This window comes from Stenotrophomonas sp. P2112 (genome assembly GCF_041897515.1).
Classification (GTDB): Bacteria; Pseudomonadota; Gammaproteobacteria; order Xanthomonadales; family Xanthomonadaceae; genus Stenotrophomonas; species Stenotrophomonas sepilia.
This window is the reverse complement of the sequence record NZ_CP169216.1, coordinates 872,143-1,776,978: the sequence shown is the minus strand read 5'-3', so window position 1 is coordinate 1,776,978 and position 904,836 is coordinate 872,143. Positions and strand designations below refer to the sequence as shown.

Here is a 904,836-nt window from a genome sequence, read left to right as displayed (position 1 = left end):
CAAGCGCGTCCCCGGCCTGCACTTCGTTGGCGAGGTGCTGGACGTGACCGGCTGGCTGGGCGGCTACAACTTCCAATGGGCCTGGGCCAGCGGCCACGCAGCGGGCGGCGTGGTGTGAACCACTTCGCCGTTCCATGCGCGCAAGGGGTACGCGCATGGACGGTTCGCCGCGCATCGTGTATCTAGATTCGCAGATTGGGGAGCAGTGCATGCAGAACGCGAACGACATCACCATCCGCCTGCTGATCGTCGATGACAGCGGCGAGAATGCCGAAGCCATCGTCAGCACCCTGCGCAACAGCGGCATCGCGGTACGCCCGTGGCGCCCGCAGGATGCGGCCGAGCTGGCCCAGGTGCTGACCAGCCAGGCCATCGACCTGGTGCTGGCCTCGCCGTCGCAGGGCATTCCGCTGCAGCTGGCAGCCCAGCACATCGCCGCCAGCGGCAAGGACATCCCGCTGGTGCTGCTGGCCGAGCGCATCGACGAGGACGAACTGGTGCAGGCCAGCAGCCATGGCATCCGTGCCCTCGCCCTGCGCCAGCGCCCCGAGCACCTGCTCGCCGTGGTCCGCGACCAGTGGGTCGACCTGCAGGCACGCCGCGGCCTGCGCCGCATCGAGGCGCAGATGCGCGAGACCGAGCGCCGCTGCGACGCGCTGATCGCCTCCTCGCGCGACCCCATCGCCTACGTGCATGAAGGCATGCACATCCGCGCCAACGACGCCTACCTGGAGATGTTCGGCTACGAGCAATTCGACGACATCGAAGGCATTTCGCTGCTGGACATGGTCGCTGCCCAACACGTGGAGGGCTTCAAGCAGCTGCTGAAGGGCCTCAGCCGTGGCGAGGCGCCGCCGCCGCAGTACCAGCTCGACGCGCGCCACCAGGACGGCAGTGCGTTCCCGGCGACGATGGAATTTGCGGCGGCCACCTACGAAGGCGAGTCCTGCCTGCAGGTGGTGCTCCGCCGCCGCATGGAGTTCGACCCCGAGCTGGCACGCGAGGTCGAGGACCTGCGCCAGCGCGACCAGGTCACCGGCCTGCTCAATCGCCCGACCTTCATGCTGCAGCTGGAAAGCGCGGTGGCCCAGGCCGGGCGTAGCGAGGGCCAGTTCGGCCTGCTGCTGATCGAGCCGGACCACTACGCGCGCCTGCTGCCGGATATCGGCCTGGCCTCGGCCGATACCCTGATCGGCGCCCTCGCCGCCCTGCTGGCCGAAGTGGTTGGCGAGGACGCGCAACTGGCCCGTTTCGGCGAACACAATTTCGCCGTGCTGCAGGCCGGACCCTACGCACAGACCGTGGCGCTGGCCGAGCGCATCCGAGAAGCCTACGCCGCGCACGTCTTCAGCATCGGCGCACGCTCGGCCACGGTGACGGTCAGCATCGGTGGCGTACAGGTCGGTGAGAAGATCGCCAGCATCGGCCAGGTGCTGGCGCGCGCCAGCGAATGCACCCAGGCTGCAGCCGAGCTGGGTAACACCTGCCGCATCTTCGACCCGGCTGCCGCCGACCGTGTCGAGGAAGAGCGTGTGCAGCGCTGGGTGGCGCGCATCCGCGAGGCGCTGGCCGGCGACGGTTTCCAGCTTCACTACCAGCCGGTGCTGAACCTGCAGGGCGAACCACTGGAACTGTACGAAGCCTATCTGCGCCTGGAAAACAACGGCGAGCTGCTGAGCCCGACCGCGTTCCTGGGCATCGCCGAGGAACACGGCCTGCTGGCCGACATCAACCGCTGGGTGGTTTCGCAGGCGATCGCGGTGCTGGGCGAACGCGCACGTGCGGGTCATGCCACCCAGGTGCTGGTGAAGGTCACGCCGGAATCGTTCGATGACCCACAGATGATCGCCACCCTGCACCGCGAACTGCAGGCACAGGGCGTGCCCGGCGAACGGCTGTGGCTGCATGCACCGGAAGCGAAGGTGTTCACCCACCTGCGCAGTGCACAGCAATTCCTTGCCGAAGTGGCGCCACTGGGCTGCCGCATCGGCCTGGAGCAGTTCGGTTCCGGGCTGGACTCGTTCCAGCTGCTGGCCCACTTCCAGCCGCAGTTCCTCAAGCTGGACCGGGGCTTCACCAGCGACCTGGCTGCCACCCGCGAGAACATCGACCGCATCAGCCAGATCACTGCGCGTGCTCAGGAAGCGGGCATCCGCACCATCGCCGAATTCGTCAGCGATGCCAACTCGATGACGCTGCTGTTCAGTGCCGGCGTGGATTACGTGCAGGGCGACTTTGTCGGCCCGGCGTTGCCGGAGATGGGGTTCGAATTCGGGTAACCGAGGGTAGTGCCGGCCGCTGGCCGGCAGCCTCAGGTACCCGGGGTTGCCGGCCAGCGGCCGGCACTACCAAACCAGAAGGCCGGCTTTCGCCGGCCTTCTGCTTGATCAGGTCATGTCGACCAGGTTGCCGATCTTCACGTCCGGGTTGACGTCGGCCTCGTAGTCGACGCCCTCCACGCCAAAACCGAACAGACGCAGGAAGTCGGCCTTGTAACCGGCCAGGTCGCTGATTTCGTACAGGTTCTCGTTGGTCACCTGTGGCCACAGCGCGACCACCTTGCCCTGCACGTCTGCGGCCATTTCCTTGTAGTCCGCACGCAGGCGGCCTTCCTCATCGACCAGCGCGACGGTGTGGCCGTCGCCATCGACCAGGTCGTGGCGCAGGCGATCGACCGCCACGCCATCGGACTTGCCGCCGTAAAGGATGTCGTACAGCACGTCGAGCTGCTCGATGCAGCCTTCGTGGGTGCCCTTTTCCTTCATCACCTTGAACAGCAGCGACAGGTACAGCGGCATGGTCGGAATGGCCGAGCTGGCCTGGGTCACGACGGCCTTCAGCACCGACACGCGTGCGTCGCCGCCGATTTTCGCCAGCTTTTCGCGCAGGCCCAGCACCTTGGTGTCCAGGTCCTTCTTGGCCGCGCCGATCGAGCCATTCCAGTAGATCGCCTGGGTGATCTCTTCGCCCACGTAGGTGAAGGCCGTGGTGGTACAACCATTGGCCAGCACGCCGGCATCGGCCAGCGCATCGATCCACATCTGCCAGTCCTCGCCGCCCATCACCGCGACGGTGCCGGCGATTTCTTCCGGGGTGGCCGGCTGCAGGGTGGTCTCGGTGATCACTTCCTTGTCGGTATCCAGCCCGCGCAGGGTGATCGGCTCGCCGATCGGCTTCAACGTGGAGCTGATGATCTCGCCGGTCTTCGGGTGCTTGCGGCGCGGCGCGGCCAGGCTGTAGACAACCTGGTCGACCTGGCCCAGATCGGCCTTGATCATTTCGATGGTCTTCGCCTTCACTTCATCGGAGAAGGCATCGCCATTGATGCTCTTGGCGTACAGGCCGGCTTCGTCGGCGTACTTGTGGAACGCGGCCGAGTTGTACCAGCCCGCGGTACCCGGCTTGGTCTCGCTGCCCGGGCGTTCGAAGAAGATGCCGAGGGTGGCAGCACCACTGCCGAAGGCAGCGGTGATGCGCGCAGCCAGGCCGTAGCCGGTGGACGCGCCGATCACCAGCACACGCTTGGGACCGTTCTGGATCGGCGGGCGCGCACGGATGTAGTCGATCTGCTGCTTGACCGCGGCCTCGCAGCCGGTCGGGTGGGTGGTGACGCAGATGAAGCCGCGGACGCGCGGTTTGATGACCATGGATACCTCGGGTTGGCAGATGCGGCGCGCGGGGCGCTCAGCAGGAGTAAGGGCGCGCACGCGCGCGAACCGCAGGATCGTAGTGCGCGGGGGAAGATTGCACAACCGACGCTGGCGTAGGGTGGTGTTTCTTTTGCAGGGTTGCACCCTGCACCTGCGGTAGTGCCGGCCGCTGGCCGGCAACCTCAACAGCAACGTCAAAAGCCGGGCTACTGAGGGATGCCGGGGTGGGTCCGGTTGCGGGGGACGCCGTTAACCCGTCCATGGGGGCTTGGCCGCGGCATCCATGCCGCGGACTGATCTGGCCCCCTGAAAACGGACGCCATGAAGCCGTTTCAGGCGGCAGCCCGGAGCTGCCGGGCGTAGTTGTTAGGCGAGTGGTAGCCCAGCGCCGAGTGTAGCCGGGCTGGATTGTAGAAGCCGTGGATGTAAGCAGCGATGCACTGGCTGGCTTGTTCCCTACTGGCGTAAGGCTCGGCAGCCTCTTCTGTCTTGAGCGTCGCAAAGAAGCTCTCGGCCACCGCGTTGTCCCAGCAATTGCCAGGCCGGCTCATGCTTTGGACCACGTCATGGGACTGCAGCAGCTGGCGAAACTCGTTCCCCCAGTACTGCCCACCACGATCTGAATGGAAGATCAGGCCGGGTCGTTGTGGATGCAGAGCCCAGGCATTGGCAAATGCTTTCACCACCAGCTCTTCAGTCAGACGCTTGGAAACGCTGTAGCCCAGCACCTGCCGGGTCTGGACGCTGATGACCACGGCCAGATGCAGCCATCCCTGGCGGGTGGGGACATACGTGATATCCCCGACCCACGCCGTCGGTCCGGTTCCGGGGGCAAATTGCCGATCCAGCAGGTTGGGGGCGAGCTGAGATGAGCCGCCGGAGGACTTGGGTCGGAATCGGCCTTTGGTCTTGCCCTGGATTCGCTCCTCGGCCATTAACCGTGCCACGCGCTTGTGGCCGACTGGATGATTCCTGGCTCGTAAGGCCCTGACCAGCCGACGTCGCCCATAACTGCGCTTGCTGGTCACATGAATGGCCCGAAGCTCGGTACGCAGGGCCGAATCGGCATCGCACGCTTGGGCACATTGCCGACGCAGGTAATCATGGAATCCAGAGACAGAAACCCCAAGAACCCGACACAACAACCTGGTCGGGTAGTGAGTCCTTTGACTGGCGACGAAGGCGTACCTCACTTGGACTCTCTGGCAAAGAACGCCGCCGCTTTTTTTAGGATTTCCCGCTCCATCTTCAGATTGGCGTTCTCGGCCCGAAGGCGGCTGATCTCGCTTTCCAGGTCGGTGGTTGGCCTGCGAGCCTCAGAGGTCAGAGACCGGCCAGCACGGACCGCGTCAAGCCAATTTGCCAGCGTCTTGACCGACATCTCCAGCTGACGGGCTGCTGCGGCAGGCCCGAGCGACTCGGCCAACTCCACGGCTTGGTGCTTGAACTCATCGGTATAGCTACGACGGGTGATACGGGACATAAGGGACCTCCAAGTGCGATCAAAGTATCGCTTCTTGGCGTCCGCTGACGGGGGGCCAGATCAGTCAGCCGCATGGATGCGGCTGCCAAGCCTACACGGACGTACTTGCGGCGTCCCCGCACTCCGACACCGCCCCGCCCACCCACGGAAGGCACGCTCTTGCTGTTGCTGTTGCTGTTGCTGTTGCTGTTGCTGTTGCTGTTGCCGGCCAGCGGCCGGCACTACCGTGGGTGCAGGGCTGCAAGCCCTGCAACACAAAAAACCCCGCTTGCGCGGGGTTCTCTGTGGGTTGCGTGCAGCGCGAACGGTTACGGGCGACGGGCCAGGGCCTCAACGTCCTTCGCCTTCGGCAGCAGGTCCTGCTTGCTGACGCGCAGGAAACCGATCGTCAGCATCGGCACTGCCACCAGGATCGAGGACAGCACCACGATCACCGCACCGATCATATGCGTCTCGGCCAGGCCTTCCATCGAGCTGCCGCCGTACAGGTACAGGGCAAGCGCGGACAGGAAGAACATCACCGCAGTGATCACCGTACGCGACAGCGTCTGGTTGATCGAACGGTTCAGCACTTCCATCGAATCCACGCGCAGGCTGCGGAAGTTCTCACGGACGCGGTCGAAGACCACGATGATGTCGTTGATCGCAAAGCCCATCACCGACAGCAGGCCGGCCAGCACGGTCAGGTCGAACTCACGGCCCAGCAGGGACACGTAAGCGACCGTCACAATCAGGTCGAACATCGCCACGATGCTGGCGGTGACCGCGAACTTCCACTCGAAGCGCACCGCGATGTAGATCAGGAAGCCGGCCAGCATGAAGATGGTGGCATACAGGCCATTCATCGCCAGGTCCTTGCCGATCTGCGGGCCCACGAACTCGTTGCGGAGCACGGTGGCCTGATTGTCGGCAGTGGACAACGCCTTCACCACGGCAGCGGCCGTGGCCTTGTCCTCGTGGGCGGCGTCGCCGGTACCCGGAGCATGCTCGCCGTGCGGGGCCAGGCGGATCAGCAGGTCGGTGTTGCCACCGACGCTCTGCACCTGGGCCCCTTCGAAGCCACTCTGCTCGAGCTTGGTGCGGACCTGCTCAACATCCACCGCCTTGTCGAAGCGGGCTTCGATCAGGGTGCCGCCGGTGAAGTCCAGCGCGTAGTTGAAGCCCTTGATGCCGATGATGGCGACCGAGGCCAGGAACACCACGATGGTGACTGCCATGGCGACATGGCGCCAGCGCATGAAGTCGATCTTGGTGTCGTTCGGGAGGATGTGCAGCGGAAACAGTTTCATTGTGCGTGTCGTCCCGTCAGATGGCCACGTTCTGGAGCTTCTTGCGACGGCCGTAGATCAGCGTCGCCAGCGCACGCGACACGGTGATCGCGGTGAACATGGAGGCGAAAATACCGATGATCATGGTCAGCGCGAAGCCCTTCAGCGGACCGGTACCGAATGCAAACAGCGCCACGCCGACGATCAGGCCGGTCAGGTTGGCGTCGAGGATGGTGCCCGAGGCACGCTCGTAACCGGTCACGATCGCCGTCTTGCCCGGCACACCGGCTCGCAGCTCTTCACGGATACGCTCGTTGATCAGCACGTTGGCGTCCACCGACAGGCCGACCGACAACGCCAGGCCGGCAAAGCCCGGCAGGGTCATGGTGGCACCGAACAGCGACATCACCGCCACTACGATCAGCAGGTTGAACAGCATCGCTGCCGAGGTGATCACACCGAACATGCGGTAGTACACGCTGAAGAACACCAGGGTGAAAAGGAACGCGAACACCACCGCGCGCATGCCGTTCTTGACGTTCTCGGCGCCGAGGCTCGGGCCGACCACGCGCTCCTCGACGAAGTCCATCGGCGCAGCCAGCGAACCCGACTTCAGCAGCTTGGCCAGGTCTTCGGCTTCCTTCTTCTGCAGGCCGGTGGTCTGGAAGTTCTTGCCGAACACGCCGTTGATGTTGGCCACCGAGATCACTTCCTCGTTGACCTTGAAGCCACGCACTTCCTGGCCGTCGACGACGGTCACGGTCGGCACGCGCTCGGTGTAGACCACCGCCATCGGCTTGTTCACGTTGGCGCTGGTGAAGTCGAACATGCGCTGGCCACCGACGTTGTTCAGCGTCACGCTGACCGCCGGCGAGCCGCTGTTCGAATCGGTCACCGCCTGCGCACCAACCATCTGGTCACCGGTGACGATCACGCGCTTGTTCAGCAGGATCGGGCCACGGCCGTCGCGCTGCTGGTAGACCTTCGCTTCCGGCGGAATGCGGCCGGAGTTGATGGCGTCCTGCGCATTGCCTTCAACCACCGCACGGTATTCCAGGGTGGCGGTGGCACCGATCATGCGCTTGGCTTCGGCGGTGTCCTGCACGCCCGGCAGCTGCACGACCACGCGGTCGGCACCCTGGCGCTGGATGATCGGCTCGGCCACGCCGAGCTGGTTCACGCGGTTGCGCAGGGTGTTGATGTTCTGCTCGATGGCGCCGTTGGCGATCTGCGTGATCTCGGTCTCCGGCACGGTGACCGTGATGCGGTTGCCGCTGACGTCATAGCCGAGGGTCGGCTGCGCCTTGACCAGCGCGGCGCGGGCGCGCTGCGCGGCGTCATCGCCGGCGGATGGGCTCAGGTTGGCCACGATGCTGTTGTCGGCGCGGCGTTCCACCGACTGGTAGGCGATGCGCGCGTCACGCAGGGTGCTGCGCACGTCTTCGGTATAGGCATCCAGGCGCTTGTCGAGGGCAGCCTTCTGGTCGACCTGCAGCACGAAATGCACGCCGCCCTGCAGGTCCAGGCCCAGCACCATCGGGCGACCGCCGAGGTTGGCCAGCCAGTCGGGCACGGTCGAAGCCAGGTTCAGCGCCACGGTGTACTTCTCGCCGACGGTGTCACGCAGGACGTCGCTGGCAGCGGACTGCGACTTCAGGTCCGACAGGCGGACGATCAGGCTTTCCCCTTCCTTGTCGGCACCGATGGTGGCGATGCCGGCCTTTTTCAGGTCGGCCAGCACACGGTCGCGCAGCGCATCGTCGATCTGCCCGCCACGGTTGGCGGTGATCTGGATGGCCGGGTCCTTCTGGTAGATGTTGGGCAGCGCGTACAGCGCGCTGAGCGCCAGTACGATCAGGATGACGACGTACTTCCAGCGTGGAAATTCGAGCATTGCTTGGGTCCCGCGCGGCGCCATCCCCGGCGCCGCGGTTGTGCTTCGGAAAGGGAGTGGCTTACTTGGCCGAATCCAGGGTGCCGGTCGGCAGCACGCTGCCGACAGCGCCCTTCTGCACGCGGATGCGCACGTTGTCGGCCACTTCGACGGTGATGAAGTGGTCGCCGATGTCGGTGACCTTGCCGGCGATGCCGCCGTTGGTCAGCACTTCATCGCCGCGCTTGATCTTCTCCAGCATGGCCTTGTGCTCCTTCTGCCGCTTCATCTGCGGGCGGATCATCAGGAAGTACATGATGGCGATCAGGATGATCGGGAACAGCAGCGTGGTCAGGCCCATGCCCTGCGGTTGGCCGCCGGCGGCCTGGGCGTGGGCGGCGGGAATCAGGAAAGCAAGCAGGTTCATCGTTGGTCCTTTGGTTGGGCGGCGCTCCCGTCCCTTGAGGGGCGGGGGTGTCGACCGCGGATCTGGGTCAGCCTTGAAGTATGCCACGGCCCCGGGCGTTCGTCCTTGGGCCGTTCGGCAGGGGGGCGCCGGGGTTACAGCGGCGGGGCCACCGCTCCGCGTGCCGCGTAGAAGGACTCGCGGAAGGCCAGGAAGGTTCCCGCCTCGATCGCGGCACGGATGTCGGCCATGAGCTTTTCGTAATAGAACAGGTTGTGCAGGGTGCCCAGCATCGGCGCCAGCATCTCGTTGCAGCGGTCCAGGTGGCGCAGGTAGGACCGGGTGTAACCGCCGGTGCAGGCCACGCAGCCGCAGCCCGGCTCGATCGGGTCCATGTCCCGCGCGTACTGGGAATTGCGGATGCGAACGGTGCCGAACGAGGTGAAATAGTGGCCGTTGCGCGCATTACGGGTCGGCATCACGCAGTCGAACATGTCCACACCGCGCGCCACGCCCTCGACCAGGTCCTCCGGCCGGCCCACGCCCATCAGGTAACGCGGGCGGTCGCCCGGCAGCTCCGGATCCAGGTGGTCGAGCATGGCATTGCGCTCGTGCTCCGGCTCGCCCACGGCCAGGCCGCCGATGGCGTAGCCGTCGAAGCCGATCGCCTGCAGGGCGTCGGCCGAGCGGCTGCGCAGGTCGGTGTGCACGCCCCCCTGGACGATGCCGAACAAGGCCGCGTCGTTGCCCAGCTCGTCATGCGCGTTGCGGCTGCGCTGGGCCCAGCGCAGGCTCAGCTCCATGGAACGGCGGGCAACGTCTTCGGTGGCCGGATACGGGGTGCACTCGTCGAAGATCATCACGATGTCCGAATCGAGCACCTTCTGGATCTTCATGCTCTCCTCGGGACCGAGGAACACCCGGGCGCCGTCGGTGGGCGAGGCAAAGGTCACGCCCTGCTCGGTGATCTTGCGTCGATGGGCCAGCGAGAACACCTGGAAACCACCGGAGTCGGTCAGGATCGGTCCATCCCAGCGGCAGAAGCCGTGCAGCCCGCCGTGGTCGGCGATGATGTCCAGGCCGGGGCGCAGGTACAGGTGGAAGGTGTTGCCGAGGATGATCTCGGCGCCCAGCGCCCGCACCTGGTCCGGCAGGATGCCCTTGACCGAGCCATAGGTCCCCACCGGCATGAAGGCCGGCGTTTCCACCGTGCCACGCGGGAAGGTCAGGCGGCCACGGCGGGCACGGCCATCGCGGGTCTGGAGCTGGAACTGCAGTCGGGACATGGAGCGGTCATTCGGGCAAATAGTTGCTCATTGTCTCCCAAAACCGGCTCGACCGCCCATTCAGGCCTGAACGGCACGGCAGTAGAGCCACGCCATGCGTGGCTTTCCTGGTCTCCAGGCACCTGCAAGTGCGCACCAACGGTGCGCACCCACCACAAGCAAGCAGAGGTCAGCCCCTACTCCGCCTGCGGGAACAGCAGCATCGCGTCGCCGTAGCTGAAGAAGCGGTAGCGCTGCTCAATCGCGTGCCGGTAGGCCTCGAACACGCGGTCCTTGCCTGCAAACGCCGAGATCATCATCAGCAGCGTGCTTTCCGGCAGGTGGAAATTGGTCACCATCGCGTCGACGCTGCGGATGCGGTAGCCCGGGGTGATGAAGATCTGGGTCTCGCCGGCGAACGGCAGCAGCTCGCCATCGCGCATCGCGCTTTCCAGCGCGCGCACCACGGTGGTGCCGACGCCGATCACCCGGCCGCCGCCGGCGCGCGTGCGCCGCACCTGCTGCACCAGTTCGGCGCCGACGTTCAGCCACTCGCGGTGCATCACGTGGTCCTTCAGGTCATCGGCGCGCACCGGCTGGAAGGTGCCCGCACCCACATGCAGGGTGACGTGGCCGAACTCCACGCCCTTGTCCTTCAGCGCCGCCAGCAGCGGCTCGTCGAAATGCAGGCCGGCGGTCGGTGCTGCCACCGCGCCTACCTCGCGCGCGAACACGGTCTGGTACCGCTCGCGGTCGTCCACGCCCGGCTCGCGCTGGATGTAGGGCGGCAACGGCAGGCGGCCGGCATGCAGCAGCCACTGCTCCAGCGACTCCGGCACATGGAACTGCAGCACGTAGAACTCGCCATCGCGGCCCAGCACCTCGGCTTCGCCACCGGCATCCAGCGCGATGCGACTGCCGGCCTTCGGCGACTTGCTGGCGCCGACCTGCGCACGCGCCTGCTGACCGCCGAGCAGGCGCTCGATCAGGATCTCCACGCGGCCGCCGCTGGCCTTCTGCCCGAACAGGCGCGCCGGAATCACCCGGGTGTCGTTGAACACCAGCAGGTCGCCCGGCTGCAGCAGCGACGGCAGGTCACGCACCTGCAGGTCGGTGAAGGCGGCAGGTGCCGGCGGTACCAGCAGCAGGCGGCTGGCGGAGCGTTCGGCAAGGGGAGCCTGCGCGATCAGTTCAGCCGGCAGGTCGTAGTGGAAATCGGACTTCTTCAAGGCGGTGGGCGGCAACAGGTCGACAATGGCGCGCATTGTACGTCCAGCGTCTGCGAGCCGGCGCACTTCGCGGCGAACGTCGCGCAAAATGCTGCTATGCAGCAGGTTTCTGCGGGGTTATCGCGCAAAAAAACAAGTGCTAGCATCGAACCGGAAGTCCGCTGCACGAGCCTGCCCCAAGCGCGCGTGATGACGCGCGTTTTGCTTTTGATGGCCCGTGCGACCCATTGTTTCAGGAGATCTGCAATGAGCTTCATCGAACGCCTCGCCCCCCTGCGCAACCAGCCCGGCACCCGCCTCACTACCGGCCTGGACGATGCCACCCTGACCGCCCTGTCCGCCAACCACCCGCAGCTGATCGCCGCAGTGGACGCCGCCGCCGAGGAATTCGCGCGCGTGCAGGCCGACCTGGGGCCGCTGCTGGCACAGGACGAACAGGCACAGATCGACGCGATGCAGGACGGATTCGTCAATTTCTATGCCGATGACGCGGTGACCCCCTACGTGGCGCTGGCCGCGCGCGGCCCATGGGTGGTCACCCTGAAGGGCGCCGTGCTGTACGACGCCGGCGGCTACGGCATGCTCGGCTTCGGGCACACCCCGGACGCCGTGCTGGAAGCCATGGCGCGCCCACAGGTGATGGCCAACATCATGACCCCCAGCCTGTCGCAGCAGCGCTTCATCACCGCCCTGCGCGCCGAGATCGGCCACCGCCGTGGCGGCTGCCCGTTCGCCCGTTTCATGTGCCTGAATTCCGGCTCCGAAGCCGTCGGCCTGGCCGCGCGCATCGCCGACGTCAACGCCAAGCTGCAGACCGATCCGGGTGCACGTCACGCCGGCGCTGCGATCAAGCGCGTGGTGGTCAAGGGCAGCTTCCATGGCCGTACCGACCGCCCTGCCCTCTATTCGGATTCCAGCCGCAAGAGCTACATGCAGCACCTGGCCAGCTACCGGGGCGAGGACTCGGTGATCACCGTGGCGCCGTACGATGAGGCCGGCCTGCGCAAGGTGTTCGAGGATGCCGCGCGCAACCAGTGGTTCATCGAAGCGGTGTTCCTCGAACCGGTGATGGGCGAAGGTGACCCGGGCCGTTCGGTGCCGCCGTCGTTCTATGCCGTTGCCCGTGAGCTGACGCGTGCACACGGCAGCCTGCTGCTGCTGGACTCGATCCAGGCCGGCCTGCGTGCGCATGGCGTGCTGTCGGTGGTCGATTACCCGGGCTTCGAAGGGCTTGACCCGCCGGACATGGAGACCTATTCCAAGGCGCTCAACGCCGCGCAGTACCCGCTGTCGGTGCTGGCGGTGACCGAGCATGCTGCGCAGCTGTACCGCAAGGGCATCTACGGCAACACCATGACCAGCAACCCGCGTGCGCTGGACGTCGCCTGCGCCACCCTGGCACAGCTGACCCCACAGGTACGCGCCAACATCGCCGAGCGCGGTGCCGAGGCCGTGCGCAAGCTGGAACAGCTCAAGAGCGAGCTGGGCGGCCTGATCACCAAGGTGCAGGGCACCGGGCTGCTGTTCTCGTGCGAGCTGGCCCCGCAGTTCAAGTGTTATGGCGCCAACTCCACCGAGGAATGGCTGCGCCAGCACGGCATCAACGTGATTCACGGTGGTGAGAACTCGCTGCGCTTCACCCCGCACTTCGGCATGGACAGCCAGGAGCTGGACCTGCTGGTGGCCATGGTGGGCCGTGCCCTGCGTGAAGGCCCGCGCCGCGAGCAGGCCGCGGCGGCGTAAGCCATCGCTTCGGTAGAACCGGAGGCAGCGGCAGGAGCCGCTGCCAACGTCGCTGGCGACGGCCCGAAGGGTGATGGTCAGGACGACCGGCATCGCCTTGCTTGGCTGACGCCTTTGCCGTGATCTGAACGAAGGGCAGCCGAGCCCGGAACCATCCCCCCGGAACGGAGGGCTCCGCGCGCATTGCGATGCGAGGTGGTGCAATGGCACCGCCGGTTAAACGCGGCGCGGCTCGGCGCTACAGAAGGCCTGTCAAGGCCTCATAATCCACTGACACCCCGTCTCTGACCGCCCTGCGGTCGGCGACGGGGCGTTTTCGTTTCCGGCCAAGAGACAGGAAGATCCATGAAATCGATCTGTGTGTACTGTGGTTCCAACGCTGGCAGCAAGCCGGCCTATACCGAACGCGCCATTGCACTGGGCGACCGCATTGCCCGCGATGGCCTGCGCCTGGTGTATGGCGGCGGCAACGTTGGCCTGATGGGTACCGTGGCCAACGCCGTGCTCGCCGCTGGCGGCGAGGTGACCGGCGTGATCCCGCGCCAGCTGGCCGACTGGGAAGTGGCCCACCGCGGCCTGACCGAACTGGAGATCGTCGGCTCGATGCATGAGCGCAAGTCGCGCATGTTCGACCTCGCCGATGGCTTCGTTGCCCTGCCCGGTGGCTTCGGCACCATGGAAGAGATCTTCGAGATGCTGACCTGGCGCCAGCTGGGCATCGGCAACAAGCCGTGCGCGTTCCTCGATGTGGAAGGTTTCTACGCGCCGCTGATCGGCATGATCGACCGCATGGTGGAAGAGCGTTTCCTGCATCCGGACCAGCGCCAGGACCTCTGGTACGGCTCGGACATCGAGGAAATGCTGGTGTGGATGCAGAACTACCAGCCGGCCCAGGCCTCGAAGTGGATCGACGAGAAACGTCGCTCGGCTCTGCGCTGAAGCGAACCGTCGCGGTGGCTCACGCCAGCGTCCGTGCCCACGGTGCGGGACGGCCCAGCAGGTATCCCTGGCCATAGTCGCAACCGAGTTCGCGCAGTGTCTGCCGCTGCGCCTCGGTCTCGATGCCTTCGCCAATGGTTTCGATGCCCAGGGTGCGGGCCAGTGACAGCACGCCTTCGACCAGCGCGCGCGTGCTCTGCACTTCCGGCCCGTGCAGGCCGGCGATGAAACTCTGGTCGATCTTCAATGTACTGATCGGGAATCGGTGCAGGTAGGACAGCGCAGAGAAGCCGGTACCAAAGTCGTCCAGCTGCACCTGGATGCCACGCTCGCGCAGGCCCTGCAGGATGCGCAGCGTGTGCGGCGCATCGTCCAGCAGCGCGACCTCGGTAATCTCCAGCCGCAGCCGGCGCGGATCGGCGCCACACGCGTCGAGCAGGCCGAATAGGCGGTCGCTGAACTCGGCCGAGCGGAAATGGCGCGGCGAAACGTTCACCGAGACATAGCTCTGCCCACCTTCGGCCAGGCGCGCGATGACCTGCTCGTAGATCAGCCAGTCGACCTGTTCGATCAGGCCGCTTTCCTCTCCCAGCTCCAGGAACGCGCCGGGCAACAGCAGGCCACGACGCTCGTGCTGCCAGCGGAGCAATGCCTCATGTCCCACCACTTCGCCATCGGACAGGCGCACGATCGGCTGGAAGAACGGAACGAAATCACGGTTGTTGATCGCGCGGCGCAGATCGGCTTCCAGGTCGAGGCTGCGCATGGCCTGTTCACGCATGTCCTCGTCGAAGATCGCGCAGCGGTCATGGCCCTGCGCCTTGGCCCGGTACATCGCCGCGTCCGCATCACGCAGCAGCTCCTCGCCGGTACGGTAGCGCGGATTCCACAGCGCGATGCCCAGGCTGCCGGACGGGAACAGTTCGCGGCCGGCGATCCACATCGACTCCTGCAGTGCCAGCAGCAGGCGCTGGCCGAAATCCAGTGCCTGTGCCAGGCCCTGCGGGCATTGCAGCAGTACCGCGAATTCATCACCGCCCAGCCGTGCCACCACATCATCGGCACCGGCCATCGATACGATGCGCTTGGCCACCTCCACCAGCATGCGGTCACCCGCGGCGTGGCCGATGCTGTCGTTGACCAGCTTGAAGCGATCCAGGTCGAGGAACAGCACGGCGAACACCGGCCCACCCTCGCGCTTGGCCAGCGCCAGCGCATCCTGCAGGCGATCGAGCAGGTGCAGCCGGTTGGGCAGGCCGGTCAGCGCATCGTGCATGGCCTGATGGGTCAGGCGTTGCTCGGCCCGCAGGCGCTCGCCGATCTGGCCGAGCAACTTCTCGTTGACCTCGGCCAGCTCACGCGTGCGTTCCTCCACGCGCTTTTCCAGTTCGGCATGCGCCAAACGCAGCCGTTGCTGGTCGCGCTGGCGCGCCAACCCGGTTCCGATGTTCTGCGCAACGAACGTCAACAGCCGCTGATCGTGCACGCTGAACGTACTGTTCTCGCTGTAGCTCTGCACCACGATCGCACCGACCACCTCGTCATCGCGCAGCAGCGGCACGCCCAGCCAGCAATGCGAGCGCGCGCCGGATTCACGCACCTCGCCACTGGCCAGCAGCGCATCGATCTGGGCGCGTGAGGCCAGTAGGGGCCGCCGGTTGCGCACCACGTATTCGGTCAGGCCGCGACTGAACGGACGAGGTGCACGGCTGGCATTGTGCTCGTCCACCGAATAGACGAAGTCCAGGCCGTTGCCGCTTCCGTTCACCAGCGCGATATAGAAGTTGCGCGCATCGAGCAGGCGCCCGACCACGCCATGCACCTGCCCGTAGAACTGGGCCAGGCTGTCGGCCGACATCGCCATTTCGGCAATGTTGTACAGCGCGGTCTGCAGTTGCTCGGCGCGCCGGCGCTCCGCCACTTCATCCTGCAGGCTGTGGTTGGCGCGCTGCAGTTCCAGCGTACGCCGCTCCACCTGTTGCTCCAGCCGGACCTGCGCCTGGCGCCGATCCATCGCAGTCTGCACGTGCTGCGCGACAAAGCCCAGCAACGCCCGCTCGGCCTCGCCATAACGGGCCGCCAGCTCATAGCTCTGCACCACGATCGCGCCGCATACCCGGCCATCGCGCAGCATCGGCACACCCAGCCAGTCCAGGCTTTCGGGGCCACGCTGCGGGTCGTGCTCCTGCTCGACCACGCGCGCCAGCAGTTCGCGCGAGGGTCCGCTGAGCGGCTTGCCATGGCGCAGCAGCGCGACGGTCAAGCTGCGCGGCATCTCGGCGGCGTCATGGCTCTGCGTCGGGTCGGCGACGAAATCGTCGACCTGGTCGGCGAAGTACAGGAAGCGGATCTGGTCACGCACATCATCGTATTCAACGATGTAGCAGTTCTCGGCATACATCAGCGTGCCGAGCACGCCGTGCACGTGACGCAGCATCTCCGACATCTCCAGATCGGCGCCGGCCAGATCGGCGATCTGGAACAGCGCCTGCTGCAACCGTTCAGCTTCCTCCAGCGCCTTGATCTGCCCGGCCTGGCGGCCACGCTGCAGTGCCAGTTCCATGGCCTGACGGGCCAGCCCCCACCACGCCGCAGAAGGCACGGCGCCTTCCACCGACAACTGCAGGCGTGCACCGTCATGTTCCCAGCCATGGGAGCCCTCGCCGATGCCCGGCGCAGTGAACGCGCCTGCCGCCCCGTCGGCCGGCCATCCGCCCTGACCACGCCCGAGCTGCGGGTCGTCCCAGCCGACGCGGACCAAGGCCGTTTCCGGCAAAAGCGCATGCAACGCGCGCACCAGCGCCGTGCTCAGCACGGCCTCGTGTGGTGGCTCTTCCGCCGGTTCAGCATGCGTGGACAAATGACAATCTCTTGGCGCCGTCGATGCGTCGCCTCCCCTGAGCCGACGAGCATAGCGCGCCACCCGGGGGGCAATGGAAGCCCGTAAACCCCGAATCGTGCGCCCGTACGTTTTTCCTGCTGTCTGCAGCCCCTTCCGAGCCATGACCCTCGCCCTGCCCGCCCCTGCCACCCGCTATGCGCCATCGCCTGCAGGCCTTACCCTGTACGCCGTGGAAGCCAGCGCACTGCCAACCGATGAAGCCTTGATGCTGGCCTGGGCCGGCGGCGACCTGCGCGCGTTCGAAAGCCTGTATGCGCGCCATCGCAAGCGACTGTTCGGTTTCCTGCTGCGCCAACTGCGCGACAACGCGCTGGCCGAGGAGATCTTCCAGGACGTCTGGCAGCGGGTGATCAGCGCCCGTGCCGGGTGGCAGCCCGAAGCAGCGTTCAGCACCTGGCTGTTCCGCATCGCCCACAACCGCCTGAACGACCATTGGCGCGCCGCCCGCCATCGCCCTGCCGCACCGGCCGACGCCGACCTGCGCCTGGCCGCGATCGAGGACGGGCAGACCCCGGAAGCCGAACTTTCCGAATTCGAACAACGTCGCCGCATCCAGCTGGCGATGGAGCAATTGCCGCCGGAGCAGCGCGAAGTGCTGCAACTGCGGCTGGATCAGGAACTGAGCCTGGAGGAGATCGGCCAGATCACCGGCGTAGGCCGGGAAACCGTGAAATCGCGGCTGCGCTATGCGATGGACAAGCTGCGTGCGGGATTGAACGCATGAACCGAGACGAACCGCTGACGCCGGAAGAACGCGAGCTGGCCCGGCTGCTCGGCCGTCGCGCCGAGCAGGCACCACCGGCCGCACTGGACGCCGCCATCCTGGCCGCGGCACGTGCCGCGGTTGACGCTCCGGGTACCGATGTTGTTGCCTCTCCCGAGGCGCCGCGCAAGCAGCGCACAGGCCCGCGTTGGCCAGCGGTGTTCGGCATCGCCGCTTCGATGGTGTTCGCCATTGGCATCGCCTGGCAGCTGCGTCCTGAACCGCCACCGGTTCCGGCGGGCGAGACTGCTGTTGCCGCAGCACCGGCTGCGGCAGAAGACGTCGCGGCTGCCGATCAGGCCGCTGGAAGTGGTTCAGCCGACAGCGCAGTGGCGGTTGCGGAACCAGCCGCTGCTCCGGCAGCACCCGAGTCCGCCCCTGTTTCCGCTGCCCCGGCACCGGCCATCGCGCGTGCGCACAAGCCTGCGCCGGCCAAGACCGCTGAAGCGCCGGCCCAGGCTGCACGGTCCGTGGCCACAGATGCGGCCGCCGACACCTCCTTTGCGGCGCTCCCGCCCGCTCCGGCTGCAGCACCGCCAGCGCCACCTGCACCGGCCGCCTACTCGGCACCCGCACCCGCACCGGCATTCGCGCCAGCAGCGTCCGGGGCAATGAAAGCACGCACGGCCGCAGCACCGGCAACCAATGCCGCCGAGGCCGAGCGGACGCAGGCGCTGGATCGGGTGGAGATCACCTCGATGAAGCGTGAGGCGCCCAGCCGTTCCGCACCGGGCATCATGCGCCGCGGCAGCGACGCGGGCCTGAGCGCGGATGCCGTGCAGGCCGAGGTGGACGCCGACGCGCGACTGCCGCGTCGGCAGTGGCTGCAGAAGATCCGCGCGCGACGCGACGACGGCCAGCGCGATCTGGCCCGCGCCAGCCTGGAGCGCTACGTGCAGCAGTATCCGGAAGCCCGCCTGCCGCGCGACCTGCGCCCGTTACTGGACGACTGAAGCAGAACGTGACCTCCGGCGACCCCGTAGAATGACGGGAATGCTCGATACCCTCGCCCAGCCTGTCAGCCACACGCTGGAAGTCAAACACAGTCGTTTCATCGCCCATGCTGCGCCGATCGACAGCGCCGCAGCGGCCATGGCGATCCTGCAGCAGGTTGCAGCAGCCGACGCGACCCACAACTGCTGGGCCTACCGGTACGGCCGGGACTACCGCTCCAGCGATGATGGCGAGCCCGCTGGAACGGCCGGACGACCGATCCTGGCGGCAATCGATGGCCAGGGTTTCGACCGTGTGATGGTGGTGGTGACGCGCTGGTTCGGCGGCATCAAGCTGGGCGCCGGTGGACTGGTGCGCGCCTACGGTGGCGCTGCCGCCGAGTGCCTGCGCACCGCCCCCCGCCTGCCCCTGGTGGCGATGGCCCGGCTGCAGCTGCTGGCCGGCTTCGAGGACCTGGGCATCCTGCACGCCACCCTGCCCGCCTTCGGCGCCGGGAAACTCGATGAACAGTTCGATGCCAACGGCGTGTGCCTGCGGGCCGAATTGCCGGCCGATCAGGTCGATGCATTGAAAATCCGCCTGCGCGACGCCACCCGTGACCGTATCCGCATACAAGACGACACCCAGGATGACTGACAAGGACGACGCCCCTGCCTCGACCCCGCCGCTGCGCCGCCTTGGCAGCCTGCGGACGTTGTGGCCGTTCGTGCGCCGCCACAGCGGGTTGTTCACCGCCTGGCTGCTGGCCCTGGCGGTCTCTTCGGCCGCCACGCTGAGCCTGCCCCCCGCCGTGAAGCAGATGATCGACCACGGCTTCACCAGCGGTGGCCAGATCAACCGTGCCTTCGCCCTGCTGATGCTGGTGGCGGTGGTGCTGGCACTGGCGACGGCCGCACGGTTCTTCTTCGTGTCGCTGCTGGGCGAGAAGGTCGTCGCCGACCTGCGCAGCCGCCTGTACGCACACCTGATCCAGCTCGGCGCCGGTTTCCACGACCGCAGCCGCAGCGGCGAACTGGTCTCGCGCCTGACCGCCGACAGCGAACTGCTGCGCAGCGTGGTCGGCTCGACCATGTCGGTCGCCCTGCGCAGCAGCGTAACCGTGGTCGGCAGCCTGGCGATGCTGTTCGTCACCAGCCCTCGGCTGGCCGCGTGGTCACTGCTCGGCATCCCGCTGGCGGTGCTGCCGATCATCGTCGGCGCGCGCAAGCTGCGTACGGTTGCGCGCAGCAGCCAGGACCGCATCGCCGATGCCAACAGCCTGGCCAGCGAGATGCTGGGCGCCGTGCGCACGGTGCAGGCGCATGCGCGCGAGCCCTATGAGCGCGGGCGCTTTGACAAGGCGCTGGGCGATGCCATCGGTGCCGCACGCCGGCGCATCGGTGCGCAATCGCTGGTTACCGCCAGTGCCATCCTGTTGGTGTTTGGCGCCATCGTTGGCGTGCTGTGGCTGGGCGCGCACGATGTCATCGACGGCCGCCTCAGTGCCGGCACGCTGGGCCAGTTCGTGTTGTACGCGCTGATCGGCGGCGGCTCGGTGGGCGCCCTGGCCGAAGTGTGGAACGAGCTGCAGCGTGCGGCCGGTGGCATGGGCCGTATCGGCGAGCTGCTGCAGGAAGACATCGAGATCCGTGCGCCGGCGCAGCCGCACGCACTGCCGCAACCGCTACGCGGCGAAATCCAGTTCGACGACGTGGTGTTCCACTACCCGCAGCGCCCGGACCAGGCCGCGCTGGACCACTTCAACCTGCATGTCCGCCCGGGTGAGACCGTGGCCCTGGTCGGCCCGTCGGGCGCAGGCAAGAGCACGGTGCTGTCGATGCTGCTGCGCTTCCACGATCCGGCCAGCGGCCGCATCTGCGTGGATGGCATCGACGTGCGCCAGGTCGATCCGGCCGAGCTGCGCGCGCAGCTGGCACTGGTACCGCAGCAGCCGACGCTGTTCGCAGCCAGTGCACGCGACAACATCCGCTACGGCAGGCTGCAGGCCCGCGACGCCGAGGTCGAGGACGCCGCACGTGCAGCAGAGGCCGATGGCTTCCTGCGGGCATTGCCGCAAGGCTACGACAGTGAACTGGGCGAGCGCGGCGCACGCCTGTCCGGTGGCCAGCAGCAGCGCGTGGCGATCGCCCGCGCGTTGCTGAAGGATGCGCCGATCCTGCTGCTCGATGAGGCCACCAGCGCACTGGATGCGCAGAGCGAGCATGGCGTGCAGCAGGCACTTGAGCGGCTGATGGCCGGTCGCACCACGCTGGTCATCGCCCACCGCCTGGCCACCGTGCTCAAGGCCGACCGCATCGTGGTGATGGACCAGGGCCGTATCGTCGCCGAAGGTACCCATGCGCAGCTGCTGGCCGAAGGCGGACTGTACGCTGAACTGGCACGACTGCAGTTCATCGATTGATGACGGCCGGCTAACATCGGCAAGACCAAGCTGGCCGCGCACCCGCAGCATCCGCTGAAGGAGGTACGCGATGTCGTTCCGTCAGTTCCCCGCCGTCGACAGTAATGGCGAAAGCCACATCATCATCGAATTCAAGCCCGAGGCAAACGGCAGCGGGCACCACTCCGAAGCCACGCCGCGCTATGAGCTGGATGACGGGCGCCAGCTGGTGCGCAATGGGCGTGAGTTCACCACCAGTGGTGGTGAACTGCGGTTGACGATTTGAGGTTCGCCGGGCATGGCCCGGCGCTACCGCATTCGTGCTGCTCCGCGCTCGCGCTACCGGATCTCCATCCTCCGCTCTGGCAGGTATCGACCTTGGTCGACACGCTTTTGGCCAAAAGCACCCGAGCATGGTTCGACCCTACAGAAAAGCGTGGCCAATTTTTCGCCAGGCATCTTGACAGCCTTTGCCAGCAAGGGCTGAGAGAGGTTATCCACACGTTTGCTCAGGATCCATCCACACCGCCTGTGGATGAATGTGGTCAGCCGAGCACCCGCCCGATGCCGCTGGCGTCCACTTCCGCGGCCGCCCGGGTGATCGCTGCCGGATCACTGCCGGCGATGAACCCGATGCGGAAGTGCACTTCGCCACCAGGCGTACGTGAGGAATGGATCGAGGCCAGGCTGATGCGATGCTGCTCGAACACGTTCAGCAGCTCGCGCAGCGAGCCGGGCCGATCTTCCGGCAGGTGTACTGACAGCGCGTTGCGCTCGGTCAGGTCAGCCAGCAGATAGCCCACGCGTTCGAACGTGTAGTTGCCGTCCGCCAGCGCCTGCTCGCCGAAGGCAGTGCGATTGGCCGACAGCAGCTGCTCGCGGAATGCACCACGTGCACCGTCGTCACCCTGCACGACCTGCGCCTGCAATGCCTGCAGCTGGCCCACCAGCCGCTCCAGCATCGGCGCCACGTACGGGTTGCCGAACTGGATGTCTTCGTAGATCGCCGGGTTGAGCGACAGGATGCGCGAAATGATCGCCGTATCCAGCTCGAACGATGCCGAACGGTACGGCATCATCGCAGCCAGATCGCCCAGCTGCGGCTGGTACTGGCGCAACACGCCGGCCTGGGCCAGATGGGTGGCATGCACCATCGCCTGCACCAGCGCCATCATCTGGTCGTGGTGCTGCGGCGTGGCCCGCACGCACTCGGCCTGCAGCGCGGCGCACAGCGTATCGACCCACGCCTGCCAGAGCTGCAGCCGCGCTTCGCAGACCACCATCACCCTGCCCTTCAGGGTCGGCGCCTTCGGCGGCGCGGTCATCGGGTGCAGGCCGACCACTTCGGCCCGCGACGCCAGCATCGCCTGCACCGGCGCCTCCTTTACCGAGGTCACATCCAGCCACAGCCTGCCCTGCTCGCGGCCCGCCGATTGCCGCACGTACTCGGCGATCAACGCCGGGGTGTGCCGGATCGGTGCCGAGAACACCAGCACATCGGCCTGCGCCAGCAGGTGTTCCGGCGTGTGCGAACCTGGGTCGGCCGGATCGTGGCCGATCACCTGCAACTGCAGGTGCTGCTGGAAGAAGCGGGTCAGCCAGCGCCCGTAGGCGCCAGCGCTGCCGACGATGCCGACCGTGCGCGGCGTGCGTGGGTCCAGGCCGCTCATGCAACGCGTTCGGCGCGGAAGCGCGTGCCTTCGGCCAGCGCCGCCGGCGCGGCGGCGACCACGTCGAATTCCTCGAAGCCGTTGTCCAGGGTCGCCTCCAGCGCCGCATGGGTGCCGGCAATCGCACGCGAAATCGCCTGCTGCATCGATTCGCCGCGCAGCAGGAACGACACCACCAGCGACATCAGCACATCACCGGTACCCGCCACGTCCACCGGCAGCAGCGGCGAGGTCCAGCGCCAGGTTTCCTCGCGGCCGACGGCCAGGGTCACCAGTTCACCCGGGCTGCCGCCCACGCTGTGCGCGATCACCCAATGCGGGCCGCGATCCAGCAGCGTGCGCGCGGCGGCGATGGCATCGGCCTCGGCCAGCGCCGGCATGCCGGTCAGGCGATTCAGTTCGTAAGCGTTCGGCGTCACCAGCCAGGCATGCGGCAACAGGCGCTCGGCGAAGATCGCTTCCAGCCCGGGTTCCACGTAGGGGCCGGTGTGCGTGTCGCCAATCACCGGGTCCAGGCAATAGCGCAGCTGCGGGCAGGCCGGCAGGATGTCGTCCAGCCAGTCTGCGAAGGCGGCCCCGTTGGCGGTGCTGCCGAAATAGCCGGAGACGAGCATTTTCGCCCGCTGCGGCAGGCCGCGCTCGTGGGTGCCCAGCAACAGGTCGGCGAACCAGTCAGCGGGCAGCACGCGGCCACGCGTGGTGTCGTAGAAAGGCGCATTGCTCAGCAGCACGGTCGGGATATCCGCCACGCGCACGCCCAGCGCGCGCATCGGCGGTACGGCGGCACTGTTGCCGGCGTGGCCGTAGACAAGTTGCGACTGGACCGAGATGACATCGATCGGCGACGGGCCATCCGGCCGCTGGCGGCGGCCGTGGACCAGGCGGTTATCAAGGGATTCGCTCATGGCCGCATTCTACGCCCGGTGGAGTGTTCGGCAGGGCTTGCAGCCCTGCACCTGCCGAAGCTGCAAGCAACGGCAACGGCAAAAGCGAGCTATCCGTGGGGTGGCGGGGCGGTGTGGGTGGTCAGGACACGCCGTAAACCCATCCATGGGGGCTCGATGGCGCCATCCATGGCGCCAACGGTCCTGCCCACCCACACCGCCCCGCCTTTGACAGATTCCGGATGTCTGTTGGTAGGTGTCGACCTTGGTCGACACATCTGTCAGACATGGAATGAATTCATCCACGCATGGCATGGATCTACCGTGTCGACCAACGTCGACACCTACCAGAGCAGTACGCCGTTCCGGCAGATCACGGAAAACTGTCGAAGGCGGGGCGGGTCCGGTTGCAGGGGTGTCCGCGGCATGGATGCCGCGGCCAAGCCCCCAGGGATGGGTTTACGGCGTCCCCCGCCACCGGACCCACCCCGCCACCCCACTGATAGCGCGCTTCGGCTGTTGCCGTTGCCTCTGCGGGTGCAGGGCTGCAAGCCCTGCAAACCAAACCCCCTCAGTGAGCAGCAGGCCGCGACGGCGGCAACCACGCCGCCACGATGCCCAGCAACGGCAGGAACGCGGTCAGCTGGTAGACGTACTCGATGCTGGTTCTGTCCGCCAGCAGGCCGATCACGGCGGCACCCAGCCCGCCCATACCGAACGCGAAACCGAAGAACAGGCCGGACACCATGCCGATGCGGTGCGGCATCATCTCCTGCGCATAGACCACGATCGCCGAGAACGCCGAAGACAGCACGAAGCCGATCAGCACCGCCAGCACCGTCGTCCACAACAGGTCGGCATGCGGCAGCATCAGCGCGAACGGCGCCACGCCGAGGATCGAGGTCCAGATGATCGGCTTGCGGCCGATCCGGTCACCCAACGGGCCGCCGAGGAAGCCGCCAGCGGCGGACGCCACCAGGAACGCGAACAGGTGCAGCTGCGCCTGCGCCACCGGAATGCCGAAATGGTGGATCAGGTAGAAGGTGAAGTAGCTGCCGATGCTGGCCATGTAGAAGTACTTGCTGAAGATCAGCACCAGCAGGATCGCCAGCACCTTGGCCACCGTGCGTGGTGGATGGCGCGGCGCCATCGAGGCGGTACTGGCCGGGCGCGGCGTGCCCAGATGCAACGCGTACCAGCGGCCAACATAGGTCAGCAATGCGATGCCGATCAGGGCCGCGCCTGCGAACCACGACGCGGCATGCTGGCCGTACGGCACGATCACTGCCGCCGCAATCAGCGGGCCCAACGCGGTACCGAAATTGCCCCCCACCTGGAACACCGACTGTGCGAAGCCATGACGGCCGCCCGAGGCGAGCCGCGCGATGCGCGAGGCCTCCGGATGGAAGATCGCCGAGCCGATGCCGACCATTGCCGCTGCCAGCAGCACCATCGCGTAGTTCGGCGCGAAGCCGAGCAGCAGCATGCCGCACAAGGTCGAGGCCATGCCGATCGGTAGCGAATACGGTGCCGGGCGGCGGTCGGTGGCTACACCGATCAACGGCTGGAAGATCGACGCAGTGAGCTGATAGGTCAACGTGATCAGGCCGATCTGGGTGAAGCTGAGATTGAAGCCACCCTTGATCACCGGATAGATGGCCAGGATCAGCGACTGCATCATGTCGTTGACGACGTGCGAGGTGGAAATGGCGGCCAGCACGCCGGGGGCCGCCGGGCGTGAGGTCGTTGCGGGAGAAGCCAGGGTGGACATGGACGCAGTCAGGTTGGGGGCGAGCCCCGCATGCTACGGTTGCCCTTCCCTCCCTTCTGCCGCGTTCAGGTCATGCCCTATCGCAAAAAGGACATAGCCAGTGACGTCGATCCGGCCGCGCCCTGGCGGGAGGTTCCACTGCATCGCCCGGTCACCTATCGGGTCACCCAGTACCCCGTAGGTACCCACATCCCTGGTCACAAGCATCAGCGCCACCAGCTGGTCTACGCCATCTCCGGCCTGATGGTGGTGCGGTCGGAAGTCGGGCGCTGGGTGGTGCCATCGAACCGCGCGATCTGGATGCCGGCCGGCATGGTGCACGCGGTGGACTGCATCGCCGCCGTGCACATGCGCAGCCTGTACATCGACCCGCCGTTTGCCCCGCACCTGCCGACCGAGCCGTTCGCGGTGCAGGTGTCGCCCCTGCTGCGCGAGCTGCTGCAGGCCGCCACGCTGGTCAAGGGCGAGCACATCGAGGACAGCCGCGATGGCCGCGTGGTGCGCCTTCTGCTGGACGAACTGCATCGCATGGACGTGCTGCCTCTGCACCTGCCTGCGCCAAGCGACCCGCGCCTGCTGCGGATCTGCCAACACCTGCAGAAGCACCCCGGCGACGACGCCACACTGCAGGACTGGGCACAGGCGCTGGAGGTGGACGTGAAAACCATCCAGCGGCGCTTCGCCACCGAGCTGGGCATGACCTTCGGCCAGTGGCGGCAGCAGGCACGGCTGCTGGCCGCGATGGAACGGCTGGCGGTCGGTGACAAGGTCATCGATGTCGCGCTGGCGACGGGCTACGACAGCCCCAGCGCGTTCACCAGCATGTTCAAGCGCCAGCTGGGGCAGACACCTGCGGCGTTTTTCCGGTAACGCCGTCCACGCATGGCGTGGATCCACCATCGCGGCGCATGCCCGGCGGAAACCATCGCAGATCGCAAACGAGAACGCCGGGCATGGCCCGGCGCTTCCGCTCAACGCTTCCGTTGAAAAACTCAGGACGTCATCCGGTCCCAGAAGCCCTTCACGCCGTCGATGAAAGTGGCCGATTTCGGCGAATGCTTGCGCGCTTCCTCGCCGACGAAGGTGGCTTCGAACTGTTCCAGCAGCTTGCGCTGCTCGTTGGTGAGGTTCACCGGCGTCTCCACCACCACGCGGCAGTACAGGTCGCCTTCGCTGCGGCTGCGCACCGAACGCACGCCCTTGCCGCGCAGGCGGAACAGCTTGCCGGTCTGGGTCTCGGCCGGGATACGGATCTCCGCTTCGCCGCCGAGGGTGGCCACGCGCACGGTGTCGCCAAGCGCCGCCTGCGAGATGCGGATCGGCACTTCGCAGTGCAGATCATCGCCATCGCGCTGGAAGATGGCATGCTCGCGCACGCGCACTTCCACGTACAGATCACCCGGCGGCGTGCCGGCCGGGCCGGCCTCGCCCTCGCCCTGCAGGCGGATGCGATCGCCGGTGTCGACGCCGGCCGGCACCTTCACCGACAGCACCTTGTCTTCCTCGACACGGCCGTTGCCGTGGCAGGTCTTGCAGGGCTTGGCGATGATCTGGCCACGGCCGCCGCAGTTGTGGCAGGCCTGCTGCATGGCGAAGATGCCGCGCTGGATGCGCACCTGACCACGGCCATGGCACACGTTGCAGGTCTCGACCTTGCCGTCTTCGGAGCCACTGCCATCGCAGTCGCCGCATTCGGCCAGGGTCGGGATCTCGATCCGGCGCTCGACGCCGCGCACGGCCTCTTCCAGGTCCAATTCCATCACGTAGCCGATGTCGGCGCCGCGACGGGCCTGGCGCGGACCACCGCCGCCACCGCCAAAAATGTTGCCGAAGATATCGCCGAAGATATCGTTCATGTCCGGGCCGCCCGGACCACCACCACCCATGCCATGCTCGAACGCGGCGTGGCCGTGGCTGTCGTACATGCGGCGCTTGTTGCCGTCGGACAGTACTTCGTAGGCTTCCTTGCACTCCTTGAAGGAGGCTTCGGCCGCCGTATCGCCCGGGTTGCGGTCCGGGTGGAACTTCATCGCGCAGCGACGGTAGGCCTTCTTCAGCTCTTCGTCAGTGGCGGTGCGGGCAACGCCCAGCACTTCGTAGTAATCGCGCTTGCTCATATCGTGAATCGGGTTCCGGAACGTCGGGATTCGTCAAAGCGGAAGAGCGGAACCAGGTCCGCTCTTGCGTCGGGCGCCCCGACACGCCGGTAGGCGGTCAGGACCCTGATGCGACAACGGGACGCTGGTGGCCAGCGTCCCGCGTCGGTCCGGATCAGGACTTCTTGTCGTCCTTGACTTCGGTGAACTCAGCGTCGACCACGTCGTCCTGCGCCTTGCCGGCATTGCCGGCGTCGGCACCCGGGGCACCGCCCTGGTCGGCCGAAGCAGCGGCGAACAGCGACTGGCCAGCTTCTTCCAGTGCCTTCGACTTGGCTTCGATCTGTGCCTTGTCGTCGCCCTTCATCGCGGTTTCCAGGTCAGCCAGCGCCGCCTCGACCTTGCCGATGACATCGCCGCCGACCTTGCTGCCGTGCTCGGTGATGGCGCTGCGGGTGCCGTGGATCAGGGCGTCGGCCTGGTTGCGGGCCTGCACCAGTTCCTGGAACTTCTTGTCTTCTTCGCGGTTGGCTTCCGCGTCGGCGACCATGCGCGCGATCTCCTCCTCGGACAGGCCCGAACCGGCCTTGATCTCGACCTTCTGTTCCTTGTTGGTCTTCTTGTCCTTGGCCGACACGTGCAGGATGCCGTTGGCGTCGATGTCGAAGGACACTTCCACCTGCGGCAGGCCGCGCGGGGCCGGCTCGATGCCGGACAGGTCGAACTTGGCCAGCGACTTGTTGAAGCGGGCCTGTTCGCGCTCACCCTGCAGCACGTGCACGGTCACGGCCGACTGGTTGTCCTCGGCGGTGGAGAACACCTGCGAGGCCTTGGTCGGGATGGTGGTGTTCTTCTCGATGATCTTGGTGAACACGCCACCCATGGTTTCGATACCCAGCGACAGCGGGGTCACGTCCAGCAGCAGCACGTCCTTGACGTCGCCGCCCAGCACGCCGCCCTGGATCGCCGCACCCAGTGCCACGGCTTCGTCCGGGTTGACGTCCTTGCGCGGTTCCTTGCCGAAGAACTCGGTCACCGCCTGCTGCACCTTCGGCATGCGGGTCTGGCCGCCGACCAGGATCACTTCGCTGATGTCGCTCGAACGCAGGCCGGCATCGTTCAGGGCGACGCGGCACGGCTCGATCGACTTCTTGATCAGGTCGTCCACCAGTGCTTCCAGCTTGGCGCGGGTCAGCTTGATGTTCAGGTGCTTCGGACCCGACGCGTCAGCGGTGACGTACGGCAGGTTCACTTCGGTCTGCTGGGCGCTGGACAGCTCGATCTTGGCGCGCTCGGCAGCATCCTTCAGGCGCTGCAGGGCCAGCGGATCCTTGCGCAGGTCGATGCCCTGGTCCTTGTTGAATTCTTCAACCAGATATTCGATGACGCGGTTGTCGAAGTCTTCGCCACCCAGGAAGGTGTCGCCGTTGGTGGCCAGCACTTCGAACTGCTTCTCGCCGTCGACATTGGCGATCTCGATCACCGAGACGTCGAAGGTGCCGCCGCCCAGGTCGTACACCACGATCTTGCGATCCTTGTTGTCGCCCTTGTCCAGGCCGTAGGCCAGCGCAGCCGCGGTCGGCTCGTTGATGATGCGCTTGACGTCCAGGCCGGCGATGCGCCCGGCGTCCTTGGTCGCCTGGCGCTGGCTGTCGTTGAAGTAGGCCGGCACGGTAATGACCGCTTCGGTGACCTTCTCACCGAGGAAGTCCTCGGCGGTCTTCTTCATCTTCTCCAGCACCTTGGCCGAGATTTCCTGCGGGGCCATCTTCTTGCCGTCGCTGGTGGCGACCCAGGCATCGCCATTGTCATGGGCCAGGATGCTGTACGGGACGTGGGCGATGTCCTTCTGCACCTCGCCATCGGTGAACTTGCGGCCGATCAGGCGCTTCACCGCATAGAAGGTGTTCTTCGGGTTGGTCACGGCCTGGCGCTTGGCCGAGGCACCGACCAGGACTTCGCCGTCCTTGGTGTAGGCGACGATCGACGGGGTGGTGCGATCGCCTTCCGAATTCTCGATGACGCGGGCCTTGCCGCCGTCCATGATCGCCACGCACGAGTTGGTGGTGCCGAGGTCGATACCAATGATCTTGCCCATGGGGGAGACTCCTGAGGATGCTTGTTGGGGTCAGTCCGGCCGTTCGGCCGGTGGATGAATACGATGTGGGGGAGGCCCGTGGAACATTCAAGCCACCTCCCGAACGCTGTGTTTCCGACGATCCGGCGCATTCAGCGTCGGGTCGGGTGACGGGTCTGTCCGCCGCCCGGCCCTGCCGGATCAGTCGGCGGCCACCACCACCAGCGCCGGCCGCAGCAGGCGCTCGTTGAGCAGGTAGCCCTTCTGGAACACGGTCACCACGCTGCCCGGGGCAGCGCCCGGGGTCGGCACCTGGCTGATGGCCTGGTGGTGTTCCGGGTTGAACGGCTGGCCGATCGGATCCAGCAGCGCCAGGCCGTTGTCGGCGGCGACCTTCAGCAGCTGCTTGTAGGTCAGCTCCAAGCCTTCGCGCAGCGGGTGCGGGTCGTCGCCGGCGGCCTTCAGGCCGGCATCCAGGCTGTCGAACACCGGCAGCAGCTCGCCCAGCAGCTTCTCGTTGGCGAACTTGCGGGCCTGCTCGATGTCACGGGCAACACGCTTGCGCTGGTTTTCCAGGTCGGCGCGCTCACGCAGCGCATCGGCCTTGACCTGCTCGACTTCGGCGCGCAGGCGCTCGACTTCGTCGTTGACGCCGGCGGTGGCAGCCGCATCGGCGGCACTCTGCTGGGATTCGATATCTGGATGTTCGTGGTTCATGTCTGGGTCCCTGGCGGTCACTCTCCGCCTCCACCCACCCTAGTGTGGGCGGGATGCTGCGTTTCAAGCGTCGGATGTTCCCGGCGTGCGTCCGGCCGGTGAAAAGGCCGCGCCAAGCACATCGGCGGTGGCCTGGACCAGCGGGATCACCCGGTCGTAGGCCATCCGCTTGGGACCGATCACGCCCAGCACGCCCAGCACCTGGCCATTGGCGGTGTACGGGGCAGTGACCAGCGAGACGCCCTGCAGCGGCATCATTCCGGTCTCTTCGCCGATGAAGATGCGCACCCCCGGCGCCTGGATGGTCCGCTCCAGCAGCTGCAGGATCTCGCGCTTGCTGGAGAACAGCTCGAACAGTTCGCGCAGGCGCTCCAGGTCGGACAGGTCCTGCACGCCCATCAAGCGGGTCTGCCCGGCCACCAGCATGTCGTCGGCCGCCGGCTGCAGGGCCTGCTCGGCCAGTTCGATGCTGTGGGCCAGCAACTGCTCCAGTTCGGACCGGGCGTCGCGCAGCTCCAGCAGCAGTCGGGTACGGATCTCGGCCATCGGCAGGCCGGCGAAATGCGCATTGAGGTAGTTGGCGACCTGCTCCAGCTGGCCTGGCGCAAACTCCTGCCGGGTCTCGATCACCCGGTTCTGCACCTCGTTGTCGGCAAATACCAGGATCGCCAGCACCCGGCGCCCATCCAGCGCCACGAAATCGATCTGGCGGAAGGCGAACTGCTCGCGCCGCGGTGCGCTGACCACGCCGACGAAGTGGCTCATCGCCGACAGCAGCTCCGAGGCGCTGCCGAGCAGGGCCTGGGTGCTGCCGCCACCGGCCAGTTCCTGGCGCAACCGGGCCAGCTCGCCCTCGCCCGGCGGCTGCATCTGCAGCAGGCTGTCGACGAACACCCGGTAGCCATGCGCGGTCGGGACGCGGCCGGCCGAGGTATGTGGCGAGGCCAGCAGGCCCAGATCCTCCAGGTCGCCCAGGATGTTGCGGATGGTGGCCGGGCTGACCTCCAGGCCGGCCACGCGCGCCAGCGTCTGCGAGCCGACCGGCTCGCCGTCCTGGATATATCGCGCGATCAGCGTGCGCAGCAGGTGGCGCGCACGCGGGGCAAGCTGGTCGGGAGAACCGTGCATGGAATCAACCTGTGAGACACGGACACTAGATAATGGCGGCGCATCGCCTTGGCAAGTCATTGGACCTCCCGCGCCCGCGTGCTAGCGTTGCGCGGCTGCTGACACCCCCTTACCCATGCTCAGACATCTTTCGATCAAGGATTTCGCCGTCGTCCGCGCCACCGAACTGGAGTTCGGGCCAGGCATGACCGTGGTTTCAGGCGAGACTGGCGCCGGCAAGTCGCTGATGGTCGACGCACTGGGCTTCCTGTCCGGCCTGCGCGCTGACAGCGGCGTGGTCCGCCATGGTGCCGCACGCGCCGAGCTTTCCGCCGAGTTCGCGCTGGAGCAGCTGCAGGCCGCCCGCCAGTGGCTGGCCGACAACGAGCTGGACGACGAGGACCAATGCCAGCTGCGCCGCGTGATCCGCGCCGACGGCGGCTCGCGGGCCTGGATCAATGGCCGCCCGGTGACGCTGGCACAGCTGGGCGACCTGGCCTCGCTGCTGGTGGAGATCCACGGCCAGCATGAACAGCAGGCGCTGCTGGCGCGCCCGTCGCAGCTGGCCCTGCTGGATGCCTATGCCGGCAACGAGAACGAGCGCCGCCAGGTGCGCCACGCCGCCGCGGCCTGGCAGGCACTGGTCGATGAATCGCTGGCGTTGTCGCAACAGGGCGACGTCAGTGACCGGATCGGCTTCCTGGAGCACCAGCTGCGCGAACTGGACCGCGAGGACCTGGAACCGGAATCGATTGCCGCGCTTGGCGCCAGCCACCGTCGCCAGGCCCACGCCAGCGCCCTGCTGAGCGCCTGCCAGGCGGCCAGCAACCAGCTCAACGGTGAAGACGGCAGCTCCGCGCTGGACCTGCTGCAGCAAGTGCGCCACGAGCTGTCGCGGCTGGTCGAGCACGACCCGCGCCTGGGCGAGGTGGACGGCCTGATCGAGAACGCCTCGATCCAGCTGCACGAAGCCCTGTCGCTGCTGGACCGGGTGCATGACGACCTCGACGCCGACCCGGAACAGTTCGAGGAGAACGAGCGCCGCCTCGGCCGCCTGCACGACCTAGCCCGCAAGCACCGCGTGCCGATGGACGAGCTGGGCGCGCAACGTGAGCGCATGCATGCCGAAGTGGAGCAACTGCGCGGTGCCGATGAGCGCCTGCAGCGCCTGGCCGGCGAGATCGACAAGGCCGCCGCCGCCTGGCGCGTACAGGCTGAAGTGCTGACCGCCAGCCGCCGCAGCGCCGCTGCCGAACTGTCGGCCACCACCACCGGCATCATCGCCGAGCTCGGCATGGGCGGCGGCCAGTTCCTGATCGAACTGGAGCCACAGGACAGCGGCAAGCCCGACCCGCAGGGTGCCGAGCGCGTCGAGTTCCTGGTGGCGGCCAACGCCGGCCAACCGCCGCGCGCCCTGCGCAAGGTGGCCTCGGGCGGTGAACTGTCACGTATTTCGCTGGCCATCGAAGTGGCCGCGCTGGACCTGGATGCGGTGCCGACCATGGTGTTTGACGAGGTCGACTCCGGCATCGGCGGCGCGGTGGCTGACATCGTCGGCCAGAAGCTGCGCGCGCTCGGCGAGAAGCGCCAGGTACTGTGCGTGACCCACCTACCGCAGGTCGCCTCCAAGGGCCACGCCCATTACCGGGTCAGCAAGGCCCCGGTGGAAGGCATGACCCAGAGCGCAGTGGAAAAGCTGGACAACAAGGCGCGCGAAGAAGAGCTGGCGCGCATGCTCGGCGGCGTGGAAGTGAGCAAGGAAGCGCGCGCCGCCGCCCGCAAGCTGCTGCAGGCCTGAGGCCTGTTCACGGTTATCCACGCATGGCGTGGATCTACAACCCACCCGCACGGTAGTGCCGGCCGCTGGCCGGCAACCCAACACCGGTGGACGATGATCGTGAGGTTGCCGGCCAGCGGCCGGCACTACCCGTATCACCCCAATGGCCGCGCCAGATCCACGTTCTCCACCAGGAAATCGAGGAACGCGCGCACCCGCAGCGGCAGGTAACCGCCCTGCCCGAGGAACACCGCGTGCACCTCTTCCAGGTCACCGGGATTGGCCTCTTCCAGCACCGGCAGCAAGCGCCCGGCAGCAATGTCCTCCTGCACCTGGAATGCCGCCAGCCGCGCCATGCCCAGCCCGCCCAGCACCAGCTGGCGCAGCGCATCGCCGTTGCTGGCGCGGGCATTGCCACTGGGCAGCAGCATCCGCTCGCGCCCCTCCTGCAGCAACGGCCACCCCTGCATCGCACGAGCATGGCCTATGTCCAGCCGGTTGTGCGACTGCAGCTCCTCGGCAGTGCGTGGCAGCCCGTGCCGCTGCGCGTAGGCCGGTGCAGCCACGATCAACATCCGCGTCGCGCCCAGCCGTCGCGCCACCAGACTGGAGCTCTTCAGCGGCCCGGCCCGCACTGCCACGTCGGTGCGCTGCTCCAGCAGGTCGATCACCTCGTCGTTGAGGGTCAGGTCCACGCCCACCTGCGGGTTACGCTCAAGGAACGCCGGCAGCAGCGGCAACAGGAAATGGCGGCCAAACGGCACGTTGGAGTTGACCCGCAACCGCCCGCGCGGCTCGGCATGGGCGCTGGCACAACGCTCGGCCTCCTCCAGGTCGGCCAGCACGCGCAGGCCACGCTCGTAGAACGCGCAGCCTTCCGGGGTCAGCTGCAGCTGGCGGGTGGAGCGTTGCAGCAGGCGCGTGCCCAGCCGTTGCTCCAGCCGCGCCACCAGCTTGCTCACCGCCGACGGCGTCATGTCCAGCGTGCGGGCCGCAGCGGAAAAGCCACCGGTCTCGATCACCCGCACGAACACTTCCAGTTCGCCGGATCGGTTGATGTCGGGTCGCGCCATGGCGATGAATCCAGTTCACAGATGATTGTCCGTGCGCAGTCTAGTTCACAGATAAGCACGGAATCACCATGGCGGTCCCTCCACTCGGGACTGCCCGATGAACCGCTTGAGCCAGCTCACCACCACCGCCCTGCTCGCCGTGTCCGGCGCCGCCAGTGCCGCATCCGCCCCGCACTGGGTCGCCAGCTGGCAGGCCAGCCCGCAGCCGGTCTGGAACGCGGATTTCCTGTTCCCGACCCTGGTCCCGGCCACGCTGCAGGACCAGACCTTCCGCCAGACGGTGCGTGTCAGCCTGGGCGGCCCGCGGCTGCGGGTGCGGCTGAGCAATGCCTACGGCACCCGGCCGCTGCGGATCGGGGCGGCCAGCGTGGCCGCACGCGCGGGCGCCATCCCGCAACCGCTCAGCTTCGGCGGCCAGCCCGGGGTGTTGATCGGGCCCGGTCAGGAACAGCTGAGCGATCCGCTCCCGCTGGCCACGGATGACCGCCAGGCATTGCAGGTCAGCGTCTTTGTGCCGGGGCCGGCAACCGTTCAGACGTTCCATTGGGAAGGCCGCCAGACCAGCTGGATCGCCCCTGGCGACCAGAGCCGGGCCCAGGCCCTGAGCGCAGCCAGCAGCACCACCGCCCGCCTGCTGCTGACCGGAATTGACGTCGAGGCCGACACCGACGCGCGCAGCGTGGTGGTGATCGGGGATTCGATCACCGACGGTGCCACCGCCAGCCTCGACCAGGACCAGCGCTGGACCGATCATCTGGCCGCGCTCCTGGCAGCGCGGGGCATAGCCGTGGTGAACGCCGGCATTTCCGGGGGGCGGCTGCTGCGCGACGGCATGGGTGAATCCGCCCTGGTCCGCTTCCGGCGCGACGCGCTGGACCAGCCTGCGGTATCCAGTGTGATCGTGCTGATCGGCATCAATGACATCAGCTGGCCAGGTACCGCATTCGCCCGCAACCAGGCCCGACCCACGCTGAGCGAGCTGCAGGCGGGGTATCGCGCGCTGGCAGAACAGGCCCGCCGCCGAGGTGTGCGGATCGTGGGCGCTACCTTGCCACCGTTCGCTGGCGCCCTGCCCGGCACGCCGCTGGACGACTACTACCAACCGGACAAGGACACCCTGCGCCGCCAGCTCAATGCCTGGCTGCGCACGGACAGCCCGTTCGACGCGGTGATCGACCTGGACGCGGCGCTGCGCGACCCGGCCGATCCCTCACGGATGGCCGTGGCCTACGACTCCGGCGACCACCTCCACCCGGGTGATGCCGGCAACCGGGCCATGGCTGAGGCGGTGGACCTGGAGATCCTGCTGGGCCGCAAGGGGTCGGATCCCTTACCTGAACGGAAAGGGCTCTGACCCCATCAACGAAAAACCCCGGGCAGGCCCGGGGTTTCGTCGCATCCAGCTGGCCGGAACGGATTACTTGCGCTTCTTGCGCACGTACAGCACCAGCGAGTGCTCTTCCAGCTCGTAGCCATGGTCTGCGGCGATCTTGCGCTGCAGCTCCTCGATCTCGTGGCTTTCGAACTCGATGATCTTGCCACTGTCCACGTCGACCATGTGGTCGTGGTGGCCGCCACGGTCCAGTTCGTAGACCGCCTGGCCGCCCTCGAAATTGTGCTTGAGCACGAGGCCGGCGGCCTCGAACTGGGTCAGCACCCGGTACACCGTGGCCAGGCCGATCTCGTCGCCGTGCTCCAGCAGCTGGCGGTAGATGTCTTCGGCGGTCATGTGGTGCTGGGCATTGCGCTGCTCGAGCAGCGCCAGGATCCGCATCCGCGGATGGGTCACCTTCAGGCCGACTTTACGCAGGTCGTGGGTTTCCATAGGTCTCCGTTCATTGGCGATTTAGCGCCAGCTGCCTCGGATTGGGTCGCGGTGGCACGCCGGGAGTGTATCATCGGTTTGATTTCCCCAACCGCCAGTCCCGATGCGCAATCTCCTGTTGGTCGCCGCCGTCGCCCTGTCCACCACCGGGTGCGGCATCATCTACAAGCAACCCATCTATCAGGGCAACCTGATCCGGGAAGATGCCGTGGCCAAGCTGCAGGTCGGGCAGAGCAAGCAGCAGGTCACCGCGCTGCTGGGCACCCCGTCCATTCCCGACCCGTTCCACGCCCAGCGTTGGGACTACACCTCCAGCCAGCGCGTGAACCGCCTGGGTCGTACCGAAGTGAAGAACTTCGTGGTGTTCTTCGAGAATGACACCGTGACCCGCTGGGAAGGCGATTACTTCCCGGGCAACGACAAGGCCCTGGCCCAGCAGACCGTGCGCCAGTTCGGCCGCAACCTGCCGAAGGACAAGAAGAAGAAGGGCCGCTGAGCCCCCTGCCCGTCCGCAGGTACGGCTGCCGGAATCAACCGCCGAGTGCGCGACGCCGGCGGTTGTCCTTGGGGTCGGCCAGCAACGGGCGCAGCAACTCGATGCGATCACCTTCCAGCAGTGCCTGCTGCGGGCGAGCCAGCACACCATGAACGGCGACGGCGGGGCAATCGGCACTGCCTTCCAGCGCGGCGGCGGCAATGGCGTCGGCCACGGTCGCACCTTCTTCCAGCTGCAAGCGGCGCGACAGCACCCGCTGCGGCCAGGCCAGCACCACCTCGACCTCGATCATCGCTCAGCCCTCGTCGGCGACGCGGACGAAATCGTTGACCATGCGATCGGCCAGCCCTTGGAAGCCGATCGCCAGCGCCGGACCGAGCAGGCGCGAGCTGGGTTCGAACTCCAGGGTCAGGGTGACCTTGCAGGCATCCTCGGCCAGCGCATGGAATTCCCAGCGGCCGTGCAGCTGCTTGAACGGGCCATCGCGCAGCTGCATATCAATGCTGTGCGGGCGCTGCAGGGTGTTCTCGGTCTGGAACCATGTGCTGAACGAGCCCAGGCCCAGGTCCAGTCGCGCCACCAGGCGGTCCTCGCCCTCCTCAACGATCTGGGCAGCAGAGCACCAGCGGAAACGGCGCGGATAGGCCTGGACGTCGTTGACCAGGTCGAACATGCGCGCGGCCGAATGTTCGACCAGGGCGCTGCGGCGGATAGTAGGCATGAATACAGGATGTTTCGGCAATCGACCGGGCGGGCCCGAATCGGAGACAATACGGAAATGAGCAAGAACAGCGGCAAGGATAAAGCAAAGAGCGCGACGGCCAACAAAACCATCGCGTTGAACAAGCGTGCCCGCCACGAATACCACATCGAAGAGCGCTTCGAGGCCGGCCTCGCCCTGCAGGGCTGGGAGGTCAAGTCGATCCGCGCAGGCCGTGGCAACATCATCGATGCCTACGCCTATGTGAAGCGCGGCGAGATCTACCTGATCGGTGCACAGATCACCCCGTTGATCCAGGCCTCCACCCACGTGGTGGCCAATGACCGGCGCGAGCGCAAGCTGCTGCTGCACCGGAACGAGATCGACAAGCTGATCGGCAAGGTCGAGCGCGATGGCTACACGATCGTGCCCACTGCGATGTACTGGAGCAAGAACAAGATCAAGCTCGAAGTCGCGCTGGCCAAGGGCAAGCAGACCCACGACAAGCGCGATGCCGCCAAGGACCGCGACTGGGCGATCGAGAAGCAGCGCGTGATGCGTCGCGGCAACCGCGACGCATGATCACTCCCATGGGCGCCATGGCGACTGCCAGCGCCGATGAAACGCGCACGTTGTGCGCGCGCCTGCTGGCCTTCAACCAGGCCCACGGCGGCGATGCGTTCGATGAGACCCCAGTCCGCCTGGCCTGGCATGACGAGCACGGCACGCTGCGCGGCGGCGTGCTGGCCGACGTCTGTGCCGGCTGGCTGCAGGTGCATGTGCTGTGGGTGGACCCGGAACTGCGCGGGCGAGGCATCGGCCAGCGCCTGCTGGCGGAAGCAGAAGCCGTTGCGCACCGCCATGGCGCCCGCAGCGTGATGCTGGATACCTTCGACTGGCAGGCCGAAGCCTTCTACCTGCGGCAGGGCTACACCGTGTATGGGCGACTGCCCGACTGCCCACCCGGTCACGAGCGGATCTACCTGCGCAAGACGTTGTCGGGGTCGTAGTCGTGTCGGCGCTGGAGTTGCCTGCCGGTCACCCCGCCAGCACGCCCTGCCCGCGCATGCGCGGTGCCAGCGCGGCGTGCATCACGGCCAGATGCATCACCACCGCCAGTTCGGGCGCATGCCGGTCATCACCGGCGCGCCACCGCTGCGCCAGCTGGGCTGCGTCGGCCGGCAGCAGGGCCAGCAACTGGGCGTCATCCATCGAATCGGCCGCGCCCTGGAGCTGCTGCGCCATCTGCCGCGACTGCCACACATGCACGCCGATGCTGAGGCTGGCCAGCGACATCAGGACCACGGCCAGCCCGTGCTCGAACCACTGCGACAGCACTTCCGGCCCCCACAGCAGGGCCGCCAACACCGCCAGGCCCGGCAGGCGCCAGCCCAGCCAATGGATGCGACCGCGCTGCGACCAGTGCACCACCACCGCACTGGCGACCAGTGCTGCGGCCGCTGTGGCCGGCAGTTCGGTCAGGCAGGTGGCCGCCAGCAGCGCGCCCAGCACGGCCCAGACCCAGCCAGGGGGCAATGCCCGTCGCTGGTAGTCGGCCCCGACGGGTCCGACCAGCTGTCGCAGGCTGCGTTGTTGGCTTGCCTCGGTCACCCACAGTCTCCGTGTCTGTCCTGGCTCGGATGGTCGTCTTCAGTGTGTCGCAAATTCGTGCCAATGACGTTACCAATCCGCGATGACGGAGGCTCTACAACTTGTTGTGGATTGCGAAGGTGACTGTTCAGCTGTTTTGCCGTAGCATTGCCACTGTTGGGCAGGCACTGACCGTGGCGACACGAAACAGGCCTTGTACCTTGCAGAACTTGAAGAAACCGGGGGTGCATTGGTTTCGACGGGGGTTGTGAAGTCGCCTGGCGCATGCCGAGGGGGTAGCTTTCCTCGTAAATCCAGCTGCAAAACTCTAGTTGCCAACGACGACAACTACGCTCTGGCCGCTTAAGGCCTAAGCCTCGAAACCGCTTGTGTCCATGCTCGCGGTGTAGAGTCACTATCATGGAATCGCGCTGGACGGCTGCCTGTCAGTCCGGCACTAGAACACAACAGGCTGGTTCCCGGATGCGCTTTGCGCACCGTGCTGTTCGGGGACGAGATCCAACGGTGAGCTAAGCATGTAGTGCTGGGGATGGAGTGCCTTCGGACGGCGGTTCAATTCCGCCCACCTCCACCATCTGTATGGCCTGTCGAGGCCGCAAGAAGCCGGATCTCCCGTCAACTGGGGTTCCGGCTTTTTTGTGCCTGCACGTCGCGCAGGACGTGTGGCGCATAATCGGGATGACACCGCCAACACAACAGTCCCTCCATCCGCGACCGCCAGAAGGATCTGCAATGAAAATCGCCACAACCACGCTCGCCCTGTTCCTCACCGCGCTCGCCGCCGCCCCAGCCACGCACGCCGCAGCCCCGGCCATCGCGCCGCCCGGCACCGCCACGCTGGAAGCACTGCTGGCCTGCAAGGCGGGCTCGGATTTCAGTGCGGCCGACGCCATCGATGCCCTGCAGGCGGCCGGCCTGGCCAAGAAGCCGGGCGGCACCTTCGAGCCGGAGGACAAGCCGGTCGCGCTGTTTGGCGGCACGGTCAGCAGTGCCGATGTGAATGTGACCGAAGGCGAGAAAGGCCTCTTCGTGTACTTGAACGGCGTCGATCCCAAGCGCCTGGCCAGGGCCTGGTCGGTGACCGAGGTCAACGAGCATGCCAATACCGAGGAACCTTCCTACGTGAAGCGCATCGACAAGCGCCACACCCTGCACGTGATCGCGGGTGACGACTACGAGGGCTATTCGGCGGCGGTGAAGTGCCAGATCAGCCGCTGATGGCGTAGCCGACGCTACAGCCAGCGTGGCACGCGATGACGGTACTGCGCGTACGCCTCGGGAAAGCGGACCATCAGTGCCCGCTCCTCCGGCAGGATCTGCAGCCAAGTGATGTACGCCAGGAACAGCGGCACCACCAGCAGCGCGATCAGGTTCTGCAGGTACACCATGGCACCAAACAGGACCAGCGCCTGGCCGAGATACATCGGGTTTCGGGTGCGGCGATAGATTCCGCTGGTAACCAGCGCGCTCGACGCCGAAGGTAGCAGAGGATTGACGGTGGTACCGGCGCGTCGGAAAGAGATCTTGGGCAGCAAGTTGAGCACGACACCCAGCGTCACCGTCACCCCTGCCAGCAGAACCGGCACCGGCACCCGAAGGTGCAAACCCGGCCACAGCCAGCGTGCTGCAAAGCCCATAGCGGCGAACAGCAGCATTACCACGGGCGGGGGAATACGGGTTTCCAGCCAGACCATCGCGATCACCGTGTCCTTTCCATTGGCCGCAGTGTCACACGGGAATGGCTGAATCACCCAAGGCGGCCAGGCCCAAACCGACCGTCCGGTCTATTCCGCTTTGACAGGCCCACCGCTAGAGTGGCGCCACCGCGCAGGAGGATCGCATGGCTACCACGGGCTTGGGCTTCATCGGCCGCACGACCCTCATCATCACCGTGCTGCTCACCCTGGGCGGCTGCGCGACGCTGCGCCAGTTCGGGCCGTCGGTGCAGGTTGCCTCGGTCACGCCCGGCCAGTACATCGCGCTCAAGCGCGGTGACATCCTGACCTCCGGCAAGCTCAGCGCGGCGACCATTGAGACCCTGCGCGTGGCCGGGCTCGATGAGGGCGTCTGTGCCAAGCCCGGCCTGCCCTGCATCGAGGCCATGGAAAGCAGCATCGTGGTGCGCGAGGAAGACAAGCGCTCCAGCCTGGCCGAGTTGTGGCTGCAGTATGCGATGACCCTGCCGGCGCCAAAGCGCAAGTACTCGGCATCCGGCCGCGCCAAGACCGCAGTCACCGAGCTGGATGCCGACTTCCAGCCACGCCTCGATGCGTGGATGCAGGTCGCGCGCCAGGCCTATGCCTATCTGTTCTTCACCGAGCGCACCGCCAACCAGCGTGGTTTCGAAGACCGCCAGACCCAGGTGCGCGACTACTACAACCTGGCGGTGCAGGAAGCCTCGGTGCAGCTGTACAACGCGTATGCCACCGGGCGCGTGCACGGCCAGGCCAGCCATTTCCAGCTGGGCCGCTGGACCTTCGTGCTGGCCCCTTCAGACCAAGCATCGGCGCTGGACCAGCGTACCCCCAGCGAGCTGGTACCCGCCGCCTCGCTGTCGTTCACCGGTACGCTGCGCAGCGTGCATCGCCGCGACGGCTTCGGTGCCGAGCTGGTGGCGGTGATGGATGACCCGGCCGGCAGCACGGCCACCACGCTTCGGGCAGCGGCGCAGGCAACGCAGGCCAGCACTTCGGCCACGCAGAGCTGGAGCGAGATGCCCTCGCCATCGATGACGGTGCTGCTGCGCTTCTCGGGGAACAACCTGTGGGAGGTGCTGCACGATGACGAGCCGGAGCTGGAGATCCACGATCCCTACCAGGTTTCGGAAGTGACCCTGCACGGCCAGCAGGTGCCACTGGCGGCCAACTTCACTGCCGGCTATGCGCTGTGGCTGGCCCGCTCCAACTTCAGCCGACAGTCGTTGCGCACGCTGTTCGGTGGCAAGGGCGGCATCGACACGCCGCATCTGTACATGATGCAGCCCTACGACCCGAACCGCCGCGTGCTGCTGATGATCCATGGCCTGGCCAGCAGTCCGGAAGCCTGGGTCAACGTGGCCAACGAACTGCTGCGCGACGACGAGATCCGCCGGGAGTTCCAGGTCTGGCAGTTCTATTACCCGACCAACATGCCCATCGCGATGAGCCACGATGCGATGCGCCACACGCTGGCTGAAGCGTTCAAGCACTTCGACCCCAGCGGCAAGGCGCAGGCCTCGCATGACATGGTGCTGGTGGGGCACAGCATGGGCGGGGTGATCGCACGGTTGATGATCTCCTCCTCCGGCGACCACCTGGTCGACACCCTGCTGGCCGCCGCGCAGATGACGCCCGCCCAGCGCGAACTGCTGCGCACCAAAGGCGCACCGGTGCTGACCTTCCTGCCAGAACCGGAAGTGTCCCGCGTGGTGTTCATCGCCACGCCGCATCGCGGTACCGACGTGGCGGGCACCCGCCTCGGCCGGTGGATCGGCCGACTGGTGCGGTTGCCACTGACCGTGCTGGAAGACGTCGCCACCATCGCCAACGACGGCCAGATCGACCGCAATGACGGCAAGCACGGCTACCAGATGAACAGCATCCAGAACCTGGACAAGGACGACCCGTTCGTCCGCGCCGTGGCTGACCTGCCGATGTCACCGAAGGTGCACTACCACTCGATCATCGCCCGCGCCAAGGCCGATGGCCCACTTGAGAAGACCGATGACGGGCTGGTGCCCTACTGGAGTTCGCACCTGCCGCACGCGGATTCGGAGAAGGTGATCGTTTCCGGACACAGCGTGCAGGAAGCTACGCCGGCCATCGTCGAGCTGCGGCGGATCCTGCATGAGGACATGCAGGCACACGGGCGAACGGGAAAGTAAGCCGCCGTCCCGACAGATCAGGCACCGGCCGTACGCCGCGAGAACGTGCCATGCAGCGCCGCCGGAATCGCAAAGCCCTCCATGCGCACCTCGGGCCGATAGTCGGCGCTGGGGGTGAAGCGGAACTCGCGTGCCAGCAGCGCGCACAGCAATACCAGCTGTGCATTGCCGACCGCCGATCCCACGCAGGAACGCGTGGGGAAGCCATAAGGCACATAGATGCCGGCGGTACGCTTGCGCCGTTCGGGCAACCAGCGATCGGGATCGAACTGCAGCGGGTCATCCCAGTACTTCGCCGAGCGGTGCTGGATGAACGAGCTCAGCTCGAAGACCGTACCTTCGACGATGGCCTGCCCTTCCACCTGCAGATCGCAGGCAGCCACCCGGCGGTTGTTGAAGGGCGTGGAGTACAGCCGCATCACTTCCTTCAGGAAGCGCATCGTGCAGGGAATCCTGGCCATCGGCAGCGCGTGGATCTCCGCCTCCGAGAGCGGCGCGAATTCCTCCTCGATGCGCTGGCGCCAGTGTGGATGCATCTGCATCGCCAGCAGCAGGCAGGCGGCCATCATGCCGGGCACGCCGGAAATGGCGATCAGCTGCACGGTGACCAGGTAGGTGACCTTGTCCAGGCCGATGCGCTCTCGCAGGCTCAGCAATGACTGCGCGTAATCCAGCGCCGAACGTCCGCTGCGGACACGGTGCTTGAGTTCCGCGGCAATCGCCCGTGATTCGGCACGGCCGATGAGGAAGTTGCGCAGCAGGTGGCGCCGATGGATGACCTGCTCGACCTGGGTGGTGTAGCGCAGATGCAGGGCGCGTTCGATGGCTGCGGTGCCGCGGGCATCGAGCCCGTCGATCACCAGCGGGATCAAGGGATGGGCCATCACTTTCCACACCGCCGGCGTGGCATCCAGCGCATGGCCGCACACCCCATCCAGAGCTTGCCTCATGCGCGACTGCAGTGCCTCCAGGGTCTGTGCTCCGGTGAGCTCAGCACTACGGGTGGCGATCAGGCTGCGCACGTCGGTCCAGCGCACGCGCTCGTGACGGCGGAACAGGTCGGCCAGCGACTCGACGACGTACAGCTGCTCGGAATTTTCCTTGTCGACCTTGCCGGCAAGCTCCGGGCAGAACACCCCGATTCCACCGGTTTCCAGCTTCAGCACAGGCCCTTCGCGCTCCACGCGCGCAGCCAGGCGCTCGGCAGCAATGGCGCTGCCTTCATTCGACATCCCTTGCATGCAGTGCGTCTCCGGCAGGAAGGGACTCGAAAGACGAGTCCCTTCGTCTTGCTACCGCTCAATCGCGGGTTTGGCTGGCAGGATCAGAATTCGACCCACAGCGGCCAGGTATTCCACACGCTGCTCTTTTCGTTCGGATGAATATTCAGAGTGACGCGCAATGCTCGGGCGAATCTTTTCATTTTCATTCCTTTGCTTGCTGTGTGGTTATGCCGGGATTATCCCGGCACTAGCTAGATAACACGACATAATCCCACTGTCCAACCGGCCGGGTGGCGCGCTGCAGCATCCGGGTTGCGGCCGATTGAGGGGAATCCCTCATCGCGCCTGCGCACGCAGCCTCCTATGCTGGGCTCACTTTCCCCCAACGGAGGTCTGCATGAACACGCAAGAGCCCAGCCGCCAGCCCAGCCCCGATCCGGCCGAGCGCGATGCCTTCTTCCCGTCGCCGTATTCGCTGTCGCAGTTCACCTCGCCCAAGAGCGACCTGTCCGGCGCCGACTATCCGGATGCGCGGCGCGATGGCCGCTGGAAGGTGCTGATGATCGCCGCCGACGAGCGCTATCTGCCGACCGCCAATGGCCACCTGTTCTCCACCGGTAACCATCCGGTGGAAACCCTGCTGCCGATGTACCACCTGGACAAGGCCGGCTTCGACATCGACGTGGCGACGCTGTCCGGCAACGCCGTCAAGTTCGAATGGTGGGCCTTCCCACACGAGGACAGCGAGATCGGCGCCCTGTACGAACGCTACCAGGAACGCTTCCGCCAGCCGTTGCAGCTGGATCAGGTGGTGGCCGGCCTGGGCGCCGATTCGGACTACGCCGCCGTCTTCATTCCCGGTGGGCACGGCGCGTTGATCGGCCTGCCGGAGAGCGCGGCGGTGAAGGCCGCGCTGCAATGGGCCATGGCCGAGCAGCGCCACATCATCACCCTCTGCCATGGCCCGGCGGCGCTGCTGGCGGCGGGCGTCGACGACGCCGAGGGTGCCTCGCTGTTCCGTGGCTACCGCATCTGTGCCTTCCCCGACGCAATGGACCGGCAGACACCGGGGATCGGCTACATGCCCGGGCAGCTGCGTTGGTTCTTCGGTGAACGGCTGGCCCAGCAGGGGGTGCAGATCGTCAATGAGGGCATCGATGGCAGCGTGCTGCAGGATCGCCTGCTGCTGACCGGCGACAGTCCGCTGGCCGGCAACGCGTTGGGCAAGCTGGCCGCGCGTACGCTGCTCGATGCGCTGGCGGGGCGCTGAGCCAATGCCTGCGCTGGTGCCCGCGCTGCTGGAACTGGAACAGGCGCGGTCATTGCCGGCGGTGGGCGGCGTGCTGCGCGCCGCCGCCTCACCCTTGGGCTACGACCGCCTGTTGGTGTTTGCCACCGGAACCGGGCTGGAGCGCGGCGCACAGCGCGTGTACTGGATCGAAGGTGACTGGTTCGACGACGGCAGCGCCACCGGGCTCGCCCGCTACCTGCACGCCTGCCCGGTCAACCGCCATGTACTGGACAGCACTGCGCCGTTCTTCTGGAGCAAGCGCCAGGGCGTGCGCGGCGAACGCTATGTGGTGGTGAAGCAGCCGCGCGGCGATGGCCTGCATGGGCTGCAGGTTCCAGTGTTCGGCCCGACCGGTCTGGAAGGCGCGGTCAGCTTCGCCGGCACCTCGATTGATGCGTCCGCCAGCGCGCGTGTGCTGCTGGACATGGTCGGCACCTCCGCCTTCCGTGCGGCGCGGCGGCTTGCCGAAGCACCGGTCGACACCCGCGCGGGCGCGCTGAGCGCACGCGAACGCGAGGTGCTGCGCTGGGTCGCCGCTGGACGGCGCCAGGCAGAGATAGCGGCCACGCTGGGGCTGTCTGCGCGCACGGTTGAGAACCACCTGCGGCGAGCGCGGCAACGACTGGGCGTGGCCACCACCGCGCAGGCAGTGCGCGCGGCAGGCCGCCGTGGCGAGATTGAAGATTGATCAGGATGGAGGCACTTCCTGCTGCCTGATCAGCGTGCGGCATACGCCCTGTGCATCTGCGCGATTGCAGAAGGCAGGCGACGGGATGAGCTACGACCCGTGATCGCCGGTGCGCGGTCCACCGGGCGGGGCGTTCATCGCCCGCCCGGCATCCGCGAGCCACCCATCCCTGCATAACGCTGCCCTCGCATTCGTGGCATGCTCTGTGAAACCGTTTTCATGGAATGGAGGGATTCCACGATGTTGTCGCGTTTCCGTCGCCCCGCGCTGTCTGCGCTGCTGGCGCTTGCCCTGCCTCTGACCAGCGCCTGGGCCGCAGCCCCTGCGCCGTTGAAGGTGATGTCGTTCAATGTGCGCACCCCGGCCGATACCGAACCCGGCAAGCGCTGGCCCGACCGTCGCGATGCGATGGTGAAGGTCATCCTCGACGCGCACCCAGCGGTGATCGGTACCCAGGAGCTGGTGCAGGAGCAGGCCGATTACCTTGCCCAGCACCTGCCCGGATATTGCTGGTTCGGCGAGGGCCGCCGCGGCGGCAGCGGCGACGAGCACATGGGCGTGTTCTACGACAGCAAGGTGCTGGCGATCGAGGAATCAGGCAACTTCTGGCTGTCTGATACGCCCGATGTGCCCGGCAGCATCACCTGGGGCAACCTGTATCCACGCATGGTCACCTGGGCGCTGTTCCGCCGCATCGATGACGGCCGCCGCTTCTATTTCATGGATACCCACCTGCCCTACCGCGACGAGGACGAACCACGCCGGGTGAAGGGTGCCGAGCTGATCGGCAGGCGCGTGGCCGGCCTGGCGGCCGACCTGCCGGTGGTGCTGACCGGTGACTTCAACAGCGAACCCGGCGGCGACACCTACAAGGCATTCACCCGCGTACTGCACGACACCCGTGCCCAGGTGAAGACACCGCAGGGCCCGCGACTGACCTTCCACGATTTCACTGGCAAGGCCACCGCGCAGCTGGACTGGGTGCTGGTGCGCGGTTTCCGCGCGCGCAGCTTCCTGACCGATGACCGCCGCATCGATGGCGTGCTGCCATCGGATCATTTCCCGCTGGTGGTCGAACTGGACTGGCCGAAGCACTGACCCCGCACGGCAGCCGCAGCTACAGCGGCGGCTGCCGCGACAGCAGGCGATACAGGGCCTGATGCTGATCGCGCGCCTGGCAGATGCGGGCCCCTATCGCCAGGAACACGGCGACGCCGATCAGGCCCAGCCCCAGCATCGAATCCTGCAGGCGCAGGAAACCGACCGCTGCGGCCATCGTCGCCAGCACCAGCAGCACCACGACCGCCACTGACAGACCCGCACCCGGTGGACCCGGATCGCCGAACAACATCCGTTGGGTATCCCGCCTTCCGTCCGCCATTGCCTGTCCTCCCGAGTGCCTGACCCACTAGTTACACGGCGAGCCCGCAATCCGGCAGAGTCAGAAACGTCACGAAGGTGAAGACGTACGCGGAATGCACCGCGCTACCCTGCCGCGTACCCCTCGAACTGCGGAGCAGCACATGGCACACCAGAGCCGGCTGGCAGGATTCATCATCGACTGCCAGGACCTTCCCGCCGACGAAGGCGCCCGTTTCTGGGCCGCCGCGCTCGGTCTGCAGGCACAGGCGGCGCGTGCCGAAGGGGGCGCCGAGTATGCCGACCTGCTGGGCGCACCGGCGGGCCTGGACGTTGAAGTCCAGCGGGTCGATCACCCGTCACGGGTGCATCTGGACATCGAGAGCGACGACATCGATGCCGAGGCCGACCGCCTGGAGAAGCTCGGCGCGCGACGGATAGGCTTCGTCAAGCGCTGGTGGGTGATGGAAGCACCGACCGGCCATCGCTTCTGCATCGTGCGCATGCGCGAGCGCGAGGTGCCGGCCAATCAGTGGCCCTGAAAGAGCAAGGGGACGGAAGCCACGGCCTCCGTCCCCCCGGCGTCAGGGCACCTGCGCCACGCTCGGTTGCTGCGGTGATTGCCCCCAGCCGCCCAGCGCCTTGTACACGCCCACCACGCTGACGTTGACCTCGGACTCGGCCGCCGCCAACGCATCATCGGCTGCCAGCTGCGTGCGCTGCGCATCCAGCAGGGTCAGGAAGTCCTCCGAGCCCTCGCGATAACGGATCTGCGCCAGCGATTCGGCACGCCGTGCCGCCTGCGCCTGCTCGACCACGATCGCCAACCGTGCCTGCTGCTTGGAATAGCGGGTCAGCGCGTTCTCGGTGTCTTCCAGGGCCAGCAGTACCGCCTGCTCATACTGCGCGGCCACGCCTTCGGCTTCAGCCTTGCTGGCGCGCAGGCGTGCACGCACGGTGCCGAAGTCGAATGCCGCCCAGGTCAGCGATGGGGTCAGCGACCAGGCCTTGTTGTTGCCATTGACCAGGCCGCTGGCATCGCCACCGAGGAACCCGACGAAGCCGGACAGCGACAACCGCGGGAACAGGTCCGCCGTGGCCACGCCCACGCGTGCGGTCGCAGCCGCCAGGCGACGCTCGGCCACGCGCACGTCGGCACGCTGGCGCAGCAGTTCGCGGGTATCGCCCAGCGGCAGTGCCTTGGCGAAGGCCGGTACGTCGTGCGGCGCGAGCATGTCAGTCAGCACTTCCGGGCGCTGGCCGAGCAGCACGGCCAGCCGGTTGCGCGACTGCGCCTCGGCCACTTCCAGCAACGGGATGTCAGCCTCGATCGCCTTCAGGCGGGCACGGCTGCTCTGCACATCCAGCTCGCTGCCTGCGCCCAGCTGCCAGCGCGCCTCGGTCAGCTTCTGCGTATCGCGCAGGTTTTCCAGCGTGTGCTGGGCCACCGCGATGCGCTTCTGCGTACCACGCAGCTCGAAGTAGTTGCGTGCCACTTCAGCGGCGATCAGGACCTGCGCATCGGCCAGGTTGGCCTGCTCGGCACCGAGGTCGGCGCGTGCGGCTTCAGCAGCACGGCGCTTGCGGCCGAACAGATCCAGCTCCCAGCCGGCGTCGAAGCCGAGCTGGTAGCTTTCACTGAACACCCGCTGCCCACCCAGCTGCGGATCGGGTTGCTTGCGGCGGTCGTAGCTGCCGCCAGCGGTGACGTGCGGAGCCTGGTCGAGGCGGCTTTCCACGAACACCGCGCGGGCCTGGCTGACGCGGGCCACGGCCACGCGAAGGTCCAGGTTGTCCGACAGTGCGCCGTGCACCAGCTGTTCCAGCACCGGATCATCGAACTGCGCCCACCAGCTGGCGACCGGCGAAGCGGTACTGAACACCGGCTGCTGTGCGCTCTGGAGGACCACCGGCTCCTGCATCGGCGCCTTGTAGTTGGGGCCGACGCTGACACAGCCTGCCAGCACCAGGCTGGAGACGGCCATCGCCAACGTGCGGATCACCATGGCAGCACCTCGCCCAGGTAGGTGAAGCTGCCGCTGGCGCCCGATTCACCGATCAACGCCATTTCCACGCTGGAACGTGCGCCTTCGCTGATTTCGATTTCGCCGTTGCCGCCGTTCATGTCGGTCTTCACGTAACCCGGATGCACGGTGTTGACCTTGATCGGGGTATTGCGCAGTTCGTAGGCCAGACTCAAGGTCCAGCTGTTCACCGCCGCCTTGGAGGCATTGTAGGCCGGGATCTTGAAATCGTAGATGCCCGACGCCGGGTCGGCGTGCAGGGTCTGCGAGCCGAGCATGCTCGATACGTTGACGATGCGCCCGGACTTGGCCTGCTTGACCAGCGGCAGGAAGGCCTGGGTGACCGCCACCAGCGCATACACGTTGGTGTCGAAAGTGCGCTTCCAGGTATCGAGTGACTGTTCCGACGGTGCCTGCGCCGGGTTCTCGATCATGATGCCGGCGTTGTTGACCAGGATGTCGAGACGACCATGGCGCTGGCGCACCTGCTCGACCGCTTCGGCGATGCTGGCCGCGTCGGTCACGTCCAGTTGCAGGGCTTCGACCGGCAGGCCTTCAGCCTGCAGCTTCAGTGCCAGCTCCACGGCGGTCTCACGCTTGCGACCGGCCAGCAGCGTGTGCACGCCAGCCTGGGCCAGCTGGCGCACAGTTTCCAGGCCGATGCCACGGGTGGCGCCGGTGACCAGCGCGATCTTGTTCTGATGGGTGTTCATGGATGCATGCCTTGTGAGGGGAAAGCCGCCACCGGCCAATGACCGGCGGCGACGGGGTTCCATATCAGTGGTGGATGGTCGGCTCGCCGTGCTGCACCAGCTGTCCACCACCGTTGCGGGTGACGAACTTGCGCAGGGCCACGTAGAACACCGGGGTGAGGAACAGGCCGAACAGGGTCACGCCCAGCATGCCGGCGAACACGGTGATACCGGTCACCGAGCGCACTTCGGCGCCTGCACCGTGCGACAACACCAGCGGCACGGTGCCGGCGATGAACGCGATGGAGGTCATCACGATCGGGCGCAGACGCAGGCGGCAGGCTTCCAATGCCGCTTCAACGATGCCCTTGCCGCCCATCTCCAGCTCTCTGGCGAATTCGACGATCAGGATCGCGTTCTTGCACGCCAGGCCCATCAGCACCACCAGGCCGACCTGCACGAACACGTTGTTGTCACCACCGGTCAACCACACGCCGAACAGCGCGGACAGCAGGGTCATCGGCACGATCAGGATCACCGCCAGCGGCAGCGACCAGCTCTCGTACAGCGCGGCCAGCACCAGGAAGGCCAGCATGATCGCCACCGGGAACACGATGAAGGCCGCCTTGCCCTGGGTCGCCTGCTGGTAGCTCAGGTCGGTCCATTCGGTGGTCATGCCCACCGGCAGCACCTTGCCGGCGATCTCGGTCAGCTTGTTCATCGCCTCGGCCGAGGACAGCAGGCGCGGATCGGCTTCACCGGCCAGGTCCGCTGCCGGATAGCCATTGAAGCGCAGCACCGGGTCCGGGCCGAAGGTCTGCTTGATGGTGACCATCGAACCGATCGGCACCATTTCGCCGCGGTCGTTGCGGGTCCGCAGCTTGCCGATGTCTTCGACCGTCTCGCGGTACGGACCATCGGCCTGGGCGATCACCTGCCAGGTGCGGCCGAACTGGTTGAAGTCGTTGACGTAGGCCGAACCCAGGTAGGTCTGCAAGGTGTCGAACAGCTCGGTGAGCTGCACGCCCTGTGCCTTGGCCTTGACGCGGTCCACCTCGGCATCGAGCTGCGGCACGTTGGCCTGGTAGCTGGAAATCGGGAAGGCCATGCCCGGGGTCTGCGCGACGGTGCCCTGCATGGCCTGCACCGCATTCTGCAGCGCGCCGTAACCCAGGTTGCCGCGGTCCTCGATGAACATCTGGTAGCCGTTGCCGTTGCCCAGGCCGAGGATCGGCGGCGGCATCATCGCGAACGCGAAGCCTTCCTGCAGGCCCGCGATCTTCTGGTTGATCTCGGCATTGATCTGCGCAGCGGTACGGCCATGACGCTCGGCGAACGGCTTGAGCGGAATGAACGCCACGCCGGTGTTGGGCGTGTTGGTGAACTGCAGCGCGTTCAGGCCCGGGAACGAGATGGTGTGGGCCACGCCGTCGGTTTCCTGGGCGATCTTGGCCACCTTGCGCAGCATTTCATCGGTGCGCGCGATCGACGAGCCCTCCGGCAGCTTCACGCCGGCGATCAGGTACAGCTTGTCCTGGGTCGGGATGAAGCCCGGCGGCACCAGCTTGAAGATCACGCCGGTACCGACCAGCAGGATCGCGTAGACCACGAACACCGCACCGCGGCGGCCGAGGATGCGGGCCACGCCACGCTCGTATTTCTCCGAGCTGGACTTGAAGAAGCGGTTGAACGGACGGAACACCCAGCCAAACAGGCGGTCGATCAGGCGGCTCGGGCCGTCCTTCGGCGCACCATGGGCCTTCAGCAGGCGCGCGGCCAGGGCCGGCGACAGGGTCAGCGAGTTGATCGCCGAGATCACCGTGGAAATGGCGATGGTGACCGCGAACTGCTTGTAGAACTGGCCGGTGACACCGGACAGGAAGGCCATCGGCACGAACACGGCACACAGCACCAGCGCGATCGCCACGATCGGGCCGGACACCTCGCGCATGGCCTGGTGTGCCGCCGCGGTGGGCGACAGGCCTTCCTCGATGTTGCGCTCGACATTCTCCACCACCACGATCGCATCGTCGACCACGATGCCGATCGCCAGCACCAGGCCGAACAGGCTCAGCGTATTGATCGAGAAGCCCAGCAGGTACAGCGCGGCGAACGTACCCACCACCGACACCGGCACCGCGATCAACGGAATGATCGACGCACGCCAGGTCTGCAGGAACAGGATCACGACCAGCACCACCAGGGCGATCGCTTCCAGCAGCGTGGAAACCACGGCCTTGATCGAGTCGCGCACGAAGATGGTGGTGTCATACACCGCTTCGTACTTCACATCGGCCGGCATGGTCTTCTGCATCTCGTCCATCGTCGAGATGACCTGATCGCGGATTTCGAGCGCGTTGGCACCCGGCGACTGGAAGATACCGATACCCACCGCGTTCTTGCCGTCCAGCTGCGAGCGCAGGGTGTAGTCGCCCGCACCCAGTTCCAGGCGGGCCACGTCGGACAGGCGCACGATCTCGCCATCGGTGCCGCTCTTGAGCACGATGTCGCCGAATTCCTTTTCGGTCTTCAGACGGCCCTGGGCATTGATCAGGGTCAGGAACTTGCTGTCCGGCAGCGGTTCGGCGCCGAGCTGGCCGGCCGAAACCTGCACGTTCTGCTCGCGCATGGCGCGCACCACGTCGCTGGCGGTCAGGCCGCGCGAAGCCACCTTGTCCGGGTCCAGCCAGGCACGCATGGCGTAGTCGCCGCCACCGAAGATCTGCGCGTCACCCACGCCCGGAATACGCGCCAGCGCATCCTTGACGTGCAGGCGCGCGTAGTTGCGCAGGTACAGGGTGTCGTACTTGCCTTGCGGCGAGGTCAGGTGCACCACCATCAGGAAGGTCGGCGACTGCTTCTGCGTGGTCACGCCCTGCCGGCGCACGTCCTCGGGCAGGCGCGCCTGCGCCTGCGCCACGCGGTTCTGCACCTTCACCGCCGCTGCGTCCGGGTCCGTGCCCGGGCGGAAGGTGACGGTCATCTGCAGCACGCCGTCCGAGCCGGCCACCGACTTCAGGTACATCATGCCTTCGACGCCGTTGATGGCCTCTTCGAGCGGTGTGGCGACGGTCTCGGCAATGACCTTGGGGTTGGCGCCCGGATAGACCGTGCGCACGACCACCGACGGCGGCACCACTTCGGGGTACTCGCTGATCGGCAGGATTGGAATCGTGATCAGGCCTGCGGCGAAGATCACGATCGACAGCACCGCCGCGAAGATCGGCCTGTCGATGAAGAAACGGGAAAAGTCCATGGAGGAATTCCTGGGAAAGGCATTCGGCGGGCAACAGCCACCCTGCCCCTCGCCGATACGACGAAGGCAGGGAAGGCTGCCGCTGGCGCCGGCAGCTAAGCGGGGACGCGGATCAGGAGACGGCGGATCAGTTGTTCAGTGCGGCGGTGGCATCGCGGCCCGGTGCCGGCACGGCCTGCGGCTGCATTGCCACGGCCTTGGCCTGCACCGGCATGCCCGGCATGAAGACCTTCTGCACGCCGTCGATGATCACCTTGTCTCCTGCCGCCAGGCCGTGCTCGACGATACGCAGGCCTTCAGCGGTGCGGCCAAGCTGGATGTCGCGGCGCTGGGCCTTGCCATCCTTGTCGACAACGTACACATACTTGCGGTCCTGGTCGGTCAGCACGGCCTTGTCATCGATCAGCAGCGCCTGGAACTGGCCGCTGCCAAGCAGCTGCACGCGGGCGAACAGGCCCGGCGTGAACTGGCGATCGGCGTTGTCCAGCAGCGCACGGACGCGGATGGTCCCGGTACTGCGGGCCACCTGGTTGTCGAGGAAGTCGACCTTGCCGGTGTGCGGGTAGCCTTCTTCACCGGACAGGCCGACCTTCACCGGCAGCGCGCTGTCACGCTCGCTCGGGCGCTCGCCCTTGCGTGCCATCTGGGCGTAGCGCAGGAAGGTGCTTTCGTCAGCATCGAAGTAGACGAACACCGTGTCCAGCGAGACCAGCGTGGTCAGCACGCTGGCGCTGTCGCCGGCGGTGACCAGGTTGCCGGCGGTGACCATCGCGCGGCCGGCACGGCCGTCGATCGGTGCCCGTACCTTGGTGAACTCAAGATTGAGGCGGGCTGCATCCAATGCTGCCTGCGCGGCCTGCACGGCGGCGCCGGACTGGTCGGCAGCCGCACGGCGCTGCTCGGCGGTCTCGGTGGAGATCGCCTGCTGCTCGGACAGCCGCTTGGCGCGCTCGGACTCGCTGCGGGCCAGCGTGGCCTGGGTACGGGCGCGGGCCAGTTCGGCGGCCGCCCGATCGTACTCGGCCTGGTAACTGCGCGCGTCGATGGTGAAGAGCACTTCGCCCTTCTTCACTTCCTGGCCTTCGACGTAGTTGACCTTGTCGATGTAACCGGACACGCGCGGACGCAGTTCAACGCTCTGCACCGCTTCGACGCGGCCACTGAACTCGTCCCACTGGCTGACCTGCTTGACCAGTACCGGCGCGGCGCTGACCTGCGGCGGCGGCGGTGCACCGGCTTCTTCGGCATGGCCGCCGCTGCAGGCTGCAAGCACGGCCGCGGCGAGGATCGACACGCCGGCCATCGCAATGCGATGTCCGAAACGATGTGGGGTGGTATTGGGGGAAGTCATGGCATGCATCCGTACGGAGGGGTGGTACAGCGATATGGGAACGTGTTGCAAAAATCGGCGGCGAATACTGCGACCTCAACCATGGTCGAGGTCAAGCGATGCCTGCGGTGTCGCGCCACAGCGGAGGAACTTCCAGGTGCAGCAGGCCACGCGGCAATTCGGCATCGCTGCTGTCGCAGCGGACGATGGCGCGGTTGTCGCGGCACCCATCAAGCAGGGAGACCACACGACGACCGACCAGCAGCGAGCTGGGCCACTCGATGCAGGCATTGGCCGCGTTGGCCGGGGTACACACCGGGCTGCAGACTTCCAGCATCTGCGCGCGCACGCCCAGCGCCTGCGCTTCCTGGTGCACCACCTGCGCGTACATGCGCAGTGCGGCGGTGGTGATCGAGGTCTCGCCGTAGCCCGCCCAGGGCTTGGCGTTGGCCGGGCTGCCGATCATCACGTAGCGGCGCGCATGCACGTTGTCCTGCAACAGCGGCAGCAGGTGGCGCACGGCGTGCACGTGCGGCATCAGGTCGGCCTGCATCGCGCCCAGCAGCTCATCGCCGTTGCGGTCGATCACCCGGCCGCGACGGTAGGGGCCACCCATTGCCGCGATCACCGCCGCCAGCGGACGCGGGCGCTGCGCGATGCGCTCGGCCAACGCGCGTGCCGAGCCGTCGTCGCTGAGCGAGCCCAGCAGCGTCTCCAGTCCGGGCTCATCCGCGAACTGCTCGTGCAGCGCGGCCAGCCGGCCCGGATCGCGGCCAACCACCAGCACCGGGCTGCCGGCTTCCAGCAACGCGCCGACCACGCCCTGGCCGACGGCACCGGTACCGCCAAGGACCAGGACTTCGGGCGTCAGTATCCCATTCACGGGACATTTCCTCCCAAATCCGGGATAGTCCCAATTCGACGCAGGCGGTCGCCCTTGTGCGGGACCAGGCGGATGGCACCGCCACGCTGCTGACGCATGGGCGCGGTAAACTCACGAAAGTCCTTGTGTACCAAGGAACTCGGACGGGCTTCGACGGTCATCGCCAGGTCCAGGGTGTTCTGGCCGGCGTTCCGGAGTCGGGCAAGAATGTTGCGCAGGCTCATGGCGGACGGGCTCCAATTAACGAATGGCGCCACGATAGACCTCAAACCTTTACTTGATTAGTCCTGATTAAGGGGAATAATCATCCCGCTCCCGGTCCAATCGTTCTGTCACGATTGTCCCATCCCCGACGTCCAGGATCCCCGACCATGTCCCACGATCTCAACGAGACGCTGATCTTCGTCAAAGTGGTCGAGCAAGGCAGCTTCATTGCCGCTGCCAAATCGCTCGGCCTGCCCAAGACCACGGTCAGCCGCAAAGTGCAGGAGCTGGAAACGCGCCTGGGCGCGCGCCTGCTGCACCGGACCACGCGCCGCCTCGGCCTGACCGAAGCCGGTTCGATCTACCACGAACATTGCCAGCGCATCGCACGCGAGCTTGAAGAGGCCGAAAGCGCGGTGAGCCAGCTGCAGTCCGGCCCGCGCGGCTGGCTGCGCTTCACTGTGCCCTACTCGATCGGCATCACCTGGATTGCGCCACTGCTGGGCCAGTTCCATGCGCAGTATCCAGAGATCCGCCTGGACATGCACATGGGCAACGAGAAGCTGGACCTGATCGCCGGTGAAGCGGACCTGGCGCTGCGCGTGGGTGCCCTGCCCGATTCCAATCTGGTCGCGCGCAAGCTGGGCAGCCTGCGCACGCAGGTGTTCGCCAGCCCGGCCTACATTGAGCGCTATGGCGAACCGCTGCATCCGGAAGAGCTGCAGTTCCATCGCATCCTGGCGATGCGCAAGCCGTACCACACCGGCAATTCGCCGCGCTTCACCTGGCAGCTGGGCGAGAACGGCGGCGAGCTGCGCGATTTCCCGGTCACCCCGCTGATGACCGCCAACGACATGTCTGCGTTGAATGGTGCATTGGTCTGTGGCGAAGGCCTGCTGCTGACCGGTGATGTGATGGCCAAGCCGTTCGTCGAATCGGGCATGGTGCGCCGCGTGCTGGCCGGCTGGACCGGCCCGGAAGTGGACTTCAATGCCGTGTTCGCCGGCGGCCGCCTGGTCTCGCCGAAGGTGCGTGCGTTTGTCGACTTCCTGGTCGAGAAGCTCAACTTCGATGCCAACTACATGCTGGCGCAGTGCCCCGGCGCGAAGCTGGCACAGCAGCAGAAGGCACAGGAAGATGCCGCGCTGGAAAGCAGTGGCAAGCGGATCCTGGAGAAGGTGGCCGCTTCGGCGGCGTAACCTGCAACAAGAGCGCCTACCCATCTCCTGGTAGATGCCGACCTTGGTCGGCATGGCTTACAGAGGGAGTCGAGCCCGGCTCGACTCTGCATGCGCTGTCGGTGTGCCGAGCAACGCTCGGCACCCACAAAAATGCCGCCTGCAAGGGCGGCATTTTCGCTCCGGCCGATGGCCGGACCGGCTCAAGCAGTAACGCTACGCGTTATTGCTTGAGCGGAATCACGCGAATTTCGACGCGGCGGTTCTTGGCGCGGCCGGCATCGGTGCTGTTGTCGGCAATCGGGTACGCCTTGCCGGCGCCCAGCGTTTCGATACGCACGCTCTGCACGCCCTGGCCGATCAGGTACTGCGCGACCGAGTCGGCGCGTTCCTTCGACAGGCGATTGTTGACTGCGTCGCTGCCGATGCTGTCGGTGTGGCCAACCACCTCGATCATGGTCTGGTTGTACTCACGCAGCGTACCGGCCACGCCGTTGAGCGAGCCATAGAACTGCGGCTTCAGGGTCGCCTTGCCGAAGTCGAAGGTGATGCCGTCCGGCAGGTTCAGCATGATGTTGTCGCCCTGGCGCTGCACATCGATGCCGGTGTTGGCGGTGCGCTCGCGCAGTGCACGTTCCTGGCGATCCTGGTACTGGCCGACGGCGGCACCGCTGAGTGCGCCGATACCGGCACCGATCAGCGCGTGCTGGCGCCGCTCGGTAGCACTGTCGCCGGTCAGCAGGCCGGCCGCCACGCCGATGGCCGTACCGATCAGCGCGTTGCGGCCGGTCCGGTTCTGCTGTTCGGTCGGGTTGCCGTACTGGTCACTCTGCACATAGGAGCCGCCGGTGGCGCAGGCCGACAGGACGGCCGCACTCATCAGGGCCAGTGCGACGTTGCGGGTGGTGTTGCGGATCATGAGGTTCTCCTTGGTTTCCGGTCGGCCGGCGGCTTGCGGGCGCAGAGAGGATAAACAGCCGAATGCGATGTCGGGATGATGATCCGGTGCGCCGACAGGGCCGCGTTCAGCTAACTGACCGGATCGCTCGGGTCACCCTTTACCCCGCCCCCGACTGGCGGTATGCCGCCAGCGCAGCGTCGCGGCCCTCAGCCAGGTCCACCATGGGCGTGCGTGGATAGTCAGGCGCGTGTGCTGCCAGGAGCAGGGGATGCTGCCACGGCGCAAACCGCGCCTTCACCGGCAGTGCCGCCAGCTCGGGCACCCAGCGGCTGATGTAGCGGGCCTGCGGATCGAACTTCTCGGCCTGGGTGACCGGGTTGAACACCCGGAAGTACGGCGCGGCATCGGCGCCGGTCCCGGCCACCCATTGCCAGCCCATCGTGTTGTTGGCCAGGTCGGCATCGACGAGGGTGTCCCAGAACCAGCGCGCGCCATGCAGCCAGTGCGCGCGAAGGTGCTTGCACAGGTAGCTGGCCACGATCATCCGCACCCGGTTATGCATGTAGCCGGTGTGCCACAGCTCGCGCAGTCCGGCATCAACGATCGGCACGCCGGTGTTGCCGCGCTGCCAGTCGTGCAGTTGCGCTGCAGTCGGTGCCGCCCAGGCGAAGCGGTCGAAACGCGGATTGAGGTTGTCCGTGGGCGTCTTCGGAAAGTGATGCAACAGGTGGTAGGCGAAATCACGCCAGCCCAGTTGCCGCAGATAGCCGTCGATGTCGGCATCGGTGCCGGCACTGCGCAGTCTTTCCAGCGCATGCGCGATGCGCCACGGTGCGATCTCACCGAAATGCAGGTGCGGCGACATCCGCGAGGTGCCCACGCGGTCGGGCAGGTCTCGCTGCTCGCGGTAACCGCGCAAGGCGCCGTCCTCGAACACCGACAGCGCCTCCAGCGCACCGGCTTCACCCGGCTGCCAGTACTCCCAGAAGCCGGTATCCCAATCCAGCGTCGGTGCAAGCTGGAGATCATCAAGTGCGAGGCTGCCGACCGCGTGCGGCGTCAGTGCCTCCGGTGCGGCCTGCAGTGCCGGCAGGCGCCAATGACTGAGCACGTTGCGCCAGTACGGCGTGAACACCTTGTACGGCTGTCCCTGCTGGGTGGCGATGTCCCAGGGCTCGAACAACAGGCTGCCATTGCAGCTCTGCGCGTCGACGCCCTGCTCGCGCAGCGTGCGCTTGATGGTAGCGTCGCGAGGCTGGGTGGCCGGCTCGTACTTGCGGTTCCAGTACACCGCCTCGGCGCCGGTCTGCTCGATCAGCAACTGCAGGGCCGGCAGGCTGTCACCACTGCGCAGCACCAGCGACGAGCCGCGCGTGCGCAGGTCGGCATCCAGTGCGGCCAGTGAGCGATGACGCCAGGCATCGGACGCCGCGCCGGGCGCCCATTCGCCTTCCTCGTGCGGCGCGTGGATGTACACCGGCACCACATGGTGACAGGCGTCCAGCGCGGCCTGCAGGGCCGGATTGTCCTGCAGCCGCAGATCACGGCGGAACCATACCAACGCTACCGACACATGCACCGCCTTCGTTGTGGAAGGCGCACATGATAGCCAGCGGTGGTGAAGGCGATGCGCGCAGACGCCGTCTGCTAGGCTGCACGGCCGCTGCCCGATGGACTCTGACATGGATGATCTTCACGCCTCATTCGCCCGCTTCGGGCTGCTGCATGCCCAGCACGAGAGCGACTGGCAGGGCCCGTTCCCGCTGCCCCCGGTACTGGCACGCTTCTACGCGCAGGTCGGGCCGCTGGGCGAAGTGATCAATGCCCGGGTAGGCACCGCCGGCATCACCGTTCCCGGCCTTGATGTCTGGATACCGCCGCTGCAACGCCTGTGGAGCCATCAGGCCGGCTATCGATGGCATGGCATCAGCGGCGAACGGATCAACGACTGGCCCTCGAACTGGCTGGTGATTGCCGATCGCAGCGCTGATCCGCTCATCCTCGATCTGGACGACGGCCGTGTGCTGTTCAGCCGTCACGGTGCCGGCCTGCTGGATGCCGTCGAAATGACTGCCGACGTGCCGACCCTGATGGCAGCTCTGGCTGCAGCAGGCACGGTGTACCTCGACGCCGGCGATGACCTCTACAACGACGATGACGATGGCGGCATCCGCCCTGAACACCAGGACGCAGCCGTACAGGTGGTGGCCCGGGTACTGGGCGACCGCCTGCAGGCCGAATCGTTCATCGAGACGTTGCTGGACTGAATCCACGCATGGCGCGGATCTACCTTTCGAAGCGCTTCATCGCTTCGCTGATCAGCGCCCGCGCCTCGGCGGCGTTGCCCCAACCGTTGAGCTGCACCGGGTTGCGCCCGGCCGGCAGGTCCTTGTAGACCCGGAAGAACGTTTCGATGCGCTCTCTTTCGATCTCCGGCAGATCGGCCAGGTCGCGGATGTTGGCGTAGGTCGGGTCAACCTTGTCGGTCGGCACGCCGATGATCTTCTCGTCGTGCTCGCCGCCGTCGATCATCTTCAGGTAGCCGATCGGCCGGAAGCGTACGATCACGCCCGGATGCAGGGGTTCACGGGTCAGCACCAGCGCGTCCAGCGGATCGTTGTCGCCAGCCAACGTGCGCGGCATCGAACCGTAGTTGGCCGGATAGGCGACCGGCATCGACTGGAAGCGGTCCACATGCACCAGGCCGTCTTCCTTGATCTCGTACTTGGTCACGCTGCCGGCGGGAATCTCCACCGCCAGATTCACCTCCCGCGGGGCTTCCCTTGGTTGGGCCACCAGGAACGGATGCAGCACGGTATCGGCAGCGGTCACCGCTGTCGCGAGCAGGAGCAGGGCCCCGCCGATGGCAGCCATGGGGACAAGACGGCGTACGGTTTTCATCTGGATCTCCTCATTCCCAGCAGCGATCGGCGCGACCCTTGGCGGTCTGCGCACGCGGGCAGTCGCGCGGTGCGATGCGGCCTTCGGTCAGCTCCATGCGCTGTTTCCCCCCCTTGGCATCGCGGCGCAGTTCGAAGGCATCGTAGAGACGGCCGGTCACGGTGCGTGCTTCATAGCGCAGGCGCTGCGGGTCGATGTTCAACACCTGGAACAACTGGGTGTCTTCGGCCACCGGATCCATCGTCTTTCGTGCCTCGTCGGAGAGACGGTACTGCTTCGGCCCCGCCACGGTCACCACGTACTGCGGCGTTGCGGCCTGCCCCTCGCCACGGCGGCCATAGGTGTGGTCGTGGCCCTGCAGCACCAGATCGACGTTGTGGCGGCGTACCACCGGCAACAGCACCTCACGCAGCGCGGCGTTCTCGCGCCCTTCGCGCGGCGAGTAGAACGGCTGGTGCAGCAACATGATGGTCCACGGCTGCGGATTGCCGGTCAGCACCTTGTCCAGCCATTGCGCCTGTGCCTTGGCGGTGCCAAGGTCGAGTGCCGAAGTGCCATCGACCACCGCCACGCGCACGCCCTGCGCATCGAACCAGTAGCTGCTCTGCTGCGCAGCGCTGGCACCATTGCCCGGCAACGCGAACGTGACCGGCCAGTGGCGGCCCAGCACCCGGCGCTCCTGCGGGGTGTCCTCGAACTCCTCGAAGTACTCGTGATTGCCTATGGCCGGCGCCACCAGCATTTCCTGCGCCAGCCAGCCGACGGCGGCAAACCATTCGCCCCACTCGCTGTCATCCATGTTGTCGCCGCCGCTGACCAGGTCGCCGGCAAACAGGCTCATGCGTGCCTGCGGTGCGGCCTTCTGCGCGGCACGCACCACGCGGCTGACATGGCTGACGTTCTTGTTCTGGGTATCGCCGAAGTACAGCAGGGTCAGCGGCTGGTCGGCGGCAGCCAGCGTGCGCAGCTGGTTCCATGCACTCCAACTGCCGTTGCCCTGCACACGGTAGACGTACTGGGTATCCGGCTGCAGGCCATCGATATCTGCACGATGGTGGTGCGACAGGCCGTTCTCGGTCTGCAGCGCGCGGGTCGTCGCACGAACCTGGCGGATGCCTTCGATGGCCGGCGAATCTGCGGCCATTGCGATCTCCAGCAGCGGCGCCTGCACGCTGCCATCGGTGCGCCAGGCCACTGCGAACCCATGGCTGGAATCGGCCGCCGGCGAGGCGACGATGCGGTCCGGCACCGTCGTCGCTGCGTAGTGGCGGCTACCTGCCGGCACCTGGGTATTCGGTTCGGCCGCCGCGAACGACAGCGACGGCAGCGCCAGCAGCAGACCCAGGGCCAACGTGCGCATCACGCGCTGCCGGCTCATGCGCCACACTCCAGCGGCAACGCCAGTTGCTTGGCGATGCTCTCCCAGTCGAACGCTACCACGCCCTGGTCGTCATGCACGGCATAAAGCGCACCGTGCGGGAAGCGCGTGCTGGCTTGCTGCATCATCCAGATGCCATCGGTGTTGGCCACGGTATTGCCCTGGAACGCGCCGACCGGCTTCAGCGTGTGCCGGTCGAACAGATGGAACACGCTGCGCTGCTTGCCCTGTTCGGTGGTGATCCACCAGCCATCCTTGCCGCAGGTGCGCAGGGCCACGCCTTCGGCCTGTGCCTTGAACACGTCGCGGCCGAAGGTGGTGCCGGTGAAGCGGCCCGCGAGGGTGTAGACCTTGAACTCGCTGGCGTAGCTCTCGTCCTCTTCGGCGATCAGCAGGCGGTCGTTCTCGGGATCGCCCCAGATCGACTCGACCACGCGCAGCGCACCAGTCTCGGTGGTATCGCCGATGCTGGCCACCAGCTTCGCGTCGACCTTCTCACCATTGCGGGTCACGTGATACTGGCGCACGCGCTTGTCCAGCTCGGCCAGCGGCGGCAGGATGTCGCGCCCCTGTGCATCCTCGCCGTTGTCCCAGGAGTCGGTGACGTAGACGCTGTAGCCATCGGCACGGCGGTCGACCCACAGCCCGTAAGGCTTGCGCAGGTCGTCCGCCGCGAACGTCGCCAGCGGCGCGAAGTCCGGCAGGCGCAGTACCTGCACGCGGTGATTGTCGCGCTCCACGATCCACAGCAGGTCGTCGGTCACCGCGATGCCGTTTGGGCGGTCGAACTGCCCCGGTGCGGTGCCGCTGCTGCCGACGTCACGCAGGTGCTGGCCGGTGCTGCCGTCGTAGACCACCAGCTTGTCGGTGGCCTTGGCAGTGGCGATCAGCCACAGTACGCCGTCCGGCGCGCGCCAGGCCGCCGGCGAGTCGATGTTGTCGGCCGGGGTCATCGGTGACAGGAACGCTTCGGCGATGGTGGCTACCTTGCGCTCGCCACTGGCGGCCGGCGAGGCCGCTCCCGCAACCGGATCGTTGCCGGTGGCCGGCGTGCAGCCGGCGACCAGCGTAGCCGCCAGCGCGGCGGCCAGGACAGTGACGCCACGCCCCATCACAGCGCCACCTTCAGGCCCAGCGCATAGGTGCGGCCGTACTCTTCCAGCTGCAGGGTGCGCGAACGGGTGCCCTGGTACAGCTCCAACGGCTTGTCCAGCAGGTTCTGCGCCTCGAAGTACACGCTCACGCGCGGGGTGAACTTGTAGTCAAGCGAGAAATCGAGCTGGGTGTTGGGTGCCACGTAGATGTCGAATGCGCGCCCCTTGCCGATGCTGTCCAGGTACTCGCTGCGGTACACGGCCGCCAGGCGCGTGCTTACACCATACTTTTCATAGCCGATGTGTGCGCTGTAGACATGCTTGGAAGCGCGCGGCAGCGTGAAGTCCTCGCCCGCACGGTCCTTGATGCCGGCATCGAACTTCGTATCCAGCCAGGTGCCACTGGCGCCGACCAGCAGGCCATCCAGGCCGTCCGGCAGGAAGGCCAGCTGCTGCTGCCAGTTGAACTCCGCACCACGCACGGTGGCCTTGCGACCATTGATCGGCTGCGTCACATCGAATCCACCGTAGGCCGGATCATTGGTGCGCACGGTTTCGACGATGTAGCCATCGATCGACTTGTGGAACAGGCCCAGCGAAACGATGCCGCTGCTGCCGATGTACTTCTCCACCGACAGGTCGATGTTCTTCGACTCGTACGGATCCAGTTCCGGGTTACCCAGGCGCACTTCCTCGTCACCACGGCTGTAACCCACGCGCGGCGAGACGTCGCCGAAGGACGGGCGCGATACGGTCTTGTTGGCCGAGGCGCGCAGCACCCAGTCATCAGCCGCGTCATAGCGCAGGTGCAGGCCCGGCAGCACGTTGGTGTAGCTGCTGTTGGCCACACGCGGGGTGACGGTGAAGCTGCGGCCGTTGGCGGCCACGTCCACCTGGTTGCCAATCGCCTTGAAGCGGGTGTTCTCCACGCGCACGCCGCCGATGAGGCGCAGCGCGCCCACGTCCCAGGTACCCATGGCGTAGCTGGCGAAGATGTCTTCGCTGGCCACGTAATCCTCTTCCAGCGACGTCATCGCATTGCCGCCGACGTCCTGCGGGCGGGCGCTGTACTGGCTGCCATTGGCCGCCCAGAAGGCACGCATCGCCGCCGAATCCATGCCGTCGCCGAAGTTGCCGTGGCGATGTTCGGGCGAGGAGGTGGTCCAGCCCGCCAGCGCCACCTTCGGGCCGACGCGCAGTTCGCGCTCATCCACATTCACGTCGCGGTCGCGCCAGCGGCCCAGCAGACCGAACTTGATGCTGCTGCTGTCGCCGTCGAAGCGCACGTTGACCTGCGCGCTGTGCTCCTTGTCGTTCACCTGCTTGGGCGATAGCACGAAGCGGTCGAACGCGTAATTGCTGTTGTCCAGCCACTGCGGGTTGTCGAAGTTGTAGCTGGGCAGCCGGCTGCTCTGGTCCAGGCTGCCGTTGAACGCCTTGCCGTTGAGCTTGAAACGCGCCTCCATCTCGTCGTTCACGCGCTCTTCGGTACGGGTGTAGCCGATCCGGTAATCAACCACGGCGTTGGTCAACTTGTGCTCGCCGCCCAGGCTGGCCGCGAAGGTGTTTTCCTTCTTGGTGCGGTAGCGCATGCGCTTGTCGATCGAGTCCTTCGGCATGCCATCCAGGCGGTACTGGTCGGTGCCGGTCTTGACCATCTTCGCGTCGTCGAAGTTGAAGATCACGCGCTGGCGGGTCTCCGCATCGTCGAACTGGCTGTACAGCGTGCGCAGGTAGTACCTGCTGTCTTCGTCCGGCCGCCAGTCGAGGTTGAGGTTGGCGCCGATGCGCTTGCGCTCGATCTCGTACTTGCGGTGCTGCAGGTTGATCGCGGTCACGTCACCGGGGGCGGCATCGTCCTCGCCGTCGTACTCCACTTCGGTGTTGTCCGACTCGAACCGGCGCTTCTGGTAGTTCACGCCCAGCGCCACGCCGAAGGTGTCGTTGAACACTTCGCTGTAGTTGAAGGCCGCCTTCGGGCTGGTCTCGCCGGACAGCTGCTGGTGGCTGCCCTCGATCTTGCCACGCAGGCTGCGACCGTCGCGGTCGAAGGCCGAGGCCGATTCCACCAGCACGGCACCGCCGATGGCATCACCGGGCATGTCCGGGGTCGGCGACTTCACCACGCGCAGGCGTTCGGTGGAATCGGACGGGATCACGTCCAGCGGCGCGGCACGGCTGGAATCCTCCGGCGTGCCCACGGCGATGCCATCCACGCTGACGCTGTTGAGATTGGCGTCCAGGCCACGGATGACCACGAAACGGCCCTCGCCCTGGTCACGGGTCACGCTGATGCCCGGCAGGCGCTGCAGCGACTCGGCCACGTTCTTGTCCGGGTACTGGCCCAGGGCATCGGAGGACACCGCGTCTTCGATGGCGTCGCTGCCGCGCTTGAGGTCGACCGCGCGGATCTGCGATTCGAGCTGGGCGCGCACCTCGATACGGTCCAGGTCGACCGCGTCGGCCGCCACGGCGCCGGTGGCGGCTACCGCCTGCTGCCCGGCGGCCTGCAGCGGGGCGGCAGCCCCCATCGCCAGGGTCAGGGTGATGGCAACGGCCAACGGAGTCTTGATATGCACTGGGAATCCCCATTCCTGTTAAGAATGGGTCTGCACGGTATGTCCGCAAGGTTGCATGGCCGTGACATGCCTCTGCACATTTCATGTACAGCGGCCCCGGGCCCGGTTTGGGCTTCGCCCCGCCAATCCGGCAAAATGGCGGCCTCTCTCCCTATTCCCCTTCCCGACCATGAAGATCGTCGAAGTGCGCCACCCGCTGGTGCAGCACAAGATCGGCCTGATGCGCAACGCTGCGCTCAGCACCAAGGATTTCCGCGAACTGGCCAACGAGCTGGGTACGCTGCTGGCCTACGAGGCCACCGCCGACCTGGATACCGAGCCGCACACCCTGGCCGGCTGGGCCGGCCCGGTGACGGTGCAGCGCATTGCCGGCGCCAAGATCACCGTGGTGCCGATCCTGCGTGCCGGCCTGGGCATGCTCAGCGGCGTGCTGTCGCTGATTCCGGCCGCCCGTGTCAGCGTGGTCGGCCTGCAGCGCGATGAAGAAACCCTGCAGCCGGTACCCTACTTCGAGCGCCTGACCGGCCGCCTGGAAGAGCGCGACGCACTGATCCTCGACCCGATGCTGGCCACCGGCGGCACGCTGATCGCCACCATCGACATGCTCAAGCGCGCCGGCGCCCGTCGCATCAAGGGCATCTTCCTGGTGGCCGCGCCCGAAGGCATCGAAGCAGTGAAGGCCGTGCATCCGGACGTGGAAATCTACACTGCGGCCATCGATGCCCAGCTCAACGACAAGGGCTACATCCTGCCCGGACTGGGCGACGCGGGTGACCGCATCTTCGGCACCCGCGTCGGCTGATCCGGCGAACCGTGGTCGGATCCCTCTCCGCAGGAGAGGGCTCTGACCCGACAACCGTTCGCCGGCCCGCTTCGCCGCGTCACGTGAACGCCCGTGGACGCGGGTGTGGCCGACGCGTGATTCTTCACGTGGCCTTACCGGTCGGAAGCGAATGCTCCGCGCACCCGCCACCGCTTGGAGCTCCCGATGAAAGCCTCTTTCCTGCTGGCCGCTGTCCTGCTGGTCGGCCTGCCCCTGACTGCCAATGCCACCACCCCGCAGCAGCAGCGCATGGCCGAATGCTCGGCCAAGAACAAGGGCTTGAAGGGGGATGCCTACAAGACCGCGCAGAGCTCCTGCCTCAGCGGTCATGCCGCCGAAACCAAGCTGGTCAATACGCAGCAGGAACGCATGCGCAAATGCAACGCTGACGCAGGCGCGAAGAAGCTGGCCGGCGATGCGCGCAAGACCTTCATGAGCAGCTGCCTGAAGGCGTCGTAACGACGAGTGATGTGGAGCCGAGCCCACGCTCGGCTCTGCCATTAACCCAGGGCGCGCGCCTTCAGCTCGCCCTGTTCGTGCAGGGTCACGAAACGTCCCTTGTCATCACGGCCCAGCTGCGCCAGCGCCACCTGCGGGTCGTGGGTGAAGAACAGCCGCACGTTGCGCGCCAGCTTGTCTTCAAGGAACTGCCGTTTCTCGTCGATCAGCAATTCGGCATTGCGGTCATAGCCCATGGTGATCGGCACGTGCACCCATGAACGACCTGGGATGAGGTCGGCACAGAACACCACGCCACCATGCGCATCTTCACCGGCATGCGCGTGGCCAACGATCTCGGCCAGCATCAGCCCCGGCGTATGCCCATCGCTGTAGCTGAAGCGCACGCTGCGGCCGAGCGCCTTCGAGTACTCCCCCTCCACTACTTCCAGGCGGCCACTGGCCTGCAGCAGGCCGGGCAGCTCAGGAATGAAACTGGCCCGATCGCGCGGGTGTGGCCGCACGGCGCGCTGCCAATGCTGCGCACCAACCACATAGGTTGCGTTGGGGAACAGCAGTTCGGGCTCACGCCCTTCGCTCCATGCGGCAAGCAGGCCACCGGCATGATCGAAGTGCAGGTGGCTGAGCACCACCACGTCGATGTCCTCGTGCTCGAAACCCGCTTCGCGCAGTGAATCGATCAGCACGTGCTGGCTTTCCTGCACGCCATAACGCTCGCGCATGCGCGGGTCGAAGAACGCACCGATACCGGTTTCAAACAGTACTGTCTTGCCTTCCAGCGGACTGGCAAGCAGCGCACGGCAGGCCAGCTCGATGCGATTGAGCTCGTCCGGAGCCGCCCATTTTTCCCACAACGCACGCGGCGCGTTGCCGAACATCGCGCCGCCGTCCAGGCGCTGCGAGTTTCCACGAATAGACCAGAGTTTCATGCGTCGATTATCGGCGCCGGACTGTTAAATAATCGCTAGAAAGGAAACAGGAAACCCCGCCGGTTGGCGGGGTCCTGGTGATCTGCCAGATTGCCGGCCAGTGGCCGGCACCGCCACATCAGTGGGCCGGCACGACCTGGGCACTGCCCACCGGATTGCGCGGGTCGCTGCCGCCGAACAGCTTGTTCGCCTTGCGGTCCCATTCCACGGTCTGCAGGTTGCCCCACACGTGGCTGGAACCGCGACCGCCGGCGGCGACATTGCCCGGCAGGTCGATCCTGTGGCCCATCGCCTGCAGCTGCTTCACCGTCGCCGCGTCGAACGCATCGTCCTCGGCTTCGATCAGATCCGGCAGCCACTGGTGGTGGTAGCGCGGCAGCGCGGCAACCTGCTGCGCGTCCAGGCCGGCGTCGTAGCCGAGGATGCCCAGCAGCACCATGGTGATGATGCGGCTGCCACCCGGCGTGCCCAGCACGATCACCTTGTCGCTGTTTTCCATGAAGGTCGGCGTCATCGAGCTGAGCATGCGCTTGCCCGGCTTCGGCGCATTGGCCTCGTAGCCCATCACGCCGAAGGCATTGGGCGTACCCGGCTTCAGCGCGAAATCGTCCATCTCGTTGTTCAGCAGCACGCCGGTGCCCTTGGGAATGAGCCCCGAGCCGTACAGCAGGTTGACGGTCTGGGTGGCGCCGACGCGGTTGCCGTCGCGGTCGATGATCGAGAAGTGCGTGGTCTCGTCGTCTTCCAGCGGCGTCGGATTGCCCGACAGCAGGTCGCTGGGCGTGGCCTTCTCCGGATGGATGGTCGCGCGCAGGCCCTGTGCGTAGTCCTTGCTGGTCAGCACCTTCTGCGGGATCTGCACGAAGTCCGGATCGCCGAGGAAGAACGTACGGTCGCGGTAGGCACGGCGCATCGACTCCACCACCAGGTGGGTGCGGTGCGCCGGGTCCATCTTCCTGATGTCCCAGCCTTCCAGGATCTGCAGCATGCTGGCCAGCGCGATGCCACCCGACGACGGCGGCGGCGCGGTGGTGATCTTCCAGCCGTTGTAGTTGAACACGATCGGCTCGCGCTGCTTCACGCGGTAGCCGGCCAGCTCTTCAGCGGTCCACTTGCCGCCGGCCTGCTTGACGCCGGCCAGCAGCAGCTTTCCGGTCTGGCCCTTGTAGAAGCCATCGAAGCCACCTGCGGCCAGGCGCTCCAGCGTCTGCGCCAGCTCCGGCTGCCTGAACAGGTCACCGCTAGCGATCGGCTTGCCGTTGCGCAGATAGACTTCACGCGTGCCGGGATAGCGCTCCATCACTTCACGGCGCGACGCATAGCCCTTGGCCATGCGGTCGTACACCGGGAAGCCTTCGCGCGCGATGCGGATCGCCGGCTGCAGCGATGCAGACAGCGGCAGCTTGCCGTGCTTGGCCGACAGTTCGACCAGCGCCGCAGGCAGGCCGGGAATACCCGCCGACCACGCACCGTTGACCGAGCGGTCGCGGTCCAGGTTGCCCTGCTTGTCGAGGAAGGCCTGCGGCGTGGCCGCCGCCGGTGCGGTCTCGCGTGCATCCAGCATCACGTCCTTGCCGGTGGCCGCGTCGTGCAGAAGGAAGAAGCCGCCGCCGCCGAGTCCGGAACTGATCGGCTCGACCACCGCCAGCGTGGACGAGACCGCCACCGCAGCGTCGAAGGCGTTGCCGCCCTGCGCCAGGATATCGATACCGGCCTGGGTGGCCAGCGCGTGGCCGCTGGCAATGGCTGCGCCGTCGGGGCGCTCGGCACGGGCCGGGCTGTCGGCCCAGGCCATCGGGCTCAGCAGCAGGCCGAGCAGCAACAGGGGGCGGACGATCAGCGTCTTCATTCGGATGGGGGCTCCGCATAGAGTTCGGGGTGATCGTGCTGCAGCTGGCGCAGCTTGGCCAGCAGCTGGTCTTCCGTTTCCACGATCTCCGGATCCGGGTCGATGCACTCGACCGGGCAGACGACCACGCACTGTGGCTCGTCGAAATGACCCACGCATTCGGTGCAGCGCGCAGGGTCGATCACGTAGATGGTTTCACCCATCGCAATGGCCTGGTTCGGGCAGGCCGGCTCGCAGACGTCGCAGTTGACGCAGAGCTCGTTGATTTTCAGCGACATGGCGATACTCCTCGCCCGCGCCTTGGGACAAAGGACCGGCCAGCGCGGGCGCGCGGGCCGGTCAGGTCATCAGCGGCGCCCTGGCAGGACGCCGCCCGGGCCATGCCGGAGCATGGCCGCCATGGCTCGGTATTACTTGGCTTCGACGAAAATGTACTCGGCACCGGTCGGCTGGATCGCAGCCTGCACGCGGGCGTTGTCGGCCGACTGGCCGATGAAGACGACGCGCACGCCCTTCATCGAATCCGGCGACACGTCCTTGAACACGGCCTGGATCATGTCAGCCATCTTGCCCGAGGCCGACGAACCAAAGGCCAGCATGTTGCCCGGCTGCACGCCACGGGCCACGGCCTGGGTCGCGCTCTCGGTCTGGCGCTCGTACTTGGCCTGGAAGTCCGGGTCCGATTCCGGGGAGAGGTAATACAGGAACGGGCTGTTGGTGATGTTGCCCATGTTCTGGATCGCCACTTCCTGCAGGTACTTCTTCCAGCCGGCATCGTCGTCCTTGGACGGAGCGACCAGGGCCTGCTTGGCCTCGTCGACCGGAGCGGCCTCTTCCTTCTTGCAGGCGGTGAAGGCCAGGGCCAACGAAGCGATCAGCATCGCGCGCATGGTGGTGTTCATGGATTTCCTCCCGGAATGGTGCGTGGTGTTGTACGTAATGGGGTGCAGGTACGGCGGGCTTACGACTGTGACGCCTTCGCTTCGCGGACCTTGCGCAGGGCTTCGAGCACCGCGGCCGGCACGAAACCGGACACGTCGCCGCCCAGGCGCGCGATCTCGCGGACCAGCGAGGACGAAATGAAGCTGTGCTGCTCGGCCGGGGTCAGGAACAGGGTCTCGACCTCGGGGATCAGGTGGCGGTTCATGCTGGCCATCTGGAACTCGTACTCGAAGTCGGACACCGCGCGCAGGCCGCGCAGCAGCACCCCGCCCTGGACCGAACGTACGAAATGGGCCAGCAGGGTATCGAAGCCGATGACTTCGACATTGCCATGGTGGGCCAGGGCGCCACGCGCCAGCTGCACGCGCTGTTCCAGCGGCAGCGCCGGGCCCTTCGACGGGCTCTGCGCCACGCCGACCACGACCTTTTCGAACAGCGGCGCGGCCCGGCTCACAAGGTCGATGTGACCGTTGGTGATCGGGTCGAACGTGCCGGGATAGACGGCAATGCGGCGGTTGGCCACGGTCATGGGCGGTAGCAGATGTTCAGATGAGGTCAAAGTGTAGCAGTGGCACGGCGGTACAGGGCAAAGCGCACCTCACGGGTGCCGCCCTCGCGGTGCAGCAGCCAGCCCTGCGGCAGCACCGGCACGTGGCCGGCCGGCGATTCCAGGTACAGCCAGGCATCGGCTGCCAGGTGCCGCGGCAGCTGGGCCAGCACGTCCTGCCACAGGCCATCGGCGAATGGCGGGTCGATGAACACCAGATCGGCCTGCTGCGCCTGCGCACCCTGCAGCCAGCGCAGGGCATCTGCCTGCACGACGCTGATCTGGTCGCTGGCCTGCAGCTTGGCCACGGCGGCGGTCAGGTTGCGTCCCAGCTGCGCATCGCGCTCGACCAGGGTGGCGTGGGCGGCACCGCGCGAGACGGCTTCCAGCCCCAATGCGCCGCTGCCTGCGAACAGGTCCAGGACGCGGGCCCCGCCCAGCTTGGGCATCAGCCAGTTGAACAGGGTCTCGCGCACACGGTCGCTGCTGGGCCGAAGCCCCGGCAGGGTCGGCACCGGCAAGCGGGTATTGCGCCAGCGACCGCCGATGATGCGGACCTGGCCGTCGTTGCCCCCACGGCCGCTCATTGGCGTCCCCGGCGGGAGGTATTCAAGAATTTCAGCATGAGTGGGATTGTAGTTCGGCCGGGCCGCGGCCGGGGACGCGCCAACGCATGCGCGCTGTCGCTCCCACGCTTCGCTGCGCGAAACGCGGGCCCCACTTACCAGCTTCCATACCCCCGCCGCTTCGCGGCCGCCCCCTGACTCAGGCGGCTCTACCCCAGACGCGATCCGATGCTCGACATACAGGCGGGGTCAGATCCGTTTTCCTGCGGAAAACGGATCTGACCCTGGTTTGGATTTCGATATCTGAGAGATTCCATCCACGCATGGCGTGGATCTACTGGCCGCCGGCCAACTATCGAAGGCGGGGCGGTGTCGGATTGCGCGGTGTCCGCGGCATGGATGCCGCGGCCAAGCCCCCAAGGACGGGTTCACGGCGTCCCCGCAATCCGACACCGCCCCGCCATCCCACGGATAGCCCGCTGTTGCTTCGGCTGTTGCTCTGGCCTCTGCGGGTGCCGGGCGCAGCCCGGCCGAACAACCCCTTGATTTCGGGACAATCACCCCTACCCCTTGGCGAGGCCGCACGCGCTGGCGCGGCATTGCACATGGAGCCCTATCGATGACCGAGACCACCCAGACCGAAACCCTTGGCTTCCAGACCGAAGTCAAGCAACTGCTGCAGCTGATGATCCACTCGCTGTACTCCAACAAGGAAATCTTCCTGCGCGAGCTGGTCTCCAACGCTGCCGACGCCGCCGACAAGCTACGCTTCGAGGCCCTGACCCAACCGGCGCTGCTGGAAGGCGACAGCGAGCTGCGCGTGCGCGTCAGCTTCGACGCCGCCGCCCACACCATCACCATCGAAGACAACGGCATTGGCATGAGCCGCGCCGAAGCCATCGCCCACCTCGGCACCATCGCCAAGTCCGGCACCGGCGACTTCCTGCGGCAGCTGTCCGGCGACCAGAAGAAGGATTCGCAGCTGATCGGCCAGTTCGGCGTCGGCTTCTACAGCGCTTTCATCGTCGCCGACGAAGTGGAAGTGACCTCGCGCCGCGCTGGCCTGGCTGCGGCCGAAGGCGTGCGCTGGACCTCGCGTGGCGAAGGCGATTTCGAAGTGGCCACCGTCGACAAGGCAGAGCGCGGTACCCGCATCGTGCTGCACCTGAAGGACGGCGAGCACGACTTCGCCGATGGCTGGCGCCTGCGCAGCATCCTCAAGAAGTACTCGGACCACATCGGTCTGCCGATCCAGATGCCGAAGGAAGGTGGCGAAGAAGGCGCCACCGTCGAGTGGGAGACCGTCAACCGCGCCAGCGCGCTGTGGACCCGCCCGCGCACCGAGATCAGCGACGCCGAGTACACCGAGTTCTACAAGCACGTAGCGCACGACCATAGCGACCCGCTGGCGTGGAGCCACAACAAGGTCGAGGGCAAGCTGGAGTACACCTCGCTGCTGTACGTGCCCGGCCGCGCGCCGTTCGACCTGTACCACCGCGATGCGCCCAAGGGCCTGAAACTGTACGTGCAGCGCGTGTTCGTGATGGACCAGGCCGAGCAGTTCCTGCCGCTGTACCTGCGCTTCATCAAGGGCGTGGTCGATTCCAACGACCTGTCGCTGAACGTCTCGCGCGAGATCCTGCAGTCCGGCCCGGTCATCGATTCGATGAAATCGGCGCTGACCAAGCGTTCGCTGGACATGCTGGAGAAGCTGGCCACCGACAAGCCCGAGCAGTACGCCACGTTCTGGAAGGAGTTCGGCCAGGTGCTGAAGGAAGGCCCGGCCGAGGACTACAACAACCGCGAGAAGGTGGCCGGCCTGCTGCGCTTCGCCTCCACCCGTGGCGACGGCGATGCGCAGAGCGTGTCGCTGGCCGATTACATCGGCCGCATGACCGAAGGCCAGGACAAGATCTACTACCTCACCGGCGAGAGCTACAGCCAGGTGCGCAACAGTCCGCACCTGGAAGTGTTCCGCAAGAAGGGCGTGGAAGTGCTGCTGCTGACCGACCGCATCGACGAGTGGCTGATGGGCTACCTGACCGATTTCGACGGCAAGGGCTTCGTCGACATCGCCCGTGGCGATCTCGACCTGGGCGCACTGGAAACCGATGCGGACAAGCAGGCACAGGAAGCGGCAGCAAAGGACAAGCAGGGCCTGGTCGAGCGGCTCAAGACGGTCCTGGGTGACGAAGTGGCCGAGGTGCGCGTGTCGCACCGCCTGACCGATTCGCCGGCGGTGCTGGCCATCGGCGAGCAGGACCTGGGCCTGCAGATGCGCCAGATCCTGGAAGCCAGCGGGCAGAAGGTGCCGGACAGCAAGCCGGTGCTGGAGATCAACCCGGGCCATCCGCTGATCGCCAAGCTCGACGCCGAAGCCGATGGCGCGCGCTTCGACGACCTCGGCCGGGTGCTGTTCGACCAGGCCGCGCTGGCCGCCGGTGACAGCCTGAAGGATCCGGGTGCCTATGTGGCGCGCCTGAACAAGCTGCTGCTGGAGCTGTCGGCCTGATCGAGGCGGTGGTCGCCGGGCATGGCCCAGCGGTGCCTTGGTAGAGGCCAACCTTGGTTGGCGCCCCAAAAGCGTGCCAACCAAGGTTGGCACCTGCCAGGGGGGGTAAGCATGCCAACCAGGGTTGGCACCCACCAGGGGCGGCGGTTCGCGCCTGCCGAGGGGGCTCAGGCTTCCCGATCCAGCAGCGAACCCAGCAACGGGTCCTGGCGGCGGATCACCGAGGCATTGGCGGCGAAGGCCACCACCTCGGCTTTCGCCGCCAGCAGATCTCCCAGCGGTGCACCGACATCAGCGCCGGCGGCAGTCACCGAGGCCTGCACCCCACCCTGTCCAGTGGCACCGCGCTGCAACTGCAGGCGCTGCGCATCGGGGGTGGCCAGATTGGCCACGTTGTGCGCTGCCACCTGCACGCCCTGCTGGGCCGCACGCATCCCGCCGAGGGCGATTCCCATCACGTTGTTCATGGCGGTCTCCGGGCCGCTCCGCGCAACCCTCCGGACCGGTTAACGGCCGGCCGGCCGCGACCTTGAGTCCACATCGGCCCGACAGGCCCGAGTGGTAGCATATCCCTCTGATTTCAGCGCCTTTTGCCAATGCTCAGTTTTTTCCGCCGCAAGAAGCCCCAGGATGCCCCCACCACGGAGGCGTCCAAGACCCAGCACTACTCGGCTGAAGAGCTGGCGGCGGCGTTCCCGTCGGCCGCCCCGGCCGAAGACGCACCCACCGCCGCGGTGGTCGAAGCCAATGCACCCGCACCTGCACCGGAATCGGCCCCGGTCGCCGAAGTGCCTGCCGTGCCAGCTGCGCAGCCGGCCACCGCGCCCGAGGACGTCCAGGCTGAAGCGCTCGCTGCGGCCGCTGTGCTGGCTCCTCTGGCTCCGGTCATTCCGGTCGAGGAACCCACCGCCCCGGCCACCGACCTGCCTGCGCTGGTGGATGCCCCTCCGGCGCCCGCCGGCAAGCCCGGCTGGCGCGAGCGCCTGCGCAACAGCGTCATCGCGCGCAGCTTCGGCGGCCTGTTCTCGCGCAACCCCAAGCTCGACGACGATCTGCTGGACGAGCTGGAAACCGCCCTGATCACCGCCGACGTCGGCGTGGGCGCCACCACCGATCTGGTCGAGGGCCTGCGCAAGCGCATGAAGTCGCGCGAGTTCGCCGACGCCAATGCGCTGCTGGCCGCGCTGCGCGCCGAGCTGATCGCGATCCTGCAGCCGGTGGCCAAGCCGCTGGTGATCGACCGCAATGCCAAGCCCTTCGTAGTGCTCACCGTCGGCGTCAACGGCGTCGGCAAGACCACCACCATCGGCAAGCTGGCCAAGCGCTTCAAGGATGACGGCCACAGCCTGATGCTGGCTGCCGGCGATACCTTCCGCGCCGCCGCCGTGGCCCAGCTGCAGGCCTGGGGCGAGCGCAACGGCGTGGCCGTGGTTGCGCAGGGGCAGAACGCCGATGCCGCTTCGGTGGCATTCGACGCGCTGCAGGCCGGCAAGGCCCGCGGCACCTCGGTGCTGATCGCCGATACCGCCGGCCGCCTGCACACCCAGTCCGGGCTGATGAACGAGCTGGGCAAGATCCGCCGCGTGCTCGGCAAGATCGACCCCACCGCCCCGCACGAAGTGCTGATGGTGATCGACGGCACCACCGGCCAGAACGCGCTGTCGCAGCTGCGCCAGTTCAATGCCGCAGTGAACGTGACCGGCCTGGTGGTGACCAAGCTGGACGGCACCGCCAAGGGCGGCGTGGTGTTCGCACTGGCCCGCGAGTTCGGCATTCCGATCCGCTTCGCCGGCATTGGCGAGCGCCCGGAAGACCTGCGTGTATTCGACCCGGAAGCCTTCGTCGACGCCCTGCTGCCCGAAGCATTGGGCGCCTGATACACCGTGCAGCCACGCATGGCGTGGCTCTACTGCGATCTGGTAGAGCCACCCCATGGGTGGCTGCCTCCTTCCGGAACACTCATGCCCCGCCAGCCGCACGCCAGCGCCGACACTGCCAAGGAAGACGACTTCGTCGCCCGCCTGCTGCACTGGTTCGACGACCACGGTCGCCATGACCTGCCCTGGCAGCACCCGCGCAGCCCCTATCGGGTCTGGTTGTCGGAGATCATGCTGCAGCAGACCCAGGTGGCCACGGTCATCCCGTACTTCCATCGGTTCCTGCAGCACTTCCCAACCCTGCCCGAGCTCGCCGCCGCCAGCAATGACGCGGTGATGGCGCAGTGGGCCGGGCTCGGCTACTACGCCCGCGCACGCAACCTGCATGCCGCCGCAAAGCGCTGCGTGGAACTGCACGACGGCGACCTGCCGCGCGATTTCGATGCATTGCATGCCCTGCCCGGCATCGGCCGCAGCACCGCCGGTGCGATCCTCAGCCAGACATGGAACGATCGGTTCGCGATTCTCGACGGCAACGTCAAGCGCGTGCTCAGCCGCTACCACGGCATCGACGGCTTTCCCGGCCTGCCGGCCATCGAGAAACAACTGTGGGCGATTGCCCAGGCGCACGTCGCGCAGGTGCCGGCCGGGCGCATGGCCGATTACACCCAGGCGCAGATGGATCTGGGCGCGACGGTATGCAGCCGGGCCAAGCCGGCCTGCGTGATCTGCCCGCTGCAGGACGCGTGCGTGGCGCGGCGCGAAGGCCGCACCACTGAACTGCCCACGCCCAAGCCCAGCAAGACCCTGCCCGAACGCGAAGCGGTCGCCCTGCTGCTGCGCGACGCCCAGCAACGCGTGCTGCTGCAGAAGCGGCCGGACACCGGCATCTGGGCGCAGCTGTGGACGCTGCCGCAGGCCGAGGCCGGCAGCGACCTGCAGGACTGGTTCGACGCACATGTCGACGGCTCGCTGGAAGATGCAGAGGAACTGCCGGTGCTGCAGCACACCTTCAGCCACTACAGGCTGCACCTGCAGGTATTGTCACGGAAGGTGCGCGGCCTGCGTGTGGAAGAACCCACGCTGCGCTGGGTCGCCAACGACGAGCTACCCGCATTGGGCCTGCCGGCACCGATCCGCAAACTGCTCGACGGCGCCACGATCAAGACGCCGAAACGAAATTCCAGCAAACCCCGTAACCACGAGTGAATGCCATGCCCCGAACCGTCTTCTGCCAGTACGAACAACGCGATGCCGAGGGTCTGGACTTCGTGCCCTACCCCGGCGAGCTGGGCCAGCGCATCTTCAACAACATCGGCAAGCAGGCCTGGGCCGCGTGGCTGGCCCACCAGACCATGCTGATCAACGAGAACCGGCTGTCGCCGCGCACGCCGGAACATCGTGCGTTCCTTGAAGGCGAACTGGTCAAGTTCCTGTTCGAGAAGGACGCGGAAAAGCCGGCCGGCTTCACCCCGGAAGCCTGACAACCCAAAAGGGGACGGCGGGGATTAAGTCGTTTGTGGCACAAACGACTTAATCCCCTCCGTCCCCTTTTTCGATCATTTCGCCGGTGCGGTGTTTTCCTCGCGCTCCTGCACCTGCGCCTGGCGCAGCTTCTGCTCGGACGCGCGCAGCGCCTTCACATCCAGCTTGCGGATGCTGTTGATGAAGCACGGCAGGCGCGGGCCGCCGGTGGGGTCGCGCACCAGCACTTTGTCAAAGCGCGACGACACACGGCCCATGCTGCTGGTCAGACCGATGGCGGTCGCATACGGCAGGTCCTGGCAGGGACCATTCAACTCCAGCAGATAGGCTTCGCTGGGACGGGTCCACACCGCCAGCGCACTGTCGCCCAGCTCGGTCCAGCCATTGAGGCTGCCAAAGAACTGCATGTCGTTCTGCGGCGCGCCGGCGTGGGCACGGTACAGATCCAGTTTTTCGGTACTGCTGAGCCGGCCGGCCGTCGCACAGGCGGCCAGTGCCAGGCAGAGTCCGGCCATCAGGATCGGGGTCTTCATGGCGATCTCCTCGGGGAACTGTCGCCATCATGCGCCTGGCCTGGCAACGCCGGCGCGACGGCTCGCGCCCCATTCAGCCGCCGGTCGGCGGCTACTGGCCGGACCACGGTAGACGCCAACCTTGGTTGGCGCTTGCGCTGCAGGAGCAGCCGACCAAGGCCGGCCTCTACCAAAGCGGTCCCAGCGCTCAGACGTCGGCGTGGGCCAGCGCGTGCAGGCGCCCTTCGCGCAGCTCCAGCACCCGGTCCAGGCGCCGCGCCAGGCTGCGGTCGTGGGTCACCAGCACCAGGCTGGTATGGCGCGCGCGGTTGAGTTCCAGCATCAGCTCGAACACGGTGCCGGCGGTGCGGTCATCCAGGTTGCCGGTCGGCTCGTCGCCGAGCACGCAGGCGGGATGGTTGACCAGCGCACGCGCCACTGCGGCACGTTGGCGTTCGCCGCCGGACAGCTCGCCCGGCTTGTGGTCCAGGCGATGGCCGAGGCCGACCGCTTCCAGCAGCGTGGTCGCCCGGCTGCTCGCCTCGGCCACGGCGGTGCCGGCCAGCAGCACCGGCATCATCACGTTTTCCAGCGCGGTGAATTCCGGCAGCAGGTGATGAAACTGGTAGACGAAGCCCAGCGCTTGGTTGCGCAGCAGACCGCGCGCGGTATCCGACAGCGCCGACATGCGCTGGCCGGTCACATACACTTCGCCGGCAGTCGGAATGTCCAGGCCGCCCAGCAGGTGCAGCAGCGTGCTCTTGCCGGCACCGGAGGCACCGATGATCGCCACCGTCTCGCCAGCAGTCACGGTCAGGTCCAGCCCATCGAACACCGGCGTCTGCATGCGCCCTTCGGCATAGGTCTTGCCCAGCGCTTCGGCGCGGATCACTTCATCGCCGCGGTTGACGACCTTATTCATAACGCAGGGCCTCCGCCGGCTGGGTGCGTGCTGCCCGCCAGGCGGGATACAGGGTGGCCAGGAAGCTCATCAGCAGCGCGACCACTGTGATCGCCACCACGTCGCCGGTCTGCATGTCGGTCGGCAGGCCGGTGATGTAGTACACATCCTCCGGCAGCAGCTTGACGTTGAACACGCTCTCGATGGCGCCGAGGATGCGTTCCAGGTTGAGGGTCAGGGTGATGCCACCGATCAGGCCGGCCAGCGTGCCGAAGATGCCGATCAACGAGCCCTGCACCATGAACACCTGCATCACCCCGCCCGGGGTCAGGCCCAGGGTGCGCAGGATGGCAATGTCGGCCTGCTTGTCGGTCACCAGCATCACCTGCGAGGACACCAGGTTGAAGGCCCCCATGGCGATGATCAGCGACAGCAGGATGCCCATCACCACCTTCTCCATGCGCAGCGAGTGGTAGAGATTGGCGTTCTGCTGCGTCCAGTCACTCACGCGATAGGCGCCACCGAGGCTCTGCGCCAGGTCCACGCCCACTTCCAGCGAACGGTCCATGTCGTGCAGCTTCAGCCGCACGCCGGTGGCGCCGTCGCTACGCAGAACACGCTCCAGGTCCTGCATGTTGGCGAAGCCGACGCCGCGATCGACCTCGTTGTACCCGGCCTCGAAGATGCCGCTGACGGTGAAGCGCTTCATCCGTGGCACTGCACCGGCAGGCGTACCCTGCACTTCGGCAAAAGTCACCAGCACCTGGTCGCCAACGTCCACGCCCAGCCAGATCGCCAGCTCCTTGCCCAGCAGCAGGTTGAAGCTGCCCGGCTTGAGGCTGTCATAGCTGCCCTTGGTGACCTTCCTGTCGATCACCGAGACTTTCGGCTCCAGGGCCGGATCGATGCCCTGGATGATCGCACCCTGCACGCGCGGGCCGCTGATCATCGACTGGATCTCGATGTACGGCGCGGCACCCGCCACGCGCGGATCCTTGCGGGCGACATCGACCACGCGCATCCAGTCCGGCATCGGTTCACCGTCGCGGCTGATGGTGGTGTGTGCGGTCATCTGCAGCAGGCGACTGCGGATTTCCTTCTGGAAACCGCTCATCACCGCCAGAGTGGTGATCAGCACCGTAACGCCGAGCGCGATGCCCAGGATCGATGCCATCGAGATGAAGGAGATGAAGCCGTTGCGGCGCTTGGCGCGCAGGTAGCGCAGGCCAATGGCCACGGGAATGGGTTTGAACATGCAGGCACGCCGGTCAATTCAGCTTATGGTGCCATCGACCGGGGCTGACGGGAAACGCTGCGTGCGGCCACGGCCAGTCGCAGTTCACGTCGCTGCCCGGAATCGAGCACATCCGGCCAGAACAGCAGGCGCCGGCGGCGCCGATCCTCACACCACAGCAACAACAGCCATGGGCCACGCACCACCAGCCTTGGCGTATCGACGTCCCGCCCGGCCACCTGCAGTGGCCCGGGAAGCGGAAGCAGAAGCACCTGCACGCGCGGCCGGCGCTGGCGCCAGGCCAGTTCGGCCAACCCGACGCCCCAGGCCAGCAGCAGCGCGGGCATCAGCAGCCGCGCAGGCAGATCGGAGGCACGCAGCAACCAGGGGGCGGCCAGCAGCACCGCGACCTGGGCGGCGGCCTGCAGCCGCGAGGGGCGCCACTCAAGGCTTGAGGGCGAGGATCTTCTGCATGAGGGGGATCGCGTGCGCATGCGGGCAGGCCTCATAGCCCATGAACCAGCGCCACAACTTATCGTCCTCGCAGTCGAGCAGGAACAGGAAAACCTCGCGCTCTTCGGTCGGCGCAGTGCGCCATTCGTGGTCCAGGTAGCGGCCAAACAGCTGGTCCAGTTCTCGCATGCCGCGGCGGCAGCGCCAGCGCAGCTTCTTCAGCAGGACATCGTCTTCCATCGTGCTTCTCCAGATACAGCAAAGCCACGCATGGCGTGGCTCTACTGGGTGGTGCAGCCTCGCGTGGCGTGGCTCCACCGGGTACTGCCAGGCCCGTATCAGGCGCGGCGCTCCATCATCAGCTTCTTGATCTCGGCGATCGCCAGCGCGGGGTTCAGGCCCTTCGGGCAGGTCCGGGCACAGTTCATGATGGTGTGGCAGCGGTACAGCTTGAACGGATCTTCCAGATCGTCCAGGCGCGCGCCGGTGTCCTCATCGCGCGAGTCGATGATCCAGCGATAGGCCTGCAGCAGGATCGCCGGGCCCAGGTAACGCTCGCCGTTCCACCAGTAGCTCGGGCAGCTGGTCGAGCAGCAGGCGCACAGGATGCACTCATACAGGCCGTCGAGCTTCTTGCGGTCTTCCGGCGACTGCAGGCGCTCACGGTCCGGCGGTGCCGGGGTCTGGGTGCGGATCCACGGCTTGATCGAGGCGTACTGCGCGTAGAAGTGGGTCAGGTCCGGAACCAGATCCTTGACCACGTTCATGTGCGGCAGCGGGTAGATCGGCACTTCCTTCTTGCCGCAGTCCGAGATGGCTCGGGTGCAGGCCAGGGTGTTGGTGCCGTCGATGTTCATCGCGCACGAACCACAGATGCCTTCGCGGCAGGAGCGGCGGAAGGTCAGGGTCGGGTCGATCTCGTTCTTGATCTTGATCAGGGCGTCCAGGACCATCGGGCCACAGGCGTCCAGATCGACTTCATAGGTATCGGTGCGCGGGTTGCTGTCGTCGTCCGGACTCCAGCGGTAGATCTTGAAGGTGCGCACATTCTTGCCGCCGTTCTTGACGGGGAAGTGCTTGCCCTTCGTGATCTTGGAATTCTTGGGGAGTGAAAACTCGGCCATGGCTGCTCTCGTTGGCTCAGGCGGCCCGCGCCCGTGGGCGCGGATTGCATGGTAGGCGGGGTCGGATCAGTACACGCGCGGCTTCGGCGGCACCACGGACACGTCGTCGGTCAACGTGTACATGTGCACCGGACGGTAGTCGAAGCTGCACTTGCCCTTCTCGTCGACGCTGACCAGGGTGTGCTTCTGCCAGTTGACGTCGTCGCGGTCCGGATAGTCCTCGTGCGCATGCGCACCACGGCTTTCCTTGCGCTGTTCGGCCGAGTTGATCGTCGCCACCGCGTTGAGCAGCAGGTTGTTCAGCTCGTAGGTCTCGATCAGGTCCGAGTTCCAGACCAGCGAACGGTCGGAGACCTTCACGTCCTGGAACGAGTCGAAGATCTTGTCCATCTTCTCGCAGCCTTCCTTCAGCGTCTGGCTGGTGCGGAAGACGGCCGCGTCGGCCTGCATGGTGCGCTGCATGCGGTCGCGGATGACCGAGGTCGGGGTATCGCCGTTGGCGTGGCGCAGCTTGTCCAGCAGGCCCAGCGCCTTGTCGCAGGCATCGGCCGGCAGCGGCTTGTGCGCGGCGCCCGGCTTGATGGTCTCGGCGCAGCGGTTGGCCACCGCACGGCCGAACACCACCAGGTCGAGCAGCGAGTTCGAGCCCAGGCGGTTGGCGCCGTGCACGGACACGCAGGCCGCTTCGCCGATGGCGTACAGCCCCGGCACCACGGCGTTGTCGTTGTCGCCGACCTTCTGCACCACTTCACCGTGGTAGTTGGTCGGGATGCCGCCCATGTTGTAGTGCACGGTCGGAATGACCGGGATCGGCTGCTTGTGCACGTCGACGCCTGCGAAGATGCGGGCGCTCTCGGCGATGCCCGGCAGCTTCTCGTCGATCACGCCCGGGCCGAGGTGGGTCAGGTCGAGCAGGATGTGATCCTTGTGCTCGCCGACGCCGCGGCCTTCGCGGATCTCGATGGTCATCGAACGGCTGACCACGTCGCGCGAGGCCAGGTCCTTGTAGTGCGGTGCATAGCGCTCCATGAAGCGCTCGCCGCTGCTGTTGCGCAGGATGCCGCCTTCACCGCGGACACCCTCGGTGATCAGGCAGCCGGCGCCGTAGATGCCGGTCGGGTGGAACTGCACGAACTCCATGTCCTGCATGGCGATGCCGGCACGCATGGCCAGGCCGCCACCGTCGCCGGTGCAGGTGTGCGCCGAGGTAGCGCTGAAGTAGGCACGGCCGTAGCCGCCGGTGGCCAGCACCACGCCCTGGGCGCGGAACAGGTGCAGCGTGCCATCGGACATGTCCAGGGCCAGCACGCCGCGGCAGGCGCCTTCGTCGTCGAAGATCAGGTCGAGCGCGAAGTACTCGATCATGAAGCGCGCATCGTGCTTCAGCGACTGCTGGTACAGGGTGTGCAGCATCGCGTGGCCGGTACGGTCGGCCGCCGCGCAGGTACGCTGCGCCGCCGGGCCTTCGCCGTACTTGGTGGTCATGCCACCGAACGGACGCTGGTAGATCTTGCCTTCGGCGGTGCGCGAGAACGGCACACCGTAGTGTTCGAGTTCGATGATGGCCGGGATGGCCTCACGGCACATGTACTCGATGGCGTCCTGGTCACCCAGCCAGTCCGAACCCTTGATGGTGTCGAAGAAGTGGTAGCGCCAGTCGTCCTCGCCCATGTTGCCGAGTGCGGCCGAAATACCGCCCTGGGCGGCGACGGTGTGCGAACGGGTCGGGAAGACCTTGGTCAGGCACACGGTCTGCAGGCCCTTGGCGGCCAGGCCGAACGTGGCGCGCAGGCCGGCACCGCCGGCGCCGACCACGACCATGTCGTACTTGTGTTCGGTGATCTTGTAAGCGGACATCTAATCTGGATTCCTGTGTAGGTGCCTGGGCTCAGGCAACGCCGAGGGCGATGCGGCCCACCGCAAACACACTGACGATCATGCCGAGCACGGCGACGAACTTCACCGCGGTCTGCAGCACCAGGGCCAGCAGCGATTCGTGGATGTAGTCTTCCAGCACGACCTGCATGCCGAGCTGCGCGTGCCAGAACATGGCGATCAGCAGGCCGATCAGCGGCACTGCATTCCACGGCTTGGCCACGGCGGCGGCGGCGGTCGCGTAATCCGAGCCCAGCAGGCCCAGTACGAAGACCAGGAACCAGATGCCCAGCACCACCAGCGCGGCGGCGGTCAGGCGCTGGTGCACGAAATGCTCGGTGCCGGTCTTGGCCGAGCCCAGGCCGCGCACGTTCTTCAGCGGGGTACGGAACTTGCTCACGCGGCACCTCCGAACATCACATAGGCCCACACCAGCAGGGTGATCACCAGGCTGCCGATGACCGACAGCCAGCTGCTGCGGATGAAGGCAGGGATGCTGAAGCCGATGGCGAAGTCCTGCACTACATGACGGATGCCATTGCACAGGTGATAGGCGAACGACCATGTCCACGCGAACAGGAACACGCGGCCATACCAGGCCCCGGCATGGCCGGTGAAGCAGTTCCAGGACTCGGGCCCCATCATCAGGGCCAGCAGGCCGGCAGCGATGATGAGGGCACCAACAGACAGAAAGATGCCAGTGGCTCGATGCAGGATCGAGGTGGCCATCTGAATCTGCCAGCGATACACCTGAAGGTGCGGGGAAAGTGGGCGTTGTCTGGTCGCCATTCGCTGGGCTCGTTGTCTCGGCTGGGCGGCACGCGGCCGCGTTGGCTCAATGCTGATCAGAAATCGATGCAGCGTCCGTTTTTCTCCCAATCGCCATACCGCACCGGATCAAGTCCGCCGCGGCCGCCGAATTCCTCTGCTTTTTCCTGTTCCACGGGCACGGGTGCCGCAGGGACCAGCGGGGCTTCAGATTCGTCGTCGGGAGTGGGGGTTGTTTGGCCTATCATGTTCGGTCTCGCAACGCACAAATTTTAGACCTCGTTCACGTGCCTGACAACCTGCCCCCTGCTTTCGTCGGATATCCGCGCCTGCCCGGCCACCAGCTGCTGAGCCTGCAGGGCCCGGATGCGGCCGCCTTCGCCCACGCCCAATTCAGCAGCGATGTCACCGCCCTGCCCCTGCTGCACTGGCAGTGGAGCGCCTGGCTGACTGCCAAGGGCCGCACCCTGGCAGTGTTCCAGCTGCTCCGGCTGGCCGACGATCACGTGATGCTGGTGCTGGCCGACGGCGATGCCGATGAGATTGCGTCGCAACTGCAGCGCTTCGTGTTCCGTCGCAAGGTGCAGGTACAGGTGCGCAGCGATCTGGCCGTGGCCGGTGCGTTCACTGCGCCCGAGGCTGCCAGCGGCGCCGCGATCGCGCTCGCTGCAGGTGACGGCTGGGAGCTGGACCTGGGCAGCGACGCCCTGCCGCGCACCCTGCGCATCGGGGCGGCGGCTGCCGTTGCATCCGGCAGCGAAACCGATGAGGCCGCCTTCGCCCTCGCCTGGCGCCAGGCCGACCTGCGCTACGGATTGCCGCGCTTGGACGAAAGCCAGCGCGAAGTGTGGACCCCGCAGCAGCTGGGCCTGGACCGCCTGAATGGCTACAGCGTGAAGAAAGGCTGCTACCCGGGCCAGGAAATCGTCGCCCGCACCCACTTCCTCGGCAAGGCCAAGCGCGCGGTGCAGCTGCTGCATACCGCGGCACCGGCACAGGCCGGCGATGGCGTGCTGCAGGACGGCGCGACGCTGGGCACGATCGCCAGCGTAGCCGGTGACCTGGCGCTGGCGGTGCTGCCGCTGGAGGCTGGCGACGCCGAGCTGCAGGTGGGTGATGCCATTGCGCAGCGCGTGCCGCTGCTGGATGGCCTGGCCCGCTGAAGCGGGCGGGGACCTGCACGGGTGGGTGCAGGAATGGTAGTGCCGGCCGTTGGCCGGCAACCATGCAGGGTCGAGGTTGCCGGCCAGCGGCCAGCACTACCGGCTACAGGCGCTCGCCGCTCTCTGCGTTGAAGAAATGCAGGCCCTGCGGGTGAATCGCCACGCGGATCTGCTCGCCCACTGCTGGCAGCGACTGTGGTGCCACGCGCATGGTCAGCGCGTGCTGGCCACTGCTCATGTTGACGAAGATCTCGTTGCCGACCGGTTCGATGCCTTCGATGCGCGCGGTGAATGCATGCGCATCATCGGCAGCCGCCGGCTGCAGGTGCTCCGGGCGCACGCCCACCGCGATCGGCTTCTGCAGCCATGCCGGATCGATCGTCGCCTGGCCCAGAGGGGCACGCCATTCGCCGTCGACCACGCTCACGCCGCCGGCATCGCCCTGCAGCGTGCCGCGCAGCACGTTCATCGCCGGGCTGCCGAGGAAACCGGCCACGAACAGGTTGGCCGGGCGGTCGTAGAGCGCCATCGGCGTATCGATCTGCTGGATGATGCCGTCCTTCAGCACCACGATGCGCTGGCCCAGGGTCATCGCTTCAACCTGGTCGTGCGTCACGTAGATCATGGTGGTGCCCAGCTTGCGGTGCAGCTGCGCGATCTCGGTGCGCACGCTGTGGCGCAGCTTGGCGTCGAGGTTGGACAGCGGCTCGTCGAGCAGGAACACCGCCGGCTCGCGCACCAGCGCCCGGCCCAGTGCCACGCGCTGACGCTGGCCACCGGACATCGCCTTGGGCAGCTTGTCCATCATCTCGGTCAGGCCCAGCGTCTGCGCGGCTTCGGCGATGCGCTTGTCGATGGTTGCCTTGTCATGCCCGCGCAGCTTCAGGCCGAAGGCCAGGTTCTCGGCCACGGTCATGTGCGGATACAACGCGTAGCTCTGGAACACCATGGCGATGTCGCGATCCTTCGGCGCCACGTCGTTGACCACGCGATCACCAATGGTCAGCGTGCCACCGCTGATCTCTTCCAGGCCCGCCACCATCCGCAACAGGGTCGACTTGCCACAGCCGGACGGACCGACCAGCACCATCAGCTCGCCATCGGCGACCTCGAAGGTGGCGTCCTTCACCGCGACCTGGCCGTTGTCATAGACCTTGCGCACACCCTGCAACTGCACTTTTGCCATATCACCTATCCGGTCCGCCCGAAGCCGGGCTGTCTTTTGGGACTGCCTCGGCCCTCCCGATGGCAGTGATGATTGCGCGCCTGCCGCATGACGGCGAGCACTGCAATCGAATACAGTTGCCCATTCTGCCATGTAAACGTTTTCACGTGGCACTATCCGATGATCGGTGCGCACCGATCTGCGTCGGCGGTTGAACGAAGGTTCCGCCGAGGTAGTGGTTTCGAATGGAACGGTCTTCCGCACCCCCGGAGATCGCCCCTGACGAACCTCGGACAGGCAGTTGCGCGGATGTCCCCCGAACCCAGCCATGAAGCGATTGACAACGATGTCACCCGGATCTGAAACTCGAGCGATGCACGACACCCTCTTCCTGTTCGGTGCCACAGGTGATCTGGCCCAGCGCTACCTGTTCCCTTCGCTGCTTCGCCTGCTTGGCGACGGCCTGCTGCCGGAGGACTTCCGCATCCGCGCACTGGCCCTGTCCGGGCATGACACCGAAGCCTTCCATGACATCCTGCGGCCGCGCCTGCAGCAGGCCATGCCGATGGCCACGCAGGACGACATCGCTGCCCTGCTGCGCCGCATCGACTACCGTTCGGTGGACCTGCGCGACGTCGACTCGGTTGCCGCTGCGGTCTCCGACCTGGTGCACCGCAAGTGCGTCAGCTACCTCGCCATTCCGCCGGGCCTGTACATTTCCACCTGCGAAGGCCTGGCCAAGGGCGGCGCCCTCGCCGCGCCGGCACGCCTGATGCTGGAGAAGCCGATCGGCAGCGACAGCGAGAGCGCCGAGGAAATCATCAGCACCATCGGCCAGTGGATCGACGAGGACCGCGTGTTCCGCCTCGACCACTACCTGGGCAAGGCGGCAGTGCAGAACCTGATCGCGCTGCGCTTCGGCAATACGCTGCTGGAAGCGGTGTGGAACCGCAACTACATCGAATCGGTGCACATCCTGGTGGCCGAGAGCGAAGGCGTGGACGGCCGTGACGCCTACTACGCCCGCTCCGGCGCGCTGCGCGACATGGTGCAGAGCCACATCCTGCAGCTGCTGTGCATGGTGGCGATGGAGCCGCCGGCGTCGCTAGAAGCCGACCGCATCCGTGACGAGAAGGTCAAGGTGCTGCGCGCCCTTCGCCCGCTCGACGCGAAGCACGCCGCGCGTGACAGCATCCGCGGCCGCTACACCGCTGGCACCATCAACGGCCAGCCGGCGCAGGCTTACCAGCCGCCGGAAGGCAGCGACGTGGAAACCTTCGCCGGTGTCACCGCGCATATCGACAACTGGCGCTGGAGCGGCGTGCCGTTCCATCTGGTCACCGGCAAGCGCCTGCCCGAGCGCACCACCCGCGTGGTGGTCACGCTGAAGCCGGTCACCCATTGGCTGTTCGAGCGCCCGCAGCGCGCGCAGGCCGCACCGAACCGCCTGGTGTTCCAGCTGCAGCCGCAGGAAAACATCGAACTGGGCCTGATGAGCAGCCTGGCCGGCCCGGAATGGGGCGCGCTGGAACTGCATCCGCTGGAACTGGAACTGTCAGTGCCAACCGGCCTGCATCGCCGCATCGCGTACGAGCGCCTGTTCCTGGATGCCTTCAATGGCAATCACACGCTGTTCGTGCGCGACGACGAAGTGCGTGCAGCGTGGGCCTGGATCGACAGCGTCGCCGACGCGTGGAAGGACGCCAAGCTGCCGCTGGAGCCCTACCCCGCCGGCCAATGGGGCCCGAGCAATGCCGGCGAGTTCCTGCCGCAGGGCGTGGACGCACCGGACAGCGGAGCGTCGGCATGAGCGCCAGCTCGCAGCCGGTGCTGGTGGCCGACATCGGCGGCACCAACGCCCGCTTCGCCCTGGCCGATACCTCGCAGGACGCGCCGCTGCGGAAGGACAGCATCCGCGAATACGCGGTGGCGGAGTTCCCTTCGCTGGGTGATGCGGCGCGCCACCACCTGGAACAGATCGGCGCCAGCGCAAGCCGCGGCGTGTTCGCAGTGGCCGGTCGCGTTGATGGCGATGAAGCGCGCATCACCAACCATCCGTGGGTGATCTCGCGCAACCGCACCGCAGCGATGCTCGGTTTCGACGAACTGCACCTGATCAACGACTTTGCCGCACAGGCGATGGCGATCTCATTGCTGCAGCCCGAGGACGTGGTCCAGGTCGGCGGTGCCGCCTGGGTTCCGGGCAAGCCGGGCCAGCCGCGCAACTACGCAGTGATCGGGCCGGGTACCGGCCTCGGCGTGGGCGGCCTGATCATGCGCCACGGCCGCTGCTATCCGCTGGAAACCGAAGGCGGCCATGTCAGTTTCCCGCCGGGAACTCCGGAAGAGATCCGCATCCTCGAGATCCTGTCCGAACAGTTCGGCCGCGTCTCCAACGAGCGCCTGATCTGTGGCCCCGGCCTGGTCAACATCCACCGCGCCGTGTGCGAGATGGCCGGTATCGACCCGGGCCAACTGCAGCCGGTGGACGTGACCGCCCGCGCCCTGCACGGTGATCCGCAGGCAATGCGCACCGTGGACGTGTTCTGCGCCGTGTTCGGCGCCATCGCCGGTGACCTGGTGCTCACCCAGGGCGCCTGGGATGGCGTGTTCCTGACCGGAGGCCTGACCCCGAAGATGCTCGATTCGCTGCAGCACTCCGGTTTCCGCCAGCGCTTCGAACACAAGGGCCGCTTCTCCTCGATCATGGCGCGCGTGCCCTCGTTGGCGGTGATGCATCCCCACGCCGGACTGCTTGGCGCCGCCGCCTATGCCACCGACGCCGAACGTGACGCACCAGGAGTTGCCGCATGAACCCCAGCTTCCACGACGACCGCATCGAGTTCATCCAGCACGGCGACGCCGACGGCTGGATCGAAGCGGTGGCCGCTGAGATGGCACGCACCCTCAACCACGACATCAATGACGTGGGCCGCGCCCGCATCCTGTTGTCCGGCGGCACCACGCCGGCCCCGGTCTACCAGGCACTGGCCGAGCTGGACGTGCACTGGGACCGGGTTGAAGTGAGCCTGGCCGACGAGCGCTGGCTGTCGCCGCAGGATCGCGACAGCAACGCCTGGCTGGTGCGCGAGCACCTGCTCAAGCGCACTGAGGGCGCCCACTTCGATCCGCTGGTACGGATCGGCAAGCCACTGCCCGAATGCGTGTACACCGCCAACCTGCAGGCGCAGCACAGCCAGCCGCCGAGCCTGGTAGCGCTGGGCATGGGCAACGACGGGCACACCGCCTCGCTGTTCCCGGGCTCGAAAGACCTCGCACGCGCACTGGAAAGCACCCTGCCCTATGCCGCGCTGGATGCCACCGGCTGCCCAGGCGCGAACCAGTGGCCGCTGCGCATCACGCTGACCCCGCACGGCCTGCGCCAGTGCCGCCAGCGCCTGCTGCTGCTGCGTGGCAAGCAGAAGCTGCAGGTACTGCGCCAGGCGCTGGACAGCAACGACGCCCAGCAGTACCCGATCCTCAATGCGATCAACCTGGAAGGCGCGCGCCTGCGCGTCCACTGGGCTGATTGATGTCGGCGGCGGCGCCGTGCCGCCGCTTGCCTCTCGCCACCATGAACGCCGGTAGCCAATGAGCCTCCATCCTCAACTGCAAGCCATCACTGAGCGCGTCATCCGCCGCAGCGCCGCCTCGCGCGCCGCCTATCTGGCCGCGATCGATGCCTCCCTGCGTGAGGGCCCGTTCCGCAGCCGCCTGAGTTGCGGCAACCTCGCCCACGGGTTCGCCGCCTGCGGCGGCACCGACAAGAGCCGCCTGCGCGGCGGCGTGACGCCGAACCTGGGCATCATCACCGCCTACAACGACATGCTGTCGGCCCACCAGCCGTTCGAGACCTATCCCGAACAGATCCGCGACATCGCCCGCGAGCTGGGCGCCACCGCGCAGGTCGCCGGCGGCGTCCCTGCGATGTGCGACGGTGTCACCCAGGGCCGTGGTGGCATGGAGCTGTCGCTGTTCTCGCGCGATGTCATTGCCCAGGCCACGGCCATCGGCCTCAGCCATGACATGTTCGATACCACCGTCTACCTCGGCGTGTGCGACAAGATCGTGCCGGGCCTGCTGATCGGTGCGCTGGCCTTCGGCCATCTGCCGGCGGTGTTCGTACCGGCCGGCCCGATGACCCCGGGCATCCCGAACAAGCAGAAGGCCGAAGTGCGCGAGCGCTACGCCGCCGGTGAGGCCACCCGCGAAGAGCTGCTGGAAGCCGAGTCCGCGTCGTACCACGGTGCGGGCACCTGCACCTTCTACGGCACGGCCAACTCCAACCAGGTGTTGCTGGAAGCCATGGGCGTGCAGTTGCCGGGCGCATCGTTCGTCAATCCGGGCACGCCGCTGCGCGACGCCCTGACCCGCGAGGCAACCGAACGCGCGCTGGACATCACCGCACTGGGCGACGATTTCCGCCCGCTGGGCCGGATCATCGACGAGCGCGCGATCATCAACGCGGTCATCGCGCTGATGGCCACTGGCGGTTCGACCAACCACACCATCCACTGGATCGCGGTAGCGCGTGCGGCCGGCATCGTGCTGACCTGGGACGACTTCGACGAACTGTCGCAGCTGATTCCGCTGCTGGCCCGTGTCTACCCGAACGGCGAGGCCGACGTGAACCGTTTCGCGGCCGCTGGCGGCCCGGCCTTCGTGTTCGGCGAGCTGATCAAGGCGGGCCTGATGCACGGCGATCTGGTCAGCGTCGCGCGTGGCGGCATGTCCGACTATGCGCGCGAGCCGCAACTGCGTGACGGCCGGCTGGTCTACCTGCCGGGCCTGGAACACAGCGCCGATGACGAAGTGGTTCGTGGCGTCGACAATCCGTTCGAGCACCAGGGTGGCCTGCGCCTGCTGCGTGGCAACCTCGGCAAGTCGCTGATCAAGCTGTCGGCGGTGAAACCGCAGTACCGGACGATCGAAGCACCTGCGGTGGTGGTCGATGCACCGCAGGTATTGAACAAGCTGCACGCCGGTGGCCTGCTGCCGCAGGACTTCGTGGCGGTGGTGCGCTACCAGGGCCCGCGTGCCAACGGCATGCCCGAACTGCATTCGCTGGCACCGCTGCTGGGCCTGCTGCAGAACCAGGGCCGGCGCGTGGCGCTGGTCACCGACGGCCGCCTGTCCGGTGCGTCGGGCAAGATCCCGGCGGCCATCCATGTGACGCCGGAAGCGGCGCGTGGTGGCCCGCTGGCCAAGGTCCGCGAGGGCGACATGATCCGCCTCGACGGCGAGGCCGGCACGCTGGAAGTGCTGGTGGACGCGGCGGAATGGGCAGCACGTCCGCTGGCGCCGAACACCGCGCCGGCCGCGCATGACCTGGGCCGCAACCTGTTCGCGATCAACCGTCGCGTGGTGGGCCCGGCCGACCAGGGCGCGATTTCGATTTCGTGCGGGCCGGCGGCGGCCGATGGCGGGCCGTGGGAGTACGACGCGGAGTATGAGCTGGGGCACGATGCCGCAGCGGCGGCGGCGCCGCATGAGGCGAAAGACGCCTGACGCGAAAAGCCGCGGCAGGCTTCCCGGCTTGGGCAGTAGAGCGCCCTGGCCGGGACACGCCGTAAACCCATTCATGGGGGCTCGATCGCGGCATCCATGCCGCTCACAGTCCCGGCCAGGGCGCTCTACTGCCCTTGGACAATTCCCGGCGCGTCATTTGCGCTGCGGCCACTGAATCAAGAAGAGCAAAGGCAAGGGCAAAAGCATGGGTATCGAACAACATCAGGTGAAGGCGGCGGAGCTGTTGCATGCGGCGGGCATCCTGCCGGTGGTGACGATTCATACGCTGGACCAGGCGCGAGCGGTCAGTGCGGCGCTGCTGGAAGGTGGTCTGCCGGCGATCGAGCTGACGCTGCGCACGCCGGTGGCGATGGAAGCGCTGGCAATGCTCAAGCGCGAGCTGCCGGACGTGGTGGTGGGCGCCGGTACGGTGCTGACCGTGGAGCAGATGCAGCAGTCGATCGATGCGGGTGCTGACTTCCTGGTGACCCCGGGGACGCCGCCGGCGCTGGCTGATGCACTTGCCGCTGCGCCGCTGCCGGTGGTGCCGGGTGCGGCGACGCCGACCGAGCTGCTGTCGCTCTACGCCCGCGGTTTCCGCGTGTGCAAGCTGTTCCCGGCCACAGCCGTGGGCGGGCTGGCGATGATCAAGGGACTGGCCGGCCCGGTTGCCGACCTCAAGCTGTGCCCGACCGGCGGCATCACCGAGAACACCGCCGCCGAGTACCTCGAGCAGAAGAACGTGGTCTGCATCGGTGGTTCGTGGATGGTGCCGGGCAACTGGATTGCCGACGGCGAATGGGGCAAGGTGCGCGCCAGCGCCGCCGACGCCGCGAAGATCATCAAGCGCGTGCGCGGCCACTGACATGAAGATCGGGGTCAGAGCCCTTTCCCGCCGGGAAAGGGATCCGACCCCAGGTTGCGAGCGCGCACAGCGCGCGACCCGCTCCTGCTCTTCAATCTTCATTCCGCGGTGGCGGCGCACGGAAACTGTCGGTGGCCCTGCGGAGGGATTGCGCAGGGGCGTAAGCGCCATGGATGGCGCGCCCGAGCCTTCAGGGATGGATTCACGGCGTCCCCTGCGCGGTCCCTCCGCAGGGCCAACCCCAGAAATCCAACCGCACCACCGCGAGGGGCTCAGCCGTTGGCCGAAACCCTTACAACGGCCGCGCCGGATCCACCAGCCCGTACTGGCTGGCCATGCGCGCCAGCGCGATGTTGTCGTGGATCCCCATCTTCTCGAACAACCGCGCCTTGTGCGTGTTCACCGTCTTCGCACTCAGGCTCAGGCGCCGCGCGATGTCTTCCTGGCGCAGGCCTTGGGTCAGCAGCAAGGCTACTTCCAGTTCGCGCGGCGACAGGCTGTCGAACGGCGATCCATTGCCCTCCACCGTCGACAGGGCCAGGTTCTGCGCGATGCTGGTGCCCAGGTAGCGACGGCCCATGGCCACATCGCGCACCGCGCGCAGCAGCTCCTGTGCATCGCAGCCCTTGCCGATGTAGCCCGCGGCCCCCGCCTCCAGCAAGCGCTTCGGCAGCGGCCCGTCTTCCAGCACCGATACGATCACCACGCGGGTGTTGCGGTGGCTGCGGACGATGCGCTCGGTCACTTCCATGCCACTCACACCGGGCAGGTGCAGGTCGCACAGCACCACGTCCGGCAACAGCTGGCGGACGTCGCGCAGTGCGTCTTCACCCGTCTCGGCTTCGCCCACCACCTCGATGTCGGTCTCCCCCGACAGGATCATCTTCATCCCGGTGCGGACCAGCGCATGGTCATCCACCAGGTAGACTCGAATCGTCATTCACGTACCTCTTCGAATGCGGCCATTGCAGGTCAAGCTAGGCAGGGCGCCGATACCCCTGCAAGCGCGTCCGGGACGCGATCCAGGCGTTCTGCCTTGCGCATCACAGTAACGCGCGTTGTGCTTGCCCCCTGTCTTGCAGAACCTGCTGCAACGAAACAACTGATCTATTACGTAGACGCCCCGGAAGGGTCATCCACGTCACCCCCCTGTGATGATGCTTCGCTGGCCGTCGCTGGCGGCGAATCCCGATGTCGCCAAGGATGCCGGCGACTGAACATGACCAGATAGCACCCTACCACCCAAACCAGCGCGGCACACCATCCGGCCAGGATGTCCGAGGGATAATGCACGCCCAGATAGACCCGTGAGACGCTCACCAGCAGGCTGAACGGGGGCGCCAGCAGCAGTACCGGCCAGCGCCAGCGGGTATTCCAGGCCAGCAGCACCAGGGTCGCGGCAAGGGTCATCGAGCCCATGGCGTGCCCGCTGGGGAAGCTGAACGTCGATTCCGGCGCAATCGACTCCCACAGGCTGGGGCGCTGGCGCTGGAAGAAGTGCTTGCTGCCCATGTTCAGCAACGCCGATCCCACGAAACTGACCGCGACAAAGGTCGCCTCGCGCCAGCGCCGGTAGCCCAGCAGCGCACCGATGATCAGCACGTCAGCAGGGATCAGGAACCACTCGTAGCCCAGTTTCGAGATGAGCACGAAGAAGCGGTCCAGCCATGGCGAATGCAGGCCATGCATCTGCCACAGCAGCGGCGCATCGAAATGGAACGATTCAAATTCGTGCACTTCGTCAGCCAGGGCGACGAAGCCCGCCAACGGCAGCAGTACGCCACCGAACAGCAGGACCAGGCGCCAGGCGTTGCGCGCCATCCAGTGGCGGAAACCGGAGGCCGACTCCGGAGCGGCGAGGATCGCAGGCTTATCCGGCGCTTCGGACATATTTGTGTTCGACGTAATCGTCGATCAGGGCGACGAACTCCTGGGCGATGTTGTCGCCACGCAGGGTCACCTTCTTCTCGCCATCGACGAATACCGGTGCTGCCGGCGTCTCGCCCGTGCCCGGCAGGGAGATGCCGATGTTGGCATGGCGCGACTCACCCGGCCCATTGACGATGCAGCCCATCACCGCCAGGGTCATGTTCTCCGCACCCGGGTGGTGGATCTTCCACAGCGGCATCTTCTCGCGCACATGGTTCTGCACCACTTTGGCCAGTTCCTGGAAGAACTCGGAGGTGGTGCGGCCGCAGCCCGGGCAGGCCGTGACCAGCGGCGTGAAGGCGCGCTGGCCGGTGGTCTGCAGCAGTTCCTGGGCGACGATCACTTCCTGCGTGCGCGACTGGCCCGGTTCCGGGGTCAGCGAGATGCGGATGGTGTCACCGATGCCTTCCTGCAGCAGCACGCTCAGCGCTGCCGACGAGGCGACGATGCCCTTGCTGCCGATACCGGCTTCGGTCAGGCCCAGGTGCAGGGCGAAGTCCGAGCGCTGCGCCAGGTCGCGGTACACCGCGATCAGTTCCTGCACGCCACTGACCTTGGCCGACAGCACGATCCGATCGCGCGGCAGGCCCAGTTCCACGGCCTGCTCGGCCGAATCCAGCGCCGAACGGATCAGCGCCTCACGCAGCACGCGGCCGGCGTCCCAGGGCTGCTCGCGCAGGTTGTTCTCGTCCATCAGCCTGGCCGCCAGGGCCTGGTCCAGCGAGCCCCAGTTGGCACCGATGCGCACCGGCTTGTTGTAGCGGATCGCGAACTCGATCAACTGGGCGAACTGCAGGTCCTTCTTCTTGCCGAAGCCGACATTGCCCGGGTTGATGCGGTACTTGGCCAACGCTTCCGCACATGCCGGTTCGGCAGTGAGCAGCTGGTGGCCGTTGTAGTGGAAGTCACCGATCAGCGGTACATCGATACCCATCATCGCCAGCTTGTCGACGATGCGCGGAATGGCCGCAGCGGCTTCCACGGTGTTGACGGTCAACCGCACCATCTCCGAACCTGCACGCCACAACTCGGCCACCTGCTTCACGCTGGAGGCCACGTCGGAGGTATCGGTGTTGGTCATCGACTGCACCACCACCGGCTTGCCCCCGCCTACGGTGACCCCGCCGATCTGGACGGCATGGGTCTGGCGGCGGGGCCAGGCGGTGGCATCGGAGGGGGGAGTCGGGCGGGTGACGGCGTCATGCATGGGCGCATTCTACCGCCCACTCCCGCATTCGGGGTGACTCGCATTCAGCCTGCGGCACGGCTGCGGCCGATTGTCGCAGGCATGTACACGCATGAACGCATACGATGAGCGTGAATGACCGGTCCCGACGCCCCGTTTCTCCGTACCCTGTGCAGCCTGCGCTGGCTTGCCGTAGGCGGCCAGGCCGCCACCATCCTGGTCGCGACCTGGGTGCTGGGCCTGCCGTTGCCGCAGCTGCCGTTGTGGGCCGGCGTGGCGGTGCTGGCCCTGTTCAACGTCTATACCCAGCTGCGCCCGGAAGCGGCCGACACTGCGCCGCTGACCGCATTCGGCCATATCCTGGTGGACGTGATCATCCTGACCTGGATGGTGGGCTGGAGCGGCGGCATGGCCAACCCGTTCAGCTCACTGTTCCTGATCCTGATCGCGCTGGCCGCCTTCGCCCTGCCCCTGCGCTGGGCACTGGCGGTCGCGCTGGCCTGCCTGCTCGGCTACGCCGCCAGCGGCATTTTCGGGCAGGCGCTGCCGGACGGCTACTTCCGCTCTCAGGACCTCAATCGCTGGGGCGTGGTCGCAAACTTCCTGATTTCCGCCACAGTGGTGCTGGCCTTCTCCACCCGCCTGGCACTGGCCCTGCGGGAGCGCGAACTGGAACTGTCGGCGCTGCGTGAGCGCTTCGCCCGCAACGAGGGCATCGTCGCCCTGGCCACCCATGCCGCCTCGGTCGCGCATGAGCTGAACACACCGCTGGCGACCATGACCCTGCTCGCCGACGATGTCGCCGAGCGCAGCGAAGAGCCTGAAGTGCGCGAAGACATGGAAACCCTGCGCGAGCTGCTGGTGCAGTGCCGGGAACGTGTGCTGGCGCTGGCCGCACCAGCCTCGGCCGACGCGCCGGGCCGCAGCCATTCCAGCGCCCAGCAGGTACTTGAACAATGGCGCCTGGTGCGGCCGACCATCGACCTGCACCGCAATGACGATGCGCCGCTGCGGCTGCCGCTCGACCCGGGCGTAGGCCATCTGTTGATGGTCCTGCTCAACAATGCCGCCGATGCAGGCGAGAAGGCCGGCCGGCCGCGCGTGGACCTGGACCTGCGCATGGAGGGCGACGACCTGATCGGCGAAGTACGCGACTACGGCCATGGTTTCGACGCCCGTGCCGCCGTGCTGCCGGGCAAGCTGTTCGGCAGCAGCAAGAGCGAGGGCATGGGCGTCGGCCTGGCCCTGTCCCATGCCACCATCGAACGCCTCGACGGCGAGATGTGGATGCGCCCGGCCCAGGGGGCCGGCAGCCGCGTCGGCTTCCGCCTGCCGCTGGCCCCACGCGAGGAAACCCCATGAGCGCCTCAACCCTTGGTCTGCTGGTCGACGACGACGAGCTGTACCTGCGCACCCTGCAGCGCAGCCTGGCCCGCAAGGGCCTGGAAACACAGACCGCACAGGATGCCGCCAGTGCCCTGGCACTGGCCCGCCAGCATCCGCCGGCGTTCGCGCTGATCGACCTGAAGCTGGGCAGCGATTCCGGCCTGGCGCTGATCCAGCCGCTGCGCGCACTGCGCGCGGACATGCGCATCCTGCTGGTGACCGGCTATGCCAGCATCGCCACCGCAGTGGAGGCGATCAAGCTGGGCGCGGATGATTACCTGCCGAAGCCGGCCACGGTGCCGATGATCCTGCGCGCCCTCGGTGAAGAGGACGACGGCCCGGCCGACGATGGCGAAATGGAAGTGCCCGATGCGATGACGCCGATCAGCCGCCTGCAGTGGGAACACATCCAGCAGGCGATGCACGAGACCGGCGGCAACGTGTCCGCGGCGGCACGCCTGCTCGGCATGCACCGGCGCTCACTGCAGCGCAAGCTGGCCAAGCGGCCCAGTCCGGAACGCGATCCGAGCCGGTGACGCGGTAGTGCCGGCCGCTGGCCGGCAACCTCATGAACGCTGGGCACGTCACCGGAATGCCGGCCAGCGGCCGGCACTACCCGGGCATCAGCCCTTCAGCTGCGCCAGGATCTCGCGGGTCATCGGGTCGGCAACCGCCACATCCTCGCCCTGCAGCGCCGGCAGCAGGCCACTGGCCAGCTGCTTGCCCAGTTCGACACCGAACTGGTCGAAGGCGTTGATGTTCCAGATCACCGACTGCACGTACACAGCGTGCTCGTACATGGCGATCAGTGCACCCAGCGCCTGCGGGGTCAGCGCGTCGAGCAGGATCAGCGTGCTCGGCCGGCCCCCCGGGTAGTCGCGGTGCGGATCTTCGCTGCCCTGGCCATTGGCCAGCGCTTCGGTCTGCGCCAGCAGGTTGGCCAGCAAGGCCTGGTGATTGATCGTATAGGGATCATCGTTGTGCACACAGCCGATGAAGTCGGCCGGAACGACGCTGGTGCCCTGGTGCAACGCCTGGAAGAAGCTGTGCTGCACATCGGTGCCCGCCCCACCCCACCACACCGGCACGGTGTCGACGGTGACCGGCTGGCCGTCGCGCTGCACGCGCTTGCCCAGGCTTTCCATCACCAGCTGCTGAAGGTAAGCCGGCAGCAGCGCCAGGCGCTGGTCGTAGGTCATCACCGCGTGTGTGGCATGGCCCAGCAGGTTGCGGTTCCAGATGTCGGTGAGGCCGTGCAGCACCGGCAGGTTGCGCTCCAGCGGTGCATCCAGCGCATGCGCATCCATCTGCGCCGCGCCTTCCAGCAACTGTTCAAAGCGCTCGAAGCCGATTGCCAGCGCAATCGGGAAACCGACCGCCGACCACAGCGAATAACGGCCACCGACCCAGTCCCACATCGGCAGCACGCGATCGGCGGCGATCGCGAAGGCCTTGGCGGCGCGCTCCGGATTGGCGCTGACCGCATACAGGCGCTCGCTGCCACCCAGCCAGTCGTGCAGGATCTGGCCGTTGAGCAGCGTTTCCTGCGTGCCGAAGGTCTTGGAGATCAGGATGCCGGCGGTCTTCGCCGGATCCAACGTGGCCAGCGTGCGCTGCATGGCGGCGCCGTCCACGTTCGACACGAAATGCACGCGCAGGCGCGCACCGGTGACCGGGCGCAGCGCATCGGCGACCAGGCGCGGGCCGAGGTCGGAACCCCCGATGCCGACACTGACCACATCGGTCACGCCGCTGTCTTCCAGCGCGCGCACCAGCACGCCCATGCGCTGGCGGATGCCACGCGCGGTGGCATAGGCCTCGGCCGCCACCGGCGCATCGACCACGTCGCCACGCAGCGCGGTATGCAGCGCGGCGCGGCCTTCGGTCAGATTGACCTGCTCGCCGCGGAACAGGCGGGTGATGGCGCCACCGACATCACGGTCGGCAGCCAGCGCCAGCAACGCCTGCAGCGCCGCGGCATCGTATTTCTGACGGGCGAAGTTGACGTACAACGGACCGACCCGCAGCGCCAGGTCCTGCACGCGGCCGGGTTCGGTGGCGAGCAGGCTGGGAATGCTTGCGCCCTTCAGGCGCTGGGCGTGGGAGTGCAGCGAGTCGAATCCGTTGTTCGTTGTCATGCGGCCTGGGTCGGGATCGTGTCGTTGGTGTGGGTGATCTGGTTGTTGCCATCAACGTACACCAGCTTCGGCTTGAAGCTGTCAGCTTCCTGCTCGGTCATGCTGGCGAACGCGGCGATGATGATGATGTCACCGACCTGCACGTGGCGCGCGGCGCCACCGTTGAGCGAGACAACGCCGCTGCCGGCTTCGGCGCGGATGGCATAGGTCGAGAAGCGCGCACCGTTGGTCACGTCCCAGATGTGCACCTGTTCGAACTCGCGGATGCCAGTGGCAGCCAGCAGGTTGTCATCAATGGCGATCGAGCCTTCGTAGTTCAGCTCGGAATGGGTGACGGTGGCGCGGTGGATCTTGGTCTTGAGCAGGGACAGGTGCATGGGGGCGCTGCAACGGCAAAGGAAAGAGCGGATTCTAGCACCCGCACAGCGCCGGGCATTACGGCCGGCAACCTGTTCAGGTAGGCGGTGAAACCGGAGGCGGATCCCTTTTCCCCTGGGAAAGGGATCTGACCCCATGCATCGCGCGGCGCCGCCGGAGTTCAGAACTCCAGGTTGTCGATCAGCCGGGTGGTACCCAGCCGTGCGGCGATCAGCGCCACCCGGCCGCCGCCGTCGAAGGTCGGCTCGGCCAGCTCCGGAGTGCGCAGCACCGCGTAGTCAACCTGGAAACCGGCCGCCTGCAATGCGGCAGTGGCCTCGGCCTCGATGCGATCACGTGCCTGCCCGGCCACGTAGCCTTCGCGCATGCCCAGCAGGGTCCGGTGGATGGTGGTCGCGACCGGACGCTGTTCGGCGCTCAGGTACTGGTTGCGCGAGCTCTTGGCCAGGCCATCCTCGTCGCGCACGATCTCCGCACCGACGATCTGGATCGGGAACGACAGCTCGGCCACCATCTGCTTGATCACGGCAAGCTGCTGGTAGTCCTTGCGGCCGAACACGGCCACGTCCGGCTGCACCTGCAGGAACAGGCGCGCCACCACCGTGCACACGCCATCGAAGTGGCCCGGGCGGCTGGCACCTTCCAGCACTTCACTGACACCCGGCGCGTGCATGCGCGTGGTCCTGTCCACGCCCAGCGGATACATCGCCTCCACGCTGGGCAGCCACACGGCATCGCAGCCGACCTGTTCCAGCCCGGCCACGTCGGCCTCGGGCGTGCGCGGGTAGCGGCTGAAATCCTCGTTGGGGCCGAACTGGGTCGGGTTGACGAAGATGCTCGCCACCACCTTGTCGGCGTACTGGCGGGCCAGGGTCACCAGCGAATGGTGGCCCCCATGCAGGTTGCCCATGGTCGGCACCAGCGCCACGCGCAGCCCCTCGCGCTTCCACTGGGCGATCTGCTCGCGCAGTGCGCCGAGCTCGTTGAAGGTCTGGATCATTGGGCGTACGCGTGCTGTTCGTCGGGGAAGCTGCCGTCGCGCACGGCGTCGGCAAATGCGCGGGTGGCACCGGCCACCGAGCCGCCTTCGGCAAGGAAATCCTTGACGAACTTGGGACGGCGATGACCACTGTCCAGGCCGAGGAAATCGTGCAGCACCAGCACCTGGCCATCGCACTGCGGGCCAGCACCGATACCGATGGTCGGCACATCCACCGCAGCGGTCACTTCGGCGGCGACGGGGGTCGGCACGCATTCAAGCACCATGATGCTGGCGCCTGCGGCGGCCACGGCCTTGGCATCCTCCACCAGCTGGCGCGCAGCATCGCCGCGGCCCTGGATCTTGAAGCCGCCCAGGCGCAGCACCGATTGCGGGGTCAGGCCCAGGTGCGCGCAGACCGGAATCTCGCGCTCGACCAGGTAGCGGATGATGTCGACCTTGAAGCCGGCACCTTCGATCTTGACCATCTCGGCACCGGCCTGCAGCAGCTGCAGCGAGGCATCCAGCGCGCGTTCCGGGGTGGCATCGGCACCGAACGGCAGGTCGGCCACCAGCAGCGCACGCTGCAGCACGCGGGCCACGGCGCGGGTGTGGTAGACCATGTCGGCCACGGTCACCGGCAGGGTCGAATCATGACCCTGCACGACCATGCCCAGCGAATCGCCGATCAGGATCAGATCGACGCCGTTGGCATCGAAGGTGCGGGCGAAGCCGGCGTCGTAGGCGGTCAACATGACCAGCTTCTGGCCATTGCGCTTGGCCTCGGCCAGGGCGGGAACGGTCCAGGGCTTGCTGTCTGCGTGGGTGCTCATGTGCTGATAACCGGGGGAGATAACCCGGTCATTATCACCCTATCGGCGCAATCCCGCAGGCATCCACCCGCACCACTGCATCCCGCACGCTGCCATGACCGGGAATGGCCAGATCAGGCGCGATTTCGGCCAGTGGCACCAACACGAAGGCACGCTCGTGCAGGTAGGGATGAGGTACCTGCAGGCCGGGCAGGTCGATCACCTGCGTGCCATACAGCAGCAGGTCCAGGTCCAGCGCGCGCGGCCCCCAGTGCACCGCCGGATCGCGCACGCGGCCAAAGCCCCGCTCCAGCGCCAGCATGGCCTGCAGCAACTCATCGGCCGCCAAGGTGGTTTCGACCGCAGCCACGGCATTGACGAACGGCGGCTGATCTTCATTGCCCCAGGCCGGGGTTGCATAGAGCCGCGAGGCCTGTCGCAGGCGCGTTCCCGGCAGGCCGTCCAGCGCGGCAATCGCCGCGCCCACGGTCGCGGCCGCGTCGCCAAGGTTGGCGCCGAGGCCGATCCAGGCGAGGGTCATCGCTTACTCGCCCGCCGCAGCAGCACCGGGACGTCGACGGCGACGGCGGCGCTTGCGCGGTGCCCCGCTCTCGTCATCGCCGTCTTCACTGTGCATCGCATCCAGCGACGACTCCAGCTCGCGACCGGACTGCGCCTGTACTTCGCGCCAGAACTCGACATCCACTGCATGCTCGGACGAAGCGACCTGGCGCAGGCTGAGGAAATCGAACGCGGCGCGGAAGCGCGGGTGGGTCAGGGTACGGAATACGCGCTTGCGCTGGCGCGAGCTGAAGCGCGACTGCAGCAGCCAGATCTCCTGCATCGGCAGCGAGAAGCGGCGCGGCAGCGCGATGGTGCTGAGCTGCTGCACGGTGACCCGGTCGGCGGCGCGGCGCTGCGCCTCTTCCGGTGCCACTCCCTGCTTGAGCAGGGTCGCCTGTGCGCGGCAGAACGCCGGCCACAGCAGCAATGCGAACAGGAACGCCGGCGAGACCGGCTCGTCGTTGGCCACGCGAGCATCGGTGTTGGCCAGGCCCTCGACCAGCATGCGGCGCAGCGCGCCGGTGCGGTTGGACTTCAGCGCCCTGGCGCTCTCCGGGAACAGCACGTCGAGCAGGCCGTAACGCTCAAGGCCTTCGAAGCTGGCCACGCCGTGCCCGGACAGGAACAGCTTGAGCACTTCCTCGAACAGGCGCGCCGGCGCGGCTTCGTTGAGCAGGCCGGCCAGGTGCGGGATGGGCGCGGCGGTACCCTCTTCGATCTGGAAGCCGAGCTTGGCCGCCAGGCGCACCGCACGCAGCATGCGCACCGGGTCTTCCCGATAACGCTGCTCGGGATCGCCGATCAGTTTCATCAGGCGCGCCTGGACGTCTTCGAAGCCGCCGGTGTAGTCGCGCACCGAGAAGTCCTCGATGGCGTAGTACAGGGCGTTGCAGGTGAAGTCTCGGCGGACCGCGTCGTCTTCGATGGTGCCGTACACGTTGTCGCGCACGAGCATGCCGTTTTCCATCTCGCGGTCGCCGCTGCCGTCATCGCTGTTGGCACGGAAGGTGGCGACTTCGATGATTTCGCGGCCGAACACAACGTGGGCGAGGCGGAACCGACGACCGATCAGGCGGCAGTTGCGGAACAGCTGCTTGACCTGTTCGGGCGTGGCATCGGTGGCCACGTCGAAATCCTTGGGTTGGCCATTGACCAGCAGGTCGCGCACCGCGCCGCCGACAAGGTAGGCGCCGAAGCCGGCATCGCGCAGGCGATAAAGCACGCGCAGGGCGTTCGGGCTGATGTCCTTGCGGGAGATCGTGTGCTGGTCGCGCGGGATGACGCGCAGGCTGAACGGTGATGTAGCAGGGGAAATGATGTTGGCGCTTCCGGTTGAAGTTTCGGGATTGCCCAATGGCATCGAGGTGCATATACTAGCGCTCCTGCCTCGGCAGCGACACAGTTACGCTCCCTTCGTCTAGTGGTTAGGACGTGGCCCTCTCAAGGCTAAAACAGGGGTTCGAGTCCCCTAGGGAGCGCCAGTCGCCGCAGCAGGAACCGAAAAAGCCCGCCTTGTGCGGGCTTTTCTGTTTTCCGGGATTTGCATTGGCATCGATCGGTTTGGTCGCAGTAGCGCCTCCCTTTTCCTGCGTTGAGGGGGCGGGCCAGCCGATCCAGGACCGTTGGCGCCATGGATGGCGCCATCGAGCCCCCCCCTGGATGGGTTCACGGCGTGTCCTGGATCGGCTGGCCTGCCGCCTCCCCACGAAGAAAGGAGGCGCAGAAACACAGGCCGGCCGTCAGCCTTCCATCTGCTCCAGCTCCTTGCCCTTGGTCTCGCGCACGTGGCGGACCACGAAGACGATCGAGAGGATCGCCGCGACGGCGTAGATGCCATAGGCGCCGGCCAGGCCGATGCCGGCCAGCAGCATCGGGAACGTCACGGTGATCGCGAAGTTCGAGGTCCATTGCGCCGCACCCGCCAGCGCCAGCGCCGGGCCGCGGATCTGGTTGGGGAACATCTCGCCCAGCATCACCCACATCACCGGGCCCCAGGACATGTTGAAGAACACCACGTAGACGTTGGCTGCCACCAGCGCCAGCCGCCCCATGCCGTCGGACAACTGCAGGCGACCGTCGGCCAGGCTGCCACTGGCAAACGCCACCACCATCAGCACCAGCGCCACCGACATGCCGACCGAACCGATCCACAGCAGCGGCCTGCGCCCGATGCGGTCGATCAGCAGTACCGTCAGCAGGCAGGCACCGATGCTCAGCGCGCCGGACAACACGTTGATCAGCAGCGCGTCGCTTTCCGAGAAACCCACCGCCTGCCACAGCACCGCGCCGTAGTAGAACACCACGTTGATGCCGACCAGCTGCTGGAACATGGCCAGGCCGATACCCACCCAGAGGATCGGGCGCAGCTTGCCGGTGGCCTTGTTGCGCAGGTCGCCGAAGCGCGGCTTGTGCTGGTCCTGGGCCAGGCTCGCCTCGATCTCGGCCTGCTTGGCCGTGGCCGCGGCCTCGCCGTACAGCCGCGCCAGCACCGCCCTCGCCTGCCCCTGGCGCCCCTTCAACACCAGGAAACGGGGGCTTTCCGGGATCACCAGCAACAACAGGAGGAACAGCCCCGAGGGCAGCACCTGCATCCAGAACATCCAGCGCCAGGCCTCATGGCCCAGCCACAGGGGCTCGGTCGAGGCGCCGGCGGCACGCGCCAGCAGGTAATTGCTGAGGAAGGCCGCAAACAAGCCGCAGATGATCGCCATCTGCTGCACCGTGGCCAGCCGGCCGCGGTAACGCGCCGAGGCGACTTCGGCGATGTAGGCCGGTGACATCACGCTGGCCGCGCCCACCGCGAAACCGCCCAGCACGCGGGCGGCGATGAACAGCCAGGACGCGTGGGCCGCGCCGGCACCGAGCGCCGAGACAAGGAACATCAGCGCTGACACGATCAGGACACCGCGGCGTCCCAGGCGATCACCCAGCCACCCGGCCAGGAAGGCGCCGATCGCGCAGCCCAGCAGCATCGAGGCGACTTCGAAACCGAGCGCGGCCTCACTGGAGTTGAAGGCCTGGCGGAGGCCATCGACCGTGCCATTGATGACACCACTGTCGAAACCGAACAGGAATCCACCAAGGGTGGCCACGCAGCTGATCAGGACGATGAATGCAGTGTTCTCACCGCCATGGGGCGCGGTGCTGGGCTGGGTTTGGGACATGGACGATCCTGCTGGGAAGGGAGTCCGGCCACGGTGGGCGACCGAGTGCCCCGCAGCGTCGCACAGCCCCCGCCGTGCCGCCAATGACTCCCACGGTCGCGCCTGCCAGACGCCCGTTCTCCGCCCCGCGCCGACACCGGGGGCCAACCTGTTCTAGAATTGGCAGGTTCAGGAATCGATCCACCCCCAAGCCCATGCCCTTTGTCGTCACCGAAAACTGCATCAAGTGCAAACACACCGATTGCGTGGAAGTGTGCCCCGTGGATTGCTTCCACGAAGGCCCGAACTTCCTGGTGATCGACCCGGATGAGTGCATCGACTGCACCCTTTGCGAGCCGGAGTGCCCGGTCAATGCGATCTTCCCGGAGGACGATGTTCCTGCCGGACAGGAAGGCTTCGTTGCCCTCAACGCCGAGCTGGCGAAGGAATGGCCGGTGCTGACCGTGCGCAAGGACCCGCCCGCCGACGCCGGCGAATGGGATGGCAAGCCGGACAAGCTGAAGCTGCTGGAGCGCTGAGAAGCGCCCACGGCGGTAACGAAAAGGGCGCCCATGGGCGCCCTTTTCTGTTCTTCGGCAGACCCCAACCGTGCGCTCCGGCAGGTGCCAACCGCGCAACCTGGTAGGTGCCAACCCTGGTTGGCACAAAAGCGCCGACCAAGGTCGGCCGCTACCAGAGCGGGTGCGGACCAAGGCCCGCAGCCATCCGACCAGCCCTTACTGGGCGAGCTTCGCCTTCAGCGCGGCGATCAGCTTCACCGGCGCTTCGGCGGTGGCCGGCAGGCCACGCGGGTCAACCGCGGAGATGTAGGCGCCGGCGTCGACGGCCACTACGCGGACCAGGAAGTTGCTGCCCTCGTAGGCCACGTCGTACGAACCCAGCAACTGCGCGCGGCTGGCGATGGTCACGCCCTCCACGCCTTCCAGTGCGGTACCGACCTTGGCGAAGGCTTCATCCTTGCCACCGGCAATGGTGAAACCGGTGCTGCCGGCTGCCGGAGCCGCAGCAACCGGCGCCGCCGGCTTGGTGGCCGAGGCCAACGTCGGCACCTTGTTGTCGGTGGTGGCATTGGGCAGGTTCAGGTCCGGCGGCACTTCCAGCGGACGCATTTCCGGGGCCAGGGCGTAGTCGCCCTTGGCGCCGCGCTTGAAGCAGCCGGTGGTGCCGGCAGCGACCGCCACGGCAAGCAGGGCATAGGACAGCACGCGGACGGTGGAAACGGATTGACGCATGTGAATCTCCTGGGTCAGACCAAGACGGAAGGTCAGTGGCTGGAAAGGGCTTCGAGGGCGGCGATGTCGCCGGCAAGATGGTCGGCAGCCGGATGATGCGCTGCCGACAACGGCAGCAGTGGCAGGCGCAGGTCGTGACCGATGCCGATGCGGCGCAGCAGCGCCTTGACCGGGATCGGGTTCGGTTCGACGCCGCAGAAATCATGGAAGGGATGCAGGCGCGCATCCCACGACGCGGTGGCTTCGTGGTCGTGTGCGGCGGCCAGCTCGCACATCCGGCGGTAGGCACCGGGAAGCACGTTGGAACCCACTGAGATCAGGCCGTCGATACCGGCCTGGATCGAACGCGCGGCCGTACCGTCGTCACCGCTGAGCACGGCGAACTGTGGGCTGCGCAGGGCGAGCAGCGCCTGCACCCGGCCGGTGTCACCCACCGCCTCCTTGATGCCGACGATGTTGGGGTGGCTGGCCAGCTCGGCCACGGTCTCAGGCTGCATGTCGCAACCGGTACGGCCGGGCACGTTGTACAGCACGACCGGCAGCCCGCCCTGGTCGGCCACCGCACGGTAGTGCGCGATCAGACCGGCCTGGGTGGGGCGCACGTACGGCGGCGTGACCACCAGCGCGTGGCTGGCGCCGAGGGCGGCGGCACGACGGGTCTGTTCGATGGTCTTGGCAGTGCCCGAAAGGCCGGTACCGGCCAGGACCGGAATGCGGCCGCCGATGCGCTCGACCGCGCTGGCCAGCAGCAGGTCGTACTCGACGTCGGTGAGCGTTGCCGCTTCGCCGGTAGAGCCGGCTACGACAACGCCATGGACGCCACCTTCCAGTTGCAGGTGCAGCAGGCGCTGCCAACCGTCGGGATCGAGGGCGCCGTCGGCCCGGAACGGGGTCGCCAGCGCGGTGATGAGGCCGGAAAGGGACAAGGACGTGCTGCTCTTGGCTGGGAAGGGAAAACGCCCGCCACGAAAGGCCGGGGGCGACTTGAATGTTACTTGCGGCGCGAAAGCACGGGCAAGTATGCTGGACACCGGTGGATCCCCGCCTCTGGCGGGCATTCAGACTAACGCATGCATTACCCGGAATCGCCTTGACCGACACCACCCCGCGCCCCGCGCCGAGCGAAAACCACCTCCTGATCAACGCCTATACGACGCATCCGGAGTCCCCTCTGCTGTCCGTCACCCGCCGCATTGCCGACAGCGGCTGCAATCTGGTGGATGCACGCCTGGCCACGGTCGGCCGCGATGTCTCGGTTACCGCCCTGGCCACCGGCTCCTGGGACTCGGTGGCCAAGCTCGAGGCGATGCTGACCCGGCTGGAGCGCGAGGAAGGCCTGAAGCTGGTCTGGTACCGCACCGCCGCCAAGCAGGCGCAGTCCAACCTGCTGCCGTACATCGTCGAAGTGATCGCCGCCGACAAGCCGGGCATCCTGTTCCAGCTGGCCGACTTCTTCGACCGCCAGGGCATCACCATCGAGAACCTGCAGAGCACGCGCTACCGCGCCATGCAGACCGGCGCGGAAATGTTCAGCGCACAGGTCACCATCGGCGTGCCGGCCAACATGCACATCGCCGCGCTGCGCGACGATTTCCTCGAGTTCTGCGACCACCTGAACCTGGACGCGATCATGGATCCGATGAAGTTCTGATTCTTCGCGCGTCTCTCACGGGCGCGTGGCGTTTCATGTAGCTGTAATGGCAAGAACCCAGGCTCGACAGAAGGACCTCATGAACAACGGCGACACCCTGGACAGCACCACCCTCTCCCTGCCGCTGGCCCTGTCCGGCGGCGACCAGGCCACCCTCGGCGACTATGCCGGCCAATGGCTGGTGCTGTACTTCTATCCCAAAGACAGCACCCCGGGCTGCACCACCGAAGGCATCGACTTCAATGCCCTGCTGCCGAAGTTCAGGAAAGCCGGCGCCGTCGTGCTGGGCGTCTCGCGCGACTCGGTGAAGTCGCACGACAACTTCTGTGCCAAGCAGGGCTTCAACTTCCCGCTGGTCAGCGATGGCGACGAAGCGCTGTGCACCGCCTTCGACGTGATCAGGATGAAGAACATGTACGGCAAGCAGGTACGTGGCATCGAACGCAGTACCTTCCTGATTTCCCCCGACAGCCGCATCGTGCAGTCCTGGCGCAAGGTCAAGGTTGCCGGCCATGCCGATGCCGTTCTCGCCGAACTGAAGGCCTCCCAGTCCAAGTGAGTCCCACTGCCTACTGTGTCTGCCATCACCCTGCCCCGCAGCAGGCCGTGGTGGTTTTTCCCTGTCCGTAACCAGGAATCGACGATGACCCGAGGCAAGCGCATCTACGTGCTGGATACCAACGTGCTGATGCACGATCCCACCGCGCTGTTCAAATTCGAGGAGCACGACGTCTACCTGCCCATGCAGGTGATCGAAGAGCTGGACAACGGCAAGAAGGGCACCTCCGAGGCGAGCCGCAACGCCCGCCAGGTGAGCCGCTTCCTCAACGAGCTGGTGCAGGCCTCCGGGCTGGACAACCTGGCCGACGGCATTCCGCTGCAGCGGCCCAATGGCCTGCAGCTGCGCGGCAAGCAGAGCGCCGGCAAGCTGCGCTTCCAGACCAGTCATTTCGATGCTGGCAAGAGCTTCGGCAAGGTGATCCCGGACAACGCCATCCTCGGCGCGATCCTGGCCCTGAAGGAAGAAACCCCCGACCTGCCGGTGGTGTTCGTCTCCAAGGACATCAACCTGCGGATCAAGGCCGCCATCGCCGGTATCGTGTCCGAGGACTACGAGAACGACCGCGCGCTGGACGATTTCAGCCTGCTCTACACCGGCGCCACCGAGCTGCCGGAAGACTTCTGGAAACGCCACGGCGACGACCTGCGCAGCTGGAGCGACAAGGGCCGCTCGCATTACGAAATCCAGGCGCAGGACGGCGAGGAGTGGTATCCGAACCAGTACGTCTACCTGCCAGGCGAGGATGAAGTCGAGCTGCGCGTCAGCCGCGTGGTCGGCGATGGCAAGGTGGTGCTGTCGCTGGTCGATGATTTCCGCCACGGCAGCCACGCCGTGTGGGGCATCAGCGCACGCAACCGCGAGCAGAACTTCGCCCTCAACGCACTGATGGACCCGGAGATCGACTTTGTCACGCTGCTGGGCACCGCCGGCACCGGCAAGACCCTGCTGGCACTGGCCGCCGGCCTGGCGCAGACGATGGACCAGCAGCGCTACCGCGAGATCATCATGACCCGCGCCACGGTCAGCGTGGGCGAGGACATCGGCTTCCTGCCCGGTACCGAGGAAGAGAAGATGACGCCGTGGATGGGCGCGTTGACCGACAACCTGGAAGTGCTCACGCACAACCAGGAAGGCGGCACCTGGGGCCGCCAGGCCACCAACGACCTGCTGGCCAGCCGCATCAAGATCCGCTCGATGAACTTCATGCGCGGCCGCACCTTCCTGTCACGCTACCTGATCCTGGACGAGGCGCAGAACCTCACCCCCAAGCAGATGAAGACGCTGATCACCCGCGCTGGCCCCGGCACCAAGATCGTCTGCCTGGGCAACGTCGAGCAGATCGACACCCCGTACCTGACCGAGACCACTTCGGGCCTGACCTACGCGGTGGACCGCTTCAAGAACTGGCCGCATAGTGCGCACATCACCCTGCGCCGTGGCGAGCGTTCGCGCCTGGCCGATTACGCTTCGGAGGTGTTGTGAACCGCTGCACGCGCCTGTTGCTGCCCAAGGCTGCGATCACCCTCGCCGCCGTGCTCGGTGCCTGTACGACCACGCGCGGCCCGGCCAGCGTGCCCACCGCCGAGCGCACCGGCCAGTCCTGGGTGGTCACCCGCCCGATCATCGCCGCGCAGGTGCTCGACACCTGCTCGCGCCCCAGCCCCGGCCGCGAGGCCGGGCGGGTGTCGGGTTACTGGGCGCCCAGCCGGCAGCAGGTCGACCAGCTGGAGGCGAAGCTGTCGTCGCTGGAAGCGCAGGTCCCGAAGGTGCTGGACTTCGACCGCCAGTACGTCGGCATCGAAAGCGCCGGCAAGCGGCTGATCTACATCAACGCCTTCCACCTGCCTGACGACAGCGGCGTCAATCCGGCCCGTGAAGCGATCCGCGTCTGCGATGGCGGCGCACAGTTCTGGGGCGCCGTGTTCGACCCGGCCAGCAACACCTTCAGCGAGCTGCAGTTCAACGGCGGCTTCGGCGGGCCCTGAGGGGCCTCGCCGATGGGAATACGCCTGCCCACCTGGGTCTGGATCGGCGCGGTCGCACTCTCGTGCGTGGCCGGCATGGTCAACGTGGTCGGCTTCCTCGGGTTCGAGCATCAGGCGGTCAGCCACATGACCGGCAGCACCAGCCAGTTGGGCATGGCGCTGGCGCAGGGGGATTGGCGCGCCGTCGGGCACCTGTGGGGGCTGCTGATCGCGTTCTCGCTGGGCGCGATGCTCAGCGGCCTGCTGATCCAGGACAGCGCCCTGCAGCTGGGCCGGCGCTATGGCGTGGCACTGGCGCTGGAATCGGCGCTGCTGCTGGTGGCCATTCCGCTCTTTGAACAACACCAGATCTGGGGCGCGCTGGCCGCCGCCATGGCCTGCGGCCTGCAGAACGCAATGGCTACCACCTTCAGTGGCGCAGTGGTGCGCACCACCCACCTCAGCGGCATGTTCACCGACCTCGGCATCGGCCTCGGCCACCTGCTGCGTGGGCTGCCGCTGCAGGTACGGCGGCTGACCCTCAGCGGCCTGATCATCAGCGGCTTCCTCGCCGGCGGCGTCCTCGGCGCCTGGCTGTTCATGCGCTGGCAGTACGACGCCCTGCTCGCCCCCGCCCTGCTGACTGGCCTGACCGGGCTGGGTTATGTGCTGTACCAGCAATGGGCGCGTTGGCGGTATTGAATCAAGGACATCCACGCATGGCGTGGATCTACCTTCCCCTGCGGGACCACGGCACAATCAACCGATGAGCCCGACCACTCCCGTTTCCGCCCTCACCATCGCCGGCTCCGACTCCGGCGGTGGCGCCGGCATCCAGGCTGACCTCAAGGCCTTCGCCGCACACCGCGTGCATGGCCTTTCCGCGATTGCTGCACTGACCGCGCAGAACACCCGCGGCGTCATCGCCGTGCACGTGCCACCCATCGAGTTCCTGCGCGCGCAGCTGGATGCCTGCTTCGACGACTTCGACATCCACGCGGTGAAGCTGGGGATGCTGGCCAACGCCGAAGTGATCCATGCCGTCGCTGATGCACTCGAAAAGCACCGCCCGCCACACGTGGTACTGGACCCGGTGATGGTCGCCACCAGTGGGGCACGCCTGCTGGAAGACAGCGCATTGCAGGCCATGCGTGAGCGCCTGATCCCGCTGGCCACGCTGATCACCCCCAATACGCCGGAAGCAGAACTGCTGGTCGGCCGGAAGATCAGCAACGGCGAAGACGCAGAACAGGCCGCCTCGGCCCTGCTCGACCTCGGTGCCGGCGCAGTGCTGCTCAAGGGTGGCCACCTGCATGAGGGCAATCGCGTGATCGATCGCTACTTCGACGGCGTCAGCAGCGAAGAATTCATCCACGCCCGCCTGCCGCTGGATGCGCACGGCACTGGCTGCACGCTGGCCTCGGCCATCGCCGCGCAGCTGTGCAACGGCCTGAGCCTGGCCAACGCCTGCGAAGCCGGCATCGACTACGTTGCGCGCGGCCTGCAGCAGGGCTATGCCCCCGGCCGCAGCGAGGTGCTGGTGCTCGACCACTTCGGCGCTGCACCGCACGCATGAACCTGACGCCGGCCCTCCTTCCAGTGCAGTGCAACGACGGGCATCGCTACGAAGTGATGGCCTGCATGCCCGCACAGGCCATCGCCCGCTTGTTGTGGCTGCCAGCGCTGGGTGTGGCCGCGCGCCACTACCTGCCGCTGGCACAGGCGCTGGCAGCGAAGGGCGTGGCGGTCTACCTGCATGAGTGGCGCGGCAACGGCAGCAGCTCACTACGCCCGTCGCGCGCGCACGACTGGGGCTATCGCGAGGTACTCGAGCAGGATCTGCCGGCCAGCCAAGCGGTCATGGCGGCCGCCGACGAGGAAGCAGGCCCCCTGCCCTGGATCATCGGTGGCCACAGCCTGGGCGGGCAGCTGGCCTGCGTGCATGCCGGCCGCAACCCTCTGCATTTCCACCACTTGTGGTTGGCGGCCAGCGGCTCACCGTTCTGGCGTGGATTCCCGCCACCGCGCGGCTGGCTGCTGCCACTGGTTTACCGTTTCCTGCCGTGGATCGCGCAGCGCCAGGGCGTGCTGCATGGCCGTCGTCTCGGATTCGGTGGCACCGAAGCACGCGGACTGATCGCCGACTGGGCGCGCATCGGCCTGAACAACCACTACGCCGCCGCGGGCATGGGTGAAGACCTCGACGCACAGATGGCGCGCGTGCACGGCAGCGCACAGGCCGTACTGATGGAACACGACTGGTTGGCTCCGACCGGATCGATGCAGGCGTTGCTGGCAAAGCTGCCGAATGTGGACGCGAAGCTGCGCGTGCTGTCCGCGCAGGAACTGGGCACGCGCGCCGATCATTTCGCCTGGCTGAAGGCACCGGATGCCGTGGCGGACAGCTTTTTCATTCAGTTGGATGAAAATTTTCACAAAACTGTTGACGGTGTGCGCCGACATCCGCATAATTCCGCTCCTGTCGCAGGGCGCCCGTAGCTCAGTTGGATAGAGTACCTGGCTACGAACCAGGCGGTCGGGAGTTCGAATCTCTCCGGGCGCACCACTCGACAGGTTTTCAGCATCCGCCGCTGGAAATGTTTTAAAATTTGATTGTGTACCGCGCGCCCGTAGCTCAGTTGGATAGAGTACCTGGCTACGAACCAGGCGGTCGGGAGTTCGAATCTCTCCGGGCGCACCATACACAGTCGGCACAACAAGTTTATGTAATTGGCGCCCGTAGCTCAGTTGGATAGAGTACCTGGCTACGAACCAGGCGGTCGGGAGTTCGAATCTCTCCGGGCGCACCATTACACCGAAACAGCAGGCCTCGGCCTGCTGTTTTTTTATGTGTGTTTTTCGGCAGGGCTGCGCCCTGCACCTTCAGAGGCCACAGCCACAGCCAGAGCCGGAGCAACAGCAACAGCGCGCATTCCGTGGGATGGCGGGGCGGTGTCGGAGTGCGGGGACGCCGCAAGTACGTCCATGTAGGCTTAGCAGCCGCATCCATGCGGCTGACACCCCGCACTCCGACACCGCCCCACCTCTGACAGATTTCCGCGATCTGATGGATCCACGCCATGCGTGGATGAATCTCCATCGAGTTCGAACATTTCGACAATTGATCGAAGAGCATCCACGCATGGCGTGGATCTACCGTATCGACCAAGGTCGACACCCACCGACCGCACCAGCACCGACAGATCGCCGGAAACTGTCAAAGGCGGGGTGGGTCCGGTTGCGGGGGCGTGAGCCGCACGGATGCGGCGATCGAGCTTACATGGACGTACTTGCAGCGGCCCCCGCAACCGGACCCACCCCGCCATCTCACGGAATGCACGCTGTTGCTGTTGCTTTGGCCTCGGCGGGTGCAGGGCGCAGCCCTGCCAAAGCCCTACCCCCTGGCCATTGCCTCCCACCACTGCGACAGCAGCTCCGGCCTGCGCAGGCGCTCGCGCCACCAGCGCAGTGCCGCGCCATCCTCACCGGTGCGCCAGGCCAGCCAGAACGTTTCCTCCGGCTTGTGTTCCTCCACCTCGCGGATCACCAGCTGGCCACGCGCCACCGCAGCACGCGCGCACGGCTCGGGCAGGAAGCCGAAGCCCACGCCTTCGCACTGCAGCTTCAATTTACTGGCCATGTCCGGCACCGTCAGCATCTCCTGCCCCATCAACAGGCCCACCGTGCGCGGCAGCAGCCTGCGCGCCGAATCGGAAACGGCGATCGCGCAATGCTCGACCAGCTGCTCACGGCCCAGCACGCCCTGCACGTTGGCCAACGGATGATCGGGTGCCACCGCGAACACGAACGCCACCGTGCCCAGCGGCTCGACCACATAGCCGCCACCACTGGGCCCTTCGCCCGGCGCGCCGACCAACAGGTCCGCACGGCGGTCGAGCAGGGCCTCCCAGGTGCCGGACAGGGCCTCGCCGATCAACCGCAACCGGGTCGGTGCCTCGGCCTCACGGAATGCGGCGATATCCGGCCCAAGCAGCCAGGTCGGGAACACCGAATCCACCGCCAGGGTCAGTTCGGTCTCCCAACCCGACGCCACCCGGCGCACCCGCAGCTCCAGCTCGCGGGCCGCGCGCAGCAGATGCCGGCCTTCGTCCAGCAGCGCGCGCCCGGCCTCGGTCAGCTCTGCACGTGGGCCGACCCGGTCGAACAACTGAACGCCCAGGTCCTCCTCCAGCTTGGCCACGGTATAGGAAATCGTCGAGGGCACCTTGTGCAGGGCCTTGCCGGCGCCGGCAAAGGAGCCACGGCGGTCGATGGCATCCAGGATCTGCAGGGCATCGAGGCTGAGCTTGAGCATTCGAATTTTTCGATGATGGCCGTCAAAACTATCCGTTTTTCAAACCCCGGGCGCAAGCGGATACTTCTCTCCAACGGGAAAACACAGCGGTCACCGACCACTCCGCCCCATCGAAACCATCGAACAAGGAGATTCCATCATGCTGCAGATCCGCAAGAGCGCTACCCGTGGCCTGGCCGAGCATGGCTGGCTGTCCTCGCGCCACACCTTCTCCTTCGCCAACTACTACGACCCCCGTTACGTCAGCTTCGGCCCGTTGCGGGTGATCAACGAAGACAAGGTGATCGGCGGCCAGGGCTTCGGCACCCATGGCCACAGCAACATGGAGATCATCTCCTACGTGCTGGGCGGTGCACTGGAACACAAGGACTCGATGGGCACCGGTTCGGTACTGCGCTACGGCGACGTGCAGCGCATGAGCGCCGGCAGCGGCGTCACCCACAGCGAGTTCAACCACTCCGCCGACGAGACCGTGCATTTCCTGCAGATCTGGATCTTCCCGGACACCGAGAACATCGCGCCGTCCTACGAAGAGACCCACTTCGCGCCGGACAGCAAGCGCGGCCAGCTGCGCCTGATCGCTTCGCCGGACGGTGCCGAGGGTTCGCTGCGCATCCACCAGGATGCCCGCATCTTCGCCACCATTCTCGATGGCGGCCAGAAGCTGCATCACGCCCTCGGCAACGGTCGTGGCGCCTATGTGCAGGTGGCGCGTGGCCAGCTGCAGGTCAACGGCATCACCCTGGAAGCCGGTGATGCGCTGCAGGTCAGTGACGAAGCCCAGCTGACCCTGGAAAACGGCAACGACGCCGAAGTGCTGGTGTTCGACCTGCCGCTGTAAACACGCCCTGTCCTGAAGACGTGGCCCAGCGATGCGGAAAGGCATCGCCGGGCCCGCTGCGCCTGATGGACGGCCCGCAATCGTATTCGGCGTTCGGTGACCCGAATGCCCCTTGCCCGATGCGACTGGAAACGCTTTCATGGCAGTGTTTATCCGGACCCGCTCTCGCATGACGCCTTCATCTCCGCGTGCCCAGCAGCACGCCACCCGTGCCGCCTTCTTCATTCCTGGATTCGCCACCGCCGCGTGGGCGCCGATGGTGCCTTACGCCAAGGCCAAGGCCGGGCTGACCGACGCCAGCCTCGGCGCCGTGCTGCTGTGCCTCGGGCTCGGCTCGCTGCTGGCGATGCCGCTGGCAGGTGCACTGACGGGGCGGTTGGGTTGCCGCCGGGTGATGGTGATCACCTGCGCGATGATGCTGTGCGCCCTGCCCTTGCTGGTGCTGGCACCCTCGCCGGTGTCGCTGGGCGCGGCGCTGTTCGTGTTCGGTGCCGGCGTCGGTGCACTGGATTGTGCGATGAACATGCAGGCGGTGGCGGTCGAGCGCGATGCCGGGCGCGCGATGATGTCCGGCTTCCACGCCTTCTACAGCATCGGTGGATTCGTCGGCGCTGGCTGCATGACCGGGCTGCTGATCCTCGGCACGCCGCTGTGGCTGGCCGCACTGGTTTCGGTGGTGGCACTGCTGCTGGTTGCGATGCTGTCGGCGCCGCATTGGCGTCCGCAACGGATCTTGCACGAAGGCCCCTTGCTGGCACTGCCGCATGGCGTGGTGCTGTTCATCGGCGTACTGGCCTTCGTGGTGTTCCTCGCCGAGGGCTCGATGCTGGACTGGAGCGCCGTGTTCCTGGCCGAAGTGCGGCAGGTGCCGCGTGACCAGGCCGGGGCCGGCTTTGCGTTGTTCACCCTGGCGATGACGGCAATGCGCCTGTTCGGTGACGGCATCGTCGAGCACCTCGGCCGCACCCGCACCCTGGTCTTCGGCGGTATCACGGCCGCGGCAGGCTTCACCCTGGCCACGCTGGTGCCCTCGTTTCCGGTGGCGCTGGCCGGCTACGTACTGGTCGGGCTGGGCTGCGCCAACATCGTGCCGGCGCTGTTCTCGATGGCAGGCCAGCAGCGGGTGATGCCGGAGAGCATCGCCATCACTGCCGTGACCACATTGGGTTACGCCGGCATCCTCGCTGGTCCGGCGGCGATCGGCGCAGTGGCACATGCCACCAGCCTCGGCTTTGCCTTCCTGTGCGTCGCCCTACTGCTGCTGGGCGTAGCCGCCTCCGCCCGCTCACTGGCACGGCGCGTGGCCTGACAGAAAAAGGGGACGGAGGGGATTAAGTCGCATCTGCCCCGAGTGTGCTGCAAACGACTTAATCCCCTCCGTCCCCTTTTTTCAGCCGTGTGCCAGCCATTCGGCCTGGGCCGGCAGCTGTGGGGCTGGGCACGCGCTCTGCGGGTGGTGCTCGTCGCGCGCCATCCAGTCATCCACCACGCCGGCCAGCAGGTCCAGCCGCAGCGGCAGGGTGATGTGGTCCTCTCCACGCATTTCGATGTAGTGCGCGCGCGGGTTGGCCTGCGCAAGCTGCCGGCCCTGGCTAACCGGAATATGCTGGTCACCCTGCCCGTGCAGCAACAGCACGCAGGCGCGGGTATCGGCCAGCGCACGCGCGACGTCGACGCGGTCCAGATCGACATCGATACGGCGGCTGGCGGCGGCGATCACCTGGTTGATGTCCTGGCCCCCATAGCGCCAGCGTGCGTACGACGCCACCGCCTGCGCCTTCAGGCCCTCCGGCTGCAGTCCCATCAGGTGCGGGATCATCGTGCGGATCGCCGCACCGGCATTGGCGAACGATTCCATCGCCACCACGCCGGCCACCTGGTCACCCAGCTTGTCGGCGGTGAACACCGCCGTGGCCGCACCATAGGACACACCGAACAGGTACAGCGGGCCGGTCACTTCGCCGCGCGCGCGCAGCTCGCCGATGACATCGACGACGTCATCCGATTCATAGGTGCCATAGCCGGACGGACCTGCACCGGACTGGCCATGGTTGCGCAGATCGAGCGTGACCACGCGGTAGCCGGACTCGGCCAGCTGCAGCGACCATGGCAGCATCGAATCACCATTCATCATCCACCCATGCAGCAGCACCACGGTGCCGCGTGGCGCCTGCGCGCGGAACGGCTGTGGCACGGCCAGACTCAGGCCGGTATCAAGAGGCAGGCCGTTCTCATGACGCTGCGGAAGGTAGTGGTACCGCGCGCCGTAGTCGCCGGGGTCGAACACGCGCCAGAAGATCGGCACGCCATCGCGACCCGCTGCGAAGCCATGGCGGTTGGGCAGCCCGGCAATGGCCGCGGCGATGCGCGGGCGATCGAGCAGGGTCGACACGCCGCCTGGCGCGATCAGCCGGTCGGCAAGCGAGGTGGACGAGGCGTTGATCGAGGATGAGCATGCAGCCAGCCACAGGCCGGCGCACGCCAGCAGCAACAGCAGCAGGCGCTTCATGGGCAATCGGGAAAGGATGCGACAGCGTGGCAGGTTAACGACGCGGGCGTGGGCCATCTATCGCGCGTGGATGACGGCTTGATGACAATGCGGGATCGATTCAGGTTGTCACAATGGCGCGATCGACCTCGGCATTGATCCGGATCAATGAATACGCCGGCATGCTTGCCCACAGTGCCCCCATGCGCACCTCGTTCAAGCTCGCCATTGCCCTGGCCGCCACGCTGGCCGCCGCCTATGGCATCGCCCGCAGCACGCCCTACTGGTTCGCACCTCGGCAGGCCGCGCAGGTCGACATCCACGACCCGGCGCTGATCGCACAGGGGCAGTACCTGTCGCGCGCCGCCGACTGTGCGGCCTGCCACACCGCGCCGGGCGGCAAGCCGTTCGCCGGTGGCCTCGGCATGCAGACGCCGATGGGGACGATCTACTCGACCAACATCACCCCCGATCCGGAAACCGGCATCGGCGCCTACGACTACGCCGACTTTGAACGCGCGGTACGTCGCGGCATCCGTCACGATGGCCAGCCGTTGTATCCGGCAATGCCGTACGCCTCGTACGTGATTGCCCGCGACGCCGAGATCAAGGCGCTGTACGCCTATTTCATGGGCTCGGTGCAGCCGGTGAAGCAGGACAACGCCGACAGCACGATTCCATGGCCCGCCAACATGCGCTGGCCTCTGGCATGGTGGCAACTGCTGTTCGCACGCCCACGCAGCTTCAGCCCGGATCCGTCGCTGGACGCCGGCCAGCAGCGTGGTGCCGAACTGGTGGAAGGCCTGGCGCATTGCGGTGCCTGCCACACGCCACGCGGGCTGGCGTTCCAGGAAAAGGCGATGGCCGATGATGGCAGCCGCCAGTTCCTGTCCGGTTCGGTGCTGGAAGGCTGGTACGCGAAGAACCTGCGCAGCGAATCGACCGGTCTGGCCAGCTGGCGCGAGGGTGGGATCGTGGACTTCCTGCGCACCGGGCGCACCGATCGATCGGCGGCCTTCGGTGGCATGGCCGACGTGGTCGAGCACAGCACGCAGTACCTGTCCGACGCGGACCTGCTGGCGATGGCCCGCTACCTGAAGCAGCTGCCCGCCCGCGAAGGACGCAGCGCACAGTGGTCGCCCGGTACTGACACCACCACCGCCGCACTGCGCAGCGGCGACTATCGTGTGGCCGGTTCGCTGGCCTATGCCGAGCACTGCCAGGCCTGCCACCGCGCCGACGGCCGCGGCATGCCTCGCGTCTATCCGGCCCTGGCCGGCAACTCGATCGTGTTCGCCGACGATCCCAGCTCGCTGGTGCAGGTGACCCTGATCGGCGGCCGCACGCCACAGACCCCGCACGACCGCATGGCCTTCACCATGCCAGGCTTCGAGCAGCTGCCGAATGCGCAGCTGGCACAGATCCTGACCTTCATCCGCAGCAGCTGGGGCAATCAGGCCAGCGCAGTGAGCGAGGTCGACGTGGCGCGCATGCGCCGGGTGGTGCGCGACAAGCCGGTGCACTACGTTCCGCAGGAGGCCGCACAATGAAGCGTTCGCGCACGCGTTCCCGCCTGCTGATCGGCAGTGCGATCACCCTGGTGCTGCTGGCCGGCGCCGGTACCCTCGCTTACCGTCATCTGTACCCGGATCTGGATGCCGCCGTGACCGGCACGATCGATATCCTCGATGCACAGGGCAAGGTGGTCGGCGCCTACCATGCGCCGAGCGCCGAAGAAATCGCCGGGCTCGGCAATGCCGAATCGGTGATGCTCGGCCGCCGCATCCTCAACGAAACCGCACGACTGCTGCCGGACAACGTCGGCAACGATCTGAACTGCAATTCGTGCCACATGGCCGAGGGCAAGCGTCCCTTCGGCAACCACTACTTCAACACCGGCGGCGGCGCCTATCCGCGTTACATGCCGCGGCCTGGCAAGGTGATCGGCCTGACCGAGCGCATCAACGGATGCCTGCAGCGTTCGATGAACGGCAAGCCTCTGCCGAAGGACTCGCCGCAGATGCGCGCGATGCTCGATTACATGGCGTGGTTGAGCAGTCCTGTGCCAGAGGGTGCAAAGGTGTCCGCCCCCAGTGAGGGGCCCATCGACAGCACGCTGGCCCCGGACCCGATCCGTGGCCAGGCACTGTACGCCGTGCAGTGCGCCGCGTGCCATGGCGACAACGGCGAAGGACGGCGCGACGCCAGCGGTGACATCGCCTTCCCGCCGCTGTGGGGCGACCACAGTTTCAACATCGGCGCCGGCATGGCGCGCCTGTACAAGGCCGCCGGCTTCGTCAAGCACAACATGCCGCCGGCGGTGACCCGCGAGCCGCCACTGGGTCAGCAGGTGATGCCCGACCAGGATGCGGTGGACATCGCCAGCTACTTCATCAACCAGCCGCGGCCGGACTTCGCCAACAAGAGCAAGGACTGGCCGCGCGACCCGAAACCCAAGGACGCGCGGTACTGATGCAGGCAGCAGCTGCGGGCCGTCACACAACACGGTTCCTGCATCTTCGCGTCATGCCGATGTCATTGGCGCTGCCGACACTCCGGGGCTTCCCTCTGCTGAAGGTCCGGTTTCGATGCGAACGATTGCGCGTTTTCCCCGTGTCTCGCTGCTGGCCCTGCTGATCGCCCCCGCACTGGACGCCCTGGCCGAAGCACCGCAGGGCGAGGCGGCCGAAGCGCGCAGCAGCGATGCCCGCACCCTCGATCAGGTGCAGGTGATCGGGCAGGCCACCAGCTACGCCAAGACATCGGTGCGCGCGGAAACGCTGAACCGGCAGACCGTGATGAGCAGCGTCAACGATGCACTCAACGAGGTGCCCGGCGTGGTGGTCAGCGAAGCCGATGCCACCGGCTCATCGGTGTGGGGCACGCAGATCAGCATGCGTGGCTTTGTCACCAACCGCGACACACAGCAGATCGGCACTACCATCGACGGCCTCCCCAACGGCGGTTCGGGTTACGGCGGCGGCTCGCTGGCCAACCGCTACATCGACGCCCTCGACCTGGAAACAGTGGAAGTCAGCCAGGGCACTGCCGATATCTCCTCGCGCTCGAACGAGGCCCTGGGCGGCACGCTCAACTTCCTTACCAGCGACCCGCTGCAGGACAGCCGCCTGCGCTTCGTGGTCGGCGCCGGTGACAACGATGCGCGCAAGTACTACGTGCGCTACGACACCGGCCTGCTCGGCGGCCACACCCGCGCCTGGGTCAGTGCCTCGTCGGCGCGCGTGCATGACTGGATCGATGGCAGCGGCAAGACCAGCAACGACCACATCGCCGGCAAGTTCATCACCGAACTGGATCGCTGGACCCTGACCGGCTACCTGTCCTACAACGATGCCGACGAGCCGGAATACACCAGCGTCTCACCGAAGGGCTTCGCGACCAATCCGGATCGCGACAACCTGGTCGGTACCCTCACCGGCATTCCCTACCTGGACCAGAACTACCGTTCCGGCTCGCGTGCGTTGCGCGAGAACACCTTCGGCTACCTGCGCGCGGCCTTCGACGGTGGCAACGGCTTCAAGGCCTCGGTGGCCGCCTACGGGCACCGCATGCAAGGTCGTGGCGACTGGCTGCCTCCCTATCTGGCGCAGGTCAGCGATGACGGTGCGGGCCGCCCCGAGTCGGAGTACATCGGTGGAAAAACCGTGTTCGGCGGCAGCAACCGTGGCCAGATCTTCTTCGTCAATCCCGACGGCAGCGCCGCGCAGCGCCTGGCCAACTGCACGCCGCGGCTGGGCTTCACCGCCGAATACGATCCGAACTGCTACGCCGGCAACGTGCTTGGCGCGCAGTCGTATCGCCACACGCACTACGACAACGACCGCATGGGCGTGACCGCCGACGTCGAGTGGCGGCAGACCTTCGGCACGGTCGACAACACGATCCGTGGCGGTCTGTGGGTGGAGAAGCTGGACCGTTCGGCGCGCCGCGACTGGCATCGCCTGCTCAACGTCGGCCAGGACATCGCCTTCGACCACCAGCCGTACTGGGTACAGTTCGAGGACAAGTACAAGGTTGACGAGCAGATGTACTACGTCGAGGACGTGGCGCGATTCGGGCCGTTCAGCGCACGCCTGGGCGTGAAGCAGTTCTTCGTCGACCAGTCGCGCCGCCGCGTGATCGGTGCCAGCGAACACGTCAAATCCGATTCCAGGTCCGACCCGCTGCTGTCCACCGGCTTGACCTGGGCACCGGGCGTGGAAGGCATGGAGCTGTTCGCCGGCTTCTCGCAGAACTTCGCCGCGATTCCTTCCGGCGTGCTCGGCGAGACCGACCCGCAGCGCTTCCGCAACGTCGAGCCGGAGACCGCCGACAACATTGAAGTGGGCATGCGCATCAGCCGCTGGCCGCTGACCGCCTCGGTGACCCTGTACAACATCAAGTTCGACAATCGCATCGTCTACCTGCCGGCAGGTTTCGTCAGCGGCATCGACTATCTCGGCGAGACCGACGGCGTCTACGAGAACTTCGGCGGCGTGGAGAGCAACGGGCTGGAAGCCGCGTTCGGCTACGGCTGGGACAACGGCTGGCGCCTCAACGCCGCCTATACCTACAACCGCTCCAGGTACCTCGGCAGCGGCGATGCCGCGCGCGATACCCAGCTGGGCATCGTCGATGGCGCCAAGGTGATCGGCCAGCCCGAACAGACCCTCGTCCTGTCGGCGGACTGGCAGGGTGAGAACTGGAACTTCGGCCTGTCCGGCCGTTACCTGGGCACGCGCTATCTCGACGCCGCCAACGTCAAGAAGCTGCCGTCGGCGACCGTGCTCAACGCCAACATCGGCTTCGACCTGCAGGGCCTGTCGCCGCGCCTGAAGGGCATGGGCGCCAACCTGGTGGTGAGCAACCTCACCAATAAACGGTATCTTGCAGGGGTGGACGGGCGCGACAACGCCTTCATCGGCGCTCCGCGCACCGTCGGCATCTCTTTCCGCGTGGACCTGTGAGTGAGCCTGTGACCGATATCGGCCGACGCCGGTTGTTGCAGGCCGGCGTTGCCGCCGGCCTCTCTCCACTGCTGCCCAGCATCGCCCGGGCCGCCGCGATCGCCCCCGCCGCGCAGACGCGCAGCCTGGAAGACCTGCAGCACATCGTGGTGTTCATGCAGGAGAACCGTTCGTTCGACCACTACTTCGGCACGCTGCCGGGCGTACGTGGCTTCGGTGATCGGTTCGTCGCCCCGGCCGCCGCGCTGCAAGCAGGTGGCCGCGTCCGCAGCCTGTGGCTGCAGCCCGATGCCAGCGGCGAGCGCGCGATCGCGCCGTTCCCGCTGGATACCGCCGCGCACTTCGGCTACATGCGGGTGGAAGGCACGCCGCATACCTGGCCCGATGCCCATCGGGCGTGGGACCACGGGCGCATGGGGCAATGGCCGAAGGCCAAGCAGAACCACTCGATGGGCTACTTCCAGCGCAGCGACCTGCCGTTCCAGTTCGCCCTGGCCGATGCCTTCACGATCTGCGATGCCTACCACTGCGCAATGCAGGCCGGCACCAACCCGAACCGGGTGTTCCTGTGGACCGGCCACAACGATGGGCATGCGCGTGCCGGCGGCCCGGTGATCGCCAATTCGCACGACAACTTTCCCGAACAGGGCGGGTACCCGGCGTCGTACCGCTGGACCAGCTATGTCGAGCGCCTGCAGAGGGCCGGCGTGTCCTGGCAGATCTACCAGGACATGGCCGACAACTTCACCGACAACCCGCTGGCGGGCTTCGAGGCCTTCCGTCAGGCCCACCGCGCGGCGCCAGGGCATGACCCGCAGTTGCGCGCGCGCGGGGTCAGCACGCGGGGCCTGACGCAGCTGCGCCAGGACGTCATTAACGGGCGCCTGCCGCAGGTCAGCTTCATCATCGCCGACGCGGCCGGCAGCGAACATCCCGGCCCGTCCAGCCCGGCACAGGGCGCGGCCTATACCGCACGCGTGCTGGATGCGCTGACCGCCGATCCGGAAGTGTGGAGCCGTACCGCCCTGCTGCTGATGTTCGACGAGAACGATGGCTTCTTCGACCACATGCCGCCCCCTGCCCCGCCTTCGCCGGTGGACGGTGGCTGGGCGGGTGTGTCCTCGGTCAGCACCGAAGGCGAGTACCACCGGCACCCGGCACCGGGTGACGAAAAGTACGATCTCGCCGAACTGCGCGGGCGCCCGTACGGTCTGGGACCGCGCGTGCCCCTGTACGTGATCTCGCCGTGGAGTCGCGGTGGCTGGGTCGATTCGCAGGTGTACGACCACACCTCGGTCATACGGCTGATCGAGCGCCGCTTTGGCGTGGCCGCACCGGACATCTCGCCGTGGCGCCGCGCGGTCTGCGGCGACCTCAGCACTGCGTTCGACTTTGCCCAGCGTGATACCCGCCCGTTCGTCCGCGGCCTGCCCGACGTAAGTGCGGTTGCCGCACGCGCCGCTGCCTTGCCGGGACGCACCGTGCCCACGCTGCCAGAGGGGCTGAAACCAGCGAAACAGGAAAGCGGTGTACGCCCGGCGCGCGCCCTGCCCTATCGTCCGCAGGCATCGATTGCCGCAGTCGATGCCTTGGGTGTGGATCTGACGCTGTCCTGCGAAGGCGCGGCGGCCGTGCTGCATGTCTACGATCGGCTGCGGCTGGATGCGGTACCACGCCGCTACACGCTGCTTCCGGGTACGCCGCTGCGCGAGCGCTGGCCGTTAGACGCCCAGGGCCGCTATGACCTTTGGCTGCTTGGTCCGAACGGCTTCCACCGCCACTTCCAGGGTGCGGCCAAGGCGCCTGCCGTGCAGGCTTCGATCGAGCGCGCGGACGGCCAGCTGCGGCTGCACCTGCGCAATCTGCACAACAGCGCGCAGACTGTGCGGGTGCAGGCCGGTGCCTATGCCGGGCACATGCCGGAGCAGGCGCTGGCGCTGCCGGCGCATGCTGAGGCCACGGTGGCGTGGGACGCGGCGCCCACCGCAGGGTGGTACGACCTGCGCATCGGTGCGGGCGACAGTGCACTGCGACTGGCCGGCCGCGCCGAGGATGGGCACCCCGGCACCAGTGACCCGGCAATGGGCAGCGAGCCCTTGCGGTTCGAGCACGATTGAGGAGCCCTCTGTAGAGCCGAGCCCACGCTCGGCTGCTTCTCGCCCTGGTCGCATTGCCCCGACAAAGCAGCCGAGCATGGGCTCGGCTCTACGCGGCAGATCGGCAGATTCAGGCCTCCTGCAGCCCCGGCCGGCCGTGCTCCACCGCATAGCGTTTCCAGCTCTGCAGCACGCCATTCGGCTGCATCACGGAGTCCAGCGTCTTCATGTCGCCGATCCACGCATCGCGGGTGACATCACACAGCACGTAGCCACGCTTGTCGGTGGTCGCCCTCAGATAGGGGCTGTGCGCTAATTGGTTCCTGGCATACGCATCCACACCCTGACCATCGGCGCCAGAGGTGATCGACGTGGCGAGGAACTCGCTGGAGATCACGCCCGAGTCACGGTGGTCCTGCACCAGATCGCTGGCATAGTGGCGATGCGCGTCGCCGCAGGCGGTCACCACGTTGCCGAAGCCCACCTTCTGGATGTGCTCAAGCAGGCGCCGGCGGCTGTCCAGGTAGCCCGACCACTGGTCATCGGACGACTGCACTACCCCGTCCTTCTCGCGCATGTAATTGCCCAGCGCCACCTGGTGGGCGATGGTATGCCAGCGCGGTGCAGCATCGGACAGGCCGTCGAACAGCCAGCGTTCCTGCTTCGCCCCCACAATGCTGCGCTCCGGCGATTCCACCTCCTCGCGCAGCGTCATGTTCACCTGCTTGCTGCGGTACTGGCGGGTGTCGAGCAGGTGCAGGTCCATCAGCGTGCCGTAGCGTGCGCGCCGGTACATCTGCATGTGGCCGTCGCGCGGGAACGCCGAACGGCGCAGCGGCATGTTCTCGTAGTAGGCCTGGAACGCCTGCGCGCGCCGCAGCAGGAACACTTCGCTGGGCGTATCGTCCTGGTCTTCGGCGCCGGCCCAGTTGTTGTCCACTTCATGGTCGTCAAAGGTGACAAACCAGGGAGCCGATGCATGAGCGGCCTGCAGGTCGGCATCGCTCTTGTACTGGGCGTAGCGGCGGCGGTAATCATCCAGCGTATAGATCTGCGGGCCGACGTGGTTGCGCAGGTTGGTGAACGGCTGGCCGTTCATCTTCCGCAGGCCCGGCTGGCTTTCGCCTTCGTAGATGTAATCGCCGTAGTGGAAGACGAAGTCGAGCGGTTCCTCGGCGATGCGCCGCCACGCGGTGTAGTGGCCTTCTTCGTAGTGCTGGCAACCTGCCACCGCAAAGCGCACGCGATCCACCGCTGCCGTGGCTGCCGGCAGCGTGCGGGTGCAACCGACCGCACTGGCATGGCCACCCACGGTGAAGCGGTACCAGTAGGGCCTTCCGGGCGCCAACCCGTCCAGCTCCACATGCACGGCGTGACCGAGTTCGGGATGCGCCATCGCCGAACCCTGGCGCACTACCTTGCGCATGCCTTCGTCCGCTGCCAGCTGCCAATCGACCAGCATCGGCCGGGCCGGCATGCCACTGCCGAACACCAGCGGCTCGGTCGCCAGGCGCGTCCACAGCACCATGCCATCGGCCGAGGGATCCCCCGAGGCCACGCCCAGGGTGAAAGGTGTGCTGGCAAAGCGCGGCTTGGCCAGCAGGTTGCGCGGGTTCAGCGCGGTGGCATCGGCCCGCGCGGCCAGCGCATGTGCCGTGCCCATCCAGGCACCGGCAGCGGACAGGCCGGCCAGCGCCAGGAATCGCCTGCGATTGATCGTATCCACGGCTGTGCCCTCAGTTGTAGATGATGTGGAAGTAGAAGAAGCGGCCGTAGTCGTCGATCTCGGTTCGGAAACGCCCGTTCGGACCGGTGCTGTAGGTTGGCTGGGTGTTGAACAGGTTCTTGGCCTCGTACTTCAGCGTCACGTGCTTGCCGACCTTGTGGCTGAAAGCCATGTTGAACGTCAGGTATGGGTCGTAGTACGAATCCAGCCATTCGGTGTCACCGAAGTCGACCAGCATCCGGCTGCGGTAGGTTCCGGACAGGCGCAGCTGGGCGCTCCTCCATGGCATGCGCCAGATCACCGAACCATTGAGCGACCAGTCCGGCTGGTACAGCAGGCGATCCAGGCGACGCTCGGTGCCGTCGCTGATGCGGTAGTTGGTCTGGCCTTCCAGCCGGGTTGCATTGAAGTACATGTCGAAGCGCTGGCGGCCCCACTGCAGATTGCGATTGGCCACCGCGAACTCGACGCCACGCAGCTTCGACTCGTCGGTGTTCATCGGCTGGGTGACCCGGTAGCGGGTGTCCCCCACGTTCTCGAACGTGGTCAGGGTGTAGATATCGTCCTTGATCACCTTGTCGAACAGCGCCACCGAGACCAGGCCGTTGTTGCCGTTGAAATACAGGTCCCACGCCAGGTCGATGTTGGTGGAACGGCGCGGCTGCAGGTTGGCGTTGCCCTGCTTGATGCTGCAGAAGCCCCTGCCCTCCTCGTCATCGCCACAGCTGGTGCTGGTGGCCTGGGCGATGTTGCTCGGCGTCGGCCGGCCCAGCGTGCGACTGGCGGAAAAGCGCAGGCGCTGCTCCTCGCTCAGCTTGAACGTCGCATTCAAAGACGGCAGCAGGTTGTTGTAGCCACCGCTCGTGTTGCGGAAGGCGGAGGTGTAAGTGGTGCCACCATCATCGCTGAACGGGCTGTAGGCATCGAAGCGGGTGTGGTCGTAACGCAGGCCGCCGATCAGCAGCAGCCGGTCCCAGGCATAGTGAGCGGACACATAGGCATTGGTGATGTCCTCCACGTACTTGTAGTCGCTGGTGAAGTTGGCATTCGGATACGCCGCATTGTTGTTGCCCAGTTTCGGCAGCAGTTCCTCGTTCCACTCGCGGTTGTCGATCAGAGGGAAGCCCGGCACGCTGCCCAGCAGCGTCGACCCCGGATACAGGTAGTCGTTGAGCGTGGCGCTGCTCCTGAAGTAGTCGAAGTCGATGTCCTGCCAGATCTTCAGGTGGCGGTACTCGGCACCGGTGGCCAGGCCGAAGCCACGCGCATCGGCGTCGATGTTGTAGCTGAAGTCCGCGCGCAGGTTGTCGATGCTCTCCTTGGCATCGCGCGGAGAGACATAGGCCTGCGCCGGATTGAGCTTGAACGCGGAGCTGGTCAGCAGGCTGGAATCGGAAACCGCCACCGCATTGGGGAAACCGTGGCTGTCGTTTTCGTAGTCGACGAACAGATTGCTCGGGTAGGCGCGCACTCCCCAGTAGACCTGGCTGTTATGGAAGGTCTCTTCGGTGTGGCCACCGCGCAGGGTCAGGCGCGAACGGTCGCCGATGTCCCAGTTGAAGCTGGCGATGGCGCCACGGTTGCTGCGGTCCCAGCGGTCGTGGCGGTTCTTGATGTAGATGCTGTTGATCTGCGTGGTGCCGCTGTCCTCGGTCTGGTTGCGGATCGGAAACTTGGCGTTTCCATACAGATCCGTCTTGTTCATCGTCGAGTTCTCGTAGAACCGGTACGAGTACAGCAGCAGCGATGCGTAGAACGGATCATCCGAGGGCTTCCACTCAAGCTTGGCGGAGCCACCGAAGTTGGTGATGAAGTTGGTATAGGTGCCGGTGCTGAAGTTGCCAGGCGCACGCAGGCCGTTCCAGCCCTTGGCCTCGTCCGGACCCGTGGTGCCGTCGGTGAGGTATTTTCCAGCGTCGTTGTAGTAGTAGTTCGACTCCACCCAGCGCTTGACGCTGTTGCGTGAACGCTGCTCATAGCGTGCCACCGCAACGATGCCGAACTCCTGGTCGGCGCCGAACTGGTTGGAGAACACCATCTTGGCGCTCTTGCCGAAATGGCCCAGGGTCTCGTGGTTGCCGCCAGCGCTGCGCTCGACGTTGGTCTCGGCTGTGGAATAGATGCCTGCCACGTCGGCAAACACGTACCTGCCCGACCGGTCGAAGGCACTGCGGCTGATGATGTCGATCACACCGCCGATCGCATCCGGTGCCTGCTCCGCGCTGAAGCTCTTGTAGATGTCGGTACGGGTGCCGATGTCGCTGGGAATCAGCTGCAGGTTGTTCATGCGCTCGCCCGAGCCACTGCCCCCCACGCTGGCAATCGCGATGCCATCGATGGTGGTGTAGTTGAGGTTGGCCTGCACGCCGCGCACGGTCACGTAACGTGGCTCGCCGGCATCCTCCACCGCACTCAGCCCTGGAGCGGCCATCAGGCTCTCGGCCAGGGTCTCGTCGCCGTAGCTGTCCATCTCGTCATACACCACCGAATCCTTGATCACCGGCGACGACTTCTTCTGGTCGATGACCTCATGTGCGGCAATCACCTTCACCGTGTCCAGGGTCGGCGCCACCATTGCCTCGGCCTCGCGCGGCTTCGGCGCGGCCGGCTTCGGTTGGTTGCGAGCTGGCGCCGGATCGATGGCGATGACATTGCCATCCACCACGGTGTACCCCAGGCCGGTACCGGCCAGCAGCGCGTCCAGCGCCTGCCTGACGGTGGCACCGCGCGGCACCGCACCGGCCATGCGGGCATCACCGCCGGCCGAGTACAGGAACTGCACCCCGGAACCGCGCGACAGCTGCTCCAGCGCACGCGCCAACGGCTGCGCCGCGATCGGCGTGGATACACGCGCCTCCAGGCCATCGGCACCGGCGGCGAAGGCCAGCGGCACGCTGCAGGGAGACAGGGCGAGGATGATCGACAGGTAGAGCGTGTTGCGCATCACGGGTCCTTGGAAGAGAGAAGGCAGCAGGTGCCACTGCGCGGATCGGCAGCGGCTTCTCCCAAGTAAGAGCCGGCATCCACCGAAGTGGAGAACGCGGATTCGATGAATTTTTTCTGACAGTCCACGACCGCACGGGCCTCAGCGGCTGCCAACCCGCACGGTGTCCCCTTCGCGCCTCACCACGAAGCGCGGGTCGCGTTCGAGGAAGGCCTGCAGCGCACCGATGCGATGCGCATCGAGGCTGCCGGACAACCGTGCCGATGCCGCACCTTCGTCCAGCACGCGTACCTGCACCTGGTTGTGCCGGTTGAAGGAAGCGGCCACCTCGTCCAGCCGCTCGTCGAGGAAGGACACTTTGCGCTGCTGCCAGTCCAGCAGCATCGACAATGGCAGGTCCAATGACTCGACCGCATGGCTGCGCGCGTCGACCTGCACCACCCGGCCTTCGCGCAGTTGCGCAAGACGCCGGGGGTCCACACCCTGGCTCCATACCTCCACCTCGCCGGAGACCACGCCGACGCGCGTGCTCTGCAGCCGTCGCGATACATCGAACACCGTGCCGATGTCGCGGATCTCCAGGCCGTTCACCGCCACCTCGAACGGACGGCGGTCGCGGGCGATGTCGAACGTTGCCTCACCCTGCAGCAGCTCCACCTTGCGGCTGAACCAGCCCATGCGTACCCGCAGGCGGCTGTCCGCGTTGAGCCGCACCTGGGTCTGGTCGGGCAGCATCAGGTCGCGAAGTTCACCCTGTCCGGCACTGTAAAGCTGCTCGGTGGGCATCACCTGCGGAACCAGGCCCACGCCGAGCAGGGTGATACAGGCTGCGGCCGCCGCCACCCACCAGCGCGCACGACCGCGACGCGGCACAGCGCGCGGCGGCGCGTGCACGCTACCGAACAGCGGCACCACCTTGGCGGCGACCTGCCGCGGTGGAACCGCCGCGTCGTCAGGCAACGGCGATTGCAGCGCCTCGCCCACCTGCCGGTGCAACGCAAGGGCGTGCATGTAGGCGCGCACGTGCTCCGGCGAGCGCTTCATCCAGTCCAGGAACGCGAGGCGCCCGGCCTCATCCAGCGCCCCCTCGCGATTGCGCAGGAACCAGTCCATGGCCTCGCAGGCGATCGTGTCGTCGGCCACGGGCGATGAGGTCCGGTTCATGTGAGCTCCCTGGCGCCCAGCGCCTTCCTGCAGGCCTCCAGCCCCTTGCCGATGTGCTTGCGCACCATGTGCACCGACACCTGCAGCTGCTGGCTGATTCGCGGGCAGTCCAGCCCGTCGCGGTAGTGCAGCACCATCACCCGGCGCGTGGTCGCCGGCAACCGCGCGATGGTGCTGCGGATATCGTTCCAGCGCTGCGCACGCTCGAATTCGCGCTCGATGTCTTCTTCGCTTTTCAGCACTTCGGCCAGCAGATCGATGTCTTCCAGCGGCGGCAGCGACGACCGCACGCGGGCGTGCTCGCGCGCCAGGTTGGCCGCCACGGTGAACAGGTAGGCTTCCGGGTTCTCGACCGCGTCGGCATCCTCGCCGGTGCTGCGCAGCAGCCGCAGATAGACCTCCTGCGCCAGGTCTTCGGCATCTTCGCTGGCCGAACCGCGACGCAGGAAGAAGCCACGCAGCAGCCGGCGCCGCAGTTCGTAGCTCTTCTCCCAGATCCTCACGCTGTTCACGGCCGGCCAACCACCCCGAGGCTGGAAAGCCCAGCAGGGTGACCGCCATCGATGACAGTGGCGTTTCAACGACCGGCAGGCAGCCGCTAGAATGCCGCCCCTGCAATGTCCCGGCAGCCGGCACAAGGAGTGCCCAGCAATGAACGCACGCACCGCCATCCACACCTTCAGCAGCCTGCTGTTCCTGCTGCTGGTCGCCCACACCACCGCCTACCAGCAGCAGATGTGGCCGCCCAGCCGGGTCATCCATGTGCATCCGGTGATCGTCGCCCTCGCCTATGCACTGGGCGTGCTCACGCTGCTGCTGTGGATCGGCGGCGGTCGCGTACCAGAACCGGCCCAGCGTCTGGCGCGCTGGCTGCCCATCGTCGCCTGGTGCCTGCTGTGCGTCGGCGTGGCGGTCATCCCGATGTTCCTGCCTGGACTGTACCCGGCCTGATCAGCGGCGGTACGCAGTGCATCCGCGCATGATGCGGCGCCCGGCACCAACCCTTGCTTGCCTGAGACCCAAGCCGGGCCCGCCTATCGAAGCCGCGGGGCCAGGCCTACGCTTGTCTTCTCGGTGGCCGCCACGGTCGCCCTTCGCGTCACGGCATTGCCGTTGCGACCCCGCTCCAGTGCTGTGCGCCCTGATGGTGTTGTCGCTCAGGCAGACGTCCAAACGGCGCCCTCTGGAGACAGTCATGAACCAAGCCCTGATCCCCTTCGATACCGACCCGCTGGAAACGCGGGAGTGGTGTGAATCGCTGGAGGCGGTGATGCAGGCCGGTGGCTGGCCACGCGCGCACTACCTGATCGACCAGCTGAGCGATCTGGACGCGCAACAGCACGGCGACCTGCATACCCGCGCATGGACGGCCTACGTCAATACCATCCCGCCCGAACGCCAGCCGCCCTATCCCGGTGACCTGGCCATCGAGCGCCGCCTGAACGCGATGATCCGCTGGAACGCGATGGTGATGGTGCTGCGTGCAGGCAAGCACTCCAACGTAGGTGGCCACATCGCCACCTACCAGTCGGCAGCAGTGCTGTACGACGTGGGCTTCGATCATTTCTTCCGTGGCCGCACCGACACCTTCGACGGCGACATGATCTACATCCAGGGCCATTCCGCGCCCGGCATCTATGGTCGCGCCTACGTGGAAGGCCGCATCGATGCGGCGCAGATGGACAACTTCCGCCGCGAAGCCGGTCGCGAGGGCCTGTCCTCGTATCCACATCCACGCCTGATGCCGGAGTTCTGGTAGTTTCCCACTGTGTCGATGGGCCTGGGCCCGCTCACTGCCGCCTATCAGGCGCGCTACATGCGTTACCTCGAGTACCGCGGTCTGAAGCAGCACCAGGGACGGAAGGTCTGGGCCTTCCTCGGCGACGGCGAGATGGACCAGCCCGAATCGCTGGCGGCAATTTCCCTGGCCGGCCGCGAGCGGCTGGACAACATCGTGTTCGTGGTCAACTGCAACCTGCAGCGCCTGGACGGGCCGGTGCGCGGCAACGCCAAGGTTATCCAGGAACTGGAAGGCGCCTTCCGCGTGGCCGGCTGGAACGTGATCAAGCTGATCTGGGGCGGTGGCTGGGACGACCTGCTGGCCCGCGACCACAGCGGCCTGCTGCGCCAGCGCATGATGGAATGCGTGGACGGCGACTACCAGACCTTCAAGTCGCAGAGCGGCGCCTACGTGCGCGAGCATTTCTTCGGCCGCTACCCCGAGCTGCTGGAGCTGGTCGCGCACATGAGCGACGACGACATCTGGGCGCTGGCACGTGGTGGCCACGATCCGCAGAAGGTGTACGCCGCCTACCAGCAGGCCGTGAAAACCAGCGGCCGGCCGACGGTGATCCTGGCCAAGACGGTCAAGGGTTTCGGCATGGGCGAAGCCGGTGAAGGCCAGAACATCAACCATCAGCTGAAAAAGATGAGCGCCGACGCGGTGCGCGCCTTCCGCGACCGCTTCAACCTGCCGGTCAGCGACGCCCAGCTGGAGGACATGCCCTACCTGCGTCCGGAACCGGGCAGCGCCGAAGCCATCTACTTCGCCGAGCGCCGCCGCATCCAGGGCGGCCAACTGCCGGCGCGGCTGGCGAAGGTCGATCCGCGGCCGATACCGCCGCTGTCGATCTTCAACGCCCAGCTGCAGGGCAGCGGCGATCGCGGCCAGTCCACCACCATGGGTTTCGTGCGCATCCTCACCCGCTTGCTGAAGGACCCGGAGCTGGGCAAGCTGGTGATTCCGATCGTGCCCGATGAATCGCGCACCTTCGGCATGGAAGGCCTGTTCCGCCAGATCGGCATCCATTCGTACCTGGGTCAGTTGTACACGCCGCAGGATGCGGGCCAGCTGAGCTACTACAAGGAAGCCAAGGACGGCCAGATCCTCCAGGAAGGCATCAACGAATCCGGTGCGATCTGCTCGTGGATCGCCGCCGGCACCGCCTACAGCAACCACGGCCTGGCCACGATTCCGTTCTCCATCTTCTACTCGATGTTCGGCCTGCAGCGCGTCGGCGACCTCGCCTGGGCTGCAGCCGATGCGCGTACCCGCGGCTTCCTGCTCGGTGCCACGTCGGGCCGTACCACGCTGATGGGCGAAGGCCTGCAACACGATGATGGCCACAGCCACGTGCTCTCGTCGGTGATCCCGAGCTGCGTGTCCTACGACCCGACCTACAACTACGAGCTGGCGGTGATCATCCACGACGGCCTGCGCCGCATGTATGTCGAGCAGGAAGACATCTACTACTACATCACCGTACTCAACGAGAACTACCCGCAGCCGGCACTGCCCGAGGGCGCCGAGGCCGGCATCCTGAAGGGCCTGTACCTGCTGCATCCAGCAGCCGCCGGCAACGCTCGGCAGCCACGCGTGCAGCTGATGGGCAGCGGCGCGATCCTGCGCGAAGTGGAAGCCGCGGCAGACCTGCTGCAGCAGGACTTCGGCATCGCCAGCGATGTGTGGAGCGCGACCAGCCTGACCGAACTGCGCCGCGACGGGCTGGCCGCCGAGCGCTGGAACCTGCTGCATCCGGCCGAGGCCCCGCGCGTGCCCTACGTGCAGCAATGCCTGCAGGGTCATGAAGGCCCGGTAGTGGTGGCCACCGACTACATGAAGATCGTCGGTGACCAGATCCGTCCCTTCATCAACGATCGCCGCTTCATCGCACTCGGCACCGATGGCTTCGGCCGCTCCGACACGCGTGAATCACTGCGCACGTTCTTTGAAGTGGATCGCCACTTCATCGTGCTGGCGGCCCTGAAGTCGCTGGCCGACGAAGGTCGCATCGAACGCTCGCGGATGCAGGAGGCGATCGACAAGTACGGCATCGACGCCGGCAAGCACGATCCGGCCCCGGTGTAAGGCGGCGGTGTTCACCACGCCCGTTGTGCGGGCGTGGTGAACGCAGGATCGCTACGGCATGCGTTTGAACAGGTTGGTCTGCAGGATCGGCGTCCCGTCGTGAGCGTAGAACGCCTTGGTCTCGGTCATCGTCGCCTGGTCATCGGCCACGGTGTAGATACGGGTGGAGGCCGGCGTACCGTGGTCCACAAGCTGCATCACCAGGGTGTTCGGCGCCGGCAGCTTCAGGTTGGCCTTGTCCGCGCCATAGGTGCCGGACAAAGGGCCCGGCGTACCGTCCAGCGCCAGCGTGCCGTCGGACTTCATGGTATTGCCATCATGCAGGACGATATCCACGTGCGAGCTCCAGCGGCCATCACCGGCATCCTTGAACTCCAGCACCACCCGCTTCGGACGCTGCGCCTCGGGTAGTGCCGAGGTCGCGGTGTCCAGCGACCAGCGCCCCAGCAGCGGCGACGGGGACGCTTCCACCGCCAGCGCCAACCCGGCCGGCAGCGAACACGCACACAACAACACAGCGGACAACAGCTTCATACGTTGCTCCGTTCCAGTGAAGAAGGTGCTGCGTGACGCGTTGTGGGGCGCAGCGCTTCGGATCGTGCACAGCATCGGGGCCCCGCACAAGGCAGGGCGCTGAACGCGCGGCAACCTCGTTCGCGCCTCCCGCGATTCAGGTCTGGCGGCAAGGCCTCATCACGTCCTTGTCGATACAGATCGTTACGTTATAACATTTCACGCCTATTTCACGAGTCCTGCTATGCGTCGCCACCTGCTTGCTGCCGCCATCCTGCTCGCTGTCCACACCGCCCACGCTGCGGACGCGCCTACCCTTCCCACCCTCCAGGTCCAGGCCTCCCCGCCCTCGCGCGTCGACAGCCGGGTCACCGTCGACAATCCACAGGCGCAGAACCGTACCCTCGGAAGCCTGCTCGAACATGTCTCCGGCGTGCAGAGCAGCGCCTTCGGGCCGAACGCGGGCGCCCCGGTCATCCGCAGCCTCAGCGGCAACCGCGTGCAGATCCTGCAGGATGGCCAGTCCATTCTCGGCATGAACGCGATCAGCGGCGACATCAACATTCCGTTCGATCCACTGTTCGTGCGCAGCGTCATCGTCAACAAGTCCTCCGATACCGTGCGCTATGGCGGCAATGCGATCGGCGGCAGCGTGGAGATCGATTCGGGCCTCATCCCGCGCAGCCTGGAAGACACGGAGCAGTCGATGGAGCTGGTCCTGCGCAAGGGCTTCAATGCCGCCGACGCGCAGGGCTTCCGCATGAACTTCAACAACCAGCGCAACCTCTCGACCAACCTGCAGGTCTCGCGCCAGCGCATCTCGCACTACGACATCCCGGGCAACAGCAAGGCCGACGTCTGCAACACCCGCCTGTTCCCGCCGACCGGCGGCGTCAACTCGGCGCTGGCCGACAGCTGCCAGAAAGAGGCGCGCGTCCAGCAGATCTACAACAAGGCCTCGCAGCCCTACATCGACCAGTTCATGAGCGAGAATCCGGACTGGGCCGATGGTGACTTCTCGTTCTACACCAACCATCCGACCTCGGTCTGGCAGCACCGCACCTACATCAATCCGGCCAACCCGGCCTACGTGCCCGGCACGCCGTCGTACGTGCAGAAGCAGATCAACAACGATGTCACGCCCGACTACCATCACCGGCTGGGCAACAGCTACGCACGCAACTCGCAGGTGGCCTTCGGCTCGACGCTGTTCTTCGACCGTGGCTACGTGGGTGTCAGCATCGATGCCAAGGACAGCGAATACGGCGTGCCGGGATTCTCGATGCAGAACCTGTCGTTCGGTTCGAACTATGCTGATGGCCTGCCGGTGGGCGTGGTGATCAAGCAGGAACGCTACGCGCTGGACGCCCTGCTGCGCGATCCGCTGCCGTGGTTCGAGCGCGCGGAGCTGCGAGTTTCCAGGCTGGACAACACGTCGGGCGAGCGCCTCGGTGCATCCAAGGCCAATGACTACGACTTCGAAAGCTCCCAGGCCGAGCTGCTTCTGAGCCATCAGCGCATCGGTCCGCTCAGCGGCCTGCTCGGCTTCAGCCACCAGTCGCGCCAGGTCACCGGCAGCGGTTCACTGCGCTACCTGCCCGACGTCGACACCCGCAGCAACGCGGTGTTCCTGAAAGAGGCACTGGACGTCGGCTGGGCCACCTTCGATGCAGGTGTGCGCCACGAGCGCGTCGACCACGAGCTGCAGCCCAGCCGCTTCAGGACCGCACGCAACGCCGCCAATACCAAGCTGCAGGACCGTTCCTACCGGCTCAACAGCTACAGCGTGGGCTCCCGTGTCGAGCTCGGTCCTCTGTTCGCCGCCAAGGTGCGCTACGCATCCTCGCAGCGCGCACCGGAGATCAACGAGCTGTATGCCAGCAACGCACACTATTCGGTGATGACCCAGGAAGAAGGCAACCAGAACCTCAAGCCGGAGCGCGCGAAGAACCTGGAGCTGACCGGCCTGTTCCACATCGGCGGCTTCGAACTGTCGGCCACTGCTTACCGGATGAAGTACGAGAACTATCTCTACCTCGGCCATTCCGGCCTGCAGACCGCCAACCGTCTGCCGCTCAAGTACTGGAAACAGACCGACACCACGGTGAAGGGTTTCGAGATCGACGCATCGCAGGCACTTGACCTGGGCCGCTATGGCACGTTGAACATCTCTGCCTTCGCCGATCTGGTGAAGAACAAGGCCGACCACCCCGATCCGCTGCGCGCCCACAACGATGGCGAGTACCTGCCGAACATGCCGACCAACCGCTACGGCGCCAACCTGCAATGGCAGCGCGAAGGCTGGAAGGCGCAGCTGTCGAGCACCTACTACGACACGCAGGAGTACCTCGGCCGCAACGTCAGCGAGGAGATCCCGCTGGATGCGTTCAACCTGGTTGACCTGCAGGTCAGCCGCGAACTGCCGGTGCGCAGCAGCTACATCGCCGGCATGGAAGTGTTCGTCAACGGCAGCAACCTGCTCAATGAGGAAGCGCGTCCACACAACTCGCCACTGAAATACATCGCGCCACTGCCGGGGCGGGGCTTCCAGGTGGGTGTGACGCTAAAGCTCTGAGGAGAGCCTGATTCGGCCACCATCCAGCGCTCAATGATCGCTGGATGGCACGCCGGGACCCTGCATCCGTGCAAAGAAAAACGCCTGCAGATCGATGATCTGCAGGCGCTTCTTTGTATCTGGCGGAGTGAGAGGGATTCGAACCCTCGATAGAGCTTTTGACCCTATACTCCCTTAGCAGGGGAGCCCCTTCGGCCACTCGGGCATCACTCCGGGGTTTTCTCCGCGTCTGGTGCGTTGCACCTCAGCGGGGCGTGAATCATAACGTTAATCGAGTGCGAAGGTAAAGCGTTATTCGGCAGAATTTTCGCTACCGGTGCCACCGGCTTCATCACCACGCTGGATGCGCTGATAGATCTCTTCGCGATGCACAGCAACGTCCTTCGGCGCGGTGATGCCGATACGCACCTGGTTACCCTTGACGCCAAGCACGGTGACGCTCACCGAGTCTCCGATCATCAGGGTTTCGCCGACGCGGCGAGTCAGGATCAACATTTTTGTAAGTCTCCATGGAACCGTGTGGAAGGGTATCCCCCACCGGCTTGACGCTCCGTCAAGAAGCGCTACCACGACAAAGGGAAAAGATTCGCAATGGTACCGTCAGCCGTCCCGCTCCTACAAGGAGGGGGACGGCCAGGTTCATCACAGGCGGGGGCTGACCCATTCGACGACTGCAGCCAGCGCAGTGGCAAGGGCGGGCCCGTCCTCGCCACCACCCTGGGCGAGGTCCGGGCGTCCGCCGCCCTTGCCCCCGATCTGACCGGCGATATGGGACAACAGTTCCCCGGCCTTGACCTTGCCCATTGCGCTGCCGTTCACGCCTGCGACCAGGGCCGCCTTGCCGTCCTGGGCGCCGGCCAGCACGATCACCGCGTCGCCCAGCTGCTGCTTGAGGCGGTCCATGGCGTCACGCAGGGCCTTGGCGTCGAAGCCCTCCAGGCGGGCGGCCAGCACCTTCACGCCAGCAACCTCGACAGCCTGGCCGGACAGGTCGGCCGTGGCACCGGCGGCGACCTTGGCCTTCACGGCCTCCAGTTCGCGCTCCAGCTGCTTCTGGCGCTGGCCGAGGGCACGGATCTTCTCGACCACGTCGGCAGCGCTGCCACCGAGCAGTTCAGCGGCCTCGGCCAGGCGGGCCTCTTCGGCGTCCACGTAATCCAGCGCACCCTGGCCGGTGACGGCCTCGATGCGGCGCACGCCTGCGGAGACGCCACCCTCGGAGGTGATCTTGAACAGGCCGATGTCGCCGGTACGGTTGACGTGGGTACCACCGCACAGCTCAGTGGAATAGTCACCCATCTTCAGCACGCGCACGTGCTCGCCGTACTTCTCGCCGAACAGGGCCATCGCGCCGAAGTCCAGCGCTTCCTGCATGGCCATAGTGTGCACTTCGGCGGCGTTGTTGGCGCGCACCTGCTGGTTGACCTTGCGCTCGATCACCGCCAGTTCGTCGGCACTGATCGGCTGGAAGTGCGAGAAGTCGAAACGCAGGCGGTCCGGCGCGACCAGCGAGCCCTTCTGCTGCACGTGGGTGCCCAGCACTTCGCGCAGCGCGGCGTGCAGCAGGTGGGTGGCCGAGTGGTTGAGGATGGTGGCGCCACGGCGCTCGCCATCGACCTGGCCGGACAGCACGTCGCCGACCTTCAGGCCGCCTTCGGACAGGGTGCCGACATGGCCATGGAACTGGCCGGCGAACTTCTGGGTGTCTTCCACCACCAGGCGCACGCCGTTGCCGGTCAGCACGCCGGTGTCGCCGACCTGGCCGCCGGACTCGGCGTAGAACGGGGTCTGGTTGGTGATGACGATGACTGCGTCACCCGCATCGGCCGACTGCACCGGACGACCGTCCTTGAGCAGGGCCAGCACGCTCAGGCCGTCAGCCTGCAGGCGGTCGTAGCCCAGGAATAGGGTCGGGCTCAGGGTCGCCACCAGCTCGGCCGGCAGGGTCACGCCCCCCCCGAACTTGCCGGCGGCGCGCGCGGTCTCGCGCTGCTGCTCCATCGCGGCATCGAAGCCGGCAATGTCGACGGTCAGGTCGCGCTCGCGGGCGATGTCCTGGGTCAGGTCGAGCGGGAAGCCATAGGTGTCATACAGGCGGAAGGCGTCAACGCCCGGGATCACGCCATTGCTGGCCTTGCCGGCCACGTCCTCGAAGATCTTCATGCCGGCATCGAGGGTTTCGGCGAAACGCTCTTCCTCGGCCTGCAGCGCACGGGTGACAGTGTCCACCGCAGCCGGCAGTTCCGGATAGGCCTCGCCCATCTGCTCGACCAGCGTCGGCACGAGCTTGCTGAAGAACGGCTGGCGCACGCCCAGCATCCAGCCGTGGCGCAGGGCGCGGCGGATGATACGGCGCAGCACGTAACCCCGGCCTTCGTTGGACGGCAGCACGCCGTCGACGATCAGGAACGAGCAGGCGCGGATGTGGTCGGCAATCACGCGCAGCGACTTGTTCTCCAGGTCGGCGGTGCCGGTCAGCTCGGAGGCCTTGCGGATCAGCGCCTGGAACAGGTCGATCTCATAGTTGGTGTGCACGTGCTGCAGGATCGCCGCCAGGCGCTCCAGGCCCATGCCGGTATCCACGCATGGCGCCGGCAGTGGCACCAGGGTGCCGTCGGGCTGGCGATCGAACTGCATGAACACCAGGTTCCAGATTTCGATGAAGCGGTCGCCGTCTTCATCCGGGGAACCCGGGGGGCCACCGGCGATATGGTCACCGTGGTCGTAGAAGATCTCGGTGCACGGGCCGCACGGGCCGGTGTCGGCCATCTGCCAGAAGTTGTCCGAGGCAAACGGTGCGCCCTTGTTGTCGCCGATGCGCACGATGCGCTCTTCCGGTACGCCGACCATGTCGCGCCACAGCTCGTAGGCTTCGTCATCGGTCTGGTAGACGGTGACCAACAGGCGTTCAGCCGGCAGCTTCCAGACCTGGGTCAGCAGCTCCCAGGCCCAGGCGATCGCGTCCTTCTTGAAGTAGTCGCCGAACGACCAGTTGCCCAGCATTTCGAAGAAGGTGTGGTGGCGTGCGGTGTAGCCGACCTGGTCGAGATCGTTGTGCTTGCCGCCCGCGCGCAGGCAGCGCTGCACGTCGGCCGCGCGCACGTAGCTACGCTTCTCCGCGCCAAGGAACACGTCCTTGAACTGCACCATGCCGGAGTTGGTGAACAGCAGGGTCGGATCATTGCCCGGCACCAGCGGCGCCGAGGGCACGATGGTGTGGCCTTTGCCCTTGAAGAATTCAAGGAAGTCGCTGCGGATCTGGGATGTCGTGAATTTGGCGGATGCGTTCATTGGGGGCTGGCAGTCTGCGGGCCGGCGGACCCGGACCACCGGCCGTGTTGGCCAGGGTCGCGAGGGAGCGCCGAAAACCTAAAGGGTATCAGGCCCGGCGCCGCCAGTCTCAGTCATCCGGGTCGTAGCGGGTCGCACGGCGGATGCTGTCGCCGTCGAAGCCCCGTCGGGCCAGCAGATCGGCGGCCTTGCGCCGCTGCGTCAGGTCCTGCGGACCGGCCTCGCCAAAGCGCCGGCGGACCAGATCACGGGCATTTTCCTGCCAGTCGCCATCGTAACTGTCCATCGCCGCGGCAATCGCGGCACTGTCCAGGCCATGGGTGCCCAGCTCGGCGCGGACATGGATCGGGCCATAACCCGTATTGGCGCGCATCCGCACCAGGTTCTCAGCAAAACGGGTGTCGTCCTGCCAGCCCGCTTCGGTCAGCTTGGCGACAGCGGCCTGCGCGGCTTCGTCTTCGATGCCACGGGCGGTCAGCTTGCGGGTGAGTTCCTTGCGCGAGTGCTCGCGGCGGACCAGCAGGCCCAGCGCCCGTTGTACGGGAGTCTGCTCACGCTGCCGGCGCTTGCGGCCGGTAGGAATGTCTTCGGCGTCGGACATCGATGCTCCAAGGGTGGCGCCGTCCTTGGCGCCCTGCCCATCCCTGGGCGATTCGAACCTGCGGGACAGGGCGACGTCACTGACGGCGCCGCCCTGCCCCACAGCAAGCCTTACTCGTCGTCGCCTTCGTCGTCGCCTTCCTCGCGGGCCGCTTCGGCCGGCTGGAATTTCTCACGCAGCTCGGCCTCGAGCTTGGCGGCGACGGTCGGGTTGTCGCGCAGGTAGCCGCGGGCATTGTCCTTGCCCTGGCCAATGCGCTCTTCACCGTAGCTGTACCAGGCGCCGGCCTTCTCGACCAGCTTGGCATCCACGCCCATGTCGATCAGTTCGCCCTCGCGGCTGATGCCTTCGCCGTACAGGATCTCGGTGATGACCTGCTTGAACGGAGGCGCCAGCTTGTTCTTGACGACCTTGATCTTGGTCTGGTTGCCGATGATCTCATCGCCCTTCTTGATCGCACCGATACGGCGGATGTCCAGGCGGACCGAGGCGTAGAACTTCAGCGCGTTGCCGCCGGTGGTGGTTTCCGGGCTCTGGCCCGGCATCATCACGCCGATCTTCATGCGCAGCTGGTTGATGAAGATCACCAGGGTGTTCGAACGCTTGATGTTGCCGGTCAGCTTGCGCAGCGCCTGGCTCATCAGGCGGGCCTGCAGACCCGGCAGCTGGTCACCCATTTCGCCTTCGATTTCGGCCTTCGGGGTCAGCGCGGCGACCGAGTCGACCACCAGGATGTCAACCGAGCCCGAACGGACCAGCATGTCGGCGATTTCCAGCGCCTGCTCACCGGTGTCCGGCTGCGACAACAGCAGGTCGTCCACGTTCACGCCCAGCTTCGCGGCGTAGATCGGGTCAAGCGCGTGCTCGGCATCGATGAAGGCCGCGGTACCGCCCATCTTCTGGCATTCGGCGATGGCCTGCAGAGTCAGGGTGGTCTTGCCCGAGGATTCCGGCCCGTAGATCTCAACGACACGGCCCTTCGGCAGACCGCCAATGCCCAGTGCGATGTCGAGCATCAGCGAACCGGTCGGGATGGCTTCGACGGGCTCGACCACGCGGTCGCCCATGCGCATCACCGAGCCCTTGCCGAACTGCTTCTCGATCTGGCCCAGAGCAGCAGCCAAGGCGCGCTTCTTGTTCTCGTCCATCGTATTGGTCCTTGCAGAGGTCATGTCGTTGGGGGTGCTGTCTTTGGGGGTCTTCTTTGCCATGGGTTCACTTTAAGTCGGACGTATCGCACAGGCTGAGATTCTGCCCGGCGCTCTGAGAAGAATTATCGGACATCCGTACCAACCTCAGTGGAACCAGAGAATCGCCACAAAAGACCGCGGGGTAATGCACCATGGAGCGGGTCAACGATTGGGCCGAAGCAGGCCGCAATAGAGGCCTTCGATCGCAAAATCCTGGTCCGGCAGCACCTCGATCGGCTTGTAATCGGGATTGCGCGGCAGCAGGCGGATGCGGTCCTTGGCGATCTTCAGCAGCTTGACGGTGATCTCGTCATCGATGCGGGCCACCACGATCTGCCCGGAATGGGCGTCGCGGGTGCGGTGCACGCCGATCAGGTCACCGTCGAAGATGCCCTCATCGATCATCGAGTCGCCCTGCACTTTCAGCAGGTAGTCCGGCGCCGGCGAGAAGAACACCCGGTCCAGCACCACGAAATCGTCGGAGCCGATGTCGGCACCGATCGGCAGGCCGGCAGCGACCCGGCCCAGCACCGGCAAGCGCAGCACGCTGTCCGGAAGGCCCGGCTCGGCCAGCTTTTCGACCGGCGGTGCCTGCACCAGGCGGATGCCGCGAGCCTGGCCCGGGATGCGACGGATCGCACCGGCCTGCTCCAGGGCTTCCAGGTGGTACTGGGCCGCACGCACGCCCTTGAAGCCGAACGCGCGTGCGATTTCAGTCTGCGACGGCGGTGCGCCTTCGCTCTCGATACGCTCGGCGATCAACTGCAGGATCGCCTGCTGGGTGTCGGTCAGGTCCATGGTTAGTAGTATTACTACTAACGCACACAACTGCAAGTGCCGGGTACGACAAACAGGTGATGGGGATCTGTAGTGCCGAGCCATGCTCGGCAGTTTGGCCAATGGCCGGGCGGCAAAGGCAAAAGCGAGAGCAGCCGACCAGCGGTCGGCCCTACAGGAATCGCGCAGCGATTCCACGGTTCCGATGGGGAACCGCTGCGGCAAGCACACTATGTGTGCTTGCCGCTCCTCCATATGGAGAACAGGATCCACACGCCGCAGAAGCCGGCGCCGATGAAACCGCACACGCCCAGTGCCAGCAGCCAGCGACTGGAGACCCCGCCAACGCTGTGCATCACGATCGAGGACCCGATGATCAGCGCGGCGGTGACGATACCCATCACCAGCCGGTTCGCTGCCCGATTCACCTGTTCGCCAAAGCCCTGCAGCGCAGTGGTTTCCACCTTCAGCTGGAGGCGGCCGCGGCGTGCCGCCTGGACCAGCTTGCGCAGGTCGCGGGGCAGTTCCCCGGCGAAGTCGACCAGGCCCAGCAGGCTGCGTCGGCCACGCTTGAGCAGCGCCTTGGGCGCATAGCGCTGCAGCACCACCCGTTCCAGGAACGGGCGCGCGGCACTGGCCATGTCGAAATCCGGGTCCAGCTGGCGACCCATGCCTTCCAGGGTCAGGAAGGCCTTGATCATCAGCGCCAGATCGGCCGGCAGGGTCAGGCTGTAGCTGCGCAGCAGCTGGGTGATATCGCCCAGCATCAGGCCGATGCGCAGGTCCTTCAGCGGCACGCCGCGATACTGGTCGACGAACTGGCTGATGTCGTGCTGCAGGCGGTTCTCGTCCACTTCCACGCCGCCGGCCCAGTCCAGCAGCACATCGGCCACGCTCTGCGGGTCCTGCTCGACCAGCCCGTGCAGCAGCTGCGCGACCTGGAAGCGGCGCACTTCGGACAACGCGCCGACCATGCCGAAGTCAATCACGCCGATGCGGCCGTCACGCAGGTAGAAGATGTTGCCGGGGTGCGGGTCGGCGTGGAAGCAGCCGTCCTCCAGCACCATCTTGAGCACGATGCCGGCACCGCGCCGAGCCAGTTCGCGCCGGTCCAGGCCCGCCGCATCGACGCCGGCCAGGTCACGCCCGGGAATGCCGTCGACGAAGTCCTGCACATTCAGGCTTTCACAGGTCCACTGCCAGTGCACGCTGGGGATCAGGATGTCGTCACGGCCGTTGAAGTTGCGTGCGATGCGTTCGGCGTTGCGGCATTCGGCGGCGAAATCCAGCTCGCGTCGCAGCGACACGGTGAACTGCTGCACGACCTCGGCCGGACGATAGCGGCGCAGGTCCGGCAGCCGCGCCTCGACGATTTCGGCCAGGCGCGCCAGCAACCGCAGGTCGGCCTCGACCACGTCGCGGATACCCGGGCGCCGTACCTTCAGCACCACCTCGCGGCCGTCATGCAGGCGCGCGCGATGGGCCTGCGCCAGCGAGGCGGCGGCCATCGGGATTTCATCGAGGAAGGCGAACACGTCTGCAGGCGAGGCGCCCAGGTCGGCCTCCAGCTGCTCGCGGATATCGGCGTACGGCAGCGCGGGTACCGCGTTCTGCAGCTCGGACAGTTCAGCGATCCATTCCGGCGGCAGCAGGTCGACGCGCGTCGCCAGCACCTGACCGAGCTTGACGAAGGTCGGGCCGAGATCCTGCATCGCGCTGCGTACGCGCACCGGCGCGGTCATCCGCAGCAGTTCCTGGCGATCCTCGTTCCAGTGCAGCAGGCGCCCAGCGCGCTCCAGCGTGGTGGCCAGGCCGATGCGCCGCACCACGTCACCGAAACCATAGCGGATCAGGACAACCGCAATTTCCTGCAGTCGGCCCAGGTCACGGACCGTGCCCAGCGTTTCCCACATCATGCGTGCTCCGGACGATTACCGGAGCAGCATGTCACAGCTGGGCGTCGATGCCGCGCAATGCCGCCGCCACGGTTTGCCGGCGGATGGCTTCGCGGTCGCCCTCGAACTGGAACAGCTCGGCGCGGGCGTAGCCGCCGCGCCGCTTCCAGCCGATCCAGACGCTGCCGACCGGCTTGCCAGGGCTGCCACCGCCGGGACCGGCGATGCCGGTCACTGCCACCGCGATGCCGGCCCCCGAGTTGACCAGCGCACCGGAAACCATTTCCAGCACGGTTTCGCGGCTGACTGCGCCAAACTGCTCCAGCGTCTGTGCGCGCACGCCGAGCAGGCGCTGCTTGGCTTCGTAGCTGTAGACCACCATGCCGCAGTCGAAGAATGCCGACGAACCTGCGATGTCGGTCATGCACTTTGCAATCCAGCCACCACTGCAGCTTTCAGCGGTCACCAGCTGCAGCGAGGCCTGCTCGAGGCGCTGCCCAAGCGCGGCGGACTGGATATTGAGTTCAGCGTCGGTGGGGATGGACATCGGCATGACGGTGGGGTGAAGAACCTGCACGTTGTACCGCAGATGACAGGCAGATGTCGCGCCCATCCGGGACGGTTGCGCTGCCGGCCGGCGGCCGGCACTCGCCGGCCCTGCCAGGTGCTACCTCACCACTCCGGCAGTTTCTCCGGCAGCAGCGCCCGGATCGGTGCGCCGTCGGCACTGGCGGCCAGCTTCTCGGCTTCGGCAATCGGCAAGTCGACATGCAGCAGCCAGCCTTCCTCATCAGCCTGCTCGCTGCGGATCACTTCCAGCTGGTGCAGGCGCGCGCGCAGGCGGCCGGCATCCGGCGGCAGGCGCAGTTCGCCGGTGACATGCTGCAGGCCCAGGCGCTTGCCCAGCACCGCCTGCAGCAGCTCCAGCCCCCGCCCGTCACGCGCGGAAATCCACACCCGCTCACGACGCGACTCATCCGGGATACCGTCCTGGCCATCGTGGCGCACGTCGGCACCGTCGATGCGGTCGATCTTGTTGAACACCAGCAATTGCGGCAGGTCGCCGGCACCGACTGCGGTCAGCACCTCGTCGACCTGGGCGATGCGCTCCTCGCGGTGCGGATCGGCAGCGTCGACCACATGCAGCAGGAAGTCGGCCTCGCGCGCCTCGGACAGGGTCGAGCGGAACGCCGCGACCAGATCATGCGGCAGATCGCGGACGAAACCGACGGTATCGGCCAGCACCACGTTGCCCCCCGGCACCGCGATGCGGCGCACGGTCGGATCCAGCGTTGCGAACAGTTGGTCGGCGGCATAGGCCTCAGCGCCGGTCATGGCGTTGAACAGGGTCGACTTGCCGGCGTTGGTGTAGCCCACCAGGGCCACGCGCGGCAGCTCGCTGCGCACACGCGCACGGCGCATCTGGGTGCGCTGCACTTCGACCTTTTCCAGGCGCTTCTGCAGCTGCTCCACCCGCTTCTGCAGCAGACGGCGGTCAGTTTCCAGCTGGGTTTCACCCGGTCCGCGCAGGCCGATCGAACCGCCGCGCTGGCGCTCCAGATGGGTCCAGCCGCGCACCAGCCGCGTAGCCAGGTGGCGCAGCTGTGCCAGTTCGACCTGCAGCTTGCCTTCGTGGCTGTGCGCACGCTGGGCGAAGATGTCCAGGATCAGGCCGGTGCGGTCGATCACCCGGCGCTCGAGGAAACGTTCCAGGTTGCGTTCCTGGCCCGGGCTCAATGCATGATTGACCAGGATCAGGTCGGCCCCGCTGGCGTCGGCCGCAGCCTTGATCTCGTCCAGCTTGCCGCTGCCGATCAGGGTCGACGGATTCGGACGGTCCAGGCGCGCAGTGATCGTCGCGGCGATGCTGGCCCCGGCCGAGCGGGCCAGATCACCGAATTCTTCGAGCACATCGTCTTCCAGCTTGCCGAAATGGGGCTGGATCAACAGGGCGTGTTCACCCTTTTTCGAGCGGTCAAACATTCACCGCTCCGGTGTTACTCGTCTGCTTCATCACCTGCCTGACCGCCTTCACCCGACTGCACGTAACCACCGCCCGGACCGACCTTCACGTTGCGTGCCGGAACGACGGTGGAAATGGCGTGCTTGTAGACCATCTGACTGACCGTGTTGCGCAGCAGGACCACGAACTGGTCGAACGACTCGATCGTGCCCTGCAGCTTGATGCCGTTCACCAGGTACACCGAAACCGGCACGCGTTCGCGCCGCAGTGCGTTCAAGAAAGGATCCTGCAGCGATTGCCCCTTGGACATTGCACACTCCTGATTATTGTTCTTATTGGGTTGCCGACGGTTGCCGCGGCCCCCCGAGCCGCCCGCCGACCGATGATGTTACACGGCTGGCGGGGATTCAGCGTGCGACGAAGGTCGACACCGCGCTGGCCAGGCGCTCCCCATCAACATGGGGGTCGAACCAGCGCGCATCAAGCTCGCCGCGCAGCCAGGTCAGCTGGCGCTTGGCCAGTTGCCGGGTGGCGAAGATCGCCTTGTCACGGAAACGGGCGGCATCACCCTCCCCGTCCAGGTACTCCCAGGCCTGCCGATAGCCGACCGCGCGCACTGCCGGCAGGTCCAACGGCGCCTCCACGGCTGCCATTTCCGGCATCGCGCGCAATGCCCGCACCTCGTCGAGGAACCCCTGCCCCAGCATGGCGTCGAAGCGCGCCTCGATGCGCTGGTGCAGAACCGCACGGTCGCGTGGAGCGAGGATCAGCTTGAGGGTGCGCACCGGCAATGGCGCTACGCCCGGCCGGCGCTGCCATTCAGTAATGGGGATACCGGTCAGGCGATAGACCTCCAGCGCCCGCTGGATGCGTTGCGGATCGGTCGCATGGATGCGTGCGGCGGCGGCCGGGTCGACCTTGGCCAGCTCGGCGTGCAGTGCCGCCCAGCCACGCTCGGCCGCCTCGGCGCTGAGCGCTTCGCGCATTGCCGGGTCGGCCTCCGGCATCGGCGACAGGCCCTGCAGCAGCGCCCGGAAGTACAGGCCAGTGCCACCGGCCAGGATCGGCGTCCTGCCACGCGCCACGATGTCGGCCACGACCCGTCCGGCATCGGCGGCGAACTCGGCCGCCGAGTAGGTCTGCCAGGGGTCACGCAGGTCCAGCAGATGGTGCGGCGCCTGCGCGCGCTCCGTCGCATCGGGCTTGGCCGAACCGATGTCCAGGTGGCGGTACACCAGTGCCGAGTCGACGCTGACGATTTCACCATCCAGCTGCCGTGCCAGGGCGATCGCAGTGGCGGTCTTGCCACTGGCGGTCGGCCCCATCACGGCGATCGCCAGTGGCCGCCGATCGATACCCATCAGTCTTCGTCCGGCCAGCGGATCGTCGGCGCAGCGTCGGCGCGCGGCGTCGGTACGGCTTGCACCGCCTGCCAGATCTTCAGCGCATCAACTGTGGCCGCCACGTCATGCACGCGTACGATGCGCGCGCCACGCTGGACCGCGATCAGGTGCGCGGCCACCGAGGCCGCTACCCGCTCGGACGGCGTATCGCGACCTGTCAGTTCACCGAGACTGCGCTTGCGCGACAGGCCGGCCAGCATCGGCACGCCCAGTTCCAGAAAGCGCTCCGAACGCGCCAGCAGGGTCATGTTGTGGCCGGTGGTCTTGCCGAAGCCGAAACCGAGGTCGATCAGCAGGTTCTTCCTCGCGATGCCTGCCATCTCGGCAGCGAACAGGCGCTGCACCAGGAAGCCGTGCACCTCGCCGACCACATCGTCGTAGTGCGGATCGGCCTGCATGTGGCCCGGTTCGCCCTGCATGTGCATCAGCACCACCGGCACGCCGGTTTCCGCAGCGGCCTCGAGCGCACCCTCCTGGCGCAGGCCGAAGATGTCGTTGATCATGCCGGCGCCAGCGGCCACGGCCGCGCGCATCACTTCCGGCTTGAAGGTGTCGATGCTGATCGGCACGTGGGTCCGGGCCGCCAGCTGCTCGATCACCGGAATCACCCGGCCCAGCTCCTCCTCGACCGATACCGGCGTAGCGCCCGGGCGGGTCGATTCGCCGCCGATATCGAGAAGGTCCGCGCCCTCCTCGACCAGCTTCAGGCCATGAGCGACTGCGGCCTCGGTGGTGTCGTGCGCGCCGCCATCGGAAAACGAGTCCGGGGTGACGTTGACGATGCCCATGACCTGGGCACGGTCGAGGCGCAGGATGCGGCCGGCGCAATCGAGCTGGGGCGAAGTATCGAACATCGGTAATCCTGCTGGAACAACGGCGGGTAGTTTAGTTCGGCAGGGCGGCGCCCTGCACCCGCAGAGGCAACGGCCAAAGCCAATGCGGCTCTGGATTGCTGATGGTCTGGCGGGACGGTGTGGGGCTGCAGGACCGTTGGCGCCATGGATGGCGCCATCGAGCCCCCATGGGTGAGGGCGCTTTGCCTGCGAAGCACTGCTTCGCAAGCGCCCGAACGCACAGCCGCCGGCGGCTGGGCCGGACCGCGGAGCGGGGTTTACGGCGTGTCCTGCCAACCCACACCGCCCCGCCACCCCAAGGAATGCCCGCTTCTGCTGTTGCTGTTGCTGTTGCTGCTGAGGTTGCCGGCCAGCGGCCGGCACTACCACGGGTGCAGGGCGCAGCCCTGCCGACACCCTCAACGGCGGCGACGCTTGCGGTCCACGTACAGGGTCCTGGCGATGCTCAGCACGATGCCGACCGCGATACCCACCACGCAGCCCAACAGCAGATTGTCGGCTCCGAGGCCCACACCCACGCCGACCACGGTGGCGATGACCATTTCGACGGTGTGGGAAATCGGTTCGGGCTTCGGGGCAGACATGCGGGCTCCAGCGTCAGTTCGGTTCTTCGGAATGGGCCGGTAGCCCGGAAACGACGAAGCCGGGTTGCCCCGGCCTCGTCTGGTGTCACGCGCAGCGGGCCGTCAGTGCGATTCGGCCGGGCCCGCGATCGGCGGCAGCGGGCGGGCGTCGCCGCCCTTGTCGTTGCCACCATCCTTGTTCGACTTGCTCCAGCCAGCCGGCGGCGGCGGATCGCGGCCTTCCATGATGGCGTCGATCTGCGGCGCGTCGATCGTCTCGTACTGCAGCAGCAGCTGGGACATCGCGTGCAACTTGTCCAGGTTGGCCGTCATCAGCTCGGTAGTGCGCGCGTAGGCTTCGTCGAGGATCTTGCGCACCTCCTCATCGATGCGACGCGCGGTGTCGTTGGACACGCTCTTGTGCTGGGTGACCGAACGGCCCAGGAACACCTCGTCATCCTCTTCGCCATAGGCGATCGGGCCGAGCTGGTCGGACAGGCCCCACTTGGTGACCATGTTGCGGGCCATCTTGGTGGCGCGTTCGATGTCGTTGGAAGCGCCCGTGGTGACCTTGTCGGCACCGAAGATCAGCTCCTCGGCCACACGACCACCGTACAGCGAGCACAGCTGCGACTTGATCGCCACGCGGTTCATCGAATACTTGTCGCCCTCCGGCAGGTACATGGTCACGCCCAGCGCACGGCCGCGCGGGATGATCGTGACCTTGTAGACCGGGTCGTGCTCGGGCACCAGGCGGCCGACAATGGCGTGGCCGGCTTCGTGGTAGGCGGTCAGGGTCTTCTCTTCTTCGCTCATGGCCATCGAGCGGCGCTCGGCACCCATCAGGATCTTGTCGCGGGCACGGTCGAAGTGGTCCATGCGGACTTCCTTCTCGTTGCCACGCGCGGCGAACAGGGCCGCCTCGTTGCACAGATTGGCCAGATCAGCACCGGAGAAGCCCGGGGTACCCCGCGCGATCACCATCGGCTCGACATCGTCGGCGAGCGGCAGCTTGCGCATGTGGACCTTCAGGATGTGCTCGCGACCCTTCACGTCCGGCAGGCCAACCACGACCTGGCGGTCGAAGCGACCCGGGCGCAGCAGCGCCGGGTCCAGCACGTCCGGACGGTTGGTGGCGGCGATCACGATCACGCCTTCACCGCCCTCGAAACCGTCCATTTCGACCAGCAGCTGGTTCAGGGTCTGCTCGCGCTCGTCATGGCCACCGCCCAGGCCGGCGCCACGGTGGCGACCGACGGCGTCGATTTCGTCGATGAAGATGATGCACGGGGCATGCTTCTTGGCCTGCTCGAACATGTCGCGCACGCGGCTGGCGCCGACGCCGACGAACATTTCCACGAAGTCCGAACCGGAGATCGAGAAGAACGGCACCTTGGCTTCGCCGGCGATGGCCTTGGCCAGCAGCGTCTTGCCGGTACCCGGCGGGCCCACCATCAGCACGCCGCGCGGAATCTTGCCACCCAGCTTGGTGAACTTGGACGGGTCGCGCAGGAAGTCGACCAGCTCGCCCACTTCTTCCTTGGCCTCGTCGCAGCCGGCGACGTCGGCGAAGGTGACCTTGATCTGGTCCTCGCCCTGCAGCTTGGCGCGCGACTTGCCGAAGGACATCGCGCCCTTGGCACCGCCGCCACCGCCCTGCATCTGGCGCATGATGAACAACCAGAAGCCGATGATCAGGATGACCGGCAGGAAATTCATCAGGATCGCGCCGAGGGAGATGCCGCTGGACGGCTCCTCCTGCACGATCTCCACGTTCTTGGTGCGCAGCACGTTGATCAGGTCGCGATCGAACGGTGCGGTGATGGTGGATGTCTGCCCGCCACGGGTGGTGTAGGTCAGCTGGCTGGTGCCGCCGCGCATGTCGCCGCCAAAGGCGACCTTCTGCACGTTGCCGCTGTCCACCTGGTCCAGGAACTGCGAGTACGACGCACCCTGCGCGCCGGCTCCGGAGGACTTCGGCGAGAAGCTCTGGAAGACCACCATCAGCACGACGGCGACGACCACCCATAGCAGGAGGTTCTTGGTCAAGTCGTTCATCCTCATTGGCTCCGGTGTTCCTCTCAGTGCTGGCGTTGCGTGGGGGTCGAACTTGCGTACATTGCGAGCTTACTTCATGTGGGCGCGTTTTCCCTGACCCAAGGCGTACACCTCGGGAGAGCGCTTGCGCGAGGCTTCCGGCTTGCGGATGGAGACCTTGTCGTACCGGCGGCGCATGTCGCGCACGTAGTCGTCAAAGCCCTCGCCCTGGAACAGCTTGATCAGGAATGCCCCACCGGTCTTCAGGTGGTTGTCGGCAAAATCCAGGGCCAGCTCCGCCAGGTGCATCATCCGCGGCTGGTCGACCGCGCCCACACCACTCTTATTGGGGGCCATGTCCGACAGCACAAGGTCTACCGGCTGATCCCCGAGCATGGCTTCAAACTGCGATAGGACGGCTTCTTCCCTGAAGTCACCATGAAGGAACTCCACGCCGGCCAGCGGCGGCATGTCCAGGATGTCCAGGGCCAGCACGCGGCCGGTGTCGCCGATCTGTCTCCTAACCTGCTGAGACCAGCCACCCGGCGCCGCGCCGAGGTCGACCACCACCATGTGCGGCTTCAGCAGCCGGTCACGTTCAAGCAGCTCTTCGAGCTTGTAGGCGGCGCGCGAGCGCATGCCTTCGGCCTGCGCCTTCTTCACGAAGGGGTCGGAGAAGTGTTCCTTGAGCCAGCGCTGGCTGCTTTTGCTGCGGGTAGCCATTGAAAATAGGGGCTGATGGGGTCCTCATGATACCCTGATCGCCCCATTCAACCGTGTTTTCCTGCATGTCCATCGCCCTGACCGCTTCCCAGACCCGTTTCCTGCGCGGCCAAGCCCACGACCTGAAGGCCCTGCTGCAGACCGGCGGCAAGGGTGTGACCCCGGCCTTCATCGCTGAGCTGAACGAAGTGCTGGAGCGCCACGAGCTGGTCAAGGTGAAGGTCGCTGCCGAGGATCGCGACGCCCGTGACGTGATGATCGGCGAGATCGTCGAAGCCACCGAGAGCGCTCTGGTGCAGCGCATCGGCCACGTCGCCGTGCTGTACCGCCCGAGCAGGGAACAGCGCCAGATCGTGCTGCCGCGCGGCTGATCGCCCTACCGTCATGCAGCTGAACCACGAACCGCCCGACTACGCCTACAGCCTGCGCGCCGCCGATGGCCGCTCGGCCAAGGTCAATGACCAGGTGCTGGACGGGAGCTTCTTCCTGACCCCGGACCAGCTGGTCGCGCATTGGCCGGTGGCGAGCGCCGCTGCGTTGCAGCTGGCGGACCTGGAGCCGATCCTGGCGCTGAACCCGGCGCTGATCGTGCTGGGTACCGGTGACCGCCAGGTGTTCCCATCGGCGGTGGTGATGGCCGCCTGCCTGTCACGCGGCATCGGCCTGGAAGTGATGAACAATCCAGCCGCCGCACGCACCTTCAACATCCTGGCAGGCGAAGGCCGCAAGGTCGCGGCTGCTTTCATTCTGGAAGGCTGAGTTCTCGAGTCACCGGTGCCTCCGGCCCCTAGCGGCCTGAAGGCGCGCAGCGGAATGCCGAGAACTCCTGGAGCCGGCCGATCAGGTGGCCGCCCTGCCCCCAGCGGATATCCATGACCTTCCAGTCCCGGTCCTGCCGCTGCAGCAGGACCCGGTCGGTCCATCGATAGTCGCCCACTGCCATGTCGACGCGGATCCAGGTCGCGTCACCCCTCGATTCGGGCATTCCCACCGCGACCGTGTCCGGTCGGTCCGGCGCCAGCAGATACAGGCTCTGGTCGAGCATGTGCGGCTTCTCGTCGCGCGCGGCCAGCGCGGTGCAGGCCCGCTCGTAAGCATGCTGCGCATCGACCGCCGAGCGCAGGGCATCGCCCAGCAACGGCGGGATGGCTGCTTCATCTGAAGCCGGCGCCTGGACTACGGCGTAAAGACGGGTGACCACGTCGCGCGGATCGCTGGCCGCGGTGACCAGCGGCGCGACGATCAGCAAGGCGAGAACGGAAGCAGGACGCAGCATGGGGTACCGGGTCGACTGGGACCGCTCAAGAATGCCGGGTATCCGGTCCGCCGTGAAGGTGAGCCTGCGGCACACAGGATCGCAAACGACCGCTCCGCAGTCGCTGAGTCGAGCACGGCTCTACAGGTCAGGAACGCCAGGCATGGCCCGGCACTCCCTGTTCCAACCGCGTCAACGTGCCGGCAGGTACTGCTGCGGATCGACCGGCTTGCCGTTGTAGCGAATCTCGAAGTGGACCATGTCGCGGTTCGCACCGGTGCGGCCCATTTCGGCGATCTGCTCGCCAGCCTTCACGCTCTGCCCTTCATTGACCAGGCGCTTGCGGTTGTGACCATAGGCGGACAGCCACTGGTCGCTGTGCTTGATGATGATCAGTTCGCCGTAGCCGACCAGGCCGGCACCGGAGTACACCACCACACCGTTGGCGGTTGCCTTGACCGGCTGGCCGCTGGTGCCGGCGATGTCGACGCCCTGCTTGGTCGCGTCACCGGCCACGTAGCGGCCGACGATCGCGCCATCGGCTGGCCAGCGCCAGGCGATGTTGCTCTTCACCGGCCCGACCGGCGCCGGGGCCGGCGCGGTGCTGCCGCCACTGCTGCCAGCCGAACGCGGCGGGGTGACCACCGTGGTCGGCGCACGGCCGCTGGTGGCCCCCTGCGGATACAGGCGGATCACCTGGCCGGGGTAGATGGTCGACGGGTTGTCCAGACGATTCCAGGCAATCAGGTCGGCCGGGGTGATGTCATGGATGCGGGCCAGCGCATAGATGGTGTCGCCCTTGCGCACCACCACGGTCTGCCCGGGCTTGGGTACCGAGGTCTTCGGCGTGGTCACGCCGCCAGCGTTGCCGCCGCCCGGGCGGACCACGGTGGCGGTACCGCAGGCGGCCAGTGTGGAAACCAGCAACGCCAGCGCGCCGATGCGCACTCCCTTGCTCAGACGATCAGGATTCATGCGAACTTCGACCTCCATACAAGCCAGGCGATCAGCACCACCACCAGCACGGTGGCGATCCAGCCCAGCGGTTCAATCCAGCGACGCAGCGCCGCTTCGGCACGCGCACCACCGATACGGATGACCGCGGCCAGCACGAACACGCGCTTGCCACGACCGATCAACATGCTCAACAGGTACTGCGGCATCGGTACGCCGACGATACCCGATGCCCACGTGAAGACCTTCATCGGGATCGGCATGAAGCCGCCCAGCACCAGGAAGGTGAACACCGCCCACGGCGATTCGGCCATCTTCGCCTGCACGGTGGTGATGCCCTGCTCGATCGCCGGAAGCATGCCCAGCGCCTCGAACACCGGCTTGATCGCCTCGAAAGCGTAATGACCCAGCGCGTAACCAACCAGCGCGCCGACCATCGAGCCCGCCAGGCTGAGGGTGGCGAACCACCAGCCACGCTTGGGCTGGGCCACGCACATCGGTGCCAGCATCACTTCCGGCATCACCGGGAAGATGATCGCTTCAAAGAAACTCAGTACCGTCAGGTAGGTCGGCGCGCGTTCGTGCGCCGCCCACTTCATCGCCCGCTCGTACAGCGGCCCGAAAATCTTCATGCAACCCTGCTCCGTGGATTAGTCGAGCATGCCAGACAGCAGCGGCACGAACGTAACCGGCGCCAGCACGCGTTGTTCGATGCTGCCATCGGGCTTGCGGTCCAGCTGCACCAGCGACTGTCCGCCCGGGCCACCCACCGGCGCCACCAGGCGCCCCCCTTCAGCCAGCTGCCCGACCAGTTCATCGACCAGTGCAGGCGCGGCGGCGGTGACCACGATGGCATCGAACGGACCGTGCTCGGCCCATCCGGCGCGACCGTCGTCATGCTTGGTGCGGATGTTCATGCCCAGTGCGCGGAAGCGCTTGCGTGCCTGCCGCAACAGGTCACCGATACGCTCCACGGTGTAGACCTCCAGGCCCAGCGCGCCCAGGATGGCGGCCTGGTAGCCCGAGCCGGTGCCGACTTCCAGTACGCGCTTCGGCGCGACCTGGAGCACCGCCTCGGTCATCCGGGCGACCACCCAGGGCTGCGAGATGGTCTGGCCATGGCCGATCGGCAGCGCGGTGTCCTCATAGGCACGCGAGGCCAGTGCTTCATCGATGAACAGATGGCGCGGCACAACCCGGATTGCGTTCAAGGTGGACTCGTCGACGATGCCAGCTTCGCGCAGGCGATCGACCAGACGGTCACGCACGCGCTGCGAGGTCATGCCGATGCCGACAGCTTCCGGCTGCAGTCGCAGGCGTGGACTCATGCCGGCCGGTCCAGCGCGGCGCTGAGGCCACCCACCCAGCTGGCCACTTTCTCCAGCGCCTGGTAGCGGGTCAGGTCCACCTGGATCGGGGTGATCGAGATGTGGCCGGTGCGCACCGCGTGGAAGTCGGTGCCCGGGCCGGAGTCCTGCTCGCGCCCGGCCGGGCCGATCCAGTACACCTCGTTGCCGCGCGGATCCTTCTGCGCGATGCAGCCTTCGGCACGATGGCGGTTGCCAAGGCGGGTGACCTCGAAGCCCTTGACCTCGCTCCAGGGCAGATCCGGCACGTTGACGTTGAGGATGGTGTCGGCCGGCAGCGGATCGGCCTTGAGCCGGGCCACGATCTCCACTGCGGCGCGCGCGGCGGTGTCGAAGTGCTTCGGATCGTGGTTGCGGGTAACCAGCGAGACCGCCACCGCCGGCAGGCCGAGGAAGCGGCCTTCCATCGCCGCCGAGACGGTGCCGGAATAGATCACGTCGTCGCCGAGGTTGGCGGCGTTGTTGATGCCTGACACGACGATGTCCGGCTCGAATTCAAGCAGACCGGTCAGCGCCAGGTGCACGCAGTCGGTCGGCGTGCCAGCCACCGAGACGGTGTAATGGTCGATGCGCTTGAGCCGGATCGGCAGGTCCAGGGTCAGCGAGTTGCTGGCACCGGAGCGATCGCGGTCGGGCGCGACCACCGTGACTTCGTGTCCGGCCTCGCGCAGGACCGAAGCAAGCATCCGGATGCCTGCGGCGTCGACACCATCGTCATTACTGACCAGGATTCGCATCTTCGATTTAACCGCTTGATTTTCCAAGAATTCGATTCCGTCACCGTGCAGTGTGGGCGGGACCGTCGTACTCCCCTGCGGAAGCCGTCGACCCTGCAAGGGCATCGTCTATTGTGCCGCATGCGAGCCGCCGGTCCTACCCTGCCGGCGGTCACGGCCGACATCGAACCGTCATAGGCAGACCCGCGCCGGCGGTTTACCCTGTGCGCATGTCGCACCCTGAAGACGAAGATCCGGCCGCGTTGTTCCGTGCGGCCATCGGTGAAGTGACGCCGCTGCGCAAGGATGCCGAACCGGCGCCTGCTGCGCCCCGGCCGAAGCCGCGCGCACGCATGGCCGAACGCGACGAGGCCGAAGCCGCGGGCGAGTTTGCGCGGCTGCTGCGCGACAGTACGCCGCTGGAAGCGGGCGACGTGGCCAGCTACCGCCGCGACAACCTGCCACCGCGCCTGTTCCAGCGTCTCAAGCGCGGCCAGTATTCGGTACAGGATGAGCTGGACCTGCACGGCGCCACCGCCGCGCAGGCGGAAACCCTGCTGCGCCAGTTCCTGCTGGAAGCGCATGCACACGAGTATGGCTGCGTGCGCATCATCCACGGCAAGGGCCTGCAGTCCGATGGCGGTGCACCGGTGCTGAAGAACCTGGTCGATCGCCTGCTGCGGCTGCGCAACGACGTGCTGGCGTTTCATTCGGCGCCGACCGGGCAAGGCGGCACCGGCGCGGTGCTGGTGTTGCTGGCGCGGCGTTGACAAAAAGGGGACGGAGGGAATTAAGTCGTTTGTGGCACAAACGACTTAATTCCCTCCGTCCCCTTTTTCTGTCAGGCCTGCGCGGCGTCTTCGACGGGGCCGAGTTCGTGCAGCACGGCGGTGGCGTAGCAGCCCGGCGGCAACGCGAACGAGAGTTCCAGTACATCACTGGCCAACCACTGATGCTGCAGCAACGCCGGGCGCAGGCGCAGCGCGCGGCGCTCCTGCTTCAGCCGTGCGTCTTCCAGGCCAGCGCGCAGCGCCTTCGATTCCTCGTCGTCCAGCGCGGCCAGCTCCAGCTCACGTGCAGCGTCGGCGCTGCGCAGCTCGCCTTCGCCCCACAGCGGCGCGCTGGGATGGATGTCGAAACGGGCCAGGCGCTCGGCCAGCACGTCGGTGTAGGGTTCGGGGCCGAACACGCTGCGGCTGCCATCGAGCATCCACACTTCACCGTCCAGCGGTTGATCCCAGTTGCCCTGCTCCACGCGCGCGGCGAGCACACGATTGAACAGCGCCGAGCGCGCGGCTGACAGCAGCAGCGAACGCTGGTCCTTGCGCATGCGGCGGCCACCGAACATCGCCAATGCCGCAGGCACGTTGCCGCCGTCGCGGCCGAAGCGCTGCTCGCCAAACCAGTTCGGCAGGCCGCGCCCGGCGATCTGCTGCAGGCGCTCGCTGATCGCCGCAGCATCGCCCTGCACCTCGCGCAGCACCAGCCTGAAGCGGTTGCCGGCCAGTGCACCACGCTGCAGCTTGCGGTTGTGCCAGGTCGCTTCGAGCACTTCGATCTCATCACTGGCCAGCTCGGCCAGATCCGGCGCGACGCGCTTGGGCAGGTGCACGCTGAAACGCTGGGTGGTGACCGCATGCCGATCCTTCATGCCGGCGTAGCTCACCGCCATTTCCGGCAGGCCCGCCCACTTGGCCAGCAGCTTGGCCACATGCACGGTGTTGGCGCCGCGCTTGCGGATGTGCAGCAACAGGTGCTCGCCTTCACCGGTGGCCTCGAAGGCCGGCAGTTCATCCACCTGGAAATCGTCCGGCGTGGTGCGGATGCGCGCCGTCAACAGCGGCGCACCAAACGCCAACGGCAGCGGGATCATGCCGCCACCAGCAACACGACCGCCTGCGCGGCGATGCCTTCGCCGCGGCCGGTGAAGCCCAGCTTCTCCGAGGTGGTCGCCTTGACGCTGACCGCGTCCAGCGGCAGCTGCAGCAACCCACCAATGCGCTCACGCATGGCCAGCGCATGCGGGCCCACCTTCGGCCGCTCGCAGATCACGGTGATGTCGGTGTTGCCAACGCGCCAGCCACGCTCGCGCAGCAGGCTGTCGCAATGGCGCACGAAATCGCTGCTGTCGGCGCCCTTCCAGCGATCATCGCTCGGCGGGAAATGCTGGCCGATATCGCCCAACGCCAGCGCACCGAGCATGGCATCGCACAGGGCGTGCAGGATCACGTCGCCGTCGCTGTGCGCCAGCACGCCGCAGCTGTGCGGCACGTTCACTCCGCCGAGCATGATGTGATCGCCTTCACCGAAGGCATGGACGTCGTAACCCTGGCCGATACGGACGGGCGGGAACGGTGCGGTGCTCATGGATGCAGCCCTTGCAGCAGGGCCGCGCGGGCAGTCAGCCGGCGCGGCGGGAAAGTACGAATTCGAACCGGTCCAGATCGGCCGGGGTGGTGACCTTGAAGTTGTCCTCGCTGCCTTCCACCAGCAGCGGGCGCTGGCCCTGGCGCTCCATGGCCATGGCCTCGTCGGTGACTTCAACACCGGCAGCGGCGGCGTCGGACAGCGCGCGGCTGAGCTGGTGGCGGCGGAACAGCTGTGGTGTCAGTGCACGCCACAGCCGCTCGCGCGGTTCAGTGCCATCGATGCCACCGTCGTCGCCCGCACGCTTGAGGGTGTCGCGCACCGGTGCAGCCAGGATCGCCCCGACCGGATCGGCACGACCGACTTCAAGCAGGCGGCCAAGATCGGCCAGCGACAGGTTGGGTCGCGCGGCGTCGTGAACCAGCACGAATTCGTCGGCGCGCACCGAGTCCGGCAGTGCCTGCAGCCCGGCCAGCACCGAGGCGGCACGGGTCGCGCCGCCGATGCAGGTCAGCACCGGTTTGCCGGCCCATTCGCTCCAGCCCGGCCAGTCGCCGTCGTCCTGGCCGATCACCACCATTGCGCCGGCCACGGCCGGATGCGCCAGCAGCGCGTCCAGGGTATGAGCGAGCAGGATCTGCCCGCCCGCCTGCAGGTACTGCTTGGGCAGCGGCGCACCAAAGCGGGCGCCACGGCCGGCAGCCGGAACCACCACCCAGATCGCCGCGCTCATGGCACGTCCGCCGGGTGATCGCCGGCCTGGACAGTGACGCCTGCAGCGGGCTGCGCCGGACGGACCGGCGCATCCTCGACCACGCGGTAGAACTTCTCACCGGGCTTGATCATGCCCAGCTCGCTGCGTGCGCGTTCCTCGATGGCGGACTGGCCTTCCTTGAGGTCCTTCACTTCGGCGGCCAGCGCGTCGTTGCGCTGCTGCAGACCCTCATTGTCCCGCTCCTGGTTGGCGACCTGGGCTTCGAGCATCATCACTTCACCCGAATTGCCCGGACCGAACCAGAAGCGGTACTGCAGCCAGCCCAGCAACAGGGCCAGCACCAGCAGCATCCAGCGCCAGTCGCGCATCGGCTCAGCGCTTCAGCGAAACGAACGCGTCACGACCGGCGTAACGCGCGCCGGCGCCGAGGGCTTCCTCGATGCGCAGCAGCTGGTTGTACTTGGCCACGCGATCGCTGCGGCACAGCGAGCCGGTCTTGATCTGGGTGGCGGTGGTAGCCACGGCGATGTCGGCGATGGTGGTGTCTTCGGTTTCGCCCGACCGGTGCGAGACCACGGCCGCATAGCCGGCGCGGTCGGCCATGGCGATCGCTTCCAGGGTTTCGCTGAGCGTGCCGATCTGGTTGACCTTGATCAGGATCGCGTTGGCGGTGCCCGAGTCGATGCCTTCCTGGAAGATCTTCGGGTTGGTCACGAACAGGTCGTCACCGACCAGCTGCACCTTCTTGCCGATGCGGTCGGTCAGCAGCTTCCAACCCGCCCAGTCGTTCTCGGCCAGGCCATCTTCAATCGTGATGATCGGGTACTGCGCGGCCCAGTCGGCGAGGAAGTCGACGAACTGCTCGGAAGTCAGGCGCTTGTTCTCGCCGACCAGATTGTACTTGCCGTTCTCGAAGAATTCGCTGGAAGCCACGTCCAGGCCCAGCAGCACGTCTTCACCGGCGGTGTAGCCGGCCTTGCCGATTGCTTCGAGGATGGTGTCCAGCGCTTCGACGTTGCTGCGGAAGTCCGGCGCGAAGCCGCCTTCGTCGCCCACCGCCGTGCTCAGGCCGTGGCCCTTCAGCACCGACTTCAGCGAATGGAAGATTTCGGTACCGGCGCGCAATGCTTCGGAGAACGAGGTGAAGCCGACCGGCAGCACCATGAACTCCTGGAAGTCGACGTTGTTGTCGGCATGCGCGCCGCCGTTGATGATGTTCATCATCGGCACCGGCAGCGACGGGGTCACGCCGGTCCGGGCAGCCAGGTACTGCCACAGCGCCTGCTTGCTGGATGCGGCGGCGGCGTGCGCGGCGGCCATCGAAACACCCAGCAGTGCGTTGGCGCCCAGCCGACCCTTGTTCTCGGTGCCGTCCAGATCGATCAGGCGACGGTCGAGGCCGGCCTGGTCGGTGGCTTCAAACCCCTTCAGCGCGGCGGCAATCGTGGTGTTGAAGTTGTCAACGGCCTTGCGCACGCCCTTGCCCAGGTAACGGGTCTTGTCGCCGTCACGCAGCTCGACCGCTTCCTTGGTGCCGGTCGAGGCGCCTGAGGGAACCGCGGCGCGACCGAACGAGCCGTCCTCCAGGATGACTTCGGCTTCCAGCGTGGGATTGCCACGACTGTCGAGGATTTCACGGGCGTGGATGCTGCGGATCGTACTCATGGTCGGGCCGGTTACCTGTCTGGAGAGGGGGCGACAAAACGAATGCCGCGTGATTATCCCCGGCTGCCCGCCACTTGCCAAATGGCGTGGCCTGCATCAGCCCCAGCTCGACCCGATCACGATAAGGACCAGCGAGACCAGCATCACCAGCAATGCACCGGCAATCGCCGCAAGGATGGGGCCACGCCGCCGTCGCCAGGCCAACACCATCGCGACCGGGCTGCCGAGAAAGCACAGCACCATCGTGACCAGCGCGCCCAGCATCCACCACTGCGTGGCCTGCACGCCATTGTTTCCGTCCCCGGGCGGCCGGAAGCCGGCGGTGAAGGCCAGCACGCCCACCACCAGGGCCATCCAGGTCAACACGGACAGCGCCAGCGCGATCAGGCCCCAGGGCCAGCCGCGCGCCGATGGGGTCGTATTCATCAACGCCATCCGTAGAACAGGGTGCCGATCCACAGAGAAAGCAGGATGATCGCCAGCCCTGCCGGTACCTTGCCACGGTTCAATCGCCAGGCCAGCACAGCCGAAGCGACGCACCCTGCGCTGGCCAGCAGCTCTCCGACCACAAGCGCAATGAAATACGCCCGAAGATCGAGCGCGCTGCCGCCATCACCCGGTGGGCGCACTGACGCGGCGCCGATCAGCACCAGGCAGAACAAGCCCACGGTGAACACCGCGGACAGCCCCAGCGCGATCAGGCCCCACGGCCACTGTCTCCAGTGCCGGCGGCGGCGCTGGGTTTCCAGCGCCACCCACGGGTCACGACTCACGCGAAGCGCGAAAAGCCGTGCTTCTTGGTCACCGCGTCGAGTTCCATCAGGGTCTCGAGCAGGGCCTCCATCTGGTCCAGCGGCCACGCGTTGGGACCATCGGACAGCGCCTTTGACGGATCCGGATGGGTTTCGGCGAACAGGCCGGAGATGCCCACCGCCACCGCGGCACGGGCCAGCACCGGCACGTGCTCGCGCTGGCCGCCTGAGCTGGTGCCCTGCCCGCCCGGCAACTGCACCGAGTGGGTGGCGTCGAACACCACCGGGCAACCGGTCTCGCGCATCACCGCCAGCGAACGCATGTCGCTGACCAGGTTGTTGTAGCCGAAGCTGGCACCGCGCTCGCAGACCATGATCTGCTCGTTGCCGGTGGCCTTGGCCTTCTCCACGACCGGCTTCATGTCCCACGGCGCCAGGAACTGGCCCTTCTTGATGTTGACCGGCTTGCCGGCCGAGCACACCTTGCGGATGAAGTCGGTCTGGCGGACCAGGAACGCCGGGGTCTGCAGCACGTCCACCACCGAGGCCACTTCGTCCATCGGGGTGTATTCGTGGACGTCGGTCAGCACCGGCACGCCGATCTGCTTCTTCACTTCGGCCAGGACCTTCAGGCCCTCTTCCATGCCCGGGCCGCGGAATGCGGTACCCGAAGTGCGGTTGGCCTTGTCGAAGCTGGACTTGAAGATGAAATTGACGCCGAGCTTGTCGGTGATCTCCTTCAGCTTGCCGGCGGTATCGAGCTGCAGCTGCATCGACTCGATCACGCAGGGGCCGGCGATCAGGAACAGGGGCTGGTCCAGCCCGACCTCGAATCCACACAGTTTCATGGCGTTTCCTTGTTGTCCGCAGCACCGGACGGGCCGGTGCGCTGGGGGTTGAAGCATGCAGGATGGGGGCCGAAGCCCCCATTCACAAGTCAGGCGCGCGCTTCGGAAAGCAGCTTGCCGCCGGCCTTGCGCTCGCGCGCGGCACGGATGAAACCGATGAACAGCGGGTGGCCGTCACGCGGCGTGGACAGGAATTCCGGGTGCGCCTGGCAGGCCAGGAACCACGGGTGGGCATCGCGCGGCAGCTCGACCACTTCCACCAGGGTGTCGTCCATCGACTTGCCGGCGATCACCAGGCCCGCATCTTCCAGCTGGGTGCGGTAACGGTTGTTGAACTCGTAGCGGTGGCGGTGGCGCTCGGCGACCACGTCCTTGCCGTACAGCTCGCGGGCCAGCGTGCCCGGCTTCAGGCGTTGTTCCTGCAGGCCCAGGCGCATGGTGCCGCCGAGGTCGCTCTTGTCGTCACGCTTCTCGACATCGCCGCTGGCGGTGCGCCATTCGGTGATCAGGCCGATCACCGGGTTCGGCGACTGGCGGTCGTTCTCGGTGCTGTTGGCACCTTCCAGGCCGACCACGTTGCGCGCGTAGTCGACCACGGCCGCCTGCATGCCATAGCAGATGCCGAAGTACGGCACCTGCTGCTCGCGGGCGAACTTCGAGGTCAGCACCTTGCCTTCGAAACCACGGTCACCGAAGCCACCCGGCACCAGGATGCCGTCGACATCGGCCAGCGCGGCCATGTCGGTGCCTTCCAGGTCCTGCGCTTCCAGCCACTTCAGGTTGACCTTGGTGCGCTGGCGCAGGCCACCGTGCTTCAGTGCTTCGCCGACCGACTTGTAGGCATCCTGGTGATCGACGTACTTGCCGACCACGGCGATGGTCACTTCGTCCAGCGGGTGCAGGGTCGCATCGACCGCGTCTTCCCACATCGACAGGTCGACCGGACCGGCCTTGTCGGCCAGCTTCAGCTGGTTCACCACGATTTCGTCCAGGCCCTGTGCATGCAGGCCAGACGGGATGCGGTACAGCACGTCCACGTCCGGCACGCTGATCACCGCACGCTCGGAAACGTTGGTGAACTGGGCGATCTTGCGGCGCTCCGAATCCGGCACCGCCTGCTCGGAGCGGCACAGCAGGACGTCCGGCTGGATGCCGATCGAGCGCAGTTCCTTCACCGAGTGCTGGGTCGGCTTGGTCTTCAGCTCGCCGGCGGCGCCGATGTACGGCACCAGGGTGAGGTGCATGAACAGCGCCTTCTCCGGGCCACGTTCGGTGCGCACCTGGCGGATCGCCTCCAGGAACGGCAGCGACTCGATGTCGCCAACGGTGCCGCCGATCTCGACCAGTGCCACGTCATAGCCTTCGGTGGCTTCGTCGATGCAGCGACGGATCTCGTCGGTGATGTGCGGAATGACCTGCACGGTCGCGCCCAGGTAGTCGCCGCGGCGCTCCTTGCGGATCACGTTCTCGTAGATGCGGCCGGTGGTGACCGAGTTCTTGCGGCTGAGGCGGGTGCGCACGAAGCGCTCGTAGTGGCCCAGGTCGAGGTCGGTCTCGGCGCCGTCGTCGGTGACATAGACCTCACCGTGCTGGAACGGACTCATGGTGCCCGGGTCGACGTTGATGTACGGGTCGAGCTTCATCATCGTGACCTTCAGGCCACGGGCTTCGAGAATGGCGGCCAGCGACGCGGCGGCAATGCCTTTGCCGAGCGAGGACACCACGCCGCCGGTTACGAAAATCAAGGGAGTCATGGCTGCAAGCATCCTGTCTGGAAATGGAAAACGGCAGCACCACGCGCACCCGGAGGGCGGGCATGGTGCTCAGAGGGGGTTTTCCGGTTCGCTGTGGCAGCGAGGGAGGTGCGGATCCGTGCGGCGGCAGGCGCCGGACGGGAACCATCGTGCGAGGTCGGGGCGACCGTGCCGGTCAAATCGACCGTCACCTGCGACCCGCCATGCTGGAAGCCACGCTTGGCCGCTCCAGCCCATTCGCAAAGGGTGGACACGCACTTACTCCCGGAAAGCCATAGTTTACAGATTGATGGCCGCCAACCCAAGGGGCTTGTGCGGCCGATCCAACAAAAAACGCCCCGCTCGGCGGGGCGTTTCGGTGCGCAACCCTTGTCGCAAGGGCGCCTGGCAGGTTGCGGGATCAGCGCTTCTTGCGCGCTTCCTCTTCCTCTTCCTGCTGCGGGGCCGGCTGGCCCTGCGCCTTCATTTCGGCATTGGCCTGGGCCCGACGCTTGGCCTTGGCATCGGCCTCGGCCTGCGCCTTGTCGGCCTGGTCACCCTGCTGCGGGGCCGGCTGGCCGGCGTTCTGCGCCACCACCAGCGGCACTGCAACGGCGGCAGCGGCCAGGATCGCAATGGTCAGCAACTTCTTCATGAGGTCCTCCTCGCGGTATGGCTTGGACGTTCAGACCCAACGGGCCGCCGGCGTTCAGATTCCAGCGAGGGCTATTTTACCTCCTCTGCGCCGCCGAGACTGAACCGCAGGCGTGCAAATTCCCGTGCCAGACCCCACACTTGCCCGTCGCTCCAAGCTTTCGAAGACAGATGAACGCCCGCTATAACGCCGCCGATATTGAAGTCCTGTCCGGCCTTGACCCGGTCAAGCGCCGTCCCGGCATGTATACCGACACCGCGCGCCCGAACCACCTGGCGCAGGAAGTGATCGACAACTCGGTGGACGAAGCCCTCGCCGGTCACGCCCGTTCGATCGAGATCACCCTGTACAAGGATGGCAGCGTGGAGGTCAGCGATGACGGCCGCGGCATGCCAGTGGACATTCATCCGGAGGAGAAGATCCCGGGTGTCGAGCTGATCCTCACGCGCCTGCACGCGGGCGGCAAGTTCAGCAACAACAACTACACCTTCTCCGGCGGCCTGCACGGCGTCGGCGTCAGCGTGGTCAATGCGCTGTCGACCCTGGTGGAAGTGCACATCAAGCGCGACGGCGCCGAACACCGCATCACCTTCCGCAACGGCGACCGTGCCACGCCGCTGGAAGTGGTCGGCAGCGTCGGCAAGAAGAACACCGGTACCCGCGTGCGCTTCTGGCCGGACCCGAAGTACTTCGATACGCCGAAGTTCGCGGTGCGCGCGCTCAAGCACCTGCTGCGCGCCAAGGCCGTGCTGTGCCCGGGCCTGACCGTGAAGCTGACCGATGAAGCCACCGGTGAAGTCGATACCTGGTACTACGAAGACGGCCTGCGCGATTACCTGAAGCTGGAGCTGGGCGAGCGCGAATCGCTGCCGGCCGACCTGTTCGTTGGCAACCTGAAGAAGGACACCGAGGTAGTTGACTGGGCCGTGGCCTGGCTGCCGGAAGGCGAGCTGGTGCAGGAAAGCTACGTCAACCTGATTCCCACCGCGCAGCACGGCACCCATGTCAACGGCCTGCGCACCGGCCTGACCGAAGCGCTGCGCGAGTTCTGCGACTTCCGCAACCTGCTGCCGCGTGGCGTCAAGCTGGCCCCGGAAGACGTGTGGGACCGCGTGTCGTTCGTGCTGTCGCTGAAGATGACCGACCCACAGTTCAGCGGCCAGACGAAGGAGCGCCTGTCCTCGCGCCAGGCCGCCGGTTTCGTCGAAGGTGCCGCCCATGATGCGTTCAGCCTGCTACTGAACCAGAACGTGGAACTGGGCGAGAAGATCGCGCAGATCGCCATCGAGCGTGCCAGCGCGCGCCTGAAGACCGAGAAGCTGGTCGTCCGCAAAAAGATCACCCAGGGCCCGGCCCTGCCCGGCAAGTTGGCAGACTGCATCAGCCAGGACCTGTCGCGCACCGAGCTGTTCCTGGTGGAAGGTGACTCGGCAGGCGGCAGCGCCAAGCAGGCTCGCGACAAGGATTTCCAGGCGATCATGCCGCTGCGTGGCAAGATCCTGAACACCTGGGAAGTCTCGTCCAACAGCGTGCTGGCCTCGGAGGAAGTACACAACCTGGCCATCGCCATCGGCTGCGACCCCGGCAAGGACGACATCAGCGGCCTGCGCTACGGCAAGGTGATCATCCTGGCCGACGCGGACTCCGACGGCCTGCACATCGCAACGCTGCTGACCGCGCTGTTCCTGAAGCACTTCCCGGCACTGGTCGATGCCGGCCATGTGTTCGTGGCGATGCCGCCGCTGTTCCGCATCGATGTGGGCAAGCAGGTGTTCTATGCCCTGGACGAGGAAGAAAAGCGCTCGATGCTGGACAAGATCGAGCGCGAGAAGATCAAGGGCGCCATCAACGTCACCCGCTTCAAGGGCCTGGGCGAGATGAACCCGCCACAGCTGCGCGAGTCGACCATCCACCCGGATACGCGCCGCCTGGTCCAGCTGACCGTGGACGATGGCGAGCAGACCCGCTCGCTGATGGACATGCTGCTGGCCAAGAAGCGCGCGTCCGACCGCAAGGGCTGGCTGGAGTCGAAGGGCGACCTGGCTTCGCTGGAAGTCTGATCCCTCGCGGGGTCGGATCCGTTTCCCGCCGGGAAAGGGATCCGACCCATCCGCCCCGGGCATGCCGCCCCCATCGGCAAACCCGGCGGCGCCATAATGCGCGTCCATCCGCGTGGACCACCGTATTGGCCAGCCACTCGCTGCTGTTCCCCGACCTGCCGCTGCACAGCGCACGGCTGGTCCTGAGCCCGATCCGCCGTGACGACGCCGCCGCGCTGTTCGCGCTGCAGTCCAATCCCGACGTGATGCGCTGGTGGAATCATCCGGCCTGGACGCGACAGGCCGAGGCGCGCGAACAGATCGACGATGATCTCGCCGCCCATGCCATCGGTACCCAGCTGAAGCTGGCCGTGCGCGAATCGCTGGAAGGTCCACTGCTGGGCATCTGCGTGGTGTTTGCAGTGGACCGCACTGCAGCCCGCGCCGAGATCGGCTACCTGCTGGCACCCGATCGCCAGGGCCAGGGCTACATGCACGAGGCCCTGCAGCAGGTACTGGCCTACCTGTTCGGCACCCTCCACCTGCATCGCGTGGAAGCCGAGATCGACCCGCGCAACGCACCCTCCGCGCACGTGCTCGAACGCCTGGGCTTCCGCCGCGAGGGAGTGCTGCGCCAGCGCTGGCGCATCCAGGGGGAACTGGCCGACTCGGCCGTCTATGGCCTGCTTGCCGATGACAAAGCGGCAACCGCCCTGTCCGCTTGACCCAAGCTGGCCAATAGCGGCCGCAACGCACGGCCATGCCTTTGGACACATACGACATGGGCCGCCACCGGCCTAGCATCGCAATCCCCTTCCGCTGCCCACCCGGTGCCATGAAGTCCCTGTTGCACACTGCCGCGCTCTGCGTCGGCCTGCTCATCGCCCCAGCCAGCGTGCTGGCCGCGCCTGATGCCGACGCCAAGCCCGATCCGAAGGACGACAAGACCGAGGCACCTGCGTTGCCCGCAGACGCCTCGGCCCGCCAGAGCATGCGCCTGGCCGGCCGCACCCTGGACTACACCGCCACCGTCGGCACCCTGCCGGTACGCGATGCCAAGGGCAAGGTGATCGCCGACGTGGTGTTTACCGCCTACACGATGCCGGGCAAGGACCGGCCGGTGACCTTCGCGCTCAATGGCGGCCCCGGGGCATCGTCGGTCTACCTCAACATGGGCGCGATCGGGCCCAAGGTGGTGACCTTCGGCTCCGAGGGTGACAGCGCGTCGGCGCCGGCGACGCTGCACGACAACCCCGGCACCTGGCTGGACTTCACCGATCTGGTGTTCATTGATCCGGTCGGGACCGGCTTCAGCCGCGCGCGCATCGGCGACGACGAAGCGAAGAAGGCGCTGTACAACCCCAGCGCCGACATCGAATACCTGTCACGCTCGATCTACGACTGGCTGCTGCGCAACCAGCGCATGGCGTCGCGCAAGTACCTGACCGGCGAGAGCTACGGCGGCTACCGCGGCCCACGCATCACCCACTATCTGCAGACCCGGCTGGGTGTTGCGATGAACGGCCTGGTATTGGTCTCGCCCTACCTGAGCCCGACCCTGGAAGACAACGCCGATGTCTCGCCGATGGCGTGGATGCAGACGCTGCCGTCGATCGCCGCCGCGCACCTGGAGCGCCAGGGCAAGCTGACCGATGCAGCGATGCGCGAAGTAGTGGAATACACCCGTGGCGACTACGCCACCGCGTTGATGAAGGGCCGCAGCGATCCGCAGGCGACCGAGGCAATGCTGCGCCGGGTGACCGAACTGACCGGGCTGGACCCGCAGTTCGTGCGCCGTGCCGGTGGTCGGCTGGAAACCCAGGCCTACCTGCGTGAAGTGTTCCGCGACAAGGGCACGCTGGGCAGCCGCTACGATTCCAACGTAACCGCGTTCGATCCATTCCCGAACGATCCGGAGCAGCGCGCCAACGATCCGCTGCTGGACAGCATCATCGCGCCGACCACCACGGCGATGGTCGACTTCGTGACGCGCGTGGTCGGCTGGAAGGTGGATGCGCGGTACCAGGCGCTGAACTACGACGTGAACCGGCTGTGGGACCGCAATGGCGAGCTGCGCGATGGCGCGGTGACCCAGCTGCGCCAGGCCGTGGCGATCGACCCGCACCTGCAGGTGCTGATCGTGCATGGCTGGAACGACCTGTCGTGCCCGTTCATGGGTTCGATCCTGACCGTGGACCAGATGCCGACGATGGGCAGCAATCCGGACCGGGTGCAGGTGCGCAGTTATCCGGGCGGGCACATGTTCTACAGCCGGGCCGACAGCCAGGCGGCGTTCCGCAGGGATGTGCAGGCGCTGTTCCAACGCAATTGAGGAGGGTCGGCCGGGACTGCGGCCCGGCACCCGCTGACTGCAACGGCAACTGCAACTGCAAAAGCGGGCATTCCGTGGGTTGGCGGAGCGGGTCCGGTTGCGGGGGACGCCGTAAACCCGTCCATGGGGGCTTGGTCGCGGCATCCATGCCGCTCACACCCCCGCAACCGGACCCACCCCGCCTTCGACAGTTTCCCGCTGCTGCTGGTGGGTGCCGACCGTTGGTCGGCACGGGATCGGATCCCTGTTTCTGCTCTGGTAGGTGTCGACCTTGGTCGACACGTTGTGTGCGGAAAAATTCTTTGCCCATGAAAAAGCCCGCCGGTGGTCGGCGGGCTTTTTCGTGTGCACCTTGGCGTGGCGATCAGGTCCAGCCGAACATCTCGAACAGCTTCAGGATCAGGTACGCACAGCCGCCGGCGGCCGGGATGGTCAGGATCCAGGCCCAGACAATGCGCTCGATCACGCCGAACTTCAGCGAACGCGGGTTCTTGGCGAAACCGACGCCCATGATCGCGGTGGAGATGCTGTGCGTGGTCGAGACCGGCATGCCGAAGTGGGCCGCCAGGGTCAGGATGGTGGCCGAGCTGGTCTCCGCGGCGAAGCCGTGGATCGGGTGCAGCTTGACCATCTTGTGGCCCAGGGTCTTGATGATCTTCCAGCCACCCGAGGCGGTACCGGCAGCCATCACCACTGCACAGGTCAGTACGATCCACATGGCGATGCCGTCACCGGCGTGCGCGTCCGGGTGCATGAATGCCAGCCAGGACGGCAGATCGTTCAGTGCGCCGGTGGCTTCGGCACCAATCAGGGTCATCGCGATGATGCCCATGGTCTTCTGCGCGTCGTTGTGGCCGTGGGCGAAGCCCATGTAGGCCGCCGAGGCGATCTGCGCCTTGCCGAAGAAGGCATTGACGATGCGCGGACGGGCCAGGCGGCCGATGGCGCCACCGACCTTGGCCAGGCCGGCGATCAGCGCCCACAGCAGCACCATCACCACGATGCCGAGCAGGAAGCCGGCGATCGGCGAGGTGATCATCGGCACGAACACCTTCCACAGCAGGCCCTTGTTCTGCGCCCAGCTGCCCAGGCGCTCCGACCAGATCAGCGCGTCCCAGTTGTTGTGGGCCGCGGCCAGACCGGCACCGCAGAGGCCACCGATCAGGGCGTGCGAGGACGAGGACGGCAGGCCCTTCCACCAGGTGATCAGGTTCCAGATGATGCCGCCCAGCAGGGCGCACAGGATCACCTGCGGAGTGACCTCGACCACGTTGGTGTTGAGCAGGCCCGAGGCGATGGTCAGCGCCACCGCCGTACCGGTCAGCGCACCGATGAGGTTCATGAAGGCGGCCAGCATCACCGCCCAGCCGGGCGAGAGCACCTTGGTCGCCACTACGGTGGCAATGGAGTTGGCAGTGTCGTGGAAGCCGTTGATGAACTCGAAGACGAGCGCGGCCAGGATCACCACCAGGACAAGGGTCAACATGCGGCGGCGTCCGTCAGCTGTTCTTCAACACGATCTGGTACGCCACCACGCCGGCCTCGCGGCAACGGTCGATGGCCTTTTCCAGGATCTCGAAGAATTCCTTCAGCAGGAACATCTGCAGGTTGTCCAGGCGACCGGAGTAGATGTCGCGGTACAGCTCGAGCATCAGGCGGTCGGCCTCGTTCTCCAGCGAGCGCAGCTTCTCGTTCAGCGCGGTCATCCGGTCCAGGTTCATGTGGCGCAGGTCAGCCACCATCTCCACCACCACGCCGGCGGCCTGTTCCAGCATCGCCGCGCGCGGCGCGAAGTCGATGTGCTCCAGGTGGGTCGTGGCCAGCGAATAGCGATCGGCGAACTTCTCGATCTGCTTCGGAATCTTGTACAGGGCCGAACCCAGCGCTTCGATGTCTTCGCGCTCGATCGGGGTCATGAAGCTGTCGACCAGCGCCTGGCTGATCTTGTCCGAGGCCGCGCGTTCGCGCAGGCGGGCCAGCTTGAAGGCGTCCAGCGCGGGCTGGCGATCGGCCTCGCGCAGCATCGAATGCAGCGCCTTGGCGGCATCGGAAGCCGCGACGGCAGCCTCATCAAGCAGGGTGTAGAACTGTTTGCCGGAACCGAAAATGGTCTGCAGAGAGAACATTGAGAAACCTGTCAGCCGTCGCGGGAAGGACGGCACCAGAGCGAATTATGACGGCTAGATGACCATCACGGGTATCCCCGCGCCCTTTCCGGGCTCTGGGACCCCCAACCTGAACAGGCGGTTGCCACCCTGCCACGCCCCTTTGCTAAGATGCCAGCGCGCCTCCGGGCGCACCTTATGGACGACGACCCTTATCCCCCTGCGCCGCGCCGGACCCTGTTCCTGAGCGCCAGCCGCCATCGCAAGCACCCGCCCTCCCTGCCACCAACCGGGGACGACGCCCGTGTTTGAAATGATCCTGATTGTCTTCGCGCTGGTTCTACTGAACGGCTTCTTCGCCATGTCCGAGATGTCGGTCATGACCTCGCGCAAGAGCCGCCTGAAGCAGATGGCCGCCACCTCCAAGCGCGCCGCCAAGGCGCTGGAGCTTTCGGAGAAGCCGGAGAGTTTCCTGTCCACGGTGCAGATCGGCATCACCGTGATCGGCGTACTGACCGGCTACCTCGGTGGTGATGCGATCGGCGACGCGATCGCCGGCTGGCTGCAGGGCCTGATGCCCGGCTTTGCGTACGCGCGCGAAGTAGGCACCGCCCTGGCGGTCTCGCTGATCACCTTCATCACGCTGATCTTCGGCGAACTGGTGCCCAAGCGTCTGGCCCTGACCCGCTCCGAGGCCATTGCCGGCCTGGTCGCGATGCCGATGAGCTGGCTGGCCAGGCTGGCCCTGCCCTTCGTTTGGCTCCTGTCCAAGACCACCCAGCTGGTACTGAAGGTGCTGGGCCTGGGCAAGGACGAGGCCGCGCAGGTGACTGAAGAAGAGATCCGGATGCTGGTGGCCGAGAGCCACGAAGCTGGCGTGATCGACGCCCACGAGCGCGACATGATGAACCGCGTCATGCGCCTGGGCGACCGCACCGCCGACAGCCTGATGACCCCGCGCAACCGCATTGCCTGGCTCGACACCCAGGCCGGGCTGGAGCGCAATCTGGACATCATGGCCGAGCACGAGTTCTCGCGGTACCCGGTATACCGCGACAACGACATGGACGTGGTCGGCGTGCTGGAGCTGAAATCGCTGGCCACGCGCATGGCGCGCGGCGACAACGCGCTGTTCCAGACCCTGCGCGAACCGCTGTACGTCTCCGAATCGACCCACGCGATGAAGCTGCTGGAGATCTTCCGCGAGGAGCAGCAGTCGATGGCGCTGGTGGTGGACGAGTACGGCGAGATCCAGGGCCTGGTGACCATCAGCGACCTGATGGGCGCCGTGGTTGGCCGCCTGCAGGCGGTGGAGAATGCCGATGAAGACGCACTGGTGGTGACCCGCGAGGACGGCTCGCTGCTGGTCGACGGCTCGCTGCCGATCGAGGACCTGCGCGAGCTGATCGGAAGCAACGACCTGCCCGATGCCGAGGATGGCGACTACTACACGCTGGCCGGCATGTGCATCCATTACTTCGGCCGCATCCCGCACGCAGGCGAGTACTTCGACTGGGCCGGCTGGCGCTTCGAGGTGGTCGACCTGGACGGTGCGCGGGTGGACAAGCTGCTGCTGCGCACGTTATCCGACGAGCAGGCCGATGAGCTCACCGCCTGAGGCCGGCCAGGGCCAGGGCGCGCAGCGCCCGACCTACCGCAACGAGGGCATCCGCACCCTGCTGGAGATGTTCGCCTCCGGCGATCCCGCCGAGCACATGCCGCTCGGCCAGATCCTCAGCAACCTGCAGCAGAGCGCGTTTGGCGTGTTCCTGTTCGTGGCGATCCTGCCCTCGTTCATCCCGATCCCGGGCATGGGGGGTGCGGTCAGCGGCCCACTCGTGGTCCTGATCGGACTGCAGATGCTGTGTTGCCTGCGCCGGCCCTGGCTGCCCGGTTTCATTGCCCGACGCGGGCCGAAGCGCGGCACCATGCACCGCTTCCTGGACCGTATCGATCGCCCGTTGCGGCGACTGGACAGGATGCTGAAGCCTCGCCTGCCGCAGTTGCTGACACCGCTGCCCGCGCACGCCTTCAGCGGCCTGCTGCTGGTACTGCTGGGCATCCTGCTGTCATTGCCGATTCCGTTCACCAACTTCCTGTTCGGTTTCCAGCTGCTGCTGTTCTCGCTGGCGCTGCTGGAGCGCGATGGTGCATTGATGCTGTTCAACTGGATCGCAGCGCTGGTGGCGATCGCGTTCTTCGGCTTCAGTTCGGGGCAGCTGGTGGGCTATACAGTGGAACTTTTCCAGCGCTGGTTCTGAAGCGGCATCCGGTAGAGCCGGCCGATGGCCGGCTGCCACGTTTCCAGGGTAGCCGGCCAACGGCCGGCACTACCGGCATCCGCTAGATCCACGCAACGCGTGGATGCGGCAATCACCGAAGGTCGACGAATCCGTTGTCCGCCAGCGGTGCCGGATCGTCCTGCACCGCCGACAGCACGAAGCTCAATGCCTTGCCCAGCAAGGTGCCCGGGCCATCCCAGTATTCGGCGCTATCGGCGCGCACGTGGATCAGGCGAAGGTTGGGGTCTTCCTTGCCGGCGGGGAAGAACAGCTTCATCGCCGGCGACCACAGCTCTTCGATCTTCGCGCGATCATCGACAACCCGCGCCCGCCCCGCCACAGACACATAGGTGTTCTTCGATGGCGAGGCATAGGCCACATTGACGCGCGGGTCGAGCGCGATCTCGGCCACCTTCGGGCTGTCGGCGGTGATCACGAACCACAGGTCACCGTCGAAGGCGACCTGCTGGGTGGCCAACGGCCGGCTGTAGAGTCGCCCGTCGACGCCGGTGGTGGTGAACATCGCCACCTCCACGTCCTTGATCAGTTCAGCCAGCTGGGCAATGTGTTCGGCGCGGGTCTCGGCCATGGTGGGGACTCCAGAAGTGGGGAGCCCCCATCAGACGCGGATCGGCCGCAACGGGCCGTGACGCGGTTGTTCAGCCCGCGTGGCGGCCATGCCAGGCGTTCATCGCCAGCTCGAAGGAACGCAGGCGCGCACGATGGTCATACAGGTTGGCAGTAAGCATCAGCTCGTCAGGCTTGTGCCGCTCAACGAAAGCGGCGATACCCTCGGCCACCTGCTGCGGATCGCCCAGCACGGTGCAGGCCAGGGCCCGTTCCACGCCGAACTTTTCGTGCGGCTCCCAGAAGGCTTCAATGTCGTCGATCGGCGGCGGGATCTTGCCCGGCCGGCCGCGGCGCAGGTTGACGAAACTCTGCTGCTGGCTGGTGAACAGGCGACGCGACTCGGCCTCGCTGTCGCTGGCAACAACGTTCAGGGCCAGCATCGCGTGCGGCTGCTTCAACGTGGCCGAGGGGCGGAATTCGCGGCGGTACACCGCCAGCGCTTCGTCCATCACGTCCGGCGCGAAATGCGAGGCGAATGCATACGGCAGGCCCATCGAGGCCGCCATGCGTGCGCCAAACAGGCTTGATCCGAGGATCCAGGTCGGCACCCGCAGGCCACCACCCGGAACGGCCTGCACCGCCTGTCCAGGCTGGACCGGCTCGAAGTAGTGCAGCAGCTCGCGCACGTCCTGCGGGAACTGGTCGGCGCTGTCGAAATAGCGGCGCAGTGCACGTGCGGTCGGCTGATCGGTGCCCGGCGCACGGCCCAGGCCAAGGTCGATGCGGTCCGGATACAGCGAGGCCAGCGTTCCGAACTGCTCGGCCACCTGCAGCGGGGCATGATTGGGCAACATGATGCCGCCCGCGCCGACCCGGATGCGTTGGGTGCCACCGGCAACATGACCGATCAGCACGGCGGTGGCGGCACTGGCGATGCCGGGCATGTTGTGGTGTTCGGCCAGCCAGTAGCGGCGGTAGCCCAGCGCATCGGCGTGCTGGGCCAGTTCCAGCATGTTAGCGAAGGCGGCGGTGGTGTCACTGCCCTCGCAGACCGGGGCCAGGTCAAGGATCGACAACGGGATCATCAGGCGCTTTTCCGTCACAGGATCACCTCTGCATGGGGGCGGCCGGGCGCAGCGGCCAGTGACGGTGGCGGGATGCTGATTCCCGTAGGGCGGGTTCAGCGCCCACCGCGCTTGGTCCGGTAGAGCCGGCCGCTGGCCGGCGGGCAACGTGCCCTGGCAGCCGGCCAGCGGCCGGCTCTACCGGGCAAGCGTCAGAACGCGCTGGGGCGCGGCTCGGGCAGTGGCTGGTCGACCATCGGCTTCAGCTCGGCATCCAGCGCCACGCGCTCATCGAACACGAAGCAGCGGCCTTCGTAGCCTTCGCCGCCCACCTCCTCGAAGTAGCCGAGGATGCCGCCATCGAGCTGCAGCACATTGTCCATGCCGTCATTGACCATCCACAGCGCGGCCTTCTCGCAGCGGATGCCGCCGGTGCAGAAACTGACCACGGTGCTGTCCCGCAGCGCATCGCGATGCGGCGCCAGCGCCTCGGGCAGGTCGGTGAACTTGCGGATGGGCAACACCAGCGCATCCTTGAAGGTGCCGTACTCCACTTCCTGCAGGTTGCGGGTATCGAGCATCACCACCGGCTTGCCGGCGTCATCATGCCCCTGCCGCAACCAACGCTGCACGGTGGCCGGATCAACCGCTGGTGCGCGCGGATAGTCCAGCGGCTGGCCGTCATCGCGGCGGAAGCTGATGATCTCGTCCTTCACCTTGGCCTTCAGCCGCGCGAACGGCTGATGCTTGCTCAGGCTGGTCTTGACCCGCATGTCGGCGAAACGCGCATCGGCATGCAGCGCTGCATAGAAGCCCTCAACCGCCTCCGGCGCCCCCGCCAGAAACAGGTTCAGTCCCTCGCCCGCCACCAGGATCGTGCCGCGCAGCTGCGCCGTCTCGGCAAGGACCAGCAGCTGGTCGCACAGGGCCTGGGGGGCGTCGATGACGGCGAAATGATAGGCAGCGGTATTGGCGATCATCCCGCCATTTTAGCGCCTCCCGCCCGCACAGACAGATTCAGGGGTCAGAGCCCTCTGCGCGGCAGAGGGATCCGACCCCGGCAGGTACCCAGAACTTGTCAGAGGCGGGGCGGTGTGGGCAGGCGGGACCGTTGGCGCCATGGGCCCGAGGCATGCCTCGGGCGGGTTGGGCAGGACGCCCAACCCCGGTCTTGCCGTGTGCGCAGGACAGCGCACACGAGCAAGGCGCCATCGAGCCCCCAGGGGCGAGGCGCTTTGCTTGCGAAGCACTGCTTCGCAAGCGCCCGAACGCACAGCCGCCAGCGGCTGGGCCGGACCGCGAAGCGGGGTCTACGGCGTGTCCCGCCTGCCCACACCGCCGCGCCATCCCACGGAAACCAGCTTTTGACGTTGCCGTTGCCTCTGCGGGTGCCGGGTGCAACCCGGCCGCGCCCCCTTACCCCCGCAACAGCACGAACGGCAGCAACACCAGTGCCGCCGCACCGGCCATCGCCAGCAGCACCAGCACCACATAGGCCGGCCGGCGCCGGAACAGGCTGCCGAATGTCTCCGCCGTCCCCTCGCGCAATGCCTGCTCGCGTTCAGCCCGCACGCGCACGCCGCGCGCCGCCTGGTACTCCGCCATCAGCGCCTTCGCACGCGGATGATCAGCGTCGTCGCGCAGCCACAGGCCACCATTGGAAATGCCCCACGGGCTGGGTTCGGTGCGATACCAGGCGATGCCGTGCTGATCGAGCAGCGTGCAGACATCGGCATATTCGTCGTCGCCGACATTGCGCAGATTGAGCAGGAGTTTTGCCATGGCCCCATGATACCCGGCGCCGATGCGCTACCCTTGCCGCCCTCGCCCCGCGCCCTTCTGGAGACGCCCGATGCGCCGCCTGCTGCTCCCCCTGCTGCTGTCCCTCGCCGCCGCTGGCTGCTCGACCGAACCATCCGGCCCGCCGCCCGGCGGCACGCTGACGACCTTCGAGCGGATCGATACCGTGCCCGGCACCGGCGCCGAAGCCATCGCCGGCAACAAGGTCACGGTGCACTACACCGGCTGGATCTACGACAACCGTACCGAAACCAAGCACGGCAAGACCTTTGACAGCTCCTTCAAGCACGGCGAGCCGTTCACCTTCGCGCTCGGCGCCGGCCAGGTCATCCGCGGCTGGGATGAGGGCGTGGCCGGCATGAAGGTCGGTGGCAAGCGTACGCTGATGATTCCGCCGGACTACGGTTACGGGGACCGCAAGGTCGGCCCGATTCCGGCGGGCTCGTCGCTGGTGTTCGACGTCGAGCTGCTCGATGTCAAACCGTAATGCTGCCATGCCCCATCGGGTGGTCGTCATTGGCGGCGGCCCGGCGGGCCTGTTCGCCGCCGAACACCTGCGTGCCGCTGGGCTGGAGGTCGACCTGTACGAGGCCAAGGGGTCGCCTGGCCGCAAGTTCCTGATCGCCGGCAAGGGCGGCCTCAACCTCACCCATTCCGATCCGCGGCCGTTGTTCGACAGCCGCTACCGCGAGCAGGCCGCTGTGGTCGGCAGCTGGCTGGACGGCTTCGACGCACAGGCACTGCGTGACTGGGCCAACGGCCTGGGCGTGGAAACCTATGTGGGCAGCTCCGGCCGCGTGTTCCCGGTCGACCGCAAGGCGGCGCCGCTGCTGCGCGGCTGGGTGCGCCGGTTGAAGGAACAGGGCGTGCGCCTGCACGCCAACCACCGTTGGATCGGCTGGAGCGACGACGGCGCCCTGCGCTTTGCCACCGATGCGGGCGAAGTCGATGTCCGCGCCAATGCCACCGTGCTGGCGATGGGCGGGGGCAGCTGGCCGCAGCTGGGCAGTGATGGCGCCTGGGTCGTGCCACTGCAGGCGCGTGGCGTGGACATCGCGCCGCTGCAGTCAGCCAACTGTGGCTTCGACGTGGACTGGACGCCGTTCTTTGCCCAGCGCAATGCCGGCGCACCATTGAAGCCGGTGATCGCGCACTGGATCGACCTGGCTGGACAACCGCGGTCGCTGCAGGGCGAGTGCGTGGCCAGCGAATATGGCATTGAAGGCAGTCTGGTCTACGCGTTGGCCGCCGACCTGCGCGAGACCATCAACCGCGATGGCCACGCAATGCTGTGGCTGGACCTGGTGCCCGGTCGCGACGAGGCGCGCCTGCTGGCCGACCTGTCACGTCCCCGCAAGGGCCGAAGCTTCGGCGAGCACCTGCGCCGCCAGGCGGGTCTGGATGCGGTGAAGGCCGCACTCGTGTTCGAGATTCTTGGCAGGGAGGCCGGCAACGACCTGCCGGCTGTGGCTGCCACGCTCAAGCGCCTGCCGCTGCGCCTGCTGCGCCCAAGGCCGATGGCCGAGGTGATCAGCACCGCCGGTGGCGTGCGCCTGGATGCGCTGGATGACGGCCTGATGCTGCGGGCCGTTCCCGGCGTGTTCTGCGCCGGTGAAATGCTGGACTGGGAAGCCCCCACCGGCGGCTACCTGCTGACCGCGTGCTACGCCAGTGGCCGGCGTGCCGCCGAGGGCGTGATCGGTTGGTTGGCGGAGCGGTGACGCCTGCGGGGTAGCGTCGAGCCCATGCTCGACGCCACATCACCACGGCCTGCGCATGCTCACCGAGGCCAACGCCACACCGCTGGGATGCGCATAGGCTTCCTCACGCACGCTGACAAAGCCCTGCCGTTGATAGAACGGCACGGCATTGAGCGACGCCGACAGCACCACCTCGCGCTCACGATCGGCCATTGCCAACAGGCGCTGCATCAGCGCCTGGCCGATCCCCTCGCCGCCACGATCGGGATTGACAAACAACGCGTCGACTTCATTGGCATCGACATCAAAGACGCCGAAGCCGAGCAGGCCACCCTGCCCGTCCTCGGCCACCACGCATCCGCCCTGCGACAACAGCCGCGCGTACTGCGACGGTGGCGGCGAGGCCGACCACGGTGCAATGACCTCGGGAGGGTAATGGCTGCTGCAGGTTTCGCGCACACAGCGCGTGCGCAGCGCCCACAGCGTGGCGACATCGTCGATGCTACCGGTCCTGAACTGCATGGCGCCTCCTTGTAGCGCCGAGCCCATGCTCGGCTGCCTTTCTGTAGAGTCAAGCCATGCTTGACTGCTTTTCAATCAGTCATCGCGAGGTCGGAACGAAGAACAGCCGAGCATGGGCTCGGCTCTACAACATCACGCTACCGCGACTTGCTGGCGCGCAGAGCCTGGATCTTCGGCGGCGGCTGGAACGAGTCGCTGCGCGCATCGGCCCAGAATGCATGGAACACCGCATGGTCGGGCACCGTGTGCAGCAGCTCGCCCGGTTCCAGGTAACGGTAAAGCGACGCCAGCGAACGGATTTCCACCGGCGACACGCGACGCAGGATGTGCTCCGGCCCCAGCTCGGCCGGATCGTTCAGGCCCGCCGCGCACAACAGTTCCTTCAAGGCATGCAGCGTGTGCTCGTGATAGCTGTATACACGGGTGGCCTTGTCCGGTGCATCCAGATGCTTCCAGCGCGCGGGGTCCTGGGTCGCGATGCCGGTCGGGCACTTGTCGGTGTGGCAGCTCAACGACTGGATGCAGCCCAGCGCGAACATGAAGCCTCGGCCGGCATTGCACCAGTCGGCACCCAGCGCGATGGTGCGCGCGATGTCGAACGCACTGGTGATCTTGCCAGCGGCACCGATGCGGATGCGCTCGCGCAGGTCCAGGCCGACCAGGGTGTTGTGCACCAGCAGCAGTGCTTCATGCATCGGCACGCCGACATGGTCGACGAATTCAGCCGGTGCCGCGCCGGTGCCTCCCTCGGCGCCATCGACCACGATGAAGTCCGGCAGCAGCCCGGTTTCCTGCATCGCCTTGGCGATGCCGAACCATTCCCAGGGGTGGCCGATGGCCAGCTTGAAACCGACCGGCTTGCCACCGGACAACTCGCGCAGCCGGGCCACGAACTGCAACAGTTCGACCGGCGTCGAGAATGCCGAGTGACGCGACGGCGATACGCAGTCCACCCCCATCGGAACACCACGGGTCACCGATATTTCGGCGGTCACCTTTGGTGCCGGCAGCACGCCGCCGTGGCCCGGCTTGGCACCCTGCGACAGCTTGATCTCGATCATCTTGACCTGGTCATCGGTAGCGTTGGCGACGAAGCGCTCTTCGCTGAAACCACCCTTCTCGTCACGGCAGCCGAAGTAGCCCGAGCCGATTTCCCAGACCAGATCGCCGCCCATCTCGCGGTGGTAGGGCGAAATCGAACCTTCGCCGGTGTCGTGGTAGAAGCCGCCGCGCCGCGCACCTTCGTTCAATGCGCGGATCGCGTTGGCCGAGAGCGAACCGAAGCTCATCGCCGAGATGTTGAACACGCTGGCCGAATAAGGCTTGGCGCAGTTCGGCCCAATCAGCACGCGGAAATCATGCTTGGCAATGGAGGTGGGAGCCAGCGAATGGTTGATCCACTCGTAATCCACCGCGTAGGTACTGCGCAGGGTACCGAAGGGCACCGTGTCCATTTCGTTCTTTGCGCGCTGGTAGATCAGCGCACGCTGCTGGCGCGAGAACGGCACGTCCTCCAGGTCGCTCTGCACGAAGTACTGGCGGATTTCCGGGCCGATTGATTCCAGGCCATAGCGGAAATGCGCCATCACCGGATAGTTGCGGCGCAGCGTGCTGCGCTTCTGCAGCAGATCCCAGGTCCCCAGCGCCACCATCGCGGCAGTCAGGCCGACGCCCCAGTACCAGGCCGGCCAGATCGTGGCCAACCACAGGCAGATGGGAAACATCAGGATGGCGAGCAGGTAGACGATATACCGGTGCATGGCGTTCCTTGGTTGCAACTGCCTGCGAGTCTACCGCGCCGGCCGTCACCGGCGTTTACAGGCGACCGTCAACCACATTGCGCGGCCAGGCCGATTTCACGTCGTAGACGATGCCGCCGGGTGCCAGCAGCGCCTGGATTGCGGCGTCATCCATGGCTTTGAATCGGGCATGGGCCACTGCCAGGACTACGGCGTCGTAACTCCCCGCCACCGGCTCGGCCAGCCAGTGCACGCCCGCGTCGGCCAATGCCGCCGGGCCGACCCACGGGTCGCTGACCTCCACCTGTGCGCCGGCATCACGCAGGCGCTGCGCCAGTTCCAGCGCGCGGCTGTTGCGCAGGTCCGGGCAATCCTCCTTGAAGGTCACGCCCAGCACCAGGATACGCGACTGCGCAGGTACGCGGCCACGTTCGGCCAGCATTGCCAGCACACGCGACGCCACATGCTCGCCGACGCGGTTGTTGACCTGCCGCGCGGTGTGGATCAGGTCCGGGTGGTAGCCCACGCTCTCGGACTTGTGCAGCAGGTAGTACGGGTCCACGCCGATGCAGTGGCCGCCGACCAGGCCCGGCCGGAATGGCAGGAAGTTCCACTTGCTGCCGGCGGCGTCGAGCACATCCTGGGTGTCGATGCCGAGCCGGTCGAAGATCAGCGCCAGCTCATTGACCAGCGCGATGTTGACGTCACGCTGGATGTTCTCCACCACCTTGGCCGCTTCGGCCACACGCATTGACGGCGCCGGGAAGGTGCCGGCGGCGATGATGCGCTGGTAGAGGCCATCAATCACCGCAGCCACTTCCGGTGTCGACCCCGAGGTGATCTTGCGGATATCGGCCAGGCGCCGCTGGCGGTCGCCGGGGCTGACCCGCTCCGGGCTGTAACCACAGTAGAAGTCTTCGTTGAAGCGCAGCCCGGAAAGCTGCTCCAGCAACGGCACGCAGACCTCTTCGGTGGTGCCGGGGTAGACCGTGGATTCGTAGATCACCAGGTCACCCGCACGCAGGTGGCTGGCGATCAGCCGCGTTGCCGAACGCAGCGGCTCCAGATCGGGCTGCTCATAGGCGTCGATCGGGGTCGGCACGGTAACGATGTAGACATTGCAGGCATCGAGCAATGCCGGATCGCTGCCGTACTGCAACTGCTGTGCACTGGCCAGCTCATCGGCCTCCATTTCCAGCGTATGGTCCTGGCCGTCGCGGAGCTCGGCGATGCGATCAGCATCGATGTCGAAGCCCAGCGTGGGCCAGTGCCGGCCGAAGGCCACCGCCAGCGGCAGGCCCACGTAGCCCAGCCCGATCACCGCGAAGCGCGGCGCCGCTGCTGCCGCAAGCGGCGCGCTCAACGCCGCATCCCATGCAACGGCTGAAATCGCATGCGTACTGCCATGGGCATGGCCGACCTACTCATTCGCTTTGCCACTCCGGGAAGATCCATGCCAGAAAGGCTACAGCCTAACGGCCCGGGTGCCCGGCCGCCAAGGTGGGGTCAGGAGCCCAGTGCGACCGCGGCCGGCTCCAGTTCACCATCGGCGCCGGTCCAGGCCTGCAGCAGGCGCTCGAAGCCACCGCAGCCAAGCACGAAGCCCGGCCATGAGGCGTCGACGATCTGTACCAGCAGTTCTGCCTCAATGCGCCGGGTCCCCATCGACCAGCGCGGGAATGCCCGCTGCGCCACCGGCGCGCGGCACAGCACCTTCAGTTGTCCATGGCTGCGCGCATTGGCGATGCGCTGGTACACCGAATCGATGCCATCCTCCGGGCCTTCCAGGTACTGCAGGAAACGGCTGCCATCGAACATCAGCACACCCGTGACACCGGCTACTCGGTTGAATGCGGTGGCATCGGCCAGCAGGCGGTCAAGATCGGTTGTCTGCAGGTCGGCGCGGGCCTCGCTGGCATAGGCAATCGCGTGCAGCGACATCGGGTGGCTCCCCCCTGGGAACGATGCTTTGGACTATGACATGAATGGGAGCGACAGTTAAGCACACCGCCGCTCCACTGCAATCCGGTCGGGATTCCGCAGCTGGGCTACAATCGGCGCCGCGCTGCAGGCCCGGATGGCGAAACTGGTAGACGCATCGGACTTAAAATCCGCCGGGGGCAACCCCATGCCGGTTCGATTCCGGCTCCGGGCACCATCGCACTTTTCACGACGAACGTCAGATCGCACGCGAGTAGCGCGGCTGCTCGCAGGCCGCACGCAGGTACGGGTCGAAGCACATCGCCAGCAGCCGCAGCAACGGCCGTCCAGGCTCGCTGGCGCGCACTACACCGTCACGGTACTCGGCCAGACCGTCCTCCTGCAGCCGCTGCACCGAACGCAGGTCTTCGGCGAAGTACTGCTCGAAATCCACGCCATGGCGCTGGCCCAGCACCGCACCGTCCACTTCGCCCTGGCACATCAGCTGCTGGATCAGTTCTGCGCGCAGCTGGTCGTCGGCGCTGAGCGCCACGCCGCGCCACACCGGCAACTGCCCCTGGTCCACGGCATCCTCCCATGACGGCAGGTCGCGCGGATTCTGGCTGTAGGTGGCACCGATGTGGCTGATCGCACTCACGCCCAGGCCGAGCAGATCGGTATCGGCGTGGGTGGTATAGCCCATGAAATTGCGATGCAGCTGCCCGGCGCGCTGCGCGCGTGACAGATCTTCTTCCGGCAGTGCGAAGTGATCCATGCCGATGTACTGGTAGCCCGCAGTGGAGAGCCTCTCCACCGCCAGGCCCAGCAGCGCCAGCTTGTCTTCCGGCGAAGGCAAGCGGCGTTCGTCGATCTGCTTCTGTGCGCGGAACAGATGCGGCAGGTGTGCGTAGCCGTACACCGCCAGGCGATCCGGGCGCAATGCCAGCACCCGTTCCAGGGTGCGGCCAAACCCTTCCAGGCTCTGTCCCGGCAGCCCATAGATCAGGTCGACGTTGACCGAACGCATGCCGCTGTCGCGGCAGGCCTGCAGGATGTCCAGCGTCTGCTGCACGCCCTGCACGCGGTTGATCGCTTCCTGTACCTGTGGGTCGAAATCCTGCACGCCCAGGCTGGCGCGGTTGAAGCCCAGCCGCGCCAGCATGGCGACATCGCGGGTATCGATGAAGCGCGGATCGAGTTCGATCGAGAAATCGCGCTGCGGTGAATCGCTGAAATCGAAGCGCCGGCGCAGCCCTTCCACCAGCGTGGTCATCGCCTCGGCCTCGAGGAAATTCGGCGTGCCACCGCCCAGGTGCAGCTGGATGACTTCACGGCCGTCCTCGAACTGCGGCGCCAGCAGGTCGGCCTCGGCCAGCACGCGCGCGACGTAGCTGTGGCCACGGCCGCGGTCGCGGGTGATCACCCGGTTGCAGCCGCAGTAGAAGCAGGGACTGGAGCAGAACGGTACATGCACGTACAGCGACAGCGCGCGGGCCAGCTGGTTGCTGTCGGCGATTGCCTGGCGCAGCGCCGGCGCATCGAAGCCATCGTGGAAGTGAGGCGCGGTCGGATACGAGGTGTAGCGCGGCCCCGGCCGGTCATGCCGGCGCAGCAGGTCGGGGTCGAAGGTCCAGGCAAGACCGCCGGCGGCGGGTGAGAACGTGTCCATGCCGCCAGCATCGCGCCGGGCGGACGCCACCGCCTTGACCCAGATCAATCGCGGGTGGGGATTTCCAGCACCGGCAGGCCGACCTGCGGCCAGCGCAGCATCTGGTAGCGCTTCCAGAAGGTGTCACCGATGCGCGCGGCCACGTCGTTGGCCAGCGCCTGCATGGGCGGGTTGCCGCACTCGGCGGTGGTGATCCGGAACAGCACCAGCCAGCGGTCGAACAGGTCCTTGTCCAGCTCGATGGCCATGTGCTTGGACATCGGCGAGCCCTTGAAGCGGCGCGTGCCGCGCAGCATTGCCGACCAGAAATCGACCAGCTGCGCCAGATGTTCCGGCCAGTCGTGGACGTGTGCCTCGAACACAGGCCCCAACCGCTCCTCCTCGCGCACGCGTGCATAGAAGTCGTGGACCAGGCGGGTCACTTCCTGCTCAGTGCACAGCCCGGGCGAGGCGACGGGCAGGACAGGCGGCGATATTGCGTTCATCGGGGTATCCAAAGCTTGCCGGCAGTGTGCCGTAGCCGGCCGGCACCGCCGTTGATCCAGATCAATGTCGGCGCAGTCCGCTGCACCTAGTCTGGCATTCCTGCAGGAAGCATGCCCTGCGGATGCTGCGCCAGCCTCGGCGGAGTATACGCGCCGCCCTCATTCCGACCCGGGACAGCATGAACAGACCCTCTCCCAGCCGCCGCCAGCAGCTGATCCAGCACTGGGGCGCCATCCTCTGGCCCAGCTTCATCGCTGCAGGCCTGGCCAGCGTGGTGTTCTTCGCCTTTGTCGACCCGCTGCGTCTGCAGGCGATCAGCTTTCCGGGTACGGCGATCAGCCGCGAACTGGGCTATACGGCAGGATTCTTCATGTTCTGGTCGGTGACCGCACTGTCCAGCGCGGTCACTTGGTACCTGCAGCGACCGATGCCAAGCGACGACGACGACGAGCTGCCGCTGGGATGAGTACGGCCTGCACCGGAATCCCACGCCGCTGGCATTGGCGCGCCGCACTCAGCATGCTCTTGCTGGCCTTGTTCTATGCCCTGCCATGGCTGCGCTGGAATGGGCGGCAGGCCCTGCTGCTGGACATCAACGCACGGCGCTTTGACCTGTTTGGCTGGACATTGTGGCCCGGCGATGTTGGCGTGCTGATAGGGTTGCTGGCGGTGCTGGCGGTGGGCCTCGCGCTGCTCACCCACCTCGTCGGCCGCATCTGGTGCGGCCACGCCTGCCCACAGACGCTATGGCGCCGCGCCTTCGACTGGATTGCGCGCGCCATGGCCCGGGCCTTGCCAGCGCCCGCCGTGCGCCCTGCCACCCAGGTGGCATGGGGGCTGCTGTCGCTGTGGACCGGCATCACGTTCGTCGGTCTGTTCAGCCCGATCGAAGAACTGGTGGCCGCCGCGCCGCATGCCGGCTGGAGCGGCTGGGAAACGTTCTGGGTGCTGTTCTATGCCGCCGCCACCTGGGGCAATGCCGGCTTCCTGCGCGAGCAGGTGTGCCGTTCGCTGTGCCCGTTCGCGCGCCTGCAGCCGCTGCTGACCGATCCGCATACACCCCGCATGTTGTACGACGCGCGCCGCGGCGAACCGCGCGGCATGCGTCCGTCGGGGCTGGGGGGCGTGCTCGGACGCGGCCGTGGCCTGCTCGACCCGACCACCGCACAGGACTACGTGTTCCGCGCTGCACATCCGCTGCTGGCCGGACCGATGCCCACCTTCAGCGCCGACCGCCTGGGCGACTGCACCGATTGCGCTGCCTGTGTCAGCGCCTGCCCGATGCAACTGGATATCCGCCAGGGACCTCAGGCCGATTGCCTGGCCTGCGGCGCCTGCCTGGAGGCCTGCTCGCGGCAGCAGCACCAGGCCGGTTTCGGCCCGGGGCTGGTGCGCTACTGCAGTCCGCAGGCCATGGCCGGGCAACCGCGGCAATGGTGGCGACCGCGGACCCTGGCACTGCTGTCGATACTGCTGGCGCTGTTGGCCTGCGGCGCCTGGCGCCTGCTTTGAATCAACAGATCAACGCGGCCCGTTGGCGTGCGGCGGCACCAGCTGCGCACGTCGGACGATGCCCAGCTGCTCGATGATCAGCGCCATTTCATTGGTGACTTCGGTACGCTCGGTCCCCTGCGGGACCAGGCGGTCCAGCACCTGCTGATAGGTATCCCAGAACGCCGGACCGCATCCGTGTTTGTGATAACTGGCTTCCAGTTCGCGGCGTACCCGTTCAGCCAAGCCATGCATGCCGTATTCCATACGACCTCCGTTGGACTTGTTCTGCATCGTTGACGGTCTACCGACTCACTTGCGAGCTACTGAAAGACTCCCGGGCTTCACGTCCGGTTGATCCCAATTAGTCATAGATTTCACGACAGGTCAATTACATACCGCGACTTTCGTGATCGAAATTATTAATCGTTCACGAAACCACATACGGGGACACGGGGTGCCCGGATGGGTCGGACCCGACACACTGCCCCGATTTCCCCGGTCCCGCCCTGGTAGGCGCCATTGATGGGCCAGCCCCGTTTCATCGAAGTTTCCAATGTTGCTAAGCATACTTAGCAAATGCCGCTTAGGGTGCTATATGCGACAAAAGGCGGCGCAGTTGAGGCTTACTCGCCCTGCGTATCCTCAGTCGCGGGGAACAGGTTGGGATAGCGCTGATGCAGGATGTATTGGCGTAGCGCAGGAATCGGGAAGTTCTTGGGCCATTGCGACACGGCAGATCGGCTTATGCCAAAAAAGCGCGCCAGTTCGGCATCGGTCCGGAAACCCAGCCGGGCGCGTACCTGCCCCTTGCTCCAGAATTCGGTCACGGTCGGTCCTTCTGTTAACCAGACTTATTCTTGGAACAAGGGAACTTTGCGATCCACGCGTTAAGCTGGCTTGCATAGATGAATACTCTCGGCCAACGACTCGCCATTGCCATGAAGAAAGCCGGGCACCCTCGCCCGGCCGATCTGGCCCGCGCCGCCGATTCGACGACGGCAACCATCAGCAACTGGCTCAACGACCATGTCAGCCCCGCCCATGTGAAGGCCGAACAGCTGTTCCGCATCGCCGATGCGGCCAAACTGGACGCGCGTGAACTGCTGTACGGCGTGAGCGGGCTTGGCGTCGGTGAGCGGGGCAATACCTATATCCCCAGCCAGGCCCACCTGGATGTCTGGCAGGACGCCTACGAACTGGTCAGCCATCTGGTGGAGGAGAAGGGATTGCAGATCGACCATCGCCGCCACGCGGCCCTGGACCTGCTGGCCTTCGAACTGCTGATGGACGGCTTCAGCCGCGGCAAGGTCATCCGGGTGCTGACGACCTCGATGACGTGAATGCACTACCACTGGTAGCATGGTCGCGGATGGGGATGGGGCTCCCCCGATAACCGCCCGAAAGGGCTGATGGCTCCTGCCAGGACGAACCGGTCTTCGTCGATGGCGGGCCGTGCCTGCCGTCGGCGTTCGCCATCAAATCAGCGAACCCGCAACCGAGGCATGTGATGCACGCACTGAACAATTATCTGCTGGTCTTCGTCGGCGGCGGGCTCGGCGCCTGCCTTCGCCATGCCTGCAACCTGATCGGTACGCGGGTAGCGGTCGGCAACCCGTGGCCGTGGTCGACCTTCCTGATCAACATCAGCGGTGCACTGCTGATGGGCGCGCTGGTCGAAGCCTTCGCCCTGCGCAATGGCGCGTCGCCGCAGCTGCGCCTTCTGCTGGCCACCGGCGTCCTCGGCGGCTACACCACGTTCTCCACCTACGCGCTGGAAATCGGTCTGCTGCTGCAGCGCGGCCAGCATGGCCTGGCAGCGTTGTACGCCGGCGGTTCGGTGGCACTGGGCCTGGTTGGCCTGTTCGGTGGCATGAAACTGGCCCGGCTGGTGCTGGGCTGAGGCTCAGCCCGCGCCGGCGCGGGCCTGTCCGCGCCACTCCCGCGGCGACTGCCCGGTATGTGCCTTGAATGCGCGCGACAGCGCGGCTTCGCTACCATAGCCAACGTCATCAGCGATCCGCTTCAACGGGCGCCCCTGACGCAGTGCCTGCTGCGCCAGGCCCACCCGCCAGCCCTGCAGGTACTGGCCCGGGGTGGTGCCCATCGCCTCACGGAAACTGGCAGCAAATACGCTGCGTGACATGCCGGCCACCTCGGCCAGGTCTTCCAGGGTCCAGGACTGTGCGGGCGCCTCATGCATCGCCACCAGCGCCAGCCGCAGCCGCGGATGCCCCAGCCCGGCAAACAGGCCACCACGCATCTCGCCCCCTTCCATCAGCTGCCGCAGCACCTGGATCATCACCACCTCGAACAGCCGGTTGACCATCGCCGCACGCCCGCAGCGCTGCTCAAAGGCTTCTTCGAACAGCAGCTCCAGCGCTGCGTTGCCGCCGTAGAGATCGGCCAGCGGCAGGCAGATGAAATCGGGCAACGCCGCGCTGATCGGGTTGAGCCGCCCGCCCTCGAAATGCAGATTAGCGCAGGCCATGTCGGCGCCGTGCTGCGGATCGGTGCTGAACCGATGCGGCATCGGCCGTGGGTACAGCAGCAGGCTCGGCACCTCGACCTGGACGGTCTGCTGGCCATGGCTGACCTGCAACGGGCCACGTCGCACCAGATGCAGCTGCCCAGCGTCATCCTCGCCCGCCAGCGAGTTGATGCCGCACAGCGCGCCGGCATGGAACACCGAGGCGGTAACCGCAAAGCGTTCAAGCAGAATGGCGAGACGGTCGACCATGACGGGACCCTGGGTAAAGTAGAAAGAGATCAAGGCGACACATCGTATCGGAATCACCCCCGTAGCGGACGTGATCAACTCGGGGAGCGGGTGCCCCCCCCCCAGCCCGCCCTTCCTGCGGCAGTGCAGCGCGCGCAACATTTCGCTGGCATCTATGCTCGGGGTCATTCCCGCATGGAATGACCCCGATGCCCGCCCTGCTTCGATGCGCCCTCGCCCTCGGCCTGCTGCTGCCTTCGACGACCTTGCTGGCGTCAGCGCCAACGGCGGCACGCACGCTGAGCGGCGAGCTGCAGGGCGCGCCGTGGCGCCTGGACGTGCCGGCCGACTGGAACGGTGACCTGGTGATGCTGGCGCACGGCTACGAGCCGGTAGGCGTGCCACGTGCTACGCCGATGGCCGCCAATGACGGCACCGCGCCACTGCTGGCTGCAGGCTACGCCGTCGCGCAGAGCGCCTATGCCAGCCAGGGCTGGGCGGTGGCCGATGCGATCACCGACATGGAACGCCTGCGCCGGCATGTAGTGGCTGAACTCAAGCATGTGCGCCATGTCTGGATGCTGGGATTTTCGATGGGCGGCGCCGTGACCCTCGCCAGCCTCGAGCGGTTCCCGCAACACTACGCCGGTGGTGTGTCGCTATGCGGCGCCAATCTCAGTGGCGAACAGATCGCGAGTGATCTGCTGACCACGCTGGTCGCTTTCGATTACTTCTTTGCCAAGGCCGAAGGCCTGCCGGCTGCGGGACTGGTCTCACGCGAAGCGGCTGCGCTGTCACAGGGCGAACTGTACCAGGGCATCTCCAATGCGCTGCAACGCAGCCCGTCGCATGCCGCGTTGCTGGCACAGCGGCTGCAGGTGTCCGCTGATGCACTGGCCGGCACGATCAGCCTGCATGCACTGGTACTGCACGAACTGGCCACGCGCAGTGGCGGCATGCCGGTGGGCAACAGAGGTGTGGCTTACAGCGGCTTCGGTGACGACATGGCGTTCAATGCGGGCGTACAACGTATCGATGCCGTGCCTGCCGCGCAGGCCGCTGTCCGCAGGGAGCTGGCATTGAGCGGTGCGTTGAGGCGACCGCTGGTGATCCAGTTCAACAACAACGACCCGACGATCGTGCCGCGCATGCAGACAGTGTATCCGCAGACGGCCGCACGGGCCGGCGCCCGTCCGCTGCCACAGGTGCTGCCGCCCGTTGGCGAAGGCCATTGTGGCTTCTCCGGCGCGCAGATCATCGAGGCGTTGAAGGCCGCGCAGCGTTGAGCAATCGCGGCCCGCGCGCAGCTCAGCCGCCCAGCGTGCCCATCGTGAAGGTGTAGCCCGAGCTCATCAGGAATTCGCGCATGCGCATTTCCGCGCGCCGTGGTGAGGCCAGGTTGGCCGGCGCGTACAGGGCATACACCAGGCCCGACCCTTCGATATGCTCGCGGCGCACCCCGCAGCGGGCGGTTTCCGAGGCGATGACCCATCCGTCCTTCAGCCGATCAGGGCCAATGGATTGCCCGTTCTTCAAGCGGAAGGTCAACCAGCGCACATCTGCCGTGACTTTGCTCATTTCCGTTTCGCTCCGTGGCTGGAACGACGCGTGATGTCCTTGCTCGCCATTGCGGCTCCCTGAGACGTGGAACTCGACCATAGCGCCTTTCCATGTCGTGGCCCGCTGAGACTGGTGACCGGGGCGTGGCGGACTGCTGCAGGTGAAGCAGCGCGGCGTCGGAAATGGCGGCGGCAGGGAGCATCCTGCCGGCGCAGTTCACAGGCAGGGAACCCGACTCACGCAGCGCGGTCGCTGCCCTGGTTCAAGGCGTGCAGCGCATCGGCCAGCGCCTGGATTTCGGCACGCAGGGCCAGCCGCTGCAACCACCGCCCGGGGATTCCGCGCGCACCATGGAATGCGCCCGCCAGCTGCCCCGCAATGGCGGCCGTGGTGTCGGCGTCCTCGCCAAGATTGGCCGCCTCGAGTACGACGGCTTCAAAGGTGTCGTGGCGATCAAAGCACCAGAGTGCAGCTTCCAGACTGTCGACAACATAGCCATTGCCACGGATCTGCTCACGCGCGGCACCGCGGTAGCCGCCCGCCGCGATCTGCCGCAGCCGCGCGCTCTCGACAGGGACATTGCTGAGATCCAGCACCGCGTCACGGGTGCCACCTGCCAACGCCCGCTCCAGCGCGACCGCCAGCAAGCGGCACGCCTCCAGGCACTCCTGCGCAGCGTGCGTCGTTCGCGAACTCAGCTCGGCCATGGCCTGCAGGTCGGGAGTCCCGGCGTAGCGCAATGCCACCGGCGCCAAACGCATGATCGAGCCATTGCCAGCGCTGCGTGGGTCGTCACTACCCGCCAGCGGTTGGCCGTCCTGCAGGAACCGGTCGATGGCAGCCCGCGTTGCCATACCGATATCGAAGCACTCGCCGGTCGCACTCCAGTACCCATGCTGGTACCAGTTGGCGTAGCGGTTCATCTGATCGTGCACATCGAAGGTGTCACAACGCACCAGGCTCTCGGCCAGGCACATCGCCATGGAGGTATCGTCGGTCCATTGCCCCGGCTGCAGCTGGAACGGCCCACCACCCACCATGTCGGTGATCGGGGTGAAGCTGCCACGAGGCTTGAACTCCAGCGTGGTACCGACGGCATCGCCGCACGCGAGGCCGAGCAAGGCGCCGCGGAAGTGATCAATCTGGTTCATCACACGAGTGTAGCGCCACCGCATCTGCCATGACTGACTGCCGAGCGGTGATCGCGCGAGCGGGGAATCGATCGCAGCCAAACAAAAAAGCCCTGACCGGAGTCAGGGCTTTTCAATTGGAGGCCTCAAGCGGAATCGAACCGCTGTAAACGGATTTGCAATCCGGTGCATAGCCACTCTGCCATGAGGCCAACGTACTGCGCGCCAGGAACCTAGCCCTGACAAGACAAAACCCCAAGATGGGGCCTGTCGGAACATGGAGCGGGAAACGAGACTCGAACTCGCGACCTCAACCTTGGCAAGGTTGCGCTCTACCAACTGAGCTATTCCCGCGTAAGCCGACATGCTACCGGAAATCCGGAAAACACACCAGCGATTTCACTTTTCTGACTGCGCGTAAAGCCTTGTGGCCCAACGTGCCCCGCCTTGCCGTGGCGGGAGAAAAACAAGGCCCCTACCGGGGCCCTGTAGAATCTGGAGCGGGAAACGAGACTCGAACTCGCGACCTCAACCTTGGCAAGGTTGCGCTCTACCAACTGAGCTATTCCCGCAGATTCCATTCGACCTGCGTCGAAGGAGCGCTATTGTGTCCAAATTCCTTCACGCCGTCAACAGTCTTCACATCATGCGGTCACGGGCGTCCGCACTGGGTTACGCTGCCCCGCCCAAGCACGGACACCCCCGATGCCGAGACGCTACGTCCGCCTGTTCTGGTTGCTGGTCGCGCTGACCTGGTTGGCGCTGATCGCCGCACTTGTCAATGCTGGCTTCACTCCGGACTACTGGCTGCTGCATCGCCTGGAAGGCGCCCAGCTGCCCTATCCGACCAGCACCGTCATCGTGTTCGCGTTGCTGGGCACGGTTGAACTGGTGGTGGCGGCACTGATCGTGCGCCCGTGGAAACTCAAACGCCTGTGGCTGCGCCTGCTGATCGCCTTCGCCCTGCTGCTGGTGTGGTCGATACCGTGGATGCTGTCGGCGATGCACCAGCCGCCGGTACAAGGCATGCACCTGCTGTGGTTGCTGCTGCTGGACGTGGGATTGCTGCTGGCGCTGTGCGTGGTGTCGGCGGTGAGCGCGTGGCGGGCGCTCTGGCGGCGCGGGTCACCACAGACTCCCCCGCCGCAGCGCTAGAGGCTTACTTCCGGAACTCCACCCGCACGTGCTGGCCGAAGCGCGCCTTGGCTTGCCCGTCGAACTCCAACACGCACTCCACCACCTTGGCCATGCCACGTCCTGCATCTTCAGGCAGGCGTGCCTGCGCAAACACCGGACTGATGCGCACCACGCGTGCAGGCGGCAGCGTGCCCATGTTCTCCGCACCATCACTGTCCGGCACGACAGTAGCCCTCATGCCCACCTGCACGGCATCGGCGTAGGCGGCGCTGAGTTCGGCACGCACCTGCAGCGGGCGCGCCGGCAACAACGAGATCGCCGGCTTGCCGGCCTGCACGAAGGCGCCGACGCCCGGCACCTGGCCGACCACGGTGCCGGCTTCCGGCGCGCTCAACGACATCTGCTGCAGTCTCAGCTTCGCGTGCTCCAGCTTGTGCTGCGCCATGTCGACCTGCGCACCGGCCACGTCGACATCGGCACGCACAGCAGCCAACTGCTGTTTGGCCGCATCGGCCTGCTGGTTCGAGGACACGCCTTCGCTGGCGCCCGTGGACAGACGGATGGCGCTGCGCTCCAGTTCGCGCAGCTGCGCCTGGCTGCCCTTCAGGCGGTCATTGGCCAAGGCCAGATCGGCGGTGGCCATCGCCACCTCCTGCTGCAGCAGGGCACCATCCAGCGACAGCAGCAACTGCCCCTTCTTCACCGTGGCGCCTTCCTTCACCGGCGCTGCAGTGATCGAGCCATCCACCGGCGGCGCCAGTGCGATCAGGCCACCTTCGACGTCAATGATGCCACGCGCCACGGCGACCTTGCCGGCGGCGGCAGTACCCTCCTTGCCTGAGGGGGCCGATGCAGCGGTAGGCGCTTCCCTGGAACAGGCGCCGAGCAGCAGTGCCGCGGACAGGGCCAGGCTGAGGGGAAGCAGATGCGACGTCTTGGTCATGGGGCGGACTCTACGGTTTCGTTCTGGCGGCGGTCATCACGGACCATGCCGTCTTCCATGGCGATCACCCGATCGGCATGCCGGATCAGGCGCGGATCGTGGCTCACGCACAGCACGGTGGCGCCATGCGCACGCGCGTATCGATGCAGGATGTCGATCACGCGCTGGCCGTTCTCGGCATCCAGCGCGCTGGTGGGTTCGTCTGCGAAGATCAGGGTCGGCGACTTGGCAAACGCGCGGGCAACCGCCACGCGCTGTTTCTCGCCACCGGACAGCTGCGCCGGGCGCATGTGGCTTCGATGGCCGAGGCCGACTTCTTCCAGCGCCTTGCGGGCCAGCGGCTCGCTTTCGCGATTGCGCATGCCGCGGTAGCCCAGTGGCAGCTGCACCTGCTCCAGCGCGGTCAGTGCCGGGAACAGGTTGAAGCCCTGGAACACGAAGCCGACATGGTGCAGGCGGAAACGCTCCACTTCACTGCGGGTCATGTGGCCCACGTCCTGGCCCAGCGCGTGCACGCGACCGCCATCGGGTGCGGACAGGCCGGACAGCAGCGACAGCAGCGTGCTCTTGCCGCAGCCGGACGGGCCCGACACCAGGGTCAGCTCGCCGGGATAGATGTCCAGCGACAGGCCGCGCAGCACCGGCACCTGCACATCACCGGACATGAAGCCTTTTTCCAATGCGTCGGCCCGCAGGGTCGGAGCGACGGCGCGTGTAGAAGTCATCGGCCGGTCCTCAACGCAGCAGCAACGATGGATCGGAGCGGACGACACTGCGCACCGCCATGATGCTGGAGAGCATGGCCATCACCGCCACCAGCGCCACGCAGCCGAGGATCACCATCGGTGTCAGCTGCACCGGCACGCGCTGGGTCTGCGCGATCAACAGCACCACCGTGCTGAAGGCTGCCGCCAGCAACATGCCCACGCCGCCGATCAGCAAGGCCTGCTCGAACACCACCCGCGCCAGCGCGTAGCGACCGGCACCGAGCGCATTGAGCGTGGCGTACTCGCGCACTGAGCCAGCCACCACCGACGCGAACGACTGGTTGGTGATCACCGCGCCGACGAAGCAGACGATGACGGCCATGAACAACACCGCGATGCCCGCGCCGGTATCGAACAACCAGTACTGCTGAGAGCGGCTGGCGAATTCCGGCGCGGTCCAGAACTCGACCGGCGTGGCCCGGCCCATCGACGCGGACAAGCGGTCACGCACACGACCGGCCAGGTCCGGCGAGCGCAGGCCCGCCACGAAGTAGGTACTGCCCTCATGTGGGTCGGTACCGGCGATGGCACGCGCAGTATCCAGCGAGGCCAGCACGTTGACGCCGCCCAGGCCCCGCAGGCCCGGTTGTGCAGCGACCACGCGCACCGCCTTGCCATTGATCCAGGCACGGTTGTTCTGCAGGTCCACGCCCAGCGTATCCAGATCGGCGCTGTCGACGATCACCGCACCCGGCTCGCGCAGCTGCGCGCGCAGGTTGGCAGGGAGGATGCGCGCGAACATCATCGCATCGTCCCGGGTGGAGATACCGGACAGGTACACCGACACATTGCCGGTGCCCTGCGCGCCGGATCGCCATTCGCCATCGACCCACTCGTAGGGCTCGACGCGGGTGACATCCGGGTCCATGCGTAGATGGCTTTCCACATCCGCGCTGATTGCATGGCCGTAATTCACACTCTGGGTGCCGGGGAAACCAGCCCAGATATCAGCCGAGGACGCTTTCACATAGATCGCAGCGGTACCGAAGATGCCCAGCACCAGTGCGGCCTGCACGATCAACAGCACACCGGCAAAACACATCGCCAGCACCACCGGCAGGAACCGGCGCCACTCATAGGCCAGGGTCTTGCGGGCGAGTGCGATCATTGTGGCTCGCCCTCACCCTCGGCAGGCAGCGGGGCGCCGCCGAGGGCGCGGTACAGCGATGCAAAGGCCAGAACGCGCGCACCCTGCGCAGCGATCAGATCAGCCTGCGAGGCGAGTGCGGCGCGTTGCGTGTCGAGTCCATCGAACTCGCTGGACAGACCCAGCTGCACCTGCCGCGCCTGGCGCTTGACCTGCTGCCCGGCGGCGTCGTTGGCCGCGCGCAACGACTGGATGCTGCTGTCCTGCCGCGCCAGGCTGCCCAGCGCGCCTTCCACTTCGCTCACGCCTTCCAGCACCGCCTTGCGATATCCCAGCAAGGCGGCATCCAGCTGCTTTTCATTGGCATGGAAGCGCGCGCGACGCTGGCCCCAGTCCCATAGCGGAATATCGATGTACGGGCCGATCGACGGGCTCGAATCGGAATTGGAGCGGGCGTTCTGGGTGAGGTTGTACGCGTACAGGATGGAGCCGCCAAGGCTGACCCGTGGATACATCGCTGCGCGCGCCGAACCCTTGCTGGCCGCTGCCTGCATCACCTCTGATTCGGCCAGCAGGATCTGCGGGCGGTAGCGCAGCAGATCCGCAGGGACCTGCTGCAGCGAGAATGCACCGAGCTTCGGCGGCGCGCGGTACGCGCGCCAGGCGGGATCCGGCCCGTCACGCCCCAGCAGCAGCGCCAGCGCGCGGGCCGCGTTGTCCGCATTTTCGCGGGCCTGCGCCGTCGCTGCCCGGGTCGCCGCCTGGCGCGCGCGCAGGCGTTCCAGCTCGCCCGGCTCATCCAGGCGCAGGCGCAGGCGAACCCGTGCCAGTTGTTCGCCGCGATCATCCACGGCCTGCTGTCTGACCAGCAGATCCTGCTGGGCCTGCGCTACGGTCAGGTCCAGATAGCTGCGCACCACGTCGGCAATCACCGCCACTTGTGCGGCATTGCGCAACGCCTCGGCATTACCGGCCGAGGCCTGCGCGCTGAGATGGGCACTCTCGGCGGCGCCGAACAGGCCCAGGTCCCAGATCGCTTCGATGCCCGCATGGAAATAGGTGTCGACCGCGGCGGCGTCCTGTACCTGCTTGGCGCTGGCCGAGATCTCCGGCAGGAAGCGCGAATCCGAGGTGCCGGCGACGATCCGCACTGCCTGCAGGCGCAACGTGGCCTGCTGCAGATCAAGGTTGCCGGCGATGGCTTGATCGACCAGGCCGTCCAGCGCCGGGTCGGCCAGCACCTTCCACCACTGCCTGGCCTCCACCGCCACGCCCTGGCCCTGCGGCACCTGGGTCCAGGTGCTGGGGGTGCGATCAGGCAGGTCCGGAGCCGGCACCGACATGCAACCTGCCAGCGCCAGGCTGGTCAGCAGTGCGCCCGGGCGCAGCAATGCTTGCAGGGAGAGTCCGCGCCCGGTCCTGGGCACTGCCACTGGAGTGATACGCCTGACCACCAGCCCGCCAACGTGTAGAAGGAGCATGAAGGCTACCGTGCGATTGTGGAGCGAACATGGAGAATTGGTCCGAAAACGGTCACAACACGCGTGCGGTTCAGGCAACGATGGTGTTGGCCTTTCGCCAGCCTTTCAGTGCATGCGACGCGCGGAACGCTGGTGCAACATCCAGGCCATTGCGTCTTGTTGACGCGCTCTCCGCTTCCCTCGCCTGCGGTCGTCCCCACGACCGATGCGTCCCGCCATTCCGATTGCGACACTGACCTCGGATTCGTCACGCCGGGCGAGTGATATCACGCCCGCTATGAAGATGCTGTGGCGCGACTGTAGCGGCCCCTGCCGCAAACATCATGACAAATGAAAAACGCCCCCTTTCGGGAGCGTTCTTCATGAATCTGGAGCGGGAAACGAGACTCGAACTCGCGACCTCAACCTTGGCAAGGTTGCGCTCTACCAACTGAGCTATTCCCGCAGATTTCGTTCGACCTGCGTCGAAGGAGCGCTATTGTGTCGATATTGCTGCACGGCGTCAACAGGAATTTTCACGGGAAGCGAGGGACGGCGCCCAGGCACGCCTGCCGGCACCCTTCACGCGCGTACGCCACGACGATGGAAATAGATCTGCTCGGCGATGCGCCTCGTGGCGGACGTATGCAGCAGCGCGTTGAACGGCCAGTCCACCTGCAGATGATCCATCGCCCAGCGCAGCAGGCGCTTTCCATGGAACGCCGGCGCCACCTGCTGCGCCACCCGTTCCGCTTCCGGCCCTTGCCCACGCAGATGGCGGGCAATCGCCTCGCCGACCGCCCAGCCATGCCGCCACGAGGAGTGGATACCTCCGGCGGAGAGCGGCGAGACGATGCCCGCCGCGTCGCCGGTCAGGATCAGCCGGTGGCCAGTGATCGGACCATCCGGTCGGCCGCAGGGCACCAGGCCGGCGCGGGTGGCCGAGGGGCGCGCCGAAGGCGGAATGTTGACCACACCGCGCACGTGGTCGAGGAAACCCTCAATGTCCGGCGGCCGCACCCGTTGCGGATCGTGACGCAGCGCCAACCCGACCTGCAGACCGCTCGGATTCTGGGCGACCCAGCCGATGTAGCCCGGGGCGTAGCGCTTGCTGACGAAGCAATGCAGCGCATCGCCCTGCGCCACCTGCTGACCGGCGAACTCACGTTCTACGCCGTAGAGGTTGTCACGTACCTGGCCGAGGCCGGTGCGCCAGGCCACGCGTGAGCGCGCGCCATCGGCGCCAACCAGATAGGCGCAGCTCCCTGCCCCTTCCACCTGCCAGCCGTCACCGCGGCGACGGGCGTCGGTGAAGGACTGCTGCAGGCGCAGGTCGACGCCGTTCGTGTGCAGTTCGCTGGCCAGCCAGCGCATCAGGTTCGGCGTATCGGTGGTGAGGAAGTAGTAACCCGGTGCGGCCAGCAACACGCTGCGCAGGTTCGGCGCATACAGGCGCACGTTTGCGACCCGCTGCACCAGATGTTCGGGCATGCGCCCCAGCCAGGTCTGCTCCATCGCTTCCTTCACCACGATGCCGGTGGTGTGCAGCCGCCCGCCGGGGTCGGCCTTGCGTTCCACCACGCAGACGCGCAGCCCGTACTGGGCAGCGGCCAATGCGCAGGCGGCACCGGCGAAACTGGCGCCGACGATGACCACATCATGGTCGTAGGCGGAAGGAGTTTGGGGCATGGCTGCATCGTTCTGGAGGAACACAGATGCAGCTTCGAACTGGCGCGTGGCGAGGCGAAGGAGTGGCGGTGAAGTGGGGATGAAGCAGGCGCCAGGCAAACGAAAAACGCCCCCTGTCGGGAGCGTTCTTCTTGAATCTGGAGCGGGAAACGAGACTCGAACTCGCGACCTCAACCTTGGCAAGGTTGCGCTCTACCAACTGAGCTATTCCCGCTTGGGAGGCGAAATTTTACCTATTCCAAGGATGGCGTCAAGCGCTTTTTCGGGTCTGCCAGGAGCCCTTTCCTGCGGAAAGGGATCCGACCCCGGGGCTCAGTTGCCCAGCTTCTTCTGCCGTGCACGCTCGCGCGCGGCGCGCTCGTCATCGCGCAGGCTCGGCCAAGCGGCGTGCAGGTACTGCAGGCCCGACCACAGGGTCAGCACCGCGGCAATCGCCAGGGTCCAGTCGCCGATGTGGAACACCGGCCAGCCCATCCAGATGTCTTCCACCGGCACGTTCGGCGCCACCGAATACAGCAGGCACAGCAGCGCGACCATCTGCGCGGTGGTCTTGATCTTGCCGATCATCGCCACGCGCACCTTGGCGCGCTGGCCCAGCTCGGCCATCCACTCTCGCAGCGCCGATACCGCGATCTCGCGGCCGACGATCACCGCCGCCCAGAATGCCATCCACGGCGTCGGATGGCCCTGCACGATCAGGAACAGCGCTACTGCCACCATCAGCTTGTCCGCGACCGGGTCGAGGAACGCGCCGAAGGCCGACTCCAGCTGGTAACGGCGTGCGATCCAGCCGTCGAGCCAGTCGGTGATCGCGGCCAGGCCGAAGATCGCCGCCGAAGCGAAGTTGGTCCAGGTGTAGGGCAGGTAGAACACCAGCACCAGCACCGGGATCATTACGATCCGCAACAACGTCAGCCAGGTGGGCAGGGTCAACTTCATGCTTGCGTGCTTCTCTCTCTACTCGGCCGCATCAGGCGTGGCCAACCCGTGCAGGTTAGCGTAGATACGTGCCGCGAGGGCGTCATTGATGCCTTCCACCTTGGCGATTTCCGCTTCGCCAGCGGCTTTCAGGCCCACAAGACCGCCGAAATGCTTGAGCAGGCTGGCGCGGCGGCGCGGCCCGATGCCGGGGATATCCTCCAGCTTGCTGGTCATCCGCGCCTTCTGGCGGCGCCCCCTGTGGCCGGTGATGGCAAAGCGGTGCGCCTCGTCGCGCACCTGCTGGATGAACTGCAGCGCCGGGTTGGCCGCGCCGGGGCGCAGCTCGCGACCGTCGGGCATCACCAGCGCTTCATGGCCGGCGCGGCGCTCCACGCCCTTGGCCACACCCACCAGCAGCACGCCTTCCACGCCCAGGTCGGCCAGCGCGGCCTGGGCCTGTGCCAGCTGGCCGGCGCCGCCGTCGATCAGCAGCACATCCGGCAGCACGCCCTGCTCTTCCACCGCGCGGCGGAAACGGCGGTCGATGGCCTGGCGCATGGCGGCATAGTCGTCGCCCGGCTCGATGCCGCTGATGTTGAAACGGCGGTACTGCGCGCGCACCGGACCGGCGGCGTCGAACACCACGCACGAGGCCACAGTGGCCTCGCCCAGCGTATGGCTGATATCGAAGCACTCGACCCGCTTGACCGGCTCGGCCAGGCCCAGCATCTCGCGCAGTGCATCGCTGCGCGCATGCTGCGCATTGCGGCTGTTGAGTTCAGTGGCCAGGGTCAGCTGCGCGTTGCGGCTGGCCAGCTCCACATAGCCGGCGCGCTCGCCGCGCACGTTCCACTTCAGCTGCACCTTGCGCTCGGCCGAGGCCGACAGCGCCGCAACCAGCAGGTCGGCATCGGGAATCTCGCGATCCAGCAGGATCTCGCGCGGCGGCTCGAATTCGATGTAGTACTGCGAGACGAACGCGGCCAGCACTTCCTCCGGACTCTCCTCGCCGTTGGTGCGCGGGAAGAACGGGCGGGTGCCGAGGTTACGGCCATCGCGGAAAGCCAGCAGCAGCACGCAGGCCTGCGAACCCTGCATGGCCACCGCCAGCACGTCCAGGTCGGCGGCGCGGCCGTCCACGTACTGGCGCGTCTGCATGCTGCGCAGCGAGGAAATCAGGTCGCGCAGGCGCGCGGCCTGCTCGAACTCCAGGGCCTCGCTGGCGGCCTGCATCTGCTCGCCCAGCTCGCGGGTCAGCTCGTCGCTCTTGCCTTCCAGGAACAGCGCAGCACGGCGCACCGATTCGGCGTAGTCCGCGGCCGGCACCAGCTCCACGCAGGGCGCGCTGCAGCGGCCGATCTGGTATTGCAGGCACGGCCGCGAGCGGTTGCGGAACACGCTGTCCTCGCAACTGCGCAGCTTGAACAGCTTGTGCATCAGGTTCAGCGTTTCGCGCACTGCGGTCACGCCCGGATACGGCCCGAAATAGCGGCCGGGAATGGCGCGCGGGCCCCGATGCAGGGCGATGCGCGGCCAGTCCTCGCGGGTCAGCAGCACATGCGGGTAGGTCTTGTCGTCGCGCAGCGAGACGTTGTAGCGCGGCGACAGCGACTTGATCAGCTGATTCTCCAGCAGCAACGCCTCGGCTTCCGAGCGCGTCACGGTCACGTCCATGCGCGTGATCTGCGAGATCATCGACATGATCCGCGCGTTCTTCGGGCTGCCGTTGAAATAGCTGCCGACGCGGTTGCGCAGCGCGCGCGCCTTGCCCACGTACAGCAGGGTGTCGTCGGCCGCGTACATGCGGTACACGCCGGGGGCGGTGCTGAGCTGGGCCGCGAAGGCCTTGCCGTTGAAGGCCGGGGCGGGAACGTCGGTCATTCGCTGATCGGGACTTCGCTGAGCACGCCGCTGTCGGGGTCGAATCGCAGCACGGCATGGGCGTCGGTCTCGGCGATCCACACCGCACCTGCGCCCACGGCCAGGCCAGCCGGGCCGTGCAGGCGGCGCGGCAGCGGCTGGGTGGTCAGTTCACCGCCGCCCAGGCGCAGCGTGCGCAGGCGACCGTTGCCGGTGTCGGCGATCCACAGCAGCGGGGCGTCCGCGCCCAGTGCGATCGCCTGCGGGAACTGCAGGCTGGCCTGCGCGCGCGGGCCGTCTTCACTGCCGAAGCGCCACGGCCCCTGCCCGACCAGTGTCTGCACCAGGTCACCACGCAGTTGCAGTGCACGGATCGAGGATCCCAACGCATCGGCGACGTACAGCACCTGCTGCACCACGGCCAGCGCGGTCGGTTGCGCGAAGGCAGCCAGATGGCCACTGCCATCACGCTCGTCGATGGAACCACTGCCGGCGCGCCATTGCAGGCTGCGCTGGCCCAGGTGGTAGCTCCAGATGCGGTTGTCGCCGGCCATTGCGATGTGCAGCTGGTTGTCGGCGATGGCCAGGCCAACCGGATGGTCCAGCGAGACCTGCCGCGCCTGCGCCACCGGGCCCTCCACCGGCGCGCCGGGTCGCCCGTTGCCGCACAGCGTGTCGACGATGCCGGTCAGCAGATTGATGCGGCGCACGGCATGGTTGCCGGTATCGGCGACGTACAGCGAATCGCGCTCCAGCACCAGCGCCTGCGGGCGGTGGAACGCCGCTTCGGCGAGATTGCCATCCATGAAATCGGCGGTGCCGAGGCCGAACTGACGCAGGATGCGGCCGCCATGGCTGCATTCGAGAATGCGGTGATGACCGCTGTCGGCGATGTACAGACGTTCGGTGCTGACCGCCAGCCCCTGCGGGAAGCGCAGGGCCTGGCGCGGTTCCGGATGCAGTTCGCTGCCGCCACGCGGCGGCGCCGAAGGTGCGCCCTGGCACAGCGCGTTCAAGGCGCGCTCCAGTTCACCGGGCGCGCCCTGCCCGACCAGCCGTTGCTGTTCACGGCCCTGCGCGTCCAGCAGCACCATGGTCGGCCAGGCGGTGACGCCGAAGCGGCGCCAGCCATCCCAGTCGGCATCGAGCAGCACGGGCATGGTCAGGCCCTGACGGCGCAGCAGCTTCAGTGCGGCCGTGGCATCGCGTTCGAAATCAAAACGCGGCACCTGCAGCACCAGCGGCTGCAGCTTGCCCGGGTGGCGCGACAGCCATTGGCCGAACTCGGCCAGGCGTTGCGCACTCCAGGCGGAGGCCGCATTGACGAACAGCAGCGCGACCGGCCGGCCGCGCAGTTCGGTCAGGGTGCAGGGGGTGGCATTGAGCCAGGTGGCGAATTCGGGCAGGTCCGGGACGGGCTGGACGTTCATGACCTGATTATGCCGGAGTCGGCGTCATGCAACAGTCGTGCCACCGCACGTTTTGCAGCATCGTCGACCAGCGACCAGACCTGTTCGAAATGATCGCTGCCGCCGGTGTAGGGATCAGGGATGGCTACCCGCCCCTGCCCGCCGGACCAGGGCAGATACAACGCCAGCCGTTCACGCTGGGCCGCCGTCGCCAGGCGCCCGGCATCACGCAGGTTGGCCTCGTCGGCACACAGGATCCAGTCGAAACGTTCGAAATCCACGGCCTGCAGCTGGCGTGCGCGCAGGCCGCCGATGTCCACGCCGTGCCCGGCCGCGCAGGCGATCGCGCGGCGGTCCGGCGGCTCGCCCACGTGCCAGTCGCCCGTGCCGGCCGAATCGACCTGCACCCGCCCGGCCAGCGGCGAGGCATCCAGGCGTGCGCGCAGCGCGCCTTCGGCCATCGGCGAACGGCAGATGTTGCCGAGGCAGACGACCAGCAGCCTCATCGCGCGGCCATCGCCTGCAGCAGCCCCTCGGCGCGCTCCAGGTCCTCGGGCGTATCGATGCCCGGTGGGAACGGCTCGGGCGAGATCGCCACGCTGATCGGGTAGCCCGCTTCCAGCACGCGCAGCTGCTCCAGCGATTCGACCTGCTCCAGCTGGCCCGGCGGCATCGCCGCGAACTGCTGCAGGAAGCCGGCGCGATAGCCATAGATGCCGATGTGGCGCAGCCAGTGATGGCCGTCCGGCAGCGTGTCGCGGCTGCGTGCGAAGCCGTCGCGGTGCCAGGCGATCGGCGCGCGGCTGAAGTACATCGCCTCGTTGCGCACGTTGCGCACCAGCTTCACGACGTTCGGGTCGAACAGGGTGTGCGCGTCCTCGACGGTCGTGGCGAGAGTCGACATCGGCGCAGTGCCAGCGACCAGCGCATCGGCCACCGCGCGGATGCCGGTCGCCGGCGCGAACGGTTCGTCGCCCTGCAGGTTGACCACCACCGTGTCATCGGCCCAGCCGGCAATGCGTGCGCACTCGGCCAGGCGATCGGTGCCCGAGGCATGCGTGGTCGCGGTCATCGCCACCTTCACCTCGGCCAACCCGGACAGCGCATCGGAAATGCGTTGGTCGTCGGTCGCCACCCAGACCTCGCGGGCACCGGCCTGCAGCGCGCGGCGCGCCACATGCAGCACCAGCGGCTCACCGCCCAGCGGGCGCAGCGGCTTGCCCGGCAGCCGCGAGGCGGCAAAGCGGGCCGGAATGGCGACGACGAATTCGGTCATGCGGGCGGTTCTCGGCAGGCTCGTTACAACGGGAATGCGGCCAGCGGCGCGTGAATGCAAGCGCCGCCGCGCCACTCAGTTCGGTCGCAGCTTGTCCAGGCGATCGGTCAACGCCACCCAGAACGCGGCGGGCAACTCGGCGCGCAGCGGAACCGCGTAGTGCCAGTCGTTGCCGAACGCCCGGCATTTCACCGCATCCTTTTCGGTCATCAGTACCGGCAACTGGCTGCCGAAGGACAGGTCCTGCGGCTGGTAGGCCTGGTGGTCGGCGAACGCATGCGGCACCACGCCGATCCCGCGCGCGCGCAGCATGTCGAAGAAGCGCTGTGGATGGGCGATGCCGGCCACCGCGTGCACCCGCTGGCCCTTGAAGTACGCCAGCGGGCGCGCGCGGCCACCGGCCAGCGGCTGCGCACTGTCGATGTGCAGGGACATTGGCCACTGGCCGAAGCCACAGGCCTGTGCCGCGGTCTCCTCATCGGCCTGGCCGAGGTTGACCACGCGGAAATCGCACTCGCTCGCGCGGCTGACCGGCTCGCGCAACGGCCCGGCCGGGATCATCCGGCCATTGCCATAGCGACGCTGGGCATCGACCAGTTCGATCTCGATGTCGCGCGCCAGCCGGTAGTGCTGCAAACCGTCGTCGCAGACGATTACATCGCAGCCGGCCTCGATCAGCGCCTTGCCGGCGGCGACACGGTCACGGTCCACGCGCACCGGCACGCCGGTCTTCCAGGCGATCAGCACCGGTTCGTCACCGCCCTTCGCGGTTGGCGTATCGGCCTGCACCCACAGCGGCTTGTCGGCGTCTTCGCGACCATAGCCGCGGCTGGCCACGCCCGGCTTCCAGCCGGCCGCGCGCAGGCGCTCGACCAGGGCAATCGTCAGCGGCGTCTTGCCGGTACCACCGGCGGTGATGTTGCCGACCACGATGACCGGCACCGGCAGCGAGTGGCGCTTGCGCCAGCCACGCCGATAGGCGCGCCGGCGCAGTGCGGTGACACCTGCGTACAGCGGCGCCAGCAGGCGCATCGCCCACGGAACCGGGGTGCCGTCATACCAGTACGGCGGGGTCTGGGTGCCCTTGCCGGCCATCAGTCCTGCCTTTCGCGGAACTGCATGCTGTGCAGATGCTGGTACAGGCCGCCCAGTTCGAGCAGCTCCTTGTGCGTGCCGCGTTCAACGATGCGGCCATGATCCATGACCAGTACCTGGTCGGCATGCTCGATGGTCGACAGCCGGTGCGCAATGACCAGCGTGGTGCGTTCGGGCATCAGGCGCTGCAGCGCGTCCTGCACCAGGCGCTCGGATTCGTTGTCCAGCGCCGCAGTGGCTTCGTCGAGGATCAGGATCGGGGCGTCGCGCAGGATCGCGCGGGCAATGGCCAGGCGCTGGCGCTGGCCACCGGACAGCAGCGCGCCGTTCTCGCCCACCGGGGTCTGCAGCTGCTGCGGCATGCGTGCGATGAACTCCCACGCGTTGGCGGCTTCGGCCGCCGCGCGGATCTGCTCGTCGGTCGCTTCCATGCCATAGGCGATGTTGGCAGCGATGGTGTCATCGAACAGCATGACCTTCTGCCCGACCATTGCCACCTGCCGGCGCAGGTCGGCCAGCGGGTAGTCGTCCAGTGCCACGCCGTCGAGGGTGATGACACCGCCGCTGGGCTCGTAGAAGCGTGGCACCAGCCGGATCAGGCTGGTCTTGCCACTGCCGGAACGGCCGACAATGGCCGTCACCGTGCCTGGCCTGGCAACGAAGCTGATGTCGTCCAGGGCGATGCCGCTGTCCTCGCGGTAACGCAGCATGACGTGGTCGAACGCCAGTTCGCCCCGCACGCGCTGCACGCGTCTCTGCCCCTGGTCGCGCTCCACTGGCATGTCGAGGATGCCGAACAGGCGCTCGGCAGCGGACACACCGCGCGAAATCGAGGTCTGTACGCTGGTCAGGCGGCGCAGCGATGGAATGATGGCCATCATCGATGTCATCAGGCCCATGAACTGGCCGGCATTGAGCCGGCCGGCCAGGGCTTCGCGGGTCGACACCCAGACGATCACCGCCAGCGCCAGTGCGGCCAGGAACTGCACCACGCTGGAGGCGGCGGCGCGGGTGACCTCGACCTTCATGTTCAGCGCCAGCATGCGGTTGGCCAGGCGCGAGTAGCGCGAGATCTCATGCTGCTGGGTGCCGTGCACCTTCACTTCCTGCTGCGCGGCCAGCGACTGCTCGGCAGTCTGCGCCATGGTGCCCATGCCGTCCTGGATGCCACGGCTGATGCGCCGGTAGCGCTTGCCCACGTAGGACACGATGCCACCGATCAGCGGCACCACCAGCAGCATCGCCAGCGTGACCTTGACACTCATCTGCAGCATCACCGCCAGCATCGCGACGATGGTGAGGGTATCGGCCACCACGGTCTTCAGCGCGTCGGCGCTGGCCTGGGTGACCTGCTCGGTATCGAAGTTCAGGCGGCTGACCATCACCGGCGTCGCTTCGGTATCGAAGTGCGACGACGGCAGGTGCAGGTACTTCTGCAGCACCTGCTCGCGCAGGTCGCGGACCACGCTGCGACCGGTCTTGGCCAGCGTGTAGTCACTGACCCAGGTGGCCACGCTGCGCATCAGGAACAGGCCGAGGATGGTGAGCGGCAGCACCACGGCCGCGCGCGGCTGCGGGTCGACGAAACCTTCGTTGACCAGCGGCTCCATCAGCTTGGTGAAGTGGTAGCCGGCCAGGGCCTCGACCACCATGGCGATGACCGCGCCCACCATGAACACCCAGTAGGTGCGGGTGTAGCCCAGCAGACGTTTGTAGATCGGCCACACCGGCGCGTGATGGGAACTCATGGACGCACCTCTGGCGCAGTTGCAATGGCGATACGACGGAAACCGAGTTGACCGAGCGCGTCCTGCGCAGTCACCACGGCCTGGTAGGGAGTGCGTGCGTCGGCGCGCAGCAGTACGGGCTGGCTGCGGTCACTGCCGGCCACGGACGCGATGGTCTGCTTGACCGACTCGACGTCGCTGCGCAGCACTTCCTGGTCATTGATGAAATAACGGCCTTCGGCGTTGATCAGCACGCTGAGCGAACGCGGCGGCTCGTTGTTGGGCTGCTGGCTGGCGGTAGGCAGCTGCACCTGCAGCGTCGAGCGCGCATCGAAAGTGGTGGTGACCACGAAGAAGATGATCAGCACCAGGATGACGTCGATCAGCGGGACCAGATCGATATGCGGTTCATCCTGGGAGCGGTCATTGCCGATACGCATCGATCAGGCCTTCGCCGCAGCGGCGTTGGCCGGTCGCGCCGGCGCGACCGGGTTCATCACCCCGGGGCGACCGTCGAGCGTGTCCAGCAGGGCACTGGCTTCCTGCTCCATTTCCACCACGTAGCCGTGGATGCGGCCCTTGAAGTAGCGATGGAACATCAGTGCCGGAATGGCCACGATCATGCCCGTGGCGGTGCACACCAGCGCCTTGCCGATACCGCCGGCCAGCTGGTTCACGTCGCCCACCCCATGGTCGAGGATGCCCAGGAACATCTGGATCATGCCGATCACGGTGCCCAGCAGGCCCAGCAGCGGGCCGGCCGAGGCAATGGTGCCCAGCGCGTTGAGGAAACGTTCCATGCGGTGCACCAGGTGGCGGCCGGTGTCCTCGATGCGCTCGCGGATCTGGTCGCGCGGACGATTGCGGGCTTCCAGCGCGGCCGCCAGCAATGCCCCCAGCGGCGAGTTGGCACGCAGGGTCTGCAGGTGCGCCGGGTCAAGCTTGCCGCGTGCGGCCCAGTTGCGCACTTCCTGGCCGAGGCCGGGCGGCAGCACTTCAGTCCGCCGCAGGGACCAGAAACGCTCCAGGATGATCGCCAAAGCCAGTACGCCCAACAGCAGCAGCGGCACCATCGGCCAGCCACCGGCCTTGACCAGTTCCCACACGTTTCAACCCTCCGGCCCAACGGCCGCTTGTTTGATCGGCGATAGGATAACAGCCGACCGCGCCCGCCCAGCGGCATCCCACCACCGGGATGCATGGATACGCTGTTCACGCAGCTGCAGCCCTTGTGCGCCAAGCCATACGCGGATCGCCCCGGACTCCGCAGTGGACACCACCTCGGCTCCCTGCGCCTGCCAGCGCCGGACCACGTCCCGGCGCGGGTGGCCGAAGCGGTTCTGGTGCCCTGCCGAAACCAGCGCCAGCCGGGCTGACACCGCCGCCACCCAGGGCGCGCTGGAGCTGCCGCCGCTGCCATGGTGCGGCACCAGCACCACATCCGCCTTCAGCGCCGCCGGAGACGCCCGCAGCAGCGCCTGTTCGGCCGGGCGGCCGATGTCCCCGGGCAACAGGACCCCACCATGCGCGCTGGCCACGCGCAGCACGCAGCTGTCCTCGTTTCCAGCCCGCTGGCTGCCGGCATCGGGGTGCAGCACCTGGAAGTCGACGCCGTCCCAGCGCCAGCGCAGGCCGCGCTGGCAGCGCCCGGCCCCGGCGATCGCGCTGCCCGGCGGCGCCAACAGGGGCAGCTCCGGCAACTGAAGGCGCAGGCTCGGCAGGTTGCCGGCATGATCGAGATCGTCGTGACTGATCAGCACGCGGTCGGGCCGTGCCTGCCCCAGCGCGCGCAATGACGGAACCAGGACCCGCTCACTGCCCTCACCCCCGATCGGCGGTCCCACGTCGTACCAGAGCGCATGCCGCGCGGTGCGCAGCAACACCGCCGTGCCCTGCCCGACGTCGTGTACCAGCAGCTCCAGCTCCCCCTCGGCCGGCCGCTCGCGCAATGGCCACAGCAGCGGCAGGCACAGCAGGAGGCCAGCCAGCCCGCCCCCGGCACCACGTGGCAGCAGCCACCAGAACACGCCCAGCAGCGCCGCCGGCACTGCCCAGGCCGGTGCCTCGGCCAACCACCACATCGCCTGTGGATGCGCCGCCAGTGGCTGCAGGGCCTGCCAGCTGGTTTCGAACAACCACGCCGCTGCACGCCACGCCCAGCACCCGGCGCCGTCATGCAGCACCTGCAGGGCGGTGCCCAGCAGTGACAAGGGCACCACCAGCAATGTCCACCAAGGGATGACCGGGAGGTTCACCAGCGGCCCCAGCCAGGCGGTGCCACCGAACAAGGCGATGCCCAGCGGCAACAGGCCGACGCTGGCCACCCCTTGTGCGGCCAGGAACCCGCGCAGGTTGGCGACCACCCCACGCGGACGTCCCTGCGGCAGGCACCAGACCAGCCACAGGACGCCGCCGAAGCTGAGCCAGAAGCCCGCGGACAGCACTGACAGGGGCGCCGGCAGCAGCAGCGCCAGCGCCGCCAGGGCAAGCCCCTGCACGAGACCCAGTGGGCGCCGCCCGCTACGCGCCAGCGCCACCAGCCCGATCATCAGTGCGGTGCGCACGGTCGGCAATTCACCGCCAGCCAGCACCGCATAGCCCGCTGCGGACAGGGCCGCAGCGCAGGCCGCCGCCTGGGGGCGTGGCCAATGCCGGGCCAGCAGCGGACACAGCCACCACAGCCCTCGGCACAGCAACGCCCCCAGTCCCGCCACCACCCCGACATGGAACCCGGAAATGGCCACCAGATGGGTCAGGCCCAGCGCCCGCAACTGATCCCAATCGGCGTCGGACAGGCCACGCGTATCGCCCAGGGCAAGCGCCTGCACGAAGCGCGCAGCTGGATGGGCCACCTGCACGGCGATGGCGGCGCTGGTGCGTTCACGCCATGCCGGCAGGCCATGCGCGGCCTGAAGCTCGCACGCGCTGGCCGGCGCCCGCACCGTGCCGTTGCCGGACACGCCGCGCAGCAGCGCATGGCGTTCACCGTCGAAACCACCGGGATTGATCCGCGAACGCGGCGCCCGCACGCGCAAGGCCAGATGCCACTGCGCGCCGGCCAGGACCTGATGGCGCCCACGCCCGGCGTCGGTGGCGTCAGCGGCACGCCAGGCATCGTTCCAGGTGACCTGCAGGCGCTTGCCGCGCAGCGATGGCAGTTCGCTGCTCTCGCTGACCTGCAGCAGGAAGCGGGTGTGCGCGGCTCCATGGTCCGGCAGATCGATGACCCGTCCACTGACCACCACATCCCGTGCTGGCTGGCCTGGCGGCAGCTGTTCCTGCATTGCCCAGTGCCCATGCATCGCCGTCCATCCGGCGCCCAGCAGCACGACCGCGGGCAGGCGCCCCCGCCAACGCAGGCCCCACCCCGCCATGCCAAGCACGATCATCACCGTGCTGACCCACAGCGGCGGCAGCCGCGGCAGCTGCACGCAGGCCAGCGCCCCCAGTGTCAGCGCCGCAGCGGCGCCACTGCCCAGCAAGGGAGACGGGGAAAGCTGGACGGCCATGGGTCCAGCCTGCCGCTACCGGCGGCAGCTTGCCTATCGGGACTTGCCCCGCAAACGCGTCAGCGCCGGACGCTACCGCGATGGAAATTGACCCGGAAGCTTGCGCCGCCTCCCGCAGCCTCACCGACACTGACCGAGCCACCGTGGTGCTGCACGATCTCCTTCACCAGGTGCAGGCCCAGGCCACTGCCGCTGCCCGCCGCGCGCAGGCGATGGAACGGCTCGAAGATCGCCTCGCGGTCGCTCACTGGAATGCCCGCACCCTGATCGCTGACCTCCAGCAAGCCGCGCGCATCCAACCGCACGCAGATGGTGCCACGGCCACCACCATGCACGATCGCGTTGTGCACCAGGTTGGCAATCACCCGCCCCAGCGCCAGACTGTCGCCGTGGATCCACACCGGCGCTTCCGGCGCGTCCACTTCGAATCCATAGCCGGCACCCACCACCAACGGCGCCAGGTCCGCGGCTGCCTCACGCACCAGCAGGGCCAGGTCCAGCCGCTGCAATGCGCCGACATTGCGGTCAAGGCGCTGCAGATCGAGCAGGTGCTCGGCAACATTGCCCAGCCGCGCCACGTCGGTCAGCAACTGCGACTTCAGCTCGCCCTGCGGCAGCTGAGACAGTCTCGCCTGCACCACGGCGATCGGCACGCGCAATTCGTGCGCCGCGTCGGCGAGGAACTTGTCGCGCGCTGCATAGCCCTGCTGCACCTTGTCGATGGCATCGTTGAAGGCTTCCACCAGCGGCGCCACTTCCGTGGAGACCAGCCGCGCATCCAGCCGCGCACCGGGCTGGCCGATATCCAGTTCCTTGGCCTGCTGCGCAGAACGGCGCACGCCGCGCATGGCACGGTGGATCACGGTCGGCATCACAAGCAGAGTGACCACGATCAGTGGCAGGAAGAACCACAGGCCGATCAGGCGCAGCACCATCAGCGCGCCATCCAGCAGCCCGCCCTTGGGCGCGCCACCGACCATCACGGTGATGCGGCGCCCGTCCTCGTTGCGGATCATCACCCGCGCCACGTCCAGGTAGGGGGGCACCAGCGAGCCCAGTTCCGTGGCGCCCACGGTCGGCAGCCGCGCGAGCATCGGCGCGTGGATGGCCGGGATGGTGCCGCGCTCGAGCCACATGCCCTTGTCATCCACCGCGGCGAACCAGAGATTCCCCCCGGCGTTGGCATCGAGCTTGTCCCAGCGCGCCTGGTCCAGCACCAGGTGCCCGCCTTCGCTGTGCACCGCCTTGGCCACCGCCTCGGCAACGAACATGTCCATGCCCCAGGAGTCCTTGTCACCCCAGGTCAGGATCAACGCGACCACCGCGAACAGTACGGTGAAGGCCTGTGCCAGGAACAGGCGCCAAGCCAGGCCAAGGGTGATCGAACGGATCGGACGGGCCATCTCAGGCCTCCGCCAGCAGGTAGCCGACGCCGCGGATCACGTGGATCTCCACCCCCGCCCCGGCCTGCTGCAGCGCTTTGCGCAGCTTGGAGATATGCGCATCGAGCGCATTGGACTGGATCTCATCATCGAACCCGTACACTGCAGCCTCCAGGGCACTGCGGGTCACCGTGCGGCCCTGCCGCATCGCCAACGCCTGCAGCACCAGCACCTGCCGACGTGGCAATGCCAGGGGCTGGCCCTCCACCTGTGCCTGCAGCGATTCGAAATCGAACTCGAGCCGCCCCAGCCGCAGGCTCGGCGTCACCATCGCCGAAGGCCTGCGCGATACCGCGCGGATGCGTGCCATCAGTTCCTCGATCGCCACCGGCTTGACCAGATAGTCATCGGCACCGACGTCCAGGCCTTCGACCTTGTCCGACAGCGTCCCCTTGGCGGTGAGCATGATCACCGCCAGGTTCGGCCGCAGCGCACGCGCCGTCGCGACGAATCCGGCGCCATCGCCATCGGGCAGCTGGCGATCGAGCAGCAGCAGCTGGTGCACCGGTTCGCGCAAGGCGAGCGCGGCCTCGGCCAGGCTGCCGACCACATCGGCGACCACGCCCTGCCGCTCCAGGCCCGATTGCAGGGCGCGGGACAGATCAGGATCGTCTTCGACCAGGAGGATGCGCATCAGGGACTCGTCAACCGGAAACGCTGCCGATCATAGTGCCTGGCGCCGTGATTTTGCGCCCATGCATGCCGAACGCGCGGGCGCAATGTTCTGACAATGTTGCCCCGTCACCATGCGCAGCCATCCCCTGCAACGTGGCTGATCGATGCCGTCGCTGTCCCCGCACCTGCTGCGCCCGCTACTGCTCACCACGGCCCTCGGCGTGCCGTTGCTCGCCCATGCTGCCGGGCAGAACCCCGGCGTGCAGGCCGGTATCAGCGCTGGCGCGACCTCCGGTGCGTACGCGCACTATGACGTCAAACCGCTGGTGGTACCGGCCATCGCCTGGCAGGGCGAGCGCTTCTTCGCCAGCCCCGGCTCACTTGGCATGTACCTCTACAAGGATCAGGGGTGGCGGCTGTCGGCGGCGGTCACGCCCTACACCCTGCGCTTCAAGACCGGCGACGTGAATGATGCTCAGCTGCGCCGCCTGCACAGCCGGCAGATGTCGGCCATGGCGGGCATCAACGGTGAGTACAGTGCCGACTGGGGCATGGTCGAGGCCAGCGTGATGCGGGACGTGACCGGCCATGGCGGTGGTATCGAGTCGCGCCTGCATTACAGCCATCCGATCCAGGCAGGCCGCTTCACCTGGGTGCCGCGGGTGGGTGTCGTGCATTCCAGTGCACGGCTGCTCGACTACTACTACGGCATCAGTGACGAAGAGGCACTGCGCTCAGGCCTTGCCAGCTACCGTCCGGGTAGTGCCACCTCACCGAGTCTGCAGATCGCGGTCAGCACGCCACTGGGCATGAAGTGGCGCGCGACCGGCGTGGTGGCCAACCAGTGGTTCGGCGACGCAGTGAAGGACAGCCCGATGGCACGACGCGGCACGCAGACCTCGGCCTTCATTTCCCTGATGCGCTCGTTCTGAACGAGCGCCCCCGCTACGGACAAGGACCCCATGGCCTCCGTCTTCCCCACCGCAGACGCTCACGCGATCCTGCGTGCACCGGACCTGGACAGCGCAGAACGCGCCTATCTGGGACTGATGCCCGACCTTGAACATGTGAATGCACTGGCCCGCCGTGCAGTGGGCCTGTCACGCGTTGCCGACGCGGCACGCGGCTATGCGTTGTCGATGACTCTGGTCGGACTGCGCCTGCAGGAGCTGGAGATGGGCGAGCCAACGGCCAGGGAACATCGTCAGGCCACCCTGCGCAGCCTGCGCCAGGCCTTCAGCGCCTGACAGCACCCGCACAGGCACTGCCGCCGCACCGGTGGCAGCGGGAGTCATCGGGTCAGCAGGTCCCGCCACCCGGCAGGCCCGGCGCGGCAGCGTCGTTCAGCGCAGCGTGGTCCACGCCAGCAGCGCGCTCAGGATTGCGACCCAGATCACTGCCTTGAACGTGCCTTCCAGCATGTTGCCGCCGAACAGGCGTTCCATGAGCGGATTGGGCCTGGACACCGGGACGTGATCACTCATGCGGCAGTTCCTTGCAGTAATTGCGCAGTTGCGCAGTTGCGCCGAGTCTACGCCTGCGCGGCCCGGATTCATCGCCATCTGCCTGCCTTTGGCGGCCCAATCCCCGCCTTCGTCGCAGGCCGGCTGCGGTGCCCGGCCGACCATGCCAGCCTGCACGCACTTTCCCGCTGGAGCACCGTGCCATGCCGATGCTTGCCCTGATCCTGCTGTTCTCCAGCCTGTTCGGCGACGGCTGCGGGCCCACCGAGGATGCCCTGCGCAGCCAGATCCTGCGCACCGAGGATCGGCAGGCCATGCATGAAGCGCAGCCCCTTCAGCTCTATCACCTGCGCCAGGACCGCGTGCTGCGGCTGGGCAGCCAGCAATCGACAGACGACACTGGCGCCAGCCCTCATCCTGCGCTGGCCCGGGTAGGTGTGGCGCAGCTGTGGGAACGCGTCGACGGCCAGTGGCGCATCCAGCGTTCGATCAGCATTACCCACTGATTTCATGCCACTGAACCGGCACGGATGCAGCTTCGCGGGAACGCCAGGCTCCCCGGAACGAAAAAAGCCGGCCCCGGGGCCGGCTTTCATCGTTTCCACCACTTCACCGGCAACGCCGGGAGCAGGTGGTGGGCGGTACAGGGTTCGAACCTGTGACCCCTACCATGTCAAGGTAGTGCTCTACCGCTGAGCTAACCGCCCATCTTGTTCTTGCCGCCCGAAGGCTGGCCTTGTTACGTAAAAACCCGGCGCCAGGGCCGGGCTTTGCAGTTCACGACAGCCCTCTTCCGAGGACTTCGTGGTGGGCGGTACAGGGTTCGAACCTGTGACCCCTACCATGTCAAGGTAGTGCTCTACCGCTGAGCTAACCGCCCGTATTGCTTCTGCATTTCCGCGATTGCGTCGGTGCAGGCCGCGTATATTACGGATGCGGGCCGTGAAGCGCAACACTTTTGTGAAGATGATGCTGCACTGCCACGTTCAGCCCAGGCTGGCTTCCTTCAGCTGCCGGATCTGGTCACGCACCCGTGCGGCATCCTCGAATTCGAGGTCCTTGGCGTGCTGGTACATCTGTTGTTCCAGCGCCTTGAGACGGGTCGCCAGCTGCGCCGGAGACAGCGAACGATAGTCGGCCGCTTCTTCGGCCACACTCGCCCGGCCCTTGCCCTTACCCTTCTTGGCTTCCTTCTCGGCGGCATCCGAACGCGCGCCTTCGAGGACATCGACGATCGGGCGCGCCACCGAGCGCGGCACGATGCCATGTTCTTCGTTGTACTCGACCTGCTTGGCACGGCGCCGGTCGGTCTCATCGATCGCCGCCTGCATCGAGCGGGTGATCTTGTCGGCGTACAGGATCGCCTTGCCGCGCACGTTGCGTGCGGCGCGGCCGATGGTCTGGATCAGCGAGCCGGTGGAGCGCAGGAAGCCTTCCTTGTCGGCATCGAGGATCGCCACCAGCGATACCTCGGGCATGTCCAGGCCTTCACGCAGCAGGTTGATGCCGACCAGCACGTCGAACTTGCCCAGGCGCAGGTCGCGGATGATCTCCACGCGCTCGACCGTATCCACGTCCGAGTGCAGGTAGCGCACGCGGATACCGTGTTCGGTGAGGTACTCGGTGAGGTTTTCAGCCATGCGCTTGGTCAGCGTGGTGACCAGCACGCGGTCGCCCGCCTTGATGCGCGCGTTGGCCTCGCTCATCAGGTCGTCGACCTGGGTACCGACCGGCCTGATCTCCACCACCGGGTCGATCAGGCCGGTTGGGCGCACCACCAGTTCGGTGATCTCGTCACCGGCTTCACGCAGTTCATAGGGCCCGGGCGTGGCCGACACGTAGATGCTGCGCGGGCAGCGCTCCTCCCATTCCTCGAAGCGCAGCGGGCGGTTGTCCAGCGCCGACGGCAGGCGGAAACCGAACTCAACCAGGGTTTCCTTGCGCGAGCGGTCACCCTTGAACATGGCGCCGATCTGCGGAATGGTCACATGCGATTCGTCGATCACCAGCAGCGCATCCGGCGGCAGGTAGTCGAACAGGGTCGGTGGCGGCTCGCCGGCATTCTTGCCGGTCAGGTGCCGCGAGTAGTTCTCGATGCCGTTGCAGTAACCGACCTCGGCCATCATTTCCAGGTCGAACTGCGTGCGCTGCGCCAGGCGCTGCGCCTCCACCAGCTTGTTCTGCGCGTAGAGCTGCTCCAGCCGCTCCTTCAGCTCTACCTTGATCGTCTCGATCGCCGCCAGCACGCGCTCGCGCGTGGTCGCATAGTGGGTCTTCGGGTAAACCGTGAAGCGCTGCATGTTGCGCAGCGTCTCGCCGGTGAGCGGATCGAACAGGGTGATCTTCTCGACCTCGCCATCGAACAGTTCGAGGCGCAGTGCTTCGCTGTCCGACTCGGCCGGGAACACGTCGATCACTTCGCCGCGCACGCGGAAGGTACCGCGCTGCAGCTCGTACTCATTGCGCGTGTACTGCAGCTGGGTCAGGTGGTTGATCAGGTCGCGCTGGTCGATGCGCTCGCCCTTTGACAGGATCAGGCGCAGTGAAAGGTAGTCTTCCGGCGCACCCAGGCCATAGATCGCGGACACCGTGGCCACCACGATCGCGTCCGGGCGCGACAGCAGAGTCTTGGTCGCGGCCAGCCGCATCTGCTCGATGTGTTCGTTGATCGAACTGTCCTTCTCGATGAAGGTGTCCGACGACGGCACGTAGGCTTCGGGCTGGTAGTAGTCGTAATAACTGACGAAGTACTCCACCGCATTGTGCGGGAAGAACGCCTTGAACTCGCCATACAGCTGCGCCGCCAGCGTCTTGTTCGGTGCCATGATCAGCGTCGGCTTCTGAACGTTCTGGATGACGTTGGCGATGGTGTAAGTCTTGCCCGAGCCGGTCACGCCCAGCAGGGTCTGCTTGGCGATGCCGGCCTCGAAGTTGCTGGTCAGCTTCGCGATGGCGTTGGGCTGGTCGCCCGCCGGCGAATACGGCGAGACAAGTTCAAAACTGTCGCTCATGGTGTTGCCAGTTCCCGGGAAGGGTCAGTATACGGGGCGAGGGGTGACGGCCGGCTGAGGGGTCTCCGGGCAGACCGCTACGGGGATTCCCGATGGCGGCCGCACAGCCGGGCGCGGAGGCTGGATGCATGCGCACTGCCCAAGCCCCCTGCCTGCTCGGCCCCCGCTCTGCGCGGGGCGTGCACCTGACCGAACTGCTGGTGGTCATCACTGTGCTGGCGGTGCTGCTGGCCGCGTCCTGGCCGGCGCTGCAGCCCCTGCTGCTGCGGCAACGCGCCGATGCACTGCAACTGACCCTGCATGCCAGCCTGTCCGGCGCACGCAGCGAGGCCGTGCGCAGACGGGAGCTGATCGGCCTCTGCGCCAGTGTCGACGGCCGGCACTGCAGTGACGACTGGAGCGCCGGCTGGATCATCTACCGCAGCGGCGACCAGCGCGGGGAGCCTGCCTCGCCGGAGGCGATCCTGAGCCACCACACCGGGCGCTCGGACGTCTCGATCCTTGCCCAGGCCAGCAGCGGGCGTCCGCTGCTGTTCTTCCAGGCAGATGGACGCAGCCCGGGGGCCAACCTGACCCTGCGCATCTGCGCGGGCAACCAGCTGCATGGCGCATTGATCGTCAACAATGGCGGCCGCGCCCGGAGTGAGCGCGTGAACCGCGATACACCCTGCTGAATGCCTGCGCAGAAAAGCAGAAGCCGCGATTTCTCGCGGCTTCTGCAGTATCTGGCGCCCGAAGTTGGACTCGAACCAACGACCCCCTGATTAACAGTCAAGTGCTCTAACCGGCTGAGCTATTCGGGCGGGGAGGCGCATTGTACTGGTCGATTACAGGAAGATCAACATCTGTTTCACCAGCAGCTGGCAACGCCACCGTCGGCCGTCTTGCGGTTGGCCTGGTCCACGCTCAACTTGCCACAGCTGTCCTTGGCCTGCGTGCCCTGCGGGGTGGCGGTGATGGTGAAGCTGGTGCCGTCTCCCTTGTAATCCAGGTTGTAGCGCGCAGTCCCTCCATCACGCGGCGACACCTTGGTCGGCAGTGCGTAGCCGGTGTAGGAGTTGTTGCTGGTGTGGTAGCGCTCCGCACGCTGCGCATACTCGGCCAGGTCCGCCTTCACCACGGCGCGATGCGATCGGCGCACGTACTCCTGGTAAGACGGAATGGCGATCGCCGCCAGGATGCCGATGACGATCACCACGATCATCAATTCAATGAGCGTGAAGCCAGCCGCGCGGCGAGGCATGGGAGTGTGCAACATGGGCGTGGATCCTCGCACTTGGGTTACTGGAGCTGGCGCCAGGACTGGCGACCGCACGGGTAAGGCAGATACAGCGACTGGCTGCCCGCAGCACCCACCGCCATCCAGCAGGAGCTGCCACCGGGCGGTGCCTTGTTGTCCGTCGGACGTGGCAACACCGACAGCGAAACGTCACGCACCGGCGCGGTTCCTCCTGTCTTCAATGCAATGGCCGCGGTGCCGGAGGCGGGTCGGCTGCCGGTCGGCGAGCCATAACGGACGTTCTCCAGCATCGGCAGGCCGCTGATCGACGACAACCCGAACAGCCAGTTCGAACCACTGGTCGAACAACCAACCGTTTCCATGTTGGGTACATAGGTCGGCATGAAGACAATGCCACTGACCAGGATCGGGTTACCTACTGCGCGTTCACCGTTGCCGGCAGGCAGCTGGATCATCCAGCCGCGGGCGTTGGCCGGCGCCGCACCCGCGGTGATCTTGCGCTCATCAACGCCTGCAGCGGCGGCCGCGGCCGTGTACGGTACCAGGTTGGCAGCGGTCACCGTCGAGGTCACCGTCTTGCCCGACAGATCGTTCACGGCGTACAGCGCCTGCTGCGACTTGTCATCCTTGTCGCTGGTGAAGGAGAAGCTGCCGGTGCCGAAGTAAAGCATCACGCCGCCCGAAGGACCGGTCGCGGCGGTCATGCCACCGGTGATCGGCTGACGGTAGGTCCTGTTGGAGGAGTCCTGGGCAACCTGGCTGGTGAACATCGGCACGGTCAACGTGGTATTCGCACTGCTGGTCAGGTCGAACTTCCACACGGCGCCACGCTGATCGGCGGCATAGACGGTGTCGGCCAGGCCATCACGACCGCGCGCATCCTGGTTGGTACCGGTCCAACGATCGACAACGACCACATTGCCCAATCCGTTGTCACCGGAGATGCCAGCGCCCGAGGTACCCTCGACGGCTTCGATCATCCGGATGTCGCCACTGGCCATATCGACCACGAACAACACCGCCTTGCCGTTGGCGCTGCCGTAGCCATTACCGAAGATCGCCTTCCAGGCCACGCCGGTGCCACTCTTCACCGGCACGATCACCGGCTTGCCCAGCACGAAACCGATGTTGTTGCGCACCTCATCCCGCAGCGACGAATTGATGTCACTGATTTCCCACAGCACGTTGCCGGTGCCGAAGCTGCCCGGCGTGGTGACGTTCAGCGCGAACACCGAACGGCCACCCGCACCCGTGGTGCCTACCAGGCTGGTCTGCCAGGCGGTGCCGTTGAACGTATCGGACACCGTCACCGGACCATCGACGTAGTAACGATGACGGAAGGTCTGGTCGGCCGTGTCGGATTTGTAGGGGAACAGCAGGTTGGCCATGTGGCCCAGCGCGGTGGCCGGGATGTAGGCAAAGCTCTCCGTGCCACCGGTGCCGTCCTGCTTGGCATCGGCCTTCATGCCGCCGTCGAAGGCGTGCAGCATGCCATCATTGGCGCCGACATAGACCATGTACCGCTGCGACTTGGCCTTGGTGGCCAGGTAGTCCGTATAGCTCTTTGCGTAGGTGCCACCCAACTGGCGGTAACCGTAGTCGTCCAGCGGCGAGCTCACCACCGGCGCCGAATTGACGATGTCACCCAGCGGCGTGGTGCGGTCACGATACTTGCCACCGTTGCGGACTTCGGTCGAGCTGTCGGCACTGAGATAGTTGATCGCGCTGGCCAGATCAGCCTTGATCGCCGTCAGCTTGTCGGTGGAGCACACCAGCATCGTCGCGTACTTGCCGTCAGGCTTGCTGCACAGGTCCTGCAGGCTGATGCGGGCGCTGTTGAAATCCACGGGCGAACCCAGCTTGTTGGCGACGATCCGGCGGCCGGACGATGTCAGGCGGCTGGAGGCTTCCCATACCTCGGTGAGCTCGGCCACCTGGTTGGCGTTGACCTTGACGCTGGACGCGGTCAGCTTGCTCGACCAATCAGTGCCGCTGTTGGTGATGTCATAACGCGGGGTGACCGCCAACGAGCCGGTACCGATGCGTGCACCACTGATACCGATCGTGCCTGAAGGCGACGCACCACCGGTGATCGAGGACAGTACCCGGCGCATGGCCTCGGTGACGTCGGCCGGCGTCTGCGCATTGATGAACTCGCCACGGCTGTTGACGGCCGCGTGCCACAGTTCATCGATGACCGTACCGTCGTCGACATTCAGCGGGTTGCCGTTGCCAGCCCAGTTCGGCGGGTTCTTGTAGGGATCGTCGGTCGCTGCCTGGTTGACGCCATAGATCTTGCCCTGCGCGCCCAGGGTCACGCCGTAGAAGTTCATGTGCAGGTCGGTCTGGCAGTCCAGGCGCTTCCAGTCCGGGCTGCTCTTGTCCAGCGAACTGCACTTGTCACTGACCGGCACCTGGCCGGCCGGGAAGCTGGTGCCGGTGCGTAGGGGTGTGCGGGCGCCGGCATAGGCCGCCGCCGCGATGTCGGCGATGGTATTGCTGTAGCCATCGGCGAACGGAATGGACGGCAGGTGCGTGGAATTCACCGAGTCCGCATCACCGAACGATCCGTTGGGTGCATTGCCGGAGTTGGTGTAGCCGTCGGTGAACAGCATGCCGCCATTGCGCTGGCAGGCCAGCTGCACGGGGGCGTCGGCATCGGTACGACGGAACTGGTCGACCAGATATTCAACCGCGCGGCGGTTGGGCGTGCCGCCATTGCCGGTGAGCGTGTAGATCTGCTTGTAGAGATCGGCACGATTGGTGACCATGTCATACATGGTCGCGTTGCTGAGCTTGTTGATGGTGAAGTAGCCCACGCGCATCGTATCGACGCTCACCAGCGCCGCAGTCGACGAACCGACGATCGCCAGCACGCGGTTGCGGTGGTACTGGAACCAGTTGGCAAAATTCTGGATCGCGGCGTTGTAGGCGGCCGGGCTCGAGTAGTTGCCCGGCTTGATCTGGTAGCGGCGCATGTCGCAGCCCGGACCACAGGCACCCTTGATCACCGGGCGACTGGCGTCGTCGGTCTTGTATCCGTCCGGTGCAGGCGCTGCGGCCGGCAGGTAGAAGGTGGCCGGGAAGTAGCTGATCGCGTATGTGGTATTGCCGGTGTTGCTGATCGCAGCGGTCTTCCACCCGCCATCCCACCAGTTGTCGACATAGTATTCATTGCCGGTGCCGGACAGGTCGGGAATCCGCATGCCGCTGACGAACTGGAACTTCTCCGACGTCTCGGCGCGATTGACGGTCATGTTGTACACGGCATTGTAGCCGCGCTGCCCGGACCGGGGATCGGCGCGGGTCTGGGTGATCGAGGCATTCGGCCACAGCGTGCCGTCGGCATTGGTCCACGGCCGGTAGGTCACTGCCGGATTGAAGTAACTGGCGTTGTAGACATGCGAACGCGCGAAACCGTAGATGTCCAACGGCGGAATGGCCCGGCCCGGTGAATATTCCTTGTTGAATTCCGCGTGCGGGTAAAGGTAGAGGTAACAGTCCACCGAGTTGTTGGCACACGCCGAGCCCACGCTGAAGAAGCTTCCGTCGTTGTTGAAGAAGCTGTTGGTGTTGCTGTTCCAGCGCATGCGGCCGTCACCGCCGGGGAACATGCGCTCGAAGTTCATCGAACCCGAATCGTCCACCGCCATGATGAACGCCGGTGTCGCGCGGGTCTGCACGTTCATCGGCTCCTGTGCCAGCACGCCCTGCGCCTGTGCGGCAAACAAGGTATGCGCCAGATAGCCGCCAGCGGCCAACACGGCAAGGCCAACGCCTGCCAGGATCCTGCGGTTGCGAGTGTTCATGGGTTCCCCACCCTCACAGCTTGAATACGGTATCGATCGCCGCACGCGACGTCGCATCACTGGTGGTATCACCGGCATAGGTCGTGATCTGGTAGACCGGCGTTGGCTTCTCCACCGACTTGCCCATGTCCAGCGCACCCTCCCCCTGGATGCAACCCTGGATCTCACGGACATAGATGGCCGGCTTGCTGCCCAGCTTGGTTTTCGCGACCCAGGCCGACGGATCGAAGCCGTCATCGCACTGCTGGCTGATGTCGGCGGACGCTACGGCCGGATTGGCACCGGCATCCTTGCGATTGGCGATGTTCTCCACCGCGTTCTCGGCGCTGCGTGCCGCGCCTTCGGCGTTCTGGAACGCCATGTTGGTCGCCCGGTAGCCGGCCGCCATGCGCTCCTGCATGCCGGCCACCTGCATGCCGATGACGCCCAGCAGGGCCAGCAGCACCAGCATGATCAGCGCGACGTAGAGAACGGCACCCTGCTGTCGTGCCTGGGCAACGAAGGGACGGCGTCGGGAGGAAGGATGAGTGCGCATGGTCGTCAGTTCCCGAACAAGCGGTTGCGCAGCGCAACGGACGCTTCATAGGCGCCCCGATGGCGCTGGTCGTAAGGATTGGCCGGGGCAAAGCCCACCCCGAGGATGGCCGGATAGGTGGCCGCGCTGCCCGGCGCCTCGGCCGACGCACGCTGCGGGCTGCGCGCCAGCAGGCCGACCTGCACCATGCCGACGCGGCGCCACTGCCCTGCGGCGGTGGCATCGGTACCGGTGCTGACCGCACTGGCCACGCGCTGGTCGACGATGCGACCGGTCGGCGGCGTGGGCAGGGCGATATCCGGGGTGGCATCCAGTCCGTACAGGAACTGCATGTTCTCGATGCCTTCCACCAGCTCCTCGCCATCGGCGTAGCCGCCGGCGCCATTCGCGCGTGCCCGGTAAAGCGCCGGCTCGCCATTGGGATTGGTCGCGATGTAGTACGCCATGCCATCGGCGCGATACAGCATGGTCATCGCGTTGTTGATCGAATAGTTGCTCAGGTCGACCTTGTCCACCTTCACCGTCGAACCGCTGATGGTGGCCGGGAACACGTCGGCACGGGTGCAGTCGGCTATGCCAAAGACCGTCGGCGCACCTGCGGCGTTGGCCTTCAGACGGGCCATGCCATCACTGGAGACGGTCAGCGTGGTCGCGCCCGCGGCCACGGAGATGCCGGTCACCACGGCCCCTTCCGGACTCATCAGGCGCAGCACCAGGATGTCGCTGCCCGGCAGTGGCGCCGGCTTGAGGTTGGCGATGCTCTTCGGCACCGACTGCGCCGCGCTCCACGCGCGGCCCAGGGTCAGGGTGGCGCCCGGCGCCGTACCTGCTGCCTCATACCCCTGCACCGGAACCGAGAAATCCTGCGGGTCGCCACTGCCCGAGCTGATGCCCAGGTGATAACCGACATCGCCGGTGTTCTTGACCACATGGGCCTGGTCGTTGACGCAGCCGAAGTGGCCGGCCATGCGCAGGTCGCGCTGCAGGAAGTCCAGCGCGAAGCGCGCGTTCTCCTGGGTACGGGCCGCACCTTCGGACAGGCGCGATGCCGCACGCGAGGCGATGAAGATCTGGGTGACGCCCAGCATCAGGACCAGGCCGATGACCATGGCGATCATCAGTTCGATCAGCGACAGGCCTCGGGTGCGCGAAATTGGACTCATGGGCATGTTCACAGGAAGGTCGTCAGGCCGAAGGTGGTAAGGCTGTCGGGGTCCTTCGGATCCCAGCGCTGGTCACCCCAGCTGATGGCCACGGTGACCTCGCCGGTGCTCTGCACGAAGGTCACCTGTGCGCTGGCCTTCTCGCCCAGCGTGCGTGCGACCTCGCACTGCCAGCGCGCGACGTTCGCCTGCGGCGTCACGGCGGCGCCGGTCGGCCAGGCGCAGGCGCCGCTGGGCTTCACCGAGCCGGCCGAGAACGAGGCCGAGGAATAGGCGCCACCGGCCAGGGTGTCGGTGCGCTGCGCGCGCATCAGTTCGATCAGGTCGTTGGCCAGGTTGGTCGCCTGGGTGCGGTAGTTCGCGCTCTGCACGAAGCGGACGTTGGTGGTCTGCAGCAGGGCGAAGCCCAGCAGCCCGAATGCCAGGATCAGCACCGCCACCATCACTTCGATCAGGCTGAAGCCCCCCTGCGACGAACGCGGGTGGGCCAGGTTGCGGCGGCTCATGAGCAGGTTCCCTTGGTCACCCGGACCTGGCCGGATTGGTTGATCGTCAACGTGCTTTTCGATTCGCCGGCCTTGCACGCATCCGGCGACAGCACCAGCGTCTGATCGGCGACCGCCCTGCGCCGGCCGCGCCCGTCGAAGGCGATGACCGCGCCCGGCGGGCCAACTACGCTCAGCTGCGGATTGCCCTGTGAAAAGCGCAGCGCGACGTCATTGCTGCCCATCTGGCCGTCGCCATCCAGGTCCGACCAGGCCAGCACCCCCTTGGACCAGTCGCCATCACAGGCTTTGCCATCGGCGCTGCCACAGACGCCGCCACCGTTGCTGTTGCGGATGCCTTCGCTGCGGGCCAGGTTGGCCAGCGCGATCAGCTCGTTGTTGGCGGTCGCCAGCCGGTTCGAGCGGATCATGCCGCGGAAGCTCGGATAGGCGATCGACGCCAGGACCACGAAGACGGCCAGCGTGACCATCAGTTCAACCAGCGTGAAGCCGTTTTGCCGGCGCAAAGACATTGGACGCTCCCCAGCGTGTTGGTGGCCACGATGGGCCATCGCCCCGCCACCGGCAAGCGGCGGCAGGATGAACGGTCAATCCGGGGCGACGGGCGTCAAAGGCTTGACGACCCGCCCTTCCCTGCCAGTGCCGGCGCGATCCCCATCGCGCCGGCCCGGGTTCAGGCCAGCACCTGGTAGCAGGGCTGGTACTCGCCGGAGATCTTCATCCGGCGCTGTTCGACGAAGGCGCGCAGCAGCGCATCCAGCGCCTGCATCATGTCCGGGTCGCCGTGAATCTGGAACGGCCCGAACTGCTCGATGCGGCGCATGCCGTCTTCCTTCACGTTGCCGGCGACGATGCCCGAGAACGCGCGGCGCAGGTCGGCCGCCAGCGCGTGCGGGGCACGCCCGTGGTGCAGGTCCAACGCCGCCATCGCTTCGTGGGTGGGTACGAACGGCTGCTGGTACTCCCACGGAATCTCGATCGACCAGTTGAAGAAGAACGAGTCCTTCTGCGCCAGGCGGTGCTCGCGCACGCGCTTGATGCCAGTGGCCATCTTCTTCGCAACCGCCACCGGGTCGCCGATGATGATCTCGTAGCGCTCGGCAGCCGCATCGCCCAGGGTCAGGCGGATGAAGCGATCAATCTGCTCGAAGTACGGTGCCGCTACCGTCGGGCCGGTCAGGATCAGCGGGAACGGCAGGTCCTTGTTCTCCTCGCGCAGCAGGATGCCGAGCAGGTACAGGATCTCTTCGGCGGTGCCGACGCCACCGGCGAACACGATGATGCCGTGCCCGATGCGGACGAAGGCCTCAAGGCGCTTCTCGATGTCCGGCATGATCACCAGGTGGTTGACGATCGGGTTCGGCGACTCGGCGGCGATGATGCCCGGCTCGGTCAGGCCGATGTAACGCGTCGCGGTACGGCGCTGCTTGGCGTGGGCGATGGTGGCACCCTTCATCGGGCCCTTCATCGCACCCGGGCCACAGCCGGTGCAGATGTCCAGGCCGCGCAGGCCCAGTTCATAGCCCACCTGCTTGGTGTACAGGTATTCGTCGCGCGAGATCGAGTGTCCGCCCCAGCACACCACCAGGTTCGGATCACCCGGATTGAGGATGCGCGCGTTGCGCAGCAGGCCGAACACCGCGTTGGTGATGCCCTCGGATGACTCCAGCTCGGCCGCGTAGGCCGGGCCCATTTCGATGGCCATGTAGGCCAGGTCGCGCACGACGGCGAACAGCAGTTCGGCGACGCCGCGGATGATCTCGCCGTCGACGAAGGCCATCGCCGGCGCGTTGACCAGATCGATGCGCACGCCACGATCCTGCTGCGCCACCTGGATGTCGAAATCAGGGTAGAGATCGCGCGCGGCGCGCGGATCGTCCGAGGCGCTGCCGCTGGTCAGCACGGCCAGCGCGCAGCGGCGCAGCAGCTCATGCATGCCGCCGGCGGAGGCATCGCGCAGGCGGGCCACCTCGGCCCGCGACAGCACATCCAGCCCACCGCGCGGGTAGATCCGGGCATCCTGCACCGGCAGTGCACGGGCCGATTTTTCGTTCGTGGTCATATCCAATTTTTCGCTTCCTTCAAGGTTTCCGACTGTACTGCCGCCCCCTTAAAAAGCAAAACGGCCGGGAAACCCGACCGTTGGATGTGTGCCACCCGCGTCCGCCATTCCGGGACCGCATCGGCGGCGTTGGCACCGCGCACATTTCTGGATGCTACGCCGTTGCCCCACGCCCTGCAAGGACTTTCGCCTGAACGGGAAACGGCCGGGTTTCCCCGGCCGTTTCCACTTACCGCTTCAAGCGCTGATGGATCAGAACTTGTACTTCAGGGTCAGCTGCATCGACCAACGCGACACGGCGGTGTTGCCCTTGTCGTTGTTGTTTTCCTGCACCGACGGGTTGTCGGTCGAACCAGTGAAGGAGTACACGTACTTGCCGGTGGCCGGATCGATACCTGCGTAGTTGGCAACGCGACGGGTCGAGTAGAAGCCGTAGTCGTCGATCAGGCCCCACTTCTTGTTCAGCAGGTTGCCGACATTCATGATGTCCAGGGCGACTTCACCCTTGTGCCCCTTCATGAAGCCCGGGAATTCCTGGCTGACGCGGACGTCGAAGCTGTTGACCCACGAGGCGCGGTGGCGGTTGGCCGGGACCACGCTGCCACGGTAGGCATCGAGTTCCGGGTTCTGCGCCAGCCAGTCGAAGAACTGCTTCTCCATCGCGGCACCGCCGGTGAACAGCACGTCGCCCGGACCCTTCGGCACGTAGAACAGGTCGTTGGTGGCAGCACCGTCGCCGTTGGCATCGTTGTAGAAGATGTAGCTGTACGGACGGCCCGAACGGCCTTCGTAGAACAGGCCGACGCGGGTGGCGTTGTCACCGAAGAAGTTGTGCTTCCACTCCAGGGTGCCGGTGACGCGGTCCTTCATCGCATAACGCGAGTTGTAGGCCACGTTCTCGTTGGCATTGAAGATCAGCGTGTTGTTCCAGTTCGAGGTGTTCTGCGAGCTGGACAGCGGGCTGACTTCGGTGGACTTGGTGTAGGTGTAACCCAGCGACCAGCCCCAGTTCTCGGTCAACGGCTTGGCCAGCGAGAAGGTGGCCTGGGTGCCGCGGCCCTTGTCGGTGTTGCGCAGGACCAGAACGTCGCCGATGTCGGACGGACGGTTGGCGCGGTCAACCGCACCCTTGGTACCGGTCGACATGCCGTAGTCGACACCCTTGTCGATACGGGTATTGGCCTGGTTGCGGCCAGCGGCGTTCCAGTAGATCGCGCGGCCATCCTGACCGAAGGCGGTCGGCGCCGACACGTCCAGACGGTCGAAGTAGATGCCGTCCTTGACCTTGGTGAACAGCACTTCGGCCGACGCGACGATGCCGTACCACGGCAGCTCATGGTCGAACGCCAGGTTGGCCTTCCACACCGACGGCAGGCGGGTGCCCGGCGCGATGATGTCGACGTTCTGACGGGCCGAAGCCGGGCCACCGGCCGGGATGTACGGGTTGTTGCCGTCCGGAGTGAAGGCACCGGCCGGGATGCTGCGCTCGTCGTACTCGATGTAGTTCAGGCCGGTGTTCTGGTAGGCACCTGCCAGCCACACGTTCGGGGCGGCGCCGCCGAACAGGCCCACGCCACCGCGCAGCTGGGTCGGGCGATCGCTGTCGAAGGTGTAGTTGAAGCCGACGCGCGGCTGCACCAGGTTCTTGTCGACCAGCTTGGTGTTGTTGAAGCCGTACAGCTGCTCGATGCGCGGGTTGTACAGGCGCTGGGTGCTGAAGTCAGGCATGTCGATGCGCACGCCGAACATCAGGTTCAGGTTGTAGTTGATCGCCCAGGTGTCCTGCACGAACACGCCGGTGTTCTTCAGGGTGAAGTCGGCCGGGATGTCGCTGCGGCTGCCATCGGCGCGCGGAGCACGCAGCTGGTAGCGCGAAGCCTTGCCCGCCAGGAAATCGTTGACGCTGTTGAATTCGTACACGCCGTTGAGGTTGCGGCCGTAGAAGTTCATCAGGTCATTCTTCGAGTAATCGAAGCCGAACTTGACGGTGTGGTCACCGATGTACCAGGTACCGGCACCAAAGGCGCTCAGTTCCTTCGACTCGACGATGTTGACGTGGGTGTTCTGTTCGGTACCGACGTACAGCGAATCGTTGCCCGACTTGATGCGGATCTGCGGCATGTCCACCAGCGGGACGCGGTTGGCCGAGTAATCCTTGTGCGAGACCTTGAACTCGGTCGAGAAGTTCTCGGACCAGTCACTGAACAGTTCGCCCATCCAGGTTTCGTACTGGGTCGGCTGCTGGTACCAGAAGTTGCTCAGCGAGATGGCGCTGCTGCTGACCTGCGGGAAGCGAACGACGTTCTGCTCCATCTTGTTGTAGCGCAGGGCCGCACGGTGGTTCTCGTTGATGTTCCAGTCCAGCTTGACCGCATACTCTTCGATCTCGGTCTTGCTGTTCGGCGCCGCCAGGCTGCCCGGGTCGTAGCCCAGCTTGCCCAGGAAGTTCTGGACGTCGGTGATCTGCTGCTGGGTGATGGTGCCACGGCCGATCGGCGTGTCGCTCAGGGCGACGCCGGCAGCCGAGCGCTCGTACTTTTCATAGTTGGTGAAGAAGAACAGCTTGTCCTTGACGATCGGACCGCCGAAGGTCATGCCGTAGGTCTTCTCGTCCTCGAAGCCGTTGAAGTCCTGCTTGTCACCTTCCAGGCGCGAGCGGACCATGTCCTTGTCGCGGTACGAACCGTACACGGTGCCGTGGAATTCATTGGTACCCGACTTGGTCACGGCGTTGATCACCGCGCCGGTGCCACCGGCGATGGTGGTGTCGTAGTTGGCCAGGTCGATGTTGATTTCCTGGATGGCGTCCATCGACACCGGCTGACGCTCGGTCGGCAGGTTGTTGGAACCCAGGCCGAACGGATCGGAGGCGCTGATGCCGTCGATGCGGATGGCGTTGTAACGGGTATTCTGGCCGCCGGCCGAGATCGCGCCGTCCGCCTTGCTGACCTGCGAGATGCGCGGGTCGAGACGCACGTAGTCCTGGATGTTGCGGCTGGCCGACGGCAGCGCATCCATCGTTTCGCGGGTCACGTTGGTGCCGGTGCCCATCTTGTTGGCACTGAACAGGTCCAGGCCGCCGGCGGTGGCAACAACGTTCACCGCGTCCAGGTTGGTTGCAGCCAGGTCACCGCCCAGGTTGGCGTTGACGGTGTTGACCTGGTTCAGGTTCAGGTAGACACCTTCCTCGGTCTTGGTGCCTTCACCGGACTTGGTGATGGTGATGGTGTACGGACCACCCACGCGCAGGCCGCGCGCGTTGTATCGGCCCGACGCATCGGTGGTGGCACGCGAAACAGTGCCCGACTCGGTGTGCGTGATGGTGACTTCAGCGCCGGCGACAGGCTGGCCTGCAGCGGACATCACCTGGCCGCCGACACCGGCGGAGGTGCTGCTCTGGGCGAAGGCGGGAGCGGCAGCAAGTGCAGCCACGAGACCAAGGGTAAGCTTGGACATCCGGAGTGGGTGGGTCATTTTTCGGTAGCCTCGATGCGAGTTGGCGATGGCGGAAAAAAAGCGCATCCAAGCAGCCCTGCGGGTGGCTGATCGGAGAGTTATCTGGGGTTCCCTACCGCTCGGCTGAAGGCAGCCCTAACGGTTAACACTAGATTAACACGCTACGCCATCAATGTGACGGTTGTGCGACAAACGGCACCGGTTCGCAACGCAATCGTGACGGGTTCTTCACTCCGTCTTTCCACAGGGCTCACCTTTCCCGGGGCGTCTCACTGGCATCGAGAATCTGCCCGCGCCAGGTGCTCCCAGCGGCGGACAGCAGGGTCACCGCGGCGGCCGCCGCGGCTTCCGGGCCTTGCGCAGCCGGGTCCTGGTCCACGGAATAGGCGCGGGCCCGAAGCGCCGTGCGCAGGGGGCCTGGGTACAGGCCGCTGACCCGGACGGGACTGCGGCCCAGTTCATCGTGCAGGCTGGCGATCAGGCCACGCAGGCCGTGCTGGGCTACGCCATACCCCCCCCAATATGCCTGCCCCACCCGGTCGGGGGCATCGACCGCGAACACCATGGCGGCATCCTCGCGTTGCCGCAGCAGCGGCAGGCAGGCCTGGGCCAGCCAGGCCGGTGCGGTCAGGGTGACATGGACCGCACGGGCGAAACTGGCCGGGTCAGCCAGTTCAAACGGAGTCAGCCCGGGGAAATGCGCGGCGCATACCAGCAGTCCATCCAGCCGCCCCAGCTCGCGCTGCAGGGCCTGGGCCAGTTCGGCATAGTCATCGGGGCTGGCGCCTTCCAGGTCCAGCGGGTACAGAAGCGGTTCCGGACCGACCGCCTGGACCTGGGCATAGACCCGGTCCAGCCGGCGCGGCTTGCGTCCCAGCAGGACCACGGTGGCACCGGCTGCGGCTGCGGCGACCGCCGCGGCACTGCCCAGCCCTCCCCCGGCGCCGGCGACCAGTACGACGCGATCCTGCAACGGGCGGCCATCGATCGCCCCGTCAGTCGGTGACGTCGACGGCCAGGCACTCATCCCTGGGTCGCCTCTTCGACGATGCGCTTGAGCTCGCCGGATTCAAACAGTTCCATGACGATGTCGCAGCCGCCGATCAACTCACCGTTGATGAACAGCTGCGGGAAGGTCGGCAGATTGGAAAAGCGCGGCAGGTTGGCGCGGATCTCCGGCTCTTCGAGCACGTTGACAGTGCGCAGGGTGACGGCGCCGGCTGCCATCAACGCCTGCACGGCGCGACTGGAAAAGCCGCACATCGGGTATTGCGGGGTGCCCTTCATGAACAGCACGAGCGGGTAACGATCGACCTCGGCCTGGATTTGCTGCATTACCGCCACAACCACACTCCTTGCTTCGCCGGACAAACCGACCGTGATGGTCGGCTAGACTGCCCACGGTAGCCGCCATTGTAAGCGGATGGAACAGGCTACCGCCGTCCCCTGGCCACGAACCTGCCCATGCCCGTCGAATTGCCTGCCCTGCCCTATCTCCCCGGCTCCCTGCAGCCCCACCTGTCCGCGCAGACCGTTGAGTTGCATCACGGCCGCCACCACCGCGCCTACGTTGACGCGGTCAACGCCGGCACTCTCGGCACCGAGTGGGAGGAGGCGTCACTGGAAGAGATCGTGCGCCATGCCCAGGGCACGCTGTTCGATGTGGCCGCCCAGGCCTGGAACCACGGCTTCTATTGGCAGTGCCTGCGCCCGCGCGGCGGCGGCGAGCCGCAGGGCCGGCTGGGCGAGCTGGTCAAGCGCCAGTTCGGTGACGCGCAGCGCCTGCGCGAGGAATTCAACCGCACCGCGCTGGGCCTGTTCGGCTCGGGCTGGGTGTGGCTGGTGCAGCACCCCGGTGGCCAGCTCGGCATCCAGGCCACCCGCAACGCCGGCACGCCACTGACCGGCGAAAGCACCCCGCTGCTGTGCTGCGATGTCTGGGAGCACGCCTACTACACCGATTACCAGAATGATCGCGCGCGTTACCTGGATGCCTTCTGGCAGATGGTCAACTGGGAATTCGCCGAAAGCCAGCTGCGCTGACCGCCTGTAGGGCCGAGCCCATGCTCGGCTGGCCGGACAGCAGCCGAGCATGGGCTCGGCCCTACAGATGAAGCTTCACGCGTTCTCGTGCGCAGCCACCGCGTCCATCACCCGCGCCGAGTACACCAGCGCCGCGCCGGCGTTGAGCGACACCGCCACGCCCAGTGCTTCGGTGATTTCCTCGCGGCTGGCGCCATGCTTCAGCGCAGCGTCCACGTGCACGGTGATGCAGCCGTCGCAGCGGGTGGTCACCGCCACCGCCAATGCGATCAGCTCACGGGTCTTGGCATCCAGATGGTTGGTCTGGGCACCGGCATTGGCCAGGGTGGCGTAGCCCTTGACCGTGTCCGGCGAGAGCTTGCCGATCTCGCCGATGCGGCCCTTCAGTTCCTTGCGGTAGGCATTCCAGTCGAGCATGGTCGTGACTCCTGTGAAAGGAGCTCCACGCTACCACCGGCAATGGTGCGCCGATGCCTGCACCGGCGCGCCACACCGTTGCAGGCATACAAGGTTGTGCCGGCCATTGGCCGGCACGCCCGGGCTCAGCGGTTGCGCAGCGCGTGCACCGCCGGCGCCACCTGGGCCTGGCGGTCCAGCTCCAGGCCGACCTGGTCCAGCGCATCGGCCAATGCAGCGGCATCATCGTCGCGCAACGTGGCGTGGCCGACCTTGCGACCTTCGCGCGGCTCCTTGCCGTAGTCGTGCCAATGGCCACTGGCCTGACCCAGCACCGGCGCCGGATCGGGCATCACGCCCAGCCAGTTCAGCATGCAGGCATGGCCGAGCATGCGGGTGCTGCCCAGCGGCAGGCCCAGCACCGCACGCAGATGGTTCTCGAACTGCGAGGTCTCGCTGCCTTCGATGGTCCAGTGGCCGGAGTTGTGCACGCGCGGTGCCATCTCGTTGGCCAGCAGCTCACCATCACGGCAGAACAGCTCCAGCGCGAACACGCCCACATACTGCAGGTGCTCGGCGACGCGGCGGGCATAGCCGATCGCTGCCTGCTGCTCGGCGTCGGACAGCAGCGCCGGTGCCACGCTGGCCGACAGCACGCCGTCGACATGCCAGTTGCCGGTGACCGGCCAGGCTTCGAAGCTGCCATCGCGGCCACGCACGGCCACCACGCTGACCTCGCGCTGGAAGGCCACGAAGCCTTCCAGGATCAGTCCGGTGCGCTCCACCTGGGCACCGAGCGCATCCCATGCGGCGTCGATGTCAGCTTCGCTGCGCAGGCGGAACTGACCCTTGCCGTCGTAGCCGAGGCGGCGGGTCTTGAGGATGCACGGCAGGCCGAACTCAGCCACCTTCGCCGCCAGCTCGTCGCGGCTGCGGATGTCGGCGAAGGCCGGCAGCGGAATACCCAGCTGCTGGAACAGGGTCTTCTCGCTCAACCGGTCCTGGGCCACCGCCAGCGCGGCCGGCGGCGGATAGACCGGCACGCGGTCGGCCAGGAACTGTGCACTGTCGGCAGGCACGTTCTCAAAATCGAAGGTGACCACATCGACCTTGGCGGCGAAGTCCGCCAAGGCCTGGCGGTCGTCGAAGGCGCCCACGGTGAGCGGCGCCAGCGGGCCGCTGCAGGCGTCGGCGGCCGGGTCGTACAGTTCGAAGCGCAGCCCCAGCGGCGCACCGGCCAGGACCATCATGCGGGCGAGCTGGCCGCCGCCCAGGATGCCGACAGTCAGGCTCATTGGCGCGGATCGTCGTGGGCCATCACGTCTTCGGTCTGGCGTGCACGGAAGGCATCGAGCGCCTGGCCGATCGCCGGCTGGTCGCTGGCCAGCATCGCCGCCGCGAACAGCGCGGCGTTGGAGGCGCCGGCGTTGCCGATGGCGAAGGTGGCGACCGGGATGCCGGCCGGCATCTGCACGATCGACAGAAGGGAATCCATTCCGTTGAGGGCCTTGGACTGCACCGGCACGCCCAGCACCGGCACGGCGGTCTTGGCCGCGATCATGCCCGGCAGGTGCGCGGCCCCGCCGGCACCGGCGATGATCGCGCGCAGGCCACGCGGGCCCGCCTGCTCGGCGTAACTGAACAACACATCCGGCGTCCGATGCGCGGACACCACCTTCACTTCGAACGGAACACCCAGGGCTTCAAGCTTCTGGGCGGCGTGCTGCATGGTTTCCCAGTCGGAACGGGAACCCATGACGATGCCGACAAGCGGCGCGATCGGGTTGGGGGTCATTGGCCGTCACCTGCCTTAAAGACGTATTCTAGCCGTCTTCCACGCAAGACGAAGAACCATGGATCGCAAGCTGCTCGACCTGCTGGTGTCCCCGGACACCCGCCAGCCCCTGTCCCTGCTGGATGGCAAGGGCCTGGAAGCCCTCAACAAGGCCATTTCCGCCGGCACGGTGACCAAGGCCGATGGCAACCCGCTGGCGCAGCCGCTGCGCGAGGCGCTGGTCACCCGTGACCGCAAGCAGGTGTTCCGCGTCGACGACGGCATCCCGGTGCTGCTGGCCGAGGAAGCCATTCCGACCGCCCAGATCGCCGACTTCCCGGCTGCATGAGCACGCTGCCGACGCCGGATGCGGCCGTTGTCGCCGCCGATGTCGCGCGCGCGCTGGCCGAGGACCTGGGCAGCGGTGATGTCACCGCCGCCCTGCTCCCCGACCAGGCCGACAGCGCCTACCTGCTGTGCAAGCAGGATGCGGTGATCGCCGGGCGCCCCTGGTTCGACGCTACCCATCGCGCGCTCGACCCTGACGTGCGCATTGAATGGCACATCGCCGAAGGCGATGCCGTCACCGCCGGCACCGTGCTGGCCCTGCTGCACGGGCGCAGCCGCAGCCTGGTCAGTGCCGAGCGCACTTCGCTGAACTTCCTGCAGACGCTGTCCGGCACCGCGACCACCACTGCTCGCTACGTGGCTGCGGTGGCCGGTACCGGTACCCGCATCCTCGACACCCGCAAGACCCTGCCCGGCCTGCGCCTGGCGCAGAAGTACGCGGTGCGCTGCGGCGGCGGCGAGAACCACCGCTTCGGCCTGTACGACACGGTGATGCTGAAGGAGAACCACATCCGCGCCGCCGGTTCGCTGGCCGCGGCGGTGGCCGCCGCACGCCGGCAGTGGCCTGCGCTGCCACTGGTGGTCGAGGTCGAAGACCTGGCACAGCTGCGCCAGGCGCTCGAAGCCGGTTGCGAACGCATCCTGCTGGATGACTTCAGTCCCGACCTGCGCCGCGAGGCGGTGCGCATCACCGCCGGACGCATTCCGCTGGAAGTCTCCGGCAGCGTCGGCCTGGGCGGCCTGCGCTCGATCGCTGAGGATGGCGTCGATTGCATCTCCATCGGCGGACTGACCAAGCATGTGCAGGCCATCGATCTGTCGTTGAAGCTGGGCCCGCCGCCGGCTTGAGGCCTACGGGACCTTGTAGAGCCGAGCCCACGCTCGGCTGCTTCTCGATCTGCGGCGCGCCCGGCACCCGCTTTGCGCGATGAGCCGAGCGTAGGCTCGGCTCTACACGACCCGGGCGCCTTCACGGCTCGGCTACGCCAGCCTCTGCGACGCTGCGGGCATCCCCCACAGGAGCCGCGCATGCGCCGGATGCTCTTGCCTGCCTGTCTGCTGCTCGCGGCAGCCCCCTTGTCCGCCGCAGCCGCTGAAGCCTGCGATGTCCCTCCCCGCTTCGGCCTGAGCCCATTGGCGGTGGCCATCCGCAATACCGCCTGCAACGAGCACCGGTTGTGGTTCCGGCCCTTCATCGATCGCGATGGCCGCGCCGCCAGCCTCAGCGTCACCGAAGCCGAAAGCGATCACCTGGCCGACAACGGCCTGATCGCCTGGCAGCGCGTGGCCGGCTACTGGCGCAACAGCGGCACGCTCAATGCGATGGGCAGCATCGCCGGCGCCAGCAGCTGTCTGGCACCACTGGGCACGCGCTACACCGACAGCGACTGCCGCGCGTTCCTGATCGACAACCCGTGGTCGGCCGCTTTCATTTCCTGGGTGATGGTGCAGGCCGGCGTTCCCGGCTTCAACACGTCGCCGCGCCACATCGACTACATCCGTGCCGCGTACCAGAGCGGCCCCTCGGGCGTGCCGTACCGGCTGGTCGACCCGGCCACGGCCAAGCCCGCGCCAGGTGATCTGCTGTGCTTCCTGCGCGACCGCAGCACGACGCTCAGCTACAGCGGGCTGGTGCAGGCGCTGGGCAACGGTTCGGTGGGCCACTGGAAATCGCATTGCGAAGTGGTGGTGGCTGCCAACCTGGGGGGCGACCAGACCCTGTACCTGGTCGGTGGCAACGTGATGAACACCGTGGCAATGCGCCTGCTGCCGCTGGACCGTACCGGATTGATCAAGCTGCCCCCGGCACGCGAACGCAACAGCACCGGCATCGACCCCAGCTGCACGCCGGGCCGCGAGGACGAATGCAGCTTCAACCGCCAGGACTGGGCGGCCCTGCTGCAGTTGACCGCGACCGCGCCATTGGTGATGCCGTCACCCTCCGCAGCGCCGATGCAGGCCGTACCGGCCAACGCGCCCGCAGCGCCGACGACGGGCCAGCCACCGCCGAGGCGGTGATACCCGTGCTTGATCCAGCGCACGTTCGCCGCCATCTTTGCCGGATCGACCTCTGACGGCTGACGCCATGCCTACCCTGCTGCTGTTGTTGATTGCCGGCGGAATCATCTACTTCTTCTGGAACGCCGCACGCTCGGCCGCCGAGCGCGCGGTCGAGCTGGGACGCAATGCCTGCCGCGCCGCCGACGTGCAGTGGCTGGACCAGGCGGTGCACGCCACCGGCCTGCGACTGTCGCGTGGCGAAGATGGCCGGCTCGGTTTCGAGCGCACCTTCAAGTTCGAGTATTCCTACGATGGCATCGATCGCCACGTGGGCCGCATGGTGCTGCGTGGCGACCAGCTGATCTCGTTCACCGGCCCCGGTGCCGCGCGGATCAGCCAGATCCGGCCGGATGTGGAGGATGCCGAGGATGTGTAAGAACTGAAGGTGTGCCGACCAACGGTCGGCACCCACACAATTCCGGCACCCACCGCCAAACGGGCAAAGAAAAACGCCGCCCATCGGGGCGGCGTCGGAAGGGTTACTTGACCACGCGCAGGTTCGGGCGGCCCTTCGGCGGCGGACTGGCCGGCGGCGTGTCGTCCGGCGGCGTGCCTTCCTCGTGCAGCAGCTCATCGCGGGTCGGTGCGGTTTCGTTGCCCGGAATGTCATCCGGCAATGCCATGCCCTGCCCGGTCTCGCGGGCGTAGACCGCCAGCACGGCGCTGATCGGCACCTGCACCGGGTAGCTGGTTCCGGAGAAGCGGGCCGAGAAGCTCACCATTTCGTTGTCGATCATCAGCCGCACCACGGCACGTTCGGCGATGTTGAGCACGACCCGGCCATCCTTGACCGCCGAAGGCGGGACCTGCACGCCGGGGACGCCGGCGTCGACCAGGATGTGCGGGGTCAGCTGGTTGTCGTTGATCCATTCCACCAGCGCCCGCAGCAGGTACGGGCGGTGGCTGGTCATGTGGAAGAAGTCTTCGGTCATGCGTGAAGTGTACGCGCCCGGCGCCCCGCCGGGGCGGATCGTCTGCACGCCGGTCGGCGTGCAGACGGGTAACGCGGGGCCGGATCAGACCGGCAGGTCGCGCAGTTTCTTTTCCTGCTCGGTCAGGCTGCGGACAAATCCCGGATGGCGGAAGATGCGGTTGCCGTAGTCCTCGATCGCCTTGCCGTCCTTCGGCAGCGGCACATCCAGCGACTGCAGGCGCCAGATGATCGGCGCCATCGCGCAGTCGGCCAGGCTCATTTCCGGGTTGAGGAAGAACTTGCTGGCCTTGAACAGCGGCAGCGAGGCGGTCAGCAGTTCCTTCAGGCGCTTGCGCCCGGCCTCGGCCTGGGTCTTGTTGCCCAGCTGGACGGCCTGCACCTGCGGCACCCAGTCGTGCTCGATGCGGAGCATGGCCAGGCGGATGCGTGCACGCGACAACGGGTCGACCGGCATCAGTGGCGGATGCGGGTAGCGCTCATCCAGGTACTCGCTGACCACCGATGCGGCGTACAGCACCAGCTCGCGTTCGACCAGGGTCGGCACCGAGTGGTACGGATTGAGGTCGATCAGGTCTTCAGGCGGGTTCTGCGGATCGACCGGAACGAAGTCGAAGGTGACGCCCTTGGCCGCCAGGACCAGGCGTACACGGTGGCACAGTACGTCGTCGTTCGAGGAAAACAGCGTCAGTGTATTGCGCATGCGTACGCTCGCCGCCATCAAAGGCTCTCCCACGACAGGAGACCGCCTGCCGCATCGGCGCCGCCGGCACCGTGCCAGCGGTCGACTCCTCCCCGAGTGTGCAACCGACCATCACAAAAGCCAATAGGCCCATGCGATGGCCGGTGGCAGAATCAGTGAACGTCCTTCCAGTATTCCTTCTTCAGCAGGTACAGCAGGAAGGTCAGCAGGGCCAGGAACAGGATCACCCACACGCCCAGCTGCTGGCGCTTGAGTGCGGCCGGTTCGCCGGCGTATTCGAGGAAGTTGGTGATGTCCCGCACGGCCTGGTCGTACTGCCCGGCGTCCACCGATCCCGGCGTTTCAATCTTCAGGCCGGTCACCGGCGGGTCCATACCGGGCGCTTCCGCCTTGCCGTGCACCGCATGCTGCAGCCCCTGCATCTCCCACAGCGGGTTGGGCATGGAGGCGTTGGCGAACAGCGCGTTGTTCCAGCCCAGCGGGCGGCTGCTGTCCAGATAGAACGACTTGAGATAGGTATAGACCCAGTCGCTGCCACGCACACGCGCGATCAGGCTGAGATCGGGCGGCATCTTGCCGAACCACTTCTCCGCGTTTTCCTTGGGCATCGCCACCGGGATCGGGTCGCCGATCGCCGAGCCGGTGAAGTTGAGGTTGTTCATCACCTCTTCTTCGGTCAGGCCCAGGTCCTGCGCCATCCGCGAGTAGCGCAGGTACTTCAGCGCGTGGCAGCCGGAGCAGTAGTTCATGTACAGCTGCGCACCCCGCTGCAGCGAGGCGCGGTCACCGAGGTCGTTGCCGGCCTGCAGCAGCTTGGTGCCGCCCTCGGCGGCGGAGGCCAGGAAACTGCCCAGCATCAGGGTGGCCGTCAGGGCCAGCCGGACCATCCAGCGCTCAGTCATGCGTGGTCACCCTCTCCGGTACCGGCTTGGTCTTGTCCAACCTTGTCCATAGCGGCATGGTGATGAAGAACGCGAAGTACAGGAAGGTCAGCACCCGCCCGATGTAGGTTTCATGCACGTCGGTGCCCGGGCCGGAGCCGATCACGCCCAGCCACACGAAGCACACCGCCAGCACGCCCAGCATCACCTTCGAGATCCAGCCGCGGTAGCGCACCGACTTCACCCTGGCCTTGTCCAGCCACGGCACCAGGAACAGGATCGCAATGGCCGAGAACATCACCAGCACGCCACCGAGCTTGTTCGGTACCACGCGCAACATCGCGTAGTAAGGCGTGTAGTACCAGACCGGCTTGATGTGTTCGGGGGTCACCAGGCGGTTGGCCTCGGTGAAGTTGTCGTGTTCCAGGAACAGGCCGCCGAAGCCCGGTGCGAAGAAGATGATGAAGGCGGCGATGATCAGAAGGAAGCCGGCGCCGACACCATCCTTGAGCGTGTAGTACGGATGGAACGGAATACCGTCGGCCGGAGCATTCGGCGACCAGCGGTTGCCCTTCGGCCCCTTCTTGATCTCCACGCCATCGGGGTTGTTCGACCCCACTTCGTGCAGCGCGCCCAGATGCAGCACCACCAGCAACAGCAGCACCAGCGGCAGTGCGATGACGTGCAGCGCGAAGAAGCGGTTGAGCGTGGCGTCACTGGGCAGGTAGTCGCCCATGATCCATTCGGTCAGGCCGTTGCCGATCACCGGTATCGCGCCGAACAGCGAGATGATCACTTTGGCGCCCCAGAACGACATCTGGCCCCACGGCAGCACATAGCCCATGAAGGCCTCGGCCATCAGCACCAGGTAGATCAGCATGCCCAGGATCCACACCAGCTCGCGCGGCTTCTGGTAGCTGCCGTACAGCAGGCCGCGGAACATGTGCAGGTAGACCACGATGAAGAAAAGCGAGGCGCCGGTGGAGTGCATGTAGCGGATCAGCCAGCCCCACTCCACATCACGCATGATGTATTCGATGGAGCCGAACGCCTCGGCGGCGCTGGTCTTGTAGTGCATCGTCAGGAAGATGCCGGTGACGATCTGGTTGACCAGCACCAGCAGTGCCAGCGAACCGAAGTAGTACCAGATGTTGAAGTTCTTCGGCGCGTAATACTCGGTAACGTGCTTGCGGTAGACCGGCATCAGGCCCGGCGCGCGGGCATTGACCCAGTCGGCGACGCCGCTGGCGGTACGGGCGAGGATATTGGCCATCAGGCTGCCCCCTGCGGATCGACACCGATGATGATGGTGTTGTCGTCCTGGTAATGGTGCGCGGGCACCTTCAGGTTGATCGGTGCCGGCACATCCTTGAAGACGCGGCCGGACATGTCGAAGCGCGACTTGTGGCAGGGGCAGAAGTAGCCCCCCTTCCACTGCGGGTCGTAGGGCTCAGGCCGGATCTCGGCGACCATTTCCGGCGAGCAGCCCAGGTGCGTGCACAGGCCGACCAGCACGGAGATGTCCGGCTTGATCGAGCGCAGCTCGGGGTTCTGCTTCAGCACGTAGTCCGGCTGCTGGTCCTTCTCGCCGGACTCGGGGTCCTTGAGGCGGCCATCCAGCCCGTGCAGTGCATCCAGGATCGCCTTGGACCGCTTGACGATCCAGATCGGCTGGCCACGCCACTCCACGATCAGGCGTTGGCCTTCCTGCAGGGCGCTGATGTCGGCCACCACCGGTGCACCGGCAAGCTTGGCACGGGCACTGGGGTTCCAGGATTTGATGAAAGGAACGGCGGTGAATCCGACGCCGACGGCGCCAACCACAGCAGTGGTGGCAGAAAGAAAACGCCGACGTCCGGTGTTGACTGGATCGTGTACCCCATCGTTGGCCATCCGGCACTCCGATATTGATTAGGTAGCTTTAAGGCTGCCAGCGGATCCGGTGGGGGCCAGAGCCGCATTGAATCATGGGCGAGTGTAGCGGAACCGTCGCGCGCCACACAACGCATTGCAACAACATTGATTACGGGGTTGCCGGCCAGCGGCCGGCACTACTGGTGTGTCAATGCGGTGCGGTAACGCTCGGCCAGCTGTCCGACCCGGCGCACGTAGTACTGGGTCTCGCTGTAGGGCGGCACGCCACCGTGGCGGTCGACCGCGCCTTCGCCGGCGTTGTAGCCGGCCGCAGCCAGGGTCAGGTCGCCATTGAAGCGCTTCAGCAACCACGCAAGATACTGCACGCCACCACGGATGTTCTGCGCGGCATCGTAGGAATCGCTGACCCCGAAGCGGGCTGCGGTCGGCGGCATCAGCTGCATCAGGCCCTGCGCGCCGGCGCGGCTGAGCGCGGTCGGGTTGTAGGCCGACTCGGCGTGGATGATGGCGCGCACCACGGCTTCTTCGACGCCGAACTCGCGTGCGGCCGAGGTGATCTCGGTCTGGAACGCGGTGGTGTTCAAGCGCACCGAACCGAAGTCCACGCGTGGGTTGACGCCACAGGCATAACAGCGCTCCATGAAACTGTAGCGGATGGTACGCACCGGGCCGAGGTTGGCGACCTGGGTCGGCCGCGCACTGGTGTAGTGGCGCACCCCATCCTTCATGAAGGAGTAGACCTGGCCGCTGACCATCCGCCCGGCCCGCGAGGCCGTCGGTACCGCGGCAGGCGCGGGTGCAGCAGGCGTCGGCGCGACTGCAGCGGGCGCAGCGGCGCTGGCCGCCACGGCGACCGGATTGCGTTCGATGCTGGCCACCGAGGTCGGCGCAGGCTTCGATGCGGCCACCACGGGGCGCGGTGCCGGGCGGGTATCGCGGCTGTAGCTGATGCTGCTGCAGCGCGCGCCGGCCACTCGCTTGCTCACGTAGCTGGTGACCCCGTCGGCGCCCTGGCACTTGTACAGGGTGCCAGCGCTGGCCGGCGCAGCGGTCAGCGCAGCGATGATGATCGCCGTTGTCCCCAGTATCCCCTTCATGCCGCGAGTGTCCCAGCTTCGCCGGGGCTTGCCAAGCGATGTGGCTCAGCCTGTGACCGGCGGCACAGCCAGCACCTGGCCCAATCCGGTCAAACGCTGTGCCAGCTCATCGCGCAGGCCCGGCGGTGTGGTCCACAACGCCACCGGCACCCGGTCCAGGCTGAGGATCTGCGCCAGCATCATGCCGCGGCTCTCGGCGCCCATGCGCAACAGGCAATGGTCGGCACCATCAGCCTCCAGCACACCACACCACGGCGGGATGCGCCCTTCCAGCTCGGTGCGGCTGCCGGCCAGGCGGACAATGGCCTGCAGCGCGAAGGGCGCCTGGCTGACCGCCTGCCGCACCATCACGTCCGGGGGCGCGGGCGGGCGCCGATGCATGCCCGGCCCGGCGCATTCGCGCACCGCGCCCATCCGGTCCACGCGCAGGGTGCGCCAGTCCTGGCGGCCCAGGTCCCAGGCCAGCAGGTACCAGCGCCGCCCATAGTTGACCAGGTGCTGCGCCTCGACCTCGCGCTGGGTCACCTCCTCCTGCGCACTGCGGTACTCGAAGGCCAGCCGTGACGCCTGCCGGCAGTGCTGGGCCAGCCGTCCCAGCAGGCGTGCGTCGGTGGAGGGAAGGTCGGACAGGGTGGCCGTCGCCGCATGCACCTCGCCGGCCTGCCGCCGGCGACGGGTGGGGACCAGCGGATCGAGCTTGGACAGCAGGCCCCGCGCGGTGTCGTCGATGCCAGCGACGGTCGCGGACGCGGCACGCAGGGCGATCGCCAGGGTCGTCGCCTCGTCCTCGTCCAGCAGCATCGGCAGCACCGGTGCCCCTGCCCCGAGCTGATAGCCGCCGCCGACCCCCGATGAGGCCCGCACCGGATAGCCCAGTTCGCGCAGGCGTTCGATATCACGGCGGATACTGCGCCGGTCCACGCCCATGCGCTCGGCCAGCTCAGCCCCGGACCACTGGCGGCGGGCCTGCAGCAGGGCGATCAGGCGCAGCAGTCGATGGGCGGTATGGCGCATGAAGAATCGAGGACAGAAGTCGTCCGCAATAGTGCCTCAGGATGGCTTCCAGTTCACCCACCCACCGCAAGGAGCAATGCCATGAACTCACGCCAGATCACCCTGTACCACGCCGCCAGATCCCGTTCGAGCGGCGCCGTGGCCCTGCTCGAAGCGCTGGGTGCCGACTACCGCATGCAGGTGCTGGACCTGAAGGCCGGTGCCAACCTGGCCCCGGCCTATCTGGCCATCAACCCGATGGGCAAGGTGCCGGCCATCGTCCACAACGGCGCACTGGTGACCGAGCAGGTCGCCATTTATCTGTACCTGGCCGACCTGTATCCGGAGGCCGGGCTGGCCCCGCCGATCGGCGACGCCCTGCGCGGCCCCTACCTGCGCTGGATGGCCTTCTACGGTGCCTGTTTCGAGCCGGCGATGATCGACAAGGCGATGCACCGCGAGCCGCCGCCGCGCCTGATGTCGCCGTACAACGACGCCGAGACCGTGCTGCAGGTGGTCGAGGCCCAGCTGGCGCAGGGCCCGTACCTGCTCGGCGAGACGATGAGTGCCGCCGACGTGCTGTGGGGCAATGCGCTGGCCTGGACCACGGCCTTCGGCCTGGTGCAGCCTGCGCCGGCCACGGCTGATTACATCGCACGGATGAGCGCGATGACCGCCTTCGACCGTTCGCGGCAGATCGATGCGGAGCTGGCGGCCGCGTAAGCAGCCCCCCCCCTTGTAGAGCCGAGCCCGCGCTCGGCTGCTCTTCCCGCTTCCCATGGGGCAGCAGCCTGGCATGGCCTGGCTCTACTGAAGCCAGCCGAGCGTGGGCTCGGCTCTACAAGGGCGCGGCGGCTGGCGCGGGATGCGGGTAGAATTGCCCGCTTTCCCGCCACCCGAATGGATTAAGCGCCATGACCGGGACGCCAGACGTCTTTCCGCCCGCCACGCCGGGCGGTACCCCGCTCGTTGCCCTGCCCGCTGGTCCGCGCAAGCCTGACCAGGTCAAGGGCAAGCTGTACATCAAGACCCACGGTTGCCAGATGAACGAGTACGACTCGGCCAAGATGGCCGACGTGCTTGCCGCCAGCGATGGCCTGGAACTGACCGACAGCCCGGACGACGCCGACGTCATCCTGGTCAACACCTGCTCCATCCGCGAGAAGGCGCAGGAGAAGGTGTTCAGCCAACTCGGCGTGTGGAAGGGCCTGAAGAACAAGGGCCGCGAGGTCATCATCGGCGTGGGCGGCTGCGTTGCCTCGCAGGAAGGCGAAGCGATCATCAAGCGCGCCCCGTTCGTGGACCTTGTGTTCGGTCCGCAGACCCTGCATCGCCTGCCGGAACTGATCCGCGCACGCCGCGAGCAGAAGCGCCCGCAGGTGGACATCAGCTTCCCCGAGATCGAGAAGTTCGACCGCCTGCCCGAGCCACGCGCCGAAGGTGCCTCGGCGTTCGTGTCGATCATGGAAGGCTGTTCCAAGTACTGCTCGTTCTGCGTGGTGCCTTACACCCGCGGCACCGAAGTCAGCCGCCCGTTCGAGGACGTGGTGGTGGAAGTGGCGCAGCTCGCCGCGCAGGGCGTGCGCGAGATCAACCTGCTCGGCCAGAACGTCAACGCCTATCGCGGCCCGTATGGAGACGGTGAGTTTGCCGACCTCGGCCTGCTGATCCGCACCATCGCCGAGATCGATGGGGTCGGCCGCATCCGCTTCACCACCTCGCACCCGCTCGAGTTCAGCGATTCGCTGATCGATGCGTTCCGCGACGTTCCGCAGCTGGCCAACTTCCTGCACCTGCCGGTGCAGGCCGGCAGCGACCGCGTGCTGTCGGCGATGAAGCGCGGCTACACCGCGCTGGAATTCAAGTCGAAGATCCGCAAGCTGCGCGCGGTGCGCCCGGACATTTCAATCAGCTCGGACTTCATCGTCGGCTTCCCCGGCGAGACCGATGCCGACTTCGAGAAGACCATGAAGCTGATCGAGGACATCGGCTTCGACCACAGTTTCTCCTTCATCTATTCGCGTCGACCGGGTACGCCGGCGGCCGATCTGGAGGACACGATCAGCGATGCCGAGAAGCATGCGCGCCTGTCGCGCCTGCAGGAGCGCATCAATGCGCACGCCGCCAGCATCTCGGAGAAGATGGTCGGTACCGTGCAGACCGTGCTGGTGGAAGGGCCGTCGCGCAAGAACCCGAACGAGCTGACCGGCAAGACCGAGAACATGCGGTCGGTGAATTTCCCGGCGCCTGCGCGCCTGATCGGGCAGTTCGTGGATGTGGTGATCACCGAAGCGCTGACCAATTCGCTGCGCGCACGGGTGGTGGCGGAATAAGGTCCGGGTGTGCCGACAACGGTCGGCGCCCACCGGAAATGATGCCGGCCAGCGGCCGGCACTACCGAATGACAGGCCTCAATCCAGGCGCTTGCGGAAACGCAGGATCGCCAGGGTCATCATCACCACGATGAAGGCCAGCAGCGCCAGTGCGTCGTGCCACAGCTCCCACAGCGAGGCGCCGCGCAGCATGATGCCGCGCACCAGGCGCAGGAAGTGGGTCAGCGGCAGCACTTCGGCCAGCCACTGCACCGTCCGCGGCATGCCGGCGAACGGGAACATGAAGCCCGACAGCAGGATCGACGGCAGGAACAGGAACAGGGTCATCTGCATCGCCTGGAACTGCGAACGCGCGCGCGTGGAGATCAGCAGGCCCAGCGCCAGGTTGGCCAGCACCAGCAGCACCGCGGCCAGGTAGATGTCGAGCAGGCTGCCGCGAATCGGCACCTGGAACAGCCAGGTGCCCAGCACCAGCACCAGCGTGGTCTGCAGCAGACCGATCGCTGCATAGGGCAGCACCTTGCCGACCATCAGTTCGCTGCGCGATACCGGCGTGGCGATCAGCAGTTCCATGTTGCCGCGCTCGCGTTCGCGCACCACCGCCACCGCCGTGAACATCACCAGGGTCATGGTCAGGATCACCCCGATCAGGCCGGGCACGATGTTCACCGCCGAGCGCCGTTGCGGGTTGTAGAAACTGGTCACGCTGACCTGGCCACCGGCAATGCTGCCTTCGCGCAGCGGCCGCGTATTGCTGGTCGGGCGCGTATCCAGTGGCACCTGCGCCAGCTGGATCGCCGCACTTTGCACCACGGTGTCGCTGCCATCGACCAGCACCTGTACCGCTTCGCGTCCATCGAAGCGGCGACGCTCGAAGTCGGCCGGCACCACGATGCCGACGCTGATCTCGCCGCGGCGCAGCGCCTGCATCAGCTGGTCCGGCGTGTAGGCCTCGCTGCGTGGCGTGATCACGCCGGTGGCGACCATGACCTGCACCAGCGCGCGTGAGGCGGCGCTGTTGGCCTGGTCGGCGATACCCGCATCGAGGTGGCGCAGGTTGAGGTTGATCGCATACCCGAACAGCAGCAGTTGCATCACCGGAATGCCGACGATCATCGCCAGCGTGATGCGGTCGCGGCGCAGCTGCCGCAGCTCCTTGAGCATGATCGCCCACAGCCTGCGCAGGTTCATGCCGCTGGCTCCCTGCCACGGCCACGGGTGGCGGCCACGAACACGTCTTCCAGGTTCGGCGCCACCTTCTCGATGCTGGCCTGCGGGTCAGCACTGGCCAGCGCACGGCCCAGCACTGCGATGTCCGCCGCTCCCTCATTGCACAGCACACGCAGATGGGTGCCGATCTGCGCCACGCTCAGCACGCCGGGCAGCTCGGCCAGCACGCGGCTGGCCTGGCGTGGCTGCGATGACGTGACCTGCAGCGTGCGTCCTTGCAGCCGTGAACAGAGCTCGGCCGGCGTGCCGTCGGCCACCAGTGCGCCGCGATCAAGGATCGCCAGGCGATGGCAGCGCTCGGCTTCGTCCATGTAATGGGTCGACACCAGCACCGTGGTTCCCGCGTCGGCCAGTTCGAACAGGGCCTCCCAGAAGTCGCGGCGCGATTCCGGGTCGACCGCGCTGGTCGGCTCATCCAGGAACAGCAGTTCGGGCGAATGCACCACGGCGCCGGCCAGGGCCAGGCGCTGCTTCTGCCCGCCGCTGAGCGTACCGGCCAGCTGCGACTGCCGGTCCTGCAACCGGTACTGCTGCAGCAGCGCATCGACCCGTTGCCGGGCCTGGTTGCGCGGCAGGTCCTGGATGGCGGCGAGGAATTCCAGGTTCTCGCGTACCGACAGGTCTTCGTACAGCGAGAAGCGCTGGGTCATGTAGCCGATGCGCCGGCGCAGTGCTTCGGCCTGCTCGGGAACCGCCAGGCCCAGCACCTCGATCTGCCCCGCACTGGGTTCCAGCAGGCCGCACAGCATGCGGATGGTGGTCGACTTGCCTGACCCGTTCGGGCCCAGGAAGCCGTACACCTGCCCGCGCGGGACGGTCAGGTCGACCTTGTCCACGGCCAGCAGTTCACCGAAGCGGCGAGTCAGGCCCTGCGCATGCACCGCGATGTCCGCACCGGTGTTCAGAAGCGCACCTGCACCGGCAGTCCGGCCGGAAGCTTCTGCATGTCGCTGGCTGCATCCACGTCGATCTCGGCGAGGTAGCTCAGGCGCTCGACGTCATCGCCGGTCAGTGCGTAGTACGGGGTGAATGAAGGCTCGCTGCGGATCGCGCGCACATGGCCCTTCAGTACGGTGCCCCCTCCCTCCAGCTGTATCTGCGCTGGCTGACCGACCTTGACCTGCAGGCGCAGCGGCTGTGGCAGGTAGACGCGCGCATAGGGGCGCTCGCCGACCAGCATCACCGCCAGCGGCGCCCCGATCGGTGCCTGGTCACCCTGCCGGTAGGGCAAGGCATCGATCACGCCATCGCGCGGTGCGCGCAGCTGCAGCTTCTGCAGGTTGACGCCCTGCACCACCTGCTGCGCCTGTGCGGCGTCGGCGGCCGCCTGGCCCTGGGCGATGTCCTGCGCGCGACTGCCGTGCACCCGTTCCAGCCAGGCCTGCTCGGCGGCACGCGCGCTGGCCGCGGCATGGCCGGCGGCCGCCCGTGCACGGTCCAGCTCGGCGGCGGCGATCAGGCGCTGGCGTGCCAATGGCTGCACCCGACGATAGTAGGCAGTGGCTTCAGAAGACTGCGCGCGCAACGCGGCCAGTTGTGCCTGGGCCTGTGCGATCTGTTCCTGGCGAGGGCCGAGCTTCAGCTCTTCCAGCTGGGCCTGCGCGCGCGCCGTGTCGGCCTGCGCCGCCGCGAACTGCGCGTCGCCGCGGGCGGGATCGAGCTGCATCAGCACGGCCCCGGCCTTGACCCGCTGGCCCTCGCGCACCTCCACCGTGGCGATCACCTCGGCCGCCGGCGCCGGCACCGTGATCCGGTCCCACTCCAGCGTGCCCAGCGCCGTTGGCGTTGACTGCCCACAGCCCGCCAGCAGGCCGATGCCCGCCAGCCCGAGTCCACGCATCCCGTTACCGATGCCCATGCCATCCCCTCCTGCGACGGCGACACGGTGCCACCTGCCCCGTGCACCCTCAATGATTCCGATCAGCCCTGACGGTTTTTTCGCCACGTACGGGCGAGCCTTTTGCTGCAAGGTTCCTCGCCACCTATCCACAGCTTGATTCAGCATCATTCCACAGCCGGTGTGGAGAACCGGACGGGGGCGGCCGTACTGGCTGCCTGGCAGCGGAAGATGCGCTGCCGTCACAGGACCCGGCCGACCGTGACGGTTTTTTCACCACCGCCTCATACGCCTTGTGGCACAAGCACTGCGAAGGCCTATCCACAGCTTTTCGCGCCCTCCGTCCACACCGGGTGTGGAAAACCGCGTATCGGCCCGCCGCTGGCCGCATGCCCGGTACGCGCGTAACCTTGTCACCCCGAGTCCATCGTGGTGGACGGCGACCCCGCCCCACCCCAAGCAATGAAAAGCATCGATCATCGAGACTTCACCCTGTCGCCGGAAGACAACGAGCGACTGGCCAACCTGTGCGGCCCCTTCGACGGGCACCTGCGCCAGATCGAGCTGAAGCTCGGCGTGGAGATCGCCAATCGTGGCTTCGTGTTCCGCATCAGCGGGCCCAACGAAGCCATCGTCGAGGCGCAGAAGCTGGTTGAAGCGCTGTACGCCGAAGCCGGCGAAACCACCTTCGACAATCACGCCATCCACCTGCGCCTGGCGCAGGCCAACGTCGAGCAGATCGCCGAACGCTCCTACGAAGCGCAGGACGTGGCAATCAAGGTCAAGCGTGGCACGGTACGTGGCCGCGGCGCCAACCAGGGCCGCTACCTGCACCAGATCGCCACGCATGACATCAACTTCGGCATCGGCCCGGCCGGAACCGGCAAGACCTTCCTGGCCGTGGCCAGCGCGGTCGAAGCACTGAACGAGTCACGGGTGCAGCGCCTGATCCTGGTGCGCCCGGCGGTGGAAGCCGGCGAGAAGCTGGGCTTCCTGCCCGGCGACCTGAGCCAGAAGGTCGACCCGTACCTGCGACCGCTGTACGACGCCCTGTACGAGATGATGGGCGTGGAGAAGGTGGTCAAGCTGCTGGAGAAGAACGTCATCGAGATCGCGCCGCTGGCCTACATGCGCGGCCGCACGCTCAACGATGCGTTCGTGATCCTGGACGAGGCGCAGAACACCACCATCGAACAGATGAAGATGTTCCTGACCCGCCTGGGCTACGGCTCCACGGCGGTGGTCACCGGTGACCTGACCCAGACCGACCTGCCCAAGCACGTGAAGTCCGGCCTGCGCGACGCGATCGATGTGCTGCGCGAGGTCGAGGGCGTCAGCTTCACCTTCTTCGAATCCCGCGACGTGGTCCGGCATCCGCTGGTGGCGCGCATCGTCAGCGCCTACGACCGCCGCGACCTGCATCAGATCCAGCCTGGAGCAACGCCATGACCCGTGGTCCCGTGCGACTGGACGTCGCCGTCAGTTATGCCCTGCCGCGTACCGGGCTGCCGGCCGCAGTGAGCTTCCGCAAGTGGGTGGCCGCTGCGTTGAAGGGCCGCATCCGTGAGGCCGACCTGGCCATCCGCGTGGTCGATGCCAAGGAGGGGCAGTCGCTGAACCGCCATTACCGTGGCAAGGACTACGCCACCAACGTGCTCAGCTTCCCGGCCGACGTGCCCGAAGGCCTGCCCAAGGGCGTCAAGTTTCCATTGCTCGGCGACCTGGTGATCTGCGCACCGGTGGTGGCCCGCGAAGCCGACGAACAGGGCAAGGCGCTCAACGCACATTACGCGCACCTGACCGTGCACGGCGTGCTGCACCTGCTTGGCTGGGACCACGAGGACGACAAGGAAGCCGACGCAATGGAACAGCTGGAGCGCGAGATCCTGGCCGAGCTCGGCATCGCCGATCCCTACGCCGGCGAGCGCTGACGGCCACGCATACCGGGTTCATCACAGAGGACACCCCCATCGCGCTGTTGCCCGCACTCATTGCCGCTCTTCTGCAGGTAACCACTGCCCCGGGCATCGACCCCGACCGGGAACGACCGTCGCCGTTCCCGGCCAGCGACAGCGCCGCCGACATTGCCGCCAAAGTCGCCGAGGTGCAGGCCTTCTTTGACGTCAGCCAGCAGACGGCCCGCCAGGCGGTCGCCGAGGCGCAGCAGCACGCGTTGATGGAACGCTTGAGGGCGCGCCACGCGGCACGCCTGGCCGGTATGTGGGTGGACAATGCGACGGGGTGGAACGTCGTCGTGCGACTGACTGGGCCGGCACCTGCGGCCGATGAGACCCATCCAGGGGCGGACGGCCCGCAACGCGTGCGCTACATCATCGGCGCTTCAATGACCGAAGCGGAGATGCAGCGCCGTCTTCAGGCGCAGCAGGGCTGGTTCATCCCGCAGCTGCCCGGCCTGACCGGCTATGGCCTGGACGTCATGACCGGTGAACTGGAGCTGGAACTCCGGGATACCGCTGGCGCGCGCGCAACGGCGGCGACCGTGCGCGACCACCTGCAGGCGCTGCTGGGCTACCCGGTCAGGCTGCGCTGGTACCCAGCGGCATCGCACCTGCAATCTCCCTGACTGCGTAGAGACGCTCGCGATAGCCGACCGGGACCGGTACGATCACCGGCCTGCCTTCCGTTGCGGATCCAGTGCCCGTGCTGCGTATTGTCCTGCCCCTGCTGCTCGTCGCGTCCGCCCCGGCCGCTGCCTTGGACCTGCCGGCGCTGATCGAATGCCGCCAGGGCGTAGCCGATCACGCTGCACTGGCACCGCTGCTGGCTGATCCGCTGAAGGCCGTCGCCCACGGCCTGCAGCCGCTGCCCCAGGGCAACCAGTTCATGAGCGAGTACCGACTGGCCCAGCCGATCAGCGTGTTCGGCGACCGCACCGAACGGGTCGCCGTGGCCGGCTCCAGCATCATGGCGATCCTCGACCAGGCTGACCCGCGGCCGTTGGCCAAACGCCTGGCGCTGGAGACCGGCTACGACCAGGACGGCAAGTTCATGGCCGGCCGCGAGCTGGTCAGCCGCGACGTGACCGACCCGAAGAGCGGCGAGGCCCAGATCGAGTCGATCATTCTCAGCGTCTCCACCGTGGCCTCCCATCCGGGCAAGACCCTGGCCGGCTGTACCTACAGCCTGGACCTGCCTGAAGAAGAAGCCCCTGCCCGGCCTGAACTGGCCCCGCCGCCGATCACCGGACCGGGCAGCGACGGTCACTGACAGGCCGCCACATCCTGCTAGACTTGGGCCAACGCCCGGCCTGCCGGGTGCCTTTTTTCCAGAGATGTCAGAAGACGACAGTAGTAGCTCCCCTGCGGAGCACAGTGAAAAGAAGCGCGGTTGGCTTGAACGCCTGACCTCGGCCTTCTCCGGCGAACCCCACACCCGCGACGAGCTGGTCGCTGTCCTGCACACCGCGCAGGAAGAGGGTCTGATCGCCGCCGATACCCTGAAGATGATGGAAGGCGCCATTTCGGTGGCCGAGCTGACCGTGGGCGACGTGATGATCTCGCGCTCGCAGATGGTCTCGCTGCCGGTCGAAGCGCCCTTCCTGGAACTGATGAAGCAGGTGGTCGAATCGGGCCATTCGCGCTTCCCGGTGCACGGCGAGAACAAGGACGACATCCTTGGCATCCTGCTGGCCAAGGACCTGCTGCGCGGCGTGGTCGCCGACAACGGCCCGGCCAACGTGCGCGAGCTGCTGCGCCCGGCGGTGCTGATCCCGGAGGCGAAGAAGCTGAACGTGCTTCTGAAGGAGTTCCGCCTGTCGCGCAACCACATGGCCATCGTGGTCGACGAGTACGGCGGCGTTGCCGGTCTGGTCACCATCGAGGACGTGCTGGAGCAGATCGTCGGCGAGATCGACGACGAGCACGACGAGGCCGAGGATCCGTCCGCGCAGATCGCCATCCAGTCCGACGGCCAGTACGTGGTCGACGCGCTGACCCCGATCGGCGACTTCAACGAGCGCTTCGGCGCGACGTTCTCCGACGAGGACTACGACACCATCGGTGGCCTGGTCACCGAGGCCGTGGGCCACCTTCCGGAAGTCGGCGATGAGCTGGCACTGGACCGCTTCATGTTCCGCGTGGCCCGCGCCGATGCGCGCCGGGTTCAGGCCTTCCACGTGACCGTGCTGCCGCCGGACGCGCAGGACGACGCTTGAAGCGCCGCGGCCTGATCCTCATGGTGTGGCTGGCACTGTGGGTGCTGGCCATGGCCCTGCCGCTGGCGGCCTTCGCGCAGCCGGCGGCAGCCGTGCCCGCACCGGCCACCGCCAACGCGGAGGCCCCGGCCCCGCGCATCGGCGTGGTGACCATGCAGCCGGGCACGGTTTTCTTCGAACGCTTCGGCCATGACGCCATCGTCGTGGTCGATCCGGCCAGTGGCGAAGCGACCTCATACAACTTCGGCTACTTCGATCCGTCCGAGGACGACTTCATCAGCCGCTTCGTGCGCGGCGACATGATGTATTACCTGGTGGCGCTGCCGCTGCAGCAGGACCTGTCGTACTACGACGAGACCGGCCGCGGTGCCAGCGTGCAGTGGCTGGACCTGCGCCCCGAACAGGCGCGTTCCCTGGCCGCTGACCTGGCCGAGCGGGCCAAGCCGGAAAACGCGCGCTACCACTACGATTACTACACCGCCAACTGCGCCACGATGGTACGCGACACGGTGGACAAGGCACTGGGCGGTGGCCTGCAGTCGCAGTTGTCGGGGCGTTCGCGCGGCAACACCTACCGCAGCGAGTCGGTGCGCCTGGCCTCGCCCGCCCCGTGGATGTGGCTGGGCTTCGATGTCGGCCTGGGGCCGTTCGCCGACCAGCCGCTGTCGCGCTGGCAGGAAGCATTCGTGCCGATGCGCTTGGCCGATGCGCTGCGCCAGGCACGCAACAGTGATGGCCGGCCGCTGGTGCAGTCCGAACAGGAACTGCTGCCGCACCGCATTGATCCGGAGCCGAAGGAGTTCGCGCGTCGTTGGTGGCCGTGGCTGCTGCTTGGTCTGGTCGTGGCCGGCGGCGTGCTGGCGCTGCGCAACCGGCCGCGCCTGCTGGCTGGGCTGGCCCTGCCGTTCTGGCTGTTGTGCGCCGTCGCCGGCAGCCTGCTGGTGTTCCTGTGGGGCTTCAGCACCCACTACGCCGCCTGGGCCAACCGCAACCTGCTGCTGCTTTCGCCGCTGGCCGTGCTGCTGCTGCCCGGAGCAATCAGCCTGCTGCGCCGGCGCGTGCCGGGGCGCATGTTCAGGATCGTGCTGTGGCTGCTGGCGGTACAGGCCGTGGCCGCGCTGGTGCTGCACTGGCTGAGCCTGCAGGCCCAGTACAACGTGCAGTGGATCGTACTGCTGTTGCCCGTGCACGCGGCACTGGCCTGGGTGTTGGGGCGCCGTCCTCACTTGTCCGAAACACGGCGCTGACGCACGATGGCGGGCATGTCATTGCCCGCCTCCGCTTCCGCCCCTGCTTCAGCCAACCCCGCCTGCGTCATCAACTGCGTCCACTATGATGACGAGGGCATACGCCACGATATCAGCCTGGACGCCATCAGCGATGTCATCGCCAGTGGCAATGGCTTCGTCTGGGTCGGCCTGTACGATCCCAACGACGATGTGCTGCTGAAACTGCAGGAAGAATTCTGCCTGCACGACCTGGCCATCGAGGATGCGCGCAACGCGCACCAGCGGCCCAAGGTCGAGACCTACGGCAATTCGATGTTCGTGGTGGTCACCACCGCGCAGATGGTCGACGAGCGCATCCAGTATGGCGAAACCCATGCCTTCCTCGGCCCGCGCTTCCTGGTGACGGTGCGCCACGGCGCCTCGCTGTCCTACGCGCCGGTACGTGCTCGGGTCGAGCGTGAGCCGCAGCTGCTGAAGATGGGCCCGTCGTACTGCCTGTACGCGGTGACCGACTTCGTGGTCGACAATTACCTGCCGATCGTGCACCGCTTCCGCGACACCCTGGACCTGCTGGAAAAGGACATCTTCGCCGAGAACTACAAGCGCAGCACCGTGGTGCGCCTGTACGAGCTCAAGCGCGAACTGAACAAGATGCGGATGGCGGTGGCGCCGCTGCAGGATGTGCTGGCCCAGCTGCGCCGTTACCAGGGCGAGCTGGTTCCGGACGAAGTGAAGCTGTACATCCGTGACGTGCACGACCACGCGGTACGCATCAGCGATGTGATCGACACCCTGCGCGAGATGCTGGGCACCGCGCTCAGCGTGAACCTGTCGCTGGTGACGCTGGCGCAGGGCGAGACGGTCAAGCGCCTCGGTGCGTGGGCCGCGCTGCTGGCGGCACCGACGCTGATCACCAGCTGGTACGGGATGAACTTCAGCCACATGCCGGAGCTGAGCCAACCGTGGGCCTACCCACTGATGATCGTTGGTGTGGGCGGCGTCTGCGTGGGCCTGTACCGGTTGTTCAAGCGTTCGGGCTGGCTGTAGAGCGTATCGACCCGCGGTCGATACCCACAAAACCGGGGACATATCGACCAACGGTCGATACCCACCAGACTGGTAGGCCACGACCGTTGGTCGTGGCGCATTGCATGATCCATCAAGCCACGTAAACGGTCTTGATGTTCATGAACTCATGGATGCCGTGGTCGGCCAGTTCCCGGCCAAAGCCAGACTGCTTGCTGCCGCCGAACGGCAGCCGCGCATCGCTTTTGACGATGGCATTGACGAAGGCCGCACCGCATTCCATGCGTTGCGCGAAGGCTTCGCCGCGCACCGGATCGCGCGTCCACACACTGCCGCCCAGGCCGAAGCGCGTGTCGTTGGCCACGCGCAGTGCCTCGCTCTCATCAGCGACCCGGATCACCGCAGCCACCGGACCGAACAGTTCCTCGTCGTAGGCCGGCATGCCCGGGCCGACCTGGTCGAGCACCGTGGCCGGATAGCCGGCATGGGTGCCGGCAATCGGCTCACCGCCTATCAGCACCCGCGCACCCTTGGCCACGCTGGCCTGTACCTGCTTGTGCAGTTCATCGCGCAGATCGGCACGGGCCATCGGCGCCAGCGTGGTGCCCCGCTCATCGGGGTCGCCGTACTGGCGCTCGGCCGCAGCTTCAACGAAGCGGCGGGTGAATTCATCGGCTACCGCCTCGACCACGATGAACCGCTTGGCCGCGATGCAGGTCTGCCCGCTGTTGTCGAAGCGCGACTTCACCGCTGCCGCAACCGTCTTGCCGAGGTCGGCATCGTCGAGCACCACGAAGGCATCGCTGCCACCCAGCTCCATCACCGACTTCTTCAATTGGCTGCCGGCGTTGGAGGCGATCGAGCGCCCTGCCCGCTCGCTGCCGGTCAGCGTCACCGCCTTCACCCGTGCGTCGCGCAGCACGTCGGCGGCCTGGTCGTTGTCGATGTGCAGCACGTCGAACACGCCGTCCGGCAGGCCGCCATCACGGCACACCGCCAGGATCAGGTCGGCACACTGCGGCACGTTGCTGGCGTGCTTGAGCAGGGCCACGTTGCCGGCCATGAACGCCGGTGCGAGGAAGCGGAACACCTGCCAGATCGGGAAATTCCACGGCATCACCGCGAACACGCAGCCGATCGGCTCGTAGCGCACGTAGCTGCGCTGGGCTTCGGTGTCGATCAGCTGCGGCTTCAGATAGTCGGCCGCATGGTCGGCGTAGTACTCGCAGGCCGCCGCGCACTTGTCGACCTCGGCCAGCGCTTCGGCCTTGAGCTTGCCCATCTCGTGGGTCATCGCCTGCTGCAGGTCGTCGCGGCGCGTGCGCAGCTGCGCCGCGATCTGGCGCAGGATCGCGCCGCGTTCCTGCAGCGAACGCTCGGCCCAGCCGGGGAACGCATCGGCGGCGGCCTGCAGGCGCTGCTCGATGTCGGCAGCGCCCATCAGTTCATGGCGGTAGGTCACCTGGCCGGTGGCCGGGTCGACGATCTCGACGGTCATGGGGAATCTCCATCTGGAAGACCCCCATTGTGCGCCGCCGGCCGTGAGCCGGGTGTTGCCGGCACAGTGGACGGATCGTGTACTCAGCCGTTGTCCTGCCGCGCCAGCTGCAGGTCGCGCTGGCGCCGCTTCTCGGCGCGGGCATTGATGTACCAGCCGATCACCGCGGCGATCGATACCGCCGACACCAGCAGCGTGGCCAGTGCATTGATCTTCGGGCTGATGCCCATGCGCACCGATGCGAACACCTTCATCGGCAGCGTGGTCGAGCCCGGCGTGGCGACGAAGCTGGCCACCACCACGTCATCCAGCGACAGGGTGAACGCCAGCAGCCAGCCCGCCACCAGCGCCGGCGCGATGATCGGCAGGGTGATGCGGGTGAACACGGTCAGCCGGCTGGCCCCGAGGTCCATCGCGGCTTCTTCCAGCGACAGGTCCATTTCCTGCAGGCGCGAAGACACCACCACGGTGACGAAGCACAGGGTGAAGGTGACGTGCGCGATCCAGATGGTGGCCAGGCCGCGCGCCGGGAAGCCCGGAATCGCGCCCATCGAGGCCAGCAGCGCCATCAGCGAGAAGCCCAGGATCACATCCGGCATCACCAGCGGCGCGGTGACCAGCGCACCGAACAGCGGCTTGCCACGGAAGCGCTTGAAGCGGGTCATCACCATCGCCGCCAGCGTGCCCAGCACGGTGGCGGTACAGGCGGTCCAGAACGCCACCACCAGGCTGGTCCACATCGCATCCATCAGCGCGCGGTCGGCGAACAGGTCACTGTAGGCGCGGGTGGAAAACCCGGCCCAGACCATCGCCAGCCGCGAGCTGTTGAACGAATAGAACATCAACAGCAGGATCGGCAGGTACAGGAAGGCGAAGCCCAGCAGCAGCACGCCCAGCCCCAGGCCCTTGGCGGTACGCGGGCTCATGCCTGCTTCCCTTCCAGCAGGCGCTGCTGGGAACGGTTGAACAGCAGGATCGGCACCAGCAGCAACAGGATCATCGCCACCGCCATCGCCGAGGCACCCGGCCAGTTGCGGTTGTTGAAGAACTCGTTCCACAGCTGGCGGCCGACCATCAGCGTCTCCGAGCCACCCAGCATTTCCGGAATCACGAATTCACCCACTGCCGGGATCATCACCAGCATGCAGCCGGCGATGATGCCGGCCTTCGACAGCGGCAGGGTGATGCGGAGGAAGGCCTGCCATGGTTTGGCCCCCAGGTCGTAGGCCGCTTCCAGCAGGCGGTGGTCATGCTTGACCAGGTTGGCGTACAGCGGCAGCACCATGAACGGCAGGTAGCAGTAGACGATGCCGATGTAGGCCGCGGTCGGCGTATCGATCAACTGCAGTTTCGGCAGCCCCATCGACGTCATCAGCGCCTGCAGGCCGGTGAACTGCAGGAACTGGTCGAGCAGGCCGTTGCGGTCCAGGATCGCCTTCCACGCATACACGCGGATCAGGAACGAGGTCCACGACGGCAGCACCACCAGCATCATCGCCACGTTGCGTGCGGCCGGCGACAGGCGGGCGATGGCATAGGCCATCGGGTAGCCGATCAGCAGAGTCAGGAAGGTGGAGATGGCCGCGATCCTGATCGAGCTCAGGAAGGCCTGCGCATAGATCGAATCGCGGAACAGCGCCAGGTAATTCTCCAGGTTCAGCTTCAGCGAGAACCCGCCGTCCACGTACTGCAGCAGCCAGGTATACGGCGGCGAGCCGACCCGGCTGAGCGAGAAACTGATCATCAGCACGATCAGGAACGGCACTGCGAAGAACAGCAGCAGCCACAGGTACGGAATGCCGATCACCGTGGCACGCAGCCCCGGCAGCCAGCGCTTCAGGCCGGCGACGCTCATGAGGTGAGCACCACGCCGTCGTTGTCGCGCCAGTGCACCCACACCTCGTCGCCCCAGGTGAAGCCATCACTGGCCCAGCGCTGCGAGTTGGCGAAGTTGGCCAGCACCTTGGCGCCGCTGGGCAGGCGCACGTGATAGACCGAGTGGCTGCCGAAGTAGGCGATGTCCTCGATCACGCCCTGCGCCTTGTTGGTGTGCCCTTCCGGCTCGTCCTTGCCGATCATCACCTTCTCCGGGCGCAGCGCGAACGCGACCGGCTGCCCTTCATAGCAGGTGATGCCATGGGCAATGTAGATCGGCGCCGGGAACAGCGGCGAGCGCACGGTCACGTACTCGGGCAGGTCCTCGTCGATCACCCCGTCAAACAGGTTGACCGAACCGATGAACTCGGCGACGAAGCGGTTGGCGGGCTGCTCATAGACCTCGTCCGGCTTGCCGACCTGCTGGATCCAGCCGGCATCCATCACCGCGATGCGGGTGGCCATGGTCATCGCTTCTTCCTGGTCGTGGGTGACCATCACGCAGGTCACGCCCGACGATTCGATGATGCTGACCAGTTCCAGCTGCATCTTCGAGCGCAGCTTCTTGTCCAGCGCGCCCATCGGTTCGTCCAGCAGCAGCAGCTTCGGCCCCTTGGCCAGCGACCGCGCCAGCGCCACGCGTTGCTGCTGGCCACCGGACAGCTGGTGCGGCTTGCGTTTGCCCAGGTGGCCCATCTGCACCAGGTCGAGCATCTCGCCGACGCGCTTGCTGATCGCGTCCTTGCCCAGGCCATCCTGCTTCAGGCCGAAGGCGATGTTCTGCTCGACCGTCATGTGCGGGAACAGGGCATAGGACTGGAACATCATGTTGACCGGCCGCTGGTACGGTGGCAGCGCGTCCAGGCGCTGGCCATCGACGGTGATGCTGCCCTTGGTGGGCGTCTCGAAGCCACCCAGGCAGCGCAGCAGGGTCGATTTACCACTGCCGGAGCCACCGAGCAGGGCAAAGATCTCGCCCTTGCGCACGTCCAGGTTGACGTCGTCGACGGCGACGAATCCGTCGAATTCCTTGCGCAGATCACGAATGGAGAGATAGCCGGGCGCACCGGTCGTGTCGACGACGGCGGCTACCGGCTGGGCTTCAACGGGCATGGGGGCTCCGGGAGCGGGCGGTGGACAGCGGCGGCCATTCTAACGGCCGGGGGCCGAAGGGGATATGACGGCAGTGGGTGGAAGCGGCCGCTGGCGCGCCCAGGCCTCCCGAGGTGTGTCGGTTTTCCCCCGCCATGGTGGCCTGTGCGCCGGGAGGCCCGGGGTCTCCTCGACGCCCGGACGGCCGTCCCGGCCAGACACCACGGGCGGCGGCCCGATCTGCAACATTTTTCAGAGCGGGATCCATTGAAAGCCCGGGACATTCCCCGCGCAATGCCCCGGATCTAGGCCTTGCATGGACCGACCCTGGTGATTTCCCCGGACAGCCCCTCCCCTTTCCCGCCCCGCCTGCCGGGCTGCCTGCCTGCACGGCTGCCGCTGGTCATCATCGGCGCCGGCCAGGCCGGGTTGTCGCTCAGCGCGCTCCTGCAGGAGGCCGGCGTCGAGCATCGCGTGCTGGAGGCCGAAACCGTGGGTGCCAGTTGGCGGCGACGCTGGGATTCGTTCCAGACCAACACCGCCAACGCGACCATGGCCCTGCATGGCCATGCCTATGCCGGGGATGACCCGGAAGGGTTCATGGGGGCCCCGGAAGTGATCCGACGGCTGCGCGACTATGCCGACGAGCGCTCGTTGCCGATCAGCGAAGGGTGCGTGGTCCATCGGGTCGGGCCCGAGTCCGGTGGCTATGCCATCGACAGCAGCCGGGGACTGATCCATGCCCAGGCGGTGGTGGTTGCCACCGGTGAATACCGCCGGGCGCGGTTGCCCCGGGCCCCGTTCGCGCCCGCAGCAGGCCTCACCATGCTGCACTCCAGCGAGTACCGCGGTCCCGGCCAGCTACCCGAGGGCGCGGTGCTGGTCATCGGCGGCGGCCAGTCCGGCGCGCAGATCGCCCAGGACCTGCGCGACGGTGGTCGCAGCGTGTACTGGTCATTGGCCGAGCGTCATTCGCACACCCGTCGGCTGCGCGGCAAGGACTCGATGACCTGGTGGGACATGGCCGGGCGCATCCATCAACACGTAAGCCAATCGGCGGCCGTACTGGCAGGCGAGCCGGACGCGCTGCGCAAGGCCCGCACCGCGGAGTTCCCCCTGATTTCCGGCAAGGGAGGCGCCGGCCTGGGCAGTTCGATCAGCCTGCTGGCGATGCACCGTGCAGGCATCAGGTTGCTGGGCCCGTTGCAGGAATTCAATGGGAACACCGCCCGCTTCGCCGATGTCCGCCCGCAACTTCGCGCCGCGATCAAAGCGACGCGGGCCGAGTATGCCTATCTCGATTCGCTGGCCAGCGCGTACTACGCCACGCGGCCCGAACCGCGCACCGACGATGCCCGCTACATTCCCGAAGAGGTCTACTTGCACTGGGAGCCGGAACCGTCCCCGTGCGAGCTGGATCTGCCGTCCACAGACATCCGCTCGGTGGTGCTGGCCACCGGTTTCGTCGCCGAGTGGCCCTGGCTCGATGTGCAGGGCGCGCTGGATGCCCACGGCTATCCGCTGGGCGAGTTTGGCGTTTCCCCGCAACCGGGCTTGTTCTTCATCGGCATGCACAACCTGCAGCGGATGAGTTCGTCGTTCCTGTGCAACGGCGGCCGCGATGCACGCGACCTGCTGCCGGCCATCCTGAGGCACCTTGGCGAGGGCGGCGGTACCGATTCCGGCACGGTGAAGCAAGGCGGCCGCCGGGCAACGCCCGGCGGCGCCAGACCCGCTTAACGGCCGGTCTTCACCTCGGTCCACAGCCGGGTGTAGAGCTTGTCGGTCTCCGGCGTGTTGATCGAGTAGGTGAACATCTTCTCGGCCACGTCAGCCGGCGGATAGATCGTCGGGTCGGTGCGGATCGCCTCGTCCACCAGCGGTGTCGCGGCCGGGATCGGGTTGGCGTAGTGGATGAAGTTGGTGTTGGCCGCGGCGACCTTCGGTTCCAGCAGATAGTTGATGAACCTGTAAGCCGCTTCCGGGTGCTTGGCGTCCTTCGGGATCGCCAGCATGTCGAACCACTGCGGCGCACCTTCCTTCGGGATCGAATAAGCCACGTGCACGCCATTGCTGGCTTCCTCGGCGCGGTCGCGGGCCTGGATGATGTCACCCGACCAGCCGACCACCAGGCAGGTGCCGCCATTGGCCAGCGAACCGACGTACTGCGAGGAGTGGAAATTCTGCACATACGGGCGGATCGACTTCAGCAGGTCGGCCGCCTTCTGCAGTTCGGCCGGGTCGCCGCTGTGCGGATCCAGGCCCAGGTAATGCAGCGCGATCGGGATCATGTCGGCCGGCGTGTCCAGGATGGTCACGCCGCAGTCCTTCATCTTGCTGATGTTCTCCGGCTTGAACACCAGGTCCCAGCTGTTGGCGATATCGGTGCTGCCGCCGAAGCGCTGCTTCAGCATGTCCACGTTGTAGCCGATGCCGGTGGTGCCGATCATGTACGGCACGCCGTACTGGTTGCCCGGGTCCTGGGTGGCGATGCGCTTCATCACCGCCGGATCGAGGTTGGCCAGGTTCGGGATCTTGCTCTTGTCCAGCGGCAGGAACACGCCGGCCTGGATCTGGCGGCCGAAGAAGTTCAGGGTCGGCACCACCACGTCGTAGCCGCTGTTGCCGGCCAGCAGCTTGGTCTCGACCATCTCATCGCTGTCGAACACATCGTAGGTCACCCTGATGCCGCTCTCCTTCTCGAAGGTCGGAATGGTGTCCTCGGCGATGTAATCGCTGTAGTTGTAGACGTTCAGGACCTGGCTGTCCTGCGCGCCGCCGTTGCCACCGCCACAGGCGGCAAGCATGGCGGAGGCCAGGCCGAGCGTGAGGATACGCAGCTTCATCGGGTGCTCCAGAATGCGGGAAGGGGGGCCGGCGGGGCCGGCGACGGGTGCCAGCCTACCCCCCGGCGGCGGATTTTTCTATTCCAGATGCTCAGACGTTCAGCAGCAGGAACTCGCGCTCCCACGAGCTGATGACGCGGAAAAAGGTCTCGTATTCCTTGCGCTTGACCGAGATGTAGGCGCGGCAGAAACGCTCGCCCAGCAGGGCCTGGAGCTCGCTGCACTGCTCCAGCCCGTCCAGCGCCTCGCCCAGCGAGCGCGGCAGGTTGTAGCCCAGTTCCTTCGCGCTGCCGGTCACCGGCGCGTCCGGCGCCAGCCGCTCGCGGATGCCGAGCAGGCCGCAGGCCAGGGTGGCCGCCATTGCCAGGTACGGATTGGCGTCGGAACCAGCGAACCGGCTCTCCACGCGCATGTTTTCCGGTGTATCCAGCGGCACGCGCAGGCCGCAGGTACGGTTGTCGAAACCCCAGTGCACGTTGCTCGGCGAGACCTCGCCGAACACCAGGCGCCGGTAGGAATTCACGTTCGGCGCGAAGAACGCCATCGCCTGCGGCGCGTACTTCTGCAGACCGCCCAGGTAGTGGCCGAACACCGGGCTGAACTCACCCTCAGCATCGGTCTCGCCAGCGAACACATTGCTGCCATCGCTCACCCGCACCAGGCTCTGGTGGATGTGCATGGCACTACCGGGCTCGTTCTCCATGGGCTTGGCCAGGAACGTGGCGTACACCCCGTGGCGCATCGCCGCCTCGCGCATGGTGCGCTTGAACAGGAACACCTGGTCGGCCAGGTCCATCGCATCGGCATGGGTGAAGTTCACCTCCAGCTGTGCTGCGCCGGATTCGTGGATCAGCGTGTCCACGTCCAGCTTCATCGCATCGGCGTAGTCGTACATCAGGTCGAGGATCGGGTCGAACTCGTTGACCGCGTCGATCGAGTACGACTGCCGCGCGGTCTCCGGGCGCCCCGAGCGACCGGCCGGTGGCAGCAGCGGGAAGTCCGGGTCGGTGTTCTTCTGCACCAGGAAGAACTCCAGCTCCGGCGCCACCACCGGGCGCAGGCCCAGTTCCGCATAAGCCGCCAGTACGCGGCGCAGCACGTTGCGCGGCGCAAGCTCGTGCGGTTCGCCGCTCTTGGTGTAGCAATCGTGGATGACCTGCGCGGTGGCATCGGCTGCCCACGGCACCATGCGCACCGTATCCGGATCGGGCCGCAGCATCATGTCCGAGTCCGACGGCGAGGTCAGGTCGTAGTAATCGTCAGGGAACTCGCCGGTGACGGTGGTGGCGAAGATGCCTTCCGGCAGGCGCGTGCCGTAATCGTGCGAGAACTTGTCGGCAGGAATGATCTTGCCGCGGGCGTTGCCGGTGATGTCCGGCACCAGGCATTCCACCTCGGTGATGCGCCGCTCCTTCAGCCAGCGCAGCAGGCTGCTTTCCTGCGGTGCGGGGGGCGTGGCCGTCTTGCGCGGGCGCGTTCGGGAACTCATCGGGAATCCAGTCGGTTCTGTTGGTGCTGCCGGCAAGCTTGGCCGAACGCACGGAAAATAGCGTGATAGAACGGCGTCTGCGTGACACGCCACTCCGGATGCCACTGTACGCCGAGCACAAATCCATGGTGCAGGCTGCGCGCTGCCTCGACCAGTCCGTCATCGGCCATGGCCTCGACCTGCAGGCCCTGCGCGAGGCGGGCGATGCCCTGTCCGTGCACCGAATTGACCTGCGCGCGGCCACTGCCGTGCCACTGCGCCAGCCAGCCATCGGTGGCCAGGGTCACCGCATGGGCCGGCCCATACTGCACTTCCACCGGCGCCTGCGGGTCTTCGCGATGGTCGGCCAGGCCGGGCACCGCATGCACCTGCGGATGCAGGCTGCCACCCAGCGCGACGTTCAATTCCTGGAAACCGCGACAGATCGCCAGCACCGGCAGGTCCAGCGCCAGCGCTTCGTGCAGCAACGCAAAGGCATTGGCATCCCGGGCCGGATCATGCGGATTGCCTGGCCAACTGCGGCCACCCTCGTAGTGCTGAGGTTCGATATTGCTGACCGCGCCGGTCAACAGCAGGCCATCGAGCCCAAGCAGCCAGTCGCTGGTCGGCAACGGTGGCTGCAGGCTCGGCAACACCACCGGGGTCACCTCGGCCGCCTCGGCCAGCGCGCGCACGTACTTCTCGCCGGCCACCGCGAAACGGTGGTGGCCGAGCACGGTGCTGTCGGTGGGCAGGCCCACCCAGGGCAGGCGGCGCATGGGGACACTCCTTGGCGTGCCGACACGTTACCCGTCGCCTGGCAACGGCGGCAAGTCGCTGTCGTCACACCGCAGCTGCCGCGCATCGACGAAACTACCGGGGTGAACGCTGATCGACCTGCCCTGCTCCGCCCTCCCGCACTGCACCCGCGAGGCCTGCAGTGAGCGCCGCGTTTCCGCCCAGCTGGTATGCCTCCAGCCTGCCCGAACCACCCGCACTGCCCTCGTTGCAAGGGCAGGTGCAGGCCGACGTTGCGGTGCTGGGCGCCGGCTATACCGGCCTGACCGCCGCACTGGAACTGGCCGCGCGTGGCCAGCGCGTGGTGGTGCTGGACGCACAGCGGGTCGGCTGGGGCGCGTCCGGCCGCAATGGTGGCCAGGCGCTGGCCGGCTATGGCTGCGAGGTGGATGAGCTGGAGCGTCAGCTCGGCCGTGACGATGCGCGCCACCTGTTCGACTGGTCGCGCGAAGCGGTACAGGCGATGCGCAGGCGCATCGATCGCCATGGTATCGACTGCCATTGGGTGGAGGGCCACGCCAGCGTCGCCATCCGCGAACGCCACGAGCGCGACCTGCACGCCAACTGCGAGCACCTTCAGCGCCACTACGACTACCCGATGCAGTGGTGGGACCGTGATGCCCTCCGCGCTCAGCTGGACAGCCCGCGCTACCGCGCCGCGATGTTCGATCCGCACAGCGCGCACTTGCACCCGCTGGCCTATGCGCGTGGCCTGGCCGATGCGGCGCGCGCGGCCGGCGTGGTGATCCACGAGAACTCCGCAGTGACCCGCGTGCAGCGCGGACCGCAGCCCACCCTGCATACCGCGCGGGGCAGCGTGCGCGCTGCGCACCTGGTGGTTGCCGGCAATGCCTGGCTGCAGGGCCTGCTGCCCGAGCTGGAACGCCGGATCATGCCGGTCGGCACCTATATCGGCGCCAGCGCGCCGCTCGGTGCCGAGCGCGCCCGCGCCCTGATCGGCAACAACATGGCCGTGGCCGACACCGCGTGGGCACTGGACTATTTCCGCCTCAGCCACGATCACCGGCTGCTGTTCGGCGGTCGCGCCAGTTACTCGGCGTTGCCCCCACCCGGCCTGCACGGGGTGATGCAGCGGCGCATGCACCAGGTGTTTCCACAACTGGCCGACGTGCCGCTGGAGCAGGTCTGGGGCGGTTACGTGGACATCACCCGCAACCGCGCCCCGCATTGGGGCCGGCTGGACGGCAACCTGTACTTCGCGCAGGGGTTCTCCGGCCATGGGGTGGCCGCCGCCGGGCTGGCCGGCGAAGTCATCGCCGCCGCGATTGCCGGCCAGAGCGAGCGCCTGGACGTGTTCCAGCGGCTGCGGCATGCGCCTTTCCCTGGCGGCCGGCTGCTGCGCACGCCGCTACTGGTGGCGGCGATGTCGTGGTACAAGCTGCGGGATGCGTTGTGGTGAAGATTCTGCATCTCCACCTGTATTGAACGTTCTGACAAGCGCACCGCAGCGCTGATCGTGCTGCACACGTCACAGATTTTCACGCAACATGTGTGATGGATGGTTGGTCAATTACCTAAATGCGCAGCTGTGCAATTGCATAATCGTTCGCAGACCGATAACGTCCTGAGAAACCGGGCCCCGCGGCGAATGGAAGCTGACAGGGGACACGTAGGAGAGGGGGACGTGCGATTGGACTGGTGGAAAGAAGGATTGTTGCTGAAGGTGCGCATTCGTCCGGCTGGCCTGATGCTTGCCTTGCTTTATGCAGTTGCCTATTGGGCAACCCGACAGCTGTCGCTGGATCAGTTCTATTTGCCAGCCGGCATCCGGGTGGCGGCCGTACTGTTGTGCCCGCCGCGCCTGTGGCCTTATCTGCTGCTGGGCGAATATGCGTACTTTGCACAGTCCCGCGTGCCAATGATCGAGAAGTACGGCCTGACATGGGTCATTGTTGCCTCCGCGTTCCTCATGCCCGCAGTGATGTTGATTGTGAAGCTGCAACGGCGACTGATGGCGGAGTCGCAGACGATCGGCCTCTTGTTGATTGCCGCCGCTTCCAGCGTCGTTATTACTCTGCTGAACCTCAGCTTTTCCCATCTGCTCTGGCCAACACCCCCTTCCACGCCCTTCCTGACCAATGCGGCGCGTTACAGCGTGGGCGACTTCATCGGCATTCTGACGGTGGCCCCCATCGCCATGCTGTGGGCGCGACAGGACGTGGGGCAGGAGTGGAACGCTGGACGAAAGACCCCGATGCTGGCGGCACTTTCGTTGATGCTGCTGATCGGGATAGCAGCAACTCAACTGCCCGCAGACTGGGTTGCGCTGAAGGCAACGCTCCTGCTGCTGTTGGCACTCCCCGCGGCCGCACTTACCTGCCTGTATGGCTGGAAGGGTGCCGCCCTTGCAGTGCCGGTGCTCAACATGGTCATCGGCCTGACCACGCCCAACACACATCCAACCGCATTCGATCCAGCGGCCTTCATCACCCAGCAGATCATGGCGATCAGCGGCATCGTATTGCTGTTGCTCGGATCACGCATCACCCACTTCTACCATCGTTACAGGCTGCGCGAGATGGGGGAAAGGGACGCCATCCATCTTGCGAGGAGCTCGCAATTGGCCAGCGAGATGGAGCTGCGTGAGCGTGCCCTGCACCTTCGCAAGCTCGGCGACGGCATTGATACGTCGCTGGTTGAGCTGGCCGACTGGCTCAAGGCCCAGGGACATCACGCAGTGGCCAGCAGCCTTCTGCATACCTCAAATGTGCATTCGCGGCTCTTTCGCGAACAGACAAGCATGGTCTATCCCTCGGGCCTGGAGCATCTTGGGCTTTACGTGGCTTTGCAGGCTGGCGGCATCCGTGAGTCATGGAAGCTGACGGAGCGCGTTCTCCGCCCGGATCTGAAGGGCGACCCCTGCAACCTGAGCGTGGAACTGCAGTTGGCCGCTTACCGAACACTCATTGATGCGGTCTCCATTCTTCTCAAGCATGAAGGTGGCCAGATTCGCATTCGTGCAAGGTGCGGCGGAATGGGTTCCAGGCGCGGAATCCTCATGGTCGTGTCGCTGCTGGAGTCGCGTCGGCGCCTTTCCCAGCAGACAACCATGGCAGCGTTCGAGCGGCTGTCCGGGCGAACCCTGCCCTATGACGGGACCGTTGACTGCTATGGCAACCGGGTCAGGATTCTGTTCCTCGACCGTGAATCAAAACTTGAGGCAGTGCCCAGCGCTCCATCGCAGTACAACTGCCCCGCACCCTCTGCGCTGCAGTAGTGCATTTCACAGTCAAGCGGCCGGAGCGAACCAAAGCAGCGGAATCGCATAAGCGTCGCGCTCATCCCCTGGCCAAGGGCGTCATGGGCACCCGGCGAACATCCGGGTGCCCATGCAGCCCGACACTCAAGCTCGCCGATATCCCGGCAACAGGCAGTATCAGGGTGCCTCTACCGCCCACAACACATCAGCTCCGCCAGCATATCTGACCAGCGTGAATGCGGAAGACCGATAGACAACCGTTCTGGTGGCTTTTGCGGGAACAGGCAGGCGCTGCTCCGGCAACGACACCCTCGCAGATGGGTCACCTGCCGGCAGCACCCAGAACGTGCCCGCAGCATTGCCGATCACGATGTGCACGTGCCCTGCGAGATCGTTTACCTGGAAATAGTCCATGCCATCGCGCTCGAACCCATAGACCAACCAGCCGGGATCCACGCTCAGGTCTTGTGCCTGCGGAATCGACTGGCCGAGTCCTTGGCCGGCCATCTTGATTCCATGGTCGTCACCCGGGGCAAAAGCAAAAACGGATACCGGCACCAACATCAATGCACCAGCAAATGCATGAATTCGGAAACTTCTCACACTAACCTCCAGGTTGGATGCAATACGGATCAAGAAGGATGCTACCGCCAATCGCATCAGCATATACCGGGCGGACTCCGTAGTGCCCATGGGACATAATCCACTGGATCGATGCAAACCCATGCCACGCCGATGCTGCGTCCGAAATCGCCAATACCTGCATCGAAACCCGCCACGGTGCAGGTCAGTGGCATCTGAGACAAGGACCTGGACAAGCGCGTGTAACTGCAGGACATCGTCGATTGTGTGATGGGGAACACAGCGGACAGCATCAACTGCCCAATGTGCCTGGTGCAACGGCTAAAACGTGATCGAACCGTGGGCGCGCTGATTGTGGAAGATTAACCGTCCGTTGGTGGCTATGCCGCCGCACTGCCGGGCGTGTAGGGCCACGAAGCACAGGAAGCCGCCAATTGCAGCGCAAAGGGAGGCCACGCACCTCGATTGCGCCCTTCTCCAACTGTCGATAATGTCTTCGGAAGTGGCCAGTCATCATTGGCCGGGAGACGGGAGACGCGGGCTTGGAGCGATTCAAAGAATCGATTGAACTGAGCTTCCGGATCCGACCCGTCGGAATCGCACTCGCGGCCGTCTACGCCCTGAGCTGCCTTGCCTCCCGTCAGTTCTCGCTGGATCAGTTCTTCCTGCCTGCGGGCATCCGGGCAGCGGCACTACTGATCGTCCCGACCCGCCTGTGGCCCTACCTGCTGCTTGGGGAGTACGCGTACTTCGCAACCCTGCGCATCCCCATGATCGATAGCTACGGCCTGGTCTGGGTCATCCTGGCCTCGACTCTGCTGATGCCGCTGGCGATGCTGGTGGTCTACTTGCATCGCATGAGAATGCCATCAGAGTCCGCCACCGGCCTCTGGCTGCTGTCGCTGACCTTCTGCACGGCATTGTTCGTCCCGGCCTCAATATGGGCATTTCATTTGCTCTGTGGTCGAACCCGCCGCCCAGCAACCTGCTTAGCGCAGTTGATCGCACGATCTTTGGCCACTTCGCCGCCATCATCACCCTCGTGCCGTTGGCATTCCTCTGGTCGCGACGACACGCGGATCCCAATTGGACGCGCCGCTTTGCTGCGCCTACGGTCACGGCCATCCTGGTGATGCTGGTCCTGGGCCTGTGCATGCAGCTGACGGCCATCAGCGCCCACACCACACGCACCCACCTGGTGCTGCTGTCCTCCCTCCCAGCGATCGCCCTGACCTTCATGCATGGGTGGCGTGGCGCTGCCATCGCGATTCCGCTGTTGAACCTTCCACTCCATTTCGCCACACCCAGCACCGGCCTACCGTCCTCGTTCGACCTGGGCACCTTCGCCACCCAGCAGAACATGGCCGTGATGAGTGTCGCACTGCTCGCACTGGGATCCAGCATCAGCTATCACCATGAGCGTGCACGGTCCCGTGGACTGGCTGAGGAAACCACATTGCGCTTGGCACGCAGTTCGCATCAGACCCGTGAGCGTGAGCTTCGCGAGCGCGCCTCCCATCTCAAGCAACTCGGCGAAGGCATGGACAGCTCGCTCGGCGAGATGGTCAGCTGGCTGAAGGCGCAGGGGCATCATGCCGTGGCCAACAGCCTGCAGCACGCCTCATCCGTGCACTCGCGGCTGTTCCGTGAACAGGCCAGTCTGGTCTACCCCACGGGGCTGGAGCAGGTTGGGCTGTATATCGCGCTTCGGGTTGGCGGCGCATGCGAGACCTGGAACAACTCCCATCGCGTGATTCCGCCCCGGCTGGAGGGCAACCCCTGCTTGCTGACGGTGGACCTGCAACTCGCCATCTATCGCTCGCTGATCGAGGCGGTGTCGCTGCTGCTGGAGCTGGAATCGGGACAGGTCAGCGTGCGCGCCCGGAGCGGCCAGGCTGGCGAACGCCGCGGCATCGTGGTGGTTGTGGGCCTGCTTGACCGTGGTTGCACGCTGTCGAACCGGACCGTTCAGCAAGCCACCGAGCGTCTGGCCGGCCGGATAATGGCCTACGGCGGCACGGTGCATTGCCGTAGCAACCGGCTCCGGCTCGTCCTGCACGAATCGATTGCGGGTACAGCGGCGGCATTCGCATCGCCTGCCTGACCGGGAACGACGCGCAGGGCACGCTGCTCCGCTAAAGTTGCGCCCGAAACCGCCGCTATCCGTGCCGAGCCCCTCCCTCGTGAGCCACCGCATCATGCCCGTGCTGCCGCAGGCCGCCGTCGATGGCGACCTGGCCGATCCGCTGCCGCAGCGGATCCTGCTGGTCGAAAACTCCCGTGCGTTCACCGGCATGCTGCGCGAAGCCATCGAGCAGCGCCTGGAACTGCCGGTGGTGATCGCCTCCACCCTGGCCGAGGCCGACCGGCTGCTCAGCGAAGGCGGGGGCTGGTTCCTGGTGCTGACCGGACTGGTGCTGGCCGACGGCGACCGCGATGCGGTGGTCGAGTTCTTCCTCAAGCGCGACCTGCCGACGGTGGTGGTCAGCGGCGTTTACGACGAGGACCTGCGCAAGCGCGTACTACAGCAGCAGATCATCGACTACGTGCTGAAGAACACCCCGGGCAGCATCGACTACCTGGTGTGGCTGGTGCAGCGGCTGGAACGCAACCGACGCATCGCCGCGCTGGTGGTGGACGATTCGCCGTCCGCGCGTGGCTATGCCGCCGCCCTGCTGCGGATGTATGGGCATGAGGTGCACGAAGCCGCCGACGGCAACGAGGGCCTGGCTGCTATCGAGGCGCATCCGGCGATCCGCCTGGCGGTGGTCGACCAGGAAATGCCCGGCATGCAAGGCGTGGAATTCACCCGTCGCCTCCGCACCCTGCGCTCGCGCGACAAGGTGGCGGTGATCGGCATCTCCGGCAATACCGACGCCTCATTGATCCCGCGCTTCCTGAAGAACGGCGCCAACGATTTCCTGCGCAAGCCGTTCTCGCGCGAGGAGTTCTTCTGCCGCGTCTCGCAGAACGTGGACCAGCTGGAGCTGATCGGCACCCTGCAGGACCTGGCCACCCGCGATTTCCTCACCGGCCTGCCCAACCGACGCTTCTTCCTGGAGCAGAGCCAGCGTCAGCTGCCGCAGCTGCAGCTGCACGGCCAATGCGTGGCGGTGGCGATGATCGACATCGACCACTTCAAGCACATCAACGACACCCATGGCCACGAAGCGGGCGACGACGCGCTGCGCGCGGTGGCCGGCGCGGTGACCGCGCATGCACGCAGCCACGACCTGATCGCGCGCTTCGGCGGCGAGGAGTTCTGCCTGCTGGTGCCAGACATGGAACAGGACGAGGCGCTGCTGTACTTCGAGGAGCTGCGCCAGCGCATCGCCGCACTGGAGGTGGACATCGGCACCGCTACCCTGCGCATGACGGTCAGCATCGGCCTGTGCTGCCTGCGCCCGCAGCGCGATGCGCTGCACCGGCTGATCTCCGAGGCCGACCGCCAGCTGTACCTGGCCAAGGCCGGTGGCCGCAATCGGGTCAGCTGCACCACGGTGGCCAGCCCGCTGCGTCCACGCGAGCCTGCGCTGACCTGACCGGCTCGCTTTGATCCAGATCAACGCCGTTCCCGCACGGCAGCTCTACAGTCGGCCCCGACATACGCATGAAGGGGAGCCGGGGATGGCACTACTGGTCTGGCAGGACGATCTGAACATCGGCATCGATGTGATCGACCAACAACACCGCCGCATCATCGAGATGCTCAACCACCTGCACGTGGCCCAGTCCAGCCTGCAGCGCGCGGCAGTGGGTGAAGTGATCGACGAGGTGGTCGACTACACCATGTCGCACTTCGCGTTCGAGGAAGAGCTGATGGAGGAAGCGGGCTACCCGTTCTGTGCCGCGCACAAGCGCGTGCATGAGATCTTCATCAAGCGTGTGGCCGAGTACCGGCTGCGCTTCCAGGCCGGCGAGGACATCAGCGATGAACTGCGCACGATGCTCTCGCGCTGGTTGTTCAACCACATCCGCGGCGATGATCAGGCCTATGCCGAACAGGTCAAGGCACACCTGAACCAGTTCACCCGCGAGCACCAGGGCGGTGGCTGGCTGGGACGCACGCTCAAGCGCTTCTTTGGCTGAACCGCAGCGCGCGCCGGTGCAGTGCCACCAGCGCGCACAGCGTCGCTGCCGCAGTCAGGCACAGGTAGTAGCCGACCGCGACCAGACCGAAGCGTTCGGCCAGCCAGGTGGCCAGGTACGGCGCCGGTGCCGCACCCAGAATGCCGGCCAGGTTGAATGACAGCGATGCGCCGGTGTAGCGCACCTCCACCGGGTAGATCTCGGCCAGGAAGGTACCGCAGGGACCATAGGTCAGGCCCATCAGGAACAGGCCCAGGCACAGGAAGGCGGTGACCATCCACGGGCTGTGCGGCTGGAACAGCGGCGCGAACAGCACGCCGAAACCGATGATCAGCACGCTGGCCACGATCATCGTGCGGCGCGTCCCCCAGCGGTCGCCATAGCGCGCCGACAGCGGGATGCCCAGCGCGAAGAACAGCATGCCGGCCATCTGCATCAGCAGGAACTGCTCGCGGCTGTAACCCAGCACCGCCGTGCCATGGCCGAGGCTGAACACGGTCATCAGGTAGAACAGCACGAAGGTGGCGAACGCGCCCAGGGTACCCAGCAGCATCGGCACCGGGTGGTCACGCAGCACCGTCCACATCGGCAGCCGCACCGGCGCCTTGCGCTCCAGCGCCTGCTTGAAGTCGGGGGTCTCGTGGATGTTCAGCCGCACCCACAGGCCGAGGCCGACCAGCAGCGCGCTGGCCACGAACGGAATGCGCCAGCCCCACTGCAGGAAGTCGGCCTGGCTCAGGCAACGGCCGAGCACCAGGAAGATGCCGGCCGACAGCAGGAAGCCGAGCGGTGCACCCAGCTGCGGGAACATGCCGTACCAGGCACGCTTGCCCGGCGGTGCGTTCTCGGTGGCCAGCAGCACTGCCCCGCCCCACTCGCCGCCCAGACCCAGGCCCTGGCCGAAACGGCACAGCGCCAGAAGCGCCGGCGCCCACAGACCGATCTGTGCGTGCGTCGGCAGCAGGCCGATCAGCACCGTGGACAGCCCCATGGTCAGCAGCGCAGCCACCAGGGTGGCCTTGCGGCCGATGCGATCGCCGAAATGGCCGAACACTGCCGAGCCAACCGGGCGTGCGATGAAGGCCACCGCGAAGGTTGCCAGCGACTGCAGCAGGGCTGCCTGTTCGCTGCTGTCCGGGAAGAACAGGTGCGGGAACACCAGCACCGCGGCCGTGGCGTAGATGTAGAAGTCGAAGAACTCGATCGTGGTACCGATCAGGCTGGCCAGCAGAACACGACGGGGGGAATTCACGGGCGGCGCGGCAGCGGTGATCGAGGACATCGGCAACACGGGAAATGGCAGATCGACCGATTCTGCCACGGGCTGGCGGCGGTACGGCACGATGGTTTCAGCCGACACCGATGCCGACGAGGGGGCAGGCGCCTCCTGTAACGTCGAGCCATGCTCGACGGTTCTTCGCGAGATGCAGCCGAGCATGGCTCGGCTCTACAAGAACGAACGGCAGTCGAGCATCGCTCGACTCTACAGAGAGCGAACAGCCGTCCAGCAATCGCGTCGTTACAGCTGCATCCAGGTGGCCTTGATCTCGCTGTACTTGTCGAACGCATGCAGCGATTTGTCGCGCCCGTTGCCGGACTGCTTGTAGCCCCCGAACGGAGCGGTCATGTCGCCGCCATCCCAGCCGTTCACCCAGATGCTGCCGGCACGCAGCTGGCGCGCGACGCGGTGGGCTCGCCCCAGGTCCCGTGTCCACAGGCCGGCGGCCAGGCCGTAGCGGCTGTCATTGGCCACGCGCACCGCTTCGGCCTCGTCTTCGAAACCAAGCACAGCCAGCACCGGCCCGAACACTTCCTCGCGCGCCAGTGCCTGCTCCGGGCGCACCTGGTCGAACACGGTGGGCTGGACGTAGCTGCCGCCGGCTTCCACTTCGGCGCGCCGCCCACCCAGCAGCAACCGGGCACCCTCGCCTTCGGCGCGCGCGATATCGTCCATCACCTTGTCCAGGTGCGCGGCATCCACCAGCGCGCCCATCGGCGCATCGGGGTCCAATGGATGGCGGGGGTGCATGTGCTGGCCATAGGCAACCACCTGATGCACGAAATCCTCGCGGATCGAACGCTGTACCAGGAGCCGCGAACCTGCGGTACAGACCTCGCCCTGGTTGAAGAAGATACCCTGTGCCACCGCCTTCGCGGCGGCGTCCAGATCAGGGGCGTCGGCGAACACCACATGCGGGCTCTTGCCGCCACACTCCAGCCAGACCCGCTTGAGGTTGGATCGTCCTGAACACTGCAGCAGCTTCGCGCCCGTGGCCGTGGAGCCGGTGAAGGCGAGCACGTCCACATCCATGTGCAGGGCCAACGGCTCACCGACGCGCGCACCGTGCCCCGGCAGCACGTTCAGCACGCCCTCTGGCAGGCCCGCTTCGGCGGCCAGCGCCGCCAGCCGCAACGCACTCAAGGGCGAGCGCTCGGACGGCTTGAGCACCACCGAGTTGCCCATGGCCAATGCAGGCGCGATCTTCCAGCAGGCCATCAGCAGCGGAAAGTTCCACGGAACGATCGCGGCCACGACCCCGGCGGCCTCGCGCGTGACCAGTCCCAGTTCGTGCGGGCCGGTCGGCGCGATCTCGCCGTACAGCTTGTCCACGGCCTCGGCGGTCCAGCGCAGGCAGCGCACCGCGCCTGGCAGGTCGATGCGGCGCGCATCACGCACCGGCTTGCCCATGTCTAGGGTTTCCAGCAGGGCCAGCTCGTCGGCATGCGTTTCGACCAATGCCGCCAGCGCCAACAGTACGCGCTTTCGCTGGGCCGGGCTGGCCTGCGACCAGTGGCCGGCCTCGAAGCTGCGCCGCGCGGCCAGTACCGCGCGCTCCACGTCCTGTGCGTCGCAGTCGGCGACCGCCCCCAGTACGCGACCGTCGATCGGGCTGACGCAGTCGAAACGGGCGCCGCTGGCTGCATCGACATAGCGGCCATCGATGAAGGCCTGGCCTGGCATCGACAGCTGGAGGGCCAGTGCCTGCCAATGGCTGCGGTCGGGAAAATCGGCCATGGGAAGCTCCAGCATTCAACGAGCCTTGGTTATACCGGGGTCACCGCGACTCCGCCGTGACGTGGCTGCGCTACATTCGTCGCATCGGACCCGACGGAGCTGGCATGAAGCGTCCCGGAAGCGACCTGCACGACCTGACCACACAGCGCCCCGAGTCACTGGACGCTTACTGGATGCCATTCACCGCCAACCGCCAGTACAAGGCGGCACCACGCATGCTGGTCCGCGCCGAAGGCATGCACTACGAAGACATCGATGGCCGACAGATCCTCGACGGCACCGCCGGCCTGTGGTGCTGCAACGCCGGCCACGCGCGACCGCGCATCGTCGAGGCCATCGCCGGGCAGGCACGCACGCTCGACTACTCGCCCGCTTTCCAGGTGGGCTCGCCGCCGGCCTTCGCGCTGGCACAGCGGCTGGCCGCACTGGCTCCGGCCCCGCTCAACCATGTGTTCTTCACCAGCTCCGGCTCGGAGGCGGTGGATACCGCGATGAAGATCGTGCTGGCTTACCACCGCCAGCGTGGCGAGGGCCAGCGCACGCGCTTCATCAGCCGCGAGAAGGCCTATCATGGCGTCGGTTTCGGTGGCATGGCGCTGGGCGGTCTGCCCAACAACCGCAGGGCGTTCGGCCTGCAACTGGGGGGCGTGGACTATCTGCGCCACACCCTGGACCTGCAGCGCAACGCGTTCAGCAAGGGCCTGCCGCGCCAGGGCGCGGAGCTGGCCGACGACCTGGAACGGCTGATCGCGCTGCATGACGCCTCGACGATTGCCGCCGTCTTCGTCGAGCCCATCGCCGGCTCCGCCGGGGTGATCCTGCCCGCGCCCGGATACCTGCAGCGCCTGCGCGAATTGTGCGACCACCACGGCATCCTGCTGGTGCTCGATGAGGTCATCACCGGTTTCGGCCGGGTCGGCATGCCCTTCGCCGCGCAGCGCTTCGGGGTCACACCGGACCTGCTGACCTTCGCCAAGGCGGTCAGCAACGGCGCGGTGCCGCTGGGCGGCGTGCTGGCCAGCGACGCCGTGCATGCCACGCTGATGCAGGCCCCGCCGCAGGCCATCGAGCTGTTCCACGGCTATACCTACTCGGGTCACCCGCTGGCCTGCGCCGCAGCGCTGGCAACACTGGACGTCTACGCCGAGGAGCGCCTGTTCGAGCGCGCCATCGAACTGGGCGAGTACTGGCAGGAACGGCTGCACGCGCTGCAGGGCCTGCCCAACGTGATCGACATCCGCAACTTCGGGCTGGTCGGCGCGGTCGAGCTGGCACCGCGCCGCGATGCCCCTGGCAGCCGCGGCTACGAGGTGTTCCGGCGCTGCTTCCACGATGGCCGGCTGCTGGTGCGCTGCACCGGTGACATCATCGCGCTGTCGCCGCCGCTGATCGTGGACAAGGCGCAGATCGACCAGATCACCGGCACCCTGGGCGAGATGATCCGGGTCACCGCCTGAGCCCGGGCCGGCGGCGGCGAGCGGGTACAATGGGCGGTTCCGCTCCTGCTCGTTGCCGTGCCCATGGATATCGTCGTCAAAGAAGAACTCAAGGCCTACATCGACCCGCTGACCGCGGACGAACATGACGCGCTGGAGCGCAGCATCCTGGCCGAAGGCTGCCGCGATGCGCTGGTGCTGTGGGGTAATGTGCTGGTCGATGGTCACAACCGTTTCGGCATCTGCCAGAAGCATGGCCTGCCCTTCAACACCGTGCAGAACACGCGCTTCCAGAGCATGGAAGACGTTCACCTGTGGATGATCGAGCAGCATCTGGGCCGTCGCAGCGTGTCCGATTTCCAGCGCGGCGTGCTGGCGCTGCGCAAGCGCGACATCCTGGCCGCCCGCAAGCAGGTCGAGCAGGCGCAGCTGCAGCGCGAGAGCGACGGTACCGCCGAGATTGCCGATGAGGCGGGCGAGGACAGCCCGCCGTGGGAGCCGGCACCGAAGCTCAGCCGCGCCGAACTGGCCCGCGAAGCCAAGCTGAGTACCAGCCAGGTCGGCATGATCGAGCGCATCCATGCCCAGGCTGCACCCGAAGTGGTGGAGGCAGTGAAGGCCGGCGTGATCTCGATCAGCGCCGCCGCAGCCGTGGCCGATCTGCCCGAAGAGGAGCAACGCGCCGCCGCCGCCGGCGGCAAGGATGAGCTGAAGCAGGCGGCCAAGCGCGTGCGCGAATCCAAGCGCAAGCCGCGCGCGCCGAAGCCGGACGCGGCCGAGATGGACTTCGAGGAGCCCAGCGAGGACGAGATCGCCAGCCGCGACGCCGAGGTACTGTTGGCACTGGAACAGCTGGGCGAGGATGCCCCGGCCCTGCGCCGCCGCGTGGTCGCGTTGACCCGCGAGAACGACACCCTGCGCGCGCAGCTGGCCGCGCTGCGCAAGCAGGTAGTGCCGGCCGCTGGCCGGCAACCCCATGAAGGTATCGGGTGAACTGAAGATGCCGGCCAGCGGCCGGCACTACCAGATGCTCATGCCGTGCCGGTTAGACTTCCGGCATGACGCCTGCCCACGATCCGCGCCGCGCCCAGCTGCGGCGCCTGAAAGCCCTCGCACTGGGCCTGCTGCTGTTGATGCTGGCCGGATTCGCGGTCAGCCATTGGCACGGCGAACGCGGCATCTGGGCCTGGGTTTCGGCCTTCTGCGAGGCTGCTGCGGTCGGCGCGCTGGCCGACTGGTTCGCAGTCGTTGCGCTGTTCCGGCGGCCAATGGGCCTGCCGATTCCGCACACCGCGATCATCCCGCGCAGCAAGGAACGCATCGGCGACAGCCTGGCGCTGTTCGTGCGCGACCAGTTCCTGGAACCGGGTGTGCTGCTGGCCAAGCTGCAGGTGTTCGATCCGGCCAGTCGTCTCGGTAGCTGGCTGGCCGACCCGGCACGCTCGCGGATGCTGGCCGACATGGCCCGCGGCTGGGCGCTGCAGGCACTGGATTTCTTCGACGAAACCGCGGTGCGGCGGCAACTGCATGCCTTCGTGGTGCAGCAGCTGCGGCAGTGGAACGCTGCTGCCACCGCCGGTGAACTGCTGGCCCTGCTGACCGCCGATGGCCGCCACCAGCGCGTGCTGGACGAGGGCCTGCAGCGCCTGGGACGCTGGCTGGAGCAGCCGGAGGTGAAGGAGCGCGCCTCGCAGCTGATCGTGCGCTACATCCAGCGCGAATGGCCGACGCTGTCGAGCACGGTGAACTGGGTCAAGCCAATCGACGAGATCGGCGACAGCCTGGCCGAACGCCTGGCGCGGGCGGTACTGGAAGAACTGCAACAGGTGCTGGCCGAGCCGCAGCATCCGCTGCGCCAGGACTACGAGACCTGGCTGCAGAACTACGTGCAGCGCCTGCGCGAAGACCCGGCGCTGGCTGAGCGCATCGAACAGCTCAAGCAGGACATGATCGACCACCCCGCCCTGCAGGACTACGTGCAGGGGCTGTGGGCGCGTATCCATGCCAGCCTGCGCGCCGACCTGCAACGCGAAGACTCGGCGCTGGTCGGACACCTGCGGCGCAGCCTGGCGTCGCTGGGCAGCAGCCTGCAGGCCGACCCGGCCCTGCGCGAGGCCCTCAACCAGCACCTGCTGGAAGGTGCACAGCGCCTGACCGGCCGCCTGCGCGAGGGCGTGACCACGCATATCGCGCAGACCGTGAAGGGCTGGGACGAGCGGCACCTGGTCGAGCAACTGGAACTGAGTGTGGGTCGCGACCTGCAGTTCATCCGCTTCAACGGCACCCTGGTGGGCGGGTTGATCGGCCTGCTGCTGCATGCGGCAACCGTGGTGTTCAGGTTCTAGCCCCGGCCAACGCCCACGATCAGCACGCTTGATTCATGAAATGCGAATACATATCATTTGCTGATCGGTTGTACGCTTAGCCAAACGGGCACCAAAAACGTGCCCATCGCCCGTGTACTGCCCCGACTTCTGGGCTGCCCGTCTGCGCGGGCAGTGCTTCGTCGATGGGACACGCTGGGCGACATGCGCAGGGCGCAAGGGGGCCGCGGACGCGTTCCATCCCTTCTCCTACCTTCAGGAACGCCGTGGACCGCTCGCCCACACCCGCCAGCCCCCGCACCTTGTTCTCCAGCCCGCGCTGGGGCGTGCTGTCACGCGCTTTGGCCGCGATTTTCGGCGGCTATGCGCTGGCCTCGATGACCAGCGTGTTCTGCGCGGTGGCGTTGCCCGGCGCGCGCGGCCAGACCGTGCTGACCGGCATGCTGCTGGCCATTGTGGTGGCTGCCTGCGCGGCGCTGTGGGCCTTTGCCACCCGCAGTGCACTGCGGGCCTGGGTCGGCATCCTCGCCCCCGCCCTGCTGATGGCGGCGGTCGCACGCCTGTTGGGCGCCTGGGCATGAAGAACGGATTCCGCCAGTCGATGGCCTGGCTGCATACCTGGACGGGCCTGCTGGTCGGCTGGTTGCTGCTGCTGATCTTCATGGCCGGCACGGCCAGCTACTACCGCGAGGAAATCAGTCGCTGGATGCGCCCGGAGCTGCCGTCCAGCAACGTCAGCATCGACGTGGCCGCGCAGCGCGCGGTGGCCTACCTGCAGGCCAATGCGAGCCACGCCGAGAACTGGTTCGTCACCCTGCCGCAGCCGCGCAACCCGGCCATGCAGCTGTTCTGGCGGCTGCCACCGGAACTGGCTGACCCCAGTCGTGGCCATCGCGGTGGCTTCGGCGACGCCACGCTCGACCCGAACACCGGCCAGGCATTGAAGGCGCGCGAGACCCGTGGCGGCGACTTCTTCTACCGCCTGCACTTCGACCTGCACTACATCCCGGTGTACTGGGCGCGCTACCTGGTCGGTTTCTGCGCGATGTTCATGCTGGTGGCGATCATCACCGGCGTCATCACCCACAAGAAAATCTTCAAGGACTTCTTCACCTTCCGCAAGGACAAGGGCCTGCGGTCCTGGCTGGATTTCCACAACGTCAGCGCGGTGATGGCCCTGCCGTACCACGCGATGATCACCTACACCGGCATCGTCACTCTGATGATCATGTACCTGCCGTGGGGGGTGAAAGTTGCCTACCCGCAGGACGAGGACAAGTTCTTCAGCGAAGCCTTCGGCGGCATGCCAGAGGTGACCGCGCCGGCACAGGGCCGCGCCACGCCGCTGCCGATCGCACAGCTGCTGGACAGCGCGCGTGCACACTGGCACGGCGTGGAAGTGGCCGGCTTCACCGTGTCCAACCCGGGCGCTGCCAATGCGGTGATCGACATCCGCCAACGCGACGGCAGGCGTTTGTCCACCGACACCCCGGCGCTGCGCTACAACATGGTCAACGGTGCGCTGCTGGAAGAGACGCCGCCGTCCGGCGGCGCCACCGCCACCCGTGGCGTGCTGTATGGCCTGCACCTGGCGCGCTTCGCCGACTGGGGCCTGCGCGCACTGTTCTTCCTGTCCGGCCTGGTCGGCTGCCTGATGGTCGCCAGCGGCGTGGTGCTGTGGGCGGTGAAGGAGCGTCCCAGGCATGCCAAGAACGGGCGTACCGGATTCGGCCTGCGCCTGGTCGATGCGCTGAACATCGGCACCGTGGCCGGCCTGCCGATCGCCTTCGCGGCGTACTTCTGGGGCAACCGCCTGCTGCCGCTGCAGATCGCCGAGCGCTCCAGTGCCGAGGCCAACGTGTTCTTCTACGCCTGGGGCGGCGCGCTGCTGGCCGCCTTCATCTGGCCGAAGCGGATGATGTGGGCGTGGCAGCTCTATCTGGGTGCGGCCGCGTTCGCACTGGTGCCGGTGGTCAATGCAGTGACCACCCATGCCCACCTCGGGGTCACACTGCGCAGCGGCGACTGGGTACTGGCCGGCGTCGATCTTTCGATGATCGCGTTCGGCGCGATGCTGGCGCTGTGCGGCTGGCGCATGCAGCGCTGGACGCCACCGCTGAGTGCGGCCGAGAAGAAGAAACGTGCGGCCGCTGCGGCTGCACCGAAGGCATCGGTGAACACTGCGGAAGCGGCCGAAGCGGAGGCCAGCGCATGATGCTGCTGGCACTGGCGCTGTCGTTCTCTGCGTTCACCGCGCTGTCGCTGTCGATGGAAAAGCACCAGCACGACCTGCATGGCAAGGCCGCGGCCGCACCCGCACGGCGGATGCAGTGGCGGGTGCTGGGCTGGGCGCTGCTGGCGGCGGCGTTCGCACTGTGCGTGGCCGACCACGGCTGGGCGATGGGCCCGGTGCTATGGCTGGGGGCAATGACCCTGGCCGGCGTGACGCTGTCGTTCGGGTTGTACCCGTATCGTCCAACATGGATTGCGCCGCTGGCGATCGCGCTGCCGGTGCTGGGGTTGGTGCTGGAATTGCTGTAGCCGCAGGACGGGGACAGCGGCATCCTCGCATGGCGTGGATCTACAATGCCCGTATGGATAGCATGCTGCAGCGGATGTCTGGAATCGGCTTTTTTTCCCGGTTGGGTGAAACACTGCCCATAGCGGCCGGCGTCGTCGCCGTTCGGTCGCTGGCCGAAGCACTGCGGACCATCGATACCGATGGTTTCGAATGGATGCCCACCACACTGGGCGATTCGGATCCGTTTCACGGCGCCCTGCCCCATCCAGCCGAACTCGCCGACGCCCGACGCGAACTCAACCGCACGTTGATGCGCGCGCTTTCGGCACTGGATCTGCCGGCACTGCGCTGTGGTGCACATGACCTGCAGCTGGTGGCGCGCGATGGGGCGATGTTCGCCTTCCGGCAACGCCTGCTGGAGATGCATCTCGGCCTGCCGGCACACTGGGAGCCTGTGCTTGCGCTGTACGAACAGGGCCATTGGCCCCTGGCCCATGCGCCGGGGCGATTGTTGGTGCTTTAGGCCGATCCACGCATGGCGTGGATCTACGGACCAGACGCGGTAATGCCTGCCGCTGGCCGGCATCCCGCGGACCTTCCACGGTTCTGACGCAGTTGCCGGCCAGCGGCCGGCACTACCGGGCTTACCCCAACCGCTTCAGTTCCCACGCGCGGTGGATGCGCGCGTTGCGCTCGAAATCCGGACCAATCGTGCGTGCGGTGATCTCGCGGCACTGGGCGAACTCGGCGATGGCGTTCTCTTCCAGCTTGAAGCGGCGGAAGTTGTTGGAGAAGTACAGCACGCCACCCGGTGCCAGCCGCGCCACCGCCGCACGCAGCAGCTTCAGTTGTTCGCGCTGCACGTCGAAGTCATCGGCGCGTGCGGAGTTGGAGAAAGTCGGCGGGTCACAGAAGATCACGTCGTACTGGCCACGGTCGCCTTCCAGCCACGCCATCGCGTCGGCCTGGACCAGCAGGTGCTGGTTGCCCCCCTGTCCGTTCAACGCCAGGTTGTCGTAGCACCATTGCAGGTAGGTAGCCGACAGGTCGACACTGGTCGTGCTGGCGGCACCCGCCACGGCGGCCTGCACGCTGGCCACGCCGGTGTAGCAGAACAGGTTCAGGAAACGCTTGCCACGCACCTGCTCGGCCATCATCCGGCGCAGCGGGCGGTGGTCAAGGAACAGGCCGGTATCGAGGTAGTCGAACAGGTTCACCTGCAGCAGCGCGTTGTTCTCTCGCACCACGATGAACTCGTCGCGCTGCTCGAAGCGGCCGTACTTGCTGCCGCCCTTGCCGCGCTCGCGCGATTTCATCGACACCTGCTCCGGCGGCACGCCGAATACTTCGCGCGCGGCGGCCAGCAGCTCATTGCGGCGGCGGCGCACGTCGTTCTCAGGAATCGCCGCCGGTGCCGCATATTCCTGCACATGCAGGAAGGTACGCCGCCTGCCCCCCTCTTCCTCGTAGACGTCGATGGCCGCCGCGTACTCCGGCAGGTCGGCGTCGTAGGCGCGGAAACAGGTGATGTCCTCGCGGGCACGCCAGCTCTTGAACTTCTTCAGGTTCTTGCGCAGGCGGTTGGCCACCATCTGCGCGCCTTCGCTCAGCTCGCGGGGCTGTGCCGGATCACGGCCCGGAACAGCGATCGGATCGCAGACGATCAGCGCGCATTCCAGCGCACCGTTGAACATCTGGTACTTCTTGCTGGCGCGCAGGCCGGTGGCAAAGGCCAGTTCGTCATTGCCACACAGCAGGCTGGCGCGCCACTGCGGCACCGCCTTCTGCAAGGCATTGCCCAGTGCACGATACAACGCTGGATCGGCGGCCAGGCGCTCGTCGTACGGCGGGTTGCAGACCACCGCACCGATCTCCTGTTCCGGCGCGGCCAGGTCGGCGACATCGGCGCGGGTGAAACGGATCGCGTGGGCGACGCCGGCGACCTCGGCATTCTCGCGGGCCGCCTGGATCGCAGCCGGGTCGATGTCGCTGCCGTGGATGACCGGCTTCAGCGCGGCCAGGCCGGCCGCTTCGCGCTCACGTGCTTCGCTCTGGATGGACTTCCAGGCCACCTTGTCGAAGCCCAGCCAACGGCTCGGCGGCAGGCTGCCATGCCGCATCAGGCCTGGGGCAACGTCGGCGGCCATCAGCGCGCCTTCGATCAGCAGCGTGCCGCTGCCACACATCGGGTCCAGCAGCCCACCGCCGGCGGCATGCAGGCGCGGCCATTGCGCGCGCAGCAGCAGCGCGGCGGCCAGGTTTTCCTTCAGCGGCGCCTCGTGGGCGGCACCGCGCCAGCCGCGGCGATGCAGCGGGCCACCGCCGAGGTCGATCGACAGCGAGGCGCGGCCCTTGCGCAGCGAGAGGTTGACGCGCACGTCGGGCAGATCGGTATTGACCGAGGGCCGCTCCAGGCCTTCGTCGCGCATGCGGTCGACGATCGCATCCTTGATCCGCTGCGCGGCAAAGCGTGCATGGGTGATCTTGTCGCCGGACACGTGCGCATCCACCGCCAGGGTCATCTCCGGCGAGATGTGCTCGTGCCACGGCAGTGCACGCACGCCGTCATACAGGGCCTGCTCGTCCGGGCAGTCGAACTCGTCGATCGGCCACAGCACCCGGCTGGCCAGGCGCGACCACATCACGATCCGCAGCGCCTGCGCCAGTTCGCCGTCGGCGTTGACGCCGGCAATGGTGGCGGTGGCCTTGCCAAGGCCCAGGGCCGACAGTTCATCGGCAAGCAGGTATTCCAGGCCCTTGGCGCAGGAGACGAAGAATTTCACGGGATCGGTTCGCAGGTGGTCGGGCGCGGCACAGGGGCCGGGCCGGTCGGAAAGGAGGGCCGTAGGCACGGCCGGCAGGCCCGCGCCGGGGGCGGCGGGGCTGCCATTGTAGTCAATGCGGGCGGGCGCGCCGTGCGCCCTGGCTTCACAGATGCCGCAGCAGGCGCTCGAAGGCCTGCGCGGAGGCCTCCACGTGGCGCTCCAGGCGGTGGCCATCGTCAACCAGCAGCAACTGCGCCGAACGCGCCTGCGCCCAGGCAATCACGCCGGCAGCCGGTACCACATCGTCATGCCAGGCCTGCACCACCGTGGTCGGCACCGCAGCGGCGTCCAGCGCCGGCATCGGGCCCATGGTGGTCGGCGGCACCATCAGGAACAGGCCGGCTACCGGCACCTGCAGCGAGGCGATGGCGGAGATGTAGGCGCCCAGGCTGGAGCCGGCCAGCACCACCGGCCCCTGACGGGCGGCGATGGCGGCGCGTTCAACCAGACGGCGCAGGCGGGTCGGCACGTCGCCCACCCGGCTGACCTCGCTCATCGCGTCCAGGTCGGTGTAGTCGGGGCGCTCGTGGGTCCAGCCCAGGCGTTGCGCCACCTCGGCCAGCGCGGTGACCTTGGTCGCCTCCGGGCCGCTCTCGAAGCCATGGGAGAGGATGCAGTGGCCGCGGCTCATGCGCGTGCTCCGTGGGCGCGGGCCGACGAGGAAAGGGAAGGCAGGTTCATGCCGCAATGCTAGCATCGCCGGATGCCCAACCCGCTCCTGCCCGGCCTGCAGCTGCAGCCCCTGCCCTATCACGACCGACTGCCGCTGCGGGATCCCGCCTCGCTGGAAATGGTGGTGATCCACTGCACCGAGCTGCCCGATCTGGCGATGGCCCGCGAGTACGGCGAGCGCGTGCTGTACGACAGCGGCGCCGGCAACAGCGGGCACTTCTACATCGACCGCGATGGCAGCGTGGTGCAGTACGTGGCGCCGGAACGCGTGGCCCATCACGTGCGCGGCATGAACGCGCATACGCTGGGCATCGAGCTGGTCAACCGCGGGCGCTATCCGGACTGGTTCGACAGCCGCCACCAGGCGATGGACGAGCCCTACACCGAGGCACAGCTGCAGGCGCTGGAAGGCCTGCTGCAAGCGCTGGTGGCGCACTATCCGTCGCTGCGGCGGATTGCCGGGCATGACCAGCTGGACCTGGAGCAGGTGCCGGCCAGCGACGATGCGGCGCTGACGGTGGCGCGCAAGCGCGATCCGGGGCCGCTGTTCCCGTGGGCGCGGATCCTGGCCAAGGTGCCACTGCAGCCGGTTGGGTAAGCGGCAGGGCTGCGCCCTGCACCCGCAGAGGCAACGTCAACGTCAAGAGCTGGCATTCCGGGGGATGGCGGGGTGGATCCGATTGCGGGGGACGCCGTAAAGCCCCAGGCCGGCCCAGCCGCTGGCGGCTGTGCGTTCGGGCGCTTGCGAAGCAGTGCTTCGCAAGCAAAGCGCCCTCACCCATGGCGGCTTGGCCGCGGCATCCATGCCGCGGACACCCCCGCAACCGGACCCACCCCGCCTTCGACAGTTCTCCGCGATCCTTCGAATCGACACGGGGTCGGATCCCGTTGCTGCGCAACGGGCTCTGACCCCGATTTTCGGTTGATGGGGTCAGAGCCGCTTTCCGTTGGAAAACGGATCCGACCCCGCGCGGCTCAGGCGCCGGTCGCCACCGGGCGGCTGCTGTCGCTCACCCAGCCGCTCCAGGAATCGGCGTAGATGCGCGCGCCGCTCAGGCCCGCGCTTTCCATCGCCAGCAGCAGATGGCAGGCGGTCACGCCGGAACCGCACATCAGCACCACCTGCTGCGGATCGCGGTTGCCGATCACGCCCTGCAGTTCGGCGCGCAGCTCCTGTGCGTCGCGCAGGCGGCCGTCGAGTACGTTCAATGCGAACGGGCGGTTGACCGCGCCCGGCACATGCCCGGCCACCGGGTCCAGCGGCTCCACTTCACCACGGAAACGCTCACCCGCCCGCGCGTCGACCAGCCAGCCCGGCGCATGCTTCAGCCGCGCGGTGATTTCATCGGCGTTGGCGATCTGGATGGTGTCGAAGCGGCCCGGGTAGGCAGGCAGCGCTGTCACTTCAGCCTGGCCGCTTTCCAACGTGTGACCGGCGGCCTGCCAGGCGGCGATGCCGCCGTCGAGTACGGCCACCCTGCTGTGACCGATCAGGCGCAGCAGCCACCACAGGCGCGAGGCGGCCATGCTGCCGTCGCTGCCATCGTAGACCACCACCTGGGTGTCGGGGCCGATGCCCCACTGCCCCAGCTTCGCAGCAAAGGCATCGCTGTCCGGCAGTGGATGGCGACCATGGCCGACGCGCGACAGATCAGACAGGTCACGATTCAGATCGGCATACACCGCACCCGGGATATGACCTGCCAGATACTGGCTGCTTCCCGCCTGCGGGTCGGCCAGCGAGGAGCGCGCATCGACCACCCGCACCGCAGTGCTGGCAGTGGCGCGTGCGTCGACCACGCGGATGCCTTCGCCCAACGCGGCAGCCAGGGTGGCGACATCGACCAGGGTGGTCCACGGCGGATCGATCAGCTTCATTGCACTTGCTCCAGGCGGCGACGCAGGTTGTAGAGAATGGCGGCGGTCGCCCCCCAGATGCGCTGGCCCGGCCAGCCATACTCAAGCACGTGGCGTACCCGGCCGCGATGGTTGATTTCGACCTGGCGCAGGCTGTCAGGCGCCATCAGGTAATCCAGTGGCACCTCGAATACCTCGGCTACTTCACTGGGCTGCGGCACAGGCACGAACTCCGGATCGACCACCGCCACCACCGGCGTGACGCGGTAGCCGGTGATGGTGACGAAGGGATCGAGATACCCCAGCGCCTGCACCTGGCCGGGCGCCAATGCGATTTCTTCCTGGCTCTCGCGCAGCGCGGCCGCCAGCGCGTCGCGGTCATCGGGTTCGGTGCGGCCACCGGGGAATCCGACCTGGCCACCATGGGTGCGCAGTGTTTCGGTGCGACGGGTGAGGATCACCTGTGCGCCGTTGGCGCGCGGCACGATGCCGGCCAGCACCGCAGCCTCCACTGGAGGCCCGGGCGGCAGCAGGTCGACCAGCTCACTGCGGTTCCAGCCGTCGCCCGCAGGTGGTTGGGCCAAGGGGTGCAGCGCGCGCATCAGTCGTTCGTGGTCGGTCAGCGAACCGCGCAGGGACTGCTGCAGTTGTTGCCGCAGGGGCTGCACGCGATGCAGGATGCGGCTGCGTTCCTCGTTGCTCATCGACGACCACCGCGCGATCTCATCGATATGCCGCCCGCAGCCGGCGCATCGCCGGTGCGGATCCAGCGTGCACACTCCGATGCAGGGACTTGCGACAACACGCGCCGTTTCTTCCATTGTTTGCACCCGCCAACAGTAGCGCGATCGGGCTGAATTTGCGCGGGTGGCCCAGCCGGACGGTAGAGTCGACTGTCAGTCGACTCGCGCGCGCAGCGCGGGCGTTTCCCCGATGTGACCCAAAAACAGTCGACTGACAGTCGACTCTACCGTCAGGGACTGCGCAAACAAAAACGCGCCGGTGGAATCACCGGCGCGTTTCGTTTGCTGCTTCGATTTACTTGACGCTGACCAGCTTGATCTCGAACTGCACAGCCACGTTCGGCGGGAACGGGGTGCGCGGATCGGCACCGTAGGCCTGGTCCGGCGGCAGGGTGACTTCCCACTTCGAGCCTGCCGGCATCTGCAGCAGGGTCTCGCGCATGGCCTTCATTTCGACTTCGCTGACCTTGATCGACGGGATCTGCTGGGCCGGGCGGGCTTCGGTCGGGCGCTGGCCGTACGGGAACGGACCGGCCACTTCCAGCTGCACAGTGCTGGCCTGGGTCGGCTTGGCACCCTTGCCGGCCTCGATCACGCGGTACTGGACGCCGCTCGGCAGGGACTGCACACCGGCCTTGGCCTTGTTCGCCGCGATGAACTGGTCGCTCTTGGTCTTGTTTTCGGCAGCCGCCTTTTCGTACTCGGCCTTGGCGGCCTGGGCACGGCCCTGCTCGCGCTTCTGGAACGCTTCAACGGCCGGCTTCAGCTGCTCGGCGGTGATCGCCGGCTGCTTCTTGGCGTAGGCATCCTGCAGGCCCTTCACCACCGAGTTGATGTCCAGCTGCTCACCACGACCGGTCAGCTCCGCCAGGTTGTTGCCGTAGTCGTAACCGAAGTAGTAGCTCAGCTTGCCCTTTTCGGACGAGACGTCCTGGGCGAAGGCATTGCCCGTCAGGGCCAGGGCCGCGACGGCGACCGCGATAGAACGCAACTTCATCAAACAGTTCTCCAGGGGTGGTAACTCAGGGACGTTCTGCGCCGCCCTGAGGCGACGGGTTAGGATAACGGGCGCAACGTGTAACCGCTACTCACGATGCAGGCTATGACCCGTCTGCGTTTCCAGAGTTCAATATCACTTTTTTTTAACGTTCCAGGAGTTTCCCCGTGGCCGATGCCCTGATCGCTGTCGCTGACGACGGCGCCATCCGCACCGTGACCGTCCAGCGCCCGGACAAGCTCAATGCCCTCAACGCCGCGACCCTGCAGGCCCTGGCCGATGCCTTCAGCGACGCCGCCGCCGATCCGGAGGTGCGCGTCATGATATTGACCGGGGCGGGCCCCAAGGCGTTCGTGGCCGGTGCCGACATCGCGGAAATGAACACTCTCAGCGCCGTTCAGGGACGTGATTTCTCGCTGCTGGGCCAGGCCCTGATGCGCCAGATCGAACGCATGCCCAAACCGGTCATCGCACGCGTGAATGGTTTCGCACTGGGCGGTGGCCTGGAACTGGCGATGGCCTGCCACCTGCGCATCGCCGCAGATACCGCCAAGCTCGGCCAACCGGAAATCAACCTCGGCCTGATCCCCGGCTTCGGCGGCAGCCAGCGCCTGCTGCGCCTGTGCGGCCGCGCCGCCACCCTGGAGCTGTGCCTGCTGGGGGCGCCGATCAACGCCGCGCGTGCGCTGGAACTGGGCATCGTCAACGAAGTCGTGCCGGCCGACGCGCTGGACAACCGGGTGCAGGACGTCGCCCGCCAGCTGGCACGCTCGGCCCCGCTGGCCCTGCGTGGCCTGCTCGACGCGGTGCACGTGGGCGGCGAATGCAGCCTGGAGGCCGGGCTGGAATACGAAAGTGCGCAGTTCGGCCTGCTGTTCGCCACCGAGGACATGCGCGAAGGCACCAGCGCCTTCCTGCAACGCCGCGCGCCGGCCTTCCAGAACCGCTGACGCCATGGCATCCCGACCCAACCCCGCGCAGTTGTTCGCCCGGGTCCAGGCAGACGATCTCGATGGTGCCCTGCAGGCCGGGCTGATGGACTACATCGTCCGTGCCGGCGACGACCGGTTGCTGCCTGACCACCCCGACCTTCCGCAACGCCTGTGCCAGGCCCAGCAGCAACTGCGCGCGGCCTGGGCTGCACGCGAACGCTACCGTGCCCGTGCGGTGCGCCTGGCCCGCCGCGAGGCCGAGCGCGATGCACGTCGCACCCCGGCACCAGCCCCGGACGTGAAGCCCGCCCTGCCCGCTGCGGCAGCCGCGATTCTGGCCCGGGCCAAGGCCCGCGCCAGTGGCAAGGAACAGTAATGGCCACCACGAAAAAGACCGCACGCGCCCCGGCGCGGCGTGGCGGCACGATGCCACGCGCCGACGTGGTGGAGATGTTCACCCGCCTGCGCGAACTCAACCCGCACCCGAAGACCGAACTGGAGTACAGCTCGCCGTTCGAGCTGCTGGTGGCGGTGGCGTTGTCGGCGCAGGCCACCGACGTCGGCGTCAACAAGGCCACGCGCCGCCTGTTCCCGGTCGCCAACACGCCGGCGAAGATCCTTGCGCTCGGCGAGGATGGCTTGAAGCAGTACATCGCCACCATCGGGCTGTTCAACGCCAAGGCAAAGAACGTGATCGCCACCTGCGCGATCCTGCTGGAGAAGCATGGCGGTGAAGTGCCGCGCGATCGCGAAGCGCTGGAAGCGCTGCCGGGTGTCGGGCGCAAGACCGCCAACGTGGTGCTCAACACCGCGTTCGGCGAACCGGTGATGGCGGTGGACACGCATATCTTCCGCGTCGCCAACCGCACAGGACTGGCGCCGGGCAGGAACGTGCGCGAAGTGGAAGACAAGCTGGTGAAGGTGATCCCGGCCGAGTTCCTGCTCGACGCGCATCACTGGCTGATCCTGCACGGACGTTATGTGTGCAAAGCGCGCAAGCCGGATTGCCCGGGCTGCGTGATCGCCGACCTGTGCCGGTTCAAGGAAAAGACCACGGCCGAGTGACGGCAGCATCCACGCAGGGCGTGGCTCTACTGCAACCGGGTCGCAATCCGGGCGTCATACGCAAGCGGTTTCAATGGCAGGCCCTGCCGTGACGGGGCCTGCGGCGGATGTCTGCCGCGCGTGAACTGTCACATTTACGCAATCTTTACCTTCTAGCCTGCGCGCATCTTCCCACCTGCCTGCAAGGCTCCTCTCCATGAAACTGCATCACCAACTCCTGACGGTGGCCGTGGCTGCTGCGCTGTATGTGCCGGCTGCACACGCCGAAGTCGCCATCGACGTGATCGGCGGTTCGGAAATCACCTTCGAAGGCCTGGTCCAGGCCGACGGCAACTGGTTCCACAACGATGTGGTCGACCTCAACGGTGGCGACGCCGGCAACGGCAAGAACAGCGAATTCGAACTGCGTCGCGCCGAGCTGGTGCTGAAGGGCAAGGGCCCGGGCAACGTGGAGTGGGTGGTCGGCTATGACGCCAAGGCCGACAAGTTCCTCGACACCAACGTGAAGTACAAGCTGCTGGGCAACGCCAACCACTTCCTGCAGCTGGGCCAGTTCAAGCAGCCCAACAGCCTGGAAGAACTGTCCAGCACCAAGAACAACGATTTCATTTCCAAGGCAGCGGTCACCAATACCTATGCCATCGCCCGCCGCCTGGGCGGCGCGTACAGCTACGGCCAGGACAACTGGTCGGTGACCGCCAGCGCCTTCGGCCGCGAGCTGACCCGCAACCTGGCCCACGGTAGCGGCTACGGCGCGCGTGGCACCTGGGCCCCGATCAATGAAAAGGGCCAGGTCCTGCACTTCGGTCTGAGCTACGTCAACTACGACGCCGACGCCGACACCCTGCGCGTGCGTGCGCGTCCGAATGCCGACCTCGCCACTGCCCGCCTGGTTGACAGCGGCAACCTGACCGACACCGACCGCGTCAGCACCATCGGTGCCGAAGCGATGTACTTCCAGGGTCCCTTCAAGGCCCAGGCCGAGTACTACACCAGCAAGGCCAAGCGCTACGACCACGACAACTACTCCAGCGACGGCTACTACATCAGCGGCGTGTGGAACGTCACCGGCGAGACCTGGAGCTACAAGGGCGGCACTCCGGGCACCGGCCTGCCGAACAACCCGGCCGGCGGCCAGTGGCAGCTGGGCGTGCGCTACGACCACATGGACCTCAATGACGGCAACCTCGCCGCCAATCCGGTCGCCGGTCGCCCGCCGATCGTCGATGGCGTGCTGGGCGGCAAGATGGACATCTGGACCGTGGGCGCCAACTGGTACCTGCGTTCCAACTTCAAGCTGATGCTCAACTACGTGATGGTCGACAGCAAGAAGTACAGCTCCACGGCGCGCGGTTTCGTCAACGACGATCCCAACATCCTGGAAGCCCGCGCGCAGTTCTTCTGGTAAGCCCAGCCACCTGCGTTGAACCGCGAAGGCACGGCCCCGGCCGTGCCTTCGTCGTTGCAGCGATACCCGTGCCGTCCTGCCGGCACAGCGGACGCGACATCCCTCATGACGCGTGTCACGCCCGCGTCATATGACAGACGCGGACGTGTCACGCAACCGTTATGGAATGTGCACCGAAACGTCGGGCAACCGCCCTTCGACCACCACCCCAGGAGTCTCCCCGTGATCCACGCCTTCAAATCGCGCGCCGCTGTCGCCATCCTGGCTGCATCGTCCGTGTTCGCCGCCAACGCCGCCGACATCACCGGCGCGGGCGCATCGTTCATCTACCCGGTCATGTCCAAGTGGTCGGCCGACTACAGCGCCGCAACCGGCAACAAGGTCAACTACCAGTCCATCGGTTCCGGCGGCGGCATTGCCCAGATCAAGGCCAAGACCGTTGATTTCGGCTCTTCCGATGCGCCGCTGAAGCCGGAAGACCTGGCTGCTGCAGGCCTGGCGCAGTTCCCGTCGGTGATCGGTGGCGTGGTGCCGGTGGTCAACGTGGCCGGCATCGCCCCGGGCGCCCTGAAGCTGGACGGCGCCGTGCTGGCCAACATCTTCCTGGGCAAGATCAAGACCTGGAACGACCCGGCCATCGCCGCACTGAACCCGGGCGTGACCCTGCCGAACGCCAAGGTCACCGTCGTGCATCGTTCGGACGGCTCGGGTACCACCTTCAACTTCGTCAACTACCTGTCCAAGGTCAGCCCGGAGTGGAAGAGCTCGGTCGGTGAAGGCACCTCGGTGCAGTGGCCGGCCGGCATCGGCGGCAAGGGCAACGAAGGTGTTGCCGCCTACGTGAAGCAGATCAAGGGCGGCATCGGCTATGTCGAACTGTCCTACGCGCTGCAGAACAAGCTCTCCTACACCGCGATGAAGAATGCGGCCGGCAAGTTCGTGCAGCCGAGCGACACCTCGTTCGCTGCCGCCGCTGCCAGCGCCGACTGGGCCAACGCCCGCGACTTCTACCTGGTGATGACCAATGCGCCGGGCGCCGAGTCCTGGCCGATCACCGCCACCAACTTCATCCTGGTGCAGAAGACGCCGAAGAATGCTGCCAATGGCAAGGCGACCCAAGAGTTCTTCCGCTGGGTCTACAAGAACGGCGACGCCCAGGCCCGCCAGCTGGACTACGTGCCGCTGCCGGACAGCCTGGTGCGCCAGATCGAGACCTACTGGTCGCAGAACCTGAAGTAAGCGCGTTCCCCCGCAGGAACGGGGGCGGCGGGTCCTCTCTCCCCCGCCGCTCCCACCCGGGCGCGAGATCCTCGAGATCTCGCGCTCTTCTTGTTTTCGGGGATGCACCTGCCCCTGTAGAGCCGAGCCGACGCTCGGCTGCGCTCTGGAGCGTGCGGACCGACGGTCCGCACCTACCGTGGGCAAGGAGCTGTCGCGCATTGACACTGCAAGGACCAAGCCGCCGTCATATCAGTGCGCAGATCCGGGGTTTCCGGGCCCCGGCCGGATCGGCGCCAGCCCTGTGAAAGCCTTGTCAGAACGTGATCCTCGACACCTCTGTCATGGTCGTAATACGGCTGTAACAAAAACATCATTTCATAGCCGCATCCGCCGACCACGTCGGCTCTTCCCCGCTATGGAGTGACCATGAAACTGCACTCGGCCGGCCTTGCCGCCCTTTCCCTGGCCATCGCCCTGGGCCTGTCGGCCTGCGGTGGCGACAAGCAGGCCGCGCAGCAGCCGGCTGCCGGCGCTGCCGCTGCCCCCGCCGCTGCCGGTGCCAAGGTGACCGCCGAAGTGTCCGGCGCGGGCGCGTCCTTCATCTTCCCGCTGGTCTCCAAGTGGTCGGCTGACTACAACGCCAGCACCGGCGCCAAGATCAACTACCAGTCGATCGGCTCCGGCGGCGGCATCGCCCAGATCAAGGCTGGGACCGTCGACTTCGGTTCGTCCGACAAGCCGCTGAGCAGCGAGGAGCTGGCCCAGGCCGGCCTGGCGCAGTTCCCGTCGGCCATCGGCGGCGTGGTGCCGGTGGTCAACATCGAAGGCCTGGAAGCCGGCAAGCTGCGCCTGAGCGGCGCCCTGCTGGCCGACATCTTCCTGGGCAAGGTCAAGACCTGGAACGACCCGGCGATCGTCGCCGCCAACCCGGGCGTGAAGCTGCCGGACGGCAAGATCACCCTGGTCCACCGTTCGGATGGTTCGGGCACCACCTTCAACTTCTCCAACTACCTGTCCAAGGTCAGCCCGGAGTGGAAGAGCAAGGTCGGTGAAGGCACCTCGGTGCAGTGGCCGGACGGCGTCGGTGGCAAGGGCAATGAAGGCGTTGCGTCCTACGTGAAGCAGATCAAGGGCTCGATCGGCTACGTCGAACTGGCTTATGCCCTGCAGAACGGCATGCCGTATACCGCCATGCAGAACGCCGCCGGCAACTGGGTCGAGCCGAGCGCGGAAACCTTCGCCGCTGCGGCCGCCAGCGCCGACTGGGCCAGCGCCAAGGACTTCAACCTGGTCATCACCAACGCCCCGGGCGAGCAGGCGTGGCCGATCACCGCAACCAACTTCATGCTGATGCAGAAGCAGCCGAAGGACGCCAAGCGCAACCAGGACACCCTGGCCTTCTTCAAGTGGGCCTTCGAGAACGGCCAGGCCCAGGCCAACGAGCTGCACTACGTGCCGCTGCCGGCTGAACTGGTCAAGCAGATCGAGGCCTACTGGGCGACCGACCTGAAGTGATGGACCCGACGGTGCCCGCCCCGCGCGGGCACCGCTTGTTCCACGCCGTGCCGCCCCGCCCCTTCCTGGCCCAGCCGTCCCCATGAATGCCATCGCCCAGCCTGTAGCCGCCCCGTCCACGCGTGATGCGCGTGATGCCCGCAACGACAAACTGTTCCGATGGGTGCTGGTCGGCACCGTCATCTTCGTCCTGATCGCCCTGGCCTGCGCCGCGCTGTCGATGCTGTGGGGCGGTCGCCATGCCCTGCAGATGCAGGGACTGAGCTTCTTCTTCTCCGCCGACTGGAATCCGGTCGAAAACAAGTTCGGCGCCCTGGCTCCGATCTACGGCACCCTGGTCACCGCTGTCATCGCGATGGTCATCGCCGTGCCGGTCAGCTTCGGCATCGCCTTCTTCCTCACCGAGGTCGCGCCGCGCTGGCTGCGCGGCCCGGTCGGTACCGCCATCGAACTGCTGGCCGGCATTCCCTCGATCATCTACGGCATGTGGGGCCTGTTCGTGCTGGTGCCGGTGATGACCGAGTACGTCACCCCGTTCCTCAACGAGACCCTGGGCGAATGGCCGGTCATCGGCCCGATGTTCCAGGGCCCGCCGCTGGGCATCGGCATGCTCACCGCCGGTTTCGTGCTGGCCATCATGGTCATTCCGTTCATTTCCTCGGTGATGCGCGAGGTGTTCCTGACCGTGCCCACCCGCCTGAAGGAATCGGCCTACGCGTTGGGCTCCACCAAGTGGGAAGTGAGCTGGGACATCGTCCTGCCCTACACCCGTTCGGCGGTCATCGGCGGCATCTTCCTCGGCCTGGGCCGCGCGCTGGGCGAAACGATGGCTGTAGCCTTCGTGATCGGCAACAGCGTGCGCCTGTCGCCGTCGCTGCTGGAACCGGGCACCACCATCGCCGCGCTGATCGCCAATGATTTCGGCGAAGCCACTGAAACCTACCGTTCGGCCCTGCTGCTGCTCGGCTTCGTCCTCTTCATCGTCACCTTCGTGGTGCTGGCCATCGCCCGCCTGATGCTGATGCGCCTGTCCCGCAAGGAGGGCAACTGATGTCCACCACCGCTGATTCGCTGTACCTGCGCCGCCGCATCGGCAACGTCGTTGCGATCACTGCGTCCTGCGCCACCGCCCTGTTCGGCCTGTTCTTCCTGGGCTGGATCCTGTTCACCCTGGCTGCCAAGGGCCTGGCCGGCATCAACTGGGATCTGTTCACCAAGATGACCCCGCCGCCGATGCAGGACGGCGGCCTCGCCAACGCCTTCTTCGGCAGTGCCGTGATGTGTGCACTGGCCATCGGCATCGGCACCCCGCTGGGCGTGCTGGCCGGTACCTGGCTGGCCGAGTATGGCAACGCCCGCAAGGCCGGCACCGTGGTCCGCTTCGTCAACGACATCCTGCTGTCGGCGCCGTCCATCGTGCTGGGCCTGTTCGTGTACACGCTGTACGTGATGCAGACCGGCGGCAACTTCTCGGCGTTCGCCGGTGCGCTGTCGCTGGCCTTCATCGTGCTGCCGGTGGTGGTGCGCACCACCGACGAAATGCTGCGCCTGGTGCCCTCGCAGATGCGCGAAGCGGCCCTGTCGCTGGGCATGCCGCAGTGGAAGGTGATCGTGCAGGTGCTGTACCGCAGTGCGTCGGCAGGCATCATCACCGGCATCCTGCTGGCCCTGGCCCGCATCTCCGGCGAGACCGCACCGCTGCTGTTCACCGCCTTCGGCAACCAGTACTGGAACAACAACATCTTCCAGCCGATGGCTTCGGTGCCGGTGGTGATGAACCAGTTCGCCGGCAGCCCGTATGAATCCTGGCAGGTACTGGCCTGGGCCGGTGCCCTGGTGCTGACTGTCTTCGTGCTGCTGGTCAGCCTTGCCGCCCGCGGCATCCTGCTGCGCAACCGTATCTCCCATGACTGACCTTTCCGTGGATAACGCCATGAACGACCTTTCCAACGCCGTGCCGATGCAGCGCATCGCCGTGCCGTCCTCGCACGAGAGCCTGCACACGCCGTCGCCGGTGAAGCTGGCTGCGCGTGGACTGGACTTCTACTACGACAAGTTCCACGCCCTGAAGGGCATCAACCTGGAAATCCCGGAAAAGCGCGTGACCGCGCTGATCGGTCCCTCCGGTTGCGGCAAGTCCACGCTGCTGCGCATCTTCAACCGCATCTATGCGCTGTACCCGAAGCTGGAGGCGCGCGGTGAAGTGCTGCTGGACGGCGAGAACATCCTGTCGCCGAAGTACCCGATGAACCGCCTGCGCAGCAAGGTCGGCATGGTGTTCCAGAAGCCGGTGCCGTTCCCGATGACCATCTTCGAGAACGTGGCCTACGGCATCCGCCACCACGAGAAGCTGAGCAAGGCCGATATGGCCGACCGCGTCGAGCAGGCGCTGCGCCAGGGCGCGCTGTGGGACGAAGTGAAGGACAAGCTGGGGCAGAGCGCACTGGGTCTGTCCGGTGGCCAGCAGCAGCGCCTGTGCATCGCCCGTGCCGTCGCCCTGCGCCCGTCGGTGCTGCTGCTGGACGAGCCGACCTCGGCGCTGGACCCGATCTCGACCAGCCGCATCGAGCAGCTGGTGGAAGAACTCAAGCACGAGTACACGATCGTGATCGTCACCCACAACATGCAGCAGGCTGCGCGCGTGTCCGACTACACCGCCTTCATGTACCTGGGCGACCTGATCGAGCACGACCGCACCGAAGTGATCTTCTCGCAGCCGTCGCAGCGGCAGACCGAGGACTACATCACCGGTCGCTTCGGCTGAAACGTCAGTCGAGCGTGGCTCGACTCTCCAGACAACGTCAGTCGAGCATGGCTCGACTCAACAGAGCGGAACAACCATGAACCTTCCCAACGACCACATCGTCAAGAGCTACGACGAGGAGCAGCAGCGCCTGGTGGCCGAAATCGTGCGCATGGGCGAGATGGCCGTCGCCCAGCTCGAAGCGGCGATGGACGTGATCGAGAAGCGCGACGAGAACGCCGCCCATCGCATCATCGCCAACGACGAAGCGATCGACGCGCTTGAGCAGCAGATCAGCCACGACGTGATGCGCCTGGCGCTGCGTGGGCCGATGGCGCGCGACCTGCGCGAGATCCTGGCTGGCCTGCGCATCCCGGCCGACATCGAGCGCATCGGCGACTATGCAGCGAACGTGGCCAAGCGCTCGATCGCGCTGGGCAAGGTGCCGCCGCTGCCGCAGATCCAGGGCCTGCGCGCGCTGGGCCGCCTGGCCGCGCAGCAGGTGCGCCGTGCCATCGCCGCCTACCGCGACAACGATGCCGAGGCCGCGCTGGCACTGCGCGAGGACGACGCCCGCCTGGACGCCCAGTACACCGCGCTGTTCCGCGAGCTGCTCACCTACATGATGGAAGACCCGCGCAACATCACCCCGTGCACCCACCTGCTGTTCATGGCCAAGAACCTGGAGCGCGTGGGCGATCACGCCACCAACATCGCCGAGAACGTGTGGTTCCTGGTGCACGGCGAGCAGCCGCTGCCACCGCGTGAAAAGCGCGACGAGACCTCCAGCACCGGCCAGCCCTGACGCTGCACTGCAACACCGGAGTCGACTCCAAGTTGGCCGCTGTCCTGTGACAGCGGCCTTTCTTTTTTTGCGGTGTTCCACCCGCGTTGTGGGCGCCGTGCTTGCCCGGCGCAGACCTTCCGGATGCTTCTGTAACAAATCTCACGAAAATTTGAGTTCTTGGCGAGGATTCGTTGAGTAGGATCGCTGCACCATCGATTCACCCCGGGCACCTGCCCACCACCCAGGAGTAAGACCGATGAGCAGTTCCAACAAGACCCTGTCCCTGCTGACCGCTACCGCCCTGGCCGCCGGCCTGGGCATGACCGCCAGTGCCTCGGCCCTGAGCATGAGCGACCTCGCCCAGGGCTACCTGGTGGCCGGCCAGGCGGCCAAGGCCAGCACCGATGCCAAAGCCGCCGATAACAAGATGGCCGCTGACGCGACCAAGCACGCCGAAGGCAAGTGCGGCGCCGACGGCAAGAGCGGCGAAGGCAAGTGCGGTGCCGACAAGGGCAAGGCTGCCGGCGCAGCGGGCGCCAAGGCCAAGGCCGGCGACACGAAGTCGGCTGAAGGCAAGTGCGGCGAAGGCAAGTGCGGTGGCAAGCACTGACGCCCGCGCCAGCCTCGTCCACCCGCGGTCGCCGCTTCGTGCGGCGGCCGCCGGGTTGGGCCTGCGCCGGGCGCTGCTGCAGGACCTGCGTGACGCCCCGGAAGGCGACTTCGACTTCCTCGAATGCGCACCGGAGAACTGGATCCATGTCGGCGGCCCGGCCGGTGATGCCCTGGCCGAACTGGCGCAGCGCCATCCGCTGAGCTGCCACGGCCTGTCGCTGTCGCTGGGCGGCAGTGCACCACTGGATACCCAGCTGCTGGAACAGGTCGGCCGGTTCCTCGAAAAGCACCGCGTGCCGCTGTACAGCGAGCACCTCAGCTACTGCAGCGACGACGGCCACCTGTACGACCTGCTGCCGATTCCCTTTACCGACGAAGCCGTGCGCCATACCGCGCAGCGCATCAGCCGCGTGCAGGACCTGCTGGGCCGTCGCATCGCAGTGGAGAACGTGTCCTACTACCTGGCACCCGCGCCGGCGATGGACGAACTGGCCTTCACCAATGCCGTGCTTGCCGAAGCCGACTGCGACCTGCTGCTGGACGTCAACAATGTCTACGTCAACGCCTGCAACCACGGCTACGATGCCGATGCCTTCATCGCCGGCCTGCCTGCACGGCGCATCGTCTGCCTGCACGTGGCCGGGCACCTGGACGAGGCACCCGACCTGAAGATCGATACCCACGGCAGCGCGGTGATCGATCCGGTCTGGGCGCTGCTGGCGCGTACCTATGCACGCATCGGCCCGCGCCCCACCCTGCTCGAACGCGATTTCAATTTCCCGCCCTATGCAGAACTGCAGGGCGAACTGCAGACCATCCGCCGCCTGCAGGCCACACATGCCGGGGCGGCACATGGCTGATTCCGCCGACACCCTGCGCGCGCAGCAGCACGCCTTCACCGCGCACCTGCGCAACCCGCAGGCGGTACCCGCACCGGCCGGACTGGAGCCACGCCGGGTCGCGGTATATCGGCACCTGCTGTTCAACAACCTGCTCGGCCTGTTGAGCAACGGTTTCCCGGTCTGCGTGCGCCTGCTTGGCGAACCGGCCTGGAGCGCCCTGGTGCGCCACTACTTCGCCACCCATCGCTGCCAGACACCGCTGTTCACCGAACTGGCCGCCGAGTTCGTGCAGTGGCTGCAGGCGCAGCCGCAGCTGCCGCACCCGGCGCTGGCCGAACTGGCCCACTACGAGTGGGTGGAAACCGCGCTGTACCAGCTGCAGGCCGAACCGCTTCCTGCGCCTGGCGATACTGATCCACTTCGGGTGCCGCTGCGGCGTTCGCCGCTGGCGTGGCCGCTGCTGTACCAATGGCCGGTGCACCGTCTCGGTGCAGAGGATGCGCCGACCCAGCCCCTTGCAGAACCCACCGGCCTGCTGGTCCGCCGCGAAGCCGACGGTGAAGTGCGATTCGCCGCGCTCAGCCCGCTGGCGGTACACCTGCTGGCGAGCATCGGCGAACGGCCCGGCCTGGAAGGACAGACGTACCTGCAGCAGCTGGCCACCTCGCACGGGCTGGCCGAGGACGTACTGGCCGAGCCCGGTGCCGCACTGCTGCTGCAGTTCCTGCAGGCCGGCGTGATCGGCCCGCTCGCCCCCCCGCCCTGACGCCTCTTCCACTGGAGATCCAACGATGAACCTGCCGCTCCTGGCCGCCGCGCGCGGCCGGCTGGACCGTCTCGCCCCCTGGTTGGCGCCGCTGGGCCTGCGCGTGCTGCTGGCCTGGGAATACTTCGAATCCGGCCGTGAGAAGCTGCACGGCCAGAACTGGTTCGCCGGCCTGCAGGGCGCCTTCCCGTTCCCGTTCAACCAACTGCCTGCTGCCCTGAACTGGCAGCTGGCCATCTGGTTCGAACTGGTCGGCGCGGCCTGCCTGCTGTTTGGTTTCGGTACCCGTTTCGCCGCCGCCAGCCTACTGGTGCTGACCGTGGTGGCGACCTATGCGGTGCATTGGCCGATGCAATGGAATTCGCTGGGTGACCTCGCGATGGGGTATGCCATCAGCGACCAGGGCTACGGCAACTTCAAGCTGCCGGTGTTGTTCATGGCCATGCTGCTGCCGCTGATCTTCACTGGCGCCGGCAAGCTGAGCGTGGACGCCTGGTTGGCCCGGTGGCAGCCATCGGTCACGACGGCACGGCCTGCGGTGCGCTAGATGACGACCGTGGTTGGCGCGCCGTGTGCCAACCAAGGTTGGCACCTACCGGAATCCAGAGCGTGCGGTGCCCGGTAGGTGTCGACCTTGGTCGACACACGCCCACGCAGGGAGCCCATGCACAGAAAGCTGGCCGGGCGCTCAGGGTCGCTCTGCTAGAATTCACGCATGACTGACTCCCCCTCCGCACCTGCCGCCGCTCCCGATTCCGCAGTACCCCAGGCGCAGCGCGCGATGTCACAACGCTTCCGCGGCTTCCTGCCGGTGGTGGTGGATGTGGAAACCGGCGGCTTCGACAGCCAGCGCAATGCGCTGCTGGAAATCGCTGCGGTGCCGATCGAGATGGACGAGAACGGCCTGCTCTACCCCGGCCAGACCGCCAGTGCCCACGTGGTCCCGGCCGAGGGCCTGGAGATCGACCCGAAGTCGCTGGAAGTGACCGGCATCATCCTCGACCACCCGTTCCGGCTGGCCAAGGAAGAAAAAGCGGCGTTGGACCACATCTTCACTCCGGTGCGTGCGGCGATGAAGAAGTACGGCTGCCAGCGCGCGATCCTGGTGGGCCACAACGCCCATTTCGACCTCGGCTTCGTCAACGCGGCCGTGGCCCGCACCGGCCACAAGCGCAACCCATTCCACCCGTTCAGCGTGTTCGACACGGTCACCCTGGCCGGTATCGCCTACGGCCAGACCGTGCTGGCGCGTGCGGCCACCGCCGCCGGGCTGGGTTGGGATGCCAACGAGGCACACAGCGCGGTGTATGACACCGAGCAGACCGCGCGGCTGTTCTGCACCATCGCCAACGCCTGGCCGCGGTGAAGCGGCCAACGGCGGAGCCCCTCGTGGCGGGCTGACAGCGATTCCTGGTAGGGCCGGGCGGGTGGACTGCGCAGGGGACGCTGCAAGTACGTCCCTGTAAGCTCGGTCGCCGCTTGCTCGTGTGCGCTGTCCTGCGCACACGGCAAGACCGGGGTTGGGCATCCGGCCCAACCCGCCCGAGGCATGCCTCAGGCCCATGCGGCTCACGCCCCTGCGCAGCCCATCCGCCCGGCCACGGACAGTTTCCAGCGAGCACCACGGAAAGATCAGAAAAAGCGGGAGCAACAGCGGGTCGCTGCGCTCGTTGGGGGCTGCCGCTCACTGGGTCACTTCTCTGGTGGGTGCCGACCGTTGGTCGGCACCCCCGGGTGGTACGACAACACCAGTAGATCCACGCCATGCGTGGATGCGATCAACCAATACTCGTGCGATCGCGGCCGTCGCTCTTGGCGCGGTACAGCGCGCGGTCGGCGCGCTGGTACAGCAGCGCCGGGGTGCGGTCGTCGGCATCCAGCTCTACCAGGCCCGCGCTGAAGGTGACACGCAGGCCCGCCACGCCGGCCCAATCGGGATGATCATGGAACAGGCCACGCAGGCGCGCGCACAGCTGTGCGGCTTCCTCCAGGCGGGTGTCGTTGAGCAGCAGCGCGAACTCTTCGCCGCCGGTGCGCGCCGGCAGGTCGGAGTCGCGGCAGGCCGCTGCGATCAATGACGCCACCTGCACCAGCACGGCATCGCCGATGCTGTGGCTGTGGCGGTCGTTGACCTCCTTGAAGTGATCGATGTCGAGCACCACCAGGCACAGCGGATGACCACTGCGCTGGGACCGGGCGAAGTCACGCGCCAACGTTTCGTCGAAGGCGCGGCGATTGGCCAGGCCGGTCAGCACATCCTCGCGGGCCTGGCGCTCGAAGGCTTCGGCCTGGCGCGCCAGGCGCTCGGCCAGTTCGGTCTTTTCCTGGTTCAGCGCCTGCAGGTGCACCGTCTTGGCCTGCAGGTCGAAGGTCGCTTCGTCCACCCGCCGTGCCAGGCGCAGGTTGCTGGCCTTCAGCTGCTGCAGCAGCAGCCGGTACAGCGCCACCAGTCCAGTCAGCAGCAGCATCCCCGCCAGCACCTGCACGCTGCGGCGCTGCCACCAGAACGGTTCCACGGTGAAGCTCCACACCGCCTCCTGTTGGCCCCAGCTGCCGCCGGGATGGGCGGCCGCCACATGCAGGGTGTAGTCGCCCGGCGGCAGGCCGACGAACTCAACGCTGCGCTGCGGGCCGCGCTCGACCCAGCCGGCATCCAGCCCGTCCAGCCGCGTGCGGTAGCGGATCCGGTCAGACATCAGGTAGCTCAGGCCGACATAACTCACCGCCAACCGGCGCCCCCCTGGAATATGGTTGCGATCCGGCCCTTCCCAATGCACCGGCGCGCCATCCACCTGCACGCTCTCGATCGCCGCCGGCGGCGATGGCCGCTCGCGGAAACGCTGCAGGCGCTGCGGGTCGACCGTGCTCAGGCCGCCTGCGGTGACCACCCAGAACGTGCCGTCCTGGCGCAGGATCGCCGATGGGCTGGAGCTGCCGTTGGCCTGTGCATTGGCCATACCGTCGATCTCGTTGTAGCGCTCCACCCCCACCCGCGGCGTGCGGCCATCGGCCACGGCGTTGAGGGTGGCCATATCGGTGCGCAACACACCGCGATTGCTGCTGATCCACACATTGCCAAGGCGATCCGGCACCAGCTGGAACACCGCATCCACCGGCATGCCCTGCTCAAGGCCGACCCGCGCCAGCGCACCGTTGCGCCAACGGTACAGGCCACGATCACTGCTGATCCACATCGCGTCGCCCAGCTGGTGGAAGCCGAACACGCTGCGGCCACCGCCCAGCGGCGCCAGGTCGATCGACTGCACGTGGTCGCCGCGCAGCACGCGGATGCCTTCGATGGTGCCGATCCACAGGTTGCCCTGATGGTCATGCTCAAGCGCGGTGATCAGGCCGCCGGGCATGCCCGGCGCGTTCGAGACCTGCACATGGTCGCCGTCGATGCGCACCACGCCCTTCTGCGTGCCGGCCCAGACCACGCCCTGGGAATCAACGCTGATCGCACGGATGTTGCCACCCGGCATGCCGTCGGCTGCCGCGTAGTTGTGGCGCAGGTGGCCGTCACGGCCGAGCCGGTAGACCCCATCGCCGAAGGTTCCGACCCACAGGTCACCGTCCGGCCCCTGTGCCAGGCTCAGTACCGAAGGTGCCTTGCCGCCGCGGTTGTGCAGCGGCATCGCCCGGAAACGGCCGTCCGCGGTCCGCATGTCAAGCCCGCTGGCGCTGCCGACCCACAGCTGGCGATCGCGATCCTCGAATACCGTGCGCACGTAATCGCCACTGAGCCCATCGCGCTCGGTGTAGCTGCTGAACAGTGTTTCGCGCAGGCGATAGAGCCCGCCGTTGGCGCCCACCCAGATGCTGCCTTCGGCATCCTCGCGCAGGCTGACCACGCGTCCGCCCGGCAGGTTCAGACCGGCCGGCAGTCGCTCCAGGCCATGTGCGGAGATGCGCAGCAGGCCCTGGTTCTCGGTGCCCAGCCACAGGTCACCGTGCCGGTCCTGCAGCATCGAGGTCATGTGCAGCTGGCCCGGCAGGCGGTGCACCAGCACCAGCTGGTCGTCCTCCACCCGGTACAGGCGCTCACCGGCGACGATCCACAACGCGCCATCCGGCGCACGGTAGGGCCACGACAGGCCACTGCCGGCACCCAGCCCCCATGCGGCGGGGGCGCGCTTGAGCACGCCATCGTTGTCGCGCAGCACCAGCCCGTCCAGCGTACCGACCCAGACCCGGTCCTGCGCATCGACCACCAGTCTGGTGAAGCTCATCGCCATCGGCAGGTCCGCCGCCGGCGCCTGGTAGACAATGCCGCTGTCCGGCGTCAGGTAGCCGATGCCCTTGCCTTCGTACAGCAGCCACAGCCGCCCCTGGCTGTCCATCTGCATGGACTGGATCAGCACCTGCGGCGTATCGGCCTGGTGCTCCCACACCCGCCATTGGCCATCACTGCCACGGTGGCTGACGTTGCCGCGCGAATCACTGATCCACAGTCCGCCCTGGCGGTCGACGAACAGGGCGCCGATGCCGTTGTCGCGCAGGCCCGGGCGCGTGCTGCGGTCGAACACGGTGAAATCCAGGCCGTTGTAGCGCACCAGCCCTTCCCAGGTGGCGAACCAGAGATGGCCTTCCGGCGTCTGCGCGATGTCGCGCAGCGAGTTGTGCGGCAGGCCGTTGCGCGAGGTCCATACATCGATGGCGTAGTCGCGCAGCGGGGGCGCGCCCTCCTGCGCAGCCAACGGCAGCGCAAGGGCCAGCAGCAGCCACAACAGGCCCTGCCGCAGTGCCCGCCTGAATCCTGATGCGCGGCGCTCCACCCAGCGCCTCTTGTCCCCCTGCCCGCCCATCACCGCAGCGGCGGCGGCCAGGTGCGGCTGCAGGACGCGGCAGCGTGCGGGAACAGCCGGGCAGCGTGCAATGGCATGCCGGCAGGAACGGGCTGGCTCATCGTGGGGAGACTGGGGAGATGCGCAGATGATAGGCCAAACCCCGGCCCCGGCGTCACCGTTCGCAGCGCGCCGACTCAGCCGGCGCGGCCGGGCGCCACCACCTGGGCACTGGCAGGCCACTGCACCACCGCCTCCAGGCCACCTTCGGCCCGGTTGCGCAGCCACAGCCGGGCGCCGTCCTTCTCGGCCAGGGCGCGCGCGATGGTCAGGCCCAGGCCGGCCCCGCCGGTTTCGCGCGAACGCGAGGTCTCCACCCGCACGAACGGATCGAACACCGCCTCCAGCTGCTCTTCGGCCAGGCCCGGGCCGTCATCGGCCACCACCACGGTAATCGCACCTCCGCTGCGCTCAACCCGCACCCGTGCCCGCTGCGCGTACATCACCGCGTTGTCCACCAGGTTGGAGAACAGCCGGTGCATGGCCAACGGACGCAACATCAGCACCGAACCACTGCCCCCTTCGAAGACCACATCACCGCCGCCTTCGGCGGCGTCCTCGACAATGCTCTCCAGCAGCGAATCCAGGTCCAGTGCGGCGCGCTGCTCGGCACTCTCGGCGCTGCGCGCCAGTTCCAGGCCCTCGCGCACCAGCGCCTGCATCGCCGCCAGGTCGCCGATCAGGCGCTCACGCAGGGCCTCGTCGCTGACATTCTCCAGGCGCAGGCGCAGCCGTGTCAGCGGCGTCTGCAGGTCGTGGGTGATCGCCGCCAGCATCTGCGTGCGTTCGGCCAGGTGCCGCTGCAGGCGGTGCTGCATGGCGTTGAAGGCTTCGGCGGCACGCTGCACTTCGCGCGGCCCGCGCAGTGGCAACGGGTCGCGCTGCAGGTCATCGCCAAGGTCTTCTGCGGCTGCGGCCAGTTCCTGCAGCGGCGCGCTGGCCATGCGCGCGACGATATAGGCCAGCACGGCAATCGCCAGCACCAGCAGGGTCAGGAACCATGGGTCCACGGCGAGGATGCCGTTGTGCGCCACCGCCGGCGAGTCCAGCGCCAGCTTCAGCAGCGTGCCGTCGTTGAGGGTCACGTCCACCGCGCGGCATTTGGGCGGGATGAACGCGGGGTCGCGTTCGCGCGGCGGCCGCCGGTGGCCCGGCGGCGGCGGCGGCAGCAGCTCCTGCAGTTTGGGAATGCAGGAGCGGAACGAAGCGAAGTGCACGTGCGCGCGCGACACCGGCCCGGGGCGGTCTTCCAGCACTTCCATCAGCGCCGTGTCGGCACGCCCCAGGCGTGCGCCCGGCTGCAGCGCGCGCACGCTCGGCCCGCCGATCGCCAGCAGGCGCTCGCGCAGCTCCGGATTGCCGTCCAGCAGGTTGACGTAGCCCTGCAGGCGGTCGGCGATGCGGTTCAGGTTCTGCCGCTCGAACTCCTGCTGGCGCTTGGAGGTGGCCAGCATGGTCGCGCCGATCGCAGCCACCGCCATGCCCAGCAGCAGGATCACGAACAACCGCCCGACCATCGAGGACAGGAAATGGCGCAGGCGCGTCATCGCGGTTTATTCCAGGTTGACCGACGAGGCCAGCACGTAGCCTTCGTTGCGCACGGTCTTGATCAGTCCATCCGGGCCACCATCGTCGCCCAGCTTGTTGCGCAGGCGGCTGACCTGCAGGTCGATCGCGCGGTCCTGAGCCTCGTAGTTGCGGCCACTGCTGAGCGCGACCAGCTGCTCGCGCGACAGCACCTTGTTGGCGTGGGCGATGAACACCCGCAGCAGGCGGAACTCGGCGCCGGACAGCACCACCACGCGGCCATCCGGATCGACCAGGTGGCGATGCTCGAGGTCGAATACCCAGCGCGAGAAACGCGCGCGGCGTACCGCCAGTGGTTCCAGGTTGGCCGGCAGCGCCTCGGTCCGGCGCAGCACGTTGCGGATGCGCGCCAGCAGCTCGCGCGGCTCGAACGGCTTGGCCAGGTAGTCGTCGGCGCCCATTTCCAGGCCCAGCACGCGGTCGATCGGCTCGGCCCGCGCGGTCAGCATGATCACCGGCGTGTTCGAACGTGCACGCAGGTCACGGCACAGGGTCAGACCATCCTCGCGCGGCAGGTTGAGGTCCAGCACGATCAGGTCCACGTGCTCGCGGTCCAGCAGTTGGCGCATGGCGGTGCCATCGGCCGCAGTGCTCACCTGGTAGCCGGCGCGGCCGAGCTGCTCGGCCAGCAGCGTGCGGATGTCGTTGTCGTCGTCGACGATCAGCAGTCGATGCATCGGGTTTTCAGTCTCCATGTCGCGATCATCCCGTGTCGGCAGCTGAACCGCATCCGGGGCAATGCGTACCAGTGTATCCACCCGCGGGCGGGATACCTGTGGTTACGCCTGTTCACCGACAGTGTTACATACAGACATACCCCGAGGATTGAGCCGTCCATCGCCCGGTCTTCACAATGCCCACCAACGCCGCCCTCGCGGCCTCGAGAGTGAAGCCACGACGTGACGTTCCGCCTGCTGCCAGCGACCCGCCGGAGTCGCCTGATGCTGATCGCCCTGCTCGCCCTGATCGTCGCCGCGACCGCCTGGTGGCTGCTGCGCAAGCCCGCCGCCCCGGCGGTGGCAACCTCGCCGGTCAGCCGCGGTGACATCGAACAAACGGTGGATGCCACCGGCGTGATCGACGCCTACAAGCTGGTCAGCGTCGGCGCGCAGGCCTCGGGCCAGATCAAATCGCTGAAGGTACAGCTGGGCGACACCGTGAAGGAAGGCGACCTGATCGCCGAGATCGATGCCACCACCCAGCAGAACCAGGTGCTCAACGCGCAGGCCTCGCTGGACCAGGTCACCGCCCAGCGCGCGGTGCAGCAAGCCACCCTGCGCCAGGCCGAACTGGAGTTCGCGCGCCAGCAGCAGATGCTGGCCGCCGAGGCCACCTCGCGCCAGGAATACGATGCCGCAGAAGCACAGCTGAAGACCGCCCGCGCCCAGCTGCAGTCCTACGAGGCGCAGATCAAGGGCCGCGAAACCGAGCTGGGCACCGCCCGCGCCAACCTGGCCTACACCCGCATCACCGCGCCGATGGACGGCACCGTGGTCGCGGTGGTGGCCGAGGAAGGCCGTACCGTGAACGCCAACCAGACCGCACCGACCATCGTCATGCTGGCGCGGCTGGACGTGGTCACCGTCAATGCCGAGATCTCCGAGGCCGACGTGGTCAAGATCAAGCCCGGCATGCCGGTGTACTTCACCACCCTGGGCGACCCGGACCGCAAGTATCACGCCACGCTGCGCCAGATCAATCCGGCGCCGGCCTCGATCGCCAACGAGAATTCGTCCAGCTCCAGCAGCTCCTCCAGCTCCAGCTCCAGCAGCGCGGTCTACTACAACGCGCTGTTTGATGTGGAAAACCCGGACGGCACGCTGCGCATCGACATGACCGCGCAGGTCTCGGTACTGCTCAAGCAGGCCAAGGGCGTGCTGATGGTGCCGGCGGTGGCACTGGGACCGAAGCGCCGTGGCGATGAGCGGATGGTGCGGGTGCTGGACGAGAAGGGCCAACCGCAGCCGCGCAAGGTCACCGTGGGCATCAACAACGGCGCCTCGGCCGAGATCCTGTCCGGCTTGAAGGAAGGCGAGCGCGTGGTGGTCGGCGAAGCCGGTGCGGCCGGTGCCAGCGCCGGCGGCGGCAACCGCGGCGGCATGCAGATGCGGGTCGGCGGCCCGGGCATGGGGCGCCGATGAGCACGACGGCGCCGCTGCTGCGGCTGCGCGACCTGCGACGTGAATTCCCGGCCGGCGACGATGTGATCGCCGTACTGCGCGACGTGAACCTCGACATCCACGCCGGCGAGATGGTCGCCATCGTGGGCCAGTCCGGCTCGGGCAAGTCGACGCTGATGAACATCCTCGGCTGCCTCGACCGTCCCACCCGCGGCAGCTACCAGGTGGCCGGCCGCGCAACCGGAAAGATGGAGCCGGACGAACTGGCCGAACTGCGCCGCGAGCATTTTGGTTTCATCTTCCAGCGCTACCACCTGCTCGGCGACCTCGACGCGCGCGGCAACGTGGAAGTGCCGGCGGTGTATGCCGGCAGTCCCGGCCCGGTGCGCAACGCGCGTGCCGAGCAACTGCTGCAGCGGCTGGGCCTGGGCGACCGCATGCATCACAAGCCAGGCCAGCTTTCCGGTGGCCAGCAGCAGCGCGTGTCGATCGCACGCGCCCTGATGAACGGCGGCGAGGTGATCCTGGCCGACGAACCAACAGGCGCGCTCGATACGAAATCCGGTGAGGAAGTGATGGCGATCCTCGGCGAACTGCATACCGAAGGCCACACCATCATCATCGTCACCCACGACATGAGCGTGGCCCAGCACGCACAGCGCATCATTGAGATCCGCGATGGCGAGATCATTGCCGACCGCGCCAATCCGGATGCGCCGAGTTACCGCGCCCAGCGCGAAGCCAGTACCGGCGTCGCCCACGGCAACAGCTGGCGGGCGGCCCGCGACCGCTTCACCGAAGCGTTCCGCATGGCGCTGCTGGCGATGAACGCCCATCGCCTGCGCACCTTCCTGACCATGCTCGGCATCATCATCGGCATCGCCTCGGTGGTCTCGGTGGTGGCGCTGGGCAATGGCTCGCAGCAGCAGATCCTGCAGAACATCAGCGCGCTCGGCACCAACACCATCGACGTTTATCCCGGCCGTGGTTTCGGCGACATGCGCTCGGCCCGGGTGCAGACGCTCAAGGCCAGCGATGCCGATGCACTGGCAAAGCAGAGCTATGTGGACAGCGCCACCCCCAGCGTATCGACCTCGGTCACCGCGCGTTATCGCAACCAGTCGTCGACCGCCCAGGTCAGCGGCGTCGGCGAGCAGTTCTTCCGGGTCAAGGGGGTAACCCTGCTCAGCGGCAGCTTCTTTGATGCCGATGCCGTGAGGGGCCTCGGCCAGGTAGCGGTGATCGACGAAAACACCCAGACCCAGTTCTTCCCCGATGTCGACCCGGTCGGCCAGGTGATCCTGCTCGGCAACGTGCCGGCACGCGTGGTCGGCGTGGCCAAGCGCCAGAGTTTCGGTTTCGGTGGCAGCACCAGCCTCAGCGTCTGGGTGCCCTACACCACGGTGATGTCGCGCATGCTCGGCCAGAGCCATGTCTCCAGCATCACCGTGCGCGTGGACGACAACACACCGATGGATGCCGCTCAGGAAGCGATCACCCGCCTGCTGACGATGCGCCACGGCACCGAGGATTTCTTCCTCAGCAACAGCGCGGAGATCCGCGACACCATCGAGCAGACCACGCGCACGATGACCCTGCTGATCGGTGCCATCGCCGCCATCGCGCTGCTGGTCGGCGGCATCGGCGTGATGAACATCATGCTGGTGTCGGTGACCGAGCGCACCCGAGAGATCGGGGTGCGCATGGCCGTCGGTGCACGACAAAGTGATATCCGCCAGCAGTTCCTGATCGAAGCGGTGCTGGTTTGCCTGCTCGGTGGCGTGCTCGGCATCGGCCTGGCCCTGCTGCTGGGCTCGATGATCGGCCGCTTCGCCAGCGACTTCCAGGTGCTGTTCTCCACCGCCTCGATCATTGCCGCCTTCGCCTGCTCGACCCTGATCGGCGTGGCGTTCGGCTTCCTGCCCGCGCGCAATGCCGCGCAGCTTGACCCGGTGGAGGCCCTGGCACGCGAATGAAGATGATGACCCGACTGCCCTTCCCTGCCCCTTCGCGCCGGCTGCTGGCGGGTGCCGTTCTGCTCGCCCTGTCTGGCTGCGCCTCTGTCGGCCGCTATCCGGTGGCCGATCCCGATGTGGCGGCCCAGTATGGGCGTGGCGATGCCACCCTCAACGCACCGGCCGACGACCCGCGCAGCAGCCTGGACACACCGGGCCACGACATCCGCCAGGACACCTGGTGGACCGGCTTCGGCGATGAACGCCTGGACCGCCTGGTGGCGCAGGCGCTGGCCGCCAACAGCGACCTGGCCGCCGCCGGCCTGGCCGTGCAGCGTTCGCGCCTGCAGGCCGGCCTGGCCAGCAACGCGCTGTGGCCGCAGCCTTCGTCATCGGGCGTCAGCGGCAATGCTAGCCGCGCCACCGACCAGGCCGACGACTGGCGCCGCAGCTACTCCACCGGCGTTTCGCTGGGCTGGGAGGTCGATCTGTGGGGACGCCTGCGGACCCAGCGCGACATCGCCCGCTGGGAAGCCGAGGCCAGCGAGGAAGACCGGCAGAATACCGCCCTGCTGGTGATCAGCGACACCATCACCCAGTACTGGAACCTGGCCTACCTGAACCAGTCGATCGCCACCGGCCAGGCCAACCTGGAGCGGCTGGAGCGCACCCGCGAACTGGTGCAGGCCCGCTTCGACGCCGGTGCGGTATCGCGTCTGGAAGTGCGCCAGGCGCTGCAGAACCTGCAATCGCAGCGCGCCTCGCAGAGCGCGCTGGAACAGCAGCGGGTGGAGGTGCGCAACGCACTGACCGTGCTGCTGGACGGCACGCCCTGGCCCCAGCAGGACGAACCCCGGGACCTGCTGGGCGCACGCAGCCCGCGCATTGTCGAGGGGCTGCCGGCCGACCTGCTCGGCCGCCGCCCCGACCTGCGTGCGGCAGAACTCCGCCTGCGCAACAGCCTGAAGACCATCAAGGTCACCGCCACCCAGTACTACCCGGCGCTGAGCCTGACCGGCAGCCTCGGTTCCAGTGCGACCTCGCTGGGCGATGTACTGCGCAATCCGGTGGCCACGCTGGGTGCCGGCCTTTCGCTGCCATTCCTCAACCTGCAGCGCGCGCAGCTGGATACCGATATCGCCGGCACCAGCTATCAGATCGCCGCGACCAATTTCCGCAAGACGCTGTACACCGCGCTCTCGGAAGTGGACAACGCACTGTCCGCGCGCGAGCAGCTGGCGCGCCAGGTCGCTGCCTCGCAGGCTTCGTACGAGGAAGCGGTGGAAGTGGAGCGCGCGCAGGAAGTGCGTTATCGCGTGGGTGCTACCGATCTGCGCACCTGGCTGGAAGCGCAGCAGACCCGGCGCGATGCAGAGCTGTCGCTGGCGCGCGTGCGCCAGGGCCAGCTGAACAACGACGTGACCCTGTTCAAGGCACTGGGTGGCAGCGCGGGCTGAGGCGGCAAGAGCGCCAACCAAGGTTGGCGACTACCGGTAGGTGTCGACCTTGGTCGACACGGCAACGATCTGGTAGGTGTCGACCTTGGTCGACACGGCACATGGAAAAGGCGTCGGATCCCTCGCCTGCGGAGAGGGATCTGACCCCGATCACGTCGCGCCGGCGGATCAACCGCGCTGGCGCACGGCCTCGAACAGGCTGACGCCGGCGGCGACGGAGACATTCAGGCTCTCGATCTCGCCCGGCATCGGGATCTTGACCAGGCCATCGCAGTTCTCGCGGGTCAGGCGGCGCAGGCCGTCGGCTTCGCCGCCCAGCACCAGCGCGATGTTGCCCTTCAGGTCCAGCTGGTACAGCGAGGCGGTGGCTTCACCGGCCAGGCCGTAGATCCACACGCCCTGCTTCTGCAGGTCCTTCAGGCAACGCGACAGGTTGGTTACCGCCACCACCGGGATGAGGTCGGCGGCGCCGGCCGAGGTCTTGCGCACGGTAGCGTTGACCGTGGCCGACTTGTCCTTGGGGATGATCACTGCAGTCGCACCGGCCGCAGCCGCCGAGCGCAGGCAGGCACCCAGGTTGTGCGGGTCCTGCACCTCATCCAGCACCAGCAGCAGCGCCTTGCCCTCGGCCGCAGTGACCAGGCCTTCCAGCTCGTTCTCGCTGTAGGTGCGGGCGGCGGCATAGCGCGCGGCCACGCCCTGGTGGCGCACCGAGCCCCCCACACCGTCCAGCGCCTGGCTGTTCACCTTGCGCACGTCGATGCCCTTGCGGCGGGCGTTTTCCTCGATCTCGGTCAGGCGCGGGTTCTTCGCTCCGGCCTCGACCAGCACTTCGCGGACGTTCTCGGCGTCGTTCTCGATGGAGGAGGCGACGGCGTTGACGCCGACGATCCACTGGCTGTTCTTGCTCATGCGGGCGGGGACCGGAAAGGGGGTGGCTATGGTAGAGCATCGGCGGTCCGGGCGCTGCCGCGCCCCGCCTCCCTGTACAGCCGAGCCTGCGCTCGGCTGTCCTGGGTTCAGCCTGCGGCGACAGCGTGGAGACGGCGCTACAGGTGCGTCACCGGCTGCGCGGTGGCCAGTGCGGCGTGTCGTGGTCGGGGTGCTGGTGGGACACGATCGTGGCCAGGAAGTCCAGGGCCGCGATGTCCTCCTCGGTACGCCGTACGGGCAGGCTGGCCAGGCCGTCGACGAAGGGCAGCTTGCGTTCGACCCCGTACTGGATCGTCGGTGGCAGGCGTTCGGGTTCGTCGAACGCGCCGGCAGCCACCGCCACGCCATCGGGCGCTTCGTAGGTCAATGGCGTGCCGCAGTCGGCGCAGAAGCCACGCCGCACCACGTTGGACGACTGGAAATAGCACGGCTGGCCGCGGGTCCAGCTGAACTGCACACCGCGTACCGACACCAGCGGCGCGTAGTAGGCGCCGAAGGCCTTCTGGCACATGCGGCAGTGGCAGATCGAGCTGTCGGTCAGCGCGCCACGCACGTGGAAGCGGATCGCGCCGCACTGGCAGCCGCCGCTGTATTCGGGTTGGCCTTGCATGCGATGTCTCCTGGTGGTGCCGGCCGCTGGCCGGCAACCCGTCGGTGCCGAGGGTGCCATGGATGCCGGCCAGCGGCCGGCACTACCACGGTCATCAATATTTCTCTTTCTTCCGCTTGGCCGGCTTGCCCCGCTCAGGCAGCGGCGGCAGGCCATCGCCCTCGTCCTCACCCTTGTGTTCCACCAGGCGGAAGTCGATCTTGCGTTCTTCCATGCTGGCCTTCAGCACCAGGATGCGCACGCGGTCACCCAGCCGGTAGCTGCCGCCGCGGCGCTCGCCGGTCAACGTCTTGCGGGTCGCGTCGAACTTGTAATAGTCCTGCGGCAGCTGGGTCACGTGGACCAGGCCCTGCACCTTCGACTCGTCCAGTTCCACGAACAGGCCGAAGCTGGTCACGCCACTGATCACGCCGTCGAACTGGCCGCCCACGTGCTTTTCCATCCACGCCGCGCGGTAACGCTCGTCGACCTCGCGCTCGGCCTCGTCGGCACGGCGCTCACGCTCGGAACACTGCAGCGCCAGCGCGGCCATCTCGCGGGCGTTGTAGGTGAACTTGTCCAGCGGCTTGCCGGACAGCGCATGCTTGATCGCGCGGTGCACCAGCAGGTCGGGATAGCGACGGATCGGCGAGGTGAAGTGCGCGTAGGCCTCCAGCGCCAAGCCGAAGTGGCCGTGGTTCTCCGGGCTGTAGATCGCCAGACTCTGGCTGCGCAGCAACACCGACTCCAGCAGCGTCGCATCGGGGCGGTCGCGGATCTTCTTCAGCAGCTTGGTGTAGTCACCCGGGCGCACCTTCGACCACGGCGGCAGGCTCAGCTTGAACTCCTTGAGGAATTCCAGCAGGTCGGCGTACTTGGTTTCCGGCGGCTTCTCGTGGATGCGGTACGGCGCCGGCACGTGGCGCGACAGCAGGTATTTCGCCGCCTCCACGTTGGCCGCGATCATGCATTCCTCGATCAGCTTGTGCGCGTCGTTGCGCACCAGCATGCCGGCCTGGGTGACTTCACCGCGATTGTCCAGCACGAAGCGCACTTCGCTGCTTTCGAATTCGATGGCACCGCGCTTGGCGCGTGCCTTGGACAGCACCTTGTACAGCTGGTGCAGGCGCTGCACCTGCGGCAACAGGTCGCCCATCCAGGCCTTGGTATCGGCATCGTCCTCGCCGACCGCCTTCCACACCTGGGTGTAGGTCAGGCGCGCGTGCGAATTCATCACCGCCTCGTAGAAGCGCGAATGCGTGACCAGGCCATCGCGGTCGATCTGCATGTCGCAGACGAAGCACATGCGGTCGACTTTCGGCATCAGCGAGCAGATGCCGTTGGACAGCGTCTCCGGCAGCATCGGCACCACGAAGCCCGGGAAGTACACCGAGGTGGCGCGCTTCTGCGCTTCCTCATCCAGCGGCGTACCGGGGCGCACGTAGTTGGAGACATCGGCAATGGCCACCACCAGGCGGAAGCCATCGGCATTTGGCTCGCAGTACACCGCGTCGTCGAAGTCCTTGGCATCCTCACCGTCGATGGTGACCAGTGGCGTGCTGCGCAGGTCGACACGGTCGCCGATCATCGCCGGCTCAACCACCAGCGGCACCGATGCGGCTTCGTCCAGCACCTCCTGCGGGAACTCGAACGGCAGCTCGTGACCGTGGATGGCGGTCTCCACCACCAGCGACGCGGTCAGCTTGTCGCCCAGCACGGCGATGATGCGGCCGATCGGCGGGCGGCGGCTGTCCGGGGCCTGGGTCAGTTCGCAGACCACCAGCTGGCCGTCGCGCGCGCCACCGGTCTGGTCCGGCGGCACCTGCACGTTGCGCTGCACGCGCTTGTCATCGGGCACCACGTAGTTGATGCCCATCTCGATGCTGAAGCGGCCGATCAGGCGGGTCATGCCGCGTTCGAGCACGCGCGCAATGCTGCCCTCGCGACGGCCCCGGTGATCGATGCCGGTCACGCGGGCGAGCACCTTGTCGCCGTGCATCACCTTGCGCATTTCATACGGCGGCAGGAACAGGTCGTCGCCGCCCTCGACCGGACGCAGGAAACCGAACCCTTCCGGGTTGGCGATCACCACGCCGGTGACCAGGTTCAACGTCTGGATCGGGGCGAAACCGCCGCGGCGGTTCTGCACCAGCTGGCCATCACGGACCATGGCACCGAGCCGGCGAGACAGCGCCTCGGCCCGATCCGGTGCGGTCAGGCCCAGGCGTGCACCAAGTTCCTCGGCGGTCTGCGGCCCTTCGCAACGCTCCAGCAGGGCCAGGATGGCCTCGCGGCTGGCGATGGGCTGTTCGTATTTCTCGGCTTCGCGGGCGGCGTAGGGATCGTCGATCACCTTGCCGGTCGGCGGCAGCTTGCGGCCCGGGGCCGGGCCGGGCGCTGCCGCATCAGCGGTGCGGACCTTGCGGCCGCGCGGCGGCGTACCGCCTTCATTCAATTCGGGGAACCAGCCTGGCAGCGGCTTGCCCGGCTTGGGGGTGCGGGCTGCGCCCGCCTTCGGGCCCTTCTTCGGGGCTTGGCTGCGGGACTTGCTCCCGCCCTTGCTTGGTTTTTTGGTAGTCATCGCCCTACATGGTAGCCGTTGATGGCGTGCAGAACGGGTCAGCGCCCGCCCTGGAGGCGTTGGATGAAATAATTTCAGGAAGTCGTTGACAGCTCCCGGATTCATCTTCACAATTGCGCCTCTGGAACGCCCAGGTGGCGGAATTGGTAGACGCACTAGTTTCAGGTACTAGCGGGTAAAACCGTGGAGGTTCGAGTCCTCTCCTGGGCACCAACGAAAAAACTCCTCGCTTCGGCGGGGATTTTTTTTGCCTGCGATCCGGTAGCGGGGTCGGATCCCTTTCCGAAGGAAAGGGCTCTGACCCCAGCGAGTGAGATGGGGTCGTAGCCCATCTCGCAGGCGAAACCGGATCCACCCCCAGGCCCACAAAAAGTGTTGACACCCCCGTAACAACACCCCATAATCCCGCTCCTCGACGCCCAGGTGGCGGAATTGGTAGACGCACTAGTTTCAGGTACTAGCGGGTAAAACCGTGGAGGTTCGAGTCCTCTCCTGGGCACCACGTCGAGAATGAGAAAGACCCGCGAAAGCGGGTTTTTTCATGCCCGGAATTTGGCATCAGAACAATGGCCGCAGCACCAGCTCCAGGCCGAGCAGCAGCAGGAAGCCAAGGAAGCACGCCCGAAACACCCATGCGCTGATGCGCTGCCGGATCACCTGCCCCAGCCACATGCCCAGCAGTGCCGGCACCACCGCCAGTGCACTCAAGCCCAGCTGCTGGATGCCGAACGCACCGTGCAGCACCAGGCCCGTGGTCAGTGCAATCGTCGATACGGTGAACGCCAGCCCGAGCGCCTGCACCAGTTCTTCGCGCTGCAACCCCAGTGATTGCAGGTACGGCACCGCCGGCATCACGAACACGCCGGTGGCGCCGGTCACTACGCCGGACAGCGCGCCCACCAGCGGCCCCAGCCAGCGCTCGCGCCGCTGCGGCACGCGGAACACCGGCGCAAGCAACGCATAGGCGGCATAGACCATCAGGGCCACGCCCAGCGCAACGCGCGACCCGCTGCGATCGACCCGTACCAGCAGCGCTGCCGAACCCAGCGTCACCACCACCACGGCCAGCATCATCGGCCACAGGCGCCGCACGATGGGGCCCAGCGCTGGCCCGGACAACAGCTGCCACACATTGGTGACGAAGGTCGGAATGAACAGCATCGACGCTGCCGCCACCGGCGACAGCGTACTGCCCAGCACCCCCATCGCCACCGTCGGCAACCCCATGCCGGTCACCCCCTTGACCACGCCGGCCAATACGAACACCAGCACCAGCAGCACGTAGAAGTACATCGATTCATCCATGCCTTCATTGGATCGGGCGGAGCAACGGCGCACAATGCGGTCTTTCCGGCCCTGCCTTCGGCTGATCCGAAGGCGGTGGCCCTGCGATGAGGGCACCCACATGCGGATGGACATCGCCGACCTGCGCCTGTTCCTGGCAATCGCCGAGGCCGGGAGCATCACTGCCGGCGCAACGCAGGCGAACCTGGCCCTGGGTTCGGCCAGCGAGCGCCTGCGCACGATCGAAGCCGATGCCGGCACCCTGCTGTTGAACCGGCATCCACGTGGCGTCAGCCTGACTGAAGCCGGCGCCGCCCTCGCCCACCATGCACGCCTGATCCTGCAACAGCAGGCGCAGCTGCGCGGCGAACTGCAGGCATTCGCGCAGGGGGCGCGCGGCACCCTGCATCTGTATGCCAACACCGCAGCACTGACCAACTACCTGCCCTCGCGGCTCGCACCGTGGTTGGCCGAACGACCCCGCCTGCACGTCGAACTGCTGGAACGCACCAGCCCCGAAGTCGTGCGTGCAATCAGCGCTGGCCAGGCCGAGGCCGGCATCATCAGTGATGCGGTCGACGCCACCGGCCTGCAGCAGCATGTGGTGGCCGAAGATCCGCTGGTGATGCTGCTGCCGGCCGACCACCGCTTCGCCACACGGCGCACGCTGGCCTTCGCCGATATTGCCGGCGAGACCTTCGTTGCCCTGGCCGATGGCAATGCACTGCAGACCTACATCGAAGACCAGGCGCGCGACATCGGTCGCCGACTGGACGTGCGCATCCGCATGAAGACCTTCGAGGGCGTCTGCATCATGGTCGGCCACGGCATCGGTGTCGGTATCGTGCCGAGTACCATTGCGCGCCAGCATCGGCGCAGCACGCATACCGTTGCGGTGCCGCTTGCAGATGCGTGGGCACAGCGCCGCCTGTGCGCCTGTTTCGCCGAGTGGGCGCAGCTGTCACCGGCGATGCGCAGCCTGCTGCACCACCTGGGCGTGCAAGCGCAGAAAATAGTGTGAAATGTTCTTGACACACTCTCTGCCGTGCCGCACAATTCATCTCCTGAGTCGCCCAGGTGGCGGAATTGGTAGACGCACTAGTTTCAGGTACTAGCGGGTAAAACCGTGGAGGTTCGAGTCCTCTCCTGGGCACCACGACTCAAGATGATCAAACCCGCGAAAGCGGGTTTTTTCGTTTCCGGAGGCTGGGTGGCACGCGATGACGTGGATCCACCAGACAGAAACCCCGCCTTGCGGCGGGGTTTTGTGCGTTTCAACGCCAATGGTCGATCAATGCCCACCGCCCGCGGACGCCGCACCTGCGCCTGCGCCGAACGGCGGCTTGGCCAGCCAAAGGAAGGTGATGATCGCCAGGAAGATCCAGCCCAGCAGGAAGAAGATGTCGTTGAAACCCATCTGCGATGCCTGGTGGTTGATCATGTTGTTCAGTACCGCCGCGCCATGTTGCAGGTCGCCCTGCCCCATCGCAGTGACCTGCTCCTGCATGCCCGGCTGATAGGCCGAGATGTGCTCGGTCAGATCGGCATGGTGCACCTGGGTACGCCGCGCCCACAGCCACGTCGTCAGCGAGGCCGCGAAGCTGCCGCCCAGCGTGCGCAGGAACGTCGCCAGGCCGGAGCCCGCCGCGATCTCGCGCCCATCCAGGTCCGACAGCAGGATCTGCAGCACCGGCATGAAGAACAGCGCCACGCCAATGCCCATGATCAGCTGCACGCCGGCCACGTGCATATAGTCCACCTGCAGATTGAAGTTCGAGCGCAGGAAGCTGGTCATCGACAGCACGATGAACGCCACGGTGGCCAGCATGCGCATATCGAAGCGCGACGCATACTTGCCCACGAACGGCGTCATGATCACCGGCAGGATGCCGATAGGTGCGGTCGCCAGGCCTGCCCAGATCGCGGTATAGCCCATGTCACGCTGCAGCCACTGCGGAATCAGCAACGCCACGCTGAAGAACGCCGCATAGGCCACCACCATCGCCAGCGTGCCGGCACGGAAGTTGCGGTGCCGGAACAGCTTCAGGTCGACGATCGGATCCTTGTCGGTCAGTTCCCAGATCAGGAACACCGTCAGCGTCACCACCGCCACGCAGGCCAGCACCACGATCTTCATCGACGAGAACCAGTCCTCGTCGTTGCCCAGGTCGAGCACCAGCTGCAGCGCGCCGACACCGATCACCAGCGTGATCAGGCCGACGTAGTCCATCTTCGGCTTCTCGATCTGCTCCGGGCGTCCCTTCAACTGGTTGCCCACCACCAGCGCGGCGAAGATGCCCAGTGGCACGTTGATCAGGAAGATCCATTCCCAGCTGTAGTTGTCGGTGATCCAGCCACCGAGGATCGGGCCGCAGATCGGCGCCACCACCGTGATCATCGCCAGCAGCGCCAATGCCTGTCCGCGTTTCTCGCGCGGGTAGATCGAGACCAGCAGCGACTGTGTGATCGGGTACATCGGACCGGCCACGAAACCCTGCAGCGCACGCGACACCACCAGCATGCCCATGCTCTGCGCAAGGCCGCACAACAGCGAGGTGATGACGAAGGCCAGCGTGGCCCAGACGAACAGTTTGCGTTCGCCGAAACGGCGGCTGAGCCAGCCGGTCAGCGGCAGCGCGATGGCCGTGCTGACCGCGAACGAGGTGATGACCCAGGTCGCCTGCTGCGAACTGGCACCGAGGTTGCCGGCGATGGTCGGCAGCGAGACGTTGGCGATGGTGGTGTCGAGCACCTGCATGAACGACGCCATCGCCAGGCCGACGGTGCACAGGGCGACGCTGGGCGGCAGGAACCCGGAGGCTGCAGCCGGCGCCGCCGGTGCGCCCGGAGCGCCGGGCGCGGCTGGAGCTTGTGCGGACATGGCGACCTCAGCCCACCTTCGCCTGTTGCTGCGGCAGGTTGCCCTGGATGATCGTGTGGATCACCTCGTCGGCATCATGCAGCTGCTTGGCATACACGTCGGTGTCGAACACCGTGCCCTTGGCCGGGGTGCTCGGCAGCACTTCGCCCTTCTGGTCGCGCAGGCTCACTTCGGCCTTCATCGACAGGCCGATGCGCAGCGGGTGCTCGGCCAGCTGCTTGGCATCGATGGCGATGCGCACCGGTACGCGCTGCACGATCTTGATCCAGTTGCCGCTGGCGTTCTGCGCCGGCAGCAGCGAGAACGCCGAGCCGGTGCCCAGGCCCAGGCTCTGGATGCGCCCCTTGTACTTCACGTCGCCGGCGTACAGGTCCGACTTCAGCTCCACTTCCTGGCCCAGGCGCATGTGGCGCAGCTGGGTTTCCTTGAAGTTGGCCTCGACCCACATCTGCTCGGTCGGCACCACGGCCATCAGCGCATTGCCCGGCTGCACGCGCTGGCCGACCTGCACCGAACGACGGGCGACGTAGCCGGAGACCGGCGCAACGATGCCGGCGCGGGCATTGTTGAGGAAGGCCTGGCGCAGCTGCGCAGCGGCGGCCTGCACATCCGGCTGGGTGGCGATCACGGTGTCGTCGACCAGCGCGCGGTTGCGCTCGACGGTCTCGCGTGAACCGGCCACGGCGGCTTCGGCCGCGGCCAGCTCGTCGCGGGCGTGGGCCAGTTCTTCGTTGGAGATGGCGCCGGTGGCGGCCAGGTCCTTGCGGCGGGCGTAGTCTTCGCGCACGCGCTTCAGGGTCACCTGGCGGGCGTTCAGGTCCGCCTGCGCGCCTTCCACGCTGCGGTACAGGCCGCGGGTCTGGCGCACGGTCTTGGCCAGGTTGGCTTCGGCCTGCTGCAGCGCCACTGCGGTGTCGGACGGGTCCAGCTGCACCAGCAGCTGGCCGCGCTCCACGCGCATGCCGTCATCGGCATTGATGGCGACCACGGTGCCGGCCACCAGCGGGGTGATCTGCACCTGGTTGCCCTGCACGTAGGCATCGTCGGTCTCTTCGAACCAACGGCCGAACATGAAGTACCACAGCGCCAAAGCGGCAAGCAGCAGCACGACGATCACGAACAGGCCGCGCAGCAGGTTGCCGCGGCGGTTGGGGGCGGCCGGGGCCGCGGTGTCTTGGGTCTGGCTCATGTCGGAGATCTTCAGGAATGCGAGGAATCGGAATGGGAGGCGATCGGTGCGCGGTCGGCGTCAGTGGGCTGGAAACCACCGCCCAGCGCCTTGCTCAGGCGCACCGAGGACTGCACCTGCTGCGACTGCAGGCCGGCCAGCTGCTGCTGCGACTGCAGCAGGGTGGACTGCGCGGTCAGCACGTCCAGGTAGCTGCCGATGCCGGCACGGTAGCGCTGCTGGGCCAGGTCGAAGGCAGCGCGTGCGGTGTCCACCGCCTGCTGCTGCGACTGCGCCTGCTGTGCCAGCGAGCGCACCGCGTTGACCTGGTCGGCCACATCACGCAGCGCATCGAGCACGGTCTGGTTGTAGTTGGCCACCGCCAGGTCGTACTGCGCATCGGTATTGGCCAGGTTGGCGCGCAGCTTGCCGCCCTCGAAGATCGGCAGGCTCAGCGCAGGGCCGATATAGGCGAAGGTGGAACTGCTCTTCAGCAGGTCGCCCACATTCGGGGCGACCACGCCGGCCAGCGCGGTCAGGTTGAAGCTCGGGTAGAACTTGGTCTTGGCAACCTTGATCTGCTTGTCGGCCGCTTCAACGCGCCAGCGTGCGGCCACGATGTCGGGGCGGCGGCCAAGCAGTTCGCTGGGCAGCACGCCCGGCAGCTGCAATGCCACCGGATTCAGCTGCTGCGGGCGCTGGATCGACAGGCCACGGTCCGGGCCCTTGCCGACCAGCGCGGCCAGTGCGGTGCGGGCCGCGTCGATGCGCTGCTGGGCGGCCTGCACCTGCTGCTGCGCGGCCGGCACGCGGGCCTCGGCCTGGCGCACCTGCAGATCACTGTCGATGCCGGCGCGGCGGCGCTGGCGGGTCAGTTCAAGTGACTTCTGCGAACGGCTCAGCTCTTCCTCGGCTACGTCGTTGAGCTGCCACGCGTAGGCCAGGTCGGCATAGGCCTGGGTGATGCCAGTGGACAGGTTCAGGCGCGCGGCCTGCGCTTCAACGGTGGCGGCGTGGGCGCCGTCCACGGCGGCTTCCCAGGCGGCGCGCTTGCCGCCCCACAGGTCCACGCCATAACTGAAGTCGAAGGCGACCTGGCTGCTGCCGCCGTAACGGCCACCCATCTCGCTGCCGACCATCGATTCGGGCAGGCGCAGGCCGGTGTAGCCACCGGACACCGACAGGCTCGGCAGTTCGTCGGCACGTGCGGTGCCGACCTGGGCCTGGGCCTGGCGCAGGCGGGCATCGGCGGCGTCAAGGCTCGGGTGGCCGGCCAGGCCCTCGGCGACCAGCGCGTCCAGCTGCGCATCACCCAGTGCCTTCCACCAGTCCTGCGCCGGGAAGCCGGTGGCGCTCAGGTCGGTGTCGGCCAGGGTGCGTTCGCTGTGCAGGCTGTCCACGTCAAGCACGTGGCCCTGCGGGTTGAGGCCACGACTGCTGGCGCAGGCGGCCAGGGCCAGGGCCAGCGCTGACACCAGCAGCGCGCGCCCGGACCGGCGGAGAGTGGAATGCGGGATCGGGTTCATGGGGTCGTCAGTGAATCGCGGATTCGGGTAAGGAGGGACAGCAGCAGCGTGCGCTCGTCGGCGGAAAGATCACGCAGGGCGTAATCCATCACCGCGTCGCCACGCAGCTTCAAGCGTGCCCACAGCGCGCGGCCTTCGTCGGTCAGCACGATCTGCAATGCCCGCCGGTCCTGCGCATGCGGTTCGCGGCGGACGCAGCCCAGCGCTTCAAGCTTGTCCAGCAGCCGGGTCACCGCGCTGGGCACCTGATCGATGGCCTGGGCCAGTTCGTTGGCGGTGCACGGCGCCATGTTCGAAAGCACCTTCAACCCGATGTAGTGGGTGAAGCCGATGCCCAGATCTTCTTCAGCCATGGACGCGTCGAGTTGGCGGACCAGGCCGTCGCGCACCTGGCGCAGCAGCAGGCCGAAGCTGGGGGGAGTGGTTGCAGGACAGATCATGGGGGAGCATTCTCTTCCAAAAAAAATATTTCTCAATGGAAATATTTGATCTGGCATCGAATGCTGTGTTGCAGCAGTGGGCTGGATCAGTGAAGGCGCCTACCTTAATGACCTGCCCAGGTGGCCCGGTAGTACAATCTAGCCAATGGATGACACATTTCAGCCAGCAGACATGATGAACAAGGCAGAAATCCCCGCTCCCAAACGCCTGCTCAGGGACGAGGCACTGGACTGGTTCGAGCGCAACGACGGTCCCCCGGTGGTCGGTTTCCGTTTCGACAGCCCGCAAGGGCTGGTCCGTGAAGTGGATTGGCATCATCACCAGCGCGCGCAGCTGATCTGCGTCGAGCGCGGCCTGCTGACCACCCGTACCTCGCACGGCACCTGGTCGCTGGCGCCGGGCTCGGCCGGCTGGATGCCACCGCTGGAGCCACACACGGTCACCCTCGACGGCCCCCTGCGTGGCTGGGGCATGGCGCTGGCGGCTCCGGTCTGCGCCACCCTGCCCTCCGATCCCTGCGTGCTGGGCCTGTCCAAGCTGGCGCAGGCGCTCGCCGACCGCATCTGTGACTGGCCACCGGGCTACGACACCACCTCCGAACGCCAGCACATCATCGAGGTGCTGGTGGACGAGATCCGCACAGCGCCACGCCAGCGCATGCACCTGCCGATGCCGCATGACCGGCGCCTGCTGAAGATCGCCTCGCAGCTGCTGGCCGACCCGTCCGACGAACGCAGCCTGGCCGAATGGGCGCACTGGGCCGGCCTGTCACCGCGCAGCCTGACCCGCCACTTCCGCGACGAGACCACGCTCAGCTTCGCCCAGTGGCGGCAGCAGGCCCGGCTCTCCGAAGCACTGCGCCAGTTGAGCGATGGCCGCAGCGTCGCCGACATCGCCCACGCACTGGGCTTCAGCAGCGCCAGCGCCTTCGTCACCGTGTTCCGCCGCCACTTCGGGCTGCCACCGGGGCGCTACCTGGCGCGGGCCGGCCACGGCCTGGAAACCGGGCTGGACCCTGCGCGCGGCTTGGCATCCCCCGCCGCATCCGGATAATCACAGGATTGCGAGCGGCGACCGCCGTCGCCGCCTCCCGACATAGGTAACAACGCCGCATGACCGAACTTGCCCGCCCCGTGTTCCACGGATTCGAACAACTGCCGCTGCGCGAGTACGCCGAACGCGCTTACCTCGACTACTCGATGTACGTGGTCCTGGACCGTGCCCTGCCGTTCATCGGCGACGGCCTGAAGCCGGTGCAGCGCCGCATCATCTATTCGATGAGCGAGCTGGGCCTGAATGCCGCGTCCAAGCCGAAGAAGTCCGCGCGCACCGTCGGCGACGTCATCGGTAAATACCACCCGCACGGCGACAGCGCGTGCTACGAGGCGCTGGTGCTGATGGCGCAGCCGTTCTCGTACCGCTACCCGCTGATCGAGGGCCAGGGCAACTTCGGCTCCAGCGACGACCCGAAGTCGTTCGCGGCGATGCGATACACCGAATCCAAGCTGACCCCGATCGCCGAAGTGCTGCTGGGCGAACTGGGCCAGGGCACCACCGACTGGGCACCGAACTTCGACGGCACCCTGCAGGAGCCGACCTGGATGCCGGCGCGGCTGCCGCACCTGCTGCTCAACGGCACCACCGGCATCGCCGTGGGCATGGCCACCGACGTGCCGCCGCACAATCTCAACGAGATCGTCAGCGCGCTGCTGCACCTGCTGGACAACCCCGACGCCACCGTGCGCGACCTGTGCGAACACGTGCAGGGCCCGGACTATCCGTCCAGCGCCGAGATCATCACCGCGGCCAATGACCTGCGCAACATCTACGAGACCGGCAACGGCAGCGTGCGTGCACGCGCGACTTTCACCAAGGAAGCCAGCAACATCGTGATCACGGCGCTGCCGTTCCAGGTGTCGCCGTCGAAGGTGATCGAGCAGATCGCCGCACAGATGCGCGCCAAGAAGCTGCCGTGGCTGGAAGACATCCGCGATGAATCCGACCACGCCAACCCGGTGCGCGTGGTGCTGGTGCCGCGTTCGAACAGGGTCGACGCCGACCAGCTGATGGGCCACCTGTTCGCCACTACGGACCTGGAGCGCAGCTACCGCGTCAACCTCAACGTGATCGGGCTGGACGGCCGTCCGCAGGTGAAGAACCTGAAGACGCTGCTCAGCGAATGGCTGACCTTCCGCAGCAACACCGTCACCCGCCGCCTGCAGCACCGCCTGCAGAAGGTCGAGCGCCGCCTGCACCTGCTGGAAGGCCTGCTGGTCGCCTTCCTCAACTTGGACGAGGTGATCCACATCATCCGTACCGAGGACGAACCGAAGGCGGCGCTGATCGCGCGCTTCGGACTGTCCGAGGAACAGGCCGAGTACATCCTGGAAACCAAGCTGAAGCAGCTGGCCCGCCTGGAAGAGATGAAGATCCGCGGCGAGCAGGAAGAGCTGGCCAAGGAGCGCGAGAAGATCCTCGGCATCCTCGACAGCAAAGCCAAGCTGAAGAAGCTGATCCGCGATGAACTGACCGCCGACGCCAGGAAGTTCGGCGACGCACGCCGTTCGCCGCTGGTGCAGCGCCAGGCGGCGCAGGCCATCGACGAGACCGAGCTGGTGCCGAGCGAACCGATGACCGTGGTGCTGTCGGAGAAGGGCTGGATCCGTGCCGCCAAGGGCCACGACGTCGATGCATCTGCCCTGTCCTACCGTGAAGGCGACGGACTGCAGGGCGCGGTGCGCGCACGCAGCACCCAGCAGGTCGCGTTCCTCGACAGCGAGGGCCGCGCCTACTCGACGCCGGTGCACACCCTGCCCTCCGCGCGTGGCAATGGTGAACCGCTGACCGGCCGCTTCTCGCCGGCACCGGGCACCAGCTTCGTGACCCTGGCCAGCGCCGAGCCGGACACCCGCTTCGTGCTGGCCTCCAGCCACGGTTATGGCTTCGTCACCCGCTTCGAGAACCTGATCGGCCGCAACAAGGCCGGCAAGGCGATGCTGAACCTGTCTGCAGGTTCGTCGGTGCTGACCCCGTCGGCAGTGGCCAACGTCGCCACCGACCGCATCGTTGCAGTGACCAGCTCCGGCAACCTGCTGGCGATCGCCGCCAACGACCTGCCGGAACTGGACAAGGGCAAGGGCAACAAGATCATCGAGATCCCGAAGGCCAAGCTCGCCACCGAACGCGTGGTCGCCATCGTGGCGATCAGCCCGGGGCAGACCCTGCAGGTCCGCGCCGGCCAGCGCACGATGGGGCTGAAGTTCAACGAGCTCGACGCCTACCTCGGCGCCCGCGCCACCCGCGGCCACCTGCTGCCGCGCGGCTGGCAGAAGGTGGAAGGGTTGTCGGTGGAGTGAGGAGCACCGGGGTCGGATCCCTTTCCACCGGAAAGGGCTCTGACCCCGGACACCGCCCCTGGCAGGTGTCAACATTGGTTGACACGCATTACCCCGGTCCACGCCAACCTCGGTTGGCGATTTCCATCCCAATGGGGTCAGAGCCGTTTTCGTCGAAAACGGATCTGACCCCAGACACGAAAAAGCCGGGGATTCCCCGGCTTTTTCGTTGTCGGCTGGCGGGCGGTGGAGCAGCTGGCGGGCGAAGGCTGGCTGGCGGTGCTCCGGTGCTGGCGGGCGACAGAACGCTGTGCTTCGTCTGGTAGAGCTGACTGTTAGTCGGCTGCCCTTTGGAGAGCGGCCGACTAACAGTCGGCCCTACCGGATCGGGGTGCCGGCTCAGTGCGCCGGGGCGCCGCTGCCGTCGATCTTGCTCAGCTGGTACAGCTCCAGGCCGATGCGCTTGATCAGGCCCAGCTGCTGTTCCAGCCACCAGGCGTGGTCTTCTTCGGTGTCCTTCAACTGCGCCAGCAGGATGTCGCGGCTCACGTAGTCGCCCTTCTCCTCGCACAGCTTCATGCCGGCGGCGAGATTGTTCCGAACGGCGTATTCAGTGTCGAGATCCTTCTGCAGCATCTCTTCGACGGTTTTGCCCGGCTCGGTGGCATGCGGGCGCATGTCCGGGTCGCCGCCCAGGAACAGGATCCGGCGCAGCAGCGCATCGGCGTGCTGGGTTTCCTCTTCCATCTCGTGGTTCAGGCGTTCGTAAAGTGCGAACAGGCCCTGATCCTCGTAGCGGCGGGAATGGATGAAGTACTGGTCGCGGGCAGCGAGCTCGCCACGCAGCAGTTCCTTCAGGCAGGCGATGACGTCCGGGTTGCCTTTCATGGGGGGGCTCCTGTGAATCGATGTGGCATAGGGTGCCGCATTTCAGAATACGGTGATCTAATCGGAATCAGTCGCAGTTGCGCCTGCGGCTACAATCGGCCCACGAGTTCGGAAAGGACGTGCGATGCGACGTACATGGCGTTGGGTGCTGGGCGTATTGATCGCCATCGTCCTGGTCACCGCCCTGGTGCTGTGGCTGCTGCTGCGCGGCAGCCTGGCCGATCTGGACGGCGAGCATGCGTTGCCGGGACTGGCGAAGCCGGTCACCCTCGAACGCGATGCGCTGGGCGTGGTCACCATCACGGCCGGCAGCCAGGCCGACGCGATGCGCGCACTCGGCCGCATACACGCGCAGGAACGCTACTTCGAGATGGACCTGATGCGCCGCAGCGCCGCCGGCGAACTGTCCGCACTGTTCGGACCGAAGGCCATCGACGCCGACAAGCGCATGCGCGTGCACCGTTTGCGCGCACGCACCGAGGCACACATGGACGCTGCATTGGGCGACAACGGCGACGCCGTGCGCGCCTACGTGGACGGCGTCAACGAAGGCCTTGCCGACCTCTCCGTGCGGCCGTGGGCGTACCTGCTGCTGCGGCAGTCACCGCAGCCTTGGCAGGCCAGCGACAGCGTGCTGACCGGGCTGGCCATGTACGCCGACCTGCAGGATCCCGGCAACCAGACCGAGCTTGCGCTCAGCCGCATCCGCGCGGTGGTGCCGTCGGCGCTGTACGCACTGATCGCCCACGACGGCACTGAATGGGATGCACCGCTGTTCGGCGAACCGACCGGCAACGCCACGCTGCCCGATGCCAGCCAGCTGGACCTGCGCACGCTGAAGGGAAAACCGGGCACCGGGCAGGAAGAAGCCGACGCCGTCGGCAGCAACAACTTCGCGGTGGCCGGTGCGCTCACCGCCGACGGCCGCGCCATTGTTGCCGACGACATGCACCTGGGCCTGCGCGCACCCAGCCTGTGGTTCCGCGTGCGCCTGCGCTACCCCGACCCGCAGGCCGCTGGCGGCCAGGTCGACGTCACCGGCTTCTCGCTGCCGGGCCTTCCGGCCGTGATCGTCGGCAGCAACGGGCACGTCGCCTGGGGTTTCACCAACAGCTACATTGACACGGCGGACTACCGCACCGAACCGGCCAATGCCGCAGTGACGGTGCATGAAGAACGGATTGCGGTGGCCGGCCAGGCCGATGTGCGGTTCCCGGTACGCGAAACCGCCTGGGGACCGATCCTGCACACGCATGCCGATGGCAGCGGCGACGCGCTGCGCTGGGTCGCCCAGCTGCCCGGTGCGGTGCGCCTGGACTTCGGTGACCTGGCCCGCGCCGGTGATCTGGACGCAGCCCTGCAGTTCGCCGACCACGCCGGCATTCCCGCACAGAACCTGGTGATCGGCGACCGCACCGGACGCATCGCCTGGCGCCTGATCGGCGCCCGCCCGGATCGCGGTCCGGGCTGCGCGCCGGCCGGCTTCAACGCCGCCCACAACCAGGACTGCGCCCCCTGGCCGATCCGCAGCGATGCCTCGCCGGCATTGATCGATCCCCCCAACCATCGCCTGTGGACCGCCAACGGCCGCGTCCTCGACGGCGAGGCGCTGGCTACCGTCGGCAATGGCGGTTATGACCTGGGTGCCCGTGCGCGGCAGATCCGCGACCTGCTGGCGATCCAGGAGCGCTTCGATGAACACGACCTGCTGGCGATCCAGCTCGACGATCGCGCGGTGTTCCTGCAGCGCTGGTGGGCGCTGCTGCACGACGTCATCGAACGCAGTGACGACCCTGCACTGAAGCGCTTGAAGGAGGCCAGCCATCAATGGGGCGGCCGTGCCTCGGCCAGCTCGGTCAGCTACCGGGTGGTGCGTGAGTTCCGTACGCAGGTGATGAACACACTGTCCGATGCACTGCTGGCACCGGCCAATGCGCAGCTGGGCGATGACTATCTGGAGCCGCGCCTGGCGCAGCTGGAAGGCGTGGCCTGGCCGATGCTGCAGCAGCGGCCGGCCAATCTGCTGCCACCGGCCTTCGACAGCTGGGATGCACTGCTGATCGACGCCGCACGCCGTACCGAAAGTGAGCTGACCAAGCAGGGACCGCTGGCCAAACGCAGCTGGGGCGAACGCAACACCGCGGCGATCTGCCATCCCATCGCACGGGCGCTGCCGGACATCGCCAAACGCTGGCTGTGCATGCCGGCCGACCGCCTGCCCGGCGACCGCGACATGCCGCGCGTGCAGACGCCGAACTTCGGCGCTTCCGAGCGCATGGTGGTTTCACCGGGCCACGAGGCCGACGGCATCGTGCACATGCCCGGCGGCCAGAGTGGGCATCCACTGTCGCCCTACTGGGGTGCCGGCCACGAAGACTGGGTGCATGGCCGGCCGACGCCGTTCCTGCCCGGCAAGGCGCAGCACACCATGACGCTGGTGCCAGCGCGGTAGTGCCGGCCGCTGGCCGGCATCCATGCAGGTGCATCCAGCATCATGAGGTTGCCGGCCAGCGGCCGGCACTACCGTTCAACGCTCAGCCCCTACGCCGCTCGATCAGGTTCAACAGTGGCCCAGTCATCGCCGTTGTCACCAGCGCCATGATCACCAGCACCGCGAACAGCCGGTCACCGAGCAGGCCAAGTTCGTAGCCCAGGTTGAGCACGATCAGCTCCATCAGGCCACGGGTGTTCATCAGTGCACCCAGCCGCCACGCCTCACGGGCGGGCATGCCGGCACTGCGTGCGGCACTGAAGGTGCCCAGCAGCTTGCCCGTCGTGGCTACCGCGATCACCACCACGCACAACAGGCCATCGCTGGCCTGCAGTGTATCGGCGCGCATGCGCAGGCCGGTCATGGCGAAGAACAGCGGCAGCAGCAGCGTCACCGCGAACGGTTCGACGCGCGCCATCAGCAGCTCGCGCAACTGCACATTGGACGACACCGCCACGCCCGCTGCGAACGCACCGAACAGCGCATGGATGCCGAGCATCTCGGTGACCAGGGCACTGGCCAGCGACAGCAGCAGGATGCCCAACAGCCACCGCCCCTCACGGCCCGGCGCGATCTGCTGGCGGGCGAACCACGGCCTCACCAGCCCCAGCATCAGCGCCACGAACGCGACCACGCACAGCAGGTTGAGGCTGGCCGGCAGCCATCCGCTGGCCTGGGCGGCGGCCACGATCAGCGCCAGCAGGCACCACGCGGTGGCATCACCCAATGCAGCGCAGGCGATGGCGGTCTGACCCAGCGGGGTCTGCGTGATGCCGCGATCGGCAAGGATGCGCAGCAACACGGGGAAGGCGGTGATGCTCATCGAAATGCCGACGAACAGTGCGAATGCCGTGAAGCCCACCCCCTGTGGGCCGTGCTGCGGGTACAGCCAGATCGCCAGGGCGACGCCAAGCACGAACGGCACCGCGATGCCGGCATGGCTGACCGTAAAGGCGAAACGCCGGCGTCCACGCAGCGCCGCCAGGTCCAGCTCGGCACCGGCCACCAGCAGGAACATCAGCACACCCAACTGGCTGAGCATGCCCAGCGGGCCCAGCGAGCTGGGCGGGAACAAGGCTCCATGCAGCGGCGGCAACAGGCTGCCGAGCATCAATGGGCCCATCATCAGGCCGGCGGCCATCTCGCCGATCACCGCCGGTTGTCCAAAGTGCTTGAGCAGCGCGCCTGCGCCCTTGGCCACCAGCAGCAGCACCAGCAGCTGCAGCAGGAACAGGCCCAGCGGCGACGCCAGATGCTGCACCCAGGTGGCTTCAGCCGTGGCCGTGGCACGGGCAACAGCTTCGGGCGCCGCCGGCCCGGCATAACGGGCCAGCAGCACGCCGACCAGCAGCGGGACCCCGGCCCAGGCCAGGTAGCGCCATCCCCACTTCGTCGGTGGCACCTGGCCCCCGCTGTGTACGTCCATGAACATTCCCCAATGTGCAGGGGGGCGATCATACAAAAAGGGGACGGAGGGGATTAAGTCGTTGGTGGCACAAGCGCCCCGCCCCCCCTCCGGCCCCTTTTCGGGGCTTACGCCAGTGCCTGCTCGTGCACGCCAGCGATCGCACGCCCCGACGGATCTGCAGCAGCGGCGAAGCTGGCATCCCACGCGATCGCCGCTGGCGACGAGCAGGCGATGGACTTGCCACCCGGCACGGTCTCGGCGGCCGCCCGGCTCGGGAAGAACTGCTCGAACAGATGGCGGTAGTAGTAGGCCTCCTTGGTCTGCGGCGGGTTGTGCGGGAAGCGCTTGTCGGCCGCTGCCAGCACACGGTCGCTCACCTGAGCTTCGGCATGCGCCTTCAGCCCATCGATCCAGCCATAGCCAACGCCATCGCTGAACTGCTCCTTCTGCCGCCACAGGATGCTGTCCGGCAGGTAGCCTTCGAACGCCTCGCGCAGCACCGCCTTCTCGATGCGGCGGCTACCAAAGCCTGCACCGACCATCTTGTGCGCGGCGTCGAAGCGCATCGCCACATCGAGGAATTCGCGATCCAGGAACGGCACCCGCGGCTCCACACCCCAGGCCATCATCGACTTGTTGGCGCGCAGGCAGTCGTAGTTGTGCAGCGCGTCGAGCTTGCGCACCAGCTCGTCGTGGAACTCACGCGCATCCGGCGCCTTGTGGAAGTACAGGTAACCACCGAAGATCTCGTCGCTGCCCTCGCCGGAAAGCACCATCTTCACCCCCATGGCCTTGATCCGCCGTGCCAGCAGGAACATCGGCGTCGATGCGCGGATGGTGGTGACGTCGTAGGTCTCGATATGGCGGATCACTTCCGGCAGTGCATCAAGGCCCTCCTCGAAGGTGTACTCGAAGCCGTGATGCACGGTGCCCAGCGCCTCGGCGGCGATGGCGGCAGCGGCCAGATCGGGAGAGCCCTTCAAGCCGATCGCGAATGAGTGCAGGCGCGGCCACCAGGCTTCGGTCTGCCCCCCATCCTCGATGCGACGACGTGCATAGCGCGCGGCCACCGCCGCCACCAGCGACGAGTCCAGGCCACCAGACAGCAGCACGCCGTACGGCACATCGCTCATCAGCTGGCGTTCCACCGCATGCTCGAAGGCCTGGCGCAGCTCGGCCAGATCGGCCTGGCGACCCTGCACGTCAGCGTAGTCGCGCCACGGCTGCTGGTAGTAGCGCACCAGCTCACCACTGGCACTGTCGAAATAGTGGCCCGGCGGGAACTGGGCGACGTCGGCACAGGTATCGACCAGTGCCTTCATTTCCGAGGCGACGCGCAGGCGTCCCTGGGCATCGTGGCCCCAGTACAGCGGCACCACGCCGACCGGGTCGCGCGCCACCAGCACACGACCGGCACCACGGTCCCACAGCGCGAATGCGAAGATGCCATTGAGCTGCTCCAGCCACTGCGCCGGCGAAGCGCCCTGGCGGTACAGCGCATTGATCACTTCACAGTCCGAACCGGTCTGGAAGTCATAGGCGGTGGTCAGTGCGGCCTTCAGTTGCTGGTGGTTGTAGATCTCGCCGTTGACCGCCAGCGCCAGCTGGCCGTCGGCCGACAGCAGTGGTTGCGAGCCGCCGGCCGGGTCGACGATGGCCAACCGCTCGTGGACCAGCAGCGCGCCTTCGTCAAGATACACGCCGCTCCAGTCCGGGCCGCGGTGGCGCTGGCGCTGCGACAGTTCCAGCGCATGGCGGCGCAGGGCCGGAAGATCGTCACCGGCCTGCAGGCCGAAGATTCCGAAGATCGAACACATGGGGGAGCTCCTGTTGGGGGAATTTCACGGGTGGGAGGGTGTTCGACCGGCCATCCAGGCCCGGGTGGGGCTGCGCCCGGGCACAAAAAAACCCGCATCGACCGATGCGGGTTTTCTGGTGTCCGGGCGTGTGTTGCTGTCTATCTACCCAAGGCGCAGTCCCGCATCGGCCGCGCACGATTATTCGCGCGCAGATTATTGCGGTTGTTGTTATTGACGGCGGTGGCCAGGCGGATCGACATGGCATCGACCCTACTCCGGTTTCCGGCACGGCGCAACCGTTGCGTTGGCAACCACTCCCCGGCGCGCATAATGGCCCGCCGCGAAACGTGTAATGGAAATGCAACACCGCACTGGACGCAGAGCCGCGCTGGCCACCCTGCTCTGCCTGGGCCTGGCCGCCTGCCAGACCCCGCCCCGTCCGTCGCCCCTGCCGCCGGCTCAGCTGCAGGGTCTGGAACAACGCGGCGCCGATGGCAGCTTCGAGGGTGCCTTTGATACCGCGCAGACCTTCGAGCGCTTCAACGATCCGCGCGCCATCGCCTACTACGAGCGCGCCGCAGCGGTCACGCCGTGGACCTTCCACAACACCAGGGCGGAAGAAGCACTGGGCAGGATCTGGATCTCCGGCACGCTGCGCCATGCCGACAGCCCCCACATCAACCCGGCACCGGTGCTGCGCGCGTCCTGGCGACGCGGTGAACGTGCCTATCTGGCGGCCGCCTACCACGGCAATCCCTATGCGTTCCACGAACTCGCCAAGGCCTATCGCCAGCAAGGCGACGCGCAGCAGGCACTGCGCTGGGACCTGCGCGGAATGATCTACGAGCGCTATCCGAGTTCATCGTCACGACTGCCGGATGCGGTCGCCGCACAGGGTGACACCGTGCATCCGCGGGTTGCGCAGATCCAGCGTCGCGCCGAGCGTGGCGATGCCGACGCACAGGTCGATCTGGGCGCGCTGCTGGAAAAGGGCGTAGGCCTGCCACGCGATCCTGCGCGTGCGCTGCAGCTGTACCAGCGCGCTGGCGAGAAAGGCAGTGTGTTCGGCAAGTACTTCGCCGGACTGCTGCTGGGCCGCGGCGCGCCCGGCGTGGAGAAGGACACCGACGCAGCCGCGCGCTGGTTCGCCAGGGCCGAAGCACAGCACTTCTACATGGCCGCGCCGAGTTACTGGAAGAAGGCGGTCGAGCCGCCGTTCTTCCTTTTTTCAGAATAGTAGAGATGTAGCTCCGGCGGGGGGCGTGCCGACCAACGATCGCCCCCCCCCCTCCTCACACCAGCAGCCGCTCCACCAGCCGCTGGTACAGCCCGGGCAGTGCTTCCAGTTCGTCCACGCGCACGTTCTCGTCCACCTGGTGGATGCTGGCGTTGACCGGCCCCACTTCGATGCACTGCGCGCCCAATGGCGCGATGAAGCGGGCATCGGAGGTGCCGCCGCCGGTGCTTTCCTCCGGTGCACGGCCGATGTGCTCGGCCAGCACCGCACGCGCAGTGGCGCGCAGCGTGCCTTCCGGGGTGTAGAACGGTTCGCCGCTGCGATGCCACTTCAGCGTGTACTGCAGGGCATGCCGATCCAGCAGCGCGGTGATCTCCGCTTCCAGTTTCGGCGCATCCCAGTGCGGGTTGTAGCGGATGTTGAAATCCACCTCGAGCTCGCCGGGAATCACATTGTTGGCGCCCGTACCGGCATGGATGTTGGAGACCTGCAGGCTGGTCGGCGGGAAACTCTCGTAGCCGTCATCCCAGCGCCGTGCGCTCAGCTCGGCCAGGGCGGGCGCCGCCTGGTGGATCGGGTTGCGTGCCTTCTCCGGGTACGCCACATGGCCCTGTACGCCCTGCACCCGCAGCTTGGCCGACAGGCTGCCACGACGGCCCACGCGCAGCAGGTCACCGAGCGTCGCGGTCGACGACGGCTCGCCGGTGATGCACCAGTCGATGCGTTGGCCGCGCTCGGCGAACAGCCGTGCGACGTGGCGCACGCCATCGATGGCATCGCCCTCCTCGTCGCTGGTCAGCAGCACCGCCAGCGTGCCGGGATGATCGGGATGCGCGGCCACGAACTGCTCGGCCGCCACCACGAACGCCGCCACGCTGCCCTTCATGTCGGCGGTGCCACGGCCGTACAGCACGCCGTCACGGATCTGCGGCGTGAACGGGTCGCTGGCCCAGGCCTCGCGCGGCCCCGCCGGCACCACGTCGGTGTGGCCCAGCAGCACCAGCACCGGCGCGCCCTGGCCGTGGGTCGCCCACAGGTTGTCGACCTCGCCCAGCCGCAGGTGATCGCACTGGAACCCGGCCTGCTTCAGGCGTGCCGCCAGCAGTGCCTGGCAGCCGGCATCGTCCGGCGTCACCGAGGGCCGTGCGATCAGTTCGCAGGTCAGGTCGAGGACCGCGCTCATGCGTCACCCACGCCGAAGCGGGCCTTGAAGCCATTGTCACTGAAACCCTGGCTGACCGTGCCGTCGGCGGTGACCACCAGCGGGCGCTTGATCAGCTGCGGGTACTCGCGCAGCAGCAGCTTCCATTCCGCTTCGGAATCTGCGGCCTTGCGGTTGTCCGGCAGCTGCCGCCAGGTGGTTGAGGACCTGTTGACCATCGCGGCCAGGCCACCCAGCTGCTCAGCCCACGCCAGCAGTGTTTCCGGGCTCGGCTTGTTGTCGCGGTAGTCGACGAAGGTGTACGGCACGCCGAAGCGGTCCAGCCACTTGCTCGCCTTCTTGCAGGTATCGCAGTTCTTCAAACCGTAGACAGTGGTACTCATGGCCATCTGTGATGCTGGAAAACAGAGGCCCAGAATCTCACAACAGGCGCTCGGACACGACCCGGAACGGTACCCTTGGCAGCCGGAAGGCCAGCCCCTCGTGCAGCGCCACGTCCATCGCCTGCAGGCGCGGGCACTGCAGTTCGCCTTCCAGCTGCAGCGGCTGCAGGCTGTCGACATCCACCTGCAGTGCGATGCGGGTGCTGGCCCAGCGCCGGTCGCAGGTGCGCGCAATGGCCTCATCCTGGCAGGTCAGGAAGCGCAGCAGGGCCTGATGGCCCCCGAAGCCCCCCCGCCACGCCCCGTCCTCCCAGCCCGCAGCGGCCCGCCACTGCAGGTGCAGCGCAGGCGCACTCCCCTGCCCGCCTTCGATCAGGGTGTGCCCATCGCCATCGACGCGCACCACATGCTCGAAGCGCGTGGACAGGTGGGGCTGCATGGCATCGCTGAAAGCGCGCGCGCCGGCGACGAAGGCCAGCTGGTCCATCACGTTGCGATCGAACAGCACGACCGGGGTCCCGCCCGGATCATCGTCACGGCGCAGGTACCAGCGCCAGTTGCTCTGCCCTGGCGACGGCATCAGGCAGCGCAGCGGTCCCGCCAGCGCCGGCCCGAAGTGGCCATGGCGATAGCTGAGAACGGTGTAAGGCGTGCGTCCGGCATGGACCACGTAGTGATGGCCTGGTGGCGCTGGCGGGGCATGGCGCACATCGACCCACCAGCTCGCGTAGACCACGTCGCGCACGTCGCTGACCAGCACCGGCATCGGCCAGCGCCGCGACAGTGCCCGGCGCAACCGGGTCCAGCGCGGAGCGTGCAGCAGGCGCGGCAGCATCCGTCCGAACGCGTTGTCGGACGGATGCCGGTAGATCGCGGACTGCGCCAGCTCCTCCGGCGCACTCACCTTCAGTCGGCCAGGCCGCGCAGCAGGTCGTTGACGCTGGTCTTGCTGCGGGTCTTGGCATCAACCTGCTTGACGATCACCGCGCAGTACAGCGAGTGGGTGCCGTCCTTGCTCGGCAGCGAGCCGGACACCACCACGCTGTACGGCGGGATGTAGCCGTAGCTGATCTCGCCGGTGGCGCGGTTGTAGATGCGGGTGCTCTGGCTGAGGAACACGCCCATGCCGATCACACTGTGGTGGCCCACCACCACGCCCTCCACCACTTCCGAACGCGCACCGATGAAGCAGTGGTCCTCGATGATGGTCGGGCTGGCCTGCAGCGGCTCCAGTACGCCGCCGATGCCGGCGCCGCCGGACAGGTGGCAGTGCTGGCCGATCTGGGCGCAGGAACCGACGGTGGCCCAGGTATCGACCATGGTGCCTTCGCCGACGTAGGCGCCGATGTTGGTGAAGCTCGGCATCAGCACTACGTCCTTGCCGAAGTACGTGCCGCGGCGGGCGATCGCACCGGGCACAACGCGCACGCCGCCACGGCGGAACTTCGCTTCGTCATAGCCGGCGAAGCGCGATTCGACCTTGTCCCAGAACGGTGCCGGTCGTGCATCGACCACCGCCATGTCATTGACGCGGAAATACAGCAGCACGGCCTTCTTCAGCCACTCGTTGACCTTCCAGCCGCCCTGGCCGTCCGGCTCGGCGACGCGGAATTCACCGCTCTCGAGACCGTCGATCACGCGGTTGACCAGCGGCTTGGTCGAGCCTTCCAGCTCATGCAGGGTCAACGTGGCGCGGCGCTCGAAGGCGCTTTCGATACCGAACTTGAGTTCTTCCACGCCGGGTGCCGACGGCTTGCGCAGCGACTTGCGGGCGATGGTTTCGGCGCGGACGGCTTCGGCGCTCTTGGCCGGGGCCGGCTTCTTCACAGCACGCTTGACCGCAGCCATTTTCTTCGCCGGGGCCTTCACCGCAGCGGCCTTCTTCGGCGCAGTGGCCTTCTTTGCGGCCGGTGCGGCTACAGCAGGTTTCCGGGCCGCTGCGCTCTTGGGGGTCGCAGCGGTCTTCTTGGCGGGCTTGGTGGCCATCAGGCGGGGTCTCCGGCGTTTCGATCAGGGTCCAGGCAGGCCAGCATTGCGTCATGCAGCTGCTGCCGGGCAGGTTCAGTCAGGGGGAGGTCGTGTTCGTCACTGATCACGAAGGTGTCTTCGGCGCGCTCGCCGAACGTGGCAATGCGCGCATCATGCACGCGCAGTCCCTGGTTGCGCAGCACGAACGCCACATCGGCCAGCAGGCCGGGACGGTCGGGAGCGACCAGGGCAAAACGGGTTGCGCCCGGTTCATCGCGGAACTCGATGCGCGGAGCGAAGCGGAAGTGCCGCAGTTGCCGCGGTACCACACGGCGCGACGGCCGCAGGCGCGCCAGGTCACCACTGAGTGCCTCGCGCAGCGCCGCCTCCAGGTTGGCACTGCTGCCATCGGCAAACGTGTCGGCCGGGTTCACTTCGAAGGTATCGAAGATGGTATCGGCCGGACCGTCCAGCACGCGTGCGCGGTGAATGCCATAGCCCTTGCGGTCCAGGGTCATCACGATCGCGGCGAACAGGCCGTCGCGGTCGGGCGAGTGCACGAACACTTCCAGCGCCGGGTCATCCACACTGATCCGGCGCACCTTCACCAGCGCCTGGCCCTGCTTCACCGGTACCAGCGCGGCTGCCTGCCAGGCCAGCTGCTCGGGGCGCAGACGAATGAAGCCCTCATCCGGCATCACCGCGAACTGGCGATCAATGGTGGCATCGTCGTAACCCTGCTCGCGCACCAGTGCGCGCACGCTGTCACGTGCCTCGGCCACGCGTTCGGCGGCCGGTACCGGATGCTCCAGCCCCTCGCGCAGCGCGCGCCGGGTGGCGAAGTACAGGTCGGCCAGCAGGCGGTCCTTCCAGGCATTCCACAGCTTCGGGCTGGTGCCGGCGATGTCGGCACAGGTCAGCAGGTACAGGTAGTCCAGGCGGTCGCGGCTGCCGACCAGAGTGGCGAAGCGATGGATCACCACCGGATCGGCGATGTCCTGCTTCTGCGCGGTCACCGACATGCGCAGATGCTGTTCGACCAGCCATGCCACCAGCTCGGTATCGGTGCCACTGAGCGCATGCGCCTGGCAGAACGCACGCGCGTCCACCGCACCCAGTTCCGAGTGGTCGCCGCCGCGGCCCTTGGCGATGTCATGGAACAGGCCAGCCAGCAGCAGCAGTTCCGGCTTGCGCAGGCGTGGCCACACTTCGTGCGCGATCGAGAAGCGCTCGTCGGCACGGCTGCTGGCGAACTGGCCGATGTTGCGCAGGACCATCAGCGTGTGCTGGTCGACCGTATAGACATGGAACAGGTCGAACTGCATGCGCCCGCTGACCTGGGCAAACGCGGGGATCCACTGGCCAAGCACGCCCAGCCGCGCCATGCGCGAAAGCGTGTCGACCGGGCGCTGGCCGCGCAGCAGGGACAGGAACTGCTCGCGTGCATCGGCATCGGCCTGGTCGTAGGCCGGCAACAACGGCAGCGCTTCGGCCAGCGCGCGCGCGGTCAGCGAATGCAGGCCTCGCACCTGTGGATTGTTGGCCCAGCTGGAAAACAGGGCGAACACCTGGCCGATGTCACCGCGCGGCCAGTCGGCCTCGTTGGCGGCCAGGTAGCCGCGGCGCAGGGAGAAGCCCACGGTCAGCGGTTCCGGCTGGGCCTCGCCATCGAACTGTTCCTCGAAGCGCTGCAGCAGGCGGTCGCTGATCCGGCGCACCACTAGCGCGGCGCGGTAGAAGCCCTGCATCATTTTCTCGACACCGAGATTCTCGGCATCGTCTTCGAAGCCCAGGCGCGCGGCCAGGGTCTTCTGGTAATCGAAACGCAGGCGCTCTTCCGGGCGGCGCGCGACCAGGTGCAGGCCGAAGCGCAGCCGCGCCAGCACCGCACGCTCGCGCTTCAGCGCAGCCGCTTCGTCGGCACCCAGGTGGCCCAGGCCGACCAGCGCTTCCAGGTCGCGTACGCCGAAGGCGCGCAGCGCCATCCAGCCCAGCGTGTTGAGATCGCGCAGGCCGCCGGGACCATCCTTGAGATCCGGCTCCAGGTTGTCGGCAGTATCGCCGAAGCGCTGGTGGCGGTTGCGCAGCTCTTCCAGCTTGGCCAGGAAGAAGGCACGCGCCGGCCACAGCTCGCGGTCGTCGATGGCCTCGCGCAGCGCACGGCGCGCTGCATCATCAGCCAGGATCGGACGCGCCTCGATCAGCGCGGTCAGCACGGTCTGGTCAGCCGCCGCCTCGCGGCACTGCAATGCAGAACGCACCGCATGGCTGACCGCCAATCCGCAGTCCCACAGCAGCGCGAACAGGCGTGCCAATGCCGCTTCATGCGCCAGTTGTGCGGGCGGGTCGCCGAACACCAGCAGGTCGATGTCCGAACGCGGAAACAGTTCCCCCCGGCCATAGCCACCGACCGCGAACAGCGACAGGCCGCTGTCGGCCGGCAGGCAACGCTGCCAGGCCAGGCGGATCAGATGGTCGGCCGCGCGCGCCCGCAGCGCCAGCAGGCGCTCGATGTTGTCGCCCTGGTCGAAGCGGCGATACAGGCGCGCGTCGGCCTGCTGCAGCGCCTGGCGCGCGGCAGCAGCCCAGTCCGGGTCGTTGAGCGACGCGGCCGGCGTGTCCAGCAGCGAACTCGCCGGCAGCATCGTCAGGAGACCTGCGACTCGCCCGGCGACAGCGTCAGCACGTCGACGCCGGTCTCGGTGACCGCGACCATGTGCTCCCACTGCGCCGACAGCTTGCGGTCCTTGGTCACCACGGTCCAGCCATCCGGCAGCACCTTGTTGTAGCGGGTGCCCTCGTTGATCATCGGTTCGATGGTGAAGGTCATGCCGGGCTGCAGCACCAGGCCCTGGCCCGGGCGGCCGTAATGCACCACCTGCGGCTCGTCGTGGTAGACCTTGCCGATGCCGTGGCCGCAGTACTCGCGCACCACGCTGAAACGCTCGCCTTCGGCATAGCTCTGAATGGCATGGCCGATGTCGCCCAGGGTGGCCCCCGGGCGCACCGCGCGGATGCCGCGCCACATGGCTTCGTACGTGGTTTCCACCAGGCGGCGGGCCATCACCGACGGGGTGCCGACGAAGTACATGCGGCTGGTGTCGCCGTGCCAGCCGTCCTTGATGACGGTGACGTCGATATTGATGATGTCGCCATCCTTGAGCACCTTCCCTTCGCTGGGGATGCCGTGGCAGATGACATTGTTGACCGAGGTGCACACGGTCTTCGGGAAGCCGCGGTAGCCGACGTTGGCCGGAATCGCGCCCTGCACGTTCACGATGTGGTCGTGGCAGATGCGGTCCAGTTCCTCGGTGGTGACACCGGGCTTGACGTGGGGGGTGACGATGTCGAGCACTTCGCTGGCCAGGCGGCCGGCGATGCGCATCATCTCGATTTCCTGCGGGGTTTTCAGATTCACGCTCATGGCACCCATTATCGCCGATCCGGCCGCAATCTGAACGAACGCCACCCAACTGCCGATCCGGGTCATGCACGGTTCCGGCAATGAAAGTGAAAGCGTGATGGCCTCCGCTCTTTCGTCTGCCTAATTATCACGGATTACAGACACTTACGCCTCCTAAGCTGGACCCACCGTCGTCCAAGCGGCACCGAACGTGCCGTCTTCGCCTTGTTCAACGGACCTTCGGGTCAGGGAGGTTGTTCATGCGATCCCCAGTTCGATCCCCGCTGGCATGGGCCGTGGCCGGGTTCCTGCTGTCCAGCCCGGCAATGGCCGCCGACACCACCACCTTCAATGTCACCCTGGTGGTCACCAAGGCCTGCACCATCACGGCGGCGGCCGCGACCAACGTGGATTTCGGCACCGCGGCATCAACCACCACCACGCCCACCCTGGGCCAGGGCACGGTAACCGCCCAGTGCTCGGCACTGACCCCGTACACGATCTCGCTGAATGCGGGCGCCAATGCCAGCACCGCCAATGACGTCACCACTCGGCGGATGAAGAACACCAATGCGGCGGTGACCGCCAACAACTACGTCGGCTACCAGCTCTACCAGGATGCCGCACATACCCTGGTCTGGGGCGCCACAACCGGCACCAACACCCAGGCCGGCATCGGCACCGGCCTGGCCGTGCCTTACATCGTCTACGGCCAGATCCTGAACCTGAGCACCAACAACCCGGCCGCCGGTAGCTACCTGGATACGGTTACCGCCACGATCACCTATTGATGGAGCACGCCCGCATGGCCGGATCCCGCCCGTGGCGCGCCACCGGCGTGGCGCTGCTCGCCCTGTACCTGCTCGCCATCGCGGCCGCCGGCGCTACCAGCCTGCAGGTGGCCCCGACCAGCCTGCAGCTGGAAGCCCGCCAGCGTGCCGGCGAATTGTGGCTGACCAACAGCGGCACCTCACCGGTGAAGCTGCAGGTACGCGTGTTCCGCTGGGTGCAGCAGGACGGCCAGGAACAGCTGCTGCCCACCGATGCGTTGATGGCCACTCCGCCGATGCAGGAACTGGCCGCCGGACAGCAGCAGCTGGTGCGGGTCATGCGTGCGGACAAGGAACCGCCAGCGGCACAGCAACATTACCGCCTGATCGTTGACGAGGTGCCCGACCTGGCCACCCGCGCGGGTGGCATGCAGTTCGTCCTGCGCTATTCGATCCCGGTGTTCGTGCAGCCCTCGGCCGGCACGCTGGCGCCGCAGCTGCAGGCCCGGCTGGTAAAGCTGGCGGACGGCCGCAACGGCGTCGAAGTAGCCAATTCGGGCAACAGTTACGCTCAGATCGCCGATCTCGCGCTGGGCAGCGCCACGCGCCCGCGCATCGTCCATCCCGGGCTGCTGGGCTACGTACTGCCCGGCCAGGTGATGCGCTGGCCGATCGAACGCACGGTGATCGACCGCGACAACGACCAGATCACGGCCAAGCTCAATGGCGAGTCGGAACAGACGCCACTGTCGCCCCCACCGGCTCGCTGAGGCCATGATGGGCGCGTTGCTGGCTGCCCTGGTTCCCGCGGCGACCGAGGCCGCCGATGTGTCCGGCGTGGCCACGGCTGCTGATGTATCCGGCGTGTCGGCCGATGCGATCCTGCCCGCCCCCACCCCACTGACCGCCAGCCAGACGCTGTACCTGGATGTGTCGCTCAACAGCACGCCGCGCGGCCTGCTGCCGTTCACCGAGAACCGTGGCCGGCTGCAGGCCAGCCCCGAAGTGCTGCGCCAGCTCGGCTTCAACGCCAGCGGCGATGCACCGGTCTACCTGGACCAGATCAGCGGTGCGGTGGTGCGCTACGACGCCCACATGCAGACCTTGGCGCTGGACGTGCCGCTGGACCAGCTGACGCTGCCCACCACCGTGCTCAGCCGCCCGCAGACGCGCGCCCCCACCGGCAGCGCCTCGCCCGGCGTGCTGCTCAACTACGACGTCTACGGCAGCCGGGTGGACACGCTCGGCACCCTCAGCCTGAGCTCGGAGCTGCGCGTGTTCGGTATCGGCAATGGCACTTTCGAGAACACCGCCATCAGCCGCCGCTACCAGCAACCCGGCGATCGTCATTGGCGCGGCTCCAGCGTGCGTCTGGACACACGCTGGAGCCTGGATTTCCCCGATAGCGCAACGACCCTGGAGGTCGGCGATTTCTACAGCGGGTTCGTCGACTGGACCCGCCCCGTGCGCCTGGGCGGCCTGCAGATCGGCCGCAACTATGGCCTGCAGCCCTACCGCGTGCTGACGCCCACGCCGAGCTTCCTCGGCCAGGCCGTGGTGCCCTCCACGGTCGAGCTGTATGTCGATGGCCTGCGCCAGTACAGCGGGCAGGTGCCGGTCGGTCCCTTCCAGCTCGCAGCACAGCCCGGCATCAGCGGCACCGGCACCGCGCAGGTGGTGGTGACCGACGCATTCGGACGCATGCAGACGCTGGACTTCAGCTTCTACGGCACCCAGCAGCTGCTGGCCAAGGGCCTGTCGGACTGGTCGGTCGGCGTCGGCCACCTGCGCCGGGATTTCGGCGAGCGCTCCTTCGCCTATGACGATCGCACGGTAGCCAGCGCCAGCTGGCGCGGCGGTGTCACCGACGCGTTCACCGGCGAGGCGCATGCCGAAGGCGGCGGCGGCCTGGCCCAGGGCGGCATTGGCGGCTGGTGGCTGCTCGGCGCCGCCGGCGTGTTCAATGCCGCCTATGCGCACAGTAACTACCACGGCCTGCAGGGTGGGCAATGGGCGCTGGGCTACAGCTGGAACAACCGTCGCTTCAACGTCAATCTGCGCAGCGTGCGCAGCCACGGCGACTACCGCGACCTGGGCGCGCTGCAGGGCAACCTGCCACCAAGCATCAGCGAGCAGGCCACGGTCGGCCTGGACCTGCTGCGGCTGGGCACGCTCAGCGCCAGCTATCTGCGCCTGCGCTACCCCGACGGCGACGACAACCGCTATGCCAGCCTGTTCTGGTCGCGCACCTGGAGCCAACGCTGGTCGGCCTACCTGTCGGTGAACCAGAACCTGGACCGCAGCGATGACCGCAGCATCTACCTGTCGATGACTGCCAGCCTGGGCAACAATCGCCAGGCCAGCCTCTCCAGCCAGCGCAACGGCGACAGCCAGAGCTGGGTGGCGGACGTGACCCAGCCGGTGCCCGGCGATGGCAGTGCCGGCGGCGTCGGCTGGCGCGCACAGCTGCGCCACGGCGAGGACGGCAACGGCGGCCTGGCCGAAGTTGGCATCCTCAACGATGTCGGCCGCTATTCATTCGGCGCCTCGCGCCAGGGCGGGCTCAACTATGCCTACGCCAGTGCCAGCGGCAGCCTGGTATGGATGGGCGGGCACGCCTTCGCCACGCGCGAGGTATCCGATGCGTTCGCGGTGATCAGCACCAATGGCGTCGGCGGCGTCCCGGTGCGGCTTGAGAACCGCCTGATCGGTGTCACCGATGATCGCGGCCTGCTGCTGGTCAGTCCGTTGCTGTCCTGGCAGCGCAACCGGGTCTCGATCGACACCCTGGACCTGCCCGAAGACATGCGTGCCGACCGCATCGAGGACTGGGTCACGCCGCGCCAGCGCGCCGGCACCCGCGTGACCTTCCAGCTGCGTTCGCGGTCGTCACTGAGCCTGACCCTGCTGGCGATGGACGGCCAGCCTCTGGAGGTGGGCAGCGAGGTGCAGCTGCCTGACGGTCGCCAGGCCACGGTCGGCTACGACGGCCTGCTCTACCTGGAAGATGTCGCCGCCGGAAGCGTGCTGTACGTCACCACCAGCCATGGCCCGTGCCGGGTGAAGGTACCGGACCTGCCCAAGGTGGTGGCGTCCGGTGCCCGCCCGGAGCCGGCACCGCAGCAGTGCATTCCGGAGGTGGCGCCATGAGGGTGCTGCTGCTCTTCCTGCTGCTGTGGGCCGGCCTGCTGGCAGCGGCGCCGGCCGGCGCCACCGCGGTCTGCACGGCGGTCGCCGATCCGACCCTGCCCTTCGGCAACATCAACAGCAATGCACCCGGCCCGAGCACGGCCAACCTCAACATCACGGTGACCTGCACCACTGCCGCGCTGAGCCTGCTGGCCACCACCGGCGTGCGCGTCTGCGTGGGCATCGGCGCAGGCAGTGGCGGCGGCAGCAGTTCCACGTTCCGCACGATGGCCACCTCTACCAGCGACACGATGAATTTCCAGCTGTACAACAACGCCAGCTTCGGCCAGGTCACTGGCCTGGTCCCGCGCGGCACGCCGCCAGCGCAGGAGCTGACCATGAGCTACAACGTACCGCTGCTGACCGGCGGTAGTGGTGCGCAGACTGTGCAGCTGTTCGGTCAGATTCCGGCCAACCAGGTCCTGGCCTCCGGCGCGTACAGCAGCACTTTCAGCGGTGCCAGCGTGGTGCTGACCTGGGCCTGGAACGAGGTGCTGGCCGGTAGCGCCACCGTCCCCGCCACATGCAACGGCGGCGCCACCGGTACCAACAGCGCGAGCGCGGCCTTCAGTTTCACCGCTACCGCCAACGTGCTGCCGCAATGCGGCAGCTACGTCACCACCAACATGAATTTCGGCAACGTCACCGGCGGCATCCCGGCCAACGTCGACCAGACCGCCACCCTCACCCTGACCTGCCTGAAGAACACCGCCTTCCAGGTCGGCCTGAACAACGGCCGGAACAATCCCGCCGCCACCACCACCCGGCGCATGGCCACCACCATCGGCAACAGCACCTACTACCTGCCCTACGAGCTGTACCGGGATCCGGCACGAAGCCAGCGTTGGGGCAACACCCTGACGGTCGACACGGCCAGCAGCACCGGCACCGGAAGCGCACAGCAGCTGACCATCTACGGCCGGGTACCGCCGGTCACCGGCCAGCCCCCGGCCGGCACCTACAACGACCTGGTGACGGTGACGATCAACTACTGACCTGCGTGCCGACCAACGGTCGGCCCCCACCGGAGCGAAGCCCGTGCCAAGCGCGGGCTCGGCGCTACAGTTGCGGGGCGTCCGGCCGATACCGCGCAGCGAGTCTTTAAGCACGGTGGGTGGCAGGTGGTTCGCGCATTTCTGATCGGGGCGATGCTGGTCGCCAGCACGCCGGCCCGCGCCGAACCGCGCAGCAGCACGCTGCAGATCCGGCTGACCGTGGTCGAATCCTGCAGCGACGATGCCGGCGCTCCCCGTTGCGCGGCGCCACACCAGCGCAGTGACGCCCCCAAGGTGCCGCCCCAGGTCCGCGACCTCGCACCACCGGCGACAGACGACAGCGCAATGCCTTCCGTGACCCTCATCTACTGATGCGCGCGCTGCTGATCCTGCTTGGACTGCTGCTGGCGCAGCCCTCGGCGGCGCTGGAGCTGTTGCCGACCACCCTGCAGCTACCCGCCGAAGGCGGCCGCGCGGAACTGTGGCTGCGCAATCCGGGGCCCGGCCGCTGGCAGGGGCAGGTGCAGGTGCTGGCCTGGGAGCAGCAACTGGACGCCGAACGACTGCAGCCCAGCGACCGGATCCGGGTCAGCCCTGCGCGGCTGGACCTGGCCCCTGGCAGCACCCAGCGCGTCTGGCTGCTGCCAGGCGGTCCGCCAGCATCGGTGGGTGAACAGGCCTATCGGATCGTGCTGGCGCCGGCCTTGCCGGGATTGCCCCGCTACTCGCTGCCGTTGTTCCGCAGCCCAGCGGCGCCAGCGCTGCATGCCCGGCTGCAGGCCCGCGTCGAGGCACTTGGGCCTCAGCCCATGCTGCGACTCAGCAATTCCAGTACGCTGCATGGCCGCCTGCACGATCTGCGATTCATAGCGGCCGACGGCCAATCGTCGCTGCTGGTGGCCGGGCTGGCCGGCTATATCCTCGCAGGCCATGAACGCCGCTGGCCCCTGCCTGCCCGCCCCGATGGCTATGTGGGCGGCCACTTCCGGGCCCGTCTGCAGGACGGCCGCGAGGTCGATCTGGCCGCATCTGACCCTGCAATTGCAGCGGACGCCCCAGCGGGCTATAATCGACCGGATTCCTGCCGCCTGCGTGCGCGGGAGCCCGTCCACACCGGACGTCACCGGTGAATCCACACCTGCTGCCCCCATCCGTGCCGGGGTGCTCCGCGAGGAGTTCGGCCACGGAGGCAACAGGGAAGCCCAACCCCGGAACCGATCGCGCTTCCACGCGTCCCGCATACCTATCCCGCGGGCGGAATCGCTGGTTCCATATCAGGAGTATTGCAATGCCCCAGGTCACCATGCGTCAGATGCTGGAAGCCGGCGTCCACTTCGGCCACCAGACCCGCTACTGGAACCCGAAGATGGCTCCGTACATCTTCGGCGCCCGCGGCAAGATCCACATCATCAACCTGGAAAAGACCGTCCCGCTGTTCAACGATGCGATGAACTTCATCTCGTCGGTTGCCCAGAAGCGCGGCACCGTCCTGTTCCTGGGCACCAAGCGCAGCGCCCGCGAAACCATCAAGGAAGAAGCCGAGCGTTGCGGCATGCCGTTCATGAACCAGCGTTGGCTGGGCGGCACCCTGACCAACTTCCGTACCGTCAAGCAGTCGGTTGCCCGCCTGAAGGAACTGGAAGCCGGTGAAACCGACGGCACCTTCGAGAAGCTGGTCAAGCACGAAGTGCTGGGCCTGCGTCGCGAGCGCGACAAGCTGGAAGCCTCGCTGGGCGGCATCAAGGACATGAACCGTCTGCCGGACGCCATCTTCGTGATCGACATCGGCCACGAAGACATCGCGATCAAGGAAGCCAAGAAGCTGGGCATTCCGGTCATCGCCGTGGTCGACACCAACTACAACCCGGAACTGGTGGACTACGCCATCCCGGGCAACGACGACGCCATCCGCGCTGTGCAGCTGTACGCCCGCGCCGCTGCCGACGCCGTGCTGGAAGGCAAGGCCGCTGCCCCGCACGCCGCTTCGGTGCGCGAGGAAGAGTTCGCTGAAGCCGCTGCTGAAGGCGAAGAGAAGCCGGCCCGCCGCGCTCCGGCCAAGAAGGCTGCCAAGAAGGGCGACGACGCCCAGGCCTGATCCAGGCCCCGGGTGGACGCCCGGCGTCCACCCTCCCTGCACGCAGCCCCTGGCGCGTGACAGGACCGTGTCACACGGGCCGGCCACCATGCCGGCCCAACCCCTTTCTTTCGTGAGGTAATCCCGTGGAAATCACTGCTTCCCTGGTCAAGGAACTGCGCGAGCGCACCGGCGCCGGCATGATGGAATGCAAGAAGGCGCTTACCGAAGCCAACGGCGACATCAACGCCGCTGCTGAAGCCATGCGCAAGTCCGGCGCTGCCAAGGCCGACAAGAAGGCTGACCGCGTGGCCGCCGAAGGCCGTCTGGGCCTGGCCCAGGACGGCGGCAAGGCCGTGCTGGTCGAAGTCAACTCGGAAACCGACTTCGTCGCCAACGATGACAACTTCAAGTCCTTCGTCAACGCCGTCGCTGCCGCTGCCCTGGCATCGGGCGCCACCGACGTCGAAGCCGTGAAGGCCGCCACGCTGGCCGACGGCCGCACCGTTGAAGAAGCCCGCGCCACCGCCGTGCAGACCCTGGGTGAGAACATCCAGATCCGCCGCATGGTCAAGGTCGACACCACCGGCAACATCGGTGCCTACGTCCACACCAACGGCAAGGTTGGCGTGCTGGTCGACCTGATCGGCGGCGACGTCGAGCTGGCCCGTGGCCTGGCGATGCACGTGGCCGCGCTGAAGCCGCCGCACAACAAGGCTGCGGACGTTCCGGCCGAGTTCGTCGAAAAGGAAAAGGAAATCGAGCTGGCCAAGATGACCGAGAAGGACAAGGCCAAGCCGGCCGACATCCTGGAAAAGATCATCAGCGGCAAGATCAACAAGATCGTCAGCGACGTGACCCTGTACGGCCAGACCTACGTGCTGGGCGACACCACCGTCGAGCAGGTGGTCAAGGCCGCTGGCGCGGACGTGGCAGGCTTCAAGCTGCTGATCGTCGGCGAAGGCATCGAAAAGGTGGTGGAAGACTACGCCGCCGAAGTTGCCAAGGCGATGCAGGTCTGATTCCAGCCCTTCGGCTGTGAAACGACCAGAAGGAGCCGCGGGAAACCGCGGCTCTTTTTTTATGCATGGGCCTAGGGATTAACCCATGGCCCATCGGTGGGTGCGCACCGTTGGTGCGCACAACCGGCACCTTTGCGTTGCGCTCGAATCAAGCCGATACTCAGTCGCAGGGAATCCTCAGTCACTTAGCAGGAACGAAAATCGCGGACTGTGATGCATTCCTAGGTATTCTTGCCCCAATGGAATTGAACGACCCGACATGCCTCCCGAGCTGACAGCTGCCCTGGCGCTCTGCCGCAACCTGCCTTCGCCACCCGGTATTGCCCTGCGCATCATCGAACTGGCTCAGGACCCGGAAGCGGACATCGCCACCGCCGCCGACATCATCGCCATCGACATGGCGCTGAGCGCTCGCATGCTGCGCATCGCCAATTCGCCGCTGTATGCCAGCCGCCGCCGCATCGAGAACCTCGGCCAGGCGCTGACCATGCTGGGCCTGAACGCCACGATCAGCCTCGCCCTCGGCTTCACCGTCACCCAGGGCCTGACCGGCGGTGGCGCCGATCATGACCTGCGCCAGCGCGCGTGGAAGCGCAGCATCCTCAGTGCCCTGGCGGCCAGCCAGCTGGGCCAGGCGCGCGGCCTGCGCCGGCTGGAGGAGCTGATGCTGGCCGGACTGCTGCAGGACCTGGGCGTGCTGTGCCTGACCCAGGCCGAGTCGGAGCGCTACCTGCCGCTGCTGCGCGAAGCACGCGACAACATCGACCTGGTTTCCCTCGAGCGCGAGGCGCTGGGCTGCAGCCACGCCGACGTCGGCGCCTGGGTGGCCGAGCAATGGGGCCTGCCCCGCTACCTGGTGGAGAGCATCAGCCACAGCGAGGACGAGGACGCCGCCGAATCGCCATTCCAGGCCTGCGTGCAACTGTCCGGCGCAGTGGCCGACATCTGGCTGGATAGCGACGCCGATGCCGCGCGCGAGCGCGCCCTGCAGCAGGTGCACGACCGCCTGGAGCTGGACAGCGCGCGCTTCGACCAGGTGCTGGCCCGCATCAGCGAGGCCCTGCCCGACATCGCCAGCCTGTTCGATGCCGGCCTCAATTCTCCGGCGCGGGTGCGCGAGCTGATCGATCATGCGCAGGAACTGGCCACGCTGCGCAACCTGCGCGAACTGCAGGATGCCGACCAGGCACGCCGCCGTGCCGACGAATTCGAGGCGCGCGCCAAGCGCCTGGCCGACCAGGCCCATCGTGATGCATTGACAGGCGTGCTCAACCGCCGCCAGCTGGAAGCGGTGCTGGAGCAGGAATTCCTGCGTGCCGGCCGCCAGGGCTGGCCACTGTCGGTGGCCTTCATCGACCTGGACGACTTCAAGAAGATCAACGACGCCCACGGCCACCTGACCGGCGACGAGGTGCTGCGCGCCTTCGCCGGCAAGCTGCAGGGCCAGTTGCGCAACAGCGACACCGTGGCCCGCTTCGGCGGCGAGGAGTTCGTCGCGCTGCTGCCCAACACCAGCGAAAGCGTGGCCCTGGACGTGATCCGCCGGGTGCTGGCCAACATCGTCGCCACGCCGATGGCCGAGCTGGAGGGTGGTCCGCTGTTCGTCACCTTCTCCGCCGGCGTGGCCACCCAGGGCGGCTACGAGCGCTTCGCCGACGTCCAGGACCTGCTGCGCGCCGCCGACGATGTGCTGTACCGCTCCAAGAACCTGGGCCGCAACCGGGTGATCGCCCGCTCGCCGGGGGCGCTGGGCCATGACGAGCTGTCGGCCACAGCCAGCGCCGAACTGGGCTGAACGGGGCGCCCCGGCAGACCGGGCGAACCACCAGATTCTGCGCCGCAGTGCACAAAACACTTTGGCACAACGCCGCATGCGCGTAGAATCGCCCGCGATTTCCACGCACCCGAGGTCCCCATGTCCAAGCTCGCCTATCGCCGCATCCTTCTGAAACTCTCCGGGGAGGCGCTGATGGGAGACGAGGACTACGGCATCGACCCCAAGATCATCAATCGCCTCGCCCGTGAGGTCATCGAAGCCCAGCAGGCCGGTGCCGAAGTGGCGCTGGTGATCGGAGGTGGCAACATCTTCCGCGGCGCCGGCCTGGCCGCCGGCGGCATGGACCGCGTAACCGGCGACCAGATGGGCATGCTGGCCACCGTCATCAACGCCCTGGCCATGCAGGACGCCCTCGAGAAGCTGGGTGCCAAGGCCCGGGTGATGAGCGCGATCAAGATCAACGACGTGTGCGAGGACTACATCCGCCGCCGCGCCATCCGCCACCTGGAAAAGGGCCGCCTGGTGATCTTCGCTGCCGGCGTCGGCAGCCCGTTCTTCACCACCGACTCCGGCGCCGCACTGCGCGCGATCGAGATCGGCGCCGACCTGCTGCTGAAGGCCACCAAGGTCGATGGCGTGTACGACAAGGACCCGAACAAGCACAGCGATGCGGTCCGCTTCGACAGCCTGAGCTACGACGAAGTGATCCGCCGCGGCCTGGAAGTGATGGACACAGCGGCCTTCGCTCTGGCCCGCGACAGCGACCTGCCGATGCGCGTGTTCGACATGGGCCAGCCGGGCGAACTGCTGAAGATCCTCAACGGCGCGAACATCGGCACCCTGGTCCAGGGCCGCGACCCGGCCTGAGCCTGAGCGCAAAGCGACGACCGGGCCGATTCAGGCCCGGCAGCGTCCCGTATTCGCCTATAATCGCCCGATTCCAGATACATCCAGGACCGGGCGATGCTCAACGACATCAAGAACAACGCGCAGACGCGCATGGCCAAGAGCATTGACGCTCTGAAGCACACCCTCACCTCCATCCGGACCGGCCGTGCCACCCCGGCCCTGCTGGACCGCGTGACGGTCAGCGCCTATGGCAACGCCAGCACCCCGCTGAACCAGGTCGCGTCGATCTCCAACGCCGACGCCCACTCGCTGCTGGTCACCCCGTTCGACAAAGGCATGATCAAGGAGATCGAAAAGGGTCTCTACAACGCCGAGTTCACTCCGAACACGCTGGGCACCGCGATCCGCATCAACATGCCGCCGCCGACCGAAGAGCGCCGCAAGGAGCTGGTCAAGCAGGTGCAGAAGGAAGGGGAAGGCGCCAAGATCGCGATCCGCAACATCCGTCAGGACGCGAACAAGGAAATCGCCAAGCTGGTCAAGGACAAAGCGATCAGCGAAGACGAGAAGAAGCGCGGCGAAGACGACATCCAGAAGCTGACCGACGCCAACATCAAGGACGTCGACAAGGTCGTTGCCGACAAGGAAAAAGAACTGCTGTCGGTCTGAAGTCGATGCCTTCAGTCCCGCCTCCGTTGCCTGCCTCCCTGCCCCGCCACATTGCCATCATCATGGATGGCAATGGGCGTTGGGCACAGCAGCGCCGTCGCCCCCGGGTGATCGGCCACCGTGCCGGCGCGCGCGCGGTCAACCGCACCATCGAGCGCTGCCTTGAACTGGGCATTCCGGCGCTGACCCTGTTCGCCTTCTCCAGCGAGAACTGGGGCCGGCCGCAGGAGGAAGTGGACGCGCTGATGAAGCTGTTCCTCGGTGCACTCGACCGCGAAGTGGACGAGCTGCACCGGCGTGGCGTGCGCGTGCGCTTCATCGGCGAACGCGAGCGCTTCGGCGCCGGGCTGGTCAGCCGCATGCAGCTGGCCGAGCAGCGCACCGCCGACAACACCACCCTGACCCTGTCGATCGCTGCCAGCTACGGTGGCCGCCAGGACATCGCCCGCGCCGCGCGCGCCCTGGCCGTCGAAGTGGCGGCCGGTCGCCTGCTGCCCGAGCAGATCGACGAAGCGCTGCTGGGCAGCCAGGTGGCCCTGGCCGACCTGCCGCCGCCGGACCTGTTCATCCGCACCGGCGGCGACACCCGCATCAGCAACTTCCTGCTGTGGCAGCTCGCCTATACCGAACTGTGGTTCACCGAGGCCCTGTGGCCGGACTTCGACGCCGGGCAGCTGCAGCAGGCGCTCGACGCCTATGCCGGTCGCGAGCGTCGTTTCGGCCTGACCAGCGCCCAGATTGCCGCACTGGCCACCGAGACTTCCAGCCCATGACCAAGACCCGAGTCCTTGCCGCGCTGATCATGGCGCCGCTAGCCATTGCGGCGATCCTGCTGCTGCCCACGCAATGGCTGGCCGCCGCCGCCGCCGCCGTGCTGCTGATCGGCCTGTGGGAATGGCTGAAGCTGGCCGGTATCGAAGACACCCTGGCGCGCACCGTGCTGCTGGTGCTGAACCTGCTGCTGATGGTGCTGCTGGTCTGGGCCGATGGCAGCACCCTGGTCCTGTTCCAGATAACCACGCTGGCCGGCGTTGCCTGGTGGCTGGCCGCGCTGCTCTGGTTGCGCTTCTTCAACTTCGGTGCACAGCCGTCGGCACCCTCGCGGATCCTGAAGATGCTGGCCGGTACCCTGGCCATCGTCCCGGCCTGGGCCGCGCTGGTGCTGATCCATGCCGGCGGCGATCCGCCGGGCCAGCAGGGCCACCTGTGGCTGCTGGCTGCTCTGGCGCTGGTGTGGGCGGCCGACTCGGGCGCCTATTTCGCTGGCCGCCATTTCGGCAAGCACAAGCTGGCGCCGCGGATCAGCCCCAACAAGACCTGGGAAGGCCTGTTCGGCGGCCTGCTGGCCGGTGTCGCCGTGGCCCTCGGCCTGGGCTGGCTGGCTGGCATCGATGCCGCACACCTGCCCGGCCTGTTGATCACCGCGGTGGTGGCGGTGTTCGCCTCGGTCCTGGGCGACCTGTTCGAGAGCCTGATCAAGCGCCATGCCGGCGCCAAGGACTCAGGCCACCTGATCCCGGGCCACGGTGGCGTGCTCGACCGGGTCGACGGCGTCCTCGCCGCCGTGCCGGTGTTCGCGCTGGGCAAGGAAATCTTCGGGTTCTGACCATGAATGCTGCTGCAGACCTGCGCCGGGTCGCCGTGTTCGGCGCTACCGGCTCGATCGGCGCCTCCACGCTGGACGTGATCGCCCGCCACCCGCACCGCTACCAGGCCACGGTGCTCGCTGCCGGCCGCCAGGTGCAGGCGCTGCTGGCGCTGTGCCGCCAGCACAGACCCGCGCACGCGGTGATCGCCGACGCATCGCTGTTCGCCGAACTGCGTGACGGCCTGCGCGAGGCCGGCCTTGCCACCGAGGCCCATGCCGGCCAGGCCGCGCTGGACCAGCTGGCCGCCAGCGATGCCTGCGATACCGTGGTCGCGGCCATCGTCGGCGCGGCCGGCCTGTCCTCGACCCTGGCTGCCGCGGCCGCCGGCAAGCGCATCCTGCTGGCCAACAAGGAATCGCTGGTGCTGGCCGGCGAACTGCTGACCCGGACGGCCGAACGTGCCGGTGCCGAAATCATCCCGATCGACAGCGAGCACAGCGCGATCTTCCAGTGCCTGCGCTCGCGCGATGCCAGTGTCGACGGCGCCGGCGTGCGCCGGATCCTGCTGACCGCCTCCGGCGGCCCGTTCCGTGGCCGCAGCCGCGCCGAACTGGCCCAGGTCACCCCGGCCCAGGCCGTTGCCCACCCCAAGTGGTCGATGGGGCCGAAGATCTCGGTCGATTCGGCGACATTGATGAACAAGGGCCTGGAAGTCATCGAGGCCCACCACCTGTTCGGCGTGCCCGGCGAGCGCATCGAGGTGCTGGTGCACCCGCAGAGCCTGGTCCATTCGCTGGTCGAGTTCGTCGATGGCTCGACCCTGGCCCAGATGGGCCTGCCGGACATGCGCACCACTCTCGCCGTCGGCCTGGGCTGGCCGCAGCGCATCGAATCGGGCGTGGCCGGGCTGGACCTGCTGGTCCAGGGCCGCCTGGATTTCGAGGCCCCGGATACTGACGCCTTCCCCTGCCTGGCGCTGGCCTGGCAGGCCATGCAGGCCGGCGGCACCGCACCGGCGGTGCTGAACGCCGCCAATGAAGAGGCGGTTTCAGCGTTTCTTCAGGGCCGGATCGGTTTCCTGACGATCCCGGAGCTGGTTGCTAACGCTCTTTCAACACTGCCGACCCAGCCAGCCGATACACTGGAGATCCTGTTGTCCGCCGACCAGCGGGCACGCCAGCTCACCCTGAACGCCATCGACGCCGCCTGAACGACCGCCTCGCCCAGCATGACGCCGCCGCCCCTGCCCACCACTGTGAGCCTGCATGACTGACTTCATCGGATCGGTCTGGTGGATGATCGTCAGCCTCGGGCTGCTGGTCACCTTCCACGAGTTCGGGCATTACTGGGTCGGGCGCCTGTGCGGGGTCAAGATCCTGCGTTTCTCGGTCGGCTTCGGCCGGCCGCTGTGGTCGCGCCGCGACAGGCACGGCACCGAGTTCGCCATCGCCGCCATCCCGCTGGGCGGTTACGTGAAGTTCCTCGACGAACGCGAGGTCGAAGTCCACCCGCACGAGCGCGGCCAGGCCTTCAACCACAAAACCGTCTGGCAGCGCATCGCGATCGTTGCCGCCGGCCCGATCGCCAATCTGCTGCTGTGCATCCTGCTGCTGTGGGCGATGTTCGTGATTGGCAAGCAGGATTACTCGCCCACCATCGGCCGTGTCAGCGGCATCGCCGCCAGTGCCGGCCTGGCCAGCGGCGACCGCGTGCTGCGCGTGGACGACCGCCAGGTGGTCACCCTCGGCGAGGCCAGCATGGCGCTGACCGCAGCCGCGATGGACCGCCGCGACGTGAAGCTGGAAGTGCTGGATACGGCCGACCAGGTACGCACGCGCACCCTGCCGCTGTCGCAGCTGCCGGCGGGTTTCGATGAGCGGCGGGTGCCGATCCTGGCTGGCCTGCACTGGCAGTCGTGGCTGCAGCCGGCGCAAGTGGAGTCGCTGACTGCGGACTCCGTGGTGGCAGGGCAACTGCAGCCAGGCGACCTGATCGTGGCCATCGATGGCCAGCGCATCGACAGCGTCGACCAGGTGATCGGCGAGATCCAGGCCCTGGGCCGTGCCGGCGGGCCCGGAATGATCGAGGTCCTGCGTGGCGGCGAGCGCCTGGCGCTGGAAGTCACCCCGCGCCAGGGCAAGGACGGCAAGGGCAATCCGGTCTGGCAGATCGGCGTCGGCTTCCCCACCAGCTACAGCCCCGCCTACGACACCCTGCTGCGCTATGGCCCGCTGGATGCGGTGACCGTGGCGGTGCGCGAGACCGGCCGCCTGGCCGCCGACTCGCTGGGCATGATGGGTCGCATCGTGACCGGCAAGGCCTCGCTGCAGAACGTTTCCGGGCCGGTCACCATCGCCCGCGTGGCCAATGTCTCGGCCAAGCGCGGCCTCGACTGGTTCCTGCAGTTCCTTGCCCTGCTGTCGCTCAGCCTGTGCATCATCAACCTGCTGCCGATCCCGATCTTGGACGGCGGCCACCTGCTGTATTACCTTATCGAGTTGGTCAAGGGCAGCCCGCTGAGCGAGCGTGCCATCGCCGCCGGCCAATACATCGGCCTGGCGTTGCTGGCCGGGCTGATGGGGTTGGCGTTCTACAACGACATCCTCGGCCTGGTCCCGCGATGAACTTTTCCACGTTGTTGCCGTCTACAGCGTCGGCATCCCGCACCAATGAAATCGACCTTCCTACCGGACGTGACATGACGCGACTCCCCAATCGCCGCCTGCTGGCCCTCGCCCTCGCCGCCGTCACCGGCGCTCCCGCCCTGGCCCAGGCAGCCGAGCCCTTCACTGTCAGCGACATCCGCGTCGATGGCCTGCAGCGCATCAGCTCGGGCACGGTGTTCACCTACCTGCCGGTGGAACGCGGCGAGACGATCACCGACAACAAGGTCGGCGAGACGATCCGCGCCCTGTACAAGACCGGCTTCTTCGAAGACGTGCAGCTGGACCGCCAGGGCACGATCCTGGTGGTGACCGTCAAGGAACGCCCGGCGATCAACAAGCTGACCGTGACCGGCAACAAGGACATCAAGTCCGACCAGCTGCTCAAGGGCCTGTCCGACATCGGCCTGACCGAGGGCGGCACCTTCGATCGCCTGAGCCTGGACCGCGTGACCCAGGAACTGCGCCGCCAGTACAACGACCGTGGCAAGTACAACGTCGACATCACCCCGACGGTGAGCCCGCTGGACCGCAACCGCGTGGACATCGCCATCGCCATCAAGGAAGGCAAGGCCGCCAAGATCCGCCACGTCAACCTGGTGGGCACCGAGAAGTTCGAGAGCAAGGACATCCTGGAGACCTGGGAGTCCAAGGAGCACAACTGGGCGTCGTGGTACCGCCGTGACGACCAGTACTCCAAGGAAAAGCTGTCCGGTGACCTGGAAAAGCTCAACTCCTGGTACCTGGATCGCGGCTACGTCGATTTCAGCATCGATTCCACCCAGGTCTCGATCAGCCCCGACAAGCGCGACATGTTCCTGACCGCGGGCGTGACCGAGGGTGCGCAGTACAAGATCTCCGAGATCAAGGTCAGCGGCGACACCATCCTCCCGCAGGAGGACGTCGAGCGCATGGTGATCCAGAAGTCCGGCGACACGTTCTCGCGTGCCCTGCTGGAATTCAGCTCGGACACCATCACCAATTCGCTGTCCAACATCGGCTACGCGTTCGCCAAGGTGAACCCGATCCCGACCACCAACCGCGCCGAGCAGACCGTGGCCATCAACATGCAGGTCGTGCCCGGCCCGCGCGTGTCGGTGCGCCGCATCCTGTTCCGCGGCAACACCCGCACGTCCGATGAAGTGATGCGTCGCGAAATGCGCCAGTTCGAGAACAGCTGGTACTCGCAGGCCGCGATCGACCGCTCCAAGATCCGCCTGCAGCGCCTGGGCTACTTCGAATCGGTGGAAGTGGAGACCCCGGCCGTCAGCGGCAGCAACGACCAGGTCGACGTCGTCTACAACGTCAAGGAAACCACCTCGGGCAGCTTCGTGTTCGGCCTGGGTTACTCGCAGTCCTACGGCATGACCACCTCGGTGCAGCTGTCGCAGAACAACTTCCTCGGTGGCGGCAACCGCGTGTCGGTCGAAGCCTCGCGCAGCAGCTACCTGCAGCGCTACGGTTTCAGCTACACCAACCCGTACTTCACCGATGACGGCGTGTCGCTGGGCTACAACCTGTCCTGGCGCGAACTGGATTACTCCGACTTCAACACCGCGCAGTACAACAGCACCAACGGTGCCGCGCAGGTGGTGTTCGGCGTGCCGCTGACCGAGACCGACACCGTCTCGCTGATGTTCGGCATCGACAGCAACCAGATCACCACCTACGAAGGCTCGACCCCGCAGTCGATCATCGACTACATCAACGCCGTCGGTAAGCGCACCTTCCATGCCTGGCGCACCGAGCTGGGCTGGGCGCGCGACTCGCGCAACGACTACTTCATGCCGACCCGCGGTACCTACCAGCGCGTGGGCCTGGAAACCACGCTGCCGGGTTCGACCATCGAGTACTACAAGCTGAACTACCAGATCAGCAAGTACTGGCCGATCATGCCGTCGCTGGTGATCAACACCCGCGCCGAAATCGGCTACGGTGATGCCTACGGCAAGGACTACACCCGTACGCTGACCAATCCGGATGGCACCACCCGCACCGTCACCGCCAGCGGCCTGCCGTTCTTCGAGAACTTCTACGCCGGTGGTACCAACTCGGTACGCGGCTTCGAGGACAACACCCTCGGCCCGCGCGAAGTTACCCGCGGCTACCCAGAAGGCCAGCCGCTGGGTGGCTCGCTGAAGACCGTCGGTTCGGTGGAAGCCTACTTCCCGCGCCTGTTCGACAGCCCGTCGGCGCGCGTGTCGGCCTTCGTCGACTTCGGCAACGTGTATACCGGCGTGGACAACTTCAAGGCCAACGAGCTGCGCGTATCCACCGGTGTGGCCCTGCTGTGGCGCGCCCCGGTCGGCCCGATCTCGATCAGCTACGCCTTCCCGCTGAAGAAGGAAGACGATGACAAGATCGAACGCCTGCAATTCACGTTCGGTGGGCAGTTCTGACGAACCGCGAGGCGGTTCGCCAGAACTGCCCCCGCATTCCACCTATCCCCCGCGCCGCTACGCATGCCATCCATGGCATGCGCCCTTCGGGCCGTTGCATAGCAACGTTGGGAATCGCTCCTGCGATTCCCAGGGGCGCGCCCCCCCCTTAACAAAGGGGGCTCTCCACCAGACGGGGTGCGAAGCGCCGGGCTCTGCCCGGCGTTTTCGTTTGGCCTGGATGCCGGAAGCGCCCGCTCTGCTTTTGATCTTTTCTGTTTTTCCGTGGCTGGCACTCGCGCCAGGCCGTCGGAGGTCGGACGGGGTGGGGCTGCGGGGGTGTGAGCCGCATGGATGCGGCGACCAAGGCTACATGGACGTACTTGCGCCGCCCCCCGCAGCCCCGCCCCGTCCGACCCAGCCCATGACACTGGCTCTGCCGGCCGTGAGGGGCCCTGCCGTTGGCTGCATATGCCCCCCCGCATGACCGAAATGGCGTCACACGTTAAACTCCCGCCGTGAATACTCCCACCTACACCGCCCAGCAACTCGCCGAGCAGTTCGGCCTGCAGGTCCATGGCGATCCCGCTACCGCCATCCATGGCGTGGCTACCCTCGCCCATGCCGGTCCTGGCCAGCTGACCTTCCTTGCCAACCCCCGCTATCGCGTCCAGCTGGCCGACAGCCGGGCTTCGCTGGTGGTCCTGCGTGCCGATGACGTCGAGGCCGCCCCCGGCGCCGCGCTCGTCGCCAAGGACCCGTACACCGCATTCGCCAAGATTGCCGCGCTGTTCGACATCGCGCCGACCCGCCCGCCGGGCATCCATCCCAGCGCAGTGATCGATCCCAGCGCCCAGGTCGCCGCCAGCGCCCATATCGGCCCGTTCGTCACGGTCGGTGCGCGCAGCGTCGTCGGTGAGAACTGCATCATCGGCACCGGCAGCGTGATCGGCGAGGACTGCAGCCTGGATACCGGCTGTGAGCTGATCGCCCGCGTGACCCTGGTCACCCGGGTCACGCTGGGCAAGCGCGTGCGCGTGCATCCCGGTGCCGTACTCGGCGCCGATGGCTTCGGCCTGGCGATGGACGCTGGCAAGTGGATCAAGGTGCCGCAGCTCGGCGGTGTCCGCATCGGCGATGATTGCGAGATCGGCGCCAATACCTGTGTTGATCGTGGCGCGCTGGAAGACACCGTCCTTGCCGAGGATGTTCGCCTGGACAACCTGGTGCAGATTGCCCACAACGTGCAGATCGGCGCCCACTCGGCCATTGCCGGCTGCACCGGCATCGCCGGCAGCGCCAAGATCGGCCGTTACTGCCTGCTCGGCGGCCACGTTGGCGTGGTCGGCCACCTCGAGATCTGCGACAAGGTCGTGATCACCGGCAAGTCGGTGGTCCGCAACTCCATCCATGAGCCGGGCGAGTATTCGTCCGGCACCCCATTGACCGACAACCGCACGTGGCGCAAGAACGCCGCGCGCTTCAAGCAGCTGGACGCATTGGCTCGCCGCGTTCTGGCTGCTGGCAAGGAGAAAGAATGAACGATTCGCTGCAGCTTCCGATCGACGTCTGCCAGATCCAGGAACTGCTTCCGCACCGCTACCCGTTCCTGCTGGTGGACCGGGTGCTTGAACTCGACGTCGAGGCCAAGCGGATCCTGGCGCAGAAGAACGTCAGCATCAACGAGCCGTTCTTCCAGGGCCACTTCCCGGGCCGCCCGATCATGCCCGGGGTGCTGATCATCGAAGCGCTGGCGCAGGCTGGCGGCGTCATGACCCAGCTCACGCTCGGCCGCGATGCGCAGTCCAAGCTGTTCTACATGGTCAAGGTGGAAAACGCCCGCTTCAACAAGCAGGTCGTGCCCGGTGACGTGCTGATGCTGGACGTGCAGATGAAGCGCCTGATCCGCAACATGGGCTGGTACTACGGCGAAGCCAAGGTCAACGGCGAAGTCGTCGCGTCGGCCGAGGTCATGTGTGCCGGCGCCAAGGGCTGATCCACTGGAGGCAGCAATGACTGACAACGCACCGCGGATCCACCCCACCGCCGTCATCGACCCGGCCGCACGCCTGGCCGACGATGTCCAGGTGGGCGCCTTCACCCTGATCGGCCCCGATGTTGAAATCGGTGCCGGCACGGTGGTGGGCCCCCATTGCAGCATCCACGGCCCGACCCGGATCGGCCGCGACAACCGCTTCGTCGGCCATGCCGCGATCGGTGGCGAGCCGCAGGACAAGAAGTTCGGCGGCGAGCGTACCGAACTGGTGATCGGCGATCGCAACGTGTTCCGCGAGTTCGTCACGCTCAACCGTGGCACCGGCGGCGGCGGCGGCATCACCACCATCGGCAACGACAACTGGATGCTGGCCTACACGCACGTGGCACACGACTGCCATGTCGGCAACTTCTGCGTGTTCTCCAACAACACCACTCTGGCTGGCCACGTGACCGTGGGCGACTACGTGATCATCAGCGGCTTCGCCGGTGCCCACCAGTTCTGCCGCATCGGCGCGCATGCCTTCCTCGGCATGGGCGCGCTGACCAATGGTGATGTACCGCCGTTCACCATGGTCGGCACCGATTCGCTGGGACGCCCGCGTGGCATCAACAGCGAAGGCCTGAAGCGGCGCGGCTTCGACGCTGACCGCATTTCGGCCATCAAGCGTGCGTACCGCACGCTGTACGTCGCGGGCCTGCCGCTGGCAGAGGCCAAGGTGCAGCTGACCGAACAGGCGCGTGACAGCGACGACGTGAAGGCGATGCTGGACTTCATCGAGCACGCCGAGAGGCCCCTGCTGCGATGAGCAGCTCGACCGGCCAGGCGCCGGCCGGCGCCGCGGTGATCCCGCTGGCCTCGATGGCCGGCAGCGTTCCCGCGCAGCGGGTGCTCAGCGAGCGCCCGTTGCGGATCGCGCTGGTTGCCGGCGAAGCCTCCGGCGACCTGCTCGGTGCGGGCCTGGTGCGTGACCTGAAGGCACGCTTCCCGAATGCCGAGTTCGCCGGTATCGGCGGCGATGCCATGCGCAGCGCCGGCTGCCAGACCTGGCACGATGCCAGCGAGCTGGCGGTGATGGGCCTGACCGAAGTGCTGCGCCACCTGCCGCGCCTGCTCAAGCTGCGCTCGGCGTTCCGCCAGCGTGCGCTGGACTGGCAGCCGGACGTGTTCATCGGCATCGACGCCCCCGACTTCAACCTGGGCATCGAGCGCTGGCTGAAGCAGCGTGGCGTGCGCACCGTGCATTACGTCAGCCCGTCGGTCTGGGCCTGGCGCGAAAAGCGCGCCGAGAAAATCGGCAGCAGCGCCGACCTGGTGCTGTGCCTGTTCCCGATGGAGCCGCCGATCTATGCCCGGCACGGCATCGACGCGCGCTTCGTCGGCCACCCGATGGCCGATGACATTCCGCTGCAGGGCAACCGCGAGGAAGCACGCGCCGCGCTCGGCCTGCCGGCCTCGGCCAAGGTGCTGGCGGTGTTGCCGGGCAGCCGCCTCGGCGAGATCTCGCGCCTGGGCGAACCGTTCTTCGAAGCCGCCTGGCAGGTCTCCGAACGCATTCCGGGCCTGCATGTGGTGGTGCCTGCCGCCAACCCGGCCTGCAGGCAGCTGATCGAAGAACAGCTGTCGCGCTCGGCGCTGCCGGTGGCCTACTCGCACGTGCTTGACGGCCAGGCGCGCAACGCGATGATCGCCGCCGACGTGGTGGTGCTGGCCTCCGGCACCGCGACCCTGGAAGCCATGCTGGTGAAGCGGCCGATGGTGGTCGGTTACCGCGTCAACGAACTGACCTATCGACTGGTCAAGGCGCTTGGCCTGATCAAGGTCGACCGCTTCGCCCTGCCCAACATCCTGGCCGGCCAGGACCTGGCACCGGAGCTGATGCAGCACGACTGCACGCCGGACAGGCTGGCCGCGGCCATCCAGCAGTGGTTCGACCACCCGCAGCGGGTGATCGACCTGCAGGACACTTATGTGCGCCTGCACGAGCGACTGCGACGCAACGCCTCGGCGCGTGCCGCCGATGCCGTCGGCGAGCTGCTGATGCGCGACCAGGCGCAGGCATGAGCCGCCGCCACGCCGCAGCAGCAAGCCTGGCCCTGTTCGACGGTACGGCAGTGGTCGAGCCGGAGCGCCTGGTCGCCGGTGTCGACGAGGCCGGGCGTGGCCCGCTGGCCGGGCCGGTGGCGGTGGCGGCGGTGGTATTCGATCCGTCACGGCCACGGATCAACGGCCTGGATGATTCCAAGCAGTTGACCGCTGCCCGCCGCGAGCAGCTGCATGACCGCATCGTCGAGCGCGCCCTGGCCTGGCATGTGGTGCTGGTGGACGTGGACACCATCGACCGCCTGAACATCTACCAGGCCACCCTGCAGGGCATGCGTGACGTCGTTGCAGCGGTCGCCCACGTGGCCGGCTTCGCCCGCATCGACGGCAACGTGGTGCCCAAGGGCCTGGTACTGCCGGCGCAGGCGCTGGTCGGCGGCGATGGCATCGACCGCGCGATCATGGCCGCCTCGATCCTGGCCAAGGTCTCGCGCGATCGCTACATGCAGGACGTGCACGCCCGCCACCCCCAGTATGGGTTCGAGCAGCACAAGGGCTATGGCACTCCGGCCCACCTGGCCGCCCTGCGCGAGCACGGCCCCTGCGTGGAGCACCGGCGCAGCTTCGCCCCGGTGCGCGAGTGCCTGGAAGCGCCGGCTGTCGCGGCCATCGCCTGAGCCTGCTGGCGTTGTAGCGCCGAGCTCATGCTCGGCAGCTGTGGACAGCCGAGCATGGGCTCGGCGCTACAGAAGGCGGCCTCCCGCACGCCTGAATCCGGCGCCACGCCGTGCCCCTGTCAAGCCTTGTGGCAACCCCCTGCCCTCGCTACCCTGACCGGGCATTCCAGCGCTTCCCGACCCCGGCGACGAACCTCCGTCAGCACCCGGGGCCCGCGCGCTCCAACCTGGTCCGGCATGTCCAACTCCCGCTTCGTACATCTCCACGTCCACACCGAGTTCTCGCTGGCGGACTCGACCATCCGCGTGCCGGCCAAGCCGGACCAGGCGGACCCGAAGAAGGCCAAGCAGGCCAACCTGCTGTCGCGCTCGGTGGAGCTCGGCCTGCCCGCGCTGGCGGTGACCGATCTCAACAACCTGTTCGCCCTGGTCAAGTTCTACAAGGCCGCCGAAGGCGTGGGCATCAAGCCGATCGCCGGTGCCGACGTGCTGATCGCCGAGGAAGGCCAGGACCCGTGGCGGATGACCCTGCTGTGCCGCGACCGCGAGGGCTACCTGAGCCTGTCGCGGTTGCTGACCCGCGCCTGGATGGAAGGCCATCGCCCGGAAGGCGGTGTGGCCATCCACCCGGACTGGCTGAAGGCCGGCAACGCCAACCTGTTCGCGCTGGCCGGACGGCAGAGCCTGGCCGGGCGCCTGGCACTGGACGGCAAGCATGAACTGGCCGAGCAGCAGCTGGCCGACTGGCAGCGCGTGTTCGGCGATGGCCTGCACCTGGAGCTGACCCGTACCGGCCGCGAGGGCGAGGAAACCTTCAACCAGTTCGCGCTGATGGCCGCCGGCCAGCGCGGCCTGCCGGTGGTCGCCAGCAATGACGTGCGCTTCCTGTCGCCGTCGGATTTCAGCGCGCACGAAGCGCGCGTGTGCATTTCCACCGGCCGCGTGCTGGACGATCCCAAGCGCCCGCGCGAGTACAGCGACCAGCAGTACCTGAAGTCGGCCGAGGAGATGTGCGCGCTGTTCGCCGACATCCCCGATGCGATCGACAACACGCTGGCGCTGGCCGAGCGCTGCAACATCGAGATGCGGCTGGGCACCTACTTCCTGCCCAACTACCCGGTGCCCGACGACGAGACCCTGGACACCTGGATCCAGAAGATGTCGCGCGATGGCCTGGAAGAGCGCCTGGCGAAGAATCCGCTGGCGCCGGGCAAGACCCGTGAGGAGTACTTCGAGCGCCTGGAGTTCGAGCTCAACACCATCATCAAAATGGGCTTCCCCGGCTACTTCCTGATCGTGGCCGACTTCATCCAGTGGGGCAAGAACCAGGGCATCCCGATCGGTCCCGGCCGTGGTTCGGGTGCCGGCTCGCTGGTGGCGTGGGCGCTGAAGATCACCGACCTGGACCCGCTGCCGTACAACCTGCTGTTCGAGCGATTCCTGAACCCGGAACGCGTGTCGATGCCCGACTTCGACATCGACTTCTGCATGGACCGCCGCGACGAGGTGATCGACTACGTCGCGCGCAAGTACGGGCGCGAGCGCGTCAGCCAGATCATCACCTACGGCACCATGGCCGCAAAGGCGGTGGTGCGCGACTCCGGCCGCGTGCTCGGGTTCCCGTACGGCCTGGTGGATGGCGTTTCCAAGCTGATCCCCAACATCCTGGGCATCCACCTGAAGGATGCGCTGGGCAAGGGCAAGGAAGGCCCAAGTTCGGAAATGGCGTCGCCGGAACTGATCCAGCGCTACGAGACCGAGGACGATGTCCGCGACCTGATCGACCTGGCGCTGCAGCTGGAAGACCTGACCCGCAACGCCGGCAAGCATGCCGGCGGCGTGGTGATCGGGCCCGAGCCGCTGAGCGAGTTCTGCCCGCTGTACGCCGAACACGACGAGAACGGCCTGGGCAAGAACCCGGTCACCCAGTTCGACAAGAACGACGTGGAAGAAGTGGGCCTGGTGAAGTTCGACTTCCTCGGCCTGCGCACGCTGACCATCATCGACTGGGCGGTGAAGGCGATCAACAAGCGCCACGAACGCGCGGGCATTCCGCCGGTCGACATTGCCGCGATCCCGCTCGACGATGCGCCCACCTACAAGGACATCTTCGCCAACGGCAACACCGGCGCGGTGTTCCAGTTCGAATCCTCGGGCATGCGCCGCCTGCTGAAGGACGCGCGCCCCGACCGCTTCGAAGACCTGATCGCGCTGGTGTCGCTGTATCGCCCCGGCCCGATGGACCTGATTCCCTCCTTCAACGCGCGCAAGCACGGCCAGGAAGAGATCATCTATCCCGATCCGCGCACCGAAGCGATCCTGAAGGACACCTACGGCATCATGGTGTATCAGGAGCAGGTGATGCAGATGGCGCAGATCGTCGGCGGCTACTCGCTGGGCGGCGCTGACCTGCTGCGACGCGCGATGGGCAAGAAGGTGCCGGCGGAAATGGCCAAGCACCGCGAGATCTTCCGCGAAGGCGCAGCCAAGGGCGGCGTCGACGGCCCCAAGGCCGACGAAATCTTCGACCTGATGGAGAAGTTCGCCGGCTATGGCTTCAACAAGTCGCACGCCGCTGCATACGCACTGGTCAGCTACCAGACCGCCTGGCTGAAGCGCCATTACCCGGCCGAGTTCATGGCGGCCACGCTGTCTTCGGACCTGGACAACACCGACAAGGTGGTCGGCTTCCTCGACGAGGTGCGCAACCTCGGCCTGACCGTGCTGCCGCCGAAGGTGAACCAGTCGGCCTTCATGTTCGAAGCGGTCACACCGGACACGATCCAGTACGGCCTGGGCGCGATCAAGGGCGTCGGGCAGGGCGCCTGCGAAGCAGTGGTCGAGGAACGACTGAAGGGCGGACCGTTCAAGGATCTGCTGGACTTCTGCACCCGCGTCGGCTCGGCCAAGCTCAACCGGCGCACGCTGGAAGCGATGATCAACTGTGGCGCGCTCGATGAGCTCGGCCGCAACCGTGCCTCGCTGATGCTGCAGCTGCCGGAAGTGATCAAGGCCACCGACCAGATGGCACGTGAGCGTGCGTCCGGGCAGAATTCGCTGTTTGGCGGGCCCGATCCGAGCACCGTGTCGATCCAGCTGGACCTGCCCGAAGCCGAAGAATGGCCGCTGCTGCAGCGCCTCAACGGCGAGCGCGACACGCTGGGCTTCTACCTCAGCGGCCACCCGTTCGATCCCTGGCGCGACGATGTGCGCGACCTGGTCGGCAACGACCTGGGTTCGGTGGAGAAGATCTGGAGCGCCAACAGCGGCGGCGGCGGTGGCGGCGAGAAGCGCTGGCGCCCGGAAGTGCAGACCGTGCTGGCCGGCCAGGTGGTCGGCGTGCGCCGCAAGGGTGAGAGCCAGATCTTCATCCAGCTGGAGGACGGTCGCGGCCGCGTGGAGTGCAGCGCGTTCTCCGATGCGATGGCCGAGTTCGGCCACCTGATGACCAAGGACCGCATCCTGGTGGTCAAGGGCGGCCTGCGCGAGGACGAATTCAACGGCGGCTACGCACTGCGCATCCGCCAGTGCTGGGACTTCGACGAAGTCTGCGCCAACTACGCCACGCGGTTGTCGTTGCGCCTGGACCTGCGCCAGCAGCGCCCGGTCTGGGAGCGCATCAATGCCCTGCTCGACCGCCATCGCCCGGGGCGGACGCCGCTGCGCCTGGACCTGCTGCTGAAGGGCCCGCACGGCGGTGTCGCCGGCATGCTGGATGTCTCCGGGCAGAGCGCAGTGCGCATCGATTCCAAGCTGATGGAGGCGCTGCGCGCCGACCCCGCCGTGCGTACGCTGAAGGTGCGCTACAGCCCGCCGTGGGCCAGCTGAGGCTGGCTGCTTCGTGTTCCTGTTTCCCCGTTCCAAGTATCAAGGACGATTGCCGATGAAGACCCTGCTGTTCCCGTTCGTTGCCGCACTGGCGCTGGCCGCCTGCTCGCCGTCGAAGATCGAGTTCCAGATCGACAACCCGACCGACACGCCGCTGGCGCTGAGCATCGACGGCCAGGACCTGCCGGTGGCCGCGCACGGCTCGCGCCCGGTCTCGCTGGCCGTTGGCGAGCATCGCCTGCATACCGACACGCTCGGCGAGGTGCGCTTCATCGTCTACGTCGACGGTCGTGGCGGCCTGATCAACCCGACCCTGAGCGAATACGTGATCGCACGCGAGGTCTACGTCACCGACGAGAGCAAGCTGAAGAACTTCGGCACCGGCAAGGCTGGCATCGAGCTGGGCGGCGTCGACTTCGAGGGCCCCTTCGAGAAGCACCACGACCTGTTCATCGACAAGACCTGGACCTACGGCGTGCGCGAACCGTTCCCGAAGGAAAAGGTGGTCGCCCACGTCGATTCCAGTGGTGGCCAGATCGTCGCCAAGGTGTTCACGGCACCGGATTTCATCGCCTACGTCGAGGAAGGCATGGGCGAGCCGGGCGCGTTCAAGCGCGAACAGCCGGCCGGCTACGTGGCCCCGGCATACAGCCTTGAACCGGCACCGGCCAGCCTGCCGGCGCTGGCACCGGCCTTCGAGGCGCATGCCGCGCCGCTTCGCGAGGTCTACGCGCGATGGCTGAAGGCCACCACCGCCGATGAACAGAAGGCCCTGCGCAAGCAGGACTTCGCTGCGCAGATGGCCTTCACCTCGGCCACTGCCACCCTGGGCGGCGGCTTGGGCCGGGAGGCCAACGAGGCCTACAACGACTTCGTTTCCCAGCGCAGCCAGTTGATGGGCCGCAGCGCCCTGGTGGTGCCCTGAGCTGACTGGCGCCGCCTGCCCGGCTGCGCTACCGTCGCCTTCCAGACGAAGGCGTACGGGTGGTTTGCACGCATTCGGCTAGAATTGCCCCCTTCTTTACACGACGGCTTCCGATGAATCCGAACTACCTCGACTTCGAGCAACCCATCGCCGACCTGGAAGCCAAGATCCAGGAACTGCGCAACGCCAGTGCCGGGCCGGCGGTCAATGTCGAGGCGGAAGTGCACGCGCTGCAGGACAAGCTGCGCATGCGCACCGCGCAGATCTTCCGCAACCTGACCTCGTGGCAGGTGCTGCAGCTGGCCCGGCACCCGTCGCGTCCGTACACCGCCGACTACATCCGCGTCATGTTCGATGAGTTCCAGGAGCTGGCCGGTGACCGCGCCTTCGCCGACGACAAGGCGATCATGGGCGGCCTGGCCCGCATCAATGGCCGCGCGGTAATGGTGATCGGCCACCAGAAGGGTCGCGACACCAAGGAAAAGATCAAGCGCAACTTCGGCATGCCCAAGCCGGAGGGCTACCGCAAGGCGCTGCGCCTGATGAAGATGGCCGAGCGCTTCGGCCTGCCGGTGCTGACCCTGATCGACACCGCCGGCGCCTGGCCGGGTATTGACGCCGAATCGCGCGGGCAGTCCGAGGCCATCGCGCGCAACCTGATCGAGATGGCCGAGCTGAAGGTGCCGATCATCTGCACCGTGATCGGTGAAGGCGGCTCCGGCGGCGCGCTGGCGCTGGGCGTGGGCGACCGCACCGTGATGCTGGAATACGCGGTGTACTCGACCATCACCCCGGAAGGCTGCGCCTCGATCCTGTGGAAGGACGCCAGCAAGGCCAAGGAAGCCGCCGAGCAGCTGGGCCTGACCGCGCCGCGCCTGAAGAGCCTGGGCCTGGTCGACAAGGTCGTGCGCGAGCCCACCGGCGGCGCCCACCGCAACCCGACCCAGATGGCCAAGCGCCTGAAGGCCGTGCTGCTGAACGAACTGGACGCGCTGGACAAGCTGTCCACCGAACAGCTGCTGGAGCAGCGCTACACCCGCCTGCGCAGCTACGGCACGTACGAAGCGGCCTGATTCATCGGCTTGTTACTTTCTTGCTCGTGCAAGAAAGTAACCAAAGAACACGCCGCCGAACGCGAACCGGTGCTATGTACCGGTTCCCTGCGCTTCTCGGTGAATCAGGGGACGGCGCCGAACTCGCTGCGCTCAGACATCGGCACCTCTTCGCCCCTGGTTCACCTGCGATGCTCGGCTCGCTCATGGCGGACCTGAACATCAAAAGCCACAGCTGCGCCCAGTAGATCCACGCCATGCGTGGATGCCTCTGCTTTGGCGAAGAATCACGCGAACCCGTAGAGCCAAGCATGGCTCTACGGATAACGGACGGTCAGAACGGCTTTGCCAGCACCAGCCACACGATCGGAATGAACGCCAGCAACGGAATCTCGTTGATCCAGCGCAGCGCGCGCGACGACGGCAGCGCCCTGCCCTTGGCCACGCCCTTCAACAGACGGCCGATCCAGCTGAAATACACCAGCAGCACCACCACCAGGCCCAGCTTGGCGTGCAGCCAGCCAGCGCCGCCCGGCGCGACCATGGTCGGGAAATCCGGGATGACCTTGTAGCCCAGCCACAGCACCAGGCCCAGCACAAAGGCCAGGCCGAACATCGAGTGGCCGAAACGGTACAGGCGCAGGCCCATCAGCTGCAGGCGCTCGGTCACCGCCGGCTGGCCTGCGGTCTCGGCCAGGTTGACCAGGATGCGCGGCAGGTAGAACACCGTGGCCATCCACGCCACCACGAACACGATGTGGAAGGTCTTGACCCAGTAGTAGCTCTGCATGCGCTCGCTCCGGCGGCTGGCGTAGATGGGCGCCTATTGTCGCAGTAGAGCCACCTCATGGGTGGCTGCCGCGTCCAATCGCCGCATCAGGACAGCCATGCATGGCGTGGCTCTACTGCGGGTCCGCCACACCCGGGGGCGCAACGCCGTACGATAGGCACCGTTTTCCCTGATCGCGCACCGCCCCATGGACAAGACCTACGACGCCGCCTACTTCCAACGCTGGTACCGCCGCGCCGACATCGGCGGCAGCGCCCGCCTGGCGCGCAAGGTCGCGTTGGCCGTGGCCAGTGCCGAGTACTACCTGGAACGACCGATCCGCAGTGTGCTGGACATCGGCTGCGGCGAAGGCGCCTGGCGCGCACCGCTGCTGAAGCAGCGTCCGAAGGTCGAATACCTGGGCTTCGACAGCAGCGAGTACGCTGTGCGCCGCTATGGCCGCACCCGCAACCTGCACCTGGCCAGCTTCGGCGATTTCGCCTGGCTGCGGCCCTGCGCGCCGGTCGACCTGCTGGTGTGTTCGGACGTGATGCACTACGTGCCCGACCGCGAGCTGCGCGCCGGCCTGGCCGGCGTGGCCGAGCTGACCGGCGGTGTGGCCTTCCTGGAGACCTTCGCCGCCGAGGACGCGTTCGAAGGCGACCACGACGGCTTCCAGGCCCGCCCAGCACGCTGGTATCGGCGGACGCTGGCCCGGCACGGCCTGCAGCCGGTAGGGTCGCACTGCTGGCTCGGCCCCGCCCTGGCAGGCGATGCCGCCGCGCTGGAACGGATGTGAATCCGGATTCATTATTTTCAGCCAACTTAACCTGCGGGACACCCGGATGGGATATGCTGCGCGGCAACATATGACCATACATATTCGGTCGTCATGCTCTATCAACTGCACGAACTGACCCGCAACCTGCTCGCCCCCTGGGTGCACCAGGCCCAGGCCAACGCCAAATTCTTCGCCAACCCGGGCCACTGGTGGTCGCAGATGCCCGGCGCCGATCGTCTGGCGGCGGTCAATGAGCTGTTCCACCGCATCGGCAAGGATTACGAGAAGCCCGAGTGGGGCATCAACGAAATCGAGGTCGACGGCGAGCGCGTGCCGATCGTCGTGCACGAGGAAGTGAGCAAGCCGTTCTGCAAGCTGCTGCGCTTCAAGCGCCACAGCAATGAAGCCGACCAGCTGCACACCATGCTCAACCAGCCGTTCGTGCTGGTGGTGGCACCGCTGTCCGGGCACCACGCCACGCTGCTGCGCGATACGGTGCGCACGCTGCTGCGCGACCACCGTGTGTACGTCACCGACTGGGTGGACGCGCGCATGGTGCCGGCCAACGAAGGCGAGTTCGGCCTGGACGACTACATCGCCTACATCCAGGAGTTCATCCGCCATCTGGGCGTCGAACGCCTGCACGTGGTCAGCGTGTGCCAGCCGACGGTACCGGTGCTGGCCGCGGTTTCACTGATGGCCAGCCGTGGCGAGCCGACACCGCGCACCCTGGTGATGATGGGCGGCCCGATCGATGCCCGCTGCAGCCCGACCGCGGTGAACAACCTGGCCACGCAGAACCCGCTGTCGTGGTTCGAGAACAACGTCATCCACACCGTGCCGGCCAGCTATCCCGGCGCCGGCCGCCGCGTGTATCCGGGCTTCCTGCAGCACGCCGGCTTCCTGTCGATGAACCCCAGCCGCCACTTCAGTTCGCACTGGGATTTCTACACCGACCTGGTCAAGGGCGACCTGGAAGACGCCGACGCGCACCGTCGCTTCTACGACGAGTACAACGCGGTGCTGGACATGCCGGCCAAGTACTACCTGGATACCATCCGCGTGGTGTTCCAGGACTTCCTGCTGCCGCGTGGCGAGTGGGTGGTCAACGGCGAGAAGGTCGACCCGTCGGCGATCCGCGATACCGCGCTGCTGAGCATCGAGGGCGAACTGGACGATATCGCCGGCCTTGGCCAGACCGAAGCAGCGCAGGCGCTGTGCACCGGCATTGCTACTGACCGCCGCGAGCATTTCATCGTCGAAGGCGCCGGCCACTACGGTATCTTCAGCGGCCGTCGCTGGCGCGAGGTGGTGTATCCGAAGGTGCGCGACTTCTTCGCTGCCCATGCCGAGGCACCGGCGGCGAGGGCCACGAAGAAGAAGAGCAACGTCACTCCGTTGCGGCGAAAGGCGGGCTGATTCCCGGCAGGGGTCGGATCCCTTTCCAACGGGAAGGGCACTGACCCAGCATGATGGGATCCGGGGTCAGAGCCCTGTTCTGCGAACAGGAATCCGACCCCTGGCCTGTTACAACCGCACCAGCAGGTTCTTGGCAATCAGCCCGTGCAGCTTGCCGATGCCCCGTGCCAGGTGCATCGTCAACAGCAGCAGCAGCACGCCCACAGCTGCGATCACGATGCCCACCAGCGGCGAGGCGGCCATCGGCAGCACGTTCACGCCATCGACGTAGACACCCGGAATGTCACCGCTGAACAGCGCGGCCACCGGCGCCCAGATCAACCCCAGCGACAGCGACAGCAGCGTCACCGCGATGGTGAAGTAGACCACGCCCAGCGGCAGCATCAGCACGAAGTACAGCAGGGTCAGCCAGGTACGGCCATCGGTGAACATGTCGCCGATGCGCTGCAGCCACGTGCGGCTGCGGTCGGTGTAGCGCGGACGGCGCGGCATGCGCTCGCCCAGCAATGCTTCCACCAGCCGCCCTTCCAGCAGCGCCAGCCCGCGCACCGAGCCGAAGAACAGCACGGTCAGCGGAATGCCGACGATCAGGATCAACAGGCCGAGCGAGAGCGACAGGCCGGTCACCACCCAGGTGAAGAAGAAAATGCCGGTGGCCAGCGACAGCAGCATGTAGAACAGCGCGCCATAGGTATGCGGATCGGCCACCACGCCGAAGAAGCGCGCCAGCAGCGAGCGTTGCACCGGCGCCGGCGGCGGTGAGGCCGGCTCGACGCCACTGGCTTCCGCCGCCGCACGCAGCACCGGCGCGGTATCCGCACGCGGCGTGCGCAGCGCGCGGTTCACTGTCACTTCGGTCTCGCGGTAGATGTCGGCCACTTCGTCCGGCGCGCCATAGCTGCCGGCAACGTCGGCGATCACCTCGGCCTCGCTGCGGCCGGGCTGCGCGGCCAGCTCCGAGCGCAGGTATTCCTCGGCGTCGTACAACGCGTCCTGCACCATCGCCGGATCGGCACCTTCCAGCGCAGCGCGCAGCTGCGCCAGGTACTGCGGAATGGTGGTCGGCAGGGCGCGGCCTGCCAGGCTCGGGTCGTTCATTGCGGTACCCCCTCCAACACGGAATCGACGGAATCGCGGGTGGCCTGCCACGCCTGGCGCCACTGCGCCAGCACCTCGCGGCCACGTTCATTGATGCGGTAGTAGCGCCGCGGCGGCCCGCTGCTGGACGGCTCCACATGGCTTTCCAGCAGGCCGGCGCCCTCCAGGTTGCGCAGCACCGGGTACAGCGCGCTCTGCTTGCCGCTCAGCACGCCCTCGCCCACCCGCTCCAGCTCCTTGGCAATGAGGTAGCCGTACAGCGGCTCCCCGGCCCGGGCCAGCACCGCCAGCAGGGCCAGCGACACCGTTCCGGCGCTGAGCTCCTTCTGGAACTTCTTCAGGTGGACATCGTCCTCGGACATGGCCGGCCCTCCACTACGTTGAAGTCCACAGTAGTGCGAAGTTCGGTATAGCGAATGTGTCGTTAGTCACTCTGCCGGTTGGCGTGACCGGATTGCTCGCGCAGAATCGAAGCCTCGTTCATGTTCCGGGGTTCCCATGCCGCACCGCCGTCGCCTTGCCCTGACCGCCCTCGCCCTCGCCTGCCTGCTGCCCGCCATGGCCAGCGCGGCCTCGCCTTACCGCAGCCCGCAGCAGATCTTGGACGCCTCGCCGGCCAGCGACTGGCGCACGCCGGACCCGGCCAACCTGCTGTACATGGACCTGCCGGCCGGGCGCGTGATCATCGAGCTGGCGCCGCAGTTCGCCCCGCGCCATGTCGCCAACATCCAGACCTTCGCCCACGAGCACTTCTGGGACGGCACCAGCATCTACCGCTCTCAGGACAACTTCGTGGTGCAGTTCGGCGATGCCGACGCCGATGACGCGGCCAAGGCCAAGCCGTTCGGCAGCGCCGCGCGCAAGCTGCCGGCTGAATTCGAGCGCGCCAGCGCTGGCCTGAAGGTCAGCGTGCTGCCGGATCGCGATGGCTGGGCCGCGCAGACCGGTTTCGTCGACGGCTTCCCGGTCGGCCAGGACCCGCAGGCCGGCAAGGCCTGGTTGGCACATTGCTACGGCATGCTGGGCGCCGGCCGCAGCAACGAAGAGGACAGCAGCATCGGTGCCGAACTCTACGTGGTGACCGGCCAGTCACCGCGTCAGCTCGACCGCAACATCACCCTGGTCGGCCGCGTGCTGAAGGGCATGGAACTGCTCAGCGCGACCCCGCGCGGACCGGCGCCGATGGGCTTCTACACCGACCCGAATCTGCGCACGCCGATCGTGGCGATCCGCCGTGCCAGGGACGTGCCGGCGGCCGAGCGCACACCGATCCAGGTACTGCGTACCGACTCGAAGACCTTCGCCGATACGGTGGAGGCGCGGCGCAACCGCGTGGATGATTTCTACAAGCGCCCGGCGGGGCATATCGACCTTTGCAATATTCCGGTGCCGGTGCGGTGATGGTTTCCGCACGTTACGCGTGCTGAAGGTACTTCACTGTTCATGGGCGTCACTTTTCTTTTCGCGCGAAAAGAAAAGTAACCAAAAGAAACGCGCCGCCAGGTCGCGAGCCGCCGTGCTTCGCACGTCGGTCCCCTGCGCTTCTCGGTGAATCAGGGGACGGTGTACAGAAGGCAGCCGACTAACAGTCGGCTCTACAGGACATCGGCGCCTCTTCGCCCCTGATTCCCCTGCGATGCTCGGCTCGCTCAAGGCGGACGCAGTTCAAAGGCCACAGCTGCACCCAGTAGACCCACGCCATGCGTGGATGCTCTTGCTGTTGATCTTGACCTTCCAGTCCGCCTTGAGCGAGCCGAGCACCGCAGGTCCGGCGAGGGCGAAGAGGCGCGGGTGTTTGAGCGCAGCGAGTTCCCGCGCCGTCCCTCGACGGGCCGAGGAGCGCAGGGTACCGGTGCGCAGCACCGGCTCGCGACCTGGCGGCGTGTTTCTTTGGTTACTTTCTTTGCACGAGCAAAGAAAGTGACACCTCCCCGCAGGCGCGGAAATGGGCCCGCCGGGCATGGCGCGGTGCTACCGCTGCGCGCGCGCGCTCAGCCCTTCTGACTCACCGCCACGCTACCCAGAATCAACGCACCGGCAATCAGCATCTGCAGCGTCACCGGCTCATCCAGGAACAACCACGCAAACGCCGCACCGAACAACGGAATCAGGTAGGTCACCGTCGACGCCCGCGACGGGCCGATACGACCGATCAGGCGATAGAACATCAGGAACGCCAGGCCGGTACAGGCCACGCCCAATGCGATCGCCGCGCCCCAGGCCTTCAACGGAATCGCCGCCTGCGGCCAGTGGCTGACCGCCATCGGCAGCATCCACAGCGAGGCGCACGACAGCGTTGCCGCCGCGGCGGCGGCCGACGGCAACCCGGTCATGTGCCGCTTCACCAGGTTCACGCCCAGGCCGTACAGCAGCGATGCCGCCGCACCGGCCAGCACTGCGGTGCCGATGCTCAGGCCGGAGACCTTGGCCGTGGCCAGCACCACCACGCCGGCGAAGCCGACCAGCAGCGCCCCGGCACGACGCATGCCGATCTTCTCGCCGAAGAACAGGAACGCGATCAGCGCGGCGAACAGCACCGTCATCGCATTGCAGATCGCACCGATCGCGGCCGGCGCCTGCTCGGCGGCGTAGGCAAACAGCACGAACGGCAGCGCTGAGTTGATCAGGCCGATCGGTGCCAACCACAGCCAGCGGCGCGGCGGGAACTGCGCGCGAGCGCGCCACAGGAACGGCAGCAGCACCAGCGCGCCCAGCACCAGCCGTACCTCGACCAGCGCGAATGGGCCGAACGACGGCACCGCCACCCGCATGAACAGGAACGAGCAGCCCCAGATGGCGCCCAGCAGGGTCAATTCCAGCGGCGTGCGCCAGTCGCGCTCGGCCGCCTGTGGGATCGCATTCATGTCCTGCCTCCGTCCATCGTCTGTTCCTCGCCAAGGCAGACAGGATCAGGCGCAGACGCCCGCCGCACAAGCGCGTAGTATCGCTGTCAGCCACAAATATGGTTTGAGGCTCGACATGCTGCTCCGTCCTTCCCTGCTCCCCGCACTGGCCGTGTTCGCGGTCGCCGCACGCCACCAGAATTTCGCCCAGGCCGCGCAGGAGCTGCACCTGACCGCCAGCGCGGTCAGTCACCACGTGCGCCGCCTGGAAGAAGTACTTGAAGTTCGCCTGTTCCTGCGCCACGCCCGCGGCGTGCGCCTGACCGCCGAGGGCCGGCAGCTGGCCGACGCCGCCAGCGCCGCCTTCACCGATGTCGCGGCGGTGGCCCATCACCTGCAACCGGATGCCGACAGCGTGCCGCTGCGGATCACCACGCTGCGCTCGCTCTCGTACTGCTGGCTGCTGCCGCGACTGCCACGCTTCACCCAGGCCTATCCACACATCCGCATCGAGCTGCACACCGGCAGCGGGCTGGATCGCTACGACGACAACGGACCGGAAGTCGGCATCCGCTACGGGCTGGGCCAATGGCCGGGCCTGCGTGCGCAGCACCTGATGGATGACTACCTGTTCCCGGTGGCCTCACCGGCACTGGCCGGGGTCGAAACGCTGGTCGATCCGGCGCGCATCGCCGAGCTGCCGCTGCTGACCGACCTGTCGCCGCAGGGCTGGCGCGACTGGTTCCGCCACGCCGGCGCGCGCCCGCCGTCGCCGATGCCGCCGATGCACACCTTCGCCGACAGCACCGACGCGATGCGTGCAGCGGTGTATGGCATGGGCGCGGTGCTGGCGCGCACCCACATCGCCCAGCCCTACCTGCAGCGCTACGAGGTGGTACGCCTGCCCGGCCCGGCATTGAAGGCGCGCTATGCCTATCACGTGGTGCACGCAGAAGGGCAACCGCCGAGCCCGGCCGCGCGCCTGTTCATCGACTGGTTGCTGGAACAGGCGCAGGACGAGCGCACGCCGATTCCGGCATTGCCGGACAGCCTGCTCGGGCGGCCGGCAACGCACGCCTGACTGCGCCCTCACCCGTTCTTTGCCTCACGCTGGCTAGGCTGCTGGCGAACCCACAACGTACCTATGCCATGGCCATGCTGCGACTGCGCATCACCGGAACCGAAGACGACGCCCGCGCCATCAGCGACCTGCTGCTCGGCCTGGACGGCATCGAACATGTCGAAGAAACCGACGACCTGATGCCGCACATGGACGACGACGATTCCAGTTCGGCCGGGCTGTCCGATGACATCGGTCCGGGCATCCACGAGCTGGAAGTGGAAGTCGGCAATGAAAGCACCGCGCAGAAGGTGCGCGATGCGGTGCAGGAACTGGCGCTGGAACTCGATGTGTTCGTCGAGTACGAGACCGACGAGGGCTGATGCCGGCTGACGGCCGGCATCGGCCTTCATCTCAGGGGTTGGGCGGTAGCTTGCGACGGCGGCGACGCCACCATGCCCGCACACCCCAGGCCGCGATCAAGGCCAGCACCGCCACCGGCAGCAGCGCGGCAGCAGCGCGGATCAGGAACGCAATGCTGGTGCTGAGGATGCTGCCCGACTCGCTCAGCGCCTCGCCGATCTCGCTGCGGCTGCGCTGGCCAGAGGTGGTGTCGAAGTGGATCGCCACCAGCTGAGTATCGATGCGCCGACGCTGCTGCGCGGCGTCCTTGTTGGCCTGCTCGACACCCGCCTCGATCTCCGACAGGCGCGTGGTGATCGCCATCAGGTCGTCGACCTTCAGGTCCTTGCGGTCCTGGTAGGACAGCAGGCGGGCGTGCTCCTTTTCAAGCCGCGCCTTGGTCAATGCCGTGTCGGCCACCGCCTGCGCGAGATCCTCGGCGCGCGTATTGCGGGACTGCAGCTTGCCGCCTTCACCAGCCATCGCGATCAGCGGCTCGGTGCCCTTCGGGGCGATGCGCACCTTCACTTCACCGCTGGGCTGCTCGCCGCCGTGCTGCTCGACCTGCAACACTGCACAGTCACCGAACTTCGCGCTCTGGCAGGCCTGGGCGATCTGCTGGATGCGCGGTGCGATCTGCGCCGCCTCCAGCTGCACCTGCACGTCGTGTTCGTAGGCCAGGAAGGCGCCTTCCGGCGAAGCGATGGCCGCCTCCGCGGCCGTGGCGCCCGCATCCCCCACCATGTCGCCCTGCTTGGCGCAGGCGCCCAGCGCCAGCAGCAGTACCGGCAGCGCCGCCCTGCGCGTCCACGCTCGCACCGGCCTCACAGTGCCGCTCCGTCGTAGGAGGTCACCGAAAGGCCAGCCAGATCCACCTGCGGCACGCAGCGCACGTTCACCGCCACCATCGGTGTGCCGGTGCGAGGGTCGACCGCTTCGCTGTAGGGAGCGATACCACACTGGCGGCAGTGGTGGTGGTCGATGTGGGCCTTGTTGAAGTGGTAGGTGGCCACGTCAGCCGGATCGGTGGCCAGCTGGAACGCCGCACGCGGGGCGAACCACAGCAGGCTGCCGCGACGCCGGCACATCGAACAGTTGCAGTCGATGACGTCGCTGATCGGCGCCTCGGCCTGTACGGTGAATGCGATCCTGCCGCAATGACAGCTTCCTTGGTATTCCATGTCCTGCGCTCCTTTGGAGGGTCCTTGAATCCGCCCATGGTAATCCTATGGCACGGGGACAAAGCAGCGACGGGGCCCTATGCTCAGGGTTTGACCCCGTACAGGAATGCCGATGCGCCCGCATCTTCTTGCCCTCGCCCTGGTCGCCGCGCTGGCCGGTTGCCAGCCGGCCGACGCCCCGACCAATGCTTCCACCCCGGCCGCCAGCCAGCAGGCCGGTGACGCGGCGGTCGACGCCGCCTTCGCCGATCTGTCCAAGCGCGCGCTGGACACCTGGATGCAGCTGTCGCCAGTCAGCGCCACCCAGATCGGTGACCACCGCTACGACAGCGAGCTGGACGACCTGAGTGCCGCCGGCCAGCAGAAGACCGTGGCCGCCTACAAGGCGCTGCTGGGCGAGCTGGACAAGATCGAGGTGGCCAAGCTGGGCCGTGAGAACCAGGTGGACGCAGCGATCCTGCGCAACCAGCTGCAGTCGGAAATCTGGAACGCCGAAGTGCTGCAGTCCGGCAAGTGGGACCCGCAGCTGTACAACGGCATCGCCGGCAGCGCGATCTACGGCCTGATGGCGCGCGAGTTCGCACCGCTGCCGGAGCGCCTGAAGGCGGCCACCGCGCGCATGGAGAAGCTGCCGGCGATCTTCGCCCAGGCCCGCGAGAACCTGGACCCGGCCCGCGTACCGAAGATCCACGCCGAGACCGTTGCCAAGCAGAACAAGGGCATCCTCAGCATCGTCGATACCTTCATCACCCCGCACATCGGCGAACTGCCGCAGGCCGACCAGCAGCGTCTGCAAGCGGCCATCGACGGCCTGAAGAAGGCCGTGGACGAGCAGCAGACCTGGCTGGACAAGACCCTGGTACCGAACGCCAAGGGCGACTTCCGCATCGGTGCGGAGAAATACGACCAGAAGCTGAAATTCGCGCTGAGCTCCTCGCTGTCGCGCCAGGAGATCGGTGAGCGTGCGCGCGCCGAACTCAAGCGCGTGCGCGAGGACATGTACGGCATCGCGCAGACCGTGCTGAAGGACAAGCCGGGTGCACCTGAGATGCCGGCCCAGCCGACCGACGAGCAGCAGCAGAAGGCGATCGAGGCCGCGCTGGAACTGGCCTACGCCGACAAGCCGGCACGCGACAAGGTGGTCGACGATGCCAAGGCCGCGCTGGAGCAGTCCACCGCGTTCGTACGCGAGCACGATCTGATGACGCTGCCCGATGCGCCGGTGGACATCATCCTGATGCCGGAATTCCAGCGTGGCGTGGCAGTGGCCTACTGCGATTCGCCGGGCCCGCTGGACAAGAACCTGAAGACCTTCTACGCCGTGTCGCCGATTCCGGACGACTGGAACGAGAAACAGGTCGACTCGTTCCTGCGTGAGTACAACTCGCGCATGATCCACCTGCTCAGCATCCATGAAGGTACTCCGGGCCATTACCTGGAAGGCTGGCACTCGGCCAAGTTCCCCTCGACCCTGCGTGCGGTGTTGCGTTCAGGCCTGTTCGCCGAAGGCTGGGCGGTCTACACCGAGCGCATGATGCAGGAGCAGGGTTACCTCAACAACGATCCGCTGTTCCACCTGGTGCAGCTGAAGTTCTACCTGCGCACGATCTCCAACGCGATCCTCGACCAGGGCGTGCACGTGGACAACTGGGATCGCGAGAAGGCGATGCACCTGATGACCCACGACGCGTTCCAGCAGGAAAGCGAAGCGGCGGGCAAGTGGGTGCGTGCACAGCTGACCTCGGCACAGCTACCGACCTACTTCGTCGGTGCGCAGGAACACTTCGACACCCGCAAGGCGGTGCAGGAGAAGCTGGGCGACAAGTTCAACCTGAAGGCGTACCACGACCAGGTGCTGTCCTACGGCGCACCCCCGGTGCGTTTCGTACGCCAGCTGATGCTGGACCAGCCGATCGAGTGATCGGGGTGGTGTAAGTTGGAAACGGAACGGCCCGGGCAAACCCGGGCCGTTTCTGCAGGCCGCCCCGAAATGACGGAACGGAGAACTCAGACGACCACTGCTGAGTAGACTCGAGCGGCGAGATCATGCGCGACGCCCATATTGACCAGTGCAAAATCAGACTCGTCTTCCCCACCGGTCTTTTTGACAATCTCCTGCAACTGGTACCTGCGCTCATACGAGGCCAGCACATCGCCAACGTCGCCTTTCGAACGGGCAGCACAAACGATCACCTTGCATCCTGCCTGTGCAAGTTGGTCGATCAGACCATCCACGGTTCCGGAAACATCACCACGGTTGAAAATTCCGATCTTGCATCCGTTGATCTGAACTATTGCACTGAAGTCGAGCTTGTGGCCAATAGCCTCAAACGAAATCAATCGCGTGGCAGAGTGCGCAGCCAGCAGTCGGTACAACATGAGAAGCGTCGAGCTCTTTCCCGAGTTGCTGGCGCCACGAAGCGCGATCAGCTGTTTTTTCATTTTCGAAGTCCATTTTCAGGGTTGAAATAATGCTGCCGGAACCTGGCAGCGAGCACACACATCATGCCACCGAGTTGCACCGGATTCAGCGGCATTGAATGGCGGCAATCCAAGTGTCGGCACCCGCCTGGTTCACGGGACTCTGCGGTCTTCAGACACCATCGACAGCCCTTTTGCCATCTCCGCTGAAGGCCCTCACTTTAGCTCCAAGTAGTTGCCTAAACTGCGCTTCAGTGCACCCAGTCTTCGCACACCCTTGCGGCACCAGCGTCGCCCGTACCGGCGGCTGCATTTCACTCAGTGGCACCGCGTCACGCAACTGCTCCTTGGTGGGATAGACATATACCAACCGGTAGTGCGCCCTCCCGCTGTGCCCACGCCAGCGTTCGAACTGCAGCAGGCCACCGATCGGTGTCTTCTCGTACTGCCCCGGCAGGCTGTAGTCGCTGATTCCCAACGCCGCCAGCACCGAGCCGATGTTGGAATCGTGACCGACCAGCAGGGTCACCTTCGGCGACGCCGGGTCGTCGAACAACGCATTCACTCTTGTCAGCAGCGGAGCGGCCACATCACGCGCCACCTCGGGCGTTCCGAACAGGATGTCCTGGTAGCGGTTGCGGATCTGCGCCAGCGCCTGCCATTGCGCCTCGGTGGTCAACCGGCCCCAGCCTTCGCGGGGGATGCCACTGCCCTGGTAGTGCTCCATCAACAAGGCATCGACCAGCCCGCTGGCCAGCGCCAGTGATCCGGACGCGCGAGGCTCCTTGCCCGGTTCCGTACTGAAGGTGGTATCGGCCAGCGCCAGATGGCAGTCGCTGTGCCCCTTGCATGCCGCCGACTGCGGATAGCGGGTGATCTCCTCCACCACGGACAAAGCCGGTGCCAGGTCCACTGCGGCCAGCTCTCGCTGCATTGACTCCAGCACGCGCGTGCGGAATGCCGCGTCGTCGTTGTGGATCACCGGATCGAACAGCGGATCCATCGTCCCCAGCGCCATGCGCTGTTCGACCGTGACATGGCAGCCCGGAAACGCACCGGCAATGAAGAACTGCGCGGTGGCCTGGGTGCGCTGCAGGCTGTTGGCGTACGCGTGGAAGTCATCCTCCTGCGGGCAACCCGACACCGGCAACAGCTGCGCCTGGCGCAGCCACTGGCCGATGTAGCGCCCCATGTAGACCTCCAGCACACCGCCCTTGGTGGTCAGCTCGCCCGGTGCCACCTCCCAGCGCGGCCAGTCCTCGGGCGTCGCATTGGCCAGCGCACCGGAGGCGACCACTGGCGCGCGCAGGTTGTGGCGGCTGAGCAGGACGACCTGCTCGAGCTGGTCGCCGTCCATCGGTGCCGGCGCAGCCGTGGCAACCGTAGCAACCGTGGCAACCAGGCTGAGTGCCAGCAACAGGGAGCGCAGGGGGCGGATCATGCAGGTCTCCGGAAACACGCTAGGGTCAGAGCCCTTTCCTGCGGAAAGGGATCCGACCCCGAAACGATCATTGATCGGCAGCAACAAATCCACCGGTCTGTCGTGCCCACAACCGTGCGTACAGACCACCGGCCGCGATCAGTTCGGCATGGCTGCCGGTCTCGACGATGCGGCCCTGGTCCATCACCACCAGCCGGTCCATGCGCGCGATGGTCGACAACCGGTGCGCGATTGCGATCACCGTCTTGCCGCCCATCAGCTCATCCAGGCTGTCCTGGATCGCCGCTTCGACTTCCGAGTCCAGTGCCGAGGTCGCTTCGTCCAGCACCAGGATCGGCGCGTCCTTCAGCAGCACGCGGGCAATGGCGATGCGCTGGCGCTGGCCACCGGACAGCTTCACCCCGCGCTCGCCGACATGCGCGTCGTAGCCACGACGCCCCTGCCCGTCCACCAGCGTATCGATGAAGGCTTCGGCACGCGCCTTGGCTACGGCAGCACGCAGCTGCTCCTCGGTCGCATCGGGGCGGCCGTACAGCAGGTTGTCGCGGATCGAGCGATGCAGCAGCGAGGTGTCCTGGGTGACCACGCCGATCTGCTGGCGCAGGCTTTCCTGGGTGACGCAGGCGATGTCCTGGCCGTCGATCAGGATGCGGCCACTCTCCAGGTCGTACAGGCGCAGCAGCACGTTCACCAGGGTCGACTTGCCGGCACCGGAAGGACCGACCAGGCCGATCTTCTCGCCCGGCTTCACCACCAGGTCGAGGCCGGCGATCACGCCGCCCTTCTTGCCGTAATGGAAGTGGATGTCCTGGAACTGCACGCCACCGCGGGTCACCTGCAGCGGCACCGCGTCCCCGCGGTCCTGCACGGTCAGCGGCTGGGCGATGGTGGTGATGCCATCCTGCACCGTGCCGATGTCCTCGAAGATGCCGTTGATGGTCCACATGATCCAGCCGGACATGTTGTGGATGCGGATCACCAGACCGGTCGCCAGCGTGATCGCGCCCACGGTGATATGACCGCCATTCCACAGCCACAGCGCGAGCCCACAGGTGCCGGCAATCAGGAAACCGTTGACGATGGCGATGGTCAGGTCCATGCCGGTGGTTATCCGGGTCTGCGCGCGGTGCTTGACCGCCAGTTCCTGGATCGACTCGGCCACGTAGGCCTGTTCGCGCCCGCCATGGGCGAACAGTTTCAGCGTGGGAATGTTGGTGTAGCCATCGACGATCCGGCCCATCGCCTTGGAGCGCGCTTCGGACGCAATCCAGGCCCGTTCCTTCGCGCGCGGCACGAAGTAGACCATGATCACCGCATAGGCCAGCAGCCACAGGACCAGCGGCACCATCAACCGCCAGTCCGCCTGCGCGAACAGGTACAGCGCCGTGCCGGTATAGACCACGATGTACCAGAGCGAGTCGACCATCTGTACCGCCGACTCGCGCAGCGAGGTACCGGTCTGCATCACCCGGTTGGCGACGCTGCCGGCGAAGTCGTTCTGGAAGAAGCTCAGGCTCTGCCGCACCACGTAGTTGTGCATCAGCCAGCGCGAGCGGTTGCTCAGGCCGGGCACGATCGCCTGGTTGACCAGCAGGTTGTGCAGGCCCACCAGGATCGGCCGCGCGATGACCGTGATGAACAGCATCCAGCCCAGTTCATTGGCATGGCGCTTGAAGAAATCGGCACCGGGCTGCTCGGCGACCATGTCGACGATGCGGCCCAGGTAGTCGAACATGGCCACTTCCACCAGCGCCAGCAGCAGGCCGGCAATCAGGGTCGCCAGCAGCACCGGCCAGACCGGGCGCAGGTAGTGCAGGTAGAACGGCAGCACCTTGCGCGGTGGCATGCGCCCATCCACGGGCGGGAAAACCGGGATCAGGGATTCAAACCAACGGAACATCGCATTCCCTCGCCATCAATAGCCGGCGGAGTATCCCACGCCGGATGTGTACGCCGGCCGACGATGCCGCGGCGCCGGTAGTGCCGGCCGCTGGCCGGCAACCTCGCGACGTTTCCAGGGATCATGAGGTTGCCGGCCAGCGGCCGGCGCTACCCTCATTCTTTGACCGGGGTGAACAGCAGGTCCTGGAAATCGAAACTGAAATCGGTCAGGTCGGAAATCGGCTGCATGCGCACCTCGCGCACCTTGCCATCCGGGTCCAGGCTGAAGTTCACGAACGCATCGGCGTTGAGCGAACGGTCGTCCCAGCGCACGATGAAGGTGTCGTGCTGCCAGTGCTCCAGGCGCCCGCTCAGCTGCGCGGTCTTCGCAAAGCGCAGGCGCAGGCCCTTGCCTTCGGCGCTGATCTGCATGTCGCCATACCAGCGGTCACGGAAGCTGCCGGTGTAGCCGGCCAGCGCCAGCGATGGCCTGCTGCCCTTGTCGCGTGCGCTCTGGTGCTTGGCCCAGGCCTCGTCGGCCTTGTCCTGCCCCTTGGCCACGGCCTTGGCATAGGCATCCACCCAATCGTGCTTTTCTCCGCCCAGGTAAGCGTCAAGCACGCTCAGGGTGATCGCATTGAACGCCGCGCCCACTTCCTGGTTGGTCAGCACCACCACGCCCAGCTTCTCGCCGGGCACCAGGGTCAACCGCGAGACCATGCCCGGCCAGCCACCGGTGTGCCAGACCAGCTTCTGCCCGCGGTAGTCGCTCAGGCTCCAGCCTTCGCCATAGCCGGCGAAGTTGGCCCGCGCCGGTGCCAGCTCCGGCACGCTCGGCGCCGGGATCGACTGCGGGGTGATCATCCGCCACATCTGCTGCTGGCTCTTTTCACTGAACAGCACCGTGCCATCGGCGAGCTTGCCTCCGGCCAGCTGCACCTGCATCCAGCGCGCCATGTCGTGCGCGCTGGAATAGATGCCACCGGCGCCGGCATTGTTCGACCAGGTCAGCGGTGCAACGGTGCGCAGGTCCTTGAAATCGTACTTGGCGTGGCCGACCGCCGCCTTGTCACCTGGCTTCAGGTGGTCGGCGTTGTAGCGCGTGCCGGCCATCCCCACCTTGTCGAAGATGCGCGTCTGCAGGAACTGCTGGTAGCTCATGCCGGACACGCGCTCGATCACCTGTTGGGCGACCGCGTACAGGATGTTGTCGTAGGCATAGCTCTCGCGGAAGCCGCCCTTCAGCGGCACCCTGCCCAGTCGCTCCACCACTTCGGCGTTGCTGTAGGAGGTGGCCGGCCAGAACAGCAGGTCACCGGCGCCCAGGCTCAGCCCGCTGCGATGCGACAGCAGGTCGCGGATCGTCATCTGCCCGGTCACGAACGGATCGGACATGCGGAACGACGGCAGGTGATCGATCACCTTGTCATCCATCTTCAGCTTGCCGTCCTCGGCCAGCAGGTTCAGCGAGGTGGCGGTGAACGCCTTGGTATTGGAAGCGATGGCAAACAGGGTGTCGGCCTGCACCGGTTCCGGCTTGCCCTGCTCGCGCACGCCCCAGCCACGTTCCAGCACCACCTGGCCATCCTTGACTACGGCCACGGCGATGCCGGGCACGTCGAACTGCGTGCGCACGCGCTCGACGGTCGCATCCAGGTCCTGCAGCTGCTGCGGGGTCGCCGCATTGGCCATGGTCGTGCACGCCAGCAGCACGGCTCCTCCGATCCAGGTTTTCATCCAGCACCATCTCCGAACAGGGGTAGCGGCCATGTGCAGGCCGTCACCGGGGTTTCGCAGGATGGTAACGGTCGTCGATGCACCCTGCCCCGTGCCATAGGAGGGGTGTCATGGGCGGGAATGGCCAACCAAGCAACGGCTCCACCATCATTCCGTGCCTGCGCTACCGCGACGCGCTGGCCGCCATCGACTGGCTGCAGCGGGCCTTCGGCTTCCATGCCCAGGCCGTGTATGCCGATGGCGATACGGTTTTCCATGCCCAGCTCACCTTCGGCAGCGGCATGATCATGCTGGGCTCGGCCAGCAACCAGAGTGCGTGGAGCAAACACGCGGCCCTGCCTGACGAGGTCGGCGGCCGCCAGACCCAGAGCGCCTGCGTGATCGTCACCGATGTCGATGCGCACTATGCGCGGGCCAAGGCGGCTGGAGCGCGCATCGTCATCGACATTGCCGACCAGGACTACGGTGGCCGCGGCTACGCCTGTGCCGATCCTGAAGGCTACCTGTGGTGGTTCGGCAGCTACGACCCCTGGCGCGAGGACCACAGCCAGTGACCGCTGCCGGCCAGATGGCGATCCGCTGCGGTATTGGCGGCTGGGTGTTTCCCGAGTGGCGCGGCGGCATGTTCTATCCGGTGGGACTGCCGCAGCGCGAGGAACTGGCCCATGCCAGCCGCGCCCTGCGCTGCATCGAGATCAACGGCACCTTCTACCGCACGCCGACTGCGGCCCAGTGCGCGCAGTGGGCCGCGCAGACGCCGGAAGGCTTCCGTTTCTCGATGAAGGCGCCACGCTACCTGGTGCAGCGCCGCGACCTGGCCAGCACCGTGGAAGCGGCCACGCCATTCCTGCAGGCGGCACTTGCGCTCGGTGACCGGCTCGGCCCGCTGCTGTGGCAGTTCGATCCGCACCATCCGGCCGACGCCGATGCATTGGAAGCGCTGATGGCGCAGCTGCCGAAGCAGCTCGAGGGCGTGCCGTTGCAGCACGCTCTGGAAGTGCGCAACGCCAAGGCACATGGACCGGCTCTGGTCACCGCCGCGCGCCGCCACGGCGTGGCGCTGGTGATCGAGGACAGCGACGAGGCGCTATTGCATGGCGATGTCAGTGCGGGCTTCGTCTACGCGCGGATCAAGCGCAGCCAGGCCCGCTTGAACGAGGGCCTGCCTGCGTCCGTCCAGCAGCGCTGGGCTGAACGCGCACGACGCTGGTCACGCGGCGAGCCGGTGGACGACCTGCCCTGCCTGACCGGGCCCGCCCCGGAAACCCCGCGCGAGGTCTACCTGCTGTGCATCGGTGCCGGCAAGGCCCGCAACCCGGCCGCAGCGATGGCCCTGCAGCGCCTCATCGACGGCGCCAGCGGTCCAGCCCCCACAGCAGGGTCCAGCCCACCACGAAGACGCCCGCAACGCGCAGCACGTTGAGCAGGAAGGCCGCCAGGCCCAGGCGTTGCAGTTCGAGGAATGGATACGGCGCCTGTCCGGTCATTGCAGCGACCAGCATCGCCCAGCCAAGGTAGACCAGCGGTACCAGCAGCACGCCGCCCAGCGCGCGCCAGCGCAGCGCCCCATGCGGCAGCAGCCACCACCACCCCAGCAGGTACAGCGCCGGCACAGCGTAGTGCAGGCCGGCATCGACCCACCATTGCAGCCCGGTGGGCTGCCACAGCCCCTGCAACGCCAGCATGTAGATGCACGCGGTCACACCGATGCACAACGCGATCACCGCGGCGACAGTCGTGTCCAGCACACCCGCACGGATCAGCCTGACGCATCCCAGGCACACCGCCAGGTTGCTGAGAATCGTGAAGTAACCAACGAAGCGCAGTGTCGCCATGCCGACCCCGGCAGCCGCCCCGGGGCCGCGTAGCAGCAACAGGTATTGCAGCAGCAACGCGGTGGCGGCCGCCAGTGCAGTCAGTGCTGCCCATGCACGCAGGGCGGAGCGGTTGGCAGCCATTGCAGGGTTCCCCTGAGGAGTTTCAGCGAGCATGCCACAGGCGTCGCCGGCGACCGTACGATTGCCTCACAATAGGCCGATGAGCACACCCGACACCCGCAAAGCGCTGTGGCAGATCCATTTCTGTGTCCTGCTGTGGGGCATCACGGCCATCCTCGGCAAGCTGATCACCCTGCCCGCACTGCCGCTGGTGTGGTGGCGCATGCTGCTGGTGACGGCGATGCTGGCCCTGCTGCCGCGGGTCTGGCGCGGGTTGCGCACCCTGCCCCTGCGGCTGGTGGCAGGCTACGCCGGCATCGGCGCGCTGGTCGCCCTTCACTGGCTGACGTTCTACGGCGCGGTGAAGCTGGCCAATGCCTCGGTGGCTGCCACCTGCATCGCACTGGCACCGGTGTTCACCTCGATCATCGAGCCGTGGGTGGCCAAGCGGCCGTTCCAGCTGCGTGAGCTGGCGTTCGGCCTGGCGGTGCTGCCGGGTGTTGCGCTGGTGGTCGGTGGCGTGCCCGATGGCATGCGCCTGGGTGTGTTGATCGGCGCGATCTCGGCGCTGCTGGTGGCGGTGTTCGGTTCGCTCAACAAGCGCATGGTCAGCCATGCCGATCCGCTCACGGTCACCGCGCTGGAGCTGGGTGCCGGCACCCTCACCCTGACCCTGCTGGCGCCGCTGATGCCCTATCTGCTGCCGGCGCTGGCCAGCCCGCTGTGGGTGGTCCCGAATCTGCACGACGGGATCCTGCTGCTGGTGCTGGCCGGGTTCTGCACGCTGCTGCCGTTCGCCCTGGCCCTGGTCGCACTGCGCCACCTGAGCGCCTACACGGTGCAGCTGGTGACCAACCTGGAGCCGGTCTATGCGGTGGTACTGGCGGTGGTGCTGCTGCGCGAGCAGCACGAAGTCACCCCGTGGTTCTACCTGGGCGTGGCGATCATCGTCGGCGCGGTGTTCCTGCATCCGCTGCTGAACCGCCGCAAGCCGGTGCAGCATCCGGAAATCCTTGGCACGGCCGAAGCGCGCAACATCGCCGATTGAGTGCATCCACGCATGGCGTGGATGGCCGCATCAACGCTGCGGCCAATGCCAGGCCGGCGCATCCAGCAGGCCCTGCCCGCTCAACAGCGTGCGGCCCTGGTCCTTGTACAGATGCAGCGAATGGCACCCTGGCGCCTGTTCCAACGCCGCGATCAGCCGGCTGGCGTGCGACACCACCCATACCTGGCTGCGCGCACTGGCTGCGATGATGAGCCGCGCCAGCGCCGGCAGCAGGTCCGGGTGCAGGCTGGTCTCCGGTTCGTTGAGCACCATCAACGGCGGTGGGCGTGGTGTGTGCAGCGCCGCCGCCAGCAGCAGGAAGCGCAGCGTGCCGTCGGAGAGCTCGGCCATCGACAATGGCCGCAGCAACCCAGGTTGGTGGAAGCGCAGCGCCAAGCGTCCATCCAGCGCCTCGAAATCGACCGTGGCGCCCGGGAACGCGTCATCGACGCTGCGTGCCAACGCAACCGGGTCCCCGATCTCGAGGATGGTCACCCAGGCCGCCGCCAGGTCCCGGCCATCGTGATGCAGCACCGGCGTGCGCGTGGCCATCGCCGGTTGCCGCGCCGGGGCGTCGCCATCGCTGCGGAAATGGTCATAGAAGCGCCAGCAACGGATGTACTCACGCAGGGTGATCGTTTCGGGCATGCGCTGCGGATCGCCGACCTGGGTGAACAGGCTGTCGAACAGCGACAACCGGTCATCCACCAGATCCCAACCGCGCGCATGGCGCTGCCGCACCATCCCCCCGCGACGATCGACCAGCAGGTTGGCGCTGCGCAGGAACGGCCCGGCCCAGATCGCCTCGGCCTTGATCTGCGGATCCAGCGCAAACGGCGAACGGCTGGGCGGCGGATAGCCGAGATCGATGGCATAGCCCAATTCTTCGGTAGTGAAACCCAGCTTCAGCCCCACCGACACCTGCCGGAGCCCGCCCTGCAGCGGAATCTCGCCGGCCGCAACCCTGCGATCGATGGATTCGGGACCTGCCCACAGCGCCGAACCAAGCCCACCTTCGCGGGCCAGCACCGCCGCGACTCCGCCCTGTGCGGTCTCCGCCAGCAGGCGCAGCGCGCGGTACAGGCTGGACTTGCCACTGCCGTTGTCGCCGGTCACCACATTCAACCGCTGCAGCGGCAGTACCAGCCCATGCAACGAGCGATAGTGGGCGATGGCCAGGGTCTGCAACATGGTCGGCGTCCGGGAAGACAAAGCGTCATGCTGCCCACTCTTGATCGCAGGCGCTGCGACGCGATGTGAATCGGGAAGAGCATCCACGCATGGCGTGGATCTACCGGGCGGGGCACTTCAGCCCGCTACTTCCACCCGGTTGCGGCCATTGCCCTTGGCCCGGTACAGCGCCTTGTCGGCACGTGCCAGCGTGTCGTCCACGCTTTCACCGGGCTGGTGCTGGGCGATGCCGATACTGATCGTGACCGGGACGCCCAGCGGCAGGTCGGCCACGGCCAGGCGCAGGAACTCGCACTGAAGTTCGGCGGTGCGCAGGTCGGTTGCGGGCATCACTGCCACGAACTCCTCGCCGCCGTAGCGCGCCGCCATGCCACGGCCGGCGAAGTGCGAACGCAGCAGTGCGCCCAGTTCGGCCAGCACGCGGTCGCCGGTGGCGTGGCCCTGGAAGTCGTTGATGTGCTTGAAATGATCGATGTCCAGCAGCGCGACGCAGGCCTCAGCGGGCTGCTCCCCGGTCATCGCCACGGCCTCGTCCAGCGCCGCTGCCATCGCGCGGCGGTTCGGCAGGCCGGTCAGCGCATCAGTGCGGCTCTGCTCGGCCAGGTCGGCGTTCTGCGCCAGCAGCACGTCGTGGTACTCCGACAGCAGGCGCTCATAATCATCGCGTTCCAGCATGTGGTTCTGGATGTCGAGCGCGAAACGGCGCAACTCCATCACCAGCATCACCTGCCGCGACAGTGCGGCCAGCGCCTCGGCCTTGTCGCTGGCCAGGTGTTGCGGCTGTGCGTCGAACACGCACAGCGTACCCAGCGGCAAGCCGTCGGAGCTGATCAGCGGCGCGCCGGCATAGAAGCGGATGTGCGGATCGCCGACCACCACCGGATTGTCGTGGAAGCGCGCATCCTGCAGCGCATCCTCGACCACCATGATCTGCTGCGGCTGCAGGATGGCATGGCCACACATCGATTCGCTGCGCAGGTTTTCCGCCGCATTGATGCCCTGGATCGACTTGAACCATTGCCGTTCGACATCGATCAGGGCCACCGCCGCCATCGAGGTGCCGCAGACCGCCTTGGCGATCACCACCAGGTCGTCGAAGGATTTTTCTCGCTCCGAATCGAGGATGCGGTAGCGATACAGCGCCTCGAGCCGAAGGGCTTCGTTGGCGGGCTTGTCGGGCTTGATCATGCAACGTCACGTTCCGGCAGGTCACCGCGAAGTCTAGCGGAAGCCGGTGAGCAATCCGCATGGCGGTGGTGCCGGCCGTTGGCCGGCATCCCGGATACATCGCGCGCCCATTGCAGCCGGCCAGCGGCCGGCACTACCAGTCCAGCTGCTTCGGCAGCAGGCCCTGCAGCTCCTGCTCGGTCAGGTTGCGCCACTGGCCCGGCTTCAGCGCACCAATCTTGATGTTGTCGATGCGCACGCGGCGCAGCTGGGTCACGCGATAGCCGAACTCGGCGGCCATCAAGCGGATCTGCCGGTTCAGGCCCTGCTGCAGGGTGATGCGGAAACCGAACTTGGCGATGCGCGAAGTCTTGCATGGCAGCGTCATCTGGTCGTGGATGCGAACACCACGCGCCATGCCGCGCAGGAACTCATCGGTGACCGGCTTGTTCACCGCCACCAGGTATTCCTTCTGGTGGCCGTTCTCGGCCCGCAGGATCTGATTGACGATGTCGCCGTTGCTGGTCATCAGGATCAGGCCTTCGGACTCCTTGTCGAGGCGGCCGATCGGGAAGATGCGCTGTTCATGCCCGACGAAGTCGACGATGTTGCCCTTGACCGACGTCTCGGTCGTGCAGGTGACGCCGACCGGCTTGTTCAGCGCGATGTAGACGTGGCGGCGGGCGCCGGGCTTGCGGGCCACGCGCGCGCGCAGTGGCTGGCCATCCACCAGCACCTGGTCTTCCTCGCCCACCACCGCGCCGGTGCCGGCCGGATGGCCGTTGACGGTGACCCGGCGGGCGGCGATCAGGCGATCGGCCTCGCGGCGGGAGCAGAAGCCGGTGTCGGCGATGTGTTTGTTGAGTCGGGTGGTCATCGCCCTATTATCCGGCATCGCCGCCCGCCGCGCTTCATGCCAGGCCGGGTGGATCGAGTTCTTCGCCGTCGAACACCCGGTTGCGGCCGGCACGCTTGGCCACGTACATGGCATGGTCGGCCCGGCGCAGCAGCGCGGCGAGATCGTCCTCGCCCGGCCGCCACTGCGCCAGGCCGATGCTGGCGGTGACCTCCAGGCCGGGCACCTGCAGCGCCCGGGCCGCCTCCGTGATGTGCCGGCGCAGGCGATCCAGGCGCGCCGACGCCGCCTCGCGGGGCATGCCCGGCATCAGCAACAGGAACTCTTCGCCCCCCATCCGCACTACCTGGTCCTGGCTGCGTACCGCGGCACGCAATGCGCGCGCCACCGCCACCAGCACCTGGTCCCCCACGGCGTGGCCATGGCGGTCATTGATGTCCTTGAACAGATCGATATCGAGGAAGCCGATCACCAGCGGGCCACGCTCGCGGTCAACCCGCTCCAAGTGGCGGGCCAGCTGCTGCAGGCCGGCACGGCGGTTGGGCAGGCCGGTCAGGCCATCAGTCTCGGCCAGCTGGCGCAGTTCATCGCGCTGCTGGCGCAGGCGACCCAGCCGCTGGTTCAGTGCGTAGGCGGCCATCATCAGCAGCCAGGTCACCGCCAGCTGCAGGGCCTCCACGCGGTATTCCAGCAACCACGCCGCGCGGCAGGCGTCGGCCAGGATCAACACCAGCATCGGCGCCAGCGCCGCCAGCCCCGCCTGCGCCCAGCGGTCACCGCGCAGCCGTGCCCACACCCCGGCCATCAACGCCAGGCCACAGCCCAGCAGATAGGACACCTGCAGGCCCTGCGCCACCCAGGCCAGGCTGTCCCATGGCAGCCAAGGCACCAGTGCAGCCAACGCCAGCAATCCCCAAAGCGCCACCAGCTGGAACGGACGCGAACGCGGCAACAGGCGATCACCGCCATTCAGCCGCCACAGCGCCGGCAGCACCAAGGCCTGCGTGGCCGCAGTCAACACCAGCAGCCACCAGGCACCGCGCTCGCCCACCGGCAACCAGGGTTCCGGATAGCCGCTGAGGCCACCGAGGATGGCCTGCCAAAGCACCAGCACGGTGGTACCGGCGATGTAGACCAGGAAACTGCGGTCGCGGGTGGTGAGGAAGGCCATCAGTGCCGACAACGCCAGTGCGATCGCCACGGCGATGCAGGCCGCGCGCACCAGCAGGCGGGCGGTATCGTTCTGCTGCACTGGACTGGGCGCGCCCAGCCGAAGGGTGGGTACCCAACGCGCCTTCAACGGCGTCTGCCACGACACCAGGAATGGATCGTGACTGCCCGCTGGCGGCACCGCCACCAGCCCGATGCCTGCGCGGAAGCGTGAGTCTCGGGTACGGGCATCGTGCATGTTGCCGCAGATCTCGCGATCGCCATACTGCACGCGGACTTCGCCAGCGAACACATTGAACACGTCCAGGGCCTGCGGTTGCCCCGACCAGCCGCCCGGCGGCGCAGGCACCTGCACCTGCTGCCGGTGACCGGCCAGCATGTCCGGCGTGCATGCGCGATGTGGAGTGGGTTCATCGGTGGCTGCGCCGACCAGCAGGTAATCGCGGCCGGCTTCGACGGCAGCAGCCCACAGTGGCCACGGCGTGGCCAACCACACCAGCAGCACGACCAGCACCGCCCCTGTTCCGTACTGCCACTGCCTGCCGCCCACGCCACGTCCTGTTCCTGCTTACGCCCGCGCCCACTGCGCGTCGCCCCTGGCAGGCATTATCGCAGCCGCGGCTGCAACGCATGTGTAGACCAAAGTCGCCGACGGCGTTCAACCTGCGGCAGGCGGGCCCTGCACCGCCACCAGGCGCACCGGCCGCAGGTCGGCCAGGGTCATCCGTTCCAGTGGCTGCGGTCGCTCGACCGCATAGCCCTGCAGGCCCTGCACCCCAAGCCGGGTCAGCGCGGCGGCGACTTCGGCGGTCTCTACCCATTCGGCCACCACCTCCATCTGCAGCTCGCGCCCAAGTTCACTGATCGCGCGCACGGTGGCGTGGCTGACCGGATCGGTATCCATGTCGCGCACGAAGGCCCCGTCGATCTTCAGGATGTCGGCCGGCAGCTGGCGCAGGTAGCCGAACGAGGACAGCCCGGAGCCAAAATCGTCCAGCGCCATCCGGCAGCCGCGCGCCTTCACCGCATCGATGAACGCGCGCGCCTGGCTGAGGTTGCTGATCGCTGCGGTCTCGGTGATCTCGAAGCACAGCTTGGAGGCCAGCGCGCGATTGCGCTCCAGCAGGTCGCAGACGAAGGCGAGGAAGCCGGGTTCGGCGATCGACTGCGCCGACACGTTGACGTTGCACAGTCCCAGCTGCCGCACATGCGCCGGGCACACCTGCAGGTGCCGGAACAGCAGGCCGAGCACGTGCCGGTCCAGCGCCACGGCCATGCCATAGCGCTCCACCGCCGGCATGAACTGGCCCGGCAGGTGCAGGCTGCCATCGCTGCCGCGCATGCGTACCAGCACCTCGTAGTGCAGGTAGGTGGGATCGCCGACGCGGGCGATGCGCTGCGCATACAGCACCATGCGGTTCTCGGCCATGGCCAGGCTGACGCCCTGCAGCCGCTCGGCTTCCCGGCGCCGTTCCTCCAACGCCATGCGGTTCTCGTTGAAGCAGTGCACGCGGTTGCGCCCGGCCTGCTTGGCCGCATAGCAGGCACTGTCGGCGGCGCTCATCAACCAGTTCACATCCGGTGCATCGGCGCTGACCTCGACCACGCCGATGCTGCAGCTCAACTGCGGGCTGCCCTCGCTCACCGGGAACGTCGCCTGCCCCAGATTGCGGATCACCCGCTGCAGCACGCGCTTGGCCTCGTCCTGCCCGGCATGGGCGAGGAACACCGCGAACTCGTCCGCACCCAGCCGGCCCACCCAGTCACCATCGCGCACCGCCGCCACCAGGTAATCGGCGAAGCTGCGCAGCATCTGGTCGCCGGCGGCATGGCCGAAGCTGTCATTGACCAGCTTGAAATGGTCCAGGTTGATGTAGCACAGCGCGTGCGTACCACCTTCGCTGCGCACCTGCAGCAGCGCGCGTTCGAGCAGGCGTTCGATCTCGCGCCGGTTGATCAGGCCGGTCAGCGGGTCATGGCTGGCGTGGTGCTCGATCTCGCGCGCCAGTGCATGGTTCTGGCTGACGTCTTCGATGATCGCGAACACCGACAGGGCGCCGCCGGCGCTGCGCACACCGGTGCCGCTCCAGCGGCCCCAGACCAGGCTGCCATCACGACGGCGGAAGCGCAGCTCGCTCGGGCGCAGCTGGCGGTCCCAATCGATGCGCCCCACCCCGTCAATGACCAGCTCGCCGTCCATCAGCAGGTCAGCCAGCGACAGCTGCAGCAGCACGTCGCGGCGATGATCGAGGATGTCGGCCATCGCCTGGTTGGCCTCGATCACCTTGCCTTCGGTATCGAGCTTGAGCATGCCGACGTTGGCCTGGTAGAACGCTGCGCGGAAGCGGCTCTCGTGTTCGGTCAGGTCCTTGCCGACGCGGCGCGCCAGGGCCACCGCCATCAGGCTGATCGCCAGCACCGACAGGCCCGCGACCATCAACGTCGCCAGCCTCACCAGCGTCGCCATCCGCAGCAGCGCCTGCGAGAACGCCTGGCTCTGCACCTTCATCCGGCGGTCGAGATCACGCAGTTGCTGCAGGTACTGGTCTCGTGTGGCTGTCAGTAAGGGGCCACCCTCGTGCCGCCGCTGCAACTCATCGACCAGGCGCTGCAGCGCCATCAGGTCCCCGTCGGTCTGCCGCCATAACGCGGTCGCTTCGCGGAAAGCACCGATATCGCGCGCGTAGCGGAACGAAAACACCAGGCGCGGAATGTCGGCGTGCGCGTTGCCCCCCTGCAGGAAGCCCTGCCGGGCCTTCTCTTCGTCAGGCTCCGCCTGTTCCAGCGCCAAGCGCGCCTGCAGATCGCCCAACGGCACCTGCAGGGCCTGGCGTGCATCGTCCAGGTCCTGGACATTGCCGCGCGCCAGGTAGCGACTGAGCGCGGCGGTCGCATCCTGCTGACCGCGCGACCAGTATCCCTGGCCGGCGATCCAGGCGGTGGAGGCCGCCTGCAGTTCCTGGATCAACGCCGACAGTGCGACCAGTCCGATCGCCATGCCGGTCAACAACGCAAATCGCAGTCCCAGCCCCCGGGTCATCGGCACCCGCCGGCTCTGTTGGTCCGTGCCACTCCTACCCATCCTGGATCCCCCCGAATGTGCTGCGGTGACAACCTCCTTTGGAACCGGACCAGCCTATGACCGGCAATGTGTTGACCGTGCGAAAAAGGGGACGGAGGGGATTAAGTCGTTTTCGGCATAAGCGCATGGCCTGCCATATACGACTTAATCCCCTCCGTCCCCTTTTCCTGTACACCGGCCCGGGGGCCGGCGTTGCTCTGGACGGCTGTGGGTGCGGCTTAGAAGCTGCGCGGGCCGCGCGGCTTGAAGCCATCACGACGTGGCGGGCGGCTGTCGCGGTCACCGCCGCGGTCGCCCCCATGGCCACCCGGACCACCCGGACCACCACGACGCGGGCCACCGGGGCCGCCCGGACCACGCTTGTCGAAGCGCGGCTTGAACGGACGCGGGGCCGGGTTGATCTCTTCACCGGCCGCCAGCGGACGCATCTGCAGCTGCTGGCCGGACACCCACACCTTCTGCAGGTGCGACAGCACGTCCGGCGGCATCTGTGCCGGCAGGTCCAGCAGCGAGAAGTCGTCGTGGATGTCGATGCGGCCGATGAAACGGCTTTCCAGGCCGGCTTCGTTGGCGATGGCGCCGACGATGTTGGCCGGCTTCACGCCGTGCTGGTGGCCGACCGAAATACGGTAGGTCTCCATGCCCTGCTCCGGCGCACCACGCGGCGGAACCTCGCGGCGCGGACGCGGCTCGAAACCACCTTCGGCGTCGTCGCGACGCGGGCCACGCTCGAAGCGCGGACCCCGCTCGTTGCGGTCGAAGCGATCGCCACGCTCCGGGCGGTCGCCACGGTCGAAGCGCTCGCGCGGCGCGCGCTCTTCACGCGGGGCACGCACCGGCGGCTGCAGCAGGAACGGGGTATCGCCCTGCAGCATCCTGGCCAGCGCGGCCGCGATCTCGATGGCCGGCACGTTCTGCTCGTTCTCGAAGCGCTCCAGCAGCTGGCGGTAGAAGTCCAGGCCGCCGGCGCCGAGCGTTTCGGTGATGCGCGAGGTGAACTTGTTGATGCGGGTGTCGTTGACCGCCTCCACGCTCGGCAGCTGCATCTCTTCGATCGGCTGGCGGGTAGCGCGCTCGATCTGGCGCAGCATGCCCTTCTCGCGCGGGGTGGCGAACAGGATCGCCTCACCGCTGCGGCCGGCACGGCCGGTACGGCCGATGCGGTGCACGTAGCTCTCGGTGTCGTACGGGATGTCGTAGTTCAGCACGTGGCTGATGCGCTCCACGTCCAGGCCGCGGGCGGCCACGTCGGTGGCGACCAGGATGTCCAGCTTGCCTTCCTTCAGCATGGCGATGGTGCGCTCGCGCTGGGCCTGCTGCATGTCACCGTTGATGGCGGCAGCGGCCAGGCCACGCGCCTGCAGCTTGCTGGCCAGTTCTTCGGTGCCGGCCTTGGTGCGCGCGAAGATGATCATCGCGTCGAACGGCTCGACTTCCAGGATGCGGGTCAGCGCGTCCAGCTTGTGCATGCCGCTCACCCACCAGTAGCGCTGGCGGATGTTGGCCGAGGTGGTGGTCTTGGCCGCGATGGTCACTTCCACCGGGTCCTGCAGGTAGGTCTGCGCGATGCGGCGGATCTGCGGCGGCATGGTGGCCGAAAACAGGGCCACCTGGCGCTGCTCCGGCAGCTTCTTCAGCACGGCTTCCACATCGTCGATGAAGCCCATGCGCAGCATTTCATCGGCTTCGTCCAGCACCAGGGTCTTCAGCTCGGACAGGTCCAGGGTGCTGCGGTCCAGGTGATCGATCACGCGGCCGGGGGTGCCGACCACGATGTGCACGCCACGGCGCAGCGCCGACAGCTGCTGGCCGTAGGGCTGGCCGCCGTACACCGGCAGCACGCGGAAGCCCGGGATCTTCGACGAATAGGACTGGAACGCCTCGGCAACCTGGATGGCCAGTTCGCGGGTCGGCGCCAGGATCAGGGCCTGGGGCTTGATCTGCTGCAGGTCGATGTTGGACAGTACCGGCAGTGCGAACGCAGCGGTCTTGCCGGTACCAGTCTGGGCCTGGCCCAGCACGTCGCGGCCTTCCAGCATCGCCGGGATGGTGGCGGCCTGGATCGGCGACGGGGTTTCGTAGCCGATGGCGGTGACCGCCTGCATCACGGGCTCGGACAGGCCGAGCTGCGCGAACTGCAGCGGCGCTTGGGAATCTTGGGACATGGGGAACTCCGAAGGCACTGCCGTCTTCCTGGCAGTGCGATAAAAAGGGTGATGGTCCGCGCTTTGGGCGCCCTTCTTATCGCGTGCCCTGGCGCTGCTCGGTCGGAGGAGATTTCACTCGCTCAGAGCGGAATGATACCGCATTGATCCTGAACGAGGCGTACAGCTTTCCATGCGCGTGCCGTCGTGCCCCGTGCTGGCGCACAATACGCGCCCGCTTCCCGGCCCGGCCGCTGGCCTGCGCCCTCTTTCCAGGACCCCTCGCTCCATGCAGATTCTCGAATTCGACCTCGACGGCGACTACGTCGAACTCAAGCAGCTGCTGAAGCTGGCCGACCTGGTCACCAGCGGCGGCGAGGCCAAGATGGTCATCAGCGAGGGCCAGGTGCGGGTCGATGGTGAGGTCGAACTGCGCAAGGCCTGCAAGATCCGCGCAGGCCAGGTGGTCGAGTTCGCCGACAGCCAGATCCGCGTGCTGGCCGCTGGCTGATCCGAGAGTGTTCAGGCCACGCGCTGGGTCAGGTGCGAGGCAATCAGCTGTCTGAACGGTGCCACGCCCTGCGCCACGCGCAGGCCCGCGGCCCGCAGCAGGCGTGCCGGGCGGCGATCGTCGGTGTACAGGCTGGCGATCGCATTGGTGGCCTCGTACAGCGGCCGCGACGCCAACCGATGACCGCGCTGGTAGCTGGCCAGCATGCCGGCGGCGGCAAAGTCGGCACCGCGCCGCTGCTGCGCGGCGATGCCCTGTGCCAGCCGCTGTGCGCTGGCCAGTCCCAGATTGAAGCCGTGCGCGGTGACCGGGTGCATGCCCACCGCGGCATCGCCGATCAGCGCGGAACGCTCGCCGACGAAACGGTGCGCGTACACACCTACCAGCGGATACGCCTGCGGCGTGGCCACCGGCTGCATGCGGCCCAGCCGATGCTCAAAGCAGGCACTGATGGCATCGCCGAAGGCCACCTCGTCCATCGCCAGCAGTTCTTCGATCTGCCGCGGCGGCAGCGTGATCACCGCCGATGCCTGGCCCTCGTTGAGCGGCAGCAGCGCCATGGTGCGGCCGTAGCCGAACCACTCCCAGGCCGTGTGGTGATGGTCGCGCTCGACCTGCATGCGGCATACCAGCATCGACTTGCCGAAGTCGCGCATCTGCGCACCGATGCCGAGCATGCGGCGGGTGGCGGAGAAGCGGCTGTCAGCCGCGACCAGCAGTCGCGCGTGCAGTTGACTGCCGTCATCGAGTCTGACCACGTGGCCCTGCGCATCGGCCTGCACGCCCAGCACCTTGCGCCCATCGAACAGCTCCAGCGCATCCTGGCCCTGCACGGCATCCCAGGCGGCGCGGCGGATCAGGTGGTTGGGCACCAGCCAGCCCAGCGGCTGGCCATCAACCTGGCTGCTGGCGAAGGTCAACGCGAACGGCGAGCCGCCGTTCATCACCCTGGCATCGCGCAGCTCGGCGACTTCGGCCTGCGGCAGGCGCTGCCACAGCCCCAGTTGCTCCATGCTCTGCCGCGAGGCATGGGTCAGCGCGATCTCGCGGCCATCGAAGGCGGCTTCGGCCAGGGCCTGGCGCGGCTGCACTTCGACCAGCCCGACCTGCAGGCCACTGCCGGCCAGCGCACGCGCGAAGCACAGGCCCGCCGGTCCAGCGCCGACCACCACCACGTCCATCCTGCGCATGCGCGCCTCCTGCCGTTGATTCAGTCCGGGCCAGCATAGCGCCGCGCGCATGACTGGCCTTGATCTGGATCAGGCCCGGCTACAGCAGTGCGAACACCAGCGCCAGGATCGACAGCAGCGATACGAGCCAGACCAGGCTGCGCAGGTAGGGCACGCCTGCGGCATACAGCGGCAGGTAGACCACACGCGCCCAGACGTAGGCCTGCGCAGCCAGCGCCGTGGTGTCGTTGCTGCGCCCGGCCACGACCACCGCGATGGCGGCAGCGGCGAAGAACGGGAACGTTTCCAGGAAGTTGGCCTGCGCACGCTGCAGGCGACCGGCCAGCGCGCTGAGCGGCTTTGCATCGCCATCGCGTGCCGAGGCATTCCACTTCATCCCGCGCTCGCGGGTGACCACGGTGGAGGTGGCGAAGATGTAGACAAAGCCCAGCAGCACCGACCAGGCCAGCATTGTCAGCTCAGTTGCCATCGTTCATCTCCTCAGGGTGCCGACGCGCGCAGGCTGTAACCGGCCAGGCGCCAGACCTGGTCTTCGTCGAAGCGGAACGAGACCAGCTCGCGCACCGGCTGCGCGCTGTTGGCGAAACGGGTCGGGAAGCTGACGTTGATGTACAGCCCTTCCGGCACTGCGGCGCCGGGGCTGTACTTGACCCGGGTGATGGTCGGCTGGCCACGCCCGGCCAGCGCACCCAGGCGCGTGCGCTCGGCGGCCAACTGGCTGACGAAGGTGGCTTTCGGCACCGCACGGCGCGCGACGGCCGAAGCGCCATCCCACAATTCGCCGGCGCGGTTGGCATCGACCAGCTGCGCCGCCTTCAACGCAGCCGCGCCCATTTCCGCGTCCTGCTTCTGCACCTGGGCCTGCTGCGCAGCGGTCAACGCCGGGGCACCGGCAGTGGCGGGCTTCGCAGCCGCCGGCGATGCGGGGGCCGGGCGTGCCGGAGCTGGTGCAGGCGTGGCCGGCGCAGGTGCCTGCGCCAACGCAGTCAGGGGCAGCAGGGACAGCAGCAGGAGCACGCGCTTCATGGACACCGCCGGTTTTCTGGAGAGAACCGCAGTCTACGCCAGCGCGGTGACTATGCTGTCAGCGTGCCGGGGCGTCGCCCTCCACCGCTGCCGCATCAGCCTGCGCGGCGGGCGCGGCGGCGTTCCCTGGCGCCTGTTCGGCCACCGGCGGGGGCTCCGGCGGCGCTGGTGGCAGCGTCGCCACATCGATCTCCGACAGCGGGCTTTCGTCGGGACAGACCGCGTCCGGGAAGCCGAAGCGCTGCTTCAACGCCTGGCCACAACTGTTGATCGACTCCATGTCGGCGCCTTCGCGCTTGCACTGCTGGTCGAAGGCGACCAGGAAGGCGTCCTTGCGCTGCACGAAATCGTCGCCGCAGGCACGCATCTGCTTGATCCGTTCCAGATCGTCCTGCACCGCATTGGTGCCATCCAGGCCGTACTGGCGCAGTTCGTCCGGGGTCAGCAGGCGCAGGCTGCGGTTGGGCACGGTCATCATCAGATCGGCCACACCGACCGCCACGCCGTTGCGCTGCAGGTAGTCCTTCACGTTGTCGTAGACCTCGTGCAGCTCGCGGTTGAGCTCGGCGCGCGAGGTGGCCTTGGAGCTGATGCGCATCATGCGGTGGATGCCGACCTTGCCCGACAGCAGGCGGTTGTCGCCGGCGGCCAGCACGAACACGCAGGCGCTGTGGCAGATCGAGCCTTCGCGCACCCAGATGGTCCAGCCCGATTCACCGATGCTGTCACCGGCGACGATCGCCGACTCCACCTGCCCGCCACTGGAATCCAGGTCAAGGATGCGCTTGTGGATCTTCTGCTGGTCGGCCACCACCGCCAGACGCCACATCATCTCGGCGAAGCCCGGATTGATCTTGCCGGCGTAGCGCACGCGCATCAGGCCACGCTCGGCGCACGGGGCCAGGGCCTGGGTGATCTGCTCGCGCTGCAGGCCTTCCAGCTCGACACCGTCGCCAGCTTCGCCGGCGTACTCGGTGCTGCAACTGATCCAGGCGCGTCCATTCTCCAGCTGCGCCTGCGGCCACGGCCGGTCCTGCCGGCTGCGCGGCGGTGCCGGCGGCGGCGGTGCGTCAGCCGCATTGATCGACACCATGTTCTCGCCATCGCTGGACGGCGCCCGCGCGGCCTTGTCGGCGGCAGTCACATTGCCCGGATTCTCCAGCTGGCTGCAGCCCGCCAGGGCCAGGCACAACAGGGGCAACCAGCGGAGTTTGGCGGACATCGGGCAACCGGTCTTCACGTGAGCAAGAGCCACAGTCTACCCGTCCAGGCCGCGCATTCAGTGCGTGGTGATGAACCCCTTCTGACCCTTGGGGAAAAAGCGTGTCGACCAAGGTCGACACCTACCAGAGCGGGATGCCCTTCCGACAGATCGCAGGAACCTGTCGAAGGCGGGGTGGGTCCGGTTGCGGGAGTGTCCGCGGCATGGATGCCGCGGCCAAGCCCCCAAGGACGGGTTTACGGCGTCTCCCGCAACCGGGCCCACCCCGCCTCCCCACAGAAAACCAGCTTCTGCCGTTGCCGTTGCCGTTGCCGGCCAGCGGCCGGCACTACCGCGGGTGCCGGGCGCAGCCCAGCCTGCCCCCCTTTCAGCATCCATGTCCGAATGTGGCGAGTATCGCCGCCCGCGCGGGCCTAGACTGGCGCCATGGACACCGCCCTCGCCCTCGACACCGCCGCCTGCGACCGCGCCCGCCTGGCCCGCGACGCACGCTTCGACGGCGTGTTCTTCACCGCCGTGCGCAGCACCGGCATCTACTGCCGCCCGGTGTGCCCGGCACCGCCGCCGAAGCCGCGCAACATCACCTACTTCCCCACCGCCGCGGCCGCCGCGGCCGCCGGGTACCGCCCCTGCCTGCGCTGCCGCCCGGAATTGGCACCGCAGGCCCAGCAGGCCCTGGCCGGACAGACCGTGCAGCGCGCACTGGCGCTGATCCACGGCGGCTTCCTGCAGGAGCAGCCGGTGGCCGATCTTGCAACGAAGCTCGGCCTCAGCGCGCGCCAACTGCAGCGCCTGTTCGTCGAACATCTCGGCGCAACGCCCGGGCAGATCCACGCAACCCATCGCCTGTTGCTGGCCAAACAGTTGCTGACCGAAACCACGCTGGCGGTGACCGACGTCGCGCTGGCTGCCGGCTACAACAGCCTGCGCCGCTTCAGTACCGCGTTCCTGCAGGGCTGTGGGATGGCGCCGACCGCCCTGCGTCGCCAGCATCAACCGTTGGCTGCAGATGATGGCGGCCTGGTGCTGCGCCTGGGCTACCGTCCACCACTGGACTTCCCACGCATGCTGGCCTTCCTGCGCAAACGCAGCCTGCCCGGCATCGAACTGATCGGTGAAGACAGCTACCAGCGCGTATTGGGCGCGCCGGAGCGCCCCACCCTGCTGCGCGTCACCGCCGATTCGAAGCGCCCGGAACTTCGCCTGCAATTGGGCGCGGTGGATCCGCGCTTGATCCCTGACATCGTGCGCCGCGTGCGTCGCGTGTTCGATCTGGATGCCGACCTGCAGCAGGTGCATGCCGCGCTCGGCGAGGAACCTCTGCTGGCGCGCGGGATCGCCGAGCGCCCCGGGCTGCGCGTGCCCGGCGGCTGGGATGGCTTCGAGGTGGGCGTACGCGCGGTGCTCGGGCAGCAGGTCAGCGTGGCCGCGGCCACCACCTTCGCGCGGCGCCTGGTCGACGCCTATGGCGCGCACCTGCCGGGCATGCCATCCGACTTCGATCGCCAGTTTCCAGCGCCCGAGGTACTGGCCGAGGCACCATTGGAGTCAATCGGCCTGCCGCGCAGCCGCGCCGCCACCGTGCGCGCCCTGGCCGCCGCCTGCGCCAGCAGCCGGCTCGACTTCGGGCCCGGCCAGGCCTTGGAGGAATTCGTTGCGCGCTGCGTTGCACTGCCCGGCATCGGCCCCTGGACCGCGCAGTACATCGCCCTGCGTGGCCTCGGCCAGCCCGATGCCTTCCCGGCCGGCGATCTTGTACTGCAGCAGGTGCTCGGCCACGCGCAGGGCCAGCGCCTGAACGAACGCGCGACCGAAGCGCGCTCGCAACCCTGGCGCCCGTGGCGCGCCTACGCGGTGCTGCACCTGTGGCACCTGTCCGGCACGTTCGTTGGAGAACCGACATGACCCTGTTGTTCGATCGTTTCGACAGCCCGATCGGCGTATTGACCATCGCCGGTGACGAGCGTGGTCTTGCGCACGTGCTGTTTCCGGAGAACCGTCACCCCGCACGCGGGCGCGACGGCTGGCATTACGCACCGGATGCACTGCCGGAGGCACGCGAACAGCTGCTGCAGTTCCTGCACGGTGAACGCAGCCGGTTCGACCTGCAGCTGGCACCACGCGGCACGCCGTTCCAGCTGCGCGTGTGGCAGGCGCTGGCGTTGATTCCGTTCGGCCAGACCTGGAGCTATCTGCAGTTGGCGCAGCACCTGGGCCAACCCAGCGCGACCCGCGCGGTGGGCGCGGCCAATGGCCGCAATCCATTGCCGATCATCCTGCCCTGCCACCGCGTGATCGGCAGCAACGGTGCACTGACCGGCTTCGGTGGCGGCCTGGAAACCAAGGCCGCGCTGCTGCGGCTGGAACAGCGCCAGGCCCCGCTGTTCGCCTGAGAGGGCCGGCCGGGCTGCGCCCGGCACCCGCAGAGGCAACGGCAAGGTCAAGAGCCAATACAGCTCCGATTTTCTACGCGTTGGGTGGGGCGGTATGGGTGGGCAGGACACGCCGTAAACCCATCCATGGGGGCTCGATGGCGCCATCCATGGCGCCAACGGTCCTGCCCACCCACACCGCCCCACCTTCGAAAGATTCCCGCGGCGGCTGGCAGGTGTCGACCTTGGTCGACACGATAGATCCACGCCATGCGTGGATGGAGGTATCTGGAATCTGTCTGGAGAAAAGCCCCCTTCTTGTTGAAGGACGCGCGCCGACAGGCGCGGGGATAAGGAAAAAATGCGCGGACACCGCGCGCGATAGCGCGCCGTGTCTTGGGCGCGTCATTGCGCCGGCTTATCATGCGCGGATGACTTCCGTACGCCTGACCTGTGCGCTGGCGCTGCTGCTGCCCCTGGCTGCCTGCACCACCGCGCCCCCCCCCTCCGCCTCCGTTCCCACTTCCATCGCTGCGGCGGCACCGCCGAAGCTGCTGCTGATCTCCATCGACGGCCTGCGCGCCGATGCGCTGGACCGCAGCCTGACCCCGAACCTGCAACGCCTGATCGATGGCGGCGTGCGCGCACGCTGGATGACCCCGTCCTATCCGTCGCTGACCTTCCCGAATCACTACACCCTCGTTACCGGCCTGCGCCCGGACCACCACGGCATCGTCAACAACAGCATGGACGATGAAGCACTGGGCCGGTTCGAGCTGAGCAATCGCGAAGCGGTTACCACCAGTGGCTGGTGGGGCGGAGAACCGATCTGGGTCGGCGCCGAGAATGCTGGCGTGCGTTCGGCCACCACGTCATGGCCGGGCAGTGAATCGGAGATCCGTGGCGTACGCCCCAGCCAGTGGCGCATCTACGACGGCAAGGAGCCGCTGGAACAGCGCGCCGGCATCGTGCTCGATTGGCTGTCACAGACCGACGCCGATGCCCCCCGCCTGACCACGCTGTACATGGAACACGTGGACAAGGCAGGTCACAACTACGGCCCCGAGTCGAAGCAGTACGCCGACGCCATCGTGCGCGCCGACCAGATCGTCGGCCAGGTGCTCGACGGACTCCAGCAACGTGGGCTGGCCGCAACAACCAATGTGATCGTGGTCTCCGACCATGGCATGGCCAGTGTCCCCGCTGGCCAGGTGATCGCCACCGAATCGATGGTCGACCCGGCGATTGCGCGCAATGTCAGCCAGGGCCAGTCGGTCGGCTTCGCACCGGTGGTCGGCCATGAAGCCGCCGCCGAACGCGCTCTGCTCGGCCGCCACGCGCACTACGAATGCTGGAAGAAAGAAAAACTGCCGGCGCGCCTGCACTACGGCACCCATCCGCGCATTCCCGCCATTGTCTGCATGATGGATGAAGGCTGGGATGCCCTGCATCAGGAAAAGATCGCCAAGCGCGAACAGCAGGACCGCGGCTCGCACGGCTACGACAACGCGCTGCCGTCCATGCGCGCGGTGTTCGTGGCCAGTGGCCCGTCGTTCCGCCAGGGCCTGGTGATCGATGGCTTCGACAATGTCGATGTCTATCCACTGCTGGCACACCTTCTGCAGGTACCAGCCGCGCCGAACGACGGCAACCCGGAAACGCTGAAGAAGACCCTGCGCTGATCCGGTTGTAGAGCCGAGCCCACGCTCGGCTGCATTGCGCCAGCCGGGCATGGGCTCGGCTCTGCAAAATCATGCATAAAAAAACGCGGCGCCAGGCGCCGCGTTTTTCCTTGGACCAGTCGCGCGGCCGGATCAGGCCTTGGCGACGGCCTTCTTCGCCACGGCCTTCTTCGCCGGAGCCTTGGCCACGGTCTTCTTGGCAACCGGGGCGGCGGCGCCTACGGCGACCTTGCTCGCGGTATGCGAACGGGCGTTGCCGTAGCTGGCGTTGTAGCGCTTGCCCTTGGCGGTCTTGCGGTCACCCTTACCCATGTCTTCAACTCCTCAAGTGTGAAATCTGGTTACCCCGTACTGACACGGGTTCGGCGGGGCCGCCTTGCTGGGCGCCCCCGCGCACGATCGAAAATCCTATCATGGAGCGCCTAGTGCGCGCAGCTGGCGTCGTGTACGTGGCCGTGGTTCAGGCGCAGGTTGACCAGATGGGCAACGCCCACCAGCAGGCCACCGATGGTCATCACCACCGCATGCGGCACGGCGTTGTGATGCAGCGGCTCGTACAGCACGCCAGCCCACAGCGCGACCAGGCCGGGGATCAGGAAGCCCAGCGCACGCAGCGCGCCATGGCGGCGGTAACCCCAGACCAGGCTGAACAGCCCAAGCAGGGTCACGAACAGCACCAGCGCCTGTTCAACGCCGTCGCTCAGCCAGAACGACAGGCCCAGCGAGGGCGCTGCCGCCAGCAGCACCGGGATGACTGCGCAATGCACCGCGCACAGCATCGAACCGGTGGCACCGAAACGGTCGAGCAGGTGGCGCAGGCGTGAGGACAAGGACATGACTTCCAGCAGGGTCGGCGAATCGTTATGGAATAATATAACATCCCTTCCCGACCCGCACGCTTTCCCTCCCCCTGTCCCATCGACGGGATTCGTGCGCCCCGCGATTGATACAGTGTAACAAAGGACCCATCCATGCCCGCCCACACCGCACGGCTCAAGCCGCATTCCCTGGCCCTGGCCCTCGCCGCCCTGCTGCCGTCCGTCGCCTTTGCAGCCGGTCAGGACACCGCCCATCGTGACCGCCACCTGACCGAGCTGTCCTCGGTGCAAGTCACCGCGTCGCCGCTGCAGGGCGATGCCGAATCCCTTGCGCGCCCGGTGGAGGTGCTGGCCGGTGAGCGCCTGGACGAACAGAAGGCCGGCACCCTCGGCGATACCGTGGCCAAGCTGCCCGGCGTGCAGAGCACCTTCTTCGGGCCCGGCGTCGGGCGCCCGATCATCCGCGGCCAGGAAGGCCCACGCGTTGCGGTGCTGTCCAACGGCATGGGCAACATGGATGCATCCACCGTCAGTGCGGACCATGCCACCAGCATCGAGCCGTTCCTGGCTGACCAGATCGAAGTGCTGAAGGGGCCGGCCACGCTGCTGTTCGGCAGCGGTGCCATCGGTGGTGCAGTCAATGTGGTCGACGGCCGCATCGCGCGCGAGCTGCCCGAGCGCCCGCTCAGCGGCCGCGCCGAGCTGCGTGGCAATTCGGTGAACAACGAGCGCAGCGGCATGTTCCGCCTCGATGGCGTCAGCGGCAATGTCGTGCTTCATGTGGACGGCCTGGTGCGCAATGGCGACGACTACCGCATTCCCGGCTATGCGGTGATCGACAGCCTGGAAGACCACCACGACGACCACGACCACGACCACGCGGGCGAGGAAGGCGAAGAGCCGCGTCGCGGCCGCCTCGACAACAGCTCCATCCGCACCCGCGCCGGCGGCGTCGGCGCCACCTGGCTGGGCGAAGGCGGCTACTTCGGCGTGTCGGCCAGCACCTACCGCACCAACTACGGCATTCCCAACGGCGCACACGTGCACGCCGACGGCGACGATCACGGCCATGACCACGGCCACGACCACGGCGATGAAGAGGAAGGCGGCGACGAGCATGACGTGCGCATCGACATGGTGCAGAACCGCTTCGAGACCAAGGCCGGCATCTACAACCCGGTCTCGTTCCTGAAGAACATCAACGCACGCGTGGCCTACACCGACTACGAGCACGTGGAGCTGGAGGCCGGCACGCCCTCCACCCGCTTCACCAACCGTGGCATCGAGGCGCGCCTGGAAGCGGTGCAGCAGCAGATCGGTGGGTGGGACGGCGCCTTCGGCCTGCAGTTCGGCAACAGTGATTTCGGCGCCAAGGGTGAAGAAGCGTTCGTACCGGATACCGGTACGAAGAACATCGGCCTGTTTGTACTGCAGGAAAAGCAGTTCGGCCCGTTCAAGCTGGAACTGGGCGGCCGCCACGACCAGGTCAAGCTGGACCCGACCGGTGACTACCGGCGCCGCACCTTCGGCGCCACCAACCTCTCGGCTGCCGGCATCTGGAAGCTCAACGACGCGGTCGACCTGCGCATCGGCGTGGACAGCTCCGAGCGTGCACCCACCAACGAAGAGCTGTACGCCGCCGGCGCGCACATTGCTACCCGTTCGCTGGAGATCGGCGACGGCAACCTGAAGACCGAGCGCGGCCAGCGCGTGGAGCTGGGCATCCACACCCACAGCGAGCGCCTGGACTTCTCCGCCTCGGTCTACCAGACCAAGTTCAAGGACTTCATCTACCTGGCCGACACCGGCGTTACCGAGGGCCTGCCAGTTCGTGCGTGGACCCAGCAGGACGCGGTATTCCGCGGTGCCGAGGCCGAGGCCCTGGTGCACCTGTTCGAGGGCGGCGCCGGTGACTGGGACCTGCGCCTGTTCGGTGACTACGTGAAAGCCAAGCTGGATGGCAGCGGCAGCCGCAACCTCGACATTGCCGTTCCGCATGGCGACCACAACCATAACTACAGCGTGGAACTTGCCAACACCGGCTACCTGCCGCGCATCGCCCCGGCCCGCGTCGGTGCCGACCTGCGCTGGTCGAAGGACGGCTGGCGCGCCTCGGTCGGTGCGGTGCGTTACAGCCGCCAGAAGGACGTGGCGCAGAACGAGGAGCCGAGCGATGGCTACACCCTGGTCGATGCGCACCTGGCCTATCGTTGGGACCGCAACGCCAGCAACAGCTACGAGGTGTTCCTGGATGGCAGCAACCTGACCAACCGCGAAGTGCGTCCGCATACCTCTCTGCTGCGCGACTACTCGCCGCTGCCGGGCCGTGGCGTCGCATTCGGTATCCGCGCGTTCTTCTGATCGGCTTACGCCGTCGGAACATTACCCGAGGGGGCCGAAAGGCCCCCTCTTTTTGTCGTATATGGCATGAACTGGTGAAAGCGGCGCACTACCAATGCGTCACCATCTACTACGCGGCTAGACTCAGCCCGGTATCAATCCAATAGAAAAACTGAGCGGAAACACTTGCATGACCATGAGTCTCGATGCCGAACTGAAAGAACGCATCCTTGCAATCGCCAAATGCGGGAGAACCGCTTGGCTGGCCGGTGACATCGCGGAGGCAGAGCATCGCTTCCTTGAAAGCTGGGACATGATTCCAGAGCCCAAGTCATCCTATGACCACGCCCAGAGTTCATCGTATGGAATAGCAGTTTTCTATCGCGATACCGCCCAGTTTGAGAAGGCCAGAGCGTGGGCGATGGTCGCCAGAGACATTTATGGACAAGGAGAAGCCTCAAGCGAGTACATGGACGAGCTCCTTGCAACGATTGAGTTCGAATCGGGAAACCTTGATGCAGCCTACGCGCTGTTCGAACCGCAGCACCGCAAGTACGGCAGACGTGCCTTTGAGGGCCATGAGAAGGGGTTCATTGATTTCATCAAGAGCAGGAAGAAGGCCAGATGAGCGGATCAGCCACCGGCTAGCCGCATCCGTTCCGGCCCCAAGCCTTTTCATCCACGCATGGCGTGGATCTACAGCAACTCCAGCGGTGGGCCTTCGGGCCCCGTTTTCGTTCAGATTCTCACCATCACGTATCCGTCACAAAGATGTGCGTACCACAACAAGCGGACAATCCCGTCACCCAATGTCTCGCCAATCGGACACTATTGTCCGAAAATAATTCCATGACTGCTCAACGTGCCGATGCTGCTGCCCGCCGTGCCCTCATCCTCGACGCCGCCGATCATGTGTTCGGCCAACACGGTGTCACTGCCCCACTGGACCTGGTGGTCGAACGCGCCCAGGTGGGCCGCGCCACCCTGTACCGCAACTTCCCCGACCGCACCGCGCTGATCCAGGCGCTGCTGCAGCGTACGGTCGACCGCATCCGGCGCCAGGTCGAACAGCTCGGCGACCGCGACGACGCCCTGTTCGAGGTGTTCGAGGGCATGGCCCAGCGCATCATCGATTCGCCGGCGCTGGCCGATTACTGGCGCGCGGTCGATTCGGACGTGCCGGCCATGCGCGCGGCGCGCGAGACCGTGCGCGACCTGCTGGAGGAGCCGATCGCCCGCGCCAAGGCCGCCGGGCTGTGCCGTGCCGATCTGGAGAAGACGGATATTTCACTGATCTCGGGCATGCTGGGCGCAGCCCTGCGCGGCAAGACCCGCGACGAGCGCGCCCACCTCGCCGGGCGCGCCCTGCAGCTGCTGCGCGGGGGTCTCCAGGGAGCAACCAGCGAGGCCCGCTGATGGTCCAGCCGTATCTGAAGCCGGTTCCGGATTGGGAGGAGCACGAGAAGCCGACCATGCCCGGCTCGGCGTCGATGCCCTGGCACCCACCGTACCGGCGTGTGGCTTATGCGCTGGTATCGCTGCTGGTGGCGATCACCGGCGGGCTGGGCAATGCGCTGGTCACTGCCAACCTGCCGTTCCTGCAGGGCCAGCTGGCGCTGACCCCGACCCAGGGCAGCTGGCTGGTGGCGGCCTATGCAATGGTCAATGTCACCGCCAACCTGCTGGCCTTCAAATTCCGCCAGCAGTACGGCATCCGCCTGTTCGCCGAAATCGGGCTGGGCCTGTACGCGGCGCTGGCGGTGCTGCACCTGTTCGTCGGCAGCTTCGAGACCACGATGCTGACCCGTGCCGCCAGCGGCTTCGCCGGCGCGGCCTGTTCGACCTTGGGCACGCTGTACATGCTGCAGGCCCTGCCCCGCCGCTTTACCGGCAACCTGCTGGTGGTCGGCGTCGGCCTTTCGCAGCTGGCGGTGCCGATCGCCTGGATCGTTTCACCAGGCTTGGTGGATACCGGCCAGTGGCACCAGCTGTATTCGTTCGAGGCCGGCCTTGCGTTGTGCGCATTCGCCGCCGTAGTGGTGTTGAAGCTGCCGCCCGGCATCCAGGTGAAGGCCTTCGAGCCGCTGGATTTCCTTACCTTCGCGTTGCTAGCGCCGGCGGTTGCGCTGCTGGTGATCGTACTGGCGCAGGGCTACACCCGTTGGTGGCTCAACACGCCGTGGCTGGGCTGGGCGCTGATCGCCTCGATCGTGCTGTCCACCACCGCCTTCATCATCGAACACTACCGGCGCAATCCGCTGCTGCAGACACGCTGGCTGGCCAGCCTGCCCGTACTGCATTTCATCGTCGGCGCGTTCCTGATCCGCTTCCTGACCACCGAGCAGTCCTACGGCGTGGTCAACCTGATGCGCACGCTCGGCATGGGCCCTGATCAGTTGCGGCCGCTGTTCGTGGTGATTCTTGCCGGCGTGATCACCGGTATCGCCGGCACTGCACTGACTTTCGGGCCCAAACGGCTGATCCCGCAGCTGCTGATGGCGATCCTGCTGCTGGGCGCTGCCGCCTTCTTCGACCAGCACCGCACCAGCCTGGATCGGCCGCACGACTTCTACGCCAGCCAGTTCCTGGCCTCGGTCGGTGCCGGCATGTTCATGGGCCCGCTGATCATGCTCGGCATTTCCGCTGCGTTGAAACAGGGTGTGGACCACATGATCACCTTCCTGGTGACGCTGTCGATCACGCAGACGCTGGGCGGCCTGGCAGGTTCGGCGGTGCTGGGGACCTTCCAGCTGCATCGCGAGCAGTTGTACTCCAGCGCGTTGACCAGCCAGCTCGATCCCGCCGATCCGGTGGTGGCGCAGCGCCTGCGCATCCAACAGCAGCTGTATGCCGCCCAGATCACCGACCCGGTGCTGCGCAGCGCGCAGGGCAGCGCGCAGCTGGCGCAGACCACTCGCCGCGAAGCCAACGTGCGCGGCTTCAATGATGTGTTCACGCTGAGCGGCTGGCTGGCGATCGGCTTCCTGTGCTGGTTGCTGCTGCTGTCGCTGCGCACCGCCGTGCTCAAGCAATGGCGCAAGCGCCACCCCGCCCTTTCCACTGCGGCCACGCCAGCCGCGCCCCGCTGAGTTCTCGACCATGCCCCCCGTCCCGCCCCGATCCGACGACGCCGACAACGTGACCCCACCGCCGCCGACCGACGCGGCGCCTGCGCCCACGCCCGTTGAACCGGCGGTCGCGCCGAAGTACCTCAAGCCCAGCGCGCGCAGCGTGGTAGTGATGGTGGTGGTCGCCCTGCTGGGCATCGCGCTGATCCTGCGCGCCTGGCACCTGTGGCCGTTCACCAGCAGCGTGATGGTGACCGACAACGCCTATGTGCGCGGACAGATCACGGTGATGGCGCCGCAGGTGAATGGCTATGTGACTGAAGTGCTGGTGAAGGATTTCCAGCACGTAAGGCAGGGCGAGCCGCTGCTGCGCATCGATGACCGCATCTATGCCCAACGCGTCGCCCAGGCGCAAGCGACGCTGGACAGTGCGCGCGCGGCGCTGGCCAACTCCGACCAGTCGCAGGCGCAGAACCGTGCGCAGATCGCCTCGGCGCGCGCCACGCTCTCGGCTGGCCAGGCCGAACTGCAGCGCGCGCGCAACGAGCTGAAGCGCTACGAGGAACTGGCCGCGCAGCAGTTGGTGTCGATCAATGACCGCGACAAGTTCCGCACCAGCCAAGCCTCGGCGCAGGCCAGCGTGCAGCAGTCGCAGGCGCAGATCCGAATCGCCGAGGAAACACTGGTGTCGACCCAGGTCGCGCGCAAGAGCCTGGAGGCCCAGGTGGAAAGCGCACAGGCGCAGCTGGAACTGGCCCGCATCGACCTTGCCAATACGGTGATCCACGCACCGCGCGACGGCCAGATCAGTGAAGCCAGCGTGCGCGTGGGCCAGTATGTCGCCGCCGGTTCGCAGCTGCTGTTCCTGGTACCTGACACACTGTGGGTGGTGGCCAACTACAAGGAAGGCCAGACCTGGGGAATGGCGATCGGCCAGCCGGCCACGTTCTCGGTGGACGCGTTCCAGGGCCAGGTGCTGCGCGGCCGCGTGCAGGAGATCGCGCCCGCCACCGGATCGGAGTTCAGCGTGTTGCGTCCGGACAATGCCAGCGGCAACTTCACCAAGGTGGTGCAGCGGCTGCCGGTGCGGATATCGATCGATGAAGGCCAGAAGCTGGCCGCGCAGCTGCGGCCCGGCATGTCGGTGATCGTGCGGGTGGATACCGCAGGCAAGCCGAAGGACTAGCCCTTGTCATGAAACGGGGTCAGATGCCTTTGCCAATGGCAAAGGGATCTGACCCCACTCAGGATGCCGGCCAGCGGCCGGCACTACCATTGCGTTACCCCGCGCAGCGCGCGCAGAGACCGTGCACTTCCAGGGTCTGTGCCTGCGGCTGGAAGCCCAGTTCCTTGGCCCGCTTCTCCAGCTGGCTGACGATCTCGCGGTCTTCCAGCTCCACTGCGCTGTGGCAGCTGTTGCAGATCAGGAACGGCACCGAATGCGCAGCGCTGCTTGGATGATGGCAGGCCACGAAGGCATTCACCGACTCCAGCTTGTGCACGAAGCCATTGGCCATCAGGAAGTCCAGCGCGCGGTACACGGTGGGCGGGGCATCAGCGCCCACGCCCTTGCCGTTGCGCACCCATTCCAGCAGCTCGTAGGCCTTGACCGGCTTGCCGGCCTCGGCGATCAGCTTCAGCACGTTGGCGCGGATCGGGGTCAGGCGCAGCCCGCGTTCGCGCGAGACACGCTCGACCACCGCCACGAAATCCGATGCGTCGTGGACGTGGTGGTGCGGGGCGGTACAGGCAGTGGCGGTCTTGGCGGGCATGCGTGTTCTCCGGTTCGGGCCTGGCAAGGATGCCTCAGGCCGTTGCTACCTTGGTGATGGCCACATCAATGCGTTTCAAGGCCTGCTCGCGGCCGGCCAGGTACACGGTATGGGAAATGTCAGGGCTGACCTGGGTGCCGGTGATGGCCACGCGCAGCGGCTGGGCGACCTTGCCCATGCCGATCTCCAGCGCTGCGGCCGCGTCATGCAGGGCGACGCCCACCGACTCGGCGGTCCATTCCGGCAGCGCGGCCAGCAGCTCGCGGGCCTTGCCCAGCGCCACCTCGGCACCGGCCTTGAAGTGCTTGGCCACCGCCGCTTCATCGTACTCGGTCAGCGGCTGGTACCAGACCACGGCCTTCTCGGCCATTTCCTTCAGGGTCTGCACGCGTTCACGCAGGGCGATCACCACATCCTCCGGAGCCGGGCCGGCGGCCACGTCCAGCCCCAGCTTCTGCAGCTGGTAGACCAGGTGCGGCACGATCGCGGCCACGTCCTCGGTCTTCAGGAAGTGCTGGTTGACCCAGCCCAGCTTGGCCATGTCCAGGCGCGAGGCCTTGGAATTGCAATCCTTCACGTCGAACAGGTCGATCAGTTCCTGGCGGCTGAACAGCTCCTGGTCACCATGCGACCAGCCCAGGCGGGCCAGGTAGCTCAGCAGCGCATCGGGCAGGTAGCCGGCGTCCTTGTACTGCATCACGTCAGCCGCACCGGTGCGCTTGGACAGCTTGGCGCCCTGCTCGTCCAGGATCATCGGCATGTGGCCGAACCTGGGCACCGGCGCGCCGATGCCTTCATACAGGTTGATCTGGCGCGGGGTGTTGTTGATGTGGTCGTCGCCGCGGATGACCTCGGTGATGCCCATGTCCCAGTCGTCCACCACCACCGCGAAGTTGTAGGTGGGGTAGCCGTCCGGGCGGAAGATGACCATGTCATCCAGCTCGCTGTTGGCGATCTCGATGCGGCCCTTGATCAGGTCATCGAACACCACCGTGCCTTCCAGCGGGTTCTTGAAGCGGATGACGCGGTTCGGGTCGTCCCGGTAGGGCAGGCCCAGATCGCGCGCAGCGCCGTTGTAGCGCGGCTTTTCCTGCCTGGCCATGGCGGCCTCGCGCATGGCATCCAGCTCCTCGCGGGTCTCGTAGGCGTAGTACGCCTTGCCCTCGGCGATCAGCTGCTCGGCCACTTCCTGGTAACGGGCGACGCGGTCGGTCTGGTAGATCGGGCCTTCGTCGTAGTCCAGGCCCAGCCACTCCATCGCCTCCAGGATGGCGTCGATTGCGCCCTGGGTGCTGCGTTCGCGGTCGGTGTCCTCGATGCGCAGCACGAACTCACCGCCGCGGTGACGGGCCTCCAGCCAGCAGTACAGCGCGGTGCGGGCACCACCGATGTGCAGGTAGCCAGTGGGACTGGGGGCGAAGCGGGTGCGGCAGGTCATGGACGGCTCGAGGAACGGGAATCCCCCGATTTTACCAGCCCACCGCCCCCGACGGAAAAAGGGGACGGAGGGGATTAAGTCGCGATTGCCCAGCCCTGGGGTGCTGCAACCGGGAAGCGGAGGGGAGATGCGACTTAATCCCCTCCGTCCCCTTTTACGGTTCTGCCTTTCGCGGGAAGGACGGCTCGCGCATTGCGGCGTTGTAGGCGAACGAAGCGACGATGGCCGCGGCCTGCTTCAGGTCTTCCGGTTCGGCGTGGTCCCAGGTGTCCAGGTGGCTGTGGTGGACGTTGGTGAAGTAGTCCAGCCGGTCCTGGATGAACTGGAAGCCCGGCAGGCCGATGCGATCGAAGCTGATGTGGTCGGTACTGCCGGTGTTGCGGGTGGCCACGGTGGTGGCGCCCACGTCATGGAACGGCGCCAGCCAGGCTTCGAAGATCGGCATCGCCGCCAGGTTTTCCTGCGCGTAGATGCCACGGAAGCGGCCCGAGCCGTTGTCCATGTTGAAGTAAACCTGGAACTTGCTGTAATCGCGGGTCTTCTGCAGTGCACCGGTCGGCTCGCGCAGCGACGCCGGCAGCGCCTTCTGCGCCGCGTCAGTGGGTTCGGGGAAGCGACCGAAATGCTTGGCGACGTAGGCCTGCGAGCCGATCAGGCCCTGCTCCTCGCCGCTCCACAGCGCCACGCGGATGGTGCGCTTGGGCTTGGCGCCGGTGGCCTTGAGGATGCGCATCGCCTCCATCATCACCGCCACGCCGGCCGCGTTGTCGGCCGCACCGGTGCCGCTGTGCCACGAATCCAGGTGCGCACCGATCATCACCACTTCATCGGGCTTGCTGCTGCCGCGGATCTCGGCCAGCGTGTTGTAGCCGGGCTGGTCGGCCTCGTCGGTGAAGCGCGCCGCTACATCCACGCGCAGGCGCACCGTCTGCTTGGCCTGAAGCGCGCGCACCAGCGGATTGAAGTGTTCGCTGATCATCGCCAGTTCCGGGATGCCCACCGGCTCACCGGCCTTGCGCGAACCGCCGCCGGCAACGCGGATGATGCCGTTGTCCCAGCTGCTGATGCTGATCGAGGCCAGCGCGCCCTCTTCGACGAAAAACGCATTGACCTTGGCCGCCAGCTGCTGGCGTTCCTGGTACTCCTTGACCCGCTTGGCGCGCTCGGCGGTAGCGTCCTTGTCCTTGGGCAGGGTGAACTCCTGCAGGCCCTCGAGCGAGGTCGCGTCGTGGCGGTGCGAATCGGGCTCGGTGCCCCGCTTGTATTCGCGTGCCTCGCCCAGCAGGAGGATCTTGCCGCGCAGCTTGCCGCGGTACTTCTCGATGTCTTCGGGCTTCTTGATGTCGACCTGCACCAGCTCGCCTTCGACCGGGCCCTTCGTACCGCGGGTCCAGGCTTTGGGCAGCGCATGCAGCGGCTGCACGCGGTCACCCAGCATTTCCACGCTCGCCGAGGTGAATTCCCAGCCACGGCCGAAATCATCGAAGGCTTCGTCGTGGACGTTGTCCAGCTTCCATTCGTTGAACTTGCCGCGGGTCCACGCATTGGCGCGGCCCATCGCCGGCGAATTGCTCAGGCGCGGGCCGATGCGCTCGGTGAGATAGCTGAAGGTGTCCATCACCTGCGAACGGTGGAATGCCTCCTGGCGGATGCGGCTGACCATGTCCAGGTCCACCGTTTCGCGCTGCTGCGCCGCTGCATTGCCACCCATCGCCAGCGCTACGGCCAGCACGCCCCACTTCAACACATCGCACCCCTGCCCTTCGGCTCGATCATCAACCCATCGAGTCTAGCCAGCCGGGGCGCGGCGATACCGTCCCATCGGTCATGGGCGGCGCGGAAGCGTGCGAACCGAGGTTCGCACCCACAGGAGAGTGGTTGGTTCGCACCCACAGCAGAGTCTTGGTTCGTACCCGCAAAAGCCGAATCACCCGCTCCATCCCAACCACAACTGCGCCCGCTCCGGCAGCAACAGCAACCAGTGCCGCCGGTCGACGCTGCTGCAGCCGTACACCGCCGCGTGTGCCGGCCAGTCATCCGGAAGGCCGCCGATGCCGATCTCGGCCAATGCCTCCGCGCCGGCCTTCCATGGCCGATAGCGCGGCACCCGCCCGGCCACCGCGCCGCGTCCCTGCCGCGCACCCTGCAGCCAACGCAATCCCTGCCCCTGCAATCCTTCGCAGGTCACCGCCGCCAGCTGGAAGCGGACCAGACCGGGGGCGATCCGCGCCCCCGGCAGGGCCGCCAGCACGCCATGTGCCTGCAGCAGCGCATCCACTTCCAGCAGGGCCGGAATGCCCTGCCGTGCCCGTTGCCGCAATCCCTGGCGCCAGCCCATGGCGTGCTCCTTACTTCAGGTCCGCGCCGAGCGCGTACCAGTCGACCCGGCGGGTCACCCACATCGCAAGCGCCAGGATCACGAACAGCAGCAGCGACCCCATCAGCAGTGCGTTGTTCTCCGACACCAGCAGGCCATACAGCGCGCCGTACAGCACGGTCAGCAGGGCCGCGAAGCCGAGGCCGCGCCTCCAATGGCCCAGCACGTTGGCCAGATACACCGCCTGCAGGCCGATACAGGCCACCGCCGAAACCAGGTAGGCCTTCCAGAACGCGATGTGCTCGGACAGGCTGATCAGCAGCAGGAAGAAGATCGCCAGCGCCAGGCCGACCATGAGGTACTGCAGCGGGTGGATGCGCAGCGACTTGATCAGCTCGAACAGGATGAATCCGACAAAGGTCAGCAGCACGAACAGCACCCCGTACTTGGACGCACGGTCGGCCTGGGTGTAGGTATCGACCGGATCGACCAGCGACACCGTCACCGCCTGCGAGTCGACCGAACCTTCATTGCGCAGCTGCCGCTGTGCGTCGGAGGCCAGCGATGACACCGCCCAGCGCGCGTCGAATCCCTGTGCATCAACGCGCCGCTCGTTGGGCAGGAACGCACCGCTGAACGACGGATGCGGCCAGCTCGAACGCAGCGCGATGTGGGTGTCATCGCCCACCGGCACCACCGACAGCATGCGGCTGCCATCCAGGCGCAGCTCCAGTTCAACGGTGCTGGCCGCCAGCGTGCCGCCCTGATCCGCAGCGAAACCGGCCACCGGCGCATGCAGGCCACGGCCAACTTCGCTGGCCACGCCGACGCCCGGCAGCAGGCGCAGCTGCTTGCCATCCACGCGCAGGTTCGGTGTACCGACCAGGCCGCGCACATCGGAAACGCCCACCGCCACATACGGCTGGCCATACGTGCGCCCTGCCTTCACGGGATAGTCGTCAGCGGCGAAGCTCGCCTTCATCTGGCCGTTCCAGCTGTACACCGGCACCTTGAACAGGCCGACTTCGCGCTGGCTCGGCAGCATGTCACCGCCCACCTCCAGCGACGCCGGCATCTGCAGCCAGTGCCCCTCGGTGACCTGCACCTCGGTCTTCTTGACGCCCAGCGGGTCAACCAGTTCAACCTGCTTGCGTTCCACCCACGGCACCACCCGCACCGGGCCAACCAGCTGCTGCGTGCCGGCACGGCTGTCGGCCACCCGCGCAAAGGCCTCGTCGCGGTACTGGCTGCGCTCGGTGATCACCCCGCGGATCATCATCAGCGGCACCAGCAACAACAGGATCAGCCCGCCGACAATGGCGAACCGCAGCAGCATCTTCAGGGATTTCATGGTCCATCCTCGTTGGAGAGGGCTGCAGGATGGACCGCTGCGGTGAGCAGGGTTTGTGGCGAATTTGAAGCGAGTGTGAAGTCAGCGGCGCGGACGCTGGCCCGCTGCACCCAACGGCAGCCACAGGCTGGCCACCGTGCCACCGCCATCGCGGGCGTCGAGGCTGGCGCGTCCGTCATGCAGGCGAGCCACTTCCTGCACGAACGGCAGGCCCAGGCCGGAACTGCGCCGGCCGCTGCCGGGGCGGGCCAGCGAATAGAAGCGTTCGAACACCCGTTCGCGCGCGTAGTCGGGAATGCCGGCGCCGCGATCCGCTACCTGCAGGCGCACGCCCTGCCCGTCCACCTCGGCCTGCAGCGCGATGTCCGCGCCGGGCGGTGAGAAGGCAATGGCGTTGTCGATCAGGTTGTGCAACGCCTGCCGCAGCAGATAGGCATCACCCTGCACGCGCATGTCGGGCACGCTGCCGATGCGAACCTGCACGCCGGCCGCCTGCGCACGCACCTGCGCCGCCGCCGCCGCATCGGCCAGCAAGGTTGGCAGCGCGATCGGATCGCGGGTCTGCAGCCAGCCGTGCTGTTCCACTTCGGCCAGCGCCAGCAGCTTGTCGATCGTCTCGGTCAGCCGCTCCTGCTGATCGACGATGCTGCGTGCGAAATGCACGCGGTCGGCCTCCGGCAGCGGCTCCTGCAGCAGCTCGGCGGCACCGCGGATCGCCGCCAACGGGCTTTTCATTTCATGCGTCAGCGACTGCACGTACTGCTCGACGTAGGCCTTGCCCTCCAGCTTGCGGCGCATTGTTTCCAGTGCCTGGCCCAGGTCGCCGATCTCGTCGCGGCGCCGCCGCGGCGGTGGCACCGGTTCGCCGGCGCTGACCGCCCGTGCATAGCGGCTGAGCTGGCCAAGGCCCGTCGTGAGCCACATCGTCACCAGCACGCCGACCAGCGCCGACAATCCGATCAGCCAGGCGCCGCGCTCGATGATGGCGCGCTGGCTGGCCGCAATGAACGGATCGATGCTGCGATTGGGCTGGGCCAGGCTGAGCACGCCGATCAGGGTGCGGCCATCGGCCGGGTCGTATACCGGCGCCGCCACATGCATCACCGTATCGCCTTCTTCGCCTGGCACTTCCGGGCTGGAGCGGGCGCCGTACTCGCCACGCAGGGTGCGGTAGACATCGTTCCAGCGCGAATTGTCACGCCCCAGGTCGCGGCCCAGCGAGTCGTAGATGACGATGCCCTTGGCATCGGTGATGGTCACCCGGTAGTCCAGTGAGCGCTTGGGAAAGCGCCAGACCATCGCTTTCAGGTCACGCTGCCGCGCCTTGGCGAGGTTGCGGGTGAAGCTGCCGCTGCGGATGGTGCCGTCCTTGACATCGGCCGCCGCCATCTCGGCCAGCACGTTGGCGGCATCGACCAGGGTCGATTCCATCGCCTGGCGCACACCCGGCTTCACTTCGTTGACGAACACGCGCATCACGAAGAACGCGGCGATGCCGGTGATCAGGAAGAAGCCGAGGAACAGCTTCAGGACCAGGCGCATCGGCTAGACCTCCAGCGCGTAGCCGAGGCCACGGTGGGTGCGGATCGGGTCGTCGCTGGCACCGGCTGCGCGCAGCTTGGCGCGCAACGTCTTTACATGGGTGTCGACGGTACGGTCGGCACTATCGGCGCTGCTGTCCCAGCCGCGATCCATCAACTGGGCACGACTGAGGATGGCACCCGGCCGCTGCAGCAACGCTTCCAGCAACGCGTACTCGTAGCGGGTCAGGTCCAGCGCGTGGCCGCGGAAGCGGATGCGCCGGCCTTCACGGTCGATGGCGAAGGCACCATGTTCCTGCCAGCCCGTATCGGCGCCGGGGGCTGCCGCGACCGGTGCGGCGCGACGCAGGCGCGCACGCACCCGCGCCACCAGCTCACGCGGCGAGAACGGCTTGGTCATGTAATCGTCGGCGCCCAGTTCCAGGCCGAGCACGCGGTCCACTTCATCGTTGCGGGCGGTCAGGAAGATCACCGGCAGCTGCGCCGCCGGACCGGGCTGCGCGCGCAGCCGGCGGCACACCTCGAAGCCACCCAGGTCGGGCAGGCCCACGTCCAGCACCACCACGTCGATATCCCCGGCCTGCAGCCGTTGCAGCGCCTCGCCACCGAGCAGGCAGTGGCTGGCGGCATAGCCCTCGCTGCGCAGCGCATAGAGCACGGTTTCGGCGATGGCGGCTTCGTCCTCGACCACCAGGACATGGGCAACAGGAGCTGTCATGGCGCGCAGCATAGCCGCTGCGGCCGCCGCCCCGTACACTGCGGCCCATGAACTATCGCCACGCCTTCCATGCCGGCAACCACGCCGACGTGCTCAAACACATCGTGCAGCTGGCCCTGATCGACAGCTTCAAGCGCAAGGACAGCCCGTTCTTCGTGCTCGACACCCACGGCGGTGCTGGCCGCTACCTGCTGGCCAGCGAAGAGAGCCGCAAGACCCTGGAGGCCGAATCCGGGATCATGCGGCTGATGGCCCAGCCCAGGCTGCCGGAGGTAGTCGAGCGCTACCTGAAGGCGGTGCAGGCCGACAATCCGGTGGGCGCACTGACCAATTATCCGGGCTCGCCGCTGCTGAGCGCGCAGGCCATGCGCCCCCAGGACCGCATGGCGGTCTGTGAGCTGCAGGAAGCCGAAACGGCCACGCTGAAGGCCCTGTTCGCCCATGACAGCCGCGTCGACGTTCGGGCGGGCGATGGCTATGCCCTGCTGCGTTCGCTGCTGCCGCCGAAGTTCAACGGCAGCAAGATCGGCCGCGGCCTGGTGCTGATCGACCCGCCCTACGAAGCCCAGGATGCCGAGTACCAGGCGGTGCTGGCCGCCCTGGCCGAAACCCTGGCACGCTGGCCGCAGGCCACCTGTGCGGTCTGGTTCCCGATCAAGCAGCGCCGCACCATCCTGCACTTCCTGCGCAAGGCCACCGCCCTGCCGGTGAAATCGGCGATGACGATCGAGTTCCTGGTGCGCCCGGACGACTCGCCGCTGCGCCTCAACGGCAGCGGCATGCTGCTGCTCAACCCGCCGTGGCAGTTCGACCGCGTGGTCGGTCCGGCCCTGCCGGCGCTGCGCCAGCACCTGGGCGAACCCGGGGCCAGCACCCGCCTGGACTGGCTCAAAGCCCCCGAATAACGGCCTTCACGAGGCTGTACCGCCGTGAGCCTTTCGTTCACGGAACGCAGCCCCGGTGATGCCACAATCGATGGACCACCAAGGAATCACCCGGTATGGCCACTCGCAACCGCATGCCGCCCTGGCATGAGATCTTCAAGGCTCCCAGCGGCCACGAGCTGCTGATCCGCCCCATCCGCCCGGAAGATGGCGCACCGCTGCAAGCGGCATTCAGCCTGTTCGGGCCGGAAGAAATCCGTGATCGTTTCCTGCAGGCGGTGACCGAGCTGTCGCCGGAAACCACCCAGCGTCTGACCCACCCCAACCCCAAGACCGAGATCACCCTGGTCGCAGCCGAGTCCCTGCCCGCGGGCGAAGCGGTGGTCGGCGCGGTCGCCCGGGCCTCGATCATCCCCGGCACCCGTGAAGCCGAGTACGCGATCCTGATCAGCCGCTTCCTCATTGGCCAGGGCCTGGGCCGGCAGCTGATGCGCAAGCTGGTGAAGTGGGGCCGCGGCAAGTACCTCGACCGCCTGTACGGCGACGTTGCCGCCGAGAACGAGCCGATGAAGCAGCTGGCCGCCTCGCTGGGCTTCAAGCCGGTGCCGCACCCGACCGGTGCCGAAGGCCTGGTGCGGATGGTGCTGGAGCTGGACAACTGACGGATGCGCCGGGCCCTGCCCGGCCATACCTCCCGGTAGTGCCGGCCGCTGGCCGGCATTGTGTTCCCCCAACGGCACGTGAGGCCGTCGGCAAACGGCCGGCACGACCCACCGGGCTTCGATCGGGCTTCTGCTAAAATCCGGGGTCCATGTCGCGTACCTCATACCCCGCCCCGCCGCTGCCGCGCGCCGGCCAGCTCCGCGCCTGGTGGCGCGCCCCCGCCTCGCCGACCGCCCTGGCCTGGTACCTGGCCCAGGCCGCGCGTGCGCATGACGCCCCGCTGCTGGTGATCGCCCGTGACAACCACGGTGCCAACCAGCTCGAAGCCGACCTGCAGACCCTGCTTGGCGGTGACCCGGCCCTGCCGGTGGTCGCCTTCCCGGACTGGGAAACCCTGCCGTACGACCGCTTCAGCCCGCATCCGGACATCATCTCGCAGCGCCTGTCCGCCCTGCACCGCCTGCCGGCGCTGAAGCGCGGCCTGGTGATCGTGCCGGTGCAGACCCTGCTGCAGCAGCTGGCCCCGCGCAGCTATGTGATCGGTGGCAGCTTCGACCTGAAAGTCGGCCAGCGCCTGGACCTGGAAGCCGAGAAGCGTCGCCTGGAAAGCGCCGGCTACCGCAACGTGCCGCAGGTGATGGACCCGGGTGACTTCGCGGTGCGCGGCGGCCTGCTCGACGTGTTCCCGATGGGCGCCGACGAGCCGCTGCGGGTAGAACTACTGGACGAGGACATCGACTCGATCCGTGCCTTCGATCCGGAAAGCCAGCGTTCGCTGGACAAGGTCGAGGCGGTGCACATGCTGCCCGGCCGCGAAGTGCCGATGGACGAGGCCAGCATCGCACGCGTGCTGGCCACGCTGCGCGAGCGTTTCGATGTGGATACCCGGCGCAGTTCGCTGTACCAGGATCTGAAGTCCGGGCTGGCCCCGGCCGGCGTCGAGTACTACCTGCCGCTGTTCTTCGAACGCACCGCAACCCTGTTCGACTACCTGCCCGACGGCAGCCTGCCGGTGGTCTGTACCGGTGCGTATGAAGCATCCGTCGCGTTCTGGGCGCAGACCGCGGACCGCTATGAGCAGCGCCGCCATGATGTGGAGCGCCCGCTGCTGCCGCCTTCGGCGTTGTACCTGTCGCCGGAGCTGCTGCGCGAGCGCCTGAACGATGCCCCGCGCATCGAGGTGTGGTCGGCTGACCACGCGCGCATCGCCGATGCCCACGCGCTGGGTGACCAGCCGCTGCCGCCGCTGCCGGTGGCCGCGCGCGAGGCCCCCGCTGGCGACGCGCTGAAATCCTTCCTCGGCCACTATCCGGGCCGGGTACTGATCGCCGCCGATTCGCCCGGGCGTCGCGAGGCCCTGCTGGAAGTGCTGCAGGCCGCCGAACTGAAGCCGCCGGTGGTGGCCGACCTGCCCAGCTTCCTCGCCGACGGTGCGCGCTTCGCGATCGCGGTGGCACCGCTGGAAGATGGCTTCGCACTGGACGATCCGCGCATCGCGGTGCTGACCGAGCGCCAGCTGTTCCCCGACCGCGCCGGCAGCACCCGCCGCCCGCGTCGCGCCGGCCGCGAGCCGGAAGCGATCATCCGCGACCTCGGCGAGCTGACCGAGGGTGCGCCGATCGTGCACGAGGACCATGGCGTCGGCCGCTACCGTGGCCTGATCGCGATGGACGTCGGCGGCATGCCCGGCGAGTTCCTCGACATCGAATATGCCAAGGGCGACCGCCTGTATGTACCGGTCGCCCAGCTGCACCTGATCAGCCGCTACTCCGGCGCTTCGGCGGAAACCGCACCGCTGCATTCGCTCGGTGGCGAGCAGTGGAGCAAGGCCAAGCGCAAGGCCGCCGAGAAGGTGCGCGATGTCGCCGCCGAACTGCTGGAAATCCAGGCCCGCCGCCAGGCGCGTGCCGGCCTGGCACTGCAGGTCGACCGCGCGATGTACGAGCCGTTCGCCGCCGGTTTCCCGTTCGAGGAAACCCCCGACCAGCTGGCTGCGATCGATGCCACCCTGCGCGACCTGGCCAGCAGCCAGCCGATGGACCGCGTGGTCTGCGGCGACGTCGGCTTCGGCAAGACCGAGGTGGCGGTGCGCGCTGCATTTGCTGCGGCCAGTGCCGGCAAGCAGGTGGCGGTGCTGGTGCCGACCACGCTGCTGGCCGAGCAGCATTATCGCAACTTCCGCGACCGTTTCGCCGATTACCCGCTGAAGGTCGAAGTGCTGTCGCGCTTCAAGACCAGCAAGGAAATCAAGGCCGAACTGGAGAAGGTGGCCGCTGGCACCATCGACGTCATCGTCGGCACCCATCGCCTGCTGCAGCCTGACGTGAAGTTCAAGGACCTGGGCATGGTCATCGTCGACGAGGAGCAGCGATTCGGCGTGCGCCAGAAGGAGGCGCTGAAGGCGCTGCGCGCCAACGTACACCTGCTGACGCTGACCGCCACGCCGATCCCGCGCACGCTCAACATGGCCATGGCCGGCCTGCGCGACCTGTCGATCATCGCCACGCCGCCGCCGAACCGGCTGGCGGTGCAGACCTTCATCACCCAGTGGGACAACGCGCTGCTGCGCGAAGCCTTCCAGCGCGAGCTCGCGCGCGGTGGCCAGCTGTACTTCCTGCACAACGATGTGGAGAGCATCGGCCGCATGCAGCGCGAGCTGTCCGAGCTGGTGCCGGAGGCACGCATCGGCATCGCCCACGGGCAGATGCCCGAGCGCGAACTGGAAAAGGTGATGCTGGATTTCCAGAAGCAGCGTTTCAACGTGCTGCTGTCGACCACGATCATCGAATCGGGCATCGACATCCCCAACGCCAACACCATCATCATCAACCGTGCCGACCGTTTCGGCCTGGCCCAGCTGCACCAGCTGCGTGGCCGCGTCGGCCGTTCGCACCACCGTGCCTACGCCTACCTGATCACCCCCGACCGTCGCGCGATCACCCCCGACGCCGAGAAGCGCCTGGAAGCGATCGCCTCGATGGACGAGCTGGGCGCCGGCTTCACCCTGGCCACCCACGATCTGGAAATCCGCGGCGCCGGTGAACTGCTTGGCGAGGACCAGAGCGGGCAGATGGCCGAGGTTGGCTTCAGCCTGTATACCGAGCTGCTGGAACGCGCGGTACGCAGCATCAAGCAGGGCAAGCTGCCCGACCTGGATGCCGGTGAGGAAGTGCGCGGCGCCGAGGTCGAGCTGCATGTGCCGGCACTGATCCCGGAAGACTACCTGCCGGACGTGCACACCCGCCTGACCCTGTACAAGCGCATTTCAAGCGCGCGCGACAGCGATGCACTGCGCGAACTGCAGGTGGAGATGATCGACCGCTTCGGCCTGCTGCCGGATGCAGCCAAGCACCTGTTCGCCATCGCCGAGCTGAAGCTGAAAGCCAATACGCTGGGCATCCGCAAGCTCGACCTGGGCGAGAACGGCGGCCGCATCGTGTTCGAGTCCAAGCCGAACATCGATCCGATGGCGGTGATCCAGCTGATCCAGAAACAACCGAACCTCTATGCCATGGAAGGGCCCGACAAGCTGCGCATCAAGCACCCGCTGCCGTTGCCGGAAGACCGCTTCAACGCGGCCCGCGCCCTTCTGACCACCCTCGCCCCGGGTTGATCCCCCCCCCCGAACACCCCGCACCGGCCCCCACCCGGTGCGGGCGGATGACAATGTTCCCTGACGCCGTACCCGCCCCCGACCTGCTGCACGCGCAGGCCTGCCTGATCGATGCCCTCGCGATGTCGCTGCAGATGCGCGACGCCTATACCCGCCACCACTGCGACCGCGTTGGCCTGCTCGCGCAGTGTCTGGCCACGCACTGCGATCTTGATGACGAGGCCCGTGCGCAGATCGGCCTGGCCGCGCGCTTCCATGACATCGGCAAGATCGGCATACCCGATGATGTGCTGCTGGCACCCCGCCGGCATACCGATGAGGAGCGCGCGATCATGCGCGAGCATCCGGTACGCGGCGAACACATCTTCCTGGCCACCGGCCGCAGCGACGCCTTGCCGGTGGCGCGGCTGATCCGCGCCCATCACGAGGCCTTCGATGGCAGCGGCTACCCCGATGGGCTGCGCGGCGAATCCATCCCGCTGGGTGCGCGCATCGTCACCATCGCCGATGCCTACGATGCGATGACCAGCGTGCGCCCGTATCGCAATGCGATGGAGCATGAGGCCGCATTGCGGATCATCGACGAGCAGGCCGGCGGGCTGGTGGATCCGTACGTGCTGCAACGCTTCCATCGCATGCTGGAGCGGGAACCGGCGCTGGCCTGAGATCTTCCCGACGGTGAAACGACCCGCCGGTAGAGTCGACTGTTAGTCGACTGCTCTTCGTCCAGATCGCGAAAATCCCGCGCTGCGCGCGATAGTCGACTAACAGTCGACTCTACCAGCCGGCGCTGCGCTGCCGGCCTGGAAGACAAAAGGCCCGGCGTTCGCCGGGCCTTTCGCTCCACGCATCACGGGTGATCGATTACCAGATCACCACGCGCTTGTCGTCGGCGCGCACCATCGCATCACCCGCCTTGCACTGGAATGCAGCAGCGAACGAGGGCATGTTCGACGGCGCACCGTTGGCACGGAAATTGGCCGGCGCGTGCGGATCGGTGTTCAGGCGCACGCGCAGCTCGCCATCGGTGAAGTTGCGGCGCCACACGGTGGCCCAGTTCATGAAGAAGCGCTGGTCCTGGCTGTGGCCGTCAACCTCGACGTTCGCCTTCGGGTCTTCCTTCAGCGCCATCTGCAGCGCGTCGTAGGCCACGGTCAGGCCGCCCAGGTCGCCGATGTTCTCGCCCAGGGTCAGCTTGCCCTTCACGAACACGCCCGGCACCGACTCGTAGCCGTCGAACTGGGCGACCAGCTGGTCGGTACGCTCGGTGAAGGCCTTGCGGTCGGCGTCCGTCCACCAGTTGTCGAAGTTGCCGTTGGCGGCGAACTGGCTGCCCGAGTCGTCGTAGCCGTGCATCATCTCATGGCCGATGACTGCACCGATGCCGCCGTAGTTCAGCGCCGGATCGGCCTTGGCGTCGAAGAACGGCGCCTGCAGGATCGCCGCCGGGAACACGATCTCGTTCTTGGTGGCGTTGTAGTACGCATTGACGGTCTGCGGGGTCATGCCCCACTCGGTCTTGTCCACCGGCTTGCCGATCTTGTCCAGCATGTAGCGGTAGTTGAACGCGCGTGCTGCCTGCATGTTGCCCAGGTAGCTGTCGCCGTTGGTCTGCAGGCCCGACCAGTCACGCCACTTGTCCGGGTAGCCGATCTTCGGGGTGAAGCTGGCCCATTTTTCCAGTGCCTTCTTCCTGGTTTCCTCGCCCATCCACGGCAGCTGCTCCAGGCGCGCCTTCAGCGCCTGCGACAGGTTTTCCACCAGGTGCTGCATGGCGACCTTCGACTCGGCCGGGAACACGGCGTCGACGTACAGCTGGCCCAGGGCTTCACCCATGCCGCCGTTGACCGACTCCAGCACGCGCTTCCAGCGCGGCTGCATTTCCTTCTGGCCACGCAGGGTCGTGCCGTAGAAATCGAAGTTGGCCTTCTCGAACTGGCTGCTCAGGTATGGCGCGGCATCGTCGATGGTATGGAAGCGCAGGTAGGCCTGCCAGGTGCTGGCGGGCACATCGGCCAGCATCTTGTCCATTTCACCGAAGAAGCCCGGCTGCGCCAGCGAGAACTTCTGCGCGGCCGGTACCTTCAGGGTGTCGAACAGCGCGGTCCAGCTGAAGTTCGGGGTCAGTTTGTCCGCGTCGGCGGCACTGAGCGGGTTGTAGCGCTTGGCCGGGTCACGCATTTCGATGCGTGACATCGAGGCCTTGGCCAGGCGGGTTTCGAAGGCCATCACGGCCTTGGCCTGCTCGGCGGCCTGCGCCGCGTCCACGCCGGACAGGGTCAGCACCTGTGCGATGTAGGCCACGTAGGCGTCGCGGATCTTGGCCTGCGCATCGTCGAAGTAATAGCCCTTCTCCGGCAGGCCCAGGCCGCCCTGGCCGACATAGGCGATGACGTTGGCCGAATCCTTGTAGTCGGCATTGGCGAACAGCGAGAACAACACGCCCTTGCCTTCGGCCTGGCTGTCGCGCAGGTACTGGGTGATGGCGGCGGTGTCGTTCAGCGCGGTGATCTTGTCCAGCTGCGGCTGCAGCGGCGCCAGGCCGGCGGCTTCGATCTTGGCCTCGTCGTTGCCGGTCTTCCAGATGTCACCGATCTTGGCTTCCACCGAGCCGGCCTTGGCCTGGCTGGCGGCGGCCTGCTGCACCAGCGCGTGCTGCACTTCCAGCGAGCGCTCGCGCAGGATCTCGAAGCTGCCCCAGGTGGTCTGGTCGCCCGGCACCGGGTTGGCCTTCAGCCACTTGCTGTTGACGAAGCCATTGAGGTCGGTACAGGCCGAAATGGCCGGATCGAGGTCGGCGCTGTTGAGCGAGATCAGCGGCGTCTTGATCTGCGACAGGTCGAAGGCCGGCTTGGCGTCGGCACTGGCCGCCGGCGCGGTTTCGTTCTTGCCACAGGCGGCCAGCGAGGCAGCGATGGCGATGGTCAGGCCCAGCGGGACCAGGTTGCGGACGTTCATGAGGCTCTCCTGCGGGTAATTTCACAGGGTAGCCGGGGGCGTGAGATTGGGGACCGGCCAAAGGTCACAGAGCCCACGGCGCAGCTCCCGCCGCGCGCCGGTATGCTCTGGCCTCTGCGATCACTGGACCTCATGACCATGGACGAACCTGCGCTGCTGCTGGCCCTCGACACCTGTGAGTTTCTGTTTCTTGCTGAGATTGGCGAGCCGGAAGCGAATCGTCTGCGCCTGGTCGTCGAGGAGGGCCGGGTGGTCGGAAAGCCCTCCCGGGTGGAGCTCGGTCATGGACGTTCAATCGATGATGTGCGTGCGATAGAGGTGGTGCCCCACTCGCAGCGGTTTGAACTGATCTGGGACCACTACATCAGCTACGCCGTGCACAACGAGTCCTACCAGAGCTGGGACGACTCCGAAGCCTGGAGCGGCAACCTGTTCCGCCGCTACAGCCATTCGAAGTTCCTTGAATATCTGGGCCGTGCCACCTTCGCTGATACCCGTTACCCGGGCCCATTCACGCATTATCAGGTGATATGCCAGGACCACGTCATCGACATTGCTGCGCTGCAGTCGCCGAAGGTGCGCCTGCTGGGTCCTTCGTAGCTGGCACATGCAGCCCCAATGAAATGGCTCTACCGGGTTGCGACAGCGTCAGCCGAGCGTGGGCTCGGCTCTACAAAAAGAAGGGCCGGCTTGCGCCGGCCTTCTGTTTCTTATTTCGCCTTGCCCTGGTTGGCTACGGCTTCGGCGGCCTTGCGCGCCGCTTCCGGGTCGCCCAGGTAGCGGAACGACTGCACGGTCAGGTCATCGTTCAGTTCGAACAGCAGCGGGATGCCGGTCGGGATGTTCAGCTCGAGGATTTCCTCGCGCGAGACGTTGTTGAGGTACTTGTACAACGCACGCAGCGAGTTGCCGTGGGCGGTGACCAGCACGGTCTTGCCGTCCTTCAGCTGCGGCGCGATGGCGTCGTGCCAGTACGGCAGCACGCGGTCCAGGGTGGTGGCCAGCGATTCGGTGCCCGGCAGCGCGTTGCGGTCCAGGCCGGCGTAACGGCGGTCATGGATCGGGTGGCCCGGATCTTCCAGGTCCATCGGCGGCGGCGGGATGTCGTACGAACGACGCCACACCTTGACCTGCTCTTCGCCGTGCTTGGCAGCGGTCTCGGCCTTGTCCAGGCCCTGCAGGCCGCCGTAGTGGCGCTCGTTGAGGCGCCAGGACTTGTTCACCGGCAGCCAGTCCTGCTCCAGCTCGGCCAGCGCACCCTGCAGGGTGTGGATGGCGCGCTTGAGCACGGAGGTATGGGCGACGTCGAACTGCAGGCCTTCCTCGCGCATCAGGCGGCCGGCGGCCGCCGCTTCCCGGCGCCCCTGCTCGGTCAGGTCGACATCGACCCAGCCGGTGAAGCGGTTGTCCAGGTTCCACTGGCTCTGGCCATGGCGCAACAGTACGAGTCTACGGGTCACTGCAGGGTCTCCAACGCGAGGAAAGGCAGGCCGCCATTGTAGCCCCGGCGGCCGCTCACCGTGCCGTGGCGCCACGCATGCGATGCTGCAGCCAATGAATACGGTGATCGACCCCGGGCGCTGGGAAGGCAGCGTCACCGCCGCTCGAGCGCAACAGCTGCAGCTGGCCGGCCGCGTGGAACGCCAGGACCGCCTGCCACGCAAGGTGCGCTGGCTGGCCGGGCTGGATGTCGGATTCGAGGACAACGGTGCCATTACCCGCGCCGCGGCGGTGCTGCTGGATGCAAGGACGCTGCAGCCCGTGGCGCAGGAGATCGCGCGGATTCCTACACTCATGCCCTATATCCCGGGCCTGCTCAGCTTCCGCGAGCTGCCGGCACTGCTGGCCGCACTGGCACTGCTGCCACGAACGCCGGACCTGGTGTTCGTCGATGGCCACGGCATCAGCCATCCACGCCGGCTGGGCGTCGCCGCGCATCTGGGCGTGGTCACCGATCTGCCGAGCATCGGCGTGGCGAAATCGAAACTGGTGGGAAGGTTCGTCGAACCGGGCGCCGAAGCTGGTGCGCATACACCGCTGCTGGATGGCGACGAGCAACTGGGCTGGGTGCTGCGCAGCAAGGTGCGCTGCAAGCCGCTGTTCGTGGCCGGTGGCCATCGGGTCAGTGCCGATACCGCGCTGGGCTGGGTGCAGCACACCCTGCGTGGCTATCGGCTGCCGGAGCCAACCCGGCTGGCGGATCGGCTGGCCTCGCGGCGGGACGAATAGCTGCGCCGGGCGTCTCCCGGCGCGCGCGTCATCTTCGATCAACGATGCACATGGCCACGATGGCCCTGCGCGTCCTCGCCGTGGTCGTGGCCCTCATGGCCCTCGTGTCCGCCGCCCTTGGCCGGCGCCGGCCCGCCACAGGCTTCGCCGCAGTGGTCCGCTTCGATCTGCAGTGTCACGTGCTCGATACCGAAGTCATCATGCAGGCGTCCGCCCAGCTCACGGCGCAGCGCATCGGCATCGGTGCCCTCGCGCATCACGATGTGCGCGGTCAGCGCCGGGGTGCTGGAAGCCAGCGCCCACACGTGCAGGTCATGCACGTCCAGGACTGCGACGTGGCCGGACAGGCTGTCGCGCACCCTGGCCACGTCCATGCCCTTGGGCACGCCTTCCAGCAGTACGTTGATCGCCTCACGCATCAGCACGTAGGTACGCGGCAGCACCCACAGGCCGATCAGCACGGCCAGGATCGGGTCGATCGGTTTCCATCCGGTCCACTTGATCAACAATGCGCCCGCAATCACTGCCACCGAGCCGAGCATGTCGGCCCACACTTCCAGGTAGGCGCCCTTCACGTTGAGGCTCTCGCCACTGCCCGCCTGCAGCAGGCGCATCGAGATCAGGTTGATGACCAGGCCCGCAGCCGCGATCACCAGCATGCCGGAGGAGGCGATCTCCTGCGGCTGGCGGAAGCGGCCGATCGCCTCCCACAGGATGTAGGCGGCGACCACGAACAGCATGGCACCGTTGATCATCGCGCCCAACGCTTCCAGCCGTGCATAGCCGTAGGTGCGGCGCGCATCCGGCGGGCGCCGGCTCAACCGTACCGCGACCAGCGCGATCATCAGCGCCAGCGCATCGGTGGCCATGTGTGCGGCGTCGGACAACAGCGCCAGGCTGTTGGTCCAGAACGCGCCCACCACTTCGACGACGAGGAAGGTGGTGGTCAGGCCGAGTGCCCACCACAAGGGCTTCTCGTGGCGGATCTGGGATGGCAGGTGATCGTGGTCGTGGCCCATGGCAACAGCTCCTTTGCGATGCGGTGCAGGCTACGCGGTGCCGGCGGAGGAGACTATTACGATGGTTATAACATTGCAGGCCACACGAGCCCTCGTCGGGCATGGCCCGGCGAGGGCTGCAGATCGACGCCGGCCTGCGGTCAGAAGCCGAAGCGCAGGCTGGCCCAGTACGCGCGGCCCGGCTCGTTGTAGGTCGCCGCCCCGGCATCACTGCTGTTGGCCTCGCGGAACAGGCGCTTGTCGGCCAGGTTGTTCACGCCGAAGCCGAAGCTGACCGTCTCGGTCACCTTGTAGCGCGCGCTCACGCCCCAGATGTTGTACGCGCCACGATCCTGCAGCGCGATCGATGCATCGCAGCTGCCGGTGCAGCGCGGGTCGTTGTTGATGTTGGTGGTGGCCGGTTCCTGCTTGCCGTAGAACGTGCCGGTCAGCAGCAGCGACAGCCTGTCGGTGGCCTGCCAGTCCAGCATGGTGTTGATCGTGTACTTCGGGATCACCGACAGCGGCTGGCCGGTGCTCTTGTTCTCGTTTTCCACCATGTAGGTGAAGTTGTTGCTCCACTTCAGGCGGTTGCCCTGCTCGCCCAGCAGCGGAATCACCAGGTTGCCTTCAAGCCCCTGCACGATCGCCTTCGGCGCGTTCTCCCAGCGGAAGATGCGGCCCTTGGTGTCGGCGGTCAGCCCGATCTGGGTGTAGCCGGCCTGGATCTTGTCCTTGTAATCGTTGTGGAAGTAGGTCAACGACGCCTGCCAGCCGCTCTGCGGTGCCCACTCGATGCCCAGTTCCTTGTTCAGGCTGGTTTCCGCCTTCAGGTCTGCGTTGCCGCGCATGTAGCAACCGGCGCCCAGGCTCGGCAGCGCATTCGGGCAGCCGTTGCCACGGGTGTAGTACAGATAGTCCGGATTCGACTGGTACAGGTTCGGCGCCTTGAACGCGCGGGCGATGCCGCCCTTCACCACCCAGTCGCTGTTGATGCGGAACTGCGCATTGAGGCTGGGGCTGGTGTTGTTGCCGAACTGGCTGTGGTGGTCGAAGCGCAGGCCCGGGGTAACGATCCAGCGCTCGCCCAGGTAGATGTTGTCTTCCACGAACACCGCCGTGGTCTGCGCATCGGCCTTGCCGCGCGCACGATCGGCCGACAGCCCCGGGATGCCACCGCCGCTGCTGCTGGACTGGCTCATCGAATAAGGGTCGGTCAGCCGGCTGTCCAGGTATTCAAAGCCCAACGTCCAGATGTTCTCGGCGCCGCCCAGCGTGGTCGGGAAACTCAGTTCGCCATCCAGCTGGTAGTTGCGCAGGCGCGAGGTCGACCAGTCGGTGCCGTTGAAGCTGCCTTCCGGGCCACCGGCCAGGCCTTCGTTGATGCGCGAGTTGTTCACCGCTTCAACTGCAGCGGTCACCCGCGAGGTGACATCGCCCCAGCGGCCACGATGGGTGATCGCGCCGGTGTTGCGGTACATGCGGTTGGTTTCCGCCTTGCCGTCGGCCAGGGCGGCCAGATCGATGCCGGTCGAAGTGCCGGTGGTGCTGACCGCGCGGTCACCAGCATAGATGTTGCCCTGGCGGCTGGTGCCGGCCTCGAACTCGACCACCTGGTTGGCGGTCACGTCCCAGCGCAGCAGCGCGTTGACGTCACGGTTCTTGACGCCCTCGCGGCCAGCCGGTGGCACTGCGTTCGGCTGGGTGGCGTACTGACGGTTGAGATCGAGTGAATCGGCGTCGGTCTTGTTGAGGTTGCCGTAAAGGCGGAACGACAGCGTGTCGGTCATCGGCCCACTCAGCTGCAGGCCGACGCGCTCGCTGCCACCTTCGGCGCTGTGTTCAGGCACCAGCCCGTACAGGTCGACCGCACCGGCAAGGTCGCCGGTCGGGCGCTTGGTGATGATGTTGACCACGCCACCGGAAGCACCGGAGCCATAGCGTGCCGCCGCCGGTCCGCGCAGCACTTCGATGCGCTCGATCATCTCCGCCGGCACCCAGTTGGTGTCGCCGCGTGTGTTGCGCTCGCCGCTGCGCCCCATGCGCACGGCATCGCGCGCACCGATACGCTTTCCGTCGACCAGGATCAGGGTGTTTTCCGGGCCCATGCCGCGCAGGTCGATCTGGCGGTTGTTGCCGTACTGGCCCGAGGCGCTGTTGCCGGTGAGGTTGACGCCCGGCATGGTGCGCAGCAGTTCGGCGATGTCGTTGGCCGGTGGGCGCCTGGCGATGTCCTCTGCGGTGATGGTCGAGGTACCCAACGCCTGGCGGGCAATCTGCGAAGCGGTGACGTGCACCGTGTCGATATCGGTGGCGTCGGCTTCAGCCTGGGCGGTCAGGGCGCTGCCCGCCAGCAGGGCGGCAACGGCGAGCGCCAGCGGGCGCGGCGAGAGGACAACGGCAGGAGACATGATCTGGACCTTCTGGCAGGGCAACGGGGCCTCTGGCAAAGGGCTTGAGGCAACGACGAGGGGGAGGCGGAGCGTCGCTGCAGTCGCCTGCGGCCCGATCCGTGCGCGCATTCTCCCATCAATGCGAGTGATTCTCAAATGCGTTCGCTCATTGCTACCGCAGGCCTGATGTGCCCTGCGTGCCGGACGACCCTGCATCGCGCTTAAACTGGCCGGCTTGCCCACCATCAACCGCACGCCACCGCGGCCGATACCCGTGGTTTGGCGTACGCAGTCAGAGATCGACGTGGAACCACCCCAACTGGACGATGCCAGCCAGCCGCTGGCCGAGGCCTGGCAGCACTGCCTGCAACAGGCCGGCCCTGCCGCCACCGCGCTGCTGCACGCCGCCGCAACCGATGCCCCGCCGGCGCTGGCCCAACGCTTCTACGAAGTGCTGTTGCAGGACGGGCGTGCACGCCGCTTCCTGTCCCACGATCAGGTCAAGCAACGCCTGCAACCGGCCATGCAGCGCTGGCTGGTGCAGCTGCTGACCACCGATGCCGACGGCATTGCCGCCACCGTTGCCTCGCAACGGGTGATCGGCGATGTGCATGCCCGGGTCGGCATTCCGGTCGACCTGGTCACCCGCGGCGCACGCGTACTCAAGCACGAGCTGTTCGTGCGCCTGCGCGACGACGCGCCCGACAGCGCCACCGCGTTCGCCGCCATCGACTGCCTCAGCGCGATCATGGACATCGCCATGGAAGGCATGACCCTGGCCTACACCCATGCACGTGAGCGCTCCACCCGCGCCGATGCTGCCTACCGGTTGTTCTCGCTGGTGCAGAATGTCGGTACTGAACGCGAGCGTCAGCGTGCACTGCTGCTGGACTGGGAGAACGCCCTGCTGTACGCACTCGCCGGCCACGTGCAGGCCAGCGAAAGCGCCAGCCTGGCGACCTCGGAATTCGGCCTGTGGTTCACCCACAAGGGCATCCCCAGCTTCGGCGAGAGCAGCGAAACCCAGCAGGTCGGCCAGCTGATGGCCCGCATCGACGGCAACCTGCAGCGGGCAAGCAATGACACCCCGGCGCAACGACTGGCGGTGCTGCCGGCCATTCGCGAGGACCTGGCCGCCATCCGTACCCTGATGACGCTGTTGTTCGAACGCATCGGTGAACTGGATGCCGGCAGCGATGCCCTGACCAACCTGCTCAACCGCCGCTTCCTGCCTACCGTGCTGCGCAGGGAGATCGAGCTGGCCACGCGCAATCGCACGCCGTTCTCGCTGCTGCTGCTCGACCTGGATCACTTCAAGGCGATCAACGACGGCCACGGCCACGATGCCGGCGACCGCGCGTTGCAGCACGTCGCCGGCCTGCTCGGCCAGCTGACCCGCGGCAGCGACTACCTGTTCCGCTACGGCGGCGAGGAGTTCGTGGTGGTGCTGGTTGCCGCCAGTGAGTCACAGGCCTCGGTGATCGCCGAGAGCCTGCGCCGGCAGATCGCGCAGTCGCCAGTGGCACTGGCCAACGGCCAAGTTCTGTCGCTGACTGCCAGCATCGGCGTGGCCGGCCATGATGGCCACCCGGACTACGAACGGTTGATGGCACGTGCCGACGCGGCGATGTACGAGGCCAAGCGCAGCGGCCGCAACCGCGTGGTGGTGGCCAGCGGGGACCTGCAGGAAGCCCCGGGCCGGCGTGCGTTGCAGCGATGACGACAGGACAGGTAGAGTCGACCGCTGGTCGACTATCGCGCGCAGCGCGGAATTTTTCGCACGCGGGGCGAAGAGCAGTCGACTGACAGTCGACTCTACCGACAGTCGACTTTACCGGTCCGCGCGCCAGCCGATGCATTGAACGCCACCACTCCCCACGCCGCCCACCACAGCAGCGCCAGCAGCGCGATGCCGGCGCCCAGCAGGCACACGGCAGGCCAGCCGTGCCGGGCCTGCACCCAGGGCCCGGCAGCCGCACCGGCACCACTACCCACCGCATAGAAGAGCATGTAAAGCGCCACCAGGCGTCCATGCTGCTCGCCCGGCGCGCGCAGCAGCAGCGCCTGGTTCGAGACATGCAGCGCCTGCCCACCCAGATCGAGCACGATCACGCCCAGCAGCAGCAACGACAGCGACTGCGGCAGGCCCAGCAGCGGCCACCACGCGACCAGCATCAACAGCAGCGCGCCAAGACTGACCCGATCGGCAAAACCGCGGTCCATCCAGTGCCCGACCCGCGACGCCATCAATGCACCTGCCACCCCAGCCAAGCCGAGCGCACCGATGGCCGCAGTGGACCACTGCAGCGGTGGGGCCGACAGCGGCAAGGGGGCCGCCGCCCAGAACACGTTGAGTCCGGCAAACAGCAGCAACGCCAGTGGACCGCGCTCGCGCAGCGTTCGATCCCGGCGCAGCATACCCAGCATCGAGCCGATCAGGTCGCGCCAACGCGGCGGCACCACGGGTATCGGCACAGCCGGCAGGCGCCGCCACAGCAGTGCGGCCAGGGTCGCCATCAGCGCTGCCGACAGCAGATAGACTGCTTGCCAGCCGGCAATGGCCGCCACCGTGCCGGACAGCACGCGCGCCAGCAGCAACCCGATGAACACCCCGCCCTGCACCACCCCCACCACGCGCCCGCGCTGCGCGGCCGGAGCCATCGCTGCCGTGTAGGCGATCAAGCCTTGGGTCAGCGCGGTGCCCAACAGCCCGGCCAGCAGCAGGCCCGACAACAGCCAACCGGCCGTGCGTGCCGCTGCCAGCCACAGCAGGGCTGCCACCAGTGCCGCCATCTGCAGCCGCAGCAGGTGCCGTCGGTCACCGCGATCAGCCAGCGGCAGCAACCCGAGCAATGCCAGCACGCTGCCGGCCTGGGTCGCGGCCAACACCGCGCCGGCAACCGCCCGCTCCAGCGCGAAGGCGTGTGCAAGCTGATCCAGCAGCGGCTGCGCGTAATAGACGTTGGCAACGCTGGCGCCGGCGGCAACCGCAAGCAGCACCAGCAGGGGGCGTGGAATCGGCATGGCATTCGTCATCTGGTTTCATATTGAAACCAGATGCAGGCTAGCTACTTTGGTTTTAAACTGCAACCACATAGGACGGAGACCGCCATGCACGCAGACAGCCCCTGCCCCGTTGCCCGCAGCGCCGACCTGCTCGGTGATCGCTGGGCACTGCTGGTGATCCGCGATGCCTTCGACGGCGTCAGCCGCTTCGGCGACTTCCAGCGCAGCCTGGGCGCCGCCCGCAACATCCTCAGCGATCGCCTGCGCAGGCTGGTCGAGGCCGGCATCCTGCAACTGCAACCGGCCTCCGACGGCTCGGCCTACCAGGAATACGTGCTCACCGCCGCGGGCCAGGCGCTGTTCCCGGTGCTGGTCGCGCTGCGCCAATGGGGTGAGCGCCATCGCTTCGACGCGGGCGAGGCCCATTCGCAGCTGATCGAGTCCAGCACGCGGCGACCGCTGCCGTACATGCAGCCGCGCGGGCGCGACGGTCGGCCCCTGCAGGCCGCCGCCACCCGTGTGCGCAAGCTCAGGGACGACGGGCACAGCGCCTGACCCGCCCATTCGCGCACACCGCGACCCGGTCGCGCCGGTTAGCATCGGATGTTTCCGCCGCCGGACAACGACGATGTCGCGCTATCGCCCTTCCCTGATGACCGCCCTGCTGCTGCCGTTGCTGGCCTGCAGCGCCGGAACCACGCAGGCCCGCGAGGTTGCCGCACCCGCCGACCACGTGCAGGCCGATGGCCCCTATGTGTTCCGCCAGGGCGACCGGGTGCAGGCCAAGTGGATCTGCGCCGACAAGGTCGAATCGCGCACGTTTGCCTCCGGGGCAACAGGGACCGATATCGCACCGCGCTGCGGCTACGAGCACACCGTGCATGTGGCTGCGCCGAATGCAGCCTCGGTCTCGGTGCTGCCGGCCACACCGCGCATCGTCGCGCTGTCCGACATTCACGGCCAGTACGGGTTGCTGGTGCGCCTGCTGCGTGCCCATCACGTGATCGACGCGGAGGATCGCTGGGCGCTGGGCAAGGACACGCTGGTCATCGCCGGCGACGTGTTCGACCGCGGCCCGCAGGTGACCGAGGCGTTCTGGCTGCTCTACGGCCTGCAGCAGCAGGCGGCCGCCGCCGGTGGCGCCGTGCACTTCGTGCTCGGCAACCACGAAACCATGGTGCTGTACGACGACCTGCGCTACGTCAACCCCAAGTACCTGCGCAGCGCCCAGCTGCTGGGCCGCAGCTACCCGCAGCTGTATGGCGCCGACTCGGTGATCGGGCAGTGGCTGCGCACCCGACCGGTACTGCTGAAGATCGGCGATACCCTGTTCCTGCACGGCGGCATCTCGCCCGAGGCGGTGCAGCTGGCGCTGGACCCGGCACGCACCAACGCGGCCTACCAGGCCTCGCTGGGCCTGCCCAAGGCCGAAGTGAAGGCCGACCCGGCCACCGCACCGCTGTATGACGGCAAGACCAGCCCGATCTGGTACCGCGGCTATTTCGATGGCCGCCTTGACACCGCGGGTGTGCAGGCCGTGCTCGACCGCCTGCAGCTCAAGCGCATCGTGGTCGGCCATACGTCGATGCCACACGTCAGCAGCTTCCACGGCGACCGCGTGATCGCCATCGACAGCAGCATCAAGAACGGCGAGAACGGCGAACTGCTGTTCATCGAGGAGGGCAAGCTCAGCCGTGGCCTGCTGGATGGCTCCCGGATGCCGCTGGCGCTGGGTGAGCCGGGGCTGCAGGACTGAATGGAGGGAGAGCGTGACGGCGCCGGGAGGTGCCGGCGCGCTCCACCTTCACCCGGTTTGCGGCTACCCTTCGGCAGCCGAGAGGCCCGCCCCGTCCAGCCGGTGGGCCTGACCGTTACAGGAGCCCCGCGCATGCGCGTTCTGATTGCTGAAGACGACCCGGACATCGCCTCCGGCCTGTGCGCCTCGCTGCGCCGGCAGGGGCACGTGGTCGACCACGTCGACAACGGTGCGCACGCCGATGCAGCACTGGGCTCGACCCAGTATGCACTGCTGGTGCTGGACCTGGGGCTGCCGCAACTGGATGGCCGCGACGTGCTGCAACGACTGCGCCAGCGCGGCGATGGCCTGGCGGTGCTGGTGGTGACCGCGCGTGACGGCCTGGCCGAGCGGGTGCGCGTGCTCGACCTCGGTGCCGACGACTACCTGGTCAAGCCGTTCGCACTGGACGAATTCGAAGCCCGCGTGCGTGCACAGCTGCGGCGGGTCACCAGCAATGGCAATCCGGACCTGCGCATCGGCCGCTTGCGCCTGGACCTGGCCGGGCACCGTGTATGGATCGACGACCAATCACTTGAACTGACCGCACGCGAGTTCGGGCTGCTGTCGGCGCTGGCGGTACGCGCCGAGCGCATCGTGTCACGCGCGCAACTGGTGGAAGCGCTGTGCGACTGGGGCCAGGACCTGACCGACAACGGCCTGGACATCGCCCTGCACCGCCTGCGCCGCAAGCTGCAGCCGGGCGGCATGGGCATCCGCACCGTGCGCGGGCTGGGCTACATGCTGGAAGACGCGCAGGACGACAGCGCCCCGTGATCAGTGGACCGCCCAGCCTGCGCCGGCGCCTGCTCGCCTTCCTGGCGTTGCCGATGCTGGGCCTGCTCACCTTCAATACGATCCTGGCCTATTACGTTGCGCTGGACTATTCCAACCGCATCCACGACCGCAACCTGATCGACGACACTCACTCGTTCGCGCAGATGATGAGCACCATGCCGGTGACCAGCGACCTGTCTCCGCAGGCGCGCTTCCTGATCGAGTACGAACCCGACGGCCATCGCTATTTCAACGTCGACAGCAGCCGCCAGGGGACGCTCAGCGGCAATGCAGATTTCAGTGCCTACGCGCCTTCGCAGGAATGCACCGGCGTGGACCCCACCCTGTACGATGGCATTCTCAACGGCCAGCCGGTGCGCATGGCCACCGTCTGCACGCGTGCGATGAACGATCCGCAGGACCAGCTGGCGGTGACCGTGGCCGAAAGCATGGCCGAACGACGCCAGCGCGCGAGAGAGATCCTGATGATCATCATCCCGCTGATGACCATGCTGGCGCTGGGCACTGCCGCGCTGGTCTGGTTCGGGGTGACCCATGGCCTGCGCATCCTGACCCCGCTGAGGACCCGCCTGGCACAGCGCCGCGGCGAACTGGCGCCGATCTCCGACGCCGACGTGCCGGAGGAAATCCAGCCACTGATCAGCACCATCGACGATCTGTTTGCCCGCCAGGCGGAAATGATCACCCTGCAGAACCGTTTCATCGCCGACGCCGCGCACCAGCTGCGCTCGCCGTTGGCCGGCATGGCCCTGCACGTGGACCAGGCACTGGCGCATGGCGACCCGGACACGGTGCGCGAGGCACTGCAGCACATCCGCCGGCTCAACCAGCGCACCGCGCGGGTCAGCACCCAGCTGCTGGCGCTGAGCCGGGCCCAGACCGTGCCGGAGACGGTGGAGGCACTGGACCTGTGCGAACGGGTGCCGCAGTGGGTCGGTACACGCGTGCCTGAAGCGATCCGCGACGGCATCGATCTGGGTTACCGCGGCAGCCCCCAGCCGCTGCGCGTGCTCGGCAACGGTGCCCAGCTGCAGGAAGCACTGGACAACCTGATCGACAATGCGCTGCGCTATGCCGGCCGCGATGCGACCGTCACCGTCGGCGTGCACGCGCTGGATGACAATGACGTCGAACTGTACGTGGAGGACAACGGGCCCGGCGTACCCGAGGACGTGATGCCGCGGCTGGGTGAGCGCTTCTTCCGCGCCCCCGGCACCACCGCCAGCGGCACCGGCCTGGGCCTGGCCATCGCCCACGAGGCGGTGGAGCACTTCGGCGGGCGCCTGACCTTCCTCAACCGCCCCGGCGGCGGACTCAAGGTCGCCATCACACTGCCGCTGCTGAAGGCCCCCTGACCCGGACCGGGGCGCTGAAAGGCTGGCGAAAATCGCGGTTGCGATCCTGACCCTCCCCACTGCCGTCCCGGAGCCGCCAGGTGACCGACTCGCACGACTTCTTCCTCCCCGGTGGCCCGCAGGGCGTGCTGCTGGTTCACGGCCTGACCGGTACCCCGGCGGAAATGCGCATGCTGGGCAAAGGGCTGAACAACGCCGGCTTCACCGTACACGGCGTGCAGCTGCCCGGCCATTGTGGCACCGTGGATGACCTGCTGGCGACCACCTGGGAACAGTGGTACCAGGGCGTGGAAGATGCGGCGGCAAGCCTGCGCGGCAAGGTCGACCAGCTGTTCGTCGGTGGCCTGTCGATGGGCGCGGTGCTGTCGCTGGCACTTGCTGCTCGACGACCGGACTGGGTGTCCGGCGTCGGCGTGTATGGCGCCACGTTCCGCTACGACGGCTGGAACATACCCGCTGTCGCCCGCCTCTCGTTCCTGCTGCCGTGGTTCAAGCGCTTCAATATCGGCCGCGACCGCATGTTCATGGAAGAACCGCCGTACGGCCTGCGCGACGAGCGCCTGCGTGCGCAGGTCAGCGCCGCCATGCTGTCCGGCGACAGCGCGGCGGCAGGCCTTCCGGGCAATCCCTGGCACGCGCTGGCCGAGATGCGTGCGCTGAGCAACTGGACCCGCCGCCACCTGCACCAGGTCACCGCCCCGTGCCTGGTGATGCACGCGCGCGAAGACGACGTGGCCAGCATGGGCAATGCCGAACTGGTGATGTCGCGGGTCAGTGGCCCGAAGGAACTGGTGGTGCTGGAGGACAGCTACCACATGATCACGATCGACCGCGAACGCCGCGAGGTGATCCGCCGCAGCGCGCGCTTCTTCACCGGGATCGGTGAACGCAGCGGCGTCCTCAAGGCGGTGGCCTGAGATGGGGGCACTTGCCACGCTGCTGTGGCTGACCAATGTCGTGCTCGATACCGGTGGCCAGCTCGCCTTCAAGGCCGCCGCCAGCGACCCGCAGGAGGGCGAGGGACTGCAGCGCTGGAAGCACATGCTCAGCCGCCCCTGGCTGTGGATCGGCATCGCCTGTTACGTGCTTGAGTTCGTCGCCTGGATCGCCTTCCTGTCACTGGTTCCGCTGTCCAAGGGCGTGCTGCTGGGCTCGATCAACATCGTGGCGCTGATGATCGCCGGCCGCATCCTGTTCCGCGAGAAGCTCACGCCATTGCGGGTGACCGGGATGCTGCTGGTCACAGCAGGCGTGGCGGTGGTGGGGGCCGGCTCATGAGGCGCCTGTATGTGATCGGCTTCCCCCTGCTGATGGCCTTCGACACCCTGGCCCAGCTGTGCTTCAAGTACGCCGGCGATGCTGCGCTGCCGGTCGAGGCCAACACCACCTGGCTGCTGCGCGTGCTGTCGCAACCATGGGTGTACGGCGCCATCCTCGGCTACGTGGGTGCGTTCTTCACCTGGATGAGCCTGCTGCGGCATGCGCCGATCGGCCCGGCATTCGCGGCCTCGCACCTGGAAGTGATCAGTGTGCTGCTGCTGTCGGCCTGGCTGCTGAAAGAGCCGCTCACCCTGCACCACCTGGTCGGTGCGGTACTGATCGTGGCCGGCATCGTCTGCCTCGGCCGCGCGGAAGCGGACGACCCGCACAGCCCCGCCGAAAGCACCTCGTGAGCGGGCTGCGATGAGCCTGTTCGCGCGCGAACTGCCACCGACCGCCGGCCTGCCGATGCAGGCCAGCGACTTCCTTCCCGGTGGTGGTGACCTGCGCGGGATCCTGGCCAACCAGCTGGGCACGCCGCCGCTGCAGCTGACCTGTTCCGGCACGCACGCGCTGCTGATCGCCCTGCGCACCTTGCGCAAGCGCGCACCCAGGCGCGACACAGTGATCATGCCGGCCTACACCTGCCCGCTGGTGCCGATCGCGGTGCACAGCCTCGGCCTGCGCGTGCAGCTGTGCGATACCCGGCGCGGCCACTTCGACTTCGATCCCGGCCAACTCGAACGGTTGGCCGATGCGCGTACGTTGGCCATCCTGCCAACCCACCTCGGCGGTCGCATCGCCGATGTCGAACGGGCCTGCGACATCGCCCGCAGCGCCGGCGCCTGGGTCATCGAAGATGCCGCACAGGCGCTGGGCGCACGGGTGGGCAACAGCAGTGTCGGCCTGCGTGGCGACATCGGATTCTTCAGCCTGGCCGCCGGCAAGGGGCTGAGCCTGCACGAAGGCGGCCTGCTGGTCAGCCGCGATGACGAACTGCGCGCCGAACTGGCCGAGCATGCCGCCGAACAGGTGCGCTTCAACCTGCGCTGGGAGCTGCTTCGCAGTGTGCAGCTGCTTGGCCTTGCCGCCTGCTATCGCCCCTCGCTGCTGTCGCTGGTGTACGGCAATCCGCTGCGCAGCGCACTGCAGCGTGGCGATCTGGAAGACGCGGTCGGTGACATTTTCCCGCTGGACATACCGCAGCACCGGGTCAGTCGATGGCGACAGAACATCGGTGCCCATGCCGCGCGGCGATTGCCGGCGTTCCTGCAGGCCGGGCGCCTGCGCGCACTGCAGTTGCGCGTGCAGCTGGCACAACTGCCAGCGGTGGAGGTGGTCGATGGCTTGGCCGGCACCGGCGGCACCTGGCCGATGCTGATGCTGCTGCTGCCCAGCCAGCGCGCGCGCGATGCCGCGCTGGACGACCTGTGGCCGCGCGGCCTCGGTGCCAGCCGCATGTTCATCCATGCCCTGCCCGACTACGCCTACCTGCGTGGCATCGTGCCGCAGGAGGACGTGCCCAATGCACGTGACTTCGCCGCACGCATGCTCACCCTTGGCAACAGCGCCTGGCAGACCCGTGAGGAAACGGGCGAAATACTGCAGGTCCTAGCCCGCGCCTGACCCGCACGTGCATGCGTGGCCTGCGCTCCGCGCATTCATCCATGTACTTTCCTGAACGCTTTCCCAGCCCGTCAAAAGCGCCTTTCAACAGGAAAGGAACGAGAAAGGCGGCCTGCCTACATTGAGCCTGCCCCGGCAATGTGCCGGACGCCTTTCTCATCGACGGACCTGCCCATGCATTGGAGCATCCTGTGTGACTTCGACGGCACCATCAGCCTCGAAGATGTCATCGACTCGCTGCTGGAAAAGTACGGCCAACCGGGCTGGCAGGAACTGGAAGACCAGTGGAAGGCGGGAAAGATCGGCTCGCGTGAATGCATGCAGGGCCAGGTGCGGCTGCTGGAACTGGATCCGGCCACGCTTGATGCCCATCTGGACCAGGTGCAGATCGATCCAGGTTTCGTCGCCTTCGTCGCTCGCACCGAGCAGCTGGGCCTGCCACTGCGCATCGTCAGCGACGGCCTGGACTATGCGATCCATCGCATCCTCGCCAACCACGGCCTGGCGCAGCTGCCGGTGGTGGCCAACCACCTGCGCTGGTGCGATGACCACTGGGAACTGGAATCGCCCTACCAGGCCGAAGGCTGCCGCAGTGGCACCTGCAAATGCGCCTGCGCCGCGCAGGCGCGCGCCAACGAAGCACCGCGCGTGCTGATGATCGGCGACGGCAGCTCGGACTTCTGCGTGTCCGAAGACGCCGACTTCGTGTTCGCCAAGCGCCGCCTGATTACCCATTGCACGAATGCCGGCATCGAGCATGCCGCCATCGACACCTTCCACGATGCAATCGCACTGCTGCCGCGCTTGCTCGATGGCAGCCTGCTGCAGCCACGTCGCCTCGACGCCAGCCCGCAGCCCGCCGCACTGCCCCTGCTGCTTGCCACCGCCTGAGCACTCCCTTCCAGGCGCGCTCCCCTGTTACCCCTTTCGAACGTCCTTCACGGAACCGAACTGCATGAATATTTTTGACAAGAACGCCGACGCCGCTGCCTCCGATGCGCAGCTGCTGGCCGACGAAGCCCGCTACAGCTCCTTCGGCGACACCGTCCACTACGTCGATCCGCCGAAGATCTTCCAGCGCGGCGAAGGCAGTTACATGTTCGACGGCGCGGGCGTGCCCTACCTCGACCTGCAGATGTGGTACTCGGCGTGCAACTTCGGCTACAGCAACAAGCGCCTGAACGATGCACTGAAGGACCAGATCGACACCCTGCCGCAGGTCGCCAGCCAGTACCTGCACCCGACCCGCGTGCAGCTGGCCAAGACCATTGCCGTGGACATGCACGAGAAGTTCGGCCTCGACGGCCGCGTGCACTTCAACGTCGGCGGTGCGCAGGCCATTGAAGACTCGCTGAAGATCGTGCGCAACGCGCGCGGCGGCAAGAGCCTGATGTTCGCCTTCGAGGGCGGCTACCACGGCCGCACCCTGGGTGCGTCGTCGATCACCTCCAGCTACCGCTACCGCCGCCGCTACGGCCACTTCGGCGAGCGCGCGATGTTCATCCCGTTCCCGTACCCTTTCCGTCGCCCGAAGGGCATGACCCCGGACGAGTACTCCGACCACTGCGTGTGGCAGTTCGAGCGCCTGTTCGAAAGCGAGTACAACGGCGTGTGGGATCCCAAGGTCGGCCAGGCCGAGTACGCCGCGTTCTACGTCGAGCCGATCCAGGGCACCGGTGGCTACGTCATCCCGCCGCGCAACTTCTTCACCGGCCTCAAGCGCGTGCTGGACAAGTACGGCATCCTGATGGTCGTCGATGAAATCCAGATGGGCTTCTGGCGCACCGGCAAGCTGTGGTCGATCGAGCACTTCGGCGTGACCCCGGACGTGCTGGTGTTCGGCAAGGCGCTGACCAACGGCCTGAACCCGCTGTCGGGCCTGTGGGCGCGCGAAGAGCTGATCAACCCGACCGTGTTCCCGCCGGGCTCCACTCACTCCACCTTCAATTCCAACCCACTGGGCACCCGCCTGGGCCTGGAAGTGCTGAAGCTGGGCAAGGAAATGGATTACGAGCGCACCGTGCCGGAAAAGGGCGCGTACTTCCTCGACGGCCTGCGCGGCCTGCAGAAGCGCCACCCGGAAATCGGCGACGTCGACGGCCTGGGCCTGGCGCTGCGTGCGGAAATCTGCCAGGCCGACGGCTACACCCCGAACAAGGAGCTGCTGGACCGCATGGTCGACATCGGCCTGGCCGGTGACCTGCTGCACGACGGCAAGCGCATGGGCCTCGTGCTCGACGTGGGTGGCTGGTACAAGAACGTGATCACCTTCGCGCCGTCGCTGGACATCAGCTACGAAGAAATCGACCTGGCGATCACCCTGCTCGACCAGGCGCTGACCAAGGCCAAGGGCTGAGGTCGATGCGCTGCCGGTTCCCGTGCCGATGGAGATGACGTCACGCCCATCCAGCACCGCGCTGGAACCGACCGCGCTGCTGGAGGGCTTCCTGGCCCACCCGCCGCTCGGATTCGAGGCAGGCCGCCTTCCCAGCGGCCTGCCGACCTTCCGTGCGCCGCTGGACCTGACCACCACGATGGATGACGAACTGCGCAGCAGGCTGCTCGGCCTGCCGCTGTCGCGCCTGTGGCGGCCGTGGATCACCTGGAAGACGCGCTTCGTCGGTGCCACCAGCACCGAGTACACCCCGCTGCCGGCACACGTTGCCCCGGAGGCGCTGGCCGAGGACGTGACGCGTCACGCGATCGGCGATACCCGGCTGCTGGTGGTGAAGGACCTGGCAGTCGAATCACCGCTGCTGGACGACGCGGCCAACGCACACAGCGGCGCCTTCCTGCAGGCGCTGCTGGCACGCGGCTTCGTCGAACTGGAAGGCATGCCGCTGGCCTGGGTGGCGATCGATTTCGATTCGCTCGACGACTATCTCGGCCGCCTGTCATCCTCGCGCCGCAAGAACATCCGTCGCAAGTTGCGTTCGCGCGATGACCTGCAGATCGACTGCATCGCCACCGGCAACCCGGCCCTGGCCGACCCGCAACTGCAGGCCGAACTGTACGCGCTGTACCTGGACGTATACGCGCAGAGCGCGGTGCATTTCGACCAGCTCGACCTGCCCTATTTCCAGTACCTGCTGGCCGACAGCCAGGGCCAGGGACGGATGTTCCTGTACCGCCACCAGGGCCGGTTGATCGGCTGGAACCTGTGCTACGTGCATGCCGGCAAGCTGGTGGACAAGTACATCGGCCTGGCCTATCCGCAGTCGCGCGAGCACAACCTGTACGCGGTCAGCTGGATGCACAACCTCGAGTACGCGCTGCGGCACGGCCTGAGCCACTACGTGGCCGGCTGGACCGACTCGCGCATCAAGGCCGAACTGGGTGCGCGCTTCACCTCCACCCGGCACGCGATCCACGCACGCTCCCCGCTGCTGCGCGCTGCGCTGCGCAGGCTGGCACCCTATCTGCAGGGCGAACCTGATGGAGGCGGTTGAATGATGCCGTTGCGTTCCCCGCTGATCCTGGACCTGGACGGTGGCGTGCTGCCGCTGCCACAGGCGCAGACCCTGGCCCTGCCGCAGTGGCATGACCCGCTGCGCTTTGCCTGCAGCAATGCCACCCTGGACCGTTTCGCCGCTGACGTGCTGGCACCACTGCCGGCCCAGCTCGGAACCGTCATGCTCGGCAGTGGCGACTTCCACCACCTCAGCCTGCCACTGCTGCGCCGCATGCGCGGGCAGGCCCCGTTCCAGCTGGTGGTGCTGGACAACCATCCGGACAACATGCGGTTCCCGCTCGGCATGCACTGCGGCTCGTGGGTGAACGCCGCCAGCAAGCTGCCGCAGATCTCGCACATCCATGTGCTCGGCATCACTTCCAGCGATATCGGCCTCGGTCATGCCTGGGAGAACCACTGGCGACCGCTGATGGGTGGACGCCTGACGTACTGGTGCATGGACGTGGACGTGGGCTGGGGCCACCGCCTCGGCATGGGCCGTGCGTTCCGACGCTTCGAGCACCCGGAGGCACTGGTCGCCGCGTTCGCCGCCGAGCAGGCCACATCCCCGCAGCCCACCTACCTGTCGATCGACAAGGATGTATTCGCCGAGGACGTTGCGCGCAGCAACTGGGACCAGGGCCGCTTCCAGCTGGAACACGCACTGGTGGTGATCGAAGCACTGCGCGCCGGTGGCCTGGTCGGCAGTGACATCACCGGCGAAGTTTCGCTGGCCAGCTACCAGAGCCGCTTCAAGCGCTGGCTGTCGTCGCTGGATGGCCAACCGGACATCAGGGCCGATGATCTTCCCGTCTGGCAGGCGCGTCACCAGAAGGTGAACCGCGAACTGCTGGCGGCAATCGCCGCCGCACCGACGGCCTGCTGACCGCGTCGGCAATGCCGGCCGTTGGCCGGCGTGGCTTCGGTAGTGCCGGCCGCTGGCCGGCAACCTCGTTGTTCCCGGGCTCACAGGAATGCCGGCCAGCGGCCGGCACTACACTGGACTCCCGACCCGGAGCCCTCGCCATGCCCCAGACCGTCATCCCGCAACTGCGCATGCGCCATGCCGATACCACCCTGCCGTTCTACGTGCAGGGGCTGGGTTTCGTGGTCGACTGGGAACACCGCTTCGAAGCCGGTTTGCCGTTGTTCGCCCAGCTCACCCGCGATGGCCAGACGATCTTCCTCACCGAGCACAGCGGTGACTGCGAGGTCGGCGGCGCGGTGTACTTCATCGTCGACGACGTCGACAGCCTGTACCGCGCCTTCAGCGCCGCCAACGTGCCGATCGAGCAGCCACCGCATGACACCGACTGGGGCAGCCGCGAGATGCTGCTGCGCGACCCCGACGGCAACCGCCTGCGTTTTGCCACCCACCTGGACTGAACAATGCGGACTTGAGGCATATATACGAAACATATATGCTTCGTATATCAACTCCGCCAGGACCGCCCATGGGCATCGTCAACATCGATGACACCCTGCACGACCAGCTGCGCCGTGCCTGCACTGTCTCCAGCCGTTCGATCAACGCCCAGGCCAACTTCTGGATCCGGGTCGGCATGCTGTGCGAAATGAATCCCACGCTGAGCTTCCAGGACATCGTCGCCAGCGAACTGCGGGCTGCCGGCGTGCAGCCGCCGCTGCTGGCACCGGGACAGGTCTGAGCAGATGGCGATCATCAAGCGCCCCGACGAGATCGCGCTGATGGCCGAATCCGGGCGCCTGCTTGCGCAGGTGTTCGCCGCGCTCGACCGGCTGCCACTGCAGGGCCGCAGCACGATGGAGATCAACGATTTCGTCGAACGTATGATCGTTGACGAGCTGCAGGCGCGGCCGGCCAGCAAGGGCCAGTACGGCTTCCCGTACGTGCTCAACGCCTCGATCGACAACGTGATCTGCCACGGCGTACCCAGCACCACCGACGTGCTGCGTAACGGCCAGATCGTCAACCTCGACATCACCCTGGAGAAGAACGGCTACATCGCCGACTCCAGCACCACCTACCTGGTGGGCGAGGTCGACTACGCCGCGCGCAGGCTGGTGCGGACCGCCTATCAGGCGATGTGGAAAGGCATCGCTGCGGTGCGCCCCGGTGCACGCCTGGGCGACATCGGCCACGCCATCGCCCGCCACGCGCGCAGCCACGGCTACAGCGTGGTGAAGGAATACTGCGGCCATGGCATCGGCCAGGAAATGCACGAGGAACCGCAGATCCTGCACTACGGCCATCCCAACACCGGCAGGGTGCTGGAGGAGGGCATGGTGTTCACCATCGAGCCGATGCTCAACCAGGGCAAGCCGGCCATCCGCCAGCAGCCGGACCAATGGCCGGTCTACACCCGCGACGGCAAGCTGTCGGCGCAGTTCGAGCACACGGTGGCGGTCACCCGCAACGGTGTGCGCGTACTGACCCTGCGCCCCGGCGAAGCGCCATTGTGCGCGGTGGATGCGGCCTAGAGCGGACGCAACAGAAGCACCGTTGCCAGGCAGAACATGAAGATCGCGACGCCCCCATCCAGCACCCGCCAGGCGTCCGGCCTGCGGAACACCGGCTGCAACAGGCGCGCGCCATAGCCCAGCGTGCAGAACCAGGCCACGCTGGCGGCGCACGCACCGGCGGCGAACGCCCAGCGCAGGTCACCCGGGTAACGCGTGGACAGGCTGCCCAGCAGCACCACCGTATCCAGATAGACATGCGGGTTGAGCAGGGTGAACGCCAGGCAGGTCAGCAGCACCTGCCGTCCGCTGCCGCCCTGCGCCTCGGTGGCGGCCAGTACGCCACCACCGCGCCACGCACGCAGTCCCGCCTGCACGCCATACCAGAGCAGGAACGCCGCACCACCGAAGCGCAGCACCTGCAGCAGCAACGGCCACTGCAGCACCAGCGCGCCCATGCCACCGACGCCGGCCAGGATCAACGCGATGTCCGCGCCGGCGCAGGCCAGCACCACCCTGCCCACATGCCGCTGCTGCAGGCCCTGGCGCAGCACGAAGGCATTCTGTGCGCCGATGGCGATGATCAGGCCGGCACCTGCGAACAGGCCGGCGGCGGTAGCGGCGATCCACATCAGGACAGGCCAGGCAGCGAGGGGACACGCAGGGTGAGGCCAATGGCGATGTTTAGACAATCTGATTTTTCTTTATCCTGTGCAGGAAAACTGAAGGGGCACCGGCATGGATCTGGTACATCCACAATTGGCCGCATTCGCTGCGGTGCTGGAAGAAGGCAGCTTCGAGGCTGCGGCACGCCGCCTGTCGATCAGCCCATCAGCACTGTCGCAACGGATCAAGGCGCTGGAAGACAGGCTCGGGCAGGTCCTGGTGGTGCGCCAGGCACCCTGCCGACCGACTGCTGCGGGGGAAGCGCTGCTGCGCCGGGTACGCCCGATGCAGGCACTGGAAGCCGAGGCGCTGGCCGAGCTGCTACCCGAGCGTGGCAACGACGCTACGCGTACGCCCATCCCCCTGGCGGTCAACGACGACTCGCTTGATACCTGGTTCGTGCCCGCCATCGCTGACCTGCACCAGCGCCATGGCTACCTGTTCGACCTGCGCATGGACGACCAGGACCACACCCTGCAGTTGCTGCGCGATGGCAGCGTGCTCGGCGCAGTGACCGCCGAAAGCCAGCCGGTGAAGGGCTGCAACGTGCACCCGCTCGGCGCCATGCGTTACCACGCGATCGCTTCGCCCGGCTTCGCCCGCCAATACTTCAACGATGGCATGCAGGCCGCGGCCCTGGCGCGCGCACCGATGCTGGTGTTCAACCGCAAGGATGAACTGCAATGGCGCTTCGTGCGGCGCCTGACCCGCGCGCGACTGCAGCCGCCGCTACACTACCTGCCCTCTTCCACCGGTTTCGTCGAAGCCGCCGCGTGCGGACTCGGTTGGGGCATGGCCCCGGAAACCCTGGTCGCGCCCGCCGTGCGCGCCGGCCGCGTGGTGGTACTGGAACCCCGCCGCTGGCTGGATGTGCCGCTGTACTGGCAACATGCCGCCGTGCGCTCAAGCACGCTGCAGCACATCACCCAGGCGCTGCGCACTGCAGCCAGCGGCACCCTTCGTTGAGGACAATCCGATGACCGCAGACTCGGGCTTCACGCCGCGCGCACTACCGTTTGCGCACTTCTTTACCACTGGGACGGCATGGGCGTGATCGGCCGACGTACAAGGATGCACCGCGCGAAGGCCGCGCTGGCGCTGGTGCTGGCGACCTGCCTGCCAACCGCTGCGTCCGCGCAGAACAGCAACGACACCCCCGCATTGGACTGGGAACAGGCACGCCAACGCCTGGAGCAGGTCTCCGATGCGCTGGCGGCGGCTGATGCAGCGGTACGCAACAAGCAGGACCTGCAGGACGCCACGCGCCTGCTGCGCCTGCCGGAGATCACCGGCGAAGTACGCCGCCTGCAGTTCCAGAAGACCCTGACCCTGCCACTGGGTTCGCTGGCGCCCGTGGCTGAAGCCTTCGGTATCGATTCGCCGCTGTCGTTCACCGAGCGCGACTGGCGTACACGCCCGGTAGTGACCGCGGTGCTGCCGCTGTACACCGGCGGCGTGATCCCGGCCGCGCAACGTGCGGCCAGCGCCGCCCATGAGCAGGCCAACGCCGAGCGCGAGGCACAGCGCCAATCATTGACCGTGCAGCTGGCCCAGGCCTACTTCGGCCAGCGCCTGGCCGAGCAGGCGGTGGACGTGCGCCGCGACGTACGCGACGGCCTCAACCGCCACCTGTCCGATGCAGAAAAGCTGGAGCGCGAGGGCTTCGCCACCCGCGCCCAGCGCCTGCAGGCCACCGTGGCCCGCGACAAGGCCGAGCGCGAATACCAGAAGACGGTGAACGATCTGGCTACGCTGAAGGCCGCGCTGGCCACGCTGCTGCGCAGTGGTGGCGAGGTGCAGCCGGTGTCGCCGCTGTTCGTGCAGCGCGTGCCGATGGAACCGGTGGCCAGCTTCGAGCGCACGGCGCAGGCGCGCCAGCCGCAGATCGCGCGCTTGCGCGCGATGGTGGCGCAGGCCGAACAGGGCGTGCGCGTGCAGCAGGCCAAGCTGAAGCCGCAGATTTTCGCCTTCGGCCAGTACGACTTCCGCCGCCGCGACGAGATGCTGACCGATCCGGACTGGGCGTTCGGCATCGGCCTGAAGTACACCTTCCTGTCGCCGAACTCGCGGCCGGCGCAGATCAGCGCCGCGCGTGCGCAGCAGGACCAGGCCGAAGCGGGCCTGCGCGAGGCCGAGAACCAGGTCGCACTGGGCGTGCGCAAGGCCTGGAACGAACTTGAGACCGCGCGCCAGCAGTTCGTGCTGCTCGACAGCAGCATCACCCAGGCACAGGAAAACCTGCGCCTGCAGGAGCTGGCATTCCGCGAAGGCCAGGCCACCTCGCTGGATGTGATCGATGCGCGGCTCGGCCTGGGCGGCGCCCGTGTCGAGCGCGCACAGGCCGCCTACCAATACGACATTGCGCTGGCACAGTTGCTGGAGATCAGTGGACAGATGGACCGTTTCGAAGAATTCCGGCGGCGTGCGGACGAGGTGATCGACCATGAGTGATGTGCTGCACGACGATGCGACGACGCCCCCCGGCAAGCGACGGCTGGGACCGATCCTGCTGGTGGTCCTGCTGGTCGCGGTGGTGCTCGGCCTGTGGCTGGCCTGGCGCAGCCCGGCCGACCAGATCCAGGGCATGGCCGATGCGGACACGATCAACGTGGCCGCCAAGATCACCGCGCGCGTGGCCGAGCTGAAGGTGCGCGAGGGCGATCGCGTGCAGCCCGGGCAGGTGCTGTTCCTGCTCGACAGTCCCGAAGTGGCCGCCAAGGAACAGCAGGCGCACGGCGCATTGGCCGCTGCGCAGGCGGTGGCCGACAAGGCCGATGAAGGCGCGCGCAGCGAAGACATCCGAGCCGCCGAAGCGAACTGGAAGCGGGCCGAAGCCGGCGCGACGCTGGCCGAAGCGACCTACCAGCGCGTGCAGAACCTGTTCAACGAAGGGGTGATGACCCGGCAGAAGCGCGATGAAGCGCATGCCCAGGCCACCAGTTCGCGCGAACTGGCCCGCGCCGCCCGCGCGCAGTACGACATGGCATTGGCCGGCGCCCGCGAGCAGGACAAGCGCGCCGCGCAGGGCCAGGTACAGCAGGCGCAGGGCGCGGTGGCCGAGGTCAACGCCGCGCGAGCAGAAGTGGAAGGACGTACGCCGGTGGCGGGCGAGATCAACAAGCGCATGGCCGATCCGGGCGAGCTGGTGCCAGCCGGCTATCCGGTGTTCACCCTGGTCGACATCGACCGCATGTGGGTGGCGATGAACCTGCGCGAATCGCAGATGCAGGGCCTGAAGGTCGGCAGCAAACTGCAGGGCAGCGTGCCGGCGCTGGGCCTGGATGGTGAGTTCGAGGTCTACTTCATCAATCCGGCCGGCGACTACGCAACCTGGCGTACCACCCGCCAGTCGTCCGGCTATGACGTCCGCAGCTTCGAGGTGCGGGTGCGCCCGGTACGCCGCATCGAGGGCTTCCGCCCCGGCATGAGCGTGCTGTTCGCATGGCCCCAGCACTGAGCCCGGACCGCAACGGCTTCGCCGCTTCGTGGCGGCGCGAGCTGCAGTCGCTGCGCAGCAACCGTGCCGACCTGCTGCTGGTCACCCTGCTGCCACTACTGATGCTGGTCGTGATGGCATGGATGTTCACGCCGTCGGTGATGCGCGATATCCCGATTGCTGTGGTCGACCTTGACCACAGCAGTGACAGCCGCCTGCTGCTGCGCATGCTCGATGCCAGCCCTGGCGTGCGCATCGCCAGCCAACCAGCGGACCTGGAGGAGGCACGATCGCAGCTGCGCAGCCTGGACGTGTTCGCCATCGTGCTGGTGCCGCGCGATGTCACCCGGCAGGCGCTGCGTGGGCGCCAGGGCACGGTGTTCGCCTATTACAACGCCACCTACATGACCACCGGCCAGTCGGCGTCGCGCGACATCGGCGACGCGGTTTCCGCATGGAACGCACGCCTGCTGCGCGAGCGCATCGGCCTGCAGGTCGGCCCGGGCAAGCTGCGCGCGGCGCCGATCGCGGTGCAGTCGGACATCCTCTACAACCCGGCGCGCAGCTACGAATTGTTCCTGCTGCCACTGATCTTCCCGGCGGTGCTGTCACTGGTACTGGCACTTGCGGTGGCCGGCAGCCTCGGCCGCGAGATCCGCGATGGCACCCTGCCCGCCTGGCTGGCTCGCACGCCGTGGTCGGCGATTGCCGGCAAGGTCGCGCCGTACCTCCTGCTGTTCTCGCTGTATGGCGCGCTCGGCATCGGCTACCTGGCGTGGCTGCGCGGCGATGGTGTGGCCGGCAGCGTGCTTCTGCTGCTGCTCGCGCAGCCGTTGTTCTACCTGGCCACGGCCGCCTACGCGCTGTTCTTCGTCGGCGTCACCCGCGACATGGGCACCGCGCTGTCCGCGGTGGGTCTGAGCATCGGCACCGCACTGGCGTTTTCCAGTGCCACCTTCCCGGTGCTGGACGGGCCGTTGTTTACCCGCGTCTGGCACCAGCTGCTGCCGTTGAGCGCCTACATCAAGCTGCAGACCCAGCAGCAGTTCATCGGCTCGCCGCTGCAGGTTTCGGCATGGCCGCTGGCTACGCTGCTGTTGATGACGGTGGTGGCCGGTGGCATCGGCGGCCTGCGCCTGATCGCCTTTGCACGCACGCCTGCCGCCGCACAATCCGCAGGGGCTGACGCATGAGCATGCTCTGGCGCAGCCTGCGGCAGACCCTGATGGCGGTGCTGTGCGACCGCTACGCGATCGTGGTGATGGTCGGTGCGGTGATCCTGTATTCGTTCTTCTATCCAGCCGCCTACCGGCACCAGGTGGCCGGCAACCTGCCGGTGCTGGTGGTGGACGAAGACCACAGCGCGACCAGCCGCGAGCTGCTGCGCAAGCTCGACGCGCTGCGCGTTGCGCGCGTGGTCGGGCAACCGGCGGACGTCGACAGCGCACGCCAGCAGCTCGAAGCCGGCCACGCCGAAGGCATCGTCGTGATCCCGGCCAACCTGGAACGCGACATCCTGAGCGGCCATCCGGCCAAGCTGGTATTGCTTGGCAACGGTGCCTACCTGGGCCGCGCCAGCTGGGTGCTGGGCAGCGTAGCTGATGCGCTGGGTGCGTTCGGGCGTGATGCGGTGGTCGGCCAGGCCGCCTTCATGGGTGCGCCGCAGGCACCGACGGTCACCCTGGTGCAGCGCCCGCTGTACAACACGCAGGAAGGCTATGGCAGCGCCATCGTGCCCGGCGTGGCCGAACTGATCGTGCACCAGACGCTGTTGATGGGCATCGGCGTTCTGCTCGGCGGCCGCCGCCTCGCGCTCGGCCGGCGCCTGCGCTTCGACCTGCCGGCGCTGGCCGGCATGGCGTTGGGCTTCGGCCTGATCGGCCTGTTCGGCCTGTTCTGGTACGCCGGTTTCACTGCCTGGGTGCAGGACTATCCACGAGGAGGCAACCCGCTGGGCCAGCTGCTGGGCGGCACCTTGTTCATCGCCGCGACGGTGGCGTTCGGCCTGTTCGTCGGCAGCTTCTTCCGCACCCGCGAGCGCGCCTTCCAGTACATCATCGCCACCTCCATCCCGCTGTTTTTCCTCGCCAACCTGTCGTGGCCGGCGGTGATGACGCCGCAACCGCTGGTCTGGCTGGCACAGCTGCTGCCGACCACCTCGGGCATCAACCTGATGGTGCGCCTGAACCAGATGGACGCCCGCCTGGCCGACATCAGCCACGAACTGATCACCCTCACCGTCCTGCTGCTGCTCTACGGCAGCCTCGCCACCTGGCGCCTCCTCGCAAAAAAGGGGACGGAGGGGATTAAGTCGTAACCGGCTGGTTTGGGAGATTGCGACTTAATCCCCTCCGTCCCCTTTTCCTGCAACGAAGAACGCCGGCGCGGGGCCGGCGTTCGAGTACTGTGATGTGTAAGGCGGAACGGGCGCTGTCGGCAACCGATCAACGATAGACGCGCTCGCAACGGCGCTCGACCACGCGGTCGCCGTTCTTCTGCTGGCTGTTGCCCTGGATCTGGCGACCGGCCGCACCACCGGCCACAGCACCGGCCACGGTAGCGAGCTTTTTGCCATTGCCGCCGCCCACCTGGTTGCCCAGCAGGCCGCCGATCACTGCGCCCGTGGCCGTACCCGCAATGCGGTTCGGATCGCGCGAGTTGCGCTGCACTTCCACGTTCTTGCAGACCACGCGGCTGCCGTCGTTGAACTTGCGTCCCTCATCGCGCGGCCCATACGTCTGCGCGCCGGCCACCGACGAAGCCGCCAGCAGGGTGCCCAGCACAAGCAATCGGGTCGAGGTCTTCATGGCCATCTCCTGAGTTCCGGTATGGCGCCAGTGTCCTCCCGCAGTTGGCAACCGGAAGTGAAATGCGCGTGTCCGCCACCTCATCGGCCATCGCGCGTTCAGGAAGAAAATCCGCGCCCATCACGATCAGCCATCGTGATGGGCGCCGTCTCCCTACCGGCGTGCCACGTTCTAGAACTCTTCCCAACCACCGGCATTGGCCGCCAGTGTCGGTTCGATGCGGGGTGAAAGCGCAGCGGGCCGGCGTACCGGGGTGACCGTCGCAGCTACCGCTGCCAATGCGGGGCGTACCACCGCCGCTGCCGTCGCCGCACCCGTGCGGAACACCGAAACCGCCTCAGCCAGCAGGTTGGCCTGCTCTTCCATCGAGCGTGCCGCTGCACTGGCCTCTTCCACCAGCGCCGCATTCTGCTGCGTGGTCTCATCCATCTGCACCACAGCCTGGTTCACCTGCTCGATGCCCGAGCTCTGCTCCTGCGATGCGGCGGAGATATCAGCCATGATGTCGGTCACGCGCTGCACCGACGCCACGATCTCGCCCATCGTGGTGCCGGCCTGGCGGACCAGCGCCGATCCATCGGCGACCTTGCCGACCGAATCCTCGATCAGGCCCTTGATCTCCTTGGCTGCACCGGCCGAGCGCTGTGCCAGCGTGCGCACCTCACTGGCCACCACCGCAAAGCCCCTGCCCTGCTCGCCTGCACGCGCGGCTTCCACCGCCGCGTTCAAGGCCAGGATGTTGGTCTGGAAGGCGATGCCGTCGATGACACTGATGATCTCGGCGATCTTCTTCGACGAGGCTTCGATGGCCGACATCGTGGTGACCACCTGGCCGACCACCTCGCCGCCCTGCGAGGCGACACCGTGCGCGCCGATGGCGAGCTGATTGGCCTGGCGTGCATGCTCGGCGTTCTGCTTCACGGTGGAGGTCAGTTCCTCCATCGACGCCGCCGTCTCTTCCAGGTTTGCCGCCTGCTGTTCGGTACGCCGCGACAGATCGGTGTTGCCCGAGGCAATCTCGCCTGCTGCGAGGTTGATGCTGGACGCACTGGACTGGATGCGGCCGACAATCTGCTTGAGCTGATCGACGGTGGCATTGCAGTCATCGCGCATGCGGGCGAACACGCCGTGGAAGTCGCCCTGCATGCGTACGGTGAGGTCACCGCGCGAGATCGCCTGCAGCAGCGTCGACACCTGCACCAGGTTCTCGTCGGTGGTCTGCATCAGGCGATTGAGCCCTGCCACCATGTCGCGGAAATCGTAGGCGAAGCGATCTTCATCGCCGCGCAGGCTGAAGTCGCCCGCCGCCGCGGCCGTCGCCAGCCGGCGGATCTCGCCGTTGATCGCCGACAGGCTGGTCTTGGTCTCGTCCATTGCCTGGGTGATCGCCGCCTTCTCGCCCGGCAGCGGATCCATGTCCACCGACAGGTCGCCCTGGGCGTAATGCTTCATCACTTCGATCAGCCGGTTCTGCACCTGCACATGCGAGCCGACCAGCGCATTCGTCTCGTGCACCATGCGCCCGTAGTCGCCGGGGAAGGCACTCTCATCCATGCGATAGCTGAGGCTGCCGGCATCGTGCTGGCGGGCCAGCTCGCCCTGCGCCGCCATCACCGACTGCAACTGCGCCTGCATGCGCTGCATCGACCTGAGCAACTGCGTCACCTCATCGTTGCCGGACGCGTCGATGCTGTTGTCCAGCCGCCCGTTGGCGATGCCGTCGGCCAGCTTCACCGCACCTTCCAGCGGGCGGGTCAGGCTGCGGGTGATGGCCCACGCGGCCAGCGAGCCCAGTATCAGGCTCAGCACGCCGAACACGATCGACAGCGTGCCTGTCCAGGATTCGGTTGAACGGTATTCCTCGCGGCTGCGCGCGGTCAGTGTCTCCTGATGCCGCAGCAGGGTCGAGATCGTCTCGTTCCATGCGGTAGCCAGTCCGTGCTCGGCGAGCAGTTCCTTGGCCGCACCGTCGAAATCACCGGCCTTCATGCGCTCGTGCAGATGCTGGGTGGAGGCGTCGGTGGCCTTGCGTGCCGCGTCGATCTTCGCCACCAGGGCATCACCGGTGGCATCGCGTGGAATCTTGATGTACTTGGCCCAGATGCCGTCGTAGGTCTGCGACAGCTCCTGCGCCTTCTGATAATCCTTGTCGAAATCCTCACCGCGCTTGATCACCATCAGCCGGCGATGCATCAGCACCGCGTTGTTGGTATCCAGCATCTCGTTCAACAGCCGCATCTTCACCATGTTGACGTCCACCACTTTCGAGAACTGGGCAGACTTCAGATGGTTTCCGTACAGCGCCAGGCCGACGATGGCCACGATGAACAGCAGCAGCAAACCGAACCCGGCCCCCAGCCGGGATCCCACACGGAGGTTGCGTAAGGCGAGCATCTCAATTCCCTTGATCATGGCCGTACGATCGATGGCGGCGCAGGCAGGGGAAACTTTATGGGTCGATATTATTATATCGATCTAAAACTCTGGAACTGTGCAGACAGGTGTGAAATAGGACGACTCACGAGGGCTTTCTATCCATAAGGTATATCGCCACGGGTAGCGAGATGGGATCAGACAGGGACCTGCCAGCCCGTTGCGCGGCATTACGGGGTAGCTGGCCCCGGGAAGACCAGATCCTTCCCGAGCCTTGCCGCATAGACGCTCTCGAACTGGAAGGAGAGTACAAACCGGAACCCGCACGCCGCAGCGTAACGCTTGATGAAGTGGCATATTTCCTCCCAGGCGCTTTCAAACCCGCACGCGCGGAAATGGAACGAACCCAGCAGGCCCACCTGCCACGAGGCCTCAATCCCTTCCGCTACGACAGCTTCCGGCGGGTCGACGATGCCGAACCCGAAGCCGGTGTTGGATGCTGGAAGATATCCACGCAGACCGTCAGTACCGTCGGAGTACTCGGCCTGGATCGAATCCAGAGCGTGCAGCACGACACCCAGATCTGCACCGGCTTCGACTTCCAGAAACAGCGAAATGCTCATTATCGAACCATCAATCTGAAGCCAACAGCTTCATGACTCGGCATGGCCGCTTTCGTCTTCGGCTTCATTTCTGTCCTGAAGAATTCCTGATTCATACGGACTACCCCTGCCCACCTCACCCATGGGAGCTCGCAACAATCCGGCTACCGCTTCAGATCAGTGTAGGTAGCACTCATATCCTTTATTCCCTCCTCGCTGTTCCCCATGGACGCTCTCACCGCGTCCAACCAGTCCTCCCACGCACCTGGATCCGTGGGGCTTCGATCCTCCTTAAGACTCCAGCCAAGTGAACCCAGCAGCCCCCGATCTCATCGCTGGGGCCGCGGGAATAGTCGATCTGGAGGAAGTAGAACATCGCCATGTGAGCTTCCTCGATCGTCAAGAGCTGTTCTTTCACCAATAATCTCCCTGCATGCCCCATTTCCAGAGCGACTCTCGCCGGATGTCAGCGATCACAATCCAATGAGGGTATGCCGGTTGAAGAACCGCATCTTCCCCTCGATCGTGAAGTCCGTGCGCCTGATCTCGCCCAGCATCATCTCGCGCTGCTCCTCGCTCAACGTGCACGGCTCCAAAACATTGGCCTCCAGCACTCGCCCCGGGGGCGCCAGTCGCAGCTCGACAACGCAGGCATTGCCCTCGATGGGAACACCTGCTGGCCACGCCGTCATTGCGATCGCACGCATTTGCTCCTGATACGCGACACGCTCCGCTTCCTCTATCTGCGGGTCCGGCAGATCCGGCGGGCTCGCCGCCACGTGCAGAGCAGACTGCGTGGGCGTTGGCTCTGATATCGAACCAACGATCAGTTTGATCAGGGTGTTCTGTGAGGCCGTTACCGCCAAGGCGATCACCAGAGCGGTGTAGCTGACACCACCAGCCTTCTGCAGCTCAAGGTGCCGCCGATGTGCCCCGCGATGCTCAGCATCAACCTTGCGGACAATCCTTCGGCAATGCGCTAGGTACAGCGGATTCGCCAGGATTCCTGCGAGTACGCGAAACACCACGAAGGAGAGCAAGGACAACCATGGCAGCCCCAGCAGCACGAAGGTGGTCATCAGCAACGGCGAAAGGATGAACCAGATCGCGCCCCACGCATGCATGCGCCGGAAGAAGAGCCAGAGTGACGAGAACAGGAATGCCGGCCAGTTCCAGCGCCTTGGCGCCCCGCCGCTTGCGTCGTACAGCCTCCAGTAGTGGAGGTAGGTGGAGAACCGGTCTCCTACCACGATCGCCAGTGCGTCCTTCTCGCTCGGCCCATCAGAGGTTGCATCTGTGCTCTGCACCGCTTCACCGACGGCGCTGCCGAAGGTGGGTTCAATCCTTACTTTCATTATCTTTTATCCAAACTCGCCACGGATTAATTCAAGACCGCTTACGCAGATTGCAGTCACGACCTGCTCCGGCTCATCCTCGAGCGGCAGGAACTGTCACTGTAGCCCCGGAAGGTCTAGCGGACCGTTTTGCAGTTCGTAACGATTGATATAAAACGCATTTCTCCAGCCACTCGTACTGCAGTAAATCCACCAGCATATGCAGCAGTCGCGATGTTGACGACGGTTATAAATCGAGCATCAAATGCACCGAAACCGACTGCAAGCACCCCATCCACTCCGACATCACCGCGCGCATCATCAAAGCTCAAATAGCCTCCAATCAAAAACCGGAAGGAATTCGCTCATCATCTCCGACAAATCCCCATACCCCCCAATGCGGCGGCCACCCTCTCGACATCACCATTAAAATGATCCCGATCATCACCCTGCAGCAACGCAGCGCCCGCCCTAACCCCACCCCCCGCATAGCAATCCATAAATCCAACTACGAACTCATCCGCATCTTTATATTTTGACAGAACCCCCCGCTCCATAATGACCGCAAGAACGGCAGTCACCGCAAACACAACCTCATCGGGATCATGTTGAAGCTTAAGCTCGAGAGAGCTATACGCAAAATACAATGACTGAAACACATCATACTCAAGCACCTCCAAGCCCTCAGCAACATCGGCCTTTATGGAATTCAAATAATCCAGGTAACCCCACCTTCTCACACTCATTTCCCAGTAGATATATTCAACTGAATTTCCGGATACCGCTCACCAAACCGCATTATCACACCTGAGCAGCTTGCGCACGCCTTTAACTCCGAAAACAAGTCAATTCGCTCTGTTGCCGCTCTTTTCTCACCCAAAGTCCGGGCAACGTCATCAAGGACCTTGAACTCACCATCGACGTCTCTCCGGACTTGCCACCTCACGCAGCCCGCTCGGACTCCATGAGTGCGATTTCCGGCCTGCCAAGCCAGTTGCTCTCAACCGAATTCTTGGCAATCCCCACATTCAACGCGACCCCAGCCAGACCCAGCCCTGAAGCACCCGATAATATTCTGGCGATGACACAGGCACAGCGAGCTCGCCAGCAATGCGTAAGCAGACGGCTCACCAGCGATGGCAACAGCGCCAGCCACGGCTCCCGCATTAACGATGCTGCCATCATCAGCAGGGCCGCAGTCTGGATTAGCCATTTCCCGGCTCATTCCGGCACAGCATTGAGCGAACGTACTCAGCCGATCCCGGAGTTCTTTCTATATACTTGAGACATGCCATACCCAGGTATCTATTAAACTCTTCATCACTAACAATTACAACGTCCGGGTCGTACTTGAGCCCATATGAAAATTCCACCCCAGAAAAATGATCATCCACGTCGAAGCTATTGTTATCCGGAAATCTACAATCAACATCATCGGTACCAAAACCCCACCCCCTTGATAGACACTCGAGCATCTGAATAAACATTCCCGACGAATAAATCCAATCAAAGTAGGCAAAAACCACCCAATCAGAATCTCTCTTATCCATCCAAGATCCAAACAACTGATCACTCATAACAGCCTCACTTAGGGTGGAAATTTTTAACTACACCAGCATCATCGATGTACACAACGAAAGAGACGCCTCCCGCATTGGACTCATATATCCTCTTCCCCGCAGCAACAGCGTCCTTGTAACCCTTCGCAGCAGCCTCCTGGCCGAGCGCCAAAACCTTCCTATCTGACATTATAGCCGGATCATAAACCGTCTTCGTCTGGACTTTATTTTTATAGCCCACAATTACTTTCCCAGTAGGATCCAATGCCGGCACCTGATAAGAAATAACGGAAACACCCGGAACATCCGTGGAAACCTCGCTTACGATTTTCACGCCACGAGCCGCAGCCTCCGACCTGAATTCCACTGAATTGTGCGCCCCAGAAATTCCGTTCTTCTGAGAATAACCATCTGGACGAGAAATATGCGCATCAATATCGACCTTGAATGCTATGCCGTCCGGATAATTAACACCCCCCCCAAGTGAGCAATACTTCCATCCCCAACAATGTTATCTGGCAGCAAATGCGGCGGCAACGAGCCATCCGGCTCCAATTTTACCGAGCGCGCCACTCGAGCTCGTTCGAGCGCCTCCGAGGCAGCGGCCTCCAATGCGGTGGTCTTAGCCCCCTTTGCAAGGAACGCCTCAGGCCCTAACAAAGAGGTTCCGATATCAACAGTGAGCTTTCCGCCAACGTTCGCTGCTTGGTCGACATCCTCAAAGTTCCACGAGTTTCGTCCACCAGCTAAGTAGTAGGCCAACCCCGCAGTCTTCTCCATGTACTCATTGATGGCCTGGCTTATCGCGTTGTTGCGTTTTTGGGAGAAGGCCTGCAAGCCAAGCTTGTCCATCTCCTTGTAATCCGAGACCAAACCCAGCAGAACACCGATCTGGTTCATGCTTGCAGCACCCGCTACCAGGTCTCTTCCCCCAGTCCAGAGCCCATTTACAAAGGCAGCACCAGCGACTGCTCGATTCGTCGACGACAGCCAGTCAGCTTCCGCACCGTAGCCTGCACCACGCAATAGATCGACAGTGTTCGAACCACACTCACCAACGAGCGAACAGTACACCTTCCTTTGCAGATCTTCGGTAGAAGAGTGAATGGCAATTTTTTCAAGGCTTACCCCAGAACCGGCATTCTTGCTTGCAGCGATGAGCTTATCGGCGTTTTCCGCCATCCATGCGTCATACTCTCCCTTATATATAGGTGAGTTATGCGATTCCAATGCAATTTTCGCAAGTGAGCGCTGTTCAGCACATGCGGCAGATCCTGGCACTTGGCACGCCATCAACAGCTTGTAATCGCGCTCAGCGGAGAGCCGCTCGAAGTTTTCCTTGATATCGCAGTCTTTACCTGCATCAGAGCAGATAACGGTCGCCTGAAGGTACTCCATCCGCTCGTCGTGATTCAGGTAGTTATTCTCAACGGAATTTTTTGCAATACCCATGCCCAATGTCGCGCCAGAAATTCCTGCAGCGGAAAGTCCTCCCGCCATTGCGCCGACTGCCTGCCCGAGCACCCTTACTTGCTCCGCCTGCTCGGGCGACAACTGCCCCTTATTCTGTTTGGCGTAGTAGTCACCCAGGAATTTCGCCGCCAACTCACCACCACCGGCCGCCAACGCCCCACTCCCCGCCTTGCCACCATTGGCCTCTGCCAACAGCGCGCCCAGCAGCGCGTGCGACAGCATCTGCATGGCCTCGCTAGGTACAGCACTCTGCTTGTTCGGGTCAAACGTCTTGCCGATCAGTTCAGCCGCATACGGCGCCAGCGCGTTGGAACCCAGCTGACCCAGTCCCAGCCCTTCAACACCACCGACCAACGCGCTGGTCACTGCGCCGAGCGCGCGGCCATAGACGCCATCCGGGGCCCACTTTTGCTGGGTAGCGAGCGCATCGGGGTAGGTTGCATCGAACGCGACCAGGCGCTTGAACTGCTCATCGGGAAGAAGCGCGTCGAATGCCCGTTTCTCTTCGGGACTCATCGGCTCCCGATACTTGTCCGTGATCTTCTTCGCATCCGCACTGCCAATATCCCAGGCAATCTGCTGGCTGGTGGCCATCACCGTCCCAGCGGCAGCCGCCATCGCCTGCTGGTCTGCCAGCAGCTTGCTCGCATCCGGCAATGCGTCCAGCACGCGATGCGCTCCACTGGCGTCGGTGTTGATGCCCAGCTCGGCCGCCGACGTCTGCTTGCCACCGATGGTGATGTTGCCCTCGGTCAAGGTGGCAAGGGTGGAGCTGCTGTCGCTGCCCTTTTCCATCATCGGCAGGCCCGGACCACCTCGCGGTGCGGCCGTTCCCGGCTTGGGCGCCCAGCCATCCATCTTCCCGCCCGCACCACCACTGATGCTGCCGGAGCTGGCTGCGTAGTCCATGTGGTTCTGCAGGTCGGTGAACGTCAGCGAGTCCGCAGTCAGTTCACTGTTGCCTGCATTAGTGCTGGCAATCGCCCCGCCCACCAGGTTCACGTGGCCGGCATCGACGTGGTACCCGCCATTGCCGGCAAACAGGCCGCTCTGCTGGCCAACACCCTGATAACTGCCGCTGGCCTTGCCTGCACTGGCGTAACCGTCTGCATTCCACGCGGTGCCGAACGACACCTGTACGCGGCCACCCACCTGGCTGTTCCTGGACATGCTCTCGGCGATGTCCTGCAACGACTCGATCGTCAGCGCGCCGCCGGTCTTGACGTCAATACGGTCGGCGGTCGCGGTCGCACCACAGCGTGGTATCGCTCGCGGCCTTCATCGAGATGTTCTTGCGCCGCCATGCCTCGCATGTTCGGCAGGCGATCATTGGAATTTCGCATCGCGACGACGTTGTTGATCGGATCGATCAACGGCGAATTAACCCGCGCAAAGGCACCGAAGATAACGCGACCATCAACCATTAAAATTCAATCATCATAGGCTGCCAAGAAAGCTCTTGCGGCCTTCTCAAGATCGCCCCCATCCACGGCCCACGCCTGCAAATCACGAACCGAAATCAATCCCTCACCAAGATTCGAAATGAACTCATGTGTCTGGATCGAATCTCTAACTGCAAGGACACCCAACTCCTCGTAAACACTTTCAAAGCCGATCCAACGCCCCTCCAGATCCCCAAAGATAACTGGATATCCTAGGTCCATCAAATTATTTTCATAAGCATCAGCGACCGAATCACATGCCCGCTCGACGCAAGAACTATCAATCACCAAAAATGAATTCAAATCAGACGATCGAGAGAATTTTACAAAAATACCTGGACCAAAAGTTCTTGATGAACTTTCAATCAAATTTGACATAACTTCATCATTCAACAGAGCTGGCCTCTCAAAGAACCTGAAGCGCCAGCCAGACCTCCTAAAAACCATTTGAGGAAGATCCATTTCAAGATCGACTAGGCGAGAAACGAATCCCGCCACCTTTTCTTTTATTTCAAATAGATAATCATTTTCCATTTTCATTCCCGATGACACAAATCTTCAGAACAGGCTTTTTCTGGCCAGAAATGGTAAGCGATGCAGATGGAACACCATCCGAAGAAGACTTCGGATAGAACCTGTAGATATTATCCCCTTTCTGTAAAACGGTCACGGCCCCATCCTTGGAAACAGTCCTGGAATATCCATTACCCTAAAGAGTTCGGATCGCATCACCAACGGAAACGTTTGTTTGCGTCTGATCCGCACTATACCTGGTCTGACCCTTTGAGAATTTGACATCGGTCAGAAGTGGATTTTCCCAAAATGCCATAACCTTGGGCTGAGGAACGCCTCCCCCACTGCTGCCGGGTCCTTTGTCGCCCCACTCCGAGAGCTTGTTGATTTCGGGCCGAAGGCGACCGCAGCTCCAGCCACATCCCATGCAATGGATCCAATTTGATTGGTTAGGGAAATTGTCTCCGGACTTGCCCCCCCCGTGCGAAGAAAGCACGCTGGGCATTGCAAAGACAGGACCCAACACCGCCATTTCCAGACGATTCCTGTCTGCAAGGCGCATGCCCGCTGGAATTCCGCCAACCAAGGCACCAACCCAATCGTTCTCTCTCAGAAGCGATACGTCCCGAGCGAAAATCGAACCATAGTCTGGCGATTTTCCACTCTCACGAATAACTGCTAGAGCAATGATCTCATCATACGCGACGGTTCCGGGCTTCAGATTAAACAGCACAGATCTCTCGTCTTCAGACAGATACGAGAGATAGCGATCTTTCATTTCCCGACTTTGACCTTGACTGACATCTACCCAACGATCCTCAACCTCACGGCGGCAGACATCATCCTTGCCGCACTTCGCCCTTTCAGTATCTTTGGCAGTTCGTTGCTCAAATGAAAGGTAGTTATTCTCAACCGAGTTCTTGGCAATCCCCGCATTCAACGCGATCCCGGCCAGATCCTGCCCTGACAACCCACTCGCCAGTGCACCAACCGCCTGCGACAACGCCAGCACCATCTCCTTCTGCTCCGGGCTCAGCCTGGAAGGATCTCCCCCGGTCAACGTACTGGTCAGTACACTCGCGGCCAACTCGCCGCCAGCCGCGGAGACCGCTCCGGTTCCCGCGCTGCCACCATTGGCTTCCGCCAACAGCGCACCCGACACCGCATGCGACAGCAATTGCAGAGTCGCATTGGGATAGCTGCCGTGGTTCGGGTCCAGCTTGCTGCCAATGAAGTAAGCGGCATTTGGCGCCAGCGCACCAACTATTCCTGCGCGCCTCAAATTGGACCCAACAAAGAGACGACATGGCCCTAGCTACTAACTCCCCAGCCGTCACCCTCATAAGATAGTGGCGGGGCGTACTCCCCATCCCGAATCACCGGACACCACCCCATGCTGGCATAGAAGAACTGCAGATCAATAACATCATAGAGACCCAAACTCACCGGCCGAATCGTGATAAGCCCTCTCGCATAATGAGAGTACTTCCCGCCGGCGCCCGCAACCGCCCGCAGCGCCAGCTCCCGACGATCCCACTCCTCCATAACACCTGTGACTTCAGGGCTGCTGTCGAAAATGACCACCTCAAAGCAATCAGCCACTTTACACAAGCACGGAATTCGCTCCTGATTTATCAGACCCTCAGAAGCAAGATTATCTGGAAAGCTAACCCTCAATTTCATTTTTGCACTCCCCTCGGAACTACAACATCACCTGAGAAATTTCTCTCGAACGTGGACAATGCACTGAAGTACTGAACACCATGAGGATCTCGAATAGCTACAACCTTGACACCGGCGCGCTCTGTCACACCATCGACCACGACAAAATGGGAGAACGTGGAACCTCCACTTGGCAGGATCGCAAGATAAGCAGCCATCTCTTCGGTCTTCGTCATGACCGACGATTGATCGATAGCACCCTGCATGTAGATGTCAGGGTGAAGAGATGATACATAGCCCCGCATCAAGCTCAACGTCGAAGATAGACCCTCCAAAGTTGCCTCGAGGTTTCGCCGACTCTCGTCCATGAACCATCGATCGAGACCCTTGTCCATCACCTCTCCGACGGCTGTCATACCCGAAGCGAGGGCGACATTTTGAAGCTGACGATAAGCAAATTCTGCGTCCGCTCCCGGCGTGGGTCCAGCGACCCTATCCTCAACCGCAACACCGTACTGTTCCCAGTATTGATCGACACGAGTCGCCCACTCGTGCTTCCAGTCGTCCTCTGAAGTAGCTGGAGAGGAGCGCATGCTCAGCTCAACAGCAGCACCGTACGCAAGCAGCTCACGGTCGCGTTATACGTTCAACTCGTCATACGCACGTGTCACAGAGTCCTTGCAGGCTCGGACATCGCCCCCTTCTCCATCACACGCGGCCCGCTCGGACTCCATGAGTTCGATTTCCTGCCTGCCCAGCCAGTTGCCCGCATGGGTGCTGGCAATCACCCCGCCCACCAGGGTTCACGTGGCCGGCATCGACATGGTAGCCGCCATTGCCGGCAAACAGGCCGCTCTGCTGGCCAACACCCTGATAGCTGCCGCTGGCCTTGCCTGCGCTGGCATACCCGTCGGCATTCCACGCGGTACCGAACGACACCTGCGCATACGGATTGCCCCCTTCCCCACATCCTCACCAGCCGGTCTCACCGGCAGCCATCGCCACAGCTATCAGCGCGAAGCGCCCGGCTGTGATGGTGAGGCGTAGCAATCATCATGACTCAACCTTAGCCCAGCGTTCGATGACTTCGTTCAAGGGCCTGATTGGCGTACGACCTCCCCAAAGACGCCTTGGCGTGCTTCGCCAGCTTGCTGTCGAACATCCCTCCTAACAAGCGTAGACCAGGAGAGATGTATCGTTGGTTCAAGCACCAACTCAGCCCTGGATAGGCCCAACCCAGGAATAAATTCAATACGCAAACCGGACCTTCCATTATTTTCAAATATCGAAATAGAATTCACACCCTCCGATGAGATAACAGAAACACCCCCCCCATCAATAGAGATCAAAGCCTGAAAAGACCGCATTACCAAGCTAAAGGAGAACTCAACCTCAACCTGCCCCTCCGAGCCTGCCCTGTAAACAAACAGGCCAATCTCCGGATCCACTTTAAAAGGCTCAAGCCCAAACCTATCAAGAAACTCCTCCCGCGCAGGATACTTCATAGACCACCTTATTTATCTAGATCGCATGCAATCCACAGCCAAGAAATCTCGAAAGACTCAAGCTCCTTCAATGTAATGAATCGAAGCCTTTCACCCCTCAAAGCCGAACCATTCAAGAATTCGCCATAGCCGCATACATCACACTGAAATGCGGGCGTAAAACTGATCAACCCCATATATGCCCGCATATACGCCTCCCCGCAGCGGAAACACACCCTGTCAATCTCGACGGCGACCAACTCCTCCATCAGATCTCTGACAAACTGCGCGACACCGTCATCACTTGCGTTTCTCAACTGGGTCGCACGCAAATACACGCGCCCAACATCCGCTTCCCCGATCTCTGCGAATGGATATTCATCCAATCGACCGTCCATGTTCACCATCAAGTCAAAGCCATAGCTTAGGAAGGGTTCTCTGCGAACCTCGCCTTCGCATTCCATAACCCATTTGATCAGTGCCTCAAGAACACCCCTCGCACCCGAATTATTATTTACACCCGAAAGACCTGAAATCAGCCCATCCCTCAAAATTTCCGACAAGCGAGCCATCACTCTCCGCCCTTTGCTAGAAACGTTGCACTCAAGCCCCGCCGCCTTATCTCTAAATAATTTAATGAATAAGTTTCCCCACCCATCAGTGAAAATATCCCAATCACTCTTCCAATATTACCCCCTTCAACTCCTATCGCCATCAGAGAAGCAACCACCCAAAACCCTATACCCCAACCTTTCGAACCGAATCCGTCCACTCAACCCATACAGAGGAATCACTCAGACAACCGGAATCACTTAGAGGTGACATTAGACGCCCAATAACTTCGAGCAACGGAAGATCCTCACCAGATCGATCAAAAATACCCTCAAGGAATACCAGCATCACTGAGAATGCATCGAGCAACGTTAAACGCCCGCCTGACGAATTCATTTGCGCGCTACAGAATTCAGAACTAAGCGCATTTCCAGCGACGGCAACCTCTGCAAATGCGTCGCGCCAGTCATCCCACATTGCCGGATCGTTAGGCAAGCCATTCGCCCACAAAAATGAGCTCGCGGAAGATAATAGATCAACGAGAGTGTCCTGCCCACCCCCTCTCTCCATATACTTTCGCAAGAAAACGCACATCAGCACATATGCAGCCTGAGTAGAAATTTCACCTGAATCTTTCGCATCAGTAACATTCATTTCGTAACCTTTTTTGAACCGGCTTTACCGGCGACGCAAATCCATAATCCTGATGATAAGGCAGCGGATTTTTATTTACCCCACCATTAACCACCACCCCCTTACTAACCCGAACCCATACCTGGGTTCCCTCTGACTGAGTTGAAGAAGACCACCTCACACCGAACTTGTCCACCCCATTGATTGCCGCCGGATCATTGGCAACACGGAGGAGAAGCTCTCTGTTTGCAGGAGTATCGGGCAGGTGACCTCTATCATCTCTAAACATGTGGTCAATTCGCCCCTCATCGATAACCACTCTATCTGCGGTAGCAACCCCCTTTACTCGCAGAACATTAGAGAATTTATTTCCAGATCTTGCGATCAATGCCAGATATGCCTGCGCCTTCTCGACCTCGGTAAGAACAGCCCCTTGGTCCACCATCGCCTGAATGTCGATCGATGGGTACTTAGACGTAACCAAACCACTAATCAGATCAAACTGTGCAGCGACCCCATCACGCATCTTTGCCGCGTCTGCTGCCACCATATCCATGTACCACGAACTAATCCCCTGCTCGGCAATAGAGGAGATGGCGGTCAAGCTGCTCGCAAGTGCCTGACCACGCAACTCACGGAACGCATAGGAAGCGTCGGCACCTGGAGTTGGTCCCGCTATGCGGTCTTCTACGGAAACACCTGGATAGCGCAGCTGCCAGTAGGCGTCGATCCGCGCTGCAAACTCGCGCTTCCAGTCGTCTTCTGAAGTTGCTGGATAGGACCGCATACTCAGCTCAACAGCAGCACCATGCGCAAGCAATACGCGATCGCGCTCTGCGTTCAGCTCGTCATACGCACGAGTAACAGAGCCCTTACAGGCTTGGTCATCTCCCCCTTGCCACCGCACGCGGCCCGCTCGGACTCCATGAGCGCGATTTCCTGCCTGCTGAGCCAGTTGTTCTCAACCGAATTCTTGGCAATGTCCTGCAGCGATTCGATGGTCAGCGTGCCGCCGGTCTTGACGTCGATGCGGTCAGCCGTGGCGGTCGCGCCGCGCAACGTGGTGTCACCCTCGGCCTTCATCGAGATGTTCTTGCCGGTCAGCGTGGTGTTCTGCCAGGTGCTGCTCTCGGCATTGGCCTTGCTGCTGCCAACACTGGCTTCGGCGTACACGTACACGCCGTACCCGCCATTGCCGGCGAACAGGTCGCTCTGCTGGTCAACACTCTGATAGCTGCCATTGGCCTTGTCTGCACTGGCGTAACCGTCTGCATTCTCGATTATGCTGAACGACACTTGCGCGTACTGATGGAGGCAGCGCTACCTCAACAGTCTCGACGCGAACATTTGGTTCAGTTCGGGCGGATTCAACAGGCCCGCGCAGACAGCAATCATCGACAGTGGCGTAGTCGCTCGAGAACCTCCTCCCGAGCAGGAAAGCGTGAAATGTACTCACCATCAATCTCAGAAAGCCCACCACGCCACTGGAAAACTCTGTTACCCGGCATGAAAACCGACACAAGATTTACCAATAGAATCTCGTCAATTTCACCACCATCATCATCCATTTCAATACTGAGCAACGCCCCCCCCTCTACCACCAAGGAAAGCCCCTGCGCCACCAAGTATTCTGCGACTGCCCCACCCCTCAATATTTCAATTCTGATCCACGGCTCAACCTCCGACTTCCGACTCCACTCAGCATTGATCTCCCACTTATTCACCTTCAAATCAATAAAACTACATTCATTCAAACTTTCGTGATCTTGAAAGTATGAAATCGGAACTTCACCCCACGCCTGACAGACGAGAGATTCCCTCTCAGGAATTACCCCTTCAGCGACCAGCACAACCACATATCTAGTTCCCATCACATATTTCCCGTTTCCTGAAGACGTCGCAGCCCCTTTTCGGCGTTTTTAACCAACTGATCCCTCGCTGATTGCGGCAATCGCTTGAATGCTTTGTCTATCTGCGGGGCTAGCGGCAATGAAAGGTCTGGACGGAAGTCTACGATTGAGTCCTTGCCCCCGCCGGATTGTATTTGAAGCTTACCATTGGGCTCGATATCCACTCGCAACAACCTCTTTCGGCCACCAATAACAGCCTCAACTGGCTGGCCAATGGTCTCGCTCGCCTTGATTACACCCTTGGTTCCGGAAACAGCCGAACCCATGCCGGGGCTTTTGATGCCCCAGCTGCCCCGCAATGCTCCCAATCCCCTATCTGCCCCTCGTGACAAGATCGCAAGGTAAGCAGCCATCTCTTCGGTCTTCGTCATGACCGACGATTGATCGATGGCACCCTGCATGTAGATGTCAGGGTGAAGAGATGATACATAGCCCCGCATCAAGCTCAATGTCGAAGAAAGACCCTCCAAAGTTGCCTCGAGGTTTCGCCGACTCTTGTCCATAAACCATCGATCGAGACCCTTGTCCATGATCTCTCCGACGGCTGTCATAGCCGAAGCGAGGGCGTCATTTTTAAGCTGACGATAAGCAAATGCTGCGTCCGCTCCCGGCGTGGGTCCAGCGACCCTGTCCTCAACCGCAACACCGTACTGTTCCCAGTATCGATCGACACGAGTCGCCCACTCGTGCTTCCAGTCGTCCTCTGAAGTCGCTGGATAGGAGCGCATACTCAGCTCAACAGCAGCACCGTACGCAAGCAGCTCACGATCTCGCTCTGCGTTCAGCTCGTCATACGCACGTGTCACGGAGTCCTTACAGGCTTGGACATCTCCCCCCTTACCGCCACACGCGGCCCGCTCGGACTCCATGAGTGCGATTTCCTGCTTACTAAGCCAGTTGTTCTCAACCGAATTCTTGGCAATCCCCGCATTCAACGCGATCCCAGCCAGATCCTGCCCCGACAACCCGCCCGCCAGAGCTCCCACCGCCTGTGACAGCGCCAGCACTGTTTCCCTTTCCTGTGGGCTGAGGTTCGAAGGGTCCCCGCCGAACAACTTGTCCGTCAGGAACTTCGCCGCCAACTCACCACCACCGGCCGCCAACGCCCCACTCCCCGCCTTGCCACCATTGGCCTCTGCCAACAGCGCGCCCAGCAGCGCGTGCGACAGCATCTGCATGGCCTCGCTAGGTACAGCACTCTGCTTGTTCGGGTCAAACGTCTTGCCGATCAGTTCAGCCGCATACGGCGCCAGCGCGTTGGAACCCAGCTGACCCAGTCCCAGCCCTTCAACACCACCGACCAACGCGCTGGTCACTGCGCCGAGCGCGCGGCCATAGACGCCATCCGGGGCCCACTTTTGCTGGGTAGCGAGCGCATCGGGGTAGGTTGCATCGAACGCGACCAGGCGCTTGAACTGCTCATCGGGAAGAAGCGCGTCGAATGCCCGTTTCTCTTCGGGACTCATCGGCTCCCGATACTTGTCCGTGATCTTCTTCGCATCCGCACTGCCAATATCCCAGGCAATCTGCTGGCTGGTGGCCATCACCGTCCCCGCCGCAGCCGCCATCGCCTGCTGGTCAGCCAGCAACTTGTTCGCGTCCGGCAATGCATCCAGCGCACGATGCGCTCCACTGGCGTCGGTGTTGATGCCCAGCTCGGCCGCCGACGTCTGCTTGCCACCGATGGTGATGTTGCCCTCGGTCAAGGTGGCAAGGGTGGAGCTGCTGTCGCTGCCCTTCTCCATCATCGGCAGGCCCGGACCACCTCGCGGTGCGGCGGTTCCCGGCTTGGGCGCCCAGCCATCCATCTGCCCGCCCGCACCACCACTGATGCTGCCGGAGCTGGCCGTGTAGTTCATGTGGTTCTGCAGGTCGGTGAACGTCAGCGAGCCCGCAGTCAGTTCACTGTTGCCCGCATGAGTGCTGGCAATCGCGCCGCCCACCAGGTTCACGTGGCCGGCATCGACGTGGTAGCCGCCATTGCCGGCAAACAGGCCGCTCTGCTGGCCGACACCCTGATAGCTGCCGCTGGCCTTGCCTGCGCTGGCATACCCGTCGGCATTCCACGCGGTACCGAACGACACCTGCACGCGACCGCCCACCTGGCTGTTCCTGGACATGCTCTCGGCGATGTCCTGCAACGACTCGATCGTCAGCGTGCCGCCGGTCTTGACGTCGATGCGATCAGCGGTCGCCGTGGCACCACGCAGCGTGGTATCGCCCTCGGCCTTCATCGAGATGTTCTTGCCGGTCAGCGTGGTGTTCTGCCACGTGCTGCTCTCGGCATTGGCCTTGCTGCTGCCAACACTGGCTTCGGCGTACACGTACACGCCGGTCTGCGCCCCTACCGAGACCCCCACGCCGACTTCGGCACCGGCATTGCTGCTCTTGCTGCGGTCGGCCACATGCGCCTTGCCTGCTTCCAGCAGGATGTCGCCGGCCGAATCCAGGCTGAGGGCGTTGCCTGCACTCAGATTGCCCTGCACCACGTGGATGTCGCCCTGGGTGCTGGTGAGGTTGACGTTGCCGCCGCCTTGGATGGTGGAGCCACGCGACACCCTGCTGCTGCCATCGGCACTGCTGTTGGCGGTCTTGAAGCCGATGCCTGCTTCAGCACGGAACAGTTCGCCACTGCCGCCACGGCCGGACAGTGCCGAGATCGCACTGGCTGCCTGGTACGCGTTGGCGCCCGCCGCCATGCCCTGCATCTTCTGCAGGCGATCATCCGACTGACGGGCCGCGTCCACGTTGTTGATCAGATCGATCAACGGCGACTTCACCCGCGCGAACACGCCGATCTTCAGGTCCTTGTCGCTCTGCGAGTAGTGGCCGATTTCGTCGGCGGTCAACAGCTCGATCTCGGCGGCGGTGATGTTCACGTCCTTGGCGGCCACCACGTTGCTGGCCGTCTGCGTGTACTTGCCTCCGGCGGTCAGGTTCACGCTGCCGCCCAGACTGCCGATGCTGCTGGCCACCTGTGACACCTGCGCGCTGTCGTCCTGGTGCTGCTCGCGGTGCCAGCCGGAGAACTTCTCGGTATCCGATATCTGTACCGTGCCGATCGCCTTGCTGTCGGACGTATTGGCGTTGCTGACCGTATCCTGCCCGCTGCGCACCAGCAGATCACCGGCGGCACGGATGCTGACGTCCTTCTCGGCGGCGATGTTGGCTGCGGTCAGGCTGATGTTGCCCTCGGTGGTGGCCATGCGCACGCCGCCGCCGACCGACAGCTGCGTGCCGGTGATGGTGTCACTGCTGCCGCTGCCCTGGCTCTGCGAGTTATTGGTACCGAACGGCAGGCCGCTGGTGTTGTTGGCAAAGCCCCAGCCCTTGCCACGGCTGCTGCTGTCGCTGCGCTCGGTGTTGTGGGCCACGTCGAACACGATGTTCTGGGTGGCCAGCAACACGGCGTTGCCCTCGGCAGACATCTGTGTGCCTTGGCTGAGGATTGAGCCGCCGTTGGCAATCAACGTGAGATCGCCGCCTGCAGCCAACTGGCTGACGCGGGCATCACTGGTCGAATGGCTCTGTTCGCTGTTGGTGCGCTGGCTGCCGGCAGTCACCACGGTCGACGTGGTGGCCGCGCGCAGGCCGGAGGCGGCGCCTTCAGCGGTGCGGGTGATCCGCCCCATCGCCGAGCCACTGTCGGCCATGCCGTCGGTGGTCGAATCGCGGGCGCTGCGGTAGGCCTTGGTCGGGTCGTAGGTCACGCCCACCGAGAAGCCGCTGGACTTGCTGGCCTGGCTGGATTGGTTGTCCGTGGTGTCCTGTCGCGCAAGCAGCGCAATGTCCTTGCCCACCAATGTCAGGTTCTCGCCTGCGGCGACATCCGACGCCTCGATCATCAGTGTGTTGCCAGGATTGATCAGCACATTGCCGTCGCGCGAGGCGATCGCCGATCCCACCTGGGTGGTGGACTGCTCGGCGCGGGTGCTGCTGTTCTTCGCGCTGCTGTAGCCGACCGATGCCACGCCGTTGCCGAAGCCCCCGGTAACGCCGGATTTCTTTTTGCTTTCGTTGGACTCACTGCTGTGATGGTCCTCGGCGGCAGTGATCAGCACATTGTTGCCAGCCCCCAGAATCACATTGCCGGTGGCATCGACCACCGCACCTACCGCAGTCAGATCGCGGCCAGCCGTGATGTTGATGCGCTCGCCCTGGATCGCCGTGCCGATGGCATAGCTGTCGCTGGCGTCGACGCTGCGCGTGGTGGTGGTGCTGGAGAGCGTCTTCTTTTTCTTGTCGTAGCTGTCCAGGCTGTAGTCGTGCGTCTCGTTTGCCGAGAGCAGGTTGACGTCGCGGCCAGCGGCAACGCTTACCGCGCCGTCATTGCTGTCGACCAGCGCAGCCGTCAGGTTCACGTCCCGGCCCGCGTTCAGCAGCAGATTGTCCCCGGCCTGCAATGTACTGCCACGCACCGTCTCATCACGCTGGCTGACCTGCAGCGAGCTGCGCTTGCCCGCGTTCGCAAAATCCCGGCTCTCGCTGTCCACCAGCGCCTGGCTGTTGATGTCCCCACCGGCCTGCAGCGCCAGACCGCCCGCCGCCTTGATCTGCGCGGCGGCCAGGTTGATGTCCTTGCCGGCGGCCAGCACCACGTCGCCAGCGCCCTGCACCGACGAGGCAGCGTGTGTCGTCTTGCTGCTGCGCTGGTGGTTGCGTTCATCGAAGGTGGCGTCGCGGCGCTCCTCCAGCGCAATCGCACCAACATCCAGAGTGCCGCCTGCGGCCAGCTGGGTCAGGCCGTCGGCGCCGGCGTTGCGGATCTGTGCGGCCTGCAGGCTGATGTCACCGCCAGCCACCACCGACAGCATGCCGTCGCCACTGGGGTTGGTCACATACAGACCAGCAACCCGATCAATGCGGTTGGTCTCGTACTGGTAGGTGCCACCGCCCTGCTGTGTCTCCACCGTGGAGGCCACCGTGACATTGCCCGCAGCCTTGACCGACAGCGCATCGGTGGCCGTCACGGCGGCACCGACAACACGGATGTCCTTGTCCGACGACAGCCCGACGTACTGGCCGGAAATGCTGCCGCCGAGGTGCTCGATGTTGCCGGCATCGATGGTCACCAGCTTGCGCCCGGCGATGTTGCCGGTGTTGACCAGGCCATTGCCCAGTTTGATATCGACATTGGCGCCGGCCAGCAGTGCACCGTTGCCGTCCAGGTCGCCCGGGCGCAGGCGCAGGTAGACCTGCGGCACCAGCGCGGTGGTGGTGCTGCCATCGGCCAGGGTGACGGTCTGCTCGACCAGCCAGACGATGTCGCTGGTCAGCTGTGCCATCTGCGCTTCGGTCAGCGCCACGCCGGGGCGAAGGCCCCATTCGCTGGCGACCGTGGCACCGGCCTCCAGCAGCGCGCGGTACTGCGCCTCGTCACTGGCGTAGCCGTCGAGGAAGCGGCGACCGGTCAGCTGGCCGATCTGCTCGCGCACCAGCTTCTGCTCGTAGTACCCATCACCCAGCCGCTTCTGCACGGTATCGGGCGAGTAGCCCATCTGGCCCAGCAGGTGGTCCGAGCTCAGCCAGGTCTTGTGGTCGGTAAAGCGCGGATCGGTCTCGACCAGGTAGTGGCCACCGTTGGGATTGACGTTGAACAGGCTGGCGCTCGGCACGCGCGTGTCCGGTGCACCCATCGCGATGCGATCCGGCGATCCTCCACTGGCTGCGACCACGCGCGGCCCGGACGTACCGGTGTTGCCGCTCACGCCGCCGACGCTGCTCCCTTGCTGGGTGCCGGCGGCATCGGCCGCCTGCGCCAGCGCGCGTTCGGCACCGGTGCCGGTGGACTGGCCCGGCCCCTGCGCACCGCCGTGGCCCGGCCCATCCGGCAGCGCTTTGGGACCCTGCACGTTGAGGTTGGCCATCGCCGAACCGTTCTGCACGTTCGGCGCGTTTCGCCCCTGGTTGAGGTTGCTCAGGTCACCGACGTCGATGCTCAACGAGCCGCCGCTGACAATGCTGCCGCCAATCTTACCGGTCACCTCGGAAATGGCCGGAGCACTCCAGGTCATCACATCCCCGCCGAAGGTGTGGCTGACGTTGGAGAACTGGTGCGTGCGATACAGCGTGGCCGCCAGGTTCTCCACCTTTGCCGCGCCGGTCAGGCCGATAATGTCCAGATCGCCGCCGGCGGCAATGCTGCCGTAGTGATTGCGCAGGTCATCGCTGCGGATGCGCATCGCACCGCCTGACCGGATGACCGCATCGGCACCGACGCTCGGCTGCAACACATCTTCGGTCACGGTGCGCGTGGCCAGGCGATACTGCTCGTTGGCACTGGTGGAGTTGCCGCCCGCAAACTGTGGGCTGGTCAGAATGCGGTCGGGATCGTAGTCCTTGTAGGTCCACAACTGCACGCAGTTGGTCGTACAGGTGCCATACGCTGACGAGTAGGTGAGCTTGTCATCGACGTAGCGGAATGCCGGCGAATCGGGATGCAGGGTGGCCAGCTCGGCAAACGGATCGTCGGCACCAGCGGCAACCTGGTCCGGATTGACCTGGTTGTCCTGGCGGCCGACGTAGTACATCACCACCGTGCCGTCCTGCACGTTCAGCCGCGCACGCTCACCCAGCGCGGCATACAGCCCACCGCGCCCGAAGAAGTAGGCACTGGTCTGCGCGGTCAGTCGTACCACCGCACGGTGCACGGTGAAGCCATCCGGCGTGATGTGCGGCGTGTCTTCCAGGATATCGGTCGGGTTGAGGTAGTACACCTCGTGCGCCGAATAGTGACTGGTGCTGCGAATGTCCTCGGTGCCATTCTTGCCGTTGCGCCACCAGGCGGGTCGATCCATGCGCACCGGAGCGTTCACGGTGGTGGTCTGTGTGATGACCACGTTCTCGCGGATGTTGTTGACCACCTGCGCATCGATGGACAGGTTGCCGGTGACGTCGATGACCGAGCTGATGTTGTCGATCCGCCCGGCAATGCCGCTGGCGATGCGATCGGCACTCAGCGTGCCGCCGATGGCAGCATCACCGCCGCTGTAGATCAGGCCCTTGCCGGTGTTCTGCAGCTCGCGCACGCCCAGGTCCAGGCGCTCGCGTGCAGCCACGGTGCCGACGCGGGTGGCACCACCGGCCTCTTCGGCGCGATTCTTCAGCACGCCGGTGGAGATCGCCACGCGATCACCGTAGATGCGCCCGGTGCCGAGATTGTCGATTTCGCCGGCCTCCAGGTGGGTCAGCGCGCCATCGATCAGGCCGCGGTTGGTCAGCTGGCCACGGGCATTGAGGTGGGTCGTGCCCTGGCTGGAGATCTCACCCGAGGCCGCATTGGTGATGTTCTGGGCGTTGAGGTCGAGGTTGCCACCGCGCACCACACCCTGGTTGTCGAGGTCGCCGGACAGGTTCAGCGACAGCGTGCCGTTGGCGATCCATTCGCCACGATGGCGCATGCCCTGCTGCAGGGTGAGGCCGAGGTCACGCTGCGCCTGCACCTGGCCGTCTTCGCTGAGCGCACGTGCCACCAGGGTCTGGCTGCCATCGGCGCGCAGCAGGCCACCGCTGTTGGCGACGTTGTCCGCGTGGCTGTCCAGGTTGCCGCCGGTGCTGATCACGCCGCCGGTGTTCTGCAGCTGGCCGTTGATCTGCAGCCGCGCACCGCCATCGGTGACGACCTGGCCCTGGCTGTTGTCCAGCCACTGTGCACCGAACTGCAGCTGGCCCGCCTGCAAGCCACGCGTGCCGTCGCCGCCACGGGTGTTGCGGTTGTCCATGCTGGCGGCCGTGAGGGTCAGCAGCTGGCCGGCAGCGATCGCGCCGTCAGCGTTGTCCAGGTGCCCGTCCAGGGTCAGGTCGAGGTTGCGCCCGGCCTGCACGCGCCCACTGGCATTGGCCAGGCTCGCCGCCTGCAGCGACAGATTCGCGGCGCTGGCAAGTGTTCCACCGGAACTGTTGTCGACGCGGGCCAGCAGCAAGCGCGCATCGCCTTGTGCATTGACTGCGCCGCCGCGGTTGTCCAGCACGCCACCATCCAGCTGCAGCTTCCCGGCCGCCAGCAATCCGCCGCTGCCGGCGGTGGCGCGGTTGTCGATGTCCTGCCCGGCCGTGTTGATGGCCAGGTCGGCCGCCGACTGCACGCGACCGCCCTGGTTGTCCATCTCGCCACTGCGAACGATCAGGTCGCCCTTCTGCGTGCCCAGCGTGCCGGCGCGGTTGTCCAGCCGCTGGCCGCGGGTATCGATGTCCAGCTGGCCGCCCAGCAGCGTGCCGCGCTGGTTGAGCAGGCCGTTGCCCTGCAACTGCAGCCGTTCGCCGGCCTGCATCGCGCCGTCGCTGTTGTCCACGGCTGCCGCCGTGGTCGCGCTCAGGTCCTTGCCAGCGACCAGGGTGCCGTGGCGGTTGTCGAGACTGCCGGCGCCCAGGGTCATCGTGCCGGTGCTGGACAGCAGCCCCTGCTCGCCATTGTCGAGACGACCCTCAACGCTCAGCACCAGCGCGCTGCCGCCCGCATGCACGGTGCCGCCCTGGTTGCCGAGGCTGGCCGCGGTGACCGTGCCGGCACCGCCGAGCAGGATGCGGCCCTTCTGGTTGTCCAGCGCCTGGCCGATCGCCAGCGTGGAGTGACCCGCGCCTGCACCCTGCAGCGTGCCCTGTGCATTGATCAGCTGCTGCGCGGTGACAGCCAGCGCGCCATTGCTGGCCAGCGAACCGCCGCGATTGTCCAGCACACCCTGTACGCGCAGGCGCAGCGCGTCTTCACCGGTTGCGGTGAGCGTGCCACCGGCGGTGGTCAGGGTATCGGCGGTGATGTCGACGCGGCGCGCCGAGGCGGTTGCCGCGGTCAGATCGAGGTTGGCGCCGTCCAGCGCGAAGCTGCCATTGCTGAGCACGCTGCCGCCGTTGCCCAGCAGGGTCTTCGCCGAGACCTGCAGCTGGCCGCTCCCCGCGTGCTGGATCCTGCCTGCACGGTTGTCCAGCACCTGTGCCAGCAGGGCCAGGTCGCCATTGCTGGCCAGCGTGCCACCGGCATTGCCCAGCGTCGTGGCCTTGATGCGACTGGCGCCTTCGCCGCTGGCGATGATGCGGCCACCGGCGTTGTCGAGCGTGGTTGCCTCAAGGTCGAGGCGATCGGCGCCCAGCGTCGCGTCACGATGATCCACGTCGCCAGCACGCAGGGTCAGCGTGGCCGAGGAGACCAGCGTGCCCTTGCTGCCGTCCAGGCGGCCGGTGGTGATGTCCAGGCCCTGGTTGCCGGCCTGGCGGATGCTGCCGCCACTGTTGTCCAGCCGTGCGGAAGTGACCGTCAGGCGATTGGCGTTGCTGGCGATCGTGCCTTCGTGGTTGTCCAGCGCAGCGACGATCTGCAGCGTGCTGTCAGCCGTTCCGGCACCGCTGAGCGTGCCCTTGCGGTTGATCAGTTCACCGGCCTGAACATCCAGCGCGCCGTTGCCGGCGATCGTGCCGCCGCTGTTGTCCAATGCCTGCGCCACACGCACTAGCAGCGCCTCGCTGCCAGTCGCACTGAGGCTGCCGCCGGCATTGTCCAGGCGCTGCGCATCGATGGCGGTGCGCTCGGCCTGGGTAACGCTGCCGGCGCCGAGCACAAGCTCGCCCCCTTCCAGCGTCAGCGACGACTGGCTGAGGATCCGGCCCGCCGCGCCCTGCAGGCTGTCGGCCCGGATCTGCAAGGTGCCTCTGCCCGCGTGTTCGATCGCGCCGCCGCGGTTGTCCAGGCGCGCTGCCTGCAGCTGCACATCACCAGTACCGGCCAATCGGCCACCGTTGCTGTTGTCCAGCAGCTCGCGGGCCAGCACCTGCAGCGCACCACTGCCTGCGGCCAGCACCTTGCCGCCCTGGTTGACCAGGCTGCCAACCTGCAGCTGCACCTGGCCATTTCCGGATATCGCGCCGCCCGTGTTGTCCAGGGAGTCGCGCACCGTCAGCGCCACACCCTGCGTGCCGGCCGACTGCAGCGTGCCCTTCTGGTTGTCGATGCGACCGGCGTCGATGCGCAGGCCGCCGTTGCCGACGATCTGGCCGCCCTGATTGTCGAACGCATCGCGCACGTCCAGCGCCAGCGCCGAGACACCCTGCGAGACGATCTGGCCCTGGCGGTTGCGCAGTGCCCCGGCGTGGATCTGCACACTCTGCGCCGATGTCGTGCCACCACTCACGTCCAGCTCGCCGCCGGACAGCACCAGCGCGCCGTTGCTGAGCAGACGCCCTTCGCTGCCACGCAACGTATCGGCCTGCACGCTCAGGATGCCGGTGCCAGCCTGCTGAACTAGGCCGTTGCTGTTGTCCAGCGTGGTCGCGACCAGTGCCAGATCGCCGTTGCCGGCCAACGTGCCGCGGGCACTGTTGTCCAGCGTCGTGGCCTTCACCGAACTGGCCCCGCTACCCAGCGACAGCAGGCTGCCGCCCCGGTTGTCCAGCGTCGCGGCCAGGATCTCGAACCCGGCCGCACTGAGCGAACCGTTGCGCAGATCGGCGTTGCCGACCAACCATTGCAGGCGGCCCAGGGTACTCAGTCGCCCACCGCTGCCGGCCCAGTCGCCCGTATCCAACGCGAGACCACCGCCACCGGCATGTTCGATGCGGCCTCCCGCATTGCCGACCTGGCCTGCGCGCAATGCAAGCCGCGTGGCATTGGTGGCCAGCAGGCCACCGTCGTTGTTGAACAGGCCCTGCACCGTCCACGACGATGCCGCCTTGCCGGCGTGGCGCAGTTCACCACCGCGGTTGTCGAGCGCCTGCGCATCCAGCGACAGGTCGCCGGCCACGCTCAGCGCACCCTTCTGGTTCGACAACAGGCCCACCTGCAGCGCGGCATCGCCATGCACCTGCAGCGTGCCGCCGTCATTGCGCAGCTCCCCCCCAGCCTGCAGCGCGCTCACGCCCAGGCGACCGCCGCTGTTGTCGAGACCGTTGCGTGCGGCCAGTGACACCGAGCCGCCGTTGCTGATGCTGCCGCCGTCGTTGTCCAGCGTACCGGCGATGGCGATCAGGCCCTCGGCCAGGGGCAGCTCCGGCGACGTCGGCGTGCCCGCCGAGCCCCCATTGCCGCCTCCGGTTCCCGGCGTTCCCGGCGTGCCGGTTCCGGGTGTTCCACCGCCATTGCCGGGCGACGCGCCGCTGCCAGCGCTGCTCCCGTTACCACTTGATGCCATGGCATCCAGTGCACCCAACAGGCCATTGCTACGGTTGCTGGCTGCGTCGGCCTTGAGTGCCAGCGCTTGCACACCGGTCTGTTCAATGGCGCCGCCATGGTTGCGCAACCCCTGCGCCTGCAGCTGCAGGCGCTGTGCATTGAGCGTGCCGTTGCTGTTGTCCAGCGTGCCACCGGCGGTGATCGCAACTTCGCGCGTGGCGGCGATGGTGCCGCCATTGGCAAGATCGCCACCGGCCTGCACGCGCACGTTCTGCCGCGACTGCAGGGCGCCGGTGTTTTGCAGCCGGCCATCCACCGTCACCACCAGCTCGCCGGCCTGTGCGCCAATGCTGCCGGCATTGCGCACGCCCACGCCGTGCTCATTGCCGACCAGCCAGATCTTGTTGGCGAACATGCCGCCCAGCGCACCAACGTCCAGCGCGAAGGCCGGCGCCTCGCCGCTGGCCGCGGTCGCACTGGCCTGGCTGTGGTCGGCACTGACCACGTTGTTGCCCAGCGTCGCCTGCAACTGATTGGCCCAGATGCCGGCGTTGACCTGCAACGAACGGGTGATCAGGTCGGTGTAATCGGCACGGCTGGTGTCCAGGCCATCGCCATCGATCTGGATCGCGCCCCCTGTGACGCGGTAGCCCTCAAGTGCGCCTGCACCCGTGAACATCGGCGTGCCGGTGGTCAGGGTCACCCGGCTGGCATTGAGGAAACCGCCGCCATTGACCTGGATGCCGGCCGGGTTGGCAATGATCACCTCGGCGCGCTGCCCGGCCACTTCCACATAGCCGTTGAGCCGGCTGGCCCGACCATTCACTTCATTGAGGATGACCCGTGCACTGCCGGTGGCAAGCCACGGGTTGCCCTGCACCCAGCCGCCCAGCTGCGTCTGCACCTGGCCGCGGGCGTTGTTGAGGATGACGCCATCGCGGCCCACGTCGAACTGCGAATAGCGGTTGCGCGACACACCCGCTGCCGACGGCGTGGTGATGTTCACCATCGGCACGCCATTGGGTGCCGTCACCATCGTCGGCCGTTCACGGCCCGGCGCATTTGGATCGGAAATGATGCGCGCATCGGACTGCGCCAGCGCAGGCGTTCCCAGGCTGACCCAGCCCAGTGAGCACATCAGTGCGAAGCCCAGCCGCGACAGCGCAGCGCTCTGCCGGCCCGGCACTTGGCCGACCAGGCCACCGCCGCCCTTCACCAGCTCCGAAGCCACCTGCCAGACGCGCAGCGCGCGGTTGAAAACCAGACGATAGATAGTGTTCATGTCACGTGTCCCTGTGGCAGATCAGTAGCGCCAGGCCAGGCTGAAGCCGAATGTGGTGTAGTCGGTGGGGAAATGGGCGGGTTTGCACAGCGCCGAACCCACGAAGCCATCCCAGGAAAGCTGCTGCCAGCCGCCGCGCAGGCCCAGTGCCATGCCGGCCAGGTCATGGCCGGACTGCCACTGCGCGGATGGGCCGCCGATGCGGCCGTAGTCGGCAGCCACGTAGAACTCCTGGCCGCCACCGATACCGAGCGAAAGATCGTTGCGCAGCGACCAGCCACGCTCGCCGCTGAGCGAGCTTTCACCGTCGAAACCGCGCACGGTATAGCGGCCACCGATGGCGAAGCGATCCTGCGGCGAGAGTGGCGTGCGGTTCCACTGCGCCCGCCATGCGGCGGTGTAGCGCAGGCGCTGCCTGCCCAGCTGGAACGGCACGCTGAACTGCGCGTCGGCAGTGATCAGCTTCATCCGCGAGGTGCCTTCCAGCGGCAACGTCGGGTCCCACAACTGCGCCATCTCTTCCGGCGAACGCAGTGCGTGGAAGGCGCCCGTGCCACGCCGGTAGGCCACGCTGGTATCGAGCGTGGCAGTGCCGATGAACTGCTTGTGGGTCAGGCCCAGTTCCCAGCCAGCGGTGCGGCGGCGCTGCACTTCGATCTCGGTATCGTCGATGTAGTTCTTCGACTCGCGCTGCCAGCCGCGTGCGTAGGCACTGAACTTGATCTTGGCATTGCGCAGCAGCAGCCGGTCCACCCGCGCTTCGGCGTTGCGGCTGCGGCCACTGTACTCGTAGCGTTCAAAGGCACCGACCACGTTCTGGCTGTAGTCGTAGGCGCTGGCAGTAGCACCGAACAGCCAGTAGCCGTAGGGCACGTCGTAGTGCGCGGTCCAGCTGTCGGTGTCCTTGCCGCGGCCGTTGAACACGCCACGGCCCGCACTGACGTAGAACAGCTCGTTCAGGCCCAGCGGATTATCCAGCGACAGCGTCGCGTTGGCCTGCAGCTTGCCGGTGCCGCGGCTGCCGGCATCGTCCAGGGTGACGCTGGCGCGCACCGGCGAGCGCTGCGTCCAGTCGATCTGCAGGTCGCTCTGGCCCGGCGCCGCGCCCTCGCCGTCGGCCGGCGCGATCTTGATGTCGGCGCTGACGGTGGGCACGCGCTGCAGGTTCTCCAGGCCCTGCTCGATGTCACGCAGGTTGAGCAGGCCGCCGCTGCGGATCGGCAGTGCATTGGCGAGGGCCGGATGCCGTCCCTGCGGATCGGAGAACACGGCCTCGCGGAACCGGCCCGGCACCACCGACAACGCCAGCGTGCCCTGGTTGAGGTCCTGCGGTGCCGACAGCACGCGAGTGGTGACATAGCCACGGGCGATGATCGCGTTCTGCACACGCTTCATCACCACGTTGATGCCTTCGGTTCCCAGGCAACGGCCAGTGGCCGGATCGTCCGTCGGGTCGGCCGCCGCCAGTGCCCAACCGAAGCGCTGGCTGTCTTCGCCTTCCAGCACGATGCGATCGATGCGTACGCACGGGTGCTCCTGCGCCGGCAGGCGGTCGCTCTCCTTCTGCGCGTCCCGCTCCAGGCGGACGTCGGGACGTTGTTCCTGCTGCTCGCGCAGCACGCGTTCGCGCTCCTGCTGCCGCAGCAGTTCCTGCGCGGCGGGATCACCGGCCTGCTGGGCGGTCGCCGGCCATGCGGCAACGGCGAGCATCAACGACCAACCACGATGGAGCCTCGGCCCCGGGTGCTTCTTCCCTGTTTCCACGCTACGTTCCATTCGAAATCGTCCTGCCAGCCGCGGTGCTGCAGGAACGTGAACCGAGGCTGCGCCACCATGGACAGCCACGGCATCGCGCGACAGGCGCAATGCCGCAGTACAGATCGGCCGGCGCGGGAGTTTCTGAAGGATGAATTTCCGCAGGGCGCGCGTCAGCCCGGTGCAAGGGCTCGCGGCAAAGCGTTGGCAGGTTGCGGAACGAGCGTTCGCCTCGTGCCTGCAAAGCGGCGCATGCGGCTGCACGACAGCCGTGCAGCGAAGTGCAGCCGCGAAGTATGCGGTGCACGGCCCACGCCCGCAAAGCGAATCCGTTCAGCCGCACACACCCTGCGCGCGGGTCACGCTACAGTCGGCGCATGACCATCGTCCTACAGATTGAAGGCGCCGCCATCGATGACATCGCCAGCCTGTACGCGGAGATCAACCGCGTGTTCATGGCTGGCGAGGCGTGGCAGCTCGGGCCAAGCCTTGATGCGCTGGACGACCTGCTGCATGGCAGTTATGGCGCGTTGGCCGGCCAGGCGCAGGCCACGCTGATCTGGCGCGATATTGCCCACAGCCGCACGGCCCTGGGCATGGAGACCACCCGCCAATGGCTGCAGGCAAAGCTGGACACACCGGGCAGCTTCAACACGCAGGCCATTGCCCACCAGCTGCAGGCCCTGCAACGGGGCGAAGGCCCGACCTACTTCGAGATCGTCATGGAGATTTTCACCAGCCACCGGCAGATCACGCTGGTCCCGGCCTGACTCCTTTACGTGCCGTACCGGCCTGCCACCGGTGGCGGCAGCCCTGCGCCCCAGCAGTTACCATGGACGGCCCTGTACCCGCTCCGCTGCGGCCGCCCTCCGGCGCGGCCGGATGCCCAGATCCACGAGTCCCATGTCCAAAGACAAGTCCGCCGAACACACCCCGCTGATGAAGCAATTCTTCGCAGCCAAGTCCGAGTACCCGGACCTGCTGCTGTTCTTCCGCATGGGCGACTTCTACGAGCTGTTCTACGACGATGCGCGCAAGGCCGCGCGCCTGCTCGACATCACCCTGACCCAGCGTGGCAGCTCCGGCGGCGCACCGATTCCGATGGCCGGCGTGCCGGTGCATGCCTACGAGGGCTACCTGGCACGGCTGGTGGCGCTGGGCGAGTCAGTGGCGATCTGCGAGCAGATCGGTGACCCGGCGCTGGCCAAGGGCCTGGTCGAACGCAAGGTGGTGCGCATCGTCACCCCCGGAACCGTCACCGACGAAGCGCTGCTGGACGAGCGCCGTGACACCCTGCTGATGGCGCTGTCGCGCACGAAGCAGGGCTACGGCCTGGCCTGGGCCGACCTGGCCGGTGGCCGCTTCCTGGTCAACGAAGTGGAAACCGACGATGCGCTGGAAGCCGAACTGGCCCGACTGGAGCCGGCCGAGCTACTGGTGCCCGACGAAGAAAACTGGCCGGAATTCCTGCGCCAGCGCACCGGCGTGCGCCGCCGTGCGCCGTGGCTGTTCGATGCCGACAGTGGCCGCCGCCAGCTGCTGAACTTCTTCAAGCTGCATGACCTGAGCGGCTTCGGCATCGATGACAAGCCACGTGCGACCGCTGCCGCAGGTGCCCTGCTCGGCTATGTCGAGGAAACCCAGAAGCAGCGCCTGCCGCACCTGACTTCGATCGCGATGGAAACCGCTGGCGAGGCGATCGCGATGAATGCCGCCACCCGTCGCCACCTGGAACTGGATACGCGCGTCGACGGCGATACCCGCAATACCCTGCTGGGCGTGCTCGACAGCACGGTGACGCCGATGGGCGGCCGCCTGCTGCGGCGCTGGCTGCACCGCCCGCTGCGCCTGCGCGAGGTGCTGGTGCAGCGCCACCATGCGGTGGAAACCCTGATCGATCGCGGCAGCGACGCCGACATCCGCGAACAGTTCCGCCGCCTAGGCGACCTGGAACGCATCCTCACCCGCGTCGCGCTGCGCTCGGCGCGCCCGCGCGATTTTTCCACCCTGCGTGATGGCCTGGGGCTGCTGCCCGCCGTGCGCGAGGTGCTGGCGCCACTGGACTCGCCGCGCCTGCAGGCCCTGCACGCCGCGCTGGGCGAGCATGACGCGTGCGCGCAGCTGCTGGCCAGCGCCATTGCCGAAATGCCGCCACTGAAGCTGAGCGACGGCGGCGTGCTGGCCGAGGGCTTCGATGAAGAGCTGGACGAGCTGCGCCGCCTGTCCACCCATGCTGACCAGTTCCTGGTCGATCTGGAACAGCGCGAACGCGAAAGCAGCGGCATTCCCACCCTGAAGGTGGGCTACAACCGCGTGCACGGCTACTACATCGAGATCAGCAAGGGCCAGTCCGACCGTGCGCCGGTGCACTACACCCGCCGCCAGACGCTGACCAATGCCGAGCGCTACATCACCGAAGAACTGAAGGCGTTCGAAGACAAGGTGCTGTCCGCGCGCGACCGTTCGTTGTCGCGCGAGAAATACCTGTACGAGCAGCTGCTGGACACCCTCGGCGAACAGCTGGAACCGTTGAAGCAGTGCGCCGCTGCGCTGAGCGAACTGGACGTGCTGGCCGCCTTCGCCGAGCGCGCGCAGGCGCTGGACTGGTCGCGGCCGGAACTGGAAACGGCACCGTGCCTGAAGATCGAGCGTGGCCGCCATCCGGTGGTCGAAGCGGTGCGTGAGCAGCCGTTCGAACCGAACGACCTGGACCTGCATCCCGACCGTCGCATGCTGGTCATCACCGGCCCGAACATGGGCGGTAAATCGACCTACATGCGGCAGAACGCGCTGATCGTGCTGCTGGCCCACATCGGCAGCTTCGTGCCGGCCAGCCGTGCGGTTATCGGTCCGATCGACCGCATCCTGACCCGCATCGGCGCCGGTGACGACCTCGCCCGCGGGCAGTCGACCTTCATGGTCGAGATGGCCGAGACCAGCTACATCCTGCATCACGCCACCGCCCATTCGCTGGTGCTGATGGACGAGATCGGCCGCGGCACCTCCACCTACGACGGCCTGGCGCTGGCCGATGCGGTCGCACGTCACCTGGCCTACCAGAACCGCTGCTATACGCTGTTCGCGACCCACTACTTCGAGCTGACCGCGCTGGCCGACGAACAACACGAGGGCGGCCGCAGCGGCATTGCCAACGTGCACCTGGATGCCGTCGAGCACGGTGAAGCGCTGGTGTTCATGCACGCGGTGAAGGACGGTCCGGCCAACCGCAGCTTCGGCCTGCAGGTGGCCGCACTGGCCGGCCTGCCGCGCACTACCGTGGCGCAGGCACGGCGGCGCCTGGCCGAGCTGGAGCAGCGCGGCGGTGAAAGCCATGCCGCCGAGCTGGCGCCGCAGGCATTGGATGCGCCGCAGCAGTTCGGCCTGTTCAGCGCCCCGGCCAGCAAGGCGCAGGAAGCGCTGGCGGCGATCGACCCGGACGAACTGACGCCCAAGCAGGCGCTGGAAGCCCTGTACCGGTTGAAAGCGCTGCTGTGACTGCAACGCATAGAGACGGCCTCCGGCTGCCATGCAGGAGGCCTCTTGAAAGTCTCTGCAAATCCGATTTTGCGTTTCAATTGACGGAATCTATCAATCTGAACGGATCATTCGATTATTCATTTCATCTGGCCCTAGCTAAAGTCGAGTGAAGATGTTCCACCCCGTCTTCACCCGCAGGAGCCAGCCATGAGCCAGTCCGATAACAACAGTCCCAAGTGCCCGTATCACACCGCTCCCTCGCCGGCAGAAGGCGCCCAGCAGCAGCGTGAGCTGAGCACGACGCCGAAGCAGAAGCACGGCGACGATCCGGTCACGCCGATGACCACGGCCTTCGGCGCACCGGTGGTGGACAACCAGAACAGCAAGACCGCTGGCCCGCGCGGCCCGCTGCTGATGGAAGACGTGTGGCTGCTGGAAAAGCTGGCCAACCTCAACCGCGAGATCATTCCCGAGCGCCGCATGCATGCCAAGGGATCGGGTGCGTTCGGTACCTTCACCGTCACCCACGACATCAGCAAGTACACCCGCGCCAAACTGTTCGAGAAGGTGGGCAAGCAGACCGAGATGTTCGCGCGCTTCACCACGGTGGCCGGCGAGCGTGGTGCCGCCGACGCCGAGCGTGACATCCGCGGCTTCGCACTGAAGTTCTACACCGAAGAAGGCAACTGGGACCTGGTCGGCAACAACACGCCGGTGTTCTTCCTGCGCGACCCGCGCAAGTTCGCCGACCTCAACAAAGCGGTCAAGCGCGACCCGCACACCAACCTGCGAAGCGCGCGCAACAACTGGGACTTCTGGACGCTGCTGCCCGAAGCCCTGCTGCAAGTGACCGTGGTGATGAGCGACCGCGGCATTCCGCGCAGCTTCCGCCACATGCATGGTTTCGGCTCGCACACCTACAGCTTCACCAACGCCGACAGCGAGCGCTTCTGGGTCAAGTTCCACTTTGTCAGCCAGCAGGGCATCGAATCGCTGACCGACGCGCAGGCGCAGATCCTGGTCGGCCATGACCGCGAAAGCCACGGCCGCGACCTGTTCGACGCGATCGAGAAGGGCGACTTCCCGAAGTGGAAGCTGTTCATCCAGGTCATGCCGGAGCTGGAGGCGGAAACCTACCGCATCCATCCGTTCGACCTGACCAAGGTATGGCCGAAGAGCGACTACCCGCTGATCGAAGTGGGCCAGTTCGAACTGAACCGCAACCCGGTCAACTGGTACCAGGACGTGGAGCAGTCGGCGTTCGCACCGAGCAACCTGGTGCCGGGCATCGGCCCGTCGCCGGACAAGATGCTGCAGGCACGCCTGTTCGCCTATTCCGATGCGCAGCGCTACCGGCTGGGCGTGAACCACCACCAGATTCCGGTGAACGCCGCACGCTGCCCGGTGCACAGCAATCACCGCGATGGTGCGATGCGCGTGGATGGCAACTACGGCGGCCTGCCGCATTACGAACCGAACAGCTACGGCCAGTGGCAGGAACAGCCGCAGTACCGCGAACCGCCGATGAAGATCCGCGGCGACGCCGACTTCTGGAACTTCCGTGAGGACGACGCCGACTACTTCAGCCAGCCCGGTGCGCTGTTCCGCAGCTACAACCAGGCACAGAAGGACCGCCTGTTCGCCAACACCGCCCGCGCCCTGGGCGATGCACCGGACTTCATCAAGCAGCGCCACATCGACAACTGCAGCAAGGCCGACCCGGCCTACGGTGCCGGCGTCGCCGCAGCCCTCAAGGCGCTGGCCAGCCAGCCATCGGATCCGTTCAAGCCGGCGCAACCGGAAGCGGACTTCCCTACTGCGACCCCGGGCGCGGAAGACATCGAGCTCTGATCGCCCTCCCCGTGTACGGCACGCCGCCCCCCTGTGAGGCGGCGTCGCCGTTTTAACGGTCCGCGTCGTACCTTCTGCACGCCCCACCCCAATCAAGGAATCCGCAGATGAGCCTGACCGATGAACTTCTCGCCAAACTGCAGGGCGCGCCGCTGCAGCAGGTCTCCCAGCAGCTCGGTATCAGCGATACCCAGGCTTCCGGTGCGATCAGCGCCGCACTGCCGGTGCTGATGGGCGCGCTGGGCAACAACGCCTCGCAGCCACAGGGCGCACAGGCGCTGCTCGGCGCACTGCAGAACAACCACAGCGGCCTGGACCTGGGCAGCGTGCTTGGCTCGGTACTGGGCGGCGGTGGCGGTGGTGCCGCCAGCGATGGCGCCGGCATCCTCGGCCACATCTTCGGCGGCAGCCAGCAGAAGGTCGAAAGCGGGCTGGCGCAGGCTACCCAGCTGGACAGCGGCCGCACCAGCCAGTTGCTGCAGATCCTCGCACCGATCGTGATGGCCTTCCTCGCCCAGCGTCTCGGTGGCGGCCAGGCCGATGCCGGCTCGCTCAGCCAGGCGCTTGGCCAGGAAAAGCAGCACGTGCAGCAACAGGGTGGTCTTGCCGGTGGCCTGCTCGGCAGCCTGCTGGACCAGGACGGTGACGGCCAGCTCGGCGTGGGCGATCTGCTGAAGATCGGCGGCAGCCTGCTCGGCGGCAAGCGCTGACGCCTGCGGGCGCCGGACCCGGTCCGGCGCCGCATCATTTACAGCGCGTCAATATCGCCCAGCGCGCGGATCAACCGGCGCGCGCGCTTGTCCGGCTTGTGCTCCGGCGGCTGGAACCCATCGCGCGCGGCGATGCGCAGCGCACGCTGTTCGGCACGACGCGCCTTGGAGGCCTCGCTCTCGGCATACAGCTGCTGCGCCGTCGCTGCGGGCCCGCGCTGATCGCTCAGGCCGAGCACCTGGACCTCGAAATGCTCTTCACCACGGTCGACCTGAAGCTGCTCGCCCACGCGCACCGCGCGTGAGGATTTCGGACGCTGCCCGGCAACGCTGACCTTGCCGGTCTCGATCGCCTGCTTGGCCAGGCTGCGGGTCTTGAAGAAACGGGCCGCCCACAACCAGATGTCCAGGCGGACACTGGGTGACAGCGGGGAAAGCTCGGGCATGGGGGCAGGCTACTCCAGTGGCTTGTTGAGGGGACGCGGGTTGTCCGGGTCGGCCCGGCAGCCGGTGCCGCCGATCAATGGCCGCACCCCGGAGGCCAGGTCCTGGCGCTGGCTGCCGACCAGACACTCGGGACGGTCGGTTGGCCGGATCTGGGTATCACCCAGCCGGTCGTCCATCGAACATGCGGCCAATCCGACGCTGATCAAGGCCAGCGCCAGCCTCCGCTCCACCTGCAGTCGTTGATGCATTGCCACATCCCGCAAACCGGCGTGGTGCTAGTGTGCGCCTCCCGGGATTCGATCACCACTCCATGGCCAAGGCACCGCTTGACCTGACCTCCGGCCCGATCGGGCGCAATCTCCTGTTGTTCTCCCTGCCGATCCTGGCGGGCAACATCGCGCAGTCGCTGAACGGCTCGGTGAACGCGGTCTGGGTCGGGCGCTTCCTCGGCGAGGCGGCGCTGACCGCCACCGCGAACGCCAACAACATCATGTTCTTCCTGATCGGCTCGGTGTTCGGTTTCGGCATGGCCTCCACCATCCTGATCGGCCAGGCGATCGGCGCGCGCGACCTCGTGCAGGCGCGGCGCGTGGTCGGCACCAGCGCCACCTTCTTCATCGGCCTGTCGGTGATCATCGCCCTCGCCGGCTGGTTCATGGCCCATCCGTTGCTGGCGGCGATGGGCACGCCGGCCGCTTCGCTGCCATTGGCCGAGGCCTACCTGCAGATCATCTTCCTGGCGATGCCGACGCTGTACGCGTTCGCCTTCCTCACCGCCGCGCTGCGCGGTGCCGGTGACTCGCGCACGCCGTTCCGCTTCCTGATGGTGTCAGTGGCGCTGGACATCGTGCTGAACCCGGTACTGATCTTCGGCATGGGGCCGTTTCCCGCGCTGGGTATCGCCGGCTCGGCGTGGGCCACGCTGGTCGCGCAGACGCTGTCGCTGGCCGGCCTGCTGCTGTACATGCGGCACAAGCGCCACACCCTGTGGCTGGGCCGCGCCGACATGCGCCTGTTCAAGCTCGACATGACCATCCTCAAGGCTCTGGTGGTCAAGGGCGTGCCGATGGGCCTGCAGATGGTGCTGATCTCGCTGTCGGTGATCCTGCTGATGACCATGGTCAACCAGTACGGGACCGACACCGGCGCGGGCTACGGCGCTGCCCTGCAACTGTGGAACTACCTGCAGATGCCAGCGATGGCGATCGGTGCAGCATGCTCTTCGATGGCCGCACAGAACGTGGGTGCGCAGCGCTGGGACCGCGTGCGCGGCACCGCACGCCAGGGCGTGCTGTTCAACTTCCTGCTGACCGGCGCGTTGATCCTGCCGCTGGTGGTGTTCGATCGCCAGCTGCTGGCGCTGTTCCTGCCACCGGCCAGCCAAGCGCTGGAGATCGCGCGCCACCTCAACCACGTAGTGATCGGCTCGTTCCTGTTCTTCGGCGTCAGCTTCGTGATCTCCGGCGTAGTGCGCTCCACCGGCGCGGTGATTCCGCCGCTGCTGATCCTGGCTGGCTCGCTGTGGGGCGTGCGCGTGCCGTTCGCCGAACTGCTGCAGCCGTACTGGGGCGCCGATGCGATCTGGTTGAGCTTCCCGGTCAGCTCGCTGGTGTCGATGCTGCTGTCGCTGGCGTATTACCGCTGGGGCGGCTGGCGCAAGGCGAAGATGATGGGCAAGCCCTCGCATGCCGAAGAACTGGCCACGCCCTCTGAGATTCCCGCCTGCCCAACCTCGCCGGTGGCCGACCCGGATGCCGCACCGCTGCGGTAGTGCCGGCCGCTGGCCGGCAACTTCCCCCCACTCCGCAAGCATCGCAAAACAGCCGGCCAGCGGCCGGCTCTACCGCTTCTTCGCCGCCGGGGATTACCACGGTAGTGCCGGCCGCTGGCCGGCAACTTCAAACCCCTCCGCAAGCATCGCAAAGCAGCCGGCCAGCGGCCGGCTCTACCGCTTCTCCGCCGCCGGGGATTACCACGGTAGTGCCGGCCGCTGGCCGGCAACTTCAAACCCCTCCGCAAGCATCGCAAAGCAGCCGGCCAGCGGCCGGCTCTACCGCTTCTCCGCCACCGGGGATTACCACGGTAGTGCCGGCCGCTGGCCGGCAACTTCAAACCCCTCCGCAAGCATCGCAGAACAGCCGGCCAGCGGCCGGCTCTACCGCTTCTTCGCCGCCGGGGATTACCACGGTAGTGCCGGCCGCTGGCCGGCAACTTCAAACCCCTCCGCAAGCATCGCAAAGCAGCCGGCCAGCGGCCGGCTCTACCGCTTCTTCGCCGCCAGGGATTACCACGGTAGTGCCGGCCGCTGGCCGGCAACTTCAAACCCCTCCGCAAGCATCGCAAAGCAGCCGGCCAGCGGCCGGCTCTACCGCTTCTTCTTCGCCGCGTTGAGCGTCGCCGCCGCGCGCAGCAGCGCCTTGAACGCAGCGGCATCCGGCATCGCGCCTTCATGGATGTCGATCGCACGCCGCGTGTTGCCGTCCAGGCTTGCGTTGAACAGCCCCTTTGGATCGGCCAGCGCCGCACCGTTGGCGAAGGTCAGCTTCACTGCCTGCTTGTAGGTCTCGCCGGTGCACAGGATGCCGTTGTGCTCCCACACCGGTGTACCCCGCCATTTCCAGGTTTCCTGCACGTCGGGCAGCGCTTCATGGATCAACGCACGCACGCGTGCCAGTGTTTCACCGCGCCAGTCTGCCAACTCGGCGATGCGTGCATCGATCAACTCGGTGGCCGGTGTTCCGGCATCGGCCGGGTTGGGGGCATGCGTGGCCATCAGGAGCTCTCGTCGGGAAAGGAATGAGAAGGTCGGGGTTACATGCGCTCGCCGGGCAACGCGGCGGCCTGGCGCACCCAGTCGAGGAACTGTGCCTCATCCAGCAGGCCGTCCTGCGGGATGTGCAGGTAACGCGTATCGGCGCTCCTGGACGGCTCGGGCGGCACTGGCGCCAGTGCCGCGCCGCGGAAGAACGCCACCTTGATGTAGCGGGTGAAGCAATGGAAGCTGAGAAACCACCCTTCGCCCGGCGCAACCGCATACATCGGCGAGTTCCACTTCACTGCCTTGTGCACCCCAGGTACGGCCTGCTCGATCAATGCATCCAGTCGCGCGCCGATCGGACGTTTCCAGTCCGGCATGGCGGCGATGTATGCCTGCACCGGCGCATCGCCCTCGCCCTTGGCGATCTGAGGGTTGCCACCGGACAGCAGCGTGGGCGCAGTGGAAGGTGCGGTTCGCTTGGCAGGCATCGCACGCTATGTCCATCGGGATGAAGCTGCAGCCTAGCGCGGGCCCGCCCGGTGGTCACGGCGCAGTGCGCCATCGGCTCAGCCCGCCTGCCGTGCGCGGAACCGGCGCCAGTCCGGCAGCTTGCGGTGGCGGCGCAGCGAGCGCATCAGCGCTGCCATCACGATACCGAACAGCACGCCAGCCGACAGGCCGGCCACCAGCAACAGCGCCAGCGGGCGCTCGCTGCCCTGCCACAGCATCAGCCACATCAGCGCGGTCCAGAACAGCCCGAACAGCAGGCCCTGCACCAGCGCATTGGTGCCGAAGCCGGCCAGGATCGGTGGCGGCAGGGCAATGCCCAGGCGCCATAGCAGGCGGTGCAGCAGCGGCGCCGACTGCACGCGCACCAGCCCCTTGCCGTCGAGAAAGCGCAGTGCCGACTGGATCACGGCGGGATAGCGCGGGTTGATGTCGCTCATCAGCTGATCGTGGCCGATGCGATGCCGGAAACGCAAACGGCCACCCGAAGGTGGCCGTCGCGGCAACAACCGAAGTTGTTTATCAGGCCTTGTCGGCCAGACGGGCAGCCTTGGCGGCAGCAGCGGCAGCCAGGTCTTCCTTGATGCGGGCAGCCTTGCCTTCCAGGCCGCGCAGGTAGTACAGCTTGCCGGCGCGGACCTTACCACGACGCTTCACTTCGACCGAGTCGATGATGGCGCTGTGGGTCTGGAAAACGCGCTCGACGCCGTAGCCGTGCGAGATCTTGCGCACGGTGAACGAGGAGTTCAGGCCGGCGTTCTTGGTGGCGATGACGACGCCTTCGTAGGCCTGCACGCGCTCGCGGCTGCCTTCCTTCACCTTCACGTTGACGACAACGGTGTCGCCCTGGCTGAACTTCGGCAGTTCGCGGGTGATCTGGGCGGATTCGAATTCCGCGACGATGGACTTGTTCAGCTTGCTCATGGGTTACACCGATTCTTGTTCGGGTGGGCGTGTCGTATCGACAACGTGGGCTCATGCAGTCACCGGACTGTGCTGCACGTTTGTTTTGGGTACTGCGCGCGCCAACCGGGGCTGGCGGGAATTAGGCATGATAGCCGATAAAGCCAGCCCTGCGCTAGGGGCTGGCCTTCTGGTTCCGGGCCTGGCGGCCCTGCTCCAGCAGTTTGCGGTCGGCCTTGCCCAGTGCCTGTTCATCCAGCAGGTCCGGGCGCCGCTGGGCGGTCCGGAGCAGCGACTGCTGGCGGCGCCAGGCGGCGATGGCCGCGTGGTTGCCCGAGCGCAGCACCTCCGGCACGTCCCCCAGCGGGTGCTGGGCCGGCTGGCTGTAATGCGGACAGTCGAGCAGACCGAGGTCGCCCTCGAAGCTGTCCTGCGCCGCCGACTCCGCATCGTTCAGGGCACCGTCCTGCAGGCGGGCCACGGCGTCGATGATCACCGCCGCGCCCAGCTCGCCCCCGGACAGCACGTAGTCGCCGAGGGAGATTTCCTCGTCGACATTGGCCTCCAGGAAACGCTCGTCGATGCCCTCGTAGCGGCCACAGAGCAGGACCATGCGCGGCAGCGCCGCCAGTTCCCGCACCTTGGCCTGGGTCAACGGCGCGCCCTGCGGACTGAGGTAGATCACCCGCGCCGGGGTGGGATCGGCCTCTCGGATCGCCTGCAGGCAGGCCTGCAGCGGCTCGATCAGCATCACCATGCCCGGGCCACCACCGAACGGACGGTCGTCCACCCGGCGGTAGTTGCCTTCGGCGTAATCACGGGGGTTCCAGCCATGCAGGCTGAACAGTCCCTTCTCCTGCGCGCGCCCGACCACGCCCAGTCCAGCGGACTGGGCGAGGAACTCGGGAAACAGGGTGATGACGTCGAAACGCATGCTCACACTCAGAACTCGGGATCCCAGTCGACCACGATCAGGTTGGCCTCGAAATCGACCGATTTGACGAAGTCCGGCTGCACGAACGGAATCATCCGCTCGCGGTCACCCCGGACCACAACCACGTCATTGGCGCCGGTGCTGAACAGGTGCGAGACCTGGCCCAGGGCGACGCCCTCGGTGGTCTTCACATCCAGGCCTTCCAGGTCCACCCAGTAATACTCATCGGGCTTCGGCGGCGGCAAGGCACTGCGGGCCACGTAGATCTCGGTGCCGCGCATCGCTTCGACCACATCGCGATCCTCGACCCCGGGGAAACGGGCCACCAGGTGCTTGCCGCTGTCGCGGCCGCGCACACCTTCAACCGTGGTTTCCACGCCGGATGGGCTGCGCACGATCCACGGCTGGTAACGGAAAATGGCGGAACGTGGCTCGGTCCAGGACTCGAGTTTGATCTCGCCGCGCACACCAAAAGCGCCGACAACCCTGCCCAGCAGGATGCGGCGCTCGATATCTTTCATCTGCTTCAACCAAGAGGGCCACGCCGAAGCGTGGCCCGTCAGGATCAGGCCGCAGCGGCCTGGGACTTGGTCGCTTCCTTGATCAGGTTGCGGACCTTGTCGGTCGGCTGGGCGCCGTTCTTGACCCAATGGTCAACGCGGGCCAGGTCCAGCTCGATGCGCTTCTCGGCGCCCTGGGCGACCGGGTTGTAGAAGCCGACGCGCTCGATGTTGCGGCCGTCGCGCGCGCTGCGCACGTCGGTGACGATGATGTGGTAGAACGGACGCTTCTTGGCGCCGCCGCGGGTCAGTCGAATCTTGACCATGGTGTTTTTCCTATTGCCCAGTCGCCAGGATGGCGAGGTAAGCGGGCGATTATAGCGGCAGATCGCGGCCGGGCCAACCCCGGGGATGAACTCACGGGGTCAGATCCCTTTTGCGGCGCAAAAGGGATCTGACCCCAATTTGTCCCAAGCCACCGCCGCCAGCACCGCCCTGCCCTGTTCAGCCAGCGCCTGGGAGCCGGCCAGGACATGCCCGTCAATGGCCTCCAGCGCCCACAACCCGCTGGCGTTGCAGGCAAAAGCCGCCTTCACGCCGGCCAGATCGGCCAGCCGCAGCGGCTGACTGGCCTGAGGCCCCGGCCAATGCTGCTTCAGCAGTGCCTCGGCAGTCCCGCGCAGGGCCGGCGCCTGCGGCCAGAGCAGCCGTTCACCATCGTGCACGGCCAGGTTCCAGGTGCTGCCTTCACTCACGTCGCCATCGGCGGTGACAAACAGCGCATCGTCGAATCCTTCCGCCATCGCCGCGCGACGCTCGGCGAACAGGCCGAAGGTGCCCACATGCTTGATCTGCGGCAGTTCACGCTGCCAGGCCACGCTGCGCACGCGCTTGGCGACGGTCAGCGTCACCGGCGCTGAAACCGCCACCAGCACGTCCACCGGCACCGCCGCCAGCGGATTGCGGAAATCGAAGCGGCGCGAGTACACCGTCACCCGCAGCGAGGCATCGGCCTGCCCTGACTGCTGCAATGCCTGCGCCATCCATGCCTCCACCTGCACCGTGTCCAGTTCGCTGCCGAACAGTTCGCGCGTAGCCTGTGACAGCCGCGCCAGATGCAGGTCCAGCCCCTGCACTGCACCACCACGCACCTGCAGCGAGGTGAAGTGGCCGTAATTCACCAGCGCCGGCAGGAGATCCTCCACCTGCGCCGCCCGGCCGTTGCAGCTCACCATCATGGCAGCAGTGCCTGCGCCTGTTCCCACATGCCGCGCAGCACGTCGGCGGCCGGCTGCGCCGGCGCCATCCACGCCGACTGCCCGGCCCAGGCCTGCATCGCCGCCAGACGATTTTCCTGTGCCGCCTGCCTGCGCATCGGGGCGGTCAGGCCGCGCTGCACCGGGTATGGACGCGGCGCGGGGGCGCCTTCTGCAGCAGCGGCGCGCACATAGGGCGTCGCCAGGCCACGGCCCAGGCGACCACTGAAGGCGCGGGTCGGCCAGGTGTCTTCCGGTTCGCTGGCGGCCAGCCCATCGGCCCACGCCGAAGCGATCGCCGCTTCCGGCGTGCGCAGGAAGGCGGTGCCGATCTGCACAGCACTGGCGCCCAAGGCGAGTGCGGCAGCGATACCACGGCCATCGGCGATGCCGCCGGCGGCAATCACCGGAATCTGCAGGTGATCGGCCAGGCGCGGCAGCAGCGCGAACAGGCCGACCAGCTGGCGCTCGGCCATCGCCGGATCGAAGGAACCACGATGGCCGCCGGCCTCCGCGCCCTGCGCCACCACCGCATCGGCACCGGCGTCCTGTGCCGCGCGCGCCTCGGACAAGGTGGTCGCGCACGCGATCCAGGCAATGCCTGCATCCTTCAACTGCTGCACGTGGCGCGGCAACAGCACGCCCATGATGGTCGAGGCCACCGCAGGACGCGCCGCCAGCAGTGCGGCGAACTGTTCTTCGAAGTCGGCCGGCGTGGCGTCGGCGGCGCTGGCCGGCACCTCCGGGCCCCATTGCGCGAGGAAGGCGCGGCTGGCGGCCTCGGCGGCAACGTCACGGGCAGGTACAGGGTCCGGCATCCACAGGTTCACCTGCGCCGGACCACTGGAGGCTGCGCGGAAGTCATCAATCCAGCGACCGATATCGGCCGACGACGACAACACCGCGCCCATTGCGCCCATGCTGCCGGCGTTGGCCAGCGCAGCCGACAACGGTACCGGGCAGGCACCGGCCATCGGTGCCAGCAGGATCGGAACGGAAACGCCAAAGCGCCGGCAGAACGCCTCGGCGCGGGAAGCTACAGCGGAACTCTGCATGACGGCCCATCGTTTCGGACAGGCCCCCATGGTGCGCGCAGGACAGGGGAAGAGTCGAGCCTGCTGCCCGACGGCCTGCTGCGGCGCTTGTGCGCCGCCGCCCGAGCGTGGGCCCGGGCGCTACATCAGATTGCGGACGGGGCCGTCATCAACGGAACGGCATGCCGCGGCCGCCCATGGCGCCCATCATCCCCTTCATGCTGCGCAACATGCCCTTCATGCCACCGCCGGCCATCTTGCTCATCATCTTTTCCATCTGCATGTACTGCTTCATCAGCTTGTTGACGTCGGCCGGCGTCACGCCCGAGCCCTTGGCGATGCGCGCGCGGCGCGAGCCGTTGAGCAGGTTCGGATTGCGCCGTTCCTTCTTGGTCATCGAGCTGATGATGGCGATCATGCGCGGCACTTCCTTGCCCTGGCTGACCTGCTGCTTCAGATGGTCGGGGATGTTGCCCAGGCCCGGCAGCTTGTCCATCAGGCCGCCGATGCCGCCCATGTTCTGCATCTGCTCGAGCTGGTCACGCATGTCGTTCAGGTCGAATTTCTTGCCCTTGGCGACCTTCTCGGCCAGCTTGGCGGCCTTGTCCTTGTCGACCTGCTGCTCGACCTGCTCGACCAGCGACAGCACGTCCCCCATGTCGAGGATGCGGCTGGCGATACGGTCCGGGTGGAACACGTCCAGGCCTTCCGGCTTTTCACTGACACCGACGAACTTGATCGGCTTGCTGGTGATGTAGCGCACGCTCAGCGCGGCGCCGCCGCGGGCGTCACCGTCGGTCTTGGTCAGTACCACGCCGGTCAGCGGCAGGGCATCGCCGAAGGCCTTGGCGGTGTTGGCCGCGTCCTGGCCGGTCATGGCGTCGACCACGAACAGCGTTTCGGCCGGATTCACCGCAGCGTGCAGGGCCTTGATCTCGGCCATCATCGCTTCGTCGATGGCCAGGCGGCCGGCGGTATCGACCAGCAGCACGTCGACGAACGACTTGCGTGCATCGTCGATGGCTGCGCGGACGATGGCTTCCGGCTTCTGGTCGGCACTGGACGGGAAGAACAGCACGCCCACCTGCTCGGCCAGGGTTTTCAGCTGCTCGATCGCGGCCGGACGGTAGACGTCGGCCGAGACCACCATCACCTTCTTCTTGCGCTTTTCCTTCAGGTGCTTGGCCAGCTTGCCCACGGTGGTGGTCTTGCCGGCGCCCTGCAGGCCCGCCATCAGGATGATGGCCGGAGCGGGCACATTGAGGTTCAGGTCGCTGGCTTCAGCGCCCATCACCGCAGTCAGCTCGTCGCGCACGACCTTGATCAGCGCCTGGCCCGGGGTCAGCGACTTCAGCACTTCCTGGCCGACCGCGCGCACCTTGATGCGCTCGATCAGCGCCTGCACCACCGGCAGCGCAACGTCGGCCTCGAGCAGCGCGATGCGCACTTCGCGGGTTGCCTCGCGGATGTTCTCCTCGGTCAGGCGGCCGCGGCCACGCAGGCGCTCGATGGTGCCGGAAAGGCGCTGGGTCAGGGACTCGAACATGCGGCGCAACCTGTCTGAAAGCGGGGGACAATAAGGCAGACAGTATAACGGGTCTGGCTGTCTCCCCGGACTGCGGCCACGGGGCCGTCGCCAGCATCACGGGGGTATGCGAAACTGCAACGATGACAATCGTTCTCATCGCCGTCCTGCTCTACCTGGCTGCCAGTGCCCTGCTGGTGCGCGCGCTTGGCCGCGATGAGACGACCGGCTCCCCCATCTGGCTGTGGCCGGCCCTGCCCGCCATGCTGCTGCACGGCGGCTACCACGTGATGGTGGCGATGCGCACCAACGGCGGGCCGGACATGCACTTCTTCGCCGCACTGTCGCTGGTCGGCCTGGGCATGGCCTGGCTGACTTCGCTGGTCGGCGCGCGCGGGCGGATGTCGGCGTTGGGCGTGGTGGTGTTCCCGCTGGCCGCCGTGCTGCTGCTGGCCTACCACGGTTACGGCCACGAACCGAGCAAGGTGCTGGGCTGGCGCCTGGCCAGCCACGCCTGGCTGGCCCTGCTGGCCTACGCCACGCTGAGCATCGCCGCGCTGCTGGCGATCATGCTGTGGCTGCAGGAACGCGCCCTGCGCCGCCGCGAGTTCCGGCCTTGGCTGCGCGCGCTGCCGCCGCTGGCCGACCTGGAATCACTGCTATTCCGGGTGATCACCGTCGGCTTCGCGCTGCTGACCCTGACCCTGGTCACCGGGGTGCTGTTCGTCGACGACCTGCTGGCGCAGAAGCTGGTGCACAAGACCGTGCTGAGCGTGCTGTCGTGGATCGTGTTCGGCGTGCTGCTGATCGGCCGCCGGCGCTACGGCTGGCGCGGCATGAAGGCGGTGCACTGGACGCTGGCGGCGATGCTGTTGCTGCTGCTGGCCTTCTTCGGCAGCCAGTTCGTGATCGAACTGGTGTTCGGGCATTCGCGATAGGCGGTGTGCCGACCAACGGTCGGCACCCACCGGCGCTACCGTCAAGGCTGGGCCAGGATCTTCCGCACCGAACGACCACTGTTGGTGACGATGTCATCAACCTGCCAGCATCCCTGCCCGTGGCGCACCATCGGCAGGCGGGTCAGGTAGGCCTTCTTCCACACCGAATAGCGCATCTCGACCTGGCCGGCGGAGACCGAAGCCTCCTTCCAGCTGTAGCGCACCGGGGTTTCGATGTCACCGTCCTGCGCATCCAGCCACGGATCCGAATCGATGGTGCAGATGCCCTCTTCGCGCTGCTGGCAGGCGCGCTCTCCACGCAGTGCCTTGCCGAAGGCAGGGCTGACCAGCGCCGGGGGTGGCTCCAGCAGATCACCATCGCCCGTCGTTGCCTCGTAGAAGGCGCGGGCCACCGCCTCTGGTTCCTGGCAGGCGGGTGACGCCTGCACGGCAGGGGCCAGCAGCAGCCCGGCGATCATCAACATCCCTGTCTTTCGCATGTATTTTTCCCTGAGGTAGTGCCGGCCGCTGGCCGGCAATACAGGATCTCCCGGTGCTGCCGGCCAGCGGCCGGCACTACCCGATATCCGGCCTACAACCCGTAACGCTCGATCACGTCCAGATGCGGCTGGCGATCCTGGTCACAGGCTTCAGCCAGGCGCAGCCAGCAATGCGGATGCGGCCACGTCGCGGTGTGCTGCTGCAGGAAGCGGTGCAGTGCCAGCGGTGCGTGGTCCTGCGGCTGGGCCACGGTGAACAGCAGGCCGGGCAGCGTACCCTCTTCCACATCGGGGTCGGTGACGGTGTAGTCCGGCCGGCTGTGTGACCACACCTTCCAGCCCTGTGCTTCGGCCGCCTCGACGAAGGCATTCCAGGCATCTTCGCCCGGGTGCGCGCCATCGATCATCCAGCTGCGGGCGAAGCCGCCGCGCTCCAGCACATGCACCTGCGCATAGGTCGGGATGAAATGCTCGCGTGCTTCCTCCTCCTCTGGTGCCGGATGCACCAGCGCGGCATCGAACACCACCCAGTCGCCCACCTGCTGGGCGCGGTTGGACGGCGCGTTCTCGACGATGCGCGCGGTCACCGGACCGCTGCGACGGGCGTAGTACTCCATCGGCTCGCCGTTTTCTTCGCTGCGGATGATCACCCAGCCCCACGGCTCCTCGACCACGCCATCCTGGCTGGACAATTCCATGCCAAGCGCCGCCGCCGAGCGGCGCACGGCGTCCCAGTCGCGCGCGGCGCTGGCTGCGCTCATGTGGTCCCAATGCGCGGCATTGGGCTCGTCCAGCAGCTCCACCAGCTGTGCATAACAGGCCTGGGCCTCGCTGAAACGGCCGGTTTCCATGTACATGCGCGCCAGCGTGCCGCGCGCGCCGTGCGAGCCCGGAGACAGCTCCAGAAGCGATCGGGCCGCCTGCTCCAGCGCCGGCCAGTCGGACACGCGGCGTGCACGCTGCACCTCGCACCAGTGCGCGAACACGGGCACGCTGCCGCGATAGAGATCGGCCAGCTGGTGCAGTCCGTCGTCGTCGCCCTGTTCGGCCAGCCAGCGCATCAGCGTGTAGGCCGCGGGGCCATCGTGCTGCACATGGCCGCGTACGAACCGCCACAGCAGCGACCGCGCCTCGGCCTGCGCGCCGCAGGCATTCAGCGCGGAGGCAGCCATCTCGGCAAGCGCCTCGTCATCGGGCAGCTCGGCATGCGCCTGCAGCAACCACTGCGCTTCGCGCTCGGGATCGCGCGACTGGTTCTGTTCGCCCTGCGCGTCCAGCCATGCCAGCAGCTCGCCCGCCGGCACCGGCAGCGGCGCGACGTCCGGCAATGCCTCGATGCGCGCGGCCAGGCCGGCCACCAGCGCCGCAGCACCCCGATCCTGGCGCAGCTGCGCCAGATGGGTGCGGGCCAGTTCCAGCTGCCGCAGTGCGACCCAGCGCGCGCCACGCTGCAGGGCGAGTTCCAGGCTCAACGCCGCGACTTCGATCAGCAGGCGGTGCGAACCGACCCGTGCGAAGTGCTCGATGATGGTGTTGAAGCGCGTGCCCAGATCCCACGTATTTCGCGCGGGATCACGCTGGCACAGGGCTGCGGCGGTGTTTGCCCACAGCCGCCAGTAGTTCGGGGTCAGCTCGCTCCACGGCACCAGCTGCTGCAGCGCCTCTTCGTCGCGGCCCAGCTGGGCCAGCGCCCAGGCCTTGGACAAGCGACGCGGCACCGTGCAGTTGGCCGGCTCGTACTCTCCGGACGCGGCAACTTCGGCCTCCCGTTTTTCGATCAGCGCCAGTGCCTCATCGGCACGGCCCATGCCCAGCAGGATCTTGATCTGCATCTCCGGGAAGCTGTCGAACACTTCCTTGCCACAGGCTTCCACGGCATCGGCCTGCACCTGCAGGTAATCCAGCGCCGCCTGGCCACGGCCATCATCGAGCAGCGCATCGGCCTTCTCGCAGCTCAGGCACTGGAAACAGGCCCAGCTCGGATCGATGCGGCCAAGGGTTTCGTCGCAGACCTCGATGCGCTCGGGCACCCAGCCCGGGCCGTCGATGTTGCCATAGCAGGCGGCCAGGTCCTGGGTCACGCAGATCGACTGCGGGCATTCCAGGGTGTCCTCGCGGTGCGCGCGCTCGAACAGCGCTACGGCTTCGCCGAGTGCGCTCTCGCCTTCCACGCGGTTGCCGACGCGGTTGCGCAGCGCCCAGTGGCCGACATAGACGTCAACCCACGGGTTGTCCAGTGCCTTGCCCAGGGCGCGTGCTTCGGGCAGCAGCGCATCGACGCGGTCGATCTGCAGTTCACTGACCTCGTCGGCGAGACGGTTCAGCAGGTGCGCGTTCTGCGCCTGGCCGGCCTGGCGCAGGTCACCCTGCAGCTTTTCGACCCAGTTCCAGATGTCCATGGGGATAATTGCTCCTGTCTAGCGAAGGCTGGATGAGAGGGTGCGGTGCTCAGCGCAGCATCTGCTGCAGGGCACCGGCGATATCGGTGAAGGCACCATTGAGATCCGGGCCCGGCGTAGCGGTCGCGCGTGCCAGCGGGCGGCCCTGCGCGGCGACGATGACTTTCAGCGAGCGCAGCAGGCGCGCCGCAGCCTCGGCCTGTGGGTGGCCCTCGCGCTGGGCGCGCAGCAGTGCCTGCACCGCCGGGTTGTCGAGGTTGAGGTAGAGCCGCGAGGGTGCGCGTGATTCGATGCGCGCGGTGAACTGGCGCGCCAGGCGCAGCGCGGCCATCGAGACGCGCTTGTCGTTCTCGTCGTCTTCCAGCCGCTGCTTCAGCTCGGCCTCGCGGTCGGGCACCACCACCACCGGCAGCGCCTCCGGGCTGAAACGTGCGGGCAGCAGCTGCTCGCCGTCGCCCAGCTGTTCGCGCAGCCACGCCAGCTGCGCCTCGTCGAGGCTGTCATCACTGCGGAACAGTGCGCGGTTGCCCTGCTCGGTGCCGAGCTCGACCAGGCGCAGGCCCTTGGCCTGGGCCCAGCGCCGCAGGAACGGCACCACCGCGTAGCGATGGCCATGCGCGACCGGTACGCCCATCGCGCGGAACAGCATCTCTTCAAAGCCGCCGCCGTTGTCGAGGATGACATGCACGGCACCGCGCGCCGGCAGCGCACTGGCCGGCAGGTCGCCCTGCGAGGTCGGTACCCGCACATGCTCCATCAGCAGTTCGAACAGGCGCTCATCGCACAGTGCCGCACCCAGCAGGGCCTCGTTGTGGCGGGTCAGCACGCGCCGCCAGGCTTCCGGTTGCTGCTTCGCAACGTCGGCCAGGCCGTCGATCAGCGCCTCCAGCAGTGCATGCTGCACCGCGCGGTACTGGTCATCGCGCTGCAGGTCTTCGCGGCTGGCGGTGGGCGTCAACCGCGAGGATTCGATCACTCCGCCGATGAATCCAGCCCACGGCGGCAACAGGTCGCGCGCGTCGTCATCCAGCAGCATCCCACGCACGAACACCGACAGGTTGCGGTTGTCGCTGGTGCCATAGGTGGCGCCATCCTGCACCCACAGCAGGCCAGTGGCATCGCTGTTGCCATCGGCGCGCAGCGGCACGGTGACGATCGGTTCGAAATCGTGCTCGAACCGCGCGGCGAACTGCAGCGCCTGCCGACGCGCCTGCACCGGATGCACGGCGACCTCCCCCTGGCCGCGCCACGGCGGCGGCTCGGGATTGAGCGCCTCGCCCGCAGCACCGATGAAGATCGGCTCGGACAGCAACGCGCAGTAGCGGCCCAGCACCTCATGCAGGCGCGCCTCGTTGGCCAGCGGCAGGAAGTCCGGATGCAGCTCCAGCTCCACCTCAGTGCCCACCGCGCGTGCAGGCACTTCGCTGACGGTGTATTGCTCGGCGTTGCTGGACACGTACAGATGGCCCAGATCCGGCGTCTGGTACGAGGTGGTGCGCACACTGACCCGGCGCGCCAGCACGAAGGCCGACAGGAAGCCGAGGCCGAACATGCCGATCAGCCCTTCATCGTCCTCACCGCCCTGGCGCAGGCCACGGGTGTAGCCGACGCCGACGGTGGCCAGGTAATCGTGGATCTCCTGGCGGGTCAGGCCGGCCCCAGTATCGGTGATGCGCAGCACGCCGGCACCGGCATCAACCTGCACCGAAATGCGCGAAGGCACGTCAACACCGGGCTGCTCGATGCGGCGGCGGATGATCGAGTCATGCGCGTTCTGCACCAGCTCACGCAGCGCCACCACCGGGGTGGAATACAGGTGCTTGCCCAGCACCGTCATCAATCCATTGAGATCGACCCCGGCGCGACGGATCTCGGCGTTGGGGGCGGTGAGTGCGGTGTCCTGCATGTAATCGTTTACTCCTGGGCACGGAAAGACGCCAGAGGGCGTCTTCGTCGAGCGGGAAAAACTAGCACAAGGAAGCTGACCGTTGCCGTGATTGACGTTTGTAGAGCCGGCCTCACGCCGCGTCGATGGCCTCGGACAGGCGTTCCACCGCGATCACCTCCATGCCTTTCACCGAACCGCCCTTGGGCGCATTGGCCTTGGGCACGATGGCGCGCTTGAAACCATGGGTGGCGGCCTCGCGCAGGCGGTCTTCGCCATTGGGCACCGGGCGGATCTCGCCGGACAGGCCCACTTCACCGAAGGCGATGGTCTTCTCCGCCAGCGGCCGATCCTGCAGCGACGACAACACCGCCAGCAGCACCGGCAGATCGGCGGCAGTCTCCTGCACGCGGATGCCACCGACCACATTGACGAACACGTCCTGGTCGCCGACCAGTACGCCGCCATGGCGATGCAGCACCGCCAGCAGCATCGCCAGGCGGTTCTGCTCCAGGCCGACCGCGACACGGCGCGGGTTCGACAGCGGCGATGCATCGACCAGCGCCTGTACCTCCACCAGCAGCGGCCGTGTGCCCTCGCGGGTGACCATCACGCAGCTGCCCGGCTGGTGGGTGCTGCCGCCGGAGAGGAAGATCGCCGAAGGGTTGGAGACCTCCTTCAGGCCCTTGTCGCCCATCGCGAACACACCCAGTTCGTTGACCGCACCGAAGCGGTTCTTGAACGCGCGCAACAGGCGGAAGCGGCTGCCGCTCTCGCCCTCGAAGTACAGCACCGCGTCGACCATGTGTTCCAGCACCCGCGGGCCGGCGATGCCACCCTCCTTGGTCACGTGGCCGACCAGGAACACGGCAGTGCCGGTCTCCTTGGCGAACCGCACCAGCCGCGCCGCACTCTCGCGCACCTGGCTGACCGAACCCGGCGCAGCGGTCAGGCTCTCGGTCCACAGGGTCTGCACCGAATCGGCCACGATCAGCCGCGGCCCGGCCCTGGAGGCATGCTGCAGGATCGACTCGACCCCGGTCTCGGCCAGCGCGTTGACCCCGTCCAGTGGCAGCTCCAGGCGGTGCGCGCGGCCGGCCACCTGGGCCAGCGACTCTTCACCGGTGACGTACAGCACCGGCAGTTCGGCCGCCATCTTCGCCACCGCCTGCAGCAGCAGCGTCGACTTGCCGATACCCGGGTCGCCGCCCACCAGCACCACCGCGCCTTCGACCAGGCCACCACCCAGCACGCGGTCGAACTCGCCGATGCCAGTGGAGACCCGGCGATGCTCGGTCTGCTCCACGTCCTTCAGCGCGGTGATCTTCGGCGGATCGATCTTGCCGGCCCAGCCCGCCCGCCGCGACGCCGGTGCCTTGGCCGCCGCCGCGCTCTCCAGCACGATTTCAGACAGCGAGTTCCAGGCGTTGCACTCCGTGCACTGGCCCTGCCATTTGCTGAATTCGGCGCCGCATTCATTGCAGACGTAGGCGGTGCGGGCTTTGGCCATCGGGTGATTTCCAGCAACGGGAACAGGCGTGGCAGGATAGCCGAGCCCGGTCGCAGCTGCTGCGACCGCTCAAGTCCTGCCCACCCGCGCCGATAGGGGTCGCGGGCGTGCGCCTTGCGGGCGCCCCCTTCCTCCCCCACTGGATTCAACATGACTGGCAGTTACAGTCAGAGCCTGGTCATCATCTCCCTGCTGGTGGCCATTCTTGCTTCGTACACGGCGCTGGACATGGCCGGGCGCCTGGCCACCGCCGAGGGCCGCGTGGCCCGCTGGTGGCTGGCGGGGGGGGCGGCGGCGATGGGCCTGGGCATCTGGTCGATGCACTTCATCGGCATGCTTGCCTTCGATTTGCCGATTCCGCTGGGCTACGACCTCGGCATCACCCTGTACTCGCTGGCGGTCTCGATCGGCGCCTCCGCCTATGCGCTGTGGCTGGTGTCGCGCCCCACCCTGCCGTGGCGCCGGCTGTTGGCCGGGGCCGTGCTGATGGGCCTGGGCATCGCAGCCATGCACTACCTGGGCATGGCTGCGATGCGCATGCAGCCCGGCATCGACTACCACCCGGGCTGGTTTGCCGCCTCCATCGCGGTGGCCATCGGTGCCGCTGGCGCCGCACTGTGGATCGCCTTCCGCCTGCGCGCCGAGCAGCGCCACACCCTGCTCCTGCGCGTGCTCGCATCGCTGGTGATGGGCCTGGCCATCGTCGGCATGCATTACACCGGCATGGCGGCGGCGCGCTTCCCCGAAGGCAGCATCTGTGGCGCCGTCGGCAGTGGCGGCATCGACACGCGCTGGCTGGCCGTGCTGGTGATCGTCACCACCGTGGCCACGCTGGGCATCGCCCTCGTGGCCTCGCTGTTCGACCGGCAGATGCGCGTGCGCACCGGGCTGCTGGCCGATTCGCTGGCGCACGCCAACGACAAGCTGATCCAGGCGGCACTGCATGATCCCTTGACCCAGCTGCCCAACCGCATGCTGCTGCAGGACCGCATCGAGCAGGCCATCGAGAAGGCGCGGCGCCGCAATCATGCGGTGGCGGTGATGTTCTGCGACCTGGATGGTTTCAAGGCGGTCAATGATGCCTATGGCCACCAGCTTGGCGACCGCCTGCTGGTGGCGGTGGCGCAGCGCATCGGCGGCCTGCTGCGCCCGCAGGACACGTTCGCCCGCCTCGGCGGCGACGAGTTCGTGATCGTGCTGGCCATCGATATTCCCGACGATGCGGTAGTGGTGGCCGAGCGCATCATTGCCGCCGCCGGTGAGCCGTTCACGCTGGATGCGGCCGAACTGCAGGTCAGCGCCAGCCTGGGCATCGCCCTGTATCCGGATGACGCCAGCAACGAGCGCGAGCTGATGGCGCACGCCGATGCGGCGATGTACCACACCAAGGAGACCGGGCGGAACGGCTACACCTTCTTCACCCCCTCGATGCAGCTCAGTGCCAATCGCCAGCTGCGCCTGCTGCAGGACCTGCGCAAGGCCATCGCCCGCAACGAACTGATCCTGCATTACCAGCCCAAATTTCCGGCCGCGGGCGCACCGGCCACCGGGGCCGAGGCGCTGCTGCGCTGGCAGCACCCGGAGTTGGGGCTGCTGGCACCGGATGTCTTCATTCCGATCGCCGAACGCAGCGGTCTGATCCTGCCGATCGGTGACTGGGTACTGGACCGGGCCTGCGCGCAACTGCGGGCATGGCACGATGCCGGGCATGCGGAATGGACCATGGCAGTGAATCTCTCGCCGTTGCAGTTTGCCTCGCCGGCACTGCTGGACAGCGTGCGCGAGGTGCTGGAGCGGCACCGGATCGAACCGGCACGGCTGACCCTGGAGATCACTGAAACCACGGCGATGAAGGACGTCGATGCCAGCTTGGCGATCCTCAGCGACCTGACCGCAATGGGCGTGCACATCGCCATCGATGATTTCGGTACCGGCTATTCCAGCCTGCTCTACCTCAAGCGGATGCCAGCCACCGAACTGAAGATCGACCGTGCGTTCGTGCACGACCTGGAAGGAAATGACGAGGACGCCGCCATTGTCTCGTCGATCATCGCGCTGGGCCGCACCCTGCAGCTGCAGGTGGTGGCCGAGGGCGTGGAGACCCAGGCGCAGCGCGAGTACCTGAGCGAGCTCGGCTGCGACCAACTGCAGGGCTACCATCTGGGCCGGCCGATGGAGGCCGAAGAGTTCCTGCGCCGGGTGGGATGAGGCGAGCGTCTCCTCCACGCACGGGGTGGAACCACGGGTAGAGCCGGCCGCTGGCCGGCGTCCCGCAATTGCCGGCCAGCGGCCGGCACTACCGGACAACGGAAAACCAGAAAGGCCGCCCGAGGGCGGCCTTTCTGTGTGGCAACGTCGCGAGGACGTCAGTGCATCATGTGCACGTTCATGTTGTGCATGACCCACAGGGTGCCGATCACGATGATGCCGATCACCACGACGGTGAAGGCCGCAGCGTTGACGTTCCAGCGACTTTCCGAAGAGCGATCCAGGTGCAGGAAGAACACCAGGTGGACCAGCATCTGCAGCACCGCGGTGACTGCGATCACCACACCGTTGACGGTGCGCGAGAAATCGCCCGACATCACCATCCAGAACGGGATGACGGTCAGCACCACCGCCAGCACGAAGCCGATCAGGTACGACTTCACGCTGCCGTGGCTTTCGCCGCCGGTGCCGTGGTCGTGTGCATGGTTGTCATGTGCCATTACAGCGCTCCATTGAGGTAGACGACGGAGAACACGCCGATCCAGATCAGGTCCAGGAAGTGCCAGAACAGGCTCAGGCACGCCATGCGGGTCTTGTTGGTCGGGGTCAGGCCGTACTTCTTCAGCTGCACGAACATCACCAGCAGCCACAGCAGGCCGGCGCTGACGTGCAGACCGTGGGTACCGACCAGGGCGAAGAACGCCGACAGGAAGGCACTGCGGTCCGGACCGTAGCCCTGATGGATCAGGTGCTGGAACTCCCACACTTCCATGCACATGAAGCCGAAGCCCAGCAGCCAGGTGATGCCCAGCCACAGGTACATCTGGCCCATCTGCTTGCGGTGCATGGCAATCATGCCCAGGCCGAAGGTCAGCGACGAGGTCAGCAGCAGCGCGGTTTCCCACGCCACGAACGGCAGCTCGAACAGGTCCTTCGCGGTGGGACCACCATCGGTACCGCCCGCCAGCACCACGTAGGTGGCGAACAGCGAGGCGAAGATGAGGCAGTCGCTCATCAGGTACACCCAGAAACCGAAGACGGTGTTGCCGCCGGTATCGTGGTGCTCGTGGTCGTCATGGCCATGGGCCGCCGCGTGCGCGGCGTGCCCGTGGCTCAGGGTCGAGGTATTGGTGCTCATGCCTTCAGCTCCGACTTCACCAGGCCCTGGGCTTCCAGGTGCTTGCGGTGTTCGTTCTCGATGCGTTCCACCTCGGCGGCCGGGACCCAGTAGTCCACGTCCTGGTCGAAGGTGCGGTAGATGAACGTGGCGATCATGCCGACGAAGCCGACGATGGCCAGCCACCAGATGTGCCAGATCATCGCGAAGCCGAACACCAGGCTGAAGGCACCGATGACAACGCCCGTGCCGGTGTTGCGCGGCATGTGGATGTCGGTGTACTTGGCCGGCTTCGGCCAGGCTTCACCCCGCTGCTTGCGCTCCCAGAAATCGTCCAGCTCGGTGACGTCCGGCAGGGTCGCGAAGTTGTAGAAGGCCGGCGGCGAGGAGGTTTCCCACTCCAGCGTACGGGCATCCCACGGGTCGCCGGTCAGGTCGACGGTCTTCTTGCGGTCGCGGATCGACACGGCCACCTGGATGATCTGGCACAGGATGCCGGCGCCGACGATGAACGCGCCGCAGGCGGCAACCAGCAGCAACGGCTCGTAGGCCGGGTTCACCGTGCTCTGCAGGCGACGGGTCATGCCCATGAAGCCCAGCACGTACATCGGCATGAAGGTCACGTAGAAGCCGATGAACCAGCACCAGAACGCGCACTTGCCCCAGAACTCATTGAGGCGGAAGCCGAACATCTTCGGCCACCAGTAGGTGATGCCGGCGAACATGCCGAACACCACGCCGCCGATGATGACGTTGTGGAAGTGGGCGATCAGGAACAGGCTGTTGTGCAGCACGAAGTCGATGGCCGGGATCGCCAGCATCACGCCGGTCATGCCGCCGATGACGAAGGTGACCATGAAGCCGATGGTCCACAGCACCGGGGTGGTGAAGTGCACACGGCCGCGGAACATGGTGAACAGCCAGTTGAAGATCTTCACGCCGGTCGGGATCGAGATGATCATCGTCGTGATGCCAAAGAAGGCATTGACGTTGGCACCCGAGCCCATGGTGAAGAAGTGGTGCAGCCACACGATGAACGACAGCACGCCGATGCAGGCGGTGGCGTAGACCATGCCCTTGTAGCCGAACAGCGCCTTGCGCGAGAAGGTCGCGATGACTTCGGAGAACACACCGAACGCCGGCAGGACCAGGATGTACACCTCCGGGTGACCCCAGATCCAGATCAGGTTGATGTACAGCATGGCGTTGCCGCCACCATCATTGGTGAAGAAGTGCGTACCCAGGTAACGGTCCAGGGTCAGCAGCACCAGGGTGATGGTCAGCACCGGGAAGGCAGCGACGATCAGCACGTTGGTCACCAGGGCGGTCCAGGTGAACACCGGCATCTGCATCAGCTTCATGCTCGGGGTGCGCATCTTGAGGATGGTGATGAAGAAGTTGATACCACTGAGCGTGGTACCCAAACCCGCCACCTGTAGACCCCAAATGTAATAGTCCATGCCGACGCTTGGACTGTATTCGATGCCCGACAACGGCGGGAACGCCAGCCAGCCGGTGGCAGCGAACTCACCGATCCACAGCGACAGCATGATCAGCACCGCGCCCGCCACGAACAGCCAGAAGCTGAGCGAGTTGACGAACGGGAACGCAACGTCACGCGCACCGATCTGCAGCGGCACGGCCAGGTTCATCAGGCCGGTGATCAGCGGCATCGCCACGAAGAAGATCATGATCACGCCGTGGGCGGTGAAGATCTGGTCGTAGTGGTGCGGCGGCAGGTAACCCTCGGAACCACCGACGGCGATGGCCTGCTGGGTACGCATCATGATGGCGTCGGAGAAACCGCGCAGCAGCATGACAAAGGCGACGATGAGGTACATCACGCCGATCTTCTTGTGATCCACCGAAGTGAACCACTCCTTCCACAGATAGCCCCACAGCTTGAACTTGGTGATCAGGGCGACGACGCCCAGGCCACCAAGAACCGCGCCGACCAGGGTGGTCAGCACGATCGGATCGTGGGGGATCGACTCAAGAGAGAGTTTTCCCAACATGTTCATTCTCCCGAACCCGCGTGGCCGGCATGGCCTGCGTGTTCGTGTTCGGTGGCATCCAGGTTTTCACCCGATTCCTTGGAATCATGCGCGTCACTCGGGGCGTGGCCCTCGTGCGCTTCATGGGTGGCGGCATCGGCAGCGGCGGCACCAGCATGCGAGTGCTTCATGCCGTAATGCTTGTTGTCGCCCATGTGCTTGGCGATGACCCAGTCGAACAGGCCTTCTTCGGTCTTGCCGAAGTAAGTGACCGGATACCACTCGGCGTTGCGTGCTTCACCCAAGGCCTTGAACGAGGCCTTGTCCAGGGTCTGCTCGCCGGCGCGGACCTGGTCCAGCCACTGGCGGTACTCGGCATCGGTGACCGAGTAGGCGGTGAAGTGCATCTTGGCGAAGCCCGCGCCGCTGTAGTGCGAGGACATGCCCGGGAATTCACCGGTCTCGTTGGCGATCAGGTGGAGCTTGGTCTCCATCGCAGCCATCGAGTAGATCATGCTGCCCAGGTGCGGGATGAAGAACGCATTCATCACCGAATCGGACGTGATCTTGAAGTTCAGCGGGGTGTTGACCGGGAACTTGATTTCGTTGACGACCGCCACCTTCTCTTCCGGATAGATGAACAGCCACTTCCAGTCCAGCGAGATCGCCTCGATGGTGACCGGCTTGACGTCCGAATCCAGCGGACGGTACGGGTCCAGTGCGTGCGACGAACGCCAGGTCAGGACCGCCAGCACCAGCACGATCATGCAGGGAATGGACCACACCACCACCTCGATCGCCGTCGAGTGGGACCACTTCGGCTCGTAACGGGCCTTGGTGTTGGAGGCGCGATACTTCCACGCGAACGTCAGGGTCATGATGATGACCGGGATGACGACCAGCAGCATGAGCACGGTGGCCGTGATCAGCAGGGTCTTCTCATCCTGGCCGATCTGGCCCTTCGGACTGAGGATGGCCACGGCATCGCAGCCGGTGAGCATCACCAGCAACGACAGCAGCAGGCCCGGGCGCAACCAGCGCCCAAGGGTTTTCAACGGAATCATCGGTCGATCCAATTGCGAGGGAATGCCGTTCCCCGTCCCTGCCTGTTCCGGCCAAAGCCGGTCCCACCGGTCCGGAAGACAGGCAGGGAGGTGGGGTCGAGTCAGCCTTTCAATTTTAGGCCGTCACCCACCATTTAAGAAAGGCATTGACAATGATCGAGCGCAGGAAAGGCCCGATTCTGGCTGCGACACGTTGTCGCACCGCGCAGGCGCGGCCGGCAGGACGCCTGCGGGCGGCATCCTGGCATCAGGTGCTGGCAGGTGGTCCGCCCTCGTTCGGCAAAGTCATCTGAACCTGTTCAGGCGTGCTGGCGGGTGCCTGGCGTGGGATGCTCGGCGCAGGAGGAAGGCCCGTGGACAAGATCGACTTCAGGAAGCGCGACCGGGCGCTCTATCAACCGCCCGCCGGCAGGTTCGTACGCGTGGATGTACCGCCCATGCCCTACGTGATGGTCGATGGTCGCGGCGACCCGAACACGGCCCCCGCCTACCTGCAGGCCGTGCAGTGGCTGTATTCGGTGAGCTATGCACTGAAGTTCGCGCTGAAGGCCAAGGGCCAGGACTACGTGGTGCCACCGCTGGAAGCGCTGTGGAGCGCCGAGGACCCGGCCAGCTTCGCCGCGCGGCGCAAGGATGAGTGGGCCTGGATCGTAATGATCCGCACGCCCGAGGGCATCGGCCCTGCACAGTGGCAGGCCGCGATCAGCAAGGCGCGCACGAAGCTGGGAGAGGCTCCGCCCAGCCTTCGCCATGAACTCCTTGCCGAGGGCCCCAGCCTGCAGACCTTGCACGTGGGCGCCTACGACGACGAAGGTCCCATCCTGGCGCAGCTGCATGACGAAGTGATGCCCGCACTGGGATACACCTTTGCCGGCCCCCATCATGAGATCTACCTGAGCGACCCGCGCAGGACCGACGCAGCGCGGTTGAAACCCGTGCTGCGGCAGCCGGTGCGGCCGATCGGGCCTGATGAGGACTTGCACACGTGACACAGGGAATGCCATGCGCTTGATCAGCCGACTGCTGCACTGGACCACCCTGCCCGCCGGGCGCCGCCTGATGGCCGTGCTGGGTGCTGCACTGGTGATCGTGCTGGCCTGCAATCCGGATCTGCTGCCGTTGTTGCCGGTGGTGGATGCGCTGGGGCTGGACGTGCTGATGCTGTTGCTGGGTGCGCAGGTGGTGGCGGTCCTGCCTTGGGTGCGGGAGCGGGCCGCGCGCGGAACCAGAGTGCTCGCACGCCTGCTGATCGCCGCATCGGCGGGAGCAGCAGGTGGTTATCTCCGGCAGCTGGCGTGGTGGCTGGCACGGGATGCGGGGATGACGAGACGTTGATGAAGGCTTGCAGCCTTCAGTGAGGTGACCATCCAATGATCACCGGCGGGCGCAAACAAAAAGCCCCGACCAAGGCCGGGGCTTTTCATTACAACTGGTGCCGGAAACAGGAGTCGAACCTGCGACCTACGCATTACGAATGCGCCGCTCTACCAACTGAGCTATTCCGGCGTAGCTGGGCATCATAGCAGCAGCTTTTCGCTGTGGTCAATTACCCCACGGGAGGACAATTGCCTGCTGGCCCCTCAGAACGTCCGCAGCCATTGAGTCACACTCTCGCCCACGTCACCTTCCCAGCCTGCCAGGGGGGGGAACCTACTGCTCCGGCGGCAATTCGCACGTTGATGTCCCCTCTATAGCTTTGATCGCCTTTTCAATCTCTTCGCGAGGGCTTACTGCTGGTGCAAGAACCAGCGGCCCCAAGTTGGACTCAATGGGTTCTGTTTTTTTAATTGCATCATGGAGAAGAGGCAGCGCCACTCGAGAATGGCACCCAAGCACTGCCAATGTCTTCGATGCGTAAAACCGCCCCACATCGCCATCAACATCTAAAAGTGAAGCGATCTCGCGCGCTGTCGAGCTGCTTACTTTATTAACATCCTCCTTCCCGAGACCCGAAATATATTCGAACAAGGCACGCATACCCAAAGCCCTTCTATCGGCGGTAGGCTGCGCTTTTATCTCATAAATTGATGAAGTGACACTTCGGTTGACGTCCTGGCCACCTCCTGCGAATGCAACACTAAGAACAAAAAAAAGTGCAAACACTTCCATACATCCCTCCAATACCCGAATAATTCATCAAGGCCATTCCACTTGAAATCTAACATCTACCGAAGGCGTCGCCGAGGATGTACTCAATTTCGGATCAACTGATGTTGAAGGAAGTACTCCTGCAAACCCTACTCCACCTGGAACAAAGGAAGAAGGCAAACTCAAACCCTCGTAGAACCTCGCACTTCCAGACCAGGTCACCTTTCCCCTATGCCATTCACTCGGAAGCCTGTTGACCTTGAATGTATCCTGTCCATAGGGCGTAGGGACCGAACTCCCTGGAGACACCGTCCAAGCTTCCCAGTAACGAGTGGATGGAAGACCCACGATGCGACGCCCTGATCTGGCCCCCTGAAAACGGACGCCATGAAGCCGTTTCAGGCGGCAGCCCGGAGCTGCCGGGCGTAGTTGTTAGGCGAGTGGTAGCCCAGCGCCGAGTGTAGCCGGGCTGGATTGTAGAAGCCGTGGATGTAAGCAGCGATGCACTGGCTGGCTTGTTCCCTACTGGCGTAAGGCTCGGCAGCCTCTTCTGTCTTGAGCGTCGCAAAGAAGCTCTCGGCCACCGCGTTGTCCCAGCAATTGCCAGGCCGGCTCATGCTTTGGACCACGTCATGGGACTGCAGCAGCTGGCGAAACTCGTTCCCCCAGTACTGCCCACCACGATCTGAATGGAAGATCAGGCCGGGTCGTTGTGGATGCAGAGCCCAGGCATTGGCAAATGCTTTCACCACCAGCTCTTCAGTCAGACGCTTGGAAACGCTGTAGCCCAGCACCTGCCGGGTCTGGACGCTGATGACCACGGCCAGATGCAGCCATCCCTGGCGGGTGGGGACATACGTGATATCCCCGACCCACGCCGTCGGTCCGGTTCCGGGGGCAAATTGCCGATCCAGCAGGTTGGGGGCGAGCTGAGATGAGCCGCCGGAGGACTTGGGTCGGAATCGGCCTTTGGTCTTGCCCTGGATTCGCTCCTCGGCCATTAACCGTGCCACGCGCTTGTGGCCGACTGGATGATTCCTGGCTCGTAAGGCCCTGACCAGCCGACGTCGCCCATAACTGCGCTTGCTGGTCACATGAATGGCCCGAAGCTCGGTACGCAGGGCCGAATCGGCATCGCACGCTTGGGCACATTGCCGACGCAGGTAATCATGGAATCCAGAGACAGAAACCCCAAGAACCCGACACAACAACCTGGTCGGGTAGTGAGTCCTTTGACTGGCGACGAAGGCGTACCTCACTTGGACTCTCTGGCAAAGAACGCCGCCGCTTTTTTTAGGATTTCCCGCTCCATCTTCAGATTGGCGTTCTCGGCCCGAAGGCGGCTGATCTCGCTTTCCAGGTCGGTGGTTGGCCTGCGAGCCTCAGAGGTCAGAGACCGGCCAGCACGGACCGCGTCAAGCCAATTTGCCAGCGTCTTGACCGACATCTCCAGCTGACGGGCTGCTGCGGCAGGCCCGAGCGACTCGGCCAACTCCACGGCTTGGTGCTTGAACTCATCGGTATAGCTACGACGGGTGATACGGGACATAAGGGACCTCCAAGTGCGATCAAAGTATCGCTTCTTGGCGTCCGCTGACGGGGGGCCAGATCACCCTGCCCTGTCATACGCCTCAACAGTAACTGAAATATCTTGGACTATCGCACCACCTCTTGGCGAAACCTGAGACAGGCTCCAATTCCGCACAAGTTCGCTTGTCCCATTGGCACCTGCGGAACGGTTGATCGTCTCGTCTGCAACGAGACGCTGCCCACCAATAGAAGTACTCCTCACTCCCGTTGATGACCTGCTCACTCCAGAGGAGCCGCCAAGCGCCCCCTGCTCCAACTGGCAGCCTGTGTCTTTGCCACACGCTCGCCGGCCATCGGGATCAAAGTAGCGATAGGGATTCGAGTTGGCGTACCTGTAGCGCCCGAATGCGCCCACCGGATCGCGCATAGCCGATACAGGATCCACACTTAGAAACACACCCAACTGTGAATCCATGTACCGTTGCTGCATGTAGCTCAAGCCTGTCGAGGCATCAGTCACATGCCCGGTATAGCCAGGCCCATCTGCAACGAGCTCACCAACCGCAGCACCATAGGGCTCATAGGTGGTACGCCGAATAACGCTGCCAGCCGCGTCAGTCTCAGCGACCGGTGACCCTAACGCATCGGTATGGATATAGGTAATCGTCTCCGCAGCAGCCTGATTGAAAAGTCCACCCAGAATCAGCGCGGCCCCGGCTACGGTTCGACTCAGCAGCGTCTTCATTCTTGCGTTCATCGCGTCCACCTCAGTTCGACCAGGCCGAGCACGCCTGCGCATTGCAGGCACGCACCTTGTAGCCACCCTGGCAGCGTGTATCGAGGTCGTACCCGATGCCTTCCGCCCTATAGGTCGCGCCGCCGCTGCTTGAACGCATGTTGTAGTAGGTGGCACCCGGCGACGCATTCCAGATGACCGAGCAGATGTTTGGGCCGCTCTTTACGATCCTCACGCCCGTGGGTACGGCCGGCGCACTGGAAATCGCAACCAGGCCAGCAGCAGAACTGGGACTGCAGCCTGCGGGATTGCAAGCACGACCACGGTAGTAGAAGTTGCCTCCGCCGCCCTTGCTGAGGGAAACGGCTCGATCCCCCGCAATCAGCGACCAGTTGGCGCCGTCAGTACTTTCGTCGATTTCATAGCGCGTCGCGTCCGCCACTTCCAGCAGGGAGATCGAGTAAGCCGCGCCGATTCCCACCCCATCCGGCACGCGCAGAACCGGGGTCGCCGGAGGACCAATCACGCGCACGCCCGCTACCGCGGACCACGGTCCGCAACCGGCGACATTGCAGCCACGCACCTGGTAGTCCCACTGCCCCGGCCAGCGACCGCCTCGGGCCACGGCGGTCGCGCCGTCTTCCTGGGCGAGTCCGAAGCCACCGCCATTGAGCTGCTCCATCAGCTGGTAGCTCGTCGCTGCGGGGATTGCGCCCCACCCCATGCTCACGGTTGAACTGTAGCTCACGCCACCGAGATTGATTCCCGTGGCTTGGACCGGTGGCAATGTCACGACGATACCGCCTACGGCGCTTGCCGCGCTGCATCCCGCGTCATTGCATGCAAAGGCACGATAGGCGTAACTGCCGGCGATCCGTCCACTGATGGCCAGTTGATTCCCACTGATCCGGTTGATCTCAGTCCACGCTGCTCCGTTGAATTGTTCTTCAATGCGATAGCTGCTGGCCTGGGCCACGCTCGAAACGGACACGGCATAGCTGCCGTTGTAGCTCGCAGCAGGTACCGACAGTGCGGGTACGGATGGGGCATACAGCGCGGTAATCGCCGCTTCGGCCGAGTAGACGCCACAGCCCTGTGGATTGCACGCTTTGACCCGATAGCGATAGGTACCTGCCGGCTTGCTGGTCACTTGATAGGTGCGGCCAGCACCATCAAAGACCACGCTCCATCCACCACCCACGGCCTCTTCAAGCACAAAGCGGGCGGCACCCTGTACCGCTGACCAGCTTAGGGAATAGGTTCCGTTGATACCTTGTGCCGGTGCAGTGATCACCGGCGCAGCGGTGGGAGCAAGCTCCACCTGGATGGAGGCTTCCACACCCCAAGCACCGCAGACAGTGCCATTGCAGGCACGGCCACGATAGCGATAGACGCCGGAGCTACGCCCGGCCAGCGAAACGTTCAGCGCGGACCCTTGATAGACGGCCTGCCATTCACCGCCACTCGACTCCTGCACCTCGTAGCGCTGCGCACCGGCAACGGCTGCCCACTGCACCGCAAACGCCCCGTCCGCGCTGTATCCCGGAACCGTCACCACCAGCGCCGCAGGAGCAATGTCCACCGCACGCTTGGCAACAAGGCTGCCGTTGAGCTGGATATAGTCAAAGCCCTTCGCCTGGCGCTGATCGTGCTGATAGCGCAGCACACCATCCTGACCATAGAGGGAACGAATGTTGCCATTGGGCGCACTGGCCAGGGTGCGGCGTCCATGCGCGTCGTACTGATATGCCTCCTTGCCATCGACATCGCGCAGGCGATTGCCGTAGTCGAACCGGAACGCCACGCCATTGCGGATCTTCAGATTGCCCTGGGCGTCATACCCCAGCCCGGTCACGGTCGCGCCACTGCCGACATCCCGCACGTTCGTCAACCGATTGTTGAAGTCGTACTCAAAGGACTGCCGCCGCGCGCCGACGTTGGCGGCGACGATGTTGTCCAGAACGTTGTACGCATAGCTTGCGTTTCCGAAGCCGGCTGCCGTCACCGCGGTCAGACGATCCAGACCGTCATAGCGCATTTCGCGGTTTCCAGGGGCTGCCGGCAGGCCGTCACTGATGGCCGCCACATTGCCATTGGCATCGTAATCGTAGCCATCATCGATGACCTTGCCACCGGCACCACTGTCGGTGCTGCGATCGGGCAGGCCGCGCGCGTTCTGCGTCATCTGATGCACGACGCCGTTGCCATAGGTGAAGCCGCTCATGCCGCCGTTCGCGTAATAGCGCACGTTGGTGGCGAAGGCTCCGGCTCGCGTCGGCTGCCCCAGCGCATTCGGGCCGTAGTCGATCGTCAGGCCGGACGGCTGCACATGGGTTGCCAAAGCGCCATTCGCATCGTAGCCATAGCCCAGCGCCCAGGCCTCACCACCGTCGTAGGCCACGCTCTCGGACGTGGGCAGTCCGCGCAGGTTGTAGGTGTAGTCGTTGGTGGTGATGGCGCCGTTGTTGCGGGTCTGCACACGCTTCACTTTCCCGCCAGGCCAATAGTTCCAGTCCTGATCACCCTGGCCATCCGAGAAGCGCAGCGTCAGCAAGCGATTCATGCTGTCGTAGGTCCGGTCAGCCCGCGAAGGCGACGCATAGGCAGCCTCGCTCTCACATTGAGGGCCCAGCAACGTCAGGCCCGAGGCAGACCAGAGCAGATTGCCTGCGGCGTCGTAGCCCATGCCGGTTGCACCGGTCTCAGGCTCCATGCTCTTGCACAGGCGCTGGGCGCCGTCATAGACGTACTGGCGCCGCACACTGACGCTGCCATCGTAGTTGCGCCGCAGGATCGACAGCGGCTTGCCCAGCGTGTCGCGCTGAATTTCCGTCACCACCCCCTCCGCATGGAGAATCCGGATGGGCGTGTCCTGGCTGGGCTTGCCGTACATCAGGTAGTCGGTGGTGGTGGCAATGCCGCGCGGATTGGTCACCCTTATGCTGCCACCACCGAGCTGCTCGGTCGTAGTGACCAGGCGCCCCAGTTCACTGTCCTGCTCGCTGCGGGTGGGTCGCCCCAGCGCGTCATAACCTGTGTAGGTGCCGGGCAGCGCCGAACGGAAGTCCGATGCGACACGCGTCGGATAAGAGGTAAAAACCGGGCGCCCATTGCTGTCATAGCGGGTCACTGTCTGGCGCAGGGTGCCGCTACGGTCCGCAGCGTCGAACGACTCTTCCAGTACTGGGCGCCACAACCCGTCGTAGTACGTCACCGCGCGTGCATTGCCGGTACTGGACTCGCGCTTCCAGTGGCCTGCTTCCAGCCCGATCTCCGCGCCCGCTACCTGGAAGAACCGCGTCGTTGCAGGATTCCAGGCCACGCTGTCATTGGCGGCCTGGGTTGCCAGCACAATCCGGCCCATCCCGTCGTAGTCGAAGCTCCGGCTGGCACCATTGGGCTCCACTGCCGCGCGCACCCAGCCATTGTCATCGACCTGCAGCGAGGCACTGCTGCCGTCCGGGTATGCAACACTCTGCGGCAGGCCGCGTTTCCAACTGCTCAGCGCAATGGCATTACCCTTGCCATCGGCCACGGAGGCGAGCGTGCCATCGGCGTGATAGCCCAGCGTCTGCTGCAGCACGCCGAAGGCGTAGGTACGTTGCGGGCGCGCCATCGAGTCGAACTCGGTGCGCTCGGTCTCGATTTCAACGCCGCCAACGCTCTGTGTGCTGCGCCCGACCTGGCCGAGTATCCAGCGACCGGTGTCGTCGAAGTACATAGTCCTCAGCGTCCGTGCGCGCCCCAACGAGTTGCTCTCGGTCTGCACCACCGGCCGCACATGCGCGTCGAACTGATCGGTCGTGTTGACGAAGTTGACACCATCCTGGCTGAGCACAGATTGCTTCAGGGGACGAATCTTGACGGCGAAGGGATCATCGGCCGCGGTCATCGAACCATAGCTGTCCGGGAACGGTGCGGTCTGGACCTCGTCCGAACTCATATAGGTATTGGTGATGACCTGGACGATCTGACCGTCCGGCGCACGCACCGCCTCCTGCAGCAACTGCCCCTCGTTCTCGTCGAGTTTTCGTCCGAACACACTGTGACGGCGCGTACCATCCGGCTCCACAATCGTCGACACTGCGGAGTTGGCCTGGCCCGAGTCATATCCGCCCGACTCGTACGTCCAGGTCAAATTGCCCAACCCGGGCCCCGTCAGCGTCTTGCTGGTGATCGCGAAGAGGTCGAACGCATTGGAGGCGCGTTGCGCGTAGCGCCCACCGCCCATGTCTGCGCAAGCGGTACTTTTTACACCCAGCCGGGTGCGGCGCAGGTACTTGAACTCAAACTGTCCACGCGTTCCTGATGGATGGGTCGCGATCAGGGTGAATCCAGACTGCTCGAACGTGGGCTTGATGCAGAGCTTCGGTTCACCATCCCAGCTCTGATACTCCGGGTTCAGGCCCCCGAATCCGCCGTCCTGCCAGCTGTACTCATAGCCGAAGCGAGCACCATCCGGCTGCTGCACGGCACGCAGCGCAGGCCAGCGTGCGAATCCCATTGCACCGGAGCCCTCGTTGTACTCGTAGCTCCAGGTACGGCCATTGGCTGTCGCACTGGCAATGCGGTCCCCGGCATAGGCAATGGAGATGGCACGACCATCACTGCCGCGAATACCAACCAGCTTGTCGCCCGAATAGTCATAGGCTACCCAGTTGCCGTGGCGATCTTCGACCCGGCTGGCCATCAGCAGAACACGCACCAACTTGGAACCTACGCCCTGGCCGAGATCCATGAAGCCCGCTGTTCGTTCAATACCCACATTGAAGAAGTAGCGATTCCCCGAAGCATCCACGCCCAGAAATCCCTCACCGGGATAGCCATTGGCCGTCGAGCCCAGGCAACTGAGGCGCATATTGCCTCGAGTGCCCCAACGATAGGTTTCACCGTTGGTGGGTTTCGGGTTGGAGGCGTTGGCGATCAGCAGCATCTCCTGCTCGCCTTGGTCGGGGACACGCACCTGCACGCCGGCCCATATCTCGAAGGTGCCCACGCCGGTGCGCGTCTTGGGGTAGAAGGTCTGCGAGCAACGCTGGGTAGCGCCGTTACCCGACTCGTTCCACTTCCAGATGGAGTCGAAGGTGGCGTGCATGTAGGGGACTTCGATGTCCCAGCTGCCGAATCCCCCCAATGGCTGCCGGTCCTTGAAGGACTGCACAGCGAGACGACGCTGCAATCGCACCGGCAGCGCGTTGTTGCCTGGCAGATCAATGTCGGTAACGACAAATTCTGTTGATCCGGAGCTCGGGCTGATGCTGTCCCCGAACAGGCTCGAGGTCAGCGGCGCCAGCCCCTCACCCGTCTTGATCCTCTTGTAGTACTCGGTATGCGGCGTGACCGGGCTGCTCGCCCAGGTCCACCCGGATGACACGACCAATGCCGCGCCCAACAACGCCTGCCACTGCCAGATACGCATGGAACATCCCTTTGTCCAATTGCGTCGGCAATCACCAGACGATCGGTAATCCACCGACGTGTGCTGGCGTCATGTTCCGGCCTGAAAACAGCTGCGCCGTCCCTTGCGCCCCCTGTACCTCAAGGGGCACAAGCCCCCCCCTTCACGACAGCTTCATATGATATTCACCCAAAGTAAATACCCCAGGTGGGGACTGGGCGAGGCCCACTTCCGCAGCGTGTCTACGCTCCCACCCGGTTCGCACACACCCGCCCCTCGGCGAAATCCCGCAGGTTCCCCAGCGTGATTGCCGAGATCTCCTGCAGCGCCTCTACGGTGAAGAACCCCTGGTGGCCGGTCACCAGCACGTTGGGGAAGGTCATCAGGCGCTGGAAGGCCTCATCATCGATGATCTCGCCGGACAGGTCCTGGAAGAACAGCGCGCTTTCCTGCTCGTAGACGTCGATGGCCAGATGACCCAGCCGCCGCGACTTCAGCGCGCGGATCACCGCATGGGTATCGACCAGCGCGCCGCGCGAGGTGTTGACCAGCATCGCGCCGGTCTTCATCCGCGCCAGCGAGGCGTCGTTGATCAGGTGCTGGGTATCGGGTGTCAGCGGGCAATGCAGCGACACGATGTCGGCGCGCGCCAGCAGTTCATCCAGCCCAACCATGTCGCCCACGCCGGCGAAGGCCGGCGATGGATACGGGTCATGCCCCAGCACGGTGCAGCCCATGCCGTGGAAGATGCGCGCGGTGGCCAGGCCGATCTTGCCGGTGCCGACGATGCCGACCGTGCGCCCATGCAGAGTGCGGCCGAGCAGGCCATCGAGCATGAAGTTGCCCTCGCGCACGCGATTGTAGGCGCGATGGGTCTGCCGGTTGAGCGTCATCACCAGCGCCAGCGCGTGCTCGGCCACGGCTTCGGGGGAATAGGCCGGCACCCGTGCGACGAACAGCTCCAGCGCTTTCGCGGTGGCCAGGTCCACATTGTTGAAGCCGGCGCAGCGCAGCAGGATGGCGCGTACGCCTAGCGCATGCAACGCGTGCAGAACCGGCGCGTCGAGGCGGTCGTTGACGAACACGCATACCGCGGCGCAGTCCTGTGCCAACGCAGCGGTATGCACGTCCAGCGCGGCATCGAAGTACACGAATGCAAAGCCCTGCCCGGCCGCATCGCGCTGGTTGGCCTCGTCGAGGAAGCGACGATCGTAGGGGCGGGCACTGAAAACGGCGATCTGCATGGACAGGCCTGGCTGGAATTCCCTGCCGACCATACCGCAGCACCTGCCCTGATGGGATGGTCCCGGCGATACGGATATCGCCGGGACCGAGTGCCCCTTAGAACCGGTAGCCCAGGCCCAGCATCACGCCGTTCTGGATCTGCCCGTCCCGGCGCTCACCCACGTAGTCGGCCATGATCGACAGGCGCTCGCTGGCGCGGCTGGTCACGCCGACGTTCCAAGCCAGCACCTGCTCGCCCACGGCCTGGCTGCTGGCACCGAACAGCAGGTCCGGAGCTGCGGCGAAGCCGGTGCTGTAGCGGGCCTGGGTGTCACCCAGTTCCTTCTGCCAGACCACGCGGGCACGCGGGGTGATGCGCTCAGCGTTGTTGCCTTCGAAGGTCTTGAACAGCTGCAGGCCGGCACCCACACGAATGCTCTCCAGGCTGCCGCTGCGGCCCACCAGCGCACCGGCGCCCTGCCCTTCATTGAAACGGGTGGCCGAGGTCCGTGCGTAGTCCACCACCGGCAGCAGCGGCTGGATCACCAGACCCTTTCCAGTGGTGAAGGAGAACGCATGCTCCACCCGTGCCGAGATGGCATCGTTGCTGTACTTCGCGCGCAGAGGCTGCTGCAGCCCATCAATGCCGCCGACACTGCGGCGGGTGTCATGCCGCAGGTCGGTGTAGCGCACGGCCGCCGACAGGTAGCCCCGCGAATAGGTCGCATCCAGGTAGCCGCCCACATCCAGCGCGCGTACGTCGCCACTGAAGCCGGAGCCGTCGCTGGCCTTGGTCGACATGTCGGCGGCGGCCACGCTCACGCCGAGGGTCACGCGGTCATCGGCCACGCGGGTATCGGCACCGATCACGATGCCGCCGACAGTGTGGCTCAGGCCGGCCACACCACCGTCGGCGTCGATGCGGCCATGGCTGGCGAAACCGCGCGCCCACAGGCCATGGCTGCGCCCCGCCACGCGGCTGTCGCCAGCAGCCTCGCCGGCCGGTTCAGCCAGATGCATGGCCAGCTGGTTGAACAGGCTGCCATGGCGCATGCCCGGCTGCGCCGACACCGACTGCGCCGCCTGCGAAGCCAACCCGTCTGCATCGCCGCCACTGCGCATCGCTGCCTGGTGCTGCTGCACCACGTTGCCGATGCTGCCGATCAGTGCATTGTCGGCCAGGCGCAGGCTGGCATGCGCATCACCGCGCAGGGCGCCAGCCTGCTGTGCGATCACATCGCGGTCGCTGAACTGCAGCGCGCCGAGCAACGACTTCAGGCCGCTGTCCTGGCGGTCCGCTGCAGCGGCCAGCGCGCGCCCCAGGCCGTCGCCGGAGGTGCCGTTGGCGAACAGGCCCAGCTGATCGAAGCCCGGGTTGGCGGTCAGCCACAGGCCGTCGGCGGTCTGGTTGACGTTGAAGCTGAGCAGCGAATTGTGGCGCGGGCGGAACACTTCACCGGCCGTGATGCTGGCGCTGTAGCCGGCATCGCCCAGCCGCACGGCATCCTGGAAGCCCCCCTGGTAGATCGGTCCTTCCACCAGGTCGCGACGGTAGGTGCCGGCATAGAAGCCCTGGGCCACGTTCAGCGCCAGATGTGCGCCCTGCGCGATCACCAGCGCACCCTCCTCGGAGCCGCCATCGTAGAAGCTGCCGACGCGCAGGCGGCCACTGCCGGTACCACCGGTTTCGGTAACATCGAACAGCACCTGCCCGCCGGGCATGATGTTGACGTAGCCGTGGGTCACCAGATCACCACCACGCGGCATCAACGTGCCGAACACGCGCAGGCGGTTGAAGCCGTCTTCGCGGTAGGACGGGCCGGTGCCATCCAGCAGCGCATCGCTGTCGGTGCCGACCGATGCGATATCACCATGGCCGACCACGATGCTGCCCGGCATCACGCGCAGCTCGGGGGTGCGCAGCGCACCACCCTCCAGTGCGATGGTGCCGTTGTCCACCAGAATGAAATCGGCGCCAGTGGTTTCGGCGGTGCGCCAGGTAGCGCCATTGCTGACACGGATCACGCCCGCCGAACTTGCCAGGGTCGAGGCATCCAGATCGGCCAACCGCAACTGGCCGCGCAGCTCATCCTGGAGGTCGGGATCGGCGAGCATCTGTTGCAGCGACTGCGTGCCGATGCCGTTCGCCCCCCGCGTGGAGACGTTGTACAGGCTCACCGCATCGTTGATGTAGGTGCTGGCCCAGTCGGTGTTCCAGCGCGCGAAATCGTCGTCGACGAAGGCCTGCAGCTGGCGCGCGGTGCGCAGGTAGCCCGGGTTGATGTCGCCGCTGACGTTGCTGGTGACACGGAGGGTGTCGCCCGGATCGCGATAGCCTGCCGTGTTGATGATGTTGTTGCCGCGGATGTCCTGGCCCGGGAACGACTCCAGCTTGCTGCCGCTGCCATCCGGATCGAAGGTGACCGACGTACCCGTGGTGCGCGCCGGGTCGCGGAATACCAGCAGGCCATTGGGTTGAACCACTTCATACATCGCCTTGTGCAACAGGCCCGCATCCATGCCGCCGCCGTAGTTGCCTGTGTAGATCTGGGTCATGCGCGCTGACGGCGCATAGGTGATCTTGCCGCCACTGCTGGCGGCGTGGATCTGCACCGAGTCGATCAGTGGCAGATCGCCGCCGAGGTAACGGTTGACGCCACCGGACTGCATGATCGAGCAGGACGAGATGCAGTGGCCGGACACGATGGTGTCCAGGCCCTGGGTGCGGATCACCGCCTGCAGCCACTCGCCGGCGATCAGCGCGCCACCATTGGATGTGCGCAGCACGACTTCGCGGATCGGACGGCCTTCAGCCTGTGCCTTGGCCAGCAGCGCGGGCAGCGCCACCACGTCGGCGACGGTGACGCCGCCGCTGAGGAAGACGCGATCGTCCCGCACGTGATAATTCATTGCCATGACGTCATCAACCGCCGCCATGGCGGTGATGCCCATCAGCCCGGCCAGGGCCAGGCTCAACTTCGAATGCTTCATGTGTTCTCTCTCCACCCGCAACACACGGGTCAGGAGTTCAACGTCCGGGCGGCGCAAACTCCCCCAGCGCACCAGCCCCCGAAACATGAATGCATTCACAATGGAATCAGGGGCCATGCACACTCTTCCCCATCCGGTCATCGTCGCGTAAAACTCGAAGACGCACCCGCCACCGACGCCCGAGGCCAGCCCTGTCCACCCCCTCTCCTCTGATCCATCGCGCGCCGGACCTGTCCGTGCCGACGGACGCGTTCATTGCGTTCGTACGGGAAGAACGCGCGCCGTTGTGCGCTTTCCTGCGCACGCGCGGCGTTGGGCCGGAGGATGCCGAGGACATCGCGCAGGACTGCATGGAGCGGCTGATCCGCTATCGCGCGCACAGTGCCGACGAGCTGCGGTTGCTGCTGTATCGTATCGCCCGCAACCGCCTGGCAGACCGTGGCCGCTCGTCGCAGTCGCGGCCACACCTGTCCCTTGCCGAACACGATGGCGGCGACGAGCCCTCCAGCACGTCGCCCGATCCATTGCGCCAGGCCGAGTCCGGGCAGATGCTGTCCCTGCTGCGGCAGGCCCTGTTCAAGCTGCCCGAGCGCGCGCGCGAGGTGTACCTGCTCAACCGGATCACCGGCATGAGCTATACGCAGATCGCGCGGCACTGTGGAATCACCGCCAAGACCGTGGAAAAACATATCGCCCGCGCCCTGCAGGGCCTGCGCCAGGAACTCGGATCGGATCCGCTGCACAACGACAGGGACAACGGATGAGTCACGCCAGCCCCAGGGAAGACACCCTGATGTTTGAACGCGCCAGCGCCTGGGTGGCGCGGCTGGAGGCTCCGGACTGCACGCCGGGCGAGCGAGAGAGGTTCGAGGACTGGCTGGCCGAGGACCCGGCCCATGTCAGCGCCTGGATCCAGGCCGAGACCCTGTTCCAGCGGGGCGAAGAACTGGCCGCTGACCCGTGGCTGCGCACCGCCGCAGCACGTGCGGCACGGCCGGCACAGCGTCGCTGGCTGCCGGCAGTGGCCGCCGCCGCAGGCGTCTGCCTGGCCATCGGGATCGGCTGGATGGTCGCCATCGACGGCAACCCCACGCCGCTGCGCTATGCCAACGATTCCCACCAGCCCCGGCAGCAGACGCTGGCCGATGGCAGCGTGGCCACGCTGGATGCGGGCACCACGCTGCATGCCCGATTCGGTTGGCGCCATCGCAACCTGGTGCTGGAACGGGGCCGCGTGCAGCTGCAGGTCGCACCGTCGAGCAAGGCGCTGCAGCTGCGCGCCGGCGACAGCACCATCCGCGACATCGGCACCACCTTCCAGGTGGAGCGCCTGAACGACGGCCTGGTCGAAGTCGCACTGCTGGAAGGTGCGGTGGAAGTCAGCAATGGGGGGACGCAGCACACCCTGGCACCCGGCCAGCAGCTGCAGGTGCTGCCATCGGGCCGCTTCCAGCCCGGCCCGGCGCTGTCGTCCAATGCCGCTGCCGAAGGCTGGCTGCAGGGACAGCTGGTGTTCGATGCCACGCCGCTGTCGATCGTGGTCGAGCGCATGAACCGCTACGGTCGCACGCCGCTGGTGATCGCCGATCCCGAGATCGCCAGCCTGGCCGTGAGTGGCACCTTCCGTGCCGGCGATGCGCAGGAACTGCTGTCGGCGCTGGAACTGGGCTGGTCGGTAGCTGGCCAGACGCGACCGGATGGCGCGCTGGAACTGCGCCGCACGTACTGAGGAGGCCTGCAGTGAAGGCAGTACCGGGCGCGCTGCGGGAGGGGCTGCTCTGCACCCTGTTCTGCTTCGCGCTGAGCATCGCCGCGCTGCCCTCTGCCGATGCAGCCGAACAGGCCGGCACCCTGGAGGTCCATGTGGGTTCAGGCCCACTCGCACCGGCCCTGCAGCAATGGGCGCGCCAGAGTGGCATCGCCCTGCTGTTCGATGCGCGTGAACTGGATGGCCTGCGCACGGCCGGCACCCATGGCCAACGCGATGCGGCCACGGCCCTGAAGGAACTGGTCGCCGGCATGCCGGTGACCATCCTGCGCACGCCTGCCGGTGGATTCGTCGTCCGCCGCACCCGGCCAGCACCGCCATCGCCCCCGCCGGTCGCGACGCGTGCGATGCCCGCGGTACCGTCGCCGGGCGGGGTGCCCGAGACGCCACCGCAGGTGGAGCTGGCGCCGATCCATGTCACCGGCAGCCGGCTGCCGCGCACCTCCGTGCAGACCACGCTGCCGGTGACCATCATCGACCGCGATGACATCCTGCGCAGCGGTTACGGCAGCCTGTTCGACCTGCTGCGGCACTTGCCGGGCATGAACGGCCACCCGGCGATGAGCACCTCGCGCAGTGGCGATTCGCAGTACCTGCCGGTGGGTGCGGCCACCACCACCAGCCTGGACGGCATGGGTCCGCGTGCGACCTTGTTCCTGGTCAATGGCCGGCGCCTGCCACGCTATCCGATGGTGTCGCTGGAACAGGGCGGGCTCACCGACCTGGGGGGCATCCCGCTCAGCTTCGTCGAGCGCATCGAACTGGTGCGTGGCGGTGCGTCGGCCATCTATGGTGCCGACGCGATGTCCGGCGTGGTCAACATCATCCTGCGTGACCAGGCCGATGGCCCTGAAGCCATGCTGCAGACCGGCCTGAGCGGGCGCGGCGACGCCGGCCAGTATCGCCTGCAGGCGGCCACCGGTGGCGTGCGCGACGGAGGGGACCGCTGGTTCGCTGGCGTCGACCTGCATCGCATCGACCACGTGGCCGGCGATCGCCGCGAATGGCATGCGGAAACCTCGCAGTACCTGATCGGCGCGTTCCGCGATGGACGCTACTGGCCGGCAAAGCGCTGCGAAGGGCCATTGAAACGGCGCGATGGTGCCTGCTGGTTTGACAGCGCACGCCCGCGTTCGCTGCAACCGGCCTCGGACACCGCCTCGGCCTACCTGCGCTATCGGCATGAGCGCGGCGAAGGCCGCTACGCCTACGCCGAGGCGCGGGCCAGCCACAACCGGCAACGCTTCGACCTCGGCCCGACCGCCGTAGCCATCGGGCTTTATGGGTTCACCTTCAACAGCGTGCTGCGCGAAGCCGGCAACGTGCGTCCGCATGTACGTGCCACCGATGCCGACGTCACCTTCGGCATGGGCCGCGACCAGGGCCGCCGCAGCTGGGATGCCGGCATCAGCGCACAGCGCAGCGATGTCACCCTGACGACATCCGGCACCGTGCGCGCCCAACCACTGCTGCGCGCTGCCGAGACGCTGGATTTCCTGCCCGGCTTCACCTCGTTGCCGGCAGAGACCGCCGCGCAGTTGTTCCCTTCGATCCGCAACCGCGGGCGCACCGAGCAGTGGCAGGGCTGGTGGGGCATGCAGCGCGAGTTGATGCCATTGGCCGGCGGTGCTGCACAAGTGGCCACCGGCATCGACCTGCGCCAGGAACGCTGGACGTCGCATCCCGACGCGCTGCTGAGCCAGGGCGACCTGGCGCTGGGCCTGCCACAGGAACAACGCCACCTGTCACGCCGCAGTGGCGGTGCCTACGCCGAACTCGGCCTGCCATTGGCGCGCACGCTGCGCATGGACCTGGCAGCACGCTGGGACCGCGATGGCGATTACCAGGCTTTCTCGCCCCGCGTGGGCGTACGCTGGAGCCCGACACCGCAGTGGTCATTCCTGCTTGCCACCGGGCGCGGCTACCGGGCCCCCAGCCTGTTCGAGCAACGGCGGCCGCCGGGCTATTTCGGCGCGATCGAACTACCCGCCTCCAGCGCACTGCCCAACTGCGCGCAGAGCAACGGCAACGGACGCTGCAGCGTAACCGTGGACGTGGTGGAGAACGATGCGCTGAAAGCGGAGCGGTCGCGCAGCCATTCCCTGGGTGCGACCTGGACACCGACCGATGCGTTTTCACTGTCGCTGACCCACAACATCGTCGAACTGCGCAACGAGATCCTGGCCCTGCAACCGGCCGACGCAGTGTGGAATTCAAGCACGTGGGAGTTGGACGAGGACGGCAACCTGCACAACCTGCGCCTGTCCTTCGACAACATCGGCCGCACCACGTCGCGCAACCTTGTTCTGCGCGGGGAGTACCACATCGACACCGGCAGCACCGGCCAGTGGCTGTTCTCGCTCGATGCGCTGAAGCAGCAGGAACTGCGCCGCGAGCGTGGCCACGAAGCGACGGTGGACCTGCGTGGCCATGTCACGCCAGCGATGGCCGCCGTGCTCAATGTGCAGTGGCAGAACAGCAACTGGGACATCGCCCTGCGCGGCAACCAGGTAGGGCGCACGCGTGCCTGGCTGCCCGGTGCGGAATGCCCGGAGGAACAGCGCGAGCAGAACCATTGCATGAATCCGCGGCAGCTGCGCTGGAACCTGCACCTGGCAAGGCGGCTGGGGCCGCGCGTGGTCGCCGCGCTGGACGTGCACAACGTGCTCGACACGCAACCGGTGAACTACCTGGTCGGCAATGGCGGCCAGATGCCGGGGCTGGACGATCCACTTGGCCGCTACTTCCTGCTGACCCTGCAGATCCGCTGAGCGTAGTACCCTACGCGCCCTGTTCCATCGGTCCCCCACCACCCCATGAAGGCCTATCTCTGGTTCTGGGGCGCGTTCCTGCTGTTCTTCGCGTTGCCCTTCCCCTGCATCCTCTACTTCGGCACGTCGTGGCCGGTGCCACTGGCCGACCGCAGCGCGCCATGGCTGGCCCTGCTGCTGCTCGCCCTGTCGCTGGCCCTGTGGCTCGCGTTGCTGCTCGCCTTCCTGCACTACCTGCTGCTGGGCCCGCCGCGCGCGCTGCATCGGGTGCGCACCATCCTGGCCGACGGTGAGCCGCGTGATGCGTTCATCGAACAGGCCGAGCAGACCGGCGTGCAGGTGCGCGGCTTCGCGCAGTGGAGACTGAAGCTTGGCTTCCAGAACCTGTCCGGCACGCCGATCAATGAACAGATGCTGGTGGTGGACAGCAAACCGCAGCTGCAGCGTTTCGTGGCCGGCCAGCGCATCGAGGTTCGCCTGAGCCGGACGCCGGGTGCGTTCCCCAATGTGGTGCTGGAGGGCGCCCAGCCCGAACTTGATGTCGCCAGCCTCTGGCGCCGCGGCGCCGGCGCGGTCATCGGCATCGTCGTGGTTGCCAGCGCCTACGTGCTCGCCTATCGGCTGCAGAGTGAGGGCCTGGGCTGGACGTTCATGTCCTTCGGCCACCCACTGCTGGTGTGCCCGCTGGTGTTGTGCGGCTACGCCCTGGGCCTGCGCGTCCTGGGGCGCCTGCTGCAGGCCGATGCACGCGGAGACGCGCTGAAGTACCGCGGCATCGGCGTGGATGCGAAGGTGCTGAAGCTGCGCCAGACCGGCACCTACCTCAACGAGCAGCCGCAGGTGGAGTTCCAGCTGGAGTACACCGACCGCGAAGGTGGCATACAGCAGGTGAACGTGCGCCGCTTCATCCCGTTGATCGAGCTGGCCAACCTTCCACGCGAGCAGGTCACGCTGCTGTACGACCCGGAAGATCGCGGCAACGTTCGCCTGGAGGGTGTATGAAGCAGCCCCCCTCGACGCGACTGGTATTTTCGATGGTGCTGCTGTTGCTGGCCGGCGTCGCCGTTGCCGGCGGGGCACTGCAGACCCTTGCCGAAACGATGGGCCATTCGGTGCAGGATGACCGCGCAACCACGCCGATCACCACGCCTCCACCGCGCGAGCGGCCTGCTTCGCTCGCACCGATTCCCGAACCGCGGTCGATGCCGATGCCCGAACGCAGCAACCGCTTGTTCGATGCGGACTACCTGCTGGCCGCCCGCCAGGCACTGGAACAGATGCCAGCCCTGGCCGGGCACCGGTTGATGGTGTTCCACAGCATCCGCTTCTACGATGATGGCCGCATCAATCTGGATCTGGTCGATCCGCAGCAACCTACGCACGTGGACAGCTACCACTTCGAGCACGGCCAGTGGCGCAAGGGTGACCCGGTCGATCCGCAGCGCTTCGCGCCCACCATCACCCTGCGCCGCAGCAGCACGGCGCTGGCCAACATCGATTTCGAGGCGGTGCCACGCGTCGCCCAGGCGCTGCAGGCGCAGCGCAACGCGCTGATGGCCACGCCGGGTGACGTCGGCCACGTCTATGTGATCGTGCGCAAGGGCGGCAGGCTGGTGTGGCTGCCGGACGAGGTCGCCGGCGATCGCCAGTCCGCACGACTCTCGTTCGACGCACAGGGGCGTTCCGGCCACGCGAACCGACGATAGTCAACGCAAAAAGGGGACGGAGGGGATTAAGTCGCATGTGCCTTGGTGCGGTCTGCGACTTAATCCCCTCCGTCCCCTTTTTCTATTTCACCGAACGGGCGATGGCGTACTGCGCGCCGTAATAGGTGGACAGCACCAGCAGGCTGGCCAGTGGCAGGCCGCCGGCGAAGCGGTCCCAGGCCAGCAGCGAATCGCTGGCCACGAACAGCAGCGCACCGACGGCAGCCCAGGGCGCACTTCGGGCTTCCACGGCAGGCTGCGGGCTGCGCCATTGCCGTGCCAAGGCCAACATCGCCATCGAGGCCAGCACCACCACGTACGCCAGCACCGGCATACGCATCGGTGCAGGCAGGTGCGGCCACAGCCCAAGCACATTGAGTACAGCGAACGCACCGAGCAGGATGCTGGCGGCGAGCAGGCCACGCCCGGCACGCAGGCCCTCACGGAAGGCGACGATGTAGCAGAGGTGCGCCAGCAGGAACGCCACCAGCCCCGGTACGAACGCGTCCATCGGCAACATCAGCGCGATGTCACCCAGGCACGACAACAGCATGCCGGCCAGCACCGCGCGCCGGTAGGACGGCTGCGCAGGATCACGCACCCGCCAGGCGATGGCAGCGATCAGCAGCGTGGTCGCCGGCTTGGCCAGCCAGTGCAGCCAGCGCCCGTCGCCATGCAGGAACGCACCGACGATGGCGAGGATCGCCATCAACAGGATCACGCCATCGCGGGCGCGCGGTTTCATCGCGCCTTCCACAGGTCCGCCAGGCGGTCAGGCTTGCCGGCGATACGCTCCAGCACCGGATACTGCAGGCCACCGTGGTAGTCGATGTTCATCGTCTCGATGCGGTCGAACTGCTTCACCAGCAGGACGATCGGCGCCTTGTCCTTGGCCGCCGTCGCCACCGCATGCTTCAAGCGCTGGCTGCTGTACTCGCGCCCGCCAACCGCAATCACCTTCATGCCGGGTGCAAGACCGGCGTTGAACGCCGGGCTGTCCCAGATCACGTCGCCGACCACGCCGCTGTCGAGCACGGTCGCGCCCAGCGAATAGGCCAGCAGTGCGGCCTTGGCACGCTTTTCCTGCGCCTTGTAGGCGTCGTTCGGAGTATCGCGGTAGACCAGCTTCCAGCCCGCCAGTTCCAGCCCCCCGGTCAACGAACCGTGGCCGTCCAGGCGCCCGCGCAGGAACGTCGCCCAGTCGTACGACACGATGCCGTTCAAGGTCGCCACCACGTCGTCGAAGGTGTAGGGGTTGACGTCCCAGTCACCGTTGCCAACCCCGAAGAAGGCGCGCGCGAAGTCATCCAGGCTGCGGCGGTTGCCGCTCAGTTCGCGCAGCTTGCCCTCCACTTCCAGCCACAGCATCTGGCCACCGGAGTAATAGTCTTCGCTCATCTGGTAGTTGCGGTACGGCAACGTCCGGCGCTGGGCGATGGTCGGGTCGTTGGTGGTGTCCTGCAACGGGCGCCAGGCCAGGCCCGGGCGGCCGCGATCATAGGTCGCGGCCACATTGGCCAGCATGTCGCGCGCCTGCGCCGTCGACCACAGCCCCGAGCGTGCCGCCAGCACCTGTCCCCAGAACTGGGTCTGACCTTCGTAGACCCACAGCAGGCTGTCGCCCATCGGCGTGTTGAAGTTGGCGGTTGCCAGGTCAGCGCCACGCCGGTACTTGCCGTTCCAGGAATGGGTGTACTCGTGCGGTAGCAGATCGCGCATCCAGGCGTTGTCGTCCCACTCGGTGAAGTAACCCGGGTCGGCACTGTTCTCGCTGGAACGGTGATGCTCCAGGCCGATGCCACCAAGACGGTCGGTCAACGCCAGCAGGAATTCATAGTGGTTGTAGTGGCGCGCACCGTAGAGCTTGTCGGCCTGCCGCACCAGTGCGCGGTGCAGGGTGATCTGTGCCTCGCTCGGCTTCAGCGACTTGGCCTCGTCGGCAAACACATTGAGGTGCACCGGCACCTTCGCGCCCGGATCGAGATCGATGCGCTGGTAGTGCTCGCCGGCAAACAACGGCGAATCGACCAGGTGGTCATAGGAGATCGGCTTGAACACCACGGTATCGCCGTCGCGGCGCGCGGTTTCCAGCGCAGTGGCAAACGACCAGCCCTTGGGTAGGATCACGCTGGCCTGCGCCTGCAGGTCGCGTGTATCGACGCCGGCCGGATACAGCGAGTTGGCATTCCACTGCAGGTTGAGCATCTCCGGGGTCATCACCACCCGGCCTTGGCTGCCGCCCTGCGAGGACAGGAAGTCGAAGTGGGCGACGATCTCGCTGACGCCCTCGGGCACGTCTACCTTGAACGCATAGACGTTGTACTGGTCGCGCTGCCAGGCCAACGGCTTGCCGTTGGCGGTCACGCGCAGGCCGGCCAGCTTGTCGATCGGCCCGGTGGGCGAATGGTTGCCGGGAATCCACTGCGGGTACAGCAGGGTCATCGGACCGGGTTTGACCGGTACGGTGGCGGTCACCTTGAAGATGCGGCGAGCGAGATCGCGCGCATCCACATCGATGCGCAGCAGGCCGGGAGCCGCGGCGTCGGCAGGCGGCGAGGTCTGCGCCAGTGCAGGCGAAGCAGCCAGCGCGAACAGCACGGACATCACCAGGGCTCGGGTCTTCATCGGGCAGCATCCAACAGCGGAGAATCCTCCGATGCTAGGCCTGTAAAGTGCCCTGCCCCATGGCCAAAGGTCATGGGCGGGCCGGCCATCCTCGCATGACAAAAAGCGTGCGAACCAAGGTTCGCACCCACCAGAGCAGTTTCAGTAGATCCACGCCATGCGTGGATGAGGCGCTTCCCGGTCAGTCGACCAGGCGCAGACGCAGTTCCTTCGGCAGCGCGAACACCATCGATTCCGGTTCGCCTTCCAGCTCGCCCACGCCGGTTGCACCCAGCTCGGCCAGGCGCGCCAGCACGCCATCGACCAGTACCTGCGGCGCCGAGGCGCCAGCGGTCACGCCGATGTGCTGCTTGCCCACCACCCACGCCGGGTCGATCTCGTGCGCACCGTCGATCAGGTACGACTCCACACCTTCACGGCGGGCCAGTTCGCTCAGACGGTTCGAGTTGGAGCTGTTCGGCGAACCGACCACCAGCACCAGGTCGCAGCGCTTGGCCAGGTCGCGCACGGCGTCCTGGCGGTTCTGCGTGGCGTAGCAGATGTCGTCGTTCTTCGGGCCCTGCATCGCCGGGAAACGCTCGCGCAGCGCATCGATGATGCCGCGCGTATCGTCCACCGACAGCGTCGTCTGGGTGGTGTAGGCGAAGTTGTCCGGCTGGTTGATGTGCAGCGTGGCAACCTGCTCGACATCCTCGACCAGGTAGATCTGGCCGGTACCGGCTTCGCGGTTCCACTGGCCCATGGTGCCTTCCACTTCCGGGTGACCGGCATGGCCGATCAGCACCACGTCACGGCCGGCACGGCAGTGGCGGGCGACTTCGAAGTGGACCTTGGTCACCAGCGGGCAGGTCGCGTCGAACACCTTCAGGCCACGGCGCTCGGCTTCCTGGCGCACGGCCTGGGAGACGCCATGCGCGCTGAAGATCACCGTGTTGTTGTCCGGAACCTCGTCGAGCTCTTCGACGAAGATCGCGCCGCGCTGCTTCAGGTCGTCGACCACGAAGCGGTTGTGCACCACTTCATGGCGGACGTAGATGGGCGCGCCCAGCGTTTCGATCGCGCGCTTGACGATCTCGATCGCACGATCGACACCGGCACAGAAACCACGCGGGTTGGCGAGCAGCACATCCATCAGTTCAATCTCCCGGCAGCGGCCGGCTTACGGTTTCGGATTGGCATTATCCGCCTTTTTGGCGGACTTGCCGTCGAACAGGCCAAACAGGGCGATGCCGATGGCACCCACCACGATGGCCGAATCGGCGATGTTGAACGAGGGCCAGGTATAGCTGCCCACGTACCACTGGATGAAATCGACCACATGGCCGTGCACCTGGCGGTCGATCACGTTGCCGATGGCACCGCCGATGATCAGCGCATACGGCACCGCGGCCTTCCAGTTGCCACGGGCGGTGCCGCGCAGCCACCAGGCCATCAGGCCGCTGATGGCGATCGCCAGCGCGGTGAAGAAGTACTTCTGCCAACCACCGGCGTCACTCAGGAAACTGAACGCCGCACCGGTGTTGTAGGTGCGGTACCAGTTCCAGAAGCCGTCGATGACCACCACCGGCTGGAACTCCGGCAGGCTCGACAGCACCCAGGCCTTGGACCACTGGTCCAGGCCGATGATGGCGGCCGACAGCAGCAGCCAGACCAGGGCGTTCGGATGCGGACGGGACGCGGCCATCAGAACCAGCTCCGCACTTCACCGGCACCGGTGATGTTGCTCACGCAGCGGCCGCACAGTTCCGGATGGTCGGCGTTGCTGCCGACATCGGCGCGATGGTGCCAGCAGCGCACGCACTTGGTCTTGGTGGTCGGCTGGGCGCTGACGAACACCTCGTCGGTGGTCGCCGGCCGCACCTGCACGTCGCCGCTGATGAACAGGAAGCGCAGTTCATCGGCCAGCGGCTGCCACTTCGCGGCCTGCTCTTCGCTGGCGGCGATGGTGATTTCCGCTTCCAGCGCGGCACCGATCGCGCCGTTTGCACGCATCGGCTCGAGCACCTTGGCCACCTGCTCGCGCACAGCCAGCAGCTGGTCGAAATCGGCGGCGTTGAGCTGGGCACCGGCCGGCAGCGGCGCCAGGCCGTCGTACCAGGTGGTGAACAGCACATGGCCGGCACGTTCGCCCGGCAGGTAGCCCCACAGCTCGTCGGCGGTGAAGGTCAGGATCGGCGCCACCCAGCGGGTGAACGCTTCGGCGATGTGGTACATCGCGCTCTGTGCCGAACGGCGACCGTGCGAATCGGTCGGCATGGTGTACAGGCGGTCCTTGGTCACGTCCAGGTACAGCGAGCCCAGATCCACGCTGCAGAAGTTCAGCAGCAGCTGCACGATCTCGGCCATGTTGTAGCCGTCGTAGGCCGTCTTGATCTTCTCCTGCAGCTCCCAGGCGCGATGCACGATCCAGCGGTCCAGCGCGACCATCTGCCCGAGCGGTTGCAGGTGCCGGGCCGGATCGAAACCGTCCAGGTTGCCGAGCAGGAAGCGTGCGGTGTTGCGCAGGCGGCGGTAGGCGTCAGCATTGCGCTTCAGGATTTCCTGCGACAGCGACATCTCGTTGCTGTAGTCGGCCGAGGCGATCCACAGGCGCAGGATGTCCGCGCCCAGCTTGTTCATGATGTCCTGCGGCTCGATGCCGTTGCCCAGCGACTTGGACATCTTGCGGCCGTGCTCATCCACGGTGAAGCCGTGGGTGAGGCACTGCTTGTACGGCGCGCGCTTGTCGATCGCCACGCCGGTCAGCAGCGAGGACTGGAACCAGCCGCGGTGCTGGTCGGAGCCTTCCAGGTACAGGTCGGCCGGCTTGCCGAAGCCACGCGCGGCGAGCACGCCTTCATGGGTCACGCCCGAATCGAACCAGACGTCGAGGATGTCGGTGACTTTCTCGTAGTCGGCCGCTTCGGCGCCGAGCAGTTCGGCGGCGTCCAGCGAGTACCACACATCGATGCCCTCGGCTTCGACGCGGTCGGCGACCTGCTGCATCAGCTCCACCGAGCGCGGGTGGATCTCGCCGGTCTGGCGATGGGTGAACAGTGCGATCGGTACGCCCCAGGTGCGCTGGCGCGAGATGGTCCAGTCCGGGCGACCGTCGACCATGCTCTGGATGCGCGCCTTGCCCCAGGTCGGGAACCAGCCGACAGTGTCGATCGCAGCCAGCGCATCGCTGCGCAGGTTGGCCTTGTCCATCGAGATGAACCACTGCGGAGTCGCGCGGAACACCACTGGTGTCTTGTGGCGCCAGCAGTGCGGATAGCTGTGGCGGATCGGGTGGAAGGCCAGCAGCGAACCATTGTCACGCAGCACGCCGACGATGGCCTCCTGCGCCTTCCACAGGTGCTGGCCGGCCAGCACCACCTCACCGGCCGGCGGGGTCGATTCCAGGTACACGCCACGGCCGTCGATCGGGGTCACCTGCCCGGCGTTGTACTTGTCCAGCAGGCCGTACTTCTGGCTGACCACGAAGTCTTCCTGGCCGTGGCCAGGGGCGGTGTGCACCGCACCGGTACCGTCCTCGTCGGAGACGTGGTCGCCATTGAGCAGCGGGATGTCGCGCTCCGGATAGAACGGATGCGCCAGCAGCTGGTTCTCCAGCGCCGCACCGGTGGTTTCACCGTGCAGCACGACGCTCTCGACGCCGTAGCGCTGCAGCGAGCGCTCGGCCAGCGCGGCGGCCAGCACCAGCCAACGGCGCTTGCCGTTGTGGGCCGGGCCTTCGGCCAGCACATAGTTGATTTCCGCGCCCAGCGACACCGCCAGCGAGGCTGGCAGCGTCCACGGGGTGGTGGTCCAGATCGGCACGGCCACTTCGACGTCGGCCGGCACGCTCACACCGAACGCCTTGCCGATGGCCTGGGCATCGCGCGCGGCGTAGGCCACGTCGATCGCCGGCGATTCCTTTTCCTGGTACTCGATCTCCGCCTCGGCCAGTGCCGAGCCACAGTCGAAGCACCAGTACACCGGCTTGGCACCACGCACCAGGTGACCGTTGGCGACGACCTTGGCCAGCGCACGGATCTCATTGGCTTCGAAGTCGAAACTCAGGGTCTTGTACGGGTTGTCCCAATCGCCGGTCACGCCCAGGCGCTTGAAGTCCACGCGCTGGATGTTGATCTGCTCTTCGGCGAACTCGCGGCACTTCTGCCGGAATTCAACCGCATCGAGCTTGGTGCCGACCTTGCCCCACTTCTTCTCGACCGCGATCTCGATCGGCAGACCATGGCAGTCCCAGCCCGGCACATAGGGCGCATCGAAGCCGGCCAGGTAGCGCGACTTGACGATGATGTCCTTCAGGATCTTGTTGACCGCATGGCCCAGGTGGATGCGGCCGTTGGCGTAGGGCGGGCCGTCGTGCAGCACGAACAGCGGGCGGCCGGCGGCGTTGTCACGCAGCTGCTGGTAGAGCCCCTGCGCTTCCCACTGCGCCAGAATGCCCGGCTCGCGCTTGGGCAGGTCGCCGCGCATCGGGAATTCGGTGGCTGGCAGGTTCAGGGTGGTCTTGTAGTCCTGGCTCACGCAGTGGCTCGCAATCTATGTTCGGAAAGGAGGGCGCGCGCCTGTTCGGCGTCGCGGTGCATCTGGTCGGTCAGTGCCGCCAGATCATTGAATTTCTCTTCGTCGCGCAGCTTGGCGACAAACTCCACGTCGATGTGGCGCCCGTACAGGTCGCCCTGGAAATCGAACAGGTGCGCTTCCAGCAGCGGCTCCACGCCCTCCACCGTCGGCCGAGTGCCGAAGCTGGACACCGACGGCCACGGCTGGTCGAACACGCCGTGCACCCAGGTTGCGTAGATGCCCGACAGCGCCGGGGTCTTCGGGAAGCGCAGGTTGGCGGTGGGGAAGCCCAGCGTACGGCCAAGCTGGCGACCGCGCACCACGCGCCCGCTGATCGCATACGGGCGACCGAGCAGGTCGTTGGCGCGGGCGAAATCGCCCCCCTGCAGCAGCTGGCGGATGCGGGTGCTGGAGATGCGCTCGCCATGCAGGTCCACCGCTTCAATCTCGCCGGCGCTGAAGCCCAGTTCGGCGCCCATCTCCTGCAGCAGTGCCAGATCACCGCGGCGGCGGTTGCCGAAGCAGAACTCCGGCCCGATCCAGACTTCGCGGGCGCCCAGCCGGTGCACCAGCAACCGGCGCACGAAGGTCTCGGCCGGCATCGCCGCCATCGCCGCGTCGAAGCGCAGCAGGCCGACCGCATCGACACCGAGCTCGCGCAGGATCTCGACCTTGCTGCGCGCCAGGGTCAGCCGCGGCGGCGGCGTGCCCTGCGCGAAGAATTCACGCGGCAGCGGCTCGAATGCCACGGCCACTGCGGCCACGCCCAAGGCGCGCGCGCGGGCGACCGCGTGGCGGACCAGCGCACGATGGCCCAGGTGGAGGCCGTCGAATGCACCGATACAGACCACGCTTCCGTTGGGGAACAGCTCCCCGCCCTCGACGCTTCTGAACAGCCTGCTCATCAACTCTCGTTCCGGCCCGACCGGGCCGCCGCTTCAATGGTGTAACCCTGAAGTATAGCCGCCACGGGCCGCGATCAATGCCCGCGCAGGTCGCGCGGACGGAAGCCCATCGCCAGCATGGCCACGGCATAGGTCGCGCCGCCGCCGCCGACCAGCAACGCAAGGGCACCGATCCGCTCCCAGACACGCATCGCGGAGAAACCCGGCAGCCAGTGCAGCAGGGCCAACAGCACGCCAACCATGGCCGCACAGGCCAGCAACAGGCGCAGCAGATAGCCGCCCCAACCCGGCCGGCGCTGGTAGACATCGGTCTTGCCCAGCCAGTACCAGAGCAGGCCCAGGTTCAGGTAACTGGACAGCGCGCTGGCGATGCCCAGTGCCAGGTGCAGGCCCGGCTGCTTGCCGATGGCCGCCATCACGCCCTGCGCCTTCAGCGCGTCGGGCACCATCACCTGGTACAGCACGGCCAGCAGGGCAAAGTTGAACACCATGTTGGCCACCAGCGCCGCCACGCCGGCGCGCACCGGGGTCTTGGTGTCCTGGCGGGCGTAGAAGGCCGGCAGCACCACCTTCAGCAGGGCGAATGCCGGCAGGCCGAAGCTCAGGCCATACACCGACAGCGCGGTCATGCGGGTGTCGAAGGCGCTGAACTGGCCGTGCTGGAAGATGGTCGCGATCAGCGGCTCGGCCAGCAGCAGCAGGCCCAGCATGGCCGGCACCGAGATCAGCAGGGTCATGCGCAGGCCCCAGTCCAGCGAGCGCGAGAAGCCCTCGCGGTCGGTGCTGACATGGTGGCGGGCCAGCGCCGGCAGGATCACCGTGCCCAGCGCCACGCCGAACACGCCCAGCGGCAGCTCCAGGAAGCGGTCAGCCAGCGACAGCCACGACTGCGAGCCGTCGGTCAGCTTGGCCGCGATCACCGTATCCAGCAGCAGGTTGATCTGCGCCACCGAGGAACCAAACAGGGTCGGCACCATCAGCGTCATCACCTTGCGCACACCCGGGTGGCGCCAGCCCCAGCGCGGCAGGGTCAGCAGGTTGATGCCCTTCAGCGAGGGCAGCTGGAACAGCAACTGCAGGATGCCGGCGGCCAGCACCGCCCAGCCCAGCGCCAGGATCTGCTTTTCCGGCGTGCCGCCCAGCCGCGGTGCCAGCCACAGCGCGCCGGCGATCATGCACAGGTTGAGAATGACCGGGGTCAGCGCCGGCATGGCAAAGCGCTGGAAGCTGTTCAGCGCACCACCGGCCAGTGCGGTCAGCGAGACGAACAGCAGGAACGGGAAGGTCAGGCGGAACAGGTCGACCAGCAGGCCCTGCTTGACCGGGTCGGTATCAACGCCACTGGAGAAGACCGAGGCCAGCTGCGGCGCGAAGATCAGCGCCAGTGCGGTGACCAGCATCAGCACCCCGCCCAGGGTGCCGGCGGTGCGGGCCATCAGTTCGCGCAGCTCGGCGTGGTTGCGGGTTTCCTTCACTTCCGTGAACACCGGCACGAAAGCGGTGGCAAATGACCCTTCGGCGAACAACCGGCGCAGGAAATTGGGTACCCTGAAGGCGACCCAGAAAGCATCAGTGATGGCGTTGGTGCCGAACGTGGTGGTCACCACGAAGTCCCGGACAAGTCCGAGAACGCGCGAGACCATGGTCATGCTGCTGAACGACAGCAGGCCCCGCAACAACTTGGGTGAACTCACTCAGCGTCCCTCTTGACAATCGACTTGACGTGCATTTCTTACGCCATCATACTAGCTAGCTTGCTGTTCCCATAACACCGATTTTTTCAGGAAACCACCACCGTGGCCAATATCAAGTCCGCCAAGAAGCGCGCCAAGCAGACCGTCGTGCGCAACGCGCGCAACGTGGCTCAGCGCTCGATGCTGCGCACCGCTGTCAAGAAAGTGATCAAGGCGCTGGACGCCAACGATGCCGCCGGCGCCGAAGCCGCCTTCGCCGTTGCCCAGCCGATCCTGGATCGCTTCAGCGCGCGTGGCCTGATCCACAAGAACAAGGCTGCTCGCCACAAGAGCCGCCTGAACGACCGTATCAAGGCCCTCAAGGCCGCCTGATCCGGCGTTGCCGCCCTGCCCTTCGGGGTTGGGCTGCAGACAAAAGCCCGGCCCCGGCCGGGTTTTTTGTTGCCCGCGATCCGGGACTTTTGACACGTCCGGGGTCAGATCCCTTTTCCAGCGGAAAAGGGATCTGACCCCGGCAACAAAAAACCCGGCCGAAGCCGGGTTTTTCGCATGGAACCACAACAGCATTACTGCGCGTCGCGGGCTTCCTGCTCTTCTTCCTTCTGGCGATCGAAGAAGGCCATGATCCGGCTCATGATCGGGAAGGTGCCTTCGCGCCCCAGTGCGGAGACCAGGAACCACGGCTCCTTCCAGCCCAGCTCGGCAACGATCTGCTCGGCCGCGGCCTGCGCCTCGTCTTCGAACATCAGGTCGGCCTTGTTCAGCACCAGCCAGCGCGGCTTTTTCAGCAGTTCCGGGTCGTGCTTCTCCAGCTCGCGCTCGATCGCACGCACCTGCTCCACCGGCGAGATGCCGTCCACGCCACCTTCCATCGGCGAGATGTCCACCAGGTGCAGCAGCAGGCGGGTGCGCTGCAGATGGCGCAGGAACTGCGCGCCCAGGCCGGCGCCATCGGCCGCGCCTTCGATCAGGCCCGGAATGTCGGCGATCACGAAGCTGCGGTGGTTCTCCACCTTCACCACGCCCAGGTTCGGGTACAGCGTGGTGAACGGGTAATCAGCCACCTTTGGCGTCGCCGCCGAAACGGCGCGGATCAGGGTGCTCTTGCCGGCGTTGGGGAAGCCCAGCAGGCCGACATCGGCCAGCAGCTTCAGCTCCAGCTTCAGCGTGCGCTCCTCGCCCGGCTCGCCCGGCAACGCCTGGCGCGGCGAGCGGTTGGTCGAGCTCTTGAAGTGCATGTTGCCCAGGCCGCCACGACCGCCCTTGGCCACCAGCAGGCGATCGCCGTGCTGGGTCAGGTCGCCGATGACTTCATCGGTGGCGACGTTGATCACCACCGTGCCGACCGGCACGGTGATGGTCAGATCTTCGCCCCCCTTGCCATAGGCCTGGCGGCCCATGCCGTTCTCGCCGCGCTGCGCCTTGAAGATGCGCTCATGGCGGAAGTCCACCAGGGTGTTCAGGTTTTCGTCGGCGCGGATGTACACGCTGCCGCCCGCACCGCCGTCGCCGCCGTCCGGGCCGCCGAGCGGAATGAACTTCTCGCGACGGAAGCCAATGCAGCCGTTGCCGCCGTTGCCGGCGAACACTTCGATTTCTGCTTCGTCTACCAGTTTCATTGTTTCGATGCCTGCGATGGGCGCGGCCTGCTGGCCGCCACCTTGAATGTCATGCCGGCCGTGGGCCGGCAACCCGGCCCAGCCGGTCTTGCTTCAACTCTAACGAAAAGCCCCGCCGAAGCGGGGCTCTTCATGCAGCACTCCCATGCCGGGGCACGGGTGCCGGCGATGCCTGGATCAGGCGTCGGCCGAGACGATGCTGACGGTGCGACGCTTCTTGGCGCCCTTGACCGAGAACTCCACCTTGCCGTCCACGAGGGCGAACAGGGTGTGGTCACGGCCCAGGCCAACGCCCGAACCCGGGTGGAACTGGGTGCCGCGCTGACGCACGATGATGTTGCCGGCTTCGATGGCCTGGCCGCCGAAGATCTTGACGCCCAGGTACTTCGGGTTGGAGTCGCGACCGTTGCGCGAGGAGCCTACGCCCTTTTTATGTGCCATGACTGCTTCTCCTGATGCTTAGCCGGCGATGCCGGTGATCTCGATTTCGGTGTAGTACTGACGGTGACCCTGACGCTTCATGTGGTGCTTGCGGCGACGGAACTTGATGATCCGGACCTTGTCAGCACGACCCTGGGACAGGACCTTGGCGGTGACGGCAGCGCCCTTCAGCGCATCGCCCAGCTTCACGCCGTCGCTGTCACCCAGCATCAGGATGTTGTCAAACTTGATCTCGCTGCCGACTTCGACTTCGAGCTTTTCAATGCGGAGCTTTTCGCCCTGCGCCACGCGGTATTGCTTACCGCCGGTGACCAGTACTGCGTACATGACCAGGCCTTCCTCTGTAGTTATTGTGGTCTGAGCTGCCGCCATCGAGGGCGGACAGGAGCGGGATTGTACGCAGATCATCGGGCGCGGGTCAAGTCAACCCCTGAACGCCGCAGGGGGCGGCGTCGGAACGGGGTCAGATCCCTTTTCACCCCGTGAAAAGGGATCTGACCCCTGCCTGTCGGCCTGTCTCACAAGGTGAGACACCGGGCTGGCATTGTCGCCCATTGCCCCCATCTGGTCACCTCGGTAGGCTGACCGATTGCCGTTCCCTGCTGGCCCGGCACCCAGCCAACGCCCCCACAACCGGATCCCCCATGGCGATGGATTTCATCCGCATCCGCGGCGCGCGGACGCACAACCTGAAGAACCTCGACCTCGACCTGCCCCGCGACAAGCTGATCGTGATCACCGGCCTGTCCGGCTCGGGCAAGTCCTCGCTGGCGTTCGACACCATCTATGCAGAAGGCCAGCGCCGCTATGTCGAGTCGTTGTCGGCCTATGCGCGCCAGTTCCTGAGCGTGATGGAAAAACCGGACCTGGACCACATCGAGGGCCTGTCCCCGGCGATCTCGATCGAGCAGAAGTCGACCTCGCACAACCCGCGTTCGACGGTCGGCACGATCACCGAGATCTACGACTACCTGCGCCTGCTGTACGCCCGCGTAGGCACCCCGCGCTGCCCAGACCACGGCTACCCGCTGGAAGCGCAGACGGTCAGCCAGATGGTCGACCAGGTGCTGACCCTGGACCCGGAACAGCGCTACATGCTGCTGGCGCCGGTCATCCGCGACCGCAAGGGCGAGCATGCCCAGGTGTTCGACCAGCTGCGCGCGCAGGGCTTCGTGCGCGTGCGCGTGGACGGCGAGCTGCATGAGATCGACGCGGTGCCGCCGCTGGCGCTGCGCCAGAAGCACACCATCGAGGCGGTGATCGACCGCTTCCGCCCGCGCGAGGACATCAAGCAGCGCCTGGCCGAGAGCTTCGAGACCGCGCTGAAGCTGGGCGACGGCATGGCCTCGGTGCAGAGCCTGGACAACACGGAAACCGCGCCGACCCTGTTCTCCTCCAAATACTCCTGCCCGGTCTGCGATTACTCGCTGCCGGAACTGGAGCCGCGCCTGTTCTCGTTCAACGCACCGATGGGCGCCTGCCCCGGCTGCGATGGCCTGGGCATGGCCGAGTTCTTCGATCCCTCGCGCGTGGTGGTGCACCCCGAGCTGTCGCTGGCCGCCGGCGCGGTGCGCGGCTGGGATCGCCGCAACGCCTACTACTTCCAGCTGATCGCTTCGCTGGCCAAGCACTACCGGTTCGACGTCGACGCGGCCTGGAACTCGCTGCCGGACAAGGTGCAGCAGGCCGTGCTGTACGGCAGCGGCGATGAAGCTATCACTTTCACCTACTTCACCGAAGCCGGTGGCCGCACCCAGCGCAAGCATCGCTTCGAGGGCATCATTCCCAACCTCGAGCGCCGCTACAAGGAAACCGAATCGCCGGCGGTGCGCGAAGAGCTGTCCAAGTACATCAGCGAACAACCCTGCCCGGAATGCCATGGCGCGCGCCTGAACAAGGCTGCACGCAATGTGTTCGTGGCCGACCGCCCGCTGCCGGAGCTGGTGGTGCTTCCGATCGACGAGGCGCTGAAGTTCTTCAGCGAGCTGAGCCTGCCGGGCTGGCGTGGCGAGATCGCGGCGAAGATCGTCAAGGAAATCGGCGAACGCCTCGGCTTCCTGGTCGACGTGGGCCTGGATTACCTGACCCTGGAGCGCAAGGCCGACACCCTGTCCGGTGGCGAGGCGCAGCGCATCCGCCTGGCCAGCCAGATCGGTGCCGGCCTGGTCGGCGTGATGTACGTGCTCGACGAACCGTCGATCGGCCTGCACCAGCGCGACAACGAACGCCTGCTGGGCACCCTCACCCGCCTGCGCGACCTCGGCAACACGGTGATCGTGGTCGAGCATGACGAGGACGCGATCCGCCTGGCCGACTACGTTCTGGACATCGGCCCGGGCGCAGGCGTGCATGGCGGCGAGATCGTCGGCCAGGGCACCCTGCAGGACATCCTGGAGGCACCGCGCTCGCTGACCGGCCAGTACCTGTCGGGCAAGCGCGCGATCGAGATCCCGGCGCGCCGGCACAAGCCGAACCCGAAGATGACCCTGCACCTGCGCGGGGCCAGCGGCAACAACCTCAAGGGCGTGGACCTGGCGATTCCGTCGGGCCTGCTGACCTGCGTGACCGGCGTGTCCGGCTCCGGCAAGTCGACCCTGATCAACGACACCCTGTTCTCGCTGGCCGCCAACGAGATCAACGGTTCCTCGCACCCGATCGCCCCGTACAGGGAGATCGATGGCCTGGACCTGTTCGACAAGGTGGTGGACATCGACCAGTCGCCGATCGGCCGCACCCCGCGTTCGAACCCGGCCACCTACACCGGCCTGTTCACTCCCCTGCGCGAACTGTTCGCACAGGTGCCCGAAGCGCGTGCACGCGGCTACTCGCCGGGCCGCTTCAGCTTCAACGTGCGTGGTGGCCGCTGCGAGGCCTGCCAGGGCGATGGCCTGATAAAGGTCGAGATGCACTTCCTGCCGGACGTGTACGTGCCGTGCGATGTCTGCCATGGCAAGCGCTACAACCGCGAGACGCTGGAGATCCTGTACAAGGGTTTCAACATCAACGACGTGCTGGAAATGACCGTCGAGGATGCGCTGAAGCTGTTCGAGCCGGTGCCGTCGATCGCACGCAAGCTGGAAACACTGGTCGACGTCGGCCTGAGCTACATCAAGCTGGGCCAGAGCGCGACCACGCTGTCCGGTGGTGAAGCGCAGCGCGTGAAGCTGTCCAAGGAGCTGTCGCGCCGCGATACCGGCCGCACCCTGTACATCCTCGACGAGCCGACCACCGGCCTGCACTTCCACGACATCGAAGCGCTGCTGGGCGTGCTGCACAAGCTGCGCGACGAAGGCAACACGGTGGTGGTGATCGAGCACAACCTGGACGTGATCAAGACCGCCGACTGGATCGTCGATCTGGGTCCGGAGGGTGGCCACCGCGGCGGCACCATCCTGGTCACCGGCACGCCGGAAGACGTGGCGGCCTGCCCGCAGTCGTACACCGGCCAGTTCCTGGCCCGCATGCTGCCTTCCACCAGCGCGCGCCCCGAGCAGCCGGCCGCCGTGGCCAACAAGCCCGACGCCCGCCCGCCGCGCAAGGTGAAGCCCGAGAAGCCGGCCAAGGTGGCGAAGAAGGCCGTGGCCGCCAAGAGCGCCGGCAAGGCCAGCAAGAGCACGTCGAAGAAGAAGGACGCCTGATGAGCAGCGAACACAAGATCCTGGCCCGCATCCCGATCAGCGTGCGCTGGCGCGACATGGACAGCATGGGCCACGTCAACAACGCCAAGTACATTTCCTACTTGGAAGAAGCGCGCGTGCGCTGGATGCTGTGCGTGGACGGCGTGTCGATGACCGACCGCATCGCCCCGGTGGTGGCCGCGACCAACGTCAATTACCGGCTGCCGATCGTGTGGCCCAACGACATCGTGGTCGAATTGTTCGTCGAGCGCCTGGGCAACAGCAGCGTGACCATCGGCCACCGCATCGTCGACCAGCAGGACGCGTCGAAGCTGTACTCGGATGGCAACGTGGTGGTGGTCTGGATGGATACCCAGACCGGCAAGAGCGCGCCGCTGCCTGAGGCGATCCGCAACGCTTCCACCTGAAGGTAGTGCCGGCCGCTGGCCGGCAACCTCCAGACGCTTCGCGCATGCCGGCCAGCGGCCGGCACTACCGATCCAATTCAAAGGACTGACATGATCCACCAGACTGAACTGAGCGACCTGCTGCCCGGCATGGTCCCCTTCCCCACCGACGTCTTCCCCGCCGACCAAGCCTGGCTCGGCCAGCACCTGCTGCCGCTGCTGAAGATCGACCTCGGTGTGCTGCGCCCGGAACTGGCCGGCCAGGTGGCGACGATGCTGTGCCCGATCGAGCCGTACGACGGCTGCATCGGCGAAACCACCGAAGAACACCACAACGATTTCACCGCCACCAACTGGATCGCCTTCGAGCTGACCGCCGGCAACCAGATGCGCTTCCTCGGCAACGAGGGCTATTTCATCGGCGATGCAGTACAGGACAAGGACGCGCAGGAACACATTGCGCAGATGCGCGACAGCTACGCCAAGGCCCGCGACTACCACGCCATGCATGGCCGCCTCGCCTGCTACTCGCGCTACGGCAAGGGTGAGGCCAGCGAGCGCGCTTATCTGGATACGCTGGGGGGACAGATTTCCTGTGGCAACTGGATCGAAACGGCCGATATTCCTGCCGCCTTCACCCTGGAATTCACCGACGCCGCCAACGACCGGCATGCTCCAGATGATGCCGAACTGGCGATCATCCGCCGCGATGGCCACAAGTTCTTCGCCGTCGCCGAAGTCGCCGGCTACAACTGGTGCGCCACCGGCGCCGACGCGATCGTGATGCTGTATGAGCCGGTGAGCCGCACGGTGCTGTTCTCGTACGACTGGTCGTAAGACCCTGCGGCAGTGCCGGCCGCTGGCCGGCATTTCCTGTGCTGCCGGCCAGCGGCCGGCACTACCATCCCGCTACGGCGCGGCCTTGCGGACGGTCAACGTCGCGCTCGCTTCGCCACCGCCTTCCAGCTGCAGCCGCAACGGCAGCGCCTGGCCTTCCTTCAGCGCGCCCTTGCCCTGCATCAGCATCAGGTGCAGGCCGCCAGGCTTGAGTTCGGCACGCGCGCCGGCTGCCAGCGGCAGGCGCTCGATCGCGCGCATCCGGCTGACGCCATCGACGATCGTGGTCTCGTGCAGCGACACGTCGCCGAAACTACTGCTGGTCGCACCGGTGATCACCACCGCCCTGCTGCAGCCGTTGTGTATCACGCCATAGCCGGCAGTCATCGGCATCGCCGGATTCGGTGGCAACCGCGCCCAGCCCTGCTCCACCGTGACGCAGCGTGATTCCGCAGCCGAAGCCGATGCTGCGGCCGCACACAGCACCCACAGTACGCCAACGAATGGTTTGGTTATCATCGCCCAGGTTCCTTCTTCGCAACGAGACCGCAGCATGACGACGCTCATCGAGGTGATCAACCACGGCCCCATCCGCGAACTGCGCCTGGCGCGGCCGCCGGTCAATGCACTGGACACCGATCTGTGCCGGCAGCTGATCCATGCCATCGAACTGGCCATGGCCGAAGACGCGCACGGCATCGTGCTGTCGGGCAGCGAGCGCATCTTCACCGGTGGAATGGACGTGCCGCACCTGCTCTCGCATGGCGATGACAAGCACAAGCTGCTGGACACCTGGAACGCTTTCTTTGGCGCCGTGCGCACACTGGCCGAGAGCCGCATCCCGGTGGTCGCAGCGATTACCGGCCACGCGCCGGCCGGCGGCTGCGTGCTGGCCCTGTGCTGCGACTACCGGGTAATGGCGCGCAGCGCCGATCCGTCGCGGCCGTATGCCATCGGCCTGAACGAGGTGCAGGTGGGCCTGATCGCGCCGGAGGGCATCCAGCGCCTGCTGCGCCGTGCGGTGGGCGTGCACCGCGCCGGCGTGCTGCTGACCACCGGCTCGCTGGTGCCGGCCGAACAGGCGCTGCAGATCGGCCTGGTCGACGAGCTGGCTGAGGGTGACCTGGTGGTGGCCCGCGCCGTGGCCTGGCTGCAGAACCTGCTCAAGCAGCCTCGGCAGCCGATGCTGCTGACCCGCGCCATCGCTCGCGCCGACCTGCACGAAGCGCTGCACCCGGACCTGATCCAGCTGGACCGTTTCGTCGAGGCCTGGTTCGCCCCGGACGCGCAGAACGCCCTCCAGGCCCTGGCGGCGCGCCTGGGCAAGTAGCGGTTGCCCCGCCCGGGGTCAGATCCCTTTCGCCGGGCGAAAGGGATCTGACCCCTGACCGGTATAATCGGGGCCTTCTCATTGCTGTGGCCGCCCCCTTGAACGACACGCCCGAACCCGTCGTCTCCGAGCTGATCGACCTGCTCACGCTGGAGCGGCTGGAGGACAACCTGTTCCGCGGGCAGAGCCGCGACATCGGCACCAAGTACGTGTTCGGTGGGCAGGTGCTGGGCCAGGCCCTGGCTGCGGCGCAGGCCACGGTCGACAACGGCCGCCACGTGCACTCGCTGCACGCCTACTTCCTGCGCGCCGGCAACATCGACCACCCGATCGTCTACGACGTGGACCGCACCCGCGATGGCGGCAGCTTCTCGGTGCGACGGGTCACCGCGATCCAGCACGGCAAGGTGATCTTCTTCTGCGCGGCCTCGTTCCAGCAGGCCGAGACCGGCGCCGAGCACCAGCACAAGATGCCTGAAGTGCCGCAGCCGGAAGACATCGAACCGAACCGGCCGCTGCCGGCCGAAGTGCTGGAGCGGCTGCCGATCAAGGTGCAGCGCTGGCTGTCGCGTGGCGGCCCGTTCGAGTTCCGCCACGTCTACCCGCGCGACGAGTTGAACCCGCCCAAGCGCCCGCCCTACCACCAGGTGTGGCTGCGCCTGAGCGAGCCGGTCGGCGATGCCCCGGAGCTGCACCAGGCGCTGCTGGCCTATGCCTCCGACTTCCACCTGCTGGGCACGGCGACCTTCCCGCACGGCATCAGCTACTACCACCCGCACGTGCAGATGGCCTCGCTCGACCACGCAATCTGGTTCCACCGCCCGTTCCGCGCCGACGACTGGCTGCTGTACTCGCTGGACAGCCCCAGCGCGCAGGATTCGCGCGGCCTGGCCCGCGGCCAGTTCTTCACCCGCAACGGCGTGCTGGTGGCCAGCACTGCGCAGGAAGGCCTGATCCGCGTGGTTCCCAACCAGGCCGCGGCCGCCGCCGTGCCGGCCAAGGAGTAACCCATGCGCCAGATCTTCAGCAGCCAGCGCGTGGAAACCGTCGAAGGCGTGGCCGAGCTCCTGCGCGGGCATGGGATCGACGTCAAGGTGACCAACGGGCGCTCGTACAAGACCCGTCGCCGCGGCCAGTTCAGTTATACCGACCTGGGCAACGCCAACGCCTATCCGGCGGTATGGATCGTGCGTGCCGACGACCAGCCGCGCGCGCGCGAAATCCTGCGCGAAGCGCGCCTGCTCGACACTACCCGCCGTGACCACCCCACCGCCGAATTCGCCTTCCGCGACGCGCCGGAACCGGGCAGCGGCGGCCGCAGCTGGGCCTGGCGCATCCGCATCGCGCTGCTGGTGGTGATCGCTGGCGTGGCGCTGGTGATCGGCCTGCGCCATCGCGGCGCCCCTGTGCCCGCCCCGCAGGCCCAGCCGCAGCAGGCGCAACCGGCCCCGCAGGCCGCGCCGGAAGAGGAAGAAGTCCGGGTCCGCATCCAGCCCTCGAAATGATTCGCGGGTGAATGAGGATGCCGGCCAGCGGCCGGCACTACCGCACAGAATGCTGGTCACACTTCGCGCGCGGCTCCGTCATGGGACACAATCCCCGCAGGAGAGCCGCCGCCATGACGACGTTCACCGTATCGATCGACCAGACCCTGGAACGCGAACTGCCCGCCGCCGCCAGCGGTTGCCAGCACGCCTACGGCCGCATCGTGCTGGCCTGCCAGAACACGGTCACCGCCATCGCGCTGGCCATCACCCGGGACCGCCAGGCCAGCGAGGACATCGCCCAGGAGGCCTTTGTGAAGGGCTGGCAGCAGCTGCACCAGCTGCGCAGCGCGACCAGCTTCCTGCCGTGGCTGCGGCAGATCACCCGCAACCTCGCCCGCGACTGGCTGCGCGCCCAGCGCGGGCGCCCGCTGACTGGCGAGGCGGCCGAGGTGGCGATGGGCATGGCCGCCGACCCCGCCCCGGGTGCTGCCGACCGCCTGCAGCGGGTGGAAGAGGAGATCGCCGCCGAGGAGATCATCTCTGCCCTGCCCGCAGACAGCCGCGAAGTGCTGCTGCTGTACTACCGCGAGGGCCAGCGCTCGCAACAGGTGGCCGACCTGCTCGGGCTCAGCGACGCTGCGGTGCGCAAGCGCCTGTCGCGCGCCCGCGCGCTGGTGCGCGACGGCCTGCTGCAGCGCTTCGGTGAGTTCGCGCGCAGCAGCGCGCCGAGCGCCGCCTTCGCCACCGCCGTGGTGTCGATGGTGCTGGTGGCCGCACCCGGCACCGCCAGTGCCGCGATCCTGCTGAGCGCCGGCGTCGGCGTGGGCAGCAGCAAGCTGGGCCTGGGCGGGGCCAGCGTGGCCGGGGGTACAGCCATGGGCTCGGTCACCGCCACCCTGGGCTACCTGCACATGATTCCGGCCAGCACTTGGGGCGCGTTCGCTGGTGGCGTTGCCGGCGGCGTGATCGGCAGCTACCTGGGCGGTCGATTCCTGCTGTCCTATGCCAAGACCGATGCCGAACGCGCGCGGGTCTGGCGCTTTGTGCGCATGAACACCTGGACAGCCATGGCCTGCTGCCTGGCAGTGCTGGCGGTGGTACTGCTGCAGACCCCGACGTGGGTGCATCTGCTGGTGCTGGTGCTCGGCATGGGTCTGGTGAACTACCAGTGCCTGGGACCGCTGCAGCAGATCATGGCGCCGCTGATCGCGCGCGATTCGTCGCGGCGTGGGCGCACCGGCACCAACTGGGTGTATGAATCGCTGTATGGGCGTACCGGGATCATCGCCATGAACATCGTGGTGCTGGGCGTCGTGCTGTATGCCATGGCCCATTCCAGCGGCCGCTAGGGCCTCAACGCACGACGCCGGCAGTACGCCGGCGTCGTGGTCGGTCAGCGCGCGATGAATCAGCGCTGCGACTTCGGTGCACCGCCGTCGCGCGGACCGCCTTGGCGCGGGCCACCGTGCATCGGACCCTTGGCCGCGTCGAACTCGGCCTTGCTCAGCTGGCCATCCTTGTTGGTGTCGGCGGCAGCAAACCAGGCATCACGATGCTGCTTCATGCGCAGCTCGCGGTCAGCCTTGTCCAGGTAACCGTCCTTGTTGAGGTCGAGCTGGTCGAAGCGCGCGGCCAGGCGCGGGTCGGCCTTGGCCTCGTCGCGGCTGATGCGGCCGTCCTTGTTGAGGTCCAGCCTGGCCCAGCGCTCACCGCCGTGGCCACGGCGGCCATGCTGCCAGCGCGGCATCTCATCGCGCGAGAGCTTGCCGTCCTTGTTCCTGTCCAGCTCGTCGAACTTCGCGGCCAGGCGCGGGTTGGCAGCCGCCTCGCTGCGGTCGATCACGCCGTCGCCATTGGTGTCCAGCTTGGCCGGGCGCTGCGCCGACGTGGCCGGGGTGTCGGCCGCCAGCGCGATGCCGGAGGCGGAAGTGCCGAGCAGCAGGGCCAGCAGCAGGGGGGTACGGATCATGGGGTCACTCCTGGGAATGGGAATTGCGTCGGGGTGATCACTTCACCCTCGAGTGACAACAACGCCCGGGCGCGACATCGGTTGACGCCGTGGCCGGTTCCATTCATCCGCCGGACAGTCGCCGCCACTGCGACGGGCTGGGGCTATGCTGTGCCCATGGCACTACACGGCGATAGAGACGACGAACTGCGGCTTTTCCAGACCGGCGAGCACCCCTGCGGGTACTGGTCCGACCGGGTGGCGCGCGACCTGGTGCTGGATCCGCACGATCGCCGGCTGGGTGGCCTGTACCCGCTGGCACTGAGCTGGGGCTTCCGCCGCAGCGGTGATCTGGTCTACCGGCCGCACTGCGCGCACTGCCAGGCCTGCGTGGCGGTGCGCATCCCGGTGGCCCGCTTCGCCCCGGACCGCAGCCAGCGCCGCTGTGCCGCCCGCAATGACGACCTGGAGGTGCGGATCACCGCCGCCACCGCCCGTGACGACCTGTTCGCGCTGTATCACCGCTACCTCACCCACCGCCACGCCAATGGCGGCATGGACGACCATGGCCCGCACGAGTTCGAGCAGTTCCTGATCGGCAGCTGGTCGCACACCCGCTTCATGGAGATGCGCCTGCCCGGCCACGACGGCCAGCCCAGCCAGTTGCTGGGGGTGGCGGTGACCGACGTCACCGAGCATGGCCTGTCGGCGGTCTACACGTTCTTCGACCCGGACCACGCTGCGCGCGGGCTGGGTACCTTCGCGATCCTCCAACAGATCGAGTGGGCGCGCCGCGAGGGGTTGCCGCACGTGTACCTGGGCTACTGGATCCGCGGGCACCAGAAGATGGACTACAAGCGTCGCTTCCATCCCCTTGAGGCCTACGACGGCCGCCGCTGGCACGATTTCGACAACGAACTGGACGGGCGCTGACAAACCGCTGACACCGGGCCGGGTGCAGAATAGGGGGATGAACGCCAAACCCCTGATCCTCGCCCTGGCCCTGCTCTGCGGCGCCACCGCCCCCGCCTTTGCCACGTCCCCCGCGATGACTGAGAAGCCGTCTACTGCGCTGCGCCTGGCCACCTACAACACTTCGCTGTACTCCGATGATGCCGGTGGCCTGATCAAGGAACTGGAGGGCGACAGCGAGCACGCACGCAAGATCGCCGCCGTGCTGCAGCAGGTGCGCCCGGACCTGGTACTGCTGAACGAATTCGATTTCGACGATGCCCATCGCGCCGCCGACCTGTTCCAGAAGCGCTACCTGGAAGTCGCCCAGCCCGGCGGCGGCAAGCCGCTGCACTTTGCCTACCGCTACCTGGCGCCGGTCAACACCGGTGTGCCCAGCGGCCTGGATCTGGACAACAACGGCGTGGTCGGCGGCGAAGGCCGCAGCCGCGGCAACGATGCCTGGGGCTACGGCCTGCACCCCGGCCAGTACGGCATGCTGGTGCTGTCGCGCTACCCGATCGACGAAGCCAAGGTGCGCAGCTTCCAGCTGCTGAAGTGGAGCGCGATGCCCGGCGCGATCCGCCCGGTCGACCCACGTACCGGCCAGAGCTTCTACAACGACCATGTGTGGTCGCAGCTGCGCCTGTCGTCGAAGTCGCATTGGGACGTGCCGGTGAAGACCCCGGCCGGCGTGGTGCACGCGCTGGTCTCGCATCCGACGCCGCCGGTGTTCGACGGCCCGGAAAAGCGCAACGCGGCACGCAACCACGACGAACTGCGCCTGTGGCAGGAATACCTGTCCAAGGGTGAGAAGCCCTGGCTGTGCGACGACAAGGGCCAGTGCGGCGGCTTGGCGGAGGACGCGCGCTTCGTGATCCTCGGCGATCTGAACAACGACCCGGTCGATGGCGATGGCCGCCACGAGGCGATCGTCGAGCTGATCGAGAACGCGCGCGTGCTGCGCTACCCCACCCCGCGCAGCGTCGGCGGCGAGCAGACCAGCCTGGCCTATGCGGCCAAGGGCATCGAACGCAAGGGCGCACCGTTCCACGCCACCGGCGATTTCGGCCCGAAGTCCGGCACCATGCGCCTGGACTACGTGCTTCCCTCGACCGGTTTCGAGTACGTGGGCAGCGGCATCTTCTGGCCGGCCAATGAAAGCCCGGAAGCGAAGATCGCCGACGGCAGCGACCACCACCTGGTGTGGGTGGACGTGCGGTAGAGTCGACTGCACGTTGAGCGTACCGACCAACGGTCGGTACCCACCGGGTTTCGGTAGGCGACGACCGTTGGTCGTCGCTCCTTTTTCAGGGGCGCAGCTCGACGCCGATGGCGTCGGCGGCATCACGCGCGATGGCGCGTGCTTCGTCGATGGTTTCCGCGCGCGCCAGGGTCACACCGACGCGGCGGTGGCCATGCACGCTCGGCTTGCCGAACAGGCGCACGGCGGTATCCGGTACCTGCAGCGCGGCGGCGACATTGTTGAAGTACGGCACACCCTCGCCGTGTGCCAACAGCGCGCACGACGCCGACGGGCCACTCTGGCGGATCACCGGAACCGGCAGGCCGAGGATCGCGCGCGCGTGCAGCGCGAACTCGCTCAGTTCCTGCGAAACCAGGGTCACCAGGCCGGTATCGTGCGGGCGCGGCGACACTTCGCTGAACCACACTTCGTCGCCCTTCACGAACAGCTCGACGCCGAACAGGCCCCAACCGCCAAGGTCGTCGGTGATCGCACGTGAGATCTCCTCGGCACGTGCCAGTGCCGCGCTCGACATCGGCTGCGGCTGCCAGCTTTCGCGGTAATCGCCATCCTTCTGCAGGTGGCCGATCGGCGCACAGAATGAGGTGCCGCCGGCGTGGCGCACGGTCAGCAGGGTGATCTCGTAATCAAAATCGATGAAACCTTCGACGATGCAGCGGCCGGCACCGGCACGGCCACCGGTCTGTGCGTACTCCCAGGCCGGAGCGATGTCCGCTTCGCTGCGCAGGGTGCTCTGGCCCTTGCCCGAGGACGACATCACCGGCTTGACCACGCACGGCAGGCCGATGGCAGCCACGGCAGCGCGGTATTCGGCCTCGGTATCGACGAAGCGGTAGGGCGAGGTCGGCAGGCCCAGGGTTTCGGCGGCTAGGCGGCGGATGCCCTCGCGGTCCATGGTCAGGCGTGCGGCGCGCGCAGTCGGGATCACCCGCAGGCCCTGCTCCTGCTCCAGCTGGACCAGGGTCTCGGTATGGATGGCCTCGATCTCCGGCACCACCAGATGCGGCTGCTCCTGGGCGATCAGGGCGCGCAGCGCCATCGCATCGAGCATGTCGATCACGTGCGAGCGGTGGGCGACCTGCATGGCCGGGGCATCGGCGTAGCGGTCAGCGGCGATCACTTCCACGCCCAGCCGCTGCAGCTCGATGGCCACCTCCTTGCCGAGTTCGCCCGAGCCCAGCAGCAGCACGCGGGTGGCGGAGGGGGACAACGGAGTTCCAAGCTTGGCCATGGCGGTTCCAGCAGCGACGTGAAGGCGGGTGGGCATTCTAGCTGGCCGCGCACCCTGACCATGGCATCCGACGAACGGTAGTCGACAAGTGATATCAATTTGATATCTTCAATTCGAACCCTCAAGGACGTACCGCCATGAAAGAGAAGTCGCTTGCCTCCCTCAACGGCCTGGGCACCCTGGCCGGATCCCTGCTGGTCGCGCTGGCGGGTACCGCACTGTTCGTACTCGGGGCGACGACCAGGACCGGTTCCGGCTCACCGAACCTGCTGCTGATGCTGGCCGGCATGCTGGTGATCTTCGCTGCGGTCTTCATCCTGGCCGGCCTGTACACCATCCAGCCCAACCAGGCGGCGGTGCTGAGCCTGTTCGGCAAGTACGTCGGCACCGTCAAGGACAACGGCCTGCGCTGGAACAACCCCTTCTATGCCAAGCGCCGGGTCAGCCAGCGCGTGCGCAACTTCGAGAGCGGCAAGCTGAAGGTCAACGAGCTGGACGGCAGCCCGATCGAGATTGCTGCGGTCATCGTCTGGCAGGTGGTCGATGCCTCCGAGGCCGTCTACAACGTGGACGACTACGAGAGCTTCGTGCACATCCAGTCCGAATCGGCGTTGCGCGCGATGGCCACCAGCTATCCCTACGACCAGCACGAGGAGGGACAGCTGGCGCTGCGCAGCCATGCCAGCGAGATCTCCCAGCACCTGAAGAACGAGCTGGCCGAACGCCTGGCCGACGCTGGCGTGCAGGTGATCGACGCACGCATCAGCCACCTCGCCTACGCCGCCGAAATCGCCCAGGCGATGCTGCAGCGGCAGCAGGCCAACGCAGTGATCGCTGCACGCACGCGCATCGTGGCCGGTGCGGTCGGCATGGTTGAAATGGCCCTGGCCGAACTGCAGAAGAACGGCGTGGTGCAGCTGGATGAGGAACGCAAGGCGCACATGGTCAGCAACCTGCTGACCGTGCTGTGCTCGGACCGCGGCACCCAGCCGATCGTCAACGCCGGTTCGCTGTACTGAACCACCCTCGCAACGGGGCGCCCCACCGCCCCGCCAGGAGCTTGCATGAGTGAGAAGAAAGCCTATCCGCTGCGCATCAACGCCGAGGTCCTGGCCGCGGCGCAACGCTGGGCTGACGACGAGCTGCGCAGCCTCAACGCACAGATCGAATACGTGCTGCGCGACGCCCTGCGCAAGGCAGGACGCCTGCCGAAACCCACGCCATCTTCGGAGGACAAGGAATGAGCAAGCGTTGGAGCTACCAGACGATCGAGGTCAAGACGTCCATGATGGGCCTGCTCAAGGCCGAGGACATCCAGAGCGAGCTGAGCCGCCAGGGCCAACTGGGCTGGGAACTGGTCAACATCATCATCCCCGCACCGATGCGCCCGGCGATGCTGGTGTTCCAGAAGGAGGCCTGAGCCATGGGCGCCAGCGATCCGAAACAGTACGAGGTGGCCGAGAGCTCGCCGTTGCGCGTGCTGTGGATCGTGCTGCCCCTGCTCGCCGCCTTCGTGGCCTGCCTGTATGCGCAGTTGTACAAGGCGCCGGCGACGGCGCCCTGGATCGAAGTAACGCTGTCGCCACCCTGGTTCCGGATGGGCGGCAGCGCCGCCTGGAGCCTGCTGGTCATTGCAGCGCTAGGCATCGGGCTGGGCGCAGCATTCTTCCGCCGCCGGGTGGAACTGGCCGATGGCATGCTGGACGTGCGTTCGACGATGTACCGCCGCCGCGTTCCGGTGGCGCAGTTGCGGCTGGACCAGGCCGAGGTGGTCGACCTGCAGCGTGACCCCCGCTATGGCATCCGCTTCAAGACCAACGGCTACGCGATGCCGGGCTTCTATTCCGGTCACTTTCGCCTGCAGGGCGGTGGCAAGGGTTTCGCCCTGGTCACCAACCGCGCGAGCGTCCTCGCCCTGCCGGTCCGCGATGGCAGCACCCTGCTGCTCAGTCTCGATCGGCCACAGGCGCTGCTGGAAGCACTGCGCAAGGTGGCCGTGCCGGGCCCGCGGCAGTAAGCTGCGGCGATGCAACGACGCCTGCCCCTGCTGATCAATACCGAAGCCATCGAGTTGTGGCCGGCCGGCCTGCTGCGTGCGCGCAGCAATCTCGACGCGCGCCTGCTGTCACGAGCGAACTGGGTGCTGCGGCGCAAGTGCGATGGCCGTTACCTGGCGGCGGTGGTGGAACACGGCGTGCACGCCATGGTGCCGCGCCTGGCGCGCGAGCCCGGGGCCGAGGAAGCACTGGCCTTGCTGGATGCAGCTGCGGCCCGGCCGTTCGGTGCAGATCTGGAAGCGCAGTGGCTGCCCCTCGCCGGGCTGCAGCAGCGCCTGCGGCAGCTCGGCCTGGATGCGCAGCGCTATGCCGACGACAGTGGCCTGCCGCTGGAACCCGAACCGTGCCTGCTGCACTTCGCTGGCCGCGACCGCTTCGGCCGCCCGTTGTGGCTGCGCCGTGGCGCCGCGCAGGGCTGGCGACGGATGCGCCTGCACGCCGCGCAGGATGGCATCGCACTGGATGCAATCTCCGGCTTCCGCAGCCATGCCTACCAGTTGGGCATCTTCGAACGGAAGCTGGCACGCGGGCTGAGCGTGACGGAGATCCTGAAGGTGAATGCCGCGCCGGGGTTCAGTGAACACCACAGCGGCCACGCGCTGGACATCGGTACGCCGGGCGATGCCCCGGCCGAGGAATCATTTGAAGCCACCGACGCGTTCGCCTGGCTGCAGGCCCATGCCGCTGGGCACGGCTTCCGGTTGAGCTACCCGCGCGACAACCCGCACGGCATCGTCTACGAACCCTGGCACTGGTGCTGGAGACCGGCCAACGGCTGAGCCCCTCGTGACGGCCGCAGGGCGAAATTCATGGAGCTGTCCGGGCGGATTCCGCGCGCGCCCACCACGAGATGGAACAAGAAGGTAAAGACAGAAGCCGGTCGCTTCGCTCGAAGTCTCTATAAGGGATCAGCGCGCGGCTGTTGGATCCGCCTTCAAGCGAGCCGAGCACCGCAGGTCCGGCGAGGGCGAAGAGGTGCTTGCGATTCTGTAGAGCCGAGCCATGCTCGGCTGCTCTCCGCACCGCCCCTCGACGGGCCGAGGAGCACAGGGGACCGGTGCACAGCACCGGCTCGCGACCGGCGGCGCGTTTCTTTTGGTTACTTTTCTTTTCGCGCGAAAAGAAAAGTAACGCCCATGAACCATCACGATCGCATCGGCATGGATCGGAGCGACACCCCTGCGACCCTCACCGCCTCAACGCATTGATCGCCAGCAATACCCACCCGGCCATCATGCTGGTGCCACCGATCGGCGCCATCCGTGTCGGCCACTGCCACAACGCCCCACCCACCAGGCTGCCGGAAAACAGCAGGACCCCCAGCAGCAGCACGTACAGCGCCAGGTGTGCGATCACCCCCTGCGCGCGCGGCCCAAGCGCGACCAGCACCGCGCCATGCGCGAACGCATACAGCGCCGCCATGTTCAGATGCTGCTGCGCCAACGGGTCGGCCACGCCATGCGATGCATAGGCAGACAGGCCGATCGAGACGGCAGCCAACAGCGCCCCGAGGCAGGCCAGCAGGGAAGGCTTACGTGCGCGACGTTCCAGATTGAACATGAGGGCTCCTTGCGCAGCGCCCCTTGCCGGGCGCCGGATGAAAAAAAAACGCGCCGCAATGAGCGGCGCGTTTTCGTGTCCAACACTACATGGCTCAGCCGGGGATTACTTGACGGCCCAGTAGATGTCGTAGGTACCTTCCGGGGTGAACGACTTGTCGATGCCGTCCTTCCAGGTTTCGTACGGACGGTCGATGACTTCGTTGCCCGAGGTCACGGCCCAGGCACGCAGGCCGTTGCGCGCCACGTCCAGACCCGCCATGTGGCCGGTGTAGGCCGCATGCGCCGAACGGTGCGGAGCAACGTGCACGTACTTGACCGGAGCGCCGCCGTCGATCTTGACGGTCAGCTCGTCGGCAGCAGCACCTTCGGCACCCTTCTTCTTCACCGGCTGGGCAATGTCGAAGGCGTACTTCTCCTGGCCGAAGTCGGTGGTGATGATGCGGAACGGACCGGCAGCTTCAAGGCCATTGGCCTCCATCACGCGCTTGATCCACTCCTGGTTGTCCTTGATGGACTTGGTGATGGTGTCCTGACCGCGGTCCACGTTGCCGGCGTTGACCACCAGCAGGTTCTCGGCCGGCACTTCAACGATGGCCAGGTCGGTCAGCGGGGCTTCCGGCGTGCGGTAGTCCACGTTCGGCACGGTTGCGAGCATGTTGGCCATGCGCGACAGACCCATCTTGATGTCGTCGCCGATCTGGCGGCTGACATACAGGCCGGCGTAACGGCCGAACAGGTCGAAGCCGTACTTCACCGAGTAGTCCTGGGTGATCTTGACGTTGCGACCGCCCTTGCCGGTCGGCTCCAGGTTGAAGGTGGTGACCTTGTCGTGACCCTTGGTGGCGTCCTCGATGGCGATCACAACACGCTTGTTCTCTTCGGCTTCGGTGATCTTCCAGGAACCGGTACCCAGGTCCTTGGAGGTGAAGTCGAGGGTGGCACCGACACCCGAGGCCGGGCCGGACAGCTTCAGGTCAACGGCGGGATCGCGCAGTACCAGCGGGTTCCAGTCCTTGAAGCGGCGCAGGCTGCTGACCGTGTCGTACACGATCGTCATCTTGCGGTTGGTCTCGATGCTTTCGGTGATGTGACGCTCGCCCGGCAGACATACGCCAATGATGACGAACAGGCCAGCCACGATCCCCAAGGCGATCAGGAACTCGATAATACGGGTCATTCAGAGAGTCTCCGGGGCCGATCCCACGGCCGGGTTGATTGAAGCGAAGCGCCAATCCTAGCAGGCTTCGCGGGCATTGTTTATCGGGATTGGCGCACCGGTTTCCCTGCCGGCTGCGTATTTGTATGGACAAAGGATTCGAAGGGTAACGCATACCGCTACCCGGCAAGTAGGGGTCAACCCTGGCGGAAACCCCCGGCCACGACCCAAGTCTTTGTACTTGAAAGATTTTTCTTATACCAGCTGGAGTTCGAAGGCCTTCAATACGGCACGCGTACGGTCGCGCACACCCAGCTTGGAAAGGATGTTGGACACGTGGTTCTTGATGGTGCCCTCGGCGACGCCCAGCGAATTGGCGATCTCCTTGTTGGAGAAGCCGCTGGCCATCAGCCGCAGGATCTCGGTCTCGCGGTCGGTCAGCGGGTCCGGGCGGTCCAGGCTGACGAATTCATTGCGCATGTGCTCCAGGCCGGACAGCAGGCGCTGGGTTACCGCAGGCTGCACCAGCGATCCCCCGTCGGCCACGGTGCGGATGGCACCGACCAGCTGTGCCAGGGTGACGTCCTTGAGCAGGTAGCCCTTGGCACCGGCCTTGAGCCCGGCCAGCACCAGCTGATCGTCGTCGAAGGTAGTGAGGATGATGGTCGGCGGCAGCTGTTCCTGCCTCGACAGCACCTGCAGGGCCTCCAGCCCCGACATCACCGGCATGCGCATGTCCATCAGCACCACGTCGGGGCGTACTTGGGGGATCAGCTCGACCGCCTGCCGGCCGTCGCCGGCCTCGGCCACCACCTCGATGCCGTCGTCGAGCGCCAGCAGGGAGCGGATTCCCTGCCGCACCAGGGTTTGGTCGTCGACCAGGCAGACGCGAATCATCAACGCACTCCTTCAGGAACCTTGGTAAGGGCCGCCACCAGCACCGTTGCCGGCACCGTCGCCCGCAGCCGGAAACCCTCACCGGGGCGGGTTTCGATCTGCAGCTGGCCACCACATTGTTGCAGGCGCTCGCGCATGCCGCGCAAGCCATTGCCCACATTGACCATATCCGCGCCGACACCGTCGTCGCGGGCCTCGACCACCACCCGATCGGGGGCTTCACGGTACACCTTGATCCACAGGTGGCGGGCACTGGCATGGCGCACCGCGTTGGTGATGATCTCCTGGGTGCAGCGCAGCAGTACGTGGGCCCGCTGCGGGTCCTCCACGTTCAGCGGATCCTCGATCTCCAGCTGGATGTCCAGCGAGGGCACGTTCTCGGTCAGCGGGCGCAGCGCCGCAGCCAGATCGATCGCGCCGGTCTCGCGCAGCTGGCTCACCACCTCGCGCACATTGCCCAGCAGCAGCTTGGCCAGCGCGTGCGAGCGCTTCACGTGGTCGAGGGCCTGGCCCTCGGCCAGGTGCCCGGCGACCTCCAGGTTCAGGGTCAGCGCGGTCAGCTGGTGGCCCAGCAGGTCATGCAGTTCGCGCGAAATGCGGGTGCGCTCGTTGACCCGCGCGCTCTCGGCCAGCAGGGCGCGGGTGGCGCGCAGCTCTGAATTGAGCCGGCGCTGCTCGTCGCGGGCCTCGGTCTGCTGACGCGCAACCAGGCTGGTCACGAAGATGAACATGGAGAAGCCGCCGTAAAGCAGCGACTGCATCACCGCTTCGAACAGCGGGAAGCGCAGCAGCATGTAGTAGACCGGAGCCACGGCCAGCTGGCTCACCAGCAGCCACAGCACCCCCAGCCGTACCGACAGCATCCACGGAATGACCCCGGCGGCCACCATCATCAGGATGCTGCCCAGGCCCGACCCGCTGAGGAAGCTGACCCCCAGCGCCGAGACCGTCAGCAACAGCAGCAGGCTGCGGTCCAGCCAGCTGGTGTGGCTGTCGCTGCGCAGGATGCGGGTCAGCCAGTAGTAGGCCGTGCCGAAGGACAGGTAGGCAACGAACAGCAGGATCGCCCAGCCGCCCATGTCAGCGCGGCTGTGCAGGTTCTCGAACTGCGAGTACGCCAGCGGCAGGCCGACCATGACCCAGGTGAACAGGCCGGCCAGGCGGAGGACGCGGGTATGGCTGAGGACTCCCAACATGCCAGCACTCTACGGGCCCGGCCTGCGTCGCGCACTCCCACGGAAGTCATGCCCCTGCAGTCGCCTGTTCATGCCGCAGCCCACCCCGGGCATGCAATAATCGTGCGCAGGGTCCCTTGATGGACCAACCGCGTTACCCCACGGAGTCACAATGTCGATTGTCATCCGCGACGTGCGCGAGCACGAGCTCGATTCCGTCCTGGCTTTGAACAACAATGCTGGCCTGGCCATCCTTCCCCTGGATGCGGCTCGCCTGCGCCTGTTCTATGAAACCGCTGAATACTTCCGCGTCGCCGAGCGCGACGGCAACCTGGCCGGCTTCCTGATCGGCTTTGGCAGCGACAGCCAGCACGACAGCAGCAATTTCGCCTGGTTCAAGCAGCAGCTGGACACCCCGTTCTTCTATATCGACCGCATCGTGGTCGCCAGCCGCCGTCGTGGCGGCGGCGTCGGCCGTGCGTTCTATGCCGACGCGCAGAGCTTCGCCGAACTGCGCTACCCGCAGATGACCTGCGAAGTCTTCCTCGACCATGGCGCCGATGCCGCCCTGCTCTTCCACGGCAGCTTCGGCTTCCGCGAGCTGGGCCAGAACACGATGCCGCAGGTCGATGTGCGCGCCAGCATGCTGGCCAAGGAACTGTGCAGCTACCCCTGGGTCAAGGAGACCTACGGCGGCAAGCTGCCGGATGTGGCATGGACACGCGCACGGCAGCTGCCGGCGCAGGCACAGCGGCCGACGGGGACCTGAGCGTGGCGGTGAATTTCGATTACGAACAGGCCGGTGAACTGAAGATCGGCCAGGTGGGCATCGCCAACCTGCGCATCCGTACCCTTGATGTCGAACGCCTCGTGCAGGAAATGCGCGAGCGCGTGACCCGCGCCCCGAAGCTGTTCGGCCGCGCCGCGGTGATCCTCGACTTCGGCGGCCTGAGCCAGGTGCCGGATGTGGCCACCGCGCAGGCGCTGGTCGATGGCCTGCGCAGCGCCGGCGTGCTGCCGGTGGCGCTTGCCTATGGCACCAGCGCGATCGACCTGCTCTCGCAGCAGCTCGGCCTGCCGCTGCTGGCCAAGTTCCGAGCGCAGTACGAGCGTGCCGAGGCCGAACCGGCCCCGCCGCCGCCTGCACCGGAGCCGCGCCGCGCAGCCCGTGCCGAACCGAAGCCGGCCCCGGCAACGCCGGTGGCCAAGGTGGCCGACGCGGCTGCACCAAAGCCGGGCCGCATGCAGCTGGGCAACGTGCGTTCGGGCCAGCAGCTGTACGCGGAGAACTGCGACCTGACCGTGATGGCCACCGTCGGCGCCGGCGCCGAGGTCATTGCCGATGGCAGCATCCACATCTACGGCACCCTGCGCGGCCGCGCGCTGGCAGGGGCCCAGGGCAACACTGCGGCACGCATTTTCTGCCGTGATTTCCATGCGGAACTGGTCGCCATTGCCGGCCATTACAAGGTACTGGACGATGTCCCGGACAACCTGCGCGGCAAGGCCGTGCAGGTCTGGCTGGAACAGGACCAGATCAAGATCGCTGCGCTGGACTGACGCAGCCCCCAAACAGAATCATCAGGAGAAGTCCTTTGGCTGAAATCATCGTAGTCACCTCCGGCAAGGGCGGCGTCGGCAAGACCACTTCCAGCGCGAGCCTGGCCTGCGGCCTGGCGCGGCGCGGCAAGAAGGTGGCGGTGATCGACTTCGACGTCGGCCTGCGCAACCTCGACCTGATCATGGGCTGCGAACGCCGCGTGGTGTATGACTTCGTCAACGTCGTGCACGGCGAAGCCACCCTCAAGCAGGCCCTGATCAAGGACAAGCGCTTTGACAACCTGTACGTGCTGGCCGCCTCGCAGACCCGCGACAAGGACGCACTGACCCAGGAAGGCGTGGGCAAGGTTCTGAAGGACCTGGCCGCCGACGGTTTCGACTACATCATCTGCGACTCCCCGGCCGGCATCGAGAAGGGTGCCTTCCTGGCGATGTATTTCGCCGATCGTGCGGTGGTGGTGGTGAACCCGGAAGTGTCGTCGGTGCGCGACTCCGACCGCATCATCGGCCTGCTCGACTCGAAGACCCACAAGGCCGAGTCCGGCCAGGACGTGCCGGCCTTCCTGCTGCTGACCCGCTACACCCCGCTGCGCGTGGAAAGCGGCGAGATGCTGAGCATCGCCGACGTCGAGGAAGTGCTCGGCCTGAAGGCGATCGGCGTGATTCCGGAATCGGGCGACGTGCTCAACGCCTCCAACAAGGGCGAGCCGGTCATCCTGGATGTCGAATCCGCTGCCGGCCAGGCCTATGAAGACGCCGTCGCGCGCATCCTCGGCGAAGAACGCCCGATGCGCTTCACCAACGTCGAGAAGAAGGGCTTCTTCAGCAAGCTGTTCGGAGGGTAAGCATGGGCCTGTTTGATTTCCTCAAAGCGAAGAAGACCACCGCCGAAACCGCCAAGAACCGCCTGCAGATCATCATCGCGCAGGAACGCAGCCACCGTGGTGGCCCGGACTACCTGCCGCTGCTGCAGCGCGAGCTGCTGGAAGTGATCAAGAAGTACGTGAACATCGACGTCGATGCGGTGAAGGTCGACCTGGTAAAGGATGGCCAGCACGACGTGCTGGACATTTCCGTGGCGCTGCCCGAAGGTCCGGACAAGCCCTGATCCCCTGCCCCGCCCGTGCCTGCATGGGCGGGGCTGTCTGACCCGCATGACCGATACGACAACCGCCGTGGACATCACCTGCGTGGGCGACATCGCCTTCGCCGACGCGCAGCGCCTGCTCGCCGCGCATGGCCTTCGGCTGCACCACGTGGCGCCCGGCGAACCGATTCCCGGCAGTTACTGGGGCGAGCCAGAGGCCGGCATCATCGCCAGCAACGTGTACGTACGCGATGACACGCCCGTGCACTCGATGCTGCATGAGGCCTGCCACCTGATCGTACTGCCGCCGGAACGGCGTGCGCAGGTGCACACCGATGCCACCGACTCGGTGGCCGAGGAAGACGCGACCTGCTACCTGCAGATCGTGCTGGCCGGGCAGCTGCCCGGTGTCGGCAGCCAGCGGCTGATGGCCGACATGGATGCGTGGGGATATACGTATCGGCTGGGATCTACCCAGGCGTGGTTTGAACAGGACGCCGAAGACGCGAAGGCGTGGTTGATCGAACGCGGCTTGCCGGTGGCGTGATTCACCGGGAACCGGGGTCAGATCCTTTTTGCGTCGCAAAAGGGATCTGACCCCATCACCGTATCAGCCCTGCCCGGCCAGCGCGCGCAGGGTGATGCCGACGATGTAGGCCAGGTACGTGCCGGTGGCATAGCCCATCGTCCCCAGCAGCACGCCGACCGGCGCCAGGGCCGGATGGAACGCCGCGGCCACCACCGGCGCCGAGGCTGGGCCACCGATGTTCGACTGCGAACCGATGGCGAAATAGAAGAACGGTACCTTCAGCAGCTTGCCCAGGCACCACAGCAGCACGATGTGCACGCTGATCCAGATGATGCCCAGCAGGAACAGCCACGGGCGGTCCAGCAGCGCCAGCAGATCCATCTGCATGCCGATGCAGGCGATCAGGAAGTACAGCAGCAGCGAGCCCAGGCGCGATGCGCCCGCGCCTTCCAGGTTGCGCGCACGGGTGAAACTCAGGCTGAGGCCGAGCGTGGTCGACAGCACCACCACCCACACGAACGGCGCGTCCAGGCTGAACTGCGCAGCCCAGCTGACATTCGCCTTGAACCACGCCGCCAGCGGTGCGCCAATGGCGTGAGCCAGGCCGACACCGCCGAAGGCCACCGCCACGATCAGCATCAGGTCGGTCAGGCTGGGAATGCGTTCGTGTTCGGCCTGGAAGCGCGCGATGCGCTCCTTCAGCTCATCGATGGCCGAGGTATCGGCGCCACTGCGCGCGTCGATCTTCGCCGCGCGCCCGGCCAGGAAGATCAGCGCGGCCATCCATACGTAGCCGACCCCGACGTCGACCACCGCGAACTGTCCGAAGGTGGTCGCATTGACGTCGAACACTTCACGCATCGCCAGCATGTTGGCGCCGCCGCCGATCCAGCTGCCCGCCAGCGCGGCCATGCCGGCCCAGGTGTCTCCGGCCACGGTTTCCGGATGCACGGCACGCATCAGCAGGAACGCCACCACCGCACCGAGCATGATGCTGGCCGAGGCACCCAGGTACATCAGCACCAGCTTCGGGCCAAGCCGCAGGATGCCCTTGATGTCGACCGCAAGGGTCAGCAGGATCAGCGCCGCCGGCAGCAGGATGTCGCGCGCGATCGGGTTGTAGAGCCGGGTGTTCTGCCCGTCGATCAGGCCCACAGTGTTGTAGATGCCGGGAATCAGGTAACACAGCAGCAGTGCCGGCACGAAGGTGTAGACGCGCTTCCACAGGCCCTGCTCTCGCGAGGCGGTCCAGAACACGGCGCCAAGGGTGGCGGCAATCAAACCGAAGACGACGATGTCGTTCTGGATCAGGGCAGTCGAAGGCATGCAGGCGCTCTGGTAGAGCCGGCCGCTGGCCGGCTGCTGTTGGCGGCAGATCCGGAAGGTGCACCGACCAACGGTCGGCACCCACCGGTAAAGCACAGGGTGAAACAAAAGCGCCGCCCCGAAGGGCGGCGCTGCAATCATCAATTGCCGATGTGCTGCTTCAGCCAGGCATTGACGGTGTCATGCCACAGGATGCTGTTGTTCGGCTTCAGCACCCAGTGGTTTTCATCCGGGAAGTACAGGAACTTCGATTCGATGCCCTGGCGCTGGGCGGCGGTGAACGCGGCCAGGCCCTGCTCGACCGGAATGCGGAAGTCCTGCTGGCCGTGGATGACCAGGATCGGCTTCTTCCAGTCCGCCACGTGGTTGACCGGGTTGAACTTCTCGTAGTTGGCGGCCTTCTGGTACGGCGTGCCGCCCTGCTCCCACTCGGTGAACCACAGTTCTTCGGTGGCGTAGCCCATCATGCGCTGGTCGAACACGCCGTCGTGGTTGACCAGGCACTTGAACGGGCCGTTCCAGTTGCCGGCGATCCAGTTGACCATGAAGCCGCCGTAGCTGGCGCCCAGCGCGCAGGCCTTGTCACCGTTGAGGAAGGAATACTTCTTCAGTGCCGCATCCCAGCCCTTCTGCAGGTCTTCCAGCGGGCGGTCGCCCCAGTGCTGGCTGATCGCATCGGTGAATGCCTGGCCATAGCCGGTGGAGCCGTGGAAGTCGATCATCACCACCGCGTAGCCCTGGCCCGCGTAGGTCTGCGGGTTCCAGCGGTAGCTCCAGCCATTGCCGAAGCTGCCCTGCGGGCCGCCGTGGATCAGGAACGCCACCGGGTAGGACTTGCCTTCCTGGTAGTTGTGCGGCTTGACCACGTAGCCGTGCACGGTGTCGTTGTTCCAGCCCTTGAACTCGAACTGCTCGTAGTCGCCGAAGGACACGTCCTTCAGCACCTCGCCTGCGGCCGGGGTCAGCGCGCGCAGTTCGCCGATGGCTTCGCCCGCGGCCGGCAGCAGGCCGACCAGCACCTGGTCGTTGCTCTTCAGGCTGTTGCGGGTGATCGCCACGCTGTTGCCGGCCACGTCGACCGCGGTCACGCTGCCGTCGCCGATCAGCTTGGTGGCCTTGCCGCTGGCCACGTCGATCTGGAACAGCGGGTGTTCGCCGAGGTCGTCGGCGGTGGTGTAGATGCTGGCGCCGTCGGCGGACAGGGTGATGCCACCGGCCGAACGATCCCACCGCGGGGCAATCTCGCGGGTCTTGCCGCTGGCAACGTCCATCGCCATCAGGCCGAAGCGGTCGGCCTCGAAGCCCGGGCGCTTCATCGCGCGGTAGAACAGCGTCTTGCCGTCGGCACTGAACACCGGGCCGGCATCCCAGGCCGGGTTGGAGGCCGTCAGGTTGACCGGCGCCTGCTTGCCGGCGGCGTCGAAGCGGTACAGGTCGAAGTTGGTCGACCACGGCTCCTGCTTGCCGGCCACGCGGATGCTGGCCACCACGCTGGCGCCGTCCGGCGACCAAACGAAGTCGTCATTGCCGCCGAACGGCTTGGACGGCGCATCACCATCGATGGTCGCGCTCAGCGCCGAAGCGCCCTTGACTGCACCGGCCTTGGCTGCCGGCAGCGGAGCGACGAACAGGGTGTTGCGGCGACCGTCGTTCCAGGTGTCCCAATGGCGCACGAACAGCGAATCCCACACCTGGCCGCTGGCTTTGGCGTCCTTCTTTTCCTTCAGCTTCTTCTCGGTGCAGGCCAGGTCCGAGGCGCAGGCCTGGAACACGCCGGCGCTGAACAACACGCGGTCGTCCTGCGGCGACACACGGTAGCTGTCCACGTCGACCGGGAAGTCGGTCAGCTGGCGCGGGGTGCCGCCGCTGATCGGCTGCGCGTACAGCTGCTGGCTGCCGTTCCTGGCACTGAGGAAATACACGGTCTGGCCATCGGCCGACAGCGAAGCGGAATTGACGTTCCAGCCGGCCGGGGTGATCTGCTTCGGCGGCGCTGCGTCGCGGGTGCGCAGGTTGCGCGCGTACAGCGCGGTGGAGGCCTTGAGATTGGCATCCACGCTGCGCTTGGCGAACACCACGGTGCCGCCGTCAGCGGTCAATACCGGCGCGGAGACGCGGTCCATGGCCACCATGTCGCGGACTTCCAGGCCACGGGCAGCGGCGACGCTGGGCAGGGCGGCCAGCAGGCTCAGTGGCAGCAGGGCATGACGCAGTTTCATCGGGGTCTCCGCAGGACGGCAAAAAACCGATGGTAGGCCCGCATGGCCGGGGCTGCCAAGGCCATCGGTCATGGCTGCAGGCGGGCAATCGCCAGAAACAGCAAACCCCGCCGAAGCGGGGTTTGTGGGGACGCCGGGGTCGGATCCGATTCCGGCGGAATCGGCTCTGACCCCAGACGCCGTCAGCGCGGGGTCGGAGCCCTTCCCTGCGGGAAGGCGTCCGACCCCATTGCTTACGCCTTGGCGTACTTGCCGGTGCGGTAGATCAGCCAGCCGACCAGGAACAGCACGGCCAGGCCGATCCACTGTGCGCCCGGCAGGTGGAACGGCACCGCCAGCACGTCGGCGCGGCTGCTGACCACGATCGGAATCGCGATGGCGATGCCCATCAGTGCCTCACCGGTGATCAGGCCGGCGGCAAACAGCACGCCCGGCTTGTGCACGCGGTCGCGGCCTTCTTCGTCATCGGCGCGCACCTTGTGGAAGCGCTCGACCAGATGGGCGATCAGGCCGCCGAGGAAGATCGGCACCATCAGTTCCAGCGGCAGGTAGATGCCGATGGCGGCAGCCAGCACCGGCACGCGGAAGCGCGCGTTGCGCGACTTCAGCCAGCTGTCGAAGGCGATGATGGCAGCGCCGACCACAGCACCGATGCCGATGAAGGTCCACGGCAGTTCACCACCGAACAGGCCCTTGGCCACCGAGGCCATCAGGTTGGCCTGCGGCGCAGCCAGCGCGTTCGGGTGCAGCTCGGACTTCACGCCGATGCCGTAGGCAGTGGCCAGCAGGTTCAGTACCGGGGCCATGATCAGCGCGCACGAGAACGCACCGATGCCCAGCATCAGCTGCTGCTTCCACGGGGTGGCACCGACGATGTAACCGGCCTTGAGGTCCTGCAGGTTGTCACCACCGACCGCAGCGGCACAGCACACCACCGCACCAATCATGATCGCGGCCACCGCGCCCAGCGGCGCCCCGCCGGCACCGACCGGCTTGAGGCCGTCAGCGCCCAGCAGCACGACCAGCACGGCCGAGGCGAACAGGATGGTGGAGATGGTGATGCCCGAGACCGGATTGTTGGACGAACCGATCAGGCCGGCCAGGTAGGCCGAGACCGAGACGAACAGGAAGCCGGCGACGATCATGATGAGGGTCATCGGGATCGACACGTGCCACTGGCCGACGATGGCCTGATACAGGGCCAGCAGCGGCAGCACGAACGCCACCAGGGCGACCAGCATCCACTTCATCGGCAGGTCGCGCTCGGTATGCGCCAGCACCGGGCCACCACTCTTGCGGGCCGCGGCGAAACCGCTCTTGACGCCGTTGAGCAGCGACTTGCGCAGCGAGATCAGGGTCCAGATGCCACCGATCAGCATCGCACCAACGCCCAGGTAGCGCATCTTCGCGCCCCAGATGGCGAACGCGGCCTCGGTGGAGGAAGCCGCAGCAACCGACGCGGCCAATGCCGGATCGGTGTTCATGAAGAACGCCTGGTAGATCGGAATGGCGATGTGCCAGGTCAGGATCGAGCCGGATACCACCACGATGCCGACGTTGAGGCCGACGATGTAGCCCACGCCCAGCAGTGCAGGCGACAGGTTGGTGCCGATGAAGGCGGTGACCTTGGAGCTGCCGACATAGGCCGAGGTGGCCCAGGCGTCCGGGATCAGGCGCATGCCGCTCTCCGCAGCCAGCTTGACGAACGCGCCGATCACCGCCGACAGGCCGAGGATCTTCAGGCCCGGACCCGGGTTCTCACCGGCCTTGAGCACTTCCGCCGCCGCCTTGCCTTCCGGGAACGGCAGCGGGTCTTCAACGATCATCGAACGGCGCAGCGGCACCGAGAACAGCACGCCCAGCAGGCCGCCCAGGCCGGCGATGCCCAGCACCCACCAGTACTTGAAGTCCGGCCAGTAGCCCATGATCACCAGCGCCGGGATGGTGAAGATCACACCGGCGGCGATCGACGAGCCGGCCGAGGCGCCGGTCTGCACGATGTTGTTTTCAAGGATGGAGCCACCGCCCAGCAGGCGCAGCACGCCCATGGAAATCACCGCGGCGGGAATGGCGGTGGCGATGGTCAGGCCTGCGAACAGGCCGAGGTAGGCGTTTGCGGCCGACAGCACCACCGCCAGCACGATGGCCAGGGCCACTGCGCGGAAGGTGAGCTGCTTGGGCGCAGCGTCGTGGTTCATGGAAGCCCCTGCTGGCAAAAAATCCCTGTCACGCTAGCGTTCAGGACAGATCAAGTCCAGCGTGCCAAAGGATGGGGCAGCCGCCACAGCGCAATGAGGCTGTGCGTGAAGCCGGAATCGGCAGACACGGCAAAGTCCGGCTGGGATCACCTGAATTGATATGTTATATCTTAATACTACCCTGTAGCTTCCGCATCGCATGCCCCCTTCCCCCTCCTCTCGCCTGGCCTCCATCGACCAGCTGCGCGGCACCGTGATGCTGCTGATGCTGCTGGACCACGTGCGCGAGACCTTCTTCCTGCAGCACCAGGTGAGCGACCCGATGGACGCAGCCACGGTCTCCCCTGCGCTGTTCGCCTGCCGTCTGCTGGCCCACCTGTGCGCACCCGTGTTCGTCCTGTTGACCGGCCTGTCGGCCTGGCTGTACGGCCAGCGCCAGCCGGATCCGCGCCGGGCCACAGCCGCCTTCCTGCTCAAGCGCGGGTTGTTCCTGGTGGTGCTGGAACTGACCCTGGTGAACTTCGCCTGGACCTTCCAGCTGCCGCCGCACACGCTGTACCTGCAGGTGATCTGGGCCATCGGGCTGAGCATGATCGCGCTGGCCGGCCTGCTGTGGCTGCCACGCCCGGCCCTGCTGATGCTGGCAATCGCGGTGGTGGCCGGGCACAACCTGTTCGACGGCCTTCGGGTGCAAGGCAATGGCCTGCTGGCGGTGCTGTGGAAAGTACTGCACCAGCGCGACTGGATCGAGGCTGGCACGCTGCGCCTGCGCACCTCCTATCCGGTACTGCCGTGGATCGGGGTGATTGCGCTGGGTTATCTGATGGGGCCCTGGTTTGGCCGCGCGCGCGCGCCGGAGCAGCGCCAGCGCTGGCTGCTGTGGGCAGGCGTCAGCGCGCTGGCCCTGTTCGCATTGCTGCGGTTGGCCAACCAGTACGGGGATGCTCCCTGGTCGTACCAGACCACTACGCTGCGCACGTGGTTGAGCATCTTCAACGTCACCAAATACCCGCCGTCCTTGCAGTTCCTGCTGCTGACCCTGGGCGTGGGAGTGTTGCTGCTGCGGCTGTACGAATGGCCGCCGCTGGCGCGGGCACTGCAGCCGCTGGCCGATATCGGCGCTGCGCCGATGTTCTTCTACCTGCTGCACCTGTACTTACTGAAGGGGCTGTACCTGGCCGCGTTGGCGGCCTGGGGGCCGACCCATGGCGAGCTGTATGCCCTGGATTCGGTCAGCGGCCTGCTGCTGGTGGCCTGTGCGCTGGCGGTGGTGCTGTACCCGCCGACGCGGGCCTTCGCGCGGTTCAAAGCGCGAAGGCGCGATCTGCCGTGGTTGCGATACCTGTGATCGCCCAGGCCAGTCCGGCAATCCACGCATGGCGTGGATCTACTGAAAGCGGATCAGGTCACAGGCCTATAATTCCGCGATGAATTCCACCGCTATCGCTTCCGACGACTTCCTGGGCCACCCCAAGGGCGTCTACGTCTGCTTCTTCACTGAAATGTGGGAGCGCTTCTCCTTCTACGGCATGAAGGCGCTGTTGCTGCTGTACCTGACCAAGTACCACCTGTTCGGCGACAAGGCCGGCCTGGACCTGCTCGGTGCCTACGGTGGCCTGGTGTACTGCATCCCGGTGTTCGGTGGCATGCTGGCCGACCGCTGGCTGGGCATGCGCCGGGCAGTGCTGTTCGGCGGCATCCTGCTGGTGCTGGGCCACCTCGGCATGGCCTTCGAGGGCCACGCCGCTTACCGGGTAAACGGCGAAGTGGTGCGCGACACCTCCGCACTCGCAGTGACCTACCTGTCGCTGGCGCTGATCATCATGGGTGTCGGCTTCCTGAAGCCGAACATCTCCACCATCGTCGGCAAGCTGTACGCCAAGGACGACCCGCGCCGCGATTCGGGCTTCTCGCTGTTCTACGCCGGCATCAACCTCGGCGCGCTGTTCTCCTCGCTGGTGTGCGGCTTCCTCGGCGAGGCCTATGGCTGGAAGTACGGTTTCGGTGCAGCCGGCATCGGCATGCTGGCCGGCCTGGCGATGTTCCTGTGGGGCCAGAAGTACCTGCAGGGCCACGCCGAACCGCCGCAGCCGGCGGCGCTGAAGCAGAAGGTGATGGGCCTGCCGCGCGAATGGCTCATCTACCTGTGCGCGGTGCTGGGTGTGCTGCCGGTGGCGTGGCTGATGTGGGCCGCCGGCAACGGCGCGTTCGCGCTGGGCGGAGAAATCAGCCTGGCGCTGATGCTGATGCTGGTGGTGCTGGGCGGCGTGCTGGTCTGGTTCGCCTGGTTCACCGGCACGAAATGCACGCCGGTGCAGCGCCAGCAGATGATCGCGCTGATGGTGCTGATCTTCATGGCACTGGTGTTCTTCACGATGTACGAGCAGTCCTACGGCTCGTGGGTGACCTTCACCGACCGCCTGCTGACCAAGGACATCGTGCCCTCGCTGGTGATCACCGGCGGCACGCCGCTGCCGTGGTCCATCCTCTCGCTGCTGCTGGCACCGCTGGGCTTCGTGGTCAGCGCGCGCCTGTCGGAACGGCGCCCGGGTTCGGCCGCACCGCGCGCGTTCTTCGCCGCCATTGTCGTGCTGATGCTGGTGCTGCTGGTGCGCGACTGCCTGGTGATCCCGCAGACCGCAGGTTCGCTCACCTACCTCGGCGGCCTGTTCCTGGTGCTGCTGGCGCCGGCCTTCGCCGCGCTGTGGACGTGGATGGACCGCCGCGGCTGGGAGCCGGGCAAGCCGGTGAAGTCGGCCTGGGGCCTGGTGATTGGCGCACTGTCGTTCGTACCGCTGGCACTGGCGGCGCAGCAGGTGGGCGCCACTGGCGAGATGGGCAGCGTGTGGTGGCTGGTGCTGGCCTACTTCCTGCTGGCCAGCGGCGAGATGTGCCTGTCGCCGGTCGGCCTGTCGGCAGTGACCCAGCTGGCCGTGCCGCGGGTGATGAGCCTGATGATGGGCACCTGGTTCCTGGCCACCGCGTTCTCGGAAACGCTGGCCGCGCTGTTCGGCAAGCTGGCCGCGATCGAGGTGCCGGAAGGCGAATCGCTGGACATGGTGGCCGCAGCCGGCGCCTATGCGCACCTGTTCTGGCTGCTGATGTGGATCGGCCTGGGTTGCGCACTGGCGGCCTTCATCGCCGCACCGCTGCTGAAGAAGATGATGCACGGGGTGAAGTAAACCCTGCGCTTGCGGAAAACCAGGGCGGCGGAATGATCATCCACCGCCCTGTCAGCTCAGGGCGCCTTGTCCTTGCCGGTCGCGGGCGCGGTCGTCGCAGTCTTGCCGCCCAGGCTGCGCGCCAGGAAGGCCAGCAGCTTGTCGTAGTACTCGCTGCGATGGGCCTCGGTGTAGAAGCCGTGGCCTTCGGTCTTGTAGTACAGGCTTTCCACCGGCGTGCCGGCGCGCTTGAGCGCGGCTTCCATGCGCTCGGTGTGCTGGATCGGCGCGCGCTTGTCTTCGCCACCGGCGGCCAGGAACACCGGCACCTTGATCCGTTCGGCCATGTTCACCGGCGACACCGCACCCAGCTTGGCCGGATCCCCCAGCCATTCGCGCAGATAGGTCACGCCTGAACCCCGGTCCTGGATGTCGCCGCGGGTGTACATCATCGGCAGGTCGTAGACCCCGACATAGCCCGCCGCGCACTGATACAACCCGGGTTCGCGGGCGGCACCCATCATCGCCGAGTAGGCCCCGTAGCTGGCGCCGTAGATACAGATGCGACGGCCGTCGGCGATGCCTTCGCTGATTGCCCAGCGGGTGGCATCGGTGACATCGTCCTGCATCGCCGCGCCCCACTGCTGCGCCCCGGCCTGGGTGTGGGCCCGGCCGTAGTTGCCCGAACCACGGAAGTTGACCTGCAGCACGGCATAACCGGCCGCGGCCAGCATCTGCGTTTCGCGGTCGTACTGGCCGGAATCGAAGATGTCGAACGGGCCGCCATGCGGCATCACCACCATCGGCAGGTTGCGCCCGTCGCTGCCGGCCGGCAGGGTCAGGAAGCCATGCAGCGGCAGCCCGTCGCGCGCCTTCAGTGCAATCGGCTTCACGCTGGCGCTACGGTCCACGTCGATCCAGTCGCTGCGGCTGATCAGGTGATCGGCCTTGCGCGCCACCGTGTCGTACACATAGAAATCGCCTGGATTCGAGCCCGACCAGGTTTCCACCAGCACGACACGGCCATCGCGGGTGCTGGAGGTGATGTAGACGGGCCCTCCGAAGGCGGCCTCCAGGCTGCGGTACAGGCGCGCATCGGCCGAGCCTTCATCGAAGAAGCGCGTGCGCGGTTTGTCACCCAGGTACAGCGCGCCTACCGGCACATGGGTGCCGGGCCGGTGGATGATGCGGTACGGATTGACCACCTCGTCGCGTAGAAGCGTCGCGCGTTCGCCGGTCTGCGGGTTCCAGCTGACGATCGCATCCGGGCCCTGGGCCTGCTCGACGTTGAGGTAGGCCAGGCTGTCATCGGCCGAGAAGCCGAGGGCGGTTTCGATGCGCTTGCTGACCGCCTCATCATTGATCAGCTTCCAGCTGTCGCCACTGCGTTCGCGGAAATACAGCTTGTTGATGTTGTCGCTGCCCGAGCCGTGCACGAAGCGGACCTCGCCGGCGCCGTCGGTGGTGAACTCACCGCGCCGTACCGGCGAAGACGCCACCCGCGAGCGACGACCGGTGGTCACATCCATGCGATCGACGCGGGTGAACGGATCCTCGGCCAGCGGCCATACGGTCACCAGCACGTTGCGCTCGTCACCCGGCAGGTCGTCGGCCAGGAAGGCGGCCACGGCTTCGACTTTCTTCGGCTGGATGCGGGTCCCCGGGCCCTTGCTTTCGACGCGATAGCCGACCAGCAGCTCGCCACGGTTGCCATTGGCGTCGATGGCATAGAGTTCGCCGGTGGGATTGGGCTGGTCGAGCGAGCCCCACTTCTGGGCCAGGCCGATCAACAGGCGCTCGTTGCTGACCCAGTCGAATTCCTGCGCATGATTGCGGCTGGGCGGCCAGAAACTGCCGACCACCTCCTTGTCCTTCAACCGCAGGATCGCGATCGCGGTACTGTCCTCCCTCGGAACCGTTGCCGCTACGTACTCGCCCCCCGGCGAGATCTTGATATCGGTGAAGGTCTCCCGGCGCAGGTACTGCGTCAGGTCCACCGCCCCCGCGCTGCCTGCGGCAACGCCCCCGATGACGGCCAGTGCGGCCGCCAGAATGGTCTTGTGCATCCTTCCCCTGCTCCTGTGGACACCTTGTCCTGGTGGCCGATTCTAGGCAGCGCCGAGCGTTTGACGCCAGAGCCGGAAAAGACGACGGCACCGTTGCCGGTGCCGTCGTTGCCACTACCTTGGAGAGAGAGTCAGGACGTGGGTTCGGGGGACGTGCGCCGGGTCAGTGGACCCCGCGCACCGCCAACATGAGGGCCAGGATGCTGAGGATCACGGCGATGGTGCCGTCGAGCACGCGCCAGGTGCTGGGCTTGGTGAACAGCGGCGCCAGCAGGCGGGCGCCGAGGCCCTGCGCGGTCAGCCACAGGCAGCTGGCGGTGACCACGCCGGCAGCGAAGGCCATGCGGGCGTTGCCGAAGTTCTCGGCGATGGAGCCGATCACCATCATGTCCAGCCAGAAGTGCGGGTTGATCAGCGAGAAGCCGACCGCAGCCATCAGCACCGCGCGGCGGCTGCCGTCATCGCTGTCGGCCTCGCCCATGCCACCACCCCCGGCGATCGCACGGCGTGCCGACTTCATCGCATACCAGGCCAGGAACGCGACACCGGTCCACAGCACGGCGGTCGTCAGCCACGGCAGCGCCGAGGTGAGCGTGCGCAGGCCGGCCACGCTGGCGAAGATGAAGATGGCATCGATGGCCGCGCAGGTGGCGACCACCGGCACGATGTGCTTGCGCAGGATGCCCTGGCGCAGAATGAAGGCGCTCTGGGCGCCGACCACCGCGAACAGGCCGATGCCGGTGGCTGCACCAGAGAACCAGGCACCGAGGCCGGTGCTGGCGGAGATGACCGAGAACATGGGATTCACTGCCTTGTATTGCTTGGGGGGACGGTGCCTCGCGAAGGCGGACAGCACCGGAACGGACGCCATTGTCGCGCCGCAACATGGAAAAGACGAGCTAAACTTCCTAAACCAACATTAGCGGAGCTTAATTCGATGCGCATCGATCATGCCCAGCTGCGCGCCCTGGCCGCGGTGATCCGCGAAGGCAGCTTCGACCGCGCCGCACAGTCGTTGAATGTCACGCCCTCGGCCATCTCGCAGCGGGTCAAGGCACTGGAGGACCGGATCGGCCGCCTGCTGGTCAAGCGCGGCACCCCGGCCACCGCCACCGCCGAGGGGCAGCTGCTGGTGCAGCTGGCCGAGCAGACCGCCCTGCTCGAACACGATGCGCTGCACCGGATGGGCCTGGCCGATGAGGACCTGCCCCAGGCCAGCATCCCGGTGGCGGTGAACCACGACAGCCTGGAAACCTGGTTTCCGCAGGCCGCCTACCAGTTCGCGCAGACCACCGGCACCACCCTGGACCTGCGTGTGGAAGACCAGGACCACACCGTGGAGCTGCTGCGCCAGGGTACGGTGCTGGGCGCAGTGACCACGCTGGACGAGCCGGTGCAGGGCTGCCAGATCCATGCGCTGGGCAGCATCCGCTATGCAGCGACCTGCACGCCGGAGTTCCGCGAACGCCACTTTGCCAAGGGCGTGACCGCGCAGGCGCTGGCGCAGGCACCGGTGCTGGTGTTCAACCGCAAGGACGAAATGCAGTCGCGCTTCGCCCGGCGCATGGCCGGCGACGACCTGCCCAGCACCGCACCGACCTGGTGGATTCCCTCCACCCGGGCCTTCGTGCAGGCCAACCTCGGCGGCATGGGCTGGACCATGAACCCCCTGCCGCTGGTCAAGCGCCACCTGGACGCCGGGCGACTGGTCTACGTGCGCCAGCGCGCGTGGGAAGACGTGCCGCTGTACTGGCAGCACTGGAAGGGCGACGTGCAGACCATGGCCCTGCTGACCCGCGCGGTACTGGATGCGTCCTCCGCGCTGATCCGGCGCAAGCGCTGACGCCCAGCGGGAAAAAGGGGACGGAGGGGATTAAGTCGTTTAAGACCCAAACGACATCCGGGGCAAAGACGACTTAATCCCCTCCGTCCCCTTTTTTGCTCCATCGGATCTCCACGTAAGCTCCACACTAGGCCCATGCGTGATGCGGATACTGGTCGGCCGATCACTGCAAGGATGCCCTGCATGCCTGTATTCGTCCGCGACGCCCGCCCCGAAGATGCCGCCGCCTGCATCGACCTGCGCGGGCGCACCCGCGAGAACGCCTTCAGTGCGGCCCAGCTGGCAGAACTGGGCATCACCGAGGACAGCTGGGCAGCCGGCATCGCCCAGGGCGATTCGATCGGCCGCGTCGCCTGGGACGGCGAGCGCATGGCCGGTTACTGCTTCGCCGATCGTGACAGCGGCGAGGTGCTGGTGCTTGCCCTGCTGCCGGACTACGAGGGCCGCGGCATCGGCCGCCAGCTGCTGCAGGACGTGGTCAGCCTGACCCGCGATGCCGGCCACCAGCGGCTGTTCCTGGCCTGCTCGGCCGACCCGCGTTCGCGCTCGCATGGCTTCTACCGCCGCCTGGGCTGGCGCCCGACCGGCGAGCTCGATGAGGCCGGCGACGAGATCCTTGAGCTGGTCCCCACCGTCGCCGGGCGCCGCCTGCCGCCCACGTGACAGCGTCGCGAAACGTCGGATGCTGCGTTGCATCAAAAAACGACCGGATCCGGTTAGAATCGCGGATGGATGCTGCAAGGCGTTGTTTCTTCACGCCCTTTCCCTGCCCCACGCGCATCCTGACCCCTTCCCCTCCGCCAACGATCCCGCCCCCATGAAGAAATTTGGCAAGGCCCTGCTCGCCCTGCTCGTGCTGCTGTTGCTGGCCGCCGCGCTGTTCCTGTACTGGCCACTGACCCAGCGCTCCGTGCCCGCCGCCAGCAACGACAAGCCCGTCGATGTTGTGCTGGTCGGCGCCGGCATCATGAGCATCACCCTGGCCACCTACCTGCAGGAACTGCAGCCGGACTGGAACATCCAGGTCTACGAACGCCTCGACGGCGTCGCCGGTGAAAGCTCCGATGGCTGGAACAACGCCGGCACCGGCCACTCGGCGTTCGCCGAACTGAACTACACCCCGGAACTGCCCGACGGCAGCATCGAGACCAAGCGCGCGGTCGGCATCGCCGAATCGTTCGAGGTCTCGCGCCAGTTCTGGTCGCACCAGGTGAAGGAAGGCCGGCTGAGCCAGCCCAGCGACTTCATCAACCCGACCCCGCACATGAGCTTCGTCTGGGGCGATGACAACATCGCCTACCTGCACAAGCGCCAGCAGGCCCTGGTGAAGAACCCGCTGTTCTACGGCATGCAGTACTCCGAGGATCCGGCGCAGATCAAGCAGTGGGCCCCGCTGCTGATGGAAGGCCGTGACCCGAAGCAGAAGGTTGCCGCGACCTGGATGCCGCTCGGTACCGACGTCAACTTCGGTGTGATCACCCGCCAGCTGACCGCCGGCCTGCAGCGCAGCCCGAACTTCAGCCTGCACCTGAACCATGAAGTGACCGCCCTGCGGCAGAACGCCGACAAGAGCTGGAACGTGACGGTGAAGGATCTCAAGGCCGGCACCGAAACCACCACTCACACCCGCTTCGTGTTCATCGGTGCCGGCGGCGCCGCGCTGAAGCTGCTGCAGATGTCGGGCATTCCGGAATCGAAGGACTACGCAGGCTTCCCGGTCGGTGGCCAGTTCCTCGCCTTCCAGGGCCAGGACGTGACCTCGCGCCATGGCGTAAAGGCCTACGGCATGGCCGAAACCGGTTCGCCGCCGATGTCGGTGCCGCACCTGGATGCACGCAAGCTGGACGGCAAGCCGGTGGTCCTGTTCGGGCCCTTCGCGCTGTACAGCACCAAGTTCCTCAAGCACGGCTCGTGGTGGGACCTGTATTCCTCGGTGACCCACAACAACGTTGGCCCGATGCTGGAAGTGGGCAAGGACAACCTGGACCTGGTGCAGTACCTGATGGGCCAGGCGCGCCTGAACGATGCCGACCGCCAGGCCGAACTGGTCAAGTACTTCCCAAATGCCAAGCCGGGTGACTGGAAGCTGGTCACCGCCGGCCAGCGCGTGCAGATCATCAAGCGCGATCCGCTGAAGGGCCCGGTGCTGCAGTTCGGTACCGAGATCGTGACCGACAAGGACCACACCATCGCCGCGCTGCTCGGCGCGTCGCCGGGCGCGTCGACCTCGCCGCCGATCATGCTGGACCTGATGGCCAAGGCCTTCCCGGACCAGATGAAGGCCGGTTGGGAAACCCGCCTGCGCGAGATCGTGCCGTCGTACGGGCGCAAGCTCAACGACAGCGCCGCACTGGTCAACGAGATCCGCACGCTGACCAGCCAGACCCTGCACCTGCCGTACCTGGAGGTGCCGGTGGATGCGAACGCGGCGGTGCCGGCTCCGGCCGCTGCGGCTCCGGCACCGGCGAAGGAAAAGCGCAATGCCAATGAGGAACTGCAGGCGCTGTAAGCCCGCGCGTTCCTTCGATGTAGACGGACGGCCACCTTCGGGTGGCCGTTTGTTTTTGTGCGAGGTGGGTCGGATCCCTCCCGCACGGGAGGGCTGTGACCTGCGATTGGGCGTCGATGATGGGGTCGGAGCCCATTGTCTGCAGCAACGGGATCCGACCCCGGCCCGCCACTGCTCCGCGCCGGGAAGCCCCTGCGCAATGACGCGAATTGTAATGTTGTTAAGAATTATTTACATTTGCACCCTGCGCAGTGATCGCGCCGCTCCAGATGGACCTGACCGTGCCCGAAGCCGCCGCCCCGGGTGCTGGACGACTGTTGCCGCCCTTCCCCCGTTTCCAAGCCTCGAGCCCACCATGCCCCTGCCTGTCCGTAACCGCCTGCCCCGCCGCGCGCTGCTGCCGGCTGCCCTGCTTTCGTCGCTGACCCTGCTGACCACGCCCGCCGCGTTCGCCGCCACCGATGCCGCCGGCGATGCCAAGACCCTGGACCGGGTCAGCGTCCGGGCCGAGCAGTCCGCTCCGCCGGCCAGCACCACGCGCCTGCCGATCACCCTGCAGGAAACCCCGCAGTCGGCCACCGCGATCAGCCTGCAGCGCCTGCAGGACGAATCACTGTTCAGCATCAACGATGTGATGCGCAACGTGACCGGCGTCAGCGTGTCCTTCTATGACACGCAGCGCCCGCTGTACTACGCGCGCGGCTTCGCCATCACCGACTTCCAGGTCGACGGCATCCCCACCTACAGCGGCTCCACCAACCAGGAATACGACACCGCCTTCTACGACCGCATCGAAGTGATCCGCGGTGCCAACGGCCTGCTCAGCGGCGCCGGCGTGCCGTCGGCCACGGTCAACCTGCTGCGCAAGCGCCCCGGCGAGGAATTCGACGCGTCGTTCGCGGTCAGCGCCGGTAGCTGGGACTACCGCCGCATGGAAGCCGACGTCACCGCGCCGCTGACCGATGACGGCCGTTTCCGCAGCCGCGTGGTCGCCGCTTACACCGATCGCGGGCTGTACTACGACCGTTACGACGAGAACAAGATGGCCGGCATGGCGGTGCTGGAAGGCGATGTCACCGACAGCACCACCCTCACCCTCGGCTACCAGACCCAGGACAACAACCCGACCGGTTCGACCTGGGGCACCGTGCCGTTCTTCGACAACCAGGGCAATTTCGCCCATCTGCCGCGCTCGACCAACCTGTCGCCGAAGTGGAGCTACTGGAAGCGCGAGAGCAACACCGCCTTCGCCAACCTGGAACAGCGTTTCGGCGACAACTGGCTGCTGAAGATCAACACCGCCTACACCCGTGGCAACGTGCAGAACGTGCGGCTGTACGGCACCGGGGAGCCGGACCCGGTGACCGGCTCGGGCATCTTCCTGCGTGCGGCCGCCGGTGATTCGAAAGACACCCGCCGCAATGTCGATGCTTACCTGACCGGCAACTTCCCGCTGTTCGGCCGCGACCACGACCTCACGGTCGGTGCCCAGTGGTCGGATCTGGAAGGGACCACGAACACCGTGGCGCTGAACTTCCCGAGCGACTGGGCAACGTGTGTCAGCGCCACGGGTGCACGCGAGCGCTGCTACTACATCCCCAACGTATACAGCTGGAACGGCGATATCTCCGAGGTGACCTACCGCCGCACCGGCGCGCGCCGCGTGGCCAAGACCACGCAGAGTGGCGTCTATCTGGCCACCCGCCTGCACCTGGCCGATCCGCTGTCGCTGATCGCCGGTGCACGCCTGAGCCGGTGGGAAACCCTCACCCGCTCCTACAACGCCGCCGGCGCCTATACCGGCACCAGCGGTGCGTACAAGGTGAGTGATGAAGTCACTCCGTACGTGGGCCTGGTCTACGAGATCACCCCGAACGTGTCGGCCTATGCCAGCTACACCGAGATCTTCAATCCGCAGAACTACAAGGACCGCAACGAGAACCTGCTGGCGCCGGTGCAGGGCTCGAACCTGGAAGCGGGCATCAAGACGCAGTGGTTCGATGGCCGCCTGACCGCAAATGCCGCTGTGTTCGAGGCCAAGCAGGACAACTACGCGGTGCGTGACATGGGCGTGCCGGAGGGTTCGCTCAGCGACGGCAGCTCGGCCTACATCGGCGTCAACGGTACCAAGGCGCGTGGCTGGGAGATGGATATCAACGGCGAAATCCTGCCGGGCTGGACGGTCAATGCCGGCTACACCCACGTCAAGGTCACCCGCGCCGCCACCGACCTGCTGTACGCCAACCCGCCCAAGGACCTGCTGCAGCTCAACACGCAACTGCAGCTGCGCGGTGCGCTGGAACGCCTGAGCATCGGCGGTGGCCTGCAGTGGCAGAGCAAGGTGCAGGGCTACAACATCGCCTACCCGCTGGGCGGCACGGTGACCGTGAACCAGCCGGCGTACATGCTGGTGCAACTCAATGCCAACTACCGCATCAGCGACAGCTGGACTGCAACGCTGAGCGTGCGCAACGCGCTGGACAAGACTTACTGGGCCAACCTGGACTACAACAACTACGGCGAGCCGCGCTTCGTGTCGGCCAGCCTGCGCTGGAAGTACTGAGCCACCTGCGAACCGGTGGGTGCCTGGTGGGTGCCGACCGTTGGTCGGCACGCCCTCCGCCACGACCCACCGTCGCGGCCTACCTGAATGAGCCCGCCTCCGCGCGGGCCCTTCTTTTTTGCTGCAATGCAGGTTGTACCCACTTCGTAATTATGCCGTAATTATCCCAACACCCGTCGGAAGCCGGTCAATGAACCCGAGCTGGGATACGTTGGAACGCAGTCGCCAGGCCCGCCTGGAACGTGCCGCGCCGTGGGCCCGGGGACGCGAGGTCGCCAGCAGCGACGTCGGCGAGTTGCTGCACGCAGTGCTGGAGCCAGGCGACAAGGTCTGCCTGGAGGGCAACAACCAGAAGCAGGCAGATTTCCTCGCCCAGGCGCTGGCCGACCTCGACCCCGCCCGCGTGCATGATCTGCACATGGTGCAGTCGGTCCTCTCACTGCCCTCGCACCTGGACGTATTCGAGCGTGGCATCGCCTCGAAACTGGATTTCTCGTTCTCCGGCCCGCAATCGGTGCGACTGGCCAACCTGGTGGCCGAAGGGCGCATCCAGATCGGTGCCATCCACACCTACCTGGAACTGTTCGGCCGCTACTTCATCGACCTTACGCCGCGCGTAGCGCTGGTCGCCGCGCAGGCCGCCGACCGCCACGGCAACCTCTATACCGGGCCGAATACCGAAGACACGCCGGTGATCGTCGAAGCCACCGCCTTCGGTGGCGGCATCGTCATCGCCCAGGTCAACGAGATCGTCGACAGCCTCCCCCGCGTCGATGTTCCTGCGGACTGGGTCAACTTCGTGGTGCAGGCGCCGAAGCCGAACCATATCGAGCCGCTGTTCACCCGCGACCCTGCGCAGATCTCCGAGATCCAGGTGCTGATGGCAATGATGGCCATCAAGGGCATCTACGCCGAGTACGGCGTGAATCGTTTGAATCACGGCATCGGCTTCGATACCGCCGCCATCGAACTGCTGCTCCCCACCTACGCAGAATCGCTCGGGCTGAAGGGAAAGATCTGCCAGCACTGGGCGTTGAACCCACACCCGGCACTGATTCCGGCGATCGAATCGGGCTTCGTCAGATCGGTGCATTCGTTCGGTTCGGAACTGGGCATGGAGAAATACATTGCCGCGCGGGGCGACGTGTTTTTCACCGGCGCCGACGGCTCGATGCGTTCCAACCGCGCGTTCTCGCAGACCGCAGGCCTGTATGCCTGCGACATGTTCATCGGTTCCACCCTGCAGATCGACCTGCAGGGCAACAGCTCCACTGCCACCCGCGACCGCATCGCCGGCTTTGGCGGCGCACCGAACATGGGCTCGGACGCGCGCGGCCGCCGCCATGCCAGCGAGGCCTGGATCAAGGCCGGCCAGCAGGCCGCACGCCCGGGCGAGATGCCACGCGGGCGCAAACTGGTGGTGCAGATGGTGGAAACCTTCCGCGAGCACATGGCCCCGGCATTCGTTGACCGCCTCGACGCCTGGGAACTGGCCGAACGCGCGAACATGCCGCTGCCGCCGGTGATGATCTACGGCGACGACGTCAGCCATGTGCTGACCGAGGAAGGCATCGCCAACCTGCTGCTGTGCCGCACCCCCGAGGAGCGCGAACAGGCGATCCGTGGCGTGGCCGGCTATACCGCCGTGGGCATCGGGCGCGACCGCGCGATGGTGGAGAACCTGCGCGACCGCGGCGTGATCCGCCGTCCCGGTGACCTCGGCATCTCCGTGCGCGATGCCAGCCGTGACTTGCTGGCGGCGCGTTCGGTGAAGGACCTGGTGCGCTGGTCCGGCGGTCTGTACGACCCGCCCAAGCGCTTCCGCAACTGGTAAGGGGCTGAGCATGGAAACCCTCGACTATCGATTCGAAGGCCGCACCGACGTGCCGTTCGCGCGCGATGCGGTGCTGGTGGGCGTGCTGGCGTCAGGCAACCTGGAAATCCTGCTGGAACCGGCGGCGCAGCAGGGCGCGATGACGGTGCGCGTCATCACCGCCGCGCAGGGCTTCGGCAGCATCTGGCAGGCGGTGATCAACGACTTCGCACAGCGTCATCCGCTGCGCGATGTGCGCGTCTCGATCAACGACGCCGGTGCGACCCCGGCCGTGGTCAGCCTGCGCCTGGACCAGGCCGTGGAAACCCTGCTGGCCGGAGGCGCGCCATGAACCACGTACAGCGCCACAGCTATTACGAAGCCGATGCGCGCGAGCGCATCGCCGGGCTGGTCGACGCCGGCTCGTTCCACGAGTTCCTCGGCCCGGCGCGACGGATGATGAGTCCGCACCTGGCCCAGCTCGACCAGCCGGCCGCGTTCGACGATGGCATCGTCGTCGGCGAGGCCAGGATGCAGGGCAAACACGTGCTGCTGGCCGCACAACAGGGTGAATTCATGGGCGGCGGCGTGGGCGAAGTGCATGGCGCCAAGCTGACCGGGCTGCTGCGCCGTGCGGCGTACACCCGCCCTGACGGCGTGCTGCTGCTGCTCGATACCGGCGGCGTGCGGCTGCACGAAGCCAATGCGGGCCTGATTGCGATCTCCGAGATCATGCGCGCCACCCTGGACGCGCGTGCAGCGGGCGTGCCGGTGATCGCGCTGATCGGCAGCGGCAACGGCGCCTTCGGTGGCATGGGCATCGTTGCCCGCTGCTGCAACACGGTCATCATGTCCGAGGAAGGCCGGATGTCGCTGTCCGGACCGGAGGTGATCGAAACCGTTCGCGGCGTGGAAGAGTTCGACTCACGCGATCGCGCGCTGGTCTGGCGTGTGACCGGTGGCAAGCACCGGTACCTGATCGACCAGGCGCAGGTGCTGGTGCCCGATGCCCTTGAAGCATTCGCGCTGGCCGCACGCGACGCGCTGCACCCCGATGCGGGCAGCACTGACCCGGATGCTGCACTGGCCGCATTGCAGGAACGCCATGCGGCCTTGAAGGCGCGCGTGCGGGCCTGGGGCGATTGCCGCGATGGCCTGGAGATCTGGGCGCGGCTGGGCATTGCCCACCCCGAACGCCTGCCACTGCTCGACACCGATGAATTCCTCACCGCCACCGGCGACCGGAGCCTGCCATGAGCATGCCGTTGCAGACACTGCTCGATGCCCTGTTTCCGCATGGGCATGCCATTGCGGTGAGCGATTCGGTGCTGACCGGCAGCGCCACCACCGACAACGGCGATGTGACTGTGATCGGCACCGCCAACAAGCTCGAGGTGGGCGTGGACCACGCACTGGCACTGGCCGAAACGGTGCTGGCCAGCACCGCCGCGCATCCGCAGCAACCGATCGTGATGCTGGTCGACACCGCCGGCCAGCGCCTGGCACGCCGCGACGAACTGCTCGGCATCAACGGCTGTTTCGCGCACCTGGCGCAGACGCTGGATCTCGCGCGTCGACGTGGCGCGCGACTGGTCACGCTGGTCTACGGTGAATCCGTCAGTGGTGGCTTCCTCTCGTTCGGGCTGATGGCCGACCACATCCATGCCCTGCCGGATGCGCAGGTGCGGGTGATGGACCTGCGCGCGATGGCCCGGGTGACCAAGCAGCCGCTGGATAAACTGCAGGCGCTGAGCCAGACCTCACCGGTGTTCGCACCGGGCGTGGAGAACTACGTGGCGATGGGTGCGGTGGAATCGTTGTGGGAGGGTAATCTTGCCCAGCAGCTTCTGCAGGCCCTGCGCACGCCCGCCCATGGCGACCGCCGCGCAGTGCGCGGAGCCGAACGTGGCGGGCGCATGCTTGCCGCACGCGTGGCTGAAGCCGTGAGCCAGGGCGATGCCTGAGCGGCTGCCCCGACATACGCTGGTCTGGCTGTCAGCGCACGCCGGCTGGCAGGCGGACATCGCCGCGCATGAGTCGCGCTTGGCCGACTGGTTTGCACAGGGCCGGCCGGCCATCGTCGCGCGGCGTGCCGCCGACGATGCCGATCCACGCCTGCGTCTCGGCGTGCCGCTGCCGCCCGCCGAGGACAAACTGCGCCTGGCCCTGCGCGTGCCAGCACACGATGTGCTGCGCACCACGCCGCCGCCGGCACTCCAGGCGGTGCTGAAAGGCGACGTTCCGCAGGACTGGCGGCGGCCCCTTGAAGTGCTGCAGAACATCGCTGAGGCGCGCGTATTCGGTGCCTTCGCGTGGCAGCACCTTACTGGCCTGCGCTATGTGCACGCGCGCTCGGACGTCGATCTGCTGTGGCCGATCGACACCACCGCGCAGGCCGATGCCCTGGCTGCACGGCTACAGGCATGGGAAGCCGAACACGACCGGCGGGTCGATGGCGAGCTGTGCCTGGGCGGCGACGCCGCCGTGAACTGGCGGGAGTACGCCGGACGCAGCCGCGAGGTACTGGTCAAGCGCCTCGATGGTGCCGCACTGGAACTCCGCGATGCGTTGTTCGCCTCCGCCGGGGTGAGCGCATGAACGCCGTCGTGCAATCGGCAGTCAGGCCGGCAGCTGCCGTGGACAGCGCGCGTCTGGGGCGCCTCGCCGTCGCCAGCCTGCATGCGGAGCTGGCGCTGGCACCCAAGCCCGGACTGGTCACGCCATTCGACAGCGGCAGCCATCACGACATGGACGCCGGCACGTTCCTGCGCAGCCTGTTCGCACTGCGCCACTACTTCACCGCCGTGGCCCGCCTCGGTGCAGCCGGGACGGACTTCGACGCCTTGCGCCGGTGTGGCATCGCCGCCGAGATCGCGATGCTGCGCGCGACCGCCGGCGTCAATACCCATCGTGGCGCGGTCTTCAGTCTCGGCCTGCTGGTGGCGGCCGCCGCGGCCTGTCGCTCCCGCCTGGGCCATGCCGCCACGGGCGAGCAGGTCTGCCAGGAAGTGTGCCGCTGGTCTGCCGAGCTCGCCGACGCACCTCTGGATGCGAACAGCCCTGGCCAGCGCGCGCGCGCACGGCACGGCGTGCAGGGTGTGCGCGAACAAGCGGCCACCGGCTATCCGCTGCTGCGCGGCGTGGCATTGCCTACTATGCGTCACGCGCTGGCCAGCGGCCTGCCACGCGAGGCCGCGATGTGCCAGACCCTGATGCAGCTGATCGCGTGCGTGGATGACCTCAACCTGCTGCACCGTGGCGGCGCCGACGGCCTGCGCTGGGCCCAGCGGCAGGCCCGCACCTTCCTGGAAGCGGGCGGTACCTTCGCGCCGGACTGGCGGACACATCTGCGTCGCATCGGTGATGGCTTCGTCGCGCGCCGGCTGAGCCCGGGCGGCAGCGCAGACCTGTTGGCCTGCAGCGGGTTCCTGCTGCTGCAGGAGCGCGCATGAGCCTGGCCCTGCTCTGCCCCGGCCAAGGCGCGCAGCATGCAGCGATGTTCGACCGCGTGCGCGATCTTCCGGCTGCGCGCCACACCCTTGATCGGGCCAGCACGGTGCTCGGCCGCGATGTGTTTTCCGCCGCGGCGGCCGACGACCGTTTCGACAATGCGCAGGCACAACCGCTGCTGTGCGCGGCCACTCTGGCTCAGTGGCAGGGGCTGCGCGACAACGTGCCAACGCCGACGCTGGCCGCCGGCTACAGCATCGGCGAGTTGGCCGCGCATGCCATCGCCGGTAGCTTCGATGCGGCCACCTGCCTTGCCCTGGCGGCGCAGCGCGCGCAGTTGATGGACGGCGCCAGCCCGGCCGATGCAGGCCTGCAGGCGGTACTTGGCCTGGAGCGCCATGTACTGCAGCCACTGTGCGATCTGCACGGTGCGTACGTGGCCATCGCCAATGGGCAGGACCATTTCATCGTGGGCGGCACGCACGCCGCATTGCAGCGGCTGGCCGGTGCCGCACGGGCGCAGGGTGCCGGCATCCGTCCGCTGCCGGTGCACGTGCCTGCACACACACCGTTGCTGGCGGCGGCGGTAGCACCGTTTGCTGCCGCACTCCATGCCTCGCCACTGCAGGCCCCACGCCTGCCGCTGCTGGCCGGCATCGATGCGCGACCGGTGCGGGATCGCGCAATGGCGGTCCACACGCTGTCGGCGCAGCTGGCGCAGACCATCGAATGGGCGCAGGTGATGCGCCAGGCCTTCGAGCGCGGCGCGCGGGTTTTCCTGCAGCTGGGCCCGGGCAACGCGCTGGCGCGCATGGTCGCACCGGCCTATCCGTGCTGCGAAGTGCGCGCGGTGGAAGAGTTCCAGAGCCTGGAAGGCGCCGCGGCGTGGGTCCGCAGTGCGCTGGAGCGGCTGCAGTAACGGGTTCGAGCAGTACGTATCACGCAACACGCAGTACGTCGCCTTACCCCGGGGATGGCGGGTCTCCATCCGCGCTGTACGTGAGTCACGTGTCTGGGAGGGCGCATGAGTCCACAAATCGCAACGATCATCGGCCTGGTGATCATGTTCATCGTCGCCACGGCGATGCCGATCAACATGGGCGCGGTCGCCTTCGCGTTGGCCTTCATCATCGGTGGGCTGTGGGTCGACATGGGCGGCAAGGAGGTCCTGGCCGGCTTTCCCGGCGATCTGTTCCTGACCCTGGTCGGCATCACCTACCTGTTCGCCATCGCGCAGAAGAACGGCACCATCGACCTGCTGGTGCACTGGGCTGTAAAAGCCGTGCGCGGCCATATCGTGGCCATCCCGTGGGTGATGTTCGTGATCACCGCGGTGCTGACCGCGTTCGGTGCGCTGGGCCCGGCGGCGGTCGCGATCATCGGTCCGGTCGCGCTGCGCTTTGCCAAGCAGTACAACATCAACCCACTGATGATGGGCCTGCTGGTCATCCACGGCGCACAGGCGGGCGGCTTCTCGCCGATCAGCGTGTACGGCAGCATCACCAATGGCGTAGTGCAGAAGGCCGGGCTGGAAGTGACCGAGATGGCGGTGTTCCTGACCAGCCTGGGCTTCAACTTCATGATGGCGACGATCTGCTTCTTCGCCTTCGGTGGCATCGCCCTGCTGCGTCGCGGCTCGATCACCGCGGCAGGAACGATCGGCAATGCCGAACTGGCGATGGCCGGTGGCCCGCAGGCGTCGTCGCGCCAGTTCGCGATCGAAGGCCATGGCGCGCTGGTCGCAGCAGGCGGCGGCACGCTCAGCAATGATCCGGCGGCACTGGATGCGGTGGGCCTGACCCGCGAACGGTTGTTCACCCTGATCGGCCTGCTCGGCCTGGGCGTGGCCGCGCTGATCTACAACCTCAACGTCGGCCTGGTCTCGATCACCGTCGCGGTGGCGCTGGCGCTGCTGTCGCCACAAAGCCAGAAGGGCGCGGTCGATGGCATCAGCTGGTCCACCGTGCTGCTGATCTGTGGCGTGGTGACCTACATCGGCGTGCTGGAACATGCCGGCGCGGTGGACTTCATCGGCAATGGCGTGTCCGACATCGGCATTCCGCTGCTCGGCGCGCTGCTGGTCTGCTACGTCGGCGGCATCGTCTCCGCATTCGCCTCGTCGGCCGCAGTGCTGGGCGCCACGATTCCGTTGGCGGTGCCGTTCCTGATGCAGGGTCACCTCAGCGCCGCCGGCGTGATCTGCGCGCTGGCGGTGTCGTCCACCATCGTCGATGTCAGCCCGTTCTCCACCAATGGCGCACTGGTGGTGGCCTCGGCAGCGAAGGAAGAGCGCGAAACCCTGTTCCGCCGCTTCCTGGTCTACAGCGGTCTTGTGGTGGCGCTTGGACCGCTGCTGGCCTGGCTGGTATTCGTGGTGCCCGGCTGGATGTAACCGCCCAGCGGTAGTGCCGGCCGCTGGCCGGCAATCCCATGAAGCCATCCAGCGATCACGGGTTGCCGGCCAGCGGTCGGCACTACCTGGCGGTACACTTCCTCCATGGCCATTGCCCCCGCCCCGCGATCACCGAAGAAGCGCGCGCCTCTGTATGAAGAGGTGGCCGACCACGTGCGCGAGCGCATCTACGACTACCGGCTGCCGCCGGGCGAGTGGATCGACGAGCCCGCGCTGTGCGAAGAACTGGGCATCAGCCGCACGCCGCTGCGCGAGGCGTTGAAGCTGCTGGCCGCCGAAGGCCTGGTACAGATCGACGCAGGTCGTGGCAGCCGGGTCACCCGGTTGACGCTGGAAGACCTCAACCAGCTGTTCCCGGTAATGGCCATGCTGGAAGGCCGTTGCGCACACGAGGCGGTCAGGCACATCGACGATGCCGGCGTGCAACAACTGGAGGCCCTGCATGCGGCGATGGAAGCGGCGGCGGCCGAGGGCAACATTGCCGAGTACTACCGCAACAACTACCTGATCCACGAAACCGTGCAGCATTACGCGGGCAATCCGTGGCTGATCCGCATCACCCACGACCTGCACCGCATCCTGAAGATGCATCGCGGCCGCCAGCTGCTGACCCCGGGCCGCACGGCGCAGTCGCTGGCCGAACACCGCGAGTTGATGGAGTGCTTCCGCCGCCGCGATGCGCAGGCTGCCGAACGCACCATGGAGCGCCATCTGCTCAGCCAGGGCCAGGCATTGGCCGCCTATGTGGCAGCGGGCGGGTTGTTGAACGTGCCAGCGCCCTTGCCGACCGAAGGCGGCGGTTGAGCGGATGAGGTTGCCGGCCAGCGGCCGGCACTACCGGCCGCAGCCAACCGCTGTTCTGTAGAGGCGGTTGAGCGGATGAGGTTGCCGGCCAGCGGCCGGCACTACCAGGGCGTGACCTCGGCTGGGTAGTGCCGGCCGCTGGCCGGCATCCTGGAACATCTCGTCAATCGCCACCACCGCAGCTGCCGCCGTCACCGCTGCCACCGTCGCTGCTGCAGTCGGAGCTGCTGTGACTTTGATGGCTGTAGCTGTCGCCGGATTGGCCGCCCGGATGATCGTAGCCATCGCCGAAACTGTTGTCGCCCCGGATCCCGGAGCCATCGGCCGTAGCCACCGCCATGCACAGGATGGCGCCGACCAGCGGCAGCAGCCAGACCAGCAGCAGCTGCACCGTCCGGCCACCCGCCGACAGCCCATCACGCCTGACGATCACCACGGTGGCCACCACGTTCAGGCCCAGCACCAGCAGGACCAGCAGAAGGGCAACGATCAGCATTCGGCGACTCCATGCCTGGACTGGAGGCATTATGGCCTGCCACCCCGGCAATGGCCCTGCCTGTCATGAAGATGGGACAATGTGGGGGCGCGCCGGCCTGCCCCGTGGCCGCCGGCGCCCCTCGCACCACACGGAAGAAGAAGAACAACAACATGCTGAAAGTCATTTTCGATACCGACCCGGGCGTCGACGACGCCCTGGCCCTGCTTTACCTGCACAAGCACGCCCAGATCGACCTGATCGGTGTCACCACCACCTTCGGCAATGCCTCGGTGGAGTCGACCACGCACAACGCGCTGTACCTGAAGCAGGCCTGGGGCTTCGCCGCCCCGGTCGCGCGCGGTGCCGATGGCCCGCTGCAGCCGGAAGCCACCCCGGAAGCGTGGCCGGTGCACATCCACGGCCACAACGGCCTGGGCAACCACCCGGTGCCGGCCAGCCTGGACGTGGCCGCCGATGCCCGCCCGGCCCATCAGCTGATCATCGATCTGGTCCGCGCCCATCCGGGCGAAGTGACCCTGGTCGCGGTCGGCCGCATGACCAACCTGGCCTTGGCCCTGCAGCAGGCCCCGGACATCGCCGGCCTGGTACGCGGCGTGGTGATCATGGGCGGCGCCTTCCACGTCAACGGCAACATCACCCCGGCCGCCGAGGCCAATATCTGGGGCGATGCCGAAGCCGCCGACGTGGTGTTCACCGCCAGCTGGCCAGTCACCTCGATCGGCTTGGACGTGACCACCCGCGTGGAAATGGACCGTGACGGCCTGGATAAGCTGGCCACCATCGGCGGTGCCGACGCCGAGCTGGTCCGTGCGCTGTCGCAGGATTACGTGGACTTCTACCTGCAGGCCGGCCACAAGGGCATGGTCGTGCATGACTGCTGCGCGTGCATCGCGCTGACCCGCCCGGAACTGTTCCAGTTCGAGCGCGCCAGCGTGCGCGTGGCCACCGACGGCGTCGCCCGCGGCATGACCATTCCCAAGCCGGAAGGCCTGGCATTCGGCCCCAGCGTGTGGGACGGCCACGTGGTGCAGTCGATCGCCATCGGTGTGGATGCGGCCGCGGTACTGGCCGACATCGAGCAGACCCTGAAGGTCTGACCGGCTAGCGCCTGGCCCTGCCCGGGACCGTCTCGGGCAGGGTCCACAGCACCGGCAGCACCAGCACCGCCACCAGCGCGATCATCGCGCCCGGCGCCGCCGCCCAGCCGCTGCGTTCCACCCACCATTGCGCCAGCCACGGCGTCGCACCGCCGAACACCGCCGTGGCCATGGTTACCCCCAGTGCCAGCCCGCTGACCCGGCCTTCGCCGGGGAACTGCTCTGCCGTGGCCGGGGCCGCCACCGCGCTTACACCGCCGGCCACGCAGGCCAGCAGCACCGCCGCCAGCACGATGCCCAGCGCCGTCGCCTGTGCCATCCACGCAAACAGGGACAGCGGCAGCAGCGCTGCCAGCACGGTCAGGCCCAACAACACCGGACGTCGTCCGATGCGGTCCGACAATGCGCCACACAGGGGCGTGATCGCGATCACTGCCACCGCCGCGATCGTCGACAGCCACAGTGCGTCACCCTCATCGTGGCCCTGCGCGTGCAGGAATGCAGGCACATAGGTGATGCCCACGTAGTAAGTGATCGATCCCAGCGCCGAAATCGCGAACGTGCGCGCCACCGCCAACGGATGATGCCGCAGCACATGCCGCAGTGGTGTGGCGGGAATGCTGCCTTCGCGGCGCTGGCGCTCGAACTCCGGCGACTCGTGCATGCCCGAACGCGCAATCAGGATCACCAGCGCAAGCGCGGCGCCGACGAGGAACGGAATCCGCCAGCCCCAACGGTCCAGCTGCGCGGTGGGCAGCAGCGCGACGGTAAGTGCAGAGATCGCCACCGCCAGCAGTGCGCCCACTTCGCTGGCCGCCGAAGCCAATGACGTAACCAGGCCGCGTCGGCGCGCCGGTGCGCTTTCCAGCAGGTACGCCACCACGCCGGTATATTCGCCGCCCACCGAGAACGCCATCACGCAGCGCAGCACCAGCAGCAGCACGCCGGCCGTGGCGCCTGCGGTGGCCGCGGTCGGCAGCAGCGCAGTGGCCAGCATTGCCGCTGCCATCAACGCCATCGACGCCAGCAACATCCAGCGTCGGCCGAGCCGGTCACCCAGGTGACCAAAGCACAGCGCGCCCAGCGGACGCATCAGGTAGGACACCGCGAAGCCGGCCAAGGTCACCAGCAACGCCTGCTCGCCACCGCCGAAGAACACCCGCGACAGCACCGTGGCGAAGTACAGGTACAGGGTGAAGTCGTACCACTCCACCACCGTGGACAGGCCCGCCACCCACATCGAGCGCTGCCGCGCCGCCGTCATTGCGTGTTCGCCTTCAACAGCCTCGGTCCCGGTTGGGCAGGTTCCGCGCAGCGTGGCATGGACAGGGTGAAATGCCGGTCATCGGCTGTCGGCTGCGTGCATGCACTGAGTTTCATGACCGGTGAAGCGCTCACCGCCAAGGCCGAAGCAGAAGCATCCTTGCTGGAACACAAGGCCGGGCAACTCAGCCCGGCAGCTGCAGTTCCGCCCGCAGGCCGCCACCCTCGCGGTTGTGCAACCGCAGCGAGCCGCCCAGCGACTGCGCCAGCTGCACCGCGATGGCCAGGCCCAGGCCGGTCCCGCCGGTATCGCGATTGCGCGAGCTTTCCAGCCGGTGGAACGGCGCCAGCACTGCCTGCAGCTGGCCCTCGGGAATACCGGGGCCACGGTCGGAAATGCTGATCCAGACCCTTCCGGCCTTATCGCGGCCCGCCTCGATCTCGGCGGCGCCGGCGTAGCGCAATGCGTTGTCGACCAGATTGCCGACCACGCGGCGCAGCGGCTGCGGCCAGGTCTGCACGACCAGTCCAGCGGGCGCACCGCCAGTGACCGGCTTGCCCATGTCCTCGTAGTCGCCGACCACACTGGCGAGGAACGCGCCCAGGTCCATCGACACCGGCGCGCCAGCGGCAACGTGGCTGCTGCGCGCATAGGCCACGCCCTCACACACCAGCTGCCCAAGGTGATCGAGGTCGGCCAGCAGGCGCTGCTGGGTGCTGTCTTCAGGCAGGGTCTCCACCCGCAGCTTCATGCGCGTGATGGGGGTCTGCAGGTCATGCGAGATCGCGGCCAGGATCTGCAGGCGCTCACTGACATGGCCACGAATGCGTGCCTGCAGTGCATTGAGTGCAGCCGCCGCGCCGCCCACTTCCGCAGGGCCATCTTCAGGCAGTGCAGGCCCGTCCTTGCCCGGCTGCAGATGCTCCACCGCATGCGACAGCTGCTGCAGCGGGCGCAGGGCCAGGCGCACCGCCAACCACGCGCACACCAGCAGCAGCGCCAGCTGCACCAGCAGCACGGCGGGCAGCCAACGTGCCAGCGGCAGGCCCGACGGAGTGACTTCAATGGTCAAGGGTGTGCCGTCGTGCAGGCGCAGTTCCACCTCGAACCGCTCCGGCAGGCGAGCCACCTGGCGCGCCTGCAACGGATAGCGGTGCTGCAGGCTGTCGTCGATGATCGCCGTGACCTGGCGTGCACGATCGGTCTGCAGCCCTGGTCCGGCCGCGGCCGGGCGCAGCAGGTAACGGTAGGTGCGCCGCTCCAGCCGCGGCACCCAGGCCTCACGCTGCGCCACAGGCAGGTGCTCCAGCAGCGCGACACTCACCGCCACATCCTCGTCGAGGTTGCGCAGCATCATGCTACGGGTGGACTGGTAGCGTTCGAAGAACAGCAGGCCGAAGGACAGCGCGTGGGCCAGGGTGAGTCCGCCCAGCAGGACCAGCAGCAGCCGCGCCGACAGCGTGCGCGGCCAGCGTGGACGGCGTGCGCAGGTGTTCATTCGTCCGGCCCCAGCAACTGCACCGGCACGCTGAACACATAGCCTTCGCTGCGCACGGTCTTGATGTAGGTCGGCTCGCGCGCGTCGTCACCCAGTCGCTGGCGCACGCGGCTGACCAGCAGGTCGATCGAGCGATCAAACAGTTCGGCATCGCGGCCCTGGGTGAGGCTGAGCAGCTGGTCACGGCTAAGCACCCGATTGGCGTGGTCGAGGAACACGCGCAACAGGCGGAACTCGGCGCCACTGAGCGGATACGCAGTGTCCTGCGCATCCAGCAGATGGCGCGCGGTGGTGTCCAGGCGCCACTCGCCGAAGGCGAGCTGGCGCCCGGCCTCGCTCACCTGCAGGTTCGGCGGCAGCATCTGCGTGCGGCGGATCACGGCGTTGATGCGCGCCAGCAGTTCGCGCGAGGAAAAGGGCTTGGTCACGTAGTCGTCAGCGCCCATTTCCAGGCCGATGATGCGATCGGTTTCGTCATCGCGGGCGGTCAGCAGCACCACCGGCACCGCACGATGCTTGCCGGCGCGCAGGTTGCGGCACAGGCTCAGGCCGTCCTCGCCCGGCATCATCACGTCCAGCACCACCAGATCCACCGCATGGGTATCCATCAGCGCGCGCATGGCCCGGCCACCGTCGGCCTGGCTCACGCGCAGGCCGTTGCGCTGCAGGTAGTCGGCCAGCATCTGGCGGATCTCGCTGTCATCGTCGACGACCAGGATGTGCGGTACATGGTTCATTGCGTTCTCGATGAAGACGGAGGCCAGGGCCGCGCTGCGCGGCCATGGTAGCGCGGCTCAAGGGCTGGCCAGCAGGCGCTGGATCTCGCTTTCGGTACGTGCGTAGTCGCCCTCGCCGTAATGGCGGTAGACCACCCGCCCCTGCCGGTCGAGCAGGTACAGCGCGGGCCAGAAGCGGTTGCCCCAGGCGTTCCAGATCCGGTACTGGTTGTCCTGCACCACCGGCCAGGTGATATCCAACCGCGCGATGGCCTTGCGCACGTTGCCGGGCAACCCTTCATAGGCGAATTCCGGCGTATGCACGCCGATCACCTTCAGGCCCTGCGGCGCGTAGCGTGCATGCCACTGGTGGACATACGGCGCCACGTTGAGGCAGTTGCTGCAGGTGTAGGTCCAGAACTCGACCAGCACCACCTGTCCCCGCAACTGCTTCAGTGTGAGCGGTGGGCTGTTGTGCCAGGGCCCGCCACCGTCGAACCCGGTGGCGGGAACGGCCTGTGCCGGCCGCGCATCGGCCTCCGGGCTGGGCCATGCCAGCAACAACACCGCTCCGCCCAGCAGGCCCAGCAGCAGCGGCCGTGCGTACCCTCGCAGTGCGGCCATCGCTCAGCCCCCCTGCTCGGCCAGCGGCAGCTCCACCGGCTTCACCCCCGCCGCTTCCAGGATGCTGTCGGCCACCTGCGCCGGATGCGAAAGCAGCGACACATGGCTGCTGCCGATCGATTGCAGCTGAGCACCGATGCGACGTGCGGTCGCGGCCTGCAGCTGTGGCGACAGCATGCGGTCATCACGGCTGAGCACGTACCAGCTCGGCTTGCTGCGCCAGGCCGCCACGTTCACCACCTCGCCCAGCGCGCTGGCCTTCAACGGGACCTGCGTGCTGTACAGCAGTGCGGCCGACTTTTTCATCACGTCCGGGGCGAAGTCCTGGGCGATGGCATCGGCCGGCAAGGTCAGGTAGCCATCCCTCTCCTGCAGCCGGGCCAGGCCCGGCCCGACCGGGAAGCCTTCGCCCTGTTGCGCCGAAGACTGCCCTGCATCCGGTGCGAAGGCCGCCACGTACACCAGCGCCTGCACCTTCGGGTCATTGCCCGCTTCGGTGATGACCGTGCCACCCCAGCTGTGGCCGACCAGCACCACCTTGCCAGGCGCGGCGGCAATCGCGCGGCGGGTGGCCGCCACATCGTCGGCCAGTGAGGTGAGCGGGTTCTGCACCGCCACCGCCGGCACCTTCCAGTCGTGCAGCGTGGTGAGGACCTTGCTCCAGCTGGAGCCATCGGCGAAGGCGCCGTGCACCAGGATGACGGTGGGCGGTGCAGCGGTATCGGCCTGGGTAGCGAAGGCGGGGGCGGCAGCGCCGGCCAGGGCGAGAGCGGCGGCAAGCAAGGAGGTACGGATCATGGGTGTCACTCCGGTGTTGGGAGTGGCCATTTCCGCCTGCCGGTGTATCGGCGCTGTTTCTCCGTGGCGCGGAGTTGTACCGGACTGTAGGGCGCAGGCGGGTTTCTACACTGGGATACATTTGCGCGACGGGCCAGGCCGGCTACTACCGGCCGGACATCGTTCCCCGCCCGCGTGCGCACAACGCCCCGATGTGCATCCACGCATCGTCTTTGTATCGGACTGTACGAAACCCCGGTCGCGGCCACAGTCGCTGACAAAACCCCGGGCAACGGCACACGTTGCCGATACCTGCACCGCCTGGAATGGCCTCCATCGACCACTGGCCCGCAGGACACCACCATGATCAGCACCGCCTCTTCCGTGTATACCCCCCGCCTGGACGCCGTCGGCCGCTGGCTGTCGCCATTGGCGCTGCGCACCCTGCTGGCCTGGGAGTTCTTTGAGTCCGGCCGCGAGAAGCTGGGCGGCCAGAACTGGTTCGCCGACCTGGAAGGTCGCTTCCCGTTCCCGTTCTCCACCCTGCCCGCATCGTTGAACTGGCAACTGGCCACCTGGCTGGAACTGGTGGGTGCGGTGATGCTGCTGCTCGGCCTGGCCACGCGCTCGGTGGCCTACGTCTTCTGGGTGTTGACGGTGGTCGCCATCGCCGCCGTGCACTGGCCCGACCAGTGGAACGGCCTGGGTGAACTCTGGCAGGGCTACGCGATCACAGACCAGGGCTACGGCAACTTCAAGCTGCCGCTGCTGTTCCTGGCCATGCTGCTGCCATTGATCCTCAACGGCGGTGGCGCGCTCAGCGTGGACCGGCTGCTGGCCGGCCCACAGCATGCCCCCGTCGGCAATGACGGCCTGGGCTGGGGCGTCAGCCTGATCGCCCTGTTGCTGCCGGTTGCCGCGCTGTTGCCCGGCGTCGGCTTCGGCGGCGCCCTGCTCGGTGGCGTGCTGCTGCTGGGCTACGCGCTGCGCCGTCGTCGCACCGTCTGACCTGCTTCGCCCCTTCCCGCGCTTCTTCCTTTCGTTTCCGTCGCCTTCAGGCGGCGTCCATCCCGCACGCCTGGCGTGCCATCCCCAAGGAGTCACCACCATGTCCGTCTCGACCAAGAACCCCCCCTCCTCCCGCCTGCCGCGCATTGGTGCCATCGGCATCGCCCTGGCCGGTGGCCTGCTGCTGGCTGGCCAGGCCGCAGCGATCCAACCGCTGGCGATCAGCGCCGTCGCCATGGGCGCCGCCGCCGAAGGCAAGTGCGGCGAAGGCAAGTGCGGGGCCAACAAGGCCACCACCGGCAAGCCCGCCGGCAAGGCCAAGGTGGCCGAAGGCCAGTGTGGCGAAGGCAAGTGCGGCGATGCCTCGTTTGCCCGCACCGACCGTGACCACGACGGCAAGGTCTCGCGTGCCGAGTTCAACGCGGTGGCCGCCAAGCGTGCCGCCGAGTTCGACCGCATCGACACCGACCACGACGGTTACATCAGCGAACAGGAAGCGCACGACTACCTGCGCAGCGTCTACACCGCCAACGGCAAGCCGATGCCGAAGGGCCTGTTCTCCCGCGTTGCCGATTGATCGACGTCCAACCGGCGCTGCCTTCAAGGCGGCGCCCTCTCTCTGGAGCATCCGCCATGTCCCTGCCCCTGCCCTCCAATGCCGCCGGTCTTGGCCTGCGCCGTGGCCTAATCGACGAACTGCTGGCAATGCCGGCCGGCGCCATCGACTTCCTCGAAGTGTCCCCTGACAACTGGATCGGCGTCGGCGGTGCACACGGCGCCGCGCTGCGCCAGCTCAGCGAGCGCCACCCCCTGACCTGCCACGGCCTGTCGCTGTCGCTGGGAGGTCCTGATCCGCTGGACCGCACCCTGCTGGCACAGACCCGTGCCTTCCTCGACCTGCACCAGGTGCAGCTGTACAGCGAACACCTGAGCTACTGCGCCGCCGGCGGACATGTCTACGACCTGCTGCCGCTGCCGTTCACCGCCGAAGCCGTACAGCATGTCGCCAGTCGCATCGCCCAGGTGCAGGACATGCTGGGCCGGCGCATCGCCGTGGAGAACATCTCCTACTACGCCGTTGCCGGCGCGGACATGAGCGAGATCGACTTCATCAACGCCGTGCTCGCCGAAGCCGACTGCGACCTGCTGCTGGACGTCAACAACGTCTTCGTCAACGCCTGCAACAACGATTACGACGCTTTCGAATTCCTGGCCCGCGTGCCGTCCCACCGTGTTGCCTCGCTGCATGTGGCCGGCCATTTCGATGAAGGTGATGGCTTCAAGATCGACACCCACGGTGCCCCGGTGAAAGGCGTGGTCTGGGCGCTGTTGCGCGAGGCCTATGCGCGGGTCGGCGTGCGCCCCACGCTGCTCGAACGCGACTTCAACTTTCCGCCGCTGGCGGAGTTGCTGGCCGAGGTCGCGCAGATCCGCCAGGCGCAAGCCGAGGCACGCTGGCCCGAGGTGGCCCATGGCTGAGTCGCTGGCTACCCTGCAACGGCGCTGGGCCGATCATGTGCGCGACCCAGCAATGGCCGCACCCGACAGCGTCGAGGCGGGCAGGCTGGCGGTATACCGCCGCCTGTGCATCGACAGCCTGGACGCCCTGCTGGCCGGCAGCCTGCCGCGCCTGCAACAGCAGTTGGGCACGCCACACTGGCGCGACACAGTGGAGCACTACTACGCCCACCACGCCTGCCAGACCCCGTTGTTCCCACAGATCGCCGGCGAGTTCACGGCCTGGCTGGCAGTGCAGGACGCGCTGGCACTCCCGGCCTGGGCAGCGGAACTTGCGCACTACGAGAGCACGCTGCAGTCGCTGCGCATTGAAGCGCGTGACGCCGGGCAGTCGCTGCACAGCGTTCCCGAGGGCAGCGATGTGCTGGCGGTTTCGCCGCTGGTGCGGGTGCTGGGCTACCGATGGCCGGTGCATGAGGACGAGGCCCTGGAGCCGGTGCCGAGCGCTGCGCCCACGCTGCTGCTGATCCGGCGCCTCGCCGATTTCAGCCTGCAGGTCGAGCAACTGTCGCCGCTGGCCTACGCGCTGCTATCGATCTTTGGTGACGACGGCGCAGCTGTGGAAGCAGCACTCCGGGCGCTGTCCGAGGCACATGGCGTGGCAACGGACGCATTGCGCGCGGCCTGCGCGCCCGTACTGGGCGAGCTGTGTGCGGCGAGCGTGCTGGTTGTGCCGAACGACTGTTGAGGGTGCCGGCCAGCGGCCGGCGCTACCCACTCATCGCCCGGCCAGCGGTCGGTGCTCTCCATTCCTGCTTCGAGGTCTCACCATGCCTGCTTCCAACACTTCCTTCCTGCACGGCTGGCGCCTGTTTGTGGCCATGGCCGTGGTCCTGATCGCATTCGCGCTGGCGGCCTTCGCCCTGTATCCCGATGCAGCCGAAGGCAGCCGTGCGGCGATACGGGTCACTGCACGTACATCGTTCCTGTTGTTCCTGGCGGCGTTCACCGCATCGTCGTTCGCCAGTCTTCTGCCCGGCCCATTCACCCGGTTCCTGCTGCGCGAACGGCGCACCGTCGGTTTGTCCTTCGCGTTTTCGCACCTGCTGCATGCCATCGCCATCACCAGTTTCGGCATCCTCAACCCGGCGTTCTGGCCAGCACGATCCGCGCTGGCCAACCTCCCGGGCACGGTGGGCTACATCGCCATCGTGGCGCTGGCCATCACCTCGCATCGGGGGATCGCCCGCCGCATGGGCCCCACCGCTTGGCGTCGCCTGCACCTGACCGGCATGTGGATCATCGCGGCGGTGTTCACCTACTCGTACTTCAAGCGCGTGCCAGGCAACTTCTGGTATGCGGTGCCGTCGGCCCTGCTGTTCACCGCCTTCGTGGTGCGCTGGATAGCCAAGCGGGCGCAGTCACTGCGGCGCAATGCGCATGCGCGGCCACCGCTGCGGAGTTCTTGAGGAGGCGGTTACTTGTGGAGCCGAGCCCATGCTCGGCTGCCTTTCTGGTTCAGCCGAGCATGGGCTCGGCTCTACAGAGGGATCCCAGCGCGATAGGCAGCGAACTCCCTGCGCAAAGGGACCTGCCCCACTTCAGGTCACAGCGCGCGGCGCAATGTCACCAGGGTGATCTCCGACGGCACGCCGATGCGCGCCGGGAAACCGGCCCAGAGGCCCGCACCGTTGCCCACGTACAGCGTCATCCCATCCACGTCATAGCGGCCGGAGACAAAACCGCCATTGGCGCGCTTCACCAGCTGGTCCATGCCGATGATCTGCCCACCGTGAGTGTGCCCGGACAGCTGCAGCTTCACCCCACGCGCCGCCGCCTCGCGTGCATTGCGCGGGCGATGATCGAGCAGGATCACCGGCGCGGACGGATCGGCACCCTCCAGTGCAGCCTGGAGATCCGGCAGCGGCAGGCCGTAGCGTGCCGCCACCGGGTCGGTGACACCGGCGATGGTGAGCGCCGCATCGCCGCGTCGTACCTGCAAATGACTGTTCTCCAGCACCTGCATGTGCAGCGCGCGGAACGCCTGCATCCATGCCTGGTACTGCGCGTAATACTCGTGGTTGCCGGTAATGGCAACGACACCGTCCGGCGCCCGCAGATCGGCCAGGGGTCGCGCGTCGTCGCGACGGGCCTCGACGCTGCCGTCGATCAGATCACCGGTGATCACGATCAGGTCCGGCTTCAGCGCGTTGCCCTGGTCCACCACCCTGCGCACCCAGTCACCTGTAAGCAGGCGGCTGGCATGGATGTCGGTCAGCTGCAGCACGCGATAGCCGTCGAACGCCGCTGGCAGCCCGGCAATGCTCACCTCGATCTGCCGCGGCTGGGGCACTGCCATGCCCTGGCTGACACCATAACCACTGACCAGCAGGGCCAGCACGCCGGCCGCCGGCCGCAGCTGCGGTGCACGCAGGGCCGATACCATGCGCGGCCAACGCAGCAGGCGCGAAACCAGCAGGCCGGCGTCCAGTACCAGCATCACCAATGCCAGCAGCAGCACCGCCGTGGAGCCGGTGGCCAGCGTGGCGATGGCCAGTTTCGGAATTTCCGGCGACGCCATCGTGCCCCAAAAGGTCGCCACGATGCGCAGCTGCACGGCCACAGCCACCATCAGCAGCGACAGCACGACCTTCAACCCGATGGGCATGCGCAGCGGCCAGAACAGGCGCCAGGCCACATACAGGCCCATCAACAAACCGATCGTACTCAGCACTGCAACCATCCATGACAGAAAGCGGGCCCGCCATGGTGACGGCTGCGGGCCATGTTGTGTAGAGCCGAGCCATGCTCGGCTGCATCCCCGAAGCCCAGCATGGGCTCGGCTCTACAACGGCTGGTCGAGGTGTTCCACCCGCAGGCGGGCAATGCGGCGCTTCTCCATCGCCAGCACGGTGATGCGCACACCCGCCACCTCCACCGCATCGCCGGTGTCCGGCAGCCGGCCCAGCTGCTCCAGCACCAGCCCGGAGATGGTCATGTAGTCGGCACTGCGTGGCAGCGATACGCCGGTCAGCCGCTGCAGGTCGTCCAGGGTCAGCGCACCGTCGGCCTCCCACTGGTCCTCGCCCTGCGCGACCACGCCATAGCGCTCGTCCTGGGTATCGACCAGATCGCCGGCAATCGCCGCCAGCAGATCGTTGGCGGTCACCAGGCCTTCCACGCTGCCGTACTCATCCACCGCCACCGCCAGCGGTACCGGATGCTGGCGGATCAGTTCCAGCGCCTGCAGCGCACTGGCGCTGGACAGCACGTACTGCGGCTCGCGCAGGTTGCCTTCCAGCTGCAGCGGCCTGCCCTGCAGCAGGTCAGCCAGCAGGTCGCGGCTCTGCACCACGCCACGCAGGCTGTCCAGGTCACCATCGCCCACCAGCAGCCGGGTGTGTGGCGATGCCACCAGGCGGGCCACCACATCCTCCTGGCCCCGCGCCAGGTCGATCCACTGCACATCGGCGCGCACGGTCATTACGCTCGACACCGGACGGTCAGCCAGGCCGAGCACGCTACGGATCATCTCGTGCTCGGCCGGCTGCAGGCGCTCTTCGGCATCTACCGGCTCGTCCACGCCGTCATCGGAATGGCCGTTGGCCGGGCGCGCCCCGAGCATGCGCAGCACCGCATCAGCGGTGCGCTGGCGGAACGGCTGGCGGCGCTCGTTGCGCTCACGATTGAAACGCACCCACTGGTTGAACGCCTCGACCAGGATCGAGAAGGCGATCGCGGCGTACAGGTAGCCCTTCGGGATCTTGTAGCCCAGGCCCTCGGCCACCAGGCTGAAACCGATCATCAGCAGGAAGCCCAGGCACAGCACCACCACGGTGGGATGCTTGTTGACGAAGCGGGTCAACGGCTTGCTCGCCAGCAGCATCAGCGCCATCGCGATGGTGACGGCGGCATACATCACGCCCAGGTTGTCGACCATGCCGACCGCGGTGATCACCGAGTCCAGCGAGAACACCGCATCGAGCACCACGATCTGCGCCACCACCATTGCGAAGCTGGCGTAGACCTTCTTGCCGTCTTCGTGGTGCGCGCGGCCTTCCAGCCGTTCGTGCAGCTCCATGGTGCCCTTGAACAGCAGGAACAGGCCACCGCCCAGCAGGATCAGGTCACGCCCGGAGAAGCTGTGCTCGAACAGCGTAAGCAGCGGCGCGGTCAGTTTCATGATCCAGGCCAGCGCCGCCAGCAGCACCAGCCGCATCAGCAGGGCCAGTGCCAGGCCGATCACCCGCGCGCGGTCGCGCTGGTGGGGCGGAAGCTTGTCGGCAAGGATCGCGATGAACACCAGGTTGTCGATGCCGAGCACGATCTCAAGCACGACCAGGGTTGCAAGGCCCATCCAAATCGAGGGGTCAGTCAACCATTCCATTTCAGGTCCGTTTCGTCATTGGGCAAGGGAGAAGAAGAAACACTCAGTCTGCTTCCTGCGCCCGCGCCGGGTCGTACCCGAGCAGGTCGCCAGGCGTGCATTGCAGCTCCCGGCAGATCGCATCCAGCGTGGAAAAGCGGATGGCGCGCGCCTTACCGGTCTTCAGGATCGACAGGTTCGCCAGGGTGATGTCGATGCGACCGGCCAGCTCGGACAGGGTCATGCCCCGTTCCTGCAGCACGCGGTCCAGGGTGATGACGATTGCCATCAGATGACACCGTCGAGGTCATCGCGCATCGCCGCGCCCACGGCGAAGACGCGTGCCAGCACGAACAGCATCAGCACCGCCACCAGCCCGGTGATCGACATGCCGCCGCCCACCTCCATCCAGCTGAAGTCCGGGCCCATCCAGGCCGCGTAGGCGCCGATCAGGATCGACAGCAGCTCCATCGCCAGCATCAGCCACGCCATGCGTTGCAGTCGCTGCGCATTGGCGTGGGTGAACGGCCTTTCGCGCGCCGCCGATTTCAGCAGCCGCAGCAGATGGCGCAGGAACAGCAGGCACAGCACCAGCAGCGCGACGATCACAGCCAGCCCCAGGCAGAAGTGCAGGAACAGGGCGTTGCCGTGCGCAGCAGCGGCAGCGGCATCGTGGACGCTGTCGAGCAGCCAGCGACGGTCGTGCGCGACCAGCGGCACGGCCAGCAGTGCGGCCAGGATGCCCAGCCAGCACATCGCCCGGACGGCCTGGACGGCGGCCTGGGCCAGGGTGAACAAGCCTCGCGCGGATCTGGCGCGGGCGGGACGAGCGGTCAAGCGGCCTCCGGCATTGGGGCGGCCTCGCCGCCCCGGGGTGTATTTATCGATAAACGATATATCACAACCAGCGTGAAAGGCTGAATCGCGGGCATGGGCAGCCTGCGCGGCGCGGGGCCAGCGTTACCGACTGGGTGCAGCCTGTTCCAGCATCGCTTCGCCCGGCGTCACCGAGGCCATCGCCTGCACGCCGGCCTCGGCGGCCTGCCGCGTGACCAGCCGGAAACGCACCTGCAGCTTGGCCTGCCCGGGCGTGGCCCAGCCGTACTGGATCGCCACCTGGTCCGCCGACAACGGCCCACGGCCTGGCAGCGAGCGCGCCTGCAACGGCGTCGGCGCCGCCTGCACCAACCGGGCAAAGCCCTTCTGCACGACCGCCGCGTCGGCCTTTTCGGCGTAGACCGTGCACGTGCCATCGTCAGCCCAGCTGACTGCATAGCGGCCGCTGGCCAGCGGCACCATCCAGGCCACGCCCGACTGCCCCTGCAGCAACGTTGCCGCCTCGGCAGGCTGCAGCGGTGACAGCCCGTTGGATTCCATCAACGACTGCAACCGCGCTGGCGCGCCGATGTGCTGCATGCAAGCGGTATCGAACAACTCACTGAAAGGGTCCTGCGCCTGTGCGCTGGCCTTGGGTGCACGCGCAGGCTGCGCCGCCACCAGGGCAGGCAGCAGGGCCAGGATCAGCCAGGCGGCAGGGCGCATTGGAACTCCAATGTACGGAACGCAGCGGGGAGGATGGCAAAGCCCGGGCGTGGCGTGCAACGGCCGCGTTGCCGCCGGCCTCCCCGCACCGGGATCAGGCTGTGATTTCGCCCTCGTCCTCGCCATCCCAGTAGTGGATGCGGCTGGCGCGCACATGGATCAGTACCAGTCCTGGTGTATCCACTCCCTGTTCGAACCACCGCTCCAGGTCCTTCACCCAGTGCTCGCGCATCGTTGCCCGATCGCGCACCAGCGCTGCCCTTCCCTGCACGTGCACGAACAGCGGCGGCTTGCCCAGCAGCGACTTGCTGCCGGAGAAACCCAGTGCGACGGCAGGGTCAGCCTCGATCTCGCGCACCATGTCGGTGTCTTCCATGGTGAAGAACCAGCTGTCACCGTCATAGTCCACGTCACCGTTGTTGCTCATGGGGCGACCGGCAATTTCTCCACCGGCGTGGGTCTGCAGCATCGTGAAATCGATGCCGGCCATTTTCTTGGCAAGTTCTGGGAGGGTGAGCTGGGTCACGGCGTGGTCCTTGATCGGAGGGACGCCCAGCGTCTGCGCAGAGCGGTGACCGGAAAGTGGAGGAGCACTTGCGGCCTCTTCACGGGAAACGAGATACGGCGCATGGTCCGTGCGTGACGCACTCCACACCACCATACCCACGTTAAAAGCAGATGGAGGAACGCCCCTGCGAAGCACCACAGCCGGCTAACAGGGGGCTGCCGGAGAATCGCGCAACCCCGTGGCACGACCGGCGTGGCAGCCGGCATCCGCGCGGCGACTCCTTCGCAACCGCATGGCCTCCACATGGATCTGTTCGCCTGGCTCGCGTTCGGCTGCTACCTGTTGGCGTTCTTCATTGTCTCGCTGTTTGCTGCAGCCTATCTGAAGCGCTCCGACTTCATGCCCTACCACGGGCAAGCCGTGGGCGTGCCGTGGGCGGAGATCGAACCGCGCATGCAGGTGCTGCTGATGGCGCTCATCCGCGTGGTCGGCGCCGGGTGGATCGCACTGGCCGGTGCCGGCGTGATGCTGGCCTGGCTGATCTTCTTCGGCGGTCACTTCGCACTGCCGCAGCTGCTGGCGTTCCAGCTGTTCTGCCTGGTCGCCACGCTGCCGCCGGTGCTGGTCGCCTCCGGTGTGCGGCGGCGTACCGGCGCACGTACACCGGTGCCCGCTGGCGCCGCGGTGGTGCTGCTGTCGGTCATCGGATTCGTGCTGGCCCTGTTGTCGCTACCGCAGTGAGTCCCCTTTCTCTCCCCTCCCCCCACGAGGCCCCACAATGAATCCCGAATCGATCTTCTACAGCGTGGTCAACGGTGATCTGCCCCCCTCCCAGGCCGGCACCCTGCTCGGCTGGCGCTTCGTTGGCTACGACGATGCATTGCGCCGCATCCAGGTCGAATTCGAAGCCGGCGCCGTGCTCACCAACCCAATGGGCAATGTGCAGGGCGGTTTCCTGTCAGCGATGCTGGACGACTGCATGGGGCCGGCGATCTACGCCACCCTGCCCGCCAACCGCATCGCGGTCACGGTGGAATCCAAGACCAGTTTCGTCAGCCCGGCGCGGCCCGGGCGGATCATCGGGTGGGGCGAGGTCGAGCACAGCAAGGGCAGCATCGCCTTCACCCGCGGCTGGCTGACCGACCCGGCCGGCAAGGTGCTGGCCACCGCCAGCGCCACGTTCCGGGTGGGTGCACTGCGCTGGCGTGGGCTCTCGGTGCCGCGTCCCATCGCGCGCCGGATGATCGCGCGCACGCTGCGCCGCGTGCATGCGCGGATCGGCTGATGGGTGCCGTCAACGTGCCTTGCGGCCGCCACCGGCCACGCGCACGCGGTCGCGCCCCTGTGCCTTGGCCTGGTACATGGCCGCATCGGCGGCACGCAACAGGGTGCGCCAGCCCAGCGCATCGGTGCCACCCGCGGCCACGCCGAAGCTGGCGGTGACCCGCAGCACGTTGCCACCGGCCAGTGCGATGTCCAGCTGCCGCAGTGCCATGCGCAGCGACTCGGCCAATTGGCGTCCGCCGGCCAGGTCGCCGTCGGCCAGCAGCACCAGGAACTCCTCGCCACCGTAGCGGGCGATGCTGTCGCTGCGGCGCAGGTGGCGCTGCAGCAGCTGCGCCACCTGCACCAGCACCTGGTCGCCCGCATCATGCCCATGGCCGTCGTTGATGGCCTTGAAGCGATCGACATCCAGCAGGATCACCACCGCACTGTTGCCGCCGTCGGCATGCCGCTGCTGTACCCTTTCTTCCAGCGCGCGCCGGTTCAACAACCCGGTCAGCTCATCGGTGCCGGCCAACTGGCGCAGCTCGCTGGTCAACGCCGAGCGCTCGCGCGACTTCTCGCGCAGCACTTCAATGGCATCGAACAGGCGCTGCATCTCGGCCAGCGGGTGGGTCACATGCTGCTCCGGGCCGGGCGCTTCCGAGGCGATCTGGATGACCTGCTTCTGCGCCTGCAGCAGTGGCCGCAGGATCTGCAGGTGAGCAATGCGCAGCGCCACGCCAAGCACCACCAGTGTGCCCAGCACCGTCGCCACCAGCACCACCAGGCGCGTCGCTTCGCGGTTACGGGTGCGCTCGAAGCGGGCGATGGACACGCTCAGGTAACCGTCGCGCAGCGCCTCCAGCGACTGCAGGGTCGGCACGTAGCGCGTGGTGAACTCGGCGGCGGTCCACGGCGGCGGCACGCCACGCCGGCCATCCTCGATCAGCTGTTCGATCATTGGCAGCGATTCGCCGAAGAACTGGCGGCGTGCCATGTCCCAATGCCAGGACAGCGCCGGATCACTGCGGAACACCGCTTCATGGCTGCCTGCCAGCCGCCACAGCTCCAGCAGGCGGCCTTCGGTCTGCAATGCAGCCCGCACCTGTTCGTCACGCCAGGCCCCCGGCACCGCGACCGGCGCCATCACGTTCGAGGCCAGGCGGCCACCATGCTCGCGCAGGTCGATCAGCACCTGGCCCTGCATTGCCGGGATCGCCGCTTCGCGGTCGGCACTGACCAGCACGCCGATCTGCGTCGAGGTCAACACGTGCAGGCGATCGACCACGGCGAACATGCTGCTGATCGCGCGCTCCACGTCTTCCACCCGGCGCGCGTCGTGCGGCTGTGCCGCCACCTGGTCCACTGCGGCCCGCGCCGACTGCAGGCGACGTTGCACGTCGGCCAACAGCCCATGTTCGCCGACCACGCCGGGATCGGCCTTGAACACGGTGTCCAGTTGCAGCAGGGCGGTGTCGACCCGCTTGCGCGCAACCGCCAGCTGCGCGGTCAGCCGGGCCTGTTCGGCCGCATCGGCCGTATTGGCTCCCAGCAGGCTGTTGGCGGGGCCGCGCTCGGCCGACACCTGGTTGGCCAGGTCGAAGGTCTGCTGCAGCCGGCGCAGGCTGACCAGGTTGTCCTCGGCGGCGGTGAAGCGCAGCGTGCCCTGCACCAGTGCGATGGCCATCAGCGGCAGCGTACAGACTACGAACAGCCCGGCCAGGATCCAGACCCAGGTCCGCAATCCGATGGGCGACGCCTTGCGGGCCATGCACATTTCCCCTGTCGTGCGGAACACTGTAGCGGCCGCCTGCACAGGCGCCAAGCCGCTAACGGGCCAACCGTGGCCGTGGGTACACCGTGCGCGCCGCGAACGCACCGACAAGGCCGCGCGGACGCTCGAATCGGGACAAATACGTCATGCCCCGCCGCGTCAGATCCAGCGCTGGTCGACCAGTTCGCGCTTCACGTAGGCATAGAACACCGGCGCGGCGACCAGGCCCGGCAGGCCGAAGGCCGCCTCCATCACCAGCATGGCCAGCAGCAGCTCCCAGGCCCGCGCCTGGATTTCGCCACCCACAATGCGCGCGTTGAGGAAGTACTCCAGCTTGTGGATCACGATCAGGTACAGCAGCGCCGCCACCGCCACATAGAACGAGACCGACAGTGCGACGATGGTGATGATCGTGTTGGAGATGATGTTGCCCACCACCGGCAGCAGGCCGGCCAGGAAGGTGATCAGCACCAGGGTCTTGGACAGCGGCAGGTGCACGCCGAACAACGGCAGCACGCCCAGCAGGAAGATCGCGGTGAACACGGTGTTGAGCAGCGAGATCTTCACCTGCGCGAACACCACCTGACGGAACGCGGTGGCCAGGCGGCTGGTGCGCCCGACCAGCTCCTGCGCCAGCGGACCCATCTTCGGCAGCGGCAGTTCGTCATACAGTGCGATCATCGCACCCAGCACCATGCCGATCAGTACGCGCACACCCACCTGGACCACCGAGGTACCGGCCACGCCCAGCTGGCGCTGATGCTCGGCGGCCCAGTCGTTCAGCGCCGCGCGCAGCGCTGGCATGTCTTCGGGAATGTAGGGTTGCAGCAGCGCCGGCACCTGGTGCCGCGAGGTGTTGAGGATCTCCATCAGGCGCGCCAGCAAAGCGTCCGGGCCACCGGTCTCGTTGCGGAAGAACGAGGCCACGCCGATCCCGGCCAGCACCAGCGCGCTGATGATGATCGCCGACAGCACGATCACTGCGATCGCCCGTGCGCGTCCCAGCGGCAGCCTGCCTTCCACGGTGGAGGCCAGCAGGTGGGTCAGCTGGAACACCAGCAGGCCGGACAGCAGGGTGACCACCAGGCCCAGTTTCAGCGCCAGCCACATGCCCAGCAGCATCATCAGCCATGCCGCGATCCTTGGGATGGGGGGCTTGGGCTGGGCAACGAGAGCGTCTTGCATGGGAGCGCGTCCGGGCGGGGTGGCCCATGGTAGAGGATTGGCGTGCTGATTCCGCGTGCAGGATGAATGGGCATTTCATCCGCGTTCGGCGGCAGCCGTGCCGTCCCCACGCGCGCTCACTCGCCGTAGCTGGCGGTGTTCTTGCCCTGGCGCTTGGCGTGGTACAGCGCGCGGTCGGCCAGTGCCAACCAGTCCTCGACACTGCCGCCACGCGGCGTGGCCGCAATGCCGATACTGACGCTGAATTCCACCCCCGGCGTGGCCTGCCGCGCGGCCTCGAGCAGGTGCAGGCGCACCCGCTCGGCCACCTGCATTGCATCGACGGGCGCGCAGTCGCGCAGCAGCACGACGAACTCATCGCCCCCCAGCCGCGCGGGCGTATCACCCGGGCGGGCAACGGTGCGCAATGTCGCCGCGATATGCCGCAGCACCTCGTCACCGGCGCGGTGGCCGTGCGAGTCATTGATGCGCTTGAAGTCGTCCACATCGAGCATCAGCAGGCAGGCAAAGCCGCCCTGGCCCTGTGCCCGGTCCAGCGCCTGCTGCGCACGCAGGATCAGGAAACCGCGGTTGGCCAGCTCGACCAGCGGGTCCATCCGGCTGAGACGCTGCAGCTGGCGGTTCTGCGATTTGACCCGGCGCGCCAGCTGCCAGCTGAGAATGCTCAGGCCGATGCCATACACGAACAGGAACGGGACACTCAGCATGATCGTGCGCTGCGAGGTGACCGGCTGGTAAGGGAAGCCGAGCGCCCACCAGGTGAGCGCAAAGCCCACCAGCAGGGCCAGCGTGGCGCGCATCGCCAGGCGAACGCCACCGGCAGCGATCTTGTCGGCCACCAGCAGTGCGGCGAACAGTGCACTGGGCACCGCGCTCAATGCCATGAAGGCGATCCAGCCACCGCCGAACAAGGAGTCGGCCACCATGCAGCGGAACTGGACGAGCGCGGGCTGGCCGGAGCGCTGGGTCAGCTTCAATGCCAGCGCAGGCCACGCCAGCGCGTTGAGCAGCAGCAGGACCCATGCCAGCGGCCCATCGTGGCGCTCGAGGATGATCGAAGCGATGGGGATCGCCCCCAGCCCATTGCCGACGAAACGCATCCAGCCGATGCGACGTGCCGCGCCAATGCCTTCGACCGCGCCTTCCGCCGAATCGGTAAAGAATGGCATTGCCCCCCCCTGCGCGATCGCACCCGCTGCTACGGCCCTTGCCGGGCTGCCTGCGATGAGTCTGACAGCTTTGCGTCAATTCGGGATCAAGGTCGCGGGACGACGCGCGGGCCGGCCGCCCCGCTCCGGCTGCCCTGCCTCGCCTCCGCTACCGCCGAGGCGCCGCTGTCGAACCGCGCAGCATGAAGCTGAACTCCAGCGTCTGCTGAAGCGGTACATCGACCTGTTCAATGATGGCGAGCAGCAGGTTGACCGCGCGCTCGCCGATTTCACGCATCGGCTGCTGGATGGTCGTCAGCGGCGGGGTGAGGTAACGCGACGAGGCCAGGTCGTCGAAGCCGACGATGGAGAGCGCTTCCGGAACGCGGATGCCCCGGTCGCGACAGGCCGCCAGTGCCCCCAGTGCCATCTGGTCGCTGAAGCAGAACACCGCGGTCGGCACGGGCGTGCCGTCCAGCAGCGCCATCACCGCCGCATGCCCGGACTCAACGGAAAAGTCCCCGGGCACGATGCTCAGCTGGCGCAGGCGACCCCGCGCCTTGCCGGCGGCCCGGACCCCTTCCAGCCGCTGCTGGTGCAGGGGGTTGTCAGGTGGCCCGCCGACCACGGCGATCCGTTCGTGCCCCAGGCCGTACAGGTGCTCCATCACCGCGCGTGCGGCGGCCGCGTTGTCGATATGGACGCTGGGGATGCCCAGTGCGGGGTCGAACTCGCATCCATTGACCACCGGCGCAGCTGCGCCGCGCTGCTCGACGATCTCGCGCGCGGTCGGTGGCAGGCGATGGCCCAGCACGATCATGCCGTCTGCCTCGTTGCGCCGGAGCATCTGCGCGTAGCGCTCCTCACGATCGGGTTGATGCTGGGTATCGCCCAGCAGAACCGCGTAGCCGACCGCCTGCGCGGCCTCCTCCGCACCCTGCAGGATCTGTGCGAAGAACGGATTGGCGATGTCCGGGACGGTGACCAGGATCTTGCCGCTGCGCTGGGTCTTGAGCGTGCGGGCCACCGTGTTGGGCACATAGCCCAATGCGACGGCGGCCTGCTCGATGCGCGCACGGGTAGCCGGCAGCACCTTGTCCGGCCGGGAAAGCGCCCGTGACACCGTGCCTGCGGAGACGCCGACGTGCCTGGCGATGTCGTAGATGGTGGCCATGGCGTTAGTTCTCCTGTCCGCTGTGCAGTGCACAACAGGTCCTGCGTGCGCCCCTGCTAGGATAATGCAATCGATTGCATCGAGGGCGAATCACGTTGAAGACGCTCAAGGGTCCAGCGCTGTTCCTGGCGCAGTTCATCGGCGACACAGCTCCTTTTGATCGGCTGGACACGCTGGCCGGATGGGCCGCGGGTCTGGGCTATTCTGGCGTACAAGTTCCCACCTCCGCGCCCTACCTGTTCGATCTGGCCGCGGCGGCACGCAGCCAGGCGTACTGCGACGATGTTGCCGGCATGCTGGCCGGGCACGGCCTGCAGATCACCGAACTGTCGACCCACCTGCAGGGGCAGCTGGTCGCGGTCCATCCCGCCTACGACAGGCTGTTCGACGGATTCGCACCCGCCGACGTGCGCGGCAACCCGCCCGCGCGCCAGGCCTGGGCCGTGGAGCAGCTGCGGCTCGCCGCGCAGGCCAGCCAGCGCCTGGGGCTGACCGCGCACGCCACCTTCTCCGGTGCGCTGGCCTGGCCCTACTTCTATCCGTGGCCGCAGCGCCCGCCGGGCCTGGTGGAAGAAGCCTTCGCCGAACTGGGCCGTCGCTGGCGCCCGATCCTGGATGTGTTCGACGCCTGCGGCGTGGACCTGTGCTTCGAACTCCATCCCGGCGAGGACCTGCACGACGGCGCGACCTTCGAGCGCTTCCTCGATGAGGTCGACCATCATCCCCGCGCGAAGATCCTGTACGACCCCAGCCACCTGCTGCTACAGCAGATGGACTACCTCGGCTTCATCGACCGCTACCACGCCCGCATCGGCATCTTCCACGTCAAGGACGCGGAGTATCGCCCCAGCGCGCGCAGCGGCGTGTATGGCGGCTACCAGGACTGGATCGATCGTCCGGGCCGGTTCCGCTCACCCGGTGACGGCCAGATCGACTTCAAGGCGATCTTCTCGAAGTTCGCCCAGTACGACTTCCCCGGCTGGGCGGTGCTGGAATGGGAGTGCTGCCTGAAACACCCGGAGGACGGCGCGCGCGAGGGTGCCGCCTTCATCCGCGATCACATCATCCATGTGACCGAACGCGCCTTCGACGACTTTGCCGGGAGCGACACGGACGCTGGATCACTGCGCCGCATGCTGGGAATCTGAGCCACGACCGCCCCGGGAGGGCAAGCCATGACGCACGCCATGTCGCGCCTGGGCGCGATGATGTTTCTGCAGTTCTTCATCTGGGGGGCGTGGTTCGTCACCCTGGGTACCTACCTGGTACAGGGCCCGCTGCAGGCCAGCGCAAGCCAGGTGGCAACGGCGTTCCTCAGCCAGTCCATCGGCGCCATCGTGGCGCCGTTCCTGGTCGGCCTGATCGCAGACCGCTACTTCGCGGCGCAGCGCATCCTGGCGATACTGCACCTGGCAGGCGCGGTGCTGATGTGGCTGGCGTCCACCGCCACCAGCTTCAGCATGTTCTCCGCCTGCGTGATGGGCTACATGCTGCTGTTCATGCCGACGCTGGCACTGGCCAACAGCGTCGCCATGCGGCACATGCAATCGCCGGAGAAGCAGTTCCCGCTGGTACGCGTGGCCGGCAGCATCGGCTGGATCATCGCCGGGGTGCTGATCGGCTGGCTGGGCTGGGAACAGGCGCACCGGCTTGAACTGACCTTCCGCATGGCCGCATTGGCATCGCTGGTGCTGGGCCTGTATGCGTTCACCCTGCCGCACACGCCGCCGCTGGCGCAGCAGCGCGATGCCGGGCTGGGACAGATCCTGGGGCTGGATTCATTGCGGTTGCTGAAGTCGCGCGCCTACCTGGTGTTCTTCCTGGCTTCCATCGCCATCTGCATCCCGCTGTCGTTCTACTACAACTTCACCAATCCGTATCTCAACGACCTCGGTGTGCACGGCGCCGCCGGACTGCAGTCGCTGGGCCAGGTCTCCGAAGTGCTGCTGATGCTGGCCATGCCGTTCCTGTTCGTGCGGCTGGGGGTGAAGACCATGCTGGCGGTCGGCATGGCGGCCTGGGTCGTGCGCTACGCGCTGTTCGCCTTCGGCGATGCGGGCAGTGGCTTCTCCCTGCTTGTGATCGGCATCGTACTGCATGGCATCTGCTACGACTTCTTCTTCGTCACCGGCCAGATCTACACCGATGCCCACGCCGGCCCCGCCGCGCGCAGCAGCGCGCAGGGCTTCATCACCCTGGCCACCTATGGCGTGGGCATGCTGATCGGCACCTTCCTGTCCGGCGCGGTAGTGGAGCACTTCACCACTGCAGCGGGCCCGGACTGGCAGCAGATCTGGTTGTTCCCGGCCGGCGTCGCACTGGTGGTGTTGATCGCCTTCCTGCTGCTGTTCCGCGACCGCCCGGTAGCTGCGGCCGCGTCGTCCACCCCCTGAGGAGACCAGCCGATGCCCCCGCTTGGAATCGCCATCATTGGTACCGGCATGATCGGTGCGGTGCATCGCCGCGCGGCACTGCTGGCTGGCGCCGAGGTGCGCGGCGTGGCCGCCTCGTCGCCGCAGCGCGCGCGCGAGGTGGCGCACGCGTGGAATGTCCCGCGCGCCTATCGCGATATCGAGGACGTCGTCGCTGATCCCCAGGTACAGGTCGTGCACATCTGCACGCCCAATCATCTGCACCGCACGATGGCGCAGGCCGCACTGGAAGCCGGCAAGCACGTGATCTGCGAGAAACCGTTGGCGACGACGCTGGACGATGCGCAGGCGCTGGCGGCGCTGGCCGCCTCGACCGGATTGATCGCCACCGTCCCCTTCGTCTACCGCTACCACCCGGTGGTCCGCGAGGCACGTGCACGCATCGCGCAGGGCGATCTGGGGCCACTGCACCTGATCCATGGCAGCTACCTGCAGGACTGGCTGCTGGACCCGGCCAGCAACAACTGGCGGGTTGACCCGGCACTGGGTGGTACATCGCGCGTGTTCGCTGACATCGGGTCGCATTGGTGCGACCTGGTTGAATGGGTCAGCGGCGAGTGCTTCGCCGAAGTGAACGCGGCGTTTGCCACGGTGATCGCCGAACGCAGCGCAGCCACCTCCCAGAGCTTCAGCACGCCGGCGACAGACGGCGCAAAGCAAGCGGTCGAGAGCGAGGACGTGGCCGCAGCGATGTTCAGGACCGGCGCGGGCACGCTGGCGTCATTGACGGTCAGCCAGGTCTCGGCCGGACGCCACAACCGGCTCTGGTTCGAGATCGACGGCGCCAACGCCAGCGTGGCGTTCAACCAGGAGGATGCCGAGCGGCTGTGGATCGGCCTGCCCGAACAGCGCGAGGAAATCTTCGTGCGCGGCCCGGGCGCCGGCAGCGCCGAACAACGCCGGTTGTCGCCGCTGCCAGCGGGGCACGCGCAGGGCTACGGGCAGTGCTTCGAAGCGTTCGTGGCCGACACCTATCGCGCCATTGAAGGCGAGCGGCCGCAGGGCCTGCCCACCTTCGAAGACGGCCTGCGCTCGGCGCGGATCGTTGATCGTGTCATTGCATCGGCCAGGTCACGCACCTGGACCACCATCGGTTGAATCCCGGGAGGATCTGTTGATGAACATCCCTGTCCGTAGAACTGCAACCCTCGTCCTGCTGCTGCTCGCAGTCCTGCCCGCCTTCGCAGGGAACACAGCCGGTGCGCAGAAGCCCATCGCCGTGCAGATGTACACGCTGCGCAACGCCGGCCCGCTTGACCAACAGCTGAAGATCGTCCACGACGCGGGCGTGCGTGCGGTGGAAACCGTCGGTACGCAGAATGCAAGCGCTGCGGAACTGAAACAGTTGCTGGACCGTTACTCGATCAAAGCGGTTTCGTCGCACGTTCAGCTGCCCGAGCTGCGCGACAACCTGGATGCCGTGGTGGCCTTCAACCGCTCGATTGGCAACAGCACGCTGGTGGTGCCCTACCTGGACCAGAAGGACCGCCCGCGCGATGCCGCCGGCTGGACCGCATTGGGACGGGAGCTGGGCCGGATTGCCAGGCAGGTGCGCGGCAGGGGGATGCAGCTGGCCTACCACAACCACGACTTCGAGCTGGTCGACTTCAATGGCAGAACCGGACTGGAGCTGCTGTTCGACGCCGCCGGCCCCGAGCTGCAGACCGAACTGGACCTGGCCTGGGTCGCGCGCGCGGGCCTGGACCCGGCCGTGATGCTTGGCAAGTTCCGCGGCCACGTATTTGCGGTACACGCCAAGGACAATGCGCCCAAGGGCCAGGCCGAAGACGAAGGTGGATTCGCTGCGGTCGGCCAGGGCGTGCTGGACTGGAACGCGATCCTGCCAGCCGCCGCCAACGCTGGCGTGCAGTGGTACATCGTCGAACACGACCAGCCACGCGACCCCGCCAAGGTCATCCAGGCCGGCGCGGACTACCTGCGTGAACACCTGACTACCAACCCGCCCACCCGCGCCGACCGCTGACGCATCAAGGAGCCCCACATGAAAATGATCCTGGCAGTGGCCGTGGCTCTGGGCGGCATGAACGTTGCGACGGCAGCGTGGGCCAAGGACGACCCGGCCGCGGGTGCGAAACTCTACGCCCAGCACTGCACTGCCTGCCACGGTGCTGAACGCACCGGTGTACCACCGACGTTCCCGGCGCTCACCGATGTCGGCAAGCGGCTGCAGCCCGCCCAGGTCAAGGACAGGATCAGGAAGGGCGGCGGCCTGATGCCACCCTTCCCGCAGCTGTCACAGCAGGAGATCGATGACATCGCCAGCTACCTGGCGAAGTAGCCGGTGAGCGCTACAGCTCGCGCACCCAGATGTTGCGGTAGCTGACCTTGGAGTCATGTTCCTGCAGATACAGCGGCGCGCACCCATGCGGTGCGTACGAAGGCGCACCGATGTATTCGGTCCTGCCCGCCAGCACGGTGTCGTCCTGTACCAGCACGCCGTTGTGCAGCACGGTGATCCGTGCGGGCGACGTCAGGCCGCCGCCCGGCGAGAAGCGCGGGGCCTTCCAGATGATGTCGTAGACCTGCCACTGGCCCGGTGCGCGCGAGGCGTTCACCCGTGGCATGGCCTGCTTGTAGATGGAACCCGCCTGGCCATTGGCATAGGTCGGGTTGTGGTAACTGTCGAGCACCTGCAGTTCATACAGTTCCTGCAGGAAGATCCCGCTGTTGCCCCGGTTCTGGCCGTCGAAGCCCTTCGTTTCGGTGGGCGTTCGCCACTCGACATGCAGCTGGACATCGCAGAAGCGTTGCCGGGTGCGGATGCCCTTGCTGCCCGGAACAACCGTCATGGCGCCTCCGGCAACCTTCCAGGGCACGCGGCCACCCTGCTCCGCCTCCCACGCGGAGACATCCTTGCCATCGAACAGCACGATCGCATCGGACGGTGCCTTGCCAGGTGGCGTTGCCACGGTCGCGGGCACAGGGGTCCACACTTCGGTCTTCTTCGGGTCACGCACAGCGTCGGCATTATCCTGTGCGAACGCAGATGCAGCGGCCAGCAGGCCGGCGGTGATCAACGCAGGGCGGATCATCAGGTTGGTGTCCATCAGCTGGTCCCCCAGGCAGGTGTGCCGGGGACATAGGCGAGGTCACCGTCGTAGCGCCCCGGCACGGCGACGTACTGCAGCACCCCGGTCGCACCGACCTTGGAGGTGAAGAAGCCGAAGATGGCCAGCTGCTTGATCATCGTGAAGTAATGCGGCATGGCTTCGCCCTCTTCGGGCGTTCCGGTCTCGGTCACGTCTGCGTTGCGCGCCTTGGCTTCGGCATCCAGTGTACGCAGCAACCCGGTGCGCGCCTCCGGCGTGAGCGACACGAAGCGGCCACCGGCGCGCTTGTCGATGTCCGCCAGCCCGGCGCGGAACACCGCCTGCTGCCTGGCGGTGTAGCAGTCGCTGACGAACGTCGCCATGAACGCACCGGCGCCCGCGTCCTTCGCCCCGGGTGTCCGGGTCCGCGGTAGGATGGTCTCGGCGATCTCGTCCAGCGTGCTGATTTCGGCATCGGAGAACGCGGCCATCGCCCCGGCCGCTGGCGCTTTGCCCTGCACCAGCGCAGGCAGGCCGACCATGGCCGCACCGGTGGCGGCGACGATCATCTTCAGCAGTTCGCGGCGATCCATCACAGGTTCCCCGCTTTCAGTTCGCGTACCGCGTGGTCGGCCGCGCGCGCGGTCAGCGCCATGTAGGTCAGCGACGGATTCACGCAGGCGCTGGAGGTCATGCAGGCACCGTCGGTGACGTACACATTGGGCGCATCCCACACCTGGTTGTGCGCGTTCAATACCGAGCTCTTCCGGTCCCGTCCCATACGCGCAGTCCCCATCTCATGGATGCCCTTGCCCGGAGCGTAGTCGTTGTCGTGCATCTTCACGTCCTTGACCCCGGCCGCCTCCAGCATCTCGGCGGCATCGGCGGCCATGTCCTTGCGCATCGCCAGTTCGTTGGCGCGCATGGACACGTCCATCGCCAGCACCGGCAGCCCCCACTTGTCCTTGCGCTCGCGGTCCAGGCGGATCGTGTTGTCGTGGTGCGGCAGCATCTCACCGAACCCGGTCATGCCGATGCGCCAGTCACCCGGCACGGTCAGCGCTTCCTTCAGGTCGGCACCGATGTTCAGCTCGGCGATCTCGCGCGACCAGCCGGTGCGGCTGGCACCGCCCTGGTAGCCGAATCCGCGCAGGTAGCCACGCTTGTCGGCGGCGACATTGCGGAACCGCGGAATGTAGAAGCCGCACGGACGGCGGCCGAAGTAGTACTTGTCTTCGTAGCCCTCGACCCGGCCCGAGGCACCCGCACCGAAATGATGGTCCATCACGTTGTGCCCCAGCTCGCCCGACGAAGAGCCCAGCCCGCCGTCCCAGACGTCGGTCGCCGAATTCATCAGCAGCCAGGTCGAGTTGAAGGACGATGCGTTGAGGAAGATGACCTTGGCCGTGTACTGGTAGGTCTGCCCGGTCTCGGCGTCGATCACCTCCACGCCACGCGCGCGCTTGCGATCCTTGTCGTAGAGCACTTCCTTGACGATCGAGAACGGCCGCAGGGTCAGGTTGCCGGTCTTCATCGCCGCTGGCAGCGTCGCCGCCTGGGTCGAGAAGTAGGCTCCGAAGGGACAGCCCAGAATGCACTTGTTGCGATACTGGCAGTTCACGCGCCCCTGCTCGGGCATCGGCTGGGTGATGTTGGCCGTGCGCGAGTGGATCATGTGCCGCGTGCCGCCAAAGGCCTTCTTGATCCGCGCGGCCACGTCCTTCTCGACGATGTTCAACGGGATAGGCGGCAGGAACTCACCATCCGGCAGCACGTCCAGTCCCTCGCGCGTGCCGGCGATGCCGGCGAACTTTTCCACATGGTCGTACCACGGCGCGATGTCGGCATAGCGGATCGGCCAATCGGTGGCGATGCCCTCCTTGAGGTTCGCCTCGAAATCCAGGTCGGAGAAGCGGTAGCTCTGACGGCCCCACAACAGCGAACGGCCACCGACGTGGTAGCCGCGGAACCAGTCGAAACGCTTGGTTTCGATGTAGGGTGAGTCCTGCTCGTTGGCCCACATTCCTTCCAGGTTCTCGGCGAGGCCGTAGTCGCGCATCAGCACCGGAAAAGCGGCCTTCATCGCCTGCGTCGGCCGGTTGCGATGCGGGAAGTCCCACGCTTCCTTCATCGCATTGACGTAGTCCTTGACGTGCTCGATGTTGCGCCCGCGTTCCAGCATCAGGACCTTCAGGCCCTTCTCGGTCAGCTCCTTCGCTGCCCAGCCGCCACTGATTCCCGAGCCAACAACAATGGCGTCGTAGTGATTATCTGCCATGGGTCTCTCACCTGGGTGGATATCGTTTCAGACGTCGCAGAGGCGGATCGCCTCGCGCAATGAAGCAACGGGATCGGGCGCGGCAGGCATGAACTCCTGCGCCAGATACCCCTTGAAACCGGTGTCGCGGATCGCGCGGCAGATGGCCGGATAGTTGAGCTCCTGCTGGTCTCCGATCTCGTTCCGGCCGGGCACGCCTGCGGTGTGGTAGTGCTTGAAACAGGCATGGTGTTTTCCGATGGTGGCGATGATGTCGCCCTCCATGATCTGCATGTGGTAGATGTCGTAGAGCAGGCCGAAATTGTCCGAGCCGAGCCGCTGGCACAGCTCCACGCCCCATGCGGAGTGGTCGCACAGGTAGTCGCGATGGTCGACCCTGGAGTTGAGCAGTTCCATCACCAGCACGACGCCGCGCTTCTCGGCATGCCCGAGGACGCGCTTGAGGCCGGCCTCGGCATTGGCCATGCCGTCGTGGGGGTCCATGCCATTGCGGTTGCCGGAGAAACAGATGAGGTTGCGGTAGCCGGCATCGGCGACCAGGTCGATATGCCGCGTGTAGCGCTCCACCAGCTGGTCGTGGAACTCGCGGCCGGCGAAACCCTTGGTCAGGCCCAGCTCCGCGCCGTTGCACATCGAGCTGTAGACGCCGTGGGCCTTCAGCGTGGGCCAGTGTTCGGGACCGACCAGGTCGATCGCGGCGAAACCGATGTCCTTCACCGTCGCGCAGAGCTGGGCAACCGACAGCTGCGGGAAGGTCCAACGGGCGACGGAGTGCTTCAGGTTGCCCTTGAGCGCTGCGGTGGCGGCGAATGCAGGCAACGCTCCCGCAGTACCCAGGGCTACGCCTCCAGCAACCGCCATGCGCAACGCATCACGCCGCGTGAGGCCCGTCGCCGGAGCCGGTCTGATCGAATGGATGGACATCCACCTGCCGGCCTCCCAACCGGTATCAAACGCAACGATTCACAGCAATGCAATCGATTGCACCATAGGGGAGGAAATTGCATGCTTGCAAGTTGCGGTGCACGAAAATTCAATGCTGCGGGGCACAACTCCGCAGGAATCGCGGACAAAGAAAAGCCCCGCATGAGCGGGGCTTTCTTTTCTGCTGCGCGCAAGCGGTCGATCAGAACGGAATATCGTCGTCAGCAAAGTCGTCCATCGGCGGCGCCTGCTGCGGCTGCGGGCGCTGGTTGCCACCCTGGTTGCCGTAACCGCCACCCTGGTTGCCGCCCTGGTTGCCATAGCCCCCGCCCTGGCCACCACGCTGGCCACCGCCACCGCCGCCGTACTCCTGGCGCGGCGCCTGCTGGCGCTGCGGACGATCGCCGCCGTAGTTGCCGCCACCACCGCCGCCGCCTTCACCGCGGCCGCCCAGCATCTGCATTTCATCGGCGATGATATCGGTGGAGTACTTCTCCACGCCGTCCTGGCCGGTGTACTTGTCGTAACGCAGGCTGCCTTCGACGTAGACCGAGCTGCCCTTGCGCAGGTATTCGCCGGCGATCTCGCCGAGCTTGCCGAAGAACACCACACGATGCCATTCGGTGCGCTCCTGCTGGTTGCCGTCCTTGTCCTTGCGGACGCTGGTGGTGGCCAGGCTGATGCGGGTGATCGCCATGCCGCCCTGGGTGTACTTCACGTCCGGGTCGTTGCCGAGATTGCCGACCAGGATGACTTTGTTGATGCCGCGCGCCATAGGTACCTTCGTCCGTTGTCCAGGGGCAGACCGCCAGTGATAGCACAGCCCCGGGCGGGGTGCAGTACGCTGGGCCGCCCCTGGTGAAATTTGGGGGAATGCGAGAACGACGCATCTTACCATTGCCGCCGCCGTCCGCCCGGTCAGGAGACCCCGACCGCACCGAAGGATCAGGCTGATTTCCTTGTCCGGCAATGACTTACCTTCGCCCCGACCGACGTCCAGAGAGGCATTCGCGTCTGCGCATGGCATCATGCCCGGGCACCTTCCACCTGCCCGCTCCGCCCGCCCATGACGATCAAAGGCAAAGCCACCTCCCTCGACATCGCCCACCTGGCCGGGGTCTCCCAGCCGACCGTGTCGCGGGCCCTGCGCGGCAGCCCGATGGTCAACGCCGAGACCCGCGAGCGCATCCTGCGCATCGCCCGCGAGCTGAACTACAAGGTCGACAAGAACGCCTCCAGCCTGCGCCTGCGCAATGCCGGCACGCTGGCCCTGCTGTTCTTCGAGGACCCGACCAACGACGATTCGCTGATCAACCCGTTCTTCCATTCGATGCTGGGCTCGATCACCCGCGCCTGCGCCCTGCACGGGCAGGACCTGCTGGTGTCGTTCCAGCAGCTGTCCACCGACTGGCAGGCCGATTACGAAGACAGCAACAAGGCCGACGGCATCATCCTGCTCGGCTACGGCGACTACCACGAATCGCGCGACCGCCTGCAGCGGCTGGTTGAACAGGGCACGCACTTCGTGCGCTGGGGCGCCGCCCTGCCCGGCCAGCCCGGTGTCTCGATCGGCAGCGACAACTTCCAGGGCGGGCATGACATCACCACCCACCTGTTGCTGCAGGGCTGCCAACGCATCGCTTTCCTCGGCCATGCCTCCAGCCATTACCCCGAATTCCAGGAGCGCTACCGCGGCCATGTCGCGGCGCTGCAGGACCACGGCCTGGCCGCCGAACCGGCGCTGCAGCACGATGCGATCACCACCGAGGCCTCCGGCCAGGAGGCCTGCCAGGCGCTGCTGGCGCGCGGCGAGCCGATCGACGCGATCTGCGCCGCCAGCGACCTGATCGCCATCGGTGCGATGCGCGCCCTGCGCGAGGCCGGACTGCGGGTGCCGCAGGACGTGGCGGTGACCGGCTTCGACGATATCCCGCTGGCCGCCTCGGTGTCCCCGGCGCTGACCACGGTGCAGCAGGACACCAAGCAGGCCGGGCAGCTGCTGGTGGAGCGCCTGCTGACGCTGATCGGCCGGCAGCCGGTGGACAGCCAGAGCATCCCGGTGAAGCTGGTCGTGCGCGAATCATCCCTGCGCGGGTAGGCGCCGCTGGGCCGGCGCTCCGGCCAACGCACGATGGCGGGATTCTCCCCCCATGACCAACGGCGGATGACGCCTGCCTGCTCGTAAGCGATAAACACGACGCACGTGTGGCATATCGGTGGCACCCCTCCTGAACTGCCAGCTGGTGGTCGAACGGGAGCCCATCGCATGCGATCCGGTGTTGCAGCCCTGCGCCTGCAGGACATCCGCGAAGATCGGTGATCTCTGGGACATGTCCTATAGGACGTTGCAGCTGCACGTCCCAGAGTTTCAGCCTTCAAGGCCGGCAACCCGATTTCAGGTCGCCCGGTCGATTCCACCTCGGTCCGCCTCTTCTCCTGGAGCTGCCAAGTGCTGAAGATCGATTCGCTGTCCAAGACGTACGCCAACGGCGTGCATGCCCTCAACAACGTCACCCTGGACATCCCGCGCGGCATGTTCGGCCTGCTCGGCCCGAACGGCGCTGGCAAGTCGTCGCTGATGCGCACGCTGTCCACCCTGCAGGAGGCCGACAGCGGCACGGCGACGCTCAGCATTCCGGGCGAGGCGCCGATCGACGTACTGCGCGACAAGGAGGCGGTGCGCCGCCGGCTGGGCTACCTGCCGCAGGATTTCGGCGTGTACCCGAAAGTCAGCGCGCTGGACCTGCTGGAACATTTCGCGGTGCTCAAGGGCCTGACCCAGCGCGCCCAGCGTCGCGAGGTGGTCGATGGACTGCTGCAGCAGGTGAACCTCTGGGACGCGCGCAAGCGCAAGCTGGGCACCTACTCCGGCGGCATGCGCCAGCGCTTCGGCATCGCTCAGGCGCTGTTGGGTGACCCACGCTTGGTAATCGTCGACGAACCCACCGCCGGCCTCGATCCGGAGGAACGCAACCGCTTCCTCAACCTGCTGGCGGCGATTGGCGAGAACGTGGCGGTGATCCTGTCCACCCACATCGTCGAGGACGTGACCGACCTGTGCCCGACGATGGCGATCATGAACAAGGGCCAGGTGCTGCTGACCGGGCGACCGGCCGATGCCATCGATGCCCTGCAGCAGCAGGTCTGGCGCAAGCAGGTCGATCCTTCGGAACTGGCCGACCATGAAGCACGCTACGTGGTGCTCTCGACCCGCCTGGTCGGGGGCCGCCCAGTGATCCACGTGCACAGCGCCAACGACCCCGGCGATGGCTTCGCGGCCGTGGCTCCCGACCTTGAGGACGTGTACTTCCAGCGCCTGCGCCTGCAGGCCCGTGCCCGCGCGGCAGCCTGAGCGGAGCACACCATGATCCTCGATCTCTTCCGTTTCGAGCTGCGCGAGCAGCTGCGCTCCCCGCTGCTGTGGCTGCTGGCCGGGCTGTTCGCCCTGCTCGCCTTCGCCGCCGCCTCCAGCGATGCGGTGCAGATCGGTGGCGGTAGCGGCAACGTGCACAGCAACGCGCCCACCGTGATCGCGCAGATGCTGGGCATCTTCACCCTGCTCGGCATGCTGGTCACTGCACTGTTCGTCAGCAATGCGCTGCTGCGTGACTTCGAACTGGGCACCGCCGAACTGATCTTCGCCAGCCCGGTGAAACGCCGCGACTACCTGGCGGGGCGCATCGCCGCTGCCCTCGCCGCCGGGCTGCTGGTTTACGTGGTGATCGCGTTCGGGCTGTGGCTGGCACCGTTCATGCCGTGGGTCGATCCCGAGCGCATGGGCCCGATCAGCTGGCAGGGCTATGCGTGGACGTTCGCGGTCATCGTCATTCCGAACCTGTTGTTCACCACCGCACTGCTGTCGCTGCTGGCGGCACTGACCCGCTCGATCCTGTGGGTCTACATCGGCCTGGTGGCCTACCTGGTGCTGTACGGTGCCAGCGCGGCCCTGCTGCGTGACATCGACAATACGTGGATCGCGGTGCTGAGCGAACCGCTGGGCATGCGCGCCCTCGGCCGCACGATCCGCTACTGGTCCACCGCCGAACGCAACAACGGGATTCCCGAGCTGGCCGGTTACCTGCTGGCCAACCGTGCTCTGTGGTTGGGTGTGGCTGCCGCGCTGTTCGCCGCCACCTTCGCGCTGTTCCGTACCGAACGCAGCGGCAGTGGTCGTCGGCGCTGGGGCCGCAGGCAGGCGCAACCGGTTGCCGATGCCGCCAGTGTCCGCCCCACCCGCGCAGCACTGCCGCGCGTGGTGCCGGCGTTCACCGCCACCACGGCGTGGCGGCAGTTCCTGCGCCAGGTGCGCTTCGATACACGCGGCGTGCTGCGCAGCGTGCCGTTCATCGTGCTGCTGGTGCTGGGCCTGGCCAACTTCCTGCCCAGCGCGCTGTTCCGGCAGACCCTGTACGGCACCTCGATCTGGCCGGTCACCTCGCAGATGATCATGGCCCTGCAGGGCGCCTTCAGCTGGCTGCTGGTGATCATCGTGCTGTTCTTCGCCGGTGAACTGGTCTGGAAGGAACGCAGCGCGCGTATCAACGAAGTGACCGATGCCATGCCGGTGCCGAACTGGGTGCCACTGCTGGCCAAGTTCACTGCGCTGCTGGCGGTGATCGTCTGCTTCCAGGCCGCCGGTGCGCTGGCCGCGATGGGCGTGCAGCTGGCCAAGGGCTACACCCATCTGGAGCCGCTGCTGTACCTGCGCAGCCTGGCGCTGGATTCGGTGGTCTACATCCTGATGGGGGGCCTGGCGCTGGTGCTGCAGGTACTCACCAACAACAAGTTCGTCGGTTACGCGCTGCTGATCGTGGTGATGATCGGCCAGGGCGTGCTCGGCCTGCTCGACTACACGCAGCACCTGTACAACTTCGGCAGCTGGCCCAACGCGCCCTATTCGGACATGAACGGCTACGGCCACTTCCTGCCGGGGCAGCTGGCCTTCCAGGGCTACTGGGCGCTGTTCCTGCTGACGCTGATGTGTCTGGCGTCAGCCTTCTGGGTACGCGGTGTCAGCCAGGGCCTGCGCCAGCGCCTGGCGCTGGCTGGCCGTCGCCTGCGCGGCCCTACCGGCGCCTTTGCGGCGCTGGCAGCAGTGGCGTTCGTCGGCGTGGGCGGCTGGCTGTACTGGAGCACCAACATCCGCAACGAGTTCATCCCGCCCGACCAGCAGCTGGACCTGCAGGCCCGCTACGAGCGCGAGCTGTCGAAGTACCGCAACCTGCCGCAGCCGCGCATTGTCGCCGTGGACAACCGCGTGGACCTGTTCCCGGAATCGCAGTCAATGGTGATCGATGCGAACTGGACCATCCGCAACCTGCACGCGCAGCCCATCCAGGACCTGCATGTCTCAATGGGCGACGACAAGCAGCTGCTGGCCGCCGACCTCGGCGGGCAGAAGTTGACCTTCCACGACAAGGATCTCGGCTACCGCATCTACCGGCTGGACAGGCCGCTGCAACCCGGTGAAACCCGCAGCGTGCATTTCCGGGTGGTGCAGAAGCCCAACGGCATCACCGCTGGCCAGGCACCGAGCAACATCGTCGACAACGGCACCTTCTTCAACAGCCGCGTACTGCCGTCCTTCGGCTATAACGAGGGCGCCGAGATCAGCGACCGCAACGAACGCCGCAAGCGCGATCTCGGTGAACCGCGGCGCATGCCCAGGCTGGAAGACGAGGCAGCGCGGGCCAACACCTATATCTCCAATGATGCCGACTGGCTCGATTTCCGCACCACGGTGTGCACCGCGCCGGACCAGGTCGCGCTGGCGCCGGGCTACCTGCGGCACGAGACCACGGTGAATGGCCGGCGCTGCTTCAGCTATGCCATGGACCGGCCCATGCTGAACTTCTACGCGTATCTGTCGGCACGCTGGGAGGTGCGCAAGGCGAAGTACAAGGACATCCCGATCGAGGTCTACTTCGACCCGGCGCACGGCTACAACGTGGACCGGATGATCGAGGCGGTGCAGAAATCACTGGCCTACTACGAGGCGAACTTCACGCCGTACCAGCACCGCCAGGTACGCATCATCGAGTTCCCGGGCTATGCCCGCTTCGCGCAGTCGTTCGCCAACACCATCCCCTACTCCGAGGCCATCGGTTTCATCGCTGACCTGCGTGACCCGGACAAGGTGGACTACGTGTTCTACGTGACCGCGCACGAGATCGCACACCAGTGGTGGGCGCACCAGGTGATTGGTGCCAACGTGCAGGGCGCAACGGTGCTGTCCGAATCGTTGTCGCAGTACTCGGCGCTGATGGTGATGGAGCAGGAGTACGGCCGCCAGCATATGCGCCAGTTCCTCAAGCGCGAGCTGGACGGTTATCTGTCCGGCCGCGGCGGCGAGGCCATCGAGGAACAGCCGCTGGAGCGCGTGGAGAACCAGCAGTACATCCACTACCAGAAGGGTTCGCTGGTGTTCTATCGGCTGCGCGAGGAAATCGGCGAGCAGGCCCTGAACCGGGCGTTGAAGCGCTTCCTGCAGGACAAGGGCTACCAGCAGCCGCCGTACACCACCTCACGCGAGCTGCTGGGCTACATCCGCGCCGAGACCCCGGCTGACCGCCAGCAGCTGGTCACCGATCTGTTCGAGAAGATCAGCTTCTACGACAACCGGGTGATGGCCGCCAGCGCCCGCAAGCGCGATGACGGGCGCTACGACGTGACCCTGGACCTGCACGCCGCCAAGCAGTACGCCGATGGCAAGGGCAAGGAGAGCGACGCGAAGATGGATGACTGGGTCGAGATCGGCGTGTTCGCCAACGGCCCGTCGGGCAAGGAGCGCGACCAGAAGGTGCTGTACCTGCAGCGCCACCACATCACCAGCGCCGAGCCGAAGATCACGGTGACGGTGCACGGGAAGCCGGATGAAGCGGGCTTCGATCCCTACAACAAGCTGATCGACCGGGTGAGCGATGACAACCGGCGCAAGGTGACGATGTGAGGGAGGGGGCGCCGGCCTGTGCGCCGGCGCTCCACGCAACGCGTGCGGGCTTGGCTCGGCCTTGCTGTGGTGCCGAGCCCTGCTCGGCACCTTGTCCAGGACAGCCGGCGAAGGTTCAGCGCACCGGGGACTTCGGCCCCAGCAACGCCAACAGCACATAGACCACGATCGAGGCGACCGTACCTAGCGCTGCCGGTACCCCGAACGCCCAGCCCGAGCGCCCCTGCTGGCGCGCCCACTGGGCCAGATGCCAAGCCGCGCCCAGGTTGATCAGCCAGGCGATGACAAACACCGGCCACTGCACCATGCCTACCGCGCGCAGCAGGGGCATGGCCACCAGCGCCGCAACGATGGCCACGATCAGGAAGATCAGGGCCGAGCGGGAATGGCGTACCGTGGATGCGCTCATGCGGCCAACCTGCGCACCATCACCAGCACGCGATAGCTGCGGTTGTCGGCTTCCTGCACCGGCTTCCAGCCCAGCCGCGCATACAGACCACCATCCAGGGCCTCGGTCTGCAGGTACAGGTCGGAAACGCCCATCCGCGCGGCCTGTGCCGCAGCCTGTTCGACCAGACCACTGGCCAATCCGCGGCCGCGATGGCTGTCGGCCACGAATACGCTGCCCAACCAGTACTCGTACTGTGGAAAGGCCTGCATCTCGCGGCGCTTGAGCTGGACTGCACCGACCACCTGCCCATCTTCGAAAGCGGCGATCAGGTGCGGGAAACCTTCAGCATCCTGCGGCGGGTCGAGCCGTTGCAGTTCCTGTTCCAGCGTCAGGCCGGCGTCCCGGCCCCATTGCGCGTGGTACCACTGCGCCAATTGCTGTCGTTCCGCTGCGTCTGCAGGCAATACCCTGAACTCCATGACCAAGCCTCGATCCCGATGTCGCCCAAGGGGATCACGGACGGCGTTCGAAGGGAAGCCTTCTGTAGCGTCGAGCCTTGCACGACTGAGCGGGCATTGCGCGAACGGCAGCCGAGCATGGGCTCGGCTGTACAGGACAATCAGCCCTGGGCGAAGTCCTTCAGGATCTCGCCGATGCCGCTGGGCGAGATCTCGAAGCCCAGCGGGGTGCCCGGATTGATCACCACGCCGTAGCCACCCGGCACGCGGCGCAGCACGTCCAGCATCAGCCAGCGGATCTGGTGTTCGGCCTGCTGGCTGTAGATGCCCACCCGCGATGGATCGGTGAACACGGCCACGTGCAGCGTGCCCTGCTTGTCGAACAGCAGCGGGTCGAAACCGCTGCCATCGGGGGTCACCAGGCTGCCGGTCTGCAGCACCACCTCGGAGGCGACGAAGGCTTCCATGAAGGCGCGGATCGGCACCGCCCCGTCCATCGCCGCCTTCAGCAGGGTTTCGATCGGGGTCTGCGGGACGAGGTCGGTCATGGCGGTACGGCAGGGCGTGAGGGGTGCCTATTGTGCCGGATGTGGTCCCCCCGGTAGTGCCGGCCGCTGGCCGGCACCTGAAGGGACCATGGATTCATGAGTTGCCGGCCAGCGACCGGCACTACCGCCCCAGGCGCTGGTCCCGCGCCTTCTGGTCGGCCATCGCCTTGTCCAGTTCGGCCTGCAGTGCCGGCTGCTGCACGGTGGCGTCCAGCACATAGACCTTTACCCCATGCGCCGGCACGTCAGTCTTCAGCTGCTGCTCGACCTTCACCGTGCCGCCATCCAGCGCATCACGCCACGTGCCAGCCTGCAGGTAGCGGTCCACCTCGAAGGTGCGCGCCGCATCACCCTTGTTCAGCAGCACCAGCGCGGTCTGCGTCACGTCACCGTGCTGCAGCACGCGGAAGAACACGGCCTCATCGCCCTGCAGCCGCTCGTTCACCTGCAAGCCACGCTGCAGTGCCGGGGTCGCTTCACGCAGTTTGGCGATACGCTGCAGCGGCGCGAAGATCGGGCTCTGCGGCGCAGCGTCCACACGCGGCTGGCCGAAGTAGGCACGGTTGCCTGCGTGCTCGGCGCGGCCACGCATGAAGCCGGTCTCCGAGCCGTAATAGACCACCGGAATGCCGCGCGCGGTGAACAGCCAGTTGTGCGCGTCGATGAAGCCATTGTCGCTGGCCTGCAGGCGCGGCATGTCGTGGTTGTCGTAGAAGCTCATCAGCTCGTACGGATTGGCATACGGGCCACCGCTCAGGTGCAGCGGCTCGGCCAGCGTCTCAAAGCCCTTGCCGGCGGTGCCGAAGGTCTGCTCCAGAGCACCGCGCAACGGGAAGTCGAGCACGCTGACATTGGCGTTGGCCGGCCAGGTGTGCTCGGCAATGGTCGCCGCGTTGTAGTCGAAGGCTTCGCCGAACATGAACATGCCCGGGTGCTCGGCGCGGATGCGCTTGACGAATTCATGCCACCACGGGTGCGGCAGCCAGCCGATGGTATCGATGCGCAGCGCGTCCACGCCCTGCGCGGTCCACTGCAGGTAAGCGCCGACCAGATAGTCCATCACCGCCGGATTGTCCTGGTTGAAGTCGGACAGTTCGGCGAGGTTGCCGTCGAAGATCGAGCCGTCCTTGCTGTCGACCGGGCCGATGTTGTTGTAGAACGCGTGCAGCGGGTTGTGCTTCGGGTCCAGCTTCTGCGGTGGCAGGTTCTGGTGGTCGGCAATCAGCGTTCCGTCCTTGTCGAAGATCTGGCCGAACTGCGGTTGCCGTATCGGCATGGTCCAGGCCGGCGAACCGTGGTTGCCGACGATGTCCAGCACCACCTTCAAGCCGGCACCGTGCAGGCCCCTGGTCAGTCCGGCGAAGTCCAGGTCCCTGCTGGGCAGGTGCTCATCGAGTCTGTAGAAGTTGATGCCCCAGTAGCCGTGGTAGCCGGTCTTGCCGCGGTCGGTCAGCGTGCTGGTGCAGCTGATCGGCTTGCTGCCGGTGAAAGCTTGGTCAGGGTTGTCGACGATCGGCGTGATCCACACCGCGCCGAAACCCAGGTTGCGGATGTACTGCGCATTGTCGAGCACGCCACGGAAGTCGCCGCCGAGGTAGCCGATGTTGCCATCCACCTTGTCCGGGCATGGCACCGGGATGTCGAAGGTGCGGTGCGCGCCACCCTGGTCGCGATGATCGTTGGATGGATCACCGTTGACGAAGCGGTCAGTGACCACGAAGTACACCGCATCGCTGGCGAACGGTTCGGTGGTGCCGACGTAGTCCGGGCGCGGCGTGGCCACGGCCTGGCCGGCGAACAGGGCAAGGGAAACGGCAACAGCCAGGACACCACGCATCACACCACCTCCGGACGGGACGGAACCCGCAGCACGCACAGGCCGGCGATGAACAGGCTGCAGCCGCCCAACACCAGCACATGCATCGGCTGGCCACCCAGCCATGCGCGCAGGGCAAAGCCGAGCGCACTGGCCGCGACCAGCTGCGGGATCACGATGAAGAAATTGAAGATGCCCATGTACACGCCCATCTTCGACGCCGGCACGCTGTCGGACAGCAGTGCATACGGCAACGACAGGATCGATGCCCAGGCAAAGCCCACACCTACCATCGACAGCAGCAGCCAGTGCGGGTCGCGGATGAACATCAGCGAGACCAGGCCGGCAGCGCCCAGCCACAGGTTGACCAGGTGGCTCCAACGCAGGCCGATCGCACGCACCATCGGCGGAATGAGCACCGCGGCCAGCGCGGCGAAGCCGTTGTAGGCGCCAAACAGCACGCCCACCCAGTTGGCACCTTCGTTGTAGGCCGCCGACTGTGGATCGGTCGAACCGAAGTGGGTACCGGCCACCGCAGCAGTGGTGTAGATCCACATGGCGAAAAGCGCGAACCATGAGAAGAACTGCACCCACGCCAGGCGGCGCATGGTCACCGGCATCGCGCGCAGGTCGCCGACGATGGCGGCCAGCATATGCGTGGCCGGCAACGCGCGCGCGGCCGCCAGCAGCAGGCCGTAGCCGGCGCACAGGCCTGCCAGCACGTACAGCATCCTGTCGCCTTGCCGCCAGGTGATCAGCAGCGCCAACAGCACACCCAGCCCTAGCCACAGGGCCACCCGCGTCCATGGCGCCGGGCCGTTGATCACCGCTCCCGCATGATGCGCCGGCGGCTCGGCATCATCGAAGGCAGCCAGTTCTGCTGGTGAATATTCGCGGGTGCTGACCACCGTCCAGGTGATCGCCGCCAGCAGCACCGCCGCGCCGAAGTAGAACGCATAGCGCACGGTGTCCGGCACCTCACCGGCGGCGGCCGTATTGGCAACGCCGAAGTGGGCCAGGATGAACGGCAGGAAGCTGGCGACGATGGCGCCCACGCCGATGAAGAAGCTCTGCATCGCATAGCCGGCCGGACGCTGGCGTGGCGCCAGCTGGTCGCCGACGAAGGCTCGGAACGGCTCCATCGATACGTTGATCGAGGCATCGAGCACCCACAGCGTGCCGGCCGCGATCCACAGCGTCGGTGAATTCGGCATCACCAGCAGGGCCAGCGTGGTCAGCACCGCACCGATCATGAAGAACGGACGGCGCCGCCCCCAGCGCGTCCAGGTGCGATCGGACAGGTAACCGATCACCGGCTGCACCAGCAGGCCGGTCAGCGGCGCGGCGATCCACAGCCCCGGTACCGCGTCGATGTCCGCGCCCAGCGTCTCGAAAATGCGGCTGGCGTTGGCATTCTGCAGGGCGAAGCCGAACTGGATGCCGAGAAAACCGAAACACATGTTCCAGATCTGCCAGAACGACAGCTGGGGTTTGGCGGGGCGATTCATCGTGCGTCCTCTACAGCCACGGGCGCCACCGTCAGCGCCTGCACCTGCGCCTGGTTGAGCACGCCGTCGCGCCCGCCCTTGCCCCCGGTGTAGTGCGCGAAATGCTGCAGTGTGCTCATGTTGAAGCCCTCTTCAAGCGTGACCGTGCATCGGCCCTTCGGCACCGGGAACGTCGCCGAGGTCGAGTCCTGCACGGCCACGCTGTGCGGCAGGGTGACGGCGTGCCGCTGCAACGGCTGGCCAGGGCACTGCAGCGCCAGCTGCTTCACAGCGGCGGTCACGCCCGTGTTGATCGGCCCATTCGCGTTGCTGTACTGCAGGCGCAGGCGCACCTGCCCCGCCTTGGCCGAGGTGAACTGCCAGCGCTCGGCACCCTTCAGTCGCTGCTGCGGACCGACGCAGACCATCGGACTGTGCAGCGATTCCAATGCGCCGTCGCGCCGGGTCAGGCTCAGGCAATGCTGCAGGCCATCGTCACCGATGCGTGCCAGGCCATTGCTGGCGGTGAGCGCGCGACCGTCCTGCCACAGCACCTGGCCGGCAGCGACCTCGATGTTCCAGCCCCTGCCCTTGCGTCGCGCCTGCGGTGCGGCCGGCGTGACCGGTGCGCGCGCATTGGCGTCGGCCGTCGTCGCCACGCTGCGCGGTGCCGCTGCGGTGGCCACCAGCTGCACGGTGGTGGTGGCACCACGCGTCTTTACCTGGCCCGCCACCAGCAGGCCATCACCCACCTGCTTCGGCCGCTCCAGCACATAGCGCTTGCCATCGGCCTCCAGGGAGATGCGGCGCTGCTTGCCGAACAGTTCGGGGACCAGCGCGGCCGGCAGCTTGGGCTGCACGCGGCCATCGTCCTGCACGCCGAACACGCCTTCGACCACCATCGACAGATACCCGGCCACCGACCACAGCTGGCGTTCGGAGTTGACCACCGGGCCGCTCAGCGCGCCTTCCTCGACATGCACGGCCTGGCTGACCAGCTCGTAGTTCTCCATGTTGGAACCGGCCAGCGCGGCACCCTGCATCAGCGAGCGGATCTCGGCGGCGATGCGCGGCGCATCGTCCAGCTGCCGCGCCGCACGCAGCGAGTAGGCACTGACGAACGGCCAGATCGCCCGGTTGTGATAGATCGGCTGTTGTGCTTCCTGCGGCCAGACCACCGGGCTGCCGGCTGGCCCCATCGGATACGCCGCCAGCGCACGCCGCGCGCGCTCGGGCGGCAGCACCTCGGCAAGGATGCCCAGCGAGAGGCCGAGCAGATCGACCTTGGCGTACGGCACCGGGTGCGCCGCTTCGCCGATGTAGCTCATGTACTGGCCGATATCCTCGCGCCAGAAGCGCGCATCGATCTGCTGCGCCAATGCGTCGGCCCAGGCCTTGTAATCGGCCGCGCGGGCATCGCCGTGTTGCCCGGCCAGGCGTTCGGCCAGGCGCAGTGCCTGGTAGTGCAGCACGTTGGTGGACAGTGCATAGGAATCACCGATGAAGCGCACGTCCTCGCGGGTCCAGTCCGGATAGGTCTGCTCGCGCCAGTCCAGGAACGAAGTCTCGCCACGGTACAGGCCCATCTGCGCGTCGAACACTATCGCGCGGTCCTGCGCCAGCGTGCCCTGCAGCGCCTGCCAGACCTGGTCGGCAAATGCGCGATCCTCCAGCAGCTGACGAGCCGCCAGGAACCACACCACGCGGTCGCTGCTGATCGGCCAGCTGCCACCGGAACCGGTGTCCTGCGCCACAAACAGGCCGGGCGTGTGCCCGTCGCGCGCCGCCGACAGTTTGAACTGCAGCGACTGCCGGGTGCGCTTCGGGTCCAGGCGTGCGAGCGCCAGATCGGCGGCAAAGCTGACATCGCGCGTCCACACATAGGGCCAGCGCGCGCCGGTCTGGAAGCACTCGCACGGCACCGGTCGGCCTTCGTCGAACGCGGGATCGCGAATCGCGTCCACGCGGTCCTGGTCCATCTCCTGCTGGGCCAGCGCGAACAGGGCATCGAACATCACGCTGCCGGTCTGGCTGCGCATCGGCATCGGCGCGATATGCACATCGCCCTTCGGCGCATGCAGCACGAAGCTGCCGTTGGCAGCGGCTTCGGCACGCGCATGGCGGCCATCGAATTGCAGGTCGGCCGCCTGCGCGGTCGATCCCAGCGCTGCCCCCAGGGCAGCGGTCAGGCAAATGATCTTCAGCATCGAAGCGGCGGACCGGCTTGCGCCCGTCGGCCTCCCTCCCTCTCTGCACGCGTTGTAGGTCCGCACCGACGTTGCCGGCGGGCGGGCGCGGCCCCTCCCTCAAGGTGCCCTGGCCCCATGGTAGACGCGGGGCTGTCGGCTGCGTCCAGTTGCATACGTATTCATGGCGTCACGCGGTAGCGCACCTGCCGCGCTGGCTTATGGTCCGGGTCTGCCAACGGCGCCTTGGGAGGGGAAATGCCGATGTCACTCACTGCTGTACGTACCGCGCTCGCGCATCTGTTCGGTCTGGCGCTGCTGGGAATAGCCACGCTGGCGCAGGCCGCGCCGCAGGTGGTCAGCGTCGACTCTCCGGGCAAGGTGTTGAAGGTCAGCCTGGTGCTGGACGGCGGCACGGCCCGCTACCGGGTCGAGCGCCTGGGCGACACTGTGGTGGAGGATTCGAAGCTCGGCTTCGCCCTGCGCGACGGTCGCCTGGACCGCGATTTCACCCTGTTGGGCCAGCAGCGGCACAGCGTGGATGACACCTGGGAACAGCCGTGGGGCGAACGCCGGCTCACCCGCAACCACTACAACGAGCTGACCGTGCAGCTGGCCGAAACCACCGGCAGCAAGCGCCGGCTGGATGTGGTGTTCCGCGTCTACGACGATGGCCTCGGCTTCCGCTACGTGTTTCCCGAACAACCGAACCTGCACGAGGCGATCATCGATGACGAACTGACCGAGTTCGCCATCGCGCAGGATTCCATCGCCTGGTGGATTCCCGCTGGCGAACCGATCCACTACGAGTACCTGTACCAGCGCACCCCGCTGCACGAAGTACCGCTGGTGCATACGCCGATGACCCTGCGCAGCCGCGATGGCCTGCATGTGGCCATTCACGAGGCCGCGCTGGTGGACTACGCCGGCATGTGGCTGCGCCGCAGCGGGGGACAGCGCCTGCGCGCGGAGCTGTCGCCCTCGGCCGAAGGCTGGAAGGTGCGCCGCACCCTGCCCTTCGCCACGCCGTGGCGCACGCTGCAGATCGCCGACCGTGCCGGCGGCCTGGTCGAATCGGACCTGATCCTCAACCTCAACGAACCCAACGCGCTGGGCGATGTGAGCTGGGTGAAGCCAGCCAAGTACCTGGGCGTGTGGTGGTCGATGCACCTGGACAACGAGAGCTGGGCGACCGGGCCGAAGCACGCGGCCACCACCGCCAAGACGAAGAAGGTGATCGATTTCGCCGCTGCACACGGCTTCCGCGGCGTGCTGGTGGAAGGCTGGAATCCGGGCTGGGACGGCAACTGGGTCGGCAATGGCTACGACTTCGATTTCACCCGCGCCACGCCCGATTTCGACATTGAAGCGCTGTCGGCGTATGGCCTAAAAAAGGGTGTGCACCTGATCGGCCACCATGAAACCGGCTGCGCCATCGAGCACTACGAGGACCAGCTTGGCGCCGCGCTGGACCTGTACGCACGGCTGGGCGTGGACCAGTTCAAGACCGGCTACGTCTGCGACGACGGCCAGGTCGACCGCCGCAATCCCACGGGGGGCCCGCCGTGGCGCGAGTGGCACGACGGGCAGTTCATGGCCCGCCACCATCTGAAGGTGGTGCAGGAAGCGGCGCGCCGCCATCTGTCGGTGAACCCGCATGAGCCGATCAAGGATACCGGCCTGCGCCGCACCTATCCCAACTGGATCTCGCGCGAAGGCGCACGCGGCATGGAGTACAACGCCTGGGGCCAGCCACCGAACCCGCCGGAGCACGAGGTCAACCTGGTGTTCACCCGCATGCTGGCCGGGCCGATGGATTACACCCCCGGCATCCTCAGCCTGAAGGGCCGCCACGGCCAGGCCATCCCCAGTACGTTGGCCCGCCAACTGGCGCTGTACGTGGTGCTGTACAGCCCGATCCAGATGGCCGCCGACCTGCCCGAACACTACCTGCAGCATCGCGAGGCGTTCCGTTTCATCGAGGACGTGGCGGTGGACTGGGAGCAGAGCCGCGTGCTCGATGGCGAAGTGGGTGACTACGCGACGATCGTGCGCCGCGACCGCAACAGCCGCGACTGGTTCCTCGGCAGCATCACCGACGAGCACGGCCGCGTGCTGCCGGTGTCACTGGGCTTCCTGGAACCTGGCGTACGCTACCGCGCCGAAATCTACCGCGATGGCGAGGGCGCGGATTTCCGCAGCAATCCATTCGCGTTCGTTCGTGAAACCCGCGAAGTGACCAGCGCCGATGCACTGACGCTGGTGCTGGCACCAGGCGGTGGCCAGGCCATTCGCTTCACGCCGCTGTGAATGCCCGGGTAGTGCCGGCCGCTGGCCGGCAACCCGGCGAACGCGATTACCTGCCAGCGGCCGGCACTACCGGAAGCACTGCATGAAAGCGATTACACCCCTGCAGACGCCATTGAATACGTATGCAGGGTGATTCCCGCGAAGAACGCGCTGCCTACCATAGCGGCGACGACAGCGGCCACCGCGTCGCACGTTCACGGCGCCGCCGGAACGCTCACAAATCGATCTGCAACATTGCCTGGGAGGGGAAAATGTTGAACCACAAGCGCAGCGCGCTCAGCATCGCGCTGGCCGTTGTCCTGGCGCCGACGCTGGCGTCGGCACAGTCCACGCAGAGCACCACCACGCCGGCCGGCACCGCCGCCACCAACCTCGATACGGTGCAGGTCACCGGGATCCGCCGCGGCATCGAGAGCGCGATCGCGGTCAAGCAGGACGCCACCTCGGTGGTCGAAGCGATCTCCGCCGAAGACATCGGCAAGCTGCCCGACGTCAGCATCGCCGAGTCCATTTCGCGCCTGCCCGGCCTGGCCGCCCAGCGCGTTGCCGGCCGTGCGCAGGTGATCAGCGTGCGCGGCCTGTCGCCGGACTTCGCCACCACCCTGCTCAATGGCCGCGAAGTGGTCAGCACCGGCGACAACCGTGGCGTCGAGTTCGACCAGTATCCGTCCGAACTGGTCAACGGCGTGACAGTGTACAAGACCCCGGACGCGGCGCTGGTCGGCCAGGGCCTGTCGGGCACCATCGACATGCAGACCGCTCGCCCGCTCAGCTTCGGCGAGCGCGTGATCGCGGTCAGTGGCCGCTACCAGAAGAGCTCGCTGGGCCGCGCCGCCAACGCCGATCCGTACGGCAACCGCTTCAGCGCCAGCTACATCGACCAGTTCCTGGACAAGACCCTGGGCATCGCCATCGGCTATGCGCACAGCGACATGCCGATCCAGGAGAACCAGGTCGGCCTGTACGAACCGTGGACCACCGAGCACACCGACAAGGGCGACCGTCCGGGCGTGGGTGCCGGCACCTACTTCTCCGATGGCATCAAGGCGCTGCGCCGCACCGGCAACAACAAGCGTGACGGCGTGATGGCCACGATCCAGTTCCGGCCGAACAACAGCTGGACCAGCACCTTCGATGCATTCCACACCGAAGCCGAGCAGATCGACACCGCCAACCAGTTCGAGCTGAACCTCAGCAACTACAACGGCAACTACACCCCGGGCCTGCTGGTCAGCAACCCGCAGGTCAACGCCAATGGCTCGTTCACCGGTGGCACTGCCAGTGGCGTGTATCCGCTGGTTCGCGGCATGTACAACAAGCGCAAGGACAAGATCGATGCGTTCGGCTGGAACAACGAGTTCAACTTCAGTGGCGTCAAGCTGGTCGCCGACCTGAACTACTCCAAGGCCACGCGCGACGAGCTGAACCTGGAAAACAACCTGCAGCTGACGCCGATGCCGCAACTGGATACGGTCGGCGTGACGATCCGCCAGGACGGGTTCTCGCAGATCAGCCCAGGGCTGAACTATTCCAACCCCGACGCCCTGTTCCTGACCAACACCATCTACGGTTCCGGCTACGGCAAGGTGCCGAAGGTGGAAGACCGCCTGAAGGGTGGCAAGCTGGCCGCCACCATTGCCCTGCCCGATGCCCTCGCGTCGTGGGCGCCGGACATCGACATCGGCGTGAACTACGCCGACCGCCGCAAGGTGAAGACCCAGTCCGAAGGCAACATCCTGCTGGGTGCGCAGGGCGACGCCAACATCGCCTCGGACCTGCAGTACCGCCCGGTCAACCTGGGCTTCGCCGGCCTCGGCACCATCCCGGCCTGGAACGTGCCCGCTGCGGTGGGCCGCTACATGACCTTCAACCCGGTCGACAACCTGGACTACCTGATTCCCAAGTCGTGGACGGTACAGGAGAAGATCACCACCGCCTGGGCGCGCCTGAACATCAACGCCGACATCGGTGAAGTCGGCGTACGCGGCAACATCGGCGTGCAGATGCAGCACACCGACCAGAGTTCGGATTCGCGCTACTGGGACAGCTCGCAGTCGGCCGGCAACAACGTGCAGCCGTACTCGAACGGCCGCACCTACAACGATTGGCTGCCGAGCCTGAACCTGGCCTTCCTGTTCCCTCACCAGCAGACGCTGCGCTTCGCCGCTGCAAAGCAGGTCGCACGCCCGCGCGTGGACCAGATGCGCGCCGGCCTGGAGTTCGGCGTAGACACCGGCACCGGCCGCCCCGGCGGCAGCGGCGGCAATCCGCTGCTGGACCCGTGGCGTGCCACCGCGCTGGACCTGTCCTACGAGAAGTACTTCGGCGAGAAGGCCTACGTGGCTGCCGCGATCTTCTACAAGGACCTGAAGAGCTACGTCTACACCCAGTCGGTCGACAACTACGACTTCACCGCGCTGCTGGGCAGCTACGTGCCGCCGCCGGGCATGACGGCACCGGTGCTGACCACCGGCACCTTCTCCGCCCCGCAGAACGGCAAGGGCGGCACGCTGAAGGGCCTGGAACTGACCGCATCGTTCCCGCTGGAGATGCTGACCGACAGCCTGCGTGGCTTCGGCGTGCAGGCCAGCGCGACCTTCAACAAGAGCGACATCACCATCCTGGATCCGGAAAGCGCCTCCAGCGTGGGCAGTGATCCGATCAGCCTGCCGGGCCTGTCCAAGCGCGTGTACAACTTCACCGCCTACTACGAGCGCAGCGGCTTCGAAGCACGCGTCAGCCAGCGCCGGCGTTCGGACTTCATCGGCGAGATCGGCAACTTCAACGGCAACCGCAGCCTGCGCTACGTTGTCGGCGAGAACGTGACCGATGCGCAGATCAGCTATACCTTCAGCGACAGCAGTGCCCTGCGTGGCCTGACCCTGCTTCTGCAGGGCAGCAACCTGACCAACGAGCCGTACCGCACCTACGCCGGCAGCAAGGACCGCCCGCTGGAGTACATCGAGTGGGGCCGCACCTACATGCTGGGCGTGAACTACAAGTTCTGATCACGGCCGGGTCGTGCCGGCCGCTGGCTGGCACCCCGAACCCGGTAGCGCCGGCCGCTGGCCGGCAACACAAAGGGAGCAGGACCGGAAACCCGCTGCGCAGGCAGCGGGTTTTCTTTTGCGCGGATGCCGGCACGTGATCAGCAAGGCCCATGCAGCGACATTCCAAGCCGTAGATCCATGCCATGCGTGGATGCCGTTCACCGGAATTCCACCCACAAAAAAGGGACGGGGCGCTTCGGCCCCGTCCCCGCAAGTACCGCCACCGGAGAAAACGGTCAGCTGCGTCGGGCGCAATACACCGCGCACGGCGGCAGCTGGAGTTCGTTGCCCTGCACCGTGCCCGCATCCGGGCCCGGTACCGCCACCTGCTGCCAGTTGCCCGGCGGCAGCGGATGGGTCACTGCCTCGGCCGACAGGTTGAAGGCCAGCAGGAGGGTTTCATCTGCAAGCATACGCTCGAACAGCAGCACTGGCTCGGCGCTTTCAAGGAATCTGATGCTGCCATGCAGAAGCGCCGGCTGGGTATGCCGCCAGGCCAGGAACGCCCGGAACGCCGCCAGCACCGAGTGCGGGTCGCGTTCCTGCACAGCCACCGCCGCCGCCCGGTGCTCGGCCGGAATCGGCAGCCAGGGCTGGCCGCTGGTGAAGCCGGCCAGCGGTGCATCGGTCCACGGCAGCGGGGTGCGGCAGCCATCACGGCCCTTGAAGTTCGGCCAGAAGGTGATGCCGTAGGGGTCCTGCAGGGCCTCGAATGGCACCTCGGCCTCGGCCAGGCCGAGCTCCTCGCCCTGGTACAGGCAGACCGAACCGCGCAGCGAGCACAGCATCGCCACCAGCATCCGCGCCAGGCGCGGGTCAGCCGGGTGACCGCCCCAGCGGCTGACCGCCCGCTCCACGTCGTGATTGGAAACCGCCCAGCACGGCCAGCCTTCGGTCATCGCCGCTTCCAGGCGTGAGACCGTGTCGCGGATGTAGGCCGCGCTGTAGTCGTTCACCAGCAGCTCGAAGCTGTACCCCATGTGCAGGCGGCCTTCGCGGGTGTACTCGGCGGTGGTCGCCAGCGAGTCCTCCGAGGAGATCTCGCCCAGGCTGACCGCGCCCGGGTACTGATCCAGCAGCGCGCGCAGGCGCTCCAGGAACGGCAGGTTCTCCGGCTGGGTGTTGTTGTAGTAGTGGTACTGGTAAGCGTACGGGTTGTCCGGGCTGAAGCCGCGCCCCACCCGCTTCTCCGCCGGCTTGGGCGGGTTGTCACGCAGCTGCGCATCGTGGAAGCAGAAGTTGATCGCATCCAGGCGGAAGCCATCCACGCCGCGATCGAGCCAGAAGCGGACATTGTCCAGGGTGGCCTGCTGCACGTCCGGGTGATGGAAGTTCAGGTCCGGCTGGTCGACCAGGAAGTTGTGCAGGTAGTACTGCTCGCGGCGCGGCTCCCATTGCCAGGCGCAGCCGCCGAACAGTGACAGCCAGTTGTTGGGCGGGGTGCCGTCCTCGCGCGGGTCGGCCCAGACGTACCAGTCCGCCTTCGGATTGCTGCGGTCCTGGCGGCTCTCGCGGAACCAGGCATGCTCGATCGAGGTATGGCTCAGCACCTGGTCGATCATCACCTTCAGGCCCAGGCCGTGGGCCTTGGCCAGCAGGCGGTCGAAGTCGTCCAGGCTGCCGAACAGCGGGTCGACGTCGCGGTAGTCGGCGATGTCGTAGCCGAAGTCGGCCATGGGGGACTTGAAGAACGGCGAGATCCAGATCGCATCCACGCCCAGCGCGGCAATGTGGTCCAGGCGCTCGATGATGCCCGGCAGGTCGCCCACCCCATCGCCGTTGGCATCGAGGAAACTGCGCGGGTAGATCTGGTAGATGACGGCTCCGCGCCACCATGGATAGTGCGACATCGACAGCCCCCCTCCGGGCATGCGGGACCCGCCGACAGCGGGCCGAAATCCTGATCCGGCAAGCTTAGCGGTGGCCTCGCGGGCATGGCGCAACCTGCATACGTATTCACGCGAAGGGCCGCGCAGGCCGGGCTGGAATTGCCGCTCGGGCCGGTTTGCGCCCGAATTCACGGCCAGCGCCTATAATCGATGGTGAGCCTGAAAGCCTGATCGCATGACCATCACCGAAGACACCCGTCCCGCCCTGGGCCTGCCCCAGATCCAGTCGCTTGCCGCGGCCGACATGGCCGCCGTCGACGCCCTGATCCGGCGCCGGCTGTCCTCGGACGTCGTGCTGATCAACCAGATCGCCGACCACATCATTTCCGCCGGCGGCAAGCGCCTGCGCCCGATGCTGGTGATGCTGGCCGGCCACGCGGTCGGCCAGGCCGGCCCGGAGCACCACCAGCTGGCGGCGATCATCGAGTTCATCCACACCTCTACCCTGCTGCACGACGACGTGGTGGACGAGTCCAGCCTGCGGCGTGGCCGCAGCACCGCCAACGCGCTGTGGGGCAACGCGCCCAGCGTGCTGGTGGGCGACTTCCTGTACTCGCGCAGCTTCCAGCTGATGGTCGAGCTGGAGCGCATGCCGGTGATGCAGATCCTGGCCGATGCCACCAACCGCATCGCCGAGGGTGAAGTGCTGCAGCTGCTGCATGTGCACAACCCGGACACCGATGAAGCCGCCTACCTGCGCGTGATCGAGCGCAAGACCGCGGTGCTGTTCGCCGCCGGCACCCGCCTGGGCGCGCTGGCCAGCGGCGTGGATGAGGCGACCCAGCAGGCCCTGTTCGACTACGGCATGCACCTGGGCTACGCATTCCAGATCGCCGACGACGTGCTGGACTACTCGGCCAACGCCGAGGAGCTGGGCAAGAACCTGGGCGACGACCTCGCCGAGGGCAAGGCCACGTTGCCGCTGATCCACGCGATGGCCCACTCCGATGACGCTACCCGCGAGCGCCTGCGCACCATCGTGCAGGACGGCGACGCCTCGGCGATGCCGGAAGTGCTGGCCGCGATCCGCGTCACCGGCGGCCTGGAGTACAGCCGCCGCCGCGCCGAAGAGTACGCCGAAGCCGCCGAGCGTGCGCTCGACGGCCTGGGCGACAATGACGCCGTGGCTGCCCTGCGCGGCCTGGCCCGCTACGCGGTGCAGCGCTCGCATTGATGGAGGCGTGCCGACCAACGGTCGGCACCCACCAAACCGGCATTCCGGTGGGTGCCGACCGTTGGTCGGCACGCCGTTTATTACCGGAAGCGCTCCTCGAAGAATTCATCCAGCGCCTTCCACGCGCGCTTTGCCGCCCGCTCGTTGTACTGGCAGCCCGGCGGGCTGTTGGCGTCGCGCTCGGCGAAGCAGTGCACCGCACCACTGTAGTTGGTGAACTCCCAATCGACCTTGGCCGCGTCCATTTCCTTCTGGAAAGCGGCGATGTCCTCGGCGGTCACGCTCTTGTCATCGGCGCCATTGAGCACCAGCACGGACGGATGGGTGCCACCGGCCTGCGCCGGCAAGGGCGAACCCAACCCACCGTGCAGGCTGACCACAGCGGCCAGCGGCGCACCGGCGCGGGCCAGCTCCAGCACCGTGGTGCCACCGAAACAGAAACCGACCGCACCGATCCGGCTGGCATCCAGCGGCACCTTGCCGGCCTGCGCCTTGAGCACGTTCACCGCTTCCAGTGCACGCGCACGCAGCCGCGGCCGGTCATTGCGCAGCTTGCTGGCCACCGGCCCCGCCTCCGCATCACTCTTCGGCCGCACGTCCTTGCCATAGACATCGGCCACCAGCACCACGTAGTCATCACCGGCCAGCTGCTTGGCCTTCTCGACCGCCGACTCGTTCACACCCTTCCAGTTCGGCACCATCACCAGGCCCGGGCGCTTGTCGTGCCCACCATCGTCATAGACCAGCACGCCACTGAAGGTCGTGCCCTGGTGCTTCCACTCCACCGGCTGCGTCTTCATCGCCGCCCAGGCCGGCATCGCCGCCAGCCCCAGCATCATCGCCACACCGCATCGCCAACGATTCATGCGCCTGCTCCGCAAGAAAAAGGGGACGGAGGGGATTAAGCCGTATTCGCCCCTCCCGCGTCGCATTCTGCATTGGCGGCGTGACGCAGGTGTGGTTGGATACGACTTAATCCCCTCCGTCCCCTTTTTTCGCATGAATCTTGTTGATCGCTTTCTGTCTGGCCTGATCCCGCGTTTGCCTGCCGAGGATGCCCCGCAGTGGGCACATGTCCAGGGCGCCAGCGCCGAGGACCTGCAGCGCCTGCGAGCGCAGTGGCCGCAGGTGCCGGACAGCCTGGTGGAACTCCTATCGCGCGTGGATGGCACCCACTACCGGGAGTACCCCGGCGGCAAGGTCTGCGTACTGATGCTGGGCTCGGACGTGGAGGACGGTGGCTACCCGTACTACCTGCGCTCGGTCGCGCAGATCTTCGAGGACCAGCAGCAGTGGGACGACAGCATCCGTTCCATCTACGAAGAGTGGCTGGATGAGGAGCCGGAGATCCTCGGTGAAGGCATCGACGGTGATCTACCGATGAGCAGGCGCCTGTGCTTCTCGCACTGCATGAACAACGGCGGCACCTCGATGCTGTACCTGGATTTCGATCCGGCACCGGGTGGTACGGTCGGCCAGGTGGTGCGCTACCTGCACGATCCGGACAGCTACGCAGTCATTGCGCCGAGCTTCGATGCGTACCTGCAGCAGCTCATTGACGGCGGTTACGCGTTCATCGACGAAGACGAATGAAGGCCGCCGAGCGTGGGCTCGGCGCTACAGTAGAGCCACGCCATGCGTGGATGAATTTCCCCGCAGGTTGCCGGCCAGCGGCCGGCACTACCCACGCTCGATCCAGTGCAACGTGCCCGGCTCGAATGCCAGCAGATCCGACGCCGCCAGATGCGCGCGCGACCAGCGCCGTTCCGGCGGCTTCGGCTGCCGGGCACCCACCGAACCGTCATAGTCGCGCACCAGCAGGCCGATGCGCGCGGCCCCAGCCTGCAACAGCGCGTCGATACGCTGCAACCACTGGCCGGCATCGTCCAGGGCTTCATCGCGGCGTGCCTGCTGATCCTGTTCATGCCGCGCCAACTGCGCCGCCAACGCGCGCGCGATCTTCGCTTCGCTCCAGCCCTTCCTGCGCCAGCGTTCGGCATCATCGCCGTTCCACTCACGAACCGCCTGCGCCGAGGCCAGCGACGTGCCGCAATCGCAGTGCGCGGCACTCAGCCACGGCTGCCAATCCGGGCCCACCGCTGACTGCAGGCTGGGCGAATCCTGCGCAAACAGGCGCCGGCCACTGCGCTGCATGATCGCGGCGGCTTCAACGTGCGATAAGGATGCGGGCAGGAACAGGGTAATGAAGGTGCACATGCGGGCATCCGGGTCCGTCCGGGGATGCCTGCATGATAAACGCACGATGGGGTCAGAACCCTTTCCTGCGGAAAGGGATCCGACCCCGATCCCGCCGGTCAGGCGATGCCCAACCCCGGAATCGCGCTGATGCTGTCCGGATCGAACCCAGCCAGTTCGGCGAAATGGCGTCCGCGCGCCACGTAATCGCGGTAGGCCCCGAAGCTCGGCGCACCCGGCGACAGCAGCACCACCCCGCCCTGTGCGCCCAGCGCCGTGCGCGCCAACGCCATCGCCTCGGCAAGATCGCCCGCAGCGTGCAGGCCGAAGCGGCCGGCGTCGGCCAGCGGCTGCAGCATCGCGTGGATGCGCGGGCCGTTGCTGCCCATGGTCACGATCTCCACCGGCGGCACATCGTGCGCCATGTGCTGCATGAAGTCGGTCCAGTCCAGGCCACGGTCGTGCCCGCCCACCAGCAGCGCGATGCGCTGCCCGGCGAAGCACTCCAGCGCCGCCAGGCTGGCATGCGGCGTGGTGCTGATCGAATCGTTGACGTAGGTCAGGCCATCGGCCACGCCAATCCGCTGCAGGCGGTTCGGCAGCGGGCGGAAATCCTGCACCGCCGGTGCCAGCGCCACGGCATCCAGGCCCAGCGCTTCCAGTGCAGCCAGCACCGCGCACAGGTTGCCGCGGTTGTGGCGGCCCGGCAGCGGCGTGTTGCGGGTATCGAACACCGCCTGTTCGCCGCGATGCACGATGTCGCCCCGCATATGCCAGCCCTGCGGCTGGTTGAACCAGACCACCTCACTATCGGGCAGCGACAGTGCCGCCAGGTGCGGATCGGCCGCATTGAGCACGGCAATGCGCGGTGCGGCTTCCGTCACCAGCCGCAGCTTGTCTTCGATGTAACGCCGTTCGCTGCCGTGCCAGTCCAGGTGTTCCGGGAACAGGTTCAGCACCACTGCCACCTGCGGGTGGGCGCCACTGCGCGCCACTTCACCGGTCTGGTAGCTGGACAGCTCGACGGCCCAGTACTCGGGCGCCGGCTGCGGGTCCAGCACCTCCAGCAGCGGCAGGCCGATGTTGCCGACCAGTCCGGTGCGGTGGCCGGCCGCGCGCAACAGGTGCGCGACCAGCGCGGTGGTGGTGCTCTTGCCCTTGGTGCCGGTCACGCACACGGTGTCGTGCACGATGCCATCGTCAGCCGCATGCTCGGCGAACCACAGCGCAGTGCCGCCGATGAAGGTGGTGCCCTGCGCTGCCGCCGCCAGCGCGATCGGCTGATAGGGACTGATGCCGGGCGATTTGATCACCACGTTGAACGCGGCCAGCGCTTCAGCGGAAGGCTCGCCACGCACGTCCAGGGCGCTCTGTGTTTCCACGCGTGCGGCCCCAACTTCGGCCGCCGGGCAGAACAGGCTCAGCGGCAGCGTGGGCAGGCGCTCACGAAGTACCGCAAACGCGGCGCGGCCCTCGCGGCCCCAGCCCCACAGCGCGACGCGCTTTCCTTCAAGCTTCGAAATCTTCACGCACCCGGTCCCACAGCGCAGCCGGAACGCGGTGCTCGCCCTGCAGCTGCAGCAGCGGCGCCAGTTCCAGTTCGGCGGCATCCAGCTGCGGCTGGATTTCATTGCAGAAGCGCTTCACCAACACGTCTTCCTTCCATTCCGGGCGCTGGGCCAGGGTCGCCATCGCCGCACGAGATTCGCGGCCTTCGCCCACGCACTCGAACGGCTTGTGGTCCTGGAATTCCAGCAGCGCATCGAAGCCACCGGCCTGCTCGGCATCGTCCAGCAGGTTGCGGCCGAAGATGCGCACCAGGCGCGTCTTGGGCATGAACGGGGCCAGCGCCAGGAACACGAAATGGCACTTCGGGCAGACGCCACACCAGCGGTTCACCGGGCGCTCGCCGAGGATGTGGAAATTGCGGTTGCAGCTGGAGAAGTGCGCGTCGTAGAAATCGGTCTTGGCGAACTGGCGGGCCACCGCCAGCTCGGACAACGGGCGCAGCAGCGAGTAGTACTGCAGGTCCGCCGCAACGTGCGCCTGTACATGGCTGCCGAAGGCCTGTTCAAACACCCAGCCCTTGGACCACTGGTGGTTCACTTCGCCGGTGCCCGGAATCTGGCTGCCGTAGCTGGCCGAACGCTCGTTGGAGAACACGACCTGGTCCACGCCCTGCAGCAACGCGGCCAGCACCATGATTGCCGAGTTCACCGCAGTGACCGGGATGTGGCCGTTCCAGGCGCCCTGGCGGTTGAGCTCGAACAGTTCCGGCGCCAGCGCACGGCCCAGGTTCAGTGTCGGCAGGCCGGTGCGCTCGGCACAGGCGCGGATCAGCTGCGAGCCACCGATCCAGGTCACCGTTTCGTCCACGCCGGCACGGCGCAGCGCTTCGATGCTGACCAGCGAATCCTTGCCGCCGCCGATGGCCACCAGTGCGTGCGGCTGCAGGCCCAGCGCCGGCGCCTGCACGGCCTCGCCCTGCACCGGCAACCGGAAGCGGCCGCGCAGGTTCAGGCCGTTACGGTAGGCGAATTCGCCCAGGCCATTGAGGTAAATGGTCTCCACCAGTGCGGCGGTATCGGCATCGATGCTGTAACTGTCGATGCTGACCGTATCCGGTACGCCGGCCTTGTAGTAGCTGACGCCGGCGATCAGGTGCAGCAGCTGCAGCGCACGCTGCACGGCAGCGGCGCGCGCCTCGTCCAGCACGAACGGGGCACCCGGCACGGTGATGGTCTCCACCATCTCCGGGCCGTCGTCGAAGGCGTAGACCAGCCGGGCCACGCCGGTATCCGCTGCGAAGTCGCAGCGGACGAAGCGGAAGCGGGAAACCTGGTGTTTGTCGAAAGCAGTCATGGTGTATCCGGTCAGGCACGGGCCCGCTCGAGGGCGCGGGGCGTGTCGGTGGGCGGGTGCAGGGCGCGGGCGGTGGTCATTCGATCACGTCTTCGCGCGGCAGCATCCGCTGGTTGTAGGTGTTGGCCATCACATAGCCGTAGGCACCGGCATCGGCGATCAGCATCACGTCGTCCGGCGCGGTCGACACCGGCAGCTTGCGGCGCTTGCCGAACACATCGCTGGATTCGCAGATCGGCCCGACCACATCGAACGCCGCTTCGGCATAACCGCCCTGGCGGCTGAGATTCTCGATGTCATGCCAGGCGTCGTACAGCGCCGGGCGCATCAGTGCGTTCATGCCGGCGTCCAGGCCGACACGGCGCACGCCGTCCTTTTCCACCACCTGGGTGGCATGGGTCAGCAGCACGCCCGATTCGGCCACCAGGTAGCGGCCCGGCTCGATCGCCAGGCGGAATGCCGGGTGCAGTGCCTTGACCTCGGCCAGGCCCTCGGCCCAGGCGTCCAGGTCGAAGGGTTCGTCTTCGTCGCTGTACGGAATCGGCAGGCCACCACCGATATCGATGGTCTGTACGCTGCCGATGCGGCGAGCGAAACCGGCCAGCTCATCGCACATCAGCCGCCAGTGCTGCGCGGTTTCCACGCCGCTGCCCAGGTGCGCATGCAGGCCCACCACGCGGCTGCCCAGTTCGGTGGCCGCGCGCACGAACTCGTCGACGCGAGCGATCGGCAGGCCGAACTTGGACTCCTTGCCACCGGTACGGACCTTGGCGTGGTGGCCCTCGCCCCGGCCCAGATCGACGCGCAGCCACAGCTCGCGGTTGCGGAACAGGTCCGGCCAGCGCTGCAGCGCTTCCACGTTGTCGACGGTCACAGTCACGCCCAGCGCGAACGCCGCCTCGTACTCGCTGCGCGGGCAGAAGCTGGGGGTGAACAGCACGCGCTTGGGCGACAGTTCCGGCAGGTGCTGGAACACATGCTTCAGCTCACCGTGCGACACGCACTCCAGGCCGAAGCCCTCCGCTTCCAGCAGTTGCAGGATGGCCGGGTGGCTGTTGGCCTTGATCGCGTAGTAACGCTGGTCGATCGGCTTGATCGCGGCCAGCGCACGGGCGCGGGCACGCACCGTCGGCAGGTGGTAGACGTAGCGCGGCGTACCAGCATCGGCCAGCTGCAGCAGGTGCGCACGCTGGCCACGCCACCACGGCGTGCCGCGCGGGCGCACGGTGCCGGCAATCTCGCGCCAGCGCGGGCCGAACACTTCGGTCTCTTCCACCGGCATCGCGCCGCTGTCGATCAGCTCTGCGTGCAGCATCGGCAGCAGGCCATCGGCATCGGCCTCGTCGATGACGAAGGTCAGGTTCAGGTCGTTGGACGACTGCGAGATCATGTGTACGCGCTCGCGGCCGAAGGTCGCCCACACGTCCGACAGCTTGTGCAGCAGCGACCGCATGCCGCGGCCCACTAGGGTGATCGCCGCGCACGGCACGATCACCTTCACCTTGCAGATCTGCGACAGGTCGGCCGACAGCGCGGCCAGCACATCGGTGTTGACCAGGTTCTCGGACGGGTCCAGCGACACGGTGACGTTGGTCTCGGCCGAACCGATCAGGTCCACCGACAGGCCGTGCTTCTTGAACAGGTTGAACACATCGGCCAGGAAGCCGACCTGCTGCCACATGCCGATGCCTTCCATCGACACCAGCACGATGCCATTGCGGCGGCTGATCGCCTTCACCCCCGGCACCGGTGCGGCGCTGCCATCGATGCTGGTGCCCGGCAGTTCCGGGCGCTCGGTATCGAGGATGGCCATCGGCACGCCGGCATCGCGGCACGGCTTGATCGAGCGCGGGTGCAGCACCTTGGCGCCGGTGGTGGCGATTTCCTGCGCTTCGTAATAGTCCAGGCGGGTCAGCAGGCGTGCGTCGGGCACGTCCTTCGGATTGGCGCTGAACATGCCCGGCACATCGGTCCAGATCTCCACCCGGCTGGCGCCGAGCAGCGCACCGAAGTACGCCGCCGAGGTATCCGAGCCACCACGGCCGAGGATGGCGGTACCGCCATCGGCATGCCGCGAAATGAAGCCCTGGGTGATCAGCAGGCGGGTCGGCTGCGCGCGGAAGCGCTGCATCCACTCCGCGTCGGCGCGCCACTGGCAGTTCACCGACAGCCGCTGCGACCAGTCGCTCTGGTTCGGCTGCGGCGGCATCGCGTCCAGCCACTGGCGGGCGTCCATCCAGCCCATGTCCAGGCCCGAGGCGCGCAGATAGGCCGCGCCCAGGGTGGAGGACAGCAGCTCGCCCTGGCCCAGCACTTCGGCCTGCCAATCCAGCGGACGGGTAGCCGCCCGCGCATCGTCGAGCAGGCCCTGCAGCGCCGCCAGCCGTTCGGCCAACACCTCGCGGCCCAGGCCGAGTTCGGCCAGGAAGCCCTCATGGCGCTCGACAAGCGCTGCCACGCGATCACCGCTGTCCGGCGCGCCGTCGGCAATCGCGGTCAGTTCGTTGGTGACCCCGGACAGCGCCGATACCACCACCAGCACGCGCGATCCGGTCTCTTCCGCGCGTTTTTTCGCCAGCTTCCCGATCGTGTCCCAGCGGTGACGACGCGACACCGAAGTGCCGCCGAACTTCAGTACGATCCAACGATCGACAAGGGGGGAAGCTGACATGGATTGGCTATGTAGAATGTGGGGAAGCCGCCCTCGGGGGCGGAACCTTTGATTCTAAGCGCAATATCCCCGTAGATGGCCGTCCTCCGTTACCTGCAGCTCGACGTCTTCGCCCCCCGCCCCGGAACCGGCAATCCACTGGGCGCCATCCTGGACGCCGACGCGCTCTCCAGCAGCCAGATGCAGGCCCTGGCCGCCTGGCTGAACCTGTCCGAGACGGTGTTCTTCCTGCGCCCCACCGCGCCCGGCGCCGACTACCACATCCGCATCTTCACCCCGACCCGTGAGCTGGCCTTCGCCGGCCACCCCAGCGTCGGCGCCGCCTGGGCGGCGGTGACCTGCGGCCTGGCCCAACCGCGCGACGGCGCCCTGCTGCAGCAATGCGCGGCAGGGGTGCTGCCAGTACGGGTGAGCGGCCCGGCCGAGGCACTGGAGATCCAGCTGGCCAGCCCGCCGGCACGGCAACTGGACACGGAGGCAGACGGAGCGCCCGCCGCGCTGTTGGCGCTCGCTGCCGACGGGCAGGTGCCCGAACTCTGGGACAACGGCGCACGCTGGTGGCTGCTGCCACTGCGCGATGCCGCCGCCGTTCGCGAGCTGGCACCGGACATGGCCGCGCTGGCCGACTGGAACCTCGCCACCGACGCTACAGGCCTGGCCGTCTTCGCCGATGAAGCCGGCACCGGCCACACCCGCGTGGTGCGTGCCTTCTGCCCCGCTGATGCGCCCGCCGTGCCCGAGGATCCCGTGACCGGCAGTGCCAATGCACTGATCGGCGCCTGGCTGCGGCAGCGCAATGCCCTGCCCGGCCGCGAGGGCCGCTACGTGGCCAGCCAGGGCCGCGAAGTCGGTCGCGATGGTCGCGTGCAGGTACAGGTCGATGCGCAGGGCACGGTGTGGATCGGCGGCCAGGTGCAGCCGGTCATCGACGGCCAGATCCGTTGGCTGTAGAGCCGAGCGTAGGCTCGGCGCTGCAGCGGCGCGTTAAGCTGCGCGCCACCCGATCCTGGAGTTTCGCCCCGATGACCACCCGCCGTTTCCTGCAGCTGGATGTGTTCTCCCCGCGCGCCGGCGCTGGCAACCCGCTGGCCGTGGTACTCGATGCCGAAGGCCTGGACGACGCCAGCATGCAGGCCATCGCACGCTGGACGCGCCTGCCCGAGACCACCTTCGTGTTCCCGCCCCAGGCCGCCGGTGTCAGCTACCGGCTGCGCATGTTCAGCCCGCAGAAGGAAGTGCCGTTCGCCGGCCACCCCAGCGTCGGCACGGCGCATGCAGTACTGCAGGCAGGCCTGGCCACACCGATCGATGGCGTGCTGGTGCAGGACGGCATTGCCGGCGCCCTGCCGCTGCGCGTCAGCGGTGAGGGCGCGCAGCAGCGCATCGCCATCCGCACCCCGCGCGCGCAGTTGGCGGAGACCGCTGAAGCCACCGATCCGCGCCTGCGGGCAGCACTGAAGGACTGGCCACTGGGCTCGCTGCCGCCGGCGCGCATGCAGGGCGGACGCAGCTGGTGGGTGGTGCAGGTGGCCGATGAAGCAGCACTACGCGCGCTGCGCCCTGACTGGAACGCGGTGGCTGCGCTGGCCGAGTCCACCGACAGCATGGGCGTGTTCGCCTATGCCTTCAGCGATGGCAGTGAGGGATTCGATCTGGCCGTGCGCGCTTTCGTCGGCAATGGTCGGCGCTTCGAGGACGCCGCCTCGGGGGCCGCCAATGCAGTGCTGGCCGCGTGGCTGGACCTGCGCGACGCGCTGCCACGTGGCCGTGCGCCGTTCGAAGTCAGCCAAGGCCGCGAAGTCGGCCACGATGCGCGCCTGACCCTGCGGGTCGACGAGGACGGCGAGGTCTGGTCGGGCGGCCAGGTGCAGACGGTGATCACCGGCACCCTTGATTGGTAAAGGGATACTGTAGAGCCGAGCCCTCGCTCGGCTGCTCCTCGGCCAGATCACGGGACCTGCAGAAGCCGAGCATGGGCTCGGCTCTACAGATGCGCCGGCTCAGCCCAGTTCGGCTTCCAGGCTGATCGGCACCGCGCTCAGCGCCTTGGATACCGGGCAGTTCTGCTTGGCGTCATCGGCAATGGCACGGAACTGCGTCGCATCGATGCCGGGCACCACCGCCCTGACCTTCAGGCGGATCTGCGACAGCTGCGGACCGCCTTCCAGCGACAGGTCGACCTTGGCTTCGGTGTCCAGCGAGGTCGGGGTGAAGCCTGCTTCGCCGAGCTTGGCCGACAGCGCCATGGTGAAACAACCCGCGTGCGCGGCGGCGATCAGCTCTTCCGGATTGGTGCCCTTTTCGTCGCCGAAGCGGCTGTTGAAACCGTAGCGGGTCTTCTCCAGCAGCCCACTCTGCGGCGTGCTCAACTGGCCCTTGCCCGTCTTCAGATCGCCTTCCCAGTGCGCGGTGGCGTGTCGCGAGATTCCCATTGTGCTGCTCCTGCGTGGCGGTGATGAACGGCTACCCTCGCACGCCACGCGTTAGCCCTGCGTCGCTCCGCCGCACGCCGGACGTCGTCCCCGAGCCCGGCGAGTGGACACTTCCTCGCCAGCCCGGAACGCATTTTCCTCTTGTTTTCAGTGGTTTCGCGCACCCCACCGATCGGCGGGCGCCGGCGATCGAACACGCTGGCGTGCCCCCATCCCCCACCGCCGACCATGTACTGAATCGGCCTGGATATGAAAAAACATGCACTTTCCGCGCTTCGGGCTATTGGCGGCGCCCAAGAGTTGCCCTACATTGCGCTTGCCGACGGGGTTCGGCGCCGACCAAACAACCAACCGTTCACGGAACAGGAAACCATGGCAAAGACCGCTAAGAAGGCTGCCCCGAAGAAGGCAGCGAAGAAAGTCGCGACGAAGGCAGCCGCCAAGCCGGCCGCTCCGAAGCCGATCAAGGAAGTGCTGACCAAGTCCGGCCTGGTTGCACACATCGCTGAAGCCTCCGGCGTCATCGCCAAGGACGTCCGCGCTGTGCTGGCCTCGCTGGAAAGCGCCGTCGCCTCCTCGGTGCACAAGAAGGGCGCTGGCTCCTTCACCCTGCCGGGCCTGCTGAAGATCACCACCGTCAATGTGCCGGCCAAGCCGAAGCGCAAGGGCATCAACCCGTTCACCAAGGAAGAGCAGTGGTTCGCCGCCAAGCCGGCCACCACCAAGCTGAAGGTGCGTCCGCTGAAGAAGCTGAAGGACGCCGCGCTGTAAGCGCGCGCCCCAACGTGGATTCCGACGGGACGGCTCTGGTCGTCCCGTTTTTTTTGCGTGCCCGGCGGTAGATCCACGCCATGCGTGGATGCGTCGCGCTGCGGCAATCCGCAACACAGCGTTGCCGCCTCCCCGGCAATGCCCGTACAGGCCCGTCGCCACTGGCCGAGCGCGGCTTGGGCAGGTGCTGGAACGTACCGGGTGGAACACTGCGTGCAGCGCCGGCCGTCGCCTCAGGCCGTGGCCTTGCCTATGGTGGGCACATCCTCCACAGCTACGGCGAGCACACCCTCATGGCCAGCCCCTCCACCCGCTACCGGATCTCGGTGACCCCCATCGAAAAGGACGGGCTGCAGTGCACAGGGCGCTGCACCATCGAACTGGAGCATCGCGCCAGCCGCGACCTGATGCGCCTGCTGGAGGCGGCCCCGCGTACCGCCGGTATCAGCGGCGACGAGCGTGCGACCCTGGTGATCGCCACCCAGCTGCTGCGCGATATCGTGCAGCGCCATGCCGAGACCGGCGGCCACGCACTGGCGGCCATCGCCGACCAGGTCCTGCCAGCGCTGGACGCTCTGGATCAGCTGCCCTCCTCCCGCTGATCCCGGCGCAATCGCTACACTGCCGCCCTCCAGGTTGCCTCGCGGAGGAGGCAGACATGCGCAGGAACCTGTTGCTGATCGCACCCTTGGTGCTGCTGGGCTGTTCACGCCCGGCAGCACAGACGACCGGCGACATCGCGGCAGCGTCCGCTCCCGTCGCTGCCACCGCAGCCGCGGACACTCGCACCGGCCCCGATCCCGCAGCAGTGCAGGCAAGTGAAATGCCGGTGCTGTCTGCTGTCGCCGACGGTGCCGAGCCGCCATCGACGATGCTCAACCGCTACATAGCGGCGTTGCTCAACCGCGACCGCGCCGCCAGCGATGCCGCCTGGACGATCCCGCCCAGCGACCCGCGGCATGCGGACGACGCCGCGCTGCGGCAGCTGCAGGACCTGCGCACCCTGCGCCTGCACAGCGATCCCCCGCTCGCCCGCGACGATCGGCAGCCACCGCAGCTGCTTGAAGTGCCGGTGCAGATCCGCGCGGTCACCGCCAACGGTACGTTCCGCTTCGGTGGCTGGTACCGCGTGCAACCCAGCAGCGATGGCAGCGCCTGGCAGATCCAGTCGGCGCAACTGCGTCCGATGCTGGACTGAACCGTTACAGCCGCATGCACGCGCGATTCAGCCTGCACGGCTACTCTTTGATCCATCCATTCCCTGCCATCGGTCACCGCCATGCGCCTGCGTTCCCTGATGACCCGCCTCGCTGCCTCCACCGTACTGATCGCCGCTGCGATCGGCGCGCAGGCGGCTCCCTCCATTTCCGGCCGCGAACTGTCGGTGGGTGCCAGCGACGTGCAGCAGTACCTCGATGGCAGCTTCCCGCGCACCCAGGACGCCCTTGGCGGCCTGATCTCCCTGACCATGAGCCACCCTCAGCTGAGCCTTCCGGCCGGCGAGCGCCTGAACCTTGGCATGGACTTGGCACTGGCCACCGCCGGCGGCAACCCGGCCAAACTGGGTACGGTGAAGCTCAGCAGCGGCCTGCGCTACGACGCGCAGACCCAGGGCTTCCACCTGCAGCAGCCCAGCGTGGATGACTTCACCCCGGCCAACCAGGGCGGCCGCCTCGACTCACGCACCCGCGGCCTGCTCAATGCCTGGCTGAGCGACTACGCCCAGCGCGAACCGATCTACAAGCTGGACCCGGCCGTGGCCGGGGTGCTCGGCGCGCTGCAGGTGCAGGCGGCACAGGTCAAGAACGGCAAGCTGGTGGTCACCTTCAACCAGAACCTGGGCAACCTGGTGCCGGCAGGCCTGCTGGGCAAATAAGGTAGTGCCGGCCGGGGGCCGGCACTACCGGCAAGGCATCACGCGGCGAGTGCCTTGACCACCGCCTCGCTGAAAGCAGGAATGTCATCCGGCTTGCGGCTGGTGATCACGTTGCCGTCGACCACGACCTCGGCATCGCGCCAGTTCGCGCCCGCGTTGGCCAGGTCCTGCTGAAGGGAGGGCCAGGAGGTCAGCTCGCGGCCATCTGCCAGCCCGCTGTTGATCAGCAGCCACGGACCATGGCAGATCGCCGCGACGGGCTTGCCGGCTTCATCCACTGAGCGGATGAAGCTGAGCACCGCGTCGTCGGTGCGCAGTGTGTCCGGATTGATGACGCCCCCTGGCAGCACCAGGGCATCAAAGCCCGCCGGATCCGCCTCGTCCAGCGGAATGTCGACCGCGACGGCGTCGCCCCAGTTCTTCTCTTTCCAGCCCTTGATGGTCGCCTCCTTTGCGGGCGACACCACGCTGACCCGCGCACCTTCCGCTTCCAGCAGCCGTTTGGGCTCGGTCAATTCGGACTGTTCAAAGCCGTGGGTCGCGAGGATTGCGATCTGTTTGCCCTTCAATCGCTCTGCCATGGGTGCACTCCAGTTGGGGGAGTGCACAGCGTGGACGAACGGCCCTTGCACGGCGGTGACCCTGCTGTGCACGGCAGGTGGAGAGGACCCGTGCCGGCCAGCGGCCGGCACTACCGGAAGGATCAACGCTTGGGCTGCAGCATGGTGCCGGTGCACTTGGGCGAGCCGCAGCGGCATTCCCAGATCTTCTTCAGCTTGGCGGTGTGGCGCTCGGCCAGCGTGATGCCGTAGTTGTAGGTCAGCTCTTCGCCAGCCTTGATATCGCGCAGCGCCTCGATGAACACCTTGTCGCCACGGCTGTCGCCGTCCTCATCCTCCTCGATCACCGCCTCGCAGTTCGGGTCGCAGCTGTGGTTGATCCAGCGCGCATCGTTGCCCTTGTAGTTGGCATCGATCACCCAGTCGTCATTGAGGGTGAACAGGAAGGTATGGCCGCTTTCGACGTCGCCGCTGTCATCGGCATCAACGTCGCCATGGCTGCGCAGCAGGCCCTTGTACTGGATCACGCGCTCGCCCTGCTTGATCGGGGCGACGGCGAACACGCCGTTGCCATGGATGGCGGACTTGCGGGCTTGGATCTTCTTCGGCATCGGCACGGGCTGTTTGCAGCGGATGGAACAGGGATTCTCGCCCATTCCGGGTGATTGCGAAAATCACCCGGTTGGCGCAGCATGGCGCCCCCGGCAGCGCCCGCTGGCAAAGCCTCCCGGCCCGGCCCCAGCGCCGGCTGAATGCCCGGGTTGGATGGTGGCGAATAAAAGCGTACAATTTCAGTCCGCTTTAAGAACCACTCGCATCCCCATGTTGCGCGTCACCAAGCTCACCGATTACGCCACCGTCGTGCTGACCGTGCTCGCCGCCCGTCCGGGCGAGGTGCTCAGTGCCACCGAACTGGCCGAATTCACCGGCCTGGAGCCGCCCACCGTCAGCAAGGTACTCAAGCCGCTGGCCCAGGCCGGCCTGGTCGAAGGCCTGCGCGGCGTGCGTGGCGGCTACCGGCTGACCCGCCCGGCCATCGAGATCTCGCTGTTCGAAGTGGTCGAAGCGATGGAAGGGCCGCTTGCCCTGACCGAATGCAGCCACGACCACCACCAGTGCGGCATGGCACCCAAGTGCGGCGCGCGCAGCAGCTGGCGGTTGATCAACGACGTGGTCTCCGAGGCCCTGCGCGACGTCAGTCTTGCGCAGATCCTGCCCCCCCTTCCCCTTGCCGATGACGAACAGCGCCGCACCATCGCTGTTGACGTCGTCTCCTGATCCACAGGCAGCCCCCCCATGGCCACCGAAACCATCGAAAACGTCGCCCACGACGACACCCCCAACCGCGAGATCCACGAGCAGCTCGGCCGCAAGTATTCGGCCGGCTTCATCACCGAGATCGAGTCGGACTCCCTGCCGCCGGGCCTGGACGAGGACACCATCCGTGCCCTGTCGGCCAAGAAGGACGAGCCGGAGTGGATGACGCAGTGGCGCCTGGACGCCTACCGCCACTTCCTGACCATGCCGATGCCGGACTGGGCCAAGCTGGAGATCGCCCCGATCGACCTGCAGGCGCTCAGCTACTACTCCGCGCCGAAGGGCCCGAAGTACGCCTCGCTGGATGACGTGCCCAAGGAGCTTCTGGACACCTACGACAAGCTGGGCGTGCCGCTGCACGAGCGCGCCAAGCTGGCCGGCGTGGCGGTGGATGCGGTGTTCGACTCGGTGTCGGTCGGTACCACCTTCCGCAAGGAACTGGCCGAGAAGGGCATCATCTTCTGCTCGATGTCCGAGGCTATCAAGGAACACCCGGAGCTGGTGCGCCAGTACCTGGGCACCGTGGTGCCGGTGGGTGACAACTACTTCGCCGCGCTCAACTCGGCGGTGTTCTCCGATGGCAGCTTCGTGTTCATTCCCAAGGGCGTGCGCTGCCCGATGGAACTGAGCACCTACTTCCGCATCAACGCCGGCCACACCGGCCAGTTCGAGCGCACCCTGATCGTGTGCGAGGACAAGGCCTACGTGTCCTACCTGGAAGGCTGCACCGCGCCGATGCGCGACGAGAACCAGCTGCACGCCGCAGTGGTCGAGCTGGTCGCGCTGGAAGATGCGGAGATCAAGTACTCCACCGTGCAGAACTGGTACCCGGGCGACGAGAACGGCGTCGGCGGCATCTACAACTTCGTCACCAAGCGTGCCGAATGCCGTGGCGCGCGCAGCAAGGTCACCTGGACCCAGGTCGAGACCGGCTCGGCGATCACCTGGAAGTACCCCTCGTGCGTGCTGCTGGGCGACGATTCGGTCGGTGAGTTCCACTCGGTCGCGCTGACCCATCACCGGCAGCAGGCCGACACCGGCACCAAGATGATCCACGTCGGCAAGCGCACCAAGAGCAAGATCGTCAGCAAGGGCATCAGCGCCGGCCGCGGCCAGAACACCTACCGCGGCCTGGTGCGGGTGGACCGCAATGCCGATGGCGCGCGCAACTACACCCAGTGCGATTCGCTGCTGATCGGCAAGCAGTGCGGCGCGCACACCTTCCCCTACATCGAGGTGAAGAACCCGGGTGCCACCGTCGAGCACGAGGCCACCACCTCGAAGATCTCCGACGACCAGCTGTTCTACTGCCGCGCCCGTGGCATCAGCCAGGAAGACGCGGTGTCGATGATCGTCGACGGCTTCTGCAAGCAGGTGTTCCGCGAACTGCCGATGGAGTTCGCGGTGGAAGCCAAGAAGCTGCTGGAAGTCTCGCTGGAAGGTTCGGTGGGCTGACCGCCCGCCCCTGCCCCTCGCAAACGCATTCTCTTTACCGGCGGGCCGCGGCCCGCCCCACGGAAACCCCACCATGCTGAAGATCGAAAACCTCCACGCCCGCATCGGCGACAAGGAAATCCTCAAGGGCCTGTCGCTGGACGTCCAGCCGGGCCAGGTGCACGCCATCATGGGCCCCAACGGCGCCGGCAAGTCCACCCTGGGCAATGTCCTGGCCGGCCGCGACGGCTACGAAGTGACCGAAGGCAGCGTGCAGTTCGACGGCGTCGACCTGCTGGAGCAGGACCCGGAAGCGCGCGCCGCTGCCGGCCTGTTCCTGGCGTTCCAGTACCCGGTGGAGATCCCGGGCGTGAACAACACCTACTTCCTGCGCGCGGCACTGAACGCCCAGCGCAAGGCACGCGGTGAGGAGGAACTCGATTCCATGCAGTTCCTCAAGCTGGTGCGCCAGAAGCTGGCCGTGCTGCACCTGAAGGACGAACTGCTGCACCGTGGCGTCAACGAAGGCTTCTCCGGCGGCGAAAAGAAGCGCAACGAGATCTTCCAGCTGGCCGTGCTGGAACCGAAGCTGGCGATCCTGGACGAAACCGACTCGGGCCTGGACATCGATGCACTGAAGAGCGTGGCCGATGGTGTCAACGCACTGCGCGCTGCTGATCGCTCGTTCCTGGTCATCACCCACTACCAGCGCCTGCTGGACTACATCAAGCCGGACGTGGTGCACGTGCTGGCCGATGGCCGCATCGTCAAGAGTGGCGGCCCGGAGCTGGCACTGGAGCTGGAAGCGCACGGCTATGATTTCCTGAAGGACCGGGTCGTGCCCGAGGCGGCGGTCTGATGAGCGCCCTGCTTGATTCGATGGCCCAGGCCTTCTGTGGCAGCGATGCGCGCCGCGAAGTGCTGGATGCGGCCCTGCGTGACGGCCTGCCGGCCGCCCGCAACGAAGCCTGGAAGTACACCTCGCTGCGCCAGCTGGAACGCCGTGCGTTCGCGGCTGCACCGCTGCAGGGCCCGGCGCTGGACGCCGCCCTGCTGGAGGACATTCCGGCACCGCGCCTGGTGTTCGTCAATGGCCGCCTGGACGCCGCACTGAGCGACGTGCAGGCCCTGTCGGCCGGCGTGCAGCTGCAGCCGCTGTCGGCTGCACTGGCTGCGGGCGAGGACGCCGTGCGTTTCCTCGGCCGCCGCTACGAGCGCAGCGAAGAGATCTTCGCCCGCCTCAATGCCGCGCTGGCCGATGAAGGCGTGGTGCTGCGCGTGGATGAAGGCGTGCAGGTCGAAGCGCCGCTGCAGCTGGTGTTCGCCAGTGTGGCCGGCGAGACCGACCTGGCCTGGCATCACCGCCACCTGATCGAACTGCGTGCCGGCGCCAGCCTCGGCGTGGTCGAGCACCGCTTCAGCGTGGGTGACTCCGCCCACCTGGACAACACCGTGCTGCATGCCCACGTCGCGCGCGACGCCGTGCTCAAGCACGCCCGCGTGCAGGCCGGCAGCGCGCGCCAGACCAGCTTCCTGCGTACCGACGCGGTGCTGGCCCGCGACGCGCAGTACCACCGCGTCGACCTGGAACTGGGCGCCGCGCTCAGCCGCCATGAACTGAACGTGCGCCTGGAAGGCGACAACGCCCAGCTGACCGCCAACGGCGTGCTGCTCGGCAATGGCCGCCGCCACGTCGAGACCCGGCTGGGTATCGATCACATCGCGCGCGATACCGCCTGCGAACTGCTGTGGCGCGGCGTTGCCGCCAACCGCAGCCGCGTGGTGTTCCATGGCGGCATCCAGATCCGCGAAGGCGCCGACGGCACCGATGCGAACCTGTCCAACAAGAACCTGCTGCTATCGGCCGACGCCGAGATCGATACCCAGCCGACGCTGGTTATCGACGCCGATGAAGTGAAGGCCGCGCATGGCGCCACCGTCGGCCAGCTCGATGCCAATGCGCTGTTCTACCTGCGCTCGCGCGGCCTGCCGCAGGCACAGGCGCAGGCGCTGCTCAGCGCCGCGTTCTGCCATGAGCCGCTGAAGATCCTGCCGGAAGCCCTGCGCGAGCAGCTGGCACGCCGTTTGGACAAGGCCCTGGCCGAGGCGGGTGTGGCATGAACCTGTCCACGCCGCGCCCGATCGAAGAACGCACCGGCGCGCCCGACTGGGACCGCGTCCGCCTCGACTTCCCGCTGCTGATGCGCGAAGTGCACGGCAAGCCGCTGGTCTATTTCGACAATGCCAACACCGGTCAGAAGCCGGTGCAGGTGATCGGCGCGGTGGACGAGTTCTACCGCCGCTACAACGCAAACGTCAGCCGCGCGGTGCACGCGCTCGGCAGCGAAGCTACCGACGCCTACGAAGGCGCGCGCAACACGCTGGCCCGCTTCCTCAACGTGCGCCCCAGCGACCTGGTGCTGTGCAGCGGCACCACCTTCGCCATCAACCTGGTGGCGTATTCGTGGGCGCTGCCGCGGCTGAAGGCCGGCGACGTGATCCTGGTGTCGCGCATGGAGCACCATGCCAACATCGTGCCGTGGCAGCTGGTCGCGCAGCGTACCGGTGCCACCATCCGCGTGGCCGAGATCACGCCTGACGGTGCGCTGGACCTGGATGCGCTGCGCGCGGCGATGACCCCGGAGGTCAAGCTGCTGGCGGTCACCCATGTCTCCAACGTGCTGGGCACGGTCAACCCGGTGCGCGAGATCTGCCGCGAAGCGCGCAAGCGCGGCATCATCACCGTGGTCGATGGCTCGCAGGCGGTGCCGCACCGCAAGGTCGACGTGGCCGCGATCGGCTGCGACTTCTACGCCATCACCGGCCACAAGATGTGTGGCCCGACCGGTACCGGCGCGCTGTGGGCCCGTCGCGAGCACCTGGACGCGATGCCACCGTTCCTCGGCGGCGGCGAGATGATCAAGGAAGTCAGCTTCGACGGCACCGTGTTCAACGACGCCCCGCACAAGTTCGAAGCCGGCACCCCGAACATCGCCGGTTTCATCGGCCTGGGCGTGGCCGCCGACTACCTGCAGCAGCTTGGCCAGGACAACGTGGAAGCGCGCGAAGCCGAACTGCTGGCGCACTTCACCGAAGAGCTGCGCCGCGTCGATGGCCTGCGCATCATCGGCCAGGCACCGGAGAAGGCGGCCGTAGTCTCGTTCCTGATCGATGGTGCGCATGCGCACGACCTGGCCACCCTGCTCGACCTGGAGGGCGTGGCCGTGCGCTCGGGCCAGCACTGCGCACACCCGCTGCTGCAGTACTTCGGCGTCGCCGCCACCTGCCGCGCCTCGCTGGCGTTCTACAACACGCACGCCGAGATCGAGCGGTTCATGACCGCGCTGACCAAGGTACGCAAGCTGCTGGGGTAACCCCAGCAGACGGGGTCAGATCCCTTTCGCATCGCGAAAGGGCTCTGCCCCCGCTAGCGAACCGGCCAACCATCGCTGCGACCGCAATGCTCGCCGGATCTCCGCCACATCCGCGGCAGGAATTCCCTCCTCGATGAACGCCGCATAGCGCCTGCGCCGTTCATCCAGATCCAGGGCAATCAGTTCGAATGCCGAATGCGGCTTGAGCAGCGCATTCGGCCTGCCGTGCGCATTCGCCCGATAGCTCGACCAGCGATAGTCCCCTGGGCGCGCCACCCTTCCCGCACGGACAGGGTTGAGCTCGATGTAGCGCTGGCAGGCCAGCAGATAGCGATCCGTATCGACCAGCGTCGAGTAGAAACGCCCCTCCCACAGGGTTCCCGTGCGGCCCTGCCGATCATTCACCCGCCGCACGTAGGTCCGGCTCACGGCCTGCATCATCCGTGACAGCCCGCCGGAGACATCAGGCGTCACCAGCAGATGAACGTGATTGTCCATCAGCACGTACGCGTGGACCCGGCAGTGCTGCTGGTCCGCGTGCTGGCACAGCAGGCGCAAGTAGGCCACACGGTCGCCATCGGTGAAAAACACGGGCTGGCGATTGTTGCCACGTTGAACGACATGTTGCGGGTGACCGGGCGCATCGATGCGTGGTGGCCTTGGCATGGGCTTCTGCTGGGAACAGGGGTCAGAGCCCTTCGCTGCGCAAAGGGATCTGACCCCGAGCATCTGCCGATTCCGGGCCCGCGCCAGTCGGTCCATGGCCTGCCGTTGAGTCAGTAGATACCGGGGTCAGATCCCTTTCGCGTTGCGAAAGGGATCTGACCCCACTCCCCCATTTGCGCCCGCCCACTGCCCACCTAGAATGCCCCCATGAGCACCCTGACCTTCCGCGCCGCCACGCCGGCCGACATCCCCGCCCTGATCGCCCTCGTCACCTCGGCCTACCGTGGCGACGCCAGCCGCGTGGGCTGGACTACCGAAGCCGACCTGCTGGATGGCGCCCGCATCGACGCCGAAGGCATCCAGGCCGACCTGGACCGCCCCCGCTCCACCATCCTGCTGGCCGAGCGCGAAGGCGTTCTTGTGGCCTGCGCCCACGTTGCCGACGTTGAGGGCAAGGGCTACTTCGGCATGTTCTCGGTCGACCCCGCACAGCAGGGCGGCGGCGTCGGCAAGCAGCTGATGGACGCCGCCGAAGCCCACGCCGCACGCGAATGGAACGTGCCGGTGATGCAGATGACGGTGATCGACGTACGCGACGAACTGATCGCCTTCTACGAGCGTCGTGGCTACCAGCGGACCGGCATCAAGAAACCCTTCCCATATGGCGACGAACGCTTCGGCATCCCCAAGCGTGACGACCTGCGCTTCGAGATCCTGGAAAAACCGCTGGCCGGAGCGGCCGCGTGAGCGATACCTGGACCTTCGTGTGCGCCAGCAACGAGCTGCTGCCCGGTGAAATGAAGAGCGTGTTCGACGAGGTGACCGGCACCCCGATCGTGGTGTTCAACCTCGACGGCGAGCTGTACGCGCTGGAAGACCAGTGCACGCACGAGGAATTCGAGCTGTCCTCGGGCGAGTTCAACACCGCCGAAGGCAGCGTGGAGTGCGTGCTGCACGGCGCGCGCTTCGACGTACGCGATGGCCGCGCCCTGTGCGCACCGGCCTATACCCCGGTGCCCAAGTTCCCGGTGAAGCGCGAACACGACGCCGTCTGGACGCGCGACGACCGGGATTGAGGCGGCGCCCCGACCTGGGGTACCCACCCATGGGCTGGATCTGCAGGAGGCCCCGCAAGGGCCTTCGCAGGGCGTTCCCCGGCCGCCCCGGCGTCCCGCAGCACCCCGTACATGCGAATCATTATCGTTGATGTTATTCTACGTAACATCTTCGTAACGACTTCGCCCTCGCGCCATGGCATCGCCCGCGCCCACTGCCACGTTGTGCCAGCTCGCCCGCCAGGGGTGGCCACTGGCCGTGGCCGTGCTGCTGACGCTGCTGCTGGGCTGGTCGGCGCTGCACGAAGGACGCAGCAACGCCCCGACTACCCAAGGGTGGCAGGCACATGCCGAAGGGTTGCGCCAGGTCATGCCATTGCCGACGCCGTCGGCAGACGAATGCCCGCAACATGCTGCACCTGCACCGGAGCCGCCGCTTGATGGTGAGGGCAACACGCCCTGCACCGGAGTGGCACCCCTGCGCGCGCCCCTGGTCGCACATATCCCGCTATGGCGCTCCGATGCCCTGCGCCGGCAACTGCACGATCCCGCACTGCGCTTGAACCCCGGCCACGCACCGCCCGCACCGCACGCCAGCTGAGGCGCCCTGCGGCTGTTGCCGTGCGCCTGAAGTCGTTCGCCGCATCGCCGGGCATCAGCTCGGCTCTACAGAAGACGCTCCCTCCCTGTCGTCGCGCTGTCTGCGCTTCGGCCTTCGCCGTTTCCCGATCCACGCCACTACCCAAAGCCATGACCCACATCACGTCCCGCAAGCACGCCCCGCGCGTTTCCCTGCTCGCCACCGCCACCCTGGCCGCAGGCTTCGCGCCGCTGGCCGCGCAGGCTGCCGACAGCGCTGATGCCGCATCCAGCAAGGCCACCGACCTGGACAAGGTGCAGGTGCGCGGCAGCTGGTTCAATCCGTCCTCGCCGAAGTTCACCGCCGAACTGCTGGACACCCCCAAGTCAGTGTCGATCGTGTCGGAGAAGCTGATCGCCGAAACCGGTGCGACCAACCTGCAGGATGCGCTGCGCATGGTGCCGGGCATCACCTTCGGTGCCGGCGAAGGCGGCAACCCGACCGGCGACCGCCCCTTCATCCGTGGCTTCGATTCGCAGAGCAACGTCTTCGTCGACGGCCTGCGCGACGTCGGCTCGCAGACCCGCGAGATCTTCGACCTGGAGCAGGTGGAAGTGGTCAAGGGCCCGAGCTCGGCCTACGGTGGCCGTGATTCCGGTGGTGGCAGCCTGAACCTGGTGAGCAAGACGCCGAAGCTGAAGAACGAGACCAGCGCCAGCATGGGCATCGGTACCGACAGCTACGCACGCGGCACCGTGGACGCCAACTACGTGCTGGGCGACGGCATCGCCGCGCGCCTGAACCTGATGAAGCACGAATCGGACATCGCTGGCCGCGACGCCGCCAATGTCAGCCGCTGGGGCATCGCACCGTCGATCGCGTTCGGCCTGAACGGCCCGGCGCAGCTGATCGCCAGCCACTACCACATGCAGAGCGATGACCTGCCGGACGCGGGTGGCTTCCCGTATGGCAACCCGAACGGGGCGCCGGCCTCGAAGTGGGTCGATGGCCGCCCGATGGTGCCGGACCGCAACAACTACTACGGCCTGGTCGATCGTGACTTCCAGCGCACCCGCGCCGACATCAGCACCCTGGATGCCAGCTACGATTTCGGCGGCCACAAGCTGCGCAACATCGCGCGCCTGGGCAACACCAGCAACGATTACCTGTGGACCCAGCCGGACGACAGCCAGGGCAACCCGAACAACTACGGCACCCTGTGGCGCCGTACCAACGCCCGCGCCGTCGACGTCAAGAGCTTCGCCGACCAGCTGGGCCTGACCGGTGCCTTCCAGACCGGCGCGCTCAAGCACAGCTACAGCGCTGGCGTCGAATACAGCGACGAGAAGATGACCCGCGGCAGCTACCTGATGACGCCGGGCACCAGCAACCCGCTCACCGGCAACAGCAAGTGCCCGACCACCGGCGCGGCCACCGGTTACAACTGCACCGATTTCGCCAATCCGGATCCGCGCGATCCGTGGGCAGCCACCCATTCGGTGTACCGCAGCGACAAGGCACTGGACGTCGAGCAGCGCACCAGGACCACCTCCGCCTACGTGTTCGACACCATCGAGCTCAATGAGCAGTGGATGATCAACCTCGGCCTGCGCTACGACGACTTCCGCACCACCCTGACCACCCCGGTGGCCGGCAAGGCACCGACCCGCGTGCGCAACAGCAACGACTTCCTGAACTACCAGGCCGGTGTGGTGTTCAAGCCGGCCGCCAACGGCAGCATCTACCTGTCGTGGGGCACCTCCTCGACCCCGCCGGGCATGGACGGTGGTGACGGTTCGGACGGCCTGAGCGCCGCCGTGGCCGACCTCAAGCCGCAGGACACCAGGAACCTCGAACTGGGCACCAAGTGGGACCTGTTCGACCAGCGCCTGAACCTGACCGCAGCGATCTTCCACACCGTGATGAACAACGCACGCGTGACGGTCGACAACGGCACCAGCCAGAACGCCGGCAAGAAGGAGATCAACGGCTTCGAACTGGGCTTCACCGGCCAGCTGACCGACGCCTGGAGCCTGTACGGCGGCTACACCTACCTGGACTCGGAACTGAAGGACAACGGTTTCGTCTGTGGCGCACCGGTGGGCCGCACCTGCCCGTCCAACGTGTACGTGCCGTCGCCATACAACGGCAACGTGTTCCCGAACACTGCCAAGCACAGCGCCAACCTGTGGACCACCTACCGCTTCCCGATCGGCCTGACCCTCGGCGCCGGCGCGTTCTACTCGGACAAGCAGTACGGTGATGTCGCCAACACCAAGTGGATCCCGAGCTACACCCGCTTCGACGCGATGGCCAGCTACGCGATCCAGGACAACATCAGCCTGCAGCTCAACGTGCAGAACCTGACCGACAAGACCTACTTCACCAAGGCCTATGCCTCGCACTACGCGAGCATCGCCCCGGGTCGCTCGGCCACCCTGGCACTGAACGTCAAGTTCTGATGTAACGGCGCTCCACCACGGCGGCAGGGGCTCCTGCCGCCGTTTTTGTTTCCGGCGATACTCACCCCATCATGGCACCCCGTACCCCCATCGACAGCGACGCCCTGGCCGAGCTGCTCCAGCACGATCCACAGGCTGCGTTCGCACGCGTGCGCGACGCCGCACAGGCCGGGCAGGTCGATGCACAACTGCTGCTCGCGCAGATGCACATGGAAGGTAAAGGCACCGCGCAGGACGCCTCGGCTGCGCTGCTCTGGTACGAAACCGCCGCCAACAACGGCGCGCCGATGGCGATGAACATGCTCGGCCGCTGCCATGAGCTGGGCCAGGGCACCACGCCCGATCCCACGCTGGCCGCGGTGTGGTACCGGCGCGCGGCCGACACCGGGCTGGACTGGGGCCTGTACAACCTGGCCAACCTGCTGGCCACCGGCCGCGGCGTGCCCCAGGACCGCGCGCAGGCACTGGCCCTGTACACCCGTGCCGCGCACCTGGGCCATGCCAAATCGATGAACCTGCTGGCCCGGCATCTCGAAGACGGGCTGGATACCGCGGCTGATCCGCAGGCGGCGCTCGCCTGGTACCAGCGCGCGGCCGAGGCCGGTGATTTCCGCGGCCAGGCCAACTACGCCTCGATCCTGCTGCAGGCCGGCCAGGTCGAGCAGGCCGTGCACTGGCTGCGGCTCGCCCTGGCGCACGGCAGTCCGGCGTTCATGGCGCACATCGTGCCGGAACTGGCCGCGTCGCCGCATCCCCAGGTGCGCGCCCTGATCGCACCGCCGTCCCTCTGAGGAGTCCCGCATGCTGCTGCACATCCCCGACATTCTCAGCGCCGACCAGGTCGCCGGCTTCCGGCGCCGCCTCGACGACACCGATTGGACCGATGGCCGCGAAACCGTGGGGCATCTGGGCGCACAGGCCAAGCACAACCAGCAGCTGCCCGAGGCTTCCCCGCTGCGCCGCGAACTGGGCGAGATCATCCTCGTCGCGCTGGCCCGGCACCCGCTGTTCTTCAGCGCCGCGCTGCCGCTGAAGTACCTGCCGCCGCGCTTCAACCGCTACAGCGGTGGCGGCGCCTATGGCTACCATGTCGATGGTGCGGTGATGAACCTGGCCAATGGCGAGCAGCTGCGCTCGGACATCTCCTGCACCCTGTTCCTGTCCGCGCCCGAGGAGTACGAAGGCGGCGAGCTGATCATCAGCGACACCTACGGCGAGCACGAAGTGAAGCTGCCGGCCGGCGACCTGGTCGTGTACCCGTCCAGCAGCCTGCACCAGGTGCGGCCGGTTACCCGTGGCGCACGCGTGGCTTCTTTCTTCTGGGTGCAGAGCATGATCCGCGACGACGTGCAGCGCCGCCTGTTGTGGGAAATGGATGGCTCGATCGAGCGCCTGCGGCAGACCGGCGGCGACGCCGAGGCGATCCTGCAGCTGACCGGCGTGTACCACAACCTTTTGCGGCGCTGGAGCGAAGTCTGAGCCTTGCCGGGCCGGCCTGCGGCATTTTGGCAATCATTCTCATTTGCAACAGCTAACGGCTCTCATTACAATCACGCCCCGTTGATGCCGGCCGCTGCCGGCAGACCCCTGGGGACCCCTGCTTGCTGCGTCCGCTTCGCCCTCGCCCACTCATCCATCGCAAGATGGGCACCGCCATGCGCGGCCAGCGTCCGGCGCTGGCCAACCTGCTGGCATGGGTGGCGATGCTGGCGTTGCTGCTGGGCACCCTGCCACTGCTGCCACAGGCCCAGGCCGGAATGGCCATGCAGATGCCGCTGGAAGAGCGCGGTGGCGAAAGTCCCCTGCAGGAAGAGGCGCCGGCCAAGCTGCGCCGCTGTGCCGCCACCCCGGTGAAAGCGGCCGAGCAGGCACACCCGCCGTTGCTGCTGGCCAGCCACTGGCTGCGCACTGAACTCGAACTCGTACCCGCCACGCCGGCCATGCCCGGCGTGCGCCCGGACTGGCCGCTGGCCGCTCCGGACACGCCCTGGGCCGATGCGCCCGGGCGCCGCCAGCAACGCGGCCAGGCGCCGCCGCTCGCCTGATCCACGGCCTGGCGTGACCGCCTGCGCGGTCGCGCCTGCACGCCGCTGTCTGCTTCATCCCTGCCGCCCCTGACCGGGCCTTCCGTGCCTGCCGCGCCCTTCGCGCACGGCATCGCGCCACCCTGCATCCTTCGAGGTAACTGCCATGGCCCAGCGCCATCGTGTCCGTTCGTCCCTGTCCCGTACCCTGCTGACCAGCGCCGTGCTGGCGGCTTTCGCCAGCCCCGCCTTCGCCCACGGTGACGCCGCCGGCGCACCGCAGACGCTGGACAAGGTGGTGGTCACTGCCTCCGGCTTCGAACAGAAGGTGATCGATGCCCCGGCCAGCATCAGCGTGGTCAGCCGCGAGGAACTGAGCAAGCGCCCCTATACCAGCCTGGTCGACGCGCTGCGCGACGTCGAAGGCATCGACGTGGGCCTGGAAGCGACCGACAAGAACGGCCGCGCCACCGTGTCGATGCGCGGCCTGCCGTCCGAGTACACCCTGGTGCTGATCGACGGCCGCCGCCAGAGCAATGTCGGCCAGATCTATCCGAACAACTTCGGTGGCGGCCAGTTCGCCTACCTGCCGCCGCTGGAGGCGATCGAACGCATCGAAGTCGTGCGCGGGCCGATGTCCACGCTGTACGGCTCGGACGCGATGGGCGGCGTCATCAACATCATCACCCGCCGCAACCAGGACAGCTGGCACGGCTCGGTCAGCCAGAGCTTCACCGTGCAGCAGGACGACCAGTTCGGCGATGCGCGCACCACCGACCTCTACCTCAGCGGCCCACTGCTGAAGGACCGCCTCAGCCTGGCGGTACGCGGCAGCTACTACGATGCCAAGGCATCGAACCCGGAATGGGATGCATTGTCCCTGCCCGACGGCAGCCTGTGGGAGCGCAGCATCGGCTTCGGCGGTGGCGGCAAGTCGGTCGCCAACACCAACTGGAATACCGGGGTGCGCCTGGACTTCCGCATCAACGACGATCACGAACTGTGGCTGGACTACGACGTGTCGCGGCAGAAATACGACAACAGCGAAGGCCAGACCGGCACGCTGGACAGCCTGGCCAGCCTGTGGCGCGTCGGCAATGCGGTGATCCCCAACCCGAACGGCAGCGGCACCGTCACCCGCCGTGTGGTGCAGCCGCGCGTGGGCTACACCGCCTACCAGCGCTACGAGCGCGATCAGCTATCGTTGACCCACCAGGGCCGCTACAGCTTCGGCACCTGGCAGACTTCGCTGACCCACAGCAAGAGCAGCAATCTCGGCCGTTCTCTGCCGCTGACCCTGGACGAGCGTGCCAACCTGCAGACGCTGTGGAATGACGTCTGCCGTCGCACCGGCGCTTCCAACAACTGCGCGGCCGGCCGTGGCAATGCGCTGGCCGCACTCCATCCCAGCGAGATGGCGCGCCTGCAGGCGTTCCTGCCGCGCCCGCTGCGCACCATGGAACTGGAAGGCTACGTGCTCGACACGATGCTCGACCTGGACTTCGGCGCACACAAGCTGACGGTGGGTGGCCAGTACAACAACACTGACATGGTCGATGGCGTGTTCGGCATGGATGGCGCCGGCTACCGCAGCAACGTCAAGCAGAAACACCGCATGTGGGCGCTGTTCGCCGAGGACAACTGGGCGCTGACCGACACCCTCACCGCCACCTTCGGCCTGCGCTACGACGACCACAACGTGTTCGGCAGCCACGTTAGTCCGCGTGGCTACCTGGTGTGGAACGCCAGCGATGCGTGGACCTTCAAGGGCGGCGTCAGCACCGGCTACAAGACCCCGCGACCGGACCAGCTGTTCCCGGGCATCACCGGCTTCGGTGGCCAGGGCGTGCTGCCGTTGGTGGGTTCGCCGAACCTGAAGCCTGAAACCAGCACCAACTACGAGCTGGCCGCCTACTACGAGGGCCAGCGCTGGGGCTTCAACGTCACCGGCTTCTTCAACACGTTCGAAGACAAGATCGCCAGCGGCGGCACCTTCCCCAACTGCGAAGTGGCGCGCGCCGGCAGCGGCTACTGCGTGGACATCGGCCCGGGTTGGGCGGCACTGGGCTACAGCACCTTCACCCAGAGCGTGAACATCGACAAGGCCGAGACCCGCGGTGCCGAACTGGCCGCGCATGTCGACCTGCTCGACACTCTGCAGCTGCGCGGCAACTACACCTGGACGAAGAGTGAGCAGACCAGTGGCGCACAGAAGGGGTTGCCGATCAGCGGCACCATGCCGGCAAGACACATGGCCAACGCCAGCCTCAACTGGCAGATCAATGAAGCGGTCAGCCTGTCGCTGATCGGTGAGGGCCGCTACGACCGCTACCGCGACACGCTGCTGGATGCCAACGGCGCCAGCCACACCCGCTACTACGAGGACTACACGATCTTCCATCTCGGTGGCAGCTGGAAGGCCACGCCCTGGCTGACGGTGAACGCGCGGGTCAACAACCTGCTCGACAAGGATTTCGTCTCGCAGTCGTGCCTGTTGATCAGCCAGAGCGAATTCAACTGCGTGGACGACTATGCGACCAAGGACCAGCGCCGCAGCTACTGGATTTCGCTGAACGCGAAGTTCTGATCGCCGCGCCCTGCTCCTGCTCCACGCATGGCGTGGATCTACCGATCGGTAGTGCCGGCCGCTGGCCGGCCCCCCGGAATGCCTGCTCCGGGATACAGAACGACACGCAATTGCGAGCTATTCTCATCAATGATGTAATGGGCAGTCCCCGTCCGCTTCGAACCGTGCCGTGAGCCGTCCTGCCTCTTCCACCGTGCAGCAGCAACAGAACCGTGGCTTCTGGCTGCGGACGCTGCACCAGTGGCACTGGATCAGCTCCGCAGTTTGCCTGATCGGCATGCTGCTGTTCGCGGTGACCGGCCTGACTCTTAACCATGCCGCGAAGATCGAGGCCAAACCCCAGGTGCAGAACCAGCACCTGGAACTGCCGGCCGCGCTGCTGGGCCAGCTGGGCACGCGCGAGGACGGCAACGCGCCGATTCCGCGCCCGGCCCGGCAATGGCTGGACACGCAGCTGGGCATCGCCATCGGTGGGCGCCCGGCCGAGTGGTCGGCCGAGGAGATCTACCTGTCGCTGCCGCGCCCCGGTGGCGACGCCTGGCTGAGCATCGACCGCGAAACCGGCGCGGTGGAGTACGAATCGACCTCGCGCGGCGTGGTCTCCTACCTCAATGACCTGCACAAGGGCCGCAACGCAGGCCCGGCGTGGGGATGGTTCCTGGACCTGTTCGCCGTGGCCTGCCTGGTGTTCTGCATCACCGGCCTGTTCCTGCTGCACCTGCATGCGCGGCAACGGCGCATGACCTGGCCGCTGGTCGGCCTCGGCCTGATGATCCCGCTGTTGATCGCCCTGCTGCTGATCCACTGACTTCCACCGTGAATTCCATCCGTTCCTCCGGAGCCGCCCCATGCGCGTCACCCTGACCATCGCCCTCAGCGGCCTGCTGGCCACCTCGCCGGCCTATGCCACCACCCTCGACATCAACGTCGAAGTGCCCAAGCTCAACGTGGCCGAGTACCACCGCCCGTATGTGGCGGTGTGGCTGGAAGGCGCCGACCAGAAGGTCGCGGCCAACCTGTCGGTCTGGTACCAGCAGACCAGCAACAGCGAGGGCCACGGCACCAAGTGGCTGCCCGACCTGCGCCAGTGGTGGCGCAAGAGTGGCCGTACCCTGCAGGTGCCGGTGGACGGCGTGACCGGCCCGACCCGCCCGGCCGGCAGGCACGCACTGTCGTTCAGCGACAGGCAGCCGGCACTGAAGCAGCTGGCCCCAGGCAACTACACACTGGTGGTGGAGGCGGTGCGCGAAGTCGGCGGCCGCGAACTGCTGAAGATCCCCTTCACCTGGCCGGCCACCGCCGCGCAGAACGGCAAGGCGCAGGGCGCCACCGAACTGGGTCAGGTCACCCTGTCCGTCAAACCGTAATTGTCTGAGCCGGGGTCGGATCCCTTCCACAGGAAGGGCTCTGACCCCATCGCCACATCCCCGGGATCAGAGCCCTTTCCGTTGGAAAGGGATTCGACCCCTTCCAACTGGAGTCTTCCGCATGAAGCGCACGCTCGTCCTCGCCGCCGCCCTGGCCGCTGCCCTTCCCTTCTCCGCTCTGGCCCACAAGGCCTGGCTGCTGCCCTCGCAGACCGTGATCGCCGGCAACGCACCGTGGATCACCGTCGACGGTGCGGTCTCCAACGACCTGTTCTACTTCAACCACGTGCCGCTGCGACTGGAATCGCTGGTGATCACCGCGCCGGACGGCAGCACCGTGCAGCCGCAGAACGCGACCACCGGCAAGTACCGCAGCGTGTTCGACATCGAACTGAAGCAGCCGGGCACCTACCGCATCGCGTCGGTCAATGATGGCCTGTTCGCCACCTACGAGCAGAACGGCGAGCGCAAGCGCTGGCGCGGCAGCGTGGCGACCCTTGGCGAACTGCCCAAGGACGCGAAGAAGCTGGAACTGAGCCAGTCGGTGGGCCGCGTGGAGACCTTCGTCACCAACGGTGCGCCGAACGACACCGCGCTGAAGCCGACCAACCGGGGTATCGAGCTGGTCGCTGTTGGCCACCCGAACGACCTGTTCGCCGGCGAGGAAGCCACCTTCCGCGTGCTGGTCGATGGCAAGCCGACCGCCGGCCTGGAGTTCGAGATCGTGCGGGGTGCCACCCGCTACCGCAACGCACAGGACGAACTGAAGCTCACCAGCGACGCCAGGGGCGAGATCAAGGTGACCTGGCCGGAAGCCGGCATGTACTGGCTGGAAACCGGCACCGAAGACAACAAGACCTCGGTGAAGCAGGCCGCCAAGCGCCGCCTGAGCTACGTCGCCACGCTGGAAGTGTTGCCGCAGTAATAGATGTGGACCGCGATGCCGGGCAGGCCCCGGCATCGTGCCTGCGGTAGACCACCATGACCGATCCCCAGCTCGACATCGCCCGCCTCGGCGGCACCACCATGGGCACCACGTGGAGCGTGTCGCTGGTCGCGCCGCGCCAGCGCGACCTGCATCCACTGCATGCCGGCATCCAGGCGCGGCTGGATGCGGTGGTGGCGCAGATGAGCACCTGGGAGCCCGGCTCGAACCTGAGTCGCTACAACCGCGCCAACGCGGGCCAATGGTGCGTGCTGCCGGCCGAGACCCGCCACGTTCTGGCCTGCGCACAGGCCATCGCTGCCGCCAGTGGCGGCGCCTTTGATCCCACCATCGGTCCGCTGGTTGCGCTGTGGGGCTTCGGTGCACACGCCGGCGAACGCCGCCAACCCGATGCCACCACCGTACAGGCCACGCGCGAGCGCTGCGGTTGGCGGCGCCTGCAGTGGCAGGGCGATGCGCTGCTACAACCGGGTGGACTGCAACTGGATCTCTCTGCGATCGCCAAGGGCTTCGGCGTCGATCACGTGGCTGCCTGGCTGCGAGGGCAAGGCATTGCGGCAGCGCTGATCGAGGTCGGCGGCGAGCTGGCCGGCTACGGCCGCAAACCGGATGGCCAGCCGTGGCGCGTGCTGGTGGAGTCCGCACCGGAAGAAGATGCGCGGACCGACACCCCGCCTCGCGTGCTGGCACTGGATGGCCGGGCGGTGGCCACCTCCGGCGATCGCTGGCACCAGTACCACGCCGATGGCGAGGCTTACAGCCACAGCCTCGATCCGGGTACTGGCAGGCCGGTGCGCCAGGTCGCTGCGGCAGTCACGGTGGTGGCCGGCGATGCGATGCACGCCGATGCCTGGGCAACCGCGCTGACCGTACTCGGTCGCGACCAGGGCATGGCGCTGGCCGAGCGCGAAGGCCTGGCGGCGCGCTACCTGCATCGCGCAGCGGATGGCCCACTCGAATTTCTCAGCAGCGCCTTCCAGCGCCTGCTCGACGAGCAAGGCGCATGAGCACCCGTCCGTCGCGCGCGTGGCTCGGCAACGCTCTGGTGCTGTTCCTGCTGGCAGTGATCGGCTGGGCGCTGCTGCGGCTGCATCTGGGCGAAGCCTGGTGGCAGGGCGCGCCACCGGCGCGGCAGTCGCAGATCGCGGTGCTCGCTACGGCGTTGTATGCGCTGGCCTGCGCCGCACTGTGGTGGCGTGGGCGACCGCGCGACCATGCTGCCTCTGGCGATGCCGCACCGATCCTGCTGGTCTGGTCCAGCCAGACCGGCTTCGCGCGCGAGCTGGCCGAACGCAGTGGCGAGGCATTGCGTGGTGCCGGCGTGCCGGTGCGCGTGCGCGGTCTGCATGAGGTCGACGCCGCCTTGCTGGCCGGCAGCCAGCGTGCATTGTTCATCGCCAGCACCACCGGTGAGGGCGATCCGCCTGACCACGCGCTGCCGTTCCTGCGCGATGTCATGGTCTCGCCGCCTTCACTGCAGCACCTGCACTACGGCGTGCTCGCGCTGGGCGACCGCAGCTACGGCCACTTCTGCGGATTCGGCCACCAGCTTGACCAATGGCTGCGGCAGCACGGCGCGCATGCGCTGTTCGATGTGATCGAGGTCGACAACGCCGATCCGGCAGCGCTGCGTCATTGGCAACAGCTGCTGGGACAACTCGGTGGTGGCGCCAGTGAAATGCCCGACTGGAGCCCGGCCGAATACCAGCCGTGGACGCTGCTGCAGCGCGAACATCTGAACCCGGGCAGCCCCGGCGGTCCAGTGTACTGGTTGCGCCTGCGGCCACCGGCCGGCGCAGATGTGCAGTGGCAGGCCGGCGACATCGCCGAGATCGGCCCGCAGCATGCGTCGCACACCGTGCGTGCCTGGCTGGACGCACAGCGCTTCGATGCGGACAGGGTGCTGGACGACGGGCAGACGTTGCTGGCACGCGTCGCGCGCTCGCACCTGCCTTCATTGGTTCCCCCGGGTGATCTGCCCGCGCTGCTGGCGACCCTGCAGCCGCTGCCGCATCGCGAGTACTCCATCGCCTCAGTGATGGCCGACGGCGCGGTGGAGCTGCTGCTGCGTCGCCAGCTTCGCGCCGATGGAACACCCGGCATCGGCAGCGGCTGGCTGTGCGACCACGCCGCACTTGGCGAACCGGTGCAACTGCGCCTGCGCCGCAACGACAATTTCCATGGCGTCGCCGCCGAGGTACCGCTGCTGCTGATCGGCAACGGCACCGGCATCGCCGGCCTGCGCGCACACCTGCACGAACGCGTACGCAGTGGCGCGCGCCGTACCTGGCTGCTGTTCGGCGAGCGCACCGCCGCGCATGACTTCCATTTCGGCGAAGAACTGCAGGCGATGCTGGCCGATGGCACGCTGGCGCGGCTGGATGCAGTGTTCAGCCGCGATGGCGGTGTGCATCGCTATGTGCAGGACCGCCTGCTGGCCGAAGCAGCAACACTGCGGCAGTGGGTGGATGAAGGCGCGACGATCCTGGTCTGTGGCAGCCTGCAGGGCATGGCCCCGGCGGTGGATGCGGTGATCGAGCAGGTGCTGGGGACTGCGGACAAGGAAGCGCTACTGCTGGCCGGTCGTTACCGGCGCGATGTGTATTGAGGTCGCCCCATCCACGCATGGCGTGGATCTACTGAACGGCGTGTCCAGGCAGGGTGGCAACCGCAGTGCAAGTAGATCCACGCCATGCGTGGATGGTACCCACCGGCGCCCAGGAATCATCCCGCCGCCGCACTGACCCGGATCGCCAGCAACTCGCCCCCGCCCTGCAACGCATGCCTTTGCCGTTCACCGGCCGCCAACCACGCGGTATCGCCAGCGTGCATCGGCGGCAGACCGCTGTCAGCTCCAAATTCGGCATGACCGGCCAACAGGTAAAGCGCCCAGGCCACGCCTGGTTCGCAGAAGAAGAACATCGAGCCCACCAGCGGCCGATGCAGGAGTTCGGCCTGCAGCAGGTCGCGCTTCCACATCAGGTTGAAGTCGTGGGTGGTGCCGTCGACCAGTTCGCCGTGCAGCGTTTCCTCGCCCGCAAAGCGCACGCGCCCATGCGGCGGCAGGACTTCGGCCACGCGGCCATCCTCGAAGCGCAGGCGCACGCCATTGCCCTGCAGCAGCACCAGCTCGCGCTCCACGCCGGGAAACGCGGAGAACGCGGCGTCCAGCTCGATCTCGGCCACCGACAGGCGCAGCGCCCAGTCGTCGCCCTGCGCAGGCAGGCGCAGGATCTCGCGCGTCCAGCCCAGGCCGTTGCGCCAGCGTTCGCGGCGGTAGTCCAGGCGGGAGATGACCTGGCTCGGAGTGTGCAGCAGGGAGTCGACGTTCATCAGCGCATTGCATCACGCCGCGCGCCATCGTGCATCACCGCGTGGCCAGCGTGCCCTGGCCGCCGCACCCGCCGGCCAGCAGCTGCGAGTGTTTCAACCAGTCCTGGTCGGGGTAATAGGCGAACACCATCGTGCCGCCACGCAACGCATCGATCAGTGGCTTGGCCACCGACAGGCGCACCGCCGGACAGCCCAGGCTGCGGCCCAGCCGCCCCTGCAGCTGCGCGGTGGCCGGGTTCACATATGGCGCGCCGTGGATGACGATCGCGCGTTCGCGCGCGCGGTCATTGAAGCCCGGTTCCAGCCCGGCCAGGCGCAGCGAATACCCGTTGCCGCCCATGTAGGTCTCCTGCGCGGTGAACGCGCCGAGGCTGGACATGAAACTGCCATCGCGGTTGGAGAAGTGCTCGGTGCGGTTCTCGCCGCTGTTGCGGCCATGCGCCACCCATTCCTCGAACAGCAGGCGCTGGTGGGCCAGGTCGAACACCCACAGGCGCGGCTCGGTGGACGGCCGCGAGTAATCGATAACGCTCAGTCGATCACCGTTGATGCCAAGCTCCGGCCGCTGCAACGCACAGCGCATGGCGTGCGCCGCCAGCTGCAACACGTGGCGGTCGGCCTTGGGCGCACTGCGCGACAGCAAGGCAGCCAGATCATCGGCACTGGTGGCGAGGGCGGGCGTCTGTGCCAGCGCCGGGGCGCTGGCCGAGGTCGCCAGCAAGCCGAACGCGGCCAGCCGGCACAGGCGGGATGCAGTCATGGGCACAACGAAGGGACTCAGTTGCCCTTGAGGGTGGACCCTGGCGGCTCGGATTCCAAGACCGGCTGCATTCCGGATTCAGCCGGGCTTGGGCGGACCGCCGGCAGCGAGGTCACCAGCAGGGTCGTGCCTGGCACCAGCACCCGGTACAGCTGGCGGGCGAACTCGGCCGGCAGCGCCATCGGCAGCGAGGGCGTGGCCAGCAGGTCCGGCGTGGCCTGGGCACGGTCCTGGCCCAGCAACGGGTAGGCCGTCCACTGGTGCAGGCGCTGGTTCGCGTCCAGCGGGCTGGGCGTATCGCTGTAACCCTGCCCCATCACGAACAGGGTGGTGCCCTGGAAGGCCGGCAGCGCGTCGGCCTTCAGCGGCGACTCGCCGATCATCACGCCATCGCGCAGCACGTACAGGCGCTGGTCGTGCAGGCTGACCAGGATGCCGACCTGCCCGGCCGGCGCCGCGCTGTCGTTCCACCAGGCCTGTGCCGGCGCCCCACCCTCCGTCTCCGGCAGGGCCTGGCCGCGTGCATTGACCGGTGCCAGCACCGACGGATAGGCCAGGGTCATCGGCGAGCTCTTGGCATCGGCCACCACGACGGTATCGCCGCGCTGGGTTTCGCTGAACAGCTTCTGCGCGAAGGCCTGCGGCAGGCGCACGCAGCCGTGCGAGGCCGGATGCCCGGGCAGGCTGCCGCCATGCAGGGCGATGCCGTCCCAGGTCAGCCGCTGCATGTACGGCATCGGCGCGCTGTTGTAGAGGTTGGACTTGTGGTCCTTGTCCTTCTGCAGGATGGTGAACACACCGGTCGGTGTCTCGTGCCCGGCCTTGCCCGAGCTGATCGTGGTCAGGCCGATGGCAATACCGTTGCGGTAGACGTAGGCACGCTGCTCATTGAGGCTGACCACCAGCACGATCGGGCCGGTCGGCGAGATTTCCGGATGCCACAGGTATTCGCCCGGTTTCAGGTCGGTCGGCCCGCGCACCTCGGCGGTGCCGGCAGTGGCAGCTGCGGGCTTGGCAGCCGGTGCCGGCGCAGCGGCATGGGCCAGCAGCGGCAGGGCCAGTGCAAGAGCGAGCATCAGAGTGGTTGGACGGTGCAGAAGCATCCAGCGGGGGTCCTTTCCATGCGGAGCCGCCACCGTACACCATCGGCCCGTGGTGGCCGCGGCAAAACCTGGCGCCGGAAATGAAACTGCCCGGCGACACAGCCATGTGTCGTACCGGGCAATCGTTACGTCCTTGTCGGCCTGCTGCCGCCCCCTCGCATCCTGCGCTGTGGGGGAAGCGTTGCGTCCTGCACGCGGCCGCGTCTGTCCTGTTTGTATCTCAGCCCCTTCCACAGGTCTGTGATGCCACCATCCTGGTGATTGGTGCCGCATCCTGCGGCGGTCGGTGGTCACGGCCGTCCTGTCCGTGACCGCTGAACCAGCCTCCTGCCGGTTCCGACGATTCCTGCTGTCAGCGCCTGGGTACGGTCCGCACCGGTACCGATCCGGGTACCGGATCCGCCGGCAACAACCTGTTGCCTACGGTGATCCGCTGTCGATTCCGTTCGACGATCGCTTTCCCTATCCCCTTCACCTGCGCCAGGTCCTCGACGCGATGAAACGGGCCGTGTCTGCGCCGGTGCTCGACGATCGCCTCGGCCTTGGCGGCTCCGACCATCGTCAATCCCTGCTGCAGCGCCTGGGCATCGGCGCGGTTGATGTCGATCGGTTCGGCGGCATGCGCCCCAGCGATCCCCACTACCAGCACCAGTGCCCTCAACACGACACTCCAAGGCACGACGTGTATCTCCCTGTGATTCTGGCCGCCCCGACCGGCAATCCCGTCGGCAGGAACAGTGTCCGTCACCACATGTGCACAGCCTATCGGTTTCCCGGATTTCCGTAAGCCAGCCAAATACCCGACGTGATGTAGGAAAAACCCTACCCGTGGCACAGGCGTAGAATGGCCGGATCAGCCCATGCAACCGGAGTTTCAGATGGACAGCGCCAAGCTCGGCCAATTCGTCAATGACAAGTGGGACAGCGAAATCGTCCCGCAGTTGGTCGACTACATCCGCATTCCCAACAAGTCGCCGATGTTCGACGCCAATTGGGTGCAGAACGGCTATATGGAACAGGCGGTCACCCTGATGGAGAACTGGGCCAGGGCCCAGCAGCTGCCCGGCCTGAAGGTTGAAGTGGTGCGCCTGGAAGGCCGCACGCCGCTGATCTTCCTGGAAATTCCAGCGACCGGCGCCGAAACCGGCGACGACACCATCCTGCTCTACGGCCATCTGGACAAGCAGCCGGAAATGACTGGCTGGGATGACGATCTCGGCCCGTGGACGCCGGTCCTTCGCGGCGACAAGCTGTATGGCCGCGGCGGTGCGGACGACGGCTACGCCATCTTCGGCTCGCTGGCCGCGGTGCTGGCGCTGCAGGCCCAGGGCCTGCCGCACGCCCGCTGCGTGGTGCTGATCGAGGCCTGCGAAGAGTCCGGCAGCTACGACCTGCCGGCCTACGTCGACCACCTGGCCGAGCGCATCGGCAAGCCCTCGCTGGTGGTCTGCCTGGATTCGGGCTGCGCCAACTACGACCAGCTGTGGTGCACCACCTCGCTGCGCGGCCTGACCGGCGGCAACTTCACCGTGAAGGTGCTCAACGAAGGCGTGCATTCCGGCGATGCCTCCGGCGTTGTGCCGTCCAGCTTCCGCCTGCTGCGCCAACTGCTGTCGCGCATCGAGGACCAGGACACCGGCCGTATCCTGATCGACGGCATGAACGTCGAAATCCCCGCCGAGCGCCAGGAACAGGCCAGGCGCGCTGCCGAAGTGGTCGATACCGAGATCTTCGAGAAGTTCCCCATGGTCGACGGCCTGCGTCCGATGAACGAGGACCTGACCGAGCTGGTGCTCAACCGCACCTGGCGCCCGGCGCTGTCGGTCACCGGCGTGGGCGGCATGCCGCCGCTGGAATCGGCCGGCAACGTGCTGCGCCCGCAGACCTCGGTGAAGCTGTCGCTGCGCCTGCCACCAACCGCCGATGGCAAGACCTGCGGCGAGCTGCTGAAGGAAGCGCTGCTGCGCGATCCGCCGAACGGCGCGCAGGTCACCCTGGACCTGGAAAAGGCCTCTACCGGCTGGAACGCCCCGGCGATGGCGCCGTGGCTGACCCAGGCCATCGACGACGCCAGCCAGGCCTTCTTCGGCAAGCCGGCGATGTACATGGGCGAAGGCGGCTCGATCCCGTTCATGGGCATGCTGGGCGAGAAGTTCCCGGGTGCGCAGTTCATGATCACCGGCGTGCTCGGCCCGCACTCCAATGCGCACGGCCCGAATGAGTTCCTGCACATCCCGATGGGCAAGAAGGTCACCGCCTGCGTGTCCAAGGTGATCAGCGAGCACTACGCCGCCAGCCTGCGTGGCGAGACCAGCGGTTCGCCGGTGGCTGCCGACAGCGGCACCCGCCACGGCGACCACGGCTGCTGCTGATCCGGCACCGGTGACGGACGCAGCCTGGCCTTGCTAGGCTGCGTCCACACTCAAGCGGAATCCGCGCGCATGAATGGTCTGTTCGGCAGCAGCAGCTGGTTGTACATCCTGCTGGTCGGCTTCTTCGTCGGCCTGCTCGGGCGTTTCTTCATGCCCGGCAACAACCGCATGGGCTGCCTGCTGACCATCGTGCTGGGCATCCTCGGTGCGCTGCTGGCCGGTTGGTTCGGCCAGTACATGGGCTGGTACGCCCCCGGCGAACCGGCCGGCTTCCTCGGTGCGGTGGTGGGCGCGGTGGCCGTGCTGGCCGTCCTGCGCCTGTTCAGCGGCCGCCGCTGACCCCGTCCCCCTTCCCTTCCTGTTCCCGACGTTGGCGCGCCCAGCGCCCCCGGATATGCCCGCATGACCGAACCCGCCTCCGATCCCCAGCGCAGCGCGCGGCGCCTGCAATGGGCCCGTACCCAGCTCGACGATGCCAGCGCGGTGGTCGAGCGCGCTTCGGTCGATGCCGGCATGCGCAGCTACTGGCGCACCACCAGCACCCGTGGCAGCCACATCGTGATGGACGCCCCACCGGGGCTGGAAGATCCGCGGCCGTGGCTGCGCATGCGCGGCCTGCTGCACGACCACGGCCTGCGCGTGCCCGCGCTGTTGGCACAGGACCTGGAGGCCGGCTTCCTGCTGCTGGAAGATCTCGGCGGTCCGACCCTGGCCAGGATCCTCGACGCGCGCAATGCCGATGAATGGTTTGGCCGCTCGATCGAACAGCTGCTGCGCCTGCAGGCGATTGCGGTGCCAGCCGACTTCGGCCAGTTCGGCGAGGCGCTGCTGCAACGCGATGCCGGGCTGTTCGACGAATGGTTCCTGCAGCGGCACCTGAACCTGGAACTGGACTGCGGTGAGCTCGAGGGGCTGCAGCTGGTGCATCGCCGGTTGATGGACAACGCGCTGGGCCAGGCCCAGCTGATGACCCACCGCGATTACATGCCGCGCAACCTGATGCCGGTCGACGACGGCCCCGCGGTGCTGGATTTCCAGGACCTGGTGCGTGGCCCGATCGCCTACGACGCGGTGAGCCTGTTCAAGGACGCCTTCCTGAGCTGGCCGCTGCAGCGCGTTGACGAGTGGCTGGCGCAGTACCACGAACGCGCGCGCGACGCCGGCCTGCCGGTGCCCGACCGCGCCACCTTCCTGCGCGATGCCGACTGGATGGGCATCCAGCGCCACGTGAAGATCCTCGGCCTGTTCTGCCGCCTGCGCTACCGCGACAACAAGGGCCATTACCTGGACGACGCACCGCGCTTCATCGGCTATCTGGATGAAGTGCTGCCACGCTATCGCGAGCTGGCCCCCCTGCAGCAGCTGCTGGAAAACCGCATCAAGCCGGCGCTGGCCGACCTCGGCGCACCAATGCGCGTGGCCCGATGAAGGCGCTGGTGTTTGCCGCCGGGCTCGGCGAGCGCATGCGCCCGCTGACCCTGCACACACCCAAGCCGCTGCTGGAAGTGGCCGGCAAGCCGTTGATCGTCTGGCACCTGGAACGCCTGGCGGCGCTCGGCGTGCGCGAGGTAGTGGTCAACACCGCGTGGCTGGCCGAGCAGTTCCCGGCGACGCTGGGTGATGGCAGCCAGTGGGGCCTGCGTCTGCATTTCCTTTACGAAGGGCAGACCCCGCTGGAAACCGGCGGCGGCATCCTCAACGCATTGCCGGTGCTGGGCGATGCTCCGTTCCTGGTGGTGAACGGCGATATCTGGACCGATTTCGATTTCGCCACGCTGCCGCGCGAGCCGCAGGGCCAGGCACACCTGGTGCTGGTCGACAATCCGGCGCAACACCCCAACGGTGACTACCGACTCGATGCGCAGGGCCTGCTGCACCACGACCACGCAGGGCCGTGCCTGACCTATGCCGGCATCGGCGTGTATCGCCCCTCCATCGTGGCCGACTGGCGCACGGTGATCGGCGATGCGCCGGGTAGCGAGCGTGTTCCGCCGAAGTTCTCGGTGGTGCCGCTGCAGAAGCGTTTCATGGCGCAGGGGTTGATGACGGGGCAGCACCATCGCGGGCGTTGGACCGATGTGGGTACCGTGGATCGCCTGCGCGCGCTGGATGTGGAGTTGGCAGCGAACGGCTGAGCCCCTCGTGGCTGGATGTTTTGAGAGCAGAAGCCTTGCTTGGCCGGGCGGGGTGGATTCGCGGGGGACGCCATGAACCCGTCCCTGGGGGCTTGGCCGCGGCATCCATGCCGCGGACACCCCCGCGAACCCACCCCGCCCGGCCTCTGACAGTTTCCGTGCGCGTCCAGCCACGGAAGAAAGAAAGAAGAGCAAAAGCGTGTCGCTTCGCTGCGCTTGCTCCAGTGACGACCAACGGTCGTCACCCACCACAAGCAAGACACGTGTCGACCAAGGTCGACACCCACCAACAGCAGTGCAGTACGCAGTCCCGGCAGACCGCGGGAAGCTGTCGAAGGCGGGGTGGGTCCGGTTGCGGGGGCGTGAGCCGCATGGATGCGGCGACCGAGCTTACATGGACGTACTTGCAGCGTCCCCCGCAACCGGACCCACCCCGCCATCCCACGGATAGCCCGCTTTTGACGTTGACGTTGCTTCGGCTTCGGCGGGTGCAGGGCGCAGCCCTGCAAACAAACCCCACCCTCAGTAACGAGGCCGGCCTTCTTCCAGCACCTGGCGCAGGAACGGCACGGTGATCCGCCGCTTCGCCGCCAGCGATTCGCGGTCCAGCCAGTCCAGCAGGGTGATCAATCCACCCAGCTCACGGCCGGTGTGCGACAGCAGCCATTCGATGGCCGCTTCGTCGATGGCCAGGCCGCGTCGCAGTGCACGCTCGCGCAGCACCGCAGCACGACCTTCCTCATCCAGCGGCTGCAGCAGCACGCGCACGCACTGGCCCAGGCGCGAACGCAGGTCCGGCAGCACCAGGCCCAGCTCGCCCGGCGCCTTCTGCGCCGTGTACAGCACGGTTACACCTGCAGCGCGCGCGCGGTTGTGGAAATCAAACAGCGCGATCTCGTCCTCGCGATTGCCGGCAACCTCGTCCAGCCCGTCCAGCGCCACCAGTTCGCGTGCGTCCAGCCCATCCAGCGCTGCACGGACGCGGCCTGCTGCGCTGGCCAGTGGCACGTACGTCGGCAGGCGCCCGGCCTGCTCGGCGCTGGAGCACATCGCCAGCGCCTGGTGGGTCTTGCCGGTTCCCGCCGCACCTTCCAGGTAGACCCAGTCGTGGCTGGCACCAACCGCGATCGCGCGCAGCTGCGCCAGCGCGCCGTCCGGCGCGCCGATGAAGGTCTCCAGGCGCTGGTCCCGCGGGTAATGCAGGGCCAGCGGCAGTTGCGGCACACCCATCACTTCAGGTCGGGGCCCTTGTCGTTCGGAACGATGATATGGGGGGCGTCCACTACGCCATCAAGCACGATCGCCGGCTTCTCGCCCACGTACAGCTCGCTCTGGCGGTAGCGCTGATGCGCATAGCGCAGCAGCACGTTGGTCACCGCCGCCACCGGCAGCGCCAGCAGCATGCCGAGGAAGCCGAACAGCTGGCCGCCGGCCATCACCGCAAAGATCACTGCCACCGGGTGCAGGCCGATCTTGTCGCCGACGATACGCGGGGTCAGCACGTAGCTTTCCAGCAGCTGGCCCACGGTGAACACCACGCCCACCAGGATCAGCAGCTTCAGGTCGAAGCCCTGCGCCTGCACCAGTGCCGCGATCACCGCCATCAGCACGCCAGTGGTCGCGCCCAGGTATGGGATGAAGCTGATGAGGCCGGCAATCAGGCCGATCAGCAGGCCCAGCTTGAGGCCGACCAGCGACAGGCCGCCGGCATAGATCACGCCCAGCGCCAGCATCACCAGGAACTGTCCGCGGATGAACGCCCCCAGCACCTCGTTGGACTCGCGCGCCAACGCGCTGATGGTGCCGATGTGGTTGCGCGGAATCACCGACGCCACCCGCTCGACCAGCTTGTCCCAGTCGCGCAGGAAGTAGAACGCCAGGATCGGCAGCAGCAGGATGTTGACCACCCAGGTCACCATCGCAAAGCCCGAACGCGAGACGTAGCCCATGAATGTGGTGGCGAAGCCGCCGGCCTGCTGCCAGTGGCTGCGCACCCATTCGATCAGGCGGTCCGGATCCAGCCACTGCATCACTTCCAGGCCGGTCTTCTGCTCGAACCAGGGGATCCCCTTCTCCATCAGCCACGCCTGTGCCTGCGGCGCGACCGCAATCAGGGTGGTGATCTGGCGCTCGATCATCGGCACCAGCACCAGCAGCAGCGCCACGATCACCAGCACCATCGCAGCGAACACCAGCACCACGCCGGTCATGCGCGAACGGCCGGTGGCCTCGATGCGGTCCACCAGCGGATCGCCCAGCCACGCCAGCGCCAGCGCCAGCACGAACGGGGTCAGGATCGGTGCCAGCAGCCACACCACCCAGCCGACCAGGCCGGCAAACAGGATGTACTTCAGGCGGCGCAGGAACTGCGCGATTTCGGCTTCCGGGGTCAGGGTCATCGCAAGCGGTACTCGTTGCTGACCGGCGCGGCCACCGGGGCACCGGTGGTGTCATCGATCGGGGTCGGCAGGGCCGGCAGCGTCGCGCTGGGCACCAGCACGCCATTGTCGCCCAGCATGCGGTTGAAGCCGGCCAGGCCGGTGGTCATCTCCAGGCTCAGCTCCAGCTGGCCGGCCGAAGCGTGCAGCGGGGTGACGTTGCGCACCACCGGCACCTCGCGCAGGCCGGCGGCAAGGCGCAGGTAGTCGTCGGCACTGTTGATGCCGGTGACCACCACGCGGTAGGTCCCGGCCTGACCGACGGCGGCACCCGCCTTGGCATAGCGCTTGACCAGCGCGTCGGCGGCGCCATCGGCACCGGCGGCCATCGCACGCATGGCGTTGGCGTCCTTGCTGGTCCACTTGTTCAGCTCGCGGCCGTTGTCGACGAACACCCAGTCCGCCTGCCAGCCGCCGTTGGCGCGGTAGAGCTTGCCGATCAGCTGCATCGGCGGCGAGTAGCGCGACGAGGCGCGGGCCACGGCGGCACTGTCCTGGCGCCAGATGGCACCGGCCAGCGCCTGTTCGGCGGCACCGCCGCTGGGCAGGCCCAGCTTGTAACCCCGCTCGATGGCGCGGTTCAGCAGCGGGCGGGCGGCGTTGGCCTGCTGCACGCTGACCAGGCGCGGGCCACTGCCGTCGTCGACGGCCAACCACACCACCGGTTTCGGCCGCGGCTGCGGCCACAGCGGCAGGCCCAGCGCCGAGACCAGCGAGTCGACGTCATCCTCGCGGAAGCGGGCCACCAGCAGGGTCCTGAAGCTCGGCGCGCCGCTGGCGCCCACGCTCTGGTCCTGCTTGTAGTCGTAGCTGGCCACGTAGTCCTTGGCGTTGCGCAGCGCCTGCACCACGCCGGGGCGGGACATCACGTTGCGGTCGCCGGACAGTTTGCCCAGCACCACGCTCAGGGCACGGGCCAGGGCGCCGTTGCGATCGGTTTCGGCCTGGCTGTTGACGGGCACTTCGGCCTCGTACGCACCCGAGGCGGTGGCAACATCTCCCTCGGTGCGCAGGCCGCTCTGGGCCATCGTGGCCACCGGTAGGCTCAGTGCAAGGAGCAGGGTCAGAATCAGGCTGCGGCGCATCAGGACATCCATTGGCTCGACGAATCCGGGGGAATTGTTGCCCGAATACGGCCTTTGCGCCAATGCGGCCTGTTAAAATCGCCCGTTCAACCCCTGCCAGCGCCGACGCCCGTGACCAACACCCCGTCTTCCGCCCCCTCCCCCCTCACCTACCGTGACGCGGGTGTCGACATCGACGCCGGCAACGCGCTGGTCGAGCGGATCAAGCCCCTGGTCAAGCGCAGCTTCCGCCCGGAAGTGATGGGCGGTCTGGGCGGCTTCGGCGCCCTGTTCGACCTGTCCAACAAGTACCGCGAGCCGGTGCTGGTGTCGGGTACCGACGGCGTGGGCACCAAGCTGAAGCTGGCCCATCAGCTGAACCGCCACGATACGATCGGCATCGACCTGGTCGCGATGTGCGTGAACGACGTGCTGGTACAGGGCGCCGAGCCGCTGTTCTTCCTGGACTACTTCGCCACCGGCAAGCTGGACGTCGATACCGCCGCGGCGGTGGTGGGCGGCATCGCCAACGGCTGCACCGAGGCCGGCTGCGCGCTGATCGGCGGTGAAACCGCTGAAATGCCCGACATGTACGCCCCGGGCGAGTACGATCTGGCCGGCTTCACGGTGGCTGCGGTCGAGAAGAGCGAGCTGAAGGACGGCGCCAGCGTGGCCGCCGGCGACGTGCTGATCGGCATCGCCTCGTCCGGCCCGCATTCCAACGGCTACTCGCTGGTGCGCCGCATCTACGACCGCGCCGGCCGCCCGGCCGATCTGGAACTGGAAGGTGGCGTGAAGCTGGTCGACGCGCTGATGGCACCGACCCGCCTGTACGTGAAGCCGATCCTGTCGCTGCTGAAGTCGCACGGCGATGCCATCCACGGCATGGCCCACATCACCGGTGGCGGCCTGACCGAGAACATCATCCGCGTCGTGCCCGATGGCCTCGGCCTGGACATCCAGGCCTCGTCCTGGACCCTGCCGCCAGTGTTCCAGTGGCTGCAGAAAGAAGGCGCGGTCGCCGACAGCGAGATGTGGCGCACCTTCAACTGCGGCATCGGCTTCGTGCTGATCGTGGCAGCGGAGCAGGTCGCTGCCGTGTCCGAGGCGGTCCAAGCCCAGGGCCTGGACCACTGGACCATCGGCCAGGTGGTCACCGCCGAAGGCGCCGAACGCGTCCGCATCGGCTGAACCCGACCCCGAGGAGCCCGCATGGACGCAACGCCCCCCCTGGCACCCACCCCGGTACCGCCGCCGTTGGCGGCCGTGCCGGTCTTCAGCAGGCAGGACGCTGACCACCTGCGCGCGCTGTCCATCGCGCACTACGTGTTCGGCGGCCTGATCGCGCTGCTCTCGCTGTTTTTCATTCTGTACATCGTGCTCGGCATCAGTGCGCTGAGCGGCCATCTGCCGATGAACTCCGGGGGTCAGCCCTCGTCGCCGGCCGAACAGCGCCTGTTCGGCTGGGTGTTCACGGTGCTGGGGACTGTGTTCGTCGCCGGTGGCCTGGGCATGGCCGCATTCGTCATCCAGGCCGGACGCTGCCTGGCCCAGCGTCGTCGCCACCTGCTGTGCCTGATCGTGGCCGGCCTGCTCTGCCTGTGCGCGCCGCTGGGCACCGTTCTGGGGGTATTCACCCTGGTTACGCTGCTGCGCCCGCAGGTCAAGGCCGCCTTCGATGCAAGTGGTGCAACGACATGACGACACCCGGCGCACCACCGCCGCTACCACAGCAGACCCTGGCGCAACTGCAGCTGGCCAGCCACCTGCAGACGCTGAAGGTGCTGTTCTACGCGCTGGCGGTTTTCCACTGGATGGCCGCGCTGGCGTTCCTCGGTTTCATCGGCCTGGTCGCCAGCTCACGCGGGCTGGCCGATGGCGCGGTACTGGCCACGGTGTACGGGGTCATTTCGCTGTTGGCGGCCGCGCTTGGCGTCGTGCAGCTGCACACCGCACGCCTGCTGTCGCGCCGCACCGGGCTGGCCTGGTGCCAGCGCGCGGCCTGGCTGGCGGTACTGGCTGGCCCGCTGGGCATGGCCCTGACCGCCTATGCCTGGGTGTTTCTGTCCAAGCCTGACATGGCCGCACTGTTCGACCGTGGCGACCATCTCAGCGTCTGAGCTTGCCGGCAGACGCCCCCCTCCCCTGATCGACTCCCCATGTCCGCGCCTGCCCTCTCCACGACCGCCTCGCCTGCCGCTTCCCGTTTCACGGGCCCCAAGAAGCTGGCCTTCGCCGCCGTGCTGGCGGTGTTCGCGATCAGCTGGATCCACCCGCTGTGGCCCACCGAGCAGGCCCTGCACAGCACCCTGACCGTGATCGGGCTGGCCGCACTGCTATGGGTCGACCGCCGGGGTGGCTGGCTGGGCAACGGTGCCTTCATCGCGATCTGCGGCTTCATTGCACTGCACTGCGTGGCTGCGCGCTGGCTGTACTCGAACGTGCCCTACGACGCATGGGCGCAGGCGCTGGCCGGCTGGTCGCCGAATGCGGCGTTTGGCTGGCAGCGTAATCATTTCGACCGGCTTATCCACTTCCTGTTCGGCGTCTGCTTCACGCCTGCGCTGCTGCAGCTGGCACGCCATGCCTGGCCGGCGCTGCGCCGCCGCCAGGCTTTCACCCTGGCGGTGATGGCAGTGATGTGCGCCAGCCTGGTCTACGAGTGGTTCGAGTGGGCCATCGCGCTGGCCCTGTCGCCGGACGCCGCCGAGGCCTACAACGGGCAGCAGGGCGACATGTGGGACGCCCATGCCGACATGCTGCTGGCGACCGTGGGCAGCCTGCTGAGCTGGCCGTTGATCCGCCGGAGTCCCGCGCAATGACCGCGCCCACCCGCATCGCGGTGCTCGCCTCTGGGCGCGGCAGCAACCTGCAGGCCATCCTCGATGCCATCGCGGCCGGGCGCCTGCCCGCCGAGGTCGTCGGCGTGTTCTCCGACCGCCCGGCCGCCGCCGCGCTGCAACGGGTCGGCGCCAGCCTGCGCTGGGCACATGCGCCGAAGGAATTCGACGACCGCGCCGCCTACGAGCAGGCCTTGGGCGATGCACTGGCCGCGGCCGCGCCGGACTGGATCGTCTGCGCCGGCTACATGCGCATTCTCGGCGCCGCCTTCGTGCAGCGCTTCAATGGCCGCCTGGTCAACATCCACCCCTCCCTGCTGCCACTGCACAAAGGGTTGGATACGCATGCGCGAGCTTTGGACGCCGGCGATGCCGAGCACGGGGCCAGCGTGCATCTGGTCGTTCCCGAACTGGATGCCGGCGCCGTGCTGGCCCAGGTACGGGTACCGGTGATGCCCGGCGATGACGCCGACAGCCTGGCCGCGCGCGTGCTGGCGGTGGAGCATCCCCTGCTGATCGCCACCCTCCAGCTGCTGTGCGCCGGCCGCCTGACTGAACGGGAGGGGCAGCCGCACCTGGACGGTCACCCCCTGTTTAGCCCACTGGCCCTAGATTCCGCCGGGAACCTGAACCGGTAACGCCCACGCACACGCCCCGCTGACTGCGGGGCTGGCATCCTGCCCCCCTCCTGCAGCTCCTGTCCTCCATGAAGACCACGACCCTGCTGTCCACTTCATTGCTGCTGTCGCTTGTCGTGCTTCCCGGCGTGGGTTGGGGCCAGGTGCAAGCGCCTGCGGCCCCTGCGCAGCCGGCGCCTGCAGTCCAACCGCCTGCGGAACCGGCCGTGCCGATGCCGCCGGCGCTGGCCTGGGAGCCGCCGCCGCTGCAGCCGTTCACCGCGACCTACCAGGCCTTCTACAAAGGCAAGGAGGCCGGCGACGCCAGCATGCAGGTCACCCACACCGGCGGCAACCAGTGGCGGGTGGACATGCAGGTGGTTGGCCGCCGCGGCTTTGCAAGCGTGCTGGGCCTGAACATCGAACAGAGCACGGTGTTCGAAGAGCGCAGCGGCGTCTATGCGCCGCTCAGCCAGAGCACGGTGCGCAAGGGCCTGTTCCTGGGCAAGAAGGCGGTCGGCACGTACAACTGGCAGGCCGGCACCGCGCAGTGGAGCGGCGACGTCAAGAAGGAACGTGCGCAACCGATCCCGCTGCAGCCGGGCGACCAGAGCGCGCTGCTGATCAATCTGGCGATCATGCGTGATGCCCGCCCGGGCGCCACCATGCATTACCGCTACGTGGACATGGGCAAGGTCCGCCAGCACGACTACCAGGCCGCGCCGCAGACCGAGAACGTCGAGGTCGGCGACCTGTCCTACAACGCGCTGCGGGTCTACCGGACCAACGGCGGCAACAACGAAACCATCCTCTGGATCGCCAACGGTGTCCCCACCCCGGTGCGCATCCTGCAACGCGAAGACGGCGAAGACCGCGTCGATCTACGCCTGATCGAGTACCAAGGAGTCTGAGCATGAGCACCCTGACCCGCCCCCTCACCTGGATCGCTGCAGCCGCACTGTCGGTGGCCAGCCTGCCGGCCATGGCCCTGCAGCCATTCAAGGCCGATTACCTGGCCAGCTACATGGGCATGCAGGCCAATGGCAGCATGACGCTGAGCAGCGAGGGAGCCAACAAGTGGCGCTACACGCTGCAGGTGAAGAACCAGCTGGCCGACCTGAGCCAGAGCACCGTGTTCGAAGAGGTGCGCGGCCAGCTGCGCCCGCTCAGCAGCCAGGACCGTTCGGCACTGCTGGTGAAGAAGCGCAATGTGCAGGCCAACTACAACTGGACCAGCAACCAGGCCACCTGGACCGGCGACATCAAGCCGGACCGTGCGGGCCCCATCGCGTTGAAGACGGGCGACATGGACGCGCTGCTGATCAACCTGGCAATCGCCCGCGACCTGGCCGCCGGCAAGCCGCTGACCTATCGCATGGTCGACGAAGGCCGCATCAAGAACATGACCTACCGCGTGGTCGGCAAGGAATCGATCACCGTGGGCGGCAAGAGCTACGAGGCCACCAAGGTCTCGCGTGCCGACGGCAACAAGGAGCTGATCGCGTGGATCGTGCCGGAATTCCCGGTGCCGGCGCGCATGCTGCAGCGTGAGAGCGGCCGCGATGCGCTGGACCTGACCATCAAGGCGATGAACTGAGCGCCCGGGGTCGGATCCCTTCCCAACGGGAAGGGCTCTGACCCCGACAGCGACCCGGCGCCTTCATCCACGCATGGCGTGGATCTACCGTAAAAAAACGCCCGCTTTCGCGGGCGTTGTTCTTACTTCTTTTGCTCGGCCGCGGCCGGCTTGAACTCGGTGCGGCAGTCCACGCGGATCTGCTCGCCGGTGCTGCGCCAGATGAAGGTGCGGCAATGGCGGTTGCCGTCCTGGCTGTCGTTCACCGCGACCGCGTAGAACGATTCGATGATCTCGTCACGCGAGACCGTGCCGTCGCCGTTCCAGTCCATGTCCTTCTGCTCGATGCCCTGGGTGATGGCGATGTTGGCGTACCAGGCATAGCCCAGCCACGCCAGCACGATCAGCACCAGGGCCAGCAGCGCCTTGCGGCGCGGGCTGAACTTGCCGCGCAGGATCATGGCACGCGCCGGATGGTGGCGCCGAGCGAAGACAGCTTCTCTTCGATGTTCTCGTAGCCACGATCAAGGTGATAGATGCGGTCGATGGTGGTCTCGCCGCTGGCCATCAGGCCGGCCAGGATCAGCGAGGCCGAGGCACGCAGGTCGGTGGCCATTACCGGCGCACCGCTCAGGGTCTCGCTGCCACGCACGATGGCGGTGTGGCCTTCGACCTGGATGTCCGCGCCCAGGCGCAGCAGTTCGTTGACGTGCATGAAACGGTTCTCGAAGATCGTTTCGTTGATCACGCCGACGCCGTCGGCCACGCAGTTGAGCGCCATGAACTGCGCCTGCATGTCGGTCGGGAATGCGGGGTACGGCGCGGTGGTCAGGTTGACCGCCTTCGGTCGCTTGCCCTGCATGTCCAGGGTGATGGTGTCTTCGGTGGTCTCGATCTTCGCGCCGGCCTCGACCAGCTTAGACAACACCGCGTCCATGGTGTTCGGGCGCGCACGGTTGACCGTGACCTTGCCGCCGGTCATCGCCGCAGCGACCAGGAAGGTACCGGTCTCGATGCGGTCGGGCAGCACTTCGTGGCGGCCGCCGGACAGGCGCTCGACGCCTTCAATGACCAGGCGGGCAGTGCCCAGGCCTTCGATCTTCGCGCCCAGCGCGATCAGGCAATGCGCCAGATCGGTCACTTCCGGTTCCATCGCGCAGTTGTCGAGGACGGTGGTGCCTTCGGCCAGCACCGCGCCCATCAGCACGTTCTCGGTGCCGGTGACGCTGACCATGTCGAAGGTGAAATGGCCGCCCTTCAGCCGCTTGGCAGTGGCCTTGATGAAGCCGTTCTCGACCACGATCTCGGCACCCAGCGCCTGCAGGCCCTTGATGTGCTGGTCGACCGGACGCGAACCGATCGCGCAGCCGCCGGGCAGCGACACTTCCGCCGCGCCGAAGCGGGCCAGCAGCGGGCCCAGCACCAGGATCGAGGCGCGCATGGTCTTGACCAGCTCGTACGGCGCAACGTGCTGGTTGACCGAACGCGGGTCGACCACGATCGCACTGCCACGCGACAGCGTGCCCTGGTCGATGGTGACCTTGGCACCCAGTTCGCCCAGCAGCTTGACCGTGGTGACCACGTCGTGCAGGTGCGGCACGTTGGTGATCTCCACCGGCTCATCGGCCAGCAGGGTCGCGCAGAGGATGGGGAGGACGGCGTTCTTGGCGCCGGAGATGCTCACTTCACCGTGCAGCGCAGCGCCGCCGGTCACAACGATCTTGGCCATGTATTCGGGATCTTCTGCGGTTCAGCCGGCTTCGGCCGGGGTCACGGTTTTCAGCGCCAGCGCGTGGATCGCGCCGCCCATCAGGTCGCCCAGCGTGGCATAGACCATGCGGTGGCGGGCCAGCGGCATCTTGCCGGCGAACGCCTCGCAGACCACGGTCGCTTCGAAATGCACGCCATCATCGCCCTGCACGTCGGCGCGGGCGCCAGGCAGGCCGGTTTCGATCAGATTGCGGATGGTGTCGGCGTCCAACGGGCTTTCCTAATAAAATGTGCCTCCATTCTACTTCCGCTGCGTGGCGTCCGCATGGCCGAATCCCTGTTGCCCCCCCGTTCCGTCGACCCTGCCGGCCTGGTCGCCAGTGGCCGCCGCGTGTTCGAGATCGAGCGGCAGGCGCTGGATGCCGTCGCCGACCGCCTTGGCGAGGCCTTCCAGCAGGCCTGCGAGGCGATCCTGGCCAGCCGCGGCCGGGTGGTCGCCACCGGCATGGGCAAATCCGGCCACATTGCCCGCAAGATCGCCGCCACCCTGGCCTCCACCGGCACACCGGCGTTCTACGTGCATCCCGGCGAAGCCGGCCACGGCGACCTGGGCATGATCACCGAAGCCGACGTGGTACTGGCCCTGTCCTATTCGGGCGAGTCCGATGAGGTGCTGATGCTGCTGCCTGTGCTCAAGCGCCAGGGCAACGTGCTGATTTCCATGACCGGCCGCCCGCAGTCGAGCCTGGCCACGGCCGCCAACATCCACCTGGATGTGAGCGTGCCGGCCGAGGCCTGCCCGCTGGCGCTGGCGCCGACCTCCAGCACCACCGCCTCGCTGGCGATGGGCGATGCGCTGGCCGTAGCCCTGCTTGATGCGCGCGGCTTCACCGCCGACGACTTCGCCCGCTCGCACCCGGCCGGCAGCCTCGGCCGTCGCCTGCTGCTGCACATCACCGATGTCATGCACACCGGCGAGGACCTGCCCAGCGTGGGCGCCGATGCCAGCCTCAGCGAGGCGCTGGTGGAAATGAGCCGCAAGCGCCTCGGCATGACCGCCGTGGTCGACGCCGATGGCGTGCTGATCGGCCTGTTCACCGACGGCGACCTGCGCCGGGCGCTGGACAGCGCGCTGGACGTGCGCACCGCGAAGATCGCCGATGTGATGACCCGCAACCCGCGCACCATCGGTGCCGACCAGCTGGCCGTAGAGGCCGCGCGGCAGATGGAGACCCAGAAAATCAACGGCCTGATCGTGGTCGATGGCCAGGGCCGTGCGGTCGGCGCCCTGAACATTCATGACCTGTTGCGGGCCCGGGTGGTTTAACCGACAGTCCGTAGACCCCATTCAGTCTGTAATGCCCCACCCGCCCCCACCGAGCCTGATCGCCTGATGCCCTGGTCCCCGCTGCCCGCGTTCCCCGCCCACCTGCATGCCGCTGCGGCCCGCGTCCGCCTGGCCTGCTTCGACGTGGACGGTACCCTCACCGACGGTCGGCTGTACTACGACAAGGACGGCAACGAGAGCAAGGCGTACTTCGTGCAGGACGGTCTGGGCCTGAAACTGCTGCAGCAGCACGGCATCCACCCCGTGCTGATCACCGCGCGCAACAGCCAGTCCGCGCTCAAGCGCGGCGCCGACCTCGGCATCGACACCCAGATCGCCGTGGGCGACAAGCTGGCCAGCGTGCAGACGCTGTGCGCACAGCATGGCATCGGCCTGGAGCAGGTGGCCTTCATGGGCGACGACCTGCCGGACCTGGCGCCGCTGGGCGCGGTCGGCCTGGCGGTGGCGCCAGCCAACGCCCACCCGTGGATCGCCGAGCGCGTGCACTGGCAGACCCGCGCCGATGGCGGACGTGGCGCCGCCCGTGAACTGTGCGACATCCTGCTGGCCGCCCAGGGCCATGTGGACGCGGTGCTGGCGAGGTTCGGCGCATGAACCTGCCCACCCTGAACTGGCGCACCGTGCTCGGCATCGGCCTGCTGCTGGCGGCCCTGCTCAGCAGCTGGGCGGCCCTGCGCAACCGTGACAAGGGCCCGGCCACTGCCGGCCAGGACGCCGGCGTGGACTACATCCTGCACGACTTCCAGATCGTCGCGCTGGATGAGCAGGGCAAGGAATCGACCACCCTGCGCGCACCGCGGCTGGAACGCCAGCGCGGCGACCAGACCATCAACATCGCCACCCCGCTGTTCGAGATGCCGGACAAGGATGGCAAGCACTGGACCCTGCGCGCCGAGACCGGCTGGCTCAGTGCCAAGGGCGACGAGATGAAGCTGCGCGGCAATGTCGCCGGCGACAGTCCGGCCGATCCGGGCGTGGTGCCGACCACTTTCCGCACCGACCACCTGGACGTGTTTCCGAAGGAGAACCGCGCCCGCACCGATGCGCGGGTCACCATGACCCGCCCCGGCATGGAACAGTCCGGCGTCGGCTTCGAGGTGGATTCGAAGAACAACACGTATCATTTCCTCAGCCAGTCCAAGGGCCGTTACACGCCCCGACGCTGATTCCGCCACCCTCCTGCGACGTCCCCGGACCGGCGCAAGGAAGGCGGCCCACCCACCCGCCGCCGGTTTCCCGGACGGCCCCACCGGTAGAACGGACCCCGATGAAGATCCCCTTTGCAGCCGTACTCGCGCTCGGTCTCCTGGTTCCCAGCGCCGCCTTTGCCAAGTCCACCGATCGCAACGAGAACATGAACATCGAGTCCGGCGCCCAGTCGGGCGTGCTTACCGGCGATGGCAAGACCGTGCTCTCGCAGGGTGTGACCGTCACCCAGGGCACGCTGGACATCCGCGCGTCCGAAGCGGAGATCTACCTGAAGGACGGCGAGGCCGTGCGTGCGGTGTTCTCCGGCAAGCAGGCCACGATGAAGCAGCAGCTTGACGACGGCACCTGGATGGACGCGGTGGCTGATCGCATCGACTACGACATCAAGACCGAGATCATCACCCTGACCGGCAACTACAAGGTCACCAGCGCGCGCGGCACCAATGCCGGCCAGCGCATGGTCTACAACACCCGCACCGGGGAGATGAACTCCGGTGGTGATGGCAGCCGTGTGCGCACCGTCATTCCGCCGAAGAACAAGAACGCGGCAGCACAGCCGGCCGCCGCACCCAAGGCGGCGGCTCCGGCCAGTACGCCGGCCAGGCCGGCGGGGAGCAAGAAGTAATGCTCGTCGCCAAGGGCCTGCGCAAGCGCTACAAGCAGCGCGAAGTCGTCAAGGACTTCGGGCTGACCCTCGACGCCGGTGAAGTGGTCGGTTTGCTCGGCCCCAACGGTGCCGGCAAGACCACCTGTTTCTACATGATCGTCGGCCTGGTCGCCGCCGATGCAGGCAGCATCGTGCTCGACGGCAAGGACATCACCAGCGACCCGATGTACACCCGTGCCAAGCAGGGCGTGGGCTACCTGCCGCAGGAGCCGTCGGTGTTCCGCAAGCTGACCGTGGCCGACAACCTCCGCCTGGTGCTTGAACTGCGCGAAGACCTGGATTCGGCCGGCCGCGAACGCGAATTGAACAGCCTGCTCGACGAGCTGCAGCTGGGCCATGTCGCCGACCAGCTCGGTGCCAGCCTGTCCGGTGGCGAACGTCGTCGCTGCGAGATCGCCCGCGCACTGGCCGCGCAGCCGCGCCTGATCCTGCTCGACGAACCGTTTGCCGGTGTCGACCCGATCTCGGTGGGCGAAATCCAGCGCATCGTCACCCATCTCAAGCAGCGTGGTATCGGCGTGCTGATCACCGACCACAACGTGCGCGAGACCTTGGGAATCTGCGACCGCGCGTATATCCTCGCCGAGGGCACCGTGCTGGCCCAGGGCTCGCCGGAGGCGATCCTGGACAACGCTGACGTACGTCGCGTCTACCTTGGGGATTCCTTCAAGCTGTGACCGCAGGTGCTGGGTCCCTTTCCTTCCGTTCGGCACAGGCATGAAGACTCGGCTGCAGACATCGTTGGGACAGCAGCTGGTGCTCACCCCCCAGCTGCAGCAGGCGATCAAGCTGCTGCAGATGTCCACGACCGAGCTGGAGCTTGAAATCGCCCAGGCCGTGGAAAGCAATCCGCTGCTGGACTGGGCCGACAGCAACGACAGCAGTGCCGCCAATGAAGGCGGCGACAACACGGACGCCGACACGCCGGCCGAACGCGCCGACAATGGCGACGACTGGGCACCGGCCGAGCTCGACTGGAGCGCTGCCGGCAGTGGCGGCAGCTTCGACGATGACGACGACAACGGCAGCGCTGCCGAGCGCGTAGCCGAAACCGAAACACTGGCCGACCATCTGCTGTGGCAGCTGCATCTGTCGCATCTGTCCTCGCGTGATCGCAGCATCGGCGCGGCACTGATCGATGCATTGGACGACGACGGGTACCTGCGCGAGCCGCTGGCCACCATCGCTGAAACCCTGTTGCCGGCGATCCACGCCGACGAGGACGAGATCCTCGCCGTGCTGCATCGCATCCAGCGCTTCGACCCGGTCGGCGTTGCCGCGCGCACGCTCGGCGAATGCCTGCAGCTGCAGCTGGATGTGTTGCCTGGTGACACCGCGGGCCTGGCGCTGGCGCGGCAGATTGCCGCAGGCCCGCTGGAACGGCTGCCACGCAGTGGCGTCGCCGGTCTGGCCCATGAACTGAAACAGCCGCTGGACGAGGTCGAGGCAGCGGTCGCCCTGCTGCGCTCGCTGGACCCGCGTCCAGGGACTCAGATCGCGCCGCTTTCGCAGGATACCTACGTGGTGCCCGACGTGGTGGTGTGGCGGCAGAACGGCATCTGGCGCGCGGCGCTGGCCGCCCATGCCGGGCCAAAGGTGGTGATCCACCGTGGCTACGAACAGCTGATCCGCCGCTGTGGCGAGGCCGACGCCGGCTACCTGCGTGGCCAGCTGCAGGAGGCGCGCTGGCTGCTGAAGGGCCTGCAGCAGCGCGGTGAAACCCTGCTGCGGGTGGTGCGCAGCCTGATCCACCAGCAGGCCGGTTTCCTCGAGTTCGGCGAACAGGCGCTGCGTCCGCTGACCCTGCGCGAGATCGCCGCCGAACTGGGCCTGCACGAGTCGACGGTGTCGCGCGCGATCGCCCGCAAGCATGTGCGCACGCCGCGCGGCACGCTGCCGCTGCGTGCCTTCTTTGCCTCGGGCATCGATACCGAAGGCGGTGGCGAGGCGTCCAGCACCGCCATCCAGGCGATGATCCGGCGCCTGATCGACGACGAAAACCCGCGCAAGCCGCTTTCTGACGCCAAGCTGGCTGACCTGCTCAAATCGTCGGGAATTCCAGTAGCGCGACGCACCGTGGCGAAGTATCGTGAAGCCATGAACATCTCCGCCTCGCACGAAAGGGTCAGAATCGCTTGACGCGCCGCCGCGCCCGGCGGAGAGGTTCATTGGCACATCCGAACACAGGAGAAACCCGATGCGCATCGAAACGTTTGGCAAAGACGTCGAAGTCACCCCGGCCCTGCAGTCCTATGTGGAGGAGAAGCTGGCCCGGATCGGAAAACACTTCGACCAGCACTGCGAAGCGCGGGTGACCCTCAAGCTGCAGAAGACCGAACACCACGTCGACGCCAGCCTCAACATCCCGGGGCAGACCCTGCACGCCGAGGCCGGCGGCCAGACCATGTATGCCGCGATCGACCTGCTTGCGGACAAGCTTGACCGCCTGGTCATCAAGCACAAGGAGAAAAAACAGCAGCACGCACCGCTGCCGGTGGGCGACAATGGTGGCTGATCGCCACCGTTCCCCGCAGACATGCCCCTGACTGACCTCCTGGCGGCCGTGCAGACCCAGCTCTGCACGGCCACCGACCGTGACAGCGTCCTGCAGGCCGCCGCCGGGTTGCTGGCCTGCCGCCAGGCCAATGCCGAACAGATCTATCTGAACCTGTGCCAGCGCGAAGCCCTGGGCAGCACCGCGATCGGCCACGGTATCGCCATCCCCCACGGCCGCGCGCCGACCCTGGACCGCCCCCGTGGCGCCCTGCTGCGTCTGGCGGCCCCGGTCGACTTCGGCGGCGAAGAGCCGGTGGACCTGGTGTTCGCGATGGCCGTCCCGGCCCACTACACCCACCAGCACCTGATGCTGCTGTCCGAGCTGGCCGAGCTGTTTTCCGCGCCGGATATCCGCCAGGCCCTGCGTGCGGCCGGCGATGCCCGGGCCCTGCGCGAGGCGCTGGACATGACCCCACCTGCGAGCGCCGCATGAATACCAGCATCACCGCCCGTGAACTGTTCGAACAGCAGCGCGAGCGGCTGGGGCTGCGCTGGGCCGCAGGCAAATCCGGTGAGAAGCGCGAGCTGGAGGCCGGCAATACCGTCTCGCGGCGCCCCTCGCTGGCCGGCTACCTCAACGCCATCTATCCCAACAAGGTGCAGATCCTGGGCACCGAGGAACTGTCCTGGCTGGATGCGCTGGAACCGCGCCAGCGCTGGGAGACCATCGAAAAGATCATGCAGTCGCACCCGCTTGCGCTGGTGCTGACCCGCAACCAGGCCTGCCCGGAAGACCTGCGCGCCGCCGCCGATGAATCCGGCACGCCGCTGTGGTTGTCGCCCAAGCGCGGCCACGAACTGCTGAACCACCTGTCCTACCACCTGGCGCGCACGCTCGCGCCGAGGGTGATCCTGCACGGCGTGTTCATGGAGATCTATTCCATTGGCGTGCTGATCACCGGTGAGGCCGGGTCGGGCAAGAGCGAGCTGGCACTGGAACTGCTCAGCCGTGGTCACCGCCTGGTCGCCGACGACGCCCCCGAGTTCACCCAGATCGCCCCGGACGTGCTCGACGGCACCTGCCCCGAACTGCTGCAGGACCTGCTGGAAGTGCGCGGTCTGGGCGTGCTGAACGTGCGCGAGATGTTCGGCGACACGGCTGTAAAGAAGAACAAGTACCTTCGGCTGATCGTCCACCTGACCAAGCCGATGACCGAACCCACCCCGCATGGCTACGAGCGCCTGACCGGCGACTCGGGCACCCGCCATGTGCTGGATCTGGACGTTCCGCTGATCACCCTGCCGGTGATGCCCGGCCGCAACCTGGCCGTGCTGACCGAAGCCGCCACCCGCCTGCACATCCTGCGCACCAAGGGCATTGACCCGGCGGCCATGTTCATCGCCCGCCACAGCAACCTGTTGGAACGGCGAACTCCCTGATCCTCCTGCCCCTCGAAGAGCCTGTCCATGAGCACCGCAATCCCCACCGCCCCGACCCTGATCATCGTCAGCGGCCTGTCCGGCTCGGGTAAATCCGTCGCCCTGAAGACCTTCGAGGACCAGGACTACTACTGCTCGGACAACCTGCCGATCCACCTGCTGCCGGAGTTCGTGCGCAGCCTGCTGGCCAACCACGACGGCAGCGCGCCGCGCCGGCTGGCGGTGGGCATCGACGTGCGCGGCCAGGCCGACCTGAGCCAGCTGGGCGACTGGCGGCAGCTGGCCACCGACGCCGGCGTGGAAGTGAAGGTACTGTTCTTCGAGGCCAGCGACGAAACGGTGCTCAAGCGCTACGCCGACACCCGTCGTCGCCATCCGCTGAGCCAGCTGGGCCTGTCGCTGCCCGAAGCGATCGCCCGCGAGCGCGAGCTGACCGCACCGTTGCGCCGCGAGGCCGATGCGGTGATCGATACCAGCACCCTCAACGTGCACCAGCTTCGGCGGCGGATCATCACCGAGTTCGCGATGGACCATGCCACTGGCCTGTCGCTGCTGTTCGAATCATTCGCCTACAAGCGCGGCGTACCGGCCGAGGCGGACTTCGTGTTCGATGCGCGGGTGCTGCCCAATCCACACTGGGACCCGGACCTGCGCGCGCTGAGCGGCCGCGAGCCGGGCGTGCGCGACTATCTGGAAGCGCAGCCCGACGTGCAGCGTTACCTGGCCCAGCTGATGGATTTCCTGGATACCTGGCTGCCGAAACTGGGGGATGGCACCCGCAGCTACGTGACCGTGGCGTTCGGCTGCACCGGCGGCAAGCACCGCTCGGTGTTCCTGGCCGAGCGCATGGCCCGGCACGCCCGCGAGATGGGCTGGCAGGACGTGGCCACCTACCACCGCGAACAGGATTGAGGGTGGTCGGCCGGGCTGCGCCCGGCACCCGTTGGTAGTGCCGGCCGCTGGCCGGCAACAGCAACAGCAACAGCAACAGCAACAGCAAAAGCAAAAGCGGCATTCCGTGGGATGGCGGGGCGGTGTGGGTAGCCAGGACACGCCGTGAACCCGTCCATGGGGGCTCGATGGCGCCATCCATGGCGCCAACGGTCCTGCCTACCCACACCGCCCCGCCTCTGACAGATTCCGTGCGCTGTTGGTAGGTGTCGACCTTGGTCGACACGGTAGATCCACGCCATGCGTGGATGAATCGCTGCCAGGCATCGAAAAACGCATGGGGTCGGATCCCTTTTCCAATGAAAAAGGTCCCCGACCCGAGCAACACTGAATACGGGACACAGTACCCCTCATCTGCTGCTATCGCCGATTCACCTTGACCTGTTAACGTGCAGTAATGACCTGTGGCATTCTCCTCGTAACACATCCCGGGGTCGGGACCGCCCTGCTTGACGTGGCGACCCGGCTCCTGCGGCAGTTGCCGCTGAAAACCGAAGCTTTCGAAGTACCGTTCGACGCAGACCTGGACGCCCTGCTCCCGCTCGCCTCGGCCGCTTTGCGGCGGGTCGATGGAGGTGACGGCGTGCTGATCCTGACCGACCTGTACGGCGCCAGCCCCGCCAACCTTGCCGGGCAGCTGGCCCGGCTGGGGACCCCGGTTCGCCGGGTATCGGCGCTGAGCCTGCCGATGTTGCTGCGGGTGATGAATTATCCGGAACAGGGACTGGATCAACTGCCTGCCACAGCCGCGGCGGGTACCCGTAATGGAGCGATAGTCGACGATGCTTGAACGAGAACTCACCGTCAGCAACCGCCTGGGCCTGCATGCCCGGGCCACCGCCAAGCTGGTGCAGACCCTGGCGCCGTTCCGCTGCAACGTGACCATGGCCGCCAAGGGCCGTGAGATCAACGCCAAGAGCATCATGGGCGTGATGCTGCTGGCCGCCGGCCAGGGCACCCCGGTCACCGTGCGCATCAACGGCGAGGACGAAGCCGCCGCGATGGAAGCGGTGGTCGGCCTGTTCGAACGCCGCTTCGACGAGGACAGCTGAGCGTGCCGCGCGCACGCGCCAGCCAGGTCCCTTCCGGCCAACGGCCGGTACAGCTGCTGGCCGGCCACGGCGCCGCGCGCGGAACGGCGATGGGCCGGGCACGCGTGCGGCTGCCGCATGCGCTGGAGGTGGCCGAGCAGCGCGTGGCCGCCCACCAGGTCGAGGCCGAACTGGCGCGCCTGCACCGGGCGCTGGATGCCGCGCGTACGGAAATGCACGAGCTGCGCCAGCGCCTGCATGGCGCCCTGAACCAGGAAGTGGGCGAGTTCCTCGACCTGCACGCGCTGCTGCTGGACGACCCCGAGCTGCTGTACGGCCTGGACGAGCTGATCCGCAGTGGCCCGTACAGCGCCGGCTATGCCTTGCGCCTGCAGCGCGACCGCCTGGCCAAGGTCTTCGATGGCATGGACGATGCCTATCTGAAGAGCCGCATGGACGATCTCGACCATGTGATCGGGCGCATCCACGCCTTCCTGCAACCCGAACGGCCGTCGGCAGTGAAAGGCCTGGCCGGCGAGATCCTGGTCTGTGACAACATCGCGCCCTCCGAGCTGGCGCAGCTGCAGGCACAGGGCGTAGTCGGCATCGTCACGGCCGCCGGCAGCGCGCTGTCGCACAGCGCGATCCTGGCGCGCAGCCTGCACCTGCCCCTGATCGTCAACGTGCCGCAGCTGCTCAGCCGCATCGCCGATGGCGATGTGCTGATCATCGATGGCGCCGACGGCAGCATCACCGTCAACCCGCAGGCCGACAACCTGCGGGACTACCGCGTCCGGCTGAAGGAACATGCGCGCGAGCAGCGCGAGCTCGGCCGCCTGCGCAGCAAGCCCAGCCGTACCCGCGACCACGTCGACATTGCCCTGCTGGCCAATGCCGAATCGCTGGAAGACGTGACCCAGGCGCATGCACTGGGCGCGCAGGGGCTCGGCCTGTACCGCACCGAATTCCTGTTCCTGCAGCGCAATGAGCTGCCGGACGAAGAAGAGCAGTTCCAGACCTACCGCGATGCCGCGCTGGGCATGAGCGGGCGGCCGGTCACCATACGCACGCTGGACCTGGGCGCGGACAAGGCCGACCGTACCGGCCTGACCCTGAGCAACGAAGAGAACCCTGCACTCGGCCTGCGCGGGGTGCGCCTGTCGCTGGCACGGCCGAAAGTGGCCGACACCCAGCTGCGCGCGATCCTGCGCGCGTCTGCATACGGCAAACTGCGCGTACTGGTGCCGATGGTCAGCACCCGCGAGGAGCTGCTGGCCGTGCGCCGGCGCATGCTCAAACTGACCGAACAGCTGCGCGGCGAAGGGCACATGGTGTCCGACCACGTACCGCTGGGCGCGATGATCGAAGTCCCCGCCGCTGCGCTGGCGCTGGAGAGCTTCATCGACCTGGTCGATTTCCTGTCGATCGGCACCAACGATCTGGTGCAGTACCTGCTGGCTGCCGACCGCAACAACGAGGCGCTGGGCGAGTTGTATTCACCGTTGCACCCGGCCGTGCTGCGGCTGCTGCAGATGGTGATCGAGACCGGCGCGCGTCACCGCATCCCGGTGGCGGTCTGCGGCGAGATGGCCGGTGATGCCCGGATGACCCCGCTGCTGCTGGCGCTGGGCCTGAGCGAGTTCAGCCTGCACCCCGGTACGTTGCTGGAGGTACGCCGCGCGATACGCGAAGCCGACCTGTCCGTGCTGCGCGCGCGCGCGCCGAAGCTGCTGACCGCGCGCGACCGCCGCGCCATCGAACGCTGGCTGACGCTGGTGGCCGATACGCCCTGACACCACCCGCTCGCCGGGCATGCACGCCTGGGGTCAGATCCCTTTCCCGCGGGAAAAGGGATCTGACCCCGTCTCGTTGAAGGCCAAGAGGTTGCCGGCCAGCGGCCGGCACTACCGCCATCCGGCGGCTATGCGCTGAAACATCCCCTTGCGATAATGACGCGCTGAACACCCCTGTTGCCGCATCCTTGCCGGGATCGCGGCTTTTCTTATCCCGCGGGAGCTGCGATGGCTGAAGCTGTACGCCACGACAAGACTGCGCGCCAACTGCGGATGCTGTCCGATGCACTGGACAGCGGCCGGCTGGGCCCGGTACGTCGCCTGGTCAACACCCTGGCCCCGGCCGAGATCGGCAACCTGCTTGAATCACTGCCGCCGGGCAAGCGCGAGGTGGTGTGGGGCCTGGTCGATCCTGAGGACGACGGCGAGGTGCTGGTCCACGTCGGCGAGGACGTGCGCGAAAGCCTGCTCGCGGACATGGACCCGGACGAGATCATCGCCGCGGTCGAAGACCTGGACATCGACGATCTGGCCGACCTGGTCGAAGACCTGCCGGATACGGTCATCGATGAAGTCCTCAAGTCGATGGACCGCGAGAACCGCGAGCGGCTGGAACAGGTGCTGTCCTATCCCGAGGACAGCGCCGGCCGCCTGATGAACCCGGACGTGGTGACCGTGCGCGCCGACGTCAACGTCGACGTGGTGCTGCGCTACCTGCGCCTGCGCGGCGAATTGCCTGACCACACCGACCACCTGTTCGTGGTCAGCCGGCGGCACCAGTATCTCGGCCGGGTGTCGCTGGCGGCACTGGTGACCCACGAGGACACCACCCCGATCAACCGCCTGATCGACGACGAGCAGCCGGCCATCGACGTCGGCGAGAGCGACCAAGAAGTGGCACGGCAGTTCTCCGACCATGACTGGATCTCCGCACCGGTAGTGGACGAGAACAACATCCTCGTTGGCCGCATCACCATCGATGACGTGGTCGACATCATCCGTGGCCAGGCCGAGCACCAGGCGCTGGGCGCAGCCGGCCTGGACGAGGACGAGGACCTGTTCAGCCCGGTCTGGCGCGCCATGCGCCGCCGCCTGATGTGGCTGTCGATCAATCTGTGCACGGCGTTCCTGGCCTCCAGCGTGGTCGGCCATTTCGAAGGCACCATCGACAAGCTGGTGGCGCTGGCGGTGCTGATGCCGATCGTCGCCGGCCTCGGCGGTAACGCCGGTACCCAGGTGCTGGCGCTGATGGTGCGCGGCCTGGCGTTGGGCCAGGTGGGCGCCTCCAACGCGCGCACGCTGCTGTGGAAGGAAGTGCGGGTGGCCGCGCTCAACGGCCTGCTGCTCGGCTCGATCCTGGGACTGATCGTGCTGGTCTGGTTCCACTCGCCCGGGCTGTCGGCGGTGATCGCCATCGCGCTGACCTGCAACCTGCTGTTTGCGGCGCTGGCCGGCGTACTGGTGCCGCTGACCCTGAAACGCTTCGGCTTCGACCCGGCGCTGGCCAGTGGCATCTTCCTGACTGCCGTGACCGACTCGATGGGCTTCTTCACCTTCCTCGGCCTGGCCACGCTGGTGCTGCTGCACTGATCCCTGCCGGGCCGGATCCCCGCAACGCGGAGCTCCGACCCACACCAAGACCTAGGGTCGGATCCCCGCAGCGCGGGGCTCTGACCCGATTCCAACTGGACCCTCATGGCCACCACGATCGAAAACTATTTCCAGCCCGGCTGGCGCGACCAGCAGCACACCTGCCCAGCCTGCGAATGGAAGGGCAGCTCGCGTGCCATGGAGATGGAGCTGGACGAGGACGCCACCGAGTACGACTGCCCGGTCTGCGAAAACCCGTTGCTGGTGGTGCTGCACCCGGACATGGCGCAGGTGCAGGCTGCGGCGGCGGCAGGCAATGCCGAAGCGCAGGAACAACTGGACATCATTGCCAGCTTCCCGCGCCCGCAGTGATGCGGCGCAAGATGCCGCGTTGACCTGCGGCGGACTAGGATGCGGCTGAACCCACCGCTCCTGGAACGTCGATGGTCCGTACGATGATGCGCTGGCTGCCAATGCTGGCGATCCTGATGATGGCCGGCTGCGCCTCGCACCCGGACAGCGCACGTGGCCGCTTCGAATCGCGTGCGGTGAAAGTGGATGGCCGCACCGCCTATTACCAGGTGTTCATTCCGGCCACCGCGGCGCGCACGCCTGGCGCGCTGCCGGTGGTGCTGTTCCTGCACGGATCCGGCGAGCGTGGCGGCGACGGCGTCAAGCAGACCCATGCGGGGCTGGGGCCGCACCTGCGCAGGCACGCGGCCGACTTCCCCGCGTTGGCCGTATTCCCGCAGGTGCCGGGCCGCCAGGAATGGAGCGGGCGCAACAACCGCGTTGCGCTGGCCGCCCTGGACGCCACCATCGCCGAGTTCGGTGCCGATCCCTCGCGGCAGTACCTGACCGGGATGTCGATGGGCGGCTATGGCAGCTGGAACATCGCGCTGGATGACCCCGGGCGCTTCGCCGCGATCGTGCCGGTATGCGGCGCGGTGCTGGCGCCGCGCGCGGTGCGTCCGACGCTGTTCGTCGAACAGGTGGCCCAGGAATCCGATCCGTATGCCGCGATCGCCAAGCGGCTTCGGCACACACCGATCTGGATCTTCCATGGTGCGCTGGATGACGTGGTGCCGCCGGACGACGACCGCAGGCTGCACGCCGCCTTCCAAAGCGCCGCTGCACGCGACGTGCGCTACACCGAGTACCCGGAGGGCAACCACAATGCCTGGGACGCCACGTACGCGGACCCGGCAATGTGGGCATGGCTGTTCGCGCAGAAGCGCTGAACCGCGGCTTCTGCTGGGAAACATCTGTTGGTGGATACCTACCGTTGGTCGGCTTGGGTATTGGTGGGTGCCGACCGTTGGTCGGCACTATCTCTCCGCTTCGGGGTAATCCATTGCTTGGTACCTCCCATCAATCTCCCATCGGCACCAGGCATACGGATACTCTCCCACGCAGCTCGCCAAGTTCGCCCTGACCGGGTTGGCGACGATTACATCGCATGGCGAAACAGTGATTCTTCAGAACGAATGGCGTGATCGTGATAGCTCGATTGCCAAAATGGTCCTGTCTTGCCCAGCATGCGGTTGATCCGCAATGCACTGCTCGATTTGAAGCGTTGCATGATGTAGTCCAGCGAGAACGCACGGATCTCCACAAGCCAATGGATGTGGTCCGGCATGACCACATAGGCAAGTGAGTGCGTCAGGCCATCATCATCAATGCGACGGAACACATCCATCACCTCCTGTGCCGCAGTGGCATCATCGAAGTAGCGTCGACGTTCCTGGGTGACGGTGGTCAGGATGTAGGATTGCCCGATCCGGGGATGGCGGCCAAGGCGTAGGCGAGCGCGGTTCATGGGCCCAAGCGTGCGCCTGCCGGTATCTCTCTTCTATCGGGCAACACGTCAATACAGGTAGGCCCGAAACCATTCAATGGCCAGGCCCGCACTTCAACGCACTGATGGTTCAGTGCCGACCAACGGTCGGCACCCACCGGATCGGCTGAGAACAGATCAGCCGTGCCGACCAACGGTCGGCACCCACCGGGTCGGATAAGGACAGATCAGCCGTGCCGACCAACGGTCGGTACCCACCGGGCCGGATGAGGACAGATCAGCCGTGCCGACCAACGGTCGGCACCCACCAAAGTGCTCAGCCCAGCAAGGTTTCCAGCACGGCCATGCGCACCGCGACGCCGTTGGCGACCTGGCGCAGCACCCACGATTGCGGGCCATCGGCCACGTCATCGGTCACTTCCACGCCACGGTTGATCGGGCCCGGGTGCAACACGGCCGCATCCTTGCCGGCACGCGCCAGGCGCTCGCGGGTCAGGCCGTACTGCGCGTGGTACTGCTCCAGCGACGGCACCAGGCCTTCTTCCATGCGCTCGCGCTGCAGGCGCAGCATCATCAGCGCGTCGACGCCTTCCAGCATCGCGTCGAAATCATCGCCGACCACGCAGCCCTTCAGGGTCTCATCATCCGGCAGCAGCGACTGCGGGCCGCATACGCGGATCTCGCCCACGCCCAGCGTGCGCAGCGCATGCAGGTCGGTGCGGGCCACGCGCGAGTGCTTCACGTCGCCGACGATCACCACTTTGAGCTTCGAGAAGTCCGGGCCCTTGGCCTGGCGCAGGGTCAGCATGTCGAGCAGGCCCTGGGTCGGGTGCGAGCTGCGGCCGTCGCCGGCATTGATCAGCGCGGTGCCCTCGCCCGCGGCGTCGGCCAGCGCGGCCACGGCGCCGTCATCGGGGTGGCGCACCACGAAGCCGCGCACGCCCATCGCTTCCAAGTTGCGCAGCGTGTCACAGGCGGTTTCGCCCTTGCGCGTGGACGAGGTCGAGGCATCGAAGTTCAGCACATCGGCCCCGAGGCGCTGCGCGGCCAGTTGGAACGAGCTGCGGGTGCGCGTGGACGGCTCGAAGAACAGCGTGCACACCGCCGAACCGGCCAGCACGTGGCGCTTGTTGCCGACTCGGCCGACCGCGGCATCGCGGATCTGCCCTGCGCGGTCGAGCAACTGCAGCAGGGTTTCGCGCGGCAGGCCTTCCAGGGTCAGCAGGTGGCGCAGGCGTCCGGAGGCATCGATTTGCTGGGCAGTCATGGCGGGAGTCGTGCAGTCAGGGAATGGGGGTGGCGTCGTCGGGGGACGACAGCCAGCGGTCGATGATCACCGCCGCGGCCACGGCGTCGAGGGCGGCCGCATCACGGCGACGCTTGCGCCCTTCGGCGCGCTCGACGGCGAAACGGCGGGCAGCCTCGACCGAGCTGGAACGCTCGTCGATCATCACCACCGGCAGCTTGAAGCGTTCCCGCAGCTGGCGGGCAAAGCCCTGCGCACGCTTGCGGTTGGGCTGGTCCTGGCCGTCCAGGGTCAGCGGGTCGCCGACCACCAGGCCGTCGGGCTTCCATTCCTTGAGCAGGCGTTCGATCGCGGTCCAGTCCGGGCCGTTGCCGTGCACATCGACCACCGCCACCGCGCGCGCATGCGCGGCAAAGGCACTGCCGATGGCCACGCCGATCCGCCGCGAGCCGACATCAAAACCCAGGACCGTGCCGTCACGACGGATGGCCGGGGCAGCAGAATCCGGTGCGGGCGTGATGGGCTCAGACATGGCCGCTGTAGTCAGTCAGCCGGAACAGGTCGACACCGATACGCGAAGCCGCACCCTGCCAGCGCTGCTCCAGCGGCAGCTGGAACACCAGCTCGGCATCGGCCGGCACGGTCAGCCAGCTGTTCTCGGACAGCTCGCTTTCCAGCTGCCCTGCGCCCCAACCGGCACAGCCGAGGGTGACCACCGCATTGGCCGGGCCTTCGCCGCGCGCCATCGCTTCGAGGATGTCGCGCGAGGTGGTCAGGTACAGGCCGTGGCCCACGGTCAGGCTGGAATCCCACGCGCGCGCGTCGTCATGGATGACGAAGCCGCGCTCGGGATGCACCGGGCCGCCATTGAGCACCATGCGCGCCTGCAGGTCGCCATCACCGGTGGTGATGTCCATCTGCGCGAGCACTTCACCCAGCGTGTATTCGGAAGGCTGGTTGACCAGCACGCCCATCGCCCCGTTCTCGTCGTGCTGGCAGATCAGCGCGACGCTGCGGGCAAAGGTCGCGTCGAGCAGCGACGGCAGCGCGACGAGCAGGTGATCGGCAAGGGAGGTCGGCATTACAGGCATGGGCCCATTCTACCTGCTGGGGGCGGGATGGTCGCGCGATGGCGCCGAACCACGATGGGCTAGGATGGTGCTTTGCCACGGAAGGTCATTGATGCCGTCTTCTTCGCCCCTGACCCTGCCGGCACGCAGCGCCATCGTCCTGCTTGCCCTGCTGCAGGGCCTGATGCTGTATGCCGCGCAGGAGCTGTCCGATGCCTGGCCATTCCGCGATATCGGCTGGCGCTACTGCTGGTACGCCTGGGTGCTGGCCATTCCCAGCGCGGTGGCGCTGAGCCTGGTCGAGCTGGGCCAGCGCCGACTGTGGCTGCAGGCCGTGCTCGGCTCGGCGGTGGTGCTGGCGCTGGCCGCCTGGATCGGCTGGAACCTCAATGGCGAGACCGCACTGGAGTCGGGCGCGCTGCAGTTTCCGTTGACCCTGGGCATGGGCGTGGCGGTGTTCGTGGCACTGCCCTGGTGGCAGTTCCAGCTGCAGCATGGGCACTGGCGCGCCAGCTACCCCGAGTTGTTCGAGCGCGCCTGGCAGAACGGTTTGACCCTCGCTTTGGCGGCGCTGTTCACCGGGCTGACCTGGCTGCTGCTGTGGCTGTGGGCAGCGCTGTTCCAACTGCTGGACGTGAATGTCTTCCGCGACCTGTTCCGGCAGGACGCTTTCATCGCACTGGCCACCGGCAGCCTGGCCGGGTTCGGCGTGCTGATCGGGCGCACCCAGCACCGTGCGATCCAGATCACCCGCCAGGTGCTGTTCGCGATCTGCCGCGGGCTGCTGCCGCTGCTGTCGTTCATCGCCGTATTGTTCGTGCTGAGCCTGCCGCTTACCGGGCTGGAACCGCTGTGGAAGACCCGTTCGGCCGCCAGCCTGCTGGTGGTGGTGTCGCTGCTGCTGGTGACGTTCACCAATGCGGTCTACCAGCAGGGGGAAGACAGTGTCTCCTACCCTCTGGTGCTGCGCAGGCTGGTCGAAGCCAGCCTGCTGACACTGCCGGTTTACGCCGCGCTGGCACTGTATGCATTGGGCCTGCGCGTGGCGCAGTACGGCTGGACCCTGGATCGCTTCTGGGCGGTGCTCGTCGCATTGGCCACGGCCGGCTATGCCGTGGGCTACGCGCTGGCGGTGCTGCGCCGGCAGCGCCGCTGGCTGCAGATGCTGGAGCCGGTCAACCGCTGGATGTGCTGGGCGGTGCTGGCACTGGCACTGCTGGGCAACTCGCCGCTGCTGGATCCGGTGCGGCTGACCCTGTCCAGCCAGCTGGCGCGCCTGCGTGCGGATCCGCCGGCGATCACCAGCAGCGACGTCAACGTGCTGCGCTTCGATCTGGGGCGCCGTGGCGTGCGGGCGCTGCGCGAACTGCAGCGCGATCCGGCCATCACCGCCGATGCCAACGCGCCACAGGTGATCGCTGCTGCACTGGCACGCACCTCACGCTGGGACGACGGCCACCGCCTCGACAAGGGGCCGCAGGACGTCGCCGCCCTGCAGCGCGCGCTGAAGCTGGCCAAGGGATCCAGTTCTCCACCGGACGACTGGTGGAAAGCTCTGGCCACCCGATCGATCAATGGCGAATCCTGCGCCCAGAGCGAGCGCGACTGCCTGATCGTGCATCGCGACCTGGACGGCGATGGTACCGGCGAGGTGCTGCTGTGCGAGCTGAACACCCACCGTGGACCGGACTGCGTGCTGTACGCACGTGGCAAGGATTCCCAGTGGCGCCGGGCCGGTGCGCTGTTCGGCACCGTCAGCGGCCAGGCCGAGACGATCAACCAGGCCCTGCGTGACGGCAGACTCACGCTCATTCCACCGCGCTGGCCGATGCTGTCCATCGGCGGGCACCCTGCGGTGGCCATCGATCCCGAATCCGAATCCGATTCCAACGAGCCTTCCCCATGAGCGGCTACTGCCTCATCGCCCCGGGCCATCCGGTGCACGACTATTACCACGCCAACGAGTACGGCTTCCCGCAGCGTGACGAGCGCGAGCTGTTCGAGCGGCTGGTGCTGGAAATCAACCAGGCCGGCCTGAGCTGGGAAACGATCCTGAAGAAGCGCGAGGGCTTCCGCGCGGCCTACGACGGCTTCGATGTCGACCGCGTGGCGGCGTATGCCGAGCAGGACATCGAGCGCCTGCTGTCGGACGCAGGCATCATCCGCAACCGGCTGAAGGTACGGGCGGCGATCCACAACGCGCAGGTGATCCAGCAGTTGCGGGCCAGCCATGGCAGCTTCGCGGCGTGGCTGGATGCGCACCACCCGCGCAGCAAGGCCGACTGGGTGAAGCTGTTCAAGAAGACGTTCCGCTTCACCGGCGGCGAGATCACCGGCGAATTCCTGATGAGCCTGGGCTACCTGCCCGGTGCGCACGCCGAGGATTGCCCGGTGCATGCGCGGCTGCTGATGCTGTCGCCGCCGTGGTTGAAGGCTGCCGCCCGCTGATGGATATCCGCCGGGCATGGCCCGGCGCTGCCATGCCTGGGTTCCGGTAGTGCCGGCCGCTGGCCGGCAACACCGTTGAACGTCACACGCCCATGTAGCGGCCGGGGCGGTGGTTGAACATCAGCACCAGGCTGAGCACCACCGCGCCGATGGCCGAATACAGCACCTTCGACGGCGACAACACGAAGAACGCGGCCACCATCAGGCACGCGTCGTAGGACATCTGCACCTTGCCCGCGCTCCAGCCACGGGTGCGCTGCAGGTACACCGCCAGGATGCCGATGCCGCCAAGGCTTGCACGGTGGCGGATGAAGAACAGGATGCCCAGGCCGGACAACGCACCGCCGACAATCGCCGAGTACAGCGGGTTGATGTGCGAGAAGTCGATCCAGCGCGGCAGCAGGTCGGTCAGCACGCCACAGGCGGTGACCGCGGCGAAGGTCTTCAGGGTGAATTCCCAGCCCATGCGCCGCAGCGCCACCCAGTAGAACGGCAGGTTGACCAGCACGAACACCAGGCCGAAGTTCCAGCCCATCGCGTAGTGCAGCAGGAAGGCCATGCCCGCCATGCCGCCGATCATCAGCCCGCCCTTGGCGAAGATGGCCAGGCCCAGCGAGGCCACCATCGTGGCCAGCACCATGCCCTGCACGTCCTCGGCGATCGAGTGACGCAGCGCTTTGTCGTCGGCGGTGGTGCCGGCGCTGTCGGGCGGCGGGGTCAGCGGACCGGCGGTGACCAGGTGGCCGTCAGCGTCGTCGCACGGCGCGGGGCCATGGGAGGGAAGGGACATGCGGGTGGGGAACAGCAGGTGGGGAGCGGTATTAGACACGATCTGCATGACAGTTGCAGATGAAATCGTTCAGCTGAATGCGCCCCAGCCCGCTCCGCCGGCCGCCGGTCACCCCTTGCCGGCCAGATGGTGCGCCACCAGCGCGTTGGCGTGGCCATGGCCCAGGCCGTGCTCGCTCTTCAGGAAGCTGACCAGTTCCATGTGTTTCAGGCCCTTCTTCCCCGCCAGCAGCCCGAACCAGTGCGCCACCGGCTGCCCGTAGGTCTTCTCGATGGAGGGGAAGTACGAGGCCGGGCCTTTCGGCTTGGTGCCAGTGCTCATGTGCAGCCCCCGTTGTTGAAGTCATTCATTTGACGAACCACAGACGCAGAAATCGACACACCCTCACGTAGTGGGGCCGGATCCCGTGCCGACCAACGGTCGGCACCCACCGACAGCAGCGGGAAACTGTCGAAGGCGGGGTGGGTCCGGTTGCGGGGGCGTGAGCGCCATGGATGGCGCGACCGAGGCTACATGGACGTACTTGCGCCGTCCCCCGCGACCTGAGCCACCTCGCCTTCCACAGGAAGCCAGCTTTTGACGTTGACGTTGTTTCGGCAGGTGCCGGGCGCAGCCCGGCCGTATCATCCCCGCATGCCCCGCGAAAATCTCAACGATCTGCAGGCCTTTGTCCACGTTGCCCGCGAGGGCAGCTTCACCAAGGCTGCCGCCCAACTGGGCGTGTCCCAGTCCGCGCTCAGCCATGCCATGCGCGGACTGGAGCAGCGCCTGGGCGTGCGCCTGCTGACCCGCACCACCCGCAGCGTCTCGACCACCGAAGCCGGTGCCCGCCTGCTCGATACCCTGGCCCCGCGCCTGGCCGAGATCGAGGACGGGCTGGCCGCGCTGGCCGAGTACCGTGAACGCCCGGCCGGCACCATCCGCATCAATGCCACCGGCCACGCCGCCGAGTACATCGCCTGGCCCAGGCTGGCGCCGTTGCTGCGGCAGTATCCGGATTTGAAGGTGGAACTGGCGGCCGACTACGGGTTGGCCGACATCGTGGCCGAGCGCTACGACATCGGCATCCGCCTGGGCGAGCGGCTGGCGCGCGACATGATCGCCGTACCGATCAGCCCGCCGCTGCGCATGCGCGTGGTCGGGGCGCCCAGCTACTTCCGCCAGCACGTGGTGCCGCGGCATCCGGACGACCTGGCCGGGCACAACTGCGTGACCCTGCGGCTGCCTACGCATGGTGGGCTGATGCCGTGGGATTTCGGCCAGGACGGCAATGAACTGAGCGTGCGCGTGAGCGGCCAGTGGACGTTCAACACCATGGGCATGACCCGCACCGCTGCGCTGGCCGGCAGCGGATTGGCCTGGCTGCCGCAAGACCAGGTGCAGCCGATGCTGGACGATGGACGGCTGCAATCAGTGCTGGACGACTGGTGCCCGCACTTCGATGGTTACTACGCGTATTACCCTTCGCGCCGCCACGTGACCGTGGCGATGCGGACGGTGCTTGATGCGCTGCGCGGGCCGATGGGGTGTTGAGGAGTGCGGACCAACGGTCCGCACCCACCTGGTGATCAACCCTTGGCCTGTGCCGCACGCTGCGGGTTGTAGCGCTCGCCAACGATCGACACTTCGTCCAGCGCCTGCGCGATGCGTTGCAGTTCTTCCGGCGCCAGCTGCAGGTCGGCCGCGCCCAGGTTTTCTTCCAGGCGATGAACCTTGGTGGTGCCCGGAATCGGCACGATCCACGGTGCCTGCGCGAGCAGCCAGGCCAGTGCGACCTGCGCAGGCGTCGTACCGCGCGCTGCCGCAATCGTGCTGATGCGATCCACCAACGCCTGGTTGGCGCGGCGCGCCTCCACTTCGAAACGCGGCACGGTATTGCGGAAGTCGTTGGCGTCGAAGGTGGTATCGGCGTTGATCGCACCGGTCAGGAAGCCGCGGCCCAGCGGGCTGAACGGCACGAAGCCGATGCCCAGCTCCTGCAGCGTCGGCAGCAGCTCACGCTCCGGCTCGCGCCACCACAGCGAATACTCACTCTGCACGGCGGCGACCGGCTGCACGGCATGCGCGCGACGCACGGTGGCAGCACTGGCCTCGGACAGGCCGAAGTGGCCGACCTTGCCCTCGGCGATCAGGTCGCGCACGGTGCCGGCCACATCCTCGATCGGCACGTTCGGGTCGACGCGGTGCTGGTAGAACAGATCGATATGGTCGGTACGCAGGCGCTTGAGGCTGGCTTCGGCCACGGCACGGATGTTCTCCGGGCGGCTGTCCAGGCCAGCATCGGTGCGCGCGTCCTTGAAACCAAACTTGGTGGCGATCACCAGCCTGTCGCGGTGGGGCGCCAAGGCCTGGCCGAGCAGGTCTTCGTTGGTGTACGGGCCGTACACCTCGGCGGTGTCGAAGAAGGTCACGCCGCGCTCGACGGCGGCGTGCAGCAGGGCGATGCCCTGGCTCGGTTCAACCGGCTGGCCGTAGGCATGGGTCAGGCCCATGCAACCCAGGCCCAGGGCGGAAACCTTCAGGCCGCTGCGGCCGAGTTCACGTGTCTGCATCGTCGTACTCCAGAGGGGGAGTGCTGACGATACGCCTGCGGTGGCGATGGATTGAGCCGGCTGGACCGCAGTCGGTCATGACTGGAATTCATCAATCCGGTCATGACCGATGCCGGCCGGGTCAGCGGATTTCGGAGATTTCCACTCCATCCAGCCCCTGCGACAGGGTGCGCGCGTCGCCGCCCTGGCTGAGCTTGATGCGCAGGCGCACCTCGTTCTGCGAATCGGCGTAACGCAGCGCGTCCTCGTAGCTGATCTCGCCGGCCTGGTACAGCTCGAACAGGCTCTGGTCGAAGGTCTTCATGCCCAGCTGGACCGAGTCCTTCATCACTTCCTTCAACTTGTGGATCTCGCCGTCGCGGATGTAGTCCTGTACCAGTGGCGTGCCCAGCAGGATCTCCATCGCCACCTTGCGCGAGCGGCCATCGGGCGACGGCACCAGCTGCTGCGCGACCACGCCCTTGAGGTTCAGCGACAGGTCCATCAACAGCTGGTTGCGGCGGTCTTCCGGGAAGAAGTTGACGATGCGGTCCATCGCCTGGTTGGCATTGTTGGCATGCAACGTGGCCAGCACCAGGTGGCCGGTTTCGGCGAACGCGATGGCGTGGTCCATGCCTTCGCGGGTACGCACCTCGCCGATCATGATCACGTCCGGCGCCTGGCGCAGGGTGTTCTTCAGCGCAGCTTCCCAGCTGTCGGTATCGATGCCGACTTCGCGCTGGGTGATGATGCAGCCCTCGTGCTTGTGCACGAATTCGATCGGGTCTTCGATGGTGATGATGTGGCCGGTCGAATTCTGGTTGCGGTAACCGATCATCGCCGCCAGCGAAGTCGATTTACCGGTACCGGTGGCACCGACGAACAGGATGATGCCGCGCTTGGTCATCGCCAGCGTCTTGATGATCGGCGGTAGGCTCAGCTCTTCCACGGTCGGAATGCGCGTCTCGATGCGACGCAGCACCATGCCGACCTGGTTGCGCTGGTAGAAGCAGCTGACACGGAAGCGCCCGACACCGGACAGGCCGATGGCGAAGTTGCATTCGTGGGTCTTCTCGAATTCCTCGCGCTGTGCCGGGGTCATCACGTTGAGGACCAGGTCGCGGCTCTGCTGCGGCGTCAGTGGCGTCTGCGTGATCGGCGAGATCTTGCCGTTGACCTTCATCGCCGGTGGCATACCCGCAGTGATGAACAGGTCAGAGGCGCGCTGGTGCGCCATCAGCTTGAGGAACGAAGTGAAATCGATGGTGGTCGCGGTGGTGTTCACGGCGGGCTCCCGGAAAGCGGTTTACCAGGTAACGGTCGGTGGAGGAAACAACACGGAGCGGCCGCGCCATTGCGCGCGCCGCCCGTCGCTGTCCCGCCTTACTCGAACAGGCGCTTGTCCTTGGCGTACTCGCGGGCCTGGTTGCGGGTGATCAGGCTGCGCTTGACCAGGTCCTGCAGGTGCTGGTCCAGGGTCATCATGCCGTACTGCTGGCCGGTCTGGATGGCCGAGTACATCTGCGCCACCTTGTCCTCGCGGATCAGGTTGCGGATGGCCGGGGTGCCGACCATGATTTCCCACGCCGCGGTACGGCCGCCGCCGACCTTCTTCAGCAGTGCCTGCGAGATCACCGCCCGCAGGGACTCGGACAGCATCGAACGCACCATCGGCTTTTCGCCCGCCGGGAACACGTCGATGATGCGGTCGATGGTCTTGGCCGCCGAGCTGGTGTGCAGGGTGCCGAACACCAGGTGGCCGGTTTCCGCGGCGGTCAGTGCCAGGCGGATGGTTTCCAGGTCGCGGAGTTCGCCCACCAGGATGATGTCCGGGTCCTCACGCAGTGCCGAGCGCAGTGCTTCGTTGAAGCCATGCGTGTCACGGTGCACTTCGCGCTGGTTGATCAGGCACTTCTGCGAGGTGTGCACGAATTCGATCGGATCCTCGACGGTGAGGATGTGGCCGTATTCGTTCTTGTTGATGTAGTCGATCATCGCCGCCAGCGTGGTCGACTTGCCCGAGCCGGTCGGGCCGGTCACCAGGATCAGGCCCTGCGGTTGCTGGATCACCTCGCGGAACAGCGGCGGGCAGGCCAGGTCTTCGAGGGTGAGCACCTCGGACGGAATGGTACGGAACACCGCACCGGCGCCACGGTTCTGGTTGAACGCGTTCACACGGAAGCGCGCCAGCGACGGGATCTCGAAGGAGAAGTCCACTTCGAGGAATTCCTCGTAATCGCGGCGCTGCTTGTCGGACATGATGTCGTACACCAGCGCGTGGACCTGCTTGTGGTCCAGGGCCGGGATGTTGATCCGGCGAACGTCGCCGTCCACGCGGATCATCGGCGGCAGGCCTGCAGACAGGTGCAGGTCGGACGCTTTGTTCTTTACGGAAAACGCCAGCAGTTCGGCGATATCCATGAGCGGCTACTCCCCAATAACGGCTTCGACTGGAAGGATCTTTCCCCGGGCGGCAGTATAGCCTCCTGATTCAACGGAACGCGTTACGTGGCCACTCCCCTGCCCCAGATCCTAAGCAACCTGCATGCCGCCGCCGAGGCGGCCGGCCGGCCCGATCCGCGCCTGCTGGCCGTTTCCAAGACCCAACCGGCCGAGGCCGTGGCTGCGCTGGCCGCACAGGGCCAGCAGGCCTTCGGCGAGAACTATGTGCAGGAAGCGCTGGCCAAGATGCAGGCGCTGCAGCACCTGGCGCTGGAGTGGCATCTGATCGGCCACCTGCAGTCGAACAAGGCCGAGGCGGTGGCCACCCATTTCGACTGGGTGCAGAGCGTGGACCGGCCCAAGCTGGTAACGGCGCTGGCGCGCCACCGCCCGCCCGCACGCGGCCCGCTGAATGTGCTGATCCAGGTCAACATCGACGATGAATCCAGCAAGCACGGCTGTGCACCGGAGGATGTCGAGGGGCTGGCCGCGGCGATTGCCGCCGAACCCACCCTGCGCCTGCGTGGCCTGATGGCGATTCCCGCGCCATGGCCCGAGGCCGAGCGTCGCCGCGATGCATTCGTGCGCATGCGCACACTCTTCCAGTCGCTGGCCGCCCAGCGCGCGCAGGTCGACACGCTGTCGATGGGCATGAGCAGCGACTACGCCGAAGCCATCGCCGAGGGCGCCACCCTGGTGCGCATCGGCACCGCCCTGTTCGGCGCGCGCGCGCGCCCGGCCTGATTTTCCAAGGAGACTTCCATGGCAGCTGATTCCATCACCTTCATCGGCGGCGGCAACATGGCCCGCAGCCTGATCGCCGGCCTGATCCGCCAGGGCGTGCCCGCCGCGCACATCCATGTGGCCGAACCGGTTGCAGCGCTGCGCGAGTCGCTGGCTGCCGACTTCGGCGTGCAGGTACACGACAACGCCACCGATGCCGGCGCACAGGGCAACACCTGGCTGCTGGCGGTGAAGCCGCAGGTGCTGCGTGAGGTCTGCCAGTCGCTGCAGGCACTGGCCCAGGCAAACCGGCCGCTGGTGGTGTCGATCGCTGCCGGCATCACCAGCGCACAGCTGGAGCGCTGGCTGGGTGGCAACCTGCCGGTGGTGCGCGCAATGCCCAATACCCCCGCTCTGCTCGGCGCCGGCGTGACCGGCCTGTATGCCACTGCATCGGTGGATGCGCAGCAGCACGCGCAGGCCGAACAGGTGCTGGCCAGTGCCGGGCGCACGGTGTGGATCGATAGTGAGGCGCTGATGGATTCGGTGACTGCCGTGTCCGGCAGTGGACCGGCCTATGTGTTCCTGCTGGCCGAAGCGATGGAAGCGGCGGGTATCGCCCAGGGCCTGCCGGCCGACGCCGCGCGCACGCTGGTGGTGCAGACCCTGCTGGGCGCCTCGCGCATGCTGGATGAGGCCGGTGAGAGCCCCGCAGAGCTGCGCCGACGCGTGACGTCACCCAACGGCACTACCCAGGCCGCGATCGAGAGCTTCCAGGCTGGCGGCTTCGAGGCACTGGTGGACACCGCACTGCGCGCCGCGCAGGTGCGTGGACAGGAATTGTCTGCGGCGAATGATTGATCCCCTGGGGTCAGATCCCTTTGCCGAGGCAAAGGGATCTGACCCCATCTACCCCGATGATCACTGCCCCAACGTGGCCATGACGAAATCCACGAAGCACTGCAAACGCGGGCGCGGGCGTCGATCGGGCAGGTAGATCAGGTGCATCGGCCGCGGTTCCGGCAGGTAGTCGCGCAGCAGCGGCTTCAACCGTCCCGCTGCGATCTCCGCCGCCAGCAGTGCGGTGGGCTGCAGTACCAGCCCGGCCCCGGCCACGGCGGCTTCGCGCAACGCGAAGCCATCGTTGCTGCTCAGCCGTGCCTCCCAGTCGACCTGTTCGCCGTTGGCCAACTGCCAGCCATGCCCGCCGCGCCAGGCCAGGTGGCTCAGGCAGTCGTGCCCCTGCAGGTCATCCGGTGTTCGCGGCGTGCCGCGCCTGCGCAGGTAAGACGGCGCCGCGCACAGGCTCATCGCATACGGCGGCAGCGGCCGCGCCACCACCTCCTGCGATGGCAACGGCCCGACCCGGATCGCCGCGTCGAAGCCATCTTCGATCAGGTCCACGCGGCGGTTGCTCAGGTCCAGCTCGATATTCAACTGTGGCTGCGCACGCAGCAGGCCAGCCAGCTGCGGCGCCAGCACGCAGCTGCCCCAGGTGGTGGGCGCGCTGACCCGCAACAGGCCACGCGGCTGTACCTGCAGGCCGGCCACATCGGCCTCGGCCTGCTGCACCTGCTCCAGCACCTGCCGGCACCCGGCCAGGTAGGCGCTGCCGGCTTCGGTCAAGCGCTGGCGGCGGGTGTTCCGTTGCAGCAACGCGGTGCCCAGATGTGCTTCCAACTGCTGGATGTACTTGCCCACCATCACCGCCGACACCTGCAGCTGTTCGGCGGCGCCGGCAAAGCTGCCGCGCTCGGCTACCGCCACGAAGGCCTGCATGCAGCGAAGGGTATCCATTGCTAATCCAGAGTTAGGAATCTGCAAATCATACGCCGCTTACCTAACCACGCTGTGACGGCGCAGACTGCGCTCACTCCCACACGCAAGGAACGGCCATGAAGATCCTCCTCGTCGGTGCCAGCGGCACCCTCGGCCAGGCAGTCGCCCGTCAGCTCGGCCAACAGCATCAGATTCTCGCCGCCGGCCGCCGCAGTGGCGAACTGCGTGTGGACCTGACTGACGACGCCAGCGTCGCCGAACTGTTCGCCCGCACCGGTGCAGTCGATGCGGTGATCTCCACCACCGGCTCGGTGCATTTCGGACCGCTGCAGGAGATGACGCCGGCACAGTTCAACAGCGGCCTGCAGGACAAGCTGCTGGGCCAGGTGCGGCTGGCACTGGCCGCCCAGCACCACCTCAATGCCGGTGGCTCGATCACCCTGACCAGCGGCATCATCAGCGCGCAGCCGATCCGCGACGGCGTCAACGCCACCGCAGTGAATGCCGCACTGGAAGGCTTCGTGCGCGCTGCCGCACTGGAGCTGCTGCCGCGCGGCCTGCGCATCAACGTGGTCAGCCCGAACGTACTGATCGAATCGATGGCGGCCTACGGCCCCTACTTCCCGGGCTTCGAAGCGGTAAGCGCGCAACGCGCGGCGCTGGCCTTCCAGCGCGCGGTGGAAGGCATCCAGAGCGGCGAGACGATCACGGTCTGGTAAGAAAAAGGGGACGGAGGGGATCAAGTCGTTTTCGTCCGCCGGGCATGGCCCGGCGCGACCGGGAGCGCGTCCCCTTTTTCATTCCCAGCGCATCGGGCCATCGCCGCGTTCGCCGAGAACGTCGCCAGGGTTGGCCAGGCGGCAATGCTGCAGTGACAGGCAGCCACAGCCGATGCAGCCGGTCAGTTCATCGCGCAGCAGCTGCAGCATGTGGATGCGCTCTTCCAGCTCGGTGCGCCAGCGCGCGGACAGCTTGGCCCAGTCAGCCTTGGTCGGTGCACGGCCTTCAGGCAGGCTCTCGAAGGCGCGGCCGACCGCTTCCAGTGGCATGCCCACCCGCTGCGCAACGCGGATCACCGCCAGCCGGCGCAGCACGTCGCGGCTGTAACGGCGTTGGTTGCCCGAGGTGCGCAGGCTGCTGATCAGCCCCTTGCGCTCGTAGAAATGCAGTGCGGAAACGGCCACGCCACTGCGCTGCGAGACCTCGCCAACGCTGAGTTCCTGGGATGCCATTGCTTGACCTCAACTATAGTTGAGGTGGCATGCTGCTATCTTCGCCGCCCGTTGACAAGCGCGGCCCGCCCCTAGACCGGTATGACCCCGACCCTCTCTCCCGCCGACACCCGCCTGCCGGCTGACACATCGATCCTGTCCGCGCGCTACCGCGCCACCACCCTCGGCATGGTCGCGCTGGTCGCGCTGCACGCCTTCGAAGCATTGGCCGTCGCGGCCGCGATGCCCACGGTGGCCGAAGCACTCAGCGGCCTGCGCCTGTATGCGCTGGCCTTCGGTGGCACACTGGCCACCAGCGTGATCGGCATGACCCTGGCCGGACGCTGGGCCGACCGCCAGGGCCCGGCACGGCCGCTGTGGTACGGCCTGGCCTGCTTCGTGCTGGGCCTGCTGCTGGCCGGCTTCGCCGTGCGCATGGGCATGCTGGTGGCCGGGCGCCTGCTGCAGGGCCTGGGTGCGGGCGCGATTTCGGTCTCGCTGTACGTGATGGTCGGCCGCAGCTACCCCGAGCACCTGCGGCCGAAGGTGTTCGCGGCATTCTCGGCGGGCTGGGTGGTGCCCTCGATGGTCGGCCCGGCGCTGAGCGGCCTGATCGTCCAGCATCTCGGCTGGCGCTGGGTGTTCCTGGCGGTGCCGCTGCTGGCAGTCCCTGCTGCCCTGTTGCTGCGGCCTGCGCTGGCGCGCATGCAACCCTCCGCCGACAGCAACGACGACGAGGGGCGCGGCAACGTCGTACGTTGGGCCAGTGGTGCATCGCTGGCGGCGCTGCTGCTGTACTTCGGCGGCCAGCAGCACGGTCCGACCGCCCTGCTCTGCATCAGCGTGGCGATGCTGGCGCAGCTGCTATGCGTGCATCGCCTGCTGCCGGCCGGAACGCTGATCCTGCGCAGGGGCCTGCCCAGCGTGATCGCACTGCGCGGCATCGCCGCCGCCGCATTCTTCGCCTGCGAAGCCTACCTGCCGCTGCTGCTTCAGCGCGAACGCGGGCTCCCGCCCAGCTGGGCCGGCGCGGTGCTCAGCCTCGGCGCACTCGGTTGGTTCGCTGGCTCCTGGCTGCAGGGTCACCAGCAGCGCGGCTGGTCACGCCAGCAGCTGCTGCGCGTCGGCACGGCGATGATGACGGTCGGCATCGCCGCAACGCTTGCGGTGTTGTTCAATGCAGTGCCATTGCCGGTGGCACTGGTGGGCTGGACGGTCACCGGTTTCGGCATGGGCATGATCTACGCCAGCCTCTCGGTACTCACGCTTTCGCTGTCAGCAGCGCATGAGCAGGGTGCCAACACGTCGGCCCTGCAGCTGAGCGAGGCCCTGTCGGTGACCACCGCGCTGGCGGTCTCCGGTGCGTTGTTCGCGCTGTTCGTGGAAAGCGCGCCGCACACCGGCTACCTGCTGTGCCTGGCGATCACCTTCGGCCTGGCGGTGCTGGCTGCGGTGATCGCGCGGCGGGTGTAGCGCCGCCGGGTTTCGGCAGTGCCGGTCGCTGGCCGGCACCATCACGGGATTCCCGCGTGCGCGGAGAGTGCCGGCCAGCGGCTGGCACTACCGCGTCCCCGTCCCCACGTCATCGATATCCCGGTGCAGGATGCGCCGCACTTCCAGCACCGCTTGCGGGGTCTCCTGCACGCTGTGGCCGGAAATGATGACCTTCTCCGACTGTGCACCCGGCAGATGCGCACTCCAGTACGGCACCAGTCCGTCATCGGACTTGTCCACCGGCAGCTCCGGCTTGCGCTGGGCGATGATCGAGTGGTACTTCAGTCCCGCTTCGATCGGCAGCTGCGCTGCGGCCTTGACGAACGGATCGCTGGCCTTGAGGTTGTCGATGCTGTTGGGAATCTTCGGCTTGGCCGTGCCATCGACCTGCTGCTCGGCCTGCGCCAGCGCCATGAACACGTCCTCGAACTTGCCGAGGATGGTCAGTGGCAGGCGCACCAGCCGGCCCAGCAGGCGCCCGACCTTGTTGCCGGCAATATCGGTGCCCTGGTGCGGCGCAGCGATGAAGATCGCACGCTCCACGTTCGGCTGTGCCTTGAAATGCAGCAACGGCCCCAGCTTGTTCTGCACGCGCTTCAGACGCTCGCCCTTCAGGTCATAGTTGGCCAGCAGGTCGTTCCACAGCACGTCACCGGAATCGCTCACCAGCAGCCGCGCGAGCACGCCGCCCATGCTGTGGCCGATGTAGACCATGTCCTTCGATGCACGCGTGCTGCCATTGGGATCGAAGTGCTTCAGCGTGTCGTTGAACGCATTGGCGATCTCGTAGCGGTTCAGCGCGATCGGTGCGTTGGTCGGGTAATAGACCTGCCACACCTGGAACTGCTGGCGCAGCTCGGGGTCGCCCATGATCTCGTTGGCCAGGTTCACCCAGGCTTCCGGGCTGCTGGCCAGGCCGTGCAGCATGAAGATGATGCGGCGGTTCGGGTCCCACGGCTGCATCAGGTAGATGTGTGGCTCGCCGATGCCCTCGCTCATGCCGAACAGGGTGCGCAGTGACTGCCGGGCGAAACCGCTCTGGGCAAGCCACAGGCCGTAGGCCGCGGTGAAATTGCCGGCCAGCGGCACCTGTTCGCCGTGCAGGGTGATGCGCTCGGTAGCTTCCGGCGAATAGGCATCCAGTTCAACCCGGCGCGTCCGCATCACATCGTCCAGGCTGCTGCCTTCGAAGCGCAGCAACGCGGTGACGTTGATCGAGGACATCTCGCTGAACTCGGGCACCGAATCGTCATGCTGATGACGGCGGCCACGGCGTGCGCCCTCTTCGTCATCCTGCGGTGTCTCCGCCTTCGGGCCCTCAGGCGCGATCACCGGTGCGACCAGCTTCGGCGGGTCCATCACCATCACCAGCTCGGCACCGAAGCCATCACGGCGATAAGTACTGCGCAGCCCGACGAAGCTGACCGTGCCGGCCGGCACCAGCTGCGCGGGAATGCTCTTCAGGTTCAGCTGCTGGTAGTTGGAAGCCAGCGACCAGCTGCCAACCGAGATCGGCTTCGTGTAGTCCTCGCCAGCCAACGCAGCGGCGCGCGCGCGGACGAACAGCACCACCGCCGCCTTCTCGGCCGCGTAGTTGTAGTAGTCACGCACCTGCGTCTGCCGGTCTTCGAAGGCGCGATCCGATGGTGAGCGGCCGCTGTAGAACAGGTAGGCATAGGCGTAGCGCGCGGCTTCCAGCCAAGCGTCCAGCGCTGCGTCGCTCATCGGCGGATCGCCGGCTGCGGTCTTCTTCGGCGTCAGCGCCAGCGCGGCCTTCACCCACAGTTCGGACAGCGCAGACAGCCGCTGCTCGACATTGAGATCGTCGGTCATCAGCAGCGTGCTGCGGCAGACCAGGAAGTCCTTCTCGCACTGCGATTCGTCCAGGCCTGCCGCGCTTAGCGTCTCGCGCGCAGCGGGGCTGAGCTTGCCGGTATTGAGCACGTCGGCACGCTTGTTGACCAGCGAATCGCTGGATTTGACCTGCTTGACGGTGACCATCGCGCAACCACTGCTGCCCAGCAGCAGGAAGGCGGCGAACAACACCGGCAGCGCACGCTGCCAGCGGATCAGGAGGAGTCGAGTCATTACTGCGGGTCCTGCTCGGTGCCAGGTACGCCCTGGCGGATCACGGTGGAGAAGTGGTCGCCGCTGCCCAGGTCCAATGCACGCTGGGTGATGCGGCCCTTGTCATGCAGCTCGGCATAAGGCACGCCTGGGGTGAGTGCGCCGACCTCCTGCGCATACTCGGCCAGATACCCGGACAGCAGCAGGCGGTAGTCCAGCGGCAGGCGCGGCGCGATGTGGCGGGCCAGGTCGAAGACGATGGTGGTGCAGTTGCTGGTGAGCGTGTTGTAGAAGCCCGGCTTCGCATCCAGTTCGCGCGCCTGCGCGATGTACGCGGCAAACAGTTCCTTCAGCTGCGCGTGGTCCATGCCGTGCAGGCGGTACAGATAGACATCCTCGCCACGCGCGTTGGTGCGGGTGCGGATGATGTCGGTCTCTTCCGAGGCCACCAGGGTCATCTCGAACTTGCGGAAGAACCCGCCCAGTGCCGAAAACGATTCGCCGCGCTCCTTGCGGATCTCCAGCGAGAACACCACGTGGCGACCGTCCTCGAAACCGAACGAGATGAGGGTGTGGGCGATCGCCGGGCCCATCCAGTACGACAGCACCAGATCGGCCGAGCGCAACTGGTCCAGGTCGTATTCGCGGCGCACCCAGCGCGCGTCGTAGTCGGTTTCGCTGCGCCAGGTGAAATCGCGCACGTTGTCGAACACCACGTGGCGCCCGTCGAAGGACACCACATGCAGGCGCTGGGCCACGTCATCGGCCCACACGCGGTCCTGGCGTGGGGTCAGCAGCAGCCACCACAGGCCGGCCAGCACCAGCGCAGCGCCATACGCCATGCCGAGGCGGCGGTTGCTGCGACCACGCGCGACCCGCCACGACGCCCACAGCGCAAACAGCAGCCACAGCACCGCAATGCCCTTCGCCAGCCAGCCCGGCCCCGGCATCTGATAGGCCAGCAGCCCGGCCACCCACAGCGCTGCCAGCGCCATGGCACTTCCTGTCATCCAACGTCCTGCGGCTTTCACTGGCATCCTGTCGCGGTCCCGAAGCCGCATAGTTAGCCACAAGCGGGTTCACCGTGGCATCTACGGCCTGTTCAGGCACGCCGGCGCACCGTCTGCGGCGGTCCATGCGGCCAGGTTCACTTCACAGGAGCAACGATGGGCATCACTTCCGTGGCCGGCGTTCCGGTCCAACCCCAGCACCGCGCAACCTGCCACTGCGGCACGGTCGAGCTGCTGCTGGACCTGCCGGACGGCATCGTCGACCCGCGCCGTTGCGACTGCTCGATGTGCCGGCGCCGGGGTGCCATTGCAGCCAGCGTTGCCCGCGCGGGCCTGCAGGTCGTGCGCGGGCAGAACCACCTGCAGCTGTACCAGTTCAACACCCATGTGGCCGAGCACTACTTCTGCGACGTGTGCGGCATCTACACCCATCACCGGCGCCGCTCCAACCCGGACCAGTACGGTTACAACGTGGCGTGTCTGGAGGGCATCGACCCGTTCGCGCTGGGGGTGATCCCGGTCAACGACGGGGTCAACCACCCGGCCGACCGCGGCGCCTAGTGGCGCGCGCGCCGCAGCGGCGTGGCGACCTTCTGCCAGGGAGCCATGCCGCTGCGCCCGGCCCGCACAGGGCGTTTCAGCCAGGGCCGGCGTGGCGGCACCTGCGGCGCGTCCGCGACCGGGGGAGGAAGCGGTCTACGGCCGGGCCAGAGATGGTCGAGCAGCCACATGGCGGGTCTCCGTGGGGGACGGGGACGATCAACATTAGACCTGGGTGGGCATGGGCGGCGTGAGCGGAAGACGACAACGGGATGACGGTAGGGCCCGGAGTGGGGCTTCCTTGCTCGACGGTGCACGACGGGAATCACCGGAGCCTAGTTCCATGGTCGTGCATTGCCGCGGGCGAACGCACAGGCGGCGTCAGGCCCCGGCCGCCGCCTCCAGGAAATTGCGCAGCAGCGGCGACGGTTGCTCTGGCCGCGTGCAGAACGGCAGATCGAAGCGCGCGGCATCGCTTTCCAGCGCGCGATAGACGATCTCCTGCGGGCGGAAGCAGGCCATGCTGGCTGGAACGATTGCCACGCCAGCGTCCACCGCCACCAACGACAACACCGCATGCATGCCCTGCGCTTCCTGCACCACGCGCGGGGTGAAGCCCGCAACGGTGCACAGGCCCAGCACCTGCGCGTGGAAGCCGATGCCCTCGCCCGCTGGCCATGAAACGAACGGCTCGTCGGCCAGCATCGCGATGTTGAGCTCCGGCGCATCGGCGAGCGCATGGGCACGTGGCAGCGCAATTGCCAGGCAATCGTGGTCGAAGTCGTGCAGCACCAGCTCGGCGGCGGGAATCGGTGGAATCAGCACGCCGACGTCGATGCGCTGCTCACGCAGCCACAACTGCTGCTGACGCGATGTGGCTTCCTGCAGGTGCAGCTGTACCTGCGGGTACTGCTGGCGGAAGCGGCGGATCAGGCCAGGCAGGCGCCCATACAGCGCACTGCCCACATAGCCCACGCGCAGGCTGCCGGACTGCCCGGCGGCGGCGGCGCGGGTGCGCTGCAGCGCCTGCTCGGCCTGCTGCAACGTTGCCCGCGCCTCCACCAGCAACGTCTGCCCGGCCACGGTCAGGCCCAGGGTGCGATTGCCGCGCACGATCAGTTCGCTGCCCAGTTCGTCTTCCAGGCGTCGTATCGCCGCCGTCAGCGGGGGCTGCGACATGTGCAGGCGCGCTGCAGCGCGGTGGAAATGCAGCTCTTCGGCCACGGCCACGAACTGGCGAAGCAGGCGCAGGTCGATCATCTCGGTGCCGGCAGTGGAAACCTGCCTAGGGTACGCCGTCAGCTGCGCGCGTCCACACTGGCGCGGGCGATGGCCGGCCACTGCAGTGCGACCGATTCGATGCTGTCAGCAGTCACCGCACGCAGATCGCGCGGGTACGCCACATGCTCGGCTTCCTGCAGGCGCAGTGCATGGAACTGCCCGTTGCTGGCACGCAGTGTCCACCCACCTTCCTGGCAGCGCGTGGATGCCAGATAGGCCACCCCTTGCGCAACAGCTTCCGGATGCAGTTCGTCGGGCTCGCCTTCGATGCCCCACATGCGTGTCTTCGCCACCGGCGAAACAGCGTTGACCACGATGCCATGCTCGGAGCCTTCCAGCGCCAGAACATTGACCAGGCCAAGCGCAGCCAGCTTGCCCATTGCATAGGCGGACAGTCCACGCTGTGCGTACTGCGGATACAACGCGCGATCCGACGTAGTGATGACGATGCGTCCACCACCGGCCTCGCGCATCGCCGGCCATGCCGCCTGCGCCAGCCACAACGGCGTCTTCGCCGCCAGGCACAGCATCTGCTCCAGCGCATCGTCCTCGACCGCTTCCAGCGGCTGGTACTCGACCCAGCCCGCGTTGTGGATCAGGAAGTCGATGCGGCCGTGCGCCTGCGGCAGCTCCTGCACCAGCGCATGGCAACCGTCGCGATGGCCGATGGGACCGCTTGCGGCCTGCACCTGCAGACCCTGCGCCTGCAGCACTTCGACGCTGCGCAGGATGCGCTGCGGATCTGCGCCTCGGCCATCGGTACCGGCACCGACGTCATGCATCAGTACCTGCGCACCGCGCTCGGCCAGCAGGCGGCTGTAGGCCAGGCCGAGTCCACCGGCGGCACCCGTCACCAGGCCAACCTGACCTTCAAAGGAAATTCGGGAAATCGGCTGCATCGGCACAGCTTCGGCCATGCACCTAGGTTGCGGCCAATACCATTGACCACGCCGCACGATACGCCCGCGCTATCACCGAAAAAGGGGACGGAGGGGATTAAGTCGTTTCAGGCACAGCAGGGCCAGTTACGACTTAATCCCCTCCGTCCCCTTTTTCCTAGCGACTGAAGCGGCGGGCGCCTGCCACGCAGATCACCGCGACCGCGGTCACCAGCACCATGCTGAGGCTGACCGATTCGTGCAGCAGCAGCGCGGCCAGGGCCAGGCCGAAGAACGGCTGCAGCAACTGCAACTGGCCGACAGCGGCGATGCCGCCCTGCGCCAGCCCGCGGTACCAGAACAGGAAGCCGATCAGCATGCTGAACACCGCCACGTAGCCCAGCGCCCACCACGCCGAGGCACCGACCGCAGTGAACGAGGCCGGGCGCATCAGCACCGTCAACGGCAGCATCACCGGCAACGCCAGCAGCAGTGCCCAGCTGATCACCTGCCAGCCGCCCAGATGACGGGCCAGCCGGCCGCCTTCGGCATAGCCCAGCCCGCACACCACGATGGCCGCCAGCATCAGCAGGTCAGCCTGCAAGGACGCCTCGATGCCGTTGCGCACCGCATAGCCCACCACGCAGGCGCTGCCCAACAACGAGAACAACCAGAACGCCGGGCGCGGCCGTTCGCCACCGCGCAGCACGCCGAACAGCGCAGTGCTCAGCGGCAACAGGCCGAGGAACACGATGGTATGTGCCGATGACGCGTGGCGCAGCGCAAGCGCGGTCAGCAGTGGAAAACCGACCACAACGCCGAGGCTGACCACCACCAGCCCAGGCAGGTCACCGCGCCGCGGCCACGGCTGGCGCAGCATAAGCAGCAGCGCCAGGCCAAGCACGGCGGCGATGGTGGCGCGTGCGGCGGTGACGAACCCGGCATCCAGCTGCAGCACCGCCAGGCGGGTGGCCGGCAACGAGCCCGCGAAAATCACCACCCCGATGAAGCCATTGATCCAACCGCTCGCCGACCGTTCCACGCCTGTGATCCTGAAGTGCCAGGCGACGCCTGGCGGAGCCTGTATGGAAGCATCCATGGCGGAACCGCCCCAGCTACAATCCAGTACAGTCGCAAAGAACTGTATTGCCCACACTTCCACTACAGTGCTGACATGCCACGTCCGCTTACCCGCATCGAATCGGTCATCCAGGCGGTCCGCAACCGCATCACCGCGCGGGTCGATGGCCCCGGCTCCCGCCTGCCTTCGGTGCGCGCGCAGGCGGCAGCGATGGGGGTGTCGGTCTCCACCGTGGTCGAGGCCTACGAGCGCCTGGCGGCCGAAGGCCTGATCAGTGCACGCGCAGGCTCGGGCTTCTACGTCAGTGGCCCGGCCGCACCGCTGGCGCTGGCCGAAATGGAGCCACGGCTGGACCGCGCGGTGGATCCGCTGTGGGTGTCACGGCAATCGCTGGAAACGCCCGCGGGCGATCTCAAGCCAGGGTGCGGCTGGATGCCCAGTAACTGGCTGTATCACGATGGCATGCGCCGCGGCCTGCGTCGGCTGGCGCGTGCCGATGCAGTGCATCTGGTCGACTACGCCGGCCCACTCGGGCTGCCCGCGTTGCGCCAGCTGCTGCAGAGGCGCAGCGCCACGCTCGGCATCGATGCACCGATGGAGCAGATCCTGCTGACCGAATCCGGGACGCACGCGGTCGACCTGATCTGCCGTTTCCTGCTCAAGCCCGGCGACTGCGTGCTGGTCGATGACCCGAGCTACTTCAACTACCACGCGCTGCTGAAGGCGCACCAGGTACAGGCAGTGGGTGTGCCGTACACGCCCACCGGCCCGGACCTTGAAGCGTTCGATCGTGCATTGCAGGACCATTCGCCGCGGCTGTACATCACCAATTCCGGATTGCACAACCCGACCGGTGCGGTGCTTTCGGCCAGCACCGCGCACCGCCTGCTGGGCCTGGCCGAACGCAGCGAGTTGATCATCGTCGAGGACGACATCTTCGCCGACTTCGAACTGCAGCCGGCGCCGCGGCTGGCTGCGCTCGACGGGCTGTCACGGGTGATCCACGTCGGCAGTTTCTCCAAGACGCTGTCGGCAGCCTCGCGCTGCGGCTACATCGCTGCACGCCATGACTGGATCGAAGCGTTGACCGACCTGAAGCTGGCGACCAGCTTCGGCGGTGGCCATCTGGCCGCGCAGCTGATGCACATCGCGCTGACCGACAGTGGCTACCGACGCCACATGCAATCGGTGCGTTCGCGATTGGCCGATGCCCGCCGGCACACGCTGCGCAAGCTGCACACGCTGGGAATCACGCCGTGGCTGCAACCGGAAGCGGGCCTGTTCCTGTGGTGCCAGCTGCCCGATTGCCGTGATTCCGCCGCGCTGGCCCGGCAGTGCCTGCGCGAGGGCATCGTGCTGGCACCGGGCAACGCGTTCAGCCAGTCGCAGCGCGCGGCCGACTATCTGCGCTTCAACGTATCGCAATGCCAGGACGCACGGATCTGGCAAGTGCTGGCGCGGGCATTGCGCTGAGCTGGATGCAAGCCGGTCAACGCAGCTAGGAGTGTTCCGCAGCAAAGGCACTTGCATGCCACGGTACAGTGGTATGTCCCCTGCTGCAGGAATCCGCGCATGTCCACGTTCTCCGACCCACAGGCGGTGGCCCGCTATGCCGAAGCGCCACTGCGCCAGGTGCCTGGGTTCCTCGCGTTGCAGCAGATGAGCCGCCTGCTGCTGGCCGAACGTGTTCCTGCGCAGGGCCGCGTACTGGTACTCGGTGCCGGTGGCGGGCTGGAGCTGAAAGCCTTTGCCGAGGCGCAGCCGGGCTGGCAGTTGCTGGGCGTGGATCCGGCCGCGCCGATGCTCGCGCTGGCCGAGCAGACACTGGGCCCGTTGAACGCACGCGTCGAACTGCTGGAAGGCTACATCGACGATGCCCCGGACGCGCGCTTCGATGGTGCCAGCTGCCTGCTCACCCTGCACTTCCTCGATGCCGCGCAGCGCCTGCACACGCTGCGCGAGCTGCACAGGCGCCTGCAGCCCGGCGCGCCGCTGGTGGTGGCGCACCACAGCGTGCCGCAGGATCCGGCCGGCAAGCTCCGCTGGTTGCAGCGCTACGCCGCGTTCGCCCATGCCTCGGGTGTTGCCCACGCCGATGCGCAGCGCGCGATCGAGGCCATTGCCGAGCGGCTGCCGCTGCTGGCGCCCGAACAGGAGGTCGCCCTGCTGCAGGAGGCCGGCTTCGACGGCGTGGAGCTGTTCTATGCAGGCTTCAGCTTCAGGGGCTGGGTGGCGTACGCCGGGTGATGCCTACGGCACCACGGTGATGCCGATGCGCTGCATCAACAGCGCCACCTGCTGCACATCCAGCGTGGCGCCACGCAGGTTGGTGCTGCGCAGGTCCAGCTCACCCAGCTCCGAGTGGGTCAGGTCACAGCCGGTGAAGTTGGCGCTGCTCCAGTCGATGCCCTCGAACTGGCCACCGGACAGGTCCGAGCCGGCGAAGCTGGCGCCGCTGACGTTTGCACCGTCCCAGCGGTTTTCCCACAGCTCGCACTTTTCCAGCGTCACCCGCGAGAAATTGGCATAGCGCAGGTTCGACTTCTTGATGAAGGCACTGCAGAACCCGCTGCGCGGGGTGATCTGGTTCATGAAGCTGGCGTTGCTGAAATCCGCGCCTTGCGCGCGGCACTCGCTGATTTCCAGGCCCAATGCCTTGACGAAATTGAAGTGGCACATGCTGATGTCGCAGCTGCGGAAGCTGGCTTCCTTCAGCGTGGCGCCGTTGAAGCGGCAGCCACTGCGGCTTTCGGCGTCATAGAAGCTGCAGTTGATGAACTCGGTGGCAGTCAGGTCCACGCTGGAAAAATCGCATTCGTGGAACTGCTGGTCGACCACTTTCTGGCCGGTGTACTGGTCCGCGCCGATGCGCAGCTTGCGGTGAACGGTGGGGGACATCGTGGATTCCATGCCAGGTGCCCCGCCATGATGCCGGGCCGCGAGGGCGATCCATAGACGTGGGCGCGGGAGGATTCACCGGCAGTCCAGCCGCGCTGTGTCCCCGATGCCAATTGCACGTTGTTGCACATTTATGCACGAATGTGCAGACTTATGGCATGAGCTCAGACCCCAGCCCCCTCCCCGCCCAACGCACTCGGCAGATCCTCGAAGAACTGCGCCAGCAGGGCCGCGTGGTCGCTGCCGAACTGGCGCGCCGCTATGCCGTCTCCGAAGATTCGATCCGCCGCGACCTGCGCGAGCTGGCCGCACAGGGCCTGTGCCAGCGTGTCTACGGCGGCGCCGTGCTGCCACCGCCCAAGGAACGCCCGCTGCGCGAGCGCCTGACCCGCGACCGCGGCGACAAGGCCGAGCTGGCCGCCCGCGTCTGCGCGTTGCTGCAACCCAATCAGGTTGTACTGCTCGATGCCGGTTCAACCAACCTGGCGATCGCCCAGCAGTTGCCGCCCGCCCTCGGCTTGACGGTGATCACCAATGCGCCACAGATCGCCACGGCCGCCAGCATGCTTGATGGCACCTCGGTGCAGCTGATCGGCGGCCGCCTGGCCAGCGGTGGCGGTGCGGTCGGCGCAGAAGCACTGGCCCAGGTGCAGCGCCTGCGCGCCGACGTGTACCTGCCCGGCCCCTGCGCGGTGGACGGCGATACTGGTGTATGGGCAATGGATGCAGAAGAGGCCACGCTGAAGCGCGCGATGGTCGCGTGCAGCAGCCGCGTCATCGTCGCCGCCACTACTGAAAAGCTCGGTGCCCGCGGCCACTGGCAGATCGCCAGCCTCGACGAGATCGACGACCTGGTGCTGACCACCACCGCGCCGCCCGCATTGGCGGCGCGCTTCCGCGCCGCCGGCATCGCGGTACACCCCACTCCCCCCTGACCGTATCGCTCATGTCCCTTGCCAACCGCGCGCGTGCCGAACAGCACGCGACCCGCGCTGCGTTCTTCATTCCCGGCTTCGCCACCGCGCTGTGGGCCACCCTGGTGCCGTTCGCCAAGGCACGCACCGGGATCAACGACGCCACGCTGGGGCTGGTACTGCTCTGCCTCGGTGCCGGTTCGCTGCTGGCAATGCCGTTGTCCGGCGTGCTGGCCGCGCGCCTCGGTTGCCGGCGGGTGATGGTGGCCAGCAGCCTGCTGATCTGCCTGACCGTGCCCGGCCTGGCCCTGGCCGGCTCGGCCTGGAAACTGGGGCTGGTGCTGTTCGTGTTCGGCGCCGCCGTGGGCGCGATGGACTGCACGATGAACGTACAGGCCGTCATCGTCGAGCGCGAAGCACGGCGCGTAATGATGTCCGGCTTCCATGCCTTCTTCAGCATCGGTGGTTTCCTCGGCGCGGCCACCATGACCGTGCTGCTGTCCGCACAGCTGCCGCCCTTGGCATCGGTGCTGATCGGCGTTGGCGCCATGCTGCTGGTGATGCTGTTGTCGGCAGCGCACTGGCACAGCGAACGCATGCCGCACGACACACCGATGCTGGCCCTGCCGCACGGCATCGTGTTGTTCATCGGCGTGCTGGCGTTCGTCGCCTTCCTCGGTGAAGGCGCGATGCTCGACTGGAGCGCGGTGTTCCTCAGCGATGTGCGGCGCGTCGATGCCAGCCTGGCCGGCGTCGGCTACGTGACCTTCACCCTGACCATGACCGTGGCGCGCCTGTTCGGCGACGCACTGGTGGCGCGCGTCGGCCGCCAGCGCGCGATCGTCTTCGGTGCTCTGCTTGCCACTGCGGGCGTGCTGGTGCTGACCCTGGTCACGCCGTGGCAGGCGTCGCTGGTCGGCTACGTGTTGGTCGGCCTCGGTTGCGCCAACATCGCGCCCGCGCTGTTCTCGCTGGCCGGTCACCAGACCCGCATGCCCGGCGCGCTGGCGATCACTGCCGTGTCCACGCTCGGCTTTGCCGGCATCCTTGCCGGACCGGCACTGATCGGCTTCGCCGCAGACCATTTCGGCCTGATCGCCGCGTTCGTCGGCGTGGCCACGGCCTTGTTGTTGGTGGCGGTGTCCACGCGCTGGCTGCGGGTGTAGCCCAGGGCATCAGCGCCGCCTGCGCCGCAGCTTCATCCGCAATCGCCGATAGCCGATCACCGTCGCCGTGGCACACAGTGCGGTGCCAGCAGCGCTCAGCAGCAGCAGCACCGCCAGCCGGGTACCTTCCTGGCGCAGCATCGCCGGCAGGTCCCAGCTGTGCAGGAAGTAGAACAACCAGCGCCCCACCCGCTCGCGATGCCCCATCGTCAGCAACGGATCGCCGGTCGCCAGATCGAGATAGACGCGCGTCGCCTCGGCATCACCGAAGTCCACCACGGCCACCGGGAAGCGGCGCACTGCTGCGCCGTTCATGGCTTCCGGTGCACGCGGATAGAAGTAGGCATCCGCTGTCTGCTGCACCACGAAGCCCTGCATCGGCGCAGCGGACAGCGCACGCGCCTTCTGCTGCAGCCACGCGGCCGGCAGCAAGTGCGCAACCTGCAGATGCTCGTCGCTGCCGGACACGATGCGGGTCTCGCCCTGCCCGTCCAGCAGCACCGCGAACAGCTCACCACCGATGCGCCGCCACTGGATCTCAACTGGGCGGAAGCACTCAGCATCGGCCACCGCCAGAAGCTTCGCCGGATCGCCCAACGCGCCATCCACCGCCACAGCGCCGCCACGATAGCGCCCACCGTCGATCGCAGCATGCGTGCTGCTGAAGACACCCAATGGATTCATCGACATCAGGCCACTGAAGATCCAGGTGAACACGAAGGCCGCTGCCACCAGACCGATCAGATGGTGCCAGCGCATCCACGGCTCGACGTACGGTGTCTTCGCACCGGAACGATAGTGCCCACGGAAACGCCAGCGCCACACACCCACCACGATGCCGCTGACCGCCGCCAGCGTGCACAGTGCGGACAGCACGATCACCACCCACGTCCACACTGGATCCACCGACTGCATGCGCAGGAAATACAACCAGTGCAGCCAGGCACCCACGTAGTTCCAGCGCTGCTGCACATGCGGGGCGTCCAGCACCACTTCGCCGGTACGCGAAGACACATACAGGTCGCCCGGTTGCTCACCGCCCACCTCGACGCGATACAGCGGCCGATGCGCATCCAGAGCGCGCGAATGCGTCCAGCGGTCCTCGTCCAGGCGCATCGCACCCACGAAGGCCGGGCCGCCCGCGAACTGTGCAGCGGACGCTTCGGCACGCTGTGCCGACACCGGCAGCAGCGCCTGGCCGGTCACGGCAGACCAGGCGCCCACGTTGCTGCCACTTCGCACCACATACGCCGGCTCGCCACGCAGTGTGGTCAATGCCACAGCCTCCGGCTCGGCCTGCACGGCAGCCGGCAGTACCGACAGCCCCTGCAGGTCGCGGGCCTCACCCAGCACCGGCAACGCCGCCAGCCGCTCACCGGGTGTCAGCTTCGGGTAACCAATGAACAGCATCACCATGCCGCTGACGAACCACAGCAGCATCAGCAGGCATCCGCCGATGCCCAGCCAGCGGTGCACCAGGTAGGTCCAGCGCTTGGCGGTGGATCGCAGCGTCATCGCCAGCGTCCTCAGAAGCGATGGTCAACAGTGAATTCGACGCGCCGGTCTGCACCCAGCAACCACTGCGTACTGGTGTAGTACGCGGTGGCGTAGTACGCCTTGTCGAACACGTTGAACAGGCGCGCGCTCACCCGCGTGCGCGGTGCCGCCTGCCAGGTCAGCGCCAGGTCGGTGGTGCTGTAGCCGGGCAGCTCCAATGTGTTGGCGTTGTCGGCGTAGCGCTTGCCGACGTAACGCACGCCCCCCGCCGCACTCCAGTCCGGTGCGAACTGCCAGCTGAGCCACGCACTGGCCAGGCGCTCGGCCACGTTAGGCGGCACGTTGCCATCACGCGATACCAGCACCGCCGGCGAACCCGTGGTTTCCAGGAAGCCCTCGAATTCGGCCTTCAGCACCGTCGCGTTGGCATCCAGCGTCCAGTGCGGCGCGACATTCCAGGTCAACGACGCTTCAATACCGCGCGAGGTCTGCGCGCCCACCTGCACGCGGCGATCAGGCACCAGCGGATCGCGGCTGAGCAGCCCGGTCTTGCGGATGCGGTACGCCGCCAGCGTCCACTCGCCACCGTCGAACGCCTGCTTCAGGCCCACCTCGATCTGCCGCCCCTTGGCTAGATCGAACGCTCCATTCGCGGGGCTGATCATCAGCAGTCCACTGACCGGATCTGCCGCCTGCGAGTACTGCGCATACAGGCTCAGCGTCGGCTGCAGCGCAAATACCGTGCCGGCGCGCCAGCCGGTGCTGCTGTAGGTTTTCGAGAACGCGTTCTGGCCACTGATCAGATCGGTGCGATCGATGCGCGCGCGATCGTGGCGCAGGCCAGCCAGCACCGACCAGCGCTCGCTCAGCGCCAACCGGTCTTCCACGAACAGCGCGTACTGCTCGGCGGCGTTGCGGTAGCGCGGCAGGTTCGGCGCGTCGCTGGCGAACTGGCCCGGCACCGGATGGAACGGATCGACCGGGCCGGAGCTGCCCGTATAGGTGTTGTTGGTGTGCTTGAAGTGCGCGCGGTTGGCGTCCAGGCCCACCGCGAAGCTGTTCGCCCTACCGCCCACATTGCCCTGCACGCGCAGCGTCGAGGTCAGCCCGGTCTGGTCCTGGTTGTGGGTGATCTGGGTGTTGCCCGAGCGATCGATCAGGCCGGTGCGCGGGTTGTAGACATAGGCCTCGGCGTTGCGCCAATCGCGCTGGCTGTCGATCTGGTAGAGGCGCGTGCGCCATTCCACGTTCGCGTTCGGTGTCCACAGCGCATCAAGCTGGGTCCAGCGGTCGCGATAACGGATCTCGCTGTCGTCCACGTTGTAGTTGCGATGGCGCAGCGCGTCCAACTGGCGTCCCTCCACCAGCGGCTTGCCGAAGTAGCGCATCGGCTTCTGATGGCCCTGCGCGTGGGTCAAGGTCAGCTGCAGGTCGGTGCGCGGCTGCCACAGCAGCGCGCCGGAGAAGGTGGCATCGCCGTTGCGTCCCCGATCGACCCAGCCACCGCTGTAGTTGCCGCTCACATCCAGCCGGTAGGCCAGCTCGGGCGTCAGCGCGCCGCCACTGCCGAAACCCAGGCGCGCGGTGTCCTCGCTACCCACGGTCACGCTGATCTCGTTTTCGATGGCGCCGCGCGAGGGCTTCTTCGGCACGATGTTGATCACCCCGCCGATCGCACCGTCGCCGTGGATGACCGAGGCCGGCCCGCGCAGTACTTCGATGCGCTCGATCGACCAGGTATCGAACGGGAAGGTGATGCCCACGCCGCCGTACTGGCGCAGCCCGTCGTACAGGCGCATCACCGAGGCGCCATCGGTGAAGCCGCGGCTGGACAGCGCACTCAGGCCATTGCCCGGATGCGGCATCGCACTGATCGCACCCGCTCGGCTGATCGCATCGCTGAGGTTGCTGTCGCCGCGCTGATCCAGCTGTTCGCGCGAAATTACCGTCAGGCTGGCCGGCGTCTGCAGCACGCTCAAGCCCAACGCAGAGCCTGCGCTGGCGGTGGATGACAGCTCACCGCTGCGAGCATCGACCACGCGCACGGTCTCCAGCGTGGTCGGGGGTGCCGCGTCGGCGGCAAGCAGGGGCGCAGCATGCAGGAGCAACGCGCACAGGACAGGCAGCGTCGCCCGTCGCAGGCGCGCGGAGTTGGGGTTCGTTTTCATTTTTTCACGGCATGCAAGGCCACCCCGCGATGGCAGGGCAGCAATCAGAAAGGGACAGACACGCGCGTGCGGGCACCGGCCGTGGCCGGCAACCTCATGGAAAAACGATCAGTGCAACGCGCGTGCGGCTCAGGCAGCCATCAGTGCCGGTGGCCCACGCGCTCCCAACGTGCCGCCGATTCGTTGCGGCAACGCCTGCACCGCGCCGCGCAGTGCGCGGCACACCGGTACCATCGGCGCCAACAGCAGCACGGCCGCCACCAGCAGGGTGATCAGCCGTGCAGCGATCAGGCAGTAATCGCAGTCCACACCCATCTCGTGATCGGCATGCGGATCGGCGGGCGGCTTCTTTGCGGTCTCGCCGTGCGGCATGGCCATTGCGTGATGGTCGTGGTGCCCTTCCATCGCGTGCAGCGCGTGCTCTGCGTGCATTGCGTGGTCCATGGCTGCCACCGGCGCAGCGGCAGCCACGTGACCCTGCGCAAGCCAGCGGCTCACCAGCGGGGCGAGCAGCACCAGCAGCATGGCAAGCCAAGCCAGGGCCTGGAACCGGCGGTGGAGGACAGAATGACGCACCCGGCCATTCTACGGGCCTGTGCCCAACCTTGGACCCCGTTCAGGGTTTGCCCCCTGCGACACGGTGACGCAGGAGCTCGCCTCGCGCGGCGACATGTGAACGCACCACACCGCGGTCCCTGCGCTTGCGGGCTCTGCCTCGCCAACGTTAGGGTTCAATTGGCCACGGCAAGGAGCCAGAGGAATCTGCATGACCACCCGCATCACACACCGGCAGCGCATCAGCCTGCTCGGCCTGACCGCGCTGCTTGCTGCCTGCGCCGACAAGGGGCCGCCCCCACCGCCAGAGCCGCTGGAACTCTCACAGCCCATCGCCGTGGACGCGCCCGGCCAGCAGGTGCAGTTCGAGTTCGAAACCACGGCGCGCAATTTTGCCAGCTACCGCACTTATGCGGTGGAACTGGAACTGCAGCGGCGAAGTCCAGCCACAACGGGCACGCCCGATATAGCAAGTATCAACATCCCATTCGAAGTATCCCTGCAGCGTCGGGAAGGCACTACCTGGCAGGAGATTGCAACACAGGACAGCTATCAGGCACGCGCGCGCAACGGTGTTGAGCCGCTCCCCTCGTGGCACCACTCTGAGAGCTGGCGCTATGCCTCGCTCGCATCAGGCAGCGACGGCAACTACCTCCTGAACGTGACAGCGCTGCCGCTGGAGCTCGACAGCAGATACCGGCTGCAGATTCAAACGGTCCATGCCATATCAGGACTGCAAGACTATTCGGCAAGGCTAGTCGTGCACGCCTCGCGTCCTGCAGGGAAGTGACACCATTCATTCGAAGGAACGAAGGAGTTTCCATGAACAAGCCCCGCTACAGCCTGGACATTGTCATTGCCGCACCCGGCACCCCACTGCTCGATCCCGATTCGGGAAAGCAGCAGCTGACGCCCGATGGCACTCCTGATACTTCCGGGCCTGGCCACATGTTCTATGTTCTGCATGCTACAGGTAAAGCGGCGCAGAGTTTCGGCTTCGCACCCGTCGAGCATGGCAGCATGAATGGTCCCGGGCGCATCGTCAGAGACGACGTGAAAGTCTATAAGGACCCCGCCCATGTCCGCACCATCGAAATCACCGAAGCCCAGTACAACAAGCTCAAGGCGTTCGGCGACGATCCAGTGAAGTACGGCTTCAGCAAGCACTATGCCGACGTGCGCCACAACTGCGTGGACTTCACCTGGGGCGCATTGAATCACGCCGGCATCCAGCGCAAGCACAGCCTGGACGTGAACAGCATCGGCGGCCCCGTTGGCCAGTTGCTGCCCGATGTCCGCATTCCGCTGGGCGTCCAGTCACAGGGCAAGGACGGCTATCGTCCGCTGCGCAACATCCATGGCGTGGACAGCATTGAGCCCCCTTTCCCCAACAGCGAACTCAACCGCACCACCACTCATCCCCTGCCCGAGCGCAGCTTGAAGCAGCGTCTGCTCAGCGAAACCGATGGCATTGATGGCCCCTTGGGCGAGCGTCTGTCTGCGGACGCGCGCGCACCGGGGCACAGCCTTCATGCCTTGGACCAGAAAGTGCGTACCGCACTCGCCCAGGCCAGCGAACAGCAGGGACTGCCCCCCGGCCAGGAGCACGAACGACTGGCAGGCCATCTGACCCACGCGGCGGTGCAGGCCGGCTTCAGCGAAAAGGACACGCTGCAGGTGGCATTCAGTTCAAACAGCACCGCCGAGGCACCCGGCTACGTATTCCTGCATCGCAGCGGCGACACCGCCTCGCCGGACCCTGCCGCCAATCGCCAGCGCCTGTCCCTGCTCGATACGCAGCAGGGCGATGTGGATATGCTGTATCAGAAGGCCAACGTGCAGCAGCAATCCCGCGACGCAAGCCGACTGGCGCAGGACGAGCAACAGGCACAACAGCAGGCGTCGCCGCCCATGGCCTGACCCAGCCGCATCAGGCGCTGACACCGTTCCCGCATCAACTCACGTACTGCGCCTGACCGTTCCCGAACGACCAGTTCTCCTTCTTCACTTCCACCAGATTGATGAACACATCCTCGCGGCGGATGCCCACCGCCACATGCAGTCCATCGGCGATGCCGGCGTACAGCGCCTTTTTCTGCTCCAGCGTGCGCCCTTCGTTCCAGGTGATCTGGATGCAGATGAAGTCGTCGGTGCGATCCACGCCCAGGTAGCCGGGATCGTAGATCAGCGTGCCGGGCGCGTGTTCCTGGAAGATCTGGAAGCGATCGTTTTCCGGCACCCCCACCGCGCGCATGGCCTGGTAGATGGTTTCGCCGACGCGTTGCAGGTAGTCGGCGGATTTGCCTTTGCGAAGATCGATGCGGGCGAGCGGCATGGTGGCACTCCAGAGTGGATGGGTACGACGACAGGCTGAGACTACGCCTGCCCGGGGCGGCGGGACAGCGCAGGGATGGAACCCTCTGGCTCCATGCGTGGCATGGTCCCGCCTCCGCCGCGCGGGGTGACGCGATTGCCGTGGCGGCATCCCTCCGGAGTCGTCATGTGCACGGTCGGCAGGGGCGGCGATGTGCGCCATCAGTGATGGGCCGCACTACTCGCAGGTGTCGGACGACACACATCGGGAAACGTCTGGCCTGCCTAGGGACAGTTGAGAATTTTCCTTACAGACCGATGTGATTGCCCGGCTTGAAGATCGCCGCGCCGAGGCAAGACGCCTTGGCCGGGATTGGCGTCTCGAATAAACGAATGAACACCCATCGCTGCGGTTTACGTCGCAGCAGAGAGAATGCACCGATTGCCTTCAATGGCGGCCGGTGCGTGGGGATCGACAGATCCGCCAGGCCTTCTTCTCGATGGGAGTTCGTTTGCCTTGGTACGCCAACCCGCACCGTCCGCCACCTTCACTCGGGAAGGTGGCCCTACGCCAGTGAGGGTTTCGCCATGACCAACCGCACAGCCATCCATCCCCGCCTGCACGCGCTTATCGGCGACGTCGCAGCCGACGTGCCCGGGGACCTCGCACGCGAGATCGAGTGCGCCCTGAACGAACAGAACCTGCCGACGCAGTCGGCCACGTTCTTCGCCCGACTCAATGCGATCAACCAGGCCGACGGTGATGACGGACAACCGTGCATCAGCCTCACCCTCGGCGCCAGCAATCACGCTTCGTTGCGCCGCTCACTGTCTGGGCTCGGCGCATTGCTCGACCTGCTGCAGGCCGCCGACCATGCGCGCAACGAAGGTGGCCCGGACGAACAGTTGGGCGCCTTCCATATCGACGGACTGATCGTGGCCGCACGACAGCTGGTGCGCGAGGCACATCATTGCCTCTCCAGCGGCGATGCCTGACCGGCGCGGATGTGCTCCCGCTACAATCGCGCAGGGAACGCAGGAGGCCGCAATGGACGCCGAACACCTGGAATACTTCAAGGCCGCACTGGAAGGCCGCGCAACCGTTGGCTGGAACGTCTGGTTCGCCGCCAACCAGCACGCGCTGGCACAACAGCTGAGCCGCCCTGCACTGCTGCGCTTGAAGTTCAGCACACTGGATGAAGCCGAACGCCTGCTGGCCGAAGCCGGCATCGTGCCCAGCAGTACGGCGGGCAAGCGCTACGAAATGTACTGCGCGCAGTTCTCGCCGGACGTGGTGGACGCGAACGGTCGCCCGCTACCGGCCCTCTGGCGCGCGGCGCACGGCGGTGCCATCGGCCTGCTGGCCGATGGTGGGCAGGAGGCCGGCCAGGCGAAGCTGCTCGCGGAGTTCCGCCGCGTCCGCAAGCGCGGGCTGCAGCAGGCCCATGAATGGTTGGCCGATCTGTGCTTTGAGGGCGAGATGGAACTGACCAGCGGCAATGCCGAGGTGGGCCGTGGTCTGCTTGCAGTGGTGGTGCAGGCGGGTAGCGGCCATGACCTGCTGGATGCCACGGCGATGATCGCGCGCGAGCTATTGGACGAACACGCCTGAGACAAGGCCTGTTCCCATTCACAGAAGAAAACCCCTGAGTAAATGAAGGCCAGCAGTGAGCTCAGAGAATGGCTGGGACCGCTGTAGAGCAGGACTTTCCGCCCCCTCCCCTGCGTGGCCCGCATCGACCAACAAGCTTCATGATCGTAATATCCGGTCAAGCCTTACTCGAAGGCGTTTCCGGGGATGCGAAGAATGCGTAGGTGCAGGGATGCTGCAGGTGGTGCAATTTCGCGCTTCAGGAGATTGGAATCTCAATTCCGCCAGTTGGCTGCCATAGGCACCTGGTTGTGCTTTGCGCTGCCATTCGGCCTTGGCCTATTACCATCTGCCATCGCCGCAGGCCAGGAAACAGTCACTTACATCCACACTGACGCCCTTGGCTCCGTCGTCGCCGAAACAGATGCCAATGGGAAAGTGATCAAGCGCTACGACTATGAGCCCTATGGGGCCTTGGTAGGTGGCCAGGCCACAGACGGACCGGGATACACGGGACATGTGAGCGACTCGGTCACCGGACTGAGCTACATGCAGCAGCGGTACATGGATCCACAGTTGGGGATTTTGCTATCGGTGGACCCGGTAACGGCCTATCAGAAGCCAGTTGAACAGTTCAACCGGTATCGATATGCCAACGGAAACCCTTACAAGTTCACGGATCCTGATGGGCGGGAGAGTGGTGCAGCCTTCAAGGTAGTCAACGACGCCACGAATGGGCAACCGATTACTCCTCCGCCGAGAAATCCAAGCGATAGCCTCGGACCGGCAATTGGTGTCGCGTTAACCGCAATTCTGGCGGCTCCAGTACTCGCAGAGGGTGGTCTGGCCGCAATGGCAAATCCAGGAGCGGTAGCCACTGCGGCAGAGATTGGCGCAGGAGCCGCCGGTGTCACGGGCACTTCTGGCGCAGTAGCGGGAAAGATCACCGGCTACACCAAGCACGGCTTGAATCAGGCAATCTCCCGCGATGGAGGCAGGGGGGTCTCTGCAAAGGCCATACTATCGGCAGTGAAAGAACCCGCGAAGGTTGCCGAGCAGGCCGGCGGCAAGACGGCGTACACAGGGAAGGATGCGAAAGTAGTTTTGAACGGCGAAGGGAAGGTCATAACGGCCTTCCCGAAGGATAGCGAAGGACTGAGAGACCCGAAGGTAAAGTAAAGATGAAGAAGGATATCTCACCCAGCCTGCGCTCGCTGTTGGTTGAAATCGCAGCGAAGCACAATTTGCTCCTACCCGAGAATGGCGTCAGATACCTCGTTGAGCGTGATCGCGAGTCGCTGATTGATGCGTTGCTGGAAGAACTGTCAGAGAGCGGCTTGGGGCCTGACGATGAACCTAATCAACGAGGCATTGAGATCGAAGAAATCATTGACTTCGTCGGCCCCGTCGTTGATCGGCCCGATGCGTCGGGTGACTGAAGGCACGTTGATGCGGGCACGGTCTGATTGACGCACGGCGAAGATCAAGCGCGCCGCTGGAAGAACACGGCTGAGACGGAGCGCGCATTCGGCTGATCCTGCTGGATCGCAGGTAACAAAAAAGCCCCCATTGCTGGAGGCTTTTTTTGTTCTGCAACATGGTGGGCGGTACAGGGATCGAACCTGTGACCCTTGCCGTGTGAAGGCAATGCTCTACCGCTGAGCTAACCGCCCGGTGTGTTGCTGAGCCGCTCATTATAGGGGCTTTTCAGAGGCCGTCAACACTTTTTCACATTCGTGTTCACGGGTGTTTTCGGGGTGCGCAGCCGAGCATGGCTCGGCTCTACAGAACAGCGGGTTCACAGGCGTTTCGGGGCATGCAGCCGAGCCCAGCCCGGCGCTACCGGAATCACATCGTATGGGTCGGCTTGTCCGAGCCGGTAAGCCCGGCCAGCAGGGTCTCGATCTTGTGGCGCACGCCCTCGCCTTCGGCACCATCGGCCAGCTGCACGCCGATGCCGGCGGTGCGGTTGCCCTGCGCGCCTGCCGGGGTCACCCAGATCACCTTGCCGGCCACCGGCAGGCGCTCGCTGGAATCGGGCAGGGTCAGCAGCAGGAACACCTCGTCGCCCAGGAAGTAGCGTTTGGGCGTGGGCACGAAGATGCCGCCATTCTTCACGAACGGCATGTACGCGCTGTACAGCGCGGCTTTGTCCTTCACGGCCAGGGACAGGATGCCCTGGCGGGCGTTGCTGGCACTCATCGATTTCCCCTTGCGGCGGGCCGCTCGTTCACCTTGTTCCAGGCCAGCAGCAACTCGACCACCGCAAGGTCTGCACGCACCGTGGTGCGCAGCAGGTCGCGGGTGCGGTTGGCCGCATCGAACCAGGCTGCAAGCTTGTGCAATCGCTCCGGCGTGGTCAAGGCATCGGTGCTGGCCTGGGCCAGCGCCAGGTCGGCGGCAAAGCGCAGGCGCAGCGCCGCGTTGTCATCGCCGCACCACTTCTGCGCCAGCTCCACCGCGCCGGTCTTGCCGGCGGCCAGCTGCTCCAGCTCACGGCCAACTTCGCGGCGCAGGCTCAGGCCATCTTCGCGCAGCCAGTTGTCGGCCTGCCCGGGATGGCCGCGTGCCGCATCCAGCGCTTCACGCGCCGACGCCTCGCTGTGCCCCTGCTGCTGCAGCCAGGCCAGTGCCTCGTGCTGCGGCGGCAGCTTGAATTCCAGGCGCTGGCAGCGGCTGCGGATGGTCTGCGGCAGGCGCGCCGGGTCGCTGCTGATCAGCCACAGGTAACGGCCGGGCTGCGGCTCTTCCAGGGTCTTCAGCAGTGCATTGGCGGCCGAGCGGTTGATCGCATCGGCCGGGTCGACGATCACAACCTGCGCGACGCCGTATTGCGGGGTCAGCGCCAGCTTGTCGGTGATCTCGCGCATCTGCTCGATGACGATCTCGGTACGCAGCTTGTCGCCGCTCTTGTTCGGAATGAAGCTGACCAGCTGCAGGTCCGGGTGCGTGCCCGCCGCGATCAGCTGGCGCGTGCGCGTGGCGTGGGCTGCATCGCCCTGCGCCAGCACGTGGTCGGCCAGCGCCAGCGCCACCTCATGCTTGCCCAGTCCGGCCGGACCGCAGATCAGCAGGCCATGACCGAGGCGACCGGCGTCGAGCGCGGCCACCGTCTGTTCGAACGCGCGCTGCTGCCAGGGCGAAAACGTGCTCATGCGCCCTCCCCGTCCCGCAGCCAGCGCTCGACACGCGCGACCACATCGGCGGCCACGCGCGCCTGCTCCTGGCCCGCATCAATCAATGCGAAGCGCTGCGGATCCTGCTGTGCGCGGCTGCGGAACACTTCGCGCACGCGCTGGAAGAAATCGTCCTGCTCGCTCTCGATGCGGTCCGGCCACAGGTCGCGGCCGTTGGCGCGCGCGCGGCCGACGGCCACGTCCACATCCAGCAGCAGGGTCAGGCCCGGCAGCAGGCCGACCGCGCGGCGCTCCAGGTCGGCAATCCACTGCGGGTCGAGGCCACGGCCACCGCCCTGATAGGCGTAGCTGGAATCGGTGAAGCGATCGCTCAGCACATAGGCGCCGCGCTGCAGCGCCGGCCGGATCACCTGGCGCACATGCTGCGCGCGTGCGGCGAACACCAGCAGCAACTCAGCTTCGGCGCTGAGTGGCTCGGCAGCGATCTCGGCATCGGGCTTCAGCACCAGGCCGCGGATGCGCTCGGCCAGGGGCGTGCCGCCCGGCTCGCGGGTCAGCACCACCTCGTGGCCGTGGCTGCGCAGGCAGTCGCGGATGGCATTGATGGCGGTGGTCTTGCCCGCGCCCTCGCCGCCTTCCAGGCTGACGAAACGCGGGTGGCGAAGCAGCGCGGGACTCATTGCGCCGGGGTCTCCTGGGTACGTTGCTGGCGCAGCTGCTGCAGGTAGCGCGCCACGGCGGCGTTGTGCTGGTCCAGGCTGGGCGAGAACACGTGCGCGCCACTGCCATCGCCGACGGCGACGAAGTACAGCGCGTCGCCCGGTGCCGGCTGTGCGGCCGCCATCAGCGCGTCACGGCTGGGCATGGCGATCGGGGTCGGGGTCAGGCCCGCACGGGTATAGGTGTTGTACGGCGTATCGGTGGTCAGGTCGCGGCGGCGGATGTTGCCGTCATACGCGGCACCGATGCCGTAGATCACGGTCGGGTCGGTCTGCAGGCGCATGCCGATCTTCAGGCGGCGCATGAACACGCCGGCGATCTGCGGGCGCTCGCTGGCCAGCGCGGTTTCCTTCTCGATGATCGACGCCAGCGTCAGCAGTTCGTAGGGCGTGTTGATCGGCAGGTCCGGCGCGCGGCTTTCCCAGGCTTCGTCCAGCGCCTTTTCCATTGCGGCGTGGGCGCGCTTGAGCACGTCCAGATCACTGTCGCCGCGCTGGTAGACGTAGGTCTCCGGCAGGAAGCGGCCTTCCGGATGCTGGCCACCGAAGCCGAGGCGCTGCATCAGCGCGGCGTCATCGAGATTGTCGGTGGTGTGCAGCAGCGGCTCGGCGCGCTTGAGCGCGGCACGCAGCTGGCGGATGTTCCAGCCCTCGACAATCGTGACGCGGTGCTGCAGCACCTTGCCGGCACGCATGCGCAACAGCAGCTCGCGCGGGGTCAGCTCGCCGCTGAGCGCGTACTCGCCCACCTTCAGCTTGCCGGCGGCATCGAGCTGGCGCGCCAGCAGTTGCCACTGGGTGTCCTGGCCCTCGTCCACGCCGGCATCGCGTAGCTTGCGCAGCACGCTGTTCATGCCATCGCCGCTGGCGATGACCACGCTTTCGGCGGTGGGGGTGATCGGGGCATCGGCGAAGCGGGTCTGCTGGTAGAAGAACCACGCGCCCGCGCCGGCCACGACAGCGGCCAGCACCACCACCAGCGTTACCACGAACAGACACCCGCGCTTGGCTCCCGCCATGGACTACCTCTGAACTCGATTCCGTCGTGCAGGATACCGTGCCGGTGGATTGGGGTCATGACCGGGGTGGCGTCGCCGTGCCGACCAACGGTCGGCACCCACCACAATCCATGCCTGGCGCGGCGATCAGTAGATCCACGCCATGCGTGGATGAATGGCCATGGAGGACTCCGTGCCGACCAACGGTCGGCACCCACCGTGGGGGAATGGCGTTGCCGGCCAGCGGCCGGCACTACCCCTGCTGGCCGAGCGCGCGCAACAGGCCGCGGGCCTTGGCGCGGGTCTCGTCCAGTTCCTTGTCCGGGTCCGAATCGACCACGATGCCGGCGCCGGTGCGGAAGCTCACCTCGTGGCCATCCACTTCGGCGGTACGGATCAGGATGTTCAGGTCCAGGTCGCCATCGCGGTTCAGCCAGCCGAACGCGCCGGTGTAGGCACCGCGCGGCACCTGCTCCAGTTCGCTGATGATCTGCATGCATCGCACCTTGGGGCAGCCGGTGATGGTGCCACCCGGGAACGTGGCGGCGATCACCTCGCCGGGCGTGACCTCCGGGCGCAGGTGGCCGCTGACATTGCTGACGATGTGGTGCACATGGGCGTAGCTCTCCACCGTCATCAACTCATCGACCACCACGGTGCCGGGCAGGCAGATGCGGCCCAGGTCGTTGCGTTCCAGGTCGATCAGCATCACGTGCTCAGCACGCTCCTTGGGGTGGCCGACCAGCTCCCGGATGCGCGCGGCATCATCGTCCCCCTCGAAGCGCGGACGCGTGCCGGCAATGGGACGCGTCTGCGCGTGGCCGGCATGCACCGACACCAGCCGCTCCGGCGAGGAGCTGACCACGTGGCGGCCGTGCGCGCTGAACAAGCCGGCGAACGGTGCCGGGTTGGCACGGCGCAGCTGCGCGTACAGCGCCTGCGGGCTGACCGGCGCAGCGAACTGCGCGCTCCAGCGCCGCGACAGGTTCACCTGGAACACATCGCCGGCACGCAGGTAGTCGATCACCCGGCGCACGCCGTCGGTGAAGCGCTGCGGCGCATCCTCGCCCACCGACTGCGGCGGCTGCCAGCCCTGCCCGGCCTCCGGCAGCGCCTGCGACGCCAAGGTCACCAGCGCCTCCAGCAGGGCCTGCTCACCGGCTTCGGCGATGATGAAACTGGCGTCGTTGTGATGGTCATGCAGCACGGCGGCCGGGCAGCGCAGCGCCAGCGCGGTCGAGCGGCCGTCCTCGCGCGCGCGCGCCGGCAGCACCGGTTCGATCTGGCTGGCCACTTCGTAGTCCAGCATCAACGCCCAGCCGCCGCGGAACGGCAGGCTGTGGCTGCCGTCGTGCGGCAGGCGTTCGTGCTGCCAGGCGCGATCCAGCGCCTGCAGGAACGTGCCGGGCTGCACGGCACCCTGCAGGTCGCGCACCTGGCCATCGGCATCCAGCCGCAGGCAATCGCCCTGCGCGGCCAGCAGCAGGCTCCAGCGGCCCTGGGCGGTGCCCGAGGCGGTGGATTCCATCAGCAGCGGGAAGCGTGCCGGGTCGTGCTGCTGCAGGGCCAGCAGATCGATCGGGTGCGGCAGCGGGTGGATCAGCGGTGCGTGGGTCATGATGGCCAGTTCAGGGATTCAGATGCACGGAAGCCGCCTTGCGGCGGCCTCCTCGTGCGTAATGCACGTTCAGTCGAGCATGGCCCGACGCTGCAACCCGGTCAGACGCGCTTGAAGATCAGCGTGCCGTTGGTGCCGCCGAAGCCGAAGCCATTGGACATCACCACGTCAACCTTGGCCTGGCGTGCTTCGTTGGGCACGTAGTCCAGGTCGCAGCCTTCGCCCGGCTGCTGCAGGTTGATGGTCGGCGGAATGACGTTGTCCTGCAGCGCCATCACCGAGAAGATCGCTTCCACGCCGCCGGCCGCGCCCAGCAGGTGGCCGGTCATCGACTTGGTGGAGCTGACCATCATCTTGTAGGCGTGGTCGCCGAAGGCGGTCTTCATCGCCATGGTCTCGCCCAGGTCACCCAGCGGCGTGGAGGTGCCGTGCGCGTTGAGGTAGCCGACCTGTTCCGGGGTCACACCAGCGTCCTTCATGGCCATGACCATGCAGCGGGCGGCGCCTTCGCCGTTCTCGCTCGGGGCGGTCATGTGGTACGCGTCGGAGCTGGCACCGAAACCGGCCAGTTCGCAGTAGATCTTCGCGCCGCGTGCCTTGGCGTGCTCGTACTCTTCCAGGATCAGGATGCCGGCGCCGTCGCCCAGCACGAAGCCGTCACGGTCCTTGTCCCACGGGCGCGAGGCCTGTTCCGGAGCGTCGTTGCGGGTGCTCATGGCCTTCATCGCGCAGAAGCCACCCAGGGCGGTCGGCGACGAGCCACGCTCGGCACCACCGACTACCATCACGTCGGCGTCGCCGTACTGGATCATGCGCATCGCGGTGCCGATCGAGTGGTTCGAGGTCGCGCACGCCGACACCGCCGAGAACGACGGGCCCTTCAGGCCGGTGATGATGCTCAGCTGGCCCGGCAGCATGTTGATGATGGTCTTGGGCACGTAGAAGGGCGAGATCTTCTTGCCCTCGTGGAACTCGATGGTCTGCTCTTCGATGCCGAGCAGGCCGCCGATGCCGGCGCCGACAATGGCGCCGATGCGCTCGGCATTGGCGTCGGTGATCTCCAGGCCCGAGTCGTGCAGGGCCATGAACGAGGCACCGAGGCCGTAATGGATGAACGGGTCCATCTTCTTGGCATCCTTGCCGCTGACCCGGTACTTGCCGAACAGTTCGTTGTCGGCGGTGATGTCAAAGCCCTTGACCTCACCTGCAATCTTGGTGGTGAACCGATCCAGGTAGGCATCAGAAACGTTGGTCAGCGGACCGATGCCCGAACGACCCTGGGTGATGCCTTCCCAGCTGCTGGCCAGATCATTGCCCAACGGCGAGACGATACCCAGGCCGGTTACGACGACGCGACGCTTCATTGCTGATTCTCCTGACCCGAAGGTTCAATCGGGTAACACGGTTTGCTTCGGTGTGATGCTCAAACACACGGGGCCGCAACTGCGGCCCCATGGGGTGCGGTGCGCGGCGAGCGGAGACCCGCGCGCACTGCCGTCTGACATCAGGCCTTGACGTGGGCCGTGATGTAGTCGATGGCGGCCTGCACGGTGCTGATCTTCTCGGCTTCTTCGTCCGGGATCTCGCACTCGAATTCTTCTTCCAGGGCCATCACCAGCTCGACGGTGTCCAGCGAGTCAGCGCCCAGGTCATCGACGAACGATGCGCTGTTGGTGACTTCATCTTCCTTGACGCCAAGCTGTTCGACGACGATTTTCTTGACGCGTTCTTCGATGGTGCTCATGGGATCTCGCTCCAGATGGAGTTGTGGTTCAAAAGTGGTCGCCATCAAGGGCGATGGCCGTGGCATAGTGTAGTGGAAACCGGCGCGGCCTTGCATTGCAGCAAAAACCTCCGCAGATCAACCACTTGCGGCGCAATCCCTGCGCCCCTTGCTTACGGCATGTACATGCCGCCGTTCACATGGAGGGTTTCGCCGGTGATGTAACCGGCAGCCGGGCTGGCCAGGAACGCCACCGCATGGGCGATGTCCTCCGGCGAACCCAGGCGTTCGAGGGCGATGTCGTTGATCAGCGCGGTACGCGCTTCTTCCGGCAACGCCTTGGTCATGTCGGTGTCGATGAAGCCGGGTGCGACAACATTGACGGTGACGCCGCGCGAGCCGATTTCCTTGGCCAGCGACTTGCTGAAGCCGATGATGCCGGCCTTGGCGGCCGCGTAGTTGGCCTGCCCGGCATTGCCGGTCACGCCCACCACCGATGCGATGTTGATGATGCGGCCCTTGCGCGCCTTCATCATGCCGCGCATCACCGCCTTGCTGGTGCGGAACACGCTGGTCAGGTTGGTGTCGATGATCGACGCCCAGTCCTCGTCCTTCATGCGCATCAGCAGGTTGTCGCGGGTGATGCCGGCATTGTTGACCAGGATCGAGATCGGGCCGAATTCCTTGGCGATGCCATCGAGCACGCTGTCCAGCGCAGCGGCGTCGGTGACGTTCAGCGCGCGGCCGTGACCGCCGTGGGCGGCCAGGCGCTCACCGATCGCGGCGGCGCCGGATTCGGTGGTGGCGGTGCCGATGACGGTGGCGCCCTGGGCGGCCAGCAGATCGGCGATGGCGGCACCAATGCCACGGCTGGCACCGGTGACCAGTGCGATTTCACCCTGCAGGGGCTTGCTCATGTTGTTTTCCTCAGACGGGAGCGGCCGCCGCACCGTGCCGCTTGCAGCGGCCACCGGTACGGTCGGCAGGAAACAGGGAAGGTCAGGCCGACCATGCCTCGCGGGCGGCTTCAAAGTCGCCCGGCGTGGCCAGAGGACGGCCGTCGATGGCCTTGTCGATGCGCTTGACCAGGCCGGTCAGCACCTTGCCTGGGCCGCACTCGGCGATCTGGGTGATGCCACGGGCGGCCAGCGCCTGCACGCAACCGGTCCACTGCACCGGCTGGTAAAGCTGCTGGACCAGCGCGGTGCGGATGGCGTCCACGCCGTCGTGCACCTGGGCATCGACGTTCTGCACCACCGGCAGCTGCGGCGCCTGCCAGGACAGGCCAGCCATCACTTCGGCCAAGCGGTTGGCGGCTTCGCGCATCAACGGGGTGTGCGAGGGTACGCTGACGGCCAGCTTGACCGCCTTGCGCACGCCCTTCTCGGCCAACAGCGCCAGCGCACGGTCGACCGCGTCGGCGTCGCCACCGATCACGATCTGGCCCGGCGAATTGAAGTTGGCCGGCACCACCACCTGGCTGCCTGCGGCTTCGGCGCAGACATCCAGCACCAGCTGGTCTTCGGCACCGAGCACGGCGGCCATGGCACCGACACCGGCCGGTGCCGCTTCCTGCATCAGCTGGCCACGCAGGCGCACCAGGTGCGCGCCGTCATGCAGGCTCAGCGCGCCGGCGGCAACCAGGGCGGTGTACTCGCCCAGACTGTGGCCGGACAGCACCGACGGGCGCGGACCGCCCACGGCGTTCCAGGCGCGCCACACACCAATGCTTGCGGCCAACAGGGCCGGCTGGGTGTATTCGGTACGGTTGATCATTTCTTCCGGGCCACCCTGGGACAGCGCCCACAGGTCGACGCCAGCACCATCGGATGCCTCGGTGAAGGCTTCACGCACCTGCGGGTGCAGTTCGGCCAGCTCGGCCACCATGCCCACAGACTGCGAGCCCTGGCCGGGGAAGACAAAAGCGAGGGTGGATACGGTCACGCGGTCATCCGCTTGCTGCAATCGAAGCGGGCCATGATAAGGGGGAATCCGCTGTGTCGTCTGTACGTGCGCGTATGCAGGCGTATGGAGGGCGGCCGGGCAAGCGCAATGGGGTCAGATCCCTTTTCCGCAGGAAAAGGGATCTGACCCCGATCAGCCATCAGCAGAACAGCTGCAGCACGTCCAGATCGCCGTCGGCGAGGAAATCCACGCACAGGCCCACCAGCATCAGCACGCCAGCAGTGCTGGCACCGTGGGTGATGAAGATCGAATGGGCCAGCGCGCGCGCTGAGCGGCCCAGCTTCATGCAGACCCTGGCCAGGCTGCGCAGGCGGCCACTGACCGCATGCACGTGCTCGCGCACCGGCGCCTGGACCTCGCCCATCGCCTCGGCCATCATCGCCTGCAGATGTTCGGGGCGATCAGCGTAGTACTTGGCCACGCCATAACCGAACATCAGCCAGTCGCGGGCCTGCGCTTCGGACAGGTCCATCACTTCCAGCGGATCTTCCTCGAAATCGATGAAGCCGACCTGCTGCCCATCCCAGGTGAGATTGCGCGGCAACGGCTGGCCGAAATAGGCGCCGCGCGCATGCGCTTGGGCAATGGCCTGCATCGCCGCCATCACCAGCCGATCACGACCGGCCTCATCCGCTTCACGCAGGCAGGTATTGAACGAGCTGCCGTTGTCGCCGATCACCAGCGCGGCATGGCCGGTGCCCAGCACGTCCGGCACGTTCACGCCTTGCGCCTGCAGCTCTGCAAGGCGGCGGGCCTCGGTTTCGCGCGCGGCGTCACCACCACGGTGCGGCGGCGGGCGCAGGGCATCGAGATGGAAACGGCGCGCAACAAAATTGAGCAGGCCCAGGGCCAGTGCTCGGCTTCCCTTGCCGTACTGCTTCAGCCAGGCACGTTGCCCTTCGATGACGATGGGCTCAACCATGACAGGTCCTCCTTAAACGCGTTACGGCCCCGGAGGGCCGTAACGACAAGACTTCACATTGTCGTAACTTGCACTATCAATAGCGCAGCAGGGCCGAACCCCACGTGAAGCCACCGCCGAAGGCTTCCAGCAACAGCAGCTGGCCGCGCTCGACCCTGCCCGACCGCACGGCGGCATCGAGCGCCAGCGGCACTGAACCGGACGAGGTGTTGCCGTGCTTGTCGACGGTCACCACGACCTGGTCCATCGACATGTCCAGGCGCTTGGCGGTGGCTTCGATGATGCGCAGGTTGGCCTGGTGCGGAATCAGCCAATCCAGGTCGGACTTGTCCAGGCCGTTGGCGGCCAGGGTCTCGTCCACGACCGAGTCCAGCGCCTTGACGGCGTACTTGAACACGTCGTTGCCCTTCATGTTGATGGTGCCACCACCGTTGGCGCCGTCCTTGAAACCGCTCGAGACGCCAACCGGGTTCCACAGCAGTTCCTTCTTGCTGCCATCGGCATGCAGGTGGGTGCTGAGGATGCCGGTTTCTTCGTCGGCCTTGAGCACGACGGCGCCGGCGCCATCACCGAACAGCACGCAGGTGGTGCGATCGTTCCAGTCGACCATGCGGGTCAATGTTTCGGTGCCGATCACCAGCACGTGCTTGCAGTCGCCGGAGCGGATGAACTTGTCGGCCACGCCCAGCGCGAACACGAAGCCGGAACAGGCTGCGTTGACGTCGAAGGCGGGGCACCCGGCCACACCGAGCTTGGCCTGGATCAGGCACGCGGTGGACGGGAAAATAAGGTCAGGGGTGGTCGTACCGACCACGATCATGTCGAGCTGCGAGGCATCGATGCCTGCGGCTTCAAGCGCGCGCAGGGCGGCGTTGTAGCCAAGGTCGCTGGTGGTTTCGCCTTCGGCCGCGATGTGCCGTTCACGAATTCCGGTGCGCGACTGGATCCACTCATCCGAGGTTTCGACCATTTTTTCCAGGTCGGCGTTGGTCAGGACTTTCTCCGGCAAATAGCTACCGGTGCCCGCGATCCTCGAATAGATCCGCTTGCTCATCATGTTTCCTGTTGCGCGGGCCGCCGATCACCGGCACGCCCGGGAAAGAAGGCAAAGGCCGCTGCCCGGAGGCAGCGGCCTTCCCGGCACATCAATCTTCTTCGACGGCCGAGGTCTTGGTCTGGATGACCTTCTTGCCGCGGTAGAAACCATCGGCAGTGATGTGGTGACGCAGATGCACTTCGCCGGTGGTCGGGTCGGTCGACAGCTGCTTGGCGCTCAGGGCGTCATGCGAACGGCGCTGGCCGCGGCGGGACGGGGTAACACGGGATTTCTGGACAGCCATGGGATTGCTCCAAACTCGGTTCGTTTTGCTTCGTCGTTTCGTCGCACAGGACGCCAGCGCCCAGCACACTTTTCGCTTTCGCCGCAGCCGCCGACGACAACCGGCTGCTATTGTTTCTTCAATGCCGCCAACGCCGCAAACGGGTTGGCCTTCTTTGTTTCTTCTTCGCTCGGTGCCCAGTCCTGATCGACTGCCTCACCGTCGGGCGACAGCGGCACCACAGGCACCGCCAGCACCAACTCGTCCTCGACCAGGTCCAGCGGACGCAGCTGGCCGTCTTCCGGCACCAGCAACGCCTCGTATTCCTCCGGCAGGGACGATTCCTCGTCCTCGTCGCGGATCAGGCCAAGCCTCTGGGTCACCTTCACCGGCAACAGGAATCGCTGCATGCTGCGCTGACAGGTCAGCGGCAACGCGGTGTCGATGGTCAGTTCCACATAGGATACCCGCAAGACGTCGTCGCGACCGAATTCAAGCGAGTAGACACACTCGCCGTCGGTATCTGCGACCAACCCCTGCAGGCGGGTCAATTCAGCCAGGGAGACCTGACCGTCGAAGCGCCTTCGCGCTACAACCATCCGCCAGGCATCCAGCGTTTCGGGCACGTTCGCGGACATAAGCCGCTGAATACTAAGGATCGCACCGCCTGCTGTCAAATGCCCGCCATACAGGACTTGCTGCTGGCGTTGCCGGCGGGCCAGACTGCCGCACCCTGCCCCGGTATTCTCGCATGTCACTGGTCCTGGCCTCCACCTCCCGCTACCGTCGCGAACTGCTGCAACGGCTGGGCCTGCCCTTCGACTGCGCACGCCCGGAGGTGGATGAAACGCCGTTGAACGGCGAGGGGCCGCTGGCCTTGGCCACGCGCCTGGCCGCCGCCAAGGCGGCCAATGTCGCCGCGCGCCATCCGGGTGCCTGGGTGATCGGCTCGGACCAGGTGGCCGACCTGAACGGCCAGCCGCTGGGCAAGCCTGGCACGGTCGAGGCGGCCTGTGCACAGCTGGTGGCGATGTCCGGGCAGACGGTACGCTTTCACACGGCAATCAGTCTCAGACGGTATGGAGAATCCCTCGCCGCCCTGGATCTGACCGAAGTGCACTTCCGCGCGCTGGACTCGCAGGAGATCGCCCGCTACGTCGCCACCGAGCAGCCACTGGACTGCGCCGGCAGCTTCAAGTGCGAGGGCCTGGGCATCAGCCTGTTCGAGGCGATCGACAACCGCGACCCGACCGCGCTGGTCGGCCTGCCACTGATCGCGCTGTGCGGCCTGCTGCGCAGGGCCGGATTCGCGGTGCCGTGAACGGTAGAGCCGAGCCCATGCCCGGCTGCTTTTTTCGAGGATGCCTGCCATCTGAATCGGAAGCAGCCGGGCATCGGCTCGGCTCTACAGGACCAGAGGACCTCAACGAACCTCGAACGGTTGCTCCTGCCACGCCTCCACGCTGCCATCGCGCCCGTGCAGGCGCAGGCCGAGCCAGTGCCGGCCCGGCGCCAGCGTGGTGGTGTCCAGCGACGCGTCGAAGCCCACCGCCGGATGCTGCGGATCGGTACTGTCCGGCCAGGCGGGGCGAATGTCGAACACGCGCCCGTAACGCGCGTCTCCGATCGAGCGGCCATCAACCAGCACTTCAACCCGCGCCAGCCCGACCCCATCCTTGAATGCCCAGCCCTTGATGGCGAGCGTTCCGGAGACCTTTTCACCGTTGGACGGCGCATCCAGCCAAGCCATTGAGGGCGTTACGCAGGCCCCCTGTGCACGCTTGGCCGGCAGCCGGAACAGCAGGAACCGCTGGAAGCCATGATCGCTGCTGACCACGCGTGGCGCCGGCAACGGCCCCACCTGCTCGCAGATGGTGTGATAGCGCGCCAGCAGGTCGCGGTAGCGCTGGTCACTGGGTGACAGCACCAGCAGCATCGGCACACCGCGCGGGCCTTCGTGCAGCAGGTCCCACTGCGCCAGCTGTGCGGTGCGCCCATGCTTGTCGTTGAGCGGATGTGGCAACACCTCGATATCGCCATTGCCCAGCTGGAAGCCCAGTTCGGCACCGACCTTGAAGTTGCCCGCCAGGACACGCGTACCCGGTGGCATCTGCCGCAGTTCGTCACGCACCGCCACGGCCAGTGGCTGCCAGCCGGCAAAGTTGCGCGGGTAGTACTTGCTGCCGGCCATCTGCTCGCGAAGTGCCGGCGTGGACGCCATCAGGTAGTAGCCGAACGCCAGCACGGTACCTGCAGCGGCCAGCCACCAGCCGGTACGGCGCAGCCAGCGCGGCCAACCGTTGAGGACCACCGGCACGGCCACCAGCAGCGCCAGGTAGCCTGGCAGCGGCCAGTGGAAACTGATCCGCTCGACATCGGTGAAGAAGCCCAGCAGGAAGATGCCCAGCGTCGACACCCCGCCCACCAGGCCGAAATAGCGCCACTGCACCCGCGCCCCACCGCCACTGCGGGTACCCGCGAGGGCGACCTTCCACATCGCGATGCACAGGATCGGCGTCACCAGCATCGGCTGGATCACCAGGAACCACAGCCCCTCCCACTCGAACGTCCACGGGTGGCGCTCGACCACCTGGAACTTCAGGCCGGCGTCGTGGTTGTCGGCATTCCACGCCAGCAACGGCAGCCAGGCCAGCACGCCCACCGCCAGCGCCACCCATACGCGCGGGTCGGCCAGCATGCGACGGCCCTGCGGCAACGCCAGCAACGCAATGAAGCCGACACCGATGACACCAATGAAACGGTAGTGGCTGAGCGCACCGATCAGCAGGCCCAGCGCCAGCTTCATCGCCGAGGACGCGTCCACGCTGTGCAGCAGGCGTGCACCTGCGTGCAGGCAGATCACCGCCGCCAGCGCCATCGGTACGTCCGGCACGGCCAGCAGGCCCAGCGTGGCCGACAACGGCATCAGCAGCGTCAGGCTGCCCGCCTGCCAACCGGCCACGTTGCCGAACCAGCGCGTAGCGATGCGCACCACCAGCAACGGCAGCAGCGCACCGATGGCCAGGAACGGCAGGCGCAGTGCGAGTACGTGATGGCCACCGATCTCCACGCCCAGGCGTGCAAGCCAGGCGGTCAGCCCCGGCAGGTCGGAATAGGCAGCGGCCAGGTGCTGGCCTTCCTGCCAATAGAACGCCTCATCGACGAACAGCGGCAGGCGCGCAGCCACCACCAGCTTGGCCGCTGTGATCAGCGTCCATAACCAGAGAAATATTGTCCGCGCGCGCTGTTCGCCTTGCATTGCTCTATGGATAATCGAGTGGATTCCAGACCTGAGACGATCATGCCAGCCTCGTCCCCCAATCCCAGCATGCTAACCGATCAACTGCGCCAGGCCCTGCGGGAGGCACAGGATCAGGTGAACGCACTGGTGCTGGGCAAGGTGCCGGAAGTCAGGCTGGCCTTTGTCGCCCTGCTTTCTGGCGGCCACCTGCTCATCGAGGATCTGCCCGGGCTGGGCAAGACCACGTTGGCGCATGCATTGGCCAGCAGCCTCGGCCTCAGCTTCCAGCGCGTGCAGTTCACCTCTGACCTGCTGCCGGCCGATGTACTTGGCGTTTCGGTGTACGAGGCCGGCAGCCGCCAGTTCCAGTTCCATCCCGGCCCGGTGTTCACCCACGTGCTGCTGGCCGATGAGATCAATCGTGCACCGCCGCGGACACAGAGTGCGCTGCTGGAAGCGATGGCCGAGCAACAGGTCACACTGGATGGACAGACACATCCACTGCCCGATCCGTTCTTCGTCATCGCCACGCAGAACCCGGTCGACCTGTCCGGCACCTTCCCGTTGCCGGATTCGCAGCTGGATCGTTTCCTGCTGCGGCTGGCGATGGGCTACCCCAGCGCGCAGGCCGAGCGCGAGCTGCTGCGCGGCAGTGATCGCCGCGACCTGATCGCACGCGCGGTGCCAAAGCTGGACGACACCCAGGTGCGTGCATTGCGTGAAGCGGTTGGCCAGGTGCATGCCAGCGACGCGCTGATCGACTATGTGCAGGCGCTGCTGACCCGCAGCCGACACCATGCCGGCGTGCGCGTAGGCCTGTCACCGCGCGCGGGACTGGCCCTGCTGCGTGCCGCCAGGGCACATGCGCTGCTGCTCGGCCGCGGGCATGTGGTGCCCGAAGACGTGCAGACCCTGTTCGTGGCGGTGGCCGGCCATCGCCTGGTGGCCGAAGCCGAATCCAGCTCGGGGCCGGCGCTGGCGCGGGCGATCCTGCAGACCGTCGCGGTGGACTGAAGGTGGCCACACGCTGGGCACGCATGCAGCTGCTGGCACGCCCCCGCAGGCCCGAAGCCCTGCCGCAGCGACTGGACCGCCATCGCATCTATGTACTACCAACCCGCTTCGGCCTGTTCGTCGCCACCCTGCTGTCGGCGATGCTGCTGGGCGCATTGAACTACAACAACAACCCGGCCCTGCTGCTTGCGCTGCTGCTGGCCGCGGCAGCGATCGCCAGCGCAATCGCCGCGCACCTGCAGCTGTCCGGCATACAGATCGATGCAATCTCCGCCGAACCGGTACCGGCCGGGCATCCCCTGCGCCTGCGCGTGGACCTTTCGTTGCGTGACCCGCGCGCGCGCCACGGGCTGCACCTGCAGCTGGGCGCAAGCGAGGCCTGGGTTGCACTGCCTGCACACGGTCGCGGCGAAGTGGAGCTGGATGTTCCCAGCGAGCGGCGCGGCTGGCTGGAACTGCCCCGCATCCGCCTGTCGAGCACGCAGCCGCTGGGACTGGTGCGGGCATGGTCGTGGGTGTGGCCGGAGCAGCCGCTGCTGGTCTATCCACTTGCCGAGGCACTGGCACCGCCGCTTCCGGAACGTGGCAACGACCCACTGCACACCCGCGCCCATGCCAGTGGCGATGAGCTGCACCAGTTGCGCCCCTATCGTGCCGGCGATGCCCCGCGCAGCATTGCCTGGAAACACTCGGCGCGCCGCGACAGCCTGCTGGTACGCGAATACGAGAAGCCGATCGGCATCGAAGTGGTGCTGGACTGGCGCACGCTGGCGGCGCTGGGCCATGAAGCGCGCATCGCGCGGCTGGCACGCTGGGTCGACATGGCCGAGCGCGAAGGCCGTCGCTATACGCTGCTGCTTCCGGCCCATCCGCCGTTGGGGCCCGGCCAGGGCGCCAGCCACCACCACCTGTGCCTGCGCGCACTGGCATTGATGCCCCATGACTGAGCCTGCCGTCCTGCTCGACCGCAACGCCCGCAGCTGGACCCTGGCCAGCGCAGCGCTGGCGCTGCTGCCACTGCTGCTGCAGCTGCCACCGGTGCTGGCCAGCGTGATCGCGATCACTGCGGTGCTGACCGCTGCGCTTTCGTGGCGGCGGGTGCTGCCGATGCCGGTTCGCCTGGTGCTGGTGCTGGCCATGCTTGCCACCATCGTCTGGCAGATGGGCATGGTGCGCCCGGGCCGCGATACCGGCTGCGCATTGCTGGCGGCGATGCTGGCGATCAAGTCCAGCGAACTGCACAATCTGCGCGATGCGCGCAGCCTGCTGGGCTTCGCGTTGTTCTCGCCGTTCGCCGCCTTCCTGCTCGACCAGGGGCCGTTGACCACCGGGCTGGCAGCGCTGGCCGCAGTTGCCGCACTGCTGGCCCTGCAACGCCTGGCCCTGGACGAGGGCCACAGCCCTCGACTGCCGCTGCGCGGACAACTGCGTGGTGTCGGCCGCCTGCTGGGGATCGGCCTGCCACTCGCGCTGGCCTGCTTCTGGCTGTTCCCGCGCTTGTCCACGCCGCTGTGGGGCGTACCCGAGCGAGCGGTGGGCACACCGGGCCTGGCTGACAGCATGGCGCCGGACCAGTGGCTGGACCTGATGGCCGACGACACCCCGGCGTTGCGCGTGCAGTTTTTCGGCGCGGTGCCCGAGCCTGCGCAGCGCTATTGGCGCGGCCCGGTGCTGACGTCGTTCGACGGCCACCGCTGGAGCCGCGATCGCGCGACGGCCGGACGCCCCGCACCGGTGGTCGAAACCGCCGCACAGGGTTGGGACTACCAGATCGACTACGAGCCCACCGACCGTCGCCTGCTGGTGGCACTGGACCTGCCCAGCCGCGCACCGGAGGGCAGCAGCTTCGATGCCGACATGAGCCTGCGCAGCGACCGCACGCTGTCCGCGCTCAGCCGCTGGCGGTTGCATTCGGCGCCGCCGCAACGGTTCGACACCGATCTGTCGCCCTACCTGCGCCGCGCGGCGCTGCAGCTTCCGCCCGGCTTCAATCCGCGCACCGCCCAGCTCGCGCGGCAATGGCGGCAGGAGGCAGGCAGCGATGACGAGGCCATCGTCCGCCGTGCGCTGCAATGGATCACCCGCGACTTCTCCTACACGCTGGATACACCGGTGGCGGGGCGCGATCCGGTCGACGATTTCCTGTTCAACTACAAGGCCGGCTTCTGCCAGCACTTCAGCTCGGCCTTCGTAGTGCTGATGCGCAACGCCGGCATTCCGGCCCGGGTGGTGACCGGCTTCGCAGGCGGTACCCGCAACCGCATCGGCGACTACTGGGTGGTGCGTCGCATGGATGCCCACGCCTGGGCCGAAGTCTGGCTGCCGCAACGCGGCTGGGTGCGGGTCGACCCGACCGCGGCCGTGGCACCGGAACGCATCCTGGACACCCTGGACGACCGCCTGCGGGCCGGCACCGATACCCCGCTGCAACAGCGCTGGCTGCAGCTGGGGCAGATGGGTGACTGGCTGCGGCGCGGCTGGAACGACCTGGTGCTGTCCTTCGATGCACGCCGCCAGCAGCAACTGCTCAAGCCGTTCGGGCTGGATGACCTCGGGCCGGCGCAGCTGGTGACCGGATTCGTGGTCGCCGCCCTGCTGGCACTGGCGTGGATGGCCTGGCTGCTGGCCCGCGGCGAGCGCGAGCGCGACCCGCTGCTGCGCGCCTGGCACCGGCTCGGGCGGCGGTATGCGCGCCTTGGCCTGGCCCGCGAACCGCACGAAACCGCACAGGACTGGGCACAGCGGGTTCACCGGCAGCGACCCGACCCGACCCTGCTCGCGCTCAGCCAGCGTTTCGCCGACGCGCGCTACGCTGGAACTTGCACCGACCTCGCTTCATTATTGCGGGACCTGCGCAGGCATCGCCCGACTTCCGGAGCCTCCCCATGAACACCAAGTTCCTCCTCACCGCTGTGGCCACGCTGGCCCTGTCGGCCTGCGCCACGGCCCCCAAGCCGCTGCAGGGACAGTTCAGCCTGGTTTCCCCGCGCGACTCGGTCGCCACCCAGCAGGTCGGTACGCCGGTCCGATGGGGCGGCCGCATCATCGAGACCAAGCCCGGCCAGGGCGAGACCTGCTTCCAGATGATCTCGCGCCCGCTCAACGCCAGTGGCCGCCCGAACACCACCTCGTCCGACGCCAGCGACGGCCGCTTCATTGCCTGCCGCGCCGGTTTCTACGACCCGGCCGTGTTTGAAGCCGGGCGTGACGTGACCTTCATCGGCAAGATCGACGGCTACCAGAACACCCGCATCGGGGACTACGACTACCGCCTGCCGAAGCTGTCGGCCGATGTGATCTACCTGTGGCCGGAACAGCGCCAGGTCGATGTGGTGCCCTACCCCTATGGCCCGTGGGGCCCGGGTCCGTGGGGCCCGTACTGGGGTGGCTACGGCCGTTGGGGCTGGTGGTGATCGCCACCCAGCCCGCATGATCGGAAAAGGCCGCCTTCGGGCGGCCTTTTTCATCCACGCATGCGTGGACAGGGCTTCAACGCCCCGGCGTACCGAAATGCCCCAGCGGCGCGCCGGCCAGCAGGTGCATGTGGATGTGGAACACGGTCTGCCCGGCGTGCTCGCGGCAGTTCATCACGATGCGGTAGCCGTCCTGCGCGAAACCCTCGCGGCGCGCGTATTCGGCAGCGGCCAGGGCCAGCTTGCCGACCAGGTGCGCCTGCGACGGCTGCAGGTCGTCCAGGGTCGGGATGATCTCGTTCTTCGGAATGAACAGTACGTGCACCGGCGCCTGCGGTGCGATGTCCTTGAAGCCCAGCACCTCGTCGTCCTCATAGACGATGGTGGCCGGGATCTCGCGACGGATGATCTTGCTGAAGAGGGTTTCGTTGCTCATGGTCGGCCTCGGCGGGAGTGTCTTCCGCATTGTAGGCCGGCCGCGCCGGGCGATGCCCGGGTGGTGCTCAATCACGGAATTCGCTGCGCGTCCCGAACGCGTGCGACAGCGTGCCGCGGTCAACGTATTCAAGCTCGCCGCCAAGCGGCAGGCCCTGTGCCAGCCGGCTGGGCTGCACCTTGCGCGCGCGCGCCAGCTGCGCAAGGTAATGCGCGGTGGCTTCGCCTTCGACGGTGGCACTGGTGGCGATGATCAGCTCCTGTACCTCACCTTCGGCCAGCCGCTGCTCCAGCTGCTCCAGGCCCAGCTCGCGCGGGCCGACGCCATCAAGCGGCGACAGCCGGCCCTGCAGCACGAAGTAGACACCGCGAAAACCCGTCGCGTTCTCGATCGCGAGACGATCGGCCGGCGATTCGACCACGCACAGCTGGCTGCGCTCGCGGCTGCTGTTGGCACAGGTCGGGCACAGCTCGGTTTCGCTGAAGTCGCGGCACTGCGCGCAGTGGCCGATACGCTCCACCGCCAAGGCCAGCGTTTCGGCCAGGCGCTGGCCGCCTTCGCGCTCGCGCTCGAGCAGGTGGTAGGCCATGCGCTGCGCCGTCTTCTGGCCTACGCCAGGCAGCACCCGCAGTGCGTCGATCAATTGTTCAAGCAGGGGTGCGGACACGGCGGCATGCTTTGATGGCGCCGAGCGAGCTCGACGGCTACAGATTCTGTGGCACCCGCTTGCACGGATGCCACGCTGGCAATCAGAACGGCAGCTTCATGCCCGGCGGCAGCTGCATGCCGGCGGTGGCCGAACCCATCTTCGACTTCGACTCGGCATCGATCTTGTTCGAGGCATCGTTGAAGGCGGCGGCGATCAGGTCTTCCAGCATCTCCGGGTCGCTGGTCAGCGACGGGTCGATGCGCACCTTGCGGCATTCCTTGGCGCCGGTCAGGGTCACGCTGACCATGCCGCCGCCGGCACTGCCGGTCACTTCGATCCTGGCGATTTCTTCCTGGGCCTTCTGCAGGTTTTCCTGCATCTTCTGGGCCTGCTGCATCAGTTGGGCGATATTGCCGCGCATAGTGTCTTACTCGTCAAAAGAACGGATGGAATCGGAAACAACCCGGGCACCGTGCTGTTGGATCAGCACCTGCACTTCCGGGTCGTCCATGAAAACGGCCTCTGCCACCTGCTGCCGCTCGCCACGCTGGCGGTCGGCACGCTGATGCAGGGTCTCGGCCGGAACGTGTTCGGTTTCCACGGTCTCGACCACGATCTTCGGCGCCTGGCCCAGGGCCTTTTCCAGCATCTCGCCCAGGGCGGCCAGCGCGCGCTCCGAGCGCAGGTATTCAAATCCGGGCGAAAGGCCCAGTTTCAAGGTCCCGTGCTGGCAGCTGATGAAGGCGGCATTGGCGGCCAGCTGGCGCGACGGGCCGCTGAGGCCGCTGTTGGCGACCAGATCCAGCCAGTCTTCGGCAGTGGCCAGCTCGCTGACACCTTCCTGCGGCGTGGCGGCATGCGCCGGGGCCGGTTCGGCCGGCGCAATGGCAATACCTTCGGCGCGGAACGAACGCTCCGGCGGCGCAGGCTCGACTGGATCCGCGCCGGGAGCCGGCGGTTCATGCCAGGGCGCGACCATGGCGGCATCCGGGCCGGCCATCTCGGCCGCCAGGGCCCCATCCCGCGCCTCGGCTTCGTCGGTGGCCCACGGCGGCAGCTCATCGCTTGCCTCTGCTGCGATGGCAAACGCCGGTGCCTCGGCCTTCACCGGCGGCGGTGACACGGGCTCTTCCACCGGAACCGGCTCGGGCTCAGGCGTCGGATCCGGCTCCGGTTGCGGTGCCGGCTCAGGTTCGGGTTCAGGTTCGCGCGGTGCAGCCGCCGGAGCGGCCACCTGCGCCGCCACGGCCGGGCTGGCCGAAGCGACGGCAGCAGCCGGCGTCGCTTCATGGTTTCCGGCATGGGCGCCACCACCGGCAGCGTTGCCACCCGGCGTGCCACCCACCGCACCGTCGACGGCCTTCGGCACCGGCGGTACCGCTGCGGCCGGGCGGAACGCCAGCATGCGCAGCACGGCCATTTCAAAGCCGGCGCGCGGGCTCGGCGCCAACGGCAGGTCGCGTCGACCATTCAGGGCCATCTGGTACCAGAGCTGCACCACTTCCGGGCGCAGGCGCTCGGCGAATGATGCGACATCCAGGCCTTCCGCCACGGCGGCACCCGGCACCAGCTGCTGCACCTGGATGCGGTGCAGGCCTTCGGCGAGCGCTTCCAGCACGCCACTCCAGTCCGGCGAGAATTCGGCCAGCGCGGCCACCACCTGCAGCAGGCGCGGGCCATCACCCTCGGCCAGCGCATCCAGCATCGCTGCCACCTGGGTGCGGTCCACGGTACCCAGCATGGTGCGCACCACGTCCTCGCGCAGCGCGCCGCCGGCATAGGCGATCGCCTGGTCCAGCAGTGACAGGCCGTCACGCAGGCTGCCATCGGCGGCCTTGGCCAGCTGCACGATGGCGCTGCCGTCGGCCTCGATCTCTTCCGCCGCCAGGATGCGGGTCATCTGGCCCTGGATCTGGTCTTCGTCCAGGCGCTTGAGATTGAACTGCAGGCAGCGGCTGAGCACGGTGACCGGCAGCTTCTGCGGGTCGGTGGTGGCCAGCAGGAACTTCACGTGCTCCGGCGGCTCTTCCAGCGTCTTCAGCAGTGCGTTGAACGCCGCCTTGGACAGCATGTGCACTTCGTCGATCAGGTAGACCTTGTACTTGCCGCGCGAGGGCATGTACTGCGCGTTCTCGATCACCTCGCGCACGTCGTCCACGCCGGTGTTGGACGCGGCGTCGATTTCCAGCAGGTCGATGTAGCGACCGGCGTCGATGTCCAGGCAGGCGGCACACTGGCCGCACGGGTCGGCGCTGGTGCCCTGCTCGCAGTTCAGCGACTTGGCGAAGATGCGCGCGATGGTGGTCTTGCCCACGCCACGGGTACCGGTGAACAGGAACGCGTGGTGGACCCGGCCGCTGTCCAGCGCATTGCTGAGCGCACGGACCACATGCTCCTGGCCCACCAGCTCGGCAAAACGCTTCGGACGCCACTTGCGGGCAAGGACGAGATAGGACATCAGGCCACCGTTTTCCATCGGATGTTCCATTGTGCCATGCCTGTCCAGCCCCCTCGCCAACAATGCCCGTGGATGCGCCTCTGATCAGATGTGCTTGTGTCCGGCCGCGCCGCCCGCTAGAATCTGCGCCCCTGCTGAGGCGTTTGCCGATGGCAGGGATCCGGAGAGGTGTCCGAGTGGTTGAAGGAGCACGCCTGGAAAGTGTGTAAGCGTCTAAACCGCGCTTCGGGGGTTCGAATCCCCCTCTCTCCGCCAGATTACGCAAACCCCTGTTTACGCAGGGGTTTTTGCTTTTCTGGGGTGATCTTCGGCGGGACACAAATCGGGACACATCTCTCGATGCGCATCCCACACCACCTCGTTCGCGCGCCCTCGGGGCTCTGGTCTTTCCGGCAACGGGTCCCCACCGATCTCCAGGCCATCGTTGGCCGGCGCATCTTCAAGCGCACCCTGCGCACGTCCGAGCTGGCCGTGGCCCAGTTGCGCGCCCTGCAACTGGCGGCGCGCTATGCTCAAGCCTTCGACGTGTTGAGGGAGCAACGCATGGGAATCAAGGAAGAGGACATCGACGCGCTGCTCAGGCGCCTGACCGATGGCGACCCGCTACAGCAGTTGATCTTGAACCGGACCAAGACAGCAGACGGGACGGTGACCGAGCACTGGCAAATCGACACGCCAGACGATGTCAGGCTCTATCAGCAGATGATGGAGCTCTCTGCCTCTCAGCCCAGTGCGCTGAGCGAGTTGATCCGAGAGGGTGTGCCGCCCATGCCCGTGGCCCGTCGGGTAACCAAGCCCGCGGTGGAGACCATCACTCTAGGCAAGGCTCGCGACGGGTGGCTGGCCAGCATCCAGCCCGGCTGCCTGCCCAAGACCTACACCATTAAAAAGACCGCCATCGAGGCACTGGTGTCCTTCCTGGGGGAAAAGGCCAAACTCCACTCGGTCACCCGGTCCGACCTGGCTCGGTGGTATCAGTTCATGCGAGACGGGGGCGCAGCCACCCCCACCCTTACGAACAAGCAAAGTTATGTCGGCGGCCGCGGAGGGTTTTTCGAATGGGCGATTGCATCCGGCCACTACCCCAAAGGCGACAACCCAGCGGCCGGCCATATCACTTACTCCACTAGGGAGAAGCGGGCGCGGAAGAAGTTCGGCTTCAAAGCCTATGACAGTCATCAGGTCCAAGCGCTGTTCGCACCGGCCGCGTTCCAAGACCTGGCCCTGTCCGCCCGTTGGGCCTCGTTGCTGGGCCTCTACACGGGTGCCCGAGCATCAGAGGTCGGTCAGCTCTTGGTCGAGGATGTCTTGACGGTGGACGGACTGCCCTGCATCCGTATTTCTGACGAGGGGGAGCACCAGAAGGTCAAGACCGAGGTGAGCCTGCGCACCATCCCCGTGCATCCCGACCTCATTGAGCTGGGCTTCTTGGACTGGGTGGGCACCCTTCGAGCACAGAAGGCACCAAGACTCTTCCCCGCCGCCAAGGCGAACGCCAAAAACGGCGCGGGCAACTGGATCACCAAGGCGTTTGGCCGACACCTTGAACAGGTCGGGGCGAACTGGCCGGAAGCCAAAAGGGGCTTCCATTCGTTGCGCAAGACCCTCATCCAAGAGCTTCAAGGCGCTGGCGTAGTGTCCGAACTCCGGGCCCAACTGGTGGGCCATGAGCTGGACGACGAGCACCATGCGACCTACAGCAGGACCTTCACGGTCCGGGAAAAGCTGGAAGGCCTTAAAGGCGTCTCGCCGGGGCTAGCGGTGCTTTCGTATGGGTTGAATCTGCCGGTCCTCAGGAGTCTCCTGACCGGTTAAAGCGCTAAACACCCCGCGACGGCGGGTGAAGCGGTTTGTCTTTTTAGCTTTTCAACATCAGGAGGATGTATGGGACGGCGAAGCGGCTTAGAAGGGTTTTTGCGGGCAGCCGGCCGGGCAGCGGCGGCGGCAGAGCGGGAGACCAAACGCCAGCAGAGGATGCAAGCCACTCAACAGAGGCAGTTGGAGCGCCAAGAGCGCATGGCGGCCGCACAGCTGTTGCGAGAGATTCGCGCCTACGAGCTGTCGGAACGGGAAGCCGCTCGCCAAGCCAAAGCGGGATACCTAGAAGATCGACAGGGCGAGGTCGACTATCTCAACGCCGAGTTGAAGGACCGCCTGGAGGAGCTCGAGGGGTTGCTGGTGCACACCCTGTCGGTGAACGACACCATCCGCTTTGACAGCCTACGTCACACCGCCCCCCACCCTGCCTTTGAGGTGCCGAAGGAGTTGGTGCCCGGCTTCGCACCAGCCGCTGCCGAGATCGTCCCGCCGACGGGCCTTGCCCGCTTTTGGCCGGGAGCCGGGAAGAAGCACGCGGCTGCATTGGCGGCGGCGCAACAGGCCCACCAGCAAATCCTCGACCAGTTCCAACGGGCAGAGACGCTAAAGAAGCAGAAGCTGGCTGACCTGCGTGCTCAACACGAGGCTGCTCGCGCCCTCTACGAGGCCGACGTGGCCCGCCGAAACGGGGAAGTTGACGAGTTCCAACGCGCCTACTTGGCCCATGAGCCTGATGCCATCGTGGCCTACAACGACATGGTCTTGGCACGCTCGGAATACCCGACCCAAGGCTTTCCCCAGCGATACAAGCTCGCGTATGCGGACGCGTCCAAGGAACTGATCATCGAATACGACCTTCCAGAGCTTTCGGTCGTTCCCGCGGAGGCCGACTACCGCTACGTCAAGACCCGGGATGCTATCGACGCCAAGGCGCGTAAGGCAAGCGACATCAAAGCGCTCTACCAGGACATCATCGCCTCGATCACCTTGCGCACACTGCACGAGGTGTTTGAAGCCGACCAAGCGGATGCCTTAGCGTTGGTGACCTTCAATGGCGTGGTCGATGCACACGACCCCACCACTGGGCAAGAGGTCCGCGTCCCTGTGGTCTCGGTCCGCGCGACCAAGGCCTCCTTCCTGCAACTACGGCTGGACCGAATAGAAAAGATCCCATGCCTCCGAAACTTGGGCGCTCAGGTATCCAGCCGGCCGGATGAGCTACAAGCCATCAAGCCGATTGTTGAGTTCAACATGGTCGATAAGCGCTTCATTGCCCAGACAGACGTGCTCTCGGGCCTGGAGTCGCGGCCCAACCTGCTGGAGCTGACCCCTGGTGAGTTCGAAGCGCTGGTATCGAATCTCTTTAGTCAAATGGGGTTGGATACAAAGCTGACACGCAGCTCCCGCGACGGCGGCGTGGATGCGGTGGCCTTCGACACCCGGCCGGTGCTTGGTGGAAAGGTCGTCATTCAAGCCAAGCGCTATAAGGACACAGTGGGCGTCAGCGCGGTTCGGGACCTCTACGGAACCATGCTCAACGAAGGTGCCAGCAAAGGCATCCTAGTTTGCACCAGCGGCTACGGCACTGCGGCGTTCGAGTTCGCGAAGGATAAGCCCATCGAGTTGATCGATGGAGGCGGCCTGCTCTACCTCTTAAGGGAGCATGCAGGCCTTGATGCACGTATCGCAGCGTAAGGACCAACAAAATGGCAAACGGATCCGCCGCTCACGATAGCAAAGTGGCTGTGTTGGTCGATTGCGACAATGTAAACCCTGAGATCGTTGACCATGCCCTACTGATGGGAGCGCAGTTCGGCCGGGTGGTGGTTCGGAGGGGTTACGGCAACCACTCCACGCTGACCAAGCGTTGGCAGGAAACACTCGTCCGGCAAGCGTTTACCCCATGCCTGCAATACCAATACGCCGCTGGCAAGAACACGGCGGACATCGCGTTGGCGCTGGACGCCTTAGAAGCCATGTTCGACCAGCGCGCAGACACCTTCTGTTTGGTCACCAGTGACTCTGACTTCGCCTACCTGTGTCGTAAGCTTCGAGAACGAGGAGCCACGGTTTGCATCGTGGGTGAAGCTAAGACGCCAGAGGCGTTGCGTAACGCCTGCGACCAGTTTTTTGAGTGGCAACCAACGGAGTCGAATGCGACCTGCGAAGAGTCGCCTGCTCCGACTGCTAAAGTCGCGCCCAGCAAAGCCGAAGTGGCCAAGCCGATTCCCAAACGCCGCCCTCGCTTCCTTGTCGACGCGGTTGCCTTACTAGCCGATGGGACCACGGACGGGGAAGTGGTGCTAGGGACACTCGGCCACTATCTGAAGCGGACTGACCCATCCTTCTCGCCGAAGGCCTACGGCCACTCCGGCCTCCTGGACATGATCCAGACATATGACCTGCTGACAGCCACACAAGCGCCCGGCGGGCATTGGCTAGTCAGACTGGCACCACAACCCGAATCGACAGCCGCATGACTTTGTTACCGGCAGGCTTCTGTCATCCCTAGGCATTGTGAGTCAATTTCAATATTTGTGAACCAGCGCAGATTCCGTCTCTTGCCAATCTGGGACAAAGTGCTTCGATGTGAAGGCCCTTCATACTGAGAGCTTCAGAGATCCAATGCCTGCCAACGTAGAACTTCGCATCGCCAGCCGCCTTCTGCCCGCCCTCATGGCGCAAAGCGGGACCAGAGACGTCGCCGAACGCGAAGCCGATATTCAACACGCCCTGGATGTAGCCGCCGCTCTGATGCGCCGGTTCGCAGCATCACCTGCCGGACAAGCGCAGCAAGCCTATGTGCCCAGCGCCGGGGCGCGACCTGCCCCTCGGGCGGCGACTGTAAGCCGAGATCAGGTGCCGCCAACGTTCATTTCGCCGGACGAATGGCGCAAGGCACGCGGGCTGGCTCCCGCGCCGGCTCCTCGAAAGCCTTCTGGACCGACGATTCACTGAAAGGCAAAGCCCCGCATCTGCGGGGCTCTTTCGTTCAATGGGGGGTGGGCGGCCGTGGCTTCAAAACTGGCACCGGGGAGTCGGCGACAACCGGAGCCATGGTCTGGCACTCAAGGACGAACTGTGACGGCGAAGGCATGGCCTCCAGTTCGGTCGCTCTACGAAGAACATCCGCATCGACCTCCGCCAATGCCTCGGCGGAGCCCCGCGACCGCGCCTTCTCCAGCTCCTTGGTCCGTTGCTCCAGCGCAGACAGGCGGCGCTCCCGGCGCTGCGTCCATTCGGGGCGCGAGTAGCCGTTGGTTCCCATGGGGTAGTCGGTGTTGAAGCGCTCCCATTCGTGCTGAGCCAGGTGATGTAGACGTTCAGCCCTGCCCAGCGACACCAATCGCAAGGCACGCCCCAGGATTGCCGCTCGCAGTGCCCGGACCTGGAGAACCGCCTTGGTGATCCACTGCCGTAACGGGACGGTCTCCCCAGCCCGCCCAAGTTCGGCTTGAGCCCATTCGAGACCAGCACGGATGCGCTGGGTCGCCAGGTCTGCCCTGGCGCGCGCGATGTCCTGAAGGTCTCGCAGGGCCTGAGCCACGCGCTCGGCGAGGCTGATGGGCCGCTGATCTTCGTTCGCTTCGTGCTGGCGGCCCAAGACCTGAGGCAGCCGCATTCCGGACACGCCTCGAATCTCCAAGCCAGGAGCCAAGCCCCGCATGGAGGACGGCCGGCCACCTTGGCCATGACCGACTGACGGATGCATGGGCACGGCCCTGCCCTCACGCCCAGCTTGAATGGTGAGATGGTCCAGATGTTCGGCGTTGCCGGCCTCAATGGCGTCATTCTCTGCTACCAGCCGGCTGTCCATGCCCTTTCGGGACAGCGCGGCAGCCGCCTTGCCCAGGTGCTTGGTCGGCTCTCGAGACAATGCCACCGCCTGGAGTTCGTCTCCCCGGTCCGACGCCGCCCGAGCCTGCTCTGCCAAGCTGCGGTGATCAATCGTGACCGTCAGGCCAGCGGCTTCAAGATGTGCGTTGGTCGTTTCAGCGACCATTTCCCGGACCCATTGAACCTGCACTTTCCCCGACACGCCCCCATCGAGCTCGCGCGTTTTCTGTCCAAACCCATCCGGACCAATGCGCCTGGTGCTGGCAAGCAGGTGCACGTGATGGTTGAGCCCGTCCGGGGTTCCAGGGGAGTGAATGCTGGCTTGAATGGCGAACTGGTAGCGGTCTACCAACGCCTCGGCAATGGAAAACGCCAAGTGTGCGCGCTGTTCGTCCGAAAGCTCATGGGGCAACGACAGCTCGAACTCGCGAGCCACCGTAGCGTCCTTACGGCGCTCGGCGGCTTCGGCCACGGCCCAAAGCTCGCCGGGCACCAGCGCCCAGTCGGGTGCATCTGGCGGCGCGAGGCAAAAGGTTTCGACAACGCCGCTCCTACGGCGGTAGTCGTGCTGTTGCCCGGTCGCGAAATCGGACAGCAGTAGACCGCCCCGGTAGGCGGCTGCGGCGACGGCGGACTGGCCCTTGCCTCGGCTGAAGGTTTTGACTGATGTGTGGAAGATGGCCATAAAGACTCCTGTGAAAACAGGTTCTTTATGGACCAGCTTTTGCCGTTGGCAAGCCTCGCAGAGGCTTGGGGTCCCAGGGGCGAAGCCCTTGGCGCGCGCATCCGCCAGGATGCCTAAGTGCGCTCTTGCCCTTCCTAGATCTGAAAAGGCAGTGATTAGAATCGGATTCTCAGGTAAATTCACACACTCCCAATGCAACGTCATGGATGTCTGTATGGATAGGAAACAGGCTGGTGAAAGAACTCGTCAGGAGAGTATCGACATACTTGATCAAGCAGCTGCGGCGAAAGGGGACGTGCGAAAGATGCCAGGCATGAAAGACATTTTCGATGCTGCTGAGGCAGTCAGGCCGCTCGACATTCCAAATCCTGTGAACAAGATCACAATCAAAGATGGCGTCGCAGAGGCAACGAAGGCTGAACTCGAACAACTCTCAGACGATTGTGGAGCGCTTAGCAGGCACGCAAAAACCGAAGACGCGGCGAAACGGCAGAGACAAGTGCTTATAGACGCACTGAATAATGAATCGTCCCGGGAAGACGGCGATCCTGCAAGCACAGATGACAGCAAGATCTCGCCTTCCGAGGAGGAGCCCCCCCCTGCACCGCGACGGATCTAGTGGTGTATGCGGGCGGCAGCCAACTGCCTACCCCAAAATACCCAGGTCAACGCCCATCATGCGTAGAGCGAAGGGATACCTGAAAGGTGCCTTCTTCACAAGGGAGCACTACTAATATGAAGAACCACTGGGAAGTGGGTGTAGTCTTAGCGCTGCGCGACGCGCAGTGGCTTCAAGCTAACCCGGGCGCGGAGATCCCCCCTCTGAACATTTCCCTAGATGGGAATGCGGAATCCAAGATGGGCGACGGCGTTCATCAAGTCGGCGAAAAATTCGCCCTATTAGAGATCAAGTCGGATCAATCCGCTTGTCAGAGCGAGTGGACGGGAAGCAAGGGGGAAAAGCGTGCTTACAAGAAGCTCATGGATCTGGCAGCACGCGACGAAGTCAACAATGGTGCAGCCGCGTCGAGGAAGCTCCTGAGCCAGAGCACGCGAGGACACTTTTTTGCATTTTGGGGGCAGACCGAAAGTGCTCAAAGTCATTTCGACCAGCTTTTCCTTCAGCCGTATCTTCTGACTTCCTTAGAAGCCATACCTGCCAAAGCAAGCCATAAAGGACCGGGCTCCTGCTATTCAGGGAGGCCAAGCTCACAGTATGCGTTTGCCCTTATACGCTCACTGACGGTTGGATTGACAGACGGATCGTCTTTTGCTCCTCGCTGGCCTTTAACTCTCGCAGAACTTTTTTCCCTCCACCACACACCCCGCTTCTGCCAGAAGGATCCGGCCGCTACATCCGTTAAAAAGACGGACCTTATGGAGTTGGGCCTTGACGTGGACGAACTCCAAAACTACGTCAACTTCCTATGCATCGAAAGGCAGTCGGACGGATGCGCCAGAAACGCTTTAGGAGAAGAACTTAAGTTGATGCTTATCGGGAGCCAAGGCTTCGTCAGGCACATATCCCACACGAATGAGTTGATGAACGTAATCGCCGCTTACCGAGACAATACCTTGGTGCCCACCCCAGGCCTCACGCCAGAAATCAGCCAGCATCCTCAGCTTTCTGTGACCCAGCCAAAGTCGACGTTTGGCGTCAATGGTCCATGAGGTCCCATACAGAGCGCCATTTTGCTTTGCTGGCAGCATTGCCGTCAGCATATAGACTCGAAACGTCAACCCCCGTCTTTTTCGCATAGCCATCCAAAGCACTGCCAGCCTGAGTTGCTGCGGACACGAGCGATGAATTTTCAGCCCATTCCCTAGCGAAGGCAGCAGACCATACATCCCTAGCCGACACCCTGCGAAACAGGAGAGCATCGGCATTTTCAGCTCCAAATCCGCCAGTGTTCCAGTGCTCTTCGTGACCAGCCTTCGATGCGGCAAAGGAGATATGCATCCCCTCTTTCTCTTTGGTCCACATAAACCTGTGCAGCTGAAGTGCCGCCTCTGCTTTCGCAAGCGCAGTGGTGACGTCGAACTTCCCTAGCCCAACCTTGAAGGCCTCCGTCCAAAAGCGCTCTTCATTGCAGATAGCTGATTCGACCATCACCGTTTGCGTCTCCGACAAAAACGGCATGCTAGACAAGCTTCTGGTTTCGTCAAGCCCTTAGAGATACCCTGAATGCGCTCCCAAGACGACGAATGTCCAAGCTAGAAAGGTGAGGATCCCAGCTCCAGATGGACCCTTGACACCCCGAACTCGACAGGCATCAAAGTGGAGACATGAGGTGGCACAGAGAGCTGCTTACTGACCTATGGACTGTCCTTCAACATAAGCGTAGTCCATCGACTCCTTCCTTGATTGTGAGCGCGGATCGGCCCGCGCTGACGAACCCCAACAGCATCCCCGGATCCTGACGAAAATGGATACGCAGAAAGATGCTCGAAATGGACTTCAACACTTACTGCCACTACACCTACTCGCCAACCCAAGTCATCCAGCCCGACTCTGAATATCCGGCAGACGCCCTGAGAACGCTACTACATTGGTGAACTGTCAACGAAGCCAGATCATCTCGGGACTGGAGAAAAAACGGCCCATTGACACCCATCACGAAGTGATCTCCCTGGAGGACACCACAGTGAGAACAATGGTTGGCCCAATAGTTGACGCCGGCAGTCTGTGACCGTCCGATGCGCAGGAGTGGTGCGGCCTGGTCTACGAACGTCTCCACAGCGGCGTCCAAGGACTCGACATATTGCAGGACGGCGGCATCGGCAACCTCCAGTTCGCCCTCCTCATCGAACTCAGTGAGACGGGGGACCCAGATGGCAGTGACTAGGGTAGGTAAGCCACATTTCCAACAGCCCATGGGAGCTTGGAGCAAAGCAAAGCTGGGTGCTTTAAGATTGAAGTCAGTCACGACCAGAACCTAAATAGTCTCCACGGTCCCAAGATCGGTAGCGCCAAGGGAGAACCTCCTCCAAGGCCGTTATCCGCGGCTCTGGCATCATTGATAGCGCACGTGCGCCCAAACGCAAGCGATCCACGCGTTCATTGGGAACGAATAGCCATGGCTGAAGCCTCCAATCGAGGGGGATACCACAGTCCCTGGCTAAGGCCTCCTTCAATCCAAGCCAATGTTGGTCCCAGCTTTTCAGACGGTTCAAAAGCGCAGGCAGGCGGACAGCGTAGGAGATCTCGCAGAGGTAGGTCGCTCGGTCTCGAACACTCACAGCGACTGCGTCGCAATACCAGTGGGGACCGCTGGTGTCCGGATTACTGCCCGGATTCAACTGGATACAGCACTGAGCATTGACGAAAAGCCTGCGGTCCGCCCGCAGGAAGTCTAGAACTACCCCTTCGAAATGATCCACGTTGCCTTGCCCCTCATGCTTACTGCTACTTGGACCTGGCCACCCTACAAGAACTTGTTTACGTCGAACCCGCTGTGACTATCAGCCCATTGGTTGAACCGCCCGTCTTCCGAACGAGGCAGCGGGTCCGCGGTCGGTGCACGGACCAGGGTAGCCATCTGTAGGCTGCCACCAAAGGCCAAGGCGTTCTGACGAGCTAGACCAGCAATGCGCCGCACCTCTCGCTTGTCCGCCCACTCGCTTGCCGCCTGGATGGCTGATAAGTCCTTCTCCGAAGACAATCGGAAGGATATCCAGGTGTTGCACTGTGAAAGCACGGTTGGAGAAATCTCCGACGGGCGCTGGGTGCTCAACCAGAGCGCCAGTCCGAACTTGCGCCCCTCTTTGGCTAGGCGCTCATATGCCAATGCGTTGTTCACAGCCTCGTCGCCGGTTCCCATCTGACGCAGGTAGTGGTGCGCTTCCTCCAGGACCAACAGGGTCTCTCGTTTGTTCTCTTGGCCACGGCTAAAGAGCTCGAAAGCATAGAGCTCCAAAATGGCCCCCAAGATAAATGGGGTTAGGTCATGAGACACGCGGCGAAGGTCGACGATGTGCACCCGCCACTCCACCTCGTCCCCGCCGAACAGACGCTCAACGACCTCCTTTGACTCGTTTCGCCAACTAAGTGGACCACCGCAGCCAGCGCCGCCAGCCACGCTCACAACGTCCTTGAACATTTCGTCATCCACGAACCTCGCGATTCGGGTAATGAGTGGAGCAATATTTCCGTAGTTCCAGGCGTTGCGTTCGAACCCATTCCTCGCCGGCGCAATGGCGTGGCTATCAGCGATCAGTGGACCGAGGGCCTGCATGGGAGGCCACGAGAGCGCCGGTGGGGGCGTGCCTGCACGTAGGCTTTCGATGATGGCCTGCGCCTCGTATACACGCTCACTTCTACAGTCGTCGAACAACGATGGTTGTGCATCTGCCGCCAAGCCCACGCCACCGGATGCTTGGAACCACTTCACTTGGTTAAGGTGGTCCAAGGCAAAGGTCAGAGCCGGCCGTTGAGTCTTATCGCTGGGCAACAACAGCCGTTGCATGCCGAGACGACCCAATGCGTAGTAAGGGATGCGGTAGCTGTCCGAATCCGACCCACCGATCCGAGTGACCTTGATGGCATTCGGAGGGTAGTTGCTCGCGGGAAAGGCGTCTTCGTATTCACCGTTGATATCGAAGATGACGACGCGTGCCTTAGGCATCTTCGCGATTTGCTGGAGCACCGCAGCCGTGAAGCAGCTCTTGCCTTGCCCTGAGCTTCCGAGCACCGCCACATGCCTGGACACCAAACTCTGTAGGTCAATGGTCAGGCGGCCGCCGCCTCGGAGGTCATCCCCTAAGTGGATGCCCGCCGGCGTGGCCGCGTCGCCACCCAGGATCGATGAAAGCTCGTCGTCGGTGAGCGGGAAGGCCTCTGCACCCAGTGCCGGCGAGGAAAGCGAATCTGACACGAACGTCAGTCGCCCGGCCTCGCGGCGCAGTCGACCGACGACCAAGCCAGTGAGGTGACGCAAGGGTTCGGAGGAAACCGAAGTCCCCGAAAGTCCGACCCGGTGAACCTCTTTGGGCTCGGCAAACGATAGGGACTGAACCTTCATCACCAATAGCCGCCCCCCGGATTCAATCCCTAGGAGGCTGCCGACTTCAGTGACCACAGAGACGCCATGGACGTGAGCAGCCAACTGGCCCCGATGGACATCCATCAGGTTCAGAGTGATATCCACGCCATCGATTTGGACAACATAGCCTATGGCTTGGCGGCTCCTCATGGCACGTCGTCCTCGGCTCCGTCCGGCCTCTCAGGCATCAGTCGCCTGCGCAGATCTGCCAGTTCCTGATCGTAAACCGCTGGGTCGGGAAGATCATTTGCTAAGGCACTGGTGAAGGCCCTACTTCCCCCACCAACGATGGTCAGGCGTGGCGTCTGAAGAGCAAGGAGTCTTCGCACGGTTTGCGGAAGGTCCGCCGCTGCGGGGTCTCCCTTGAACTCTGGCAAATACACGACTACCTGGAGAGTGGGATTGAGCAGGGCAGAGCGGATAAGACGGTTGATGTGCTCGTCGCCGAAGCCATAGCCATTTATCAGCAGAGCCGTCTGCGGGCGGGCCATGAACTCCGCGAATCGTCGCAGCAGTTCGCCCATCACATAGCCGACGGTCTGAAGATACTTGGCAGCGCGGGGGAGGACCAAGTAGCTCAGCTTGTCCGCGAACCCGGTCAAGAACTCATCGATATCGCGCCAAGCTTCAGACGCCGGCACCTCATACAAGCTGTGGTCAACCTCTTTCCAGGTCAGCGAGCCGTGGAGCTTGGCCAAGTAGACGTTGTAGACGCCGAAACGGGCTTCTCCCTTGGCTTGGGCATTGCGGAACCCGAGGTCGAAGCTCTGGGGTGAGAAGCGGCGGCTGTGCACGCCCAGGAACCCATTAATGACCTGAAGGTCGACCGATTCGGCTGCCCATTCAATGGCTAAGTCGTAGTTGGTTGTGAAGATCCAAGGAGCCGGTTGACCAGGCTGACGAGCAGCAGTGAGCTTCTGAAGTATGGAGCGATGTGCTCCCAGCTCTTCGGCTAGATCAGCACCTAACGGAGACGTCCACCAATCTTCCTTCAGCTTCGCTGCACTAACTACAGATCTGAAAAGCGCTGCCCTAGCGGCTTGGGCTCGGGTGATTTCCGAGCTCTCTTGGCGCTCCCACTCAAGGATGGCTATCTCCAGCCTGTCCAGCAGCACTTCAAAGTTGGGCAAGCTGGCAGTGAGCCCTGTGATAAACGGATTTGTCGATGCCGTGGTAGCCCCCGCAGACAGAGCCGGAAGTGGCGGAAGCGGCAATCTCCGCTCATCCTCGGTGATGAACTTCTGGGACAGAAGCCATTCCGCATCGGCAGGACTGTCCCTCAGGAAGGATGTCCACAGCGTCCTCATCGTCTGCCCGCCCGCGGAGCACGATGCCCCTGCCCCCAACAGCAGGCCTACGTTCTCCAGTCGCAAAAGAGATGCGAGGTAAGCCTGCAGCTCAAGCTCGTCCGTGATCGGCTTTCCGCCGCGATACGCAGTAATACCCATAAAGCCCCCTGTTTCCGTGTCGCTGCCCTCCCCTGCGCACAGGCCGGACCGCAGCGTTCAAGCGCAGCTGTAGGAAGCGCCCTAGGCCCCTGCTGCCGAAACTACTTTGAAGTCTGTGACCAGCCACCCGTAGGCGTCTGATAGAGCGCCCGGCAGGGAAGCCCTATCAACACAGGCGATCTCGACTTCGGACGGAAGCATCACCGACGCGCCATCCACGTCCCAAATGATGTCGCATACCCGAAAGATGGTCATCTGCTCCCCAGCCACGGTCTCTCCTGAACTCAAAAAGCCACTCCCCTCCTTGGAGGCGCTCCCTCGCTTTCCTAACCACGCAAGAAGGAGGGAGGGCGTAAGCCCTCCCCCCATCCGTCACTTCTCTTCGAAGTGATGGTTGTTCTGACTGGGCGGGAAACGTTCGCCCTTTTCGACGCGGCGATCGCTCGAGCTGCCCGCATACGTTCCCGTTGCATCGTTGTATTGCCCATAGGTCGCAGTCTTCGGGCACTCCTGCCCAGACCAATACTTACCACCAGCCATCGCAAACTCCTTCTGTCGAATGTGGGAAAACTCGTCAGGTCCCTCCTGACGCTTCGATTCTGAGATCACCATCACAGAATGTAAAGCGTCCGATACCTAAACACGGCGACGAACCACTGCCAGTCCTCGATAGGTGTCACCGACTGATTAACTGCACTTAACAAACTAACAAAATCAACAATCGTTTATCTTGCATTCATGTTGAATCGTGCCTTTTGTTAGCTTATGCCAGTTAAACAGTACGGCAATGACTCCGAAAAAGGTCCACCCTACCGAACGCAAACCATTGATTAACTGGCAAATGCAGGCGCATTCTGGCGCGGTACGATTGGCTAGGCCGACGTGCAAAACGGCACCTCCCACGCGATGCCTAAAGCCGTAAACAAAACCCCGATTTTTCGTTGACGATTTTTAGGCCCGCAGTATCTGTACTTCCATCCTTCAGATGGAAGCAACACAATGACCTCCCCCACCTCGAAACACCTCAACTCCTACCTCGCAGATCCGACGGGCACCCTCAAACTGACAAATGTGCGCATTGGCCGCGTCCGCATCGGTGAAATGATCGTGACTGGCCGAGAGGCCGCCATCCATGCTCAAGAGATCATCAACGACGCCTGCGAGCGGACCCGTCGGGCGCTCCTTGGAAAGAATGGCACGCGCCACCCTGAGCCTCTCCCCGTGGCCGCCCCCGCTCGATTGCTCTCCATTGAGATCCGGGACTACCTGGCTGACCGCGAGCGCATGGGCCTGACACGCAACACCATCGAAGCCACAGCGCGGTCACTGAAGATGCTCCTGATGGCCTGCGGGGATATTCCGGTGTCCCGGGTCGACCACGTGCATATCTACCGACTCTGGGAGCTGATGCGCTGGGCTCCGCCACTTCTACAGTCAGATCCTCAGTATCGGAACTACACGTATGAGCAGGCGGTGGCCCAGGGGAAGGCGCTCTGCGTCCAGCCGCCTGCACCGGCCACCGTAGAGAAGCACCGACGGTTCCTGGTCACCTTCTTTGGGCGGCTGGACAAGGCGAAAGCCATTGCGGGCTCTCCCATGCACTTCTTCCCAGAGGCGAAGAAGGATCTGGTCATTGACCCCGACAAGGCCGAGCGCTTGTTTGACGAAGAAGATTTGCGTCGCATCTTTACCCCCAACACATTCATCCCCTGGGCCATGAAAGCGCCCCACCGGTGGTGGGTGCCGATGATTGGACTCTACACGGGAGCGCGTATCAATGAAGTCGCTCAGCTGAAGCTCGCAGACATTGTCCAGGAGAGCGGCGTTTGGTGCATCAAGATTCAGAAGACGGTAGACGCGGACCTGAGCCACAGAGACAGGAACCGGAGCCGACAAAGCCTAAAAGGCAAAGCAGCCGTTCGGACGCTCCCCATTCCCCAACCGCTGCTCGATGCTGGTTTCCTGGCGTTCGTAGAGGACATCCGAGCTTGTGGCCATCCTCGCCTCTTCCCCCACTTGTCTGCCGGCGTGCGACGCGACAATGGCGACACCAACGCCCGTTACAGCCAAGGCGTCCTCAATCAGTTCAGCCGATACATGAAGGATCTCGGCTTTCCTAAAGGCGTCGGGTTCCACGCTTTCCGGCATACCCTTGCCACGGAGCTACATCACATGGGGGTGGCCGATGAGGACATTGCCCTGGTCACCGGCCACTCCATCAGCAAGCGGGTCCCTGTGCTGCACGAGGCCTATTTCCACAAGAAGCCAGCGCAAGCACGAACGAAGCAGATCGCAGTCCTGGAGAAGTATCGCCCTGATGTGGTGCTTCCGGTCTACCAAGCGGGGCAGTTCAAGGGGGCGTTGTCCGACCCTCGCAAGTTCTACCCGTAAGCCATCCGTAGACGATGAGAAGTCCTTCGCGAGCCGGGGACTTCTCGCAGCTTCAACTACTGTGGTCGAACAGTCAGGACCAGTGCGGGAGGACATCCAAGTCTTGCACCCGGGCATCTATTCGTCGCGCAGCCATCTCCACTCGAACACACAGAGTCCTCTGCGAAAAACCAACCTTAAGGAGATTCTAAATGGGGACTCGTTTCGCGTCCTGGACTGTGGCTGCTTTGAGCCATGAGCTGCCGGCATTGAGCCGGGGCCGATTGACTGCGATCATCCATTCGACCGTTATCGGCTGAAGCCATGCATCCTTTCTTTAGAATCCAACCAGAAATGATCCAGCGCTTGGATGACACGACTGCCAGGCAACTGATCGGCAGGCTTTGCGAGAGAGACATAGCTCGCTCAGGGTTGCCTCCCTGTGTCTTCTACGGTGGCGATCAAAGGGCGACTGACGATGGAGTGGATGTCGAGATTACCTGCAAGCCCACGAAGCGATTGAACGAGAAGCTCACCCGCAGCGTAGCGATCGTTCAAGTTAAAGCAGAGAAGAAGCCTTTCGGGCCACAGAGAATCAAGCGCGAGATGCAGCCGAAAGGTCGCCTGCGAACGTGTATTACTGGACTCGCCAAAGGTCACGGCCTCTATCTTATCGTCTCAACGAAAGAGAATCCTTCATTCAAGGTCAGGACGGCTCGAGTTGAGGCCATGCGAGGTGTCCTAGCTAGCAACGGCCTATCCACGAAGGTAGAAGTGGACTTCTACGGGGCGCAGGAGGTTGCGAGCTGGGTCGAATCGCATCCAGCTATAGCGATTTGGCTAAGAGAGGTGCTCGGTCAGCCACTGTCAGGCTGGAAGGGATATGGGCCCTGGGCATACAGGGAAACAAGTCTCGACCGAGAGTTCATCTTGGACGAGGAAGGCCGAGTTTCACTTCCAGGAAGAACGGAACGGGGGACGGTCGCGGAAGCGATTGTCGCTATACGGCGCGACCTTAGGGCTGGGAGCACAGTCCGGCTCTTGGGCCTTTCAGGCTTGGGAAAAACGAGGCTCGCCCAAGCTCTGTTTGACCCTCGGATTGAGGCGCATGAACCAGCCCTGTCGCCCACCAGTGCGATCTATACCGATATCGGTGACCGACCCTCACCCTCGCCTGAAGAGATGCTGGGAGCGATTTCCCTGTCAGCAGGTCCAACAGTCTTGGTCATCGATAACTGCGGACAGGACACCCACAACGCTCTAGTGGAGGCTTGCATCAAGGCATCCATCAGCCTGGGCCTCCTTACCATTGAATATGACGTTAGAGACAAGCTAGCCCCGTCAACTCGGGCCTACGAGCTGGAAGGTGCATCTGACGCGACCATAGATGAGATCCTTCGGGAACGTTATAAGCATCTGAGCTACCCCGACCGCGACGTGATTGTTCGAGCAAGTGATGGTAACGCCCGCCTTGCCATGGCGATTGCCGAGACGGCTCCTCAATCGGACCAGCTCTCATCTCTTGAAGATGGCGAACTATTCCGCCGTTTGTTTCATCAACGGGCTGACACAGGCGACGAGTTGCTGCGCTGCGCGCGGGCTGCCAGCTTGCTCTACTCCTTCAACGGAGAGGACATGGAGGAAGGCTCAGAGCTCAGGGTGCTCTCCGAACTCGCAGAAGTCTCGCCCAGCACCTTCTATCGCCAAATGGCTGACCTCAAACGAAGAGGGCTCTTGCAGTCGCGGGGAAAGATGCGCGCGATTCTGCCCCAGGCGATCGCAAACTATCTGGCCAATGAGTGTCTTCAAGAAATCAGTCCATCAAAGGTGACAGACAGCCTTTTTGACAACGCCACATCGCGCGTCAAGGCTTCTTTTGGCAATCGCCTAAGCAACCTAGGTAACTCTAGCATTGGCAGTCAGGTAGTCACGTCGTGGCTATCGAAAGGCGGTGCTCTTTCAAAGATAGCGTCTCTTAACAACGAGGAGATGCTCACGTTCAAAAGGGTTGCGCCAATCAACCCCTCCATGGCACTCGCTGCAGTCGAAGACTTCTTGCATGATGGCGAGCTAGGAAATCGCCTGGCACATGAGATTCCGGATCTCTCTAGTTTGGTGAACGCCATCGCATACGATCCAAATCTCTTCAGCCGGTCCGTATCCGCATTGCAAGCGCTAGTGAGGCTCGATGAGTCCACAAAGAGCGACAACAGTGGCTCGCGTAAAAATCTAACTACCCTGTTCCAGATTATTCAGTCAGGGACGCACGCCCCCATTGGGATGCGCACTAGCGCGATCCGGGAGATGCTTAGTTCACATGACGAACATGTATTTGAAATAGGACTGCATTGCCTTGATGCTTCGCTCCAAACACTTGGGCTGTCTAGTTCGGGTAACCATCGATTCGGGGCTCGCAGTCGAGACTACGGCTGGAGGCCACAGTCGTTGGACGATCAGCAGCTCTGGTTCGCTGAGTTCTTGGCCGTTGCGGGCGATTTCGCCTCGTCCCCAAACGAGCGTGGGGCGCTTGTCCGCTCTACGATTGGAAAGCGCGCCAGGGACCTTCTGCACTTGGACGACAAGACTATCAATTCGCTCGTTCAGCTCACGCCTGTCTTCCAGACGGAGGATGGCTGGCCGGAGGCTTGGACTGCGGCAAAGCTGTTGCTCCGCCGAACAAATATTAGTGAAGACCTGCGCCGACGGGTCACCACGTTTGCCCAGACGGTCGCCCCTCGTGGGCTGCGCCAACGTGTGGTGGCAAAACTGCACTCGCGAGAGCTCTTTGACGATGAAGAGTTCGAGGTAGATCAATACGCCGAGCGGGAGAAGGAGTCTCAGCTCGAAGCGGTGTCTGTTGGCAAGGAACTTGGGAAGGATGGAGCGCTACTATCGGAGATGCTTCCTCGGCTCATGGAGCGAGGTTCCCGCGGACTGCTTTTCAGCCTCGGGCAGGGGGTGGCGGTCTCAATCGAGGATATCCCGCCACTTCTTGACAAGATCGGAGGGATCCTGGGTGACACCGATGAGCAGCTCTTGAGCACGATTTTCCTGCGAGGCGTGATGTCTGGCTGGTCGGAGCGCGACTTGAGCCAGACAAACACCTTCTTAGACAACTCAATACACAGCCCTATCTGGGCTCGCTGGTATTCGGAGCTCCAGTCGGCAGTCACCTTTGATGACCGCGCCTTAGTGCGCACTATAGAGGCGATTGAACACGGGGCGGCTCCTGTTGAAGAGTTCACGTGGCTTAGCGTGGGCCGCACACTGTCACCGCACCGGGTCGCTGAGTTTGGAAGGCTTATTGACGCCCTTGCTAGTAGAGGGACAGGTGGCATCCACACTGCCCTCGACACCCTGCACATGCAAGTCTACAGCTCTAAGGAGTTGGCGCAATCTGAGCAGGCCGAACTTGGGGCTTATTGCCTAAGCTTCTTGTTGCGCTACGACTGGACTGAGTTGAAGGTCGACCAAACCATGGTCGAACATGATTTGGAAGAGGTCTTCGCTTACGCCGCAAGGCATGCAAGTGGATTCGATTCGCTCAAAGAGCTGATAGACAAGGTCATCAAGCACCGCAGTAGAGGCAGTCGCTTCGACAGGACCTCCAAGGGACGCTTGATCGGTCCCGCCCTGACTAGGTATCCAAGTCAGTGTCTGACTTATTTAATCAGCCACCCACTGTTGAGCCAACCTGAGGATGCCGCCGAACTGCTCTTGCTCGAGAGTCCTAATGTAGATCGGGGATTGAGCGGCAACGTTTCGGACGAAGCTCTTCTGAGCTGGGTCATGGAGGATCCCGAGCTGAGGGCTAGTTTTGCGATGAGGATCTGCCGACTCGAGGCCTCCTCGCCCCAAGAGGTAGAAGGCGAAGTTACCTTCGCATTGGCACGCAGGCTCTATGAATTATCCACAGACAGAGCCGAAGTGATCGTCATCCTTGGCAGCCGCCTGGTCAGCAGCTCGTTCTCTAGCCGGGAGATTCCATACATGAGTTCGGGGATCAACCTGATAGATGTATTGCCCGCACCCGCCACGCAGAAGGAAGCTGAGGAGAGGAGTCGAATCCGAGAAGAACTCTCCAGCCGCATCGAGTGGATGACCGAACTGGGGAGACCTAGCAGGATGGAGCCTGAAGGGTTTGAGTAGCGTCTACGCTGATAGAAATTTGAGTGTTTCGTCCCCGCCGAGCCCCCTGTGCGGGGCCTACTTAAGATGGTGGAGGCGATGAGCAACGATCTCGATGTGCATAATCAAACGGCTGATCTCTGAATAGTGGGCGTCTCCGTTCGGGATTCGTTTTTTCTCGATAAGCTTAACCAGCCGCCGTGCATCGGCTGCCGCATCGGTGCCCGCCCCTTCTGATATCAATTGCCTTGCGATCAATAGATCGATGCCACGCTCTTGGAACTTAGCGACCAAGGCCAAGATTCGCTCACCCTTTGTCTTCTGCCGAACGGAGTCTGCAATCGCCAGACTGTCTTGCTGAGCCATGACGGCATCCAAGCCAGCATCTAGCTCGCTTCGAATCCTAGTCCAAATGGCATCGCGACGATCTTGACTGGTGCCCCAGTGAGAGCCATGGGTGTAACAACTGGAAAGTCGGAGAACTCTCTTGTATGACTCGGGGAGCAACTCATAAGACTCGATCACTGCAATGATAAGATCATCCAGCAATCGCTCTTCCATGGAATAGTCTTGGCGACACAAATGGTCCAAGCGGTCCAGATTGTGCTCGATGACCCTGTCTCCTACTGAAAAGCTTCGCCGCTCCATGTCTCCTCCGTTACTTCTTGCTTGAAGTAGCCCAGTCTCGAAGCTTGGATAGCACTTCCCTCTGCTTACTGGCTGGTAGCCGCGCGATGAGAAGTATCGCGTCCGCTAGCACGTCAGATGTGGCGTGAAAATACGCGACCGGCAGATCTAACGCCTCTGCCAACGCCTCCATTGTCTCTTCATCTGGCATCCGATCCCCGCGCTCGTATCGAGATATGCGCGGGGCAGCCGAGTTCTCGTCCTCGAGGCCCAGCGCGGCCCCCAGCTCAGCCTGAGTCATTCCCTTAGCCAGGCGGGCTTCGCGCAAGCGGCGTCCGAGAGTTCTGGCAGGGGCGATTGGGGCAGGCACTGGGGCAAAGATCGAACGATTGCTGACTGAGCCCGCAGTCTGACGGTTCCAAGTTTGCGTTGCATTTGCCAATATGGCAAATGCCGCAAGCAAGCGGCCCTACAGGGGTTTTCATGAAGAACCAGACAAGGATGGCCACCGCCTTGGCGGCCACGTTGCTGTTGAGTGCTCATACCGCCTTCGCCCAGGAGGCAACCCAGCCCACCCCGGAGGCGGAAAAGCCGGGCTTCTTCCGTCAGTTGGGGAAGAGCTTGAAGGATGCTGGCGGCCAGATGATTGGGGTGAAGCCCACTGGGGCTACCGCCAGCCAAGCCTCTAGCAACCAGCCGATCTACATCCCGGTCAGCGGTGCAGGGAAGCTGCCCGGGCTCTTCAAATCCGATAACCACCAGCTCGCCCAGCAGGGACGGCTCGACTGGCCGCGGGTGGCGTTGACGTTCCAGGAATGGGGGGCATCTCTGCCCTGCTGGACCGTCGAGGCAAAAATCTGGACCAGCGCCACCTCGTCTACGACGGAGGTCTTCCGGACCTGCGCGGACGCGCCATTGACCGAGACAGACGACCTGGGCGACACCGCCGAGCTCAATACGGCGGCGCTTTGGAAAGGGCGCGACAGCCTCACCGGCGTTCGGGTGCCGTCCAACAAGGCCAACACTGGGGCCAGTCGGTCTACCGGCCCCAATCCGCCTGCCCAACCCTTTGTGGTCAACGTCAGCCGCCCCGGCGTCTCCGACCGCGCCGTCAACGTAGCACTTCGCGTGGCATGGGTCAGCGGCTTAATCCAAACATCGGATCTGCACCCGGGAGCCAGCGGCCTGCTGACGCCATTCAAAGATTCGAGGATGTGGCTCGCAGGCTTCAAGTCAGAAGGCAACCGCGAAAGGTAATCCGCCCCCATCGCCACCTACCTGGGCGGCAGATGCCTGCCGCCGCAACTAGACCAATCAAGGAACGAACGATGAAAGCAACCTGGCCCACCCTGGCCGGCTTGGCCATTGCACTGACCCTCTCTGCTTGCGGTGGCCCGCCGTCTACTAACGATGCCGAAAGGGCACTCGCGACTCTTCTGGAGGAAAGCGGGGCTGGACGGGTTGGCGACATCCGCGACTTCGAACTGACCGGATGCGTCGAGGCCCAAGACATGGAGGGCTACCGCTGCGACACAAAGGGGAAAGTTTCCATCGATATCGGTGGCCGCCAAGTGCCCATTCCGGTCAGCAAGAACCTCAGGTATGCGAAGGAGTCAGGGAGCTGGAAGGCCTACGCCAAATGAGCGTCCCTCCCCCTCTTGTTGACCAGTCGCCCCCTGCCCGCCGCAAGTTGATGACCCCCAGGGAGCGGTTCTTCTGGTGGTACTCCATGACCCTGCTCTTCCTGGGACCTTTTGGGTTCCTTGTCGGGCCGCTTATGGCCCGGCGAGGAACACGTAAGGTAGGACGCCTCTACCCGGCCGAAGCTCGAGTGGCTCAGGCCAGGGATAAGGGGTTCGCCTGGTGGCAGTGGTGGGCCATGACCGTCCTGACCTTGATGGGCGCTGCTGGAGCCTTCGCTGTCCTGAGCGGGCTGCCGATGCTGCTGTTCGTGCTCTACGCGCAACTCAGCCCCTGATGTATCCTGCGTCCTCTAGGCGTCATCGGCCGAGGTCGGTGACCTGAGCAGCAGCCAAGCTCGACATTTCAATTAAATATCAACAACTTAAGATTCTATCGAGCCGAAAGACAACGCACCTGTTGACTAGTCCACCGCGCTTTGCTAGCCTTATCTCAACGCACCCGCCACACGTCTTGGTCTCGGCCAAGGTTCTGCGAAAGCAGACGTGCAAAAGGCGGGTTTTATTTTGCCCGGAATTTGCCGGTGAACAAGACAACCTTCAGTAAGACCGCAGCCACTCCAGAACAACTATTGGCGAAGCTGAGGCTCGCAGGTCTTGATTGCACCACGGCTTACGAACAAACCGCCCTCGCATATCTCACCTGCGTTGGGGGATATCGACTCAAGGGCTACTGGTTCCACTTTGTGGACCCGACCACTAAAAAATTTCCTCCGGGCCTACGCTTTGAAGACATTGCGGTCCGGTATGAGTTTGATCGTAGCTTAAGGACGCTAACCATCTCAGCTATCGATCGGCTTGAGGTGGCCATCCGAACCGTGATGGCGAACTATTTGAGCCTTAAGCATTCACCACATTGGTTTCTTACTCCAGGAGTCTTCAAGCCCAATCGATCTTGGGGCATGGGGCAACTGATTAAGAAGATCGAAGATGAGGTCCATCGCTCACACGAGAAGCGCTTTGTTAAGCACTACTTCGACAAGCACGATGAACCATATTTGCCCCCAAGCTGGTCCGTGAGCGAATGTGTGACATTTGGACTTTGGTCAAGGACTTACGCAATCCTACGTGACCCAGTGGATAAGAAGGGGATTGCGAAAAAGTTTGGCGTCGATAAGTCAGAGGTTTTTGAATCCTGGATTCACGCCCTGACCGTCGCCCGAAATATCGCAGCACATCACGGCCAGTTGCTCAGGACAAAAATCCAAGTAGCACCAGCAAACTACAAGGCAATGAACATCAAGTTCAGTGACCAGAAGTCCTTCTTTGCGATCGCTACGGTGGTCAGCTACCTGCTGAATCAAACAGGCCTGCCGAATACTTGGAAACCCGACATCGAGCACCTGTTTGCCCAGTATCCCAGCGTTGCGCTTGCTGAGCTTGGATTTCCACTGAACTGGAAGAGCAGTGCTGGTTGGTGATCTAAGCGTTAAAGACCGCAAAGAACTACTCAAATCAAAGCATCAACTGGACTACCTGATCTACAATCGTGGGACACAACACAGGACACATGTCCGGTTTGCGATCTGCTTTAGGGTCAAGGGGTTAGGTTGGAGTTGATCCGATCCCCCTCTCTCCGCCAGATAAATGAAGAAGCCGCCCAGTGGGCGGCTTTTTTGTTTGGCTGGCGGGAATCGTCGCAGGTACTACCGGACTGAACAGGGCCTGCCGTCGTGGCCGGTCCAACGGCCCGCCCGCCGACGGCGCGCGATCCGCCGCAGGTCATCTGCGCCGGAGCAGTCCCCGCACGCAGGCGCCGACGAACGCCAGCCCCAGCAGCACCCACACGACCGCCATTCCCCACAGCGCACCGAACGTGTCCAGGACCGGATCCAGCCGCGGTTGCGCCGGGTCGTACAGCACGCGTACCGGCTGCCCAGTCTCATAGCCGAAGATCATGCCGCCCTGCGGATACGAGACGCGTTGGCCGGTCGCGGTGGTGAACGCGACCTGCGGATGCGATCCGCCGGCGTTCAGGCCCTCGACCTGGCCATCAACGGCCTGCGCGACCGCCAGGAACTCAAGACGATGTGTCACCTCGAAGGCGGCCACAGCAAGGATCAACAGACCCACCACGCCAAACAGCAGACCGCGCATGAGCTGGGCAGTCCGGAAAAAAGAAGGGTCGGGCATCGCTGGGCAGCTCCGTTGCAGGCGGGAAGACGAATGCGGCCGGCGGATCCTGCCGCGCGGTCAGTCCCACGTGTGGAAAGCATAGCCCAGAAGCCACTGCGCCCCACTGCACGCCATCGCCACCGGATGCGCCTCGCCATTGCCCGCCACCGACGCACCCGCCTGGTACAGGCGCCTGCATTTCGCACGCTCATTCGAGTGGGGAGACGTCACCTGTAAAGGGATTGGCATCGCTCCATGTACCCTTGAACGTTTCGCCCCCTCCCAACGTCTGGACGGTTGAAATGCAGCCGGGCAACTCCATGGCATTTCCCATGAATCTCCGCCTCTACCGCCCCGCCGATGCCAGCGCCTGCCTGTCGATTTTCGACAGCAACGTACCCACCTACTTCGCGCCCGAAGAGCGCAGCGACTTTGAATGCTTCCTGCGCGAACAGGCCACGGACTGTGCATTCCAGGTGATCGAGCGCGATGGAAACGTCGTCGCCTGTGGCGGCCTCTCGCGCCGTAGCGACGGCAGCGCCGGCTTCTGCTGGGGCATGGTGCAGCGCGCGCTGCACCGCCAGGGACTGGGCCGCGAACTGGCACTCGCGCGCCTGCACCAGGCTGAAAGCGATCCGTCGATCGACCGCATCGCGCTCAGCACCAGCCAGCACACCCAGGGCTTCTATGCCGGCCTGGGTTTCCAGGTGACGCGCATCGTGCCCGATGGGCATGGCGCCGGGATCGACGCCGTTGAGATGGAGCGGGAGCTCTAGCGCTCCCGCCCCGGTGCCATCCACGAAGGGCGTGGATCTACCGCAGGCATCCCCTGCTCAGAACCCGACGCGCAGGTTGATCTGCCCACCCACATCGCGGCGGCCATCGCCATGCTGGCCCTGTACGAACATCGACAGCTGGCTGTTGCGGCCGAGGCCGACCGCCACGCCCACCTGGCTGACCAGGGCATTGCGTGCCATCACCGCGCTGTAGACATCGAATGCATCGCCACCGACCGCAAAGCGGTTGCGGCTGGCCACATCGGTATCCCCCGACGCATGCTGCCAACCCAGGCCGACCGTCAGCTGCGCCGGGAAGCGCTCGCCGCTGCCCACGTCCCAGCGCCCACGCACGCCCACGGTGCTGACATTGAGCGTGTCCTTGCCGCCTTCCAGCACCAGTGCCGCGCTGCCGCCCTGCTCCACCGCACGATCGCTGTCGACCCAGTGCTTGGTGAACTGCACATAGGGCTGCAGCTGGGTCCTGCCGTGGGTCCATGTCCAGCTGCCTTCCACCTGGGCGATGGTCACATCGGAATCCTGGCGGCTGTACAGGGTCTGGCCCAACAACGGCACTTCACGCGTGGCGCGCGTGCGGTAGTCACCGCGCGACACGCTGCCACCCACCGCAAAGCCGTTGTTCCACTGTCCCTGTGCATACAGGCCGAACGTGTTGCCACGCAGGCGGGCCCGCGAGCTGCGATCATACAGCCGCGTATCCAGCCGTTCGTTGCCGGCCGCTGCACCCAGCACCACATGCTCGCCCAGCTGCCAGTCGACACCGGCCATCAGCGCATTGCGATTGGCGCGGATCTCATCGCCATTGCCGTCGCCATCCTGCTTGAACACCTTGCCACTGCCGGCCAGCCAGGCCGAAGCGCGCTCGCCACGCACGGTCGGCAACTCGCTGCCGAGTCGCTGGCGGATGCCTTCTTCCAGGTAGTTGTCGTACAGCAGCACCGCGCGGCTGGCCGCGTGCACTTCACCGGAGAGCTGTTCGAATGCGCTGCGCGCAGTGCCGGCGTCATACATCAGCACCGTGTTGTACAGGCCCAGGGCCGCGCCACTCTGCGGCAGGCTGTCCAGCGCCGCGGCGGTGTTGTACTGGTTGCGCGTGTTGGCCACGGTGGTGAACGCTGCGGTCTGTGCCACGTCGATCTGCAGGTTGGCCGTGTTGGCGGTGTAGACCGGGGTGATGGTCAGGAAGGCCGACGGCGAGGTTGCCGAGGCGAACTGCCCACTCACGCCACCGCCCGCATTGACCACCGTGTACTGCTGGCCCTGCTGGTAGCTGGTGCTCGGCGAAATGGTATTCACCCGCACGGTGCTGCCGCCCACATTCGCGCTGCCGCCCACCTGCACCGTGTCGCTGCCGGTGGCGCCCAGGTCGATGCCCAGCGTGCTGCCCGGTGACAGGTTCAGATTGCCGCCCACCGTGATCGTGCCGGTGCCATTGCCTGCACCACTGCCATTGCCCGCGCCATTGCCCGGCGACAGCACGCCGCCGCTGGACACCGTCACGCCACCGCCGGTACCACCGATGGTGCCGGTGCCGGACAGGGTCGTACCACTGCCGATGGTCCACTGTCCGCCGATGTTGCCGGTGACATTCAGGCCGCCGCCGGTGACCTGGCCGGTGCCGCTGAAGCCACCACTGTTGCCGCCCAGATTCAGCGTGCCCGGGCCGGCCTGCACGATGCTGCCGCCGCCGGTGATGTTGCCGCCAAGCGTGGTGGTGCCACCGGTGTTGATGACCAGGCCGCCGTTGTTGGTGATGTTGCCGGTGATCGAGCCACTGGCCCCACCATTGCCGACCTGCACGGTGCCGCCGGCATTGATGGTGGTGCCGCCGGTATAGGTGTTGTTGCCGGTCAGGGTCACGGTGCCGGTACCGGCCTGGGTCAGGCCGCCACTGCCGCTGATGGTGCCGCCCACCGTGGTGTTGCCGCCGACGTTGAACACCAGGCTGCCGTTGTTGCTGACATTACCGGTGATCGCACCACTGGCGCCCCCATTGCCGACCTGCAGCGTGCCGCCGGTGTTGATGGCGGTGCCGCCGGTATAGGTGTTGTTGCCGGCCAGGATCACGGTACCGGTGCCGGCCTGGGTCAGGCCACCGCTACCGCTGATGGCGCCGCCGACGGTGGTGGTACCGCCCACGTTGAACACCAGGCTGCCGTTGTTGACGACGCTGCCGCCGATGGCGCCGGTCGCACCGCCATTGCCTACCTGCAGCGTGCCACCGGTGTTGATGGTGGTCGGGCCGGTATAGGTGTTGTTGCCGGTCAGGGTCAGCGTGCCGCTGCCGGCCTGGGTGAGGCCGCCACTGCCGCTGATGGTGCCGCCCAGCGTGGTATTGCCCGCCACGCTGGACACCAGCGTGCCGTCGTTGGTGACATCACCGACGATTGAGCCCGTTGCCCCGCCATTGCCCAGCTGCAGCGTACTGCCGGCGTTGATGGTCGTGCCGCCGGTATAGGTGTTGGTCCCGGTCAGCAGCAGCGTACCGCTGCCCGCCTGGGTCAGGCCGCCGCTGCCACTGATGGTGCCGCCCAGCGCGGTGTTGCCGGCCACGTTGGAAATCAACGCGCCATTGTTGGTGATGTCGCCAGCGATGGCGCCGGTCGCGCCGCCGTTGCCCACCTGCAGCGTGCCGCCGGTATTGATGGTGGTCCCGCCGGTGTAGGTATTGTTGCCCACCAGGGTCAGCACACCGCTACCGGCCTGGGTCAGGCCACCACTGCCGCTGATCGCACCGCCGACCGTGGTGTTGCCCGCAACGTCGAACACCAGGCTGCCGTTGTTGGCAACGTTGCCGGTGATCGCGCCGGTCGCACCGCCATTGCCCACCTGCAACGTGCCACCGGCATTGATGGTGGTGCCGCCGGTATAGGTGTTGTTGCCGGTCAGGGTCAGCGTGCCGCTGCCGGCCTGGGTCAGGCCGCCACTGCCGCTGATGGTGCCACCGAGCGTGGTGTTGCCGGCCAAGTTGGATACCAGCGCGCCGTTGTTGGTGATATCGCCGACGATCGCGCCGGCCGCACCGCCGTTGCCGATCTGCAATGTGCCACCGGCATTGATGGTGGTACCGCCGGTGTAGGTGTTGTTGCCGGTCAGCACCAGCGTGCCGCTGCCGGCCTGGGTCAGGCTGCCACTGCCGCCGACTACACCGCCCACGGTTGCCGTGGTGCCGAGGTTGTAGACCAGGCTGCCGTTGTTGGTGATGTCGCCCAGCACCGAACCGGTGCTGCCGCCGTTGCCGATCTGCAGCGTACTGCCACCGTTGATGGTGGTGCCTCCGGTATAGGTGTTGTCGCCGCTCAGGGTCAGCGTGCCGGTACCGCTCTGCACCAGGCCGCCGGTGCCACTGAGCACGCCGGCGAACGTGGTGCTGGCGTTGTTGCCGCCGGTAGTCAGGGTTGCACCGCCCAGCACCACGCTGGAACCGGTCACGCCAGCGAGGCCTCCGATGCTCTGGCTGCCACCGGCACTGATATCCAGCGTACCGGCACCGGCCAGGTTGACCGTGCTGGCACCGGACAGGCTGCTACCGGCCGCCACCGCCAGCGTGCCACTGTTGATGGTGGTGGCACCGGTATAGGTACTCGCACCGCCGAGGGTGACCGTCGCCGCGCCATCCTTCAGCAGGCCGCCAGCGCCGCTGATCGGGCCGTTCAAGGTCAGTGCGTTGCTGCCGCCCAGAGTCAGCGTGCCGCTGGCCAGCTGCACGGTGTTGGCCAGCGTCAGCACGCTGGTGCCATCCAGGCTGGCGTTGCCGCCTACGGTCAGCGCACCGGTTCCCAGCGAACCGTCGTTGCCCAGTAGCAGGCCACCGGCATTGAGGGTCACGCCGCCCGTGAAGACGTTGACGCCAGTCAAGCCCTGGATGCCTGCGCCGTTCTTTACCAGCCCCCCTGCACCTCCGATGGTGCCGGCGAAAGTGGTATTGCCCACGCCATTGAGGGTCAGCGTGCTGCCACCCAACGCCACTGAAGAGCCTGCCACGCCTGCCAGCGAACCGATCGCCTGCGCGCCCCCCGCACTGATGTCGAAGGTGGTACCGGCGTTGGCCAGGTTCACCGCACCCGTCGCAGCGAGGCTGCCACCGGCGCCGATCGCCAGCGTGCCGGCATTGATGGTGGTGCCACCGGTGAAGGTGTTGGTGCCGGTCAACGTCTGGGTACCGGAGCCTTCCTTGATCAGCCCACCGGAGCCGGCCACCGAGCCACTGAACGTGCCATTGGTGGCGTCTCCGATCGTCAGCGTGTTGGCGCCCAGATTCACCGTGCCGTTGCCGATCAGGGTGCCGAACTGCTGCGTGCCGCTGCCTGCCGACAGATCGAAGGTCGCCCCCGAGGCCAGGTTGACGATGCCACTGGCGTGCAGGCTCGCGCCCGCACCCAGTGCCAGCGTACCAGCGTTGATGTTGGTGCCGCCGGTGTAGGTGTTGGTGCCGTTCAAGGTCAGCGTCGCGGCACCCTCCTTGGTCAGGCTGCCGGTACCACTCAGGTTGCCGTTGAGGGTGAGGTTGTTGCTGCCCAGGACGGTCAACGCGTTGTTGAGGATGAAGTTGTTGCCGAGGATGACCGCAGTGTTCGAATCGAGCGTCGCAGCGCCTCCGACCGTCACCGTACCGGTGCCCAGCGCAGCATTGTTGCCGACCACCAGGCCACCGGCGTTGAGCGCCACGCCACCGCTGAAGGTGTTGGCACCATTGAGCGTCTGCACGCCCGCACCGTTCTTGATCAGGCCGCCACTGCCGCCGATCACACCGCTGAAGGTGCTGTCCACGGTGCCGCCTAGGGTCAGCGTGCTGCCACCCAGCGCCACCGTGCTGCCCGCCACGCCGGCCAGCGAACCGATGGCCTGGTTACCCGCGGAGATGTCGAGCGTGCCCGCACCGGCCAGGTTCACCGCGCCGGTTGCGGCGAGGCTGCCACCGGCACCGATTGCCAGTGTGCCGCTGTTGATGGTGGTCCCCCCGGTGTAGGTGTTGGCACCGCTCAGGGTTACGGTGGACGCACCGTCCTTGATCAGCCCGCCCGTGCCGGAAATCACGCCCCCCAGTGTCAGCGCCTGGCTGCCGAGCAGATCGAGGCTGGCACCCGCTGCCAGCCCGATGTTGTTGGCAAGGCTGACGCCGGTCGTTGCATCCAGCGTCGCGTTGCTTCCGACCGTCAACGCACCGCTGCCGAGCGCAGCGTTGTTGCCGACCACCAGGCCACCGCCGTTCAGTGCAACGCCACCACTGAACAGATTGGCGCCACCCAGCGTGAGGATGCCGGCGCCATTCTTGACCAGGCCACCGGTGCCGGAAATCGCGCCATCGAAGAGGCTGTTGCCCACGCCACCGAGTGTCAGCGTCTGTGCCCCCAGGCTCACCGTCGAGCCGGCCACGCCGTTCAACGACCCGATGGTCTGGCCGGCCCCTGCGGTGGAGATATCGAAGCCGGTGCCTGCAGCGCTCAGCGTCACCGCGCCGGTCGCGGCCAGGCTGCCGCCCGGACCAATCGCCAGCGTGCCGGCATTGATGAAGGTGCCGCCGGTGTAGGTGTTGGCACCGGTGAGCGTCTCGATGCCCGCACCGACCTTGGTCAGGGCACCCGTGCCTGCGATCGAGCCACTGAAGGTGCCATTGGTGGCGCCACCGACCTCGATCGAATTGGCGCCGAGGTTCACCGTACCATTGCCGACCAGGGTGCCGAACTGCTGCGTGCCGCTGCCGGCAGACAGGTCCAGCGTGGCACCGGTGGCGAGGTTCACGGTACCGCTCGCCGCCAGGCTGGCACCGGCGCCCAGCGCCAGCGTGCCGGCGTTGATGTTGGTGCCACCGGTATAGGTGTTGGCGCCGTTCAAGGTCAGCGTCGCGCTGCCATTCTTGGTGAGGCTGCCGGCCCCGGACAGGACGCCGTTGAGCGTCAGTGCATTGGTCCCGAGCACGGTCAGCCCGGCGTTGAGCGCGATGTTGTTGGCCAACGTTGCCAGGCCGGTGGTATCCAGCGTGGCGGCACCACCAACAGTCAATGCGCCGGTGCCCAACGCTGCATCATTGCCAAGCACCAGTCCGCCCGCGTTGAGCGTTACGCCGCCGCCAAACGTGTTGGCACCGGACAGCGTCTGTACGCCCGGGCCTGCCTTGATCAGACCGCCGCCGCCACTGATCACGCCATCGAACGCGGCGTTGCCGGCCGTACCGAAGGTGAGCGAATTGCCGCCCAGCGCCAGGGTGCTGCCACCCGCACCGTTGAGCGCGCCGATGGTCTGGCTGCTGCCGGCACCGGAAATATCAAAGCCAGCGCCTGCACCCAACGTGACATCACCCGCTGCAGCAAGGCTGCCGCCCGCGCCCAGCGCCAGCGTGCCGGCATTGATGGTGGTACCGCCGCTGTAGGTGTTGGCACCGGACAGCGTCAGCGTGGTGGCACCATTCTTGACCAGGCTGCCATTGCCGCCGACCACGCCCGACAGCGTCAGCGCATTGCTGCCCGGCAACGTCAGTACGACGCCCGAGCCCAGCGTGACCGCATTGCCGAGTGTCACTGCCGCGCCCGTGTCCAGCGTGGTGCTGGCATTCACCGCCAGCGCGCCGGTACCGAGCGCATCATTCGCACCGACCACCAGGCCACCGCCGTTCAAGGTCAGGCCGCCACTGAAGGTATTGGTGTTGTTGAGGGTCAGCAGGCCCGCACCGTTCTTGATCAGGCTGCCATTGCCGGCCACCACACCACCGAGGGTGAGATCGTTGCTGCCACCCAGCGTCAGCTGCGTACCGGCACCGAAGTTCACTGCGTTGGCCAGGTTCAGCGCCACGGTGCTGTCCAGCGTGGTCGTGCCACCAATGCCCAGTGCACCGGTACCGAGTGCGCTGGCGTTGCCGAGAATCAGGCCACCGTCGTTGAGTGCAAGGCCACCACTGAAAGTATTGGCACCGGACAGCGTCTGTACGCCCGCGCCTGTCTTGATCAGACCGCCGGTACCATCGATCACGCCGGCAAAGCTGCCACTGCTGGCGCCGCCAAAGGTCAACGACTGCGCGCCCAGCACCAGCTGGCTGCCTGCCACGCCGTTCAGCGCGCCGATGGTCTGCGCCGCACCGGCTGCGGAGATGTCCAGCGTCGCACCGGCACCCGCAAGATCCACCGCGCCGGCCGCGGCAAGACTGCCGCCCGCCCCCAGCGCCAGCGTGCCGGCGTTGATGGTGGTGCCACCGGTGTAGAGGTTGGCGCCGGACAGGGTGAGGCGGGCCGCGCCGTCCTTGATCAGCCCACCGGCACCGAATACCGGACCGGTGAGCGTCAGGTCATTGCCGCCCAGCACGGACAGATTCGCACCGGCGGCCAGGCCGATGAGGTTGCCTACGGTGAGTGCAGACGTTGCATCCAGCGACGCGTTACCGCCCACGTCCAGCTGGCCGGTACCCAGGGCCTGCGCATTGCCCAGCTGCAGCAGGCCCGCGTTGAGGCCGACCCCCCCGCTGAAGGTGTTGGGTCCATTCAACGCCAGCGTGGCCGTACCATTCTTGACCAGGCTGCCAGTGCCACTGATGAGACCGCCCAGTGACACGTCCTGGCTGCCCAGCAGATCCAGCGCCGCGCCTGCCCCGAGGTTGACGTTGTTGGCGAGGTTCAGCGCTGCTGAACTGTCCAGCGTGGCAGTGGCGCCCACCGACAGTGCACCGGTGCCCAGTGCGCCGGCGTTCCCCAGGAACACGCCGCCGCCGTTGACGGTGAGCCCACCACCGAAGCTGTTGGCGCCGTTGAGGGTCAACGTGCTGGCACCGTTCTTCACCAGCCTGCCGGTACCGGACACCACGCCACCCAGCGTGATCGCCTGCGAGCCCGGCAACGACAGCGCCGCACCCGCGCCCAGGTCAACATTGTTGGTCAGGCTCAACGGGGCGCTGCCATCGAGCGTGACGTTGCCGCCGATGCCCAGTACTCCAGTACCGAGCGCGCCGCTGTTGCCCAGCAGCAGGCTGCCGGCGTTTGCGTTCAGTCCACCGCTGAAAGTGTTGGTGCCGTTCAAGGTCAGTGTCGACGCGCCATTCTTGACCAGGCTGCCGGTGCCAGTGATGTTGCCGCCCAGGGTCAGGTCCTGGCTGCCCGGCAGGGTCAGGGCCGCGCCGAGGTTGATCGCATTGCCCAGGTTCAGCGCCGCAGTGGCGTCCAGCGAGCCGTTGCCACTGACCGTCAGCGCACCGCTTCCCAGCGCACCGGCGTTGCCCAGCACCAGGCCACCGGCCGCAAGATTCACCCCACCGCTGAAGGTATTGGCACCGGTCAGCGTCTGCACGCCGGTACCCTGCTTGATCAGCCCACCGGTGCCGCCGATCACGCCGGCGAAGGTCTGGTTGGTGGCATCACCGAAGGTGAGCGTGCTGCTGCCCAGCGCCAGGGTGCTGCCCGCCACACCGGACAATGCACCGATGGTCTGGTTGCCACCCAGCGCGATATCCAGTGCGCTGCCAGCGCCGGCCAGGCTGACCGCGCCGGTCGCCGCCAGGCTGCCACCACTGGCCAATGCCACCGTTCCGGCATTCACCGCCAGCCCACCGGTGAACGTGTTCGCGCCGCCCAACGTCAGCGTGGCAGCGCCGTTCTTGACCAGGCTGCCGCTCCCACCAATGACACCCCCCAGCGTCAGCGCATTCGAGCCCAGCACATTGAGCGAACCACCGGCGCCAAGCGTGATGCCATTGCCCACGGTGAGCGCGGCGCTGGCGTCGAGCGATACCGCACCGCCGACGTTCAGTGCCCCGGTTCCCAGTGCACCGCCGTTGCCCAGCACCAGGCTGCCCGCGTTGAGTGCCAGACCACCGTCGAACGTATTGGCGCCGTTGAGGGTCAGTGACGATGCACCATCCTTGATCAAGCCGCCAGCGCCACTGATCACCCCGTTGAAGGTGAGCGCCTGCCCGCCAAGCAGATTCAGGCTGGCACCCGATCCGAGGCTGACCGCATTGGTCAGCGCCAGCGCCGTGGTGCCGTCGAAGGTGGTGTTGCCGCCGACAGAGAGTGTACCGCTGCCCAGCGCGGCGGCATTGCCCAGCAACAAGCCACCGGCGTTGAGCGCAACACCGCCCGTGAGGCTGTTGACGCCCGACAGGGTCTGCACACCGGTGCCGACCTTGATCAGGCCGCCGGTGCCTGCGGCGAACGTGCCGCTGTAGCTGGTATTGCCCAGCCCGCCCAGGGTCAGGGTGTGGCTGCCGAGGTTGACCGAACCGCCGAGGCCGGCCAGCGAGCCGATGGTCTGGTTGGCCGCCGCCGAAAGATCCAGGCTGGTGCCAATGTCCAGCGAGATCGCACCGGTGGGCGACAGGCTGCCGCCCGCGCCCAGCGCCAACGCGCCCCCGGCCAGGTTGAAGCTGCCGCTCAGCGAATTGGCACCGTTCAAGGTCAGCGTGCCGGCACCGTTCTTGGTCACGTTGCCGGCACCGGACATCGAGCCACTCAATGTCAGCGCATTGCTGCCCAGCAGGTTCAGCGAGCCCCCGCCATTGACCACCAGGTTGTTGCCCAGGGTGAAGCCCGCCGTCGTATCCAGCGAGGCGCTGCCACCGACGGTCAGGTTGCCGCTGCCGAGTGCACCGGCATTGCCCAGCAGCAGGCCGCCGGCATTGAGGTTGACGCCACCGGAGAACAGGTTTGCGCCGCCGAGAGTAACGATGCCGGTGTTGCTGACCGTCAGCCCGCCTGCGCCTGAAAGCACGCCATTCAGGCCGAACGCATTGGTCCCGGCCAGGGACAGATTGCCGCCGAGGTTGAACGCATTGGTCAGATTCAGACCGGCCGTGGAGGAGGCGATGGCACCGCCGTTGGCCGTGAACAGCCCTGTGCCGAATGAACCGGCGTTGTTGAAATTGACCAGGCCATCATTGAGCGTCGTCGGGCCGGATCCGCCCCATGCGCCCTGCAGGTTCCAGGTACCGCTGTTGACGGTGAGCCTCTGGAAGTTGAGGTACTGGTTCCAGCCCAGTGTGGTCACCGCTCCGCCGGTGCCGGCCCCCGGACCGCTGACGACGTTCTGCAACACCAGCGTGTTGTTGGCCGCACCACTGCCGGTACCGGCGTCGACCGATCCCGCAGCCGCAACCTTCACCCCGGTAACACCGGTAATCACGCCGGCAACAGCGCTGCCGCCACCGGTCACAACGCTGGAACCCGACACTGCGGTGAAGGTGTTGCCGCCGGTTGAATCACCCAGGTGAACGCTGCCACTGACCGCCCCCGCATTGAGGAACGTATTACCGCCAGAAGCGCCCAGGCCAACACGCCCGTCGATGGTGCCGGTGTTGGTCACATTGGCTGCCGCACCACCGTAGGCCACCACCGTGGTCGCGTCGGAAACGCTGCCTGTGCCGATCAACGACGTGCTGATCAGGCCGGCGTTGTTGACGGTGGTGGTGCCGTTGACATTCTGCGCCACCAGCGCCTGTCCACCGAAGCCCAGCAGCGTTGCGATGTTGACGACACCCTTGATCTGTCCGCTGGCGTTGTTGTTGACGACGATCGCGCTGTTGTTGGCAGAACCATTGCCGATGACCAGGCCGGGCGAGGCAAGGACGATCGAGCTCGGATCGATCGTGCCATTGTTGTTGACCGTCACGTTGTCGCCGGTCAGCGTTGCTGCGTTGCCTCCACCTACGAACGGCGGCGTACGCAGCAACGCACCCGCGGCAATGTTCAGCGTGAGGCCGCTGGTCGCGTTGGAGTAGTTGTTGATGTTGGTGGTGCTGTCGCAGTTTACGGTCGTGGTGCCCGTACACGCCGCGAATGCCGATCCGCTGGCCAGTGTGGCGGCCAGTGCCGCCGCCAGCTGGTGCGCCCGCAATCGCGGCACCCGCCCTGCGCCGACCGCGCTTCCGCCGGGATTCCGGGTGACCTCCGAAGCAACCTGCATTACCCCAAGGGCGCGATTGAAAACCAGACGGTAAATGCGGTTCATCGGCAAATCTCCATGAAAAGACCGGATGGCACAGCTGGCAGGTTTTTCGAGACAATGCGGTCCACCCCTGCTCCCGATACGGGAACAAGGCCTGAAGGCATTAACTCCTGAAAATCTTCACATCTTCACGTGATCGCACCCCGGGACAGGTACGTCAGCGTGTCCACCAGGACGAAAACTCCCCGATTTCGCCCGACGAATGGCGGCACTGTGCGACCGGCCGTGCCAGCGGCATGTGAATCGCGCGCGTTATTTTCATGACGCACGTCAAATAAAAGAGGCAGCCAGAATGGTTTTGCCGAAAATGCATATCGCTGCATGTGGCGGAGAATCCATTCCCCGCCATGAGTAAATAAATTCAGCTGCTGGAGAGTTTCATCAGCACCAGGCCGGAAACAATCAGCACCGCTGCACCGATCCGCATCGGGCTGACCTGCTCCCCCAGGAACACGATGCCGACCACGAACGCGCCGACCGCGCCGATGCCGGTCCAGATCGTATAGGCGGTGCCCAGCGGCAGGCTGCGCATGGCCACCGCCAACAGCCAGAAGCTGGCGATCATGCCGATGATGGTGACCACGGTGGGGGTGAGACGGGTGAAGCCTTCGGACTGCTTCATGGACACGGCCCAGACGATTTCCAGCAGGCCGGCAAACAATAGATAGATCCAGGCCATGACGGCCCTCCTCTTGGTAGGGCCAGGCCGTCCTGGTCTTTGATTCCCGATGTGGGGGAGGTCGTTCCTCCTGGCCGGCATTCTAGCAACGGGAGCCACGCCCGGCCGCCGTGGCCGGGAACGGGTTACAGCCGATTCAGTGCGTGAAGCTGGCATCGACGCACCCGCCTGCGCTAGAATGAGCGCCTGCCATCGGCTAGCCGATGTGCGGTCCGGCTGTGGTCTCCGGCGCATCGCGCGCTGCTTCCCCTGATCCGTGAACTGGCCGCCCTCGGGGCGGCCAACGTCTCTATGGTGGCCCCGTCGGCCCCTCGCGACGCTAGGTCGAAAACCCCGCCAGGGCCGGAAGGCAGCAACGGTATCGATCGACGCGGGCGCCGAGGTCAGCCGGCGGGGCCATCGCCTTTTCTGGCGACACCCGGCCCTGGCAGCTGCCAACCCTGGTTGGCGCCCCTCGCCGGGCATGGCCCATCGCTACTGCAGCGCTCGCTCCAGCGCCTCCAGTTCGGCAGCCCGCGCCGTATCAGCGGGCTGGCCGGTCCTGCTCACGGCGGATCCTGCACCAGTACGTGCGGCGCGGTCGGGTCGGCCAGCGGCACGCACTGCCCCGGCTGCGCCACGCGGTGCCCGCGCACGGCCAGCGCTTGGCCATCGGCCACGCTGGCGTAGTGGTAGAGCATCATCCGCGCCTGCAGTTCGATGCTGTACTCACGCTCCAGGTCGTCCACGCCCGTGTGTGACGGGTTGCCATGCAGGCCGCAGTCGTGGGCGATCAGCTCGTTGTCGTTGGCGTAGCGCGCCAGCATCTCCGGAATCGGCCGGGTATCGCCGCTCCAGGTCAGCGCGCCCTGCAGGCGCAGGCCATAGGCCGTCTCCGGCCAGTGATGGCGCACCGGAAACACCTCCAGGCGCATCCCCTCATGCCAGAACGCCTCGCCCACCACGATCAGGTGGAAGGCATCCCAGAAGTTCGCACCGCCCTCGGCCAACACGTTCGGATAGTCAGCAATGCGCTTGTGCAGCAGCGGCACCACCGTGGCAGGCACGTACAGGCGCACCTTGCCGCGCCGGTGCGCATTGAAGAAAGTGTCCACGAACAGGCGCTCGAAGCCGGCCACATGGTCCAGGTGCACATGGGTGACGAACAGCGCCTGCGGCATGTGCCCGTAGTGCGCCTTGAACGCGGTGAGGCCTTCACCGCCGCAATCGATGGTCAGCCACGGGCGACCACCGCGCTCGATCACCGACATCGGCGATCCCAGCTCGACCGCCGACGCATTGCCGACGCCGAGGAAACGCAACGACCAGTCCATCAGGTGCCCCGGTTCCACGCCATGTCATAGGCACGGCGCAGCCGTGCGTAGTCCTTCTGCACATCTTCCACGCTGCGCTCGCCGCGCAGCTTGACCAGCGAACGCAGCAACCGCTTGAGGTTGCGTTCGCGCCAGCCGGTGGCCGGGATGCGGATCACCCCACGGTCGAAATCGATCAGCCAGCCATGGCCACTGCCATCGAACAGGATGTTGTGCGCGTTGAGGTCGGCATGGTCCAGGCCGGCACGGTGGAAACGGGCGATCAGCCGCCCGGTCTCTTCCCAGGGCGCGCCCCGGCCCGCAACCAGTGCGCGGTCGGCCAGCGAGCGCACGTCCTCGATCCGTTCCATCAGGATCGCCGCCCGGTAGCGCAGGCCTTCACGCATGTAGAACGCGGCGATCGGCCGTGGCACTGGCAGCTTCTTCTCGCGCAGCGCGCGCATCAGGCGGAATTCGGCGAAGCTGCGGGTCCGGTCCGAGCCGCGCCAGAGGTACTGGTCGTGGCTGATCCGGGCCGCCATGCCGCCGCGCAGGTAGTGGCGCAGCACGCTGGCACCGAACGGCGCATCGACGAACCAGGCGCTGCCGCGGCCGCCCTCGCCCACCGGGCGGGCCTTGCTGCCCCAGTGCTGGGGCGAGAACAGGCCAATATCGGCTTGCCGCAGCCGCTCGCGGTCGAACAGAATGGCCCCGATGCCGCGACCCTCGCGGCATGGCGTCAGCGCTTCATTGGCGTCGAATGCGACCATTTCATTGAGTCTAACAACACATGGCATCAGCGTCCTCCTCCTTGTGCCTCCTGCGCCTGTCCGCACTTGGCGATGTCACCCACGTGGTGCCCCTGGTGCGCACCCTGCAGGCCGCACGCCCGGACACGCCGATCCACTGGATCATCGACAAAGCCGGCCACAAGCTGCTCGACGGGCTGCCCGGCGTCACCTTCCATGCCTACGACAAGAAGAGCGGCATGGCCGGGGTCAAGGAACTGCGCAGGCACCTGCCACCGGGGCGCTTTGAAGCGCTGTTGCAGATGCAGGTCGCGTTCCGCGCCAACCTGCTGTCGGCCTTCATTCCGGCCGAGCGCCGCATCGGATACGACCGCAGCCGCTCCAAGGACCTGCACGGGCTCTTCATCAACGAGCGTATTCCCGATCGCCCCGGCATCCACGTGCTGGATGCCATCGGCAGCTTCTGCGAGCCGCTGGGCCTGCGCCAGACCGAAGTCAGCTGGGATCTGGCCGTGCCGCCGTCCGCCTTCGAGTGGGCCGCCGCGCAGTGGCAGGACGATGGCCGCCCGGTGCTGATGATCTCGCCCTGTTCCAGCCACGTGCGCCGCAACTGGTACGCCGACCGCTACGCCGCGGTGGCCAACCATGCCGTCCAGCGCGGCTGGCGGGTGGTGCTGTGCGGTGGCCGCAGCGAACTGGAGCGCCACATGGCCGATGCGATCCAGGCGCAGCTGCAGACGCCTGCATTGGACCTGGTTGGCAAGGACACGTTGAAGCAGCTGCCTGCCCTGCTGGCCCGCGCCAATCTGGTGATGACCCCGGACTCGGGCCCGATGCACATCGCCAACGCAATGGGCACCAAAGTACTGGGGCTGCATGCGGCCAGCAATCCGGACCGCAGCGGCCCGTACTCGGACCGCCGCTACTGCGTGGACCGCTACGACGACGCAGCGCGCAAGTACCTGGCCAAGCAGGCCACCGATCTGAAGTGGGGCACCAAGATCGAGTTCGACGATGTAATGGAACTGATTACCGTCGAAGACGGTATCGCCGCCTTCGAACGCTACGTCGCCGACCACCTGGGGTGAGCGGCGGACTGCCCGGGATCACGTGCGCTGCGCGTAATCCTGATAGGACTTCTCTTCCACGTACGCCGAACCCAGCGCCAGGTTGATCGCCTTCTTGATGCGCGCGCGCTCGTCGTTGCGCAGGTAGACACTGCGCGCCAGGTCGATGAAGCCCTGGTCGAACGCCTGCGCCTTCTCCTTCAGGCGGATGTCGTCCTCGATGTCCCACAGCTGCTCGTTGACCGCCTTCAGCTCGGCACGCAGCTTGGCGATGTCCTTCACCGCAGCCGGGTGTGCCATCCAGGTCTGCTCCAGCGCCGACAGCTCCCTGCGCACATTGGCCAGCTTGCCCTCGTCGCTGATGCGCTCGGACTTGATCTGCAGGATCGAGATCTTGTCCAGCAGCTCGCCGAAGGACACGGGGACGAGGATTTCAGCGGTCATCGGGGAAAGCTCCAGCAAGTGATGTGTGCAGTTTAACCCGCGACTGGCGATGGGACAGTTCAGGTAGAGCCACGCCGCGCGTGGATGGTCCAGCCCTGCAGCAAGTGCATCCACCCATGGCGTGGATTTACTGATGCATCTGCTGGAACAAGCCCCTCTGTTGAGGGGCTGCCCCGACAGGGGCGGGGAGAGGCCGGCAAAGGGAGGGGCCCGAACGTTGCACGGCAACGTTTGGGGAGACGCGCAAAGCGCGTCGCGTCCCGCGCCAGATCAGGACATGGTCACTACAGCGCAACTCGCGCTGTCCATCCACGCATGACGTGGATCTACGGATGCATCTGGAGAAACAAGCCCCTCTGTTGAGGGGCTGCCCCGACAGGGGCGGAGAGAGGCCGGCAAAGGGAGGGGCCCGAACGTTGCACGGCAACGTTTGGGGCGACGCGCAAAGCGCGTCGCGTCCCGCGCCAGATAAAGAAAAAGGGCCGCCTTTCGGCAGCCCTTTTTCTTTATCTGGCGGAGAGGGGGGGATTCGAACCCCCGAGGCGCTATAAACGCCTGCCTGATTTCGAGTCAGGTACATTCAACCACTCTGCCACCTCTCCGGGTGGTCCCCGGCGGACCGGGGACGCGCATCATACGAGGAAGTGAGGCCGGCGACAAGTCATTCCGGTCAACGAAGTGAAAATTTCCTGAGTGCATGCCTTGCCGGATGCCTGCAGCCCCCCGATGATGCCTGTCTCCCCAGCAATACCCCGCCCCCGCACCCCATGATCGAATTCGGACACCTCACTCACCCCGGCCTGCGCCGCGAGCTCAACGAAGACACCTACTACGGTGACAGCGAGCTGGCCCTGTGGCTGGTGGCCGATGGCATGGGTGGCCACGCCTGCGGCGAGGTGGCCAGCGCGCTGGCGCGCGAAACCATCGTGCGCGAGATCCGCCGTGGCGCGCCGCTGGCCCAGGCCATCCGCACCGCTGACGAAGAGATCATCCGCGCCTCGCGCCGGCGCAACGACACCCTGCCGATGGGCACCACCGTGGTCGCCGCACGCGTGCAGGGCAATCGCTATGAAGTGGCATGGGTCGGTGACAGCCGCGCCTATCTGTGGCGTGACGGCCAGCTGGCCCAGCTCAGCCAGGACCACAGCGTGGTGCAGGAACTGGTCGCGCAGGGCAACCTGACGGCCGAACAGGCGCGTGCGCATCCACATCGCAACGTGGTCACCCAGGCGCTGGGCGTGACCGACCCGGCGCATCTGAACGTGGCCACCACCAGCGGTGAGCTGCGCCCGGGCATGCAGCTGCTGCTGTGCAGTGACGGCCTGACCGAGGAAGTGGACGACCGCAGCATCGCCCGCACCCTCGCCTTCGACGATGCCAGCGCGCAGGAATGCGTGGACACGCTGGTCGCGGCCGCGCTCGACGGCGGTGGCCGCGACAACATCAGCGTGATCCTGGTGCGCTGCCATTAAGCGGCAGATCCACGCCATGCGTGGATACGGCACTGCCGGCCAGCGTCCGGCAGTACCCCATGCCAGGCATTACGCGCTGGCGGGCTCTTCCACCTTCGGGCCATCCCACAAGGCGTAGCCGGCCTTCTTGCGCAGTCGTTCCAGACGCGCGCTGTGCGCTTCCAGTTCAGACGGAGTGGCCACCACGCGTGGGCGCGGCAGCAGTTTGCTGGTATCGAAGGCCTGCAGCGCGGCACCGGCGCCACCACCGTCATCGTCGCCCATGCCGAAGCCGATCTCTTCCTGGCCCGAGGTCAGCGCGATATAGACGTCGCCCAGGATCTGCGCGTCGAGCAGGCCGCCATGCAGCGCACGGTGCGAATTGTCCACGCCCAGGCGCTTGCACAGCGCATCCAGCGAATTACGCTGGCCCGGGAAGCGCTCGCGCGCCATCACCAGGGTATCGATCACCGTGCAGCGATCGGTGATCTTTCCATACTGCGGGCCCAGCAACGACAGCTCGTTGTCGAGGAAGCCCAGGTCGAACGCCGCGTTGTGGATGATCAGCTCGGCGCCATCGATGAAAGCCAGGAACTCATCGGCGATCTGCGCGAAGTCCGGCTTGTCAGCCAGGAACTCCAGGGTCAGGCCGGTGACTTCCTGCGCGCCCTGTTCGAATTCGCAGTCCGGCTTGATGTACTGGTGGTAGTTGTTGCCGGTCGGGCGGCGCTTGAACAGCTCCACGCAGCCGATTTCAACGATGCGGTTGCCCTTCTTCCATTCCAGGCCGGTGGTTTCGGTATCGAGGATGATCTGGCGCATGGACTCAGTTTACCGGGCTGGCGTCACGGATCTGGATGGCCGCGTTGCGCGCCAGGGTATCCACCCGCTCGTTGTCCGGGTCACCGGAGTGGCCCTTCACCCAGCGCCAATCGATCTGGTGCCGCAGCGTCGCCGCATGCAGGCGCTCCCACAACTCGCGGTTCTTCACCGGGTCGCCGCCGGCGGTCTTCCAGTTCTTGCGGATCCAGCCGGGCATCCATTGGGTCAGACCCTGCCGCACGTACTGCGAATCGGTATAGAGCACGATGTTGCACGGCTCGGTCAGCGTTTCCAGGCCGGAAATGGCCGCCATCAGCTCCATCCGGTTGTTGGTGGTGTGCGCTTCGCCGCCGCTCAGTTCACGCTCGTGGCCCTTGTAGCGCAGCAATGCAGCCCAGCCGCCGGGGCCAGGATTGCCAAGGCAGGAGCCGTCGGTGTGGATTTCAATGGTTTTCAATACAACTCCAGATCAGGTAGCAACGGTGCCGTGCCAACGCACCGGCAACGGTTTCGGCCCGGGCAGGGCCAGCGTTCGCTTTTCAGCATGGAACAGGCAGGCCGCGCGCAGTGGCGACCAACCGCCCGGGCGACGGCTGCCGGCGCCGCGCCAGAGCGGGCCGAGGAAACGCATATCGTCGCACTCCAGCCCGTGGCGGCCGAGCAGCAGGCGGATCCGCTGCGGCGTGCGCACCACCAGCCCGTGCTGGCGCCAGTGCGTGCGGTAAGGGCTGAACGGGTTGAGGCTGCTCAGCCACAGATGGCCGCCCGGCATCAGCACGCGCTCGCACTCATCGAGCAACCGATCAGCGTCAGCTGCGGTGACATGCTGCAACACGACCGCATTGATGCTTTCATTGGCCAGCGGCAGCGGCAACGCACAGCGGGTGTCGCCGGCATAGCCGTGCCCCTGCCGGTACAGGCGCAGGCCGCGCCCGCCAAGCTGCGCATCGTCCAGCCATGCGGCACTAGGCGCGATCCACAGCCAGGGCTGCACCGGCAGCAACGACAGCTGCGGCAGCAGCAGTTGCCGCTCCAGAACGCGCAGGGCTTCCGCCGGTTCGCTGTCGAACCACGGGGTCTGGCTCGCTTGACGGGTGCTCTGCAGCGCGGGCATGGTCCAATTCTATGCGACTGACTGCCCTGCCCGCATTTGCGGACAACTACATCTGGACCTTGATCGACGACGACGGTAACGCCGTGGTCGTCGATCCCGGCGATGCCGCGCCGGTGCTTGCGCTCGCCGATCAGGGCCTGCGCGTGGACACGATCCTGCTCACCCATCATCACGATGACCACATCGGTGGCGTGCCGGTGCTGCAGGCACGTTTTCCTGGAGTCCGGGTGATCGCACCCGTCGAGGAGCGCATCCCCACGGCAACCGAACGGGTCGGCGAAGGTGAACGCGTTCAGGCACTGGGTCAGGCGTTCCACGTACTATCCGTGCCCGGGCATACCCGCAGCCACATCGCGTTTCACACTGCTGAACATCTTTTCAGCGGAGATTCGTTGTTCAGCCTGGGCTGTGGACGCCTGTTCGAAGGTACGCCGTCCCAGCTGCTGGCATCGATGCGCAAGCTGGGTACCTTGCCCGCGCAACTGCTGCTTTGTTGCGCTCATGAGTACACCGTGTCAAATGCCGTCTTCGCGCGGCATGTCGACCCCGCCAACGCTGCCTTGCGGCAGCGCCAAGAGGAGGCTTTGGCCATGCGCCGCGATGACCGTTCCACCCTGCCGGTAACCCTGGCCAGCGAATTCGACTGCAATCCGTTCCTGCGTGTGCACACTGCGCCGATCCGCGCGTCGGTGTCGGCGCACCTGGGCCGTGACGTCGTTGACGACGTCGACGTGATGGCCGGTCTCCGGCACTGGAAAGACGGCTTCCGCGCATGATGCGCCGAAGTCTGCCGCTGGCCCTGGGCCTGGTCCTGGGGCTGGCCGGAACCGCCGGCGCCCAGTCGCTGGGCGCTGGCATCGGCCAGAACCTGACCGCCGCCGCGGCCCTGCCGCTGGATCCGGCCGCGTTGCCGGCCGCGTCGGTCCGCAACGGCCAGGAGATCTTCTCCAGCTTCCGCGACGGCCTGGCCGAGCCCACCTGCAATGCCGAGGCCACCAGCCCGCGCTGGCAGAAGCAGTTCGCCCACGCCCCGTCGCGCCTGGCCAACCAGGATGACGATGCACTGGTGCTGTTCGGCTATGTGGTCGAAGAGCTGCGCAAGGCCAACCTGCCTACCGAGTTCGCGCTGATTCCGTTCGTGGAAAGCGGTTACCGGCCCAATGCACGCAATGGCAGCGGCCCGACCGGCCTGTGGCAGTTCATCGCCACCACTGCGCGCAATCACCGCGTGCCCATGGCCAACGGCTACGACGGGCGCCTGTCGGCGGTCGATTCCACACAGGCCGCAGTGCGCTACCTGAAGACCCTGCACGGCATGTTCGGCGGCGACTGGCGCCTGGCCACCATGGCCTACAACGCCGGCGAGTACCGCGTGCTGCAATCGATGCGCAAGGCCGGCATGAACGCGCAGAACGCCAAGCCCTCGGCGCTGCCCGGCCTGTCGCCGGTCACCCATGCCTACGTCGAGAAGCTGCATGCCCTGGCCTGCGTGCTGGAAGATGTGGAAGACCAGCCAGGTGTCATGGCCTCGCTGGACCGGACCGTGCCCGTACTGAAGGACCACACCCTGCCCGCCGGCACCAGCGTCCAGCAGTGGGCCGCACAGCGTGCCCTGGACCCGGCCAGGATCGTCCGCCTCAACCCCGCCCTGGCGGGCGGTGGGCGCGTCTCGTCCGGCACCACCCGCGTGCTGGCGCCGGTCTCGGCCGCCAGCGCGACCGTGGCGGACACCGCCACCGCACTGGTGGCCAGTAGCGTACCTGTTGCCGCCGCCTCGCCAGCGCCACAGGTCGCCAAGACCGTGGCCGCGATCGCCGATCGTCCGCGCAGTCGTCGCCACACCGTGCGGGATGGTGAATCGGCCTGGACCATCGCCCGCCGCTATGGCATGCCGGTCAAGGCGCTACTGTCGCTGAACGGCCTGAGCGGCAGCAGCGTGCTGAAGCCGGGCGCCGTGCTGCGCGTGGAGGACTGAGTCCGGCGCGGCACCGCCGCGCCCTGCCCGCCCCTTTGTTCTGGAGAGCCGAGCCCACGCTCGGCTTTTTTCATGCCTGCGCCCAGCAGGCGCAGTCGAGCATGGCTCGACGCTACGCATCGGCAGGCACAAAAAAGGCCCGGCATTGCCGGGCCTCTCTCATGGGTGCCGCCGCGAGGCTTACAGGTTCGCTTCGGTGGTCTGGATCATGAACTTCTTGCGCATCGCTTCGATGTAGGCCTTGGCTGCGGCCATGCCGTCGATCTGGCTCAGCTGTTCCTTCAGCTGCTTCTGCTGCTCTGCAGTCACTTCCTTGATGTCGCCCGGATTGACCTTGTTCACCGCGAACAGCAGCGCGTGGCCATTGACGTCGACCTTGCCATAGCTCGGCTTGCCTTCAGCCGGCACCGGCGCACTGAAGATCGCGCGGTTGATTTCCGGGGTCGGCACCGGCTGGCTGCGCGGCAGGCCCGGCATCGGGCTCAGCTGCAGCTTCTCGCTGGCGGCCAGCGACTGCAGGGTGGCGCCCGCCTTCAGCTTGGCCAGGATGGCATCGGCCGCCTTGTCGCTGGCCTGGCGCTGGCGATCAGCACGGATCGCAGCGATCACCTGGTCACGGGCCTTGTCCAGCGGCAGGGCCTGTTCCGGGGTGTGTGCAGCCACACGGATGACCACGCTGTGGTTGGTCGCGCCGCCCAGGGCGATCGGGTCACTGGCGGTACCGTCCTGCACCAGCACGTCGGAGAAGGCGGCACGCAGCACGGCCGGGTCAGCGGCGATGCCGCTGGCGGTCGCGCGGGTGATCGGGCCCAGGGTCTGCAGCGGCAGGTTCACTTCCTTGGCGGCGGCCGCCAGGTCGCTCGGGCTCTTGTTGATGGCATCGACCAGGCGACCGGCCAGTTCGTTGAAGCCGCGCTCGCCGTCGGCCTTCAGCTGCTCGGCAGCCAGGGTGTCACGCACTTCCTCGAACGACTTGCCCTGGCCACCGCGCACAGCGGCCACCTTGATGATGTGGTAACCGAACTCGGTCTTGACCGGGCCGATCACGTCACCGGCCTTGGCCGCAAACAGCGCGTCCTCGAACGGCTTGACCATCGCACCGCGCTCGACCCAACCCAGCTCACCGCCCTGGTCCTTGGAGCCCGGATCTTCCGAATTGGCCTTGGCCAGCGCAGCGAAGTCGGCACCGGCCGCCTTGGCTTCGGCAGCGATCCTGTTCGCCTTGGCTTCGGCGCCGTCACCGGTGATCAGGATGTGCGAGGCCTGGCGCTGCTCCGGCGAGGTGAACTTTGCCTTTTCCTCTTCATAGCGCTTGCGCAGGGTCGCTTCATCGGCCGGGACCGGTGCCGGCAGGTTCGCACCGTTGATCTCGACGTACTCCAGCGACACGCTCTCGGCCTGGCGGAAATCCTTGCCGTGGCTGTCGTACCACTGCTTGATCTGATCATCGGTGACCGGCGCGGTATCGGCCGGTACGGGCGGCAACGCGGCCAGCTCGACGTCGCGGGTTTCGCCCAGCAGCTTCAACAGGCGCTCGGTCTCGGCCTGGGTGACGAAGCCGGAGCTCTGCAGGCCCGATGGGATCACCGACTGCTGCAGGCTCTCACGCACCAGTTCCTGGAACTGGGTCGGGGTACGCGGCGGATTGCCACCGGCCAATGCCAGCCGGTAGTTGTTCTCGTTGAACTTGCCGTTCGAATCGAGGAACGCCGGCATGGTCGCGATGTATTCGCGCACAGCGCCGTCGCCGATCACCACGCCCGCCTGTTCACCGACCAGGCGCACGACCTGTTCGTCGATCAGCTGATCGAGCACGGCCATCTTGTTCTCGGTGCTCTCGAACGCGCGCGGGTCGAAGTTGTCGCCCTGCTGCTGGCGCTCACGCATGCGCTCCTGCTCGAAACGCGTGCGGAAATCCTGCGAGCTGATCTCATGGTGCTGCCACAGCATGCGCACCGGCCACCACGACGGCGCCGAACGCCACCAGGTGGGCGGCGCGGAAACCTTGGCCACGTTCTGTGCGCCAACGCCACCGAGGTAGCTGTTGTCGATCACGAACAGGAACGGAATCATCAGCAGCCCCAGGATCACGGTGACGATCCAGCCTGAGGTCTTGTCGCGGAGTTTCTGCAGCATGGTGAGGAATCACAAGGCCTGATTGGCGAGCCCGGCAGTGTAACCCGCTTCGCCGCAGGGACCAAAAGCAGCACCGACGCGGCCTGCGCCCACTTGCGCAGGCACGCACCATCAGTGCATCGGCCAACTCCATCCTGGCGCAAAGAAAAAGCCCCCGGCTTGCGCCGAGGGCTTTTAGAGTTGGCGGAGCGGACGGGACTCGAACCCGCGACCTCCGGCGTGACAGGCCAGCATTCTAACCAGCTGAACTACCGCTCCGCGCTTGAACTTTGCAGGTGCCCAGTATATCCGAAGACTCGCTGGAAACCCAGCCCGATGAACACTTTTTTCAAAGTTTTTTCACAGGGACTTAAGAAGTCTGCAATGGCGGAGCGGACGGGACTCGAACCCGCGACCTCCGGCGTGACAGGCCAGCATTCTAACCAGCTGAACTACCGCTCCGTTCTTGCAAAGACTTTTCGCCTTCCTCCCGAACCTCTCGGTGAGAAGACAAGGCCCCCAGCCTTGAACCGGGGGCCTCGATGTACTGGCGGAGCGGACGGGACTCGAACCCGCGACCTCCGGCGTGACAGGCCAGCATTCTAACCAGCTGAACTACCGCTCCGCGTTGTTACCTTTTTGCTTTCAGCCGGCCTGGACCGGGGAGAAAACAAAGCCTCCAGCTTTTGGCCGGAGGCCTCGTTGAATGGCGGAGCGGACGGGACTCGAACCCGCGACCTCCGGCGTGACAGGCCAGCATTCTAACCAGCTGAACTACCGCTCCACACTCAAACTTTTACCGCGGTGCTGTGGTGGGTGCTGAGGGTTTCGAACCCCCGACCCTCTCCGTGTAAAGGAGACGCTCTACCGCTGAGCTAAGCACCCCAGCGAGCCGCTTAGTTTACAGCATCCTTCAGGGCCTTGCCAGCCTTGAACGACGGATTCTTCGAAGCAGCGATCTTGATGGTGTCGCCGGTCTTCGGGTTGCGGCCGGTGCGGGCAGCACGGTCGCGGACCTGGAAGGTACCGAAGCCAACCAGGGTGACCGCATCGCCGTCCTTCAGCGCCTTGGTGATGGCAGCAACGACGGCATCGACAGCGCGGCTGGACTCTGCCTTGGTCAGGTCGGCAGCTTCAGCAACGGCATCGATCAATTCGGTCTTGTTCATTCTCTACAACTCCTTTGGCGGTGGGTTCCGCTTATTCGACAGGGAAGCAACCGCACGCCATCTGCATGCGGCCGCCATGTGGAAACGGTTCGCCGAATTCCAGCGATCACCAGACTGCGATCACTCATTCGCGAGTGCTGCTTTTATACCAGTGGCCCTACCCCCACGCAAGCTGGAAAGCCAGCAACGACGCGGGTTTCGGGCCATTGGACAGCGCGCGTCAATGCTTGACGCGCGCGTTTCCACTCGGTTTGGCCTTGCTGCGCACCGTGACACGCTGCGCACTCTTGCGCGCCTTCTTCGGTGCCAACGGACGCTCCAGCGCCAGGTCCAGGACTTCTTCGATGTACTTCACCGGCACGATCTTCAGATCGCGGGTGACGTTGGCCGGGATGTCGGCCAGGTCCTTGCGGTTCTCTTCCGGGATGATGACCGTGCGGATGCCGCCACGCAGTGCAGCCAGCAGCTTCTCCTTCAGGCCACCGATGGCAGTGACGCGACCACGCAGGGTGATCTCGCCGGTCATCGCCACATCGGCGCGCACCGGCACCCTGGTCAGCATCGACACCAGCGAGGTGACCATCGCCGCGCCGGCACTCGGGCCATCCTTCGGCGTGGCGCCATCGGGCACGTGCAGGTGTACGTCGTGCTTCTGCAGGAAGTCGCTGTCGATGCCAAAGCCCACGGCGCGCGAACGCACCACCGACAGTGCCGCCGAAGCCGACTCCTTCATCACGTTGCCGAGCTGGCCGGTCAGGATCAGCTGGCCCTTGCCCGGCACCAGGGTCGATTCGATCTGCAGCAGGTCGCCGCCGACCTCGGTCCAGGCCAGGCCGGTGACCAGGCCGATCTCGTTCTCTTCCTCGGCACGTCCGAAGTCGAAGCGACGCACGCCCAGGTACTTGTCCAGGTTCTTGCTGGACACGCTGACCAGCGCCTTGGACTTCCTCGCACCCTTCTTCGCCTTCACCGGCTGCGGGCCGGCCAACGCGATTTCCTTCACCACCTTGCGGCAGATCTTGGCGATCTCGCGTTCCAGGTTGCGCACGCCCGATTCGCGCGTGTAGTAGCGCACGATGTCCTGGATGGCGTCACTGCCGATTTCCAGTTCTTCCGGCTGCAGGCCGTTGGCCTTGACCTGCTTCGGCACCAGGTAGCGGGTCGCAATGTTGAGCTTCTCGTCCTCGGTGTAGCCGGGGATGCGGATCACTTCCATGCGGTCCAGCAGCGGGCCGGGAATGTTGAGCGAGTTCGAGGTGGCCACGAACATCACTTCGGACAGGTCCAGGTCCACTTCCAGGTAGTGGTCGTTGAACGCGTTGTTCTGCTCCGGATCGAGCACTTCCAGCAGCGCCGAAGACGGATCGCCACGGAAGTCCATCGACATCTTGTCGATCTCGTCGAGCACGAACAGCGGGTTCTTGCTGCCGACCTTGTTGAGGTTCTGCACGATGCGGCCCGGCATGGAACCGACGTAGGTACGGCGGTGGCCACGGATTTCGGCCTCGTCGCGAACGCCGCCCAGCGACATGCGCACGAACTTGCGGTTGGTGGCCTTGGCAATGGACTGGCCCAGCGAGGTCTTGCCCACGCCCGGCGGCCCGACCAGGCACAGGATCGGGCCCTTCATCTGCTTCACGCGCGACTGCACCGCCAGGTATTCAAGGATGCGCTCCTTGACCTTCTCCAGGCCGTAGTGGTCGGCATCGAGCGTATCCTGCGCGACCTTCAGGTCCTTGCGCACCTTGCTGCGCTTCTTCCACGGCACGCCCAGCAGCCACTCCAGGTAGTTGCGCACGACGGCGGCTTCGGCCGACATCGGCGACATCTGCTTGAGCTTGTTCAGTTCGTTGCGCGCCTTGGCTTCAACCGCCTTCGGCATGCCGGCCTCGGCAATCTTGCGGGCCAGTTCTTCCAGCTCGCCCGGCGCGTCGTCCAGGTCACCCAGTTCCTTCTGGATGGCCTTCATCTGTTCGTTGAGGTAGTACTCGCGCTGGCTCTTCTCCATCTGCGACTTCACGCGGCCGCGGATGCGCTTCTCCATCTGCTGCACGTCGATCTCGCCGTCGACCAGGCCGACCAGCATCTCCAGGCGGTCACCGACGGCCAGCGTTTCCAGCAGGCGCTGCTTGTCGGCCAGGCGCACGCTGATGTGCGCAGCGATGGTGTCGGCCAGGCGCGCCGGCTCATCGATGCCCGACAGCGTCTGCAGCAGCTCCGGCGGCAGCTTGCGGTTGGTCTTCACGTACTGCTCGAACAGCGACATCAGCGAGCGGGCAATCGCCTCGACCTCGCGCGCCTCGCGCTCGTCGGTGGCGTCGATCTCCACGGCCTGGCCATGCAGCGAGCCGTCGCGCTCGTCGACGTGGGTGACCTGCACGCGCGACAGGCCTTCAACCAGCACCTTGATGGTGCCGTCGGGCAGCTTCAGCAGCTGCAGCACCTGCGCCAGCGTGCCGACCTGGTAGAGGTCGGCCGCATGCGGGTCGTCGGTCTCGGCCGACTTCTGCGCCAGCAGCAGGATGCGCTTGTCCGCCTCCATTGCCTGTTCGAGCGCGTGCATGGACTTGTCACGGCCGACGAACAGCGGGATGACCATGTGCGGGAACACCACTACGTCGCGCAGCGGCAGGACCGGCAGGTCGAGGGTTTCACTTGGGGAACGGGCCATGGGGGCTCCAGGGAAGGGGGAAAACCGCCTCCGGGAGGGCATCTTCCGGAGACAAAAAAAGCCGATGGCCCCGTTATGGGGCCATCGGCTTTCAGATGCAAGGCATTCCTTTAAAATCCTTTCCAATCAACAACCTGGAAGGATCACTCGGCGCCTGCGGCCTTCTGTTCAGGGGCCGCCGGGGTCTGGTAGATCAGGTACGGCTCGGACTTGTGCTCGATCACCGATTCGTCCACGACCACCTTGCTGACGTTCTCCTGCGACGGCAGGTCATACATGGTGTCCAGCAGGACCGATTCGACGATGGTGCGCAGGCCACGGGCGCCGGTCTTGCGCTTGAGCGCCTTCCTGGCGATGGCCGACAAAGCGTCCGGACGGAACTCCAGCTCGACGTTCTCCATCTCGAACAGCTTCTTGAACTGCTTGGTGATGGCGTTCTTCGGCTCGGTCAGGATCTTGATCAGGGCCGGCTCGTCCAGCTCCTCCAGGGTCGCGACCACCGGCAGGCGGCCGACGAACTCGGGAATCAGGCCGAACTTGATCAGGTCTTCCGGCTCGACTTCCGCCAGCACCTTGCCCACTTCCTGCTTGCGCTCGCTGCTCTTCACCTTGGCGCCGAAGCCGATGCTGCCGACGTCGGTGGAACGCGCCTGGATCACCTTGTCCAGCCCGGCGAACGCGCCGCCGCAGATGAACAGGATGTTCTTGGTGTCCACCTGCAGGAATTCCTGCTGCGGGTGCTTGCGGCCGCCCTGCGGCGGAACGCTGGCCACGGTGCCTTCGATCAGCTTCAGCAGGGCCTGCTGCACGCCTTCGCCGGACACGTCGCGGGTGATCGACGGGTTCTCGCTCTTGCGCGAGATCTTGTCGATTTCATCGATGTAGACGATGCCCTGCTGCGCCTTCTCGACGTCGTAGTCGCACTTCTGCAGCAGCTTCTGGATGATGTTCTCCACGTCCTCGCCCACGTAACCGGCTTCGGTCAGCGTGGTGGCGTCGGCCATGGTGAACGGCACGTTGAGCAGGCGGGCCAGGGTCTCGGCCAGCAGCGTCTTGCCCGAACCGGTCGGGCCGACCAGCAGGATGTTCGACTTCGCCAGTTCGACGTCGTCGTTCTTCTGCCGGCTCTCGATGCGCTTGTAGTGGTTGTACACGGCCACTGCCAGCGTGCGCTTGGCACGGTTCTGGCCGATCACGTACTGGTCGAGGACCTCGAGGATCTCGCGCGGCTTGGGCAGCGAACTGCGCGCCGACTGCGCCTTTTCCTCAAGTTCCTCACGGATGATGTCGTTGCACAGCTCCACGCACTCATCGCAGATGAACACGCTCGGACCCGCAATCAGCTTGCGCACTTCATGCTGGCTCTTGCCGCAGAAAGAGCAGTAGAGGATCTTGCCGGTGTCCGTGGAACGACCTTGGCGGTCTTCGCTCATGCTTCGCTTACCCAGTTACCCCCCCCGCTGAACGGGGGTTCGATTCGAGAATAGCACAGGGCCGAGGGGACACCAGTCCCACCCGACCCTGCAGGAACGAGGCCTCCCTGGCCCCGTGAAGGCCGGTCAGCCGGCCTGGATCGACTCATCCGGACGACGCTCCAGGACCTGATCGACCAGACCGTAGGCCTGCGCCTCGAAGGCGCTCTTGAAGTTGTCGCGCTCGGTATCACGGGCGATCGTCTCCAGCGACTGGCCGGTGTGCTTGGCCAGCACCTCGTTCAGGCGCGAACGCAGGGTCAGGATCTCGCGCGCGTGGATGTCGATGTCGGTGGCCTGGCCCTGGTAGCCACCCAGCGGCTGATGGATCATCACGCGCGAGTTCGGCAGCGCATAGCGCTTGCCGGCTTCGCCCGCGGCCAGCAGCAGGGCGCCCATCGAGGCGGCCTGGCCGATGCAGGTGGTGCTCACATTCGGCTTGATGTACTGCATGGTGTCGTAGATCGCCATGCCGGCGGTGACCACGCCACCCGGCGAGTTGATGTAGATGTTGATGTCCTTTTCCGGGTTTTCCGATTCAAGGAACAGCAGCTGCGCCACCACCACGTTGGCCATGTGATCGTCGATCGGACCCACGAGGAAGATCAGGCGCTCCTTCAACAGGCGCGAATAGATGTCGTAGGCACGCTCGCCGCGGCTGGTCTGCTCGACCACCATCGGAACCAGGTTCAGGGCTTTGGTTCGGTTGTCCATTACGTGAGGTACCTATCTTGGGGGGCAACAACCCCGCGCCGGCAAAGGCGCGGGGCATCCGGTGATCCGCCCGGGCTTACTGGCGGATCGCGTCCTGGAACGACAGCTTCTCTTCGGTGTGCTGGGCACGCTCGGCGATCCAGTCGATCACCTGCTCTTCCATCACACGGTTCTGCAGGCCAGACATCAACTGGGGGTCGTTGCGGTACATCTCAATGACCTGCTCCGGCTCTTCGTAGGTCGAAGCGATCAGACGCATCGTTTCATTCAGGCGCTTGGCTTCCAGGCGCAGGTCGTTGATGCGGGCCACTTCACCGACCAGCAGGCCGACCAGCACGCGCTTGGCGGCAGCGTCCTTGAAGCCTTCGTGGGCATCGGCCGGGATCTCGCCGACGTTCTGGCCGTTGCGGCGCAGCTGCTCGACCTGCTGGGCCAGCATGGCGCGGGCTTCGTTTTCGACCAGGCGCGGCGGCATTTCGACCGAGGAGTAGGCCGCGATCAGCTGCTCGCCCACTTCGCGGCGCAGGCGGTTCATCAACGCACCCTTCAGCTCGCGCTCCAGGTTGGCGCGGATGTCGCTGCGGAACTGCTCCACATCGCCGCCCTTCACGCCGAAGCTCTTGATGAAGGCTTCGTCGACCGCCGGCACGACCGGCTCGGAGACCTCGGTGACCTTGACGGTGACCTGCACGGTCTTGCCGGCCAGCACCGGCACGCGCCAGTCAGCCGGGAACTCGACGTCCAGGGTCTTCTCTTCGCCCTTGGCCAGGCCGACCAGGCCCTTCTCGATGGTGTCGAACATCATGCCCTGGCCGAGCACGATCGAACCCTTCTCGGTGCCCTCGGCCGGCAGGCGCTCTTCGCCGGCCTGCGACCAGGTTTCCACCGCGACCAGGTCACCGTCCTGCGCGCCACGGCTGACCGGGGCCCAGGTACGGCGCTGGTTCTGCAGGTTCTCGATCATCTGGTCGATGTCGGCGTCGGTGATCTCGGCGGTATGGCGCACGACGGTCAGCTTGCTGACGTCGATGTCGCCGAAGTCCGGCACCACTTCCACGGTGGCGACGAAGGAGAACTCACCCTCGTCGCCCTTGTCGATGCGCGGGCTGCCGACGATGCGCAGGTCGTGCTCGCGCACGGCTGCATCGAAGGTTTCGCGCAGCAGGCCGTCCAGCGCCTCGCCACGGACCTGCGCGCCGAAGCGCTGCTCGATCACCTTGGCCGGCACCTTGCCCGGGCGGAAACCCTTGATGCGGGTGGTACGGGCGATTTCGCCGAGGCGGCCGACGATGTGGCTCTGCAGACGCTCTTCCGGCAGCGAGAAGCTCAGGCGGCGTTCCAGGTTGCCGGTGGATTCGATCGAAGCTTGCATGTTGACTCCTGCCACCGGTGGCCCAGGCCCCCGGCTCGATGATTGGGATGAAACGGTTGTAAGGACGCGACGTCTGGGACGCGCCTGCTTGCCGCAGCCCTTTAGTTTCGCCCAATTCGGCTTGCACTGCCAGCGCGTGCCGGTCAAGGGGGGCGCAGATGGCCCTATCAGGGCGGGGACAGGCCGGCACTGGTGCGAAAGGGGGGACTCGAACCCCCACGCCTTGCGGCACTGGAACCTAAATCCAGGGCGTCTACCAATTCCGCCACTTTCGCGTGGCCGGCGCAGGTGTTCATTGTCGCAGGCGATGACGGGAAGCGGAAGGCCTGCACAAAACTGAACATGGCAATTGTGCGCAGCCCGCGCGTTGAACCACCCCGGCGAGCGCAAGCTCATCCGGGGTGGCGGGGTTCACTGCTGCGGCCTGGCCTTGGCCGACGCCGTATCGGCACCCTGCCCGGCTGCAGGATCCACCTCGCGGATCTCCACGCCCCCGTCGCCGGTGCGCCGCAGGGCCGCCGACTCCGGCGTGGCCTTGCGCACATCCACCGAACCATCCGCATTGCGCTGCACGTCCACCGCATCGGGCAGGGCCTCCCGCTCTGCCGGCTGAGCCGGCTGCATCTGCATGGCCTCACCGACCGGGCGTGCAGGAGCACTTTCAGTGCCAGCATCGCGTTCGACGGTCTGCGCGGGATCGTCGGCGGGCGCGCAAGCCGCCAGTGCCAGCAACGCGAAGGAAACCCACAGCGTGCGGTGCAATCGATTGATATGAGCCATCAACATCGTCCTTCGTGCATGCGCCGTCGGCGCGGAAGATCCATTGGGTGCGATGCAGGATGCGATGCGGTGAGATGCAGCGCACAGCATTGATAACACTGATGACGCGTATGACCCTGATTTCAGCATTGCTTCAGTCGATCCACGCCATGCGCGGATGAAATGCCCCCCAGCGAACAGGCAAGAAAAAAGCCACTTGGCGGACCAAGTGGGAAGCTGCCGCGCATTCGCGCCGCAGCCCCACGCTTTGCGCGGCAAAGCGCGGGCCCCACTTCATCAGCCGCCACATCCCCGCGGCTTCGCCGTGCCCCCTTGACTCAAGGGGGCTCCACTCCAGCCAGCACCGCTGGCATCTGCAGATGCCCCTCAGCGAACAGTCAAGAAAAAAGCCACTTGGCGGACCAAGTGGCTTTTGTCTGGTGGGCTGTCAAGGATTCGAACCTTGGACCTATTGATTAAGAGTCAACTGCTCTACCAACTGAGCTAACAGCCCGAAATCGGGGCGCGAATTATGACCCGATCCGCTCGGTGGGTGCAAGCACTTTTTTCAACGTGGTTGAAACCAGCACTGCGGGGCCCGCTCCTGCTGCAGATCCACGCCAAACGGGTTCTGCAACGCGTGATCCATCGGAACGATGGGAGTCACACCTATAAGAAAAAAGCCACCTGGCGTACCAGGTGGCTTCTGTCTTGGTGGGCCGTCAAGGATTCGAACCTTGGACCTATTGATTAAGAGTCAACTGCTCTACCAACTGAGCTAACGGCCCGTGAAACTCAGACGCACATTGTAGCGTGCCTTCTGTTTATTGCAATACCGTTTCGGCTGCGCCGATGCGGTTGAATCAGTGGGGTGGCTGAGGGGATTCGAACCCCCGACCACCGGAATCACAATCCGGTACTCTAACCAACTGAGCTACAGCCACCACTGAAACTTTCGCTCCATCGCCGATATCACTGACGCTGGAACCTTGAACATTGCCTGGGGACTGTCACCGAAGCTGCGGTCCGCCGAAGCGAGTCCGATATTCTGGTGGAGTCCTTGCGCTTTTGCAAGCACTTCTTCACATCCGTCGATGCGATCCCGGTGCTCGCCAATGGCGCGCCCGACAGGAATCGAACCTGTAACCGCCGGCTTAGAAGGCCGGTGCTCTATCCAGTTGAGCTACGGGCGCCCGAACCGGAACGGTGTCCAATCCGACGTGGCGTGGGATTGGTCGGGGTAGAGGGATTCGAACCCCCGACATCCTGCTCCCAAAGCAGGCGCGCTACCAGACTGCGCTATACCCCGGTCTTGCAATCCCCTCGGGTTGGGCCCGGGGAGTTGGTCATTGTCGCCAAGCGCGTTGGGAACTGTCAACGAAGGATGCACAGATCCCGGGCCTGCCACAACGCCGAAAGCAGTCATCGGCTATGCTGACGCCCATCGGCCGGATGGCCGTCCCGACCTTCATTCGCACGGAGAACACGCATGCGCAGCGGCAACCCGGCTCTTTCCGAGTCGACTTTCCTCGACCTCGCCAGTGGCTCGGTAGTGACCAGCCCCGACCAGGCCATGACCCTCAACGGCACCGCCAACAAGACCGGCATCCTGCTGCTGTTGACCGTGCTGACCGCGGCGTTCGCCTGGAGCCAGGCGGTCGACGAGTACGGCCAGATTTCCGGCAGCGCGAGCCTGTACGCCATCGGTGGCGCGATCGGCGGCCTGGTGCTGGCATTGATCACCATCTTCAAGAAGGAATGGTCGCCGGTCACCGCGCCGATGTACGCACTGGTCGAAGGCCTGTTCCTGGGCGCCGTGTCGGCCCTGTTCAACATGAAGTACCCGGGCATCGTGTTCCAGGCGGTGCTGCTGACCTTCGGCACCCTGGCCGCCCTGCTGTTCGCATACCGCAGCGGCCTGATCAAGGCCACCGAGAACTTCAAGATGGGCGTGGTGGCCGCCACCGGCGGCATCGCCCTGCTCTACCTGGCCTCGTTCGTGCTGGGCTTCTTCAACATCAACGTGCCGGTGATCCACGACTCCAGCTGGCTGGGCATTGCCTTCAGCCTCTTCGTGGTGGTCGTGGCCGCGCTGAACCTGGTGCTGGACTTCGATTTCATCGAGACCGGCGTGGCCCAGCGCGCGCCCAAGTACATGGAGTGGTATGGCGCATTCGGCCTGATGGTGACCCTGGTCTGGCTGTATGTGGAGTTCCTGCGCCTGCTGTCGAAGATCCAGCAGCGCTGAACCAGGCAGAGCCATGAACGACAAAGGGCGCCTTCGGGGCGCCCTTTTCTCTTTGTAACGCGTGGCTGCATTTCCCGGCTAGCCAGCCACGCCAGCCTGTGCAGCGTAGTGCGCCGCAAGGTGTTCGACCAGCGCTCGCACCTTGGGCGCGAGCGCACGTGCATGCGGGTACAACGCGAAGTAGCGCCGCTGGCCGGCATGCCAGGCCGGCAGCACGCGGATCAGACGACCGGCGCGCAGATCCTCCTGCACGGTCAGCGCGGTGAACAGGCTGATGCCCATTCCGGCCAGCGCGGCGGCGTACAGCGCGGGCGTGGCATCCACGCGCAGGCGCTGCCCGGCTTCAACGCTCACGCTGGCGCCGCGCGGTCCCAGCAACCGCCAGGGCGGCATTGACGGCGTGGGACTGAAACCCAGCAGCGTGTGCTGCTCCAGATCCACAGCGTGCCGTGGCAGGCCATGGCGCGCCAGGTAGACCGGTGCGGCGACCAGGATGCGCGGGCAGCTGGCCAGCTCGCGCGCAACCAGTTGGCTGTCCGGCAATGAAGCTGCAATGCGCAGCGCCAGGTCGAAACCACCACCGACCACATCCACCACCTGATCATCCGCCGACAGGTCCAGCGTGACCTGCGGGTAACGCTGCAGGAACGAGGGCAGCCAGTGGGGCAGCTCCTGGCTGGCCACCACCTGCGGCACGCTGATCCGCACGCTGCCGCTGGGCTGCGCCTGCCCGGCGCGAGCACGATCATCCGCCTCCTGCAGGCGGTCCAGCAGCGTTGCCGCCTCGCGGTAGTAATCGCGCCCGGCCTCGGTCAATGACAGCCGACGGCTGTTGCGATCGAGCAGGCGTACCTGCAGGTGCTCTTCCAGCTGCCGCAGTTGCCGCGACATCGCCGAGTGGGTGGTCCCCAGGCGCTCGGCGGCGGCAGTGAAACTGCCCGCGTCAACGATGGCGCGCAGCGCACGCAGGGCGGCGAAGTGATCCATCGGCGGGCAGCTCCACGTGGCGGGGCCCACGGCATGCGGGCCCCGCCAGCTTATCAAGCGCCGTCACCGGCCTTGCGTACCGGCAGCGCGAGGATCGCGTCGGTGCTCATGACATCGCCGAAGGCGTCTTCGATCTGCGCCAGCGAGGCCTCATGCAGCGCGCGATGGCCGATGCGACGGCCGCCGGCCAGATCCAGATCGCGGCTGGCGCTGGCATCGGACGAGACGATCACCCGGTAGCCGCGCGGAGCCGCTGCCGCGTCGCGCGCAGCACCGGCCACGCAGGCGTGGGTCTGCAGGCCGGTGACGATCAGGGTGTCGATGCCGGCGTTCTTCAGCATCGGGTCGAGCACCGCGGCGGACGCGCCGGCGAACACGCTGACATTGTCCTTCTGCACCACGGTCTCGCCCTGGCGCGGCTGCAGGTCGCGATGGAAGGCGGCATTGACGCTGCCCTGCGCGAACAGGGGTGCGCCGGCCGGCAGCACGTGCTGGACATGGATCACGCGGATGCCGTGGGCATCGGCGAATTCGACTACCCGCCTGGCCTGGCGCAGTGCGGCCTCGCCATCGGGAATGACCATGCGGCCACCCACAAAGCCCGGTACAGCCTTGGCATCGAAGTACTCGTTCTGGAAGTCGATCACCAGCACGGCAGTCTTCGCCGCATCCAGCGAGGTCGCGACCGGCGCACCCGCCATATGGCGGATGGTGGGATGGGCCGGCTCGGCAGCAGCAAGCGGGAGGGTGGCGGTCATGCCGATCAGGCTGGCCAGGCCGAAGGCGGTGAGGTTCATGTTCAAGCTCCGGTGCATTGGGAAGTGGGCACAGGATGCCGATCACATTACGCACGAACCAGCCGCCCAGCGGCACATGATCTGTGCGATACACGCACAGAAAATCCCCTGTAGAGGCACCCCATGGGTGGCTGCGGACCGTAGGGGCCCCGTCATCCACGCATGGCGTGGATCTACCGAGCCAGCCCACAACGCAACGGGGCGCCCGAAGGCGCCCCGCTGTGGATCCAACCGAGGTCGGCCGGCCGCTTACAGGCGGCTGGCGATGGCCTGGGCAAAGCTCATGGTGGTACCGGTGCCACCCAGGTCGCCGGTCAGCGAGTCCTTGGCTTCCATGGTCGCCACGATGGCCTTGCGCAGGCGCTCGGCATTCTCCGGCTGGCCGATGTGGTCCAGCATCTGCGCGGCCGCCAGCAGCAGCGCACACGGATTGGCCTTGCCCTGGCCGGCGATGTCCGGCGCGGTGCCGTGCACGGCTTCGAAGATCGCCGCGTCCTTGCCGATGTTGGCACCCGGAGCCAGGCCCAGGCCGCCGACCAGGCCGGCGCACAGGTCGGAGATGATGTCGCCGAACAGGTTGGTGGTGACGATCACATCGAACTGTTCCGGACGCATCACCAGCTGCATGCAGCAGTTGTCGACGATCATTTCCTGGAACTCGATGTCCGGGTACTGCGCGGCGACTTCACGGGCGACATTCAGGAACAGGCCCGAGGTCGACTTGATGATGTTGGCCTTGTGCACGGCGGTGACCTTCTTGCGGCCGGTGCTCTTGGCCAGCTCGAAGGCGTAGCGCACGATGCGCTCGGAGCCCTTGCGGGTGATGCGGGTGCCGGAGAAGGCGGTCTCGCCATCGGCCGACACTTCCTGGCCTTCGGCCAGGTAGGCACCTTCGGTGTTCTCACGGACGGTGATCAGGTCGACGTTGTCGAAACGCGACTTGGTGTTCGGGAAGGTGTGGGCCGGACGCACGTTGGCGTACAGGTCGAAGTGACGGCGCAGGCTGACGTTGATCGAGGTGAAGCCACCGCCGACCGGGGTGGTCAGCGGGCTCTTCAGCGCGACCTTGTTGCGCGCGATCGATTCCAGGGTCACCGCCGGCATCAGGTCGCCGTGCTTTTCCAGGGCCACCAGGCCGGCGTCGGCGTCTTCGTACTCCAGGCCAGTCTTGAGCTGGTCGAGCACGAACAGGGTGGCGTCCATGATTTCCGGGCCAATGCCGTCGCCGCGGATGACCGTAATTTTCTGCGTCATTGATCGATGTTCCGAACAGGGGGAAAAACGCCGTCCGGACGTGCCCGGAAACGCCGGCGCAAAGGAAGTTTCACCGGCAATTATGCCTGAGCCGGGGCCGAGGTCCCAAATAGACCATGGTCCCAGTCCCCGGCTCAGGCAGAATTGCCCGCGCATCCCTCCTCTACCCCCGCCTGTCGGCGCGCCCCTTCAACAAGAAGGAGCTCCTGGGCTGTTGGATCGTGGGGAAGGCCCCTCGCGGGTGCGGTAGTGCCGGCCGCTGGCCGGCAACCCCGGCCATGCCGGGTTCAGGCGATGCCGGCCCGCGGCCGGCACGATCCTCAGTGCTCGTGCGCGGCTGGCGCGGCGGCGCCGCCTTCGAGCTGGTCGAGGAAGTCGACCGCGCGGCGCAGGTGCGGGATCACGATGGAGCCGCCCACCACCAGGCCGACCGAGAAGGTCTCGAAGAACTCCTCGCGGGTCACCCCGGCGTCCTTGCACTGGGCCACGTGGTAGCTGATGCAGTCGTCGCAGCGCAGCACCATCGAGGCCACCAGGCCCAGCAGCTCCTTGGTCTTCACGTCCAGCGCGCCGGCCTGGTAGGTCTGCGTATCCAGCGCGAAGAAGCGGCGCACCACCTGGTTCGGTTCGCCCAGGATGCGCTCGTTCATGCGCTTGCGGAACTCGGTGAACTCGGCGATGCGGTCCTTGCTGCCGTCGTCGGCCGCGCTCATGCCTGGCCCTGCCCGGCCAGCAGCGGCTCGAGCTTGCCTTCACGGTGCAGGGCCATCATGTCGTCGTAGCCGCCGACATGGACGTCGCCGACGAAGATCTGCGGCACGCTGGTGCGGCGGGTCAGCGCCATCATCTTCTCGCGCTCGGCCGGGTCCAGGTCAATGCGGACCTCGGTCCACTGCTGGCCCTTGCTCTTTAGGAAGTTCTTGGCGGCCACGCAATACGGGCAGACGGCAGTGGAATAGATGGTGATGGCGGGGGCACCGCCGGCGGTCTGGGCTGTCACGGGAAACTCCACGATGGATCGACGGTCTACATATGGTACCGGTGCGCTGGAATTTCCACGCCACGGCCGCAACACTGTGGATTAACGAATGGTTGCCCCCCGCCCTGCCACGCTTGGCGCGCCCCGCCCGAGGACCTTCTGCTTGCGAGCCCTGCTGCTGACTACTGCCGTCACCCTGGCCCTGGCCATGCCGCTTGCCCAGGCCCAGGAGAAGCTGCCCGACATCGGCTCTTCGGCCGGCGAGCTGCTGACCCCGGCCCGCCAGGCCGAGTACGGCGCGATGATGCTGCGCGAGCTACGCAACTACGGCTACCTGCTGGAAGATCCGCTGGTCAACGACTGGCTGCAGACCATGGGTACCCGGCTCGGCTCCAACAGTGACCAGCCGCGGCAGCCGTACACCTTCTTCGTGATGAACGACCGCCAGATCAACGCGTTCGCCACGCTGGGCGGCTACATCGGGGTCAATGCCGGACTGGTGCTGACCGCCGAGCGCGAGGACGAGGTCGCTGCGGTGCTGTCCCACGAAATCGCCCACGTCACCCAGCAGCACGTGCTGCGCGGTGTCGAGCGCGCCCAGCGCGACCAGATCCCGATCCTGCTGGGCATGCTGGCGGCGGTAGTGGCCGCCCAGGCCAGCAACAGCACGTCGTCCGGCAACGCGACGATGGCCGCGATCAGCTCGGGCATGGGCCTGATGCAGCAGCGGCAGATCAACTACACCCGCTCCAACGAGTCCGAGGCCGACCGCCTGGGCATCCGCACCCTGTCGCGCAGCGGCTACGACGTGGATGCCATGGCCGGCTTTTTCGAGCGGATGTCGGCAGCCATGCGCGGCAACGAAGGCGGCTACAGCGTGCCCGAGTTCCTGCGCACCCACCCGGTCAACATCACCCGCATCAGCGAGGCCAAAGCCCGCGCCGAGCAGATGAAGAAGGATACGGTGCTGCTCACCACCAGCACCCCCACCGGCGAGCGCAAGGAGCGGGTGGACCCGGCAGATCCCAGCCTGGGCGAGCCGCTGTTGCGCGGCAACAACCCGCTGCTGCCCGGCAGTGTGCTGCGCCTGCCGATCGGCCAGCTCAACCGTGGCGCCAGCGGTGACTTCGAGTGGGCGCGTGAGCGCCTGCGCGTGCTCAGCGCGGACTCCCCCCCCGAGCTGGAGCGCGAGTACGCCGACCTGGCCAAGCGGCAGAAGGACGGCCTAAACGATGCGCAGCGCTACGGCCAGGCGCTGGCGGTGATGCGCGGTGGCCGTGCCGGTGCCGGCCAGGCCCGGCAGACCCTGGCCGGCCTGCTGCAGAGCCACCCCGGCAACCTGTGGCTGGCGCTGGGCCTGGGCGAGGCGGAGTCGCGCGCAGGCCAGGCGGCCCAGGCCAACAGCCGCTTCGAGCAGCTGCTGCGCGAACACCCCAACAGCCGCCCGGTGGCACTGACCTATGCCGAGATCCTGAACGAACAAGGCAGCCGCGAAGCCGGCCAGCGTGCGCAGGCAATGTTGCGCCCCCTGCTGTCGCAAAGCGGTAACGATCCGGTCTTCCAGCAGCGTTTCGCCCGCGCCAGCGAGTTGGCTGGCGACAGCGTGCGCGCCAGCGAGGCCTATGCCGAGGCCGCCTTCCTCAGCGGGCGGCCAGAACAGGCGCTGATGCAGCTGCAGGCGCTCAAGCGCAACCCGGCGCTGGATTACATCGGCCGCGCGCGGGTTGACGCGCGCATCGAATCGATCACCCCGACAGTGCTGGAGCTGCGCCGGCAGGGCGTGCAGGACCCGGACCTGGACCGCCGCTGAGCACCGCATGACCGGCCGATGGCAATCCAGGTCGGTTCCGGCCGGGTAGTCACAAACATGTCATCAAACCGTAGTCTACTGGCACCACTCCAGTAACCGAGCCCTACGGTGTCCTCGTGCAGAAACGCATCCTGATCGTCGATGACGAGCCCGCGATCCGTGAAATGGTCGCCTTCGCCCTTCGCAAGGGCGATTACGAACCGGTCCACGCCGGCGATGCCCGGGAGGCCCAGACCGCGATCGCCGATCGCGTTCCCGACCTGATCCTGCTGGACTGGATGCTGCCCGGCACCAGCGGCCTGGACCTGGCCCGCCGCTGGCGCAAGGAAACGCTGACCCGCGAAGTACCGATCATCATGCTGACCGCCCGCGGCGAAGAGAATGATCGCGTCGGTGGCCTCGAGGCCGGTGTCGATGACTATGTGGTCAAGCCGTTCTCGGCACGCGAACTGCTGGCCCGCATCCGAGCGGTCATGCGCCGCGCCCGCGAAGATGACGAGGACGGCAGCGTAGCCGTCGGCCCGATCCGTATCGACGGCGCCGCCCATCGCGTGTTCGCCAACGACCAGCCGGTGCCGATCGGCCCGACCGAATACCGTCTGCTGCATTTCTTCATGACCCATCCCGAGCGCGTCTACACCCGCGCGCAGCTGCTGGACCATGTATGGGGCGGCAGCGTGTACGTGGAGGAGCGCACCATCGACGTGCATATCCGCCGCCTGCGCAAGACGCTGGAGCCGTTCAACGCCGAGAACATGGTGCAGACCGTGCGCGGCGCCGGCTACCGCTTCTCCACTGCTACCTGAGTCTCGTCGTGCCGGCACCGCGCACCTGCGGGTGCCGGTGCCGGCAACTCTGCTATAACCCTCGGTTCACCCCAGTGAACCGCCGCACCTCAACGACGAGATCGCAATGCCCCGCCACATCCGCTCTGCCTGGTTGAAGACCCTGGCCACCGTTGCCGCGGTGCTGCTGTTCGCCGGACTGGTGGGGTGGTTCACGGGCCATCTGTGGTTGTGCATCGCACTGGGCGCGCTGGCGACCCTGGCCTGGCATTACTGGCGCCTGCGCAGCGTTCTGCGCCGGCTGACCGCGCGCCAGCGCTGGGACACCGCCGAAGAAGGCACCGGCGTCTGGAACGAACTGGACCGCCTGCTGTACCGCAACCAGGTGGAAATGCGCGTGCGCAAGCGCCGCCTGCTGGACATGCTGCGCAGCTACCGCGCTGCTGCCGCCGCGCTGCCTGATGCCGTCGTCGTGCTGGATCGCAACAGCCAGCGCGTGCAGTGGTTCAACGAAGCGGCTACCGCTCTGCTCGGCCTGCACCATCCCGGCGACCTTGGCGAGGCCCTGGTCGAGCGCCTGCAGCCAATGCCGCTGGCGCACTGGCTGGCTGGTGGCCGCAATGCCGAGCCCATCCTGGACGTACCTTCGCCGGTCGATCCGGCGATCCGCCTCAACCTGCGGCTGATTCCCTATTCCTCCGATTACTGGCTGCTGATCGCGCGCGATGTCAGCAAGCTGCTGCGCCTGGAACAGGTGCGCCGTGACTTCGTGGCCAACGTTTCACATGAGCTGCGCACGCCGCTCACCGTGGTGCACGGTTACCTGGACATGATGGACCCGGAGGATTTCCCGGGAACCGGACCGATTCTGGAAGAAATGCGCAAGCAGAGCCAGCGCATGGCCCAGCTGGTGGAAGACCTGCTGACCCTGTCGCGCCTCGAATCGCAGGAACACAGCGAGGAAGAGACCGTGGCCATGCAGCCGATGCTGGCCACCCTGCGCCGCGAAGCCGAAGCGCACAGCCAGGGCCGCCACCAGATCAGCATCGACGACCTGGCCGGCGTTGACCTTCAGGGCTCGACCAAGGAACTGCACAGCGCATTCTCCAACCTGGTCACCAATGCGGTGCGCTATACGCCGGCCGGTGGCCGCATCGCGGTGGAGTTCCGCCGCGAGGGCGACGGTGCGGTGCTGGCGGTGCGTGACTCCGGCTACGGCATCCCGGCCACCCACCTGCCGCGCCTGACCGAACGCTTCTACCGTGTCTCCAGCAGCCGCTCGCGCGAAAGCGGTGGTACCGGCCTGGGCCTGTCCATCGTCAAGCACATCCTCGGCCTGCACCACGCACGGCTGGAAATTGAAAGCGAAGTCGGCAAGGGCTCGGTGTTCTCCTGCCATTTCGATGCCGACCACGTGCGCCCGCGCGAGTCCGCCCCCCTGACCTCCATCGAAGAATGACGCCATGAGCAGCCTCGGATCCCTCCCCCTCCCCGTGAGCCCGGACAACGATCCGTTGCGTGAGCCGGCGCTGTACATCAACCGCGAACTGTCACAGCTGGATTTCAACTTCCGCGTGCTGGCCCAGGCGATGGACCCGCAGGTGCCGCTGCTGGAGCGCCTGCGCTTCATGTGCATCTCCTGCACCAACCTCGACGAGTTCTTCGAGATCCGCGCCGCCGCCGTGCGCCACGCGCAGGAGTTCGGCCTGCCACCCGCACCGGACGGGATGAGCCCGCAGGCCATCCTGAGCGCCATCCATGACCGCGCCGCCGAACTGGTGGACCAGCAGTACCGCTGCTGGAACGAGACGCTGCGGCCGGCGCTGATGGAGGCCGGCATCGGCGTGCTCGGCCGCCACTCCTGGACCGACCGCCAGAAGCGCTGGCTGCGCGCCTACTTCCGCAACGAGATCATGCCGGTGCTGTCGCCACTGGGCCTGGACCCGGTGCACCCGTTCCCGAAGATCCTCAACAAGTCGCTGAACATCGTGGTGGTACTGAAGGGCACCGACGCGTTCGGCCGTGCCGGCCACCTGGCCATCGTGCGTGCGCCGCGCTCGCTGCCGCGCATCATCCAGCTGCCGGAAAAGCTCGGCGGGCCCCAGAACTTCGTGTTCCTCTCGTCGGTGCTGTCGACCTTCGTCGATGAGCTGTTCCCGGGCATGGAAGTCCAGGGCGCCTACCAGTTCCGCGTCACCCGCAATTCCGAGCTGGTGGTGGACGAGGAGGAAGTGGAAAACCTGGCGCTGGCGCTGCGTGACGAGCTGGTCGACCGCGGCTACCGGCCAGCGGTGCGGCTGGAGATCGCGCACGACATGCCGCGCGAGATCGTGCGGACCCTGCTGCAGAATTTCGGCCTGACCGAGAACGCGGTGTACCGCATCGATGGCCCGGTCAACCTCAACCGCATCATCCAGCTGTACGATCTGATCGCGCAACCGGACCTGAAATACCCGCCGATGACCGCGCGCACGCTGCGCGACAGTGACGGCATCTTCGAGACGGTGGCGCGCCAGGACCTGCTGCTGCACCATCCGTTCGACGCCTTCACCGCAGTGCTGGACCTGATCCGGCAGGCGGCAATCGATCCGAACGTGCTGGCGATCAAGCAGACCCTGTACCGCACCGGCAAGGACTCACTGATCGTCGATGCGCTGATCCAGGCCGCGCGCAACGGCAAGGACGTGACCGTGGTGGTCGAACTGCGCGCCCGCTTCGACGAAGAAGCCAACCTCGGCCTGGCCGATCGCCTGCAGGAAGCCGGCGTGCAGGTGGTGTACGGCGTGGTCGGCTACAAGACCCACGCCAAGATGCTGCTGATCGTGCGCCGCGAGGGCCGCAAGCTGCGCCGCTACGTGCACCTGGGTACCGGCAACTACCACAGCGGCACCGCCCGCGCGTATACCGACATCAGCCTGATCACCGCCGATGCGGACATCGGCAATGACGTGCACCTGCTGTTCCAGCAGCTGTCCGGGCTGGCGTCGAAGATGAAGCTCAAGCGCCTGCTGCAGTCGCCCTTCACCCTGCATACCGGCATCCTCGGCCGCATCGAGCGCGAGACGCGCATCGCCGCCGCTGGCCGCCCGGCGCGGATCATCGCCAAGATGAACGCACTGAACGAACCGCAGGTGGTGCGCGCGCTGTACGCCGCGTCGCAGGCCGGCGTGCAGATCGACCTGATCATCCGCGGCGCCTGCACGCTGCGACCGGGCGTACCGGGCATCTCGGACAACATCCGCGTGCGCTCGATCGTCGGCCGCTTCCTGGAACACAGCCGCGTCTACTGGTTCGGTAACGACGGCGCACCGGAAATGTACTGCGCCAGCGCCGACTGGCTGGAACGCAACCTGCTGCGCCGGGTCGAGACCTGCTTCCCGATCCTCGATCCGGAACTGGCCAAGCGGGTCTACCGCGAAGTCCTGCAGAACTACCTTGACGACAACCTCAACGCCTGGGAACTGGACGCGCACGGCATCTACCACAAGCGTGCCCCAGCCCACGACGAAGCCCCGCATTCGGCGCAGATGGCGTTGATGCAGGGGCTCTGACCCTGCCCCGGTAGATCCCGACCGCTGGTCGGGGTTCGATCGCCACGGGGTCAGATCCCTTTCCTGCGGGAAAGGGATCTGACCCCTTGCAGTCCTGCGGCACGCCCTCTTCCAAAATGTGAAGGCCGCGCGGTGACGAGCACACCGCCCCTTCGGCTAACATTCGTCCATGCCGCATACCACCACGACTCCGCCCGCATTGCAGGATGGCGACCTGCTGGCCGCCATCGACCTTGGCTCCAACAGTTTCCACATGGTCATCGCGCGCTATACGCTCGGCCAGCTGCGGGTGATCGACCGCCTGCGCGAGACGGTGCGCATGGCCGATGGCCTGGATGGCAAAGGTGGTCTCTCTTCCGCTGCACGCCAACGTGCACTGGAATGCCTGGCCCGCTTCGGCCAGCGCATCCGCAATGTGCCGCCGCACCGGGTGCGCGCGCTGGCCACCAACACCGTGCGCCAGCTGCGCTCGCCGCAGTCGTTCCTGGTACCGGCCGAGACCGCACTGGGGCATGCCATCGAAGTGGTCAGCGGGCGCGAAGAAGCGCGCCTGATCTACCTGGGCGTGGCCCACGCGCAACCGCCCAAGCCCGGGCAGCGCCGGCTGGTGATCGACATCGGCGGTGGCTCCACCGAGTTCATCATCGGCATGGGCATGCAGACCCTGGAGCGCGAAAGCCTGCAGGCCGGCTGCATCGCCAGCACCCGGCGCTTTTTCCCCGGCGGCAAGCTGAGCAAGAAGCGCTGGAAGGACGCGCTGGCCGAGATTGGCCGCGAGTTCCAGCCTTTCGCCAGCAAGTACCGCGCGCTGGGCTGGCAGGAAGCGTTGGGCTCTTCGGGCACGCACAAGGCGATCAGCGAGATCTGCGCGACGATGAAGCTGAGCAAGGGCGCCATCACCGCCGAGGCCCTGCCGCAGCTGCGCGATGAACTGCTGAAGGCCAAGAAGATCGACGACATCCAGCTGCCGGGCCTGTCCAGCGACCGCCGCCCGATCATTGCCGGCGGCATCCTGGTGCTGGAAGCGGCATTCCAGGCGCTGGGCCTGCAGAAGCTGCTGGTCAGCAAGGCGGCGATGCGCGAAGGCATCCTGTATGACATCGTCGGCCGCGCCGGCGAAAACGACCTGCGTGACGAATCGGTGGCTGCGCTCAGCCAGCGCTACGGTATCGATACCGTCCAGGCCGAGCGCGTGCAGGACACCGCGCTATCCCTGCTGGAACAGGTGCAGGAGCGCTGGAGGCTCGATGCCGACGATGCGCGCATGCTCGGCTGGGCCGCGCGCCTGCACGAGCTGGGCCTGATGATCGCGCACAGCGGCTACCACGTGCATGGCAGCTATGTGCTGGAACACTCGGATATCGCCGGCTTCTCGCGCCAGGAGCAGCAGATGCTGGCGGCTCTGGTGCGCAGCCACCGCCGCAGCGTGACCAAGACCGCCTTCGACGCCCTGCCCGAGCGACTGCTGCTGACCGCACGCCGGCTGGCGGCCCTGCTGCGGCTGGCGGTGCTGCTCAACCGCGCCCACGAAGACGATCCGCTGCCGGCACTGGAACTGACCGCCGACGACAACCGGCTGTCGCTGATCGTGCCGCAGGCCTTCATCGATGCCCGCCCGCTGCTGCGCGCGGACCTGATCGGCGAGACCGATGGCATCGCCGGGCTGGGCATCCAGTTCCGTCCGTTCGTGGCCTGAATACGCTGTCCGCTGTTGTCCACAGGACAACCGGGGTGACGCATTTCCCACTCCCACTTTGCGCAGTCTGGCGATTTTTTGTGCTGCTCCGCAACACAACGGCGTGCTGTGGGCAATCGCTGCCATCACGTAAGCACCTGCTTTTGTTCACGTTTTGTGAAGGCTGGCGCGGCCGCGTGACATAAATGGATACGAACCCTTTACAGAGCATTAACTAACGAGACTACTATCGGGTCACCGGCTCGGTCATCGACCCTGCTGGCTCCTTCGACGCCCCCTTTGGCGTCCTGTGCACGACCTGAGAGAGAGAGAGCTCGCCATGACTTCACGCACCACCGCACTGGGGCAGGCCATCCGCTACGCCCTGGCTACCACTGCAGCGCTGGCAGCGCTGCCCGCGTTTGCCCAGGAAGGCAGCAACGCCAACCCGACCAACCTCGACCGCATCGAGATCACCGGCTCGCGCATCCGCCAGGTGGACGTGGAGACCGCCCAGCCGGTGTTCGCGATCAGCCGCAACGACATCGAAAAGCAGGGGTTCAGCTCGGTTGCCGACATTCTGCAGAACGTCACCGCCATGGGCAGCCCGACCATCAGCCGCGCCAATGCGCTGACCGCAGGCGAAAACGCGGGCGGCACCTACATCGACATGCGCAACCTGGGCACCCAGCGCACCCTGGTGCTGGTCAACGGCAAGCGCCTGGGCATCAGCACGTCCGGCTACCAGGACATCTCCACGCTGCCGGTGTCCGCCGTGGAACGCATCGAGGTGCTGAAGGACGGCGCCTCTGCGATCTATGGCTCCGACGCCATGGCCGGTGTGGTGAACATCATCACCCGTTCCAATGTCACCGGTGTGACTGCCAACGTCTACCACGGCCAGTACAGCCAGGGCGACGGTGCACGCGACCGCTTCGACGTTGTCGCCGGCTGGAGCAATGAGCGCGTGTCGTTGACCCTCTCGGCCGAGCATGCCGAAGAGAAGGGCGTGTGGGCGCGCGATCGCGGCTTCAGCAAGTACGGCATGACCGATCGCCATCCGTACGACAGCAGCAACTGGACCACCATCAGCCAGTACGGCCAGTTCACGGGTCTGCGCGGCCCGGGCTGTACCGCCACTGCGGGTTGCGGCTATTCCCTCAACCGCGGCGCGGATCCCACCAACCCGGCCAATTACCACCTCACCGATACCACGCCTTTCACCGGTGACGTGAGCAACGCCAACGACCAGATGCATGTGATGTATCCGGTCAAGCGCGACTCGGTCTATTTCGACGGCCGCTTCAAGATCACCGACAACGTCAACTTCCGCACCGAGCTGGGCTACAACAAGCGTGAGTCCACCCGCCAGATCGCGGGCTATCCGCTGCAGTCGAGCACCGCCGGTGTCGGCTCGATGTCGATCAACAGCTACTTCAACCCGTTCGGCCGCCAGCACGGTTACGCCAACCCGACCGCCGTGGCCTGGAACCGCCGTACCTGGGAAGTGCCGCGCGTGACCACCAGCGAGCTGAAGACCTACCGCGCGGTGGCGTCGTTCGACGGTTCGTTCGAGATCGGCAGCCGCTACTTCGACTGGGAAGTGGGCTACCAGTACAACCGCAATGAACTGGAATCGGTGGCCACCGGCAACCTGCACAAGGGTCGCGTCGCCGGCGGCGTCGGCCCGTCGTTCTACAACGCCGCCACTGGCAAGGTGCAGTGCGGTACCGCAGCTGCACCGATCTCCTACGACGTGTGCAAGCCGTGGAACCCGTTGGTTCCGTACGGCACGACGGCTGCCGATGGCCTGTACGGCAACGAAGAACTGCAGGCGTGGCTGTTCCCGGAAGAGATCACCAAGGGCCGCACCACCTCCAAGAACTTCTTTGCCAACATCGCTGGCAGCATCGTCACCCTGCCGGCTGGCGATCTCGGCTTCGCCTTCGGCGTGGAAAGCCGCAAGGAAGAAGGCAAGTACACCCCGGATGCCCTGGCCCAGACCGGCGCTACCACCAACCTGGCCGCAGGCCCGACCGGCGGTGACTACACCGTCAACGAGGCCTACCTGGAAGTGAACGTTCCGGTGCTGGCCGACCTGCCGGGCGCGAAGGAACTGACCTTCAATGGCGCAACCCGCTTCTCGGACTACAACACCTTCGGCAACACGCTCAACAGCAAGTTCGGTTTCAAGTGGAAGCCGATCGACTCGCTGATGGTGCGTGGCACCTGGGCCGAAGGCTTCCGCGCACCGACCATCAGCGACCTGTTCGGTGGTGGTTCGGAGACCTTCGCGCAGTTCAGCGATCCGTGCGACACCCGTTTCGGTTCCTCGGCCTCCAGCGCCGAAGTCCGTGCACGTTGCGCACGCGACATCGCCAATGCGAATACCTTCCGCCAGCTCCGCCAGGGCGGCACCCCGGTGAACACGTCGACGGACGCGACGCCGGTGCCGTTCACCTCCGGGTCCAACCCGCTGCTGACGCCGGAAACCTCGACCAGCAAGACGCTGGGCCTGGTCTGGAGCCCGAGCTTCATCCAGGGCTTCAACGCCTCGCTGGACTGGTGGAAGATCCGCATCGACAACACGATCATCGCCGACACGCCGACCCAGATCCTGCAGGACTGCTATGAGTCGGGCATCGAAGCGCGCTGCTCGCGCTTCCAGCGTGACCCGGTGACCGGCATCGTGACCAACCTGAAGTTCGGCAACCGCAACGCGGGCTTCATGGAAACCGAAGGCTACGACCTGGATGTGAGCTACCGTCTGGACACCCGGTTCGGCAAGTTCAACGTGAACTCGGCCACCACCTACGTATCCAGTGCAACCTACCGCACCTCCAACGACAACTCGATCGTCCCGATCGTCACCAACGGCATCGGCAGCGCCTTCCGCGTCCGTTCCAACCTGGTGCTGGGCTACGAGCGGGGCAACTTCGGCGCGAGCTGGACCGCGCGTTACTACTCGGGCGTGAAGGAAACCTGCTCGAACATCGCGCTGTACCCGGACGAATGCTCGGATCCGGGTGTGTATGCACCGTGGTACAAGGGCGCCCGCAACTACAACGAGCGTGGTGCGGTCACCTTCCACGACGTGCAGGTGCGCTACTCGCTGCCGTGGGATGCCACCGTGTCGGTCGGTGCCAACAACGTGTTTGAAAAGACCGGCCCGATCATGTACAGCAAGCCGAACTCGGCCTTCTCGTACTACGGCGGCTACGACATCGGCCGCTTCGTCTACATGAAGTACCAGCAGCGCTTCTGATCCATCGCGCTGTGACATGAAGCACCAGGACCGCGGCCCTTCGGGGCCGTGGTTTTTTGTTGGCCGCAGCGCCCCTGCGGTGGCCGGCGCCCCCGTCATCTGACGGTCGCAAAGTGGTCATGTCGGCTACATCGCCAGGGCCGAGCATGCCGGAAACCGGGAGGCCCGCCATGCGCTATGCCATCGTCACCGAGACCTATCCGCCGGAAGTCAACGGCGTCGCCCTCACCGTACAGGGCCTGGAGCAGGGTCTGCGTGCAGCCGGACACGAGATCGACCTCGTCCGCCCCCGCCAGTCCACCGAAGCGCTGGATTCGGCACCCGGCACCTTGCTGGTTCCCGGCGCTGCCCTGCCCCGCTACCCCGGCCTGCGCTTCGGACTGCCAGCCCCGATCCGGCTGGGCCGCCATTGGCAGAATCAGCGTCCGGATGCGGTCTACATCGCCACAGAAGGTCCACTCGGCTGGTCGGCACTGCGTACCGCACGTCGCCTCGGCATTCCGGTCGCCAGCGGCTTCCACACCCGCTTCGACGAGTACCTGCCCGACTATGGCGTGGCATGGCTGCAGGCCGCGGCCATGCGCTGGATGCGCCGCTTCCACAACCAGGCGGACGCTACCTTGGTGCCGACCCGCGAATTGCAGCAGTTCCTCGGCGAACAGGGCTTCGAACGCGTGCGCCTGCTGGCCCGTGCGGTGGACAGCCAGCAGTTCGATCCAGGCCGGCGCGATCCTGCACTGCGCGAGGAATGGGGCGTGGATGGCAACGGCCTGGTGGCGATCTATGTCGGCCGCATTGCTGCTGAAAAGAACCTCGACCTGGCGGTGAAGGCATTCCGCCGCCTGCAGCAGATCCGGCCCAAGGCACGCTTTGTATGGGTGGGTGACGGCCCGGCCCGCGAGAAGCTGGCACATGAAAATCCCGATTTCATCTTCTGTGGCATCCAGCGCGGCGATGCGCTGGCCCGCCACTTCGCCAGCGGCGATCTGTTCCTGTTCCCCAGCCGCAGTGAGACGTTCGGCAACGTGACTCTGGAAAGCATGGCCAGCGGCGTGGCCACCGTGGCCTTCGACTACGGCGCCGCGCGTGAGTACCTGCGCAACGGCGAGAACGGCGCAGCGGTGGACAGCGACGAGCAGTTCATCGAGGCCGCCGTGCAACTGGCCGCCGATGACGCGAAACGCCACGAACTGGGCGGCAATGCCGCACGCGCGATGAAGCGATTGCATCCACAACAGGTGGTGGCCGAGTTCGATGCGTTGCTGGCCGAGCTTGCGCAGTCGCGGAGGAGCGGCCATGCGCACCACGCCGCTTGAACTGCTGGCAGGGCGCGAGGCACGCTTGTGCCGGCGGGCGAACCACTACTGCCGGCGCCGCCGCGTGCGCCGCCTGTTCTCGGCCATCAGCCGTCTCGGCGATGGCGTGTTCTGGTATGTGCTGATGGCTGCGCTGGTGGTGCTGGATGGCTTCGATGGCCTGCGCGCCTCGGTGCACATGGCCGCCACCGGCCTGGCCGCATTGCTGCTGTACAAGGGCCTCAAGCGCTGGACGCGGCGCCCGCGGCCTTACGCGGCCGATCTTCGCATCCGCGCCTGGGTGGCACCACTGGACGAATTCAGCTTCCCCTCCGGGCACACCCTGCACGCAGTGTCGTTCACCATCGTCGCACTGGCCTACTACCCCTGGCTGGCACCCTTGCTGGTGCCGTTCACCCTCGGCGTCGCACTGTCGCGGGTGGTGCTGGGCCTGCACTATCCTTCCGACGTGCTCGCCGCCACGGGCATCGCCGTCCTGCTGGCTTCGGCCAGCCTGACCTGGCTGCCGCTGCCGGTGTAGCCCCGGGGTCAGATCCTTTTCCTTCGGAAAAGAGATCTGACCCCCACAATACCGGCGGCGCTACCATCATCATTGATGGCCTAGAATGCAGGCATGACCACGTTGTTCATATCCGACCTGCACCTGGACCCCAGCCGTCCGGAGATCACCGACCTGTTCCTGCGCTTCCTGCGCGAGCAGGCGCCCGGCGCCGATGCGCTGTACATCCTCGGCGACCTGTTCGAGGCCTGGATCGGCGACGACACGCCCTCTCCGGCCGCCGATGCGGTGGCCGATGCGTTGAAGGTGCTGTCCGACAGCGGCGTGCCCGTGTACTTCATCCGCGGCAACCGCGACTTCCTGCTTGGCGAGGACTATGCGCGCCGTGCCGGCCTGCGCATCCTGCCCGACCCGTGCGTGATCGAGCTGTACGGCCGCCCGGTGCTGCTGCAGCATGGTGACCTGCTGTGCACCGATGACATCCCCTACCAGCAGTTCCGTGCGCAGACCCGCGACCCGGTGTTCCAGGCGCAGTTCCTGTCGCAGCCGCTGGCTGCACGCATCGCCTTCGCGCAGAAGGCGCGCGAGGCGAGCCAGGCCCGCCAGTCGGAAATGAAGCAGGGCGATCGCGCGCAGTTCGAGACCGTCACCGACGTGGCCCCGTCCGAAGTCGATGCTACCTTCGTACGCCACGGCGTGGACACCATGATCCACGGTCACACGCACCGTCCGGCCATCCACGCACTGCAGGCCGGTGGACGCGATTGCATCCGTATCGTGCTGGGTGACTGGTACGAACAGGGCTCGGTGCTGCGCGTGGATGCCAGCGGCTGGTCGCTGGATACGCTCGCCCGCGATTGATGGATTGCAGGATGCCAACCAGGGTTGGCATCTACCCGAGCCGGTGAACGCGCCCGGGTAGACGCCGCCGCTTGGTCGGCGCTTGGCCTCAGCGGAAGGCCGCGATGGTGGCCTTGGTGTTGACCAGCACGCGCTGGTTGTCAGCGGTACTGGCATTGCCCATCGGGATGCCGTTGTAGCTGATGTTCGGGTTGGACCAGTAGTTCAGGCGCGGGCAGCTGCGGGTGCAGTTATAGGCCATGATAGTGCGCCAGCCGGTGCCGCTGGACGGCTCATAGCGGTAGCCGTGGCCATAGGTGTAGGGCGATGTGCTCGGGTCGGTGGCGATGTCATGCCGCGCGCTCTGCAGGTGGCCGATCTCATGCGCGAATGAGTAGTAGCCGGTCGCGCAATCCCAGTACACCGCCGCGAACGCCGTCGACGCGGTAGAGCCGATCCCCGAGGCCAGGCCGCAGTAGGCACTGTTGTTGATCAGCAGCACGCCGACATCGGCCGCAGTGGTGTTGCGGCTGGTGTGGATGCTGTCCATGTAGCCGTCGCTGGTGCCACGGAAACGCGACAGGTCGGTGGTGAAGTTGCCAGACTCGCTGTAGCTGGTGGTCTCGTAACCGGCCAGTTGCAGCGTCAGGCCGACGTTGCTGTTGCCGTAGCCCTGGTTGGACTCGGCCACCGCCAGCTGCACCAGCGACTGCATGTTGCCGCCATAGGCGGCGACGGCGGCATTGGTCGCTACCACCAGCACACGGATGGTCGCCGGCGTACCGGACGATGCCTGCGCGATGCCGATGCGATCGTTGTTGCCCATCGGGATCTTCGGCAGCTGGTTGTAGTCGGCCGGATGGTCGGCCGGCATCCGCGATTCATCCACTTCCACCAGCACGTGGCGGTTGCCCAACGGGCGCAGGCGATACAGCTTTCCATCCTTGCGGATCGAGCCGGTGACGGTGTCGCCCGAGCGCACCAGGATCAGCGAATTGCCGGGGTCGTCCTGGCCGTTGGAGGTGGCCGCGGTCAGTTTGTCCGAGGGCGAACGGAACTGGCCGTACCAGATGCTGCCGCCATCGGGCAGTGCTTCGACCTTGCTGCGCACCGCCTGCACCCGCCGGCCGAGCAGTTCGAATTCCAGCTGCGGTTGTGCAGTAGCTGCTGCATCGACACGCACTTCCTGTACCGTCGCCGTGGACGGGGTGGCCAGCAGCTTGCCCAGTGCGGGCTCGCTGTTTGCCGATGCGCGGCTGATGACCGTCACCGGCTCGAACAACGGTGCCGCATGCGCGGCCGCTGCCACCGACAAACCCAACACCAGGCCACCTGCCGCTTTGCCAATCGATCTGGACAACATTGCGTCGCTCCTTGAATGATGTGAACAGCGTTGATGCAGCACGACCCGGTGTGCCGGGTCTGGTCATATGGCCTGCGCGGGTCGTGTGAATTCAATAGGCGAGAGAAGTGAAAATCAGGATTTGTGATCGACCGCATCTGGGTTAAGTAAGGTCAAAAGCGTTACTACACGTCGCTAACACACCGCTTTCGCGCTACCGTGACGCAGCCACGACGGGGAATGCACATGGCACCATCGCAGGACACGGACGAAGATGTCGGCTTGCTGCGGATCGGGCTGTTCTTCGATGGCACCCGCAACAACGCACACAACCTGGCCCGTGGCAGGCCCCAGCTGCCGCAGCCGCGCCCGGCGCAGCTGCGTGCGGATGACGATTCGACCTACCAGAGCCGGTTGACCAGCAGCTACGACAATGGCCTGACCAACATCGCCCGCCTGCAGCAGCTGTACCCGGACAGCCGCAGCGGGACATCGGCGCCCCCGTCCCTGTCGATCTACGTGGAAGGTGTCGGTACCCGCGATGACGCCGACGACGACCTGATCGGACTGGCGTTCGGCATTGGCGCCAGCGGTGTGCGCGCCAAAGTGCAGCGTGCGCTGCAGGTGCTGCTGCCGGCGGCACTGGGTGCACTCGCTGCACGCTGGCAGCGACCACTGCGTGGCGTGCAGCTGGATCTGTTCGGCTTTTCACGGGGTGCGGCCGCCGCGCGCGATGTGGCCAACCAGTTGCAGGCCTGGGATCGCACCCGCTGGCGGCAGCTATTGCAGGCCGCTGGCCTCTCCTGCACAACGGACTTCGCCCCGGCCGCTCCGCCGCTGCGCTTCATCGGCCTGTTCGACACGGTGGTTGCGGTCAGCGGTGGCCGCACCGACGAACAACCTCATCTCGCGCTGCATGCAGGCGTTGCCAGGCAGGTGCTGCAACTGAGCGCGCGTGACGAGCATCGCCAGCACTATCCATTGACCAGCGTGGCGCCAACGTTCACCGAGATCGCCCTGCCCGGCGTACACGCCAACATCGGCGGCGGCTACAACCAGCTCGAAGAAGGGCCCAAGCTGCTCAGTCGCCCGCGCCGGCAGCTGCTGCGCCGCCCGAGCGTGGCCGAGTACCAGACGCCACCGCTGGCGATCCTGCAGGCGACCACGGCCTACGCCGAGGCGCAGGCCGACGCCGAGCGCTGGCGGCAGCAGTTGGGCCTGGACGAAAAGGAAGTCTGGGTGGATGTCTGGCACCAGTGGCAGCAACAGCGTCGCGCCGGCAGCCGCAGCGTAGTGCTGTCACCGGTGCTGTACGTGACGGCGGCCGTGGTGTTGCGCCGGCGCATCGACTGGCGCTACCAGCTGATCGCGCTTCAGGTGATGCAGCAGCATGCCATCGATGCCGGCGTGCGATGGACGGCCAATGCCAACGCAGTCCCCGGCTGGGAGCTGCCGTCCGCCCTGCAACCCATCGCACGACGACTGGTGGCCGGACAGCCACTGACGCAAACCCAGGAGGCGCTGTTGCGGCGGCGTTACCTGATGCAGTCGGCGCACTGGAACTTCGACGCGCTGGGCGACACCGCACTGACCTACGCCGCCGATGCCGGCGTCAGCGAGCTGCCGTACCGGCCGGGCCCCGGCCTGTTCTACATCAACCGGCCAACGGTGGATGGCAAGCGCGTGGTACTGCCGAACGCATGAAAAAGGGGACGGAGGGATCAAGTCGTTTTGGCACAAACGACTTGATCCCTCCGTCCCCTTTTCTTCAACCGGCCTGCTCGACCAGGTTGGCGAGTTCGTCCGCATCGAATCCGGCCAGCAGGCGCGCTTCCATGTTGAACGGCCCGTGCAGGTAGCCGCCGGCGTACTCCACCAGCAGCTCCTTGAAACGCGTGCGCGGCTCGGCACCGGCGCGGTCGCAGTACCAGCGATACCAGCGCGAACCGGCGGCAACATGCGCCACTTCCTCACGCAGGATCACCTCCAGCACATCGGCGGTTTCGCCATCGCCGACATTGCGCAGCTTCTCGATCATGCCCGGGGTGACGTCCAGGCCACGCGCTTCCAGCACGCGCGGCACCAGCGCCATGCGCGCCAGGCCGTCATGCGCGGTCTTTTCGCACATTTCCCACAGACCGTTGTGTGCGGGGAAATCCGCATAGTCGTGGCCATGCACCTGCAGGCGCTCGCGCAGCAGCATGAAATGCCGCGATTCGTCATCGGCACAGCTGACCCAATCAGCATGGAACGCCGACGGCAGGCCCCGGAACCGGTACACCGCGTCCCAGGCCAGGTCGATCGCGTTGAGCTCGATATGGGCAATCGCGTGGATGAAGGCAGCCCGCCCTTCCACGCCACCCAGTCCACGCCGTGGCACCTCGCGCGGATGCACCAGCACCAGTCGTCCCGGACGACCCGGCATGCAGATCGGATCCGGCGGCGGCGCATCCGCGGCCACCTTCAGGCGGCCGGCACGGAACGCGGCCGCATACGCCTGGGTCAATGCGACCTTGCGCAGCGGATCGGCTTCAGCCAGGCACTGCTGCGCAGCGCGCAGCAGGTCGCCACCAACGTCGGGCACATCCACCACGCCTGATCCTTAGGCGCGGCGCTTGTGCTTGGCATCGTCCGAACGCAACTGCTGGATGCGCTCGAAGTAGCCCGGCTCGATACCGGTCGGGTAGTGGCCGTTGAAGCAGGACGAATCGAAGCTGCGCAGCGCCGGGTTGCCTTCGCTCACCGCCGCTTCCATGTCTTCCAGGTCCTGGTAGATCAGCCAGTCGCAGCCCAGGTGGGCCTCGATCTCTTCCACCGTGCGGTTGTGCGCGACCAGCTCTTCGGCCGCCGGCATGTCGATGCCGTAGATATTCGGGTAACGCACCGGCGGCGCGGCGCTGGCCAGGTAGACCTTGCGCGCGCCGGCATCACGGGCCATCTGCACGATCTGCTGGCTGGTGGTGCCACGCACGATCGAATCGTCCACCAGCAGCACCACGCGGTTGCGGAACTCCAGGTGGATCGGGTTGAGCTTGCGGCGCACCGACTTCACGCGTTCACCCTGCCCCGGCATGATGAAGGTGCGGCCGATGTAGCGGTTCTTGATGAAGCCTTCGCGGTACTTCACCCCGAGCACATTGGAGATCTCCAGCGCGGCATCGCGCGAGGTATCCGGGATCGGGATGATGGTGTCGATGTCGTGGTCCGGGCGCAGGCGCAGGATCTTCTCGCCCAGCTTGATGCCCATGCGCATGCGTGCCTTGTGCACCGAGACGTTGTCGATCATCGAATCCGGTCGCGCGAAGTACACGTATTCGAAGATGCACGGGGTGTGCTCGGCCGGCTCGGCGCAGATTTCCGAGAACAGCTCGCCGCGCGCGGTGATCACCAGCGCTTCGCCCGGCTGCACGTCACGCACGCGCTGGAAACCCAGCACGTCCAGCGCGGCCGACTCGGACGCCACGATGTACTCCTCGCCTTCTGCGTGGCTGCGCTTGCCCAGCACCAGCGGGCGGATGCCATGCGGGTCGCGGAAGGCCACCAGGCCCAGGCCCAGCACCACGCTGACCACTGCATAGCCGCCCTTGCAGCGGCGATGCACGCCGGCCACCGCGCGGATCGCGGCTTCCGGGCTGAGCTGGCGCTGCTGCTCCAGTTCGTAGGCAAACACGTTCAACAGCACTTCGCTGTCCGAATCGGTGTTGACGTTGCGCCGGTCCTGTTCGAACACCTGCTGGCGCAGCGCCTCGGTGTTGATCAGGTTGCCGTTGTGGGCCAGCGCGATGCCGTACGGTGAATTCACGTAGAACGGCTGTGCCTCGTCCATGCCTTCCGAACCTGCCGTCGGATAGCGCACGTGCGCGATGCCGACGCTGCCTTCCAGCGTGGACATGGTGCGAGCGTCGAACACATCGCGGACCAGGCCGGTGGCCTTCTGCACCCGCAGGCGGCTGCCATTGGCGGTGGCGATACCTGCCGCGTCCTGGCCGCGGTGCTGGAGAACGGTCAAGCCGTCATACAACTGCCCGGCGACGTTCTGGTTGCCGACGATTCCGACGATGCCACACATGGTGCGAGGTCTCCGCTGGGCTGTGCCCAGTTACAAGGAAGGTGGCCGTACCTGGCCGCGGTGGTCGCCGCGCCTGCGGTCGACATTGGCCGGATCGTCCGGCTCGATACTGTCCGGCAGTGCTGGGGCGTCCGGGCGCACTTCGGCCGGATCGTATGCATCGCCCTGTTCCGCTTTCGCAGGCCGCAGCCATCCGCTGCCTGCCACTACCTGGTTGAGGATGCCATTATCGCCTGCCGCGCCCGGCTTTCCCAACCCGGCGCCTGCGTTCTTCCCCAATTCCATCAATGCAGATGGGGACAGCATGTCGGTCGGCAAGGCCTTGGGCAGCATATCGGCGCCCGGTACCTGCCAGCGCGGCAGCTTCCCGTTCATCCAGGTCACGGCCGGATTCAGCACCGGGCGAACCGCCGAGCGCTTCCAGGAGGGCTCGGCAGCCAGCGGGGTGAAGCCGGCCAGCAGCACCAGGATCGCCGCGATCAGGCCACCACGCACGGCACCCAGTACACCGCCCAGCAACCGGTCCAGGCTGGTCAGCATGCTGCGGTGGATCATCGCCTTGATGACCATGCCGATCACCGCGACCACGATCATCACGCCAATGCCCACGCCCAGGTAGCCGCCGACGAAATGTTCGCCGCCAGGTGCGGCGGGCGCCGCCCACCAGCGCGCGGCATCGCTGCCGAAGGCGAAGGCCGCCCACGCGGCCAGCAGCCACGACAACGTGCCGATGACGATTCCCACGAAGCCACGCAGCATCCCGAGCAGGGTCGAGGCGGCGATCACGATCAGCAGCACCACGTCGATCATGGCGCCCCGCTCCTTCGGCGGCGCTGGCAACGGGCCTGCGCGTCGGTCATGGGTGCGGTCGGACCATGCCGGCGACGCCAACCTTGGCGGCGACCTGCGCCTTCAGCTGTTCGGCGTCAGCCCGGTTGGCCACCGGTCCGACACGGACGCGATGCAGGGTGCCCTTTTCGGTACGCACCTGCTCGACGAAGGCGCTGAAGCCGGCAGCACGGACCTTGTCACGCAGCGCATTGGCATCGCTGGCCTGGCCGAACGCGCCCAGCTGCACGGCGAAGCCGACGCCGCTGGCCGCCGGTGCAGCCGGCGTGGCCGGTGCCGTCGCCGGCTTGCTGGCGGTGGCCTCCGGCTTCGGCTCGGGCTTCGGGGTTTCGGGCTTCGGCGCCGGCTTCGGCGGCTCGGGCTTGGCCGCCGGAGTGGCCGTCGCAGTCGGCGTACTCGGCGGCAGGCTTTCGCTACGCACCGGGTTGCTGCTGGCGGACGGCGAGGTGGCTGCGGACGGGGTACTGGCGCTTGGCGTAGCCGGTGCCGGGGTAGCTGCCACCGGGGCGCTGCTGCCCGTAGCGGCATCCAGAGTGATCACTTCGGCCTTCACATCGGCGCGGATCTTCACCGCCTGCAGCCGGGCCGCCTCGGCCTGTGCACGGTCGGCATACGGCCCCACGCGCACACGCCATGCCTGACGGCCGTTGATGGTAGTCGCTTCTGCGAAGCCCGGCAGCTGCGAGCGCTGCAGGTAGGCGATCACGGCATCGGCGTCGGCCTTGCTGCCGTATGCGCCGAAAGTGACGGCGTAGTTGCCAGCGGCAACCGCCGGGGACGTGTCCACGGTCGGCGGCGTGGCCGGCGTGGCGGCCTCCTGCAGCGGCTTGGCCTGCCCGGTCTGCAGGCCGGTAGCCCCACCGGCCGGGGCCACCAGCGGCAGTTCACGGGTTTCGAACTGGCCATCGGCCGGTGCATCCGGCGCGGCGATCGGCACCGAGGCCACGCCGCTGTCCGGTGCAGGCCCCTTGACCAGCATCGGCAGGAAAATCACGGCCAGTGCAACCAGCACGATGGCACCAATCAGACGCTGTTTCAGAGGCGTATCCACGTGAGGCGGCAACTGTCCGGAGGTTGCGGTCGATTATACGGGTGCCGGACCGGACGGCGTCGGGATTGGCTGAACGTGGCTCAGGCGCTGCCCTGCAACCACTGCAACGCGGCGGCAGCGGTATGGAAGGAGCCAAACACCAGTACGCGGTCACCGCGCTCGGCCCGGGCCAGTACCTGCGCCAGCGCCTGTTCGACCGAAGCGGCCAGCTGCGCGCTGCCAGCAGCGGTCTCGGCCAGGCGCGCCTGCAACTGGGCGGCACTCTGGCCACGCGGGCCGTCCAGGCCGGCAAGGGTCCACTCGCCAACCACGCCCTGCAATGCCTGCACCACACCCGCCGCGTCCTTGTCCTGCAATGCGGCATACACCGCCAAGGTGCGCCCGGCCGACGCCTCGGCCTTCAGCGCGCGCGCCAGCTGGCCCGCCGCCTGCGGGTTATGCCCGACGTCGACGCGGATCTGCACACCGCCACGCTCGAACGCCTGCAGGCGGCCCGGAATGCGCGCCGCCGCGATACCGGCGGCCCACGCCGCGCGCGGCACCGGCTTGTCCAGCGCGCGCAGCGCGGCGATGGCCGCACCGGCATTGGCCAGCTGGATCGGGCCGGCCAGCGCCGGGGTCGGCAGCTCCATGCGCAGGCCGACGTCGCGCCAGCGCCAGCGCTGGGCGTCGATCGGCTCGTAGAAGTAATCGCTGCCGCCGCGGATCGCGTTGGCACCGACCAGGTAGGCACGCGCGAGCACGCTCGAGGGCGGGTCGGTCTCGCCCAGGATCACCGGCTTCCAGCCGCGGATGATGCCGGCCTTCTCGGTGCCGATCGCCTCGCGGTCCTCGCCCAGCCATTCGGCGTGGTCGATGTCCACGGTGGTGATCACCGCCACGTCGGCATCGACGATGTTGACCGCATCCAGGCGGCCGCCCAGGCCCACTTCCAGCACCGCCAGGTCCAGCCCGGCGTCGGCGAACAGCTGCAGCGCAGCCAGCGTGCCGTACTCGAAATAGGTCAGCGTGGTCTCGCCACGCGCGGCCTCGACCGCACTGAACGCAGCGACCAGCGCGGCATCGTCCACGTCCTGGCCGTCGATGCGCACGCGCTCGTTGTAGCGCAGCAGGTGCGGCGAGGTGTACGCGCCGACCTTCCAGCCGGCGGCACGTGCAATGGCTTCGATCAAGGCCACGGTGGAGCCCTTGCCGTTGGTGCCACCGACCACGATGGTGCGCTTGGCCGGCGCCCCCAGGCCCATCGCCGTGGCCACGGCGCGCACGCGCTCCAGGCCCATGTCGATGCTCGCCGGATGCTGGCGTTCAATGTAGTCCAGCCAGTCGGCCAGGGTGGTCGGGGTGTTCGTCACGGCAGCGGTTCCAGCAGAAGCAGTTGGTGCGAGGGGATCGATCAGAGTGCGCGGTGCTTGGCTTCGCCGAAGAACGGCGTGTGGTGGGCGCAGTCGTTCAGGCGCACCACTTCCAGGCTGTCAAGGTCGGCGCCTTCGAGCAGGTTGAGCGTGGTCGGTGCCTGGCGGAAGGTCCACAGGCGGGAGATCGGCAGGCCCAGCACCTTGCACAGGATCACGCGGTTCACCGCGTCATGGGCAACCACCAGCAGGGTGTCGTGCTCGCCGAGGCCGTCGGTGGCGCGGGCCAGGCCGCGCCAGCTGCGCTCCAGCACCAGGCGCAGCGATTCGCCGCCGGGCATCAGCACGGTATCCGGCTCCTCGCGCCAGGCCTGCAGGCGCGACGGATCCTTCTCGTGGATCTCGCTGGCCAGCAGCCCTTCCCATTCGCCGTGGGCGATTTCCTGCAGTTCCGGCTCGGTCAGCAGCATGTCGGCACGGGCGGCGCCAAGCGCCAGCTGCGCGGTGCGCTGCGCGCGCGACAGCGGCGAGGCGACGGCACGGGTGATGTCGACCGAGGCCAGGCGGGCACCCAGTGCCTGGGCCTGGGCTTCGCCGATCGGCGACAGCGGGATGTCGATCTGGCCCTGATAGCGGCCTTCGGCGTTCCACGGCGTTTCACCGTGGCGGGCAAGCAGGATGCGCATGCGTGCAAGGGGTCCTGGGGGGAGGAGGTTCCCGCGTTTCGTTCACATCCTGTGAAGTGCGCGGAACACGGATGATACCTGTTCGGCGCGCCGGGTCGGGGCGGGCATGAAAAAACCCCGCGACGTGGGTCGCGGGGTTTCGGAATTCCCGGCCATCGGGTCGGGTTTGCCGGCCAGCGGCCGGCACTACCGCAACCGGTTTATTTCGCCAGGTTCAGTTCCTTCAGCAGCTGCGGCGCCGGCGCCACTTCCTGCATGATCCACTGCATGTAGCGGCTGTCGACGGCGATCATGCGGGTCATCACCGGGTCGAACACCCAGTTGGAGCTGACCGATTCCCAGTTGCCGTCGAATGCCAGGCCGACCAGCCTGCCGTTGGCGTCCAGCACCGGCGAACCCGAGTTGCCGCCGGTGATGTCCAGGTTGGACAGGAAGTTCACCGGCACCGAACCGATGCGCTTGTCTTCCAGGCCGCCATAACGCTTGGCCTTGACCGCATCGAGCAGCGCCTTCGGCGAATCGAACGGATCTTCACCGGTTTCCTTCGCCGCCACGCCTTCCAGGGTGGTGAACGGGGTGTACTTCACGCCGTCCTTGCCGTAGCCCATGACGTTGCCGAAGGTGATGCGCAGCGACAGGTTGGCGTCCGGGTAGACGAACTCGCCCTGGCTCTTCTTGTAGTCGGCCACGGCCTGCAGGTACAGCGGACGCGCGGTCAGCGATTCACCTTCGCGGATCTTCTTCTGCTCTTCCTGCTTCAGCAGTGCCGGCATGACAGCCACGGCGTACTGGATGGCCGGATCGCTGCTGGCTTCGAATGCGGCACGGTCGGCCTTGAACCATTTCAGGCGTGCGTCCAGGCTGCCGAGCTCGGTGCCCGACAGCTTGCCCACCAGCGCCTTGACTGCGTTGGCATCGCTACCGGCCAGCCACTTGTTCAGCACTTCATTGTCGCGCTGCGCGGCCGGCAGGGCCACGTACTGCTCCAGCCAGTAGGCCTGCAGCTGCTGGTCCATCTTCGCCACATAGCGGCGGTCCATCTGCTTCAGGCCACCTTCAATGGTGGTCAGGTCGCGTTCCTGGTAACCGGCTTCGCGCTCGGCATCCGGTTTGCTGCGCTCGATCGACAGGCGGTACAGGGTGATTGCCGCACCAACGGCCGAGGTGTTGTTGAACTGACCAACGAACAGGTCGCGTTCGCGGGTCGACTTGCTGGTATCCAGATGCTTGACCAGCTGCGCATGTGCGGCCAGCGCCGGCTTGCCGGCAGCGCCCTGCTTCTTCAGCCACGCCAGCACGGCGGCTTCTTCCGCCTGTTTCTGGCCGGCGGCATCGATGCGCTTGAAGCCCTCCAGCTGGCCCAGGTAGTTCTTGGCCACGTTGTTCATGCTGGCGGCGGTGGCGGCGTACTTCACCTTGACGTCGGCGTCGGCCTTGCCGGCGTCGGCGATCATCTTGAGCACGGCGTTGTAGTGCTTGGCGATGGTCGGGTAGGTGAAGCTGGCGGTTTCGTTGAACTCACCGGCCAGCGCATAGCGGTTGGTGCGGCCCGGGTAGCCGGCCACCATCACGAAGTCGTCGGCGCCCAGCGGCTGGTCGGCGAACTTCAGGAAGTGCTTGGGCTGGTACGGCACGTTGTCGGCGGCGAAGGCGGCCGGCTTGCCATCCTTGCCGACGTAGGCGCGGTAGAACGAGAAATCGCCGGTGTGGCGCGGCCACATCCAGTTGTCGACGTCGCCGCCGAACTTGCCGACGCTGCCCGGGGGCGCGTAGACCAGGCGCACGTCCTTGATTTCCATGTTGCGGAACAGGCGATAGGTGTTGCCGCCGGAGAAGCTGTACAGGCGGCAGCGGAAGCCGGCATCGGCTTCACAGGCGGCAACCTGGGCCTTGTCGAAGGCGTCCAGCGCGCGACTGCGGGCCAGCGGGTCGTTGCCTGCGGCGGCGATGGCGGCCTTGGCCTGGGCGGTGACGTCGGTGATCTGGTCGAGCACGAACACGCGGGCGTTCGGGCCGGCGCTCAGTTCATCCTTCAGGGTCGGTGCGTTGAAGCCGTCCTTGATCAGGTTCTTCTGCGCGGTCGAATTGAGCTGGATGGCGCCATACGCGCAGTGGTGGTTGGTGACCACCAGGCCCTGCGGCGAGACGAAGCTGGCGGTGCAGCCCCCCAGCGCAACCACCGCACCCATCGGGTCACCGGTCAGGTTGGCCAGCTGCTCCGGGGACAGCTTCAGGCCGGCCTTCTGCAGCGGCCCGGCGATTTCCGGCAGCTGCTGCGGCACCCACATGCCTTCTGCGGCGTGGGCGACCTGGACCAGCCCAAGGCTGGCGACGATGGAGAATGCAAGCAGGTTCGAGCGCATGGAGCGGCCCCTGGTAGTGGAACCCTCGATTGTAGCCCGCTGCCCTGCCCCGGCCCGAACCCCGGAAGTCATGGGCCTACTTCTTGCTCTGCCATGCGCACGTCGGCCGCGCACATGGAATCGTCCAGAGGGGGCGTGGTCACCCTGGCCGGGACCGTTGGCGCCATGGATGGCGCCATCGAGCACCATGGATGGGCTTTTGCGTGTCCCGGCCAGGGTGACCACGCCCCCTCCCCCGGAATCAAGGAGGCGCTGCTGTTTGCAGCACGTTCGAAACGCCCGTCGGCGCACGCCTTTCGTTCCGCCAAAGCACCCGCAGCGCAACATGGGAAATCCGCGCGGCACCCTATAATCCGCGCTTTCCCCCTGATGAGTTCCACCCCGATGGCGCAGCAAACGATGAAGGCCCTGGTCAAGCGCGAAGCAGCCAAGGGCATCTGGATGGAAGAGGTTCCGGTGCCGACTCCGGGCCCCAACCAGGTGTTGATCAAGCTCGAGAAGACCGCGATCTGCGGTACCGACCTGCACATCTACCTGTGGGACGAGTGGAGCCAGCGCACGATCAAGCCGGGCCTGACCATCGGCCATGAATTTGTCGGCCGCATTGCCGAAATCGGCCCGGGCGTGACCGGCTACGAGATCGGCCAGCGCGTCTCGGCCGAAGGCCACATCGTCTGCGGCCACTGCCGCAACTGCCGCGGCGGCCGCCCGCACCTGTGCCCGAACACCGTCGGCATCGGCGTCAACGTCAATGGTGCCTTTGCCGAATACATGGTGATGCCGGCCAGCAACCTGTGGCCGATCCCGGACCAGATCCCGTCGGAGCTGGCCGCGTTCTTCGACCCGTACGGCAACGCAGCGCACTGCGCACTGGAATTCGACGTGATCGGTGAGGACGTGCTGATCACCGGCGCGGGCCCGATCGGCATCATCGCTGCCGGCATCTGCAAGCACATCGGTGCGCGCAACGTGGTGGTGACCGACGTCAACGACTTCCGCCTGAAGCTGGCCGCCGACATGGGCGCCACCCGGGTGGTCAACGTCGCCAACCAGTCGCTGAAGGACGTGATGAAGGAACTGCACATGGAGGGCTTCGATGTGGGCCTGGAAATGAGCGGCAACCCTCGTGCGTTCAACGACATGCTCGACTGCATGTACCACGGTGGCAAGATCGCCATGCTGGGCATCATGCCCAAGGGTGCCGGCTGCGACTGGGACAAGATCATCTTCAAGGGCCTGACCGTGCAGGGCATCTACGGCCGCAAGATGTACGAGACCTGGTACAAGATGACCCAGCTGGTGCTGTCCGGCTTCCCGCTCGGCAAGGTGATGACCCACCAGCTGCCGATCGACGACTTCCAGAAGGGTTTCGACCTGATGGAAGAAGGCAAGGCCGGCAAGGTCGTGCTCAGCTGGAATTGACCCGAAGGGTCAATTCCCCCGCATGTTTCCTTATCCCCGCGCCTTTGGCGCGCCCCCTTGAACAACAAGGGGGCTCTTCCCCAGATGGGATCAAGAACACTGCGGAATTGAAAAAGGCGCCCGATGGGCGCCTTTTTCGCAATGCGTGCCAGGCAAGCCTGGCACCTACCGAAGCAAGGGTTACTTGCCGACGGCCACGGTCAGCAGCACGCGGCTGTGTGCCAGCTTGCCGGAGTTGTCGCGGCCGTTGCCGTCGGTGCCGTAGTAGCCGAGGCCGACGTTGAACAGGCCGAACTGGCGTTCGACGCCGACGTTCCAGTCGGTGTAGTCCTTGGCGATGCCGTCCTCGAAGGTGCTGCGGCCGACGTTGGCATTCAGGGTGAAGTCCTTCGGCAGGCCCCAGCTGCCGCCCATGCCGAAGTACCAGCCATCGGTGCTGCTGTTCCAGACATCGTTGGTGTAGGCCACCGTCAGCTTGTAGGTCTCATCCAGCGTGGTGGTGGTCACCAGCTCGTTGTAGTTCTGGTTGCTGGCACCGATGTAGGTATAGCGGTTCAGCAGCACATCGAAGTTGACGCGCGGGGTGACGTCCACGCCGTAACCGATCTGGTAGTCGACCTCGGTGTTCGGGTCGCCCGGACCAAAGTCCACGCCCGACCCCCAGACACCGGCATACAGGCCTACCGGCGAGGTGTAGGTGAAACCGGCCTGCAGGGTCGGCTTTTCGTCGGTCTGCGAGACACCACGGAACAGGTAGTCCGACACGGCGGTGACGTTCCAGCTGTACGGCGATTCGTTTTCCTGGGCACTGGCGGCGAACGGGGCAGCCAGGGTCAAGGCAGCGGCAATGGCGAGGCAGGCACGGGCGTGCTTCATGAGCGTCTCCGGTGGGGGCGGTGGCGTGGAAGGCCGAGGGCGGGCGTATCGGCCGGAACGGGACAGCTCCGGTTCACGAATTTTTAACCACTTTGCTATTGCGATGCAACATGTGCCGGCCGTGGCGATGCCCCGCCCGGGCCGGTCGGCAAGCGGCGATGCCCGGTAGAATCAGCGGTTTCCCGTTCAGAGCCGCGCCCACGCCATGACCGACGCCTCCTCCGCCCTGACCCGCCACTACGCCGAGGAACTGGACGCCATCCGCGCCCAGGGCCTGTTCAAGTCCGAGCGGATCATCACCAGCCCGCAGTCTGCCGAGATCACTCTCGACGATGGCCGCAAGGTGCTGAACTTCTGCGCCAACAACTACCTGGGCCTGGCCGATCACCCGGACCTGATCCAGGCCGCCAAGGATGCGCTGGATACCCACGGCTTCGGCATGGCCTCGGTGCGCTTCATCTGCGGCACGCAGGACCTGCACAAGCAGCTGGAAAAGCAGATCGCCGACTTCTTCGGCAAGCAGGACACCATCCTGTACGCGGCCTGCTTCGACGCCAACGGCGGCCTGTTCGAGCCGCTGCTTGGCGAGAACGACGCGATCATTTCCGATGCACTGAACCATGCTTCGATCATCGACGGCGTGCGCCTGTGCAAGGCCAAGCGCTTCCGCTACGCCAACTGTGACATGGCCGATCTGGAAGCCCAGCTGCAGGCCGCCGATGCCGCCGGCTGCAAGACCAAGCTGATCACCACCGACGGCGTTTTCTCGATGGATGGCTTCATCGCGCCGCTGGACGAGATCACCGCGCTGGCAAAGAAGTACAACGCCCTGGTGCACATCGACGAATGCCACGCCACCGGCTTCCTTGGCGCCACCGGCCGCGGCTCGGCCGAAGTGAAGGGGGTGCTGGAGAAGATCGACATCATCACCGGCACTCTGGGCAAGGCCATGGGCGGCGCACTGGGCGGCTTCACCTGCGCCAGCGCCGAGGTGATCGAACTGCTGCGCCAGCGCTCGCGCCCGTACCTGTTCTCCAACTCGCTGCCGCCGCACGTGGTGGCCGCCGGCATCAAGGCGTTCGAAATGCTGGCTGCCGCTGACGACCTGCGCAGCACCCTGGCCGAGAACACCGCCTACTTCCGCGAGAAGATGACCGCCGCCGGTTTCGACGTGAAGCCGGGCGTGCATCCGATCAGCCCGGTGATGCTGTATGACGCACCGTTGGCGCAGAAGTTCGCCGAGCGCCTGCTGGAAGAAGGCATCTACGCGATCGGCTTCTTCTTCCCGGTGGTGCCCAAGGGCCAGGCCCGCATCCGTACCCAGATCAGCGCCGCGCACAGCCGCGAGCACCTGGACCGGGCGATTGATGCGTTCACCCGCATCGGTGTCGAACTGGGCGTGGTCAAGGGATGATCCCAGCGGTCAAAGCGTGCCGACCAAGGTCGGCACCTACCGCAGCTTGATGGCGTGCCGACCGAGGTCGGCACCCACTGGCGTCACTTCTTTTTCTTCTTGCCCTTCGGCTCGTCCTTGCTGGCCACCACCACCGGCTTGGCGGCGGCATCCTGGCCATTGCCCTTGGCTACGCGGATACCGTTGGCCTTCATCCAGGCATCGAACTCATCGGCGGTCATCTTCTTGTCGCCGTTGCTCATCAGGAAGCGGTAACTGCCGCGACCATCCAACTCCGGGGTCTTCACTTCCACCACCGGGGTCTCGGCAGGCATTTCCGCCTTGGCCACCTTCTTGTGGCCGCCGCAGGCGGCCAGCAGCACCATCGGCAGCAGCAGGCCTGCACAGCGCAGGGTTTGATTGAGGGTCGGGTGGTACATGGCAGGCTCCGTTCGGGAATGTCGACAGCCAGGCGCCCCCTACGCCTGGAACGGCGGCCGGCAACTGCCGGCCACGGGCGATGATCAGCCCGGTGCAGCGGCCCCCAGCCGCTGCTGGTCGCTGACCTGCAGAACCCGCCACTGGCCCTTGCCGAGATCGCCGAGCACCAGCCCACCGATCGCGACCCGGACCAGGCGCAGCACCTGCAGGTCGAAGGCCGCCAACAGGCGGCGGATATGGCGGTTGCGGCCCTCGTCGAGGACCACCTCCAGCCATGCGGTCTTGTCGCCACTGCGCAGTACGCGCACGGCACGGGCGGCGAGGAGCTCGCCCGCGTCTTCGACACCGGCGCGCAGCGCGGCCAGGGTGTCCTCATCGGGCAGACGATCCACCTGCACGTGATAGGTCTTCTGCGGGCCGGTCTCCGGATCGGTCAGGTGCGCCGCCCACTGCGGATCATTGCTGAACAACAGCAAGCCTTCGCTGGCCTTGTCCAGGCGCCCGACCGGCGCGATCCACGGCAGGCCGGCACCATCGAAGCAGCGATACACGGTGTCGCGACCACGCTCGTCCTGCGCCGTGGTGACCACCCCGCGCGGCTTGTTGAGCATCAGGTACAGGCGCTGCGGCGCCCCCATCGGCTGGCCGTCGACCTCGATCGGCGGGGGCGGACTGGCAATCGGGAACTCGGGATCACGAACGATGCGGCCGGACACGCGTACGCGGCCCTCGGCAATCCAGCGCGCGGCCTCGCTGCGCGAGCACACCCCCGCCTTGGACAGCACGCGCGCCAGGCCATGGCGCACGCCACTGGAGACATCCGGAGTCGCACGCCCACGCGGTGCGCGGGAGCGGGCGGCGGGGGCGGCAGGTGGGCGGCGCGTGCGCAAGCCTCTGCTCCCCGCGGCGCTTACTTCTTGTCGACCGGCTTGGTCTCAGCCGGTGCTTCGGCCGGGGCCGGAGTGGCGGCCGGAGCCGGACGCGCCTTGACCACGCGAACGCCGCGCGCCTTCATCCAGGCGTCGAACTCTTCGGCGGTCATGCGCTTGCCGTTCTGGCTCATGTCGAAGCGCCAGGGCGTGTTGTCGAATTCGGTCTGCGGCTTGTAGGCCGCCGGATCGTTCGGCTTCACCGCCGGTGCGCTCGGAATGGCCTTGGCGATGTTCTGGCAGCCGTCGATGCGCAGGCGCTGCAGCACCTGGTCCAGCGACTGCGACGGATCGTAGTTGCTGCTCAGCACACCGGCCGGCATGCCCAGCTGGTTGCCACGGATGTACAGCTCGTCGGCCACTGGCGCGATGGTCGTGGCCGGCAACGGCAGCGGCGAGGCGCTGGTGTTGACCGAGCAATCGACCGCAGCGTGGGCGGCGGGAACCAGGGCCAGCGCCAGGACGGCGGCCGATGCAGAGCGCAGCATGAGGGGCATCCACGGAAGGAAGTGACGCGGCGAGTTTAGCAATGCCGCGTCAGCTTTCAAGCGCCACTTTCAATGAATACGACAACTTATTGGTTTTACGGACAAAAGACCGACGAATGGTTGCCTTGCCGCGTCACAGGCGAGCGTCCTGCCCGCAGAAACAACAAGACCCGGCCGAAGCCGGGTCCTGCTGTGTCCTACGGGCAGAGCGTCAGAACTTAGTTCTGGACGTTCAGCTCGGTACGACGGTTCTTGGCGCGACCTTCCGGGTTGTCCGAACCATCCGGGTTGGTGTTCGGAGCAATCGGACGGCTCTCGCCGTAGCCGATCGGGCCGACCAGGCGACCGGCGTCAACGCCGTTCTTGGTCAGGTAGTTGTACACGGCGGTAGCACGACGCTCCGACAGCTTCTGGTTGTAAGCGTCGGTACCCTTCGAGTCGGTGTGACCGGCAACTTCAACGCGCAGATCCGGGTAACGCTTCAGGATCTCGGTGGCTTCGCTCAGGATCGCCACGGCGTCCGGACGCAGGTTCGACTTGTCGAAGTCGAAGTTGACGCCCTTCAGGTCGATGGAGACCGGAACCGGGCAACCGTCCGGACCGATGGTCTGACCCGGCTGCGAGTTCGGGCACTTGTCGTCGCAGTTGTTGACGCCGTCACCGTCGTCGTCCAGGTCGGCGCAGCTCGGGGCAACCGGAGCCGGAGCCGGAGCAGCCGCGACCGGAGCCGGGCCCAGCGGGATCACGACGCCGACCGAAGCCAGCACGTCGCCGAACCAGCTTTCGTCACGTGCGGCGATGCTCTGGTCGTCGAAGTCAGCGCGGTAGGCCACTTCGGCGCGGACAGCAACACGCTTCTCGAAGGTGGTCTGCAGGCCGACGCCCAGCTTGGCAGCAACATTGCCGTCCTTACGCTGGCGCGGGCCGTTGTTGTCGAGCGCAGCGTACTCTTCTTCCGACTTCTGGTAGCCCAGGCCACCGACGATGTACGGGTTCCAGCCGCGGCCTTCCTTGATGAAGTGGCGACGCAGGTCCAGCGAGACGCCGTACTGCGACCAGTTCAGGTCCTGGTTGCTGTCGAAGTTCGGGTTCTGGTAGTTCAGCTCACCGTCCAGCGACCAGTTCGGGCTGATGAACTTACCCAGGCCCAGGGTCACGAACGGAGCGTCATTGGTCAGACGGTCGCTGTCCTGGAAGTTGAAGCCGGCCGAACCGGTCAGGTACCAGCGGTCATCGAACTCCTGCGCAGAAGCTGCCTGGGCGAAAGCCAGGCCGCCCAGCAGCGCGGCAGTAAGGATCTTCTTGTTCATTGAGTACAGCTCCTATTTCGGGGGTATGAAACCGGTAGAGGCATGGGCCAGCACTAGTGCGTCGATGTTCGACAGCCGATTCAGCACGCCACCGCCGCGAACATTATGCTCAGGCGGGTGAAGGCCATGTTAACAGTCCCGTAACATGTGAAGTGTTGCGCCCGACCGTCCACCGGTCCGACGTTGAAACCCTATACAGGATGATGAAAATCCGCAAGACCCACACGCTGCAAGGGTTTGACGGGGTTTAGGTGCGAGAAGCGACATATTGCGCAACGTGCTGCATCACACGGTTCAGCGCGTCTGAGGAAACGTGAGGAACCTTATGATGGGATCACGAACCCAGCCGGAGCCGTGATGAAAGCCGTCGCCCTGAGTCGTGAATACGCGCCCGCCCTGCGTGATGTCCTGCTGCCGCCGCCGCTGCCTCCTCGCGGCCGCGATCTGCTGGTGCGGATCGAAGCGGTTTCGGTCAACCCCGTCGATGGCAAGCAGCGGGCCGCCACCGATCCGGCCACCCTTGAGGTTCCCCGGGTGCTCGGCTGGGACGCAGCCGGCGTGGTCGAAGCCATCGGTGACGAGGCCAGCTTGTTCGCCTCCGGTGACGAGGTCTACTTCGCCGGTGACGTGACCCGACCGGGCTGCAACGCCCAGTACCAGTGGGTTGATGAGCGCCTGGTCGCCCGCAAGCCGACCACGCTCGATTTCGCTGAAGCGGCCGCGCTGCCGCTGACCACTCTCACAGCCTGGGAACTGCTGTTCCAGCGCATGCCGCTGCAGCTCGATGGCCGCCGCCACGTGGGCCAGCACCTGCTGGTGATCGGCGGCGCCGGCGGCGTCGGCTCGATGGCGATCCAGCTGGCACGCCATGCCGGTTTCGAGGTGATCGCCACCGCCTCGCGCGAGGCCTCGATCGACTGGTGCCGACAGATGGGGGCCGCGCATGTGATCGACCATCGGCAGCCACTGCAGCCCCAGTTGCAGGCGCTGGGCATCGATGCGGTGCAGGTCGCGCTCAATCTGGCCGACACCGACCACTACTGGGATGAACTGGGCCAGCTGCTGGCACCGCAGGGCCACGTCGGCCTGATCGTCGAGCCGCGGGGTGCACTGCGCATCGGCGATCCCTACAAGGCCAAATGCATCGGCATCCACTGGGAATTCATGTTCGCGCGTTCGCGCTTCGCCACCGCCGACTGCATCGAACAGCACCGCATCCTCAGCCGTGCGGCCAGCATGATCGATGCCGGCCAGCTGCGCGGTACGCTCAATGAGACGCTGGGCACGATCAATGCAGCCAACCTGGACATCGCGCATCAGCGCCTGGCCAGCGGGCGCACGGTGGGCAAGCTGGCGCTGGTCGGCTGGGACGACTGACGCCGCGGTGCGGAGCCGATCAGGGGCTCGGCTCTACACCACAGCCTCTACGCGGGATCGACGCTACCTGTAGCGGCGGATTGGCCGGCATCTGTATCTATGGATGATGCAGAAACGGCGATACGGTGGAAACAGATCCCCGCCCCCGGACCGCCATGCCCACCGCCCTGCCCTTGCGCCTGCTGCAATTGATCACCGGCCTGTTCCTGTACGGCTTCGGCGCCTCGCTGATGATCCGCGCCGCCATCGGCGTGGCACCCTGGGATGTGCTGTCGCAGGGCATCGCCGCGCAGACGCCGCTGTCATTCGGCCTGGCAACCAATGCCATCGGTGCATTGGTGCTCCTGCTGTGGTGGCCCCTGCGGCAGAAGCCGGGCCTCGGCACCGTGCTCAACGTGATGCTGATCGGCCCCTCCGCACAGTTCGGGCTGTGGCTGCTGCCGCCGGCCGTCGGCCTTGGCTGGCAGGTGGCGATGTTCTGTGCCGGCATGCTGCTGGTGGCGCTGGCCACCGGCCTGTACATCGGTGCCCGCCTTGGCCCGGGGCCACGCGATGGCCTGATGACCGGTCTGCATGCCCGTACCGGCTGGCCGATCTGGAAGGTGCGCAGCCTGATCGAAGGCAGCGTACTGCTGCTGGGCTGGTGCCTGGGCGGCAATGTCGGCCTCGGCACCCTCGCCTTCGCCCTGCTGATCGGGCCGCTGTGCGGAGTGACGCTGGGCTGGTTCGGGATCGGCCGCCCCCCGGTGGTACCCGCCGCTGCCCGGCAGCCGCAATCGCCCTGAGTTGACCGCAATGCCGGCCAGCGGCCGGCGCTACCGCCCCCGGAGTTCGGGGGCAGCGCCGCAGGCGCGGGGGTTGGAGGCCGGTGAGTGGGGCCCGCGATTCGCGCAGCGAAACGCGGGAGCGACAGCACGCATGTGCCGAGCGCACCCGGCCAGCGGCCGGCACTACCAAACCGTCAGACAGCGGCCAGCCCTCCCAAAGAAGCGGCCCTTGCCCCGGCCGCCGTTTCGCGGCACGCTTCGCGCTTCCGTACGCAAGCGTATCGACCATGTCGCCAGCCAACGAAAGCGCCTATCCCCACCTGTTCGCCCCGCTGGATCTGGGCTTCACCCAGCTGCGCAACCGCGTCCTGATGGGTTCGATGCACACCGGCCTGGAAGATCGCGCCCGCGACTTCCCACGGCTGGCGGCCTACTTCGCCGAGCGCGCCGAGGGCGGCGTCGGCCTGATCGTCACCGGCGGCTTCGCGCCCAATGTGGTCGGTTGGCTGAAGCCATTCGGTGGCAAGCTGTCCTGGCCCTGGGAAGTGCGGCCGCACCGCCAGCTCACCGCCGCCGCGCACCAGCACGGCGCGAAGATCTGCCTGCAGTTGCTGCATGCCGGCCGCTATGCCTACCACCCGTTGTCGGTGGCACCGTCGAAGCTGAAGGCACCGATCAACCCGTTCACCCCGCGCGCATTGTCGGCCAGCGGCGTAGAGCGCCATATCGCCGACTACGCTCGCAGCGCGAAGCTGGCCCGCGAGGCCGGCTACGACGGCGTGGAAGTGATGGGCTCGGAGGGCTACCTCATCAACGAGTTCATCGCCCCGCGCACCAACAAGCGCGCCGATGCCTGGGGCGGCGACGCGCGCCAGCGCATGCGCTTCGCGGTCGAGATCGTGCGCCGCATCCGCGAGGCCTGTGGCCCGGACTTCATCATCATCTACCGCCTGTCACTGGTGGATCTGGTCGACGACGGCAGCGACTGGGACGAGATCGTTCAACAGGCGCAGGCGATCGAGGCGGCTGGCGCAACGATCATCAATTCCGGCATCGGCTGGCACGAAGCGCGCATTCCGACCATCGCCACCTCGGTGCCGCGCGCGGCCTTTGCCGGCGTCACCGCCAAGCTCAAGCCGCATGTGAAGGTACCGCTGGTGGCGACCAACCGCATCAACATGCCCGACGTTGCCGAACGCATCCTGGCCGGTGGCGGCGCCGACATGGTGTCGCTGGCACGCCCGCTGCTGGCCGACCCGCAGTGGCCGAACAAGGCCCGTGCCGGCCGCGCGGAGGCGATCAACACCTGCATCGCCTGCAACCAGGCCTGCCTGGACCACGTGTTCGAGAACAAGCTGGCCAGCTGCCTGGTCAATCCGCGCGCCGCCCACGAGACCGAGCTGGTCTATCGTCCCACTGCTACGCCGAAGAAGGTTGCGGTGGTCGGCGCCGGCCCCGCCGGCCTGGCCTGCGCCACTGTCGCTGCCCAGCGTGGCCACCAGGTCACCCTGTTCGATGCCAATGATGAGATCGGCGGCCAGTTCAACGTGGCCAAGCGCATCCCCGGCAAGGAAGAGTTCCACGAGACCCTGCGCTACTTCCGCCACGCGCTGCAGGAGACCGGCGTACAGCTGCGCCTGGGCACCCGCGTCGACGCTTCCCAACTGGCTGGCTTCGACGAGGTGGTGCTGGCCACCGGCATCACCCCGCGCAAGGTCGATTTCCCCGGTGCCGATCACGCCAAGGTGGTGAGCTACCTGGACGTGCTGCTGGGACGGGTCGAAGTGGGCGCCAATGCGGCGATCATCGGCGCCGGCGGCATCGGCTTCGATGTCGGCGAATTCCTCAGCCACGCCGGTGAATCCCCCTCGCTGGATCCGCAGCGCTGGATGGCCGAATGGGGCGTGGACCCCAGCTTCGAGGCACGCGGCTCGCTGGGTCGGCCCGAGGTCGAGCCGTCACCGCGGCGCTTGTGGCTGCTGCAGCGCAGCCCGGGCAAGCCGGGCGCGCGGCTGGGCAAGACCACCGGCTGGATCCATCGCGCCACGCTGAAGGCCAAGGGCGTGCGCATGCTCGGTGGCGTCGAGTACCTGGGGGTGGACGACGAGGGCCTGCGCATCCGCGTGGACGGCAGCGAACAGCTGCTGCCGGTCGACCATGTGGTGATCTGCGCCGGGCAGGAACCGAACCGCACGCTGCAGGCCGAACTGCAGGCGGCCGGCATCAACGCGCAGCTGATCGGCGGTGCCGACGTGGCCGCCGAACTCGATGCGAAACGCGCCATCGACCAGGGCAGCCGGGTCGCCGCCGCGCTCTGATGAGCGCCTGAATGGGGGACGGAATGTGATTTCCGTCACCCCGGTTGAACCTGAATGTCAAGCCGAGCGGTTCACGATGCGTTCGGCTATGCCCCCCTACCTTGCGCCATCTTTCCGCTCACCAGCCAGTTTCCGGTGAGCCGGCGCAGTCCCCACGATCGGTCCTGATCGTTTCTTTTGGGGCTGCCCACGGGGCGGCCCCGATGGCCGCCTCCCCATGACGCCAAGTCGTCCCCCACCTCCTGTCGCCCCGCGGCCGGAACCGGAGGGTGCGGCCCATACGGAGCAAGGAGTTATATGAAACTGGCCTGGATTCTCTGGCTGTCGCAGTTGTTGCCTCAGCCGGCCGCTGATTCACTGTGTTTGAGCACCACCGTCTACCTGGAAGCCCGCGACCAGACCCTGCGCGGCCAGCAGGCTGTTGCCGAGGTCGCCCTGCGCCGTCTCGACAGTGGCCTGTGGGGCGACTCGATGTGCCAGGTGGTCACCGCGCGCAAGCAGTTCGCACCGACCATCGTCTCCCCCGGCACCCAGCTGGGCAATGACGCGGCGTGGAGCGAAGCGATGAACGTGGCTTTCGACGCCGAGCGCAACTGGGCGCTGCCGGCCGGCGAACGCCGCGAGATCGTGCCCGGTGCCAGCCACTTCGCCGCGCTGTCCATCGCCAGCCCGAACTGGCGCAACGCCTACCAGGTGGCGACCATCGGCGATCACACCTTCTACAAGGTGCAGAACCTCAAGCCGCGGCAATCGTAACGATCCGTGCTGGCGGCAGCGTTGCCGGCCGCCGCCGGGCTCTGGGATAGTGGGCGTTTCCCGCCCGCATCACCTGGAGTTCCCATGAAGCTGTACAGCAAGCCCGGTGCCTGTTCCACCGCCGACCACATCGCCCTGCAGTGGACCGGCCAGCCGTTCGAGGTTGAACTGCTGAACAAGGACACCCTGAAGGGTCCGGAATTCCTGAAGATCAATCCGGCCGGTGCCGTTCCCGCACTGGTCGACGGCGACTTCGTGCTGCTGCAGAACGCCGCGATCATGGGCTACATCGCCGACAGCTTCCCGCAGGCCGGCCTCGCCGGTGATGGCAGCCCGCGCCAGCGCGCCGAAGCCACCCGCTGGCTGGCCTTCGTCAATTCCGACGTGCACCCGGCCTTCTCGCCGCTGTTCGCGCCGGGCAAGTTCATCGCCGACGAGAGCCAGTACGACGCGATCCGCGCCGCCGCGCACAAGCGCCTGCGTGGCCTGTTCGAGACCGCTGACAAGCAGCTGGCCGACAAGCCCTGGCTGGCCGGCTTCCGCAGCTTCGCCGACCCGTACTTCTACATCACCCTGCGCTGGGCCGCCGGTACCAAGGTTGATCTGTCCGGCCTGGACAACCTGGCCGCCTACAAGGCACGCATGGACGCCGATGCCGGCGTGCAGGCCGCGCTGAAGGCCGAAGGCCTGGCCTGACCTTGGTCAGGGGTCAGAGCCGTTCGCGTGGCGAACGGATCTGACCCCATCGGCTACCAGGCGGCTCCGCCCCCCTCGATTTCATTGGCGCGATCAGCCGATCTGGCGGATCACTTCCCCCTTGGCATCGCGCAGGTAGGTCGGCACCACCTCGATACGCAACCTTCCTGCCAGCGGGTAGACCCCGCGCTCGGCGTGCACCCCTGCCAGGGCCTGCAGGCCCGCCTCGTCCAGTGACCAGCGCGCGCTGTCGGCGGATACGTCCGCCACTTCACCGCCCCCGTCGGCGATGAACTCCCACTGCCGCTCGCGGCTGACCAGTTCCAGCGATCTGCCGTGGCGCAGGCGCAGCGGCAGCAGTTCGCACACGCTCGCCACCTGGCCGGCGCCAAGCACCAGCGTGATCATGCCCGCCTCCTGGCGCCAGTCCAGTGTCTCGATGAACAACATGCCGGTGCTGGAGCCTTCGCGCTCGCTGCCGGCCCGCACCTCTGCCGCCAGCGCAGGGTCCTCCAGCAGGTTGCCGCGGTGCAGGTCGCTGACCCACAGCGGCATTGCCGGCTGCAGCGCCTGCAGCACGCCGCGCGTAGACCAGCGCTTGACTGCCTCCATTTCCTCATCGGTCAATCCGACCAGCTGCAGGAACTGCAGGTGGCCATTGGCGGTGTCGCGTGCCGGCAACTGCGGGTCGGCAATGAAGGCCAGGTGGCACAACCGCGTGTCGGTCTCCAGTGCGATCGGGCCGTTGGCATTCAGATGGTGGCCATCCTCGAACACGTTGCCGCTGCCGAACACATAGCGCGCCAGGTTCTGCAGCAGGTTCATCGGCCACACCGGCGGCGTGCTGTCGGCGTTCTCAGCGGCTTCGGCAGCGAGACGGAACGTCAGCTCGAAACCATAGCCGCTGGCGGCAGCATCACTGCTCTCCTTGGCATACAGCTCGGAGAAACCGTAGGTGATGTAGTGCCAATGCGGAACCGGCGCATCCGCCCAGTACACGCTGATGCCATCCAGCGGATCCTGGCCGCCGAGCGTGTAGGGAAGCGCGGTGCCGTAGTGTTGCGGCTCCTGCCCGGCATACAGCGGCGAAAGCGCCGCATTGATCGCGTCCCAGCCGGGGGTGTCGGTGTCATCGTGGTCGTCCTGCACGCGGGACTCCTTGTGGGGAAGTGAACCGATCACTTTACGCGGTGGCTCAGGCCTGCACGACCTCTTTGCCAGCGTTTACTACGGCGGACTGGGTTTCCTGCCACCAGCGCTGGGCCAGCGCCGGGCTGCGCGCCTTGCCCACCGCCGCCAGCAGTTCCGGGCAAAGGCGTTCCAACGCCAGCGCATCGGTGCAGCGTTCGATCTTCAACTGCATGAAGTAGCCCTTCAGCCCCAGGTGGCGCCGCACCGCCTCGCTCATCGCGTCGTACAACTGCTGGTACAGCGCCGGGTCCTGTTCGCGGCCGGTGCTGATGCCACGCGCCGGAGCGGCCTCTACGCTCCCGCCGATCACCTCGATCAGTCCCTGTGCGGCCAGCTGCTCCAGTGCATCCGGAGGTGCGCGCAGGCCATCGAACAAGCCGCGCAGTTCGGTGTCATCGCGATGGCCATCGACCATCAGCAGGATTGAACGCAGTGCCGCCGGCAGGCGCCGGCCACGGTCTTCGATTTCCTGACGGCCAGCAGCCGTCTTGGCGTGCAGCAATGCCATTGCATCCCCCTCCCTTGATGCGCCATGCCGGCGCACCCTCACGGGCACGCCCCCCTGTGTGCCACCCCTGGGCGGCGCGCGCATTCCCCGGCGCGCACCGCGTGTTGCAGGTCGATGACAGGGCGAGCTTAGCGCAAGTGCAGCGGGTAGTGCCGGCCGCTGGCCGGCAACCTCGGGATTGATGGGGGGCCGGCCAGCGGCCGGCACCACCGGATCAACGGCCCAGCGCGCGGCGGATCTCCTCCAGCGCGCTGGGGTCGTCCAGCGTCGACAGGTCGCCCGGGTCACGCTGCTCGGCCAACGCCTGCAACGAGCGCCGCAGCAGCTTGCCCGAACGGGTCTTGGGCAGCGCGTTGACCACGTGCACATGCGCCGGGCGCGCGACCGCACCAAGCGAAGTCGTCACCGTCGCCATCATCTCGGCCACCACCGGCGCCGGATCCTCGCCTTCAAGCCCCTGCTTGAGGGTGACGAACACCAGCGGCACCTGCCCCTTCAGCTCGTCCTTGACCCCGATCACGGCAGCCTCGGCCACGCGCGGATGGCTGGAGATGGCCTCCTCGATCTCGCGCGTGCCCAGACGATGCCCGGCCACGTTGATCACATCGTCGGTACGGCCGAGGATGAAGGTATAGCCATCGTCATCGCGGATCGCCCAGTCCAGCGAGCTGTACAGCAGTTCCTTGAAGTGGCTGAAGTAGCTCTGCAGGAAACGGCTGTCGTCGTTCCACACCGTGCTCATGCAACCCGGCGGCAAGGGCGGCGACACCACCAGCACGCCCTTCTGCCCCGGCGCCACTTCCTCGCCGGTGTTCTCGTCGATCACCTTCATCCGGTAGCCGAGATTGGGGAAGCCCGGTGAACCGAAGCGCACCGGCTTCATTTCCAGGCCCGGCAGCAGGGTCAGTGCCGGCCAGCCGGTTTCGGTCTGCCAGTAGTTGTCGATGATCGGCTTGCCCAGCGCTTCGCTGATCCAGTGCGCGGTGGGTTCGTCCAGCGGCTCTCCGGCCAGGAACAGATACTTCAGGGCGCGCAGGTCGTGGCGATGGATGAAGTCCGCGTCATGCTTCTTCAGCACGCGGATGGCGGTGGGTGAGGAGAACATGGTGCGCACGTTGTACTGTTCGCACAGCGCCCACCAGATACCCGGGTCCGGATTCGTCGGCAGCCCCTCGTACAGCAACGAGGTGCAGCCACCGATCAGCGGGCCGTACACGTTGTACGAATGGCCTACCGCCCAGCCGACGTCGGAAGTGGAGAACATCACCTGGCCCGGCTTGCAGTCGAACACGGTCTCCATCGACTGCGCCATCGCCACCGCGTAACCACCGACATCGCGCTGCACGCCCTTCGGCTTGCCGGTAGTACCGGAGGTGTACAGCAGGTAGCTCGGCTCGCTCGCTTCCAGCCACTGTACCGGCACATCGACCTCACCAACCTGTGCACGCAGCGCGGCGTAGTCCACGTCGCGACCCGGCACGCGGGGTTCGGCGGCATCCAGCCCGCGCGACACGATCAGCACGTGCGGTGGCGGCGACGCCGCTTCGGCGCAGGCCGCGTCGACCATCGGCTTGTACGGAATCAGCTTGCCACCGCGCATGCCGGCGTCCGCTGCGATCAGCAACTTCGGCTTCGCATCGTCGATGCGCAGCGCCAGGTTGTGCGCGGCGAAGCCACCGAACACCACCGAGTGCACCGCACCGATGCGCGCGCAGGCCAGCATCGCGAACACGGCTTCGGCCATGTTTGGCATGTAGATCACCACGCGGTCACCGTGGCCGACGCCGAGATGCTTGAGCACGGCGGCGAAGTCGTTCACTTCGCGATACAGCTGGCGATAGGTGATCTCGCGGGTGCTGTTGGTTTCGGTGGAAATCGCAACCAGCGCGAGCTGGTCGGCGCGCGTTGCCAGGTGGCGGTCGACGGCGTTGTAGCAGAGATTGGTTTCGCCGCCGACGAACCAGCGCCGGAACGGCGGGTTGCTGTAGTCGAGCACCTGCTGCGGCGGTTTGTGCCAATGGATGCGCTTGGCTTCCTCGCCCCAGAAGGCCTCCGGCTCGTCGATCGAGCGACGGTAGGTTTCCTCGTAGTTCATGACGCAGCCCTCCCAGACAAAGTCATGGGTTCGAGGATAGTCCGGCGCTGGCGCGCGGGCCGCCCTACCTTGGTAGGGGGTGGGTTTTTCATGCAGGGCTGCGCCCTGCACCTGCAGAAGCCGAAGCAACAGCAGAAGCTGGCTTACTTGGGGATGGCGGGGTGGGTCCGGTGGCGGGAGACGCCATAAACCCGTCCATGGGGGCTTGGCCGCGGCATCCATGCCGCGGACACTCCCGCCACCGGACCCACCCCGCCTTCGACAGATTCCGCGATCTGTCGGAACGGCATATTGTTCTGGTAGGTGTCGACCTTGGTCGACACGATAGATCCACGCCATGCGTGAATGATTCATTCGATATCTGACAGAAAAAGCGTGTCGACCAAGGTCGACACCTACCAACAGCTGCGCGGAACAACGGCCACCGTTACCAACAGCCGAGTGAACCTGTCGAAGGTGGGGCGGTGTCGGAGTGCGGGGTGTCAGCCGCATGGATGCGGCTGCCAAGCCTACACGGACGTACTTGCGGCGGCCCCGCACTCCGACACCGTCCCGCCAACCCACGTATAGCCGGCTTTTGACATTGACGTTGATTCTGCGGAGGCAGGGCTGCAAGCCCTGCCGAATCCCTAGAACGGAGTCGCGGACTCGAACGCGAGCGCCTCGCCCGTCAGCGGATGCGTGAACCGCAGGCTGCGTGCATGCAGATGCACGCGGTGCGCCGGTGCCGCGTCATACAGCACGTCGCCAACAATCGGATGGCCAATACTGGCCATGTGCAACCGCAACTGATGGCTGCGGCCGGTGATCGGTTCCAACGCCACGCGCGTGCGCCGCGCTTCAACATCGCGCACCAGCACGCGCCAACGCGTCAGCGCCGGCTTGCCGCGCTCATGGTCGATCATCTGCTTCGGCCGGTTCGGCCAGTCCACGATCAGCGGCAGATCCACGTCGCCGGCATCGCCTTCAAGCAGCCCCTCGACGACCGCTTCATAGCGCTTGCCAACCCGGCGCTGCTCGAACTGCATCGACAACGCCGCCTGCATGTCCTTGCCACGCGCATGCAGCAGCAGCCCGGAAGTCACCTGGTCCAGGCGGTGCACGGTCAACGCATCCGGGTACAGCGCCTGCAGGCGCGCGACGACGCAGTCCTGGTTCTCGGCGCTGCGGCCGGGCACGGACAGCAGGCCGGGGGGCTTTTCAGCCACCAGCAGCGCGTCGTCGATGTAGTGCAGGTGGATCATGCGGTTCCAGGAATTCCAAATGAAAACGGGGAAGCCGAAGCCTCCCCGTTTTCTGCGTACCGACCAGCGGTCGGTACCTGCCTTGATGCAAGACGTACCGACCGGAGCCGGTACCGCCTGCATCAGCCCAGCAGGTGGGCGACGCCGGCGCGCTCTTCTTCCAGCTCGGCCAGGGTCTTGTCGATGTACTTCTGGCTGAAGTCGTCGATCGGCAGATCCTTGACCAGGGTGTACTTGCCGTTCTCGGTGGTCACCGCGAAACCGAAGATCACGCCTTCCGGAATGCCGTAGGAACCGTCGGACGGCACGCCCATCGTGACCCACTTGCCGTTGCTGCCCAGCACCCAGTCACGCACGTGGTCGATGGCGGCATTGGCGGCCGAAGCGGCCGAGGACGAGCCACGGGCTTCGATGATCGCCGCGCCGCGCTTGCCGACGGTCGGGATGAACGTGTTGGCGTTCCACTCCTGGTCGTTGATCGCATCGGCGATCGAGGCGCCGTCGGCGGTGGCGAAACGGTAGTCCGGGTACATGGTCGGGCTGTGGTTGCCCCACACGACCAGCTTCTCCATGCCACCGACCGGCTTGCCGAGCTTGGCCGACAGCTGGCTCAGCGCGCGGTTGTGGTCCAGGCGCAGCATGGCGGTGAAGTTTTCCGGCTTCAGGTCCGGGGCCGACTTCATCGCGATGTAGGCGTTGGTGTTGGCCGGGTTGCCGACCACCAGCACCTTCACGTCGCGGCTGGCGACCTTGTTCAGCGCCGCGCCCTGGGCGGTGAAGATCTTGGCGTTTTCCAGCAGCAGGTCCTTGCGCTCCATGCCCGGGCCACGCGGACGTGCGCCGACCAGCAGAGCGATGTCGGCGTCCTTGAACGCGACTTCGGCGTCATCGGTGCCAACCATGCCGGCCAGCAGCGGGAACGCGCAGTCTTCCAGCTCCATCATCACGCCCTTCAGGGCGGCCTGGGCCTTGTCGACCGGCAGTTCCAGCAGCTGCAGGATGACCGGCTGGTCCTTGCCCAGCATTTCGCCGGAGGCGATGCGGAACAGCAGGGCATAACCGATCTGGCCGGCGGCGCCGGTCACGGCAACACGAACGGGTGCTTTCATGGGGGTTTCCTCTTGCTTGCAAGCGTTTGATGGGACGCCGCGGGCATGGCCACGCAGGCCGGGCGGGCGGCGGGGAACAGGGAAACGGCCACCCGTGGGTGGCCGTTTCGAAGGGGGTCAGGCGGCGAGGTGCTTGTTCCACTCCGCGACGCGGTCGGCCTGGGCGGCCAGCACGGCGTCGACGTCGCCTTCAAGGGTGATCGAATGGATCACGTCGCCCTGCTTGACCGAATCGACGATGGCCTGGCCTTCCAGGACCTTGCCGAAGACGGTGTGGCGGCCGTCCAGCCAATCGGTCTTGATGTGGGTGATGAAGAACTGGCTGCCGTTGGTGTTCGGGCCGGCGTTGGCCATCGACAGCGAGCCGACCTCGTGCTTCACGCCATTCTTCTCGTCTTCGAACTTGTAGCCCGGGCCGCCGGTGCCACGACCCTGCGGGCAGCCGCCCTGGATCATGAAGTCGGCGATCACGCGGTGGAAGATCAGGCCGTCATAGAAGCCGTGCTTGACCAGGTTCACGAAGTTGGCCACGGTCAGCGGCGCCTTGTCGGCGAACAGCTCGACCTTGATCGGGCCCTGGGTGGTGTCGAAAGTGGCGATGAGGGACATGAAGATCCTTGGTGCAAAGGGGAATGCGTCTAGCCACCTAGTTTACACCTGCCTCGTGGCGGCGGTGCCTTCGACCATCGGTGGAGCCCCCGCCTTCAGCCAGCGGAAGGTGAGCCGGGGGCCCCGTCCTGGCGACCTCGGCCGAAGCGGCGGACAGCCAGCTGAATGGGCCGCTGGGCCGGCATGAAATCCACCTTTTCGCGAATCGTCAAGTTCGACGTATAATGTTGGACTTCTTTTTCCAAATCCGGCGCCGACTGGCCCCCTTTCGTATGTCCATCGAAAATCTTCGCAACATCGCCATCGTCGCCCACGTCGACCATGGCAAGACCACCCTGGTCGACCAGCTGCTGAAGCAGTCCGGCACCCTGTCCGAGCGCACCGTCCTCGCCGAGCGCGTGATGGACAGCAACGACCAGGAAAAGGAACGCGGCATCACCATCCTGGCCAAGAACACCGCCATCACCTGGGAAGACAAGAAGACCGGCATCAAGAACCGGATCAACATCGTCGATACCCCCGGCCACGCCGACTTCGGCGGTGAGGTCGAGCGCGTGCTGTCGATGGTCGACACCGTGCTGATCCTGGTTGATGCGATGGACGGCCCGATGCCGCAGACCCGCTTCGTGACCCAGAAGGCCTTCGCGATGGGCTTCAAGCCGATCGTCGTGGTCAACAAGGTCGACCGTCCGGGCGCCCGTCCGGAGTGGGTGATCGACCAGGTCTTCGACCTGTTCGACAAGCTCGGTGCCACCAACGAGCAGCTGGATTTCCCGATCGTCTACGCCTCGGGCCTGAACGGCTACGCGGGCCTGGAAGACACCGTGCGCGACGGCGACATGACCCCACTGTACGAAGCGATCATGCAGCACGCGCCGAAGCCGGAAGTGGACCCGGAAGGCCCGTTCCAGATGCGCATCAGCCAGCTGGACTACAACAACTTCGTGGGCGTGATCGGCATCGGCCGCATCCAGCGCGGCACCCTGAAGAAGAACATGCAGGTCGCGGTCATTGACCGTGAAGGCAAGAAGCGCAACGGCAAGGTGCTGCAGGTGCTGGGCTTCATGGGCCTGGAGCGCATCGAGCAGGATTCGGCCGAGGCCGGCGACATCGTGGCCATCTCCGGCATCCAGGAGCTGACCATCTCCGACACCATCTGCGCACCGGACTTCCCGGAAGCCCTGCCTGCGCTGACCGTCGACGAGCCGACCATCTCGATGACCTTCCAGGTGAACAATTCGCCGTTCGCCGGCAACAAGGACCTGTCCGGTGGCAAGTTCCTGACCAGCCGCCAGATCAAGGACCGCCTGGACCGTGAAAAGGTCCACAACGTGGCCCTGAAGGTCGAGCAGCTGGAAGACGCCGACAAGTTCCTGGTCTCCGGCCGTGGCGAACTGCACCTGTCGGTGCTGATCGAGAACATGCGCCGCGAAGGCTACGAGCTGGCTGTGTCGCGCCCGGAAGTGATCATCAAGGAAATCGACGGCCAGCTGATGGAGCCGATCGAGCAGCTGGTAGTGGACATCGAAGAAATCCACCAGGGCGGCGTGATGGAAAAGCTGGGCACCCGCAAGGGCCAGTTGAAGAACATGGAATCGGACGGCAAGGGCCGCGTGCGCCTGGAGTACCAGATCCCGGCCCGTGGCCTGATCGGCTTCCAGAACGAGTTCAAGACCCTGACCCAGGGTTCGGGCCTGCTGTTCCACGTGTTCGACCACTACGGCCCGAAGGAACAGGGCGCCATCGCCAAGCGCATCAACGGCGTGATGATCGCCAATGCGCCGGGCGTCACCCCGGCCTACTCGCTGGGTCCGCTGCAGGAACGCGGCAAGCTCTTCGCTGCCGAGGGCGACAACGTGTATGAAGGTCAGCTGGTCGGCATCCACTCCAAGGACAACGACCTGACCGTCAACGCGATCAAGACCAAGCCGCTGACCAACATGCGCGCTTCGGGCAAGGACGATGCGATCCAGCTGACCCCGGCGATCAAGTACTCGCTGGAACAGGCCCTGGACTTCATCGAAGACGATGAGCTGGTCGAGATCACCCCGAAGGAGATCCGCCTGCGCAAGAAGTTCCTGACCGAAAGCGATCGCAAGAAGGCTTCGCGCGGCGGCTGAGCCTGCACCCCGTGAACCAGAGCGGCTACAACCCGGATCCACACCGGCATCCGGGCCTGCACGTCATCGCCCTGCTCGAAGCGAGCAAGGCGTTGCTGGCGCTGTTGGCCGCCACCGGGCTGGAAGTGCTCGGACCGCAGCCGCTTCGGCACGGCATCATGGTCCTGATCCGGCGTTTCAGCCTGGATCCGGACCATGGCACCCTGCCCTCGCTGCTGCATATGATCAGCCCCGACGCGGTCCACCTGGCCGCGGCGGGGATGATCGGCTACGGCCTGCTGCACCTGGTCGAAGCCTGGGGCCTGTGGCGGGCCAAGGCCTGGGCCTCCTGGCTGGGCTGCCTGACTGCCTCGCTGTACCTGCCCTTCGACATCTTCGCGATCATCCGCCACCCCGGCTGGCCGTCGTGGACGATCCTGGCGATCAACCTGATCGTGGTCTACGTCCTCGCCCGCGATCTGCGCAAGCGCCACCGCTGAGCAGCGGCTACACTGGGGATTGGAGCCGACCAAGCCGCCCCATGCGCCCGTCCTTGCCGCCTCTGCTGACCTGCCTGCTTGCCACGCTGCCTGTGCTGCTTTCGGCTGGCTGCAGCCCGGCCACGCCCAGCGCGCATGCGGCCGAACCCGCGAGCCGCAACGTGCCCTTCCCGTACGCCGAAACCGATGTCACCGACCTGCAGGCGCAGATGACCGCCGGCGAGCTGGACAGCGCCACCCTGGTCCAGGCCTACCTGCAGCGGATCGCCGCCCTGGATCGGGCCGGCCCCCGCCTGCGCGCGGTGATCGAGCTCAACCCCGATGCCCTGAAGGAAGCCGCCGAACGCGACCGCGAGCGCCGCGATGGGCACCTGCGCGGCCCGCTCCATGGCATCCCGGTATTGCTGAAGGACAACATCAACGCCGCACCGATGGCCACCAGTGCCGGCTCGCTGGCCCTGCAGGGGTTCCGCCCTGACGATGCGTATCTGGTGCGGCGCCTGCGCGAGGCCGGGGCCGTGGTGCTGGGCAAGACCAATCTCAGCGAATGGGCCAATTTCCGCGGCAACGATTCGGTGTCCGGCTGGAGCGCGCGCGGTGGCCAGACCCGCAATCCCTATCGCCTCAGCCACTCGCCTTGCGGCTCCAGCAGCGGCAGCGCGGTAGCGGTGGCCGCCAACCTGGCCAGCGTGGCGATCGGCACCGAAACCGACGGCAGCATCGTCTGCCCTGCGGCGATCAATGGCATCGTCGGCCTCAAGCCGACCGTCGGCCTGGTCAGCCGCGATGGCATCATCCCGATTTCCTTCAGCCAGGACACTGCGGGGCCGATGACACGCAGCGTCGCCGACGCTGCGGCCGTACTGACCGCAATTGCCGGCCGCGATGATGCCGACCCGGCCACCGCAACCATGCCCGGCCGTGCGGTGTACGACTACACCGCGCGGCTGGATCCGCAGGGACTGCGTGGCAAGCGCATCGGCCTGCTGCAGACGCCGCTGCTGAAGTACCGCGGCATGCCGCCACTGATCGAACACGCCGCCACCGAGCTGCGTCGGGCCGGTGCCGTCGTGGTGCCGGTGGAGCTGCCCAACCAGGGCGCCTGGGCCGACGCCGAACGCAAGGTACTGCTGTACGAGTTCAAGGCCGGGCTGGAGCGTTACTTCAGCACCCACCGCGCTCCCCTGCACAGCCTGGCCGAATTGATCGCCTTCAACCAGGCGCACAGCAAGCAGGAGCTTGGCCTGTTCGGCCAGGAACTGCTGGTGGAGGCCGACGCCACCGCCGGCCTGGCTGACCCCGCCTACATCCGCGCACGCAGCGATGCGCGCCGGTTGGCGGGCCCGGAAGGCATCGATGCGGCCCTCGCCGCCCACCAGCTCGACGCCCTGGTCGCTCCGACCACCGGCGTTGCGTGGCCGATCCGCAGCGAAGGCGACGACTTCCCCGGCGAGAGCTACAGTGCCGCCGCCGTCGCCGGCTATCCCAGCCTCAGCGTGCCGATGGGCCAGATCGATGGCCTGCCGGTCGGCCTGCTGTTCATGGGCACCGCCTGGAGCGAACCGAAGCTGATCGAAATGGCGTACGCCTACGAACAGCGCACCCGCGCGCGGCGGCCACCGCACTTCGGCACCGACACGCTGATCGACGCCGGCGAGCCTTGATCCGGTAGTGCCGGCCGCTGGCCGGCGCTACCGTTCGGGTTCCGGCTCCATCGGCACGATGGCCGCCTCACCGTCTTCAGCCCCCGGCGAACGCACATCTGCAGTGCGTGCACGAGGACCTCGCGGCATGTCCAGCTCGTCTGCATGCTGCAGCCGCGCACGCAGCTGCGGCAGCGAGTGCGGATGCTCACGCGCGAGGAAATCGAGCATGCGCTCGCGTACCAGGCAACGCAGGTCGAACGCGTCGCCGGAGCTGCGCGCACTCACCAGCAGGCGCACCTGGATCGCACGCTCGCTGGTTTCGGTCACCTGGGTCACGCAGACCCGGCCATCCCACAACGCTTCGCCCCGGCAGATGCGCTCCAGTTCAGCACGGATCGCCGCAATCGGGGCACGATAATCCAGCCACAGGAAGGCTGTGCCGAGCAGGTCAGCGCTACGCCGCGTCCAGTTCTGGAAGGGGTTCTCGATGAACCAGGTCAACGGCACCACCATCCTCCGCTCGTCCCAGATGCGTACCACCACGTAGCTGCTGCCGATCTCCTCGATGCGTCCCCACTCGCCCTCGACGATCACCACATCGTCCAGCCGGATCGGCTGGGTCACTGCAATCTGCAGGCCAGCGATCAGGTTGCCGAACACAGGCTTTGCGGCGATACCGGCCACCAGGCCGATGAGGCCCGCCGAGGCCAGCAGCGCGGTGCCGATCTTCTGCACCATGGGGAAGGTCAGCAGCACCAGCGAAGTGCCCAGCACGATGATGCCGCCCATCAGCACGCGGCTGAGCACCCGCGTCTGGGTCTGGATGCGGCGCGCTTCCAGATTATCGGAGACATCGATGGGATGGCTGCGCAGGATGGCCCGCTCACCCGCTGCCACTGCGCGTACCAGCAACCAGATGAAGCAGGCGGTCAGTGCGATATGCAGCACCCGTTGCAGGTTGCCCAGAAGGGGATCCTGCAGCGGCGTGGCCTGCAACGCAGGAATCAACAGCAGCAGCGGCCATGCGGTGGCCATTGGCAGCCCGAGCACACGCCCGATGCGCGCGCGCCGCCGATCACGCCCTTTCAGCCGATGATAGATCCACAGGATCAGCCACGCGCCGATACCGCCCACCACCACGGCCAATCCCAACGGCCATGCGTAGGCCTGTGCGCTCTGCCAGTGCACCGTTGCCACCTCCAGTCGAACAACCAGGTGGACAGCCTCGCGCATGGCACATGAGCGTCACGTCAGCCGTTCGTAAGAAGGGTGTTGGTCGGCAGGGCTTGCAGCCTGCACCTGCGGTAGTGCCGGCCGCTGGCCGGCAACCTCAACAGCAACAGCCGAAGCAGAAGCGGGTTTGCTGTGGGATGGCGGGGTGGGTCCGGTTGCGGGGGGCGCTGCAAGTACACCTCCGGGGCCCGGCCCAGCCGCTGGCGGCTGTGCGTTCGGGCGCTTGCGAAGCAGTGCTTCGCAAGCAAAGCGCCCTCACCCATGTAAGCTCGGTCGCCGCATCCATGCGGCTCACGCCCCCGCAACCGGACCCACCCCGCCTACGACAGATCTCCGCGATCTGCAGTAGATCCACGCCATGCGTGGATGAATCTCCATCGGAATCGAATATTTCGAATTGGATTCCAAAAGCATCCACGCATGGCGTGGATCTACCGTGTCGACCAAGGTCGACACCTACCAGCAGCCGAGTGAACCTGTCGAAGGTGGGGCGGTGTCGGGGTGCGGGGTGTCAGCCGCATGGATGCGGCTGCCAAGCCTACAAGGACGTACTTGCGGCGTCCCCGCACTCCGACACCGTCCCGCCAACCCACGGATGGCCCGCTTTTGACGTTGACGCTGACGTTGACGTTGCTCTGGCTCGTAGCAGGTGCAGGGCTGCAAGCCCTGCCGAAAAATCCTTACCGCACTTGCTCCTGCTTGCGCACGATCGCCATCGCGATCTCCAGCGACTGCTCGTAGTTCAACCGCGGGTCCACCGTCGAACGATACGCACGCTCCAGGTCGCGCTCGGTCAGTTCGCGCGCGCCGCCAATGCACTCGGTCACGTCCTCGCCGGTCAGTTCCAGATGCACACCGCCCAGGCGCGTACCAGCGGCCGCATGCAGATCGAACGACATCTCCACCTCGCCACGCACGTTGTCGAAGCGGCGTGTCTTGAAACCGTTGGCGGTGCTTTCGGTATTGCCATGCATCGCATCGCACACCCACAGCACGCGGCGACCATCACGCTTGACCGCGTCCAGCAGCGGCGGCAGTTTCTCGGCGATCTGCGTTGCCCCCATCCGATGGATGAAGCTCAGGCGGCCCGGCTCGTCATGGGGGTTGAGCACATCGATCAGGCGCAGCAGCTGGTCCGGTGTCACCGACGGGCCCACCTTGATCGCAATCGGATTGCGCACGCCACGCAGGTACTCCACGTGCGCGCCATCGAGCGCGGCCGTGCGCATGCCGATCCACGGGTAATGCGTGCTCAGGTTCAACCAGCCCTGCTGGCGCGGCACCTGGCGGGTCAACGCCTGCTCGTAGGGCAGCAGCAGCGCTTCGTGCGAAGTGTAGAAGTCGATGCGGTTGAGGTTGTGCACGCGGGCCCCGGCCAGGGTCTCCATGAAGTGCACCGCATCGCCGATCGAGGCCACCATCTTCTGGTACTCGGCCGCCAGCGGCGAGTGGCTTACCCACTCCAGGTTCCAGTATTCGGGGTGGTGCAGGTCGGCGAAACCGCCGTCGATCAGCGCACGCACGAAGTTCATCGTCATCGCCGAATGCGCGTGGGCCTGCAGCATCCGCTTCGGGTCCGGCAGGCGTGCTGCCTCGGTGAAGGCCGGCGCGTTGATCACATCGCCGCGGTAGCTGGGCAGGGTCACGCCGTCGCGGGTCTCGGTGTCGGCCGAGCGCGGCTTGGCGTACTGGCCGGCGAAGCGGCCCACGCGGATCACCGGCTGGCGCAGGCCGTGCACCAGCACCAGGCTCATCTGCAGCAACACCTTCAATCGGTTGGAAATGGTGCCCGATTCGCAGTCGCTGAAATTCTCGGCACAGTCGCCGCCCTGCAGCAGGAAGCGCTTGCCTTCCTGGGCCTCGGCCAGCTGCTGCTTCAACGCCAGGATCTCCCACGAGGTGACCAGCGGCGGCAGCCGCTTCAGCTCGTGCAGAGCGGCGTCCAACGCCACCGGGTCCGGGTAGGTCGGCATCTGCAGCGCGGTCTTGCCACGCCAGCTCTCCGGCGACCAGGCAGCGCCAGCGGTGGTCGCGTCGGAATCGGAGGCGGGCGGAACGGCGGACAGGCTCATTGCAGACTTCCGGGGTGGGGGGCGGCCATGGTCGCAGAGCCAGCCGCTGACGCAAAGGCCCACCCCCACCGCCCCGGCCACCTGAACGGCAGGGAAAGGCCAACGCCAGCAGCCAGATCCGGCATGGCCAGCCGCACGGGACAGGCGCATGATTTGTTACGGAGTAACACTTGCACGTCATGGACCGGCCCCTTCCACGCCCAGCCGCCCCCTCTCTCACCATGAAGCCCTCGCCCCTCGCTACCGGTATTACCTTCGCCCTGGCCTTGGCCAGCCTGCCCGCCTTCGCCGCAACGGCCGACGACACCTCTTCCTCCGTCAAGGATCTGGACACGGTCACCGTCCACGCCCAGCTCGACCAGGCCCGCAACGCGCTGTCGCCGGACATCGGCAGCAGCCAGTACCAGATCACCGCCGAGGACATCCAGAAGCAGCCGCTGGGTGCCTCCGCGCCGCTCAGCCAGGTACTGCTGCAGGCCCCGGGCGTGGTCCAGGATTCCTATGGCGGCGTGCACGTGCGCGGCGACCACGCCAACCTGCAGTACCGCATCAATGGCGTGCTGCTGCCCGAATCGATCTCCGGCTTCGGCCAGACACTGGATGCACGCACCATCAAGAGCATCCGCCTGATGGATGGCGCGCTGCCGGCGCAGTTCGGCGAGCGCACCGCTGCAGTGGTCGACATCACCACCCGCAATGGTGCCGAGCTCGGCAATGGCGGCAGCGCCGGACTGACCGCAGGCTCGTTCGGCAAGATCAATCCGAATGCCTCGTGGTGGGGCAACCAGGGGCGATGGAGCTGGTTCCTGACTGGCAACTACGACCAGAACGAGGTTGGCCTGGAAAACCCGACCCGCTCGCGCAAGCCGCTGCACGACGACACCCACCAGGGCAAAGCGTTCGCTGACCTCACCTACCTGGTCAACGAGAACACCCGCCTGAGCGTGTTCGCCGGCTTCGCCAACAACCGCTTCCAGATCCCGGTCAACCCCGGGCAGACCCCGCAGTTCGGTTACCTGGACACCACCACCTTCGACTCCAGCCAGCTGGATGAAACCCAGCGCGAAACCACCCGCTTCGGCATGCTGGTGCTGCAGGGCGCGCTGGGCAGCACCGCCTACCAGCTGTCCGCCGGGCAGCGCTACAGCGATGTGGCGTTCAACCCGGATGTCATCGGCGACCTGGTATTCAGTGGCGTCGCCTCGCAGGTGCAGCGCAGCAACCGCGCCAACACGCTGCAGGCCGATTTCTCCACCCCGCTGGGCAACGACCACACGCTGCGCTACGGTCTGTACGGCAACTACGAGAACGCGCGGGCCAGCAACAGCAGCTGGGTGTTCCCGGTCGATGACACCGGCCAGCAGTCCAGCACCACGCCGCTGCTGATACCTGACCGCAGTGCCTTCCATGCCAGCACGCTGGCGTTGTACGTGCAGGATGAATGGAAGATCGGCGACGACTGGACCGTCAACTACGGCCTGCGCGGCGATCGCTACAAGGCCTTTGGCCACACCGAGGGCCAGCTCAGCCCCCGCGTGGGCGTGGCCTGGAATGCCAGCGACAGCACCACCGTGCATGCCGGCTATTCGCGTTACTTCACGCCGCCGGCCAGTGAGCTGATCGCCAGCAGCGATATCGCGCTGTACGACGGCACCACCAACCAGCAGCCGAGCGGCGGCAACAACACGCCACTGGCCGAGCGCAGTGACTACTACGACATCGGCGTATCGCATCAGCTGGGCGAACACCTGACCCTGGGCTTGGACGCGTACGACCGCCGTGTTGCGCGCCTGCAGGACGAAGGCCAGTTTGGTGCCGCCTACATCTATTCGACGTTCAACTACCGCCGCGGCCATATCCGTGGCCTGGAGTTCAGTGCCGACTACAGCAACGGTCCGTTCAGCGCTTACGTCAACGCGGCGTACAACAAGGCGATCGGCACCCAGGTCATCACCAGCCAGTACAACCTCGATCCAGAGGCGCTGGCCTATGTGGCCAACCACTGGATCCACCTCGACCACGACCAGAAGCTGACCTCATCGGGCGGCTTCAGCTACGCCTTCGCCGGCCACAACCGGGTCGGCGCCAACTACGTGTTCGGTAGCGGCCTGCGTTCGGACATCGAGGGCGTGCCCAACGGCGGCGAGCTGCCATCCTACCTGCAGGTGAACCTCAGCGCCGGGCACGATTTCAATGCCGACAGCGGGCATCCGCTGCACGTGCAACTGGCCGTGATCAACGCATTGGATCGCAGCTACCAGCTGCGCGATGGCGGCGGTGTTGGCGTGTTCGCGCCGCAGTGGGGGCCGCGCCGTGGCGCCTACCTGAGCCTGCAGCAGGATTTCTGAGAACGGACCGTGGTAATGCCGGCCGCTGGCCGGCCTCTACGGGAACGCTGCCATCGTTCATGGGGTTGCCGGCCAGCGGCCGGCACTACCCTGCGTTCAGCGCTTGACCTTGCGCAGCGACACCACCAGCGCCCACAGCGCCAGCAGCACGAACCACACGCCCGACCACATCGGCATGGTCAGGCCCAGGAACGTCCAGTCGATATTGCCGCAGTTGCCGGTACCGGTCAGCACCGTGCGGAACACTTCCAGCGGCCCCATGGTCTCGCGCAGGAAGCTCAGCGGCGGGCCGCAGGTCGCCCCCATCTCCGGTGGCAGCATCTGCACGTAGACGTGGCGCGCAGCGATGCCTACGCCGACCGCGGCGGCAATGAAGGCGAGCACGCCGTAGGTTGCCCGGCCAGGACGGTTGGAGGGCCCGTGCAGTGCACCGATCAGGAACAGCAGGCCCAGCGCGGCGAACGCCAGCCGCTGGAAGATGCACAGCGAGCACGGCTCCAGGCCCATCTTCAGCTGCAGGAAGATCGCGTAGCCCAGCAGGCCGGCGCAGATCAGGAAGCCCAGGAAGAACTGGGCGCGGAAGGGCCAGCGCAGTGGATTCATCGTCAACGCTCGAATGGATCAGGCGCCAAGCGTAACCGAGAGTGCATGCCATTCGAACCGCCACAGGTGACGCCTGTCGGAACGGTGCGGGTCAGATCCCACAGAAACGCAAAAGCCCGGCAGAGGCCGGGCTTTCGCTGTGTCGCATTGGAGCGGTCCGATTACTCGGCCACTTCCTCGGCCACGACCGGACGGTCAACCAGCTCGACGTAGGCCATCGGCGCGTTGTCGCCAGCGCGGAAGCCGCACTTCAGCAGGCGCAGGTAGCCGCCCGGACGGTTCGCGTAGCGCGGGCCCAGGATGGTGAACAGGTTGCCCACGGCTTCGTTGTCGCGCAGGCGGGCGAAAGCCAGACGGCGGTTGGCGACGGAGTCGACCTTGGCCAGGGTGATCAGCGGCTCGGCAACGCGGCGCAGTTCCTTGGCCTTCGGCAGGGTGGTCTTGATCAGCTCGTGCTTGAACAGCGAGGCGGCCATGTTCTTGAACATCGCTTCGCGGTGGGCGCTGGTACGGCTGAACTTACGGCCAGACTTCTGGTGACGCATGGTGATATTCCTTGGTTAATGATGAGGCTGTGCGGATCGTTGTCGCCATCCTGGCGTTGCTGCGCGGACTGCGGATGGTCCTGGCCGCCCGTCCTGGACGACCTGCCCGCGAACCTGCGGTTCGTCGTGGCATGGTGTGGTGCGTTGAAGGCCCCACCGCGAACGGTGGAGCCTTCAGGTATTACCGATATCAGCCCAGCATGCCGTGGCTGGCGACGCCGGCCGGCGGCCAGTTCTCCAGCTTCATGCCGAGCGACAGGCCGCGCTGAGCCAGCACTTCCTTGATCTCGGTGAGCGACTTCTTGCCCAGGTTCGGGGTCTTCAGCAGCTCCACTTCGGTCTTCTGGATCAGATCGCCGATGTAGTAGATGCTTTCAGCCTTCAGGCAGTTGGCCGAACGCACGGTCAGCTCCAGATCGTCGATCGGGCGCAGCAGCACCGGATCCACGCCGTTGTTGGCCGGCTTGGCCGCACCGCGGTCGCGGTGGGTGAAGTCACCGAACACCGACAGCTGGTCGCTGAGGATGTCGGCGGCGGTGCGCACGGCTTCCTCGGCATCGATGGTGCCGTTGGTCTCGATATCGATGACCAGCTTGTCCAGGTCGGTGCGCTGTTCGACACGCGCCGCTTCCACGGCATAGGCGACACGGCGGACCGGCGAGAACGAGGCATCCAGGACCAGGCGGCCGATGGCACGGGTTTCTTCGTCCGGACGACGACGCGCGGCAGCCGGCTGGTAGCCGAAACCACGTTCGATCTTCAGACGCATGTTGATCGCCGTATCCTTGGTCAGGTGGCAGATCACATGGTCGCCGTTCAGGATCTCCACATTGTGGTCGACCTTGATGTCGGCAGCGGTGACAACGCCCGGGCCCTGCTTGGACAGGGACAGGGTGGCGCTGTCGCCGGAGTGCATACGGATGGCCACATCCTTCAGGTTGAGCAGGACTTCGAGCACGTCCTCCTGCAGACCTTCGACCGTGGTGTACTCATGCAACACGCCGTCGATTTCGACTTCCGTGATGGCGAAGCCCGGGATGGACGACAGCAGCACGCGACGCAGGGCGTTGCCCAGCGTATGCCCGTAACCCCGCTCCAAAGGTTCGATAACGACCTTTGCACGGGTGTCGGTAAGGCGTTCGATCTGCGGACCGCGAGGACGCAGAACCTGGTTGGCGGTAACCGTCATGTTGCGGGTTCTCCTAGTGAACCCCCGGCCGTCGCCGGGGGCTCTCCAATGTGAATTACTTCGAATACAGCTCGACGATCAGCGCTTCGTTGATGTCCGCAGGCAGATCCGAACGATCCGGAACAGCCTTGAAGATGCCGGTGAACTTGCCGGAATCCACTTCAACCCACGACGGGCTCAGGTCATGCTGGGCGGCGACGGTCAGGGCTTCCTGGACGCGCAGCTGCTTGGCAGCCTTTTCGGACAGAGCGATGGCGTCGCCAGCCTTGACCTGGTACGAAGCCAGGTTGACCGACTTGCCATTCACGGTGACGCCGCGGTGCGACACCAGCTGACGGGCAGCCGGACGGGTCACGGCGAAGCCCATGCGGTAGACGACGTTGTCCAGGCGGGTTTCCAGCAGCTGCAGCAGGTTCTCGCCGGTGTTGCCCTTCTTGGTCGAGGCCTTCTTGTAGTAGTTGCGGAACTGACGCTCCAGCAGGCCGTAGATACGCTTGACCTTCTGCTTTTCACGCAGCTGGGTGGCGTAGTCGGACAGCTTGCCCTTGCGGGCAGTGGCGCCGTGCTGGCCGGGCTTCTGCTCCAGCTTGCACTTGGAGTCCAGCGCACGCGCCGGGCTCTTCAGGGACAGGTCGGCGCCTTCGCGGCGGGCGAGCTTACAGGTAGGACCGATATAACGAGCCATTTCTTATCGCTCCCTTTAGACGCGACGCTTCTTCGGCGGACGGCACCCGTTGTGCGGGATGGGCGTCACGTCGATGATGTTGGTGATCTTGTAGCCGACGTTGTTCAGCGAACGCACGGCCGACTCACGGCCCGGACCCGGGCCCTTGATGCGGACTTCCAGCGACTTCACGCCGTAGTCCAGCGCAGCACGACCGGCCTTTTCAGCAGCCACCTGGGCAGCGAACGGGGTCGACTTGCGCGAACCGCGGAAGCCAGCGCCACCGGAGGTCGCCCACGACAGAGCGTTGCCCTGGCGGTCGGTGATGGTGACGATGGTGTTGTTGAACGAAGCGTGGACGTGGGCAACGCCGTCGGTGACGACGCGCTTGATCTTCTTCTTGGTCTTAGCAGCGGGCTTAGCCATTTCTCAGTCCCTTACTTCTTGATCGCCTTGCGCGGACCCTTGCGGGTGCGGGCGTTGGTACGGGTGCGCTGGCCACGCAGCGGGAGGCCACGACGGTGACGCAGGCCGCGGTAGCAGCCCAGGTCCATCAGGCGCTTGATCGCGATGCCGATCTCACGGCGCAGATCGCCTTCCACGATGTACTTGCCGACTTCGGCGCGCAGGCGCTCGATTTCCGGCTCCGACAGATCGCGGATCTTGGTGGTCGAAGCAACGCCTGCGACTTCGCAGACCTTCTTCGAACGGGTACGGCCGATGCCGTAAATGCTTTGCAACCCGACCCAGACGTGCTTCTGGGCTGGCAGGTTGACGCCTGCAATACGCGCCATGACGCGGTTCTCCAGCTGAGTGATGGCCGACAGCGCGCCTCGGGCACGCCAATCCGGCAGGATGGATCAAAAAAGTGAACTAGCGATACTAACAAGGTTCCGGTTTACATGGAAGCCCGTGAAACCATTGGTTTCATGAACCCGGCCTGGGGAGTGTGCCCAGGCTCCGGCGCCGGATGGGGTTGGACCTGGGGTTTCCCCCGGGGCCGCCCGCGCTACTCCAGCGCGGGACCACCTCATCACACCCCCACCCGGAACCGCTGCGGGGGCCGCCCTTCGTTTGTGTGGCCGGAGTCCGCGAAGCGGAGGGACCATCACGTCAGGAAGACGAAAGTATAACAGGCCTATCAGCCGCGGGCAAAACCGCCGCGGTTGCCGCCCTTCAGGTTGGCCTTCTTCAGCAGGCTCTCGTACTGGTGGGACATCAGGTGTGCCTGCACCTGGGCGATGAAGTCCATCACCACCACCACCACGATCAGCAGCGACGTGCCACCGAAGTAGAACGAGGCATTCAGCTGCGTGCGCATCAGTTCCGGCAGCAGGCAGACGATCACCAGGTAGGCCGAGCCGGCCGCGGTCAGGCGGGTCAGCACGCCGTCGATGTAGTCGGCGGTGGCCTTGCCCGGACGGATGCCCGGAATCAAAGCGCCCGACTTCTTCAGGTTGTCGGCGGTTTCCTGCGAATTGAACACCAGCGCGGTATAGAAGAACGCGAAACCGGTGATCAGCGCAGCGAACACGATCATGTGCAGCGGCTCGCCCGGGCCCAGGGCATTGGCGACCTTCTGCAGGACCTGGCCGAAGCTGCTCTGGTTGGCAGCCTGGCCGGACCACATGGCCAGGGTGGCCGGGAAGGCCAGCAGGCTCGAGGCGAAGATCGCCGGGATGACGCCGGCCATGTTGAGCTTCAGCGGCAGGAACGAGGTCTGGTTCATGTACGCGTTGCGACCGCCCTGGCGGCGCGCGTAATTGACCGTGATCCGGCGCTGGCCACGCTCCACGAACACCACGAAGAAGGTGAAGGCGAGTACGACGATGGCGATCAGCAGGAGCTGGATGAACTGGATGTTGCCGTCGCGGTAGGCGTCGAAGGTGTGGATGACCGCACCCGGCAGACCGGCGACGATACCGGCGAAGATGATCAGCGACACGCCGTTGCCGATACCGCGTTCGGTGACCTGCTCACCGACCCACATCAGGAACATGGTGCCGGCAGTCAGTGCGACCACCGCGGTGAGCACGAAGCCCATGCCGGGGGCGTACACGACCGGAGCGCCCGACGGCGAAACCTGGCCCTGCAGGGCCAGTGCGATCGAACCGCCCTGCACCACTGCCAGCAGCACGGCGCCGATGCGCGAATACTGGGTGATCTTGCGGCGGCCGGACTCACCTTCCTTCTGCATCGCCTTCAGGGCGGGGAAGATGTGCACGGCCAGCTGCATCACGATCGATGCCGAGATGTACGGCATCACGTTCAGCGCAAAGATGCTGAAACGGTGCAGGGCGCCGCCCGAGAACATGTTGAACATGTCCACGATGCCGCCGCCCTGCTGTTGCATCATGGCAAGCATGGCATCGGGATTGACGCCCGGCACCGGCACGTAGCAGCCGATGCGATAGACGATCAAAGCCCCGACGACGAACAGCAAACGTTGGCGAAGTTCAGTGAACTTGCCCATTCCGCCCGCGAGGTTACCGATGCCAGCTTGCGCCATGATTTTCTTACTCCGTTACGCTGCCGCCGGCAGCTTCGATCGCAGCCTTGGCACCAGCCGTGGCAGCAATACCCTTCAGGGTGAACGCCTTGGTCACTTCGCCCTTGACGACGACCTTGGCCTTCTTGGCAGTGCTCGGGACCAGCTTGGCAGCACGCAGGGCGGCGAAGTCGATCTCACCGGCCGGCAGCTTGTCCAGCGCGTACAGCAGCACTTCAGCGGTGTCCTTGGCGATCGGCGAACGGAAGCCGATCTTCGGCAGACGACGCTGCATGGGGGTCTGGCCGCCTTCGAAGCCAGCCTTGATCTTGCCGCCACCCTTGCGGGCGAACGAACCCTTGTGGCCGCGGCCGGCAGTCTTGCCCAGGCCCGAGCCGATACCGCGGCCGACGCGGGTGCGCTCGGTGCGGGCGCCCGGTGCCGGGCTCAGTTCATTGAGACGCAGAGTCATGGTCGATTACTCCTCAACCTGGACGAGGTACTGAACCTTGTTGATCAGGCCGCGCACCTGCGGGCTGTCCTTCAGTTCACGCACATCGTTGAGCTTGTTCAGGCCCAGGGCACGCACCGACAGGCGGTGACGCGACTGGGTGCCACGCAGGCCACGCACCAGGCGGACCTTCACAGTCTTGTTGGACTCATTAGCCATGGTTGAGTTCCTCCACCTTCTTGCCACGCTTGGCCGCGATGCGGGCCGGCGACTGCGCAGCAGTCAGGCCCTTCACGGTGGCGCGCACCAGATTGATCGGGTTGCGCGAACCGGTGGCCTTGGCCAGCACGTTCTTCACGCCAACGGCTTCCAGCACGGCGCGCATCGCACCGCCAGCGATGACGCCAGTACCTTCCGAAGCCGGCTGCATGAACACGCGGGCTGCGCCGTGACCATCCTTGATGGTGTGCCACAGGGTGCCGTTGTTCAGGTCAACGCTGACCAAGTTCTTGCGGGCCTGTTCCATCGACTTCTGGATGGCGACCGGCACTTCGCGGGCCTTGCCATAACCGAAACCGACCTTGCCTTCGCCGTCGCCGACCACGGTCAGGGCGGTGAAGGTGAACTGGCGGCCACCCTTGACGGTCTTGCTGACGCGGTTGACCGCGACCAGCTTTTCGATCATGCCGTCGTCGATCTTCTCTTCGCGGTTACGGTCGCGATCGCGACCCCGCTGCTGACGCTCTTCTGCCATGTTGATTCCTTGGTTGTTTGGGTATGTACGGCTCGAGGCCGCTTATGGTTGTGGAGTGACGCGTTGTTCCGGTGGACCGCTGCAGAAGAGCGGCGCCGTCCAGCCTCACTCAGGCTGGCGAGCAGGCAGGCAGGAGGCCATCGGCCCCCTGCCCTTGTCCCTTAGAACTGCAGGCCGGCTTCGCGGGCGGCTTCTGCCAGGGCCTTGATGCGGCCGTGGTAGCGGTAGCCCGAACGATCGAAGGCAACCTTCTCGATGCCGGCGGCCTTGGCGCGCTCGGCAACGATGCGGCCGACCTTGGCAGCGGCATCGGCGTTCTTGCCGTTCTTCAGGCCTTCCTTGACGTCGGTCTGGGTGGTGTTGGCGGCAGCCAGCACCTTCGAACCGTCAGCGGTGAAGACCTGGGCGTACAGGTGCTGGCCGGTGCGCAGCACCGACAGGCGGGCGACACCGAGCTCACGGATGTGGGCACGGGTCGACTTGGCGCGACGCAGGCGGGCGATGTTCTTGTTCATGATGTGTTTTCCTTGAAAGCGGAAGCGCCTAATTAGGCCTTCTTGGCTTCCTTACGGATGATGACTTCGTCGGAGTACTTCACGCCCTTGCCCTTGTACGGCTCCGGCTTGCGGAACGCACGGATCTTGGCGGCGACTTCACCGACGACCTGCTTGTCAGCGCCCTGGACCAGGATCTCGGTCTGGGTCGGGGTGGAGATGGTGATGCCTTCCGGCGCCACGAACACGACCGGATGCGAGAAACCGAGCGACAGGCTCAGGTCCTTGCCCTGCATGGCAGCACGGTAACCCACGCCGACCAGCTCCAGCTTGCGCTCGAAGCCTTCGGACACGCCCTTGACCATGTTGGCCAGGATCGCGCGCACGGTACCGGTCAGCGCGACCAGGTCGGCGTTCTCGGTGCTCAGGGTGGCAACGCCGCTGTCGACGTTGATGGCAATACCGGCCGGCTTGACCAGCGACAGGGTGCCCTTCGGGCCCTTGACGGTGACGCTTTCCGACTGGACGTTCAGTTCGACCTTACCCAGGGTGACGGGCTTCTTGGCTACGCGGGACATAGTTCTACTCCTTTCGCCTTAGGCCACGAAGCACAGGACTTCGCCGCCGACGCCCAGCTGGCGCGCCTGCGCATCAGTCATGATGCCCTTGGAGGTGGAAATGATGGAGATGCCCAGGCCATTCATGACCTTCGGCAGCTCGC

General features: G+C 66.4%; 824 protein-coding genes, 32 tRNA genes, 2 other RNA genes, 3 pseudogenes and 1 riboswitch (2 of these 862 cut by a window edge). Of the genes and pseudogenes, 389 read left to right on the top strand and 472 right to left on the bottom strand.

Translation table 11 applies throughout. The annotated features are described in order from the left end of the window. Both ACEPA4_RS08345 and ACEPA4_RS08340 read left to right on the top strand, forming a co-directional pair. Positions 1-118, top strand: the end of a protein-coding gene (locus tag ACEPA4_RS08345; RefSeq protein ID WP_262089719.1) for an NAD(P)/FAD-dependent oxidoreductase. It extends 1,067 nt beyond the left edge of the window; 118 of the gene's 1,185 nt are visible here — the last part of the coding sequence; its start codon lies off the left edge, out of view; the stop codon is at positions 116-118. A 91-nt stretch (positions 119-209) separates the two neighbouring features. Further along, entirely contained in the window at positions 210-2,279 is a 2,070-nt protein-coding gene (locus ACEPA4_RS08340; RefSeq protein ID WP_005416205.1) for an EAL domain-containing protein, read from the top strand. 108 nt (positions 2,280-2,387) lie between these two features. Here the strand turns inward: ACEPA4_RS08340 and fabV are convergent, their stop codons facing one another. From fabV to queA, 8 genes are all read right to left on the bottom strand, one after another. Then, a complete protein-coding gene (gene fabV / locus ACEPA4_RS08335; protein WP_005416204.1) occupies positions 2,388-3,647 on the bottom strand; it encodes an enoyl-ACP reductase FabV in 1,260 nt (419 codons plus the stop codon). 335 nt (positions 3,648-3,982) lie between these two features. Beyond that, a complete protein-coding gene (locus ACEPA4_RS08330) occupies positions 3,983-4,843 on the bottom strand; it encodes an IS3 family transposase (RefSeq protein ID WP_065185370.1) in 861 nt (286 codons plus the stop codon). Then, positions 4,840-5,133: a transposase gene (locus ACEPA4_RS08325; RefSeq protein WP_032954795.1), complete on the bottom strand. Its 294-nt coding sequence runs from the start codon at positions 5,131-5,133 to the stop codon at positions 4,840-4,842. The genes ACEPA4_RS08330 and ACEPA4_RS08325 overlap by 4 nt, the downstream gene beginning before the upstream one ends. Positions 5,134-5,441: 308 nt before the next feature. Continuing rightward, positions 5,442-6,422, bottom strand: coding sequence for a protein translocase subunit SecF (gene secF, locus ACEPA4_RS08320; protein ID WP_065185182.1), 981 nt, complete (start codon positions 6,420-6,422; stop codon positions 5,442-5,444). Positions 6,423-6,438: 16 nt separating this feature from the next. Next, positions 6,439-8,295, bottom strand: coding sequence for a protein translocase subunit SecD (gene secD / locus ACEPA4_RS08315; protein ID WP_065185183.1), 1,857 nt, complete (start codon positions 8,293-8,295; stop codon positions 6,439-6,441). Positions 8,296-8,356: 61 nt separating this feature from the next. Further along, on the bottom strand, positions 8,357-8,701 hold the full coding sequence (yajC, locus tag ACEPA4_RS08310; RefSeq protein WP_005416201.1) for a preprotein translocase subunit YajC: 345 nt from the start codon (positions 8,699-8,701) through the stop codon (positions 8,357-8,359). Positions 8,702-8,835: 134 nt separating this feature from the next. Then, positions 8,836-9,966 (bottom strand): tRNA guanosine(34) transglycosylase Tgt, encoded by a 1,131-nt coding sequence (gene tgt / locus ACEPA4_RS08305; protein WP_014646826.1) that lies wholly within the window; start codon positions 9,964-9,966, stop codon positions 8,836-8,838. Between the two features lie 176 nt (positions 9,967-10,142). Next, positions 10,143-11,210 (bottom strand): tRNA preQ1(34) S-adenosylmethionine ribosyltransferase-isomerase QueA, encoded by a 1,068-nt coding sequence (gene queA, locus ACEPA4_RS08300; RefSeq protein WP_065185185.1) that lies wholly within the window; start codon positions 11,208-11,210, stop codon positions 10,143-10,145. Positions 11,211-11,420: 210 nt separating this feature from the next. Here queA and ACEPA4_RS08295 point away from each other — a divergent pair, with 210 nt between their 5' ends. Both ACEPA4_RS08295 and ACEPA4_RS08290 read left to right on the top strand, forming a co-directional pair. Beyond that, positions 11,421-12,917 (top strand): aminotransferase class III-fold pyridoxal phosphate-dependent enzyme, encoded by a 1,497-nt coding sequence (locus tag ACEPA4_RS08295; protein ID WP_065185186.1) that lies wholly within the window; start codon positions 11,421-11,423, stop codon positions 12,915-12,917. A gap of 345 nt (positions 12,918-13,262) precedes the next feature. Then, a complete protein-coding gene (locus tag ACEPA4_RS08290) occupies positions 13,263-13,856 on the top strand; it encodes a TIGR00730 family Rossman fold protein (protein ID WP_005416197.1) in 594 nt (197 codons plus the stop codon). A 19-nt stretch (positions 13,857-13,875) separates the two neighbouring features. Here ACEPA4_RS08290 and ACEPA4_RS08285 read toward each other — a convergent pair whose 3' ends face one another. Then, the gene (locus ACEPA4_RS08285) at positions 13,876-16,716 is read right to left on the bottom strand and encodes an EAL domain-containing protein (RefSeq protein ID WP_065185187.1); all 2,841 of its coding nucleotides are present in this window, start codon (positions 16,714-16,716) and stop codon (positions 13,876-13,878) included. 247 nt (positions 16,717-16,963) lie between these two features. Here ACEPA4_RS08285 and ACEPA4_RS08280 point away from each other — a divergent pair, with 247 nt between their 5' ends. The 5 genes from ACEPA4_RS08280 to ACEPA4_RS08260 all read left to right on the top strand — a co-directional run bounded on the left by ACEPA4_RS08280 (position 16,964) and on the right by ACEPA4_RS08260 (position 21,141). Next, the gene (locus ACEPA4_RS08280) at positions 16,964-17,482 is read left to right on the top strand and encodes an RNA polymerase sigma factor (RefSeq protein WP_229298213.1); all 519 of its coding nucleotides are present in this window, start codon (positions 16,964-16,966) and stop codon (positions 17,480-17,482) included. Next, on the top strand, positions 17,479-18,474 hold the full coding sequence (locus ACEPA4_RS08275) for a hypothetical protein (protein ID WP_065185188.1): 996 nt from the start codon (positions 17,479-17,481) through the stop codon (positions 18,472-18,474). Before ACEPA4_RS08280 ends, ACEPA4_RS08275 begins: the two co-directional genes overlap by 4 nt. A 40-nt stretch (positions 18,475-18,514) precedes the next feature. Continuing rightward, positions 18,515-19,111, top strand: coding sequence for a YigZ family protein (locus tag ACEPA4_RS08270; RefSeq protein ID WP_164093638.1), 597 nt, complete (start codon positions 18,515-18,517; stop codon positions 19,109-19,111). After that, positions 19,104-20,876 (top strand): ABC transporter transmembrane domain-containing protein, encoded by a 1,773-nt coding sequence (locus tag ACEPA4_RS08265; RefSeq protein WP_374083026.1) that lies wholly within the window; start codon positions 19,104-19,106, stop codon positions 20,874-20,876. Before ACEPA4_RS08270 ends, ACEPA4_RS08265 begins: the two co-directional genes overlap by 8 nt. Before the next feature lie 70 nt (positions 20,877-20,946). After that, a complete protein-coding gene (locus ACEPA4_RS08260) occupies positions 20,947-21,141 on the top strand; it encodes a hypothetical protein (protein WP_005416191.1) in 195 nt (64 codons plus the stop codon). 259 nt (positions 21,142-21,400) lie between these two features. Here ACEPA4_RS08260 and ACEPA4_RS08255 read toward each other — a convergent pair whose 3' ends face one another. The 3 genes from ACEPA4_RS08255 to ACEPA4_RS08245 form a co-directional block, all read right to left on the bottom strand. After that, positions 21,401-22,525 (bottom strand): prephenate dehydrogenase, encoded by a 1,125-nt coding sequence (locus ACEPA4_RS08255; protein ID WP_065185190.1) that lies wholly within the window; start codon positions 22,523-22,525, stop codon positions 21,401-21,403. Continuing rightward, complete coding sequence (gene pdxY / locus ACEPA4_RS08250) at positions 22,522-23,430, bottom strand: pyridoxal kinase (RefSeq protein ID WP_262090840.1); 909 nt, start codon at positions 23,428-23,430, stop codon at positions 22,522-22,524. The genes ACEPA4_RS08255 and pdxY overlap by 4 nt, the downstream gene beginning before the upstream one ends. 550 nt (positions 23,431-23,980) lie before the next feature. Then, positions 23,981-25,180, bottom strand: a complete 1,200-nt coding sequence (locus tag ACEPA4_RS08245) for an MFS transporter (RefSeq protein WP_262090842.1) — start codon at positions 25,178-25,180, stop codon at positions 23,981-23,983. A 72-nt stretch (positions 25,181-25,252) separates the two neighbouring features. Between ACEPA4_RS08245 and ACEPA4_RS08240 the strand changes: the two genes are divergently transcribed. Continuing rightward, the gene (locus ACEPA4_RS08240; protein ID WP_065179663.1) at positions 25,253-26,050 is read left to right on the top strand and encodes a helix-turn-helix domain-containing protein; all 798 of its coding nucleotides are present in this window, start codon (positions 25,253-25,255) and stop codon (positions 26,048-26,050) included. A gap of 122 nt (positions 26,051-26,172) precedes the next feature. Here ACEPA4_RS08240 and dnaJ read toward each other — a convergent pair whose 3' ends face one another. The 4 genes from dnaJ to hrcA form a co-directional block, all read right to left on the bottom strand. Continuing rightward, entirely contained in the window at positions 26,173-27,297 is a 1,125-nt protein-coding gene (dnaJ, locus tag ACEPA4_RS08235; RefSeq protein WP_065179664.1) for a molecular chaperone DnaJ, read from the bottom strand. A 154-nt stretch (positions 27,298-27,451) separates the two neighbouring features. Continuing rightward, complete coding sequence (gene dnaK, locus ACEPA4_RS08230) at positions 27,452-29,374, bottom strand: molecular chaperone DnaK (protein WP_005416183.1); 1,923 nt, start codon at positions 29,372-29,374, stop codon at positions 27,452-27,454. Between the two features lie 180 nt (positions 29,375-29,554). Next, entirely contained in the window at positions 29,555-30,070 is a 516-nt protein-coding gene (gene grpE / locus ACEPA4_RS08225; RefSeq protein WP_005416181.1) for a nucleotide exchange factor GrpE, read from the bottom strand. 63 nt (positions 30,071-30,133) lie between these two features. Beyond that, positions 30,134-31,198 carry a heat-inducible transcriptional repressor HrcA gene (gene hrcA / locus ACEPA4_RS08220; RefSeq protein ID WP_005416180.1) on the bottom strand — a complete coding sequence of 355 codons (1,065 nt, stop codon included), beginning with the start codon at positions 31,196-31,198 and terminating at the stop codon, positions 30,134-30,136. Between the two features lie 115 nt (positions 31,199-31,313). Between hrcA and recN the strand changes: the two genes are divergently transcribed. Next, on the top strand, positions 31,314-32,975 hold the full coding sequence (recN, locus tag ACEPA4_RS08215) for a DNA repair protein RecN (protein ID WP_065179665.1): 1,662 nt from the start codon (positions 31,314-31,316) through the stop codon (positions 32,973-32,975). 134 nt (positions 32,976-33,109) lie between these two features. Here recN and ACEPA4_RS08210 read toward each other — a convergent pair whose 3' ends face one another. Continuing rightward, positions 33,110-34,027 (bottom strand): LysR family transcriptional regulator, encoded by a 918-nt coding sequence (locus ACEPA4_RS08210; RefSeq protein WP_171955975.1) that lies wholly within the window; start codon positions 34,025-34,027, stop codon positions 33,110-33,112. 97 nt (positions 34,028-34,124) lie between these two features. Between ACEPA4_RS08210 and ACEPA4_RS08205 the strand changes: the two genes are divergently transcribed. Continuing rightward, on the top strand, positions 34,125-35,381 hold the full coding sequence (locus ACEPA4_RS08205) for an SGNH/GDSL hydrolase family protein (RefSeq protein ID WP_065185195.1): 1,257 nt from the start codon (positions 34,125-34,127) through the stop codon (positions 35,379-35,381). Positions 35,382-35,444: 63 nt separating this feature from the next. Here ACEPA4_RS08205 and fur read toward each other — a convergent pair whose 3' ends face one another. Then, complete coding sequence (gene fur / locus ACEPA4_RS08200) at positions 35,445-35,852, bottom strand: ferric iron uptake transcriptional regulator (protein WP_005409235.1); 408 nt, start codon at positions 35,850-35,852, stop codon at positions 35,445-35,447. A 103-nt stretch (positions 35,853-35,955) separates the two neighbouring features. On the opposite strand from fur, the gene ACEPA4_RS08195 reads away from it, so the two are divergent. Next, a complete protein-coding gene (locus ACEPA4_RS08195) occupies positions 35,956-36,348 on the top strand; it encodes an outer membrane protein assembly factor BamE (RefSeq protein WP_005409234.1) in 393 nt (130 codons plus the stop codon). A gap of 34 nt (positions 36,349-36,382) precedes the next feature. Here ACEPA4_RS08195 and ACEPA4_RS08190 read toward each other — a convergent pair whose 3' ends face one another. Both ACEPA4_RS08190 and ACEPA4_RS08185 read right to left on the bottom strand, forming a co-directional pair. Then, the gene (locus ACEPA4_RS08190) at positions 36,383-36,640 is read right to left on the bottom strand and encodes an RnfH family protein (RefSeq protein ID WP_005416176.1); all 258 of its coding nucleotides are present in this window, start codon (positions 36,638-36,640) and stop codon (positions 36,383-36,385) included. A gap of 3 nt (positions 36,641-36,643) precedes the next feature. Then, entirely contained in the window at positions 36,644-37,069 is a 426-nt protein-coding gene (locus tag ACEPA4_RS08185; protein WP_005416175.1) for a type II toxin-antitoxin system RatA family toxin, read from the bottom strand. A gap of 57 nt (positions 37,070-37,126) precedes the next feature. Here ACEPA4_RS08185 and smpB point away from each other — a divergent pair, with 57 nt between their 5' ends. Continuing rightward, positions 37,127-37,630, top strand: coding sequence for an SsrA-binding protein SmpB (gene smpB, locus ACEPA4_RS08180; RefSeq protein WP_005416174.1), 504 nt, complete (start codon positions 37,127-37,129; stop codon positions 37,628-37,630). After that, a complete protein-coding gene (locus tag ACEPA4_RS08175; protein WP_065179670.1) occupies positions 37,627-38,058 on the top strand; it encodes an N-acetyltransferase in 432 nt (143 codons plus the stop codon). Before smpB ends, ACEPA4_RS08175 begins: the two co-directional genes overlap by 4 nt. Before the next feature lie 28 nt (positions 38,059-38,086). Here the strand turns inward: ACEPA4_RS08175 and ACEPA4_RS08170 are convergent, their stop codons facing one another. Continuing rightward, a complete protein-coding gene (locus ACEPA4_RS08170) occupies positions 38,087-38,659 on the bottom strand; it encodes a hypothetical protein (RefSeq protein ID WP_065179671.1) in 573 nt (190 codons plus the stop codon). A 220-nt stretch (positions 38,660-38,879) separates the two neighbouring features. Between ACEPA4_RS08170 and ssrA the strand changes: the two genes are divergently transcribed. Both ssrA and ACEPA4_RS08160 read left to right on the top strand, forming a co-directional pair. Further along, positions 38,880-39,233: a transfer-messenger RNA gene (gene ssrA, locus ACEPA4_RS08165) on the top strand. Between the two features lie 158 nt (positions 39,234-39,391). Continuing rightward, on the top strand, positions 39,392-39,877 hold the full coding sequence (locus ACEPA4_RS08160; protein ID WP_164093355.1) for a hypothetical protein: 486 nt from the start codon (positions 39,392-39,394) through the stop codon (positions 39,875-39,877). A gap of 14 nt (positions 39,878-39,891) precedes the next feature. On the opposite strand, the gene ACEPA4_RS08155 is transcribed toward ACEPA4_RS08160, so the two are convergent. Next, on the bottom strand, positions 39,892-40,353 hold the full coding sequence (locus tag ACEPA4_RS08155; RefSeq protein ID WP_164093357.1) for an isoprenylcysteine carboxylmethyltransferase family protein: 462 nt from the start codon (positions 40,351-40,353) through the stop codon (positions 39,892-39,894). Between the two features lie 146 nt (positions 40,354-40,499). On the opposite strand from ACEPA4_RS08155, the gene ACEPA4_RS08150 reads away from it, so the two are divergent. Then, positions 40,500-42,521 carry a triacylglycerol lipase gene (locus tag ACEPA4_RS08150; RefSeq protein ID WP_262090846.1) on the top strand — a complete coding sequence of 674 codons (2,022 nt, stop codon included), beginning with the start codon at positions 40,500-40,502 and terminating at the stop codon, positions 42,519-42,521. 17 nt (positions 42,522-42,538) lie between these two features. On the opposite strand, the gene ACEPA4_RS08145 is transcribed toward ACEPA4_RS08150, so the two are convergent. Beyond that, positions 42,539-43,762 (bottom strand): cytochrome P450, encoded by a 1,224-nt coding sequence (locus ACEPA4_RS08145; RefSeq protein WP_262090847.1) that lies wholly within the window; start codon positions 43,760-43,762, stop codon positions 42,539-42,541. A 379-nt stretch (positions 43,763-44,141) separates the two neighbouring features. Between ACEPA4_RS08145 and hchA the strand changes: the two genes are divergently transcribed. From hchA to ACEPA4_RS08130, 3 genes are all read left to right on the top strand, one after another. Further along, entirely contained in the window at positions 44,142-45,014 is an 873-nt protein-coding gene (gene hchA, locus ACEPA4_RS08140) for a glyoxalase III HchA (protein WP_053499139.1), read from the top strand. A 4-nt stretch (positions 45,015-45,018) separates the two neighbouring features. Further along, complete coding sequence (locus ACEPA4_RS08135) at positions 45,019-45,723, top strand: PA1136 family autoinducer-binding transcriptional regulator (RefSeq protein ID WP_262090848.1); 705 nt, start codon at positions 45,019-45,021, stop codon at positions 45,721-45,723. 240 nt (positions 45,724-45,963) lie between these two features. Continuing rightward, the gene (locus ACEPA4_RS08130; protein ID WP_262090849.1) at positions 45,964-46,821 is read left to right on the top strand and encodes an endonuclease/exonuclease/phosphatase family protein; all 858 of its coding nucleotides are present in this window, start codon (positions 45,964-45,966) and stop codon (positions 46,819-46,821) included. A gap of 19 nt (positions 46,822-46,840) precedes the next feature. Here the strand turns inward: ACEPA4_RS08130 and ACEPA4_RS08125 are convergent, their stop codons facing one another. Next, on the bottom strand, positions 46,841-47,104 hold the full coding sequence (locus ACEPA4_RS08125; protein ID WP_049414598.1) for a hypothetical protein: 264 nt from the start codon (positions 47,102-47,104) through the stop codon (positions 46,841-46,843). Between the two features lie 142 nt (positions 47,105-47,246). On the opposite strand from ACEPA4_RS08125, the gene ACEPA4_RS08120 reads away from it, so the two are divergent. Next, positions 47,247-47,624, top strand: a complete 378-nt coding sequence (locus ACEPA4_RS08120) for a VOC family protein (RefSeq protein WP_005416164.1) — start codon at positions 47,247-47,249, stop codon at positions 47,622-47,624. 42 nt (positions 47,625-47,666) lie between these two features. Here ACEPA4_RS08120 and ACEPA4_RS08115 read toward each other — a convergent pair whose 3' ends face one another. The 6 genes from ACEPA4_RS08115 to ACEPA4_RS08090 form a co-directional block, all read right to left on the bottom strand. Further along, positions 47,667-49,088, bottom strand: coding sequence for an efflux transporter outer membrane subunit (locus tag ACEPA4_RS08115; protein ID WP_065185200.1), 1,422 nt, complete (start codon positions 49,086-49,088; stop codon positions 47,667-47,669). Further along, positions 49,082-49,819, bottom strand: a complete 738-nt coding sequence (locus tag ACEPA4_RS08110) for an SDR family oxidoreductase (RefSeq protein WP_005416162.1) — start codon at positions 49,817-49,819, stop codon at positions 49,082-49,084. The genes ACEPA4_RS08115 and ACEPA4_RS08110 overlap by 7 nt, the downstream gene beginning before the upstream one ends. 64 nt (positions 49,820-49,883) lie before the next feature. After that, positions 49,884-53,054: an efflux RND transporter permease subunit gene (locus tag ACEPA4_RS08105; protein ID WP_019338348.1), complete on the bottom strand. Its 3,171-nt coding sequence runs from the start codon at positions 53,052-53,054 to the stop codon at positions 49,884-49,886. Between the two features lie 127 nt (positions 53,055-53,181). After that, positions 53,182-54,405, bottom strand: a complete 1,224-nt coding sequence (locus ACEPA4_RS08100) for an efflux RND transporter periplasmic adaptor subunit (RefSeq protein ID WP_032954097.1) — start codon at positions 54,403-54,405, stop codon at positions 53,182-53,184. 91 nt (positions 54,406-54,496) lie between these two features. Beyond that, entirely contained in the window at positions 54,497-55,267 is a 771-nt protein-coding gene (locus tag ACEPA4_RS08095) for an SDR family NAD(P)-dependent oxidoreductase (protein WP_053499154.1), read from the bottom strand. Further along, positions 55,264-55,491: a hypothetical protein gene (locus ACEPA4_RS08090; protein WP_049414419.1), complete on the bottom strand. Its 228-nt coding sequence runs from the start codon at positions 55,489-55,491 to the stop codon at positions 55,264-55,266. The genes ACEPA4_RS08095 and ACEPA4_RS08090 overlap by 4 nt, the downstream gene beginning before the upstream one ends. Before the next feature lie 147 nt (positions 55,492-55,638). Between ACEPA4_RS08090 and ACEPA4_RS08085 the strand changes: the two genes are divergently transcribed. Continuing rightward, on the top strand, positions 55,639-56,670 hold the full coding sequence (locus tag ACEPA4_RS08085; protein ID WP_005416157.1) for a LysR family transcriptional regulator: 1,032 nt from the start codon (positions 55,639-55,641) through the stop codon (positions 56,668-56,670). Between the two features lie 202 nt (positions 56,671-56,872). Here ACEPA4_RS08085 and ACEPA4_RS08080 read toward each other — a convergent pair whose 3' ends face one another. Then, positions 56,873-57,568, bottom strand: a complete 696-nt coding sequence (locus tag ACEPA4_RS08080; protein WP_005416156.1) for an OmpA family lipoprotein — start codon at positions 57,566-57,568, stop codon at positions 56,873-56,875. Positions 57,569-57,707: 139 nt separating this feature from the next. Then, a complete protein-coding gene (locus tag ACEPA4_RS08075) occupies positions 57,708-59,123 on the bottom strand; it encodes a deoxyribodipyrimidine photo-lyase (protein WP_065185201.1) in 1,416 nt (471 codons plus the stop codon). A 109-nt stretch (positions 59,124-59,232) separates the two neighbouring features. Between ACEPA4_RS08075 and ACEPA4_RS08070 the strand changes: the two genes are divergently transcribed. Then, a complete protein-coding gene (locus tag ACEPA4_RS08070; protein WP_164093353.1) occupies positions 59,233-59,817 on the top strand; it encodes a hypothetical protein in 585 nt (194 codons plus the stop codon). Positions 59,818-59,836: 19 nt separating this feature from the next. On the opposite strand, the gene ACEPA4_RS08065 is transcribed toward ACEPA4_RS08070, so the two are convergent. From ACEPA4_RS08065 to ACEPA4_RS08050, 4 genes are read right to left on the bottom strand one after another with little or no spacing between them, the layout of a single operon-like run. Continuing rightward, positions 59,837-60,451 (bottom strand): inorganic diphosphatase, encoded by a 615-nt coding sequence (locus tag ACEPA4_RS08065; protein ID WP_262090850.1) that lies wholly within the window; start codon positions 60,449-60,451, stop codon positions 59,837-59,839. Between the two features lie 10 nt (positions 60,452-60,461). Beyond that, positions 60,462-61,811: a metallophosphoesterase family protein gene (locus ACEPA4_RS08060; protein ID WP_239499554.1), complete on the bottom strand. Its 1,350-nt coding sequence runs from the start codon at positions 61,809-61,811 to the stop codon at positions 60,462-60,464. Between the two features lie 14 nt (positions 61,812-61,825). Then, positions 61,826-62,941 (bottom strand): phytase, encoded by a 1,116-nt coding sequence (locus tag ACEPA4_RS08055; protein WP_053499166.1) that lies wholly within the window; start codon positions 62,939-62,941, stop codon positions 61,826-61,828. Beyond that, on the bottom strand, positions 62,941-65,454 hold the full coding sequence (locus tag ACEPA4_RS08050; RefSeq protein ID WP_216654979.1) for a TonB-dependent receptor: 2,514 nt from the start codon (positions 65,452-65,454) through the stop codon (positions 62,941-62,943). The genes ACEPA4_RS08055 and ACEPA4_RS08050 overlap by 1 nt, the downstream gene beginning before the upstream one ends. A gap of 217 nt (positions 65,455-65,671) precedes the next feature. On the opposite strand from ACEPA4_RS08050, the gene upp reads away from it, so the two are divergent. Beyond that, complete coding sequence (gene upp, locus ACEPA4_RS08045; protein WP_005416149.1) at positions 65,672-66,304, top strand: uracil phosphoribosyltransferase; 633 nt, start codon at positions 65,672-65,674, stop codon at positions 66,302-66,304. 186 nt (positions 66,305-66,490) lie between these two features. Then, positions 66,491-66,784 carry a PsiF family protein gene (locus ACEPA4_RS08040; RefSeq protein WP_164093349.1) on the top strand — a complete coding sequence of 98 codons (294 nt, stop codon included), beginning with the start codon at positions 66,491-66,493 and terminating at the stop codon, positions 66,782-66,784. Positions 66,785-66,825: 41 nt separating this feature from the next. Here the strand turns inward: ACEPA4_RS08040 and ACEPA4_RS08035 are convergent, their stop codons facing one another. The 6 genes from ACEPA4_RS08035 to rsmD all read right to left on the bottom strand — a co-directional run bounded on the left by ACEPA4_RS08035 (position 66,826) and on the right by rsmD (position 71,638). After that, positions 66,826-67,713 carry an MBL fold metallo-hydrolase gene (locus ACEPA4_RS08035; protein ID WP_005416147.1) on the bottom strand — a complete coding sequence of 296 codons (888 nt, stop codon included), beginning with the start codon at positions 67,711-67,713 and terminating at the stop codon, positions 66,826-66,828. A gap of 118 nt (positions 67,714-67,831) precedes the next feature. Continuing rightward, positions 67,832-69,562, bottom strand: coding sequence for a gamma-glutamyltransferase (gene ggt / locus ACEPA4_RS08030; protein WP_065195834.1), 1,731 nt, complete (start codon positions 69,560-69,562; stop codon positions 67,832-67,834). Next, a complete protein-coding gene (locus ACEPA4_RS08025; RefSeq protein ID WP_004153175.1) occupies positions 69,559-69,840 on the bottom strand; it encodes a YfhL family 4Fe-4S dicluster ferredoxin in 282 nt (93 codons plus the stop codon). Before ACEPA4_RS08025 ends, ggt begins: the two co-directional genes overlap by 4 nt. A gap of 132 nt (positions 69,841-69,972) precedes the next feature. Continuing rightward, positions 69,973-70,464, bottom strand: a complete 492-nt coding sequence (locus ACEPA4_RS08020) for a hypothetical protein (RefSeq protein ID WP_004153167.1) — start codon at positions 70,462-70,464, stop codon at positions 69,973-69,975. Positions 70,465-70,523: 59 nt separating this feature from the next. Beyond that, the gene (gene coaD, locus ACEPA4_RS08015) at positions 70,524-71,033 is read right to left on the bottom strand and encodes a pantetheine-phosphate adenylyltransferase (protein ID WP_139726975.1); all 510 of its coding nucleotides are present in this window, start codon (positions 71,031-71,033) and stop codon (positions 70,524-70,526) included. Positions 71,034-71,059: 26 nt separating this feature from the next. Then, positions 71,060-71,638: a 16S rRNA (guanine(966)-N(2))-methyltransferase RsmD gene (rsmD, locus tag ACEPA4_RS08010; protein ID WP_005416144.1), complete on the bottom strand. Its 579-nt coding sequence runs from the start codon at positions 71,636-71,638 to the stop codon at positions 71,060-71,062. Positions 71,639-72,236: 598 nt separating this feature from the next. Here rsmD and htpG point away from each other — a divergent pair. Further along, positions 72,237-74,129, top strand: coding sequence for a molecular chaperone HtpG (gene htpG / locus ACEPA4_RS08005; protein WP_065179421.1), 1,893 nt, complete (start codon positions 72,237-72,239; stop codon positions 74,127-74,129). A 167-nt stretch (positions 74,130-74,296) separates the two neighbouring features. Here htpG and ACEPA4_RS08000 read toward each other — a convergent pair whose 3' ends face one another. Next, a complete protein-coding gene (locus ACEPA4_RS08000) occupies positions 74,297-74,596 on the bottom strand; it encodes a hypothetical protein (RefSeq protein WP_065185205.1) in 300 nt (99 codons plus the stop codon). A gap of 129 nt (positions 74,597-74,725) precedes the next feature. Between ACEPA4_RS08000 and ftsY the strand changes: the two genes are divergently transcribed. From ftsY to ACEPA4_RS07985, 3 genes are all read left to right on the top strand, one after another. Next, positions 74,726-76,006, top strand: a complete 1,281-nt coding sequence (gene ftsY / locus ACEPA4_RS07995) for a signal recognition particle-docking protein FtsY (protein WP_005416141.1) — start codon at positions 74,726-74,728, stop codon at positions 76,004-76,006. A gap of 84 nt (positions 76,007-76,090) precedes the next feature. After that, positions 76,091-77,215 carry an A/G-specific adenine glycosylase gene (gene mutY, locus ACEPA4_RS07990; protein WP_262090851.1) on the top strand — a complete coding sequence of 375 codons (1,125 nt, stop codon included), beginning with the start codon at positions 76,091-76,093 and terminating at the stop codon, positions 77,213-77,215. Between the two features lie 5 nt (positions 77,216-77,220). Continuing rightward, positions 77,221-77,490: an oxidative damage protection protein gene (locus ACEPA4_RS07985; RefSeq protein WP_014036808.1), complete on the top strand. Its 270-nt coding sequence runs from the start codon at positions 77,221-77,223 to the stop codon at positions 77,488-77,490. Between the two features lie 75 nt (positions 77,491-77,565). Here ACEPA4_RS07985 and ACEPA4_RS07980 read toward each other — a convergent pair whose 3' ends face one another. The 10 genes from ACEPA4_RS07980 to ACEPA4_RS07935 form a co-directional block, all read right to left on the bottom strand. Then, positions 77,566-78,024, bottom strand: a complete 459-nt coding sequence (locus ACEPA4_RS07980) for a DUF6491 family protein (protein ID WP_262090852.1) — start codon at positions 78,022-78,024, stop codon at positions 77,566-77,568. A 187-nt stretch (positions 78,025-78,211) separates the two neighbouring features. Then, the gene (gene lolD, locus ACEPA4_RS07975; RefSeq protein ID WP_032954095.1) at positions 78,212-78,925 is read right to left on the bottom strand and encodes a lipoprotein-releasing ABC transporter ATP-binding protein LolD; all 714 of its coding nucleotides are present in this window, start codon (positions 78,923-78,925) and stop codon (positions 78,212-78,214) included. Next, positions 78,918-80,159, bottom strand: a complete 1,242-nt coding sequence (locus tag ACEPA4_RS07970; RefSeq protein ID WP_053500548.1) for a lipoprotein-releasing ABC transporter permease subunit — start codon at positions 80,157-80,159, stop codon at positions 78,918-78,920. The genes lolD and ACEPA4_RS07970 overlap by 8 nt, the downstream gene beginning before the upstream one ends. 23 nt (positions 80,160-80,182) lie before the next feature. Next, entirely contained in the window at positions 80,183-80,632 is a 450-nt protein-coding gene (locus tag ACEPA4_RS07965) for a hypothetical protein (RefSeq protein WP_374083025.1), read from the bottom strand. Continuing rightward, positions 80,583-80,831 (bottom strand): succinate dehydrogenase assembly factor 2, encoded by a 249-nt coding sequence (locus tag ACEPA4_RS07960; protein WP_005416134.1) that lies wholly within the window; start codon positions 80,829-80,831, stop codon positions 80,583-80,585. Before ACEPA4_RS07960 ends, ACEPA4_RS07965 begins: the two co-directional genes overlap by 50 nt. 98 nt (positions 80,832-80,929) lie before the next feature. Next, entirely contained in the window at positions 80,930-81,715 is a 786-nt protein-coding gene (locus ACEPA4_RS07955; RefSeq protein WP_005409079.1) for a succinate dehydrogenase iron-sulfur subunit, read from the bottom strand. Positions 81,716-81,781: 66 nt separating this feature from the next. Further along, positions 81,782-83,572, bottom strand: a complete 1,791-nt coding sequence (sdhA, locus tag ACEPA4_RS07950) for a succinate dehydrogenase flavoprotein subunit (RefSeq protein ID WP_014036803.1) — start codon at positions 83,570-83,572, stop codon at positions 81,782-81,784. A 31-nt stretch (positions 83,573-83,603) separates the two neighbouring features. Then, the gene (gene sdhD / locus ACEPA4_RS07945; RefSeq protein WP_005409077.1) at positions 83,604-83,990 is read right to left on the bottom strand and encodes a succinate dehydrogenase, hydrophobic membrane anchor protein; all 387 of its coding nucleotides are present in this window, start codon (positions 83,988-83,990) and stop codon (positions 83,604-83,606) included. Further along, entirely contained in the window at positions 83,987-84,379 is a 393-nt protein-coding gene (gene sdhC / locus ACEPA4_RS07940; protein WP_005416132.1) for a succinate dehydrogenase, cytochrome b556 subunit, read from the bottom strand. Before sdhC ends, sdhD begins: the two co-directional genes overlap by 4 nt. A gap of 56 nt (positions 84,380-84,435) precedes the next feature. Beyond that, complete coding sequence (locus ACEPA4_RS07935; RefSeq protein WP_005409075.1) at positions 84,436-84,606, bottom strand: DUF1674 domain-containing protein; 171 nt, start codon at positions 84,604-84,606, stop codon at positions 84,436-84,438. 39 nt (positions 84,607-84,645) lie between these two features. Between ACEPA4_RS07935 and ACEPA4_RS07930 the strand changes: the two genes are divergently transcribed. Beyond that, entirely contained in the window at positions 84,646-85,521 is an 876-nt protein-coding gene (locus ACEPA4_RS07930) for a folate-binding protein YgfZ (RefSeq protein ID WP_065179414.1), read from the top strand. A gap of 103 nt (positions 85,522-85,624) precedes the next feature. On the opposite strand, the gene ACEPA4_RS07925 is transcribed toward ACEPA4_RS07930, so the two are convergent. Then, a complete protein-coding gene (locus ACEPA4_RS07925) occupies positions 85,625-86,707 on the bottom strand; it encodes an ABC transporter ATP-binding protein (protein ID WP_065179413.1) in 1,083 nt (360 codons plus the stop codon). A gap of 352 nt (positions 86,708-87,059) precedes the next feature. On the opposite strand from ACEPA4_RS07925, the gene zwf reads away from it, so the two are divergent. The 5 genes from zwf (at position 87,060) to eda (ending at position 93,059) form a co-directional block, all read left to right on the top strand. After that, entirely contained in the window at positions 87,060-88,496 is a 1,437-nt protein-coding gene (gene zwf / locus ACEPA4_RS07920; protein WP_005416129.1) for a glucose-6-phosphate dehydrogenase, read from the top strand. After that, entirely contained in the window at positions 88,493-89,500 is a 1,008-nt protein-coding gene (gene glk / locus ACEPA4_RS07915; RefSeq protein ID WP_005416128.1) for a glucokinase, read from the top strand. The genes zwf and glk overlap by 4 nt, the downstream gene beginning before the upstream one ends. Beyond that, on the top strand, positions 89,497-90,219 hold the full coding sequence (gene pgl / locus ACEPA4_RS07910) for a 6-phosphogluconolactonase (protein ID WP_065185208.1): 723 nt from the start codon (positions 89,497-89,499) through the stop codon (positions 90,217-90,219). The genes glk and pgl overlap by 4 nt, the downstream gene beginning before the upstream one ends. 58 nt (positions 90,220-90,277) lie before the next feature. Next, positions 90,278-92,194 (top strand): phosphogluconate dehydratase, encoded by a 1,917-nt coding sequence (edd, locus tag ACEPA4_RS07905; RefSeq protein ID WP_005416126.1) that lies wholly within the window; start codon positions 90,278-90,280, stop codon positions 92,192-92,194. Positions 92,195-92,399: 205 nt separating this feature from the next. After that, the gene (gene eda / locus ACEPA4_RS07900) at positions 92,400-93,059 is read left to right on the top strand and encodes a bifunctional 4-hydroxy-2-oxoglutarate aldolase/2-dehydro-3-deoxy-phosphogluconate aldolase (RefSeq protein ID WP_065185209.1); all 660 of its coding nucleotides are present in this window, start codon (positions 92,400-92,402) and stop codon (positions 93,057-93,059) included. Between the two features lie 292 nt (positions 93,060-93,351). Here the strand turns inward: eda and ACEPA4_RS07895 are convergent, their stop codons facing one another. The 3 genes from ACEPA4_RS07895 to ispG all read right to left on the bottom strand — a co-directional run bounded on the left by ACEPA4_RS07895 (position 93,352) and on the right by ispG (position 96,195). Next, positions 93,352-93,999, bottom strand: a complete 648-nt coding sequence (locus ACEPA4_RS07895; RefSeq protein ID WP_005416124.1) for a response regulator — start codon at positions 93,997-93,999, stop codon at positions 93,352-93,354. A 170-nt stretch (positions 94,000-94,169) separates the two neighbouring features. Then, positions 94,170-94,949 (bottom strand): phosphatase PAP2 family protein, encoded by a 780-nt coding sequence (locus tag ACEPA4_RS07890; protein WP_065185210.1) that lies wholly within the window; start codon positions 94,947-94,949, stop codon positions 94,170-94,172. Then, on the bottom strand, positions 94,930-96,195 hold the full coding sequence (gene ispG, locus ACEPA4_RS07885; protein WP_049423521.1) for a flavodoxin-dependent (E)-4-hydroxy-3-methylbut-2-enyl-diphosphate synthase: 1,266 nt from the start codon (positions 96,193-96,195) through the stop codon (positions 94,930-94,932). Before ispG ends, ACEPA4_RS07890 begins: the two co-directional genes overlap by 20 nt. A gap of 114 nt (positions 96,196-96,309) precedes the next feature. Here ispG and ACEPA4_RS07880 point away from each other — a divergent pair, with 114 nt between their 5' ends. Both ACEPA4_RS07880 and ACEPA4_RS07875 read left to right on the top strand, forming a co-directional pair. Continuing rightward, positions 96,310-97,536, top strand: a complete 1,227-nt coding sequence (locus ACEPA4_RS07880) for an ATP-binding protein (protein ID WP_164093461.1) — start codon at positions 96,310-96,312, stop codon at positions 97,534-97,536. Further along, positions 97,533-98,096, top strand: a complete 564-nt coding sequence (locus ACEPA4_RS07875) for a response regulator transcription factor (protein WP_005409063.1) — start codon at positions 97,533-97,535, stop codon at positions 98,094-98,096. Before ACEPA4_RS07880 ends, ACEPA4_RS07875 begins: the two co-directional genes overlap by 4 nt. An 87-nt stretch (positions 98,097-98,183) precedes the next feature. Here ACEPA4_RS07875 and pgi read toward each other — a convergent pair whose 3' ends face one another. The 6 genes from pgi to pcnB all read right to left on the bottom strand — a co-directional run bounded on the left by pgi (position 98,184) and on the right by pcnB (position 103,785). Further along, a complete protein-coding gene (pgi, locus tag ACEPA4_RS07870; protein WP_139726968.1) occupies positions 98,184-99,698 on the bottom strand; it encodes a glucose-6-phosphate isomerase in 1,515 nt (504 codons plus the stop codon). Beyond that, on the bottom strand, positions 99,695-100,075 hold the full coding sequence (panD, locus tag ACEPA4_RS07865; protein ID WP_006432456.1) for an aspartate 1-decarboxylase: 381 nt from the start codon (positions 100,073-100,075) through the stop codon (positions 99,695-99,697). The genes pgi and panD overlap by 4 nt, the downstream gene beginning before the upstream one ends. Positions 100,076-100,236: 161 nt before the next feature. Beyond that, positions 100,237-101,076, bottom strand: coding sequence for a pantoate--beta-alanine ligase (panC, locus tag ACEPA4_RS07860; RefSeq protein ID WP_139726967.1), 840 nt, complete (start codon positions 101,074-101,076; stop codon positions 100,237-100,239). Next, the gene (gene panB, locus ACEPA4_RS07855; protein WP_049439732.1) at positions 101,073-101,888 is read right to left on the bottom strand and encodes a 3-methyl-2-oxobutanoate hydroxymethyltransferase; all 816 of its coding nucleotides are present in this window, start codon (positions 101,886-101,888) and stop codon (positions 101,073-101,075) included. The genes panC and panB overlap by 4 nt, the downstream gene beginning before the upstream one ends. Positions 101,889-101,922: 34 nt before the next feature. Beyond that, positions 101,923-102,408, bottom strand: a complete 486-nt coding sequence (gene folK, locus ACEPA4_RS07850) for a 2-amino-4-hydroxy-6-hydroxymethyldihydropteridine diphosphokinase (protein WP_005416118.1) — start codon at positions 102,406-102,408, stop codon at positions 101,923-101,925. A 3-nt stretch (positions 102,409-102,411) separates the two neighbouring features. Beyond that, the gene (gene pcnB / locus ACEPA4_RS07845; RefSeq protein ID WP_069138026.1) at positions 102,412-103,785 is read right to left on the bottom strand and encodes a polynucleotide adenylyltransferase PcnB; all 1,374 of its coding nucleotides are present in this window, start codon (positions 103,783-103,785) and stop codon (positions 102,412-102,414) included. A gap of 52 nt (positions 103,786-103,837) precedes the next feature. Between pcnB and ACEPA4_RS07840 the strand changes: the two genes are divergently transcribed. Then, positions 103,838-103,912: transfer RNA gene (locus ACEPA4_RS07840), tRNA-Glu, on the top strand. 258 nt (positions 103,913-104,170) lie between these two features. Here the strand turns inward: ACEPA4_RS07840 and ACEPA4_RS07835 are convergent. Further along, positions 104,171-105,595: a sugar porter family MFS transporter gene (locus ACEPA4_RS07835; protein ID WP_235645959.1), complete on the bottom strand. Its 1,425-nt coding sequence runs from the start codon at positions 105,593-105,595 to the stop codon at positions 104,171-104,173. A gap of 194 nt (positions 105,596-105,789) precedes the next feature. On the opposite strand from ACEPA4_RS07835, the gene fdxA reads away from it, so the two are divergent. Then, entirely contained in the window at positions 105,790-106,113 is a 324-nt protein-coding gene (fdxA, locus tag ACEPA4_RS07830; protein WP_005409054.1) for a ferredoxin FdxA, read from the top strand. Positions 106,114-106,311: 198 nt separating this feature from the next. On the opposite strand, the gene ACEPA4_RS07825 is transcribed toward fdxA, so the two are convergent. After that, positions 106,312-106,827: a hypothetical protein gene (locus tag ACEPA4_RS07825; RefSeq protein WP_005416115.1), complete on the bottom strand. Its 516-nt coding sequence runs from the start codon at positions 106,825-106,827 to the stop codon at positions 106,312-106,314. Positions 106,828-106,859: 32 nt separating this feature from the next. After that, positions 106,860-107,753 carry a 4-hydroxy-tetrahydrodipicolinate synthase gene (gene dapA / locus ACEPA4_RS07820; RefSeq protein WP_065195821.1) on the bottom strand — a complete coding sequence of 298 codons (894 nt, stop codon included), beginning with the start codon at positions 107,751-107,753 and terminating at the stop codon, positions 106,860-106,862. Positions 107,754-107,917: 164 nt separating this feature from the next. Between dapA and ACEPA4_RS07815 the strand changes: the two genes are divergently transcribed. The 10 genes from ACEPA4_RS07815 (at position 107,918) to ACEPA4_RS07770 (ending at position 113,814) form a co-directional block, all read left to right on the top strand. Next, positions 107,918-108,478, top strand: coding sequence for a glycine cleavage system protein R (locus tag ACEPA4_RS07815; protein WP_005409051.1), 561 nt, complete (start codon positions 107,918-107,920; stop codon positions 108,476-108,478). 79 nt (positions 108,479-108,557) lie between these two features. Then, positions 108,558-109,037, top strand: a complete 480-nt coding sequence (locus ACEPA4_RS07810) for a peroxiredoxin (RefSeq protein ID WP_005416113.1) — start codon at positions 108,558-108,560, stop codon at positions 109,035-109,037. Between the two features lie 84 nt (positions 109,038-109,121). Beyond that, the gene (locus ACEPA4_RS07805; protein ID WP_005416112.1) at positions 109,122-110,522 is read left to right on the top strand and encodes a PhoH family protein; all 1,401 of its coding nucleotides are present in this window, start codon (positions 109,122-109,124) and stop codon (positions 110,520-110,522) included. Next, the gene (locus ACEPA4_RS07800; protein WP_139726965.1) at positions 110,519-111,025 is read left to right on the top strand and encodes a hypothetical protein; all 507 of its coding nucleotides are present in this window, start codon (positions 110,519-110,521) and stop codon (positions 111,023-111,025) included. The genes ACEPA4_RS07805 and ACEPA4_RS07800 overlap by 4 nt, the downstream gene beginning before the upstream one ends. A gap of 12 nt (positions 111,026-111,037) precedes the next feature. Continuing rightward, complete coding sequence (locus ACEPA4_RS07795; RefSeq protein WP_005409047.1) at positions 111,038-111,706, top strand: YoaK family protein; 669 nt, start codon at positions 111,038-111,040, stop codon at positions 111,704-111,706. Between the two features lie 64 nt (positions 111,707-111,770). After that, positions 111,771-112,580, top strand: coding sequence for a bifunctional hydroxymethylpyrimidine kinase/phosphomethylpyrimidine kinase (thiD, locus tag ACEPA4_RS07790; RefSeq protein ID WP_005409046.1), 810 nt, complete (start codon positions 111,771-111,773; stop codon positions 112,578-112,580). After that, positions 112,577-113,503: an alpha/beta fold hydrolase gene (locus ACEPA4_RS07785; protein WP_139726962.1), complete on the top strand. Its 927-nt coding sequence runs from the start codon at positions 112,577-112,579 to the stop codon at positions 113,501-113,503. The genes thiD and ACEPA4_RS07785 overlap by 4 nt, the downstream gene beginning before the upstream one ends. Further along, positions 113,494-113,570: transfer RNA gene (locus tag ACEPA4_RS07780), tRNA-Arg, on the top strand. Before ACEPA4_RS07785 ends, ACEPA4_RS07780 begins: the two co-directional genes overlap by 10 nt. A 58-nt stretch (positions 113,571-113,628) precedes the next feature. Beyond that, positions 113,629-113,705, top strand: a tRNA-Arg gene (locus ACEPA4_RS07775). Positions 113,706-113,737: 32 nt separating this feature from the next. After that, positions 113,738-113,814 (top strand) — tRNA-Arg (locus ACEPA4_RS07770). 584 nt (positions 113,815-114,398) lie between these two features. On the opposite strand, the gene ACEPA4_RS07765 is transcribed toward ACEPA4_RS07770, so the two are convergent. Next, the gene (locus tag ACEPA4_RS07765) at positions 114,399-115,319 is read right to left on the bottom strand and encodes a LysR family transcriptional regulator (protein WP_262090854.1); all 921 of its coding nucleotides are present in this window, start codon (positions 115,317-115,319) and stop codon (positions 114,399-114,401) included. Positions 115,320-115,458: 139 nt separating this feature from the next. On the opposite strand from ACEPA4_RS07765, the gene ACEPA4_RS07760 reads away from it, so the two are divergent. Both ACEPA4_RS07760 and ACEPA4_RS07755 read left to right on the top strand, forming a co-directional pair. Beyond that, complete coding sequence (locus tag ACEPA4_RS07760; protein WP_065195819.1) at positions 115,459-116,160, top strand: pirin family protein; 702 nt, start codon at positions 115,459-115,461, stop codon at positions 116,158-116,160. 169 nt (positions 116,161-116,329) lie between these two features. After that, positions 116,330-117,469, top strand: a complete 1,140-nt coding sequence (locus ACEPA4_RS07755) for an MFS transporter (RefSeq protein WP_095377458.1) — start codon at positions 116,330-116,332, stop codon at positions 117,467-117,469. Positions 117,470-117,550: 81 nt separating this feature from the next. Here ACEPA4_RS07755 and ACEPA4_RS07750 read toward each other — a convergent pair whose 3' ends face one another. Beyond that, the gene (locus tag ACEPA4_RS07750) at positions 117,551-118,669 is read right to left on the bottom strand and encodes an alpha/beta hydrolase (RefSeq protein ID WP_005416104.1); all 1,119 of its coding nucleotides are present in this window, start codon (positions 118,667-118,669) and stop codon (positions 117,551-117,553) included. A 182-nt stretch (positions 118,670-118,851) separates the two neighbouring features. On the opposite strand from ACEPA4_RS07750, the gene ACEPA4_RS07745 reads away from it, so the two are divergent. The 4 genes from ACEPA4_RS07745 (at position 118,852) to ACEPA4_RS07730 (ending at position 125,732) form a co-directional block, all read left to right on the top strand. Then, positions 118,852-120,198 carry a cytochrome c gene (locus tag ACEPA4_RS07745; RefSeq protein ID WP_164093504.1) on the top strand — a complete coding sequence of 449 codons (1,347 nt, stop codon included), beginning with the start codon at positions 118,852-118,854 and terminating at the stop codon, positions 120,196-120,198. Further along, on the top strand, positions 120,195-121,121 hold the full coding sequence (locus ACEPA4_RS07740) for a c-type cytochrome (protein WP_164093495.1): 927 nt from the start codon (positions 120,195-120,197) through the stop codon (positions 121,119-121,121). Before ACEPA4_RS07745 ends, ACEPA4_RS07740 begins: the two co-directional genes overlap by 4 nt. 115 nt (positions 121,122-121,236) lie before the next feature. Beyond that, positions 121,237-123,615, top strand: a complete 2,379-nt coding sequence (locus ACEPA4_RS07735) for a TonB-dependent receptor domain-containing protein (RefSeq protein ID WP_139726959.1) — start codon at positions 121,237-121,239, stop codon at positions 123,613-123,615. Positions 123,616-123,623: 8 nt separating this feature from the next. Beyond that, a complete protein-coding gene (locus ACEPA4_RS07730) occupies positions 123,624-125,732 on the top strand; it encodes a phosphocholine-specific phospholipase C (protein ID WP_065179456.1) in 2,109 nt (702 codons plus the stop codon). Positions 125,733-125,841: 109 nt separating this feature from the next. On the opposite strand, the gene ACEPA4_RS07725 is transcribed toward ACEPA4_RS07730, so the two are convergent. The 4 genes from ACEPA4_RS07725 to ACEPA4_RS07710 all read right to left on the bottom strand — a co-directional run bounded on the left by ACEPA4_RS07725 (position 125,842) and on the right by ACEPA4_RS07710 (position 132,057). Then, positions 125,842-127,437 (bottom strand): alkaline phosphatase, encoded by a 1,596-nt coding sequence (locus ACEPA4_RS07725; protein ID WP_138953697.1) that lies wholly within the window; start codon positions 127,435-127,437, stop codon positions 125,842-125,844. Positions 127,438-127,447: 10 nt separating this feature from the next. Then, entirely contained in the window at positions 127,448-130,381 is a 2,934-nt protein-coding gene (locus ACEPA4_RS07720; protein WP_235645960.1) for a TonB-dependent receptor, read from the bottom strand. A gap of 141 nt (positions 130,382-130,522) precedes the next feature. Next, complete coding sequence (locus tag ACEPA4_RS07715) at positions 130,523-131,545, bottom strand: FecR domain-containing protein (protein WP_139726958.1); 1,023 nt, start codon at positions 131,543-131,545, stop codon at positions 130,523-130,525. Then, on the bottom strand, positions 131,542-132,057 hold the full coding sequence (locus tag ACEPA4_RS07710; protein WP_262090855.1) for an RNA polymerase sigma factor: 516 nt from the start codon (positions 132,055-132,057) through the stop codon (positions 131,542-131,544). The genes ACEPA4_RS07715 and ACEPA4_RS07710 overlap by 4 nt, the downstream gene beginning before the upstream one ends. Positions 132,058-132,196: 139 nt before the next feature. Between ACEPA4_RS07710 and ACEPA4_RS07705 the strand changes: the two genes are divergently transcribed. Both ACEPA4_RS07705 and aceE read left to right on the top strand, forming a co-directional pair. Then, positions 132,197-132,496: a hypothetical protein gene (locus ACEPA4_RS07705; RefSeq protein WP_065179451.1), complete on the top strand. Its 300-nt coding sequence runs from the start codon at positions 132,197-132,199 to the stop codon at positions 132,494-132,496. A 244-nt stretch (positions 132,497-132,740) separates the two neighbouring features. Continuing rightward, positions 132,741-135,413, top strand: a pseudogene (gene aceE, locus ACEPA4_RS07700) (pyruvate dehydrogenase (acetyl-transferring), homodimeric type). Between the two features lie 51 nt (positions 135,414-135,464). Here aceE and ACEPA4_RS07695 read toward each other — a convergent pair. Then, the gene (locus tag ACEPA4_RS07695) at positions 135,465-135,947 is read right to left on the bottom strand and encodes a LuxR family transcriptional regulator (protein WP_139726957.1); all 483 of its coding nucleotides are present in this window, start codon (positions 135,945-135,947) and stop codon (positions 135,465-135,467) included. A gap of 223 nt (positions 135,948-136,170) precedes the next feature. On the opposite strand from ACEPA4_RS07695, the gene ACEPA4_RS07690 reads away from it, so the two are divergent. After that, on the top strand, positions 136,171-138,501 hold the full coding sequence (locus ACEPA4_RS07690) for a TonB-dependent receptor (RefSeq protein ID WP_262090856.1): 2,331 nt from the start codon (positions 136,171-136,173) through the stop codon (positions 138,499-138,501). A gap of 120 nt (positions 138,502-138,621) precedes the next feature. On the opposite strand, the gene ACEPA4_RS07685 is transcribed toward ACEPA4_RS07690, so the two are convergent. The 15 genes from ACEPA4_RS07685 to rlmE all read right to left on the bottom strand — a co-directional run bounded on the left by ACEPA4_RS07685 (position 138,622) and on the right by rlmE (position 153,798). Continuing rightward, positions 138,622-138,714 (bottom strand) — tRNA-Ser (locus ACEPA4_RS07685). A 78-nt stretch (positions 138,715-138,792) separates the two neighbouring features. After that, complete coding sequence (gene csrA / locus ACEPA4_RS07680; RefSeq protein ID WP_004152909.1) at positions 138,793-138,996, bottom strand: carbon storage regulator CsrA; 204 nt, start codon at positions 138,994-138,996, stop codon at positions 138,793-138,795. A 147-nt stretch (positions 138,997-139,143) separates the two neighbouring features. Continuing rightward, positions 139,144-141,792: an alanine--tRNA ligase gene (gene alaS / locus ACEPA4_RS07675; RefSeq protein WP_164093501.1), complete on the bottom strand. Its 2,649-nt coding sequence runs from the start codon at positions 141,790-141,792 to the stop codon at positions 139,144-139,146. A 109-nt stretch (positions 141,793-141,901) separates the two neighbouring features. Then, entirely contained in the window at positions 141,902-142,393 is a 492-nt protein-coding gene (gene recX / locus ACEPA4_RS07670; protein ID WP_005416047.1) for a recombination regulator RecX, read from the bottom strand. Between the two features lie 110 nt (positions 142,394-142,503). Further along, positions 142,504-143,541, bottom strand: a complete 1,038-nt coding sequence (gene recA, locus ACEPA4_RS07665; protein ID WP_005416046.1) for a recombinase RecA — start codon at positions 143,539-143,541, stop codon at positions 142,504-142,506. A 204-nt stretch (positions 143,542-143,745) separates the two neighbouring features. Continuing rightward, positions 143,746-144,381, bottom strand: a complete 636-nt coding sequence (gene lexA / locus ACEPA4_RS07660) for a transcriptional repressor LexA (RefSeq protein ID WP_005412936.1) — start codon at positions 144,379-144,381, stop codon at positions 143,746-143,748. 209 nt (positions 144,382-144,590) lie between these two features. Then, positions 144,591-146,273 (bottom strand): 2-polyprenylphenol 6-hydroxylase, encoded by a 1,683-nt coding sequence (gene ubiB / locus ACEPA4_RS07655; RefSeq protein WP_053499129.1) that lies wholly within the window; start codon positions 146,271-146,273, stop codon positions 144,591-144,593. A gap of 34 nt (positions 146,274-146,307) precedes the next feature. Next, complete coding sequence (locus ACEPA4_RS07650; protein ID WP_005416043.1) at positions 146,308-146,802, bottom strand: CinA family protein; 495 nt, start codon at positions 146,800-146,802, stop codon at positions 146,308-146,310. A 125-nt stretch (positions 146,803-146,927) separates the two neighbouring features. Beyond that, positions 146,928-148,238: a ribosome rescue GTPase HflX gene (hflX, locus tag ACEPA4_RS07645; RefSeq protein WP_005416042.1), complete on the bottom strand. Its 1,311-nt coding sequence runs from the start codon at positions 148,236-148,238 to the stop codon at positions 146,928-146,930. A gap of 14 nt (positions 148,239-148,252) precedes the next feature. Continuing rightward, on the bottom strand, positions 148,253-148,528 hold the full coding sequence (hfq, locus tag ACEPA4_RS07640; RefSeq protein ID WP_004152891.1) for an RNA chaperone Hfq: 276 nt from the start codon (positions 148,526-148,528) through the stop codon (positions 148,253-148,255). A 97-nt stretch (positions 148,529-148,625) separates the two neighbouring features. Then, positions 148,626-149,579 carry a tRNA (adenosine(37)-N6)-dimethylallyltransferase MiaA gene (gene miaA / locus ACEPA4_RS07635; RefSeq protein WP_053499102.1) on the bottom strand — a complete coding sequence of 318 codons (954 nt, stop codon included), beginning with the start codon at positions 149,577-149,579 and terminating at the stop codon, positions 148,626-148,628. After that, positions 149,579-150,475, bottom strand: coding sequence for a dihydropteroate synthase (gene folP, locus ACEPA4_RS07630; RefSeq protein ID WP_065195806.1), 897 nt, complete (start codon positions 150,473-150,475; stop codon positions 149,579-149,581). The genes miaA and folP overlap by 1 nt, the downstream gene beginning before the upstream one ends. A 398-nt stretch (positions 150,476-150,873) precedes the next feature. After that, positions 150,874-151,059 carry a hypothetical protein gene (locus tag ACEPA4_RS07625; RefSeq protein ID WP_065179301.1) on the bottom strand — a complete coding sequence of 62 codons (186 nt, stop codon included), beginning with the start codon at positions 151,057-151,059 and terminating at the stop codon, positions 150,874-150,876. A gap of 102 nt (positions 151,060-151,161) precedes the next feature. Further along, complete coding sequence (ftsH, locus tag ACEPA4_RS07620) at positions 151,162-153,096, bottom strand: ATP-dependent zinc metalloprotease FtsH (RefSeq protein WP_005416038.1); 1,935 nt, start codon at positions 153,094-153,096, stop codon at positions 151,162-151,164. A gap of 69 nt (positions 153,097-153,165) precedes the next feature. Next, positions 153,166-153,798, bottom strand: coding sequence for a 23S rRNA (uridine(2552)-2'-O)-methyltransferase RlmE (gene rlmE / locus ACEPA4_RS07615; RefSeq protein WP_005409014.1), 633 nt, complete (start codon positions 153,796-153,798; stop codon positions 153,166-153,168). Positions 153,799-153,863: 65 nt separating this feature from the next. On the opposite strand from rlmE, the gene yhbY reads away from it, so the two are divergent. Together yhbY and ACEPA4_RS07605 are read left to right on the top strand one after the other, a co-directional pair. Continuing rightward, complete coding sequence (yhbY, locus tag ACEPA4_RS07610) at positions 153,864-154,169, top strand: ribosome assembly RNA-binding protein YhbY (RefSeq protein ID WP_005416037.1); 306 nt, start codon at positions 153,864-153,866, stop codon at positions 154,167-154,169. Positions 154,170-154,182: 13 nt separating this feature from the next. Then, positions 154,183-154,557 (top strand): Mth938-like domain-containing protein, encoded by a 375-nt coding sequence (locus ACEPA4_RS07605; RefSeq protein ID WP_005416036.1) that lies wholly within the window; start codon positions 154,183-154,185, stop codon positions 154,555-154,557. A 28-nt stretch (positions 154,558-154,585) separates the two neighbouring features. Here the strand turns inward: ACEPA4_RS07605 and ACEPA4_RS07600 are convergent, their stop codons facing one another. From ACEPA4_RS07600 to surE, 5 genes are all read right to left on the bottom strand, one after another. After that, the gene (locus ACEPA4_RS07600) at positions 154,586-155,074 is read right to left on the bottom strand and encodes a hypothetical protein (protein WP_005416035.1); all 489 of its coding nucleotides are present in this window, start codon (positions 155,072-155,074) and stop codon (positions 154,586-154,588) included. A gap of 171 nt (positions 155,075-155,245) precedes the next feature. After that, positions 155,246-156,028 (bottom strand): peptidoglycan DD-metalloendopeptidase family protein, encoded by a 783-nt coding sequence (locus tag ACEPA4_RS07595; protein WP_005416034.1) that lies wholly within the window; start codon positions 156,026-156,028, stop codon positions 155,246-155,248. Further along, positions 156,025-156,639: a YqaA family protein gene (locus ACEPA4_RS07590; RefSeq protein WP_005416033.1), complete on the bottom strand. Its 615-nt coding sequence runs from the start codon at positions 156,637-156,639 to the stop codon at positions 156,025-156,027. The genes ACEPA4_RS07595 and ACEPA4_RS07590 overlap by 4 nt, the downstream gene beginning before the upstream one ends. A gap of 18 nt (positions 156,640-156,657) precedes the next feature. Further along, positions 156,658-157,335: a protein-L-isoaspartate(D-aspartate) O-methyltransferase gene (locus ACEPA4_RS07585; RefSeq protein ID WP_005416032.1), complete on the bottom strand. Its 678-nt coding sequence runs from the start codon at positions 157,333-157,335 to the stop codon at positions 156,658-156,660. Next, positions 157,332-158,111, bottom strand: a complete 780-nt coding sequence (surE, locus tag ACEPA4_RS07580; RefSeq protein WP_005416031.1) for a 5'/3'-nucleotidase SurE — start codon at positions 158,109-158,111, stop codon at positions 157,332-157,334. Before surE ends, ACEPA4_RS07585 begins: the two co-directional genes overlap by 4 nt. A 209-nt stretch (positions 158,112-158,320) precedes the next feature. On the opposite strand from surE, the gene ACEPA4_RS07575 reads away from it, so the two are divergent. Continuing rightward, positions 158,321-158,860, top strand: coding sequence for a Smr/MutS family protein (locus ACEPA4_RS07575; RefSeq protein ID WP_005409007.1), 540 nt, complete (start codon positions 158,321-158,323; stop codon positions 158,858-158,860). 71 nt (positions 158,861-158,931) lie between these two features. Here the strand turns inward: ACEPA4_RS07575 and truD are convergent, their stop codons facing one another. The 10 genes from truD to ACEPA4_RS07525 form a co-directional block, all read right to left on the bottom strand. After that, positions 158,932-159,963 carry a tRNA pseudouridine(13) synthase TruD gene (truD, locus tag ACEPA4_RS07570; RefSeq protein ID WP_065179303.1) on the bottom strand — a complete coding sequence of 344 codons (1,032 nt, stop codon included), beginning with the start codon at positions 159,961-159,963 and terminating at the stop codon, positions 158,932-158,934. After that, the gene (gene ispF, locus ACEPA4_RS07565) at positions 159,960-160,457 is read right to left on the bottom strand and encodes a 2-C-methyl-D-erythritol 2,4-cyclodiphosphate synthase (protein WP_005409005.1); all 498 of its coding nucleotides are present in this window, start codon (positions 160,455-160,457) and stop codon (positions 159,960-159,962) included. Before ispF ends, truD begins: the two co-directional genes overlap by 4 nt. Positions 160,458-160,491: 34 nt before the next feature. After that, positions 160,492-161,190, bottom strand: a complete 699-nt coding sequence (gene ispD, locus ACEPA4_RS07560; protein WP_005416029.1) for a 2-C-methyl-D-erythritol 4-phosphate cytidylyltransferase — start codon at positions 161,188-161,190, stop codon at positions 160,492-160,494. Further along, a complete protein-coding gene (ftsB, locus tag ACEPA4_RS07555) occupies positions 161,187-161,540 on the bottom strand; it encodes a cell division protein FtsB (protein WP_005416028.1) in 354 nt (117 codons plus the stop codon). Before ftsB ends, ispD begins: the two co-directional genes overlap by 4 nt. A gap of 4 nt (positions 161,541-161,544) precedes the next feature. Continuing rightward, complete coding sequence (gene eno / locus ACEPA4_RS07550; protein ID WP_262090857.1) at positions 161,545-162,837, bottom strand: phosphopyruvate hydratase; 1,293 nt, start codon at positions 162,835-162,837, stop codon at positions 161,545-161,547. A 96-nt stretch (positions 162,838-162,933) separates the two neighbouring features. Next, positions 162,934-163,263 carry a hypothetical protein gene (locus tag ACEPA4_RS07545; protein ID WP_053500063.1) on the bottom strand — a complete coding sequence of 110 codons (330 nt, stop codon included), beginning with the start codon at positions 163,261-163,263 and terminating at the stop codon, positions 162,934-162,936. After that, positions 163,263-163,610, bottom strand: a complete 348-nt coding sequence (locus tag ACEPA4_RS07540; protein WP_065179304.1) for a hypothetical protein — start codon at positions 163,608-163,610, stop codon at positions 163,263-163,265. The genes ACEPA4_RS07545 and ACEPA4_RS07540 overlap by 1 nt, the downstream gene beginning before the upstream one ends. Continuing rightward, positions 163,607-164,437 (bottom strand): 3-deoxy-8-phosphooctulonate synthase, encoded by an 831-nt coding sequence (gene kdsA / locus ACEPA4_RS07535; RefSeq protein ID WP_010485995.1) that lies wholly within the window; start codon positions 164,435-164,437, stop codon positions 163,607-163,609. Before kdsA ends, ACEPA4_RS07540 begins: the two co-directional genes overlap by 4 nt. Positions 164,438-164,526: 89 nt before the next feature. Then, complete coding sequence (locus tag ACEPA4_RS07530) at positions 164,527-166,191, bottom strand: CTP synthase (RefSeq protein WP_005416023.1); 1,665 nt, start codon at positions 166,189-166,191, stop codon at positions 164,527-164,529. Between the two features lie 400 nt (positions 166,192-166,591). After that, positions 166,592-166,825, bottom strand: a complete 234-nt coding sequence (locus ACEPA4_RS07525; protein ID WP_005416022.1) for a hypothetical protein — start codon at positions 166,823-166,825, stop codon at positions 166,592-166,594. A 170-nt stretch (positions 166,826-166,995) separates the two neighbouring features. On the opposite strand from ACEPA4_RS07525, the gene parE reads away from it, so the two are divergent. The 3 genes from parE to ACEPA4_RS07510 all read left to right on the top strand — a co-directional run bounded on the left by parE (position 166,996) and on the right by ACEPA4_RS07510 (position 171,196). Further along, the gene (parE, locus tag ACEPA4_RS07520; RefSeq protein ID WP_005416021.1) at positions 166,996-168,885 is read left to right on the top strand and encodes a DNA topoisomerase IV subunit B; all 1,890 of its coding nucleotides are present in this window, start codon (positions 166,996-166,998) and stop codon (positions 168,883-168,885) included. A 125-nt stretch (positions 168,886-169,010) separates the two neighbouring features. After that, positions 169,011-169,589: a GNAT family N-acetyltransferase gene (locus ACEPA4_RS07515; protein WP_065179306.1), complete on the top strand. Its 579-nt coding sequence runs from the start codon at positions 169,011-169,013 to the stop codon at positions 169,587-169,589. A gap of 110 nt (positions 169,590-169,699) precedes the next feature. Continuing rightward, positions 169,700-171,196: a S10 family peptidase gene (locus ACEPA4_RS07510; protein WP_032954081.1), complete on the top strand. Its 1,497-nt coding sequence runs from the start codon at positions 169,700-169,702 to the stop codon at positions 171,194-171,196. 364 nt (positions 171,197-171,560) lie between these two features. Here ACEPA4_RS07510 and ACEPA4_RS07505 read toward each other — a convergent pair whose 3' ends face one another. After that, the gene (locus ACEPA4_RS07505; RefSeq protein ID WP_005416018.1) at positions 171,561-172,682 is read right to left on the bottom strand and encodes an inorganic phosphate transporter; all 1,122 of its coding nucleotides are present in this window, start codon (positions 172,680-172,682) and stop codon (positions 171,561-171,563) included. Positions 172,683-172,695: 13 nt separating this feature from the next. Continuing rightward, a complete protein-coding gene (locus ACEPA4_RS07500) occupies positions 172,696-173,322 on the bottom strand; it encodes a DUF47 domain-containing protein (protein WP_004152833.1) in 627 nt (208 codons plus the stop codon). 292 nt (positions 173,323-173,614) lie between these two features. On the opposite strand from ACEPA4_RS07500, the gene ACEPA4_RS07495 reads away from it, so the two are divergent. Both ACEPA4_RS07495 and ACEPA4_RS07490 read left to right on the top strand, forming a co-directional pair. Further along, a complete protein-coding gene (locus ACEPA4_RS07495; RefSeq protein ID WP_005416017.1) occupies positions 173,615-174,919 on the top strand; it encodes a hemolysin family protein in 1,305 nt (434 codons plus the stop codon). Then, complete coding sequence (locus tag ACEPA4_RS07490; RefSeq protein WP_053501113.1) at positions 174,903-175,562, top strand: exopolysaccharide biosynthesis protein; 660 nt, start codon at positions 174,903-174,905, stop codon at positions 175,560-175,562. Before ACEPA4_RS07495 ends, ACEPA4_RS07490 begins: the two co-directional genes overlap by 17 nt. Positions 175,563-175,674: 112 nt before the next feature. Here ACEPA4_RS07490 and ACEPA4_RS07485 read toward each other — a convergent pair whose 3' ends face one another. From ACEPA4_RS07485 to ACEPA4_RS07470, 4 genes are all read right to left on the bottom strand, one after another. After that, the gene (locus ACEPA4_RS07485; RefSeq protein ID WP_005416015.1) at positions 175,675-176,172 is read right to left on the bottom strand and encodes a pyridoxamine 5'-phosphate oxidase family protein; all 498 of its coding nucleotides are present in this window, start codon (positions 176,170-176,172) and stop codon (positions 175,675-175,677) included. Positions 176,173-176,242: 70 nt separating this feature from the next. Continuing rightward, positions 176,243-177,238 carry an LLM class flavin-dependent oxidoreductase gene (locus tag ACEPA4_RS07480; protein ID WP_005416014.1) on the bottom strand — a complete coding sequence of 332 codons (996 nt, stop codon included), beginning with the start codon at positions 177,236-177,238 and terminating at the stop codon, positions 176,243-176,245. A 191-nt stretch (positions 177,239-177,429) separates the two neighbouring features. Next, a complete protein-coding gene (locus ACEPA4_RS07475) occupies positions 177,430-178,197 on the bottom strand; it encodes a sulfurtransferase (protein ID WP_065185231.1) in 768 nt (255 codons plus the stop codon). A gap of 436 nt (positions 178,198-178,633) precedes the next feature. Beyond that, positions 178,634-178,999, bottom strand: a complete 366-nt coding sequence (locus ACEPA4_RS07470) for a DUF6164 family protein (RefSeq protein ID WP_065179309.1) — start codon at positions 178,997-178,999, stop codon at positions 178,634-178,636. 70 nt (positions 179,000-179,069) lie between these two features. Here ACEPA4_RS07470 and ACEPA4_RS07465 point away from each other — a divergent pair, with 70 nt between their 5' ends. Both ACEPA4_RS07465 and ACEPA4_RS07460 read left to right on the top strand, forming a co-directional pair. Then, positions 179,070-179,504 carry an FKBP-type peptidyl-prolyl cis-trans isomerase gene (locus ACEPA4_RS07465; protein ID WP_065179310.1) on the top strand — a complete coding sequence of 145 codons (435 nt, stop codon included), beginning with the start codon at positions 179,070-179,072 and terminating at the stop codon, positions 179,502-179,504. Then, the gene (locus ACEPA4_RS07460; RefSeq protein WP_065185232.1) at positions 179,491-180,738 is read left to right on the top strand and encodes a TIGR03862 family flavoprotein; all 1,248 of its coding nucleotides are present in this window, start codon (positions 179,491-179,493) and stop codon (positions 180,736-180,738) included. The genes ACEPA4_RS07465 and ACEPA4_RS07460 overlap by 14 nt, the downstream gene beginning before the upstream one ends. A 39-nt stretch (positions 180,739-180,777) precedes the next feature. On the opposite strand, the gene ACEPA4_RS07455 is transcribed toward ACEPA4_RS07460, so the two are convergent. The 4 genes from ACEPA4_RS07455 to ACEPA4_RS07440 form a co-directional block, all read right to left on the bottom strand. Continuing rightward, on the bottom strand, positions 180,778-181,239 hold the full coding sequence (locus ACEPA4_RS07455) for a GNAT family N-acetyltransferase (protein ID WP_053500365.1): 462 nt from the start codon (positions 181,237-181,239) through the stop codon (positions 180,778-180,780). Positions 181,240-181,376: 137 nt separating this feature from the next. Beyond that, entirely contained in the window at positions 181,377-182,999 is a 1,623-nt protein-coding gene (locus tag ACEPA4_RS07450) for an FMN-binding glutamate synthase family protein (RefSeq protein WP_065179312.1), read from the bottom strand. 55 nt (positions 183,000-183,054) lie between these two features. Next, positions 183,055-184,341: a nucleotide sugar dehydrogenase gene (locus ACEPA4_RS07445; protein ID WP_005416007.1), complete on the bottom strand. Its 1,287-nt coding sequence runs from the start codon at positions 184,339-184,341 to the stop codon at positions 183,055-183,057. Positions 184,342-184,484: 143 nt separating this feature from the next. Beyond that, positions 184,485-184,919, bottom strand: coding sequence for a BLUF domain-containing protein (locus ACEPA4_RS07440; RefSeq protein ID WP_005416006.1), 435 nt, complete (start codon positions 184,917-184,919; stop codon positions 184,485-184,487). A 130-nt stretch (positions 184,920-185,049) separates the two neighbouring features. On the opposite strand from ACEPA4_RS07440, the gene ACEPA4_RS07435 reads away from it, so the two are divergent. Further along, positions 185,050-185,136, top strand: a tRNA-Leu gene (locus ACEPA4_RS07435). Between the two features lie 21 nt (positions 185,137-185,157). On the opposite strand, the gene hemN is transcribed toward ACEPA4_RS07435, so the two are convergent. Together hemN and ACEPA4_RS07425 are read right to left on the bottom strand one after the other, a co-directional pair. Further along, the gene (hemN, locus tag ACEPA4_RS07430; RefSeq protein ID WP_053500383.1) at positions 185,158-186,567 is read right to left on the bottom strand and encodes an oxygen-independent coproporphyrinogen III oxidase; all 1,410 of its coding nucleotides are present in this window, start codon (positions 186,565-186,567) and stop codon (positions 185,158-185,160) included. A gap of 44 nt (positions 186,568-186,611) precedes the next feature. Further along, the gene (locus ACEPA4_RS07425; RefSeq protein WP_032954077.1) at positions 186,612-187,052 is read right to left on the bottom strand and encodes a group III truncated hemoglobin; all 441 of its coding nucleotides are present in this window, start codon (positions 187,050-187,052) and stop codon (positions 186,612-186,614) included. A 179-nt stretch (positions 187,053-187,231) separates the two neighbouring features. On the opposite strand from ACEPA4_RS07425, the gene ACEPA4_RS07420 reads away from it, so the two are divergent. Beyond that, entirely contained in the window at positions 187,232-187,519 is a 288-nt protein-coding gene (locus ACEPA4_RS07420; RefSeq protein WP_014036651.1) for a hypothetical protein, read from the top strand. Then, complete coding sequence (locus ACEPA4_RS07415; RefSeq protein ID WP_065179313.1) at positions 187,516-188,565, top strand: 4Fe-4S dicluster domain-containing protein; 1,050 nt, start codon at positions 187,516-187,518, stop codon at positions 188,563-188,565. The genes ACEPA4_RS07420 and ACEPA4_RS07415 overlap by 4 nt, the downstream gene beginning before the upstream one ends. Positions 188,566-188,574: 9 nt before the next feature. Here ACEPA4_RS07415 and ACEPA4_RS07410 read toward each other — a convergent pair whose 3' ends face one another. After that, positions 188,575-188,811, bottom strand: coding sequence for a hypothetical protein (locus ACEPA4_RS07410; RefSeq protein ID WP_005416001.1), 237 nt, complete (start codon positions 188,809-188,811; stop codon positions 188,575-188,577). Positions 188,812-189,170: 359 nt separating this feature from the next. Continuing rightward, complete coding sequence (locus ACEPA4_RS07405) at positions 189,171-189,374, bottom strand: hypothetical protein (RefSeq protein WP_005416000.1); 204 nt, start codon at positions 189,372-189,374, stop codon at positions 189,171-189,173. A gap of 111 nt (positions 189,375-189,485) precedes the next feature. On the opposite strand from ACEPA4_RS07405, the gene ACEPA4_RS07400 reads away from it, so the two are divergent. Then, positions 189,486-189,887 carry a helix-turn-helix transcriptional regulator gene (locus ACEPA4_RS07400; protein WP_139728086.1) on the top strand — a complete coding sequence of 134 codons (402 nt, stop codon included), beginning with the start codon at positions 189,486-189,488 and terminating at the stop codon, positions 189,885-189,887. A gap of 22 nt (positions 189,888-189,909) precedes the next feature. Continuing rightward, positions 189,910-189,973, top strand: a riboswitch (Fluoride riboswitch). Positions 189,974-190,054: 81 nt separating this feature from the next. Then, positions 190,055-190,447 carry a fluoride efflux transporter CrcB gene (crcB, locus tag ACEPA4_RS07395; RefSeq protein ID WP_139726952.1) on the top strand — a complete coding sequence of 131 codons (393 nt, stop codon included), beginning with the start codon at positions 190,055-190,057 and terminating at the stop codon, positions 190,445-190,447. Between the two features lie 3 nt (positions 190,448-190,450). On the opposite strand, the gene ACEPA4_RS07390 is transcribed toward crcB, so the two are convergent. After that, entirely contained in the window at positions 190,451-191,284 is an 834-nt protein-coding gene (locus ACEPA4_RS07390) for an AraC family transcriptional regulator (RefSeq protein WP_005415997.1), read from the bottom strand. A 188-nt stretch (positions 191,285-191,472) separates the two neighbouring features. On the opposite strand from ACEPA4_RS07390, the gene ACEPA4_RS07385 reads away from it, so the two are divergent. Further along, a complete protein-coding gene (locus ACEPA4_RS07385) occupies positions 191,473-192,549 on the top strand; it encodes a S9 family peptidase (RefSeq protein WP_139726951.1) in 1,077 nt (358 codons plus the stop codon). Between the two features lie 22 nt (positions 192,550-192,571). On the opposite strand, the gene ACEPA4_RS07380 is transcribed toward ACEPA4_RS07385, so the two are convergent. The 5 genes from ACEPA4_RS07380 to ACEPA4_RS07360 all read right to left on the bottom strand — a co-directional run bounded on the left by ACEPA4_RS07380 (position 192,572) and on the right by ACEPA4_RS07360 (position 194,525). Then, positions 192,572-192,841: a hypothetical protein gene (locus tag ACEPA4_RS07380; protein ID WP_005415995.1), complete on the bottom strand. Its 270-nt coding sequence runs from the start codon at positions 192,839-192,841 to the stop codon at positions 192,572-192,574. A gap of 218 nt (positions 192,842-193,059) precedes the next feature. Then, on the bottom strand, positions 193,060-193,974 hold the full coding sequence (locus tag ACEPA4_RS07375) for an ADP-ribosylglycohydrolase family protein (protein WP_139728084.1): 915 nt from the start codon (positions 193,972-193,974) through the stop codon (positions 193,060-193,062). Between the two features lie 117 nt (positions 193,975-194,091). Beyond that, positions 194,092-194,165: transfer RNA gene (locus ACEPA4_RS07370), tRNA-Cys, on the bottom strand. Between the two features lie 66 nt (positions 194,166-194,231). Continuing rightward, positions 194,232-194,307 (bottom strand) — tRNA-Gly (locus ACEPA4_RS07365). A 142-nt stretch (positions 194,308-194,449) separates the two neighbouring features. Then, a tRNA-Gly gene (locus ACEPA4_RS07360) sits at positions 194,450-194,525 on the bottom strand. 133 nt (positions 194,526-194,658) lie between these two features. Between ACEPA4_RS07360 and ACEPA4_RS07355 the strand changes: the two genes are divergently transcribed. Continuing rightward, positions 194,659-195,108, top strand: coding sequence for a hypothetical protein (locus ACEPA4_RS07355; RefSeq protein WP_065179822.1), 450 nt, complete (start codon positions 194,659-194,661; stop codon positions 195,106-195,108). 4 nt (positions 195,109-195,112) lie between these two features. On the opposite strand, the gene ACEPA4_RS07350 is transcribed toward ACEPA4_RS07355, so the two are convergent. The 19 genes from ACEPA4_RS07350 to ACEPA4_RS07260 form a co-directional block, all read right to left on the bottom strand. Continuing rightward, positions 195,113-196,033: an HlyD family secretion protein gene (locus ACEPA4_RS07350; RefSeq protein WP_065186117.1), complete on the bottom strand. Its 921-nt coding sequence runs from the start codon at positions 196,031-196,033 to the stop codon at positions 195,113-195,115. Then, a complete protein-coding gene (locus ACEPA4_RS07345) occupies positions 196,030-196,758 on the bottom strand; it encodes an ABC transporter ATP-binding protein (protein ID WP_065179820.1) in 729 nt (242 codons plus the stop codon). Before ACEPA4_RS07345 ends, ACEPA4_RS07350 begins: the two co-directional genes overlap by 4 nt. A gap of 10 nt (positions 196,759-196,768) precedes the next feature. Continuing rightward, a complete protein-coding gene (locus tag ACEPA4_RS07340) occupies positions 196,769-197,908 on the bottom strand; it encodes an ABC transporter permease (RefSeq protein WP_005415989.1) in 1,140 nt (379 codons plus the stop codon). Beyond that, complete coding sequence (locus ACEPA4_RS07335; protein WP_065179818.1) at positions 197,905-199,368, bottom strand: TolC family protein; 1,464 nt, start codon at positions 199,366-199,368, stop codon at positions 197,905-197,907. The genes ACEPA4_RS07340 and ACEPA4_RS07335 overlap by 4 nt, the downstream gene beginning before the upstream one ends. Before the next feature lie 369 nt (positions 199,369-199,737). Then, positions 199,738-199,813, bottom strand: a tRNA-Gly gene (locus ACEPA4_RS07330). Positions 199,814-199,929: 116 nt separating this feature from the next. Continuing rightward, the gene (locus ACEPA4_RS07325) at positions 199,930-201,036 is read right to left on the bottom strand and encodes an NAD(P)/FAD-dependent oxidoreductase (RefSeq protein ID WP_262090860.1); all 1,107 of its coding nucleotides are present in this window, start codon (positions 201,034-201,036) and stop codon (positions 199,930-199,932) included. A 138-nt stretch (positions 201,037-201,174) separates the two neighbouring features. After that, a tRNA-Gly gene (locus tag ACEPA4_RS07320) sits at positions 201,175-201,250 on the bottom strand. 98 nt (positions 201,251-201,348) lie between these two features. Next, entirely contained in the window at positions 201,349-201,975 is a 627-nt protein-coding gene (gene pgsA, locus ACEPA4_RS07315) for a CDP-diacylglycerol--glycerol-3-phosphate 3-phosphatidyltransferase (protein ID WP_005412825.1), read from the bottom strand. An 18-nt stretch (positions 201,976-201,993) separates the two neighbouring features. Next, complete coding sequence (gene uvrC / locus ACEPA4_RS07310) at positions 201,994-203,838, bottom strand: excinuclease ABC subunit UvrC (RefSeq protein ID WP_005415984.1); 1,845 nt, start codon at positions 203,836-203,838, stop codon at positions 201,994-201,996. Then, entirely contained in the window at positions 203,835-205,247 is a 1,413-nt protein-coding gene (locus tag ACEPA4_RS07305) for an NHL repeat containing protein (protein ID WP_005415983.1), read from the bottom strand. The genes uvrC and ACEPA4_RS07305 overlap by 4 nt, the downstream gene beginning before the upstream one ends. Continuing rightward, the gene (locus tag ACEPA4_RS07300) at positions 205,244-205,732 is read right to left on the bottom strand and encodes a low molecular weight protein-tyrosine-phosphatase (protein WP_065177369.1); all 489 of its coding nucleotides are present in this window, start codon (positions 205,730-205,732) and stop codon (positions 205,244-205,246) included. Before ACEPA4_RS07300 ends, ACEPA4_RS07305 begins: the two co-directional genes overlap by 4 nt. Further along, positions 205,729-206,502 carry a 3-deoxy-manno-octulosonate cytidylyltransferase gene (gene kdsB, locus ACEPA4_RS07295; protein WP_053500516.1) on the bottom strand — a complete coding sequence of 258 codons (774 nt, stop codon included), beginning with the start codon at positions 206,500-206,502 and terminating at the stop codon, positions 205,729-205,731. The genes ACEPA4_RS07300 and kdsB overlap by 4 nt, the downstream gene beginning before the upstream one ends. Before the next feature lie 75 nt (positions 206,503-206,577). Further along, entirely contained in the window at positions 206,578-207,597 is a 1,020-nt protein-coding gene (gene lpxK / locus ACEPA4_RS07290) for a tetraacyldisaccharide 4'-kinase (protein ID WP_065186114.1), read from the bottom strand. Continuing rightward, positions 207,597-209,345, bottom strand: coding sequence for a lipid A export permease/ATP-binding protein MsbA (gene msbA / locus ACEPA4_RS07285; protein ID WP_049438204.1), 1,749 nt, complete (start codon positions 209,343-209,345; stop codon positions 207,597-207,599). Before msbA ends, lpxK begins: the two co-directional genes overlap by 1 nt. Then, positions 209,342-209,764 carry a biopolymer transporter ExbD gene (locus ACEPA4_RS07280; protein ID WP_005415977.1) on the bottom strand — a complete coding sequence of 141 codons (423 nt, stop codon included), beginning with the start codon at positions 209,762-209,764 and terminating at the stop codon, positions 209,342-209,344. The genes msbA and ACEPA4_RS07280 overlap by 4 nt, the downstream gene beginning before the upstream one ends. 3 nt (positions 209,765-209,767) lie before the next feature. Then, the gene (locus ACEPA4_RS07275; protein WP_061478482.1) at positions 209,768-210,430 is read right to left on the bottom strand and encodes a MotA/TolQ/ExbB proton channel family protein; all 663 of its coding nucleotides are present in this window, start codon (positions 210,428-210,430) and stop codon (positions 209,768-209,770) included. Positions 210,431-210,433: 3 nt separating this feature from the next. Continuing rightward, the gene (locus ACEPA4_RS07270; RefSeq protein ID WP_065186112.1) at positions 210,434-212,833 is read right to left on the bottom strand and encodes a DNA internalization-related competence protein ComEC/Rec2; all 2,400 of its coding nucleotides are present in this window, start codon (positions 212,831-212,833) and stop codon (positions 210,434-210,436) included. A gap of 59 nt (positions 212,834-212,892) precedes the next feature. Continuing rightward, on the bottom strand, positions 212,893-214,236 hold the full coding sequence (locus tag ACEPA4_RS07265; protein ID WP_262090861.1) for a HAMP domain-containing sensor histidine kinase: 1,344 nt from the start codon (positions 214,234-214,236) through the stop codon (positions 212,893-212,895). A 1-nt stretch (position 214,237) separates the two neighbouring features. After that, positions 214,238-214,909, bottom strand: coding sequence for a response regulator transcription factor (locus ACEPA4_RS07260; protein WP_005415973.1), 672 nt, complete (start codon positions 214,907-214,909; stop codon positions 214,238-214,240). A gap of 145 nt (positions 214,910-215,054) precedes the next feature. Between ACEPA4_RS07260 and ACEPA4_RS07255 the strand changes: the two genes are divergently transcribed. Then, positions 215,055-215,822, top strand: a complete 768-nt coding sequence (locus tag ACEPA4_RS07255; protein ID WP_005415972.1) for a MipA/OmpV family protein — start codon at positions 215,055-215,057, stop codon at positions 215,820-215,822. Between the two features lie 30 nt (positions 215,823-215,852). Further along, positions 215,853-216,137, top strand: a complete 285-nt coding sequence (locus ACEPA4_RS07250) for a hypothetical protein (protein WP_005415971.1) — start codon at positions 215,853-215,855, stop codon at positions 216,135-216,137. Between the two features lie 96 nt (positions 216,138-216,233). Here ACEPA4_RS07250 and ACEPA4_RS07245 read toward each other — a convergent pair whose 3' ends face one another. Further along, entirely contained in the window at positions 216,234-216,374 is a 141-nt protein-coding gene (locus tag ACEPA4_RS07245) for a hypothetical protein (RefSeq protein ID WP_171955946.1), read from the bottom strand. 182 nt (positions 216,375-216,556) lie between these two features. Here ACEPA4_RS07245 and ACEPA4_RS07240 point away from each other — a divergent pair, with 182 nt between their 5' ends. Next, entirely contained in the window at positions 216,557-216,859 is a 303-nt protein-coding gene (locus tag ACEPA4_RS07240; protein ID WP_053500528.1) for a hypothetical protein, read from the top strand. Between the two features lie 126 nt (positions 216,860-216,985). Here ACEPA4_RS07240 and ACEPA4_RS07235 read toward each other — a convergent pair. The 3 genes from ACEPA4_RS07235 to uvrB all read right to left on the bottom strand — a co-directional run bounded on the left by ACEPA4_RS07235 (position 216,986) and on the right by uvrB (position 219,364). Next, a tRNA-Val gene (locus tag ACEPA4_RS07235) sits at positions 216,986-217,060 on the bottom strand. 98 nt (positions 217,061-217,158) lie between these two features. Beyond that, positions 217,159-217,233: transfer RNA gene (locus ACEPA4_RS07230), tRNA-Val, on the bottom strand. A gap of 106 nt (positions 217,234-217,339) precedes the next feature. Next, entirely contained in the window at positions 217,340-219,364 is a 2,025-nt protein-coding gene (uvrB, locus tag ACEPA4_RS07225) for an excinuclease ABC subunit UvrB (RefSeq protein WP_005415968.1), read from the bottom strand. A gap of 128 nt (positions 219,365-219,492) precedes the next feature. Between uvrB and ACEPA4_RS07220 the strand changes: the two genes are divergently transcribed. Further along, positions 219,493-220,038: a GspH/FimT family pseudopilin gene (locus ACEPA4_RS07220; protein WP_262090862.1), complete on the top strand. Its 546-nt coding sequence runs from the start codon at positions 219,493-219,495 to the stop codon at positions 220,036-220,038. 52 nt (positions 220,039-220,090) lie between these two features. On the opposite strand, the gene ACEPA4_RS07215 is transcribed toward ACEPA4_RS07220, so the two are convergent. The 11 genes from ACEPA4_RS07215 to grxD all read right to left on the bottom strand — a co-directional run bounded on the left by ACEPA4_RS07215 (position 220,091) and on the right by grxD (position 233,479). Then, positions 220,091-220,167, bottom strand: a tRNA-Asn gene (locus tag ACEPA4_RS07215). A gap of 47 nt (positions 220,168-220,214) precedes the next feature. Next, positions 220,215-220,622, bottom strand: a complete 408-nt coding sequence (locus tag ACEPA4_RS07210) for a type IV pilin protein (protein ID WP_005415966.1) — start codon at positions 220,620-220,622, stop codon at positions 220,215-220,217. Positions 220,623-220,645: 23 nt separating this feature from the next. Further along, positions 220,646-224,413 (bottom strand): pilus assembly protein, encoded by a 3,768-nt coding sequence (locus ACEPA4_RS07205; protein WP_262090863.1) that lies wholly within the window; start codon positions 224,411-224,413, stop codon positions 220,646-220,648. Between the two features lie 13 nt (positions 224,414-224,426). Then, a complete protein-coding gene (locus tag ACEPA4_RS07200; protein WP_032954069.1) occupies positions 224,427-224,948 on the bottom strand; it encodes a PilX N-terminal domain-containing pilus assembly protein in 522 nt (173 codons plus the stop codon). 5 nt (positions 224,949-224,953) lie between these two features. Continuing rightward, positions 224,954-226,111 carry a PilW family protein gene (locus tag ACEPA4_RS07195; RefSeq protein WP_065186108.1) on the bottom strand — a complete coding sequence of 386 codons (1,158 nt, stop codon included), beginning with the start codon at positions 226,109-226,111 and terminating at the stop codon, positions 224,954-224,956. 8 nt (positions 226,112-226,119) lie between these two features. Next, positions 226,120-226,617, bottom strand: coding sequence for a type IV pilus modification protein PilV (gene pilV, locus ACEPA4_RS07190; protein WP_111202162.1), 498 nt, complete (start codon positions 226,615-226,617; stop codon positions 226,120-226,122). Continuing rightward, positions 226,614-227,129, bottom strand: a complete 516-nt coding sequence (locus ACEPA4_RS07185) for a Tfp pilus assembly protein FimT/FimU (RefSeq protein WP_005415961.1) — start codon at positions 227,127-227,129, stop codon at positions 226,614-226,616. The genes pilV and ACEPA4_RS07185 overlap by 4 nt, the downstream gene beginning before the upstream one ends. A gap of 161 nt (positions 227,130-227,290) precedes the next feature. Beyond that, complete coding sequence (gene ppnN / locus ACEPA4_RS07180; RefSeq protein ID WP_005415960.1) at positions 227,291-228,679, bottom strand: nucleotide 5'-monophosphate nucleosidase PpnN; 1,389 nt, start codon at positions 228,677-228,679, stop codon at positions 227,291-227,293. A gap of 252 nt (positions 228,680-228,931) precedes the next feature. Continuing rightward, positions 228,932-232,153 (bottom strand): carboxypeptidase regulatory-like domain-containing protein, encoded by a 3,222-nt coding sequence (locus ACEPA4_RS07175; RefSeq protein ID WP_072166746.1) that lies wholly within the window; start codon positions 232,151-232,153, stop codon positions 228,932-228,934. Between the two features lie 232 nt (positions 232,154-232,385). Continuing rightward, the gene (locus tag ACEPA4_RS07170; RefSeq protein ID WP_053500310.1) at positions 232,386-233,162 is read right to left on the bottom strand and encodes an SDR family NAD(P)-dependent oxidoreductase; all 777 of its coding nucleotides are present in this window, start codon (positions 233,160-233,162) and stop codon (positions 232,386-232,388) included. Next, entirely contained in the window at positions 233,159-233,479 is a 321-nt protein-coding gene (gene grxD / locus ACEPA4_RS07165; RefSeq protein ID WP_005415957.1) for a Grx4 family monothiol glutaredoxin, read from the bottom strand. The genes ACEPA4_RS07170 and grxD overlap by 4 nt, the downstream gene beginning before the upstream one ends. A 120-nt stretch (positions 233,480-233,599) precedes the next feature. Between grxD and ACEPA4_RS07160 the strand changes: the two genes are divergently transcribed. Next, positions 233,600-234,178: a superoxide dismutase gene (locus ACEPA4_RS07160; RefSeq protein ID WP_061478549.1), complete on the top strand. Its 579-nt coding sequence runs from the start codon at positions 233,600-233,602 to the stop codon at positions 234,176-234,178. A gap of 75 nt (positions 234,179-234,253) precedes the next feature. On the opposite strand, the gene ACEPA4_RS07155 is transcribed toward ACEPA4_RS07160, so the two are convergent. The 3 genes from ACEPA4_RS07155 to purE form a co-directional block, all read right to left on the bottom strand. Beyond that, positions 234,254-234,595: a carboxymuconolactone decarboxylase family protein gene (locus ACEPA4_RS07155; protein WP_005415955.1), complete on the bottom strand. Its 342-nt coding sequence runs from the start codon at positions 234,593-234,595 to the stop codon at positions 234,254-234,256. Between the two features lie 125 nt (positions 234,596-234,720). Continuing rightward, positions 234,721-235,869 carry a 5-(carboxyamino)imidazole ribonucleotide synthase gene (locus ACEPA4_RS07150; protein ID WP_065177382.1) on the bottom strand — a complete coding sequence of 383 codons (1,149 nt, stop codon included), beginning with the start codon at positions 235,867-235,869 and terminating at the stop codon, positions 234,721-234,723. Then, positions 235,866-236,369: a 5-(carboxyamino)imidazole ribonucleotide mutase gene (gene purE / locus ACEPA4_RS07145; RefSeq protein ID WP_005412808.1), complete on the bottom strand. Its 504-nt coding sequence runs from the start codon at positions 236,367-236,369 to the stop codon at positions 235,866-235,868. Before purE ends, ACEPA4_RS07150 begins: the two co-directional genes overlap by 4 nt. Before the next feature lie 58 nt (positions 236,370-236,427). On the opposite strand from purE, the gene ACEPA4_RS07140 reads away from it, so the two are divergent. From ACEPA4_RS07140 to ACEPA4_RS07125, 4 genes are all read left to right on the top strand, one after another. Next, the gene (locus ACEPA4_RS07140) at positions 236,428-236,697 is read left to right on the top strand and encodes a Trm112 family protein (RefSeq protein ID WP_005415953.1); all 270 of its coding nucleotides are present in this window, start codon (positions 236,428-236,430) and stop codon (positions 236,695-236,697) included. Next, positions 236,694-237,545, top strand: a complete 852-nt coding sequence (nadC, locus tag ACEPA4_RS07135; RefSeq protein WP_005415952.1) for a carboxylating nicotinate-nucleotide diphosphorylase — start codon at positions 236,694-236,696, stop codon at positions 237,543-237,545. The genes ACEPA4_RS07140 and nadC overlap by 4 nt, the downstream gene beginning before the upstream one ends. A gap of 180 nt (positions 237,546-237,725) precedes the next feature. Then, a complete protein-coding gene (locus ACEPA4_RS07130) occupies positions 237,726-238,715 on the top strand; it encodes a DUF2272 domain-containing protein (protein ID WP_065186106.1) in 990 nt (329 codons plus the stop codon). A 67-nt stretch (positions 238,716-238,782) separates the two neighbouring features. Beyond that, entirely contained in the window at positions 238,783-239,133 is a 351-nt protein-coding gene (locus ACEPA4_RS07125; RefSeq protein ID WP_005415950.1) for a DUF3301 domain-containing protein, read from the top strand. Positions 239,134-239,236: 103 nt separating this feature from the next. Here the strand turns inward: ACEPA4_RS07125 and ACEPA4_RS07120 are convergent, their stop codons facing one another. The 7 genes from ACEPA4_RS07120 to ACEPA4_RS07090 all read right to left on the bottom strand — a co-directional run bounded on the left by ACEPA4_RS07120 (position 239,237) and on the right by ACEPA4_RS07090 (position 245,258). Then, on the bottom strand, positions 239,237-239,689 hold the full coding sequence (locus ACEPA4_RS07120) for a ClpXP protease specificity-enhancing factor (protein ID WP_005415949.1): 453 nt from the start codon (positions 239,687-239,689) through the stop codon (positions 239,237-239,239). A gap of 84 nt (positions 239,690-239,773) precedes the next feature. Further along, a complete protein-coding gene (locus ACEPA4_RS07115; protein WP_111127095.1) occupies positions 239,774-240,409 on the bottom strand; it encodes a glutathione S-transferase N-terminal domain-containing protein in 636 nt (211 codons plus the stop codon). Positions 240,410-240,543: 134 nt separating this feature from the next. Beyond that, positions 240,544-241,293 (bottom strand): cytochrome c1, encoded by a 750-nt coding sequence (locus ACEPA4_RS07110; protein ID WP_049414892.1) that lies wholly within the window; start codon positions 241,291-241,293, stop codon positions 240,544-240,546. Then, positions 241,286-242,545, bottom strand: coding sequence for a cytochrome bc complex cytochrome b subunit (locus tag ACEPA4_RS07105; protein WP_049451337.1), 1,260 nt, complete (start codon positions 242,543-242,545; stop codon positions 241,286-241,288). Before ACEPA4_RS07105 ends, ACEPA4_RS07110 begins: the two co-directional genes overlap by 8 nt. Next, positions 242,545-243,165 carry a ubiquinol-cytochrome c reductase iron-sulfur subunit gene (petA, locus tag ACEPA4_RS07100; protein ID WP_004151998.1) on the bottom strand — a complete coding sequence of 207 codons (621 nt, stop codon included), beginning with the start codon at positions 243,163-243,165 and terminating at the stop codon, positions 242,545-242,547. Before petA ends, ACEPA4_RS07105 begins: the two co-directional genes overlap by 1 nt. A 158-nt stretch (positions 243,166-243,323) precedes the next feature. Next, positions 243,324-244,244, bottom strand: a complete 921-nt coding sequence (locus ACEPA4_RS07095; RefSeq protein ID WP_065177385.1) for a lytic transglycosylase domain-containing protein — start codon at positions 244,242-244,244, stop codon at positions 243,324-243,326. 45 nt (positions 244,245-244,289) lie between these two features. Then, positions 244,290-245,258, bottom strand: a complete 969-nt coding sequence (locus ACEPA4_RS07090; protein ID WP_065177386.1) for a YafY family protein — start codon at positions 245,256-245,258, stop codon at positions 244,290-244,292. An 81-nt stretch (positions 245,259-245,339) separates the two neighbouring features. Between ACEPA4_RS07090 and ACEPA4_RS07085 the strand changes: the two genes are divergently transcribed. Together ACEPA4_RS07085 and miaB are read left to right on the top strand one after the other, a co-directional pair. Further along, complete coding sequence (locus tag ACEPA4_RS07085; protein ID WP_005415942.1) at positions 245,340-245,960, top strand: glutathione S-transferase family protein; 621 nt, start codon at positions 245,340-245,342, stop codon at positions 245,958-245,960. A gap of 191 nt (positions 245,961-246,151) precedes the next feature. After that, the gene (gene miaB / locus ACEPA4_RS07080) at positions 246,152-247,570 is read left to right on the top strand and encodes a tRNA (N6-isopentenyl adenosine(37)-C2)-methylthiotransferase MiaB (RefSeq protein WP_049435924.1); all 1,419 of its coding nucleotides are present in this window, start codon (positions 246,152-246,154) and stop codon (positions 247,568-247,570) included. 78 nt (positions 247,571-247,648) lie between these two features. Here the strand turns inward: miaB and ACEPA4_RS07075 are convergent, their stop codons facing one another. From ACEPA4_RS07075 to ACEPA4_RS07065, 3 genes are read right to left on the bottom strand one after another with little or no spacing between them, the layout of a single operon-like run. Continuing rightward, complete coding sequence (locus ACEPA4_RS07075) at positions 247,649-248,761, bottom strand: ABC transporter permease (protein ID WP_065186104.1); 1,113 nt, start codon at positions 248,759-248,761, stop codon at positions 247,649-247,651. Next, complete coding sequence (locus ACEPA4_RS07070; protein WP_065186103.1) at positions 248,758-249,681, bottom strand: ABC transporter ATP-binding protein; 924 nt, start codon at positions 249,679-249,681, stop codon at positions 248,758-248,760. Before ACEPA4_RS07070 ends, ACEPA4_RS07075 begins: the two co-directional genes overlap by 4 nt. A gap of 20 nt (positions 249,682-249,701) precedes the next feature. Further along, the gene (locus tag ACEPA4_RS07065; protein ID WP_065186102.1) at positions 249,702-250,658 is read right to left on the bottom strand and encodes an HlyD family secretion protein; all 957 of its coding nucleotides are present in this window, start codon (positions 250,656-250,658) and stop codon (positions 249,702-249,704) included. A gap of 441 nt (positions 250,659-251,099) precedes the next feature. On the opposite strand from ACEPA4_RS07065, the gene ACEPA4_RS07060 reads away from it, so the two are divergent. From ACEPA4_RS07060 to ACEPA4_RS07030, 7 genes are all read left to right on the top strand, one after another. Further along, positions 251,100-252,086, top strand: coding sequence for a PhoH family protein (locus ACEPA4_RS07060; protein ID WP_005415936.1), 987 nt, complete (start codon positions 251,100-251,102; stop codon positions 252,084-252,086). Further along, entirely contained in the window at positions 252,083-252,568 is a 486-nt protein-coding gene (gene ybeY, locus ACEPA4_RS07055) for an rRNA maturation RNase YbeY (RefSeq protein WP_065177391.1), read from the top strand. Before ACEPA4_RS07060 ends, ybeY begins: the two co-directional genes overlap by 4 nt. A 47-nt stretch (positions 252,569-252,615) precedes the next feature. Continuing rightward, positions 252,616-253,221 carry a hypothetical protein gene (locus ACEPA4_RS07050; RefSeq protein ID WP_065177392.1) on the top strand — a complete coding sequence of 202 codons (606 nt, stop codon included), beginning with the start codon at positions 252,616-252,618 and terminating at the stop codon, positions 253,219-253,221. A 77-nt stretch (positions 253,222-253,298) separates the two neighbouring features. After that, positions 253,299-253,865 (top strand): hypothetical protein, encoded by a 567-nt coding sequence (locus tag ACEPA4_RS07045; protein WP_005415933.1) that lies wholly within the window; start codon positions 253,299-253,301, stop codon positions 253,863-253,865. A 64-nt stretch (positions 253,866-253,929) separates the two neighbouring features. Continuing rightward, positions 253,930-254,811, top strand: a complete 882-nt coding sequence (locus ACEPA4_RS07040) for an HlyC/CorC family transporter (protein WP_005408827.1) — start codon at positions 253,930-253,932, stop codon at positions 254,809-254,811. Then, complete coding sequence (locus ACEPA4_RS07035) at positions 254,808-256,058, top strand: DUF4105 domain-containing protein (RefSeq protein WP_065177394.1); 1,251 nt, start codon at positions 254,808-254,810, stop codon at positions 256,056-256,058. Before ACEPA4_RS07040 ends, ACEPA4_RS07035 begins: the two co-directional genes overlap by 4 nt. 6 nt (positions 256,059-256,064) lie before the next feature. Next, on the top strand, positions 256,065-257,087 hold the full coding sequence (locus tag ACEPA4_RS07030; RefSeq protein WP_065186100.1) for a magnesium and cobalt transport protein CorA: 1,023 nt from the start codon (positions 256,065-256,067) through the stop codon (positions 257,085-257,087). 112 nt (positions 257,088-257,199) lie between these two features. On the opposite strand, the gene ACEPA4_RS07025 is transcribed toward ACEPA4_RS07030, so the two are convergent. The 4 genes from ACEPA4_RS07025 to ACEPA4_RS07010 form a co-directional block, all read right to left on the bottom strand. Beyond that, positions 257,200-258,564, bottom strand: a complete 1,365-nt coding sequence (locus ACEPA4_RS07025) for an NAD-dependent succinate-semialdehyde dehydrogenase (protein WP_005415929.1) — start codon at positions 258,562-258,564, stop codon at positions 257,200-257,202. 83 nt (positions 258,565-258,647) lie between these two features. Further along, a complete protein-coding gene (locus ACEPA4_RS07020; RefSeq protein WP_005415928.1) occupies positions 258,648-259,490 on the bottom strand; it encodes an ABC transporter permease subunit in 843 nt (280 codons plus the stop codon). Beyond that, on the bottom strand, positions 259,487-260,419 hold the full coding sequence (locus ACEPA4_RS07015) for an ABC transporter permease subunit (RefSeq protein ID WP_005415927.1): 933 nt from the start codon (positions 260,417-260,419) through the stop codon (positions 259,487-259,489). The genes ACEPA4_RS07020 and ACEPA4_RS07015 overlap by 4 nt, the downstream gene beginning before the upstream one ends. Beyond that, entirely contained in the window at positions 260,416-261,552 is a 1,137-nt protein-coding gene (locus tag ACEPA4_RS07010) for an ABC transporter ATP-binding protein (protein ID WP_262090864.1), read from the bottom strand. The genes ACEPA4_RS07015 and ACEPA4_RS07010 overlap by 4 nt, the downstream gene beginning before the upstream one ends. A 291-nt stretch (positions 261,553-261,843) precedes the next feature. Here ACEPA4_RS07010 and ACEPA4_RS07005 point away from each other — a divergent pair, with 291 nt between their 5' ends. Beyond that, positions 261,844-263,271 carry an NAD(P)/FAD-dependent oxidoreductase gene (locus ACEPA4_RS07005; protein ID WP_262090865.1) on the top strand — a complete coding sequence of 476 codons (1,428 nt, stop codon included), beginning with the start codon at positions 261,844-261,846 and terminating at the stop codon, positions 263,269-263,271. Here ACEPA4_RS07005 and ACEPA4_RS07000 read toward each other — a convergent pair. The 3 genes from ACEPA4_RS07000 to ACEPA4_RS06990 form a co-directional block, all read right to left on the bottom strand. Beyond that, positions 263,268-264,377 (bottom strand): polyamine ABC transporter substrate-binding protein, encoded by a 1,110-nt coding sequence (locus ACEPA4_RS07000; protein WP_065186097.1) that lies wholly within the window; start codon positions 264,375-264,377, stop codon positions 263,268-263,270. The two genes, ACEPA4_RS07005 and ACEPA4_RS07000, sit on opposite strands and share 4 nt — an antisense overlap. Positions 264,378-264,468: 91 nt before the next feature. After that, positions 264,469-265,866 carry a glutamine synthetase family protein gene (locus tag ACEPA4_RS06995; protein WP_005415923.1) on the bottom strand — a complete coding sequence of 466 codons (1,398 nt, stop codon included), beginning with the start codon at positions 265,864-265,866 and terminating at the stop codon, positions 264,469-264,471. Next, positions 265,863-266,624, bottom strand: a complete 762-nt coding sequence (locus tag ACEPA4_RS06990; RefSeq protein ID WP_065177399.1) for a gamma-glutamyl-gamma-aminobutyrate hydrolase family protein — start codon at positions 266,622-266,624, stop codon at positions 265,863-265,865. Before ACEPA4_RS06990 ends, ACEPA4_RS06995 begins: the two co-directional genes overlap by 4 nt. Positions 266,625-266,824: 200 nt before the next feature. Here ACEPA4_RS06990 and ACEPA4_RS06985 point away from each other — a divergent pair, with 200 nt between their 5' ends. Beyond that, positions 266,825-268,063 carry an FAD-binding oxidoreductase gene (locus ACEPA4_RS06985; protein ID WP_194442127.1) on the top strand — a complete coding sequence of 413 codons (1,239 nt, stop codon included), beginning with the start codon at positions 266,825-266,827 and terminating at the stop codon, positions 268,061-268,063. Positions 268,064-268,288: 225 nt separating this feature from the next. Further along, positions 268,289-269,881, top strand: coding sequence for an MASE1 domain-containing protein (locus ACEPA4_RS06980; RefSeq protein WP_065186143.1), 1,593 nt, complete (start codon positions 268,289-268,291; stop codon positions 269,879-269,881). Positions 269,882-270,040: 159 nt separating this feature from the next. On the opposite strand, the gene ACEPA4_RS06975 is transcribed toward ACEPA4_RS06980, so the two are convergent. After that, positions 270,041-270,529, bottom strand: coding sequence for a hypothetical protein (locus ACEPA4_RS06975; protein WP_032954065.1), 489 nt, complete (start codon positions 270,527-270,529; stop codon positions 270,041-270,043). 458 nt (positions 270,530-270,987) lie between these two features. On the opposite strand from ACEPA4_RS06975, the pseudogene ACEPA4_RS06970 reads away from it, so the two are divergent. From ACEPA4_RS06970 to ACEPA4_RS06960, 3 genes and pseudogenes are all read left to right on the top strand, one after another. After that, positions 270,988-272,549 (top strand): annotated as a pseudogene (locus ACEPA4_RS06970) (MASE1 domain-containing protein). 94 nt (positions 272,550-272,643) lie between these two features. Next, positions 272,644-273,987 (top strand): diguanylate cyclase, encoded by a 1,344-nt coding sequence (locus ACEPA4_RS06965; RefSeq protein ID WP_049416322.1) that lies wholly within the window; start codon positions 272,644-272,646, stop codon positions 273,985-273,987. Between the two features lie 85 nt (positions 273,988-274,072). Further along, a complete protein-coding gene (locus ACEPA4_RS06960; protein WP_005415916.1) occupies positions 274,073-274,534 on the top strand; it encodes a bacteriohemerythrin in 462 nt (153 codons plus the stop codon). On the opposite strand, the gene ACEPA4_RS06955 is transcribed toward ACEPA4_RS06960, so the two are convergent. Both ACEPA4_RS06955 and ACEPA4_RS06950 read right to left on the bottom strand, forming a co-directional pair. Beyond that, positions 274,515-275,816, bottom strand: a complete 1,302-nt coding sequence (locus ACEPA4_RS06955) for an MFS transporter (protein WP_032954064.1) — start codon at positions 275,814-275,816, stop codon at positions 274,515-274,517. The two genes, ACEPA4_RS06960 and ACEPA4_RS06955, sit on opposite strands and share 20 nt — an antisense overlap. Before the next feature lie 237 nt (positions 275,817-276,053). After that, complete coding sequence (locus ACEPA4_RS06950; protein WP_065177402.1) at positions 276,054-277,550, bottom strand: aldehyde dehydrogenase; 1,497 nt, start codon at positions 277,548-277,550, stop codon at positions 276,054-276,056. A gap of 104 nt (positions 277,551-277,654) precedes the next feature. Between ACEPA4_RS06950 and ACEPA4_RS06945 the strand changes: the two genes are divergently transcribed. The 7 genes from ACEPA4_RS06945 (at position 277,655) to ACEPA4_RS06915 (ending at position 284,354) form a co-directional block, all read left to right on the top strand. Next, positions 277,655-279,007: an aspartate aminotransferase family protein gene (locus ACEPA4_RS06945; RefSeq protein WP_139726942.1), complete on the top strand. Its 1,353-nt coding sequence runs from the start codon at positions 277,655-277,657 to the stop codon at positions 279,005-279,007. A 63-nt stretch (positions 279,008-279,070) separates the two neighbouring features. Continuing rightward, positions 279,071-279,979, top strand: coding sequence for a hypothetical protein (locus ACEPA4_RS06940; RefSeq protein ID WP_005415912.1), 909 nt, complete (start codon positions 279,071-279,073; stop codon positions 279,977-279,979). Positions 279,980-280,044: 65 nt separating this feature from the next. Beyond that, complete coding sequence (locus ACEPA4_RS06935; protein ID WP_065177404.1) at positions 280,045-281,331, top strand: DUF445 domain-containing protein; 1,287 nt, start codon at positions 280,045-280,047, stop codon at positions 281,329-281,331. Positions 281,332-281,576: 245 nt separating this feature from the next. After that, a complete protein-coding gene (locus ACEPA4_RS06930; protein WP_005415910.1) occupies positions 281,577-281,891 on the top strand; it encodes a DUF3649 domain-containing protein in 315 nt (104 codons plus the stop codon). After that, positions 281,888-283,525: a PepSY domain-containing protein gene (locus ACEPA4_RS06925; RefSeq protein WP_262090866.1), complete on the top strand. Its 1,638-nt coding sequence runs from the start codon at positions 281,888-281,890 to the stop codon at positions 283,523-283,525. Before ACEPA4_RS06930 ends, ACEPA4_RS06925 begins: the two co-directional genes overlap by 4 nt. Beyond that, on the top strand, positions 283,522-283,851 hold the full coding sequence (locus tag ACEPA4_RS06920) for a DUF3325 domain-containing protein (protein WP_005415908.1): 330 nt from the start codon (positions 283,522-283,524) through the stop codon (positions 283,849-283,851). Before ACEPA4_RS06925 ends, ACEPA4_RS06920 begins: the two co-directional genes overlap by 4 nt. Positions 283,852-283,880: 29 nt before the next feature. Next, positions 283,881-284,354, top strand: coding sequence for a hypothetical protein (locus ACEPA4_RS06915; protein WP_065186092.1), 474 nt, complete (start codon positions 283,881-283,883; stop codon positions 284,352-284,354). A 121-nt stretch (positions 284,355-284,475) separates the two neighbouring features. Here the strand turns inward: ACEPA4_RS06915 and rlmKL are convergent, their stop codons facing one another. Then, a complete protein-coding gene (rlmKL, locus tag ACEPA4_RS06910; protein WP_065186091.1) occupies positions 284,476-286,614 on the bottom strand; it encodes a bifunctional 23S rRNA (guanine(2069)-N(7))-methyltransferase RlmK/23S rRNA (guanine(2445)-N(2))-methyltransferase RlmL in 2,139 nt (712 codons plus the stop codon). A gap of 145 nt (positions 286,615-286,759) precedes the next feature. Then, positions 286,760-287,287: an alpha/beta hydrolase gene (locus ACEPA4_RS06905; protein WP_065186090.1), complete on the bottom strand. Its 528-nt coding sequence runs from the start codon at positions 287,285-287,287 to the stop codon at positions 286,760-286,762. Between the two features lie 72 nt (positions 287,288-287,359). On the opposite strand from ACEPA4_RS06905, the gene ACEPA4_RS06900 reads away from it, so the two are divergent. Continuing rightward, the gene (locus ACEPA4_RS06900) at positions 287,360-287,926 is read left to right on the top strand and encodes an N-acetylmuramoyl-L-alanine amidase (RefSeq protein WP_053498686.1); all 567 of its coding nucleotides are present in this window, start codon (positions 287,360-287,362) and stop codon (positions 287,924-287,926) included. Between the two features lie 377 nt (positions 287,927-288,303). On the opposite strand, the gene ACEPA4_RS06895 is transcribed toward ACEPA4_RS06900, so the two are convergent. From ACEPA4_RS06895 to ACEPA4_RS06885, 3 genes are all read right to left on the bottom strand, one after another. Further along, entirely contained in the window at positions 288,304-289,206 is a 903-nt protein-coding gene (locus tag ACEPA4_RS06895; protein WP_065186089.1) for a sulfurtransferase, read from the bottom strand. Then, on the bottom strand, positions 289,203-290,006 hold the full coding sequence (locus tag ACEPA4_RS06890) for a CoA pyrophosphatase (RefSeq protein WP_111202184.1): 804 nt from the start codon (positions 290,004-290,006) through the stop codon (positions 289,203-289,205). Before ACEPA4_RS06890 ends, ACEPA4_RS06895 begins: the two co-directional genes overlap by 4 nt. A gap of 217 nt (positions 290,007-290,223) precedes the next feature. After that, positions 290,224-290,925: an FKBP-type peptidyl-prolyl cis-trans isomerase N-terminal domain-containing protein gene (locus tag ACEPA4_RS06885; protein WP_005408797.1), complete on the bottom strand. Its 702-nt coding sequence runs from the start codon at positions 290,923-290,925 to the stop codon at positions 290,224-290,226. 167 nt (positions 290,926-291,092) lie between these two features. Between ACEPA4_RS06885 and ACEPA4_RS06880 the strand changes: the two genes are divergently transcribed. The 15 genes from ACEPA4_RS06880 to rnt all read left to right on the top strand — a co-directional run bounded on the left by ACEPA4_RS06880 (position 291,093) and on the right by rnt (position 304,182). Beyond that, the gene (locus ACEPA4_RS06880) at positions 291,093-291,875 is read left to right on the top strand and encodes an enoyl-CoA hydratase-related protein (protein ID WP_111202185.1); all 783 of its coding nucleotides are present in this window, start codon (positions 291,093-291,095) and stop codon (positions 291,873-291,875) included. 4 nt (positions 291,876-291,879) lie between these two features. Continuing rightward, positions 291,880-292,233 carry a hypothetical protein gene (locus ACEPA4_RS06875; protein ID WP_005415900.1) on the top strand — a complete coding sequence of 118 codons (354 nt, stop codon included), beginning with the start codon at positions 291,880-291,882 and terminating at the stop codon, positions 292,231-292,233. After that, positions 292,233-292,922 (top strand): endonuclease III, encoded by a 690-nt coding sequence (gene nth, locus ACEPA4_RS06870; protein WP_053501078.1) that lies wholly within the window; start codon positions 292,233-292,235, stop codon positions 292,920-292,922. The genes ACEPA4_RS06875 and nth overlap by 1 nt, the downstream gene beginning before the upstream one ends. Positions 292,923-293,118: 196 nt before the next feature. Beyond that, positions 293,119-294,330, top strand: coding sequence for an OprO/OprP family phosphate-selective porin (locus ACEPA4_RS06865; protein WP_065186086.1), 1,212 nt, complete (start codon positions 293,119-293,121; stop codon positions 294,328-294,330). A gap of 222 nt (positions 294,331-294,552) precedes the next feature. Next, entirely contained in the window at positions 294,553-295,569 is a 1,017-nt protein-coding gene (gene pstS / locus ACEPA4_RS06860) for a phosphate ABC transporter substrate-binding protein PstS (protein ID WP_005415897.1), read from the top strand. Positions 295,570-295,977: 408 nt separating this feature from the next. Further along, positions 295,978-297,066: a phosphate ABC transporter substrate-binding protein PstS gene (gene pstS, locus ACEPA4_RS06855; protein WP_005415896.1), complete on the top strand. Its 1,089-nt coding sequence runs from the start codon at positions 295,978-295,980 to the stop codon at positions 297,064-297,066. Between the two features lie 82 nt (positions 297,067-297,148). Continuing rightward, positions 297,149-298,117 carry a phosphate ABC transporter permease subunit PstC gene (gene pstC / locus ACEPA4_RS06850; protein ID WP_012479635.1) on the top strand — a complete coding sequence of 323 codons (969 nt, stop codon included), beginning with the start codon at positions 297,149-297,151 and terminating at the stop codon, positions 298,115-298,117. Further along, a complete protein-coding gene (gene pstA, locus ACEPA4_RS06845) occupies positions 298,117-298,980 on the top strand; it encodes a phosphate ABC transporter permease PstA (RefSeq protein ID WP_262090867.1) in 864 nt (287 codons plus the stop codon). Before pstC ends, pstA begins: the two co-directional genes overlap by 1 nt. Positions 298,981-298,999: 19 nt before the next feature. Next, positions 299,000-299,830, top strand: coding sequence for a phosphate ABC transporter ATP-binding protein PstB (gene pstB, locus ACEPA4_RS06840; RefSeq protein ID WP_005408788.1), 831 nt, complete (start codon positions 299,000-299,002; stop codon positions 299,828-299,830). Between the two features lie 76 nt (positions 299,831-299,906). Further along, a complete protein-coding gene (phoU, locus tag ACEPA4_RS06835; RefSeq protein WP_005415893.1) occupies positions 299,907-300,614 on the top strand; it encodes a phosphate signaling complex protein PhoU in 708 nt (235 codons plus the stop codon). 238 nt (positions 300,615-300,852) lie between these two features. Beyond that, on the top strand, positions 300,853-301,206 hold the full coding sequence (locus ACEPA4_RS06830) for a hypothetical protein (RefSeq protein ID WP_005415892.1): 354 nt from the start codon (positions 300,853-300,855) through the stop codon (positions 301,204-301,206). Beyond that, complete coding sequence (locus tag ACEPA4_RS06825; protein ID WP_012479633.1) at positions 301,193-302,068, top strand: DUF692 domain-containing protein; 876 nt, start codon at positions 301,193-301,195, stop codon at positions 302,066-302,068. The genes ACEPA4_RS06830 and ACEPA4_RS06825 overlap by 14 nt, the downstream gene beginning before the upstream one ends. Continuing rightward, a complete protein-coding gene (locus ACEPA4_RS06820; RefSeq protein ID WP_065186142.1) occupies positions 302,061-302,816 on the top strand; it encodes a DUF2063 domain-containing protein in 756 nt (251 codons plus the stop codon). Before ACEPA4_RS06825 ends, ACEPA4_RS06820 begins: the two co-directional genes overlap by 8 nt. A gap of 25 nt (positions 302,817-302,841) precedes the next feature. Further along, positions 302,842-303,363 (top strand): DoxX family protein, encoded by a 522-nt coding sequence (locus ACEPA4_RS06815; protein WP_262090868.1) that lies wholly within the window; start codon positions 302,842-302,844, stop codon positions 303,361-303,363. 234 nt (positions 303,364-303,597) lie between these two features. After that, complete coding sequence (gene rnt / locus ACEPA4_RS06810) at positions 303,598-304,182, top strand: ribonuclease T (protein WP_005408782.1); 585 nt, start codon at positions 303,598-303,600, stop codon at positions 304,180-304,182. A 412-nt stretch (positions 304,183-304,594) separates the two neighbouring features. Here rnt and ACEPA4_RS06805 read toward each other — a convergent pair whose 3' ends face one another. The 3 genes from ACEPA4_RS06805 to ACEPA4_RS06795 all read right to left on the bottom strand — a co-directional run bounded on the left by ACEPA4_RS06805 (position 304,595) and on the right by ACEPA4_RS06795 (position 309,942). Beyond that, entirely contained in the window at positions 304,595-307,621 is a 3,027-nt protein-coding gene (locus tag ACEPA4_RS06805) for a ligand-binding sensor domain-containing diguanylate cyclase (protein WP_065186084.1), read from the bottom strand. 176 nt (positions 307,622-307,797) lie between these two features. Beyond that, a complete protein-coding gene (locus tag ACEPA4_RS06800; RefSeq protein ID WP_005415887.1) occupies positions 307,798-309,207 on the bottom strand; it encodes an ATP-binding protein in 1,410 nt (469 codons plus the stop codon). 6 nt (positions 309,208-309,213) lie between these two features. After that, positions 309,214-309,942 carry a response regulator gene (locus tag ACEPA4_RS06795; RefSeq protein WP_005415886.1) on the bottom strand — a complete coding sequence of 243 codons (729 nt, stop codon included), beginning with the start codon at positions 309,940-309,942 and terminating at the stop codon, positions 309,214-309,216. Positions 309,943-310,146: 204 nt separating this feature from the next. Between ACEPA4_RS06795 and ACEPA4_RS06790 the strand changes: the two genes are divergently transcribed. Genes ACEPA4_RS06790 through ACEPA4_RS06780 form a run of 3 tightly spaced genes read left to right on the top strand, consistent with a single transcriptional unit; the run spans position 310,147 to position 314,779 of the window. Then, positions 310,147-311,388: an efflux RND transporter periplasmic adaptor subunit gene (locus ACEPA4_RS06790; RefSeq protein ID WP_032954055.1), complete on the top strand. Its 1,242-nt coding sequence runs from the start codon at positions 310,147-310,149 to the stop codon at positions 311,386-311,388. Then, a complete protein-coding gene (locus ACEPA4_RS06785) occupies positions 311,385-313,343 on the top strand; it encodes a MacB family efflux pump subunit (RefSeq protein ID WP_065186083.1) in 1,959 nt (652 codons plus the stop codon). Before ACEPA4_RS06790 ends, ACEPA4_RS06785 begins: the two co-directional genes overlap by 4 nt. After that, a complete protein-coding gene (locus ACEPA4_RS06780) occupies positions 313,340-314,779 on the top strand; it encodes an efflux transporter outer membrane subunit (RefSeq protein ID WP_065177418.1) in 1,440 nt (479 codons plus the stop codon). The genes ACEPA4_RS06785 and ACEPA4_RS06780 overlap by 4 nt, the downstream gene beginning before the upstream one ends. A 168-nt stretch (positions 314,780-314,947) precedes the next feature. Here the strand turns inward: ACEPA4_RS06780 and rlmB are convergent, their stop codons facing one another. From rlmB to rnr, 3 genes are all read right to left on the bottom strand, one after another. Next, positions 314,948-315,691, bottom strand: coding sequence for a 23S rRNA (guanosine(2251)-2'-O)-methyltransferase RlmB (gene rlmB, locus ACEPA4_RS06775; protein WP_005408775.1), 744 nt, complete (start codon positions 315,689-315,691; stop codon positions 314,948-314,950). Between the two features lie 148 nt (positions 315,692-315,839). Then, the gene (locus tag ACEPA4_RS06770) at positions 315,840-316,322 is read right to left on the bottom strand and encodes a GFA family protein (RefSeq protein WP_065177419.1); all 483 of its coding nucleotides are present in this window, start codon (positions 316,320-316,322) and stop codon (positions 315,840-315,842) included. 94 nt (positions 316,323-316,416) lie between these two features. Continuing rightward, entirely contained in the window at positions 316,417-318,882 is a 2,466-nt protein-coding gene (rnr, locus tag ACEPA4_RS06765) for a ribonuclease R (protein ID WP_164093662.1), read from the bottom strand. A gap of 128 nt (positions 318,883-319,010) precedes the next feature. Between rnr and ACEPA4_RS06760 the strand changes: the two genes are divergently transcribed. Both ACEPA4_RS06760 and ACEPA4_RS06755 read left to right on the top strand, forming a co-directional pair. Beyond that, positions 319,011-319,095, top strand: a tRNA-Leu gene (locus ACEPA4_RS06760). 204 nt (positions 319,096-319,299) lie between these two features. After that, a tRNA-Leu gene (locus tag ACEPA4_RS06755) sits at positions 319,300-319,384 on the top strand. Between the two features lie 56 nt (positions 319,385-319,440). Here the strand turns inward: ACEPA4_RS06755 and ACEPA4_RS06750 are convergent. Beyond that, entirely contained in the window at positions 319,441-320,187 is a 747-nt protein-coding gene (locus ACEPA4_RS06750) for a sulfite exporter TauE/SafE family protein (RefSeq protein ID WP_262090892.1), read from the bottom strand. A gap of 100 nt (positions 320,188-320,287) precedes the next feature. On the opposite strand from ACEPA4_RS06750, the gene ACEPA4_RS06745 reads away from it, so the two are divergent. Continuing rightward, positions 320,288-321,187, top strand: coding sequence for a LysR family transcriptional regulator (locus ACEPA4_RS06745; protein ID WP_065186081.1), 900 nt, complete (start codon positions 320,288-320,290; stop codon positions 321,185-321,187). 50 nt (positions 321,188-321,237) lie between these two features. Further along, positions 321,238-321,322 (top strand) — tRNA-Leu (locus ACEPA4_RS06740). Between the two features lie 135 nt (positions 321,323-321,457). Here ACEPA4_RS06740 and emrB read toward each other — a convergent pair. From emrB to emrR, 4 genes are read right to left on the bottom strand one after another with little or no spacing between them, the layout of a single operon-like run. Beyond that, positions 321,458-323,047, bottom strand: coding sequence for a multidrug efflux MFS transporter permease subunit EmrB (emrB, locus tag ACEPA4_RS06735; RefSeq protein ID WP_065186080.1), 1,590 nt, complete (start codon positions 323,045-323,047; stop codon positions 321,458-321,460). A 7-nt stretch (positions 323,048-323,054) separates the two neighbouring features. Further along, a complete protein-coding gene (gene emrA / locus ACEPA4_RS06730) occupies positions 323,055-324,236 on the bottom strand; it encodes a multidrug efflux MFS transporter periplasmic adaptor subunit EmrA (RefSeq protein ID WP_021204129.1) in 1,182 nt (393 codons plus the stop codon). Positions 324,237-324,247: 11 nt separating this feature from the next. Beyond that, on the bottom strand, positions 324,248-325,741 hold the full coding sequence (gene emrC, locus ACEPA4_RS06725; RefSeq protein WP_262090891.1) for a multidrug efflux transporter outer membrane subunit EmrC: 1,494 nt from the start codon (positions 325,739-325,741) through the stop codon (positions 324,248-324,250). After that, a complete protein-coding gene (emrR, locus tag ACEPA4_RS06720; protein ID WP_005415875.1) occupies positions 325,738-326,181 on the bottom strand; it encodes a multidrug efflux system transcriptional regulator EmrR in 444 nt (147 codons plus the stop codon). Before emrR ends, emrC begins: the two co-directional genes overlap by 4 nt. A 172-nt stretch (positions 326,182-326,353) precedes the next feature. Between emrR and ACEPA4_RS06715 the strand changes: the two genes are divergently transcribed. Beyond that, on the top strand, positions 326,354-327,235 hold the full coding sequence (locus tag ACEPA4_RS06715; RefSeq protein ID WP_262090890.1) for an AraC family transcriptional regulator: 882 nt from the start codon (positions 326,354-326,356) through the stop codon (positions 327,233-327,235). A 59-nt stretch (positions 327,236-327,294) separates the two neighbouring features. Continuing rightward, on the top strand, positions 327,295-329,538 hold the full coding sequence (parC, locus tag ACEPA4_RS06710; RefSeq protein ID WP_005415873.1) for a DNA topoisomerase IV subunit A: 2,244 nt from the start codon (positions 327,295-327,297) through the stop codon (positions 329,536-329,538). A gap of 378 nt (positions 329,539-329,916) precedes the next feature. On the opposite strand, the gene bfr is transcribed toward parC, so the two are convergent. Beyond that, positions 329,917-330,405, bottom strand: coding sequence for a bacterioferritin (gene bfr, locus ACEPA4_RS06705; RefSeq protein WP_005415872.1), 489 nt, complete (start codon positions 330,403-330,405; stop codon positions 329,917-329,919). 124 nt (positions 330,406-330,529) lie between these two features. Here bfr and ACEPA4_RS06700 point away from each other — a divergent pair, with 124 nt between their 5' ends. After that, positions 330,530-332,857 carry a penicillin acylase family protein gene (locus ACEPA4_RS06700; protein WP_262090889.1) on the top strand — a complete coding sequence of 776 codons (2,328 nt, stop codon included), beginning with the start codon at positions 330,530-330,532 and terminating at the stop codon, positions 332,855-332,857. Between the two features lie 82 nt (positions 332,858-332,939). Here the strand turns inward: ACEPA4_RS06700 and ACEPA4_RS06695 are convergent, their stop codons facing one another. Continuing rightward, on the bottom strand, positions 332,940-334,328 hold the full coding sequence (locus ACEPA4_RS06695; protein ID WP_069137982.1) for a cation:proton antiporter: 1,389 nt from the start codon (positions 334,326-334,328) through the stop codon (positions 332,940-332,942). A gap of 101 nt (positions 334,329-334,429) precedes the next feature. Beyond that, the gene (gene asnB, locus ACEPA4_RS06690; RefSeq protein WP_005415869.1) at positions 334,430-336,121 is read right to left on the bottom strand and encodes an asparagine synthase B; all 1,692 of its coding nucleotides are present in this window, start codon (positions 336,119-336,121) and stop codon (positions 334,430-334,432) included. A 340-nt stretch (positions 336,122-336,461) separates the two neighbouring features. Between asnB and ACEPA4_RS06685 the strand changes: the two genes are divergently transcribed. Then, a complete protein-coding gene (locus ACEPA4_RS06685) occupies positions 336,462-337,340 on the top strand; it encodes a tetratricopeptide repeat protein (RefSeq protein WP_065186365.1) in 879 nt (292 codons plus the stop codon). 55 nt (positions 337,341-337,395) lie between these two features. On the opposite strand, the gene dapE is transcribed toward ACEPA4_RS06685, so the two are convergent. Genes dapE through map (ACEPA4_RS06655) form a run of 6 tightly spaced genes read right to left on the bottom strand, consistent with a single transcriptional unit; the run spans position 337,396 to position 344,286 of the window. After that, positions 337,396-338,523 carry a succinyl-diaminopimelate desuccinylase gene (gene dapE / locus ACEPA4_RS06680; protein ID WP_005415868.1) on the bottom strand — a complete coding sequence of 376 codons (1,128 nt, stop codon included), beginning with the start codon at positions 338,521-338,523 and terminating at the stop codon, positions 337,396-337,398. Continuing rightward, positions 338,520-338,891: an arsenate reductase gene (locus ACEPA4_RS06675; RefSeq protein ID WP_170944942.1), complete on the bottom strand. Its 372-nt coding sequence runs from the start codon at positions 338,889-338,891 to the stop codon at positions 338,520-338,522. The genes dapE and ACEPA4_RS06675 overlap by 4 nt, the downstream gene beginning before the upstream one ends. Positions 338,892-338,922: 31 nt before the next feature. Further along, entirely contained in the window at positions 338,923-339,789 is an 867-nt protein-coding gene (locus ACEPA4_RS06670; RefSeq protein WP_262090887.1) for a hypothetical protein, read from the bottom strand. Positions 339,790-339,791: 2 nt separating this feature from the next. After that, on the bottom strand, positions 339,792-340,871 hold the full coding sequence (gene dapD, locus ACEPA4_RS06665; RefSeq protein ID WP_065177430.1) for a 2,3,4,5-tetrahydropyridine-2,6-dicarboxylate N-succinyltransferase: 1,080 nt from the start codon (positions 340,869-340,871) through the stop codon (positions 339,792-339,794). Further along, positions 340,871-343,498, bottom strand: a complete 2,628-nt coding sequence (locus ACEPA4_RS06660; RefSeq protein WP_053497109.1) for a [protein-PII] uridylyltransferase — start codon at positions 343,496-343,498, stop codon at positions 340,871-340,873. The genes dapD and ACEPA4_RS06660 overlap by 1 nt, the downstream gene beginning before the upstream one ends. A gap of 2 nt (positions 343,499-343,500) precedes the next feature. Then, positions 343,501-344,286, bottom strand: a complete 786-nt coding sequence (gene map, locus ACEPA4_RS06655; protein WP_032955117.1) for a type I methionyl aminopeptidase — start codon at positions 344,284-344,286, stop codon at positions 343,501-343,503. Between the two features lie 296 nt (positions 344,287-344,582). Here map (ACEPA4_RS06655) and ACEPA4_RS06650 point away from each other — a divergent pair, with 296 nt between their 5' ends. From ACEPA4_RS06650 to ACEPA4_RS06535, 24 genes are all read left to right on the top strand, one after another. Continuing rightward, positions 344,583-345,047 carry a spore coat U domain-containing protein gene (locus ACEPA4_RS06650; protein WP_372486457.1) on the top strand — a complete coding sequence of 155 codons (465 nt, stop codon included), beginning with the start codon at positions 344,583-344,585 and terminating at the stop codon, positions 345,045-345,047. Then, positions 345,047-345,796 (top strand): molecular chaperone, encoded by a 750-nt coding sequence (locus ACEPA4_RS06645; RefSeq protein ID WP_005415861.1) that lies wholly within the window; start codon positions 345,047-345,049, stop codon positions 345,794-345,796. Before ACEPA4_RS06650 ends, ACEPA4_RS06645 begins: the two co-directional genes overlap by 1 nt. A gap of 7 nt (positions 345,797-345,803) precedes the next feature. Next, positions 345,804-348,176: a fimbria/pilus outer membrane usher protein gene (locus tag ACEPA4_RS06640; RefSeq protein ID WP_262090886.1), complete on the top strand. Its 2,373-nt coding sequence runs from the start codon at positions 345,804-345,806 to the stop codon at positions 348,174-348,176. Next, positions 348,173-349,210 carry a spore coat U domain-containing protein gene (locus ACEPA4_RS06635; protein WP_262090885.1) on the top strand — a complete coding sequence of 346 codons (1,038 nt, stop codon included), beginning with the start codon at positions 348,173-348,175 and terminating at the stop codon, positions 349,208-349,210. Before ACEPA4_RS06640 ends, ACEPA4_RS06635 begins: the two co-directional genes overlap by 4 nt. 153 nt (positions 349,211-349,363) lie before the next feature. Further along, on the top strand, positions 349,364-349,582 hold the full coding sequence (locus ACEPA4_RS06630) for a hypothetical protein (RefSeq protein WP_061480195.1): 219 nt from the start codon (positions 349,364-349,366) through the stop codon (positions 349,580-349,582). Beyond that, positions 349,582-350,340 carry a molecular chaperone gene (locus ACEPA4_RS06625; protein WP_231109106.1) on the top strand — a complete coding sequence of 253 codons (759 nt, stop codon included), beginning with the start codon at positions 349,582-349,584 and terminating at the stop codon, positions 350,338-350,340. The genes ACEPA4_RS06630 and ACEPA4_RS06625 overlap by 1 nt, the downstream gene beginning before the upstream one ends. 158 nt (positions 350,341-350,498) lie before the next feature. Next, positions 350,499-351,305, top strand: coding sequence for a 30S ribosomal protein S2 (gene rpsB / locus ACEPA4_RS06620; protein ID WP_005408748.1), 807 nt, complete (start codon positions 350,499-350,501; stop codon positions 351,303-351,305). A gap of 125 nt (positions 351,306-351,430) precedes the next feature. Then, the gene (gene tsf, locus ACEPA4_RS06615) at positions 351,431-352,306 is read left to right on the top strand and encodes a translation elongation factor Ts (protein WP_005415856.1); all 876 of its coding nucleotides are present in this window, start codon (positions 351,431-351,433) and stop codon (positions 352,304-352,306) included. Between the two features lie 259 nt (positions 352,307-352,565). Then, entirely contained in the window at positions 352,566-354,101 is a 1,536-nt protein-coding gene (locus ACEPA4_RS06610) for a GGDEF domain-containing protein (RefSeq protein ID WP_065186369.1), read from the top strand. A 120-nt stretch (positions 354,102-354,221) separates the two neighbouring features. Beyond that, positions 354,222-354,950 carry a UMP kinase gene (gene pyrH / locus ACEPA4_RS06605; RefSeq protein ID WP_005415854.1) on the top strand — a complete coding sequence of 243 codons (729 nt, stop codon included), beginning with the start codon at positions 354,222-354,224 and terminating at the stop codon, positions 354,948-354,950. Positions 354,951-355,046: 96 nt separating this feature from the next. After that, entirely contained in the window at positions 355,047-355,601 is a 555-nt protein-coding gene (gene frr / locus ACEPA4_RS06600; RefSeq protein WP_005415853.1) for a ribosome recycling factor, read from the top strand. A gap of 5 nt (positions 355,602-355,606) precedes the next feature. Then, positions 355,607-356,374 carry a polyprenyl diphosphate synthase gene (gene uppS / locus ACEPA4_RS06595; protein ID WP_032954050.1) on the top strand — a complete coding sequence of 256 codons (768 nt, stop codon included), beginning with the start codon at positions 355,607-355,609 and terminating at the stop codon, positions 356,372-356,374. Further along, positions 356,371-357,207, top strand: coding sequence for a phosphatidate cytidylyltransferase (locus ACEPA4_RS06590; protein ID WP_005415851.1), 837 nt, complete (start codon positions 356,371-356,373; stop codon positions 357,205-357,207). The genes uppS and ACEPA4_RS06590 overlap by 4 nt, the downstream gene beginning before the upstream one ends. A 2-nt stretch (positions 357,208-357,209) precedes the next feature. Beyond that, a complete protein-coding gene (locus tag ACEPA4_RS06585; RefSeq protein ID WP_164229798.1) occupies positions 357,210-358,400 on the top strand; it encodes a 1-deoxy-D-xylulose-5-phosphate reductoisomerase in 1,191 nt (396 codons plus the stop codon). Positions 358,401-358,455: 55 nt separating this feature from the next. Beyond that, positions 358,456-359,814, top strand: coding sequence for an RIP metalloprotease RseP (gene rseP / locus ACEPA4_RS06580; RefSeq protein WP_061480177.1), 1,359 nt, complete (start codon positions 358,456-358,458; stop codon positions 359,812-359,814). Positions 359,815-359,888: 74 nt separating this feature from the next. Further along, on the top strand, positions 359,889-362,252 hold the full coding sequence (gene bamA / locus ACEPA4_RS06575; RefSeq protein WP_065177435.1) for an outer membrane protein assembly factor BamA: 2,364 nt from the start codon (positions 359,889-359,891) through the stop codon (positions 362,250-362,252). Between the two features lie 497 nt (positions 362,253-362,749). Beyond that, positions 362,750-363,772 carry a UDP-3-O-(3-hydroxymyristoyl)glucosamine N-acyltransferase gene (gene lpxD, locus ACEPA4_RS06570; RefSeq protein ID WP_065186372.1) on the top strand — a complete coding sequence of 341 codons (1,023 nt, stop codon included), beginning with the start codon at positions 362,750-362,752 and terminating at the stop codon, positions 363,770-363,772. Further along, positions 363,769-364,227 carry a 3-hydroxyacyl-ACP dehydratase FabZ gene (fabZ, locus tag ACEPA4_RS06565; protein ID WP_005415845.1) on the top strand — a complete coding sequence of 153 codons (459 nt, stop codon included), beginning with the start codon at positions 363,769-363,771 and terminating at the stop codon, positions 364,225-364,227. The genes lpxD and fabZ overlap by 4 nt, the downstream gene beginning before the upstream one ends. A gap of 16 nt (positions 364,228-364,243) precedes the next feature. Further along, positions 364,244-365,035 carry an acyl-ACP--UDP-N-acetylglucosamine O-acyltransferase gene (gene lpxA, locus ACEPA4_RS06560; RefSeq protein WP_005415844.1) on the top strand — a complete coding sequence of 264 codons (792 nt, stop codon included), beginning with the start codon at positions 364,244-364,246 and terminating at the stop codon, positions 365,033-365,035. Between the two features lie 53 nt (positions 365,036-365,088). Continuing rightward, positions 365,089-366,291 (top strand): lipid-A-disaccharide synthase, encoded by a 1,203-nt coding sequence (gene lpxB / locus ACEPA4_RS06555; RefSeq protein ID WP_262090893.1) that lies wholly within the window; start codon positions 365,089-365,091, stop codon positions 366,289-366,291. Continuing rightward, positions 366,288-366,947: a ribonuclease HII gene (locus tag ACEPA4_RS06550; protein ID WP_005415842.1), complete on the top strand. Its 660-nt coding sequence runs from the start codon at positions 366,288-366,290 to the stop codon at positions 366,945-366,947. Before lpxB ends, ACEPA4_RS06550 begins: the two co-directional genes overlap by 4 nt. A gap of 237 nt (positions 366,948-367,184) precedes the next feature. Beyond that, positions 367,185-370,775, top strand: a complete 3,591-nt coding sequence (gene dnaE / locus ACEPA4_RS06545; protein ID WP_262090884.1) for a DNA polymerase III subunit alpha — start codon at positions 367,185-367,187, stop codon at positions 370,773-370,775. Positions 370,776-370,830: 55 nt separating this feature from the next. Beyond that, positions 370,831-371,700 (top strand): hypothetical protein, encoded by an 870-nt coding sequence (locus ACEPA4_RS06540; RefSeq protein WP_262090883.1) that lies wholly within the window; start codon positions 370,831-370,833, stop codon positions 371,698-371,700. A 113-nt stretch (positions 371,701-371,813) separates the two neighbouring features. Beyond that, positions 371,814-372,773, top strand: a complete 960-nt coding sequence (locus tag ACEPA4_RS06535) for an acetyl-CoA carboxylase carboxyltransferase subunit alpha (protein WP_065177439.1) — start codon at positions 371,814-371,816, stop codon at positions 372,771-372,773. A gap of 313 nt (positions 372,774-373,086) precedes the next feature. On the opposite strand, the gene ACEPA4_RS06530 is transcribed toward ACEPA4_RS06535, so the two are convergent. Further along, entirely contained in the window at positions 373,087-373,542 is a 456-nt protein-coding gene (locus ACEPA4_RS06530) for a CopD family protein (protein ID WP_053497082.1), read from the bottom strand. Between the two features lie 187 nt (positions 373,543-373,729). On the opposite strand from ACEPA4_RS06530, the gene ACEPA4_RS06525 reads away from it, so the two are divergent. Together ACEPA4_RS06525 and ACEPA4_RS06520 are read left to right on the top strand one after the other, a co-directional pair. Further along, positions 373,730-374,320: a class I SAM-dependent methyltransferase gene (locus ACEPA4_RS06525; RefSeq protein ID WP_065186374.1), complete on the top strand. Its 591-nt coding sequence runs from the start codon at positions 373,730-373,732 to the stop codon at positions 374,318-374,320. A gap of 93 nt (positions 374,321-374,413) precedes the next feature. Next, positions 374,414-375,721: a polyhydroxyalkanoate depolymerase gene (locus ACEPA4_RS06520; protein WP_065177441.1), complete on the top strand. Its 1,308-nt coding sequence runs from the start codon at positions 374,414-374,416 to the stop codon at positions 375,719-375,721. Positions 375,722-375,829: 108 nt separating this feature from the next. On the opposite strand, the gene ACEPA4_RS06515 is transcribed toward ACEPA4_RS06520, so the two are convergent. Together ACEPA4_RS06515 and ACEPA4_RS06510 are read right to left on the bottom strand one after the other, a co-directional pair. Further along, on the bottom strand, positions 375,830-376,819 hold the full coding sequence (locus tag ACEPA4_RS06515; protein ID WP_262090882.1) for a sensor domain-containing protein: 990 nt from the start codon (positions 376,817-376,819) through the stop codon (positions 375,830-375,832). Beyond that, entirely contained in the window at positions 376,816-377,181 is a 366-nt protein-coding gene (locus ACEPA4_RS06510; RefSeq protein WP_004150914.1) for a PadR family transcriptional regulator, read from the bottom strand. The genes ACEPA4_RS06515 and ACEPA4_RS06510 overlap by 4 nt, the downstream gene beginning before the upstream one ends. 136 nt (positions 377,182-377,317) lie before the next feature. Between ACEPA4_RS06510 and ACEPA4_RS06505 the strand changes: the two genes are divergently transcribed. Further along, entirely contained in the window at positions 377,318-378,220 is a 903-nt protein-coding gene (locus ACEPA4_RS06505; protein WP_065186375.1) for a peptidylprolyl isomerase, read from the top strand. A 590-nt stretch (positions 378,221-378,810) separates the two neighbouring features. Here ACEPA4_RS06505 and ACEPA4_RS06500 read toward each other — a convergent pair. Next, positions 378,811-379,683 (bottom strand): DMT family transporter, encoded by an 873-nt coding sequence (locus ACEPA4_RS06500; RefSeq protein WP_065177444.1) that lies wholly within the window; start codon positions 379,681-379,683, stop codon positions 378,811-378,813. A 115-nt stretch (positions 379,684-379,798) separates the two neighbouring features. Between ACEPA4_RS06500 and ACEPA4_RS06495 the strand changes: the two genes are divergently transcribed. Both ACEPA4_RS06495 and ACEPA4_RS06490 read left to right on the top strand, forming a co-directional pair. Continuing rightward, positions 379,799-380,743 (top strand): LysR substrate-binding domain-containing protein, encoded by a 945-nt coding sequence (locus ACEPA4_RS06495; RefSeq protein ID WP_005415832.1) that lies wholly within the window; start codon positions 379,799-379,801, stop codon positions 380,741-380,743. Positions 380,744-380,811: 68 nt separating this feature from the next. Then, positions 380,812-381,105, top strand: coding sequence for a hypothetical protein (locus ACEPA4_RS06490; protein ID WP_005415831.1), 294 nt, complete (start codon positions 380,812-380,814; stop codon positions 381,103-381,105). Between the two features lie 31 nt (positions 381,106-381,136). On the opposite strand, the gene ACEPA4_RS06485 is transcribed toward ACEPA4_RS06490, so the two are convergent. Both ACEPA4_RS06485 and ACEPA4_RS06480 read right to left on the bottom strand, forming a co-directional pair. Beyond that, positions 381,137-381,952 (bottom strand): DUF4349 domain-containing protein, encoded by an 816-nt coding sequence (locus ACEPA4_RS06485; RefSeq protein WP_065186376.1) that lies wholly within the window; start codon positions 381,950-381,952, stop codon positions 381,137-381,139. Continuing rightward, a complete protein-coding gene (locus ACEPA4_RS06480; protein WP_053497067.1) occupies positions 381,949-382,305 on the bottom strand; it encodes a GFA family protein in 357 nt (118 codons plus the stop codon). The genes ACEPA4_RS06485 and ACEPA4_RS06480 overlap by 4 nt, the downstream gene beginning before the upstream one ends. Before the next feature lie 112 nt (positions 382,306-382,417). Here ACEPA4_RS06480 and ACEPA4_RS06475 point away from each other — a divergent pair, with 112 nt between their 5' ends. Continuing rightward, complete coding sequence (locus ACEPA4_RS06475) at positions 382,418-384,226, top strand: DUF885 domain-containing protein (RefSeq protein ID WP_065186377.1); 1,809 nt, start codon at positions 382,418-382,420, stop codon at positions 384,224-384,226. Positions 384,227-384,312: 86 nt separating this feature from the next. On the opposite strand, the gene ACEPA4_RS06470 is transcribed toward ACEPA4_RS06475, so the two are convergent. The 4 genes from ACEPA4_RS06470 to ACEPA4_RS06455 all read right to left on the bottom strand — a co-directional run bounded on the left by ACEPA4_RS06470 (position 384,313) and on the right by ACEPA4_RS06455 (position 389,785). Then, a complete protein-coding gene (locus tag ACEPA4_RS06470) occupies positions 384,313-384,747 on the bottom strand; it encodes a hypothetical protein (RefSeq protein ID WP_005415827.1) in 435 nt (144 codons plus the stop codon). A 151-nt stretch (positions 384,748-384,898) separates the two neighbouring features. Beyond that, positions 384,899-386,167, bottom strand: a complete 1,269-nt coding sequence (agp, locus tag ACEPA4_RS06465) for a bifunctional glucose-1-phosphatase/inositol phosphatase (protein ID WP_005415826.1) — start codon at positions 386,165-386,167, stop codon at positions 384,899-384,901. 67 nt (positions 386,168-386,234) lie between these two features. Further along, positions 386,235-388,067: a multidrug efflux ABC transporter SmrA gene (smrA, locus tag ACEPA4_RS06460; protein ID WP_065186380.1), complete on the bottom strand. Its 1,833-nt coding sequence runs from the start codon at positions 388,065-388,067 to the stop codon at positions 386,235-386,237. Positions 388,068-388,222: 155 nt separating this feature from the next. Next, positions 388,223-389,785, bottom strand: a complete 1,563-nt coding sequence (locus ACEPA4_RS06455; protein ID WP_065177449.1) for a serine hydrolase — start codon at positions 389,783-389,785, stop codon at positions 388,223-388,225. A gap of 110 nt (positions 389,786-389,895) precedes the next feature. Here ACEPA4_RS06455 and ACEPA4_RS06450 point away from each other — a divergent pair, with 110 nt between their 5' ends. Beyond that, positions 389,896-390,339, top strand: a complete 444-nt coding sequence (locus tag ACEPA4_RS06450) for a VOC family protein (RefSeq protein ID WP_065177450.1) — start codon at positions 389,896-389,898, stop codon at positions 390,337-390,339. After that, positions 390,336-391,208: a DUF72 domain-containing protein gene (locus ACEPA4_RS06445; RefSeq protein WP_164093554.1), complete on the top strand. Its 873-nt coding sequence runs from the start codon at positions 390,336-390,338 to the stop codon at positions 391,206-391,208. Before ACEPA4_RS06450 ends, ACEPA4_RS06445 begins: the two co-directional genes overlap by 4 nt. Here the strand turns inward: ACEPA4_RS06445 and ACEPA4_RS06440 are convergent. Beyond that, complete coding sequence (locus ACEPA4_RS06440) at positions 391,129-391,743, bottom strand: Pr6Pr family membrane protein (RefSeq protein ID WP_164093555.1); 615 nt, start codon at positions 391,741-391,743, stop codon at positions 391,129-391,131. The genes ACEPA4_RS06445 and ACEPA4_RS06440 overlap by 80 nt on opposite strands. 79 nt (positions 391,744-391,822) lie before the next feature. Here ACEPA4_RS06440 and ACEPA4_RS06435 point away from each other — a divergent pair, with 79 nt between their 5' ends. After that, positions 391,823-392,770, top strand: coding sequence for a DMT family transporter (locus ACEPA4_RS06435; RefSeq protein ID WP_061479504.1), 948 nt, complete (start codon positions 391,823-391,825; stop codon positions 392,768-392,770). A gap of 30 nt (positions 392,771-392,800) precedes the next feature. On the opposite strand, the gene ACEPA4_RS06430 is transcribed toward ACEPA4_RS06435, so the two are convergent. The 6 genes from ACEPA4_RS06430 to ACEPA4_RS06405 form a co-directional block, all read right to left on the bottom strand. Then, positions 392,801-393,961 (bottom strand): AAA family ATPase, encoded by a 1,161-nt coding sequence (locus ACEPA4_RS06430; protein ID WP_139726921.1) that lies wholly within the window; start codon positions 393,959-393,961, stop codon positions 392,801-392,803. Positions 393,962-394,078: 117 nt separating this feature from the next. After that, positions 394,079-395,149 (bottom strand): GGDEF domain-containing protein, encoded by a 1,071-nt coding sequence (locus ACEPA4_RS06425; protein ID WP_374083024.1) that lies wholly within the window; start codon positions 395,147-395,149, stop codon positions 394,079-394,081. 133 nt (positions 395,150-395,282) lie between these two features. Beyond that, positions 395,283-396,005 carry a pseudouridine synthase gene (locus tag ACEPA4_RS06420; protein ID WP_005408708.1) on the bottom strand — a complete coding sequence of 241 codons (723 nt, stop codon included), beginning with the start codon at positions 396,003-396,005 and terminating at the stop codon, positions 395,283-395,285. A 34-nt stretch (positions 396,006-396,039) separates the two neighbouring features. Continuing rightward, a complete protein-coding gene (locus ACEPA4_RS06415; RefSeq protein ID WP_065177455.1) occupies positions 396,040-397,704 on the bottom strand; it encodes a GGDEF domain-containing protein in 1,665 nt (554 codons plus the stop codon). A gap of 108 nt (positions 397,705-397,812) precedes the next feature. Beyond that, the gene (locus ACEPA4_RS06410; RefSeq protein ID WP_262090880.1) at positions 397,813-400,236 is read right to left on the bottom strand and encodes a bifunctional diguanylate cyclase/phosphodiesterase; all 2,424 of its coding nucleotides are present in this window, start codon (positions 400,234-400,236) and stop codon (positions 397,813-397,815) included. Positions 400,237-400,454: 218 nt separating this feature from the next. Further along, a complete protein-coding gene (locus ACEPA4_RS06405; protein ID WP_005415815.1) occupies positions 400,455-402,401 on the bottom strand; it encodes a DEAD/DEAH box helicase in 1,947 nt (648 codons plus the stop codon). A 268-nt stretch (positions 402,402-402,669) separates the two neighbouring features. Here ACEPA4_RS06405 and ACEPA4_RS06400 point away from each other — a divergent pair, with 268 nt between their 5' ends. Next, positions 402,670-402,891, top strand: coding sequence for an RNA-binding S4 domain-containing protein (locus tag ACEPA4_RS06400; protein WP_014036469.1), 222 nt, complete (start codon positions 402,670-402,672; stop codon positions 402,889-402,891). Between the two features lie 11 nt (positions 402,892-402,902). Here ACEPA4_RS06400 and ubiM read toward each other — a convergent pair whose 3' ends face one another. The 4 genes from ubiM to ACEPA4_RS06380 form a co-directional block, all read right to left on the bottom strand. Beyond that, positions 402,903-404,081, bottom strand: coding sequence for a 5-demethoxyubiquinol-8 5-hydroxylase UbiM (gene ubiM / locus ACEPA4_RS06395; protein ID WP_262090879.1), 1,179 nt, complete (start codon positions 404,079-404,081; stop codon positions 402,903-402,905). 79 nt (positions 404,082-404,160) lie between these two features. Beyond that, the gene (locus ACEPA4_RS06390) at positions 404,161-404,550 is read right to left on the bottom strand and encodes an MAPEG family protein (RefSeq protein ID WP_262090878.1); all 390 of its coding nucleotides are present in this window, start codon (positions 404,548-404,550) and stop codon (positions 404,161-404,163) included. A gap of 11 nt (positions 404,551-404,561) precedes the next feature. Continuing rightward, a complete protein-coding gene (locus tag ACEPA4_RS06385; RefSeq protein ID WP_005415810.1) occupies positions 404,562-405,107 on the bottom strand; it encodes a DUF4019 domain-containing protein in 546 nt (181 codons plus the stop codon). 58 nt (positions 405,108-405,165) lie between these two features. After that, positions 405,166-406,329 carry a hypothetical protein gene (locus ACEPA4_RS06380; RefSeq protein WP_262090877.1) on the bottom strand — a complete coding sequence of 388 codons (1,164 nt, stop codon included), beginning with the start codon at positions 406,327-406,329 and terminating at the stop codon, positions 405,166-405,168. A 426-nt stretch (positions 406,330-406,755) separates the two neighbouring features. Here ACEPA4_RS06380 and ACEPA4_RS06375 point away from each other — a divergent pair, with 426 nt between their 5' ends. The 3 genes from ACEPA4_RS06375 to ACEPA4_RS06365 all read left to right on the top strand — a co-directional run bounded on the left by ACEPA4_RS06375 (position 406,756) and on the right by ACEPA4_RS06365 (position 410,383). Further along, positions 406,756-408,234 (top strand): AlkA N-terminal domain-containing protein, encoded by a 1,479-nt coding sequence (locus ACEPA4_RS06375; RefSeq protein ID WP_374083023.1) that lies wholly within the window; start codon positions 406,756-406,758, stop codon positions 408,232-408,234. Beyond that, entirely contained in the window at positions 408,231-408,722 is a 492-nt protein-coding gene (locus ACEPA4_RS06370) for a methylated-DNA--[protein]-cysteine S-methyltransferase (protein WP_005415806.1), read from the top strand. The genes ACEPA4_RS06375 and ACEPA4_RS06370 overlap by 4 nt, the downstream gene beginning before the upstream one ends. Positions 408,723-409,132: 410 nt before the next feature. Next, complete coding sequence (locus ACEPA4_RS06365) at positions 409,133-410,383, top strand: ectonucleotide pyrophosphatase/phosphodiesterase (RefSeq protein ID WP_065197076.1); 1,251 nt, start codon at positions 409,133-409,135, stop codon at positions 410,381-410,383. Positions 410,384-410,515: 132 nt separating this feature from the next. On the opposite strand, the gene ACEPA4_RS06360 is transcribed toward ACEPA4_RS06365, so the two are convergent. Further along, the gene (locus tag ACEPA4_RS06360) at positions 410,516-410,695 is read right to left on the bottom strand and encodes a 30S ribosomal protein THX (protein WP_004150462.1); all 180 of its coding nucleotides are present in this window, start codon (positions 410,693-410,695) and stop codon (positions 410,516-410,518) included. A 110-nt stretch (positions 410,696-410,805) separates the two neighbouring features. Beyond that, entirely contained in the window at positions 410,806-411,219 is a 414-nt protein-coding gene (locus tag ACEPA4_RS06355; protein WP_005415804.1) for a MerC domain-containing protein, read from the bottom strand. Between the two features lie 135 nt (positions 411,220-411,354). Between ACEPA4_RS06355 and ACEPA4_RS06350 the strand changes: the two genes are divergently transcribed. The 5 genes from ACEPA4_RS06350 (at position 411,355) to ACEPA4_RS06330 (ending at position 417,795) form a co-directional block, all read left to right on the top strand. Next, on the top strand, positions 411,355-413,562 hold the full coding sequence (locus ACEPA4_RS06350) for a TonB-dependent receptor (RefSeq protein ID WP_111176297.1): 2,208 nt from the start codon (positions 411,355-411,357) through the stop codon (positions 413,560-413,562). Positions 413,563-413,731: 169 nt separating this feature from the next. Then, entirely contained in the window at positions 413,732-414,169 is a 438-nt protein-coding gene (locus ACEPA4_RS06345) for a hypothetical protein (RefSeq protein ID WP_139726917.1), read from the top strand. Between the two features lie 221 nt (positions 414,170-414,390). Then, on the top strand, positions 414,391-414,957 hold the full coding sequence (locus ACEPA4_RS06340; RefSeq protein WP_005415802.1) for a TetR/AcrR family transcriptional regulator: 567 nt from the start codon (positions 414,391-414,393) through the stop codon (positions 414,955-414,957). Beyond that, positions 414,957-416,630, top strand: coding sequence for an MFS transporter (locus tag ACEPA4_RS06335; RefSeq protein WP_065177464.1), 1,674 nt, complete (start codon positions 414,957-414,959; stop codon positions 416,628-416,630). The genes ACEPA4_RS06340 and ACEPA4_RS06335 overlap by 1 nt, the downstream gene beginning before the upstream one ends. Positions 416,631-416,640: 10 nt before the next feature. Continuing rightward, positions 416,641-417,795 (top strand): HlyD family secretion protein, encoded by a 1,155-nt coding sequence (locus ACEPA4_RS06330; RefSeq protein WP_065177465.1) that lies wholly within the window; start codon positions 416,641-416,643, stop codon positions 417,793-417,795. A 94-nt stretch (positions 417,796-417,889) separates the two neighbouring features. On the opposite strand, the gene ACEPA4_RS06325 is transcribed toward ACEPA4_RS06330, so the two are convergent. The 7 genes from ACEPA4_RS06325 to creB form a co-directional block, all read right to left on the bottom strand. Continuing rightward, entirely contained in the window at positions 417,890-418,381 is a 492-nt protein-coding gene (locus ACEPA4_RS06325) for a Fur family transcriptional regulator (protein WP_005415799.1), read from the bottom strand. A gap of 34 nt (positions 418,382-418,415) precedes the next feature. Beyond that, complete coding sequence (gltX, locus tag ACEPA4_RS06320) at positions 418,416-419,819, bottom strand: glutamate--tRNA ligase (protein WP_005415798.1); 1,404 nt, start codon at positions 419,817-419,819, stop codon at positions 418,416-418,418. 154 nt (positions 419,820-419,973) lie between these two features. Then, entirely contained in the window at positions 419,974-421,566 is a 1,593-nt protein-coding gene (locus tag ACEPA4_RS06315; protein ID WP_065177467.1) for a M20/M25/M40 family metallo-hydrolase, read from the bottom strand. 180 nt (positions 421,567-421,746) lie between these two features. Beyond that, positions 421,747-422,157: a hypothetical protein gene (locus ACEPA4_RS06310; RefSeq protein WP_005415796.1), complete on the bottom strand. Its 411-nt coding sequence runs from the start codon at positions 422,155-422,157 to the stop codon at positions 421,747-421,749. A 10-nt stretch (positions 422,158-422,167) separates the two neighbouring features. After that, positions 422,168-423,487, bottom strand: a complete 1,320-nt coding sequence (gene creD, locus ACEPA4_RS06305) for a cell envelope integrity protein CreD (RefSeq protein WP_111201450.1) — start codon at positions 423,485-423,487, stop codon at positions 422,168-422,170. An 81-nt stretch (positions 423,488-423,568) separates the two neighbouring features. Further along, positions 423,569-425,029: a two-component system sensor histidine kinase CreC gene (gene creC / locus ACEPA4_RS06300; protein WP_065177469.1), complete on the bottom strand. Its 1,461-nt coding sequence runs from the start codon at positions 425,027-425,029 to the stop codon at positions 423,569-423,571. A gap of 3 nt (positions 425,030-425,032) precedes the next feature. After that, a complete protein-coding gene (creB, locus tag ACEPA4_RS06295; protein ID WP_080375099.1) occupies positions 425,033-425,758 on the bottom strand; it encodes a two-component system response regulator CreB in 726 nt (241 codons plus the stop codon). Positions 425,759-425,793: 35 nt separating this feature from the next. Here creB and ACEPA4_RS06290 point away from each other — a divergent pair, with 35 nt between their 5' ends. The 4 genes from ACEPA4_RS06290 (at position 425,794) to ACEPA4_RS06275 (ending at position 431,571) form a co-directional block, all read left to right on the top strand. After that, a complete protein-coding gene (locus ACEPA4_RS06290) occupies positions 425,794-426,651 on the top strand; it encodes a 23S rRNA (adenine(2030)-N(6))-methyltransferase RlmJ (protein WP_053499314.1) in 858 nt (285 codons plus the stop codon). A 95-nt stretch (positions 426,652-426,746) separates the two neighbouring features. Further along, positions 426,747-427,292 (top strand): GNAT family N-acetyltransferase, encoded by a 546-nt coding sequence (locus ACEPA4_RS06285; RefSeq protein WP_004150340.1) that lies wholly within the window; start codon positions 426,747-426,749, stop codon positions 427,290-427,292. A gap of 149 nt (positions 427,293-427,441) precedes the next feature. Beyond that, complete coding sequence (gene mfd / locus ACEPA4_RS06280) at positions 427,442-430,906, top strand: transcription-repair coupling factor (protein ID WP_262090875.1); 3,465 nt, start codon at positions 427,442-427,444, stop codon at positions 430,904-430,906. Between the two features lie 47 nt (positions 430,907-430,953). Beyond that, positions 430,954-431,571 (top strand): HD-GYP domain-containing protein, encoded by a 618-nt coding sequence (locus tag ACEPA4_RS06275; RefSeq protein WP_005415790.1) that lies wholly within the window; start codon positions 430,954-430,956, stop codon positions 431,569-431,571. A gap of 199 nt (positions 431,572-431,770) precedes the next feature. On the opposite strand, the gene ACEPA4_RS06270 is transcribed toward ACEPA4_RS06275, so the two are convergent. After that, positions 431,771-433,864, bottom strand: a complete 2,094-nt coding sequence (locus tag ACEPA4_RS06270) for a M13 family metallopeptidase (protein ID WP_065179781.1) — start codon at positions 433,862-433,864, stop codon at positions 431,771-431,773. 138 nt (positions 433,865-434,002) lie between these two features. On the opposite strand from ACEPA4_RS06270, the gene ACEPA4_RS06265 reads away from it, so the two are divergent. After that, positions 434,003-434,464: a hypothetical protein gene (locus ACEPA4_RS06265; protein ID WP_231109140.1), complete on the top strand. Its 462-nt coding sequence runs from the start codon at positions 434,003-434,005 to the stop codon at positions 434,462-434,464. A 110-nt stretch (positions 434,465-434,574) separates the two neighbouring features. Here the strand turns inward: ACEPA4_RS06265 and gpmA are convergent, their stop codons facing one another. Beyond that, complete coding sequence (gpmA, locus tag ACEPA4_RS06260) at positions 434,575-435,324, bottom strand: 2,3-diphosphoglycerate-dependent phosphoglycerate mutase (RefSeq protein WP_005415787.1); 750 nt, start codon at positions 435,322-435,324, stop codon at positions 434,575-434,577. Between the two features lie 94 nt (positions 435,325-435,418). Between gpmA and nfi the strand changes: the two genes are divergently transcribed. Then, entirely contained in the window at positions 435,419-436,093 is a 675-nt protein-coding gene (nfi, locus tag ACEPA4_RS06255; RefSeq protein WP_065179783.1) for a deoxyribonuclease V, read from the top strand. 38 nt (positions 436,094-436,131) lie between these two features. Here nfi and ACEPA4_RS06250 read toward each other — a convergent pair whose 3' ends face one another. Together ACEPA4_RS06250 and ACEPA4_RS06245 are read right to left on the bottom strand one after the other, a co-directional pair. After that, entirely contained in the window at positions 436,132-437,112 is a 981-nt protein-coding gene (locus ACEPA4_RS06250) for a cation diffusion facilitator family transporter (protein WP_262090874.1), read from the bottom strand. A 140-nt stretch (positions 437,113-437,252) separates the two neighbouring features. Further along, a complete protein-coding gene (locus tag ACEPA4_RS06245; protein WP_262090873.1) occupies positions 437,253-439,502 on the bottom strand; it encodes a TonB-dependent siderophore receptor in 2,250 nt (749 codons plus the stop codon). 286 nt (positions 439,503-439,788) lie between these two features. On the opposite strand from ACEPA4_RS06245, the gene ACEPA4_RS06240 reads away from it, so the two are divergent. Beyond that, positions 439,789-441,204: a diguanylate cyclase gene (locus ACEPA4_RS06240; protein WP_235649748.1), complete on the top strand. Its 1,416-nt coding sequence runs from the start codon at positions 439,789-439,791 to the stop codon at positions 441,202-441,204. A gap of 95 nt (positions 441,205-441,299) precedes the next feature. Here ACEPA4_RS06240 and ACEPA4_RS06235 read toward each other — a convergent pair whose 3' ends face one another. Beyond that, complete coding sequence (locus tag ACEPA4_RS06235) at positions 441,300-442,520, bottom strand: MFS transporter (protein ID WP_374083022.1); 1,221 nt, start codon at positions 442,518-442,520, stop codon at positions 441,300-441,302. A gap of 75 nt (positions 442,521-442,595) precedes the next feature. Between ACEPA4_RS06235 and ACEPA4_RS06230 the strand changes: the two genes are divergently transcribed. From ACEPA4_RS06230 to map (ACEPA4_RS06160), 15 genes are all read left to right on the top strand, one after another. Next, positions 442,596-443,045 carry a helix-turn-helix domain-containing protein gene (locus ACEPA4_RS06230; RefSeq protein WP_111202235.1) on the top strand — a complete coding sequence of 150 codons (450 nt, stop codon included), beginning with the start codon at positions 442,596-442,598 and terminating at the stop codon, positions 443,043-443,045. Between the two features lie 73 nt (positions 443,046-443,118). Then, on the top strand, positions 443,119-444,246 hold the full coding sequence (locus ACEPA4_RS06225; protein ID WP_235649746.1) for a metallophosphoesterase: 1,128 nt from the start codon (positions 443,119-443,121) through the stop codon (positions 444,244-444,246). A 132-nt stretch (positions 444,247-444,378) separates the two neighbouring features. Then, positions 444,379-445,062 carry a response regulator gene (locus ACEPA4_RS06220; protein ID WP_008265770.1) on the top strand — a complete coding sequence of 228 codons (684 nt, stop codon included), beginning with the start codon at positions 444,379-444,381 and terminating at the stop codon, positions 445,060-445,062. After that, the gene (locus tag ACEPA4_RS06215) at positions 445,059-446,438 is read left to right on the top strand and encodes a sensor histidine kinase (RefSeq protein WP_262090872.1); all 1,380 of its coding nucleotides are present in this window, start codon (positions 445,059-445,061) and stop codon (positions 446,436-446,438) included. Before ACEPA4_RS06220 ends, ACEPA4_RS06215 begins: the two co-directional genes overlap by 4 nt. An 80-nt stretch (positions 446,439-446,518) precedes the next feature. Further along, positions 446,519-447,355 (top strand): carboxylesterase, encoded by an 837-nt coding sequence (locus ACEPA4_RS06210; RefSeq protein WP_005415777.1) that lies wholly within the window; start codon positions 446,519-446,521, stop codon positions 447,353-447,355. 1 nt (position 447,356) lies between these two features. After that, a complete protein-coding gene (locus ACEPA4_RS06205) occupies positions 447,357-447,716 on the top strand; it encodes an EamA family transporter (protein ID WP_065186714.1) in 360 nt (119 codons plus the stop codon). Next, positions 447,713-448,111 (top strand): multidrug efflux SMR transporter, encoded by a 399-nt coding sequence (locus tag ACEPA4_RS06200; protein ID WP_032954032.1) that lies wholly within the window; start codon positions 447,713-447,715, stop codon positions 448,109-448,111. Before ACEPA4_RS06205 ends, ACEPA4_RS06200 begins: the two co-directional genes overlap by 4 nt. Positions 448,112-448,121: 10 nt before the next feature. Next, entirely contained in the window at positions 448,122-449,324 is a 1,203-nt protein-coding gene (locus ACEPA4_RS06195; RefSeq protein WP_134956316.1) for a DegT/DnrJ/EryC1/StrS family aminotransferase, read from the top strand. Between the two features lie 174 nt (positions 449,325-449,498). Beyond that, positions 449,499-450,215 (top strand): MtnX-like HAD-IB family phosphatase, encoded by a 717-nt coding sequence (locus ACEPA4_RS06190; RefSeq protein ID WP_005415773.1) that lies wholly within the window; start codon positions 449,499-449,501, stop codon positions 450,213-450,215. Between the two features lie 64 nt (positions 450,216-450,279). Then, a complete protein-coding gene (locus ACEPA4_RS06185) occupies positions 450,280-451,680 on the top strand; it encodes an aspartate aminotransferase family protein (RefSeq protein WP_005408663.1) in 1,401 nt (466 codons plus the stop codon). Positions 451,681-451,708: 28 nt separating this feature from the next. After that, a complete protein-coding gene (locus ACEPA4_RS06180; RefSeq protein ID WP_065179651.1) occupies positions 451,709-452,773 on the top strand; it encodes a GNAT family N-acetyltransferase in 1,065 nt (354 codons plus the stop codon). A gap of 3 nt (positions 452,774-452,776) precedes the next feature. After that, positions 452,777-453,661: a hypothetical protein gene (locus ACEPA4_RS06175; protein ID WP_065196595.1), complete on the top strand. Its 885-nt coding sequence runs from the start codon at positions 452,777-452,779 to the stop codon at positions 453,659-453,661. 140 nt (positions 453,662-453,801) lie between these two features. After that, positions 453,802-454,161, top strand: coding sequence for a VOC family protein (locus tag ACEPA4_RS06170; protein WP_053498166.1), 360 nt, complete (start codon positions 453,802-453,804; stop codon positions 454,159-454,161). Positions 454,162-454,229: 68 nt separating this feature from the next. Beyond that, positions 454,230-454,442, top strand: a complete 213-nt coding sequence (locus ACEPA4_RS06165) for a ParD-like family protein (RefSeq protein ID WP_005415768.1) — start codon at positions 454,230-454,232, stop codon at positions 454,440-454,442. A gap of 10 nt (positions 454,443-454,452) precedes the next feature. After that, positions 454,453-455,235 (top strand): type I methionyl aminopeptidase, encoded by a 783-nt coding sequence (map, locus tag ACEPA4_RS06160; protein WP_170944914.1) that lies wholly within the window; start codon positions 454,453-454,455, stop codon positions 455,233-455,235. Here map (ACEPA4_RS06160) and ACEPA4_RS06155 read toward each other — a convergent pair. Further along, positions 455,232-455,846 carry a LysE/ArgO family amino acid transporter gene (locus tag ACEPA4_RS06155; RefSeq protein WP_065186715.1) on the bottom strand — a complete coding sequence of 205 codons (615 nt, stop codon included), beginning with the start codon at positions 455,844-455,846 and terminating at the stop codon, positions 455,232-455,234. The two genes, map (ACEPA4_RS06160) and ACEPA4_RS06155, sit on opposite strands and share 4 nt — an antisense overlap. Positions 455,847-455,952: 106 nt before the next feature. On the opposite strand from ACEPA4_RS06155, the gene ACEPA4_RS06150 reads away from it, so the two are divergent. The 5 genes from ACEPA4_RS06150 (at position 455,953) to ACEPA4_RS06130 (ending at position 461,633) form a co-directional block, all read left to right on the top strand. Continuing rightward, positions 455,953-456,846: a LysR family transcriptional regulator ArgP gene (locus ACEPA4_RS06150; RefSeq protein ID WP_065196521.1), complete on the top strand. Its 894-nt coding sequence runs from the start codon at positions 455,953-455,955 to the stop codon at positions 456,844-456,846. 78 nt (positions 456,847-456,924) lie between these two features. Beyond that, entirely contained in the window at positions 456,925-458,331 is a 1,407-nt protein-coding gene (locus ACEPA4_RS06145; RefSeq protein WP_065186717.1) for a TolC family protein, read from the top strand. Further along, the gene (locus ACEPA4_RS06140) at positions 458,324-459,337 is read left to right on the top strand and encodes an HlyD family secretion protein (protein WP_262090871.1); all 1,014 of its coding nucleotides are present in this window, start codon (positions 458,324-458,326) and stop codon (positions 459,335-459,337) included. Before ACEPA4_RS06145 ends, ACEPA4_RS06140 begins: the two co-directional genes overlap by 8 nt. After that, positions 459,322-460,509, top strand: coding sequence for an ABC transporter permease (locus ACEPA4_RS06135; RefSeq protein ID WP_235648064.1), 1,188 nt, complete (start codon positions 459,322-459,324; stop codon positions 460,507-460,509). Before ACEPA4_RS06140 ends, ACEPA4_RS06135 begins: the two co-directional genes overlap by 16 nt. After that, entirely contained in the window at positions 460,506-461,633 is a 1,128-nt protein-coding gene (locus tag ACEPA4_RS06130; protein ID WP_262090870.1) for an ABC transporter permease, read from the top strand. Before ACEPA4_RS06135 ends, ACEPA4_RS06130 begins: the two co-directional genes overlap by 4 nt. Before the next feature lie 127 nt (positions 461,634-461,760). Here ACEPA4_RS06130 and ACEPA4_RS06125 read toward each other — a convergent pair whose 3' ends face one another. The 6 genes from ACEPA4_RS06125 to ACEPA4_RS06100 all read right to left on the bottom strand — a co-directional run bounded on the left by ACEPA4_RS06125 (position 461,761) and on the right by ACEPA4_RS06100 (position 467,378). Continuing rightward, on the bottom strand, positions 461,761-462,129 hold the full coding sequence (locus tag ACEPA4_RS06125) for a glycine zipper 2TM domain-containing protein (RefSeq protein ID WP_005415760.1): 369 nt from the start codon (positions 462,127-462,129) through the stop codon (positions 461,761-461,763). 165 nt (positions 462,130-462,294) lie between these two features. Beyond that, a complete protein-coding gene (locus ACEPA4_RS06120; RefSeq protein WP_171955913.1) occupies positions 462,295-464,517 on the bottom strand; it encodes a methyl-accepting chemotaxis protein in 2,223 nt (740 codons plus the stop codon). A gap of 209 nt (positions 464,518-464,726) precedes the next feature. Continuing rightward, complete coding sequence (locus ACEPA4_RS06115; protein WP_171955912.1) at positions 464,727-465,119, bottom strand: hypothetical protein; 393 nt, start codon at positions 465,117-465,119, stop codon at positions 464,727-464,729. 452 nt (positions 465,120-465,571) lie between these two features. Next, complete coding sequence (locus ACEPA4_RS06110; RefSeq protein ID WP_139726903.1) at positions 465,572-466,453, bottom strand: DUF2628 domain-containing protein; 882 nt, start codon at positions 466,451-466,453, stop codon at positions 465,572-465,574. Positions 466,454-466,800: 347 nt separating this feature from the next. Further along, positions 466,801-467,145 (bottom strand): hypothetical protein, encoded by a 345-nt coding sequence (locus ACEPA4_RS06105; protein WP_171955911.1) that lies wholly within the window; start codon positions 467,143-467,145, stop codon positions 466,801-466,803. 29 nt (positions 467,146-467,174) lie between these two features. Further along, entirely contained in the window at positions 467,175-467,378 is a 204-nt protein-coding gene (locus ACEPA4_RS06100) for a deaminase domain-containing protein (RefSeq protein WP_199161080.1), read from the bottom strand. Between the two features lie 18 nt (positions 467,379-467,396). Here ACEPA4_RS06100 and ACEPA4_RS06095 point away from each other — a divergent pair, with 18 nt between their 5' ends. After that, positions 467,397-467,717 (top strand): hypothetical protein, encoded by a 321-nt coding sequence (locus ACEPA4_RS06095; protein ID WP_171955815.1) that lies wholly within the window; start codon positions 467,397-467,399, stop codon positions 467,715-467,717. Here ACEPA4_RS06095 and cdiI read toward each other — a convergent pair. From cdiI to ACEPA4_RS06055, 8 genes are all read right to left on the bottom strand, one after another. Continuing rightward, a complete protein-coding gene (gene cdiI, locus ACEPA4_RS06090) occupies positions 467,638-467,982 on the bottom strand; it encodes a ribonuclease toxin immunity protein CdiI (protein ID WP_353089338.1) in 345 nt (114 codons plus the stop codon). The genes ACEPA4_RS06095 and cdiI overlap by 80 nt on opposite strands. A 34-nt stretch (positions 467,983-468,016) precedes the next feature. Then, on the bottom strand, positions 468,017-468,325 hold the full coding sequence (locus ACEPA4_RS06085; RefSeq protein WP_343234772.1) for a CdiA family toxin C-terminal domain-containing protein: 309 nt from the start codon (positions 468,323-468,325) through the stop codon (positions 468,017-468,019). A gap of 116 nt (positions 468,326-468,441) precedes the next feature. After that, on the bottom strand, positions 468,442-470,655 hold the full coding sequence (locus ACEPA4_RS06080; protein ID WP_374083021.1) for a VENN motif pre-toxin domain-containing protein: 2,214 nt from the start codon (positions 470,653-470,655) through the stop codon (positions 468,442-468,444). A gap of 11 nt (positions 470,656-470,666) precedes the next feature. Then, on the bottom strand, positions 470,667-470,888 hold the full coding sequence (locus ACEPA4_RS06075) for a hypothetical protein (RefSeq protein ID WP_231109072.1): 222 nt from the start codon (positions 470,886-470,888) through the stop codon (positions 470,667-470,669). 6 nt (positions 470,889-470,894) lie between these two features. Next, on the bottom strand, positions 470,895-471,440 hold the full coding sequence (locus ACEPA4_RS06070) for a hypothetical protein (RefSeq protein WP_139726898.1): 546 nt from the start codon (positions 471,438-471,440) through the stop codon (positions 470,895-470,897). Positions 471,441-471,615: 175 nt separating this feature from the next. After that, the gene (locus ACEPA4_RS06065; protein WP_374083020.1) at positions 471,616-472,701 is read right to left on the bottom strand and encodes a VENN motif pre-toxin domain-containing protein; all 1,086 of its coding nucleotides are present in this window, start codon (positions 472,699-472,701) and stop codon (positions 471,616-471,618) included. A 29-nt stretch (positions 472,702-472,730) separates the two neighbouring features. Continuing rightward, complete coding sequence (locus tag ACEPA4_RS06060; RefSeq protein WP_050562685.1) at positions 472,731-473,102, bottom strand: hypothetical protein; 372 nt, start codon at positions 473,100-473,102, stop codon at positions 472,731-472,733. Then, positions 473,099-473,674 carry a hypothetical protein gene (locus ACEPA4_RS06055; protein ID WP_139726896.1) on the bottom strand — a complete coding sequence of 192 codons (576 nt, stop codon included), beginning with the start codon at positions 473,672-473,674 and terminating at the stop codon, positions 473,099-473,101. Before ACEPA4_RS06055 ends, ACEPA4_RS06060 begins: the two co-directional genes overlap by 4 nt. A gap of 139 nt (positions 473,675-473,813) precedes the next feature. On the opposite strand from ACEPA4_RS06055, the gene ACEPA4_RS06050 reads away from it, so the two are divergent. Then, positions 473,814-474,128 carry a hypothetical protein gene (locus ACEPA4_RS06050; RefSeq protein WP_139726895.1) on the top strand — a complete coding sequence of 105 codons (315 nt, stop codon included), beginning with the start codon at positions 473,814-473,816 and terminating at the stop codon, positions 474,126-474,128. 466 nt (positions 474,129-474,594) lie between these two features. Here the strand turns inward: ACEPA4_RS06050 and ACEPA4_RS06045 are convergent, their stop codons facing one another. The 7 genes from ACEPA4_RS06045 to ACEPA4_RS06015 form a co-directional block, all read right to left on the bottom strand. Next, positions 474,595-475,137: a hypothetical protein gene (locus tag ACEPA4_RS06045; protein ID WP_155761151.1), complete on the bottom strand. Its 543-nt coding sequence runs from the start codon at positions 475,135-475,137 to the stop codon at positions 474,595-474,597. Positions 475,138-475,303: 166 nt separating this feature from the next. Continuing rightward, complete coding sequence (locus ACEPA4_RS06040) at positions 475,304-475,771, bottom strand: hypothetical protein (RefSeq protein WP_155761185.1); 468 nt, start codon at positions 475,769-475,771, stop codon at positions 475,304-475,306. Further along, positions 475,758-476,537, bottom strand: a complete 780-nt coding sequence (locus ACEPA4_RS06035; RefSeq protein WP_262090906.1) for a hypothetical protein — start codon at positions 476,535-476,537, stop codon at positions 475,758-475,760. Before ACEPA4_RS06035 ends, ACEPA4_RS06040 begins: the two co-directional genes overlap by 14 nt. Before the next feature lie 53 nt (positions 476,538-476,590). After that, on the bottom strand, positions 476,591-477,046 hold the full coding sequence (locus ACEPA4_RS06030; protein WP_065186722.1) for a hemagglutinin repeat-containing protein: 456 nt from the start codon (positions 477,044-477,046) through the stop codon (positions 476,591-476,593). Positions 477,047-477,141: 95 nt separating this feature from the next. Continuing rightward, positions 477,142-477,606 carry a hypothetical protein gene (locus ACEPA4_RS06025; RefSeq protein ID WP_196769553.1) on the bottom strand — a complete coding sequence of 155 codons (465 nt, stop codon included), beginning with the start codon at positions 477,604-477,606 and terminating at the stop codon, positions 477,142-477,144. Positions 477,607-477,620: 14 nt separating this feature from the next. Beyond that, positions 477,621-490,040, bottom strand: a complete 12,420-nt coding sequence (locus ACEPA4_RS06020; protein WP_374083019.1) for a hemagglutinin repeat-containing protein — start codon at positions 490,038-490,040, stop codon at positions 477,621-477,623. A gap of 21 nt (positions 490,041-490,061) precedes the next feature. Further along, positions 490,062-491,750 (bottom strand): ShlB/FhaC/HecB family hemolysin secretion/activation protein, encoded by a 1,689-nt coding sequence (locus ACEPA4_RS06015; RefSeq protein WP_374083018.1) that lies wholly within the window; start codon positions 491,748-491,750, stop codon positions 490,062-490,064. Between the two features lie 422 nt (positions 491,751-492,172). On the opposite strand from ACEPA4_RS06015, the gene ACEPA4_RS06010 reads away from it, so the two are divergent. The 4 genes from ACEPA4_RS06010 (at position 492,173) to ACEPA4_RS05995 (ending at position 497,833) form a co-directional block, all read left to right on the top strand. Next, on the top strand, positions 492,173-492,565 hold the full coding sequence (locus tag ACEPA4_RS06010) for a barstar family protein (RefSeq protein ID WP_053498144.1): 393 nt from the start codon (positions 492,173-492,175) through the stop codon (positions 492,563-492,565). 133 nt (positions 492,566-492,698) lie between these two features. After that, the gene (mutS, locus tag ACEPA4_RS06005; protein WP_164092665.1) at positions 492,699-495,290 is read left to right on the top strand and encodes a DNA mismatch repair protein MutS; all 2,592 of its coding nucleotides are present in this window, start codon (positions 492,699-492,701) and stop codon (positions 495,288-495,290) included. A 273-nt stretch (positions 495,291-495,563) separates the two neighbouring features. Beyond that, a complete protein-coding gene (locus ACEPA4_RS06000; protein WP_372486456.1) occupies positions 495,564-497,123 on the top strand; it encodes a catalase in 1,560 nt (519 codons plus the stop codon). A 107-nt stretch (positions 497,124-497,230) separates the two neighbouring features. Further along, positions 497,231-497,833: a DUF937 domain-containing protein gene (locus ACEPA4_RS05995; RefSeq protein WP_065178082.1), complete on the top strand. Its 603-nt coding sequence runs from the start codon at positions 497,231-497,233 to the stop codon at positions 497,831-497,833. A 38-nt stretch (positions 497,834-497,871) separates the two neighbouring features. On the opposite strand, the gene ACEPA4_RS05990 is transcribed toward ACEPA4_RS05995, so the two are convergent. Further along, entirely contained in the window at positions 497,872-498,279 is a 408-nt protein-coding gene (locus ACEPA4_RS05990) for an RNA-binding S4 domain-containing protein (protein WP_005415742.1), read from the bottom strand. Positions 498,280-498,288: 9 nt separating this feature from the next. Next, positions 498,289-498,528, bottom strand: a complete 240-nt coding sequence (locus ACEPA4_RS05985; RefSeq protein WP_005415741.1) for a hypothetical protein — start codon at positions 498,526-498,528, stop codon at positions 498,289-498,291. A gap of 62 nt (positions 498,529-498,590) precedes the next feature. Between ACEPA4_RS05985 and ACEPA4_RS05980 the strand changes: the two genes are divergently transcribed. Further along, entirely contained in the window at positions 498,591-500,051 is a 1,461-nt protein-coding gene (locus ACEPA4_RS05980) for an MATE family efflux transporter (protein ID WP_262089995.1), read from the top strand. 594 nt (positions 500,052-500,645) lie between these two features. Here the strand turns inward: ACEPA4_RS05980 and ACEPA4_RS05975 are convergent. From ACEPA4_RS05975 to ffh, 10 genes are all read right to left on the bottom strand, one after another. Continuing rightward, positions 500,646-501,053, bottom strand: coding sequence for a DUF1801 domain-containing protein (locus ACEPA4_RS05975; RefSeq protein ID WP_065178085.1), 408 nt, complete (start codon positions 501,051-501,053; stop codon positions 500,646-500,648). Between the two features lie 38 nt (positions 501,054-501,091). After that, positions 501,092-501,526 (bottom strand): DUF1801 domain-containing protein, encoded by a 435-nt coding sequence (locus tag ACEPA4_RS05970; RefSeq protein ID WP_005415738.1) that lies wholly within the window; start codon positions 501,524-501,526, stop codon positions 501,092-501,094. A gap of 78 nt (positions 501,527-501,604) precedes the next feature. Next, entirely contained in the window at positions 501,605-501,985 is a 381-nt protein-coding gene (locus tag ACEPA4_RS05965) for a DUF6404 family protein (protein WP_139726836.1), read from the bottom strand. An 82-nt stretch (positions 501,986-502,067) separates the two neighbouring features. Beyond that, complete coding sequence (rplS, locus tag ACEPA4_RS05960) at positions 502,068-502,469, bottom strand: 50S ribosomal protein L19 (RefSeq protein ID WP_005415736.1); 402 nt, start codon at positions 502,467-502,469, stop codon at positions 502,068-502,070. Positions 502,470-502,623: 154 nt separating this feature from the next. Beyond that, positions 502,624-503,382 carry a tRNA (guanosine(37)-N1)-methyltransferase TrmD gene (gene trmD, locus ACEPA4_RS05955; protein WP_005415735.1) on the bottom strand — a complete coding sequence of 253 codons (759 nt, stop codon included), beginning with the start codon at positions 503,380-503,382 and terminating at the stop codon, positions 502,624-502,626. Between the two features lie 8 nt (positions 503,383-503,390). Further along, the gene (gene rimM / locus ACEPA4_RS05950; protein ID WP_005415734.1) at positions 503,391-503,903 is read right to left on the bottom strand and encodes a ribosome maturation factor RimM; all 513 of its coding nucleotides are present in this window, start codon (positions 503,901-503,903) and stop codon (positions 503,391-503,393) included. A gap of 44 nt (positions 503,904-503,947) precedes the next feature. Continuing rightward, positions 503,948-504,208, bottom strand: a complete 261-nt coding sequence (gene rpsP, locus ACEPA4_RS05945) for a 30S ribosomal protein S16 (protein ID WP_005415733.1) — start codon at positions 504,206-504,208, stop codon at positions 503,948-503,950. 99 nt (positions 504,209-504,307) lie between these two features. Beyond that, entirely contained in the window at positions 504,308-505,120 is an 813-nt protein-coding gene (locus ACEPA4_RS05940) for an aminotransferase class IV family protein (RefSeq protein ID WP_164092668.1), read from the bottom strand. Then, positions 505,117-506,193 (bottom strand): nitronate monooxygenase family protein, encoded by a 1,077-nt coding sequence (locus tag ACEPA4_RS05935; RefSeq protein ID WP_111127969.1) that lies wholly within the window; start codon positions 506,191-506,193, stop codon positions 505,117-505,119. The genes ACEPA4_RS05940 and ACEPA4_RS05935 overlap by 4 nt, the downstream gene beginning before the upstream one ends. Positions 506,194-506,341: 148 nt before the next feature. Beyond that, positions 506,342-507,718, bottom strand: coding sequence for a signal recognition particle protein (gene ffh, locus ACEPA4_RS05930; RefSeq protein WP_262089998.1), 1,377 nt, complete (start codon positions 507,716-507,718; stop codon positions 506,342-506,344). Between the two features lie 122 nt (positions 507,719-507,840). On the opposite strand from ffh, the gene ACEPA4_RS05925 reads away from it, so the two are divergent. Next, positions 507,841-508,635: an inner membrane protein YpjD gene (locus tag ACEPA4_RS05925; protein WP_005415730.1), complete on the top strand. Its 795-nt coding sequence runs from the start codon at positions 507,841-507,843 to the stop codon at positions 508,633-508,635. A gap of 41 nt (positions 508,636-508,676) precedes the next feature. On the opposite strand, the gene ACEPA4_RS05920 is transcribed toward ACEPA4_RS05925, so the two are convergent. From ACEPA4_RS05920 to radA, 4 genes are all read right to left on the bottom strand, one after another. After that, positions 508,677-509,135 (bottom strand): hypothetical protein, encoded by a 459-nt coding sequence (locus ACEPA4_RS05920; protein ID WP_065178088.1) that lies wholly within the window; start codon positions 509,133-509,135, stop codon positions 508,677-508,679. 92 nt (positions 509,136-509,227) lie between these two features. After that, complete coding sequence (locus ACEPA4_RS05915) at positions 509,228-511,534, bottom strand: tetratricopeptide repeat protein (protein ID WP_262089999.1); 2,307 nt, start codon at positions 511,532-511,534, stop codon at positions 509,228-509,230. A 49-nt stretch (positions 511,535-511,583) separates the two neighbouring features. Beyond that, complete coding sequence (locus tag ACEPA4_RS05910; RefSeq protein WP_065185973.1) at positions 511,584-513,440, bottom strand: ATP-binding protein; 1,857 nt, start codon at positions 513,438-513,440, stop codon at positions 511,584-511,586. Positions 513,441-513,552: 112 nt separating this feature from the next. Continuing rightward, positions 513,553-514,929 (bottom strand): DNA repair protein RadA, encoded by a 1,377-nt coding sequence (radA, locus tag ACEPA4_RS05905; RefSeq protein ID WP_005408586.1) that lies wholly within the window; start codon positions 514,927-514,929, stop codon positions 513,553-513,555. Between the two features lie 150 nt (positions 514,930-515,079). Here radA and ACEPA4_RS05900 point away from each other — a divergent pair, with 150 nt between their 5' ends. Further along, positions 515,080-517,137 (top strand): bifunctional diguanylate cyclase/phosphodiesterase, encoded by a 2,058-nt coding sequence (locus ACEPA4_RS05900; RefSeq protein WP_235646000.1) that lies wholly within the window; start codon positions 515,080-515,082, stop codon positions 517,135-517,137. A gap of 158 nt (positions 517,138-517,295) precedes the next feature. On the opposite strand, the gene cyoD is transcribed toward ACEPA4_RS05900, so the two are convergent. From cyoD to cyoA, 4 genes are read right to left on the bottom strand one after another with little or no spacing between them, the layout of a single operon-like run. Then, positions 517,296-517,637, bottom strand: a complete 342-nt coding sequence (gene cyoD, locus ACEPA4_RS05895) for a cytochrome o ubiquinol oxidase subunit IV (RefSeq protein WP_005415725.1) — start codon at positions 517,635-517,637, stop codon at positions 517,296-517,298. Beyond that, the gene (cyoC, locus tag ACEPA4_RS05890; protein WP_005408583.1) at positions 517,637-518,275 is read right to left on the bottom strand and encodes a cytochrome o ubiquinol oxidase subunit III; all 639 of its coding nucleotides are present in this window, start codon (positions 518,273-518,275) and stop codon (positions 517,637-517,639) included. The genes cyoD and cyoC overlap by 1 nt, the downstream gene beginning before the upstream one ends. Continuing rightward, positions 518,272-520,269 carry a cytochrome o ubiquinol oxidase subunit I gene (gene cyoB / locus ACEPA4_RS05885; protein WP_065185975.1) on the bottom strand — a complete coding sequence of 666 codons (1,998 nt, stop codon included), beginning with the start codon at positions 520,267-520,269 and terminating at the stop codon, positions 518,272-518,274. Before cyoB ends, cyoC begins: the two co-directional genes overlap by 4 nt. Before the next feature lie 2 nt (positions 520,270-520,271). Next, positions 520,272-521,312 carry a ubiquinol oxidase subunit II gene (cyoA, locus tag ACEPA4_RS05880; protein WP_005415723.1) on the bottom strand — a complete coding sequence of 347 codons (1,041 nt, stop codon included), beginning with the start codon at positions 521,310-521,312 and terminating at the stop codon, positions 520,272-520,274. A 353-nt stretch (positions 521,313-521,665) separates the two neighbouring features. Here cyoA and ACEPA4_RS05875 point away from each other — a divergent pair, with 353 nt between their 5' ends. Both ACEPA4_RS05875 and ACEPA4_RS05870 read left to right on the top strand, forming a co-directional pair. Next, a complete protein-coding gene (locus ACEPA4_RS05875; protein WP_262090000.1) occupies positions 521,666-522,301 on the top strand; it encodes a GyrI-like domain-containing protein in 636 nt (211 codons plus the stop codon). A gap of 13 nt (positions 522,302-522,314) precedes the next feature. Beyond that, entirely contained in the window at positions 522,315-522,647 is a 333-nt protein-coding gene (locus ACEPA4_RS05870) for a hypothetical protein (protein ID WP_262090001.1), read from the top strand. 95 nt (positions 522,648-522,742) lie between these two features. On the opposite strand, the gene ACEPA4_RS05865 is transcribed toward ACEPA4_RS05870, so the two are convergent. The 8 genes from ACEPA4_RS05865 to ACEPA4_RS05830 form a co-directional block, all read right to left on the bottom strand. Further along, a tRNA-Thr gene (locus ACEPA4_RS05865) sits at positions 522,743-522,818 on the bottom strand. 144 nt (positions 522,819-522,962) lie between these two features. Continuing rightward, positions 522,963-523,421, bottom strand: coding sequence for a hypothetical protein (locus ACEPA4_RS05860; protein WP_164229221.1), 459 nt, complete (start codon positions 523,419-523,421; stop codon positions 522,963-522,965). A gap of 377 nt (positions 523,422-523,798) precedes the next feature. Next, on the bottom strand, positions 523,799-524,659 hold the full coding sequence (locus ACEPA4_RS05855; protein ID WP_065185370.1) for an IS3 family transposase: 861 nt from the start codon (positions 524,657-524,659) through the stop codon (positions 523,799-523,801). Continuing rightward, a complete protein-coding gene (locus ACEPA4_RS05850) occupies positions 524,656-524,949 on the bottom strand; it encodes a transposase (protein WP_032954795.1) in 294 nt (97 codons plus the stop codon). The genes ACEPA4_RS05855 and ACEPA4_RS05850 overlap by 4 nt, the downstream gene beginning before the upstream one ends. A 60-nt stretch (positions 524,950-525,009) precedes the next feature. Next, positions 525,010-525,675: an RHS repeat-associated core domain-containing protein gene (locus tag ACEPA4_RS05845; RefSeq protein WP_374083017.1), complete on the bottom strand. Its 666-nt coding sequence runs from the start codon at positions 525,673-525,675 to the stop codon at positions 525,010-525,012. Positions 525,676-525,697: 22 nt separating this feature from the next. Further along, positions 525,698-531,085, bottom strand: coding sequence for a hypothetical protein (locus ACEPA4_RS05840; RefSeq protein WP_262090003.1), 5,388 nt, complete (start codon positions 531,083-531,085; stop codon positions 525,698-525,700). A 221-nt stretch (positions 531,086-531,306) separates the two neighbouring features. Continuing rightward, the gene (locus ACEPA4_RS05835; protein WP_164092677.1) at positions 531,307-532,308 is read right to left on the bottom strand and encodes a 2-hydroxyacid dehydrogenase; all 1,002 of its coding nucleotides are present in this window, start codon (positions 532,306-532,308) and stop codon (positions 531,307-531,309) included. 97 nt (positions 532,309-532,405) lie between these two features. Next, on the bottom strand, positions 532,406-535,279 hold the full coding sequence (locus ACEPA4_RS05830) for an autotransporter outer membrane beta-barrel domain-containing protein (protein WP_164092678.1): 2,874 nt from the start codon (positions 535,277-535,279) through the stop codon (positions 532,406-532,408). Positions 535,280-535,515: 236 nt separating this feature from the next. On the opposite strand from ACEPA4_RS05830, the gene ACEPA4_RS05825 reads away from it, so the two are divergent. From ACEPA4_RS05825 to ACEPA4_RS05805, 5 genes are read left to right on the top strand one after another with little or no spacing between them, the layout of a single operon-like run. Beyond that, entirely contained in the window at positions 535,516-536,043 is a 528-nt protein-coding gene (locus tag ACEPA4_RS05825) for an RNA polymerase sigma factor (protein WP_080352916.1), read from the top strand. After that, a complete protein-coding gene (locus ACEPA4_RS05820; protein WP_139726829.1) occupies positions 536,040-537,008 on the top strand; it encodes a FecR domain-containing protein in 969 nt (322 codons plus the stop codon). Before ACEPA4_RS05825 ends, ACEPA4_RS05820 begins: the two co-directional genes overlap by 4 nt. 11 nt (positions 537,009-537,019) lie before the next feature. Beyond that, the gene (locus tag ACEPA4_RS05815; protein WP_139726828.1) at positions 537,020-539,818 is read left to right on the top strand and encodes a TonB-dependent siderophore receptor; all 2,799 of its coding nucleotides are present in this window, start codon (positions 537,020-537,022) and stop codon (positions 539,816-539,818) included. A 45-nt stretch (positions 539,819-539,863) separates the two neighbouring features. Further along, positions 539,864-540,820: a hypothetical protein gene (locus ACEPA4_RS05810; RefSeq protein WP_139726827.1), complete on the top strand. Its 957-nt coding sequence runs from the start codon at positions 539,864-539,866 to the stop codon at positions 540,818-540,820. Continuing rightward, complete coding sequence (locus ACEPA4_RS05805) at positions 540,817-541,524, top strand: hypothetical protein (protein ID WP_139726826.1); 708 nt, start codon at positions 540,817-540,819, stop codon at positions 541,522-541,524. The genes ACEPA4_RS05810 and ACEPA4_RS05805 overlap by 4 nt, the downstream gene beginning before the upstream one ends. 82 nt (positions 541,525-541,606) lie before the next feature. Here ACEPA4_RS05805 and ACEPA4_RS05800 read toward each other — a convergent pair whose 3' ends face one another. The 7 genes from ACEPA4_RS05800 to murJ all read right to left on the bottom strand — a co-directional run bounded on the left by ACEPA4_RS05800 (position 541,607) and on the right by murJ (position 551,287). Beyond that, positions 541,607-542,269, bottom strand: a complete 663-nt coding sequence (locus ACEPA4_RS05800; protein ID WP_139726825.1) for a lysoplasmalogenase — start codon at positions 542,267-542,269, stop codon at positions 541,607-541,609. Continuing rightward, entirely contained in the window at positions 542,266-544,149 is a 1,884-nt protein-coding gene (locus tag ACEPA4_RS05795) for a M61 family metallopeptidase (RefSeq protein ID WP_139726824.1), read from the bottom strand. The genes ACEPA4_RS05800 and ACEPA4_RS05795 overlap by 4 nt, the downstream gene beginning before the upstream one ends. 181 nt (positions 544,150-544,330) lie before the next feature. After that, positions 544,331-545,281 carry a 4-hydroxy-3-methylbut-2-enyl diphosphate reductase gene (ispH, locus tag ACEPA4_RS05790; protein ID WP_005415710.1) on the bottom strand — a complete coding sequence of 317 codons (951 nt, stop codon included), beginning with the start codon at positions 545,279-545,281 and terminating at the stop codon, positions 544,331-544,333. 27 nt (positions 545,282-545,308) lie between these two features. After that, positions 545,309-545,833 carry a signal peptidase II gene (gene lspA / locus ACEPA4_RS05785; protein WP_005415709.1) on the bottom strand — a complete coding sequence of 175 codons (525 nt, stop codon included), beginning with the start codon at positions 545,831-545,833 and terminating at the stop codon, positions 545,309-545,311. Then, positions 545,833-548,664 (bottom strand): isoleucine--tRNA ligase, encoded by a 2,832-nt coding sequence (ileS, locus tag ACEPA4_RS05780; RefSeq protein ID WP_065185986.1) that lies wholly within the window; start codon positions 548,662-548,664, stop codon positions 545,833-545,835. Before ileS ends, lspA begins: the two co-directional genes overlap by 1 nt. Then, positions 548,661-549,608 carry a bifunctional riboflavin kinase/FAD synthetase gene (locus tag ACEPA4_RS05775; protein ID WP_005415707.1) on the bottom strand — a complete coding sequence of 316 codons (948 nt, stop codon included), beginning with the start codon at positions 549,606-549,608 and terminating at the stop codon, positions 548,661-548,663. The genes ileS and ACEPA4_RS05775 overlap by 4 nt, the downstream gene beginning before the upstream one ends. Before the next feature lie 74 nt (positions 549,609-549,682). Continuing rightward, positions 549,683-551,287, bottom strand: a complete 1,605-nt coding sequence (murJ, locus tag ACEPA4_RS05770; RefSeq protein ID WP_155760586.1) for a murein biosynthesis integral membrane protein MurJ — start codon at positions 551,285-551,287, stop codon at positions 549,683-549,685. A 117-nt stretch (positions 551,288-551,404) separates the two neighbouring features. On the opposite strand from murJ, the gene rpsT reads away from it, so the two are divergent. Further along, the gene (gene rpsT / locus ACEPA4_RS05765; protein ID WP_005408560.1) at positions 551,405-551,674 is read left to right on the top strand and encodes a 30S ribosomal protein S20; all 270 of its coding nucleotides are present in this window, start codon (positions 551,405-551,407) and stop codon (positions 551,672-551,674) included. 194 nt (positions 551,675-551,868) lie between these two features. Here the strand turns inward: rpsT and cgtA are convergent, their stop codons facing one another. The 3 genes from cgtA to rplU form a co-directional block, all read right to left on the bottom strand. Beyond that, positions 551,869-552,921 carry an Obg family GTPase CgtA gene (cgtA, locus tag ACEPA4_RS05760; protein ID WP_065196548.1) on the bottom strand — a complete coding sequence of 351 codons (1,053 nt, stop codon included), beginning with the start codon at positions 552,919-552,921 and terminating at the stop codon, positions 551,869-551,871. Positions 552,922-553,098: 177 nt separating this feature from the next. Then, complete coding sequence (gene rpmA / locus ACEPA4_RS05755) at positions 553,099-553,362, bottom strand: 50S ribosomal protein L27 (protein ID WP_005415704.1); 264 nt, start codon at positions 553,360-553,362, stop codon at positions 553,099-553,101. Between the two features lie 18 nt (positions 553,363-553,380). After that, positions 553,381-553,689 carry a 50S ribosomal protein L21 gene (gene rplU, locus ACEPA4_RS05750; protein WP_005408557.1) on the bottom strand — a complete coding sequence of 103 codons (309 nt, stop codon included), beginning with the start codon at positions 553,687-553,689 and terminating at the stop codon, positions 553,381-553,383. A 317-nt stretch (positions 553,690-554,006) separates the two neighbouring features. Here rplU and uvrA point away from each other — a divergent pair, with 317 nt between their 5' ends. The 3 genes from uvrA (at position 554,007) to ACEPA4_RS05735 (ending at position 558,223) form a co-directional block, all read left to right on the top strand. Next, entirely contained in the window at positions 554,007-557,000 is a 2,994-nt protein-coding gene (uvrA, locus tag ACEPA4_RS05745; protein WP_005415703.1) for an excinuclease ABC subunit UvrA, read from the top strand. Continuing rightward, the gene (locus ACEPA4_RS05740; protein WP_164092683.1) at positions 557,000-557,407 is read left to right on the top strand and encodes a thioesterase family protein; all 408 of its coding nucleotides are present in this window, start codon (positions 557,000-557,002) and stop codon (positions 557,405-557,407) included. Before uvrA ends, ACEPA4_RS05740 begins: the two co-directional genes overlap by 1 nt. A 90-nt stretch (positions 557,408-557,497) precedes the next feature. Then, positions 557,498-558,223: an enolase gene (locus ACEPA4_RS05735; RefSeq protein WP_164092684.1), complete on the top strand. Its 726-nt coding sequence runs from the start codon at positions 557,498-557,500 to the stop codon at positions 558,221-558,223. Positions 558,224-558,295: 72 nt separating this feature from the next. On the opposite strand, the gene ACEPA4_RS05730 is transcribed toward ACEPA4_RS05735, so the two are convergent. Then, positions 558,296-558,742, bottom strand: coding sequence for a copper chaperone PCu(A)C (locus tag ACEPA4_RS05730; RefSeq protein WP_065178108.1), 447 nt, complete (start codon positions 558,740-558,742; stop codon positions 558,296-558,298). 34 nt (positions 558,743-558,776) lie between these two features. Here ACEPA4_RS05730 and ACEPA4_RS05725 point away from each other — a divergent pair, with 34 nt between their 5' ends. The 4 genes from ACEPA4_RS05725 to ACEPA4_RS05710 all read left to right on the top strand — a co-directional run bounded on the left by ACEPA4_RS05725 (position 558,777) and on the right by ACEPA4_RS05710 (position 562,389). Continuing rightward, on the top strand, positions 558,777-559,553 hold the full coding sequence (locus ACEPA4_RS05725) for an enoyl-CoA hydratase/isomerase family protein (RefSeq protein WP_005415699.1): 777 nt from the start codon (positions 558,777-558,779) through the stop codon (positions 559,551-559,553). A gap of 86 nt (positions 559,554-559,639) precedes the next feature. After that, positions 559,640-560,560 (top strand): acyl-CoA thioesterase II, encoded by a 921-nt coding sequence (gene tesB, locus ACEPA4_RS05720; protein ID WP_374083016.1) that lies wholly within the window; start codon positions 559,640-559,642, stop codon positions 560,558-560,560. 3 nt (positions 560,561-560,563) lie between these two features. After that, positions 560,564-561,058, top strand: a complete 495-nt coding sequence (locus tag ACEPA4_RS05715) for a pathogenicity-like protein (protein WP_065178109.1) — start codon at positions 560,564-560,566, stop codon at positions 561,056-561,058. 113 nt (positions 561,059-561,171) lie between these two features. Then, a complete protein-coding gene (locus ACEPA4_RS05710) occupies positions 561,172-562,389 on the top strand; it encodes an RNA polymerase sigma factor (protein WP_065185992.1) in 1,218 nt (405 codons plus the stop codon). Between the two features lie 59 nt (positions 562,390-562,448). Here the strand turns inward: ACEPA4_RS05710 and ACEPA4_RS05705 are convergent, their stop codons facing one another. Beyond that, positions 562,449-563,009, bottom strand: a complete 561-nt coding sequence (locus ACEPA4_RS05705) for an EF-hand domain-containing protein (RefSeq protein WP_065185993.1) — start codon at positions 563,007-563,009, stop codon at positions 562,449-562,451. A gap of 156 nt (positions 563,010-563,165) precedes the next feature. On the opposite strand from ACEPA4_RS05705, the gene ACEPA4_RS05700 reads away from it, so the two are divergent. Together ACEPA4_RS05700 and ACEPA4_RS05695 are read left to right on the top strand one after the other, a co-directional pair. Then, positions 563,166-563,921, top strand: a complete 756-nt coding sequence (locus ACEPA4_RS05700) for an arginyltransferase (RefSeq protein ID WP_053500802.1) — start codon at positions 563,166-563,168, stop codon at positions 563,919-563,921. 37 nt (positions 563,922-563,958) lie between these two features. After that, on the top strand, positions 563,959-565,164 hold the full coding sequence (locus ACEPA4_RS05695; protein ID WP_065185994.1) for an endonuclease/exonuclease/phosphatase family protein: 1,206 nt from the start codon (positions 563,959-563,961) through the stop codon (positions 565,162-565,164). An 85-nt stretch (positions 565,165-565,249) separates the two neighbouring features. Here the strand turns inward: ACEPA4_RS05695 and purT are convergent, their stop codons facing one another. After that, on the bottom strand, positions 565,250-566,437 hold the full coding sequence (gene purT, locus ACEPA4_RS05690) for a formate-dependent phosphoribosylglycinamide formyltransferase (protein WP_139726818.1): 1,188 nt from the start codon (positions 566,435-566,437) through the stop codon (positions 565,250-565,252). Positions 566,438-566,574: 137 nt separating this feature from the next. On the opposite strand from purT, the gene ACEPA4_RS05685 reads away from it, so the two are divergent. Genes ACEPA4_RS05685 through ACEPA4_RS05665 form a run of 5 tightly spaced genes read left to right on the top strand, consistent with a single transcriptional unit; the run spans position 566,575 to position 569,273 of the window. Next, entirely contained in the window at positions 566,575-567,456 is an 882-nt protein-coding gene (locus ACEPA4_RS05685; RefSeq protein WP_061480381.1) for an SPFH domain-containing protein, read from the top strand. Positions 567,457-567,501: 45 nt separating this feature from the next. Further along, positions 567,502-567,681: an Arc family DNA binding domain-containing protein gene (locus tag ACEPA4_RS05680; RefSeq protein ID WP_065178114.1), complete on the top strand. Its 180-nt coding sequence runs from the start codon at positions 567,502-567,504 to the stop codon at positions 567,679-567,681. Beyond that, the gene (locus ACEPA4_RS05675) at positions 567,678-567,857 is read left to right on the top strand and encodes a DUF4177 domain-containing protein (protein ID WP_374083015.1); all 180 of its coding nucleotides are present in this window, start codon (positions 567,678-567,680) and stop codon (positions 567,855-567,857) included. The genes ACEPA4_RS05680 and ACEPA4_RS05675 overlap by 4 nt, the downstream gene beginning before the upstream one ends. 3 nt (positions 567,858-567,860) lie before the next feature. Next, on the top strand, positions 567,861-568,454 hold the full coding sequence (locus ACEPA4_RS05670; protein ID WP_065178115.1) for a PH domain-containing protein: 594 nt from the start codon (positions 567,861-567,863) through the stop codon (positions 568,452-568,454). Positions 568,455-568,463: 9 nt separating this feature from the next. Further along, the gene (locus tag ACEPA4_RS05665) at positions 568,464-569,273 is read left to right on the top strand and encodes a D-alanyl-D-alanine carboxypeptidase family protein (protein ID WP_164092688.1); all 810 of its coding nucleotides are present in this window, start codon (positions 568,464-568,466) and stop codon (positions 569,271-569,273) included. A gap of 409 nt (positions 569,274-569,682) precedes the next feature. Here the strand turns inward: ACEPA4_RS05665 and ACEPA4_RS05660 are convergent, their stop codons facing one another. The 4 genes from ACEPA4_RS05660 to ACEPA4_RS05645 all read right to left on the bottom strand — a co-directional run bounded on the left by ACEPA4_RS05660 (position 569,683) and on the right by ACEPA4_RS05645 (position 573,305). Beyond that, on the bottom strand, positions 569,683-570,054 hold the full coding sequence (locus ACEPA4_RS05660; protein WP_005415687.1) for a DUF423 domain-containing protein: 372 nt from the start codon (positions 570,052-570,054) through the stop codon (positions 569,683-569,685). A 105-nt stretch (positions 570,055-570,159) separates the two neighbouring features. Further along, a complete protein-coding gene (locus ACEPA4_RS05655) occupies positions 570,160-571,233 on the bottom strand; it encodes an SRPBCC family protein (RefSeq protein WP_005415686.1) in 1,074 nt (357 codons plus the stop codon). Between the two features lie 234 nt (positions 571,234-571,467). Beyond that, positions 571,468-572,109, bottom strand: a complete 642-nt coding sequence (locus ACEPA4_RS05650; RefSeq protein WP_006424175.1) for a response regulator transcription factor — start codon at positions 572,107-572,109, stop codon at positions 571,468-571,470. Beyond that, positions 572,109-573,305 (bottom strand): sensor histidine kinase, encoded by a 1,197-nt coding sequence (locus ACEPA4_RS05645; protein WP_053497662.1) that lies wholly within the window; start codon positions 573,303-573,305, stop codon positions 572,109-572,111. The genes ACEPA4_RS05650 and ACEPA4_RS05645 overlap by 1 nt, the downstream gene beginning before the upstream one ends. 151 nt (positions 573,306-573,456) lie before the next feature. Between ACEPA4_RS05645 and ACEPA4_RS05640 the strand changes: the two genes are divergently transcribed. Genes ACEPA4_RS05640 through ACEPA4_RS05620 form a run of 5 tightly spaced genes read left to right on the top strand, consistent with a single transcriptional unit; the run spans position 573,457 to position 576,478 of the window. Then, positions 573,457-574,053, top strand: coding sequence for a GNAT family N-acetyltransferase (locus ACEPA4_RS05640; RefSeq protein WP_005415684.1), 597 nt, complete (start codon positions 573,457-573,459; stop codon positions 574,051-574,053). Further along, positions 573,999-574,844: a septum site-determining protein MinC gene (gene minC, locus ACEPA4_RS05635; RefSeq protein WP_049413254.1), complete on the top strand. Its 846-nt coding sequence runs from the start codon at positions 573,999-574,001 to the stop codon at positions 574,842-574,844. Before ACEPA4_RS05640 ends, minC begins: the two co-directional genes overlap by 55 nt. 35 nt (positions 574,845-574,879) lie before the next feature. Further along, on the top strand, positions 574,880-575,689 hold the full coding sequence (gene minD / locus ACEPA4_RS05630; RefSeq protein ID WP_005415682.1) for a septum site-determining protein MinD: 810 nt from the start codon (positions 574,880-574,882) through the stop codon (positions 575,687-575,689). A gap of 2 nt (positions 575,690-575,691) precedes the next feature. Further along, on the top strand, positions 575,692-575,952 hold the full coding sequence (gene minE, locus ACEPA4_RS05625; protein WP_005408532.1) for a cell division topological specificity factor MinE: 261 nt from the start codon (positions 575,692-575,694) through the stop codon (positions 575,950-575,952). 46 nt (positions 575,953-575,998) lie between these two features. Further along, entirely contained in the window at positions 575,999-576,478 is a 480-nt protein-coding gene (locus ACEPA4_RS05620; RefSeq protein WP_005415681.1) for a hypothetical protein, read from the top strand. A gap of 63 nt (positions 576,479-576,541) precedes the next feature. Here the strand turns inward: ACEPA4_RS05620 and ACEPA4_RS05615 are convergent, their stop codons facing one another. From ACEPA4_RS05615 to ACEPA4_RS05605, 3 genes are all read right to left on the bottom strand, one after another. Beyond that, positions 576,542-577,786, bottom strand: coding sequence for a DUF819 domain-containing protein (locus tag ACEPA4_RS05615; RefSeq protein WP_005415680.1), 1,245 nt, complete (start codon positions 577,784-577,786; stop codon positions 576,542-576,544). Between the two features lie 140 nt (positions 577,787-577,926). Then, positions 577,927-580,005 (bottom strand): S9 family peptidase, encoded by a 2,079-nt coding sequence (locus ACEPA4_RS05610; protein WP_139726814.1) that lies wholly within the window; start codon positions 580,003-580,005, stop codon positions 577,927-577,929. A 233-nt stretch (positions 580,006-580,238) separates the two neighbouring features. After that, positions 580,239-582,203 (bottom strand): OPT family oligopeptide transporter, encoded by a 1,965-nt coding sequence (locus tag ACEPA4_RS05605; protein WP_049435318.1) that lies wholly within the window; start codon positions 582,201-582,203, stop codon positions 580,239-580,241. A gap of 199 nt (positions 582,204-582,402) precedes the next feature. Between ACEPA4_RS05605 and ACEPA4_RS05600 the strand changes: the two genes are divergently transcribed. Then, positions 582,403-583,551 carry a DUF1624 domain-containing protein gene (locus ACEPA4_RS05600; RefSeq protein ID WP_139726813.1) on the top strand — a complete coding sequence of 383 codons (1,149 nt, stop codon included), beginning with the start codon at positions 582,403-582,405 and terminating at the stop codon, positions 583,549-583,551. 79 nt (positions 583,552-583,630) lie between these two features. Beyond that, a complete protein-coding gene (locus ACEPA4_RS05595) occupies positions 583,631-585,385 on the top strand; it encodes a peptide MFS transporter (RefSeq protein ID WP_139726812.1) in 1,755 nt (584 codons plus the stop codon). Between the two features lie 56 nt (positions 585,386-585,441). Here the strand turns inward: ACEPA4_RS05595 and ACEPA4_RS05590 are convergent, their stop codons facing one another. Continuing rightward, positions 585,442-587,430 (bottom strand): S9 family peptidase, encoded by a 1,989-nt coding sequence (locus ACEPA4_RS05590; RefSeq protein ID WP_065178122.1) that lies wholly within the window; start codon positions 587,428-587,430, stop codon positions 585,442-585,444. Between the two features lie 163 nt (positions 587,431-587,593). Beyond that, positions 587,594-588,229 carry a LysE/ArgO family amino acid transporter gene (locus ACEPA4_RS05585; RefSeq protein WP_005415673.1) on the bottom strand — a complete coding sequence of 212 codons (636 nt, stop codon included), beginning with the start codon at positions 588,227-588,229 and terminating at the stop codon, positions 587,594-587,596. Between the two features lie 138 nt (positions 588,230-588,367). Between ACEPA4_RS05585 and ACEPA4_RS05580 the strand changes: the two genes are divergently transcribed. The 13 genes from ACEPA4_RS05580 to ACEPA4_RS05520 all read left to right on the top strand — a co-directional run bounded on the left by ACEPA4_RS05580 (position 588,368) and on the right by ACEPA4_RS05520 (position 602,825). Beyond that, the gene (locus tag ACEPA4_RS05580; RefSeq protein WP_049416399.1) at positions 588,368-589,273 is read left to right on the top strand and encodes a LysR family transcriptional regulator ArgP; all 906 of its coding nucleotides are present in this window, start codon (positions 588,368-588,370) and stop codon (positions 589,271-589,273) included. A 183-nt stretch (positions 589,274-589,456) separates the two neighbouring features. Beyond that, positions 589,457-589,936 carry a GNAT family N-acetyltransferase gene (locus ACEPA4_RS05575; protein WP_053497651.1) on the top strand — a complete coding sequence of 160 codons (480 nt, stop codon included), beginning with the start codon at positions 589,457-589,459 and terminating at the stop codon, positions 589,934-589,936. Between the two features lie 154 nt (positions 589,937-590,090). After that, complete coding sequence (mqo, locus tag ACEPA4_RS05570) at positions 590,091-591,782, top strand: malate dehydrogenase (quinone) (protein WP_005415670.1); 1,692 nt, start codon at positions 590,091-590,093, stop codon at positions 591,780-591,782. A gap of 355 nt (positions 591,783-592,137) precedes the next feature. Next, positions 592,138-594,345: a TonB-dependent siderophore receptor gene (locus tag ACEPA4_RS05565; RefSeq protein WP_374083014.1), complete on the top strand. Its 2,208-nt coding sequence runs from the start codon at positions 592,138-592,140 to the stop codon at positions 594,343-594,345. A gap of 190 nt (positions 594,346-594,535) precedes the next feature. Continuing rightward, positions 594,536-596,179 (top strand): malonate decarboxylase subunit alpha, encoded by a 1,644-nt coding sequence (gene mdcA, locus ACEPA4_RS05560; protein WP_065185999.1) that lies wholly within the window; start codon positions 594,536-594,538, stop codon positions 596,177-596,179. A gap of 10 nt (positions 596,180-596,189) precedes the next feature. Then, on the top strand, positions 596,190-596,510 hold the full coding sequence (mdcC, locus tag ACEPA4_RS05555) for a malonate decarboxylase acyl carrier protein (RefSeq protein ID WP_065178127.1): 321 nt from the start codon (positions 596,190-596,192) through the stop codon (positions 596,508-596,510). Continuing rightward, positions 596,507-597,415 carry a biotin-independent malonate decarboxylase subunit beta gene (locus ACEPA4_RS05550; RefSeq protein WP_065178128.1) on the top strand — a complete coding sequence of 303 codons (909 nt, stop codon included), beginning with the start codon at positions 596,507-596,509 and terminating at the stop codon, positions 597,413-597,415. The genes mdcC and ACEPA4_RS05550 overlap by 4 nt, the downstream gene beginning before the upstream one ends. Positions 597,416-597,417: 2 nt before the next feature. Further along, positions 597,418-598,122, top strand: a complete 705-nt coding sequence (gene mdcE, locus ACEPA4_RS05545; protein ID WP_262090042.1) for a biotin-independent malonate decarboxylase subunit gamma — start codon at positions 597,418-597,420, stop codon at positions 598,120-598,122. Then, positions 598,115-598,756: a malonate decarboxylase holo-[acyl-carrier-protein] synthase gene (mdcG, locus tag ACEPA4_RS05540; RefSeq protein ID WP_065178129.1), complete on the top strand. Its 642-nt coding sequence runs from the start codon at positions 598,115-598,117 to the stop codon at positions 598,754-598,756. The genes mdcE and mdcG overlap by 8 nt, the downstream gene beginning before the upstream one ends. Then, positions 598,753-599,610 carry a triphosphoribosyl-dephospho-CoA synthase MdcB gene (gene mdcB, locus ACEPA4_RS05535; protein ID WP_065186001.1) on the top strand — a complete coding sequence of 286 codons (858 nt, stop codon included), beginning with the start codon at positions 598,753-598,755 and terminating at the stop codon, positions 599,608-599,610. Before mdcG ends, mdcB begins: the two co-directional genes overlap by 4 nt. Then, a complete protein-coding gene (gene mdcH, locus ACEPA4_RS05530) occupies positions 599,607-600,527 on the top strand; it encodes a malonate decarboxylase subunit epsilon (protein ID WP_065196560.1) in 921 nt (306 codons plus the stop codon). Before mdcB ends, mdcH begins: the two co-directional genes overlap by 4 nt. Positions 600,528-600,632: 105 nt before the next feature. Then, a complete protein-coding gene (locus tag ACEPA4_RS05525) occupies positions 600,633-602,000 on the top strand; it encodes an SLC13 family permease (protein ID WP_049445977.1) in 1,368 nt (455 codons plus the stop codon). 105 nt (positions 602,001-602,105) lie between these two features. Beyond that, entirely contained in the window at positions 602,106-602,825 is a 720-nt protein-coding gene (locus ACEPA4_RS05520; protein ID WP_065196561.1) for a GntR family transcriptional regulator, read from the top strand. A 163-nt stretch (positions 602,826-602,988) separates the two neighbouring features. On the opposite strand, the gene ACEPA4_RS05515 is transcribed toward ACEPA4_RS05520, so the two are convergent. After that, positions 602,989-603,321: a hypothetical protein gene (locus tag ACEPA4_RS05515; protein WP_065196562.1), complete on the bottom strand. Its 333-nt coding sequence runs from the start codon at positions 603,319-603,321 to the stop codon at positions 602,989-602,991. Between the two features lie 152 nt (positions 603,322-603,473). Between ACEPA4_RS05515 and ACEPA4_RS05510 the strand changes: the two genes are divergently transcribed. Further along, complete coding sequence (locus ACEPA4_RS05510) at positions 603,474-604,421, top strand: nucleoside hydrolase (RefSeq protein ID WP_262090023.1); 948 nt, start codon at positions 603,474-603,476, stop codon at positions 604,419-604,421. 4 nt (positions 604,422-604,425) lie between these two features. Here the strand turns inward: ACEPA4_RS05510 and ACEPA4_RS05505 are convergent, their stop codons facing one another. From ACEPA4_RS05505 to ACEPA4_RS05485, 5 genes are all read right to left on the bottom strand, one after another. Next, positions 604,426-605,685: an MFS transporter gene (locus tag ACEPA4_RS05505; protein ID WP_065178134.1), complete on the bottom strand. Its 1,260-nt coding sequence runs from the start codon at positions 605,683-605,685 to the stop codon at positions 604,426-604,428. A 184-nt stretch (positions 605,686-605,869) separates the two neighbouring features. Then, the gene (locus ACEPA4_RS05500; protein ID WP_139726810.1) at positions 605,870-607,183 is read right to left on the bottom strand and encodes an ATP-binding protein; all 1,314 of its coding nucleotides are present in this window, start codon (positions 607,181-607,183) and stop codon (positions 605,870-605,872) included. Further along, positions 607,180-607,920 carry a response regulator gene (locus ACEPA4_RS05495; protein WP_005415664.1) on the bottom strand — a complete coding sequence of 247 codons (741 nt, stop codon included), beginning with the start codon at positions 607,918-607,920 and terminating at the stop codon, positions 607,180-607,182. Before ACEPA4_RS05495 ends, ACEPA4_RS05500 begins: the two co-directional genes overlap by 4 nt. 57 nt (positions 607,921-607,977) lie before the next feature. Further along, the gene (locus ACEPA4_RS05490) at positions 607,978-608,523 is read right to left on the bottom strand and encodes a redoxin family protein (RefSeq protein WP_065178136.1); all 546 of its coding nucleotides are present in this window, start codon (positions 608,521-608,523) and stop codon (positions 607,978-607,980) included. Between the two features lie 3 nt (positions 608,524-608,526). Beyond that, complete coding sequence (locus tag ACEPA4_RS05485) at positions 608,527-609,321, bottom strand: alpha/beta fold hydrolase (protein WP_005415662.1); 795 nt, start codon at positions 609,319-609,321, stop codon at positions 608,527-608,529. Positions 609,322-609,663: 342 nt separating this feature from the next. Between ACEPA4_RS05485 and ACEPA4_RS05480 the strand changes: the two genes are divergently transcribed. The 5 genes from ACEPA4_RS05480 (at position 609,664) to ACEPA4_RS05460 (ending at position 613,235) form a co-directional block, all read left to right on the top strand. Next, a complete protein-coding gene (locus ACEPA4_RS05480; RefSeq protein WP_005415661.1) occupies positions 609,664-610,308 on the top strand; it encodes a DoxX family protein in 645 nt (214 codons plus the stop codon). Between the two features lie 100 nt (positions 610,309-610,408). Beyond that, positions 610,409-610,885, top strand: a complete 477-nt coding sequence (locus ACEPA4_RS05475; RefSeq protein WP_262090025.1) for an EF-hand domain-containing protein — start codon at positions 610,409-610,411, stop codon at positions 610,883-610,885. Between the two features lie 56 nt (positions 610,886-610,941). Beyond that, positions 610,942-611,787, top strand: coding sequence for a DUF692 domain-containing protein (locus tag ACEPA4_RS05470; protein WP_065178138.1), 846 nt, complete (start codon positions 610,942-610,944; stop codon positions 611,785-611,787). Next, positions 611,780-612,514 carry a DUF2063 domain-containing protein gene (locus tag ACEPA4_RS05465; protein ID WP_065186007.1) on the top strand — a complete coding sequence of 245 codons (735 nt, stop codon included), beginning with the start codon at positions 611,780-611,782 and terminating at the stop codon, positions 612,512-612,514. Before ACEPA4_RS05470 ends, ACEPA4_RS05465 begins: the two co-directional genes overlap by 8 nt. 82 nt (positions 612,515-612,596) lie before the next feature. Beyond that, entirely contained in the window at positions 612,597-613,235 is a 639-nt protein-coding gene (locus ACEPA4_RS05460) for a ferric reductase-like transmembrane domain-containing protein (protein ID WP_065178140.1), read from the top strand. A gap of 137 nt (positions 613,236-613,372) precedes the next feature. On the opposite strand, the gene ACEPA4_RS05455 is transcribed toward ACEPA4_RS05460, so the two are convergent. The 6 genes from ACEPA4_RS05455 to ACEPA4_RS05430 form a co-directional block, all read right to left on the bottom strand. Further along, positions 613,373-614,509 (bottom strand): metallophosphoesterase, encoded by a 1,137-nt coding sequence (locus ACEPA4_RS05455; protein ID WP_139726809.1) that lies wholly within the window; start codon positions 614,507-614,509, stop codon positions 613,373-613,375. Between the two features lie 102 nt (positions 614,510-614,611). Beyond that, positions 614,612-616,153 carry a TerC family protein gene (locus ACEPA4_RS05450; protein WP_065186008.1) on the bottom strand — a complete coding sequence of 514 codons (1,542 nt, stop codon included), beginning with the start codon at positions 616,151-616,153 and terminating at the stop codon, positions 614,612-614,614. A 43-nt stretch (positions 616,154-616,196) separates the two neighbouring features. After that, positions 616,197-616,421, bottom strand: a complete 225-nt coding sequence (locus tag ACEPA4_RS05445) for a helix-turn-helix transcriptional regulator (RefSeq protein ID WP_005415654.1) — start codon at positions 616,419-616,421, stop codon at positions 616,197-616,199. Beyond that, positions 616,421-616,888: a DUF2975 domain-containing protein gene (locus tag ACEPA4_RS05440; RefSeq protein WP_032954010.1), complete on the bottom strand. Its 468-nt coding sequence runs from the start codon at positions 616,886-616,888 to the stop codon at positions 616,421-616,423. The genes ACEPA4_RS05445 and ACEPA4_RS05440 overlap by 1 nt, the downstream gene beginning before the upstream one ends. Positions 616,889-617,092: 204 nt before the next feature. Next, on the bottom strand, positions 617,093-617,674 hold the full coding sequence (locus ACEPA4_RS05435; protein WP_188238784.1) for a hypothetical protein: 582 nt from the start codon (positions 617,672-617,674) through the stop codon (positions 617,093-617,095). Between the two features lie 94 nt (positions 617,675-617,768). Next, entirely contained in the window at positions 617,769-618,200 is a 432-nt protein-coding gene (locus ACEPA4_RS05430; protein ID WP_053497616.1) for a pyridoxamine 5'-phosphate oxidase family protein, read from the bottom strand. 285 nt (positions 618,201-618,485) lie between these two features. Here ACEPA4_RS05430 and ACEPA4_RS05425 point away from each other — a divergent pair, with 285 nt between their 5' ends. Together ACEPA4_RS05425 and ACEPA4_RS05420 are read left to right on the top strand one after the other, a co-directional pair. Next, a complete protein-coding gene (locus ACEPA4_RS05425) occupies positions 618,486-618,923 on the top strand; it encodes a hypothetical protein (RefSeq protein WP_262090026.1) in 438 nt (145 codons plus the stop codon). A 37-nt stretch (positions 618,924-618,960) separates the two neighbouring features. Further along, the gene (locus tag ACEPA4_RS05420) at positions 618,961-619,467 is read left to right on the top strand and encodes a PaaI family thioesterase (RefSeq protein ID WP_065178145.1); all 507 of its coding nucleotides are present in this window, start codon (positions 618,961-618,963) and stop codon (positions 619,465-619,467) included. Positions 619,468-619,476: 9 nt separating this feature from the next. On the opposite strand, the gene ACEPA4_RS05415 is transcribed toward ACEPA4_RS05420, so the two are convergent. The 4 genes from ACEPA4_RS05415 to ACEPA4_RS05400 all read right to left on the bottom strand — a co-directional run bounded on the left by ACEPA4_RS05415 (position 619,477) and on the right by ACEPA4_RS05400 (position 624,729). Beyond that, positions 619,477-621,219: a diguanylate cyclase gene (locus ACEPA4_RS05415; RefSeq protein WP_065178164.1), complete on the bottom strand. Its 1,743-nt coding sequence runs from the start codon at positions 621,217-621,219 to the stop codon at positions 619,477-619,479. A 162-nt stretch (positions 621,220-621,381) separates the two neighbouring features. Then, positions 621,382-622,407, bottom strand: coding sequence for an AI-2E family transporter (locus ACEPA4_RS05410; RefSeq protein WP_065196565.1), 1,026 nt, complete (start codon positions 622,405-622,407; stop codon positions 621,382-621,384). Positions 622,408-622,523: 116 nt separating this feature from the next. Next, on the bottom strand, positions 622,524-623,576 hold the full coding sequence (locus ACEPA4_RS05405; RefSeq protein ID WP_065178147.1) for a sensor domain-containing diguanylate cyclase: 1,053 nt from the start codon (positions 623,574-623,576) through the stop codon (positions 622,524-622,526). Between the two features lie 148 nt (positions 623,577-623,724). After that, complete coding sequence (locus ACEPA4_RS05400) at positions 623,725-624,729, bottom strand: LacI family DNA-binding transcriptional regulator (RefSeq protein WP_065178148.1); 1,005 nt, start codon at positions 624,727-624,729, stop codon at positions 623,725-623,727. 95 nt (positions 624,730-624,824) lie between these two features. Between ACEPA4_RS05400 and ACEPA4_RS05395 the strand changes: the two genes are divergently transcribed. From ACEPA4_RS05395 to ACEPA4_RS05375, 5 genes are read left to right on the top strand one after another with little or no spacing between them, the layout of a single operon-like run. Next, complete coding sequence (locus tag ACEPA4_RS05395) at positions 624,825-625,877, top strand: sugar phosphate isomerase/epimerase (protein WP_065178149.1); 1,053 nt, start codon at positions 624,825-624,827, stop codon at positions 625,875-625,877. 27 nt (positions 625,878-625,904) lie between these two features. Further along, on the top strand, positions 625,905-627,122 hold the full coding sequence (locus ACEPA4_RS05390) for a nucleoside permease (RefSeq protein WP_005415643.1): 1,218 nt from the start codon (positions 625,905-625,907) through the stop codon (positions 627,120-627,122). A gap of 12 nt (positions 627,123-627,134) precedes the next feature. Next, entirely contained in the window at positions 627,135-628,259 is a 1,125-nt protein-coding gene (locus tag ACEPA4_RS05385) for a Gfo/Idh/MocA family protein (protein WP_262090028.1), read from the top strand. A 19-nt stretch (positions 628,260-628,278) separates the two neighbouring features. Further along, positions 628,279-629,145 carry a sugar phosphate isomerase/epimerase gene (locus ACEPA4_RS05380; RefSeq protein WP_164092698.1) on the top strand — a complete coding sequence of 289 codons (867 nt, stop codon included), beginning with the start codon at positions 628,279-628,281 and terminating at the stop codon, positions 629,143-629,145. Between the two features lie 18 nt (positions 629,146-629,163). Further along, the gene (locus ACEPA4_RS05375) at positions 629,164-629,460 is read left to right on the top strand and encodes a cytochrome c (RefSeq protein WP_005415640.1); all 297 of its coding nucleotides are present in this window, start codon (positions 629,164-629,166) and stop codon (positions 629,458-629,460) included. A gap of 10 nt (positions 629,461-629,470) precedes the next feature. On the opposite strand, the gene ACEPA4_RS05370 is transcribed toward ACEPA4_RS05375, so the two are convergent. From ACEPA4_RS05370 to ACEPA4_RS05350, 5 genes are all read right to left on the bottom strand, one after another. After that, positions 629,471-630,229, bottom strand: a complete 759-nt coding sequence (locus ACEPA4_RS05370) for a DUF1080 domain-containing protein (RefSeq protein ID WP_065186013.1) — start codon at positions 630,227-630,229, stop codon at positions 629,471-629,473. Continuing rightward, positions 630,229-630,804: a gluconate 2-dehydrogenase subunit 3 family protein gene (locus ACEPA4_RS05365; RefSeq protein WP_164092699.1), complete on the bottom strand. Its 576-nt coding sequence runs from the start codon at positions 630,802-630,804 to the stop codon at positions 630,229-630,231. Before ACEPA4_RS05365 ends, ACEPA4_RS05370 begins: the two co-directional genes overlap by 1 nt. Then, entirely contained in the window at positions 630,804-632,489 is a 1,686-nt protein-coding gene (locus ACEPA4_RS05360; RefSeq protein ID WP_164092700.1) for a GMC oxidoreductase, read from the bottom strand. Before ACEPA4_RS05360 ends, ACEPA4_RS05365 begins: the two co-directional genes overlap by 1 nt. Positions 632,490-632,516: 27 nt before the next feature. Further along, a complete protein-coding gene (locus tag ACEPA4_RS05355) occupies positions 632,517-633,413 on the bottom strand; it encodes a hydroxypyruvate isomerase family protein (protein WP_164092701.1) in 897 nt (298 codons plus the stop codon). Positions 633,414-633,615: 202 nt separating this feature from the next. Next, the gene (locus tag ACEPA4_RS05350; protein ID WP_043034165.1) at positions 633,616-634,188 is read right to left on the bottom strand and encodes a single-stranded DNA-binding protein; all 573 of its coding nucleotides are present in this window, start codon (positions 634,186-634,188) and stop codon (positions 633,616-633,618) included. Between the two features lie 291 nt (positions 634,189-634,479). On the opposite strand from ACEPA4_RS05350, the gene ACEPA4_RS05345 reads away from it, so the two are divergent. The 3 genes from ACEPA4_RS05345 (at position 634,480) to ACEPA4_RS05335 (ending at position 640,362) form a co-directional block, all read left to right on the top strand. Next, the gene (locus tag ACEPA4_RS05345) at positions 634,480-635,511 is read left to right on the top strand and encodes a LacI family DNA-binding transcriptional regulator (RefSeq protein WP_005415628.1); all 1,032 of its coding nucleotides are present in this window, start codon (positions 634,480-634,482) and stop codon (positions 635,509-635,511) included. A gap of 351 nt (positions 635,512-635,862) precedes the next feature. After that, positions 635,863-636,765 carry an ABC transporter ATP-binding protein gene (locus ACEPA4_RS05340; RefSeq protein WP_065177906.1) on the top strand — a complete coding sequence of 301 codons (903 nt, stop codon included), beginning with the start codon at positions 635,863-635,865 and terminating at the stop codon, positions 636,763-636,765. Positions 636,766-636,777: 12 nt separating this feature from the next. Further along, on the top strand, positions 636,778-640,362 hold the full coding sequence (locus ACEPA4_RS05335) for an ABC transporter permease subunit (protein ID WP_262090033.1): 3,585 nt from the start codon (positions 636,778-636,780) through the stop codon (positions 640,360-640,362). A gap of 115 nt (positions 640,363-640,477) precedes the next feature. On the opposite strand, the gene ACEPA4_RS05330 is transcribed toward ACEPA4_RS05335, so the two are convergent. The 6 genes from ACEPA4_RS05330 to ACEPA4_RS05305 all read right to left on the bottom strand — a co-directional run bounded on the left by ACEPA4_RS05330 (position 640,478) and on the right by ACEPA4_RS05305 (position 647,269). Beyond that, complete coding sequence (locus ACEPA4_RS05330) at positions 640,478-640,771, bottom strand: hypothetical protein (RefSeq protein WP_065177907.1); 294 nt, start codon at positions 640,769-640,771, stop codon at positions 640,478-640,480. Next, complete coding sequence (locus ACEPA4_RS05325) at positions 640,768-641,232, bottom strand: GNAT family N-acetyltransferase (protein WP_032954000.1); 465 nt, start codon at positions 641,230-641,232, stop codon at positions 640,768-640,770. The genes ACEPA4_RS05330 and ACEPA4_RS05325 overlap by 4 nt, the downstream gene beginning before the upstream one ends. Before the next feature lie 140 nt (positions 641,233-641,372). Further along, positions 641,373-641,759 carry an SseB family protein gene (locus tag ACEPA4_RS05320; protein WP_005415624.1) on the bottom strand — a complete coding sequence of 129 codons (387 nt, stop codon included), beginning with the start codon at positions 641,757-641,759 and terminating at the stop codon, positions 641,373-641,375. A gap of 121 nt (positions 641,760-641,880) precedes the next feature. Beyond that, the gene (locus ACEPA4_RS05315; protein ID WP_065177908.1) at positions 641,881-643,596 is read right to left on the bottom strand and encodes an alpha-amylase family glycosyl hydrolase; all 1,716 of its coding nucleotides are present in this window, start codon (positions 643,594-643,596) and stop codon (positions 641,881-641,883) included. Next, positions 643,596-645,083, bottom strand: a complete 1,488-nt coding sequence (locus ACEPA4_RS05310; protein WP_065185857.1) for an MFS transporter — start codon at positions 645,081-645,083, stop codon at positions 643,596-643,598. Before ACEPA4_RS05310 ends, ACEPA4_RS05315 begins: the two co-directional genes overlap by 1 nt. Then, positions 645,080-647,269: a Six-hairpin glycosidase-like protein gene (locus ACEPA4_RS05305; protein ID WP_262090036.1), complete on the bottom strand. Its 2,190-nt coding sequence runs from the start codon at positions 647,267-647,269 to the stop codon at positions 645,080-645,082. Before ACEPA4_RS05305 ends, ACEPA4_RS05310 begins: the two co-directional genes overlap by 4 nt. Before the next feature lie 237 nt (positions 647,270-647,506). Between ACEPA4_RS05305 and ACEPA4_RS05300 the strand changes: the two genes are divergently transcribed. Both ACEPA4_RS05300 and ACEPA4_RS05295 read left to right on the top strand, forming a co-directional pair. After that, positions 647,507-649,558 carry a glycoside hydrolase family 97 protein gene (locus tag ACEPA4_RS05300; RefSeq protein WP_262090037.1) on the top strand — a complete coding sequence of 684 codons (2,052 nt, stop codon included), beginning with the start codon at positions 647,507-647,509 and terminating at the stop codon, positions 649,556-649,558. A gap of 251 nt (positions 649,559-649,809) precedes the next feature. Then, the gene (locus ACEPA4_RS05295) at positions 649,810-652,566 is read left to right on the top strand and encodes a TonB-dependent receptor (protein ID WP_262090039.1); all 2,757 of its coding nucleotides are present in this window, start codon (positions 649,810-649,812) and stop codon (positions 652,564-652,566) included. A gap of 278 nt (positions 652,567-652,844) precedes the next feature. On the opposite strand, the gene ACEPA4_RS05290 is transcribed toward ACEPA4_RS05295, so the two are convergent. Beyond that, entirely contained in the window at positions 652,845-654,458 is a 1,614-nt protein-coding gene (locus tag ACEPA4_RS05290) for an alpha-glucosidase family protein (protein WP_262090040.1), read from the bottom strand. Between the two features lie 214 nt (positions 654,459-654,672). Between ACEPA4_RS05290 and ACEPA4_RS05285 the strand changes: the two genes are divergently transcribed. Continuing rightward, positions 654,673-655,671 (top strand): polyprenyl synthetase family protein, encoded by a 999-nt coding sequence (locus tag ACEPA4_RS05285; RefSeq protein WP_005415617.1) that lies wholly within the window; start codon positions 654,673-654,675, stop codon positions 655,669-655,671. An 80-nt stretch (positions 655,672-655,751) separates the two neighbouring features. On the opposite strand, the gene ACEPA4_RS05280 is transcribed toward ACEPA4_RS05285, so the two are convergent. Continuing rightward, on the bottom strand, positions 655,752-656,537 hold the full coding sequence (locus tag ACEPA4_RS05280) for a dienelactone hydrolase family protein (RefSeq protein ID WP_262090472.1): 786 nt from the start codon (positions 656,535-656,537) through the stop codon (positions 655,752-655,754). A gap of 133 nt (positions 656,538-656,670) precedes the next feature. On the opposite strand from ACEPA4_RS05280, the gene ACEPA4_RS05275 reads away from it, so the two are divergent. Next, positions 656,671-657,264, top strand: coding sequence for an SMI1/KNR4 family protein (locus tag ACEPA4_RS05275; RefSeq protein WP_065177913.1), 594 nt, complete (start codon positions 656,671-656,673; stop codon positions 657,262-657,264). Positions 657,265-657,351: 87 nt separating this feature from the next. Here the strand turns inward: ACEPA4_RS05275 and ACEPA4_RS05270 are convergent, their stop codons facing one another. The 4 genes from ACEPA4_RS05270 to ACEPA4_RS05255 form a co-directional block, all read right to left on the bottom strand. Further along, positions 657,352-657,888, bottom strand: a complete 537-nt coding sequence (locus tag ACEPA4_RS05270) for a hypothetical protein (RefSeq protein ID WP_065177914.1) — start codon at positions 657,886-657,888, stop codon at positions 657,352-657,354. Positions 657,889-657,986: 98 nt separating this feature from the next. Continuing rightward, a complete protein-coding gene (gene murD / locus ACEPA4_RS05265; RefSeq protein ID WP_262090474.1) occupies positions 657,987-659,396 on the bottom strand; it encodes a UDP-N-acetylmuramoyl-L-alanine--D-glutamate ligase in 1,410 nt (469 codons plus the stop codon). Continuing rightward, positions 659,377-660,729, bottom strand: coding sequence for a UDP-N-acetyl-alpha-D-muramoyl-L-alanyl-L-glutamate epimerase (murL, locus tag ACEPA4_RS05260; RefSeq protein ID WP_262090475.1), 1,353 nt, complete (start codon positions 660,727-660,729; stop codon positions 659,377-659,379). The genes murD and murL overlap by 20 nt, the downstream gene beginning before the upstream one ends. Positions 660,730-660,805: 76 nt before the next feature. Continuing rightward, entirely contained in the window at positions 660,806-663,400 is a 2,595-nt protein-coding gene (locus tag ACEPA4_RS05255) for a bifunctional aspartate kinase/diaminopimelate decarboxylase (protein WP_139726797.1), read from the bottom strand. Between the two features lie 75 nt (positions 663,401-663,475). On the opposite strand from ACEPA4_RS05255, the gene ACEPA4_RS05250 reads away from it, so the two are divergent. Beyond that, entirely contained in the window at positions 663,476-664,351 is an 876-nt protein-coding gene (locus ACEPA4_RS05250; RefSeq protein ID WP_139726796.1) for a PhzF family phenazine biosynthesis protein, read from the top strand. A gap of 71 nt (positions 664,352-664,422) precedes the next feature. Beyond that, entirely contained in the window at positions 664,423-665,301 is an 879-nt protein-coding gene (locus ACEPA4_RS05245) for a PhzF family phenazine biosynthesis protein (RefSeq protein WP_164093564.1), read from the top strand. Positions 665,302-665,400: 99 nt separating this feature from the next. Here the strand turns inward: ACEPA4_RS05245 and ACEPA4_RS05240 are convergent, their stop codons facing one another. Further along, complete coding sequence (locus ACEPA4_RS05240; RefSeq protein ID WP_005415607.1) at positions 665,401-665,832, bottom strand: OsmC family protein; 432 nt, start codon at positions 665,830-665,832, stop codon at positions 665,401-665,403. Between the two features lie 372 nt (positions 665,833-666,204). Here ACEPA4_RS05240 and ACEPA4_RS05235 point away from each other — a divergent pair, with 372 nt between their 5' ends. The 4 genes from ACEPA4_RS05235 to ACEPA4_RS05220 all read left to right on the top strand — a co-directional run bounded on the left by ACEPA4_RS05235 (position 666,205) and on the right by ACEPA4_RS05220 (position 668,479). Beyond that, positions 666,205-666,603, top strand: a complete 399-nt coding sequence (locus tag ACEPA4_RS05235; RefSeq protein ID WP_005415606.1) for an HU family DNA-binding protein — start codon at positions 666,205-666,207, stop codon at positions 666,601-666,603. A gap of 293 nt (positions 666,604-666,896) precedes the next feature. Next, positions 666,897-667,205: a DUF3861 family protein gene (locus ACEPA4_RS05230; RefSeq protein WP_065177921.1), complete on the top strand. Its 309-nt coding sequence runs from the start codon at positions 666,897-666,899 to the stop codon at positions 667,203-667,205. Positions 667,206-667,261: 56 nt separating this feature from the next. Then, positions 667,262-667,801 (top strand): hypothetical protein, encoded by a 540-nt coding sequence (locus tag ACEPA4_RS05225; protein WP_139726794.1) that lies wholly within the window; start codon positions 667,262-667,264, stop codon positions 667,799-667,801. Positions 667,802-667,882: 81 nt separating this feature from the next. Then, positions 667,883-668,479, top strand: coding sequence for a DUF1439 domain-containing protein (locus tag ACEPA4_RS05220; RefSeq protein WP_374083013.1), 597 nt, complete (start codon positions 667,883-667,885; stop codon positions 668,477-668,479). Between the two features lie 38 nt (positions 668,480-668,517). On the opposite strand, the gene ACEPA4_RS05215 is transcribed toward ACEPA4_RS05220, so the two are convergent. After that, positions 668,518-669,060, bottom strand: coding sequence for a type 1 glutamine amidotransferase domain-containing protein (locus ACEPA4_RS05215; RefSeq protein ID WP_005415602.1), 543 nt, complete (start codon positions 669,058-669,060; stop codon positions 668,518-668,520). Positions 669,061-669,182: 122 nt separating this feature from the next. Beyond that, the gene (locus tag ACEPA4_RS05210) at positions 669,183-669,650 is read right to left on the bottom strand and encodes an SET domain-containing protein (protein WP_012479369.1); all 468 of its coding nucleotides are present in this window, start codon (positions 669,648-669,650) and stop codon (positions 669,183-669,185) included. 211 nt (positions 669,651-669,861) lie between these two features. On the opposite strand from ACEPA4_RS05210, the gene ACEPA4_RS05205 reads away from it, so the two are divergent. The 5 genes from ACEPA4_RS05205 (at position 669,862) to ACEPA4_RS05185 (ending at position 675,164) form a co-directional block, all read left to right on the top strand. Continuing rightward, entirely contained in the window at positions 669,862-670,317 is a 456-nt protein-coding gene (locus ACEPA4_RS05205) for an SUF system Fe-S cluster assembly regulator (RefSeq protein ID WP_049414161.1), read from the top strand. A gap of 18 nt (positions 670,318-670,335) precedes the next feature. Then, on the top strand, positions 670,336-671,811 hold the full coding sequence (sufB, locus tag ACEPA4_RS05200) for a Fe-S cluster assembly protein SufB (protein ID WP_005408435.1): 1,476 nt from the start codon (positions 670,336-670,338) through the stop codon (positions 671,809-671,811). A gap of 73 nt (positions 671,812-671,884) precedes the next feature. Beyond that, positions 671,885-672,649 carry a Fe-S cluster assembly ATPase SufC gene (gene sufC / locus ACEPA4_RS05195; RefSeq protein ID WP_019337095.1) on the top strand — a complete coding sequence of 255 codons (765 nt, stop codon included), beginning with the start codon at positions 671,885-671,887 and terminating at the stop codon, positions 672,647-672,649. Continuing rightward, positions 672,649-673,911, top strand: coding sequence for a Fe-S cluster assembly protein SufD (sufD, locus tag ACEPA4_RS05190; protein WP_171955866.1), 1,263 nt, complete (start codon positions 672,649-672,651; stop codon positions 673,909-673,911). Before sufC ends, sufD begins: the two co-directional genes overlap by 1 nt. Further along, the gene (locus ACEPA4_RS05185; RefSeq protein ID WP_005415596.1) at positions 673,908-675,164 is read left to right on the top strand and encodes a cysteine desulfurase; all 1,257 of its coding nucleotides are present in this window, start codon (positions 673,908-673,910) and stop codon (positions 675,162-675,164) included. Before sufD ends, ACEPA4_RS05185 begins: the two co-directional genes overlap by 4 nt. A gap of 15 nt (positions 675,165-675,179) precedes the next feature. Here ACEPA4_RS05185 and ACEPA4_RS05180 read toward each other — a convergent pair whose 3' ends face one another. Next, positions 675,180-675,731 carry a transposase gene (locus ACEPA4_RS05180; RefSeq protein WP_374083045.1) on the bottom strand — a complete coding sequence of 184 codons (552 nt, stop codon included), beginning with the start codon at positions 675,729-675,731 and terminating at the stop codon, positions 675,180-675,182. On the opposite strand from ACEPA4_RS05180, the gene ACEPA4_RS05175 reads away from it, so the two are divergent. From ACEPA4_RS05175 to ACEPA4_RS05110, 14 genes are all read left to right on the top strand, one after another. Then, positions 675,645-675,947 (top strand): hypothetical protein, encoded by a 303-nt coding sequence (locus ACEPA4_RS05175; protein WP_262090491.1) that lies wholly within the window; start codon positions 675,645-675,647, stop codon positions 675,945-675,947. The genes ACEPA4_RS05180 and ACEPA4_RS05175 overlap by 87 nt on opposite strands. Before the next feature lie 90 nt (positions 675,948-676,037). Further along, positions 676,038-676,577 carry a GNAT family N-acetyltransferase gene (locus ACEPA4_RS05170; RefSeq protein WP_065177925.1) on the top strand — a complete coding sequence of 180 codons (540 nt, stop codon included), beginning with the start codon at positions 676,038-676,040 and terminating at the stop codon, positions 676,575-676,577. After that, the gene (locus ACEPA4_RS05165) at positions 676,574-676,906 is read left to right on the top strand and encodes a non-heme iron oxygenase ferredoxin subunit (protein ID WP_005415593.1); all 333 of its coding nucleotides are present in this window, start codon (positions 676,574-676,576) and stop codon (positions 676,904-676,906) included. Before ACEPA4_RS05170 ends, ACEPA4_RS05165 begins: the two co-directional genes overlap by 4 nt. Positions 676,907-677,081: 175 nt before the next feature. Next, positions 677,082-677,486 (top strand): hypothetical protein, encoded by a 405-nt coding sequence (locus ACEPA4_RS05160; RefSeq protein ID WP_262090483.1) that lies wholly within the window; start codon positions 677,082-677,084, stop codon positions 677,484-677,486. Positions 677,487-677,635: 149 nt separating this feature from the next. Continuing rightward, complete coding sequence (locus ACEPA4_RS05155) at positions 677,636-679,927, top strand: TonB-dependent siderophore receptor (protein ID WP_095376988.1); 2,292 nt, start codon at positions 677,636-677,638, stop codon at positions 679,925-679,927. A 71-nt stretch (positions 679,928-679,998) separates the two neighbouring features. Beyond that, positions 679,999-680,718, top strand: coding sequence for a tetratricopeptide repeat protein (locus tag ACEPA4_RS05150; RefSeq protein WP_005415590.1), 720 nt, complete (start codon positions 679,999-680,001; stop codon positions 680,716-680,718). A 10-nt stretch (positions 680,719-680,728) separates the two neighbouring features. Beyond that, positions 680,729-681,406, top strand: coding sequence for a Fe2+-dependent dioxygenase (locus tag ACEPA4_RS05145; RefSeq protein ID WP_065196583.1), 678 nt, complete (start codon positions 680,729-680,731; stop codon positions 681,404-681,406). Between the two features lie 164 nt (positions 681,407-681,570). Beyond that, positions 681,571-681,972 carry a hypothetical protein gene (locus ACEPA4_RS05140; RefSeq protein ID WP_262090485.1) on the top strand — a complete coding sequence of 134 codons (402 nt, stop codon included), beginning with the start codon at positions 681,571-681,573 and terminating at the stop codon, positions 681,970-681,972. 145 nt (positions 681,973-682,117) lie between these two features. Further along, positions 682,118-684,538 (top strand): TonB-dependent receptor domain-containing protein, encoded by a 2,421-nt coding sequence (locus tag ACEPA4_RS05135; RefSeq protein WP_171955864.1) that lies wholly within the window; start codon positions 682,118-682,120, stop codon positions 684,536-684,538. Between the two features lie 169 nt (positions 684,539-684,707). Next, entirely contained in the window at positions 684,708-685,346 is a 639-nt protein-coding gene (locus ACEPA4_RS05130) for a PepSY-associated TM helix domain-containing protein (RefSeq protein WP_053496843.1), read from the top strand. Positions 685,347-685,386: 40 nt separating this feature from the next. After that, positions 685,387-685,905: a DUF2271 domain-containing protein gene (locus ACEPA4_RS05125; RefSeq protein ID WP_065177931.1), complete on the top strand. Its 519-nt coding sequence runs from the start codon at positions 685,387-685,389 to the stop codon at positions 685,903-685,905. 121 nt (positions 685,906-686,026) lie between these two features. Then, entirely contained in the window at positions 686,027-686,830 is an 804-nt protein-coding gene (locus ACEPA4_RS05120) for a DUF4198 domain-containing protein (protein WP_053496840.1), read from the top strand. A 56-nt stretch (positions 686,831-686,886) separates the two neighbouring features. After that, positions 686,887-687,858 carry an FAD:protein FMN transferase gene (locus ACEPA4_RS05115; protein ID WP_139726787.1) on the top strand — a complete coding sequence of 324 codons (972 nt, stop codon included), beginning with the start codon at positions 686,887-686,889 and terminating at the stop codon, positions 687,856-687,858. After that, positions 687,855-689,459 carry a sulfite reductase subunit alpha gene (locus ACEPA4_RS05110; RefSeq protein WP_065196586.1) on the top strand — a complete coding sequence of 535 codons (1,605 nt, stop codon included), beginning with the start codon at positions 687,855-687,857 and terminating at the stop codon, positions 689,457-689,459. Before ACEPA4_RS05115 ends, ACEPA4_RS05110 begins: the two co-directional genes overlap by 4 nt. 116 nt (positions 689,460-689,575) lie before the next feature. Here ACEPA4_RS05110 and ACEPA4_RS05105 read toward each other — a convergent pair whose 3' ends face one another. From ACEPA4_RS05105 to ACEPA4_RS05090, 4 genes are all read right to left on the bottom strand, one after another. Beyond that, positions 689,576-690,184: a HutD family protein gene (locus ACEPA4_RS05105; RefSeq protein WP_088496716.1), complete on the bottom strand. Its 609-nt coding sequence runs from the start codon at positions 690,182-690,184 to the stop codon at positions 689,576-689,578. A gap of 34 nt (positions 690,185-690,218) precedes the next feature. After that, complete coding sequence (locus ACEPA4_RS05100) at positions 690,219-690,944, bottom strand: murein L,D-transpeptidase catalytic domain family protein (protein ID WP_069139006.1); 726 nt, start codon at positions 690,942-690,944, stop codon at positions 690,219-690,221. Between the two features lie 17 nt (positions 690,945-690,961). Next, a complete protein-coding gene (locus tag ACEPA4_RS05095; RefSeq protein ID WP_262090490.1) occupies positions 690,962-692,047 on the bottom strand; it encodes a L,D-transpeptidase in 1,086 nt (361 codons plus the stop codon). 352 nt (positions 692,048-692,399) lie between these two features. After that, entirely contained in the window at positions 692,400-692,726 is a 327-nt protein-coding gene (locus ACEPA4_RS05090; RefSeq protein WP_032953992.1) for a helix-hairpin-helix domain-containing protein, read from the bottom strand. Positions 692,727-692,925: 199 nt separating this feature from the next. Here ACEPA4_RS05090 and ACEPA4_RS05085 point away from each other — a divergent pair, with 199 nt between their 5' ends. The 4 genes from ACEPA4_RS05085 (at position 692,926) to murU (ending at position 696,554) form a co-directional block, all read left to right on the top strand. Continuing rightward, a complete protein-coding gene (locus tag ACEPA4_RS05085) occupies positions 692,926-694,419 on the top strand; it encodes a M20 family metallopeptidase (RefSeq protein ID WP_053496832.1) in 1,494 nt (497 codons plus the stop codon). A gap of 69 nt (positions 694,420-694,488) precedes the next feature. After that, the gene (locus ACEPA4_RS05080; RefSeq protein WP_005415577.1) at positions 694,489-694,758 is read left to right on the top strand and encodes a GlsB/YeaQ/YmgE family stress response membrane protein; all 270 of its coding nucleotides are present in this window, start codon (positions 694,489-694,491) and stop codon (positions 694,756-694,758) included. Positions 694,759-694,821: 63 nt separating this feature from the next. Then, on the top strand, positions 694,822-695,847 hold the full coding sequence (locus tag ACEPA4_RS05075) for an aminoglycoside phosphotransferase family protein (RefSeq protein ID WP_065177936.1): 1,026 nt from the start codon (positions 694,822-694,824) through the stop codon (positions 695,845-695,847). Beyond that, complete coding sequence (murU, locus tag ACEPA4_RS05070; RefSeq protein ID WP_065185833.1) at positions 695,844-696,554, top strand: N-acetylmuramate alpha-1-phosphate uridylyltransferase MurU; 711 nt, start codon at positions 695,844-695,846, stop codon at positions 696,552-696,554. Before ACEPA4_RS05075 ends, murU begins: the two co-directional genes overlap by 4 nt. Before the next feature lie 522 nt (positions 696,555-697,076). On the opposite strand, the gene hda is transcribed toward murU, so the two are convergent. From hda to ACEPA4_RS05055, 3 genes are read right to left on the bottom strand one after another with little or no spacing between them, the layout of a single operon-like run. Next, complete coding sequence (gene hda, locus ACEPA4_RS05065; protein ID WP_053500213.1) at positions 697,077-697,784, bottom strand: DnaA regulatory inactivator Hda; 708 nt, start codon at positions 697,782-697,784, stop codon at positions 697,077-697,079. Further along, positions 697,784-698,953, bottom strand: coding sequence for an AI-2E family transporter (locus tag ACEPA4_RS05060; protein ID WP_053500214.1), 1,170 nt, complete (start codon positions 698,951-698,953; stop codon positions 697,784-697,786). The genes hda and ACEPA4_RS05060 overlap by 1 nt, the downstream gene beginning before the upstream one ends. Beyond that, positions 698,950-700,089, bottom strand: coding sequence for a DUF2066 domain-containing protein (locus ACEPA4_RS05055; protein ID WP_065185832.1), 1,140 nt, complete (start codon positions 700,087-700,089; stop codon positions 698,950-698,952). Before ACEPA4_RS05055 ends, ACEPA4_RS05060 begins: the two co-directional genes overlap by 4 nt. 99 nt (positions 700,090-700,188) lie before the next feature. Here ACEPA4_RS05055 and purM point away from each other — a divergent pair, with 99 nt between their 5' ends. The 7 genes from purM (at position 700,189) to ACEPA4_RS05020 (ending at position 705,110) form a co-directional block, all read left to right on the top strand. Then, a complete protein-coding gene (gene purM, locus ACEPA4_RS05050) occupies positions 700,189-701,247 on the top strand; it encodes a phosphoribosylformylglycinamidine cyclo-ligase (RefSeq protein WP_053500215.1) in 1,059 nt (352 codons plus the stop codon). Positions 701,248-701,268: 21 nt separating this feature from the next. Then, positions 701,269-701,757 carry a hypothetical protein gene (locus tag ACEPA4_RS05045; protein WP_061480736.1) on the top strand — a complete coding sequence of 163 codons (489 nt, stop codon included), beginning with the start codon at positions 701,269-701,271 and terminating at the stop codon, positions 701,755-701,757. Next, a complete protein-coding gene (locus ACEPA4_RS05040; RefSeq protein ID WP_005415569.1) occupies positions 701,754-702,176 on the top strand; it encodes a hypothetical protein in 423 nt (140 codons plus the stop codon). Before ACEPA4_RS05045 ends, ACEPA4_RS05040 begins: the two co-directional genes overlap by 4 nt. A 39-nt stretch (positions 702,177-702,215) precedes the next feature. Then, positions 702,216-702,878 (top strand): DUF2238 domain-containing protein, encoded by a 663-nt coding sequence (locus tag ACEPA4_RS05035; protein ID WP_139726786.1) that lies wholly within the window; start codon positions 702,216-702,218, stop codon positions 702,876-702,878. Continuing rightward, positions 702,875-703,534 (top strand): phosphoribosylglycinamide formyltransferase, encoded by a 660-nt coding sequence (purN, locus tag ACEPA4_RS05030; RefSeq protein ID WP_065185831.1) that lies wholly within the window; start codon positions 702,875-702,877, stop codon positions 703,532-703,534. The genes ACEPA4_RS05035 and purN overlap by 4 nt, the downstream gene beginning before the upstream one ends. A gap of 68 nt (positions 703,535-703,602) precedes the next feature. After that, positions 703,603-704,424 carry a DUF3108 domain-containing protein gene (locus ACEPA4_RS05025; protein ID WP_005415566.1) on the top strand — a complete coding sequence of 274 codons (822 nt, stop codon included), beginning with the start codon at positions 703,603-703,605 and terminating at the stop codon, positions 704,422-704,424. 2 nt (positions 704,425-704,426) lie between these two features. Next, entirely contained in the window at positions 704,427-705,110 is a 684-nt protein-coding gene (locus ACEPA4_RS05020; RefSeq protein ID WP_065177940.1) for a DUF3108 domain-containing protein, read from the top strand. 122 nt (positions 705,111-705,232) lie between these two features. Here ACEPA4_RS05020 and ACEPA4_RS05015 read toward each other — a convergent pair whose 3' ends face one another. The 3 genes from ACEPA4_RS05015 to ACEPA4_RS05005 are packed head-to-tail and all read right to left on the bottom strand — an operon-like array spanning position 705,233 to position 707,070. Then, positions 705,233-705,550: a hypothetical protein gene (locus ACEPA4_RS05015; RefSeq protein ID WP_065185829.1), complete on the bottom strand. Its 318-nt coding sequence runs from the start codon at positions 705,548-705,550 to the stop codon at positions 705,233-705,235. Beyond that, positions 705,547-706,818, bottom strand: coding sequence for a UDP-N-acetylglucosamine 1-carboxyvinyltransferase (murA, locus tag ACEPA4_RS05010; protein ID WP_065185828.1), 1,272 nt, complete (start codon positions 706,816-706,818; stop codon positions 705,547-705,549). The genes ACEPA4_RS05015 and murA overlap by 4 nt, the downstream gene beginning before the upstream one ends. A 21-nt stretch (positions 706,819-706,839) precedes the next feature. Further along, a complete protein-coding gene (locus ACEPA4_RS05005; protein ID WP_005408396.1) occupies positions 706,840-707,070 on the bottom strand; it encodes a BolA family protein in 231 nt (76 codons plus the stop codon). Positions 707,071-707,124: 54 nt separating this feature from the next. Here ACEPA4_RS05005 and ACEPA4_RS05000 point away from each other — a divergent pair, with 54 nt between their 5' ends. From ACEPA4_RS05000 to ACEPA4_RS04925, 16 genes are all read left to right on the top strand, one after another. After that, positions 707,125-708,126 carry a KpsF/GutQ family sugar-phosphate isomerase gene (locus ACEPA4_RS05000; protein ID WP_065185827.1) on the top strand — a complete coding sequence of 334 codons (1,002 nt, stop codon included), beginning with the start codon at positions 707,125-707,127 and terminating at the stop codon, positions 708,124-708,126. Positions 708,127-708,192: 66 nt separating this feature from the next. Further along, positions 708,193-708,741, top strand: a complete 549-nt coding sequence (locus ACEPA4_RS04995; RefSeq protein WP_065177942.1) for an HAD family hydrolase — start codon at positions 708,193-708,195, stop codon at positions 708,739-708,741. Continuing rightward, positions 708,738-709,313: an LPS export ABC transporter periplasmic protein LptC gene (gene lptC, locus ACEPA4_RS04990; RefSeq protein ID WP_005415560.1), complete on the top strand. Its 576-nt coding sequence runs from the start codon at positions 708,738-708,740 to the stop codon at positions 709,311-709,313. Before ACEPA4_RS04995 ends, lptC begins: the two co-directional genes overlap by 4 nt. Positions 709,314-709,414: 101 nt before the next feature. Further along, a complete protein-coding gene (gene lptA / locus ACEPA4_RS04985) occupies positions 709,415-709,981 on the top strand; it encodes a lipopolysaccharide transport periplasmic protein LptA (protein WP_164092921.1) in 567 nt (188 codons plus the stop codon). Then, positions 709,981-710,700, top strand: coding sequence for an LPS export ABC transporter ATP-binding protein (lptB, locus tag ACEPA4_RS04980; RefSeq protein ID WP_005415558.1), 720 nt, complete (start codon positions 709,981-709,983; stop codon positions 710,698-710,700). The genes lptA and lptB overlap by 1 nt, the downstream gene beginning before the upstream one ends. Before the next feature lie 40 nt (positions 710,701-710,740). Next, positions 710,741-712,162, top strand: a complete 1,422-nt coding sequence (locus ACEPA4_RS04975; protein WP_065177944.1) for an RNA polymerase factor sigma-54 — start codon at positions 710,741-710,743, stop codon at positions 712,160-712,162. Positions 712,163-712,220: 58 nt separating this feature from the next. Beyond that, positions 712,221-712,538 carry a ribosome hibernation-promoting factor, HPF/YfiA family gene (gene hpf / locus ACEPA4_RS04970; RefSeq protein ID WP_005415556.1) on the top strand — a complete coding sequence of 106 codons (318 nt, stop codon included), beginning with the start codon at positions 712,221-712,223 and terminating at the stop codon, positions 712,536-712,538. A 21-nt stretch (positions 712,539-712,559) separates the two neighbouring features. Next, positions 712,560-713,012, top strand: a complete 453-nt coding sequence (locus ACEPA4_RS04965) for a PTS sugar transporter subunit IIA (RefSeq protein WP_164092922.1) — start codon at positions 712,560-712,562, stop codon at positions 713,010-713,012. Continuing rightward, positions 713,009-713,959, top strand: a complete 951-nt coding sequence (gene hprK / locus ACEPA4_RS04960; protein ID WP_005408388.1) for an HPr(Ser) kinase/phosphatase — start codon at positions 713,009-713,011, stop codon at positions 713,957-713,959. The genes ACEPA4_RS04965 and hprK overlap by 4 nt, the downstream gene beginning before the upstream one ends. A 27-nt stretch (positions 713,960-713,986) precedes the next feature. Next, complete coding sequence (gene rapZ, locus ACEPA4_RS04955) at positions 713,987-714,871, top strand: RNase adapter RapZ (RefSeq protein WP_164092923.1); 885 nt, start codon at positions 713,987-713,989, stop codon at positions 714,869-714,871. A 436-nt stretch (positions 714,872-715,307) separates the two neighbouring features. Beyond that, positions 715,308-715,700 (top strand): PTS sugar transporter subunit IIA, encoded by a 393-nt coding sequence (locus ACEPA4_RS04950; RefSeq protein WP_005408386.1) that lies wholly within the window; start codon positions 715,308-715,310, stop codon positions 715,698-715,700. Continuing rightward, positions 715,693-715,962, top strand: a complete 270-nt coding sequence (locus ACEPA4_RS04945; protein ID WP_005408385.1) for an HPr family phosphocarrier protein — start codon at positions 715,693-715,695, stop codon at positions 715,960-715,962. The genes ACEPA4_RS04950 and ACEPA4_RS04945 overlap by 8 nt, the downstream gene beginning before the upstream one ends. A 2-nt stretch (positions 715,963-715,964) precedes the next feature. After that, entirely contained in the window at positions 715,965-717,734 is a 1,770-nt protein-coding gene (gene ptsP / locus ACEPA4_RS04940; protein ID WP_262090364.1) for a phosphoenolpyruvate--protein phosphotransferase, read from the top strand. A 228-nt stretch (positions 717,735-717,962) separates the two neighbouring features. Continuing rightward, positions 717,963-719,324: a magnesium transporter gene (gene mgtE / locus ACEPA4_RS04935; RefSeq protein ID WP_049410631.1), complete on the top strand. Its 1,362-nt coding sequence runs from the start codon at positions 717,963-717,965 to the stop codon at positions 719,322-719,324. Between the two features lie 105 nt (positions 719,325-719,429). Continuing rightward, on the top strand, positions 719,430-719,696 hold the full coding sequence (locus tag ACEPA4_RS04930; protein ID WP_019659457.1) for a hypothetical protein: 267 nt from the start codon (positions 719,430-719,432) through the stop codon (positions 719,694-719,696). 71 nt (positions 719,697-719,767) lie between these two features. Continuing rightward, positions 719,768-720,565: a prolyl oligopeptidase family serine peptidase gene (locus tag ACEPA4_RS04925; protein ID WP_065185824.1), complete on the top strand. Its 798-nt coding sequence runs from the start codon at positions 719,768-719,770 to the stop codon at positions 720,563-720,565. 87 nt (positions 720,566-720,652) lie between these two features. Here ACEPA4_RS04925 and ACEPA4_RS04920 read toward each other — a convergent pair. The 4 genes and pseudogenes from ACEPA4_RS04920 to ACEPA4_RS04905 all read right to left on the bottom strand — a co-directional run bounded on the left by ACEPA4_RS04920 (position 720,653) and on the right by ACEPA4_RS04905 (position 723,459). Further along, positions 720,653-721,143 (bottom strand): annotated as a pseudogene (locus ACEPA4_RS04920) (transposase). Positions 721,144-721,438: 295 nt separating this feature from the next. Further along, positions 721,439-722,389 (bottom strand): aspartate carbamoyltransferase catalytic subunit, encoded by a 951-nt coding sequence (locus ACEPA4_RS04915; protein ID WP_049410639.1) that lies wholly within the window; start codon positions 722,387-722,389, stop codon positions 721,439-721,441. 16 nt (positions 722,390-722,405) lie between these two features. After that, positions 722,406-722,900: a Holliday junction resolvase RuvX gene (gene ruvX / locus ACEPA4_RS04910; RefSeq protein WP_005408378.1), complete on the bottom strand. Its 495-nt coding sequence runs from the start codon at positions 722,898-722,900 to the stop codon at positions 722,406-722,408. Further along, on the bottom strand, positions 722,893-723,459 hold the full coding sequence (locus ACEPA4_RS04905; protein WP_049410646.1) for a YqgE/AlgH family protein: 567 nt from the start codon (positions 723,457-723,459) through the stop codon (positions 722,893-722,895). The genes ruvX and ACEPA4_RS04905 overlap by 8 nt, the downstream gene beginning before the upstream one ends. 91 nt (positions 723,460-723,550) lie before the next feature. Between ACEPA4_RS04905 and ACEPA4_RS04900 the strand changes: the two genes are divergently transcribed. Continuing rightward, positions 723,551-725,344 carry a DUF4153 domain-containing protein gene (locus ACEPA4_RS04900; protein ID WP_065185823.1) on the top strand — a complete coding sequence of 598 codons (1,794 nt, stop codon included), beginning with the start codon at positions 723,551-723,553 and terminating at the stop codon, positions 725,342-725,344. Further along, complete coding sequence (locus ACEPA4_RS04895) at positions 725,341-725,886, top strand: DNA-3-methyladenine glycosylase I (protein WP_005415544.1); 546 nt, start codon at positions 725,341-725,343, stop codon at positions 725,884-725,886. The genes ACEPA4_RS04900 and ACEPA4_RS04895 overlap by 4 nt, the downstream gene beginning before the upstream one ends. A gap of 82 nt (positions 725,887-725,968) precedes the next feature. Here the strand turns inward: ACEPA4_RS04895 and ACEPA4_RS04890 are convergent, their stop codons facing one another. Then, entirely contained in the window at positions 725,969-726,676 is a 708-nt protein-coding gene (locus ACEPA4_RS04890; protein WP_005415543.1) for a YitT family protein, read from the bottom strand. A 108-nt stretch (positions 726,677-726,784) separates the two neighbouring features. Beyond that, positions 726,785-726,997: a DUF4287 domain-containing protein gene (locus ACEPA4_RS04885; protein WP_065185822.1), complete on the bottom strand. Its 213-nt coding sequence runs from the start codon at positions 726,995-726,997 to the stop codon at positions 726,785-726,787. 312 nt (positions 726,998-727,309) lie between these two features. On the opposite strand from ACEPA4_RS04885, the gene ACEPA4_RS04880 reads away from it, so the two are divergent. Next, positions 727,310-728,209, top strand: a complete 900-nt coding sequence (locus ACEPA4_RS04880; RefSeq protein WP_065177951.1) for a LysR family transcriptional regulator — start codon at positions 727,310-727,312, stop codon at positions 728,207-728,209. A gap of 35 nt (positions 728,210-728,244) precedes the next feature. Here the strand turns inward: ACEPA4_RS04880 and ACEPA4_RS04875 are convergent, their stop codons facing one another. From ACEPA4_RS04875 to ACEPA4_RS04865, 3 genes are all read right to left on the bottom strand, one after another. Further along, on the bottom strand, positions 728,245-729,228 hold the full coding sequence (locus tag ACEPA4_RS04875; RefSeq protein WP_065185821.1) for an aldo/keto reductase: 984 nt from the start codon (positions 729,226-729,228) through the stop codon (positions 728,245-728,247). Positions 729,229-729,349: 121 nt separating this feature from the next. Further along, positions 729,350-730,492: a PilT/PilU family type 4a pilus ATPase gene (locus ACEPA4_RS04870; RefSeq protein ID WP_005415539.1), complete on the bottom strand. Its 1,143-nt coding sequence runs from the start codon at positions 730,490-730,492 to the stop codon at positions 729,350-729,352. 98 nt (positions 730,493-730,590) lie between these two features. After that, entirely contained in the window at positions 730,591-731,628 is a 1,038-nt protein-coding gene (locus ACEPA4_RS04865) for a type IV pilus twitching motility protein PilT (protein ID WP_004147099.1), read from the bottom strand. An 87-nt stretch (positions 731,629-731,715) separates the two neighbouring features. Here ACEPA4_RS04865 and ACEPA4_RS04860 point away from each other — a divergent pair, with 87 nt between their 5' ends. Both ACEPA4_RS04860 and proC read left to right on the top strand, forming a co-directional pair. Beyond that, positions 731,716-732,393, top strand: a complete 678-nt coding sequence (locus ACEPA4_RS04860) for a YggS family pyridoxal phosphate-dependent enzyme (protein ID WP_262090362.1) — start codon at positions 731,716-731,718, stop codon at positions 732,391-732,393. Positions 732,394-732,411: 18 nt separating this feature from the next. Next, positions 732,412-733,233: a pyrroline-5-carboxylate reductase gene (gene proC, locus ACEPA4_RS04855; protein WP_065177953.1), complete on the top strand. Its 822-nt coding sequence runs from the start codon at positions 732,412-732,414 to the stop codon at positions 733,231-733,233. Positions 733,234-733,293: 60 nt separating this feature from the next. Here proC and ACEPA4_RS04850 read toward each other — a convergent pair whose 3' ends face one another. Further along, positions 733,294-734,169 (bottom strand): LysR family transcriptional regulator, encoded by an 876-nt coding sequence (locus ACEPA4_RS04850; protein WP_095377013.1) that lies wholly within the window; start codon positions 734,167-734,169, stop codon positions 733,294-733,296. 98 nt (positions 734,170-734,267) lie between these two features. On the opposite strand from ACEPA4_RS04850, the gene ACEPA4_RS04845 reads away from it, so the two are divergent. Further along, a complete protein-coding gene (locus tag ACEPA4_RS04845) occupies positions 734,268-734,870 on the top strand; it encodes a short chain dehydrogenase (RefSeq protein WP_005415535.1) in 603 nt (200 codons plus the stop codon). Between the two features lie 78 nt (positions 734,871-734,948). Here the strand turns inward: ACEPA4_RS04845 and soxR are convergent, their stop codons facing one another. Then, positions 734,949-735,383: a redox-sensitive transcriptional activator SoxR gene (gene soxR / locus ACEPA4_RS04840; protein ID WP_005415534.1), complete on the bottom strand. Its 435-nt coding sequence runs from the start codon at positions 735,381-735,383 to the stop codon at positions 734,949-734,951. 81 nt (positions 735,384-735,464) lie between these two features. Here soxR and ACEPA4_RS04835 point away from each other — a divergent pair, with 81 nt between their 5' ends. Next, complete coding sequence (locus tag ACEPA4_RS04835; protein ID WP_065185817.1) at positions 735,465-736,835, top strand: MFS transporter; 1,371 nt, start codon at positions 735,465-735,467, stop codon at positions 736,833-736,835. A gap of 87 nt (positions 736,836-736,922) precedes the next feature. Here the strand turns inward: ACEPA4_RS04835 and ACEPA4_RS04830 are convergent, their stop codons facing one another. Beyond that, the gene (locus ACEPA4_RS04830; protein WP_374083011.1) at positions 736,923-738,944 is read right to left on the bottom strand and encodes an esterase/lipase family protein; all 2,022 of its coding nucleotides are present in this window, start codon (positions 738,942-738,944) and stop codon (positions 736,923-736,925) included. After that, complete coding sequence (locus ACEPA4_RS04825; protein ID WP_065177957.1) at positions 738,944-739,918, bottom strand: DUF4105 domain-containing protein; 975 nt, start codon at positions 739,916-739,918, stop codon at positions 738,944-738,946. The genes ACEPA4_RS04830 and ACEPA4_RS04825 overlap by 1 nt, the downstream gene beginning before the upstream one ends. 171 nt (positions 739,919-740,089) lie before the next feature. On the opposite strand from ACEPA4_RS04825, the gene ACEPA4_RS04820 reads away from it, so the two are divergent. Beyond that, positions 740,090-740,494: a GFA family protein gene (locus ACEPA4_RS04820; protein WP_065185816.1), complete on the top strand. Its 405-nt coding sequence runs from the start codon at positions 740,090-740,092 to the stop codon at positions 740,492-740,494. A gap of 360 nt (positions 740,495-740,854) precedes the next feature. On the opposite strand, the gene ACEPA4_RS04815 is transcribed toward ACEPA4_RS04820, so the two are convergent. The 3 genes from ACEPA4_RS04815 to ACEPA4_RS04805 form a co-directional block, all read right to left on the bottom strand. After that, positions 740,855-741,733: a LysR family transcriptional regulator gene (locus ACEPA4_RS04815; protein WP_065185815.1), complete on the bottom strand. Its 879-nt coding sequence runs from the start codon at positions 741,731-741,733 to the stop codon at positions 740,855-740,857. Between the two features lie 38 nt (positions 741,734-741,771). Beyond that, complete coding sequence (locus ACEPA4_RS04810; RefSeq protein WP_235648629.1) at positions 741,772-742,671, bottom strand: SDR family NAD(P)-dependent oxidoreductase; 900 nt, start codon at positions 742,669-742,671, stop codon at positions 741,772-741,774. 139 nt (positions 742,672-742,810) lie between these two features. Beyond that, positions 742,811-743,674: a DMT family transporter gene (locus tag ACEPA4_RS04805; RefSeq protein ID WP_065177960.1), complete on the bottom strand. Its 864-nt coding sequence runs from the start codon at positions 743,672-743,674 to the stop codon at positions 742,811-742,813. Between the two features lie 132 nt (positions 743,675-743,806). Between ACEPA4_RS04805 and ACEPA4_RS04800 the strand changes: the two genes are divergently transcribed. Together ACEPA4_RS04800 and ACEPA4_RS04795 are read left to right on the top strand one after the other, a co-directional pair. Beyond that, entirely contained in the window at positions 743,807-745,186 is a 1,380-nt protein-coding gene (locus ACEPA4_RS04800; protein ID WP_065177961.1) for a PLP-dependent aminotransferase family protein, read from the top strand. Between the two features lie 99 nt (positions 745,187-745,285). After that, positions 745,286-745,960 carry a class I SAM-dependent methyltransferase gene (locus ACEPA4_RS04795; protein WP_005415525.1) on the top strand — a complete coding sequence of 225 codons (675 nt, stop codon included), beginning with the start codon at positions 745,286-745,288 and terminating at the stop codon, positions 745,958-745,960. A 3-nt stretch (positions 745,961-745,963) separates the two neighbouring features. Here ACEPA4_RS04795 and smqnr read toward each other — a convergent pair whose 3' ends face one another. Beyond that, positions 745,964-746,611: a SmQnr family pentapeptide repeat protein gene (gene smqnr, locus ACEPA4_RS04790; RefSeq protein WP_065177962.1), complete on the bottom strand. Its 648-nt coding sequence runs from the start codon at positions 746,609-746,611 to the stop codon at positions 745,964-745,966. Between the two features lie 158 nt (positions 746,612-746,769). Here smqnr and ACEPA4_RS04785 point away from each other — a divergent pair, with 158 nt between their 5' ends. Together ACEPA4_RS04785 and ACEPA4_RS04780 are read left to right on the top strand one after the other, a co-directional pair. After that, positions 746,770-747,546 (top strand): DeoR/GlpR family DNA-binding transcription regulator, encoded by a 777-nt coding sequence (locus ACEPA4_RS04785; RefSeq protein WP_053499766.1) that lies wholly within the window; start codon positions 746,770-746,772, stop codon positions 747,544-747,546. Positions 747,547-747,557: 11 nt separating this feature from the next. Then, positions 747,558-748,691 (top strand): MFS transporter, encoded by a 1,134-nt coding sequence (locus tag ACEPA4_RS04780; protein WP_111202072.1) that lies wholly within the window; start codon positions 747,558-747,560, stop codon positions 748,689-748,691. Positions 748,692-748,700: 9 nt separating this feature from the next. Here the strand turns inward: ACEPA4_RS04780 and ACEPA4_RS04775 are convergent, their stop codons facing one another. The 3 genes from ACEPA4_RS04775 to ACEPA4_RS04765 form a co-directional block, all read right to left on the bottom strand. Then, positions 748,701-750,206 (bottom strand): PepSY domain-containing protein, encoded by a 1,506-nt coding sequence (locus tag ACEPA4_RS04775; protein ID WP_235649487.1) that lies wholly within the window; start codon positions 750,204-750,206, stop codon positions 748,701-748,703. 11 nt (positions 750,207-750,217) lie between these two features. After that, positions 750,218-752,356, bottom strand: a complete 2,139-nt coding sequence (locus tag ACEPA4_RS04770; RefSeq protein ID WP_262090357.1) for a TonB-dependent siderophore receptor — start codon at positions 752,354-752,356, stop codon at positions 750,218-750,220. Positions 752,357-752,485: 129 nt separating this feature from the next. Continuing rightward, positions 752,486-752,881 carry a DUF2946 family protein gene (locus ACEPA4_RS04765; RefSeq protein WP_134955759.1) on the bottom strand — a complete coding sequence of 132 codons (396 nt, stop codon included), beginning with the start codon at positions 752,879-752,881 and terminating at the stop codon, positions 752,486-752,488. 241 nt (positions 752,882-753,122) lie between these two features. On the opposite strand from ACEPA4_RS04765, the gene ACEPA4_RS04760 reads away from it, so the two are divergent. Both ACEPA4_RS04760 and ACEPA4_RS04755 read left to right on the top strand, forming a co-directional pair. After that, complete coding sequence (locus tag ACEPA4_RS04760; RefSeq protein WP_050562684.1) at positions 753,123-753,701, top strand: hypothetical protein; 579 nt, start codon at positions 753,123-753,125, stop codon at positions 753,699-753,701. Between the two features lie 32 nt (positions 753,702-753,733). Continuing rightward, on the top strand, positions 753,734-754,831 hold the full coding sequence (locus tag ACEPA4_RS04755; protein ID WP_139726777.1) for an XVIPCD domain-containing protein: 1,098 nt from the start codon (positions 753,734-753,736) through the stop codon (positions 754,829-754,831). Between the two features lie 34 nt (positions 754,832-754,865). Here the strand turns inward: ACEPA4_RS04755 and ACEPA4_RS04750 are convergent, their stop codons facing one another. Then, positions 754,866-755,246 carry a tautomerase family protein gene (locus ACEPA4_RS04750; protein ID WP_065197119.1) on the bottom strand — a complete coding sequence of 127 codons (381 nt, stop codon included), beginning with the start codon at positions 755,244-755,246 and terminating at the stop codon, positions 754,866-754,868. Between the two features lie 566 nt (positions 755,247-755,812). Between ACEPA4_RS04750 and ACEPA4_RS04745 the strand changes: the two genes are divergently transcribed. The 4 genes from ACEPA4_RS04745 to ACEPA4_RS04730 all read left to right on the top strand — a co-directional run bounded on the left by ACEPA4_RS04745 (position 755,813) and on the right by ACEPA4_RS04730 (position 758,254). Continuing rightward, the gene (locus ACEPA4_RS04745) at positions 755,813-756,220 is read left to right on the top strand and encodes a hypothetical protein (RefSeq protein ID WP_065185807.1); all 408 of its coding nucleotides are present in this window, start codon (positions 755,813-755,815) and stop codon (positions 756,218-756,220) included. Positions 756,221-756,272: 52 nt separating this feature from the next. Continuing rightward, positions 756,273-756,836: a hypothetical protein gene (locus tag ACEPA4_RS04740; protein ID WP_065185806.1), complete on the top strand. Its 564-nt coding sequence runs from the start codon at positions 756,273-756,275 to the stop codon at positions 756,834-756,836. 417 nt (positions 756,837-757,253) lie between these two features. Next, the gene (locus tag ACEPA4_RS04735) at positions 757,254-757,994 is read left to right on the top strand and encodes an RHS repeat-associated core domain-containing protein (RefSeq protein WP_262090355.1); all 741 of its coding nucleotides are present in this window, start codon (positions 757,254-757,256) and stop codon (positions 757,992-757,994) included. Between the two features lie 2 nt (positions 757,995-757,996). Then, positions 757,997-758,254 (top strand): hypothetical protein, encoded by a 258-nt coding sequence (locus tag ACEPA4_RS04730; RefSeq protein WP_021202623.1) that lies wholly within the window; start codon positions 757,997-757,999, stop codon positions 758,252-758,254. A gap of 159 nt (positions 758,255-758,413) precedes the next feature. Here the strand turns inward: ACEPA4_RS04730 and ACEPA4_RS04725 are convergent. From ACEPA4_RS04725 to ACEPA4_RS04660, 14 genes are all read right to left on the bottom strand, one after another. Next, positions 758,414-758,488, bottom strand: a tRNA-Val gene (locus ACEPA4_RS04725). Between the two features lie 175 nt (positions 758,489-758,663). Further along, positions 758,664-759,017, bottom strand: coding sequence for a PilZ domain-containing protein (locus tag ACEPA4_RS04720; RefSeq protein WP_005412452.1), 354 nt, complete (start codon positions 759,015-759,017; stop codon positions 758,664-758,666). Beyond that, on the bottom strand, positions 759,014-759,970 hold the full coding sequence (locus ACEPA4_RS04715; protein WP_070490130.1) for a DNA polymerase III subunit delta': 957 nt from the start codon (positions 759,968-759,970) through the stop codon (positions 759,014-759,016). Before ACEPA4_RS04715 ends, ACEPA4_RS04720 begins: the two co-directional genes overlap by 4 nt. Next, on the bottom strand, positions 759,967-760,632 hold the full coding sequence (gene tmk, locus ACEPA4_RS04710; RefSeq protein WP_053501108.1) for a dTMP kinase: 666 nt from the start codon (positions 760,630-760,632) through the stop codon (positions 759,967-759,969). Before tmk ends, ACEPA4_RS04715 begins: the two co-directional genes overlap by 4 nt. Next, positions 760,629-761,690: an endolytic transglycosylase MltG gene (mltG, locus tag ACEPA4_RS04705; protein WP_262090344.1), complete on the bottom strand. Its 1,062-nt coding sequence runs from the start codon at positions 761,688-761,690 to the stop codon at positions 760,629-760,631. Before mltG ends, tmk begins: the two co-directional genes overlap by 4 nt. 232 nt (positions 761,691-761,922) lie before the next feature. After that, positions 761,923-763,287 carry an aminodeoxychorismate synthase component I gene (locus tag ACEPA4_RS04700; RefSeq protein ID WP_262090342.1) on the bottom strand — a complete coding sequence of 455 codons (1,365 nt, stop codon included), beginning with the start codon at positions 763,285-763,287 and terminating at the stop codon, positions 761,923-761,925. A gap of 101 nt (positions 763,288-763,388) precedes the next feature. Continuing rightward, complete coding sequence (fabF, locus tag ACEPA4_RS04695; RefSeq protein WP_065177975.1) at positions 763,389-764,651, bottom strand: beta-ketoacyl-ACP synthase II; 1,263 nt, start codon at positions 764,649-764,651, stop codon at positions 763,389-763,391. A 140-nt stretch (positions 764,652-764,791) separates the two neighbouring features. Next, positions 764,792-765,031, bottom strand: a complete 240-nt coding sequence (gene acpP, locus ACEPA4_RS04690; RefSeq protein WP_061480516.1) for an acyl carrier protein — start codon at positions 765,029-765,031, stop codon at positions 764,792-764,794. A 152-nt stretch (positions 765,032-765,183) separates the two neighbouring features. Next, the gene (gene fabG / locus ACEPA4_RS04685; protein WP_005408312.1) at positions 765,184-765,927 is read right to left on the bottom strand and encodes a 3-oxoacyl-ACP reductase FabG; all 744 of its coding nucleotides are present in this window, start codon (positions 765,925-765,927) and stop codon (positions 765,184-765,186) included. Positions 765,928-766,009: 82 nt separating this feature from the next. After that, complete coding sequence (fabD, locus tag ACEPA4_RS04680) at positions 766,010-766,954, bottom strand: ACP S-malonyltransferase (RefSeq protein WP_262090340.1); 945 nt, start codon at positions 766,952-766,954, stop codon at positions 766,010-766,012. Between the two features lie 160 nt (positions 766,955-767,114). Continuing rightward, entirely contained in the window at positions 767,115-767,897 is a 783-nt protein-coding gene (locus tag ACEPA4_RS04675) for a hypothetical protein (protein ID WP_053499577.1), read from the bottom strand. Between the two features lie 76 nt (positions 767,898-767,973). Further along, positions 767,974-768,951 (bottom strand): beta-ketoacyl-ACP synthase III, encoded by a 978-nt coding sequence (locus tag ACEPA4_RS04670; RefSeq protein WP_014036188.1) that lies wholly within the window; start codon positions 768,949-768,951, stop codon positions 767,974-767,976. 91 nt (positions 768,952-769,042) lie between these two features. Beyond that, positions 769,043-769,237 carry a 50S ribosomal protein L32 gene (gene rpmF / locus ACEPA4_RS04665; protein ID WP_005408308.1) on the bottom strand — a complete coding sequence of 65 codons (195 nt, stop codon included), beginning with the start codon at positions 769,235-769,237 and terminating at the stop codon, positions 769,043-769,045. A 107-nt stretch (positions 769,238-769,344) separates the two neighbouring features. Next, a complete protein-coding gene (locus ACEPA4_RS04660) occupies positions 769,345-769,854 on the bottom strand; it encodes a YceD family protein (protein ID WP_005415504.1) in 510 nt (169 codons plus the stop codon). Positions 769,855-769,967: 113 nt separating this feature from the next. On the opposite strand from ACEPA4_RS04660, the gene ACEPA4_RS04655 reads away from it, so the two are divergent. After that, positions 769,968-770,537, top strand: coding sequence for a nucleoside triphosphate pyrophosphatase (locus tag ACEPA4_RS04655; protein ID WP_262090339.1), 570 nt, complete (start codon positions 769,968-769,970; stop codon positions 770,535-770,537). A gap of 102 nt (positions 770,538-770,639) precedes the next feature. On the opposite strand, the gene ACEPA4_RS04650 is transcribed toward ACEPA4_RS04655, so the two are convergent. Beyond that, positions 770,640-772,475, bottom strand: coding sequence for a glycosyltransferase family 39 protein (locus ACEPA4_RS04650; protein ID WP_065197124.1), 1,836 nt, complete (start codon positions 772,473-772,475; stop codon positions 770,640-770,642). A 42-nt stretch (positions 772,476-772,517) separates the two neighbouring features. Here ACEPA4_RS04650 and ACEPA4_RS04645 point away from each other — a divergent pair, with 42 nt between their 5' ends. Genes ACEPA4_RS04645 through ACEPA4_RS04630 form a run of 4 tightly spaced genes read left to right on the top strand, consistent with a single transcriptional unit; the run spans position 772,518 to position 776,884 of the window. Continuing rightward, complete coding sequence (locus ACEPA4_RS04645) at positions 772,518-773,471, top strand: MoxR family ATPase (protein WP_049417066.1); 954 nt, start codon at positions 772,518-772,520, stop codon at positions 773,469-773,471. A 23-nt stretch (positions 773,472-773,494) separates the two neighbouring features. Beyond that, positions 773,495-774,418: a DUF58 domain-containing protein gene (locus ACEPA4_RS04640; protein ID WP_053499582.1), complete on the top strand. Its 924-nt coding sequence runs from the start codon at positions 773,495-773,497 to the stop codon at positions 774,416-774,418. Beyond that, positions 774,411-776,360, top strand: coding sequence for a DUF3488 and transglutaminase-like domain-containing protein (locus tag ACEPA4_RS04635; RefSeq protein WP_262090338.1), 1,950 nt, complete (start codon positions 774,411-774,413; stop codon positions 776,358-776,360). Before ACEPA4_RS04640 ends, ACEPA4_RS04635 begins: the two co-directional genes overlap by 8 nt. After that, positions 776,357-776,884, top strand: coding sequence for a Slp family lipoprotein (locus tag ACEPA4_RS04630; RefSeq protein WP_005415498.1), 528 nt, complete (start codon positions 776,357-776,359; stop codon positions 776,882-776,884). The genes ACEPA4_RS04635 and ACEPA4_RS04630 overlap by 4 nt, the downstream gene beginning before the upstream one ends. 76 nt (positions 776,885-776,960) lie before the next feature. On the opposite strand, the gene ACEPA4_RS04625 is transcribed toward ACEPA4_RS04630, so the two are convergent. The 4 genes from ACEPA4_RS04625 to dnaX form a co-directional block, all read right to left on the bottom strand. After that, positions 776,961-777,320 (bottom strand): histidine triad nucleotide-binding protein, encoded by a 360-nt coding sequence (locus ACEPA4_RS04625; RefSeq protein WP_005415497.1) that lies wholly within the window; start codon positions 777,318-777,320, stop codon positions 776,961-776,963. Between the two features lie 67 nt (positions 777,321-777,387). Next, positions 777,388-777,987 carry a recombination mediator RecR gene (gene recR, locus ACEPA4_RS04620; RefSeq protein ID WP_005415496.1) on the bottom strand — a complete coding sequence of 200 codons (600 nt, stop codon included), beginning with the start codon at positions 777,985-777,987 and terminating at the stop codon, positions 777,388-777,390. A gap of 82 nt (positions 777,988-778,069) precedes the next feature. Beyond that, the gene (locus tag ACEPA4_RS04615; protein WP_019659509.1) at positions 778,070-778,390 is read right to left on the bottom strand and encodes a YbaB/EbfC family nucleoid-associated protein; all 321 of its coding nucleotides are present in this window, start codon (positions 778,388-778,390) and stop codon (positions 778,070-778,072) included. 6 nt (positions 778,391-778,396) lie between these two features. After that, positions 778,397-780,445 carry a DNA polymerase III subunit gamma/tau gene (gene dnaX / locus ACEPA4_RS04610; RefSeq protein ID WP_171955833.1) on the bottom strand — a complete coding sequence of 683 codons (2,049 nt, stop codon included), beginning with the start codon at positions 780,443-780,445 and terminating at the stop codon, positions 778,397-778,399. Between the two features lie 144 nt (positions 780,446-780,589). On the opposite strand from dnaX, the gene ACEPA4_RS04605 reads away from it, so the two are divergent. The 4 genes from ACEPA4_RS04605 (at position 780,590) to ACEPA4_RS04590 (ending at position 784,725) form a co-directional block, all read left to right on the top strand. Beyond that, positions 780,590-780,682, top strand: a tRNA-Ser gene (locus tag ACEPA4_RS04605). Between the two features lie 84 nt (positions 780,683-780,766). After that, positions 780,767-782,242 carry a DUF6538 domain-containing protein gene (locus ACEPA4_RS04600; RefSeq protein WP_262090336.1) on the top strand — a complete coding sequence of 492 codons (1,476 nt, stop codon included), beginning with the start codon at positions 780,767-780,769 and terminating at the stop codon, positions 782,240-782,242. A gap of 201 nt (positions 782,243-782,443) precedes the next feature. Further along, positions 782,444-783,940: a restriction endonuclease gene (locus ACEPA4_RS04595; protein ID WP_262090334.1), complete on the top strand. Its 1,497-nt coding sequence runs from the start codon at positions 782,444-782,446 to the stop codon at positions 783,938-783,940. Between the two features lie 11 nt (positions 783,941-783,951). Next, positions 783,952-784,725 carry an NYN domain-containing protein gene (locus tag ACEPA4_RS04590; RefSeq protein WP_049450268.1) on the top strand — a complete coding sequence of 258 codons (774 nt, stop codon included), beginning with the start codon at positions 783,952-783,954 and terminating at the stop codon, positions 784,723-784,725. Positions 784,726-785,237: 512 nt separating this feature from the next. On the opposite strand, the gene ACEPA4_RS04585 is transcribed toward ACEPA4_RS04590, so the two are convergent. Beyond that, positions 785,238-786,767, bottom strand: a complete 1,530-nt coding sequence (locus tag ACEPA4_RS04585; RefSeq protein ID WP_262090333.1) for a MobA/MobL family protein — start codon at positions 786,765-786,767, stop codon at positions 785,238-785,240. A gap of 214 nt (positions 786,768-786,981) precedes the next feature. Here ACEPA4_RS04585 and ACEPA4_RS04580 point away from each other — a divergent pair, with 214 nt between their 5' ends. Further along, positions 786,982-787,386 (top strand): hypothetical protein, encoded by a 405-nt coding sequence (locus ACEPA4_RS04580; RefSeq protein WP_262090331.1) that lies wholly within the window; start codon positions 786,982-786,984, stop codon positions 787,384-787,386. A 116-nt stretch (positions 787,387-787,502) separates the two neighbouring features. After that, entirely contained in the window at positions 787,503-788,438 is a 936-nt protein-coding gene (locus ACEPA4_RS04575) for a hypothetical protein (protein WP_262090330.1), read from the top strand. Here the strand turns inward: ACEPA4_RS04575 and ACEPA4_RS04570 are convergent. From ACEPA4_RS04570 to ACEPA4_RS04560, 3 genes are all read right to left on the bottom strand, one after another. After that, entirely contained in the window at positions 788,425-788,907 is a 483-nt protein-coding gene (locus ACEPA4_RS04570; protein ID WP_139042412.1) for a hypothetical protein, read from the bottom strand. The two genes, ACEPA4_RS04575 and ACEPA4_RS04570, sit on opposite strands and share 14 nt — an antisense overlap. 1,285 nt (positions 788,908-790,192) lie before the next feature. Next, positions 790,193-791,959, bottom strand: a complete 1,767-nt coding sequence (gene herA / locus ACEPA4_RS04565; RefSeq protein ID WP_057503261.1) for an anti-phage-associated helicase HerA — start codon at positions 791,957-791,959, stop codon at positions 790,193-790,195. Further along, complete coding sequence (locus tag ACEPA4_RS04560) at positions 791,956-793,257, bottom strand: SIR2 family anti-phage-associated protein (protein ID WP_074900354.1); 1,302 nt, start codon at positions 793,255-793,257, stop codon at positions 791,956-791,958. Before ACEPA4_RS04560 ends, herA begins: the two co-directional genes overlap by 4 nt. A gap of 999 nt (positions 793,258-794,256) precedes the next feature. Here ACEPA4_RS04560 and ACEPA4_RS04555 point away from each other — a divergent pair. Continuing rightward, complete coding sequence (locus tag ACEPA4_RS04555) at positions 794,257-795,648, top strand: site-specific integrase (RefSeq protein ID WP_262090329.1); 1,392 nt, start codon at positions 794,257-794,259, stop codon at positions 795,646-795,648. Between the two features lie 345 nt (positions 795,649-795,993). Further along, positions 795,994-799,776, top strand: a complete 3,783-nt coding sequence (locus ACEPA4_RS04550; protein WP_262090328.1) for a hypothetical protein — start codon at positions 795,994-795,996, stop codon at positions 799,774-799,776. A 57-nt stretch (positions 799,777-799,833) separates the two neighbouring features. Here the strand turns inward: ACEPA4_RS04550 and ACEPA4_RS04545 are convergent, their stop codons facing one another. Further along, positions 799,834-800,316, bottom strand: a complete 483-nt coding sequence (locus ACEPA4_RS04545) for a hypothetical protein (protein ID WP_262090327.1) — start codon at positions 800,314-800,316, stop codon at positions 799,834-799,836. 97 nt (positions 800,317-800,413) lie between these two features. Continuing rightward, complete coding sequence (locus ACEPA4_RS04540; protein ID WP_315974265.1) at positions 800,414-800,752, bottom strand: helix-turn-helix transcriptional regulator; 339 nt, start codon at positions 800,750-800,752, stop codon at positions 800,414-800,416. 113 nt (positions 800,753-800,865) lie between these two features. Here ACEPA4_RS04540 and ACEPA4_RS04535 point away from each other — a divergent pair, with 113 nt between their 5' ends. From ACEPA4_RS04535 to ACEPA4_RS04520, 4 genes are all read left to right on the top strand, one after another. Next, positions 800,866-801,639 (top strand): hypothetical protein, encoded by a 774-nt coding sequence (locus ACEPA4_RS04535; RefSeq protein WP_374083010.1) that lies wholly within the window; start codon positions 800,866-800,868, stop codon positions 801,637-801,639. Positions 801,640-801,710: 71 nt separating this feature from the next. Further along, a complete protein-coding gene (locus ACEPA4_RS04530; protein WP_262090326.1) occupies positions 801,711-802,025 on the top strand; it encodes a hypothetical protein in 315 nt (104 codons plus the stop codon). After that, entirely contained in the window at positions 802,022-802,360 is a 339-nt protein-coding gene (locus tag ACEPA4_RS04525) for a hypothetical protein (RefSeq protein WP_262090325.1), read from the top strand. The genes ACEPA4_RS04530 and ACEPA4_RS04525 overlap by 4 nt, the downstream gene beginning before the upstream one ends. Before the next feature lie 246 nt (positions 802,361-802,606). Further along, on the top strand, positions 802,607-803,503 hold the full coding sequence (locus ACEPA4_RS04520; protein ID WP_074900350.1) for an Abi family protein: 897 nt from the start codon (positions 802,607-802,609) through the stop codon (positions 803,501-803,503). 301 nt (positions 803,504-803,804) lie between these two features. On the opposite strand, the gene ACEPA4_RS04515 is transcribed toward ACEPA4_RS04520, so the two are convergent. Further along, a complete protein-coding gene (locus ACEPA4_RS04515; protein ID WP_262090324.1) occupies positions 803,805-804,179 on the bottom strand; it encodes a DUF3592 domain-containing protein in 375 nt (124 codons plus the stop codon). Between the two features lie 350 nt (positions 804,180-804,529). On the opposite strand from ACEPA4_RS04515, the gene ACEPA4_RS04510 reads away from it, so the two are divergent. Next, on the top strand, positions 804,530-804,973 hold the full coding sequence (locus ACEPA4_RS04510; protein WP_005415487.1) for a GNAT family N-acetyltransferase: 444 nt from the start codon (positions 804,530-804,532) through the stop codon (positions 804,971-804,973). A gap of 57 nt (positions 804,974-805,030) precedes the next feature. Here the strand turns inward: ACEPA4_RS04510 and ACEPA4_RS04505 are convergent, their stop codons facing one another. Beyond that, entirely contained in the window at positions 805,031-815,920 is a 10,890-nt protein-coding gene (locus ACEPA4_RS04505) for an autotransporter-associated beta strand repeat-containing protein (protein WP_262090321.1), read from the bottom strand. 358 nt (positions 815,921-816,278) lie between these two features. After that, the gene (gene sugE / locus ACEPA4_RS04500; protein WP_005415486.1) at positions 816,279-816,596 is read right to left on the bottom strand and encodes a quaternary ammonium compound efflux SMR transporter SugE; all 318 of its coding nucleotides are present in this window, start codon (positions 816,594-816,596) and stop codon (positions 816,279-816,281) included. A 300-nt stretch (positions 816,597-816,896) separates the two neighbouring features. Here sugE and ffs point away from each other — a divergent pair. Further along, positions 816,897-816,993: signal recognition particle sRNA small type (ffs, locus tag ACEPA4_RS04495), an RNA gene on the top strand. 148 nt (positions 816,994-817,141) lie between these two features. Here ffs and ACEPA4_RS04490 read toward each other — a convergent pair. Beyond that, positions 817,142-817,909, bottom strand: coding sequence for an MBL fold metallo-hydrolase (locus tag ACEPA4_RS04490; protein WP_005415485.1), 768 nt, complete (start codon positions 817,907-817,909; stop codon positions 817,142-817,144). Continuing rightward, entirely contained in the window at positions 817,909-818,658 is a 750-nt protein-coding gene (locus ACEPA4_RS04485; RefSeq protein ID WP_005415484.1) for a 3-deoxy-D-manno-octulosonic acid kinase, read from the bottom strand. Before ACEPA4_RS04485 ends, ACEPA4_RS04490 begins: the two co-directional genes overlap by 1 nt. A 20-nt stretch (positions 818,659-818,678) precedes the next feature. On the opposite strand from ACEPA4_RS04485, the gene ACEPA4_RS04480 reads away from it, so the two are divergent. Further along, complete coding sequence (locus ACEPA4_RS04480; RefSeq protein ID WP_005415483.1) at positions 818,679-819,725, top strand: glycosyltransferase family 9 protein; 1,047 nt, start codon at positions 818,679-818,681, stop codon at positions 819,723-819,725. Positions 819,726-819,743: 18 nt separating this feature from the next. Here ACEPA4_RS04480 and ACEPA4_RS04475 read toward each other — a convergent pair whose 3' ends face one another. Continuing rightward, positions 819,744-820,148 carry a DUF6165 family protein gene (locus ACEPA4_RS04475; protein ID WP_005415482.1) on the bottom strand — a complete coding sequence of 135 codons (405 nt, stop codon included), beginning with the start codon at positions 820,146-820,148 and terminating at the stop codon, positions 819,744-819,746. A gap of 511 nt (positions 820,149-820,659) precedes the next feature. After that, positions 820,660-820,750, bottom strand: a tRNA-Ser gene (locus tag ACEPA4_RS04470). 165 nt (positions 820,751-820,915) lie between these two features. Here ACEPA4_RS04470 and ACEPA4_RS04465 point away from each other — a divergent pair. Further along, positions 820,916-821,620 carry a PP2C family serine/threonine-protein phosphatase gene (locus ACEPA4_RS04465; RefSeq protein ID WP_005415481.1) on the top strand — a complete coding sequence of 235 codons (705 nt, stop codon included), beginning with the start codon at positions 820,916-820,918 and terminating at the stop codon, positions 821,618-821,620. 69 nt (positions 821,621-821,689) lie between these two features. Here ACEPA4_RS04465 and dnaQ read toward each other — a convergent pair whose 3' ends face one another. The 3 genes from dnaQ to ACEPA4_RS04450 are packed head-to-tail and all read right to left on the bottom strand — an operon-like array spanning position 821,690 to position 823,535. Then, positions 821,690-822,421, bottom strand: coding sequence for a DNA polymerase III subunit epsilon (dnaQ, locus tag ACEPA4_RS04460; RefSeq protein WP_005415480.1), 732 nt, complete (start codon positions 822,419-822,421; stop codon positions 821,690-821,692). 4 nt (positions 822,422-822,425) lie between these two features. Then, positions 822,426-822,878 (bottom strand): ribonuclease HI, encoded by a 453-nt coding sequence (rnhA, locus tag ACEPA4_RS04455; protein WP_005408275.1) that lies wholly within the window; start codon positions 822,876-822,878, stop codon positions 822,426-822,428. Between the two features lie 12 nt (positions 822,879-822,890). Continuing rightward, on the bottom strand, positions 822,891-823,535 hold the full coding sequence (locus ACEPA4_RS04450) for a methyltransferase domain-containing protein (RefSeq protein WP_164093287.1): 645 nt from the start codon (positions 823,533-823,535) through the stop codon (positions 822,891-822,893). An 11-nt stretch (positions 823,536-823,546) separates the two neighbouring features. Here ACEPA4_RS04450 and gloB point away from each other — a divergent pair, with 11 nt between their 5' ends. Further along, a complete protein-coding gene (gene gloB / locus ACEPA4_RS04445; RefSeq protein ID WP_065177986.1) occupies positions 823,547-824,311 on the top strand; it encodes a hydroxyacylglutathione hydrolase in 765 nt (254 codons plus the stop codon). Continuing rightward, a complete protein-coding gene (locus ACEPA4_RS04440; RefSeq protein ID WP_065185795.1) occupies positions 824,308-825,510 on the top strand; it encodes a lytic transglycosylase domain-containing protein in 1,203 nt (400 codons plus the stop codon). The genes gloB and ACEPA4_RS04440 overlap by 4 nt, the downstream gene beginning before the upstream one ends. Before the next feature lie 180 nt (positions 825,511-825,690). Here ACEPA4_RS04440 and ACEPA4_RS04435 read toward each other — a convergent pair whose 3' ends face one another. From ACEPA4_RS04435 to ACEPA4_RS04350, 18 genes are all read right to left on the bottom strand, one after another. After that, positions 825,691-827,646 carry a peptidyl-prolyl cis-trans isomerase gene (locus tag ACEPA4_RS04435; RefSeq protein WP_164093288.1) on the bottom strand — a complete coding sequence of 652 codons (1,956 nt, stop codon included), beginning with the start codon at positions 827,644-827,646 and terminating at the stop codon, positions 825,691-825,693. A 181-nt stretch (positions 827,647-827,827) separates the two neighbouring features. Continuing rightward, a tRNA-Asp gene (locus ACEPA4_RS04430) sits at positions 827,828-827,904 on the bottom strand. Positions 827,905-828,010: 106 nt separating this feature from the next. Next, positions 828,011-828,087, bottom strand: a tRNA-Asp gene (locus ACEPA4_RS04425). A gap of 86 nt (positions 828,088-828,173) precedes the next feature. Next, positions 828,174-828,250 (bottom strand) — tRNA-Asp (locus ACEPA4_RS04420). Between the two features lie 82 nt (positions 828,251-828,332). Next, positions 828,333-828,409: transfer RNA gene (locus tag ACEPA4_RS04415), tRNA-Asp, on the bottom strand. 26 nt (positions 828,410-828,435) lie between these two features. Then, positions 828,436-828,510: transfer RNA gene (locus ACEPA4_RS04410), tRNA-Val, on the bottom strand. Between the two features lie 11 nt (positions 828,511-828,521). Then, entirely contained in the window at positions 828,522-828,794 is a 273-nt protein-coding gene (locus ACEPA4_RS04405; protein WP_005408270.1) for an HU family DNA-binding protein, read from the bottom strand. Between the two features lie 220 nt (positions 828,795-829,014). Further along, complete coding sequence (lon, locus tag ACEPA4_RS04400; RefSeq protein WP_111202295.1) at positions 829,015-831,465, bottom strand: endopeptidase La; 2,451 nt, start codon at positions 831,463-831,465, stop codon at positions 829,015-829,017. Positions 831,466-831,608: 143 nt separating this feature from the next. Continuing rightward, positions 831,609-832,898, bottom strand: coding sequence for an ATP-dependent Clp protease ATP-binding subunit ClpX (gene clpX / locus ACEPA4_RS04395; RefSeq protein ID WP_004154600.1), 1,290 nt, complete (start codon positions 832,896-832,898; stop codon positions 831,609-831,611). Positions 832,899-833,024: 126 nt separating this feature from the next. After that, positions 833,025-833,651, bottom strand: coding sequence for an ATP-dependent Clp endopeptidase proteolytic subunit ClpP (clpP, locus tag ACEPA4_RS04390; RefSeq protein ID WP_004146318.1), 627 nt, complete (start codon positions 833,649-833,651; stop codon positions 833,025-833,027). Between the two features lie 76 nt (positions 833,652-833,727). Beyond that, positions 833,728-835,023 (bottom strand): trigger factor, encoded by a 1,296-nt coding sequence (gene tig / locus ACEPA4_RS04385; protein ID WP_005415468.1) that lies wholly within the window; start codon positions 835,021-835,023, stop codon positions 833,728-833,730. 190 nt (positions 835,024-835,213) lie between these two features. After that, positions 835,214-835,298 (bottom strand) — tRNA-Leu (locus tag ACEPA4_RS04380). Between the two features lie 136 nt (positions 835,299-835,434). Continuing rightward, positions 835,435-835,803 carry a hypothetical protein gene (locus ACEPA4_RS04375; protein WP_053500976.1) on the bottom strand — a complete coding sequence of 123 codons (369 nt, stop codon included), beginning with the start codon at positions 835,801-835,803 and terminating at the stop codon, positions 835,435-835,437. 417 nt (positions 835,804-836,220) lie between these two features. Continuing rightward, positions 836,221-836,296: transfer RNA gene (locus ACEPA4_RS04370), tRNA-Lys, on the bottom strand. A 198-nt stretch (positions 836,297-836,494) separates the two neighbouring features. Beyond that, positions 836,495-836,570, bottom strand: a tRNA-Lys gene (locus ACEPA4_RS04365). 79 nt (positions 836,571-836,649) lie between these two features. Further along, positions 836,650-836,726 (bottom strand) — tRNA-His (locus ACEPA4_RS04360). A gap of 172 nt (positions 836,727-836,898) precedes the next feature. Next, positions 836,899-836,975, bottom strand: a tRNA-Arg gene (locus ACEPA4_RS04355). A 39-nt stretch (positions 836,976-837,014) separates the two neighbouring features. Further along, positions 837,015-837,091, bottom strand: a tRNA-Pro gene (locus tag ACEPA4_RS04350). Between the two features lie 180 nt (positions 837,092-837,271). On the opposite strand from ACEPA4_RS04350, the gene ACEPA4_RS04345 reads away from it, so the two are divergent. Then, the gene (locus ACEPA4_RS04345) at positions 837,272-838,030 is read left to right on the top strand and encodes a Bax inhibitor-1/YccA family protein (protein WP_005415466.1); all 759 of its coding nucleotides are present in this window, start codon (positions 837,272-837,274) and stop codon (positions 838,028-838,030) included. A 78-nt stretch (positions 838,031-838,108) separates the two neighbouring features. Here the strand turns inward: ACEPA4_RS04345 and ACEPA4_RS04340 are convergent, their stop codons facing one another. From ACEPA4_RS04340 to grxC, 5 genes are all read right to left on the bottom strand, one after another. After that, a complete protein-coding gene (locus ACEPA4_RS04340) occupies positions 838,109-839,017 on the bottom strand; it encodes a LysR family transcriptional regulator (protein WP_065179772.1) in 909 nt (302 codons plus the stop codon). A 53-nt stretch (positions 839,018-839,070) separates the two neighbouring features. Further along, positions 839,071-839,814 carry a cysteine hydrolase family protein gene (locus tag ACEPA4_RS04335; RefSeq protein WP_235649463.1) on the bottom strand — a complete coding sequence of 248 codons (744 nt, stop codon included), beginning with the start codon at positions 839,812-839,814 and terminating at the stop codon, positions 839,071-839,073. A 249-nt stretch (positions 839,815-840,063) separates the two neighbouring features. After that, positions 840,064-841,068, bottom strand: coding sequence for an isocitrate dehydrogenase (locus ACEPA4_RS04330; RefSeq protein WP_033835461.1), 1,005 nt, complete (start codon positions 841,066-841,068; stop codon positions 840,064-840,066). Positions 841,069-841,388: 320 nt separating this feature from the next. Beyond that, positions 841,389-841,781, bottom strand: coding sequence for a carboxymuconolactone decarboxylase family protein (locus ACEPA4_RS04325; protein ID WP_004154542.1), 393 nt, complete (start codon positions 841,779-841,781; stop codon positions 841,389-841,391). Next, positions 841,778-842,068, bottom strand: coding sequence for a glutaredoxin 3 (grxC, locus tag ACEPA4_RS04320; RefSeq protein WP_004154541.1), 291 nt, complete (start codon positions 842,066-842,068; stop codon positions 841,778-841,780). The genes ACEPA4_RS04325 and grxC overlap by 4 nt, the downstream gene beginning before the upstream one ends. Before the next feature lie 88 nt (positions 842,069-842,156). Between grxC and ACEPA4_RS04315 the strand changes: the two genes are divergently transcribed. The 9 genes from ACEPA4_RS04315 (at position 842,157) to lpxH (ending at position 855,809) form a co-directional block, all read left to right on the top strand. Then, positions 842,157-843,857 (top strand): M48 family metalloprotease, encoded by a 1,701-nt coding sequence (locus ACEPA4_RS04315; protein ID WP_196769529.1) that lies wholly within the window; start codon positions 842,157-842,159, stop codon positions 843,855-843,857. Positions 843,858-843,973: 116 nt separating this feature from the next. After that, positions 843,974-844,663 carry a phosphate regulon transcriptional regulator PhoB gene (phoB, locus tag ACEPA4_RS04310; RefSeq protein WP_005408258.1) on the top strand — a complete coding sequence of 230 codons (690 nt, stop codon included), beginning with the start codon at positions 843,974-843,976 and terminating at the stop codon, positions 844,661-844,663. A 106-nt stretch (positions 844,664-844,769) separates the two neighbouring features. Then, the gene (gene phoR, locus ACEPA4_RS04305; protein ID WP_065185792.1) at positions 844,770-846,101 is read left to right on the top strand and encodes a phosphate regulon sensor histidine kinase PhoR; all 1,332 of its coding nucleotides are present in this window, start codon (positions 844,770-844,772) and stop codon (positions 846,099-846,101) included. A gap of 4 nt (positions 846,102-846,105) precedes the next feature. Continuing rightward, complete coding sequence (gene ppk1 / locus ACEPA4_RS04300) at positions 846,106-848,193, top strand: polyphosphate kinase 1 (protein ID WP_065179515.1); 2,088 nt, start codon at positions 846,106-846,108, stop codon at positions 848,191-848,193. A gap of 169 nt (positions 848,194-848,362) precedes the next feature. Then, a complete protein-coding gene (gene ppx, locus ACEPA4_RS04295) occupies positions 848,363-849,889 on the top strand; it encodes an exopolyphosphatase (RefSeq protein WP_005415458.1) in 1,527 nt (508 codons plus the stop codon). A gap of 319 nt (positions 849,890-850,208) precedes the next feature. Beyond that, complete coding sequence (locus ACEPA4_RS04290; RefSeq protein ID WP_005415457.1) at positions 850,209-853,133, top strand: TonB-dependent receptor domain-containing protein; 2,925 nt, start codon at positions 850,209-850,211, stop codon at positions 853,131-853,133. A gap of 170 nt (positions 853,134-853,303) precedes the next feature. Next, on the top strand, positions 853,304-854,449 hold the full coding sequence (locus tag ACEPA4_RS04285; RefSeq protein WP_065185790.1) for a glycosyltransferase family 1 protein: 1,146 nt from the start codon (positions 853,304-853,306) through the stop codon (positions 854,447-854,449). After that, positions 854,430-854,969, top strand: a complete 540-nt coding sequence (locus ACEPA4_RS04280; protein ID WP_065185789.1) for a phosphatase PAP2 family protein — start codon at positions 854,430-854,432, stop codon at positions 854,967-854,969. Before ACEPA4_RS04285 ends, ACEPA4_RS04280 begins: the two co-directional genes overlap by 20 nt. 93 nt (positions 854,970-855,062) lie before the next feature. Then, positions 855,063-855,809: a UDP-2,3-diacylglucosamine diphosphatase gene (gene lpxH / locus ACEPA4_RS04275; protein WP_005415454.1), complete on the top strand. Its 747-nt coding sequence runs from the start codon at positions 855,063-855,065 to the stop codon at positions 855,807-855,809. Positions 855,810-855,897: 88 nt separating this feature from the next. Here the strand turns inward: lpxH and ACEPA4_RS04270 are convergent, their stop codons facing one another. After that, a complete protein-coding gene (locus tag ACEPA4_RS04270) occupies positions 855,898-857,151 on the bottom strand; it encodes a M12 family metallo-peptidase (RefSeq protein ID WP_065179517.1) in 1,254 nt (417 codons plus the stop codon). A 225-nt stretch (positions 857,152-857,376) separates the two neighbouring features. Here ACEPA4_RS04270 and ACEPA4_RS04265 point away from each other — a divergent pair, with 225 nt between their 5' ends. Next, positions 857,377-858,834 carry a phospholipase effector Tle1 domain-containing protein gene (locus ACEPA4_RS04265; RefSeq protein ID WP_164093292.1) on the top strand — a complete coding sequence of 486 codons (1,458 nt, stop codon included), beginning with the start codon at positions 857,377-857,379 and terminating at the stop codon, positions 858,832-858,834. Between the two features lie 64 nt (positions 858,835-858,898). On the opposite strand, the gene ACEPA4_RS04260 is transcribed toward ACEPA4_RS04265, so the two are convergent. From ACEPA4_RS04260 to ACEPA4_RS04230, 7 genes are all read right to left on the bottom strand, one after another. After that, positions 858,899-859,723 carry a ferritin-like domain-containing protein gene (locus tag ACEPA4_RS04260; RefSeq protein WP_065179519.1) on the bottom strand — a complete coding sequence of 275 codons (825 nt, stop codon included), beginning with the start codon at positions 859,721-859,723 and terminating at the stop codon, positions 858,899-858,901. Between the two features lie 9 nt (positions 859,724-859,732). Then, positions 859,733-861,199, bottom strand: coding sequence for an amidophosphoribosyltransferase (gene purF / locus ACEPA4_RS04255; protein ID WP_065185785.1), 1,467 nt, complete (start codon positions 861,197-861,199; stop codon positions 859,733-859,735). 30 nt (positions 861,200-861,229) lie between these two features. Beyond that, positions 861,230-862,009 (bottom strand): CvpA family protein, encoded by a 780-nt coding sequence (locus ACEPA4_RS04250; RefSeq protein ID WP_065179521.1) that lies wholly within the window; start codon positions 862,007-862,009, stop codon positions 861,230-861,232. Positions 862,010-862,055: 46 nt separating this feature from the next. Next, positions 862,056-863,099 carry an SPOR domain-containing protein gene (locus ACEPA4_RS04245; protein WP_069138935.1) on the bottom strand — a complete coding sequence of 348 codons (1,044 nt, stop codon included), beginning with the start codon at positions 863,097-863,099 and terminating at the stop codon, positions 862,056-862,058. Positions 863,100-863,179: 80 nt separating this feature from the next. Then, complete coding sequence (folC, locus tag ACEPA4_RS04240; protein WP_139726769.1) at positions 863,180-864,451, bottom strand: bifunctional tetrahydrofolate synthase/dihydrofolate synthase; 1,272 nt, start codon at positions 864,449-864,451, stop codon at positions 863,180-863,182. A gap of 41 nt (positions 864,452-864,492) precedes the next feature. Continuing rightward, positions 864,493-865,137 (bottom strand): histidine phosphatase family protein, encoded by a 645-nt coding sequence (locus tag ACEPA4_RS04235; RefSeq protein WP_005415444.1) that lies wholly within the window; start codon positions 865,135-865,137, stop codon positions 864,493-864,495. 200 nt (positions 865,138-865,337) lie between these two features. Then, positions 865,338-867,500, bottom strand: coding sequence for a S46 family peptidase (locus ACEPA4_RS04230; RefSeq protein WP_262090386.1), 2,163 nt, complete (start codon positions 867,498-867,500; stop codon positions 865,338-865,340). A gap of 399 nt (positions 867,501-867,899) precedes the next feature. On the opposite strand from ACEPA4_RS04230, the gene tdh reads away from it, so the two are divergent. Further along, the gene (tdh, locus tag ACEPA4_RS04225; protein ID WP_005415442.1) at positions 867,900-868,922 is read left to right on the top strand and encodes an L-threonine 3-dehydrogenase; all 1,023 of its coding nucleotides are present in this window, start codon (positions 867,900-867,902) and stop codon (positions 868,920-868,922) included. Positions 868,923-869,102: 180 nt separating this feature from the next. On the opposite strand, the gene ACEPA4_RS04220 is transcribed toward tdh, so the two are convergent. Then, on the bottom strand, positions 869,103-869,798 hold the full coding sequence (locus tag ACEPA4_RS04220) for a TorF family putative porin (protein WP_164093295.1): 696 nt from the start codon (positions 869,796-869,798) through the stop codon (positions 869,103-869,105). Positions 869,799-870,003: 205 nt separating this feature from the next. On the opposite strand from ACEPA4_RS04220, the gene kbl reads away from it, so the two are divergent. Then, positions 870,004-871,212, top strand: coding sequence for a glycine C-acetyltransferase (gene kbl, locus ACEPA4_RS04215; protein ID WP_005415440.1), 1,209 nt, complete (start codon positions 870,004-870,006; stop codon positions 871,210-871,212). 83 nt (positions 871,213-871,295) lie between these two features. Here kbl and ACEPA4_RS04210 read toward each other — a convergent pair whose 3' ends face one another. The 4 genes from ACEPA4_RS04210 to ACEPA4_RS04195 form a co-directional block, all read right to left on the bottom strand. After that, positions 871,296-871,631, bottom strand: a complete 336-nt coding sequence (locus ACEPA4_RS04210) for a hypothetical protein (RefSeq protein WP_262090384.1) — start codon at positions 871,629-871,631, stop codon at positions 871,296-871,298. Positions 871,632-871,715: 84 nt separating this feature from the next. After that, the gene (locus ACEPA4_RS04205) at positions 871,716-872,522 is read right to left on the bottom strand and encodes a pseudouridine synthase (RefSeq protein ID WP_171957859.1); all 807 of its coding nucleotides are present in this window, start codon (positions 872,520-872,522) and stop codon (positions 871,716-871,718) included. Between the two features lie 20 nt (positions 872,523-872,542). Continuing rightward, positions 872,543-873,049 (bottom strand): hypothetical protein, encoded by a 507-nt coding sequence (locus ACEPA4_RS04200; protein ID WP_005408235.1) that lies wholly within the window; start codon positions 873,047-873,049, stop codon positions 872,543-872,545. A 218-nt stretch (positions 873,050-873,267) separates the two neighbouring features. Further along, on the bottom strand, positions 873,268-874,359 hold the full coding sequence (locus ACEPA4_RS04195; protein WP_049416163.1) for an OmpA family protein: 1,092 nt from the start codon (positions 874,357-874,359) through the stop codon (positions 873,268-873,270). Positions 874,360-874,716: 357 nt separating this feature from the next. On the opposite strand from ACEPA4_RS04195, the gene ACEPA4_RS04190 reads away from it, so the two are divergent. From ACEPA4_RS04190 to ACEPA4_RS04170, 5 genes are all read left to right on the top strand, one after another. After that, positions 874,717-875,736, top strand: coding sequence for a zinc-binding alcohol dehydrogenase family protein (locus tag ACEPA4_RS04190; RefSeq protein WP_053501218.1), 1,020 nt, complete (start codon positions 874,717-874,719; stop codon positions 875,734-875,736). Positions 875,737-875,891: 155 nt separating this feature from the next. Next, entirely contained in the window at positions 875,892-876,521 is a 630-nt protein-coding gene (locus tag ACEPA4_RS04185) for a YitT family protein (protein WP_262090379.1), read from the top strand. Between the two features lie 269 nt (positions 876,522-876,790). Further along, complete coding sequence (locus tag ACEPA4_RS04180) at positions 876,791-878,821, top strand: NADPH-dependent 2,4-dienoyl-CoA reductase (RefSeq protein WP_053501066.1); 2,031 nt, start codon at positions 876,791-876,793, stop codon at positions 878,819-878,821. A gap of 297 nt (positions 878,822-879,118) precedes the next feature. After that, entirely contained in the window at positions 879,119-879,577 is a 459-nt protein-coding gene (locus ACEPA4_RS04175) for a cell wall hydrolase (RefSeq protein WP_004154513.1), read from the top strand. A gap of 84 nt (positions 879,578-879,661) precedes the next feature. Further along, positions 879,662-880,273: a glutathione S-transferase N-terminal domain-containing protein gene (locus ACEPA4_RS04170; protein ID WP_053501065.1), complete on the top strand. Its 612-nt coding sequence runs from the start codon at positions 879,662-879,664 to the stop codon at positions 880,271-880,273. Positions 880,274-880,366: 93 nt separating this feature from the next. Here the strand turns inward: ACEPA4_RS04170 and ACEPA4_RS04165 are convergent, their stop codons facing one another. The 6 genes from ACEPA4_RS04165 to ACEPA4_RS04140 all read right to left on the bottom strand — a co-directional run bounded on the left by ACEPA4_RS04165 (position 880,367) and on the right by ACEPA4_RS04140 (position 887,029). After that, positions 880,367-881,422 carry a suppressor of fused domain protein gene (locus ACEPA4_RS04165; protein ID WP_134955721.1) on the bottom strand — a complete coding sequence of 352 codons (1,056 nt, stop codon included), beginning with the start codon at positions 881,420-881,422 and terminating at the stop codon, positions 880,367-880,369. Between the two features lie 46 nt (positions 881,423-881,468). Next, positions 881,469-881,972 (bottom strand): hypothetical protein, encoded by a 504-nt coding sequence (locus tag ACEPA4_RS04160; protein WP_005415431.1) that lies wholly within the window; start codon positions 881,970-881,972, stop codon positions 881,469-881,471. 214 nt (positions 881,973-882,186) lie between these two features. Continuing rightward, positions 882,187-884,067 carry a propionate--CoA ligase gene (gene prpE / locus ACEPA4_RS04155; RefSeq protein ID WP_005415430.1) on the bottom strand — a complete coding sequence of 627 codons (1,881 nt, stop codon included), beginning with the start codon at positions 884,065-884,067 and terminating at the stop codon, positions 882,187-882,189. A 629-nt stretch (positions 884,068-884,696) separates the two neighbouring features. After that, entirely contained in the window at positions 884,697-885,311 is a 615-nt protein-coding gene (locus ACEPA4_RS04150; protein WP_065178952.1) for an RluA family pseudouridine synthase, read from the bottom strand. 122 nt (positions 885,312-885,433) lie between these two features. Next, positions 885,434-886,420, bottom strand: coding sequence for a malate dehydrogenase (locus ACEPA4_RS04145; protein WP_005415428.1), 987 nt, complete (start codon positions 886,418-886,420; stop codon positions 885,434-885,436). Positions 886,421-886,537: 117 nt separating this feature from the next. Further along, positions 886,538-887,029, bottom strand: a complete 492-nt coding sequence (locus tag ACEPA4_RS04140) for a peptidylprolyl isomerase (RefSeq protein ID WP_005408225.1) — start codon at positions 887,027-887,029, stop codon at positions 886,538-886,540. A 272-nt stretch (positions 887,030-887,301) separates the two neighbouring features. On the opposite strand from ACEPA4_RS04140, the gene typA reads away from it, so the two are divergent. Genes typA through ACEPA4_RS04125 form a run of 3 tightly spaced genes read left to right on the top strand, consistent with a single transcriptional unit; the run spans position 887,302 to position 891,292 of the window. Next, positions 887,302-889,149 carry a translational GTPase TypA gene (typA, locus tag ACEPA4_RS04135; protein ID WP_005415427.1) on the top strand — a complete coding sequence of 616 codons (1,848 nt, stop codon included), beginning with the start codon at positions 887,302-887,304 and terminating at the stop codon, positions 889,147-889,149. Between the two features lie 11 nt (positions 889,150-889,160). Continuing rightward, positions 889,161-889,628, top strand: a complete 468-nt coding sequence (locus tag ACEPA4_RS04130; RefSeq protein WP_049414692.1) for a DUF2127 domain-containing protein — start codon at positions 889,161-889,163, stop codon at positions 889,626-889,628. A 41-nt stretch (positions 889,629-889,669) separates the two neighbouring features. Beyond that, entirely contained in the window at positions 889,670-891,292 is a 1,623-nt protein-coding gene (locus ACEPA4_RS04125; protein WP_069138926.1) for an amidase, read from the top strand. 27 nt (positions 891,293-891,319) lie between these two features. Here ACEPA4_RS04125 and ACEPA4_RS04120 read toward each other — a convergent pair whose 3' ends face one another. Then, positions 891,320-892,507 (bottom strand): mechanosensitive ion channel family protein, encoded by a 1,188-nt coding sequence (locus ACEPA4_RS04120; RefSeq protein ID WP_262090071.1) that lies wholly within the window; start codon positions 892,505-892,507, stop codon positions 891,320-891,322. Between the two features lie 680 nt (positions 892,508-893,187). Beyond that, on the bottom strand, positions 893,188-894,579 hold the full coding sequence (locus tag ACEPA4_RS04115) for a class II 3-deoxy-7-phosphoheptulonate synthase (RefSeq protein ID WP_053500150.1): 1,392 nt from the start codon (positions 894,577-894,579) through the stop codon (positions 893,188-893,190). A gap of 221 nt (positions 894,580-894,800) precedes the next feature. Between ACEPA4_RS04115 and ACEPA4_RS04110 the strand changes: the two genes are divergently transcribed. Beyond that, a complete protein-coding gene (locus ACEPA4_RS04110; protein WP_262090069.1) occupies positions 894,801-896,927 on the top strand; it encodes a TonB-dependent receptor in 2,127 nt (708 codons plus the stop codon). A 96-nt stretch (positions 896,928-897,023) separates the two neighbouring features. On the opposite strand, the gene ACEPA4_RS04105 is transcribed toward ACEPA4_RS04110, so the two are convergent. The 13 genes from ACEPA4_RS04105 to rpsH form a co-directional block, all read right to left on the bottom strand. Further along, entirely contained in the window at positions 897,024-897,530 is a 507-nt protein-coding gene (locus tag ACEPA4_RS04105; RefSeq protein WP_262090067.1) for a disulfide bond formation protein B, read from the bottom strand. 161 nt (positions 897,531-897,691) lie between these two features. Next, the gene (gene rplQ, locus ACEPA4_RS04100) at positions 897,692-898,075 is read right to left on the bottom strand and encodes a 50S ribosomal protein L17 (RefSeq protein ID WP_005408217.1); all 384 of its coding nucleotides are present in this window, start codon (positions 898,073-898,075) and stop codon (positions 897,692-897,694) included. Positions 898,076-898,265: 190 nt separating this feature from the next. Beyond that, entirely contained in the window at positions 898,266-899,264 is a 999-nt protein-coding gene (locus ACEPA4_RS04095; protein WP_005408216.1) for a DNA-directed RNA polymerase subunit alpha, read from the bottom strand. A 55-nt stretch (positions 899,265-899,319) separates the two neighbouring features. Next, on the bottom strand, positions 899,320-899,949 hold the full coding sequence (gene rpsD, locus ACEPA4_RS04090; protein WP_004145446.1) for a 30S ribosomal protein S4: 630 nt from the start codon (positions 899,947-899,949) through the stop codon (positions 899,320-899,322). 15 nt (positions 899,950-899,964) lie between these two features. Then, on the bottom strand, positions 899,965-900,354 hold the full coding sequence (gene rpsK, locus ACEPA4_RS04085) for a 30S ribosomal protein S11 (protein ID WP_004145443.1): 390 nt from the start codon (positions 900,352-900,354) through the stop codon (positions 899,965-899,967). 11 nt (positions 900,355-900,365) lie between these two features. Next, positions 900,366-900,722 (bottom strand): 30S ribosomal protein S13, encoded by a 357-nt coding sequence (gene rpsM, locus ACEPA4_RS04080; RefSeq protein ID WP_004154500.1) that lies wholly within the window; start codon positions 900,720-900,722, stop codon positions 900,366-900,368. A 347-nt stretch (positions 900,723-901,069) separates the two neighbouring features. Beyond that, positions 901,070-902,437, bottom strand: a complete 1,368-nt coding sequence (secY, locus tag ACEPA4_RS04075; RefSeq protein ID WP_005415420.1) for a preprotein translocase subunit SecY — start codon at positions 902,435-902,437, stop codon at positions 901,070-901,072. A 7-nt stretch (positions 902,438-902,444) separates the two neighbouring features. Beyond that, positions 902,445-902,888 carry a 50S ribosomal protein L15 gene (gene rplO / locus ACEPA4_RS04070; RefSeq protein ID WP_004154498.1) on the bottom strand — a complete coding sequence of 148 codons (444 nt, stop codon included), beginning with the start codon at positions 902,886-902,888 and terminating at the stop codon, positions 902,445-902,447. A 6-nt stretch (positions 902,889-902,894) separates the two neighbouring features. Next, positions 902,895-903,086, bottom strand: a complete 192-nt coding sequence (gene rpmD / locus ACEPA4_RS04065; RefSeq protein WP_005408214.1) for a 50S ribosomal protein L30 — start codon at positions 903,084-903,086, stop codon at positions 902,895-902,897. Beyond that, positions 903,079-903,621, bottom strand: coding sequence for a 30S ribosomal protein S5 (gene rpsE / locus ACEPA4_RS04060; protein WP_005415419.1), 543 nt, complete (start codon positions 903,619-903,621; stop codon positions 903,079-903,081). Before rpsE ends, rpmD begins: the two co-directional genes overlap by 8 nt. A gap of 161 nt (positions 903,622-903,782) precedes the next feature. Continuing rightward, complete coding sequence (rplR, locus tag ACEPA4_RS04055) at positions 903,783-904,136, bottom strand: 50S ribosomal protein L18 (protein ID WP_004154495.1); 354 nt, start codon at positions 904,134-904,136, stop codon at positions 903,783-903,785. A 32-nt stretch (positions 904,137-904,168) separates the two neighbouring features. Beyond that, positions 904,169-904,693: a 50S ribosomal protein L6 gene (gene rplF / locus ACEPA4_RS04050; RefSeq protein WP_053500143.1), complete on the bottom strand. Its 525-nt coding sequence runs from the start codon at positions 904,691-904,693 to the stop codon at positions 904,169-904,171. 18 nt (positions 904,694-904,711) lie between these two features. Continuing rightward, positions 904,712-904,836, bottom strand: the final stretch of a protein-coding gene (gene rpsH, locus ACEPA4_RS04045) for a 30S ribosomal protein S8 (protein WP_005415417.1). 274 nt of this gene lie beyond the right edge of the window; 125 of the gene's 399 nt are visible here — the last part of the coding sequence; its start codon lies off the right edge, out of view; the stop codon is at positions 904,712-904,714.

Bases quoted from the DNA above. Each gene is read 5' to 3' on its own strand.
- ACEPA4_RS07000 (WP_065186097.1), bottom strand. From the start codon at position 264,377: ATGAAGCTGCGTATCCTCACGCTCGGCCTGGCCTCCGCCATGCTTGCC.
- ACEPA4_RS08155 (WP_164093357.1), bottom strand. From the start codon at position 40,353: ATGGTCTGGCTGGAAACCCGTATTCCCCCGCCCGTGGTAATGCTGCTG.
- ACEPA4_RS06950 (WP_065177402.1), bottom strand. From the start codon at position 277,550: ATGGCCGATTTTCCCGACCGCAGCCATTGGCAGGCACTGGCCCTCCAG.
- ACEPA4_RS05045 (WP_061480736.1), top strand. From the start codon at position 701,269: ATGGACGCAACGCCCCCCCTGGCACCCACCCCGGTACCGCCGCCGTTG.
- emrB (WP_065186080.1), bottom strand. From the start codon at position 323,047: ATGTCCGCACAAGCTCCAGCCGCGCCCGGCGCTCCGGGCGCACCGGCG.
- ACEPA4_RS07185 (WP_005415961.1), bottom strand. From the start codon at position 227,129: ATGTCTTTGCGCCGGCAAAACGGCTTCACGCTGGTTGAACTGATGGTC.
- rpmA (WP_005415704.1), bottom strand. From the start codon at position 553,362: ATGGCACATAAAAAGGGCGTAGGCTCCTCGCGCAACGGTCGCGACTCC.
- ACEPA4_RS06150 (WP_065196521.1), top strand. From the start codon at position 455,953: ATGGATCTGGTACATCCACAATTGGCCGCATTCGCTGCGGTGCTGGAA.
- gloB (WP_065177986.1), top strand. From the start codon at position 823,547: ATGCGACTGACTGCCCTGCCCGCATTTGCGGACAACTACATCTGGACC.
- ACEPA4_RS07255 (WP_005415972.1), top strand. From the start codon at position 215,055: ATGCCGTCGCTGTCCCCGCACCTGCTGCGCCCGCTACTGCTCACCACG.
- ACEPA4_RS06115 (WP_171955912.1), bottom strand. From the start codon at position 465,119: ATGAGCATTTCGCTGTTTCTGGAAGTCGAAGCCGGTGCAGATCTGGGT.
- ACEPA4_RS05925 (WP_005415730.1), top strand. From the start codon at position 507,841: ATGACAATCGTTCTCATCGCCGTCCTGCTCTACCTGGCTGCCAGTGCC.
- hprK (WP_005408388.1), top strand. From the start codon at position 713,009: ATGAATACCAGCATCACCGCCCGTGAACTGTTCGAACAGCAGCGCGAG.
- hemN (WP_053500383.1), bottom strand. From the start codon at position 186,567: ATGGACACGTTCTCACCCGCCGCCGGCGGTCTTGCCTGGACCTTCGAC.
- ACEPA4_RS07960 (WP_005416134.1), bottom strand. From the start codon at position 80,831: ATGGAAGACGATGTCCTGCTGAAGAAGCTGCGCTGGCGCTGCCGCCGC.
- ACEPA4_RS04865 (WP_004147099.1), bottom strand. From the start codon at position 731,628: ATGGATATCGCCGAACTGCTGGCGTTTTCCGTAAAGAACAAAGCGTCC.
- sufB (WP_005408435.1), top strand. From the start codon at position 670,336: ATGGCCACCGAAACCATCGAAAACGTCGCCCACGACGACACCCCCAAC.
- ACEPA4_RS06800 (WP_005415887.1), bottom strand. From the start codon at position 309,207: ATGACGCGCCTGCGCCATTTCCTGTCCTCGATGGTCGGGCGGTTGTTC.
- ACEPA4_RS05325 (WP_032954000.1), bottom strand. From the start codon at position 641,232: ATGGAGTTCAGGGTATTGCCTGCAGACGCAGCGGAACGACAGCAATTG.
- ACEPA4_RS04915 (WP_049410639.1), bottom strand. From the start codon at position 722,389: ATGACTGCCCAGCAAATCGATGCCTCCGGACGCCTGCGCCACCTGCTG.
- ACEPA4_RS05985 (WP_005415741.1), bottom strand. From the start codon at position 498,528: ATGCATCAACGACTGCAGGTGGAGCGGAGGCTGGCGCTGGCCTTGATC.
- rseP (WP_061480177.1), top strand. From the start codon at position 358,456: ATGACTGACTTCATCGGATCGGTCTGGTGGATGATCGTCAGCCTCGGG.
- agp (WP_005415826.1), bottom strand. From the start codon at position 386,167: ATGATCCGCCCCCTGCGCTCCCTGTTGCTGGCACTCAGCCTGGTTGCC.
- ACEPA4_RS08175 (WP_065179670.1), top strand. From the start codon at position 37,627: ATGATCACTCCCATGGGCGCCATGGCGACTGCCAGCGCCGATGAAACG.
- ACEPA4_RS05355 (WP_164092701.1), bottom strand. From the start codon at position 633,413: ATGTCCATCCATTCGATCAGACCGGCTCCGGCGACGGGCCTCACGCGG.
- rlmE (WP_005409014.1), bottom strand. From the start codon at position 153,798: ATGGCTACCCGCAGCAAAAGCAGCCAGCGCTGGCTCAAGGAACACTTC.
- ACEPA4_RS05990 (WP_005415742.1), bottom strand. From the start codon at position 498,279: ATGCCCGAGCTTTCCCCGCTGTCACCCAGTGTCCGCCTGGACATCTGG.
- surE (WP_005416031.1), bottom strand. From the start codon at position 158,111: ATGCGAATCCTGGTCAGTAATGACGATGGTGTCGACGCCGCAGGCATC.
- ACEPA4_RS07420 (WP_014036651.1), top strand. From the start codon at position 187,232: ATGAACAGACCCTCTCCCAGCCGCCGCCAGCAGCTGATCCAGCACTGG.
- ACEPA4_RS05235 (WP_005415606.1), top strand. From the start codon at position 666,205: ATGGCAAAGACCGCTAAGAAGGCTGCCCCGAAGAAGGCAGCGAAGAAA.
- ACEPA4_RS08210 (WP_171955975.1), bottom strand. From the start codon at position 34,027: ATGGCGCGACCCGACATCAACCGATCCGGCGAACTGGAAGTGTTCGTG.
- ACEPA4_RS06400 (WP_014036469.1), top strand. From the start codon at position 402,670: ATGCAGATTCTCGAATTCGACCTCGACGGCGACTACGTCGAACTCAAG.
- ACEPA4_RS05915 (WP_262089999.1), bottom strand. From the start codon at position 511,534: ATGGACATCTGGAACTGGGTCGAAAAGCTGCAGGGTGACCTGCGCCAG.
- ACEPA4_RS06390 (WP_262090878.1), bottom strand. From the start codon at position 404,550: ATGGCAACTGAGCTGACAATGCTGGCCTGGTCGGTGCTGCTGGGCTTT.
- ACEPA4_RS05505 (WP_065178134.1), bottom strand. From the start codon at position 605,685: ATGACGGCGGCGCGGCAGCGCTCGATGTGGGTGGCGGGCCTGTCCACG.
- cyoC (WP_005408583.1), bottom strand. From the start codon at position 518,275: ATGAGCACCAATACCTCGACCCTGAGCCACGGGCACGCCGCGCACGCG.
- ACEPA4_RS04440 (WP_065185795.1), top strand. From the start codon at position 824,308: ATGATGCGCCGAAGTCTGCCGCTGGCCCTGGGCCTGGTCCTGGGGCTG.
- ACEPA4_RS06505 (WP_065186375.1), top strand. From the start codon at position 377,318: ATGCCGCACCGCCGTCGCCTTGCCCTGACCGCCCTCGCCCTCGCCTGC.
- emrR (WP_005415875.1), bottom strand. From the start codon at position 326,181: ATGATCTGTCCTGCAACCACTCCCCCCAGCTTCGGCCTGCTGCTGCGC.
- lexA (WP_005412936.1), bottom strand. From the start codon at position 144,381: ATGGACCTGACCGACACCCAGCAGGCGATCCTGCAGTTGATCGCCGAG.
- tdh (WP_005415442.1), top strand. From the start codon at position 867,900: ATGAAGGCCCTGGTCAAGCGCGAAGCAGCCAAGGGCATCTGGATGGAA.
- ACEPA4_RS05480 (WP_005415661.1), top strand. From the start codon at position 609,664: ATGATCAGCACCGCCTCTTCCGTGTATACCCCCCGCCTGGACGCCGTC.
- ACEPA4_RS06955 (WP_032954064.1), bottom strand. From the start codon at position 275,816: ATGTCCTCGATCACCGCTGCCGCGCCGCCCGTGAATTCCCCCCGTCGT.
- ACEPA4_RS06200 (WP_032954032.1), top strand. From the start codon at position 447,713: ATGAGGCGCCTGTATGTGATCGGCTTCCCCCTGCTGATGGCCTTCGAC.
- ACEPA4_RS04830 (WP_374083011.1), bottom strand. From the start codon at position 738,944: ATGACTCGACTCCTCCTGATCCGCTGGCAGCGTGCGCTGCCGGTGTTG.
- ACEPA4_RS07030 (WP_065186100.1), top strand. From the start codon at position 256,065: ATGGCGGGCATGTCATTGCCCGCCTCCGCTTCCGCCCCTGCTTCAGCC.
- ACEPA4_RS04485 (WP_005415484.1), bottom strand. From the start codon at position 818,658: ATGGTCGCATTCGACGCCAATGAAGCGCTGACGCCATGCCGCGAGGGT.
- ACEPA4_RS05495 (WP_005415664.1), bottom strand. From the start codon at position 607,920: ATGAACCATGTACCGCACATCCTGGTCGTCGACGATGACAGCGAGATC.
- ACEPA4_RS07350 (WP_065186117.1), bottom strand. From the start codon at position 196,033: ATGACCAAGACGTCGCATCTGCTTCCCCTCAGCCTGGCCCTGTCCGCG.
- ACEPA4_RS08190 (WP_005416176.1), bottom strand. From the start codon at position 36,640: ATGATCGAGGTCGAGGTGGTGCTGGCCTGGCCGCAGCGGGTGCTGTCG.
- ACEPA4_RS07890 (WP_065185210.1), bottom strand. From the start codon at position 94,949: ATGTCCGAAGCGCCGGATAAGCCTGCGATCCTCGCCGCTCCGGAGTCG.
- dnaK (WP_005416183.1), bottom strand. From the start codon at position 29,374: ATGGGCAAGATCATTGGTATCGACCTCGGCACCACCAACTCGTGCGTG.
- ACEPA4_RS05710 (WP_065185992.1), top strand. From the start codon at position 561,172: ATGACGACGTTCACCGTATCGATCGACCAGACCCTGGAACGCGAACTG.
- ACEPA4_RS06430 (WP_139726921.1), bottom strand. From the start codon at position 393,961: ATGTTGCAGACCCTGGCCATCGCCCACTATCGCTCGTTGCATGGGCTG.
- purF (WP_065185785.1), bottom strand. From the start codon at position 861,199: ATGTGTGGCATCGTCGGAATCGTCGGCAACCAGAACGTCGCCGGGCAG.
- ACEPA4_RS05025 (WP_005415566.1), top strand. From the start codon at position 703,603: ATGAAGACCACGACCCTGCTGTCCACTTCATTGCTGCTGTCGCTTGTC.
- ACEPA4_RS08295 (WP_065185186.1), top strand. From the start codon at position 11,421: ATGAGCTTCATCGAACGCCTCGCCCCCCTGCGCAACCAGCCCGGCACC.
- ACEPA4_RS04555 (WP_262090329.1), top strand. From the start codon at position 794,257: ATGACCTCCCCCACCTCGAAACACCTCAACTCCTACCTCGCAGATCCG.
- ACEPA4_RS06340 (WP_005415802.1), top strand. From the start codon at position 414,391: ATGACTGCTCAACGTGCCGATGCTGCTGCCCGCCGTGCCCTCATCCTC.
- pilV (WP_111202162.1), bottom strand. From the start codon at position 226,617: ATGAGCCGCCGCAACCTGGCCCACCCGCGTTCGTCGCAGGGGGGCTTC.
- ACEPA4_RS06920 (WP_005415908.1), top strand. From the start codon at position 283,522: ATGATGCTGCTGGCACTGGCGCTGTCGTTCTCTGCGTTCACCGCGCTG.
- ACEPA4_RS05500 (WP_139726810.1), bottom strand. From the start codon at position 607,183: ATGAACACCTGCGCACGCCGTCCACGCTGGCCGCGCACGCTGTCGGCG.
- ACEPA4_RS06550 (WP_005415842.1), top strand. From the start codon at position 366,288: ATGAGCCGCCGCCACGCCGCAGCAGCAAGCCTGGCCCTGTTCGACGGT.
- ACEPA4_RS05210 (WP_012479369.1), bottom strand. From the start codon at position 669,650: ATGCCGAAGAAGATCCAAGCCCGCAAGTCCGCCATCCATGGCAACGGC.
- ACEPA4_RS06220 (WP_008265770.1), top strand. From the start codon at position 444,379: ATGCGCGTTCTGATTGCTGAAGACGACCCGGACATCGCCTCCGGCCTG.
- ACEPA4_RS05250 (WP_139726796.1), top strand. From the start codon at position 663,476: ATGGCCGTCCTCCGTTACCTGCAGCTCGACGTCTTCGCCCCCCGCCCC.
- ACEPA4_RS04845 (WP_005415535.1), top strand. From the start codon at position 734,268: ATGAAGATCCTCCTCGTCGGTGCCAGCGGCACCCTCGGCCAGGCAGTC.
- ACEPA4_RS08290 (WP_005416197.1), top strand. From the start codon at position 13,263: ATGAAATCGATCTGTGTGTACTGTGGTTCCAACGCTGGCAGCAAGCCG.
- rpmD (WP_005408214.1), bottom strand. From the start codon at position 903,086: ATGGCTAATGAGTCCAACAAGACTGTGAAGGTCCGCCTGGTGCGTGGC.
- creC (WP_065177469.1), bottom strand. From the start codon at position 425,029: ATGCGCCTGGTCCTGAAGCTGTTCCTCGGCTTCTTCCTGATCACCGGC.
- ACEPA4_RS04280 (WP_065185789.1), top strand. From the start codon at position 854,430: ATGCGCACCACGCCGCTTGAACTGCTGGCAGGGCGCGAGGCACGCTTG.
- ACEPA4_RS05020 (WP_065177940.1), top strand. From the start codon at position 704,427: ATGAGCACCCTGACCCGCCCCCTCACCTGGATCGCTGCAGCCGCACTG.
- ACEPA4_RS07105 (WP_049451337.1), bottom strand. From the start codon at position 242,545: ATGGCCAATATCCTCGCCCGTACCGCCAGCGGCGTCGCCGACTGGGTC.
- glk (WP_005416128.1), top strand. From the start codon at position 88,493: ATGAGCGCCAGCTCGCAGCCGGTGCTGGTGGCCGACATCGGCGGCACC.
- ACEPA4_RS05935 (WP_111127969.1), bottom strand. From the start codon at position 506,193: ATGCAGAGTTCCGCTGTAGCTTCCCGCGCCGAGGCGTTCTGCCGGCGC.
- ACEPA4_RS05330 (WP_065177907.1), bottom strand. From the start codon at position 640,771: ATGAGCGCATCCACGGTACGCCATTCCCGCTCGGCCCTGATCTTCCTG.
- ACEPA4_RS05605 (WP_049435318.1), bottom strand. From the start codon at position 582,203: ATGAACCACGACGCTGCGCCCAAGCAGCTCACCTTCCGCGCAGTGGCC.
- ppnN (WP_005415960.1), bottom strand. From the start codon at position 228,679: ATGACCACGAACGAAAAATCGGCCCGTGCACTGCCGGTGCAGGATGCC.
- ACEPA4_RS04515 (WP_262090324.1), bottom strand. From the start codon at position 804,179: ATGCGCGGTCTGCTGTTTGGCGTGGTGGGTCTGTTGATCCTTGCTGTG.
- ACEPA4_RS07495 (WP_005416017.1), top strand. From the start codon at position 173,615: ATGATCCTGATTGTCTTCGCGCTGGTTCTACTGAACGGCTTCTTCGCC.
- dapE (WP_005415868.1), bottom strand. From the start codon at position 338,523: ATGAGCGCGGTCCTCGACCTGACCTGCGAACTGATCGCACGGCCCTCG.
- ACEPA4_RS08065 (WP_262090850.1), bottom strand. From the start codon at position 60,451: ATGAAAACCGTACGCCGTCTTGTCCCCATGGCTGCCATCGGCGGGGCC.
- ACEPA4_RS07025 (WP_005415929.1), bottom strand. From the start codon at position 258,564: ATGACCGTCGAGATCGTCGACCCGGCCACCGGCCAGGTGACCTACCGC.
- ACEPA4_RS06450 (WP_065177450.1), top strand. From the start codon at position 389,896: ATGGGCGGGAATGGCCAACCAAGCAACGGCTCCACCATCATTCCGTGC.
- ACEPA4_RS06045 (WP_155761151.1), bottom strand. From the start codon at position 475,137: ATGGCTCGCTTGTCGGAAATTTTGAGGGATGGGCTGATTTCAGGTCTT.
- ACEPA4_RS05295 (WP_262090039.1), top strand. From the start codon at position 649,810: ATGTTGAACCACAAGCGCAGCGCGCTCAGCATCGCGCTGGCCGTTGTC.
- ACEPA4_RS06795 (WP_005415886.1), bottom strand. From the start codon at position 309,942: ATGGAGACTGAAAACCCGATGCATCGACTGCTGATCGTCGACGACGAC.
- ACEPA4_RS06120 (WP_171955913.1), bottom strand. From the start codon at position 464,517: ATGCTCGCCTTACGCAACCTCCGTGTGGGATCCCGGCTGGGGGCCGGG.
- ACEPA4_RS04770 (WP_262090357.1), bottom strand. From the start codon at position 752,356: ATGAAAACGAACCCCAACTCCGCGCGCCTGCGACGGGCGACGCTGCCT.
- ACEPA4_RS06375 (WP_374083023.1), top strand. From the start codon at position 406,756: ATGGACACCGCCCTCGCCCTCGACACCGCCGCCTGCGACCGCGCCCGC.
- ACEPA4_RS07040 (WP_005408827.1), top strand. From the start codon at position 253,930: ATGTCAGAAGACGACAGTAGTAGCTCCCCTGCGGAGCACAGTGAAAAG.
- ACEPA4_RS04185 (WP_262090379.1), top strand. From the start codon at position 875,892: ATGCCCACCGCCCTGCCCTTGCGCCTGCTGCAATTGATCACCGGCCTG.
- ACEPA4_RS06520 (WP_065177441.1), top strand. From the start codon at position 374,414: ATGCTCTATCAACTGCACGAACTGACCCGCAACCTGCTCGCCCCCTGG.
- rplO (WP_004154498.1), bottom strand. From the start codon at position 902,888: ATGACTCTGCGTCTCAATGAACTGAGCCCGGCACCGGGCGCCCGCACC.
- rplF (WP_053500143.1), bottom strand. From the start codon at position 904,693: ATGTCCCGCGTAGCCAAGAAGCCCGTCACCCTGGGTAAGGTCGAACTG.
- ACEPA4_RS05675 (WP_374083015.1), top strand. From the start codon at position 567,678: ATGAGCAAGCGTTGGAGCTACCAGACGATCGAGGTCAAGACGTCCATG.
- rplQ (WP_005408217.1), bottom strand. From the start codon at position 898,075: ATGCGTCACCAGAAGTCTGGCCGTAAGTTCAGCCGTACCAGCGCCCAC.
- ACEPA4_RS05665 (WP_164092688.1), top strand. From the start codon at position 568,464: ATGCAACGACGCCTGCCCCTGCTGATCAATACCGAAGCCATCGAGTTG.
- ACEPA4_RS06145 (WP_065186717.1), top strand. From the start codon at position 456,925: ATGGGCGTGATCGGCCGACGTACAAGGATGCACCGCGCGAAGGCCGCG.
- ACEPA4_RS06590 (WP_005415851.1), top strand. From the start codon at position 356,371: ATGACCAAGACCCGAGTCCTTGCCGCGCTGATCATGGCGCCGCTAGCC.
- ACEPA4_RS06715 (WP_262090890.1), top strand. From the start codon at position 326,354: ATGATGAACAAGGCAGAAATCCCCGCTCCCAAACGCCTGCTCAGGGAC.
- ACEPA4_RS07590 (WP_005416033.1), bottom strand. From the start codon at position 156,639: ATGAAGATTTTCGGGCCGCTGTACGAGCGGGCGATGAAGTGGGCGGCG.
- ACEPA4_RS07835 (WP_235645959.1), bottom strand. From the start codon at position 105,595: ATGTCCCAAACCCAGCCCAGCACCGCGCCCCATGGCGGTGAGAACACT.
- ACEPA4_RS06040 (WP_155761185.1), bottom strand. From the start codon at position 475,771: ATGAATGTTACTGATGCGAAAGATTCAGGTGAAATTTCTACTCAGGCT.
- ACEPA4_RS05170 (WP_065177925.1), top strand. From the start codon at position 676,038: ATGAGCACCCTGACCTTCCGCGCCGCCACGCCGGCCGACATCCCCGCC.
- ACEPA4_RS04140 (WP_005408225.1), bottom strand. From the start codon at position 887,029: ATGTCCCTCATCGCCACTTTCGACACCACCCAGGGCCCGATCAAGGTC.
- ACEPA4_RS07745 (WP_164093504.1), top strand. From the start codon at position 118,852: ATGCGCACCTCGTTCAAGCTCGCCATTGCCCTGGCCGCCACGCTGGCC.
- ACEPA4_RS04950 (WP_005408386.1), top strand. From the start codon at position 715,308: ATGACCTGTGGCATTCTCCTCGTAACACATCCCGGGGTCGGGACCGCC.
- ACEPA4_RS05595 (WP_139726812.1), top strand. From the start codon at position 583,631: ATGAATTCCACCGCTATCGCTTCCGACGACTTCCTGGGCCACCCCAAG.
- ACEPA4_RS06355 (WP_005415804.1), bottom strand. From the start codon at position 411,219: ATGTCCTTGTCCTCACGCCTGCGCCACCTGCTCGACCGTTTCGGTGCC.
- ACEPA4_RS06875 (WP_005415900.1), top strand. From the start codon at position 291,880: ATGGCATCCCGACCCAACCCCGCGCAGTTGTTCGCCCGGGTCCAGGCA.
- ACEPA4_RS08150 (WP_262090846.1), top strand. From the start codon at position 40,500: ATGGCTACCACGGGCTTGGGCTTCATCGGCCGCACGACCCTCATCATC.
- ACEPA4_RS05420 (WP_065178145.1), top strand. From the start codon at position 618,961: ATGAATCCCGAATCGATCTTCTACAGCGTGGTCAACGGTGATCTGCCC.
- ACEPA4_RS05275 (WP_065177913.1), top strand. From the start codon at position 656,671: ATGAATCTTGTTGATCGCTTTCTGTCTGGCCTGATCCCGCGTTTGCCT.
- ACEPA4_RS05095 (WP_262090490.1), bottom strand. From the start codon at position 692,047: ATGCTTCTGCACCGTCCAACCACTCTGATGCTCGCTCTTGCACTGGCC.
- ACEPA4_RS04480 (WP_005415483.1), top strand. From the start codon at position 818,679: ATGGCATCAGCGTCCTCCTCCTTGTGCCTCCTGCGCCTGTCCGCACTT.
- ACEPA4_RS05205 (WP_049414161.1), top strand. From the start codon at position 669,862: ATGTTGCGCGTCACCAAGCTCACCGATTACGCCACCGTCGTGCTGACC.
- ACEPA4_RS05730 (WP_065178108.1), bottom strand. From the start codon at position 558,742: ATGATAACCAAACCATTCGTTGGCGTACTGTGGGTGCTGTGTGCGGCC.
- murU (WP_065185833.1), top strand. From the start codon at position 695,844: ATGAAGGCGCTGGTGTTTGCCGCCGGGCTCGGCGAGCGCATGCGCCCG.
- ACEPA4_RS05140 (WP_262090485.1), top strand. From the start codon at position 681,571: ATGGGCACCGCCATGCGCGGCCAGCGTCCGGCGCTGGCCAACCTGCTG.
- ftsH (WP_005416038.1), bottom strand. From the start codon at position 153,096: ATGAACGACTTGACCAAGAACCTCCTGCTATGGGTGGTCGTCGCCGTC.
- ACEPA4_RS05970 (WP_005415738.1), bottom strand. From the start codon at position 501,526: ATGCCTGCCAAGCGAACCGCACCTTCCACTGCGCCCACGCTGCTGTCC.
- ACEPA4_RS06370 (WP_005415806.1), top strand. From the start codon at position 408,231: ATGACCCTGTTGTTCGATCGTTTCGACAGCCCGATCGGCGTATTGACC.
- ftsY (WP_005416141.1), top strand. From the start codon at position 74,726: ATGCTCAGTTTTTTCCGCCGCAAGAAGCCCCAGGATGCCCCCACCACG.
- ACEPA4_RS07270 (WP_065186112.1), bottom strand. From the start codon at position 212,833: ATGGCCGTCCAGCTTTCCCCGTCTCCCTTGCTGGGCAGTGGCGCCGCT.
- tig (WP_005415468.1), bottom strand. From the start codon at position 835,023: ATGCAAGCTTCGATCGAATCCACCGGCAACCTGGAACGCCGCCTGAGC.
- lpxA (WP_005415844.1), top strand. From the start codon at position 364,244: ATGACTGACAACGCACCGCGGATCCACCCCACCGCCGTCATCGACCCG.
- prpE (WP_005415430.1), bottom strand. From the start codon at position 884,067: ATGAACTACGAGGAAACCTACCGTCGCTCGATCGACGAGCCGGAGGCC.
- ACEPA4_RS07875 (WP_005409063.1), top strand. From the start codon at position 97,533: ATGAGCGCCTCAACCCTTGGTCTGCTGGTCGACGACGACGAGCTGTAC.
- ACEPA4_RS05870 (WP_262090001.1), top strand. From the start codon at position 522,315: ATGCGCTTGATCAGCCGACTGCTGCACTGGACCACCCTGCCCGCCGGG.
- dnaJ (WP_065179664.1), bottom strand. From the start codon at position 27,297: ATGAGCAAGCGCGATTACTACGAAGTGCTGGGCGTTGCCCGCACCGCC.
- ACEPA4_RS04265 (WP_164093292.1), top strand. From the start codon at position 857,377: ATGGCACCATCGCAGGACACGGACGAAGATGTCGGCTTGCTGCGGATC.
- ACEPA4_RS05640 (WP_005415684.1), top strand. From the start codon at position 573,457: ATGTCGATTGTCATCCGCGACGTGCGCGAGCACGAGCTCGATTCCGTC.
- ACEPA4_RS05040 (WP_005415569.1), top strand. From the start codon at position 701,754: ATGACGACACCCGGCGCACCACCGCCGCTACCACAGCAGACCCTGGCG.
- lptB (WP_005415558.1), top strand. From the start codon at position 709,981: ATGCTCGTCGCCAAGGGCCTGCGCAAGCGCTACAAGCAGCGCGAAGTC.
- ACEPA4_RS06480 (WP_053497067.1), bottom strand. From the start codon at position 382,305: ATGGAATACCAAGGAAGCTGTCATTGCGGCAGGATCGCATTCACCGTA.
- sdhA (WP_014036803.1), bottom strand. From the start codon at position 83,572: ATGTCCGCTTACAAGATCACCGAACACAAGTACGACATGGTCGTGGTC.
- ACEPA4_RS07200 (WP_032954069.1), bottom strand. From the start codon at position 224,948: ATGCGCACTCATCCTTCCTCCCGACGCCGTCCCTTCGTTGCCCAGGCA.
- ACEPA4_RS04925 (WP_065185824.1), top strand. From the start codon at position 719,768: ATGGTCCGTACGATGATGCGCTGGCTGCCAATGCTGGCGATCCTGATG.
- ACEPA4_RS04755 (WP_139726777.1), top strand. From the start codon at position 753,734: ATGAACAAGCCCCGCTACAGCCTGGACATTGTCATTGCCGCACCCGGC.
- ACEPA4_RS04900 (WP_065185823.1), top strand. From the start codon at position 723,551: ATGCCGTCTTCTTCGCCCCTGACCCTGCCGGCACGCAGCGCCATCGTC.
- ACEPA4_RS05620 (WP_005415681.1), top strand. From the start codon at position 575,999: ATGACCGATACGACAACCGCCGTGGACATCACCTGCGTGGGCGACATC.
- ACEPA4_RS04120 (WP_262090071.1), bottom strand. From the start codon at position 892,507: ATGCGCGAGGCTGTCCACCTGGTTGTTCGACTGGAGGTGGCAACGGTG.
- ACEPA4_RS06110 (WP_139726903.1), bottom strand. From the start codon at position 466,453: ATGAAAGTAAGGATTGAACCCACCTTCGGCAGCGCCGTCGGTGAAGCG.
- hfq (WP_004152891.1), bottom strand. From the start codon at position 148,528: ATGTCCAAGGGGCAATCGCTGCAGGATCCTTTCTTGAACGCACTGCGG.
- ACEPA4_RS04110 (WP_262090069.1), top strand. From the start codon at position 894,801: ATGAAGCCCTCGCCCCTCGCTACCGGTATTACCTTCGCCCTGGCCTTG.
- ACEPA4_RS07175 (WP_072166746.1), bottom strand. From the start codon at position 232,153: ATGACCCACCCACTCCGGATGTCCAAGCTTACCCTTGGTCTCGTGGCT.
- ACEPA4_RS07485 (WP_005416015.1), bottom strand. From the start codon at position 176,172: ATGGCCGAGACCCGCGCCGAACACATTGCCCAGCTGGCTGAACTGATC.
- ACEPA4_RS06185 (WP_005408663.1), top strand. From the start codon at position 450,280: ATGAATATTTTTGACAAGAACGCCGACGCCGCTGCCTCCGATGCGCAG.
- asnB (WP_005415869.1), bottom strand. From the start codon at position 336,121: ATGTGTTCGATCTTCGGAATCTTCGGCCTGCAGGCCGGTGACGATCTT.
- ACEPA4_RS05860 (WP_164229221.1), bottom strand. From the start codon at position 523,421: ATGGAAGTGTTTGCACTTTTTTTTGTTCTTAGTGTTGCATTCGCAGGA.
- ACEPA4_RS06585 (WP_164229798.1), top strand. From the start codon at position 357,210: ATGAATGCTGCTGCAGACCTGCGCCGGGTCGCCGTGTTCGGCGCTACC.
- ACEPA4_RS07265 (WP_262090861.1), bottom strand. From the start codon at position 214,236: ATGGCCCGTCCGATCCGTTCGATCACCCTTGGCCTGGCTTGGCGCCTG.
- ACEPA4_RS07020 (WP_005415928.1), bottom strand. From the start codon at position 259,490: ATGAGCCCGCGTACCGCCAAGGGCCTGGGGCTGGGCGTGCTGCTGCTG.
- ACEPA4_RS07245 (WP_171955946.1), bottom strand. From the start codon at position 216,374: ATGAGTGATCACGTCCCGGTGTCCAGGCCCAATCCGCTCATGGAACGC.
- sugE (WP_005415486.1), bottom strand. From the start codon at position 816,596: ATGGCCTGGATCTATCTATTGTTTGCCGGCCTGCTGGAAATCGTCTGG.
- secF (WP_065185182.1), bottom strand. From the start codon at position 6,422: ATGAAACTGTTTCCGCTGCACATCCTCCCGAACGACACCAAGATCGAC.
- ACEPA4_RS05290 (WP_262090040.1), bottom strand. From the start codon at position 654,458: ATGTCGCACTATCCATGGTGGCGCGGAGCCGTCATCTACCAGATCTAC.
- ACEPA4_RS05385 (WP_262090028.1), top strand. From the start codon at position 627,135: ATGCCCCCGCTTGGAATCGCCATCATTGGTACCGGCATGATCGGTGCG.
- ACEPA4_RS08255 (WP_065185190.1), bottom strand. From the start codon at position 22,525: ATGAGCGGCCTGGACCCACGCACGCCGCGCACGGTCGGCATCGTCGGC.
- ACEPA4_RS05270 (WP_065177914.1), bottom strand. From the start codon at position 657,888: ATGTGCACCTTCATTACCCTGTTCCTGCCCGCATCCTTATCGCACGTT.
- ACEPA4_RS07120 (WP_005415949.1), bottom strand. From the start codon at position 239,689: ATGACCGAAGACTTCTTCCACATGACCAGCCACCGCCCGTACCTGCTG.
- fdxA (WP_005409054.1), top strand. From the start codon at position 105,790: ATGCCCTTTGTCGTCACCGAAAACTGCATCAAGTGCAAACACACCGAT.
- ACEPA4_RS06975 (WP_032954065.1), bottom strand. From the start codon at position 270,529: ATGCTGATGCGATTGGCGGTAGCATCCTTCTTGATCCGTATTGCATCC.
- ACEPA4_RS07380 (WP_005415995.1), bottom strand. From the start codon at position 192,841: ATGAGCAAAGTCACGGCAGATGTGCGCTGGTTGACCTTCCGCTTGAAG.
- ACEPA4_RS07625 (WP_065179301.1), bottom strand. From the start codon at position 151,059: ATGTCTGCCCCGAAGCCCGAACCGATTTCCCACACCGTCGAAATGGTC.
- mutY (WP_262090851.1), top strand. From the start codon at position 76,091: ATGCCCCGCCAGCCGCACGCCAGCGCCGACACTGCCAAGGAAGACGAC.
- ACEPA4_RS05645 (WP_053497662.1), bottom strand. From the start codon at position 573,305: ATGTTGGGAGTCCTCAGCCATACCCGCGTCCTCCGCCTGGCCGGCCTG.
- ACEPA4_RS08040 (WP_164093349.1), top strand. From the start codon at position 66,491: ATGAAAGCCTCTTTCCTGCTGGCCGCTGTCCTGCTGGTCGGCCTGCCC.
- minC (WP_049413254.1), top strand. From the start codon at position 573,999: ATGGACACGCGCACGGCAGCTGCCGGCGCAGGCACAGCGGCCGACGGG.
- ACEPA4_RS05410 (WP_065196565.1), bottom strand. From the start codon at position 622,407: ATGCAAGACGCTCTCGTTGCCCAGCCCAAGCCCCCCATCCCAAGGATC.
- map (WP_032955117.1), bottom strand. From the start codon at position 344,286: ATGGGTGCCATGAGCGTGAATCTGAAAACCCCGCAGGAAATCGAGATG.
- ACEPA4_RS06535 (WP_065177439.1), top strand. From the start codon at position 371,814: ATGAATCCGAACTACCTCGACTTCGAGCAACCCATCGCCGACCTGGAA.
- ACEPA4_RS04490 (WP_005415485.1), bottom strand. From the start codon at position 817,909: ATGGACTGGTCGTTGCGTTTCCTCGGCGTCGGCAATGCGTCGGCGGTC.
- ACEPA4_RS07465 (WP_065179310.1), top strand. From the start codon at position 179,070: ATGCGCCGCCTGCTGCTCCCCCTGCTGCTGTCCCTCGCCGCCGCTGGC.
- ACEPA4_RS05705 (WP_065185993.1), bottom strand. From the start codon at position 563,009: ATGATCCGTACCCCCCTGCTGCTGGCCCTGCTGCTCGGCACTTCCGCC.
- ACEPA4_RS08080 (WP_005416156.1), bottom strand. From the start codon at position 57,568: ATGATCCGCAACACCACCCGCAACGTCGCACTGGCCCTGATGAGTGCG.
- grpE (WP_005416181.1), bottom strand. From the start codon at position 30,070: ATGAACCACGAACATCCAGATATCGAATCCCAGCAGAGTGCCGCCGAT.
- ACEPA4_RS07760 (WP_065195819.1), top strand. From the start codon at position 115,459: ATGCTGCAGATCCGCAAGAGCGCTACCCGTGGCCTGGCCGAGCATGGC.
- pyrH (WP_005415854.1), top strand. From the start codon at position 354,222: ATGTCCAAGCTCGCCTATCGCCGCATCCTTCTGAAACTCTCCGGGGAG.
- ACEPA4_RS08070 (WP_164093353.1), top strand. From the start codon at position 59,233: ATGGATGATCTTCACGCCTCATTCGCCCGCTTCGGGCTGCTGCATGCC.
- ACEPA4_RS05575 (WP_053497651.1), top strand. From the start codon at position 589,457: ATGCCTGTATTCGTCCGCGACGCCCGCCCCGAAGATGCCGCCGCCTGC.
- ACEPA4_RS06895 (WP_065186089.1), bottom strand. From the start codon at position 289,206: ATGAAGCTGATCGATCCGCCGTGGACCACCCTGGTCGATGTCGCCACC.
- ACEPA4_RS05415 (WP_065178164.1), bottom strand. From the start codon at position 621,219: ATGGCCCGCAAGGCGTCGCCCATCGGATTGCGGACCTGGGTCTGGATC.
- ACEPA4_RS04740 (WP_065185806.1), top strand. From the start codon at position 756,273: ATGGACGCCGAACACCTGGAATACTTCAAGGCCGCACTGGAAGGCCGC.
- lptC (WP_005415560.1), top strand. From the start codon at position 708,738: ATGAACCTGCCCACCCTGAACTGGCGCACCGTGCTCGGCATCGGCCTG.
- ACEPA4_RS06345 (WP_139726917.1), top strand. From the start codon at position 413,732: ATGACCATGAGTCTCGATGCCGAACTGAAAGAACGCATCCTTGCAATC.
- queA (WP_065185185.1), bottom strand. From the start codon at position 11,210: ATGCGCGCCATTGTCGACCTGTTGCCGCCCACCGCCTTGAAGAAGTCC.
- ACEPA4_RS07545 (WP_053500063.1), bottom strand. From the start codon at position 163,263: ATGAATACGACCCCATCGGCGCGCGGCTGGCCCTGGGGCCTGATCGCG.
- ACEPA4_RS08205 (WP_065185195.1), top strand. From the start codon at position 34,125: ATGAACCGCTTGAGCCAGCTCACCACCACCGCCCTGCTCGCCGTGTCC.
- ACEPA4_RS04525 (WP_262090325.1), top strand. From the start codon at position 802,022: ATGAGCGTCCCTCCCCCTCTTGTTGACCAGTCGCCCCCTGCCCGCCGC.
- ACEPA4_RS06420 (WP_005408708.1), bottom strand. From the start codon at position 396,005: ATGACCACCCGACTCAACAAACACATCGCCGACACCGGCTTCTGCTCC.
- ACEPA4_RS07705 (WP_065179451.1), top strand. From the start codon at position 132,197: ATGAACGCACGCACCGCCATCCACACCTTCAGCAGCCTGCTGTTCCTG.
- ACEPA4_RS04535 (WP_374083010.1), top strand. From the start codon at position 800,866: ATGAAGAACCAGACAAGGATGGCCACCGCCTTGGCGGCCACGTTGCTG.
- ACEPA4_RS08135 (WP_262090848.1), top strand. From the start codon at position 45,019: ATGCCTGCGCTGGTGCCCGCGCTGCTGGAACTGGAACAGGCGCGGTCA.
- bamA (WP_065177435.1), top strand. From the start codon at position 359,889: ATGACGCGACTCCCCAATCGCCGCCTGCTGGCCCTCGCCCTCGCCGCC.
- parC (WP_005415873.1), top strand. From the start codon at position 327,295: ATGACCGAACTTGCCCGCCCCGTGTTCCACGGATTCGAACAACTGCCG.
- ACEPA4_RS05360 (WP_164092700.1), bottom strand. From the start codon at position 632,489: ATGGCAGATAATCACTACGACGCCATTGTTGTTGGCTCGGGAATCAGT.
- ACEPA4_RS04650 (WP_065197124.1), bottom strand. From the start codon at position 772,475: ATGCAAGGCGAACAGCGCGCGCGGACAATATTTCTCTGGTTATGGACG.
- ACEPA4_RS05225 (WP_139726794.1), top strand. From the start codon at position 667,262: ATGCGCAGGAACCTGTTGCTGATCGCACCCTTGGTGCTGCTGGGCTGT.
- ACEPA4_RS04335 (WP_235649463.1), bottom strand. From the start codon at position 839,814: ATGAACCTCACCGCCTTCGGCCTGGCCAGCCTGATCGGCATGACCGCC.
- ACEPA4_RS07525 (WP_005416022.1), bottom strand. From the start codon at position 166,825: ATGAAGAAGTTGCTGACCATTGCGATCCTGGCCGCTGCCGCCGTTGCA.
- ACEPA4_RS08275 (WP_065185188.1), top strand. From the start codon at position 17,479: ATGAACCGAGACGAACCGCTGACGCCGGAAGAACGCGAGCTGGCCCGG.
- ACEPA4_RS04700 (WP_262090342.1), bottom strand. From the start codon at position 763,287: ATGACCCACGCACCGCTGATCCACCCGCTGCCGCACCCGATCGATCTG.
- ffh (WP_262089998.1), bottom strand. From the start codon at position 507,718: ATGTTCGAGTCCCTGACCCAGCGCCTTTCCGGCACCATCGAGCGCCTG.
- rsmD (WP_005416144.1), bottom strand. From the start codon at position 71,638: ATGAGCGGCCGTGGGGGCAACGACGGCCAGGTCCGCATCATCGGCGGT.
- panB (WP_049439732.1), bottom strand. From the start codon at position 101,888: ATGAGCACCCACGCAGACAGCAAGCCCTGGACCGTTCCCGCCCTGGCC.
- purT (WP_139726818.1), bottom strand. From the start codon at position 566,437: ATGGCCAAGCTTGGAACTCCGTTGTCCCCCTCCGCCACCCGCGTGCTG.
- hpf (WP_005415556.1), top strand. From the start codon at position 712,221: ATGCGCATCGAAACGTTTGGCAAAGACGTCGAAGTCACCCCGGCCCTG.
- ACEPA4_RS07150 (WP_065177382.1), bottom strand. From the start codon at position 235,869: ATGAGCCTGACTGTCGGCATCCTGGGCGGCGGCCAGCTCGCCCGCATG.
- ACEPA4_RS05220 (WP_374083013.1), top strand. From the start codon at position 667,883: ATGCGCCTGCGTTCCCTGATGACCCGCCTCGCTGCCTCCACCGTACTG.
- ACEPA4_RS05845 (WP_374083017.1), bottom strand. From the start codon at position 525,675: ATGAAGACGCTGCTGAGTCGAACCGTAGCCGGGGCCGCGCTGATTCTG.
- lspA (WP_005415709.1), bottom strand. From the start codon at position 545,833: ATGGCCGCGTCCCGTCCGCATCCGAACGCCCTGGTCTGGCTGCTGCTG.
- rpsK (WP_004145443.1), bottom strand. From the start codon at position 900,354: ATGGCTAAGCCCGCTGCTAAGACCAAGAAGAAGATCAAGCGCGTCGTC.
- ACEPA4_RS08120 (WP_005416164.1), top strand. From the start codon at position 47,247: ATGGCACACCAGAGCCGGCTGGCAGGATTCATCATCGACTGCCAGGAC.
- ACEPA4_RS08270 (WP_164093638.1), top strand. From the start codon at position 18,515: ATGCTCGATACCCTCGCCCAGCCTGTCAGCCACACGCTGGAAGTCAAA.
- ACEPA4_RS08090 (WP_049414419.1), bottom strand. From the start codon at position 55,491: ATGAGCCTGCGCAACATTCTTGCCCGACTCCGGAACGCCGGCCAGAAC.
- ACEPA4_RS04905 (WP_049410646.1), bottom strand. From the start codon at position 723,459: ATGCCTGTAATGCCGACCTCCCTTGCCGATCACCTGCTCGTCGCGCTG.
- ACEPA4_RS05525 (WP_049445977.1), top strand. From the start codon at position 600,633: ATGAGTCCACAAATCGCAACGATCATCGGCCTGGTGATCATGTTCATC.
- ACEPA4_RS08160 (WP_164093355.1), top strand. From the start codon at position 39,392: ATGAAAATCGCCACAACCACGCTCGCCCTGTTCCTCACCGCGCTCGCC.
- ACEPA4_RS04530 (WP_262090326.1), top strand. From the start codon at position 801,711: ATGAAAGCAACCTGGCCCACCCTGGCCGGCTTGGCCATTGCACTGACC.
- secD (WP_065185183.1), bottom strand. From the start codon at position 8,295: ATGCTCGAATTTCCACGCTGGAAGTACGTCGTCATCCTGATCGTACTG.
- ACEPA4_RS05515 (WP_065196562.1), bottom strand. From the start codon at position 603,321: ATGCTGATCGTTGCCCTTCTGCTGGTCCTGCTGGTGCTGGGCCTGAAC.
- ACEPA4_RS04230 (WP_262090386.1), bottom strand. From the start codon at position 867,500: ATGCGCTCGAACCTGCTTGCATTCTCCATCGTCGCCAGCCTTGGGCTG.
- ACEPA4_RS06265 (WP_231109140.1), top strand. From the start codon at position 434,003: ATGGACGAACCTGCGCTGCTGCTGGCCCTCGACACCTGTGAGTTTCTG.
- kdsA (WP_010485995.1), bottom strand. From the start codon at position 164,437: ATGAAACTGTGTGGATTCGAGGTCGGGCTGGACCAGCCCCTGTTCCTG.
- frr (WP_005415853.1), top strand. From the start codon at position 355,047: ATGCTCAACGACATCAAGAACAACGCGCAGACGCGCATGGCCAAGAGC.
- ispG (WP_049423521.1), bottom strand. From the start codon at position 96,195: ATGCATGACGCCGTCACCCGCCCGACTCCCCCCTCCGATGCCACCGCC.
- ACEPA4_RS06470 (WP_005415827.1), bottom strand. From the start codon at position 384,747: ATGAAAAAACAGCTGATCGCGCTTCGTGGCGCCAGCAACTCGGGAAAG.
- ACEPA4_RS08125 (WP_049414598.1), bottom strand. From the start codon at position 47,104: ATGGCGGACGGAAGGCGGGATACCCAACGGATGTTGTTCGGCGATCCG.
- ACEPA4_RS06940 (WP_005415912.1), top strand. From the start codon at position 279,071: ATGGATATCGTCGTCAAAGAAGAACTCAAGGCCTACATCGACCCGCTG.
- ACEPA4_RS04105 (WP_262090067.1), bottom strand. From the start codon at position 897,530: ATGAATCCACTGCGCTGGCCCTTCCGCGCCCAGTTCTTCCTGGGCTTC.
- ACEPA4_RS05015 (WP_065185829.1), bottom strand. From the start codon at position 705,550: ATGATCCTGCGCGGCAAGTTCAGCCCGCGCCGCAAGGCGCTGCTGGCC.
- ACEPA4_RS08000 (WP_065185205.1), bottom strand. From the start codon at position 74,596: ATGAACAACGTGATGGGAATCGCCCTCGGCGGGATGCGTGCGGCCCAG.
- acpP (WP_061480516.1), bottom strand. From the start codon at position 765,031: ATGAGCACCATCGAAGAACGCGTCAAGAAAATCGTCGTCGAACAGCTT.
- ACEPA4_RS07955 (WP_005409079.1), bottom strand. From the start codon at position 81,715: ATGGCCGAGTTTTCACTCCCCAAGAATTCCAAGATCACGAAGGGCAAG.
- ACEPA4_RS04660 (WP_005415504.1), bottom strand. From the start codon at position 769,854: ATGTCCGCGAACGTGCCCGAAACGCTGGATGCCTGGCGGATGGTTGTA.
- tgt (WP_014646826.1), bottom strand. From the start codon at position 9,966: ATGTCCCGACTGCAGTTCCAGCTCCAGACCCGCGATGGCCGTGCCCGC.
- purN (WP_065185831.1), top strand. From the start codon at position 702,875: ATGACCGCGCCCACCCGCATCGCGGTGCTCGCCTCTGGGCGCGGCAGC.
- ACEPA4_RS04285 (WP_065185790.1), top strand. From the start codon at position 853,304: ATGCGCTATGCCATCGTCACCGAGACCTATCCGCCGGAAGTCAACGGC.
- ACEPA4_RS06235 (WP_374083022.1), bottom strand. From the start codon at position 442,520: ATGACGAATGCCATGCCGATTCCACGCCCCCTGCTGGTGCTGCTTGCG.
- ACEPA4_RS07795 (WP_005409047.1), top strand. From the start codon at position 111,038: ATGGGAATACGCCTGCCCACCTGGGTCTGGATCGGCGCGGTCGCACTC.
- ACEPA4_RS08020 (WP_004153167.1), bottom strand. From the start codon at position 70,464: ATGAACACCACCATGCGCGCGATGCTGATCGCTTCGTTGGCCCTGGCC.
- ACEPA4_RS05775 (WP_005415707.1), bottom strand. From the start codon at position 549,608: ATGAGCAGGCTGTTCAGAAGCGTCGAGGGCGGGGAGCTGTTCCCCAAC.
- ACEPA4_RS05345 (WP_005415628.1), top strand. From the start codon at position 634,480: ATGACGATCAAAGGCAAAGCCACCTCCCTCGACATCGCCCACCTGGCC.
- ACEPA4_RS07455 (WP_053500365.1), bottom strand. From the start codon at position 181,239: ATGCAGTTCAGGACCGGTAGCATCGACGATGTCGCCACGCTGTGGGCG.
- ACEPA4_RS05975 (WP_065178085.1), bottom strand. From the start codon at position 501,053: ATGGCCACGCATGCCCCCAACCCGGCCGATGCCGGAACACCGGCCACC.
- dnaE (WP_262090884.1), top strand. From the start codon at position 367,185: ATGTCCAACTCCCGCTTCGTACATCTCCACGTCCACACCGAGTTCTCG.
- ACEPA4_RS07505 (WP_005416018.1), bottom strand. From the start codon at position 172,682: ATGTTGACCCTTGTCCTGGTGGTGATCCTGGCCGCGCTCGTCTTCGAG.
- cyoD (WP_005415725.1), bottom strand. From the start codon at position 517,637: ATGGCACATGACAACCATGCACACGACCACGGCACCGGCGGCGAAAGC.
- kdsB (WP_053500516.1), bottom strand. From the start codon at position 206,502: ATGACCGAATTCGTCGTCGCCATTCCGGCCCGCTTTGCCGCCTCGCGG.
- ACEPA4_RS04600 (WP_262090336.1), top strand. From the start codon at position 780,767: ATGCGCATCCCACACCACCTCGTTCGCGCGCCCTCGGGGCTCTGGTCT.
- eda (WP_065185209.1), top strand. From the start codon at position 92,400: ATGGGTATCGAACAACATCAGGTGAAGGCGGCGGAGCTGTTGCATGCG.
- ACEPA4_RS06410 (WP_262090880.1), bottom strand. From the start codon at position 400,236: ATGGGTAGGAGTGGCACGGACCAACAGAGCCGGCGGGTGCCGATGACC.
- ACEPA4_RS07650 (WP_005416043.1), bottom strand. From the start codon at position 146,802: ATGTCCATCCCCACCGACGCTGAACTCAATATCCAGTCCGCCGCGCTT.
- mqo (WP_005415670.1), top strand. From the start codon at position 590,091: ATGAAGAAATTTGGCAAGGCCCTGCTCGCCCTGCTCGTGCTGCTGTTG.
- bfr (WP_005415872.1), bottom strand. From the start codon at position 330,405: ATGAAAGGCAACCCGGACGTCATCGCCTGCCTGAAGGAACTGCTGCGT.
- ACEPA4_RS07085 (WP_005415942.1), top strand. From the start codon at position 245,340: ATGAACTCACGCCAGATCACCCTGTACCACGCCGCCAGATCCCGTTCG.
- ACEPA4_RS04585 (WP_262090333.1), bottom strand. From the start codon at position 786,767: ATGGCCATCTTCCACACATCAGTCAAAACCTTCAGCCGAGGCAAGGGC.
- ACEPA4_RS04895 (WP_005415544.1), top strand. From the start codon at position 725,341: ATGAGCGGCTACTGCCTCATCGCCCCGGGCCATCCGGTGCACGACTAT.
- ACEPA4_RS04115 (WP_053500150.1), bottom strand. From the start codon at position 894,579: ATGAGCCTGTCCGCCGTTCCGCCCGCCTCCGATTCCGACGCGACCACC.
- ACEPA4_RS05035 (WP_139726786.1), top strand. From the start codon at position 702,216: ATGTCCGCGCCTGCCCTCTCCACGACCGCCTCGCCTGCCGCTTCCCGT.
- yhbY (WP_005416037.1), top strand. From the start codon at position 153,864: ATGTCCATCGCCCTGACCGCTTCCCAGACCCGTTTCCTGCGCGGCCAA.
- ACEPA4_RS07785 (WP_139726962.1), top strand. From the start codon at position 112,577: ATGAACCTGACGCCGGCCCTCCTTCCAGTGCAGTGCAACGACGGGCAT.
- ACEPA4_RS05185 (WP_005415596.1), top strand. From the start codon at position 673,908: ATGAACCTGTCCACGCCGCGCCCGATCGAAGAACGCACCGGCGCGCCC.
- ACEPA4_RS05600 (WP_139726813.1), top strand. From the start codon at position 582,403: ATGCCCCCTTCCCCCTCCTCTCGCCTGGCCTCCATCGACCAGCTGCGC.
- ACEPA4_RS04450 (WP_164093287.1), bottom strand. From the start codon at position 823,535: ATGCCCGCGCTGCAGAGCACCCGTCAAGCGAGCCAGACCCCGTGGTTC.
- nfi (WP_065179783.1), top strand. From the start codon at position 435,419: ATGAATACGGTGATCGACCCCGGGCGCTGGGAAGGCAGCGTCACCGCC.
- ACEPA4_RS06205 (WP_065186714.1), top strand. From the start codon at position 447,357: ATGGGGGCACTTGCCACGCTGCTGTGGCTGACCAATGTCGTGCTCGAT.
- ACEPA4_RS04775 (WP_235649487.1), bottom strand. From the start codon at position 750,206: ATGACGCTGCGATCCACCGCCAAGCGCTGGACCTACCTGGTGCACCGC.
- pstS (WP_005415896.1), top strand. From the start codon at position 295,978: ATGAAACTGCACTCGGCCGGCCTTGCCGCCCTTTCCCTGGCCATCGCC.
- ispF (WP_005409005.1), bottom strand. From the start codon at position 160,457: ATGAGCACCGCACCGTTCCCGCCCGTCCGTATCGGCCAGGGTTACGAC.
- ACEPA4_RS05055 (WP_065185832.1), bottom strand. From the start codon at position 700,089: ATGGATGTCCTGATGCGCCGCAGCCTGATTCTGACCCTGCTCCTTGCA.
- ACEPA4_RS05670 (WP_065178115.1), top strand. From the start codon at position 567,861: ATGGGCGCCAGCGATCCGAAACAGTACGAGGTGGCCGAGAGCTCGCCG.
- ACEPA4_RS06310 (WP_005415796.1), bottom strand. From the start codon at position 422,157: ATGGGCTGGCGCCAGGGATTGCGGCAACGGGCACGGCAGGGCATTCCG.
- eno (WP_262090857.1), bottom strand. From the start codon at position 162,837: ATGAGTACGATCCGCAGCATCCACGCCCGTGAAATCCTCGACAGTCGT.
- ACEPA4_RS06820 (WP_065186142.1), top strand. From the start codon at position 302,061: ATGGCTGATTCCGCCGACACCCTGCGCGCGCAGCAGCACGCCTTCACC.
- ACEPA4_RS08060 (WP_239499554.1), bottom strand. From the start codon at position 61,811: ATGCGCACGTTGGCCCTGGGTCTGCTGCTGGCGCTGCCGTCGCTGTCG.
- kbl (WP_005415440.1), top strand. From the start codon at position 870,004: ATGACCGACGCCTCCTCCGCCCTGACCCGCCACTACGCCGAGGAACTG.
- ACEPA4_RS07205 (WP_262090863.1), bottom strand. From the start codon at position 224,413: ATGAACACTCGCAACCGCAGGATCCTGGCAGGCGTTGGCCTTGCCGTG.
- ACEPA4_RS05810 (WP_139726827.1), top strand. From the start codon at position 539,864: ATGAAGGCCTATCTCTGGTTCTGGGGCGCGTTCCTGCTGTTCTTCGCG.
- ACEPA4_RS06455 (WP_065177449.1), bottom strand. From the start codon at position 389,785: ATGAAAACCTGGATCGGAGGAGCCGTGCTGCTGGCGTGCACGACCATG.
- ACEPA4_RS06330 (WP_065177465.1), top strand. From the start codon at position 416,641: ATGCCCCCCGTCCCGCCCCGATCCGACGACGCCGACAACGTGACCCCA.
- ACEPA4_RS08115 (WP_065185200.1), bottom strand. From the start codon at position 49,088: ATGGTGATCCGCACGTTGGCGATGGCCGTCTCCAGCCTGGTGCTGGCA.
- ACEPA4_RS05995 (WP_065178082.1), top strand. From the start codon at position 497,231: ATGAGCCTGACCGATGAACTTCTCGCCAAACTGCAGGGCGCGCCGCTG.
- ACEPA4_RS05700 (WP_053500802.1), top strand. From the start codon at position 563,166: ATGGCACTACACGGCGATAGAGACGACGAACTGCGGCTTTTCCAGACC.
- ACEPA4_RS06055 (WP_139726896.1), bottom strand. From the start codon at position 473,674: ATGCGCTCCTCTCCAGCTACTTCAGAGGACGACTGGAAGCACGAGTGG.
- ACEPA4_RS06645 (WP_005415861.1), top strand. From the start codon at position 345,047: ATGGAGCACGCCCGCATGGCCGGATCCCGCCCGTGGCGCGCCACCGGC.
- ftsB (WP_005416028.1), bottom strand. From the start codon at position 161,540: ATGCGCGACTGGCGCTGGATGCTGCTGGTGCTGGCCCTGTTGCTGGGC.
- ACEPA4_RS04745 (WP_065185807.1), top strand. From the start codon at position 755,813: ATGACCAACCGCACAGCCATCCATCCCCGCCTGCACGCGCTTATCGGC.
- ACEPA4_RS05470 (WP_065178138.1), top strand. From the start codon at position 610,942: ATGTCCCTGCCCCTGCCCTCCAATGCCGCCGGTCTTGGCCTGCGCCGT.
- ACEPA4_RS04465 (WP_005415481.1), top strand. From the start codon at position 820,916: ATGATCGAATTCGGACACCTCACTCACCCCGGCCTGCGCCGCGAGCTC.
- rpsD (WP_004145446.1), bottom strand. From the start codon at position 899,949: ATGGCTCGTTATATCGGTCCTACCTGTAAGCTCGCCCGCCGCGAAGGC.
- fabF (WP_065177975.1), bottom strand. From the start codon at position 764,651: ATGAAGCGTCGCGTCGTCGTAACCGGCCTGGGTATCGTCTCGCCGTTG.
- ACEPA4_RS06010 (WP_053498144.1), top strand. From the start codon at position 492,173: ATGACCATCGTCCTACAGATTGAAGGCGCCGCCATCGATGACATCGCC.
- radA (WP_005408586.1), bottom strand. From the start codon at position 514,929: ATGGCCAAAGCCCGCACCGCCTACGTCTGCAATGAATGCGGCGCCGAA.
- ACEPA4_RS07140 (WP_005415953.1), top strand. From the start codon at position 236,428: ATGGATCGCAAGCTGCTCGACCTGCTGGTGTCCCCGGACACCCGCCAG.
- ppk1 (WP_065179515.1), top strand. From the start codon at position 846,106: ATGAGCAGCCTCGGATCCCTCCCCCTCCCCGTGAGCCCGGACAACGAT.
- ACEPA4_RS04750 (WP_065197119.1), bottom strand. From the start codon at position 755,246: ATGCCGCTCGCCCGCATCGATCTTCGCAAAGGCAAATCCGCCGACTAC.
- ACEPA4_RS04630 (WP_005415498.1), top strand. From the start codon at position 776,357: ATGAACACCAAGTTCCTCCTCACCGCTGTGGCCACGCTGGCCCTGTCG.
- ACEPA4_RS05820 (WP_139726829.1), top strand. From the start codon at position 536,040: ATGAGTCACGCCAGCCCCAGGGAAGACACCCTGATGTTTGAACGCGCC.
- ACEPA4_RS06785 (WP_065186083.1), top strand. From the start codon at position 311,385: ATGAGCACGACGGCGCCGCTGCTGCGGCTGCGCGACCTGCGACGTGAA.
- ACEPA4_RS04835 (WP_065185817.1), top strand. From the start codon at position 735,465: ATGACCCCGACCCTCTCTCCCGCCGACACCCGCCTGCCGGCTGACACA.
- ACEPA4_RS04210 (WP_262090384.1), bottom strand. From the start codon at position 871,631: ATGTACCACCCGACCCTCAATCAAACCCTGCGCTGTGCAGGCCTGCTG.
- ACEPA4_RS05160 (WP_262090483.1), top strand. From the start codon at position 677,082: ATGGCATCGCCCGCGCCCACTGCCACGTTGTGCCAGCTCGCCCGCCAG.
- ACEPA4_RS06805 (WP_065186084.1), bottom strand. From the start codon at position 307,621: ATGGGCGGGCAGGGGGACAAGAGGCGCTGGGTGGAGCGCCGCGCATCA.
- ACEPA4_RS05215 (WP_005415602.1), bottom strand. From the start codon at position 669,060: ATGGCAGAGCGATTGAAGGGCAAACAGATCGCAATCCTCGCGACCCAC.
- herA (WP_057503261.1), bottom strand. From the start codon at position 791,959: ATGAGGAGCCGCCAAGCCATAGGCTATGTTGTCCAAATCGATGGCGTG.
- pgl (WP_065185208.1), top strand. From the start codon at position 89,497: ATGAACCCCAGCTTCCACGACGACCGCATCGAGTTCATCCAGCACGGC.
- ACEPA4_RS07090 (WP_065177386.1), bottom strand. From the start codon at position 245,258: ATGCGCCATACCGCCCATCGACTGCTGCGCCTGATCGCCCTGCTGCAG.
- ACEPA4_RS06750 (WP_262090892.1), bottom strand. From the start codon at position 320,187: ATGGATGAATCGATGTACTTCTACGTGCTGCTGGTGCTGGTGTTCGTA.
- ACEPA4_RS07805 (WP_005416112.1), top strand. From the start codon at position 109,122: ATGACCCGAGGCAAGCGCATCTACGTGCTGGATACCAACGTGCTGATG.
- ACEPA4_RS04270 (WP_065179517.1), bottom strand. From the start codon at position 857,151: ATGTTGTCCAGATCGATTGGCAAAGCGGCAGGTGGCCTGGTGTTGGGT.
- ACEPA4_RS07075 (WP_065186104.1), bottom strand. From the start codon at position 248,761: ATGAACCTGCGCAGGCTGTGGGCGATCATGCTCAAGGAGCTGCGGCAG.
- ACEPA4_RS06530 (WP_053497082.1), bottom strand. From the start codon at position 373,542: ATGCAGAGCTACTACTGGGTCAAGACCTTCCACATCGTGTTCGTGGTG.
- gltX (WP_005415798.1), bottom strand. From the start codon at position 419,819: ATGACCTGCCGCACCCGCTTCGCCCCCAGTCCCACTGGCTACCTGCAC.
- ACEPA4_RS05725 (WP_005415699.1), top strand. From the start codon at position 558,777: ATGACGACGCTCATCGAGGTGATCAACCACGGCCCCATCCGCGAACTG.
- ACEPA4_RS05405 (WP_065178147.1), bottom strand. From the start codon at position 623,576: ATGCCATTCTTTACCGATTCGGCGGAAGGCGCGGTCGAAGGCATTGGC.
- ACEPA4_RS05155 (WP_095376988.1), top strand. From the start codon at position 677,636: ATGACCCACATCACGTCCCGCAAGCACGCCCCGCGCGTTTCCCTGCTC.
- ACEPA4_RS07155 (WP_005415955.1), bottom strand. From the start codon at position 234,595: ATGCTCGACTGGAATGCCTACCGCAAGGAACTGAAGGGCCGCATCGGC.
- ACEPA4_RS04880 (WP_065177951.1), top strand. From the start codon at position 727,310: ATGCCCCGCGAAAATCTCAACGATCTGCAGGCCTTTGTCCACGTTGCC.
- ACEPA4_RS07110 (WP_049414892.1), bottom strand. From the start codon at position 241,293: ATGACTGAGCGCTGGATGGTCCGGCTGGCCCTGACGGCCACCCTGATG.
- ACEPA4_RS08055 (WP_053499166.1), bottom strand. From the start codon at position 62,941: ATGGGGCGTGGCGTCACTGTCCTGGCCGCCGCGCTGGCGGCTACGCTG.
- edd (WP_005416126.1), top strand. From the start codon at position 90,278: ATGAGCCTCCATCCTCAACTGCAAGCCATCACTGAGCGCGTCATCCGC.
- ACEPA4_RS04190 (WP_053501218.1), top strand. From the start codon at position 874,717: ATGAAAGCCGTCGCCCTGAGTCGTGAATACGCGCCCGCCCTGCGTGAT.
- dnaQ (WP_005415480.1), bottom strand. From the start codon at position 822,421: ATGCGCCAGATCATCCTCGATACCGAAACCACCGGCCTGGAATGGAAG.
- ruvX (WP_005408378.1), bottom strand. From the start codon at position 722,900: ATGTCTGAGCCCATCACGCCCGCACCGGATTCTGCTGCCCCGGCCATC.
- ACEPA4_RS04235 (WP_005415444.1), bottom strand. From the start codon at position 865,137: ATGCGCATCCTGCTTGCCCGCCACGGTGAAACGCCGTGGAACGCCGAA.
- ACEPA4_RS07470 (WP_065179309.1), bottom strand. From the start codon at position 178,999: ATGGCAAAACTCCTGCTCAATCTGCGCAATGTCGGCGACGACGAATAT.
- ACEPA4_RS07400 (WP_139728086.1), top strand. From the start codon at position 189,486: ATGAAGAAAGCCGGGCACCCTCGCCCGGCCGATCTGGCCCGCGCCGCC.
- ACEPA4_RS05125 (WP_065177931.1), top strand. From the start codon at position 685,387: ATGCGCGTCACCCTGACCATCGCCCTCAGCGGCCTGCTGGCCACCTCG.
- ACEPA4_RS05660 (WP_005415687.1), bottom strand. From the start codon at position 570,054: ATGTTCAATCTGGAACGTCGCGCACGTAAGCCTTCCCTGCTGGCCTGC.
- ACEPA4_RS07325 (WP_262090860.1), bottom strand. From the start codon at position 201,036: ATGCCCCAAACTCCTTCCGCCTACGACCATGATGTGGTCATCGTCGGC.
- ACEPA4_RS07490 (WP_053501113.1), top strand. From the start codon at position 174,903: ATGAGCTCACCGCCTGAGGCCGGCCAGGGCCAGGGCGCGCAGCGCCCG.
- yajC (WP_005416201.1), bottom strand. From the start codon at position 8,701: ATGAACCTGCTTGCTTTCCTGATTCCCGCCGCCCACGCCCAGGCCGCC.
- ACEPA4_RS04095 (WP_005408216.1), bottom strand. From the start codon at position 899,264: ATGACGGTTACCGCCAACCAGGTTCTGCGTCCTCGCGGTCCGCAGATC.
- ACEPA4_RS07810 (WP_005416113.1), top strand. From the start codon at position 108,558: ATGAACAACGGCGACACCCTGGACAGCACCACCCTCTCCCTGCCGCTG.
- ACEPA4_RS05085 (WP_053496832.1), top strand. From the start codon at position 692,926: ATGGACAGCGCCAAGCTCGGCCAATTCGTCAATGACAAGTGGGACAGC.
- smpB (WP_005416174.1), top strand. From the start codon at position 37,127: ATGAGCAAGAACAGCGGCAAGGATAAAGCAAAGAGCGCGACGGCCAAC.
- hflX (WP_005416042.1), bottom strand. From the start codon at position 148,238: ATGTTTGACCGCTCGAAAAAGGGTGAACACGCCCTGTTGATCCAGCCC.
- ACEPA4_RS05550 (WP_065178128.1), top strand. From the start codon at position 596,507: ATGAACCACGTACAGCGCCACAGCTATTACGAAGCCGATGCGCGCGAG.
- murA (WP_065185828.1), bottom strand. From the start codon at position 706,818: ATGGCCAAGATCGTTGTGACCGGCGGCGCTGCGCTGCACGGTGAAGTG.
- rplS (WP_005415736.1), bottom strand. From the start codon at position 502,469: ATGAGCAAGCTGAACAAGTCCATCGTCGCGGAATTCGAATCCGCCCAG.
- ACEPA4_RS04330 (WP_033835461.1), bottom strand. From the start codon at position 841,068: ATGACGCAGAAAATTACGGTCATCCGCGGCGACGGCATTGGCCCGGAA.
- phoR (WP_065185792.1), top strand. From the start codon at position 844,770: ATGCCCCGCCACATCCGCTCTGCCTGGTTGAAGACCCTGGCCACCGTT.
- ACEPA4_RS04720 (WP_005412452.1), bottom strand. From the start codon at position 759,017: ATGAGTGCCAGCAACGCCCGCCAGGGCATCCTGTCCCTGGCCGTGAAG.
- ACEPA4_RS07880 (WP_164093461.1), top strand. From the start codon at position 96,310: ATGACCGGTCCCGACGCCCCGTTTCTCCGTACCCTGTGCAGCCTGCGC.
- ACEPA4_RS04675 (WP_053499577.1), bottom strand. From the start codon at position 767,897: ATGGTTGAGCCCATCGTCATCGAAGGGCAACGTGCCTGGCTGAAGCAG.
- ACEPA4_RS07010 (WP_262090864.1), bottom strand. From the start codon at position 261,552: ATGCCCGTTGAAGCCCAGCCGGTAGCCGCCGTCGTCGACACGACCGGT.
- ACEPA4_RS06385 (WP_005415810.1), bottom strand. From the start codon at position 405,107: ATGAAGCGCGTGCTCCTGCTGCTGTCCCTGCTGCCCCTGACTGCGTTG.
- ACEPA4_RS06060 (WP_050562685.1), bottom strand. From the start codon at position 473,102: ATGAAATTGAGGGTTAGCTTTCCAGATAATCTTGCTTCTGAGGGTCTG.
- ACEPA4_RS06125 (WP_005415760.1), bottom strand. From the start codon at position 462,129: ATGGCCATGAAGACCTCGACCCGATTGCTTGTGCTGGGCACCCTGCTG.
- ACEPA4_RS07210 (WP_005415966.1), bottom strand. From the start codon at position 220,622: ATGTTGCACACTCCCATGCCTCGCCGCGCGGCTGGCTTCACGCTCATT.
- ACEPA4_RS04325 (WP_004154542.1), bottom strand. From the start codon at position 841,781: ATGAGCGCGGCCGACGACGGCAGCAAGGACCGCATCGCCGAGTTCACC.
- ACEPA4_RS05100 (WP_069139006.1), bottom strand. From the start codon at position 690,944: ATGACTGCATCCCGCCTGTGCCGGCTGGCCGCGTTCGGCTTGCTGGCG.
- ACEPA4_RS07690 (WP_262090856.1), top strand. From the start codon at position 136,171: ATGCGTCGCCACCTGCTTGCTGCCGCCATCCTGCTCGCTGTCCACACC.
- ACEPA4_RS05400 (WP_065178148.1), bottom strand. From the start codon at position 624,729: ATGGCCACCATCTACGACATCGCCAGGCACGTCGGCGTCTCCGCAGGC.
- ACEPA4_RS06960 (WP_005415916.1), top strand. From the start codon at position 274,073: ATGGCACTACTGGTCTGGCAGGACGATCTGAACATCGGCATCGATGTG.
- ACEPA4_RS06510 (WP_004150914.1), bottom strand. From the start codon at position 377,181: ATGTCCGAGGACGATGTCCACCTGAAGAAGTTCCAGAAGGAGCTCAGC.
- ACEPA4_RS06540 (WP_262090883.1), top strand. From the start codon at position 370,831: ATGAAGACCCTGCTGTTCCCGTTCGTTGCCGCACTGGCGCTGGCCGCC.
- crcB (WP_139726952.1), top strand. From the start codon at position 190,055: ATGCACGCACTGAACAATTATCTGCTGGTCTTCGTCGGCGGCGGGCTC.
- ACEPA4_RS06425 (WP_374083024.1), bottom strand. From the start codon at position 395,149: ATGATCAAGCCCGACAAGCCCGCCAACGAAGCCCTTCGGCTCGAGGCG.
- ubiB (WP_053499129.1), bottom strand. From the start codon at position 146,273: ATGTGGGAAACGCTGGGCACGGTCCGTGACCTGGGCCGACTGCAGGAA.
- ACEPA4_RS05685 (WP_061480381.1), top strand. From the start codon at position 566,575: ATGAAAGAGAAGTCGCTTGCCTCCCTCAACGGCCTGGGCACCCTGGCC.
- ACEPA4_RS05230 (WP_065177921.1), top strand. From the start codon at position 666,897: ATGGCCAGCCCCTCCACCCGCTACCGGATCTCGGTGACCCCCATCGAA.
- rlmB (WP_005408775.1), bottom strand. From the start codon at position 315,691: ATGAGCAAGAACAGCCAGTGGATCGTCGGCGTCAACGCCGTCGCCTCC.
- ACEPA4_RS04815 (WP_065185815.1), bottom strand. From the start codon at position 741,733: ATGATCGACCTGCGCCTGCTTCGCCAGTTCGTGGCCGTGGCCGAAGAG.
- ACEPA4_RS05435 (WP_188238784.1), bottom strand. From the start codon at position 617,674: ATGCGCCCTGCCGCCTGGCTGATCCTGGCCCTGCTGCCTGCCCTGGTG.
- miaA (WP_053499102.1), bottom strand. From the start codon at position 149,579: ATGGGTATCGATCGGCGGCCACTGGCGATCGCCGTGATGGGGCCGACC.
- ACEPA4_RS04575 (WP_262090330.1), top strand. From the start codon at position 787,503: ATGAAGAACCACTGGGAAGTGGGTGTAGTCTTAGCGCTGCGCGACGCG.
- mdcH (WP_065196560.1), top strand. From the start codon at position 599,607: ATGAGCCTGGCCCTGCTCTGCCCCGGCCAAGGCGCGCAGCATGCAGCG.
- ACEPA4_RS07740 (WP_164093495.1), top strand. From the start codon at position 120,195: ATGAAGCGTTCGCGCACGCGTTCCCGCCTGCTGATCGGCAGTGCGATC.
- ACEPA4_RS05695 (WP_065185994.1), top strand. From the start codon at position 563,959: ATGAACGCCAAACCCCTGATCCTCGCCCTGGCCCTGCTCTGCGGCGCC.
- rplR (WP_004154495.1), bottom strand. From the start codon at position 904,136: ATGAACAAGAACATCGCCCGCCTGCGTCGCGCCAAGTCGACCCGTGCC.
- ACEPA4_RS05110 (WP_065196586.1), top strand. From the start codon at position 687,855: ATGAGCACCCGTCCGTCGCGCGCGTGGCTCGGCAACGCTCTGGTGCTG.
- cdiI (WP_353089338.1), bottom strand. From the start codon at position 467,982: ATGGATAAGAGAGATTCTGATTGGGTGGTTTTTGCCTACTTTGATTGG.
- ACEPA4_RS06925 (WP_262090866.1), top strand. From the start codon at position 281,888: ATGAAGAACGGATTCCGCCAGTCGATGGCCTGGCTGCATACCTGGACG.
- parE (WP_005416021.1), top strand. From the start codon at position 166,996: ATGAACGCCCGCTATAACGCCGCCGATATTGAAGTCCTGTCCGGCCTT.
- ACEPA4_RS05490 (WP_065178136.1), bottom strand. From the start codon at position 608,523: ATGGCCGCACTGCGAGGGTACGCACGGCCGCTGCTGCTGGGCCTGCTG.
- ACEPA4_RS05475 (WP_262090025.1), top strand. From the start codon at position 610,409: ATGTCCGTCTCGACCAAGAACCCCCCCTCCTCCCGCCTGCCGCGCATT.
- ACEPA4_RS04250 (WP_065179521.1), bottom strand. From the start codon at position 862,009: ATGATCGACGTGGTGCTGCTGATCGTGATCGCCGCCTCGACCCTGCTC.
- rpsE (WP_005415419.1), bottom strand. From the start codon at position 903,621: ATGGCAGAAGAGCGTCAGCAGCGGGGTCGCGATCGCGACCGTAACCGC.
- ACEPA4_RS05565 (WP_374083014.1), top strand. From the start codon at position 592,138: ATGCCCCTGCCTGTCCGTAACCGCCTGCCCCGCCGCGCGCTGCTGCCG.
- miaB (WP_049435924.1), top strand. From the start codon at position 246,152: ATGACCGGGACGCCAGACGTCTTTCCGCCCGCCACGCCGGGCGGTACC.
- ACEPA4_RS06270 (WP_065179781.1), bottom strand. From the start codon at position 433,864: ATGAACGTCCGCAACCTGGTCCCGCTGGGCCTGACCATCGCCATCGCT.
- ACEPA4_RS07750 (WP_005416104.1), bottom strand. From the start codon at position 118,669: ATGAAGCGCCTGCTGCTGTTGCTGCTGGCGTGCGCCGGCCTGTGGCTG.
- ACEPA4_RS06515 (WP_262090882.1), bottom strand. From the start codon at position 376,819: ATGAACGACCCGAGCCTGGCAGGCCGCGCCCTGCCGACCACCATTCCG.
- coaD (WP_139726975.1), bottom strand. From the start codon at position 71,033: ATGACCGTGGCCAACCGCCGCATTGCCGTCTATCCCGGCACGTTCGAC.
- ACEPA4_RS04715 (WP_070490130.1), bottom strand. From the start codon at position 759,970: ATGAGCACGTTTTCGCCCTGGCAGCAGCGCGCGTTCGAACAGACGGTG.
- ACEPA4_RS05650 (WP_006424175.1), bottom strand. From the start codon at position 572,109: ATGATTCGCGTCTGCCTGGTCGACGACCAAACCCTGGTGCGGCAGGGA.
- proC (WP_065177953.1), top strand. From the start codon at position 732,412: ATGGCAGCTGATTCCATCACCTTCATCGGCGGCGGCAACATGGCCCGC.
- ACEPA4_RS04595 (WP_262090334.1), top strand. From the start codon at position 782,444: ATGGCGGCCGCACAGCTGTTGCGAGAGATTCGCGCCTACGAGCTGTCG.
- ACEPA4_RS06350 (WP_111176297.1), top strand. From the start codon at position 411,355: ATGCCCGCCCACACCGCACGGCTCAAGCCGCATTCCCTGGCCCTGGCC.
- ACEPA4_RS08280 (WP_229298213.1), top strand. From the start codon at position 16,964: ATGCTGGCCTGGGCCGGCGGCGACCTGCGCGCGTTCGAAAGCCTGTAT.
- uvrC (WP_005415984.1), bottom strand. From the start codon at position 203,838: ATGACCGACGTTCCCGCCCCGGCCTTCAACGGCAAGGCCTTCGCGGCC.
- ACEPA4_RS07355 (WP_065179822.1), top strand. From the start codon at position 194,659: ATGCCGAGACGCTACGTCCGCCTGTTCTGGTTGCTGGTCGCGCTGACC.
- ACEPA4_RS06440 (WP_164093555.1), bottom strand. From the start codon at position 391,743: ATGGCTGCCAACCGCTCCGCCCTGCGTGCATGGGCAGCACTGACTGCA.
- ACEPA4_RS07065 (WP_065186102.1), bottom strand. From the start codon at position 250,658: ATGGGCATCGGTAACGGGATGCGTGGACTCGGGCTGGCGGGCATCGGC.
- ACEPA4_RS06815 (WP_262090868.1), top strand. From the start codon at position 302,842: ATGAACCTGCCGCTCCTGGCCGCCGCGCGCGGCCGGCTGGACCGTCTC.
- ACEPA4_RS05335 (WP_262090033.1), top strand. From the start codon at position 636,778: ATGATCCTCGATCTCTTCCGTTTCGAGCTGCGCGAGCAGCTGCGCTCC.
- ACEPA4_RS05520 (WP_065196561.1), top strand. From the start codon at position 602,106: ATGGCCATTGCCCCCGCCCCGCGATCACCGAAGAAGCGCGCGCCTCTG.
- ACEPA4_RS06695 (WP_069137982.1), bottom strand. From the start codon at position 334,328: ATGTTCATGGACGTACACAGCGGGGGCCAGGTGCCACCGACGAAGTGG.
- ACEPA4_RS06230 (WP_111202235.1), top strand. From the start codon at position 442,596: ATGCACGCAGACAGCCCCTGCCCCGTTGCCCGCAGCGCCGACCTGCTC.
- ACEPA4_RS05800 (WP_139726825.1), bottom strand. From the start codon at position 542,269: ATGAAACCGCGCGCCCGCGATGGCGTGATCCTGTTGATGGCGATCCTC.
- ybeY (WP_065177391.1), top strand. From the start codon at position 252,083: ATGACCCGTGGTCCCGTGCGACTGGACGTCGCCGTCAGTTATGCCCTG.
- ACEPA4_RS06890 (WP_111202184.1), bottom strand. From the start codon at position 290,006: ATGGAAGAAACGGCGCGTGTTGTCGCAAGTCCCTGCATCGGAGTGTGC.
- ACEPA4_RS06250 (WP_262090874.1), bottom strand. From the start codon at position 437,112: ATGGGCCACGACCACGATCACCTGCCATCCCAGATCCGCCACGAGAAG.
- ACEPA4_RS08145 (WP_262090847.1), bottom strand. From the start codon at position 43,762: ATGCAAGGGATGTCGAATGAAGGCAGCGCCATTGCTGCCGAGCGCCTG.
- ACEPA4_RS04765 (WP_134955759.1), bottom strand. From the start codon at position 752,881: ATGCTGCTGGTGCTGCTCGCCCCGCTGGTGAGCCGCTGGCTTGCGCAG.
- ACEPA4_RS05510 (WP_262090023.1), top strand. From the start codon at position 603,474: ATGCTGAAAGTCATTTTCGATACCGACCCGGGCGTCGACGACGCCCTG.
- rpmF (WP_005408308.1), bottom strand. From the start codon at position 769,237: ATGGCTGTCCAGAAATCCCGTGTTACCCCGTCCCGCCGCGGCCAGCGC.
- ACEPA4_RS07260 (WP_005415973.1), bottom strand. From the start codon at position 214,909: ATGCGCATCCTCCTGGTCGAAGACGATCCTGATCTGTCCCGCGCCCTG.
- ACEPA4_RS06745 (WP_065186081.1), top strand. From the start codon at position 320,288: ATGCGGATGGACATCGCCGACCTGCGCCTGTTCCTGGCAATCGCCGAG.
- ACEPA4_RS04125 (WP_069138926.1), top strand. From the start codon at position 889,670: ATGCGCCCGTCCTTGCCGCCTCTGCTGACCTGCCTGCTTGCCACGCTG.
- ACEPA4_RS07250 (WP_005415971.1), top strand. From the start codon at position 215,853: ATGGCCTCCGTCTTCCCCACCGCAGACGCTCACGCGATCCTGCGTGCA.
- ACEPA4_RS05315 (WP_065177908.1), bottom strand. From the start codon at position 643,596: ATGCGTGGTGTCCTGGCTGTTGCCGTTTCCCTTGCCCTGTTCGCCGGC.
- ACEPA4_RS05440 (WP_032954010.1), bottom strand. From the start codon at position 616,888: ATGTGCTGGCTGGGCATCCTGGCCGCACTGCTGGCCGTGCCGCTGGTC.
- ACEPA4_RS07510 (WP_032954081.1), top strand. From the start codon at position 169,700: ATGAAGTCCCTGTTGCACACTGCCGCGCTCTGCGTCGGCCTGCTCATC.
- ACEPA4_RS04640 (WP_053499582.1), top strand. From the start codon at position 773,495: ATGCAGCTGCTGGCACGCCCCCGCAGGCCCGAAGCCCTGCCGCAGCGA.
- ACEPA4_RS06175 (WP_065196595.1), top strand. From the start codon at position 452,777: ATGCCGTTGCGTTCCCCGCTGATCCTGGACCTGGACGGTGGCGTGCTG.
- ACEPA4_RS05465 (WP_065186007.1), top strand. From the start codon at position 611,780: ATGGCTGAGTCGCTGGCTACCCTGCAACGGCGCTGGGCCGATCATGTG.
- ACEPA4_RS06610 (WP_065186369.1), top strand. From the start codon at position 352,566: ATGCCTCCCGAGCTGACAGCTGCCCTGGCGCTCTGCCGCAACCTGCCT.
- ACEPA4_RS04405 (WP_005408270.1), bottom strand. From the start codon at position 828,794: ATGAACAAGACCGAATTGATCGATGCCGTTGCTGAAGCTGCCGACCTG.
- ACEPA4_RS07500 (WP_004152833.1), bottom strand. From the start codon at position 173,322: ATGTTCTCTCTGCAGACCATTTTCGGTTCCGGCAAACAGTTCTACACC.
- ACEPA4_RS07575 (WP_005409007.1), top strand. From the start codon at position 158,321: ATGTCGCACCCTGAAGACGAAGATCCGGCCGCGTTGTTCCGTGCGGCC.
- ACEPA4_RS04875 (WP_065185821.1), bottom strand. From the start codon at position 729,228: ATGCAGACACGTGAACTCGGCCGCAGCGGCCTGAAGGTTTCCGCCCTG.
- msbA (WP_049438204.1), bottom strand. From the start codon at position 209,345: ATGAGTTCCCATCACGCGCCGGTGTGGCCGATCTACAAACGTCTGCTG.
- ACEPA4_RS07410 (WP_005416001.1), bottom strand. From the start codon at position 188,811: ATGGAATACGGCATGCATGGCTTGGCTGAACGGGTACGCCGCGAACTG.
- ACEPA4_RS06885 (WP_005408797.1), bottom strand. From the start codon at position 290,925: ATGAAGTTGCGTTCTATCGCGGTCGCCGTCGCGGCCCTGGCCCTGACG.
- rpsB (WP_005408748.1), top strand. From the start codon at position 350,499: ATGCCCCAGGTCACCATGCGTCAGATGCTGGAAGCCGGCGTCCACTTC.
- ACEPA4_RS04145 (WP_005415428.1), bottom strand. From the start codon at position 886,420: ATGAAAGCACCCGTTCGTGTTGCCGTGACCGGCGCCGCCGGCCAGATC.
- nadC (WP_005415952.1), top strand. From the start codon at position 236,694: ATGAGCACGCTGCCGACGCCGGATGCGGCCGTTGTCGCCGCCGATGTC.
- ACEPA4_RS05445 (WP_005415654.1), bottom strand. From the start codon at position 616,421: ATGGCAATCGTCATCACCCTGGACCGCGTGCTGCAGGAACGGGGCATG.
- ACEPA4_RS07980 (WP_262090852.1), bottom strand. From the start codon at position 78,024: ATGAAGACCCCGATCCTGATGGCCGGACTCTGCCTGGCACTGGCCGCC.
- upp (WP_005416149.1), top strand. From the start codon at position 65,672: ATGAAGATCGTCGAAGTGCGCCACCCGCTGGTGCAGCACAAGATCGGC.
- ACEPA4_RS06020 (WP_374083019.1), bottom strand. From the start codon at position 490,040: ATGAACACTATCTATCGTCTGGTTTTCAACCGCGCGCTGCGCGTCTGG.
- ACEPA4_RS05145 (WP_065196583.1), top strand. From the start codon at position 680,729: ATGCTGCTGCACATCCCCGACATTCTCAGCGCCGACCAGGTCGCCGGC.
- truD (WP_065179303.1), bottom strand. From the start codon at position 159,963: ATGATCCCGCTGCCGTTGGCGTTTGGTGCGCCGCTGTTGACGGCGCGC.
- ACEPA4_RS08025 (WP_004153175.1), bottom strand. From the start codon at position 69,840: ATGTCGCTGAAAATCAACGAGCTCTGCGTCAACTGCGACGTCTGCGAG.
- ACEPA4_RS07440 (WP_005416006.1), bottom strand. From the start codon at position 184,919: ATGTCGCTGCACGCGATTGCCTATGCCAGCGAGGCCCGCGCCGACCTG.
- ACEPA4_RS07935 (WP_005409075.1), bottom strand. From the start codon at position 84,606: ATGATAGGCCAAACAACCCCCACTCCCGACGACGAATCTGAAGCCCCG.
- ACEPA4_RS06865 (WP_065186086.1), top strand. From the start codon at position 293,119: ATGAAACTGCATCACCAACTCCTGACGGTGGCCGTGGCTGCTGCGCTG.
- recX (WP_005416047.1), bottom strand. From the start codon at position 142,393: ATGTCCGACGCCGAAGACATTCCTACCGGCCGCAAGCGCCGGCAGCGT.
- ACEPA4_RS05150 (WP_005415590.1), top strand. From the start codon at position 679,999: ATGGCACCCCGTACCCCCATCGACAGCGACGCCCTGGCCGAGCTGCTC.
- ACEPA4_RS08085 (WP_005416157.1), top strand. From the start codon at position 55,639: ATGTCCCACGATCTCAACGAGACGCTGATCTTCGTCAAAGTGGTCGAG.
- ACEPA4_RS06495 (WP_005415832.1), top strand. From the start codon at position 379,799: ATGCTGCTCCGTCCTTCCCTGCTCCCCGCACTGGCCGTGTTCGCGGTC.
- ACEPA4_RS05965 (WP_139726836.1), bottom strand. From the start codon at position 501,985: ATGAGCGACATCAACCCGCGCTATCCCGCCGTGATCCAGTCGGCACTG.
- ACEPA4_RS04635 (WP_262090338.1), top strand. From the start codon at position 774,411: ATGACTGAGCCTGCCGTCCTGCTCGACCGCAACGCCCGCAGCTGGACC.
- recA (WP_005416046.1), bottom strand. From the start codon at position 143,541: ATGGACGAGAACAAGAAGCGCGCCTTGGCTGCTGCTCTGGGCCAGATC.
- ACEPA4_RS07345 (WP_065179820.1), bottom strand. From the start codon at position 196,758: ATGACTTCTACACGCGCCGTCGCTCCGACCCTGCGGGCCGACGCATTG.
- ACEPA4_RS04850 (WP_095377013.1), bottom strand. From the start codon at position 734,169: ATGGATACCCTTCGCTGCATGCAGGCCTTCGTGGCGGTAGCCGAGCGC.
- ACEPA4_RS07385 (WP_139726951.1), top strand. From the start codon at position 191,473: ATGCCCGCCCTGCTTCGATGCGCCCTCGCCCTCGGCCTGCTGCTGCCT.
- ACEPA4_RS05840 (WP_262090003.1), bottom strand. From the start codon at position 531,085: ATGCGTATCTGGCAGTGGCAGGCGTTGTTGGGCGCGGCATTGGTCGTG.
- ACEPA4_RS05920 (WP_065178088.1), bottom strand. From the start codon at position 509,135: ATGCGAAAGACAGGGATGTTGATGATCGCCGGGCTGCTGCTGGCCCCT.
- ACEPA4_RS04160 (WP_005415431.1), bottom strand. From the start codon at position 881,972: ATGGCATTGCTGCACGCCAAGACGGCTGCTGGCCGTCAGGAAATCGAA.
- ACEPA4_RS07715 (WP_139726958.1), bottom strand. From the start codon at position 131,545: ATGAACCGGACCTCATCGCCCGTGGCCGACGACACGATCGCCTGCGAG.
- trmD (WP_005415735.1), bottom strand. From the start codon at position 503,382: ATGCGTTTCGACGTCATCACCCTGTTTCCCGAGTTCCTCGCCCAGTCC.
- clpX (WP_004154600.1), bottom strand. From the start codon at position 832,898: ATGAGCGAAGACCGCCAAGGTCGTTCCACGGACACCGGCAAGATCCTC.
- mutS (WP_164092665.1), top strand. From the start codon at position 492,699: ATGTCCAAAGACAAGTCCGCCGAACACACCCCGCTGATGAAGCAATTC.
- ACEPA4_RS04475 (WP_005415482.1), bottom strand. From the start codon at position 820,148: ATGACCGCTGAAATCCTCGTCCCCGTGTCCTTCGGCGAGCTGCTGGAC.
- ACEPA4_RS07765 (WP_262090854.1), bottom strand. From the start codon at position 115,319: ATGCTCAAGCTCAGCCTCGATGCCCTGCAGATCCTGGATGCCATCGAC.
- ACEPA4_RS05300 (WP_262090037.1), top strand. From the start codon at position 647,507: ATGCCGATGTCACTCACTGCTGTACGTACCGCGCTCGCGCATCTGTTC.
- dapD (WP_065177430.1), bottom strand. From the start codon at position 340,871: ATGGCCACCAAGCCCGCCAAGAAGACCGCTGCGACCCCCAAGAGCGCA.
- ACEPA4_RS06190 (WP_005415773.1), top strand. From the start codon at position 449,499: ATGCATTGGAGCATCCTGTGTGACTTCGACGGCACCATCAGCCTCGAA.
- ACEPA4_RS05390 (WP_005415643.1), top strand. From the start codon at position 625,905: ATGACGCACGCCATGTCGCGCCTGGGCGCGATGATGTTTCTGCAGTTC.
- ACEPA4_RS04590 (WP_049450268.1), top strand. From the start codon at position 783,952: ATGGCAAACGGATCCGCCGCTCACGATAGCAAAGTGGCTGTGTTGGTC.
- ACEPA4_RS05120 (WP_053496840.1), top strand. From the start codon at position 686,027: ATGAAGCGCACGCTCGTCCTCGCCGCCGCCCTGGCCGCTGCCCTTCCC.
- ACEPA4_RS06905 (WP_065186090.1), bottom strand. From the start codon at position 287,287: ATGAGCCGCGGCCACTGCATCCTCTCCCATGGCTTCGAGAGCGGCCCG.
- ACEPA4_RS06965 (WP_049416322.1), top strand. From the start codon at position 272,644: ATGCCCGTGCTGCCGCAGGCCGCCGTCGATGGCGACCTGGCCGATCCG.
- phoU (WP_005415893.1), top strand. From the start codon at position 299,907: ATGAACCTTCCCAACGACCACATCGTCAAGAGCTACGACGAGGAGCAG.
- ACEPA4_RS04375 (WP_053500976.1), bottom strand. From the start codon at position 835,803: ATGGCTCATATCAATCGATTGCACCGCACGCTGTGGGTTTCCTTCGCG.
- pstA (WP_262090867.1), top strand. From the start codon at position 298,117: ATGTCCACCACCGCTGATTCGCTGTACCTGCGCCGCCGCATCGGCAAC.
- alaS (WP_164093501.1), bottom strand. From the start codon at position 141,792: ATGAACGCATCCGCCAAATTCACGACATCCCAGATCCGCAGCGACTTC.
- ACEPA4_RS05060 (WP_053500214.1), bottom strand. From the start codon at position 698,953: ATGACCCTGACCCCGGAAGCCGAAATCGCGCAGTTCCTGCGCCGCCTG.
- smrA (WP_065186380.1), bottom strand. From the start codon at position 388,067: ATGTTCCGTTGGTTTGAATCCCTGATCCCGGTTTTCCCGCCCGTGGAT.
- ACEPA4_RS07335 (WP_065179818.1), bottom strand. From the start codon at position 199,368: ATGCTCCTTCTACACGTTGGCGGGCTGGTGGTCAGGCGTATCACTCCA.
- ACEPA4_RS04810 (WP_235648629.1), bottom strand. From the start codon at position 742,671: ATGGCCGAAGCTGTGCCGATGCAGCCGATTTCCCGAATTTCCTTTGAA.
- uvrA (WP_005415703.1), top strand. From the start codon at position 554,007: ATGGCGATGGATTTCATCCGCATCCGCGGCGCGCGGACGCACAACCTG.
- ACEPA4_RS05615 (WP_005415680.1), bottom strand. From the start codon at position 577,786: ATGCCTTCGACTGCCCTGATCCAGAACGACATCGTCGTCTTCGGTTTG.
- ACEPA4_RS07375 (WP_139728084.1), bottom strand. From the start codon at position 193,974: ATGAACCAGATTGATCACTTCCGCGGCGCCTTGCTCGGCCTCGCGTGC.
- ACEPA4_RS07530 (WP_005416023.1), bottom strand. From the start codon at position 166,191: ATGACTCCCTTGATTTTCGTAACCGGCGGCGTGGTGTCCTCGCTCGGC.
- ACEPA4_RS06475 (WP_065186377.1), top strand. From the start codon at position 382,418: ATGCGCCCGCATCTTCTTGCCCTCGCCCTGGTCGCCGCGCTGGCCGGT.
- rnt (WP_005408782.1), top strand. From the start codon at position 303,598: ATGTCACAACGCTTCCGCGGCTTCCTGCCGGTGGTGGTGGATGTGGAA.
- ACEPA4_RS04580 (WP_262090331.1), top strand. From the start codon at position 786,982: ATGGATAGGAAACAGGCTGGTGAAAGAACTCGTCAGGAGAGTATCGAC.
- ACEPA4_RS05365 (WP_164092699.1), bottom strand. From the start codon at position 630,804: ATGGATCGCCGCGAACTGCTGAAGATGATCGTCGCCGCCACCGGTGCG.
- folP (WP_065195806.1), bottom strand. From the start codon at position 150,475: ATGTTCGATACTTCGCCCCAGCTCGATTGCGCCGGCCGCATCCTGCGC.
- rapZ (WP_164092923.1), top strand. From the start codon at position 713,987: ATGAGCACCGCAATCCCCACCGCCCCGACCCTGATCATCGTCAGCGGC.
- ACEPA4_RS04570 (WP_139042412.1), bottom strand. From the start codon at position 788,907: ATGCCGTTTTTGTCGGAGACGCAAACGGTGATGGTCGAATCAGCTATC.
- ACEPA4_RS05460 (WP_065178140.1), top strand. From the start codon at position 612,597: ATGCCTGCTTCCAACACTTCCTTCCTGCACGGCTGGCGCCTGTTTGTG.
- ACEPA4_RS06625 (WP_231109106.1), top strand. From the start codon at position 349,582: ATGCGCGCGCTGCTGATCCTGCTTGGACTGCTGCTGGCGCAGCCCTCG.
- mdcB (WP_065186001.1), top strand. From the start codon at position 598,753: ATGAACGCCGTCGTGCAATCGGCAGTCAGGCCGGCAGCTGCCGTGGAC.
- ACEPA4_RS07125 (WP_005415950.1), top strand. From the start codon at position 238,783: ATGCCTACCCTGCTGCTGTTGTTGATTGCCGGCGGAATCATCTACTTC.
- ACEPA4_RS07825 (WP_005416115.1), bottom strand. From the start codon at position 106,827: ATGCGTCAATCCGTTTCCACCGTCCGCGTGCTGTCCTATGCCCTGCTT.
- ACEPA4_RS08105 (WP_019338348.1), bottom strand. From the start codon at position 53,054: ATGGACTTTTCCCGTTTCTTCATCGACAGGCCGATCTTCGCGGCGGTG.
- ACEPA4_RS04785 (WP_053499766.1), top strand. From the start codon at position 746,770: ATGAGCTCAGACCCCAGCCCCCTCCCCGCCCAACGCACTCGGCAGATC.
- ACEPA4_RS06915 (WP_065186092.1), top strand. From the start codon at position 283,881: ATGGCGTGGATCTACAATGCCCGTATGGATAGCATGCTGCAGCGGATG.
- mdcA (WP_065185999.1), top strand. From the start codon at position 594,536: ATGAACCCGAGCTGGGATACGTTGGAACGCAGTCGCCAGGCCCGCCTG.
- ACEPA4_RS04195 (WP_049416163.1), bottom strand. From the start codon at position 874,359: ATGAACAAGAAGATCCTTACTGCCGCGCTGCTGGGCGGCCTGGCTTTC.
- ACEPA4_RS04890 (WP_005415543.1), bottom strand. From the start codon at position 726,676: ATGTCCCTTCCCTCCCATGGCCCCGCGCCGTGCGACGACGCTGACGGC.
- ACEPA4_RS08050 (WP_216654979.1), bottom strand. From the start codon at position 65,454: ATGGGGGCTGCCGCCCCGCTGCAGGCCGCCGGGCAGCAGGCGGTAGCC.
- ACEPA4_RS07475 (WP_065185231.1), bottom strand. From the start codon at position 178,197: ATGATCGCCAATACCGCTGCCTATCATTTCGCCGTCATCGACGCCCCC.
- ACEPA4_RS07965 (WP_374083025.1), bottom strand. From the start codon at position 80,632: ATGCGCACGCGATCCCCCTCATGCAGAAGATCCTCGCCCTCAAGCCTT.
- creB (WP_080375099.1), bottom strand. From the start codon at position 425,758: ATGCTGCGCGCCATGACAGCTCCTGTTGCCCATGTCCTGGTGGTCGAG.
- ACEPA4_RS04760 (WP_050562684.1), top strand. From the start codon at position 753,123: ATGACCACCCGCATCACACACCGGCAGCGCATCAGCCTGCTCGGCCTG.
- ACEPA4_RS06780 (WP_065177418.1), top strand. From the start codon at position 313,340: ATGAAGATGATGACCCGACTGCCCTTCCCTGCCCCTTCGCGCCGGCTG.
- ACEPA4_RS05245 (WP_164093564.1), top strand. From the start codon at position 664,423: ATGACCACCCGCCGTTTCCTGCAGCTGGATGTGTTCTCCCCGCGCGCC.
- fabG (WP_005408312.1), bottom strand. From the start codon at position 765,927: ATGAGCAAGCCCCTGCAGGGTGAAATCGCACTGGTCACCGGTGCCAGC.
- ACEPA4_RS05830 (WP_164092678.1), bottom strand. From the start codon at position 535,279: ATGAAGCATTCGAAGTTGAGCCTGGCCCTGGCCGGGCTGATGGGCATC.
- mdcE (WP_262090042.1), top strand. From the start codon at position 597,418: ATGCCGTTGCAGACACTGCTCGATGCCCTGTTTCCGCATGGGCATGCC.
- purE (WP_005412808.1), bottom strand. From the start codon at position 236,369: ATGACCCCCAACCCGATCGCGCCGCTTGTCGGCATCGTCATGGGTTCC.
- cyoA (WP_005415723.1), bottom strand. From the start codon at position 521,312: ATGATTCCGTTGAAAACCCTTGGGCGCTGGTTGCGCCCGGGCCTGCTG.
- ACEPA4_RS05350 (WP_043034165.1), bottom strand. From the start codon at position 634,188: ATGGCGCGCGGCATCAACAAAGTCATCCTGGTCGGCAATCTCGGCAAC.
- ACEPA4_RS04180 (WP_053501066.1), top strand. From the start codon at position 876,791: ATGTCGCCAGCCAACGAAAGCGCCTATCCCCACCTGTTCGCCCCGCTG.
- ACEPA4_RS05240 (WP_005415607.1), bottom strand. From the start codon at position 665,832: ATGGGAATCTCGCGACACGCCACCGCGCACTGGGAAGGCGATCTGAAG.
- ACEPA4_RS04340 (WP_065179772.1), bottom strand. From the start codon at position 839,017: ATGGATCACTTCGCCGCCCTGCGTGCGCTGCGCGCCATCGTTGACGCG.
- mfd (WP_262090875.1), top strand. From the start codon at position 427,442: ATGTCGCGTACCTCATACCCCGCCCCGCCGCTGCCGCGCGCCGGCCAG.
- ACEPA4_RS06685 (WP_065186365.1), top strand. From the start codon at position 336,462: ATGCAACACCGCACTGGACGCAGAGCCGCGCTGGCCACCCTGCTCTGC.
- ACEPA4_RS07305 (WP_005415983.1), bottom strand. From the start codon at position 205,247: ATGAACGTCCAGCCCGTCCCGGACCTGCCCGAATTCGCCACCTGGCTC.
- ACEPA4_RS08265 (WP_374083026.1), top strand. From the start codon at position 19,104: ATGACTGACAAGGACGACGCCCCTGCCTCGACCCCGCCGCTGCGCCGC.
- emrA (WP_021204129.1), bottom strand. From the start codon at position 324,236: ATGAGCCAGACCCAAGACACCGCGGCCCCGGCCGCCCCCAACCGCCGC.
- ACEPA4_RS04965 (WP_164092922.1), top strand. From the start codon at position 712,560: ATGCCCCTGACTGACCTCCTGGCGGCCGTGCAGACCCAGCTCTGCACG.
- ACEPA4_RS06165 (WP_005415768.1), top strand. From the start codon at position 454,230: ATGGGCATCGTCAACATCGATGACACCCTGCACGACCAGCTGCGCCGT.
- ACEPA4_RS05680 (WP_065178114.1), top strand. From the start codon at position 567,502: ATGAGTGAGAAGAAAGCCTATCCGCTGCGCATCAACGCCGAGGTCCTG.
- lon (WP_111202295.1), bottom strand. From the start codon at position 831,465: ATGGCCCGTTCCCCAAGTGAAACCCTCGACCTGCCGGTCCTGCCGCTG.
- ACEPA4_RS07985 (WP_014036808.1), top strand. From the start codon at position 77,221: ATGCCCCGAACCGTCTTCTGCCAGTACGAACAACGCGATGCCGAGGGT.
- ACEPA4_RS05375 (WP_005415640.1), top strand. From the start codon at position 629,164: ATGAAAATGATCCTGGCAGTGGCCGTGGCTCTGGGCGGCATGAACGTT.
- ACEPA4_RS04200 (WP_005408235.1), bottom strand. From the start codon at position 873,049: ATGCTGCGCTCTGCATCGGCCGCCGTCCTGGCGCTGGCCCTGGTTCCC.
- lpxH (WP_005415454.1), top strand. From the start codon at position 855,063: ATGACCACGTTGTTCATATCCGACCTGCACCTGGACCCCAGCCGTCCG.
- ACEPA4_RS06155 (WP_065186715.1), bottom strand. From the start codon at position 455,846: ATGTGGATCGCCGCTACCGCCGCCGGCCTGTTCGCAGGTGCCGGCCTG.
- ACEPA4_RS04930 (WP_019659457.1), top strand. From the start codon at position 719,430: ATGGCCACCACGATCGAAAACTATTTCCAGCCCGGCTGGCGCGACCAG.
- ACEPA4_RS06095 (WP_171955815.1), top strand. From the start codon at position 467,397: ATGAGTGCGATTTCCGGCCTGCCAAGCCAGTTGCTCTCAACCGAATTC.
- ACEPA4_RS07115 (WP_111127095.1), bottom strand. From the start codon at position 240,409: ATGGCGGCGAGCGTACGCATGCGCAATACACTGACGCTGTTTTCCTCG.
- ACEPA4_RS06700 (WP_262090889.1), top strand. From the start codon at position 330,530: ATGCGACGTACATGGCGTTGGGTGCTGGGCGTATTGATCGCCATCGTC.
- ACEPA4_RS06405 (WP_005415815.1), bottom strand. From the start codon at position 402,401: ATGTCCCAAGATTCCCAAGCGCCGCTGCAGTTCGCGCAGCTCGGCCTG.
- ACEPA4_RS06650 (WP_372486457.1), top strand. From the start codon at position 344,583: ATGGCCGCCGACACCACCACCTTCAATGTCACCCTGGTGGTCACCAAG.
- ACEPA4_RS04945 (WP_005408385.1), top strand. From the start codon at position 715,693: ATGCTTGAACGAGAACTCACCGTCAGCAACCGCCTGGGCCTGCATGCC.
- ACEPA4_RS07895 (WP_005416124.1), bottom strand. From the start codon at position 93,999: ATGACGATTCGAGTCTACCTGGTGGATGACCATGCGCTGGTCCGCACC.
- ACEPA4_RS07720 (WP_235645960.1), bottom strand. From the start codon at position 130,381: ATGCGCAACACGCTCTACCTGTCGATCATCCTCGCCCTGTCTCCCTGC.
- ACEPA4_RS05380 (WP_164092698.1), top strand. From the start codon at position 628,279: ATGAACATCCCTGTCCGTAGAACTGCAACCCTCGTCCTGCTGCTGCTC.
- soxR (WP_005415534.1), bottom strand. From the start codon at position 735,383: ATGGCATCCCAGGAACTCAGCGTTGGCGAGGTCTCGCAGCGCAGTGGC.
- ACEPA4_RS07605 (WP_005416036.1), top strand. From the start codon at position 154,183: ATGCAGCTGAACCACGAACCGCCCGACTACGCCTACAGCCTGCGCGCC.
- ACEPA4_RS05080 (WP_005415577.1), top strand. From the start codon at position 694,489: ATGAATGGTCTGTTCGGCAGCAGCAGCTGGTTGTACATCCTGCTGGTC.
- rimM (WP_005415734.1), bottom strand. From the start codon at position 503,903: ATGAAAGATATCGAGCGCCGCATCCTGCTGGGCAGGGTTGTCGGCGCT.
- mdcG (WP_065178129.1), top strand. From the start codon at position 598,115: ATGCCTGAGCGGCTGCCCCGACATACGCTGGTCTGGCTGTCAGCGCAC.
- ACEPA4_RS06325 (WP_005415799.1), bottom strand. From the start codon at position 418,381: ATGCCCGCCAAGACCGCCACTGCCTGTACCGCCCCGCACCACCACGTC.
- ACEPA4_RS05940 (WP_164092668.1), bottom strand. From the start codon at position 505,120: ATGATGGTGAGCTGCAACGGCCGGGCGGCGCAGGTGGAGGATCTCCTG.
- ACEPA4_RS04825 (WP_065177957.1), bottom strand. From the start codon at position 739,918: ATGGCGCTGGCAGCGCTGTGGGTGGCCGGGCTGCTGGCCTATCAGATG.
- recN (WP_065179665.1), top strand. From the start codon at position 31,314: ATGCTCAGACATCTTTCGATCAAGGATTTCGCCGTCGTCCGCGCCACC.
- ppx (WP_005415458.1), top strand. From the start codon at position 848,363: ATGCCGCATACCACCACGACTCCGCCCGCATTGCAGGATGGCGACCTG.
- ACEPA4_RS07015 (WP_005415927.1), bottom strand. From the start codon at position 260,419: ATGAGCGTCGCCGGCCTGAAGCGCTGGCTGCCGGGGCTGCGTGCCACG.
- ACEPA4_RS05255 (WP_139726797.1), bottom strand. From the start codon at position 663,400: ATGTCAGCTTCCCCCCTTGTCGATCGTTGGATCGTACTGAAGTTCGGC.
- pgsA (WP_005412825.1), bottom strand. From the start codon at position 201,975: ATGAAGTTGACCCTGCCCACCTGGCTGACGTTGTTGCGGATCGTAATG.
- pdxY (WP_262090840.1), bottom strand. From the start codon at position 23,430: ATGAGCGAATCCCTTGATAACCGCCTGGTCCACGGCCGCCGCCAGCGG.
- ACEPA4_RS05900 (WP_235646000.1), top strand. From the start codon at position 515,080: ATGACTGGCAGTTACAGTCAGAGCCTGGTCATCATCTCCCTGCTGGTG.
- ACEPA4_RS07460 (WP_065185232.1), top strand. From the start codon at position 179,491: ATGTCAAACCGTAATGCTGCCATGCCCCATCGGGTGGTCGTCATTGGC.
- mdcC (WP_065178127.1), top strand. From the start codon at position 596,190: ATGGAAACCCTCGACTATCGATTCGAAGGCCGCACCGACGTGCCGTTC.
- ACEPA4_RS06635 (WP_262090885.1), top strand. From the start codon at position 348,173: ATGAGGGTGCTGCTGCTCTTCCTGCTGCTGTGGGCCGGCCTGCTGGCA.
- ACEPA4_RS05740 (WP_164092683.1), top strand. From the start codon at position 557,000: ATGAGCAGCGAACACAAGATCCTGGCCCGCATCCCGATCAGCGTGCGC.
- ACEPA4_RS05115 (WP_139726787.1), top strand. From the start codon at position 686,887: ATGACCGATCCCCAGCTCGACATCGCCCGCCTCGGCGGCACCACCATG.
- ACEPA4_RS04995 (WP_065177942.1), top strand. From the start codon at position 708,193: ATGCCCTGGTCCCCGCTGCCCGCGTTCCCCGCCCACCTGCATGCCGCT.
- ACEPA4_RS05610 (WP_139726814.1), bottom strand. From the start codon at position 580,005: ATGAAACTGCGTCATGCCCTGCTGCCACTGAGCCTGCTGGCCGCCCTG.
- ACEPA4_RS06675 (WP_170944942.1), bottom strand. From the start codon at position 338,891: ATGGCCATGAGTACCACTGTCTACGGTTTGAAGAACTGCGATACCTGC.
- ACEPA4_RS05715 (WP_065178109.1), top strand. From the start codon at position 560,564: ATGCGCCAGATCTTCAGCAGCCAGCGCGTGGAAACCGTCGAAGGCGTG.
- ACEPA4_RS06070 (WP_139726898.1), bottom strand. From the start codon at position 471,440: ATGGAAAATGATTATCTATTTGAAATAAAAGAAAAGGTGGCGGGATTC.
- ACEPA4_RS06770 (WP_065177419.1), bottom strand. From the start codon at position 316,322: ATGCAAGGCCAACCCGAATACAGCGGCGGCTGCCAGTGCGGCGCGATC.
- ACEPA4_RS06035 (WP_262090906.1), bottom strand. From the start codon at position 476,537: ATGCGGTCCTATCCAGCAACTTCAGAAGACGACTGGAAGCGCGAGTTT.
- ACEPA4_RS06830 (WP_005415892.1), top strand. From the start codon at position 300,853: ATGAGCAGTTCCAACAAGACCCTGTCCCTGCTGACCGCTACCGCCCTG.
- ACEPA4_RS04220 (WP_164093295.1), bottom strand. From the start codon at position 869,798: ATGAAGCACGCCCGTGCCTGCCTCGCCATTGCCGCTGCCTTGACCCTG.
- ACEPA4_RS07695 (WP_139726957.1), bottom strand. From the start codon at position 135,947: ATGAAGCTGTTGTCCGCTGTGTTGTTGTGTGCGTGTTCGCTGCCGGCC.
- ggt (WP_065195834.1), bottom strand. From the start codon at position 69,562: ATGAAGACGCTGATCGTCCGCCCCCTGTTGCTGCTCGGCCTGCTGCTG.
- ubiM (WP_262090879.1), bottom strand. From the start codon at position 404,081: ATGCGCAGGATGGACGTGGTGGTGGTCGGCGCTGGACCGGCGGGCCTG.
- ACEPA4_RS05175 (WP_262090491.1), top strand. From the start codon at position 675,645: ATGAACGTGATTGTCCATCAGCACGTACGCGTGGACCCGGCAGTGCTG.
- petA (WP_004151998.1), bottom strand. From the start codon at position 243,165: ATGGCCAACGATGGGGTACACGATCCAGTCAACACCGGACGTCGGCGT.
- cgtA (WP_065196548.1), bottom strand. From the start codon at position 552,921: ATGAAACTGGTAGACGAAGCAGAAATCGAAGTGTTCGCCGGCAACGGC.
- ACEPA4_RS07755 (WP_095377458.1), top strand. From the start codon at position 116,330: ATGACGCCTTCATCTCCGCGTGCCCAGCAGCACGCCACCCGTGCCGCC.
- ACEPA4_RS07240 (WP_053500528.1), top strand. From the start codon at position 216,557: ATGCCGATGCTTGCCCTGATCCTGCTGTTCTCCAGCCTGTTCGGCGAC.
- ACEPA4_RS06335 (WP_065177464.1), top strand. From the start codon at position 414,957: ATGGTCCAGCCGTATCTGAAGCCGGTTCCGGATTGGGAGGAGCACGAG.
- ACEPA4_RS07450 (WP_065179312.1), bottom strand. From the start codon at position 182,999: ATGCACCGGTATATCGTCTACCTGCTCGCCATCCTGATGTTTCCCATC.
- ACEPA4_RS07220 (WP_262090862.1), top strand. From the start codon at position 219,493: ATGCGCACTGCCCAAGCCCCCTGCCTGCTCGGCCCCCGCTCTGCGCGG.
- ACEPA4_RS05285 (WP_005415617.1), top strand. From the start codon at position 654,673: ATGACCATCACCGAAGACACCCGTCCCGCCCTGGGCCTGCCCCAGATC.
- mgtE (WP_049410631.1), top strand. From the start codon at position 717,963: ATGGCTGAAGCTGTACGCCACGACAAGACTGCGCGCCAACTGCGGATG.
- pstB (WP_005408788.1), top strand. From the start codon at position 299,000: ATGAACGACCTTTCCAACGCCGTGCCGATGCAGCGCATCGCCGTGCCG.
- ACEPA4_RS04175 (WP_004154513.1), top strand. From the start codon at position 879,119: ATGAAACTGGCCTGGATTCTCTGGCTGTCGCAGTTGTTGCCTCAGCCG.
- uvrB (WP_005415968.1), bottom strand. From the start codon at position 219,364: ATGAGCGACAGTTTTGAACTTGTCTCGCCGTATTCGCCGGCGGGCGAC.
- ACEPA4_RS05105 (WP_088496716.1), bottom strand. From the start codon at position 690,184: ATGAACGTCGACTCCCTGCTGCACACTCCGAGCCAGGTCATCTCCCGC.
- ACEPA4_RS06435 (WP_061479504.1), top strand. From the start codon at position 391,823: ATGAGCACACCCGACACCCGCAAAGCGCTGTGGCAGATCCATTTCTGT.
- secY (WP_005415420.1), bottom strand. From the start codon at position 902,437: ATGGCGCAAGCTGGCATCGGTAACCTCGCGGGCGGAATGGGCAAGTTC.
- sufD (WP_171955866.1), top strand. From the start codon at position 672,649: ATGAGCGCCCTGCTTGATTCGATGGCCCAGGCCTTCTGTGGCAGCGAT.
- ACEPA4_RS04315 (WP_196769529.1), top strand. From the start codon at position 842,157: ATGGTTGCCCCCCGCCCTGCCACGCTTGGCGCGCCCCGCCCGAGGACC.
- ACEPA4_RS06990 (WP_065177399.1), bottom strand. From the start codon at position 266,624: ATGCGCCGCCTGCCCTGGGTGGGCCTGCCCACCGACAGCACCGTGCTC.
- ACEPA4_RS05450 (WP_065186008.1), bottom strand. From the start codon at position 616,153: ATGGAATGGTTGACTGACCCCTCGATTTGGATGGGCCTTGCAACCCTG.
- ACEPA4_RS06490 (WP_005415831.1), top strand. From the start codon at position 380,812: ATGGCCATGCTGCGACTGCGCATCACCGGAACCGAAGACGACGCCCGC.
- ACEPA4_RS05585 (WP_005415673.1), bottom strand. From the start codon at position 588,229: ATGTTCTCGGTCATCTCCGCCAGCACCGGCCTCGGTGCCTGGTTCTCT.
- ACEPA4_RS05425 (WP_262090026.1), top strand. From the start codon at position 618,486: ATGGATCTGTTCGCCTGGCTCGCGTTCGGCTGCTACCTGTTGGCGTTC.
- ACEPA4_RS06380 (WP_262090877.1), bottom strand. From the start codon at position 406,329: ATGTCCGCCAAACTCCGCTGGTTGCCCCTGTTGTGCCTGGCCCTGGCG.
- ACEPA4_RS06180 (WP_065179651.1), top strand. From the start codon at position 451,709: ATGGAGATGACGTCACGCCCATCCAGCACCGCGCTGGAACCGACCGCG.
- ACEPA4_RS04885 (WP_065185822.1), bottom strand. From the start codon at position 726,997: ATGAGCACTGGCACCAAGCCGAAAGGCCCGGCCTCGTACTTCCCCTCC.
- ACEPA4_RS06195 (WP_134956316.1), top strand. From the start codon at position 448,122: ATGAGCCTGTTCGCGCGCGAACTGCCACCGACCGCCGGCCTGCCGATG.
- ACEPA4_RS04510 (WP_005415487.1), top strand. From the start codon at position 804,530: ATGAATCTCCGCCTCTACCGCCCCGCCGATGCCAGCGCCTGCCTGTCG.
- ACEPA4_RS05310 (WP_065185857.1), bottom strand. From the start codon at position 645,083: ATGAATCGCCCCGCCAAACCCCAGCTGTCGTTCTGGCAGATCTGGAAC.
- ACEPA4_RS06135 (WP_235648064.1), top strand. From the start codon at position 459,322: ATGGCCCCAGCACTGAGCCCGGACCGCAACGGCTTCGCCGCTTCGTGG.
- ACEPA4_RS06275 (WP_005415790.1), top strand. From the start codon at position 430,954: ATGACAATGTTCCCTGACGCCGTACCCGCCCCCGACCTGCTGCACGCG.
- ACEPA4_RS06525 (WP_065186374.1), top strand. From the start codon at position 373,730: ATGGACAAGACCTACGACGCCGCCTACTTCCAACGCTGGTACCGCCGC.
- ACEPA4_RS06630 (WP_061480195.1), top strand. From the start codon at position 349,364: ATGCTGGTCGCCAGCACGCCGGCCCGCGCCGAACCGCGCAGCAGCACG.
- panD (WP_006432456.1), bottom strand. From the start codon at position 100,075: ATGCACCTGTCCCTGCTCAAGACCAAGATCCACCGCGCCACCGTCACC.
- creD (WP_111201450.1), bottom strand. From the start codon at position 423,487: ATGAAATCCCTGAAGATGCTGCTGCGGTTCGCCATTGTCGGCGGGCTG.
- ACEPA4_RS05805 (WP_139726826.1), top strand. From the start codon at position 540,817: ATGAAGCAGCCCCCCTCGACGCGACTGGTATTTTCGATGGTGCTGCTG.
- ACEPA4_RS06290 (WP_053499314.1), top strand. From the start codon at position 425,794: ATGAACTATCGCCACGCCTTCCATGCCGGCAACCACGCCGACGTGCTC.
- ACEPA4_RS04345 (WP_005415466.1), top strand. From the start codon at position 837,272: ATGCGCAGCGGCAACCCGGCTCTTTCCGAGTCGACTTTCCTCGACCTC.
- ACEPA4_RS04730 (WP_021202623.1), top strand. From the start codon at position 757,997: ATGAAGAAGGATATCTCACCCAGCCTGCGCTCGCTGTTGGTTGAAATC.
- ACEPA4_RS04290 (WP_005415457.1), top strand. From the start codon at position 850,209: ATGACTTCACGCACCACCGCACTGGGGCAGGCCATCCGCTACGCCCTG.
- htpG (WP_065179421.1), top strand. From the start codon at position 72,237: ATGACCGAGACCACCCAGACCGAAACCCTTGGCTTCCAGACCGAAGTC.
- thiD (WP_005409046.1), top strand. From the start codon at position 111,771: ATGAGCCCGACCACTCCCGTTTCCGCCCTCACCATCGCCGGCTCCGAC.
- ACEPA4_RS05305 (WP_262090036.1), bottom strand. From the start codon at position 647,269: ATGCTGAAGATCATTTGCCTGACCGCTGCCCTGGGGGCAGCGCTGGGA.
- folK (WP_005416118.1), bottom strand. From the start codon at position 102,408: ATGACCCTCGCCTGGATCGGCCTCGGCGCCAACCTTGGCGACGCGGCC.
- ACEPA4_RS07735 (WP_139726959.1), top strand. From the start codon at position 121,237: ATGCGAACGATTGCGCGTTTTCCCCGTGTCTCGCTGCTGGCCCTGCTG.
- ACEPA4_RS07970 (WP_053500548.1), bottom strand. From the start codon at position 80,159: ATGTTCAAACCCATTCCCGTGGCCATTGGCCTGCGCTACCTGCGCGCC.
- ACEPA4_RS06660 (WP_053497109.1), bottom strand. From the start codon at position 343,498: ATGCTGCCGGCGAGTTCGCTGCTGGACACGCCGGCCGCGTCGCTCAAC.
- ACEPA4_RS07130 (WP_065186106.1), top strand. From the start codon at position 237,726: ATGCGCCGGATGCTCTTGCCTGCCTGTCTGCTGCTCGCGGCAGCCCCC.
- ACEPA4_RS04150 (WP_065178952.1), bottom strand. From the start codon at position 885,311: ATGATCCACCTGCACTACATCGACGACGCGCTGCTGGTGGCTGAAAAG.
- clpP (WP_004146318.1), bottom strand. From the start codon at position 833,651: ATGGACAACCGAACCAAAGCCCTGAACCTGGTTCCGATGGTGGTCGAG.
- ACEPA4_RS04505 (WP_262090321.1), bottom strand. From the start codon at position 815,920: ATGAACCGCATTTACCGTCTGGTTTTCAATCGCGCCCTTGGGGTAATG.
- ACEPA4_RS08185 (WP_005416175.1), bottom strand. From the start codon at position 37,069: ATGCCTACTATCCGCCGCAGCGCCCTGGTCGAACATTCGGCCGCGCGC.
- ACEPA4_RS06365 (WP_065197076.1), top strand. From the start codon at position 409,133: ATGACTTCCGTACGCCTGACCTGTGCGCTGGCGCTGCTGCTGCCCCTG.
- lpxB (WP_262090893.1), top strand. From the start codon at position 365,089: ATGGCCGGCAGCGTTCCCGCGCAGCGGGTGCTCAGCGAGCGCCCGTTG.
- ACEPA4_RS06285 (WP_004150340.1), top strand. From the start codon at position 426,747: ATGGCCACTCGCAACCGCATGCCGCCCTGGCATGAGATCTTCAAGGCT.
- minE (WP_005408532.1), top strand. From the start codon at position 575,692: ATGGGCCTGTTTGATTTCCTCAAAGCGAAGAAGACCACCGCCGAAACC.
- ACEPA4_RS05580 (WP_049416399.1), top strand. From the start codon at position 588,368: ATGCGCATCGATCATGCCCAGCTGCGCGCCCTGGCCGCGGTGATCCGC.
- mltG (WP_262090344.1), bottom strand. From the start codon at position 761,690: ATGGCGGGAGCCAAGCGCGGGTGTCTGTTCGTGGTAACGCTGGTGGTG.
- lolD (WP_032954095.1), bottom strand. From the start codon at position 78,925: ATGAATAAGGTCGTCAACCGCGGCGATGAAGTGATCCGCGCCGAAGCG.
- ACEPA4_RS05455 (WP_139726809.1), bottom strand. From the start codon at position 614,509: ATGGTTGCAGTGCTGAGTACGATCGGTTTGTTGATGGGCCTGTATGTG.
- pstC (WP_012479635.1), top strand. From the start codon at position 297,149: ATGAATGCCATCGCCCAGCCTGTAGCCGCCCCGTCCACGCGTGATGCG.
- ACEPA4_RS07160 (WP_061478549.1), top strand. From the start codon at position 233,600: ATGCCCGTCGAATTGCCTGCCCTGCCCTATCTCCCCGGCTCCCTGCAG.
- ACEPA4_RS08110 (WP_005416162.1), bottom strand. From the start codon at position 49,819: ATGAACACCCATCAGAACAAGATCGCGCTGGTCACCGGCGCCACCCGT.
- ACEPA4_RS05485 (WP_005415662.1), bottom strand. From the start codon at position 609,321: ATGATCCGTACCTCCTTGCTTGCCGCCGCTCTCGCCCTGGCCGGCGCT.
- ACEPA4_RS04975 (WP_065177944.1), top strand. From the start codon at position 710,741: ATGAAGACTCGGCTGCAGACATCGTTGGGACAGCAGCTGGTGCTCACC.
- lptA (WP_164092921.1), top strand. From the start codon at position 709,415: ATGAAGATCCCCTTTGCAGCCGTACTCGCGCTCGGTCTCCTGGTTCCC.
- ACEPA4_RS06900 (WP_053498686.1), top strand. From the start codon at position 287,360: ATGCCCAACCCGCTCCTGCCCGGCCTGCAGCTGCAGCCCCTGCCCTAT.
- uppS (WP_032954050.1), top strand. From the start codon at position 355,607: ATGCCTTCAGTCCCGCCTCCGTTGCCTGCCTCCCTGCCCCGCCACATT.
- ACEPA4_RS07060 (WP_005415936.1), top strand. From the start codon at position 251,100: ATGAAAAGCATCGATCATCGAGACTTCACCCTGTCGCCGGAAGACAAC.
- ACEPA4_RS07600 (WP_005416035.1), bottom strand. From the start codon at position 155,074: ATGCTGCGTCCTGCTTCCGTTCTCGCCTTGCTGATCGTCGCGCCGCTG.
- ACEPA4_RS07925 (WP_065179413.1), bottom strand. From the start codon at position 86,707: ATGGCAAAAGTGCAGTTGCAGGGTGTGCGCAAGGTCTATGACAACGGC.
- ACEPA4_RS06995 (WP_005415923.1), bottom strand. From the start codon at position 265,866: ATGAGTTCCCGAACGCGCCCGCGCAAGACGGCCACGCCCCCCGCACCG.
- murL (WP_262090475.1), bottom strand. From the start codon at position 660,729: ATGACTGCTTTCGACAAACACCAGGTTTCCCGCTTCCGCTTCGTCCGC.
- rpsP (WP_005415733.1), bottom strand. From the start codon at position 504,208: ATGGTCAAGATTCGACTGACCCGCGGCGGCGCCAAGAAGCGTCCGTTC.
- ACEPA4_RS05320 (WP_005415624.1), bottom strand. From the start codon at position 641,759: ATGACCGACCTCGTCCCGCAGACCCCGATCGAAACCCTGCTGAAGGCG.
- ACEPA4_RS05655 (WP_005415686.1), bottom strand. From the start codon at position 571,233: ATGACCCGTATTATCGAGTTCCTGATCGCCTTGGGGATCGTGGCTGGC.
- ACEPA4_RS08325 (WP_032954795.1), bottom strand. From the start codon at position 5,133: ATGTCCCGTATCACCCGTCGTAGCTATACCGATGAGTTCAAGCACCAA.
- ACEPA4_RS05850 (WP_032954795.1), bottom strand. From the start codon at position 524,949: ATGTCCCGTATCACCCGTCGTAGCTATACCGATGAGTTCAAGCACCAA.
- cyoB (WP_065185975.1), bottom strand. From the start codon at position 520,269: ATGTTGGGAAAACTCTCTCTTGAGTCGATCCCCCACGATCCGATCGTG.
- ACEPA4_RS06075 (WP_231109072.1), bottom strand. From the start codon at position 470,888: ATGGTTGATGGTCGCGTTATCTTCGGTGCCTTTGCGCGGGTTAATTCG.
- ACEPA4_RS04645 (WP_049417066.1), top strand. From the start codon at position 772,518: ATGCCAGCCTCGTCCCCCAATCCCAGCATGCTAACCGATCAACTGCGC.
- ACEPA4_RS04545 (WP_262090327.1), bottom strand. From the start codon at position 800,316: ATGGAAGAGCGATTGCTGGATGATCTTATCATTGCAGTGATCGAGTCT.
- ACEPA4_RS07425 (WP_032954077.1), bottom strand. From the start codon at position 187,052: ATGAACGCAATATCGCCGCCTGTCCTGCCCGTCGCCTCGCCCGGGCTG.
- ACEPA4_RS04615 (WP_019659509.1), bottom strand. From the start codon at position 778,390: ATGCGCGGCAATATCGCCCAACTGATGCAGCAGGCCCAGAAGATGCAG.
- fabV (WP_005416204.1), bottom strand. From the start codon at position 3,647: ATGGTCATCAAACCGCGCGTCCGCGGCTTCATCTGCGTCACCACCCAC.
- hrcA (WP_005416180.1), bottom strand. From the start codon at position 31,198: ATGCACGGTTCTCCCGACCAGCTTGCCCCGCGTGCGCGCCACCTGCTG.
- ACEPA4_RS08260 (WP_005416191.1), top strand. From the start codon at position 20,947: ATGTCGTTCCGTCAGTTCCCCGCCGTCGACAGTAATGGCGAAAGCCAC.
- ACEPA4_RS05795 (WP_139726824.1), bottom strand. From the start codon at position 544,149: ATGAAGACCCGAGCCCTGGTGATGTCCGTGCTGTTCGCGCTGGCTGCT.
- sdhC (WP_005416132.1), bottom strand. From the start codon at position 84,379: ATGGCGACCAGACAACGCCCACTTTCCCCGCACCTTCAGGTGTATCGC.
- tmk (WP_053501108.1), bottom strand. From the start codon at position 760,632: ATGAGTCCCGCGCTGCTTCGCCACCCGCGTTTCGTCAGCCTGGAAGGC.
- ACEPA4_RS06130 (WP_262090870.1), top strand. From the start codon at position 460,506: ATGAGCATGCTCTGGCGCAGCCTGCGGCAGACCCTGATGGCGGTGCTG.
- ispD (WP_005416029.1), bottom strand. From the start codon at position 161,190: ATGAGCGCGGCGATCTGGGTGGTGGTTCCGGCTGCCGGCCGTGGCGCC.
- ACEPA4_RS07095 (WP_065177385.1), bottom strand. From the start codon at position 244,244: ATGAAGGGGATACTGGGGACAACGGCGATCATCATCGCTGCGCTGACC.
- ACEPA4_RS07390 (WP_005415997.1), bottom strand. From the start codon at position 191,284: ATGGTCGACCGTCTCGCCATTCTGCTTGAACGCTTTGCGGTTACCGCC.
- fur (WP_005409235.1), bottom strand. From the start codon at position 35,852: ATGGAAACCCACGACCTGCGTAAAGTCGGCCTGAAGGTGACCCATCCG.
- lpxK (WP_065186114.1), bottom strand. From the start codon at position 207,597: ATGGCCGGCAAGGGCACCCAGACCCCGCCGTACTGGTATGACGGCACC.
- ACEPA4_RS05135 (WP_171955864.1), top strand. From the start codon at position 682,118: ATGGCCCAGCGCCATCGTGTCCGTTCGTCCCTGTCCCGTACCCTGCTG.
- ACEPA4_RS06015 (WP_374083018.1), bottom strand. From the start codon at position 491,750: ATGCTCGCCGTTGCCGCATGGCCGGCGACCGCCCAGCAGGCCGGTGAT.
- rplU (WP_005408557.1), bottom strand. From the start codon at position 553,689: ATGTACGCAGTACTGGTCACCGGCGGTAAGCAATACCGCGTGGCGCAG.
- ACEPA4_RS06245 (WP_262090873.1), bottom strand. From the start codon at position 439,502: ATGTCTCCTGCCGTTGTCCTCTCGCCGCGCCCGCTGGCGCTCGCCGTT.
- ACEPA4_RS08035 (WP_005416147.1), bottom strand. From the start codon at position 67,713: ATGAAACTCTGGTCTATTCGTGGAAACTCGCAGCGCCTGGACGGCGGC.
- rpsM (WP_004154500.1), bottom strand. From the start codon at position 900,722: ATGGCGCGTATTGCAGGCGTCAACCTGCCAGCCCAGAAGCACGTCTGG.
- hda (WP_053500213.1), bottom strand. From the start codon at position 697,784: ATGGGTGTGCCGCAACTGCCGCTGGCCCTGCATTACCCGCGGGACCAG.
- ACEPA4_RS06500 (WP_065177444.1), bottom strand. From the start codon at position 379,683: ATGAATGCGATCCCACAGGCGGCCGAGCGCGACTGGCGCACGCCGCTG.
- ACEPA4_RS07415 (WP_065179313.1), top strand. From the start codon at position 187,516: ATGAGTACGGCCTGCACCGGAATCCCACGCCGCTGGCATTGGCGCGCC.
- ACEPA4_RS05980 (WP_262089995.1), top strand. From the start codon at position 498,591: ATGGCCAAGGCACCGCTTGACCTGACCTCCGGCCCGATCGGGCGCAAT.
- ispH (WP_005415710.1), bottom strand. From the start codon at position 545,281: ATGGATGTGCTGCTCGCCAACCCGCGTGGTTTCTGTGCCGGTGTCGAT.
- ACEPA4_RS07480 (WP_005416014.1), bottom strand. From the start codon at position 177,238: ATGATCCCGTTGTCGATCCTTGACCTGGCCCCGGTCTGCGAGGGCAGT.
- ACEPA4_RS07300 (WP_065177369.1), bottom strand. From the start codon at position 205,732: ATGAGGCTGCTGGTCGTCTGCCTCGGCAACATCTGCCGTTCGCCGATG.
- ACEPA4_RS06360 (WP_004150462.1), bottom strand. From the start codon at position 410,695: ATGGGTAAGGGTGACCGCAAGACCGCCAAGGGCAAGCGCTACAACGCC.
- ACEPA4_RS07585 (WP_005416032.1), bottom strand. From the start codon at position 157,335: ATGAGTCCACGCCTGCGACTGCAGCCGGAAGCTGTCGGCATCGGCATG.
- rnr (WP_164093662.1), bottom strand. From the start codon at position 318,882: ATGACTACCAAAAAACCAAGCAAGGGCGGGAGCAAGTCCCGCAGCCAA.
- emrC (WP_262090891.1), bottom strand. From the start codon at position 325,741: ATGAACCCGATCCCGCATTCCACTCTCCGCCGGTCCGGGCGCGCGCTG.
- ACEPA4_RS05910 (WP_065185973.1), bottom strand. From the start codon at position 513,440: ATGCAGGACACCGCACTCACCGCCCCCAACGCCGAGATCCGTCGCGCC.
- ACEPA4_RS06140 (WP_262090871.1), top strand. From the start codon at position 458,324: ATGAGTGATGTGCTGCACGACGATGCGACGACGCCCCCCGGCAAGCGA.
- ACEPA4_RS05000 (WP_065185827.1), top strand. From the start codon at position 707,125: ATGGCCGAATCCCTGTTGCCCCCCCGTTCCGTCGACCCTGCCGGCCTG.
- ACEPA4_RS05835 (WP_164092677.1), bottom strand. From the start codon at position 532,308: ATGCAGATCGCCGTTTTCAGTGCCCGCCCCTACGATCGTCGCTTCCTC.
- ACEPA4_RS08130 (WP_262090849.1), top strand. From the start codon at position 45,964: ATGTTGTCGCGTTTCCGTCGCCCCGCGCTGTCTGCGCTGCTGGCGCTT.
- typA (WP_005415427.1), top strand. From the start codon at position 887,302: ATGTCCATCGAAAATCTTCGCAACATCGCCATCGTCGCCCACGTCGAC.
- ACEPA4_RS04560 (WP_074900354.1), bottom strand. From the start codon at position 793,257: ATGGGTATTACTGCGTATCGCGGCGGAAAGCCGATCACGGACGAGCTT.
- ACEPA4_RS05370 (WP_065186013.1), bottom strand. From the start codon at position 630,229: ATGGACACCAACCTGATGATCCGCCCTGCGTTGATCACCGCCGGCCTG.
- ACEPA4_RS05280 (WP_262090472.1), bottom strand. From the start codon at position 656,537: ATGAATCGTTGGCGATGCGGTGTGGCGATGATGCTGGGGCTGGCGGCG.
- ACEPA4_RS07340 (WP_005415989.1), bottom strand. From the start codon at position 197,908: ATGATCGCACTCGCCCGCAAGACCCTGGCCTATGAGTGGCGCCGGTTC.
- ACEPA4_RS06640 (WP_262090886.1), top strand. From the start codon at position 345,804: ATGGGCGCGTTGCTGGCTGCCCTGGTTCCCGCGGCGACCGAGGCCGCC.
- ACEPA4_RS04435 (WP_164093288.1), bottom strand. From the start codon at position 827,646: ATGCTGCAGAAACTCCGCGACAAGACCTCAGGCTGGATCGTCACCGTG.
- ACEPA4_RS04795 (WP_005415525.1), top strand. From the start codon at position 745,286: ATGTCCACGTTCTCCGACCCACAGGCGGTGGCCCGCTATGCCGAAGCG.
- ACEPA4_RS04170 (WP_053501065.1), top strand. From the start codon at position 879,662: ATGAAGCTGTACAGCAAGCCCGGTGCCTGTTCCACCGCCGACCACATC.
- fabZ (WP_005415845.1), top strand. From the start codon at position 363,769: ATGAACGATTCGCTGCAGCTTCCGATCGACGTCTGCCAGATCCAGGAA.
- ACEPA4_RS05590 (WP_065178122.1), bottom strand. From the start codon at position 587,430: ATGCACAAGACCATTCTGGCGGCCGCACTGGCCGTCATCGGGGGCGTT.
- smqnr (WP_065177962.1), bottom strand. From the start codon at position 746,611: ATGTCCCCCACCGTTCACCGCAAGCTGCGCATCGGCGCGGACCAGTAC.
- zwf (WP_005416129.1), top strand. From the start codon at position 87,060: ATGCACGACACCCTCTTCCTGTTCGGTGCCACAGGTGATCTGGCCCAG.
- csrA (WP_004152909.1), bottom strand. From the start codon at position 138,996: ATGTTGATCCTGACTCGCCGCGTCGGCGAAACCCTGATGATCGGAGAC.
- ACEPA4_RS07170 (WP_053500310.1), bottom strand. From the start codon at position 233,162: ATGAGTGCCTGGCCGTCGACGTCACCGACTGACGGGGCGATCGATGGC.
- ACEPA4_RS04670 (WP_014036188.1), bottom strand. From the start codon at position 768,951: ATGAGCAAGCGGATCTATTCGAGGATCGCGGGCACCGGTAGCTATTTG.
- panC (WP_139726967.1), bottom strand. From the start codon at position 101,076: ATGATCCAGACCTTCAACGAGCTCGGCGCACTGCGCGAGCAGATCGCC.
- ACEPA4_RS04625 (WP_005415497.1), bottom strand. From the start codon at position 777,320: ATGAGCAACGAAACCCTCTTCAGCAAGATCATCCGTCGCGAGATCCCG.
- ACEPA4_RS07195 (WP_065186108.1), bottom strand. From the start codon at position 226,111: ATGAGTCCAATTTCGCGCACCCGAGGCCTGTCGCTGATCGAACTGATG.
- pgi (WP_139726968.1), bottom strand. From the start codon at position 99,698: ATGACAACGAACAACGGATTCGACTCGCTGCACTCCCACGCCCAGCGC.
- hchA (WP_053499139.1), top strand. From the start codon at position 44,142: ATGAACACGCAAGAGCCCAGCCGCCAGCCCAGCCCCGATCCGGCCGAG.
- ACEPA4_RS04820 (WP_065185816.1), top strand. From the start codon at position 740,090: ATGGGCATCACTTCCGTGGCCGGCGTTCCGGTCCAACCCCAGCACCGC.
- ACEPA4_RS08340 (WP_005416205.1), top strand. From the start codon at position 210: ATGCAGAACGCGAACGACATCACCATCCGCCTGCTGATCGTCGATGAC.
- ACEPA4_RS08245 (WP_262090842.1), bottom strand. From the start codon at position 25,180: ATGTCCACCCTGGCTTCTCCCGCAACGACCTCACGCCCGGCGGCCCCC.
- sufC (WP_019337095.1), top strand. From the start codon at position 671,885: ATGCTGAAGATCGAAAACCTCCACGCCCGCATCGGCGACAAGGAAATC.
- ACEPA4_RS04655 (WP_262090339.1), top strand. From the start codon at position 769,968: ATGTCACTGGTCCTGGCCTCCACCTCCCGCTACCGTCGCGAACTGCTG.
- ACEPA4_RS06935 (WP_065177404.1), top strand. From the start codon at position 280,045: ATGACGCCTGCCCACGATCCGCGCCGCGCCCAGCTGCGGCGCCTGAAA.
- ACEPA4_RS06945 (WP_139726942.1), top strand. From the start codon at position 277,655: ATGAAGCGTCCCGGAAGCGACCTGCACGACCTGACCACACAGCGCCCC.
- ACEPA4_RS05735 (WP_164092684.1), top strand. From the start codon at position 557,498: ATGATCCACCAGACTGAACTGAGCGACCTGCTGCCCGGCATGGTCCCC.
- ACEPA4_RS04780 (WP_111202072.1), top strand. From the start codon at position 747,558: ATGTCCCTTGCCAACCGCGCGCGTGCCGAACAGCACGCGACCCGCGCT.
- ACEPA4_RS06170 (WP_053498166.1), top strand. From the start codon at position 453,802: ATGCCCCAGACCGTCATCCCGCAACTGCGCATGCGCCATGCCGATACC.
- ACEPA4_RS07280 (WP_005415977.1), bottom strand. From the start codon at position 209,764: ATGCGTATCGGCAATGACCGCTCCCAGGATGAACCGCATATCGATCTG.
- ACEPA4_RS06050 (WP_139726895.1), top strand. From the start codon at position 473,814: ATGAGTTCGATTTCCTGCCTGCCCAGCCAGTTGCCCGCATGGGTGCTG.
- ACEPA4_RS04800 (WP_065177961.1), top strand. From the start codon at position 743,807: ATGCCACGTCCGCTTACCCGCATCGAATCGGTCATCCAGGCGGTCCGC.
- nth (WP_053501078.1), top strand. From the start codon at position 292,233: ATGGCCACCACGAAAAAGACCGCACGCGCCCCGGCGCGGCGTGGCGGC.
- ACEPA4_RS05075 (WP_065177936.1), top strand. From the start codon at position 694,822: ATGACCGAACCCGCCTCCGATCCCCAGCGCAGCGCGCGGCGCCTGCAA.
- ACEPA4_RS08100 (WP_032954097.1), bottom strand. From the start codon at position 54,405: ATGACTTCCCCCAATACCACCCCACATCGTTTCGGACATCGCATTGCG.
- ACEPA4_RS06225 (WP_235649746.1), top strand. From the start codon at position 443,119: ATGTCGCGCTATCGCCCTTCCCTGATGACCGCCCTGCTGCTGCCGTTG.
- ACEPA4_RS08195 (WP_005409234.1), top strand. From the start codon at position 35,956: ATGCGCAATCTCCTGTTGGTCGCCGCCGTCGCCCTGTCCACCACCGGG.
- ACEPA4_RS08240 (WP_065179663.1), top strand. From the start codon at position 25,253: ATGCCCTATCGCAAAAAGGACATAGCCAGTGACGTCGATCCGGCCGCG.
- dnaX (WP_171955833.1), bottom strand. From the start codon at position 780,445: ATGGAAAACGGTGGCCTGATGTCCTATCTCGTCCTTGCCCGCAAGTGG.
- ACEPA4_RS07595 (WP_005416034.1), bottom strand. From the start codon at position 156,028: ATGAATCCTGATCGTCTGAGCAAGGGAGTGCGCATCGGCGCGCTGGCG.